Origin of the sequence: Mesotoga prima MesG1.Ag.4.2 (genome assembly GCF_000147715.2) — a bacterium.
GTDB classification, from domain to species: Bacteria; Thermotogota; Thermotogae; order Petrotogales; family Kosmotogaceae; genus Mesotoga; species Mesotoga prima.
The window spans coordinates 692,060-1,614,805 of the sequence record NC_017934.1 but is presented as its reverse complement, the minus strand read 5'-3'; the positions used below and the strand labels follow the sequence as shown (position 1 = coordinate 1,614,805).

The 922,746-nt window shown below is 45.6% G+C and carries 854 protein-coding genes, 16 tRNA genes, 3 rRNA genes, 1 other RNA gene, 2 pseudogenes, 2 riboswitches and 1 other annotated feature (2 of these 879 only partly in view); of the genes and pseudogenes, 370 read left to right on the top strand and 506 right to left on the bottom strand.

Annotated features, from left to right (window positions below; genetic code table 11):
* The 3 genes from THEBA_RS07685 to rrf form a co-directional block, all read left to right on the top strand.
* Positions 1–314: ribosomal RNA gene (locus THEBA_RS07685) — 16S ribosomal RNA — on the top strand; it begins 1,215 nt to the left of the window's first position.
* Between the two features lie 105 nt (positions 315–419).
* Positions 420–3,348 (top strand): 23S ribosomal RNA (locus tag THEBA_RS07680).
* A 33-nt stretch (positions 3,349–3,381) separates the two neighbouring features.
* Positions 3,382–3,498, top strand: a 5S ribosomal RNA gene (gene rrf, locus THEBA_RS07675).
* Together the 16S, 23S and 5S rRNA genes form the textbook arrangement of a ribosomal RNA operon.
* A gap of 1,156 nt (positions 3,499–4,654) precedes the next feature.
* Here rrf and THEBA_RS07670 read toward each other — a convergent pair.
* Entirely contained in the window at positions 4,655–5,773 is a 1,119-nt protein-coding gene (locus THEBA_RS07670) for a YibE/F family protein (RefSeq protein ID WP_236609251.1), read from the bottom strand.
* A gap of 485 nt (positions 5,774–6,258) precedes the next feature.
* On the opposite strand from THEBA_RS07670, the gene THEBA_RS14975 reads away from it, so the two are divergent.
* The 3 genes and pseudogenes from THEBA_RS14975 to THEBA_RS07650 form a co-directional block, all read left to right on the top strand.
* Complete coding sequence (locus THEBA_RS14975) at positions 6,259–6,456, top strand: apurinic/apyrimidinic endonuclease family protein (protein ID WP_041928137.1); 198 nt, start codon at positions 6,259–6,261, stop codon at positions 6,454–6,456.
* Between the two features lie 12 nt (positions 6,457–6,468).
* Positions 6,469–6,807, top strand: coding sequence for an apurinic/apyrimidinic endonuclease family protein (locus THEBA_RS07660; RefSeq protein WP_041928135.1), 339 nt, complete (start codon positions 6,469–6,471; stop codon positions 6,805–6,807).
* A gap of 770 nt (positions 6,808–7,577) precedes the next feature.
* Positions 7,578–8,045 (top strand): annotated as a pseudogene (locus tag THEBA_RS07650) (transposase); the annotation flags it as partial.
* Positions 8,046–8,577: 532 nt separating this feature from the next.
* Here the strand turns inward: THEBA_RS07650 and infB are convergent.
* The 7 genes from infB to THEBA_RS07615 all read right to left on the bottom strand — a co-directional run bounded on the left by infB (position 8,578) and on the right by THEBA_RS07615 (position 15,550).
* The gene (gene infB, locus THEBA_RS07645; RefSeq protein WP_014731116.1) at positions 8,578–10,662 is read right to left on the bottom strand and encodes a translation initiation factor IF-2; all 2,085 of its coding nucleotides are present in this window, start codon (positions 10,660–10,662) and stop codon (positions 8,578–8,580) included.
* Positions 10,663–10,665: 3 nt separating this feature from the next.
* The gene (locus THEBA_RS07640; RefSeq protein ID WP_006487088.1) at positions 10,666–10,992 is read right to left on the bottom strand and encodes a L7Ae/L30e/S12e/Gadd45 family ribosomal protein; all 327 of its coding nucleotides are present in this window, start codon (positions 10,990–10,992) and stop codon (positions 10,666–10,668) included.
* A gap of 13 nt (positions 10,993–11,005) precedes the next feature.
* Positions 11,006–11,632, bottom strand: a complete 627-nt coding sequence (locus THEBA_RS07635) for an MBL fold metallo-hydrolase (protein WP_041928131.1) — start codon at positions 11,630–11,632, stop codon at positions 11,006–11,008.
* Positions 11,633–11,696: 64 nt separating this feature from the next.
* Positions 11,697–12,215: a phosphodiesterase gene (yfcE, locus tag THEBA_RS07630; RefSeq protein WP_014731114.1), complete on the bottom strand. Its 519-nt coding sequence runs from the start codon at positions 12,213–12,215 to the stop codon at positions 11,697–11,699.
* Complete coding sequence (locus THEBA_RS07625) at positions 12,215–12,862, bottom strand: thiamine diphosphokinase (RefSeq protein ID WP_006487083.1); 648 nt, start codon at positions 12,860–12,862, stop codon at positions 12,215–12,217. The genes yfcE and THEBA_RS07625 overlap by 1 nt, the downstream gene beginning before the upstream one ends.
* Positions 12,859–14,049 carry an RNA polymerase factor sigma-54 gene (locus THEBA_RS07620; RefSeq protein WP_006487080.1) on the bottom strand — a complete coding sequence of 397 codons (1,191 nt, stop codon included), beginning with the start codon at positions 14,047–14,049 and terminating at the stop codon, positions 12,859–12,861. Before THEBA_RS07620 ends, THEBA_RS07625 begins: the two co-directional genes overlap by 4 nt.
* A 13-nt stretch (positions 14,050–14,062) precedes the next feature.
* Positions 14,063–15,550 (bottom strand): bifunctional ADP-dependent NAD(P)H-hydrate dehydratase/NAD(P)H-hydrate epimerase, encoded by a 1,488-nt coding sequence (locus tag THEBA_RS07615; protein WP_014731113.1) that lies wholly within the window; start codon positions 15,548–15,550, stop codon positions 14,063–14,065.
* Between the two features lie 77 nt (positions 15,551–15,627).
* On the opposite strand from THEBA_RS07615, the gene THEBA_RS07610 reads away from it, so the two are divergent.
* On the top strand, positions 15,628–16,344 hold the full coding sequence (locus THEBA_RS07610) for a hypothetical protein (RefSeq protein WP_006487076.1): 717 nt from the start codon (positions 15,628–15,630) through the stop codon (positions 16,342–16,344).
* Here THEBA_RS07610 and THEBA_RS07605 read toward each other — a convergent pair.
* Positions 16,335–16,586, bottom strand: coding sequence for a hypothetical protein (locus tag THEBA_RS07605; protein ID WP_006487075.1), 252 nt, complete (start codon positions 16,584–16,586; stop codon positions 16,335–16,337). The two genes, THEBA_RS07610 and THEBA_RS07605, sit on opposite strands and share 10 nt — an antisense overlap.
* 168 nt (positions 16,587–16,754) lie before the next feature.
* Between THEBA_RS07605 and THEBA_RS14040 the strand changes: the two genes are divergently transcribed.
* Positions 16,755–17,162 carry a methylglyoxal synthase gene (locus THEBA_RS14040; RefSeq protein WP_006487072.1) on the top strand — a complete coding sequence of 136 codons (408 nt, stop codon included), beginning with the start codon at positions 16,755–16,757 and terminating at the stop codon, positions 17,160–17,162.
* Here THEBA_RS14040 and THEBA_RS07600 read toward each other — a convergent pair.
* The 10 genes from THEBA_RS07600 to THEBA_RS07555 all read right to left on the bottom strand — a co-directional run bounded on the left by THEBA_RS07600 (position 17,079) and on the right by THEBA_RS07555 (position 24,859).
* Positions 17,079–18,317 carry a DNA polymerase Y family protein gene (locus tag THEBA_RS07600; protein ID WP_014731112.1) on the bottom strand — a complete coding sequence of 413 codons (1,239 nt, stop codon included), beginning with the start codon at positions 18,315–18,317 and terminating at the stop codon, positions 17,079–17,081. The genes THEBA_RS14040 and THEBA_RS07600 overlap by 84 nt on opposite strands.
* A gap of 5 nt (positions 18,318–18,322) precedes the next feature.
* Positions 18,323–18,562 carry a hypothetical protein gene (locus tag THEBA_RS07595; RefSeq protein WP_148270010.1) on the bottom strand — a complete coding sequence of 80 codons (240 nt, stop codon included), beginning with the start codon at positions 18,560–18,562 and terminating at the stop codon, positions 18,323–18,325.
* Positions 18,563–18,636: 74 nt separating this feature from the next.
* A complete protein-coding gene (locus THEBA_RS07590) occupies positions 18,637–19,095 on the bottom strand; it encodes a SprT-like domain-containing protein (RefSeq protein ID WP_014731110.1) in 459 nt (152 codons plus the stop codon).
* Positions 19,096–19,188: 93 nt separating this feature from the next.
* Entirely contained in the window at positions 19,189–19,614 is a 426-nt protein-coding gene (locus tag THEBA_RS07585) for a biotin/lipoyl-containing protein (protein WP_006487061.1), read from the bottom strand.
* Entirely contained in the window at positions 19,611–19,961 is a 351-nt protein-coding gene (locus THEBA_RS07580) for an OadG family protein (protein ID WP_014731109.1), read from the bottom strand. The genes THEBA_RS07585 and THEBA_RS07580 overlap by 4 nt, the downstream gene beginning before the upstream one ends.
* A gap of 10 nt (positions 19,962–19,971) precedes the next feature.
* Complete coding sequence (locus tag THEBA_RS07575) at positions 19,972–21,510, bottom strand: acyl-CoA carboxylase subunit beta (protein ID WP_014731108.1); 1,539 nt, start codon at positions 21,508–21,510, stop codon at positions 19,972–19,974.
* A gap of 12 nt (positions 21,511–21,522) precedes the next feature.
* Complete coding sequence (gene mce, locus THEBA_RS07570; protein ID WP_014731107.1) at positions 21,523–21,930, bottom strand: methylmalonyl-CoA epimerase; 408 nt, start codon at positions 21,928–21,930, stop codon at positions 21,523–21,525.
* Positions 21,931–21,935: 5 nt separating this feature from the next.
* A complete protein-coding gene (gene meaB, locus THEBA_RS07565) occupies positions 21,936–22,793 on the bottom strand; it encodes a methylmalonyl Co-A mutase-associated GTPase MeaB (protein WP_014731106.1) in 858 nt (285 codons plus the stop codon).
* Positions 22,790–23,179 (bottom strand): cobalamin B12-binding domain-containing protein, encoded by a 390-nt coding sequence (locus tag THEBA_RS07560; protein ID WP_014731105.1) that lies wholly within the window; start codon positions 23,177–23,179, stop codon positions 22,790–22,792. Before THEBA_RS07560 ends, meaB begins: the two co-directional genes overlap by 4 nt.
* A gap of 15 nt (positions 23,180–23,194) precedes the next feature.
* Positions 23,195–24,859: an acyl-CoA mutase large subunit family protein gene (locus tag THEBA_RS07555; protein WP_006487050.1), complete on the bottom strand. Its 1,665-nt coding sequence runs from the start codon at positions 24,857–24,859 to the stop codon at positions 23,195–23,197.
* Between the two features lie 164 nt (positions 24,860–25,023).
* Here THEBA_RS07555 and THEBA_RS07550 point away from each other — a divergent pair, with 164 nt between their 5' ends.
* Both THEBA_RS07550 and THEBA_RS07545 read left to right on the top strand, forming a co-directional pair.
* Positions 25,024–26,022 (top strand): M42 family metallopeptidase, encoded by a 999-nt coding sequence (locus THEBA_RS07550; protein ID WP_006487044.1) that lies wholly within the window; start codon positions 25,024–25,026, stop codon positions 26,020–26,022.
* Positions 26,022–27,800 carry a radical SAM protein gene (locus tag THEBA_RS07545; protein ID WP_014731104.1) on the top strand — a complete coding sequence of 593 codons (1,779 nt, stop codon included), beginning with the start codon at positions 26,022–26,024 and terminating at the stop codon, positions 27,798–27,800. Before THEBA_RS07550 ends, THEBA_RS07545 begins: the two co-directional genes overlap by 1 nt.
* Here the strand turns inward: THEBA_RS07545 and murC are convergent.
* From murC to THEBA_RS07510, 7 genes are read right to left on the bottom strand one after another with little or no spacing between them, the layout of a single operon-like run.
* Positions 27,778–29,121, bottom strand: coding sequence for a UDP-N-acetylmuramate--L-alanine ligase (gene murC, locus THEBA_RS07540; RefSeq protein ID WP_014731103.1), 1,344 nt, complete (start codon positions 29,119–29,121; stop codon positions 27,778–27,780). The two genes, THEBA_RS07545 and murC, sit on opposite strands and share 23 nt — an antisense overlap.
* The gene (locus THEBA_RS07535) at positions 29,118–30,188 is read right to left on the bottom strand and encodes a UDP-N-acetylglucosamine--N-acetylmuramyl-(pentapeptide) pyrophosphoryl-undecaprenol N-acetylglucosamine transferase (protein WP_006487038.1); all 1,071 of its coding nucleotides are present in this window, start codon (positions 30,186–30,188) and stop codon (positions 29,118–29,120) included. Before THEBA_RS07535 ends, murC begins: the two co-directional genes overlap by 4 nt.
* Positions 30,175–31,290, bottom strand: a complete 1,116-nt coding sequence (locus THEBA_RS07530; RefSeq protein WP_014731102.1) for an FtsW/RodA/SpoVE family cell cycle protein — start codon at positions 31,288–31,290, stop codon at positions 30,175–30,177. Before THEBA_RS07530 ends, THEBA_RS07535 begins: the two co-directional genes overlap by 14 nt.
* A 2-nt stretch (positions 31,291–31,292) precedes the next feature.
* Entirely contained in the window at positions 31,293–32,627 is a 1,335-nt protein-coding gene (gene murD, locus THEBA_RS07525) for a UDP-N-acetylmuramoyl-L-alanine--D-glutamate ligase (RefSeq protein WP_041928127.1), read from the bottom strand.
* The gene (mraY, locus tag THEBA_RS07520) at positions 32,628–33,554 is read right to left on the bottom strand and encodes a phospho-N-acetylmuramoyl-pentapeptide-transferase (RefSeq protein WP_014731100.1); all 927 of its coding nucleotides are present in this window, start codon (positions 33,552–33,554) and stop codon (positions 32,628–32,630) included.
* A complete protein-coding gene (locus tag THEBA_RS07515) occupies positions 33,547–34,872 on the bottom strand; it encodes a UDP-N-acetylmuramoyl-tripeptide--D-alanyl-D-alanine ligase (protein ID WP_014731099.1) in 1,326 nt (441 codons plus the stop codon). Before THEBA_RS07515 ends, mraY begins: the two co-directional genes overlap by 8 nt.
* Positions 34,869–36,365 (bottom strand): UDP-N-acetylmuramoyl-L-alanyl-D-glutamate--2,6-diaminopimelate ligase, encoded by a 1,497-nt coding sequence (locus tag THEBA_RS07510; RefSeq protein WP_014731098.1) that lies wholly within the window; start codon positions 36,363–36,365, stop codon positions 34,869–34,871. The genes THEBA_RS07515 and THEBA_RS07510 overlap by 4 nt, the downstream gene beginning before the upstream one ends.
* A 107-nt stretch (positions 36,366–36,472) precedes the next feature.
* Between THEBA_RS07510 and THEBA_RS14680 the strand changes: the two genes are divergently transcribed.
* From THEBA_RS14680 to tsaB, 6 genes are read left to right on the top strand one after another with little or no spacing between them, the layout of a single operon-like run.
* On the top strand, positions 36,473–36,886 hold the full coding sequence (locus THEBA_RS14680) for a hypothetical protein (RefSeq protein ID WP_236609121.1): 414 nt from the start codon (positions 36,473–36,475) through the stop codon (positions 36,884–36,886).
* Complete coding sequence (locus THEBA_RS14675) at positions 36,861–37,520, top strand: hypothetical protein (protein WP_236609119.1); 660 nt, start codon at positions 36,861–36,863, stop codon at positions 37,518–37,520. The genes THEBA_RS14680 and THEBA_RS14675 overlap by 26 nt, the downstream gene beginning before the upstream one ends.
* A 12-nt stretch (positions 37,521–37,532) precedes the next feature.
* A complete protein-coding gene (locus THEBA_RS07500) occupies positions 37,533–38,207 on the top strand; it encodes a nucleotide exchange factor GrpE (RefSeq protein ID WP_014731097.1) in 675 nt (224 codons plus the stop codon).
* Between the two features lie 24 nt (positions 38,208–38,231).
* Positions 38,232–39,359 carry a molecular chaperone DnaJ gene (dnaJ, locus tag THEBA_RS07495; protein ID WP_014731096.1) on the top strand — a complete coding sequence of 376 codons (1,128 nt, stop codon included), beginning with the start codon at positions 38,232–38,234 and terminating at the stop codon, positions 39,357–39,359.
* 1 nt (position 39,360) lies between these two features.
* Complete coding sequence (locus THEBA_RS07490) at positions 39,361–40,218, top strand: YitT family protein (RefSeq protein WP_006487028.1); 858 nt, start codon at positions 39,361–39,363, stop codon at positions 40,216–40,218.
* Between the two features lie 8 nt (positions 40,219–40,226).
* On the top strand, positions 40,227–40,886 hold the full coding sequence (gene tsaB, locus THEBA_RS07485; RefSeq protein WP_006487026.1) for a tRNA (adenosine(37)-N6)-threonylcarbamoyltransferase complex dimerization subunit type 1 TsaB: 660 nt from the start codon (positions 40,227–40,229) through the stop codon (positions 40,884–40,886).
* Here tsaB and THEBA_RS07480 read toward each other — a convergent pair.
* The 5 genes from THEBA_RS07480 to THEBA_RS07460 all read right to left on the bottom strand — a co-directional run bounded on the left by THEBA_RS07480 (position 40,883) and on the right by THEBA_RS07460 (position 49,737).
* Positions 40,883–42,067, bottom strand: a complete 1,185-nt coding sequence (locus THEBA_RS07480; RefSeq protein ID WP_014731095.1) for an alkaline phosphatase family protein — start codon at positions 42,065–42,067, stop codon at positions 40,883–40,885. The two genes, tsaB and THEBA_RS07480, sit on opposite strands and share 4 nt — an antisense overlap.
* A 280-nt stretch (positions 42,068–42,347) precedes the next feature.
* Positions 42,348–45,119 (bottom strand): ABC transporter permease subunit, encoded by a 2,772-nt coding sequence (locus tag THEBA_RS07475; protein ID WP_014731094.1) that lies wholly within the window; start codon positions 45,117–45,119, stop codon positions 42,348–42,350.
* On the bottom strand, positions 45,119–46,861 hold the full coding sequence (locus THEBA_RS07470) for an ABC transporter permease subunit (protein WP_014731093.1): 1,743 nt from the start codon (positions 46,859–46,861) through the stop codon (positions 45,119–45,121). The genes THEBA_RS07475 and THEBA_RS07470 overlap by 1 nt, the downstream gene beginning before the upstream one ends.
* A gap of 89 nt (positions 46,862–46,950) precedes the next feature.
* The gene (locus tag THEBA_RS07465) at positions 46,951–48,141 is read right to left on the bottom strand and encodes a sugar ABC transporter substrate-binding protein (RefSeq protein WP_014731092.1); all 1,191 of its coding nucleotides are present in this window, start codon (positions 48,139–48,141) and stop codon (positions 46,951–46,953) included.
* A gap of 201 nt (positions 48,142–48,342) precedes the next feature.
* Positions 48,343–49,737 (bottom strand): pyruvate carboxylase subunit B, encoded by a 1,395-nt coding sequence (locus THEBA_RS07460; RefSeq protein WP_014731091.1) that lies wholly within the window; start codon positions 49,735–49,737, stop codon positions 48,343–48,345.
* 49 nt (positions 49,738–49,786) lie between these two features.
* Between THEBA_RS07460 and mnmG the strand changes: the two genes are divergently transcribed.
* Positions 49,787–51,673 (top strand): tRNA uridine-5-carboxymethylaminomethyl(34) synthesis enzyme MnmG, encoded by a 1,887-nt coding sequence (gene mnmG, locus THEBA_RS07455; RefSeq protein WP_014731090.1) that lies wholly within the window; start codon positions 49,787–49,789, stop codon positions 51,671–51,673.
* Between the two features lie 21 nt (positions 51,674–51,694).
* Here mnmG and THEBA_RS14495 read toward each other — a convergent pair whose 3' ends face one another.
* Entirely contained in the window at positions 51,695–51,868 is a 174-nt protein-coding gene (locus tag THEBA_RS14495) for a hypothetical protein (RefSeq protein WP_006487012.1), read from the bottom strand.
* A 62-nt stretch (positions 51,869–51,930) separates the two neighbouring features.
* Here THEBA_RS14495 and THEBA_RS07450 point away from each other — a divergent pair.
* Positions 51,931–52,008: transfer RNA gene (locus THEBA_RS07450), tRNA-Ile, on the top strand.
* 149 nt (positions 52,009–52,157) lie between these two features.
* Here THEBA_RS07450 and THEBA_RS07445 read toward each other — a convergent pair.
* On the bottom strand, positions 52,158–53,597 hold the full coding sequence (locus tag THEBA_RS07445; RefSeq protein WP_014731089.1) for an amidohydrolase: 1,440 nt from the start codon (positions 53,595–53,597) through the stop codon (positions 52,158–52,160).
* Positions 53,597–54,454 (bottom strand): pseudouridine-5'-phosphate glycosidase, encoded by an 858-nt coding sequence (locus tag THEBA_RS07440; RefSeq protein WP_014731088.1) that lies wholly within the window; start codon positions 54,452–54,454, stop codon positions 53,597–53,599. Before THEBA_RS07440 ends, THEBA_RS07445 begins: the two co-directional genes overlap by 1 nt.
* A 190-nt stretch (positions 54,455–54,644) precedes the next feature.
* Between THEBA_RS07440 and THEBA_RS07435 the strand changes: the two genes are divergently transcribed.
* A tRNA-Arg gene (locus THEBA_RS07435) sits at positions 54,645–54,719 on the top strand.
* A 182-nt stretch (positions 54,720–54,901) separates the two neighbouring features.
* Positions 54,902–56,155, top strand: coding sequence for a Glu/Leu/Phe/Val family dehydrogenase (locus tag THEBA_RS07430; protein WP_014731087.1), 1,254 nt, complete (start codon positions 54,902–54,904; stop codon positions 56,153–56,155).
* Between the two features lie 72 nt (positions 56,156–56,227).
* Here the strand turns inward: THEBA_RS07430 and THEBA_RS07425 are convergent, their stop codons facing one another.
* The 8 genes from THEBA_RS07425 to THEBA_RS07390 all read right to left on the bottom strand — a co-directional run bounded on the left by THEBA_RS07425 (position 56,228) and on the right by THEBA_RS07390 (position 64,607).
* Positions 56,228–56,848 carry a metallophosphoesterase family protein gene (locus THEBA_RS07425; RefSeq protein WP_014731086.1) on the bottom strand — a complete coding sequence of 207 codons (621 nt, stop codon included), beginning with the start codon at positions 56,846–56,848 and terminating at the stop codon, positions 56,228–56,230.
* Positions 56,845–57,462 (bottom strand): hypothetical protein, encoded by a 618-nt coding sequence (locus THEBA_RS07420; RefSeq protein ID WP_014731085.1) that lies wholly within the window; start codon positions 57,460–57,462, stop codon positions 56,845–56,847. The genes THEBA_RS07425 and THEBA_RS07420 overlap by 4 nt, the downstream gene beginning before the upstream one ends.
* 3 nt (positions 57,463–57,465) lie before the next feature.
* Complete coding sequence (locus THEBA_RS07415) at positions 57,466–59,874, bottom strand: efflux RND transporter permease subunit (protein ID WP_236609114.1); 2,409 nt, start codon at positions 59,872–59,874, stop codon at positions 57,466–57,468.
* Between the two features lie 98 nt (positions 59,875–59,972).
* Entirely contained in the window at positions 59,973–60,647 is a 675-nt protein-coding gene (locus THEBA_RS07410; RefSeq protein WP_014731083.1) for a hypothetical protein, read from the bottom strand.
* On the bottom strand, positions 60,644–61,882 hold the full coding sequence (locus THEBA_RS07405) for a S41 family peptidase (protein ID WP_014731082.1): 1,239 nt from the start codon (positions 61,880–61,882) through the stop codon (positions 60,644–60,646). The genes THEBA_RS07410 and THEBA_RS07405 overlap by 4 nt, the downstream gene beginning before the upstream one ends.
* Positions 61,869–62,654 (bottom strand): tRNA (adenine-N1)-methyltransferase, encoded by a 786-nt coding sequence (locus THEBA_RS07400; protein ID WP_014731081.1) that lies wholly within the window; start codon positions 62,652–62,654, stop codon positions 61,869–61,871. The genes THEBA_RS07405 and THEBA_RS07400 overlap by 14 nt, the downstream gene beginning before the upstream one ends.
* Positions 62,655–62,930 carry a metal-sensitive transcriptional regulator gene (locus THEBA_RS07395; RefSeq protein ID WP_006486994.1) on the bottom strand — a complete coding sequence of 92 codons (276 nt, stop codon included), beginning with the start codon at positions 62,928–62,930 and terminating at the stop codon, positions 62,655–62,657.
* Between the two features lie 9 nt (positions 62,931–62,939).
* Positions 62,940–64,607: a nucleoside kinase gene (locus THEBA_RS07390; protein WP_006486992.1), complete on the bottom strand. Its 1,668-nt coding sequence runs from the start codon at positions 64,605–64,607 to the stop codon at positions 62,940–62,942.
* Between the two features lie 56 nt (positions 64,608–64,663).
* Between THEBA_RS07390 and THEBA_RS07385 the strand changes: the two genes are divergently transcribed.
* A tRNA-Gln gene (locus tag THEBA_RS07385) sits at positions 64,664–64,739 on the top strand.
* 32 nt (positions 64,740–64,771) lie between these two features.
* Here THEBA_RS07385 and THEBA_RS07380 read toward each other — a convergent pair.
* The 11 genes from THEBA_RS07380 to THEBA_RS07330 form a co-directional block, all read right to left on the bottom strand.
* Positions 64,772–66,973 (bottom strand): peptidylprolyl isomerase, encoded by a 2,202-nt coding sequence (locus THEBA_RS07380; protein ID WP_014731080.1) that lies wholly within the window; start codon positions 66,971–66,973, stop codon positions 64,772–64,774.
* A gap of 138 nt (positions 66,974–67,111) precedes the next feature.
* Entirely contained in the window at positions 67,112–68,716 is a 1,605-nt protein-coding gene (locus THEBA_RS07375) for a glycoside hydrolase family 57 protein (RefSeq protein ID WP_006486989.1), read from the bottom strand.
* 4 nt (positions 68,717–68,720) lie between these two features.
* The gene (locus tag THEBA_RS07370; protein WP_014731079.1) at positions 68,721–69,458 is read right to left on the bottom strand and encodes a DUF4912 domain-containing protein; all 738 of its coding nucleotides are present in this window, start codon (positions 69,456–69,458) and stop codon (positions 68,721–68,723) included.
* Positions 69,459–69,592: 134 nt separating this feature from the next.
* Positions 69,593–70,867 (bottom strand): histidine--tRNA ligase, encoded by a 1,275-nt coding sequence (gene hisS, locus THEBA_RS07365; protein WP_014731078.1) that lies wholly within the window; start codon positions 70,865–70,867, stop codon positions 69,593–69,595.
* Positions 70,860–72,344 (bottom strand): TrkH family potassium uptake protein, encoded by a 1,485-nt coding sequence (locus THEBA_RS07360; RefSeq protein ID WP_014731077.1) that lies wholly within the window; start codon positions 72,342–72,344, stop codon positions 70,860–70,862. Before THEBA_RS07360 ends, hisS begins: the two co-directional genes overlap by 8 nt.
* Positions 72,345–73,004 (bottom strand): potassium channel family protein, encoded by a 660-nt coding sequence (locus tag THEBA_RS07355; protein WP_006486985.1) that lies wholly within the window; start codon positions 73,002–73,004, stop codon positions 72,345–72,347. It abuts the gene before it with no gap.
* A complete protein-coding gene (locus THEBA_RS07350; RefSeq protein ID WP_006486984.1) occupies positions 73,001–73,453 on the bottom strand; it encodes a potassium channel family protein in 453 nt (150 codons plus the stop codon). Before THEBA_RS07350 ends, THEBA_RS07355 begins: the two co-directional genes overlap by 4 nt.
* Before the next feature lie 3 nt (positions 73,454–73,456).
* Positions 73,457–74,062, bottom strand: a complete 606-nt coding sequence (locus THEBA_RS07345; protein ID WP_006486983.1) for a response regulator — start codon at positions 74,060–74,062, stop codon at positions 73,457–73,459.
* A 77-nt stretch (positions 74,063–74,139) separates the two neighbouring features.
* Positions 74,140–74,535, bottom strand: coding sequence for a hypothetical protein (locus THEBA_RS07340; RefSeq protein WP_014731076.1), 396 nt, complete (start codon positions 74,533–74,535; stop codon positions 74,140–74,142).
* Entirely contained in the window at positions 74,532–76,481 is a 1,950-nt protein-coding gene (gene feoB, locus THEBA_RS07335; protein ID WP_014731075.1) for a ferrous iron transport protein B, read from the bottom strand. The genes THEBA_RS07340 and feoB overlap by 4 nt, the downstream gene beginning before the upstream one ends.
* A gap of 8 nt (positions 76,482–76,489) precedes the next feature.
* Positions 76,490–76,936 carry a FeoA family protein gene (locus THEBA_RS07330; protein WP_006486976.1) on the bottom strand — a complete coding sequence of 149 codons (447 nt, stop codon included), beginning with the start codon at positions 76,934–76,936 and terminating at the stop codon, positions 76,490–76,492.
* A gap of 517 nt (positions 76,937–77,453) precedes the next feature.
* Here THEBA_RS07330 and THEBA_RS07325 point away from each other — a divergent pair.
* Positions 77,454–78,257 carry a PhzF family phenazine biosynthesis protein gene (locus THEBA_RS07325; RefSeq protein WP_014731074.1) on the top strand — a complete coding sequence of 268 codons (804 nt, stop codon included), beginning with the start codon at positions 77,454–77,456 and terminating at the stop codon, positions 78,255–78,257.
* On the opposite strand, the gene THEBA_RS07320 is transcribed toward THEBA_RS07325, so the two are convergent.
* Positions 78,235–78,987 carry a hypothetical protein gene (locus tag THEBA_RS07320; protein WP_014731073.1) on the bottom strand — a complete coding sequence of 251 codons (753 nt, stop codon included), beginning with the start codon at positions 78,985–78,987 and terminating at the stop codon, positions 78,235–78,237. The genes THEBA_RS07325 and THEBA_RS07320 overlap by 23 nt on opposite strands.
* Positions 78,988–79,049: 62 nt before the next feature.
* Positions 79,050–80,780: a phospho-sugar mutase gene (locus THEBA_RS07315; protein WP_014731072.1), complete on the bottom strand. Its 1,731-nt coding sequence runs from the start codon at positions 80,778–80,780 to the stop codon at positions 79,050–79,052.
* Positions 80,781–80,970: 190 nt separating this feature from the next.
* Between THEBA_RS07315 and THEBA_RS07310 the strand changes: the two genes are divergently transcribed.
* The 6 genes from THEBA_RS07310 to THEBA_RS07285 all read left to right on the top strand — a co-directional run bounded on the left by THEBA_RS07310 (position 80,971) and on the right by THEBA_RS07285 (position 87,092).
* Positions 80,971–82,287, top strand: coding sequence for a sigma 54-interacting transcriptional regulator (locus tag THEBA_RS07310; RefSeq protein WP_014731071.1), 1,317 nt, complete (start codon positions 80,971–80,973; stop codon positions 82,285–82,287).
* Between the two features lie 70 nt (positions 82,288–82,357).
* Complete coding sequence (locus tag THEBA_RS07305) at positions 82,358–83,338, top strand: PhoH family protein (protein ID WP_006486967.1); 981 nt, start codon at positions 82,358–82,360, stop codon at positions 83,336–83,338.
* The gene (locus THEBA_RS07300; RefSeq protein ID WP_006486965.1) at positions 83,301–84,794 is read left to right on the top strand and encodes an HDIG domain-containing metalloprotein; all 1,494 of its coding nucleotides are present in this window, start codon (positions 83,301–83,303) and stop codon (positions 84,792–84,794) included. Before THEBA_RS07305 ends, THEBA_RS07300 begins: the two co-directional genes overlap by 38 nt.
* Positions 84,736–85,164 carry an rRNA maturation RNase YbeY gene (gene ybeY / locus THEBA_RS07295; protein WP_006486963.1) on the top strand — a complete coding sequence of 143 codons (429 nt, stop codon included), beginning with the start codon at positions 84,736–84,738 and terminating at the stop codon, positions 85,162–85,164. The genes THEBA_RS07300 and ybeY overlap by 59 nt, the downstream gene beginning before the upstream one ends.
* 3 nt (positions 85,165–85,167) lie before the next feature.
* Positions 85,168–86,409 carry a DUF1015 domain-containing protein gene (locus tag THEBA_RS07290; protein WP_014731070.1) on the top strand — a complete coding sequence of 414 codons (1,242 nt, stop codon included), beginning with the start codon at positions 85,168–85,170 and terminating at the stop codon, positions 86,407–86,409.
* Positions 86,406–87,092, top strand: a complete 687-nt coding sequence (locus THEBA_RS07285) for an IspD/TarI family cytidylyltransferase (protein ID WP_014731069.1) — start codon at positions 86,406–86,408, stop codon at positions 87,090–87,092. Before THEBA_RS07290 ends, THEBA_RS07285 begins: the two co-directional genes overlap by 4 nt.
* A gap of 22 nt (positions 87,093–87,114) precedes the next feature.
* Here the strand turns inward: THEBA_RS07285 and THEBA_RS07280 are convergent, their stop codons facing one another.
* The 11 genes from THEBA_RS07280 to THEBA_RS07230 form a co-directional block, all read right to left on the bottom strand.
* Positions 87,115–88,284, bottom strand: a complete 1,170-nt coding sequence (locus THEBA_RS07280; protein WP_014731068.1) for an alpha/beta hydrolase — start codon at positions 88,282–88,284, stop codon at positions 87,115–87,117.
* Between the two features lie 688 nt (positions 88,285–88,972).
* Positions 88,973–90,796 (bottom strand): PfkB family carbohydrate kinase, encoded by a 1,824-nt coding sequence (locus tag THEBA_RS07275; protein WP_014731067.1) that lies wholly within the window; start codon positions 90,794–90,796, stop codon positions 88,973–88,975.
* On the bottom strand, positions 90,793–91,794 hold the full coding sequence (locus tag THEBA_RS07270) for a hypothetical protein (RefSeq protein WP_236609112.1): 1,002 nt from the start codon (positions 91,792–91,794) through the stop codon (positions 90,793–90,795). The genes THEBA_RS07275 and THEBA_RS07270 overlap by 4 nt, the downstream gene beginning before the upstream one ends.
* Before the next feature lie 31 nt (positions 91,795–91,825).
* Positions 91,826–92,407, bottom strand: a complete 582-nt coding sequence (locus tag THEBA_RS07265; protein WP_014731065.1) for a D-sedoheptulose-7-phosphate isomerase — start codon at positions 92,405–92,407, stop codon at positions 91,826–91,828.
* A 3-nt stretch (positions 92,408–92,410) separates the two neighbouring features.
* A complete protein-coding gene (locus THEBA_RS07260; RefSeq protein WP_014731064.1) occupies positions 92,411–93,340 on the bottom strand; it encodes an ROK family protein in 930 nt (309 codons plus the stop codon).
* A 22-nt stretch (positions 93,341–93,362) separates the two neighbouring features.
* Positions 93,363–96,479: an alpha-mannosidase gene (locus THEBA_RS07255; protein WP_014731063.1), complete on the bottom strand. Its 3,117-nt coding sequence runs from the start codon at positions 96,477–96,479 to the stop codon at positions 93,363–93,365.
* Positions 96,480–96,540: 61 nt separating this feature from the next.
* Positions 96,541–97,695 (bottom strand): bifunctional L-alanine/L-glutamate racemase, encoded by a 1,155-nt coding sequence (gene aar, locus THEBA_RS07250; protein WP_014731062.1) that lies wholly within the window; start codon positions 97,693–97,695, stop codon positions 96,541–96,543.
* Positions 97,696–97,714: 19 nt separating this feature from the next.
* A complete protein-coding gene (locus THEBA_RS07245) occupies positions 97,715–98,554 on the bottom strand; it encodes a carbohydrate ABC transporter permease (RefSeq protein ID WP_006486940.1) in 840 nt (279 codons plus the stop codon).
* Positions 98,551–99,435 carry a carbohydrate ABC transporter permease gene (locus THEBA_RS07240; protein WP_014731061.1) on the bottom strand — a complete coding sequence of 295 codons (885 nt, stop codon included), beginning with the start codon at positions 99,433–99,435 and terminating at the stop codon, positions 98,551–98,553. The genes THEBA_RS07245 and THEBA_RS07240 overlap by 4 nt, the downstream gene beginning before the upstream one ends.
* Positions 99,436–99,554: 119 nt before the next feature.
* A complete protein-coding gene (locus THEBA_RS07235) occupies positions 99,555–100,805 on the bottom strand; it encodes an ABC transporter substrate-binding protein (RefSeq protein WP_014731060.1) in 1,251 nt (416 codons plus the stop codon).
* A 30-nt stretch (positions 100,806–100,835) separates the two neighbouring features.
* The gene (locus THEBA_RS07230) at positions 100,836–101,987 is read right to left on the bottom strand and encodes an ROK family transcriptional regulator (RefSeq protein ID WP_014731059.1); all 1,152 of its coding nucleotides are present in this window, start codon (positions 101,985–101,987) and stop codon (positions 100,836–100,838) included.
* A 319-nt stretch (positions 101,988–102,306) separates the two neighbouring features.
* Here THEBA_RS07230 and THEBA_RS07225 point away from each other — a divergent pair, with 319 nt between their 5' ends.
* Entirely contained in the window at positions 102,307–103,182 is an 876-nt protein-coding gene (locus THEBA_RS07225) for a type II secretion system protein (protein WP_236609110.1), read from the top strand.
* Positions 103,183–103,958: 776 nt separating this feature from the next.
* On the opposite strand, the gene THEBA_RS07220 is transcribed toward THEBA_RS07225, so the two are convergent.
* From THEBA_RS07220 to THEBA_RS07205, 3 genes are all read right to left on the bottom strand, one after another.
* Positions 103,959–105,458 (bottom strand): thioredoxin-like domain-containing protein, encoded by a 1,500-nt coding sequence (locus THEBA_RS07220; RefSeq protein WP_236609109.1) that lies wholly within the window; start codon positions 105,456–105,458, stop codon positions 103,959–103,961.
* Between the two features lie 281 nt (positions 105,459–105,739).
* Positions 105,740–106,807, bottom strand: a complete 1,068-nt coding sequence (locus THEBA_RS07210; protein ID WP_014731056.1) for a LacI family DNA-binding transcriptional regulator — start codon at positions 106,805–106,807, stop codon at positions 105,740–105,742.
* Positions 106,804–108,084, bottom strand: a complete 1,281-nt coding sequence (locus THEBA_RS07205) for an MFS transporter (protein WP_014731055.1) — start codon at positions 108,082–108,084, stop codon at positions 106,804–106,806. Before THEBA_RS07205 ends, THEBA_RS07210 begins: the two co-directional genes overlap by 4 nt.
* A 284-nt stretch (positions 108,085–108,368) precedes the next feature.
* Between THEBA_RS07205 and THEBA_RS07200 the strand changes: the two genes are divergently transcribed.
* From THEBA_RS07200 to aroA, 4 genes are read left to right on the top strand one after another with little or no spacing between them, the layout of a single operon-like run.
* Complete coding sequence (locus tag THEBA_RS07200; RefSeq protein ID WP_014731054.1) at positions 108,369–109,358, top strand: Bug family tripartite tricarboxylate transporter substrate binding protein; 990 nt, start codon at positions 108,369–108,371, stop codon at positions 109,356–109,358.
* Between the two features lie 44 nt (positions 109,359–109,402).
* Complete coding sequence (locus THEBA_RS07195; protein ID WP_014731053.1) at positions 109,403–109,855, top strand: tripartite tricarboxylate transporter TctB family protein; 453 nt, start codon at positions 109,403–109,405, stop codon at positions 109,853–109,855.
* Between the two features lie 15 nt (positions 109,856–109,870).
* Positions 109,871–111,382, top strand: coding sequence for a tripartite tricarboxylate transporter permease (locus THEBA_RS07190; protein ID WP_014731052.1), 1,512 nt, complete (start codon positions 109,871–109,873; stop codon positions 111,380–111,382).
* Between the two features lie 2 nt (positions 111,383–111,384).
* Complete coding sequence (gene aroA / locus THEBA_RS07185) at positions 111,385–112,674, top strand: 3-phosphoshikimate 1-carboxyvinyltransferase (RefSeq protein ID WP_014731051.1); 1,290 nt, start codon at positions 111,385–111,387, stop codon at positions 112,672–112,674.
* Between the two features lie 154 nt (positions 112,675–112,828).
* Here the strand turns inward: aroA and THEBA_RS07180 are convergent, their stop codons facing one another.
* From THEBA_RS07180 to THEBA_RS07170, 3 genes are read right to left on the bottom strand one after another with little or no spacing between them, the layout of a single operon-like run.
* A complete protein-coding gene (locus THEBA_RS07180; RefSeq protein ID WP_014731050.1) occupies positions 112,829–115,546 on the bottom strand; it encodes a hypothetical protein in 2,718 nt (905 codons plus the stop codon).
* A 15-nt stretch (positions 115,547–115,561) separates the two neighbouring features.
* Positions 115,562–115,909, bottom strand: coding sequence for a prepilin-type N-terminal cleavage/methylation domain-containing protein (locus tag THEBA_RS07175; protein WP_014731049.1), 348 nt, complete (start codon positions 115,907–115,909; stop codon positions 115,562–115,564).
* A gap of 8 nt (positions 115,910–115,917) precedes the next feature.
* Positions 115,918–116,481 carry a PulJ/GspJ family protein gene (locus THEBA_RS07170; protein ID WP_014731048.1) on the bottom strand — a complete coding sequence of 188 codons (564 nt, stop codon included), beginning with the start codon at positions 116,479–116,481 and terminating at the stop codon, positions 115,918–115,920.
* 809 nt (positions 116,482–117,290) lie between these two features.
* On the opposite strand from THEBA_RS07170, the gene THEBA_RS07165 reads away from it, so the two are divergent.
* From THEBA_RS07165 to THEBA_RS07135, 9 genes are all read left to right on the top strand, one after another.
* Complete coding sequence (locus THEBA_RS07165) at positions 117,291–117,563, top strand: hypothetical protein (protein WP_236609108.1); 273 nt, start codon at positions 117,291–117,293, stop codon at positions 117,561–117,563.
* Positions 117,564–118,062: 499 nt separating this feature from the next.
* A complete protein-coding gene (locus tag THEBA_RS07160) occupies positions 118,063–118,428 on the top strand; it encodes a hypothetical protein (protein ID WP_006486873.1) in 366 nt (121 codons plus the stop codon).
* Between the two features lie 78 nt (positions 118,429–118,506).
* Positions 118,507–118,668 (top strand): hypothetical protein, encoded by a 162-nt coding sequence (locus THEBA_RS14390; protein WP_006486869.1) that lies wholly within the window; start codon positions 118,507–118,509, stop codon positions 118,666–118,668.
* Positions 118,669–118,765: 97 nt separating this feature from the next.
* A complete protein-coding gene (locus tag THEBA_RS14800) occupies positions 118,766–118,894 on the top strand; it encodes a hypothetical protein (RefSeq protein WP_269078245.1) in 129 nt (42 codons plus the stop codon).
* A complete protein-coding gene (locus tag THEBA_RS07155; RefSeq protein WP_041928116.1) occupies positions 118,884–119,312 on the top strand; it encodes a PHP domain-containing protein in 429 nt (142 codons plus the stop codon). The genes THEBA_RS14800 and THEBA_RS07155 overlap by 11 nt, the downstream gene beginning before the upstream one ends.
* Complete coding sequence (locus THEBA_RS07150; RefSeq protein WP_041928114.1) at positions 119,290–119,652, top strand: hypothetical protein; 363 nt, start codon at positions 119,290–119,292, stop codon at positions 119,650–119,652. The genes THEBA_RS07155 and THEBA_RS07150 overlap by 23 nt, the downstream gene beginning before the upstream one ends.
* Positions 119,640–120,650 carry a Gfo/Idh/MocA family protein gene (locus THEBA_RS07145; RefSeq protein ID WP_014731046.1) on the top strand — a complete coding sequence of 337 codons (1,011 nt, stop codon included), beginning with the start codon at positions 119,640–119,642 and terminating at the stop codon, positions 120,648–120,650. The genes THEBA_RS07150 and THEBA_RS07145 overlap by 13 nt, the downstream gene beginning before the upstream one ends.
* Before the next feature lies 1 nt (position 120,651).
* Positions 120,652–121,626 (top strand): Gfo/Idh/MocA family protein, encoded by a 975-nt coding sequence (locus tag THEBA_RS07140; RefSeq protein WP_014731045.1) that lies wholly within the window; start codon positions 120,652–120,654, stop codon positions 121,624–121,626.
* A gap of 70 nt (positions 121,627–121,696) precedes the next feature.
* On the top strand, positions 121,697–122,368 hold the full coding sequence (locus THEBA_RS07135) for a class I SAM-dependent methyltransferase (RefSeq protein ID WP_236609107.1): 672 nt from the start codon (positions 121,697–121,699) through the stop codon (positions 122,366–122,368).
* Positions 122,369–122,569: 201 nt separating this feature from the next.
* Here the strand turns inward: THEBA_RS07135 and THEBA_RS07130 are convergent, their stop codons facing one another.
* On the bottom strand, positions 122,570–123,583 hold the full coding sequence (locus tag THEBA_RS07130; protein ID WP_041928443.1) for an SIS domain-containing protein: 1,014 nt from the start codon (positions 123,581–123,583) through the stop codon (positions 122,570–122,572).
* A 125-nt stretch (positions 123,584–123,708) separates the two neighbouring features.
* On the opposite strand from THEBA_RS07130, the gene THEBA_RS07125 reads away from it, so the two are divergent.
* The 12 genes from THEBA_RS07125 to THEBA_RS07070 all read left to right on the top strand — a co-directional run bounded on the left by THEBA_RS07125 (position 123,709) and on the right by THEBA_RS07070 (position 135,835).
* Positions 123,709–124,518, top strand: a complete 810-nt coding sequence (locus THEBA_RS07125) for an alpha/beta fold hydrolase (RefSeq protein ID WP_014731042.1) — start codon at positions 123,709–123,711, stop codon at positions 124,516–124,518.
* Between the two features lie 142 nt (positions 124,519–124,660).
* Entirely contained in the window at positions 124,661–125,713 is a 1,053-nt protein-coding gene (locus THEBA_RS07120) for a 3-oxoacyl-ACP synthase (protein WP_014731041.1), read from the top strand.
* A gap of 11 nt (positions 125,714–125,724) precedes the next feature.
* Positions 125,725–126,471 carry a beta-ketoacyl-ACP reductase gene (locus tag THEBA_RS07115; RefSeq protein ID WP_014731040.1) on the top strand — a complete coding sequence of 249 codons (747 nt, stop codon included), beginning with the start codon at positions 125,725–125,727 and terminating at the stop codon, positions 126,469–126,471.
* A complete protein-coding gene (locus THEBA_RS07110) occupies positions 126,468–127,646 on the top strand; it encodes a TetR/AcrR family transcriptional regulator (protein ID WP_014731039.1) in 1,179 nt (392 codons plus the stop codon). The genes THEBA_RS07115 and THEBA_RS07110 overlap by 4 nt, the downstream gene beginning before the upstream one ends.
* Positions 127,643–128,941, top strand: a complete 1,299-nt coding sequence (locus THEBA_RS07105; RefSeq protein WP_014731038.1) for an acetyl-CoA hydrolase/transferase family protein — start codon at positions 127,643–127,645, stop codon at positions 128,939–128,941. The genes THEBA_RS07110 and THEBA_RS07105 overlap by 4 nt, the downstream gene beginning before the upstream one ends.
* Positions 128,942–128,951: 10 nt before the next feature.
* Entirely contained in the window at positions 128,952–130,151 is a 1,200-nt protein-coding gene (locus THEBA_RS07100; RefSeq protein ID WP_014731037.1) for an acetyl-CoA C-acetyltransferase, read from the top strand.
* Between the two features lie 97 nt (positions 130,152–130,248).
* The gene (locus tag THEBA_RS07095; RefSeq protein WP_014731036.1) at positions 130,249–131,484 is read left to right on the top strand and encodes an ABC transporter substrate-binding protein; all 1,236 of its coding nucleotides are present in this window, start codon (positions 130,249–130,251) and stop codon (positions 131,482–131,484) included.
* A 69-nt stretch (positions 131,485–131,553) separates the two neighbouring features.
* Positions 131,554–132,483, top strand: a complete 930-nt coding sequence (locus tag THEBA_RS07090; RefSeq protein WP_014731035.1) for a branched-chain amino acid ABC transporter permease — start codon at positions 131,554–131,556, stop codon at positions 132,481–132,483.
* Positions 132,480–133,418, top strand: a complete 939-nt coding sequence (locus THEBA_RS07085) for a branched-chain amino acid ABC transporter permease (protein WP_014731034.1) — start codon at positions 132,480–132,482, stop codon at positions 133,416–133,418. Before THEBA_RS07090 ends, THEBA_RS07085 begins: the two co-directional genes overlap by 4 nt.
* Position 133,419: 1 nt before the next feature.
* Positions 133,420–134,136 (top strand): ABC transporter ATP-binding protein, encoded by a 717-nt coding sequence (locus THEBA_RS07080; RefSeq protein WP_014731033.1) that lies wholly within the window; start codon positions 133,420–133,422, stop codon positions 134,134–134,136.
* The gene (locus tag THEBA_RS07075; RefSeq protein WP_014731032.1) at positions 134,136–134,840 is read left to right on the top strand and encodes an ABC transporter ATP-binding protein; all 705 of its coding nucleotides are present in this window, start codon (positions 134,136–134,138) and stop codon (positions 134,838–134,840) included. Before THEBA_RS07080 ends, THEBA_RS07075 begins: the two co-directional genes overlap by 1 nt.
* Positions 134,841–135,046: 206 nt before the next feature.
* The gene (locus tag THEBA_RS07070; RefSeq protein ID WP_148270063.1) at positions 135,047–135,835 is read left to right on the top strand and encodes an alpha/beta fold hydrolase; all 789 of its coding nucleotides are present in this window, start codon (positions 135,047–135,049) and stop codon (positions 135,833–135,835) included.
* A gap of 72 nt (positions 135,836–135,907) precedes the next feature.
* Here THEBA_RS07070 and THEBA_RS07065 read toward each other — a convergent pair whose 3' ends face one another.
* On the bottom strand, positions 135,908–137,008 hold the full coding sequence (locus THEBA_RS07065; RefSeq protein ID WP_014731030.1) for an ArsR/SmtB family transcription factor: 1,101 nt from the start codon (positions 137,006–137,008) through the stop codon (positions 135,908–135,910).
* Between the two features lie 497 nt (positions 137,009–137,505).
* Between THEBA_RS07065 and THEBA_RS07060 the strand changes: the two genes are divergently transcribed.
* The 5 genes from THEBA_RS07060 to THEBA_RS07040 all read left to right on the top strand — a co-directional run bounded on the left by THEBA_RS07060 (position 137,506) and on the right by THEBA_RS07040 (position 144,137).
* Positions 137,506–138,681: an ROK family transcriptional regulator gene (locus THEBA_RS07060; RefSeq protein ID WP_014731029.1), complete on the top strand. Its 1,176-nt coding sequence runs from the start codon at positions 137,506–137,508 to the stop codon at positions 138,679–138,681.
* A 12-nt stretch (positions 138,682–138,693) separates the two neighbouring features.
* The gene (gene xylB / locus THEBA_RS07055; RefSeq protein ID WP_014731028.1) at positions 138,694–140,169 is read left to right on the top strand and encodes a xylulokinase; all 1,476 of its coding nucleotides are present in this window, start codon (positions 138,694–138,696) and stop codon (positions 140,167–140,169) included.
* A 14-nt stretch (positions 140,170–140,183) separates the two neighbouring features.
* The gene (gene xylA / locus THEBA_RS07050; RefSeq protein WP_014731027.1) at positions 140,184–141,506 is read left to right on the top strand and encodes a xylose isomerase; all 1,323 of its coding nucleotides are present in this window, start codon (positions 140,184–140,186) and stop codon (positions 141,504–141,506) included.
* 646 nt (positions 141,507–142,152) lie between these two features.
* The gene (locus tag THEBA_RS07045; RefSeq protein ID WP_014731026.1) at positions 142,153–142,779 is read left to right on the top strand and encodes a YkgJ family cysteine cluster protein; all 627 of its coding nucleotides are present in this window, start codon (positions 142,153–142,155) and stop codon (positions 142,777–142,779) included.
* A 107-nt stretch (positions 142,780–142,886) separates the two neighbouring features.
* Positions 142,887–144,137 carry a hypothetical protein gene (locus THEBA_RS07040; protein ID WP_014731025.1) on the top strand — a complete coding sequence of 417 codons (1,251 nt, stop codon included), beginning with the start codon at positions 142,887–142,889 and terminating at the stop codon, positions 144,135–144,137.
* Between the two features lie 81 nt (positions 144,138–144,218).
* Here the strand turns inward: THEBA_RS07040 and THEBA_RS07035 are convergent, their stop codons facing one another.
* The gene (locus tag THEBA_RS07035; RefSeq protein WP_236609228.1) at positions 144,219–144,728 is read right to left on the bottom strand and encodes a winged helix-turn-helix domain-containing protein; all 510 of its coding nucleotides are present in this window, start codon (positions 144,726–144,728) and stop codon (positions 144,219–144,221) included.
* A gap of 162 nt (positions 144,729–144,890) precedes the next feature.
* On the opposite strand from THEBA_RS07035, the gene THEBA_RS07030 reads away from it, so the two are divergent.
* The gene (locus tag THEBA_RS07030) at positions 144,891–145,670 is read left to right on the top strand and encodes a hypothetical protein (RefSeq protein ID WP_006486818.1); all 780 of its coding nucleotides are present in this window, start codon (positions 144,891–144,893) and stop codon (positions 145,668–145,670) included.
* 82 nt (positions 145,671–145,752) lie between these two features.
* The gene (gene hcp, locus THEBA_RS07025; protein ID WP_014731023.1) at positions 145,753–147,411 is read left to right on the top strand and encodes a hydroxylamine reductase; all 1,659 of its coding nucleotides are present in this window, start codon (positions 145,753–145,755) and stop codon (positions 147,409–147,411) included.
* Here hcp and THEBA_RS07020 read toward each other — a convergent pair.
* Both THEBA_RS07020 and THEBA_RS07015 read right to left on the bottom strand, forming a co-directional pair.
* Positions 147,371–148,396, bottom strand: coding sequence for an alpha/beta hydrolase (locus THEBA_RS07020; RefSeq protein ID WP_014731022.1), 1,026 nt, complete (start codon positions 148,394–148,396; stop codon positions 147,371–147,373). The two genes, hcp and THEBA_RS07020, sit on opposite strands and share 41 nt — an antisense overlap.
* A gap of 19 nt (positions 148,397–148,415) precedes the next feature.
* Positions 148,416–150,530, bottom strand: a complete 2,115-nt coding sequence (locus THEBA_RS07015; protein ID WP_014731021.1) for a hypothetical protein — start codon at positions 150,528–150,530, stop codon at positions 148,416–148,418.
* 345 nt (positions 150,531–150,875) lie between these two features.
* On the opposite strand from THEBA_RS07015, the gene THEBA_RS07010 reads away from it, so the two are divergent.
* The 3 genes from THEBA_RS07010 to THEBA_RS07000 all read left to right on the top strand — a co-directional run bounded on the left by THEBA_RS07010 (position 150,876) and on the right by THEBA_RS07000 (position 153,502).
* Entirely contained in the window at positions 150,876–151,925 is a 1,050-nt protein-coding gene (locus THEBA_RS07010) for an acyltransferase family protein (protein WP_041928111.1), read from the top strand.
* 141 nt (positions 151,926–152,066) lie between these two features.
* Positions 152,067–153,026, top strand: coding sequence for a hypothetical protein (locus tag THEBA_RS07005; protein ID WP_014731019.1), 960 nt, complete (start codon positions 152,067–152,069; stop codon positions 153,024–153,026).
* The gene (locus THEBA_RS07000; RefSeq protein WP_014731018.1) at positions 153,023–153,502 is read left to right on the top strand and encodes a hypothetical protein; all 480 of its coding nucleotides are present in this window, start codon (positions 153,023–153,025) and stop codon (positions 153,500–153,502) included. The genes THEBA_RS07005 and THEBA_RS07000 overlap by 4 nt, the downstream gene beginning before the upstream one ends.
* Before the next feature lie 2 nt (positions 153,503–153,504).
* Here THEBA_RS07000 and THEBA_RS06995 read toward each other — a convergent pair whose 3' ends face one another.
* From THEBA_RS06995 to THEBA_RS06930, 14 genes are all read right to left on the bottom strand, one after another.
* Complete coding sequence (locus THEBA_RS06995; protein ID WP_236609248.1) at positions 153,505–154,605, bottom strand: ArsR/SmtB family transcription factor; 1,101 nt, start codon at positions 154,603–154,605, stop codon at positions 153,505–153,507.
* A gap of 127 nt (positions 154,606–154,732) precedes the next feature.
* Entirely contained in the window at positions 154,733–155,527 is a 795-nt protein-coding gene (gene zupT / locus THEBA_RS06990) for a zinc transporter ZupT (protein ID WP_014731016.1), read from the bottom strand.
* 134 nt (positions 155,528–155,661) lie between these two features.
* On the bottom strand, positions 155,662–156,201 hold the full coding sequence (locus THEBA_RS06985) for a 2-oxoacid:acceptor oxidoreductase family protein (protein ID WP_014731015.1): 540 nt from the start codon (positions 156,199–156,201) through the stop codon (positions 155,662–155,664).
* Positions 156,198–156,950, bottom strand: a complete 753-nt coding sequence (locus tag THEBA_RS06980) for a thiamine pyrophosphate-dependent enzyme (RefSeq protein ID WP_014731014.1) — start codon at positions 156,948–156,950, stop codon at positions 156,198–156,200. The genes THEBA_RS06985 and THEBA_RS06980 overlap by 4 nt, the downstream gene beginning before the upstream one ends.
* Before the next feature lie 9 nt (positions 156,951–156,959).
* Entirely contained in the window at positions 156,960–158,018 is a 1,059-nt protein-coding gene (locus tag THEBA_RS06975) for a 3-methyl-2-oxobutanoate dehydrogenase subunit VorB (RefSeq protein WP_014731013.1), read from the bottom strand.
* A gap of 10 nt (positions 158,019–158,028) precedes the next feature.
* Positions 158,029–158,253, bottom strand: a complete 225-nt coding sequence (locus tag THEBA_RS06970) for a 4Fe-4S dicluster domain-containing protein (RefSeq protein WP_014731012.1) — start codon at positions 158,251–158,253, stop codon at positions 158,029–158,031.
* Complete coding sequence (locus THEBA_RS06965; protein WP_014731011.1) at positions 158,250–158,921, bottom strand: nucleotide-binding protein; 672 nt, start codon at positions 158,919–158,921, stop codon at positions 158,250–158,252. The genes THEBA_RS06970 and THEBA_RS06965 overlap by 4 nt, the downstream gene beginning before the upstream one ends.
* Complete coding sequence (gene buk, locus THEBA_RS06960) at positions 158,918–160,003, bottom strand: butyrate kinase (RefSeq protein ID WP_014731010.1); 1,086 nt, start codon at positions 160,001–160,003, stop codon at positions 158,918–158,920. Before buk (THEBA_RS06960) ends, THEBA_RS06965 begins: the two co-directional genes overlap by 4 nt.
* On the bottom strand, positions 160,003–160,902 hold the full coding sequence (locus THEBA_RS06955) for a bifunctional enoyl-CoA hydratase/phosphate acetyltransferase (protein WP_014731009.1): 900 nt from the start codon (positions 160,900–160,902) through the stop codon (positions 160,003–160,005). The genes buk (THEBA_RS06960) and THEBA_RS06955 overlap by 1 nt, the downstream gene beginning before the upstream one ends.
* Positions 160,899–161,954: a butyrate kinase gene (gene buk, locus THEBA_RS06950; RefSeq protein ID WP_014731008.1), complete on the bottom strand. Its 1,056-nt coding sequence runs from the start codon at positions 161,952–161,954 to the stop codon at positions 160,899–160,901. The genes THEBA_RS06955 and buk (THEBA_RS06950) overlap by 4 nt, the downstream gene beginning before the upstream one ends.
* Positions 161,955–161,966: 12 nt before the next feature.
* The gene (locus THEBA_RS06945) at positions 161,967–163,196 is read right to left on the bottom strand and encodes an aminotransferase-like domain-containing protein (RefSeq protein WP_014731007.1); all 1,230 of its coding nucleotides are present in this window, start codon (positions 163,194–163,196) and stop codon (positions 161,967–161,969) included.
* Positions 163,197–163,417: 221 nt separating this feature from the next.
* Positions 163,418–164,641 carry an NAD(P)-dependent malic enzyme gene (locus THEBA_RS06940; RefSeq protein ID WP_014731006.1) on the bottom strand — a complete coding sequence of 408 codons (1,224 nt, stop codon included), beginning with the start codon at positions 164,639–164,641 and terminating at the stop codon, positions 163,418–163,420.
* A gap of 11 nt (positions 164,642–164,652) precedes the next feature.
* Positions 164,653–165,147, bottom strand: coding sequence for a FumA C-terminus/TtdB family hydratase beta subunit (locus THEBA_RS06935; RefSeq protein WP_014731005.1), 495 nt, complete (start codon positions 165,145–165,147; stop codon positions 164,653–164,655).
* Complete coding sequence (locus tag THEBA_RS06930; protein ID WP_014731004.1) at positions 165,137–165,955, bottom strand: fumarate hydratase; 819 nt, start codon at positions 165,953–165,955, stop codon at positions 165,137–165,139. Before THEBA_RS06930 ends, THEBA_RS06935 begins: the two co-directional genes overlap by 11 nt.
* Before the next feature lie 278 nt (positions 165,956–166,233).
* Here THEBA_RS06930 and THEBA_RS06925 point away from each other — a divergent pair, with 278 nt between their 5' ends.
* Genes THEBA_RS06925 through THEBA_RS06910 form a run of 4 tightly spaced genes read left to right on the top strand, consistent with a single transcriptional unit; the run spans position 166,234 to position 168,665 of the window.
* Complete coding sequence (locus tag THEBA_RS06925; protein WP_014731003.1) at positions 166,234–166,713, top strand: glutathione peroxidase; 480 nt, start codon at positions 166,234–166,236, stop codon at positions 166,711–166,713.
* A complete protein-coding gene (locus tag THEBA_RS06920) occupies positions 166,714–167,193 on the top strand; it encodes a MarR family winged helix-turn-helix transcriptional regulator (protein WP_014731002.1) in 480 nt (159 codons plus the stop codon).
* Positions 167,194–167,206: 13 nt separating this feature from the next.
* Positions 167,207–167,938 carry a sulfite exporter TauE/SafE family protein gene (locus THEBA_RS06915; RefSeq protein ID WP_014731001.1) on the top strand — a complete coding sequence of 244 codons (732 nt, stop codon included), beginning with the start codon at positions 167,207–167,209 and terminating at the stop codon, positions 167,936–167,938.
* Between the two features lie 10 nt (positions 167,939–167,948).
* Positions 167,949–168,665, top strand: coding sequence for a protein-L-isoaspartate O-methyltransferase family protein (locus THEBA_RS06910; RefSeq protein ID WP_014731000.1), 717 nt, complete (start codon positions 167,949–167,951; stop codon positions 168,663–168,665).
* A gap of 1 nt (position 168,666) precedes the next feature.
* On the opposite strand, the gene THEBA_RS06905 is transcribed toward THEBA_RS06910, so the two are convergent.
* Together THEBA_RS06905 and THEBA_RS06900 are read right to left on the bottom strand one after the other, a co-directional pair.
* On the bottom strand, positions 168,667–169,728 hold the full coding sequence (locus THEBA_RS06905; RefSeq protein WP_014730999.1) for an amidohydrolase: 1,062 nt from the start codon (positions 169,726–169,728) through the stop codon (positions 168,667–168,669).
* Positions 169,729–169,918: 190 nt separating this feature from the next.
* On the bottom strand, positions 169,919–170,482 hold the full coding sequence (locus tag THEBA_RS06900) for a hypothetical protein (RefSeq protein ID WP_148270005.1): 564 nt from the start codon (positions 170,480–170,482) through the stop codon (positions 169,919–169,921).
* A 106-nt stretch (positions 170,483–170,588) separates the two neighbouring features.
* Here THEBA_RS06900 and THEBA_RS06895 point away from each other — a divergent pair, with 106 nt between their 5' ends.
* From THEBA_RS06895 to THEBA_RS06885, 3 genes are all read left to right on the top strand, one after another.
* Complete coding sequence (locus THEBA_RS06895; protein ID WP_014730997.1) at positions 170,589–171,347, top strand: SDR family NAD(P)-dependent oxidoreductase; 759 nt, start codon at positions 170,589–170,591, stop codon at positions 171,345–171,347.
* Positions 171,348–171,607: 260 nt separating this feature from the next.
* Positions 171,608–172,171 carry a DUF2202 domain-containing protein gene (locus tag THEBA_RS06890; protein ID WP_014730996.1) on the top strand — a complete coding sequence of 188 codons (564 nt, stop codon included), beginning with the start codon at positions 171,608–171,610 and terminating at the stop codon, positions 172,169–172,171.
* 186 nt (positions 172,172–172,357) lie between these two features.
* Positions 172,358–173,182, top strand: coding sequence for a DegV family protein (locus THEBA_RS06885; protein ID WP_014730995.1), 825 nt, complete (start codon positions 172,358–172,360; stop codon positions 173,180–173,182).
* 242 nt (positions 173,183–173,424) lie between these two features.
* On the opposite strand, the gene THEBA_RS06880 is transcribed toward THEBA_RS06885, so the two are convergent.
* Entirely contained in the window at positions 173,425–175,218 is a 1,794-nt protein-coding gene (locus THEBA_RS06880; protein WP_014730994.1) for a S9 family peptidase, read from the bottom strand.
* A 499-nt stretch (positions 175,219–175,717) separates the two neighbouring features.
* On the opposite strand from THEBA_RS06880, the gene THEBA_RS06870 reads away from it, so the two are divergent.
* Positions 175,718–176,797, top strand: coding sequence for a DUF4097 family beta strand repeat-containing protein (locus THEBA_RS06870; RefSeq protein WP_014730993.1), 1,080 nt, complete (start codon positions 175,718–175,720; stop codon positions 176,795–176,797).
* 392 nt (positions 176,798–177,189) lie between these two features.
* Here THEBA_RS06870 and THEBA_RS06865 read toward each other — a convergent pair whose 3' ends face one another.
* From THEBA_RS06865 to ndk, 23 genes are all read right to left on the bottom strand, one after another.
* Entirely contained in the window at positions 177,190–178,989 is a 1,800-nt protein-coding gene (locus THEBA_RS06865; protein ID WP_236609247.1) for a bifunctional 2',3'-cyclic-nucleotide 2'-phosphodiesterase/3'-nucleotidase, read from the bottom strand.
* 1,610 nt (positions 178,990–180,599) lie between these two features.
* The gene (locus tag THEBA_RS06860; protein ID WP_014730991.1) at positions 180,600–182,114 is read right to left on the bottom strand and encodes a 1-acyl-sn-glycerol-3-phosphate acyltransferase; all 1,515 of its coding nucleotides are present in this window, start codon (positions 182,112–182,114) and stop codon (positions 180,600–180,602) included.
* Positions 182,111–183,388 (bottom strand): HAMP domain-containing sensor histidine kinase, encoded by a 1,278-nt coding sequence (locus THEBA_RS06855; RefSeq protein ID WP_014730990.1) that lies wholly within the window; start codon positions 183,386–183,388, stop codon positions 182,111–182,113. Before THEBA_RS06855 ends, THEBA_RS06860 begins: the two co-directional genes overlap by 4 nt.
* Entirely contained in the window at positions 183,378–184,040 is a 663-nt protein-coding gene (locus THEBA_RS06850) for a response regulator transcription factor (protein WP_006486775.1), read from the bottom strand. Before THEBA_RS06850 ends, THEBA_RS06855 begins: the two co-directional genes overlap by 11 nt.
* Positions 184,037–184,918: a DMT family transporter gene (locus tag THEBA_RS06845; protein WP_014730989.1), complete on the bottom strand. Its 882-nt coding sequence runs from the start codon at positions 184,916–184,918 to the stop codon at positions 184,037–184,039. Before THEBA_RS06845 ends, THEBA_RS06850 begins: the two co-directional genes overlap by 4 nt.
* Positions 184,919–184,949: 31 nt before the next feature.
* Positions 184,950–186,023 carry a DUF4384 domain-containing protein gene (locus THEBA_RS06840; protein WP_006486773.1) on the bottom strand — a complete coding sequence of 358 codons (1,074 nt, stop codon included), beginning with the start codon at positions 186,021–186,023 and terminating at the stop codon, positions 184,950–184,952.
* On the bottom strand, positions 186,020–186,967 hold the full coding sequence (locus THEBA_RS06835) for an L-lactate dehydrogenase (protein WP_014730988.1): 948 nt from the start codon (positions 186,965–186,967) through the stop codon (positions 186,020–186,022). Before THEBA_RS06835 ends, THEBA_RS06840 begins: the two co-directional genes overlap by 4 nt.
* The gene (gene ispG / locus THEBA_RS06830) at positions 186,967–188,007 is read right to left on the bottom strand and encodes a flavodoxin-dependent (E)-4-hydroxy-3-methylbut-2-enyl-diphosphate synthase (RefSeq protein ID WP_014730987.1); all 1,041 of its coding nucleotides are present in this window, start codon (positions 188,005–188,007) and stop codon (positions 186,967–186,969) included. The genes THEBA_RS06835 and ispG overlap by 1 nt, the downstream gene beginning before the upstream one ends.
* The gene (locus tag THEBA_RS06825; RefSeq protein ID WP_006486769.1) at positions 188,004–189,515 is read right to left on the bottom strand and encodes a site-2 protease family protein; all 1,512 of its coding nucleotides are present in this window, start codon (positions 189,513–189,515) and stop codon (positions 188,004–188,006) included. Before THEBA_RS06825 ends, ispG begins: the two co-directional genes overlap by 4 nt.
* On the bottom strand, positions 189,506–190,636 hold the full coding sequence (gene dxr / locus THEBA_RS06820; protein WP_006486768.1) for a 1-deoxy-D-xylulose-5-phosphate reductoisomerase: 1,131 nt from the start codon (positions 190,634–190,636) through the stop codon (positions 189,506–189,508). Before dxr ends, THEBA_RS06825 begins: the two co-directional genes overlap by 10 nt.
* Positions 190,633–191,325: an RnfABCDGE type electron transport complex subunit B gene (locus THEBA_RS14385; RefSeq protein ID WP_014730986.1), complete on the bottom strand. Its 693-nt coding sequence runs from the start codon at positions 191,323–191,325 to the stop codon at positions 190,633–190,635. Before THEBA_RS14385 ends, dxr begins: the two co-directional genes overlap by 4 nt.
* A gap of 10 nt (positions 191,326–191,335) precedes the next feature.
* Positions 191,336–191,917 carry an electron transport complex subunit RsxA gene (rsxA, locus tag THEBA_RS06810; RefSeq protein WP_006486766.1) on the bottom strand — a complete coding sequence of 194 codons (582 nt, stop codon included), beginning with the start codon at positions 191,915–191,917 and terminating at the stop codon, positions 191,336–191,338.
* Between the two features lie 13 nt (positions 191,918–191,930).
* Entirely contained in the window at positions 191,931–192,545 is a 615-nt protein-coding gene (gene rsxE / locus THEBA_RS06805; RefSeq protein WP_006486765.1) for an electron transport complex subunit RsxE, read from the bottom strand.
* Positions 192,542–193,264 carry an RnfABCDGE type electron transport complex subunit G gene (locus THEBA_RS06800; RefSeq protein ID WP_006486764.1) on the bottom strand — a complete coding sequence of 241 codons (723 nt, stop codon included), beginning with the start codon at positions 193,262–193,264 and terminating at the stop codon, positions 192,542–192,544. The genes rsxE and THEBA_RS06800 overlap by 4 nt, the downstream gene beginning before the upstream one ends.
* Positions 193,257–194,207 (bottom strand): RnfABCDGE type electron transport complex subunit D, encoded by a 951-nt coding sequence (locus THEBA_RS06795; protein ID WP_006486763.1) that lies wholly within the window; start codon positions 194,205–194,207, stop codon positions 193,257–193,259. Before THEBA_RS06795 ends, THEBA_RS06800 begins: the two co-directional genes overlap by 8 nt.
* Complete coding sequence (gene rsxC / locus THEBA_RS06790; protein ID WP_006486760.1) at positions 194,204–195,523, bottom strand: electron transport complex subunit RsxC; 1,320 nt, start codon at positions 195,521–195,523, stop codon at positions 194,204–194,206. Before rsxC ends, THEBA_RS06795 begins: the two co-directional genes overlap by 4 nt.
* A 165-nt stretch (positions 195,524–195,688) precedes the next feature.
* Complete coding sequence (locus THEBA_RS06785) at positions 195,689–197,146, bottom strand: 5'-nucleotidase C-terminal domain-containing protein (protein ID WP_006486758.1); 1,458 nt, start codon at positions 197,144–197,146, stop codon at positions 195,689–195,691.
* A 13-nt stretch (positions 197,147–197,159) separates the two neighbouring features.
* Complete coding sequence (locus THEBA_RS06780; protein WP_006486756.1) at positions 197,160–197,510, bottom strand: hypothetical protein; 351 nt, start codon at positions 197,508–197,510, stop codon at positions 197,160–197,162.
* A complete protein-coding gene (locus THEBA_RS06775; protein WP_006486754.1) occupies positions 197,473–198,741 on the bottom strand; it encodes a glucose-1-phosphate adenylyltransferase in 1,269 nt (422 codons plus the stop codon). The genes THEBA_RS06780 and THEBA_RS06775 overlap by 38 nt, the downstream gene beginning before the upstream one ends.
* Before the next feature lie 13 nt (positions 198,742–198,754).
* Positions 198,755–199,882, bottom strand: coding sequence for a glucose-1-phosphate adenylyltransferase subunit GlgD (glgD, locus tag THEBA_RS06770; protein ID WP_006486752.1), 1,128 nt, complete (start codon positions 199,880–199,882; stop codon positions 198,755–198,757).
* A 59-nt stretch (positions 199,883–199,941) separates the two neighbouring features.
* Complete coding sequence (locus tag THEBA_RS06765) at positions 199,942–200,757, bottom strand: zinc dependent phospholipase C family protein (protein ID WP_006486750.1); 816 nt, start codon at positions 200,755–200,757, stop codon at positions 199,942–199,944.
* Between the two features lie 6 nt (positions 200,758–200,763).
* Positions 200,764–201,942 carry a class I SAM-dependent rRNA methyltransferase gene (locus tag THEBA_RS06760; RefSeq protein ID WP_014730985.1) on the bottom strand — a complete coding sequence of 393 codons (1,179 nt, stop codon included), beginning with the start codon at positions 201,940–201,942 and terminating at the stop codon, positions 200,764–200,766.
* The gene (gene ndk, locus THEBA_RS06755; protein WP_006486746.1) at positions 201,942–202,385 is read right to left on the bottom strand and encodes a nucleoside-diphosphate kinase; all 444 of its coding nucleotides are present in this window, start codon (positions 202,383–202,385) and stop codon (positions 201,942–201,944) included. The genes THEBA_RS06760 and ndk overlap by 1 nt, the downstream gene beginning before the upstream one ends.
* Positions 202,386–202,510: 125 nt before the next feature.
* Between ndk and THEBA_RS06750 the strand changes: the two genes are divergently transcribed.
* From THEBA_RS06750 to uvrC, 7 genes are read left to right on the top strand one after another with little or no spacing between them, the layout of a single operon-like run.
* Positions 202,511–203,461: a hypothetical protein gene (locus THEBA_RS06750; RefSeq protein ID WP_236609225.1), complete on the top strand. Its 951-nt coding sequence runs from the start codon at positions 202,511–202,513 to the stop codon at positions 203,459–203,461.
* Between the two features lies 1 nt (position 203,462).
* Entirely contained in the window at positions 203,463–204,347 is an 885-nt protein-coding gene (locus tag THEBA_RS06745) for a PSP1 domain-containing protein (protein ID WP_006486742.1), read from the top strand.
* Between the two features lie 20 nt (positions 204,348–204,367).
* Positions 204,368–206,266, top strand: a complete 1,899-nt coding sequence (locus THEBA_RS06740) for a transketolase (protein WP_014730983.1) — start codon at positions 204,368–204,370, stop codon at positions 206,264–206,266.
* Positions 206,266–206,991 (top strand): ribonuclease III, encoded by a 726-nt coding sequence (gene rnc, locus THEBA_RS06735; RefSeq protein WP_006486738.1) that lies wholly within the window; start codon positions 206,266–206,268, stop codon positions 206,989–206,991. Before THEBA_RS06740 ends, rnc begins: the two co-directional genes overlap by 1 nt.
* Complete coding sequence (locus THEBA_RS06730) at positions 206,988–207,800, top strand: 50S ribosomal protein L11 methyltransferase (RefSeq protein WP_006486736.1); 813 nt, start codon at positions 206,988–206,990, stop codon at positions 207,798–207,800. The genes rnc and THEBA_RS06730 overlap by 4 nt, the downstream gene beginning before the upstream one ends.
* Positions 207,770–208,303, top strand: a complete 534-nt coding sequence (locus THEBA_RS06725) for a DUF501 domain-containing protein (protein ID WP_006486735.1) — start codon at positions 207,770–207,772, stop codon at positions 208,301–208,303. Before THEBA_RS06730 ends, THEBA_RS06725 begins: the two co-directional genes overlap by 31 nt.
* Entirely contained in the window at positions 208,296–210,023 is a 1,728-nt protein-coding gene (gene uvrC, locus THEBA_RS06720; protein ID WP_006486733.1) for an excinuclease ABC subunit UvrC, read from the top strand. Before THEBA_RS06725 ends, uvrC begins: the two co-directional genes overlap by 8 nt.
* A gap of 32 nt (positions 210,024–210,055) precedes the next feature.
* Here the strand turns inward: uvrC and THEBA_RS06715 are convergent, their stop codons facing one another.
* Positions 210,056–210,328, bottom strand: a complete 273-nt coding sequence (locus THEBA_RS06715) for an HU family DNA-binding protein (protein ID WP_006486731.1) — start codon at positions 210,326–210,328, stop codon at positions 210,056–210,058.
* Between the two features lie 111 nt (positions 210,329–210,439).
* On the bottom strand, positions 210,440–211,783 hold the full coding sequence (locus THEBA_RS06710; protein ID WP_014730982.1) for a TrpB-like pyridoxal phosphate-dependent enzyme: 1,344 nt from the start codon (positions 211,781–211,783) through the stop codon (positions 210,440–210,442).
* A 542-nt stretch (positions 211,784–212,325) separates the two neighbouring features.
* On the opposite strand from THEBA_RS06710, the gene THEBA_RS06705 reads away from it, so the two are divergent.
* From THEBA_RS06705 to ileS, 11 genes are all read left to right on the top strand, one after another.
* Positions 212,326–213,216 (top strand): carbon-nitrogen hydrolase family protein, encoded by an 891-nt coding sequence (locus THEBA_RS06705; protein WP_014730981.1) that lies wholly within the window; start codon positions 212,326–212,328, stop codon positions 213,214–213,216.
* Positions 213,213–214,403 (top strand): CaiB/BaiF CoA transferase family protein, encoded by a 1,191-nt coding sequence (locus tag THEBA_RS06700; protein WP_006486724.1) that lies wholly within the window; start codon positions 213,213–213,215, stop codon positions 214,401–214,403. Before THEBA_RS06705 ends, THEBA_RS06700 begins: the two co-directional genes overlap by 4 nt.
* Positions 214,400–215,107, top strand: a complete 708-nt coding sequence (locus tag THEBA_RS06695; protein WP_006486723.1) for a DUF2877 domain-containing protein — start codon at positions 214,400–214,402, stop codon at positions 215,105–215,107. The genes THEBA_RS06700 and THEBA_RS06695 overlap by 4 nt, the downstream gene beginning before the upstream one ends.
* Positions 215,108–215,228: 121 nt before the next feature.
* Entirely contained in the window at positions 215,229–216,761 is a 1,533-nt protein-coding gene (locus THEBA_RS06690; protein ID WP_014730979.1) for a fatty-acid metabolism regulator protein, read from the top strand.
* Positions 216,762–216,763: 2 nt separating this feature from the next.
* On the top strand, positions 216,764–216,943 hold the full coding sequence (locus tag THEBA_RS06685; protein WP_006486719.1) for a hypothetical protein: 180 nt from the start codon (positions 216,764–216,766) through the stop codon (positions 216,941–216,943).
* Positions 216,927–218,192, top strand: a complete 1,266-nt coding sequence (locus tag THEBA_RS06680; protein WP_006486715.1) for a YlbE family protein — start codon at positions 216,927–216,929, stop codon at positions 218,190–218,192. Before THEBA_RS06685 ends, THEBA_RS06680 begins: the two co-directional genes overlap by 17 nt.
* A gap of 12 nt (positions 218,193–218,204) precedes the next feature.
* Positions 218,205–218,996 carry a cyclase family protein gene (locus THEBA_RS06675; protein WP_014730978.1) on the top strand — a complete coding sequence of 264 codons (792 nt, stop codon included), beginning with the start codon at positions 218,205–218,207 and terminating at the stop codon, positions 218,994–218,996.
* 27 nt (positions 218,997–219,023) lie between these two features.
* Positions 219,024–219,899, top strand: coding sequence for an FAD binding domain-containing protein (locus THEBA_RS06670; RefSeq protein WP_014730977.1), 876 nt, complete (start codon positions 219,024–219,026; stop codon positions 219,897–219,899).
* On the top strand, positions 219,896–220,399 hold the full coding sequence (locus THEBA_RS06665; RefSeq protein ID WP_006486709.1) for a (2Fe-2S)-binding protein: 504 nt from the start codon (positions 219,896–219,898) through the stop codon (positions 220,397–220,399). Before THEBA_RS06670 ends, THEBA_RS06665 begins: the two co-directional genes overlap by 4 nt.
* Complete coding sequence (locus THEBA_RS06660; RefSeq protein ID WP_014730976.1) at positions 220,386–222,800, top strand: xanthine dehydrogenase family protein molybdopterin-binding subunit; 2,415 nt, start codon at positions 220,386–220,388, stop codon at positions 222,798–222,800. The genes THEBA_RS06665 and THEBA_RS06660 overlap by 14 nt, the downstream gene beginning before the upstream one ends.
* Before the next feature lie 344 nt (positions 222,801–223,144).
* Positions 223,145–226,288, top strand: coding sequence for an isoleucine--tRNA ligase (gene ileS / locus THEBA_RS06650; protein WP_014730975.1), 3,144 nt, complete (start codon positions 223,145–223,147; stop codon positions 226,286–226,288).
* Positions 226,289–226,345: 57 nt separating this feature from the next.
* Here ileS and THEBA_RS06645 read toward each other — a convergent pair whose 3' ends face one another.
* Positions 226,346–227,137, bottom strand: coding sequence for a family 1 encapsulin nanocompartment shell protein (locus THEBA_RS06645; RefSeq protein ID WP_014730974.1), 792 nt, complete (start codon positions 227,135–227,137; stop codon positions 226,346–226,348).
* A gap of 15 nt (positions 227,138–227,152) precedes the next feature.
* A complete protein-coding gene (locus THEBA_RS06640; protein WP_006486704.1) occupies positions 227,153–227,485 on the bottom strand; it encodes an encapsulin-associated ferritin-like protein in 333 nt (110 codons plus the stop codon).
* A 1,578-nt stretch (positions 227,486–229,063) separates the two neighbouring features.
* On the opposite strand from THEBA_RS06640, the gene THEBA_RS06635 reads away from it, so the two are divergent.
* The 6 genes from THEBA_RS06635 to THEBA_RS06610 all read left to right on the top strand — a co-directional run bounded on the left by THEBA_RS06635 (position 229,064) and on the right by THEBA_RS06610 (position 234,590).
* A complete protein-coding gene (locus THEBA_RS06635) occupies positions 229,064–229,546 on the top strand; it encodes a hypothetical protein (protein WP_148270003.1) in 483 nt (160 codons plus the stop codon).
* A 55-nt stretch (positions 229,547–229,601) separates the two neighbouring features.
* Entirely contained in the window at positions 229,602–229,904 is a 303-nt protein-coding gene (locus THEBA_RS06630; protein WP_014730972.1) for a hypothetical protein, read from the top strand.
* Entirely contained in the window at positions 229,882–231,576 is a 1,695-nt protein-coding gene (locus THEBA_RS06625) for a hypothetical protein (protein WP_014730971.1), read from the top strand. Before THEBA_RS06630 ends, THEBA_RS06625 begins: the two co-directional genes overlap by 23 nt.
* Positions 231,577–231,927: 351 nt before the next feature.
* The gene (locus THEBA_RS06620; protein ID WP_014730970.1) at positions 231,928–232,470 is read left to right on the top strand and encodes a hypothetical protein; all 543 of its coding nucleotides are present in this window, start codon (positions 231,928–231,930) and stop codon (positions 232,468–232,470) included.
* 739 nt (positions 232,471–233,209) lie between these two features.
* Positions 233,210–233,746 (top strand): flavodoxin family protein, encoded by a 537-nt coding sequence (locus THEBA_RS06615; RefSeq protein ID WP_014730969.1) that lies wholly within the window; start codon positions 233,210–233,212, stop codon positions 233,744–233,746.
* Positions 233,747–233,885: 139 nt separating this feature from the next.
* Positions 233,886–234,590 (top strand): nitroreductase family protein, encoded by a 705-nt coding sequence (locus tag THEBA_RS06610; RefSeq protein WP_014730968.1) that lies wholly within the window; start codon positions 233,886–233,888, stop codon positions 234,588–234,590.
* Between the two features lie 200 nt (positions 234,591–234,790).
* Here THEBA_RS06610 and THEBA_RS06605 read toward each other — a convergent pair whose 3' ends face one another.
* The 3 genes from THEBA_RS06605 to THEBA_RS06595 form a co-directional block, all read right to left on the bottom strand.
* Positions 234,791–235,732 (bottom strand): inorganic phosphate transporter, encoded by a 942-nt coding sequence (locus THEBA_RS06605; RefSeq protein ID WP_014730967.1) that lies wholly within the window; start codon positions 235,730–235,732, stop codon positions 234,791–234,793.
* Between the two features lie 97 nt (positions 235,733–235,829).
* Positions 235,830–238,175, bottom strand: a complete 2,346-nt coding sequence (locus THEBA_RS06600) for an Orn/Lys/Arg family decarboxylase (protein WP_014730966.1) — start codon at positions 238,173–238,175, stop codon at positions 235,830–235,832.
* Between the two features lies 1 nt (position 238,176).
* Positions 238,177–239,034: a damage-control phosphatase ARMT1 family protein gene (locus tag THEBA_RS06595; protein WP_014730965.1), complete on the bottom strand. Its 858-nt coding sequence runs from the start codon at positions 239,032–239,034 to the stop codon at positions 238,177–238,179.
* 439 nt (positions 239,035–239,473) lie between these two features.
* Between THEBA_RS06595 and THEBA_RS14035 the strand changes: the two genes are divergently transcribed.
* The 5 genes from THEBA_RS14035 to THEBA_RS06575 all read left to right on the top strand — a co-directional run bounded on the left by THEBA_RS14035 (position 239,474) and on the right by THEBA_RS06575 (position 245,036).
* The gene (locus THEBA_RS14035; protein WP_081484617.1) at positions 239,474–239,680 is read left to right on the top strand and encodes a hypothetical protein; all 207 of its coding nucleotides are present in this window, start codon (positions 239,474–239,476) and stop codon (positions 239,678–239,680) included.
* A gap of 903 nt (positions 239,681–240,583) precedes the next feature.
* Positions 240,584–240,820: a hypothetical protein gene (locus THEBA_RS06590; protein ID WP_006486683.1), complete on the top strand. Its 237-nt coding sequence runs from the start codon at positions 240,584–240,586 to the stop codon at positions 240,818–240,820.
* 391 nt (positions 240,821–241,211) lie between these two features.
* Positions 241,212–242,900: an alpha/beta hydrolase-fold protein gene (locus tag THEBA_RS06585; protein WP_014730964.1), complete on the top strand. Its 1,689-nt coding sequence runs from the start codon at positions 241,212–241,214 to the stop codon at positions 242,898–242,900.
* 83 nt (positions 242,901–242,983) lie between these two features.
* On the top strand, positions 242,984–243,649 hold the full coding sequence (locus THEBA_RS06580; protein ID WP_039882337.1) for a response regulator: 666 nt from the start codon (positions 242,984–242,986) through the stop codon (positions 243,647–243,649).
* 4 nt (positions 243,650–243,653) lie between these two features.
* Positions 243,654–245,036 (top strand): sensor histidine kinase, encoded by a 1,383-nt coding sequence (locus tag THEBA_RS06575; protein WP_014730963.1) that lies wholly within the window; start codon positions 243,654–243,656, stop codon positions 245,034–245,036.
* 680 nt (positions 245,037–245,716) lie between these two features.
* Here THEBA_RS06575 and THEBA_RS06565 read toward each other — a convergent pair.
* Positions 245,717–246,475: a SagB/ThcOx family dehydrogenase gene (locus THEBA_RS06565; RefSeq protein WP_014730961.1), complete on the bottom strand. Its 759-nt coding sequence runs from the start codon at positions 246,473–246,475 to the stop codon at positions 245,717–245,719.
* 947 nt (positions 246,476–247,422) lie between these two features.
* Here THEBA_RS06565 and THEBA_RS06560 point away from each other — a divergent pair.
* The 5 genes from THEBA_RS06560 to THEBA_RS06540 all read left to right on the top strand — a co-directional run bounded on the left by THEBA_RS06560 (position 247,423) and on the right by THEBA_RS06540 (position 251,122).
* Positions 247,423–248,460, top strand: coding sequence for a hypothetical protein (locus THEBA_RS06560; RefSeq protein WP_006486672.1), 1,038 nt, complete (start codon positions 247,423–247,425; stop codon positions 248,458–248,460).
* A gap of 13 nt (positions 248,461–248,473) precedes the next feature.
* Positions 248,474–248,830, top strand: a complete 357-nt coding sequence (locus tag THEBA_RS06555) for a GntR family transcriptional regulator (RefSeq protein WP_006486670.1) — start codon at positions 248,474–248,476, stop codon at positions 248,828–248,830.
* The gene (locus THEBA_RS06550) at positions 248,823–249,404 is read left to right on the top strand and encodes a hypothetical protein (protein ID WP_014730960.1); all 582 of its coding nucleotides are present in this window, start codon (positions 248,823–248,825) and stop codon (positions 249,402–249,404) included. Before THEBA_RS06555 ends, THEBA_RS06550 begins: the two co-directional genes overlap by 8 nt.
* Positions 249,401–250,243 (top strand): ABC transporter ATP-binding protein, encoded by an 843-nt coding sequence (locus THEBA_RS06545; RefSeq protein WP_014730959.1) that lies wholly within the window; start codon positions 249,401–249,403, stop codon positions 250,241–250,243. The genes THEBA_RS06550 and THEBA_RS06545 overlap by 4 nt, the downstream gene beginning before the upstream one ends.
* 381 nt (positions 250,244–250,624) lie before the next feature.
* Entirely contained in the window at positions 250,625–251,122 is a 498-nt protein-coding gene (locus tag THEBA_RS06540; protein WP_014730958.1) for a hypothetical protein, read from the top strand.
* Here THEBA_RS06540 and THEBA_RS06535 read toward each other — a convergent pair whose 3' ends face one another.
* The 9 genes from THEBA_RS06535 to THEBA_RS06495 form a co-directional block, all read right to left on the bottom strand.
* A complete protein-coding gene (locus THEBA_RS06535; protein ID WP_014730957.1) occupies positions 251,123–251,680 on the bottom strand; it encodes a GNAT family N-acetyltransferase in 558 nt (185 codons plus the stop codon).
* Positions 251,661–251,990 carry a hypothetical protein gene (locus THEBA_RS06530; protein WP_014730956.1) on the bottom strand — a complete coding sequence of 110 codons (330 nt, stop codon included), beginning with the start codon at positions 251,988–251,990 and terminating at the stop codon, positions 251,661–251,663. The genes THEBA_RS06535 and THEBA_RS06530 overlap by 20 nt, the downstream gene beginning before the upstream one ends.
* A gap of 1 nt (position 251,991) precedes the next feature.
* Positions 251,992–253,533 (bottom strand): exodeoxyribonuclease VII large subunit, encoded by a 1,542-nt coding sequence (xseA, locus tag THEBA_RS06525; protein WP_014730955.1) that lies wholly within the window; start codon positions 253,531–253,533, stop codon positions 251,992–251,994.
* An 82-nt stretch (positions 253,534–253,615) separates the two neighbouring features.
* Positions 253,616–254,377: an SDR family NAD(P)-dependent oxidoreductase gene (locus THEBA_RS06520; RefSeq protein WP_014730954.1), complete on the bottom strand. Its 762-nt coding sequence runs from the start codon at positions 254,375–254,377 to the stop codon at positions 253,616–253,618.
* A gap of 288 nt (positions 254,378–254,665) precedes the next feature.
* The gene (locus THEBA_RS06515; protein ID WP_014730953.1) at positions 254,666–255,049 is read right to left on the bottom strand and encodes a DUF6672 family protein; all 384 of its coding nucleotides are present in this window, start codon (positions 255,047–255,049) and stop codon (positions 254,666–254,668) included.
* A 4-nt stretch (positions 255,050–255,053) separates the two neighbouring features.
* Positions 255,054–256,193 carry an ABC transporter permease gene (locus THEBA_RS06510; RefSeq protein WP_014730952.1) on the bottom strand — a complete coding sequence of 380 codons (1,140 nt, stop codon included), beginning with the start codon at positions 256,191–256,193 and terminating at the stop codon, positions 255,054–255,056.
* Complete coding sequence (locus tag THEBA_RS06505; protein ID WP_014730951.1) at positions 256,190–257,233, bottom strand: ABC transporter permease subunit; 1,044 nt, start codon at positions 257,231–257,233, stop codon at positions 256,190–256,192. Before THEBA_RS06505 ends, THEBA_RS06510 begins: the two co-directional genes overlap by 4 nt.
* The gene (locus THEBA_RS06500) at positions 257,226–258,830 is read right to left on the bottom strand and encodes a sugar ABC transporter ATP-binding protein (RefSeq protein WP_014730950.1); all 1,605 of its coding nucleotides are present in this window, start codon (positions 258,828–258,830) and stop codon (positions 257,226–257,228) included. Before THEBA_RS06500 ends, THEBA_RS06505 begins: the two co-directional genes overlap by 8 nt.
* Positions 258,831–258,905: 75 nt before the next feature.
* Positions 258,906–260,081: a DUF3798 domain-containing protein gene (locus THEBA_RS06495; RefSeq protein ID WP_014730949.1), complete on the bottom strand. Its 1,176-nt coding sequence runs from the start codon at positions 260,079–260,081 to the stop codon at positions 258,906–258,908.
* Positions 260,082–260,340: 259 nt separating this feature from the next.
* Here THEBA_RS06495 and THEBA_RS06490 point away from each other — a divergent pair, with 259 nt between their 5' ends.
* The 3 genes from THEBA_RS06490 to THEBA_RS06480 all read left to right on the top strand — a co-directional run bounded on the left by THEBA_RS06490 (position 260,341) and on the right by THEBA_RS06480 (position 263,218).
* Entirely contained in the window at positions 260,341–261,249 is a 909-nt protein-coding gene (locus tag THEBA_RS06490) for an AEC family transporter (protein ID WP_236609224.1), read from the top strand.
* Positions 261,250–261,335: 86 nt separating this feature from the next.
* On the top strand, positions 261,336–262,625 hold the full coding sequence (locus THEBA_RS06485; protein WP_014730947.1) for a patatin-like phospholipase family protein: 1,290 nt from the start codon (positions 261,336–261,338) through the stop codon (positions 262,623–262,625).
* Positions 262,626–262,630: 5 nt separating this feature from the next.
* Positions 262,631–263,218 (top strand): hypothetical protein, encoded by a 588-nt coding sequence (locus THEBA_RS06480; protein WP_014730946.1) that lies wholly within the window; start codon positions 262,631–262,633, stop codon positions 263,216–263,218.
* Here the strand turns inward: THEBA_RS06480 and THEBA_RS06475 are convergent.
* The 8 genes from THEBA_RS06475 to THEBA_RS06430 form a co-directional block, all read right to left on the bottom strand.
* Positions 263,192–264,463 (bottom strand): LemA family protein, encoded by a 1,272-nt coding sequence (locus tag THEBA_RS06475; RefSeq protein ID WP_014730945.1) that lies wholly within the window; start codon positions 264,461–264,463, stop codon positions 263,192–263,194. The genes THEBA_RS06480 and THEBA_RS06475 overlap by 27 nt on opposite strands.
* Positions 264,464–265,557: 1,094 nt before the next feature.
* Complete coding sequence (locus THEBA_RS06460) at positions 265,558–266,238, bottom strand: YjjG family noncanonical pyrimidine nucleotidase (RefSeq protein WP_236609223.1); 681 nt, start codon at positions 266,236–266,238, stop codon at positions 265,558–265,560.
* Positions 266,239–266,240: 2 nt separating this feature from the next.
* A complete protein-coding gene (locus THEBA_RS06455) occupies positions 266,241–267,194 on the bottom strand; it encodes an MDR/zinc-dependent alcohol dehydrogenase-like family protein (RefSeq protein ID WP_006486629.1) in 954 nt (317 codons plus the stop codon).
* Positions 267,191–268,387 carry a trans-sulfuration enzyme family protein gene (locus THEBA_RS06450; RefSeq protein WP_006486627.1) on the bottom strand — a complete coding sequence of 399 codons (1,197 nt, stop codon included), beginning with the start codon at positions 268,385–268,387 and terminating at the stop codon, positions 267,191–267,193. The genes THEBA_RS06455 and THEBA_RS06450 overlap by 4 nt, the downstream gene beginning before the upstream one ends.
* 173 nt (positions 268,388–268,560) lie before the next feature.
* Positions 268,561–269,271 carry a hypothetical protein gene (locus tag THEBA_RS06445; RefSeq protein ID WP_014730941.1) on the bottom strand — a complete coding sequence of 237 codons (711 nt, stop codon included), beginning with the start codon at positions 269,269–269,271 and terminating at the stop codon, positions 268,561–268,563.
* A 5-nt stretch (positions 269,272–269,276) separates the two neighbouring features.
* Positions 269,277–270,596 carry a tRNA uridine-5-carboxymethylaminomethyl(34) synthesis GTPase MnmE gene (gene mnmE, locus THEBA_RS06440; RefSeq protein WP_014730940.1) on the bottom strand — a complete coding sequence of 440 codons (1,320 nt, stop codon included), beginning with the start codon at positions 270,594–270,596 and terminating at the stop codon, positions 269,277–269,279.
* Positions 270,586–273,624 carry a transcription-repair coupling factor gene (gene mfd / locus THEBA_RS06435; RefSeq protein ID WP_014730939.1) on the bottom strand — a complete coding sequence of 1,013 codons (3,039 nt, stop codon included), beginning with the start codon at positions 273,622–273,624 and terminating at the stop codon, positions 270,586–270,588. Before mfd ends, mnmE begins: the two co-directional genes overlap by 11 nt.
* A complete protein-coding gene (locus THEBA_RS06430; RefSeq protein WP_006486619.1) occupies positions 273,600–274,826 on the bottom strand; it encodes a nicotinamide-nucleotide amidohydrolase family protein in 1,227 nt (408 codons plus the stop codon). Before THEBA_RS06430 ends, mfd begins: the two co-directional genes overlap by 25 nt.
* 46 nt (positions 274,827–274,872) lie before the next feature.
* Positions 274,873–274,973: riboswitch (TPP riboswitch) on the top strand.
* 30 nt (positions 274,974–275,003) lie between these two features.
* On the opposite strand from THEBA_RS06430, the gene THEBA_RS06425 reads away from it, so the two are divergent.
* Complete coding sequence (locus THEBA_RS06425) at positions 275,004–275,981, top strand: thiamine ABC transporter substrate-binding protein (RefSeq protein ID WP_006486617.1); 978 nt, start codon at positions 275,004–275,006, stop codon at positions 275,979–275,981.
* 43 nt (positions 275,982–276,024) lie between these two features.
* On the top strand, positions 276,025–277,551 hold the full coding sequence (locus THEBA_RS06420) for an ABC transporter permease (protein ID WP_006486615.1): 1,527 nt from the start codon (positions 276,025–276,027) through the stop codon (positions 277,549–277,551).
* Here THEBA_RS06420 and nth read toward each other — a convergent pair.
* Together nth and THEBA_RS06410 are read right to left on the bottom strand one after the other, a co-directional pair.
* On the bottom strand, positions 277,481–278,143 hold the full coding sequence (gene nth / locus THEBA_RS06415; RefSeq protein ID WP_014730938.1) for an endonuclease III: 663 nt from the start codon (positions 278,141–278,143) through the stop codon (positions 277,481–277,483). The two genes, THEBA_RS06420 and nth, sit on opposite strands and share 71 nt — an antisense overlap.
* Positions 278,136–279,554, bottom strand: a complete 1,419-nt coding sequence (locus tag THEBA_RS06410) for an aminopeptidase (RefSeq protein ID WP_014730937.1) — start codon at positions 279,552–279,554, stop codon at positions 278,136–278,138. Before THEBA_RS06410 ends, nth begins: the two co-directional genes overlap by 8 nt.
* A 263-nt stretch (positions 279,555–279,817) precedes the next feature.
* On the opposite strand from THEBA_RS06410, the gene THEBA_RS06405 reads away from it, so the two are divergent.
* The 8 genes from THEBA_RS06405 (at position 279,818) to THEBA_RS06370 (ending at position 288,361) form a co-directional block, all read left to right on the top strand.
* Entirely contained in the window at positions 279,818–280,378 is a 561-nt protein-coding gene (locus tag THEBA_RS06405; protein WP_014730936.1) for an RNA polymerase sigma factor, read from the top strand.
* A complete protein-coding gene (locus tag THEBA_RS06400) occupies positions 280,371–280,865 on the top strand; it encodes a hypothetical protein (RefSeq protein ID WP_014730935.1) in 495 nt (164 codons plus the stop codon). Before THEBA_RS06405 ends, THEBA_RS06400 begins: the two co-directional genes overlap by 8 nt.
* 39 nt (positions 280,866–280,904) lie before the next feature.
* The gene (locus tag THEBA_RS06395) at positions 280,905–281,786 is read left to right on the top strand and encodes a hypothetical protein (protein WP_014730934.1); all 882 of its coding nucleotides are present in this window, start codon (positions 280,905–280,907) and stop codon (positions 281,784–281,786) included.
* A gap of 112 nt (positions 281,787–281,898) precedes the next feature.
* The gene (locus THEBA_RS06390) at positions 281,899–282,327 is read left to right on the top strand and encodes a Fur family transcriptional regulator (protein WP_014730933.1); all 429 of its coding nucleotides are present in this window, start codon (positions 281,899–281,901) and stop codon (positions 282,325–282,327) included.
* Between the two features lie 29 nt (positions 282,328–282,356).
* A complete protein-coding gene (pheS, locus tag THEBA_RS06385; RefSeq protein WP_014730932.1) occupies positions 282,357–283,388 on the top strand; it encodes a phenylalanine--tRNA ligase subunit alpha in 1,032 nt (343 codons plus the stop codon).
* Positions 283,385–285,754 carry a phenylalanine--tRNA ligase subunit beta gene (pheT, locus tag THEBA_RS06380; RefSeq protein WP_014730931.1) on the top strand — a complete coding sequence of 790 codons (2,370 nt, stop codon included), beginning with the start codon at positions 283,385–283,387 and terminating at the stop codon, positions 285,752–285,754. The genes pheS and pheT overlap by 4 nt, the downstream gene beginning before the upstream one ends.
* A complete protein-coding gene (locus THEBA_RS06375) occupies positions 285,747–286,532 on the top strand; it encodes an inositol monophosphatase family protein (RefSeq protein WP_014730930.1) in 786 nt (261 codons plus the stop codon). Before pheT ends, THEBA_RS06375 begins: the two co-directional genes overlap by 8 nt.
* A gap of 236 nt (positions 286,533–286,768) precedes the next feature.
* Positions 286,769–288,361 (top strand): IS1634 family transposase, encoded by a 1,593-nt coding sequence (locus THEBA_RS06370; RefSeq protein WP_014730929.1) that lies wholly within the window; start codon positions 286,769–286,771, stop codon positions 288,359–288,361.
* 1,579 nt (positions 288,362–289,940) lie between these two features.
* Here the strand turns inward: THEBA_RS06370 and THEBA_RS06360 are convergent.
* From THEBA_RS06360 to rplU, 26 genes are all read right to left on the bottom strand, one after another.
* Positions 289,941–290,354 (bottom strand): CoA-binding protein, encoded by a 414-nt coding sequence (locus THEBA_RS06360; RefSeq protein WP_014730928.1) that lies wholly within the window; start codon positions 290,352–290,354, stop codon positions 289,941–289,943.
* On the bottom strand, positions 290,351–291,850 hold the full coding sequence (gene lnt, locus THEBA_RS06355) for an apolipoprotein N-acyltransferase (RefSeq protein WP_014730927.1): 1,500 nt from the start codon (positions 291,848–291,850) through the stop codon (positions 290,351–290,353). Before lnt ends, THEBA_RS06360 begins: the two co-directional genes overlap by 4 nt.
* Positions 291,850–292,692 carry a Cof-type HAD-IIB family hydrolase gene (locus THEBA_RS06350; RefSeq protein WP_014730926.1) on the bottom strand — a complete coding sequence of 281 codons (843 nt, stop codon included), beginning with the start codon at positions 292,690–292,692 and terminating at the stop codon, positions 291,850–291,852. Before THEBA_RS06350 ends, lnt begins: the two co-directional genes overlap by 1 nt.
* Positions 292,670–293,686: an adenine nucleotide alpha-hydrolase family protein gene (locus THEBA_RS06345; RefSeq protein WP_014730925.1), complete on the bottom strand. Its 1,017-nt coding sequence runs from the start codon at positions 293,684–293,686 to the stop codon at positions 292,670–292,672. Before THEBA_RS06345 ends, THEBA_RS06350 begins: the two co-directional genes overlap by 23 nt.
* A 24-nt stretch (positions 293,687–293,710) precedes the next feature.
* On the bottom strand, positions 293,711–295,900 hold the full coding sequence (gene oraE / locus THEBA_RS06340; RefSeq protein ID WP_014730924.1) for a D-ornithine 4,5-aminomutase subunit OraE: 2,190 nt from the start codon (positions 295,898–295,900) through the stop codon (positions 293,711–293,713).
* Positions 295,884–296,273, bottom strand: coding sequence for an ornithine aminomutase subunit alpha (locus tag THEBA_RS06335; protein WP_014730923.1), 390 nt, complete (start codon positions 296,271–296,273; stop codon positions 295,884–295,886). Before THEBA_RS06335 ends, oraE begins: the two co-directional genes overlap by 17 nt.
* Positions 296,251–297,675: a 2-amino-4-oxopentanoate thiolase subunit OrtB gene (gene ortB / locus THEBA_RS06330; protein ID WP_014730922.1), complete on the bottom strand. Its 1,425-nt coding sequence runs from the start codon at positions 297,673–297,675 to the stop codon at positions 296,251–296,253. The genes THEBA_RS06335 and ortB overlap by 23 nt, the downstream gene beginning before the upstream one ends.
* A complete protein-coding gene (gene ortA, locus THEBA_RS06325; RefSeq protein WP_014730921.1) occupies positions 297,665–297,979 on the bottom strand; it encodes a 2-amino-4-oxopentanoate thiolase subunit OrtA in 315 nt (104 codons plus the stop codon). The genes ortB and ortA overlap by 11 nt, the downstream gene beginning before the upstream one ends.
* A gap of 2 nt (positions 297,980–297,981) precedes the next feature.
* Positions 297,982–299,007 carry a 2,4-diaminopentanoate dehydrogenase gene (ord, locus tag THEBA_RS06320; RefSeq protein ID WP_014730920.1) on the bottom strand — a complete coding sequence of 342 codons (1,026 nt, stop codon included), beginning with the start codon at positions 299,005–299,007 and terminating at the stop codon, positions 297,982–297,984.
* Positions 299,008–299,182: 175 nt separating this feature from the next.
* Positions 299,183–300,880 carry a GspE/PulE family protein gene (locus THEBA_RS06315; RefSeq protein WP_014730919.1) on the bottom strand — a complete coding sequence of 566 codons (1,698 nt, stop codon included), beginning with the start codon at positions 300,878–300,880 and terminating at the stop codon, positions 299,183–299,185.
* The gene (gene ftsZ / locus THEBA_RS06310) at positions 300,881–301,927 is read right to left on the bottom strand and encodes a cell division protein FtsZ (protein WP_041928104.1); all 1,047 of its coding nucleotides are present in this window, start codon (positions 301,925–301,927) and stop codon (positions 300,881–300,883) included.
* The gene (ftsA, locus tag THEBA_RS06305; protein WP_014730917.1) at positions 301,917–303,209 is read right to left on the bottom strand and encodes a cell division protein FtsA; all 1,293 of its coding nucleotides are present in this window, start codon (positions 303,207–303,209) and stop codon (positions 301,917–301,919) included. The genes ftsZ and ftsA overlap by 11 nt, the downstream gene beginning before the upstream one ends.
* Before the next feature lie 5 nt (positions 303,210–303,214).
* Positions 303,215–303,823 carry a DUF4894 domain-containing protein gene (locus tag THEBA_RS06300; RefSeq protein WP_236609220.1) on the bottom strand — a complete coding sequence of 203 codons (609 nt, stop codon included), beginning with the start codon at positions 303,821–303,823 and terminating at the stop codon, positions 303,215–303,217.
* A gap of 26 nt (positions 303,824–303,849) precedes the next feature.
* Positions 303,850–305,745 carry a DNA topoisomerase (ATP-hydrolyzing) subunit B gene (gene gyrB, locus THEBA_RS06295; RefSeq protein ID WP_014730915.1) on the bottom strand — a complete coding sequence of 632 codons (1,896 nt, stop codon included), beginning with the start codon at positions 305,743–305,745 and terminating at the stop codon, positions 303,850–303,852.
* A 15-nt stretch (positions 305,746–305,760) separates the two neighbouring features.
* Positions 305,761–306,057 (bottom strand): DUF721 domain-containing protein, encoded by a 297-nt coding sequence (locus tag THEBA_RS06290; RefSeq protein ID WP_014730914.1) that lies wholly within the window; start codon positions 306,055–306,057, stop codon positions 305,761–305,763.
* Positions 306,020–306,904: an aminotransferase class IV gene (locus tag THEBA_RS06285; RefSeq protein WP_014730913.1), complete on the bottom strand. Its 885-nt coding sequence runs from the start codon at positions 306,902–306,904 to the stop codon at positions 306,020–306,022. Before THEBA_RS06285 ends, THEBA_RS06290 begins: the two co-directional genes overlap by 38 nt.
* Positions 306,870–308,147: a tRNA (N(6)-L-threonylcarbamoyladenosine(37)-C(2))-methylthiotransferase MtaB gene (gene mtaB, locus THEBA_RS06280; RefSeq protein ID WP_014730912.1), complete on the bottom strand. Its 1,278-nt coding sequence runs from the start codon at positions 308,145–308,147 to the stop codon at positions 306,870–306,872. The genes THEBA_RS06285 and mtaB overlap by 35 nt, the downstream gene beginning before the upstream one ends.
* A complete protein-coding gene (locus THEBA_RS06275) occupies positions 308,144–308,596 on the bottom strand; it encodes a CBS domain-containing protein (RefSeq protein WP_014730911.1) in 453 nt (150 codons plus the stop codon). Before THEBA_RS06275 ends, mtaB begins: the two co-directional genes overlap by 4 nt.
* A gap of 5 nt (positions 308,597–308,601) precedes the next feature.
* Positions 308,602–309,561, bottom strand: a complete 960-nt coding sequence (locus THEBA_RS06270) for a 1-phosphofructokinase family hexose kinase (protein ID WP_014730910.1) — start codon at positions 309,559–309,561, stop codon at positions 308,602–308,604.
* A 23-nt stretch (positions 309,562–309,584) separates the two neighbouring features.
* The gene (locus tag THEBA_RS06265) at positions 309,585–310,301 is read right to left on the bottom strand and encodes an ATP-binding cassette domain-containing protein (protein ID WP_006486574.1); all 717 of its coding nucleotides are present in this window, start codon (positions 310,299–310,301) and stop codon (positions 309,585–309,587) included.
* Positions 310,302–310,551: 250 nt separating this feature from the next.
* The gene (rpoD, locus tag THEBA_RS06260; protein WP_201764222.1) at positions 310,552–311,679 is read right to left on the bottom strand and encodes an RNA polymerase sigma factor RpoD; all 1,128 of its coding nucleotides are present in this window, start codon (positions 311,677–311,679) and stop codon (positions 310,552–310,554) included.
* Positions 311,680–311,803: 124 nt separating this feature from the next.
* Complete coding sequence (gene dnaG / locus THEBA_RS06255) at positions 311,804–313,513, bottom strand: DNA primase (protein ID WP_014730909.1); 1,710 nt, start codon at positions 313,511–313,513, stop codon at positions 311,804–311,806.
* A gap of 64 nt (positions 313,514–313,577) precedes the next feature.
* Complete coding sequence (gene rpsI, locus THEBA_RS06250) at positions 313,578–313,982, bottom strand: 30S ribosomal protein S9 (protein ID WP_014730908.1); 405 nt, start codon at positions 313,980–313,982, stop codon at positions 313,578–313,580.
* Positions 313,983–313,994: 12 nt separating this feature from the next.
* On the bottom strand, positions 313,995–314,519 hold the full coding sequence (gene rplM / locus THEBA_RS06245; RefSeq protein WP_014730907.1) for a 50S ribosomal protein L13: 525 nt from the start codon (positions 314,517–314,519) through the stop codon (positions 313,995–313,997).
* 27 nt (positions 314,520–314,546) lie between these two features.
* Positions 314,547–314,792 carry a 50S ribosomal protein L27 gene (gene rpmA / locus THEBA_RS06240; protein WP_006486567.1) on the bottom strand — a complete coding sequence of 82 codons (246 nt, stop codon included), beginning with the start codon at positions 314,790–314,792 and terminating at the stop codon, positions 314,547–314,549.
* A gap of 1 nt (position 314,793) precedes the next feature.
* Positions 314,794–315,117, bottom strand: coding sequence for a 50S ribosomal protein L21 (rplU, locus tag THEBA_RS06235; RefSeq protein ID WP_006486566.1), 324 nt, complete (start codon positions 315,115–315,117; stop codon positions 314,794–314,796).
* 244 nt (positions 315,118–315,361) lie between these two features.
* Here rplU and THEBA_RS06230 point away from each other — a divergent pair.
* Positions 315,362–315,450 (top strand) — tRNA-Ser (locus THEBA_RS06230).
* 37 nt (positions 315,451–315,487) lie between these two features.
* Positions 315,488–317,488 carry an alpha-amylase family glycosyl hydrolase gene (locus THEBA_RS06225; RefSeq protein ID WP_014730906.1) on the top strand — a complete coding sequence of 667 codons (2,001 nt, stop codon included), beginning with the start codon at positions 315,488–315,490 and terminating at the stop codon, positions 317,486–317,488.
* Between the two features lie 39 nt (positions 317,489–317,527).
* Here THEBA_RS06225 and THEBA_RS06220 read toward each other — a convergent pair whose 3' ends face one another.
* From THEBA_RS06220 to THEBA_RS06195, 6 genes are all read right to left on the bottom strand, one after another.
* A complete protein-coding gene (locus THEBA_RS06220; protein ID WP_006486564.1) occupies positions 317,528–317,791 on the bottom strand; it encodes a stage V sporulation protein S in 264 nt (87 codons plus the stop codon).
* A gap of 52 nt (positions 317,792–317,843) precedes the next feature.
* Positions 317,844–317,919: transfer RNA gene (locus tag THEBA_RS06215), tRNA-Arg, on the bottom strand.
* A gap of 17 nt (positions 317,920–317,936) precedes the next feature.
* Positions 317,937–318,012 (bottom strand) — tRNA-His (locus tag THEBA_RS06210).
* A gap of 13 nt (positions 318,013–318,025) precedes the next feature.
* Positions 318,026–318,101, bottom strand: a tRNA-Arg gene (locus THEBA_RS06205).
* Positions 318,102–318,177: transfer RNA gene (locus tag THEBA_RS06200), tRNA-Gly, on the bottom strand.
* Positions 318,178–318,189: 12 nt separating this feature from the next.
* Positions 318,190–318,265, bottom strand: a tRNA-Pro gene (locus tag THEBA_RS06195).
* A 219-nt stretch (positions 318,266–318,484) separates the two neighbouring features.
* On the opposite strand from THEBA_RS06195, the gene THEBA_RS06190 reads away from it, so the two are divergent.
* A complete protein-coding gene (locus THEBA_RS06190; RefSeq protein WP_014730905.1) occupies positions 318,485–319,405 on the top strand; it encodes an ABC transporter ATP-binding protein in 921 nt (306 codons plus the stop codon).
* On the opposite strand, the gene THEBA_RS06185 is transcribed toward THEBA_RS06190, so the two are convergent.
* A complete protein-coding gene (locus tag THEBA_RS06185; protein WP_041928103.1) occupies positions 319,394–320,632 on the bottom strand; it encodes a Gfo/Idh/MocA family protein in 1,239 nt (412 codons plus the stop codon). The genes THEBA_RS06190 and THEBA_RS06185 overlap by 12 nt on opposite strands.
* Before the next feature lie 118 nt (positions 320,633–320,750).
* On the opposite strand from THEBA_RS06185, the gene THEBA_RS06180 reads away from it, so the two are divergent.
* The 4 genes from THEBA_RS06180 to THEBA_RS06165 all read left to right on the top strand — a co-directional run bounded on the left by THEBA_RS06180 (position 320,751) and on the right by THEBA_RS06165 (position 325,428).
* The gene (locus THEBA_RS06180) at positions 320,751–320,963 is read left to right on the top strand and encodes a transcriptional coactivator p15/PC4 family protein (protein WP_006486560.1); all 213 of its coding nucleotides are present in this window, start codon (positions 320,751–320,753) and stop codon (positions 320,961–320,963) included.
* Between the two features lie 1,328 nt (positions 320,964–322,291).
* Positions 322,292–324,217: a histidine kinase N-terminal 7TM domain-containing diguanylate cyclase gene (locus THEBA_RS06175; RefSeq protein ID WP_148269996.1), complete on the top strand. Its 1,926-nt coding sequence runs from the start codon at positions 322,292–322,294 to the stop codon at positions 324,215–324,217.
* Between the two features lie 123 nt (positions 324,218–324,340).
* On the top strand, positions 324,341–324,664 hold the full coding sequence (locus THEBA_RS06170; RefSeq protein WP_158309302.1) for a hypothetical protein: 324 nt from the start codon (positions 324,341–324,343) through the stop codon (positions 324,662–324,664).
* A 14-nt stretch (positions 324,665–324,678) separates the two neighbouring features.
* Positions 324,679–325,428, top strand: a complete 750-nt coding sequence (locus tag THEBA_RS06165; RefSeq protein WP_014730901.1) for an alpha/beta hydrolase family protein — start codon at positions 324,679–324,681, stop codon at positions 325,426–325,428.
* A gap of 7 nt (positions 325,429–325,435) precedes the next feature.
* On the opposite strand, the gene THEBA_RS06160 is transcribed toward THEBA_RS06165, so the two are convergent.
* The 3 genes from THEBA_RS06160 to THEBA_RS06150 all read right to left on the bottom strand — a co-directional run bounded on the left by THEBA_RS06160 (position 325,436) and on the right by THEBA_RS06150 (position 331,779).
* Entirely contained in the window at positions 325,436–326,482 is a 1,047-nt protein-coding gene (locus tag THEBA_RS06160) for a hypothetical protein (RefSeq protein WP_014730900.1), read from the bottom strand.
* A gap of 1,150 nt (positions 326,483–327,632) precedes the next feature.
* Positions 327,633–330,470, bottom strand: coding sequence for an excinuclease ABC subunit UvrA (gene uvrA, locus THEBA_RS06155; protein WP_014730899.1), 2,838 nt, complete (start codon positions 330,468–330,470; stop codon positions 327,633–327,635).
* The gene (locus THEBA_RS06150) at positions 330,463–331,779 is read right to left on the bottom strand and encodes a phosphohexomutase domain-containing protein (RefSeq protein WP_014730898.1); all 1,317 of its coding nucleotides are present in this window, start codon (positions 331,777–331,779) and stop codon (positions 330,463–330,465) included. The genes uvrA and THEBA_RS06150 overlap by 8 nt, the downstream gene beginning before the upstream one ends.
* Before the next feature lie 99 nt (positions 331,780–331,878).
* On the opposite strand from THEBA_RS06150, the gene THEBA_RS06145 reads away from it, so the two are divergent.
* From THEBA_RS06145 to ssrA, 4 genes are all read left to right on the top strand, one after another.
* Positions 331,879–331,969: transfer RNA gene (locus THEBA_RS06145), tRNA-Ser, on the top strand.
* Between the two features lie 78 nt (positions 331,970–332,047).
* The gene (rsmA, locus tag THEBA_RS06140; protein ID WP_014730897.1) at positions 332,048–332,845 is read left to right on the top strand and encodes a 16S rRNA (adenine(1518)-N(6)/adenine(1519)-N(6))-dimethyltransferase RsmA; all 798 of its coding nucleotides are present in this window, start codon (positions 332,048–332,050) and stop codon (positions 332,843–332,845) included.
* A gap of 17 nt (positions 332,846–332,862) precedes the next feature.
* Complete coding sequence (locus tag THEBA_RS06135; protein ID WP_014730896.1) at positions 332,863–334,572, top strand: sigma-54 interaction domain-containing protein; 1,710 nt, start codon at positions 332,863–332,865, stop codon at positions 334,570–334,572.
* Positions 334,573–334,585: 13 nt separating this feature from the next.
* Positions 334,586–334,936, top strand: a transfer-messenger RNA (tmRNA) gene (ssrA, locus tag THEBA_RS14025).
* Between the two features lie 1,138 nt (positions 334,937–336,074).
* Here ssrA and rsgA (THEBA_RS06125) read toward each other — a convergent pair.
* Complete coding sequence (gene rsgA, locus THEBA_RS06125; RefSeq protein WP_014730894.1) at positions 336,075–336,968, bottom strand: ribosome small subunit-dependent GTPase A; 894 nt, start codon at positions 336,966–336,968, stop codon at positions 336,075–336,077.
* Positions 336,969–337,508: 540 nt separating this feature from the next.
* On the opposite strand from rsgA (THEBA_RS06125), the gene THEBA_RS06120 reads away from it, so the two are divergent.
* Positions 337,509–338,954: a radical SAM protein gene (locus THEBA_RS06120; protein WP_014730893.1), complete on the top strand. Its 1,446-nt coding sequence runs from the start codon at positions 337,509–337,511 to the stop codon at positions 338,952–338,954.
* A gap of 16 nt (positions 338,955–338,970) precedes the next feature.
* Positions 338,971–339,540: a TetR/AcrR family transcriptional regulator gene (locus THEBA_RS06115; protein WP_014730892.1), complete on the top strand. Its 570-nt coding sequence runs from the start codon at positions 338,971–338,973 to the stop codon at positions 339,538–339,540.
* Positions 339,541–339,562: 22 nt separating this feature from the next.
* Here the strand turns inward: THEBA_RS06115 and THEBA_RS06110 are convergent, their stop codons facing one another.
* The 5 genes from THEBA_RS06110 to THEBA_RS06090 form a co-directional block, all read right to left on the bottom strand.
* Positions 339,563–340,408 (bottom strand): MurR/RpiR family transcriptional regulator, encoded by an 846-nt coding sequence (locus tag THEBA_RS06110; protein ID WP_014730891.1) that lies wholly within the window; start codon positions 340,406–340,408, stop codon positions 339,563–339,565.
* Positions 340,401–341,393, bottom strand: a complete 993-nt coding sequence (locus THEBA_RS06105; RefSeq protein ID WP_014730890.1) for a BMP family ABC transporter substrate-binding protein — start codon at positions 341,391–341,393, stop codon at positions 340,401–340,403. Before THEBA_RS06105 ends, THEBA_RS06110 begins: the two co-directional genes overlap by 8 nt.
* An 88-nt stretch (positions 341,394–341,481) precedes the next feature.
* The gene (locus THEBA_RS06100) at positions 341,482–342,558 is read right to left on the bottom strand and encodes a hypothetical protein (protein ID WP_014730889.1); all 1,077 of its coding nucleotides are present in this window, start codon (positions 342,556–342,558) and stop codon (positions 341,482–341,484) included.
* Between the two features lie 337 nt (positions 342,559–342,895).
* Positions 342,896–344,179 (bottom strand): IS110 family transposase, encoded by a 1,284-nt coding sequence (locus THEBA_RS06095; protein WP_014730872.1) that lies wholly within the window; start codon positions 344,177–344,179, stop codon positions 342,896–342,898.
* Positions 344,180–345,401: 1,222 nt separating this feature from the next.
* The gene (locus THEBA_RS06090) at positions 345,402–345,830 is read right to left on the bottom strand and encodes a C-GCAxxG-C-C family protein (protein ID WP_014730887.1); all 429 of its coding nucleotides are present in this window, start codon (positions 345,828–345,830) and stop codon (positions 345,402–345,404) included.
* 108 nt (positions 345,831–345,938) lie between these two features.
* Between THEBA_RS06090 and THEBA_RS06085 the strand changes: the two genes are divergently transcribed.
* Positions 345,939–347,102 (top strand): amidohydrolase, encoded by a 1,164-nt coding sequence (locus THEBA_RS06085; protein WP_014730886.1) that lies wholly within the window; start codon positions 345,939–345,941, stop codon positions 347,100–347,102.
* 1,145 nt (positions 347,103–348,247) lie between these two features.
* Here the strand turns inward: THEBA_RS06085 and THEBA_RS06080 are convergent.
* The 4 genes from THEBA_RS06080 to THEBA_RS06065 form a co-directional block, all read right to left on the bottom strand.
* Positions 348,248–348,652, bottom strand: a complete 405-nt coding sequence (locus THEBA_RS06080; protein ID WP_014730885.1) for a putative toxin-antitoxin system toxin component, PIN family — start codon at positions 348,650–348,652, stop codon at positions 348,248–348,250.
* Positions 348,636–348,884 (bottom strand): type II toxin-antitoxin system Phd/YefM family antitoxin, encoded by a 249-nt coding sequence (locus THEBA_RS06075; protein ID WP_014730884.1) that lies wholly within the window; start codon positions 348,882–348,884, stop codon positions 348,636–348,638. Before THEBA_RS06075 ends, THEBA_RS06080 begins: the two co-directional genes overlap by 17 nt.
* A gap of 304 nt (positions 348,885–349,188) precedes the next feature.
* Positions 349,189–349,323, bottom strand: a complete 135-nt coding sequence (locus THEBA_RS14795; RefSeq protein WP_014730883.1) for a hypothetical protein — start codon at positions 349,321–349,323, stop codon at positions 349,189–349,191.
* Between the two features lie 788 nt (positions 349,324–350,111).
* Complete coding sequence (locus THEBA_RS06065) at positions 350,112–352,382, bottom strand: TOTE conflict system archaeo-eukaryotic primase domain-containing protein (protein ID WP_014730881.1); 2,271 nt, start codon at positions 352,380–352,382, stop codon at positions 350,112–350,114.
* Positions 352,383–353,264: 882 nt separating this feature from the next.
* Between THEBA_RS06065 and THEBA_RS14020 the strand changes: the two genes are divergently transcribed.
* From THEBA_RS14020 to THEBA_RS05950, 23 genes are all read left to right on the top strand, one after another.
* A complete protein-coding gene (locus THEBA_RS14020; protein WP_158309301.1) occupies positions 353,265–353,492 on the top strand; it encodes a hypothetical protein in 228 nt (75 codons plus the stop codon).
* Entirely contained in the window at positions 353,489–353,800 is a 312-nt protein-coding gene (locus THEBA_RS06060) for a type II toxin-antitoxin system RelE family toxin (RefSeq protein WP_014730879.1), read from the top strand. The genes THEBA_RS14020 and THEBA_RS06060 overlap by 4 nt, the downstream gene beginning before the upstream one ends.
* Before the next feature lie 1,555 nt (positions 353,801–355,355).
* Complete coding sequence (locus tag THEBA_RS06055) at positions 355,356–355,658, top strand: nucleotidyltransferase family protein (protein WP_014730878.1); 303 nt, start codon at positions 355,356–355,358, stop codon at positions 355,656–355,658.
* Positions 355,651–355,998, top strand: a complete 348-nt coding sequence (locus THEBA_RS06050) for a HepT-like ribonuclease domain-containing protein (protein WP_014730877.1) — start codon at positions 355,651–355,653, stop codon at positions 355,996–355,998. The genes THEBA_RS06055 and THEBA_RS06050 overlap by 8 nt, the downstream gene beginning before the upstream one ends.
* 855 nt (positions 355,999–356,853) lie before the next feature.
* Entirely contained in the window at positions 356,854–357,627 is a 774-nt protein-coding gene (locus THEBA_RS06045) for a type IV toxin-antitoxin system AbiEi family antitoxin domain-containing protein (RefSeq protein ID WP_014730876.1), read from the top strand.
* Positions 357,614–358,558: a nucleotidyl transferase AbiEii/AbiGii toxin family protein gene (locus THEBA_RS06040; protein ID WP_014730875.1), complete on the top strand. Its 945-nt coding sequence runs from the start codon at positions 357,614–357,616 to the stop codon at positions 358,556–358,558. The genes THEBA_RS06045 and THEBA_RS06040 overlap by 14 nt, the downstream gene beginning before the upstream one ends.
* A gap of 435 nt (positions 358,559–358,993) precedes the next feature.
* Positions 358,994–359,203 (top strand): type II toxin-antitoxin system HicB family antitoxin, encoded by a 210-nt coding sequence (locus tag THEBA_RS06035; protein WP_014730874.1) that lies wholly within the window; start codon positions 358,994–358,996, stop codon positions 359,201–359,203.
* Positions 359,200–359,442, top strand: a complete 243-nt coding sequence (locus THEBA_RS06030) for a type II toxin-antitoxin system HicA family toxin (protein WP_014730873.1) — start codon at positions 359,200–359,202, stop codon at positions 359,440–359,442. The genes THEBA_RS06035 and THEBA_RS06030 overlap by 4 nt, the downstream gene beginning before the upstream one ends.
* 1,043 nt (positions 359,443–360,485) lie before the next feature.
* A complete protein-coding gene (locus THEBA_RS06025) occupies positions 360,486–361,769 on the top strand; it encodes an IS110 family transposase (RefSeq protein ID WP_014730872.1) in 1,284 nt (427 codons plus the stop codon).
* A gap of 184 nt (positions 361,770–361,953) precedes the next feature.
* Positions 361,954–363,345 (top strand): ATP-binding protein, encoded by a 1,392-nt coding sequence (locus tag THEBA_RS06020; protein WP_014730871.1) that lies wholly within the window; start codon positions 361,954–361,956, stop codon positions 363,343–363,345.
* Positions 363,346–364,212: 867 nt separating this feature from the next.
* Positions 364,213–364,860, top strand: coding sequence for a winged helix-turn-helix transcriptional regulator (locus THEBA_RS06010; RefSeq protein ID WP_006486506.1), 648 nt, complete (start codon positions 364,213–364,215; stop codon positions 364,858–364,860).
* Between the two features lie 163 nt (positions 364,861–365,023).
* Positions 365,024–366,304: a DegT/DnrJ/EryC1/StrS family aminotransferase gene (locus THEBA_RS06005; protein WP_014730870.1), complete on the top strand. Its 1,281-nt coding sequence runs from the start codon at positions 365,024–365,026 to the stop codon at positions 366,302–366,304.
* 360 nt (positions 366,305–366,664) lie between these two features.
* The gene (locus THEBA_RS14905) at positions 366,665–367,396 is read left to right on the top strand and encodes an acyltransferase (RefSeq protein WP_014730869.1); all 732 of its coding nucleotides are present in this window, start codon (positions 366,665–366,667) and stop codon (positions 367,394–367,396) included.
* Positions 367,397–367,544: 148 nt separating this feature from the next.
* Entirely contained in the window at positions 367,545–368,849 is a 1,305-nt protein-coding gene (locus tag THEBA_RS05995; protein ID WP_014730868.1) for a nucleotide sugar dehydrogenase, read from the top strand.
* 104 nt (positions 368,850–368,953) lie between these two features.
* Positions 368,954–369,325, top strand: coding sequence for a four helix bundle protein (locus THEBA_RS05990; RefSeq protein ID WP_148269995.1), 372 nt, complete (start codon positions 368,954–368,956; stop codon positions 369,323–369,325).
* A 117-nt stretch (positions 369,326–369,442) separates the two neighbouring features.
* Entirely contained in the window at positions 369,443–370,582 is a 1,140-nt protein-coding gene (locus THEBA_RS05985; RefSeq protein WP_014730866.1) for a Gfo/Idh/MocA family protein, read from the top strand.
* An 87-nt stretch (positions 370,583–370,669) separates the two neighbouring features.
* Complete coding sequence (locus THEBA_RS05980) at positions 370,670–371,668, top strand: glycosyltransferase family 2 protein (RefSeq protein WP_236609219.1); 999 nt, start codon at positions 370,670–370,672, stop codon at positions 371,666–371,668.
* The gene (locus THEBA_RS05975) at positions 371,665–372,762 is read left to right on the top strand and encodes a glycosyltransferase family 4 protein (RefSeq protein ID WP_014730864.1); all 1,098 of its coding nucleotides are present in this window, start codon (positions 371,665–371,667) and stop codon (positions 372,760–372,762) included. Before THEBA_RS05980 ends, THEBA_RS05975 begins: the two co-directional genes overlap by 4 nt.
* Positions 372,763–372,800: 38 nt before the next feature.
* Positions 372,801–373,877 (top strand): glycosyltransferase, encoded by a 1,077-nt coding sequence (locus THEBA_RS05970; RefSeq protein ID WP_014730863.1) that lies wholly within the window; start codon positions 372,801–372,803, stop codon positions 373,875–373,877.
* Positions 373,878–373,928: 51 nt separating this feature from the next.
* Positions 373,929–375,080, top strand: coding sequence for an ATP-grasp domain-containing protein (locus THEBA_RS05965; RefSeq protein ID WP_014730862.1), 1,152 nt, complete (start codon positions 373,929–373,931; stop codon positions 375,078–375,080).
* A 65-nt stretch (positions 375,081–375,145) separates the two neighbouring features.
* Positions 375,146–376,369 carry a glycosyltransferase gene (locus THEBA_RS05960; RefSeq protein WP_014730861.1) on the top strand — a complete coding sequence of 408 codons (1,224 nt, stop codon included), beginning with the start codon at positions 375,146–375,148 and terminating at the stop codon, positions 376,367–376,369.
* Between the two features lie 86 nt (positions 376,370–376,455).
* Complete coding sequence (locus tag THEBA_RS13750; protein ID WP_014730860.1) at positions 376,456–377,487, top strand: glycosyltransferase family 2 protein; 1,032 nt, start codon at positions 376,456–376,458, stop codon at positions 377,485–377,487.
* A 484-nt stretch (positions 377,488–377,971) separates the two neighbouring features.
* Entirely contained in the window at positions 377,972–378,838 is an 867-nt protein-coding gene (locus tag THEBA_RS05950; protein WP_014730859.1) for an alpha-1,2-fucosyltransferase, read from the top strand.
* Positions 378,839–379,091: 253 nt separating this feature from the next.
* On the opposite strand, the gene fcl is transcribed toward THEBA_RS05950, so the two are convergent.
* The 5 genes from fcl to THEBA_RS05925 all read right to left on the bottom strand — a co-directional run bounded on the left by fcl (position 379,092) and on the right by THEBA_RS05925 (position 385,197).
* Positions 379,092–380,069: a GDP-L-fucose synthase gene (gene fcl, locus THEBA_RS05945; RefSeq protein ID WP_014730858.1), complete on the bottom strand. Its 978-nt coding sequence runs from the start codon at positions 380,067–380,069 to the stop codon at positions 379,092–379,094.
* The gene (locus tag THEBA_RS05940) at positions 380,062–380,430 is read right to left on the bottom strand and encodes a four helix bundle protein (protein ID WP_014730857.1); all 369 of its coding nucleotides are present in this window, start codon (positions 380,428–380,430) and stop codon (positions 380,062–380,064) included. The genes fcl and THEBA_RS05940 overlap by 8 nt, the downstream gene beginning before the upstream one ends.
* Positions 380,431–380,568: 138 nt before the next feature.
* Positions 380,569–381,636 carry a GDP-mannose 4,6-dehydratase gene (gmd, locus tag THEBA_RS05935; protein WP_014730856.1) on the bottom strand — a complete coding sequence of 356 codons (1,068 nt, stop codon included), beginning with the start codon at positions 381,634–381,636 and terminating at the stop codon, positions 380,569–380,571.
* A 109-nt stretch (positions 381,637–381,745) separates the two neighbouring features.
* The gene (locus THEBA_RS05930) at positions 381,746–382,771 is read right to left on the bottom strand and encodes a hypothetical protein (protein WP_014730855.1); all 1,026 of its coding nucleotides are present in this window, start codon (positions 382,769–382,771) and stop codon (positions 381,746–381,748) included.
* 914 nt (positions 382,772–383,685) lie between these two features.
* Positions 383,686–385,197 (bottom strand): S8 family peptidase, encoded by a 1,512-nt coding sequence (locus THEBA_RS05925; RefSeq protein WP_014730854.1) that lies wholly within the window; start codon positions 385,195–385,197, stop codon positions 383,686–383,688.
* Positions 385,198–385,825: 628 nt separating this feature from the next.
* Between THEBA_RS05925 and THEBA_RS05915 the strand changes: the two genes are divergently transcribed.
* Entirely contained in the window at positions 385,826–386,125 is a 300-nt protein-coding gene (locus THEBA_RS05915) for a GIY-YIG nuclease family protein (RefSeq protein ID WP_014730852.1), read from the top strand.
* Between the two features lie 365 nt (positions 386,126–386,490).
* On the opposite strand, the gene THEBA_RS05910 is transcribed toward THEBA_RS05915, so the two are convergent.
* The 5 genes from THEBA_RS05910 to THEBA_RS05890 all read right to left on the bottom strand — a co-directional run bounded on the left by THEBA_RS05910 (position 386,491) and on the right by THEBA_RS05890 (position 390,840).
* Positions 386,491–386,847, bottom strand: coding sequence for a four helix bundle protein (locus THEBA_RS05910; protein ID WP_014730851.1), 357 nt, complete (start codon positions 386,845–386,847; stop codon positions 386,491–386,493).
* A gap of 297 nt (positions 386,848–387,144) precedes the next feature.
* Positions 387,145–388,005, bottom strand: coding sequence for a hypothetical protein (locus tag THEBA_RS05905; RefSeq protein WP_041928100.1), 861 nt, complete (start codon positions 388,003–388,005; stop codon positions 387,145–387,147).
* On the bottom strand, positions 387,980–388,567 hold the full coding sequence (locus THEBA_RS05900) for a DUF6036 family nucleotidyltransferase (RefSeq protein ID WP_014730849.1): 588 nt from the start codon (positions 388,565–388,567) through the stop codon (positions 387,980–387,982). The genes THEBA_RS05905 and THEBA_RS05900 overlap by 26 nt, the downstream gene beginning before the upstream one ends.
* A gap of 661 nt (positions 388,568–389,228) precedes the next feature.
* Positions 389,229–390,221, bottom strand: a complete 993-nt coding sequence (locus THEBA_RS05895; protein WP_014730848.1) for a nucleotidyl transferase AbiEii/AbiGii toxin family protein — start codon at positions 390,219–390,221, stop codon at positions 389,229–389,231.
* The gene (locus tag THEBA_RS05890; RefSeq protein WP_014730847.1) at positions 390,205–390,840 is read right to left on the bottom strand and encodes a DUF6088 family protein; all 636 of its coding nucleotides are present in this window, start codon (positions 390,838–390,840) and stop codon (positions 390,205–390,207) included. The genes THEBA_RS05895 and THEBA_RS05890 overlap by 17 nt, the downstream gene beginning before the upstream one ends.
* 873 nt (positions 390,841–391,713) lie before the next feature.
* Between THEBA_RS05890 and THEBA_RS05880 the strand changes: the two genes are divergently transcribed.
* On the top strand, positions 391,714–391,911 hold the full coding sequence (locus THEBA_RS05880) for a hypothetical protein (RefSeq protein ID WP_014730846.1): 198 nt from the start codon (positions 391,714–391,716) through the stop codon (positions 391,909–391,911).
* Between the two features lie 16 nt (positions 391,912–391,927).
* Positions 391,928–392,107: a type II toxin-antitoxin system RelE family toxin gene (locus THEBA_RS14970; protein ID WP_081484614.1), complete on the top strand. Its 180-nt coding sequence runs from the start codon at positions 391,928–391,930 to the stop codon at positions 392,105–392,107.
* Between the two features lie 213 nt (positions 392,108–392,320).
* Here the strand turns inward: THEBA_RS14970 and THEBA_RS05875 are convergent, their stop codons facing one another.
* Both THEBA_RS05875 and THEBA_RS05865 read right to left on the bottom strand, forming a co-directional pair.
* Positions 392,321–392,569: a DUF2442 domain-containing protein gene (locus THEBA_RS05875; RefSeq protein WP_006486464.1), complete on the bottom strand. Its 249-nt coding sequence runs from the start codon at positions 392,567–392,569 to the stop codon at positions 392,321–392,323.
* Positions 392,570–393,358: 789 nt separating this feature from the next.
* Positions 393,359–395,515, bottom strand: coding sequence for a hypothetical protein (locus THEBA_RS05865; RefSeq protein WP_014730845.1), 2,157 nt, complete (start codon positions 395,513–395,515; stop codon positions 393,359–393,361).
* Between the two features lie 783 nt (positions 395,516–396,298).
* Here THEBA_RS05865 and THEBA_RS05860 point away from each other — a divergent pair.
* The 10 genes from THEBA_RS05860 to THEBA_RS05830 all read left to right on the top strand — a co-directional run bounded on the left by THEBA_RS05860 (position 396,299) and on the right by THEBA_RS05830 (position 403,325).
* Positions 396,299–397,507: an ATP-binding protein gene (locus THEBA_RS05860; protein ID WP_006486457.1), complete on the top strand. Its 1,209-nt coding sequence runs from the start codon at positions 396,299–396,301 to the stop codon at positions 397,505–397,507.
* A gap of 415 nt (positions 397,508–397,922) precedes the next feature.
* Positions 397,923–398,519 (top strand): type IV toxin-antitoxin system AbiEi family antitoxin domain-containing protein, encoded by a 597-nt coding sequence (locus tag THEBA_RS05855; protein ID WP_014730843.1) that lies wholly within the window; start codon positions 397,923–397,925, stop codon positions 398,517–398,519.
* Positions 398,516–399,070 (top strand): nucleotidyl transferase AbiEii/AbiGii toxin family protein, encoded by a 555-nt coding sequence (locus THEBA_RS13745; protein WP_049794046.1) that lies wholly within the window; start codon positions 398,516–398,518, stop codon positions 399,068–399,070. The genes THEBA_RS05855 and THEBA_RS13745 overlap by 4 nt, the downstream gene beginning before the upstream one ends.
* On the top strand, positions 399,067–399,375 hold the full coding sequence (locus THEBA_RS13740; RefSeq protein ID WP_049794045.1) for a nucleotidyl transferase AbiEii/AbiGii toxin family protein: 309 nt from the start codon (positions 399,067–399,069) through the stop codon (positions 399,373–399,375). Before THEBA_RS13745 ends, THEBA_RS13740 begins: the two co-directional genes overlap by 4 nt.
* A gap of 844 nt (positions 399,376–400,219) precedes the next feature.
* Complete coding sequence (locus THEBA_RS05845; RefSeq protein WP_014730842.1) at positions 400,220–400,429, top strand: 2-oxoisovalerate dehydrogenase E1 subunit beta; 210 nt, start codon at positions 400,220–400,222, stop codon at positions 400,427–400,429.
* Positions 400,426–400,578 (top strand): type II toxin-antitoxin system HicA family toxin, encoded by a 153-nt coding sequence (locus tag THEBA_RS14965; protein WP_201764214.1) that lies wholly within the window; start codon positions 400,426–400,428, stop codon positions 400,576–400,578. Before THEBA_RS05845 ends, THEBA_RS14965 begins: the two co-directional genes overlap by 4 nt.
* A gap of 416 nt (positions 400,579–400,994) precedes the next feature.
* Positions 400,995–401,246, top strand: a complete 252-nt coding sequence (locus THEBA_RS05840) for a hypothetical protein (protein ID WP_014730841.1) — start codon at positions 400,995–400,997, stop codon at positions 401,244–401,246.
* On the top strand, positions 401,239–401,586 hold the full coding sequence (locus THEBA_RS05835) for a type II toxin-antitoxin system PemK/MazF family toxin (protein ID WP_014730840.1): 348 nt from the start codon (positions 401,239–401,241) through the stop codon (positions 401,584–401,586). Before THEBA_RS05840 ends, THEBA_RS05835 begins: the two co-directional genes overlap by 8 nt.
* A gap of 1,261 nt (positions 401,587–402,847) precedes the next feature.
* The gene (locus THEBA_RS14960) at positions 402,848–403,006 is read left to right on the top strand and encodes a zinc ribbon-containing protein (RefSeq protein ID WP_081484613.1); all 159 of its coding nucleotides are present in this window, start codon (positions 402,848–402,850) and stop codon (positions 403,004–403,006) included.
* Between the two features lie 127 nt (positions 403,007–403,133).
* Positions 403,134–403,325 carry a YegP family protein gene (locus tag THEBA_RS05830; protein ID WP_014730839.1) on the top strand — a complete coding sequence of 64 codons (192 nt, stop codon included), beginning with the start codon at positions 403,134–403,136 and terminating at the stop codon, positions 403,323–403,325.
* 755 nt (positions 403,326–404,080) lie between these two features.
* On the opposite strand, the gene THEBA_RS05825 is transcribed toward THEBA_RS05830, so the two are convergent.
* Together THEBA_RS05825 and THEBA_RS05820 are read right to left on the bottom strand one after the other, a co-directional pair.
* Positions 404,081–404,341, bottom strand: coding sequence for a PIN domain-containing protein (locus THEBA_RS05825; RefSeq protein ID WP_236609218.1), 261 nt, complete (start codon positions 404,339–404,341; stop codon positions 404,081–404,083).
* Positions 404,342–404,479: 138 nt separating this feature from the next.
* The gene (locus THEBA_RS05820) at positions 404,480–404,725 is read right to left on the bottom strand and encodes a hypothetical protein (protein ID WP_041928097.1); all 246 of its coding nucleotides are present in this window, start codon (positions 404,723–404,725) and stop codon (positions 404,480–404,482) included.
* A gap of 479 nt (positions 404,726–405,204) precedes the next feature.
* Here THEBA_RS05820 and THEBA_RS05815 point away from each other — a divergent pair, with 479 nt between their 5' ends.
* Both THEBA_RS05815 and THEBA_RS05810 read left to right on the top strand, forming a co-directional pair.
* Positions 405,205–405,486 (top strand): type II toxin-antitoxin system Phd/YefM family antitoxin, encoded by a 282-nt coding sequence (locus tag THEBA_RS05815; RefSeq protein WP_014730837.1) that lies wholly within the window; start codon positions 405,205–405,207, stop codon positions 405,484–405,486.
* The gene (locus tag THEBA_RS05810; protein ID WP_014730836.1) at positions 405,483–405,881 is read left to right on the top strand and encodes a putative toxin-antitoxin system toxin component, PIN family; all 399 of its coding nucleotides are present in this window, start codon (positions 405,483–405,485) and stop codon (positions 405,879–405,881) included. Before THEBA_RS05815 ends, THEBA_RS05810 begins: the two co-directional genes overlap by 4 nt.
* 1,506 nt (positions 405,882–407,387) lie before the next feature.
* On the opposite strand, the gene THEBA_RS14955 is transcribed toward THEBA_RS05810, so the two are convergent.
* Both THEBA_RS14955 and THEBA_RS14235 read right to left on the bottom strand, forming a co-directional pair.
* A complete protein-coding gene (locus THEBA_RS14955) occupies positions 407,388–407,522 on the bottom strand; it encodes a DUF4160 domain-containing protein (protein ID WP_201764213.1) in 135 nt (44 codons plus the stop codon).
* A 139-nt stretch (positions 407,523–407,661) separates the two neighbouring features.
* The gene (locus tag THEBA_RS14235) at positions 407,662–407,838 is read right to left on the bottom strand and encodes a DUF2442 domain-containing protein (RefSeq protein ID WP_148269992.1); all 177 of its coding nucleotides are present in this window, start codon (positions 407,836–407,838) and stop codon (positions 407,662–407,664) included.
* Between the two features lie 577 nt (positions 407,839–408,415).
* On the opposite strand from THEBA_RS14235, the gene THEBA_RS05800 reads away from it, so the two are divergent.
* The 3 genes from THEBA_RS05800 to THEBA_RS14380 all read left to right on the top strand — a co-directional run bounded on the left by THEBA_RS05800 (position 408,416) and on the right by THEBA_RS14380 (position 410,650).
* Complete coding sequence (locus THEBA_RS05800; protein ID WP_014730833.1) at positions 408,416–409,705, top strand: AAA family ATPase; 1,290 nt, start codon at positions 408,416–408,418, stop codon at positions 409,703–409,705.
* A gap of 4 nt (positions 409,706–409,709) precedes the next feature.
* The gene (locus THEBA_RS05795) at positions 409,710–410,306 is read left to right on the top strand and encodes an RloB family protein (RefSeq protein ID WP_014730832.1); all 597 of its coding nucleotides are present in this window, start codon (positions 409,710–409,712) and stop codon (positions 410,304–410,306) included.
* A gap of 170 nt (positions 410,307–410,476) precedes the next feature.
* Complete coding sequence (locus THEBA_RS14380; RefSeq protein WP_158309298.1) at positions 410,477–410,650, top strand: hypothetical protein; 174 nt, start codon at positions 410,477–410,479, stop codon at positions 410,648–410,650.
* Positions 410,651–411,584: 934 nt separating this feature from the next.
* Here the strand turns inward: THEBA_RS14380 and THEBA_RS05785 are convergent.
* Positions 411,585–412,748: an ATP-binding protein gene (locus THEBA_RS05785; protein ID WP_014730830.1), complete on the bottom strand. Its 1,164-nt coding sequence runs from the start codon at positions 412,746–412,748 to the stop codon at positions 411,585–411,587.
* A gap of 502 nt (positions 412,749–413,250) precedes the next feature.
* On the opposite strand from THEBA_RS05785, the gene THEBA_RS05775 reads away from it, so the two are divergent.
* Complete coding sequence (locus THEBA_RS05775) at positions 413,251–414,465, top strand: IS256 family transposase (protein WP_014730611.1); 1,215 nt, start codon at positions 413,251–413,253, stop codon at positions 414,463–414,465.
* Positions 414,466–415,316: 851 nt separating this feature from the next.
* Here THEBA_RS05775 and THEBA_RS05770 read toward each other — a convergent pair.
* The 6 genes from THEBA_RS05770 to THEBA_RS05745 all read right to left on the bottom strand — a co-directional run bounded on the left by THEBA_RS05770 (position 415,317) and on the right by THEBA_RS05745 (position 420,338).
* Complete coding sequence (locus THEBA_RS05770; RefSeq protein WP_014730829.1) at positions 415,317–416,234, bottom strand: nucleotidyl transferase AbiEii/AbiGii toxin family protein; 918 nt, start codon at positions 416,232–416,234, stop codon at positions 415,317–415,319.
* On the bottom strand, positions 416,231–416,827 hold the full coding sequence (locus THEBA_RS05765; protein WP_407656339.1) for a type IV toxin-antitoxin system AbiEi family antitoxin domain-containing protein: 597 nt from the start codon (positions 416,825–416,827) through the stop codon (positions 416,231–416,233). The genes THEBA_RS05770 and THEBA_RS05765 overlap by 4 nt, the downstream gene beginning before the upstream one ends.
* A 752-nt stretch (positions 416,828–417,579) precedes the next feature.
* Positions 417,580–417,855, bottom strand: coding sequence for a hypothetical protein (locus THEBA_RS05760; RefSeq protein ID WP_006486339.1), 276 nt, complete (start codon positions 417,853–417,855; stop codon positions 417,580–417,582).
* Positions 417,856–418,237: 382 nt separating this feature from the next.
* Complete coding sequence (locus tag THEBA_RS05755) at positions 418,238–418,591, bottom strand: VOC family protein (RefSeq protein ID WP_006486337.1); 354 nt, start codon at positions 418,589–418,591, stop codon at positions 418,238–418,240.
* A 41-nt stretch (positions 418,592–418,632) separates the two neighbouring features.
* On the bottom strand, positions 418,633–419,214 hold the full coding sequence (locus THEBA_RS05750; protein WP_236609217.1) for a hypothetical protein: 582 nt from the start codon (positions 419,212–419,214) through the stop codon (positions 418,633–418,635).
* A 569-nt stretch (positions 419,215–419,783) separates the two neighbouring features.
* Entirely contained in the window at positions 419,784–420,338 is a 555-nt protein-coding gene (locus tag THEBA_RS05745; RefSeq protein WP_014730826.1) for a hypothetical protein, read from the bottom strand.
* 251 nt (positions 420,339–420,589) lie between these two features.
* On the opposite strand from THEBA_RS05745, the gene THEBA_RS05740 reads away from it, so the two are divergent.
* Positions 420,590–421,420 (top strand): serine O-acetyltransferase, encoded by an 831-nt coding sequence (locus THEBA_RS05740; RefSeq protein WP_014730825.1) that lies wholly within the window; start codon positions 420,590–420,592, stop codon positions 421,418–421,420.
* 203 nt (positions 421,421–421,623) lie between these two features.
* Here THEBA_RS05740 and THEBA_RS05735 read toward each other — a convergent pair whose 3' ends face one another.
* Positions 421,624–423,819, bottom strand: coding sequence for a hypothetical protein (locus THEBA_RS05735; protein WP_014730824.1), 2,196 nt, complete (start codon positions 423,817–423,819; stop codon positions 421,624–421,626).
* 1,052 nt (positions 423,820–424,871) lie between these two features.
* On the opposite strand from THEBA_RS05735, the gene THEBA_RS05730 reads away from it, so the two are divergent.
* Together THEBA_RS05730 and THEBA_RS14660 are read left to right on the top strand one after the other, a co-directional pair.
* Positions 424,872–425,135 carry a hypothetical protein gene (locus THEBA_RS05730; protein ID WP_014730822.1) on the top strand — a complete coding sequence of 88 codons (264 nt, stop codon included), beginning with the start codon at positions 424,872–424,874 and terminating at the stop codon, positions 425,133–425,135.
* The gene (locus tag THEBA_RS14660) at positions 425,110–425,502 is read left to right on the top strand and encodes a toxin-antitoxin system TumE family protein (RefSeq protein WP_014730821.1); all 393 of its coding nucleotides are present in this window, start codon (positions 425,110–425,112) and stop codon (positions 425,500–425,502) included. Before THEBA_RS05730 ends, THEBA_RS14660 begins: the two co-directional genes overlap by 26 nt.
* Before the next feature lie 896 nt (positions 425,503–426,398).
* On the opposite strand, the gene THEBA_RS05720 is transcribed toward THEBA_RS14660, so the two are convergent.
* From THEBA_RS05720 to THEBA_RS05715, 3 genes are all read right to left on the bottom strand, one after another.
* Entirely contained in the window at positions 426,399–427,475 is a 1,077-nt protein-coding gene (locus tag THEBA_RS05720) for a transposase (protein ID WP_236609216.1), read from the bottom strand.
* Positions 427,476–427,504: 29 nt separating this feature from the next.
* Positions 427,505–427,681 carry an IS110 family transposase gene (locus THEBA_RS14655; protein WP_236609215.1) on the bottom strand — a complete coding sequence of 59 codons (177 nt, stop codon included), beginning with the start codon at positions 427,679–427,681 and terminating at the stop codon, positions 427,505–427,507.
* Positions 427,682–428,291: 610 nt separating this feature from the next.
* Positions 428,292–430,382 (bottom strand): efflux RND transporter permease subunit, encoded by a 2,091-nt coding sequence (locus THEBA_RS05715; RefSeq protein WP_014730819.1) that lies wholly within the window; start codon positions 430,380–430,382, stop codon positions 428,292–428,294.
* 121 nt (positions 430,383–430,503) lie between these two features.
* Between THEBA_RS05715 and THEBA_RS05710 the strand changes: the two genes are divergently transcribed.
* On the top strand, positions 430,504–430,989 hold the full coding sequence (locus THEBA_RS05710; protein ID WP_006486323.1) for a MarR family winged helix-turn-helix transcriptional regulator: 486 nt from the start codon (positions 430,504–430,506) through the stop codon (positions 430,987–430,989).
* Positions 430,986–431,978, top strand: a complete 993-nt coding sequence (locus THEBA_RS05705; protein ID WP_014730818.1) for an SDR family oxidoreductase — start codon at positions 430,986–430,988, stop codon at positions 431,976–431,978. The genes THEBA_RS05710 and THEBA_RS05705 overlap by 4 nt, the downstream gene beginning before the upstream one ends.
* Before the next feature lie 923 nt (positions 431,979–432,901).
* Here THEBA_RS05705 and THEBA_RS05700 read toward each other — a convergent pair.
* Both THEBA_RS05700 and THEBA_RS05695 read right to left on the bottom strand, forming a co-directional pair.
* A complete protein-coding gene (locus THEBA_RS05700) occupies positions 432,902–433,546 on the bottom strand; it encodes a nucleotidyl transferase AbiEii/AbiGii toxin family protein (RefSeq protein ID WP_014730817.1) in 645 nt (214 codons plus the stop codon).
* Entirely contained in the window at positions 433,510–433,917 is a 408-nt protein-coding gene (locus THEBA_RS05695; protein ID WP_014730816.1) for a DUF6922 domain-containing protein, read from the bottom strand. Before THEBA_RS05695 ends, THEBA_RS05700 begins: the two co-directional genes overlap by 37 nt.
* Positions 433,918–434,068: 151 nt before the next feature.
* Here THEBA_RS05695 and THEBA_RS05690 point away from each other — a divergent pair, with 151 nt between their 5' ends.
* From THEBA_RS05690 to THEBA_RS05665, 5 genes are all read left to right on the top strand, one after another.
* Entirely contained in the window at positions 434,069–434,341 is a 273-nt protein-coding gene (locus THEBA_RS05690) for an AbrB/MazE/SpoVT family DNA-binding domain-containing protein (protein WP_006486317.1), read from the top strand.
* A 9-nt stretch (positions 434,342–434,350) separates the two neighbouring features.
* Complete coding sequence (locus THEBA_RS05685; RefSeq protein WP_014730815.1) at positions 434,351–434,788, top strand: putative toxin-antitoxin system toxin component, PIN family; 438 nt, start codon at positions 434,351–434,353, stop codon at positions 434,786–434,788.
* A 1,119-nt stretch (positions 434,789–435,907) separates the two neighbouring features.
* The gene (locus tag THEBA_RS05675) at positions 435,908–436,381 is read left to right on the top strand and encodes a MarR family winged helix-turn-helix transcriptional regulator (protein ID WP_014730814.1); all 474 of its coding nucleotides are present in this window, start codon (positions 435,908–435,910) and stop codon (positions 436,379–436,381) included.
* Positions 436,369–438,594, top strand: a complete 2,226-nt coding sequence (locus THEBA_RS05670; protein WP_014730813.1) for an ABC transporter ATP-binding protein — start codon at positions 436,369–436,371, stop codon at positions 438,592–438,594. Before THEBA_RS05675 ends, THEBA_RS05670 begins: the two co-directional genes overlap by 13 nt.
* On the top strand, positions 438,591–440,465 hold the full coding sequence (locus tag THEBA_RS05665) for an ABC transporter ATP-binding protein (RefSeq protein WP_014730812.1): 1,875 nt from the start codon (positions 438,591–438,593) through the stop codon (positions 440,463–440,465). The genes THEBA_RS05670 and THEBA_RS05665 overlap by 4 nt, the downstream gene beginning before the upstream one ends.
* Positions 440,466–441,333: 868 nt before the next feature.
* On the opposite strand, the gene THEBA_RS05660 is transcribed toward THEBA_RS05665, so the two are convergent.
* Positions 441,334–442,548, bottom strand: a complete 1,215-nt coding sequence (locus tag THEBA_RS05660) for an IS256 family transposase (RefSeq protein WP_014730611.1) — start codon at positions 442,546–442,548, stop codon at positions 441,334–441,336.
* Between the two features lie 396 nt (positions 442,549–442,944).
* Between THEBA_RS05660 and THEBA_RS05650 the strand changes: the two genes are divergently transcribed.
* A complete protein-coding gene (locus tag THEBA_RS05650; protein ID WP_014730811.1) occupies positions 442,945–443,946 on the top strand; it encodes an alpha/beta fold hydrolase in 1,002 nt (333 codons plus the stop codon).
* Positions 443,947–444,101: 155 nt separating this feature from the next.
* On the opposite strand, the gene lysA is transcribed toward THEBA_RS05650, so the two are convergent.
* The 10 genes from lysA to THEBA_RS05600 form a co-directional block, all read right to left on the bottom strand.
* Positions 444,102–445,229 (bottom strand): diaminopimelate decarboxylase, encoded by a 1,128-nt coding sequence (lysA, locus tag THEBA_RS05645; protein WP_014730810.1) that lies wholly within the window; start codon positions 445,227–445,229, stop codon positions 444,102–444,104.
* Entirely contained in the window at positions 445,222–446,328 is a 1,107-nt protein-coding gene (locus tag THEBA_RS05640; RefSeq protein WP_014730809.1) for an aspartate aminotransferase family protein, read from the bottom strand. Before THEBA_RS05640 ends, lysA begins: the two co-directional genes overlap by 8 nt.
* Positions 446,329–446,337: 9 nt before the next feature.
* A complete protein-coding gene (locus THEBA_RS05635; protein ID WP_014730808.1) occupies positions 446,338–447,537 on the bottom strand; it encodes an aspartate kinase in 1,200 nt (399 codons plus the stop codon).
* A complete protein-coding gene (dapD, locus tag THEBA_RS05630; protein WP_014730807.1) occupies positions 447,538–448,245 on the bottom strand; it encodes a 2,3,4,5-tetrahydropyridine-2,6-dicarboxylate N-acetyltransferase in 708 nt (235 codons plus the stop codon).
* Entirely contained in the window at positions 448,230–448,877 is a 648-nt protein-coding gene (locus THEBA_RS05625; protein ID WP_014730806.1) for a 4-hydroxy-tetrahydrodipicolinate reductase, read from the bottom strand. Before THEBA_RS05625 ends, dapD begins: the two co-directional genes overlap by 16 nt.
* A complete protein-coding gene (dapA, locus tag THEBA_RS05620; RefSeq protein ID WP_014730805.1) occupies positions 448,874–449,755 on the bottom strand; it encodes a 4-hydroxy-tetrahydrodipicolinate synthase in 882 nt (293 codons plus the stop codon). Before dapA ends, THEBA_RS05625 begins: the two co-directional genes overlap by 4 nt.
* Positions 449,725–450,441: a diaminopimelate epimerase gene (locus tag THEBA_RS05615; RefSeq protein WP_014730804.1), complete on the bottom strand. Its 717-nt coding sequence runs from the start codon at positions 450,439–450,441 to the stop codon at positions 449,725–449,727. The genes dapA and THEBA_RS05615 overlap by 31 nt, the downstream gene beginning before the upstream one ends.
* Positions 450,441–451,406 (bottom strand): aspartate-semialdehyde dehydrogenase, encoded by a 966-nt coding sequence (locus tag THEBA_RS05610; protein WP_014730803.1) that lies wholly within the window; start codon positions 451,404–451,406, stop codon positions 450,441–450,443. The genes THEBA_RS05615 and THEBA_RS05610 overlap by 1 nt, the downstream gene beginning before the upstream one ends.
* 78 nt (positions 451,407–451,484) lie before the next feature.
* A riboswitch (Lysine riboswitch) is annotated at positions 451,485–451,651 on the bottom strand.
* Positions 451,652–451,790: 139 nt separating this feature from the next.
* Positions 451,791–453,599, bottom strand: coding sequence for a DUF2207 domain-containing protein (locus THEBA_RS05605; protein WP_014730802.1), 1,809 nt, complete (start codon positions 453,597–453,599; stop codon positions 451,791–451,793).
* Positions 453,600–454,514: 915 nt separating this feature from the next.
* On the bottom strand, positions 454,515–456,368 hold the full coding sequence (locus tag THEBA_RS05600) for an InlB B-repeat-containing protein (protein WP_014730801.1): 1,854 nt from the start codon (positions 456,366–456,368) through the stop codon (positions 454,515–454,517).
* A gap of 498 nt (positions 456,369–456,866) precedes the next feature.
* On the opposite strand from THEBA_RS05600, the gene THEBA_RS14785 reads away from it, so the two are divergent.
* From THEBA_RS14785 to THEBA_RS05580, 5 genes are all read left to right on the top strand, one after another.
* Positions 456,867–456,992: a hypothetical protein gene (locus THEBA_RS14785; RefSeq protein ID WP_269078284.1), complete on the top strand. Its 126-nt coding sequence runs from the start codon at positions 456,867–456,869 to the stop codon at positions 456,990–456,992.
* Positions 456,993–457,247: 255 nt separating this feature from the next.
* A complete protein-coding gene (locus THEBA_RS05595; RefSeq protein ID WP_014730800.1) occupies positions 457,248–457,721 on the top strand; it encodes a pyridoxamine 5'-phosphate oxidase family protein in 474 nt (157 codons plus the stop codon).
* 175 nt (positions 457,722–457,896) lie between these two features.
* On the top strand, positions 457,897–458,379 hold the full coding sequence (locus THEBA_RS05590) for a hypothetical protein (RefSeq protein ID WP_014730799.1): 483 nt from the start codon (positions 457,897–457,899) through the stop codon (positions 458,377–458,379).
* Between the two features lie 11 nt (positions 458,380–458,390).
* Positions 458,391–459,512 (top strand): sugar phosphate nucleotidyltransferase, encoded by a 1,122-nt coding sequence (locus THEBA_RS05585; RefSeq protein WP_006492836.1) that lies wholly within the window; start codon positions 458,391–458,393, stop codon positions 459,510–459,512.
* Positions 459,513–459,563: 51 nt separating this feature from the next.
* Positions 459,564–460,775, top strand: coding sequence for a GNAT family N-acetyltransferase (locus THEBA_RS05580; RefSeq protein ID WP_014730798.1), 1,212 nt, complete (start codon positions 459,564–459,566; stop codon positions 460,773–460,775).
* Here the strand turns inward: THEBA_RS05580 and THEBA_RS05575 are convergent.
* Positions 460,693–462,039, bottom strand: coding sequence for a patatin-like phospholipase family protein (locus THEBA_RS05575; RefSeq protein ID WP_014730797.1), 1,347 nt, complete (start codon positions 462,037–462,039; stop codon positions 460,693–460,695). The genes THEBA_RS05580 and THEBA_RS05575 overlap by 83 nt on opposite strands.
* Before the next feature lie 164 nt (positions 462,040–462,203).
* On the opposite strand from THEBA_RS05575, the gene THEBA_RS05570 reads away from it, so the two are divergent.
* Positions 462,204–463,934, top strand: coding sequence for an ABC transporter ATP-binding protein (locus tag THEBA_RS05570; protein WP_014730796.1), 1,731 nt, complete (start codon positions 462,204–462,206; stop codon positions 463,932–463,934).
* A gap of 2 nt (positions 463,935–463,936) precedes the next feature.
* Positions 463,937–465,880 carry an ABC transporter ATP-binding protein gene (locus THEBA_RS05565; protein WP_014730795.1) on the top strand — a complete coding sequence of 648 codons (1,944 nt, stop codon included), beginning with the start codon at positions 463,937–463,939 and terminating at the stop codon, positions 465,878–465,880.
* Here THEBA_RS05565 and THEBA_RS05560 read toward each other — a convergent pair.
* Positions 465,877–467,352: an MFS transporter gene (locus THEBA_RS05560; RefSeq protein ID WP_014730794.1), complete on the bottom strand. Its 1,476-nt coding sequence runs from the start codon at positions 467,350–467,352 to the stop codon at positions 465,877–465,879. The two genes, THEBA_RS05565 and THEBA_RS05560, sit on opposite strands and share 4 nt — an antisense overlap.
* 1,008 nt (positions 467,353–468,360) lie before the next feature.
* Between THEBA_RS05560 and THEBA_RS05550 the strand changes: the two genes are divergently transcribed.
* From THEBA_RS05550 to THEBA_RS05500, 11 genes are all read left to right on the top strand, one after another.
* Positions 468,361–468,963 (top strand): AroM family protein, encoded by a 603-nt coding sequence (locus tag THEBA_RS05550; protein WP_014730793.1) that lies wholly within the window; start codon positions 468,361–468,363, stop codon positions 468,961–468,963.
* Between the two features lie 14 nt (positions 468,964–468,977).
* Complete coding sequence (locus tag THEBA_RS05545; protein WP_014730792.1) at positions 468,978–470,513, top strand: ABC transporter substrate-binding protein; 1,536 nt, start codon at positions 468,978–468,980, stop codon at positions 470,511–470,513.
* Between the two features lie 59 nt (positions 470,514–470,572).
* Entirely contained in the window at positions 470,573–471,532 is a 960-nt protein-coding gene (locus tag THEBA_RS05540; protein WP_014730791.1) for an ABC transporter permease, read from the top strand.
* A complete protein-coding gene (locus tag THEBA_RS05535; RefSeq protein WP_014730790.1) occupies positions 471,532–472,371 on the top strand; it encodes an ABC transporter permease in 840 nt (279 codons plus the stop codon). Before THEBA_RS05540 ends, THEBA_RS05535 begins: the two co-directional genes overlap by 1 nt.
* A gap of 10 nt (positions 472,372–472,381) precedes the next feature.
* Complete coding sequence (locus THEBA_RS05530; RefSeq protein ID WP_014730789.1) at positions 472,382–473,563, top strand: M20 family metallopeptidase; 1,182 nt, start codon at positions 472,382–472,384, stop codon at positions 473,561–473,563.
* Positions 473,560–474,549, top strand: a complete 990-nt coding sequence (locus tag THEBA_RS05525; RefSeq protein ID WP_014730788.1) for an ABC transporter ATP-binding protein — start codon at positions 473,560–473,562, stop codon at positions 474,547–474,549. Before THEBA_RS05530 ends, THEBA_RS05525 begins: the two co-directional genes overlap by 4 nt.
* Positions 474,530–475,492, top strand: a complete 963-nt coding sequence (locus THEBA_RS05520; protein ID WP_014730787.1) for an ABC transporter ATP-binding protein — start codon at positions 474,530–474,532, stop codon at positions 475,490–475,492. Before THEBA_RS05525 ends, THEBA_RS05520 begins: the two co-directional genes overlap by 20 nt.
* Complete coding sequence (locus THEBA_RS05515; protein ID WP_014730786.1) at positions 475,485–476,414, top strand: DUF1177 domain-containing protein; 930 nt, start codon at positions 475,485–475,487, stop codon at positions 476,412–476,414. Before THEBA_RS05520 ends, THEBA_RS05515 begins: the two co-directional genes overlap by 8 nt.
* A complete protein-coding gene (locus THEBA_RS05510) occupies positions 476,407–476,958 on the top strand; it encodes a helix-turn-helix domain-containing protein (protein ID WP_014730785.1) in 552 nt (183 codons plus the stop codon). Before THEBA_RS05515 ends, THEBA_RS05510 begins: the two co-directional genes overlap by 8 nt.
* 665 nt (positions 476,959–477,623) lie before the next feature.
* Positions 477,624–477,842: a hypothetical protein gene (locus THEBA_RS05505; protein WP_014730784.1), complete on the top strand. Its 219-nt coding sequence runs from the start codon at positions 477,624–477,626 to the stop codon at positions 477,840–477,842.
* A 272-nt stretch (positions 477,843–478,114) separates the two neighbouring features.
* Positions 478,115–478,444, top strand: a complete 330-nt coding sequence (locus tag THEBA_RS05500) for a hypothetical protein (protein WP_041928091.1) — start codon at positions 478,115–478,117, stop codon at positions 478,442–478,444.
* A gap of 361 nt (positions 478,445–478,805) precedes the next feature.
* On the opposite strand, the gene THEBA_RS05495 is transcribed toward THEBA_RS05500, so the two are convergent.
* A complete protein-coding gene (locus tag THEBA_RS05495) occupies positions 478,806–479,900 on the bottom strand; it encodes a M24 family metallopeptidase (RefSeq protein ID WP_014730782.1) in 1,095 nt (364 codons plus the stop codon).
* 249 nt (positions 479,901–480,149) lie between these two features.
* On the opposite strand from THEBA_RS05495, the gene THEBA_RS05490 reads away from it, so the two are divergent.
* From THEBA_RS05490 to THEBA_RS05475, 4 genes are read left to right on the top strand one after another with little or no spacing between them, the layout of a single operon-like run.
* On the top strand, positions 480,150–480,503 hold the full coding sequence (locus THEBA_RS05490) for a class II SORL domain-containing protein (RefSeq protein WP_014730781.1): 354 nt from the start codon (positions 480,150–480,152) through the stop codon (positions 480,501–480,503).
* Positions 480,504–480,521: 18 nt separating this feature from the next.
* The gene (rd, locus tag THEBA_RS05485) at positions 480,522–480,680 is read left to right on the top strand and encodes a rubredoxin (RefSeq protein WP_014730780.1); all 159 of its coding nucleotides are present in this window, start codon (positions 480,522–480,524) and stop codon (positions 480,678–480,680) included.
* Positions 480,681–480,733: 53 nt separating this feature from the next.
* Entirely contained in the window at positions 480,734–482,404 is a 1,671-nt protein-coding gene (locus tag THEBA_RS05480) for a 2-oxoacid:acceptor oxidoreductase subunit alpha (protein WP_014730779.1), read from the top strand.
* Positions 482,401–483,252: a thiamine pyrophosphate-dependent enzyme gene (locus THEBA_RS05475; RefSeq protein WP_014730778.1), complete on the top strand. Its 852-nt coding sequence runs from the start codon at positions 482,401–482,403 to the stop codon at positions 483,250–483,252. The genes THEBA_RS05480 and THEBA_RS05475 overlap by 4 nt, the downstream gene beginning before the upstream one ends.
* Here THEBA_RS05475 and THEBA_RS05470 read toward each other — a convergent pair.
* The 7 genes from THEBA_RS05470 to THEBA_RS05440 are packed head-to-tail and all read right to left on the bottom strand — an operon-like array spanning position 483,245 to position 487,459.
* Positions 483,245–483,922 carry a DUF554 domain-containing protein gene (locus THEBA_RS05470; protein ID WP_014730777.1) on the bottom strand — a complete coding sequence of 226 codons (678 nt, stop codon included), beginning with the start codon at positions 483,920–483,922 and terminating at the stop codon, positions 483,245–483,247. The two genes, THEBA_RS05475 and THEBA_RS05470, sit on opposite strands and share 8 nt — an antisense overlap.
* On the bottom strand, positions 483,916–484,704 hold the full coding sequence (locus THEBA_RS05465) for an energy-coupling factor ABC transporter ATP-binding protein (protein WP_014730776.1): 789 nt from the start codon (positions 484,702–484,704) through the stop codon (positions 483,916–483,918). The genes THEBA_RS05470 and THEBA_RS05465 overlap by 7 nt, the downstream gene beginning before the upstream one ends.
* Complete coding sequence (locus THEBA_RS05460; protein ID WP_014730775.1) at positions 484,698–485,411, bottom strand: ABC transporter ATP-binding protein; 714 nt, start codon at positions 485,409–485,411, stop codon at positions 484,698–484,700. The genes THEBA_RS05465 and THEBA_RS05460 overlap by 7 nt, the downstream gene beginning before the upstream one ends.
* Complete coding sequence (locus THEBA_RS05455) at positions 485,392–486,000, bottom strand: class I SAM-dependent methyltransferase (protein ID WP_014730774.1); 609 nt, start codon at positions 485,998–486,000, stop codon at positions 485,392–485,394. The genes THEBA_RS05460 and THEBA_RS05455 overlap by 20 nt, the downstream gene beginning before the upstream one ends.
* On the bottom strand, positions 485,997–486,335 hold the full coding sequence (locus THEBA_RS05450; RefSeq protein ID WP_014730773.1) for a histidine triad nucleotide-binding protein: 339 nt from the start codon (positions 486,333–486,335) through the stop codon (positions 485,997–485,999). Before THEBA_RS05450 ends, THEBA_RS05455 begins: the two co-directional genes overlap by 4 nt.
* 5 nt (positions 486,336–486,340) lie before the next feature.
* Positions 486,341–487,006, bottom strand: a complete 666-nt coding sequence (locus THEBA_RS05445; protein ID WP_014730772.1) for a 5'-methylthioadenosine/S-adenosylhomocysteine nucleosidase — start codon at positions 487,004–487,006, stop codon at positions 486,341–486,343.
* A 48-nt stretch (positions 487,007–487,054) separates the two neighbouring features.
* On the bottom strand, positions 487,055–487,459 hold the full coding sequence (locus THEBA_RS05440) for a DUF1292 domain-containing protein (RefSeq protein ID WP_014730771.1): 405 nt from the start codon (positions 487,457–487,459) through the stop codon (positions 487,055–487,057).
* Positions 487,460–487,568: 109 nt separating this feature from the next.
* Between THEBA_RS05440 and THEBA_RS05435 the strand changes: the two genes are divergently transcribed.
* On the top strand, positions 487,569–488,165 hold the full coding sequence (locus THEBA_RS05435; RefSeq protein ID WP_014730770.1) for a CYTH domain-containing protein: 597 nt from the start codon (positions 487,569–487,571) through the stop codon (positions 488,163–488,165).
* On the opposite strand, the gene THEBA_RS05430 is transcribed toward THEBA_RS05435, so the two are convergent.
* The 5 genes from THEBA_RS05430 to THEBA_RS05410 form a co-directional block, all read right to left on the bottom strand.
* The gene (locus THEBA_RS05430; RefSeq protein WP_014730769.1) at positions 488,145–489,464 is read right to left on the bottom strand and encodes an SH3 domain-containing protein; all 1,320 of its coding nucleotides are present in this window, start codon (positions 489,462–489,464) and stop codon (positions 488,145–488,147) included. The two genes, THEBA_RS05435 and THEBA_RS05430, sit on opposite strands and share 21 nt — an antisense overlap.
* A gap of 11 nt (positions 489,465–489,475) precedes the next feature.
* Positions 489,476–490,306 carry a carbohydrate ABC transporter permease gene (locus tag THEBA_RS05425; RefSeq protein ID WP_014730768.1) on the bottom strand — a complete coding sequence of 277 codons (831 nt, stop codon included), beginning with the start codon at positions 490,304–490,306 and terminating at the stop codon, positions 489,476–489,478.
* A gap of 11 nt (positions 490,307–490,317) precedes the next feature.
* Positions 490,318–491,238 carry a carbohydrate ABC transporter permease gene (locus THEBA_RS05420; protein ID WP_236609214.1) on the bottom strand — a complete coding sequence of 307 codons (921 nt, stop codon included), beginning with the start codon at positions 491,236–491,238 and terminating at the stop codon, positions 490,318–490,320.
* Positions 491,239–491,307: 69 nt separating this feature from the next.
* Complete coding sequence (locus THEBA_RS05415; protein ID WP_006492808.1) at positions 491,308–492,648, bottom strand: ABC transporter substrate-binding protein; 1,341 nt, start codon at positions 492,646–492,648, stop codon at positions 491,308–491,310.
* A gap of 28 nt (positions 492,649–492,676) precedes the next feature.
* Positions 492,677–493,249 carry an HAD family hydrolase gene (locus THEBA_RS05410; RefSeq protein WP_014730767.1) on the bottom strand — a complete coding sequence of 191 codons (573 nt, stop codon included), beginning with the start codon at positions 493,247–493,249 and terminating at the stop codon, positions 492,677–492,679.
* Between the two features lie 245 nt (positions 493,250–493,494).
* On the opposite strand from THEBA_RS05410, the gene THEBA_RS05405 reads away from it, so the two are divergent.
* From THEBA_RS05405 to THEBA_RS05340, 15 genes are all read left to right on the top strand, one after another.
* Positions 493,495–494,178 carry a Crp/Fnr family transcriptional regulator gene (locus THEBA_RS05405; protein ID WP_014730766.1) on the top strand — a complete coding sequence of 228 codons (684 nt, stop codon included), beginning with the start codon at positions 493,495–493,497 and terminating at the stop codon, positions 494,176–494,178.
* 184 nt (positions 494,179–494,362) lie between these two features.
* The gene (gene ychF / locus THEBA_RS05400; RefSeq protein WP_014730765.1) at positions 494,363–495,442 is read left to right on the top strand and encodes a redox-regulated ATPase YchF; all 1,080 of its coding nucleotides are present in this window, start codon (positions 494,363–494,365) and stop codon (positions 495,440–495,442) included.
* Positions 495,408–496,220: a TatD family hydrolase gene (locus tag THEBA_RS05395; RefSeq protein ID WP_014730764.1), complete on the top strand. Its 813-nt coding sequence runs from the start codon at positions 495,408–495,410 to the stop codon at positions 496,218–496,220. Before ychF ends, THEBA_RS05395 begins: the two co-directional genes overlap by 35 nt.
* A gap of 8 nt (positions 496,221–496,228) precedes the next feature.
* Positions 496,229–496,570 (top strand): carboxymuconolactone decarboxylase family protein, encoded by a 342-nt coding sequence (locus tag THEBA_RS05390; protein ID WP_014730763.1) that lies wholly within the window; start codon positions 496,229–496,231, stop codon positions 496,568–496,570.
* Positions 496,570–499,260 carry a DNA polymerase I gene (gene polA / locus THEBA_RS05385; RefSeq protein ID WP_014730762.1) on the top strand — a complete coding sequence of 897 codons (2,691 nt, stop codon included), beginning with the start codon at positions 496,570–496,572 and terminating at the stop codon, positions 499,258–499,260. Before THEBA_RS05390 ends, polA begins: the two co-directional genes overlap by 1 nt.
* 18 nt (positions 499,261–499,278) lie before the next feature.
* Positions 499,279–499,560 (top strand): AtpZ/AtpI family protein, encoded by a 282-nt coding sequence (locus THEBA_RS13995; RefSeq protein ID WP_006492801.1) that lies wholly within the window; start codon positions 499,279–499,281, stop codon positions 499,558–499,560.
* Positions 499,514–499,846, top strand: coding sequence for a hypothetical protein (locus THEBA_RS05380; RefSeq protein ID WP_236609213.1), 333 nt, complete (start codon positions 499,514–499,516; stop codon positions 499,844–499,846). The genes THEBA_RS13995 and THEBA_RS05380 overlap by 47 nt, the downstream gene beginning before the upstream one ends.
* Positions 499,836–500,675, top strand: coding sequence for a F0F1 ATP synthase subunit A (atpB, locus tag THEBA_RS05375; RefSeq protein WP_014730761.1), 840 nt, complete (start codon positions 499,836–499,838; stop codon positions 500,673–500,675). Before THEBA_RS05380 ends, atpB begins: the two co-directional genes overlap by 11 nt.
* A gap of 12 nt (positions 500,676–500,687) precedes the next feature.
* Positions 500,688–500,933, top strand: coding sequence for a F0F1 ATP synthase subunit C (locus THEBA_RS05370; RefSeq protein ID WP_006492796.1), 246 nt, complete (start codon positions 500,688–500,690; stop codon positions 500,931–500,933).
* 32 nt (positions 500,934–500,965) lie between these two features.
* A complete protein-coding gene (atpF, locus tag THEBA_RS05365) occupies positions 500,966–501,451 on the top strand; it encodes a F0F1 ATP synthase subunit B (protein WP_006492794.1) in 486 nt (161 codons plus the stop codon).
* Complete coding sequence (atpH, locus tag THEBA_RS05360; protein WP_006492793.1) at positions 501,448–501,999, top strand: ATP synthase F1 subunit delta; 552 nt, start codon at positions 501,448–501,450, stop codon at positions 501,997–501,999. The genes atpF and atpH overlap by 4 nt, the downstream gene beginning before the upstream one ends.
* A complete protein-coding gene (gene atpA / locus THEBA_RS05355; RefSeq protein WP_014730760.1) occupies positions 501,996–503,510 on the top strand; it encodes a F0F1 ATP synthase subunit alpha in 1,515 nt (504 codons plus the stop codon). The genes atpH and atpA overlap by 4 nt, the downstream gene beginning before the upstream one ends.
* Before the next feature lie 6 nt (positions 503,511–503,516).
* Complete coding sequence (gene atpG / locus THEBA_RS05350; RefSeq protein WP_006492791.1) at positions 503,517–504,350, top strand: ATP synthase F1 subunit gamma; 834 nt, start codon at positions 503,517–503,519, stop codon at positions 504,348–504,350.
* Positions 504,351–504,394: 44 nt separating this feature from the next.
* Complete coding sequence (atpD, locus tag THEBA_RS05345; RefSeq protein WP_407656338.1) at positions 504,395–505,792, top strand: F0F1 ATP synthase subunit beta; 1,398 nt, start codon at positions 504,395–504,397, stop codon at positions 505,790–505,792.
* Positions 505,785–506,192, top strand: a complete 408-nt coding sequence (locus THEBA_RS05340) for a F0F1 ATP synthase subunit epsilon (protein ID WP_006492789.1) — start codon at positions 505,785–505,787, stop codon at positions 506,190–506,192. Before atpD ends, THEBA_RS05340 begins: the two co-directional genes overlap by 8 nt.
* Before the next feature lie 387 nt (positions 506,193–506,579).
* On the opposite strand, the gene THEBA_RS05330 is transcribed toward THEBA_RS05340, so the two are convergent.
* From THEBA_RS05330 to aspS, 7 genes are all read right to left on the bottom strand, one after another.
* On the bottom strand, positions 506,580–506,930 hold the full coding sequence (locus THEBA_RS05330; protein ID WP_014730757.1) for a hypothetical protein: 351 nt from the start codon (positions 506,928–506,930) through the stop codon (positions 506,580–506,582).
* Between the two features lie 170 nt (positions 506,931–507,100).
* A complete protein-coding gene (locus THEBA_RS05325; protein WP_041928089.1) occupies positions 507,101–507,313 on the bottom strand; it encodes a hypothetical protein in 213 nt (70 codons plus the stop codon).
* 532 nt (positions 507,314–507,845) lie between these two features.
* On the bottom strand, positions 507,846–508,469 hold the full coding sequence (gene plsY, locus THEBA_RS05320) for a glycerol-3-phosphate 1-O-acyltransferase PlsY (RefSeq protein WP_014730755.1): 624 nt from the start codon (positions 508,467–508,469) through the stop codon (positions 507,846–507,848).
* Complete coding sequence (gene der / locus THEBA_RS05315) at positions 508,466–509,791, bottom strand: ribosome biogenesis GTPase Der (protein ID WP_014730754.1); 1,326 nt, start codon at positions 509,789–509,791, stop codon at positions 508,466–508,468. Before der ends, plsY begins: the two co-directional genes overlap by 4 nt.
* Positions 509,791–511,506 (bottom strand): S1 RNA-binding domain-containing protein, encoded by a 1,716-nt coding sequence (locus THEBA_RS05310; protein WP_014730753.1) that lies wholly within the window; start codon positions 511,504–511,506, stop codon positions 509,791–509,793. Before THEBA_RS05310 ends, der begins: the two co-directional genes overlap by 1 nt.
* Positions 511,478–513,001, bottom strand: coding sequence for a (d)CMP kinase (gene cmk, locus THEBA_RS05305; RefSeq protein WP_014730752.1), 1,524 nt, complete (start codon positions 512,999–513,001; stop codon positions 511,478–511,480). Before cmk ends, THEBA_RS05310 begins: the two co-directional genes overlap by 29 nt.
* 2 nt (positions 513,002–513,003) lie before the next feature.
* On the bottom strand, positions 513,004–514,770 hold the full coding sequence (gene aspS, locus THEBA_RS05300; RefSeq protein WP_014730751.1) for an aspartate--tRNA ligase: 1,767 nt from the start codon (positions 514,768–514,770) through the stop codon (positions 513,004–513,006).
* A gap of 111 nt (positions 514,771–514,881) precedes the next feature.
* On the opposite strand from aspS, the gene THEBA_RS05295 reads away from it, so the two are divergent.
* The 10 genes from THEBA_RS05295 to THEBA_RS05250 all read left to right on the top strand — a co-directional run bounded on the left by THEBA_RS05295 (position 514,882) and on the right by THEBA_RS05250 (position 528,491).
* Positions 514,882–516,615, top strand: a complete 1,734-nt coding sequence (locus THEBA_RS05295; protein WP_236609243.1) for an S-layer homology domain-containing protein — start codon at positions 514,882–514,884, stop codon at positions 516,613–516,615.
* 87 nt (positions 516,616–516,702) lie between these two features.
* Positions 516,703–518,001 (top strand): asparagine--tRNA ligase, encoded by a 1,299-nt coding sequence (gene asnS / locus THEBA_RS05290; protein ID WP_006492779.1) that lies wholly within the window; start codon positions 516,703–516,705, stop codon positions 517,999–518,001.
* 8 nt (positions 518,002–518,009) lie between these two features.
* Positions 518,010–519,059, top strand: a complete 1,050-nt coding sequence (ruvB, locus tag THEBA_RS05285; protein ID WP_006492778.1) for a Holliday junction branch migration DNA helicase RuvB — start codon at positions 518,010–518,012, stop codon at positions 519,057–519,059.
* Between the two features lie 147 nt (positions 519,060–519,206).
* Positions 519,207–520,025: an NAD(+)/NADH kinase gene (locus tag THEBA_RS05280; RefSeq protein ID WP_049794041.1), complete on the top strand. Its 819-nt coding sequence runs from the start codon at positions 519,207–519,209 to the stop codon at positions 520,023–520,025.
* On the top strand, positions 520,015–520,716 hold the full coding sequence (locus tag THEBA_RS05275; protein ID WP_014730748.1) for a phosphate signaling complex PhoU family protein: 702 nt from the start codon (positions 520,015–520,017) through the stop codon (positions 520,714–520,716). Before THEBA_RS05280 ends, THEBA_RS05275 begins: the two co-directional genes overlap by 11 nt.
* A 6-nt stretch (positions 520,717–520,722) precedes the next feature.
* On the top strand, positions 520,723–525,075 hold the full coding sequence (locus THEBA_RS05270) for an LptF/LptG family permease (protein ID WP_041928088.1): 4,353 nt from the start codon (positions 520,723–520,725) through the stop codon (positions 525,073–525,075).
* Between the two features lie 11 nt (positions 525,076–525,086).
* Positions 525,087–525,704, top strand: a complete 618-nt coding sequence (locus THEBA_RS05265; protein ID WP_014730746.1) for a uracil-DNA glycosylase — start codon at positions 525,087–525,089, stop codon at positions 525,702–525,704.
* 9 nt (positions 525,705–525,713) lie between these two features.
* Positions 525,714–526,658, top strand: a complete 945-nt coding sequence (locus THEBA_RS05260; protein WP_006492773.1) for an NAD-dependent epimerase/dehydratase family protein — start codon at positions 525,714–525,716, stop codon at positions 526,656–526,658.
* On the top strand, positions 526,621–527,934 hold the full coding sequence (locus THEBA_RS05255; RefSeq protein ID WP_014730745.1) for a replication-associated recombination protein A: 1,314 nt from the start codon (positions 526,621–526,623) through the stop codon (positions 527,932–527,934). The genes THEBA_RS05260 and THEBA_RS05255 overlap by 38 nt, the downstream gene beginning before the upstream one ends.
* Entirely contained in the window at positions 527,931–528,491 is a 561-nt protein-coding gene (locus THEBA_RS05250; protein ID WP_014730744.1) for a macro domain-containing protein, read from the top strand. Before THEBA_RS05255 ends, THEBA_RS05250 begins: the two co-directional genes overlap by 4 nt.
* Here the strand turns inward: THEBA_RS05250 and THEBA_RS05245 are convergent.
* The 8 genes from THEBA_RS05245 to THEBA_RS05200 all read right to left on the bottom strand — a co-directional run bounded on the left by THEBA_RS05245 (position 528,475) and on the right by THEBA_RS05200 (position 539,260).
* Positions 528,475–529,149, bottom strand: a complete 675-nt coding sequence (locus THEBA_RS05245) for a thioredoxin family protein (protein ID WP_014730743.1) — start codon at positions 529,147–529,149, stop codon at positions 528,475–528,477. The genes THEBA_RS05250 and THEBA_RS05245 overlap by 17 nt on opposite strands.
* Before the next feature lie 3 nt (positions 529,150–529,152).
* Complete coding sequence (locus tag THEBA_RS05240) at positions 529,153–529,887, bottom strand: cytochrome c biogenesis CcdA family protein (RefSeq protein ID WP_081484611.1); 735 nt, start codon at positions 529,885–529,887, stop codon at positions 529,153–529,155.
* Positions 529,888–531,181: 1,294 nt separating this feature from the next.
* A complete protein-coding gene (locus tag THEBA_RS05230; protein WP_014729972.1) occupies positions 531,182–532,342 on the bottom strand; it encodes an IS110 family RNA-guided transposase in 1,161 nt (386 codons plus the stop codon).
* A 1,476-nt stretch (positions 532,343–533,818) separates the two neighbouring features.
* Complete coding sequence (locus THEBA_RS05220; protein WP_014730741.1) at positions 533,819–534,688, bottom strand: sugar phosphate isomerase/epimerase family protein; 870 nt, start codon at positions 534,686–534,688, stop codon at positions 533,819–533,821.
* 15 nt (positions 534,689–534,703) lie between these two features.
* A complete protein-coding gene (locus THEBA_RS05215) occupies positions 534,704–535,636 on the bottom strand; it encodes a sugar phosphate isomerase/epimerase family protein (protein ID WP_014730740.1) in 933 nt (310 codons plus the stop codon).
* Entirely contained in the window at positions 535,633–536,658 is a 1,026-nt protein-coding gene (locus THEBA_RS05210) for an ABC transporter permease (protein WP_014730739.1), read from the bottom strand. The genes THEBA_RS05215 and THEBA_RS05210 overlap by 4 nt, the downstream gene beginning before the upstream one ends.
* A gap of 23 nt (positions 536,659–536,681) precedes the next feature.
* The gene (locus tag THEBA_RS05205) at positions 536,682–538,172 is read right to left on the bottom strand and encodes a sugar ABC transporter ATP-binding protein (RefSeq protein WP_014730738.1); all 1,491 of its coding nucleotides are present in this window, start codon (positions 538,170–538,172) and stop codon (positions 536,682–536,684) included.
* An 80-nt stretch (positions 538,173–538,252) separates the two neighbouring features.
* Positions 538,253–539,260 (bottom strand): sugar ABC transporter substrate-binding protein, encoded by a 1,008-nt coding sequence (locus tag THEBA_RS05200; RefSeq protein WP_014730737.1) that lies wholly within the window; start codon positions 539,258–539,260, stop codon positions 538,253–538,255.
* A 435-nt stretch (positions 539,261–539,695) separates the two neighbouring features.
* On the opposite strand from THEBA_RS05200, the gene THEBA_RS05195 reads away from it, so the two are divergent.
* Positions 539,696–540,556 carry a proline iminopeptidase-family hydrolase gene (locus THEBA_RS05195; protein ID WP_014730736.1) on the top strand — a complete coding sequence of 287 codons (861 nt, stop codon included), beginning with the start codon at positions 539,696–539,698 and terminating at the stop codon, positions 540,554–540,556.
* Between the two features lie 62 nt (positions 540,557–540,618).
* Here the strand turns inward: THEBA_RS05195 and THEBA_RS05190 are convergent, their stop codons facing one another.
* Positions 540,619–542,349, bottom strand: coding sequence for a 5'-nucleotidase C-terminal domain-containing protein (locus tag THEBA_RS05190; protein ID WP_014730735.1), 1,731 nt, complete (start codon positions 542,347–542,349; stop codon positions 540,619–540,621).
* A gap of 77 nt (positions 542,350–542,426) precedes the next feature.
* Positions 542,427–542,912, bottom strand: coding sequence for a ferritin (locus tag THEBA_RS05185; RefSeq protein ID WP_014730734.1), 486 nt, complete (start codon positions 542,910–542,912; stop codon positions 542,427–542,429).
* Positions 542,913–543,156: 244 nt separating this feature from the next.
* Between THEBA_RS05185 and THEBA_RS05180 the strand changes: the two genes are divergently transcribed.
* From THEBA_RS05180 to THEBA_RS05150, 7 genes are all read left to right on the top strand, one after another.
* Positions 543,157–544,209 (top strand): BMP family ABC transporter substrate-binding protein, encoded by a 1,053-nt coding sequence (locus tag THEBA_RS05180; RefSeq protein WP_014730733.1) that lies wholly within the window; start codon positions 543,157–543,159, stop codon positions 544,207–544,209.
* A 53-nt stretch (positions 544,210–544,262) separates the two neighbouring features.
* Complete coding sequence (locus THEBA_RS05175) at positions 544,263–545,789, top strand: ABC transporter ATP-binding protein (protein ID WP_014730732.1); 1,527 nt, start codon at positions 544,263–544,265, stop codon at positions 545,787–545,789.
* A complete protein-coding gene (locus tag THEBA_RS05170) occupies positions 545,786–546,901 on the top strand; it encodes an ABC transporter permease (RefSeq protein WP_014730731.1) in 1,116 nt (371 codons plus the stop codon). Before THEBA_RS05175 ends, THEBA_RS05170 begins: the two co-directional genes overlap by 4 nt.
* Entirely contained in the window at positions 546,894–547,832 is a 939-nt protein-coding gene (locus tag THEBA_RS05165) for an ABC transporter permease (protein WP_006492756.1), read from the top strand. Before THEBA_RS05170 ends, THEBA_RS05165 begins: the two co-directional genes overlap by 8 nt.
* A 257-nt stretch (positions 547,833–548,089) precedes the next feature.
* Positions 548,090–549,061, top strand: coding sequence for an ABC transporter substrate-binding protein (locus THEBA_RS05160; protein WP_014730730.1), 972 nt, complete (start codon positions 548,090–548,092; stop codon positions 549,059–549,061).
* A gap of 4 nt (positions 549,062–549,065) precedes the next feature.
* Positions 549,066–550,079: an ABC transporter permease gene (locus tag THEBA_RS05155; protein WP_014730729.1), complete on the top strand. Its 1,014-nt coding sequence runs from the start codon at positions 549,066–549,068 to the stop codon at positions 550,077–550,079.
* A complete protein-coding gene (locus tag THEBA_RS05150) occupies positions 550,058–550,777 on the top strand; it encodes an ABC transporter ATP-binding protein (protein WP_014730728.1) in 720 nt (239 codons plus the stop codon). Before THEBA_RS05155 ends, THEBA_RS05150 begins: the two co-directional genes overlap by 22 nt.
* Here the strand turns inward: THEBA_RS05150 and THEBA_RS05145 are convergent.
* The 4 genes from THEBA_RS05145 to THEBA_RS05130 form a co-directional block, all read right to left on the bottom strand.
* On the bottom strand, positions 550,766–551,884 hold the full coding sequence (locus tag THEBA_RS05145; protein ID WP_014730727.1) for an FAD-dependent monooxygenase: 1,119 nt from the start codon (positions 551,882–551,884) through the stop codon (positions 550,766–550,768). The genes THEBA_RS05150 and THEBA_RS05145 overlap by 12 nt on opposite strands.
* Positions 551,874–553,040 (bottom strand): MFS transporter, encoded by a 1,167-nt coding sequence (locus THEBA_RS05140; RefSeq protein ID WP_014730726.1) that lies wholly within the window; start codon positions 553,038–553,040, stop codon positions 551,874–551,876. The genes THEBA_RS05145 and THEBA_RS05140 overlap by 11 nt, the downstream gene beginning before the upstream one ends.
* Before the next feature lie 95 nt (positions 553,041–553,135).
* A complete protein-coding gene (locus THEBA_RS05135) occupies positions 553,136–555,283 on the bottom strand; it encodes a sodium-translocating pyrophosphatase (protein ID WP_014730725.1) in 2,148 nt (715 codons plus the stop codon).
* 46 nt (positions 555,284–555,329) lie between these two features.
* Complete coding sequence (locus THEBA_RS05130; protein WP_014730724.1) at positions 555,330–557,288, bottom strand: ATP-dependent helicase; 1,959 nt, start codon at positions 557,286–557,288, stop codon at positions 555,330–555,332.
* An 83-nt stretch (positions 557,289–557,371) separates the two neighbouring features.
* On the opposite strand from THEBA_RS05130, the gene THEBA_RS05125 reads away from it, so the two are divergent.
* Complete coding sequence (locus THEBA_RS05125; RefSeq protein WP_014730723.1) at positions 557,372–558,487, top strand: potassium channel family protein; 1,116 nt, start codon at positions 557,372–557,374, stop codon at positions 558,485–558,487.
* Positions 558,488–558,539: 52 nt separating this feature from the next.
* The gene (locus THEBA_RS05120; RefSeq protein WP_014730722.1) at positions 558,540–558,899 is read left to right on the top strand and encodes a cupin domain-containing protein; all 360 of its coding nucleotides are present in this window, start codon (positions 558,540–558,542) and stop codon (positions 558,897–558,899) included.
* 495 nt (positions 558,900–559,394) lie between these two features.
* On the opposite strand, the gene THEBA_RS14950 is transcribed toward THEBA_RS05120, so the two are convergent.
* The 12 genes from THEBA_RS14950 to THEBA_RS05065 form a co-directional block, all read right to left on the bottom strand.
* On the bottom strand, positions 559,395–559,544 hold the full coding sequence (locus THEBA_RS14950; protein ID WP_367358633.1) for a DUF2188 domain-containing protein: 150 nt from the start codon (positions 559,542–559,544) through the stop codon (positions 559,395–559,397).
* A gap of 121 nt (positions 559,545–559,665) precedes the next feature.
* Positions 559,666–561,384 carry an acyl-CoA dehydratase activase gene (locus THEBA_RS05115; protein ID WP_014730721.1) on the bottom strand — a complete coding sequence of 573 codons (1,719 nt, stop codon included), beginning with the start codon at positions 561,382–561,384 and terminating at the stop codon, positions 559,666–559,668.
* Positions 561,381–562,640 (bottom strand): 2-hydroxyacyl-CoA dehydratase subunit D, encoded by a 1,260-nt coding sequence (locus THEBA_RS05110; protein WP_014730720.1) that lies wholly within the window; start codon positions 562,638–562,640, stop codon positions 561,381–561,383. The genes THEBA_RS05115 and THEBA_RS05110 overlap by 4 nt, the downstream gene beginning before the upstream one ends.
* A gap of 166 nt (positions 562,641–562,806) precedes the next feature.
* Complete coding sequence (locus THEBA_RS05105) at positions 562,807–564,321, bottom strand: B12-binding domain-containing radical SAM protein (RefSeq protein WP_014730719.1); 1,515 nt, start codon at positions 564,319–564,321, stop codon at positions 562,807–562,809.
* 417 nt (positions 564,322–564,738) lie between these two features.
* Complete coding sequence (locus THEBA_RS05100; RefSeq protein ID WP_014730718.1) at positions 564,739–566,775, bottom strand: glycosyltransferase family 4 protein; 2,037 nt, start codon at positions 566,773–566,775, stop codon at positions 564,739–564,741.
* Positions 566,776–567,197: 422 nt separating this feature from the next.
* Positions 567,198–567,273: transfer RNA gene (locus tag THEBA_RS05095), tRNA-Ala, on the bottom strand.
* 53 nt (positions 567,274–567,326) lie between these two features.
* Complete coding sequence (locus THEBA_RS05090; protein WP_006492738.1) at positions 567,327–567,887, bottom strand: pyruvate kinase alpha/beta domain-containing protein; 561 nt, start codon at positions 567,885–567,887, stop codon at positions 567,327–567,329.
* A 4-nt stretch (positions 567,888–567,891) separates the two neighbouring features.
* Complete coding sequence (locus THEBA_RS05085) at positions 567,892–569,898, bottom strand: urocanate hydratase (protein WP_201764219.1); 2,007 nt, start codon at positions 569,896–569,898, stop codon at positions 567,892–567,894.
* A gap of 98 nt (positions 569,899–569,996) precedes the next feature.
* Positions 569,997–570,533, bottom strand: coding sequence for a DUF6512 family protein (locus THEBA_RS05080; protein WP_407656330.1), 537 nt, complete (start codon positions 570,531–570,533; stop codon positions 569,997–569,999).
* A gap of 9 nt (positions 570,534–570,542) precedes the next feature.
* A complete protein-coding gene (locus tag THEBA_RS05075; RefSeq protein WP_006492735.1) occupies positions 570,543–571,646 on the bottom strand; it encodes an aldo/keto reductase in 1,104 nt (367 codons plus the stop codon).
* Positions 571,647–571,913: 267 nt separating this feature from the next.
* Positions 571,914–572,141 carry a hypothetical protein gene (locus THEBA_RS05070; protein ID WP_236609212.1) on the bottom strand — a complete coding sequence of 76 codons (228 nt, stop codon included), beginning with the start codon at positions 572,139–572,141 and terminating at the stop codon, positions 571,914–571,916.
* A gap of 66 nt (positions 572,142–572,207) precedes the next feature.
* The gene (locus THEBA_RS05065) at positions 572,208–573,044 is read right to left on the bottom strand and encodes a DegV family protein (RefSeq protein ID WP_014730716.1); all 837 of its coding nucleotides are present in this window, start codon (positions 573,042–573,044) and stop codon (positions 572,208–572,210) included.
* Between the two features lie 185 nt (positions 573,045–573,229).
* Between THEBA_RS05065 and THEBA_RS05060 the strand changes: the two genes are divergently transcribed.
* Together THEBA_RS05060 and THEBA_RS05050 are read left to right on the top strand one after the other, a co-directional pair.
* Positions 573,230–574,606 carry a protein O-GlcNAcase gene (locus THEBA_RS05060; RefSeq protein ID WP_014730715.1) on the top strand — a complete coding sequence of 459 codons (1,377 nt, stop codon included), beginning with the start codon at positions 573,230–573,232 and terminating at the stop codon, positions 574,604–574,606.
* 555 nt (positions 574,607–575,161) lie between these two features.
* A complete protein-coding gene (locus THEBA_RS05050; protein ID WP_014730713.1) occupies positions 575,162–575,434 on the top strand; it encodes a hypothetical protein in 273 nt (90 codons plus the stop codon).
* A 2-nt stretch (positions 575,435–575,436) separates the two neighbouring features.
* Here the strand turns inward: THEBA_RS05050 and THEBA_RS05045 are convergent, their stop codons facing one another.
* The 4 genes from THEBA_RS05045 to murJ (THEBA_RS05030) form a co-directional block, all read right to left on the bottom strand.
* Positions 575,437–575,967 (bottom strand): cob(I)yrinic acid a,c-diamide adenosyltransferase, encoded by a 531-nt coding sequence (locus THEBA_RS05045; RefSeq protein ID WP_014730712.1) that lies wholly within the window; start codon positions 575,965–575,967, stop codon positions 575,437–575,439.
* Between the two features lie 66 nt (positions 575,968–576,033).
* Positions 576,034–576,222 carry a hypothetical protein gene (locus tag THEBA_RS05040; protein ID WP_014730711.1) on the bottom strand — a complete coding sequence of 63 codons (189 nt, stop codon included), beginning with the start codon at positions 576,220–576,222 and terminating at the stop codon, positions 576,034–576,036.
* 186 nt (positions 576,223–576,408) lie between these two features.
* The gene (locus THEBA_RS05035) at positions 576,409–577,644 is read right to left on the bottom strand and encodes a BaiN/RdsA family NAD(P)/FAD-dependent oxidoreductase (RefSeq protein WP_014730710.1); all 1,236 of its coding nucleotides are present in this window, start codon (positions 577,642–577,644) and stop codon (positions 576,409–576,411) included.
* Between the two features lie 73 nt (positions 577,645–577,717).
* Positions 577,718–579,214: a murein biosynthesis integral membrane protein MurJ gene (murJ, locus tag THEBA_RS05030; protein WP_014730709.1), complete on the bottom strand. Its 1,497-nt coding sequence runs from the start codon at positions 579,212–579,214 to the stop codon at positions 577,718–577,720.
* A gap of 301 nt (positions 579,215–579,515) precedes the next feature.
* Here murJ (THEBA_RS05030) and THEBA_RS05025 point away from each other — a divergent pair, with 301 nt between their 5' ends.
* On the top strand, positions 579,516–580,655 hold the full coding sequence (locus THEBA_RS05025) for a hypothetical protein (RefSeq protein ID WP_236609211.1): 1,140 nt from the start codon (positions 579,516–579,518) through the stop codon (positions 580,653–580,655).
* Positions 580,656–580,746: 91 nt separating this feature from the next.
* Here THEBA_RS05025 and THEBA_RS05020 read toward each other — a convergent pair whose 3' ends face one another.
* A complete protein-coding gene (locus THEBA_RS05020; RefSeq protein ID WP_014730707.1) occupies positions 580,747–581,085 on the bottom strand; it encodes an MGMT family protein in 339 nt (112 codons plus the stop codon).
* A gap of 128 nt (positions 581,086–581,213) precedes the next feature.
* On the opposite strand from THEBA_RS05020, the gene THEBA_RS05015 reads away from it, so the two are divergent.
* From THEBA_RS05015 to uvrB, 4 genes are all read left to right on the top strand, one after another.
* Complete coding sequence (locus tag THEBA_RS05015; RefSeq protein ID WP_014730706.1) at positions 581,214–583,817, top strand: valine--tRNA ligase; 2,604 nt, start codon at positions 581,214–581,216, stop codon at positions 583,815–583,817.
* A complete protein-coding gene (locus THEBA_RS05010) occupies positions 583,814–585,133 on the top strand; it encodes a bifunctional folylpolyglutamate synthase/dihydrofolate synthase (protein WP_014730705.1) in 1,320 nt (439 codons plus the stop codon). The genes THEBA_RS05015 and THEBA_RS05010 overlap by 4 nt, the downstream gene beginning before the upstream one ends.
* On the top strand, positions 585,117–585,710 hold the full coding sequence (ruvA, locus tag THEBA_RS05005) for a Holliday junction branch migration protein RuvA (protein ID WP_014730704.1): 594 nt from the start codon (positions 585,117–585,119) through the stop codon (positions 585,708–585,710). The genes THEBA_RS05010 and ruvA overlap by 17 nt, the downstream gene beginning before the upstream one ends.
* 298 nt (positions 585,711–586,008) lie before the next feature.
* Positions 586,009–588,003: an excinuclease ABC subunit UvrB gene (gene uvrB / locus THEBA_RS05000; RefSeq protein WP_041928422.1), complete on the top strand. Its 1,995-nt coding sequence runs from the start codon at positions 586,009–586,011 to the stop codon at positions 588,001–588,003.
* Positions 588,004–588,581: 578 nt separating this feature from the next.
* On the opposite strand, the gene pth is transcribed toward uvrB, so the two are convergent.
* The 8 genes from pth to THEBA_RS04960 all read right to left on the bottom strand — a co-directional run bounded on the left by pth (position 588,582) and on the right by THEBA_RS04960 (position 597,606).
* Positions 588,582–589,151: an aminoacyl-tRNA hydrolase gene (gene pth / locus THEBA_RS04995; protein ID WP_014730702.1), complete on the bottom strand. Its 570-nt coding sequence runs from the start codon at positions 589,149–589,151 to the stop codon at positions 588,582–588,584.
* 2 nt (positions 589,152–589,153) lie between these two features.
* Positions 589,154–589,798 carry a 50S ribosomal protein L25 gene (locus THEBA_RS04990; RefSeq protein ID WP_014730701.1) on the bottom strand — a complete coding sequence of 215 codons (645 nt, stop codon included), beginning with the start codon at positions 589,796–589,798 and terminating at the stop codon, positions 589,154–589,156.
* A 13-nt stretch (positions 589,799–589,811) separates the two neighbouring features.
* On the bottom strand, positions 589,812–590,759 hold the full coding sequence (locus THEBA_RS04985; protein ID WP_014730700.1) for a ribose-phosphate diphosphokinase: 948 nt from the start codon (positions 590,757–590,759) through the stop codon (positions 589,812–589,814).
* The gene (gene glmU, locus THEBA_RS04980) at positions 590,759–592,108 is read right to left on the bottom strand and encodes a bifunctional UDP-N-acetylglucosamine diphosphorylase/glucosamine-1-phosphate N-acetyltransferase GlmU (RefSeq protein WP_006492711.1); all 1,350 of its coding nucleotides are present in this window, start codon (positions 592,106–592,108) and stop codon (positions 590,759–590,761) included. Before glmU ends, THEBA_RS04985 begins: the two co-directional genes overlap by 1 nt.
* A gap of 112 nt (positions 592,109–592,220) precedes the next feature.
* On the bottom strand, positions 592,221–593,348 hold the full coding sequence (locus THEBA_RS04975) for an aldo/keto reductase (protein WP_014730699.1): 1,128 nt from the start codon (positions 593,346–593,348) through the stop codon (positions 592,221–592,223).
* 91 nt (positions 593,349–593,439) lie between these two features.
* On the bottom strand, positions 593,440–594,630 hold the full coding sequence (locus tag THEBA_RS04970) for a DUF438 domain-containing protein (protein ID WP_014730698.1): 1,191 nt from the start codon (positions 594,628–594,630) through the stop codon (positions 593,440–593,442).
* A gap of 714 nt (positions 594,631–595,344) precedes the next feature.
* On the bottom strand, positions 595,345–596,019 hold the full coding sequence (locus THEBA_RS04965; protein WP_006492705.1) for a DUF6062 family protein: 675 nt from the start codon (positions 596,017–596,019) through the stop codon (positions 595,345–595,347).
* 15 nt (positions 596,020–596,034) lie between these two features.
* Entirely contained in the window at positions 596,035–597,606 is a 1,572-nt protein-coding gene (locus THEBA_RS04960) for a hypothetical protein (protein WP_006492704.1), read from the bottom strand.
* Positions 597,607–597,753: 147 nt separating this feature from the next.
* On the opposite strand from THEBA_RS04960, the gene THEBA_RS04955 reads away from it, so the two are divergent.
* From THEBA_RS04955 to THEBA_RS04940, 4 genes are all read left to right on the top strand, one after another.
* Positions 597,754–597,957 (top strand): hypothetical protein, encoded by a 204-nt coding sequence (locus THEBA_RS04955; protein WP_006492703.1) that lies wholly within the window; start codon positions 597,754–597,756, stop codon positions 597,955–597,957.
* 465 nt (positions 597,958–598,422) lie between these two features.
* Positions 598,423–599,586, top strand: coding sequence for an ABC transporter substrate-binding protein (locus THEBA_RS04950; protein ID WP_014730697.1), 1,164 nt, complete (start codon positions 598,423–598,425; stop codon positions 599,584–599,586).
* A gap of 58 nt (positions 599,587–599,644) precedes the next feature.
* A complete protein-coding gene (locus THEBA_RS04945) occupies positions 599,645–600,529 on the top strand; it encodes a carbohydrate ABC transporter permease (protein ID WP_006492701.1) in 885 nt (294 codons plus the stop codon).
* Positions 600,526–601,359, top strand: a complete 834-nt coding sequence (locus THEBA_RS04940) for a carbohydrate ABC transporter permease (RefSeq protein WP_014730696.1) — start codon at positions 600,526–600,528, stop codon at positions 601,357–601,359. The genes THEBA_RS04945 and THEBA_RS04940 overlap by 4 nt, the downstream gene beginning before the upstream one ends.
* Before the next feature lie 74 nt (positions 601,360–601,433).
* On the opposite strand, the gene THEBA_RS04935 is transcribed toward THEBA_RS04940, so the two are convergent.
* The 5 genes from THEBA_RS04935 to THEBA_RS04915 all read right to left on the bottom strand — a co-directional run bounded on the left by THEBA_RS04935 (position 601,434) and on the right by THEBA_RS04915 (position 606,041).
* A complete protein-coding gene (locus THEBA_RS04935) occupies positions 601,434–602,675 on the bottom strand; it encodes a glycerate kinase type-2 family protein (RefSeq protein ID WP_014730695.1) in 1,242 nt (413 codons plus the stop codon).
* A gap of 275 nt (positions 602,676–602,950) precedes the next feature.
* Positions 602,951–603,319, bottom strand: a complete 369-nt coding sequence (locus THEBA_RS04930) for a hypothetical protein (protein WP_006492698.1) — start codon at positions 603,317–603,319, stop codon at positions 602,951–602,953.
* Positions 603,320–603,448: 129 nt separating this feature from the next.
* A complete protein-coding gene (locus THEBA_RS04925) occupies positions 603,449–603,877 on the bottom strand; it encodes a hypothetical protein (RefSeq protein ID WP_148269985.1) in 429 nt (142 codons plus the stop codon).
* 41 nt (positions 603,878–603,918) lie between these two features.
* Positions 603,919–604,377 carry a hypothetical protein gene (locus THEBA_RS04920; RefSeq protein ID WP_014730693.1) on the bottom strand — a complete coding sequence of 153 codons (459 nt, stop codon included), beginning with the start codon at positions 604,375–604,377 and terminating at the stop codon, positions 603,919–603,921.
* Between the two features lie 92 nt (positions 604,378–604,469).
* The gene (locus THEBA_RS04915) at positions 604,470–606,041 is read right to left on the bottom strand and encodes a 4Fe-4S binding protein (RefSeq protein ID WP_014730692.1); all 1,572 of its coding nucleotides are present in this window, start codon (positions 606,039–606,041) and stop codon (positions 604,470–604,472) included.
* A 106-nt stretch (positions 606,042–606,147) separates the two neighbouring features.
* Here THEBA_RS04915 and THEBA_RS04910 point away from each other — a divergent pair, with 106 nt between their 5' ends.
* From THEBA_RS04910 to THEBA_RS04880, 5 genes are all read left to right on the top strand, one after another.
* Complete coding sequence (locus THEBA_RS04910) at positions 606,148–606,759, top strand: deoxynucleoside kinase (RefSeq protein WP_041928084.1); 612 nt, start codon at positions 606,148–606,150, stop codon at positions 606,757–606,759.
* Between the two features lie 260 nt (positions 606,760–607,019).
* Positions 607,020–607,787, top strand: a complete 768-nt coding sequence (locus THEBA_RS04905; protein WP_014730690.1) for a transporter substrate-binding domain-containing protein — start codon at positions 607,020–607,022, stop codon at positions 607,785–607,787.
* An 11-nt stretch (positions 607,788–607,798) separates the two neighbouring features.
* Positions 607,799–608,533: an amino acid ABC transporter permease gene (locus tag THEBA_RS04900; RefSeq protein ID WP_014730689.1), complete on the top strand. Its 735-nt coding sequence runs from the start codon at positions 607,799–607,801 to the stop codon at positions 608,531–608,533.
* Positions 608,530–609,276, top strand: a complete 747-nt coding sequence (locus tag THEBA_RS04895) for an amino acid ABC transporter ATP-binding protein (protein WP_014730688.1) — start codon at positions 608,530–608,532, stop codon at positions 609,274–609,276. The genes THEBA_RS04900 and THEBA_RS04895 overlap by 4 nt, the downstream gene beginning before the upstream one ends.
* Positions 609,277–610,690: 1,414 nt before the next feature.
* Entirely contained in the window at positions 610,691–611,635 is a 945-nt protein-coding gene (locus THEBA_RS04880; protein ID WP_014730687.1) for a S66 peptidase family protein, read from the top strand.
* A 52-nt stretch (positions 611,636–611,687) separates the two neighbouring features.
* Here THEBA_RS04880 and trxB read toward each other — a convergent pair whose 3' ends face one another.
* From trxB to rpsF, 10 genes are all read right to left on the bottom strand, one after another.
* Entirely contained in the window at positions 611,688–612,647 is a 960-nt protein-coding gene (gene trxB / locus THEBA_RS04875; RefSeq protein ID WP_014730686.1) for a thioredoxin-disulfide reductase, read from the bottom strand.
* An 11-nt stretch (positions 612,648–612,658) separates the two neighbouring features.
* Positions 612,659–613,303: a protein disulfide oxidoreductase gene (gene pdo, locus THEBA_RS04870; protein WP_014730685.1), complete on the bottom strand. Its 645-nt coding sequence runs from the start codon at positions 613,301–613,303 to the stop codon at positions 612,659–612,661.
* Positions 613,304–613,365: 62 nt separating this feature from the next.
* Positions 613,366–613,917 (bottom strand): hypothetical protein, encoded by a 552-nt coding sequence (locus tag THEBA_RS04865; RefSeq protein ID WP_014730684.1) that lies wholly within the window; start codon positions 613,915–613,917, stop codon positions 613,366–613,368.
* A 5-nt stretch (positions 613,918–613,922) separates the two neighbouring features.
* On the bottom strand, positions 613,923–614,855 hold the full coding sequence (locus tag THEBA_RS04860) for an SPFH domain-containing protein (RefSeq protein WP_014730683.1): 933 nt from the start codon (positions 614,853–614,855) through the stop codon (positions 613,923–613,925).
* A gap of 21 nt (positions 614,856–614,876) precedes the next feature.
* Complete coding sequence (locus THEBA_RS04855) at positions 614,877–615,320, bottom strand: NfeD family protein (protein WP_014730682.1); 444 nt, start codon at positions 615,318–615,320, stop codon at positions 614,877–614,879.
* 33 nt (positions 615,321–615,353) lie between these two features.
* Complete coding sequence (locus THEBA_RS04850) at positions 615,354–616,205, bottom strand: MBL fold metallo-hydrolase (protein WP_014730681.1); 852 nt, start codon at positions 616,203–616,205, stop codon at positions 615,354–615,356.
* 1 nt (position 616,206) lies between these two features.
* Positions 616,207–616,662 (bottom strand): 50S ribosomal protein L9, encoded by a 456-nt coding sequence (rplI, locus tag THEBA_RS04845; RefSeq protein WP_014730680.1) that lies wholly within the window; start codon positions 616,660–616,662, stop codon positions 616,207–616,209.
* A gap of 49 nt (positions 616,663–616,711) precedes the next feature.
* Positions 616,712–616,945 carry a 30S ribosomal protein S18 gene (gene rpsR / locus THEBA_RS04840; RefSeq protein WP_014730679.1) on the bottom strand — a complete coding sequence of 78 codons (234 nt, stop codon included), beginning with the start codon at positions 616,943–616,945 and terminating at the stop codon, positions 616,712–616,714.
* Positions 616,946–616,960: 15 nt separating this feature from the next.
* Positions 616,961–617,422, bottom strand: coding sequence for a single-stranded DNA-binding protein (locus tag THEBA_RS04835; RefSeq protein ID WP_014730678.1), 462 nt, complete (start codon positions 617,420–617,422; stop codon positions 616,961–616,963).
* Positions 617,423–617,425: 3 nt separating this feature from the next.
* On the bottom strand, positions 617,426–617,899 hold the full coding sequence (gene rpsF / locus THEBA_RS04830) for a 30S ribosomal protein S6 (RefSeq protein WP_014730677.1): 474 nt from the start codon (positions 617,897–617,899) through the stop codon (positions 617,426–617,428).
* A 232-nt stretch (positions 617,900–618,131) separates the two neighbouring features.
* On the opposite strand from rpsF, the gene THEBA_RS04825 reads away from it, so the two are divergent.
* Positions 618,132–618,605 carry a flavodoxin domain-containing protein gene (locus tag THEBA_RS04825; RefSeq protein ID WP_014730676.1) on the top strand — a complete coding sequence of 158 codons (474 nt, stop codon included), beginning with the start codon at positions 618,132–618,134 and terminating at the stop codon, positions 618,603–618,605.
* 57 nt (positions 618,606–618,662) lie between these two features.
* On the top strand, positions 618,663–619,064 hold the full coding sequence (locus THEBA_RS04820; protein WP_014730675.1) for an FMN-binding protein: 402 nt from the start codon (positions 618,663–618,665) through the stop codon (positions 619,062–619,064).
* A gap of 18 nt (positions 619,065–619,082) precedes the next feature.
* Here the strand turns inward: THEBA_RS04820 and THEBA_RS04815 are convergent, their stop codons facing one another.
* The 4 genes from THEBA_RS04815 to THEBA_RS04800 form a co-directional block, all read right to left on the bottom strand.
* Positions 619,083–619,913 carry a carbohydrate ABC transporter permease gene (locus THEBA_RS04815; RefSeq protein ID WP_014730674.1) on the bottom strand — a complete coding sequence of 277 codons (831 nt, stop codon included), beginning with the start codon at positions 619,911–619,913 and terminating at the stop codon, positions 619,083–619,085.
* Between the two features lie 16 nt (positions 619,914–619,929).
* Entirely contained in the window at positions 619,930–620,811 is an 882-nt protein-coding gene (locus THEBA_RS04810; RefSeq protein ID WP_014730673.1) for a carbohydrate ABC transporter permease, read from the bottom strand.
* Between the two features lie 66 nt (positions 620,812–620,877).
* Positions 620,878–622,173, bottom strand: a complete 1,296-nt coding sequence (locus THEBA_RS04805; RefSeq protein WP_014730672.1) for an ABC transporter substrate-binding protein — start codon at positions 622,171–622,173, stop codon at positions 620,878–620,880.
* Between the two features lie 282 nt (positions 622,174–622,455).
* On the bottom strand, positions 622,456–623,586 hold the full coding sequence (locus tag THEBA_RS04800) for an MFS transporter (protein ID WP_014730671.1): 1,131 nt from the start codon (positions 623,584–623,586) through the stop codon (positions 622,456–622,458).
* A gap of 72 nt (positions 623,587–623,658) precedes the next feature.
* On the opposite strand from THEBA_RS04800, the gene THEBA_RS04795 reads away from it, so the two are divergent.
* On the top strand, positions 623,659–624,585 hold the full coding sequence (locus tag THEBA_RS04795) for a glycerophosphodiester phosphodiesterase family protein (RefSeq protein ID WP_014730670.1): 927 nt from the start codon (positions 623,659–623,661) through the stop codon (positions 624,583–624,585).
* Positions 624,586–624,712: 127 nt separating this feature from the next.
* On the opposite strand, the gene THEBA_RS04790 is transcribed toward THEBA_RS04795, so the two are convergent.
* Complete coding sequence (locus THEBA_RS04790) at positions 624,713–625,636, bottom strand: ABC transporter ATP-binding protein (protein ID WP_014730669.1); 924 nt, start codon at positions 625,634–625,636, stop codon at positions 624,713–624,715.
* Between the two features lie 229 nt (positions 625,637–625,865).
* Between THEBA_RS04790 and THEBA_RS04785 the strand changes: the two genes are divergently transcribed.
* The 15 genes from THEBA_RS04785 (at position 625,866) to surE (ending at position 642,616) form a co-directional block, all read left to right on the top strand.
* A complete protein-coding gene (locus THEBA_RS04785; RefSeq protein ID WP_014730668.1) occupies positions 625,866–627,056 on the top strand; it encodes a YgeY family selenium metabolism-linked hydrolase in 1,191 nt (396 codons plus the stop codon).
* Positions 627,057–627,072: 16 nt separating this feature from the next.
* The gene (locus tag THEBA_RS04780; RefSeq protein WP_006492658.1) at positions 627,073–628,062 is read left to right on the top strand and encodes an ornithine carbamoyltransferase; all 990 of its coding nucleotides are present in this window, start codon (positions 627,073–627,075) and stop codon (positions 628,060–628,062) included.
* Positions 628,059–629,441 carry a dihydroorotase gene (locus tag THEBA_RS04775; RefSeq protein ID WP_014730667.1) on the top strand — a complete coding sequence of 461 codons (1,383 nt, stop codon included), beginning with the start codon at positions 628,059–628,061 and terminating at the stop codon, positions 629,439–629,441. Before THEBA_RS04780 ends, THEBA_RS04775 begins: the two co-directional genes overlap by 4 nt.
* Positions 629,432–630,730, top strand: coding sequence for an amidohydrolase family protein (locus tag THEBA_RS04770; protein ID WP_014730666.1), 1,299 nt, complete (start codon positions 629,432–629,434; stop codon positions 630,728–630,730). The genes THEBA_RS04775 and THEBA_RS04770 overlap by 10 nt, the downstream gene beginning before the upstream one ends.
* Positions 630,731–630,741: 11 nt before the next feature.
* Positions 630,742–631,821 (top strand): 4Fe-4S binding protein, encoded by a 1,080-nt coding sequence (locus THEBA_RS04765; RefSeq protein WP_014730665.1) that lies wholly within the window; start codon positions 630,742–630,744, stop codon positions 631,819–631,821.
* Complete coding sequence (gene thrC / locus THEBA_RS04760; RefSeq protein ID WP_014730664.1) at positions 631,818–633,074, top strand: threonine synthase; 1,257 nt, start codon at positions 631,818–631,820, stop codon at positions 633,072–633,074. The genes THEBA_RS04765 and thrC overlap by 4 nt, the downstream gene beginning before the upstream one ends.
* Entirely contained in the window at positions 633,046–633,522 is a 477-nt protein-coding gene (locus THEBA_RS04755; protein WP_014730663.1) for a (2Fe-2S)-binding protein, read from the top strand. The genes thrC and THEBA_RS04755 overlap by 29 nt, the downstream gene beginning before the upstream one ends.
* A complete protein-coding gene (locus tag THEBA_RS04750; RefSeq protein ID WP_014730662.1) occupies positions 633,512–634,084 on the top strand; it encodes a nucleotidyltransferase family protein in 573 nt (190 codons plus the stop codon). The genes THEBA_RS04755 and THEBA_RS04750 overlap by 11 nt, the downstream gene beginning before the upstream one ends.
* A gap of 63 nt (positions 634,085–634,147) precedes the next feature.
* Entirely contained in the window at positions 634,148–634,987 is an 840-nt protein-coding gene (locus THEBA_RS04745) for an FAD binding domain-containing protein (protein WP_014730661.1), read from the top strand.
* The gene (locus THEBA_RS04740; RefSeq protein WP_014730660.1) at positions 634,977–635,813 is read left to right on the top strand and encodes an FAD binding domain-containing protein; all 837 of its coding nucleotides are present in this window, start codon (positions 634,977–634,979) and stop codon (positions 635,811–635,813) included. The genes THEBA_RS04745 and THEBA_RS04740 overlap by 11 nt, the downstream gene beginning before the upstream one ends.
* Entirely contained in the window at positions 635,810–636,283 is a 474-nt protein-coding gene (locus THEBA_RS04735; RefSeq protein ID WP_006492646.1) for a (2Fe-2S)-binding protein, read from the top strand. Before THEBA_RS04740 ends, THEBA_RS04735 begins: the two co-directional genes overlap by 4 nt.
* Positions 636,276–638,588 carry a xanthine dehydrogenase family protein molybdopterin-binding subunit gene (locus THEBA_RS04730; protein ID WP_014730659.1) on the top strand — a complete coding sequence of 771 codons (2,313 nt, stop codon included), beginning with the start codon at positions 636,276–636,278 and terminating at the stop codon, positions 638,586–638,588. Before THEBA_RS04735 ends, THEBA_RS04730 begins: the two co-directional genes overlap by 8 nt.
* Position 638,589: 1 nt before the next feature.
* Positions 638,590–639,693, top strand: coding sequence for a sugar ABC transporter substrate-binding protein (locus THEBA_RS04725; RefSeq protein ID WP_014730658.1), 1,104 nt, complete (start codon positions 638,590–638,592; stop codon positions 639,691–639,693).
* A gap of 70 nt (positions 639,694–639,763) precedes the next feature.
* Positions 639,764–641,728 carry an ABC transporter permease gene (locus THEBA_RS04720; RefSeq protein ID WP_236609241.1) on the top strand — a complete coding sequence of 655 codons (1,965 nt, stop codon included), beginning with the start codon at positions 639,764–639,766 and terminating at the stop codon, positions 641,726–641,728.
* A gap of 69 nt (positions 641,729–641,797) precedes the next feature.
* Positions 641,798–642,616, top strand: coding sequence for a 5'/3'-nucleotidase SurE (gene surE, locus THEBA_RS04715; protein WP_014730656.1), 819 nt, complete (start codon positions 641,798–641,800; stop codon positions 642,614–642,616).
* An 18-nt stretch (positions 642,617–642,634) separates the two neighbouring features.
* Here surE and THEBA_RS04710 read toward each other — a convergent pair whose 3' ends face one another.
* From THEBA_RS04710 to THEBA_RS14645, 11 genes are all read right to left on the bottom strand, one after another.
* Positions 642,635–644,023 carry a hypothetical protein gene (locus THEBA_RS04710; RefSeq protein ID WP_014730655.1) on the bottom strand — a complete coding sequence of 463 codons (1,389 nt, stop codon included), beginning with the start codon at positions 644,021–644,023 and terminating at the stop codon, positions 642,635–642,637.
* Positions 644,024–644,178: 155 nt separating this feature from the next.
* Positions 644,179–645,468 carry a hypothetical protein gene (locus THEBA_RS04705; protein ID WP_014730654.1) on the bottom strand — a complete coding sequence of 430 codons (1,290 nt, stop codon included), beginning with the start codon at positions 645,466–645,468 and terminating at the stop codon, positions 644,179–644,181.
* Positions 645,469–645,622: 154 nt separating this feature from the next.
* Positions 645,623–646,936: a hypothetical protein gene (locus THEBA_RS04700; protein ID WP_014730653.1), complete on the bottom strand. Its 1,314-nt coding sequence runs from the start codon at positions 646,934–646,936 to the stop codon at positions 645,623–645,625.
* Positions 646,937–646,979: 43 nt separating this feature from the next.
* Positions 646,980–648,062 (bottom strand): DUF362 domain-containing protein, encoded by a 1,083-nt coding sequence (locus THEBA_RS04695; RefSeq protein ID WP_014730652.1) that lies wholly within the window; start codon positions 648,060–648,062, stop codon positions 646,980–646,982.
* Between the two features lie 13 nt (positions 648,063–648,075).
* Positions 648,076–648,447, bottom strand: coding sequence for a DMT family transporter (locus THEBA_RS04690; RefSeq protein ID WP_014730651.1), 372 nt, complete (start codon positions 648,445–648,447; stop codon positions 648,076–648,078).
* A 13-nt stretch (positions 648,448–648,460) separates the two neighbouring features.
* Positions 648,461–649,105: a UbiA prenyltransferase family protein gene (locus THEBA_RS04685; protein WP_041928080.1), complete on the bottom strand. Its 645-nt coding sequence runs from the start codon at positions 649,103–649,105 to the stop codon at positions 648,461–648,463.
* A gap of 286 nt (positions 649,106–649,391) precedes the next feature.
* Positions 649,392–651,770, bottom strand: coding sequence for an HD domain-containing phosphohydrolase (locus THEBA_RS04680; protein WP_014730650.1), 2,379 nt, complete (start codon positions 651,768–651,770; stop codon positions 649,392–649,394).
* Between the two features lie 110 nt (positions 651,771–651,880).
* Positions 651,881–652,858, bottom strand: a complete 978-nt coding sequence (locus THEBA_RS04675) for a 2-hydroxyacid dehydrogenase (protein ID WP_014730649.1) — start codon at positions 652,856–652,858, stop codon at positions 651,881–651,883.
* Positions 652,855–653,292 (bottom strand): GNAT family N-acetyltransferase, encoded by a 438-nt coding sequence (locus tag THEBA_RS04670; protein ID WP_014730648.1) that lies wholly within the window; start codon positions 653,290–653,292, stop codon positions 652,855–652,857. Before THEBA_RS04670 ends, THEBA_RS04675 begins: the two co-directional genes overlap by 4 nt.
* 393 nt (positions 653,293–653,685) lie before the next feature.
* Complete coding sequence (locus tag THEBA_RS14650; protein ID WP_236609210.1) at positions 653,686–654,270, bottom strand: MFS transporter; 585 nt, start codon at positions 654,268–654,270, stop codon at positions 653,686–653,688.
* Positions 654,271–654,330: 60 nt separating this feature from the next.
* Positions 654,331–654,903, bottom strand: coding sequence for a hypothetical protein (locus THEBA_RS14645; RefSeq protein ID WP_236609209.1), 573 nt, complete (start codon positions 654,901–654,903; stop codon positions 654,331–654,333).
* Positions 654,904–655,414: 511 nt separating this feature from the next.
* On the opposite strand from THEBA_RS14645, the gene THEBA_RS04660 reads away from it, so the two are divergent.
* Complete coding sequence (locus THEBA_RS04660) at positions 655,415–655,876, top strand: GNAT family N-acetyltransferase (protein ID WP_006492621.1); 462 nt, start codon at positions 655,415–655,417, stop codon at positions 655,874–655,876.
* Here the strand turns inward: THEBA_RS04660 and THEBA_RS04655 are convergent.
* The 4 genes from THEBA_RS04655 to mnmA all read right to left on the bottom strand — a co-directional run bounded on the left by THEBA_RS04655 (position 655,873) and on the right by mnmA (position 659,922).
* The gene (locus tag THEBA_RS04655; protein WP_014730647.1) at positions 655,873–656,658 is read right to left on the bottom strand and encodes a hypothetical protein; all 786 of its coding nucleotides are present in this window, start codon (positions 656,656–656,658) and stop codon (positions 655,873–655,875) included. The genes THEBA_RS04660 and THEBA_RS04655 overlap by 4 nt on opposite strands.
* A gap of 31 nt (positions 656,659–656,689) precedes the next feature.
* Positions 656,690–658,606, bottom strand: a complete 1,917-nt coding sequence (locus THEBA_RS04650; protein ID WP_014730646.1) for a vWA domain-containing protein — start codon at positions 658,604–658,606, stop codon at positions 656,690–656,692.
* A 152-nt stretch (positions 658,607–658,758) separates the two neighbouring features.
* A tRNA-Pro gene (locus tag THEBA_RS04645) sits at positions 658,759–658,834 on the bottom strand.
* Positions 658,835–658,848: 14 nt separating this feature from the next.
* Positions 658,849–659,922: a tRNA 2-thiouridine(34) synthase MnmA gene (gene mnmA / locus THEBA_RS04640; RefSeq protein WP_006492618.1), complete on the bottom strand. Its 1,074-nt coding sequence runs from the start codon at positions 659,920–659,922 to the stop codon at positions 658,849–658,851.
* Between the two features lie 273 nt (positions 659,923–660,195).
* Here mnmA and THEBA_RS04635 point away from each other — a divergent pair, with 273 nt between their 5' ends.
* The 5 genes from THEBA_RS04635 (at position 660,196) to hutH (ending at position 664,590) form a co-directional block, all read left to right on the top strand.
* Positions 660,196–660,918 (top strand): basic amino acid ABC transporter substrate-binding protein, encoded by a 723-nt coding sequence (locus THEBA_RS04635; RefSeq protein WP_014730645.1) that lies wholly within the window; start codon positions 660,196–660,198, stop codon positions 660,916–660,918.
* A 49-nt stretch (positions 660,919–660,967) separates the two neighbouring features.
* Positions 660,968–661,615 (top strand): amino acid ABC transporter permease, encoded by a 648-nt coding sequence (locus THEBA_RS04630; RefSeq protein WP_041928078.1) that lies wholly within the window; start codon positions 660,968–660,970, stop codon positions 661,613–661,615.
* Positions 661,612–662,367, top strand: a complete 756-nt coding sequence (locus THEBA_RS04625) for an amino acid ABC transporter ATP-binding protein (protein WP_006492615.1) — start codon at positions 661,612–661,614, stop codon at positions 662,365–662,367. Before THEBA_RS04630 ends, THEBA_RS04625 begins: the two co-directional genes overlap by 4 nt.
* Position 662,368: 1 nt before the next feature.
* Entirely contained in the window at positions 662,369–663,040 is a 672-nt protein-coding gene (locus THEBA_RS04620; protein WP_014730643.1) for an amino acid ABC transporter permease, read from the top strand.
* Between the two features lie 65 nt (positions 663,041–663,105).
* The gene (hutH, locus tag THEBA_RS04615; protein ID WP_006492613.1) at positions 663,106–664,590 is read left to right on the top strand and encodes a histidine ammonia-lyase; all 1,485 of its coding nucleotides are present in this window, start codon (positions 663,106–663,108) and stop codon (positions 664,588–664,590) included.
* Positions 664,591–664,715: 125 nt separating this feature from the next.
* Here hutH and THEBA_RS04610 read toward each other — a convergent pair.
* A tRNA-Leu gene (locus THEBA_RS04610) sits at positions 664,716–664,803 on the bottom strand.
* 49 nt (positions 664,804–664,852) lie between these two features.
* On the opposite strand from THEBA_RS04610, the gene THEBA_RS04605 reads away from it, so the two are divergent.
* Positions 664,853–665,596, top strand: a complete 744-nt coding sequence (locus THEBA_RS04605) for a type 1 glutamine amidotransferase (RefSeq protein WP_006492612.1) — start codon at positions 664,853–664,855, stop codon at positions 665,594–665,596.
* A gap of 196 nt (positions 665,597–665,792) precedes the next feature.
* Positions 665,793–666,125: a GNAT family N-acetyltransferase gene (locus THEBA_RS14945; RefSeq protein WP_006492610.1), complete on the top strand. Its 333-nt coding sequence runs from the start codon at positions 665,793–665,795 to the stop codon at positions 666,123–666,125.
* 199 nt (positions 666,126–666,324) lie between these two features.
* Here the strand turns inward: THEBA_RS14945 and THEBA_RS04595 are convergent, their stop codons facing one another.
* From THEBA_RS04595 to tdh, 3 genes are all read right to left on the bottom strand, one after another.
* Positions 666,325–667,290, bottom strand: a complete 966-nt coding sequence (locus THEBA_RS04595) for a calcium/sodium antiporter (protein ID WP_236609207.1) — start codon at positions 667,288–667,290, stop codon at positions 666,325–666,327.
* Between the two features lie 71 nt (positions 667,291–667,361).
* A complete protein-coding gene (locus tag THEBA_RS04590) occupies positions 667,362–668,546 on the bottom strand; it encodes a glycine C-acetyltransferase (protein WP_014730642.1) in 1,185 nt (394 codons plus the stop codon).
* 23 nt (positions 668,547–668,569) lie between these two features.
* Entirely contained in the window at positions 668,570–669,616 is a 1,047-nt protein-coding gene (tdh, locus tag THEBA_RS04585) for an L-threonine 3-dehydrogenase (RefSeq protein ID WP_014730641.1), read from the bottom strand.
* Between the two features lie 717 nt (positions 669,617–670,333).
* Between tdh and THEBA_RS04580 the strand changes: the two genes are divergently transcribed.
* The 5 genes from THEBA_RS04580 to THEBA_RS04560 all read left to right on the top strand — a co-directional run bounded on the left by THEBA_RS04580 (position 670,334) and on the right by THEBA_RS04560 (position 674,959).
* Complete coding sequence (locus tag THEBA_RS04580; protein WP_006492606.1) at positions 670,334–671,461, top strand: ABC transporter substrate-binding protein; 1,128 nt, start codon at positions 670,334–670,336, stop codon at positions 671,459–671,461.
* A gap of 101 nt (positions 671,462–671,562) precedes the next feature.
* Positions 671,563–672,450 (top strand): branched-chain amino acid ABC transporter permease, encoded by an 888-nt coding sequence (locus THEBA_RS04575; RefSeq protein WP_006492605.1) that lies wholly within the window; start codon positions 671,563–671,565, stop codon positions 672,448–672,450.
* A 5-nt stretch (positions 672,451–672,455) separates the two neighbouring features.
* On the top strand, positions 672,456–673,502 hold the full coding sequence (locus tag THEBA_RS04570; RefSeq protein ID WP_014730640.1) for a branched-chain amino acid ABC transporter permease: 1,047 nt from the start codon (positions 672,456–672,458) through the stop codon (positions 673,500–673,502).
* A complete protein-coding gene (locus THEBA_RS04565) occupies positions 673,489–674,262 on the top strand; it encodes an ABC transporter ATP-binding protein (protein ID WP_014730639.1) in 774 nt (257 codons plus the stop codon). Before THEBA_RS04570 ends, THEBA_RS04565 begins: the two co-directional genes overlap by 14 nt.
* Positions 674,255–674,959 (top strand): ABC transporter ATP-binding protein, encoded by a 705-nt coding sequence (locus THEBA_RS04560; protein WP_014730638.1) that lies wholly within the window; start codon positions 674,255–674,257, stop codon positions 674,957–674,959. Before THEBA_RS04565 ends, THEBA_RS04560 begins: the two co-directional genes overlap by 8 nt.
* A 456-nt stretch (positions 674,960–675,415) precedes the next feature.
* Here THEBA_RS04560 and THEBA_RS04555 read toward each other — a convergent pair whose 3' ends face one another.
* The 3 genes from THEBA_RS04555 to obgE are packed head-to-tail and all read right to left on the bottom strand — an operon-like array spanning position 675,416 to position 678,222.
* Positions 675,416–676,354 (bottom strand): tRNA dihydrouridine synthase, encoded by a 939-nt coding sequence (locus tag THEBA_RS04555; RefSeq protein ID WP_006492601.1) that lies wholly within the window; start codon positions 676,352–676,354, stop codon positions 675,416–675,418.
* Positions 676,347–676,919, bottom strand: a complete 573-nt coding sequence (gene nadD / locus THEBA_RS04550; protein ID WP_173362783.1) for a nicotinate (nicotinamide) nucleotide adenylyltransferase — start codon at positions 676,917–676,919, stop codon at positions 676,347–676,349. Before nadD ends, THEBA_RS04555 begins: the two co-directional genes overlap by 8 nt.
* Positions 676,903–678,222 carry a GTPase ObgE gene (obgE, locus tag THEBA_RS04545; protein WP_006492599.1) on the bottom strand — a complete coding sequence of 440 codons (1,320 nt, stop codon included), beginning with the start codon at positions 678,220–678,222 and terminating at the stop codon, positions 676,903–676,905. The genes nadD and obgE overlap by 17 nt, the downstream gene beginning before the upstream one ends.
* Before the next feature lie 66 nt (positions 678,223–678,288).
* Between obgE and THEBA_RS04540 the strand changes: the two genes are divergently transcribed.
* The 16 genes from THEBA_RS04540 to THEBA_RS04465 all read left to right on the top strand — a co-directional run bounded on the left by THEBA_RS04540 (position 678,289) and on the right by THEBA_RS04465 (position 695,831).
* Positions 678,289–678,528, top strand: a complete 240-nt coding sequence (locus THEBA_RS04540; protein WP_006492598.1) for a DUF370 domain-containing protein — start codon at positions 678,289–678,291, stop codon at positions 678,526–678,528.
* 8 nt (positions 678,529–678,536) lie between these two features.
* The gene (gene clpP, locus THEBA_RS04535) at positions 678,537–679,154 is read left to right on the top strand and encodes an ATP-dependent Clp endopeptidase proteolytic subunit ClpP (RefSeq protein ID WP_006492597.1); all 618 of its coding nucleotides are present in this window, start codon (positions 678,537–678,539) and stop codon (positions 679,152–679,154) included.
* A gap of 68 nt (positions 679,155–679,222) precedes the next feature.
* On the top strand, positions 679,223–681,676 hold the full coding sequence (mutS, locus tag THEBA_RS04530; protein WP_041928420.1) for a DNA mismatch repair protein MutS: 2,454 nt from the start codon (positions 679,223–679,225) through the stop codon (positions 681,674–681,676).
* Positions 681,677–681,711: 35 nt separating this feature from the next.
* Complete coding sequence (locus THEBA_RS04525) at positions 681,712–682,788, top strand: M24 family metallopeptidase (RefSeq protein ID WP_006492592.1); 1,077 nt, start codon at positions 681,712–681,714, stop codon at positions 682,786–682,788.
* Between the two features lie 21 nt (positions 682,789–682,809).
* Positions 682,810–683,367 (top strand): elongation factor P, encoded by a 558-nt coding sequence (gene efp / locus THEBA_RS04520; RefSeq protein WP_014730636.1) that lies wholly within the window; start codon positions 682,810–682,812, stop codon positions 683,365–683,367.
* Between the two features lie 19 nt (positions 683,368–683,386).
* The gene (locus tag THEBA_RS04515; RefSeq protein ID WP_014730635.1) at positions 683,387–683,851 is read left to right on the top strand and encodes an Asp23/Gls24 family envelope stress response protein; all 465 of its coding nucleotides are present in this window, start codon (positions 683,387–683,389) and stop codon (positions 683,849–683,851) included.
* A gap of 4 nt (positions 683,852–683,855) precedes the next feature.
* A complete protein-coding gene (gene nusB / locus THEBA_RS04510; protein WP_014730634.1) occupies positions 683,856–684,302 on the top strand; it encodes a transcription antitermination factor NusB in 447 nt (148 codons plus the stop codon).
* 10 nt (positions 684,303–684,312) lie between these two features.
* On the top strand, positions 684,313–685,980 hold the full coding sequence (locus THEBA_RS04505; RefSeq protein WP_014730633.1) for a formate--tetrahydrofolate ligase: 1,668 nt from the start codon (positions 684,313–684,315) through the stop codon (positions 685,978–685,980).
* Between the two features lie 10 nt (positions 685,981–685,990).
* Positions 685,991–686,812 carry a bifunctional 5,10-methylenetetrahydrofolate dehydrogenase/5,10-methenyltetrahydrofolate cyclohydrolase gene (locus tag THEBA_RS04500; RefSeq protein WP_014730632.1) on the top strand — a complete coding sequence of 274 codons (822 nt, stop codon included), beginning with the start codon at positions 685,991–685,993 and terminating at the stop codon, positions 686,810–686,812.
* Between the two features lie 3 nt (positions 686,813–686,815).
* On the top strand, positions 686,816–688,696 hold the full coding sequence (gene dxs / locus THEBA_RS04495) for a 1-deoxy-D-xylulose-5-phosphate synthase (protein ID WP_014730631.1): 1,881 nt from the start codon (positions 686,816–686,818) through the stop codon (positions 688,694–688,696).
* Complete coding sequence (locus THEBA_RS04490; RefSeq protein ID WP_014730630.1) at positions 688,671–689,018, top strand: Asp23/Gls24 family envelope stress response protein; 348 nt, start codon at positions 688,671–688,673, stop codon at positions 689,016–689,018. Before dxs ends, THEBA_RS04490 begins: the two co-directional genes overlap by 26 nt.
* A 15-nt stretch (positions 689,019–689,033) precedes the next feature.
* Positions 689,034–690,698 (top strand): DAK2 domain-containing protein, encoded by a 1,665-nt coding sequence (locus THEBA_RS04485; protein ID WP_014730629.1) that lies wholly within the window; start codon positions 689,034–689,036, stop codon positions 690,696–690,698.
* Between the two features lie 22 nt (positions 690,699–690,720).
* Positions 690,721–691,575: a glycine--tRNA ligase subunit alpha gene (locus THEBA_RS04480; protein WP_014730628.1), complete on the top strand. Its 855-nt coding sequence runs from the start codon at positions 690,721–690,723 to the stop codon at positions 691,573–691,575.
* The gene (gene glyS / locus THEBA_RS04475) at positions 691,568–693,604 is read left to right on the top strand and encodes a glycine--tRNA ligase subunit beta (protein WP_014730627.1); all 2,037 of its coding nucleotides are present in this window, start codon (positions 691,568–691,570) and stop codon (positions 693,602–693,604) included. Before THEBA_RS04480 ends, glyS begins: the two co-directional genes overlap by 8 nt.
* Positions 693,605–693,611: 7 nt before the next feature.
* Complete coding sequence (era, locus tag THEBA_RS04470) at positions 693,612–694,508, top strand: GTPase Era (protein ID WP_148270056.1); 897 nt, start codon at positions 693,612–693,614, stop codon at positions 694,506–694,508.
* A 15-nt stretch (positions 694,509–694,523) separates the two neighbouring features.
* The gene (locus THEBA_RS04465) at positions 694,524–695,831 is read left to right on the top strand and encodes an MFS transporter (protein WP_014730625.1); all 1,308 of its coding nucleotides are present in this window, start codon (positions 694,524–694,526) and stop codon (positions 695,829–695,831) included.
* A gap of 203 nt (positions 695,832–696,034) precedes the next feature.
* On the opposite strand, the gene THEBA_RS04460 is transcribed toward THEBA_RS04465, so the two are convergent.
* Positions 696,035–696,727 (bottom strand): N-acetylmuramoyl-L-alanine amidase family protein, encoded by a 693-nt coding sequence (locus THEBA_RS04460; RefSeq protein ID WP_014730624.1) that lies wholly within the window; start codon positions 696,725–696,727, stop codon positions 696,035–696,037.
* A gap of 710 nt (positions 696,728–697,437) precedes the next feature.
* Here THEBA_RS04460 and THEBA_RS04455 point away from each other — a divergent pair.
* The 5 genes from THEBA_RS04455 to THEBA_RS04435 all read left to right on the top strand — a co-directional run bounded on the left by THEBA_RS04455 (position 697,438) and on the right by THEBA_RS04435 (position 705,063).
* On the top strand, positions 697,438–699,156 hold the full coding sequence (locus tag THEBA_RS04455; protein ID WP_014730623.1) for an ABC transporter substrate-binding protein: 1,719 nt from the start codon (positions 697,438–697,440) through the stop codon (positions 699,154–699,156).
* A 14-nt stretch (positions 699,157–699,170) separates the two neighbouring features.
* Positions 699,171–700,886: an ABC transporter substrate-binding protein gene (locus THEBA_RS04450; RefSeq protein ID WP_049794039.1), complete on the top strand. Its 1,716-nt coding sequence runs from the start codon at positions 699,171–699,173 to the stop codon at positions 700,884–700,886.
* A gap of 184 nt (positions 700,887–701,070) precedes the next feature.
* Positions 701,071–702,582 carry an aminotransferase-like domain-containing protein gene (locus THEBA_RS04445; RefSeq protein WP_014730621.1) on the top strand — a complete coding sequence of 504 codons (1,512 nt, stop codon included), beginning with the start codon at positions 701,071–701,073 and terminating at the stop codon, positions 702,580–702,582.
* A 163-nt stretch (positions 702,583–702,745) separates the two neighbouring features.
* The gene (locus THEBA_RS04440; protein ID WP_014730619.1) at positions 702,746–703,819 is read left to right on the top strand and encodes an LVIVD repeat-containing protein; all 1,074 of its coding nucleotides are present in this window, start codon (positions 702,746–702,748) and stop codon (positions 703,817–703,819) included.
* A 242-nt stretch (positions 703,820–704,061) separates the two neighbouring features.
* Positions 704,062–705,063 carry an LVIVD repeat-containing protein gene (locus tag THEBA_RS04435; RefSeq protein WP_014730618.1) on the top strand — a complete coding sequence of 334 codons (1,002 nt, stop codon included), beginning with the start codon at positions 704,062–704,064 and terminating at the stop codon, positions 705,061–705,063.
* A 5-nt stretch (positions 705,064–705,068) separates the two neighbouring features.
* On the opposite strand, the gene THEBA_RS04430 is transcribed toward THEBA_RS04435, so the two are convergent.
* The 7 genes from THEBA_RS04430 to THEBA_RS04400 form a co-directional block, all read right to left on the bottom strand.
* The gene (locus THEBA_RS04430) at positions 705,069–706,067 is read right to left on the bottom strand and encodes an LVIVD repeat-containing protein (RefSeq protein ID WP_014730617.1); all 999 of its coding nucleotides are present in this window, start codon (positions 706,065–706,067) and stop codon (positions 705,069–705,071) included.
* 24 nt (positions 706,068–706,091) lie between these two features.
* The gene (locus THEBA_RS04425; RefSeq protein ID WP_014730616.1) at positions 706,092–707,102 is read right to left on the bottom strand and encodes an LVIVD repeat-containing protein; all 1,011 of its coding nucleotides are present in this window, start codon (positions 707,100–707,102) and stop codon (positions 706,092–706,094) included.
* 181 nt (positions 707,103–707,283) lie between these two features.
* A complete protein-coding gene (locus THEBA_RS04420; RefSeq protein ID WP_014730615.1) occupies positions 707,284–707,649 on the bottom strand; it encodes a hypothetical protein in 366 nt (121 codons plus the stop codon).
* 100 nt (positions 707,650–707,749) lie between these two features.
* Complete coding sequence (locus THEBA_RS04415; protein WP_014730614.1) at positions 707,750–708,163, bottom strand: hypothetical protein; 414 nt, start codon at positions 708,161–708,163, stop codon at positions 707,750–707,752.
* 42 nt (positions 708,164–708,205) lie between these two features.
* Positions 708,206–709,237: an LVIVD repeat-containing protein gene (locus THEBA_RS04410; RefSeq protein ID WP_014730613.1), complete on the bottom strand. Its 1,032-nt coding sequence runs from the start codon at positions 709,235–709,237 to the stop codon at positions 708,206–708,208.
* Between the two features lie 673 nt (positions 709,238–709,910).
* Entirely contained in the window at positions 709,911–711,137 is a 1,227-nt protein-coding gene (locus THEBA_RS04405; protein ID WP_014730612.1) for a transposase, read from the bottom strand.
* 1,123 nt (positions 711,138–712,260) lie between these two features.
* On the bottom strand, positions 712,261–713,475 hold the full coding sequence (locus tag THEBA_RS04400; RefSeq protein WP_014730611.1) for an IS256 family transposase: 1,215 nt from the start codon (positions 713,473–713,475) through the stop codon (positions 712,261–712,263).
* Positions 713,476–713,983: 508 nt separating this feature from the next.
* On the opposite strand from THEBA_RS04400, the gene rbfA reads away from it, so the two are divergent.
* The 3 genes from rbfA to ribF are packed head-to-tail and all read left to right on the top strand — an operon-like array spanning position 713,984 to position 716,169.
* Positions 713,984–714,355, top strand: a complete 372-nt coding sequence (gene rbfA / locus THEBA_RS04390) for a 30S ribosome-binding factor RbfA (RefSeq protein ID WP_006492572.1) — start codon at positions 713,984–713,986, stop codon at positions 714,353–714,355.
* Positions 714,348–715,268 carry a tRNA pseudouridine(55) synthase TruB gene (gene truB / locus THEBA_RS04385; protein WP_014730609.1) on the top strand — a complete coding sequence of 307 codons (921 nt, stop codon included), beginning with the start codon at positions 714,348–714,350 and terminating at the stop codon, positions 715,266–715,268. The genes rbfA and truB overlap by 8 nt, the downstream gene beginning before the upstream one ends.
* A 1-nt stretch (position 715,269) precedes the next feature.
* Entirely contained in the window at positions 715,270–716,169 is a 900-nt protein-coding gene (gene ribF, locus THEBA_RS04380; protein WP_041928416.1) for a riboflavin biosynthesis protein RibF, read from the top strand.
* On the opposite strand, the gene THEBA_RS04375 is transcribed toward ribF, so the two are convergent.
* Positions 716,143–716,934 (bottom strand): alpha/beta hydrolase, encoded by a 792-nt coding sequence (locus THEBA_RS04375; RefSeq protein ID WP_014730607.1) that lies wholly within the window; start codon positions 716,932–716,934, stop codon positions 716,143–716,145. The two genes, ribF and THEBA_RS04375, sit on opposite strands and share 27 nt — an antisense overlap.
* An 83-nt stretch (positions 716,935–717,017) precedes the next feature.
* Between THEBA_RS04375 and THEBA_RS04370 the strand changes: the two genes are divergently transcribed.
* A tRNA-Glu gene (locus THEBA_RS04370) sits at positions 717,018–717,092 on the top strand.
* 543 nt (positions 717,093–717,635) lie between these two features.
* On the opposite strand, the gene THEBA_RS04365 is transcribed toward THEBA_RS04370, so the two are convergent.
* Positions 717,636–719,051, bottom strand: coding sequence for an HD domain-containing phosphohydrolase (locus THEBA_RS04365; RefSeq protein WP_014730606.1), 1,416 nt, complete (start codon positions 719,049–719,051; stop codon positions 717,636–717,638).
* A gap of 187 nt (positions 719,052–719,238) precedes the next feature.
* Here THEBA_RS04365 and THEBA_RS04360 point away from each other — a divergent pair, with 187 nt between their 5' ends.
* Positions 719,239–721,314 (top strand): PAS domain S-box protein, encoded by a 2,076-nt coding sequence (locus tag THEBA_RS04360; RefSeq protein WP_014730605.1) that lies wholly within the window; start codon positions 719,239–719,241, stop codon positions 721,312–721,314.
* Between the two features lie 2 nt (positions 721,315–721,316).
* Complete coding sequence (locus THEBA_RS04355) at positions 721,317–721,757, top strand: response regulator (RefSeq protein ID WP_014730604.1); 441 nt, start codon at positions 721,317–721,319, stop codon at positions 721,755–721,757.
* Between the two features lie 334 nt (positions 721,758–722,091).
* On the opposite strand, the pseudogene ltrA reads toward THEBA_RS04355, so the two are convergent.
* Positions 722,092–723,328 (bottom strand): annotated as a pseudogene (gene ltrA, locus THEBA_RS14900) (group II intron reverse transcriptase/maturase).
* Between the two features lie 2,410 nt (positions 723,329–725,738).
* On the opposite strand from ltrA, the gene THEBA_RS14940 reads away from it, so the two are divergent.
* From THEBA_RS14940 to THEBA_RS04290, 13 genes are all read left to right on the top strand, one after another.
* On the top strand, positions 725,739–726,134 hold the full coding sequence (locus tag THEBA_RS14940) for a helix-turn-helix domain-containing protein (RefSeq protein WP_081484602.1): 396 nt from the start codon (positions 725,739–725,741) through the stop codon (positions 726,132–726,134).
* A 30-nt stretch (positions 726,135–726,164) separates the two neighbouring features.
* The gene (locus THEBA_RS04345; protein ID WP_049794038.1) at positions 726,165–726,548 is read left to right on the top strand and encodes an AraC family transcriptional regulator; all 384 of its coding nucleotides are present in this window, start codon (positions 726,165–726,167) and stop codon (positions 726,546–726,548) included.
* An 817-nt stretch (positions 726,549–727,365) separates the two neighbouring features.
* The gene (gene gatA / locus THEBA_RS04340; RefSeq protein ID WP_014730601.1) at positions 727,366–728,766 is read left to right on the top strand and encodes an Asp-tRNA(Asn)/Glu-tRNA(Gln) amidotransferase subunit GatA; all 1,401 of its coding nucleotides are present in this window, start codon (positions 727,366–727,368) and stop codon (positions 728,764–728,766) included.
* Complete coding sequence (gene gatB, locus THEBA_RS04335; protein ID WP_014730600.1) at positions 728,766–730,208, top strand: Asp-tRNA(Asn)/Glu-tRNA(Gln) amidotransferase subunit GatB; 1,443 nt, start codon at positions 728,766–728,768, stop codon at positions 730,206–730,208. The genes gatA and gatB overlap by 1 nt, the downstream gene beginning before the upstream one ends.
* On the top strand, positions 730,205–731,026 hold the full coding sequence (locus THEBA_RS04330; RefSeq protein WP_014730599.1) for a hypothetical protein: 822 nt from the start codon (positions 730,205–730,207) through the stop codon (positions 731,024–731,026). Before gatB ends, THEBA_RS04330 begins: the two co-directional genes overlap by 4 nt.
* On the top strand, positions 731,026–732,165 hold the full coding sequence (gene hemW / locus THEBA_RS04325; RefSeq protein WP_014730598.1) for a radical SAM family heme chaperone HemW: 1,140 nt from the start codon (positions 731,026–731,028) through the stop codon (positions 732,163–732,165). The genes THEBA_RS04330 and hemW overlap by 1 nt, the downstream gene beginning before the upstream one ends.
* Positions 732,149–732,598: a ferritin-like domain-containing protein gene (locus THEBA_RS04320; protein WP_014730597.1), complete on the top strand. Its 450-nt coding sequence runs from the start codon at positions 732,149–732,151 to the stop codon at positions 732,596–732,598. Before hemW ends, THEBA_RS04320 begins: the two co-directional genes overlap by 17 nt.
* Positions 732,598–733,101 carry a deoxycytidylate deaminase gene (locus THEBA_RS04315; protein WP_041928414.1) on the top strand — a complete coding sequence of 168 codons (504 nt, stop codon included), beginning with the start codon at positions 732,598–732,600 and terminating at the stop codon, positions 733,099–733,101. The genes THEBA_RS04320 and THEBA_RS04315 overlap by 1 nt, the downstream gene beginning before the upstream one ends.
* A 13-nt stretch (positions 733,102–733,114) precedes the next feature.
* Positions 733,115–733,951, top strand: coding sequence for a 2-oxoacid:ferredoxin oxidoreductase subunit beta (locus tag THEBA_RS04310; protein WP_014730595.1), 837 nt, complete (start codon positions 733,115–733,117; stop codon positions 733,949–733,951).
* Positions 733,948–734,559 carry a 2-oxoacid:acceptor oxidoreductase family protein gene (locus THEBA_RS04305; protein ID WP_014730594.1) on the top strand — a complete coding sequence of 204 codons (612 nt, stop codon included), beginning with the start codon at positions 733,948–733,950 and terminating at the stop codon, positions 734,557–734,559. Before THEBA_RS04310 ends, THEBA_RS04305 begins: the two co-directional genes overlap by 4 nt.
* Positions 734,556–734,987, top strand: a complete 432-nt coding sequence (locus THEBA_RS04300; RefSeq protein ID WP_014730593.1) for a diacylglycerol kinase family protein — start codon at positions 734,556–734,558, stop codon at positions 734,985–734,987. Before THEBA_RS04305 ends, THEBA_RS04300 begins: the two co-directional genes overlap by 4 nt.
* Entirely contained in the window at positions 734,984–735,832 is an 849-nt protein-coding gene (locus THEBA_RS04295; RefSeq protein WP_014730592.1) for a M23 family metallopeptidase, read from the top strand. The genes THEBA_RS04300 and THEBA_RS04295 overlap by 4 nt, the downstream gene beginning before the upstream one ends.
* Complete coding sequence (locus THEBA_RS04290) at positions 735,829–736,281, top strand: DUF523 domain-containing protein (protein WP_014730591.1); 453 nt, start codon at positions 735,829–735,831, stop codon at positions 736,279–736,281. The genes THEBA_RS04295 and THEBA_RS04290 overlap by 4 nt, the downstream gene beginning before the upstream one ends.
* Here THEBA_RS04290 and THEBA_RS04285 read toward each other — a convergent pair.
* Genes THEBA_RS04285 through THEBA_RS04255 form a run of 7 tightly spaced genes read right to left on the bottom strand, consistent with a single transcriptional unit; the run spans position 736,265 to position 741,227 of the window.
* Positions 736,265–736,885, bottom strand: a complete 621-nt coding sequence (locus THEBA_RS04285; RefSeq protein ID WP_014730590.1) for a hypothetical protein — start codon at positions 736,883–736,885, stop codon at positions 736,265–736,267. The two genes, THEBA_RS04290 and THEBA_RS04285, sit on opposite strands and share 17 nt — an antisense overlap.
* Before the next feature lie 6 nt (positions 736,886–736,891).
* A complete protein-coding gene (locus tag THEBA_RS04280; protein ID WP_014730589.1) occupies positions 736,892–737,350 on the bottom strand; it encodes a hypothetical protein in 459 nt (152 codons plus the stop codon).
* Between the two features lie 15 nt (positions 737,351–737,365).
* Entirely contained in the window at positions 737,366–738,466 is a 1,101-nt protein-coding gene (locus tag THEBA_RS04275; RefSeq protein WP_014730588.1) for an NADH:ubiquinone reductase (Na(+)-transporting) subunit F, read from the bottom strand.
* Between the two features lie 13 nt (positions 738,467–738,479).
* Positions 738,480–739,073, bottom strand: coding sequence for an electron transport complex protein RnfA (locus THEBA_RS04270; protein ID WP_014730587.1), 594 nt, complete (start codon positions 739,071–739,073; stop codon positions 738,480–738,482).
* A 12-nt stretch (positions 739,074–739,085) separates the two neighbouring features.
* Positions 739,086–739,685, bottom strand: coding sequence for an NADH:ubiquinone reductase (Na(+)-transporting) subunit D (locus THEBA_RS04265; protein WP_006492535.1), 600 nt, complete (start codon positions 739,683–739,685; stop codon positions 739,086–739,088).
* A 1-nt stretch (position 739,686) separates the two neighbouring features.
* Positions 739,687–740,307 carry an FMN-binding protein gene (locus THEBA_RS04260; protein ID WP_014730586.1) on the bottom strand — a complete coding sequence of 207 codons (621 nt, stop codon included), beginning with the start codon at positions 740,305–740,307 and terminating at the stop codon, positions 739,687–739,689.
* The gene (locus THEBA_RS04255) at positions 740,304–741,227 is read right to left on the bottom strand and encodes an RnfABCDGE type electron transport complex subunit D (RefSeq protein WP_014730585.1); all 924 of its coding nucleotides are present in this window, start codon (positions 741,225–741,227) and stop codon (positions 740,304–740,306) included. The genes THEBA_RS04260 and THEBA_RS04255 overlap by 4 nt, the downstream gene beginning before the upstream one ends.
* A 66-nt stretch (positions 741,228–741,293) precedes the next feature.
* On the opposite strand from THEBA_RS04255, the gene THEBA_RS04250 reads away from it, so the two are divergent.
* The gene (locus THEBA_RS04250; protein ID WP_006492531.1) at positions 741,294–741,554 is read left to right on the top strand and encodes a type II toxin-antitoxin system Phd/YefM family antitoxin; all 261 of its coding nucleotides are present in this window, start codon (positions 741,294–741,296) and stop codon (positions 741,552–741,554) included.
* A gap of 12 nt (positions 741,555–741,566) precedes the next feature.
* The gene (locus THEBA_RS04245; RefSeq protein ID WP_014730584.1) at positions 741,567–742,706 is read left to right on the top strand and encodes an ABC transporter ATP-binding protein; all 1,140 of its coding nucleotides are present in this window, start codon (positions 741,567–741,569) and stop codon (positions 742,704–742,706) included.
* A gap of 60 nt (positions 742,707–742,766) precedes the next feature.
* Here THEBA_RS04245 and rpsT read toward each other — a convergent pair whose 3' ends face one another.
* The 16 genes from rpsT to speE all read right to left on the bottom strand — a co-directional run bounded on the left by rpsT (position 742,767) and on the right by speE (position 758,961).
* Positions 742,767–743,045 (bottom strand): 30S ribosomal protein S20, encoded by a 279-nt coding sequence (gene rpsT, locus THEBA_RS04240; RefSeq protein ID WP_006492528.1) that lies wholly within the window; start codon positions 743,043–743,045, stop codon positions 742,767–742,769.
* A gap of 44 nt (positions 743,046–743,089) precedes the next feature.
* The gene (metK, locus tag THEBA_RS04235) at positions 743,090–744,271 is read right to left on the bottom strand and encodes a methionine adenosyltransferase (RefSeq protein ID WP_014730583.1); all 1,182 of its coding nucleotides are present in this window, start codon (positions 744,269–744,271) and stop codon (positions 743,090–743,092) included.
* Positions 744,272–744,293: 22 nt separating this feature from the next.
* Positions 744,294–744,599: a hypothetical protein gene (locus THEBA_RS04230; protein ID WP_006492526.1), complete on the bottom strand. Its 306-nt coding sequence runs from the start codon at positions 744,597–744,599 to the stop codon at positions 744,294–744,296.
* A 5-nt stretch (positions 744,600–744,604) separates the two neighbouring features.
* Positions 744,605–745,618: a M23 family metallopeptidase gene (locus THEBA_RS04225; RefSeq protein ID WP_014730582.1), complete on the bottom strand. Its 1,014-nt coding sequence runs from the start codon at positions 745,616–745,618 to the stop codon at positions 744,605–744,607.
* Entirely contained in the window at positions 745,615–746,862 is a 1,248-nt protein-coding gene (hflX, locus tag THEBA_RS04220) for a GTPase HflX (RefSeq protein ID WP_269078294.1), read from the bottom strand. Before hflX ends, THEBA_RS04225 begins: the two co-directional genes overlap by 4 nt.
* A 7-nt stretch (positions 746,863–746,869) precedes the next feature.
* Complete coding sequence (hfq, locus tag THEBA_RS04215; protein WP_006492522.1) at positions 746,870–747,112, bottom strand: RNA chaperone Hfq; 243 nt, start codon at positions 747,110–747,112, stop codon at positions 746,870–746,872.
* On the bottom strand, positions 747,105–748,025 hold the full coding sequence (miaA, locus tag THEBA_RS04210) for a tRNA (adenosine(37)-N6)-dimethylallyltransferase MiaA (protein ID WP_014730580.1): 921 nt from the start codon (positions 748,023–748,025) through the stop codon (positions 747,105–747,107). Before miaA ends, hfq begins: the two co-directional genes overlap by 8 nt.
* Positions 748,022–748,804 carry a class I SAM-dependent methyltransferase gene (locus THEBA_RS04205; protein WP_014730579.1) on the bottom strand — a complete coding sequence of 261 codons (783 nt, stop codon included), beginning with the start codon at positions 748,802–748,804 and terminating at the stop codon, positions 748,022–748,024. The genes miaA and THEBA_RS04205 overlap by 4 nt, the downstream gene beginning before the upstream one ends.
* Positions 748,801–749,013: a hypothetical protein gene (locus tag THEBA_RS04200; RefSeq protein ID WP_041928075.1), complete on the bottom strand. Its 213-nt coding sequence runs from the start codon at positions 749,011–749,013 to the stop codon at positions 748,801–748,803. Before THEBA_RS04200 ends, THEBA_RS04205 begins: the two co-directional genes overlap by 4 nt.
* A gap of 35 nt (positions 749,014–749,048) precedes the next feature.
* On the bottom strand, positions 749,049–751,460 hold the full coding sequence (locus tag THEBA_RS04195; RefSeq protein ID WP_014730578.1) for a carbohydrate ABC transporter permease: 2,412 nt from the start codon (positions 751,458–751,460) through the stop codon (positions 749,049–749,051).
* Positions 751,461–751,469: 9 nt separating this feature from the next.
* Positions 751,470–752,798: a carbohydrate ABC transporter permease gene (locus THEBA_RS04190; RefSeq protein ID WP_006492517.1), complete on the bottom strand. Its 1,329-nt coding sequence runs from the start codon at positions 752,796–752,798 to the stop codon at positions 751,470–751,472.
* Position 752,799: 1 nt separating this feature from the next.
* On the bottom strand, positions 752,800–753,645 hold the full coding sequence (folP, locus tag THEBA_RS04185; RefSeq protein ID WP_014730577.1) for a dihydropteroate synthase: 846 nt from the start codon (positions 753,643–753,645) through the stop codon (positions 752,800–752,802).
* A complete protein-coding gene (locus THEBA_RS04180) occupies positions 753,642–755,225 on the bottom strand; it encodes a CTP synthase (RefSeq protein WP_006492515.1) in 1,584 nt (527 codons plus the stop codon). The genes folP and THEBA_RS04180 overlap by 4 nt, the downstream gene beginning before the upstream one ends.
* 16 nt (positions 755,226–755,241) lie before the next feature.
* Entirely contained in the window at positions 755,242–756,093 is an 852-nt protein-coding gene (locus THEBA_RS04175) for a deoxyribonuclease IV (RefSeq protein ID WP_041928413.1), read from the bottom strand.
* Between the two features lie 13 nt (positions 756,094–756,106).
* Positions 756,107–757,918, bottom strand: coding sequence for a translation elongation factor 4 (gene lepA, locus THEBA_RS04170; RefSeq protein ID WP_006492511.1), 1,812 nt, complete (start codon positions 757,916–757,918; stop codon positions 756,107–756,109).
* A gap of 167 nt (positions 757,919–758,085) precedes the next feature.
* Positions 758,086–758,961 (bottom strand): polyamine aminopropyltransferase, encoded by an 876-nt coding sequence (gene speE / locus THEBA_RS04165; RefSeq protein WP_006492510.1) that lies wholly within the window; start codon positions 758,959–758,961, stop codon positions 758,086–758,088.
* A gap of 274 nt (positions 758,962–759,235) precedes the next feature.
* Between speE and mreB the strand changes: the two genes are divergently transcribed.
* Genes mreB through THEBA_RS04145 form a run of 4 tightly spaced genes read left to right on the top strand, consistent with a single transcriptional unit; the run spans position 759,236 to position 763,044 of the window.
* Entirely contained in the window at positions 759,236–760,255 is a 1,020-nt protein-coding gene (gene mreB, locus THEBA_RS04160) for a rod shape-determining protein (RefSeq protein WP_006492509.1), read from the top strand.
* 14 nt (positions 760,256–760,269) lie between these two features.
* On the top strand, positions 760,270–760,968 hold the full coding sequence (locus tag THEBA_RS04155) for a hypothetical protein (protein WP_014730575.1): 699 nt from the start codon (positions 760,270–760,272) through the stop codon (positions 760,966–760,968).
* On the top strand, positions 760,965–761,345 hold the full coding sequence (locus THEBA_RS04150) for a hypothetical protein (protein ID WP_006492507.1): 381 nt from the start codon (positions 760,965–760,967) through the stop codon (positions 761,343–761,345). Before THEBA_RS04155 ends, THEBA_RS04150 begins: the two co-directional genes overlap by 4 nt.
* A complete protein-coding gene (locus THEBA_RS04145; protein WP_014730574.1) occupies positions 761,335–763,044 on the top strand; it encodes a penicillin-binding transpeptidase domain-containing protein in 1,710 nt (569 codons plus the stop codon). The genes THEBA_RS04150 and THEBA_RS04145 overlap by 11 nt, the downstream gene beginning before the upstream one ends.
* On the opposite strand, the gene THEBA_RS04140 is transcribed toward THEBA_RS04145, so the two are convergent.
* Genes THEBA_RS04140 through THEBA_RS04115 form a run of 6 tightly spaced genes read right to left on the bottom strand, consistent with a single transcriptional unit; the run spans position 762,999 to position 768,579 of the window.
* Positions 762,999–763,628, bottom strand: coding sequence for an IMPACT family protein (locus THEBA_RS04140; protein WP_014730573.1), 630 nt, complete (start codon positions 763,626–763,628; stop codon positions 762,999–763,001). The two genes, THEBA_RS04145 and THEBA_RS04140, sit on opposite strands and share 46 nt — an antisense overlap.
* Entirely contained in the window at positions 763,628–764,485 is an 858-nt protein-coding gene (hflC, locus tag THEBA_RS04135; RefSeq protein ID WP_014730572.1) for a protease modulator HflC, read from the bottom strand. Before hflC ends, THEBA_RS04140 begins: the two co-directional genes overlap by 1 nt.
* Complete coding sequence (hflK, locus tag THEBA_RS04130; protein ID WP_014730571.1) at positions 764,485–765,462, bottom strand: FtsH protease activity modulator HflK; 978 nt, start codon at positions 765,460–765,462, stop codon at positions 764,485–764,487. Before hflK ends, hflC begins: the two co-directional genes overlap by 1 nt.
* Positions 765,462–766,379, bottom strand: coding sequence for a UDP-N-acetylmuramate dehydrogenase (gene murB, locus THEBA_RS04125; protein ID WP_014730570.1), 918 nt, complete (start codon positions 766,377–766,379; stop codon positions 765,462–765,464). The genes hflK and murB overlap by 1 nt, the downstream gene beginning before the upstream one ends.
* Positions 766,361–766,978, bottom strand: coding sequence for a HEAT repeat domain-containing protein (locus THEBA_RS04120; RefSeq protein WP_014730569.1), 618 nt, complete (start codon positions 766,976–766,978; stop codon positions 766,361–766,363). Before THEBA_RS04120 ends, murB begins: the two co-directional genes overlap by 19 nt.
* Positions 766,979–766,989: 11 nt before the next feature.
* A complete protein-coding gene (locus THEBA_RS04115) occupies positions 766,990–768,579 on the bottom strand; it encodes a DNA repair protein RecN (RefSeq protein WP_014730568.1) in 1,590 nt (529 codons plus the stop codon).
* Between the two features lie 197 nt (positions 768,580–768,776).
* Here THEBA_RS04115 and rpmH point away from each other — a divergent pair, with 197 nt between their 5' ends.
* From rpmH to THEBA_RS04085, 7 genes are read left to right on the top strand one after another with little or no spacing between them, the layout of a single operon-like run.
* Positions 768,777–768,911 (top strand): 50S ribosomal protein L34, encoded by a 135-nt coding sequence (gene rpmH, locus THEBA_RS04110; RefSeq protein ID WP_014730567.1) that lies wholly within the window; start codon positions 768,777–768,779, stop codon positions 768,909–768,911.
* The gene (rnpA, locus tag THEBA_RS04105; RefSeq protein ID WP_014730566.1) at positions 768,908–769,336 is read left to right on the top strand and encodes a ribonuclease P protein component; all 429 of its coding nucleotides are present in this window, start codon (positions 768,908–768,910) and stop codon (positions 769,334–769,336) included. Before rpmH ends, rnpA begins: the two co-directional genes overlap by 4 nt.
* Positions 769,281–769,523, top strand: a complete 243-nt coding sequence (gene yidD, locus THEBA_RS13970; protein ID WP_014730565.1) for a membrane protein insertion efficiency factor YidD — start codon at positions 769,281–769,283, stop codon at positions 769,521–769,523. The genes rnpA and yidD overlap by 56 nt, the downstream gene beginning before the upstream one ends.
* Positions 769,520–770,866, top strand: coding sequence for a YidC/Oxa1 family membrane protein insertase (gene yidC / locus THEBA_RS04100; RefSeq protein ID WP_014730564.1), 1,347 nt, complete (start codon positions 769,520–769,522; stop codon positions 770,864–770,866). Before yidD ends, yidC begins: the two co-directional genes overlap by 4 nt.
* Positions 770,867–770,897: 31 nt before the next feature.
* Positions 770,898–771,605, top strand: coding sequence for an RNA-binding cell elongation regulator Jag/EloR (gene jag / locus THEBA_RS04095; RefSeq protein WP_014730563.1), 708 nt, complete (start codon positions 770,898–770,900; stop codon positions 771,603–771,605).
* Positions 771,571–771,933, top strand: coding sequence for a cupin domain-containing protein (locus THEBA_RS04090; RefSeq protein WP_014730562.1), 363 nt, complete (start codon positions 771,571–771,573; stop codon positions 771,931–771,933). Before jag ends, THEBA_RS04090 begins: the two co-directional genes overlap by 35 nt.
* Positions 771,934–771,979: 46 nt before the next feature.
* On the top strand, positions 771,980–772,213 hold the full coding sequence (locus THEBA_RS04085) for an FmdB family zinc ribbon protein (protein ID WP_014730561.1): 234 nt from the start codon (positions 771,980–771,982) through the stop codon (positions 772,211–772,213).
* Here the strand turns inward: THEBA_RS04085 and tsaD are convergent, their stop codons facing one another.
* Both tsaD and clpX read right to left on the bottom strand, forming a co-directional pair.
* Entirely contained in the window at positions 772,214–773,206 is a 993-nt protein-coding gene (tsaD, locus tag THEBA_RS04080; RefSeq protein ID WP_014730560.1) for a tRNA (adenosine(37)-N6)-threonylcarbamoyltransferase complex transferase subunit TsaD, read from the bottom strand.
* The gene (gene clpX, locus THEBA_RS04075) at positions 773,206–774,432 is read right to left on the bottom strand and encodes an ATP-dependent Clp protease ATP-binding subunit ClpX (protein WP_039882879.1); all 1,227 of its coding nucleotides are present in this window, start codon (positions 774,430–774,432) and stop codon (positions 773,206–773,208) included. The genes tsaD and clpX overlap by 1 nt, the downstream gene beginning before the upstream one ends.
* A gap of 56 nt (positions 774,433–774,488) precedes the next feature.
* Here clpX and THEBA_RS04070 point away from each other — a divergent pair, with 56 nt between their 5' ends.
* The 3 genes from THEBA_RS04070 to THEBA_RS04060 are packed head-to-tail and all read left to right on the top strand — an operon-like array spanning position 774,489 to position 778,562.
* Entirely contained in the window at positions 774,489–776,129 is a 1,641-nt protein-coding gene (locus tag THEBA_RS04070; RefSeq protein WP_014730559.1) for a radical SAM protein, read from the top strand.
* Positions 776,126–777,121, top strand: a complete 996-nt coding sequence (locus THEBA_RS04065; RefSeq protein WP_014730558.1) for an asparaginase — start codon at positions 776,126–776,128, stop codon at positions 777,119–777,121. The genes THEBA_RS04070 and THEBA_RS04065 overlap by 4 nt, the downstream gene beginning before the upstream one ends.
* Before the next feature lies 1 nt (position 777,122).
* Positions 777,123–778,562, top strand: coding sequence for an AI-2E family transporter (locus THEBA_RS04060; protein WP_014730557.1), 1,440 nt, complete (start codon positions 777,123–777,125; stop codon positions 778,560–778,562).
* Positions 778,563–778,648: 86 nt separating this feature from the next.
* Here the strand turns inward: THEBA_RS04060 and queA are convergent, their stop codons facing one another.
* Together queA and THEBA_RS04050 are read right to left on the bottom strand one after the other, a co-directional pair.
* Positions 778,649–779,659, bottom strand: a complete 1,011-nt coding sequence (gene queA / locus THEBA_RS04055; protein WP_014730556.1) for a tRNA preQ1(34) S-adenosylmethionine ribosyltransferase-isomerase QueA — start codon at positions 779,657–779,659, stop codon at positions 778,649–778,651.
* On the bottom strand, positions 779,640–780,641 hold the full coding sequence (locus tag THEBA_RS04050; RefSeq protein ID WP_236609206.1) for a ribonuclease: 1,002 nt from the start codon (positions 780,639–780,641) through the stop codon (positions 779,640–779,642). Before THEBA_RS04050 ends, queA begins: the two co-directional genes overlap by 20 nt.
* Before the next feature lie 113 nt (positions 780,642–780,754).
* Here THEBA_RS04050 and rpmE point away from each other — a divergent pair, with 113 nt between their 5' ends.
* The 3 genes from rpmE to glgP all read left to right on the top strand — a co-directional run bounded on the left by rpmE (position 780,755) and on the right by glgP (position 784,112).
* Complete coding sequence (gene rpmE, locus THEBA_RS04045) at positions 780,755–780,964, top strand: 50S ribosomal protein L31 (RefSeq protein WP_006492482.1); 210 nt, start codon at positions 780,755–780,757, stop codon at positions 780,962–780,964.
* Positions 780,965–781,014: 50 nt separating this feature from the next.
* Positions 781,015–781,383, top strand: coding sequence for a S1 RNA-binding domain-containing protein (locus THEBA_RS04040; RefSeq protein ID WP_014730554.1), 369 nt, complete (start codon positions 781,015–781,017; stop codon positions 781,381–781,383).
* Positions 781,384–781,544: 161 nt separating this feature from the next.
* On the top strand, positions 781,545–784,112 hold the full coding sequence (gene glgP / locus THEBA_RS04035) for an alpha-glucan family phosphorylase (RefSeq protein WP_014730553.1): 2,568 nt from the start codon (positions 781,545–781,547) through the stop codon (positions 784,110–784,112).
* Between the two features lie 26 nt (positions 784,113–784,138).
* Here the strand turns inward: glgP and THEBA_RS04030 are convergent, their stop codons facing one another.
* From THEBA_RS04030 to THEBA_RS03995, 8 genes are read right to left on the bottom strand one after another with little or no spacing between them, the layout of a single operon-like run.
* Positions 784,139–784,468, bottom strand: a complete 330-nt coding sequence (locus tag THEBA_RS04030) for a hypothetical protein (RefSeq protein ID WP_014730552.1) — start codon at positions 784,466–784,468, stop codon at positions 784,139–784,141.
* A 7-nt stretch (positions 784,469–784,475) separates the two neighbouring features.
* Positions 784,476–785,270 carry a DUF72 domain-containing protein gene (locus THEBA_RS04025; RefSeq protein WP_014730551.1) on the bottom strand — a complete coding sequence of 265 codons (795 nt, stop codon included), beginning with the start codon at positions 785,268–785,270 and terminating at the stop codon, positions 784,476–784,478.
* Positions 785,271–785,864: a phosphate propanoyltransferase gene (pduL, locus tag THEBA_RS04020; RefSeq protein WP_014730550.1), complete on the bottom strand. Its 594-nt coding sequence runs from the start codon at positions 785,862–785,864 to the stop codon at positions 785,271–785,273. It abuts the gene before it with no gap.
* A 14-nt stretch (positions 785,865–785,878) separates the two neighbouring features.
* Positions 785,879–786,985, bottom strand: a complete 1,107-nt coding sequence (locus tag THEBA_RS04015) for a GTPase (RefSeq protein ID WP_014730549.1) — start codon at positions 786,983–786,985, stop codon at positions 785,879–785,881.
* Positions 786,982–788,034, bottom strand: a complete 1,053-nt coding sequence (locus THEBA_RS04010) for a YqeG family HAD IIIA-type phosphatase (protein ID WP_014730548.1) — start codon at positions 788,032–788,034, stop codon at positions 786,982–786,984. Before THEBA_RS04010 ends, THEBA_RS04015 begins: the two co-directional genes overlap by 4 nt.
* Complete coding sequence (locus THEBA_RS04005) at positions 788,012–788,254, bottom strand: DUF4911 domain-containing protein (protein ID WP_014730547.1); 243 nt, start codon at positions 788,252–788,254, stop codon at positions 788,012–788,014. The genes THEBA_RS04010 and THEBA_RS04005 overlap by 23 nt, the downstream gene beginning before the upstream one ends.
* Positions 788,255–788,263: 9 nt before the next feature.
* On the bottom strand, positions 788,264–789,550 hold the full coding sequence (locus tag THEBA_RS04000; RefSeq protein ID WP_014730546.1) for a PhoH family protein: 1,287 nt from the start codon (positions 789,548–789,550) through the stop codon (positions 788,264–788,266).
* Positions 789,551–789,552: 2 nt separating this feature from the next.
* The gene (locus THEBA_RS03995) at positions 789,553–790,110 is read right to left on the bottom strand and encodes a 3'-5' exonuclease (RefSeq protein ID WP_014730545.1); all 558 of its coding nucleotides are present in this window, start codon (positions 790,108–790,110) and stop codon (positions 789,553–789,555) included.
* Positions 790,111–790,195: 85 nt separating this feature from the next.
* Here THEBA_RS03995 and THEBA_RS03990 point away from each other — a divergent pair, with 85 nt between their 5' ends.
* Complete coding sequence (locus THEBA_RS03990) at positions 790,196–790,504, top strand: polyhydroxyalkanoic acid system family protein (RefSeq protein WP_014730544.1); 309 nt, start codon at positions 790,196–790,198, stop codon at positions 790,502–790,504.
* Positions 790,505–790,507: 3 nt separating this feature from the next.
* Entirely contained in the window at positions 790,508–791,260 is a 753-nt protein-coding gene (locus THEBA_RS03985) for a histidinol-phosphatase HisJ family protein (protein ID WP_014730543.1), read from the top strand.
* On the opposite strand, the gene murJ (THEBA_RS03980) is transcribed toward THEBA_RS03985, so the two are convergent.
* On the bottom strand, positions 791,254–792,771 hold the full coding sequence (murJ, locus tag THEBA_RS03980; protein ID WP_014730542.1) for a murein biosynthesis integral membrane protein MurJ: 1,518 nt from the start codon (positions 792,769–792,771) through the stop codon (positions 791,254–791,256). The genes THEBA_RS03985 and murJ (THEBA_RS03980) overlap by 7 nt on opposite strands.
* Before the next feature lie 105 nt (positions 792,772–792,876).
* Here murJ (THEBA_RS03980) and wecB point away from each other — a divergent pair, with 105 nt between their 5' ends.
* A complete protein-coding gene (gene wecB, locus THEBA_RS03975) occupies positions 792,877–794,034 on the top strand; it encodes a non-hydrolyzing UDP-N-acetylglucosamine 2-epimerase (protein WP_014730541.1) in 1,158 nt (385 codons plus the stop codon).
* A 22-nt stretch (positions 794,035–794,056) separates the two neighbouring features.
* On the opposite strand, the gene THEBA_RS03970 is transcribed toward wecB, so the two are convergent.
* The 5 genes from THEBA_RS03970 to THEBA_RS03950 all read right to left on the bottom strand — a co-directional run bounded on the left by THEBA_RS03970 (position 794,057) and on the right by THEBA_RS03950 (position 798,611).
* Positions 794,057–794,749, bottom strand: coding sequence for a DUF2461 domain-containing protein (locus THEBA_RS03970; RefSeq protein WP_014730540.1), 693 nt, complete (start codon positions 794,747–794,749; stop codon positions 794,057–794,059).
* A complete protein-coding gene (locus THEBA_RS03965; protein ID WP_014730539.1) occupies positions 794,746–795,498 on the bottom strand; it encodes a histidinol-phosphatase HisJ family protein in 753 nt (250 codons plus the stop codon). The genes THEBA_RS03970 and THEBA_RS03965 overlap by 4 nt, the downstream gene beginning before the upstream one ends.
* A gap of 29 nt (positions 795,499–795,527) precedes the next feature.
* Positions 795,528–796,427: a tyrosine-type recombinase/integrase gene (locus THEBA_RS03960; RefSeq protein WP_014730538.1), complete on the bottom strand. Its 900-nt coding sequence runs from the start codon at positions 796,425–796,427 to the stop codon at positions 795,528–795,530.
* A gap of 213 nt (positions 796,428–796,640) precedes the next feature.
* Positions 796,641–797,582, bottom strand: coding sequence for a hypothetical protein (locus tag THEBA_RS03955; protein ID WP_014730537.1), 942 nt, complete (start codon positions 797,580–797,582; stop codon positions 796,641–796,643).
* Between the two features lie 180 nt (positions 797,583–797,762).
* Positions 797,763–798,611, bottom strand: a complete 849-nt coding sequence (locus THEBA_RS03950; protein WP_014730536.1) for a carbohydrate kinase family protein — start codon at positions 798,609–798,611, stop codon at positions 797,763–797,765.
* 98 nt (positions 798,612–798,709) lie between these two features.
* Here THEBA_RS03950 and THEBA_RS03945 point away from each other — a divergent pair, with 98 nt between their 5' ends.
* Together THEBA_RS03945 and THEBA_RS03940 are read left to right on the top strand one after the other, a co-directional pair.
* A complete protein-coding gene (locus THEBA_RS03945) occupies positions 798,710–799,951 on the top strand; it encodes a glycoside hydrolase family 1 protein (protein ID WP_014730535.1) in 1,242 nt (413 codons plus the stop codon).
* A 539-nt stretch (positions 799,952–800,490) separates the two neighbouring features.
* Entirely contained in the window at positions 800,491–802,485 is a 1,995-nt protein-coding gene (locus tag THEBA_RS03940; RefSeq protein WP_014730534.1) for a sodium-translocating pyrophosphatase, read from the top strand.
* A gap of 56 nt (positions 802,486–802,541) precedes the next feature.
* Here the strand turns inward: THEBA_RS03940 and yihA are convergent, their stop codons facing one another.
* Genes yihA through THEBA_RS13735 form a run of 6 tightly spaced genes read right to left on the bottom strand, consistent with a single transcriptional unit; the run spans position 802,542 to position 808,771 of the window.
* Entirely contained in the window at positions 802,542–803,114 is a 573-nt protein-coding gene (gene yihA / locus THEBA_RS03935; protein WP_014730533.1) for a ribosome biogenesis GTP-binding protein YihA/YsxC, read from the bottom strand.
* Entirely contained in the window at positions 803,095–805,470 is a 2,376-nt protein-coding gene (gene lon, locus THEBA_RS03930; protein WP_014730532.1) for an endopeptidase La, read from the bottom strand. The genes yihA and lon overlap by 20 nt, the downstream gene beginning before the upstream one ends.
* Complete coding sequence (gene tsaE / locus THEBA_RS03925; protein ID WP_014730531.1) at positions 805,471–806,028, bottom strand: tRNA (adenosine(37)-N6)-threonylcarbamoyltransferase complex ATPase subunit type 1 TsaE; 558 nt, start codon at positions 806,026–806,028, stop codon at positions 805,471–805,473.
* Positions 805,986–807,446: a glycerol kinase GlpK gene (glpK, locus tag THEBA_RS03920; RefSeq protein WP_014730530.1), complete on the bottom strand. Its 1,461-nt coding sequence runs from the start codon at positions 807,444–807,446 to the stop codon at positions 805,986–805,988. Before glpK ends, tsaE begins: the two co-directional genes overlap by 43 nt.
* A 10-nt stretch (positions 807,447–807,456) precedes the next feature.
* Positions 807,457–808,530, bottom strand: coding sequence for a DUF362 domain-containing protein (locus THEBA_RS03915; protein ID WP_014730529.1), 1,074 nt, complete (start codon positions 808,528–808,530; stop codon positions 807,457–807,459).
* A complete protein-coding gene (locus tag THEBA_RS13735; protein ID WP_049794037.1) occupies positions 808,451–808,771 on the bottom strand; it encodes a hypothetical protein in 321 nt (106 codons plus the stop codon). Before THEBA_RS13735 ends, THEBA_RS03915 begins: the two co-directional genes overlap by 80 nt.
* 150 nt (positions 808,772–808,921) lie before the next feature.
* On the opposite strand from THEBA_RS13735, the gene THEBA_RS03905 reads away from it, so the two are divergent.
* From THEBA_RS03905 to THEBA_RS03895, 3 genes are all read left to right on the top strand, one after another.
* The gene (locus THEBA_RS03905) at positions 808,922–809,470 is read left to right on the top strand and encodes a 3'-5' exonuclease (RefSeq protein WP_014730528.1); all 549 of its coding nucleotides are present in this window, start codon (positions 808,922–808,924) and stop codon (positions 809,468–809,470) included.
* A 221-nt stretch (positions 809,471–809,691) separates the two neighbouring features.
* Positions 809,692–811,845: a ribonucleoside triphosphate reductase gene (locus THEBA_RS03900; protein WP_014730527.1), complete on the top strand. Its 2,154-nt coding sequence runs from the start codon at positions 809,692–809,694 to the stop codon at positions 811,843–811,845.
* On the top strand, positions 811,763–812,425 hold the full coding sequence (locus tag THEBA_RS03895) for an anaerobic ribonucleoside-triphosphate reductase activating protein (protein WP_041928073.1): 663 nt from the start codon (positions 811,763–811,765) through the stop codon (positions 812,423–812,425). Before THEBA_RS03900 ends, THEBA_RS03895 begins: the two co-directional genes overlap by 83 nt.
* Before the next feature lie 97 nt (positions 812,426–812,522).
* Here the strand turns inward: THEBA_RS03895 and THEBA_RS03890 are convergent, their stop codons facing one another.
* The 5 genes from THEBA_RS03890 to THEBA_RS03870 all read right to left on the bottom strand — a co-directional run bounded on the left by THEBA_RS03890 (position 812,523) and on the right by THEBA_RS03870 (position 817,430).
* On the bottom strand, positions 812,523–813,713 hold the full coding sequence (locus THEBA_RS03890) for a POTRA domain-containing protein (RefSeq protein WP_014730525.1): 1,191 nt from the start codon (positions 813,711–813,713) through the stop codon (positions 812,523–812,525).
* A gap of 9 nt (positions 813,714–813,722) precedes the next feature.
* Entirely contained in the window at positions 813,723–814,967 is a 1,245-nt protein-coding gene (locus THEBA_RS03885) for an ABC transporter substrate-binding protein (RefSeq protein WP_014730524.1), read from the bottom strand.
* Between the two features lie 16 nt (positions 814,968–814,983).
* Positions 814,984–815,805 (bottom strand): carbohydrate ABC transporter permease, encoded by an 822-nt coding sequence (locus tag THEBA_RS03880; RefSeq protein WP_014730523.1) that lies wholly within the window; start codon positions 815,803–815,805, stop codon positions 814,984–814,986.
* Positions 815,798–816,730 (bottom strand): carbohydrate ABC transporter permease, encoded by a 933-nt coding sequence (locus THEBA_RS03875; RefSeq protein ID WP_014730522.1) that lies wholly within the window; start codon positions 816,728–816,730, stop codon positions 815,798–815,800. The genes THEBA_RS03880 and THEBA_RS03875 overlap by 8 nt, the downstream gene beginning before the upstream one ends.
* 103 nt (positions 816,731–816,833) lie before the next feature.
* Positions 816,834–817,430: a class I SAM-dependent methyltransferase gene (locus tag THEBA_RS03870; RefSeq protein WP_014730521.1), complete on the bottom strand. Its 597-nt coding sequence runs from the start codon at positions 817,428–817,430 to the stop codon at positions 816,834–816,836.
* Between the two features lie 124 nt (positions 817,431–817,554).
* Between THEBA_RS03870 and THEBA_RS03865 the strand changes: the two genes are divergently transcribed.
* From THEBA_RS03865 to THEBA_RS03840, 6 genes are all read left to right on the top strand, one after another.
* Complete coding sequence (locus THEBA_RS03865; RefSeq protein ID WP_014730520.1) at positions 817,555–817,863, top strand: DUF5320 family protein; 309 nt, start codon at positions 817,555–817,557, stop codon at positions 817,861–817,863.
* Between the two features lie 4 nt (positions 817,864–817,867).
* Positions 817,868–818,095, top strand: a complete 228-nt coding sequence (locus THEBA_RS03860) for a DUF5320 domain-containing protein (RefSeq protein ID WP_014730519.1) — start codon at positions 817,868–817,870, stop codon at positions 818,093–818,095.
* A gap of 3 nt (positions 818,096–818,098) precedes the next feature.
* Positions 818,099–818,950 (top strand): ATP-binding protein, encoded by an 852-nt coding sequence (locus THEBA_RS03855; RefSeq protein WP_014730518.1) that lies wholly within the window; start codon positions 818,099–818,101, stop codon positions 818,948–818,950.
* Positions 818,950–819,825 carry a nucleotide-binding protein gene (locus THEBA_RS03850; protein ID WP_014730517.1) on the top strand — a complete coding sequence of 292 codons (876 nt, stop codon included), beginning with the start codon at positions 818,950–818,952 and terminating at the stop codon, positions 819,823–819,825. Before THEBA_RS03855 ends, THEBA_RS03850 begins: the two co-directional genes overlap by 1 nt.
* Before the next feature lie 2 nt (positions 819,826–819,827).
* Complete coding sequence (locus THEBA_RS03845; RefSeq protein ID WP_014730516.1) at positions 819,828–820,145, top strand: NifB/NifX family molybdenum-iron cluster-binding protein; 318 nt, start codon at positions 819,828–819,830, stop codon at positions 820,143–820,145.
* A 75-nt stretch (positions 820,146–820,220) separates the two neighbouring features.
* Positions 820,221–820,685: a hypothetical protein gene (locus THEBA_RS03840; RefSeq protein WP_014730515.1), complete on the top strand. Its 465-nt coding sequence runs from the start codon at positions 820,221–820,223 to the stop codon at positions 820,683–820,685.
* On the opposite strand, the gene THEBA_RS03835 is transcribed toward THEBA_RS03840, so the two are convergent.
* The 35 genes from THEBA_RS03835 to dnaN all read right to left on the bottom strand — a co-directional run bounded on the left by THEBA_RS03835 (position 820,678) and on the right by dnaN (position 865,396).
* A complete protein-coding gene (locus THEBA_RS03835; RefSeq protein ID WP_014730514.1) occupies positions 820,678–822,180 on the bottom strand; it encodes a carboxypeptidase M32 in 1,503 nt (500 codons plus the stop codon). The two genes, THEBA_RS03840 and THEBA_RS03835, sit on opposite strands and share 8 nt — an antisense overlap.
* A 42-nt stretch (positions 822,181–822,222) precedes the next feature.
* On the bottom strand, positions 822,223–823,113 hold the full coding sequence (locus tag THEBA_RS03830; protein WP_014730513.1) for an ABC transporter permease: 891 nt from the start codon (positions 823,111–823,113) through the stop codon (positions 822,223–822,225).
* A complete protein-coding gene (locus THEBA_RS03825; RefSeq protein ID WP_014730512.1) occupies positions 823,106–824,140 on the bottom strand; it encodes an ABC transporter permease in 1,035 nt (344 codons plus the stop codon). Before THEBA_RS03825 ends, THEBA_RS03830 begins: the two co-directional genes overlap by 8 nt.
* Positions 824,137–825,645 carry an ABC transporter ATP-binding protein gene (locus THEBA_RS03820; protein WP_014730511.1) on the bottom strand — a complete coding sequence of 503 codons (1,509 nt, stop codon included), beginning with the start codon at positions 825,643–825,645 and terminating at the stop codon, positions 824,137–824,139. Before THEBA_RS03820 ends, THEBA_RS03825 begins: the two co-directional genes overlap by 4 nt.
* A gap of 107 nt (positions 825,646–825,752) precedes the next feature.
* Positions 825,753–830,447 (bottom strand): DNA-directed RNA polymerase subunit beta', encoded by a 4,695-nt coding sequence (locus THEBA_RS03815; protein ID WP_014730510.1) that lies wholly within the window; start codon positions 830,445–830,447, stop codon positions 825,753–825,755.
* A 40-nt stretch (positions 830,448–830,487) separates the two neighbouring features.
* Positions 830,488–834,012 (bottom strand): DNA-directed RNA polymerase subunit beta, encoded by a 3,525-nt coding sequence (gene rpoB / locus THEBA_RS03810; RefSeq protein WP_014730509.1) that lies wholly within the window; start codon positions 834,010–834,012, stop codon positions 830,488–830,490.
* Positions 834,013–834,117: 105 nt separating this feature from the next.
* Positions 834,118–834,504, bottom strand: a complete 387-nt coding sequence (rplL, locus tag THEBA_RS03805) for a 50S ribosomal protein L7/L12 (RefSeq protein WP_006492415.1) — start codon at positions 834,502–834,504, stop codon at positions 834,118–834,120.
* 21 nt (positions 834,505–834,525) lie between these two features.
* Complete coding sequence (gene rplJ, locus THEBA_RS03800; RefSeq protein ID WP_006492414.1) at positions 834,526–835,068, bottom strand: 50S ribosomal protein L10; 543 nt, start codon at positions 835,066–835,068, stop codon at positions 834,526–834,528.
* 7 nt (positions 835,069–835,075) lie between these two features.
* Positions 835,076–835,194: a sequence feature (ribosomal protein L10 leader region), on the bottom strand.
* A gap of 11 nt (positions 835,195–835,205) precedes the next feature.
* Entirely contained in the window at positions 835,206–835,904 is a 699-nt protein-coding gene (gene rplA, locus THEBA_RS03795) for a 50S ribosomal protein L1 (protein ID WP_014730508.1), read from the bottom strand.
* Positions 835,905–835,916: 12 nt separating this feature from the next.
* On the bottom strand, positions 835,917–836,342 hold the full coding sequence (gene rplK, locus THEBA_RS03790) for a 50S ribosomal protein L11 (protein WP_014730507.1): 426 nt from the start codon (positions 836,340–836,342) through the stop codon (positions 835,917–835,919).
* A gap of 54 nt (positions 836,343–836,396) precedes the next feature.
* A complete protein-coding gene (gene nusG, locus THEBA_RS03785; RefSeq protein WP_014730506.1) occupies positions 836,397–837,464 on the bottom strand; it encodes a transcription termination/antitermination protein NusG in 1,068 nt (355 codons plus the stop codon).
* 25 nt (positions 837,465–837,489) lie between these two features.
* A complete protein-coding gene (gene secE, locus THEBA_RS03780) occupies positions 837,490–837,696 on the bottom strand; it encodes a preprotein translocase subunit SecE (protein WP_006492410.1) in 207 nt (68 codons plus the stop codon).
* Positions 837,697–837,731: 35 nt separating this feature from the next.
* Positions 837,732–837,899, bottom strand: coding sequence for a 50S ribosomal protein L33 (gene rpmG / locus THEBA_RS13965; protein ID WP_014730505.1), 168 nt, complete (start codon positions 837,897–837,899; stop codon positions 837,732–837,734).
* Positions 837,900–837,928: 29 nt separating this feature from the next.
* Positions 837,929–838,015, bottom strand: a tRNA-Tyr gene (locus tag THEBA_RS03775).
* 16 nt (positions 838,016–838,031) lie between these two features.
* A tRNA-Thr gene (locus THEBA_RS03770) sits at positions 838,032–838,107 on the bottom strand.
* A 99-nt stretch (positions 838,108–838,206) separates the two neighbouring features.
* Positions 838,207–838,440 carry a DNA-directed RNA polymerase subunit omega gene (locus tag THEBA_RS03765; protein ID WP_006492408.1) on the bottom strand — a complete coding sequence of 78 codons (234 nt, stop codon included), beginning with the start codon at positions 838,438–838,440 and terminating at the stop codon, positions 838,207–838,209.
* Complete coding sequence (gmk, locus tag THEBA_RS03760) at positions 838,430–839,053, bottom strand: guanylate kinase (protein WP_014730504.1); 624 nt, start codon at positions 839,051–839,053, stop codon at positions 838,430–838,432. Before gmk ends, THEBA_RS03765 begins: the two co-directional genes overlap by 11 nt.
* Positions 839,050–839,349 carry a DUF370 domain-containing protein gene (locus THEBA_RS03755; protein WP_014730503.1) on the bottom strand — a complete coding sequence of 100 codons (300 nt, stop codon included), beginning with the start codon at positions 839,347–839,349 and terminating at the stop codon, positions 839,050–839,052. Before THEBA_RS03755 ends, gmk begins: the two co-directional genes overlap by 4 nt.
* Positions 839,350–839,361: 12 nt before the next feature.
* Positions 839,362–840,234: a YicC/YloC family endoribonuclease gene (locus tag THEBA_RS03750; protein ID WP_014730502.1), complete on the bottom strand. Its 873-nt coding sequence runs from the start codon at positions 840,232–840,234 to the stop codon at positions 839,362–839,364.
* Positions 840,235–840,291: 57 nt separating this feature from the next.
* The gene (locus THEBA_RS03745; RefSeq protein WP_014730501.1) at positions 840,292–841,416 is read right to left on the bottom strand and encodes a cysteine desulfurase family protein; all 1,125 of its coding nucleotides are present in this window, start codon (positions 841,414–841,416) and stop codon (positions 840,292–840,294) included.
* Complete coding sequence (gene ligA, locus THEBA_RS03740; protein WP_014730500.1) at positions 841,416–843,413, bottom strand: NAD-dependent DNA ligase LigA; 1,998 nt, start codon at positions 843,411–843,413, stop codon at positions 841,416–841,418. The genes THEBA_RS03745 and ligA overlap by 1 nt, the downstream gene beginning before the upstream one ends.
* Positions 843,400–843,768: a holo-ACP synthase gene (gene acpS / locus THEBA_RS03735; protein WP_014730499.1), complete on the bottom strand. Its 369-nt coding sequence runs from the start codon at positions 843,766–843,768 to the stop codon at positions 843,400–843,402. The genes ligA and acpS overlap by 14 nt, the downstream gene beginning before the upstream one ends.
* Positions 843,765–846,071, bottom strand: coding sequence for an endonuclease MutS2 (locus tag THEBA_RS03730; RefSeq protein WP_014730498.1), 2,307 nt, complete (start codon positions 846,069–846,071; stop codon positions 843,765–843,767). Before THEBA_RS03730 ends, acpS begins: the two co-directional genes overlap by 4 nt.
* Entirely contained in the window at positions 846,052–846,486 is a 435-nt protein-coding gene (locus THEBA_RS03725; protein WP_014730497.1) for a SoxR reducing system RseC family protein, read from the bottom strand. Before THEBA_RS03725 ends, THEBA_RS03730 begins: the two co-directional genes overlap by 20 nt.
* An 11-nt stretch (positions 846,487–846,497) precedes the next feature.
* Positions 846,498–846,998, bottom strand: coding sequence for a hypothetical protein (locus THEBA_RS03720; protein WP_014730496.1), 501 nt, complete (start codon positions 846,996–846,998; stop codon positions 846,498–846,500).
* An 86-nt stretch (positions 846,999–847,084) separates the two neighbouring features.
* Complete coding sequence (gene amrB / locus THEBA_RS03715) at positions 847,085–847,912, bottom strand: AmmeMemoRadiSam system protein B (protein WP_014730495.1); 828 nt, start codon at positions 847,910–847,912, stop codon at positions 847,085–847,087.
* A complete protein-coding gene (locus THEBA_RS03710; RefSeq protein ID WP_236609205.1) occupies positions 847,909–859,596 on the bottom strand; it encodes a type II secretion system protein GspD in 11,688 nt (3,895 codons plus the stop codon). Before THEBA_RS03710 ends, amrB begins: the two co-directional genes overlap by 4 nt.
* 28 nt (positions 859,597–859,624) lie before the next feature.
* A complete protein-coding gene (locus THEBA_RS03705; RefSeq protein WP_014730493.1) occupies positions 859,625–860,065 on the bottom strand; it encodes a hypothetical protein in 441 nt (146 codons plus the stop codon).
* 14 nt (positions 860,066–860,079) lie between these two features.
* Positions 860,080–860,676, bottom strand: coding sequence for a hypothetical protein (locus THEBA_RS03700; RefSeq protein WP_014730492.1), 597 nt, complete (start codon positions 860,674–860,676; stop codon positions 860,080–860,082).
* Positions 860,669–861,091 carry a hypothetical protein gene (locus THEBA_RS03695; protein WP_236609204.1) on the bottom strand — a complete coding sequence of 141 codons (423 nt, stop codon included), beginning with the start codon at positions 861,089–861,091 and terminating at the stop codon, positions 860,669–860,671. The genes THEBA_RS03700 and THEBA_RS03695 overlap by 8 nt, the downstream gene beginning before the upstream one ends.
* A 100-nt stretch (positions 861,092–861,191) precedes the next feature.
* Positions 861,192–862,229, bottom strand: a complete 1,038-nt coding sequence (locus THEBA_RS03690) for a hypothetical protein (RefSeq protein ID WP_014730490.1) — start codon at positions 862,227–862,229, stop codon at positions 861,192–861,194.
* Between the two features lie 16 nt (positions 862,230–862,245).
* Entirely contained in the window at positions 862,246–862,626 is a 381-nt protein-coding gene (locus tag THEBA_RS03685; protein ID WP_014730489.1) for a hypothetical protein, read from the bottom strand.
* Positions 862,623–863,825 carry a type II secretion system F family protein gene (locus tag THEBA_RS03680; RefSeq protein WP_014730488.1) on the bottom strand — a complete coding sequence of 401 codons (1,203 nt, stop codon included), beginning with the start codon at positions 863,823–863,825 and terminating at the stop codon, positions 862,623–862,625. The genes THEBA_RS03685 and THEBA_RS03680 overlap by 4 nt, the downstream gene beginning before the upstream one ends.
* A 3-nt stretch (positions 863,826–863,828) precedes the next feature.
* Positions 863,829–864,284, bottom strand: a complete 456-nt coding sequence (locus THEBA_RS03675; RefSeq protein ID WP_236609203.1) for a 2-C-methyl-D-erythritol 2,4-cyclodiphosphate synthase — start codon at positions 864,282–864,284, stop codon at positions 863,829–863,831.
* Between the two features lie 8 nt (positions 864,285–864,292).
* Entirely contained in the window at positions 864,293–865,396 is a 1,104-nt protein-coding gene (gene dnaN, locus THEBA_RS03670) for a DNA polymerase III subunit beta (protein ID WP_014730486.1), read from the bottom strand.
* Between the two features lie 104 nt (positions 865,397–865,500).
* Here dnaN and THEBA_RS03665 point away from each other — a divergent pair, with 104 nt between their 5' ends.
* Complete coding sequence (locus THEBA_RS03665; RefSeq protein ID WP_014730485.1) at positions 865,501–866,178, top strand: endonuclease V; 678 nt, start codon at positions 865,501–865,503, stop codon at positions 866,176–866,178.
* Here THEBA_RS03665 and THEBA_RS03660 read toward each other — a convergent pair.
* The 55 genes from THEBA_RS03660 to THEBA_RS03390 form a co-directional block, all read right to left on the bottom strand.
* Positions 866,163–867,116, bottom strand: coding sequence for an ROK family protein (locus THEBA_RS03660; RefSeq protein WP_041928071.1), 954 nt, complete (start codon positions 867,114–867,116; stop codon positions 866,163–866,165). The genes THEBA_RS03665 and THEBA_RS03660 overlap by 16 nt on opposite strands.
* A 10-nt stretch (positions 867,117–867,126) precedes the next feature.
* Positions 867,127–868,515, bottom strand: a complete 1,389-nt coding sequence (gene rho, locus THEBA_RS03655) for a transcription termination factor Rho (RefSeq protein ID WP_407656336.1) — start codon at positions 868,513–868,515, stop codon at positions 867,127–867,129.
* Between the two features lie 393 nt (positions 868,516–868,908).
* On the bottom strand, positions 868,909–869,565 hold the full coding sequence (gene fsa, locus THEBA_RS03650; RefSeq protein WP_014730482.1) for a fructose-6-phosphate aldolase: 657 nt from the start codon (positions 869,563–869,565) through the stop codon (positions 868,909–868,911).
* A 38-nt stretch (positions 869,566–869,603) separates the two neighbouring features.
* On the bottom strand, positions 869,604–870,086 hold the full coding sequence (rplQ, locus tag THEBA_RS03645; protein WP_014730481.1) for a 50S ribosomal protein L17: 483 nt from the start codon (positions 870,084–870,086) through the stop codon (positions 869,604–869,606).
* Positions 870,087–870,107: 21 nt separating this feature from the next.
* On the bottom strand, positions 870,108–871,127 hold the full coding sequence (locus THEBA_RS03640; RefSeq protein ID WP_041928070.1) for a DNA-directed RNA polymerase subunit alpha: 1,020 nt from the start codon (positions 871,125–871,127) through the stop codon (positions 870,108–870,110).
* A gap of 54 nt (positions 871,128–871,181) precedes the next feature.
* Entirely contained in the window at positions 871,182–871,808 is a 627-nt protein-coding gene (gene rpsD / locus THEBA_RS03635; protein ID WP_014730479.1) for a 30S ribosomal protein S4, read from the bottom strand.
* A gap of 16 nt (positions 871,809–871,824) precedes the next feature.
* Positions 871,825–872,211 carry a 30S ribosomal protein S11 gene (rpsK, locus tag THEBA_RS03630; RefSeq protein WP_006492374.1) on the bottom strand — a complete coding sequence of 129 codons (387 nt, stop codon included), beginning with the start codon at positions 872,209–872,211 and terminating at the stop codon, positions 871,825–871,827.
* A 17-nt stretch (positions 872,212–872,228) separates the two neighbouring features.
* A complete protein-coding gene (rpsM, locus tag THEBA_RS03625) occupies positions 872,229–872,597 on the bottom strand; it encodes a 30S ribosomal protein S13 (protein WP_006492373.1) in 369 nt (122 codons plus the stop codon).
* A gap of 12 nt (positions 872,598–872,609) precedes the next feature.
* Positions 872,610–872,726 carry a 50S ribosomal protein L36 gene (gene rpmJ / locus THEBA_RS03620; protein ID WP_014730478.1) on the bottom strand — a complete coding sequence of 39 codons (117 nt, stop codon included), beginning with the start codon at positions 872,724–872,726 and terminating at the stop codon, positions 872,610–872,612.
* On the bottom strand, positions 872,723–872,968 hold the full coding sequence (gene infA / locus THEBA_RS03615) for a translation initiation factor IF-1 (RefSeq protein ID WP_006492372.1): 246 nt from the start codon (positions 872,966–872,968) through the stop codon (positions 872,723–872,725). The genes rpmJ and infA overlap by 4 nt, the downstream gene beginning before the upstream one ends.
* 12 nt (positions 872,969–872,980) lie before the next feature.
* Complete coding sequence (map, locus tag THEBA_RS03610; RefSeq protein ID WP_014730477.1) at positions 872,981–873,733, bottom strand: type I methionyl aminopeptidase; 753 nt, start codon at positions 873,731–873,733, stop codon at positions 872,981–872,983.
* The gene (locus tag THEBA_RS03605) at positions 873,726–874,385 is read right to left on the bottom strand and encodes an adenylate kinase (RefSeq protein WP_014730476.1); all 660 of its coding nucleotides are present in this window, start codon (positions 874,383–874,385) and stop codon (positions 873,726–873,728) included. Before THEBA_RS03605 ends, map begins: the two co-directional genes overlap by 8 nt.
* A gap of 1 nt (position 874,386) precedes the next feature.
* On the bottom strand, positions 874,387–875,688 hold the full coding sequence (secY, locus tag THEBA_RS03600) for a preprotein translocase subunit SecY (protein ID WP_014730475.1): 1,302 nt from the start codon (positions 875,686–875,688) through the stop codon (positions 874,387–874,389).
* 2 nt (positions 875,689–875,690) lie between these two features.
* Complete coding sequence (gene rplO / locus THEBA_RS03595) at positions 875,691–876,137, bottom strand: 50S ribosomal protein L15 (protein ID WP_014730474.1); 447 nt, start codon at positions 876,135–876,137, stop codon at positions 875,691–875,693.
* Between the two features lie 13 nt (positions 876,138–876,150).
* The gene (gene rpmD, locus THEBA_RS03590) at positions 876,151–876,339 is read right to left on the bottom strand and encodes a 50S ribosomal protein L30 (RefSeq protein WP_006492362.1); all 189 of its coding nucleotides are present in this window, start codon (positions 876,337–876,339) and stop codon (positions 876,151–876,153) included.
* Positions 876,339–876,944 carry a 30S ribosomal protein S5 gene (gene rpsE, locus THEBA_RS03585; protein ID WP_014730473.1) on the bottom strand — a complete coding sequence of 202 codons (606 nt, stop codon included), beginning with the start codon at positions 876,942–876,944 and terminating at the stop codon, positions 876,339–876,341. The genes rpmD and rpsE overlap by 1 nt, the downstream gene beginning before the upstream one ends.
* Before the next feature lie 13 nt (positions 876,945–876,957).
* Positions 876,958–877,326: a 50S ribosomal protein L18 gene (gene rplR, locus THEBA_RS03580; protein WP_014730472.1), complete on the bottom strand. Its 369-nt coding sequence runs from the start codon at positions 877,324–877,326 to the stop codon at positions 876,958–876,960.
* 17 nt (positions 877,327–877,343) lie between these two features.
* Entirely contained in the window at positions 877,344–877,898 is a 555-nt protein-coding gene (rplF, locus tag THEBA_RS03575) for a 50S ribosomal protein L6 (RefSeq protein ID WP_014730471.1), read from the bottom strand.
* A 12-nt stretch (positions 877,899–877,910) separates the two neighbouring features.
* The gene (gene rpsH, locus THEBA_RS03570) at positions 877,911–878,315 is read right to left on the bottom strand and encodes a 30S ribosomal protein S8 (RefSeq protein WP_006492358.1); all 405 of its coding nucleotides are present in this window, start codon (positions 878,313–878,315) and stop codon (positions 877,911–877,913) included.
* Positions 878,316–878,328: 13 nt separating this feature from the next.
* Positions 878,329–878,514 (bottom strand): type Z 30S ribosomal protein S14, encoded by a 186-nt coding sequence (locus tag THEBA_RS03565; RefSeq protein ID WP_014730470.1) that lies wholly within the window; start codon positions 878,512–878,514, stop codon positions 878,329–878,331.
* 12 nt (positions 878,515–878,526) lie between these two features.
* The gene (gene rplE / locus THEBA_RS03560) at positions 878,527–879,087 is read right to left on the bottom strand and encodes a 50S ribosomal protein L5 (protein WP_014730469.1); all 561 of its coding nucleotides are present in this window, start codon (positions 879,085–879,087) and stop codon (positions 878,527–878,529) included.
* A 16-nt stretch (positions 879,088–879,103) separates the two neighbouring features.
* Entirely contained in the window at positions 879,104–879,424 is a 321-nt protein-coding gene (gene rplX, locus THEBA_RS03555; RefSeq protein WP_006492356.1) for a 50S ribosomal protein L24, read from the bottom strand.
* A 13-nt stretch (positions 879,425–879,437) separates the two neighbouring features.
* Positions 879,438–879,806: a 50S ribosomal protein L14 gene (gene rplN / locus THEBA_RS03550; protein ID WP_014730468.1), complete on the bottom strand. Its 369-nt coding sequence runs from the start codon at positions 879,804–879,806 to the stop codon at positions 879,438–879,440.
* Positions 879,803–880,108 (bottom strand): 30S ribosomal protein S17, encoded by a 306-nt coding sequence (gene rpsQ / locus THEBA_RS03545; RefSeq protein WP_006492354.1) that lies wholly within the window; start codon positions 880,106–880,108, stop codon positions 879,803–879,805. The genes rplN and rpsQ overlap by 4 nt, the downstream gene beginning before the upstream one ends.
* 6 nt (positions 880,109–880,114) lie before the next feature.
* Positions 880,115–880,315, bottom strand: coding sequence for a 50S ribosomal protein L29 (gene rpmC / locus THEBA_RS03540; RefSeq protein WP_006492353.1), 201 nt, complete (start codon positions 880,313–880,315; stop codon positions 880,115–880,117).
* Positions 880,315–880,740 carry a 50S ribosomal protein L16 gene (rplP, locus tag THEBA_RS03535; protein WP_014730467.1) on the bottom strand — a complete coding sequence of 142 codons (426 nt, stop codon included), beginning with the start codon at positions 880,738–880,740 and terminating at the stop codon, positions 880,315–880,317. The genes rpmC and rplP overlap by 1 nt, the downstream gene beginning before the upstream one ends.
* Before the next feature lie 24 nt (positions 880,741–880,764).
* Positions 880,765–881,394, bottom strand: a complete 630-nt coding sequence (rpsC, locus tag THEBA_RS03530; RefSeq protein ID WP_014730466.1) for a 30S ribosomal protein S3 — start codon at positions 881,392–881,394, stop codon at positions 880,765–880,767.
* Between the two features lie 10 nt (positions 881,395–881,404).
* Entirely contained in the window at positions 881,405–881,839 is a 435-nt protein-coding gene (rplV, locus tag THEBA_RS03525; RefSeq protein WP_014730465.1) for a 50S ribosomal protein L22, read from the bottom strand.
* Between the two features lie 14 nt (positions 881,840–881,853).
* Positions 881,854–882,138, bottom strand: a complete 285-nt coding sequence (gene rpsS, locus THEBA_RS03520) for a 30S ribosomal protein S19 (protein ID WP_039882973.1) — start codon at positions 882,136–882,138, stop codon at positions 881,854–881,856.
* A 19-nt stretch (positions 882,139–882,157) separates the two neighbouring features.
* On the bottom strand, positions 882,158–882,985 hold the full coding sequence (gene rplB, locus THEBA_RS03515; RefSeq protein WP_014730464.1) for a 50S ribosomal protein L2: 828 nt from the start codon (positions 882,983–882,985) through the stop codon (positions 882,158–882,160).
* A 16-nt stretch (positions 882,986–883,001) separates the two neighbouring features.
* Complete coding sequence (gene rplW, locus THEBA_RS03510; RefSeq protein WP_006492347.1) at positions 883,002–883,301, bottom strand: 50S ribosomal protein L23; 300 nt, start codon at positions 883,299–883,301, stop codon at positions 883,002–883,004.
* Positions 883,298–883,981 (bottom strand): 50S ribosomal protein L4, encoded by a 684-nt coding sequence (gene rplD, locus THEBA_RS03505; RefSeq protein ID WP_006492346.1) that lies wholly within the window; start codon positions 883,979–883,981, stop codon positions 883,298–883,300. Before rplD ends, rplW begins: the two co-directional genes overlap by 4 nt.
* Positions 883,982–884,012: 31 nt before the next feature.
* On the bottom strand, positions 884,013–884,645 hold the full coding sequence (rplC, locus tag THEBA_RS03500) for a 50S ribosomal protein L3 (protein ID WP_014730463.1): 633 nt from the start codon (positions 884,643–884,645) through the stop codon (positions 884,013–884,015).
* Positions 884,646–884,667: 22 nt separating this feature from the next.
* On the bottom strand, positions 884,668–884,976 hold the full coding sequence (gene rpsJ, locus THEBA_RS03495) for a 30S ribosomal protein S10 (RefSeq protein WP_006492343.1): 309 nt from the start codon (positions 884,974–884,976) through the stop codon (positions 884,668–884,670).
* A gap of 69 nt (positions 884,977–885,045) precedes the next feature.
* Positions 885,046–886,242 carry an elongation factor Tu gene (gene tuf / locus THEBA_RS03490; RefSeq protein ID WP_006492341.1) on the bottom strand — a complete coding sequence of 399 codons (1,197 nt, stop codon included), beginning with the start codon at positions 886,240–886,242 and terminating at the stop codon, positions 885,046–885,048.
* Between the two features lie 36 nt (positions 886,243–886,278).
* Positions 886,279–888,351 (bottom strand): elongation factor G, encoded by a 2,073-nt coding sequence (gene fusA / locus THEBA_RS03485; protein ID WP_014730462.1) that lies wholly within the window; start codon positions 888,349–888,351, stop codon positions 886,279–886,281.
* Between the two features lie 25 nt (positions 888,352–888,376).
* Positions 888,377–888,844 carry a 30S ribosomal protein S7 gene (gene rpsG / locus THEBA_RS03480; protein ID WP_006492339.1) on the bottom strand — a complete coding sequence of 156 codons (468 nt, stop codon included), beginning with the start codon at positions 888,842–888,844 and terminating at the stop codon, positions 888,377–888,379.
* A gap of 14 nt (positions 888,845–888,858) precedes the next feature.
* Positions 888,859–889,233 (bottom strand): 30S ribosomal protein S12, encoded by a 375-nt coding sequence (rpsL, locus tag THEBA_RS03475; RefSeq protein ID WP_006492338.1) that lies wholly within the window; start codon positions 889,231–889,233, stop codon positions 888,859–888,861.
* A gap of 109 nt (positions 889,234–889,342) precedes the next feature.
* Positions 889,343–890,284: a DNA polymerase III subunit delta gene (locus THEBA_RS03470; RefSeq protein WP_014730461.1), complete on the bottom strand. Its 942-nt coding sequence runs from the start codon at positions 890,282–890,284 to the stop codon at positions 889,343–889,345.
* Complete coding sequence (locus THEBA_RS03465; protein ID WP_014730460.1) at positions 890,256–892,034, bottom strand: penicillin-binding transpeptidase domain-containing protein; 1,779 nt, start codon at positions 892,032–892,034, stop codon at positions 890,256–890,258. Before THEBA_RS03465 ends, THEBA_RS03470 begins: the two co-directional genes overlap by 29 nt.
* A 92-nt stretch (positions 892,035–892,126) precedes the next feature.
* Positions 892,127–892,414, bottom strand: a complete 288-nt coding sequence (locus THEBA_RS03460) for a hypothetical protein (RefSeq protein WP_006492335.1) — start codon at positions 892,412–892,414, stop codon at positions 892,127–892,129.
* A gap of 15 nt (positions 892,415–892,429) precedes the next feature.
* On the bottom strand, positions 892,430–893,329 hold the full coding sequence (rsmH, locus tag THEBA_RS03455; RefSeq protein ID WP_014730459.1) for a 16S rRNA (cytosine(1402)-N(4))-methyltransferase RsmH: 900 nt from the start codon (positions 893,327–893,329) through the stop codon (positions 892,430–892,432).
* Positions 893,330–893,395: 66 nt separating this feature from the next.
* Complete coding sequence (gene prfB / locus THEBA_RS03450; RefSeq protein WP_014730458.1) at positions 893,396–894,508, bottom strand: peptide chain release factor 2; 1,113 nt, start codon at positions 894,506–894,508, stop codon at positions 893,396–893,398.
* A gap of 14 nt (positions 894,509–894,522) precedes the next feature.
* Positions 894,523–896,976, bottom strand: a complete 2,454-nt coding sequence (gene secA, locus THEBA_RS03445) for a preprotein translocase subunit SecA (RefSeq protein WP_014730457.1) — start codon at positions 896,974–896,976, stop codon at positions 894,523–894,525.
* 9 nt (positions 896,977–896,985) lie between these two features.
* Positions 896,986–898,437: a hypothetical protein gene (locus THEBA_RS03440; RefSeq protein WP_014730456.1), complete on the bottom strand. Its 1,452-nt coding sequence runs from the start codon at positions 898,435–898,437 to the stop codon at positions 896,986–896,988.
* Positions 898,438–899,217: 780 nt separating this feature from the next.
* Entirely contained in the window at positions 899,218–899,970 is a 753-nt protein-coding gene (gene truA, locus THEBA_RS03435) for a tRNA pseudouridine(38-40) synthase TruA (RefSeq protein ID WP_039882972.1), read from the bottom strand.
* A 2-nt stretch (positions 899,971–899,972) separates the two neighbouring features.
* Positions 899,973–900,401 (bottom strand): hypothetical protein, encoded by a 429-nt coding sequence (locus THEBA_RS03430; RefSeq protein WP_236609202.1) that lies wholly within the window; start codon positions 900,399–900,401, stop codon positions 899,973–899,975.
* Between the two features lie 176 nt (positions 900,402–900,577).
* Positions 900,578–902,227 carry a phospho-sugar mutase gene (locus tag THEBA_RS03425; protein WP_014730454.1) on the bottom strand — a complete coding sequence of 550 codons (1,650 nt, stop codon included), beginning with the start codon at positions 902,225–902,227 and terminating at the stop codon, positions 900,578–900,580.
* 1 nt (position 902,228) lies between these two features.
* Positions 902,229–902,567 carry a YraN family protein gene (locus tag THEBA_RS03420; protein ID WP_014730453.1) on the bottom strand — a complete coding sequence of 113 codons (339 nt, stop codon included), beginning with the start codon at positions 902,565–902,567 and terminating at the stop codon, positions 902,229–902,231.
* 3 nt (positions 902,568–902,570) lie between these two features.
* Positions 902,571–902,870: an Asp-tRNA(Asn)/Glu-tRNA(Gln) amidotransferase subunit GatC gene (gene gatC / locus THEBA_RS03415; RefSeq protein ID WP_014730452.1), complete on the bottom strand. Its 300-nt coding sequence runs from the start codon at positions 902,868–902,870 to the stop codon at positions 902,571–902,573.
* A 2-nt stretch (positions 902,871–902,872) separates the two neighbouring features.
* Complete coding sequence (galT, locus tag THEBA_RS03410) at positions 902,873–903,880, bottom strand: galactose-1-phosphate uridylyltransferase (protein WP_014730451.1); 1,008 nt, start codon at positions 903,878–903,880, stop codon at positions 902,873–902,875.
* The gene (locus tag THEBA_RS03405) at positions 903,873–905,279 is read right to left on the bottom strand and encodes a glycogen synthase (RefSeq protein ID WP_014730450.1); all 1,407 of its coding nucleotides are present in this window, start codon (positions 905,277–905,279) and stop codon (positions 903,873–903,875) included. Before THEBA_RS03405 ends, galT begins: the two co-directional genes overlap by 8 nt.
* A gap of 4 nt (positions 905,280–905,283) precedes the next feature.
* Positions 905,284–905,904, bottom strand: coding sequence for an MBL fold metallo-hydrolase (locus THEBA_RS03400; protein ID WP_014730449.1), 621 nt, complete (start codon positions 905,902–905,904; stop codon positions 905,284–905,286).
* Between the two features lies 1 nt (position 905,905).
* On the bottom strand, positions 905,906–906,694 hold the full coding sequence (locus THEBA_RS03395) for an undecaprenyl-diphosphate phosphatase (RefSeq protein WP_014730448.1): 789 nt from the start codon (positions 906,692–906,694) through the stop codon (positions 905,906–905,908).
* Positions 906,687–907,301, bottom strand: coding sequence for an ACT domain-containing protein (locus tag THEBA_RS03390; RefSeq protein WP_014730447.1), 615 nt, complete (start codon positions 907,299–907,301; stop codon positions 906,687–906,689). The genes THEBA_RS03395 and THEBA_RS03390 overlap by 8 nt, the downstream gene beginning before the upstream one ends.
* A gap of 98 nt (positions 907,302–907,399) precedes the next feature.
* Here THEBA_RS03390 and THEBA_RS03385 point away from each other — a divergent pair, with 98 nt between their 5' ends.
* Positions 907,400–908,530 carry an HD domain-containing protein gene (locus THEBA_RS03385; protein WP_014730446.1) on the top strand — a complete coding sequence of 377 codons (1,131 nt, stop codon included), beginning with the start codon at positions 907,400–907,402 and terminating at the stop codon, positions 908,528–908,530.
* On the opposite strand, the gene aspC is transcribed toward THEBA_RS03385, so the two are convergent.
* Genes aspC through THEBA_RS03335 form a run of 10 tightly spaced genes read right to left on the bottom strand, consistent with a single transcriptional unit; the run spans position 908,531 to position 917,464 of the window.
* Positions 908,531–909,688 carry an aspartate aminotransferase gene (aspC, locus tag THEBA_RS03380; RefSeq protein WP_014730445.1) on the bottom strand — a complete coding sequence of 386 codons (1,158 nt, stop codon included), beginning with the start codon at positions 909,686–909,688 and terminating at the stop codon, positions 908,531–908,533.
* Between the two features lie 41 nt (positions 909,689–909,729).
* On the bottom strand, positions 909,730–910,368 hold the full coding sequence (locus THEBA_RS03375; protein WP_014730444.1) for a hypothetical protein: 639 nt from the start codon (positions 910,366–910,368) through the stop codon (positions 909,730–909,732).
* A 19-nt stretch (positions 910,369–910,387) separates the two neighbouring features.
* Positions 910,388–910,600 (bottom strand): hypothetical protein, encoded by a 213-nt coding sequence (locus THEBA_RS03370; protein ID WP_006492310.1) that lies wholly within the window; start codon positions 910,598–910,600, stop codon positions 910,388–910,390.
* Between the two features lie 4 nt (positions 910,601–910,604).
* Complete coding sequence (locus tag THEBA_RS03365; RefSeq protein WP_014730443.1) at positions 910,605–911,300, bottom strand: 2-phosphosulfolactate phosphatase; 696 nt, start codon at positions 911,298–911,300, stop codon at positions 910,605–910,607.
* A 3-nt stretch (positions 911,301–911,303) separates the two neighbouring features.
* The gene (locus THEBA_RS03360) at positions 911,304–911,915 is read right to left on the bottom strand and encodes a histidine phosphatase family protein (RefSeq protein ID WP_014730442.1); all 612 of its coding nucleotides are present in this window, start codon (positions 911,913–911,915) and stop codon (positions 911,304–911,306) included.
* 14 nt (positions 911,916–911,929) lie between these two features.
* Positions 911,930–914,626, bottom strand: coding sequence for a DNA polymerase III subunit alpha (locus THEBA_RS03355; protein WP_014730441.1), 2,697 nt, complete (start codon positions 914,624–914,626; stop codon positions 911,930–911,932).
* Positions 914,623–915,555: an RluA family pseudouridine synthase gene (locus THEBA_RS03350; RefSeq protein ID WP_014730440.1), complete on the bottom strand. Its 933-nt coding sequence runs from the start codon at positions 915,553–915,555 to the stop codon at positions 914,623–914,625. Before THEBA_RS03350 ends, THEBA_RS03355 begins: the two co-directional genes overlap by 4 nt.
* Positions 915,524–916,000: a signal peptidase II gene (gene lspA, locus THEBA_RS03345; RefSeq protein ID WP_014730439.1), complete on the bottom strand. Its 477-nt coding sequence runs from the start codon at positions 915,998–916,000 to the stop codon at positions 915,524–915,526. The genes THEBA_RS03350 and lspA overlap by 32 nt, the downstream gene beginning before the upstream one ends.
* Before the next feature lie 41 nt (positions 916,001–916,041).
* Entirely contained in the window at positions 916,042–916,800 is a 759-nt protein-coding gene (locus tag THEBA_RS03340; protein ID WP_006492300.1) for a YebC/PmpR family DNA-binding transcriptional regulator, read from the bottom strand.
* A gap of 1 nt (position 916,801) precedes the next feature.
* Positions 916,802–917,464, bottom strand: coding sequence for a TIGR03936 family radical SAM-associated protein (locus THEBA_RS03335; RefSeq protein WP_014730438.1), 663 nt, complete (start codon positions 917,462–917,464; stop codon positions 916,802–916,804).
* 126 nt (positions 917,465–917,590) lie between these two features.
* Here THEBA_RS03335 and THEBA_RS14625 point away from each other — a divergent pair, with 126 nt between their 5' ends.
* The 4 genes from THEBA_RS14625 (at position 917,591) to lgt (ending at position 920,417) form a co-directional block, all read left to right on the top strand.
* On the top strand, positions 917,591–917,848 hold the full coding sequence (locus THEBA_RS14625; RefSeq protein ID WP_269078293.1) for a metallophosphoesterase family protein: 258 nt from the start codon (positions 917,591–917,593) through the stop codon (positions 917,846–917,848).
* 5 nt (positions 917,849–917,853) lie between these two features.
* A complete protein-coding gene (locus THEBA_RS14770) occupies positions 917,854–918,054 on the top strand; it encodes a metallophosphoesterase family protein (RefSeq protein WP_407656325.1) in 201 nt (66 codons plus the stop codon).
* 101 nt (positions 918,055–918,155) lie between these two features.
* The gene (locus tag THEBA_RS03325) at positions 918,156–919,460 is read left to right on the top strand and encodes a trigger factor (protein WP_014730437.1); all 1,305 of its coding nucleotides are present in this window, start codon (positions 918,156–918,158) and stop codon (positions 919,458–919,460) included.
* A gap of 69 nt (positions 919,461–919,529) precedes the next feature.
* On the top strand, positions 919,530–920,417 hold the full coding sequence (gene lgt, locus THEBA_RS03320; protein WP_014730436.1) for a prolipoprotein diacylglyceryl transferase: 888 nt from the start codon (positions 919,530–919,532) through the stop codon (positions 920,415–920,417).
* On the opposite strand, the gene THEBA_RS03315 is transcribed toward lgt, so the two are convergent.
* The 4 genes in view from THEBA_RS03315 to rlmN are tightly spaced (at most 2 nt apart) and all read right to left on the bottom strand, a layout consistent with a single transcriptional unit that may run on beyond the window.
* Positions 920,371–920,958: a non-canonical purine NTP pyrophosphatase gene (locus THEBA_RS03315; RefSeq protein ID WP_014730435.1), complete on the bottom strand. Its 588-nt coding sequence runs from the start codon at positions 920,956–920,958 to the stop codon at positions 920,371–920,373. The two genes, lgt and THEBA_RS03315, sit on opposite strands and share 47 nt — an antisense overlap.
* Positions 920,955–921,602: a ribulose-phosphate 3-epimerase gene (rpe, locus tag THEBA_RS03310; RefSeq protein WP_014730434.1), complete on the bottom strand. Its 648-nt coding sequence runs from the start codon at positions 921,600–921,602 to the stop codon at positions 920,955–920,957. Before rpe ends, THEBA_RS03315 begins: the two co-directional genes overlap by 4 nt.
* Positions 921,595–922,497, bottom strand: a complete 903-nt coding sequence (gene rsgA, locus THEBA_RS03305) for a ribosome small subunit-dependent GTPase A (RefSeq protein WP_041928068.1) — start codon at positions 922,495–922,497, stop codon at positions 921,595–921,597. Before rsgA (THEBA_RS03305) ends, rpe begins: the two co-directional genes overlap by 8 nt.
* A 2-nt stretch (positions 922,498–922,499) precedes the next feature.
* Positions 922,500–922,746, bottom strand: the 3' end of a protein-coding gene (rlmN, locus tag THEBA_RS03300; protein ID WP_014730432.1) for a 23S rRNA (adenine(2503)-C(2))-methyltransferase RlmN. The gene runs 773 nt beyond the window's last position; only the last 247 of its 1,020 coding nucleotides appear in the window; the start codon falls outside the window, past its right edge; its stop codon occupies positions 922,500–922,502.

Here is a 922,746-nt window from a genome sequence, read left to right as displayed (position 1 = left end):
GCGCTACAATGGGTTGGACAGAAGGGACCGAGACAGCGATGTGGAGGAAATCCTCAAACCAACCCCCAGTTCAGATTGCAGGCTGCAACCCGCCTGCATGAAGCCGGAATCGCTAGTAATCGCAGATCAGCCAAGCTGCGGTGAATACGTTCCCGGGCCTTGTACACACCGCCCGTCAAGCCACCCGAGTTGGTAACACCTGAAGATGAGTATCCTAACCGAAAGGAGGGAGCTTGTTTAGGGTGGGATTGGCAAGGGGGGCTAAGTCGTAACAAGGTAGCCCTACCGGAAGGTGGGGCTGGATCACCTCCTTTCTAAGGAGTTTAACAGGATTGCTATCCATCTTTGAGTGATTTTTTCTGGTCATTGAAAAGTACATAGGGAGTAAAGAAGTAGAAGCGAGTCAAAGGAAGAAGGAAGGTAAAGGTATAAAGGGCTCACGGAGGATGCCTAGGTAGCGGGAGGCGAAGAAGGGCGTGGCCAGCTGCGAAAAGCCGCGTGTAGGTGCAAGCGACCATAGAAGCGCGGATGCCCGAATGGGGAAACCCACCAGGTAGAGATACTTGGTATCCTGAAAAGGAAGCGAACCTTGCGAACTGAAACATCTTAGTAGCGAGAGGAAAAGAAATCGAAGAGATTCCCTGAGTAGCGGCGAGCGAAACGGGAAGAGCCTAAACCTATATAGTGTAAGCGTACGGGCGTTGCTATATAGGGGTAGAGGGATATATACGGGTCTGACCGTACAGGGCCGGGAGAAGCCAAAGGCTAGTCGAACTATCTGGGAAGATAGACCGGAGAAGGTGAAAGTCCTGTAGGCGAAAGTTAGAGGCTATCCTTGTATATATCCCGAGTAGCGCGGGGCACGAGGAATCCCGCGTGAATCTAGGGGAGACCACTCTCTAAGGCTAAATACTACCTGCTGACCGATAGCGAAGAAGTACCGTGAGGGAAAGGTGAAAAGCACCCCGGGAGGGGAGTGAAAGAGTACCTGAAACCGTGAGTCTACGATAAGTGGGAGCACGAAAGTGCGACCGCGTGCCTTTTGATTAATGAGCCTGCGAGTTACCGTAACTGGCGAGGTTAATCCGAGATAGGAGAAGCCGAAGGGAAACCGAGTCTTAACAGGGCGGAAGTCAGTTGCGATAGACCCGAAACCGGGTGAGCTATCCATGGGCAGGTTGAAGGTGGGGTAACACCCACTGGAGGACCGAACCAGTTAGCAGTAAAAAGCTATTGGATGACCTGTGGATAGGAGTGAAAAGCTAACCGAACTCGGTGATATCTGGTACTCCTCGAAACGTGTTTAAGCACGGCCTTGCATGGTTAGTGGAGGGGGTAGAGCACTGATTGGGCTAGGGGGGCGACCTCCAACCCCAGTCAAACTCCGAATACCTCTACTCAAAGTGCAGGAGACAGACTGCGAGCGATAAGGTCCGTAGTCGAGAGGGAAACAGCCCAGACCACCAGCTAAGGGCCCAGAGAGATAGCTAAGTGTTAAAGGAAGTGGAGAGTCAAAGACAGCTAGGATGTTGGCTTAGAAGCAGCCATCATTAAAAGAGTGCGTAACAGCTCACTAGTCGAGACTCACCGCGCCGAAGATGTAAGGGGGCTAAAGCTATCCTCCGAAGCTGTGGAACAGGAAACTGTTGGTAGAGGAGCATTGTGTTGTAGGGAGAAGGCAGACCCGTGAGGGCTGTTGGACGAGACACAAGAGAGAATGCAGGCATGAGTAAACGAAAGGAGAGTGAGAATCTCTCCCCCCGAAAGCCTAAGGGTACCTGGGGAAGGTTCGTCCGCCCAGGGTTAGTCGAGACCCTAAGGGGAACCCGAAAGGGGTAACCGATGGGAAACCGGTTAATATTCCGGTACTGGCGTAGCATGAGTTTTGGGGTGTGACACAGGAGGATAGGCGTTGCGTACTAGTTGCATAGTGCGTCCAAGTTTCGAGTCCGGAGATCGCGGCAGGGAAATCCACCGCGGGAGGGTGAGGGACGAATGGGAGTTCCTTCGGGAGCAACAACGTTGAGTTCACACTGTCTAGAAAAGCATCGCAAAGCGTTTGAGTGCTAAGCCAATCGTTCTGAAAACCGACACAGGTAGGCAAGCTGAGAAGGCTAAGGGGAGCGGGATAACTCCTGTTAAGGAACTAGGCAAATTAGCCCCGTAACTTAGGGAGAAGGGGTACTCTGGTTGGTTAAGAGCTGACTGGAGTCGCAGTGACAAGGCAGCGGCGACTGTTTACCAAAAACACAGGGCTCTGCGAATTCGAGAAGAAGACGTATAGGGTCTGACGCCTGCCCAGTGCTGGAAGGTTAAGGGGAAAGGTTAGCGTAAGCGAAGCTTTGAACCGAAGCCCCAGTAAACGGCGGCCGTAACTATAACGGTCCTAAGGTAGCGAAATTCCTTGTCGGGTAAGTTCCGACCTGCACGAATGGCGTAACGATCGCTGCACTGTCTCAACAGGAGACCCGGTGAAATTTCAGTCTGGGTGAAGATGCCCAGGACTCGCAACTAGACGGAAAGACCCCATGGAGCTTTACTGTAGCTTGGTATTGTGCTTTGTTGTATGGTGTACAGGATAGGTAGGAGGCGTAGAACCCGGTTCGCCAGGATCGGGGGAGCCAACGGTGGGATACTACCCTCTATACAACGGAGTACTAACTTGAGAGTGTGGAGAGCACAACAAGGACATTGCTAAGTGGGCAGTTTGACTGGGGCGGTCGCCTCCAAAAGAGTAACGGAGGCGCGCTAAGGTTGGCTCAGGTTGGTTGGAAATCAACCATAGAGTGTAAGGGCAAAAGCCAGCTTGACTGTGAGACTGACAGGTCGAACAGGAGGGAAACCTGGCCCTAGTGACCCTGCGGCCCTGAGTGGAAAGGCCGTTGATCAACGGATAAAAGCTACCCTGGGGATAACAGGCTTATACTGCCCGAGAGTTCATATCGACGGCAGTGTTTGGCACCTCGATGTCGGCTCATCGCATCCTGGGGCTGGAGCAGGTCCCAAGGGTTAGGCTGTTCGCCTATTAAAGCGGTACGTGAGCTGGGTTCAGAACGTCGTGAGACAGTTCGGTCCCTATCTGTTGCGAGCGTAGGAGACTTGAGAAGGGTAGCCCCTAGTACGAGAGGACCGGGGTTAGTGAACCTCTAGTGAATCAGTTGTCGTGCAAGCGGCAGTAGCTGAGTAGCTACGTTCATGAGTGATAACCGCTGACAGCATCTAAGCGGGAAGCACGCTTCAAGACTAGGTCTCTCAGGATCGTTCGAGAAGAGGACGTAGATAGGCTGGAGATGTAAGCACTGTGAAGTGTTCAGTCGACCAGTACTAATAATCCGATTCCTTTACCTTAATTCCCTATGTACTCTTGAGTGAGCAGATATTCTGGGTGAAGATACCGGGGCGGGAAACACCCGGCTCCATACCGAACCCGGCAGTTAAGCCGTCTCGGGCCGATGGTAGTATGTGGGCAACTGCATGCGAGAGTAGGTATCGCCCAGATGTTATACAAGAGGAGAGTCTTTTTGACTCTCCTTTTTGTTTGAAACCGTGGTCAGAGGACAGAGGTGTGAAGATCAAGATCGTTCCGAGAACCTCACATACCGTCATCCTCAAGAAACACGTACTTGGTCCATCGTCCAGGAGCATGGTCCCATCCTTTGAAAGAGCCGCTGTGCGCTTAAGAACAAATACCCGCTGGCCGGTGAACGCCCCGCGTCCACGTTCATTGTCAAGAGTTCCATCATGCTCAGAAAGCCGGTCCTTCGATTGGATCGAAAAGCAGATCCCTAAACAAGTTCGAGATTACATTGTTGTGACTGCGAATACATCACATCGTGTCTGAACTTGTTTCAGTATCCCGGCGGGCTTTCTGAAAACGTGAAATCACGTGATGCTCGTTTCAGCATCACGGTTTTGAGAGCCGCTGGGCACTTGCTGAGAGTTGCTAAGCACCGTGAAGAGCCGTCCTTGGTTTTTCATGAAGAGCAGTTGCAAACTGCGGTGTGCCAAAAGTAAAAACACTACATTCAGTTCTTTGCTGTGTCATCCTTCCACTTATATATTCATTCGTTGTAATTGTCTCCAAAGATCCCGAAACAAGTTCGGGATGACATGAGAGGCGACTGAGAAGTCATGACGGGAATGATAACGCTGGTTATTTCGAAAACGTCACATCGCATATCTGAACTTGATTCAGAATCTCGATGCTCTTTTTTTGAGTATTAGTAACGAACTTACTTCATCGCCCTTTAGAAAAAGGTCTTCTTTCTTCTTCTTACAATTTGCAACCATTCTTATCTGAAAACGGGCAACCATTCAACGGCGGACCAGCTCTTGGTCGCAAAGAGCCTCATCTATTTGAACACTGGACAATGGGGATATTCTATTCGGCTGGATAATGGGAGCCGGATGAATCGAGAGATTCAAGTCCGGTTCTGAGAGAGTCTGAGGGTGATATCTCGCTGGGCCACTCACCAGATAAAGACCGTTCTGAGAGCGTCACATTCCTCCATTCTTGGAAAACCCATCCTTAATTGTCTAATCAGGAGCCTCTCTAGAGATAATGAAAATGGTTGACAGTACAAGTTGAAGGGTTACCATTACAAGCCTGAGAAGACAGTAGTGTTTGTGTGCAAGAAATCGATGCGTACGAAAATCATTGCTTTCCGGCCGTTGAACCGCTTCTAACTCCATACTTATTAAGAAGAAAGGCCGAAAGAAGAACAGTGGCAGGTATTGAGAGTATTATTCCTATGCTCCCGGAAACGGCTCTAATAATCTCCGTTGCAATTACATCCATGTTGATTATCCTTATAACTGTCGTCTCATACGCAAGAAAGACGAGCATGAGGAAAATTGAACTTCCCGTATAGGCGAGAATAAGGGTGTTAGTCATGGTTCCCATTATGTCCCTGCCAATATTGAAGCCAGATTTCACGAGTTTGCCCGTTGTCATTTCTGGGTTAATGGATTTCATCTCGTACATTGCCGAAGAGATAGACATGGCAACATCCATAACAGCACCGAGCGTTCCAATGATTATCCCTGCGAAGAGCAGGCCCATAAAATCGAATTCAATATTCTGGGGTATGTAGACAAGCATTGTTGCTTCATCGCTGCTTAAGCCGGTAAGATTCGCCAGCGAACCGGTTACATATGCTATTAAGCTTGCAGAAAGCACACCACATAACGTACCAAAGATTGCTGATAGGGACTTTGTGTTCACTCCGGCAACGATTGCAAAGGTAAGAATAGTGATTACTGCCGCCGACAGCGAAGAAGCACCAATGGGGTTGAACCCCTTAAGAATCAAAGGCAGCATCACTTTGATTACTATCAAGCCCGTGAGAGTAAGAGTAATGAAGGACTTGAGTCCAGAGATCCTCCCGATAAGAAGAAGCAGACAAATGAAAACCAGAACGATCACGAAGACGTATCTTTGCCTAACAAAGTCGATAATGTGAAAGGTCACCTCATCCCTCTCATCCATATACAGCACCACAGTATCGCCCTTTTCAACTCGGATATCCATCGCCGGATTATCTGTGAAGTGATTCTCGATCACAACTTCTTCTCCTGCATAGGTCCCAGTCAGCACCTTAACTCTGAGAGTTTGTAGTCCCTTTGCCGAGTAGCCACCAGTTTCATCGAAACTGATCATTTCGATCACTCTTCCTTTTATGGTACTTTGATCGTTTGCCGAAGCATCGATGAACGTGAAAACCACATACCCAAACACAACCGCTCCAATGACGTAAAGAAAAACGTTTTTCATGCTCAACTTGAATCCTCCTGAATTCCCATGGTGACGTTAGAAATTATATCATCATCTCGAAGCCAAGGAAGTAGTATTGCTCTTTTAATTAGCTTCAGATGCGTCTCATATGCATCGAATTGTTTGAGGCCATAGATCATCTAACGTGAGAAACGAAATCCATCAGCACCGTTCTAAAAAAGACGCTTACTGGATCTTCCAAAAGAGTGATCTTAATCAGAGATCTTGATGCATAACGAAATCGCTCTCTTGGGAGCTTCTCTTCTCGCTAACTCAAACGGTATTTCTAGGACGAAGCAATAACTTCATTAGTTTCTGACAGTCAGTTCTCAATGCAGCATTTGCAGTGTCTGGCGAGTTGAGTTTCTCTTCATTTCTAACATTCTCTTTGATTTCCCGGTTAAGAAGGTTCCGAAGATTTTCGCAAATGTGAAGGTAACAGGTGTCGAGATCTGCGCTGACATCTCTGGAAAGGAAAGAGAGATTTGCAAGCTACAAGAGAAACGCTGGACGACCTTGTTCTTAAGCGGACCGTTAATTCTCCAAGCAGGGATGTAAATATTACCTCTTCAAATCCTGGAATACGAAGGGAATCCATCCAACAGAGCATAGAAGCTCTTGAGATTGCAGCGCAACTTGAAGCTACTGTTGTAACTGTTCATCCCGGATGGATGTTCACTTAGAAGGATAGGTTCGTGCGTTGTTTCGAAACGAATCTGGAGAGTTTTCACAGGATCGCCAGAAAGGGTAGAGATCTAGATCTGAAAATTGCAGCTGAAGTAATGAAAAAGAAACCAATGGATATCATTGCTGAGCATGAACACCTCGACTCGCTTCTCGAGTACATTGACCTCGACTGTATCGAAACTACTTTCGACATAGCACATGCGACAAGCTGTTTCAAGAATCTCGTGGATGGAGAAGCCTTAAATGGGATGATCATCAACTGCATGCGAAGACTTAGAAAGATGCACAATGTCCACCTAAGCAGTGCTACATCGGCAAAGGTAGATACTCCATTGCTAAGGGGTTAATACGATTTCTTCTCGGTTCTTAAAATCTTGCGAAAATCACGAAGGCATTATCAGAATCGAAGAGTTTGCTCCTGGACAAGGAATGCAGATTCTTCGTAAAGATGAGGTAGTCACTTCTAAGTGGAAGGAGATGCTAAGTGATGTCGAACAAAAAACTACCGACTCCTAAAGAAGCGAATCATCGGCAGTAGGAAGCTTATGAGATTAGCGATTACGGATTCAGCCCCCTGATCGCCTGCTGAAGTGGAAGCAAAATAGTCAGAATCTCCGAACACAGCATCATTCTCTTCTGCTGCAAAGGCGAGGGGAAAATCCAGCTAATGGAAAGCTTTGTAGACGAAGAATTCAGTATTTTTCAGTTACGCATTTCGGAAGTCTTAGATTCGTGCCTCCAGTCAAGTATCACGAGAGACTTTCTAGAATCAATCCCATTGAGTCAGTGAGACACTCCATTGCACTGGACAAGATTCTTATCCCTGAAGGCTTCAAGCACCTCCTGACAACTGATGCAAGAAAGGAGTTTCGTGTTCCTTCTTCTTCAACGGAAGAAGGTCCAGACTTTTCTAAGGCCAGGTTGCAGAGATAATACCCGCTGGCAAGATTTTGCCGGTCGTCCCGAGATGAAAAACACTCAAGTAGACAGTTCTGTTGCAAGAGCAATGGACAGGCGCAATTTAGTTCTTGTGAATTGTCCCGCGGGAGATGTCATTCGTCTCTTCCCGATATGTAACTGAAGGTTATGGCTGCACAGGAATCGACAAAGCTCCTTCTCTGAGGTTCAGAAGTGCATAGTTCACCAGATAAGGAACACCATGAGATATGTTACCTGGAGGGATCGTAAACCTCTTGCACGCGATCTAAAGACGGTTTATCAGGCGCCTACAAGAGAGGCAGGATGGAATGCATTACTTGCACTAGAAGAGAAATGGGGGAACAAATACCTCTTGTCAATAAAAAGCTGGAAGGATAACTGGGAAACTTTATCAACCTTCTTTCAATATCCAGAGGAACTGAGAAGATTGGTTTATACAACTAATCCCATTGAATCAGTCAATAGACAACTCAGAAAGGTGACGAAGAACAAAGGAGTCTTTCCAACAGATACTTCTCTCTTAAAGATGGCTTATCTAGCAATAATAAATATAACAAAGAAATGGACAGTAAGAACTCTTGATTGGTCCAGGATCCTTACTCAACTTGTGATAAAGTATGAAAGATTAGCTAAGTATATAAGCTGATTCTTAAACCCATAACAAAAAAGGGGTTTACACAAAAAAAGAGACAGAATCGCGATATGACAAAATACCATCATCCCCTGTCGAAATTTCCGATACTTGATCCATGAGCCGTGTGCGCGACCCGTACGCATGGTTCTGTGAGAGGACGAGGGGCTCCGCCACTCTCCAGCTCGATGGTACTTCTTTCCCATCTGTGGTCATACGCTGTTCTCGGCGAACGGGGAACCTCTCAACGGTCAACCAGTCTCTCTTGCTCTTACGAACCCCCAACCACGGTCTTACAACTCCAGATCCTGGAATAAATCAGATGACATAGTGAATGAGTTATGGGAAGTTGCAGATGTTCGACGTCCCCGGTAGAACTGGGAATCATGAATGGTGCAGCGCTTCTGTTCGCCAAACTCAGACTCGGGTCCCCAGACCCGCTCTGGAGATAAGAGTTTTCTCTTCCGAATCCAACGTCACTTTGTCCAGGCCTCTCATCTGCAAAAAAAAAGGCCCCATAAAGGGACCTCTTTCATTTAACGGGGACTTATTCGGTGAAATCTATTGTTCTCTTTACGCTCTTTTTGCTGTGAAACTCTAACTGATCTTCTTCCTGGAAATCATCGAAGCCTACCGCCTTGATTCCGCACTCTTTTGGGGCGTCGACTCGGCTTACATCATCTTTGTAGTGTTTTAAGACTTCTATTGCAAGGTCTGCCACTTCCTCGTTTCTTCTGTAAACTCTCATCTTGCCCTTTTTCAATACATATCCGTCGTTGATCTGTACACCGGCAATGGTCCCAACCTTACTAATTTTGAAAAGCTGCTTTATGTGGCCATGACCGATTACTTCATCGACCTCTTCCGGCTCTAAAAGCCCCTCAAGAGCTTTCTTCAAATCGTCTATCAGATTGAAGATTATCTCGTAGACCTTTATCTGAACTCCTTCAACTTCGGCCTGCTTTCTCGCCATTGCATCGGGTTTTACCTTAAACCCCATTATAACTGCGTCGGATGCAGATGCAAGCATCACGTCACTCGAATTCACTGAACCTATACCGGAATGAACTACTTCAATCTTCACGTCACTGTTCTCAAGCTTAGCCATTGCCTGTTTCAGGGCTTCGACAGTACCAAAAGAATCTGCCTTCAATATAAGCTTAAGTTCCTTTTTCTCATCGGTGGTTCCGGTCATTGACAGGAACTCTTCGAGTCTGACGTGGCGTTTGGTGGTGACAGATTTCTCTTTCTGGGCTTGACTTTTCGCAAAGTCCGCCAGAGACCTGGAGGTATCGAGATCATCAACTGCGTATACTATGCTATGTACATCTGGCACCTCATCAAAACCAATGATCTGTACCGGGTCGGATGGATTAGCCTCCTTAACACGCTTTCCATATTCGTTTATCAGCGCTTTTACTCTGCCCGAAGCCGAGCCCGCAACAACATAGCTTCCCGGTTTCAGCACCCCATCTTTGATCACCAGAGTAGCTAGCGGGCCCACTGCCTTGTCCAGCCTGGAATCTATTATAATACCTCTTGCATTTCCTTCCGGGATGCATTTGATATCGGCTACTTCGGCAACCAGGAGTATCATTTCGAGGACATCTTCCACGCCCTTTCCAGTCTTGGCAGATACGGGAACCATTACTGTGTCTCCTCCCCAGTCTTCTGGAACAAGTCCAAGCTTTGAAGCAAGCTGCTGTTTTGTGAGGTCAACATTGGCGTTCGGTTTATCGATCTTGTTTATTGCGACTATTATGGGAACGTTCGCTGTCTTGGCGTGGTTATATGCCTCTATGGTCTGTGGCATAACTCCATCGTCCGCCGCGACAACAAGAACCACGATATCCGTCGCCTGAGCGCCTCTGGCTCTCATTTCGGTAAAGGCTTCGTGCCCTGGCGTGTCAATGAATGTTATCTTCTTATTTCTTACTTCGACCTGGTAGGCACCGATCGTCTGTGTAATTCCACCGATCTCGTCTTCAGCAACTTTTGCCTTCCTTATTCTGTCGAGAAGGGTGGTCTTACCATGGTCGACGTGCCCCATTACGGTCACAACCGGTGGCCTCTGAACAAGTCTGGAACTCTCCTTATAAGCATCAGAGTACGCACTTACAATAGCATCAAAAGGATTGATCTCCTGTTCATGGATCAGTTCCACTTCCCATTCGTAGTTCTTAGCAATGTTCATCGCGTCTTCAACAGAAAGTATCTGACCGGGACGAAGTATTATGCCGTTCATAAACTGATCCTTGATCACCTTAGAAACCGGAACGTTCATCTTCTTCGCGAGTACATCAAGCTTGAACTCATTACTCTTTAGCTTGATTGTCCTTGCTTTATGTTCAACCGGTATTTTCTTCTCGGTTGGCGGCTCCTCAATGGAGACCAGTTTCTTCTCAAGCTTTTTTGCCTCTTTTTCCTGAATCTTGCTCTTCGCCTTTTCGGCCTTTCTCAGAGTCTCTTTCTTTTCTTCCTCATAGAGACCGACGATAATATTCACGGTCTCTTCGTCAAGAACTGACATGTGGTTCTTGACGGTAACACCGAGCTCCTCAAGTTCATCCAGCAGCTCTCTTGCCGTTATATTAAGTCTCTTAGCAAGCTCGTACACTCTGGCTTTTGGCATAGCTCAGTCACCTCCCGCCTGTGTGATTATCTTTGAGATTTCGTCTGCAAGGCCGTCATCGGCAATTGCTACTGCAGATATGTTGTCCTTGCCGATGGCCCTTCCCAGAGCGACGCGGTCGTGTTCTTTGAGGAGGATACAGCTTGCCCCATGGCTCTTGCACCTCTTTACCCAGTCTTCCTTTATCGAATCGCTGGTATCGCTAGCCAGAATCAAAGATTTCCTCTTGAATGGCTGCCTCAAGTAACTTCTTAGTTGTTCTTTACCAAACACAACCTTGTTTGCCCTTCTACCTATTCCTAGGAGAGATAAAACTCTCTTTTCATCCATTTTATGCCCTCGATCAACGATATTTGAGGACTACTACTCTGGTTCCCACATTCGCCTTTTCTTTCAGTTCCAGCTTTTCACACTGTTCAAAGGGCTCTCCGGCAAGAAAGTCTTCAACTCCCGCAAGCTGGAAAGTGAGATCCTTTGTCTTGAAGTGCATCGGCACGACGTAAGAGGGAGCTAGATCTCTAGTAAGCTCTCGAGCTAACCCTGCATCAATCGTATACACTCCACCGACAGGAACAAGGAGAATATCAGGACTCTTCAATGTCTCTGTTAAGTCTGGGCCCAGTCGGTGGCCAAGATCGCCACAGTGAACAACTCTGAAGCCGTCGGGAGTTGTCACCTCGAAGATGATATTCTTACCGCGTTTCTTTCCTTCAACATCATCATGAAATGTGGGATGGCCTTTGATAATGAAACCGTGAACTTTCTCGCTCACCGGCTGATTCACAAGTATGTACCCTGACTCAAATCGGTTGTGTGCATTGTGGTCGTGGTGCTGATGAGATTCCAGAATAATGTCCGGCTTAACCTCGGGCAACTTATAACCGACACCTTCATCGAAGGGATCGATCAAAAGAGTCTTTCCATCGCACTCAAGCGAAAAACACGAATGTCCATGCCATCTCAAAACCATATTCATCACCCAGATATTTATTATATCATGGGTTCAGTCACATGTTTATCGAAAGCAAGCGCCGCTAGAGAGCCAAAGTCTTGAGCTCGAAGCCATTGCCGTTCCTGAGAGATATGATCCCCTTTTTGAAGTCGATTGTCCCGTAAGAGCCACCGGTCTGGTCTTTAGGCAGAGAAAGGCTGCCCGGATTCATGAAGATGATCCCATTATCTTTTCTGAGGAGGGAAATGTGGGTATGACCGGAAATTACTATTCCACGTTCGAAAGGCACCTCGTGTTTCATGTGGCCATGCGAAATGAAGATTCCTAAATCGTTTATCAGCAACGTTAGTGCGCTCGCCGCATTTTCCAATCCGACAAGTTCGAGGTCTATCTCGCTGTCGCAGTTACCTCTGACGCCTACAATTCTGCCGCTGAACTTTGCTAGAAGAGTTGCAAGCCCTTTTGGATCGTATCCTTCAGGCAAAGGATTCCTTGGACCGTGATATAGGAAATCACCACTATGCATGATTAAAGTATTTTGATCTACTTCTTGAAGTATTCTCGTCAAAGGCGATAAAGCACCGTGAGTATCGGACAGCACTAGTACCTTTTCAACCATCTGAAATATAAGGCAGTGCCTCCTTTGCAGGAAATCTGTATTTCTTCATCAACGGTTTCATTTGAAACGCCAAGCGGCTTTCCATAATCTAGAGATGCGTCGGTTAGTGGAAATTTGAAACCTTCAAGAGAGACTATTGTCTGCTGGCCGCCATATGGAAAGAGAGACCAGATCTCACCTCGATTTACAAAGAGGGTCATTTCTCTAGAGACCATACCGATTTCGACGTTCTCTTCGATAATGGTGGCTTTGAGAGTGTGTCTGAGGCCATATATAGACGCTAAGGTCCCCATGAAATGATCTAGCCGGAGACCCGTTGCACCAAAGATTTCTACATTAGAGAAACCACGCTCCTCAAGGGCTTGAAGCGCGATTTGGGTGTCTGTGTCATCCTTCTCGGGGGGATATATTAACACAAGCGATCCTCTTCCTCTGCACCATTGGAGGGTCTCCTGGCTTACGGAATCCATATCGCCTACAAGGAGATCGGGATGTCTCCCCAGGCTTTTAAGCATTTCTGCCCCTGAATCGGCGGCCGAAACAAATGATGTCTCATTGAGTTTCCTGAAGTAGAACTCCATCGTAGATATGTATTGTCCACCGACAAACAACAGGGCCTTCGTCTTCATTTCGACTTCCTTAGTCCTAACTGATTTCTATATTTATTGACAGTTCTTCTGGCTATGTTGATATCTCTGTTGTTAAGTTCGGTAACAAGCTCTGCATCTGAAATTTCTGGGTTGCCTCTGACAATTTCGGCAATCACCTCGAGAGCCTGTTCCTTCTCCTGCAAATTTCCAAAGAAGTACCTGATCGGAAAAGTCCCTACAGGAGTCTGAACGAACTTATCCTTCACAGCTCTGCTTACCGTTGAAACTACAACTCCTATCTTGTCGGCAACTGAATTCATCTTCAACGGCCTTATCTTTTCGCTGGTCTTAAGTAGAAATGGCGCGTTCCTTATCACTATTTCGTTGCCAATTGTTATCAGCGTTGCCTTTCTCCTTTCGAGAGCGCTTATGTAGAACTTTGCTTCCTCGAGTTTCTCTTCAAGATATTTCTTTGCTTTTTTTTCGCCGTGTTCCATGATCTCCTCATACGACTCGTCAACACTGAGTACAAGTGAATAGTCCCTTACCGTAACAATGAACTTCTCATCGATAAACTCTATATAGAGATCAGGTTCAACGTATCTTACAAAAGCGCCGTCACTGTATCCCGAAGAAGGGAAGAGTCCCGGTCCCAATAGGGCCTCTATCTCTTCCCTTGAAGATGCAAAGATGCCGTCGAATCCCCCGTCCCTCATAGTCGAGATGACACTGGAAAGCCCATCGACGGAACAGTGATTCTCGCGAGCAATCTTTTCCAGATCCTCAGTAAGCATTCCTAGATCGTCCATGTAATCAAGGAGTATTTCAAAAAGGGAGAAAAGATCGTCGTCAAGAATATAGAAAGCGAAATCTCTGAGTATTTCTCTGAACGTTGGTTGCTGTGCTTCAATCCTGTCGAAGTCCCATCCATCCCTGTCAGTACTTTCAGGTTTCATGTAGATCGAGTTGTTTTCGGGAAGTGAGTAGAGATCTCCATCTTCTGTGTTTTCCTCGTCTTCTGGAGAGCTTTCCAGATCACTTTTTCCTTCTATTAGCTCATAATCCTCTCTCTTCATTTCAAGAAGCGGGTTGGCTTGAACTATCTCTTCTAACTCGGCCGTAATTTCCATTGAATTCAGTTGAAGGAGCTTCAGAGCCTGCTGAGCTTTGAGAGAAAGTCCGAGTTTTTGTTCGAGACGTTGAGAGACATTATGATTGAGTTCCATTAATTCTTCCCCTTCACTTCTGTTCCAGTTCCTTAAAAACTAGTGAGTAAGACTCGGCTATTTGAGAAGCCGAGTTGCAGGGCTCTGAAACAATCGATAGTTCTGCGGCTCTGCCCATGAAATACATAGCAAGTATCGCCGATTTGGTCAGTTCGCCCGTCTGTGAAGCGAAACCGGCAATAGTTCCTGAAAGAAGGTCCCCGCTCCCTGCCTTTGCGAGACCGGTATTCCCCGTCGTGTTTATGGTTATCTTTCCTTTGTCATCACACAGTACAGACGAAGCCCCCTTTAGAATGGCAGTTGTTCTGTTACCAACGCAAAACTGAATGAAGGATTTGAGATCAGTCTTACCTTCGTTCATCCGCGCAAACTCACCAATGTGCGGCGTTATTATGATTCTTTCAGATCGGGCGAGGACCGAGAGATCATTTGAGAGAGCGTAAAGTCCATCTGCGTCTACGACGAAATTCTTATCCGGGAAACTCTGGAGCAATTTAAGAATGAACTCAATACTTTCTTTTTCTCTTCCAGCACCCGGACCAACAACAATCGAGTCGATTTTTTCCATGATTTTTGGAAGTACCTCGATATCTCCTGGGATGAGGAAGTCCCCCCGACTTTCATAAGCGATGGCCTCGGGAAGGTTGTTTCTTATAACGGTTGCAGATCCCTTAGGGGTGTATGTGTAGACCATTCCACAACCAGATCGGAACGCCCCTAGAGCGGAGAGATACGGAGCACCTGTATAAATGTTGCTTCCCCCTACAACAAGCACGGAACCGAACGTGCCTTTGTAACTGTTAGGAGCTCTTTCCGGAATGAGTTTCGAAACCATCTCATCATCGATGACTTCTGGCTCAGCAAGAGAATCCATCACATTCTTTGGAAAGCCTGCACTTCCTACCACTATATCGCCGCAGAACTCGCGCCCCGGATAGAGAAAATGGCCTGTCTTGGCCAATCCAAAGGTAACCGTTTTGTGAGCCCTAAAGCAGGATTTTGAAATGCTGCCATCGAATCCAGACACTCCGGAGGGAATGTCCACGGCCAGCCTGATTACGTCCAGTCGATTAACAAAATCAAATATCTGTGCGACTCCTGATTCGAGCTCTCCGTGAAACCCAGTCCCAAAGACTGCGTCGATTACTATGTCAGCTTTTGAAAGGAGTTCCTCCACGTCGGTCTTCTCTCCGATTATTGTGATCTGGCCGCCAAGCGAACTGTATAAAGTTGAGTTCGCTTTGCAGTCGACCGTCGAGGGAACATAGCACTGAACAACTTTTACATGAACTCCAGCACATAGAAGGAGCCTTGCAACTGTGTATCCGTCTCCTCCGTTATTACCTCCACCACACAGGACGACTGCATTACTCAAGTTGAAGCTTCTAATCTCTTCGAAGACGCTGCGGGCCGCTTCTTCCATTAGAAGTAAGGAGGGTACTCCATGCTCTATTATAGTTTTGTCTATTTTCCTCATCTGGTCTGGAAACGCTACTCTCAAATCATCACCCCTCAATCAGATCTTATCACTTTTCTCTTTCTCCTGACATGTTATAATCTCGCGAAGAGGTGGACAAGATGAAACATTGCTTGGTACTCGTCATCGTTTTTTCTTTGCTTGTTGGAGCATCGTTGCTCGCTTCTGAAAGCGTATATGATGATCTGACCCTGTTTATCCAGCAAGTCGTTGAAGCGGGCGATATAGACACATTGGTTGGGATTCATTTTCATTTAGCCGATACAGAGAGTGCCGATTCAGGATACAGAGACCTAAATTTGAAGGCAAGAATTATCATGGTCGGTGGTGAGGATTTTTACATAGAGTTTCTCGAGCCGGACGAACTGAGTAAGATAGCTCTGGTTTATCTTATCAGGGAGGAAGTGGTCTTCAGCGTTGTGGATGGCGACCCCTGGAAGCAGTACAAATCTACTTACCAGACCGATTTTATTGCGAAGTTAATTGAGGATTTCTTCAGCGGTCTCCTTGATTCGAGAAACTTCACCTGGACAGTAAGTACCGAAGAGGAGAGAAGGATTTATATGATCGATCCTTCCGAGCAAAGGCTGAAAGTTCTCGGCCTTCTCGGTGGTGGGGGTTATCTTCCAAATCTTATGCATATCCACGTCTCTTTGCTGAGAAAAGAAGGCTGCTTTCCGAAAATAGAGTACGTGAAAATAACCGACAGGGTAGGCGACGAGTATCTTCTCATCGAAATAGAAGAGTTCAAGACTGTAGTCGATAGATCGATCTTCACTGAACTCAGAAGTAAATACTACGAAACCTTTCAGAAGTAATCGCTCCTTAGATGTATCAGTATTCTTGGAATGTCTATGTCTAGGTCTCTGTCGTGAGGTCTGGTTGTTACAGTGAAATCTCTGAGCCTTATATATACGCTCTTTCTTACCCTTACCTCACCTCTGATCAACAGATAGCAACCTTTATATATCTCGGCAAAGACTCTTTTTGAATTCCTTTCGTCAAAACGGATATCGAAGATCTCCTCTGTCTCCCTTGCACTTCTGTAACCGAAAATCATTACTCTAAAAAATCCTCCCCGGACAGTTGATTCCGGGTCTGTTATTGCCTCTCCGTATAGTGTTATCTCGTTAAATGAAAGGGACAGATCGACTCACCTCAGCTAACCGCTTGAAATTTCGATGGCCCGAATGTGTTATCATCTTCTTGTCAGATGACGGAGGTAGCCATGAGCGAAAAACCACGAATTGCTTTAATAGCTCACGATAAGAAAAAGATAGATCTGATAATGTTCGTAAGGGAGCACGTAGATGTCTTCAAAAAGTGCGCCCTTTTTGCAACCAGCACGACCGGTAACATCCTAAGGGAAAAAGTGAAACTAGAGCTCACTTCCTTCAAATCAGGCCCCTTGGGGGGAGATCTTCAAATAGGCTCCCTGGTCGCCAGCGATGAAATCGATTTCGTCATCTTTTTGAGAGACCCGCTAACGGCTCAACCTCATGAACCGGATGTAAGCGCGCTTCTAAGAGTGTGCGATGTTCACAATAAGCCGTTAGCAACTAACCTCGCGACGGCAGAAGCCCTGGTAATGGAGATCAGAAGGTTTCTCAAGCTTTCTGATGTCGGGAAGGAATAGTATATTTCCCGGGAATATAGCGTATTCCCCAAACTTCTTCTCTATTTCCAGCACAGTTTCCAGAAGTTCTTTTTCTTTTTCAAAGAGAGAGAGCTGTCTTTGATTCTTCTTTTCGCTTAGGGCCCAGCACGATATCCCTATTGCCCTCACAGATGTACCGTTCCAGATTGATCTGATAAGCCAGGGGGTGATCTCCGTAATATCCTTTATCGATGAAATTGTGAAACTCAACTTCTTTGAAAGAGCCTTGGAGCTTCTATCTGCATATCTCAAGAAGAGACTGATACCGGAACCTTCCATCTTGTATCTTCCCATTCTGTAGATTACCCTTGCCGCCAGGAAATTAGTTACTCTAACTATGAGATCGAAATCGCTTATGTCTCCCGAAAGTGTCATTGAATGACCCACAGATTTTGGTCTTTCTTCTTTGAAAAACTCCTTTCTGGAAAACCTGTTGTTTTTAAGGCTCTGGAGAAAACCCATGAAGGCGTTCCCAAACATTGTGTAAAGATCCATCGGAGAGTCATCCAACCCTTTTAAAAGCTCCCCTGTCGTTCTGTACCCCATAGATTCCAACTTTATTAGTGTGTGTCTTCCGATTCCCGGAACGTCTTTCACGGGTATCTCGTTCAAAAACTCTCTTTCCATACCATCTTTGACAACTACAAACCCATTTGGCTTTGAATAATCACTTGCGATTTTAGATATTATCGGGTTTACCGATATTCCAACGGAGGCCGTTATTCCAAATCTCTCTTTCAAATCTCTTTTAAAGGAAATAAATCTATTTATGGATTCCTCCAGCCTGGTGTGAAAGCTCAGGTCTAGATAAGCCTCGTCCACACTTGCAACCATTACCCTGGGCGATACCGACGTCAACATCTTCATGATCTCTTTCGAGACATAGCCGTATTTCTTTGACTGTACTCCAACAGCTATCAGATCGGGACAGAGCTTAACAGCCTCGAAGAAGGCCATTCCAGATTTGACCCCGAATCTTTTAGCCTCGTAACTCGCCGAAGTCACTACCGAATGCCTCTTTCCGATTCCCGTTACGGCTATCGGTTTGCCCTTTAAAGTTGGATTTGCCGCCTGCTCTATACTTGCGAAAAACGCATCCATATCTATATGGGATACATAGGGAATTCCTTTCAAGACAATCAACCCCCAAGAGTATAGCTGTACCACTTCTTTGAATCTTCTTCGAATTCGAGATTGTAAGCTCCAAGTGTCGTCATTACGGAAAAATGGTAGACTTTCTGGGTTCCCACAGCCTCCACCCAAAAAGAAGTGACAGCATTTACGATTATTTTTATACCATCATAACTGAATTTTATCGGAACAAAATAATCTTCATGAAAATATACAAGCACCTTTGTAAGCCTCTTATAGGTCCCCATAAATATCACCATTTAGATATTAGGTATAAATAATTATAACAGATGAATTTTCAAAAAGGCAAGTATTGTTAGAATTATTTTTCTTGAAGTTCTATAGGAGCTTTACAACAAGAAGACAAACCGTTCTTCCTTCTACGGTTGAAGGAAATTGCGACTGTCCTCTTGCATACGGAGCATACCCATATGTGTACCGGAAGTCCTTCATATTCGGCCACAATATCGAATCCCAACTCCTGAGAGAGCTTGCGGAACTCTGGAGAATTATGAGAGAAGTCCCTGTCGTTCATCATCAAATAGAAGTGGGAGAGCTCGTGAAGCAAGGTTTTCTTAAGAAGCTCCTCATTGTCGGATATAGAAGAAGAGATTTCGATCCTCAGCGGCGTCAGCATCTCACGGCTCTTAGAGTAAACAAGCCTGCCAAGTACCCTCTTAAGTCTTGAGTTGAAGGAGAAGGGTATGTCGGGAAAGACCCCGAAGGCACTAAGGGAAAGCTCTCTAGCCTTTGTAGCAAGGTTTCTGTCTGCTGAATCCATCTTATCTCCCTTCTGAAGAAGAACGACTTGCACGAGATCAACTGCGAAAAGTAGTTGCTCATGCAAAAACATTAGGAGCGGTTCTGACCGCTCCTATGACAGTACTATCATTACTTCGCCTGCATCTATGTTATCTCCTTTTTTTACCCTGATCTCTTTCACAGTACCTGCATCTTCTGAAAGAACACTGTTCTCCATCTTCATGGCTTCCAGCATCACAACTTTCTGACCGGGCGAGACCGAATCTCCAACAGATACGAGCACGTCGAGTATAGTGCCTGACATCGGAGAAAGTATGTTGATCCCTCTTCCCGATCCACTGGTTTGCTGTTCGGGTTCAACCGGTTTTTCAGAGTCCCTAACCGTCTCCGTAGGTCTGGGCCTTTCAACTGCTTCTACCTTTTGAGCAGTCTCCTGTTTCTGAGCTGCGCTCACCGGATTAGAACCGGCCGCCGAAGAAAGCTCCTCAATCTCGACGTCGTATTCCTTACCGTTAACTCGCACTATGAATCTTCTCAATTTCTGTTCCTCCTCACTTTCCAGTAGACGGTCGGTTCTCTACGTTTCCATTGCGAAGCTCTGGCCGAAGGAACCGGAGAGACACTTCTAATTCTGAAATCGCTGTGACCAATTACGGCGTTGACTGCCGCGGCTATCGCCGCAATAACTTCTTCCTCATCGCCCGCTATACTCCTAAGTGGTGCCAATACAGAGTTGGAGGTGGTCTTTTCACTGACGGCTTTCACTCCGTGCCCCTCTCCCCCGGACAACAGTTTCCCGAGAACATTGAAAATTACGTACAGCATTGCGAGGACAAGAAAAACAATGGCCACTCCTATGAGGGTTATTTGAACATAATCTGGCATCAGATGCACCTCAAAGCGGAATATTCCCGTGCTTCTTCGATGGTCTGCCTTCGACCTTCGTGTCCAGTGTCTCCAGGGCCCTGATAATCTCCCTTCGACTTTCAGCCGGGTCTATTATCGATTCTATATAGCCTCTCCCGGCGGCGACAAAGGGATTGGCAAAAACATCTTTGTATTCTGCTATCTTTTCCTGTCTAGTTTTCTCGGGGTTGCCGGAAGCATCTATCTCTCTCTTGAATATGATATTAGCTGCTCCTTCAGGGCCCATCACGGCGATTTCTGCCCCGGGCCAAGCAAAAACGATATCCGCACCGAGATGTTGACTGCCCATTGCAATATATGCCCCTCCGTAGGCCTTTCGAAGAATTAGCGTAATCTTCTGGACGGAGGCCTCGCTGTAAGAATAAAGGAGCTTGGCTCCGTGACGGATTATTCCTCCGTGTTCCTGAGATATCCCGGGGAGGAAGCCGGGCGTGTCGACGAATGTGATAATAGGCAAATTGAAAGCATCGAGAAATCTTATGAATCTTGCGGCTTTATCGGAAGCATTTATATCTAGAGAACCCGCAAATACTGAGGGCTGATTTGCCACAATTCCTACGGATCTACCGCCAATTCTTGCAAAGCCTATGACCATATTCTTGGCGTAGTGTTCGTGTACTTCAAGAAATTTACCATCATCTACGACAAGAGAGATAACTTTCTTTATGTCGTATGACTGCTTCGGATTGTCCGGGACTATTTCTCGAAGTTCCAGAACGGGATCACTGACGGTCGATTCTGTCTTCAAAGGCTCTTCCGAGTTATTCTGCGGAAGGTATTCCAGCAACTCTCTTACCAAGAGCATTGCGTTCTTATCGTCTGGTACTAGGAAATGAGCATTCCCGCTCTTAGTATTATGTACGAGTGCTCCCCCGAGTTCTTCCATAGAGGTCTCTTCACCGGTAACGGCCTTTATAACCTGCGGCCCTGTGATGAACATCTGAGAGTGTTTGTCCGTCATTACAATGAAATCGGTGATTGCCGGCGAATAAACGGCTCCTCCAGCGCATGGACCGCAGATTACCGTTATTTGAGGAATGACTCCTGAGGAAAGAGTGTTTCTGTGGAAGATTCCACCGTAGCCAAACAGTGAATCAACGCCCTCCTGAATTCTCGCACCACCGGAATCGTTTATGCCGACGATTGGTATGCCAAGCTTCATGGCCATGTCCTGTACCTTCATTATCTTTTTCGCGTGCATCTCTCCAAGGGAGCCGCCCTGTACCGTGAAGTCTTGAGAGAAGACGGCAATTTTTCGCCCGTTGACGGTTCCTATGCCGGTTATCACGCCGTCGGCGGGAAATTCCTTGTTTTCAAGACCAAAACTGGTGGCCCTATGCTTCACAAATCTGTCGAATTCTTCAAAGCTTCCTTCATCGCAGAGAGCATCGATTCTCTCCCTGGCAGTAAGCTTTCCAGATTTGTGATGTTTTTCAATCTTGTCCTGACCACCGCCTAGGGTGATCTTTTCGCTTTTTTCAAAGAATTCTTCAAGTCTGCCGGTCACATCGTTCGCCCCCTAGTGGTGTCCTTCGACAAGTTCCATCAGAACTCCGCCTGTGCTCTTTGGGTGGAGAAATACCACTCTCGTTCCTCCTGCACCAATCTCGGCCTCCTTCGAAAGCGGTTTCAAATTCAGTGAAACAGCTTCTTCGATCGCACCTTCAACATTGTCTACATGAAAGGCTATGTGGTGAATTCCCTCTCCCCTGCTTTCGAGGAATTTTGATATCTGGCTGTCTTCAGATATCGGTTCGAGTAGCTCGATTCTCGTATCACCGGCCTTCACGAAGGCAACTCTCAAACCACGGTCGGGAAGTTCTTCGATCCCGGTTAGTTCGAGCTTCAACAGATCTCTGTAAACAGAAAGTCTTTCCTCGATTGATCTAACGGCTATGCCTATATGGTCTATCTTGTCGGATCTCACTTCGACTACCTCCCGATATTCTCAAGAAGATATTTTATCAACTCTTCAAGTTTAGCATTTTCGGCGTAGTGTTCCTTTATAATCTGGTACGCGCTGTTCAAGTTATTGTAAAGGTTGCGCTTTCTTCGCTTTTCGGATAGCCTTCCCGAATTTATATAATCTTCCAAAATTTCTTCGATCTTCTTGTGAAGCTCTTCAATTCCGTTGCCTTTGATGGAATTCGTTCGCACGACAGGTAATTGCTTTCCAGAGAGTTCAAGGATTGCTCTTGTTCTCGAAAACAGCTGATCGGAGCCGGGAAGATCACTCTTATTTACAACAAATATGTCACCGATCTCCATAATACCGGCCTTCATTGTCTGTACATCGTCTCCAAGACCCGGTGCCAATACGAGAACCACTATATCGGCGAGATTTGCGATATCCGTCTCAGACTGGCCGGCTCCTACTGTCTCAACATAAATCCAGTCGTAACCGCTTCTACCGAGAAACTCAACCGTATTGTATATCGAAGGACTCAGTCCACCAACATTTCCGCGACTCGCCATCGACCTAACAAAAATCCCGGGATCATCGGTAGCCCTTCTCATCCTTATCCTGTCCCCAAGAAAGGCTCCTCCTGTGAACGGGCTTGAAGGATCTATCGCAACAACGGCCGTCGACTTCTCAACTGCACTCATACATGCAAGGCGGTCGGTTAAGGATGATTTCCCTGCTCCCGGGCTCCCTGTAACGCCAATTACGAAGTAGTCTCTTTGAGGTAGTTTGTCGATTATCTTCCTGGCTTCGTCCGTGTTGTTTTCTATTATACTCAAAACTCTGGAAACCTTTAACTGATCTATCTTTAGTTCCATGGATCTCATTTCTTTACCGTTTTCTCGATCTTTTCTGCGATAGATTTCAGGGAAGTTCCCGGTCCAAAAACCTCGAAGATCCCTGCCTTCTTAAGCTCTTCGGCGTCTTCTGGAGGGATAATTCCACCAACAAAGACGGGCTTGTCTCCAATTCCCGAATCTTTCATCAACTTTAGAACTTTGCTGCATATCTTCATGTGAGCGCCTGAAAGTATGGAGAGTCCTACGACATCGACATCCTCCTGAAGAGCGGCTTTCACAATAGATTCGGGAGACTGCCTGAGACCCGTGTATATCACTTCCATTCCCGCATCCCTGAGCGCCATAGCAACAACCTTTGCTCCCCTATCGTGTCCATCTAACCCTGGCTTTGCCACTAGTACCTTGATCTTCATCGTCTCCACCCCTCTCTAGAGAATAACGGCTTCGGTGTATTCTCCGAAAACGTCCCTAAGAGCATTCGCGATCTCTCCCAGAGTAGCATAGGCTTTGACAGCCTTAAGTATGAACGGCATGAGGTTATCACTACCCCTTGCCGCCTCTCTGAGATCGTCAAGCAGACTCTCGACTTTGCCATTGTCTCTTCTCGTTCTGAGCATTTCGATCTTCTTTTTCTGCCTGTTTTCGATTGCAGGATCCAGCCTGAGAATATCTTTGACTTCCTTGTCTTCACTTACAAACTCATTTACACCTACGATTATCTGTTCTTTGTTTTCGATAGAAACCTGATACTTGTAGGCGCTGTCAAGGATCTCCTTTTGCACAAATCCATTGCGGACGGCCTCAACCATGCCCCCAAGGTCATCGATCTTCTGAATGTAGTCCATCGCCAGTTCTTCCATTCTATCTGTGAGCTCCTCTATGAAGTAAGCTCCGCCAAGTGGATCGACAGTATCTGCAACGCCGGTTTCGGAAGCAATTATCTGTTGCGTTCTGAGGGCTATCGTGACGGAGTCTTCTGTTGGCAAACCGAGAGCCTCGTCGAACGAATTTGTGTGAAGTGATTGAGTGCCTCCAAGAACGGCCGCTAATGCCTGAAATGCCACTCTTACAATATTGTTCATGGGTTGCTGGGCGGTCAGAGTGGATCCTCCAGTCTGAGTGTGGAATCTCAGCATCATTGCCTTTTCATCAGTTACACCGAATCTTTCTTTCATAATTCTGGCCCAAAGTCTTCTCGCTGCTCTGAATTTCGCTATCTCCTCAAGGAACCCATTATGTGAGTTGAAGAAGAAGGACAATCTTTTTCCAAAAACATTTGGATCGAGTCCAGCATCTATGGCCGCTTGTACGTAGGCAATACCGTCAGCCAAAGTGAAGGCGATCTCCTGGACTGAATTGGCTCCGGCCTCTCTTATGTGATATCCGCTAATGCTTATAGTATTGAAATCGGGGAGGTTCTTTGAGCAGTATTCGAAGATGTCTGTGATCAACCTCATAGATGAATCTGGTGGAAAAATGTAGGTTCCCCTGGCTATGTACTCTTTGAGAATATCGTTTTGAATCGTTCCTGTCAGCTTTGAAGGATCCACACCTTGTTTTTCGCCAACGGCGATGTACATCGCAAGAAGAATCGCAGCTGTGGAGTTGATAGTCATAGAAGTACTGACTCTTTCGAGGGGAATGCCTTCAAAAAGTGTCTCCATGTCCTCAAGCGAGTCAATCGCGACTCCAACCCTTCCTACTTCGCCTTCCGACATGGGGTCATCTGAGTCGTATCCAATCTGAGTCGGAAGATCAAATGCCACCGAAAGGCCAGTTTGTCCCTGAGAGAGAAGATACCTGTATCTCTGGTTAGACTCTTCGGCTGTTCCAAAGCCTGCATACTGTCTCATTGTCCATAGTCTTCCGCGATACATAGTTGGTTGAACTCCCCGTGTGAAGGGATACTGGCCGGGGAATCCGATTTTCTCTTCGTAATCTTCGGTCTCTTTAGGTGTATAGAGAATCTCAACCGGTCCATCAAATGATGTCTTGAACTCCTTCTTTCTTTCGGGGAACCTTTTCAGGAGAGGTATGACTCTTTCTCTCTTCCAGTCGTCTTTGAGTTTTTCCAGTCTCTCTCGATTGCTCACAAAATCTCCTCCATTCATTGGTTCTGAATAATGGTTCTAAGATAGACCAATTATTTTCCTCAGTCAAATGCTATCATCTTTGATTATAACCGTCCTGAACGTCTTTGTGAGTTTAACTTCCTAACTTCTTGGCCTTAGGCTATAATTGTTAGGGAGGTGTTTTCATGAATTTGGATAGGCTTACGGAAGTTGTATTTGTTCCGGGCATGACCGGAAGAGAAGAGATGATTAGAGCAAAGATTATCGAGATGCTTCCCGAGGGCGTAGAACCCTTTGTGGACGATCTGGGAAATGTTGTTTTAGAAGTAGGCAACGGAGATTCAACAATCGCTTTTGCAGCTCACATGGATGAAATCGGATTGTTAGTAACTGGTGTGAATTCCGACGGTTCATTGAGCTTCAAGAAGGTTGGAGGAATCGCCGATGAGCTTCTAGTAGGAAGACACCTGGATGTAATAACCTCCTCCGGCGAGTCCATAGATGGAGTGATAGGTATGACACCTCCTCACCTCCGAGAAAAAACCGATCTTTCCTGGCAGAACCAGGTAATAGATGTTGGCACCTCATCAAAGGAAGAAACTGCATCACTGGGAATAGAGGTTCTTGATTACGCGGTATTCAGAAAACAGATTTCGATACTTAACGATAAATATGTGGCAGTCAGATCCCTCGATGACAGATCTGGCTGTCTTGCCCTTCTGGATCTTCTCGATATGCTTATGGAGACCGATCTCGACAGGCGTATCGTTTTTGCCTGGACTGTACAGGAAGAGATCGGATTGATTGGAGCAAGGGCACTATCCGAAAGGCTGAAACCGAACCTCTTTTTCCCAGTTGATTCTTTTGCATGCTGTTCAAGGCTTACAGGTGACGTTAAACCCGGTAATGGACCCGTGCTAAGAATGTCGGACACTTCATCCCTGGGTGATTACGGTCTCGGAAAACGATTGATGGAGTTTTCAAGAGAAAGGGATATTCCTCTTCAGATGGGAGTAACCGGCGGAGGAACTGATGGAATTCCCTTCCAGCAGAAGGGGAAAAAGATGGTTCCACTCGCCATGGCTGTTAAGTATCTTCATTCCGAAACGGAATATATTTCGATGGAAGACTACGACAATCTCGTTAGATTGATGTTTCTTATTTCCACTGAATTCACGGTTTGATGATTAACTCTGACGACATTAGGAAATGGCTAGTCTCTTCGGGCGTGCTGAACAAAGTCGGAAAACCTAGCCGGTACATCGGCAAGGAACTGAATCGCGTCATTAAAGATCCAGACGACAAGCTGCGTATCCTTCTCTCCTTCCCAGACACATACGAAGTCGGTATGTCACATTTAGGTCTGAAAATCCTCTATAAAGAGCTCAATAAAACCGATGAGTTCTATGCAGAGAGAGCTTACCTTCCGTGGAAGGACATGATCGAGGAAATGATCGGCGCTCGGATCCCCCTTTATTCAATGGAAACATACACTGCCGCTGCCCAATTCGACATCGTTGGAATAACTCTTCAGTACGAGCTCTGCTACAGTAATGTGCTCGCGCTACTTGAACTTGCAGGCATTCCCATTCTACAGAGAGAGAGAACTACGGAGCCGATAGTGTTGGGTGGCGGTCCATGTTCGACCAACCCAGAGCCAATGGCCGACTATTTCGACGCCTTTGTCATTGGAGACGGAGAAGCCGTAACACCTCAGATTTGCATTGAAGTAAGAGAAAACATAGAACTACTTAGATCTGGCAGAAGAAGGGAGCTTCTGGAACTGTTATCAAAGATTCAGGGAGTTTATGTTCCTTCACTAGGAAGAAGAAAGGTTGTCAAAGCAGTCATTGCCGACCTCTCGGACTACGAGATAGACCCCTCTCCACTGGTTCCTTACATGAAAACCGTTCACGACAGAGCTGTCATGGAAGTGCTGCGGGGTTGTAATCGCGGCTGCAGATTCTGCCAGGCGGGGATGATTTACAGGCCTGTTAGAGAACGTGGAGTCGATGAGCTAAGGGAATCCGTGCAGAAGGTACTCAAGGCAACTGGATACGATGAGCTCTCCTTTCTCTCACTCTCGACAATGGATCACTCCTCAATAGATGTCTTGAGCGAAGAGATCCTGCCTTTGCTTGAGCCGCAGAGAGTTGCGCTTTCTCTTCCCAGTACTAGAATAGATTCTTTTGGTGTCAAGATAGCCTCACAAATCGCGTCAATAAGAAAGACCGGCCTAACATTTGCTCCGGAAGCAGGTTCTCAGCGCCTCAGAAATGTAATAAACAAAAATGTTTCCGAGGACGATCTGATGGCTACCGTTAAGGCTGCCAAAAATAGTGGCTGGCAAAGAGTGAAGCTATATTTTATGGTTGGTCTGCCTACTGAGAGGGATGAAGATCTTGAAGAGATAGTCAGATTGGCAAGAAGAGTTAAGGCTGTCGGTTTTAAAGAAGTATCTGTTTCTGCTGCAATCTTCATACCAAAACCCCATACACCGTTCCAGTTCTCACCCCAGATTAGCGAGGTAGAGGCTTCAAGAAGGCTTGGAATCTTGAGAAAGCTGTCGGGAAGGGGAATACAGCTCAGCTGCCACGATCCATCCAGCAGTACAGTTGAAGGTGTGCTAAGTAGGGGCGACAGAAAAGTAGGCAGGGCAATACTAAGGGCTTACAAGTCTGGAGCGATCTTTGACGAGTGGAACGAGGAATTCGATGCTTCAATATGGCAAGAAGCCTTCAAGACAGAGGGAGTAGACGTACAAAACTATATGAAAGGCTACTCTACTCAGGATGAACTTACCTGGGACCACATTTCACTTGGTATTTCAAAACGTTTTTTTATCGAGGAATATGAAAAAGCCCTAAGAGAAGAGACGACCGGCGATTGCAGATGGGTGGGTTGCACAGGCTGCGCCGTCTGTCAGACTCTAAATGTCACTAATGTGCTTCGCAAAGCTTGAGAACGCTCATCTTTGAGGCTTCAGTAATATCTCCCGCACCAAGAAAAAGGATTACCGCGTCTCTCTTCTTTTCCAACCACTCAAGTATTTCCGAGTAGTTAACTGCGTGGACAGCAGGAACTCCATAGCTGCTAAGACCCTTCAAGACCTCGGTCTCGTCAATCGCATACTGTCCTTTTTCATAGGCTTCGTAGAGCTTAAAGACACAAACTTCCGTAGCGTCCTTTAGGGAGTTAGCGAAACGGCCGTTCTCTCTTACCAGTCTTGAGTACCTATGGGGTTGGAAAACCACGATGACATTTTTACCGGGAAAGAACTCTCGAGCTCCTCGAATGGTATTGCTTATCTCATCGGGGGTATGAGCATAATCATCGAAGAAGAAAAGGTTTCTGAAATCGTCGAGCCCTCTGAACGTGAACCTTCTGTCCACAGATCTATACGATTCAAGAGAGTTTTTGATGGATTCAATTGGGACCCCCATTTCATGGGTTAAAGCAATGGCTGCTGTGGCATTGTATACGTTGAACTCTCCAGGGATCATTAACTTGAAAAGACCAAGGTCTTCATTACCTCTAAAACATCTGAAAGTCTGATTCATTATTCCGGTTGATCTATCCGTGAAGCGGTAGTAGCCCCTGTCTTTACCAAACGTTAGAGTATCCGTGAAAATCCTCTCTGAAGCAGGGTCATCGGCGTTTGTCACCAGTAGTTTTCCCACACTTCTGGAGAAGTATCTGAAGTGGTTCTTGAGATTGTCAAATGAGTTGTCGTAGTGCTCGAGGTGATCGCCTCTTACATTCGTTATCACGGCATAGTCGGGCTTGAAAGAAGCAAAGAAGCCGTCGCTCTCGTCCAGTTCGCTGACGATTAAGTCTTTGCCCTTTCTGTAGTTTCCGTCCTTCAAAATGGGATTAATGCCGCCGAGAAAGACTGTGGGATCTCTTCCAGAATCTATCAGTATCTTTGAAACCATTGCAGTGGTGGTCGTCTTTCCATCAGTTCCGGTTATACAAACAGAAGTATCTCTCAAAAGAAGACTCTTCAGAAGCTCCATCCTGTAAATTGTGGGAACGCTCTCAAAGATAGCTCTTTCCAATTCGGGATTGCCCTGTTTTATGGCTGTCGTTCTTACAACGACATCCGGTTTCTCGAAGTTCTCATAGGAATGACCTATAAAAACACCAATACCCTTCCCCCGAAGGTAAGCTACTCTTTCATTTTCTTCATAGTTCGATCCATAAACCTGGTCACCCTCAGATGCTAAGTGCATTGCCAGACCGCTCATACCAATTCCGCCAATGCCAATAAAGTGATATTTCAAATCGATTCCTCCCGGAGTATATTATCCAATACAATCTCAACTGGTCTTCTTGGAGGTTTGTAGCTGATCTGTCTATGCAACATTTCCTTTATTGCAATTCTCAAAGCTGTGGAAGTCAAATTCTCTTCCAGTATAACATAACCAAGTCCAACTCTTTCCAGTGAGCGAGCATTGTAAAACTGGTGGTTTTCTGCCGCGCCGCTCCACGGTATTATTATACCCTTTCTTCCAAAATACTGTAGCTCGGCGATTGTAGTAGCTCCTCCTCTTGACACAACTAGATCCGCGCACGCTATGGCGTCTGTAAGGTCTTCTATATAAGAAAAGGCTCGCACAAAAGGAAACCGTCTGAGCGAAATTGCCGAGCTTTCATCGCCGGTTGAGTGAAGAAAACTGAGTTCGCAATCATTGCTCTGAATCTCTTCGTAAAGCCCTTCACACGCTCTATTTATCAATTCGGATCCAAGACTTCCACCGAGCACTACAATGAGGGGCTTATTATCCGGAAGATCGAATCTCTTCATTACTTCATTTCTTGTGATCTTCGATTCTCTCACAGGGTTTCCAGAAAAAACAATCCTTTCTTTTGGAAGTTCAAGATCTCTTCCACTCTCCTCAAATGAAATGAAGAACCGCTTTGCGTATTTGGCCAATCTTTTGTTTGCTATCCCAACTATCGAGTTTTGTTCATGAATGTAAACGGGTATTTCAAGACTCTTTGCCGCTCTGACAACTGGATAGGAAACGTATCCGCCCGTTGAAAAAAGGAAATCGGGGCTGAATTCGGCAAGCTGTCTCTTTACAGACCTTTCAGTTCTGAGATGTGAAAAGAAAATACTGGCATTGGCAGGACTGTACAGGGGCCTTTTCAGTCCAGTGAGCTTCAGTGACATCTTCCTTACCCCGGGGAAATCTCTATCAACACTTCTATCATCTATCTTTCCCCAAACCGTGAAATACAACAGCTCTATTTCTCTTACACGACTCAGGGCATGCAGAATTGCAACTGCAGGATAATAGTGTCCTCCGGTTCCCCCGCCACAAAAGGCAATTTTAAGTTTTTTCATCCTGGAGTCCCTTTTCTTTTTCTTCTTCAGATTCTAAGAGTATTGAGAAGACCAGTCCGTAACCAATCATCAATGACATTATCGAAGAGCCCCCCGAACTTACGAAGGGCAGTGTGACACCAGTAGGTGGAAAGAGACCCAAATTTACGCCAATATTAATCGTAGCCTGGATCATTATGTAAAGAGCGAATCCAATTATGTAGAGCTTGCCTTCGAGTGTTCTCGAGCCTCTGAGCCCGACAACGATAAGCTCTCTTATAAAGCCAACATAGGCAAACATTAGCACAAGCAATCCAACGAGACCGAGTTCCTCTCCAATAACTGCAAAAATGAAGTCGGAGTAGCTTACGGGCAGGTAATATTTGACAAGTCCCATACCAAGACCTTTACCGGTGAGACCGCCCGAAGAAATCGCCATAAGGGAGTATGAGACTTGCTCATGTTCCTCGCCAGTTAAAGAAGTCAAGAAGGAGGTTATCCTCTGAATCTGATAGTCCTCTATGAATCCGCCACTGTACAGAACTAGCACCAAAATAACAACGAAGATAAGTGCTAGCGACAAATAACGCATTTTGATACCGCCGATTATCATCATGACAAAGGCAATTGCAACGATAATCCCAGTGGTAGAGAGATCCGGCTCAATAAATACGAGTATGGCAAGTGGCGCAGTTATTCCTAGAGGGATCAGAAAAGTAGTCAGGAAATTTCTCTTCTTTAAACCTCCGAAATGTTTAGCTAGAACTAGAAGCAAAGAGATCTTTGCAAACTCCGAGACTTGGAGCGAGAAGCTGCCAATATCTATCCATCTGTTTGACCCACCCCTGTCTGGAAAAAAGAGCACGGCAACCAGCATAATAAGCGTAAGCGGATAATAGATGGTAAAGGCGTTTTTGAAATGCCAGGAACCTTTCATATATATCATTATGAGAGCTCCCGCAAGACCTATTGCATAAGCTATCAGCTGCTTCTCTAAAAACTCGGAAGCAGTCACATCCGGGTGTCTCGCCTCCATGCTTATCCCGGCACTATAAATGAACACCAGCCCAAAAATCACGAAGACACTGGTGTACAGCGCCAGCACCAAATAGGTCCTCTTCATACTCACTCCAGTGCCGTTACTATTTCTCTAAAGTGGTTTCCTCTCTCGCTATAATTGATATAAAGGTCATAGCTGGATCCCGCCGGACTGAGAACAACATTGTCGCCCTTTGCGGCAAGTCCCCTGCATATTTTTACCGCGTCGGCCATGTTTGCCGCGCCAGAGACCGGTATTCCCCTCATCTGAAGTTTAGCAGATAATATCTTCATTGAACTCCCAAGCATGACCACGTGTTTAAGTTGACCGAGTTGTTCGATCAGTTCCGAGTAAGTCTCGTCCTTTTCCCTTCCACCAAGAATAAGAATTGTCTTTGAAGGCTCGAAGCTCCTTAAGGCTGCACTGACAGCATGTGCATTAGTTGCTTTTGAATCGTCGTAGTATTTTACTCCTTCTAGCTCTCGCACAAGCTGCAATCTGTGAGAGAGAAAGGTATAGCTTTTCAGTTCCTGAAATACATCCTCGGCGGACAGACCTATAAGCTGCGAAATCAATAACACTACCAGAACATTTTCGTAATTGTGCAGACCGGTAAACGGAAGATCTGACGTCCTGAACTCAATGCCTCTCACTCTCAAATGTTCTCTGTCAAAACTGTCAAATCCTTCCCCAAGTGCTACAAACGGACGGAGCTTAGAGCCTTTCAAAAGCTCTTTTTGACAGTCGGCTACCGCCTTTGGAACAACAGTAATACCTTCGGTCATCTTTGCCAACCGCAGTTTAGATTTGAAATAGTCGTCAATGCTTCTGTGATAATCTAGATGGTCTTCTCCAAGGTTTATTACGGCCGACAAGTGGAAGCGGACTCGTTCCTCCGCAAACCACTTCAGCTGGAAGGAACTGACTTCGAGCACGTAGTAATCATAAACCTCTTCTGCCACACCTGCGAGAGGGTAACCGAGGTTTCCGCCCTGAAAGACCTTTCGATTCTTTCCGGAAATAATGTGTCTGAGCATTGTAACGGTTGTTGACTTACCATTTGTTCCCGTGACGCCGATCACCGTCCCTCTGGGCTTGGACCAAAGCTCATCTAGGGATACTTCAAGCTCGGTCGTGTAGTATTTCCCCGAATGGATAATTCTCTCTCCAACTTCGGAAAACGGCGAGACTCCAGGGGATACGATGAAGGCATCGCAGTCAAAGAGACGATCTGTATGGCCCCCTTCCTCGTATTCTATATCGAACTTCTTGAGGAGCGTCCTACCTTCCTCTTTAATTTTACCGGTGTCAGAAACAAAAAGCGATTTGGAATCTCTATCTTTTACCAATCTTTCAAGGAGTTTCTCGTTCGAAACTCCGAATCCAACAAGACCGATTTTTCCTTCAAGCAACTTTTTCACCTACCAGGACAGCAGACCGAAGACTGCTCCGATGAAAGCGATCAATGAAAACCTGAATGCAATTTTACTTTCTTTCCAGTTAGATAGTTCAAAGTGATGGTGTATTGGGGACATCTTGAACACTCTCCGACCAAAAACCTTGAATGAGAATACCTGAATGATTACACTGAACATTTCCACGAGGAACATCAAACCAAAAAATATGAGAAAACCCTCTCTCCCGTCTAAAGCAAAAATCACGGCCATGATTCCTCCAAGCGAGAGCGATCCCGTATCACCCATAAATATAGAAGCGGGAAACCAGTTATACCATAGAAAACCAGCCAAAGCCCCGCTGATCGGAGCGATCAAACCATTTTGCCAAACGGGAAGAGCGAGCATAGGAGCCAAGGAAAATATGTACACTGAGGCCGCCAATCCGTCAACGCCATCGGTAAGATTTACAGCGTTGCTCATTCCGGCAATGATCAAAGCAGAAATCGGATAGTAAGCGAAGCCGAGACCGATTTTCCCGAGAAAGGGTATCTCTATATGTGTATGAGGATTGACAAGCTGAATTAAAAATACGATGAAGGCAGCCGAGACAAGCTGAAGGGCGAGTTTTCTCTTTCCGCTCAGTCCAGATGCATTTCTCTTCACGATTTTCGAGATGTCATCGACAAGTCCTATGAGGCCGAAAAGAATCCCAGCGATGACAACTATCAAGATCTCTGCTCTAAAGGCAAAGATTGATGCAACTGCCAGGGCGATAGGAATAAAAACAATTCCTGCTGCAGTTGGGGTACCTGTTTTATAGTTATGGAGGTCAGGTCCTTCTTCGCGAATGTATTGCCCTATCCTTCTCCTTTTCTGGTATCTTTTTAAGGGCTCGATAGCTAGAACAGACAAAAGGAATGCCAGGAGGAAAGTGAATACTTCTCTATGCACTTTCGATCAGCTCCATAAACGACTTGTATACCCCTTCAAGGGCTATCGCACGCGAGGCTTTGAAGAAGACGAGATCACCACTCCTTACGTTACGGTGGAGCCATGCAGCGATTTCCTCTTCGCTGTCACTCACAAGCGCGGGCTTTACGTTCTTTGAAGCTGCGTTTATCGCCATATCTCTCGTAAAGAGAACTGTCTCATCAAACTTTGACAACAACTCACCAAGCCTTTCGTGAGTTCTCTTTTCTTCTCTCCCCTGTTCGAGAATAGAGCCGGCTACAGCGATCTTTCGAGAGCTTCTAAGCTTTTCTATGGATAGGATCGCCGATTCCCATGATTCAAGGCTGCTGTTGTAGAAGTCACTTATCACAGTGATTCCCTTCAGAATACTGACGGTAAACCGGTCACTGAAGGGCAACTTGTAATCGTTCAAAAATACTGAAGGTTCTTCAACACCGACGAGACGAGCCACAAGATAGGCAGCGCCAAGATCCAGCAGTTGACCGTAGCTCCATATGCCTCTGAGTCTGACAAACCGGTCCCCATCGCAAAAGAAATGAAGCATAGTATCGCCTTTATCGTAAGCGAAATCTACTATTGAGAAATCAACATCTTCTTTTCCAAATAGGAGGACCTCCACCGGTAGCCCTTTCGAGAACTCTCTCAGTCTCTCATCACACCCTCCAAGTACCGCCCTGGACAGCCTTTTCGACTTGAATATGGATAGCTTCTCTTGCAATAACTCGTCGATGTCTTTGAAATTTCCAACGTGAGCGCTTCCAACATTGAGAAGAACAGCGATGTCGGGCTGGACAATTCCGACAAGTTTTTCAATATCCCCCTTCGTACTCGTCCCAAATTCAAAGACACCGTACTGAGCTGAAAAAAGCTCTCTCCTATTTTCCAGCAAAGATAACGGCAATCCAATTTCTGTATTGAGGTTACCTGCAGTCTTAAAAACTCTGCCAAGTTTCGAGAGGAAAAAGGAGCTTATCTCTTTTGTCGTAGTCTTTCCATTAGAACCTGTAATACCTATCCTGTTACTAAGTTTCGATTTCGAGAGTATACTCTTTGCTGCTTCTATAAGGATTTCATTTGTGTCGTCTACTCTCAAGACTCTTTGGTCGTCGAAAGCCTTGTCCGAAAATACCAAAGAGGCCCCTTTGGAAAGCGCCTCTCCGACAAAGTCGTTTCCATCGACCTTTTCCCCTTTCAGCCCAATAAAGACATCACCGGCAGAAACTTTTCTGGAATCGATGACAATATTTCTGTCTTCCGTTTGAAGCAAGAATTCTTCAACTGATGATTTGGATATCACTTTTTTATATGCCTCCGGAACTTGCTCTCCAGAATATCCTTTACTACCTGTTTATCATTAAAGGGAATTCTCTTTTCGCCAAGGATTTGGAAATCCTCATGGCCTCGCCCAGCTATCAAGACCATGTCCTGACGATTGGCAAGCGTAAGGGCAACTGATATTGCCTCTCTTCTGTCAGGAATAACGAGATAAGGTTTGAATTTATCGACGCCGCTCTCGAGATCCTGAAGGATCTCTGCGGGATCGTCCAGCTTTGGATCATCGGAAGTGAGAATAACTACATCGCTGTATTTTGAAGAGACTTCAGACATCAAAGGACGTTTTCCCTTATCGGCAGATCCTCCTGCGCCAAAAACCAGAATCAACCTGCCTGGAGTGAGTCTTCTTGCCGTCTTCAAAAGTTTTTCCAACGCATCTGGAGTATGGGCGAAGTCTACAACTACGTCAAAGCCGTACTTCGTAGCCTCTTCAACAAACTCGAATCTACCCGGAACACCTCCGAAGGATGAGATAGCTTTGGCTATGTGGTCCAGGTCGTAATTCAGTGAATTGAGTGCGGCAACAGCTGCTGCTATATTGTAAGCGTTGTGTTCTCCGATCAATCTAGAGTAGATCCTATGTGAAGACCCGTACGGCGTTTGTATAGTGAAATCCATGCCCGTTCTTGAGATATCGAGATTCTCGATTCTGTAATCCGATTCATCGCCAAAACCATAGGTCGTGATTCTGTTTCTAGAAATGTGGATATCCGCGATATTTATCTTGTCACCATTTACAACAGCTATTCCGTTGGTCTTCAATAAAGAGAAGAGTTTCATCTTCGATCTGTAATAGTCATCGAAGGTAGGGTGAAAGTCCAGATGGTCTCTGGTGACGTTGCTGATTATTCCTACATCGAACCTCATTCCCTCAACCCTGTTCATCGAGAGAGAATGTGACGAGACTTCCATAATGAAGTACTCGCTTTTCAGTTTCGTAGAAAGTTGAAGAAGCTTTGCAAGCTCGACCGGTCCGGGCGTGGTGTTCTTAGGATTGGTATATATGTTTTCTCCCACAACATTTCTCACGGTACCGATAAGAGATGCCTTCCTCTCAAATGATGATAAAACATGATAGATAAGAGTTGTGATCGTAGTCTTCCCGTTTGTGCCTGTTACACCGATAGTGGTAAGCTTCCTGTAGGGATGACAGTATTCCTCCATGGTAAGCAATGCCTCTACTAGACGAGAACTTTTGACGTAAACGATAGGAACTACCACTTCCTCGTCTTCAATGGGCATTTCCGCGACCAAAGCGACTGCTCCCTTTCTTTGAAGTTCCCTCGCAATTAGGTGTGAATCGAAATTTGTACCCTTAATGCATATAAAGAGGTTTCTCTCCTTTAGACCCCTGGAATCACTCTCAATATGATCGAATTCAGGATCGACATTTCCGGGATTCACCACCTGAAGAACACTGTTGCCGAGGAGTTCTATGACCTGAGATAACCTCATTGATCACACCCCTTTCGCTCTTAAAGATTGTATCATCGGTCTCTGAAGTTGACAACAGAGGCGGCATATGGTAACATTTATTAGCAGTCTATAGGAGGGAGTGCTAAGTGTCTAGAAGACGTACGGGTGGTCCAGAACTTAACCCGAGGCAGATAAGAGTGCTTTACTGCATCTCAAGAGAATACATCTCTTCTGGAAAACCTGTTAGTTCTAAGCAGGTTTTGGAGCACTCTAATCTCAAGTTTAGTTCTGCTACGGTAAGAAATGACATGCGAAAACTGGAGTTTCTTGGATATATCTACCAGCCACATACTTCGTCAGGTAGAGTTTTGACAGATAAGGGGTTCAGATTTTATCTTGATTCAGTCAAGACTATTACTGAAGACCTTCAGGAGAGTAATGTGGCTATTGCAATAAGGCGCACCAGCTTTGTCGGAGATATCGAGCATCTGTTGCAGGGAATGACGAGGATTCTTGCACGAGCTGTATCGGGCTTTGTCGTCATCGAAAAGCCTAAGTAAGTTAGATAAACTTGTAGTTAACAGCGTTTCGATTTCAAGGATTACCAAGGGCTATCTTAACGTTTCGATAGTCACGGACCTTGGTGTAAGCGTCAATACAACAGTTTTTGTTGGCCCGGCCGAATTCGATATCGATAATTTCCAAAGGTATGTGAATCTGGCCGTTGTGGGAAAGACCATTGGTGAAATCAGAAATGGAATCAAGAACGTCGAACTTAGATATGACGAATGGCACGATAAGAGACTTCAGGATATTATTAGCTTTTTGCAGAGCATTTTCGATAAGGAAAATGAAGAGAAGTACTACAGATACGGCCTTGAGTTCATCATTGCAAATGAACACCTTGATTCGTCCGATGTATCGGGTTTGGTAAGATCCGTGGAGAATCCGAAAAATCTTGAGATGCTACTGAGCTCCTTCGGTGACGTTGACGAAAACATGGTCTTCATAGGTGAAGAAGTGGGCAGAGAGGAACTCAAGAATTTCGCTCTATTTGTCTCTCCCTATACGAGAAAAGACGAAAAGATTGGAAATATCTTCGTCATTTCACCAAAGTTGACCTACTATGAAAAAATAAACGCGTACTTGAGCTTCTCGATCAATAGATTATCAGAAGTTTTTTCGAATAGATAGGAGGAATGCAAAATGATAGATGAAAAGAACAAGAAGAATCCGGAAAGTATCGATAATGAGGAAGGGGTCAAAGAAGAACGAAATGCTGCTAGACTTGATGAATCTGATAAACTTGAAAATACCGCTGGAGCAGCGACTGGCGAAAAAGTCCGTGAGGGAAGTGAAGTGAGAGAAAAAGCTATGAATGATAGTGAAGTCCATGACAAATCCGAGACATCTGAAATAGACGAATTAAAAGCTCTGAGAGATGAGATCAAAAACCTGAAGGACGAAAACGCACGGCTCAGAGCGGAATTTATAAATTACAGAAATGCTCTGGTTCGTGAATCGGAGGAAAGCATAAGGAGATACAGAGAGAAGATTATTATTCGACTGATAGAGATCTATGACGATTTGAGCCGCGCGCTGGAAAACCCCGACAATTCGAAGAAGAGTCTTATTTCTGGCATAAAGCTAATCCACAAGTCGGTTGAACGGCTTATGTTTGATGAGGGGCTTTCAATGATTATGCCTGAGGTAGGCAAGCCCTTTGATCCCTTTTCTCACGAAGTAGAGGGAACGATTTCTTCAAATGATGTTCCGGACATGGCCGTATATGATGTCATAGAACGAGGATACAATTTGAATGGCAAGGTTCTCAAGCCTGCTAGAGTGGTTGTTGCAGTAAACGACTCTTCCGAGTCTTAATGAGAGCCTTCGGTGGTGATGTAGATGGCTCAATCTAGAAAAGACTATTATGAGATTCTTGGAGTCTCCAGAAATGCCTCTGACGATGACATAAGGAAGGCATACAGGAGACTTGTCAAGGAGTGGCATCCCGATGCTTACAAAGGTAGCAACAAGAAGGATGCCGAAGCAAAATTCAAGGAAATACAGGAGGCTTACGAAGTCCTCTCCGACAAGGAAAAGAGGGCCATGTTCGATCGCTTTGGTTATGTCGGTGACGCCGCTGCAAATCCTCGAGGTTCGGGAAGAACGCCGGGAAGTACCGGAGGAAGCTTCGACGATGTCTTTGGTGATTTCCAGGATGTGTTCGATGTGTTTTTCGGAGGAAGCAGGTCTGGAGGCAGCTCCAAAACACAAGGGCCAAGAGCTGTAAGGGGAGAGGACATTCATGCTTCTGTTGTGATCGATTTGAAAGATGTGATTCTTGGAAAGAAGGTAATACTGGAATACGACAGAAACAAGGTCTGCCAGAGCTGCAAAGGAACCGGTGCTGAAGGCGGCACAAGTTTCAAAACCTGTCCAACCTGTAACGGAACCGGTTACGTCAAAGAGGAACATAGATCTTTCTTTGGGATGTTCAGCAATACCCATGTCTGCAACACATGCAGTGGTTCTGGAAGAATAATCGACAAGCGCTGTAGTGTGTGCGGCGGAAGAGGTTATGAAAAAGAAAGGCACCAGGTAAGCGTGACGATTCCCGCAGGCGTAGAGAACGGCGCTACTCTGAGAATCGGCGGTCACGGGAACGCTGGACAGAACGGCGGCCCATATGGCGATCTATATGTAAGTGTAAGGGTTGAAATGCCTTCGGAGTTCAGGCGAAGCGGAAACGACCTCTATGTGAGCAAGGAGATAGATTACGTTGAGGCTGCACTTGGAACTACTTTGGAGATTTCACTTCCCGAAGGGGGAACGGAGATACTTAGAATCCCGGCGGGGACGAATCCTAATACCGTCTTCAGAATGAAAAATCTCGGTGTTCCCAGCGTGTCTGGCGGAAAACGAGGTGACCTTCTTGTGACGGTCAGAGTAAATATAAGCAAGCCTTCAAGCAAGGAGAAGAGACTTCTTGAGCAGATTGCAAAGTTAAAGAATTCGAGGGTCGTAGAGTGAAGTGAATAGGAAGACCTTTATAGATTATTTCCTGATAACGGTCGGTTCAATACTGACGGCCATGTCTATAGTTTCCTTTATGGTCCCGAATAACATTATTGCTGGCGGGGTGAGCGGCCTGGCAATAATCGTTTACAGAGTTTTCGGCCTATGGGTGGGAGCCCAGATGTTTGTTTACAACATCGTTCTCTTTCTGCTGGCCTTCGTCACTCTGGGTGTGGGTTTTGGGATGAAGTCGATCTACTCGGCCGTTCTGATGTCATTGAGCGTCGATCTGCTGCAGAAACTGAGTTTTCCCGTGTTTGATGCTTCTTCGACTCAAGATGGATTCCTGCTCGTAGCAATCTACGGCGGGGTAATCGCCGGGGCTGGAATGGGGCTAGTCTTGTGGCGCGGTGCTTCTACAGGTGGTACCGACATTGTTGCAATGATTCTCTCTAAGTACGTGGGGTTCAGCACCGGTACCGGTTTGCTGATAAGCGATTCACTTATCACACTTCTAGCGGTTGTGGTTTTCGGACCGATAGCTGCCATGTACGGGATCATCACCATCTTTACAACCAGTAAGACTATAGACGGGATAATTGAAGGCATTGGAAACACTAGAACGGCATTCGTCATTAGCAAAGAGAGTGAAGCGATTAAAGAGAAAGTGATCAACGAAATGGAACGCGGAACGACAATAATCAAAGCTACAGGAGGTTTCTCCGGAGAGGATAGACCGGTTCTCATGGTTTCGATAAGGCGGAGAGAAATCGGACAGTTGCGGCACATTGTCAAGACTACCGACAGGCGGGCCTTTGTGGTAGTGGTGAATAACTCTGAAGTCTTCGGCGAAGGCTTCAAGGATCTCAGTTGAGGCAAGTTATGAAATACATCTGTTTCGATACATCGTCAAGAACGCTTCTCCTTTCTGCCGTCAGCAACGCGGCAGAGATGGATATCAGATGCCGTGACATTGATAGATACGGTTCTATGCTAGCCGTAATAATGAGACAAGCCATTGAGAATCTCAAGATCGATGTGTCCGAACTGGAATTTGTCGGAGTCGGAATAGGGCCCGGTTCTCTCACAGGTTTGAGGGTGGGAATCTCGACGGCAAAGGGTCTCGCATTTCCTCACGGTATTCCAGCCGTACCATTCAATTCCTTGGATGTGCTAGCCAAAACAGTTGATAGTGACAGATATCTGATTTTGAGAAAAGCAAGGGAAGACCATTACTACTGGAGGGAGTACAAAGGGGGATTGCCTGTTGGTAACACTGGTTTCAGCAATACAGGCATGATCAAATCGAAAATCGAGCTGTCGACTATGGAGCTTTTCTTCGACGGCGAGATCGATCCGGAATTTGAAGACTTCAGATGTAGCCTGGTGAAGAATTACGATCCCTCTTCAATGAGGGAGATAGTTCTGGACACGTATGCTTCGGGTAATCAAGTTAGCTGTTCGGATCTTGCGCCGATATATCTGCAGAAATCAATAGCCGAAATCAACTGGGAGAAGCGAAGTAACGAGAAAGAGTCTTAGGGTTTTCTCAGGAGGATCAGCGGGACGTACATCTCCTCCTTTGTTAATCCCCCATGTCTTCCCTTGAGAGAGTGTTCCTGCCCAGTATATTTGAAGCATAGAGAAGAGTTCCCCTTGGAAACCGTTATCAATTCACCCCTCCTCTTTCTGAAGACACTGTTGAGAGGTTTTCCAAAGAGCTTTATCTCATCCAGTCCCGACGGTTCAATAATCTCAAGTGCATCACCAAACTGTCTCTCCATTTTCCTTTTCGTTTTCTCGCCGTCATATGAGTAGATATATGACATCCTTTGCTCACCACCGGGCATTGAGTACATCTCTTCGAAGAGATCATCGAATTTCGACCACCATATTTCTTGTTCCCAGGGAGTCTCTATTTGGCCGTGATCAGCGGTAATGAAGAAAGCCGTATTGCGTTCGGCTATATCTTCGAAAAACTCTTCAATTGCTGAAATAACCGTTGCAGTTTCAGATGTGTAAGATAGGGAGTTCGGTCCGTACCTGTGGCCGTAAGTATCTATTAATCCCCAGTAAACCAGCGTGACACTGGCAGCCTCTTCCGAGAAAAGGGCCGTTCTCAGCTCCTCAAACATATCGCCGAGGCCGTGAACACCCCGGGCTATGCCGCCCCGCGAATGCATCCTCGTGAGACCTGTGTTGACAAAGCTTTTCGAAGTGAGATGGTAACCTCTTACTCCGACTTCTTTGAGCAATTCGAAGATCGTGGGGTTGGGATTGTACTTTAGGGGATCGAATCCAAGTCTGGTCAGGTTATCTCGGTCTTGGGTGTACGGGGCTAGCTCAATCATGTTGACCAGTCCACCGTATTCCGGGACATTCAGAAGATAGCCCAGTACTCCGTGTTCTCCGGGTGGTGTTGCAGTGAATATCGATGTAAGTGCTGTGGCAGTTGTGGAAGGAAAGACGGAGGTTAAAATTCGTATATCTTTCTGGTCGAAATATTTGAAGCTTTTCTTCTCCAGTACCTTAATTAGATTGTAGTATCCCACCGCGTCAATAATAAAGACTACTACTTTGTCTATTCCCTCAAGGCTGAGCCCATTATCCTTCAAAGAGTATGCTTTGACGCCCTGAGGAATGTCGGCGTCAAAATGTTCCAGAATTGCGGCTGAGAAATTGACTATCGAACTCCCGTCGTATCGAGGAAAGTTCAGCTCCATTGAAACTCCTTTCTATCGAGGGTAGACAACTCCGGTACGGAACGATCTACACTCCCCACTCCTTACCAACCATCACAATTTGTCAATGCTGTTCATCAATGTCGGCTCAATGAAATTATATACGACCACTTGTTCTACGAACAAAAAAAGAAAACCTCTCTGAACAAACTTTCGAAAAAACTGATTCTCAAAAGAGCCCGCCCCGCTCGATATAGCGGGTGGGCTCCGAAAGAGCGATAACCTTGAGAAATCTATGAAATAACAATCGAAAAAGCAGTTTTTACTCCTTAACTCCGCCCTGAGTAAGACCACCTACGATGTAATCCTGAAGAACGAGGAAGAAAATTACCATGGGAACCGCGCCAATCAGTGCAGCAGCCGTAAATGGACCCCAGCTTGTTTCGAATCTTCCAGAAAACTGCCAGAGACCAACTGCGTATGTCCACTTGTTCATATCCTGCAGCAGTATTCTGGCGATCAGGTACTCGTTGAAGATACTCATGAATGTAAGTATTGCAACTACAGCAAGAATTGGTCTTGCAAGGGGCAGGATCACCTTTGTGAAGGCCTGGAACTTCGTTGCTCCATCTATCATGGCAGCCTCTTCCAGAGAATTCGAGATGGTATCGTAGTAACCTTTGATGAGCCAGATATTGAAAGCTATCCCACCGGAATACGCGAAGATCAGGCCGCCAAGCGTGTTGAGCCCCAGAAATGGAATCAAGCCCCCAATGAACTGAAGAAGAGCGTACAATGCGACCATGAACATTATCGTCGGGAACATCTGAATTAAGAGCAACCCTAGAAGGCCCTGTTTCCTCCCACGGAACCTCATCCTGCTGAAAGGATAGGCCGCAAGAGCGGCGACGGCGACACTTATCAAAGAAACGGAAAGGGCAACAATCACCGAATTCAGAAGCCACCTCACGAAATAGAAGTAGGTGCTCTCCTTCTGTACCCATATCTGATTAGCCCTGAAAAGCGCTTTGTCGATCTCCCTCAATTCTCCATCGTAAGATGCCGAGTAAGAGGCTGGTTTCTCTATCAAGTCTGATATTAGCCTGGAAGCACGTTGGTACCTCGCATTGACCTGCTGAAAGAGCGAATTATAGGTCTCCTGCATCGTTCCGAAGTCGTCTAACGTCACAGTCGTACCTAAAAATCTAAGGTCGATATAATGGTTCACCTTTGAACTCAGTTCTTCTTTCATATCTCTCATGGTTGAAATTAACTGGTTCAACAAAGCCGTTCCATCCCGCGCTTCTCTGTTCGCTCTGTCGAAGTCATCGTACCAACCAAGTGTTCTATAACGATTCGAAGCCCTTATCCCAAAGTACGTATCGAGAATATCCGTCGTCTTTGAGACATAAGCCCTTCCATCTTCAAGAGAGGCAATTTCCTCTTCAACCAGAGCCAGGGTAGATTTTATTCTTATGGATTCAAGCGCCATCAAGTATTCAGCCTCTGCTCTATCGGCCTCTTCTTTGAGCTCAGCAATTCTGCTGCCGAGTATTTCACTCCTCTCCTCAAGAGATTTCAGTTCTTTCCTCAAAGAGGTCGTGTTTTCCGAAACTTCGACGTACTCAGAAATGCTTGTCTCGAGAACGGGAAGAATCCTGGAAAGATTTGAAATAGCGATGTTTATTACATCAATCCCCTTTGACACCTCAGAGTTTCCCGAGGCATTGGCAAGGGCCTCTTTGTTATCGGAAAACCAGGCCATTTCTCCCAAAAGCTCTGAAAGACTAGAAGACAGCTCCTGAACATTCTGCATCTCCGCGAGCTGCTGTTGGAGAAGACCGATGGTCTTTCTTGCTGAGTCGACCTCATCGAGTGAACTCTTAAGCCTGGCTTCTGAAACAGCCGTGTACTCTTCGACTCCTTTTGAAATCACAATCTGCAAAGGGGGAATCAAGGCCGAAAGCTTGCTCTTTTCGGAAAGTATTGTGGGAAGCGCGACCTCAAACGAATCTTCCAGCTCCGCCAATGCAGATTCAGAAGTCGCCAGTGCCTTTTCTACCGCCTCTTTATCTGCTTCTACAACGCCAAGTTCCTCGATCGCGGAGACATACTCATAATACTCTGGACCAAAAGCCTCTTCAGCAAGTAAAGACAGGTCTTGGGAGACTTTTTCGGCTGCAGCTTCGACTTCTTCCCAGGCATCTCCTGCCGCCCTAAAGGAGTCGTAGAGCTTCGTTCTTACTGAGTTCAGCGCATCCTGTTCTGCCTGGGGCATCGTCGATTCCACATCTCGCAAATATCTGTTAATTACCCTGAGCCACTCTACTCTTCGCCATTCCGAGTAATCGATTGAAGAGAGTGATATGTAATTCTCTATCGACTCAAGAGATCTGACAACTTCGTCTTTGTTCTCGAACTCCAGTTCTTTTATTGCGCCGAGCGTCTCGTCCCTATAGAGAAAGACATCTTCGTATAGCTTCCTGTACGTCTCCAAAGATATCACTATGGGATCCGCTCTTTCACCTAACAAATCGATGTAGAAGGGATAGACTCCTTCGAGCGAAGGGGCAGTTGTCTCAAGGAGTTCGCCGACGGCGTAGGCCATCTTCACTTCGCTTAGTTCACCTATCTCCTGCAATCTCTCTTCAAACAGTGCTTTATCGCGCAGTCTCACCTCGTTCATCTCACGAATGATCAAACTCTCTTTTTCTTTCAGCTCTTTTTCTATGGCTGAGGTTCCGTTCTCGATGGAAGCGACCATCTCTTCGCTTTCATCCATGAGATCCTCAAACTTAACAAGATATCTCTCTACAGTCTTCTTGAGGTCCTCCTGACTTCTTCCTCTGTATTCACCAGTGGCATATGTGGCGCTTTGCAGATCAAGAATCAGTCTTCCCACACTCCTCTCTGGAAAAAGAAGATTTCTGTAGTGCTGAAAGGTAATCCTGCTTGAAAAAAGATTAGATGAAAAGGCTGCCTGATCTCTCCTAACAGAAGTGCTCACAAGCCAGACCATCGGGAAAAGAACTACAACAACAACGACAATAAGAATTAAATGTCTGATCCAGTATTTTCTTCTCTCAACGGCCATTATCTACTCACCTCTTCAAAGGAGCCGGAAAGTTTGAAGTTTATCCAGCTGAAACCTGCGACGATGATGAATATTAGTATCGATATGGCGCTCGCGAAACCAAAGTCTTGGCCTCTCCCCTCAAACGCGAGTTTGAACGTATACGAAATCAGAATATCCGTAGCCCCCGCCGGCGTTGAAGCTCCCACGATTGCAGGCCCACCCTGGGTTACTAGATAGATGCCGGTGAAGTTGTTGAAGTTGAAGGCGAAGCTTCCGACGAGTAAAGGAGCAACGGTAACCATCAGAAGGGGAAAAGTGATCTTTCTGAATCTCTGAAATTTCGTGGCTCCATCTATTGAAGAGGCCTCATAGAACTCTTCCGGTATGCTTTGAAGAGCCCCCAGACTGACGGTCATCATGTAAGGAAATCCAAGCCATGTATTGACAAGCAAGACCGAAACCTTTGCCCAGAAGGCATCATTCAACCACTTTATTGGTTCAAGGCCGAAGAGTCCCTGGATAATGAATCGGTTCAATACACCATAGGTCTCGTTGAAGAAACCATTTCGCCAGACTAGAGCAGATATGAATGCGGGAACCGCCCATGGAATAATGAGCAGAGTTCGATATATCTTCTTTCCCTTAAGTCTCTTGTCATTGAGCGTGATGGCAAGAGCCAATCCAATAGTGAAGGAAAAAAGAACGCTAAGACCAGCCCAGGCAAATGTCCAGCCGAATACCTGGAAGAAAGGTCCGCTGATCTTTGGATCCCTGAACATTCTCACGAAATTCCAGAAACCCACATCCGATATGTAACCCTCTACGGCGAACTCATTTCCGTTCTCGTCGATATCGTAGAAGAAGCCGCCCTCTTCAACGAGAGTCCTGTTTGTCTGACGGTTGTAAACTACCGTCTCCTGTACGGCCCTTCCCGCATCGAAGGTAGTTTCCGTTCTCAACGCATACTTCCTCTCAGTTGTGGCAAAGGTTGTGTAAAGTGAGTTAGGGAACAGCCTCACTTGATTTCCTTCGCTGTCAGTAAACTCGGCGTTCCGAAGCCAAATGCCTCTTATCTCACTGAAATAGAAGGGTGCATTCGGCCTCGTCGAGTCATCCTGAGGAGAGTAAAAATAGATGAAACGTTCACCGGAGGTTGCCCTGATTGCAAGAATCTTATCGTCTGGTGATATAGAGAGTGTGTAGCTGACTCCGCCCGTGGAAAAACTGTCGCCCGATACCTGAACCATCTTGGCAGTTGCAAGAGTGATATTTCCTTCGGCATCTTTCGTTACTGGCTGAGGACGGGGCGCTGCAAATAGAGCACCGGTTTCTTTGGACTTCAGAAGAGTTATGAACCTATCAGTCGGCTTGTAGTCATCAAGCTCAATGAAGATTGAAAACTCGAACTCCTCGGGGCTTTCAGGAATGTAGAAGTAGTCACTGAGAAGCTTCTGTATAGATTGCTGCCTAGTGAATAAATGGCCGGTACCGTAGTTTGTGAAGGCAGTTCTGAACGTGTAATACATTGGGTAAAGCGTAAGAATGAACAGCAGGATCATCGCGGGAATCATGTACCTGTAAGGATACCCCTTTGGATTCAGTGCAATAATATCGATCAACAAGGTTAGCACAATCATCGTAACCATAAGGCCAAAATTCCCGTCTGCAAAAAGCAGATACACGCTCCATAAGGAAAAGGCGTTGAATATTGCAAGAATGGCTAAAGAAAAGAGAAAGATTACAAATCGTTTTCTACTCAAGGTAATCCCTCCGGGCAATTAGAACTAGAGCGCGGGAAGTACCCGCGCTCAGCCTAACTAAGTTTAGAGATGTGAATAAAATATGGCAACTAATTTCCGATGCTGGTCTTTATCTTTTCAACCGCCGAATTGAAAGCGTTTTCAACGGTGTCTTGACCGTTAATGATTAAACCAAGTGCATCGGCCATCGCTCCCCAAACGCTCGCCATTTCGGGAACATTAGGCATTGGGGTACCAACGGAAGCACTCTTCGAAAACTGGAGAACATCATAGAGCTCTGGCCCAGCATTTGCTTCAATGAAGGAAAAGACGTCCGCTCTAGCCGTTCCTCTTCTCTCTCCCAAGAACATACCATACTGGCCTTCGAAGCTACCTATGTAGTTTACCACAAACTCGGTCGCTTCAAGCTTGTTCTTGGACTTGGCGTTAATCATGAATCCCTGAACTCCAACGAACGGCCTCGGAGTGGTTCCATCGTCAAATGTGATTTCGCTAAACGGAAGAATCGCGTAATCAATTCCTGCGTCACGGTAGCCTGGAGTGGCCCAAATACCGTTCACTATAAAAGCGGCGAGCCCATCTTTGAAAAGCGAGTCCATCAGATTGTAGTTCGGTCCTGCGGGAATGAGACCCTTGTCAAACCATGATTTTATCAACTTTCCACCGGCAATTGCGCCTTCGTTATTCAGTCCTATATCGGTTACGTCGAGGCCATCTGCCGTTTCCTTGAAAATGTAGCCTCCTCTGCCCAGTATGAAAGGAGCAGAGTGATAGAAGTCGCCAGCGGTATAAATCAGACCTACGACTTCATCGTCTGATGCCTCGAGCGCCAACTCCTCTAGCTCAGATATTGTCTTCGGTTCTTCAAATACCAGGTCCTTGTTGTAAATTATCGCGATCGCTTCAATGGTGTAGGGAACACCGTATAGCTTACCCCCGTAGCTGAAGGCATCGAGAGCAACTTCGTAATATTGATCCGAGTCAGGAAGGAATGGGATCGGTTCAATAAGGCCGTTGAGAGCGAGCTCTCCAACCCAGTCGTGGGCTCCAACGATTATGTCTGGTCCCTCGCCTGCGGGAGCAGCGGTTAGGAACTTAGGCTTTATATCCCCGAAGTTCACTTGTTGAATTTCCACCTGAATACCGTAGTCGCTTTCGAAATCAGCCGCCAGTTTCTCAAGTGCCGGGATCTGGTTTTCTGAGGACCAAATAACAAGCTGTGCCCCTGCAAAAGACAAGAGCACGAATAGCATAAGAAGAACAGCTGCAAGTTTTTTCATCTTCAAAACCCTCCTTTGATAGAATGGTGTACTGCCTGAATAAATTGTATCAGAAAGTTCCGTTTATTTTAAGATGTGTTACTGTGTCTACTACAGATAGAAGACGCCTTCATTCTCCGTGAAGGCGTCCATTCGTTCCTGGTCTTCCCTAATCGATGATGATGATGCTTCTTTCCAGGTAAAAATTGTTAATACTACGAATTAAACTGGATATACTGTTATTCCCTCTTTGAAATTCTTAGCGACATCGAAATCGACTCTCAAAGAGTCATTGTATCTTTGAGTCAAAAACCTCTTCCCGACTTCCCCAAGCAGCAAATAGATAAGCAGATCTTCATCGCTATTGGCCAAGAGACCCAGTTCATTCCTGCCCTTCTCGACTTCCGGCTCTAGAGTGTCGCCCGGTCTATGCGAAATCGATTTCTCGTCACCCATCACCCGAGTCTTCAACGTGCTTTCGATCTCCGCGGGCGGCGAACCGTAGAAGCCTTTGATGTAACTTTCAACTTCCTTTGTTATAGTCTTGTATCTTTCATTGTTCATGACATTAAGAACGGCCTGAACACCTACTATTTGAGAGGTTGGTGTAACCAGGGGCGGATAACCCAAATCGGCGCGCACTCTGGGCACTTCTTCGAGTACCTCCTCGAATCTGTCACTCATATTTTGTGCCTTAAGCTGGTTGATCAGATTGGAGTACATGCCCCCAGGTATTTGATTTTCAAGAACCGATGTGTTTATAGTGAAACCGGCATCGGTTTCACTATGGTTCTTACGAACGCGAACAAAATAATCGTTTATCTCTTTTAGCAGTACGTAATCCGGCTTATCTGCAAGTCCCAAGTCGTGCAACGCCGTCCAGACACTTTCCACCCCGGGCTGTGAAGTTCCAAAGCCCATTGAAGAGGTTGCCGTATCGAGAATGTCTGCGCCGGCTTCGGCGCTCTTCAAATAGGTCATACCGGCAATGCCAGTAGTGAAGTGAGAATGAACTTCCAGCGGAATGGAGTGCCTTTTCTTGATCTCGCTTACAAGAGTCCATGCGGTTCCGGGTTTCAAGAGGCCAGCCATGTCTTTTATACAGAGGGAGTCTGCGCCAAGTTCTACCGCTTTGTCGGAAATCTCTACGAAGTATTCGACGTTATGAACTGGGCTTGTTGTATAAGACATGGCTATCTGAAGGTGCATCCCGCTTTCCTTGACGGCCTTTGCCGACTTCTCCAGGTTTCGGAAGTCATTAAGGGCATCGAAGATTCTCACTATATCGATTCCGTGTTTTGCCATAGTTCTCACAAACAATTCCACAACATCATCGGCATAGTTTCTGTAACCCAGGAGGTTTTGGCCCCTCAATAGCATCTGGAGCTTCGTTTCCTTGAAACTTTCCTTCAATATATCAAGTCTTTCCCATGGATCCTCGTTTAAGTATCGGACACATGAGTCGAAGGTAGCCCCGCCCCACACCTCAACTGCGTGGTAGCCAACCCGATCAACAAGAGGAGCTATCTCCGCCAATTCGCCGGTAGTAACCCTCGTAGCAAGAAGTGACTGGTGTGCGTCTCTCATCGTAGTATCAACGAAACAGACTTTTCGCAATTTCATGCCTCCTCTCTGTGTACTATACTTATGATAGAGGAGTGATGTTATGCGATCAAATAAAAGAGATTACGAATTCGACATAATTGTTATAGGCGCCGGCCATGCAGGTATTGAAGCGGCTATTGCCGGAGCCAGAATGGGCATGAAAACTCTTATTCTAAATATCAACCTTGATACGGTTGGATGGACGCCCTGCAATCCCGCAATGGGTGGTCCTGCAAAGGGGATAGTTGTAAGAGAGATAGATGTTCTGGGAGGCGAGATAGCAAAGTCAACCGATCAGGCATCACTCAATATAAGAATTCTGAACACCAGTAAAGGTGCAGCGGTTAGGGCGTTGAGAGCTCAGGTTGACAAGATTAGGTACAGCCAGACAATGAAGAGAAGCATGGAAATGCAGGAGAATCTCTTCATACAGAGCGGAATAGTAAAGGCTATAGAAACTGAAAAAGGAAGCGTAAAGGGTGTCATCACCAATTTTGGCCTCAGATACTCGGCTCGCTCAGTAATTGTGGCTTCCGGCACTTTTCTTGGTGGAAAGATATTTATCGGACCTCATGAATTTCCAGCCGGCAGACTTGGAGAGTTTCCGTCTACAGAGTTGACCGGTTCACTGCGGTCGATCGGTTTTGAAGTAAGGCGTTTCAAAACCGGCACACCGGCAAGAATTGCCGGAAGGTCCATCGACTTTGCCGAGATGGAGCGTCAGGGAACCTCCGAAACTCCGCTTTGTTTCTCACATTTCTCCGAACCTTACGTGCTGGAAGACGATCACCCTTGCTGGCTTACGAGAACGAACAAAGAGACCCATGACATTATAAAGAGAGATCTGCATTTTTCTCCGTTGTATGGAGACTTAAAACTCATCGATTCGAGAGGTCCACGTTACTGTCCATCAATCGAGGACAAGGTAATCAAGTTTTCCTCCAAAGACAGCCATCAACTTTTCGTCGAACCGGAGAGCGCTTACAGCAACGAGTACTATTTGAATGGTCTTTCAACTAGCTTACCTTACGAGACCCAGCTCGAAATGATAAGAACAATTCCAGGACTAGGCAGAGCAGAAATAGTACGACCGGCTTATGCAATTGAATACGACTACATTAACCCCACTCAACTTTACTCAACCCTGGAGAGCAAAGTAGTCGAGAATCTTTACTTTGCCGGCCAGGTTAACGGAACGAGTGGTTACGAAGAGGCGGCCGGTCAGGGACTCATCGCTGGAATAAATGCCTCGGCGAAACTGTTGGGAGAAAAGCAGCTAGTGCTCAGCCGATCCGAGGCCTATATTGGAGTGATGATTGATGACCTTGTGACAAAAGGTGTCGATGAACCTTATAGATTGCTGACTTCTAGGGCAGAGTATAGATTACTTCTCAGGCACGATAACGCTCATATTAGGCTTACCGAGTACGGTTATAGATATGGGCTGGTGCCTGCCTGGTTTAAGGAAAGAGTAGACAGTCTGACCAGAGAAATAAAGACTCAGTTGATAAGGCTCCAGAAGATCAATGTCAGACCTTCGGAGGGCTTGAACGAGCTGCTCATCAGTAAGGGCAGTTCAAAAATCGATTTGCCCGTGAAGTTTTCTTCGCTGTTGAAGAGGGCCGGCGTTGGTTACAGGGATATCTCCATGTTTGATCCAGAACCGATATTGGATGACGATGTTATCGGACAAGTTGAAATAGAAGTCAAGTACAGCGGCTACATCGACCGACTTAAGGCAGAAGTTAAGCGTCTCGAAGAGATCGAGGAGGATTTAATTCCCTCGACTATGGACTATGATGCCGTATCAAATTTGTCAACGGAAGCAAAAGAAAAACTGAAGAAGACCAAACCTGCATCTGTTGGCCAAGCTATGAGAATACCCGGCCTCACACCTTCCGACATAATGAATCTTTCATTTCATCTCAAACATGAGGGGGAAAAATGAGCACCGAGCGATCGCCGGTGCTTATCCCGATAGCAAGGTCTGTAACGTTTTTTCCAGATCTCTATGTTCAATAGACTTTCCGTCTTTCAGAAGGCAAAATGCGGCCTTTATTACAAGGACTCGGGGATACTTCACAGTCATTTCCTGAACCGGATCTGTAGATATCCGAAGACCCACAGAACTGCTGTTTAGCATTAAACCATCTCCTGTACCTCTTGACACAAGCCATGAGGAATATTATAATCAAATCTGTGTCTGGGCTCGTAGCTCAGTTTGGTTAGAGCTTCCGGCTCATAACCGGGCGGTCGGTGGTTCGACTCCACCCGAGCCCACCAGATATGGCGGCTTTACGCCGCCTCTTTCTTTATTAATTCTAGCAGTTTTGCTGGTATTCTTCAAGAGAGTTTGCCTATGTTTAACATTTAGGACATGAAACGTAAAGAAAGTTTAGTCAGCATTTATGTAAAATATAGGTTTTTGATTGTCAGCCGATTTCACTCAGTGAAAAGACCAATCTTCCTCCTACGAATGTCATATCCGAAAACCTGTCTTCATTGGTCTTCAATAAGTCAGCATCGATAACAAAGAGATCTGCCGGGTAACCCGGTTCAAGTGAGCAGCCTCTGCAACTATTGGCCAGAAGATGCCCGTTCGAAGTGTACATTTCTATGCTTTCCCTTCTCGAAAAGTATCTGTCTGCAGAGTTCAGATTTCTAATCACTGACGTACTCTCCACGGGAGAATCCGTTGACAATGCAAGAAGGACACCCATATCTCTCATCTTTCCAAATGGATATGCGTTCTCCAAGCGAGAAGGGCCGAATCTTTCCGGAGCTATCAATTTGTCGGAATCAACGAAGACTGGCTGAATAGATGCAGTGAGCTTCTCTTCTACCATCCTTCGGATTTGCTCTTCAGAGGCGATCTGAACGTGAATCAATCTGTGCCTAAGCGTTTCACTCTTCGATCCTTCGAAGGCCTTCAGTGCTTCTTCGAGGGCACGATCGCCGATTACGTGAACGCAAACCTGAATCCCTTCCCCATCCGCCCTTTTCACAATCGGTCTAATCTCTTTCGCGCTCTTATAGAGCACGCCTCTTTCCCCGGGAGAATCATAGTACGGTTCAATCATAGCCGCCGTTCTCGCTCCAAGCGAACCGTCGAGATAGAGTTTTGCCGCATTTAACTGAAAGAATTCGTTTTCGAACTGTCGGCCGAGTAGTATCATTTCGATGTCTTCTTCTCGCGATACACAAAATTTCTCGTAAACTCTTAGATCGACAATGCCTGCGAGTCTTTGCATCAGGAGTTCGTATTCTATCCCGTGGTAGTCATCGCTGTGCACTGAGGTCACGCCGTATTTCAAGAAGGCCTTTGTTCCTGCTTCGATTGCAGCCTCTACTTCTCCAGAAGTTAGCAATACGTTTCTTTCGACTTCATCAAGTGCCCTCTCTTTAAGGATCCCGAGATCAATGTCCGTTCCGTCCAGTCCATGAAGTCGTTCGAGACTAAAGAGCTTTATGAAAGCCGAATTAGCAGAGGCGATATGACCGCACCTTCTTGTAATTATTACTGGTCTAGATATGATTGAATCAAGTATCTTTCTTACTGGCATGAAGCCAAGAACCTCCTGATCCCAACCCCGGGCTCGAACGATATCGCGTTCAACATTCAGAGCCGTTTCAAGCTTTTCTACCGAGTCACAGTTTTCGAGATCGACTTCAAGCTCCTTTCTTCCAGTTCCGATTAGATGAGCGTGAGAGTCCACAAAACCAGGGTAGACGAATTTACCGCTTACATCTATTTCTATCGCATCTTTTGCCGGTACTTCAGAAATTATGCCTTCGCTAATGTAGAGATCTCGGGTGACATATCTTCCGTCGGGTACCGAGTAGACTCTGCCTCCCTTAAGTGAATATGCCATTATAGTTCGGCTCCCAAGCTCCCCGCTATTTGTCCAGCAAGGGCCGCATTGTTTATCAAAAGAGAGATGTTCGCGTCGAGAGTCTTGCCGTTTGATAACTCAGCGATAGTGCTTAGGAGAAACGGTGTCAGAGCCTTACCGGATACCCCCCTAGCTTCGGCAGTTGACAGAGCAGTCTCTATTAACCTGGAAAGGTCGTCGTAATCCATCGAATCGGTTTCTGGGATAGGGTTCGCTACAAGCACCGCACCATCGATCCCCAGTCTCTCTTTCTCTTTTAGAATCAGCAGAGCCTCTTCCGGTGAATTTATCGTGAGGTTGACTCTATAGGGACTTCTGGAGCAATGGAATAGTGGGAATGAGTCCGTTTTGTAACCGACCAGAGTGACACCAAAAGTCTCGAGAAACTCAAGAGTCTTAGGGACATCGAGGATGCTCTTTACACCAGCCGATACAACGATCATACTGGTTCGGGAAAGCTCGATAATGTCTTGAGAGACATCCCAGTCTTTACCACGATGAACTCCACCAATGCCTCCAGTAGCGAAGACCGAAATACCATCTCTCTTTGCGATTGCCATCGTGGCACTTACCGTGGTCGCTGCATCTCTCTTCATCGCTGTGGCGTAGGGAATTTCAGCCGTTCCGACCTTCAAAACATTGGGAGCCGTTCCCAGCCTCATTATCTGCTCTTCCCGAAGACCAACGATTATTTCTCCGTTGAGAATTCCAATAGTCTTCGGTTCACCGCCATTTTTTCTGACTGCCCTCTCCATGTTTAGAGCAGTCTCGAAATTGACACCCCTTGGAAGACCGTGGGCTATCACGGTTGATTCGAGAGCAACAACGTTGTTCAACTTCATTCACCTCTCAGACATTTAGGCATCGGAAGGCCCTTTGTTTTCAATCTCATTACTTCAAGATCCCTGGACTGGGCTTGTCAATTGAAGCTGACTTCCAAAAAAGCTTTCACGCGCCCCGTTTGAATCAATTTTATCAGAACGCGATTGAAAAGGATGGAGCGTAATGCTATAATTCTGACGTTGTGCCCCTATAGTTCAACGGATAGAACGGTGGATTCCTAATCCGCAGATGAAGGTTCGATTCCTTCTGGGGGTACCAGAAGCGAGGATATCCTCGCCTTTTTTATTGGCGATTAGCATACAGGAAAGTGGCACCGAAAAGGTTACCTAGGGTACGTTAATTAGTCGTAGATGCTGTCTTTTGCCGATATTTAGGTTTGAGAAGAATTCGAGATGGTCATAGAATTCATTTGAGGATCATTAAATTGAGGAGGTATTCTTGTGGCCGAAACTAGTTTGTTTCAAAATGCGTTAAAGCAATTCAATAAGGCAGCCGATGTGATGGATCTTAGCCAAAGTATGAGGCAGGTCCTGTCCTTTCCGAAGAGAGAGCTTACGGTAAACTTTCCTGTCAGAATGGATAACGGTGAAATCAGGGTTTTCACAGGGCATAGAGTTCAGCATAACGTCGCCCGGGGTCCGGCAAAGGGAGGAATCAGGTATCATCAGAACGTTACCCTTGATGAAGTTAAGGCTCTTGCTTTTTGGATGACATGGAAGTGCGCGGTTGTAGGCATTCCTTATGGGGGAGGAAAGGGTGGGGTCTGTGTAAACCCACAGGAACTTTCTATAAACGAGATTGAGAGACTCTCCAGGAGATACTTCTCAGAGATTCAGATAATCATCGGTGAAGGAGAAGACATCCCAGCACCCGATGTAAATACAAATGCGCAGATAATGGCATGGTACATGGATACGTACTCCATGAACATCGGCCACTCCGTACTGGGAATCGTTACGGGAAAACCACTGGAAATCGGAGGGTCAAAGGGAAGAACAGAGGCCACAGGCCGCGGAGTAAGGGTTGTTGCTGAAGAGGCGCTTAGATACAAAGACATGGATCCAAAGAAGGCAAAAGTGGCCGTTCAGGGCTTCGGGAACGTCGGTTCCTACGCGGCAAAACTGATTGCTGAAGAGATGGGTTCTAGAGTGGTTGGCTTGAGCGACGTTTCAGGCGGCCTATACAATCCCGACGGATTCGACATCGATGATCTGATGGCCTACAGAGATCAGAACAACGGAGTAATCGAAGGTTATCCCAAGGGGCAGAAGATCAGCAATGAAGATCTTCTCAGTCTCGACGTGGATATCCTTGTCCCTGCTGCTCTCGAGAACGCGATTACTGAAAAAAACGCGAGGAACGTCAGGGCGAAGATAGTTGTTGAGGGTGCAAATGGTCCTATGACCCCTGAAGCCGAAGATATGATTCTTGCAAACAACATCTTTGTTGTTCCGGACTTCCTTGCAAACGCAGGTGGAGTAACGGTATCATACTTCGAATGGGTACAGGGACTTCAGCATTACTTCTGGGATGTAGAAGATGTTAGGAGAGCGTTGCATAAGATAATGAAAGAGGCTTTTGGCTCTGTAATATCGACAATGAACAAATACAGTATCGATATGAGAACTGCCGCATACGTTGATGCAATAGAGAAAGTCGCTCTTGCGACGAAGCTTAGAGGTATCTATCCCTGATAGTCTGAACGGAGAGCAAATTAATTAGTCGAGCGGAAGAACTTTCTTCCGCTCTTTTGTTGTGACGGACATTCATAGCCTTTCGGAAAGATAGAAATTGTCATCAACTCTGTAAGCCGTTAAGAAGCCACCGTAAACACAACCTGTGTCGATACCGATCTTGCCCTCTTGAATGAGTGGACCACTTATTAATGGCGTGTGGCCATAGACAACCGTTCGACCCTTAATCGGGTAGCTGCTCTCTAGAAAGGGTTCTCTAATCCAAAGGAGATCTTTTGGATCTTGCTTCTTCAGAGGAATTCCCGGTCTGACTCCTGCATGAACAAAGATGAAGCTTTTCTCTTCATAGTACAGAACTGTGTTGTTGAGAAACTCGATGTGATATTCGGGAATGGATCTTATGGTTCCGTAACTTCTTATCGTTGTCTCCATTCCGTTATATGCCCATATTGTGGAACCCTGAACGCCATTCAAGTAATCTAGGAACATCTGCTCGTGGTTGCCGCGAATGAAGTGGCACTCGTAATTCGCTGAAAGCGCAATGAGAAAGTCGATAACTCCTCTGGGATTAGGACCGCGGTCCACATAATCTCCTATGAAAACAAGCGAGTCGTCATCCTTGAGATCAAGGGCACTAATGAGTCTTTTCAAAGGCGAAAGGCAACCATGAATATCCCCTATTGCATAGGTCAACCCAGAATGCCCCTCATCAGCAACTGCCACAAGTATGATATAAGCACTCCCGCAACGGGACTGATAATCCATTCAGTCTTCTTTTCTTTCGAAAACACAGCCCGGAAAGCAAGCCCCGCGGCTACGGATATTATCACCCAGGTCCATTGATTTGCGAGAATAAAGATGAATATAGACATTCTCTCGGCAATTCCAATTGAATCAGTCGCTTCTTCCTTTATAATCCTTCCCCGAAGAAAATAGGTTACTCCTACCGTTGTCAGAAGCATTCCCATCAGATACCAGGAAAACTCCACGGTAACGAAGGATTCAATCAAAAAACTTCTTCCAAGCAATGTCAAGAAAAGCAAAAGGAAGAATGCAATTATCTCTATCAGTTCGTTGGAAAGTCTCTTTCGTCCCATATCAAGAGTGACCGTCAAACCTATGGACAGTATTAGAATAAGAATTCCAAGCGGATTCGATAAAAAGACATCGAAAGTGAAAGCAAGAAAGACAAGAACAACCCATACAAAATGCATCCAGAACTTCTTGTCATCCATTTTTGCCAGTTTCTTGTTATTCACAAAAGCATGATCAACTACATAATAGGCCACTAAAAGATGTAATGGCATGTCTCAACCTCCGATCTTCTCTCTGCTGTTCCATGGTAGCACGGGAACAAGAAAAGTTGCAACAATCAGTGCGGCCAAAACACCAACCCCGAGACTGATACCGAACGCGCTCAAAAGCTTCCCCTTTGCAAAAACAAATGAAAAGAAGGTGAGCATCGTTGTGGCCGAAGACATGGTTACCGATTTAATGGTTTTTGATAGCTCGGAATTTCCTTTCCTCTTAGAACTATGCATAACGTACACAAGACCGTCGACCCCAATACCTATTATCAAAGGAGCGGAAATTACCGTGACAAAGGTTGTGTCAACGCCCAGCAGTTCCATCAAACCAAACATGGACATCAAAATACCTATCATAAGAAGGAGTACTTTGAACCCGTCGATTAAGGACTTTCTCTCCGCCGCCACAACTACAAAGATCGCTAGAAAAGCGACAAGACATATTGAAAGTGAAACTCGCCTTACAAGATCCATCAGATAATAGAAGACCTTTGGATATCCCCCAAAGGTCTCCTTAAGTTCCGGACTTAGACTGTCGTATATTATTTTTATAACATTGTTCCTATATATATACGATGACGGCTCGGAGTTCAACAGAAAGTAAGTCTTTTCATCGCCACCTAAGTAAAGCAACTGATCTCTTAGACTCTCCGGGATTACTTCAGTAACAAGACTTATTAGATCATCGGAGCTCTCCACAGTCCCAGCCCTATCGAGCAACTCGACGATAAAGTCATAGTAGTTTGCTTTCTTGAATACCGCTTCAACAAGCGGTGAGTCTCGCAGTGCGTCGATCTCTCTCACTACCTGCTCCATCTGACTCATGTAATCTCCCTTTCCTCCTTCAACAATTGAAAGAATGGAGAATGAGCTTTTGAAGTTAGGATTCTGATCGATCTCCTCGTGCGCCTTTCTCAACGAATCAAGATCGGGAAGTATGAAAGGAACCGTGTTTATTATGCTGCCGCCGAATGTCCTTTCGATGAGGTTCGGAATCGCCACTTGCTCAGAGTCGGGTGACATCAAACCAGGAGGCGTGTAGGAAAAGCTCCTGATGTTATTCAGTCCCAGATAACTCAGTATGAGGATCAACGCAAAAACAACTCCTCCCGAGATGACTCCGAACCTTATGATTACTCTGGAAATCTTCTGAAAGAATCGATCAAGGAGATGTATGTTTGCAACCTTTGTTGAATTAATGAGGGTCTTGATTGATAAGGCAGGAAGAAAGACAATCATCACAACAAAGAAGACTACGATCCCAATCGATGAAAGAATCCCGAGTTCTCTTATGGCGGGCGAGTCGATTGCGGCAAGAATTATGAATACCAGCGCAGTCGTTATCATGCTCGCCAGAAGCGGTCTGGTAAGTGCACCATATGCATCTCTCAGCAGAGCGACCGCGTTCTTCTGCTTTGACGCTCCATCGGAAAGCCTTGTGATCATATGAATTCCGTAGTCTATTCCCAGGCCAAGGGTAATCGCAGTGACAAAAGTAGTTATTATGTTGAGGGATCCGAAAACAACATAGGAAATCCCTAGAGTGATAAACATGGAAATTGCCAGAGAAAAGAAGACATAGAGAGTAATCTTGAGACTTGAGTAGGCAAAAAAGAAGAGAAGAGATATTCCCACAAGAGAGATAATCGTGGTGAGCATGAAGTCATCGTTAACTTGCTTGTTTGAATCGTACGTCCCGAAGTGATCGCCTGCCATGCCAAAAGACAAACCATATGAACTGCATATCTCTCCTACCCACCGTCTCAGAAGGGGTATGACTCTGTTTACATAAGACACGTCCGAAGAAGGACCATCAAGTCTTATACCCATTACCAGGACCATTGGATCGTTCGTTGGGATCGTTTCCGGCAACCTTACAAAATTCCAGAATTCGTCGGATTGCGGGGAATTCCCCAGGAGCCCTCTGAGCTCCTCAAATTCAACAAGCATCTGACCTATACTGCGGACAGCTGAAAAATCGTAATTGACTAGGCTTTGAACCGTTCTAGAGAGGTCCTGGTCTCGGCTTCTCATTGAAGAGAGTTCAGCGGGATCTACCATAAGAAGCCCGAGTGGCCCCAAATCTGACATAACATCGAATCTCACGAAAGATTCGATATTCTTCATTTCATTGGCTGTTTCATAAATCTGCCTGCCTGCAGAAATCAGATTCTCTATGCCCTTTTCAGTTTTATCGTCAGTTTGGAGTACGATATATGTAACGTCTCCAGAAGTATCCCCGCTAATGAAACGATTGTATTGTTTCACAACAGGATTGTCTTTGGGTAGTATCTTGAGTAGATCTGAATCGATATTCAGCTTCGTGGAAAGATATGCACCGAAGGCGCCAAGTATAACAAAAAAAACTATGACGGCAACACGGTGTCTAATGACAAATTCACTCAATCTCAACAACTAACCATCACTCACCATCGAATATTCTTGTCCTTAGAAAAGCATCTCAAGTATACCAACTTTGAAATGAAGAAACATCTTTTTTGCTAATCGCTTCAGTCTTTTATCAGAAAATACCTTACCGGAAGATATGGTATTGAGTAGCGCTCCACAGTTTCAATGAAGGACTGGTTGATCACGCCGCCCTCTCTTAAAACGACAACAGGACCACTTCCGGCAAAGACGTCTGAGACAAAACTCCCGGGACTTATAGAGTGCATAAAATGTACTCTGTAAAACCTGAATCCTTCTTTCAGGAATGAATTGTAGTCTGACTCCATGACAAGCGTGTAACCAGGCAGATAAGTAAGTCGGAAAGCTCCGTAATCGATGGACTCCATTCTAGTTACCGTGCTACCGAAAAACTCTACTGTCTCGTGTTCTCTTATACCGTTCTTGCCCGTTTCAATGTAGAAGAGAGTCTGCAACCTAGAGAAGACTTCCTTGTAGGGGCAGGTAAACGTTCTAATACCTTTTTCAGCCGACATGATCCAGGGTCCGACACCTTCTCTCTCTAGCTGCTGAAGAACAGAGCTGAATTCCTTTGTCTCTTCGAGATGATTTTTGAATCTCTCAAGCAAAGGTATAAAGTTGTTTCTGAGAAAGAAGTCGGGAGTCGCTCTCCGGCTCCCGACATTCTGAATTGTTTCAAAATTCATGTATACAATTACGAGAAGCCCACAAATCAGTGCGATGAGCGAAATCAGTATTGAAACACTTGCTATCTTCAATTTACAACCTTAACTCCCAGTTTCTCGAGAATAGTCTCGATAGCTTTCGAAAGTTGAAGATCGTGTTCCACATCTACAGTAGCCGTTGAAAGCGTCAGCTCTCTCCCGTCCTCACTGGGAGCCTGCTCACCGGCTTCAACAATTATGTCTGGTTCTATTCCCTGAAGGTGAATATCACTTCCATTCGGAGTAAAATAATGCGCGGTTGGAAGCCATATTTCTCCTCCGTTCGAGAGATTAAATACTGTCTGAACTGCTGCCTTCCCGAAAGTTGTCGTTCCTATAACCGTTGCCAGTCCGTGATCCTTAAGTGCCCCCGTGAGTATCTCTGAAGCAGAAGCACTGCCATCGTTTACAAGCACAACAATCGGCTTGTCTGTGAAGTAGGAATTATATCTTGATCCCCAGGAATTGTAAACCTCTTCCTGACCGTCTCTATATCTTATCGTTATTACTCTCTTACCCTTTGGAAGCATCAGTGATGATATGTTCAAAACGCTCTGTAATAGCCCGCCAGGATTGTTACGAAGGTCGATAATGAACGCCCCACTCTCTCTGCTCAAATTCAGAGCATCCTGGAATTCATCATAAGTTGGCGCGTTGAAACCGGTTATTTGAATGTAAGAAATTTCGGTATCTTCAACAGTAAGCAATTCCGTCTTGACACTCTTAATCTCTATGAAGGCTCTTGTGATCTCTACAAAAAAAGGATTCTCTACGGATTCTCTATAGACCTCAAGAACTACCTGGGAATCGGGGTCTCCTCTCAGCATATTCACTGCGCCGTAATAACCAACTTCCGATACTGGCACTCCATCAATCGTGAGAATCAAATCGCCTGCTCTAAGGCCTACTCTTTCGGAAGGGCTTCCGGCCATCGGGGCCACCACTTCTAGACAATCGAACTCAATGTTGTACTGCACAGTAGAGCCAATCCCACCGTACTTGGAGGTGGTATCCAGTTCGTTTTCCTTAGTTTGAACCGGGTCAAAGTACCATGCAAAGGGATCGTCTAGTCCACGCATCGTTCCTGTCAAAGTCTCATTTAAAATTGCGTCATAATCTACCTTTTCAATGTCGTAATAGTTGCGATCGATGTACGTAAGAATCTCGAAAACGGGGCTGAACTTCTCGAACATTTCATCGTCTGTCATCGATGAAAGTGCGCCCAGAAAGAAAACTGCAACCAGGATTGAGACAGTCAACAATATCTTTAGGACTCTATTCTTTTCCATTTAACTTCCTCCCCTCTACTTTTATGCCAAACACCAGGTATGTAGTATGACCGACCATCCTATCTTCAGGTCTGAATCTTTCGGGGTTTGCCTTATAGCTTCTGGCAAGTATTTCCCACACCTGGATATCAATGATTCCCAGTGTTCCTAGAATCGTTACAGTCTCCTGAACCTGATTAGCTGTCGGGCAGAGAATGCAGATCCTGCCACTTTTCTTAAGAATGGATACTGCGCTCTCAAGGGAAGCGGAGGGTTCGGGAACATCCAGAAAGAAGGCGTCGGCTTTCTGACTTTCTTTGCATTCCGCAACATCCCCAGATACGAACGTCACCCGTTCTATGTGGCCAAGATGGCGAACGTTCTTCTGCGCCTTTTCCAAGAAATCCTGTCTCTTTTCGTATGATACCACCTTGCCCGACTCACATACCGCTCGAGAAAAGGCCGAAGTCATTACACCCGTCCCCGTTCCGGCTTCATAAACAACATCGCCCGGCTTTATGTCGAGATATAACAAGATAAACGCGACATCCTTTGGATACACTATCTGTGTTGATCTCTTCAAAGAGAAGATGCCGTCAATCATTGATGGTTTTATCAGGAAGGCATCCCGAAGCCCCAATCTAATCTTCTCTCCGAATTCTCTTCCCACAAGAGAATCCATTATCAGGTTTCCATAATGTGTCTTTAGGACACTGCCTCTCTTCACCTCAGAGAAGTATTTCGCCTCTTCGTGTTCAAGCATTATCAGAATGCTGTCACCGTATTGAATCATCTAAACTCCTCTAAGTTTAATTATGTTCTCGATCAGAGTGTCAAGCTCTTCGATCTGACCAGATTTACTGGCCTCAATTACGCACTTCCTCGTATAACCTTTGACTATCATTTCTGATACTTTCGAGAGTGCAGAGTTGACTGCCGACACCTGCGTCAGAATATCACCGCAGACTCTGTCATTTTCAACCATTTTCTGTAGCCCTCTAATCTGGCCCTCGATTCTTTTCAGTCTGTTCAGGACAGCTTTCCTTGTCTCATTGTCTACACCTTGCATGGCTTCACCTCATAAGGAACCGAATACACTGTCGCCAATGAATTCCTTGATAATGGAGGTTCTCGGAATATCCTCGAGGTTCATCATTGGAAGCAGGTAATCAATGAACCTGAGAAGCCTCTTAGCTTCGATATATTCAGGTACGGAATCATCAATCTGTACAAGTAGAGGCTCTGCAAATCCCTTTAACGCTGCCAGTTCATATACTATGGCAGAATTGAACATGACATCTGCCTCTTCCTGAAAGGGAAAGATATACTTATCCTCTCCTCTTCGCACGCTTGGCCACATGCGCATCGTGTCAAGCGCCGAGTGACCTCTCGATCTGTTGTCACGCACTATTCTGCGCAGCAATCTGACGTCCGTAGTTGGTATTCTGTTCAGACTGTCGAGATTCATTTGCGTCAGGGCGCTGACATATATCTTGAATTTCCTGTGTCTTGGAACGGAGCTGCTTAGCAATTCATTAAGGCCATGAATTCCCTCTATGATCACCGGTTGACCCTCGGAGATTCTGATGGGTTTGTCATGGAAGCCGCTCTTGCCAAGCATGAAATCAAATTTGGGAAGCAAGACCTCTTTGCCATCCAAGAGTTGCGAGATCTGTTCGTTGAACAGATCGATGTTAAGAGCATGTATCGATTCGAAATCGTAATTACCGTTCTCGTCAAGCGGAGTTTTTTCTCTGTCGACGAAGTAATCGTCAATCGATATCTGCACGGGATTCATACCGAGTACCTTGAGATGAAGCATCAGCCTCTTTGAGAAGGTTGTCTTTCCGGAACTCGAAGGACCTGCTATGAGAATCAGACTGGGTTCCTTATGTTTGGCAATCTGGTCTGCGATAGCACCGATCTTCTTTTCATGGAGGGATTCCGTAATATTCACTATCTCTCGAATCTCTCTTGGGCCCTTGCTGATTATTTCGTTTATCTCTCCAATAGTTTTCACTCCGAGGATCTCGCCCCACCTTTCATGTTCGAGGAAGATGGTAGAGATCTTTGGCTGATCGACGAACTTCGGTAACCTGTCAGGCTGTTTTGTGTCGGGGAGATTCAGTATAAAATAATCTCCATAGGGTATTAGGGAAAAATTCAGTATAGCTCCGGTCGAGTAAGGCATATAACCGTAGAAGTAGTTTATGAATCCCTTACATCTGTAGATATTGACGGTCGATTTCTTTCTGTATTTGAAGAGCAGAGCCTTGTCTCTCTGTCCATCTTCACTGAAAAGCCGTATTGCCTCGAATTTCCTCAGCGTGGCCTTTTCGAAAACGATATCCTCTTTGACTAACTCTCTCATTCTCTCTTCGATTTGGAGGAGATTCTCGGGAGTGCTTTCTATTCCCTCAATATTGCAGACTAGTCCCGTTCCTCTGGAGTGGTGTACATTCAACTGTGCCGAACCGAATAGCTCCCTGATTGCAATGAAGAGTATGAACAGAGCTCCCCTGGTATAGATCCTTATTCCATCGAGAGAAAAGAGATCAATGAATTCCACTTCGCTTTCGCCGTTTACATTTCTACAAAGCTCTATTAAAGAGTTTCCAGATTTAGCAGCCATTATGGGAGCCTTGTGGAGTTCGCCGCACATTTTCGAAAGTTCAAAGAAGGAAGTCTCTTTCGTCACATGGATCTTCTTGCCCAATTCCTTTACAAAAATCTCGTGGTCAGCCATAGAATCACTCCAAATCATTGACACCACAAATCGTCGATGTTAGAATCTATTTGCTGTGGGGCGTAGCCAAGTTGGTAAGGCATCAGATTTTGGCTCTGACATCCGTAGGTTCGAATCCTGCCGCCCCAGCCAGAAAAGGGTGGCGTAAGCCACCCTTCGTTCTGCTAGTTAACAGTCTCAGTAGCTCCTTCACTATCGAAATTCACGTCTAAATCAACGTCTCCGATAGAAGAATGCTCATCATTACCCAAAGGAACTTCCAGTTCGCCTGTACCTATCTCAGTGTCGATAAGCGTTTCAGTCGAGGTTTCAGTAGAAGTAGCGTCAGCTGTTGGAATTGCATCGACGTTATTCTGAGCATTGAGTTCGGAAATCTGGAATTTTATTGTTTCGATGAGCGATCTTATAGTTTCGTCTTCGGGATAGAGTTCGGCAAGTTTCTCAAGATAGTGCTTTTCACTGAGAAGGTATATCTGCGTTAGCTGCTCGTTCTGCTCCATGTTCGCCATCTTTTCATATATATCCACAAGGAGGTACAGAGCGCTCATCTTGAGATCCGTAGCTGCTTCGGTGGAGTTGATAACCTTCTGATTAAGATCGCTTTCAATTCCCTGAATTGGAGAATCCAGGAGAAGTGATCTTGCCTGAGCGCCGAAGTACTGTCCATAATATTCAAGATAGCTGTCGAGTAGCTCGGGGCTTTCGAGAAGAGGCCTTATGTTCGTGTTATAAGAAGTCTCGTTGTACATGTATACCACTTCGGGATTATCACCGTCGATCTGGTACATGTAGTTAATCACTCTCGCTGAATTTGGCATCACAGAATAAAGGTATCGCACCGAATTCTCGAATCGCAAGTTCTTGCTGTCAAGCAAACTACGTTTCTCCGTGAGAGCCTCTTCAATTTCTTCAGGAGTCTCTACGTTGAATTCACTCATGTACTCTTTGGCCCTTTTCGCGTCGGTAAGAACACTTCTGGCCTCCGTATCTGTAGATGGGATCGTCTCGAGCCGGCTGTCAATTTCATCGATCGTCAGCGAAGTGGCCGTAGAAGGCAGAGTCAACAGTAAATCCTGAAGATCTTCAAGATCAAATATCTGGTTTCTAAGCTTCGTTATCTCGTTTTCGGCGAGTTCGGTGTAGAAAACAACGGGAAGATACGAGTCTCCAATCAGGAGATTGCCGGATTCGTCGAAGTAGTCTTTCTCGAGCTCCTCAAGAAGCGCACTTGACTTTTCTGGGTCGGAAATTGCCTCGTCGTATCTGGCGTACATCTGCAAATCCGGATCGTTGATTGTATATGAGAGGTTGTTCTGTTGACGATAGTCGGCTATCCATTTATTGAACTCCTCATTTTCAAAGCGGCCTAGCTCAGTCTGATAGGCAGAAGTGCTGGCAAACTCCTCGAAAGTGTCGAAAGTTGTTTTGCTGTTAACCCGTATCAAGTGGTAGCCGAACTGCGATTCCACAGGGCCTATTACAAGACCGGGCGTAGCATCGAACGAGGCATCTTCAAACTCCTGCACCATCTGACCCCTTCCGAATTCACCAAGGGCTCCACCGTTTATCGCAGTGTCGGTATCGATAGAAAACTGAGTCGCGGCATCGGTGAACGAAATCTCACCGCTGTCTATCATCGACTTAATCTCAACCGCACTGGCTTCATCCGAGACGAGAATGTGGTTTGCATCAACTTTCTCATAGTTGATCTTCAGATCTTCCATGTTTTCGTTGACGTAGTTCTCAAATCTCTCTTCCATGTCGGGAATAGCTTTCTGCGTGACATTAGTTGCAAGCATTTGTGTTACCACGTAGTCTCTTACCAGTTCAGAGAAAGCATCCACCGAACCGTACTGATAAATAATTGCGGATTTTGTTTCCTCGTCTGCCACGTATTCATCGACGATTCTATTGGTTTCCGCATCGACCTGTTCCGCAGTTGGAAGGACACCGTTCTCTGTCGCGTAGAAAAGAAGTGTCTTCTGATCTATCAATGACTTGAACAAATCATATCTGATTCCCATTTCGCTGGGATAGTTTTCAGTTTCAAAGTATGGATCGAGGTTGTAACCCTGACTCCGAAGATTCGTAAGTGTGTCGCGCACAGACGTTTCGTATTCTGAATAAGTGATCCAGTAATCTGAATTTGAGAGAGGGGTACCGTCTTTTGTAAGCCCTCCGACAGTTTCGGTAAAACTGATCTCCGTACCGGTGCCCTGCTCATTGCCCTGGGAGCTCCCTCCAAGATACTGGGCAACCGACCACCAGACTATTCCAACTCCAAAGAGTATGGCCACGGCCCACACAATCGGCCGCTGAACGGATTTCATGAAATTAGAATTTCCTCTCGATTTTCTGTTTGGCATTTAGTTTTCAACTCCCTCCAAGTACCTAATACTCTACAACCAATAGGGGGAGGTTTTGCCTCCCCCGGCTTCACGAATTATACCATAGTAAATATGCTCTTGTAATCGGCACGATATCAAGAAAGATGGCCGATGTAACTAACCAACTTGCTTTGCGTAAACCCTGAAATCCAGGTATGGAAATATCGAGTCAATCCATTCAAGGGTCTTCAACCTGTGATCATCGATCGAGTCACTCTCGATCTCTCTGTAAAGCGTCAGCAACCTGTCGATGTGAGTCTTTGTTCTGAAGACTGCGTATTCTACAGTTGTGTTGGTAGTTATTATGAAAGCCCAATCGCTTGACTGAGCAAGGAGAAGCTCTCTCGCCATCTGATTTAGGGCCCTAATTTTGAGAGGATCTTCAGTTCTCTCATACTTCCTTGCAAGCTCTATCATTCTCCTAGAACCCTCGTCGAGATGCCTGTATATCCAGTCATTCCTACCGTTCAGCCAAACTTCATTGTAACCGTTCGCTCCCCATGTCGATGTATTTGGGGTTACAACCTGCGCCTGTTCCATGGACTCAATCACTTCGGGTGGTGTCGATGGAACAACGGTTTCGTCTCCATTTAGTTCTCTGAATAGCTCTTCAATAAAGAGGGGCCCTTCGTACCACCAGTGTCCGAAAAGCTCGGCATCGAACGGCGCAACGATGACGGGTTCTTCTCCATCGAACTGCTTGGAAAGCCTTCTCACCTGTTCTCTCTTTCTATTTGCAAAATCTCTTGCATGCTCGATCGTTGCCTTTCTTGCATCATCGATGTCGTAGTAGCTCTTATCGTTCAGAGCTACATCCTTCCCCGTTATCTTGTAATACTTGATGCCAGTATTGCACCGCTCACCACTCGGATCTATGTAGGGTCTTATATAGTCCTCTTCACGATCGAATCCAACGTCCCTGTAAAATTCTCTGTATCTGGCATCTCCGGGATAACCTACCTCAGCGCTCCAAACTTGCTGGCTAGATTCGGGGTCTCTTGCAAATACAAAGACACTCTCCGGAGTAACCACTGGTCTGTACACTCCGTATCTTGGAGCGGGATCCCCGTACCAGAAACTGTGCGAATCGACGAAGAAGAACGAGAGACCATGTTCGCGCAGGTAGGAGTCGAAGCCAGGCACGTATCCACACTCCGCAAGCCAGATTCCTCTCGGATCCTTTCCCACATGTCTCTTGTAAGACTGCACCCCGATTTCAACTTGCGCATTGATTGTCTCCGGGAAGTTTGTCATAAGGGGAAGAAAACCATGAGTAGCGTTGCACGTTACGATTTCCAGCTCTCCGCTTTCCTGGAGCTGGGCAAACTCTCCAACAAGGTCTCTGTTGCACTCTTCATAAACGCTTTTTATCTCCTGGAGCTCTTTCAAATAGTGTAAGGCTAGTCTATTCGCAGCTGGATGCTCCGAGACCGTTCTCGAAATCTCGCTCCCGGCCAATTCGATGGATGAATCTAGATAATTGATGTACTTCTTCTGCAGATCTCTATTGGCAAGCATCTCCATTAAAGGTGGAGTTATGCTCATTGTCACTCTGAAGTTCACACTGTCATCTTTTAACCTTCTGAATACTTGAAGCAAAGGAATGTATGTTTCCGTAATTGCTTCAAAAAGCCACCTTTCTTCCATGAAGCTTGGAAAATCAGGATGGTTTATGAAGGGCAAGTGTGCGTGGAGCATGAGAATCAATCTGCCTCTTTCCATTCAATCATCTCCCGCTCTTGCTCTTCGAGATAGTTTTAATGAACTCCTCAGAAGATGGATTGCCTGTTGGCCCAGAAGACTTAGTCGCGCGTTCGAAGACGAGCTCTTCATGAGATGCTTTGTACTCTTTCCTCGATCCCTTTTTGAGGTCTACCCAGATTTCGTAATCGGAAAATTTTGGCGAATTTCTAGGTGTTCTGGTGATTTTCGATTTTAAAACACTGTTGAAGTTGCCACCGACGTAGTACCCAATCTCGGCAATGTAGTCTGCATCGGGAAAATCTACCTGGAAGTACCAGTTTCCGGCATCGGGGGAGATGTTGGCCTCCTTGAATCTGTGAGCGTTCTTACCGTCATAGATAATGTTTGTAATGTCACTCACTCTCACTAGAAGCTTTGAAGAATGATCTGAAACGCTTCTTGCAGTCCAGCTGGACATATCCCACATCACGTAAACCCAGTAGGGATTGACCGGGTGAATTACGACAAAGTCACGTGAATACGATGAAGGAATTTGGGCATCTACAGGCTTAGATGGGCGAAGTATTTCTGAGGGACTGCTCTTTGCAGTAGTAGTGCTCGACGTCTGCCTGCTCTTCTGGGCAAATTTCTTTAAGACGCGAGTGATATCCTTCTTTTTCATCGTTCTCTTCAAGTTGATCCCCATCATCTTTGCATAACGACGAAGGTCCTGAATCGTTGGATCTTTACTAAGGAAAGTTTGAATCTCTTCGTTGCTCATATGAAAAACCTCCTGGGCATGATTTTCTACTAAAGTAGATAATAACACACTCAAGGGAGAAAATTCAAGGTATTATAGGTGAATAACGGCGATTATTATCATTTTTCTTTATTAGACAACATAAAATGGCCGGTTTACGAAATATCTCTTAATTTATCGACCACATAATCTGACATATAGTCGCTGTCTACCTGAAACTGTGACCCATCGCTCATAATTTTGACAGTCACAATGTCTCTCTCAATCTCTTCTTTTCCAACTATCAAAGAGATCTTTGCGCCGATTCTTGCCGCATGCTTCATTTTGTTGCGCATGTTTCTCTCCATAACATCAACGTAAGTTGAAATGCCCATCTTACGTAGTCTTCTGGAGTAGTCGAATCCCCTGATGTTTTCCTCTCTGCCAAATGCCAGTATTGCAACCTGAGGGATCTTGGGGACGTTCACATTTACCTTTTCGGATTTCAAGAGCATCACTATTCTTTCTAGCCCTATCGCAAATCCAACTGCCGGGCAGCTGTTTCCTCCTATGTATTCGACTAGACCGTCGTAACGACCTCCACCAACGATTTGGTCCTGACTTCCCAGTGATGAAGAGCGGATTTCGAAGGCCGTTCTGCTGTAATAATCAAGTCCGCGGACAAGGAGAGGGTCGACTTCATATTCAATGTCAGCCTTCTCTAGATACCACTGGAGTTCCTCAAAATGGTTCCTGCAGTCTTCATCGAGGTAATCAAGAATGCTAGGAGCTTTTTTAGCGAGCTCTTTATCTATCTTACAATCGAGAAGTCTCAATACGTTTGTATCAAATCTTCGTCTACAATCAGTGCACATTCCTGGCAGTTTGTCCCGATAATAATCTCTGAGCGCAGTTTTGTAATCCTCCCTGCATTTGGGGCAACCGATCGAATTGATGAAAAGCTTTGTCTTACTTACCTTCAGCTCCTTAAGAAAACTATTGGCCATCTCGATTATTTCAAAGTCTGCCAACGGACTCTCGGATCCCAGTATCTCCGCACCAAACTGATGGAACTGGCGCAGTCTGCCTGCCTGAGGTTTTTCATAACGGAACATGGGACCGTTGTAAAAGAGTTTTATTGGAGCACCAAGATTCACTAAAGAATTCTCGATAAAGGCCCTTGCGACACTTGCGGTGCCTTCCGGCCGCAAGGTTATCGATCTGCCGCCCTTGTCTTCAAATGTATACATCTCTTTCTGGACAACGTCCGTTGATTCACCGACGCTTCTCTTGAAAAGCTCCGTAGCTTCAAAGATTGGAGTCCGTATTTCAGTGAAGGAGTATCTGTGCGAGATACTTCTAATTGCCTCCTCCACATAGTGCCAGTATCCGATATTGTCAAAGGTTATATCCTGGGTACCCTTAATTCTGGTAATCATTATATTATGCATTCCTCCGTCTTCTTAATAAGATTCTCCCGTCTCTCATCAGTTTAGTTATAGCATATATTACGACTAGAAATTCGAGCCTTCCCAGAAACATGCCAATTGTTTCGGCCCAGATCAGCCCGGCAGGGGCGTTAGGAGCTGTTATTCCAACCGAGAGACCAACAGTGCTAAGGGCAGATGCATATTCAAATGCTGAAAAAGCCATCGAGTGGCCGTAAGCCATCAACACGCCAGTTCCAATGGCATACGTAAGGAAATACAGGGAGAAAACGAGCAGGATCTCCTTGACCAGAGAGTTGTCTATATACCTCTTCGTTTCACCCTTCCAGATTTCCTCTTTAAGGATCGCATCTTTCGGAAGGAAGTACCTTCTAATTTCCAACCATAAAATCTTTAAGAGAGCAAACAGCCTGTACTGTTTCAGGCCTCCAGATGTTGAATCGAGATCTCCCCCGAATATCATGAGCAAAATTACCAAATATATCCCGAAATGATTCCATGGCACTAAGTCCACTGTAGAGAAACCAGTTCCAGTTAATGCCGAAACAGCCTGAAAAACACTGTGGCGAAACTGCTCTGCGCCCGAGGAGTAGAAAATGGACAGCGTGCCTGTCATCAATAACGGCGTGAAGATCGCCAGTATGACGAACATCAGCTTTGGCTCACCGTTCTTCCAGAACGCTCTGAAGTTTCTCTTCCAGATAGTATAGTGAATCCCGAATCCCGTAGCTCCTAGCAGCATCAGAACAATGGTTACAATCTCGACTGAAACGCTGTTGAACTCTGCGATCGATCCGGCCTTTGTGGAAAACCCACCGGTCGCCAGGGCGGTTAGAGAATGATTTATGGCATCGAAAAGATTCATCCCTGCGATTCTATACATTATTATCCCAGCTACAGCATAGGAACCATATATTGTCGTTATTGTCCGCGTCGAACTCTTGATATTCGGCACAAGATTGTCCATGCGGCCTTCGGCCTTATAGAGTCCAAGTCCCGCCGGTCCTAAGATCGCGGACATCATAATTATTGCGATGCCTGCTCCTCCAAGATACTGCATCATGCTTCTCCATAGAAGAAAGGTGCCAGGAATCGTTTCGACATCTGCGAGAGTCAGACCCGTAGTAGTCCAGCCGCTTGTAGACTCGAAAATGGCCTGGGTAAAATTGAAGTATCCGGCAAAAATAAAGGGAAGTGCCGAAAGGATTATCGCCATCACCCAGGAGAACAAGACCACTATGGCCCCTTCCTGAACACTTATCGGAGATCCTGGCCGGACCTTCATAGTCAGCTTCAACGTCATCCCAATCACAAAACTGATCGAAGCAGCCTCCACAAAAGCGAGACTCTGTAGGAAGTCTTCGGGATTCCATATGCAATACAGTAGTGGAATTAGCAGCACAATGGGAAAGAAGACAAATAGATTCCCGAGGTACCCAAAGACAAGCCTGTATCGCTGTTTCAAAAGATTTAGAAACATTTACACCTCTCCCAGGAGAGTTTCGAAAACTGAAGACTGTACCGTTGGACTGCTAAGAACTAGAAGAACATCTCCCGTTTCAATCACAGTGTTCCCTCTTGGGATAACAACTTCATCCTCTCTTACTATTGCTCCAATAACACTTTCATCAGGGAGAGGAATGTCCTTAATCGCCTCTCCCAGTATAGGCGACTTATCAGTCATCTCTATTCTTAGAATAGAGACTTTTTCTGAAGAAGGGAGGAGATTCGTTATGTGTTCTCTGAAAAGGCTGTCTTCAAGCGCGACACCAAGGATTTCAGTCGGACTAACCACACTCTTTATCCCCATTTTTTCGAAAACAGCTTTGTTGTCTGGATCATTCACCATAGCAACCGGTCTCTCGATCCCATAGACGCGCGAAGCCGTTAAACAGGCGACGAGATTATCCTGATCGTAAGGAGTCAGAGCGACAAAGAGGTCGGTAGGGTCAAGCTCAAGCTGCTCGAGAACGTACCTCTTGCTTCCATCACCCCTTACGATAATTGCACGGAGCTTCTTTGCCATTTCGTCACAGAACCTCTCGTTCTTGTTGACTAGCATAACGTTGTGGCCTTTGGTCAAGAATCTTCTTGCGAGATGGTAGGCAATCTTCTCACCGCCAATTAGAACAATCTTCATTTGTCGTCACCGCCGATGAAATACAATGCGCTCTTAATACTCTCAACAGCCAGGAGAGTTGGACAAATCACTTCTATTCCAAAGTCCGAGAACATCTTGATGTTGTTAGGATCATAAGCTCTTGCGACAACTCGGGGTACTTCGAAATACTCTTTTGCCGACATCGAGACCATGAGATTTGTGTTGTCGTCCGTAGTAAGCACAAGGGCAACATCTGCCTTGTCAAGCTTGGCCTCCTTAAGCACGTCGAGCTCCGTTGCATCGCCCAGAATATTGAAGCCGGTGAATTCGTTTGACAGGGCATCGAAAGAAGATTCATTTCTGTCGACAATGACGACACTGCACCCCAAGGAAGATAGCCAGTTTGCCATTCTAGAACCAAGCCGCCCACAACCGAAAATCACTACATAGTATTCATCTTTTTTTATCGCACCTTTCATGAAAGGCATTTTTTACTCCTCTAGTTTCTTAAGCTCGTCGGAAGCGTCCTTAAAATCCTCATCGAGTGAGAGCGAGGCCTTCAGATGTTTTATGGCTACTCTGGGATTGTCTTTGGCCACAAGAAGAGCGTAAAGAAAATGTGGAAAGGGTGAACCCGGAAAGTCGGAGAAAAGGTTTCCCATTAGGGACTCCGCCTTCGCCGTCTCCCCTTCCTCAATCAGTCTCTTGATCTCCCTTGCTCGTTTGTAGATGCTGTCTTCTTCTCTAAGCGCAAGTTCTGCCGCATCCCTGATCTCCTGCGGCGTAAATGGTTTAGTCAAGAAATCAACAATTCCCGCTTTGAAAGCGCTCCTCATCGATTCCGGGGAAGTATCCGAAGATATTACTATTACAGGTATTGAATAACCTCTATTTTTAAGTTCTTTTAGAAACTGAATTCCATTCATCGAAGGCAAACTAATATCGGTAAATAGGAGGTCTGGCTTACGTTTCTCGATTTCTTCCAGGGCTTCCTCTGCTGTCACGAAAGTATGGACTTCGTTGTTTTCGTTCTCCATGGTCTTTTTGACGATTCGCCTTACATTTAGCTCGTCATCGACCACGTAAACGAGTGCCATGCAATCACCTCCATAACACAAATCATATTACCATATTAAGATGAATAGTGTTTGATGGTTTTCACAGCCAAAATTCTCTAGAGATTATTCGTCTCAAACTGCTTCTTTGCGAAGTCAAAAAGAAAGGATAATGCAAACCCGGAGATTATTAAAGGAAGATTCATCTCATCGAATGCCAAAAGGCAGGTTGAAGTGAGTAGTCCTCCAAGCCAAATGCTGAATAAAACAAGGACCTGGTAGATAGAAAGTACATATGAGAAGAAACTACCAACGAGAAGATGCGAATACCTCTTTCTAAGGTCGCTTCTTTTCTCTGCCAACCCTAAGAAGTAGATTGCTGAGTTAATTCCAGCAATCATTGCCAGGAAAGGCTCACGTTTGGTCAGAAGAAGGCCGAAAAAGGAGTTTACAGAAAGAGTCGCCAAAAGAGTTCCTCCGAACAAAAGCCAGAAAGTTATCACCCTCTCCTTCATAACAACCCTCCAACAACTCTTACGATCAGTGCAACCGCATACGCGACCGCAAGACTGTAAAAAGCCGAAAAGAAGACGAACTTGTAACTTCCCGTTTCATTCTTAATCACCGCAAGTGTCGGCATACATGGTACATAAAGAAGAACGAACACCAGGAAACTTAAGGCGATCTCTGGACTAATGATGGTTCTCATAATATCTAAAGAAGTGCCGCTCACGCCGGGATTGCCAAAAAAAGTCGTAAGAGAAGAAACTATAACTTCCTTTGCAGCTATTCCAAAGACTAGACTGGTTATCATCTCCCACGTGTATCCCAGCGGAACGAAGAGAGGTTCAAGGGCTTTTCCTATCGTGGCGGCAAAACTTCCCGTTCCTTCCGTCGGAAAGTATGTCAAAATCCAGATCACTATTGAAGCGGCAAGTATTATCGTGCCCGCCTTCTCGAGAAAGTGTCGCCCTTTGTTCCATGTATAAAGCATTATTGAGGTCAACCTGGGCTTTCTGTATCTTGGAAGTTCCATAATCAACGTCGACGGTTCACCTTTGAAAAACAGTTTGTTGATTAGAAGGGCCGAAAGCACTGTTATCACTATGCTTAGCAGATAAAGGAAGAAGACGACTATGCCGGCATTGACTCCGAAGAACGTGCCTGCAATCAGTACGTACACCGGCAGCCTTGCGCTGCAAGATATAAACGGAGAGACCAGAATAGTTACGAGACGTTCCTTGGGTTCTGAAATGGACCTTGTCGACATAATCGATGAAACATTACAACCGAAGCCAAGCAGGAGCGATATAAAAGAGCGACCACTGAGTTTCATTGCATACATAAGCTTATCTATTACGAATGCCGCTCTTGGTAGATAGCCGGTTTCTTCGAGAACTCCAAGGGCAAGAAACAGTATGAATATGTTCGGCACGAACACTAAGATTGCCCCGACTCCTCCAATTACGCCGTCAACGACAAGTGACCTGAGCCAGTCTATAGCGATCCAGCCGCCCACGACACTTCCAACACCATCAAGTAGATTTTCGATCATTATAGAAAGGGGGCCCGAAATAGTGAAGGTCAGCTGGAAAACAATATACATGATTGCGAGGAAGATCAAAATCCCAAGAAACTTATGGGTCATGACGTGGTCGATTGCTTCCGAAAGGTTCCAGCCGATTTTCTCCTTTCCCTTGACGGAAGAAGAGAGAATTCTCTTGATGTATTTATAACGCGTTTCGGCGATCTCTATCGAATAATCATAGTCCAGGCTTATGCCTGTTAATTTCTCGACTTCTTTATCTCTCTCTAAAAGCTTTATGGAAAGCCAACGCTGGTCAAAAGCGGAAAGAGAGGCATTTCCCTTTATTCTATCGGACAGGTTTCTAAGACTGGCCTCTATTTCATCTGTGAAGAGATAATGGACATGACTGCTGCTCCTTGCGCTCTTAATCAGCGTATTTTTCAATTCCTCGATGCCTTCACCTGTAACGGCAGAAGTTAGTACAACAGGAATACCGAGTTGCTTCGAAAGCTCATGCTTGTCTATTTCAAATCCCGCTTTTCTCGCTTCATCGATAGCGTTGACAGCCAGTACTACATCACCGCGAAGCTCCAACACCTGAAGCAAAAGGTAGAGACTTCTCTCAAGGTTAACGGCATCTCCAATTACAAGGGCTACATCAGGCCTTTCATTTATCAGGAAGTCTCGCGCTATTCTTTCATCAAGGCTGGTAGCCCCAAGAGTATATGTTCCGGGCAAATCGACCACGTCAACTGTATGGTTGGCGAGCTTCATTACTCCGGTTCTCTTCTCGACTGTAACACCCGGCCAGTTTGCAACTATCTGCCTTGAACCTGTTAACGCATTGAATATACTGGTTTTACCAACGTTAGGATTTCCGAGAAGCGCTATTTTAATTTTCTTTGACTCAATAGCATCGGCCTGGTTTTCCACGACTAAGTCTATCTCTCCCTAACAATAATTCTCATTGCCTGTCCACGGGAAAGAACTGAACGAATACCCTTTGCACTAACTTCAATTCTCTTCCCCAGATTACCGATCACCGAAATCTTTATACCTTCTTCTATACCGATCATCCTGAGCCTCTGCCTGAAACCCATGCCGCCGTTAATAAGACTTACCCAATAATCGCCCTCTGAAACGTAAGAGAGAGGGAAAGAAGAAGTTTCGACAAGAATCCACATAGAAATATCGTCTCTAAGGGTAATATCACTTCCTTTGATTCTAAAAACCTTAGGATCTCCGAAAGGTGCTACCTTCACGAGCTGGATCTCTTCTCCAGTGACGAAACCCAAACCGCACAGCCTCTCTCTTGTAACAGGCGGTAGCTCCAGTTTTCTTATCTTACCCTTCTCTCCTTCGCACATGCTTGACAGAGGAACGACCATCTACATCACCCTTATTGAGAATTTGTCTCAACAACATTTTATCATCAAACACTGGCAGCTGCACGGTCCGATTATGACGAATTTCTGAAGATCGCCTTTCAGGGCTCCACTTGGTTACCCCTTGTCGTTCAGTTGAATTGTTGACCCTTGGAAAGCTTTTTATGCTCAAAGCCAACCGGATCTTGTCAGTTGCTCATTGCGGCGGAAGTGCCTCCCTTGTTCCTTTTCGAAGGTTATCAATCAATATTCCTTTGAGACTACTCTGGGAAGAGCATGGAGACATATGCTTAGCCTACGAGAGAGAAGAAGAAAGGTCGTTATCGATTCATCCCTGTCGGAGAAGATCGGTTGTGAGTTTCGGTGGGCCAAGTTGCAAAATACAGAAAACTTGATCTCTTAGCATTTTTAGTTCCTACTTACTCCTGAATATAAAAGCATTTGAGGAGTAAAGGCGAAAAGTGTAAAATTTGCTCTGAAGAACATTCGGTTTACGACATAGGTAAAGAGGAGTGGTCTAATGCACTACATCTATCAGGTTGATTCATTCACTGCTGTTCCTTTTTCAGGTAATCCCGCCGGAGTATGTGTTTTGGAAGGGCAAATAGATGAAAATCTCTGCCTGAAAATCTCATCGGAAATGAATCTTTCAGAGACTGCATTTGTTTGGCCTGAAGGAACGAGTAATACTTTCAATTTGAAATGGTTTACGCCAAAGACGGAAGTCAAAATGTGCGGTCACGCAACTCTTGCAACTGCGTGGATTCAATTTACGGAGCTGGGTATTAAAGGCGAGATCTTTTACGAAACACTCAGCGGGAGATTGAAAGTGAAGCTTGTCGATGAAATGATTGAGATGGATTTCCCTTCCGAGGATCCCGTAAGAATCGATCTAGACAGAAGGATCGGGGAGATAATTGGGATTGAAGGCAATGCCTATTATTCGCCAGGTACGGAAAAACTGCTCTACGAAATCCCGGTAAAAGATGAGCTTGAGACGCTTTCGTTTGACACCAAAAGACTTCTGAAAACAGATTTTGGTAAACAATCAAAAGGTCTTATCGTTACGTGCTCGGGTGACGAGAGATATGACTTTTACTCCAGATACTTTGCTCCGTGGGTTGGTATAGACGAAGACCCGGTTACTGGATCGGCACACACAGTTCTTGGTCTCTTTTGGGCTAAGAAGCTAAACAAGAAGAAGCTGAAGGCCTGCCAGCTTTCGGCTAGAAAGGGAGAACTCGAGACTGAGCTGCTAGATGACAGAAGAATCCTGATTCGGGGAAAGGCAGTCACTGTAATCAGGGGCGTGATTTCGATCTAGTCTCTTCTTGATCTAATTCGATCCTGAGCTCAGCCTCATCTATCGGTTCTGTGGGATTAACGGTTGCGAAGACTTTTCTAGATGGGTCCTCCTTTACGATAAAGATCGAAAAACTCACAAGGAGGAGGAAGATCGCTCCCAGGGAAAAACCGGCGACCGTTATGTAACTTGAGAGCTCGAGATTGACGAATCCCACAGCAAATGAGAACCAGGCGAAAACACCTCCCGAAAGGAGGTCTGCCTTGAAATGGGTAAGTATAATTGCCGGAACTAGAAGCAAAAAGAGAAGCAGCACGGAAGCGGCTTCCGAGGAAAAGAATAACGAGAGGCTACAAATCAGTATAACGAGACTAAAGGAAAAGGAAATACTTCCAAGATAGCTCGATTTGATGTGCTTCAGTATTCGACCATAACTGGGTTTGGATAGCCTCAGAAACTGAGCCGAAAGAAAGGAGATCGGAATCGCCATGATCATGGCGATACTCTTAATTCCAACTGCAGAAAAGATGATCCAGAAAGTGAAAGAAGCGTAAAGCGAAAGTAGCCAAACGTTGTCGAAATCTGCCTTCTCATACTTTCTAACAAACTGAAAATGGATTACGATGATGATCGGCCAGAGAAGACTACGGGAAACGGCACGATAGAGATATCCTTCATGTTCTGCTATAGAGCCCTCGGTTAAAATCACACCGAGTATGTAAGAAAGAGCCCATAGGGCAAGGAAGATCATAATCAGGGTTTTAGAAATTTTCAGTTTGCTGCCTCCAATCCGGCGTTTTCAGGCAAGCCGGTCTACTCTACTGACTCTATTCTGCCAAGAACAATCCTTTCGATCCTGTCTACCTTTGACAAAGCTTCCTCTTTATTCTTTGATCTTGAGTAGATATATATTTTGAGCTTCGGCTCAGTTCCCGACGGTCTAACGGCATACCAGGAACCGTCGTCGAAAGAGAATTTGATCACATTAGAAAAGGGAATTCCAGTCTCCGATTCTTTCCCGTTCATAATATCGGTATCAACACCGCTTAAAAAGTCGAGATAGTGAGTAAGCTTCGAACCATCGATTTCGGAAGGGTAGCTCTTCCGGTACTCCTTCATTATTCTTTCGACTCTTTTCTGTCCCGAAACTCCTTCAAGAACGATCGAAATCTGCTTTTCGGAGAAGACTCCATATTTTGCAAAGAGTTCCTCCAGGACATCCAGAAGTGACTTTCCAGCCTTAAGGTAATACGCTGCCATTTCACATAGAAGCATCGAAGTAGATACGGCATCCTTGTCTCTTACGAAGTTCCCTGCTACGTATCCGATACTCTCTTCATAACCGAAGATGAATCTTCCCTCTCCTCGTTCTTCAATATCGAGAGCCTTACCGCAAATATTTTTGAAGCCGGTGAGTGCCTCATAGGTCCTGACACCAAATCCTTCGGCAATTACCTTCGCCATATCTCCCGTTACTATTGATTTCACAATGAATCCATTTTCCGGAAGCAAGCCCTTCTCACTCATCGAAAGAAGAAGATAGTTGACCAGCAGCGCTCCGGTTTGATTACCATTCAAAGCGACATAATCGTCGTCATCTCTGACCATTACTGCCAATCTATCTGCATCGGGATCCGTTGCAAGTAGGATATGAGCGTCCTTTTCAAGACCGAGTCTCTTGGCGAGCGCGAAGGCCTTTATATCTTCAGGGTTTGGGTATCCTACCGTTGTAAAATCGGGATCGGGCCATTCCTGTTCGCGAACTACGAAGACGTTCTCGAAACCTCTCTCATCCAGCACACGACGCACAGGAATGTTCCCAGTGCCGTTCAAGGGCGTGTAGACTATCCTTATTGACTTGTCCAGCTCGTCTTCGGAATCTCTCAAAGTTAAGGACAGGACTTTTGAAATGTATAGATCATCGAGCTCTTTGCCCACTTCTACAAGCAAACCCTTCTTTCTCGCCATTTCAAGTGGAATCGTCTTTGACCCCACGAATAACTCCGTTTTACGCATTTGAGTATAGACTTCATCAGCAATCTCGGGAAGGACCTGGGCGCCATCATCCCAATAGAGCTTGTAGCCATTGTATTCCTTGGGGTTGTGGCTTGCGGTAATCATTATCCCCGCTACAGTGGAAAGCTGGAGTACAGAAAAAGAGAGGAGCGGAGTAGGCCTAATGTCATCAAAGATATACACCTTTATTCCATTTCCCGCAAGAACGGCTGCCGAGATCTCTGCAAACTCTTTCGACATATGTCTCGAGTCGCGGGCAATAACCACACCCTTTTCTCTGTAAGCGGGGTCTCCTGAAAGAATGAAATTCGCCAGACCCTGTGTCGCCCTCGAAACAGTGTATTTGTTCATCCGGTTGTCACCAGCGCCCAACTTGCCTCTCAAGCCTGCGGTTCCAAACTCGAGCTCCTTGTAGAATCGATCCTTTATCTCCGTTTCATCATCTTTAATCGATATCAGTTCGCCGCGAGTACTCTCATCGATAGCCGGGCTCTCGAGCCACTTTCTGTAACGGTCTCTGTAGTCCATCTTAACCTCCTCTTCTATGCTCTAATTATATAGTATCAGTCTAATTTAAAACAAAGAAGGCTGAAACGCGGATACCTTCTTGTAAGGTCCTCTTTACCTTCACTTTTTTCACAGTAGTCGGGTCTTACTGTTCGTACTGACTAGCATTGTATAATCTCAGAGACGACTCTTCACATTTGGGGGTGTAATTTTGCTCTACAGAAAAATCATGGTTGGTGAAAACCTTGAATCCATGCAATGCGAAATGTATTTTGAAAGCCTTTTTGACGTTGATTTTGACTACCTTGTCGGCCTGGGCAAGGAGATGCCGACGATACTTTTCATAGATGCGAGCAAGTATAGCGAAGATGTCCTTAATGACTGGATTTTTGCATTTACCAATATTATTCTCATCAACAACAATCCAATTAGAGCTTTCATTATTAGAGGTTATTCGGAAGAGCGACAGGAGTTCAAGGGTTATTATCGTGTTTTGAGCAGTTATAAGAGTCCAAGACAAATAGTGCAGGAAATTACGTCTAGTATCGACGAGAATCTAGATAAGATCATTGGGAACAGCAACAGGGTACTGCAGATGAAGAAAATGATCGTTCTTTCGATGTTCTACGATGGTTCAATAATGATTCTTGGAGAGACCGGATCTGGTAAGAATCTTCTTGCCGAGATTATCGCAAAACTCTCCCCCAGGGGCTCTAGACCCTTCTATTCAATAAACTGCGCGGCCATCCCGGAGAACCTACTCGAGAGTGAGCTGTTCGGTTACAAAAAAGGGGCTTTCACAGGTGCGGCTGCCGAGAAGGTCGGTCTTATAGAGCAGGCTAATGACGGAACACTATTTCTGGACGAGATCGGAGATATGCCCCTAAACCTCCAAGCAAAGATTTTGGCGATAACCGAGAACCGAGAGTTCTTCAAGATCGGCGCCACCAAGCCCATAAAAGTTGACGTACGCTTCATCACCGCGACCAACAGGTATGACGATGCTGCTATAAGAAATGACCTTAGATACAGACTATCGGCCGTAAAGGTCGACCTAGCGCCCCTGAGGGAGAGGAAGACCGATATTCCCCAGATCTTTGATGCAATTCTTGAAAAAAAGGGATATCTCGTGAAGTTTGAGAACATTCCTCAAGATCTCAAGGAGAGATTCCTTTCCTACAGCTATCCGGGAAATGTGAGAGAGCTGATCAATATGATCGAAGAATACCTGGCAGTAAACGATGTTGTTCAGGCTTCAGTAAACTCTTCGATGTCGAAAAACGTCAAGCTTCTAGCCGAAGAAGCAATGGTGGCAAGAATGTTGAATGGCACAACATATAAAGACTTCCTTCAAGAGGTGTACAAGAGTGTTTCGCATGAACTTTTGGTGCAACGCTCAGAGGTCCTTGGAAACAACATGAACGAGCTTTCAAAGGAATTCGGACTGACAACCAGAAGAATACGAGATCTTCTTGCAGAGGCCAACAGCTACATAAAAGATCATTCTACTGAAGTCGACGACGAGTGAAAGGGCGATCCTTCAAAACCTCCTTATCCTAGAATATTAATGTATAATCTCTGGAGTAGGAGGTGTTCTTTTGGCAGTACGAAAGCTCAGTCTTCCCATGGGAGTTGAAGTAGCCGAGCTTTTCGGAGAGTACGATCGAAAAGCGAAGTATATTCAGAAAAAACTCGACGTAAGAATCTCTATAATTGGTAACGAAATCTGGATAAAGGGTGAGGACGGTAATGGGATTGACATAGCTGAAAAGATTGTTGATGAACTAGTTCAAATGAGCAGAGACGGTCATCTAGTCGAGTGGAGGGAATTCGAGTACATTGTAGATCAACACCTGCAGCACGATGAAGATGATGATAGTTTCAAGGGAGTCTACAACGAAGTAAAGGAAACGACATTACTTTCCAATAGAATAAGGCCTAAAACAATCGGGCAAAAGAACTACATGGAGACAATGAAAGAAAGAGAGCTGGTCTTTTCCATCGGTCCTGCAGGGACGGGTAAGACGTATCTTGCCGTTGCCATGGCCGTTGACTTTTTGAAGTCTGGCAAAGTCCAGAGAATAATCCTAACTCGACCCGCGGTCGAAGCCGGAGAGAAACTGGGATATCTTCCGGGCACACTTCTAGACAAAGTCGATCCCTACTTGAGACCCCTTTACGATGCACTCATGGAGATGATTCCGGCTGAGAAGCTTTCCTATTACAGGGATAGCTCGATAATCGAGGTCGTTCCGCTTGCATATATGAGGGGAAGAACTCTGAACAATTCGTTCATAATTCTAGATGAGGCTCAGAATACGACCTATCAACAGATGAAAATGTTCCTGACAAGAATCGGTTTTGGATCGAGGGTAGTTGTCACCGGAGACATTACTCAGATTGATCTTCCAAGGGATTCCGGATCGGGACTTGTCGTAGTGCAGAGAGTCTTGAAATCGGTCGCCACAATCGGCTTCTCCTATTTAACAGACCAGGATGTAGTAAGAAATCCTCTGGTGAAGGACATTATAAAGGCCTACGATGAATATGAGAGAGAAGAAAAAACTGAAGAAAAGTGATCTCTCAAAGGTCCAGTTTCCCCTCGAGAGACTTCTGAACATAAAGGATCTCACTAATTTCATAGTCTTCCCTGTGTTCCTTGCTTTACTAAACAGACTGCCGTTCCTTTCGCTTCCCTCAAAACCTTTTCTGTATTTCGTTGGATCGGCAATTCTTTGGTACATCTTTGCGGAAAGGTCCGTGAGAAGTAACAGGTACTTCAACCTTCACAGCGCATATAGAATAACGTTCTTTTCTGTAGTGTCCTTCGGTGTTTTCGTTAATTCCTTCGTTCCTTCTTTGGGAGATGAAACGCTTCTGCCAGAAATGACACCTATCTTCTTGAGTGTTTCGATGGTTACCATACTGATAGGCTATCAGGAAGGCATTGGCAGCGGGCTGTTCATGTCGTTTCTTGCATCTGCAAATCTCGACAACTCTCTGGAAACCTTCATATTGTTGTCAGTGGTCGTATTGGCGACTGCCCTCACGACAAGAGCTATAGAGAGAAGGATTGAAATAGCAAGAGCGGGATTCGAAGTCAGTTTGATATTCGTGGCGATAAATGCGATCAGGATGTCTCTTCAGGGTGAGTCCATAAACGCGGTGGATCTTTTGATAGCTTTTGCTAACCCAATATTATCGTCAGTTATTGCTATCGGAATCATTCCCTATCTTGAGTATGCAAGCAGAATCTACTCGAATACGGGTCTCCTTGAACTGGGCAATCTCTCTCACCCACTTCTGAAAAACCTGTCGATTTATGCGCCAGGAACGTATTACCACAGCATCTCTCTTGCAAACCTTTCAGAAGCGGCGGCCGAGCGAATCGGAGCAAATGCAATTCTGGCCAGAGTCGCATCATATTTTCATGACATCGGAAAGTCCAAACGGCCCCAGTACTTCGCCGAGAATCAGCAGGAGGGAATGAATCCTCACGATAACCTCACCCCCTCAATGTCAAACCTAGTGATAAATGAACACGTGAAACAGGGGGTCGAGCAGGCAAGAAAGTACAGGCTTCCGCTTCTTGTTGAAGACGTTATCAAAGAGCACCACGGAACGAGAGTCAAGAAATTCTTCTTTCACAAAGCTAAAAACATTGGACAAGAAGAGAGAAGCGACGATTTCAGATATCCGGGGCCTAAGCCACAGTTTAAAGAGTCGGGGATAATTATGCTGGCCGATTCGGTGGAAGCTGCATTCAAGAGCATCAAAAAGCCCACACCTGCAAAGACCCAGGAACTCGTCGAGGAGATTGTCAATGGAATCTACAACGAGAGGCAGCTTGACCAGAGCGGCCTTGATCTGGACGATCTAGAGAAGATCATTGAAGCCTTTACTAGGGTCCTCATGAACATGAACCAACCAAGGATCGAGTATCCAAAAGAAACTACGGAAAAGGTGGTATCCATCAATGGAGATTCAAATTCAAAACAAGACATCGAAGAAGATAGAAGAGAGCAGAATATCTAATATTGTAGAAAAGGTCGTCAAGGCAGAGCTTGGAGAAAGGAAGATAGGAATGTTGAATCTCCTTTTCACAGATGACTCTGAAATTCGAAGCATAAATAAAGAATTCAGACACAGAGATGAACCAACGGACGTCCTCTCTTTCCAGTACGGGTTGGAAGAGGAGATAGTAGGTGATATAGTAATCTCGCTTGAGAGAATTTCTGAACAGGCCGGCGAGTTTGGCAACTCCTTTGAAGAAGAGCTCTACTACATATTGATACACGGTGTTCTCCACGTCCTCGGCCACACGCACGAGGGATACGACGATGAAGGAGAAGAGATATTCAGTCTCCAGAGAAATTACTATAAACGTTTTGTTGAGGAGGGATAGACGTTGTCTGATTTTAGGCCATTCAGGGCAGTGAGACCCGCTGAAGGAATCGAGCAGAAGGTCAATTGCCCCCCTTATGATGTTGTCTCATTTGAAGAGGCCAGAGAGATCGGGAGAAATCCCGAGAGCTTCATGCATGTTATCAGGGCTGAGATCGATCTGCCAGTGGACTCAGACCATTACAGCGATCTAGTGTACGAGAAGGCAAGAGAGAACTTTGAAACGATGCTTCAAAGTGGAGTCCTGGTACAGGAAGAAGAGCCACTGTATTATATATACTGGCAGAAGATGAAGGACCATATCCAGATCGGAGTAGTTGGAGGAGCAAGTGTTGATGAGTATCAGAAAGACTTGATCAAGAAACACGAGCTCACCAGACAGGATAAGGAAGAAGACAGGATAAAACACATAAAAACGGTAAACGCGAATACTGGAATGGTCTTCCTGACATTCAGATCAAACGAGAAGCTCGAAACTCTCCTACAGAGTTATTCCAGGAAACTACCTCTTTCCATGCGTGTTATCGATGAAAACGATGTTGAACACAGACTTTATGCGGTGAAAGAGCGGGATGGAGTTGAAGAAATTCGAGAGGCATTTAAGGAGATCGACTGCATGTACATCGCCGACGGCCATCACCGGGCGGCCTCTTCCTCCAGAGTTAGAGAACTTCTGAAGGAAAGCAATCCCGGACATACCGGAAATGAAGAATACAACTTCTTCATGGCAGTTGCCTTTCCACATACTCATCTGAAGATTATGGCCTACAACAGGGTAGTTCAGGATTTGAACGGAATGAGCGAAAACGAGTTCCTTGAAAAGGTTGGGCGGGTCTTTGAAGTCGAGGATGCTCCGAAAGACCCGTATGAACCTGCCATGAGACATGAGTTCGGCATGTGCCTTATGGGAAGGTGGTACAAGCTCACCGCCAAAAAGGGTACGTTTGACGAAAATGATCCGGTCTCGAGTCTGGACGTCGACATACTTCAGAAGAACCTTTTGAGCCCTGTTCTCGGAATCGATAATCCGAGAAAGGACTCGAGGATTGATTTCGTTGGAGGCATTCGAGGTCTAAAGGCTCTCGAAAACAGAATAACCAATGGCTGGGCAGTTGCCTTTTCAATGTTTCCCACCTCGATGGAAGAGCTTCTTGCCGTCGCCGATGAGGGAAAGATCATGCCTCCAAAATCAACCTGGTTCGAGCCAAAACTGCGAAGTGGGCTGGTCGTTCATTTACTGAAATGAAGACCGGAGCAATCATAGTTGCAGGTGGAACCGGACGAAGGATGAAATCGTCCCTTCCAAAGCAGTTTATGACTCTCGGTGGAAAAGAGATGTTTGTCAGATCCGTGGAAATATTCCATGGATCTGATTTTGTTTATTCCACGGTATTGGTTGTTCACAGAGACTGGATAAACAAAGCGAAGGAAATACTTCTGAAGAGGGGACTGAACTCGGTAATGGTTGTCCCCGGTGGAGAGAGCAGACAGGAATCAGTATACAAAGGGTTGCTCTCATGCAGAGAAGTCGGTTTAGAAGCAATAATGATTCACGACGCAGTGAGGCCCTTCTTTTCTCGTAGTCAGATTCCAGAGCTCCTTCGGCTTGTCGCTCCAGGTAGAGGGGTGGTAGTGACGGAAGGAGTAAACGATACAGTTTATCTTGTGGGGAACGACGAAGTTTTGGATGTACCGGACAGGAACTGCTTAAGACTGGCAGAGACTCCACAGACTTTTCCATATGATGAAATGCTGGAGGTCCATAAAAGGGCGGTTGAAGAAAACATACTTTCGTCTACGGATGACGCACAGCTTTTCGTCAGATCTGGTGGACAGGTGATCACTGTAAACTCGATCGCTCCTAATCCGAAGATTACGACTGCTTTCGACTTCGATATGGCAGAACTACTGATCAACAAGGGGTCATAGAGTGAAGAAGAGAGCGATCTTCTCACATAGAAAACTCCGGAACGGACTCGGAAAGAGCAAATAACTCTTCTATTCCCCCGCCAAAGAAAACACTGTCAAAGAAGAGCTTTACCGCGCTGTCAAGATATCCAATTGCATCTTCATCGTTCATGAACCTTCCCGTTTCGCCGAAGAAGAATGTCAGCGGCGAAAGATTTCTGACCATCGCGAAATCTACATGTCTCATACCGCAGATGCGAAGATTGTAAAGGGACTCGTTTCTCTCTTTCGCAATCGTTGAAGAGTACTCCTCGCTGATACCGTGCTCCCATTCTTCAGTTGACATAAGCAGGATTTTATTTGAAAACGCAGTGTCCAGTTCTTGAACCGAAAATCCCTCGAGAGTCGGATCGGCAAGAACCATGGGAACGTCTTTATTAGCCAGTGCATACTGAATGGCAACCGCACCTCCTCCCGAGTGTCCATACAGTCCGATCTCATTCATATTAAGCCTTTCGAAGAAATCCGAAGAGGGGTCTTCGTTCATTCCATTAAGGTATTCGATGGCATAGTTTACATCGCGAGCCAGGTATTCAGACAGCATTCTAACCTTTGACTCTCTTGTGCCTTCAGGCAATCTCTCAAGAAGATCATTGCCGAGGAAGTAGTGTACATCCCCGTTCGAAAATGAAACCACCGCGCAGGCTCCCGGATGTTCTATACCCACCACCAGATAGCCGGCGCTTGCCAGTGATTCTGCAAGAGAGGTATGCAACTCGCTTATAGAAGACCATCCAAGAAGCAAGATTATGATCGGCCAGGTCGACGAGTCGTCCACGGGAGGCGCATCGATAAAGGAATTCGTTTTTACCCGATATATATGTTCGAAGAGTTCCTCGGGATACCCGGTCACTATTTCGAAGCCCTGAAAGACCAGAGGATCGTTATCTATCCATCCCTTTCTCGGAGCCGTGGAAACATCTCCAGCGGGATACCAGACCTCGAGACGGATCTTACCAGGATCGGAGTAGTTGATTCCGGCAACACTCATCGGTTGAGGATTAGATACTTCATAGGAACGAAATCCAACATTATGGGGGCCGTCGGGCAAAGGCATATGATTCAACGGAAACAAATAGTTCAGAATCGCGATTACTCCCATAAGAATACCGAATATCGCTACAATAGTTGAATAGCCACCCTTCGTCTTCATCACGGAACCTCCTTGAAGTTATACGCTTCCGACTGATTCCCCCTCTTCTAAATTATATCAACTCTCTTGCAGAGAACAGAAGAATGCTTACAACTAAGAAAGACCCATCAGAGTACCACTTTCTACCGGGGCATGCAGACTTGCTGAGTGACCTCTGACACTTCTTCGCAAAGATCATTCCTGTCTCATGAGTAAAGATCCCGTTATTTACTCTCTAAAAGCCAGTTAGATTCATCCCAAAATTCTTTCACCTTTCCGGAGAAGAGAAAATTGGGAAGCAAACTGAAACAAGATCCAGTGTAGTGATTCTTAAGCAGATTTGAACTGGTCAATTCGTGATCAAATTGCCATTTAGTTCTGAGAATACGTCCCCCGTTTATAGATTAAGACAACTGTCATCGACTTCTCGGTAAGCTGATTTCTCCCTGTATAGTTATCAAAATGACTGTATTGAAGCAAATTTACGACACCTAGACTCCTTCCGAGCTTTTCTGCGGAAGCCTGAATTGATCATCTGAGATACGCTAACAAAGAACAGTTATCTCATCTACTGCTCTTCAGCCATAGCAAAGCCATCCACGACGATCCTTTAGTTGTTCTGAAGAAAGGACTGTCGGAGCTATCGGAACCTTCTAAAATGCGTGCAGAGGATCATCCCCTTTTCATGCTGTTTCTGTGTCATGGACCGTTACGGAAAGATAAGCTCTATGAGTGCAGAAAGCGGGGAAAAGTCGGGAATAAGAACGTCGGCGCCGGCTCTCTTAAGTCTATTGAACTTCTCTTTGTTCCAGCCGAAACCTTTCCTTTCGTCTGAAGCCACCCCTATGGTGAAGGCTCCGGCTTCTTTTCCCACGCTAATTTCAACCGGACCATCTCCTATGACAATCAGCTCGTCGGGTTGCAATTTCCTATCCGTCAGTAGTCTCTGTATTACCTTCTTCTTCGAGTACTCCTCGAAGCTGCTCAAAGCTCCATAGACACCTCCGCCCATGAAGTCATAAACTCCCAGATATTTCGACTCTTCTATAACGTCTTCCAGATCGGTTCCTGAAGCAACAAGAAGAGTAATTCCCCTTTCATGAAGTGATTTTACAAATTCCAGTGAACCGCAAACCAGGTACCTGTCTCTTGAATCCTCATTGATCCGCTTTCTGACTATCTCTTTCAGATGCCCAGTATAGACCTGCTTGTACTGATGAGGATTAAGAATCTCTTTCTCAGAAACAAAGCCGTAGTCGATCACCAGTCTTTGAAGGCCTTCCATCTGGAGAATCGTCTGGAGTCCGGTAGTTTCGGCTATGAAGTCATTCACTTCTTCTTTTATCTTTTTACGAGTCTCTTCTTCAATCTCTCTATCTCCGGTAATAAAATGAATCATGAGGTCTCTCATAATCGGCTGCCATCCCTCCCTTAGAAGGGAAATGGTACCGTCGAAATCAAAGAGAACATACCTTGTCTTCCCAGGCAACCTTCGGGTATTCCTGAAGATAGACGGATCTTCGACTCTATAAGCATTAGGTTCTTCAAGCTTTGAGATTGATTCTCTCAACAACACCCCCGTTCCTTTCTGAGAAACACAGAGCGAAGCGGCCTTTGTGGCCGTCTTGGCTGAGTCCAATAACGAGACTTTCTTAACGCACAACTCCAAAGTCAAGGCCGCAATGAATGCATCTCCAGCTCCGCAGACATCCCTCACTTCTCCTTCGAGATTGAATATTCGATTCAGAATACCGTTCTTAAAGCAGAACGAGCCATCCTCGCTGGCGGTTACTACAACGGGTGAACTCACCAGTTTTGAAACCTCAGCGAGATGTTTCTGAACCAGTATTTGATCAGGACATCTGTTATTGTCATCTACAAGGCCTGCTCTTTCAAGGATCTGAGAAAATTCACCAAGGTTGGGCTTCAACAGAAAACCTGAAAAGGTCTCGAGCCAGTTTCTCGAATCCGCGACGAATAATTTCTCCGGGAATAGCTTTCGCAACACAATCAGTTGTTTTCTTACCTCTTCGTCTATACAGCCTGTTCCAGGAATTTCAGACTGATCTTGGACAATTATGGCATCAACCTGAGGAACGAGAAATTCTAACATTTCGACAATCTTCCGCCTGTTTTCTTCGACTAGGCCGGCCGGGGGAATATCAAGCCTTGGCAGATCCTCTTTCCCCGTCAAAGCATTGATGAATTTCATGTACAGAGGGGTAACCTGTCTTTCCGACTTCACAAGGAACTGCGTGCAAATCCCATAACGATTGAGCTCCCTCTCCAGTTCGACAGCCCTAGCGTCGAGTCCCACTGGGGCGAGGAGAATCACTTTCCCATCAAGCGTGGCAAGATTCTTAGCCACATTACCGGCCGCTCCGGGAGAGTACTCTTCTCTCACTCCCGTGATCGTCATAAGACCGGTTTCAAGGCTCGGCCTCGACAGATTGGGATCGTAATAGACATACTTATCCAGGAAGACGTCCCCGACTACGAGCACCCTAGCTTTCCTTTCCCAAGCTTGATTCATGGCATTCCCTTCATAATTAATCTGTAGAACGATGGCAGAGTCTCTTTATGATTTCCCTTTATGTAATAACCTTTTCCACCAAAAGCATTCGGGATTCTCGTTACTATCGATTTCACATCTCTGAAGTAATAAGAAGCAACTTCCTTGTTATTTTTCGAAGCCTCATCTAGATCTGCATCTCTTATATCAAAGCTGGCCGTTGTGATTAACTTTGGAGGTCTTCCAACATTTGCCGCCATCGATATTGCCTTCAGAACGACTTCAGCACCAATAACTGCAGAGCCTATCACTATACACACCCCGCCCTTTTCAAGCTTTGAAATTTCATTCGCGAATATGAGAAAGTCTCTTGCCGAGCATCCTCCAAGAGACTCACCGTCGAAGTATGGTGTCATATGGTATATATCGGTTCCCATTGCTGAGTGAACACAAAGCGGTATACTATCCCGATACGCATTGTACTGGACTGAGACCTCCGGGTACATGCAGTCAATCTTTTCTGGAAACGCTTCTCCGGATAGAAGTCTGCCCATCGACTCTCCATATCCAAGAAAGAGCTTATTTCCATGAATCAGTGCGTTGTTAATATACTTATTTGTCTCTTCTGCGAAGCCGAAAAGCCCTCTAGAAAGAGCATTCGGAATACTTTCCGAGGTCCTTCCACAGTAAGCCAGTTCAAAATCATGTATCGTAAAAGCCCCGTTCACCCCAAGGGCAGTAATGATCTTTTCATGCATAAGCGACGAAAGCAGCGGTCCCATTCCGTTCTTAATTACGTGCGCACCGCAGAAAACAATAACGGGTAAACCCTTCTCTTTTGCCTCAAGCACCTTCCCGGAAAGCTCTTCCAGTTCTGGTGACCTAAAGCCATCAGACTCATTTACTATTTCCTTTATGTCTATCAGATCCGATATCGACACCTCACTAGGTCTGTCCAACAAAGAATACACCTTCACATTAGAAGTATCGAAAACTGTGTACTCACCCTCGTATCTCATCGCCGCACCTTCCATTCTCACTAAGCTATATCTACTCTCTTCCGACGGTAATCGCCTCGATAAGCTGACACAATACGTGACCGAGAGTTATGTGCGTTTCCTGAATCCTGGGAATGTCAGTAGAGTCTACTTTGAACAGATAGTCGCATAAGCCAGGCATCTCGCCGCCAGTCTTCCCCGTTAATCCAACTCGCAGCGAACGTCTCTCTATCGCCACTTTCAGTCCCCTTAAAATGTTTGTCGATTTTCCGCTAGTGCTAATTGCAATCACAATATCCTCTTCTGCCAGAAAGGCTTCGAGCTGTCTGGAAAAGACCTGGTCATATCCAAAGTCGTTTGGGATTTCCGTGAGAATCGAGTCGTTACTGGGTAGCGATACTGCCCTGATCGGACTTCTTTCCAGATATAACCTTCCTACGAGTTCAGCCGCTAGATGCGCTGCATCTGCCGCACTACCACCGTTCCCCATCAGGTAGACGGTTCCGCCATTCCCCGTTCTTCTGGCTATTTTGCGCGCAACCTCGTATATCAGCTCTTCATACTTGTCGATAAACTCACTCTTTACTCGCATGCTCTCCTCGAAAGCCATACGCGCTACACGGTTAAACTCCATCTCCTATCTCCTTCTTCCCATTCCGCTTGCCACAATCAAAGCGGCATAGTCACCAATCCTGTCTTTGAGCTCCGTAATAACGACCCGATTTCTCGCCTCATCGCCGATAAGCGCTTCCTCCGCTGCCATCTTTAGAGCAGCCTCAAGCCAGATTTTCGGAAGGCGCCAGGCAAGGTTACCGAGAATTATCCTGTCAGGGTCGAGAATATCCAGCAGCACGGCGAGACCTTTCCCGAAGTATGCTCCGCTTTCCTCAAGGACGGTGATGGCGTTAGGATCCTTCTTCAGTGCAAGGTGTGAAATATCCTGAGTAGTCGTTCCCCGCTTAAACCGTTCAGGAAATCTGTAATGCGCATATAGTGAAATTCCCGTACCACCACAAAAAGACTCCCATGAACCGTTCTTTCCGTAGAGCGACGGACCATCCACGGCTACTCTCATATGACCAACCTCTCCAGCCAATCCCGTAGATCCACTATAAATATTCCCATTGATAATTATGCCTGCGCCCAGGCCGGTTCCCAGAGTCAGAAAGACAATGTTTAGAAAGCCCCTGCCGGCCCCCAGAATGCCTTCGGCAAGTGCACCGGCTCTTCCGTCGTGTTCGATCGTTATCGAGAAACCAAAACGCTCCACCAACGGCTGAACTATGTTAACGGTTCCCCATCGAAGGTGAGGAGGGTTGAACAAAGTACCCGTTTTACAATCCATAGGACCTCCGACGGATATTCCCACCCTGGATGGAATCAAATCTCCTGTAAGACCGATGATTTCTGAAGAGAGCCTCTTGATGAAGCTCTGAAAACCGAGCTCTGGTTCGGTCGGGAACTCTGCTCTTGCGAGGATGTTGAGAGCTTCATCTCCCAGAACGACGGCCGTTTTCGTACCTCCCACATCTATGCCAAGGAGGGTTCTTTCTTCAATCAACTCCATCGCTTTCCTTCATGATCTCGCCTCATTCGAACCTGAGCGTGTGGAGACCGAATTGCCTGTAGGGAAGCTCGACCTTACCGTCAATTACCGGGAGCTCGCACACTTTATCCTCGAGAACGTTCGAAATCCAGCATCGTTCAAAGGCCAGTGCAGTACTGATCTTTGCTACTCCCCGCCTCCCTTCGACTTCAGCGAGCCGGAGTACGTAACCGCTCTTCTCGGAATGCTTCAAGGCAAGTACCTTGAGGTTTCTCGCTGAGATTTGAATCACGGCTGTTCCAAGATCTATCTTTCCGTTAATCTTGATCATCTCCTTGTTAAGGCCCTCGGCTTCCTCGACCACCCTGACAGCATCCTCTCCATCATGAGAGAACAACGAGTAGGTGAAACGATGCCTTCCCTCATCTGCAAAGAAATCGGGATAAATGGGCGATCTAAGAAGTGTAAGAGATATATCCGAACCGTTGCAGGAATGACCATACTTGCCGTCGTTGAGAATAGCTACGGCAAGACCTGGCTCTTCCAGCTCGACCCAGCGATGAGCCGGAAATTCGAATCGGGCATCTTCAAAGGTGTTTCGAACCCTCGTACTTCTCCTTGAGTATCCCGCGGAGAGATCACATCTTACTTCTCTAGAAAGAATGCTGACGGGAAAGTGAGCCTTGAGAAGAGTCCTTCTAGTGTGCCAGTCGATATCGTTTTCAATATCCAGTCTCCTTGAAGAGGCACTTAAAATGTATCTCTGCACTATTGAGCTTCCTTCATACTCGTATCTCGCCTGAACAACCTTCCTCACCGGACCGCTCTCAATCGTCCTCACGTCGAGGGCGGTCAGTCTCTTGCCAGATATCTTGTAATCGTGATCGATATCCCATGCATCCCAAGCAACTGGAATGTCCTTGTATACGTAGAGACAGTTCCCTGGGCCGGAGGTTACTTCTTTTTGAAGTTGCTTATCAAAAACGGAAACACTTCCATCGGAGTTTACTTCAACACGCAAAAAGCTGTTTTCAAGGACGGGATCGCTTTCCATAGCGTGTTCCTCGACCTTCCCACCGAAACACTCGAAAACCTCGCTCGAAAAGGGTTGAATATCATGATCATAGCTGTAAACAAATCTTCCGTCATATGTTCTCTGGCTTGCCAGAACCTTGCCCGTCCCGTCATAGAGATTCATTTCATTATCGTCAATAAATATTGCTTTTTGAGGATAAGACCCAACATTGATTACGGTTTTGAATGAAGGGTTTCCATCGCCGGCAGGGTCAAGTAGAGTACCGGTTATTTGATTTGCCTCTCTGATTAACTGGCCAAGTTCATTTTCGGCCTGGATGTGAGCTTCATTTATTGATGAACCGGGAAGAATATCGTGAAACTCGTTGTGAAGAAGTGTCGCCCAAAGTTTCCTGGCTCTTTCGAGTGGATACTTTTCTCTACTGCAGACTATTGCACCGACGACTTCCAATCTGTATAGAGCGTCTTCCGCATCCTTATGCAACTTCTTTGTTCTTGCCTGGCTAGTATATGTTCCTCTGTGCAGCTCGAAGTACAGCTCGTCGTCCCAAACGGGCAGTTCCAGAGTGGAAGGCAACTCCTTGAAATACTTCGTCAAGGGGGCCATTTCGAGTTTCGGCATGCCAGGGTACTCTTTGAGCCTTTCATAGTATTCGACCATGTCGTCTGTCGGACCGCCGCCGCCGTCGCCGTAGCCAAAGGTGGTTATTGTCTTATCGTAAACTCTTTTATCCTGGAAGTTCTCCCATGTGCCAAGAATCGCTTCTGGATTAAGCATTCCGTTGTAACCCCCGAGAGGGTTATCGAAGAAATGGCAGACTATTTCACTGCCATCCAACCCCCTCCACAAGAAGAGGTCGAGAGGGAAACGATTCTTCTCATTCCACTTCAGCTTGGTCGTCGAAAAGTATTCTATTCCCGCTTCCTTCATGATTTGAGGAAGTGTCCAGGAGAAGCCAAAGACATCAGGAAGCCATGCCACAGAAGATCTCATACCGAACTCCTTTTCGAAGAACATCTGGCCGTATAGAAACTGCCTGGCAAGTGATTCGGCGCTGGAAATAGTGCAGTCGCTCTCAACCCACGTTCCGCCGATCGTTTCCCATTTGCCCTGCGAAATCTTCTCCTTTACCCTCTCGAAGAGATCGCGATCGTTCTCCTTCAAATCCATGTACATCTGAGCCGAAGACTGAAGATAAACGAATTCCGGAAACTTCTCCATCATTCTCACAGCATTGGCAAAGGTCCTTCTTATCTTCCTCTTGGTCTCATCTATCGGCCAAAGCCAGGCATAGTCAATGTGTGACTGACCGGTAACATGAACGGTGCCCACCGCACTATGCTCGTCTCTCAAGCTGGCTATATTACTCGCGAGTTTCTCACGGGCCTTCATGACCGTGTGGCGATAATTGTCGGTCAGTCTGTTTCCTTCGGACTTCTCAAACCTTGGGGATTGCCAGATCTCGTTTACGCTTCCATATGTATGGTGCCCGAAAAGAGTCGGATTGTCAGGGGCCGTCTTAAAGTACTGATCAGTAGATCTAGGAAGCTCGATCTCGGAGAGGCAGTCGCTTATGATTTTCAATAGCTTCTCTGAGAGGAATTCATCTCTGGTTGCCTCAAGAACCTCGATCGCGACCGTAAAATCGAGATATGTGCTTGATACGAATCTATCTTGAAGGAGCAGTTCGGCGCCTTCAAAGACCGGATCGGGCAAGTGAGTACCGAGCAGCCCCTTTGGGACTGTCTGTATATCAATTACGTGGCTCTTCCCATCAGCAAACTCCGTTAGGTCCAGAAACTGATGATATACATTTATCTCACCAAAAGAACGGCCGTCAATCAAGACCAGACTTTCTCCTCCGGGAACCGCTTTGAGGAAGAGCCTCTCTCCGTCTTCAGGTTTTTCTGACTCTATGGAGGTTCTGAACCACACCGGGAATTTTGTCTCATCCCACCGGTAGCCAACGGAGATCTCCTTCCAGCCTTTCTCGGGCGGTCTTTCCGCGCCGAAATCACTGAATCTCCATCCGCCAATCGCTTTTCTCTCGATCAAAGTATACGGGAAAAGCTCTGCTAGTTCCTTTCTAAGCCTTGTACAGTACTCATTTCTAGAATGATACACGGTGCCCCCTCCAGTCTTTCACAAGTTATCTTTCCGCGTATTCGATTAACGAAATTCCAGCTCAGCCGAGCTCTTTCATGGCTCTATCGAGATCCTCCGAAAGGACTTCAATTTCTTCTAGACCGGCATGAATCCTTATCAGAGATACATTGTCACCGGGGTCCCTGTGAGAAACGGCGTACGGAGAGATCAGACTTTCATATCCGCCCCAGCTGACGGCTCTCCTGAAAAATCTCAGGGAGTTCACGAATTTCTTTATCCTGTCGATATCCCGGGTCTTAAGCTTAAACGAGAAGAGGCCCGATCCTCCCCTCATCTGCTTCTTGGCAAGCGCATATTGCTCCGAGCTCTCGAGCATCGGATACAAAACGGATTCGACGGCTTCACTCTTCTGTAGCCTTCTGCTGAGCTCCATAGCGTTCTGGAAATGCACGGGCATCCGGATATGCAGAGTCCGGATCCCCCTCAGAATAAGCCAGGCAGCAAAGGGATCGGGAACGGCTCCAGTGTTGAGAAACTCTTTTTCGAATATTCTTCTGACATCCTCATCGGACCCTGCTACAACTCCTCCTACGACATCGCTGTTTCCGCCCAGATACTTGGATGCGGAATGGACTACCAGGTCTATTCCAAAATCGATCGGATTCTGGTAGATGGGAGTCGCCCAGGTGTTGTCTATTATCGTCTTCACACCCCTCATCTTGGCCAGTGAAGATACTTCCGTCAAGTCTTGCAGCTTAAAAGTGAAAGTAGTGGGACTTTCGAGATAGATAATCTTCGTGTTGGGTTTAAGAGCTGCCTCGATCTCATTCACATCGTTACCTTCCACATAGGTATGTTCCACTCCAAATCTGGCCAGATACTGGGTTACATAGGTGGATGTCCAGCTGTAGCAGTCCTTGACAGTTACTATGTGATCACCGCTCTTCAAGAAAGCGGAAATACTCGAAACGATTGCCGCAACTCCAGATCCGAAAAGCTTTGCCCTCTCCGCGTGCTCCAGCGCAGCCAGTTTCTCTTCGAGAATATTTACTGTAGGGTTGTTTCCTCTGGTGTACAGAAAATGGTTCGTCTCGTCTGAAAGGGCCGTTGAGAACTCGTCAAAGCCCTTGAAAGAGAAGATCGAAGTTTGAAATATGGGAGGATTTACCGCCCCACAAGGTAGATCGTCTTCACCCAGATGATGCAAAATCTCAGTTATGTACTTCTTTTCCATCCTCAAGATCCTCCAATCATTATCCTTTGACAGCGCCTTCGGTAAGTCCGGCTATTATATATCTCTGTGCAAAGGCGAAAACTATCATAGTTGGTAAGAGAGAAACAACAAGTCCCGCGCTCAAAACGTCCCAGCTTATCCCGGCCTTAGAAATGAACGAGTTCAACGCTACCGGGACAGTCATCTTTTCATCGGAGAAGATGAACATCGATGCCAGAAAAAGCTCATTCCAGATATTCACGAAGGCGAAACTGAAAATCGCTGCAAGTCCGGGCCTCGTTAGCGGAAATACCACTTTGAAGAGCGCCTGCAAAGTATTGCAACCATCGATCACGGCAGCTTCTTCAAGTGAAACCGGTATCCTGTCGAAGAAACTCTTTGACATGATCGTGCTGAAGGCAATTACCATGGTTACGTATAGGATAAACAACGTGGAAAGCCTATCGGTCATACCGTAGTTTGCCAGCATGACAAACAGAGGAGCCATCAGAATGAACGGAGGAACCATCTGAGTGAAATACATGGCTAACAAGGTACCGTTTCTGAATCTCTTCGCTCGAATTCGCGACAGTGCATATCCACTGAACATAGATATTAGCATGGCGGCTAAAGCAGCCGCAAGCGCCACTATTGCGCTGTTTCGAAAGTAAACTCCGAAGTTAGCAAAGCCAAACAACTTCGAATAGCTTTCGAAGGAAAGCTTTGAAGGGAGGTATTTCAAAGGAAATGTGTAGATCTCCCTGGGGCCCTTGAGGGATGTAACAACAACCCAGTAAAGAGGTAGTAGAGCCGCAATCAGATACAGCCCTAGAGCGATGACTTTGAAGACCTTACCGAGCACCTTCATGACTGTCTTCATACAGTTACCTCCTTACGGGAGGAGATATTCAGGAAAACAATCGCATACAGTAACAACATGGACATGATTATGAATCCTATCGCGGCTCCCTGACCGTAGTCATAGAACTGATAGATTCTGTTTATCATGTGTGTCGCCAGTATCTGAGTTGAATTGGCCGGCCCACCGCCGGTCATTCCATAGATTATCTCCGGGAAATTCATTATCCACATCGTCCTGAGCAGGACCGTGCTAACGATTGTCGGCCTAATGTACGGTATCGTGATCTTGAACAACTGCTTAAACCTATTTGCCCCATCTATTCTCGAAGCCTCATACAGCTCATTCGGAACGGACTGGAGTGCGGCAAGCAACATGATTGCGAAGTAAGGAATTCCGTACCAAACATTTGCGATGATCACCGACATCATGGCAAACTTAGGATCTGACAGAAAACCTATTGGGTTACTAATAATCCCAACTCTTACCAGAATGTCATTGATTATCCCAAACTGACCGTTGAACATCCACGCCCAAATGAGACCTATGGCAAATCCCGACACCGCCCATGGATAGAAAACGAGAGACGAGTAGATTCCTCTCCCCTTAAAGGGTTTTCTCATTAGTAGTGCCAGTCCGAAGCCAAGGCCGAACTGGAAAATCAAAGAGAAAAAGACCCAGACAAGTGTGTTGATCAGTATTCTTACGAAATCGAAATTTCTGTCGGTTATGATCGCTTTGAAGTTACCAAACCCAATGAATCCAGTATCAGAGAGGTCAAACATGTTATAGCGCTGAAACGCCATAACCCCGCCACGGATAATAGGTGTGTAAGTAAAGACTATAAGAAGGATGAAAGCCGGAATCATCATTATGAAAAACTTCCAGAAATTCTTTCTCAAAATCAACACCTCTCAGAACATCTCTCTGCCTGCTCTAGAAAAACGGCACGGCGGGCAAATCTCGAACTGTCTCTGCGCCGTGCCGAATCGTCAATCAGTCAGTATCTTTCAGTTTTTTATCAGTCTTCCCAGTACTCGGCCCACTTTGCGGCAACGGCTTCGACTGTGGTATCACCGAGGAGCAGAGATTGCATGTCCTGCTGGTGAATCTCCGGCCAACCCGGCCACTTTTCGGAGTCAAGAGGATAGGACGCGAAGATGTACTTCTCCGGGTGACTCATCATGTAACTCCATGCCGTATAGACGCCGGAACTGAAGTATGGATCATTCTCATATGTGGAAGAATGGATTGGAAGCGGACCGTAACTCTTGCTGAAGTATGCGTTTACCTCGGGGCTCGAAATATACTTTATGAACTCCCATGCCTGTTCTTTGTGCTTGGAATATGAGGGTATTCCGAGTCCGCTGAATCCGTAGTCCATATAGGCCTTGCCGGAGGGACCTACCGGGATGGGTACCACAGTGTAATACTCTCTACCGAGCATCTCATCCACAAGGGCGACCGTATCCGGATCCTGAATGAGGAACGGAGTGATACCCGATACAAAGGCATTCACCTGTTCGTTGAATCCCCAGTTGATTCCGTCTGCAGGGACTCCACCCTCGAAAAGCCTCACATACATTTTAATACCCTCGATGGCTCTGGGGTCATCGAAATAGGCTTCTCCGGATTTCGTCTTATAAATATTGGTTGCATCGATGTCGCTTAGGAAAGAAGTGGCTATAAGATCTGAGAATTTAAACTCCCATGATTTTCCTCTGAACCCGAATCCATACTGGTTCTTTTCGGGATCAGTGATGTCGATACATAGCTCAACAAGCTCGCTCATAGTCTTTGGAATGTAACTTACGCCTAGTTTCTCCAGAATATCGGTTCTTACGAATAAACCCTTGATGAAGAAAAACTGAGGAACAATGAATGCCGTGTTATCGACGGTTCTTGCGGCCTGATTGGCGACAAAGGTAAGAGTATCATTGTGCTCCCAACCGGCAAGGTAGCTCTCGAGATTCTCTAGCTTTCCGTTGTTGACGAACTGTTTCACCGTATAATCCCTGACTTCGATAATGTCGAGTGGCTGGTTCGTGTTGAGCATAAGAGTTGCCCTTTGGTCCGCCTGCTCGTATGGAGGAGATATCAGGTTGATCTTGATATCAGGGTTCTTAGCCTCGAAATCTGCAATTATCTCCTTGATTACCTGTGTTCTTGCAGGACTGGTGAGAACCTCGATGAAGTTCAGAGTAACTACGCCAAACGAGGAGACTCCGATAAGCACTACCAGTAACAGCGAAAGAACTACTTTCCTTTTCACTTAAATTCCCCCTTTTCTCAGTTTTCAGTGCTAGTTTGAAAGCACTTTATCCATCAAGTAACTGAAAATCGCATAACTCGCAGCCCCCGTAGAGAATGCTCGAAACTGATTCGTAAAACCTTTTATGAGTTGAACACTGCCCCTCGAAAAAAGGTTAGATTCAAACGAATCCTTTAGCGCCGAGAAGAAAACTTTTCCAAAATCTAGAAGCCGCCCATTGACTACAACTGCTTCGGGACCTACAATGTTTGAAACAAGAGCTGCGATACGACCGAGTTCGTCACCCACTCTACTCAGTACAGAATTCATTTTTTGCCCACCGTTGAATCTCCTGTCCAAGAAATCATCGATTTTCCCGCAGCTGACTCCGATTTCCTTGTTCAAGTCACTGACAACCGTATCCAGACTAAACCGGCTATTCTCAACTTGGCCGTTGCAGAAGCTCTTGATAAGAGCGTAACTGATCTGACCGGAATATCCGGAGCTTCCGCCGTAGATCTCGTCGTTCAATATGATCCCTGCGCCAACACCTTCATCAAAATACATACTGATGAACGATCTGATATCTCTGCATTTTCCAAAGCATTTCATTCCGAAGGCTGCGCCATCGGCATCATTGACGAGAAACACGGGCAGACCAAACTTTTCGCGGGTAATCTCTCCCACCGGGAAATCCTTCCAGTCGCTCAAACCGTAGGGGGCGTAAATCACACCTTTCTCTTTGTCCAGAGGAGAGGGAACTCCAATACCAATGGCATCGACATCGATGCCATTTCTGAAACATTTGTTCAGCAACCTCTGAACGACTTCAAAGAGATGGGCAGTAGCATCTGCTCTAGTCAGGTTAGAGACTTCTTTGCTCACCGATTCGAGAAGCTCACCACTTGCTGTCATGACCACTCCAGACGTGCTTCCCCTTGCAAGATTCACTCCGATAGCTACTGCAGCATCGCCCCTAACTCTCATAGGGATAGGTGTTTTGCCAACTAGACCCGTCTTCAACCCGGGGGTTTCTTCGACAATATTCAGATCCAGAAGCGCGGCAAGTATGGCAGAAATTGTTGTCTTGGTGAGTTCGGTTTTCCTCGCGATTTCAACTCTTGAAATATCCGGATTTGCGAGCAGAAGCTGTATCACTCTTCCCATGTTCTTTTCCCTAAGATCACCGGGCTTCGTTATCACTTTTGGGCACCTCTGAAACTCAATTTGATTATTTAGTAATAGTTTCTTACTAAATATTATATAGGACACAGTGCTGAGTTCAAAGAAGAATCGAGTCCAATTATTCCCGTTGAGTGGCGATTATCTCAGGCCAAAGGTGATTAAAGTCAATGGTTGCCATAGCGCGATAAGCAATGATGAGAAAGATGCAAAGCACTTCTAAGAAATATCTTTTAAGTGCTTTAATTGACAATCGTAGATCCCCTGTTGGCACGAGATTGCAGCGCAGGTAATGACAGAATTGGTGAGGGAGTGAGTGAACTTAACTATGAGTTGTTTCATGTGCAGTAGAAGACGAGGGTTTTCTGTTATCGAGATGCTTATTGTTCTCGCGGTACTTGCCGGCCTTATCGCTGTCATTGCACCTATAGGGGTTAATACGCTTCGTAAATCACAGGCCGTTTCAGTTGCAAAAGATCTTAAGACGCTTTCTAGTGTTTTTTCAAGTAAGATCTACCTGGATGGGGGAGTGCCCGTAGTTATCGGCGAACTCGGGAGAAATGTTGATGGCCGTTCCTTCGGCGCCGCATGGAAGAAGAACGATGATGGCGAGTACAACTACTTCGTATTCACAAATCGCAGTGTAGACTTCGAGACTGTCTCGGATGTCCTAGTCGATTCAAGACAGGGAATTCCCTTTGGAATAGACGACTTCACTTTTCTTGACGGTGGGTTAGGAAGAGAATCACTTGACTCCGAAACTATTTACTACAGTCTGCTAGGCGAAAATTTCATCGCCCCGCTCACGGAATTCGGATCTACCTTCAATGAAATAAGCGAAGGACTGAAAACTCTAATTCAAGAGTTTTTCGTGAATAACGGACGATACCCCAGAGATTGGATCGATAAAGAGTCCGGCAAAGACTATAGGTTTGAAGATCTCTCGCTTGACGCTTCTTTCTGGGCTAATAGTGCATTTGGTGGCGTTGTTTATAAACCGGCAGGTAAACTTCTCAGAGTCAGTCCAGACAAAGGTTATAAGTTTGTCTTTAACTTTCTGGGATCATCTGAAAAGGGCGAACTTACCGAGAGGCTAAAATGGGACCTGATTTACAACATCGGAAACGACTCCGCAGACACTGGCTGCTGGTATTTTCACAGTCTCGAGGGAAGAAAGATAGATATCTCAACCCTGGAAATAGTGAAGCTCAGCTAAATGGGTTAAATGGAGACACTAACTCGACTAAAACTAGACCGTTTCGGTTTTGACAAAGGACTGAGATGGTGAAGCAAGTTCAGATTACGGTATGCGACGTTTTACAGCTAGACAAACAAAGTCATTCGAACTTGTTTCGGGATCCGGGCTTTGAAATACAGTCGTCGGGGATTGAAGGTTCATTATAGGAAGAACAAGAGAGACTGGTTGGCCGTTGAGTGGTTCTCCGTTCTCCAAAGAGAAACCCCGTTCTTCCACAGCGAGGATCTGTTCCTCGTTTCTGGTCAAAGTCAATAAACACAAGATTCTGAATCAAGTTCCGATGACGGAATGTTGTGTTCTTAAGAATCACAGGACGCTGTCATGTTCAGATGACGCATTGTTCGATTTTCTTAACGATCTTGATCTTTATACCTCTACTCCACACATCTGACCTCTCTCATTGTTCCACCCTTCGACCCTATTACAGAAACCACGATAGCCTTGAGTCCATTGATGTTCTTCAGTAAATTGCGCCCAATAATCTATTCTTCCTCGCGCCAGCGAGCGTCGGTTCCTGCCGTAAATAACATCACTTTTGCCTTTGTTCATCGATTTCTGAGGACGGTGGACCGTTGATGAACAACGTGATTTTATCAGCGTTCACGGCTCTTTGCCCGGCGAAGTCGGCAATGACCTCTGCAAAGCAAAGACTGCCGCATGAACTGCGACTTGCCAGGTGGAGCCGACTGGCTTTCTAATCGCATCTAGCTATGGCATACCCCAGCTCCGAGACTCTATGTCCATTTTTCTTGGCTCTCTATAACAAGTTCTTTCAGCTCCGTGCCGTCGAAGACTCTTATCAAGTGGTTATTGGTATCTGCTATGTACAGTAATCCTTTGTGAAACTTGACGTCATTGGGTTCAAATAGACCGAGGCTTGAACATTTATCGCCGTTCAGTGTACATGTACCCTCCCTTAGGTTCTTTATTACCGTCTCGACGCGCCTTATTCCGAGATCGATCTTCCTTATTGCGTGATTGTAAGTGTCGGCCACGTAGAGAAATCTGCCTTCACCGTGAATTCCAATAGGGTGCTGGAACAAAGACCTCTTGAGAATCCCGTCCACATAACCGAAGGAGAATAGACCACTTCCGGCAACTGTTTGTACCGTCCCGGCTTCCAGATCTACAAATCTGATTGCAGAGACTTCGGAGTCGGCCACATATAAGCTGTTTCTATCGAGAAACAAACCGCTGGGCTGCGCAAAATTAGCGTCTTTCAGGTGCCCGTCGCCGATGTTTTCTACTCCACTTCCCGCAAATGCACTTATAGTGTTGTTTTCAAGATCCAATCTCCATATCTGGTGCATTCCCGCCATTGCAATGTACAAGAATCTGCCATCAGTTTGGAGATCCCAGGGCGAGTTAAGTCTCGCTTTCGAAGCGTCTCCATTGTAATTCCAATCGTTGTCCTGAAATCCGTCGCCGGACAGTGTACTTAGACATCTTTGGTTCATATCTGCGATACGTAATGCGTGGTTCTCGGTGTCGGCAACGTATAGTCTGCCATTAGAGTAGACTATTCCTTGAGGTTTGTTGAGGCGCGCATTTTCAAAAGGCCCGTCCTCTAAGCCACTTAGGCCGCTCCCGATCTGATCTATTGTCTTCGCCACAAAAGGAGTAGAAAGCTCCGTTAAGAGTATCCGATCGTTATTCGTATCGCTTATGAATAGATTCTCTCCGTCGCCAAAGGCAATCTTCCCGGGGAAAGAGAGATTGGATTCACTCTTGGTAAGCTCTAGCTTAACCGGAATTCTCTTCTCGCTAAGAACTCCCTTCCTCTTTCCTTCTTCGAGAGCCTTTGAGATCTCATGTGAAAGGTATTCTCGCTTTCCCTCTCCCGATATCTTAGACAGTATCTTTCCATCAGGCCCAATAAGAACATATGAGGGCCACGCACGGATCACATATCTTTCCCAGAGGAAGTAATCATTATCGATTACTACCGGATGTTGGATCTCATATCGTTGGACTGCCGCTCTTATGTTACGCTCATCATGCTCGTTTTCGAATTTCGCCGAATGGACGCCAATTACTACGAATGGGCTATCCTCATACTTTTTTTCGAGCCATTTGAGGTCCGGAATGACATGAATACAGTTTATACAGCAGTATGTCCAGAAATCGAGCAGAACCACATAACCCTTCAGATCAGCAAGGGTCAGAGGTCTCTCGACATTTATCCACTTGCTAGACTCTGGAAATTCTATCGCTCTTCCATACAAATCGATCACCCCTTTCGAACTTTGACTTTAGAAGAAGGATAATGGATCATGCTCCTCCGTTCCAATGGAAAGGATCGCCTCTGTCATTAGAAGAAGCTTTCAAAACATTCTATTTGCTTGCACAGAGTCAGCCAAAGAGCCCTTCTCAACAGCGCCTTCTTACAGATAGTCTTACAGATGAATTCCAAATGATCAGGCTCCTTCAGAAAGGAGAATCAAGGCGGTCGAAGGAGACAATGAGCATAAAAAAGCAGCGATGCTAGGCCCTTGAAAACCTTCAATTGGAGCAATCACTTATGCATTACGCTTGTGGAATTCCTTATCGTAAGCTTGACATCGATAATCGTATCGGAGACTTCCTTTCCAGACAGTATCTTTGATAGAGCAACCACCGATTCCGCCCCGAGGGTTCTGGGATCCTGATCGACGGATGTAAGCGTGGGAATCGTTATCGGAGCGATGAGGTTGTTGTCATAGCCCACCACAGATACCTGATCAGGGACGTTGATACCTTGATCAGTCAAGAAACCTATTACACCAGCGGCCACAAGGTCGTTAGCCGCTATCACTGAATCTACTTCAACCATTCTCTCAAGAAGCTCTCTCGCTCCGATGTAACCGGCCTCGTAATCGTATCCACATATTACAATGAGCGAGGGATCGTACTCTATTTTTTCCTCTTCGAGAGCCCTTCTATACCCCATGTACCTGTCGAGCGTCGTGTATTTGCCGGCATCCTCGCTCGAAGCCACTTCCCCAATCGTGTCTATGGTACATGGGCTGGACCAGAAGCCGGCGAGAAAGCCAACCCTCTTTCTTCCCAGTCTGAGCAAGTACTTTGTCGCAAGATAACCGCCCTTAACGTTGTCAGTATAAACATGAGGCTTAGACTTGAAGACGTTTCGCCTTCCGACAACTACAATTGGGAGCTCCTTGAAACTCTCTATTTGCGGAAGAGGATCCCCGGTGGAAACCGGACAGTAGATGAGACCATCTACAACCGTTCGAGAGAGACTGTCGATCGCAGCTTTTTCGAGTTCCCTCTTTCCGTCGGAAGTGGAGATAATTATTACATGATCGATCTCTCCGGCCTTAAGAATGGCTCCCGCAATCATCGCGCTGAAAAAGGGTTGGGAAACATCCGGAACTAGCATACCTATGACATTTGTGGTCTGGCCCTTCATGAATCTGGCTCCAACATTTGGTTTGTAGTTGAGCTTTTTGACTGCATCCCAGACTTTTATCTTCAAGTCTTCTTGCACAGGCCTTGAACCATTTAAAACCCGAGAAACCGTTGCGGCCGAGAGGCCAGCGTAATCAGCAACCTGTTTTATGGTAACCCTGTCGCTCTTTCTCACAGTACTTCACCTCCTTGACCGGAAAAGGACTTGAGAAAAGGCAACGCCACTAAGCTTATTATAACCAGAAGAGTAACTATGCCAAAAGTCGAATTGAAAGCTGCAAGGTCAATCTCCGCTCCCCCACTCGAAGAGAAACGCTGCATCAGGAATCCCGTGCCAGACTGAAAAATGATTACAGAGATGAAAGTGAAGAGGTTCATACCTCCAAAGAGAGAACCTCCACGGCCTCTGGCTGCCAGATCGTTGACACCTGCAGTAAGATGATCGTAGGTTATACCCGCAAAGAATCCCAGAAAGAATCCGACCAGTCCCGGTATAAGAATCGGCAGCCGGCTCCTCATAGAAAACCAGAAGAAAACCCACGAAGCACCATAGGAAACACATGAAACGGTTATCGCAGGGAGCCTCAATCTTGCCGGCCTTGCGATGTATGCCCCTACAAAGTTTCCGACCATCACTCCGATGCTTATCAGCGTCGACCATAAACTCGCCGTACCATACGAAACACCGTAAGAAGTCTGGTACCAGGAAACAGCCCAGAGACCTTGCAGTGACATCAGGGCACCAAACGACGTTCCCCAAAGGACAAGCATCAGCTTTAGCTGCCTCGACCTGAGGATCTTTCGGAATGAATTTTTTAGATTATCTAAAAAACCTTTTCTTTCAATTTTGCCATCAATTGAGATCACAGGATCTCTCCTCCTGAAAGCGATTAGAGACGCTGCAAGAGCAAAATTCAAAAAGGCGAGAAAGACGAAGACATTTCTTCTGCCAAATTTGTCGAGAGCAAAGGCAAGAGGAGCGACTGAAATCACCGCGCCAAAGTTCCCAAGAGTGTAAGTGATTCCCGAAAAGAATGAGTATTTGTCCCTGTGAAAGGAGTGCGACTGGTAAACAAGCACTCCGGAAAGCATTGGCGCAAGTCCAAAGCCCGTTAAAAGACGACCTACACCTAGCATCGTTGGATTCGAAGCGAAACCGAAAAGTAGCGCCCCGATTCCGGTTGTAAGCATCCCTAGCGAAACTATCCTAAGCGGTCCAAATCTGTCGTTGAGTGCGCCGCTTATCGGTTGCATGAATGCGTACGCGTAGAAATACAGACTGGAAATGAATCCGACAAGGGAAGCACTCATTCCCCATTCCGTCGAAATCGCAGGAAGGCTTACAGAAGCGGATACCCTGAAAAAATACGAAAAGAAATATGCCGATACAAGCAGGCAGTATACTGGAATCTTACCCTTATTGTTTGAAATCATCGCTTCTCTTTCACTCACATATTGCCTCCAATATCTGGAAAAGCTTTTCCCAACATCGTGGAAATGGACCATTTTCCCCGATACAATTCGAATTATGTCTCTGAAAACTCACAGAAGCCTAAGTGAAAAACTCTCGTAAAAAGAACAGTAGCTTTCTTCTTTACTTTTCGTAAATAGTATACATTAAGAGTTTGGTGAAAACAAATATCTGTCTCAGCTTTTTGGAATTTCCCCATCTTATGAAGTATAATCTATCTAATTGAAATGGCAAACGTTTTCCGATTTCGAGGAGGTGGATTGTTGTGAAGAAAGTTCTTCTGTTTTCGCTAGTTCTTGTTATTGCTGCATCAGTTCTTGCATCGTACCCTAACAGGTCAGTAACTCTCGTTATTCCTTGGGCGGCCGGCGGGATCACCGACAGAGTGGGAAGGGCATTTGCACCTTATCTAGAGAAGTACCTGGGAGTTCCCGTTGTCGTTCTGAACCAACCGGGCGCTTCCGGAGCAATTGGAACGGATTTTGCTTACTCCAAGCCGGCAGATGGGTACACGCTACTTCTCTCGGCAGAGACTCCAGGAGTCTTCAGAGTTATGGGAACGGGCAAGCTTGGCTTCGATAACTTCGAAGGAATTATGATGCTTGTGGAAGATACGAAAGTGGTAGTCGTTCCGGGCAACTCGCCGTACCAGACTATGGATGAACTCGTTACCGCAATTAAGGAGAACCCCGGAAAGATAAAGATGTCATACTCTGGCCCTGGGGCCAGCGGACACATCCAGGGACTTCTGCTGGAAGAGGTTGGTCTTGATGTTTCCATGACTCCATTCGGCGGTGGCAGCCCTGCCATGCTCGCAACAATAAGCGGTCAGGTTGATTTCACATTTGGCAACATCGGCACGGTTCTCGATTACTTGAAAACCGGTGATCTGAGAGCCCTTGCCGTCTACACAAAGGGAGAGAGATCTCCTGCGATTCCAGATGTTCCTCCAATTGCGGACGCGATTCCCGAAATGGCGCGTTACCTGCCTTTGACATTCCCAAACTGTATTCTTGTAAAGGAAGGAACTCCCCCCGAGATCAAACAGGTTATTCTCGAAGCCGCTCAGAAGGCAGTTCAGGATCCGGGATGGATCGAATTCACGGAGTCAAGCTTCTACAACAGAATGCACGACGTTCAGGGCGACGCTGTTATCGAATACTGGAAGCGCTGGACCTCGATCGTTGCATGGCTTCTCTATGACGCTGGAGTGGCTCCCAATAGTCCTGCAGACTTCGGAATAGAGAGATTCTGATCTATCGACGGTAGACTTCGTGTCTACCGTCTTTGGAGGTTATTATGAAAGAAAAAACGAGTGGCGGTCTCAATTTCCAGATAATCGAAGGAGCTTTCTTCGCTGTAATCGCCGTCTTCATAATTGTAGTCTCGGCTGGGATGAACCCTTACGGTTCCTGGTCACTTGCGCCCGGTCTCTTTCCATTGATAATGGGTGTAATACTTTTAGTGCTTGCAATATCTCCAATATTCCAGGCGGTGAGAAGCAAGAGTTTCAAATCGGGTGGTTTTGACAAGGTTGATTGGCTCAGAATTACAATTTCAATGGCACTTACGTTCATATATGTCTGGCTTCTTCCGATGATTGGCTTCATTGCTATTTCAATTCCTTACCTGGCCTCGATGCTGCTCCTACTTGGAGAGAAGCGTTGGTGGTTGTTGGGAATAATCTCTGTGGGGACTACTCTTGGCCTGTATTACGCCTTTGGTGTTCTACTGAGTGTCTACCTGCCTTGAGAAGGTGATGTGCACATGGTTGAACAGATACTCGCCGCGATAGATCTAAGGTTCATTTTCCTGGTATTTGTCGGTGCCTTTGCCGGACTTGTTGTAGGCGCAATGCCGGGGCTTTCCGTCACAATGGCTACCGCGATTCTTGTTTCGGTAACGTTCACGTGGACGGTCAACGATGCTATGGCCCTTATGATGGGAGTTTATGTCGTTGGAGTCTTCTCCGGTGCTATATCCGCGATACTCATAAACATCCCAGGAGCTCCCGCATCGGTCGCAACGACACTTGACGGCTTTCCTATGACCATGAAGGGACAGGCCAGAAAGGCTTTACGAGTTGCTACCGTCTATTCTTTTGTTGGTACTCTTTTTGGTCTGATAATGCTGGCCTTACTCGCAAAACCAGTTACAAAGATTGCCCTACAGTTCTCGCCAATGGATTACTTTCTACTTGCCCTCTTCGGCCTTACCACTGTCGGATCCTTGACGTCAAAGAACTTCCTAAAAGGATTGATTAGTGCAACACTGGGAGTAATAATAAGCTTGATTGGAATCGATCCGATTATGGGCACACCGAGATTCACATTCGGCTCGATGAAGCTTCAAGCAGGTATTTCGCTGATAGCTGCTCTGATCGGTCTGTTCGGTTTTTCGGAGATTCTCGTTCAGATAGGGCAGCGCTCACTCCAACCGATAGCCGGTAAACTGGGGAAAGAGAAGGTCGGTTTTCGGCAGCTCATGAGGCACATTCCCCTTTCACTCCAGTCGGCTGTGATAGGTACCTTCATAGGCGCGCTGCCAGGCACGGGAGGCCCAGTAGCTTCTCTAATTGCTTACGATCAGGCGAAAAAGACGGTCAGAAAACCCGAAGTTCCGTTTGGCGAAGGGGCCGTAGAAGGGATAGTTGCAAGCGAATCTGCAAACAATGCCTGCATAGGAGGCGCACTTATACCCATGCTGACACTTGCTGTGCCCGGAGACGCCGTTACTGCCGTTCTTCTGTCCGCAATGTACGTCCACGGCTTGAGACCCGGTCCTCTGCTTTTCACGCAGACTCCCGACCTCTTCTATGTAATACTGGCTGCTGGAATAATTGGATCTCTTTCGATAATTGCTCTCGGAATCGGTGTGGCTCCACTAATGGCAAGGATGGTACTGATTCCGAAGAAGATCCTCCTTCCTGTGGTCGCAATCTTGTGTATAATCGGCGCTTATGCGATAAACTCAAGTGTTTTCGACATCCTTATTATGGCCATCTTTGGTCTGATTGGCTTCGTCATGAGAAGGAAGGGATACTCGGTGGCGCCAATGGTTCTCGGTATTGTGCTGGGATCATTGATGGACGCTAACTTTAGAAGGGCGGTATCGCTTGCTTCGGCAGGAGACAATCTGATAATCTCAATGTTCTCAAGACCCATCAGCATTATTCTTATTGTCTTCATTCTCATATCACTGTTTTCCAATTTCAAGTTTGTCAAGACCGGGGTGAGAAAACTCTTCTCCGGAAGGTCTGACAAAGGAAAGGAGAATTGAAAATGATAGCCTTTGCTTCAAAGCATAATCTTTCGGGTAAGCTCTCTGTGCCCGGTTCAAAAAGCCATACAATAAGAGCGGTGTTGATTGCCGCGATGGCAAAAGGAGTCTCTACAATAAGAAACCCTTTGCCGAGCGAAGATTGTCTAGCGGCTACCAGAGCTGCCAGGGCCTTCGGATCCGATGTGAAAATTGAAAAGGGAGTATGGACGATAAAGAGCAGCCCCGAGGGCCTAAAGATTCCCGACGATGTCATTGACTGCGGGAATTCCGGTACGACCTTCTATTTTGCCACGGCGATCTCGGGGACTCTGAGTGACTACGTTGTTCTTACGGGAGATTATCAGATTCGTAGAAGACCCGTTGTGAAACTGCTGGAAGCAATGAGAAAACTGGGGGCCTTCGCCGTCACGACGAGAAGTGACAGCGATGCGGCTCCCGTCATTGTAAAAGGACCAATGAGGGCAGGGACTATTGTTTTCGATGGAAAGATGTCACAGTACATTTCTGGAATGCTCCTGGCATCGGCGAGGCTCGAGGGAAAAACCAGGATCGAAGTTCAGAAGGCCATAGAAAGGCCTTACCTCCAGATGACCGTGGATTGGATGAGCGAACACGGGATAGAAGTCAAGTATGATGAGAAGAATTACAGTTTCTTCGAAGTAGAAGGACCTCAGAATTACAAACCGGTCGATACTGCAATTCCCAGCGACTGGGAATCCGTCGCTTTTCCACTAGTCGCTGCACTCGTAACTGACTCGGAGTTAGTAATAGAGGACCTGGATCTCTCGGGCAGCCAGGGCGACGCCGTAATTGTCGACATACTCAAAGAAATGGGCGGAAATGTAACTCTAAACAGATCCAGCAACTCTCTGAAGGCAGTTGGAGGAACTAAACTCAGGGGAATCACCATAGACTGTTCAGACATTCCCGACGCGCTTCCAATACTTACTGTCGCAGCCTGCTACGCTGAGGGAGACACAGTATTGACCGGAATTGAGAGCATAAGGGTAAAAGAGACAGACAGAGTCGAGGTCATGAAGAGAGAACTCTCGAAAATGGGTGCATCGATCGAGGACACAGATCACCAAATGATCATTCACGGCGGAAAGAAACTTACCGGAGCAAAGGTCCAGAGCCACGACGACCATAGGGTTGCAATGTCTCTCTCAGTCGCTGGCCTATTCTCCGAAGGAGTAACCGAAGTCAGCAACGCCGAATGCGTCTCGGTATCATTTCCTGGCTTTTTCGAACTCATGAACAGCATCGGAGCTGGCTTCCAAACGAAATAGAGAGCCGACGTCGCTAATGGGTCTAGAATCATACAATTGAGCAGGAATCAAGGGGGAAAAAGAAACCCGGCGAAAAGGCCGGGTTTTGTTTTTAGACTCATGCAAAGGATCTCAACAGGTCTATGTCAAAAACAATGAACTACGTACAGTTAAACTATCTCATCGATGTGCCCATCACCTCAAGGATATTTGATTCCGGAGAAGCAAATGGAAGGTCCTCGTTTCCGTACAGCCTCTCGTCGTAGTAGTTGCGGCTTTTGAAACCGCCTGAAGTAGTTCCTGCAGGACCTGCTTCAATGGAAACCATAGTGCCAAACAGATGCCTAAAGCCCATATCGACATTGTAGCGATCGTAGTCATCTATGAGAATCTGTCCCGTATTGCTATGCCCACTATTTTTCCCGAACGCGAAAAGGTTAGTAAATAGCTTAATGTTCTTAATCGCATCTCTTCCACTCGAACTGCTCTGGTAAGGCATTACAATATTCCCGTTAGTAGCCACAAGATTGAGCATGTCGTTCAATGATGCGTTGGCCGCTGAAAGGTTTGGGTTGTAATTCGAGTCAAAAGCAAGTCCTGACTCATCTACATAGCTTCTGAAAGTTGAATCATTCAGCATGTCGTTATAAAGGACATCTCCATAAATCCTGATATCTCCTTCTTTCGACCTAATTGTGTATCTCCCGTCAATCACAGTTGCTTCTCTTCCCAGTGTTGTTCCGACCCCTCCAGGTATTCCCGCACCTCCCGTTTCAATATCTTCCTCTACCACGTAGTATCCTTTGTTCGAGAAAGAGGTCGCCTCGGTGGTGAAAGAAGGGTAGTCGTCCTCATCGTGCGAATTTACCTTCATAATAACGGTAGTGTCGAAGTTCATTTCAGAGAAACCATCGGACGGAGTTATCAAATACATGTCGACATCTGCATCTGCAATCTTTTGGCCGCTACCACCCCCGCCTATTACGTCCCAATCAGACCATTGAGAATAACTCCAGTCTGACCATACTGCTATTGCTACAGGCCCCTCGATGCTTGAATTGTGACTCCATGATCTGGGTCCCTTTTGAGATGGGCCACTCTTACCAGTGAACCTCCATTCCCATCCGGTGAAGTTAAGAGAAAAAACAACTGTTGACATTTCATATTCCATGGGGTATCTGTTCGCAACTCGAGTTCGCTCTCTTATCTGTTGGCTGCCACTTGATGATCTTACTTCCCTATCCCACTGATAACTGATCACAGAAAATGAAGATGAGCTCTCAAAAGCTCCTGATCCGACAAGATTGTTTAGTGAAGAACCGAGAAGAACATCTGACGATATAGTTACATTGCTGGCCATGTCCAATATACTGAGGTTTCCGGTCGTTTCTACTTGAACAATGCTTCTTCTTTCCTCAATGATCGGGGATTCAAATTCTGAAAGCGTTACGTGGTCGCTACTGATTATCTCTCGCAATTCCTCATACGTGAAGCTATCATCAGTTATGTTGTCGTTCTTCCCGAGAATAGAATTCGCAGAGAGTTTCCGGTGATCATCATCAATTATCCAGGCTTCAAGTTCATCTAGAAATTCATTGCTATTGATTAGAAGAGCTTCAAGCCATTGCGTGTCCTCGTATCTTATCTGCTGTAACGTTTCGGTCTCAGTGACTTGAGAACCAGAGCTTCTCTCGGTGTCTTTCAAGTAGAGGCCGAGAGAATTCTGAGGTAAAACGCTGCCCATCTCAATAGCATTCAGCATGTCTTCCAGCGAGGTCGTATTTGAGTAGTGGCTTTGATAGTATTCTTCCATCTCATCGAATCTCGTTTCAAGGTCTACTATAGTTTCCTGACTAACCTTGATACTCCCTGCTCGCAGAAACCAGGGTAAAAAACGGCTGTTGAAATCCCCCGAAGAAGCGTTGTCTACAAAGTCAATAACTGAACCTTTCACTCTCATTTCTCCTTGCACTTCTTCATAAGAATCTGCAACAATTACCTCATTGAACCCCTCGAGAAATACCCATGTTTCGCCATTCTCCACGTGTACTGCATAGTACTTGTTGTTGAATCTTTCATCATCAAAATCACCGTCGCCATCCGTATCAACGCGTATTGTCTTTCTTCCTTCCCAATCCCCTTGAAGGGCAAGGTCGATGTTTGCATTCTCGCACCAAACCTCACCATTGAAGATCGGGCCATCTCCAGAAACATCGTCAGGATCAGGCGGAATCGTTGCCTTCATTCTGAAACCACCGTTTCCAGCTCCGCCCTGACCTACGGACCCAAAGAAAGTCGGTCCATATATCACCGATCCAGGATACCAGAAGGCAGTTGAGTTACTTTCTAATTCAAATCTCGACCAATTGCTGAAGAAACGCGGGCTCGCAAGTCCCCAGAAGTAAGCACTCATATTCCCCTTAGAGGTCCTCACGATCGCGAGAAGTGTATTTGGAGATGATTTGTAAGGGATTAGAACCATATCGTCGAAGGTTCCCCCCGTCACTTCATCAAAAACCTTAGTCAAATCAAATCCTGGCTTGTAGAACCTCTCGTCAGAGAACTTCGAAAACAAATCCTTCCATGCCAGATATTCAAGAGTATCACTAGCGAAAAGACCGAGAAAATCCTCGTACATTGTCGGGGTAGAAGTAAGTGACATGTAGAAATTGTCGGTTGACAGATTGAGATAGCTTTCTTCAGCGAATTTCCTCTTCAGGTATCCGAAATTCGCGAAGAATGCATTTCCCCCGTTCACCTGCAGCTGCGCCTTGCTAATCCGTTGAAACAACTCTGAGGTAGTTGAAGAAGTTCTGTTTAGAAGCGCAACAGAGATTACTGTAACTGACATCATTATTATCAAGGTCAATGGCAAAACAAGCCCTTTCCTCATGTGGCTCACTCCCAATCACTTCTGCATTACTGCAGTGAATGTTGCTTCGCGGCTCTTGTCCTGTACATTCATTATTGAGATTGCTGCTTCAAGCTTTTCCAGGAGACCAGAAGAGACACCTTCTGCAGCTAACCTGTCAAAGAAAGATCCATCTTCAGATACTTCCAATCCGTAATCGTTAGCTCCGCCCGATCTCCAAAGATTGGTGATTTCGTATCTTATTTCTGTGTAATCTTTCATTCTCGCATTTGACTTGCTAAGAGTCGAGTGTATTGTCAGAAATATCTGAAATACGGTCACGATTATTATCGCAACAACAGCCATTGTGATAATCATTTCGACCATAGAAAGTCCCTTCTTCATAGTCATCCTCACTTCACATTTATCAATCTCACAGAAGACCTGTGAGTTCTGGTTCCATCGGGCGAAGAAAGCATTATGCTATATGAAACCGATCCTCCGTCGACAGACTCAAATTCCAAATCTACATGGTCAAATGAGCTCGAAGAGAAAATTATGTCCTCGCTTTTGTCAAAAGACTCAATTACATCTGCAGTACTATCAGCGGGAAAGTCCCCTTGACCACTCTGTTTTTCCCATATGAAAAGCCGACCTTCATCTATATAGAATTGCTTTGTCACCTTTCCTCTGACAAAAGGCAAAGAAACCATATATCTCAATCCTTTTGCCGGACCCTCTTCACTTTCCCTTACAAGTGTTATCTTTTCAACATTCGGACCCGCCTTTGAAAGCTCAGCTTGAATCAGACTATCAACCCTAAAGAGCTCTGAATACCTTTCCACCTCTCCAAGAGCTATTCTTGATCTTCTTGTGAGGTCAGTAAACATAAGCAACACAGAAGCAAGTACTATCGTAAAAACAGCCAAAACCACTGCAAGTTCGACAAGTGTAAGACCGGCTCTTGTTCTTTCCATTGGCTAATAACCCCTCCTTCAAGAGAAGTCTTCAATCCAAATTACAAGTCCACCAAGCACGGATAGATGGATAGATAGATCTAATATTACGTAGCAACTTTATGCCAAGACCACGGACCAGAGAAATCTCAAAAGAGATTTACGGATACTGCGGATTTGAGAACTGTAAACTCGAATCAAGCGATCGCAGTCTTGTTTGCCTGCTGAGGTGTAGAATACTAAAGTTCTCACAGGAATCTCAAAATATTCGCGTCAATCGGCCGCTTCTCTTAGAAGTGGATTTCAACAAATCAGTCGCATTAAGGAAACTAATTTCCGCAGCCTCGAATCTTAATGCTCACATTGCCGTCTTCCCTGTCATTAGCAAGTCACGCGTTCTAGTTCGCTACCAAATTTGATTCGAAGGGAGTTATTGAGTCCTCATTTCAGAAAAGTTCGGCAAGAGTAATCATTCTTTCGCTTAAATCTTGCGGAATAATCCTTTCACTTTGAACGTCCTCCTTAGCTCATAAGGAAAGCACCCTCGGGTCTCGATTATCGTGTAGAGAAGCGAGAATCATTTGCCACCCAAACTGGAAGAAATGAAGCAATAAATCATCAGAAAGCTAGGGACTTCTTCATCTTTTATTGTCTCGAAATCCCCTGATTTGCTACAAAAACTTTGAGCTCAATCTTGTTTTCTGCAAAGAACTGCGTGTAAACAGCCGAGCTTACCTATGAACTTGGATAAACGCCACATAGGCATTGTTTTGCATGGTTCTTTTTGTCAACAACGCTTGGCCGTTGACTTAGTTCTTGAGGATGCAAAGGTGATCGCTTTGAGAGAGAAAGAGAAAGAGATAGTGAAAAGGCAGATCAAGGAACTTGTGTCAGAGTACGCTGAGAAAGTTCTATGCAGCAAGGCAGAAGCTATACTAGACAGCAACCTGCTCAAGGACGAGGAAATTGAGGATCTGATTCAAGATGGCAGGGCATATACATTGGCTATTGCGCTGATTAGCGACTGGTTGCTTTCCCTGCCATATCCTCTCGAAGGCAAGTCATACAAGAAGCTAAGAAAGCTATTAGAAAAACTCAGATAGAACCCGGACTTCAATTTTCCGTTCTCTGAGCGAGAAAAATCACATTGCAACAAAATCCGATGAAATAGGCAACTCTGTAACTGTTCAACATGATTCGTCCAACAAAATGCAACTTGCTCCGTCAACACGACCAAGGTCAAAAGAAAAGCAGTGTAGCGTAGTTACATCAAAGAGCAGCCTTTCCCCCGGCTGCTCTTTGAATTATTGGATGCATAATTGTAAGAGCTGAACAACCCCAGAAGAAAGAGACTTCTTGATAATCAGGAATAGGCTAAAATTACGAACAGATCTGCTCATATTAAAACAATCTAATCTTCTTCGATAGAGAAACCCACCAGTCTACTCTAATCACGGACTATTAGCTGAAACCCGTTTTCTCCCAAACCACCGTTTTGTTATACTTTAATTAAGATGAAAACACAAGTGAGAGTCCATTTCTGTTTCTCACCGTAGTTCATTTTTTCTCAGCATAAGTGTTCTTAAGTCAGGCGGATTGACCATGAAGAATTCAGTGAGATTCGTGCGTGCCTTTGCAACGACAGAAGGGGAGTTTAGCAGATTCAACGAAGATAATCAGATCGATGAATTCTCCAGATCTTTGAGAGGTTTGTCGAAGAGTGACAAGGTTCTCAGGAGCTTTCTCGAGGTTCTTCTGGAATATTCAGAGTTACGCAACGCGATAGTCCAGACAGTAACAGCCGATACCGGACCTATCGCAGAGCCACACGGCGAAGTAGTTCAAGACATAGAGCGGATCGCTCGTATGCTCAATGATCCGCCAAGGATTACTTCTGTATTTGGATACGAGAAAGTAGCGAAGATAGACACAAATGACAGCCTGGAAAAGGCTAAAGATTATTGCTGAAAAATCATATTCTCAGATCCCTGTATACCATGGTGATCAATTCAAAGGAATCCTGACGACAAGCGCAATAGCCGATGGATGGCAGGTGCAAGTGAAGAAGTAAGGGTAAACATAAGGAAAACGTGGGCCCGTAATGTGATGGAGTATGCCGAAGAAGACGAGACCGTGGAATTTGCAAACAGAAAGGCAACCCTATCGAATATCGTCGCCTCATTTGGTGAATTCAGAGCTCTTGGATAAAGACTCAAGGCCATATTTGCGACCGAAAACGGGAGGATTCGGCTATCATGGAACCGAGGGCGAGGAGGGAACCGTGATCGCTTTCTGGGGTAGCATGATGAAACGCTGCAGAATACCTGCGGCAAAGCTGGTTGATATCGTGCCGATGACATTGAAGATTCTCTCTATAGAAAGCAAAAGGAAATTCGATGGTGAAAACATCTGGAGCTGTGATGATGAGCGTTGATTTCGATTTTCATACGGTCTTTTCCGACGGTTCGATGTCCTTCGAGGAGGTTCTGACAGCGCTGCGTAATGCCGGTCTGTCGAAATGCGGGATAACCGATCACTTCGAAACGGGCTTGCCCCATTCGGTGGCCGTGTCGGAGGCTCATTATATGGATCTGTTCAACCGGTTCAAAGAGAAAGCGAGAAAGTCTGGCATAGAGGTTCTTCTGGGCGGCGAAACGGGGTTGGGACCGGACGGCTTGATGCTTCCGGCGAAGGTACCGCCCTTCGATTTCTTGATCGCCAGCGTGCACAGGGTAAACTGGAGGCATAAGAGCGAATCCGACTACTGGAGAGAGTACAGGACTTACATAGAGCGCGGAATAGAAAAGGGAGGCTTTCAGGTTCTCGGCCATGTCGAGGGATACCCTTCCTGACGCCTCTTGGAGCGAGCAGCCCTTCGATGAAAGGCGCGAGATCGAGCGTTACTACGCCGCGAAGTATCTCGCCCTCGACTGGTACGCCTCGATAGGTCCGGCCCTCGTAAAGAGCGGCGTGGCCGTGGAGATTCACGAAATGTCCGCATCGCCCAGGCTTGAGGTGATCGATCTCCTCCGGCGCAGGGGCGTGCGGTTCTCTTACGGGACCGATTCGCACGGTCCGGAACAGCTTTTGAAGAGAGAGTTCATAACCAGAGTGTTGAATTGCATCGGATTGAACGAAGCCGACATATTCAAACCGGAAGAGAGAAAAGGAGGAGCGAGATGCATTCGATAGCGATACTTGGAGCGGGGATGATGGGAAACGTCCACGCGAGGGCCTACAGGGCCATCGATCAAAGAAATTCCCTCTGGATAGTCGATCCAATCGAAAGCAGGGCAAAGGCGATCTCAGAAAAATACGGAGCGACCGTCGCCAGCTTTGAGGAGGTTCTGGAAAACAGCAGTGTAGACATTGTAGGTATCTGCACGCCGACATTCACGCACAGGGAACTTGCCGTCAGGGCGCTCAAGGCCGGCAAGCACGTCTTCTGCGAAAAGCCCGTGGCGCTAACTCTTGAAGACGCAAGGGCAATGGACAGGGCGGCCAAGAAGAGCGGAAGGAAATTCATGGTGGGCCACGTTGTACGCTTCTTTCCGCAGTATATAAGAGTTAAGGAACTTGCTGCCGCCGGAGACGTGGGTGAAATTGTAATGGCAAGGCTTTACAGGGGAGGTTCATTTCCCTCTCACGGTATAGACAACTGGTTCGCCGATATTACAAAGAGCGGGGGCGTCTTCGTAGATCTCTCAATACACGATTTCGACTTTCTCAGAAAACTGCTGGGCCCCGTGAAAACCGTCGAAGCGAGGTCAGTAACGCTGAGCTCGGAGAGGAAGAAAAACTCTTTCGACCATGGCATGGCGATTCTGAGGTTCGAATCCGGCGCCCTGGCACACATCGAAGGCAGCTGGGCCGAACCGGCCGGGATGCCTGTTAATTTTGGAACGTTCTACGAATTTGTCGGCACTAAGGGAATGATAACCAACAGCTACGAGAGAGAGACGATGCTTCGTCTGCAAACTTCGATCGATGGAAAGCCGAGATACTTGCAGGAGAATCCGGCCTATTTTGATCCGTACACCGAAGAATTGAAGTCCTTCATACTCTCAGTAGAGAAAGACAGAGAAGTCCCCGTTAACGGGCAAGAGGCCATAGAATCGTTGAGAGTCGCGCTGGCGGCCAACATGTCTGCAAAACTGCACAGATCGGTCGAGCTTTCGGAGGTGTTTTGAGATGACGAAAATCGCGATCCTAGGTATTGCACATATGCACGGTTACAGCTATGTGAGAGCCTTGAAGAGAATGAATGATATCGAGATAGCGGGGCTTTACGATGAGGACAGATCCAGGATGAACAAAGCTTGCAAACACCTGGGCATAAAGCCCTGTGAAAAGCCAGAAGAACTCGTCGCTCGGAGCGACGGTGTGATAGTAACGAGCGAGAACTCTACCCACAGGGAGTTCGTCGAGATCGCTGCCGGAGCCGGAAAACACATTCTCTGCGAAAAGCCGATCGCGACAACGGTAGAAGACGCGGAGGCGATGATTGAGATTTGCCGCGAGAACAATGTGAAGCTTCAAATAGCCTTCCCGGTCAGGTACAGTGCCTCCGTGAGAAAGGCCAGAGAGATCATCGCGGGCGGTCTGCTGGGCGAAGTGGTGAGTCTGGTGGGAACAAACCACGGGAGAATGCCGGGCGGCTGGTTCATAGACCCGGTGCTGGGCGGTGGCGGTGCCGTTATGGATCACACCGTGCACGTGGTGGATATAGTGAGATGGCTTCTTGACTGCGAATTCACACAGGTTTACGCAACTTACGGTACCCTTATACATGACATACCGGTCGAAGACTGTGGACTGGAGATGTTCAGACTTTCGACTGGCCAGTACATGACACTCGACTGCAGCTGGTCGAGACCAAAGACCCATCCTTACTGGGGAGACGTAACTCTTCACATAGTCGGAACTGAGGGAACGCTCTTCCTGGATGTCTTCAACTCAAAGATCGAGGTCTATTCCAACGAAAAGGGTAGTCGATGGGAAGCTTATGGTGACAACTTTGATTGCCTTTTGATTGAGGATTTTGTTGAGGTTCTTAGGTCAGGGAAGGATCCTTTCACAAGAGGAGAAGATGGACTTGAGGCTCTCAAAGTCGTTGATGCTGCTTACAAGAGCTTCAGAGAAGGCCAAGAGATTCAGATCTGCTGACTGATTCGGATTTCAGTCATATTGCACTGTTGCCTGGAGTATAATCTAGATGATAAGGTAGAGTTACGAGGTGAGTCATTTGAAGCAGCATTACGATCGTGGAAAACTTGAGCAAGAATTTGACAATCTTCCCGAGGCCTCTCCGATTGCAGATATTGATCCGTTCAAAGGTGATATCATCGCAATGGTTGGTGCGCTCGCACTTGATTATCTTGATCTTGATTCCGGAGATACATTACTTGATATCGGAACCGGCAGAGGAAGGTGGGCCGTGGCCGCCAGTCCTTACTGCAGAAAAGTGATAGGCATTGACATTAGCAGAAGGATGTTAGAAGATGCAAGATCAAATATTGCCAGCGCGGGTGTTGAGAACGTCGAATTCTTTAGGGGCTCCTTCGAGAACCCGTGCGAAGAAGTGAACCTATCAAGAATGAACATAAACAAGGTTGTAGCCATCTATTCTCTTCACCATCTTACAGATCCGATGAAGATGGAAGCGATTTCGAAGCTTACGCAGATTTTGAAGAGGCCCGGTAGGATCGTTGTTGGTGATATTATGTGGTTCGACGATCCTGGAAAGCACAGGGATGCGTGGGACGAAGTTTATTTCGACGACAACGAATTAGATCACCCGGCGAGCATTTCATTTATGAAAGAAGTTTTCCAGCATTCAGGTGCGAACGAAATTGAAGTTGTTCAGATTCATCCGTTGGTGGGCTTGATAAGCACAACCTTTTTGTGAGGATTTTGGTTGAAGCCATGCAGGTTATTACAGGCATCAGATATAAGGGCAGCTGCAGTTCGTAGATAGAACCCTACAGGTACCAACTAAACGGAAGAACCGGTATAAGTTTTTTCCCTTGAGCAGTCCCAAGCTCCAGTAAGGTCGTAAATCTTCAAGGCCACTTCCAAAGAAGTTGTTTTTGCTTTCAAAGCATTTTGATTATTCTTTGGTGGTCACCTTTGTTCCAAATACACCTGAGCCGGGATCGAATCCCCTATTTCTGGCGATTTCTTCAGCGGTTTTCTGAAGAAGATTCATCATGGGAATGAAAGCAAGGACTTCTTCCAGGCCATCGGAAACGTATATTGATTTCACATTCCCCTCTCTCGAATTCGTTAGGGTAATCAAATCGCATTTGTCGTAAATGTCATTGTGGAGTTCCTGCATTAGGTCGTAAGTCTCTCCCTTGGGATTCATGGTGATTACAACGGGCTTGTCTGCAAGCAAGTCGACGGGACCGTGTCTGAAAGAGGCTCCCGAATAGAATATGAGACTTAGCTTGGCAACTTCAGCAAACATTAGCCTCGCCATCTTTCCAACACCTATACCAAAACCCCTGGCAACGAGAATCCTCTCCCTTTTCTCAGATAACATAGCTGCAAGCCATGATAAATCATGCGACAAAGCTTCGTCCATTCTTGTGGGCAGGTCAGAAAAGTTCAATCTTCTTGCGGTTCTGAAGGCTGAAATCATCAGAGTTAAGACAATGCTATTCACGAAGGTTTTTGTTGCACCCATAGATCTCTCATTGCCCGCGAAAAGCGGAAATACTCTTTCATCAGGGAAAGCCTTTGCCGCGCTGCTCTTTTCGTTGTTGGTTACAAGTGTCATAGAAGGCAGAAGCGCTTTGTTTTCTTCGATGAATCGGATTAGTTCTGCGCTTTCTCCTGACTGACTGATGAGAAAGATTGTTGAGTATCTTTTTAGCAGTTCTTGGGATGAGTAAGTTATGATCTCCGACATCTCGAAGCTTTCTGCGTCGATGCCAGAGTATCTTAGAAATGAAGCCGCAACCTCTGAAGCATGAAGAGAAGCTCCCATGCCTGTGAACAGGACTCTTTCAAAGTTTAGAGACTTCGCTTTCTCAAAGACGACGTCAGATGTGGAAATAATGGTTCTTACTGCTTCTGATTGCTCAAGCATATCTTCCAGAAATTTTGACAAATCATTCATCCTTTCGTGAGACAAATTCGATGATCTATCGGTCCAGGGGTGTCATTCACTTTAAAGTCTATCATCAAAGATTGGTTTTGACTAATCAGTGAAATCGATGCAATAATAAGGATGGAGGTGAATTTATGGCACTGCTCAGAACTAGCGACGGAACTCAAATCTATTACGAAGTACACGGAGATCAATCTAACCCACCTGTTGTTATTCTCAACGGAATTATGATGTCGGTCCCCTCGTGGGCAGGATTTGTTCCCCACTTTTCAAGGCACTTCAGATTGATTCTGATGGATTTCAGAGATCAGGGCCGATCTGAAAGAAAGGATTCACAGTATCACATCTCCATCCACGTTGACGATCTAACCGACCTGATCGATGCGCTTGAGATTTCTAGCGCAAACGTAGTTGGTCTCTCCTATGGAGGCCAGGTGGCAGAAATGTTAGCAATAAAGAGACCGGAGAGAGTAAATTCTCTAGTACTCGCCAATACTCCCGCCCGAATTTCTCCATACCTTGCAGAACTTGGCGAAGCGTGGAAAGAAGCTGCAGAACTTAAAGATGGAGAGCGGTTCTTCAAGCTGGCAATACCCTTCATCTATTCAGATTTCTTCTACAATCGTAATCTGCAGTGGCTAAAAGAAAGACAGAAGATGTTCAAATCGACACTCAACGGAGAATGGTTTGAAGGGTTCATAAGGCTTATTTCTTCAAATCCCGATTTCAATGTTTTGGAAGAACTTGACAAGATTCAGTGCCCGACTCTGCTACTTGGTGCCGATCGAGACATCATTACACCGATAGAAGAGATGAAAGCAATTCATGAAAGAGTCAGAAATTCGGAATTTCTTGTCATAAAAGATGCCGGTCACGGAGCTTTCCTCGAAAAACCAGGAGAATTCATGACAGCAATCATCGGGTTCGTACTTAAGAATTGTTAGAAAAAGGGACGATTTGGTAGTTATTCATCTTCTTTCGTCGATAATCATCAATAAACTACTTTAATTGAATTTACCAACCGGATCAGTTTAGTGTATTGTGAAAGTGAGAGATGATTCATCTTTCATATATGAGAGATGAATCATGACACGCAAGCCACAAGGGGTGATCTTGGTGAGTTCAGTTCCAATAATTGGAATAGCGGGGATCGGGACATACATACCTGAGACCTTCATGACTCCAGAGGAAATTGCTGATTCCACAGGCATTCCGCAAGAGGTAATCGAACTGAAATTTGGAGTGAAGAGAAGACTGGTTCCAGGTCCCGGTGAAACCACAAGTAATTTGGGAATAAAAGCGGCACGGAAAGCTCTTGAGAATGCCAGGATAGATCCCAAAGACATTGATCTGTTAATCTGGAACGGCGCTCAGCATAAAGATTACCCTTGCTGGCTGGCCGGATTGAAGGTTGCAGACGAAATCGGTGCTGTAAACGCCTGGTCTTTCGATATGGAAGCCATGTGTGGATCTATGATGGCCGGCATTGACGTGGCAAAGAGTCTCATGATCGCTAGAGACGATGTCAATACTGTTCTGCTAGTGAGCGGCTATAGAAATGTGGATCTTATGGATCTTTCTGAACCATCAACATCATTCATGCTTGATGTAGGAGCCAGCGGGGCCGCTGTAGTTCTTAAGAAAGGCCATAATGAAAACGTCGTCCTATCTTCGGCCTTTAAGGGTGACGGATCATTTTCAGAGTTGTGTGTTGTCCCTGTCGGCGGGACAAAGAAGTGGCCTATGACCCCCGAAGATACGCGGAACTATCATTTCTCCGTCCAGGGAGATACTGCAGAGTTCAAGAAACGCCTCGGAGAGACTACAATGCCTAATTTCTACTGGGTGATTAGAGAGTCACTCAGAAAGAGTGGCTTCTCCGAAAGCGATATCGATTATTTAGCTATTTTGCATTTCAAAAGATCGGCTCATTTTGCAGTTCTTGAAGAGCTCGGGCTAAAGGAAAATCAGAGTACTTACCTTGATTACTACGGCCATCTTGGGCAGAATGATCAGATTCTCTCGATAGAATTAGGTTTGATGGAGGGAAAGATTAAAGATGGTGACGTGGTTGTAATGGTTGGTGCCGGATTGGGCTTCGTCTGGGCAGCGACGACAGTAAAATGGGGCAAGAATTAGGAGGCGAAAAGGTGAGAATGGAAGGTAAAGTCGTCATCATAACTGGTGGCGCAAGTGGACTGGGTAAAGCGGCAGTCGAAAAGTTTGCCCGCGAAGGAGCGATTGTCTACGCCTGCGATATGGACGTCGAAGGATTGGATAATCTGAAGAAGGAATTTTCCGAGCTTCCGGGCAAGGTAATTCCGAAGAGACTCAACGTGACGGATAGGCCTGCAATAACTGAACTTATAGGTGAAATCAAAAGCGAATTCGGCCGCATCGATGGGCTTATCAATAATGCTGGAGTGACTAGAGACGCTCTGATTCAGAGAATGTCCGAAGAAGATTGGGACCTGGTTATCAACGTCAATTTGAAAGGTGTTTTCAACATGACGCAGGCGGTTGCTCCAGTGATGATAGATCAGGGTTATGGTTCGATTGTCAATACTTCATCGATTGTCGGCGTATACGGAAATATCGGACAGTCTAACTACTCCGCTTCAAAGGGAGGAGTTATTGCAATGACTAAGACATGGGCTAAAGAGTTGACAAGAAAGGGCGCGAAGATAAGGGTAAACGCTGTGGCACCGGGTTTCATAAAGACGCCTATGACTGAGAAAATGCCTGAGAAGATACTGGTGGCACTTGAAGAGAAGATCCCTCTTAAAAGAATTGGACTCCCTGAGGAAATTGCGAATGTCTACTTCTTCTTGATTTCCGATGAGTCGAGTTATTTGACCGGTCAGGTAATTGGCGTTGACGGGGGTCTCGTAATTTGAAGGTCTCTCGAAGCGAGAGAACAAGACTACAGATTAAAGAGGCGGCTGAAGAGCTGTTCAGTCGCCTTGGTTTCGAGATGACCTCTGTTGCGAACATATGCAGAACCTGCGGACTGTCAAATGGAGCATTCTATAGACATTACACTGGTAAGGAACAGGTATTCAAAGAAATCGTCCAGGATATCAAGACCAGGTTCGAGTCCGCCTCTGCTTCGGTCATGGGAAACACTGTAGAAGAGAAGCTGTATAACCTTTACAGAAAGGTCTTTGATATTCTTTGGCAATCGCGGAGAAAGTTCATTGCCTTTCATGAGGCCGAGTACAGGTTTCCTGAAGTGGAAAACTCCGTTGACAAAACCTACAAGGACGCTCTTCTCTCAACTGTGATAAACGATAGGTCTCCACTTTCAATGCCTGAACTGTGGTTTCTTATTGGAAGCTCCAGGTTTGCCGCCATTTACTGGATCATATACAACGATACAAGGGTGCCAGATTCGACAGTGCGATCTCTCGTCGACTTCACCCTCAATGGTTTTGTTAAGTCTGAAGAGCTGGATCGAAGGTCTCTGGAATTCACTCTAGATAGAGTAAGAGCGAACGGTGAGGGAAAGGCTAAAGAGGTCATCCTTTTGGCGGCAGAGAAACTAATGGGGGAGAAGGGATATTTCGGTACATCGATATATGATATCACAAGTAAGGCGGGCTACGGACAGGGTACGTTCTATCTTCATTTTGAAAGCAAGGGGAAGTTACTTCAAGAGCTTGTTTATCAGGCAAACAGAAATCTGAGAAGAACGATGAGAGATGCGGTCTCCGGTGTTGAAGGCAGGTTAAACAAAGAGATTAGGTCCTTTAAGGCGTTTTTGCTCTTCATGGATGTTCACAAGGAGCTATATAACATAGTTCGTGAGTCGGAGTTTGTACAACCTGAGACTGGACGTTTCTACTATGAAAGGCTCTTAACTTCTTACATAAGAGCTCTTGAAGAGGCTAGATTGAAGGATGAGATTAGATCGATAGACTCGCGTGATCTCGGCGTCTTTCTGATGGGCATTGGACACTTCATGGGGCTTGATCTTCTTTTCAAATTGAAGAAAGACTACGAAAAATGGAACGAGTATTTGCTGGAACTGGCTTCTCTTATGGCAAAAGGTTATGGAGGTGCTTTTAGTTGAACTGGAATGATGAATACAGAAAGAAGAAGATATCGATTGATGAAGGTCTGAGAAACATTAAGTCTGGAACAAAGATTGTGACAAGCATGGCGGCAATGGAAGCTCAGGGTCTTCTAAAGAACCTCCACAGAGTTGAGGACGTAGAGAATGTGGCCGTTGCGACTTGTTTGACTATTGGAGAGTATCCGTTCTTCGTTAATAAAGAATATGAAGGCAGATTTCTGAACGAGTCTTGGTTCCATTCGGTGGGTGCCAGGAAGGCAGTCAGCAGCGGCCTTAGGACAGTGACATACATCCCAAACAATCTTCATGTTGCAGGTATTGAGCGTATTGTGGCAAACAAACCCGATATTTTCTGGGGTGTTGCCTCGCCGATGGACAGAAATGGATACATGACCGTTTCGTTGTCCACGGTATATGAAAGAGATATGGTAGAGAACGCGAAGATGGTAATTCTGGAAGTAAATGAGAAAGCGCCGAAGACTCATGGAGACACTCACGTTCACATAAGTGAGGTCGATTATGTGATAGAAAACACTTTTGACATTCCTGAACTGCCGGACACTGAACCATCGGAGACTGAAATGAACATCGCGGGACATATTTCTTCGCTTGTTGTAGATGGAGCAACTTTGCAGATTGGAATCGGAGGGATTCCAAACGCCGTTGCAAGACTTATGGAAGATAAGCACGACCTAGGAATTCACACCGAAATGTTTACTGAGTCGATGATTCACTTGTTCGAAAAGGGAGCGATAACAAATAGGAAGAAGAGTCTTTGGCCCGGAAAGTTTATTGCGACTTTTGCACTCGGCACAAAGGAAATGTATTCTTTCATTGAGGACAACCCTGGTGTGCTTCTGCTCAGAGGCAGCTATGTCAACGATCCGTACGTTGTCTCGCAGAACGAAAACATGGTCTCTATAAATACGGCAATCTCTGTCGATCTCACGGGGCAGGTGTGTTCCGAAGCAATTGGAACTCGGCACTATAGCGGTACCGGAGGACAACTAGACACTCATAGAGGTGCCTCCATGGCTAAGAATGGAAAGGGAATCATCGCACTTAGATCGACAGCAAAGAAAGGCGCCGTTTCTACAATCGTCCCTCTTCTTCCGCTTGGCTCACCCGTTACCGTTCCAAGACAGGATACTGATTATGTTGTAACCGAGTTTGGGATTGCTAGGCTTAAAGGTCTCAACGTATTCCAGAGAGTAGAGGCCTTGCTGAATATTTCTCATCCGGACTTCAGATCAGAGCTAAGAAAACAAGCTCGCGACATTGGATTAATATAGGAGGTTCTTGATGAAAAAGGTCTTCATTGTTGGTGCAAAAAGGACTGCAATCGGTACTTTTGGAGGAACTTTAAAGGATGTACCGGCCGTGGATCTTGGAGTTACTGCTTCAAAAGCCGCAATAGAGCAGTCGAAGGTCGATCCTAAGAAGATTCAAGAGACGATAATGGGCTGTATTCTAACTGCAAACCAGGGTATGGGACCGGGAAGGCAGGTATCGATTGGTGCAGGTGTTCCTATTGAGAGCCCCGGATACTCAGTAAATATGCTTTGTGGTTCAGGAATGAAGTCCACAATGATAGGGGCGCAAGATATTCTCACAGGCGAAGCCGAGCTAGTACTTACCGGCGGTATGGAGAATATGTCTATTGCCCCATACATGCTAGACAAAGCAAGGTTCGGATATAGAATGGGCAGCGGTACCATAGTTGATCATATGATACGGGATGGCCTTACGGACGTTTTCAATGACTACCACATGGGAGTAACTGCTGAAAATCTGGCCGAGAAATACGGTATAAGCAGGTTCGAGCAGGACGAATTTGCACTTCAAAGCCAGAAGAGAGCCAAGGAAGCGATTGCGACAGGAAGGTTCAAAGATGAAATCGTTCCGGTTGTGATAAGGGGAAGAAAGGGAGACGTCGTTTTCGATACCGATGAACACCCAAGAGATACCAGCATGGAAATCCTTGGCAAACTCAGGCCGGCCTTCAAGAAAGATGGTTCAGTAACCGCCGGGAATTCTTCTGGAATAAATGACGGTGCCAGTGCAACAGTCCTTGCGAGCGAAGACGCAGTAAAAAAATACGGATTGAAGCCGATAGCAGAAATAGTCGCTTACGCTCAGGCCGGTGTTGACCCCGCCTATATGGGATTCGGTCCCGTTCCAGCGGTCGAAAAGGCACTCAAAAAGGTCTCAATGAACATAAAGGATATGGAGTTGATAGAGCTTAATGAGGCATTCGCTTCTCAGTCTCTGTCAGTACTGAAGGGTCTCATGGAGATCTACGGGGTTTCAAGGGAATGGCTTCTTGAGAGAACTAATGTCAATGGAGGTGCGATTGCTCTTGGCCACCCGATAGGCGCATCGGGAAACAGGATAATAGTTACTCTCCTGTATGAAATGGAGAAGAGAAATCTCGAGTTTGGTCTAGCTTCTTTGTGTATTGGCGGCGGAATGGGAACCGCAGTAGTAGTAAAGAGAGTCTAATCTCTTGCAAATCGTAAATACTGCGTTTCTGTAATGAAGTCTAGATGTACTAGTGCACCAAAAATCGTTATGAACAACCTACGTAGGAGGTGGGAAAGTGAAAAGAGTACTGTTAGTATTATTGGTGGTAGCTGTAACTGCTTTTGTTGCATTTGCTGCCACTCCAATCAAGATTGGTGCCGTCGTACCCCTGGGAGATATCACGGGTGACCAGTCTGCAAAAGCAATGAAGCTTGCCATCGACGAAATCAACGCTGCAGGGGGATTACTTGGTAGACCTCTGGAGCTAATTGTAGTGGATAGCGAGCTGAAGCCCGAAAAGGGAGCTGCAGCAATTGAGAAACTTGCTACAGTAGATAAGGTTGATTTCTTTGTTGGAGGTATGGCATCTTCAGTCCATCTTGCGCAGATCCCAGTAATGAAAAGGTATCAGAAGATCACTATCTGGAGCGGCGCGGCTTCATATCTATGCGAGAATGCAGTTGGACCGGACGCCGACTGGTATTTTCATCTTCATCCATGGGACTACCAGCAGGGTGCCAGCTACGGTCTGGGTTGGACAGAATTAGCTGAGGCTTATCCCGACATCGAAATTGAGAAAATCTTCCTTGCCTATGAAGAAGGCGGTTTTGGATCTGCCTCTCATGAATCCTATCTTGTGCTTCAATCTCAGGCCAATCAGGGAGAAGGTGCGTGGGCAGCTGTCATGGGAGACTATATGGGAGTCTCCTTCAAGAGTGCGGCGCTTGGTGGAGGAGACTACAGAGCAATGCTTCAGCAGGCTAAGGCCTATGACCCGGACCTTTTTGTTTGGGCAGGTTACGATGCCGATGCTCTTCCGATGCTTCAGCAGGCTAAGGAAATTGGTTTTGCTCCAAAGTTCTTTGTTGGAGCACCTCCAGGCTGGCCGGCACATTTCGGAGATTCTCCTCTAGCAGAAGCGGTAACACTCTACGGAATGTGGGCACCAACAATAAACAAGGTAAGTCCAACTGCAGAGCACTTCTGGAATGCTTACATCGAAAAGTACAATGAAGAACCGGCAACTTATTTCGCACCACTGGGATATACAAACATCTACTTCCTTGCGGAAGGAATCAAAGCCGCGGGAACTCTTGACAAGGCAGAACTGATAAAGGCACTAGAAGAAGTAGAATACGCTTCACCGATAGGAGAAGTCCTAAAGATGTCTCCAAGCAATGTAATAAAGCATCAGGGATTCACTGGTCAGAAAATACTTCAGTGGCAGGGCGGAGAACAGCAGGTTATTTGGCCGCTAAATCTCAAGACCGCTGAACCGATTTATCCATTTCCTTCTTGGGAAGGAAGATAAGTAGTGTGAGGTCGGGCACTCGTGCCCGACCTTACTATCTAATAAGCTGTAGCTTGGGTGGTGACTGACTTGGAGAGCATCTCGTTCTTGAGAAAGCACAGGAATCTCTTTCTCCTGATTGCTGTAATTATCGTGGTGGCTATTTGGAAGCCTCACGCCGCCATTTATGGACTCCAAAGAGGAAGCCTATATTCTTTGGTCGGTTTGCCTCTTTCGTTAACTCTTGGAGTTGTAGGAATTATGAACCTTGCCCACGGCGATTTCCTCTCGCTAGGCATCTATTTTGTCTATCTTTTTGCCACAAACCTAGGAATGGATCCTCTCGTGTCCATTATCCCAGTCTTTTTTCTATTGTTTGGCCTCGGAGTGGTGATCTATAAGTTGACTATTACGAGAGTAATGAAGTCAGGTCATTTGAACCAGTTGCTTCTCACATTTGGAATATCGATGATTGTACTGGAAGCAATGAATCTCATCTGGACATCAAGACCTAGAAGTGTCTACGTTGAGTACTCTTCTTCGTCTACAACAATTGCAGGTGTAAGATTCGGCACTTATGAGCTATTGTATGTTGTTTTTGCTTTTGCAGTGCTAATTGCACTTCAGCTCTTTCTGAAGAAGACAAGACTAGGGCAGGCAACTTTTGCCGTCGGTCAGAATCCACAGGGCGCGAAAATTGTTGGGATCAACACGGGTTTCGTGTATCTCTTTGTGTTTGGGATATCGATTGCTATTCTGGGAATTGCCGCAGGAGTCATGGTACCAAGATTTGCAATCTTTCCTTCTGTCGGTTCGGCATTTACAATGAAATCTTTTTGTCTAGTTGCAATGGCTGGACTTGGAAATCTTCCCGGAATTCTTGTTAGTGGTATTGTTCTCGGAGTTGGGGAAGCTATTGTGCAATCTATACCTGGTTATGCCGGCTGGTCAGACATAGTATTCTTTGGAGTTCTGATAGCTGTCATAATGATCAGATCCCTAAGGAGGCAATCACTATGAAGATCACAAAGTCACTTGTTATTATCATATTGCTCATCGCAGCCGCTCTTCTTCCCGTTGTGACTGAGGCTTACTTCATAAGTGTTGCCATAACTATCTTGACGTTCATGACGTTGTCGATCAGCTGGGATATGATGCTCAGAACGGGTCAGTTGTCTTTTGGTACGGCTGGTTTTTTCGGGCTCGGCGGTTATACAGGAATCATTGCAGTCGCTGACTTCGGTGTGGACCCACTTGTAGGGATTATCCTGGGAGGTCTTTTGGCTGGAGGAGTCTCTCTCTTACTGGGTATGGCAATTCTGCGATTGCGTGGTTTGTATTTCGCAATAACAACAATGGCTCTCGCAAGCGTATTCATGGTAGTCATAAGGAATCTGAATAAGCTTACCGGAGGCCCAAGTGGAAAGATAGTTTACACAACTCTTTTTAACTACGATTCAGTCAAAGTTTACTGGCTCATGTTGGGTATTACAGTGGGTACAATTGTGGTTTCAGAAGTGTTTCAGAGAACTAGAGTTCATTTTGCGATCGATTCTATTAGAGCCGATGAAACAGTAGCTAAGTCCCATGGAGTAAATATCTACAAATATCTGATATTTGTTTTCGTTGTGACTTCGATAATACAAGGAGTAATAGGTTCAACATACGCACTTCAGTATGGATTTGTTTATCCAGAGAGCAGTTTTTCAGCTCATTATCTTCTTCTACCGATAGCCATGGCGTTGGTGGGAGGAATATACTCAACTATTGGCCCAGTCCTTGGCGCCATTATTCTGGGTCTTTCATCTGAGTATCTCAAGTTAATAATGCCCTATGGACATTTGATTTTCTACGGTGTAATCATAGTTGTGGTAGTTCTCTTTTTGCCGAACGGTGTGTATGGCGCAATCAAAGATGTTACGGGATTCAGAAAACGCCGTCTGGAGGAACGATAAAATGAGTATACTTAAGCTTGATAAAGTCACAAAACGTTTCGGTGGACTAGTCGCCGTAGATAACGTCTCTATGGAGATCCAACAGGGTGAAATTCTCGGTTTGATTGGACCAAACGGTGCAGGGAAGACGACTCTAACAAATCTTATATCGGGAGTCCATATGGTGAGCGAGGGAAAAATTATATTCGACGGCATCGATATCACTTTTCTTCCAGCACACAAAAGATGCAACCTTGGGATCGCAAGGACTTTTCAGATTGCTCGACCGTTAAAGAACCTCACAGTTGTTGAAAACATAATGGTCGGAGGACTTTTTGGAAACGGCGAAAAGCTTAAGGAGAGCAAAAAGAGCGCTCTTAGGCTTTGTGAAACAATAGGACTTGAAGAGCCCGATCAAACTCTTGATAAGATAACTGTTCTTGATATCAAGAAGATAGAGATCGCAAGAGCGATGGCCACAAAACCGAAGATCCTCTTTCTTGACGAGGTTATGTCGGGATTAAACATGGACGAAACCAGAGAAATGATAGATACCGTAAGAAAGATTAGAGGAACAGGCGTGACGATATGCATAATAGAGCACGTCATGAGCGTAATTAGAGAAATAACGGAGCGAGTCATAGTACTTGATAGGGGTACTATCCTTGCAGAGGGACCTTACAGTGAAGTATCGCAACAGCACAACGTTATAACTGCTTATTTGGGGGAGGATGCCTGATGCTCGAAGTCAAGAATCTATTTGTCTCATACGGGAGGATTCAGGTAATTACGGACTTCTCCTTCAATGTCGGAGCGGAAGCTGTCGGGCTTTTCGGTCCTAACGGTGCGGGAAAGACAACTCTGATCAACTCGATCATTGGTCTCGTAAAGCCAAGGTCGGGCGAGATTCTCTTCGAAGGCGAATCACTGCTTCCTTATGAAACACACTCCATCGTAAGAAAAGGGATTTCAGTAGTGCCTCAGGATGGTGAGCTGTTCCCAATTATGACTGTTTTAGAGAATCTCAAGATCGGTGCATCCTACATAAAGGAAGCTAGAGACAAAGTAAATGAGAGGCTGGAATTCGTGTTCGGAATTTTCCCAGTACTCAAAGAGCGGGCTTATCAATTGGCTGGAACAATGAGCGGTGGGCAACAGAGAATGCTTGCAGTTGGACGATCTCTTATGGCAGTCCCACGGCTTCTAATTCTAGATGAGCCATCAGTTGGACTTCAGCCCACTTTGGTTACAGAGCTCTTTGAGAAACTCTCAATGATCAAATCCGAGGGAGTTTCCATGATCCTTTCCGAGCAAAACGTTCGACAGGGCCTAAAAGTCATTGATAGGGGGTACGTAATAGAAAATGGGACCCTTGCAATTGAAAGCACTGCTGATGACCTGATGCACAACGAACACGTAAAGCGCTCATACCTGGGTTTGTAAAAAGGAGATTATTTGAGAGGTGAGTGTGTATACTTGAAAAGTTGCTCATAGTCTTCTTTGGAATATGCGCACTTGGAGCAAATTTCTTTCGGACTGAGAGACTTTTCGCCTATGAAACCAAAGAGGTTTCCTCGAACTGTGCTTTGAATGTTAATATGAGAAGTGAGGAACACAGAACACACAAGTCTGACAGGAGGGATCTGGTAATGGAAAGGTCAATAGCCGAACAGTACGTAAGGATAGTTGACAAAAAGATCTTCTATCTTGAAACAGTGGGCGACGATGGGATTCCCGTGGTATTCGTCCATGGTAATTTCGCGTCGAGCAAATGGTTTGAACCTGCTCTCAAGATTCTCCCCAGTGGATTAAAAGGTTATGCAATCGACCTGCCGAATTTCGGGAGATCTGACAGACTTGAAGAGGTGAGTATCGATAATTACGCCAACTACGTGATTAATTTCATACTTGAGATGGAATTAGATGGTGTGGTTCTTGTTGGCCATTCTCTTGGGGGAGCTGTTGCTCAGAGTGCAGTCATTAAGAGGCCTGATCTGATCGATCGAGTCATTTTGGTGGATCCTGCCCCTCCCGATGGTCTAAAGACTCCAGAAGAGGTTTACCCATATCTAGAGATGTACAGAGGGAATAGAGAGCTTCTTAAAAAGGCTCTGATTGGTGTAATGCCGACCCGTGAAGTAGACGAGTTTCTTGAGCAGCTTGTCGACGAAGCTCTGTTGATGGATGGAAGATGTTTTGTAGAGAACGCTAGAGCGCTTGAAAAGTACGATTTCACTGAAGCGCTCAGTGAGATTGAGGTTCCGCACCTCGTCGTAGTTGGAAAGCTTGACAATATTGTTACTGAAGAGATGGCAAGGAGATTCGAGAGAATACTTCGGGATGTTGAAATCCGTGTGCTTCCTGACTACGGACACAGTGTTATTCTTGAGGACACGGAGTTGTTTGTGAAGATTCTGGAAGATTTCGTCGAGCGATAGGCGATACAGTTCAAATATAAACGGGGCTGAAGAGCCCCGTTTCTGTTTAAATAGGGTTAATCGTTGATCGATTTAGTTCTGCTCTTCAAGCAGCTTGTCAAGCGATTCGCTAACAAGCCTCTTGAGTTCTTTTGCATTGACTGTGTATTCAACATACTCACCATCATAAACACTTTCAAGGAGCCTCCCCTTTTTAAGCTTCTCGAGATGATTGCTCAGGTCGCCGGCGGAGATTCGCAATTTTTTTGCAAGGGAAACTGGTCGATGAGGCTCTCTGCTAAGTTCTCTAAGTATTGCAAGCCTTTCTTTGTGGGCCAGAGCGCTAAAGACGTCGATACATTGAAGTTTCTCATCTTTCTCCCTGAAGGGGACTTCTATTCTGTCATATCCGAGAATAAAGAGGTATCTGTCTTTCATAACCATAAGGCCGGCTTGATCTAGGCCCAGGAATGGCGATACACTCAATTCTATAGTTTGAACCGTCTCGAGGATGTCAAAGAAACTCAAGAGGTTCAATTTTTCAATATACGATGTGCCCCCCTTTCGAATGTATTCCTCAAGGTTCTTCAGATGCTTCTCGTTCGACCTCCTAACTTCGTCCCGCATTCTGTTGAAAACATTTTCAAGGAACCATTCAAAGAGATATATCAGATCCTGTTTTGTTTCAGCCGGGTTTTCAAGAAATCCAAGAAGATTTGCCTTTTGAAAAGACGAGAAAATAGTACTCTCAGTTATGAAAAGGAGCATCTCCTTTTCATCTACCGTCAGCCTTTCAACTAATTCCTCGAATTGAGAAGAGTCTCTAGACTTGACATCGGTTCCAAATCCAGTTCTTAGGAAACGCCCTAGTATGCTTTTCTCGGATGTGCTCTTGAGAGCTTTGATGAACTCCTCGGGTTCTCGTAGATTTCTCTCCTGGACAAGAGAAAAGGTTCCTGCGCCGAAGTACGTTTCACAGTCAAAAAATCGCTCGAGAAGCTCTTTTATATCGTCAGGAAGAATCTTCTTTGTTTCCTTTGCCCATTCAAGGAGCTCTGGGTCAGGCACAAACTGATCTTTGAAATCTTGTTCTTTGTAGGCTTCGATTATCATCTCATTACAGTTGACCCTCATAAGACAAAGAAGAAAATCATAAGCAGGCCAATCTATATACTTGATTCGTTCGAGAAGCACAGGCAGGACCTCCTTGTAATAATCCTTGAGACAATTATACTAAAGAACTGCTTGTTGATCATTCAATTCAAAGATAACAAGTAAGACCATTTATGCCAGAAATGAATGACCATAAAACAAACCGCTTTTGAAGAGTCTCGGGTTCGATAATCTAAATAATCGGCAAAAAACCGACAGATTCTGGAAATTCTCGGAACTGGCAGTAACTTTCATCGTTAGCATCATTCATTTAGCTGATAGAATCATACTAGCGATTCAAATCCGTCCAGGCCTCAAGTAAGAATCACTTGTCCGTTATTCTTGAGTTTCGCTGCTTGGTCGGAAAGTTTTTTAGAGTCTGGGCGAAGAAGATTCTTTCAATTGTTTGCGGCAATAAATAAATTAGGAAGAATCATCTTATGGGCGATATTCCCCACCAGCTGTCTCTAAACGGTTCTGTTTAGATTTAATCAAATCTCTTATTAATAGTAAGCTAGAGTAGAAAGGGGGATTTCAGCTTGGTTGGTAAAAAGCTGGATTCAGAGAATATTGGAAGATCAAATAGAAAGCTGATTCTTCAGTTGCTTAGAAAGAATCCCGCTACTACTCGAAGAGATCTTGCAGTAGCATCGGGGTTGAATCCAAGCACGGTGACGAAAATAATCAAGGATTTTCTATCAATGGGTCTTTGCGAGGAAGTGAGAGCAGAAGAGACCGGTCGAATTGGGAGAAAGGCAATCGTCCTTAGACTAAACAGAAAGGCGTTCATGTCTGTAGTCATCGATATTGGTGTCGAAGAGACAATTATAGGTAAGGGATTCTTTGATGGCTCAGTTTCAGTTGTGAGTAGATTTAGAACTCCACGTGACTTTGATCAGTTCATGGATCTCTTAACTAAAAAGACTTCCTTGATTTCGAGAAATATTCCAAAATCCAGATTCCTCGGATACTCGTTGTCAGTTCCGGGAATCGTTGATGTGGAGAATTCCAGAATCGTATACGTGCCTCATCTCGGATGGAAGGATCTCGTACTCAGAGAACGGCTCTCTCGACGGTATCCGGTTTTTCTTGATAATGAAGCAAATCTCTCGTTGATTGCTGAGAAGTGGAACAATCCAGATGTAGTGTCAGTAAGAGATATTGTCTTCGTCTATGTATCTGAGGGAATCGGGTGCGGTGTTATGTTTGACGGCCAGATTTATAGAGGGCGCGATTATTCTGCCGGCGAATTTGGCCACATGACGGTTCAGATTGACGGCAAGAAATGCTACTGCGGAAACTTTGGTTGCTGGGAAACTATCGCCTCTACTGAAGCCATCGTCAATCTAGCAACTGAGTTGGGGCTTGAACTCAAAGGAACCAGTAACAATGAGAAGTATCTCAACTGTCTGCGCTCAACAGATGCAAGTTATGAACCACTTCTTCGTGAGATCGAGAGAAGCCTTGGCGTAGGAATTGTTAACATCGTAAATTCCTTGGATCCGGAAGTTGTTGTTCTTGGCGGAGTTGCTTCGATACTTCCGGAAGTATCATTGCGCAATCTGCTCGATTTTGTCAACTCAAGGGTTCTATACGCTACTGGGCAGAACGTGAAAGTAATAAGGAGCATGCTCCACGAAAAAGGCATGGCAAGCTCGAAAATGATAGGAGCAGCTCTACACATAATTGATCGTAAGACGGTCGATTTAGTATAAAGGAGATTTGTCATGGGTACGTTTTTCGGTATAGACGTAGGAACAAATTCTGTTAAAGGAATCTCGGTTGATAAGAGCGGAAAAATCTTGACTTCTTCTTCAAAACCTATTCCTATGGAAACCCCGAAGCCCGGTTGGGCACAGCAGCATCCAGAGATTTGGTGGGACGCAGTTTGCGTTGTTTTGAGAGATCTAGTTGCAAAGGGAGGTCGACTGCCATCGGCAATTTCCGTCAGCGGTCAAATGCATTCCCTTGTTGCCGTTGATGCAGAAGGGAAGGTTGTCTATCCGGCGATCCTTTGGTGCGATCAGAGAACTGAAAGCCAGTGTGCAAAAGTTACGGACTTGTTGGGAGGAGAAGAAAAAGTAATAGGAAGTTTCGGAAATCCAGTACTGACAGGATTCACGCTTCCCAAAATCCTCTGGTTGGCAGAGAGTGAGCCTGAGAGGTTCAAGAAGATCAAGAAATGGATGCTTCCGAAAGACTACGTCGTAATGAAATTGACGGGACGTGTTGTAACTGACTTCTCCGATGCTTCAGGAACTTCTATGCTGGATATTGAAGGGGAATTCGATGAGAGAATTCCAGAAATAATCGGTATTGATCCTCGTTCATATCCCGAATTGATCGGGTCAGGTACGATCGTGGGGACAGTAAGTTCGCCCTCCCTTTCGGAGCTAGAAGGCATTCCGGTAGTTAACGGAGGAGCAGATAATGCTTCGTCGGCTTATGGTTGCGGTGTCGAGAAGACGGGAGACGCAATGATAAGCATCGGGACCTCCGGTACAGTGGTAGCCTTGACTAAACAGGGGATACCAGATAGATCTGGCGGAATTCATCTTTTTAGACATGTCACGGGTAGGGATTTCTACCATATGGCGGTAATTCTCTCAGCGACGAATTCGCTAAACTGGTTTAAAGATAGATTTGGAAACGACCTTTCTTTTGAATCACTTGAAGAGATGGTTAAACAGACGCCCTCAGGATCAAATGGAGTGGTTTTCTTGCCGTACTTGAATGGTGAGCGAACGCCTCATCGTGATCCCAGCGCAAGAGGAACGCTTTTCGGCTTTTCCTCTTTTCACAGCAGGGGCGATGTATTCCGGAGCATATATGAAGGAGTGGGCTTTGCTCTCAGAGAAGGGGCAGAGCTGATCGAGAGTCTCGGATCAGAGATGAATAACGTCAGAATTGTTGGAGGCGGTTCAAGGAGCGAAACGTGGTGTCAGATCGTTGCCGACAATCTCGGCAAGACGATTTGGCTCCCGGAAGTAGATGAAGGGGCAGCTTACGGTTCGGCTCGCTTGGCTGCAGAAGCTCTTGGCATAGGCACTTCATCATGGATAAGGATGAAGAAAGAATTCAGACCGAACGGGGATTTCAGGGCGGTTTATGACAATGTTTTCTCAATTTACAAAGAGTTGTATCCAAAAATAAGAGACAGCTACAAGAAGATAAGCAAGGTGCAGGAAAGTATCACGAAATGAAAGGAGGAAGGGGAATGAGTGTCTTCGACAAGATAGAAAAGATCCAGTATAAGGGCCCGGATAACAAAGATCCAATGGCCTTCAGCTTCTACAATCCAGAAGAAGAGTTCATGGGGAAGACCATGAAAGAGTATCTTCGATTCGCGGTTGCCTTCTGGCACACCTTTCAGGGTGATGGGCTTGATATGTTTGGGAAGCCCACAATGAGAAGAAGCTGGGATTCCATCAAGGATCCCATTGCTCTAGCAAAGTTGAAAGTTGATGCCGTCTTCGAACTCTGTGAGAAGCTGAGTATCGACTTCTTCTGTTTCCACGATCGAGACATAGCTCCTGAAGGAGAGACTCTCAGAGAGACAAACAAGAATCTAGACGAAATTGTGAGACATATTTCCGATCATTTGAGGACGAGTAATGTCGGTATACTATGGGGAACGGCAAATCTCTTCTCGAGTCCAAGGTTTATGCATGGAGCGGCGACATCATGTGATGCGGACGTCTTTGCGTACGCTGCTGCCCAGGTGAAAAAGGCAATCGAGGTTACCAAGGAACTTGGTGGGAAGAATTACGTCTTCTGGGGTGGAAGGGAAGGATACGAGACTCTACTCAACACTGATATGCGTCTAGAACTGGAAAATCTTGCAAGATTCTTCCACATGGCAGCAGATTACGCTAAAGAGATAGGTTTTTCTGGGCAGTTCCTAATAGAGCCCAAGCCCATGGAACCGACCAAGCATCAATATGATTTTGATGTTGCGAATGCACTGGCCTTCTTAAGAAAATTCGGTCTAGAAGAGAATTTTAAGTTCAATGTTGAAGCAAACCATGCGACCCTCGCAGGTCATACCTTCCAGCATGAACTAAGGTTTGCAAGAATCAACGATTTGCTTGGAAGTGTTGATGCCAATCAAGGTGACCCTCTTCTGGGGTGGGATACAGATCAATTTCCAACCGATCTCTATTCGACGACCCTTGGGATGTACGAGATAATCAAGAACGGAGGATTAAATCCTGGAGGCTTGAATTTCGATGCAAAGGTGAGAAGAGGTTCTTATGATGAGCGGGATCTATTTATCGGACACATTGCCGGCATGGACACATTTGCTCTGGGATTGAAGGCGGCAGCCAAACTAATCGACGAAGGTACCCTGGAAAGTCTCTTGAAAGACAGATACAGTAGTTATCAATCGGGTGTAGGCAAGGAGATCACCGAAGGCATAGCAGACTTCAGGTCGCTTGAAGAATACATAATCGACAAGAAGAACCCTCTTCCAGAACCTTCAAATCAGGAGTATCTTGAAAGGCTGGTGAACTGGGCGATAATTTCGGCGGAAAAGTAATCTTCACCCTCTGAGAGTAAGGCGAGCAATCATAATTGGTTGCTCGCTTCTTTTTGAAGCACTGAGAAATCTATTTGCATTGCTTGAACGTTATTTTCATTCTTTCAGATCGATTATTCCCGTAATGCATCATAATTAAATCTACTCAAGAGAGAGTTAATGCATCAAAATAAAATCTACTCGAAGTCGAGATGAAGGAGATTAAGAACACCTCCCTTTGAGTTAGATTTGGACTTCATTATCTGTATGTCAACCAGTGATTCTTGAGATCGATTCCTTTGTTATCGAGACAAAACAATTGTATACTGAGCGGCTTTCTACTCTCCTCTTTAGAGATCATGATTATACGTACTTCTTCTTGGAGTTCTGTCAAAAGTCTTTGAAATGCCTTCGAAACTAACTGCCGAAAAAGACGAAGTCTCCGGTTGTCAGTTAAGGTCCATAGTTCACTGAATTGTGGATTTCAAAATCTGTGAACAACAAAGGAAATTACAATCAAAATGTCAACAAGTTTGCTTCTTTCTGACGGAATAAATTCACCTCTCGATCGCGGTATATCCATGGAGAATTTACTTTCGACGAATTGATTCGTTCGCTGCAAGGTGGGATGATCTTCTCAGTATGTTTGCAGGAGGTAATACCTTTGATGAGCGGTTTATCGTTTGATGATCTGTATCAAAAGGCTTCTGAGGTTCTAGAAATTTACGACGATGCCTGTAGAACAATTAGAGATATTCAGATAGAGACTGGTTTAAGATGCCTGCCTTCATGTAGAGAGTGTTGTAAGACATCCGGTGACTCCATTCAGGTGACAATTACAGAGTTTCTTCCTCTTTCGCTGAGACTCTGGAACGAGGGTAGAGCAGACGACTTACTTCGAAGGCTAGAAGATGTTCCTGACAGTGATCGCTGCATTCTCTTCGAAGGTTCTGGAGAGATTAGAAATGAAGGTGGTTGCACCGAATATGCTTTTAGGCCACTAATTTGCAGGCTCTTTGGCTTCTCAGGAGTAATCGATAGGTTGGGTCGGGTGGCCCCGGTGATCTGCAAATACGTAAAAACGGGCTATCCGCTTTCTGTTGAAAGGTTCACCGAGAAATTTTCTTCAGGGCTTGAGATTCCAGTCTTCTCAGATTATTTGAAACGGGTACAGGGAATTGATCCTCACATGGGCTCGAGAACTTATTCAATAAACTCGGCCTTGAGAAAGGCGCTTGAGTATGTAGGAATGAGATTCTACTATTCTTCAAAAGGGTTTGACAGGACGGCCTGAATTTCTGGAGAGTCACTCGACAAAAGTATCATAAAGCTTCTCCTGGTAGTACAATTCTTCTGAACCAGTTTCGATATCCGAGTCTAGAAGAATCAGGAGGTGTAATAATGAAGAAACTCTTGCTCATCGCACTGACTGTAATATTTGCTGTCGGACTTTTTGGGCAGCTCGGACTGAGAACCCTGACTCCAGAACCAACTGAGACTGCCGATGCGTCGGAAACGGGAGAAATTGTACCCGATAGTGAGGAGTTGAATACACTTTCTCTGAGAACCATTGATCCTCTGCTTGTTTCCTTCAGAGAAGGATGGACGTCTCCCGACGATCCCTCCTGGAAAGTGGAGATGATAGGGTCTACAGAGATAATGATTCCCCAGGATTTCTCAATCTTTCAGGAGAAGACCGGTCTAAACTACGATGTGCAGATTTTTGACAAGGAAGAGCTTCTTTTTGGAAGGCTATTTTTGTATCAGCTCGAGTCTTACGCCAGGTCAGAGCTGATTAGTGCCGTTGTAGGTTCTCTCTATGGAGAAGGCGCAACAACTGAGAGTAGCTACGAGGAGACTGTTGAACTGGATGACGGACGGATTGCTTACCTTGTTTCTCTCAAAATCAGACCGGAAGTCGATTATCCATTCGTAGTTGTTTACTCTCCATCGGAAGAGGCAGAGATAACTGAGCCCGGTGCAGTTACAATGTGTGTTTTTGAGCCCCTTAATTATTCAGGAAGCGAGCTTGACAAAGCTAAGGAGATAATTGCCGGAATCGTGGGGAGCCTTATCTCGGCTGAAGAAGAACCTGAAGAGAAAGAAGAAGTCATTGCATTGCCTTCTGAGAAAGAGGAGCACACAGATATTTTCGTCAGGATGGTTGAATCGTTGCTGAGCGAAGAAGACCTCGATATATATATCGACGACTGGATAGAAGTTGAAGGTGATTACTTCGGGTTCATGATGCCACCGGAGTTTTCCGTGGCCTTCTATCTGGCAGACTACTTCGAAGTGGCCGATCTGGGATTTCAGGGCACAGTCGTAGGCAAGATCTTCGTTGGTGAGTCGGAAGAGTCAGCTTCCACAGGCGACGTGCTAAATCAATACGTCTATCAGTACCTAGGTAGTTTCGGTGACTATGAGTTGGTGGATAGCTATACTGGTTATGTGGATCGAGAGTCCGTAGTGAACGTCTATGCTCTCGACTTTTCGGGAAAGCTCTGCTGGATGGCCCTCTATTCTGAATCACATGATGCTGAGTTCTTTGGCCCCCGAGAATACTTTGTCCTTCTGGGATTGGCAGACTACGAAGAAGCGGTTATGTGGGCAGAGTGGTACACCGGGATTCTAGCGACGCTTGATTTCTAGTTTATAGAGAGTATTACCCACAATATTCAGGAGACATTCTAAGCGTCTCCTGAATTTGTTTCACAACGATAACATAATGCGCTACTTTTCTGATTTCTCTTCAACTTTTTCGGCTTCTGCGCCAAATAGCCACTGAAGGAACTGAACAAACCCGCTTCCAGCGGATTTTATCGCGGTTTTGAGTGCTTCTGCAGCAGTCTTTGCCTCTTCCCTGTAAACTGCTATTCCAGATGAACTAGTCTGACCGCCTTCAAGAGATTGAATTTTCTCCTCAAGCTGTTTTGTCGGAGCTCTTTCTTTGTCAAGTTCAGCCTTCAGCAATTTGTTTTCTTCTTCAAGACATGCGATTCTCTCTTTAAGCTTCAGAGTCTCGGTAGATGTGCGGCTATCTTTTTGCTCGCCACTAACCGCTCTGTGTGCTGCTTCGACTACTGTGAGCCCTTGAGAAGTGTAGTCAGGCATCTTCTTGACGATCTCGACAACTTCTTCGCTTACTTCGTCGATAAGACCTTCTTCTATTAAGACTTTCACATAGTTTCGTACCGTTTCGTACCTAATACCACTTCGCTCAGACAGTTCTTTGAAAGTCACAGTGATCACCCCGTGAGAAGCTTGTTCATCATCACTCTCAGTATATCAGAAGAATTGACATTTAATAGAAACTTTGCAGGCACTGCCGGTTTTTCATTCCGGCTAGATCAGTATTTGTTATGATTGTCTTAGATTCTATTTTCGAGTGAGTGAGGCGAGAGTATGAGAAAAGTATTCGTGATTGCACTGTCTTTCTTTGTGCTTCTAAGCTCGCTTTTTGCCGTTTTTATGGAGGAAGATCTGTCTGCTTTACAGTTTGGTTTTTCTGGAAAGGTACATACTGTACAGATAGAGATAGCAAAGTTAGGAGCAGAACTATTGATTTCCGATCCGGAGACGCTGACCTTTAATGAAAAGGGTTTTCTAATCTCGAGGGAGACTGAAGAAGTGAAGATAGAATACTTCTATGACGACTCCGGCAGACTGAGAAGAAAGGACTTCATCAACCGAGACGGTACAGTTTTCCAGAGGGTTGAAGTGCTCTATGAAGATGATCACTACGATGCCGTGGCCTTTGACGATTCAGGTATTGAACTCGAAAGAACTCGCTACTGGATTAACAGCGAAGAAAGAACTCTGATCTTTTCTGTTGAAACCGAAACTGGCGTTTCAACGAATACTCTCTTCTTCGATGAGAACGGAAGAAAATCAGAGAGGTATTCCCTCATTCGAGAAAACGTTTCTGAACTAGATATGGAGGTTAACATAGTAGTGGAAAGCACATTCACTTATGATTCCAATGGACATTTGGTGGGCGAGAAGACAGTAGTTAGGGTTAGAAGGGAAGGCAGGGAACAGGCTTCGGAGTTCAGAAGTCGAATCGATATACTCCTCACGGACGAACAAGGCAACCCTGTTCGGGAACTTAGGAGAATTGAGTTCCTGGATAGCTCAAGCGCTCCCGAAGAATTTATTTACTCAAGGGTGTACACATATTATTGATCGATCTCCTGTGTAACATATGTTACCGATTCTCCCTCTGGGCGTCTGTAAGATAATTACTGTCAGTAAAGGAGGGATTAGATTGTTTTGTTTTCAGTGTTCTGAATCGATGAAGGGTACTGGCTGCACTGTCCAAGGTATCTGCGGAAAGGAACCGGAAGTAGCCGATCTCCAGGATCTTCTGATATGGATTTTGAAAGGGATTTCCTTGTGGGGCGTCAAAGCGCAAGAAATGGGAGTGAAAGATTCTGAAACCGGTCTTTATGTTGCTGAAGGCCTCTTCACAACGATTACAAATGTGGATTTTGATCCCGAGAGTCTGGGTAAGAAGATTGACAGGGCCCTCAATGTAAGAAGACGAATCGAAAGAATCTTCAAAGAGGCTTACAGAAAAGAGAAAGGAAAGGAATTCAGCGAACCGATGCCTGAAGCATGCACTTGGGAGTCATCACGTGGAGTGGAGTCTTATAAGGCCAAAGGTGCTCAAGTGGGTGTTCTTGATACGCAGGATGAAGATATTCGTTCGTTGAGGGAGCTTCTCACCTACGGCCTAAAAGGAATTGCAGCATACACAGATCACGCCTATATCCTAAAGCACTCTGACAATTCTATACTAGACTTTCTTCAGGAGGCGCTCGCTTCCTGTCTTAACGACTCATTGACAGCTGAAGACTACGTTGCGCTAGTTTTGAAAGCGGGCGAGTATGCAGTTAAGGCAATGGCTTTACTGGACGAAGCAAACACCGGCAGCTATGGAAACCCGGAAATCACGTCAGTCTATACCGGCACGTATGAAGGACCGGGGATATTGGTTAGTGGGCACGATCTTCTTGATCTAGAAGAGCTCCTGAAACAGACCGAGGGAAAGGGAATAAATATATATACTCATGGTGAAATGCTTCCTGCGAATGGTTATCCCGGACTGAAAAAGTTCTCTCACCTCAGAGGCAATTTCGGAACGTCCTGGTACAATCAGCAGAAGGAATTCGAAGAATTCAAGGGTCCCATTCTAATGACCACGAATTGTATTCAGAGGCCGAGGGAATCTTATAAGGACAAGATATTTACTACTGGTCTTGTCGGATGGCCCGAGGTATCGCACATCCCAAACAGAGTTGACGGGAAAGAGAAGGATTTCACGCCGATCATCGAAAAGGCTCTTGAAATAGGCGATATCGGAGCTAGACCAGGCAAGAAAATCGTTGTTGGGCTGGCCCACGATCAGCTGTCAAAGGTCTCCGATAAGATAATTGATGCAGTGAAAACAGGTGCAATTAAGAAGTTTGTGGTAATGGGCGGTTGCGATGGACATGCTAAAAAGAGACAGTACTACACGGACCTGGCCGAGAGGCTGCCTAAAGACATGGTAATATTAACCGCGGGTTGTGCAAAATACAGGTATAACATGCTAGATCTGGGCGACATAGGAGGCATTCCCAGAGTAGTAGACGCAGGGCAGTGCAACGATTCATACTCGTTGGTTGTGACTGCCTTGAAGCTTAAAGAGGCTTTCGGTCTGGAGGATATAAATGATCTCCCAATCGAGTATGATATTGCCTGGTACGAGCAAAAGGCGGTAGCTGTACTCCTTGCGCTTCTATATATGGGAGTAAAGGGGATTCGTTTAGGTCCGGTACTGCCAGCTTTCATTTCACCGAATGTTCTGAAAGTTCTTGTGGAAAACTTCGATATAAAGCCTATTAGAACCGTAGAAGAAGATTTATCCGAGATTGTTGGATAATCATTTGCCTTTGAAAGAAGCCGACAACTATTTTTGCGACATCTATAAGTGAAGGTTTGATTTCTCCTCCGTCGGGCACCAACCCGTGCCCGGCGTTTTCTACCACCACCAGTTTGCTATAGCATCCGGCAGCAGTGAGCTCTTCGAAGAAGCGTTTCGATTGATCGACCGGTACGACAAGATCGCTATCACCCTGAACTATCAGAAATGGTGGGGAATCTTTATTTACATAGTTGATTGGACTCGCCTTTCTAAGTATTCCCTCTTCATTCCCAAAGATCAACTCCGCTACCTCTCTCTCAATACCTTCGAATAGGGCTTCAAGATCGGTGGGTCCGTAGAGATCAGCGACACAGAAAAGATTTTCATCCTGACCTGAGTATTTGTCTTCAGAAAACATGCCGGTATTTGCCGTCAATGCAGCAAGCGTTACAAGATGTGCACCGGCGCTTGTTCCGAAGCCTCCGATTGCTTCAGGATCAATCAGTAATTCGGTGGAATTTTCTCTTACAAATCGAATTGCCGTTTTTACGTCAATGACCTGCGATGGGAACTTCCATTTGGGGGCGAGCCGGTAGTCGATGGAGAATACGATGAATCCGGCTCTTATAAGCTCACCGGTAACTACTACGCCGGGTCCACTCCTTTTGTCTCCAGTAATCCAGGCGCCTCCGTGAACATACAGTATTGCAGGTCTTGGAGCAGTAGTTCTGGCAGGATAGTAAACATCCATTGTGAGTATCTCTCCATCAACTTCCGAATAAACGACATCCTCTTTAACCACAAAGTCAACTGCAGGGAATTCTTCGGTATCGACTTTGAGACTCTCAAGAGAGAAATCTCTGGCCGTTCTTGAGGCCAGAAATAATTGCTTAAGAAGCTCTGCAAGTTCTCCAATCTCCGACAATGAATAAGCAGAGAAATTTGTCGGGCATAGCAAGACACAAGAAGTGGCAATAATAAGGATTTCTCTTTTCAGTTTCATTCTCGCGAAACCCTTCCCGTTAAGGAAGGATATTTACCACTCCCAGCACGATAGCTGCCAGAGAGGAAATTACTGCCACAGTCAACCAGATGTTATTTGTTCTTCTCAGTGAAGAGATCTCTTGCGCCGTGGCTTCTCTAGATTGTTTTACTGCTTCTTCAGTTATTGTGATAATTTCCTCCCGGGTGACCAGTGTTTTTTCTAGTTCTTTCGTCAGAGTTGACAGCTGATCTCTGGTCTTTGCAAGATCCTCTTGGGTAAGCAGCAAGTCATCCTCGATCTTTTGAATCGCCTTCAGGTTGCTATCTATTGCTGCAACGGAGCCGTCGAAATTTCCCTTCATGCTGTCAAGACCCACAGATACTCCGACAAGAGAGTCTTCAAGAACCCCTAGTGAAAGTTCCAGCTCAGCTACTGAACTCCTTATTTCGGAGAGGTCTGCGTTGATATTTATGATGGCGTCGGATAACTCATTTATGGAATTTTCGAAGGTTTCGATCGATACTCCTTCGGGAGGAATAGATTCTCTCAAGGTTATCAGCTCGGAGTTGAATTTTACAAAGCCCCGTGACAAACTGTCGGCAATTTCCCTGAGCTGGAGTATCTCAGTTTCAAGTTCATCCATATTTATCTTGCCTGTTCCAAAGACACTGGTTTCGAGATTTCCGACCTTTTCCTCGAGTATTGGGATAATATCTTCTGCTGAAGAATAAAAGACTTCTAGTGAACTTATTCTGTCAGAGAGAATGCGAGTTGCAGATTCCGAAGCGGAAAGCCTGGCCTTGATCTCTTCAAAATCAGACAGAGAAGTTTCTGCGGCGATTACCCTCTTCTCAATGTCTGAGAAAGCCTCGGATAGTGATCTAAACTTCTCCATCTGAGAGAGGGCCTGTTCTGACACGTAGTCGGACAGTGCATCGACTTCAGCAGTTATTTCGGCGAGCAGCTCATTGTTTGTGCCGATGCTTTCGCTGCTAGTCTTCGCAGAGAGCTCTACAAAGTTCAAACGAGCTGTCAGACTGTCAAGTGCATCTCCAAGCTCATTCCTGACTGTGCTGATTTCTTCCGACTGCAACCCGATAAAACTTTTCATTTCTTGCAGTTCGTTTTCAGCAGCTGATAACGACGTAGTAATCTCGCCGATCTTATCGTTGATCGAAACAATATCTTCGGAATCGGATTGTTGAGGTATGATCTCGCGCAGACTCTTAACCGTGTTCTCCAGATTCTCTATAGATAACTGAAGGCCGGTCTGAGAAGCTTCCAGTGTCTCGATTTTCGAAATCTCGTCGCTCCATTCTGCTAATGATGAGTACAAGCGATCAAGCGATTCGCTTAGTTCTTCAAACTCGATCCTGGTAATGGGATTATCAACAACGGTTTCTTCAAGAGCGGTCAATCTGTTTTCTATAGTCATCGCGAACTCTTCGGTGTCAAAAGCGCCTTCATCAACCGCAGCTTTGTATTCGGCAAGTGCAACCTGTGTGTCAAGAAAGAGAGTGTTCAGTCTCCTGAATTGAAGATTAAGTCCCTCCACATTGTCCTGCAAGAAGTCGAGTCTATCGTTCAAATCGGAAATGCTAACGGTTAGAGAATCGTAGTTGTCGTTTCCTTCCACGTCAACTTCCGAAGCTGTCTCCTCCAAAGTTACTGGAGCCATCTCCACTACTTTGTCGGGCTCAGATGTCTTAACTCTCCAGGGAAGCAGAATCTGCTGGATTCTTATGTCCATGAAGTAGTCTTGCAGAGGTGTCTCTGATGTGAGTACAAGAACTCCTCCAGAAGGCAAAGAAAACGGTAGTTCCACGGGAGAGGTGAGATCTTCCACTTTATAGATTTTGAAAGCCACTCTAGAGTCGTCTTCACTGTTGATTATTACAACGTTGTTGATTTCGATATCCATCACTCTGGTAGACCTGACAACGAGTATGCCCAACAGATTTTGACCATCCGAAAATCTAATTTCGGAATCGGTAGCAGCATAAGTTGGAACGAAACGAGCATCGAAACCCGCTCCTGAAAAAGATACGAAGTCTTCGCTCTTCAACAAAAGGTTGTTGAACAACTCGTCGAATTGTTGAGCGAATGTTATACATGAAATAACCACTACCGTCATCAGAATGATCTTTTTCATATATCACACCTCCTGCCAGATGGCCGCTAAACTCGTGGATTTTTATTTCGAGAACTATTCGTATTGCTTTACTAAGTTTCAACTCCGCGAATTCCTTATATAGATAAGTATATCAATGGCGGCGTTATAATTCAGCATTGTGTGACTTTGGAATTGTTGTAACCGGGTCAGTTAACCTTTCTTTTGTTTCTCTCCAATATTAAGGAAGACAGGGGATATTTCGGAAAATGATAGCCACTGATTGGCTTCCGATAACCGTGTCACGCATCTAAAGAGAAGTACCTTGAATGAATCCATATCGCCTGTGTTATACTGACTATGAGATTTTGTGCGGGGTGTTTATTCTTGTCGAGACGTCGGATTGAGGGCCTCACTTCTAGTGATGAAAGAGTTGTCTGGATAGATGTTGCCAGAGGCTTTTTGATGGCGCTGGTCGTTATGTACCATACGCTCCCTCCGCAGATCGCTGCTAATCTCATTAACCCTGCAGCATGCACCTTCTTTTTTCTTTCCGGGCTTATATCTAGGGATATACCGCTGAAAGATAGTATATCTAAGAGATTCAAACAGATCATGATTCCGTACTACACCATGGCTTTAGCAAATACCGCTATTTGGCTTATAGCAAAAGCAATAGTGCCGAGGCAAGAGATGAATTTCACTTTGGGGTCTGTGATAGCAAACGTCTTAACTGTTAGGACGGCGGTTGGCATTATTCCTTTGAACATAATTCCTCTATGGTTTCTCCCCGCCGTCTTTGTCATGGAAATATACTACTCGCTTCTGAGAAGGCTTAGAATACTGATTGTTGGGATCACCATAGGTTTTGTTTCCATGTACTTTTTTTATGGATCGCTTCCATTCAAACTCGATGTAGCGCTTGCCGTCCTTCCTTATTTTGCGTTGGGTAAGTTTGTGAGATCCCGCGATCTTTTTTCAAAAAGGCTTTCATTTCTTTTCACCGCATTAGCCTGTAGCCTTTATATAATTACTTCTGCCTTTTGTAATGAAGTTTACCTGATGGAGGACTATTTCGGCACTTTGCCATTCCTTTACGTTATTGCTGCCCTTATTGGAATAATCGCCGTTTCCGGACTCTCTCAGATTCTGCAGAAAAGCAAGGCTGTGAGGAATGTTCTGTCGCTATTTGGCAGGAGAACGCTTTTTGTTCTTGGCTACCACATCGCAGCGGGGTTTCTCGTTTATCCTCTCTTCGATTTGATTGGCGACCCAATAGAGATCATGGAAAGATTCTGGTTTGCTTACTGGATTATCAACATGGGTGTTCTTTATCTCATGATAAGATATATTCCAGAGCCAGTGATAACGGCCCTTTCAGGCAGTTTCCTCGCAAAATGGCAAAGAAATCCCGAAAAGCTTACACACGGTAAATGATCGGACGGTTTTTCGCGAGTGTCCCTACTGTTGCAGCTCGTATTCATAAAAAGCGTCGGTGGTTGTCAGTACTTGTTTGAACCGCTTACAATCGAAAAATGGTATTATCCTATTTGAAGGTATGTTACAGGAGGGATTCCTATGCTTTTTCTGCTGATAGTCGTGGCGATTTTGCTTGGCTATGTTGCATACAGGTTGATATTGAGAGAGGGAGGTATCTTTCTAGGTCCCTACGCAATCAAGTTTCGAAAGGAGCCGGGTCCTGAGGATTATCTGCGTCGCTTGAAGGAACTACAGCAACGCAATCAGGACTTCGAAAGCAGGCTTGTCCTCGGTGCTGCGACAAGCAAGTTTCCGGAGAATCTGGAGTTCTTCAAGCTTGCGATGGACAAAGTGTTTTCCGATCTAAGAGATGCTAAGAGCGAGAAGGAAGTGGAGGAAGTCTTTCTTCGAGGGGAAAGACTATTGAAGGAGTTTGGGGCTGCTTCTAGCACAAATTCCATAGGAGTTGTCACTGAGTATTCAAAGAGGCTTGTTCAAGCTCAGCAGGAGTTCTACTCTCTGAGAAAGGAAAGGGATATGGAGCTCGAGCGTAAGCGGTACGAGCGTAATGAGGAGATTCTGAAAGAGCTTGAAAGTGTTTTGGAAGGAATTAGGGCTTCAAATGATGAAATGGCTATAAGGGATGAAATGAACAATGCGGCAAGACTGGAGACCGGGCTCGACTTATCTATTCTAGATGAAGGTCAGAACGAGAGGTATCGAGAAGTGAAGAACGGGTTCTACAGGATGGCTGAAGAAAAAGTCGAATCTCTTAGAAGCGCAAGATACGCCAGGTATAATAGGAAGGCTGTAGAGAGATTGAAAAAGCTTATTGATGAATTCTCCGAAAACGAAAAGGAGCTGTCCAAAAGTGGGAGTTCTCTTCCCGTGATTCTTAAAGAGAGAATTGGATCTCTCAACACTTCGTATTTTGATGGCCCTACCATGCAGTATTTTAATTATGTTTATGGTTATATCTTTTCTCTCATAGACGAAGATCTGAAGTTCGAAGTTACAAGAATCATGACGGAAACGGAAAAGGATGCGTTAGAAGTATGAGCGATGAGAAACGTATTCAACTTAAGAATCGGGGCATTCAACTTCATTCCAGCTTTCAAAATGAAAGAAGAGAAGCAGCTGAAGAAAAAGCAGATCTTAGAGATGCTCTAGAATTATATGATTTTTCTCTAAAATCGAGGGTTGTGTCTGGCTATTCGGTTGAGAGTCTGGTTTCACTGAGCAGCATAAAGAAGATGTGCGATAACCTCGAGAAAAAGCTCGATAGGCAGCAGAAGAGCTTTAGGCCACATAGTGTTGTAATGAAGGGGGAATCGGTGACACCGGTTGAAATAATTCTCAAAGAGACTCCGTTGAAACAATGGTATACAACGGGGAAGACTCTGGGGAGTCTTGCATCGATCGGTGCCAAGGTTGCTCTACAGCTTCTCAAGAACCAAAAAGATGAAAAGTCATTCAGGAAGCTCCGCTTGCTCGAGATAGAGATAATGCATCGTAAGCTGAACGAAGATCATTAGTCTTAGCTCGATTCAAGAAGATCTTCAAGTGCCCTAGAGATTTCTTGCCTCACGATTGCTTTGTCGAGTGTGAAATACGTTACCTGGTTCGCTTTTTCGGCTAACACCATACCGGCTTCGCGAAGGATACCTATATGTTCCCCCACCTCATAGTTGGAAAGGTTAAGCGCTCTCGCCAACTCGTTCCCAGAAGATCGTCCCGCCGAGAGGTATCTTATTATCGCCAATCTCTTTTCGTGTGCAAGGGCATCGAAGGTTTCCGCTGTTATTTCCAGGGCCTCTTTAGGAATTGCCATTACTTCTTTGAAGCGAAAGCCGATGGTGTACATATCTTCTTTTACAAAAGGGATACTGGCGTTTGAAATAAGGAATTCCGAGAAATAACTGGGACAGATAACGGTCCTCTCAAGTACTTCATTACGAGTGTAGTCGATGTTTTTTATAATTGCCCTAAGAAATTTCTCACCTGAATCACTAATTTCCCTTTCGATTTCATTGACCGCTTTTGAATGAATCTTTGCTATTCTAGGTTCTATTGTCGAGAACACGTTTTCGTAGAACCACTCCAGTAAGTAAAGTAGATCCTCCTTTGTTCTTTCAGGGTGAGACAACATTTCAAATAGGATAGCCTTCCTTTCGATCGAAAATGACATATCGTTAGATACGAAGAGAAGCATATCTCTATCATTCTTCATAATTTTGTCGAAAGCATCCATATCGATAGTGCCCATTCGAGGTCCATAACCCGAATAGATGAAGTGAATTAAAAGAACTCTTTCAGGCATCTCTTGAACAAATTCGATCAACTGACTGGCACTCTCGAGATTTGAATGGGTAATATCTGGAAGAAGGCACATTCCAAGAAATGTTTCCCAGTCGAAAAACTCCTTCAGTTTTTCTACAATATCGGAGGTCAATAATTCCCTTGTTTCTGTTACCCAGGTCTGTATGTTCCTGTAAGGTTCAAACTTTCCCTTGAACTGCGGAGAAGCGAAGAGCTCGAGGAATCTGTCGTTGTTGTTCAATCTGAACATACCGTGAAGAAGGTCGCAGGCCGTACTTGACCGAACTTCCACTTTGTTTAACCAGTTCAAACGAAGCACCTCCAAAGCTTGGGAATTTCGCATATTATTGTAACACTTATTGAACCGAGCGAATCACAGAGCGACCACAAAACCGCGTCAAGCAGTTTCACATAGAATAGCCAGATGTAGTTATATGATTGGCAATTTACAGTAGTAGCAAGCTTATTGCCATAAGACCCATCCCCGCTATCAATCCCGAGATCGACAGATGGTGTTTACCATACTTCTCTGCCGAAGGCAAAAGCTCATCAAGAGAAATGTAAACCATGATTCCCGCGACACCGGCAAATATAACGCCAAACGCGATCTCGTTGAACAGAATGTTAATCAAAGAGAAGCCGATCAAAGCGCCTGCAGGTTCTGCAAGACCGGAGAGAAACGAATACAAGAAGGCTTTTTTTCTGCTACCCGTTGCATGGTATATCGGAACAGCTACAGCTATTCCCTCTGGAATGTTATGAATAGCTATGGCAAACGCTATCGGAATTCCAAGAGAAGGCTCCTCTAAGGCAGCTAGAAATGTTGCTAGCCCCTCTGGAAAATTATGAATGGCAATTGCGAGGGCAACGAAGACGCCCATTCTCAAGAGAGTCTTACTGCTTGCTTCCATTTCGTCGACGTCTCTCATTTCGTGAGGATTCTCTGCCTTAGGCACGAGAAAGTCAATCAGTGCAATAACACCTATGCCTCCAAAAAAAGCAATCACATTGACCCAGTTGCTTATGCCATCTCCCATAGCCTTCTGGAGAGATTCACCACTCTTGACAAAGATCTCCACGAACGATACGTATATCATTATCCCGGCCGAGAAGCCTAGTGAAACTGAAAGAAATTTCGTATTGGTTTTCTTTGTGAAAATTGCAAGAATACTACCGATTCCAGTGGAAAGGCCCGCAAAAGAAGTTAGAAAAAGCGCTGTCCAGAAATTTTCAAGTTCCATTTCAGTCCTCCATAGAATACCTTGCCAAGATTATACATCCAGTTTGGGAACCAGCGCTCTAAGTATTTGAATCACGTGAGCGAGCATATCAGCGTAACAAGGACGTACCCGAAGGTACGCCCCATTATACGAGTTCAGCTTACTGATTTCATCCCTTCTTCAATTGCCTTAATGTTCAGGTTTACAAGAGCAGCTTTACTTCCGGTAAGTTTCTCTTCTAGCGCTTTTTTTACACCTTCAAGAGTAACTGCGCCCGTCTTTTGGAGATATGCTCCAAGAACAACCATATTGGCTACTTTCAGATTGCCCAACTTCTCAGCGATAGCGTTAGCATCTACTTTTATTATGGAGATGTCATCTCTAATCGTATCTCTGTCAACAACCGACGTGTTTATCACCATCAGTCCATCAGACTGGATCTCTTTCTCAAACTTTATGAGAGAGGGAATATTCATAATAATCAATTCATTTGGCGTGTTTGTTATCGGAGAGGCGATAGGTTCATCACTTACAACTACGGTACAGTTGGCCGTCCCTCCACGCATCTCGGGGCCGTATGAGGGTAGCCAGGTTGTGTGCTTGTTGTCGAACATCCCAGCCGTTGCCAGAATCTGTCCGATCAACATAACTCCCTGTCCGCCAAATCCCGCTGCTATCAGAAGATGTTCACTCATCTAATATCACCGACCTTGTCGACAAATACACCTTCTGGGTATTCTTTTTTCATGTTTTCGTTTAGCCATTTGATGGACTCTATCGGGTCAAGCCCCCAATTTGTGGGACAGGTTGATAGAACTTCGACCAACGAGAATCCCAGGCCCTTCTTCTGCGCAATGAACGCCTTCTTTATTGCAGCCTTCGCCTTAATTACTTCTTGAGGCGAGCTTACGGAAACTCTTTCGAGATAGACTATTCCTGCGGTCTCTTTTAGTAACTCCGAGACATGAATTGGGAAACCCTCAGTCTCAGCTTTTCTTCCGTACGGTGAAGTTGTCGTCTTCATTCCAAGGAGGGAAGTAGGGGCCATCTGACCTCCCGTCATTCCATATATCGCATTGTTAACGAAGATCGTTGTGATCTTTTCACCTCTGTTTGCGGCGTGAATGATCTCAGCCGTTCCAATTGCGGCGAGATCTCCGTCGCCCTGGTAAGTGAAGACCATTTTCTCCGGCATTGCCCGTTTCATTCCAGTTGCAACTGCCGGAGCTCTTCCGTGGGGGGCAACCGTACCGTCAATATCGAAGAACTCGTACGCGAAAACTGAACATCCAACTGGAGCAACCATAAGAGTCTTTCCCTGAATATCCAGTTCATCGATGACTTCCGCTACGAGTCTATGAATAATGCCGTGGTGACATCCTGGGCAATAGGAAAATTCCTTCTCAGCAAGCGATTTGGGTTTCTTGTATGTCGCTTTTTCCATATAATCACCTCATCCTATAAGTCTGACGAGTTCCCTGAAGACTTCGTCAGGTGTCGGGACCATTCCGCCAGTTCTTCCGTAGAAATGCACTGGTAAGCTTCCCTCAACTGAAAGACGAACATCCTCTACCATTTGACCCGTTGACATCTCTACAACTGTGCAGAACTTCTTTCCCCTTGCGGCCTTTTTCAGCTCATCATATGGAAAGGGCCAAAGAGAGACCGGTCTGAAAAGTCCAACTTTTATGCCCTGTTTTCTTGCCGTCTTAACAACGCTTCCAAGAATCCTTCCCATAGTTCCATATCCAACAAGAATATAATCGGCATCTTCAAGGTCATGAGTCTCGAAACGGATTTCTTTTGATCTAATCTTTTCGTAGACCTTGTGTGTTTCAGTATTCATCTCTTCGAGTCTAACGGGATCGATATCGAAAGAAGTAACTTTATGAGGTTCTCTTCCATCAGCGCCTCTTAACGCCCAGCTTGAATGATCGTTGATTTCCTCGAGTTTGACAAACTCTGGGAAGACAACTGGCTCCATCATCTGACCAAGCATTCCGTCGGCAAGCATCATAACCGGGACTCTGTAATTGTCCGCTAGTCTGAAAGCAGTTTCCATGAGATCAACAGCTTCCTGAATACTCCCCGGCGCTAGAACAATCAAGTGGTAATCGCCGTGACCTCCGCCTTTGGTGGACTGGAAGTAATCGCTCTGGGCAGGCTGGATATCACCAAGTCCAGGGCCACCTCTGACAACATTTACAAACACAGCCGGCAACTTCGCCCCGGCAATGTAAGAAACACCTTCCTGCATTAAACTAAAACCCGGACTGGATGTGGATGTCATAACCCTGTGACCCGTACATGCGGCGCCGTAGACCATATTTACTGCAGCAACTTCACTCTCGGATTGAAGGAAGACGCCATCGACTTCTGGCATCCTTCTCGCCATGTATTCTGTAAATTCCGACTGTGGGGTAATGGGATAGCCAAAATACAATCTACAACCGGCTCTTACTGCAGCTTCAGCCATTGCCTCATTCCCTTTTACCATAATCTTTTCAGCCATAATCTCCCCCCTATACCTCGGCCGTTTCTTTGAAGACGGTTATTGCTGCATCTGGACACATCATATAACAGAATCCGCATCCGATACAGTTTTCGAGATCATGCAGCTGAGCAGGACGATATCCTTTGCTGTTGAATTTGTCCGAAAAGCTCAGTACTTTCTTCGGGCAGAAGTTGATGCATAGGCCGCAGCCTTTGCAACGCTCTTCGTCAATCTTCACGAAGTTTTTGCTCATTGTTCTACCTCCCATGGATTCAACATATATTTCTTAATTTCAAGCTGCTCAAACAAGCGCGGTTCTCTATTCAAGCCATTCATGACAACCGTGAAAGCTACAGGAACAGAAACTTTTTCGGACAGTTGTTTCACGAACTCCTCACCCTTGTCGATCGTCTCTGAGATCGTTTCGGGACCAATGTTGGTGTTGTTCACAAGGTAGTTGATTTTCATCCTCGACTTTTCTTGAAGTCTGAAAAAGTGAGAAGCGGCGTTCTCTACGGTGTCATTGAATGGCCTAAAACGATTTAACACGTAAAATGTTTCACAGTTGTCATACGGAAGCCTTGAGCTCAGTGAGGATAGGACGACGGCACCGTCATCACTTCCTCCAACGTCAAGGACAACCCTGAACTCTGGGTTCTCTACATAGCCGAAAATCTCCGGAGGAATTATTGGCAAATCCGCGTTTGCCAATTTTCCTTTTGGAGCGATGATCTTTATTCCGAGCTGTTCAAACGAGTCTCTCATATCGCGAGATCTATAGTATGGGCTTACAGTATCAATGTCTGCAAGCGCGACCCGTTCTCCCTTTTTTGTGAGTAGCCTGGATACGTTAAGCGCAATTTCCGTCTTTCCGCTTCCAAACATCCCCATGAAGATAAGGATCTTTTTAGTGAAGTTCACGATTTCCCCCTGTATTGTTTTGCTTTCTCGCTTCCTTCAAGTACTCTCAAACACGCGACGGCAAGAGATAGCTCTTCGTTTCCACCTGGAACAACGTTTATGGGTGCGATAAAGCTCAGTTTCTCTGTCAACCACGGAACCATAAATCTACTATCATAAGCTATTCCGCCGGTTATTATTATCGCATCCACTTCGCCGGATAGTGCTGCTGCCATTCTTCCTACCCACTTAACAATCTGGTATGCCATTGCCTTATAAGCTAGTTCAGATTCCCGATCTCCGTCTAGTATTGCTTGCTGAACTTTCTGACAGTCACTGGTCCCCGTATAAGCCATGAGGCCGCCTTTTCCCTTTATTAATTTTCTGATTTCATCCTTGGTATATTCATTAGAGAAACATAGCTTTATCAAACCAGTGAGAGGGAGAGTCCCCGCTCTTTCCGGGCTGAACGGCCCGTCTCCATTTAGAGCGTTGTTTACATCGACCACCCTTCCCCTTCTGTGAGCACCGATGGAAATCCCCCCGCCCATATGAACTACAACGAAATTCATCTCTTCATATTTCTTTCCATACCTTGATGCTACTTCCCTTGCAACTGCTTTCTGATTCAAAGCGTGAAATATCGATCTCCTCGTATAGTCCGGATGTCCCGAAAATTTTGCGACTGGTTCCATTTCATCTACTACAACCGGATCGGCTATGTAAGCCGGGATTCCCTTTCCGCTTTCGAGTGAAAGCTCGTTTGCCAGTATTGCTCCAAGATTAGACGCATGTTCACCGTATTTTGCCAATCTAAGGTCTTCTATCATTTCTTCGTTTACCGCGTATGTACCACCTTCGAGAGGGCGGAGCATCCCACCTCTCCCGATGATTGCATCGATTTCCGAGAGCGGGTGCTTCACTGATTCCAAGAACCTTACAATTAAGGCCTTTCTGAATTCACGCTGCTCATATAATGAAGGAAATTTACTCAGTTCGTCAGGCGAGTGTCTGATCGTATGCTCACCGATCATCTCTGAATCTCTGAATAGAGCCAATTTTGTTGAAGTCGAGCCGGGGTTGATAACCAAGACAACCGACATCATATCACTCCCGCAAGAAGGACGTTTAGAGCTATCGAGTACAACTTAGTTTCCGCTGAATCTGCACGCGAAGTGAGTATTATCGGAGCTTTCCCCCCAACTATAGTGCTTGCTAATTGACATTCAGAAAGAAATGCCATGGCTTTATAGAAGATATTACCTGCTTCGATGTCGGGCATTATCAAGATATCTGCATCGCCCGCCACTGAACTGGAAATCCCCTTGTGCTCTGCAGCTTCACGTGAGATAGCGTTGTCTAGAGCAAAAGGGCCATCAACATCGACAGATCCAAGCTGCCCCCTCCTTGCCATCTGTGAAAGAATCGCGGCCTCAATAGTTGCGGGCATTTTTGGGTTGACAGTCTCTATTGCCGCGAGAACTGCAACCTTCGGTCTTTTGTTTTCCAGCGCTCGCGCAACAGAAACCGAGTTGATTATTGAATCGGCTTTTTGATTGAGATCAGGAGCGATAACCATACCTGCATCTGTTACAAGTAGCAGCTTGTGGTATCTCTTTATCTCGAAAACAGTTACTAGATTCATTGTTCTTCCGGTTTTGAGACCAAACTCATCTTTCAAATAGATGCCTAGAAGTTCCCCGGTCTTGACATTGCCCTTCATAAGAATCTCTGCATCTTTTAAGGAAACGGCCTTTACTGCCTTTTCAATTGATTCGATTTTTGTGGAACAGTGGACTATTGTAAAGCCTTCAGAAAAGCTAAGCTCATTGTTTATTTCCTCGATTTTCTTTTTTTGACCAAATAGAATGAACGATGCAATGCCATGCTCTGCAGCCTCTTTAGCCGCGGCCAGAACTATTGAGTCCTCAGCTGCTGCAATGGCAACTGTCTTTGGGTTATTCTTAGCTTGATCTATGAGTTGTGAGAGATGTGGAATCACATCGCCACCTCCGGATCAAAAGTTCTTGCCTTTTCAGTTCCTTCCAGTACTCTCTTTGCTCCTAGAGCAAGAGAAAGAAGCTCGTTTTCGCCAGGTTCTATGACTACCAGCGCGAACTTCCCAATGTATTCTTTAATCTTTTGGACGAATTCAGTATTGTATGCCATCCCACCGGTCAAAACAATTGCGTCGATCGAACCACCAGCTACAGCAACCATTCCTCCGATCTCTTTCCCAATCTGATAAGCCATTGCGTCTACAACTAGAGCTGCGTCGTCATCTTCTTTTGCAAATTCCAGCGCCTTTCTTAGATCGTCGGTTCCAAGATAGGCGAGAAGTCCGCCGAATTTTAAGTATCTGTTGAGAAGCTCCCTTTCCGAGTATTCTCCCGAGAAGCATTTTTCCACTACATCACCTACTGGAAGCTCCCCAGTTCTGTTTGGGCTGAAAGGTCCCTCATCGGTTGCGTTGTTGACATCCACCATCTTCCCTCTCAACTGCAGGCCAACAGAGATACCTCCGCCCAGATGGGCGATTACCAGATTGAGATTTTGGACATCTCTCCCAAGATCAAAGGCTATTTGTCTCGCGGCAGCTTTCATGTTAAGCGCATGAAGTCTAGAGACTCTTGGAAGTTGAGGAAGGCCTGACAAACGAGCCTCTTCGCACAACTCGTCGACGGAGATTGGATCTGTTATAAACACGGGAATCTTCCCTTCAGAGAGCCTTAAACCTATGGGAGCCGCAAGATTCGATGGGTGATCAATTGCCGAGCGATGAAGGAGAAAATCTACCATCTTATCGTTTACCAGATATGTACCGCTTTCCATAGGTGGCAATATGCCTCCTCTACAGGCAATGGCGTCAAAATCGAAAGAAATACTGCTTTCTTTTAGGAAGGATAGGATTTCCTCTGCTCTATCTTGAATGTCTTGACTTCGATCATTCCGAGACGAGAAGTGCTGAATCGAACCTCTAACAATCTCCTCTTCGTCATTGAAAACAGCTATCTTTGTTGAAGTTGAGCCGGGGTTTATAGCAAGGATCTTCATCTTTCCACTCCTTTAGAGAAGATTCTTCTCTTTGCCGTACTCCACAACGATCTTCTTCAGCCTTCTTACCCCTTCTATAATATCTTCTCTGGGAGGAAGACAGAAGGACAATCGCATCGAATTATTGCATGTGTTGTCCAACGAGAAGGCCTCTCCCGGGACAAAGAGTATGTTTGCTGCCTTTCCTCTTTCAAGCATTTCTGCCGTATCGAATCCCTCGGGCAGAGTGAACCATATGAATAGACCACCTTCCGGTTTGGTCCAGTGGAACCCTTCCATACTCCCAAAGCTTCTTTCCAGCTCAGCAAGCATTAGGTCCTTTTTCTCTCTATAAAGGGCTATCGTAGGTTCTATTTGGGAGAGCAAGTCATATCTCTGAAGATATCTCGCAGCTATTCGCTGTGTGAGACTAGGAGTACAGAGATCAGTAGCCTGCTTTGCAGTTACCATTTTCTTCACAATAGTCTTATTACCAACCACAATGCCAAGTCTTAGTCCGGGTGACAGTATCTTGCTGAATGTCTTCAGCAGCAATACCCTTTCCTGACCCCCGATCTTGAAGATCGGATCGATTGGTTTGCCCTCATACCGCAAGTCACCGTAAGGATCATCCTCAACTATGAGAACATCGTACTTATTTGCAATTTCAACAAGTCTCTTTCTCTTTTCAAGACTCATCGTTACTCCAGCTGGATTGTGGAAATTCGAAATGGTGTAGATAAACTTAACCTTGTTGAGTTCACCTCTGTTCTCTATCTCCTGGAGGTTTTGTTCAACTTCATCAATATCTGCACCGTCTTCGCGCAATGACATGTACACATGGCGATCTGATCTGAGAGAAAAGGCGCTAGCCGCCCCCAGGTAAACAGGCTTAGAGACGAAATATATGCTATCTTCATCCAGTAAGATCTTGCTAATCAGATCGAGCGCACTTTGAGAGCCCACTGTAACGAGCAGGTTGTCAACGTCGATTCCTTCTATTCCACTCTCTCTCTTTAGTAAAGATATATACTCTTCCCTGAGTATAGGGTCCCCCTCTGTTGATCCGTACTGAAGAGTGAGCTTGTATTCGTTTTCTAGAATCTCTTTAGATATTTCAGCCATTTCAAAACGTGGAAATGTGTCAGGATCAGGTACGCCTCCTCCAAAAGAAATCATACCTGGTTTTGAAGTAACCTTTAGAAGCTCCCTAATGACGTTGGATTTCATCCTGAGTGCGATTTTCGAGAATTTTTCGGTCACCGAGTACACCCCCTATCTATATTCGTTACTAAATTGCAAGCAACAACATGCCAACTGACGGCTTCTCGTGGAAACTCTCATTGAAAGTATATTACAGAGTATTTTAAGAAATCTGTGGAAAAGCCGCGAAAACAATTGCATGCAAAAACGTGCAGATATGCAATCAAATTCATATTTGAAAATCCCCAGCCGATCCAGGAGGTTCTCATAATGGAGCAACGTTAGTACCTCTTCAATCCTCTATCTATTAACTCGTCAAGATCTATGTTCCCAGACAGCCTCGAGCAACCTGATTCGATCGATGCTTTCGCTACGGCTAGGGCGACCCTTCTCGCAATGCCAGGCTCAAAGGGTTTCGGTAGAATATAGTCTGAAGAAAGATTTTCTTCAGGTACTGCTGAAGAGAGAGCTTTGGTCGCAGCTAGCTTCATGGCTTCGTTTATTTCTCTCGATCTGGTATCTAGAGCGCCTCTGAAGATTCCGGGGAAGGCAAGTACATTGTTTATCTGGTTTGGGAAGTCAGATCTGCCAGTGGCGACAATCGCTGCACCTGCGCCTTTTGCGAGGTCTGGCATGATTTCCGGTACAGGATTTGCCAATGCAAATACGATTGGATCGGGGGCCATTTGTCTTACCATTTCCGGTGTAAGAAGGCCTGCTACCGAGGTTCCAATGAATAGATCCGCACCCTTGACTGCATCTTCAAGATTTCCGCTGAGGTTTTCGGGGTTTATTTCTCGAACGATCTCTGAGTGAAACTCATTCAGAAGAGTACGAGAGTCTTTTCTGTTGAGAATCCCGTTCTTATCGACAGCAACAATGTTCCTCGCACCAGCGGCCAAAAGCATTTTGATGGTTGCTCCGCCGGCAGCACCGACTCCAACCGTCGCGATCTTAAGTTCTTCGATCTTTTTTCCAACTACTTTAAGCGCGTTTCGTAATGCGGCAACTGCTACTATTGCAGCTCCGTGTTGATCATCGTGAAAGACAGGAATATCGAGACTTCTCTGGAGCTCTCTTTCGATGAAGAAACACTTCGGGGAAGCTATATCTTCCAGGTTAATTCCTCCGAAGGTTGGAGCGAGAGCCTTTACAAAGAAAATGATCTCTTCCGCAGTATGGACATCTATACACAGAGGAAAGGCATCGACATTGGCGAATTCCTTAAAAAGAACTGCCTTTCCCTCCATTACAGGTAAACCAGCCTCAGGGCCGATGTCTCCGAGGCCCAGAACCGCCGTTCCATCTGAGACAACTGCGACGTAGTTCCACTTGTTGGTGTAGTCATATGCCAGTTCCTTTTTTCTCTCGATTGTGCGGCAAACGTCTGCGACCCCCGGAGTGTATGCCAAAGACAATGCCTCCATACTATCAACTTTCACCCTGCTTCTTACCTCAAGCTTTCCCCTGAGATCCTTGTGAAGTTTCAGCGCTCTTTCATTCACTAAATCACCTTCTATTCTAAAGAAAAGATATCCAGACCATTCTTGTCTGTTGCAACAATTAGCGGAAAGTCTTCGACTTCGATTTCATATATTGCTTCGGTTCCCAGATCTTCGTATGCGATGACTCGTAACGATTTGATCCTTTTTGATAGCGAAGCTGCAGCTCCACTCGGTGCAAGCAGGTAGGCTCTTCCGTATCTTCTGCACAGCGAGGTTGAGAGATCCGATCTCTTTCCCTTACCTATTGTAGCCTGAACACCCTGTTGAAAAAGCATTTCCAGAAAACAGTCCATCCTTATGGAAGTAGTAGGTCCAATAGCTCCAAAGCTTTCCTTGGTTGGCTTTGCCGGACCGGCGTAGAAAACCACTGCCCCCTCCAACTTAACTGGCAAAGGCCGGTCTTGTTCGTGAAGTTCTTTCAAACGCATCTGGGCCGCATCTCTCATAACCAGTAGCTTGCCTGTATAGTATAGTTCCTGACAGCAAACAAGATCGTCAATCTTCAAAGACCACCACTCCCCTTCTGCAGAGATAGCAGTCCACCGCAAGTGAAACTGGGAGAGTGGCGATGTGGGTAGGTGCAGTCTCAATACTCACTGAGTAGGCAGTAATACCTTTGCCAAGGCCTTGAAAACCGATCCCGAGATTATTTATCTCGCGGAGAAGCCGTTCCTCCAGCATAGCGTAGTAAGGATCGGGATTCGCCACGTTTATCTCTCTTGTCAGTGCGAGCTTCGAGAGAATCATCGACTTTTCCGAGCTTCCACCGATTCCGATTCCAATCTTCAACGGAGGGCAGCCCCTTGCTCCATTTTCCAAGACCGAGTGTACAATTGTATCTACAAGTTCTTGCTGAGTTGTCGTTGGGTTGAGCATGAAGAGTCTGGAAAGGTTCTCGCTTCCTCCCCCCTTCACCAGAAAACGAATTTCCAGTCTCTTCCCCGTCCGGATGAACGTGTGAACTACCGACGGGGTATTGTCGCCGGTATTTTCTCTATGATGAAGAGGGTCCTTTACAACTGAGTACCTGTAAGGATTACTTGAATATGCATTCCTTACAGCACGGTCGAGGATTTCTGAGATCGGTCTTTCAAGGACTACTTCATGACCCATGAATACAAAGAATTCGATAAACCCCGTGTCCTGGCATAAAGGCAGTCCCGACTCCTCCGAAATCACTGCGTTCTCCCGAAGGATAGCCGAAAATGGGCCAGTGTAGTCATTCAGAAAGGCCCTCGCCCGATTATCGAGAATGGTGTTTGCCTTAACAAGGGCTTCTTCGATTCTGTTTACAATCGTATTCTCATCTATCAAGAACTAACACCTACTTAAGAAAAATCTAGGAAACAGATATGATGATTCATTTATAACACTTTACCTACTCATTTGCCTCGAATACCCGGATGTGAGCTATATTTGTTGCAGTAGAAATCGATCAACTACAGATTTCGATGTAGAAGCTTTCAACACTCTTTTTTCGGCAGCTACCAATTCTTTCATGTCTCAAAAGGTGAAATGACTGAGAAGGCTTATTGTGCAAATTACTTGCATGATACAACTAAATAGTGTACAATAAGATAGGAGGTGAAGTAATGAGCATATATGACTTTGAACTGACTACTATTGACGGTTGGAACAAGTCTATGGAAGACTTCAAAGGTAAGGTTGTTCTGCTGGTAAATACTGCGAGTAAATGTGGATATACACCTCAGTATGAAGGCCTGCAACAGCTTTATGAAGAATTCAAGGAAAAGGACTTTGTCGTTTTGGGTTTCCCCTCTAACGATTTTCTTCGTCAGGAGCCCGGGAGTGATGAAGAGATAAAGACGTTTTGCAGCACTAACTTCAATATCACCTTTCCCATGTTTTCCAAGATTCATGTAAAGGGAAAGAACATTCATCCACTTTATGAGTACCTGACAAGTGGCGGAGGAAAAAAGGAGTTTTCGGGAAAAGTGAAGTGGAACTTCACGAAGTTTTTAATAGATAGAAATGGTGAGATTATTGGAAGGTTCGAACCAAAAGAGGAACCGGAGACATTTCGCTCTGCAATCGAGGAGGCGGTAAGGTGAATGAAGACTAACCCATCTGTTCCCAATGGAGAGGAACTTCTTAAACTTGACAATCAGCTATGTTTTGCCCTATATTCCAGTTCCCGAGGAATAACTAGATTGTACAGGCCTGTGCTTTCGGAGTTTGGTATTACGTATCCTCAATATCTGGTTATGCTTGTCCTTTGGGAAAAGGAACCGCTTACAGTTAAGGAGCTGGGAGAAAGGCTTTTCCTCGATTCGGGGACCCTTACTCCTTTGCTAAAGAGAATGGAAAAACTTGGCCTACTAACAAGAGAAAGATCTCAAGGTGATGAAAGGCACGTCATTATTGGATTGACCAATAAAGGCAAAGAGATGAGAGAAAAGGCTCTTTCGATACCTTTGAGAATTGCGAATCAGGTGAATATTTCCGAGGCCGAGTTCGCATCGCTTATGGCATCTCTCAGGAAGTTGATGAAGAAGATCGACATGGACGACTCGAAAGCTTCTTCACACTAGGAAATAAACCCAAATGACATTTTTGCAGATCGTCTTGATTTACCTTGCCGGGGTGGCAGCAGGTTTCATGAACGTTATTGCGGGAGGTGGCTCTATGGTCACACTCCCGTTGCTTATGTGGATTGGAATACCCCCTCCCGTTGCAAATGCGACAAACAGACTGGGAGTATTATTCGAAAGTGCCATTGGAATGAAGACCTTTCATTCATCGGGTATCAGACTTCAGAAATCGATCGTTCCGGCGATTGTGTTTTCTACAATTGGATCAGTAATTGGTTCTATGTTCGTCTCTAGTATTCCAAAGGATCTCCTGGAGAGAGTCATTGCGTTGATGCTTCTTGCAGTAGCAGTTCTAGTGCTTCTGAAACCTGGGAAACCGAATATTTCGAAACCTTCCCAACTACTTACAGCGCTGATCTTTTTGGGAGTGGGCTTCTATGGTGGTTTTTTGCAAGCAGGTGTTGGCTTCTTCTTGATTGGAGCAATAACTCTCACGTACGGGTATGATCTTGTGAAAACAAACTTCGCAAAGGTCGTAATTGTTTTTGTTTATACGGTGTTTGCTCTCGTTGTCTTCCTTTCAAAGGGGATGATATACTGGGTTCCCGGTTTGGTTCTTGCTGCCGGGAACGTTATCGGCGCATATTTTGCAGTGAAGCTTTCGATTAGAAAAGGAAGTGGCTTTGTGAGATGGATATTGCTGACAATTGTAATTCTAAATGCTGTGAAGTATCTCTTCTTTTAGGGGAAAAAGAATGAGAAACGAGATGATTGATCTTATAAGATACTTGAAGAAGTTGGGATACTTGAAAGACCCGCGAATAGAGGCCGCCATGATGGAGCTTGATCGGGCCGATTTCGTCTCTTCCGAAGTGCGCGACAGGGCATATGAGGACATAGCCCTTTTGAGCTTTGGCAGTTCTGGCAAAGTATGCTCCACTTCGACCCAACCGTCGCTTCTCGTGACGATGATCGAGGAGTTGGGAATGAGAGATGAAGATAGGGTGTTGGATCTGGGAACGGGAACTGGTTTCTGTGCCTGCATACTTGGGAAGATGGCAAAGAAGGGAAGTGTAATCACCGTAGAAAAGGACAGAGAAGTTGCTTCAGTCGCTTCGAGAAATTTCGAGCGCTATCGTATGAAAAACGTTCGCCTTGTGATTGGTGACGGACGGTACGGTTATGAAAGCGACGCTCCTTACGACAAAATAATCTCAACGGTTGCACTCTCGGGAATGAGTGAAGTGCTCTTCAGTCAGATGAAAATTGGAGGGAGGTGCGTATCTCCAATTTACAGGAGTTACATGGATACTCCTGTTTTCCTATTCGAAAGAACCGACGATACGACTTTGAAGGTTTCGGAGATAACCGGAGCCGTTTTCATGGTGGCAGAGGAGTCAGAACCGGATCCTATCTATCACAACAGAGAGTTCAGCCTCAGATTGACAGACGGAAGGTTTCAAATCATCTGAGTTAGTTGCTGGCTACCTTCCAGAAGATCTCAATTCCCTTTTCTATAACGGAGTCCTGAGGCAGGAACTTTGAGTTATGAAGACCATGGCGTTCCTCTCGTCCAGTGCCTAGCCAGAAAAGAACGGAGGGATACTTCAGAGCAATTACACCAAAGTCTTCACCTACGTATTTCATTTCCACAGGATTTACGTCGACCAGGCCGCAAAGCTTTTCGTAAAGGTCTTTGTCCACCTGAACTTGAGGATATTTCGATCCGATCTTCTGCTTGAACTCGAGTCCTCTACTTGAAGCAACATCTCTACCGAGCTCTTCGAGCTCGCAGATCGCCTTCTCCGAAAGCTCATAAGCTCTCGTTCTCACAGTTCCGTAAAGGGTGCAAGAATCGGCTACTACGTTTCTCACCCTTCCCCCTTCGATTAAGCCGAACCTGAGAACGGAGTCTCCTCTTTCAGCGGAGTAAACTCTCTGCAGGAAATCCATAGCTCCCTCGATAGCGTCTCTTCCCTTCTTATAAAAAGCGACATGTGCCGATCTTCCCGTGAAAGTGCAGTCCATTTCGAAGGCCGAAGCAAAGAGAACTCCGGGTCTTGAGTATACAGTCCCTTCAGGGAACTCATCGTTCACATGAAGTGCCCATGCCTCCTTTATATCGTACTGCTCAAGTGCAGGCATACATCTTTCTGCTCCGCCGCCCCCTTCTTCTGCTGGTTGGAATAGGAACAGGAGATTTCGCTTCAGGTTTGCGACAACCACTCTCTCGATCAGGCCAATGAGGATAGTCATATGAACATCGTGGCCGCAAGCGTGCATGAATCCCTCATGTTTGGACTTGAATTCTACTCCCGTTTCTTCGAATACCGGTAGAGCGTCCATATCGGCTCTGAAGAGAGTGAAAGGGCCGTCGGATTTCTTCCATCGCGCCAAAATCCCGGTATCCGATACCTTCTCGTAGGGAACATCGAGACGATCAAGAAGGCTCATTATATATGATTGAGTCTTAAACTCTTTGAATCCAATTTCCGGTATCTCGTGCAAGCTATGTCTAACTCTGATCAAATCCATATCGATGCCCCCCTCTGGAAATCTTAGTCATTGAGGTTCAGAAACAACTCCCTACCCATTGCATTAGGAGAATATTCGAGAAGAACGGGTTCTTTAACCAGGATTTGCACACGACGAATCGAGTTTGCCGCTTCACAATTATAAACAAAAAAGGCGCCTCATAAGAAGGCGCCTTTCTTTGAAGCCGAGATCAATTCAGTGCGTAATCCCAGAGTTTAATCAAAGTTGAATCTTCCGCGTAATCCTCTCCCATAAAAGTCTCCAGAGCAAAAGGTATATTCGGATCGATTATCCAGTACATTGACAGCTCTCCGTCTTCATTATAGAGAGAGACTTTCGTTCCAGTGTAAGTTCCATTCTTTCCCTGAACGGAATGCTGTCCTTCATATTTCAAAGTACCGAATCCATAGAGCTTTGTGTTCATTTGCTCATCGAGATCGATAGCATCATATATGAAAGTAAGCATCGGATTCAAGAATGTGAATAGCATCATAGAGAATTGCTGCCCGAACATCATATCTGCGGTGAGCTCTGTATCGAGCGGCAGAAAGTAGGTAGTATCGTAATTCAGGACGTACTGATCTTCATCCTTATCTATTGTCACTCCGTATAGCATTTCCTTCTGCTCTCCGTTCTCAAAGTACGTGATCTTGTTGTAGACGTACTTCACCGTAGAGTAGTCCTGCAACGGTATCCATGATGCGAAAACGCTCCCTACAAGAACAAGAATCAATAACATTGCCGCCTTCTTCACAATATCACCCCCAAAAATTCAGTAATGAAATTATACAACTTTCTTCGGCGAAAGCGAGCAAGAGTTTAGAGAGCTATAATAGCTGGAAAGAGTCTAAATAGCCGGGGTGATCAATTTGAAGAAAGCGTTAATTACTGGAGCATCGTCGGGTATCGGTGAAATATTCTCTTATGAACTTGCCAAACGAGGCTTTGGAACGGTACTCGTAGCGAGAAGATATGACCGTCTAGAAGCAATTTCAAACCGAATAGAAAGGGATTATGGCATCGTTTCAACTCCTCTAAAGGCAGACTTAACCAGTGAAAGTGATCTCTTGAGAGTCTCAGAAAGCCTAAACGAAGTTGACCTTCTGATAAACAATGCTGGGTTTGGAATGATAGGTCAATTTGAGGATTTGGAAACAGATAGAGAGATGCAAATGATCAACTTGAACATTGGAGCTCTCTACTACTTGACTAAGAAATATACCTTGTGCAGAGTAGGCATCGGCGGAGGAGTCATTAACGTGGCCTCAACTGCAGCTTATCTTCCTGTGCCTGGTATGGCGGTCTATGCAGCGACAAAAGCCTTTGTGCTGAGTTTCAGCGAGGCGATTAGCGAGGAGCTTAAGTCAAAAGGTTTCAAAGTGATGGTTTTGTCCCCCGGACCAACTAAGACTGAGTTCTTTGACGTTGCTTCGGGAGGCAGAAAGAAACTTCCCGGCTCGATGAGTCCCGAGGAAGTTGTTAGGAGAGCTCTTGATTCCTTTGAGAAAGGTAAGAGAAGTGTGGTAAGCGGAGTGATTAACAAGGTCATTGCAACGGGATCAAGACTCGTACCCAGGGCTGTCGCACTAAAAGCGGCCAGAAGGGCATTCGAGGACTAGCTGAAAAGACTTTCTCTTGTAAAGGTTCTATCCTTAACCTCCATGGTCGACCGCCTAGAAAGATTGAGACCATCTTAATCCTTCAGTCACTCTCTTTTGGAGAAGATGACACTTCGTCTTGACTGCCAGGCCAAGATAATTCCTATGGCAGTTCTGCATAAGGCCGGGACTCTAAGCGAACTATAAGCAAGGATTCTCAGGAAACTCTAAGAATGGACGGTTAGAATCTCCTCGAGATCCAAATAATGGAGGTATTGAATATGAAGAGATTGTTTTCAGCAATATTGATGGTTCTAATTATCGGTACGATGACACTGGCGAGCGGGCTAACCGCAGAGGAAGATGGAATTGTATTCATGAGAGAAGAAGAAAAGCTTGCCCGTGATGTTTACACAGTGCTTTACGAAATTTGGAACGTGAACGTCTTCAAGAACATCGCCGAAAGTGAGCAACAGCATACGGATGCTGTCCTTTCACTGATTGGTGAGATTGGTCTCGAAGACCCAGTCGGTGAAAACGACATTGGTGTATTCACCGATCCGGAGCTTCAAAAGCTTTACGACGAGCTAATTGAAAAGGGTAGCAAGTCTCTACTGGATGCGGTTGAGGTCGGTTTATTGATAGAAGAGATAGACATTGCCGACATCGAAGAACTTCTTGCAGGAGAGATTGGCTCGAGAACAAGAACGGTTTACGAGAACCTTCTTCGAGGGTCGGAGAGTCACCTCAGAGCGTTTCTCAGGCAATATGAGAAGCTTGCGGGAAGTTATTCTCCTGAAGTCTTGAGTGTTGATAGATTCAACGAGATTGTTTCTGCGAAATAGAGTTGCGATTTACCAAGATAGAAGAGAGCGGTTTCCCCGCTCTCTTCCTATTTATTATCAAGGAATAGAGGGATCGGCCGATGTTAAATGAACGGGATCAAAAAGTATTCCAAAACTCCGACTAAACATTGGATATTTCTCTCTATGACCTATAATTTAATTATCGGATCTGAGAGGAGGGGTACTGTGATCAAAATAGTTACGGACAGCTCATGTGATCTACCTATCGATACTCTAAAGGAGTTCGAGATTCCATTTGCTCCCCTGAACATTTTCGTTGAAGATCAAACGTTCAAGGAAGACATAGACATAACTCCGGAGGAATTCTGGCAGTCAATGAGCAAATCCCACGAGCTTCCGAAAACCTCTCAACCCTCCCCGGCAGACTTTGCAGGAATCTTCGAAGAGATTCAGAAGAAGGGCGATACTCCGTTGTGTATTACTATTTCATCCAAGCTAAGTGGTACTTACCAGTCGGCGGTTTTGGGCGCTGAAATGACAGGCAGCAAGGCGATTGTTTTCGACTCTCTTGCGGGGTCTATTTCTCATGGAATTCAAGTTTTGATTGCGGCGAGAATGGCTAAAAGCGGTGCAACCGTTGAAGACATTTTATCGGCGCTAAGAATCTACAGAGATAATGTGAAAATAATCATTCCGCTGGCAACTGTAGAAAACATCGTCAAAGGAGGACGCCTGAGTAAGTTCCAGGGAAGTGTGGTCAATATTCTCAACATGAAGATCATCCTGCATGGAGTAAATGGGGAGGTCAAACTTCTGAAGAAAGTGAGGGGAAACAAAAGATTCAGAGCGGCAATTATAGAGCTGATCGAGGAATCTGCAAAGACCGGTAAGAAGATCTTTGGCATAACACATGTTAACAATCTCGAAGATGCGAAATTCTTTTCTTCAGAGATAAGGAAACGTGTCCCCGACTCTGAAGTCATAATTGGAAAGATGGGGCCTGCCATTGCGACTTACGCCGGAGAAGGTGGACTAATACTTGCGTTGTGAGGGTCCGGATCGCTTTGTGTTCGACGCCCGGAACATCAGTTGAAAGAGCGGACTAATTTTCTTCGTTCTGCACTGTTGATAGCGAAGAGAGACGTGTCTTTCAGCGAAATAGCTGAAACATCAGAAACGCCCTTTTTGTTCAGTCATTTCAGCGGGTGAATTGAAACCCTCTGTATCCCTCTTTCAGATACAATTCTGAGTTAAACGAACCGCTCGCTCCGTGTTCCTAATGTTCATCTTCTTTAGCGCAGGTATTTATCTAGAAACGCAAGCATTGCTTTAGCCCCTTTGATTCTATTAACCTTCTTCTTGAAGCCATGTCCCTCATCCTCAAATACAACATATTCAACTGGAACACCGTTTTTCTTAAGGCTCTCAACGATTTCGTCCGACTCCACTTTCAATACTCTTGGATCATTTACACCCTGAAGAACAAGGAGTGGCCTTTCAATTCTCTCGGCGTGGAAGAGAGGGGAGATGCTCTTGAGGTATTCCTCTTCTTCAAAGGGGTTTCCAATCTTCGTGTATAGTAGATCTTTAATGGCCTTCCACCAGGCAGGCACCTCTTTGAGTGTTCTCACCCAGTTTGAGACACCGAAAAGATCTATACCTGCCTTGAACTCCTTCGGCCTAAAAGCCAGTGCTGCGAGCACCATAAAACCTCCGTAGCTCCCTCCATTTATGGCGATTCTTTCTTCATCGATAAAATCAAGTGTGGCTAGAAACCTGGCGGCTTCCACGCAGTCATCCAGATCAGCTTCTCCGTGCTTGTGATCTGCCGCTCTGAAGAAGCTCTTTCCATAACCGGAGCTTCCTCTGTTATTCACCGCGTAGATTGCATAGCCATGATTCGCGATGAATTGGATTTCCGGGCTGTATTTCGGTAGAGACTGGCCGCCAGGTCCTCCATGGACCCACACAACGGCGGGGGCTTTCTCGCCGGCAGGTACGTTCTTGGGCGGATAGAAAATACCTGGTACTTCGAGACCGTCATATGAAACAAAGCGGAGAACCGATGCTTCGGAAAGATCATTGCTGTTCACGTTTCGACTCATTGAATCAGTGAGCTTCTTTGTCTTCTTTGTCTCGAGGTTTATCGAAAAGATGTTGGGAGATGATGTCGCCGAATCGCAAAGATAATACAGAAGCTGACCATCTTTACTGAAGCACTGATCATAGACAACACCACTGGTTTTTATAGGTGGCATCTTGAGAGAATTGCTTTTCGTTTCGATCACATGGAGTTCGGAAAAACCATCTCTATTCAGTACAAGCACAGCGTTTTCTCCGTCTTCCGACATCCTTCCTGCAATTATGTCCCATTCTAAGTCAAGGATCTCTTCACTGACTCTGCTTTCAATGTTCATTTCCCAGAGCGTCATGAACTCTCCGGCCGAATCCGATACATAGTACAGCTTCAGTGAATCTATTGAGAAGAAGAGAGGTTTAAAATTTGCTTCACTTTGATGGGGGGAGAGAAGTTTTATATCCCCGTTTACAAAGTTATAAAGATAAATATCCGAATCGTTTGCAGTCCGGAGCTTACGAAGAGCAATAAACCTCTCATCACTGGAAATCGGACCCAGCTCGAACAGGTCCTTGTTTTCGAAGACCAGCTCGCTTGTTAAATCACCTTCATTGAATCGGTAAAGATCGAATCTACTTTTGTCAATCCTGTTCGAATAGTAGTAAACCTTGTCACCCACACTCATGTGAAATCCTGACTTAGTTTTTTCGAAAGGGGTGAGATCTCTGATCTCTTCATCAGAAAATAGATAGAGATGGTGCAGCTCATCTCCACCCTTATCCATCGCGAAAATGAAGCTTCCGTCCTCGAAAATGAAAGAAACTAATGCGTTCTCATCGAGGGACGTAGTCTGTCTGTGCCTTCCCTTCTCTTGATCTAGTTCAAATACGTTGTAGTTGCCAGTCTTGTCGGAAGAATAGAGAATTTTCCTTGAATCTGCGGAAACCGCGAAAGATGCAATCGTCTCATTTTGCATCAGTTCCTCGATTGTGTACTTCTTTTCGGCCATTATTGATCCTCCTAATCCTTATTGATCAAGAAAGCGCTGATTTTGGTTTTTAAATGAATAGTCGCCTGAAGGTGCGTGATTACCAAAAATCCTTATAGTGCAATCATATAACATATACAATATAAATAGGTTTGGATCGATAACTAATCGGATCTCCTGTAAGAAAAGCCACTCCGGGAAGTCTCGATCGTTTTCCTTGTCGCTTTTTTCGATCACATTCAACGATTCATAATTTTCTCCGCGCTTACGAATCATCTTGCAGGTTCATTCACTGGTAGTTGGATCGCTCAAATGGAAATGATAAGTTTCTACCGATAAACCTTGACAGAAAAACCCTTGTAGGATTTTCGAAGAGCGACTATGCGATTTGGAGTTGCTCTTGGATGAATGAAAAGTTGGGAACTTAGATTGAGAAATTATGTGATAAGTTGAAATCTGCGTTGATGGATGATATATTCTGCAGAGTAGTTTCGAGTGAACATTGGCTAGGAGTGGTTCTATGATGAGAACTTGTGGAAGCAAGGGTTTGGCAGTCGCAGGTTTACTGCTTGGAATAGGGCTTCTGCTTATTGGTATAGCTGTAATCCTTCGTCCCGAAATAGCGAGATTCGGTATGTCTTCCGACTGGTCGATCACCGGAATAAAATTCACCAGAAGTTTCACGGAGACAATTACCGAGAACACTAAGTTTATCGAAGTTGAAACGATAAACGGCAAGGTCGCGGTGACAGGTTGGGACAAAGACTACATAGAGATACTTGTCGAGCAATCGATTTGGGTTTCGAATGAAGACCTTGAAGATAAGTACCTTAAGAAAACGACTCCAGTTATTAGTATTGAAGAAGGGAAACTGATGATAGTTACTCCCGTACTTCAGAAAACAAATGAACTGAGAGGTCAGGGAGCCTCGATATATTTGAGTGTCCCGAAAAAGCATCTCGAAGACATAAAAGTAAGAACCAGTAACGGTGCAATGACTTTCAAGTCGATCGCAGCTTCTATAAGTGGCAGAAGCAGCAACGGAGGTCTGGAATTGATCTCCGCCTCGGGAGCTGTCACGCTTGAGACATCCAATGCGCCCATTTTTGTTGAAGATTCAGCTGGGACAATGGAACTTAGATCTACTAACGGATCGTTCAACGGAAGAAGAATTAGCGGAAGTTTTGTGATCGAAACAAGCAATGCGCCAGTTACAATCGAAGATGGAGATCTGAACCTTTCGGTAAGTACTACAAATGGCGCCATCACAATCACCGAGAGCACTCTCTTTGGCAGCGAAAATTACTTGAAAACTTCCAACGCAAGAATACTATGCGACGCCCTTCTGCCCGAAACAGGTGTTTTCGAAATAATGACCACTAACGGACAAGTGAACCTCTTAGTAGATGACTCTCTGAAGGCTGAGTTTGACGCATCGACAACAAATGGCAGTGTGAACTTGAAGGATCTTATGGTAGCCGTAACCAGCTCAACTTCTACAAGTATGAAGGGTAATCTCAATGGCGGCAACGGCCTCCTCATCACTCTGAAGACAAGTAATTCCAACATCATGATAGAAAACAGACGGTCCGACGACTAGATCTTGAGTTAGATCATTTGATTAATGGTTTGCATTTGATTCCGAAATACTCCTCTATGTAGATGATGACAGCGGGAAGTTCTGACCATATGAACCTTCAAACTGCTTTGCTCATTCACTTCTTCTGATCTTTTCACAAGCCTGACGAAAAGTGAAGGCTGCAATTTGTGCGTTTCATTTTGAGGTATTGGAGCAGAGAAAACGTGTAAAAATCTCTATATTCCACTTAAGCGATGGTTTTGTTTGTTCAGTTAAGTAGTTTCAGGAAAACCAACAGAATTACTGGCTTGATGGAACGTGATTCGAAATCTCCACCGCAAGAAGGCAAAGATTGTAGTTGAAGAACAAAAAAACCGGAGGTCTGGGACCTCCGGTTTAAAGTAATTCAGGGCCTAATTGGCAACCGCCTGAGGGACGTTCTCTGCAAGCTCTATGAGGTCTACTTCAAAGAGTCGGTCTCCGATGTACTTTATACCCTTTATTCCAAGTTCTTCCGGTAGAGTTGCCGCTTCATCACTTGAGGAGAAAGTGATCTTTCCGGCAGACTCGAATGGAACTATTGACCAGTTGAAGGATGGTGTTGGATTGATAGTGCCCTTCTCGATAATATAGTCGATGATTACGCTTCGATTCTCGACTGTTGAGGAGAGGACGATGTCGGCATCGACCAGATGATAGCCGCCGCCACCTGCGCGGTAGTTGTTTGTCACGACGAGAAACTCCATGTCGTCTTCGACTTCTTCACCCTCATAAGTGAGATTTACAATTCTCTGACCTACGGGGTTTCGAACATCTATCTGATAGTCTATTCCTTCGATTACGTCGAAGTTGTATGAAGAGAACCTTGCGAGCAAATTCTGTTCTTCCGTGCTGTTAGGATCGATCTGATTGAAATTCTCCGCGCTCTTTTCAAGCCAGCCTTTCAATTCGAGACCATTCACCTTCACAACATGGAGTGTGTTCGAGTATATATAGATATCTGCAGCGTTCATAATTCTTACGTCCCCTGCGTCTACACTGGTATTTGTTCTAAACGGAGCTGCAGCTGAAAGGAGAGGCATAGACTCATATTCAGTGCCCTTGAAATACTCTTTAACGTACCAAAGCTGGGCTTCGTTGACGAGCTGAGTGACTTCATTATCAATTACCCTGCTGAAATAGCCCTTGATCGGTACAGCTGTCGTTCCCACGGGAGCCATTACGTAATCAATAGTGGCTTCGTGCTGTTCTTTAACTGCTTCAACTATCTCCGGAGCAGCCTCGACTTTTTCGTCGACGTGCCACAACTGCGGGCATGAAGAAAATACCTCCCACTCTCCATCAATGTTCAGAAGATGGAAATGTATCAAACCTAAGGAGTTTCCCCAGCTTCCTGCCATTGTCACCGGGACTCCATCTATTTTGTCGGCAATTTTCCCGTGGCTGTGACCCATGATGATGGCGTCTATTCCTTCAACGTTTTCGAGTATTGCTTCAGCGTCTGAGCTTCCCTGGTGAAGGGAGACTATCACCAGATCGACGCCCTCTTCGCGTAGTTTGGGCACATACTTGGCAGCCGCGTCTACTATAGGTTCAGCATAGACTTTTCCTTCGAGGAGGACTCTGTCCCACATCATTATTTCCGGAGGTAAAAAGGCTATAACGCCAATCTTGATTGGAATTCCGTCGACTTCTCTTTCCAATATCACATAGGGGTCATATCTGAGCTCTTTCGTGTCTTCGTTGTAAAGATTTGCCGAGATCATCGGGAAGTCAGCGGAAGCAATGGCCAGGTCCAGATATTCGAGACCGAAATTGAATTCGTGATTTCCAATTCCAACTACGTCATAATCCATGATATTCATGGCTTTGATTATCGAGGGAGTATCTCCCATCTTGATTGGATCTATTCTCGCTTCACGCTCTGCGAGAACGCTACCCTGAATGGCATCTCCCGTGTCGATCAAGATGGTGTTGTTGTACATTTCCCTTGCCCACTTTATCAGTGTGAAGGTCTTTGCAGCCCCGTAATCACTGACTTCTTTGACAGTAAGATAATCATAGGGCATTACATAGCCGTGAAGATCAGTCGTGCCCAGAACGACTAGTTCGTGAACGGTTACCGTTCCGAATGCCACTACAGGGACTAACGCAGCAACAAATAGAACGATAACAACTGCAGGAATTCCTTTCTTCCAGTTCAAAAGCTCCACCTCCATTTGAGTTGACCAGCCCAATTTTCGCCGGATAGAATTATTGACCCATGACCGTAAGAATCCAATGCTGAAGATAATTGAGGATTCCAAAGAATGTTTCGAAACAGTACTATCTTACTACAATCATGTGGACTCATTAAGAAAGAAAAAGCACATCTAAGTAAATGAAAGTAGGCAGTCTAATTAACGAAGGGAGAAGGGAGAACCGGGACCAGGGTTGTGGAGTCTAGGGTCTGGCAAGAGCAGAAGTGATGCCCTTTTAGAACATTTGACGCAATGCCGGCGAAGATCGGGCCGGGACGCAATGCACTGAGGAGCATCAGTGGACTCAAGGCTGCCTTCGGCAGGAGGCCTTATCAGGTCCACCGTCAACGGTTCTCCGTCCTCCGAGACAAAGAACAGAAGTGATTCTACTATAAAACATAAGACGAAATGCGCCATGAAACGTCGGCGGTCTTAGGGCTGCAAAAAAACATGCCAGTCTGCTGCGCAGGCCAGTCAGGCTCCGCCTGGCCAGTCTCTGCCTCCGGCAGAGGCCAGTCACCTTCGGTGGCCAGTTCCGCTTCGCGGGCTAGGAGCCGCTGAACGCTTAAGAACGAAACCCCGCTGGTCGCTGTAAAAACCGAGAAAGAGCACGTCGGAGACGTTCGCTTCGCTCACGAGAAGATGAGAGCGAAAATAGGGACTGACAATTCTCCTCATGTCCCATTTTTCGCGTAAAAGGCAGAAATTCCAACCAGGACCTTTTTCGGGCGAACGGCCGTTCGCCCCTACAAGAGAACTGCACAGTCATCTTAAATTGTCATCACGTAGCGCCTGCCCTGAAAAGATTCTGTTCAGGGAAACTGCACGGGATCTCGCTCTTTAAGAACCCGGTTCTGACAACCCGCTTTTATAAACCCGATCTTTCTAACCCGCACTTCGTAACCCGCTTCTAAACAAGGCTCTTCTGCCCGACTAAGTCGGAACTGGCCGCACGAAGTGCGACTGGCGTGCGTTAGCAGACTGGCTCCCAAACGCTCCTATTGTCTGTCCCGTTTTCCGCGAAAGACAGGGATCCTGAACAGGAGCATTGTCAGGATGACAAGAAGGGAGAGTCTCCTGCCCTTAAATCATGTTGTATCATCCGGTTATTTCCAAGCACTCTTATCCCGTAGAGTCTGCGCCAATATGGATTATGTTCGTTATCCACTTCCGTCATCCCGTGATGCTTTTGCACGCGATCTCGCATCTAAGAACCGCTGAACGACAGAAAGCAAGGATCCGCTGATCGGTGTTAAGCAGAGACATCATCTCTATTCTCCTCTTTGGTCATCCCGATATGAAACTGATCGGGATCTCGTATCTAGAAGCTGCTTTAAGCTGTGGAGATCAGTTGCAAGCTAGAGAACCAGAAGAGAGTTTCCGGTGAGTGCTGTTTTTTCATGACTGGTTGGAGTCCAAACGCTCTTGAATCATCACCTTGCCCAAGAACGAAGAACCTGGACGCGGAGCGTCGGAACGAAGAACGGGTTTTCTTCGGAGAACGGAGAACCGCTCAACGGTCAACCAGTTCCTTTTGCTCTTACGAACCCGCATCCCCGGCATTCAGCGTTACATCCCGGGAGCTATCCCCAGAGATCGGTGTGATAGTTTTCTTTCTTAAGTCTGAATTTGATCTGGAAGTCTACCAGTTCCTGCCACATTAGTGCGCTGGTCGTAGAGACGAAACTAACCATTTCATTTGCAATCCCAAAGACCGGTTCTATACTTTTTTCTATACTGGAGTTATTTATGACGCTATAATCCAGCTTGTAGTCTCCGATCATCGCGTGGTCCTCGTATATGTTTGCCGTTACCCTCTCTCCATTGAATATTACCTCATCCTTTATGGGGAAGGAAAGGCCCATGCTTCCAGGCATTATCCTGTCGTGGATTTGAATTACTTCGTTTACAGTTGGCTTGGTCCAGCTTTTTCCGCACGAAGAACATGAGAAGCCAGTTTTGAAGCCTTTGATAGAGGCAACGGCGCCACAGCTTGGACAGCGCCAGATCAGCTTTTCTATACGTTTGTAGTTTCGGTAAGGAAGCTTGAAGGTTGGATCCTCCTTGGCGAGGAAGCCCATCACTTTTTCTTCTAGCTGGGGATCATCTGCTTCGACCGGATCACCGAATTCTACGGTCGAAGTCCCCAATGCAAAAATCTTTGCCCATCTAGGCCAAAGTCTCTGTACTCCATAAAACTTCACTGGGATTACAGGGATTTTCAACATCCTGAAAAGCTTCCATATCTCTCTTTTTGTATGTAGTGGTCTTCCGTCCCATGATCTCGCTGCTTCAGGTGCAATTCCCAGTGGAACTCCCTGTTTTATTGTCGAAAGCATCTGTCTTATGGCGGATGTATCGACAGCATATCTTCTGACAGGAATTACGGCGAGCCAGTTAAGCAACCCGAGTCTATCAACGTAGATTGCGGTGCCTACGAACCTCAGGTAACGCGACGTCGAGTAAAAGATAAGAGGACCGTCGAAATGAGTTTGGTGAGCAAGAGCGAGAACGAAGGGCCTCTTTTCTCTGAGCACTCTTGCATTCTTTACCTTAGAGGGTAGAACAATCAGAATTACCAGCTTCACAACGAATGATGCCACGATGAATTGCCAGGGAATGGATGTCGATTTATCAAAGGGTATCTTTCTTCCGGGATTTGGGATCATGAAAGGTATCTTCTCTTTATAGTCCTCGTAGCCTTCAATTCTTTTCAGAGCGAGTTTTTCTTGGAGCAAAGAATACACAACTATCACTGCGCCTATGACTGCAACGTAAAGAAGCGTCCAATAGTTTCCACTCAACAATCCAAGACCGAAAAGGAAAAGTATGTAACCCAGGTTGAATGGATGGCGAACAAATCTGTATGGGCCGCTTTGAACGGTTTTTTCGGGCCCATATATAACGGTCGGCAGTCTTCCGGACCAGTAATATACCACAAGAGCAGAATAGATCGCTAGAAGAAGAGACAAAATGATGATAATCGAAGCGACTATCGTCACTCCTAATCCCGCTGAAAACGGTGCTCCGGAAAAGAGGAGAAAGGGAATGATTATCCAGGTTACTGCCAGCTCCGCAACCGATATCGCAATTCTCATCTTAATCCCTCCACTTTGAATACTGCTCCTCCATCCTCACAATTATCTGCATCGATTGAGAGTTTCAACACCTTACAGATCTTGCTGGCAATGGAAAGACCCAATCCATGACCTTCACCACCTCTTGAAGAGTCGCCCCTGTAGAATCTGTTGAATATTCGTTCTTTTTCATCCTCGTTGATTCCCATGCCATGATCCCTAACACTTAATGTACCATCTGACCAATTGATCTCTATCGGGCCATTCTTTCCAAACTTCAAGGCATTTTCAACAAGAATTTTTACAATTATCTTAAGCAGAACTCTATCGGTTCGGACTTCGATATCTGGAATCTCGATCTTCATCTCTGCCGACTGATCGGCTGGAACGCTATTGGTGATCTCGAGTACCAGTTCTCTGAGGTTGAAACTTGTTTCGTTTAGTTCGATCTCGGGTCTCGAGAGAAAAAGCAGAGATTCAGTAATTGTCATCATCTTGGTGGCTGTGTCGGAGATACTTTCAGCGGCTTCCTTGACAACCTCTGGGTCGTCAGAACCCCAGCGAAGAATCAGTCTCGAGAAGCCAAGGATTGAAGTCAGTGGAGAGCGAATCTCATGCGCAATGTCTGATGAAAACTGTTCCTGCCTGGTGTATCCATCTTGAATTCTGTCTAGAGCTCTATTCAGTGCTTTTTTGAGTTCGGCAAGTTCGGAAGTCTTCGGATCGCTTTCCAGTCTTCTTGAAAGATCATTCAGCGTTATCTCCTTTAACAGACGTGAAGTTTCTTTGATAGGTTTAGAGACCCTGCTTCCAAGGAAGAGGCCACCGATGATTGAAAGGACAACACCAACCAAGACTGAAAGAAGGAGAGTGGTGGCGAGACTCTCTAGGAAGAAATCGAGATCGTCCATTCTTGCACCGAGAATCACTTTTTCCTCTCCATTCAAGAATCCGTAGAGAAGATAGGAGCTGCCATCTATCCTCGTCTTTACATATCCCTCAACATCCGGAACGCTGCTCAGTCCTGTTGGATTCTGAACCACGTTTCCATCAACGCTCACGTAAAACTCTGTAGTTCCTCTGCCTATGGCCATTCTTCCCACGCCATACCTAAACCCTTTGCCCATGGGAGAATCCATGAAGATCTTTCTCATCTCTGCGGAGTAATTGCGAATGAAGACACTTTCGGAGACTCCATAAACGAATATGGCCGAGGCAAAGAGAATGGATACGATCAGAACCACCGAGTAGATGGCTACCTGAGTCGCTGTAGAGAGCTTCCTCCTATCTGACAACGTAGCCAGAGCCCCTCACCGTTTTTATTCTTTCGCCCGTCTTTCCCAGTTTCTTACGCAAGTAGTTAATATATACTTCCACAACATTGGGGTTGCCCCAGTCCTCGCTTCCCCAAACCTTTTCGAGTAATCTTTCCTTTGACATCACAATTCCAGCGTTCGATAGCAGAACTGCCAGCAGATCAAACTCGGTCTTGCTCAATTGCAGAGGTTCTCCATTGAGAAAGGCTTCACGAGATTGCATATCGAGGGTGATTTCGAAGTAGCTGATCCTTTCCACTTTCCCTTTGCGTCTAAGTACTGCTTCGATTCTGGCCAGAAGTTCCTCAATTACAAATGGTTTCGGCAAGTAATCATCTGCACCGCTCTTCAAACCTCGTATTCTGTCCTTAACTTCACCTTTAGCGGTAAGCATTATAACGGGAAGATCGGTGGAAATATACTCTCTGATTTCTTCCAGCACCGAGAAACCATCCAAACCGGGAAGCATCACGTCAAGGATAAGAAGATCTGGAAGCTCTTTTTCTAGATGCTTTAGCGCTTCCTTTCCATCGGTCAAAACTTCTACTTCGTATCCTTCATGGCCTAGCTCCAAGCGAAGCAATTTTCCAATATGCATATCGTCTTCTACGACCATTATCCTTCCTTTCAACCCTTCTTCACACTCCTATCTCGCATTACGAAGGACGAGATCCCTCCAAGTACCATTCCAGCAGTCATGAGAAGCAAACCCACCACTTCCATTTTACCCGGAATCTCTCTGAGTATGATCATTGCAAAGAACAGTGCGAAGGCCGGTTCACCTACGTAGATCAGAGAGGCTCCTACGGAACCGAGAAACCTCTGATATTTCAACTGCACTGCAACCGCGAAGATAGTTGCGAAAACTGCAGAAAACAGCGCAACAAAGAGTATTGAACCGTTTATAAACACACTTCCTTTGACGAAAGGAATCAGCGCCATATTGACAAGAAGCACTACGACAAATTGAGGAACGAGAAGCTCCATTTCGTCGACATCTTCCTTCTGGGTGAAATAAGAGATCAAAACGACATGCAGGGCGAAAGAAACTGCGCAAAGAGCGGTTAGCAGGTCACCAAAGTTGAATCCTGTCTCGGGTGTTGTAAGAAAATACAAGCCGATTAATGATACCCCCAGAGCAAGAATCTGATAGCGGCTGGGGATTCGCCTGTCTACAACGGGACCAATGATTGCGACCAAACCAACGTAAAGAGACGTAATAAAAGCGCTCTTGGATGCAGTTGTATAGACAAGTCCCCACGTCTGAAAAACATATCCTCCCGAAAGGAAAAGTCCTAAAATCAAACCTTGAGTAAGGCTCTTATTTGTGATCTTGAGGCCGAGCTTCTTTCTCAGGGGAATCAGAATCAAGAGAGCGATCGAAAAACGAAGCGCATTATAGAATACCGGGGATAGACCCTCCAGTATGTTCTTCTGCACCGGAAAGGTCAATCCCCAGAATATTACTACGAGTAATAGGTTTACATATGCCTTCGACTTTAGCTTCATCTAACCTGGAAGTGTCTTCTTCGGGGGGCTCTTAATCAGATGCGCCGAGTATCACTGCAATGACAACTCCCGCTATCAGCACTCCAATTATGGAGAAGAGAATAATGTTGTCGGTTTTCTTCTCTTCTTCGGTTTTCTCGGTTAGAGTGAAACTGACTGAGGTCACCATATCTTTGTTTATGTACACGTTCTGCTTCGAGTCATGATAACCCCATTTGGAAACGGTTACTGTATGACTCCCAACTTTCTCGAAGTCCTTGTATGGAGTGTCGCCGGCGTATTGTCCATCTACGTAAACCTGTCCGTCGGGAATCGATGTGACTTCCAGATAACCGTAAACGTAATTTGGCAGTAGTGAGAAATAAAAATCGCTTGACCCGGGCTGGACATTTATCGTCGCAGGACCATAAACAAGGTTCCTCTCCGTGTACACATACACAGTATGAGGACCGGCTTCAAGTGTTGTCGTAACCGGGGATTTTCCCATGAATATTCCATCGACGTAGACGTTGGCATCCTTTCTGTCTGCGTTTATCGTTGTTCTTACTGTGAAAGGAACATAGCTGTTGTAGAAGTAGGTGTAGCCCAATCCCCAGCTTGTGTTGAAAACCGGATCGATAACTACCGAAAGGTTGTTGATGCTCTGACTCAAGTAGGGAAACGGATATCTGTCGAAGAGAGAGAAGACGTTGCCCAGGAAGTTCAACGGAGATGTGGAAGCAACGACTACGATAGTCTCTCTTCCTCTCTGTGACTGGACCTGTAGATTGTACCTCGTTGTAGCTTTGTCGGTCGGCAAGGTGTAGGTTCTTCCACCCTGCAGATAGTTGTCTTGGTCATATACGTTTGGGAAGAGAACCTGAATCTGACCAGACGGATCGATGTCAAGAACTGCCACGTAAGCACTTCTATCTACTGAAAAAGATAGTCCGAGCGATTCACCGCCATAATAAGTTGATCCCATACCTTTGTTCAGACTTACGTTAACATTGATACTCGCCCCCGGTCTGCTCAAGAACATCAGCCCCTGTGGATCGTACGAAACCGAGGTTGCAAAAAGAGAAACACTTAAGAATACAATTGCTAAGAGCAAAGCCTTTTTCACGCTAATCCCTCCTCATCCCTTAGGTTTTTTATGGCATTGGCGATAATTCCTGCTGAGTTTGATAGTCCCTTTAATTCCGCTGACGACAGGCCTACCTTCAGAATCCTTTCAACTCCCTCTCTGCCAAGTATTGTGGGAACGCTGAAAGGAACATCCTTCAGACCTTCAAACTCCGGGTGAACGCTGGAAACAGTTAGAACTGAATGCTGGTTGTTGAAAATTGTTGAAAGCACTTTTGATACAGCCAGGCCTATTCCGTAAAATGTTGAACCCTTCTTTTCTATAATTTTGTAAGCAGCATTTTTAGTTTCTTCGAAAAGCTTCTGGAAGAGGTCAGCCTCGCAGTCTCTCCTGCAATTTCTGCAGAAGTCGGTTAGAGGAATTCCCGCAATGTCTGCGTGAGACCAGTTGACGATCTCGCTGTCACCATGTTCACCAAGAACATAAGCATGTACGTTTCTTGGGTCAAGCTGGCAGTGGTCTGCAATGCTCTGTCTGAGCCTTGCCGTATCTAGAGTCGTTCCAGAGCCTACTATCCTGTTTCTTGGTAAACCGGACGCTTTCCATGCCACCCATGTAAGAACGTCGACGGGATTCGTCACGATTATGAAAACTGGCTCTTTGCTGTAGGAAAGAGATTTAGCCACCGCTTCCTTCACTATCCTTGCGTTGTCCTTTAGAAGCTGTAGGCGACTCTCTCCTCCTTTTTGAGGTCTACCGGCCGTTATTACGACTACATCCGAGTCTGAAGAGACATCGTAATCTCCGCCATGAATTCTCATTGGTCTAACATAGGCATTGCCATGACTCAAGTCCATTGCCTGACCTTTGGCGAGTTCCCTGTTTATGTCAACAAGAGCTATCTCTCTTGCAACACCTTTTATCATCGATGCATAAGCTATTGACGAGCCCACCATACCGGCTCCGACTATCGTTACTTTCATCATACTCCTCCTGACAAGACCGTCTTGAACCAGTGACGGAATCTTGCTTCAAGGTCTGCCCTTTCTACTTTTTCAACGATTTCGCCTTTCACGAAAATCACTCCGCCTGAAGCCGTTCCAGCGATCCCAATGTCTGCTTCAGTGCCCTCTCCGATTCCATTGACCACACAGCCCATCACTGCAACCGAGAGGTCTGCATCTGTGTTGCCGACCCAGCTATTGACTTTTCTGGCGAGAGCTTCGACATCTATTTCCGTTCTCGCGCAGGTTGGGCAGGAAATCACATCGACCCCCCTTCTCAGTTTCAGCGACCTGAGAATGCTCAACCCGACCTCGATTTCCTGAACAGGGTCGCCCGACATTGAAACCCTAATTGTATCTCCAATTTTGTTGAGCAAAAGCGTGCCAATACCGATTGACGACTTGACCGTCGAGTCCAAACCAAAGCCCGCTTCGGTAACACCTAGATGAAGTGGGTGGTCAGTCTTGTTGTAGAGGTATTTGTTTGCTTCAACCGTCTCAATAACTGAAGAGGATTTCAGCGATATCACAATGTCTTCGAACCCCGCGCTCTCAAGTATTTTAACTTGAGCCAGGGCGCTTTCTGCAAGGGCTATAGGTTTTTCGTACGAGCTGAATCTCTTGTCAAGAGAACCGGAGTTAGCTCCGACTCGTATTGGAACGCCATATTCCTTTGCGATTTTCACAGTTTCTTTGACTTTCCAATCTTGACCGATGTTTCCTGGGTTAATTCTCACCTTTGCAGCGCCGTTTTTGATCGATTCTACGGCAAGTTTATAGTCGAAGTGAATATCTGCTATGACAGGTATCCTGCTTAAAGAAGTGATCTCCTTCAGTACGGAAGCCGACTCAAAGTCTGGAACTGATACCCTTACCAGATCACAACCTGCATCTTCGAGCCTTTTGATCTGCTCAACAGTTTTGTTTACGTCAGAAGTCTTGGTGTTTGTCATTGATTGGACCGTGATTGGATTTCCTCCACCTATCAGAACATCTCCAACGCGAACGACCCCGCTCATAGCCACCTACCTATATCAATGAAAGTAATGTAAATCATGAACCCCATCAAGACCATGAATCCGATCACATTGATCAGACCCTCTATCTTTGGATCGAGCCTTCTTCTTGTAATCATTTCAATGAGGGCAAGCAACATTCTTCCACCGTCTAGTGCCGGAAAGGGAATTAGATTTATTACTCCCAGGTTGAGAGATATAAACCCAGCTAGGTAAAGGACTATTCTTAATCCAAGACTGACCGCCTGATCAACTATGGTTACCAGTCCAATGGGGCCGGTGAATTCGTTGATGTTGGCTCCCCCGGTGAAGAGGCTCCCTACTACCTTAACCAGAGCTATCAATAGATTGTTTGCCCACTGAACGCCGAGACCTACCGCCTCCAATGCAGTATCGGGGTACCAATAACTGCTTCCTTGAGCAAAGGCTCCCGCCTCTTCGACCAGGGCTATCATCTCGTTTTTACTCACTGTCAAATTTATTAATTGACCTTCCCGTTCAACAGAAACAACGAATTCGTCGGGAAAGCCGAATTCGGCAAAGGAGATTTCTTTCCCGGTGAACTGAATCAAGAGCTCATCGGGCTTCAGAGCCAACAACTGACTCATCGTGGTTAGATCATAACTTGTTTCAGTCTTCATACCGTTGACTGAAAGCAGGATGTCTCCTTCTCTAAACTGTCCGTGGTCAATGGCAAGTTGAGGTTTGAAGTTTGCATAATAGATGCCCATTGCGTAGCGTTCCTCGGCAGGTGAATAAGTCAGGAGCGTTCCCGATAATGTAGAGCCATCTTCGAAGCCGAGTTTTATAGAACTTTCAGGCGAAAGAACACTTCCATATCCAACATAATCGCCGTTGAAGGTTCCGCCGTTTATTGAAGAGAGAATATCGCCTGGTTCTCCTGAAACACCTCCGATAACAAAGAAGGCTTCCTGGGGAAGAAGTTCAGGTATTATAGCGATCTCGATTTCCTTACCTTCCCTGTTCACAACAAGATCTATTCTCTCTCCTTTTGCTACTGCTTCACTCAAACGTGTATTGTCGATGAGAGTCTTTCCATTAACTGAAACGATTCGGTCTCCCGGCATCATTCCGGAAACTGCGGCAGGAGAACCAGGTTCGACTTTATCGATCTTGACCTCTTGAAAGCCCCATATTACTGCGACAAGAGAGAGAATTAAAAAGCCCAGAAGTAAAGAGAAAGCTGGACCGGCGAAGTAAATAATGAATCTCTGCCAGGCGGGTTTGTTCTGAATCTGCTCACTTTCCGGAATCGAGGAGTCGATAGTATCCAAGTCTTCACCTGCAGGTCTTACGTAACCGCCGATTGGAAATGCATTGATCCTGAAGGTCGTATTCTTTCCTTTTTTCGACCAGAGCTTAGGGCCCATTCCTATTGCGAATTCAAGAACTCTTACACCAAAAAGCCTCGAGAAAATGTAGTGACCAAGCTCATGGACAACTACTATTCCCGTCAGAATTAGAAGAAAGTATATTATTGCTAATAACATCTATCCACCTCTTCCTGAGCTAACTTTCTTGCAACGCTGTCAGTCTCGATTATTTGACTGTAGTCGACCGGATTTTGATCAGCGGTTCTTTCTACTGTCTTTTCAATTATATTGTAAATACCTCCAAAAGGCATCCGGCCATTCATAAAAGCTTCGACGGCAACTTCGTCTGCAGCATTATAGGCAATCTGTTTACTTACTACTCCACAGATCTCTCTCGCAAGCGTTAGAGCAGGGAACCTCTCTTTTGGTAACTCTTCAAGAATCATGGGGACATCGACAATACTTTGCTCGGGAATGGTTTGAATTCTTTCAGGATATGTAAGCGAGTAGGCGATCGGGATCCTCATGTCTGGTATGCCAGTGTGTAACTTCAAGACACCATCGCTATAAAGGATACCAGCATGAATAAAACTGTTTCTGCATATGTATGTGTCAATTTCATTAGTTTCAAATTCAAAGAGGTATTTGGCTTCAATCACTTCAAGTCCCTTGTTGACCATGGAGGCACTGTCGATCGTTATCCTGTTTCCCATTGACCAGACGGGATGCCTCAAAACATCTCTTATCGTTGCATCTTGTATCCTTTCTAAGGGCCAATCTCTTAATGCCCCGCCAGAAGCAGTTATTATAATTCTTTTCGGTCGGCGTGAACCATCGAGGAGCTGAAAAAGGCCGCTGTGCTCCGAGTCGACAGGAATCAGTTCGACGCCCTTTCTGGCACACTCTTTCAGGAGAAGATCTCCTCCACAAACAATAGATTCTTTATTGGCGAGGCAAAGCCTGTGACAGACTTCGATGGCCTTTAGGCTGAATCTTAGACCTGCGGCGCCGCTCACAGCCAGCAAAACATAATCGGGTTTCGATTCCTCAAGCATTCTTTCGATTCCCTCTTCCCCGTGGAAGAATAATGTTGCGGGAAAGGAATCTGTAAGGCTATCGCTTTTCTTTAGTGAGGCGGCAAAGGGCGGATGAAATTCAGAAAGCTGCTTCGAAAAAAGAGAAAGATTGTGGCCACAAGAAATGGCCACAATCTCAATATTCTCAATCCGATTTGCTATCTGGAGTGTTTGTGATCCTATCGATCCGGTTGAGCCAAGAATGGCCAGCCTTTTTTTCATGATGCAAACTTCTTCTTTATCTCGGCCGGTTCACCTGATGTCTCTTCGATGATCTTCTGAAGTTCGGCTTCAGATAAAGCCATGATCTTGGCAACCTTTTGCGAGACATTCTGTGGCTTTCCAGGAACACATTTCGCTATGTCTTCGTCTTTATTGGCAACCTTAATGGCAAAGGCAGCACATCCTGGCGAGCCGCACAAGGCGCAGTTGATGTTGGGAAGGACTGCGAAGATAACAGCTGCCCTTGGATTTTCTTTGAGTTTTTCCTTGTAACTATCGATTTCTTCTTGCGTTGGCCTTTGTATCTTTGGTGGAGCGGCTTTGACGGCTTTTCCTGAAGAAGCTAGTAGCTTCTCGAGAGTTTTTTCTGCATCCTCTTCATTTTCGTCGAACAAGGCGATGAGTTTGTCGATATCTGTGTCCAGAATGAGTTTTAACTTCTCAGGGACACCGGAGCGTTTACCTGGAATGCATCCTTCGATGGGGGCTTTACCTTCAGCAACAGCTTTGGCAAAGGCTGCGCATCCCGGGAAGCCGCAGGCACCGCAATTAGCACCAGGCAATGAAGCTTCGATAAGCGCTATTCGTGGATCTTTCTTGACGGCGAATTTTGCCGAAGCGAACGCTAGAAAAATACCTGCACCTACCCCTAGTACTGACATAAAGAGAACTGAATAGACTATTGTCACAGTAAACACCTCACAGTTTTACCAGGCCCTGGAATCCCATGAAAGCCATCGACAGCAGTCCGGCGGTGATCAAGGCGATAGCTGTCCCTTTAAAGGGTTCAGGAATTTCGGAGAGCTCCATCCTTTCTCTAATGGTTGAAAAGAGAATTAGAGCTAGGGCGAACCCCAGTCCGGCTCCGGCTGAATTCACTATCGTTTCCACTAGTGTGTAGTTTTGCTGGACATTCAGAAGAGCAAGGCCAAGAATCGCACAGTTTGTTGTAATAAGCGGTAGGAAGATGCCCAGAGCTTCGTAGAGTCCAGGGCTAGCCTTTTTAAGGAATATCTCAACAAATTGCACGAGTGTCGCGATTACGAGTATGAAGACAATTGTACGCAAGAAGGGTAACCCTAGGGCATCTAGCGCAATATTGAGTATCCAGGTGATTATCGAGGCCAGTATCATAACGAATGTAACGGCGATGCTCATTCCGACTGCTGTATCCGTCTTCCTTGAGACACCCAGGAAAGGACAGATTCCCAGGAATCTGGAAAGCACGAAGTTGTTTATCAAAATTGCCGATAGAAATATAAACACCAATCTGGTCGCCATCAGTCATTCCTCCTCATTTTTCTGCCTTTTTTACCTTGCTTCTCCTAATCCCCAAATAGTTGAAGAAGGCTGCGAGCATACCAAGGGCTATGAAGGCACCCGGGGGGAGGATCATGGCAAACATTTTCACATCAGAAAGATGGTAGCCGAAAATCGATCCGTTGCCAAGAAACTCTCTCACCGATCCCAGAAGAACCAGAGAGGCCGTGAAACCAAGGCCCATTCCTAGACCATCGAGGAAGGAACTGAAGACATCATTCTTCGAAGCAAAGGCTTCGGCCCTTCCAAGAATTATGCAGTTAACGACTATGAGGGGAATAAACAGTCCCAATGTCTTCCATAGATCATAGACAAACCCATGCATCAACATGTCGATCACGGTAACAAAGGAAGCGATTATTACTATGTAAGAGGGAATCCTTATCTTATCGGGAATGAATTTCCTCACAAGAGATATTGTGATGTTCGACAACGCAAGGACAGCAGTAGTTGCGAGTCCCATCCCCAAACCATTTTCGGCGCTTGTTGTAGTTGCGAGAGTGGGACACATACCAAGAACCTGAATGAAGGTCGGGTTTTGTTTCAAGATACCGTTTGCCAGAATCTTGAACTTCGATTCTGCCATCATCTAACACCTGCCTTATCAAGGAATTCGGAGATGGCGTTGAGAGAGGATGCGACGGCTCTTGGAGTGATCGTTGCACCGGTCATCACATCGCTGACTGTCACTATCCCGTCTTCCCTCTTTCTTGCATCTATCTGGTCACCCACAGGGGTTACTCCAGCATCTTTGTCAACCCTTATGCCTTTGTCAAGTCCCTCTTTACTTACAGGATAGAACCTCTTCTGGACATCGGCATTTGCAATATTTGCTCCAAGTCCTGGAGTCTCCTGAGAGTATTCTAGAACCTTGATTCCATTTAACTTGACCCCATCAGGCTCCTTTACAAAGGCTGCCATTGATTTCACGTCGCCTCCGTAACCAACCGCGATACCAATCGCAATGAAGATCTCCGTGCCATCTTCTTTAACGAATTTGTAAGCAGGGCTTTCAACCTTTCCCTGATTGTCCTCGGTCCTGTAGATTATCCCTTCAGAGGGGGAAAATCCTTGGGGAAGCCACTCGAATTTAGCGAGCTCGGTAGCTGTTTGCGGGATGCTTTCTTCGTCAATTAACAACTCACCTGTATCTGAATCCGTAAGAACTTCTCGAATCGCCTTCAGCTTTGCGCCAAGCTCTGCGTTGGCTATAGGTTCTTCAACTATCGTATAGACTACCGATAGAACCAGGGCGGCGATAATCGTAATAACCATCAGAGTAATCCCGGTCTTCAAGTAATCACGCATTGCTCTTCACCTTCTTTGGCTTTCCAAATATCCTGGGTTTTGTACCCATATCGATTAGAGGTACAAAAGCATTCATGACCAGGATCGCAAAAGAAACTCCTTCGGGATAACCGCCAAACAACCTGATTATCATTGTCACTGCGCCACAACCAACTCCAAAGATCACGTGGCCTTTGATCGACATGGGACTTGTCACCATGTCGGTTGCCATAAAAAGAGCCCCCAGCATTAATCCGCCGCCAAAGACGTGATAAAGAGGTGAACCGAAGCCGGGATTAACTCCATTGAAAATTGCGGCCATAATAACGACAGTTCCAATGTATGCAACTGGTATGAAAGGAGAGACTCTCTTTCTGAACAGCAGCCATCCAAAACCAAGGAGTAGGAGCAGAGCGCTGACCTCACCAAGTGATCCTGGAATTGTTCCTAGAAACATCTCCTGCAGAGAAAAGACTCTTGGTCCGCCTTGCTTCAATATCGCCATTGGAGTTGCTGTAGTCTGCATATCGAAAGGACTCAACCACGTAGTCATCTGAACGGGAAAGGATATCAGGAGAAAGACCCTGCCAACTAGGGCGGGATTAAAGAAATTCTTGCCTAGCCCACCAAAGACGGCCTTCGCAATTACGATGGCCACAAAGACACCGATAAGAGCTTGCCACCACTCCACGGCGACAGAGAGATTCAGAGCGAGAAGCAGTCCGGTGACGGAACCGCTGAGATCCGGTTTGAAGTTCTTCTTCCTTCTAATGAACCGCATGACAAAGAAGTCAAGTACCTCGGCGCCGGCTGTACAGACAACTATCAGGACAAGTGCCTTCAAACCGAATGAAACTACGGCCCATACAGCCGCTGGAGCGAGGGCGATGAGGACATCGAGCATAATCTTTCTTACGCTGTCTTCTGATCTCAGGTGAGGTGCTGCCATCATTGAGAGCTTCACTTCTTCGCACCTCCCTTGAGACTCCTGTAGACTTTCTTATTGAGCTTGAAGTTCTTTACGAGTTCTATGTTTGCTGGGCAAACATATGAGCAGCTTCCGCATTCTATACAGTCCAGGAGTCCGTTCTCTACCTGTTTGTCATACAATCTATTCGTACCATAGAGATTCAGCAAAAATGGCTGGAGGTTCATCGGGCATACGGTTGCACACTTCCCGCATCTTATGCAGGGGAACTCTTCAAGTGGATCGCTCTTCATAAGCAAAGTGATCCCCGAAGTGCCTTTTACAGTCGGGACGTCTATCTTGGGGACAGTGATTCCCATCATAGGACCACCAAAGACAATTCTCTCAACGATTTCCTGTGCGCCGCCGGCGTATTCGATCAATTCGCTGGCCATAACACCAATACGCGAAATAACGTTTAATGGCTTCTTTATTCCTTCGCCGGTCAGTGTGACTCCTCTTTCTACAAGCGGATGGCCAAGTTCAACAGCTTCGTAAACTGCAAATGCTGTTCCTATGTTGTCAACAACGACACCCACGTCGAGCGGAAGTCCTCCTGAAGGCACCTTCCTCTTCGTAAGAGCATAAATAAGCTGCTTCTCGGCACCTTGCGGATATTTCGTTTTCAATCTCTTCACCTGAATTGGAGTAGACCTCACCGCCACCTCCATTTGTTCTATGGCCTTTTGCTTATTGTCTTCGATGCCAATTACAGCGTTATCAACCTTAAGCGCTCTCATAATCGCTAGAATGCCTCGAACTATTCCCTCGGAGCGTTCTAGCATGTACCTGTAATCTATGGTCAGATAGGGTTCGCACTCTGCTCCGTTCAGAATGAGAAGGTCGATCTTCTTTTCTTTTGGGGGAGAAAGCTTGACGTTCGTAGGGAACATGGCGCCACCCAGACCAACAATTCCTGCGTCCTTTATCCTCTGGATAATTTCCTCGGGCTCGAACTGCTCGTAAGGCTTTGCAGGTTCTAGAAGTTCCCACTCTTCTTCGCCCGATTTTTCTATAACAATTGCATCGTCAGGTTTTGAAAGAGTCGGATGGTAGTACTTTGCGATCTCCTTGACTTCACCTGTCAGAGGAGAATGAAGATTTGCGGAAATGAAACCACTGGCCTCCGCAATCAATTGACCTGTCTTTACGCTGTCTCCAACGTTCACAAGTGGTTTAGCAGGAACACCGGCGTGGTTTGCAAGAAATACATAGACCCTTTCGGGAAGCGGCAGAACGCTCAGACGGGAATCTTTAGACAGTTCCTTTTTCTCTGGCGGGTGCACCCCTCCTCTGAAGGTAGGCAACCTCATTTAGTTATCACCTCTCAACCTTAATCAATAGATGTTTGCCTTTCTGGGATCCCGAATATCATGAAAGAAACTTCGACTCAAAAAATGACTGGGATTAACAAACAAAAGGAGCGGTCGCTCCGCTCCTATTATAGTACAATGTTTGAGTCTTAACTTAATCTAAAACTACTTTCTGGTTATTCTTCCGCTATCTGGGTAAGAGGTTATCGGGCTGATCTCTCCAACAAACTCGACTACAACGTCGGCGAGAACGAATCCAGTGTCGTAACCTGAGAGGCCAGCAAGAATTTCATAACCGTCACCGCCAGAGGCAAGGTAGTTATTTGTAGCCAGTTTGTACAACTTGTTATCATCAATAGGTTCTCCGTTTACGAGAATATCCTTTGCTTCTTTGTTCTCAATTACATAAGTTACTCCACTTACCTGAGCCATCGCTCCCTGCCCCGCTTCTCTCGTTGCCGTGTACTGGAGAATCTCTCTGAGAGCGGTGCCGGGTACTTCCAAAACGTACAGCGTGTTTCCAAACGGAAGAACTGTAAGAATGTCGCGATACGTTATTGGACCAGCCTCTATGGAAGCTCTGATTCCACCAGAATTTGTCAAGGCTAGATCAGCACCGGTTTTCCATACCATTGCGTCACATATCAAGTAACCAAGGTTCGTGTCCTGTGACCTTACTACTCCTCTATCCCCCTCGAGTCTTATCGCGGTCTCTCCGACAACGATATTAAGAGCTTCTCCGCCGGCCTTCTTGAAGTAATCAAGCACAGTTGCCACGGCGAAGTCCGGTTCGATCTCTTCGGCGATAACCGGGAGATTTCTGAAGGAAACGAAAATGACCGTATCATCAACGATTTCAAGTTCGAGCTTGCCAAGATTCTTCGCCCATTCTCCTGCCGATACGATTATTGTCTCGTTGATTATCTCAGGCCTTTCGTAGAAAGTGTGGCTATGACCGTCGACAATGACATCGATACCGTCAACCGCTTTCGCAAGCTCCCAGGAATTGGGGCCGGCAAGCACGGGATTGCTTCCCATGTGAGTGAGCGCAATTACGATATCCGCCTGAGCCTCGAGTTCAGGAATGATCTCTTTGGCAACTTCAATTACGTCTTTCCACTCGTAGTCTTTCGCATAGAGGTACTCAAGGATTTCCGTTTCTTGAGTCGTAAACCCAACGATGGCTACCTTTATTCCTCCGACTTCCGTGATCATATATTCCTGGAAGGCCGGTTCACCATCCTTGTAGATATTTGCGCTTAAGAACGGGAAATTTGCGATTTCCATCTGTTTCGCAAGTACGGAAGCATCGTTATCGAATTCGTGATTACCGATGGCCATTGCGTCTAGCTTCATCAGGTTGAGGGCTACTATATCGGGTGCAGCGTCCTGCAAATCCGATTCGGGGACACCGGTGTTGATATCTCCGGCATGCAGGAATAGAGTGTTGGGATTCTCAGCCCTGACCTGATTTACCAGGGTGGTTATAGCCGCCAGTCCACCGTAATCACCTTCCGGCCAGATATGTCCGTGAGTGTCGTTGATGTGCAGAATAGTAAGCTTCTGGCCCATCACAAATACTGCCATGATCAGCAACAGGGTAATAAGCAGAACTTTCTTCATAACTCATACCTCCTTATGAAATATCGGTGATATTGCCAACGATTTCAAAATCGAAGGATTTCTCTCCTTCAATTATATGGTAATTTATTATCTCTATTTTTGCGCAGTTTGAATAAACTGTCCTTGAACTTTTTTCCATTTGAAGGCCATTGATTTCCGTTTCTTCGGGCTCTGCAAGGTATATGGATTTGATAGTCAGTGCGAGTCTGAAGTACCATGAACTTAGCCTTCTTGAGACCATTATAGTATCCACTGGTGCCAGTACCGTAACCATCGCAGTACAGACTATCAGAATTGCGATGAGCAGTGTAAAAGAAGCTACTCCCTTACGCTTTGGGGGAAATGGTTTTACCGCCTTCAACATCTCCCTCAAAATCCTCCTCTCTAACGTGATTGAGAATGGCACTGTTCTTTCCTATCTTTGTGTTTTGTGGAATAACCACGTCAGATCCGACGACTACGATTCCCGCGTTATAGATGTGAGGCTGCGTCTCGTGTGGAACTTCATCTCCATAGCCGAGAACTACTCCGTCCTTCACAAACGTTCCTTCACCGACTATTCCTCGTTCTATAACAACGTTTCTGCCGATCTTTGAATTTGTCATAACCACAGAGTTTTTCACGAGCGAGCCCTCGCCAATCTGAACTCCTTGAAAGATTACAGAGTTTTCGACCCGTCCGTAGATCTCCGCGCCTTCGTTAATCAAAGAGTTTCTTACGTATGAGCTCGTGCCAACGTAGGCAGGCAGATACTCCTCGGTTTGAGTATAGAACCTCCAGGAGGGATCGTGAAGATTGAATGGAGGGATGGGCCTGGTCAGTTCGATATTTGCCTCCCACAATGATTCAATTGTTCCGACGTCCCTCCAGTAACCCTCGAAAACGAAGGCAAATAGTTTCCCGGCGTTGTCTTGGACGATTTTTGGCAAGATATTCTTTCCAAAGTCGTTGTCGCTTTCGGGGTCCTTCTCGTCTTGTATAAGTCTTTCACGCAGGAACTTCCAGTCAAAGACATAGATGCCAAGAGAGGCGAGATCCGACTTTGGTTCCTTAGGCTTCTCCTGGAAATCCGTTATCTTGTTCTCGAAATCCGTAATCATCATGCCGAATCTGTGTGCCTCAGAAAGCGGCACGCGCATACATGCTACGGTTCCAGTTGCGCCCTTGGAGAGATGATAATCTATCATCTCGTTGTAATCCATTGAATAGATATGATCGCCAGAGAGTATTACAAGAAGTTCCGGGTCAAAATCATCAACGAAATCAATGTTTTGGAAGACTGCGTTAGCAGTTCCCTTGTACCAGTTTGAGTCTCCTTGAGCTATAAATGGAGGGAGGATTACAACTCCACCGTCCTTTCTGTCGAGATCCCAGGGACGACCAATCCCAATGTGCCGGGAAAGAATGTGGGGCCTGTACTGAGTAAGAACACCGACTGCCGTGATACCGGAGTTGACGCAGTTGCTCAAAGAAAAGTCAATGATTCTGTACTTCCCGCCGAAAGGCACTGCCGGTTTTGCAACCTCATCGGTGAGCAAACCGAGTCTCGTCCCCTGTCCGCCGGCTAATATCAATGCAACAACCTTCTTGGCCATACAATCACCCCGCCTAAATTACGCCGTGTTTTTCGATTACAGTGGGATCTTCGGCTTCACCGACAAAACTTCTTCCCAGCCTCACGGTGCAGTACTTGTCCATAATGACGTTCTCTATATAAGCTCCCTCTTCAACCAAGCAACCCTCAAGAAGAACTGAATTCTTCACAGTTGCGCCCGCCATCACTCTCGTATCTCTGAATAAGACTGAATCCTCTATTCTTCCACCTATTACGCATCCATCGGCAATCACAGAGTTATTCATATATGCAGTTCCGGTGATCTTTGGAGGTGGAAGATCCTTCAATTTGGTGAAGACTCTGCCGTTTTCGTAGAAGAGCTCCCTCCTTATTTCAGGATTAAGTATGTCGAGGTTCGTTCTGAAATAGCACTTTTTACTCAGCTTAATATCCCGCCAATACCCATTGTACCTGTATTCTCTAACATTCAATGAAGAAAGATTCGGAGAAATTATCCCTTTCACAAGCTCATTTTCACCATTGGGGACCGCAGAATAGAGCAGTTCTCTCAATAAAAACTTGTTTATGAAATATATGTCAAGCGCAACACAGTCGCCTTCTTGCGGGTTTTCCGCAATCTTTTCCTTTTCGATCCACTTGACAACTCTTCCGTTTCTACAGACCACTCGGTCCATTCCTTCCATACCGCATTCGCCTTCTTTGTTGCCTGTCAAAACGGTTATATCGGCAGCCGTGTCAAGATGGTATCTGAAGATCTTTGCTAGATCAGTCTTGAAGATGTGATCTCCTGAGCCGATCAGCACCGAGTCCTCATTGCCTCTTCTAAGAATGTTTATGTTCTGGAAGAGAGCGTCTGCAGTTCCCTTGTATCCCATGGAAGGATTGTCCGGAGAGTAATAAGGCTGCAGTATGAAAAGTCCTCCCTGTTTTCTATCTAGGTCCCATTCCTTTCCCGAACCTATATGGTCCATCAGGCTTCTCGGACTGTACTGCGTGATTATCCCAACCTTTGATATCCCAGCGTTGACCATATTGCTGAGCGTGAAATCAATGGATCTGTACTTTCCGTAAACTGGCAGTGCAGCGCTGGCCCTAACCTGAGTAAGAGGAGTCAAGTACTCACCCCGCCCGCCTGCTAGAATTATGCCGAGAACTTTCATATGATCACCGTATTCCAGATCTGGATACGGCCTCCCTCCCTTCTGTACGAATTTGTCATTCAGTATTCCATTAGTGGCAGGTTTGTCATAAGAGAGACCCGTGGCAAAGAGAAGTCGCCCACTCCATCAAGATAATTTTGCAAAAAATGAACGGCGTTGTCAAAGGCCTCTTTGTACAATTCATGGAACGTCTTCTTGCTTTCCCAACCGGCAAAACTGTGGAACCAGGGCTTCATTGCCAGATTCAAAGGATCGGGATGTGTATCTTCAAAGAAGGCCTCTTCAGGAGAACCCTCTCTTATGCTAAATCGTTTCAGAATCAAGGCCAATCTTGACCTTCCGTAAAGACCTTCAAAATAGTTATTCATCGACTCTACTGCCCTTTGAAAAGAATAGCCCTTTAGTCCATAGAACTCGAGCGATATATCACGGTACAGGTCTTCAAGCGCTGCAGGAAGGGATCCAGAGAATTCCGCCTTTGGATCGAGATCGAGAATGTCAGCCTCAATTCTATCTTTAAGAATGACCTTATCAATCATTGTCTCAAGCTGTCGATATTTGTAGCCGTTTCCCGCTCGTGCTACGATATAGTGGTTCACGGTGGCATCTAGAAAGTAATGGCAAATTACTCCAAGCGTGTAAAAGCGCGAGATACCCCCAGCTCGCTCGCAAAGTGCGATTGCAAATTCGTCGCACCTGATAGTATGAGAAAACCTCCAGAGCGAAAACTCCGGATCGTCTTTGGAGCAATATAGTCCGGGATCCGTAAAGAGGCATCCAAGATTGAACTCCTCTCTTTTGTCGGCTTCAAGATCGAGTCCTATCTCTTCCAGAACATCTTTTCCGTACATGATGTGAGTCCAGAAGCCGGGCAAGAAAATTCACTCCTTCTCCACCAAACCCCACAGACACTTCAAATAAAGACTCTCAGGAACCTCTACAAGCCAAGGATGATCAGGCGATTGCAGCGTGATCGTCAGATGAGAAAACGTAATACCAGTGCGTTCCGTCGATCTTCTTACAGACTCTACCAAATGATCGATGCCAATATTGTAGGCGCATGTGCACAGCCCCAACACCCCCCCATCCTTCACCAGTGGCAGAGTGCCCTCTACAAGTCTTTTGAAAAGTGAAATTCCATGCGGAAGCTCTTTTCTGTGCTTAACAAAGGATGGCGGGTCCACTACTACTATATCAAAATAATCCTTCTTTTCAAATCCAGCAAGGAAGTCAAGAACATCGCTCTGAACGAATTGCAGCTTATTATCCAGCTTGTTCACTACCGAGTTCATTCTTCCCTGCTCTAGGTCGTCTCCCGATTTGTCCACACAGATTGCATCGGCTCCAGAACACGCCATATTTAGACCAAAACCTCCTGTGAAGGAAAACAGGTCGAGGCCTTTCTTTAGAGACAGTTCTTCCGTTATTTTCCTGCAGAACGTTCTCGAGTCTCTCTGATCATAGAAAAAACCAGTCTTCTGGCTATTCTTGACATCTACAAGATACTTCAGGCCGTTTTCCTCGATTTCGATTGAATCCGGTACCTCACCAAAGATCAGGCCCGTGTGTCTCTCAATCTTCTCGTCGACTCCCATTTCGAAGTCACTGCGCTCGTAGATTCCATTAGGTTTAACAATGTCCCTGAGGAGTCTCAAAATCATTTCCCTTTTTTGCTGAATGATAAGATTTCTGAACTGCATTGCAATAATCTCTCCATATCGATCGATTACCAGTCCAGGAAGCCTGTCGCCCTCACCGTGAACAAGTCTGTAAAAAGGTCTGCTGAAAAGCCTTTCTCTCTTTCGTAAGGCATTGCTCAACAGACGTCCAAAGAAGCCTTCTCCAAGCTCCTCATCCTTATTAGTGAGAACCATGATTGCCCGACTTGAAAAGGGACTGAAGAATCCCTTTCCCAGGAATTCATAACCGGCCGAGAACACATTGACTTCGCATACTTTGTCTGTTGGGCCTTCGAGTGACATGATTTCGTCCTTGAAGATCCAAGGATAAGAATTAAGGACCTTTCCCTCCTTTCCTTTTTTTATTCGAGCAATTAGCATTAAAGCTGGCCTTCAATCACGAGTGAGTAATCGTTGATCTCACTTTCATCAAAGAATATCCTTGCCTCTCGCTCGGCACTCTCGACAGAATCCGAAGCATGAATCAGGTTCTTTCGAACTGAAACACCAAACGAACCTCTAATGCTTCCGGGGTATGCCTCTGTCGGATCGGTCTTTCCGACCAAAACTCTAAGTCTTTTTACGGCATCTTCACCTTCTAGAATCATCGCCACCACAGGGCCGGACTGCACGAACGCCAGCAGGGGTTCATAAAACTCCTTTCCGGCGTGTTCTCGATACAATTCTCTTGCTCTCGATTCTGAGATCCTGAGCATTTTCAGGGCGACAATTTTGAAGCCCTTTTCTTCGATTCTCCTTATTATTTCGCCGACAAGACCTCGCTGTATCGAGTTTGGCTTTAGATATGCGAATGTTCTCTCCACAATACTTCCCTCCGCTCAAAAACTATATTCGTTGCTATAATTAAAACATGCAGTGGTTCGATGGAGTAGTTAACGATAGACTTTCCCGACTCTTGGCGCGCAGTTCGGGCATAAGTATTACTTTGGTGGGCAGGGACAGTGAATACCTGAAAGTCCTGGCAACGTCGATAGTTGAAGGCGATCCGAAATGGAGTAAAAGGCGATACGTAGAAGATTTTCTTCTGATCGAGCCTGAAAGCGGAAACATAGGCATCGATAGAATTCGCGACATAGAAGAAATCATGCTTCATAGACCGTCGGGAGACGGGAAGAAGTACGTGCTCATTCATCAATGTGAAAGGATGACAGATGAGAGTGCTAACGCTTTCCTGAAAATCCTTGAAGAGCCTCCCAGTTTTGCAACCCTCATCATGACGACAACCTCCTGGCAGTCCCTTTTGCCGACAATTAGGAGCAGAACCGTTTCGATGAGGGGCGAGGTTCCGAGAGAATTGATGGATGAACTCAGAGCAAAGTACGGAAAACGTGTTCCGGAAATCTTTGCAGCTTCGAGGGAGAACTTCACCATCTTAAGACACTTTCTAGAGCAGAATCCCGATTCAGTCGAGTCCGCTTCTTTTGAGGTTCCTTCAGATCTTGACGGTCTGGTTGAACTGATTAAGGAGGATGTCTCGGAGAGTTTCGAATCGATTGTGAGAAAAAGAAGAGCATTTGTAGCTCTCAGTAGAAATTTCATATCGACTGACAGTTTTTTCTCGACTTTCAGACGGGTTTCCTCTGTCTTCACCGGCTCCGGATCATTCGAGAGGGCTCGGGAATTAGTGAAGGTTGTCAGAAGCATTTTGAGCGACGCGGTTATTGCTTCGGTAAATCCCAGCAGTAAGTCGCTTACTAACCTTGATCTGATAGAATGGCTAGTGGACTACGATTTGGGAAAGGAAATTATGACGGATTTCATTTGGTGCGACAGGTTTCTGAGACAGAGAACATCTTCACTGAGTTCTACGTTAGTTGCTTTAAGAGCTCTAAATTCGCTTTCCAGAAACCTTTTGAGAAGAGAAAACGGAGGTAATTGAGATGCCTGAGATATATGGAACGGTGTACGGAGTGGAATTCCACCCTGTTGGGAAACTCTATCAGTACACATCGAGTGAGGGACTGTTGAAGCAGGGCGACTATGTATTGGCAATTAGCGAATTTGGACTCGATGTAGGCAAGGTGATGTACGGCCCTGTTGAAATCAGGATTGATGATTCGAAGGAAGAGCTGAAGCCGATTGTCAGAGTTATGACTGACGAGGACTGGGAAACTGACTCTAAGAATAAAGAAGAGGCAAAAGAGGCAATGAAGACTTGCCAGGAACTGATAGAGAAACACTCGCTTCCAATGAGACTGTTAGAGGCGAGATACATGTTTGACCGTTCGAGAATCGTCTTTTATTTTGGCGCCGACAGCAGGGTTGACTTCAGAGAACTCGTGAAGGACCTTGCGCGGGCGTTCAGAACGAGAATAGAACTGAGACAGGTAGGTATACGGGACGAGGTTAAGATGAAGGGTAGCCTTGGGCTTTGCGGTATGACGGCTTGCTGCGTTCGTTTCCTCAGGCAGTTTGAAAGCATAACTCTCAAGCATGCGAAAAAGCAGCAGTTGTTGATAAATCCTGCAAAGATCTCTGGTAGATGTGGAAGGCTGCTTTGCTGCCTTTCGTACGAACAGGAACTTTACGAGAATGAGCTCAAAGATATACCGGATGAGGGTTCTCTTGTTGATTATGAAGGAAAGACCTGCAAGGTCTTGACAGTCAATATTTTCATGAAGATCATTACTCTCGTGTCCGATGACGGACAGATGTTGAAGGTTCAGTTTGAGGATTTCAGAAAGAGTCAGAGAGCAATCATTCAGGACACAAACCCTGATGAGCTTATAAAGAACAGGGATGAAGATATTTCTATTGACGACTGAAGGATGAATGGAGGTTGGATATGGCGGGATTACGAACGAGAGAAGAATTGAAAAGACTTGAAGATCTTGGAAGGATATGCAGAGGTGACATCATAAAAATGACCACGGTAGCAAACTCAGGTCATCCCGGTGGTTCGATGTCATCGATAGACATCTTCCTCTCGATCTATGATTTTGCAAAGAATGATCCGAATAAACCATTTGATCCCGAACGCGACAGGGTTATTGTAAGTCACGGTCACACATCGCCGGGTGTTTACTCGACCCTCGGAAGGTTGGGCTTTGTTGATATCGATGAAGTAATTGCTGGCTTCAGACATCCAGGCTCGATATTTGAGGGTCACATAACAAGGGGAATTCCTGGAGTAGAATGGACGACTGGAAATCTCGGGCAGGGACTGTCGGTCGGTGTTGGTATGGCCTTAGCATCAAAGCTGAGTGGTAAGAACAATAGAGTCTTTGTTGCAATGAGCGATGCCGAGCAGGCGAAGGGTCAGGTTGGAGAGGCCAGAAGAACTGCCGTGAAGTACGGGCTTGACAATCTGGTTGTTGTCATAGATTACAACGATGCTCAGATTTCGGGGAGAGCCCACAACATTATGTATGTCGACATTAAGGCCAATTATCTTGCCGATGGATGGAAGGTAATTGAGGTGGACGGCCACGACTATCTGGAACTGAACGAAGCTCTTGTCGAGGCTGAAGATTCAAAGGGGCCCGTGGTAGTTATTGGAAAGACAATCATGGGAAAGGGAGTTTCCTTCATGGAAGGCGATGTTTCTTACCATGGGAAACCTCTGGACTTTGAAAAAGCCGCTTTAGCTCTTGCCGAACTGGGTCTTGAGAACGATATCGATAGATTCGTTCAAATGAGAAAAGTTCTTCCTTCTTATCACGAGCAGGTTCAGGCAATAGACGAAGATGTCAAACCTTTCACGGGGGATCCTATAGTCTATCCAGTTGAAAAGAAAACCGACAATAGATCTGCTTTCGGAAAGGCGGTTGGAGATATTGGAAGACTGAACAAAGGCAGACTTCCAGTGATGGTTGTAGACTGTGACCTGAAACCTTCAACGAAAGTGAGCGAGTTTGAAAAAGTCTGGCCTGAAAACTTCGTTCAGATTGGTGTTCAGGAACATAACGCAGCGACATTGGCCGGTGCCGCTTCGGTGTGTGGTGTCCTAACCTTCTTCGCAGACTTTGGAGTGTTCGGTGTCGATGAGACTTATAATCAGCAGCGCCTAAACGATATAAACAAGGCAAACGTAAAAGTTGGAGTGACTCACGTGGGAATCGACGTGGGTGAAGACGGAAAGACTCACCACTGTCTTGATTACATAGGAGCTCTAAGAAATTTCTACGGCTTCAAACTCATAGTGCCTGCCGATCCAAATCAAACTGACAAAGCGGTAAGATTCATGAGCGAGACGAAAGGGAACTTTGTTATCGCCATGGGAAGATCTACAATGAACCCAGTGGCCGATGAAAATGGAAATCCTTTCTTCGGAGAGGAATATAAATTCGAATATGGAAAGGTCGATGTAATAAGAAAGGGAAAGGATATTACCCTCGTCACGACGGGTCAGGTGACTCACCACGCAGTTAAAGCTGCCGACGAGCTTAGATCTCACGGAATAGAAGTCGCTGTTCTAAACGTGAGCTGTCCTCTTGGAGCAAATTTTGACAGCGTAAAGGAGTTCTTCTCCTCTATTGTTATTTCTTTAGAAGACCACAATGTGGCAAGCGGTCTCGGTTCAATCCTCGCTGACTACCTAGTAGGCTCTGGAATTATACCGAAAAGTTTCGAGAAGATCGGTGTCGAGAGATACATGTTCTCCGGAGACAACGAACTGCTTTATGATCTCGCAGGTTTGTCCAGCAAAGCAATAGTCGAAAGGATCAGGGGTATCATTAAATAATGCTAAGCGCTGAAGAAGAAAAGCTGATAGAAAAGTTTTGCAGAATCAATGGAATTGAAGCAGACAGAGAGCTCGTTTTTAGGGCTCTCTGTCATTCCTCATTCACAAATGAGTTAGCCCAGAATGGGGAGAGAACCCTTGAATCGAATGAAAGAATGGAGTTTCTCGGAGACGCCGTTCTCGAACTCTCCCTTGCCAAGACTCTCTACAATGAGTATTATCTGACTGAAGGAGAGATGTCGAAAATAAGGGCAATGGTAGGAAGTGAGAAGGTTCTCTCCAGCGTTGCGAAGACCATGAGAATCGGCGACTTCATATTTCTGGGAAAGGGGGAAAGGCAAACCGGAGGGGCAGAACGAGACTCTATTCTGGCAGACGCCTTTGAAGCGGTCCTTGCTGCAATCTTCCTGACTGGAGGTCTCGGGGTTTCGGTGGAGTTCGTTCAATCGAAACTTTCGGATTACATCGAGAGAGCCGTAGAAGGAGAGCTGATTCTTGATTACAAAACCTCTCTTCAAGAGTTGACCCAGGCTCGCTTTGGTTCAAGGCCTTTGTATGAGACTCTCCTCGACGAAGGTCCGCCGCAGGAGAAATGGTTCAAAGTCGGTGTCTTTCTTGATGGGAGTTTAATGGGCGAAGGAGAGGGGCGCACGAAAAAGGCTGCCGAACAACTGGCAGCAAAGCACGCCCTTGAGATTCTGAAAAAGTCGGGGGCGAAGAAATGAGATACAGACACTTGATTGCTTTTGTAACGCCCGAGGAAAGTGATTCGATCGAGGGGATGAGCTGGAACGAAGGCTTCACAAATCTATACTTCGAGGAAATCGAAGGTTCTGGAATCTCATTGCACGTTCTTCTTGAAGAAGGAGAGGAAGTCCCGGCTTTTCTTCGCGAGATAGAGTTTTCAGATCTCGGCTTCAGCGAGGAGAGAGATTGGTTTCAAAAGTGGAAGGAGACCTTAGTCCCGTTCAACTTGTGCGACGGGTTCGAGGTCATTCCCCTGGAAGAAGAAAAGATGGTCGGTTCAGGAAAAATCGGAATCATTCCGGGAATGGCCTTTGGTACCGGGTTACATGAATCTACGAGACTTGCCGCCGCTATTCTCAATGAAACCGTGAGAGAGGGTTTAAAAGTGCTCGATGTTGGCTGTGGAACCGGTATTCTCTCAGTGATTGCTGCCAGGAAAGGTGCTGCAGCTGTAGTTGCCCTCGATATAGACGAGCACTCTATCGAAAAGACAATCGAAACCGCGCGAATCAACGAGGTCTCGATAGAAGCAAGACTGTCGGATTTTCTTTCTGCAGTGAAGCCGGGAGAGCGTTTTGATCTCATAGTCTCAAATATGATCGCTGAATTGTTGATGAAATTTGTTTTGGATCTTCCAAAGTTTCTTACTGAGGATGGGATGGTAATCCTTTCGGGGATCTATAAAGACAAGTATCGGGAAATAGAGAGCCTCGCAGAAGAGGAGTTTTCGATTGAGAACGTCAGGGAAGATGGAGATTGGAAAGCAATAACATTGAAAAGAAAATAGTTTCGCTTCAACTCGGAAGAGCTGTGAAGAATGATTTTACAGTTGCCAGGCTTTGCAATTGGGGCTTTCCTCAAGTAATCGAGTCCTCGCTTATCTCTGATGGCAGGCCTTTTCCAACCCTGTTCTGGCTTACCTGCCCTTTCTTGAAAGGAGAGGTTTCCAGGCTTGAGAGTAAAGGAATGATCTCTCATCTCGAGAAGAGGATTGAGCAGGACAAATCCTTCGCGACCGCTTTTCTCGGTGCACATCGTGAGACAACACTGCTTAAAGAGAAGATACTCTGTGAAGCCTCTGTGTCGGGGGAAAGCCGAAGACTCCTTCTTGATAGAGGTATCGGGGGAATCAGAAATCTGAAGAAAGTGAAGTGTCTTCACCTTCACCTTGCGAACTACCTTGGTGGGATCGATAACCCCGTGGGAAGAGAAGTCTGGAATCTTCTAGAGAAGAAACAGTGTTCTTCAACTAAAATAATCTGCAGAGAGTTGCTGAGAGAGAATGAATGAAGCGATACTCAACAAAGCCAGTCAGCTTCCGGAGGAACCGGGAGTCTACATATTCAAGAACGAGAAAGATGACGTCGTCTACGTTGGCAAGGCCAAAAAACTGAAAAGGAGAGTCCTCTCATACTTCAGAGAATCAACCTGGTCAAAGAATGAAAAGGCAAGGTGTATTGCAGAAGAGGCGGAAGATCTCGACTTCATAATGGTTACGTCGGAGCGAGAAGCTCTCCTTCTCGAAGCAAATCTGATCTTCAACAAGAAGCCGAAATTCAACGTCTTGCTCAGAGATTCGCGTACCTATCCCTATATTTACATTTCGGCTGATCAATACCCATATCTAGCGATTACGAGGACAAAAGAGCTTGAAGGTTCTTATTTCGGTCCGTATACCAGCGCAGGCCTTGTAAGAAAGCTGCTTGAATTTCTCCAGAAAGTCTTCAAAATCCGTACGTGTACTTATGAACTTAGCAGAGTCAAGAAACCATGCTTTCTCTATCACTTGAAGATGTGTTCGGCGCCCTGTGTAGAGAAAGTCTCTCCCGAGGAGTATCGAGAACAGCTTTCTGCGTTGATCGAGTTTCTAGAAGGAGACACATTGAAGGTAAGGGAAGCACTCTTGAAGAGAATGGCGGTGCTCTCTGAGGCGCTGCAGTTTGAGAGAGCTGCGGAAATAAGGGATATTCTCTCGACAATGGACGATCTTTATGCCTTCCAGGGTGTTGAAGCCCCACTGGATCTTAAGGCAGATGTTCTGGCCGTTTCGGCCGGACTGGCAGCGTTGCTTCAAGTGAGGGGCGGCATGCTACTAGGAAAACTGATTTTCGATTTTCCAGAGGGAACTCCGATAGATTTCATCACGCAGTTCTACTACGCCAAGGGAAACAGGATGCCAAAGGCCTTGATCGTAACTGGATTGAAGAAGAAGGACATAAAGCAATTCAAAAGGGATTTCCCGTATATTGGGGAGCCCCGTGATGAACAGGAAGAAAGGCTGCTGAGCATCGCATTCAAGAATATCGACGAAGAAATGAAGATAAGACTAAATGCGACACATTCGCTTAAGCAGGCCCAGCAAATACTGGGCTTGAAGCGGTTTCCTTCAAGAATAGAGGGAATAGACATCTCTCACACACAGGGACTCTACACAGTCGCTTCTGTAGTCGTTTTTGATAACGGTAAACCCAACAAGTCGGAATACAGAAGATACAGGATAAGCGAACTGGAAGAACCAAACGATTTCGAAGCGATGGCGACGGTTGTGAAGAGAAGATATACAAAGCACCCGCTTCCCGACCTTCTCCTGATCGACGGAGGCGAGCCACAGCTTAGAGCAGTGGAAAAAGCGTTTGCAGAGATAGGCATTCAAGAATATGAAATTGTTGGTCTCGCAAAGGAGTTCAATGAGCTTGTTTTTTTAGATAACAGGGACAGAGTGAAGCTGAAAGAAGAGCATCCTGTTTTGAGAATGATAATTTCCATAGACGATGAAGCCCATCGTTTTGCTATCAACTACCATAGGGTACTCAGAGAAAGAAGATTTCAGAGCTCAAAGATTGATGACATTCCGGGAATCGGTCCAAAAAGGAAGAAGGCGCTAATGAGGGCGTTCGGAAGCGTCAAGGGCATTGCAGAAGCTTCTGAGGCCGATCTTTACTCGGTTCTCAGAAACAGCAAAGCCGTTGAAGCCGTTACTAAATGGGCAAATGAAAAAAGTGGAGACTGAGCTCCACTTTTCTCTATTGGTTAGGATAATTGCTATTGTACTTTCTCTTTAAGTTCTTTTCCGGGTCTAAATTTCGGAACCTTGCCGCCAGGAATTTCGATTGCTTCCTTTGTTCTCGGGTTAACTCCCTTTCTTGCCTTTCTCTTGGTAACCTCGAATGTCCCGAAACCGACAAGTTTCACTTCTTCATTTTTCGATAGCTCTTCTCCAACGACATCGATGAAACCGTCTATTACGTCTCCAACGAGTTTCTTGGTTGCTCCAGTCTTTTCCGCGAGCACAGCAATAAGTTCCTTCTTATTCACAGGTACACCCCCTAGCTAGAATTCACATCACAAAACAATTCTAACATTTTCTACTTGATTATTGCAACAGCCGATCCACCGAAACCGTTTAACAAAAGGACTTTCAAATAGTTACTGTTCTACGATGCTCGATTCGCGCAGCTTATCGAAGTTGAGAACGTCTCTGTGCGCCTCGAGTGTGCTTGTAAATGAGGACAAATCAAGCGCGCCATTTCCGCTAAGTGTAAATACAATTACTTTCTCCTCTCCAGTTTCTCGGGCTTCGATTGCTTTTCGCACGGCACCGGCAATTGCGTGACATGATTCCGGAGCGGGAATGATTCCTTCGGTCGTTGCGAAGAGAAGTCCTGCCCTGAAGGTCTCTTCCTGCGGGAAGGCAATGGGAGTAACGATTCCTTCTTTCACCAGTCTTGAGATGAGAGGCGCTGCGCCGTGGTATCTCAGTCCACCTGCATGAATTGCGGGTGGAACGAATTCTCTTCCTAGCGTGTACATTTTAAGTAGGGGTGTGAAACCGGCAGAGTCTCCACTGTCGTACCTGTACTCACCTTTTGAGAGTGAGGGACAGGATTCCGGTTCGCATGCAATGAACTCGATATCATCACCGTTAAATGTTCTCTTTACGAATGGGAGGATCGTTCCGCCAAAGTTAGATCCACCGCCGTGGCAACCAATAATCGAAGAGGGCTTCTCCCCAAGCATTTCAAGCTGCTTCTCGACTTCCAGTCCGATTACTGTCTGATGAAGGAGAACGTGATCGAGAACGCTTCCCAAGGAGTACTTCTTCGTCTTTGAATTGAGTACGATTTCAATTGCCTCACTTATTGCCATTCCCAATGAGCCGGAGAAGTTCTTTCTGTCTTTCAGGAAGTTTCTTCCGCTTTCAGTGTTCTCTCCCGGACTTGGTTCCACGGTGCCGTCGAACATTCTCATCATGTGTTGTCTCATTGGTTTAGACTGAAAGCTGTTTCTGACCATGAAGACTCTTACGGTGAGACCGAACTTCCTTCCGGCGTAAGAGAGGGCGCTACCCCACTGACCGGCTCCGGTCTCGGTAGTGAGCTCGGTGATGCCATCGGTCTTGTTGTAATAGGCCTGCGCGATAGCCGTATTGGTTTTGTGGCTGCCAGTCGGGGAGTTTCCTTCATACTTGTAATATATTCTCGCCGGGGTGTTTAAGTACTCCTCAAGAAAGGTAGCTCTGATGAGTGGGCTCGGGCGGAAGACCGCATATTCGTCGAGAACCGGTTCGGGAATTGGAATGAACCGCTCTTCACTCATCTCTTGTTCTACGATTGACTTTGGGAAGATCGCCATCATATCTTCGGGGTTTATAACTTCATTTGTTGCCGGATTCAAAGGCGGATCCATCTTGAATGGCAAATCAGCCTTTATGTTATACCAGCTTCTCGGCAACTCCTCTGACTTCAAATTCACTACAGTTCTCTTCTTCATGCCACTACCTCCTTAAAATAAAAGGGGCTCTCCATCATGAGAGCCCCTTCAGTATGGGTTTACCCTGGTAGCAAAAGGCTAACCCCCATTGAAGGGGCTGCTCCACCACCAGAACATATTCAGTTTATTTAGATATACGCTATCGATCATACATAATCCCTCACAGAATTTCATTAATCAACTATACAACCTAAGTATGTTACAAGTCAAGTGATACTTCGAATTTCGAACAATGGGATTTTAATGACGATAAGTTATAAATCATAGGGAAGCGATTGGAAGTATTATTGAGCATATGAAAAGAGCGCCGAATACTTGTTTTTGTTTCTACAACCACCAAATTTCTCTCGGTTCAGAGAAAAACGTTTTGGTCCAGAGATATTGCCCTTTCCTGCTTTTTTCTTGTTTCAGATTTCCAATATGGTGAAAGCAATTTCGCGGCAGACAGTAGGGTGTGTAGATAACGCATCTTTAATTGGCATCTAATGTGCTAGATTGTGACATATAGATGCTCTTTTTGTTAAATGAAAGGATATCCCATCATGAAAAACTTTGTCTCGGCAGCCATTCAATTTGAAGCAGAACCTATGAACGTCAAGGTAAATCTTCAAAAAGCTTATCACTTGATAGGCAATTGCAAAAGGGAGACCGGTGCTTCCCTCGTGGTTTTGCCCGAAAGCTTTACTACGGGGTTCACTCCGATTGGAAACGCAGAGTCTCTCTGGGAGGTAGTAGATTCCATCCCCGGTAGTCTTACAGATGAAGCTGTCAGATGGGCTCATGAGTTCGATACTTACATATGCTTTCCCACTTATGAACGGGGGAAAGAGCGCGCTGTCATATACAATAGCGCAGCCATCGTCGGTCCTGAGGGGATGATTGGTGTATATAGGAAGACCCATCCCTTCCCTACTGAAAGACTGTCGGCGGGAGGTTGGACAACTCCGGGGTCGGATCCTCTTGTGGTTTCGGCGTCGATAGGAAAAATAGGTGTAGTGATTTGCTACGATGGGGATTTTCCTGAACTTGCAAGGGTTACGGCACTCAAGGGGGCAGAAGTCATCTGTCGTCCTTCTGCTTTTTTGAGAACCTTCGACCAATGGGAACTCACTAATAGGGCCAGAGCATATGATAATCATGTCTACTGGATTGCATCTAATCTAGTCGGTAAGGATTCAAGCGGGTCAAACTTCTTTGGCTCATCGATGATTGTTCACCCGTCGGGGATGAAGCTGGCACAGGCATCTGGCTGTGAGGAGTTTGTTTCGGCGATGCTTGAGGCCGATCCTATAAGAAAGATAACTCCGGGCGCTTCAAGAGATCAGATATTTGACCACATAGAAGATAGAAACCTTGATTCCTACAAGGGAATACTCAGCGAAGGTAAAAGCGCTTTTCAGCCTTCAAAAAGAATTCCATACAGGAGGAGATGAACTTGTCAAAGCCGCTTGAAGGAATTTCCGTTCTTGATCTTACGCGGGTTCTTGCAGGTCCATTCTGCACAATGCTTCTATGCGACATGGGCGCGAACGTTGTGAAGGTAGAACGGCCGGAAGGAGGCGACGACTCGAGATCGTTCAGCCCTTTTGTGGGTGATGACAGCGCATACTTCATGAGCATAAACAGAGGAAAGAAAAGCATTACATTGAATCTCAAGACCGTTGAAGGAAAGAAGCTCCTTGAAAGGCTTATTGAGAGGTTCGACGTACTTGTGGAGAACTTCAGACCGGGTGTATTCGAGAGACTTGGTTTTTCGGCGCAAAGACTGCGTGAAATCAACCCCAGGCTAATCTACACATGTTCATCTGGGTTTGGGCACTCCGGTCCCATGAGTCATAGAACTGCCTACGATCTTATCATTCAGGGCCTGAGTGGAATGATGAGCATAACAGGTCCCGACGAAAACAGTCCGACAAAGGTCGGAAGTTCCATTGCAGACATCTTCTGCGGAACCTTCGCCTGTATCGGAATTCTCGCCGCTCTCCACAGCCGTAATCTCACCGGCAAAGGACAGAAGGTAGACGTGGCAATGCTTGACAGCATGGTCTCCGTTTTGGAAAATGCCATCGCAAGGTACGCCGCGACCGGCGAGCCGCCCGTTCCGATAGGAAATAGGCACCCTTCAATCGCGCCTTTTGCATCTTTCAAGACGCTTGATGGGATTATCAATATCGCAGTTGGGAACGACGTCTTATGGGAGAAATTTTGTAAGGCAATTGGAAGACCGGAAATGTGTGACGACCCGAAATTCGTCAATAATCCTGCAAGAGTAAGAAACCTCGAAGAACTTATGGAAATCCTTGGAGGAGAACTAGAAAAGAGAACCTCAGACGAATGGCTGGGTGTCTTCGGGAAGCTTGATATTCCAAGTGGAAAGATTAACAATATCGCCGACATATTTGAAGACGAGCAAATCAGAGCGAGGGAAATGATCGTTGAAGTTCCCCACAGATGTGGAAATGTCAAGATGCCGGGTGTACCGATAAAGTTCTCGGATACGCCGGCCTCGATTGCCGGGCCAGCCCCTCTCTTAGGGGAACACAACCGGGAGGTTTATGCTGGGATGCTGGGGCTTAGCGATCTGGAAATGGAAGAGCTGAAGAGAAAAGGCATTATATGATTTACCTCTATCCTTACGAAAGAAGTTCAGACTGGCAAGAGAGTACATATAGACTCACAGTGAAGACGGCATTCAGCAAATCTGTGAACTTCAGAGACGAACAAGGGAGAAGATACTCACTTCTAGTCGATGATGACGATTTCCTGCCACGATCGGCATTGATCGAGGGACTTCCTCCAATGGCAAGCGGTCACGAAGTTGGAATCGATATAAAAGGCGCCGTAGTGAAATTCGATCCTTCAGCCATGAGCGGACTGCCGGATAGAAAGATGAGGGGATTGTGGCTTGAATGGCTAAGCTTAATGGACAATGCTGAACTCAAATGCATTCAGGAAAACCTTGATGAACCATTCAGACTGGTGGGTCTTGGGCCGGGCCTCACGCCGGCGGGAGATGATTTTCTTGTCGGATGGATTACGGCCTGTAAGTTGGAAGGGAGAAACACAAAGAAGTTGTCAAGTGAGATAGAGGAAGCACTCAGTCGAAAAACCACCTGGTTTTCGTCCGAAATGATCAGGGATGCACTTGACGGAAAATTCTGGAAGCGAGGAATAGAACTTGCACTAGCGCTCAATGAAGGCGACTCCTTTCAAGTCATGAAAAGGGCAGGAAAAATCATTAACTGGGGACACTCCTCTGGAAAAGCATGGCTTGCGGGTTTCGCTTACGGAATTGAGAGAGGAAGTGATCCACAGCTTATCTGAGTAGATCTCAATGTCTTAAATGAGAGTTATTATGTAGGGTCTATCGAATTGTCAGAGTGAATATTAAACATTTGATAAGTAATTATTACTAGAACTGCCGATATCGTTTCTGGAGGTTCATATGAAGAAAATCGAGGTCGTTAGAGGCGAATACTACGATAGCGTAACGTTGATGCTCGTGGCCAAGGAAATTAAGAGAATTAATGGCGTCGTAGATGCGGTACTTAACATGGCGACGGAGGCGAACATTGACATCATGAAAGCTGCCGGCTTTGAAATCAAAGCGGGGTTTCTTTCTCCGGATGACCTGTTAATCGGAATCGACTACAGAAAAGACGAAATAGATAGGATCTTCGAAACAGCTCGTTCGTATCTCGCATCTCCTCCTTGGAAGAAGAAAGAAGATGACACCGAGTATACTCCGGGAACGCTTGAAGGTGCTCTCGCTGTGTTGAGAGACGCCAATCTTGCCTTGATATCGCTTCCCGGAAGATTCGCAGCAGCCGAGGCGATGAAGGCTCTCAAGAACGGCTTGAACGTAATGCTTTACTCAGACAATGTCGCAACTGAAGATGAGATAAAGCTGAAGCATTACGCTGACAGAAACGACCTGATCGTCATGGGACCGGACTGTGGCACAGCGGTCATCAATGGAAAGGGCCTTGGCTTTTCAAATGTATGTCCTGAGGGTCCTGTTGGAATCGTTGCGGCTTCTGGTACCGGCCTTCAGGAAGTAATGGTGCAGCTTAGTAGGCGCGGCATCGGTGTTAAGCATGGGATCGGAACGGGAGGCAGAGACGTTAAAGAATGCGTCGGAGGGATATCTTTCCTCAAAGGAATACGAGAACTCTCTGATGATCCAGAGATCTCTCTGATTATTGCGGTTGGAAAACCGCCTGATCCTGAGGTTAAAGAGAGGATTTTAAACTCTTTGAAGAAGACTGGAAAGGATTGTGTTATTTGCTTTATGGGGGATGATTGCGGGAAAGACGAAGATAGAGTGCATTATTCGGCAGAGCTCGAGGAATGTGCCGTCGTTGCAGAGGCGATTCTTAATGGCAAAGAGGTGTCAGCTGCGAGGGACAAGTTGAGAGCCGAGTACGCTAGCCTTTCAGGCTGGAGGCCCATTGAAGAGGTTCAGGGGAAATATGTCAGGGGTCTTTTCACCGGTGGCACTCTCTGCTACGAAGCCCAGTACATCGCACAGTCTTACATCAACCCTATTTACAGCAATGCGCCTCTAAGGAAGGAATTCAAGCTAGAGAACAGTCTGAAACCCATAGGTCATTCGTTCATAGATTACGGAGAAGACGAGTTCACTCAGGGGAGACTGCATCCCATGATAGATCCTTCATTCAGGGCCGAGCAGCTTAAGGAGCAGTCGGAAGATAATTCGGTGGCTGTTGTTCTCTTTGATGTAGTCCTGGGATATGGGAGTGCGGAAAACCCATCTCAAGAAGTTGCAGAGGCTATCGGAGCGGTAAAAAGAGAAATTAAGCCGGTTTATGTTGCTTATGTTTGCGGTACAGCGGGAGACCCTCAAGACCTGGCGAAACAGATTTCTCTTTTGGAAGATGCAGGTGTCATAGTCTGTGAGAGTAATGCCAGGGCCGCGCTTCTGGCCTCGAGTCTCATTTCAAGAAGGGAGCGATAATCTTGTCGTTCAAAGATTTGCTAAACAGTGGTCCAAAAGTAATAAACCTTGGGATGGAGAGATTCTATCTCGATCTTCTGGAGCAAGAGGTTCCGGCGGTCAAGGTCAATTGGAGACCTCCTCTTGCCAAAAGTTCGTTGATGGATAGATTGAGGAAATTGAGAGGTGAAGAGGTTGAATGACATCGATAAAGCAAATTCTATAGCGTTTGAAAGGCTTTTGAAGGCCGAACCCCAGATTGTTGGTCTCGGAATGGCCAAAGAGTTTATTCCAAATTTCGGAGAAAAAATGATTCTTCATGCCGGTCCGCCCATAACTTGGGAGAGGATGTCGGGCCCTATGATAGGCGCCATAACAGGCGCAATTCTCTACGAAGGTTGGGCGGAAACTCCGGAAAAGGCGAGAGCGTTGGCTTCGAAAGGAGAAATCACTTTTGAACCCTGCCATCACCACAACTCGGTCGGCCCTATGGCAGGAATAATATCTCCTAATCTGCCGGTATGGGTAGTTGAAGAAAAGAATTCTGGAAGGAGAGGCTATGCGACTCTTAACGAGGGCCTCGGAAAGGTCTTGCGAATGGGTGCATTCAGCGAAGAGGTCATAGAAAGACTGAACTGGATGCGTGAAGTTCTTTATCCAGTGTTGAGAAATGGGGTGCGAAAATACGTCGAAGATAATGGTGGCCTCAATCTTAAGAGCTTGATCTCTCAGTCTCTCCACATGGGAGATGAACTCCATAATCGCAACAGGGCAGCCACTTCACTTCTGATTAGAACACTTGTTCCTTCTTTGATAGACGCGGAACGGGGTAATCACAACCTCTCCAGGGTTGTGAAGTTTATGGCAGGCAATGATCACTTCTTCTTGAATCCTGGAATGGCCGCGGCAAAGGCCTCACTTGACAGCGTCGGTTATGTAGAGGGTTCCAGCATGATTACAATCATGGCTCGAAACGGCACCGACTTCGGAATACAGATTGCCGGAATAGAGAACGAGTGGTTTACCTGTCAGGCGGCTCTGCCCGATGTCCTGCTATTTCCTGGTTTCACGAAAGACGATGTAAATCGAGACATAGGAGACAGCGCAATTATGGAGACTTACGGAGTTGGCGGATTTGCATTGGCCGCAGCGCCTGCGATCGTTCAGTTCGTCGGAGGCACCCCTCAGGACGCGGTTAACTACACGAAGGAAATGTATGAGATCTGTGTGGGAGAAAACAAGCATTTCACGATTCCCGTACTGAACTTTCGCGGAACTCCTACGGGAATTGATTTGATCAAAGTCGTGGAAACGGGCATCACTCCAATCCTCGACACCGGTGCGGCTCACAAAGAGGCCGGCAAAGGACAGGTCGGAGCGGGAATAGTAAGGATGCCGTCTGAAGCCTTTGTCAAGGCAGCTGAAGCATTCGTTGAGAAATATTCCAAATAGAGGAGGTAGTTTATGGTACCGAAGAACTGGGACAAGATAAGGATTTACGAGTTATCGCAACCGATCAGCCACCTAACACCACCATGGCCAACCTATGAGCCCCTACAGATAAAGTTTTTCAAGAGGCTTGCCCCAAACGGTGCAAACGGACAGCTTCTAACGCATTCCAACCATGTTGGGACTCATCTGGACGGGTCGTTGCATTTCTGCACTCACGGGAGAGACATCGCGAGCATACCTCTCAATGAACTTGTTGCGCCCGGAGTAATAGTTGATCTTTCGGATATCGCAGAAGACTATGGAATCTACACTTCCAAGGACATCGAAGAGAGAGTAGAGGTGAAAGAAGGCGATATTCTTATTATCAACACTGGATACCACAAATATGCTTACGATCAGCCCGAGGCCGACGAAGTAAGATACATGATAAAACACCCCGGACCAACCAGGGAATTCGCAGAGTGGTGCAAAATGAAGAAGATCAAGTGGATAGGTGTCGACTGTGGTTCGGCCGACCATCCAATGAACACGAAGATTCGTGAGTGGATGCCGGTTCAGGCAAAAGAGTGCGATCACTATATGCATGAGAAATACGGGAAGTCACTCGAAGAGATCTTTCCTGACGAAGACTACCAGTTGATGCATGTTCTTCTCTTCCCATATGACATTATTCACGCAGAAAACGTCGGCGGAGAGATAGACAAGATACTTGACAAAAGAATGGTAATAGGTTGCTTCCCCTGGCGGTTCGTCGGCGGAGAGTCGTGTATAAGCAGAATTGTAGCTTTCGACGAAGAGGAATAAATCTTATTGAAAGTGTGGCGATAGCGAATGCGTGACTTCGTTCTAGAAAGACCCCGCTCGATTTCGGAGGTACTGGACACGCTTCAGCGCCATGGGAATAAGGCCATGGTTAAGAGCGGTGGCACTGACGTTATTGTATGGCTGCATAAGTCTATTAAGGAACCCGACTATATCGTTGACTTGACGGCTGTGGAGCAACTCAAAGGAATAGTTGTGAACGAGGACAACGTTGAAGTGAAAGCGCTGGTAACTCTCAACGAAGTTATCGGAGACGATTCATTGAATCGTTACTTCCCAGCTTTGGTTCAGGCATGCAAGGCACACTCGGATCCACTTATAAGGAATCGTGCCACAGTTGTCGGAAATGTCTGTGCCGCAGTCCCTTCAGGAGATATGATCGCACCTCTGGTTTGCTATGACGCGAAAGTCGAGATCACGGGACCGAACGGCAGTCGAAAGGTTCCGGTCTCGGAGTTTATTACTGGACCAAAGAGAACCTCTCTTGGAACCGATGAGATCGTCACAGGAATAAGGATCGCTCTTCCAGCAGTGGAGACCAGCGGCTGTTACCTCAAAGCAATAAGAAGAGAGGCTCTAGATATCGCTCAGGCTGCCGTCTGTTGCACGCTCTTCAAGGGTGATAACAGAGAGTTCAGAATTGCTTTCTGCGCCGTTTCTGCTAGACCCCTTAGAGCGACTGAGGCTGAAAAGCTGCTTAACTCCTGCAGCAACATAGATGACGAGGTAATAGACCAAGCTGCAGAATTAGCGGCCGATGCAGTCGATCCCATCACGGATGTGAGAGCCTCCAGAGAATACAGGGTCGAGATGATTGCCGAACTGACGAGAAGAGCAATCTCTCGTTGTCTTGAAAGACCTGCGGGAGAAGGTGTTCACAAATGAAGGACAAGCGCGTAACCATTACGCTCAACGGCCGTAAGACAACTCTGGTTGTTGAAGATAGAACGACACTTCTAAATGCCCTAAGAGAGCAAGGCGTTACCAGTCTCAAGAGGGGTTGTGAAGAGGGAGAATGTGGAGCCTGTACTTTGATAATGAATGGCCTTCCCCAAAAGTCATGCCTTATTCTTGCCAGAGAAGCCGAGGGTGCAGACATTCTCACCGTCGAAGGACTTGTGAAGAAAGGAAGACTACATCCAATTCAGCAGGCCTTCATCGATGAAGGCGCCATCCAGTGTGGATACTGCACTCCTGGAATGGTAATGACTACTTACGCACTGCTGAAGAAAAATCCTTCTCCTTCAGATGAAGAGATTAGGGAAGCCCTCTCGGGAAACATTTGCAGGTGCACGGGTTACCTTGCAATCATCAGAGCGGTCAAAAAGAGTGCCGCCATTCTTTCTGGAAATAACGGAGGAGGTGGGACGCGTGAAGACTATTAAGACGAAGACTGGGATAGGGAAATGGCTGCCGAGGAAGTATGACTTGGAAAAGGCCGAAGGTACACTTCAGTTTGCCGACGACCTGAGGTTCGGCTCCGAACTGCTTCACGCAGCGGTTGTCCGTTCCTCTGTGGCTCATGGAGAGATCCTGAACGTCGATGACTCGGAAGCTCTGAAAATTCCTGGAGTGTTGAAGGTCCTTTTAGGAGAGGATTTCCCCCATCACTTTGGACTATATTTGAAGGACAGAACCCCCATGGCCATTGGAAGAGCGAGATATGTTGGAGAACCCGTCGCTCTTGTAGTTGCCGAGACCGAAGAGGCAGCATCGGAAGCAGCAAAAAAAGTCAAGGTAACGTACAGCGAACTCGAAGCGATCTTTGACCCCGTGAAGGCAGCGACGAATAATTCAGTATTGGTTCATCCGGATCTTCATAAGTACGAGCATGTTGATTTCATAACACCTCAGCCGAACACCAATATCGCAAACTGGTTCAGAATTAGAAAGGGGGACACGGAGGCAGCATTCAAGAATTCTGCTCATGTCTTCGAGGAAACAATAACCTGCCCTCAGATCGCTCACGGTTTCATTGAAACTTTCTGTACGATATGCAAACAGGATCCTGGGTCTGGAGAGATCACGATCTGGACAAGCGCGCAGTCTCCTTTCACAGTGAGAGACATTATTGCCAAAGGTATTAATTATCCTCTTCATAAGATCCGAGTGATTGCTCCTCCGATAGGCGGAGGCTTTGGCGGAAAGGCAGGAATGACAGTCGAGGCTCTCTGTCTTGCCGCCGCGATGGACGAAGACATCAAAGGAAGACCTGTGAAACTCTTCATTCCAAGAGAAGAGGTTATGTTGAGCTCATGGGTTCGACAGGGTTTCGTTGCAAGAATAGAAATGGCGGTAAGCGACGATGGATTAATGCAGGGAATCCGCAACACGTTCTGGTTCGATACTGGAATCTCGGCCGAATATGGTGCAAATCCAGTCAGGAGCGCCGGGTACACTTCAATGGGAGCATACAACATTCCCAACGTCTGGGCAGACTGTTATGCGGTTTACACAAACAAACCCTTTGGGGGAGCGTATAGGGGCTTTGGTTTGCCGGAGCTTATGAGTGCTCTGGAAGTGGTTGTGGATATCGTTGCCCACAAGCTCAAAATCGATCCGGTCGAGTTCAGAAAGAAGAACCTTATCAAGAAGGGCCAGACAACTTGCACGGGGATGCCAATGCACGATCACGCTCTTGAGAAGATCGTCGACAAAGTGGTAGAGAAGATGGATTTGCACAAAGAAGAACCGGCGACACGGAAGGGATGGAAGAGAGGAAAGGGGATCGCGCTGGCAATAAAAGCGCCTGCGATTCCTGCAGACGCCTCTTCGTCCGCTATTGTCAAGCTAAACGGAGACGGGACCGTAGAAGTGCTGGCTGCGACGATGGACATGGGGCAGGGTACTTACAGCGCCTTCGCACAGATCGTCTCTGAAGAACTCGGGATTCCTTACGACTGGATCAAAGTATATTATCCAGATACTCAGAGCCACCCTTATGACTGGCAGACGGTTGCTAGCAGATCCTGTTGGTCAATGGGGATGGCTGTGAAAAGAGCTGCCAGCGAATTGAGAGAGAAGCTCCTAGCTTTGTTTGCAGAGTATTGGCAGACACCGGTCGAAACAATAAGCATAGAGTACGGAGTCGTCAAGTGTCACAAACTTGGCAAGAGTGAAAGGATAGACGAACGAGTTCAGAATGGTTTCAAAATGCCTGACGGAATTTTGAAAGGTGGCCCGATTATTGGTACCGGTTCGTTTACACCGCCGGATCTGATCTATCCCGACCCCGATACGGGGCAGTCCTCAAAGGTAGTTGCCCATTTCACCCTTGGCGCAGTCGGGATAGATATTGAGGTCGATCCCGGCACAGGAAGGATACTTGTAAACAAAGTCTGCGCGGGTTACGATGTCGGCAAGGCAATAACCCCGATAAACATTAAGGGTCAAATAGAAGGCGGTACCGTTCAGGGTCTTTCTGCATGCCTTATGGAAGGCTTGTCGTATGACGAGCGTGGCAGACTGCTCAATCCCGATTTCACGGACTACAAAATCGCCACGATAATGGACGCTCCTACAGAGATCGAGTCTTTCTGGGAAGAGGTACCTGAAGAGATTTCTCCTTACGGGAACCGGGGTGTTGGAGAGCATTCGATGATCGCTCCGGCTCCGGCACTTAATAACGCGCTGTTCAAAGCGACGGGCATGAGGATCCACAGTTATCCCCTCAGCAGAGAGAGAGTCCACAAAGCTTTGAAAGCAAAGGAAAAAGGTGAGACCGATTTCTGGGAATGGCCCTATGAACTGGATCTTGCTTATATGCGTGCGAAGAAGGAGTGGTGAAGAAGCCAGCGATCATAATTTTGCTGTCAGAAAGAGAAAGAAATTCTCTCAATTTCACTAGGTGTAACTCCGGTCAGCGGGTTTCTTTGCTTGACAAGTCTCTATTGTGATGTATCATATTATCTATAAGTGATGGATACATTTGGGAAGGAGAAGAGCTAATGTTGAAGACAACTTCGGAACCGGGGATTACAGATTAGAACGCTCTTCAGGGACAGACAGACTGTCCTTTTTCTTCAGTCGTACGCTTCATGTTATTTTTTCCTTAAAGCAAATATTGTCGAAAACATTCATAATTGGACTGTATGATCTGACGAATACTTCAAGACAGGAGGAAACAAAGTATGCCAAGGTTTGAAGATGTAGACCTCAAACGTCCTGCAGCAGAGAGAGAAGAAGAGATACTCTCCTATTGGCGGAAAGATGATCTTGCAACTAGAAGTGTAACGGAAAGGGAAGGAAGCCCCGAGTTTGTTTTCTTCGAGGGTCCCCCGACTGCCAATGGTATGCCTGGAATTCATCATGTTATATCAAGAACGTTGAAGGATGCGGTCTGCCGTTTCAAGACTATGCAGGGGTACCAGGTGAAGCGAAAGGCGGGCTGGGATACTCATGGTCTTCCCGTAGAAATCGAAGTTGAAAAGCAGCTGGGCTTCTCTTCTAAGCAGGAGATAGAGGACTTTGGCATAGAGAAATTCAATCAGAAGTGTAAGGAATCTGTATGGAAGTACGAAAGCCAGTGGAAGAAATTGACTGAACGCATAGCTTACTGGATCGATATGGAACATCCATACATCACCATGGAGAACGATTACATCGAATCGGTCTGGTGGATTCTCAAGCAATATTTTGATAAGGGCTATATCTACGAAGGCCACAAAATTATGCCTTACTGCCCGAGGTGTGGAACTCCGCTCGCCTCTCACGAGGTAGCTCAGGGCTACAAGGATGAGACCATAGATTCAATATATGTCAAATTCCGCCTTAAAGGAAAAGACAACGAATACTTCATCGTTTGGACTACGACTCCATGGACACTTCCATCAAACGTCGCTCTTGCGGTAAATCCTGAGTTTAACTATGTCAAGGTCGAAGTAAAAGTAGACGGAGACGAGGTCGAATACTACTACCTTGTTAAGGAAAGGCTGAGCGCGCTTCTTGGCGAAGAGAGCAATTACAGAATAGTCCAAGAACTCAAGGGTATGGACCTTGTAAATCTTGAATACGAGCAATTAATACCCTTTGCAAAAGTAGATAAGAAGGCCTTCTACGTAGTATATGGCGACTTCGTTTCGCTCGAGGATGGTTCCGGCATCGTCCATATGGCCCCCGCTTTTGGAGAGGATGACAACATCCTGGGAAGGAAATTCGGTCTTCCCTTACTTCAGCTTGTCGACAAAGAGGGGAAGATTACCGAAGAGGTTACTCCATGGGCTGGAATGTTTGTAAGAGATGCCGATCCTTTGATCACCCGATACTTGAAAGACAGGAATCTCTTGTTCAAAAAGGAGCGTCTCACTCACTCTTATCCATTCTGTTGGAGATGCGACACTCCGCTTCTCTATTACGCAAGAAAATCGTGGTACATAAAGACCACCGAATATAGAGACAAAATGATAGAAGTGAACAACTCCGTCAACTGGTATCCAAAATTTGTTGGGGAGGGGCGCTTTGGAAACTGGCTCGAGAACATGGTCGACTGGGCCCTCTCGAGAGACAGATATTGGGGAACACCTCTAAATGTATGGAAGTGCGACGAATGTGGGAAACTGACAGCGGTAGGCTCTAGAAAGGAACTAGTCGAGAGAGCAATAGAGGACATTTCTGAAGATATAGAGCTTCATCGGCCGTACGTAGATGACGTTCATCTGAGATGTGAATGCGGTGGCAGGATGACGAGAACCCCGGAAGTCATAGACTGCTGGTTTGATTCAGGTGCGATGCCAGTCGCACAGCATCACTACCCGTTTGAAAACAAAGACAATTTTATGGGCGATCTTTTCCCGGCCGACTTCATCTGTGAAGGAATTGATCAGACCAGAGGTTGGTTCTATTCTCTCATGTCGATTTCGACCTTCCTTTTTGGGCAGTCACCGTACAAGAACGTTCTGGTCAACAATCTCGTTCTCGATAAGAACGGGCAGAAGATGTCAAAGTCCAAAGGCAATACGGTCGATCCCTGGAAGATTATAGAAAAATATGGAGCCGATACGTTGAGATGGTATCTGCTTGCCGTCTCGCCACCGTGGGTGCCAACCAAGTTCGACGAAGAGGGCGTAAAGGATACGTTCAGCAAGTTCTTTGGAACGCTTCACAGCGTCTTCTCATTCTTTACAATGTATGCAAATGTGGACAACGTCGACCCGGGGGAATTCGATCTTCCCGTTTCCGAAAGGGAAGAAGTGGACAGATGGATAATATCCAGACTCAACACTCTCGTGAGAGAGGTAACAGATCTTCTTAACCATTATGATATGACGAAATCTGTGAGGGCTATTCAAGATTTCGTGGTTGAAGAGGTTTCAAACTGGTATGTCAGAAGAACACGGGACAGATATTGGACGAGCGAACTGGACAACAGTAAGAAGGCAGCTTATCTAACCCTGTACGAAGTTCTTCTTACAGTAGCCAAACTTATGGCTCCAATCGCTCCTTTCACGGCCGAGGAGATTTTCAGGAACCTTACGCATAAAGAGAAGGAATCGGTCCATCTTGAGTTCTATCCTGTTGCCGACGAGAGCTTGATAGAGCCGGATCTCGAGAAGAGAATGGCTGCCGTCATGGATATCGTAACCCTGGGCAGGGCATGCAGAAACAAGGTGCAGATCAAGGTCAGACAGCCTCTTCCGAAGATTCTCGTTGACGGGCGGATAAAGAAGATCGTTGAATCGATGCGCGAGTTGATTCTAGAAGAGATCAACGTCAAGAACATCGAGTATATTGAAGAGCTCGGAGACTACGTCAATTACGAGGTAAAGCCGAACTTCAGGGTTATGGGCCCCAAGTTCGGTAAAGATCTGAAAGCGATCGGAAATGCCCTAAGGTCTATGAAGCCGGCCGATGTAGTTGCCAGGGTCAAGCATGAAGGAAAGATCTCAATCGAGGCAGAGGGGAAGACTTTCGAACTCACAGAAGAAGATCTCGACATAAGAATCCAGGAACTTGAAGGTTTCACCTTCGAAATGAGCAATGAAAACTTTGTCATACTTGACACCGAGCTCACTCCAGAGCTTCTTCAAGAAGGACTCGCAAGAGAGATGGTATCAAAGATACAGACAATGCGGAAGGAAGCGGATTTTGAGATAACAGACAGAATCAATGTCTCCTTCTCTGGCCCGAGGGAAGTAGTCGATGCGATCGATACTTACAGAGAATACATAAAAGAAGAAACACTCTCCAATGCCGTTGTCTTTGAAGAAAGTCTCGACTCTGGGACAGAGTGGAACTTGAATGGTTATGACACTTTGATTAGAGTTCAAAGAGTTTGATGCGATATGAGAAACCGGGAGCATCTGCTCCCGGTTTTCCTTTTATGCAGAACTTATTTAGACTGTCAACTTAACAATGATCGCCGGATCGAGAACCCTGAAGGTGAATGATTCCGATATGAAGAGTTCGACTTCTTTGTCAGTGTGACTCTGATAACCTATTTCGAAGTCTCCGCCGATAACCAGTTCAAGGTCTTCATGATCCTTCGGAAGAAGCAGTGCGTCCTTCACAACTCTGCTTACAACAATATCCGTGCCGAGGAAGGACTCGATTCGCTTCACAAGCGGGTATCCGGAAACATGAGAATTGAGAATCGCCATTGTTTCGGGATTGACGATGAGAGCGAACGGTCCATCCACGAAATTGTCCTTCAAAACCTGAGCAGCCTTTGAAAGTGATTCGATGATTTCGTTCGGCTTTGAACCCAGAGGAATCGGTTTGTTTTCGACCGACTCTACGATTCCTTTGACGGTCGCCTTTTCATAGCCATTGTAGATTACATTTTCCTCGAAGAGCGCTATCTGTTTTGCCGCTTCTTCAAGCGGTCCCAGATCGGAATCCTTTGCGCCTCTCTCTATATCGTCCATCTCCCAGCGGACCAGCTTGAAGGGAACTCTCACCTCTAAAAGAGGCTTCGCCTTTCTAAGACCTACACCGACCTCTCCTTCTTTTTCGAGAATTTTGACCCTTCCTTCCGGAACGAAAGAATACTCCCATCCCTTTGGACCAACCACACTAACCACTTTTCTTGCGGAGAGATAGCTCTTAAGAACCTGCTTAGCTCTTTCATTTATTTCTTCCCACGCCTCGCTCGTCAATGGGGCTAGTTGTCTTTTGAAAAGATCCATTCTAATCCCTCCCTATTACATCTTTCCGATGTTCAGACCGCTGTTTTCGGAACCCGATCCGGCTTCCTCAACTTCGGTGATTGGTGCCTTCGTGAACAGATATGTTTTAAGCTCGTCATCCCAACCGTCCATATTTCTACGGAGCCATTCGAGAGTCATGCAGGCATGCTCTATCTCCTCGTCCCTGTTATGCGCCATTACAGCCTTCAGTTCGGCATCCTCAGTTACATCCACTCTCTGGTTGTACCAGTCTACGGCCTCGATCTCTTCCTTAAGGCTGTTGAGAGCTCTGGAAATGTCCTTTGCCTTTTCGCTTAGCTGATCAACCGATTCATGATAACTGCTCATATACATTCCTCCTCGTAATTTGATGTGTTTTCCATACTTCGTAACTATTTTATCACATTTAAAATTGTAACATGTAGAAAGCTCGAAAGGCGCCAAAACGAGAGATATGGCGTCACATTGAGAGGTGCAGATTCGCAAGAGGATGTGTCGTTTTTCAGTTCTAAAAGCTGTCCTTGGTCCTTCCAAGAGCAAGGACCCGCCCTCCGAGAAGAACGGTTCTTCGTTCCGATGCTACGCGTCCAGATTGTTCGTTCTTAGAACCCGATCCCGAAACAAGTTCGGGATGACTAAGTAAGAGGCATGTGAGAAGGCGAGACGGACATGACAGCGTTTGCTGATTCTGAATGCGTAATAATTCGTCTGAACTTGTTTCAGCATCTCTGGTTTTTAACCTTGACCAAGAACGAAGAACTGATCCTCGGCTCTGAACGATGAATAGATCTTTCTCTCTCTTTAACGGCGAACAGAGAACCGCTCAGCGGTCAACTGGTTTGTCTTGCTCTTTTGAGCCCGCACCCGCCACCAGGGACGTGAATATAAAAGGCGACAAAAAATCTGAGTGCATGCAAATTGGAGAAGAAGATGGGCAAATAAGGAAACACGAGGGAACTGATTAGAAATAAGGAGGTCTTTCGGGCGTTCTCAACTCTGTTCTAGGAGGTTTTCCAGTGATATCTTATCCTCAGAAACCGTCTAATCGATTCGATTGTCAGCTCCCTCGCAATGAAATTGGGAATAAATAATGATACCCCAGATAGAACGGAAAATGCAAGGAAAAATCGAACCTTTTACATGAAGAAACTAAACTGACACAAAATTTGCATATCCGATAATTGCAGTATTTAACTATGATCGCGATCAGCGAGGCAAAACACAAGTGTGTTCGCAATTTACAGCAAGGTCGATCAGATCCTGTGAAGTTCTTTGAAAAACACGAAGACCCTGGTTTTCTCCATCAGCCCATGAAATGTTTCTACGTCTGATTTTTGAGTCCTATCGAGCTGAATCGATACTATATCTTGAATTTGTGGAGTGTACAATTAAGAAAAACTCGATGGCCAAAAAACAGACGAAAGTGAAATCAATTGCATTTGCTCAAAAGAGCTTGAAGTAGGAAAAGAATCCGGGATGCTTATTGAAAAGCGGACACGTGTTTTGCGAAGCTAGAAAAGACAAAGTGTTCGCAATGAGAACAGGTGACATGCAGTTGCTTCATCACTACTGGAACATTGTTGCTAGAAAAGGTTAGGGCTCTTTGTTGCATTGATCCGAGAACGCGAGCGGCTTGACCTAGGTACTCTTTTCTAGAGCTGTTGTTCATAGTAGTGTGATAAAATCGTTTCAGCTAAATAGTGATTTGGCAGAGAGAATTATAGTGTTTTATGGATTTGATTAATTGATTCCGAAACTTGTTTGGACTTACCAATTACGGCTCTTGCCATCGCCCTAATTCTCGTGTTAAGCAGCAATGAAGCAAGTCGTAAGTTGGTGAATTACGACCCAAAAAGGATTTTAATGAAGTATATTTGGAGGACTGATTTGATCCGGAACTCAGAAGCAAGAAGTAGAGGTCTTACGATGACGGAGATGCTAGTAGTTATGGCATTATCGTTCATAGTTGTTTCTGTAGTTCTCATTGTTGGCAATGTTGCAGCTAGAGAAATAAGGAAGATTAACGCTAATATGGAAGTTAATGAGGAGATCTCAAGATTTCAACTTTCTCTAAAGCAAATTGTGACCCGTAGTTGGACAGGTCTTGGGGACATAGAAGTTGAGAATACAACAATTGGTATGCTGACCAGTGTACCCTATGCAAGAAAGAATGAGATTTATGAACAAACTCCCGCAACAGTTACGTTTGATCAAGTTAGGAACGAAGTTGTGTATTCTTTCCATGATCAGAACAACGTAGTCTCCACAGACGTCCTTGCAAAAGGCGTCCTTGACTGTAGGTTCAAGTATGAAAGTGTTTTTCTTACATATGATGCTACTTTTTCTACATACTCGGAGGATATGCCGGTAGTGATAAAGAATGTTAAAGGGGCGGTGAGGTTTTATTAGAGAGGGTTATTCTCTTCTGGAACTCGTTGTTGCGTTAGCGGTGGTTGCGGTATTCTTGATAGTCTCGATGTCATTATTGGTTGCATACAATAGACTTTCAAATGCCACTCAAACGGCTGTAGCTAAGGAAAATATCAGGCGTCTGCTAGCAGAGTTTGTTGAACATAAAAACGATCCAGTTACTCAGAATGACTTGGACAAAGCGCTTGAAGATGCTGAGTACAGTGAGTATGAAATCAAGCTGTTTTCGAGAACTGAATCACAAGAACTCAGCGATTTAGTAGTTTATCGAATTGAATTTGGTATAGTTAACTCCTCGGGTGGTGATGAGTTATATGTTAGCAAATACGAACCGTAAGGGTTTTGTTCTGCCTTTTACGCTGATGATGCTTGGGTTCACGTCCATTATGCTAATTGCTTTTGGCTCTCAGATTGGAAGATTGGGAAGTAGACTGAACTCATATGAGAGAGTTTCGGAGATACAGCTAAGCACAAGGAACATAATTGAGATCGCCGCTGCATATCTTGTGGACAGTTTGGAAGAATCTGTCACTTTCACTTCTGGTAACGACTGGGAGGACTTCGATGAATTCCTCGAATTTGCTTCAACAAGAGGCGGAATGGAAGGTACATATTGGGCTACAGTGCTCAGAACTCTGGATAGTGACGATATCGAGTACTGGAATCTATCAAACGAGGCGGATTTTGTCTCACATTTGAACACGGATCCGAGTGTTTTTGATACGCAGGATAAAGGAGCTGTTATTTACAGGCACGACAAAGACACTTATTCGCTTATCTCTTGGACCGGCACTGAGAATACTGCCAGGCGCTATTCTTATGGACTATTTATCAGGCAGTACAAACTGGAGAATCCAGCGCTTGAATTAGGCTCGTTCGAAAGAGTGCTAAACCAATATAGGTCGGGGGACGATACAACGCTTTGGGGAGATGTGGTATTTGGTGATGTAATAATTTTTGACACGATTACTATTGCAGATCTCAGCGATCCAAGGAAGATCTTTTTGGGAACAGTTTCGGCTTCGGAGGTCATACCAGCTTTCGAAGGCTTTGATTTTACGAAGCCTTCTACACCGGTCGCGGATTACTTCGAAGGTCTTAAGAACGAACATATTGATAGCCTCCCTAGCACTACCGTGGAAATCAATTTGTCAAGTGACGATAGAGTTCTTCCTTTGGTCCTCGACTCGAATGCTCTGCCTTTGGATGATGAAACCCTTCTTGTTGTTAGAATTGATCCCTCAATAGAAAGTGTTCACAAGATTAGAGTGGAGTTCGAAGAAGATGGAGACCTTGTGTTATCAACGTTGGAGGTGAAGAACAAAAAGATCGAAGTTAAGACAAGCAGGAGAATAACTGGCAGAGATCATAAGTTGTTTGTTCGTTTTGACTCAGACATTCTGGTTGGAGATGGTGATGCAAAGAAAATGGATCTTATAAACGGAGAGTATTCGATCACTGTGGTTGGCGACATTGATGTGACGAAAAGCCTTGTGTATGAACCGCTTAAGAGTCTTTTCAACAACGGTAATTCTATAAATGCTCAAACTGATGTCTCTAATAAGCCTTTGGGTCAGACTGAAGTAAATGTGAGTGAAGTAAACAGTACTCTTATTGCCGAGTCTAGTTTAATAGAAGGGATATCTTTGGAATTGGTCTCAATTGGGGGAGATATTAACTTCTTCAAAGAGACGACGTCTTCCCATGGCGTGGGTGTAATGCATGGGGATTTTAAGGCCTTTGGCAATGTTAATGATGACAATCCTTTTGATGATTATGATGATCCTCTGTTTCCTCTGACTGGTGGTAGCATAGGTTTAGTAGTTGAAAGCGAGATTGATTCAAAAGGTTCTGAGTTTTGGGTTTATGGGAGTCTAGTCGGAGAATCCTTCTCGAGTGAAGATCTAAGCGACTTTCTGAAGAGATTCATTGCGATTTCACGTTCTGAAGGTGCAGGGAGCTCGTCTGTCTCAAAAGGCTTTTCTGTAGTTGGTATTCGTAGTTGGTAGGAGAGCTGGTAAATATTGAAATAACAGTCAATCTTTAGTTTTCGGTCTGGGGAAGAAGAGATTCTCTTCTTAGCTTCTGTACTTTAGGCCACAGTTAACCCCCAGGGAGCCCTCGCGACGTGCGGGGGCTTTTTCTTTCTATTAGACAACTATGGAAAGTTCCCAATCAAAAAAAGCGTGTTGAGTTGCGGGAAGTCATTTCTTGCTAAACTACTGTTCTGATAAAGTAAATATGATCATGCTGTGAGTAAGAAAGCCCCGGAATACTGCCCTTTGCCACAATAGGCAGTCGATCGGCTTTTGAATCGAGCCCCTGTAGCAGTATAATTGTTAATCAAAGAGGGGGATAGTATGTTCACAAGAGAATACAGGATAGTGGAACTCGCTTCACATGAACTCGATTTGCACCCTGCGGCACAGCTTGTAGATCTGTACAAGCTCTTCTATCAGGGGACTTTTGGTCCTAGTCACATAATGGAGGATCAAGCGGTCGCCCTTAGATTTCTTGCCGAAGAGATCGACTGCGATGAGTTCGATCAGGTTCTATGGCAGGATGTAAGCTATATGGAGAACTTCTTCAGGATCAATCTTGTTATTGTTAAGAACCGGCAGGTACTTATCGATGATCTCTTCCGGGCACTGGTTGCCAGCAGTAGATTAGGGGCCACCCTATCACATGATGAATGGAAGGAAGCGTGGTACAGGATAGAAAGCGTACTCAGAGACTCAATTCCTGAGGAGATTTTCACTCCTGAGTCTTCAATGGTTGTTAAGGAAGCGGTTGAAGGCGGAAAACTGGTGCATCACAGTGCTTCGTATAAGAGAAGCTATCATCCACATTACAGAGTAATAAGCCGTGAATGGTTTGAGAGGCTTATTGGAACTACGTACTGAGTCGCTTTCTAGCATCATATGCTCTCCGCATCTTCGATTTTTTAAGCGTAACAAAAAACGGAATGAGGTTTCTACCATCGGCTGTTTTCATTCAGGTTGTTCGTGCCTAAGTGGGTTGTTCTCCGTTTTTATGACTGAAGTCAGTGGGTACTTGAATTACTTTGTTCATGTCTTCAGAGGGCTCAAATTTCGGCAAAAAAGCAAATCGGAACTAGTCAAATAAGAAATTGACAAGACGCTCTGTCGAAGCCGCGTTAATCCGCAAACCGATTTTCCGTAAGCGGGAAAGCCGCGAGCGGATTATCCAAAAGCGGAAAACCCGCCTCTACTAAATAATGATATTACTAAAGGATACTTCGTATCGCGCAAGCTCGATCTATTTTTATGGACACAGGTGAAAGAACTAACAAGGCAAGCGATTATGCAATCAAAGTGAAGCGCATAAGGAAAGTTATCTCTACTTTTTGAAAGGTGCCTTTGAGAGCTGAAGAACATAAAGTTGCTGTTGATTACTTGTGATTTAGCGCTTCTACTAAAAGTACTCGGAACGGTCGTCAAAACCCAACTTCCCCGAGTCACTGATTCAAGGAGACCAACACCTGAATGATCAATCGGCGCAGGCTCTTCAGAAATCCTTCTTTGTTTCATTTGTTCTGGCAAAGAATAGCGGTTCCTTTGTAGAGATACGTTCATTTCGCTTCTAAGACAAGCTATAATAGCAATGAAGGGAGGTAATAGTATGAAGTCTATTGTTGTTTATTTCTCATACGATGAAAGCACTAAAGCACTTGCAGAGGCAATGGCCTCTTCAATAGGTGCTGACCTTCTGAGGCTGGTTCCCACGGGGGAGTTCACTCGGACCTATTATCACCATGTGGAGAATCCCGAACAGATAGAGACCACGCCCGGCTATGACCCAGATAAGGAGCATATCTGGGGAAGCGAGTCGGTGACTATGAATAACAGTCCCGAACTTGAGCCGTATAGCTTCGATCCGAACATGTATGATTTCATAGTCTTGGGGAGTCCGGTGTGGGCTCTTACATATGCACCTCCGATCAATACATTTCTTCAAGAGAACAAAATCCAGGGAAAGAAGATCGCTCTCTTCTGTACGCATGAAGGAATGATAGGTGGCGCCCTCGAGAATCTGAAAAAGGCTTTGAAGGGGAATGAAGTCGTTCAGGAGAGTGACTTCGAATCTCCTTCTTCAAGATTAGAGGAGTATATCGAGACTGCGAAGGAATGGGTGAGAGAGGTTAAGGAGAGTCTCTAGTTTCCACCATAGATTTGATTTACCGAAACGCCGAGGGCATGCTCTCGGCGTTTTCTTTTTGAGACGTTTAGTCTACTGAGCCAATTAATCTTGAGTTTTATTGTCAAATTATATAGAATAGGAGTGAAGAGGTGGTTGAATGTTAAGCAAACAGGAGATCAAGAAGGCAATCGGGTTGAGGGTAACACAGAGAAAGTTTCAGGAAAGGCAGTTGTCTCCTGAACAGAAGAAAGAAGTCAATGACGCTCTGAGAGATATTGTTCCGATTAACTCCGAAAGTGTTTTGCATTGGTACTTCTCTCCAGAATTTCCTTCCGGATCGGGAATTGTGCTTGCGAAAATGAGTGACTTTTCTACACCAAGTCTTGTGAAGTATGGATTCGAAGGCGAGCAGATCGTTCTAAACCTTACTTTGAAGGGATTCTCGACTAGCTGGGCACGACTGCCAAATTATCTATCTATGATTGTTGTTGGCTTTGCTGCGGATGGTAGTGGAGACATCGTCGAGAGAGCTTCCCGTTTTCTTTACAGGGAGGCTAACAGGAAGCCCCTCAAAGAAGTTGTATATGGCAAGGAAGATTACATAGACGAAAAAATGAAAGACATTATCGATGCGGGAAGAATGGCACCCTCATCGTTCAACAGACAACCCTGGAAGTTTGAGGTTTTGGGAGAAAACGAGATAGCAATTCACGGCTGGAAGAAGATTCCTCTGATCTATGAAGAGGTTATAGCGATCGATCTCGGTGTTGTTTTATCGCACATGTATCTCATGGCAAATGCTATGAGCGACAGAGCTAGAGTAGAAGCGATAAGCCAGAGGAGTTATTTGCTGACATTCTAATTGCGTTGAGCCTAGAGATCTCATTCATAGGCATCGAGATCAAATGAGTTCCAAGAGTTTTCAAACGCGGAGGGCGTTCAGTTCGCTCGTATTGGCAGAACCAGAAAGCTGTTCAAGGACATGACTGTGCTTCCCATTTGCATTCTTCTGTTTTTCTCTCGCACTTATGCCTAATAATTGAGATTAGGGTAAGGCACTGGTCATTTTGGCAGTGTAACTAATATGGAACTGAGGGATAAGTAGAGGACAATCGAGATAACCCCTGAGATAACGGGAGTGAATACCCACCCATATACGATCCTCCTTGTCATTCCAGAATCAAAGTTTTTCGTACCTCTGGCCAGGCCGACTCCAATAACCGCTCCCACTATTGCCTGTGAAACCGAAACCGGGACTCCAATAAAGGCATAAATTAGCACTGTAACTGATTGTGCCAGTGAGGCAATGATCGACGCAAAAGCTTCGAGAGCAACTATCTTGGTCCCTATTGTGTACATAACTCTTCTGCTGAACATTATTGCCCCGGCTGATATGCTCAGTCCTCCGATCAACACGGCTTTATCAACGCCAATAATTTCTGCAAAGCTCCCAGTAACGTTTGCTACGTTGTTTGCGCCAAGTGCAAATGAACCTAAGCCTCCAATGATTATGGCGGACGATTTCAGAATTATGTCCTGAGCAAGTATCGATGGAATCTTCCTGAACCAGAAACCAAAGAACCTGTATGAGATGTAACCGGCGATTGCCGCTCCCAATGGAGTTGTAATCCAGCAAGCTACGATTTTCAAGACAGCTAGCCAGTCTACACCTCCGCTGATAAGTCCAATGCCTACCACCGAGCCAACAACTGCTTGAGATGAGGAAACGGGTAGACCTATTCTGTTGAGCAAAAGAACAGAGATTCCTGCCGCTGCAGCGTTTACTGAAGCTGAGAGCAAAGTATGGGAGCTTAGTTTAGAGAGGGTCTGCATACCTCCTGCACCACCGATTATAGCTCCAATGAGTACGGCAAGCGCAGAAATCAGTGCCGCCGATCTGTATCTCAGAATTCCGCTTGTTACTGTTGTACCGTAAATGTTCGCTGCATCGTTCCTTCCAAGAGTCCACCCGAAGAAAACAGCAGGCAGAAGAGCGAGGATCACGATTATCCCTTCATTTATCAGTGTCAGAAAGAATTATAGCATCAGATTCGCGCCTTTACATGCAATAAGGGAGAATTCCATGAATGAAAGCGATCGTCTATCGGTTGTCTTCCTGTTCGATCTCCTTCAAGCAATAAGTGTAGTACCTCTTCTTGTTGGCGCTGTCTATCTTCATCTTGAGGCCGTGCATCTCATTCTCAAATCCAGGGAACTTGTTGTCGAACTCCTCGGAGAGATTGAGATACTCGATTATTCTCTTTGTTTCACCGGTGTATCTCTCGCCGGGCATTATCACTGGTATTCCGGGAGGGTACGGAACGACCATGACGGCAGAAATCCTGTTCTGCAGCTCGCGGATTCTCACCAGTTCAGTATTACCGTTTACTAACTCCGCGTAGGCCTTAGCTGGCAGCATTACCTGCTCTGGATTTTGTGAGTAGACATCTTTTAGAACCTTCGTAATTTTCACTTTTCTTAGGTACTCGTGCATTTGTCTGCACAGTTCCTGTAGAGTCATTTTCCCGTACTTCTTTGGAAACTCCCTAACGATATCCGGAAATACATCGTCCAAAGGGGCGTCTTCATCGAAAAGCTTTTTGAAAGTGAAGAGTTCTGCCAGAAGAGTCCCGGATTTTCCTTTAGTCAGTCCCAAGGAGAAAAGAATGAGGAAGGAATAATGGCCTGATTTCTCAACTACGATTCCCCTGTGTCTAAGGAATGCAGTCACTATTGTTGCAGGTATTCCCCAGTTTCTCATTCCACCCTGTCTCGTGATACCCGGAGTCATCACAGTTACCTTCACGGGATCGAGAAGGGCATAGTCATTGTCGAGCTTTCCAAATCCGTGCCAGTCTTCGTTAGCCTTGAGATACCAGCAGTCGGGCCTGTCCTTCAAGATGGACTCATCTATGTCCTCGAGATCAAAGGTCTTTCGCTCGCCGCTTTCGGTTTCAATAGAGACTTTGTCCGGCTGCCATATTTCCAACCACCAGCGTCTCTTTCGATCGGTCTCTTTGGATTCTATCTCTTTCTTGAGGTGCTTCATCTTCTTTCTGAAAATAATTGCCTCTTGAATCGTTTCATCTATAAGGAATCTTCCAGCATTCCCGGCCATCATTTTTGCAGCGACGTCGAGCGATGCAATAATCGCGTACTGGGGGGAAGTCGACATATGCATCATATAGGCTTCGTTAAATCTCCCGTGATCAACCCTCTTTCTCCCGTCCTTCACGTGAATCATGGAGCCTTGAGAGAAGGCTGCCAGGAGCTTGTGGGTGGAGTGTGTTGAAAAGACTACCGGGGATCTCTCCCTGTCGATATCGGAAGACATTCCGAATCGGCCAAGATACATGGGGTGGAATTTTGCGTAGGCGTACCAGGCCTCGTCAAAAAGAACGAAATCGACCACTTTCTCAAGCCTGTCGAGGATCGTTCTTGCGTTGTAGCAGAGACCATCGTACGTGGAATTTGTAATGACTGCCAGTTTTATTCTGTAATTCTCTTTGTCTTCTACAAGGGGGCTTTCCTTGATTGCCTTTTCTATTTCGCTCCACTCGAAATTCTCCTCATGTATCGGTCCGATTATTCCCAGTGAGTTTCTGCTCGGCGTGAGATAGATGGGAATCGCACCGGTCATGATAATTGAATGCATAATCGACTTGTGACAGTTTCTGTCAATGAGAACGATATCTCCGGGTGTAACGCAGTAATGGAAAACTATCTTGTTTGATGTCGATGTGCCGTTCGTTACGAAGTAGGTCTCGTCGGAACCAAAGATTTTTGCGGCGGATTTCTCGGACTCCCCTATCGCCTCGGTATGTTCAAGGAGCGATCCAAGCTCGGGAACTGATACGGATAAGTCACTTCTGAATATGTTTTCTCCGAAGAACTTATGAAAGATCTTCCCGGTAGAAGACTTCAGAAAAGCCTCTCCACCACTGTGGCCGGGAGTGTGCCAAGAATACTTGAATTCATCTACGTATCTAATTAATTCCTTCAAGAATGGCGGAAGAAGCTCGTCCATGTAGCGTTCAGTTGCTTCTTCAATTCTGCCTGCAATGAAAGAGGGGCTGTCTTCGAGTTTCCAGACATAGCCGTCGATTTGGCTTACAATTTCGAGCGGAATTTCCTTGACTCGAAGTTTTTCGGTCATAAGAAAGATGGGAATAAGCATATTTCTACCCCGGATTATCTCTATTATCTCTCCGGGGCCTAGAAATTCCGCATCGGGTTTTATGACTAGGTCCCAATCAAGCAAGACACAGCTTACATTTGAGTGTGACATGAACTCTATTCTGCAATCGTAGCCTGAATAGGATTCAATTACGGAAAAACCTCGTTTCTGAAGCTCTTTGATTATCTCTCTTGTAGCTCTTCCACCAGTATTTTCTGAACGAAGATCGTCATCGACAACTAGGACCGGAAAATCTTTGAAAAGCTCCATTCTATCCCCTCGATTCTGCCTTTTTGTAAGCAACGAACGAACCCTTTGGAACTCCGAGGAAGCCTCCAATTACCTCGCATTTTGCCATAAGCAAGAAGAAGATCTCACGTTTCACGGAACTCAAACCCTCAAGATTGCCCTGTCCTTTAGAGATTACTACATCGGCGCTAAAATAGACCTCGGAAAATTCTCTCTTCATTGTCTTTTCCTGAGCGCCAGGCGCGTCCGCTCCGGAATCCATTAGTGTCGCAACTTCATCCATTCCTATTTCAAGCGCCTCTTTCATAGTAATATCGTTCAGCGCAGGTTTTGTTCTGACAGAAAAGTAGCTATTGGGCACTTTCGCAATATCCAGAAGAAGCTTGTCTAAAACGGCTTCGCCACAGTTATCTCCGATGATCAGCAAAGAGTTCGCCTTGCGGATTCTATCGGCAAGTTCCTGAAGATCGTCTATCGCAAAAGGTCTGGAAAGAGCATCCTTCATCGTGGAGTGGATATCGATCTTGTGACCGGGAGCAACGTCTATGATATTACCTGCCACGGAAAGCTTTAGCGCACCGATCAACGGATCGTCAAGTTTGAGGAGCTCAGTTTTCAAATCATCGTAGATCTCCAGAAGATTGTCATTAGACATCTTTTTTATATCTCTAAAGGCATCGCTGTCACCAAAGAGGGGTTCAAGCGCTTCACCGACCTTTCGGCCGATGTCTATTGGAGTATCTGACCAGTCCATCTCCGCGACTTCTTTCATGAAGGTTCTTACTACTTGCTTTTTCTCTTCCTCTCCGGCATGGTTCTGGTCAAGAATCCTGAGAAGGCTGTTTAGATTGCAAGGAATACATCTGAGATCTATCTTCATTCAATCACCTCACAATGAATTATACAGTGTTTTAGTAATCGCAACCTGGGTTCATTTGACATGCAAACTACATCTGCAAAAGGCCTATCAGGTCAACCGTCAACGGTTCTCCGTCATCCGAAATCAGGAGATTGGTAAGAGCTTAGGTGATGCGGCGAAGAACATCGCCGGAAGTGATGCTACCATAAAACATTAGACGCAAGGCGCCGAAGATCATCGGCGGACGCAATGCCCGCTTCGCGGGGAAGATCTGCGTAGCCAGTCTGCTTCGCAGGCCAGTCACCTTCGGTGGCCAGTCTCGCCTTCGGCGAGGCCAGTTCGGACTACGTCGGGTAAATAACAGGTCTCCGCTGATCACTACTGATTACAACGTTTCCCGTCGATGCTAACACTTTTGTGACAGGATGCTCAAAAGAAATGAAAGTCAGAGAATTCGATCGTGTGCAGTGCGAGAAAGAATGACTATGTTAAATGGCTCTTCGCTTATTCTGAAAGCAACACATGCCGTCATTCTGACAATGCTCCTGGTCAGAATCCCGGTCTTTTGCGCGAAAGGGCGATTCTTTCCAGCGATCAGCGGATCTTCGTTCTTAAGGGGATAGCTGTTCTTAGTCGCGAGATCCCGTACAGGAGCTCTACGGGATGACAACTAATGGTTATTGCGAAAAGGCCATATCCCGTCATTCTGACAATGGTCCTAGTCAGAAGTTCTGTCTAAAAGCCGCTGTCCGCTTAGGAGCAAGAACCCGCTGAACGCTTATGAAAAACGTTAGCCAGTCAACAGTACACCGTCCTCCGTTGAGAGGGTCAAAACCAGATCCCGAAACAAGTTCGGGATGACAGCATGCGTGACTTCTGAAAAATCATGGCGGTTTGAAAGCGTTTGCTAACTACGGGAACATCTCAATTCGTCATCTGAACTTTTTCAGCATCCAGCTCATATTTATTCTTCGGAGAACGGAGAACTTTTCAACGGCGAACCGGTTTCAATCTGCTCTTACGAACCTCCAACCTCCAACGCCCAACCGCGGTTTCTCGAAACCTAGATCCCGAAACAAGTTCGGGATGACAAGGTAAGGGACCTCGTGAAGGCGCTACCTGGATGACTGTCTCAGCATTATTTCGTGAAGATAGCCTGGACTGTGGCATGCTTTTCTTCTCGGCACCCGAGACCCTGCGCTCGATACGCTGCTCTTCATTCCATCATTCTGAACTTGATTCAGAATCTTTCTCCCAAAGTTTTATCGAACCCGCTACCTGCAATGCATAAGCATAGTATTTCTAAGCCCGGATCCCGAACTAAATTCGGGATGACTAAGTGAAAGACGGTTGAGAAGGAGACCATGATACGACAGTATTTGCTAATTCCGAAAACGTCTAAATCTGAACTCGTTTCGGCATTCAGCTCCTAGTTATTCTTCGGGAAACGGAGAACCGTTCTACGGCGAACCGGTTTCACTTGGCTCTTTCCAACCCCCTGCCTGCAGCCCCCAATTACGCTTGTTACAGAGGATGATATAATTGTTATGAAATGCAGGAGGTGTAAGCTGTGTATTACAGATCAAAGGAAAATGGGATTTTCAATTTCAACCTCTATTCAAATTACAAGGCAGTAGGGAGTCGGTACATCGCTACACGTCCAACGGAGCAAGAGGATGTTGTTGAAGAACTAAACAGCGAAGATGATGCAAAACTCTTTGAGGAGTTTATATGGGCTTCTCTGCAAAGAGTTCGAGATTATATCGACTTCAAGGATTTCGACAGTTTCTGTCACGGTAGAAGATAGCGAGGTTTGAAGAAAGAACGAGCAAAGCAACGGAAAACATAAGATGATGTAAATAAATTCGCATAGTGTACTTTCATAACCTTCAGGAGTGTATAATAGCAAAGACCAACCTAATAGGGTTTGGAAGAGGAGGTAAACAATGGAGTTCATCTTTCTTTCTGTTGTTGAATGCGAATTTATGAAACTTAACCAACCTCAAAGTGTGAAACTTCATTCGTGTGAAGACTCACTTCACTCTCTCCGCGCTCGTCGTCGTTGCTTCTAAGGAAAGTCTTTCAAAGCTAGCATCCCTCAATTCCAATCTCGGCAATCATTTGAGTACGACCGTTATTGACCTGCGATTTTTGACAATAATTTCACAAATACTCACGATTCTATGGAGGTGGGAAATATGTTTAGAAAGGGTTTTGTTGCCCTATTTGTTATTCTTTTTGTTGGATTCACGGCGTTTTCACTGACTTTCGAAGTGTCAATGAGCCAGGAAGCCATTGATACAGTGGCTTCTCTAGGCCTTGAGACACCGATAAATGGAAGGGTCTTCGTTATTGTCAGCAAAGACTCATCCAGTGAGCCAAGTATGCAGACAGATGTTAGAGGAGTTCCCTTCTGGGGGAAAGATGTATTCAAAATGACCTCTGAATCGGTTGTGAAGATCTCCGATGGAGATATGGCAGTAGCCGGCTATCCCATCGATCTATCTGACTTGCCTGCTGGAGAATATTTCGTTCAGGCACTGATTAATGTCTACACGACATTTAACAGGGCAGACGGTCACACAATTCTTATGCATGACGATACCGGCGACGGTCAATGGTTCTGGGAATCCATTGGTAATGCTACGAGCAAGACAAAGAAAGTCTATCTTGATCCTGCAAACCCAGGGTCAGTAGAACTTGCTATCACTGAAGTAATAATGCCTGATTACGATCTGGAGCCGGGAATGGTACTTCAGCAGGGAAATTACACAGACACAGAATGGGTGAAATACGTAAAGATCAAGAGTGACGTGGTGTCGGAATTCTGGGGAAAAGACATGTATATCGGCGCCAATGTTCTTCTTCCTGAAGGCTATTACGATAACCCAGATGTATATTACCCTGTCATTTACTATCAGGGCCACTTCCCTGGCGGAGGCGCGCCGGTAGGATTCAGAGTAGACAACGATGTCTACAAGTTCTGGACAGAGGACGGTAATGCGAGATTCATCGCTGTTTCTTTCAGAGATGCGACACCTTATTACGACACCTCTTATTCAGTTGATTCGGAAAACTCAGGCCCATACGGAACGGCAATTACAGAAGAATTCATTCCCTACCTAGAAAGCCAGTTCAGAATGATTCCCGAGAAGTGGGCAAGAGTTCTTGCTGGCGGTTCTACCGGTGGATGGGAAGCTCTTGCAATGAAGGTCTTCTATCCAGATTTCTTCGGGAGAACATATGTTTGGTATCCGGATGCGGTTGATTTCAACTATTACCAGCTAATCAATATCTACAATGACGACAATGCTTATTACTCTGACTTCGGCTGGGTAAAGACGGAAAGACCGAGTGCAAGAGACACTCACGGAAATATCAGATTCACCGTTAAGCAGGAGAACTACTATGAGATGGCTGCAGGACCGAGCAACAGATCCGGCGGGCAATGGTCCGTATGGGAATCAACATATAGCCCTGTGGGAGTAGATGGATTCCCTCAACCCATTTGGGACCAAATTACCGGCGAAATAAACAAGGATGTTGCCGAATACTGGAAAGAGAACTTTGATCTTAACTATATTCTTCAGGAAAATTGGGAAGAGATTGGTCCGAAAATTGCTGGAGACGTTCACGTTGCAGTGGGCGATATGGACAACTATTATCTCAATGAGGCCGTCTATCTTTTGAAGGCAGCTATGGAGAAGATGGAAAATCCAGTCTCCGACATGACCTTCGATTTCGGTCCAAACCAGGGCCATGGTTGGAAGGGTTGGAGCCCGACCGATCCTAATAAAGCCCTTGCTCTTCAGGAGTGGCTATTACAGCTTTCAGATTACATGAAGGAAAATGTCCCTGAAGGAGTGGAGACTGACTGGATTTACTGATATAGATCCAAGATACTGATTTGGGATGCTAGAATTGACCGGAGGGTCTCCCCTCCGGTTTTTTGATTTCTGGAGGTGTAGTTCTGAGAATCTTGATTGTCGAAGATGAAGAGACGATATCTGCTTTTCTCCAAAAGGGTTTGAGAGAAGAGGGATTCGTAGTTGACTCCGCAAAGGATGGAAATGAAGCGATACGACTATCGTCATCCAATCCGTATGACGTAATTATACTGGATGTTCTCTTGCCTATTAAAAACGGGTTTGAAGTTTGCAGCGAACTTAGAGCCAGCGGCAACCACACTCCGGTCCTTATGCTCACGGCTCTTGACTCCGTAGATGAAAGAGTAAAGGGACTAAACACTGGGGCGGACGACTATCTTGTGAAACCCTTTGCCTTCAAGGAGCTTCTTGCGAGAGTGAACGCGTTGCTCAGGAGACCCCGAGAAAGTTTCGACAGGGTCCTGAGAGTTAGCGATCTGTCTATAGATACCGTTTCTCATACCGTCAAGCGTGGCGACAAGGAGATAGAACTTTCGCCAAAAGAGTATCGCCTTTTGGAGCATTTGGCGAGGAATGCACATCAGGTGTTGAGCAGAACTCAGATTGCCGAAAGCGTCTGGGATCAGGACTTCTTCAGTGATTCTAATGTAGTAGATGTCTACATCAGGTATTTGAGAAAGAAGATAGACGACCCGTTCCCTACGAAACTCATCAATACTGTGAGAGGATTCGGTTACAAGCTAGGTTGATAGAATGAAGAAACTACTTCCGATACGGATAAAGTTAACCCTCTGGTATGTTCTCTTTCTTGGTGTGATTTTATTTGCTTTCAGCATTCTCATCTACATGATTTTGAGTGCTCAACTGCACAGCGAAACAGATTCTTCGCTGAGAATTGTCTCTTCACAGCTATTGGCGAACATAGAGATTGTTCAGAACTATCCAGTATTCAAAAAGACGGTCGAAATGGATTCGCTAACCAACAGGCTTCTGGCAGAGGGTTTTGCCGTAAGACTCATGGACAATTCTGGAAGCATAGTAGAGGGTTTTGGACCGTTTGGAATACTGAAAGCCTCGATAGATTTGACTGACAAAGAGTTTTCAAGCGTTTCGACCTCCGTTGGAGTTTGGAGAATCTTCACCCTGCAGATAGGTCAATGGGGATGGATACAAGTGGGCGAATCTCTTTCAAGCGTCAGGGTTGCACTGTTTCGTTTGTCAAGGCTCATGATGTTGATTGGCCCTACAATAATCATTCTTGCAGTAGTTGGGGGCTTCTATTTGGCGAAGAAATCACTGGAACCCGTTGAAAGAATCACGCTTCTCGCAGAGGAAATCAGTGTTGAAAAGCTCAATAAGAGGTTGAATCTCACCCTCCCGGATGATGAACTGGGTCATCTCGCCAGTACATTCGACGGAATGCTCGAAAGGCTCGAGGAATCTGTGAAGAAACAGAGACAATTTACATCTGACGCCGCTCACGAGCTCAGGACACCGCTAACGGCAATCAGAAGCATAGTGGATGTTACGCTTCATAGAGATCGCAGTTCCGAGGAATATGTAAGTGCTCTTTTGCAGATTCAGAACGAAATAGAGAGGTTGAGCAGCGTAATAGACGATCTGCTAATTATTACAAGGCTGGAGAATACTCTTCCGAAAAGGGAATTTGCGGTCTTTTCTGTGAGCGCTCTAATCTGGGAGGTTCTGGAAACGATGATGGTTCTCGCGAAGGAAAAGAATATCGAGATCGAAACCGACTTACAGGAGAACGTAGAGATAGCAGGTGATCGAAAACATCTGTCGAGAGCTGTGTTCAATCTTGTGGACAACGCAATAAAGTACACGCCTGAAAACGGCAAGATAAGAATTGCGGCAAAACTTAGTGAATCTAAAGAGAGGATCGAGATAATCGTTGAAGATAACGGCATTGGCATACAGTTAGAAGATATGGAGAGGATTTTCGATAGATTCTACAGAGTGGACAGAGCAAGATCGCAAACGAGAGGCACAGGTCTCGGCCTCTCGATTGCTAAGGAAATTGTAAAAGCGCATGGTGGCGTTATCTCGGTAAAAAGCTCTCCAGGAAAAGGATCTACCTTCAAAGTAAGCCTACCTTCGAAGATTAGAAAACTCTAATGATAGTTTAATTGTTCTCTAATGTAAGAGCCTTATAGTTAATTTGATGCAGCGATAGAAGATTCACATAGATTCCATCCCTGTACGCAGAGTAGGTAAAGCAAATTACGAAGAGGGAGCCTGAGGATGATTAAGCTACTCCGGTAAAGCGATAGTAAATCAGGCTCCGCTTCTGAGAAAGTGAAAAATGCCCTTTTCATCATCCCCAAATGGAAGCCAGGAGACTGGCTTCTTTCTCTATTCTGCTGGTAATGACTCGGAGATTCTAGAGCGAATCTTCACTAGACCCTCGCCCGTGAAGGAAATTCAGAGCATCGAACGTTTCATATCTCATCATGTTCATCTTTCCTGCCAGAGCATCAATGTTGATGAAAATAGAACGGTCTGCCGAAGTTGATTCCATTATCTTTGACAACAATGCCCGCATAATTCCTTCCTTTTCGGGTTTGTTTTCTTCTTCTAGTTCTAGAATACCTTTGCGTGTAATTCCATGCATTTTGAAGGGCTTTATATCATAGAGTTCTTCTCGCCGAGGACTTGCACGATCTCATTTAGTTCACCTGGGTAACGGTCTGACTCCCTAACTACTTATTCTACTGGAAAATACCTCTCCTCTCTTCCAAACACTTTTCTGGATATACTTTCTAGAACCAGCTTTTCTGGTTGAGAGATACTCAAAATCAATACTTCTTTGGTTTTCCTACTGGAGCCATGTATATTGCGAATTCGTCATAACCATCCAAACCGATTAACTCGTCTGTCTTTGTCTGATCGTAAGCGGCAATAGCACATGTCCCTAAATTGAGTGCCTCGCACGCCAGGTAGAGGTTTTGACAGACGTGACCTGCATCCAGGAGAATCGGCTTATATGAAGTCAAGTCGTATCTCCACTCTGTTCTGTAAGGAATGACGGACCAAACAAAGGTGACTGCACACTGGCCGACAAACTTCTGACCGAGAGCGGCCTCTGCCACTTCTTTGGCGAAATCTCCTTCTTTCAGGAAGATTAGCGAATGAGACAGAGCAACGTAGCGATATAAACCTTTCTTGAGACCCTTCACAAGTCTGACGAAAAGGTATGTTTCGAAGGGGTGACGAGCACCTGCTGAGGGGACCGTCCTCAGTGTCGCATAGTTGTTTTTCAGAACACCCTTGACTCCCTGTGTGGACCAGAGAAGAAATGAAAGCGACTCAAGAGAGATCTTATCATCTGAGAATATTCTCCTGCTTTCTCTGGAAAAGATGATTTCCTTCAAGTCTTTCATATGGAGGTTAACAGCGTTCGGGTCGGGCAGTTTGATTAGTTCATATCCCTCCGAGCTTTTTTCCAGTGGAGGCTGAGGTTTCCCTTCCATTTGATCTGTTTTCTTAAGCTGTCTATCCACTTCTTCCCAGATCTTATTGCTTAAGAAGGCTCTTCCTTCCTTTCTATCAATCATGCAACCCTCCCCTTCCTCAGCTATATAAATAAGTTTAGCATAACAAAGAATAGCAGATTCAGAAGAAATTAGAGGAATCTCGAGAAGGTGATTCTGATAAGAAATCGTGGACGCAAGGCTGGGCAAGAACATTTCGAGAAGAGCCTCGGGTAAACCGTCAACGGTTCACCGAATGCTTGAGATTAAAGACGCGCTATTCTCTGAGTGCAGGAATCCGTTATTGTGGACTCCATTCAAAATCTCGTGTTGTGGTTTTTGACTTTAACCAACAACGAAGAACGGATTCTCGCTCTGGAACGAATAGCAGATTCTACTCGGAGAACGGAGAACTTTTCAACGGCGGCGAACCGGTTTCACTTGGCTCTTTCCAACCCCCTACCTGCTATCCCCAACCACGTTATATTCGAAAACCGAGATCCCGAAACAAGTTCGGGATGACAAAGGGAGGGAGGACTGAGAAGTCATTAATGCAATAATAGCGATGGTTATTTCGAAAACGTCTAAATTCGTCATGCAGCGGAAATGGTGCACCAACTTTTGAAAAATAACGTTCCTTTCGACCTTTCACTGTCATAATTTTCCCAATTCTATACTTAACAACTTAGATTATCTGAACTTGTTTCAGCATCCAGCTCATATTTATTCTTCGGAGAACGGGGAACCGTTCAACGGCGAACGAGTTCCGTTACTCTTTCCTACCACGTACCCGCTACCCCCAACCCCGGTCTAACAACTCACAACTTGGGACTGATCCTTTGCTCTTTCAAACCCCCAACCTCCGACCCCGAAGCACGGTTTTCCGGAACGAATCTATATAACTCCATGCTGATTCAAAGTTAGTGAATTAGAGCAAAAGTCGAAGGGAAATTTCCAAAAGTAGCACTTGACAATGTAGATGACCAGTGTTCTAATGGAATAGAACACTATATGATTAAGGAGGTGTGCAGGTGAATAAAAAGTATCCTTCGATTACTAAGCTAATATTGGCAGGAGTGCTAGGCCTTTTGGCTTTGCTGATTCCTTTCACAGCGGGCAAGATACTCCTTGCTATTGCTGGAATTGTTGTAGTTGCGTTAAGCCTGAAGAAGTTCAAATGGCTGCTCATAACTCTCGGTATTCTGTTCCTTGTTATTCCGATAGTAGCCTTGGGTGTAATAAATGGGATCGGATCGAATTGCCTCAACTGGCCTCTCGGGTTCATAGATGACCCGTCGATTCTTCAGTGGTTTAACTGGATCGAAAACGATGGTTACGAATACTATGGCAATAACGAAGGCGGCTACAACAGGAAAGGCTCAGATCATAAGACTTATATGCCTGATCAGTATGTGGATGGAGCAAAGGAAATCGTTTTTTCTGGACTTGGTTTCGAGATTAGCTTCGATGAAAACTCAGATAAGATCCACATCCCATCGAAGCTCGAAATCAACAGATATGGAGAAAGATTGCAGATCTCGATGCCCAATGATATGAAAAACTCAACTGCCCAAATTACTATTGGAACGCTTTCAGAACTCGATAGATTGGAGTTTAGAACGGTTTTCTTGAGGCTGAACGACAAGGTGAATGTTGCGAAGATGGAAATTCAGACTATCTCAGGAGAGATCAGGGGAGAAATCATGGCGAGCAAGATGATTTCGATTGAGGGAACATCTCTCTCAATAACTGGAAGCCTAAAAGCTCCAGAAATCATTATTGAGAATGTACCTTCGCTGTCCTTCATGGGAAGTGTAGAGGCAGAAAAGTTTACCGTGCAGAACGGGGTAGCACTGGCCTTTTCTATGGATGCGTCGAAAATCGAGAATCTTTCGATACATGGAACGGTGGTGAACGGGAGGATAAAATTCAGCGATTCGTGGACCGGAAGCAGACGGGTGAACGTTTCGGGAATAGGCGGGTCGCTCAATCTATTGATGCCCACCGGGAGTGGTGGCTTTGAACTTATTACCTCTGGTAGGGTGAGCGTCGTTACTGAGAAGTATTGAAAGAAGTGATGTCATGTTTGGAAAAATCGATAAACACGATGGTGTTCCGGCCTATATACAGATTATGAACATAGTTAAGAGGGAGATAATGCTCGGACGTCTAGAAAACGGAGACCAATTGCCCCCGGTTAGGGAGATGGCCGCGATGTTCGGAGTGAATATGAACACCGTAATCAGATCACTCGAAAGGCTGCAGTTCGAAGGGTTAGTGGAGGCAGAACATGGGGTAGGCTATTTTGTGAAGACGGCACATTCGATAAACAGAGAAGTAATGAAGACGATATCTGAAACCGTAGGGGAATTGAAGAAAAACGGAATAGATCTGCAAATGGCTAAGGTTTTGCTTGAGGAGGTATGGAAGAATGACTGAAAAGATTGAAGCTTATTTTATGAAAGAGTTCAGTGAGAAGGCAGGAAGGATAGCCGTCTTTTCCCTTGGATTGCTGATCCCCTTCTATCAGGTGAGAATGATATTCCTCTTTCTATTGGCAATGAGTCTTCTCCCATCAGATATTCAGCATAAGAGGCTTGGGTCGCTGCTGGCGCTTCCGTACTCGCGCCAGGAGTTGTTCTGGATATCGTATCTCTTTCTCATTGCGATGAGCGTTGTTACACAGGTGATTGGAATGGCGTTGTTCGGTGCTCAGCTAATCTCATCGATGAATGTTTACTGGCTTTCAATGGTGATCGGTTCCATAAGTTTTTCTACTGCCTATTATGCCGTTTCAATGATAAGCGTAACGGCCGGTCTAGACAACTTTGGTATTCCATTCCTCGTGCTGATTGCCGATTTGATAGCTGGAGGTGTCGGAAACAGGTTCAGCAATCCGTACTTCTATGCAAGCCCGGCCCACGAAGGTAACGTTTGGATCAGTGGGGCCGTTTCGCTAGTTGTGTTGCTGGTTGCAAACTATCTATTCGTCAAGAAAGGAGTGCAGAAATGATAGTCTCTGTAGACAAACTAAGAAAGTCCTTCTCGTCGAAGCCCGTTCTGAACGATATTTCTTTCAATGTAGAGCAGGGAGATATCTTTGCGATAGTCGGACCAAATGGCGCGGGAAAGACCACGACGCTCCGCTGTATATTCGGAGAAATCGCTCCGGAAGGTGGAGAGCTAACGGTATTTGGAGAGAAGGTTACATCGCGTATTAAGGAGAAGATAGCGGTCATGACGGAAGATCGCCTGACCTTCAGGAGGTTCCTCGGCGAGGACTACCTAAGGATGTGGAGAATGCTTTATCCAGGCTGGCGAGAGAAGGTTTTCACCAGTTTTGCCGTGCATTACAAGTTCAATCTAAACGAGAGAGTTGAAACATATTCAATGGGCATGAAAACCTTATTCCATATAGCTCTTACGGTTGCTAGCGGAGCCGATCTGCTCATCCTTGACGAACCCACTCAAAGTCTCGATCCGGTGATAAGACAGGAAGTGATGGGTGTACTGAGAGATTATGTTCTTCAGGAGGGCAAAACAATGATTATCTCCTCTCACGAGATCTACGATCTGGAGGAGATTGCCGGTTCCTTTGCCGTAGTCCTTGAGGGAAAGGTGCTATATTCAGACACAATAGATGGTGCCAAGGAAACACACCGGATTATCCCGAAGGGGCAGACTATACCTTCAGGAGAGATTATAGGTGTTACGGGTGAGGAAACCCTGGTCCGAACTGATGAAGAGGCAGGCAGATTTCCAAACTTCAAAGAGATCGTGCTGTGTTACCTTCAGAGTAAGAAAGCCTTTGCGCCTTTTGAAGAGGAGTTCAAACCTAGATTCAAGATTTGATAGTGTCTCTTTGCTAAACATTGCACGGGGCGATCGGCAGTATCGCCCCGCTCTTGAAGCTAGAAGTGGATCGAGTCACAGATGTAATTGCAAGGTACGCGTTTCCATTATCCAGGTTTTGCGGTCATTTGTCACTGAGATGTTTGGAATCTGATTTGTTGGACTGAATGACTGGATGCGTTCCGTTGGAACTTTTACCCTCATAGTCCAGTTTGTATCTTAGTAGTTCGCCTTCGGGACTGCACTTTGCTCTTTGTCTGCTGCGAGGCGTAAATTCGAGGAAGAATCTAACTCTTCTGTGACTCTTGAGCTGCAGAAGTGTAACATCCAGAATTATCAGGTATTATATTCGTGAGGGGATTTCGTAAGGGAGGTCTTTGTATGGAAGAAGAGAATGTGAAGAAAGAGACTGCAAAGAAGGGGAGCGGACTGTCTCAGATCTTTCTGGGTCTGATTGTTATTGCGCTTGGATTGGTGATCATTTTTGTGCCCGCCGTATTGTCGAACTTCTGGCTCTTGTTTATCTGGCTTCCAGGAGTGATTATGGAATACAATGCTTTTAGAAACAGGAATAACGGTTTGCTTGTTCCCGGCGGAATTCTTCTGGTCGTTGCGCTTGCGCTCACTCTTGGAGTCATCTTCCCCGGTTTCTATTCTCAAGGAGGTTGGGGTCTCTTCGTTCTTGCTCCTGCCTTTGGGCTGCTACAGCTTTATCTTGCCGATGGACGAAGGCATTTCGGTTTACTCGTTCCGATTGCGATATTAACTGCTGTGGGTGTGATCGCTCTTATACCTTCATCGCTTTCTCAGTGGACAATGATAGTGGTTGGTGCGGTTCTTATTGTCTTTGGTTTGCTCGTTCTTTTTAGAAGGAAATAGTCAAACGTCTCGTCCCATCTGATAGAAATCGAAGTAATCATCGTTGACTCGCATGAATTTCTTCAGTTTCCCTTCGATTTCGAAGCCCATCTTTCTGTAGAGGGCTATCGCCCGATCGTTATCGGTACGGACTTTAAGACCGATCCTTGTAATCCCGTTTCTGCCAGCATGTTCAACTGCGAGTTCAATAAGGACTCTTCCTATTCCCATTCCCCAGTACTTCATTGACACTGAAAGAGCTATTTCGGCCCAGTGGTATATTCGCTTTCTTGAGCCCCCTTGCATCGTGATAAGACCTACTATGCTCTGATCACATTTGGCTACTGCCATGAGACAGTTGCTTCTCTCTTTGAAAGAACTTATGAGACGCCTTTCATCCTCACTGCTCATGGTGAACTCGCCTCTTCCAAAGCTGAGATAGTCGGACTCGACGGCTACTGAATTGATGTACTCGATTATTCTCTCTGAGTCGCCAATGTCCGCTCTGTAAAAGAAACAACTGTCACCGTTTCTGAGAGTGATTTCGCGCAGAGGGCTCTCAGAATGGTAGTTTTCCATCTTCGCCTTCCGCAGATGTCTCTGGAGGCTCCTCGGAAACATCTTGCGCCTCAATTGAATTCAGAAAACTAGAGTACTGTTGATCAAGTTCTTCTTTTTCCTTTTTGAGAGTGATCAAACGCAATCGGGCGGCTGTAAGCAGCTGAATAGCCTTCTGGTAAGCTTTGAGTGCAATTTCGACATCGATCTGAGAGTTGCCACGGAAATACTCGTCTATCGATCTTATGTAGCCAAGAAGCTTCTTGAAGTCCATAGCGTTTATCTGATCTTCTTTCAGTTTCAGAATTGATTCGAGAGTCTTTTCATCCATTTCATACCTCCGATTTCACTTCATCAATTGTAGCTTTTGCTTCGCCGTCTTTGAAAATACAGTCAACTTCATCTCCGGGAGAGATAATTCTGACACTGTTAACAATTCTGTCGGCTTTCTTCAGAACCACACCACCGAAAAGGAGCGACGCTGCGTATCCCCCATGCAAAGTGAGGTCGTTGAAGAGGTCATCGAGGTCGTTACCTGCCTCGTTGATTTTGTCGTCGAACAGTCTGAGTATTCCTTTGTCAAGTAGCTCGACCTGTCCATTTGCGTTCATCAAATGTCTGTCGAGCTGATTTCTCAATCCTGCATAATCTAGCTGACTTTCACTGTAGTGAAAACTTCTTTGGATGGTCGTCTCCGCCCTGTTTATCAGGCCCTCGGTAACTGCTAAAATTTCGTTCATCGTTCGCTCAATAGAGAGAACATACCTGGTTGGGTTGAAGGATCCAAGTTCGTTCACAGCCTGGCCGATCCTGTGAAGAATGGTTCCCGACAAAACCCTTATCTCATCCTCAAAGAAATGCTCCGTTCGATTCATATTGTCCTCTATTCTGTCCAACATGATCCCAAGTCTTTTAGGATCGGTCTCATCGCAAGCTCTTTGGAATAGCCAGTTCATTTCGTCGTCTAAGTGATTGGCGAATTCTTCAAGAGAGGCGACATACTCGTTTACCTGTTCGGTTATTCCTCTCGCTACTGCCGTCGGGGTGTCGAATCTCTTCCATGCGACGAAGTCCGGAATCGTGAAGTCTCTTTCATGGCCGATAGCGCTAAGCACAGGGCAGTAAGTCTTGTTGAAATCCGAAATTGCACTTCCCAAATCCAGGTTGTCGAAGTACATCAAGTCGCTCGCAGAGCCACCACCTCTGGTCAGGACCACAACGTCGTATTTAACTGGACAGGAGGCGATTTTCCTCAAAGCGGAAAGAATCCCGGGGACGGTTCGATTCCCCTGCATATATGATTCAAAAAGATGAACAATGGGTTTGTAAGGATATTGAAGAGAGAGATTAGAGAAGAAGTCCCCGAGTCCCGCTGCAGTTGAAGACGAGATTACGGCAATCCTTTTAATCGGAGGCAGCTCGGCGAGATCGTGTTCCTCGGTTCTCAATGCATTCCGAGCTTTAAGAGCGAGATAGATCTCCCTTCTTCGTGCGGCAATATCCGACTCACCGATCGGGGCGATCGTATCTATCCAGATAGAAAAGCTTGCACGGGGTTTGTAGAAACTGAGAGTCCCTTCGAAGAGCCACTTCTTACCTTTCAAATCGGACGAGCTCTTTAGAGCTAGCTGTCTTCCCATCCTTGCAAAGGCAGAGGTGCCTGAAATCATGCTCAGATCTATTCGCCGCTTCGTACCTCGCTCAACGTAATCCTGAGATACATTGATATATACATAGCTGCCTCTGACATTTATATTGGTAACATCGGCAGGAAACTTGACTCTCAGATTGTTCAAACCCGCATCTGTAAGAATCGTTCTAATATGTTCTAGCATATTGTCAAGATCCTTGAATTCAAGAGTTTCTTCTTCCATGAAGTTCTCCTCTGAATGAATACTCTACTCCATTATAAAAGAAGAGGACGCCTAATGGCGCCCTCAGTAGGAACAATCACAATTATTTCGCCGTATAACCACCGTCTACCATCAAAGACTCTCCATGAACAAAAGAGGCGTCCTCACTGGAAAGAAACAAGACGGCATTAGCGACTTCTCTGGGATTTCCGAGCCTGCCTATAGGATGCAAGCCAACTAGCATGTCGTACATCTCCGTACCCTCTTTCATTCCGGCATTCTCAATCAGCGGGGTCTTTATGAAAGCAGGATTAACGGCATTGATTCTGATGTTTTTGCTTGCATGCTCCAGCGCTGCGGCTTTCGTCAGTCCAACGACAGCGTGTTTGGCGGCTACATAAGCGGAGGCATTGTTGAAACCGACTTTTCCGAGTATAGAAGAGTTGTTTACAATTGCTCCTCCGCCCTGCTTAAGCATCTGCTGAATCTGGTATTTCATTCCATAATAGACGCCCAGCAAATTGATCGAAATCACTCGTTCCCAGTCCTCTTCAGGGTACTCAGATATCGGAAGAGAAGGGCCAGCAATCCCAGCGTTATTGAATGCGACATCAAGCTTTCCAAACTTCTCTACGATTTTGTTGATTATTTCCTTTGTCTGCTTGGCGTCTGCGACATTGTGCTTCATGAACACTGCAGTGCCGCCGGATTCGTTTATCTCTTCGGCTAACTTCCTTCCTTTTTCTTCATTGACATCTGTAATTACTACCTTTGCTCCCTCTTCTGCGAATGCGATGGCGGTTTCGGCTCCGATCCCAGAGCTTCCTCCCGATATCATTACTATCTTGCCTTCGAATCTCTTCATAGTGAACCTCCTTAGATGAGGATGAAATCCGATAGTTTGTCTCTGCTATATTTAGTATATCACAATCCTTGCTACGCTCAAACAACGATCTAGACTGCGATTGTTTTCAGAGGAGCTTTCAAGAATCGATTGACGATGATTCGCCTATCAACTTGTGAAAGGCTTGTCCTAGAAGAACGACCCTTTATTCGAATATTTTTCGATCCAAAAAGAAAAGGGACCGAACGCTTACAACATTCAGTCCCTTTATCATCAATTGCGCTTAGCTCAACCATTCATTTCGAGATTTCATCGCTCGGCTTGCTCTATCGTAAGCCATCCCTCTTCGACTTCAAAAAGCGCGACAAGATTTATTACTGCAGTATCGTTTGGCGACAAAGTAAACTTTCGTTCAATTTCCCTTGTAGTCCCATCAGGAAGCACTTCAACTGCCTTTATTTTGTGCCATGGACCGGCTGAATAAGCAACCTTTCTCTTTCCCTTTTTGACATCCTCAAGATCGACATCGTCGACAATTACATTTATTGTATTTGCCGATTTATATTCGACGCCGTCTACGACGATGTCTTTGTTTTCTACGAAAATGGTATGTTGTTTTCCTAGGACATAAAGACCGAATCCAAGAGCAACAAGGACCACAACAAGGGCGACTCTAATAACGTTCCTCCTCATGCGATCAGCCTCCTGTCCCATCTTCAACCGCTGCTTTGATTGCTGCCTTTGCCTGTCTTCTTTCAGTCTCCTTTTCAACCTGTCTTCTCCAGGCGTAGAGAGCAAGTGAGATGGCGATTATTCCATAAGATACAAAGACCCTGAAAAACTCGCCGATCTGTGCTTGGCCTAAGAGTTCTTTTCCCGCTCTTGGAGCGACTATGAAGGTTAGATGGAAGAGAGTGATTCCAATGAAGACATTTGGAATGGTTGCTTTTGCGACTGAGGCGCCTCCAATAAGAAGCGCGGCAATGGCGAACGTTCCGACCTGATCGTGGGAATTATATGTGTTGATTGTCCCGATATTCTGCAGGAAGATAATCTGACCGTAACAGGCGAGAACGGTCGAGATAATTATCGAGAGCGTTCTCGTTCTATCCACATTTATTCCGGCGGTTGCCGCCACCTGCATATCCTGGCCCACAGCCCTCATGTCTTGACCAAGCTTTGTTCTCGTGAACCAGAAAACAAATATGCAGAGTGCAGCTATTATTGCGAAGACACCGAGAGGAATAGAGACCCCGCTTATTTCAATTGACCACATATTGTCGAGAGCTTTTCTTACGCTTATTAAATCGATTGCATTTCTGACACCGTATCCTCTGGGAAGCAGCAACTTGTCACTGGCAATCGGTATTAAACTTCCCATACCGTAGAGGATCGTAAGCTGATAGATTCCGTTTATGAAGAATCCCAAAATCATTGATGTAACCATCTCTCTGCCTTTGGCACGATTGAGGATCATTCCCGCAAGCATGCCCAAAAGAATCGCGATTGGTGTTCCAACAAGCATAGCAAGAACAATTCCCGGAATACCTACTACTCCCCAGTCGAGCATGAAAATCAAGCCTATCTGCCCTGCCATGGCTCCAAGCACAATGCCGAAATTCAATCCCATGCCGGCCATAACAGGTATCAGCAGAGATATGACAAGGAAGGAGTTTCTCCCGAGTCTCGTGATGATTTCGTTCAGAAGATAATCAGTTGAGAATCCCGACAACGGTACGGCGAAAATAAGGAGAATGACAAACAAGATTGGAACCGCATTGGAAATTACGAATCTCACCAATGGATTCTTTGCGCGTGTTAAGCTCTGATCCTTCATTTTCTCACCTTCGTTCTTCTCGTCAAAGCATAAACAATCATACCGTTAGAGACGATTATCCTGATTACCTCCGACATGTCGCTCTTAATAAGATTATTCATGACGGAAGGTGTCATAGTTAGAATTCCCTGGAACAAGAACGCTCCAATTATGACGTTTCCCATAGACGCCTTCGAAACAGATGCGCCCCCGAGCAGTAAAGCAGCAACGGCCGGAAAGGCCATCAATAGAGGGGCCATGTATAACTGAATGAATCCGAAACTCTGTTCATAGACAATGATTCCCACAGCCGCGATAACCGTAGAGATCACGACTGATAGAATTCTCATTCTGTCTACATTAACTCCGGCTGCTTTTGCATATACAGGATTTGATCCTGCCGCCGTCATCGCAGTTCCTAGCTTCGTCTTGAAGAATGACCAGACCAGCAAGGCAATGAGGGCGAAGAAAAGGATCGTTCCCGTTGGAAAGAAGAAGTTTCCGATTCTTATGCTGAGAAAATTGTTCAGGACACCCAACCAGTATCCCTCGACACTTATGGTTGTCCTTAGACCGGAGCCTCCATATCCCCATATCATGTTCGGGCTCTTATATGGCAGGAGAAGCCACATCATACTCATGAAGGCCACCGAAGAGAAACCCACGTATGTTGCTACGACCATCTCGTCTCCCTTAACTCTGTTTAGCAAAAGGCCGTAGAAGAACCCTAGAATTGCTGCGAATGGTATTGCAATGCCAATTGCTGTCAAGAAACCGGCAAGCCCCGTTACACCGAGTTCAATGCTTGTAACCGCACCGATCAATCCTGCAATTACACCGAGCTGCATTCCGAAATTCAATCCACAACCGGATTGAACCATCGGTACGAGCGAAAGAACCAGGACGGAGTTCATGGCAAACCTTACTAATGTGTCGCTAATCGACGTCCCGATACTTATGTTAACAAATGGTGCTATTACGAAAAGAGATAAAAGGAAGAGAGCAATTATGATTCTCGGCCAACCGGCCTTCTCTATAAGGTTTGCAATGCTTTCAAACACTTTCCTTCACCTCTTCCTGTTCGCCCAGCATAAGCAAACCGAAGTCAGCCGGATCGGCCGTCGGCGGCAGAATTCCAATTATCCTTCCTTCACTTACTATTGCTATTCTGTCGCAGATCGAGCGAAGCTCCTCTAGCTCGGAGGAGGTCATAATGATTGTTGTGCCGTGTTCTCGATTTTGTGTTCTTAGGGTTTCGAGAACCACGCTCTTCGCGCCTACGTCAATTCCCCTCGTTGGTTCAGAGACAAACAAGAGATCGGGTTCGAGAACGAAGGCCTTGGCAAGACATACCTTCTGTTGATTTCCTCCTGAAAGCTCCTTCGCCTGCTGTTTTTCGCTAACGCATTTGATCTGGAGAGATTCAACGTACTCTCTGGCTACCCTTGAGATTTCTTTGTCATCTCGCCACTTGATCAAGCCACCTAGAAGATTCTTGATGAACCTTCCTTGAATCTGGATCGCGGTGAAAACAATATTCAAATCTATCGGTTCATCGAGGAGGAGACCAACGCCCCTTCTGTCTTCCGAAACGAATGCGATGCCTCTACTCAGGACGCCGACGGGATTGTTTAGCGGTAATCTTTCGCCTTTGTAATAGACCTCACCTTCCGCGGGAAAGAGACCCATTACTCCGTTGGCAATTCCAAGCTTTCCTTGGCCTGCAAGACCTCCAATACCGAGAATCTCTCCTTTGTGAACCTGGAGATTGACTCCATTTACCTGTTCTCCGGGCATGTCTACCCAGAGATCCTTTATGTCCAGAACAATTTCAGGCTCTTCACCTATATTTGCTCTAACCGAGGAGCTGTCCTTTATTTCTCTACCTACCATCAAAGATGCGACCTCTCTTGGAGTCGTCTTTGAGGATTCCAGCTCTCGAACAACCTGACCGTCCCTAAGTACCACTAGACGATCTGCTATTTTCAACACTTCGCTCAACCTGTGACTAATGAAGATTATAGAAAGTCCCTTATTTGCAAGTCTTCTTGCCGCTGTCAGCATCGTTTCCGCTTCCGATTCCGTTAGGACGGCCGTCGGTTCGTCGAGAACGAGGAGCTTCGTGGACTTTCTATCCATCTCTCTCGCGATCTCCGTGAACTGCCTGTGTCCGACAGGCATTTCGCTAACGAGCATATCAGGGTCCAGCTGGACCTCAAGCTTTTCTATTGCAGCAACGGCTCTTTTGTGCATTTCTTCTCTGTTTAGGGTACGTAGTCTCTCGCCGAAGACCTCTACGAAAATGTTGTAGTTGGTCGATTCTCTATTCAGAAGGATGTTCTCCGTTGCCGTGAAGCCGGGTATAAGTATGAACTCCTGATGAACCATGCCAATCCCTGCTTCTATCGCTTCAAAGGGACTGGCAAAATTGACTTCGACGCCATCTAGAAGTATCCTTCCTTGAAAACCACCAGTTTCATGAATCACAGGCAGGCCGAAGAGAATGTTCATGAGCGTTGACTTTCCGGCGCCGTTTTCTCCAACTAATCCAACGATCTCGCCTTTTCCAATTCTAAGAGTAACATCTTTCAAAACCTGATTACCGAAGAACTCTTTGCTGATGTTTTCCATCTTCAGCAAGTATTGCTTTTCATCCATGGCTTCACCCCAAATACCGAACGTTGGAAAGAATCAAGAAAAGGGGGGCTTACCCCCCTTCTCGACGCTATTAGCCTAGAAGTTTAGATATTTCTCAGGAACTTCTACTTCCGTGATTCCCATGTAACCTTTGCCAAATATGTAGGTATCCTGATAGATCAGGAGGTAGTTCTCTTGCTCGATTCCATTGGCATCGACGTAATAGCTTCCATTCCAAGCCGCGCCTGGTGTGTATTCGGCAAATGCAGCCATAACTGCATCGAAGTCGTCAACCTCACATTTGCCTTCAATGACATTCTTGGCATGTTCAGCAAGAGCTGCTGTAGTCGTGTAACCAAGAGAGTAAGCCCATGTACCCATTCTTCCTGCCGCACCTTTCGCGACAACGGCTTCTTCTACCTTTGCGAGTATTGCCGGCCAGTTGCCAGTCTCTTCCTCAGTGAAGGAGATACCAAGTGCGCCAGGATAGCCCATGAGAGGAGAAGGAAGATCGGCTTCGATGAAATAACCGCCAAGTTCGGCAACTCTCTTGAGAAGAGGTTCTGTGTGGGCATCGTTTGTACAGAAGAAGGCGGTCTTTGGTCCATACTCGTCAAGCCAGGCGGGGACTTTTTCAAGAATGAACTGTTGTGCTCCTGCGATTCCAACGTCACTGACAGGGTCAGGAGAACCCATGTCAATAAACTCGAGGCCGAGTTCTTCACATGCAGCTCTCATAATGTCTCTTCGTTTGGAAAGAAGTTCGTAAGACATGTGCCTTGGGAATGAGATATGCATGAACTTCTCTGCGCCCAGCTGCTTGGCCGTGTAGATTATGAGGTAGCCACGTGCCAGTGAGTCGGCGTTGACGGAAAGATCAGCTGCATCGGCTAGCATTGGAGGATCTTCGTGAGGCAGACCGGCAAGAAGAAGAATGTCTGGTCTTGTTTCCCTGATTCTTCTGAAGCTCTCGACTGTTCCAGGAATTGCCTGGTTGACAATGATAGCCTTCATCAGAGGATCGTCTGCGAGACCAGTTATCTGTGCTATAACTGTCTCTTGTTCAGACATGAAGTTATCAGGGTAAGTAAGATGTACGATCATCCCACCGGAAGCAGCATCTCCGTATTTCTTGATCAGCGCTTCGGCGCCTCGAAGATCATCTTCAGACTGTGACACCGTTCCGGTTACAACGCCGATGTGAAATTCTGCGGCAAACATGAAAGCCGCGCTTACAAGAACTACCAGCAGAACTAATAGTGCTTTGCGCATTCAAAAACCCCCTTTTATTAAGGAATTGAGGCTGCCCGACAGGCATCCTTTAATAACATATCTTGTTTGACCGATATAAAAGCCGGATGGCCCGGATATCAAAAAGGAAAGTATAATCTTTAACAAGACTAGTTTATCACAATTTTGAGTCATTAATGTAATGCCCTGGTTCTTCAGTATTGGTCATTCAAGGTCCTTAAGTACGTCTAGTCTCCTCTCTTTGTTCTGTCCTTTGTTATGCTGGTTTATAATCCTTTTGATGAGCGCAATCGTCTCGAAAATTCTTACTTTCTTTGTCTTGATAGGAACTGGATTCATTATGAAGAAAAGTAATTTGGCCGACGATCTATTCACAAAGGGGATCTCAAGATTTGTCCTGTACATAACCCTACCCGCTTTGATAGTAGAGTCTATGAATTTCGACTTTTCTTACGAAATGCTTTCGAACTCCGTAATATTGTTAATGGCCGGTGGTGTGCTCTATTTGTTTCTCTGGATCCTGGGAATTGCTTCTTCCAGAGTTCTCAGACTTACCGGTGATGTTAGAAGTGTATTTCGTTATGCTGTGCTCTTCGGAAACGTCGCCTATATGGGCTACCCGGTTGTGGAGTTGGTGATCGGAAAGGAAGGTGTTTTTTACAGTGCAGTGTTTAATATCTGGTTCAACATATTAACCTGGACCGTTGGGATCAGGATAATGACGGGCAAGACGGAACTGTCAGGGAAAAAAGCCTTTCTGAATCCCGGAATGATCTCGGTCTTCATTGGCCTTGTTCTCTTCTTCACACCTCTTAAACTTCCGGTCTTTCTTGACGAAGCTCTTGCACTTCTTGGGGAGAGCACTATCCCCCTGGCCATGATCGTTGCAGGAATTATTTTGGCAAGTTCGAAGATTTCCACGATACTGAAAGGGCGAACGATAATAATCTACAGCCTTCTGAAACTTTGCATTGCGCCGATGATAGTCTTTCTTTTCCTTTCCTTCTTGAGGCTCCCGCAAACGGTTGAGAAAGTGCTGATAATAATGAGTGCAATGCCGGCTGCAGCTAATACGTCGATATTTGCTCGGCTTTTTGATTCGGACTTCGAGCTTTCTTCAAGATTGATAGCTTCCTCAACTCTTTTCTCCCTAATTTCGATCCCTTTAATCATCTCTTTTCTTGAATGAAAAGGTCAGATTTAGATTTTCTCTTCCGTTTTGCTTTGAGATAATGCTATTATCCCTCTATAAACTGCCGAAGAGAGGTGTAAAAATTGAGAAGTCTCGCGGTTGCTCTTTTTATCTTGGCTCCTTTGATTATGTTGTCGGGAAGTGTTGCCCTGGTTCTTTCAGGCGGTGGAGCGAAGGGCGGCTATGAGATCGGTGCCTGGAAGGCTTTGATAGATCTCGGAGTCGATTTGGGTGGAGTCTACGGTACTTCGGTAGGTTCTCTTAATGCCGCTGCAGTTGCACAAGGCGATTTCGACAAAGCATTGGATGTCTGGAGAAACATTTCTGAAGAGAGCGTGATGAAGCCAACGGAAGCGCAGCGGAAGTTGATCGAGGCATATGGAGGAGGTTCTGACTGGAGTCTCGGTGAGCTTTATCAGGGAGCTGTAGACGTCATCAATGAAGGCATAGATGTGACGCCCCTCAAGGAGCTGCTCAGCTCTTTGATATCCGAAGAAGCCGTGAGAAACTCCTCGATGGACTTCGGACTTGTGACTTTTGATCTGACCGATGTCAGACCCGAAATGCTCTTCATTGAAGATATACCTCAAGGATCTCTAGTGGATTATTTGATGGCAAGCGCGAATTTCCCCGGATTCAGAACGGTAGTCATCGACGGAAAGGCCTTTGTCGATGGAGGAATCTACTCAAATCAGCCAGTTGAGATGGCTTTGGAAAGAGGTTTTAGAGAGATCATTCTAGTCGATATCGGTAGAACTGCTCTTAGAGATAGAATTGGGAAGTTCCAGGCGTATCTTTCCGGGGCTAAGCTCACCCATATAAGACCGAGAGTTATGTACGGCAGTACTCTGGATTTCGATTCCCAGAAAGCCATACTTCAGATCGAAGCAGGCTATCTAGATACCCTGGCTGCTTTTGGCTTGACGAAGGGAAAGTATACATATATCTTCGAGAACAGAGACGTCTTCAAGATGATGTTCGATTCGCTCTCCCCGGAAGAGAAGAATGAGGCGATGAAGATAGTCAATGATTCTCGGGAATGGGAGGATCCCGAGAGCTTCTATTCTGAGCTCTTGTCATCTCTTGAAAGGATTTATGAGAGTGAGGATCCCATGATAGACGTAGTAGATGAGCTGGCTTCGATGCTTGAGGTACCGGCTCTTGAACTGTACAGCGTCGAAGAAATACTCCAAGCCCTGCGTGGTGCCTACCTAAACAAAGGATTCCTAGATGAGGAAGTCTCACCTGGTCACCTCAGGAAGATGCTAAGCTTTTTTATCTTCCTCTGTGAAAAGGCAGAGATTCCTGAACCACCCGCTCAGTTCCAGCTTTTCAAATCTTCCTTCATGACGCTTAGGGGAGTAGAGGAGTGAATACTATGAAATGGATGATTTTTTCTTTGGTAATTGTGTTTCTGCTCTCTGGTTGCGTTCCGATGGCTTTAATGATGGGACCGGAGATTTTACCTAGCGGCACGTTGAAACAGGCCGTTGGAATGGATCTCCTTGTGGGTTTCGAAGAATCTATTCTTGCCCCTTGGAGTTTCCAGTATCTTGCCAGGATGGGTCTTACGGAGTATCTCGAAGGTTCACTTAGGGTGGCAATTCCAAGCATCTTCATTTCCGCGCCGGCAGCTACCGTCGAAGCTGGGGCAAAGCTGGGAGTCCCGGGCTTCAGAAACGCAGCCCTTCTGGTGAGTGGAGGGGTCTTTTTAGGCAAAAAACCAAGCGGAATAAGCAGAGATGACTACTTCATACCTTTCCTCAGAGTAGCCCCGATGGCTGGCTTTTACATACGAGACTGGATGGTTGGGGCCAAACTTCAGCTTTTCGTGGCTAGTGAAGTGGGGATCATTCCAGGTCTCTTCTTGACGAATGGGAAGTTCTATTTCGAGCTGGACATACCTTTTGCTGAAAGCACATCCAGCCCCGATGGAGGCCTATTTGGAATCTCCGTCGCCTTCTGATTGAAGCAATAACTCACAGTTCTTTAGACGCGCCAGTGTAGCGACTACATTGTCGGGGATTCTCTCGAGCCTTGTGTTGTAAAATGTCGCGATGTTATTGTAATAAGCTCTGGCGAGTTCTAGCCTATTTTCGGTATCCGATAGTTCTCTTTGAAGTCTGGATACTGCTTCGCTTGATTTTAATTCGGGATAGTCTTCGACAAGAACCAGGAGGCGTTTGGCTGCCTTCGCGTTTACGGCTGCCTCGCTTCTGAGAGCTGCAATCTTTGTCTGGATACTCTGTTCATGCTTCATCAAACTCGAGACGGCGGAAGAAAGGCGCGGTATCAAATCATGCCTTCTTTTCAGCTGAACCTCAAGCTGTGAAAAGCCCTGTCTCACTCTTTCTCTAAGTGATTTGAGGCTATTGAAAGTAGTCCAAAACCATCCTATCAGCCAGAGGCCCAGATATATTCCGGTCGGCATGAAGTAATCTGAGACTCCGGAAGGTATCCATCTATAAAAGCCAATCCTGCTTGCTATGAAGAATGAGATCAACGATACTCCCAATCCACCTAGAGAAAGCAGCCAGTAGTTTAGCGAGTACGATTTGCTGATTCTCTCTTCTTCACGAGTTGAAATCAAGAAGAGGGGTGAACTCTCATCATGAGCGATCTCAGGGGCAACAATATCCTCTCTTTCTCTCGACTGGCCGATAACATAAACTCTTGCGTCAAGGGGAATAATCGATTCAGTGAACATTCTTAAGTGATCAGAGTGAATTATCGATTCTGCAGGACCCTTGCCATAGTACAGCGGATCGGACGATCTGCATCTCAAATCCATCGCTCTCACTCCTTCGATTTTCGCTTTCTCGGGTCTAATTTGAATCGTGCCTGTCTCGTCGCGGAGATCAAATGGACACATCGACTCACCAGATGCGACTGTCTTCCAACCACTCTCACGTTTTGTTCTCGTTCTGGTCTTCCCCTTTGAATCGGTATAGGTTTCCGTAGTCGTCTTGCTCCAGTGTTCAGAGATCTCCCACGAGTACTGCACGCATGTAGATTCTGTAAGGTAACTCGTAATGGGGTTTTGGCATTCTACCTTTCCCGACACTTCCACCAGACCTATGAAGACCCCGTGTGCCTTCGAAGTTGGCATGTCGTCGATCAACCGCTTTCGCCTGTACGATCTGAAAGAAAACAAGAGCATGAGTAATGACAATCCGACGCCGATTAACCTGACAATAGAACTATAATCCATAAAGGTCACCACCAAAAAGCAGCTTGCTACACGGCCAATCGGATTTTATCATAACTTGGTGATAAGCTTCCGGGAAGGTCTTCAAAAATTTGAGAGTAGATGGCTTTGTCAGTCAACGGTCCACCGGCCTCCGAAATTAGCAGACTGGCGAGAGCTGAAGTGATGCGGCGAAGAACATCACCGGAAGTGAGGCTGTTACGCAGGAAGAGTTTCGGGTCAACCGTCAACGGCCCACCGTACTCCGAGAGGATCCTTCGAAGATGCAAACAGAGATCCCGAAACAAGTTCGGGATGACTAAGTTAAGAACATTCGAGAAAGCGAGCCGGGTACGACAGTGTTTGCTGATTCCGAAAACGTCGGCCTGAACTTGTTTCACCATCTTGGTCTTGAGAGCCGTTGTTCGCTTAGGAGCAAGAACCCGCTGCGCGCTGATGAAAACCGTTTGCCAGTCAAAGTTCCACCGTCCTCCGAGAGGATCCTTCGAAGATGGAAACACAGATCCCGAAACAAGTTCGGGATGACAATGTGAGAGACACCCGAGAAGGCGAGAGGGGTGTGACAGTGTTTGCTGATTCCGAAAACGTCGGCCTGAACTTGTTTTACCATCTTGGTCTTGAGAGCCGTGTTCGCTTAGGAGCAAGAACCCGCTGTACGCTGATGAAAACCGTTTGCCAGTCAAAGTTCCACCGTCCTCCGCCTTCGAAGATGGAAACACAGATCCCGAAACAAGTTCGGGATGACTAAGTAAGAACATTCGAGAAAGCGAGCCGGGTACGACAGTGTTTGCTGATTCCGAAAACGTCGGCCTGAACTTGTTTTACCATCTTGGTCTTGAGAGCCGCTGTTCGCTTAGGAGCATGAATCCGCTGTACGCTGATGAAAACCATTTGCCAGTCAACGGTACAGCGTCCCCGCCAATAAACACCGGTTCTTCGTTCCGACGCTGCGCGTCCAGGTTCTTGGTAAAAGCCGAGGTCAGAGGGAAGAGGTTGAAAGAGCGATAAGAGCTTGATCTTCTTACCTCTAACCTCATACCTCTAACCTCCCGCGTTGCCCTAGTCGGGAACTGGAAACTAACGTAAGGGAACAGCAGCTAGACAAGAAGCATTAATAGCTCATCGTAGTTTCTTGCTATGTTAACGGGGCCTTTGTTTCTCCTGACATGTTTTCCAAACCAGATGAAATCGATTCCCGCATTTTCGGCTCCTCTATAATCTGACTCAAGGCTGTCTCCTATATACACAACCTCATTCCTTTGAACGCCAGCCCTGCGGATTGCTTCATGAAATATTCCTGGATCGGGTTTTGCCACTCCCGCCTCTTCGGAAGAAAGTGAGAATTCGAAAAATTCGGGGAGGCCCGCAGATAGAAATCTGTTATGCTGTACGCGATATACACCGTTGGTTATTATTGCCATCCGTTTACCCTGTCGCCTCAGGGTCGTGAGAAACTCTCTTGCGCCGGGCAGGAAATATGCCTTTCTCGAAAGCCTTGTAAGGTATTCATCGTTAAGTTCCTCAGGATCAAAGCTTACGTCAATAGAATCACAGTATTCCCTGAACCTTCCGACTACTACTTCTTCTTTATTCCTTGTTCCCTTTTCAAGATAGCCCCACCACTTTGAATTTATAGACTGATAGGATCTCACCTGTTCTTCAGAGAGATCAATATCTCGCGCTTTGAAGAGCTCTAGAAGAGATTCTACTTCGCTCCTTTCAAAGTCAAGGATCGTGTGATCCAGATCAAAGAAGTACATCTTATATTTACTGCTCAAAATCAATCCATCCTTATTATCACCTTGAGCGACTTCTTTGCCGCTTCAAAAGCTTTTAGTGATTCGTCGATGTGAAAGATATTCTCGATAAGTGTTGTTGGGTCTACCGTTCCTTCTTCAAGCATGGAAATAGCTTTATCAAAGGGTCCGCACCTTGAACCGATCAATTCTATTTCCCTAACGACCACGCTCGTCACGTCAAATGACGGTATTCCTTGATAGGTGCTTTTCAGCACTATCTTCCCCTGTGGCCTTACTAGCCTAAGCGCTTGAGCAAGTCCTGAAGAGTTTCCCGTTGCTTCGATTACGATATCGAAGTGCCTGTCGTAAGATTCGGCTTCATCGATACTCAAAAATAGCGCACCGGAGCTGCTTCCGAGAAGCCCTATCCTTTGGGAGTGTTTACCTACCAGTCGGTGTTCAATCTTCTTTGCCGAAAGAGCCATTGAAATAAGCAAACCCAGTTTTCCGTCACCAATCAGGCAGACTCTCTGATCCGGTGAGAGTTCTACGGACTCGAAGACCTGAGCCGCCGCTGCCAGAGGTTCGGTAAATACTGCCTTCAGACTTGAAACAGATTCTGGAATCACATGAAGATTCTCGTCTGGAAGTACCGCGTACTCTGCAAATACCCCCGGGTAGTCGGAGATTCCAACGGTCTTGATGTTTCTGCAGTGTTTGAGAAGCCCCTGTTTGCAGAGATCGCAGGTCTTACAGGGAATGTTGATCTCCGTAGTTACACGTTTGCCTGACAAGATGGCCGAGTCGCTTTCAATAACCGTCCCCAGAAGCTCGTGGCCGAGAATTCCATGGTAGTCCATGTAGCCGCGGGTGATCTCCAAGTCTGTATTACATATCCCGGCAAGATTGACCTTTACCAAAGATGTTCCGGGCCATCTTACCGGTAACGGAACGTCCAGCAGTTTAAGGGTGCCATCAAAGACAAGCGCTTTCATTGTCTGTAAACCTTGTCGAGAGAATTTTCGATATCATTGAGTAAATCCGAGTAATGCTCAAGTCCAGCAGAAATTCGTACAGTCTTGCTTGAAAAGCCGAATTCGTGCAGCTCTTCTTCCGGATAATCTCTGTGAGTCATCATCGCTGGCACTTCCACCAGTGTCTCGGCATCACCGAGAGATACCGCGAGTTTGATTAGGTTCAGATTTCTCACGAAGCTTTCAGCGTTCTCTCTTGGACCCTTCAATTCGAAGCTTATGATACCTCCAAATCCTTCCATCTGCCGCGATGCAATATCATGTCCGGGATGATCTTCAAAGCCAGGATAAGATACCTTCACTACTTCGGGGCGGTTCCTCAGAAAGTTTGCGATTTCCCTTGCGTTTTTTTCGTGTCTCTCCATTCTAAGGCCCAATGTCTTCATACCTCTAAGCAACAACCAGGCGTTGAAGGGACTCATCACTCCCCCCAGTTCGCACATGTATCCAAACTTGAGCTTTTGAACGTAGTCGAAGTCCTTTGAAGTTGCAAAGCCGCCGATTACGTCTCCATGACCGGATATGTACTTCGTTGCGCTGTGAAGCACGACATCCGCGCCGAAATCAAGCGGTCGTTGAAAGACGGGTGTTGCAAATGTATTGTCGACAACTACCTTGACACCGTTTGAATGTGCGATCTTAGCGAGTGCTTCTATGTCGATTATCTCGAGTGCAGGATTGGTAGGAGTTTCAAGGTAGATTAGCTTTGTCTCCGAAGTAATAGCTTTCTCTACGGCGTTAAGATCGGTCATGTTTATGAATTTCGTCTTGACCCCGTAGTTCGTTATTAGGTGATTTAGAAAACCGAATGTAGAGCCGTAGAGATTCCTGTGGGCAACCAACGAATCCCCAGCGGCGGCAAAGGACATGACAACTGAGCTTATGGCTGCCATGCCTGAAGAGAAGGCTACCCCGTCAACACCGTTTTCCAGGGTTGCCAGCCTCTGTTCGAAAAGATTTATCGTAGGGTTCCCACCTCGTGTGTATACGTAGGCACGTCGTTTGAATGAAAAAGTATCCTCCGCCTGCTGCAGGTCAGTAAATGTAAACGTAGAGGTCATGTATATTGGCGGATTCAGAGACTGATTTTGGTCTTCTTGCTCTGCGGCGTGAATCGAGAGGGTATCAAAGTGGTGCTTCTTCGTCTTATCCATAATAAACACCTCGCTTCCTTTATGACATTATATCGTAGGAAAGAAGGAGCGCCGGTAACATTAAGTATGAAGCTAGTAAAACAAGTATGTTATTGATAGAATCGTTAGCCGACAAATATCTCTACTTGTATCGACCGCTGTATTAATAACGGACGTCGAGGGAAGGCCTTTCTTCAGGTCACTGAGATTTTCTTCTTTGCTTCTTCAATTTCCTCTTGAATCCTCAGTACCGTCGACGGCTCCTCATAGAAAGAGTAAGTATCCTCAGAAGTCTTTACGAGCAGGAAGTAGTCTTTAATCTTTGGCTTTCCTATCATCTTGATCTTCTTTGCGGGAAGAAACATATCCCTCAGAGAAGGAAGATACAGCTCACCGGGGGACATGCTCATGTGAACCGAGACCTCTTCTATTTCTTCAAGCGGAACTGTCATCTTCACTCTCCCCGTTCCGGGCACATCGACCGTGAAATGGAAGGCATTTTCATGGACTATCGAATAGCTCTGGCTCATATTTACTTTTTCGATCTGGGCGACTCTTCCGAACGTGTAGAACACCGAACTGACCCTTCTTCTGTTTATGGGTCCTGACAGGCCGAGCTCCCTTGTCATCTTTTCCTTGGGACGCTCATCTCCCATTCCCAGTAGAACCGTAATTATGCAGATTACATCACCAAAAAGAAATCCGGCTCTGAAATTGCCTGAAAAAATTGCAATTATCTCTGCAACTATGGGAACAAACGGAGCCAGGACCAGAACTCGATAGTCGAACCTCTTTCTTAGAACCGTAAAGGCTATATAGAACGGTGTACAGGCAAGGAAAAACCATAGAGGCGAAAGCAGAAATCTTGTCGCAGATCCGACTAAAAGCAAAAGAATTCCAGTCATCGAAATCACTTCCCCACGCAAAAATCGCTGAAGATTCTCTCCAGCACGTCTTCCGTTATGTGTGTTCCAAGAAGTTCGTCCAGACTCCTTGCTGCCTGCTCGATCATCGTGCTTAAAACATCAACGGTAATGTTACCTTCGATGGCCTCAATAGATCTGGCAATATAATCGACCGCATCTAAGAGCTTTTGTTTCTGCCTCGCACTGATGATTACCTCGTCTCCTATGGAAGTAATCTCCTCCGTTCTCTTTAACATAAGCTTCTCTAGATCTTTCAAACCTTCTCCAGTTCTTGCGCTAATAACAACGTCGAAATGATGCTGCTCGACTTTTCTGATGTCGGATTTGTTCGCGGCTACTATAAGCCTCTTTCCTTTGTTTCTCAATTCTTCTTCGAGGTCTTTGCTTTCAGGGTTGTGTGGGTCGCGCAGCAGTATTACCAGTTCGGCCTCTTCGATGGCCTTGAGACTTCTCTCAATTCCAAGCACTTCGATTTCATTCTCGGCTTGTCTTATTCCTGCCGTGTCAATTACTCGGAAGAGTACGCCGCCGATGTTGAGATCCTCCTCGATCGTATCTCTTGTAGTTCCTGGGATTTCGGACACGATCGCTCTATCTCTTTTCAAAAGGGCATTCAGAAGAGTCGACTTACCTACATTCGTCTCTCCTACGATTGCGGTCTTTATACCCTGAGAGATCACAACACCGTTCCTGGATTTTTCTATGAATTCGCACATTTCCTTCTTCAAGCTCACAAGCTCGTCATAGAGCGAAGAGTAGTCGGTCTCAATCTCGTCGGGATAATTCAACTCGACTTCAACTGAGGCGAGGAGACGAACCATCTTCTCTCTGAATGAAGCCACTTCTTCGGAAAGAGATCCTCTGAAGCTTTTGATTGCAGCTTCAAGAGACTTTTCGGTCTTAGAGGCTATCAGGGCGTTGATCGCTTCGGCCTTCACAAGATCGAATTTCCCGTTCAGGACTGCTCTCTTTGTGAACTCTCCGGGGAGGGCCATTCTAAAACCCACTCTGAATAATGATTCAAGCGCGTTCTCAATTATGAGGGGATTGCCGTGAAAAGAAAGCTCAACTAGATCTTCTCCGGTGTACGAAGCCGGTCCTTGGAAGAAGACGACGACAACTTCATCGATATAGCGATCACCTTCCATAAATGAGGTCAAGTGAGCATGCCTTGGTTTCAAGGTTTTCAAGTCCGGCAGCAGGTGACTTATCTTTGAAACTATCCCCTTTCCGGAACATCTAATTACAGCGGTAGCAGAAAGTCCGCGCGGTGTTGAAAGTGCACATATAGGATCATTGAACATTTCTCTCAGCTCCAAGAAAAAGCGATTTCAGTGTTCTCATGAGATGTCTTTCCGGCACGCCGTAGAGTATCGATTTGCCCTCGCGTTCATTTACAACTAACCTTCTTCCTTTGATCCCCAATGAATCCCGAATATGGTTTTCACCGTGTAACATAACTATACTCTCTGAATGTGGATCGTATTCTACGATTTTTATCCCGATGTTGAATGCGCCTAATCTTACCCTCGAAGCTTCGAGAAGCGAGTTGACCTGAGAGGGGAGCCGACCGAATCTATCCAGAAGCTCCGATTCGATCTCATCTATCTCGTCCTGAGCTTTGCATGCGGCTATTCTCCGATAGATCTTCAATCTTTCAATGGAATCGGAAACATATTCCTCGGGGATAACCATATCGAATGGAATGTTCTTAAGTTCAGTATCGACGGTTCGCTCCTCTACTCCGATCTCTTCTTCACCATGAAGTTCCCTCATTGCCTTTTCTACCATCTCGCGGTAGAGATAAAGTCCAACGGAGTTTATGTTTCCATGCTGCTCCGCTCCCAATAAGGTCCCGAATCCTCTTATCTCCAGGTCCCGCATGGCGATCTTCATACCACTTCCCGCTCCGGAAAACTCCTTCAAAGCCTTCAGTCTCTCTCTCGACGGATCGGACAATCTCTTTGGATCGTACAGAAAGTACGAGAATGCCCTTCTGTTGCTTCTGCCAACTCTTCCCCTCAACTGATAAAGCTGGGCAAGTCCGTATCTATGAGAGTCATCGACTATAAGAGTATTGGCATTAGGAACGTCGACTCCGCTCTCGATTATCGTTGTGCACAAAAGCATGTCTAGTTCGCCAAGATAGAAGTCTCTGATTGTTCGCTCGAATGCGGACTTGTTCATTTGCCCGTGGGCGACGTCTATCTTAACTTCGGGCAGAAGGTCTCTCAATCGAGAGAGTAACTCCTGCAGCTCAGTCACTCTGTTGTGAACGAAGATCGTCTGGCCACCCCTATTGGTCTCTCTGAGGACCGCGGTTCTGATCAGTCTATCGTTGATCTGTCCAACGTAGATTTCTGGAGAGGTGCGTCCCGCAGGCGGTGTGGAGATTATCGAAAGATCTCGCAGACCGGAGAGAGACATGTAAAGAGTTCTCGGAATCGGAGTCGCGCTCATTGAGAGAACGTTTACCTGAAGGCGGAGCTTCTTGAAATGCTCTTTCTGAAGGACTCCGAAAAGTTGTTCTTCGTCGACCACGACGAGACCGAGGTCGGCAAACCCCACTTCTTTCGAAAGTAGAGAGTGTGTTCCTACTACAACATCGACTTCGCCCTTCTTGAGTTTCTTCAAAAGCTTGTTTCGCTGTACATCGGTCCGATAACGGTCGAGAATCTCGACTCTTATTCCAAAGGGATTCAACCGGCGTTCGAAGTTTTCGTAATGTTGTCGGGCCAGTACCGTAGTGGGAACCAAAACGGCCACCTGTTTTCCGGATACCACCGTTCGGAACGCAGCGCGTAAAGCAACTTCGGTCTTTCCATAGCCCGCGTCACCGCTTATGAGTCTGTCCATAGGTTTGGTGCTTTGAAGGTCTTCCATTACTTCTTCTACTGCCTTTTGTTGATCTTCTGTCTCGACATACGGGAAGCTGTCGCGAAAGCCCTTCTCCATTTCGCTGTCTCCAGTGAGCGGAACGCCGGAAGTGACTTCTCTAGATCCGTAGAGGTTCGACAGGTCCGAGATGAGGGCCTTTACCTCTTTGTTGACCTTAGATTTCTGTCTCGTCCAGGCAGTTCCGCGCAAGGAGTTCAGCTGAATTCCTTCGGTGCTTCCTATATATTTATGGACCCGATCTACCCTGTCTACCGGTACATAGATCTTGTTCCCATCTCTGTATTCAAGTAGAAGATATTCTCTCGTTCCTAAAATATTCTCTACCGTTCTCACTCCAAGATACCGCCCGATGCCATACTCCTTATGGACTACGTAGTCTCCCTCTTCAAGTTCCGTCCAGTCGACAACGGGAATTCTCGGTAAGTACTCCTCTTCTCTTCTCGGTCTCTTGATGATCTGAAGTTCTTCAGTCAGTTCTTCGTCGTAGTCTAGAGAAGAGACGTCGCCGTCGGAAACGATCGAATATTCCTTGAGCTTCATCAGCACTTCCGACGATACTCCCCCGTACCTAATGTAAAGGAACTTTCTTACCGCCTTTTCGGAAAGGAGTTCCAGTGTTTCTCGTTCTCTTCTTCCATACTCGACGATCGCATCGTCGGGCTTCACAAAGATAACGTTGTAACCTTCTAGAAAGTCGAGAAGTATCGACTGGCGTTCGTAGAAGATGCCGGCCGTTGTGTCCATGGTATCCAGTCGGTCTAAGAGAATCTCATCTGAGACCCCAGTCGCCTGCTCGGCCGCCCTGATTCGCTTCAATGCAGTTTCTCTGAAAGGTGAAGCCGTAATTCCTTCTGCGGCAGGAGTAATCAACACTTCGTTCAACCTTTGTAGACTCTTCTGGGAGACGGGATCGAAACTCCTGATGGACTCAATTTCCCTGTCGAAGGTGTCTATCCTCACCGGCATTTCCGATCCGGGTATGAAGACGTCTACAATGCCACCTCTTATTGCGAACTCTCCCGGGATAGTAACTGAGAATGATCTCGAATATCCGAGACTCTGAAGCTGGCTCTCGGTGATTGTCATCGGGCCGCCGACTTCAACCTTGAAGGACAGCTCTTCGAAAACTTCGATCGGTACGGTTTTTCTCAGGATTCCGTGAAAAGAAGTATAAACCGTTCTCAGCTCTCCGAGGAGAAGCTTTCTGAGCAGGGCTAACCTTTCCGATCTTATCCTCGAAGAAGTACCTATTTCCTCAAATGGAAAGACATCATGAGAGAAAAAGAAGCCGTCTCCTTCACGTTTCTCATGGATCTCAATGAAGGATTCAAGCATTCTCTCACTTGGGAAGATGATCAAGTTTCGCGAAGCATTATAATTTCCTTTTTCAACCCAGGAGATTGGTTCATTCACTCTATATAAAACTCGTTCCAAAATAACCTCCACAATCTCTTCAAAACAGTACTTGCCCCTCTTAGCTGAATAGTCTCTCTATCCCCTCTAAACATGTCGGTATAAGTTTTTGTTAAATCGCCGATCCTGACTGCAGAGCAGACCATACCCACGGGCTTAGTTTCTGTGCCTCCAGTCGGTCCGGCTATTCCCGTGACGGAAAGACCGATGTCTGTGCCGAAAAGGATCTTTGTTCCGGCCGCCATCTCAGCGGCAACCTCTTCTGAAACTGCCCCATGGCGATTCAGAGTATCTTCATTCACTTTCAGAAGTGATATCTTGATGTCGTTGGAATAGGAGACAATTGCACCGGGAAAAACATCGGATACTCCGGGAACCGATGTTAGAAGAGCTGAGAGACGCCCCCCCGAACAGGATTCTGCAACCGAGACAGATAGTTTTCTAGCCTTGAGCTCTTTCACTACTACCTGGACCAACTCTTCGCCGGTCGTGGTATACACGTATTTCTTCCATCGTCTTGTGAATAACGAACAGATCTCTTCAAGGATAGATTCATTATCCGAAGTGAGAATGACAGTTGGCCCCGAGAAGTATCTTACTCTCGTGACAAACTTGACGCTTGGAAATTCCGTGAGCATCTGCTCCGTGAACTCCTCTACTTCGGGTTCCGTAAGGTCGACAAAACCAATTGTTCTAGAATAAGAAGGCGGTGGGAGCGTGATGAACTTAAGCGCCTCTCTGAACACCGCTTCCATCTCCACTGGAGGTCCCGGAAGTATAACGATTTCCTTATTGTCTTCTCTTATGTAAGCTCCTCTCGCGCTTCCCGATGGATTTGCTAGTTGAATGGAGTCCTGAATCACAAAAGACTGTCTTTTCAACCCTGCGGGAGCTTTTCGAGCATACCTTTCTTCAAAACTTTCGGAGAGCGACGAATGATACTCGCTGTCATAAATCAGCTCTTTCCCGAGAAAATCGGCAACCGTTTGGAGCGTTATGTCGTCGAAAGTGCTTCCGAGTCCGCCAGTTATTAGCAAGAGATCGGCTCTATCCAGAGCGTTACTGATTTCTCTTTCTATGAATTCTTTCCTGTCGGGTACAATGACTATTGACTGAACTTCGAATCCCAGGGCAGTGAGTTTTTCAGAAAGATAGCCGCCGTTACTGTCTTTGACAACTCCTTTAGTAATCTCATCGCCTGTAAGAAGGATTGCAGCCTTCAAATGACCACCTCCTCGTCAATTGTATCACCAAACGGACGGTGGTATAATTGATTGCCGGGGGAGCCCAAAGGGCTGAGAGTGCTGAAAGCAGACCCCATGAACCTGATCCGGTTAGGACCGGCGTAGGGACGGCCAGTGAGTGCGCCTCCGGTAATCATTTACAGGAGGTGTATTTTTATGAGAAGAGCATTACTGCTCTCACTGATGATCTTCTTCCTCTCTCTTTCAGCAGTATCAGCGTTGACTGTCTACTCATATGATTCCCTCGAACCGCTTGCCGAAGAGAGTTTTGGGAAATTCACAGAACAGACTGGAATTGACGTCGAGTTTCGTGCGGTGGGAGACTCGGGCTCACTGTTGAGCTTGATTATTTCGGAGAGAGAGAAGTTTGATGGAGATGTCGTTATTGGGATCGACAATCTTCTTTCGCGGCGGGCCTTCGAAGAGGACATATTTCTCTCTTATCGCCCCATGGGCTTTGAGAGAATCATAAGCAACGATCTCCTGCTGGATGAGGAGTGGCGACTCACGCCTTATGACTTTGGAAGTATAGCGCTCATCTGTAACGGAAGTCAGATCGAAGAGTCAATTTCAACCTTGTGGGACCTTACTAAGCCGGAGTTCGAAAGAAGCGTAATAATCCAAGATCCGAGAACCTCCAGTACCGGTCTCTCATTTCTTGCATGGACTTACCTTTTGTTTGGAGAGCGCTTCGAAGAGTTCTGGCGGGCGATAACTCCGTCGATTCTGACGGTTTCGTTGAGCTGGGACGACGCCTTCCAGAAGTTCGAGTCGGGAGAGGCTCCAATCATGGTTTCCTACGCCACCGATGGAGCGTATTCGAAGCACTACTACGGAGAATCGATCTACTCAACCGTTATACCCGAGGGTAAGGGATATGTTCAGGTCGAGGGAGCGGGGATAATTAAGTGGACTGATAATCTTGAAGAAGCGAAGCTCTTCATGGATTTCATTCTTAGCGAAGATTTCCAGAGCCACATCCCTTTGAACCAGTGGATGTTCCCGGTTATCGAAGTAGAGATGCCGCCGGCCTTCGATTATGCGGTAAAACCTGAAAAGATTCTAAAACTCTCAGCCGATGTTGATCTCTCCAAGCTGATTGAAACGTGGGAAGAGGTAATTTACGAAAGGTAAGTCACTAACAATATACTCAGTCGCTATCGCGGCCGTTGTTCTTTTGCCGCTGTTTCTCGCATTTGGAAACCTAAACTTTGAAACGATCTTCTCTGTGGTTTCATCGCCTTCATTCAAATCAATTGCGGGATTCACTGTAAAACAGTCTTTGCTAAGCACTTTGCTTGCAATGATCGTAGGTTTCCCCGCGGCGGTACACTATGCGAGGAGCAGCGGACGGCTTTCAAGTTTGCTGGGTATAACTACGTACATACCATTCTTCTTTCCAAGTATTTCTATGGCAATTGGCTTCTTGTCTGTATATGGCAGAAATGGAATCTTCAACAACTTCCTGTCTAGTTTAGGGTTCGAAAGGGTACAGATTCTTTATTCTTTGGGGGCCGTTCTCCTTGGGCACGTGTTTTACAATGCGCCAATTGTTATTCTCGTGCTAGGGAACGCTCTTAGGAAACTGCCCTCGGATGTTCTCGAGAGCTCAAAGATAGACGGATCTGGAAGAATAATGAGGCTTCTCCGCGTTGAACTGCCTCTCGTTACGCCGGCAATAATCAATTCGGCACTGCTCATCTTCACTTATTGTTTTACCTCTTTCGCAGTAGTACTTATCCTTGGCGGTGCTCAATTCGCCACTCTTGAAGTCTCGATCTACATGAATTTCAGGCTTCTGGCTGCTCCTCAAAACGCAGTCGTGCTTGCCGTCGTTCAGTTCATTTTCATCATGTTGTTTGGATTGCTTATCTCAGCGAGTGAAAAAAGTGCGACTTTTGAGCAGGGTGAGCAGTATAAAGAGAAAAACAGATTTACGGCGATTTACTCATGGACTTTCCTTCTTTTCGAATGGCTTCCAATTCTTGGTGCGCTCCTGAGTTCCTTCTACGACTGGACGAGAGGGGAATTCATATTCAGTAGAATTTCAAAGCTCTTTGGTGAGAAACTCGTACTCATTGGAGCCGGTCTGACAAATACTCTGATCAATTCACTGACACTCTCTGCCCTTGCGGCGCTAGTGACCGTAACGATAGCCTTTTTGCTTTCCTGGCAGGCACGAAAAACCATAAAAGGCTCGAAACAGCTTCGGATAATTTCTTTGATCGCACTCTCCGTAACACCCTCTATACTGGCAGTATCGTATCTTACTGTGTTCGGTGGTTTTCCGGTTCCAATCTTGATTCTATTGCTCTATATTGTGATTTCCCTGCCGGTTGTTCTAAATTATATAAGCGGTCAGGTTATCGGAGCAGAACTGAACTTCCTTGAGGCGGCACAGATAGACGGCGCCTCAAAGATAGAGCGTTTAAGATACATGATCATTCCCTTCTTCAGAAGCACAATTATATATGCGGCAACCGTTGTCTTCGCGATCTCTATGGGTGAGTTCGGTGGGTCGCTCATACTTGGGAGCAAAGACTTTCCAACCTTTGCCGTTGCGATCTACAGACTCAATGGCAGCCGCTATCTTCTGGAGGCGAGATTTCTCAGTTCGGCGTTGGGAATAATTATCATTTCTGTTGTTTCTGTCTCTCGGTGGTTTGCTCAGAAACCAGAGAGAAGTATTCGCAACACTGGCTGATTCCGCAGAGATTGCACTTAGGACCGATCGGTCTGCAGATTTCTCTGCCGAACTCGACCATCGATCCATTCACCGGTCCCCATATACTAGGTGGCAAGATCTTCATTAGTGCAAATTCAGTATCATCGGGAGTCTTCGTTTTCACCCATCCCAACCTGTTGGCGATTCTGTGTACATGGGTGTCAACGGCCAGCGCCTCCTTTTTGAAGGAAACGTTTAGAACGATGTTGGCTGTCTTTCTCCCGACTCCAGGGATTGTCACCAGCTCCTCGAGAGTATCCGGCACTACGCCGGCAAAGCTCTCCACAATCATTCTGGCGCAATTGATAATTCTTGCGGCTTTCTGTCTGTACATCCCCGAGGCCTTTATTAGGTCGTAGAGATCCTCGGGTTTCGCGTCAATTAAGGATTGGGGGTCTGGGTAAACCGAGAAGAGCCTGCGAGAGGCCTCCTCGGTATTTTCGTCTCTTGTTCTTTGGCTGAGAATTGTGCTTACCAGAACCTTGAACGGGTCTCCGTATTCCTGTTCGCGCGGGAAATTTCCAACTATCCAGCTAGAAACAGCTTCGGGAGAGCAGTCGTTTCTAGACATCGCCCCCCTCCAGGAAAACCTTGTATGCTCTATAAGTTTCGTAAAGATCTGCTTTGGAGAGAAGCTCAAACGGCGAATGCATACCAAAGACTGGCGTTCCTGCATCGACAACGGTGACTCCTCTTTCGGCAAAGAACTTTGCTACTGTACCGCCACCGCCTCTGTCAACCTCTCCAAGTATGGTGCTCTGCCAATGCACTCCCTTCTGGTTAAGCAGTCTTCGCACGTAGCCCATGAATTCTGCGCTGGCTTCGCTCGTCCCCGATTTTCCTCTGGAACCCGTGTACTTGAGGATAGCGATTCCATAGCCGAATCTCGCCACGTTTGCCTGGTCATGAGCATCCTTAAAAGTAGGATCGAACCCGGCTGCGACATCCCCGGAAAGCATTCTCGATTTCTCCAAAAGGAAATCTATTTCGTAAAGTCCTTTTGCCCCCGAGAGATTGAGGAGCTTTTCGATAAACGTAACCCAGAACTGTCCCTTCGCTCCGGTGACCCCCTCGCTTCCTATTTCTTCTCTGTCAAAGAGGAGAACCATTGCCGTACGCTTAGGATTATCAATCGAGGACATATCTGCAAGCGCAGTAAGGGCAGAATAGGAACAGACTCTATCATCATGACCATAAGCTCCGATCATGGATCTATCCAGTCCGACTTCCCTGGGCTCAAGAGCGGGCACCAGCTGGATGTCGGCAGAAAAGAAATCCTCTTCGACAAGTCCGTACTTTTCGTAGAGGAGGTTAAGGAACATCAGTTTGACGGGATTCTCGAAATCCTTTCCCTCAACAATAGGTATCGTGCCGGACATTGCGTTCAAGTCTTTACCCTGAAATACCTTTCTGAAATCCCCTTCCCTGTTGTCTAGGTGTGGAAGGAGGTCGGAAATAACGAAGACGGGATCTTCACTCTTCAATCCTATCGAGACGTCAACCGACTCTCCGTTACTCTTGATTACAGTTCCCACAAAGGCAAGAGGAATGTTGAGCCACTGGTATTTCTTAACTCCTCCATAGTAATGAGTCTTGAGCATTGCGATTTCCGAATCTTCGACCAACGGACTGGGCTTAAGATCAAGCCTTGGCGCATCTAGGTGAGCGGCAACCATGTCGATACCTTCCTTGAGGTCTTCGCCAATCACTGTGGCGATAAGCGCCTTGTTGTCTTTCGTCAGATAAATTCGGTCTCCCCTTTTCACGCCCGTCTTCTCAAATGATGATACGGGCTTGAAACCTCTCGATTCAAGAAGATCAACGAGATTCTTCACCGCCAGGCGCTCTGTAACAGATTTGCCAATGAATTTCATGTACTCTTTCGAGTAAGCGAAGACCTCTTCCTTATCAAGCGAGAACCAGGTGCTCCTTTTCCTCATCGTTAGTTTATCACTGAGCTTCTTTGCATCTTCCCGTTTCAATACTTCACCTCCAGTAATGCGAATAAGTTCTTTCACCTTTAATTTTATCCGATATGATTGGCTTTTTGGAGCTCAGTGATTTGCTTTTCAAAATTTCAGTTTTTGCTTGCAGATGGTCTTGTTTTTCATGATTCGCTAATCAAAAGATTCGCAGTCTCTTCTCCGGTGTTATGATTGATTTAAGGATAATTATATAATTTACGTGCGGAGTTGAACTGTATTCGCTCCTTCATCGTCATATAGAACAGATTAGGGTGGTATGGTTGGACGAAAAGAAGCTAATAGATGGACTAAAGAAGAAGAAGGTCTGGGCATACGAAGTCTTGTACGATGAATATGCTCCGAGGTTGGGAAGTGTCGTAAAATCATACCTTGGATACGATGATGTTGAGGATGTTATCCAGGAGGTTTTTATAAAGGTCTTCAAGAACGTTAGAAAGTTTCGTGGGGATGCAAAACTTTCGACCTGGCTTTATAGAATAGCCGTGAATGTCTGTAAGGATACTCTGGTGAAGAGGAAGAGAAACAACGAATTTCTTACAGATTTCAGAGAGAGTGAAGATAAGGCCACGTTTGAACCTCCGGCAACGACGAACGTGTTCAGAGAAGTTATGGACGAGATCTCTTTTGAGGAACTGATGTCTGTTGTTGAGAGACTTGCTGAAGATGACCGATTACTTATTAAATTGAGAGACATAGATGATCTGTCATACGAGGAGATAGCCGACATACTTGATAAACCGGTCGGCACGGTCAAGAGCAGATTGCATTACGCTCGAAAGCGGCTTAAGGAGCTTCTCGAGGAGGTAGGTTACATTGGATGAAGAAAGGTTTGTCCGCATTTTGGATCGTGAGATCCCGTTTGATAAGCTGAGGGTAGATGAAAGGAAAGAACTAAAGGGCTATGTGAAGGCTATAGACGCTCTGAAAGAGAGTTGTTGCTACAGGCCTTCTGATGAACTGAAGAAAAGAACTCTGAGCAGTGTAAGGAAGCTAAAGAGCAGACCTTACAAAATTCTCGGTACAGTAGCTGCCTGTTTGGTACTGGGTATCTTTTCGGTTTCGTTCTTCACGGGTAACACTATTCTTATTAAGAAAAAGGGAGAGCTTTACCAGCTCGCAGATGTCCTAGGCAGTAGCTCGAGTCTGAATGAAAGGCTCAAGGTCAATCTGAATGCCTTTGCGCAGGACGAAGCAGAGGGGAATAATCTAGTAATGATGGAGAAGGAAATGGAGCGTTCGCTCGGCTTTCTTAGTGAATCAGCTGTGGAGAATGATTTTGAGATCTCTGGAATTAGCACGACCTACTAATCTATAGACGCTCTAAGACACAGAAGGAGTGAAATCGCCGTGAAAAAACTGTCCGTACTCGTTGTCCTGTTGCTTGTTGTCGGGCTGGCGGTTGGAAAGGATGCTGTCGAAGAGTTAACTACCCTGATAGATGTTTTGAAGAACTCTTCGTATGAAGTAGATAGATACGTACAAGAGAGCGGAATAGTTACTACTGCAAAGAACGAGCGAGTAATCAAATCCGGTCCCTATAAACTGGTTACATCGTATTCTTCTGCAAAGGGTGAATTTGGCTGGGTGAGAAACAGCTCAGGCCATTTTGCTATCTTTCGCACAAGAAGTATTGCTTTCGAGCCGCTCACAAAAATCAAAGATGTGGAAGACAACTTCATTGACCTGGTGAACAGGAAGAGCTATGTGGTCGATCTCTTTCTGGATCTTCCCAACAGCAGAAAAATCACCATATCATCGGGGAACCTATCTTTCGAGGTTACTTATGATGACAGCTACAAGTTGTTGAAGCTGGTTAAGTCGTATCCATTTCATACTATTAGCGCGAGTTACAGGAATTACTCCGAAATGTCTCACGAAGCTTTGTCGAAATTGTCGAACGCTACTGAAGGCATGATAATAATTCGTCCTCCAATATACTTTTCAGAGGCAATGCTGGAAAAGCACTTTGCCTGGTCTTCGATGGATTTCGCAACTGACGGAAAGACATATCTTTACACTGTTCTGATGTATTCGATCGAGTATGGGCGAATGGTTCTATACTTCTCATTCAACACCGAACCGGACTATCTTCAGAAGTTTTCTGCTCAGATGGCCCAGGCAAACGGTTACAGTTACGCGATTGAGAGACTCTCGGAGAACTCTGCGATTAGTCTTCTCGGGATGATAGATACAGAAACACTCTCTTCCCTTCTTGAAGATCTCTACTGAATGCGAGCGTTCACTAAAAGTAAGACTTATTGAGGTTTTCATAAAGATTTCTCAAAATTGACTGAATTCTGTTGTATAATCTACTCAAACCCTTTATGGAGGCTTTAATTGTATGGAAATAAAGGACACGGTTGCTCTTCTAAAAAGCAAAGGTTACAGAATTACCCCTCAGAGAGTAGCGATAATAAGGATTCTAAGGGATCATGAAGGCCATCCTGGAGTTGAAGAGGTTTTTAGATCGGTAATACAGGTTCATCCGAATATTTCGATGGCTACCGTTTACAACGTAATGGAAGTTCTCGAAAAGGAAGGAATCATAAAGGCTATAGCGAATTCGAAGAAATCGAGACGTTATGATTCAGAAGTGAAACCTCATGGCCACTTCATATGTAATAGCTGTGGGAGAGTCTTTGATATTCCGATGAAATATTACGAGGCCTGCTTGAAGGTGTTTCCTTCTGAAATGACTGACTTCGAGGTGAATTCTTTCGAACTTACCATCAAGGGAATTTGTCCAGACTGCAAGAAAAAACTTCTATAGACAAGTTTTATCTTTTTGGGGGTGCTGGAGTGAAGGGACTCGATATTAATCTACAAGAAGTCCTCGATAGAGTGATGGAAATATCCGACCTTAATGAGCTTCAGGAAGAAAAGTCACGGCTCACTGGAAAACAAGGCTTGATAACTTCTCTTATGAAAAAGTTGAAAGAGATTCCTCCTGAAGAGAGAAGAGAGTACGGAAAGACCGTAAACGAGTATAAAAATTTCATTGAAGAGGCTCTTAACAGGCGTAAGAGCGAACTGGAGAACAAAGCTAAGAAAGAAAGGGAAGCCTCCGAAAGACTGGATTACACAATTCCCGGAAAGAAAAGAGACATCGGTTCTCTACACTTGATTACGCAGATAATGGAAGAAGTGCAAAGTATCTGGGTGAGTATGGGTTTCGAAGTGACAGTGGGCCCGGAAATTGAGACCTCTTACTACAACTTCGAAGCACTGAATACCCCAGAGTGGCATCCCGCAAGAGACATGCAGGATACATTCTATCTTCAGGACGGAAGACTTCTAAGAACGCATACCTCGCCTGTGCAGATAAGAACGATGGAATCAAGAAAGCCCCCCCTAGCAATTTTTGCGCCCGGGACATGCTACAGAAAAGACACTCCCGATGCGACACACCTACCGATGTTTCACCAGTTCGAAATCCTCTTTGTGGATAAGGGTGTTTCGGTGAGCCATCTAAAGGGGTCTCTGGACCATTTCGCCAAGAGGCTCTTTGGAGAAGACAGAAAGATAAGGCTCCGGCCAAGCTTCTTTCCTTTTACCGAGCCGAGTTTCGAAGTCGATGTCAGCTGTGGAATTTGTGGAGGAGTTGGTTGCAGAAGCTGTGGTGGAAGTGGATGGCTAGAAATTCTGGGGGCCGGGATGGTGCATCCGAACGTATTCAGGAATGTTGGGTATGATCCGGAGGTCTGGAGTGGTTTTGCTGCCGGAACGGGCCTTGAGAGAATTGCTATGCTGAAGTACGATCTTGAAGATATCAGGGACCTTCTTCGCAATGACAGACGCTTCCTCAGGGGTTACAGGAGGGCAGTAATATGAAACTGTATCTCGAATGGATAAATGAATTCGTTGACATAAGCGATAAGTCTCCCCAGGAATTAAGCAACAGCCTTTCACTCAGCGGTACGGAAGTGGCGGGAATAGAGTACCCATGGAGCTATGTCCAGGGTGCGGTGGTGGGGAAGATTAAGTCAGCAAGACCTCATCCTATGAGTGATCGGCTTCTGGTAACAAGGGTGGACGCAGGTGTTCGTGAACTAACAATTGTTACTGCCGATTTGACCGTTAAGGAAGGCGAAACCGTTGGTGTGCTGCCCGAAGGCTCTGCCCTCTCCGGTACGAAGATCGAGAACAAAGAGTTTCTAGGAGTTTTATCTGAAGGAATGTTCCTTTCTCTTGAAGAGTTGGAACTTGAAGAGAAGTCACAAACGATAATGCGACTTGAGCAGGGCAAACCTGGAGAGTCCGTCATTGAGCTGCTGGGACTCGACTCGGCGGCTATTGAAGTGGAGTTGACCGCAAATCGTGGCGACTGTCTCTCTGTAGTCGGAATGGCCAGGGAGCTTGGTGCCATTTATGAGAGAAAGGTAGAGAGACCCTGTGCAGACGACTCAATCCCCGTTGGAGACGACGGGCTGCTGAAGGTTACATTGAAAGATGAAGGCTGCACAAGATATACGGCACTTTTAATGAGCGATGTAACAATCTGTGGATCTCCATTATGGATGAAGAGAAGATTGGTAGCGGCCGGTTTGAGACCGATAAACAATGTTGTTGATATAACTAACTACATGATGCTTGAAACTGGCCATCCTATCCACGCTTTCGATGTTGATCGGATAGGATCTACGGAAATAGTTGTTCGTTCAGCAAGAAACGGTGAGAAACTCGAGCTTCTGGACGGCAAAGTAGTTCAGCTCGACAGTAACGACATGCTTATTACCAACGGTGAAACACCACTCGCCCTGGCGGGAGTCATGGGCGGTGAAGACTCCGGAATCTATTCTTCGACGAGAAAAGTTTTGTTGGAAGTCGCCGTCTTCGACCCAGTGAGAATCCGAAAGACATCGAGAAAGCTAGGAATCTCAACAGATAGTTCGTATCGATTTGAAAGAGGAATAGACTACGAGGATTCTATATACGTGATTCGGCGCCTTGCCGATCTCATGGAGAGGCTTAGTGGTGCGTCGGTTGCCTCGAAGATTGTTGATGCCGGCGGAACAGCTCCAGTTAAGGCCATAGATTTGAGAGAGGAATTCGTCGCCGATAGACTGGGTGGCGTAGTTCCTTCCGAAAAGATAGGCGCAATACTTGAGAGTCTGGGTTTCAAGACCGAGAGAACCGACTTCGGATGGAAGGTCACTCCACCAGCTTTCCGGTCGTACGATACGAGACAGGAGATCGATCTTGTCGAAGAGATAGGGCGAATCTATGGCTACGACAAGATCGAAAATGTATTACCCAGAGTTCTGCCGATTTCGGGAGGTGTTCCGGAGTTCTTGAAAAGGCAGAAGAGGGTGAAAGATCTGATGGTTGCCAATGGCTTCGATGAGATTGTGACATACAGTTTCATAAACCCGGACGAGTTTGACAAGCTTGGAACTGATCCGAAACACGTCGCGCTCTTGAATCCTCTTTCAATGGACATGGCCGTCATGAGACCATCGCTCGTCTACAACCTCTTGTCGGCGGCTTCATACAATTACAGAAGACAAAACAGAGATATAAAACTCTTCGAAATAGCTTCGGTTTTCAATCCGGAAAGAGAGCAGAGTGAAACAACGGCACTAGGTTTTGTTGCTACCGGGAGGGAGAACCCGCTTGATTATTCAGACAAAAGAATACTTGATTTCTTCACCTTCAAGGGAGTCATTGATGAGTTATGCTCTCTATATGGTCTGGATCCCGTGTACAATCCCCTGACGATCTCCTGGCTTGAAAAGGGCAAGGCAGTATCGGTGGACGTTGACGGAAGGAAAATCGGATTTTTTGGCGCTGTGGATATCTCAGCTGCCGATGCGCTTTATGAGATAAAGAGTGGTGAAGTCTACGTAGCAGAACTCAACATCAGCACAATCGAGAGCCTGATGAAGGGATTCTCCGGAGCGAAGAAAATCTCGCCATTTCCGAGGGTTTTTAGAGATCTGTCCTTCCTTGTTCCTGGCTCAATAGCCTATGGAGAGCTGGAAGAATTAATAAGAAGAACTCTTGACGGTACCTCTTTCGAGGAGATCAGGGTCTCTGATCTTTACAGAGGCAAAGGAATTGAACCTGGATACAAGAGCATCACAGTTACCCTGGGTTTTGAATCCTTTGACAAGACTCTCACTGACGATGAGATCAATACACTTATTGAACTCGTCTTAAGAAAAACCGAGAAGATTGGTGTGAAGCTACGTGGATAACCTCCTTCTCAATAATTTCAGCAAAAAGATTCGTGTGTATCTTCCGGAACTCTGGAGAAAGGTTTCCAAGGAGGAGTTCTCTATTGAACGCAAGAGTGGATACAAGGACATAGTTACCTCTGTTGATCTGGAGATCGAGGACAACCTGCGTGTCTTCCTGCACGATCTTTATCCCGAAGCAGCCTATCTCGGTGAGGAGTCCGGTCCCGATGTAAGATCTTCTACAATGTGGATCGTTGATCCAGTTGATGGGACCACAAACTTCTCAAAATCTAATCCCCATTATTCTACTCAAATAGCTCTATACAGTGAAGGCCGAGTTGTTCTCGGAGTTACCTACGATCACAACAGGAGGGAGACCTTTCATGCGATCGAGGGGCAGGGCGCTTATCTTAATAACAAAAGGATCTGGGTGAGTAAGACGAGAGAACTCCGAGAAGCCACCAGCCATGTGGGGATGCAATACTCATCTGAAACTGCTTTCGAGCGGATTACAAGGAGAATAAATAGAGCAATAAAGATCTGCAGGGGACTGCGAATAACCGGAAGTGCCTGTCTCGATTTTGCTTACGTTGCGTCTGGAAGAGCCGACATCTTCTGGGAAGAGACACTTAAACCCTGGGACGTCGCAAGTGGCATTTTACTCGTCAAGGAAGCCGGAGGTTTTGTCGGCAGCTGTGTTGAAGAGGATTTCGACCTGTTCAATCCAAACGTCCTCGTTGCGAACAACTCACCGGAACTTGTGAAGGAATTCCGCGATAGAGTCCTGTACGACTGAACGCAATTTATTTTTCAACCAGGAGAATTCATTTCAGACTGAACATTCCGTCACAATCATGCAGTGATTTTCAACGCTTATCTGAATGCTCGGCTATACTGTGATCCTTTGAATCCTAAGTTCCCGAAAAGTCTAACGATGAAAACCTTGTAAAGGGTTGAAAAGACTGAGTTAGGGTTGTTTTCTCTAGGTTTATGCCTCGTTATATATTATAATGTATGTAACGAGGTGAGGAGATGGGGATTGTCTATCAAAAGAACAAGAAAACTGGAATCACATATGTCTACAAAAACGAAGCCTATTGGGACAAGGAAAAACAACAGTCCAGAGCCAAGAGAACTTTAATCGGCAAGCTAGATCCAAGTACTGGAGAAATCGTACCGACCAGGTCATACAGGAAGGATAGCATTTCGAAAAAGCCCGGTCCAGTTCCCATAACCAAAATCCGCAGGGATTTCTATGGTGCTTGCTATCTTCTCGATCAGGTTGGAAAGATCACAGAAGTTGAGGCAGATTTGAAAGCGTGTTTCCCCGATCGTTATAGAATGATTCTGTCTATTGCCTATTATCTTATTCTGGAAGAGAACAACTCACTCAGTAGGTTTTCACATTGGCAGAGATTGCATGTTCATCCTTATGGAGAAGACATACCATCACAGCGCAGCAGTGAGCTGTTCCAATCTATTTCCGAAGAAGAGAGGATGATGTTTTTCAAGAAGCAGGGCAGACGTAGAATTGAGAAAGAATACTGGGCCTTTGACATCACTTCCATCTCCAGTTATTCAGAGACACTGAGACAGGTAAAGAAAGGAAGAAACAAAGAGTACGAGAGACTACCTCAAATCAACCTCGCCCTTCTCTTCGGTGAACAGTCTGGACTTCCCTTTTACTACCGGAAGCTCCCTGGCAATATCACCGACGTGAAAACGGTCAAGCAACTTATGGCTGAATTCAATGTCATGGGATACAAAAAGGTAAGTGTCCTTCTTGACAGAGGCTTTTATAGCAGAGAGAACATAAACCTGCTCTTCAAGAACCACCAGAAATTCATCATCGGTGTCAAACTGAATTTGAATTATGTGAAAGAGACCCTGGAAGAAGAGCGCGATAACCTCCAGCTATGGTCAAACCTGCAACCCCAGTTCGGAGTATATGGCTTGTGCCGGACGACCCAGTGGGAATATGAACAGGAAAGACCCAATAAGGGAGATGTTCTCAGCTCGAAAAGGAGGGCATATTTACATCTTTTCTACAATCCCGAGAAGGCAGCCAAAGATCAGGCAGAGATGAACGATTATCTGAGCAGACTATACAATGATTTGGCAAACAACACGCGTGAAGAATACCGCATGAAGGACTATGATAGATTCTTCACTGTTACCAGTACACCAAAAAGGGGCAGGAAAGTCACACCGAAGGAAGAGGCGATGCGTGAAGCGGCAAGAAACTATGGCTATTTCGCACTGCTTTCCAATGAAGTCAACGATCCCTTCGAGGCCTTATCTCTCTATCGCAGTAAAGACATAGTGGAAAAGGGGTTTGGGAACCTCAAGGATCGTTTGAATTTCCGTAGAATGCAGGTTTCCTCAGAACTATCACTGAATGGAAAGCTGTTTGTCGAGTTTGTCGCATTGATTTATCTTTCCTACATAAAGAAGAAGATGCAGGACACCGGTCTCTTCGATAACTGGACATTGCAGGGTCTCCTCGACGAACTGGACACCATTGAAAGGTTTGAGTATCCCGAACATGGCCGCTTGATAGGAGAAGTCACTAAGAAGCAGAAGGATATCTATGCCAAACTGGGTATGAAATCACCCTCGTTATAATTTCCGGGAATGCAGGTTGAATAGGAGTTTGAACAATAATGCTGCACTCTCAAGAAATTACACGCTTATTGCTGTAAAAAAGAAAAAAGCAGCCTACTTCTTAAGGCAATTGCTTTCCCCCCTTCCCGCTATGCTCTCATACCGGAGCTCCCCTTCGATAATGGTCATTCTCGCCTGATCTTGTGGAGGGAACGAAATGCTGAAACAAGCTCAGATGACGCGAGGGGCGGGGTATCGATTACGGGGTATGGGGTCTCGTGAAGAGAAACGGCAATCAATTCAGGGTTTCAATGCAAATGAGGAAGTTATCCCGACAGCGGTTTATGGGAATCCCTCTCTCTGTCATCCCGGACTTGATCCGGGATCTAGGTGTCGATCTTATTGAAGAACGAAGAACTTGGACGCGCAGCGTCGGAACGAAGAACCGGTGCTTCTTGGCGGGGACGGTGGACCGTTGACTGGGACGCGGTTTTCATCGGCGTCCAGCGGCTCTTAGATCGAGATGCTGAAACAAGTTCAGATGACGCGAGGGGCGGGGTATCGATTACAGGGTATGGGGTCTCGTGAAGAGAAACGGCAATCAATTCAGGGTTTCAATGCAAATGAGGAAGTTATCCCGACATCGGTTTGTGGGAATCCCTCTCTCTGTCATCCCGGACTTGATCCGGGATCTAGGCTTTTTTTGAAAAACCGGGGTTGGGGGTAGCGGGTACGTGGTAGGAAAGAGCTAAGGAACTGGTTGGCCGTTGGACGGTTATCCGTTCGCCGAGGAGAGCCGGTCACCGCTCGCTAAAAGATGCTCAACGCTGGAAAGAGCAAAAGATCAGCTGCAAAAAGCGGAACTGAAGTCATAATGCAAGAACTGGATGCCAAAACAAATTCAGATAGAATGTGATGTTCTCTTGATTGCCCAATATTGTCATCCCGAACTTGTTTCGGGATCTAGGTTTTGATCCTCTCGGTGGAGGACGGGTCCATGATCTGGGACGATGTACGAAGGACGGCTCTTTGCAGCGAACAGCGGGTTGTGGCTAAGCGCACAGTGGTTCTGAGAGCAGGATTCTGAACCAAGTTCAGAATGGCGAGATTTTCCGCATTCGAAGTTACCTTACGCTGTCACTGAATTCATTTCAGGATCATGGGTCTTGAAAAGCACGGATCCATAGTCTTGGACGGGCAATAAAGGACGGCTCTTCGCAGCGCTCAGCGGATATTGTGGCCCTCGAAGCGGAACTGGCTCGCCAAAGCGAGACTGACCACCAAAGGTGACTGGCCTGCGAAGCAGACTGGCTACGCAGGTCTTCCCCGCGAAGCGGGCATTGCGACCGCCGATGATTTTCGGCGCCTTGCGTCTAATGTTTTATGGTAGCATCACTTCTGGCGATGTTCTTCGCCGCATCACTTAAACTCTTGCCAATCTGCTGATTTCGGATGACGGAGAACCGTTGACGGTTGACCTGAGAAGGCTTTCTGCGAAGCAGCCTAACTTGCTAAGGAGTCGAGGATAATCTGCTTCAGAAAAAAGTGTAATTTGTGCTCTTTTCGATCGCCTACCCATAGCTGCGAACACGATACGTTTTCAAAGAGATATTCTTCTATGTTCTTCAAACATGCAGAGGTCCTCTACATAAAGGACGCCGTTTTCGTCTGCAGCTAACTGAGCTTTTTCACTATAAATGCCTTTTTGGAGCCAGACTGCTTTGGCGCCTAGTTCTATTGCCTTCAAGGCGATGGACTCGGCCTCTTCAGAGGGTCTGAAGATTTCAACTACTTCAAGTTCTATCCCATCTGCCACAACGGCTTCGAGATCAGGGTAGACTTTTAAGCCGCTGTACTCTTCCATACTTGGGTTGACAGGTACTATCCGAAATCCCATTTCAATTAGATAGGTCGGGACATAATTGGCGGCCTTTTCGGGACTCTTCGAGAAACCAACGACAACTACTGTTTTGAAAGTCTCTAGGATCTTCTTTGCGTTCTCTTTGTAGATCAAAGAACAACACCTCCAAGTATTATCAATGCTATTCCCAGAAATAGTGAGAACCAGAAGAACCAGTTTCCAAACCTGGTGTACAGTGTAGTTTTGACCGTGGGAATATACTGGAATTCGCCAATAACGTAATCTGCATTCAACTCCTTAGAGGTCGGCAAACGCTTGACGATTCGACCATAGGGGTCGATTATTGCAGATATTCCTGTGTTGGATACCTGAATGACGTATCTTCTATTTTCTATCGCTCTTGCGATGCTTTTTGAGAAATGCTGATTCAGAGCAGTTGAAATATCGAACCAGCCATCATTTGTCGCCGTCACGATCACATTTGCGCCGTTCAGAGTAAGCCCTCTGGCGACGTTACTGTATAGCGAATCAAAGCAGATCTGAGCTCCTATGCGATGTTCATCGACCGAGAAGATCGTAAACTCTTCTCCGGCATCAAAAAAGTCAAGGAATTTTAGGAAACTGAATACACCAAATACTTTGGGCCAAGGAAGAGACTCTACGAACGGGGTAAGCTGGATCTTTGCATAGTATTCATCGGAAAAGCCCTCTGCAGTAACAAATCTCACCTGATTGTAGTTGTGATCGTTGTAGGTGGGGAAACCGATCAAAATCTTCAGATTTCTTTCCTGCGCAATCTGCTGCAGCTGGGTTCCGGTTGAGTTTCTTCTTATGTCGCTCATGAAGGTTGCCTCCGGCAAAATCACGACGGAGCCCTCCGGAATCTCTCTGAGTGCTCGTGATACGACTGCCAGAGTTTCATCCGGTGGCTGGTAGTACTTCATCTGCATCGATATGTTTGTCTGTAGAGCATAGAGAGTGCTTTCATATTTGCTTGAGGAATGGGGAATCGGAACGAGGGCAGCAATAGCCGCATTAACTAGGGCTACGATTGCCACTGAAACGACAATAAGAATTGCTCTGTCTCTTGTTCTGTTTACGAAGAGATAGCAAAGATAGTGATTTACGAAAACTATAATGAACACAAGAAGGAGAGGCCCACCAATAGTAAGTAACTGAGAGATTCCCTGCTGCCCATTTAAAAGCGCATCAGAGAGTCTCCCGTTAGTGAAGCCGAGCGGGCCGATCTCTCTCAGATATTCTGTAACCGTAAAGAATGAAGCGGCAAAAAGAGCTAGAAGAACCGGGTATCTGTCGAAGAATCTCTGATACAAACCATAAACTAGACCAAATACTAGAAAGGGAACGGCCATTACAATTCCCATCAAGAAGAAGACGACGACCCCTATGAAATTTGGGAATGAATTCAGTACTTCGGGAACGTTCACTGTCAACACTGGGAGCAGCCAGTAATGGGTTAGAAGAAGGTATACAAAGCCCCAGACGAAGGCTCTCAAAGCCCCCTTTAGGGGTGATACATCTTTCATTGCCATGAATAAAGGGATCAGGGCGACCCATATCAAGTACCCCCAAAGCATTCCCGGCATGGCCAGTGCAGTGAGAACGGCTGAAACAAGAACTAGGACCACTACAGTTCACCCCTGGTTCGGAGGATTCTTTCTATTGCTTCTGCCACACCTCCGCTGTTGTTGTCTCTATCTGTGACAAAACTCGCGTGTTTCTTGACACCAAGTGGACCATTAGCCATTACGATCGGCAAAGCCGCTTTCTTCAATACCTCCAAATCGTTGTAGTTATCACCTATGTGAGCTACACTATCCCAGTCTAGATTGAGATAATCGAGTATGTGCCTAAGACCTTTCTCTTTTCCAACGCCCGGTCCAAAGAACTCGTAGAATGCGTGATCTTCAAGGGAGTCGTTCTTAACTACAGTGACGTTTTCAAGATGGGAATTCGACTCAAGAATAAGGTCTCTGATCAAGGATTCTTTGCCTTCTACAGCAATTTCTGGAATTCCGTCGTTTGAGATTCTCTTTAGCGGATTCTCTTCAAATACCATGCGGTACTTGTTATGCCTGTAGTACTCCCTGTAAGGGGAATCGTATGGCCCAACGGTAGAGATATCGGGAAGTGTGAAGAAGTCAAAGAAGACCAGAGTATTCAGACTCTTTTGTGTTGCTCTTTTGTATATCATCCTTGCCTTGCTGGGATCGAGGACAGACCTTGAAATCACCTTGATCTCTTCTCCATGGCCGAAAGTTACCAGAGCGCCGTTCTGATAAGAGACAGGGACATCGATTCCAAGCTGCTCAACATACTCATGGCCTGAAACGTAGCTTCTTCCTGTGGATATTGAAACCGCAATTCCCATTTCGAGAGCGCAGCGTATAGCATTTTCATTTTCCTGAGAGATTTTCTTCTCATCATTTAGTAGAGTACCGTCGAGATCAATAACTATGAGCCGAATCATCTTCCAACCTCCAGCAGTCTATTACCTGAAAAGTCTCGAGCCTGTTGTTTTTTGACTTCACCCACCTGGCATGGATCGGAAATGCAAACTCCGGTGCCAGCCTTCCGTTCAGAACCCATTCTCTCGCTTCGGGGCTGTTGAACAATCCCGGATTGGCAATGATCTTGAGCACCATGGGACCCTCTACCCATCTAACTTCATCGATCGAATCAAGCGACTCCAGGGAAGTCGCGATCCTACCTCTCTTTCTTTCCGATGGAAGGGGACTGACATTTATCAGTGCAACGTTCTTAGAGAGCGGACCGATTATCTTTACGTTTGCCAGAGTATGTGAGAAATCATCTAATTCATCCAGCAAAATCTCATTTGAAATCGCAACCGAATATCCGTGATAGGAAGGTTTGGCCATAATTTTCAACAGGTGTTTCAACTTGCAGCCTTCCCTCACGGGTGCCTCGCCAATCTTTGGGACCTCGATATTAAGATAAGAAAGCGCTTCTTCTATCTCAGCCTTGGTCCAATTTCTCAAAGGCGCGTAAAAACCATCCTTGATCACAATTCCCGTCTTTCCCCAGGTGTCCGACTGGTTGGCCCCAGTCGCAACAAGGCCGAGAACTCCCGATCTAACGGCCGGCAGTTTGGCCAATCTGGTACATCGATTGCATGAGGGACCACGCTTCCAAACGTTCTCCTGAGCTTCATAGCCCGGCGTAAACTCAAGTCTTAGGTCCAGCCTCTCTGCCAGGGATGCAACAATTTCTAGTCCTCTACTGTATGAGTAAGGGCCGAAGCAAACGTTTATCAATTTGACTCGATCACGTCCAAGAGCGTGCAAAGCCAAGTAGGCAACTAGGGTTGAATCAAGGCCTCCTGAGAAGGCCACTGTGAGTCTGTCCTTGCCGGCTAATTCTTTAATCTCATTTATCGTGTTGTTTATGGAATTCTCTATCTGTTCAGTCATCTTTTCAAGTATAACGCAAAGAAGGCGGCGCATGCCGCCTTCGATATTGACTCGATTCTATCCAAGTAGCTCGCGTTTCTTCTTCACAAGGAAAGAGGCTACGTGAATGCCCTTCGTTCCGCGGCCAAAGCCAGCGTCCATTCCGCAGGAAACTGCAAGGTCATTCGTTATTTGAGTTCCTCCAGAAATAATTATGACCTTGTCCCTTACGCCTTTTTCAACAGCTAGTTGCGCAATCTTCGTCATATTGTCTACATGCACTTCGTTGTGAGTTATTATCGTCGAAACCAAAATTGCATCTGCTCCAGTTTCGATAGCTGCATCGATGAACTTTTCAGGAGGAATGCTCGTTCCCAAGTATGTGTATTTGAAGCCGAACTTTTCGATTCCCCCGTGTTTGATGTCTAGAATCTCCCTTATCCCTACTGAGTGTTCATCATTTCCAACGGTGCCGGCTACGACTCTCATGGGATGCTCATCTATGAAGGCGGTAATCTCCTCTTCACTCAAGAGATCGGGTTTTTGTGGCAGCTGCAAGGAATCTCTCACGATCTTGAATGGGACTTTCGCCTTGAGTTCCAGATATGTGCCTTCTACGGGATGGAGGACCGTCCTGCTTATGACGGAGGGATCGGTGAAGCCCATCCTTTTTGCGATTTCAATCGCGGCCGCCTCTGAGTGTTCGGGATCATCTGGAATGGTCATGTCGAGTTGAACCCATCCGTCACCCCACCATTCCACTTCAGGCGATATCAAGCGCTTTTCTCTGTCCTCGAGCTGTTGTGTGATCCTGAGATTCACATTGTCTGATTCATCTAGTTCGTCTATATACTTGATTTTAGACCGGTCGTGGAGAGTGCAGGCTCCAATAGGCTCGTCGGGAGAGGATAAGTCTTCCGGAATCCGGTTGTATCCAAAGTGTTCGCAGACAGGAGCGAAGTAATCGGCATCCCTTGGGATTACGGTGCCTGCTCCTATACCTCCGTCTTTTGGTCTTGCTATTCCATCTCCATTTCGTTCCGGGTAAAGACCGTTATCGACGAAGAAGCCCTTCTCCGCCGCCTCGAAGTATCCACCGACTTCCAGTATCTCTTCCATCATAAGAATCGCACGCATTTTCAGCTCTCGAATGTTTGGTCTTACAACTTCTTCATTTACCTTGAGCAAATCCTTGATTCCATCCAGGGCAACAAGTGTATGTTTTGCTGTTTCTACCCCTCTGATCGAATTAACGTGCCAGGGGACGTTTCTGCCTTCGTCGGGAGTTATCGTCGACTGGATGTCGGCTTTGGTCAATCTCGATATTAGGGTATCTAGAACATGTATTCTGGTTGCGTCGACGAGATCGGATTCGATGTATCTCGTGTTCATCTGCGCTCTGAACCTGTACTCTTTGAATAGTTCGCGAACAGTTAGTGCATATATGAAGTTCAACTTGAACTCAGGAGCCGGAGAAACGACGGGTGGAACCGTGGAAAGGGAGATCAAATCCTTTTTCATTCCGGCCTTGACAGAGAATACACAGTTGATCGCGTGCTGAACGAGGAGTTCCGGCATAACCTTCCATGCTTTTTTAGCAGAGGCGTTAGCGTTATGGGCGCCGTCGATCTGGAGCATGTCGACGCTTGCCATAATCTTCTTGGCCACGGCCGCATCGACAAAGGAGCGAAGCGGATTTATCCCCCTGTATAGAATGTTGTACTGAGGGTCCTGGTGGGCTCCGTTTACTCCCTCTTCTGCGAAGAGAACGGCAATTTCCGGACCGGCCACGCCGCTGACATATGAGTGGAAGTTTATAGGTCTTCCAACTTCCTCCTCAATAATGTCAAGAGCCTTACGTGTGGCTCTAAGCTGCTTTCTCGTTATTGGGATACCACCGATCCCCTCGGGGGTTCCCTCTATTAGGCCGTCTATGTGGCTCTGGCCAAGTGTCCTTATTACCATTATGTGATCGGCCCCATGCCATGCGGCCATTCTCATTCTCCTGACATCGTCTTCGAATCTTCCAGAAGCTATTTCTGAAGTTATAACGGGATCGGGCTGAGGATCTATGTTATCAAAGTAGTGAGAAGCGGGAAGACCCACGCTCTTCTTCAGAGGTTCGGAGATCTCGTCGTAGTAGAAGCCATCGACCTTCGTGCCTTCGGGAAGTTTCTTTCTCCAGGTCCAGCCCTTTCTCTTGGGTGCATAATGTTCGAGATCCTTTAGAATCTCTTCCACTCTCAGCTTTTCATTGACGGGCAACATTACGATCGCCTCCCCTGAAGTTAGAAACGAGAGCTTCCCATCCCTTTCCGACAGCTAGTTCTTCAACCGCCTTTTCCAGGGTCAGTGAATTCATCTTCGCGTAGGTTAGAACGATATTTCCGGCGCCCTTCCCGAGCAAACCGTGTTCGACGGCCTTCGTGACTATTGATCCAGCCTGCAAACTATCCAGCCCCATTCTAAGAAGCACAGAACGTTCGATTGAAGGGCTTGTATTAGCCTTCGCAAGATCTATCAAGGGTTCTACAATCTTATCAGCCAGCTCCCAGAATCTTCTGTCGAGCTCCTCGTCGGTTAGATTCTTAAGATGCACACTCCGCTTCTCGAAATCATCACTTCTCTGAATAGACATCATCACTTACCTCCTTAACCAGTTCCCGAACCTTTGTCGCAGATATCTTCAGCTCTGCAGAGAGAAACTCGAAATCGCTATCGATCAGCGTTACTCCCTGTTTCATAAGCTGTTTGATATAAGATCTTCTTAGATCATCCATATTCACTTCTTTGTAAGCAATCTGCGAGTAGCTTTCGGGAATTGCGATTCTCTTGCCAGGTGAATCCATCTTGATCGGGTCTCCCCTGACTATCTCTACTCCATTGTCGCGCGCGAATGTAAGCTGTGCGCTTGGGAGCTTCCCGGCGCCAGTGTACTCGGTCTCCTGGACCACTATGGCCTTGTCTTCGGGCAATTCTCTTGCGAGAGCTATTGCCGCAGTGAGACTGGTGTTGCCTGCCGGTCCCCGTTGTAATCCCTCGAGTCTGGCCAGCATTTCGGTAACGTAGAAGACCTCTCCTTGAGTGACCAGAAGATATCTATCCATATATCTCAATGCTCGTGCAGCGTTTCTGGGAACATCTGATCTATCCGGAAGAACGGCAAAGGGTATGCCGAAACCGGTATGGCCCGTTGTGAAAGACTTCCTGTTGAAATCCCTGTCACTCGCCATGTGAAGGCCCGATAAATCTACGCTAACACCGATAACCTTTGTTTGATCTGCACCGGCTTTAATAAGGCCTCTAGCCGTCCCGGTCAAATTCCCACCGCCCGCGTGCGTCGCGAGAACGTAGTCGGGATTTCTTCCGATAAGTGTATTTGACTGTTCTACTATCTCGTATCCGAGAGATTCTATGCCCGCAATTGCGTATGGTGTGTACAGTGAAGCATTGAAATAGCCGGTCTCTTCAAGAAGCAAAAGAAAGTAATAGAAGAGCTCCGGACCTACGGTCAGTTGAGCCACTTCCGCTCCGTAAGCTTCACAGGCGCGAGCCTTCTCAAGTATCTCAGGCTGACCCTTTCCTCTGCTGTCGTAACACTCCTGAACAACGATGCACTTCAGGGCTCTCTTCATCGACTGAGATGCGACGGCCGCGCCATAGTTGCCGCTCGTTGCAGCGATGACTCCTTTGTATCCAAGCTCCTTAGCCCGTGAAACACTTATAGAGGCCCGTCGGTCTTTAAAACTGCCTGAAGGATTCGTCGCTTCATCCTTGAGAAAGATCCTTGCGCCATAGCCGGACTTGCTCATCGACCTGACCAATCTTGTGATGTTCTTCAGCTCTATCAGGGGAGTGTTTCCCACTCCGGTTTCCGATTGAATCCTTCTGATGGAAGCGATCGGATACGATGTATCCTTCATTAGCCTCTCGTAATCAAAGGCGATTCCGTCCAGTTCGTATCTGTCGTAATCGACTCCCACAGTTGCCTTCATTATCTCTTTTCTTCTTGCCATAACGGCTTCGTAAGATCTATCTTTCATCGTTATCGCCACCGGTAAGCCATCTTGTCAACTCGTTTCCCGCTTCGGACAGTTCTGGAATGTAATCACCGAAGTTATGTTCGTGAGCCGGCTCAACAGCCTCAAGCTTTCCCGACACTTTTCTCCCTGAAGCCGTTTCTATCGTTACCAACTCACCTACTTCGGACTTTTCCTCCAAGAGAAAGCCTTTAACCCTTAGTTCGAGAGGGACTTCTTTCGTGTCCTCGGGAACCGAGGGCGCTCTTTCACCCGCAGCAAGGATTATTCGACGAACCTGCACCCACTGTCCCTTAATTACACTCATACTTAGATCTCCTTGATCTCGTTAAGCAAGCACCTGGGAATCGGGAGTTCGCTCATCTCCAGAAGTCCCGGACCGGACTCAATTACGGCAGGAATCATGTTCGTAGCAAGGGCGATCGTTCCCTTTCCGCCCGGGATTTCAGGCTTTATTGAAAGGTGAATGTCTGGTTCGCCAAATATGTCAATATAGTCTCCCGTGTCGACCCCTTCCTTTTCGGGAAGGATCTGCTGAGGATGAATCAGCTCTATCATCAACTTGTCTCCGCAGTAACCCCGGCCTATATGCCTGCATCCGGCCACCATTCCAGGCAAAACATGCGCAACGCTCGTCCTTCGTTCGGTTTTCGAGATGATCGGTTCTCGACTCTCCTCTATTCTGTCGATATCCCATCCCAGTGCGTTGCCGATCATTGCTATTGACTGTTGAAAGCCTATGTGCCCTACAATCTCTCCGGTTTCTATTCCCTTCTTGAACTCCTCTGGCGAGGTTCCGACTCCCTGGGTTTTCATCACGGTCCTACCGAAGGGCGAGAGGTCGTTAATCCTTCTCGCTTCGATTCTGTCAACCTTCAAGCATGTGCCCGTCATGGCGATTATTAGAAGGTCAAGTACGAATCCTGGGTTGATTCCTGTTCCCAGAATCGATACACCATAGCGCCATGCGATGTTCTCAAGCACCTCCGACTCTTCGGGATGCGAGAAAAACGGGAAAGCCATCTCTTCTGCTATCGTAAGAATGTCCACATGGTGTCTGGCCACGGTTTCAATCTTCGTTAGAACTTCTTCGACGAAGGAATTTGTAGCAATAACCACAATGTCCGGTCTCGTTTCGGATACAGCCTTCTCCACATCTGAATAGATCTGCCGCCCAGTCTTTTCTCCGCCAAGATACTCTCCCAGGTCTCGGCCGATCTTCTGTGGATCCTTTTCAACGGCGCCAACAAGCCTGAGGCCCTCCTTCTGAGAAACATTTCTTGCCACGCCACTACCCATGGCGCCCAGGCCCCATACCAAAACCCTGTAAGCCATAAATAAACCTCCATTCTGAACTCTAGATTATTCAATTCAATACTATCATCGGAAAAAAAGCGAAGCTATTTGAGCAAAATGCGGCTATTCGTGAAAAAACCCGTTTAAACACACCTTGCGTGAGTATGTTTGAGTATGCGTAAGTATGGATAAGTTAACTAGAAGTGAGAATGACTCAGTACTCTATGGCGACTCTCTTGATCTCTTCGAGTGAAGTTATTCCGTCTATTACCTTCTGAACGCCGTCATTGTAAAGCGTTCTCATGCCACCGGATATTGCGGCGGCTGCGATCTCCCTTTCGGAAGCGTTTTCGCCTATAAGCTGTCTCAGCTTATTATCGACTACAAGTATCTCGCTGATACTGGTTCTTCCCCTGTATCCCATTCCGCGACACTCGGGGCAGCCATTGCCGGGGATGTACTCACTGAAATCATCGCGATTGGGGTAAAGCATCGAAGCTATCTTCCTTACTTCCTCTCTCACGGGAATCTTAACCTTGCAGTTGTTGCAGAGCTTACGGACCAGTCGCTGGCCCATGACTCCAATCAGGGATGTGCCAAGAAGAAATGGGTCGACACCCATATTGACAAGACGGGCCACGGCACCTGCTGCGCTGTTCGTATGAATCGTTGAAAAGACCAGATGGCCGGTAAGTGAAGCCTCAATTGCCAGTTGGGCCGTCTCCCTGTCACGAATCTCTCCGACCATTATTATGTCGGGGTCCTGACGGAGAAATGATCTTAGGTATCTGGCAAAGGTCAATCCTATGTCTGTGTTTACCTGACACTGAGAGATTCCCTCAATGGTATATTCAACGGGGTCTTCGGCTGTAAGTACGTTTACTTTGTCGGAAGTAACCTGGTTTAGAACGGCAACGAGAGTGGTCGATTTTCCGCTACCTGTGGGACCGGATACCAGAATGATGCCGTACGGAGAGGTAATGATGCTTTCAAAACGCTGTCGGTTGTACTCCGAAAGGCCAAGGTCCTCGAGCTGTTTCTTCGCATTCGAGACACGGAGAATTCTCATGACGACCTTCTCACCGAAAATCGTCGGCATCGTCGAGACCCTCATGTCGAACTGCTCATTGCCACGGCGGATGTAGAACTTTCCGTCCTGCGGCATTCTCTTCTCAGAGATGTCTAGGTTACTCATAACCTTGATTCTAGAGACAACAGAATTATGTGCCTTTCTGGGATAGCTCAGTATCTTTCTCAGAACCCCGTCGACCCTCATCCTCGCTACGGCCATCTTTTCATAAGGTTCGAGATGGATGTCACTGGCGTCGCTTCTTATACCGTTATCGAGAAGTGAGTTTATGAATTTCGCGACCGGTGTGTCATCCGTTTCGTCGACCTTTTGCTCGTCGAGATCGACTTCTGAGTGCTGGTCTATGCTAAAGGTATTGTCGATTATCTCACTCGAAGCAGATTCTTCGTATGACGACCTGTAGAGAGCGTCGAACATCGGGGGAGGTACGAGAAGAGTGCTAATCTTGTTCCCGGTAAGGAATGAAAGCTCTCTGTCTATCTGGGGAACCTTCAGAACATCGGTCGTTACAACTCTCAGAAGACCATTTTCTGGAAGATACTCTATAGGTATCACATTCAGCCTGTCGGCGACAGGCTTGGGAATCATCCTGAGAACTTCTGGAGAAAGCATGTTAGGTAGATCTTCCAGTACCTTCAGGCCGTACTGCTTCGAAAGCGAATCGTAGATGTCCTCCCAGGAGATTACTCCCATCCCAACGAGGACTTCTCCGATCGGCTTATTTACTTTTTTCTGCAGAGAAACAGCCTGCTGGAGAGTATCTTCGCTTATCAAACCCTGGTCTATTAAAAGCTCTCCGAGTCTCTTGTAGACTCTCAACAATTACTCCTCCTCGCTAAGATCCAATCCAAACCTATAAATTGCAGGGATATCGGAAGCATCGCCCATCAGTTCACCTTCGTCGAGTTCCAGACCAGCCGCAATTAAAGTTATATCCAGTTCATCATCATTCATGTCGGGGTCGACAATAAGGCCGAGTTTCACATCGGCATCTTCGCTGCAGTTCTGTCTAACAATCGCCGCGGCGATATTCATTTCTCTAAGAGTTATATTCTTTGCAGAGACGTTCAGGATTATACCGGTTGCGTTATCTATGGGCTTTTCGAGAAGTCTGCTCTCAAGAGCTCTTCTTGCTGCTTCTTCGGCCCGTCTCTCACCCGAGCCGACTCCGATCCCTAGCATGGCCGTACCTGCATTTCTCAGAACTGATTCGACATCGGCGAAGTCAAGGTTGATGTAGCCACGTTTAGTTATTAACTCAGAGATACCCTTGATTCCGTGATGAAGCGTCTCGTCGGCCTTCGCAAATGCATCGACAATGGAAGTGTTTGGTGGTAGTTCCTGTAGTAACTTATTATTCGAGATTCGAATCAAAGTATCTACGGAATTCTTCAGCCTTCTGAGGCCCTCGTGTGCAGTCTTCAAACGGGTATTTCCTTCGAAGAAGAAGGGAGTTGTGACCACTGCAACCGTCAGAATTCCCATTTCTCTTGCGATAGAGGCTACTATCGGAGCTGCACCTGTACCGGTGCCTCCGCCCATTCCTGCGGTAATAAATAAAAGGTCTGTGTCTTCAAGGAACGTACCAATCTCATCTACCGATTCTTCTGCAGCTCTCTCACCGACATTGGGGTTACCGCCGGCTCCCAGACCCCTTGTCAACTCCGTACCGAGCTGGATCTTCAGGTCGGCTTTATTGCTTTCAAGGACCTGGACATCAGTATTGGCAGCAATAAATGTGACACCGTGAATGCCTTCGGATATCATCCTGTTGACTGCATTACCACCGGCTCCGCCCACACCGATTACTTTTATGGAAGGCAATCTAATTTGTGTGTTTTTTTTGCCTGTGTCAATCTCAAAGCTCATCATCTACACCTCCAAAGAAGAGGGATCTAATAAAAGATGCAAAACCTTTCTTGGGTCTCTCTACCACACTTTCCACCGCTTCTCCCTGAATCTCTTCTGGGGAGACCAGATTGCCCAAACACGAACTGAATATGGGATCATTAGCAACGTCGTGGCTATTCTCAATTCGCCTGTTAAAGCTCGTTTCGTACGTACCGATTCTCACGGGCATCTTAAGAGACTCGACTCCCACATCCGTTAACCCCCTGAGCTTAGATCCACCGCCTGTGAAGACCACTCCTCCCGGTATTCTCTCTTCTGAATACTCGGGATTGTTTATTACGAAGAGTTGAATCTCTTTGCGAATCTTATTCAGGAGTTCTTTAACCCTTGCATAGATGACTGTTGAGAGTCTTCTGACGGAGACATTCTTCCTTGTCCTCTCGTCCAGTCCAAAATACTCTACCACGTCTTCAGCATCGGGCGGGAACATGCTGCAGTGGCCGTAATTCACGAGCAGTCTTTCGGCCTCGTCGACAGAAGTACCCAGGACTCTAGCGATGTCGAGAACGATATGTCGAATTCCAAGAGGAATTCTCGAAATGTATACGGGAAGGTTTTCTCTGTAGATTACCATTTCCGAGAAACTATGGCCAAGAACTACGCTGACCACACCGTGCTGCTTCTCGGTATCCGTGAGTACGGCCTCGGAGGCGGAGATAAGCGCAGGAGAGATGAAGAAGTCACCTCTGCCAAAAAGCTCTTCGAAGAGCCTCCGGAATATCTCTACTGATTTGCCTTCGCTGGAAACGAAGACCATCTCGACATTGAGTTTCTTCGCGTACATCTCAACCGGGTTGAAAACGACTTTGTCATCGTCGAGAATGTATTTGCGAATGTAACTCCTGTGTATGTTGGTGTTCCCGGTCTTCATTTTCTCGGCCTTGAGTCTGCTCATCAAACCGACAATTGTCTGTTCCTTTACCATCACCTGTTTATCTTCAGACAGGACTTCTTCGATATTTTGAGAGAATACCGAGTAATCACCATCCGTAAAACTTATCTTGAAGTCCGCTTCAACGTCCTTCTTTCCCATTTGACCCGTAAGATCTTCGATCAACTTCTGAATAGACTGTTTAAGAGCGACAGCATCTTTCACTTCGCCCTTGTCGAGTCCAACAGTCTTAACGCTTCCATAGGCTTCAAGAGTCATCTCACCTGTCTGTTCTCTACTTACCACCACACCTTTTAGGGTGTTCGTGCCAACATCGAGAGAAACTGTATAATCCTTTCCCCTGGCCATCAATGTCACCTCGCTCTCAACAGTTTACCATCACTCAAGAAAATATATTCGCTCCTGTCGGAGGCGTTTTCCAACTGAAGAAGCAGCTCCTTGTTTGTCTCCAAACTCTCCCAATCAAGTACCTTAACTCTGATTCCTCTCCTGAGAAGCAACACGTTGTTCTCGAAATCAAAGTACGATACCAGTGCAAGAACTCTTCTGTCAGCAAGAATGCCCTCTACCGCTCCGGCAAAAATATCTATGTCTCTTTCGCTGGCTACATAAACTCCATCGGTCAGAATGAACTGTATTCCACCCATAATCGGATAGCTTAGAATTTCAGAAAGATGGGCATAGTCTACTATAACAAAATCCTCCGAAACCCAGTAGTATTTGCCCTCGTAACTGACGATATACTTACCAGGTTTCAAATAAACTCTACCGCCTGAAACATCAACACTTCCCGGTGGGTAAATTATATCAGTTTTCCAGGCTCTTCTAAAGGCCAGCGGAAATTCAATGAGAATCTCGTCCTTATTTACAATCCTGGTTAACTGCTCTACGGGTTCAGTGAAAAACGACTCTAGCACGAAGTTCACTATAGACAATATCCACATGGCAAAGAGAATCACCATGCAAATTCCGGCTCTCAGTGAAAGACTCATACGTCAAGATTGGAAATACTCAATGCATGCCGTTGGATAAACGACCTTCTTTCCTCCACCTCGCTACCCATTAGTATTGTGAATACCCGATCTGCTTCCTCCGCATCTTCTATGGTTATCTTCACAAGTTTTCTGTCATTTGGATTCATCGTTGTTTCCCACAGTTGCTCGGGATTCATCTCGCCGAGTCCCTTGAATCTCGAGTAATTCAGTTTTCTGTCTGAATGCTCCTTAAGAAAAGTCGTCAACTCCTCGTCGCTGTAGAAGTAGTGCTTTTGCCTGTTCAACTCGATCTTGTACAGGGGGGCTTGAGCAACGTAGACCTTTCCGTTTGTTATGAGTGGGGTCATGTAACGATAGAAGAGAGTCAAGAGAAGCGTCGTGATATGTGCGCCGTCTACGTCGGCGTCAGTCATGATGATTATCTTCCCGTATCTCAGATTCTTGATCTCGAAATCCTCCCCCATCCCGGTTCCAAGGGCAACAATGATATTACTTATCGTTTCGCTTTTCAACATTCTGTCCAGACCGGCCTTTTCGACGTTCAATATCTTTCCCCGGAGAGGGAGTATGGCTTGCGTCTCCCTCGAACGTGCCATCTTTGCCGAACCACCGGCAGAATCACCTTCAACTATGAAGATCTCTGTCTCGTCAAGGTTCTCGGAGATACAATCGGCTAGTTTGCCTGGCAGGGTCGTGTTTTCGAGCGCGTTCTTTCTGCGGACCATTTCTCTAGCCTTTTTGGCAGCAAGCCTTGCCCTGGAAGCCTCCAGAGCTTTACTGAGGATCGCTTTGAGATCCTTTTGATTGTAATCGAAGTACTCTTCAAGCTTCTCCTTGACTACCTTCATTACTGCTTCGAAAGCCTCGTCATTTCCAAGTTTTGCCTTTGTCTGACCCTCAAACTGAGGTTCCTTGACAAAGACGCTTAGGATTGCTGACAGCCCTTCTCGAAGATCTTCGCCCTGAAGGTTCGGATCCTTGTCTTTGAGTACGTTGTGCTTTCTGCCGACATCATTCATTGTCTTCGTTAGAACCGTCTTGAAGCCAGTCAAGTGGGTTCCGCCCTCTATGGTCTTTATGTTGTTTACGAAAGTAAGAATGTCTTCGTCGTAGGAAGATGTGTACTGCATTGCAAGCTGTATCTTGACATCGTTGTACGTGCCTTCTAAATAGATCGGATCCTTATGGATGGATTTCTTGTTCTTCGTTAGAGCCTTCACGAACTCTACGATTCCGCCTTCGAAATGATAGCTCCTCTTTTCTCCGATTCTTCTGTCTTCGAAGGTGATCTTGATTCCACCGTTGAGGTAAGCAAGTTCCTTGAACCTCGCCTCAAGAATATCGAAGTCGAAGTCAGTAACGGTAAAAACAAGTGGATCGGGCTTGAAACTTGTTACCGTTCCCGTCTCGTTGGTCTCCCCGACGACTTCCACCGGAGCAAGGGCCTTGCCTCGTTCGTATTTCTGCCTGTAAATCTTTCCATCGACCATTACCTCAACGATCATCCACTCGGACAGGGCATTGACAACGGAAGCGCCCACACCGTGAAGACCTCCGCTGATCTTGTAAGAGTCCTTGGAGAACTTGCCTCCCGCGTGAAGCGTTGTCATTACAACTTCGAGAGCACTTGTCCCGGTATCGGGATGGATGTCTATCGGAATTCCACGCCCGTTGTCACTAACAATTACAGAGCCGTCCTCCGTAATTACGATATTGATTCTGTCGCAGAATCCCCCCATAGCTTCGTCGATACTGTTGTCGACGATCTCGTAGACAAGATGGTGAAGCCCCGACTTTCCTGTCGACCCAATGTACATTCCGGGCCGTTTTCTGACGGGATCGAGTCCCTTCAGAATCTTTATGTTTTGTGCGTTGTATAAATCAGACATTTAACACCTCCAGGTCTACCGTCCAATTCTAAATCTGATTCTCTTGATTGCTTCTACTCCCAGTGAAGAGTTCATCCTTTCAAGCAGGATTTTCTCTCGTAGTTTCATCTCATTAAGCCACATACCGTCGTCGACTCGAATTATCAGGGTACCTTCCGAGAAATCGACGATCGACGAGTGATTTGCGATAGGCTCTCCAACAATCTCTCCCCAATCTTTGTTAAGCTCAAAAACCCGTATCTTTCTGAACAGGCTTGAGCTCTTCGCGAGATCGTTAAATATCTGCCCTATAGTTCGATGGTTCCACTTCATCCAATCCGCTCCAGTTACTATCCTCGGTCATTATATATCCTTCGAAATTATCCAGCAGCAGTCTAGTCATACCGTCGGTGAAGTCTTCAATAAGCACTTTATCTTCAAGTCTTCGCACCGGCACGATTCCGACGCTCGTGTGAGTTATGAAGATCTCCTCGGCGCAGAAAAGCTCCCACGCGGGAACCGGCCTCTTCTCCACCGAAATCTCCAGCGATTCGCACAGCCCGATTACGTTGTCTCTGGTAATTCCCGGAAGTACCCCGGATCTTATGTCGGGCGTAACAACAGAACCGTCCTTCACGAGAAAGACGTTTGAAAAGGAGCCTTCACAGACGTTACCCTTTTCATTCAAAATGAGCATATCGTAGTTGTCCCCGAGCGCCTTTCTCGTCCTTACGATCCAGCTCGAACCGGGCATTTTCAGTTGAGGATTGACTATGTCGGCGGAGGGCTTCAAAAAAGGTGAGATTGAGATCTTTACACCCAGTTCGTAGATGTCTTTAGATGGTGAAGGAAGATCACTGAAAATAATCGCTGGTCTACTTCGTGCTCCATCACTCATAAGGGAGATTCGAATTCTGAAATCCTGGGTCTGAAATCCCTTGTTTTTTTCCAGCCCCTCCATGATTATTGAGTTGAGTTCCTTACAGGTAAATGGAACTTCCAGCCCCATCAGTGCCGCCGACTGCTTAAGTCTTTCAAAATGCTTTCTGAATGCAAAAGGCAATCCGTTGTACGTTCGAACTACTTCATAGACCGACTCGCTGTTCATTACGCCCGGACAGAGAACACTTACGAGCGAAGACTGTTCATCGCACCACTGATCGGCAATATAGTTCAGCATCGGAACCCTCCCTTTGACTCTCAATAGAAATTATCGTTGCATTCACAAAGCCTTCGTGCGCCCCTTCAATTGCATGAGGCGCATAGAACTCATCGAATCCGCTGCTTTCTGTATGGCCTGTCTTTTGGATCAAAACACATGCCTTTCTCCCGATTTGTCTCTCGAGATACTTTTTCCTTGATCTCTTTCCAGCCTCGATTAGCTCGTGCGATCTAGCTTTCTTCGTGCCTGAATCTATCTGATCCTTCATCTCCGCTGCTTCCGTTCCCGGTCTCCTCGAAAAACGGAAGACGTGCACCTTCAAGAATTCAACCTGTTCAACGACTTTTAGACTCTCTTTATGGTCTGAGTCATTCTCACCTGGGAATCCAGCTATAAGATCTGTGGTGAATGCGAATCTTGTATCGACCGATCTGGCCCTATCTACTGCTCTTAGGTACTCATCTACAGTGTACTTCCGTCTCATCGCTCTTAGTATTCTATTTGAACCGCTTTGAAGAGAGAGATGCAGGTGTCTCGCCATCCTCCGAGAAGTAGTGATTAAATGAAGGAGCTCACCGTCCACTCTATCCGGGTCCAGGGAACCTAGCCGGATTCTCCATTCTCCTTCGAGCTTATCGAGCTCGATGAGCAGTTTCACCAGCGAGGAATCGAGATCGAAGCCATAGTACCCAATATTGATTCCGGTCAAAACGATCTCTCTGTAACCTCTGGAAACCAATCCTTCAAACTCCCTCTTCACCAGATCTATTGGTTTACTAATAATCTTGCTTCCCCTTGCGAGCCTCACTCTACAATAAGAGCAGCAATTCAGGCAGCCGTCCTCAATCCCTAGGAAGGCCCTCGTTCTTCCTTCAATGCTTGAAGTGACGGTTAGAAATTCACTTGGTGCAACTCCGTCGGGGCGATTAAGCTGACGAGATACATACTTGTGTATTGCCTTTTTTTCTCTGACTCCGATTACTTCATCAGCTCCAAGTTCTCTTAACTCATTAGGAGAAAGCTGTGAGTAGCAACCGGTTATGATGATTTTTGAGTTGGGATTAAGTCCCTTCAACCTCCTGAAAAGCTGCCTGAGTTTTCGTTCTGCTTCGGAGGTTACTGTACACGAATTTACAATGAAGAGATCTGCCTTGTCCTGTGAAAAGCCCACTTCGTAATCGTGCAGCATCTCGGCCATTGCCTGGGATTCGTATTGATTCATTTTGCAGCCAAACGTATAGATTGAAACCTTTTGCTTCATCTATTGATCTTGCCTTGAGTCGCTACGTGTATAAGATAAATCCTGTTTACTATCCCCACTAGCTTTCCTTCATCGTCTACGACGGGCATGATTTTAAGCCCGTTCTTGATCAGAAGGTCGGCTGCGTATATAACCGTATCGTCGGGCTTTATAAGAACAGGAGGTTTGACCATGTGTTGAGAAACGTGATCATCCTTTATCTTGCCAAGCCGGATAACGAACTGGTGAGTATCGGGAATGAACGATGCCGATTGAAGAAGGCTGAAGTAACTTGGGAGAGCGCTTTTGATAACGTCGCTCTCGCTCAAGAATCCCACAACCTTGAACTCCTCATCTACCACCGGTAATCCTGATTTATTCTGTCTCAAGCAGAATACAATGAAATCCTCGATCGTCTCATCTTCGAAGATTGCCGATACGTCTCTTATCATAGCTTCTTTTACTTTCATAGAGATCACTCCAGCTTTCGGATATCGAAGGAATCAAGATGTCGCTCGATATCCTCAAGTGAGATAAGTTCCTTACCTATATATTCGGCTTCCGCAACGGCGGCAGCCATTCCCCTCTTCGCCGCCAGAAAGCAATCGTTCTCGTTTTCTATCATGGAATGTACCACTCCTGCCATGAAGGCATCTCCGGTTCCCAAAAGGTGAGACCTGTCTATGTGGCCCTTGGTTTTGAACAACCATATTCCGTCTCTCGTGGCTATGACGTCGCCTTCAATAGCATAAGAAAGTATCGCCAATCGGGAACCGCTTTCAATAATCTTCTTCGCGGTCCTGACGTAATCTTCGAGTTCTACCATGGTCTCGCCGAATAACAGTTTCCTGCTTCTCAAATCAGGTCTGGCAACGGTGATAACTCCAGCCTCCACAGCTATTTCGAATGCCGGTCCGATTCCTTCTGCAAAGGAAATCTTACCCGAGTCAGCGACTTTCTTGCACAGAGTCTTACAGATGTCGTTGTCTACGCCTCTCGGAATGCTGCCCGAGACGACTACATGCTTCGCCCTTGAAAGAGCGACCTCGAATCTTCGAATGAACATCCTCAAATCATCAGACTTGATCAAAGGTCCGGATGAGTTAATCTCTGTTATAGTCTCGCCAAGCGGATCGACGATTGCTATGTTTTCCCTGGTCTCTTCTTCTACATGGACAAAGGCGGTTGTGATCAGATCACTGATCAAACGCAGTCTCTCTTCAACGACTTTTCCTATGTATCCACCCAGAAATCCCATGGCAACGTTCCGGACTCCTAGACCGGAGAGAATAACCGATACGTTTATGCCCTTACCGCCTGGGTCCATTACCGAGTAGCTGGGATTCTTCACCCTGTGGAACTCGTTAATCTTGAAATTTTCAACAATGATCTCCCTGTCCAGTGCAGGGTTAAGCGTAACGGTAAGAACGTCCACGGTTCACCTCCGATGGGGAGAAATTATCGGTTGTTCAAAACGAAAACTTCGGGACTTCCGACATATGAAATTTTACCATTTTTAAGAACAATCAACAAATCGGAAATGTCTAGAAGCCTCAAAACAAACCTTGAAGAGATTATCATTGTCACACCGTTCCTTGTATCCAAAAGAACGTTTTTCACTTCAGTACAGGCGTCGTCATCTAGGTGGTCTAAAATGTTGTCGAGAATGATTATCTCCGGGTGTCGTATGAGGGTGGAGAATACTAGTAGCGAGAGTCTCTTGAAAAGAGGTATTGTCTTTAGAGAGGTTTCCGCCTTCAGTGAAAGCAAGTCCAGGAGATCGAGTTCATGAAAGAGGTCCAATTCGCTTTCCGCGAAGTCTTCGAACTCAAATCGCTTGCCTTTCAAAAACCTGAAGAATTCTATTAGAGTAAAATTAGACATTGCCTCGAGAAAGGTCGTGTCGACGTAAGCAACTCTCTTCCTCACGCTCTTTCTTTCGAGGGAGTCTATATCCTCGCCGAACAGCTTGATCGATCCTGTATAGCTAACTCTGTCAAACAGTTCTTCATTCAAGTGAATGAAACTTCTGAGAAGCGCCGATTTACCAGCCCCTCTTGCTCCTTGCAAGAGTGCGATGCTCCCCTTTGGCACATCAAAGGTGATGCCGTCGAGCATCTTCCTTCCCTCGACGAGTAGAGTAAAACCTTTCAATGAAAGAGCAGTCTCAATCACGAGACTGCTCCTCTTTGCCGTTCTTATCGTTCAAGCGACTAAACATTTCCGTGCTGGCGAGTAAATCGCCATTCTTAGCCTTTTTCAATAATTCAATTTGGGAAAGAATCCTGGGACTTGTTTCAACCGGTCTTGCTTTCTTTTTCTCAACCAAGTTTTCACGTCCCTTCGCTGGTGTACTTTATTATAAACATAGACTCTTTGCTCTGAAATGATGCAATAATTAACAGCCTGTAATTAAATGGCTAAATCAGTCGCGCTTGGACGTGTTCAGCATACCCAGGAGAGCCTTGAGCTGCTTGCTTCTGGAAGGATGTCTGAGCTTTCTTAGTGCCTTTACTTCGATCTGACGGATTCTCTCTCTAGTTACGTTAAAAAATTGACCGACTTCTTCTAGAGTCTTTGTCTTTCCGTCTAGAAGTCCATACCTCATCTTGAGCACCATCGCCTCTCTCGGCGAAAGAGTATCGAGAATCTGATCGATCTGCTCTCTAAGAAGCATCTTCATCGCGGCTTCCTCTGGCTGTTCCATGGAGTCATCGTGGATAAAGTCGCCCATAGTCGATTCTTCGTCGCCACTTATCGGCGATTCGAGAGAGACGGTTTCTTTCGAGGCGGCGAGGATCTCCTCTATCTTTTCCGGTGTCTTGCCGGTTAGGTTTCCAAGTTCCTCTATCGTTGGATACTCACCATGGTCCTGCAAGTGTTCACGTATTACTTTGTTTAGCTTGTTTATCGTTTCAACCATATGGACAGGAACTCTTATAGTTCTTGCCTGGTCTGCAATAGCTCTGGTTATAGCCTGTCTTATCCACCATGTGGCGTAAGTGCTGAACTTGTATCCCTTTTTCCAGTCGAATTTCTCTACAGCCTTAATAAGCCCGATGTTTCCCTCTTGAATGAGATCAAGGAAGGTCAAACCGCGTCCGATATACCTCTTTGCGATGGAAACTACCAGTCTCAAGTTTGCAGTGATCAGCTCTTCCTTAGCCTTCGGCTCTCCCTTTTGTGCCCGACGGGCGAGCTCCCTTTCCCTGCTTGGCGTGAGAAGAGAGATCTTGCCAATTTCCTTCAGATACATCTTTATTGGGTCCTTTAATGATATGTTGTCATACATCTCAGGCGTAGTTTCAAGTATCGAAACAAGCTCCTCGCTGCTTTCGCTTTCTATGTCATCGTCATCTTCAACTGGCTCCTTTTCGACGATATTGATCTTGTTCTTTTCAAATTCCTCGTATATCGATTCAACAAGACTAGAGTCAAAGCCTTCGTAATCCGGCGGAAAAGCGCTGTCTATATCTTCGTATGTAACAAATCCCTTCTTCTTTCCCTGTCTAAGCAGTTTCTTGATTCGTTTGTCTATCTCTTCCTTAGTCATTAGAGCACTATTATCGCCTGTTTCATCTGAATCGGCTTCGTCATCCGCTATTTTCTCGGCAAGAGATTTGATGTTATCCGCAATAACCTTGGCCCCTGACTTTGTTTTCTTCTGTTTTTCCAAACTAATCGCCACCCTTCATCTTTCTCTCGAGCATTCTTCTTAGCTCGATCCTCCTGATCAGCAAAGCCTTTCTTGCCCCCTCATCCTTGACCTTTGGAAGTCTTCGGTCAATCTCTGCCATCTCCTCTTCCACAAGTCTCTTGTTGGCATACAATCCGGTTGACTGGAGAACACGTTGTGCGGTATCAAAATCAATGCAAGTAGATGCCAGTTCGATCAGTTCTCTGCCTATACTTTCTTCCACCAGATCGAGTAACTCCTCAAGTTCCAGACCCTTTTTCATTCCTTTAAGGAGTTCCTTCAGGTCTCTGCTTTCATTCATCAACTCTATCTGTTTGACAACCGTCGCCCGCAGCTTCGGATGCTGCAAATATATCCTTATGTGATCCTTGAGTTTCAGAGCTAAACCGCTTTTCATTTCCCCGCCGGAGCTCTTCGACATTCCACCGCGAAGTGCGGATTCAAGCTCTCGCTCCGAATAACCTGTCTTCTGTGCAAGCGCTGCAATCGTCGACTGAACGGCAGCAAGGTTTCCAGTGCTTCTGAATGAGATCACATATGGTTTGAGATGCTCTATCAGGTGCTTTCGGCCCAAAGGAATCGACAGATCGAGTTTTCTCGAAAAGAACTCGACTCTGAAGGCAGGGCCCGGAATCGCAAGCGCGAGGGTCTCCTTTATCGCCTTTGGACCTTCTGCAACGAACAGATCTGCCGGATCTTTCTGATCTCTCGAAAAAACAACGGCCGTTCCAAAGTCCAGCTTCTCTGCAATGTCTATGGACCTAAGTGATGCTGTCTGACCAGCCTCGTCGGAATCTAGAAAGAACAAGAGGTTACGCGTATAATTTCCGAGAATTCTAAGATGCCTTTCCGTCAGTGCAGTACCGAGTAGGCCCACCGAGTTCGTTATTCCTGCCTCGAACAGAGAAATGACATCAAAGTACCCTTCTGCGATCACCGCGTAGTTCAACTGCTTAATGGCCGCCCTGGCACGTGAAAGATTGAATAAGAGTCTATTTTTCTGGAAGTATTTCGACTCGGATGAGTTGATGTATTTCGGTCCCTTTTCGGCATCCATGATTCTACCGCCGAATCCAACAACTTTACCCGATTCATTGTCAATCGGAATCATAAGCCTGCCAGCAAATCTATCGCTATAGGTCGCCCCTCTCCTCACCAGAATCCCCAGTTGAAGAAGAGTCTTTTCATCGGTTCTAAGTTTCGACGGCAGTGACTGTGGAAAAGTTCTTTCATCCGGTGAATAACCGAGCTGAAATTCGTCTATCGTGTTCTGGGAGATCTTTCGCTTTTCCAGAAGATAGGCCAGTGTCTCGGGCCTCTTCTCTTTTAGTTCTCTATTGTAAATACCCGCAAGCCGAGACATGATCGTTGTGAATTTATCGTACTCGGACTCGGCCGTATCGACCTGAATGGGAATGCCTGCATAATCGGCAAGTCTCTTAACTGCCTCTGCGAACGACAGATTCTCGATCTTCTGATAGAAAGAAATCACATCACCTTTTTCACCGCAGCCAAAGCAATGAAAGAAGCCCCTTTGAGGGTGGACATAAAATGAAGGGTCGTTGTCGTTGTGAAACGGGCATAGTCCCCTGTAAGAGCTTCCGGCCTTCTGCAGGTTCACATAGCGCCCTATGAAATCGACGATGTTTATGGACTTTTTTATCTCGTCGAGTTCCTCTTTGGTGAACACTGAATCACCACCGGCAAAAAAAGGCCCATACGCTCTATGTACGGGCCGTATTTTTCGAAACGTGTTAACGCTTGGAGAATTGAGGTGCTCTTCTTGCTTTCTTGAGGCCGTATTTCTTTCTCTCGACTTCTCTTGGGTCTCTCGTCAAGAGACTGTTCTGTCGTAGAAGCTTCTTGAGATCAGGATTGAACTTAACAAGCGCTCTGGCGATTCCTAGACTTATCGCACCAGCCTGGCCCCCAAGTCCACCGCCGTTTACTCTTATGAGCATGTCGAATCTACCTATCGTGTTTGTGACAACGGCGGGTTTCAGTGCGCTCCTGACCCATGCGTCATTTGAAAGGTATTCCTTAAGATCCTTGTATTCTTTTCCATTTATTAAGAGCTTACCGGTTCCAGGTCTCAGGTGAACTCTCGCAACAGAGGTCTTCCTTCTGCCTGTTCCGTAATAATCAACAAAGTCAGCCATGCCTCAACCTCCTCATTTAACCAGTTCGATAAGTTCGGGCTTCTGAGCGGCGTGTTCATGCTCGGGACCTGCATATACCTTGAGTTTCTTAAGCATCTTTTCACCAAGAGCCTTCTTGGGGAGCATTCTCTTCACTGCAAGTCTTACAACCCTATCCGGGAACTTCTCCATCATCTGTCTTGCCGTTCTTTCCTTTATGCCTCCCGGATAACCCGAGTATCTGTAGTACTTCTTTTGGTCGAGTTTCTTGCCGGTAAGCTTAACCTTGTCGGCATTAACTACTATGACGAAGTCACCGGTATCAAGATGGGGAGTATAATATGGCTTGTTCTTTCCCATCAGAACCATTGCGATCTGTCCAGCAAGTCTTCCCAGCGGGACATCAGTCGCATCGACGACGTACCATTTCTTCTCTATCTTGTTGCCATTATGATCAACCAGATAACCGAGTGTCTTCTCGATTTCTCCCTTTCTTTTCGTCTGCACCTTGGAGTGGGTTACTGCCCATCTGCACAAAGGTGTCTTCTGAATCTTCATAGATGCAATCCTCCTTAACCGAACAGCCTACTCGCTGTAGACACTAACGTACTTGCGGTTGTTCTTCTCTTCAAAGTGAACCTTGCCATCAATAAGAGCAAAGAGGGTATGGTCTCTGCCGAGTCCTACGTTCTTACCGGCGTGAATCTTTGTTCCTCTCTGTCTAACAATAATGGAACCCGCCTTCACGGCTGAAGATTCGCCTCTTTTAATCCCAAGATACTTGGGATTACTCTCTCTCCCGTTTGACCTTCCCGCGCTTTTTCGGGCCATCTCATTTCACCCCCGTCTCGATCTTCTCAATAGAGACTTCTGTGAACCACTGTCTGTGACCGTTTACTCTGTCGAAGTTCTTTCGGGGGCCAAACTTGACCACAAGCACTTTTTTGTCTCTACCGTGAGAAACAACCTTGCCTACAACTTTTGCGCCGTTCACATAAGGTTTGCCTACCGTTGCTTCTTCTCCGTTGTGGACGAGAATCACTCTGTCGAAGACTATCTCGTCTCCGCTTTCCTTTCCATTCTGCCTTTCGGTGAAGAGAGTCATGCCTTCCTCGACTCTATACTGTCTTCCCGAGGCCTCAATGATGGCATACACTAATAGCCACCTCCTCATGCAATAGAAATGTGCTGAAACGAGGTACCTTTCGGATTTTAGACCTGCTTCATGCACGAAAAACCACTCGCGATCAAAATTCTATCATAATTGGCAGTGACAGAACAGTGTAAGAGTAACGTTTATATTACGAACGAGAAAGAGTTTTGAATAGATGAGATCTCTCTGACTCCCAAGATACCATATTGACAGCCCTATTGCCCGTGATATAATCAGTTACGAAAACGGAGGCGTATCCTAATTGGCTAAGGAGCCGGTCTCGAAAATCGGTGGGGTTGACGCCCCTTGTGGGTTCGAGTCCCACCGCCTCCGCCAGCGGGCCGTTGCGCCCTTATTTTTTGGAGGTGGTATCGTGATCCTCAAGGAGATCCTAGAGCTTCTGAAGAGTAAGAAGGGTAAAATGGATTACTCCATTCCAAAGGAGTGGTTACCTGACGGGTACTCAGGTACCTTGAAGCTTAGAGATCGATACATATTTGTGGACCCATACGAATTCGGCTCAAGCATAATTGAAAGCATAGTCGCTAAAGCCGAACCGGGAATCGATTATTCGAAGTCGCTGGGCAGGATTAGAAACGAGAGCGACAATCTTTGGATCAAATCCGCAATCGTCTACGGATCATTCGTCAGGTCGACCGCAGCCTACTCGCATCAAGACCCGGAATTCTTCTCAGATCTTCATTCGCAAGAATACTCGGAATCAGGGACCTTCCTTAAGATGATCTATATGCTTCCATATCTATCGAAGATGGGCTTCGACACTCTTTACTTCCTCCCTGTTACCAGTTACAGCGACAAGTTCAAGAAGGGAGAACTAGGCTCACCTTACTCCGTGAAGGATTTCTTCTCAATCGATGAACGCTACCACGATTTCTTGCTTGAGGATATGGACGTCGAACGCGAATTCAAGGCATTTGTCGAAGCGGCCCATATTATGGGAATGAGGATCGTTCTAGACTTCATCCCGAGAACTTCCGCTAGAGACTCTGCCTTGATACTCAAACATCCCGAGTGGTTCTACTGGATAGACGCATCTCATCTTAAGGACTACAGGCCGCCCAAGATTGAGGGTCTCGGCTTCGACCAGGCCAGGGTTGAGACGTTGCCTGTCATCTACTCGAATGAGAACGTGAAGAAGCATCTGGCGATGTTCAGGTACTCGCCGGAGAAACTGAATCCGGAAAAGTGGAGAAACTTCGTCGCCCACCACGAAGGCAGCGACAACTTCCTTGATGAGCTCGTTTCGGAGTTCGGCGTAATAACACCTCCGGGTTTTTCCGACTGGATAAACGACAACCAGCCCACCTGGGACGATGTTACCTTCCTGAGGCTGTACAAAGATCATCCCGAGGAATCACGGAAATTTCTTTCAGAGGACCAGCCTCCCTATGTTCTCTTTGATGTAGTAAAATCATCCTTCTTTCCTGGGAAAGAGCCCATGACGGATCTCTGGGAAACCATTGAGAATATTATGCCCTTTTACAACAGTAAATTTGGCGTCGATGGCGCAAGGCTCGACATGGGTCACGCCCTCCCCAGAGAGTTAGAGCTTAGAATAATTCGTAAGGCTAAGGAGAACGATGCTTCGTTTTCAATTATTGCCGAAGAACTTGTGATGGGGAATGACGAGAAGGCGAGACAGTCTGGCTACGACTGTATTTTGGGGAATACATGGTGGATGGAACCGAGAATAACTGAGGGAAAATTCAAAGAACTTGTATACGAGATTCTTCCCAGACTACGCGTGCCGACGCTGGCCTGTGTTGAAACTCCAGACACTCCCAGGGCAGTCGCGAGACCGAACGGGAAGAAGTTTTCGCGCTTTGCGACCGTTCTGAACTACTTCTTGCCAAACGGAATAACTTACGTCAATTCCGGCCAGGAGATATTCGAGATACAACCGATGAATCTAGGCCTGGATAACGACGAGGACGGCAGATATGTCCTTCCGCCTAACGATCCATTCTACGGCAAGCTGGCTTTCTTCGATCCGTATGTTCTCCACTGGAACGCGGATGACGACATGGTCGATCTGATTTCCCTTCTATCTTCATTGAGAAGAGATAATCTTGAGCTCATCAACCCCCATGATTTGAAACTTCTCTGGGAGGAAGACATCGAATCTGCAGGACTCTTCTACTGGAATGGGTCGAAGGGATTGCTGGTTGTTGCTAATGGTGACTTCCAAAGCATGAAGGATTTTCACATAAACCTGGGTTATTTTACCTGGAAGAGCGAACACAAAGTTGCGTGGAAGCTCAAGGGTTTCGATGGTCACTCGGAATGGAAGGTGGGAGGCGACTTTCATCTCTCGTTAGGTCCCGGAGAGGTGGCAGTGGCAGAAATCAAATAAAAAAACGGGCCCCGATGGGGCCCTTCTTATATCTAGGAATTACTTCTTTGGCTGTACATAGAACCTAACTGCCGTTCTTACTTCTCCGTCGATGTCAACATCCGAAAAGGTTGGAACACATACGAGATCCATACCGCTTGGAGCAACGTAACCTCTGGCAATTGCTATGGCCTTTACTGCCTGATTGACCGCTCCGGCTCCAATAGCCTGAATCTCTGCTACGCCCTTCTCTCTGAGTACTCCGGCAAGTGCACCAGCAACTGCGTTTGGTTTTGAGTGGGTTGCTACCTTTAGTACTTCCATGACTGCTACCTCCTCTTGAGATCTGTCATGCTACTGGGAGAGAGATTTAGGATGGTGCGCCCGGCAGGATTTGAACCCGCAACCATCGGAGCCGAAATCCGATGCTCTATCCGTTGAGCCACGGGCGCATGGAAAAAGAGAAAAATGGGGTGGCTGGCGGGGTTCGAACCCGCGGCCGCCTGATCCACAGTCAGGCGCTCTTCCAACTGAGCTACAACCACCATAGAAATTGCGTGGCGCGCCCGGCAGGACTCGAACCTGCAACCACCGGATTAGAAGTCCAGTGCTCTATCCATTGAGCCACGGGCGCTGGAGCGGCCGACGGGAGTCGAACCCGCAACATTCGCCTTGGAAGGGCGATACTCTACCAATTGAGCTACAGCCGCACTAATGACCCTTGGTCGGGAAGACAGGATTTGAACCTGCGACCTCCTGTGCCCAAGACAGGCGCGCTTCCAACTGCGCTACTCCCCGCTCACGAATCTAAATATATCAGATTTTGAGGGTGTCGTCAATAGTACAGAGCCCAAGTTAAAGACGAACGGGGATGAGCACCTTCATAATTCTCTCCCAGTAACTTGTCAAAGATCTAGGCTAAAAATTAGACTGTGTCTTGATCGTGAGGTTCAACATATCACAACATCATGAGCCATATACAGGAAATGTAGTAGAATATTCTTGAGGTGGTTCTAATTGAATGGAATCGTTACATCGAATCTCGTGAAAAGATACGGTACATTTGAGGCTTTGAAGAGCGTTTCACTTTCGATAGAAGAAGGCGATCTATACTGCCTTCTGGGGCCGAACGGTGCCGGCAAGTCAACCCTTATAAGAATTCTTACTGGCTTGATGAAACCGACGTCAGGTGAAGTGAATGTTGCCGGACTTGATATGAAGCGAGATCTGAAGAAGATTAGAGAGAAAGTCGGTCTTGTGTCGGAGCGAGTAATTCTCTATGATCGTCTTACTCCGGTCGAGAATCTTCTCTTCTTTGCTTCGATGTTGAGGATTGAGAGAAGGGTTGCACTGAAAAAAATAGAATCTCTTCTCGACAAGGTAGACATGATCGAGTGGAAAGACAAACCGATAAGGGTTTTTTCGACAGGAATGAAGCAAAGAGTCAACTTTGTAAGGGCCTTGTTGCACGAGCCATCGATTCTCTTCATGGATGAACCGACACTCGGACTGGATCCCCATTCGACCAGGACTATAAGAAACATGGTCAGAGAACTCAATGAATCGGGAAGAACGGTCGTGCTGACCACCCATATCATGAGTGAAGCTGAAAATATCGCGAAATCAGTAGGAATAATGAATAAAGGCAAACTCATAACGACCGGAAAACTGGAGGACATCCGTGCTTCTTTGAATAGAGACCGCCTAATCATCACTGTGAAGGGCAGGCCAGAGGTTCCAATCGAATCGATAGACGGCTATATGAGTGCGAGCCGGCTAGATGGAGTTGTGAAAATAGACTTTCGGCCAGGAATATCTATGGAAAGCGTACTTCCCAGGATACTCCAGATGAAGCTAAAAGTGATTGATGTTGATCACATCAAGCCTTCTCTTGAAGATGTATTCGTCGAGCTTACCGGAGAGAAATCACAGAGCTAGAAAACTCCATGGATCGATCTTCAAACCACCTTCAAGTCTTGACTTTTCTGCAGCCCAGCACATGAGGTGACTCTGAATCGAGTCTTTGAACGAAGTTGACAGTCCCCCCGTTTCGCCTTTAAGGTATCTTACGAAATCTCTAGTAATCTCCATGTCTCCGCCGCCGTGCCTTGATCCGTCATGTGATATCTCATAAGTCCTGGTCTTTCCTGAGAAGAGTCTCACCTCGACTCTGTCGCTATCGAAGTCTCCGCTGATCTCTCCGTTGCTTCCGCTGATGAAGATCTTTCTTGTCTTTGAACTTGTGAAGGCATTCATGGAGAAAGATGCTTCCACACCGTTTTCAAACGAGACTAGAACGTTCTGGTAGTCGGCAACGTTGTTATCGCTTCTGAACACGCATTTGCCGTAATTACCCGTACGGAGAACATCCCTTCTCTTCTCGAATGACATATCATTTCCAATCGTATTCACTGGCCAGTAGGTATTATCTGAAAGATACTGTGTGACGGCCGAATACGGGCAGGTTTCTTTTAGAGGACAGTCCAGGCACCTCTCAGTAGAACTCTCGGGTGCGTTCTCTCTACGGAAGTACTTGAGGCCACCGTGGGAAACGACTGAAAGTGCTCTAGAGGAAAGCAACCAGGTGAGGATGTCCATATCGTGACAGCTCTTTGAAAGGATAGAAGGACCTGCAAGCTCCGATCTTCTCCAGTTTCCCCTCACGTAAGAATGGGCGAAGTGATAGTATCCGACCTGTTCGGTGTACTCAACTGCAATTAGCTTTCCGATAGCTTCAGATTCAAGAAGCGACTTGATCATTTTGAAGAAGCCGGAGTATCTCAAAACGTGGGCAAGAAAAAGCCTCGATGTGTTTGCGCCGGAGCTTATCAAATGCCTGATGCCGTTCAAATCGGCAGAGACCGGTTTCTCGAGTAGAACTGCGTAGCCACTTCTGAGAGCTTCGATTGCGGGCTCGACATGCACCGTCTCAGGTGAGGCGACGATAACACCATCTGCAAACTTGGGTCGTGAAAGGAGCGACTTCCAGTCAGCCACAGCATTTTGAGAAATTATAGAGTGATCCTTTGCAAATCTCTCTCTTCTAAACTCGTCGGGCTCAGCCACAGCAACCACGCGAGCACCGTCCAATGAAAGGACAGCCTCACCATATGCGAAATACCCTCTATTTCCGGCGCCTATCATAATTAGATCTATCAAGAGCATCGACCACCTTCATCTTCACTGAACCGATTCTATCACTCAATTCTTATGGAGAAAGATAGTCAAAGTTCCCTCGATGTGATATAAAAGGAAAGATCAAAAATGAAAGGACGTGACGAGTTTGACAGACATAAAAAGAAACGACACAGAGATCGTAAGAGTCTCGAAGAGAGAATACAAAGGCCATGAATTCATTGATTTGAGGATTTACTATCAGGACGATGAAGGAGACTACAAACCTACTAAGAAAGGAATCACAATCAACCCAAAACTCGTCGATGAACTTATCGACGCACTCAAAAAAGAAAAAGACTCTGCCCCAGAAAAAGAATAACTCTCATGCCGTCGCCGGTCACGTAACCCGTGACTGGCTTTCATGAAACAACTTTGATCCTTCACAAGAACTGGAAGTCGCCTATAAGAGCTTGATTAATAGTATTTATTAATCTCTGCTGTTGGCTCTTAGGAAGAAACAAAAAGGAGAATCATAGACCAAACGGAATCTCGAATCTAAGAAACGCTGATCGCTGGGAAGAGCCGTCCTTTGTTGCCCGTCCAAGATCATGGACCCGTCCTTCGATAGGAACGAAACCCAGATCCCGAAACAAGTTCGGGATGACAGCATGGGAGACTTCTGAGAAGACGAGACGGGGATGACATCGTTTGCTGATTCTGAAAGCGTAATAATTTGTCATCTCAGCATCTCGACAATCTTAAGAATCGCCTTACACTTAAAATCAAAGACCCGCTTGTCGCTGGGAAGAGCCGTCCTTCGTTGCCCGTCCAAGATCATGGACCCGTCCTTCGATAGGAACGAAACCCAGATCCCGAACTAAATTCGGGATGACAAAGTGAGGGACTTTCGAGAAGACTAGACGGCATGAAAGCGTTGTTGATTCTGAAAGCGTAATAATTCGTCATGCTGAACTCGTTTCAGCATCTCGACAATCTTAAGAATCGCCTTACACTTAAAATCAAGGGCCCGCTCGTCGCTGAGAAAAGCCGTCCTTCGTTGCCCGTCCAAGATCATGGACCCGTCCTTCGATAGGAACGAAACCCAGATCCCGAAACAAGTTCGGGATGACAGGGTATGGTTATTTTGATAACGCCGCATCCCGTCTGAACTTGTTTCAGCATCATGCTTTTGGTTCCTGATCTTGGCCAAGAACGAAGAACAGGTTTTTTATTCGGAGAACGGAGAACCGTTCATCGGCGAACCGGTTTCACTTCGCTCTTTCCTACCCCCTACCTGCTAACCCCAACCACGCTCTTCTGGTCCTCCTTGTGTCCGCTGATATTCCTCGGCGCATTGCGTCTCGCTCTTGTCGCGGATGACGGAGTACCGTTAACGGTGAGTCCCGAGTCGTGCCCAGATTCTGACCGGGAGCATTGTCAGATGACGGAAAGCAAGAAAAGAATATCATCGCTTAGTGGTCTTTTACGGGATCTCATCCCATTTGCTCTTATCTGAGGACGGAGAACCGTTGACGGTTGACCTGAGAATGCCTTATTCGAAGCGCCTGACTTGTGTTGTTCTCTTCTCATAGAACGTTGCTCCGTTTACAGCCAAGTCCTATCACCCATTGATGATTTTCTTTTCTTTGTGAAGTCCTGGCAAAACGTTTATAATCTGACTATCAGGAGATTTTCGGGGTGTGAGATTTGAATATTTACGCGATTTTGATGTTCTTTCCAGTGGCTGTTAGTTTTTTTATGGTGTTCCTTTGTTTCAGGCAGAGAAGTCGTTTGGAAGCCAGGACTCTTGGCCTAGTAATGCTTTCTATAGCGTGGTGGTCGCTTTTCTATGCTCTGGAGTTGTTTTCTGATGATCTTGAAAGTATGAGGCTTTTGAACAAGATTTCTTATCCAGGAATTGTGTCCGTTTCGGTCTTTTACTTTCTTTTCTCCATGGCACTTGTAGACAAAAGAGATTGGTTTGACTGGAAGAAGATTGTGATGCTATTTATCGTACCGATTGCTGTTTTGTTTGCGGTGTGGACAAATGAACAGCACTGGCTATTTTACTCCGTTAGTGAGCTCGATCAAACTTCGGCTTTCCCCCTGCAAAAACTGGTTCACGGTCCGCTCTTCTGGGTTGCAATGTCGTACAATTATTTGCTGCTTTTATCGGGGATCGCTGCTGTCTTCAGGAAGTATCTCCGTTCGACGGGTCTATATAAGGGTCAGTTGAGGACTGTTCTACTGGGAACGGTATTCCCCATATTGGTCAACATAAACTACTTGTTTGACTTCGTCGATATAGGATATTTGGATTTGACCCCATTCGCTTTCACATTTGCCGGAGTATTTGCCGCTGCAGGAGTTTTCAGATATAGGTTGTTCGACATACGTCCCGTAGCCAGGGAGACTGTAATAGAAAGGCTTCCAGACGGGATAGTCATTCTTGATGATGGTGGAAGAATAGTTGATTTGAATCCGATGGCTTGCAAAATGCTGGGCATTGATGCCTCAGATGCCATTGGAAACTCAGTCCAGGAGGTCTTCAGCGATATCGAGTCTCTTGCAAGCTTCTTCACTTCTGGCTCCGAAAGGAGAGAGTTGAACGCGCGAGAGAGAGTCATAGAGATAAAGCAGAGTCCAATCTACAGCAACAAGGGCAAGATCAGAGGGCATATTGCGTTGTTGACAGATATAACCGAAAGAAAAGAGGTCGAAGATGCGCTGCGCCAAAGTGAAGAGAGGCTCGCACTTGCAGTGAAAGGCGGAAAGATAGGTCTCTGGGACTTGAAAATGAAGAAAGGCGAGTTTTCGATAAACGATCGATACTATCAGATCATGGGCTACCCGGCAGGCGGGTCTGTCATTACCTTTCAACAATGGAAGGAATTAGTACACCCTGAGGACCTTCTTCCCTGCCTTGAGGAAATGGATAATTGCTACGAAGGTCAGACTGACTACTTCGACATTGAATACAGGATGCTTTCGAAGGGCGGAGAATGGATCTGGGTTCATGATCGTGGCGAAGCGGCCGAAAGAGATGAGGATGGAAGGGCGACCAGGATTCTCGGAACTCACATCGACATTTCTCCTACGAAGCAAATTGAAGAAGCCCTTCGCGAGAGTCAGATGATGTACAAGAAGCTGGCCACTACGGATATGCTAACCGGGGTAATGAACAGGTATTCGCTAACCGAGCTTCTCAAATTGGAAACGGAAAGGTCTAGAAGATATTCCGCTCCACTCTCGCTGATAATGTTCGATCTTGACAACCTGAAGACCGTAAACGATAATTTTGGCCATCTTGCCGGTGACGATGCGCTGAAGGTGACATGTTCGTTCGTTCAGTCAAATATCAGGAGCTGTGACGATATCGGCAGGTGGGGAGGCGATGAGTTCTTGATTGTCGCAACGAACACCGATCTCGAAGGCGCAGTTAAGATGGCCGAAAAGCTCAGATCGGGGCTCAGTTCTATTGATAAAAAAGAATATGGACCTTTGACCATTAGCATTGGTGTTACGACGCTTCTGGAAAATGAAAGCGATTTTGACGGTTTGCTTCGAAGAGCGGATGAGGCACTATATGAATCAAAGAGGAGTGGAAAGAACAGAGTTACGTCTGTGATTTGACGATTAGAATGGAGATGTCTGAAGTGGTTTCGAACCTGAAAGCAGTAATAATCGAAAAGTTGATTTTGCTTTTCCAGCTAAGGGCAGGTCTTGATACTTCCGCTTCCGGATGCAGATACCTTTATGAAAGACTTCATGGCGATTTCAGAAGAGCAGATTGGCTTCATCGTGAATTATGTCGAGAAAGGTGGTCTACTCGTTGTTGTTCTTGCAAGAAAAGAGATCAATCACCCATCTATAGAGAGTTACAAGCTGCTCTTTGAGAAACTTCGCTGGGCGGTCAAACTTGAGAACGGCGGAAGGTCGGTATCTGGGACGAGCACAGGAAACCTTGAAATCGAGAACGGCGGCGGAGTCGTAATACTCAGTTGGGACGAAGCGACTGGAAAGTCTGCAATAGATGAAGAAACAATGGGCTTTATTGAGTTCAAATTGGGCCTGAGATAAAGCGAGGGATTGATATGTCAAAACTGGAGAGCTTCACATTTGGGGAGGATGGAAAGAGGATATTTGGGATCTGCGAGTATCCAAGATCCGGAGATAGCTTCCCCACAGTAATGATGTTCCACGGATTCACGGGAGAACACATCGTTTCCACATTCAAATTTCCCCGTCTCTCGAGAAGACTCGTCGAGAAGGGAATAGCGACTGTGAGGTTTGATTTCAGGGGTTCCGGAGACAGCGAGGGGGAATTCTGCGAGATGTCGCCTTTGACTGAGCTTCGCGACGCAGAGGAAGTCTATTCCTTTGTCAGATCGAGAAGCTGGTGTTCGGGAAAGGTCGCCATTGTCGGGTACAGCCTGGGTGGTATGGTTGCTTCGCTTTTTGCCGGGAGACATCCCGAGATTAGTTCACTGGTTCTGTGGTCGCCTGTAATAATGAATCAGGAGTTCTTCAACCGCGAGGATTACTCTTTCAAAGATGGCGAGGAGTATAAGGACGTTCTGGGGCTGAAGCTCGGATCGATCTTCTTCGAAGACGGTCGCAGTGTCGATGCTTCGGAGGAACTCAGAAACTATGAAGGAGATCTTCTGATTGTCCATGGTTCCGACGATGAATCGGTGCCATATCTTCCCGTAAAGAGGTATGCAAATGCGAGACGGTTGATGATACATACTGTAGAGGGAGCCAATCACAAGTATCAGAGGATAGACTGGATTGAGGAACTCTTTTCAGTTTCAACGGATTTCTTTGAAAGAACATTGCTGTAGCGGGCGATCAATCGCCCGCTCCTTCCATAATTCCTTTTCTGACTTCTTCTAGAGCACTGTCGATAAGCCTTTCTTCGGAAGTGAAAGTCAGCTCTTTTTCATGGATTTCTGGAATCACTAGACCTTGCCTGCACAACGCCGCAAGGACCTCAATGACCTCATGGCGATGTACTCCGCTCGAAAAGGCAATTTCATCGATACATTGCCTTGACCGCATGACAATTTTAAGAATACGAAGCGAATTCTGGTCAGAGAGCTCACTAATAACACCTGCAGCGCTCCTTTTCTCATAAGAAAGACTCCGCTTCCTAACTCTATCCACTCCAATGAGTGATATGACTGAGTTTTTCTCAGGAACTTCAACGGTGATCACTGAGCCTCCAAGAAACGCCGAAACGTGGAGCCTGATCATCTTGTCTGAGAGAGAAGAAGGTTCAATATCCAGTAGAAAGGGTAAGAACCAGCCTTCAAATCTCTCGGTGTTCTTAAGGAGAATCTCTTCTCCATAGTTGACAAGATTCTCCAGTTCAACCATTGAAGCTATCTCCTTCTCGGCAAAACGGAGCAGTTCAAGAAAGGATTCATGTGTCTTGGCCTGATCCATTAGCATTTGAAACGCTTCATATCTGTCAGAAGATAAGAGCCAGGGAATTGACGAAACATATTCAAGAGCGCCCTTTTCATTTTCCTCTAAAGATTTTAAAAAAACATCATTCTTCTTTTCAAGCGGCATGAAATCGTTGCTAAGAAACATCGAAAGAAGCCTTTCGGGAGATATCCTTTCTATCATCTTCAGTAGACCTGACGGAGTAGGGGAACCTTCGAGGAAGAAGTAAGGGATAATCTTCAAACCAAAGAAGGCCTCCCAGCTGAAAAGTCTTGCGAGTGATGTTAGAGTCTCCTCCGTGAGAGAAAGCCTTGCCTTGAAAACCCAGTCAGAGAGGGCTTCTAGGGACTCTCCGTCGTTTGGAGTCAGCTTTTCATGGTTATTCAATCTGAACAAAGATAGAAGGAGCTCAGCTCCCCTTCCCTTGTCGAGGACAAAATTCACCATTAAACCCCCCATAAAAATCTTTGATTATCCAGTGCGATGCCAACATTTGCTGTTAAACAACAACTGACCTACGAGAGATCTCCCAAATCGATCTTACACTACAAAAGGAGCGGTCACACAAAAGCGGGCAAATGGCTAGGAGCTCTTGCCCGCAGGGAGCCTCATCTATTTGTACACTGGACAATGAAGATATTCTATTCGGCTGGATAATGGGAGCCGGATGAATCGAGAGCTTCAAGTCCGGTTCTGAGAGAGCTGGGGCTGAAATCCCCCTGGGCTACTCACCGTGTGCCATAGCAGCAGATGCCGGTTTGCTGTTGAATGGTTCACCGTTCTCAGAAGAAAAAACCTGTTCTTCCAGAGCATGGATCTATTCTTCGTTCTTGGTCAAGGACCCGTCCTTGGATAACATCAACACCAAGATCCCGAAACAAGTTCGGGATGACAGTGTGTGGGACCTTTGAGAAGACTAGACGGCATGAAAGCATTGTTGATTCTGAAAGCGTAATAATTTGTCATGCTGAACTTGTTTCAGCATCCTTGTTCTAGAATGAGATAACCGAGAAAGAGCGTATTCGAGAGTTCGCCTCGCTCACGAGAAGACGAGAGCGAAAAATAGGGACTGACTGGTTCCTATTGTCTGTCCCATTTTTCGCGCATACCTAAGAACCGCTGTACGCTCAAGAACGAAGACCCGCTGGTCGCTGTGAAAAACCGTACTTCTCGTCGCAAGTCATGAACCCGTCCTTGGATAAGATCAACACCAAGATCCCGAAACAAGTTCGGGATGACAATGAGAGGGACTTCCAAAAGCCGCTGACGGGATAACTTCCTCAGTTGCACTGAAACCTGAATTGATTGCCGGTTATGTTCACCAGACGCCATACCCTGTAATCGATACCCTGCCCTTCGCGTCATGAACTTGTTTCAGCATCCCGATCTAAGAGCCGCTGGAAGCTCAAGAACGAAGACCCGCTGAGCGCTGAAGGCTTTGAAGAGCTGAGAAAGAGCATTGTCGAGAATTCACTTTGCTTACGAGAAGCCAGACTGGCCAGGCGGGGCCTGACTGGCCTGCGTCAGCAGACTGGCTTCGAAATCGCTTGTTCCCTAAAGTAGCATCACACCTAGGCCGATAGTTCCCGATGTGGAACTAGAACGCTTCAAGCTGTGAGAGTTGTTTCTTGAGATAATATCCGGTATGACTGTGGCTATATTCGGCCACTTCTTCGGGGGTTCCGGAAATCACGACTTCTCCGCCGTTTGCACCGCCTTCGGGTCCCAAATCTATTATGTAATCGGCGTTTTTGACGACGTCCATGTTGTGTTCGACGACCACGACCGTATTGCCCTTTTCTACGAGGCGTTTCAAGACCTGTACGAGTTTAGCCACATCGTCGAAATGCAGGCCGGTTGTCGGCTCATCGAGAATGTAGAAGGTTCTGCCCGTAGAGGTCTTCTTCAGCTCCGAGGCCAGTTTTATTCTCTGAGCCTCTCCCCCCGAAAGCGTTGTAGCGGGCTGACCCAGTCGTATGTATCCAAGTCCGACGTCATTCAGAAGTCCGAGGATTCTCTTTAGTGTAGGTATTCTTTCAAAGAAAGTCAAGGCTTCTTCGACTGTCATGTTTAGAATGTCGGAAATAGTCTTTCCACGGTAGCGTATCTCGAGAGTCTCTTTATTGTATCGCCTGCCTTTGCAGACATCGCACTCGACGTAGACATCGGGAAGGAACTGCATCTCTATCTTTATAAGCCCATGCCCTTGACAGGCCTCGCATCTTCCGCCTTTGACGTTGAAGGAAAAACGCCCTTTGTCGTAGCCCCTTGCTCTTGCTTCCTGAGTCTTGGCGAAGAGATCCCTTACGTGATCGAAGAGCCCCGTGTATGTTGCAGGATTGGATCTCGGCGTTCTGCCTATTGGGTTCTGGTCGATAACTATTACGTTGTCGATCTCCTCCCAGCCTATGAGCTCTGCCAGCTTTTCGGAGGAGGAATTGGATGCACCCAGTGCAACTTTGAGTGAAGGGTACACCGTGTCCATGACTAGAGAGCTCTTGCCACTTCCAGATACACCGGTTACCGTTATGAATTTGCCGAGCGGAAATGAAACGTCAATATGCTTAAGATTGTTCTTCTCCGCGCCCTTTACAGTGAGAAACTTTCCATTTGAGTTGTTCGCCGATTCGAATCTAGGAACGGATAGGTCGCCATTTAGATACTTTCCCGTAAGAGATCCTTCTGGCGGGTTATCGAGAAGCGCCTGAGTTGTCCCCTGATAAACGATCTCTCCTCCGTGAACTCCTGCTCCCGGTCCCACATCCACGATGTAGTCGGAGCTTCTTATGACCTCTTCGTCGTGTTCGACAACTATTACGGTGTTTCCCAGATCCCTGAGGTTCTTCAGTGTCTTTATCAACCTGTCATTGTCTCTTGAATGTAGCCCTATGGTTGGCTCATCGAGCACATAGGTAACCCCCGTAAGGCCGGAACCGATCTGTGTCGCAAGTCTTATTCTTTGGGATTCCCCTCCTGAAAGCGTCATGGCGTATCTGGACAGGGTGATGTAGTCGAGTCCCACATCCACCAGAAACTTGAGCCGCTTCTCTATCTCACTCAGGAGTTCTCCGACTATTTCCCGCTGAAAATCCGTGAAATAAATACCTGTCATGAAGTCGTAGATTTCCTGGATTGTGAGATCGGATATCTGAGCGATATTCAAACCGCCAAGAGTAACTGCAAGCGCCTCGGGTCTCAAACGTTGACCGTTACACTGCGTACAGATCTGTTGAACCATGAAATTGCTTTCCATCCAGAAGCGCATGTCTTCCGACTGTGTTTCGTTATATCTCCTCCTTAGATTGTTGATTATGCCTTCGTAGGGCCTCTTAAGCTCGTAAGTGAGCCGATCGGACTTGTATTTCATAGAAATGTCGCTGTCCGTTCCAAAAAGGATGGCATTCTTCACATCGTCTCGAAGATCTTTGAAGGGTTTGGCGGGGTCGTCGCCTAGCGATTCTATTACTTTTACGATCATCTTTAGGGTAAATGTGTCCCTGTTGCTTGACATCGTCTTTATGGCGCCCTTCAAAACGCTCAGGCTTTCGTCTACAAGTAGATCTTTTGAGAATTCCATGGTATAACCAAGGCCATGACACTTTGGACAGGCCCCGAAAGGGTTGTTGAATGAAAAGATCTTCGGCGAAATTTCGGGAAGGCTTATCCCACAGTCGGGACAGGCAAAATTCTCACTGAAGATCTTTCTCTCTTCGGAATCGACCAGACCGACTTCGACGAAGCCATCCCCTTCATGCAAAGCCATCTCGATGCTGTCTGCAAGACGTGAAGCGTTATCGGCGTCTGCCCTCAGTCTATCTACCACTAGGTTTATCGTGTGTCTTTTGTTCTTGTCAAGTTTGAGGTCTTCGTCGAGATCGTATGTTTCTCCATCAATCTCGATCCTTACAAAGCCCTTCTTTCTGAGAGCTTCAAGTTCCTTCTTGAACTCGCCCTTCTTACCATTGGCAACAGGGGCGTAGATGGCGATTCGATCTTCCGCACCGTATTCCTTCAGAACTCCTTCTACGATTTCATCGAGACTCTGTTTCTGAACTACGCGGCCACACGACGGACAATGTGGAATACCCACTCTGGCGAACAAAACTCTCAGGTAGTCGTGTATCTCCGTAACGGTTCCTACCGTCGATCTCGGGTTATGGCTAACGGTCTTCTGCTCTATGGCAATTGCCGGAGAAAGCCCCTCGATATTTTCTACATCGGGTTTCTTCATCTCCCCCAGAAACTGTCTAGCGTAAGTGGAAAGAGATTCGAGATATCGCCTCTGACCTTCTGCGTAAATTGTGTCGAGTGCCAGCGAGGACTTTCCCGATCCGGACAGGCCGGTAATAATAGTCAAGGAATTCTTGGGGATTGCGACATTGACATTTTTCAGATTGTGTACCCTGGCGCCTTTCACATATATATACCTATCCATTACTACACTCCTGCACTAACTCGACCAGCTCCTGACAGATCTCCTCGACCAACAGCTGCTCGGCTCCTTCAACCATGACTCTAATGTACGGCTCCGTGCCTGACGGCCTGAGAACGATTCGAAGATCATCTTTCTGCTTCAGTTCTTCGAGTCTATTTTTAAGATTCATGTCTTCCATGACCAGCTTCTTGTTTGATACGGGAACGTTCTTCAACAACTGTGGGTAGACGGGGAAAGAAGCGGCAAACTCTTCGAGGCTTTCGCCAAGCTCTTCGAGTGAGTTCAATGTTTCAAGTGAAGTGATGAGACCATCGCCGGTAGTACTCCTGTCGAGGAAGATGATATGACCAGATTGCTCTCCTCCAAGGACTCCGCCTGTCTGCAGCATTCTTTCGAGAACGTATTTGTCGCCAACCTTTGTTCTGTCCAGCGAGATGTTCTTTGAGGTGAGATACTTCTCGAAGCCGAGGTTTGACATTACAGTTGCAACGACCCTATTGCCCTTCAACCTTCCCTGGTTCACAAGCTTTCTCGAATTGAGCGCCATCAACATATCGCCGTCTATCAACTTGGAGCCCGGAAGAACGAATAGACATCTGTCTGCATCTCCATCGAAAAGAACCCCGATCTGTCCTTTCTTTAATGAATCGCCTAGGAAGTTCGGAAATAGCGATCCGCAGTTATCGTTGATGTTAATCCCGTTCGGTTCGATTCCTCGAAGCTCCGCACCTATACCTAGGCTTTCGTATACCATAGATATGACGGTCGAAATCGCTCCGTTGGCACCGTCGACAACGATCCCGTCAGAAGGGAGTCTCTCATTCCTGTAAAGACCCAGAACATACTCGATATACTCATCTCTATAGTGATCTTTATAACTAATCTTGCCGACTCCAGAATAAAATGTATAGTGAAATGGGGTGTCGATTATGAGGTTTTCTATCTCCACTTCGTCTTCGTCGGATATCTTCATTCCCTTGGCGAGAACCTTGATTCCGTTGTAAACAGCGGGATTATGGGAAGCAGAAATAACAGCTCCCAACGTCGCCTCCTTGTTCGTGATATACGCTAATGCTGGAGTAGGAATTACGCCTGCGAACTCGACGTTCATCCCGGCGGAGGCGGCTCCTGCGGCCATTGCGCTTTCTAGAAGATCACAGGAGCTCCTCGTGTCTTTTGCTATGATAAACCTGCTATACTTTCCCGTGTAGTATCTGCCAATGGCATTGCCAAGCTTCATTGCAAGTTCGGGTGTGAGCTCTTCGTTGATAACGCCCCTTATCCCGTCGGTTCCGAATAGCTTCTTCATTAAGACACCCCCAAATATAAACATTTCTATACCTAGCATTTAGTTTACCACAGAATCTCGTTGACAACTCAAACTGCGAACTATATAATTGTGACTGTTGGAGAGATGGCCGAGCGGTCGAAGGCGTACGCCTGGAGAGCGTATGACGAGCACAACTCGTCCGTGGGTTCAAATCCCACTCTCTCCGCCAGAAAACCACCCGTCTTTCCGACGGGTTTTTTTGCTTAGATAGGAGAGTTACGGAGATCCTATCTGAAACGGAGGAGCAATGGGAGAGAAATCGATAAACATAAGGCTAAACAAGGCGCTGGGGCAGAACTTCCTGAAGTCAGACAGAGTCTCTCGCAGGATTGTCGAATCAGTGGAACTGAATCCGTCGACGACTATAGTCGAAATAGGCGTAGGATCCGGTTCGCTCACTTCTATCCTGTTAGAGAAAGGCTACAGAGTTATCGGGTTTGAAATAGACACAAGGTTCTCCGAAGGCAACCGAAGGCTGGAGGGCGAACGGTGCGAGCTTCGTTACGAGGACTTTCTCAAGGCCGATCTATCTACTTTGCCCGACTCCGTCACGTATGTTGCCAACATTCCTTATTACATTACCTCTCCCATTATCGAGAGAATAATGTTCGATGGGCCATCATTTGACAGGGCTGTGCTAATGGTTCAGAAGGAGTATGCGGATAGATTGACCGCAACACCCCGTACGAAGGAATACGGTATACTGACGGTGAATGTTAATACTTTTTCCGAAGTGAGAGAGCTTTTTCAGGTTTCGAGAAAGGAGTTCATTCCGCAGCCAGAAGTGGACTCGATGGTGATTGAGCTGTCACTGCTTGAGAACCCTCCGATAGGAGAAGCCAGAAGGGATCAGTACAGGAAATTTGTCAGGCATTGTTTCTCTCAGAGACGGAAGAAGCTGAAGAACAATCTGAAAAGCATCGTGGACTTACCAGAGGAATTGCTCGGGTCAATGGCTATAGGAGTCGATGTCAGGGCAGAAGAACTAAGCGTAGATGATTTCGTAAGCTTGTTCAAGAACATATATCCTGAAGGTGGTGTGTGACCGAAAGAGGTCAAGCAATGGAGAGAGAGCTTTTCGAAAGGATTCTGAATTCGCTGATAGAGGGAATAATAGTTGTCGATTCAGACGAGACGATAGCCTTCATAAACGACGAGGCCCTCGAAATTCTAGGAGTGAATGGAGAGGAAGCGACCGGTGCTCCCGTAAGAGAAACCATACCCAACACTAGGTTGCACATCGTTCTGAAGAGTGGTGAGCCGGAGCTCAACAGAATTCAGTATCTCAAGGAAAAGACGATAGTAACTTCAAGATTCCCCATCGTCAACTCACAAGGTGAAGTCCATGCTGCAATGGCTGTATTCCGCGACATAACAAATGTCGAAAAGATGGCCGAGGAAGTCATTAACCATAAGGAGATGGAGGGTCTATTGACGTCCATCATAGATGCAACATACGATGCAATTTCGGTGGCCGATGAAAAGGGAAAGATCGTTCTCGTAAACAGGGCCTACACCAGAATAACAGGAATGAGTCCCGATTTCGTCATTGGAAAAATGGCCACAGTTGACATTGCGGAAGGTTCCTCTCTTCATCTGGAAGTTGTGAGAACGAGGAAGCCGATATACAACGCAAGGCTGAAAGTCGGTCCGAACAGAAAGGAAGTGCTGGTCAACGTCACTCCCCTTTTCGTGAAGGGTGAGTTTAAGGGAAGCGTGGGTGTCGTTCATGACATCTCCGAGATAGAGAGACTCGCGAGGGAACTGGAGGACACGAAGCGCCTCCTTCGATACATGAAGGCAAAGTATACTTTTGACGATATCGCCGGTTCGTCTAAGCTGATGCAGGTAGCGATTGATCAGGCGAGAAAGGTTTCAAAGACAAGGGCAACAGTACTGCTGAACGGTCAGAGCGGAACTGGAAAAGAACTCTTCGCGCACGCAATTCACAATTCCAGTGATAGACGAGAAGAAAGCTTCATAAGTGTTAACTGCGCTGCCCTGCCGGAAAACCTCCTCGAATCGGAGCTCTTCGGATATGTCGAAGGTGCTTTCACAGGAGCCCGGAGAGGGGGAAAGAAGGGTCTTCTTCAAGAGGCAAACGGAGGAACCGTATTTCTCGATGAAGTTGCTAAGATGAGTCTCTCTGTTCAGTCAAAATTTCTGAAGTTCCTTCAAGATAGGGAGATAAAGCCGGTTGGTGGAAATCAGACCTACAAACTCGATGTCAGAGTAATTGCGGCGACCAACGTGAGTCTTGAGAAACTCGTCGCGTCCGGTGAATTCCTTCCCGACCTATACTATCGTCTGAATGTTGTGCCAATCGTAATTCCTCCGCTCAAAGAGAGGCCAGAGGATATTCCCGAGATAGCGAGGGTAGTGATGATGAGGTTAAATCAGGAGTACGGAAGGATGGTTACAGAAATCGATCCTGCAGTTCTGCGCATGTTTGAGAAACACGACTGGCCCGGAAACGTAAGAGAACTTGAAAACGTCATCGGAAGGGCAATGATAAGTATGGAACTAGAAGAAAAAACTATACGGCTTTCTCATATAAAGGGAATTCTTGAGAAACCGGATAAGAGAGAGAAGCTACCCGAGGGAAGTCTATCGACCCTTCTGGATGACTACGAAAAAGAGATAATAAAAGACTCTCTTCAAAGAAACGATTGGAACAAGACGAAGACTTCGAACGAACTTGGGATAAGCATAAGGAGTCTATACTACAAGTTGGAAAAACACGGTATCACTGACACTCAGGAAAACCGATGATATAATTATTAATGGGGGCGAAACGGTTTCGACGGGGTCAATGAACTTGTAGGAGCGAGCCGAGGTCCCGGAGCCGCGTTAAAAAACCGGAAAAGCAGAAATGCCAATAACGAATTTGCACTTGCTGCTTAATAATTAATAAGTAGCCGTCCGAATAGCTTTTTGGTCTGGTGGGCTATGAAGGGCGTCAGAAAATCAGACCTTGCCCGTGAATATGCTCCGTATTCCCGGGGACACTTAGGAGCTTGGACAGTCGGACTCTGCCTGTGAAGTCTTGACTGTTGACGACGATCACAGGATGCGCTCGGAGAGCCTGCAGGGAATTTGGTTTCGGACGCGAGTTCGACTCTCGCCGCCTCCACCATTCACTCAGAGCTACCTGCACTGAAGCTGTGAAGCGAGGAAGCAATACTTAGTATTTTTAATGTAAAGACCCGGCATTAGCCGGGTCTTGTTTTTCTAAACGCCACGCGGTATGAAAACACCATGTCATTCCGAAAACGCCATATTTCGTATCTGAACTTGTGTCAACATCCTGCTCCTAAGAACCGCCGCACGCTTAAAATCCAAGACCCGCTGAACGCTGAAGCCTTTAAAAAGCCGAGAAAGAGCGCATCCGAGAATTCGCATTGCTCACGAGAAAACGAGAGCAGAAAAAGGGGCTGACCGGGTCCTATGGTCTCATTTTTCGCGCCCTCTGGCCGCTGAAAGATCAAACGATCCCGAAACAAGTTCGGGATGACCCTAAAAAGAGGCCCCAAAGAGGTTAGTAATGGCTCTTTCCAGCTTTGAGCGGGTCTTGGATGCTAGATCCCGTGCAGATCCCATGAACAGAATCTTTTCAGGGCAGGCTCTACGGGATGACAATCTAAGATGATTGTGCAGTTCTCTTGTAGGGGCGAACGGCCGTTCGCCCGAAAAAGGTCCTGGTTGGAATCTCTGCCTTTTACGCGAAAAACAGGACAGACAAGAGGAGAATTGTCAGTCCCTATTTTCGCTCAGTCATACATATGACGAAAACCTAGATCCCGTATAGAAGCACTACGGGATGACAAGGAGGATGGATTTTGGGCACAAATCAGCCAGGCTGCTGACGCAGGCCAGTCACCTTCGGTGGCCAGTCTTTCCGTCGCAAAGGCCAGTTCCGCTACGCCAGCCTAAAAAATATGCGGAGGACGGTGGACCGTTGACTGACAACGTTGTCTTCACAGCGTTGAGCGGTTTTTCGTTCTTAAGCGTGAAGCGCTTCTTTGGCGCGAGGTCCCGTGCAAGACCCCAAACAGGAGCCCTGAACAAGAGCATTTCAGGGCAGGCTCATTGGGGCAGGGTTCAGGGCAGGCTCATCAAGGCAGGCTCTACGAATGACATTGTGAGGGCTCAAGGATGCTTCTTTTGGGAGAGCAAAGCGAGTAACTTCCTAAAGCCTCTGCCGAGATGACAAGCTGACCGCTGTTTACGATATTACAAAGAACCAAAGAAAAGCCCGCGGAGAACCGCGAGGCTCAAACTTCTGTCTTCATTCTCAAGTAGTTTTGCAGTCTTCTCTCGTCGAGAATTCCGTTGGCCACGGCCTGCCGAACCGCGCATCCCGGCTCGACGGTGTGGGTGCAGTTTCTGAACCTGCACTTTGCGGAAAGTTCCACTATATCCTCAAATGCTTCGTCAAGTCCTTCCGTTCCACTTATTGCAAACTCTCTCATTCCGGGAACATCTATGATTCTCCCTTCATCAGGGAGGAGATGCACCTGAGAGGAAGTGGTTGTATGCTTTCCCTTGTGTGTGGAATCGCTTACTTCGCCCGTTCTAACGTTTGAATTGCAAATTGCGTTTACTAGAGAGGATTTTCCGACGCCGGAACTTCCGGCCAAAACCGAAGACCTCCCCTGAAGAGCCGACTTGACCTCTTCTATCCCTAAATTTGAGACGGTACTGGTGAGAAAGACTCTGTACCCTAGGTCACGATATTTCTGGATATCCGCCTTCGTTTCTTCAGATAGGCCCAGGTCGGCTTTGTTAAAGACAATCGTCACGTCAAGATCCGACCCTCTCGCTGCAGTAATGTACCTTTCTATCAAGTTCTTGTGGTAAGGAGGATCCTTTATCGCCACGACAATAAGAACCTGATCAACGTTTGCGGCGATAACCTGATGGAGATGTCTACCTTTTTTGCCTGCCCCTTTCCTGACAAGACATTTGTCACGGGGAAGAACCTCGGTAATTATTCCCTGGTCCTTATGAAGCCTTTCGAAAAGCACCCTGTCGCCAACGGCAACAACGTTCTTCTCTGTTCTTTCCTTTTGAAGAAGCTTTCCTCTGAGAAGACAGCGGAAGAATTCGCCTGACTCTGATCTTACTTCTATCATGCCTTTTTGAACATTAGTTACCTCACCAATCATGATTAACCTCCAATTATTCGAGACTGTTTAAAGAAAGAAAAAACCACGGGTTCTTACCGCCGTGGTTGAATAATCGGAAGAAATCGCGTTTCAGCAATTAGATTCCAAAAGAAGCGCGGTGTAAGAACCCATGGGGTTAAGGAAACAATCAAAGCTATCTGCCATATACACCACCTCCTTTATGGAAGCATCAATTATATAACATGATGTGCCTATTGTGACGCCCTTTTGAATGGGTTTAATTATGATGATTTACGGCGGTATTTCCAGGGCTGATTCAAATTGTCTTGATGTTTTTTGATATTGAAAGCCTCACCTCAGTAAAAGTCTTTTGGGGGTAAGAAGTCGCGATTATATCTCAATCTAAATGAATTCTTTTATAGAACGCAGAATTGCTATCCATCATCCTTTCGGCGAGGAGAATAGCTGCATGCTCGAGCCCAATGTTGCATAATCTTGTTGTAAATGACATATAGATGTAGTATTGAAGGACTAGTATTTTACCGACCGGTAAGTAAAAAACTATTGGGGGTGTTATTCATGGGTATTGTAGAAAGTATGAAAACTTCCATGCTAAGACAGGCAGGGAAGTATGTTGGTTCAGTCGTCAGGAATTCTTCTACTGAGAATATTGCAAGGTTATTTGGCACTGTTGCTGCTTTGACGAAAGAACCGACAAAGAGCGGTCTAAAGAAACTGACGCAGATGGCCAAGGAAGAGCATCCAATGATCGTGTCCTGGCAAAATGTTTTCAAGAGATCTAGCCCTAAGGCAGTAGAAAAGGCTATGACGAACTTGGTTGTTAACGAATTTGCTCTCGGAGAGAAGATTCGTCAGGAAAAGATGCTTGAGCATGAGGTCGTCATTCCCAAGCTGGTTGTTATAAGCCCGACCTACGCCTGCAATTTGAACTGCGTGGGTTGCTATGCCGGTCTCTACGGAAGAAAGTATCAGCTTTCGAAGGAAGAGGTCAGTTCAATTATCAGACAGTCAAACGAGCTGGGCATTTACTTCTTCATAATTACCGGCGGAGAGCCTTTTGTATGGCCGCATCTTCTCGAAATTTTTGAAGAGTTCAACGATTCTTACTTCCAGGTCTACACCAATGGTACTCTTATCACGAAGGAAGTCGCCCAGAAACTCGCCGAACTAGGTAATGCGACGTTTGCCGTCTCGGTAGAAGGCTTTGAAGGCGAAACCGACTGGAGACGTGGCCGCGGTGTCTTCCAGAAGGTCAGGCAGGCCTGGACAAATCTGCGTGAAGCAGGAGTAATTTACGGTACCTCTGTTACTGCGACCAGGCTGAACCACGAGGTAATGATGAAGGACGAGTTCTGGCAGTTCCTGAAGGACGAGGGTGTTTCTTACGCCTGGGTCTTCCAGTTCATGCCTGTTGGTATGAATCCCTCCATGGATCTTGTTCCTACTCCGGAGCAGAGATACGAGAGATTCTACAAGACCGAGCAAGAGAGGCTCGGTGGTGATTTCGCATTCGTTGCTGACTTCTGGAATCATGGATTCCTTACGAATGGTTGTCTGGCCGCCGGCGCGAAGTACCTTCACGTCAATGCAAAGGGTTACGTAGAACCATGTGTATTCCAGCAGTTTGCCGTTGATAGCATCAGGGAGAAGAGTCTTCTCGAAGTTATCAAGTCACCGTTCTTTACCGCGTACAAGAGAATGGTGCCCTACAGCAACAATCTTTTCAGACCCTGTCCAATCATTGACAACCCGAAGGTCCTAAGGGCAATGGTCAACAAGTTCCACGCCATTCCTCAGCATGATGGAAGCGAGAACGTTGTTACGGAGCTTGCCGGTCAGCTTGACGAACTCGCCGAAGGCTGGAAGAAGTACGCAGACAAGCTATACTACGAGGAAGGTTTTGCCGAAACCCATCCCGCGCACAGGGGCGTGTACGATTTTGATGTTAGAATGAGAAAGTACGCCAACAACGAAGAAAAGCTTGCTATAGACAAAAAACCTTGAGGGGATGGTGGATCCGGTGCGAGCAAAGTTATCTTCTAGAGAGAGGATTATAAGAGCCGCCCGGAAGGCCTTTGCGGAGAGAGGTCACGACGGCGTCAGCATGTCTGAGATTGCGCAGATGGCTGGAGTGAAAAAGGCACTTATTTACTACTACTTTCCGAGCAAAGAAGATCTTTTTTACGAAGTTTGGCAATACTCTATTGACGAGCTCGAAGATCATGTCTTTTCCGAAACAAGCGACGAGAACGTTTATGTCTCAAAGCTCAAGAGGATTCTGAGATCGTACATAGATTTCATAACGAGCAAAAATGAGATCAAGAAAATCATGGATCAGGAACGTGCGAACCTTAGCAGGGAAGACAACGAGTCCTGGAAGAGAGTGAGAGACAGATACGAAGCCTTGAAAGAGAAGTTGTCGTCGGCCATAAATGATGCAAAGGCTGCTCAGGAAATTTCGAAGGACGTCGATCCAGATAGCGCAGCAGACCTGATACTGAATGGTTTCAGTATAACGGAAGACCCTGACGGGCTAGAAAGCATAAGAGAAATAATCTGGAGGGGCCTGTTTAGCAACTCCGGAGAGTAATTAAGAAAGAAGAGAGAGGGAGTCAGTCCCTCTCTTTTTTTGTGCCTCTTCGCTTGAAGTCGAGAACTTCTCTGAACTTCGAATACTTTTCCTCGAAGTTCTTGCCTGAAATCTGAAGAAACTTCAGGTAAAGCACGTCCAGGATCATCAGCTGCACTACACGAGTTATAAGACCACCCTCCGGGAAGATCAGCTTAGAGTAATAGCTTTCGAGATTCACGTTCGAATAAGTGCTCAGCCTTGATCCCACCGGTGTTATCGTGATTACCGAAGCTCCCGTCTTCTCGGAAAACTTCAGCGCGTCTAACAAGTCTATCGAAGTTCCAGTGCTGGATATAGCAACAACGACAGAATCATCTTTCAAATTGTATGCAGATATCATCTGTTCGTATCCGTTCTCGATGAGCTTGACCCTTTTGCCGCTTTGCAGCATCTTCAGGTAGAGATCGTGTCCCGCTACTGCATCGAAACCGAACGCGTAGATGTCTATATTTTCGCTCTCGACCAGAAGCTCTGCCGCCTTCTTTAAGTCGTCTTCGCTAAGACGGGAATAGGCTTCACGAATTGTTGAGGATACTAGGTCCTCGTAGGCGTCCAGGTCCTCGATCAGAATAGTTGACTTTTCCCGCTGCACAAGCACGTTAAGCTCGCTGGCGACAGCTAATTTCAGCTGCGAATAGCCTGTGAAACCCATTTTTTGTGAAGCCTTCACGACCATTGATGGAGACACATTCAACCTTGAGGCAAGATCGTTCACTGAAAGCTCCAGCGCCGCTTCTGGATTTGTCATGATGAAGCCTGCTATCTTCTCTTCCGTCTGAGTGAATAGTCCTAAGGCTTCATTGTAGGACTGTATAAGGCTACTCATTATTGATCTTTGGCAGTCCTTCCGCCTTTATTTTTTCGAACCATTCGGCAAGTTGGGCACGAATGTCATCCGGAACATTTCTCACGAAATTTGGATCATCGTGAGTATAATCGATCATTCCTTCTGCTATTCCAACCCTCTTGGAAGTACCGAAGGGGAGTGTGCCGGCTTTGGCATCTGCGATAGTATTCTTCACCAAAACGTCTATGTGCTTCAGGAAACTCCCAAGAATAACGGAGGGGTTCATAGAGATCATGTTAGAGTCGACCGTGATCACATATTTGCCTCTGACCGAGGCCTCTTCAATGACTCCTATACCACTGCCACCGGCAATGGAGAGGATAACGTCTGCTCCGGCATCGAACTGCTTCGCAGCGAGTTCGCTCCCTCTAGCTGGATCCGACCAGCTACCAACAACACCGAAAAACACTCGAATCGAAGGATCAACCGTCTTTACGCCATTCTCGAAAGAGGGTCTCATGACATTGGTCATCGCGGGGTAAGTGTCCCCTGCGATCAACCCCACCACTTTCTCTTCATTTGCTCCTGGCAAACTGCTTGAAGTTATCAGTGCTGCGAAGATTCCGGCAAGAAAGGTCATTTCGTCGTCTTTGAAAGCCACAGAATAAGTGTTTGGAAGAGGGTTCTCGATAATCCCGTCCAGTAACGCGAACTTCTGGTTTGGGAACATTTCGGCGACTTTATTTACGCTTGCCGGCATACCTTCGGTGAAGGTCATGAGAAGATCGTACCTACCCAATGCCGCAAGGCTGATAAGCATTTGCTCCCACTTTGACTGGTTGTATCCACCTTCGACGATCTTTATCTCTATCTCCTCGGAGGCCATTTCAAGCGCGCCCTTTTGTACAAGTTCGTAAATGGCGTTTCCACCAATCTCTCCCGTGATAAGAATCCCTACACTGAACTTCGATGCGGCAAATGTAACCGCCAATAGCAGGGAAAAAAGAAGTATTGCTCTTCGCATCTCTTCACGCTCCTCTAGCTTCATTCGTTTCGATTATAGTTCTTTCGAAGGAAATTCTCAAGGGCGCGAACTGTATTCTTGATTTGGATTACATTGTAGGTGAAGAATCAGGTGTAGGCCTCTTCATGACATAACCATCGTACTGATTGATGTTTTGATCGAGAAGTTTTACCATTTCCGTGGAGTTGATAAGCCAGTTCAGGGAGAAGTCCTCGACGAGTTTTGCTACACGGAATTGAATCTCTTCAAGGTCCTCGCCCGCCATGTATGAGTGATAGGCATACGACCACACGTGAGGCGTCTTCGGACTGGAAGCTTCAATCTTTTCTAAATCAGCCTCAGCCATCGAAGAGTAAACATTTACGTAATCACCAGGAGAATCGACCTGCCAGCCATCTTCTGTCCAGGTGAAGAATCTCTTGAATACCGAAAGCTCGGTCTCTTCCTGAGCCTTTATCATATGATCGTCAACGACTATCAGTTCTACAATCCCATCGCAGTCGAGATCGACAATATTCTCTGCGCGAGTGGGGTCGAGCGCTACGGTCAAGGAGTAGACCTCTGAGTCGACTACAGTAATGTAGTATCCACCCAAAGGAGTCGAGTAATCGTCTGTGAGGAACCTGAAGATCGTGGTCTTCTGTCCTGGGAAGGGAACATCACTAACAATAACCGGCGACATGATCGTTTTTCCTGCCAGGGTATCTACAACGACACCCTCTTTGTAGAACTTTACCACATCCGGGATTCCCATTACCGGATCGCCAGCCTCAAACTCAAATGCGATTCCTCCAGGCAGAAGGCTGTCCGCGTAAGGCTCATATTTCCAGGTCAAGGTGCTTTCAGGTGATTCCGTTTCAGATTGCGTGGCCTGAGGTGTAATTGAAGGCATGGCTGGATCCTCGTGCGATACTGTGCTCACCGGAGTTGGGGGAATCGGTTGCGAAGGAGTCAGTTCGGCTGCGGGATCGTCTTCAAAGAAACCGTCAAGGGAAAAGAGGTCGTCGAAAGAATCCATGGCGAGAATCTCGCGCGCGACATCCTCGAAGTAAGTAGTTACGGTAGCATCAGCAGAGTCTGTAGAATCGTTGTTCCCCGCCAGACTTGAAATCGATATAAAGATAAATAACATCAAGAAAAAGAAATAAAAGTGATTCCTTCTCATACTGACCATTCTCCCACACCGTAATTATACGCTATTTCATTACGCATGAGCCCAGCTGACTCCGCTAACCGTGAACTGCCCGAGGAAGGTACTCACTTTTTTGCTAAGAGGGTTAGAAAGTCCCTCTCTTTGTCATTCCGTGTAGCCTGACCTGTAGTGCATCTGCTCAGGGTCATTCCGTTCAGACTGACCATAAATTCTTCACCTTGTCATCCCGTAGTGCTCCTGTACGGGATCTCGCGTAAAAGATCCGCTGTTCGCTAAAAAACGAAAACCCGCTAATCGCTGTAAGCGAAAAATAGGGACCTTATCATATTCATAAGGAAAAAACTACTACTCAGGTGACATTCAAGTTCTCGACCACATCCTTAGTGGCAGCTAAGGATGGATGAGCATCCTGGGAGTATTCAGGATTTGTGAAAGCCTCAGGAATTATTGTATTATTTTGTTGAGTGGTATTAATTCCTTTGGCATTGAGGAACAAGGTTTCATTGTATTCTTTCATCTTTGACAACATGGAGAATGCGATTTTGAGGATGATGTTCCCCAGTGCTCTGAGGGCATGACCGTAAGTCTTGCCCTCTTTTCTCTTTCTTTTGTAGTAGTTTCTTGCCCATCCACAAGTCTTCAGAGAAGCGAAAGCTGCGATGTGAATCATGTTTCTTAGGTCTTTGTCGCATTTCTTTCTCATCAGCATTATTGACTTTCTGCCACTTTGAAAGAGGAAGGGAATAGTTCCAGCGTATTTCTGCATCTCCTGGTAGCTTCTGAAATCATGTGTGAGATAGGCCTTTACTATGTATGAGCCTATTACAGCCTTCACACCTGGAATAGAAAGAATGATCCTGTATGGACTATTCTCTAGGGTCTCTCCCATCTCTCCCCTTAATCTTTCTTGTTCCTCTCTCAAGGTGAGAATTTGATTTGCCAGGAACATTATGAGATTACCCTCACATGATGTATCGCCCCAAGAGATCCCTTCGCTTCTTATCCTGTCAAGCTTCTTTCTCAAGATACTAGTCATTCTGTAGTTCTCTTTGTTCAGGATCTTCCTAAGCTCTTCGTTCGAAACTTTCTTAAATTCAGTTATCGTAGGGCAGATGCTAAGAATCCTCAAGGAGGTATTTGATCTGTACTGCTTATCCATAATGTGCAAGTATTCCGGGAAATACCTCAGTAGGACTGAATACAATCTGTTGCACTGTTGACTATGAATTTTGGATACAATGCTGTACATAGTCACCAGTTTAGTGATCTTTGCTCCGACTCCTGAATATCTTGCCTTGAGACAGTAAGAGGGATGTTCCTTGAAGGTAAGAGCAATCGCCTTGGCATCTAGACTATCGCTCTTTGCCCCGGAGCTAAAATGATACTTCCTGGCTTCTTTGGATCTACAAGGAGGTAAGACATACACCTCTCTCTTGTTAGTGAGAAGGTAGTCTCCTATCCTGTTGTTTGCTTCTTCGATCACGAAAACTGCCTCTGGATAATCGTTCAGCAGTCTTTCATAACCTTTAACAGAGTCTGGGATCTTGAAACTCTTATCAGCCTTGAGGTCATAGCAAGTATGGGAGTCAGCTGACCAGTCAATACCTACGATCATACCGCTTTGCTCTTTCATCTCACCAACACCTCGCAATAAATGGATTAGCAGTCTACGAGTACCGATTTCCCTGTTGTAGCGTTCCTGAGGATCTTTCCCCGGATGAACTTATCATTGAACCTGAAGTACTCCCAGGAAGAAAGCAAGTGCTGTCCCTACGTAGCTCTTCCTTCATAAGGAAGGCTGATAGACATGAAGTCTCTACCTTCTCCCTGACTGCCACCATCATTGTAGTTAAATCATTCCTTAGAATTCAAGTCATAGCTTATATATCTACAACTGACAATTCTCCTCTTGCCTGTCCCTTTTTTCGCTTCCAAGCCCAGATCCTGACCATGAGCATTGTCAGGATGACCGGCAGGGCCGTCATCCCGTAGTGCTCCTGTACGGGATCTCGCGTAAAAGATCCGCTGCACGCTTAAGAACGAAGACCCGCTGTATGCTGTAAAGACAACGTTGTCCGTCAACGGTCCCCAGTCTTCCAAATAAGCTCAGAAATTCGTCATATGCATGACTGAGCGAAAATAGTGACCTGTTCCTAAGGTCCCTTTTTTCGCGTCCTGTTTCGTAAGGCCCAAGCCCAGATCCTGACCATGAGCATTGTCAGGATGACAGGCAGGCCCGTCATCCCGTAGTGCTCCTGTACGGGATCTCGTGTAAAAGATCCGCTGTTCGCTTAAGAACGAAGACCCGCTGAACGCTGTGAAGACAAGGTTGTCCGTCAACGGTCCCCAGTCTTCCAAATAAGCTCAGGAATTCGTCATATGCATGACTGAGCGAAAATAGGGACTGACAATTCTCCACATATCCCATTTTTCGCGTCCTGCTTCGTAAGGCCCAAGCCCAGATCCTGACCAGAAGCATGTCAGAATGACGTGAAGAAGGAATACGACGCAAAGCATCAATGAAATGTTATCGTTTTTGGGACTCCCAAGCACTGTCATCCCGTAGTGCTTCTATACGAGATCTCGGTCCTCTAGACTCAAGAATCTGCTCTTAGTTCTTGTCGGTGGACGGTGGACCCATAACGGTTGACCTGAGAGGCCTCCTGCGAGGGGCAGGGATCCTGACCAGGAACATTGTCAGGATGACAGGCAGGGCCGTCATCCCGTAGTCTTTCTATACGGGATCTGGTTTTTAGCCCTCCTGCCGTAGGCAGCCTTGCGTCCACTGATGTTCTTCAGTGCCTTGCGTCCGCCGATGATCTTCGGCGCCTTGCGTCGAATGTTTTATGGAAGACTCACTTCGCTCTGTACGTAATCTCTCTCCTGTATTTTTGAATAATCTCTTCGAGAACCCGAGCCGCCATTCGTACAGTTGTTTCACATCCGATCACAGGATCACGATACTTGTCTCTTAGTACTGAGCATTCGAGATGACCGTATCTCTTCTCGAATTCGGCAATGAACTCCTCTGCTATTCGTTTCATTCTTTCTTGTTTTTCATAGATCTCGCTGTTGAAGAGGATTCCAAGTACTGCAAGTGAACCTGTGACGGCTCCGCAGATACTCTTGATTCTCATGCCTCCTCCGAAGGCGCCCATCGTGAAGAAGGCCTCCTGGGGCAGGTCAAGACCGTACTCATCGTTCGCTCCATATACCATTGCCTCTGCGCAGTTCCTCTCCGCATCGTTTCTCGAATACTGTTTTCCAACCGCATCCTCAAGCATATTTATTCCCTTCCTAAAGCCTTGTTAAAATCAAAGGCAGTCATAAGTTTCCGATACGTACCACTTCTGATACAATTATTGTATAACTTTCAATAAAGGAGGCCCTGTATGTCAATACTACTAAAGAACGGGACTATTTACCCCATCACTTCTGAGCCCTTCGTAGGGGATATTCTGATCAACAAGGGAAAGATCGAACGGATAGGACAAGGACTCGAAGAGTCTGAGGCTGAAATTATCGATGTTTCGGGCAAGTACGTATTTCCGGGATTCATTGATGCCCACTCACACATTGGTATTTACGAAGAGGGGGTTGGGGGCTACTATGGTGATGGCAACGAAGCCACAGATCCCCTTACTCCGGATGTCTCCGTTGTCGATGCGTTCAATCCCCAGGATACAGCAATAAAACGGGCATTGTCCGGAGGTGTTACTACAGTCATGGTAGTTCCAGGCAGTGCCAATCCAGTTGGAGGACAGGGTGCTATCTTCAAGTTCAAGAAAACCCTGATAGTTGATGACATGGTCGTTCGTTCCCCGGCGGGGCTGAAAATGGCAACCGGCGAGAACCCAAAGAGAGTCTACGGTGAGGGTTTCAAGAAAACTCCCTCCACGAGACTGGGAACGGCAGCTGTTATCCGTGGCTACTTCCAGAAAGTTAGAGCCTATATGGACAAGAAAAAGGCGGCCGAAAAAGAGGGAAAGCCTTTCACAGATTTTGACCCGAAACTAGAAGTCGGGGAAAAGGTACTGAGAAAAGAGATCCCTGCTAGAATTCACGCTCACAGACAGGACGATATTCTCACAGCAATCAGGCTCTCAAAGGAATTTGATTTCGATGTAGTGATCGAACACGCGACGGAAGGTTATAAGATTGTCGATTTTCTCAAAGAAAACAATGTGCCGGTAGTTCTCGGGCCAATCTTTGGATTCAGGACAAAGCTTGAGCTTAAGGATATGAGTTATGACGCTCCAAGGATCCTCAACGAAAAGGGCGTTCTCGCAGCCTTCATGTGCGATCACCCCGTTATTCCCCTTGAGAACACGAACGTGCAGCTTGGGGTAGCCTTACGGTACGGGTCAAAAGAGGAAGATCTTTTGAAGATGGTCACCATAAATGCCGCTAAGATCCTGAAGATCGACGAAAGAGTTGGATCGCTCGAAGTTGGAAAAGATGCCGATATTGCAATCTGGACAAAGCATCCATTCAATCTGGCAGCCAAGGCAGAGAGAGTTTTCATAGAAGGCGAGGAAGTTTACAGCGATCTTTGAGGCACACACTTCCAGAAGAAGATCAAGGAAAAATTGTATGTAATCAGGATCAGATAGATTCGAAAGTTCGCCGTACCGCGCTTTTTTGCTAGAGGTGATGGGGTTTCTCACCAACGGAAATTAGATGTTCCGATTCACACTTTTATTTGGATCCGAGAGAGAAAAGTATTATAATATTAATGCGGTCACCCGGAAGGGTTTCACGCACTAGGCCATAGAGCCTGCTCACGGCGAAAAGCCGTTGATGAAGACGTGGGAGTATTCCCACGCCTTCTTTATTTCTTCTCTTTAGTAATACTCAAATTATGGAGTCAATCAAAACGAACGAGATGATAGAGAAGTTCAGAAGAGCAGATTTTCAGGGTTTGGGAAAAACGGAACGTTCTCATCATGGATAATTTGCATAAAGAGCTTGTTCAGTGAAGTTGTAGAAGATTCATGGGTCCTAAGCCTCCCAATGAGAGCTGCCTCTCTTCATTAGATAAACTTTCCAGTATCAGATCATAGTCAGCAGTATTGCGCCCTGGCATAATTTTCGCGGGCGCCGCTGCCCGGGATGGACTCCCCGGCCTCGCGCCGCGTCCAGATCCTGACCAGAAGCATTGTCAGGATGACGTTAAGGGAGGAGTATACTACCCTGAAAAGATATTGTTTCACCCTGTAATGTCACCTCACTGTCATTCCATAGAGCCTGCCCCTAAAGCCACTCGCTTTGTCATCCCGCAGTGATCCTGTGCGGGATCTCTCATTCAAGAACCGCTGAAGGCTGTAAAAACCGAGAAAGAGCACATTGGAGACGTTCGCTTCGCTCACGAGAAGATGAGAGCGAAAATGAGATGAGAGAGAAAATAGGGGCTGACAATTCTCCTCTTGTCCCATTTTTCGCGTAAAAGGCAGAGAATCCAACCAGGACCTTTTTCGGGCGAACGGCCGTTCGCCCCTACAAGTGAACTGCACAATCATCTTAAATTGTCATCCCGTAGAGCCTGCCCTGTTGAGCGCCCCTTCTGTCATCCCGTAATGTTCCCGTACGGGATCTCGTACTTAAGAACTGCTGTGCGCTTAAGAACGAAACCCCGCTAAACGCTGTAAGCGAAAAGAGGAACTGACGGACTCGTGGGGTCCCTTTTTCGCCTAAGGGAGCATTAAAAAGAATCACTTAGATATTGAGCTGGCGTCCTGCAATTTACATTGCCACCTAGTGCACTTTTGAGACAAAGTTTATGACCAGTTATAAGCAAGGCGTTTCGCGCTGCAGCCAATGAAATGAAATGATTGTCGGGAAAATCAGTGCTGTAAGTAACCAACTTGTAGTCATCTACAATCTCTACTGTCATTAAGAAATAATCTATGAAATTCGAAAGTCCTTCTAATTGAATGTGCCCGTACTTTTCCTTTCCTTTCAGTTTCATTATGAACCTTTGTAACTCCAGCACAAATATCTGCGGTTCGATTACCCCCTGTTCTAGTGCCTTAAGAACGGTCTTGCTACAAGTCTTGGAGCCGAGAGCCGCCGAAATCATAACGTTCGTATCAATAACGACCTTCATCTTTCATCTCTTTTCTCAACTCCTCTAGAACTTGCAGGCCCTCTTTTTCACTGAGCCCGATCTTTTCTGCTTCCTCTTGTGCCTTTGAAAGATAGTATTTCATTAAGTCTTCCTTAGAGACGGGTGATATCTTCATCACCGGAACACCACGCCTTAGAATCAAAAGCTCTTCTTTTCTGTCAACAATTTCGCTGAATCTGTTTCGAACATCTCTAACATTAACCGTTTTCATTACAATCACCTCAATATTATTGTATCACTGAGGTGATTTATAATGATACATATGTATCACATAAGTATTTGATCGAGCAACGCTCTGGTTAAATTGCTGAGCGGCAGGAAGGTCGGACCATAGAAAGCGCTGTACGCTTAAGAACGAAGACCCGCTGAACGCTTAAAAACCCCGTTCACCGTCACCGGTCCTCCTTCCTCCGAGAAGAACAATGCCGAAACCAGATTTCAGCTGGAGAATTGTTGGATGACCATAATACATAGGGCAGTCATCCAATGACGCTTTTGCACGGGATCTCGCTCTCTCATAAACCGTAGATCTGGCTCTTCGTTCTGGTCGGAGAACCGTTGACGTCTTGCTTGACAAGCTTCCTGCGAAGCAGCATCACTTCCCCGGATGTTTCTCCGGGCATCACTTCCTGGTATGCTCTTCCCGGCATCACTTCCTCGCGCCAGCGAGCCTCACTTCTGCAAAGAGTGACTGGCCTGCGTCAGCAGACTGGCTCCCAAACGCTCCTATTGTCCCATTTTTCGCGTAATAGGCATGAGATTCCAACCAGGACCTTTTTCGGGCGAACAGCCGTTCGCCCCTACAATAGAATCATATAATCGTCTGACATTGTCATCCCGTAATGATCCTGTACGGGATCTCGCACCTAAGAACCGCTGTGCGCTTAAGAACGAAAACCCGCTGAACGCTGCTCAAAACAACATTGTCCGTCACCGGTCCTCCGTCCTCCGAATTAGCCGACAAATTAGTCTGAACTTGATTCAGCATCTTGTTCTTCAAAACCCGGTTCTGATTACCCGCTTTTATCAACCCGATCCTTCTAACCCGCACTCTGTAACCCGATCCTCTGTTTCACACCCGATCCTATTAACGCGATTCTCATAACCCGGATTTCTTAACCCGGGTCTAGTAACCCGATCCTAGAATCCGCTCTTCTGCCCGACGAAGTCGGAGCTGGCCGCACGAAGTGCGACTGGCCACCGAAGGTGACTGGCTTGCGAAGCACACTGGCAGTGAAGGTCTTTCCCCGCGAAGCGGGCATTGCGTCCTGGCATGTTCTTCGCCAGCCCTGCGTCCACTGATGCTCCTCAGTGCCTTGCGTCCCGGCGCGATCTTTGCCGGCGTTGCGTCTAGAGTTTTATGAGGGCATCACTTCCTGGGACGCTCTTCCCAGCAGCACTTCTTATAAGATTCTTCGCCAGCCTTGCGCCTAATGTTTTATAGATGCACCACTTCCCTATATCCTAGCGCCTTGTATCCCCTCTTGCGATTTTCAAACATTTTCTTCAACATTGGCACATTCTCGTCGACGTAATCGTAGATTCTGACTTCATGCTTGCCGAAGTTCTCCCTGTGTAGTCTTCCAGCATATTGCTGAAGAACTCCCTTCCAGGAAATCGGAAATGTGAGAAAAAGAGTGTCAAGCCTGGGATCATCGAATCCTTCACCGAGGTATCTTCCTGTGGATAGCAACGCTGCACCGTTGATCTCATGTTGGAATCGATCCAGTGATTCGTCTTGTGTCTTACTGGGCTGTTTGCCGTGCAGTAAGAAGACTTTGTTCTGAAGATGGCATAGCAACTCGTAGAGAATTTCAATGTGTTGAACCCTTTCTGAGAAGACAAGGCAGTATCTTCCTGCTTCAACAGCCCTCGTAATGTCGTCACAGATCAAAGCATTTCTACTTTCATCTGTCTCTATTGCCCTGTAGATTTCCTTGGGTTTGCAGTCTGCTTTTGTCTCAAGATTAGTCTGCCTGGGTACATACGTTCTTTCTGAGAAGATCTTCCCTTTTCTACCCATCAGATGTCTGATAGGACCGCACTGCATGAACAAAATCCTTTCGTGGCCGTCCCTTCTCTTTGGTGAAGCCGTCAGACCTGTTATGAACTTAGCGGGAATACTCTTGATAACTCTTTCTAATGTAAAAGCCGGTATATGCTGACATTCATCAACTATTACTTGACCGTAGTCGGGAAGACCCTTCAAAGTTTTTTCATTACGCGCAAGAGTCTGTATGAGAGCTATATCCAGGACACCTTTTGCGGTATTCTTTCCAAGACCTATTTGTCCTATCTCCTCGGGTGGGATCTGAAGAAACTCGCAAGCGCTTTCCTGCCACTGTCGCAAAAGCTCTCGTCGATGAACAAGAATAAGTGTGCCCCGGTTTCTTTGAGCGATTAGCTCTAGACCAACTACAGTCTTTCCGGAACCAGTTGGAGCGCAAAGAATTCCAAAGTCGTGGTGCAGCATCTCGCTGGCGGCCCTATCCTGATCCCGTGTCAATTTACCTAAAAAAGCGAACTCAATGTCACTTCCCTTAGACCGATTGTCGATTAGATTAACCCGCACTCCATTCTTTTCAAGAAGATCAAGTGAATCATACAAACAACCTCTGGGCAACTGGAAGTAGTCTCCTTCTTCATCTGCGCAGCTAATTCGCCTTGGCTTGTTGTATGTTGGCAGTCTCATTGCCTGCGCTCTGAAAAATTCGGGATTATCGAAAGATGCTAACTTAAGAATCTCATTGATTAAGGAGGATGGAAGAGAACCCTTCTCAATACTTATCATACTGTCCATTTTCAGCGTTACTTGTTCAGGGAAGATTTCTTTGCTTTGTCTCACTTGGTTAATCGCTTTTTCTGTATTGCTGTTTTCCAGTTCGCGCAAAACATCTGCAATCTTCGAGAAATCAATCCTCTCAATCGATGAGAGATGAGCCCATTGGTCTGCGAGGGGCGCAAAATCATCGTCCAGGAATACCGTGTTTCCATTTTTCCTTGAAGCTCCCTGCAAGGGAAGAGCTATCAGATTACCAAGTCCGCCCTTTGGAAGCATGTCTTGATTAGGAAAAAACCTGTCATAAGATCCTAAGGCCAGTCTTGGCCGGCTTTCAAGAACCCGGTTAAGCAATTCGAAACAGAGCTTCCGAGCTATAGAGGCCTTAATTGCGTCTTTGAAGAATAACCATAGATGAGAACCATTTCCAGATCTTGATCTCTCTATGTAAAGCGGAATCGAAAGTGAGGTGCAGACATTTGCGAATACTTTCGCATCCTCTTCCCATCCGTCACCATCTAAATCGGTGACAAGGAACCTGCAGGTTTCGTCCTCGAGAAGGGGATAGATTCCCACAGAAATCCTTCCTGAAAGATGGTTATAGATCACCTGATCTGTCAGCGGCGCGAACTCTCTCGACTCGCACTGAGAACACTTGATCTGAGGTTTCCTGCAAATTCCCTTCTTCCAGATGTTTTTGCACACAGGCTGGTAGCCGGAAGAACCATCGGCGCTTTCCCATCGAAGCGCATACACATCCTGCCTGCCGAAGAAAAGCGATCTGAAGAGGGCTATCTTCTCAGCCGGCGATGAATAGTGTGAGACCATGTAATTACCAGTTCTAGGGGTTTCCGAGTTGTTTCTCAAACGTTCATTGGCCTCTTCAATTTCTGCTATTCGGCTTTTCAGTCTTTGGAGATCATTGTCCATAAAGCAACTCCTTCATCTATAGTATACAAAAGATGACCGAAAAGTGCATTAGTCCACCTGTGTTGAGATCGCCGTCAACCACACTGAATCTGAGGTGATAAAGCAAAGCCCTTCAGTGCTTTTCCGGCTGCTTTCCAGTTATTTGATAACAACTCTTCAAAGCTTGTCTGATTTTGGGAAAAGGTTTGGCGTTCCCCAAAAAATGGTGGAAAATCTTTATCCCGACAAAGCACTTGATTACCCCAAGATTCTCGACAAAGCAACAGCAAAAGTTGGCTTCTTCTTACAGTAAAATATTCGAATCATCAAGAATGACAGTGATTTCTTGGATGAGTTAAAAAAATGCTTCCTGCTTCGCCACAACACATGGCTCGAAGATGCAATGAAAATCAAAACTTGCCGGCAAACGGAATCTTGTGGTGCCAAAGTATTTATAGGATGAAGCTCCGGAGGAACGATGAAATTATCTAGAGAGAGCTCTTTAGACTGTCAGGTCAAACCGGTTACCAACAGGAAATCCTCCAGAAGGTTTCAGTACTACTGACCTTTCAGATAGGGCATCAAGAAATGAATATCTATCAAGTAGATCTGCTCTCAAATGTGGAACCGCGTTAAATCCTTTCTTGCTGAGGATTCCCGGATTATCAGTTGACATAGATATCGATTGTGTTGGAGAAGCTGATCGATCAGAACTTGAAAAAAGAGAGTGAAATTTGAAATGACAGTTGAATTGGTTTGCTTTGAGAAAGAATTATCGGTAAGAAACAAGAGTTGTCGTTTCGCATCTTAGTTAGTATAATAATATGTATAACAATACGTAGAAGAAGGAGGTGCTAAATCACGCATTACACATCAAAAACCAACACAGTCAGCATGACAGATTTGTCTAGAAGCCCAGGTAAGTATTTCAGGCAGCTAGAAAGCAGTGGCGATACGCTCTTGGTAATCAAGAATAGCGAGATAAAGTATGCAGTAATGAATATTGAGACTTATAAGAAACTAATCGAAGCGGAAGAGCTCTTTGAAAACTCGCAGATAGCGGAGATCTTGAAAGAAAGAGCAGTAGTTCCGAAAGAAGAGTATCTGGAAGTAGATATTGACGAAATATGAGCAGTTGGAAGACACGATTTCATCCTGAAGCTCTGAAAGAAGTAGAGAGAATGGATGGGCAGATCAAATCGCTTGCAAAGAGCAAACTGAAGCAAATCACTGCAAATCCTTTTGTGGGAATAGCGGTTGGGAATAAACATGGAATAGATCTAACCGGATACTATAAAGCCTATTTCTTCAAGAAGAAGTTCAGAATTGTGTATTCCATTGATTCAGATTCAAGAACGATCTTCGTAGTTAGCATCAACAAAAGAGAAGATCTTCTAGCCTACAATAATGCCTTCAAACGAAGACAAAAAGGGGACTAAAATTGTTCAGCAGGGCTTCGACACTGTCAACCCTGACACTGATGCACGACGCGATTCCCGACTTTCTAGAGCCTAGTTTGACCCTTGCTAGATCATGGTTGGCTTTGCCAAAGGGGAACTGACCGGCTCCTTATGAAACGCTGAACGCTTAATAACAAAGACCCGCTTCACGCTGTAAAAGCCGAGAAAGAGCACGTCGGAGACGTTCGCTTCGCTCACGAGAAGATGAGAGCGAAAATTGGGACTGACAATTCTCCTCATGTCCCATTTTTCGAGTAAAAGGCAGAAATTCCAACCAGGACCTTTTTCGGGCGAACGGCCGTTCGCCCCTACAAGAGAACTGCACAATCATATAAAATTGTCATCCCGTAGTGCTCCTGTACGGGATCTCGCTCTTCAAAACCCGTTTCTGATGACCCGCTTTTGTCAACCCGATCTTTCTAACCCGCACTCTGTAACCCGCTCCTCTGTTTCACACCCGATCCTATTAACGCGATTCTCATAACCCGGTTTTCGTAACCCGTTCTTATTAACCCGATCCTAGAATCCGCTCTTCTGCCCGACGAAGTCGGAGCTGGCCGCACGAAGTGCGACTGGCCACCGAAGGTGACTGGCTTGCGAAGCACACTGGCAGTGAAGGTCTTTCCCCGCGAAGCGGGCATTGCGTCCTGGCATGTTCTTCGCCAGCCCTGCGTCCACTGATGCTCCTCAGTGCCTTGCGTCCCGGCGCGATCTTTGCCGGCGTTGCGTCTAGAGTTTTATGAGGGCATCACTTCCTGGGATGCTCTTCCCGGCATCACTTCCTCGCGCCAGCGAGCCTCACTTCTGCAAAGAGTGACTGGGCTGCGTCAGCAGACTGGCTCCCAAACGCTCCTATTGGCTGTCCCATTTTTCGCGTAAAAGGCAGAGATTCCAACCAGGACCTTTTTCGGGCGAACGGCCGTTCGCCCCTACAAGAGAACTGCACAATCATCTTAAATTGTCATCCCGTAGAGCCTGCCCTGTTGAGCGCCCCTTGTGAAATTTCGTAATGTTCCCGTACGGGATCTCCCTCTTCAAAACCCGGTTCTGATTACCCGCTTTTATCAACCCGATCCTTCTAACCCGCACTCTGTAACCCGATCCTCTGTTTCACACCCGATCCTATTAACGCGATTCTCATAACCCGGATTTCTTAACCCGGGTCTAGTAACCCGATCCTAGAATCCGCTCTTCTGCCCGACGAAGTCGGAGCTGGCCGCACGAAGTGCGACTGGCCACCGAAGGTGACTGGCTTGCGAAGCACACTGGCAGTGAAGGTCTTTCCCCGCGAAGCGGGCATTGCGTCCTGGCATGATCTTTGCCAGCCCTGCGTCCCGGGATGAATTTGCCGGCCTTGCGTCCGCCGATGATCTTCGGCGCCTTGCATCTTGCAACTCTGCTCTTGTCGGAGGACTGTGGACCTTTGACGGTTGACTTGAGATATCTCCTGCGCAGTAGCACCGCTTATTGAAGTCTCTTTGACAGTTCATTTAACCGTTCCGGGGGTGTGATAGAATTTGCGTGAGGTGATACTATGCAAGACCTAGAAAACGTTATAGAAGCATTGCGTAAAAGCCTTCCCGAGCTAAAAGATCGTTTTTCTGTTTCGAAGATAGGGGTTTTTGGCTCGTATGTGAAAGGAAATCAGAATGACGACAGCGACGTAGATATCTACATAGAGTTTGATAGGGTGCCTGGTTTAGAATTTGTGGAGCTCGCGGAGCAGCTTGAACGCATCGTACGAAAGAAGGTTGATTTACTAACTCCTCTTGGATTAAAAAGCATACGAAACGCCAGAATTAGGCAGGATATTGAGCAGTCGATAAAATATGTCTAAGAGAGAAACTACTGAGATCCTTGAGGATATAGTCGACAGCATAGATCGAATCACAGCCTATGCAGACAACATGTCATATGATGAATTTATGTCAGATTTGAAGACACAGGATGCAGTAATCAGAAACATTGAGATAATAGGAGAAGCAGCAAAACAACTCCCATATAGCTTCACACTAGCCCACAGCGATATTCCGTGGAGAGCAATAGCTGGAACAAGAGACCGACTGATTCACGACTACTCAGGTGTCAACTATGACATAGTGTGGGCGGTCATTGTAAGTGACTTACCTTCTCTACGAGCGAGGATACGTGAAATACTTCAGACTGAGGAAAACTGAAATGACTTGCCGAATTTGATCTTCACCTGTCGGGCGTCGATGCACAAGTTAAGCCATAGTGTGAAAACAATCCAAAGATGCAAAGAACCTCTGAATGCTGTAAGCAAAAACAGGGACTGACCGGCTCCTATGGTCTGTCCCCTTTTTCGCGTAAAATGCAGAGATTCCAACCAGGACCTTTTTCGGGCGAACAGCCGTTCGCCCCTACAAGAGAACTTCACAATCATCTTAAATTGTCATCCCGTAGAGCCTGCCCCAGAATGGTTCTGTTTGGGGTCCTGTTCAGGGCCTCTGCACGGGATCTTGCTCTTCAAAACCCGGTTCTGATTACCCGCTTTTATCAACCCGATCCTTCTAACCCGCACTCTGTAACCCGATCCTCTGTTTCACACCCGCTCTAATTAACCCGATCATCGTTTTTCCAGCGTACAGCCTTCAGCGTTTCTTATCCAAGCGGCTCTTTCCCCGCGAAGCGGGCCTTGCGTCCGCCGATGATCTTCGGCGCTATGCGTCTTACAACTCTTGTCGGAGGACGGTGGACCCATGACGTCTTGCTTGACAGGCTTCCTGCGAAGCAGCATCACTTCCCCGGATGTTCTTCCGGGCATCACTTCCTCGCGCCAGCGAGGCTCACTTCTGCAAAGAGTGACTAGCCTGTTTTAGGTGGCTTGTTCTTTCTCAGTTTGATTCATCAGGGAGTCGGCAAACCCTTATAGGTGAAGTATAAGCTCTCTGTCTTTTCAACATGGGCAAAGGAATTCGAAATCAGAATCCCACATGTGTTTTATTCTGGGCTTGTAAATATTAAGAAAAAACCAGTAATGTGCTAGAATTAAAACAGTGAAGGTGATTGATATGAAATACTACGAGCAACTGGCGAGACTGGGAGTTTTCACAAAGAGCGATGTCGAAAAACTTGTGGGAAAGAGCGAAACAGCCGGTTCACTGCTACAGAACTACAAGAGGCGTGGCTTGATTGACCAGGTTAAGCGAAACCTATATGTGACGAAAAGCTTGGAGACTGGGCAGGCAATAGCTGGGCGCTATAGAATCGCATCGAAGATCAAGCCACGGTCTTATATTACGCATCATTCTGCTTTTGAATATTACGGGTATGCCAACCAAGTTTATTATGAGGTATATGTGAGCGCAGAAACGAAGTTCGCTGAGTTTTCCTATCATGATGTGAGATATCGTTTCATTTCTCCGCGAATACACGATGGAGTTGTTATGAATCCAGATGGGGTGAGGACAACAGACGTGGAGAGAACTACGCTAGACAGCATCAATGACTTTGAGAGAATTGGTGGTCTAGAGGAACTTCTTAATTGCTTAGACGCTGTTCCCTCACTTAGTGAAAGGAGACTGGTATCGTATCTGGGTCAATATAACAAGAGATTTCTTTATCAGAAGACCGGATACATACTGAGTCATTTTCAGGAAAAGTTTCGCCTATCAAAAGGTTTCTTCGAGCTATGTGAACACGAGAAAGGGAAGAGTGTTAGATACTTCTATAACGCAATACGCTTTGAATCACCAACTTACGATTCAAGATGGAAACTCCTTGTCCCGCAAGAGCTTTTGGAAATAGTCTCGAAAGGAGTAAAAGATACAGGTGAGATACGATAAACAAACTATCGGGCAGCTCGCTTCAGAACTTGGATTTGTCCGTGATACATATGAGAAAACATTGAGATTAGTCGAGGTACTTCAATTCATAGAATCGGATACGCTTCTTTTGGAAGCTTTGGCTTTGAAGGGCGGAACGGCAATTAACTTGATGATCATTCAGCTTCCAAGGCTATCAGTTGATATTGACCTTGACTACTGCAGAAGCATATCCAGGGAAATCATGATTGAAGATAGGACCGTCATTACAGATAAGATTACTCTTTTCATGGACGCGAACGGTTATAGACATAGCGACAAATCGAAGCGTCACTATTCTCTCGAATCACACGTTTTCGAATACACGAATTCAGGAGGAGCAAAAGATAATATAAAGATCGAGATCAACTTTTCAATGAGAGCTCATGTATTACCTTTGGAAGTCAGAAGAACTGCGATTCCTGGAATCATTCAAGAAATACGAAGTCGGTGTGTAAGTTCTATCGAAATACTTTCAAGCAAAATAGTTGCACTTCTCACAAGAGGAGCAACTCGTGATCTCTATGATGTCAACAAAATGATCTCCCTTCTCTCTTTGAATGAAAGAGAGATAGAACTACTTAGAAAGTGCACCCTCTTCTATTTTTCGATAGGAAGTACTGGTATTCCTGAAAGCTTCGATTTTGACAGGCTCAAAAGCATTACTAAGTACCGAATACGCACCGAACTTCTCCCGGTACTTCGGAAAGAAGAGAAAATTGATCTTGATGAAATGCTTAGTATGGTTGAGAAATTCCTTTCAAAACTACTCGTTTTCACTACAAAAGAGAGAAATTTCATAGATAGGTTCAGGAAGCATGACTATCATCCTGAGCTGCTATTCGATGATCAGCAAATTGCTGAGAGAATACGATTCCACCCGATGGCGCTATGGAAAACAAACGAAGTTTGAAGACCTATACAGTAGGATCAAGATGCTGAATCAAGTTCAGATGACGGATTTTCAAGCCTTTCCGGAATACCAAACGCTATCATTCTGGCGGCCTTGCGTCCGCCGATGATCTTCGGCGCTTTGCGTCTTACTTGCAACTCTTGTCGGAGAACCGATGACGGTTGACCTGAGAGGCTTCTTTCAAGTCTCGAATATGGTTTTTCTCCAAGCGAAGTTTCGTCTCAGACTCAAGGCGTCCTCTCTTCAAAATCCGTGCTTATTGTACGGCGGGATATGAGGTTTTCGAGTACTCACTTAACGATGCTATAATTCTTTTGAGCAACTGTTTGCGACATAAACCACGCTGATCAGGGCAGAACAGCTCAAGAATTAATCATATCTATTGGTATAGCCCGTAAAGCGAGCGATACCTTGGGGAAAGAACGGAGGTGGAACTTGGATACCGAAATAATCTTTCTCGTCGAAGAAGATTCCGTTTCTGGATTTTTTGCACGCGCCTTAGGTCACCCCATATTTACTCAGGCTGAAACACTTGAAGAGCTGAAGAAGAACATCAGGGACGCAATTAGATGTCATTTTGACGAAAGCGAGCTACCGAGGATAATTAGGCTTCATTTCGTTAAGGAAGAGGTAATTGCTCTTTGAAACTCCCTCGAGATATCACCTTTGAAGAACTTCTGAAAGTTCTCACAAAGCTGGAGTATGAGGTCACACGTCAAACCGGCAGCCACGTGAGACTAACTACAAAGCGGAAGGGGGAGCATCATATAACTATTCCTCATCACAGTACGCTGAAGCCCGGTACACTTAACGCCATACTTATTGAAATTGCCGGACACTTCGAAATGACAAAGAAAGACTTGCTTGAGTTTCTCTTCGATTAGTTGTTTAGTATATTTGAACTGGTCTCTTTGGCTAATTGTGCAGTGCTCTTCGTTAGGTTGAGCACCCTAATCGCAGGAGGCTCGGCCGATGAGGCAAACAACTGTAATTCTTGAGATCTCTCGAAATATGTAATGCTCTACCTTCTTAGCAGTGCAAAGAATAAATAGATTGTAAGGATCAGGAATACTCGCGCTTGAATTTCTCTAAGCCTTCTTCAAATGGAGAGCTTTAGTTTGAGTTCTTCGTTTGGTCTCAACCTTAAATCTCCTCGAATTCTCCTAACTCATAAAGAGTCTCTCTTGTTCCGGAGTGCAAAGTATCATGATTGGTTGGAAGAGGCGAGAAAGGTCATTTATGAGAGTCGCTTTGCTCATGAGAGGTTGTTAGGAATGTATACATTTCGTCATGCTGAACTTGATTCAGCATCTTGCTCTTCAAAACCAGTTATAATAACCCGCTTCTATCAACCCGGTCTTCCTAACGTGGTCTTTTGTTAAAAACCCGCTCTATTAACCCGATCATCCTTTTTCCAGCGTACAGCCTTCAGCGTTTTTTATCCAAGCGGCTCTTTCCCCGCGAAGCGGGCATTGCGTCCTGGCATGTTCTTTGCCAGCCTTGCGTCCACTGATGCTCCTCAGTGCATTGCGACCGCCAATGCTTTTCGGCGCCTTGCGTCGAATGTTTTGTAGATGCATCACTTCCTCGCGCCAGCGAGCCTCACTTCTGCAAAGAGTGACTGGGCTGCGTTAGCAGACTGGCTCCCAAACGCTCCTATTGTCTGTTGTAGATATATAAGCTATGACTTGAATTCTAAGGAATGATTTTTCTACAATGATGGTGGCAGTCAGGGAGAAGGTAGAGACTTCATGTCTATCAGCCTTCCTTATGAAGGAAGAGCTACGATGGGACAACACTCGTCTTCTTCCTGGGAGTACTTCAGGTTCAATGATAAGTTCATCCGGGGAAAGATCCTCAGGAACGCTACAACAGGGAAATCGGTACTCGTAGACTGCTAATCCATTTATTGCGAGGTGTTGGTGAGATGAAAGAGCAAAGCGGTATGATCGTAGGTATTGACTGGTCAGCTGACTCCCATACTTGCTATGACCTCAAGGCTGATAAGAGTTTCAAGATCCCAGACTCTGTTAAAGGTTATGAAAGACTGCTGAACGATTATCCAGAGGCAGTTTTCGTGATCGAAGAAGCAAACAACAGGATAGGAGACTACCTTCTCACTAACAAGAGAGAGGTGTATGTCTTACCTCCTTGTAGATCCAAAGAAGCCAGGAAGTATCATTTTAGCTCCGGGGCAAAGAGCGATAGTCTAGATGCCAAGGCGATTGCTCTTACCTTCAAGGAACATCCCTCTTACTGTCTCAAGGCAAGATATTCAGGAGTCGGAGCAAAGATCACTAAACTGGTGACTATGTACAGCATTGTATCCAAAATTCATAGTCAACAGTGCAACAGATTGTATTCAGTCCTACTGAGGTATTTCCCGGAATACTTGCACATTATGGATAAGCAGTACAGATCAAATACCTCCTTGAGGATTCTTAGCATCTGCCCTACGATAACTGAATTTAAGAAAGTTTCGAACGAAGAGCTTAGGAAGATCCTGAACAAAGAGAACTACAGAATGACTAGTATCTTGAGAAAGAAGCTTGACAGGATAAGAAGCGAAGGGATCTCTTGGGGCGATACATCATGTGAGGGTAATCTCATAATGTTCCTGGCAAATCAAATTCTCACCTTGAGAGAGGAACAAGAAAGATTAAGGGGAGAGATGGGAGAGACCCTAGAGAATAGTCCATACAGGATCATTCTTTCTATTCCAGGTGTGAAGGCTGTAATAGGCTCATACATAGTAAAGGCCTATCTCACACATGATTTCAGAAGCTACCAGGAGATGCAGAAATACGCTGGAACTATTCCCTTCCTCTTTCAAAGTGGCAGAAAGTCAATAATGCTGATGAGAAAGAAATGCGACAAAGACCTAAGAAACATGATTCACATCGCAGCTTTCGCTTCTCTGAAGACTTGTGGATGGGCAAGAAACTACTACAAAAGAAAGAGAAAAGAGGGCAAGACTTACGGTCATGCCCTCAGAGCACTGGGGAACATCATCCTCAAAATCGCATTCTCCATGTTGTCAAAGATGAAAGAATACAATGAAACCTTGTTCCTCAATGCCAAAGGAATTAATACCACTCAACAAAATAATACAATAATTCCTGAGGCTTTCACAAATCCTGAATACTCCCAGGATGCTCATCCATCCTTAGCTGCCACTAAGGATGTGGTCGAGAACTTGAATGTCACCTGAGTAGTAGTTTTTTCCTTATGAATATGATAAGGTCCCATTTTTCGCGTAATAGGCATGAGATTCCAACCAGGACCTTTTTCGGGCGAACAGCCGTTCGCCCCTACAAGAGAACTGCACAGATAATGATATAATTAACTCTAGAGTTAGTAACTTACGAGTTAGTAATTGTGTTGGAGGTTGTTAAATGTTCATCAACAGAGAGAAAGAGCTTGCTTCTCTTAGGAAGCTAAAGAATAGTGGAAAGTTCGAGATGGCCGTTGTTTATGGACGTCGAAGAGTCGGTAAGACCACTCTTCTTAAAGAGTTCTCTAAAGAGATGGAAAGCATCTTCTTTGTCTGTGATGAGGTCAACGAGAAAATGATGCTGCGAAACTTTTCGGAAGTCGTTCTAGAGCACTTTGGCCAGAAAGACACACTATCTTCTTTTGAGTCATGGGAGAAGGCGATTAGGTTCGTTGCGTCCCAAGCAAAAGAAAAGCGTCTTCTCCTAATAATAGATGAGTACTCATATTTGGCGAATGCTAGTAGCTATTTCCCGTCAGTCTTACAGCGCCTAATAGATCATGAGCTACTTGAAACAAGGCTCTATTTAGTTCTTTGCGGTTCATCTGTGAGTTTCATGGAGAGTGAAGTGTTGGGCAGTAGGAGCCCCTTGTTTGGAAGAAGAACTGCTCAGATGAGAGTCGAGCCATTCACCTATCGCGAAGCCTCGCTGTTCTTTCCGGAACTGAGCAACGAAGAAAAAATTATCGCGTATGGAGTGTTGGGGGGAATCCCGCAGTATTTGCAGAAGTGGAACCAGCATCTTCCATATAAAGAGAATATTGCAAACAACTTTCTCGATACATCGGCGTATCTTTATGCCGAGCCGAGATTCTTGTTGAGACAGGAACTGCGCGAACCTTCCCTCTACAACACAATAATTGAATCAATTGCCCAAGGCGCTTCTCGCCTGAACGAGATAAGCACAAGGATAGGAGAGCCTAATGATAAGACTGCAAAGTACATAGCTACACTCCTGAACTTGAATATATTGGGACGAGAAGTGCCCGTTACAGAGAAGATCACTTCACGGAAGGCGATCTACTATATCAGAGACAACCTTTTTAAGTTCTGGTACACCTTTGTGTTTCCTAATCTCTCGCTTATCGAAACCGGTATGACAGAAGAACTTCTGAACAAGAAGATCGCCGAAGGACTTAGCAAGTATCTAGGTCTAGCTTTTGAAAACATATGCAGGGAATATTTATCGTACAAGAGTGTCAGGGGAGAACTACCCTTCAGGATTACGAAGTTGGGCAAGTGGTGGGGAAATAACCCGGCAAAGAAGAAGGAAGAGGAGATTGACCTTCTTGGTCTGGGAGAAAATCAGATTATTATCGGTGAATGCAAGTGGACAAACGCTGGAGTTGGCGTAGGTGAACTTGAGAGATTAAGAGAAAAGGGATCGATTATCGATTGCCAAAACAGGATATTCGTTATCTTTTCCAAGAGAGGATTCACCGCAGATCTGGAAGAACTTGCTGCAAGAGATGCAAGTGTTTACCTGGCGACCTTAGACGACCTCTTTTCCTGAAACGAAATTGGATCTCAAGTGGTTTCATTAGGGCAAGGTCTCGAAGGCCTCTTGCCGTAGGGAGCCTTGCGTCCACTGATGTTCTTCAGTGGTTTGCGTCCGGCTTTTTCTCCGCTGGCATTGCGTCTTGCAGCTCTTGTCGGAGGACAGTAGACCCTTGACGGTTGACCTGAGAAGGGGTTGTCATCCCGTAGAGCCTGCCCTGATGAACTCACCTTCTGTCATCCCGTGATGCTTCTGCACGGGATCTATCACCTGAGATTCGCTTTTCGCTGCACGCTATAACCAAAAACAGGGACTGACCGGCTCCTATGGTCCCATTTTTCGCGTAAAAGGCAGAAATTCCAACCAGGATCTTTTTCGGGCGAACGGCCGTTCGCCCCTACAAGAGAACTGCACAATCATCTTGAATTGTCATCCCGTAGAGCCTGCCCTGATTAGCCTGCCCCAATATGATCCTGTTTGGGGCTCCTGTTCAGGGATTCTGCACGGGATCTCACTCTTCAAAACTTGTTTCAGATAACCCGCTTTTATCAACCCGATCTTACTAACCCGCACTCTGTAACCCGATCCTCGAAACCCGTTCTTTTGTTTTCAACCCGTTCTTTTGCTCCACGCCCGCTCTCATGAACCCGGGTCTAGTAACCCGATCTTTATTACCCGATCCTCGAAACCCGCTCTTCTGTTTCACACCCGTTCCTAGTAACCCGTTCTTCGTAATTCCTCTTCTCACCATCTCTCAATTGCTCGTGTCTCCCCCTCTCACGAGCGAAGCGAGTTCTCTCTAATTTTCGCTTCTTTAGACTTGACTTATCACCCATCGCATTGCTATAATTCTGTCAGTGAATGAATAATAAAGGAGCGACTATGGATCTTTCTGAGTTTTCCTTTTTCAATCCTTCTCCAAATTTCAGAGAAATGAGCATTCTGAAGGCTCTCACGGAAAGCTCGTCAGTTTCCCAAGAACGACTTGCCAGAATCGCCGGGATTGTTCCCAGCATGGTGAATAAATACATAAGAGACTTTGAAGATTCCGAGCTGATTCAGAAAGAGGGGGAGAACAGACGAAACATGAAATATGTCTTGACTGAAGCGGGCAAGTTCAGGCTTCAGTATTTGACTATTCTTTACCTCAAAGAAGCAGCAAAGCTTTACACGGAATCGAGAGATATCTTTGGAGAGGTCCTGGACACGATAAAGGGAAGCGATCATGAAAGTTTCTATCTATACGGTGCGGGAATAATCGGAGGAATTCTTGCGGACGTTCTAAGAACTGAGGGCATAAAGATTGTTGGCTTCATAGACGATTCGGCAGCGAAACAGAACGGAACATTTCACGATCTACACGTCTTTTCACCAGAAAAGGTCGACGGCAGAGATGATACAGCAGTCATTGTTGCTTCCTTCAGACATGCTAACCACATTGTCAAGAATGCAAAAGACAGAGGTTTAGATAATGTAATGGTCTTTACCATATCCAAGCTGGGCAAAGTTGAACTTGAGCAAATTGAGTAGAGAGAAAAACCATTTTCGAGAGGACGAGAGAATTGTCTTGAGCGCAGAGATAGCCAGAAATACGCAGTGATGGTTTTTTGGTTTGCATCTCCTCGACCGTTTGCAATCTCTGCTCCATCTTCTCCAAATACAAGTGTCCTCTCGACAGGAACGTGGAGGTTTTATGCATATCCCATTATTTGATTTGACTAGGCAGTACAGTGATTTGAGAGAAGAGATACTCGGAAAGATCGATGAAGCGCTTCTCGGGGGGAGGGTAATTCTCGGTGAAGCAGTAAGAGAACTGGAACAAAGCGTAGCAGATCTTATTGGCGTCAAGCACGCGATTGGTGTGGCAAACGGTTCCGATGCTCTTCTTATTGCCGTCGCCGCTCTGGGAATCGGTCCTGGAGATTACGTGATAACTACTCCTTATACTTTTTTCGCTACTGTGAGCTCTATTACCAGAAATGGAGCAACGCCGCTCTTCGCAGATATTGACCCGATAACTTACAACATCGATCTTGACAAAGTTGAGGAGCTACTTCAGATACATCCCGAAAGGGAAAGAATAAAGGCTATCATCCCCGTTCATTTATTTGGTCAGTCTATGGAACTCGGTCGACTCGAGAATATTAGAGAAATATACGGTGTCAAGATAATAGAAGATTGTGCGCAGTCGATAGGTGCAAGCTGGAGCTATCCTGATGGATCAACGGTGATGACGGGTTCAATCGGAGACCTTTCAACCTTCTCTTTCTTTCCCACGAAGAATCTTGGCGCTTATGGCGACGGCGGGATGATTACAACAGATGACGACGAGCTCGCTGCATTCTGCAGGAGCTTCAGGGTTCATGGCTCGCCCGTGAAGTACATTCACGACATGATAGGAATCAACTCGAGGCTCGATGAGCTTCAGGCGATAGTCCTCAACACAAAGCTCAAGCACCTTCAAGAATATGAAAGAAGAAGAATTGAAATAGCAATGAAGTATCAAGCCGAGATGACAAAAAACGGCTTGAACGTTGTGGGTTGCGGGTTGTGGGTTGTGGGTAAAGATCAATCTCTTTCGCACAACGCACAACCTACAACGTACAACGATGTGGTGATACACTACCCTTCCGTTCCTTATTCGGTGAACGGCGAACCGAGAACGGCTAACGATTACTGCTTCTCTCATGTCTTTCATCAATACGTTGTGAGATTCGAGGGTTTCAGTAGAGAACAGAGAGACTCGTTGAGGGATTATTTGGCGGAACAGGGCATAGGCACTTCGATCTACTATCCAATGGGTCTCCACCAGCAGAAGTGCTTTGCATATCTAGGAGTCCCAACAGGAGCGCTCCCGGAAACGGAAAGGGCCTGTGAAGAAACGTTAGCCTTGCCGATATTCCCGGAGATGACAGACGAAGAAATCAAATATGTGGTCGACAAGATCGCTGAATTTGTTACGAACGAGAGATAAGAGAGAAAGGGTGTTTTCGAGAGTGCGCGTTGCGCGAGAAAGAAACTTCAAGACACTATGAATAGAGAAAGGAAATGAATTGATCGAGGTGGTTTGGTTTGTTAAAAAACGAGTATGCACTGGGTTTTTGGGATAAGAACCTTGGAACGACTACACTTGCGACATTCAGTAGGTTATCTGCTTTGCATTTGTTTCAAGAAGGTTCAGGCAAAGTCCTCCATTGTTTCTTTGGTTCTATCAAATCTCTCGTATCGCAGATACGTCTCGCTTGCTTCGCGAGCTTCTCGACAATTTCCTTGTCGTCTCTTTTCACCTACAACCGACAACCCACAACGAGCAACCTCACATGGAGGTATTCCCGTGCCTAACATCGAAAAAGGAATTAACGTAATAATCGAAGACGGTGCGAAGATCGGTGATAATTGCGTGATAGGTCACAACGTAGTGATTCACAGAGGTGTGATCATAGGAGACGATGTAACGATAGGAGACAATACAGTCCTTGGAAAAGAGCCCTTTGCGGCTAGCACAAGCGCCACCACAAGTATTGAAGAGCTCAAACCACTATCGCTCGGCAGTGGAACAACAATAGGCGCCTCGTGTGTTATCTACAAGGGAGCCTCTCTGGGAGAAAAGTGCTTTGTAGGCGATCTCGCAACTATTCGAGAGAAGACGACAATCGGGGAAAAGACAATAGTCGGAAAGGGAGCCACTGTTGAGAATGGAACCTCAGTCGGAAAGAGAGTGAAAATAGAAACTGGAGCCTATATAACAGCCTTCTCAACTATTGAAGACTACTGCTTCATTGCCCCTGAGGTAACCTTCACAAATGACAACTACCTAGGAAGAACAGAAGAAAGAAAAAAGCACTTCAAAGGGCCAACATTAAGAAAAGGAGCTCGAATTGGGGCAAATGCAACACTGCTTCCGGGAGTAACTGTAGGTGAGGATGCGTTGGTTGCAGCTGGAAGCGTCGTTACAAAGGATCTGGCTCCAAGAAAGATCTACGCAGGCATCCCTGCAAAATTTATCCGAGACGTACCACAAGAACAGTTGATAGAGGAACAGGCATTCTATGAAGAGCGAGAATAACGAGAGAAAAATCTCGAGAGGACGAGAGATTGCATATAGGATGTTCTGATCAACGGTCATAATGATCTTAATATCTCAACGTCATCACGTAATCTCGTCTATCTCCAACATCCAGTCGTTGTCTCGCTTCAAAATACAGGAGGTTCCCATGCTCAAAGAGAGAATTCTAGACAAATCGGCGATAGTCGGCGTAATCGGCCTTGGCTATGTAGGATTGCCGTTAGCGGTAGAAAAGGCCAAAGCCGGTTTCAAAGTAATCGGTTTCGATATCCAGGAAAGCAAAGTGAAGATGGTCAATGAAGGACACAACTACATCGGTGATGTTGTCAACGCCGATCTCGAGAAGATCGTTTCGGAGGCACGACTACGGGCAACTGCCGATTTTGATGAACTGGCAGGCTGCGATGTAATTGCGATCTGTGTTCCCACTCCCCTTGACGTCTTTAAACAGCCGGATCTCACGTATGTGATCAACTCAACAGAAAATGTCGCAAAGAGGCTCCACAAAGACATGCTAGTCGTTCTTGAATCAACAACATATCCTGGAACCACAGAAGATGTTATGAAGCCCATTCTTGAAGAAACTGGTCTTGTATGCGGAAAGGACTTCTATCTAGCCTTCAGTCCCGAAAGAGTTGATCCGGGAAACCTTAGATACAAAACGAAGAACACACCAAAAGTAGTCGGAGGAGTAGGTCCGGAATCCACGGAAGTAGCGAAGCTTCTCTACGAATCGGTTCTCGACGCCGAAGTCTTCGTCGTTTCATCTCCGAAAGAAGCAGAGATGACAAAGATACTAGAGAACACATTCAGGATAGTTAACATAGCCCTGATTAACGAAATGGCAGTAGTCGCGGATAAAATGGGAATCAACATTTGGGACGTAATAAACGCAGCTTCAACGAAGCCCTTTGGCTTCATGCCCTTCTTCCCCGGTCCGGGAGTCGGCGGTCATTGCATTCCCATAGATCCCTTCTATCTTACGTACATAGCGCGTAAGTACGACTACCACACGCGCCTTATAGAGCTCTCGGGTGAGATAAACGATTCTATGCCAGAATACGTAGTGACCAGAGTGATGAAGGCTCTTAACGAACGCGGGAAGTGCATGAATGGTGCAAAGATAGTCATGCTAGGAATTGCCTACAAAGAAGAGATCGAAGACATGAGAGAGTCCCCGGCACTGAAAGTTCTAGAACACCTTGAAGAGAACCTTGCCCATGTCTCTGTAGTTGATCCTTATGTTCCAGAATTCACCTGGGAAGGAAAGACTGTTAAGACTGTCAACCTCACTGAAGAGCTAATAAAAGAGTCGGACGCGGTAATAATAACGACGGCGCATAAGAAGCTCATAAACTATTCAATGATTGTAAAGAATGCAAAATACATCTTCGATGCCAAGAACGTCCTCAGCAAAATGGACATCGCAGGTGAAAACATAGAAGTTCTTTAGTTACCGTTGTTGGTTGTGCGTTGTTGGTGAAAAGCATAGAGACTTTTTGGAGACGGCGAGGGACACCGCCGAGAATAAGAGAGAAAGGAGAGTAAAAAGTAAGAGTGGCTTTTTTCGAAATGGAGATCTACGAAGTATCTATGAGCTTTGTAGAGAGAATCTACAAGTTAACAAGGAGCTTTCCAGAAGAAGAGAGATACTGCCTTGTTTCTCAAATGAGAAGAGCTGCAGTATCAGTTCCGTCTAACATTGCTGAAGGAAATGGAAGGGGTCATTCAAAAGAATATTTGCATTTCCTATATAACGCAAGAGGATCGCTGATGGAATTGAGAACTCAAATTGATATTTCCAAGAGGCTTGGTTATCTCAAAGAAGCAGATTATTCAAGTCTGATAGAGAGTTATGAAACACTGAGAAAGATGCTGATGAATCTTATTTCGTCAATTAGAAGGAAGAGTATTTCGAAATCATCCTGAAGGGGAATTGATGTAAGAAGAGATAATGCTTCGTCGTAAATTTTTCTCGACACGAAGTGTCGTCTCTCCTTCTCGACAATGCTCTTTCTCCATACCTTAAAGGATCGGAGTGACAAAATGAAAAAACTACGTGCAGCGCTTATTGGATGCGGAAGAATTGGAACAAAAAAACACATAGAAGCCTTTGCAGCCAACAGTGATTTGATAGATCTCGTTGCTGTTTGCGATCTCGTACCAGAGAAAGCCGAAAGAGCCGCTGAAGAATACATGAAGAGGCGAGAGATATCGCTTAATCGCGGAGATGAGGAGAGAATAGGAGAGAAAAACGAGACCAAGAATGACCAAAACGAATTCTCTTCCTCTCCAGCATCCGAGCCTGATCTCCAACGTCCACGCGTAATCTCCGACTACAAGGAGCTCTTCTCGTCTCAGATCGATTTCGTCACGATCGCTACCGAAAGTGGGAACCATTACAAGAACACAATTGACTTTCTGTCGGCTGGAAAACATGTCCTTGTTGAAAAACCAATGGCACTGGCTTCAGAACATATGGACCAGATGATAGCTCTATCGAGAGAAAAGAACTTGAAACTAGCTGTCTGCGTTCAAAACAGGTTTAATCCTCCAGTTCAAGAGCTTAGGAAGGCAATCGATTCAGGCAAGTTCGGTCGTGTATTTACTGCCACAGCACGGATCCTCTGGAACAGAAACGAGGAATATTACAAACAGGCCAGCTGGAGAGGAACTTGGGCGATGGATGGCGGCACTATCATGAACCAGTGCGCCCACAACATCGACCTTCTTCAATGGATGCTGGGAGGGGAAGTCCAAGAGATATTTGCAATGACCGAGAACTACAAGCACCCTTATATAGAGACAGAGGATTTTGGGGCTGCGATCGTTAGATTCAAGAACGGCTCTATTGGTATAATCGAAGGAACGGCAAACGTATATCCGAGGAATCTGGAAGAGACCCTGTCGGTTTTCGGTGAAAAGGGAACGGTCGTATTGGGTGGGTTGGCCGTGAACAAAATCCAGACCTGGAAGTTCGAAGGCGAGGAATCACACCCGTTCATGTATTTGCCCGACCCGGATACGGTCTATGGTTCAGGCCACATGACGGCCTTCAAGGATTTCGCGAGAGCGATTATCGATGATCGAGAACCCTTCGTCAACGGAGAAGAAGGCAAGAAGTCTGTGGAGATCATTCTCGGGATATACAAATCGGCAAGAGAAGGCATTCCTGTTAAGTTCTAAAAACAGCTTCCGATTCTCTGTGATCTTTCGAGTTCAAAAACTGCAGCCTTTTCTCCAGGATGCTGAAATGTGGTGAGTGGTTTGGAATTGCCGAAAGTCTCGGTTATTATACCTGCGAGAAATGAAGAGAAGTTTATAGAGAAATGTATCGAGTCATTTCTTACCTGCGACTACCCTGGAGAACTCATAGAGGTAATTGTAGTCGATGGAATGAGCGACGATAGAACAAGAGAGATCGTTGGTGAGATTTCGAGACGAGATGATAGAGTATTGTTAATTGATAATGAAAGGAAAATCACCCCTGTTGCAATGAATCTGGGTGTCAAGACTTCGAAAGGCGATTATATCTTCTTTAGCGGTGCTCACAGCGAGATACCCTCGAACTACATCACGAAGTGTATCAAACATGCCATTGAGACGGGAGCGGACAATGTGGGCGGAGTAATGAAGACCGAACCGCGTGTCAGATCGGCTGTCGGAATTGCGATCTCAAAGGTTCTCTCTAGTCCTCTTGGGGTTGGAGGAGCCAAATTCAGGACAGGTGTGAGCAAACCTACAGAAGTGGATACTGTGCCTTTCGGCTGTTACAAGCGAGAGGTTTTCGATACAATCGGTTATTTCAACGAGAAACTAGTAAGGAATCAGGATATTGAATTCAATTTGAGATTGAAGCGCGCGGGAGGCAAAATAATTCTCTTCCCCGACATTGAGCTTACTTACTACTCACGATCGACTTTAGAAGAGCTTTGGAAGAACAACTTCGGAAATGGTTTCTGGGTTATAGCTGCAAAGAAGTATGCAGAAGTACCGTATTCTACAAGGCATCTGGTTCCACTAATGTTCGTTCTTTTCTTGCTTTTGGGGTCTCTAATTTCCCTTATTGTTTCGGCCTTTCAATTTGTATATGTTTTTTTGTTAGCTTTTTATGTTGTTGCTGTGGTCTTTTTCTCCATTAGTCATGCAATGGAAGCCAAAATGGCAGATGTCTTCTTTGCTGCGATAGTCAGCTATCCCGTACTTCACATTTCATACGGAATAGGTTCTCTGCTTGGTTTTTTGTCTTTTCTGTTTGGGGAGAAAAAATGACTAGAGTATGTGTAATCACAACCGTACATCCACCTAACGACATAAGAATATCTAAAGAGCTAAATACTCTATCTAAGGCCGGTTACGAAGTAATTTACATTGCGAAGAAAGGGAAATTCGAGAACGACAAGATCACTTATTGGCCTATAACTGAATATCAAGGACGCCTCAATAGATTAATCAAGGGCTCTAGAGAAGCTCTTCAAAAAGCACTTGATGCTAATGCTGACATATATCACTTTCACGACCCTGAGCTGATAGGCCTTGGCACAAAGCTTAAGCACCGCGGAAAGAAAGTGGTTTATGACATTCACGAAGAGTACCCTTCGGTGATTCTTTCGAAGAACTGGATACCGAAAATATTCAGATCACCGATAGCCAGATTTACAGACGTATATGAGCGACGGGCGGTCGAACAGATGAATGGCATAGTCGTGGTTGTTCCCGAACAACTGGAAAGATTCCCCAATAAGAAAGAAGTTGCTATACTGCCTAATTATCCAGAAACTGAGTTTCTAAATTCGATGCGCAAGAACACAGATGAGGAAAGAGTTCGATTCGTCTATTCCGGTTCTATAGATGTGGACAGATCAATCAAAGAAATGATAGATGCGTTCTTCATGTTAAATGACAAGTACAACATCAGTCTCGATCTGCTTGGACCAATTCACAATGAAGAACTTAAAGAATATATAAATCACAAGCAGAAGGAAAGCGATGCACTGACGTACAGGGGAGTTCTGCCTTACAACGACGCGATTGAAGTTGTTTCACAATGCGATATTGGACTGATGGTAATGCATAGAGGAAGAAGCAAAGAGATGTCTTCGCCACTGAAGATGTTTGAGTACCTCGGCCTTGGATTACCCATAATCGCGTCCGATTTCAAGAAGTGGCATGAAGTGCTAGATGAAAGACCGTGCGCCCTTTTTGTTGATTCGGATTCGGCTGAAGACATAGCCGAAAAGATGGAAATTCTCATCAAGGATGAAAAGCTAAGAAGTCAAATGAGAGATAACGCAATCGAGATTTCCAGAAAGTACACATGGAAATCTGTCGAAGACCGTTTATTAAAGCTGTATAGGTCACTTTGACGAGTTGCCGACGATTATGTTGGGAAAGGTGAAGGATTTTGAAGACACTTGTAGTCGGCTATAATCACTCTTGGAAAGACAAGAGAGTGATGAGAACCGTTGAGACCTTCTCCAAACTAGGTCATGTCTACTATCAGTTCTCTGGCGGTATTGATTTATCAGCTGCTCAACGTAATTCAGACGTTCAGAATTTCTCACTCTGCAGAGATGAAATGCCTGGAACAAGCAAAGTGATCAAGCGAATCCGTTTCGACCATGAAATTCTGAAAATGGTTGAAGAACTAGATTACGACCTGGCATATTTTCACTCGTTCCCAGCTTCCCAGCCAGTAAAAATCTTCCGTGAAGTAAAAAAGAGAGGAAAGAAACTCCTCTACGATCTTCATGAGATTATGCCGGAGCAATTTCTCCCGGAGAGACTCTCATTTCTCAATCCACTCCTATGGAAAGTGCTCAAAACCCAACTCTCTTTGGTCGATGGCGTAATCGGCGTGTCAGAAGAGGCTTTGAGAATGATGTTTGAGAAAACAGGGACTGAGAAACCGATGTTATGCCTTCCTAACTATGCAACTAGCGGAGTATCGCCAGAAAACTGTGTCAAGAACGCAGAAATCGCTGTTGTTGGAGGCACACATAGAAAGATCTCGATAGACAGCAGATTGCTGAACGAGATCAAGAGGAATTTCAAATTGATTTCAATAGGAACAACCTGCAACATTGCCGATGAGGAGCTGCCATTCATGGATTATGAACTAATGATGGAAAGAATATCTAAGGTAAAATTCACTCTGTTGGCCTTTCAAAGTAGAAGAGATCCGCAGTACGCAAATGACATCTACTCATTGCCAAATAAGTTCTATGACTCTCTGGCAGCCGGAACTCCCGTCATTATTGACAAAAGATTCGTATCGATGAAAGAGATCGTTGAAGAAACCCAAACCGGCATTATTCTTGATCTTCTTGAAGAACCGAAAGATCCATCTTTGATTCTGAATGCACTAGACTCTTATGGTTGTTTTTTGGACAATCTCAGAGCAAATTATGATAGGTTTGTGTGGGATAATTCAAAAGAGAGTGCTTTTGTAGATTTCATCACTGCTATTCTGGATAGTTAAGAATATGAAATGAGTTTACAACCAGTATTGTGAGTCTCGAAGAGGTGTGAGTTGCTTACTAGGCTAAAGAGATACTTTTCAATAAGAATACTGGGCAATCCCGACATCAGGAATCCAAGAGAAGATGATGTGGAGCTTTACAAACCTTGCGATGTTATCGTTGATTGGCCTCGAGAGAAGAAGAAACCATTTGTAGGATTGACTCGTGACACAAACGAAAATCCGCACTGGACAAAATACAGGAGGTTTCTGAAGAACAACGGCTTCGATTTCGAGATATTCGAATACCATCGTTCAGACTGGCTAGAAGCGGCAAAGAATTTTGACTTGATAATCTGGTCCCCGAATAGCGGTCCCGCTGAACTGGACGAGATAAAGAGAAAGATTTACATTCTCGAGAAGAAGCTGGGCAAGAAATGCTTTCCCGACTATGAAACGCTTCTCCTTTGCGATGACAAGGTAATGTCTACATACTTTCTGAAAATGAATGGGCTACCCGTTGCGGATACCTTCATTTCTAACGATTACCACGAAATCGAGCAAATGAAGACGAAATTCTTATTTCCTCTAGTTTCAAAACGTTTTCACGGCGCTAGCTCAAGGGAAGTAGATCTAATTAAGAACCCTGCACAGCTTTCCCGGTTTTCTCGCAGGGCATTCTCTTTCTATGGAAAGAAGTGCAGCAATGCATACTTTCGTCAGAAGAACTACGTTTACCTTCAGAGATTAGTAAATGGAGATGGCCTTGACGTAAGGGTGAATGTTGCAGGAAACGTAGTAACTGGTTACTTTCGGAAACCCAAAAGAAACGACTTTAGAGCCTCGGGTAGTGGAATAGTTATAAAGGAAGATCTTCCTCTGGAAGCAGTCGAGATTGCTCTGAAGACGTATGGCCTTATCGGAAAGGCAATGCTTGGAGTCGACATGATGAGGGACAGAGAAGGCAAATTCTGGATAATCGAAATCTCTCCATTTATCGGAGTCATTACTCCAATACAGATGAAAGTAGACAACGTTCCAGGCTGTTATTTTCTTCTTGAAGATGGAACTCTTGAATTCAAAAAGGATAACTATTGGCCGCAGGAATTGGCAATGAAGAACTTCTTAGAGCGGAACTACCTCCTTCCTGAAGCCGAATGGAAGAGCAATTTCGTCCTTTCAGTAGTGTCTGAAAAGAAGCTCAAGAGGAATTTCAAGGGCTGAAAGCTTGATACTCATCGTGAATCTTCCGTATCAGCTATCCAGTCAAAATGACTAAAGGTGAGCCCATGAGTAGAGAGACGCCAAGCGTACTGATCTTCTCAGAGATGTTCCCAAAACCAAAAAGCTCGTCTAGTGGTGTCTTCATAGTCGAGAGGCTTAAGGCGCTGACAGAGTTAGGTGTGCCTTTCGATTTCGCTCCGGTTTCTACATTTGATAACTTCCCAATTAGGCTTGTGAAAAAGCTGAAAGGATATTCCCCATCTGAATCAGTAAAGTCGGTGAACTTGAATGAGAAGCACTACCCCGTATTAAATGTCTCTCTTGGCTTAAGAGATCGCATTGGGCTGATTAGACAGGAAGCCAATTCGTGGGTGAAATACGCTCGGGGAATGGCAACTGCCATTGAGAAGAACAAGAAGATCCAGGAATTCCGTTTGCTTCACGCTCACAGAGTCTTCCCGGAGGGATATGCCGCTCTGCTGCTTTCTGAGAAGTACAATGTTCCATATATAGTTACCGCCCATGGTGGTGAGATTCACTCCATTTCAAACAACAACAAGGCTTTCGTAAAAGAGGTGCTTGAAAAGGCAGCAAAGGTAATCTTTGTGAGCAAGGCTTTGATGAGAGATGCATCTGAGAAACTGGATTATGACAAGTCCAATGGGATTGTCATCCCAAATGGAGTAGATACCAACGTATTCAAACCTATGGACAAGGAAGAGGCAAGAAGGAAGATGAGCCTGCCGCTCGATAAGAAGATCGTGGGTTTTGTCGGTAATCTAATGGAAGTGAAAGGAGCAGATCGACTTCCGGCAATCGCGGAAGAGCTAATGAAGCTCAGATCAGACGTCTTCTTCCTCATTGTAGGTGATGGCCCTTTAATAAACACGCTAAGGGAATGTATGCCTACGGATTTGACGCACTTCGCCGGCAGAGTAGAATACGAACTCATGCCAGTAGTCATGAATGGAATCGATGTCCTTGTCATACCCAGCAGACAAGAAGGTTTTGGAACGGTTATTCTTGAGGCTAGAGCTTGTGGAGCTAGAGTAGTAGGAACCAATGTGGGAGGGATACCGGAAGCCATTGGAGATGAGCGACTTCTCTCAAGTAACAGCGAAGACCTCTCAGAGGAGCTAGCTCAAAGAATTTCATGGATTATTTCGGATGAGCTCGAGTTTGACACTGTGAGTCACTGTGTGCCCTCATATGATTGGCACGAAATAGCTAGGAAAGAGCGGGATATCTACGAAGAAATTATAGGAGAGACAGCTAAGTCTCACCGTTAGCTTCAGTACGAATCTTTGGGAAATTGTTCCGTTGTACGTTCGAACATCTAATTCGTCATTAGCAACCACGGGAGGAGAGTTCGGTGATGGACAAAAGGTTGTCCACTTCAGCAGGTGTTCAAGAAAATGTGGCCGTCACAGTGGTGGTACCTGCATACAATGCTGAGAGATTTATTGAAAGAACGCTCAGGACCATCATAGCCCAGCAAGGCGTAGATTTCGAAGTGATAGTTGTCAACGATGGATCAACAGATGGCACAGAAGAAGTGGTTAGGTCAGTGCTAGATTCATCTCAAAACTCAGCGACTTTCTCAAGGATAATTAGAACAGAAAACTCCGGCGTTAGTTCGGCAAGGAACATGGGTCTGATTTCCGCTAGAGGAGAATACGTTATATTCTTCGACTCAGATGATCTAATGTCAAAAGACTGCCTAAGTAACATATACAGAAAGGCTCGTGAGACGCGGGCTGAAATTTTGGCTTTTGGATATGACGTTGTTGACTTTAATGGCCAGACGATCCGGAGATTCGAAGACAAATACCAATATTTATGTGAACCTACAGATGGAAGAACAGTCCTTCTTCTTATGATGAAAAACAAGACGTGGTTGTGGACGGGAAGTGTCTTGTACAACAAATCATTTTTGCGAAAACACATGCATAAGTACCAAGCCGGAGCCACAAACGGCGAAGACGTGGAGTTCACTATGAAAGCGCTCTATGTTGCAGAAAAAGTGGTATTTGAAGAACAATCTCTTGCAAAGTCAGTGATTAGGATTCGCTCAGCATCAAGGATAAACGATTACAGACACTTCCACACAGTAGGGGCTCTCAGAAGGTTGAGGAGGTTTCTGGAAGCACATGGTGCACAAAGGGAGATCATGGAGATGATGGATAGTAACCTGATTCCGAGAGCATATGTTGGTGCAATCGCGAGTCTTGCTCTTGGTGGATTCCCAAGTAGGAAACTTATTAATCTCATGAATGTCCAGATTATTAGTGAGCAGATACGCAGATACGAAGGACAATCAATGAAAGATAAGCTCGTAAAAGTCCTCTTGATGCACTTTCCGAACCTCTACTTCAGCTATTTGAGGTATAAAGGGAAGAGACTGTGAGAGTTTATAATACTGCGGACACTTTGAGAATTGAAGTTTGTGCAATTCTTTGGTATCTCCGAAAACTTGGCTCTTGGCAAATGAGGTATCTGAATGAAATCCTTTAGTCTCTTTTGCTGAATCAACGTATTTCTAGGTGGCCGTTACTTGACAGACTTTGTGCTGTGGTCAATCATGATAATGTTTTCATGAAAGTATGTGGTGAAACGAGCTGAAACTTACAAAGAGAGTTTAGAACCCAACAGATCGCTTTTTTACAATTTAACAAATATCCTTTGAATCCAGCTTTATGAAGTCAGTGCGCTGAAATCAAGTGAAGATTGAAGACTTCTAAGTGACATTCTTAGGCATAGAAGGGCAAATGACTTTGGTTGTTTGGACTCTTAAGTTATTCAAGATCTCAAAAGAAGCAAGACAATGTTTTAAATGTAAGAGTTTCTTGTCTGAGTGATTTTTCTTTCATCAGGAACCGGGTGGTGTGATTATGCGTGTAGTTTGGTTTGGCGGAGGACTGGGTAATCAGATGTTTCAATATGGTCTCTACTGTTTTCTTAAAAAGAACAATCAGGAAGTGAAAGCTGACTGCACTCAGTACTCGACAACACCAATGAATAATGGATTTGAGCTTGAAAGACTGTTTAATTTGGATATTGCTCATGCTAATCTTGACGTCATTTCAAAGTTGACAGGTGGGAATCGACTTAGCCCCAGGAAAGTCATTTGGAAGCTATTCAGAAAACCAAAAGTGTACTTTGAAGAAAAGATCCCATTTTCTTTTGACCCCGATGTTTTGAAAGGAAACAATCGTTACTTAAAGGGCTACTGGCAGAATATGAATTATCTTGAGCCCTGTGCAAAAGAATTAAGAGATGTCTTCACTTTCCCTGCTTTCAGTTCTGACAATAATAAACGATTAGCCGACGAAATCGCTAAGGTAGAAGCCGTAGGCGTGCACTTTAGGAGAGGAGACTTTCTTAAAAGCAGCAATTTGGGATTGTTCGGTGGCATATGTAGTGATCAATACTATCTTCGAGCAATTCAAACTATGGAGAATACGGTTGTAGAACCAGTCTTTTATGTTTTTTGTGATGACCCTCAGTGGGCCAAAAATAGCTTCTCTGATGCTCGTTTCACAGTAATTGACTGGAACATAGGCTCGAATAGTTACAGAGATATGCAGCTTATGAGCCTCTGCAAACATAATATCATAGCAAATAGTACTTTCAGCTGGTGGGCAGCATGGCTCAACAGAAACCCTAACAGAACTGTAATTGCACCTGAAAGAATGGTGAACAGAGATCTGGATTTTTCTGGGATCTTTCCTAATGATTGGATCAGATTACAAGGGTGAGATGAGAACTTACTCATTACTCTTAATTTGATTGAAGTCAGCAACGATGCAATTAATAAAGTATGTGCAGGATATGATCAAGCGAAGTTCTGGGCGCTTTCAGAACTCTTTTTTGTGAGTAAAACAATCAGGGTACTTTTCCTAGTGGTTTCTAGGAATGGAATCAATGAAGGTTTGAAAAAATAGTAGCACAAGGTGTTAATATCATTGGGAGGAACTGACGCTTGAAAAGCAATTCGACCTTCCTAGTCTATTAAAGATAAGTTTTGCTAAACCACTCATAAGTCTTCTCTAAGCCCTTCTTCAATCCTATCCTGTGTCTCCAACCAGCTTCATGAATCCTAGTTACATCGAGCAGTTTCCTGGGTGTCCCGTCTGGTTTGGAAGTATCGAACTTCAACTCACCCTTGCATCCTACAACTTCTCCAATGAGCTCTGCAAGTTCTCTTATTGTTACGTCTTCTCCAGTTCCTACGTTGAAGAAGTCATTTCCCGAGTAGTTCTTCATGAGAAAGAGACAGGCGTCTGCCAGATCATCCACAAACAGAAATTCTCTCCTGGGGGTACCCGTTCCCCATATTTCAACATAAGGAGCTTTGTTTACCTTTGCTTCGTGGAACTTTCGAATCAGCGCTGGTAATACATGGCTTGTGTTCAGATCGAAGTTATCATTTGGTCCATATAGATTCGTAGGCATAACGCTTATGAAATTAGTCCCGTATTGCTTATTGAAGTACTGGCACATCTTCATGCCGGAGATCTTTGCAAGTGCATAAGGTTCATTTGTCTCTTCAAGATATCCGGAAAGAAGATACTCTTCCTTTATCGGCTGAGGCGCCAACTTAGGATATATACAAGAGCTTCCGAGAAACAGAAGCTTTTTTACTCCGAATTCATGAGAGGCCTTTATGACATTACATTCGATCATGAGGTTTATGTATATGAAGTCGGCAGGATATACGCTGTTTGCCTGTATTCCTCCAACCTTTGCCGCGGCGAGAAATACATATTCCGGCCTCTCCTTCTCGAAGAACTCCCGTGTTGCCTTTTGATTAGTCAGATCAAGCTCTTCGAAGGTTCTGGTGACTATGTTCCTAAAACCCTCAGACTCTAGCTTCCTCATAATGGCCGAACCAACAAGCCCATTGTGACCGGCGACGTAGATCTTGGAATCGGTTGTGAGTTGAGAGTAGTGCGTGGAGGAATAAGCTCCCTTTTCTTCTTCAGTCATTATTTTCTCCCTTCTTTCTCAGAGAAGAAATTAATGCATTCATCATTCTCTGAATTGTTGCACGTCTTTCTTCGAGTTTAGCATAGTTCTCTTGACTCACAAATCTCAGCCTGTGACTAATCTCAAGCTGAGTCCCGATTTCAAATAATGACCCTCTAGCTAAATGGAGGAAGTTTATTAGTTCTTTCCTCCCATTCCTTCCACTGCCTTCAGCTAGATTTGACGGTAAAGAGACTGCGGCTCTCCTTAGTTGTGAAATCAAACCGAATTTCTCGCTTTCAGGAAAGGATTCGGTAGTCTTGTATATGTCAACAACGAAATCTATGCTTTTCTTATATACATCTAGGTCTTTGTAGAACATATTCCTAACCTCCGTACTACAGTTCTCGAACGGTCATTAACATAACATTCATTACTCAGAACTCTCCATTCTCCACACTCCGCTTCCCACTCTCGGCTCACTACTTTCTACTCACCACTCTCCACCCTCAACTCTCCACTATCCGTTGTACTGCTTCTTATACTTCTCATACTTCGCGGCTTCGAGATCGGCTTTCATCATTATCTCAACGAGTTCTTTGAATTTGACTTCAGGTTGCCAACCTAGCTTATCTCTTGCCTTGGTTGGATCTCCAAGGAGTAACTCTACTTCTGTTGGCCTAAAGTAATCAGGGTCTACTTCAACGACTATCTTTCCCGTCTTTGAGTTGATTCCCTTCTCTTCAACGCCAGTTCCACTCCAATGAATATCTATTCCTGCTTCTTTGAAAGACAGTTCGACGAATTCTCTTACAGTATGGGTTTCTCCAGTGGCTATGACAAAGTCTCCCGGTTCTTCCTGCTGGAGCATCAGCCACATTGCCTTCACGTAATCAGGAGCATACCCCCAGTCTCTCTTCGCGTCCATGTTTCCAAGATATAGCCTGTCTTGAAGGCCATGTGATATTCTTGAAGCTGCCCTTGTGATCTTTCTGGTAACGAATGTCTCTCCTCTTCTTGGTGACTCATGATTAAAGAGGATGCCATTGCTCCCAAAGATCCCATAGGCTTCTCTGTAGTTAACTGTTATCCAGTAAGCGTATAGTTTGGCCGCTGCATATGGACTTCTAGGGTAGAATGGCGTTGTCTCTTTCTGAGGAGTTTCTTGCACTTTCCCGTAAAGCTCACTTGTAGATGCCTGATAGAACTTGGTCTTCTTCTCGAGTCCGAGAAAGTGTATCGCTTCCAGCAGTCTGAGAGTCCCTAATCCGTCTGAATTAGCGGTGTATTCTGCCGTCTCAAAAGAGACCTTGACATGACTCTGGGCAGCGAGGTTATATATTTCATCAGGTTGTATCTCTTGAATGAGTCTGATCAGATTAGTTGAATCCGTCAAGTCTCCATAATGAAGAAAGAGATTGACATCTCTTTCATGAGGATCCTTGTATAGATGATCAATTCTCTTCGTATTGAAACTGCTTGATCTCCTTATTATTCCATGAATTTCATAACCCTTATCCAACAACAATTCTGCAAGATAAGATCCATCTTGGCCGGTAATACCCGTGATTAAGGCGTGTTTCTTCATACAACAACCTCCTGAATGTTTTCAGCTTGTAGTTCATCACAACTTCAAGAATACGTTTTCAGTGTAGTGTCTAGAGTAAAAGCCAAGCATGCCCCTATTCAGGGCATAACTAGTTGGTGACTAAGCCAGGCTTCTCGAGATAATTCTCCAGATCTCTTTTAATTATTGAGGCAATACATCGAGTTGAATTGCTGTCAATGATTGAGTCATATTTTTCCTTAAGGTTGAACGGTTTATCCAGACACTTAATTAGTTGCTTTCTAAAGGATCTTTCGTCATCAACACGAATAACAATCTCAGACATGCGTGTGTACTCAAAGTCTTTCGATTCCGGCGGATACCTTCCGATCATGTAACAATAGTTTACTGCGCTCTCAAAGAACCTAACAGTCACAGGATTTATGTCGAAACCTTTTCGACTACCATCGATTCCTCCAGAAGATACAAGACTAACCCTAGCTTTTCCCAAAAGATGAGCAAACTTTCGCCTATCTCTGAAATCGCCAATCAAGCCATCCTTTGTTGACCAATAATTCAGAACGCCATCTTCTATCCTTTGATAAACATATTCGATGCCATTTTCTGAAGCCATCCTCAACATCCACTTATGAAGAAGGGGATTCTTTCTACCTATTTGAAGCACATCGAGTTGCTTCTCCGGTATTCGGTTCAGCTTCCAGGTTTCCGGCACAGAAAACGGCAAGAATCTCACGTTATCGTGATAAAGACTTAAGTGTTCAAAAGTCTCGTATGATGAAACATAGTAGAAGGGAAATACCTTACAAAGCCTTCGTAGCGAGTTATACGATGAGGTTGGTGTATCAATGAAGATCGGTACGAGTTTCAACTTGGACTTCAGAACAAACCTGATATTCTCTGGTGCCATTAGATAAACTATCCCAATTTTTCCCCTACACCCGTTAATAATTCTCTTCACTATGGGCAGAGCATACTTAAATGTCTTTGGATCGCACAATAATCTAGAGAACTTCCTTGGCTTTGTGAGTTCTTCCAGAGGCAAAAACAGCAAGTTAGAGATCTCATCTTCCCAATCAAAAATGCACTTCCATGACGGAGATTGTGCAAAGTTTCTTGCAGTTAAGATCGAAACTCCATGTAATGTCTTGCTCTGCAATTTCCATCTCACCTCTTGTAGTTGACCGTAAACTCCATCTTCGTCATTGCATGCACACCTGCACTTTCAATTTAGTTTATCACTTCATTGCTCTTGTCAAATCAATACAGTAATCTGTCGTGCGTTGACGATGTTCTGATATTTCTTAGAAGTCGAATACACTGGATATAACTCCGCTGAGACTCTTTTGGGAAGATTATGCAACACTAAGAACGAAACACACCAAAATCCAGAGACTAAATGAAAGGGTTTAGTGTACTTATGATCCCAAGTGCTCGCATGCTCATCTGCGCGAAGACCAATAATACTTGTCAAACACTTCTACACTAATCTGCAATACTCCACATTTCCGCTTCAGGAATTTCACTTGTTTACGGAATATTGGTGTTCCGTCATATTTTTCACGGTCGCTTGATGAGCGATACTTCATCTGACAAAGAATTAGATCGTGGATAAAGAGCAAAATGAGACAGTGTCGACCGGATTGCCACCATTTAGAGAAGTTTGTTCGTTGACAGAAATTTTTCTCAGTCTTCTCTGACTTCAATTTTCCTGTTGTTTCGATAAACTCAATACATATACCTGGAACAACTTCCCTAAACGGGTTATTCAAAACTTTCAAATATGAACCAACGTCATCGAAACTCATCATCTGCATATACAATTAAGAGATAGGAACTCACTGATAACCAGCACGAAGTTAGGATTTTCCTATATCTTTGACAAGTGTGAATCACAAGTGTAGCAAACCCACCTGCATAAATTCAGAATACCTTACTAGAAGGAAGGACAAGGACGATTCTATCAGAAATATTCCCAAACTTCAGCCCAGGCGATTCGGACTGTTTTGCTGTTCTATTTCAAGTCTTTCCCATCAAGCCTCAATAATCAAGCGCCGTTCATCACCTAGAATGTTACTTGCTGTAACTGTTTTCTGGAAATACACCGTCCCAGGTGTACCCAGCTGCTGAAACGTCAGTCACTACTGTTGAATATGACCCCGATGGTGCATTGACAACTGTGAACTTGGTGACTCCGGAAGTATCTGTTGTGATCGTACCGACAAAGTACGGGGAGCTACCGTTATTGAGATAGACCTCTATCGAAACACTTGCTCCGACGACAACCGGGTCCAGCTGAACTGAAACATACATATGTTTGGCATTTCTGCTCAATGAATAGCTGATATTGGAAACTGTTACTGTACCGGGTTCGGGATCAGTGTCCGAAGCGGGAGGAGTAGTTACAGAGGCCGCTTGAACTGCGAGATCCGCTCTGACCAGCCCATATCCCTGATGCTCCTGTTTCAGTCCAAGATTTTCTGCCGTTTGTTGAAGAATCAATCTAACCTCGGCGTTTGTAAGCGTAGGCTTTGCAGCAAGAACAAGTGCAGCCACTCCAGCAACATGGGGCGAAGCCATAGAAGTCCCACTATAATAAGCATGGTCGCCTCCGGGAATAGTGCTTAATATGCTTACGCCGGGGGCAATTAATTCAACGTCAGGACCTGTGCTGGAGAAAGTCGCTCTCGCGTCGTTCGAATCTGAAGCCGCGACAGCTATGACAGAGGCGTATCCTCCAGGATACTCAACGGTGTCCCTATTTCCAGGTTTGTTACCGCTGTTCCCTGCCGCAGCGACGATGAGAATTCCGTCGGCAAAGGCCGCATTGCAAGCATCCTCGAGGGACTGCATATCGCTTGAAGTACCCAGGCTCATGTTTATTACATCAATGTCATTATCGATTGCCCATTGGATACCCCAGATAATCGATTCGAGAGTTCCGCTTCCCGAAGCGCTGAGAACCTTTACGGGAACAAGGGTAGCGTCTGGTGCCACACCGTATACTCCGTCATTATTGGAGTAGATCGCAGCAACAGTCCCCGAAACATGCGTCCCGTGGCCATTGTCGTCAAAGCTCGAACCAATTCCTGTGAAATCCACTCCTTCAGAGACTCTACCGGCGAGATCAGGATGGCTTGGATCGATTCCTGTATCGAGAATGGCAACCTTAACCCCTGCTCCTGTTGATGTCTCCCATGTAGGAAACTCGAAGGACTCCTCTCCAAAGATCCTGTTCATACCCCACAGATACTGCTCTTCAAGGGCATGAAGCTCTATGTTTGGTTCAACATAGACTACATGAGGATTTCTCAGCAGCCCGTCAATTGCCTCAACGGGAATCTTCGCAGACAAAGCTTTGATAAAACCGAATTCCGCAAAGACCTCGCCACCGAACGCCTTGACCAGACCCTTGTCGGGCAGACCGGAGAAACCTATGATCACCCTCGCCTGCCCATCCACAGCTTGCACTGACCAATCAATCGCTGGCGAACGCGGAACATCTATGCTCTTTACACACCCTGAAACCATAAAAGCAATAACTAAAACAATCAAGCCGATAGATACGGCAATATTCCTCTTCATATCTTCACCCCCATGATTCTATTCGGCATAGTATACAACTAAAGCAAACCAATCCGTGATGACTAACACGAGTCGATCGTATGAACTATCCAGCTCAAGTAATTCTGCTGACCGCTGTGAAGACAACGTTTTCCGTCAGCGGTCCTCCGTCCTCAGAATAAGCCCATAGATTTCTCATCTGAATAACTAAGCGAAAATAGGGACTGACGATTCTCCTCACGTCTGTCCCATTTTTCGCGATATAGACAAAGATTTTGACCAGAAGCTTCGTCAGAATGCCCTGATGAGCGCCTCTTCTGTCATCCCGTAGTGCTCCTGTACGGGATCTCGTACCTAGAAACCGCTGAGCGCTGTAAGCGAAAATAGGGACTGACGGGCCCTTAGCGTCTGTCCCATTTTTTCGCGTGCATGCTTCGTAAAACCCAAAAGACCAGATCCTGACCAAGAGCATTGTCAGGATGACGTGAAAGGGAGTCATCCCGTAAAGCCTGCCCTGATGGACGTTTCTTCTGTCATCCCGTGATGTTCCTGCACGGGATCTAGTCCTTCTCTTCACAGGCACTCATCAAGAGCAAATCACAATGCTATCATAATAATACTCATTTTCTGATTCATATGAGGTGATGTAATGAATTCGGGGTTTGTTTACATAATGACAAATCCTTCCAGAAATGTGTTCTATATTGGTGTAACAAACAATCTCTTTCGAAGGGTCTTTGAGCACAAGAACAAGATGATAGAAGGCTTCACTCATAAGTACAATTGTGTAGTCGTTGTCTACTATGAGTACTTTGAAACAATCAAAGAGGCTATCAGAAGAGAAAAGCAGCTGAAAAGCTGGAAGAGAGAATGGAAACTGAGGCTGATTAAGACAAGAAATCCAGACCTTCGAGACCTTTGGGAAGACATAAGAGAAAGTTATCGTTAGATACAAAAAGATACAGCATCTTGATCTGCATAAGTCAATGACAACTTCAGGTTTAGAAATTAGATGAAGCTATTGTGACCCAGATCCTGACCAGGAGCATTGTCAGGATGACGTGAAGGGATGTCATCACTTAAGCTTATTCTGATGAGCGCCTCTTCTGTCATCCCTTTAGCCTGCACTGAAATCCACTCACGCGCGAACAGCCGTTCGCCCCTACAAAAAGAATCGCATAATTGTCTGACATTGTCATCCCGTAATGATCCTGCACGGGATCTCATCTCCCGCATAGCGGAAATGGCCTGCGTCAGCAGACTGTCTCTTTTCTGCCTCCTGCGCAGCAGCCTCACTTCCCGACAAAGTCGAGCTCACTTGTTATTCCTAAGGTACTTCGTCATAGCAACTATCTTATGCGAAAGATCCTCGATTCTCTTTTGAAGAGTTGAGAAATCTTCTTGAGTCAGGTATCCAATCTCCCTCGCAATATAGAGCTGGGTTATTAATTCATAGAGTGACCCTCTGGCAACACTCAGGAAGTTAATGAAGTCCTTTGCAGATGAACGACCTTTCCCTTCTGCGATATTAGAGGGTACAGAAACCGCAGCTCTTCTTATTTGGTCGGTTAGACTATAGAGCTCTTTCTTAGGGAATTTCTCTGTGAGAACATAAACATCCTTTGCAAGCTCAACACCCAGCTTCCAGATATTAAGCCTTTCGATCTCCATGATCTATCCTCCTCAAAATGAACTGAGGATAATATATCATCTGAAAACTCACCATTCAAGTACTTTCATGCAGTCATTTTGTTTTGTTGTTTGCCTCCTGGCGCGAAAGCGCCAGCATCACTTCCCGACGAAGTCGGCATCACTTCCCCGGATGGTCTTCCGGGCCTCACTTCCTGCGGAGCAGCATCACTTCTTAATTGATCGCCGATGATCTTCGGCGCCTTGCGTCTGGTATTTTTCGGCAGAATAACATCCGGTGATATTCACAAAAATTGACACCTGCTCCATCTGAGTATATTAGCGGGCGTGAATACTTTCACAGACCGGACAAAGACATGTGTAGTACTCAGTGACATTCTCATAAAACTCGTCTGCTGTTGATCCTTCGAGAGTCAAGTTGCATTCGCCAGCCTTCTGAAGATAGTCAGAAAGTTTTCTTTTATTATCCATGAATGTTGAAAAGACTAGATATTCATCATCAATGAGCTCATCTGTGAGACATCCTTCTAACATCAGTAGCGAAGCAAGAAGAAACCATGGAGAACTAATGGGCTGAATTTCGAATTCAAAAAACTTGGCGAACTGTCTTTGAGCGGAAAACAGTCTCTCCCGTGATGATCTTCTCTCTACCAAAACACCCGCCTTAGCCAGCTTCTCTAGTTCCAGAAGTACCGCCTTCTGATTGAGAAAGCGATAGGTTGCTATTTGATTCGAATTTGCGCTTCCCTTGGTAAGTAAATGGAATATCACGTCTGCTCTGGTAGTAGATCCAAAGAGCAGTCTCAGTCTAACAAGCAAGTTCGCCATGTCTTTTGCATTAGGCTCAGTGATATACTTGCTGGAAGTAGTGGCAGCTTGGACTTCGTAAAAATCATCAGGTAGTTCAATATGATCGGTCACAGTCTTCCGAAGTCTTTTCAAGCGAGAATGATTAATATATTGGAGGTTCACTTTGCTCCAGTCCAGAGAGATCTTATCTAGACGCTTTTCGTATTTACAGAAATAACTGGAAAAGGCAATAGCGCTCTCCGGATCACTAAAAGAGTTCACCCTTTGCTCAGCTCTCGACCATGCACCAAGATTTACCCACTGGCTCCACAGCATCCCAACGGCATTATCTACAATCAATTTCCTAAAGCTCTTTGGATGCATCATCAAAACCAAGCCTCCGCAAAAGATCAATCATGATTCCTCTAAAAGCCGGCGAGACATCATGAGTCATTGTCCATTTTGCTGCCTCTACAATCTCTTTCTCCGTTGGTTCTAACTTCATCAGATCATCTACGTGATACCCGCCGCGGTCAGCTGAAGCGTACAACTTAAAGTAAATCTGATCAATTCGAGAAATATAATAGACAGAAAGAGAGCTCCCAATTTGAACCTTGATTAGTCGTTCTGAAAATCCTTCAGGTAAACCGAGTTCAACTAATGATGTCGGCCCGTTGTTTATCCAGTCTTTGGGAAGGCCCATATCCCTGGCCACTTTTCCGGCAGAATCTAGAAGCCAATCCGGGAATTCGGCTTTGCTGACAACGATCTGATCCTCGACTTCCTCTGCGAAACCAACTACATCTATATCAGCAGTTGTCCTCTGGACTAAACCAAGAGCGTTCAATGCGGTACCCCCACAAACAACCAGGCCGACTTTCTTTCCAATTCTCTTTAACTGAGAATTCAAAGCCTTCAAAGCAACTTCAATATCTGAAAAACTCATATTCATCTTCATAACCTTAGTGTATCACATACAATATTATAGTAACTCATATACTATTATATTTGAACATCATGTCTGCTATTCCTTTAGGAGCCGGATTATAGTTTCGCAACGTAAGTCTCTTCCAGCACAAATTAACGCTCTAAGTATTGTCAATGTTCGTTTTTGAGTTTTCGGAAAGAGCGTGACCCTTGAAGAAATTTCGTCATACAATGCTTAACGGGTCAAATTACTCTTTCATTCATCACCATTGCTGAAGTATCATAAGCACTCTGTGATCCTTACTTGATTCTAAGTAACTTTCGAAAGTAGAAACTTACCGGGTCCATTAGAACCTCTGTACGCTGTAAGCGAAAATAGGGACTGACGATTCTCCTCACGTCTGTCCCGTTTTTCGCGAAGGACCGTGATCCTGACCTGGAGCGTTGTCAGGATGACGGAAAGAAAGTAAAGACTGTCATCCCGTAGAGCCTGCACTGAAATCCACTCACGGACGAACAGCCGTTCGCCCCTACAAAAAGAATCGCATAATCGTCTGATATTGTCATCCCGTAGCATTTCGAATACGGGACTGACGAGCTCCTGACGTCTGTCCCCGTCTATTCAATAATAGAGCCCCTATTTGTCGAGGACGGATCCACGCTATTGGTCGAAACAAGGACAGCTCTTAACGAGTTCTCATTTCTTGCTCAAATTCGCGAAGAGTGGCAAGTATTTGTTCAAAAGAAGGGACCGAACCAAATATCATTGGCTTCATTTTTTCAAAGTCTTCTTCCAGTTTCTTTAGTACATTGTTGGGCGGTACTAGGCGCAACGTTGCGGGGAGTGCTTCTTCGTATTTTGCCCATGCACAATGAAAGAACTTGTCCTTGAATGCCACAACCTTATAAAGCAATTCGATGTCCTCAAGTGCTTCGCGTTTTATTGAGGTGTTGCACAACATATGAAGATCATAGTAGTGCCTGGAATACCTAAGCGGTAACCTTCCATTCTTCCTGTTGGCTTCACGGTGGAGGATAGTTGCCTTTTCCCAAAATGTACGTTTTGCTTCTACTGTTCTTACAAGAGTACTCGGCATGCGAAAAGCTTTAGGGAACTCCTCGGCGGCATATGGAGTAATGGGTTTATCGCCAGATGGAGACCACGCCGCCAAGGGTCCGATCTCCAATCTAATTTCTTGCAGTAGGCTCTGGTCAGCGAATATCTGTGGATATCTAAAGAGAACGGTCTGAGAATCATCCGGATCGACATGCAAATCGAAATCTTTAATGAACGAACTCAATGATTCTTCTAGACTCGGAACAAACTCGGTAGCGACGAACCGTTCAGTTCTCAAAGCTGCCTCCTGATTAAAACTCTCTTGCTTAGTTCTAGATCTTGATTCCCATGGTTGTGTTAACGAATATCCTAGAAGCCTCCAATCAACTATCAGATTAATATCTTCAGAAAAACGTTCTATTGCTTTATATACCTTTGAAAGAGACGTTCCACCTTTAAAGGCATAATGCTTTGAATACTTGCTGTGATGAAAGAGAACCTCAAGCAGGAAACATACCCAAAAGTCCTTCTCTATAATTGCCGGACTGATACCTCTTCTAGTTGCAGTATTTCCGAAAATGGCTCTCAGGTTTGAGCTAGTTTCGTTAGCGATGCGATACACTGTTCTCGCTCCTTTCAATCAATCTGCAGATTTCCTCATAAATCCATTTCCTGCTCTTCTGAACTCGCTTTCTTAAAGCTTCTAGTTCCTTCTTACTGAATCTTCGAAGGATCCTACTCCTGACATCAGGAGAAATCCGCTCCTTGCCCAGAGTCTTAAGTGCTTCAAGGAGAGCCGCTTCCTTATAACTAAGTTTGCTTATTTCGCGAATAGTTCTATGTCTGAACTCTATTTTCCGTCCGTCATTGAGAGATACAGTTCTATATGGGCCGTCACTTACGTACTGAAAGACATTTTGTACCTGAGTTGACAAACCCAACATATTCAAAGCTGTTTCCTTGTGCGGAGCGATTTTCCAGCCGTAGGACTCTGCATAGGCTCTAGCAAACTGATCAGGATCTGAAGCGACTTCCTCATTTACAAGTATGTTGAATTCCTGGGATTTATAGAAGCCCCTCGAAACACGAATTAACCTCCCCTCGATTTCCAGCCGTGATAGAGCTTTTCGAACACTATCATAAGTACCAAATCTTGAAAAGTCAGAGATAGAGTAAATCCTTGATTTTGGATTCCTCTTTATATAATTCGATATTTTCTCCCTGGTGCTTATTTCTTTCATAAGGTTCACTCCTCTTGTCACAAAGAGTATATAGTATTTGTGACAACAAAGCAAGCCTTAGTCCCATTGAATAGGAACTACAATGCAATTACAGCTCAACATGTACACTTCGAGTCAAAAAACGAAGATGAAAGAAAGTCCGGAGTCCTGACCAGGAGAAATTGAGTCCCCTTTTTGCATATTGTTCTTCAAAACCCGGTTACCATAACCCGCTTCTATCAACCCGGTCTTCCTAACGCGGTCTTCTGTTTAAAACCCGCTCTAATTAGCCATATTCTCCTTTTTCCAGCGTACAGCCTTCAGTGTTTTTTATCCAAGCGGCTCTTCCCCGCGAAGCGGGCCTTGCGTCCTGGGATGATCTTTGCCAGCCTTGCGTCCCGGGATGAACTTGCCGGCCTTGCGTCCGCCGATGATCTTCGGCGCATTGCGACTTTTGCTATGGTCTGTCCCGTTTTACGCAATCGTGCGTTACTGTCATCCCCTAGGATCTTCTCTGATGAGCGCCTCTTCTGTCATCCCTTTAGCCTGCCCTGAAATCCACTCACGGGCGAACAGCCGTTCGCCCCTACAAAAGAATCTCATAATCGTCTGACATTGTCATCCCGTAAAGCCTGCCCTGAAGCGTTCCTGTTCAGGGGTCCTGTACGGGATCTCACATTTGGAAACCGCTATACGCATAGAAGCAAAACCCGCTGATCGCTGTAAAGACAACGTTGTCCGTCAACGGTCCGCCATCCTCCGAGAAAAGAGTTTGCTTCCCTCCAGTCTCTTCCTCTCTCCTATTCTCATAGTTCTTAGCAAAAAAGCTGTACGTACAGCGTCGAAACGGAGAACCGCTCTTCGAAATGCTACAATTCCAGATGAGGTGATTCAATGAAAGAACCCCGCATGATTGTTAATGAAGATGGAAAACCTGTTAGCGTGATTCTTAGTATCTCTACATATAAGAAGATTCTTGATGAGTTGGAAGAATTGGAAGAGATTCGAGCATACGACAAAGCTAAGAAGTCAGCCGACGAGATTCTTCCGTTTGAAGAAGCTTTAGAAAAATCCAAGCGCAAAGATGTCTGACTAATACAAACTTCTTATTCTCAGCAAAGCCGCAAAAGAGCTTCAGTCTCTTCGAGAGCCAAACTATAGCAGAATCAAGCAAAGGATATTGTTGCTAGCATCGAATCCACGTCCAAGAGGTTCAAGTAAGTTGACCGGAAGAGAGGGATGGCGTATAAGAGCTGGTGACTATCGGATTATCTATGAGATTTGTTAGCAAGATAAGTCAGTTACTATTCTGCATGTCGGACATCGCAGAAATGTATACAAGAATCTTTGAGACAGATTGTTGATGCTTCAATCCGATAAAAGGAACACCATCTTCTTAATAGTCGACTTCTGATTACGCTCCTGAAAGTAAGAAAAAGAATCGCTTTCCCGCTCTTTCGAAGAGCGTTTATCATGTTTCTTCAATTCATATCCTGTTTTCTCAGCGAAGTGCTGCTATAGGCCTTGAATGATCAAAGAGGTACTCTGGGCAGATGTCCAGTCCATTGGACCATTGAATAGTATCAAAGCTGATACAAGCCGAGCAGAAAACTTTCGGGTCTCGTAGCTCCGAGAACTTTCCCTTGTTCAATATTCCCTCAAGATCTATCGCTCTCTCTTCCCCGTTACTGAACTCAAGTATTAACTGATATGGTTTACAGCTCTTTATCGACTTTACTCCAATACTCATGTCAATACCTCCATTATCTTAGGGGCTCTATCTTGAAAGGAAGTTCGCCGTTTGTCACAAGTTTCCAAATTTGAAGATTCTCAATGTCCATCATCTATCCTCCTCAAAATGAACTGAGGATAATATATCATCTGAAAATCCACCATTCAAGTGCTGTCGCGCAGTCATCTTATTTTGAAGTTCAGCTTCCTGCGGAGCAGCATCACTTCTTAATTGATCGCCGATGATCTTCGGCGCCTTGCGTCGAATTTCTTATTTCAGTTGGTTCTTCATCCCCGCGAAGCGGGCATTGCGACCTGGCGTGTAAGCGCCAGCATCACTTCCCGACGAAGTCGGCCTCACTTCCCCGGATGTTCTTCCGGGCATCACTTCCTGGGATGCTTTTCCCAGCCTCACTTCTTAATTGATCGCCGATGCTTTTCGGCGCATTGCGTCGAATCTTTTGTCGCAGATGGTTTTTCATCCCCGCGAAGCGGGCCTTGCGTCCTGGCGCGTGAGCGACAGCATCACTTCCTCGCACAGCGAGCCTCACTTCCCCGGACGTTCTTCCGGGCCTCACTTCCTGCGGAGCAGCATCACTTCTTAATTGATCGCCGATGATCTCCGGCGCCTTGCGTCTAGCAATTCTTGTCTGAGGACGGAGAACCAATGACGGTTGACCTGAGAGGCTTCCTGCGAAGCAGGATCACTTCCCGACGAAGTCGGCATCACTTCCCCGGATGGTCTTCCGGGCATCACTTCCTGGGATGCTTTTCCCAGCCTCACTTCTGCGTGAGTGTCTATCAGGAGCTAGCTCACTTCATCAAAGACCTTCTGGACCTTCTTGAGCCAATCTTTGCCGCCCTTGAGCTTGAACCAGTCTTCTCTGAACTCTTCTGCTAAGAGCTTAGCGTCGATCTTCTTCTGGGACCTGACGTCGCCATCGTCAGCCCTGTCAAAGTCCTCTTCATCCGGTTCGTCATTTTCGAGAAGATACTGAATGAAGTCAGGCAGCTCTTGAAGAATATCGATAATGATTCCTTCCGCCGCGTCGACCTCTTTGTTAAAGTAATTCATGAGGGCCTTTACGATGAGCGCTCTCGGATCACTTTCCTCGTCTATAGCTTCGAGCATCGTTTTCAAGTTCTCGAAGTCCTTAGTCCTCCAGCGAACGATTATCATACTGGTGAAAAGATTATCGACATCTTCGGGATCTACAAATGGATCGACAGCCGCTATAGCTCTTGAGGCCTCACGGTACTTCTTGTCGTCGATCAGCTTTTCGATATACTTCTCAATAAGGTCCAAATACTCCCTGTTGGAAGGACTCTCCTCTTTACTCAGTAAGTAAGCTTCGTCGTCTTGGTCAGCAATGTCATCTATGAAACCAACGGCCATTTCTCCCGAGAAAAGAAGGAGCTGCATGACCTTATCAATGCTTTTTGAGGGCATATATAGAAGAGTATTCACGAATTCGAAATTGAAAATGTACCTGTCACAGTAGGCCTCGATCGCCTCGATTGCATCATCAAGATCGTTGTTTCTAATCACCGCGTTTATCAGCGTATACATAGGCACTCTCGAATACTCTACTTCTTCGTCCGAGCCATCGGCTGAAACGAAACAAGGCTCCGTAATCTCTTCCAGCTCTTCGAAAACGTCTTCGAGATCGCCCAAATGATTGTACTCGCCCACCATTTCCTGATAGGCCACTTCTAGATCGTCAAGAAAGCCTCGCGCCAATTCTAGAAGTAAGTAATAATCAGTTTCATCGGGCTTGCGATCACGCCTTATTTCAGTTGAGAAGGAATCGTCTTCCAGTTCGTACTTTCTCGATAGCAGAAACCCGGCTGTCAAAAGCCCGAAGGAATCCTTGAAAGCCTTCATATACTCTATAAAACGCTCGACGTTTTCCTTCGTCTCCTCCTTTTCTATAAGTGCGCTTGCAATAGCCAACAGCGCTGCGTCTGCAAACTCTACCGTTAGCATTTCCAGAAGAGACGTCAATCTATCGAAAAGCTTTGCAAAATCATATTGTAGGACTATCTGGTAAAGAAAGCCGTTTATTGTCAACTCGTCCCCACCGTTCAAAAGAAAAGCCAGAATCGAATTTTCAAGCGAATCAAAGACTCGAAAGACTATTTCTCTGGCCCTCTCACTCTCTTCGGTAATATCGCTCCTGGTCATGGCAACAGGAGCATACATCAAATTTACAACTGAATACTGAGTAATACTCTTAATCAGCTCCACGATTTCTTCCGTACTCACATTCTTGTTCATGATCAGGGAAAACATAGGCAGCTGTGAAGAAGTATCGCTTTCGGCTTTGGGAACCTGAAAACCCACGATCGATCGAACGGCATCGCTCATCGCATAAGAGGCTTCAGCGGTAACCATAATCTTCTTCAGTTTCTCTGCAGCCTGGCCATTTAGCTCCTGCTTGTGAGCATTCTTGGAGAGAAAAGAGGCCAGCTCATTTCCCCAGAGGATCAGAGGGATATAATAGCTGTCTTTGCTGTAATACCAGAAAAGACTGAGGTTCTCCCTAAGACTTGACTTCGACCTCGCCTTGTCCTTATCCTCGAAGAAAGGAAAGAATCTCTTATCGTAGTCTCCAGGCTCTCCATAAAACTTGTCAACACTAGGAAGCGACTCGTCCGCACTCTTCAAAAGCGAAAGAAGATTATCCTCAAGAATCCTCGCTATCGCCTCTTTACTTTCAAGAGAAATAGAATCGTTATGGAGCATCATCCCCGCGAGATAACCTCTGAAGAAGCCGTCATCCATAATTTTTTCAACAGACTCTTCAAGCATAAACCCGCTCTTCAAAGCCTCGGCCAACTTCACGGCAGCATCTTTGTCCAAAAAGGCGTCTAGCTCGGCGAGCGGTCCGTACACTACGTAAGAATTCCAGCTCATCTCAAGCGCCTCGGCCAAAAGCGTAAGCTTCACAGTCTCTCTATCCATACATCACCTCAAAACCCTAGATATGAACAATCTTATCATCATTAAATGGAAAGGTTCACAGTTCACCGTTCAAAAACAATTCGAACCGTTCAGATAAAAGATCATTCGAGAAAGAGCATTGTCGATAGTTCGCTTCGCTCAAGAGAAAGCGAGGGACAGAGATCCTGCCCAGAAGCATTGTCAGGATGACGTGAAGGGAGTAAAACTGTCATCCCGTAGTGCCCCATGCTGTCATCCCGTAGAGCCTGCACTGAAATCCACTCACGGGCGAACAGCCGTTCGCCCCTACAAAAAGAATCGCATAATCGTCTGACATTGTCATCCCGTAAAGCCTGCCCTGAAGCGCTCCTGTTCAGGGATCCTGTACGGGATCTCAAACTTTGAAGCGAGGGACAGAGATCCTGCCCAGAAGCATTGTCAGGATGACGTGCTAGGAACCGATTAACGCTGTAAGCGAAAATAGGGACTGACGGGATCTTAGCGTCTGTCCCATTTTTCGCGGGAGAGAGGGATCCTGCCCAGAAGCATTGTCAGGATGACGTGAAGGGAGTAAAACTGTCATCCCGTAGTGCTCCTGTACGGGATCTCATCTCTTCAGTCTCGTCCTCTCATTCTCTCACCCTCTCTCTTTTTTCTCTCTCTGTCTCTCTATCTCTCTTGTATCCCTTTCTCTCCTATTCTCTCTCTTTCGCAGAAAATGGAGTCCTATTCATTAGTCGGTAAAGTATATTAAACTCGAATCGCTAGAATGGTATAATGTAATGAACTAAATGGAGGTGCGCCATGGTAGACCTTCAACCTTTTTTTGAGATCCAGGAGAGACTTTTCAGTTCTGTTCCTACAGAGTTCAAGCGTTATGCATATGAGCTTATTGATTGGAATGATCCACTTCTGGGAATCGTGGGAGCCAGAGGCTGTGGAAAGACAACTATGCTTCTGCAGAAGATCCTTGAGAAAGGACAGAAGGGCTTTCTATACATCTCCGGGGATAATCCCTTAGTTCTCAGAGAGGGAATATATGCCATAGGAGACACGTTCTTCAAGCTTGGCGGAAAGACGTTAGTGGTAGATGAAGCTCATAGACAGCCAGGATGGGCAAATGATATCAAGGCCTTACATGATTCGTATCCGGGAAAGCAGATTCACTTCTCGGGCAGCTCTAGATACTCCGTAATGAAAGGGACCGCAGACCTTTCAAGGCGGGCGGTATTGAGTGAACTAAGGCATCTCTCATTCAGAGAATTCCTCAATCTGGAGAAAGGCGAAAACTTTCCCGCAGTAAGCATTACTGAGCTCCTCGAGAATCACATAAATATCAGCAGAAAGCTTCAGAAGCTACATCCGCTGGAGCTGTTCAGGGAGTACTTGAGAGCCGGTTCGTACCCTTTTCGGCTTTCGTACGGTTCTTACTACGAGAGAATACTAAACACTCTGGACAAAGCGATTTATCAAGATGTTGTAGAGCAAGACTCGCTGAGAGGCGAGGCAGCAACAATCATTAAAAAGATCATCGCCTTTGTGGCAACCAGTGTTGTTCCTTCAATCTCTCCCGAGTCGCTTTGTAAGGAGTTAGGAATAAGCAAAGTCACCTTATACACCTATCTAGATTCTCTCGAGAGGGCAGGAGTTCTGAAAAGAGTCCTTCCATGCGGAAGAGGAATAAAAGGAATGCGCAGCGGTTCAAAAGTCTTTCTCGGTGAAACCAATCTCTATTATGCTCTCGGCCTACCGCAATGGAATCTTGAGGCAAACATGGGAACGATACGCGAAGCCTTCTTCGTTTCGCAAGTCGGTCATCTGGGGATTTGCGTGCCTGCCAGCGGTGACTTCACCCTGAAAGAAAAAAACAAGGAGATAACTTTTGAAGTGGGTGGTCCAGACAAAGGAAGACGCCAGCTTAAGGATTCCTCAAACGGATTCGTACTGCGCGATGGTATCGAAATCGGATTCGAGAACATCATCCCGCTGTTCCTCTTCGGGTTTCTCTATTAGCGGCGAGAAAAAAAGGAGTGACGATTCTCCTAATGTCTGTCCCGTTTTTCGCGGGAGAAAGGGATCCTGACCAGGAACGTTGTCAGGATGACAGACAAGGCTGTCATCCCGTGATGCACCTGCACGGGATCTCATTCTTCTTGTTGCCTTGCTCTTCAAGCGATTAGTGTCTTCTAGCAAGCGGCCAGCGGTTCTTAGCCGGTGGACCCATGACGGTTGGCCTGGCAGGCTTGCCACACAGCAGCATCACTTCTTGAAGGGAAAAGTTCTTTTCCGGCATTGTATCCGAAGGTGATTTACGGCGCATCATGTCAAATGGCATATAGTAGCCTCACCTGGCGTCAAATAAAACCCAGTTGTACTAACGTGCGTTAATATGTTATTATTAAAGCACGTTAGTACAGAAGGTGAAACGATGAATGAGTTTGAAAAGATCAAACAAATCGCTGCCGAAAACAATGGTTTTGTTGAAACCTGTGATGTCGTAGCAGAGGGAATTAGAAAGGAAGAGCTAAGACGGCTTCTTGAGTTGGGACAGCTTGAGAAGGTCTCGCGGGGGGTGTACGTCTTATCAGAAAGATTAATAGATGAGTACAAGATACTCCAGATGAGGTGCAAATCCTGTGTCTTCTCTCATACAACATCCCTCTATCTACTCGGTCTCTCAGACCGGGCACCATCCAAATACCACATTACTGTACCTCAGGGATCAAACGTAACGCATCTTTCGAAAGAGCGCAGTGATCTGGTCTTCCATTACGTGAAACGGTCGCTTTTTAACCTGGGTTTGGCCAGTGTTAAATCGCCTTTTGGAAACACTTTAAGATCTTACGATTCCGAAAGGACCATCTGCGATCTGCTAAAAGAGAAGGACCGATTTGATATTCAGATCGTCACTGATGCCTTGAAATCGTATTTCGGTAGTACAAGAGATATTGCAAAGTTAGCTAGATACTCACGAGTGTTGGGAGTTGAAGATCTCTTGCATACTTATACGGAGGTTCTGCTGTGATAAACCCGGAAAAGCTGAAAAACGAGATTCGTAAAATCGCCGCGGAGAAAGACTTGAATGCGGGAGAGATTCTTCACATGTTCATGTTCGAAAGATTTATTGAGCGAGTGGCTAGGTCCTCATACAAAGAGATCTTCATATTGAAAGGTGGGCTTCTAATCGCATCTATTCTAGGTATTGGGCAGAGAACCACAATCGATATGGATGCCACAGTCAAGAACCTTGCAATGAATGAAGATTCGCTCAAAAGAGTTGTGACCGAAATAATCGAAACAGCGATTGATGACGGGGTTAGTTTCAAATTGGAGCGAATAGTGCCAATCCGCGAAGAAGACAAATACAACAGTTTCCGTGTTTCATTAGAGGCTAGATTCGACAGAATCAGAGTTCCAATGAGAATCGACATAACAACTGGAGATGTTATAACTCCCGGAGAAATCGACTACCAGTATCTCTCAATCTTTGGAAAAGAGAAAATCATCATAAAAGCATACACACTTGAAACGATACTCGCAGAGAAATACGAGACCATATTGAGAAGGATGTCTTGAGTTCTCGTCCTAGAGACTTGTACGACGTCCACACTCTTTTCAGACTGAAGAAAGACCAAATCTCCACCCCCACACTAAAGAAAGCAATTGAAAACACCGCGCGTAGACGAGGATCATCGAGTATACTAGCTCATTACGAAAGCGTTGTCTACGAACTCATTGACTCTGAGTACCAGAAAAGACTTTGGGAAAAGTATCAAAATGAAAACAGCTATGCCAAAGGGATTCAGTTCAACGATGCGGTTGAGACAGTGAAGATAATCGGCGACCTTCTCAAAACCTCTGATAGACTGGGTTTTCATTGAGTTGCAGCGGAACGTTCTTTCGATCCTGAGTTCAGGATTCTGATCACGAGCATCGTCAGAATGACAGTATGTGACGACTTCTGAATAACCTAGACCGCCATGACATAGTGTCTACTGCACGGGATCTCGCGTAAAAGATCCGTTTTTCGCTGCAAGCTGAATGCCGTAAGCGAAAATAGGGACTGACGGGATCCTAGCATCTGTCCCTATTTTCGCGGGAGACAGGAATCCTGACCAGGAGCGTTGTCAGGATGACGCAAAGAAAGTAAAGACTGTCATCCCGTGATGCTCTTGCACGGGATCTCATCTCCTGCGTAGCCAGAACTGGCTTTTGCGAAGCAAAGACTGGTCACCGAAGGTGACTGGTTTGCGTGAGCAGACTGACTGATTCTTGCCTCCTGGTGCGAAAGCGCCAGCATCACTTCCCGACGCAGTCGGCCTCACTTCCCCGGATAATCCTCCGGGCATCACTTCCTCGCGCCAGCGAGCCTCACTTCTAAACTGACCGCCGATGCTCTTCGGCGCCTTGCGTCTTGCAACTCTTGTCGGAGGGCGGTGGACCCATGACGCTTGAGCTGAGAGGCTTCTTTGAAGTCTCGAATATAGTTTTTCTCCAAGCGAAGCTTCGTCTCAGTCTCAAGGCGTCTTCTCTCTAAAATTGTTTCTTATTCTGTGGCGGGATTTGAGGTTTTTGACTACTCACTTAACGATGCTATAATTCTTTTGAGTATATGTTTGCAACATAAACTACACTGTTCAGGGCAGAACAATTGAAGAATCAATCATGTCTGTTGTAATAGCCCGTAAAACGAGGAGTACCTTGGAGAAAGAACGGAGGTGGAACTTGGATACCGAAATAATCTTTCTCATCGAAGAAGATTCCGTTTCTGGATTTTTTGCCCGCGCCTTAGGTCACCCCATCTTTACTGAAGCTGAGACTCTTGAGGATCTAAAGAAGAACATCAGGGACGCAATTGGATGTCATTTTGATGAAAGCGAGCTACCGAGGATAATTAGGCTTCATTTCGTTAAGGAAGAGGTAATTGCTCTTTGAAACTCCCTCGAGATATCACCTTTGAAGAACTGCTGAAAGTTCTCACAAAGTTAGGGTATGAGGTCACACGTCAAACCGACAGCCACGTGAGACTAACTACAAAGCGGAAAGGGGAGCATCATATAACTATTCCTCATCACAGACGCTGAAGCCCGGTACACTTAACGCCATACTTATAGAAATTGCCGGACACTTTGAAATGACAAAGAAAGACTTGCTTGAGTTTCTCTTCGATTAGTTGTTCTTTTCGGAAAACGGCTGATGACTAACGTTGTTTCATCGCTTGGTTAGAGGCAAGAAGACTTTGAACTTCAAACCTCTATCCTCTACCCTCTCACATCCGTCCCTTAGTCAATCGGTTGACCTGACAGGCTTCCTGCGCAGCAGCATCACTTCCGTTCTTGCGATACCGTAAACCCAAAATCCGAGACCCGCCGCTCATGTCTCGCCCTCTCTCTCTCTTCTTGTTCTTTCGAATGACACCCGAGGGCTCTTTTGGTTGCCTTTCATACAAAGTATGCTATATTATCAGTATACAAATATGTTTACTCGGTGGTGATATATCTTGAAGACGCAGATCGTGCGAATTTCGTCTGAAACTCATTCCAGGCTTAAGGCCATGGCTTCGGCCAGTGGCGAAACGATAGGTGAGATTCTTGCTAAAGCGGTGGATGCCTACAGGCGGAAAATGCTTCTGAACGATGCCAACAGGGCCTTCGCAAGACTAAAAGAAGCGGAAGAACTCTGGAAAGACGAACAAAACGAGAGAGAAGAATGGGAAACGGCAATCGCTGATGGATTGGACAAAGATGAATAATCTACCTTCGAGAGGCGAAATCTGGCTGGCGAACCTGAGCCCGGTCAGAGGTAGAGAACAGGCCGGTTTTCGACCATGCCTGGTAATCTCTGTTGACCAGTTCAACCATGGGCCGGCGGAACTTGTTATAGTAGTTCCGATTACATCAAAAAACAAATCCATCCCTCTTCACGTTGAGATATCCGGCAGGGAAACCGGCCTTGATCTCACAAGCTACATCAAGAGCGAAGACGTAAGATCCATATCGAGAGAAAGGCTTGAAAAGAGAATCGGCAGAGTCTCGGATGAAGTAATGTCACAAGTCCTTGAAGTCATAAAAATACTTCTCGATATAACATAACAGGGGATCTAGCGTACGTCCTGTTAGCCTTCCCGCTCCGCGATCCTAACCAACGATGAACCGCTCTTTCATGAAGATGGAGTCTCAATTTTCTGGGGGCTCTCGCGATACCCTAGACCCAGAACCCAAGACCGCTGGTAATTTTGCAAGTATCCCTCCGCAGACATTATGAGCCGTGGCGGTTGTGCGCTGTAGGTTAGAGCCTCGAAAGAGCATAGAGAGTTTGCTTCACGCATGAGAAGACCCGAGCGAAAATAGGGACTGAGCGAGCGAAAATAGGGACTGACCGGATCCTATGGTCTGTCCTGTTTTTCTCGAAGGGCCGTGATCCTGACCAGGAGCATTGTCAGGATGACCTGAAGGGGGGAGTATACTATCCTGAAAAGATATTGTTTCGCCCCGTAATGTCTCCACACTGTCATCCCTTAGAGCCTGCCGCGAAATCCACCCATTTGTCATCCCGTGATGCACCTGCACGGGATCTCGCACTTAGAAACCGTTGATCGCTGTAAGCGAAAAATAGGGACTCCGTTTCACTTTTTGGCAGGGACCTTTGGGGACAGACTCCATTATTTACATTGCCGTAACCACGTTCTTCTTTCAGGATAGCAATGCAAAGAGAAAAGAAAATCAAAATGGGGCGAGAAGAGACATCCATCTTTTAGGACCTTTTGGGGACTCCATTATTTACATTCCAATAAGGTAGTTCGCTTTAAATTGGATCAGTTTTCCGTCCTCGTTTCTGCGAGAAAGGGTGAACCTTCAGGGACAGACAGACTCCGTTTTTTACATTGCCGAGGGTGAACCTTTGACCTTTCGGGACAGACTCTATTATTTACAGTAGCGTAATGCAAGCTCATTCACACGAGAAAGACCGAGTAAAGAGCTAGCGGCTTCAGACAGTAGCACTGACATAATACGTCATCGGGTGTAGAGCAATTATTAAGAGCACTTTTTCTCATCTACCAAGCTGATAAGTCTTCGAATCAGATTAGACTTTCTAATCCACTCTTGTTTCTTGCTTCTTCTATTAGCAGATTTGTGTGAACTAAATTCTCAAGATAGGCTCATCTATGATTACCATAAGCTGCGTTTTGTTTTATGTTGATAAAGTAGTAAAATAAAGGCATTATTAATTGCTGACTTACCTATCTACTCTGGGGAATTTGCTTCGTAGAAGGAGTGTCATTGCTGCTCAAGTTGAAGCACTCAATTCTTGGAATCACGCTTGATGAGTTATGCATAAGTTCACTGGAAGGAGGTGAAAAGATTGGCAACAACGGGCCAGAAAGTCGAAGTCTCTGGCATCTACAAATGCACAAACTGTGGTAATGAAGTCACTTGTGTGAAGGGCGAAAGATTTCCTCCATGCAGCAAGTGTTACGAGACTAATTTCACTCTAGTCCGAAGAACAAAGTAGCTGGCCAGTGATTTCGAAACCAAAGCTGGACAGTAATTCTAAAGAAAGACTTATTGTTATTTGAACGTTGTGTCGTGCAAAAAAAGCTATCAGGTGTCTTGACCTGACCAAGGAGGTAGAAAATGCAATGAAAGAACCCCGGTTTGAAATCTTCAAGGACAAGAATAATGAATATCGATTCAGACTCCTAGCACCCAACGGAGAAATTATTGCCACAGGCGAAGGTTATTCAACCAAGAGCAATTGTAAAGACGGCATTAATAATGTGAAAGAATACGCACCAATTGCTCAGATTAAAGACTTGACTGAAGCAACTTGACCAGGGATATCACGACCTTTCGTGACAGACTCCATTATTTGCATTCCAGTAATCTGGTTCTTCGTTGCGAAGCTAGGAGCTTTGTTCTTCGTTCATAAGAGCAATATGCGAAAGACCAGTTCTTCGACGCTGTGCCAAGGTTGTTGGTTGAGGACCTCGAAGAAAGTGACGAGAAGAGAGAGATCCCGTGCAGAACCCCCAAACAGGATCATATTGGGGCAGGCACTACGGGATGACAACTACTTCTAAGGTCAACCGTCAAGGGTCCACCGTCCTCCGATAAGAACGAATCCGGATCTTGTGTTTAGAAAGAGCCAGATCCCGTGCAGAAGCATCACGGGATGACAGAAGAGGCGCAAAAAATGTGACAGACGTCAGGAGCGCGTCAGTCCCCTATTCGAAATACTACGCGATGACAATTTCAGATGATTGTGCAGTTCTCTTGTAGGGGCGAACGGCCGTTCGCCCGAAAAAGGTCCTGGTTGGAATCTCTGCCTTTTACGCGAAAAATGGGACCATAGGAACCGGTCAGTCCCCATTTTCGCTCTCGCTTTCTGGTGAGCGAGGCGAACGTCTCGTCAATGCTCTTTCTCGATTGATCCTACCGGACGTAGGACTACCTTTCTCTTGGATGGCTGACGAAGGACATTTCTTTGAGGCGTGTAGCGCTTCTCTGACGATATTCTGTGCTAACTATTCACAATGACATGGGGGACATCAAGTGGGAGGGTCGCTGAACAATATCGGAGATTCAGTTAATCTATCCAGTCTTGCAGCTTCAATCCCGGAATTCTGCTGAAGTGTTTCATATTGTGCGTGACTAAAGTTATGTCGTTTTCTATGGCTGTACCAGCTATGAGAAGATCCATATCATCCAAAGGCGTTCCGAGTCTTCTAAGATACGCGTAGTGAGTCGCAGCAACAGAAGCTGATTCAAGAGTAATAGGAAGTACTTCATTGAAAAGACAAAACTCCAGGAATTGCTCTATTTGTCTTGTCGCTTCAATGTGTCTCAAACCGCTGAGTATTTCGTAGTACGTTATTAGGCTCAGATAGACTTTCTCGTGATCTGTGAATATTCTTCCATTCTGGATACTACCGGAGAATGGCCAAGGAAGAACATGGAAAGTATGTCTGTATCCAGAAGTGCTAAGTCAGACATTGCGCTCCCTTCTTGCCTTTTCTCTTCGGTCTCTTAGTTTATTGATCATAGTGTTGTATTGTTCCGAATCCATCTCTTTCCATGAACCTGCATAGTCGGTAATCGATCTTCTCTTTGGCTGAAGATCCGAAAGATCGGACTTACTGCTTCTGATTAGTTCCAGTAGCAGCTGAAGCTTATCTTCCGGAATATTCTCAAGCTCGTCAATCATTTGCTTCCTGATGCTAGCCGGTTTCATAAGATCACTTCCCAAGAATTCTCGGTGTTATTTTAACACGTGTTTGGAGCAAAGCATTCATATCGAAAGGGCGAGACGGATGACAAGAGCGAGATCCCGTATAGGAGCTCTACGGGATGACTATGTGAGAGGATTCAGGGCGAACTTTACGGGATGACAATGTCAGACGATTAAGCGATTCTTTTGTAGGGGCGAACGGCTGTTCGCCCGAAAAAGGTCTTGGTTGAAATATCTGCATTTACGCGAAAAATGAGACCATAGGAGCCGGTCAGTCCCTATTTTCGCTCTCGCTTTCTCGTGAGCGAGGCGAACGTCTCGTCAATGCTCTTTCTCGGTTGTTCAGAACGCACAGCAGGCCTTTGTTGCTCCAGGAGGACTATCTGATGATAATAAGTAAGAGAAGGAAAAGGAACCAGTGGCATCCGAATGTTATAATGTATGATTAATTGTATGATATATTTGTATACGAGGTGGTCATGATGAAATATATTGCTACTCGAGATTTGAGAAGCAATCCCTCAGCAGTGTGGGAAACGCTTGATGAGGGATCCGAGGTTATCGTAACAGTTAATGGCAAGCCCAAAGCAATAATGATAAGAGCTGACGAGGATCTAGACTTCTTAATGAAGGCGATTTCGCGGGCAAAGGCAGAGCTCGCAGTTGAGCGGATGCGACTTCAGTCTTTGAAGCTAGGCCTTAATAGCCTATCTGCAGAGGAAATCGATAGGGAGATAACGGAGAGCAGACAAGAAGACCGATGAGAATAGTGCTTGACACGAATGTGCTTGTCTCTGCGCTTATCAATCCATACGGTAAGCCTGCTGCTGTATTGAATGCAATCCTTTCTAGGTTCGTCGTTCCCTGTTATGATGCAAGAATAATCGATGAGTATGAGAGAGTTTTGCGTAGACCCAGGTTTCAATTCTCGAACGATGATATCCGCTCGCTCTTGGACTTCTTTCTCAGGGAAGGTTCTTTTGGGAGCCCTGAGCCTGTCTCTATAAAACTTCCTGATTTATCTGATTTACCTTTTGTCGAAGTTGCGCGGGCCTCCGGTGCTCCTATCGTTACCGGGAATGCAAAACATTTTCCCGAGAATTTGGCGAGAGTGATGAGTCCCGCAATGTTAGTGGACGTTATTCACAAAAGATATTAGAAGCATCAAGAGGGTATGCGTCTATCATCTCAACAGGCAATGAGAGTGTTATCGTAATTTCAAGTTCTGAACGCTCACTTCAGATCCATTTGCATCGATAGATGGCGACTCCATTATTTGCATTAACGTAACTCAGACTCATTCGTATATGCTGGAAGTAGGGATTCCATCTTGTAAAACCCGTCCTGCGTCCGTCGTCCCAGATCATGGACCCGTCCTTGGAGAACAAGAGCAAAAGAGCTGTTCTTCGTTCCGACACTTTGTGTCCAGGTTCTTGGTCAAGAACTACGAGAGAGGAGAGAGGGCGAGACTAAAGAGATGAGATCCCATTCAAACGCATTTCGGGATGATAGAGGAGGCGCTCATCATTGGAGGCTCTACGGGATAACAGCCCCTTCTCAGGTCAACCGTCAACGGTCCACAGTCCTCCGATAAGAGCATATTATATTTCGAAGATCTTCAGTGCCAGTCTGCTAACGCAGGCCAGTCAGGTTCCGCCTGGCCAGTCTCGCATTCGGCGAGGCCAGTTCCGCTTCACGGGGAAGGAGCCAGTGGATGAGAAACACTGAGCGGTTTACGCAGGGAAGAACGATTCTTCGACACGTCGCGTCCAGGTTCTTTTTTCCTTCGTAATGAGCCCGAGAGAAAAGCGAGAGATGAGAAGGAAGAGAAGGACTGAGATCCCGTACAGGAGCTCTACGGGATGACAGTGGGGATATACTGGATGAAGCAACATGTTTTCGCGGCAGGATACTCTCGCCTCATGTCATCTGACGTGCTTCTGGTCAGAATCCCTTCCTTTCGCGAAAAAGGGACAGACCATAGGAACCGGTCAGTCCCTATTTTCGCTTACAGCGATCAGTGGCTCTTAAACGTATGTCGATCTCTATGTCGAGATCCCGTACAGGATCACTACGGGATGACACCGCTAAACGTCATCCTGACAATGGTTCTGGAAAAATTCATCTTCATCACGAAGTAAACAGTACCACCTTGAATACTGTTTATGGATCATAAATCCATAAATTATACGAATTATGTGGATTAATCATCCGCGATATAGAGACCATCAACAATCCTAGAAAAAGAAGTAAGAGGCCAGAGGAATGCATACCTTTAAGGACTTCTTCTTCCAGGAAAGAGAGAGAACGGGATACAAGGGAGATAGAGAGGGAAGAGAGAGAAAAAAAGAGAGAGGGTGAGAGAAAGAGAGGACGAGACTGAAGAGACGAGATCCCGTACAAGATCACTACGGGATGACCGAAGAGGCACGAAAAATGGGACCATAGAAACCGGTCAGTCCCTATTTTTGCCGGAGCCATCCGTAGTTCTGAAGAGCGTCAGTAGTCACACATAGTGAAACCCAGAAAGGTATGAGTGATTCATGAAATAGGTAGTCTGGAAAGAGCGACGGAGTCTCTATTTCAGCGGTGCTATCTTTCTCAAAGGTTGCAGCGCCTTTGCATCTTCCCATGCTGCAGAAAGATCTTTCTGGTGCATTGAAGCTCATTCAATTACCAGTCCCAGGGCTCTGTGAGGCAAGGAACCTGCGATTACTGCCAATGACTCTATTTCTATGATAGCTTCATGTTCACCATAGTGAGCATGAAAGTGTGAAGGAAGATGATCTTCGTAGTACATGTAGATTATTTATCCATAGAAGCGACTGATTTCAGTCATTCAGACAGTGGTCTTTGTTTTGGGAAGATTTCTTCTGGCTTCTTTCCCGTTATTCTCAGAAAAAGAGAATCGGCGCAGATCTCAAGATCTTCTCCCCACGCTAAAGCTCTGCCGTCCCTGATAATGCTAACGCTTTCAAAAAACTCATCATCGTGAGAGGAGCAAAAAGAGTAGATTTTGCCAGTTCAGAAAAATCTACAGTTCCAGATACTCCATTTTCAAAGGTGAGTCTTAACTTCAGCCCTTCAGTAGCTATTGCCTGAGCTATTCTTATCATAATTCACCTCCCCCTATGCCTGAATTATAGCACCGCAAGCATTTGAAGTCAGACTCGCAAAGAAAATTTGGAAAACAAACAGAGACAAACTCTATTATTCCATTCTCAAGATTGCCTGTTTCTTGGGGACTCCATTCTAGAAATTGCTTAAGGAAGCCTTGCTTGTCATCCATCCAAATATTTCAAGCCAGAATTGAATTGTCTTTCGGGACGACCAACAAAAACGACTCTTAAGAGCGTATGGTAAAGAGATGGCGCGGTTTAAGTTCATACCTTGCGCGGTCGCGACATGTGCTTGACCTTCAGGAGAGTGTCTCTTACCATTAAGCGCTGATTTAGGATGCAATGATAATGATGGGTCCACAGTTTTTTGTTGAGGATTACTTTAAAGGTGAGTCATTTAGCCATACTCCTTTCAGTGCAAGACAATTCACGAAAAAGAACGCGAACTCTACTATGAAGTCTTAACATGTGTATTTGTATATATATCACGAATATGATATATTAGAGTTGACTTTTTTATCCAGTCATAAATGGTCGATAGTCTTTATGTGCTTTGTACCGGGGAGGTGAGGGGATGTTAGTTTCTTTCGCGATTGAGAATTTCCGTTCCTTTCTAGATGAAACCGTCTTCTCCATGGAGTGTGAGTCTGTCTCGGAATTGCAAGAACTCAATACTTTCGTTTCAGGTAAATGGTGTCTACTGAAGTCTTCATTCATTTACGGAAAGAATGCCGGAGGCAAGAGCAATCTTCTCAAGGGAATAGCAAAGATGCGTGATATCCTTCTTCACTCCTTTGATGATAGCTATCGCCTTCAGACAGATCGTTTTGCTTTCAAAGAGGGCGCGGAGAAAAGACCAACGAAGTTTGAGATTGAGTTTCTTACAGAGTACAGCGGGGGTCCTCGCAAATTCAGATACGGATTCGAAATTCAAGGGGATAAGATTTACAGCGAGTGGCTTTTCATTACTCATGAAAGAGAAACAAGGATCTTCTCGAGGGAATCCGCTTCGAAGAAAGATATCGTGATCACTAAGAAATATGGAGAATTGAAGAAGTTCGTAGAATTCACAAATCCTAACGTCTTATTCTTATCAGTGATAAACAAGATTGGCTCTGTTGATCTTGTGAAAACTGTTTTCGACTATTTCCTGTCTATGATAATTATCGATGCGTCAAGATTTCCTACGTCTCTCACTGCAGCCAGGCTCTACGAAGACAAGACACTCTATGAAAAGACTGTGAATTTCATGCGTGAAGCCGACCAAGGTATAAGTGGACTTGAGATTAGGCGTGAAGAATTTGAAGATGTGGAGGCCTATTTCAAAGATATAACTGGAAGGCGTAACGACTTAGAAATCGATATTACGCAGGTGCATGATGGAAGAGATGGTTCAAAGAAGTTTCTTAGCTATGATGTATTCACCAGTCATGAAATGTATAACGCCGATAGGTCTATGAAGGCGAAAATCCTTTGTGATCTACGAGATTTTGAATCTGAGGGCACGAAGAAGTTCTTCAAGATCCTCGGTCCGGTTGTTGATGCATTGACTCACGGCAAGGTAATCCTTATCGACGAAATTGACTCAAAGCTGCATCCGCTTTTGGTAGAGGCGCTTATCGACAAGTTCAACTCTATTAGCGAGAATTCTAAGAACGCTCAAATGATCTGCAACACTCACAACCCTTTGATCCTCGAAAGCAAGAAAGTTCGTAGAGACCAGTTCTGGTTTGTTGACAAAAATGAACTTGGAGAGAGCTCGCTCTATAGACTCACTGATTTCACAAATGTAAGAAAGGATCTGAATCTTAAGAAGGCGTATTTGCTGGGTCAATTTGATGGTATCCCTAAGATGAGGTTCTAGAAAGATGAAAAGAAAGCAACGGCGCTCTAGAAAGACGAAAGATACGATTGTTATTGTATGCGGAAGAACCAAAACAGAGGTCAATTATTTCAAGAGTTTCGGATTGAAAATCGGTAGACTGGGCAAGGTTCGAGTTGAAGTGATCGGAACAGGTAGCAATACAGCCGAGCCAATAGCGCTAGTGAAGAACGCTATTTCGCTAAAGGATTCCGATTCATCAATTGCAGCGGTATGGGCAGTATTTGACAAGGACAACTTTGATCTGGGACCAGCGATAGATGAAGCACGTGATAGTGGAGTAAGCGTTGCATGGTCAAATCAAGCCTTTGAAATATGGTTCATTCTACATTTCGAATTCTTCACACGTGAGATAAATAGAGCCAAGTATAGTGAAATTCTTGAAAAACATCTTGGAAGCAAATATGAAAAGAATGATCGCAATCTCTTTGACAAAACCTTTGCAATGATAGAAAATGCAATCGAGAATGCGAAGAAAGGCCATCAACAGCATATTACATTCGGGCATGATCCCGATAGCGCGTGTTCGTGCACGACGGTATACAAGTTAGTCGAAGAGCTTCTCAAGTGGATAGAAGATTAGAGAGCTTAGTTCCATTTCGGGACTGACCTTTAGGGACTCCATTATTTACATTCCGATAAGATAGTTCTTCATTCAGCTAAAACAAGTCTGGCTTGAACGGTTCCCCCTCCTCCGACTAGAAGTTGAAAGACGCAAGGCGCCGAAGAGCATCGGCGATCAATTAAGAAGTGATGCCCGGAGAAACATCCGGGGAAGTGAGGCCGACTGCGTCGGGAAGTGATGCTGGCGCTTACGCGCCAGGAGGCAAAATGAGCCAGTCTGGTAACGCAGGCCAGTCACCTTCGGTGGCCAGTCTCGCCTTCGGCCAGGCCAGTTCCGCTTCGAGGGCAAACAAAGACCATTGAGAAAGAGCATTGCGGAGAGGTTCGCTGCGCTCACGAGAGAAAGGAGAGAGAGAAGAAACCAATAGGATTGGCGATGAAATTTACACCGTCACATGCATCTCTTTCATCTCACTTTGACTAACCTAGAACAGATTCTTCCTCTGGAAGAAAGAGCAAGTTTTTCCTCATTGACGTCTGCTCTTTTCGGAGAACGGTGGACCGCCGACGGACAACGTCGTCTTCACAGCGATCAGAGGGTTTTCTCAAGAGTTGGAATAGACGGGGACAGACGTCAGGAGCCCGTCAGTACCCTATTCGAAATGCTACGCGATGACAATGTTAGACGATTATGCGGTTCTTTTGTAGGGGCGAACGGCTGTTCGCCCGAAAAGGCCTTGGTTGAAATGTCTGCATTTTACGCGAAAAATGTGGCAGACCGTAGAAGCATTTGGGAGCCAGTCAGGCTCCGCCTGGCCAGGATCGCTATGCGTACCGCGTTTTCAAGACCAGATCCCGTGCAGACCCATCACGGGATGACAGCAGAGGGTGGATTTAGGCACATTTAATACGAATTGAAAGCACATCAAGTCATCCTGGCATGCTTCTGGCCAGGATCTCGGTTTTTCGCGAAAAATGTGACAGACGCTTAGAGCTCGTCAATCCCCATTTTGCTTACAGCGGTCAACAGGTTTTTGTTTCTAAGAGCATAGCGGTTCATGGGTGTGAGATCCCGTACAGGATCACTACGGGATGACAGCATGTGGGAACTAGGGGATGACAGCCTTTCAAGTCATCCTGACAATGTTCCTGGTCAGGATCACGGTCCTTCGCGAAAAATGGGCTAGACGCTAGGAGAATCGTCAGTCCCTATTTTCGTTGCAGCGCGTAGCGGGTCCTTGTTTTTAAGCGTATAGCGGATCTTAGAGAGAGCCGGCAGGGTAACTACTAGTTAATGTCAGTATTGAAAGCCAAGTGTCCACATCGGAATCGAGTTTGAATAGGGCAAATCAGTGTCGTCTCTTATTACGAACTCCGCTTTCTTTGGTTTTTTGCTCCTTCCTCCCACTTCAATAATCTTTCCATCTACAGAGAAATCTCCGTTTCGCTCATCCGCACATGCAAAGACTTTTCTACCAGCATCTTCGAAGGATTGTGCCACAAAGGCTTCTCTTCTTGTTCCAATATTTCCTGTACCAATTGAGTAGAAAGCAGGGTCGCCAAAGAATATTTTTTCACCCTTGGAGAAGGTTCGATTATCGTTTTCTCTATATACTATTCTGATTACTCCTGTTGCGTTCATTACAGTAAGAAGTTCGTAGAGCTTTCTCTTCCCTATACCCCAGTCTCTACACATTCTCTCAATGTTCAATGTTAATACTTTTGAAGTCGCCAAGAACCCAACAACGGCATTCATTAGCCTGAAGTGAATATCCGAGATTTGGGGAACGAAGAACGGAACATCTCCATGTAGTGTTTTTTCGATAATGTGTTCTATTTGCTCTCGAAAGTCCCATTCCATGTAAGACGGCCTGAATCCTCTCTCAAGATACTCTTCAAAAGCAGAAAGTACGTTTGTACCGTTCATTATCTCTTTAACTGCCGAAGGTTCGGGAGAAAATGGTTCTAGTTGTGGCAAAAGTGTTCCGTCTCTAAGAAATATGTATTCTCTCAAAGACATTAGAGGGATTTGAACCCTGGAGAATCTTCTTGATAGATCTGCGATCCCCTGTCTTAATACTAGGCTGCTGCTATCGCTAGCTATTACAAGCTTTCCTGGATAGGAATCGTAGAGGGCCTTAAGATGGATGCTCCAATCTTTTGCGTAGTGAGCTTCATCCACAACTATCCCCTCATAACCCCTTACGAAGGCCGTCTTTGCTATACTCCATATGTCACTAGTAGAAACGAGAGGATTGTCAGCCGAAACGTAGAGTACTTTTCTCTCCCTAAATCTGTTCAGAAGGAAAGTGGTTTTCCCAACCCCTCTTGGCCCAAAGACAAGGACTGCCCTGTTCTTCATGTCTATTTTGTCGAAGTAAGGCCTCAGTCTCGACGGAAGCTCCATTTCCTTCCTTTTCTGCACCTCTTCAAGTGACTGAACTAACTCGTCCGAATCCACAAGATCATCTCCTAGCGTTTCACTTTGAAACTATATTAGCATAGATTCGTTCCCATACGAAACGAACCCATGAGTTCGGAATAGCAACAGGAACCGTCATTGGAGAGAGCGAGAAGAGGAGCAAGATCAGCAGCGGGTCTCGGGTATCGCAAGAGCAGAAGTGAGGCTCGCTGGCGCGAGGAAGTGATGCCCGGAGAAACATCCGGGGAAGTGAGGCCGACTTCGTCGGGAAGTGATGCTGGCGCTTACGCGCCAGGAGGCAAAATAGAGCCAGTCTGCTAACGCAGGCCAATCAGGCTCCGCCTGGCCAGTCTTGCCTTCGGCGAGGCCAGTTCCGCTTCGAGGGCAAACAAAGACCATTGAGAAAGAGCATTGCGGAGAGGTTCGCTGCGCTCACGAGAGAAAGGAGAGAGTTGAAACCAATAGGATTGGCGATGAAGAGTATGTAAAGAAGATTGTGTAAACCCTCTAGAATGGAAGAGAAGATTGGAGGGAAAAGAAGATGAAATTTGACAGAGAAAAGATCAAGTCGTTAATCGAGAAGAATGGATTTGAAAACGTTGGAGATGTTCAAGAGGCAATGAAGGAATTGTTTGGTGACGTAATCAAAGAAATGCTTGAAGGAGAACTGGAAGATGAGCTTGGATATTCGAAGCATGACTACAAGAACAAAGAGACTGACAATTCCAGGAATGGACATAGCAAGAAGACAGTTAGGAGCGATTACGGAGAAATAGAACTTGAGATACCAAGAGACAGGAAAGGTGAATTTGAACCGGTTGTTGTGAAGAAACACCAGAGGGACATTTCTGGTATAGAGGATCAGATAATCTCCATGTATGCAAGGGGAATGACAGTAAGAGATATTCAGAGTCATATAGAGGATATCTACGGTTCCAGATTGTCTGCAGAGAGCGTAAGCAGGATAACGGACAAGATACTGCCACTGGTCTCCGAATGGAGAAACAGACCATTAGAATCTGCGTATGCGATAGTCTACATGGATGCCGTATTCTTCAGGGTCGTTGAAAGCAACCAGGTAAGGAAGAAAGCACTCTATATAGCCTTAGGAGTATCCCTAAATGGCCACAAAGACATTCTAGGCATGTGGATAAGTGAAACAGAAGGAGCAAGCTACTGGCTAAGCATTCTCAACGAATTGAAGAATCGCGGGGTTGAAGACGTGGCAATCTTCTCAATAGATGCATTAAGCGGAATGGAAGAAGCCATAGAGGCTGTATATCCATTCTCAGAGGTTCAGAAGTGCATAGTTCACCAGATAAGAAACACCATGAGATATGTTACCTGGAGGGATCGTAGACCTCTAGCACGCGATCTCAAGACAATTTATCAGGCACCTACAAGAGAGGCAGGATGGAATGCATTGCTTGCACTAGAAGAGAAGTGGGGCGACAAATACCACTTGTCAATAAAAAGCTGGAAAGATAACTGGGAAACTCTCTCAACCTTCTTTCAATATCCAGAGGAACTGAGAAGATTGGTTTATACAACTAATCCCATTGAATCAGTTAATAGACAACTCAGGAAGGTGACGAAGAACAAAGGAGTCTTTCCAACAGACAATTCTCTCTTAAAGATGGCTTATCTAGCAATAATGAACATAACAAAGAAATGGACAGTAAGAACTCTTGATTGGTCCAGGATCCTTACTCAACTTGTGATAAAGTATGAAAGATTAGCTAAGTACATAAGCTGATTCTTAAACCCATTACAAAAAAGGGGTTTACACAAAAAAAGAGACAGAACCGGGAAATAGAACGTGTTTTCGAGGCAGGGGACTTTGACTTCAGGTCATCCTGCTCGCTTCTGGCCAGGATGTCGGTTTCCCCCGAAAAATCGGGACAGACGTCAGGAGCTCGTCAGTCCCCTATTCGGTTCCCTTATCAGTACGCTTTTGGGCGAACAGCCGTTCGCCCCTACAAGAAGTGCATGATTCTTAATTGGATCACTGATCAAGAGGATCGACTACCGGCTCTTCACGTTCTTCCTGTGCAGCATATCTTTTGCTCCTCTCGCTCGGGCGGAGTGGGGAGAATCGTTTACGGTGAACCTGCAAATGTCTCCCGCCGGAGGCGGAACGGACGGGGACAGATGTCAGGAGTTCGTTAGTCTTCCATTCGAAATGCTACGGGATGACAATTTCAGATGATTGTGCAGTTCTCTTGTAGGGGCGAACGGCCGTTCGCCCGAAAAAGGTCCTGGTTGGAATTTCTGCCTTTTACGCGAAAAATGTGACAGACCGTAGGAGCATTTGGGAGCCAGTCTGCTGACGCAGGCCAGTCAGGCTCCGCCTGGCCAGGCTCGCTATCCGTGCCATGTTTTCAAGACCAGATCCCGTGCAGACCCATCACGGGATGACAAACTGAGGCATTTCAGGGCAGGCTCTACGGATTGACAGAAGAGGGTGGATTTAGGCACATTTAATACGGAATGAAAGCATATCAAGTCATCCTGGCATGCTTGTGGCCAGGATCTCGATTCATGGCGCGAAAAACAGACGTGAAGAGCGAAAAGATCTTGGTTTTCTTACCTCTAAACTCTAACCTCTTACCTCTGTCCCACTCGTCGGAACTTCCAGCTTAGGTCATCAGGCTCCCAGTACGAGGCGAAGATCTCATCTCTCTGTAAGGCTTCAAGTACAGGGATTAGGAAGCTCTTGATTTGGCTTATAACTTCCTCAAGAGATGTATCAAACGTAGTGTTTTTCTTTTTAGCGAAGGCTGCCCATCTTCTCTTATGGAGTGAATCGGAAATGAATTGCTTCTCGAATGCGACGATCTCTTCCATCGGTGTGCCACGATTTCTAAATGTTTCCCCAATTGCGGCTTGCAGTGTTGTGCCATTGAAAGGAAAGAATCTGGACAGCAAAAAGATGTCGTAGAAGTCTTTGTAGCGACTGGTCAGGAAACCCAGCGAGGCTATCGCTTCCAGTTTTTCTGCAATAACCGATTCTTTTGAGTATGCGAATACAACCGGCTCCGGATCATTCAGCAGAACCGGGAATTCCATCTGAACCCTCTCGGGTGTTATGCAGTCGCCAAATCCGACATCGACGGTTACGGATAATCTTGTTCGCTCTATGTAGGCCGTAATGGTTATCCGAGTACCGGGGTATTGTTTTGCATCTGCAATGGTGCGTAGGTTCATACTTTCCAGATCGAAACGCATCCCATCGTCGGTATCTACCGAGAAGATATCATAGAAAACCTTCTCGAGAGATTCCTTTTCGTTGCTGATCCTCTGCGCCAGCAGATCTATATCGGTTGTTGATCTCGGGAACCGCCCTTCAAATAGCGCATAAAGAAAGATCCCGCCTTTCAATGTGAATTTGTCTTTGTGGGGAGAGAGGGATAATCTGTAGATGGTTCGTTCAAGCGCATAAATTTGCAGTAGATCCTGATAACTCCGGCCTTGCTTTCGGGCCAGATTTCTCAGTCTGGCTTTTACAGATGCTGCCTTGTTCATAGCAACACCTCCAGATAGGTTCTTAGTATCTTTGAATTGCCGAGTTCCTTGGCATATCTGTATAGTCTGTTCAGGTTTCTATCTTTTTTTGCGAGATACTGAACAAGCACTTCCTTTGCGACTTCAATGCCAAGTCTTTCGCGATATTGCAGAATGTCGATCACTGTCTTTTCCGGATCATAAATGGAGAACTGATTCGAGTCTTCGTGAATAGTCACGATTCCGGTTTTGTATCGCATGTTGCTGTAAAAGTAAAGTTGAATCTGAGGCCACTCTGGCATCGTATAAATCCTGTCGCTCCTGGGAATCGCCACGTCTATTGCTGTGGAACGCTCTGTGGTAAGCTGCCAGTAGATTGCCGAGCTAATCAGGCAGATCACACCCCTTGGCACATAAGCATTGACATAGTAAAAGTCCGATTCATCTCCCTCGTAGATTAGATTTTCATAGCTTTTGCGCGTCAGTTTCTTAAGGATATTCTCCTCGATAAGCTTCTTGATACGATAGAAGCTATATCCCATATCTTTGAGTTCATCTATTCTAATAATCTTCTTCTGAGGCAGTTGGTGCCTTGTTGAGTCCAATAATCTCACCTCTTTATCAACACTTTCAACGAACACCTGCATAATTACGTATATGCAGATGTTCATTAAAATTGTATCATGAATTGCAGTGATTTAGTTGGAGAGCGAAGAGCCGTCCTTCGTACTTCGTCCCGGAGCATGGACCCGTCCTTGGAGAACAAGAGCAAAAGAGCTGTTCTTCGTTCCGACACTTCGTGTACAGGTTGTTGGTCCAAAACTACGAGAAGAGGAGAGAGGGCGAGACTGAAGAGACGAGATCCCGTGCAGAGTCATCACCGGATGACAGAAGAGTCGCTCATTTGGGCAGGCTAATCATGGCAGGCTTTACGGGATGACAACTACTTCTCAGGTCAACCGTCACCGGTCCGCCGTCCTCCGATAAGAACGAATCCGGATCTTGTGTTTAGAAAGAGCCAGATCCCGTGCAAAAGCATCACGGGATGACCGAAAAGGAGTTCGTCGGGTTAGGCTCAAAGTAGATGCTGAAACGAGTTTATGACGCGAAGGGCAGGGTATCGATTACAGGGTATGAGGTCTCGTGAAGAGAAGCGACAATCAATTCAGGGTTTCAATCCAGCTGAGGAAGTTGTCCCGACATCGGTTTGCGGAAGTCCCTCTCCATGTCATCCCGAACTCGTTTCGGGGTGACAGAGCAGAAGAAACGAGGAGTCTGTGGGTTTGGAAGGCTGTTATTCTGATTTCATCATTATGAGAACAAGGGCCCTTTCGGGCCCTTGACTTGAATTAGTAGGGGTTTTATTTTACAGCTGTGCTGCTTTTCCGAATCCTCTGCCGAGTCCCGGTCCCTTTTCGCCAGAGGCTCCGTGCCTGTAGCCTGTTCCATCCTGGGCATTCTTTAGTTCTCTTACACCGTCATTCGGGCAGTTGTCATTTATTCCGTCGCCGTCTGCATCCACAAAGTTCTCACAGGTTGTAGGATCCTGAACTCTCTGCATTGCCTTCGTTCCGTAACCTACTGCCAATGTCATTCCACCGATCAGAAGAACCGTTATCGTAATCAACACTATCTTTTTCATCTCTTACACCCCCATATGATTTTTGGTACATTCTCAGTCTACGGCCCGTTTCTTGGAGCCCGCTTAAAAGCCGCTTAGAGATTGCTTAGAGATTTGAAGAGGTACGATTATGGTCAGAGGTGCCAGGAAGGAGGATAGAAGAGAAGATTTCCACGCTCTTCAGAGTTTTTACGTCTGATCTCATACAGCTTTTTTTACCAAAAAACTGGACACTAAGTGTCGGAACGAGAATCTTAGGTGCGAAGCACCGGAACTATTATCTTCGCTCTTTAGGAAGAATTTGCGATGGTAGCGCGGAAGAACCGTAATTCTCTCTCTGGCTCTTTTCTCATGTTGTCAAGACATTGAGCGTAACCAAGAGGGAGCTTCGCTCCAGAGAGCATCACTCTCTTTGAATCAATCCGATCATGTGTCCTTCGGGATCGGTGAAAAAGGCAAGAATAGTGTTACCCGATTTGAAAGGGCCTTGAAGTATCTCCTGGCCGTGGTCTTGAACCCGCTTTATGATCTCGTTCATGTCTTCAACTTCAATATACAGTGCCCTATGAGTCGGAAGTACACCTTTCCCGGTGAATATACCGCCGTTTATGCCTTTGGGATCTCCGCTCTTGAAAGAATGAAATCCCGTGTCGCTAACTTCTGTTTCCCATTCAAAGACTTCCTCATAGAACTCGGAAAGCGACTCCCCATCTACTGCATTGATTTCCCAGTACACAACCGGCATTTTCTTCGCCATCTTAATTCCCCTCCAATTATTCAGAAATGCTTTGCAGCGTATTAGTGATAGTCATTTTCTCTTTGACAATCAGTAATCACGTAGTCTGCAAAGTAGATGCGTTGAAGACGGTGTTTTTTGTTTTTCAGCCTTCTCCTGTCGAAGAAGAAAGTCTCGACGGATGCCCATATGAAGACCCAGCTCGCAATGACGAGTATTTCGTGAAGCGCATAGGCGTTGAAAGAAAGCTCGGAGAGCAGTGAAGCCGTCCCCATAGCTAGAACACCGAATATCATCAGGACAACGCTAACTCTGGAAAGCCTCCTCAGATCAAGATCGACGTAGTAAAGCAAAGGAATCAGCTGCTTTCTTATGGAGTCTTTTATCTTTATCGAGGAATCGAGCAGATCACCGCAATCACAGTCGACCATCACAGTTAAATTACCTTTCAAAGGCAGATATTTGGTTTTCTCTTCAAGCACATCTATTGCTCTTTCCGCATCATCGCCCGTAAGATCCGGTCCCCTTAGGTTGAGATGAACATGATTATCATCCGCGCTCTCGGAATAACTTCCGACTAGATTGCGTAGTTCATCGAGTTCGTTTCTTTTTTCCGCAGAGGTAGCCTTTTGCAAGTTCTTCATCTCCATCGGGTGAACTAAACTTTCTAATTATTCAATAACCCTTTAGTTTTTCTTCCGAATGAATGATTATAAATCTAGTCGGGCATCAAAACGAAGTTAAGTGGGGAGTGTGAAATGTACAGTGAACCGGAAAAGAACCTCTTCCAAACCATTTGATTCTCGGGGGCCAATCAGTGTTCGGACATCACAGGTTTCTTAATCCCTTTCCTTTATGGCAATGACAGCGACTTAGAGAGGTATTGTGACTTAAAAGCCGCTGAATGATTACTCTAAGCGCTAGGAAAGCAAAATCTGGCTTGCAATTCTTCTGACACTTTGACTTCAGCGATTTCTATTCTACAAACAGAAATTCAGATCAAGAAACTGTCATTCAAGCTGACTTAACGGATTATAATCGTGCGGTCCTTTGGACGCTGCTTACACATCCTTGTTCGCAAAGCTGTGTCGACACAAGAAAAAATCTAGAATGCACTTCGATCGTTCAGCTGTTCTTGAAACATTTCAAGAAGAATGAAAGCAACGGTAATTCACTCAGCTTAGAGCAAAACCCTTCAACCTGAACAAGACGACTAATGGTGCCAGGAGTACTTATGTTCCGCGTCCGACCTGGTCCCTTCGGTGACGGGATAGTCTGACAGCAACGTCTCGTTAGCTCTGTCAAAAGACGGGATTACTCCGAACATGTGATTCCAAGTATTGATGAAGATCAAGGGCCTTCCATCCACAAATGTTATTACATCAGGCATCAGGACCGCAGACCCATGTAGATTCTTCGTGTCATCAAAGGCGTGATCAGCTGCAAAAACACCCGGGAAATCTAGAGCAATTATCTTCCCATCCGAATCGAACCTGATGTAGAAACTCTCAATATCCTCAATACGGCCATATTTGAAATAGCGGTAGATATCATAAAGGAAATTGATAACCGGACACGGATAATCCTCATCGGTAAAGACTACAGTTATCTCGAGATTCATATTCTCTTCAGATAAATCCGTCAAGACTTCAACAATGCCGTTCTTAGAATCGCTTTGGGGCATTGAAAAAACCGGTAGCCCAATCTCAAATCTTGCGAACAACCCAATTGACAGTGCCAGGAAACATACCGTGAGCAATCTTCTCATATAACCTCATCCTCCATGAACAATTCTTCGCTTCTCGACTCATATTTTATACCCCATGTGCGCTCGGGTAACCACAAATATCGTGACCTTATGTTAGGCCAACTTTGGTAGCCTTTGAAGTCGACGCTCCTCGGCGCGATCGACTACCGAGGTTTCAGAATGACATTGATTGATCAAAACTCGTTGAGCAATCTCATGATTTCTCGTCTATACTGAAAGAAATCAACTGAGTTTTTTAGGAGATAATGCTTATGAATGATAATTACAAAGACGAGATTTCACAAAAAGTAGCAAGAGCATACGAACAAATCGCCAAGACTCATTGTTCATCAAAGTCTTACTCACTTGGACATATAAAGCTAAAGACGATAGAGCTCATTCATCTTATTCGCAAAACATTTTGCCCACAACTTTCACATACCCGACCCGTTAACGGGGAAGAACTACTGTTGGAGGGTTTGAATACACTAAGGGAAATGATTATTGAAATACGACCTGAACTGGGAGAAGAAGGAGCGGGGCAAGTTGTAAAGGAGTTTTTGGCTGAACTACCCTCCGTTGCCTTGACTCTGGTCACAGACGTGCGGGCCGCATACGAAGGGGACCCCGCCGCCAAATCGGTGGAAGAAATCATGATTGCTTATCCCGCCTACGAAGCGATAAGCACTTACAGGCTAGCCCACATCCTTTACAAACTGGACGTTCCGCTGATCCCCAGGATAATGACGGAGTATGCTCATCAGAAGACCGGAATAGACATTCATCCGGGCGCAGCGATCGGGAATTACTTCTTTATTGACCACGGCACTGGAGTGGTCATTGGCGAAACCTGTACAATAGGTAACCATGTCAAGATATATCAGGGTGTAACGCTTGGTGCGAAAAGCTTCGAACTCGATGAAAATGGAAATCCGATAAAGGGAATCAAACGTCATCCAGACATCGGTAACCATGTCGTGATATACGCGGGAGCGACTGTACTTGGCGGGAACACCGTTGTTGGAGACAACTGCGTGATAGGCGGCAACGTCTGGCTCGTCCATTCGCTCAAGCCGGGAGAAAAAATCTACAACAATCCATGATGCCTCTTCTGCGGACTCCATTATTTGCATTGCGTTAACGTAACAATAATGACAAGCCAGTCACCTTCGGTGGCAAGTCGCACTGCGTACGGCCAGGCTCAGCTTTCAGCTGAGTCCAGTTCCGGCTGCGGCGGGCAATGAGATTTTCTCATCGCTTCCTTCTTTTTGAATGGCACTTTCGGGAACTCCAGTATTTTAATTCATTACCAGCTTGAAGAGTCAAAGTTCTCCGGCAGATTACTGCCGTCCCTCAGTTCATCAAAAACCTTCTGCACTCTCTTCAGCCATTCCTTTCCGCCCCTCAGGTTGAGCCAATCCCCTCTGAACTCTTCTGCAAGAGTCAGCGAATCGACTCTTTTCTGACTCCTGAGGTTGCCTCTTTCTGCTTTCTCGAAATCCTTCTTATCGTTTTCTTCTTCCTCCAGCAGATACTTGATGAAGTCAGGACATTGGTGAAGAATTTTGAGAAGAATCTGTTCCGCCCTGTCTAGTTCTCTGTAGGCATAGTTCTTCAGCGCCAATACTGCAAGAGCCTTCGGATGGCCACTGTGGTTCTTAGACTCCATTGTTTTGGCCAATTCATCGAACATATTTAGTCTCCAGCACACAAGTAGTTTGCTCGCCAAGAGGTAGCCGTAATCATCCGGGCCGACAAGGGGAAAGACTTCTTCGATAACCCTCAATGCTTCCCTGTAATCCTTCCGGTCGATCAAGCTATCCACATAATGTTCGATGACTTGCAGGAGTTCTGTGTTGGATGGACTCTGTTCGACCTCTATAAGTGATGCCCATCTATCCTTTTCAACGATATCGTGGAGGACCTTTAAAGCGAGCTCGCCCTCAACGCGAAGGAGCTTCTTCAGTTCGTCAGTTTCTCTTGTGGAAAGGAAGAGAAGTGTATTCATGAACTCGAAGTTGAACCGGTACTTCTTGCAGTAAGCTACCAAGGTATCGAATGCATGATCGATATCGTTCTGACTTATCGCTGAGTTTATCAGCGTATACATCGGCACTCGTGAATACTCAAGACTGCCGGTCTTCTCGAACGAAATGAAATTAGGTTCCTTAATCGATTTCAAGTTCGAAATTACACCGTCAATCGCCGTTCTATAAGAATACTCGTCTGCCATATGTTCATAGATCACATCAAGATCACCGAATGAATCCCGAAGAAGAGATCGGATCAAAGGCGGATCTGGTTTCTCATCTGTTATCTCAAAAAACTTCTTTCTGAAGAACTCCTCGTCTTCTAAGTCGTATTTCATGCATAACAAGAGTCCCGATCGTACAACTGCGATTGTTGGCTCCAGCGCCTTCAGATATGCGACATACTCTACCACATAATCGATTGCCTCATCCTTGTCCAGGAGAGCGCTCGCAATAGCCATATTGGAAAACAGGGAAGCCTTCTTTTCTATCCCTTTCAAAATATTCTTCAATCTATCGAAAAGTTTGCTGAAATCGTTGCACACGACAACTTCGTAAAGAAAACCGTCTCTCGACTCGTAGCCGGAGGAATTCAACATAATACCGAGTTCAGAATCACTCATCGAAGCGAACATCTTATTGATAATCAGTTTTGCCCTTGCTTTCTCTTCCGTCTTTCCACCTGCAGCCATGCTAACCGGCGCCAACAAGATATCCCCAAATATAATGTGAGACAGGCTCTTGATGAACTCAGTCACCTGATCAGGATTCAGTTTTCGATTCCTTATCATAGCCAGAATCGGGAACTGCGAGCTCAAATAACTCTCAATCGACGGTAATCGAAGTCCTACTGACGAACCCATAGTATCGGGCATCGAGTATGATGCCAGCACAAAAGGAACAATCTTTCTCAAGTCTTCCCTTAAGGAGCCCTCGAACTGCTCCGAATCTAAGCTTTCGCAAATGAAAGTCGTCAATTCATTACCCCAAAGGTAAATAGGAATAAAATGCTTACTATTCATGAAATGTCTGAAAAGTGAGAGATTCTCTCTTACAAGTCCTCCAGATTCTTCGCGGTCTTTTTCTTCGAATAGGGAAAAGAATCTCTTCTTCAAGTCTCCTTCTGACTGAAAACTCTCTTCTTGACGGGGTGAAGTTTCCTCTGCCTCATTCATCGTGCGAAGAAGATCTTCCAGAAGGATCTTGGCTATCTGCTCCTTGACAACATGTGAAGTAGTCTTGTCTGAAAGCATAAGACCAGCAAGATAACCCCTGAAGAATCCGTTGCTCATTATCACTTCCAGGGGTATTTCAAGAGAGAATCCATCCTTAAGTCCCTTCGCAAGCTCGATTGCTGTGCTTCTGTCAAAGAATGACTCAAGCCCTTCGAGAGTACGATGTTCAACATAGGAATTCCTGCTCATCTCCAGTGCCTCGGCCAGGAGGGTCACTTTTGCTGTCTCTCTATCCATATACCACCTCTAGCATGTGTAGTAGAACAATATAAATTAATACATCGGACGTTTTCCAGCGTTATGCAAAGAGATGAAGAAATGTGAAAAAAAACAAATCGCTGGATGAATTGATCTATCCCAGCCCTGATAAAGCAAACTTCACTGTTAAGTAGAGTTTTTCCATGTATAGGAAAGCCCTTTTCTAACGACTGAAAATCACTGAATTGAGCTGTAGTTAATATGCTCATATTGGGAGGAAGCCTCCTTCAGAGATCTTACGAATCTCTTTTTCGAGGGAACACTTCTTTTAAATCCATTGGATTTTGATCTTCAGCACTCGGATGATTGCTCCGCATCTTAGACCTTCCTTTAGGGACAGACTCCATTATTTACATTACGGTAATATAGTTTTCCATTCAGTCAAAAAAGGTCCGCAGTCACCGGTTCTCCGTTCTCCGACAAAAACGACGAAGCCGGGGCTAAACTGACAGAGAAAGGATGAATAGGTGAGGAATACGAAGAATGGGCCAAATGTCATTTGCTATAATCTGAGATGAAGCTTAGAGACCTTTAGGTAGAGACCTTTAGGGACAGACTCCATTATTTACATTTCGGTAATATAGTTCTTCATTCAGTCAAAAAAGGTCCGCAGTCACCGGTTCTCCGTCCTCCGACAAAAAACGACGAAGCCGGGGCTAAACTGTCAGAGAACGGAGACCTTTGGGGACGTGAGGAGAATCGTCAGTCCCTATTTTCGCTCTCATCTTCTCGTGAGCGCAGCGAACGTCTTGTCCCTCGCGTAAATCTCCCGCCTCAACCTTCTGATCTTGGTTTTTCCTGTAACCTGAATACGCAGCGTTGGAACCGCTTTTCTCGTGCTGTTATGCTCTTCTCGGAGAACGGAGAACCGATGACGGTAAACCTGCCCCCAACTGAACGAAGGACCACATCACTGCAATGTAAATAACCGAGTCTAGAAAGAAAGCGTTCGCGCTTCTGTAGAAATCTTTGAAAGCGACGATGCTATAATCTGGTAGACACTTTCATCAATGATGAAAGGAGGGAGACGCATGATTATTGTTTCAAAGGAGGAATTGCTTGCCTTCAAGAAGTTAGATCTGTTGTATCAGATGAATCTTCTGCAGGAACAGTCAGTAAGACTAGAACGAAAGTACGATTGTTCTCTCGAAGAGTTTAGAAGCCTTGTCACCGATTCAGATGAGAACTATGAAATGTGGGATGACTTGATTGAATGGGAAGCATGCAATTCTGCTCTTCTGGAAGTACGCTCAATGCTGGAGAGGATCAATGCAGAAGATATTGAAGTTCGTTGAAAAGTCTTTGCTTGTCAAGGATTTCAAGGTTCACGATTTCAAAACCGGTAAGGAATTTGCATACATCAAGCTGGAAATTCTGTTCAAGGACTCTTCAAAGGTTCACCTCAGGGAATTTGTGAGTTCTACGCAGCGGAAGTATTCTTTCCATTGGATTGTAGACACTCGCATTGAGATACGTTGGGATAACTCTCCCCATCACAAAAGTATCACAACATACCCGCATCACGTTCACGTTAACCAAGATGTTTATCCTTCCGAATGCTCTGATCCTGTGAAGATATTACGGTGGATCGAGAGCTTGCTGATAAGCAAAGAAGAACTAACACCTGAAATCATCCTTCACGAAATTCGAAAACTTCGCTAAAAAACCTTGAGAACAACGTTCAAGCAGACGGTTCTTCCCAGCAACCAGCGTCTCCTTGCAAGCGTTCAACCGGCTCTTAAACGTTTGTCAATCTTTAAGTCCAAGATCCCGTACAGGCGCATTACGGGATGACAATATGAGGGAATTAGGGGATGCCCCTGAACACGAGACCCCAAACACGAGCACTTTGGGGTAGGCTAATCAGGGCAGGCTCTACGGGATGACAATTTCAGATGATTGTGCAGTTCTCTTGTAGGGGCGAACGGCCGTTCGCCCGAAAAAGGTCCTGGTTGGAATCTCTGCCTTTTACGCGAAAAAAAGACATACTATAGGAGTCGGTCAGTCTCTATTTTTGCTGTTGTCCTCTCGTGAGCGCAGCGAACATCTCAAATTCGATCTTTCTCGGCTGTTCAAGGTCTTCAGCGTACAGTAGTTGTTTGGGCGAGATCCCGTACAGGAGCACTACGGGATGACAATATGGGGGAATTAGGGGATGACCCTGAACACGAGACCCCAAACACGAGCACTTTGGGGTAGGCTAATCAGGGCAGGCTCTACGGGATGACGATTTCAGATGATTGTGCAGTTCTCTTGTAGGGGCGAACGGCCGTTCGCCCGAAAAAGGTCCTGGTTGGAATCTCTGCCTTTTACGCGAAAAAAAGACATACTATAGGAGTCGGTCAGTCCCTATTTTCGCTCTCGTCTTCTCGTGAACGCAGCGAACATCTCGAATGCGTTCTTTCTCGGCTGTTCTAGGTTTTCAGCGACCAGCGGGTCTTAGAACGCGATGCTGAAACAAGTTCAGCATGACTGAATGCAGCGTTTCCGAAATGAGCTCACATTGTCATCCCCGCGAAAAAGGGACCTTATCATATTCATAAGGAAAAAACTACTACTCAGGTGACATTCAAGTTCTCGACCACATCCTTAGTGGCAGCTAAGGATGGATGAGCATCCTGGGAGTATTCAGGATTTGTGAAAGCCTCAGGAATTATTGTATTATTTTGTTGAGTGGTATTAATTCCTTTGGCATTGAGGAACAAGGTTTCATCGTATTCTTTCATCTTTGACAACATGGAGAATGCGATTTTGAGGATGATGTTCCCCAGTGCTCTGAGGGCATGACCGTAAGTCTTGCCCTCTTTTCTCTTTCTTTTGTAGTAGTTTCTTGCCCATCCACAAGTCTTCAGAGAAGCGAAAGCTGCGATGTGAATCATGTTTCTTAGGTCTTTGTCGCATTTCTTTCTCATCAGCATTATTGACTTTCTGCCACTTTGAAAGAGGAAGGGAATAGTTCCAGCGTATTTCTGCATCTCCTGGTAGCTTCTGAAATCATGTGTGAGATAGGCCTTTACTATGTATGAGCCTATTACAGCCTTCACACCTGGAATAGAAAGAATGATCCTGTATGGACTATTCTCTAGGGTCTCTCCCATCTCTCCCCTTAATCTTTCTTGTTCCTCTCTCAAGGTGAGAATTTGATTTGCCAGGAACATTATGAGATTCCCCTCACATGATGTATCGCCCCAAGAGATCCCTTCGCTTCTTATCCTGTCAAGCTTCTTTCTCAAGATACTAGTCATTCTGTAGTTCTCTTTGTTCAGGATCTTCCTAAGCTCTTCGTTCGAAACTTTCTTAAATTCAGTTATCGTAGGGCAGATGCTAAGAATCCTCAAGGAGGTATTTGATCTGTACTGCTTATCCATAATGTGCAAGTATTCCGGGAAATACCTCAGTAGGACTGAATACAATCTGTTGCACTGTTGACTATGAATTTTGGATACAATGCTGTACATAGTCACCAGTTTAGTGATCTTTGCTCCGACTCCTGAATATCTTGCCTTGAGACAGTAAGAGGGATGTTCCTTGAAGGTAAGAGCAATCGCCTTGGCATCTAGACTATCGCTCTTTGCCCCGGAGCTAAAATGATACTTCCTGGCTTCTTTGGATCTACAAGGAGGTAAGACATACACCTCTCTCTTGTTAGTGAGAAGGTAGTCTCCTATCCTGTTGTTGCTTCTTCGATCACGAAAACTGCCTCTGGATAATCGTTCAGCAGTCTTTCATAACCTTTAACAGAGTCTGGGATCTTGAAACTCTTATCAGCCTTGAGGTCATAGCAAGTATGGGAGTCAGCTGACCAGTCAATACCTACGATCATACCGCTTTGCTCTTTCATCTCACCAACACCTCGCAATAAATGGATTAGCAGTCTACGAGTACCGATTTCCCTGTTGTAGCGTTCCTGAGGATCTTTCCCCGGATGAACTTATCATTGAACCTGAAGTACTCCCAGGAAGAAAGCAAGTGCTGTCCCTACGTAGCTCTTCCTTCATAAGGAAGGCTGATAGACATGAAGTCTCTACCTTCTCCCTGACTGCCACCATCATTGTAGTTAAATCATTCCTTAGAATTCAAGTCATAGCTTATATATCTACAACAGACCATAGGAGCCGGTCAGTCCCTATTTTTCGCTCGCAGCGATTAGCGATCAGCGTAAAGCGGGTCTTTGATGGGAGATCCCGTATAGGAGCACTACGGGATGACAGCAAGGGGGAATCACGGGATGGCACCCTTAAACGTCATCCTGACAATGCTCCTGGTCAGGATCCCTATCCCTCGCGAAAAAGGGACAGACCACACGATCCGGTCAGTCCCTATTTTCGCTTACAGCGATTAGCGTTCAGCGAAAAGCGAGTCTTTGATGGGAGATCCCGTACAGGAGCATTACGGGATGACAGGCCTCTGTCAAAGGCTCGGACAGACTTTTCTATCTCTTTATAAGCGAGTTATGAATGAGTGGACATCTTCCATTTGCTGACGATTTTTGGTATTATCGTGAGAGTTACTATGGCTCCGGTAAGCATTCCGATCGCAAGCAGAAGTCCGAGTCCAGAGAAGAGTCTCAACGGTGCAAACAGGAGCGAGGCGAATCCCGCAGCGAGAGCTATCGTGTTTGAGAGTATCGCTGGTCTGACTTCCTCTCTCGCCCTGTAGATGTCTTTGGTGTCCATGAATCTGTTGATCAAATGGATTGCGTAATCTATTGTCATTCCCAGAAGTACTCCAGCAACGATTGCTGTAGAGATTTCTAGCTTTATGCCCAGTATCGACATATAAGAGAAGTTGAAGAATACCGACAGGGCTATCGGAAGAACCGACACAAGTGCCAGCTTGAAAGACCTGAAAACGATAATAAGCAGCAGAGTGATGACTACTAAGGCCCAGATAATTGTGGTGACCTGACTGCTAAGTATCTCGTTATTAACACCGGATATGATTAACAGTGGCGACGCTACGTATGGAGAATACTGTGGATAGTCCTCCAGTATTTCTTTTAGCTCGTTTTCTAAACGCTGTGAGTTAACCGCATCGGTATTGGGAGTCTTTACCAGCAACCGTATTGAATTCCCAACCATATATTGCTCGACGGGCAGATCGCCGTTGCGAGCCGCTATCTGAAGTATCGGAAGCGGAATACCGAAAGCGCTTGAAACATCCATTATAGATGAAACTCCCCTGACCTCTTCGAGCTCGTTTATTTCGACAATGAGCTTAGACAAGACCGAAGCATCGGCGCCCGTAAAGAGGCCGTTCTTATTCAGGATAACGTAAAAGGGCATGTTCCAACCGAACTCCTCTTTTATCGTCTCGGCAGATTTGACGATCGACGAGCTCTTCTTGAAGTAATCGTACTGGTCGAAGTTCCGATCGATTTTCGAAATCAGAAAAGGCGAGACGACTGCAAAGACGAGTATTACTACGAGCACCACTGTGTCGATGTTCTTTGCGACTTCTCGTGTTGGAGCCCTAAGCCTTAACTTTCTTTTTACCGCAGGCAGATCGACGAAAACGAGCACGGCGGGAAGCGCTATGAGTACGAGCACCGAACTCACCATTATCCCGAGAGAGACCATTATCCCCAGTTGCCGGAAAGCTTCTAGACTGCTAACTAAAAATGTAAGAAAACCTACGGCCGTTGTAAGCGCCGAGAGAAAAACTGGTATCAGCTCCTCGCGCACGGTCCGCTTAAGCGCACTGCTCCTTTCGAGAAATCTCCTGTTTGTGATGTACCTATCTATGAAGTGCAGCCCATAAGACGATGAGATTATAATTATGAAAAGGCCCGCAGTTGAAGTCAGAATGTTTATATTCAAACCTATCATCACGCCGAAGCCGTAGGTCCAAACAGCCGCGACAATGGAAAGAATCGAGGGAATGATTGCCGCCCGCACACTTCCGAGCCTCAGGAAGTAGATGAAGCAGATTAATCCGAAGAGGATGGGGGGATATACTACCAGAAGCGATAATATGGAACCATAAAGTTCTTCATCGATAATAGGCTCCCCACTGGCGTAGAACTCCATTCCCTCAAAAGATTCACCCGCAGTTTCCAGGATCGCATTCACATCGGCATTCTCAGTTACGTTTATTGGAATCAGCGCGACTTCACCGTTCTCGTCAAGAAGGTTATCGAGGTAGAGCGGGTTTTGCAGTATCTCGCGCGCGTTCTCCTTCGCAACTCCGTTCTCAAAATAAGGCTCGACATTCGTCCCGCCGATCAAACTGACCTTCGCAGCATCCTGATAAGAGTTGTAACTGACTACTCCCTCGATCATAGAGAGCTTCTGGAGGAAATCGTAAATCCTGAGTGAGTTCTCTTCCTCGAAAAGACCGTCCGTCTTGACCACAATAATAATCTGCTTTTCCCTCCCGAATAGATCCTCCATCATTCTCATGTTTTCTCTAGAGGGAGATTTCTCTGGGAGAAGGAATTCGCTGGAAACGTTTATTTCAACTCTAAGAATGAAGAGCCCCATCACTACCGTAACGACGGCAAACAAGGCTATTATAAAGATAGAGATCCTTCGATTTATCATAGTGGATTGCCCCCTTTACAAAATTTTACTACTATTTCTTGGAAAGTAATGTATATGTACAGTAAAAGATGTTGATAGTTCAGCAGTTAAACTGTTATAATTATCTCGTTGGAGGTGTGGAATGACTGTAAGAACCAAAGAGTTAGGCCCGGACAAGATACTGGAAGCGGTGTTCGACCTTGTAAGGAACTTCACGAAGTTCTTTTCCTTAAACGTTGAGGCCGAAGAGATGAAGACAATAGAGCTCTACATTCTTTTGTTCGTTGCACTGAAGGGGCCCCAGAGCATGTCCTCACTTGCAAAGGAATACTCGATGACAAAGAGCAATGTCACCGTCCTCGTTGACGATATGGAGAGCAAAGGCTATCTCGCCCGTATCCGTTCTGAAGAAGACAGAAGGGTCATCATGATTACACTTACTGAACGCGGTAAGGCTTTCTTTGAAAGCTTTTTAAAGAACTTCTCCAGACTTATCTCAACGTTTATAAGAAAAGTCGGTGCGGAAGACCTGGCGATAATCACTGACGGATTTGAAAGAATAACCCGGATTGTTATAGACGAAGAACTAGTCAGTTCCGATGAAGGGGGCAAACCTGATAAGTCATGATACTGGTAACCGGTTCCACCGGACACGTTGGTAACGTTCTCGTCAGAGAGCTTGTCAGCAGAGGTGAAAGCGTGAGGGCAGTTGCTCTCCCTGGAGAAGATACCTCTATGATAGAGCTGGAGGGTGTAACTGTCCTCCGAGGCGATGTCCGCGACAGAGACTTTGTGATAGAAGCCTGCGAAGGAATCGACACGGTCTATCATTTGGCGGCGCTCATATCCATTATGCCTACAGATAAAAAGCGGGTTCAAAGTGTAAATGTCGGCGGCACAGAAAACGTAATCCGCGCATGCAAGAAGCAGAAAGTCGAAAGGATGATCTACACAAGCTCGATACATGCCTTTACTGAGCTTGAACCGGGTAGCGTGATAGATGAAAACGTCCCATTCAACCCAGCGCGTACTAGCGGCGTCTACGGTAAATCCAAGGCAGAAGCCGTGCTGAATGTATTGACGGCCGCCAGAGAAGGCCTGAACGCCGTTGTACTCTGCCCGACAGGGATCATAGGGCCATTCGATTACAAGCTTTCAGAGATGGGCAACATGATAAGGCTCTTCGCCTCCGGTAGGCTTAGAGTTGGCGTCGACGGATCCTTCGATTTCGTAGATGTCCGTGATGTCGTCCATTCTGAAATAGAGGCCTCCGTGAAGGCAAAGCCAGGCGAAGTCTACATTATCGGCGGAGAGAGCGTCTCGATACAGGAGCTTACGGACATCCTTCACCAGATAACAGGCAAAAAGAGAATCGGCACCTTCTTGAAAAGCACTAGCGCCTATGTGCTTTCGGCCTTTAGTACACTCTATTACATGATCTCAAAAACGAAGGCCTGTTTCACTCCGTATACGGTCCACACACTCACCAGGAATTACAAGTATTCTCACGAAAAAGCCTCGAAAGTATTGGGCCACAATCCAAGGAGAGTCTCGGAATCCCTGAGGGACGCCGTCGAATGGCTATCCGGATACGGCACGATCAAACTGCAATCATAGCTAGACTCTCACCGTCCGATGTAAACCCTTTTCATCTGGCAAGTGGCAATCTAACTAAAATAGAATCACGCAGCTCATTCGGAAAAAAATGTCTGTGAATATCATTTGCAGCATCCATTAACATCTCATACTTAACGTCTTTCAGCCTCTCGATCAAAAAGCCGTTAGACGCTGAAGGCCTTGAACAGCCGAGAAAGATCGTATTTGAGACGTTCGTTGCGCTCACGAGAAGGAGAGAGTGAAAAGGGACTGACCGGGTCCTGTGGTCTGTCCCTTTTTCGCGGGGATGACAGTGTGAGGTCACTTCGGAAACGCCGCATTCAGTCATGCTGAACTTGTTTCAGCATCCCGTTCTAAGAACCGCTATGCGCTTAAGTACGAAGACCCGCTAATCGCTGTAAGCGAAAATAGAGACTGACCGACTCCTATAGTATGTCTTTTTTTCGCGTAAAAGGCAGAGCTTCCAACCAGGACCTTTTTCGGGCGAACGGCCGTTCGCCCCTACAAGAGAACTGCACAATCATCTGAAATTGTCATCCCGTAAAGCCTGCCCTGATTAGCCTACCCAAAGTGCTCGTGTTTGGGGTCTCTGTACAGGGGTCTTGCACGGGATCTCGCTCTTTCTAAACCCAAGATCCGGGTTTTCGTTCTTGTCGGTGGACGGTTTACCGTTTACCTCATAGGCTTGCTGCGAAGCTGCATCACTTCCTCGCGGCAGCGAGGCTCAGTTCCCCGGATATTTGACTCCACGGAGCGAATCGGAGCCTACGTAAAAAATAGCTAAACTTTTTTTATACCTTGCGTGCTGCAATTGGCAAAATGGTACTTGAATCTGCATTTATTAAGCTAGGAGCAAAATCCTGGCTCTGAAACAAAGAACTGATTGCTGAACGCAAGAAACAAAGCTCATGCTAGGTAAATGCCTAATCTTGATCGAGCCTAACTAAAGTCTTCGCTACATCGAATAGCTCTTTGTTTTTCGCTTCCAGAAATTCTTTCACTTCTTTCCACGTCAAGACTGCTCCAAATGGATCGGGGGAGGCCTCCACATCATCGAAAAAAGTTACAGCCCTTATTATATGGTAAAGATCAACTTCTCTACCATACTTCTTGATAAAAGCTTGAAGTACTTTCTTCGAGGGCTCTCTCTTCAGGATTTCCGCGAGATCGAAATAATCCTTCTTCTCTGCTCTTGCTGCGATAGCGCTAAGCTTCATGGCGGCGATATCGATTACCGATGCCACATCCAGTGACTTATACTTCTCCAAAGGTTCAACTAGCGCATAATGGTATTCAAAGGAGCTTGCTCGGACACCCTCAATCTCAGCTTCAAGGTTACCTGTCTGAATCCTCACATTCTCCACTGAAACACCAAACTGCTTCAAATACTCGAGAAGCACTTCAGGCCTGTAAGACTCAGCTGAGAAGAAATCCAGATCGAAACTCACACGGTGTTCATAGTGCATAGCCAGAGCTGTATCGCCTGCAAGGTAAAAATTCGGCAGTTTATTTTGAAGAGTATCTAGAAGATTTACCGTCTGAGATGAAAGTCTTCCGGTTCTAAGCATCTAGTTATCTCCGATCTAGGAATACTTAGAATAAGACCCCAGAAATTGGCGGTCGCCCTCCCGATTATCCTGCTTCTCTTGACAACCTCAGCAATCTCTTCAGAATCATATTCAGAAAGAAGACTTACAACATCCTCCATCGTCCCATATTCCAGAATCCTCGAGATAATGAAGAACTTGTCCTTCTCCTTGTCCATTTTTTTGATATCCACATCCCAGAAACACGTGCTCCTTAGCTTCAGAGCCATATACTTCACCTTATCAATTTTATCATTTGAAGCCTGGCATACCTTGCTTCTTATGAATAGCCTCTGACCGTTATACACGAAGAACCCATTCACCTTAACGTCAAAAGCAGGTCGCTTTGCCATCTGAACCTCTTTCAGCATTTCTATTCTCTTTCATTGCTAGTCATTGAAAGACAAACACAGGGGCTAACTAGTTCCTTGGGTCACATTTTCGGTGTACAATTGTCAGATGATATAATAATACTAATATAGTAATATTATGAAAGGTGATTATATGGAATTAGTTAAAGCGGGAAGAAGTAGACAGGTCACGATACCAAAACAGATATTCGACTCTCTTGGATTGAAGGAAGGCGACTATGTACAGGTCGAAGTGGAAGAAGGAAGAATTGTTCTTACGCCTGTTGCAGTGATCAACAAGGAGAGGGCAAAGTCAGATTTTTTTCAGTTAGTTCAGAGAGTGAGAACCAATGCTGAGTCTTTGACTGAAGAGGAAATTGAAGAAGAAATCCGCGAAGCATTAGAGGAGTCAAGAAGAGATAAGTGAGTCAAAGAAATGGAAAGAGTCGTACTTGACACCAATGTTCTAATATCTGCGATCATATCTAGCAAGGGTTCTCCTGCAAAAATCCTTGATCTCTGGAGAGAGGGCGCTTTTGATCTAGTTTTTTCTGAAGAGACTCTTCAGGAGCTTATTAATGTCCTGTCGCGTCGTAGAATGTTCCGCATCACCGGAATCAATGAAGATGAGTTAAACAGATTAGTATCTTACTTGAGGAATAGCTCGATAGTAGTTGACTCATCTGAAGATATCTCAATCGCCATCGAAGACCCTGATGATACCAAGTTCATTTCATGCGCGGTTCAGGCAGGCGCAAAATACATTGTATCTGGAGATCATCACCTGCTTGATGTCGAGAAATTCGAAGGAACTGCAATAGTTACGCCCGCGGAATTTCTTAGAACATTCGCGTCCTTTCAAAATGATTCATAAGCAAATGGCAGGCACAACAATTTTGGTCATTCAAACAGAAAGAATGAGACAATCAGTCTCATGACTCTGCGCTTCAACATAGTCTCCCATTGGTTATTACAAGATGCGCTTGTTAAGTAAGGCTGATTGCTCTGAAGACAACGTTGTCCGTCAACGGTCCACCGTCCTTCGAGAGGATCAAAACGGGATCCCAAAACAAGTTCGGGATGACAATGTTAGGTCACTTCGGAAATGTCGCGAGGCGCAGGGATCCTGACCAGGAGCGTTGTCAGGATGACGTGAAGGGAAAGTCTGCCCCTAAATCCAGTCACTTTGTCATCCCGCAGCGCTCCTGTGCGGGATCTCTCCCAAAGAACTGCTGTACGCTTAAGAACCGAAACCCGCTGAACGCTGTCAAGACAATGTTGTCCGTCAACGGTCCTCCGTCCACCGAGAGGATCAAAACGGGATCCCGATCAAAGAAGCGCTGAACGCTGCGAGCGAAAAATAGGGACTGACCGACTCCTATAGTATGTTTTTTTCGCGTAAAAGGCAGAGGTTCCAACCAGGACCTTTTTCGGGCGAACGGCCGTTCGCCCCTACAAGAGAACTGCACAATCATCTGAAATTGTCATGCTGAACCTGTTTCAGCATCCCGTTCTAAGAACCGCTACGCGCTTAAGTACGAAGACCCGCTAATCGCTGTAAGCGAAAATAGAGACTGACCGACTCCTATAGTATGTCTTTTTTCCGCGTAAAAGGCAGAGATTCCAACCAGGACCTTTTTCGGGCGAACGGCCGTTCGCCCCTACAAGAGAACTCCACAATCATCTGAAATTGTCATCTCGTAGAGCCTGCCCTGAAAACGACCTGTTCAAGACTCTCCAACTGTCATCCCGCAGTGCTCCTGTACGGGATCTTCCTTTTCCAGACTCTGCACGGATCTCGCTTCTGCCAGGCCCTATAAATCACTTCTTAGAAGCCGAAAATCTAGTTTGTTCCACAAAGTTTACGACTTCTATTTTTTTCGTCATAAACACATCTATACTTTTACTGTAGAATATATTTCGTGTACGAAATATTCGAAGTCTAAGTATTCGTATGCGAAAGTTCGAATGATGTGCATAGAAGGTGGTTTTGTTGGAGGAAAGCTCTAGAATACAAGAGATGCTTACGCTTGTCAAGAGGATAATGTCGGTTGTAAAGCAGAATTTCGAAAGTGATTTCAAAAAGATGGGCGTGACCCAATCACAGATTCTTGTTATGAGAGTGCTGAACCATTATGGCGATATGAAGGTAAGCGACATAAGTAAAGAACTCGATCTTTCAAATAGCACGGTGTCTGGGATAATCGACAGGCTCGTCGAAAAGAAGATCGTCCAAAGAAAGAGAAGTGAAGAAGATAGGCGAATCGTGATGATAAGTCTTGCGGACGAGTACCGCCAACCAGTTAAGAAAGGCCTCAATGCCTTTGCGCAAAAGATGAGAAAAGCATTGTCAACCATGACAGAAGAAGACGTTGAGTCCATCATTCGAGGGCTCGAAAAGCTGGAGAAGATACTTGAAGAGTCGCAAGAACCCAGAGAGAGGGGACGAAGCCGATGCTCAAGCTGATTCGGTACCTTAAACCCTACACTGTCTTCATCATTGTCGCGGTGGCGCTGCTCTTCGTTCAGGCGATGGCGGAATTGGCTCTTCCAGATTACATGTCGAATATCGTAAATGTCGGAATCCAGCAGGGCGGTATCGAAGACGCAGTCCCGGAGGCCATTAGCAAAGAGGCTTTTGATAACGTCTCGCTGTTCATGAGCGGAGAAGATAGGCAAAAAGTTCTGAGCCACTACGATCTCATAACCAAAGACTCCGCCACTTACGAAGAAAACCTCAAGAAGTACCCTGCGTTGGAGAGCAAAGATGTCTATGTCCTAAAACCCGGTGAGATTGAAGACCGGCAGGCCCTCAGTCTGATCTTCGGTAAGGCCCTCATGGCTTACTCCGGAGTCAAGAACGGCATGACTGGGTCAAACGGTAGCTTCGCGCCTCCTGAGGGTTTCAAGATCCCCGAGGGGGCAAACGTATTCCTCCTTATGAGGCTGATGCCCGAGGCTCAGAGGCTTGAAATGCTAAATCAGATCGACAGCATGGTCGAAGTCATGGGTGAAAACGTCGTGAGCCAGTCGGCTGCTCTTGTCGTGAAGGAAATCTACGAAGAGCTTGGCGTGGACACTACTAAGCTGCAGAGCGACTACGTGCTTAGCACGGGCTTGGTCATGGTTCTCGTGACTCTGCTGAGCACGCTGTCGACAATCATGGTTGCCTTCATCGCTTCGAAGATAGCAGCCGCCTCGGCCAGAAGGATGAGAAGAGACGTTTTCGAGAAGGTCGAGAACTTCTCAAACTCTGAATTTGCCAGGTTTTCTACGGCTTCGCTCATCACTAGAACAACAAACGATATAACTCAGATCCAGCTCGTGATTGTTCTCATAATCAGAATGGCTTTCTACGCCCCGATCATCGGTGTCGGAGGAATCATAAGGGCTCTTGAGAAGAGTACTTCCATGTCCTGGATCATTGCACTTGCCGTCATCATAATGCTTGGCCTGATTGGAATCGTGTTCGCCATAGCTTTGCCGAAATTCAAGAAGATACAAAAGCTTATAGACAGGCTGAACCTGGTTACAAGGGAACATCTTTCCGGTCTCATGGTCGTCAGGGCTTTCAATGCCCAGGAGTTTGAAGAAGAGAGATTCGACGCCGTGAACAAGGACTTGACAAGAACCGATCTCTTTGTTCACCGGGTGATGGTAGTGATGATGCCGGCCATGATGTTTGTGATGAACGGTACTATGCTGCTCATCGTCTGGGTGGGCGCACACCAGATAGAGGCCTCAACTATGCAGGTCGGAGATATGATGGCCTATATCCAGTACGCCATGTTGATCATATTCGCCTTTCTCATGTTTACAATGATGTTCATAATGATCCCAAGGGCCTCTGTCTCAGCTGCCAGAGTCTCCGAGATCCTCGAAGTCGACCCCCAGATAAAAGACCCTAAAAACCCGAAGAAATTTGGTAGTGATTTCAAGGGAACTGTCGAATTCAAGAACGTCTGCTACCGCTTCCCTGGTGCCGAGAAAAACATCTTGAACGACATAAGCTTCACGGCCCTGCCGGGACAGACCACTGCGATCATAGGCTCGACCGGCTCGGGGAAATCTACGCTTCTGAACATGATACCGAGGTTCTACGATGTCTGTGGCGGTCAAGTGCTGGTAGACGGAATTGACATCCGGGAAGTAAATCAACATGAGCTTAGAGAAAAGATAGGCTACGTCCCCCAGAAGGGCATCCTCTTCAGCGGAACTATTGAATCGAACCTCAGATACGCCAATGAGAATGCCTCTGATGAAGAAATCAAAAGGGCTGCCGAGATCGCACAGGCCCTCGAATTCATAAGGGCGAAGGAAGAAGGGTTTGACTCGCCCATATCCCAGGGCGGGACAAACGTGTCTGGAGGCCAGAAGCAGAGACTCTCCATAGCCAGGGCGCTTCTGAAGAGGCCGAAGATACTCCTCTTCGATGATAGCTTCTCGGCCCTCGACTTTAAGACGGACGCGGCGCTCAGGAGAAAGCTCAAAAGGGAAACGGGGGACAGCACGATGATAATTGTTGGCCAGAGAATTGCGACGATAAAGAACGCCGATCAGATACTCGTTCTTGACGAGGGCAATCTTGTTGGAATCGGCAAACACCACGAACTGATGAAAAGCTGTCAGATTTACAGAGAAATTGCACAATCACAGCTTTCAGAGGCGGAATTAGCATGAGCAAGGATAGTAGAGTACACGGAAGAGGCCATCAAGGTCGTCACGGCGGTCCAATGGGCCCCGGTATGATGCGCGGAGGAGAGAAGGCCAAAGATTTTCGAGGGACATTGAGGAAACTCTTTCAATATCTTAGGAAGTACCAGATCCTGATAATCGTAGTGCTCTGTTTTGCGGCGGCCGGCGCCCTCTTCTCCATAATGGGGCCGAAGATACTCGGGACGGTGACAACTGAAGTATTCGAGGGAATCATGGCCAAAATCACCGGGACCGGCGAAGGAATAAACTTCGAATCGATCGCTAGAACAATGCTTATTCTTCTCGGACTGTACGTGCTCAGCGCCCTGTTTATGTACATCCAGGGATGGATAATGTCGGGTATATCCGCGAAGGTCACATACAAATTCAGGCAGGAAATCTCCCAGAAGATAAACAGGCTTCCCCTGAAATACTTTGACAAGAGTTCCCAGGGAGACGTCCTGTCAAGGGTAACAAACGACGTCGACACCATAAGTAGAACGCTAAACCAGAGTCTGAGCCAGATCATAACATCCGTCACGACAGTTGTCGGCGTCACCATAATGATGTTCTCGATAAGCTGGCAGCTAACACTTATAGCCTTGCTAATGCTACCTGTTTCTATGGGGCTCATCACCTTTGTGGTCAGGCTTTCCCAGAGATACTTCAAGAAGCAGCAACAGTACCTCGGAAAGGTAAACGGCCACATTGAGGAGATGTACGGAGGCCACGTCGTTGTAAAGGCTTTCAACGGAGAGGAAAAAAGCATACAAACCTTCGACAAGCTCAACGCCGAATTATACGACTCCGCCTGGAAATCACAGTTTCTCTCCGGCATGATGATGCCCATAATGACATTCGTGGGAAACCTTGGATACGTCCTCATAACCATAGTAGGCGGCTGGTTTGCCGTCAGAAAGATGATCACAGTCGGCGACATCCAGGCCTTTATACAGTACGTAAGGTCGTTCACTCAGCCCATCGCGCAAATCGCAAATATCATGAACGTCTTCCAGCAGACGGCAGCTGCAGCGGAGAGAGTCTTCGAATTCCTGGAAGAAGAAGAGGAAGTTGCCGAGACTTCCGATCCTGTCAGAGGAGTCGATCATCACGGCCATGTCGAGTTCAAGAACGTCAGATTTGGCTACGACCCGGAAAAGATAATCATAAAAGATTTCTCCTGCGAAGTTGACAAGGGCCACAACATTGCCATCGTCGGCCCCACGGGAGCGGGGAAGACGACCATAGTCAAACTCCTGATGCGCTTCTATGATGTCAACTCCGGAGAGATACTTCTGGACGGACATAACATAAAAGAATACACCCGACACGACCTGAGGGAAAACTTCGGAATGGTCCTCCAAGACACCTGGCTTTACAACGCCAGTGTCTGGGACAACATCAAATACGGAAGGCTCGACGCAACCGATGAAGAAGTTCTTGCAGCGGCTAAGGCGGCTCATGTCGACTCCTTTATCCATACCCTCCCGGACGGATACAACCTCGTACTGAACGAAGAGCAGACAAACATCTCGCAGGGTCAAAAGCAGCTAATAACCATTGCCCGGGCAATACTGGCAGATCCGAAAGTTCTTATACTAGACGAAGCGACCAGTTCAGTCGACACAAGAACGGAAGCCCTTATACAGAAAGCCATGGCAAACTTGATGAAAGACAGGACCAGCTTCATCATAGCCCACAGACTTTCAACGATAAGAGATGCCGATCTCATACTCGTAATGAACGAAGGCGACATCGTTGAACAGGGAACTCACGAAGAACTACTTGAGCGAGGCGGCTTCTATGCAGAACTTTACGCGAGTCAGTTTGAAAGCGACTTCGTGGAGGCCGTATAAGCAAGAGAAAGACAAAATCGCAACATTAACGAATATGGCGGGCCTTAAGCCCGCCTTTTTCTATCTTCACGAGAAAATAGGGACTGACAAATCTCTTAATGTCTGTACGCGATTTTTGCTAGAGAACTCCACATCCTGTCATGAACTTCGTTCAGCATCCCGTTCTAAGAACCGCTCTGTGCTTAAGTACGAAGACCGCTAATCGCTGTAAGCGAAAAAAGGGACTGACCGGATCCTGTGGTCTGTCCCTTTTTCGCGAGGGACAGGGATCCTGACCAGGAGCATTGTCAGGATGACGTTTAGGGGTGTCATCCCGTGATTCCCCCATGCTGTCATTCCGTGAAGTTCGCCCTGAATCCACTCACTTTGTCATCCCGCAGCGCTCCTGTGCGGGATCTCCCATCAAAAAGCCGACGGACGCTTAGGAACAAGAACCCGCTATGCGCTGACAAGATCAAAACCGGATCCCGAAACAAGTTCGGGATGACAGTGTGAGGTCACCTCGGAAACGCCGCATTCAGTCATGCTGAACTTGTTTCAGCATCCCGTTCTAAGACCCGCTCTGCGCTTAAGTACGAAGACCCGCTGGTCGCTGTGAAAGGCAGTTCACTGCTGACTGTGTAACTAAGGACCGGCTCTTATGACCGACGCAGTCGGAACTGGCCTCGCCGAAGGCGAGACTGGCCAGGCGTAGCCTGACTTGCCTGCGTTAGCAGACTGGTTCCCAAATGTTCCTAAGGTCCCGTTTTTGCGAAAGACCGGGATCGTGACCAGGAGCATTGTCAGGATGACTTGAAGGACTTTCATCCCATAGAGTGGTTCTGTCTCTTTTTTTGTGTAAACCCCTTTTTTGTAATGGGTTTAAGAATCAGCTTATGTACTTAGCTAATCTTTCATACTTTATCACAAGTTGAGTAAGGATCCTGGACCAATCAAGAGTTCTTACTGTCCATTTCTTTGTTATGTTCATTATTGCTAGATAAGCCATCTTTAAGAGAGAATTGTCTGTTGGAAAGACTCCTTTGTTCTTCGTCACCTTCCTGAGTTGTCTATTAACTGATTCAATGGGATTAGTTGTATAAACCAATCTTCTCAGTTCCTCTGGATATTGAAAGAAGGTTGAGAGAGTTTCCCAGTTATCTTTCCAGCTTTTTATTGACAAGTGGTATTTGTCGCCCCACTTCTCTTCTAGTGCAAGCAATGCATTCCATCCTGCCTCTCTTGTAGGTGCCTGATAAATTGTCTTGAGATCGCGTGCTAGAGGTCTACGATCCCTCCAGGTAACATATCTCATGGTGTTTCTTATCTGGTGAACTATGCACTTCTGAACCTCTGAGAATGGATATACAGCCTCTATGGCTTCTTCCATTCCGCTTAATGCATCTATTGAGAAGATTGCCACGTCTTCAACCCCGCGATTCTTCAATTCGTTGAGAATGCTTAGCCAGTAGCTTGCTCCTTCTGTTTCACTTATCCACATGCCTAGAATGTCTTTGTGGCCATTTAGGGATACTCCTAAGGCTATATAGAGTGCTTTCTTCCTTACCTGGTTGCTTTCAACGACCCTGAAGAATACGGCATCCATGTAGACTATCGCATACGCAGATTCTAATGGTCTGTTTCTCCATTCGGAGACCAGTGGCAGTATCTTGTCCGTTATCCTGCTTACGCTCTCTGCAGACAATCTGGAACCGTAGATATCCTCTATATGACTCTGAATATCTCTTACTGTCATTCCCCTTGCATACATGGAGATTATCTGATCCTCTATACCAGAAATGTCCCTCTGGTGTTTCTTCACAACAACCGGTTCAAATTCACCTTTCCTGTCTCTTGGTATCTCAAGTTCTATTTCTCCGTAATCGCTCCTAACTGTCTTCTTGCTATGTCCATTCCTGGAATTGTCAGTCTCTTTGTTCTTGTAGTCATGCTTCGAATATCCAAGCTCATCTTCCAGTTCTCCTTCAAGCATTTCTTTGATTACGTCACCAAACAATTCCTTCATTGCCTCTTGAACATCTCCAACGTTTTCAAATCCATTCTTCTCGATTAACGACTTGATCTTTTCTCTGTCAAATTTCATCTTCTTTTCCCTCCAATCTTCTCTTCCATTCTAGAGGGTTTACACAATCTTCTTTACATACTCCATAGAGTCTGCCCGGACGAGCTCCTCTTCTGTCATCCCGTAGTGATCCTGTACGGGATCTCGCTCAAACAACTGCTGTACGCTTGGAAAAGCTGAGAAAGAACACATTTGAGACGTTCGCTTCGCTCACGAGAAGACGAGACTTCTCGCATGTCTTCATTCTCTCTCTTTCTCTCTTCTCCCTCTCTTCTCTCTCTCTCTTCTCTCCCTCTCTTTCTCTCTCTTCTTCTCTCTTCTTGCAGGAGCGTTTTCAAGAGGAGCTTATTATCAGTCCGGCAACAAAGCGGGTGTATACTAAAAATGAAACCATATCTTTTTTGAGGGGTGAGAGCGTTGAAAGTTACGAGGAGAGCTTCTCTAGTTGTTCTTTTGATTGTGCTTCTTGGCGGTATGCTTTTCGCAGCCGGAAGCGAGTACACTGTTGTAAAGGGAGATACTCTATGGGAGATCGCAAAGGCGTATGGTGTCGACTGGAAGGAAATTGCCGAACTTAACGGAATCACTGATGAGTTTGCACTTCAGGTGGGAACGGTCTTGAAGATTCCTGAAGCCTATACGGAAATATCCGTCATGATTCCCAATATCGATCATGAGATTCCCGCTGTTATCTGCATACCCAACGGTGACGGTCCATTTCCGTTAGTTGTTATGCTTCATGGAACAGGCTCTGATAAGAACGAGGCCGGTGGTGGTTACCTGCTGGCAGCTCCAGCGCTTGCAAAGGCCGGTATTGCGAGTGTTCGCTTTGACTTCATTGGGAACGGCGAGAGTACTGCCGACTACATTAACTACAATTTCACTTCAGCCGTAGACGACACGAACATCGCGTTCGCTTACGCGGCAAGTCTTCCAAGAGTGGACGGTCATCGGGCTGGGATAATGGGCTGGAGCCAGGGTGGAACGATCGCTTTGCTTGCGGCAGGACAGAATCCCGCTTACAAGTCTGTTCTCTGCTGGGCTGGCGCTCCTGACCTGTCAGGCGTTGGAAGCTTAGAAGCTTACGAAATTGCGAAGCAGAATGGTTACTATGAGCTGACCTTTGAGTGGAGAAGCCCTCTTAAACTGGGACTTCAGTGGTTCGACGAGGCCTACGGAACGGACGTCTTGCAGGTCTTCTCTAACTCAAGTGCACCGGTGCTTGCTATCAATGGTTCAGAAGACACAGTAGTCGATCCCGTGAATGCGCAGAGAATCGTCGATGCATCAAGAAATGAGAAATCGAAGGTTCTTATAATCGAGGGCGCAGACCACACCTTCAATATATTCACCGGAGATATGACCGCATTCAATCAGCTAATAGAAGCCACTGTAGATTGGTTTAGCAAGACACTGTAAAAATCGTTCTTCGAAAGCACGATAAGTCACCAAAAAAGAGGGACAAAAGAAATGAATCAGTCCCTCTTTTTGCTTTTCTTTATCTGAGTCTCTACCCAATGAATCACGAGCTTTCGTTTGATTCAGCGATTTATCGAAAGGGCGGATCTCGATCTTCACATCTTTACGTTAGTGAATAGTTCCTCAATGCTCTGTCTGCGGCGAATGAGCTTGACCTCTTCTCCGTCCACGAGCACTTCCGCAGGGAAGGGCATTCCGTTGTAGTTGTTTGCCATTGAGAATCCATATGCGCCGGCATTCTCCAAGACTATTGCGGTTCCGGGAATCGGTACTTCGAGCTTTCGACCCCTGGCAAGGATGTCACCGCTTTCACACAGCGGGCCGACCACATCGGCAGTGACGGTCTTTTTTGTGCTTGCGAGGACCTGAATTCTGTGATGGGCATCATACAGCACTGGTCTTATCAAGGCGTTCATTCCAGCGTCGGTGACAATAAATATCTTTTCCGAAGGCTTGACGCTTACTACTTTGGTGACCAGATAGCCGGCCGGACCTATGATGAATCTTCCCAGTTCGGCTATCAGTTTACCGTCAAAGCCTGCAAAGATTCCGGATATTCCCTTTTGAAGTCTTTCTATGTCAAGTTCTTTTCCTTCGTAGTCTATTCCCCAGCCTCCACCAAGATCGATGTACTTGAATCCGTATTGCTTTGCACAATCGAGGGCCTTAGAATAGGCATCGAAGAAGGGTTCCACGTCCGTAATCTGAGAGCCTATGTGAAGATGTATTCCATCTATCCTGTCGGCAACTTCCGAGACCTTTTCTATGGGCACGCCGAATTTATGGGCCCTCAAGCCTGTCGATATATGCGGGTGAGTACGGGCATCTACATCGGGGTTTACTCTCAAGAGCTTGATCACATTTACCCCGTCCCAGAGCGGCAACTCCTGAAGCGAGTCGATGCAGACAATGTTGAGCCCCTGGTTCACGAAATGTGTAATGTCTTCGTGAGTTTTGCCGTTCCCGTTCCAGAGAATTCTCTTCATTCCGGCCATCTTCGACGCAAGAAGCTCGCCCCTCGAGACGACGTCGGCTCCGATTTCCTCCTCGGCCATGATCTTGAGAAGTGCGGGGTTGTTGTTGGCTTTAAGGGCAAAGACTATCTCTGCATCGAGACCCTCGAAAACGGTCTTCGCTTTCTTTATCCTCTTCCTTATCTTTTCCGCATCATATACGTATAGAGGTGTCCCAAACTCATTTGCAAGTTTCTGAAAATCAATCATTTAGTCCTCCAAAATCCAGTCGCTCCGTTATTTCGTCTATCTCTTCTTCCGTAATATTCAGCGCCGGAAGGAACCTTATGCTTCCCGCCGTAACATTTAGAAGAACCTTCCTTTCAAACGCGAGGCTCTTTATTCTTTCAGGGTTATCGGTCGAAACGCCAATCATGAGTCCCATGCCTCTCACTTCTCTTGCCCAGGGAAGTCTCTCCAGATTCTCCTTCAGATGGGCCCCACATATTCTAACACTTTCTAGAAGAGCCGAGTCCATTCTACTCAAAACGGAGAGCCCTGCTGCGAGGCTGACTGGATTCGGTGCAAATGTGGAGCCGTGATCTCCGGGATAAAAAGGCGATACGCCTCTGAACACGGTGGCCCCCAGGGGTAGTCCACCTCCCACAGCCTTTCCCAGTATTATCATGTCCGGCTCGATCGCGTAGTTCTGATAACCGAAATACTCTCCCGTCCTGCAGAGGCCACTCTGGATTTCGTCTGCTACGAGCAAGAAACCTCGCTCTTTTCTCAACTTCTCTATGGCTTGAAGAAGCTCGGCAGGGTATAGGTGAACACCGCTGTTCCCCTGAATGACCTCCACGAAGACCGCGGCAATTTCATCAGACAATACTGCCTTTTCAAAATCCTGAACACTCTTAGGAATGAACCGAACGTCTGGAAGTAGCGGTTCAAAGGGTTTGCGAAGCCGCTCGCTGTATGTTAGGGACAGAGCACCCATCGTTCTTCCGTGGAAGTTCCCCTCGAACGAAATCAGCTTGCCCTTTTTTAGCCTTCTTACAGCTTTTATAGCGGCCTCTGTGGCTTCCGTTCCGGAATTAGCGAAGTAAACTTCGCCTTCGGAATTTGAGAAGTCGAGGATGAATTTGCTGAGAGAAATCGCGTCTTCGTCGAGGAAGTAATTCGAAGTGTGGGAGAACCGCTGAACCTTTGAAGTAACGGCTTCGACGGTCTTTCTATCCGTGTGCCCGAAAGCAAGAACCCCTATTCCGGCAAAGGTATCGAGATACTCGCCACTATCCGTCTCGATTCTGATGCCGTGGGCACTGCGGATCTTCAATGGAAATGGCAAATAAACGTTTGACAGCATCTCATCATCTCACAGTTCGAATTCGTCGAGCAGGGCCTTCAAGGCCTTGCCTGCCTGAGATTTTGGAACCAACACAGAGATCTTTATCTCGGAGGTTGTCGTTGCTATTATTTTCGCGCCGGCCTTCTGAAGGGCCAAGAAGAAACGAGAAGCGACTCCTGCACTCGACCTCATGCCTACTCCCACGGTGGAAATCTTCGCAACGTCCTCATCTATAGCAAGCTCCCAGTTGTCTACATCGACCAGGACGCTTTCTATCGTGCTCTTTATTGCAGCGGGACTTGCTGAAAGCACAGTGAAGGCCAGATGAATGTACCCATTATCGTTTACTATCGAGATCATGTCTACGTTGAAACTCGATCCAGCAACCGCCTGGAAGATCTTGCTTACGATGTCCGTATTTCCGGGAAGTTTGTTTATTGCGATCTTCAACTGGTTTGTGTCAATAGTCGCTCCAGTTACTACAGGCTGTTCAAGCCATTCCGGTAGCCTGTTCACCACTCTAGTACCTCCTTCTTCACTGAATGAAGACAAACACAGGATTTCGACGTTATACTTCTTTGCTATTTCCACAGACCTTGAATGGAGGACTTTTGCCCCAAGGGCTGCCAGTTCAAGCATTTCGTCATATGTTATGTAGTCCAGTTTTTTCGCATCCTTGTGAAATTTCGGATCACAGGTGAAAATACCTGGGACATCGCTGAGTATTTCACATTGAACACCGGCTTTGGCAGCGATTGCGACTGCCGAAGTGTCGGAACCTCCTCGGCCTAGCGTTGTTAGATTCCCTTCCGGGTCGACACCCTGAAATCCGGTGACAACTATCACATCGTGCTTCTCAAGCTCGGCGTATATCTTGTCGAGATTAAGATCGGCGATTCGCGCGTTATCGAAATCGCCAAACGTTGAGATCTCCAGCTGCATGGCGTTTTGCGAGATAGATCTAACTCCCATCTCTATTAGAGTCATCGAGAGTAGAGCGGCCGAAACCTGTTCCCCGGTGGAAAGAAGCATCGCCAGTTCCCTGGGATCGGGATTTTCAGTTACGGATTCTGCTAGAGATATTAGCTCATTCGTAGTCTTTCCCATCGCAGAGACGACAACGATCACTTTTTCCCCTGCGTCGACCTTCTTCCTTATTCTTCTTGCAACGTTTCTTATTCTTTCGGTATCGGAAACAGATGAACCTCCGTATTTTTGAACGATCATCTAGCTCTCCTGTATCTCACGCAGCTCTTGAACGAGACTCGTTTTACTTGCCGTCTTCTCGTCGAACCGCTTAACTACTTTTGCTGGCATTCCCACCGCAACGGAATAGGGCGGAATATCCTTTGTGACCACAGCACCGGCAGCTATTACGGAATGATCGCCGACTCTTACACCTTCAAGAATAACCGCGTTGGCTCCGACAAGCACGTTGTCTTCAATAACGACGGGAGTGGCACTGGGCGGTTCGACCACGCCTGCAACAACGGCCCCAGCCCCTATATGGCAGTTTGCTCCGATAATCGCCCTTCCCCCGATTACGGCGTTCATATCTATCATGGTGGCCTCACCGATTACAGCTCCGACATTCAGAACGGCGCCCATCATAATCACCGCATTGTCGCCAATCTCTACGAGATCACGAATTATCGCTCCCGGTTCTATCCTTGCGTGGTATTTGGTCAGATCGGCCAGGGGAAGAGCGGAGTTCCGAGCTTTTACTTCGATGTAATGAGCCGAAATTCTCTCTGAATGTAACTCGAGAATAGCTTCTATCTCTTTCAGATCACCGAAGAGAATCCCGAAATCCTTTCCGCCGACAAATCGCACATTTTCATGTTTCAGACCTCTCAAATCACCGGATAAGTAGCAGACCGCAGGGGTCTTCTTTTTTGCGTCTCTAATCATCCTTATGATCATCTCTGCGTCCATCTTATTACCTCCTCAAAGGAGTAGAAACCCTTCTCATGCTCCAGGCAGAATCGAGCCGCGGTCAGTGCGCCAATGGCGAAAACTTTTCTCGAGATCGCTCTGTGAGTTATCTCAATTACCTCGCCTTCGTTCGCAAATACTATGGAATGATCCCCCGGAACTCCCCCCACCCTCAGCGAATGAATGGGAAGATCCCTCTCCGTAGCGTCTTTCAGCATCAAGGCTGTTCCCGAAGGCGCGTCCTTCTTCCCGCTGTGGTGGGTTTCAATCAACTCTGCCTCAAAGTCTTTCAGTAGTGAAGAGAACTCTCTGAGAATCATCTTCATGATATTTATGCCTGTGGAGAAGTTATAGCTCTGGACCACAGGCACCTTCTCAGAAAGAGTCCTGAGATCTGTGAGGTCTGACTGACTAAGAGCGGTGGTACCGATCACCACACCTGCCCCGAACTGCACGGCCAGTTCGATCGTAGTCTTAAGTACTTCGCGATTCGAAAAATCCACGATCACTTCCGGTTCGCCGTGCCGGAAGATCCCTGTATCATTAACTTCGAGCACAAGATCATGTCCTTTAAAGACCTCGATAATCTCTTTTCCCATACGGCCCGTGGAACCGGTCAAACCATATCTCACAGGACACCACTCTCCTGCAAAGCCTTCCGGACGACGTTTCGGTTTCCTTCTGAAAGCTCGTAAAGCGGTAGACGAAGTTCGTTTTGGCAGTAGTTCATAAGGCTGAGCGCGTATTTTACAGGAATAGGATTAGACTCCACGAACAGTGCCTTCATTAAAGGCAGAAGCTCCAGATGGAGCCCTCTAGCTATATGAAGATCGCCCTTTAGGATCGAATGAATCATGGTGGATGTCTTCATCGGCGCAACGTTGGAGATTACCGAGATCACTCCGTCACCCCCGCTGCAACAGAGATGGAAGGCCTGGTCGTCGTTTCCGGACCAAACTTTGAAGTCAGATTCCTTTGACCGCAAGGCGGAGATGAGGTAGTCGACCTGATACTGGTCCCCGCTCGCCTCCTTTACACCAACGATGTTATTGAACTCTAGACATCTGATTACCGTGTCCGGCAGGATGTTTGCCCCTGTCCTCCCCGGTACGTTGTAGATGATAACCGGTCCCTGTACGCGCGTAGCTATCTCTCCAAAGTGTCTGTAAAGGCCCTCTTGTGTCGGTTTATTGTAATAGGGTACAACCACAAGCACGCCGTCGGCACCCTCGTCAAAAGCCTTCAGCGAGCTCTTTATTGTCTTCTCCGTCGAATTCGTCCCGGTACCCACTATTACGGGTACCTTGCCGCCTGCCTCGTCCACTGCAATTCTTATCAGTTTGGTTCGTTCAGATTCATTTATAGTCGGTGATTCGCCGGTCGTGCCGAGAACTATCAATGCCTCTATTCCGTTCTCAAGCTGGAAACGAAGGAATCGCCTGAATGAGCCGAAATCAACGGCTCCGTCTTTAAAGGGCGTTATAACTGCAGTTCCAGTTCCTCTGAACATTTCTCCACACCTCCTCCAAGATAGGCGGATCCATCTCTGAATGACACGGTAAGGTCCCCGCCATTTGCCTGCAGAATGACTTTTTCACAGCCAGTTCTCCGCGAGTAGAGCCATACTACTGAGGTGGCACCACTTCCGCAGGCACCGGTTTCGCCTTCAACACCCCGTTCGAATGTCCGTATCCTGAGACTTCCTTCTTTCTTAACGGTGAATACGTTTATATTTGCATCGTAAAGATGTCTCAGAGGCAGAAGAGCGTTCCAATCTACTTTATCTGTGTCTCCTTCGATAACTAGATGCGGGACGCCTACGACGACTATCTCTCCAGAATAATCTTCCTCTTCAAAGGTACCGAGAAACCTGGGAGACGGCATTCGTACGCTGACTAGATCGTCCACTTTACCCAAAACGTTGCCCGCGTGAGAGGAGAATTCTACCAAATTGCGCTTCTCCTTCTCGTGAATGAAATAAACGTAGGTCCTCGCCCCGTTCCCGCAAAAAGCGGCTCTGTTTCCATCACAGTTGTAGTAGTCCATGAAATCTCTTTCGACGAAGATAGCTCCGTCTCTTCCGTCTACATACTTCAACACAAGAAGGCGTTTCTCCATATCGCTCAGTTTTCTCTCTCTAGAGTCGACTACAAGAAAGGTGTTTCCCGTTGCGGTGTAGTATGCTCCTCTCATCATTAAGCGCCTCCCATATGGGCTTTCATTATTCTGACCGCGTTTGTTGCGGCACCAACGCGGATGTTGTCCGCTATGTTCCAGAAAAGGAATCTGCTGGAATCGAAGGTTCTGAGTCGTGATACATAGACGAGATCGGAACCGGCAACTTCGAGGGGGGTTAAATGATCTTCGCTGTAAACAACGTTCTCAGAGTTTTCAATCACACTTTTCAGGCCGTCAAGCGTAAAGGGCTCGATCGTTTCGACGAATATGGATTCCGAGTGGCCGTGTGCAACGGGAACTCGAACAGTCGTAGGCCAGACGGAAATTGAATCGTCGCCGAAAATCTTTCTCGTTTCGTTGACCATCTTCATCTCTTCGGTTGAAAAACCGGTCTCAAGTAGATCGCCTATTACAGGTACGACATTTCTATGTATCTGTCTGATGAAGACGGTTGAAACAATCTCGCCGGCCTCCTGCTTTTCGAGTTCGGCGACTCCTTTGTTCCCTGCACCTGATACCGCCTGATAAGTAGAGACGACTATCGTCTTGACTCCGTATCTCCTGTATATGCCACTTAAAGAAAGGACCATTTGTATAGTAGAGCAGTTCGGGTTTGCAATGATTCCTTTGTAGCCCTTAACGAGAAAACCGTTGATTTCTGGCACAACGAGAGGAACCTCAGCATCGCTTCTGAAGGCCGACGAATTGTCGATCACCAGAGCCCCTTTTTCTGCAGCTATTGGCGAGTAATGCCTCGATATCGACGCCCCTGCCGAGAAGAGCACGTAATCGTAACCCCTGTCAAAAGAATCTTCGCGAAGCTCGACGACCTCTAAAGTTTTGTCTTTGAGAGTGAACTTCTTTCCCACACTTCTGCTGGAAGCGTAGAGATCGATCACTTCTGCTGGAATGTTCTCTTCTTCGAGTTTTTTTAACATCATTCGGCCAACTTCCCCGGTTGCGCCGACTATTGCAATTCTCACTAAACCACCTCCTGAATAACAAAAAGTGTTCCCGAAGAAAACGGGAACACTTCAATGGTTTGAAATAATCTCTTATTCCAACCCACCGGCTCTCCACGCATTCTTCGTGACAGTCATACAGGTATTTCCCGTATGCCCAGAAGTCGGTCGCTGGGGCTTCCGCCTTCTTCGGCACCCTCGCCTTTCGATCCGTCCCGATTCCCTGATGGACGTCTACTCATCTCGGGTGCTCCTCCGTTGGGTAACTTTCGATTGATTATATCACGCTGGTCTGGTGCTCAACTCCCTTAATGAAAACATATCGTTAAGTGATCATCTCATTTAAGTCCGATGCGACATCACAAATCGCTATATGCTTAGCCTAGTCGCAAGAGGCGGAGACTCCTAGAAGCCGCCAGTACCGCCTCCTCCTCCGCCACCGCCGGAGCCTCCACCACTGAATCCTCCGCCGCCTCCGGAGCCTTTGCTCGAGGCGGAATAGGCTGCTCTGGTAACACCCGTAAAAGAGCTTACAGCATAGGCAGTAACGGGATAGTACATGTATGGATGTCTGCTCTGCTCGTTCCAGACATCTTCCGGAACAATCTTGTTCAGGTTCTTTCTAACGGTGTCCGCTATTCCAAGAGCGGTTGCATAGACGAGATACTCCTCCCAGAGGATGATCGATTCGGGCGGCTTTTCATTGAGCAGAGAGTAGTCCTCGAGATAGTTCTTAAGCCCGAGCCACTTCAGATAGAAGAGCCTTCCCTCCCTTGTCCATCGACCAAATACATCCTTCGGCAGGACCATCACTATCCAGCAGAGAACCCAGATTGCACCGAAGAAGATAAGAGAGAAGATTCTCAAAGGCGCAAGATCGGCGCCTGAATAGAAAGCGAGGAGGATCACACAGACTACGAACATAAGTATGGAGTAACCTTTGGCGATTGCGTTTCCCTTCAGATCAATAAGATGCATCCCCTTGACCGAGTCGTGTACTTTGCTCTTGTACTTTGAGAAATCGCTCGTGAAGATCCTTGCTTCCGATTGCTTCTTAGTAACCGTCTTCTTGACTGCAGAGAAATCGAATACGTTTCCTGTGTCGTACTTGTCTAGAAACTCTAGGAATGCAGCTTCTGTAGGCCTAAGCTTTGAAACGTCGCGGTTCTTTATAACAATTCCCTCAACCTTGTCGCCTTTGCCCTTCTCGAAATCGATGTACTCCCTCCGATAAAGCTCCATTATTGTAGATCCAATCCCGTCGTTGTCTACCATACCGGCCAGGTTCTTGACCGCTGCGTTTATGACATCGGGCGCGTGTTGTGTCGGCAGATCTCGTTCATATTCCGCGTAATATCCAACGTCTATTTCCCTGCCAAGCTTCCTGTGAGCAAGAATGAAAACAAAGGGCGTCAGCAAACCGATCGCGATCGGGATTATCCATTTTCCAAAGAGGATCTTTCGCCTGACTCCGCTCTCGACCCCGTCTATGTAATTCTTGTCAAAGGCTCCGCCCAAAGCAACATTTCTCATATTCATGGCCATCGCTTGATCTTTAGGAATCACTGCTCTAAATTCAACATATGTTAGTGGAGGCACATTTGTAACCTCCAATTCATAGGTATTTCCTTCTCTATATACTTCAGCATCGGGATGTGTATAGAATTCAAGGATCTCAAGATTCTCAGGAAAGACTATTGTAGCTGTGATTTTTTTGACCCAACTTGCAGTATCTTCGCCCCATATCTTCCTGAAAATCTGAGCTATATCTGTACCGACTTCTACAGCTCTTCTTACCGTGTACTTGTAAGTAACGCTTACTCTTTCTTCTCCCTTCACAGGAGATACCGCACCCGTGTTATACGGGACAAACCAAATCCTTACAGATCGAGCGTCCTGAGAACCAAACGACTCGATGTATTTGATCTCTTTTCCAACTGCAGTTACTTCAATCGCGCTGTACTGACTTCCGGCCCTGTCGGCAGGCAGCTCTCTATAAATGCCTCTATATGGTTTCTTGAAAACGTAGTCGATCGTCTCCGTGACCGTCAGAAGACCATTTTCATCTATTTCCATGAGCACATCTGCTTTCTCGATTGAAGTGATTGATGAGAAAGTATCTGAAATACCGCTGCTGAAAATGATGACAACGATCCCCCACGTAATCAACCCAATAATTAAACCAATAATCACTCTCGTAACAATCTTCTTCACAAAAGCCCACCTCCCCTGGTTGGATTGTACACTATCGTACCTAGAATTATTCAAGTGAGTCAGTCTGCTAACGCAGGCCTGCCAGACTTCGTCTCGCGAGAAGAGGTGGGAGAGAGAAGAGAGAGAGAGAGAGAGAGATGGAGAAAGAGAGAGATAGAGAGAGAGAAGAGAGAGAGAAAGAGACGATGAGACTGAAGAGGCGAGATCCCGTACAGGAGCACTACGGGGTTCTGTCTCTTTTTTTGTGTAAACCCCTTTTTTGTTACGGGATGATACCCCCAAACGTCATCCCGAACTTGTTTCGGGATCTTTGTTTTTTCTTCGCATAGGGTGGTGGACCGTTGACGGACAACGTTGTCTTCACAGTGTTCAGCGGGTTTTGGTTCTTAAGCGTACAGCAGTTGTTTGGGTGAGATCCCGTACAGGAGCACTACGGGATGACAGAAGAGGAGCTCGTCCGGGCAGACTTTCCCTTCACGTCATCCTGACAATGCTCCTGGTCAGGATCCCTGCCCCTCGAGAGATCCCGTGCAGAGTCATCACGGGATGACAATTTCAGACGATTATGCAGTTCTCTTGTAGGGGCGAACGGCCGTTCGCCCGAAGGAGGTCTTGGTTGGAATCTCTGCCTTTTACGCGAATAAGGGACGATAGGAGCCGGTCAGTCCCTATTTTCGCTCGCAGCGCTCAGCGGGTTCTTGTTCCTAAGCGTCCGTCGGCTTTTTGATGGGAGATCCCGCACAGACGCACTGCGAGATGACAGTCCTTCACGTCATATGAAAAGCTCCTGTTAAGGATCTGGGCTTGGGTCTCAGCGAAGGACGGGTCCATGATCTGGGACGAACCAAGGACGGCTCTTCACAGCGCTCAGCGTCTGCTGGCAAGCCTCCTGTGGTTCTTTGATAATGATTCAATTTACTCAAGAGGCAAGGTCGAAAAGTTAATTACTGTCGGTGTTCCTTCAGTATCCGGGAGAGAAATAGGCACAATCTCCAAAGTAAAATCGCTGCCAGGTTCTAGAAGCAGAGGGGTTTCGATCTCTGTGTGATGCGTCTTCGTGGAAAAGAGTGTCTCTGTTCCCATCATTACTGAGACGTTAAATGCTAGGTTCTCTGCTTCAAGGGCGAGTGCAGGTTCAACACCAAAGATAATTGCCATTGGAATTGAATAAGGATAATCCTCCTGGCCGTCAAAGGGCGTGATCCCAAATGGGAATAGGTCCCATAGAGCTATCCACTTCTTTACTGCATCTCCTAATGCTCCACATTCCCCCGTTACGTTGATGTTGTCTATTCCAGTGTGGTCTGGCCTAACGCACTGATAGGTGTACTGTGATTTACCAGCGTCATCTGTCTTTAGCTTAACATCTGATTTCGGATGGAGACCGGTAATGTTCAGGGTGAGATCACAGTTCTTGGCTGGCTTTCCGTCTTCTTTCGCAACTGTAACTGTGACTGTATGAGAACCGGGAGAGATATTGACATCATATGGCGGATCGATAGTAAGCGTGTAGTCACAATCGCATTCAATATCTGCGGCCTCCATTATCGCATCAAAGTGTTCAGTTAGAGGCTGGGCTCCACCCCAGGTCTGAGCCATTATACTCGGAGGGCTCCCTTCAGGCTGAGGATTATCATTGACGTAGTTCCCATCCTCGTCATTATGATACTCGTCATCCAGACCCATCATGTGTCCCATTTCATGAGCGATAACGGGACCTGTGTCGAGGCTGTCCCACTCACCCGTCGTGGTTTCTGTCGATCCAGGAGTCGGCAGAGGAGTAGCTACCCAAGAGGTATGGCTACTTTTCACTTTTTTAACTTCTACAACATGGGCGTCATCCGGTGGCTGAGCCCCTTCTGCGAGGACGGAGAAATCAAACTCGAATTTCACACTACAGCATCCGTCTCCCCATTCACGTGAATCGTCAGCCCCATTCCAAATTGCTTCGGCATCAGTCTCCCATGCTTCAACCTGTGTTTCCGAGGCTCCTGCACCATGAAAGACCACTTTCACAGTGACAGTGTATTCGCAGGGTCCACCAGAGACAGTGGTTGTTTGTGGTGAAAAGCTCGTCAACGGATATTCGGCAGGGTAGTAAGCGTTGAGGATAACTTCGGCAAAGTCTGAAAGCAAAACAGGCGGGATACTGTACATCATAACGGTATCTTCAGTCAAAAGATTCACTAAAACAGACTTTCCCGATTCATCTCCGCTCAGCAGAAATGCTACAGCTATGAGAGCCCTGATAGTTAGATTTTCGTCATCGAGATAATCCTCCAGATCATCAAGAGTTGACTGGTCGAGCTGATTTCTTTGAAGAGCATAGGCTGCAGCCCATCGATTCAAAGGATCGTCGTCTTCAAGAAGATTCAGGAACCTCTGGATATTGTTCGGAACCAGCAGAATAAGCTCTTCACCATGTCTAAAGGATAATGGGGTAAGCGGGTCTAGCTTATCAATGATGATGCCAATCTGATCCAAAACGAAGACGGCTTTGATAGTCTTGCTCTTGTCCATAGTCACGGTCGTTGTAGTTGAATCAGGCGTAGAGACTTCACCTTCCCACGAGTCGAATTGCCAACCGCTTTCGGGAAATGCTTTTACTGTAACTACTTGGTTCTTATTAAATTCATGGACTCCTTCGGATGGATCCGTAGTTCCACTGCCTCCTATCTGAATTGTGAGAGCGTATTTTAGGGCGGGACAACTAACAAGAAAGATGATTGCTAAAGAAAGCACAATCAAGAAAAGAAATGTTCGACGCATTGTAGCACCCCCTTCAAATTAGTGAGCGCTTGATAGGAATCAATCGAGGTTGGAAAATGTAGGACACAGCAAATGACTGCTTGACAAAGTGATTATACATTAGTAAAGGTGTACGTCAAAGAATTCGAACCTCACCTCTTTACACCAGTCGAAGAACTGGGTATCGAGCATGGAGTCTCGGGTCTGGTGAAAAGAAACGGTTTGCTCTACAAGAAGTGTTATGGAGCAGTATGCAAAGGCTATCATCCTGTATAGGCTTTTGGAACCCTCTCACACTGTCATCCCGAGCTTGTTTCGGGATCTTTGTTTTGCTCCTCTCGGAAAACGGTGGACCGTCGACGGACAACGAAGCCTTCGGCAGCGTTCAGCGGGTTTTCGTTTTTTAGCGTATAGCGGTTCTTAGTGCGAGATCCCGTACAGGAGCACTACGGGATGACAATTTCAGACGATTATGCAGTTCTCTTGTAGGGGCGAACGGCCGTTCGCCCGAAGGAGGTCTTGGTTGGAATCTCTGCCTTTTACGCGAAAAAGGGACAGACCATAGGAGCCGGTCAGTCCCTATTTTCGCTTACAGCGATCAGCGCTTATTTGATCGGGATGCTGAAACAAGTTCAGCATGACTGAATGCGGCGTTTCCGAAATGACCACACACTGTCATCCCGAACTCGTTTCGGGATCTTTTTTTCTTCTCTGAAGACGGTGGACCGTTGACGGGCAACGTGATTTTCATCAGCGATCAGCGTATTTTAGCAAGCGTCCAGCGGTTCTTCCTTAGGTTAGACAATGACTGACAAGGACCTTCCAGAGTCTTCAAAGCAAAATGAGCGGATCATTTCGAACATAAGGTAAAATACAGAGTATAGGCTAGGGGTGAGGCATTTGGAATTTAGAAAGATGAGGAGATCGGATAAGGAGGTTCCCGAAAACGAGGCTCGAGAAATGCTCAAAAAGGGTTCGTTTGGAGTTCTTTCGACTGCCGATATGAATGGAATGCCTTACGGGGTGCCGGTAAATTATGTGTACGAAGACGGTAGGATTTTCATTCACTGTGCTTCTTCCGGGCACAAACTCGATAACATTTTTCAAAACAGCCATGTTTCCTTTTGTGTGGTCGAATACGCGAAGGTGATTCCTGAGCGTTTCTCTACGAACTTCCGCAGCGCAATTGCTTTCGGAAAGGCTTCAATTGTTGATAATGATGAAGAGAAGATCGAAGCCCTGCTGAAGCTGGTTTCAAAGTACTCGTCCGACTATGTACATGAAGCAATCAACGAAATTAATAACTCTCTGGAAGCCACTTCCATTATCAGAATAGATGTTCTTCATTTGACGGGAAAGTCCGCAAATGGATAGTTTTTCTATTAAGGATTAGCAAGATAGCTTCTGGATGAAATTATGTTCGGTAAATTCGAGAACTGCTAGTTGGGGATTTGATCGGATTGCGCAGTTTCGAGTATTTCGATTCTTCTGACTAAAGAAGCCATCTTCTTGTTATAATTCCGATGAATGATCTCTCTGGAGGCGATGGATGATGAACAGGGACACAATTATTAGAATAATAATTGGGGCAATAATGGTTCTTCTCGGTATTTTCACAATATTCGTAAAATCCTTCACTTTGAATCTCTGGCTTTTACTCATATGGATTCCCGCAGTATTCATGGAGTACAGAGCCTTCTCTGGAAGGGACAGGAATCTCTTCGTCCCGGCGGGAGTACTGATTACGATAGCGGTAATTCTAAGTCTAAATGTTATCTTCCCGGGTTTCATTACCGAAGGCGGTTGGGCACTGTTTATCGCCGCACCTGCTGTGGGTCTTTTTCAATCTTACTTCGGAAGAGAAGAGAAAGACAAAGGTGTTCTGACGGCAGCTTCTTTCTTGTCTGCTTTGTCAATACTGTTCCTGCTTATATCGGTTGCACCCACAGTGCTGGGAATTTTCATTGGGATAGTGTTGCTCGGAGTCGGAGGTTTGGTAGTTTATAAGAATCTGAGAACAATTAGAAGATAGGAGGAACATACATGAAGGCCATGATTTTAGCAGCCGGGGCCGGAACGAGATTGAGACCGTTGACAAACAGGCTACCGAAACCGATGCTCCCGATCATTGAGAAACCGGTTATCGAATTCATATTAGAACTCCTTTCGAAGTATGACGTAAAGGAGATCATGATAAATGTCTCGCACCTTGCAGGCGTTCTTCAGAATTATGTGAGGAGTGGATATAGATTCGGGGTAAGGGTTGGTTATTCATTCGAAGGTCACTTTGAAAAGGGGCAGCTCGTCCCTGAGCCGGTAGGATCTGCCGGCGGGCTGAAAAAGATCCAGGAAGAGTCGGGTTTTTTCGATGAGACGTTCGTGGTACTCTGCGGTGATGCGATAGTCGACTTTGATCTGGCCGAAGCCTTCGAGTTTCATAAGGCCAGCAGATCAGTTGCCACAATTGTCTCCAAAGAGGTTCAGATGGACAAGGTTTCTAACTACGGGATAATCGTATCTGACTCTTCTGGCCGAGTCGAGTCCTTTCAGGAGAAACCGCCCGCAGAGAAAGCAAAATCCAACCTTGCAAATACGGGGATATATATCTTTGAGCCTGAGGTTTTAGAGTACATTCCAAAGAATCAGTTCTTCGACATAGGGGGAGAGTTGCTTCCACTTCTCGTCCAGAAAAAGGAAAGGGTTTTCTCCCTTGATACAAAGATAGACTGGTACGATATCGGGCGCAATTCAGATTATCTCGAAATACTCGCGAAGGCGCTTGAGGGAGAAATCAAGGGATTCAAACCTTCTGGAAAAGAAGTGACCAAGGGCCTTTGGAGAGGTACAGGATCGCTCCTCGAAAAAACGACAAAGATAATAACTCCGGTTTATATTGGACCGGGATCGGTAATAGAGAAGAACGTGAAACTGGAAGGTCCGGTAATGATAGGCGCAAATTGCAGGATCCATGAGGATGTTGAACTAAGCAATGTCTTCCTTGGGGATTACATCAGGATAAAGCCGGGTTTCAAGGCGAAAAATCTTCTTATTACTCCGGAGTATTATGTTGGGTCCGATGGAAAGGGCGGAATGATAGCCGACTCCAATCTGAAGCGCTATGTCTCTGACGTTAGAACTATGGAGGCCAATCCCGCTGACAAGTAGAGAGGTTTCTCATGCTACAATTGTCCATACGTTTTTTTGAGGAGTAGCCACATGTTGAAGATTGTCAGAGTCACTAGCCGGCTGGATAGGAAAGAATTCACTGATCTGCCAGAGAGTTTGTACAGAGATTATCCGCTCTGGGTCCCGCCTTTTAGCCATGAAATGAAGGCCCTACTGAAAAGCAGAGGATCACAGCTTCTCGCAAATGGCCCTCATGTTTTTTTCATCGCGAAGGATGATAACGAAGTTAAGGGAAGAATCGCCGTTGGAATAGAACAGGTAATGAACAACGAAAAGTCAGTAAAACACGCTTACTTCACATTATTCGAATCGGTAGACGACAGGGAGGTTGCCGAGGCGCTTCTGAGGACTGCCGAAAGTTGGGCGAGGAACAAAGGAATGAACTATCTGAAGGGGCCCGTTTCTCCAACGAACGGAGATGACTACAGAGGACTCCTGGTTGACAACTTCGATGACCCTCCTGCCGTATTGATGCCATACAATCCTCCTTATTACGCAAGCTTTTTCGACAGTTTCGAGATCTATCTGAAGTATCTTGGTTTCCAATATGACCTCGCAAACGTTATCTCAGAGCGAGAGATAAAGTTCACAGAGATCGCCATGGATCGCTACAAGTTTAGAGTGGAAGAGGCAAATTTCAGAAGAATAAGGGAAGTTTCGGCCGATCTTCAGAAGATTATGGAGGAATCGATTCCAAACTGGGAGGAAGATATACTGCCCCCTACATACGACGAGCTATATGACATGGCAAAGACGCTTAAGTTGGTGGCCGATCGAAGAATGGTGATTATTGCAAGATCAGGAGAGAGACCGATCGGCTTCTTCGTTGCGCTTCCGGACTTCAGCCCGATTATTAGAGAGATCGAAGGAAGACTCCTCCCATTTGGCTGGTACAAATTCCTCAGGCTGCGGAAGTCACTGGAACGAGCGAGGGCAGCCATCCTCTTCGTAGTTCCCGATTACAGAAACAAGGGAGTACCTTCGGCGATGTTTTTGAGGGCTTACAGAAACATACAGAACATGGGTTTCAAGGAGATAGAAGGTTCCTCAATCAGTTCCATGAATTTAACCATGATTGCCAATGCGAGGCGCGCCGGCGGAAAGGAATACAAGCATTACATCGTTTACGGAAAGAGTCTGTTGAAGAGGCCCCTTTCTCTCAGTGAGATATATGGCCCCGCGGCGAGTAGGTATGTTCCAAAAGGCCAACGGAACTCTGAAAGAGTTCTTGAAAGGATCTGAACTCAGCGGAACTCTGCGCTTCAAAAGGCTTCTGCCAATGAAGATACTCAAGGAAAACGAGAAGCCTCTTGTAAATAGTGAGGTAGTTCAGATCTCGCTCATCTCGAAAGTCACCGGCTCTGTATGCTGCCAGGACCGCCCCCAGAAGACCCGAAGGCGAGTAGGCGATCACCCTTTCGACTTCGAGAAAGTCAGCCATCTCTTCGAGAACCGATGAGACTAGCTTGCTTGTCCCCATGTATGGCCTTTTCAACGTACTCTCCAGCCAGGGAATGAATTGTCGGTAGTAATGGTACTCGGCGCACTCGCCTTTTACTCCGTCAAGTCCCAGTAGTTTCAGGGCTTCGATTCGAGACTCACTGTCAAGGGACAGGAAATGGTCCCGCAACGGATCGTCATCCCCGAATATGAAGTATTTTTCGCCCCGTAAGACTTCATAAGCCTTCATCGTATCGAGATAACCACAAATAAGATAATTCTTCGAGACTTCGGAATCGAACGTCATGACTGTTCCAAACTGTTCGGAAGGTTGAATGAGCGTCACATCCATTCCGTCGGTAAACATATTTACGTAAGCAAGAGAGTCTCCGAAGTACATGCCAATAAGGTCAACGGCTACGACATCCCTGTGACCCCTTTCTTTCGCCATGAAGAGTGGAAAATTCGAGTAAACACCGCCGTCTATGAAGACCTCTCCATCTATCTCTTCTCTTGTGAAGGCAGGGAAGTTTGCGCTTGCCAGAACAAAGTCAACAAGCTTTCCTTCTGGTATGGAGGCTTTGTAAAGAGCATAGGACTTCATTTCACTCAGTGAGTAGAGTACGATTCCAAGTTCAATCTCGCTCTCTCTTACCTCTTCCTCAGCAATGAGCTCCTTCATCTTGTTTCTCAACGGTTCTATATCAATGCCATTGTTCGAAGTAAGAGCCCTCATTGCAGATGCCAGTTCAAGAGTGTCAAGCTGCGCAATATTCCCCTGAATCAGTTCATATAGTTGCGGAGAGGCATTCATGAGCTCTAAATAATCCATACTGCACCACAAGTCTCTGGCCGCCTCAAATCCTTCGCTTATCAATCCGGCGGCATTCAAGGCCCCGACAGAGGCCCCATAGATCCCCTCGATATCCTGTCCAAGATCCAGCAGAGCTCCATAAACCCCGATCTCGTACGCCCCTCTACCTCCGCCACCTGAAAAGACGACTGCAACGGGCATGGAAGTACTTGCAACGGCAAACAAGAGCATAATGGCAACAATCTTTCTCATAATCCTTCTCCGGTGTTGGTTTGGATTCGGAAAAGCTGAATTGATGATATTATTATACATTGGAGAGGAAAGACTCTTGAAATGCTTTTCGGAAATTCATCGCACTTTCCCCTGAAATGTTGTATGATATTAAGTTAGTTTAGCGGACTAGAGAGGCGATTGTTTTGATAAGAGACTTCTTGAAACACAACTGGCCAAGGTATCTCTATGGTTCAATCTTTCTTATTCTTGTCGATCTGCTCATGTTGGTTACTCCAAGAGTGATAGGAATGATTGTAGATGAGATCAGGGGTGGCGCCCAAGATCTTAACCTCGTCGGGCTATTGATACTGGCCGTGATAGGCGTAGCTTTTGGGCTGTTCATAACTAGATTGCTCTGGCGCATATTCATAATGGGAGCGGCTCGGAGATTCGAATACTATACTCGGAAGACCCTTTTCGAGAAACTTCTTACGCTTTCACCGACGTTCTACGACAAGACTAGAGTAGGCGACCTGATGGCCAGATTCACAAACGATGTCAACGCCGTTCGAATGGCTATGGGCCCGGCCATTGTAATGATCATAGATGCTGTCTTTCTGGTTACAGTCACAATCATCGCCATGGGACTATTTACGAACTGGAGTTTGACATGGATCTCGATTGCCCCTCTCCCAGCTCTCGCGGTTGTTTCTACGTTTTTCGGAAAGATGATCCATAAAAGATTCAAATTGGTTCAAGCTTCCTTTTCCGATCTAACCGATACGATAGAGGAATCGATTTCGGGTGTTCGCCTGATAAAGAGCTACGGTATAGAAGACCTGAGAAACGAGACTCTCACGGAAAAGTCGAATCTCTACGTGGACAAGAATATGAATCTAGTCAAAGTCTGGGGAATGTTCTTCCCGTTGACTCAGACCCTCTCGATGCTGGGCTCTGTACTGGCCACGCTGTTCGGTGGACGAATGGTAATACTCGGGCAGATAACTCTGGGAGAGTACATAACATTCACATCATATCTTGGAATGCTTGTCTGGCCTATGACCGCGTTTGGATGGGTTATAAACATTATCCAGAGAGGAAGGGCCTCCTACAGAAGGCTTATGGAAGTCCTTGAAGAAGAGAACAATATTACTACGAACGATCCAATCGAAGTCGTGAGCTTTGAGGGCCACGTCGTGATGAAGAACCTGACCTTCACCTATCCCACTGGTACAAGACCGGCGCTGGAAAACATTGATTTCGAAGTTAAACCGGACTCCAAGATAGCCATAGTAGGAACGACGGGATCCGGCAAATCGACAATGGCAAAGCTTATAGCCAGGCTGTATCCCGTTGAAGAGGGGATGCTTTTTATCGACGGTGTAGATATCAACAATCTTAGACCCGAAGCGATTAGAGACAACGTTGCGTATGTTCCACAGGAGACATTCCTATTTTCAGAGACAGTAGGAAACAACATTCGATTCGGAAATATGGAGATCTCGGATGAAGAGGTCGAAAGGTACGCTAAGGTTGCCTCGATTCATGAAGATATTGAAGGTTTTAGCAAGGGATACAAAACCATTGTTGGAGAGAGAGGCGTAACGCTTTCCGGAGGTCAAAAACAGAGAATCTCGATTGCAAGAGCCCTGATTAAGGAGGCGCCTCTAGTAATTCTTGACGACTGTCTTTCCGCCGTAGATACCGAGACAGAGGCTGAGATTCTGAAGTCCCTTAAAGAATCCGAAATCAACAGGTCGATAATCGTTATTTCCCACAGGCTGAAGGCTGTTGTGGATTCCGACGAGATATATGTTCTCCATGACGGAAGAATCGTGGAAAAGGGAGCCCACGCGGATCTCGTAGAGGCCGGAGGGTTGTATCAGAGGATGTACGAGAGACAGATGCTCGAAGAAAAGCTCGAGGAGGAATAGTCGTGGCAGAAAACGTTTATAGCGAAATAGAAGAAAAACTCAAAGTTGAAGACTGGCGGGTAGTCTTTAGACTTTGGAAGTACACAAAGCCATACGTTCCTATTCTTATTCTCGCATTGGTTTTGATCGCTGCCTCGACGGCTCTCGACCTGCTGCCTCCACTGCTTATGAGAAAGGCAATAGACGATTACATGGACAATCAGTATTCTCTCGTCGTTGTCGAGGAGGGCGATTCATACAGTTTTGTCCAGTCGGAAGAGGGTACCTTTTATCTTCAACAGGACGAGTCCGGAATGTATAGCGTTACCGATGGGACGACCACTTATCCAATTACCGAAAAGCAGCTGACCGAACTAAGAGTTGAGGATCTCAATGGGATAGGACAGATCGCAATTTTCATGAGTCTGATTCTCTTTTCGCTTTTCTTCGTCAATTATGGACAGGTCTACGCGACATCTTACATGGGGCAGAAGATCACACACGGAATTAGAGTCGATCTCTTTCGACACCTGATCAGAGTCCCTATGAGATTCTTCGATACCAACCCCAGCGGAAGGCTTGCCACAAGGGTGGCAAACGATACGGAGAACCTTGCCGAGTTCTTTACCAGTGTTATAACATCTATGGTGAAGGATGTTCTTTTACTCGGCGGAATAATCATAATAATGCTCAACCTCTCGACGTATCTCGGCTTGATAACGGTGGCAATTCTCCCGGTGATTGCCGGCGCGATCTTTGTCTTCAGATATTTCGATAGAGTCGCATATAGAAAGGTAAGAACCCGGCTCGCAATAATCAATGCATTCCTCGCCGAACACATCTCCGGGATGTCCATAACACAGCTTTTCAATCAGGAAGAGAGAAAAAAGAAGGAGTTCGACACCGTCAATAAGAGCCATTTCAAGAGCCTGATGGAGCAGCTATGGGTCTTCGCCATTTTCAGACCGCTGCTTGACCTCCTCTACTACGTAACGATAGCGATTGTTATTTGGTTCGGGGTAAAGAGCATTATTGGAAATACTCTCGCCTTCGGAGTACTGGTCGCCTTCATCTCATATATTGACATGTTCTTCCGGCCACTTCAAGACATCGCAGAGAAGTACGACATCGTGCAGAATGCAATGGCCTCTGCAGAGAAGATCTTCAAGTTGATGGACGAAGAGGAAGAGAAATATAATTCGAACGAGTCAGGAGTCAAATCACTCGAAGGCACGGTAGAGTTTGAAAATGTAACTTTCGCATACGACGGCGAGCACAAAGTTTTGAAGGATATAAGCTTTTCGGTTCGTCCAAAAGAAAAGATCGCCTTCGTCGGAGAAACCGGCGCAGGAAAGACTTCAATAATAAGTATCCTCACAGGGCTTTACAAGATTCAGTCGGGGAAGATAAAGATAGATGGCAGGAACATCTACGATTACAACCTTCAGAGTTTTCGAAAGAAAGTCGGCGTTGTTCTCCAGGATGTGTTCCTCTTTTCCGGGAGTATTCTCGACAACATACGCCTCTTCGATAAGACCATCAGTAGGGAAAAAGTGATCGAAGCGGCGAAGTACGTTTATGCGCACCATTTCATAGAGCGTTTGCAAGACAAGTACGACACAGTTATTCTGGAGAGAGGCGGAACGCTCTCGGCCGGTGAAAGACAGCTAATAGCTCTTGCAAGGGCTGTAGTTTTCAATGCTGATATTCTTGTTCTCGATGAAGCCACTGCAAACGTCGACACGGAAACAGAGGCGCTCATTCAGAGGGCTATGGAGAGGATATCAAAGGAAAAGACAATGATCACGATTGCCCACAGACTTTCGACGATCAGAAATGCCGACAGAATCATGGTGATTCACAAGGGCATGCTTGTAGAGTCAGGAACACACGAGGAGCTGCTTTCAAAGGGCGGAATATACTCGGATCTTTACAGGCTTCAGTATGAGCTGGGTGATATCGCCTAGGAGTCAGAGCGTTCTTCGTGATCGCTGTCATCTGTTGTCTCTTCAGGTTCTATCCCTTCAATATCGCTGAGGTCAATCATTGAGCTGGGCAGGTCGAGTTTCAAAGGCTCGGCTTCTTCTCTCTTCTTTCTCGATCTCAGTTGAAGAACCGGGAATTCGTAGGGCCTGGTGGCCATTCTTCTGCCTACTGTAGACATTGTGTTGAAGAAGACCTGAGTAACGGTCTTGATCTTAGGTGTCTGTACACGCCTAAGAAGAAGAAAAGACAAGAACCTAAACGATGCACCGACCAAAAAGATAACCTGGATACCAAAGAACTCCATTCCAAAAATCGTAATGCTCTTGCCCTTAAGATAAGAGGCTATGAATCCTCCCAGCAGGGAACCACCGAGAGCACCTATGCCGTTGAGAAAAGCCTGTACTGCAACGTACGACTCAACGGAGTAACCTCTAATCATTCCCATCATCATCGTGAAGAGACAGAGGTTTATTGCGCTCCAGACAACTCCAGTTACGATGGCATCTACCGGTAAGAGAAAGACCGCTGTTTGTGGAGTCACAAACACCCACATCAGTGCTAGACAAGTCGCCCCGAGAATCCCAAATTCCGCTACCGACTGATGACCTATTTGATCGGATATCTTTCCCCACAATACATACATCAGCATGGAAGTGAGAGAGGCGACTATGCTCAAAATGCTCAGATACGAGTAACTGACTTTAAGATTGACCAACTGATGGTATGCGTAAAATGGGCCCGAAATAGTTATCGCAAAATTCCAGACAAAGGCAAATTTGAGGTACTGCCTGAACTTGAGATTCGAAAATACCTCCTTGAACATTCGTCCACGGCCAAAGGTCTTTACGGGCGGTGCGTAGTGCATTTTCAAAAGGAATATTGTTGTTATCGCAAAGGCAGTAGCCATAGACGTCACAATAATGAATCCGAGAGAGCCTTCGTAACGGTCGAGGATCAATGAATACACAGGTGTGATCAGCATTGTGCTGAGTGAGAGAATCAGGTTCCTCCTACCGTAATACTTTCCCGTCGTTTCCGGATCAATCACGTCGCCCATTATAGATGCCCAGAACGTCCCCACGAGTGAGTTGCCAAAGGCAATTAAGCCAAGAAGAACAAGGAGCAGTGACTGAGCTCTTATCCCTAAAGCAAGGGTAACTGGAATAAATGCAATAGGAATTCTACCGAGGAGCGCACTGAAAAGCATAGCCTTCTTTCTGTCTTTGAACAGCTTCAAGACAAGAGGCGCGGCCAGCTGAACAAGCTGCGCCAGCGTTGGTAGAACGCCGATTATCGCTATTAGCATCTCCGACGCGCCGTACTCGAGAGCAAGTCCGGTAACGATGAAGCCCTGAGTTACAAGAAATGCGAGATTGAAGAAGGAGCCTTCAATAATCGCGAGTTTTCTTGTTCTTCTGTATTCGTGTTTGTTGTAGCCCAGGTAGTCGTCCATTATTGCTCCCGTCGAAATCAAAATGAAGTAGATTCATTTGAGAGTTTAACACCGAAAGAATCGTCCGTGTCGCTTTATCGAAACTGTTGCGTTTCATTTTTTAGAAGTGTCTGAAAAATACCTCAAAGCAACTCCTCATTTATCCCGCGAACGATGTGTGCCTTCTCGTTATCTCGACAAGCGTGGCGGACTCTCGACATGCTGACTCTTTGTCATCTCTTTCAAGGGAGTAGATTCTGAAACAAGTTCAGAATGGCGCGAAGGGTAGGATATCGATTACAGGGTATGGGGTCTCTGGTCTCGAGTCTTGGGTCTCTAGGTGGTGAAAAGAAACGGTTTGCTCTTGATGTGTTATAAAGCATTAGTGTTTTACTCTGAACAGCTCGTTGACTCTTCCTGAAGTGCTCTTGTTCAAGAGTTGTGTACAGGATCTCGCTCCCAAACCTCTTTTTCTTTTTTCGCTTCCTAGCGTGCAAGCGCAGCATCACTTCAACGTGTCCTCCTACGGGCATCACATCCCGACGAGGCCGGTCTTGCCTCCTGCCGGAGTCAGCAGCAGTTCTGCTCTTCATCTTAGAGAACAGCTTCACGATCTAAGACAGTAAACCAAGGGCAGCTCGTAATTCAAATGACGAGATTAGACGTTCTTATTTTTTGCCTCCAACTTGCAAATGACAACTTCTAAATGTTCTTCCCGGAGGAGTCTAAAAAGAGTTATCAGCGGTAAAGCGGAGAATTACTCTCATCTGGATCGTTCGAGGCGAAGTCGTCAAACGTAGGACGAGAGGTGGGGTAACACACATAGCATCAAAAGATCAATGGAAGGACGAGTGGGGTGGTTGTGTGTCTATACAGCGCCTCAAAACTGAACAATGAGTAGCATAATTAAACAGAGAAGCAAGATTGTCTTCTTATGAATTATCTGAATCAAAAAATCCAATTTTGGATTTTGAGATGTTATGTAGTATACTTTAATTAAATTAATTACGACTTAATTGGAGACCATGCATGACATTTTTGACTATTGGTCAGTCGCCGCGAGATGATCTTGTTCCTGAATTAATTCGAATAATTGGAAAGCCTTTGGAAGTCAAAGAGGTCGGCTTGTTGGATGGTATGGAAGTGAAGGATTTTGTCACGCCATTCTCCGAGAAAGATCTTTTGGTAAGCCGCTTACGAGACGGTCGAGAGGTTGAACTTTCCGAGGAATGGGTTAGAGAACAACTTCTAGCGTTTGAAGTCAAAGAAGCGACAGTGCTTTTGTGCACCAGTGAGTTTAATATAGTTAAGTATATTGAGCCGTATACGGTCATTAGATCTTTCTTACGCTCTCAGGGCCCTTTCGAAAGTCTAGCAGTAGTTGTGCCTGAGAAGAAGCAAGAACCGCTTGCACGGAGATGGAAAGGACTTTCTACGCGACTTGAGGTCTTCAGCTTTTCGCCTTATGAGGGAAGCCCCTCAATACCTAGCGGTCTTACCGATTCAAAGTATATCTATCTTGATTGCATGGGTTATGGATTGGACCATGAGTCAAGGATTCAAGAAGTCGCTTTAGGAACAGTTATTTCAGCAAGAAGAATCGTGGGGGAATTTCTTCGCACCATAGTGTGAAAAGGAGGTATTGTATGAGAAAGTATTTGGTAATTCTGCTCCTCGTAGTCGTACTATCATTCTCGGCTTTTGCAACGGACAAGTATGATTCGGAACTTGTTGTTGGAACTGACCAGAATCCGACGACAATGGATCCGGCGATGTATCAGGATTTGGCTTCGTCGCAGGTAATGAGAAATGTCTTCGAGACGCTGGTCGCTTACACTGCCGATGTCAAAGAGATTAAACCAGTAATTGCCGAATCTTGGACGGTGAGCGATGATCTCAAGGTTTGGACATTCAAACTCAGAGAGAATGTCTTCTTCCAGAAGGGGAAGTTCCAAGACGGGCGTAACGTGACTGCCGAAGATGTGAAGTATAGCTTCGACAGAGAGATGGAGATCTCTCCGATGGTGAGAATATACATGATAGACACCATTGAAGTTGTCGACACTTATACTGTCAAGATTACTCTTCAGTATCCTTATGCTCCATTCCTTACCGTGCTTACCGACATTGGAGCAGCTATAGTTCCTAAAGAAGAAGTCGAAGGCTGGGGCGACGAATTCGTGCTTCATCCGATCGGCTCTGGTCCGTACGTTTTGAAGGAATGGGTCAAGGATGACCACATGTCCTTTGAGAGATACGAAGATTACTGGGGTGAAAAACCCTATGTGAAGAATCTTACCTATAAGTTCATCCCAGACAAAGCAGTTTTGACTCTTGCTCTTCTAAGCGGACAGGTAGACATTTCAAGCGATATTCTCGATCAGGACATTCCTAAGGTAAAGGCCGATCCCAATGTCGAGGCAATAATGGTGGGGGGAAACAACATCTATGCCGCTTACATGAACGCTACGAAGGGCCCGACCACCGATCCCAAGGTAAGAGAAGCGATTTTCAAGGCAATAGATGTAACACAAATAGCTAAAGTCATCTTCCCGAATGAGAGCGGTGTTCCTGCATACGGGCCTATCCCTCCCGGATCGTGGGCATACAATCCGGATGTTCAGGATTTCTACACTCCTTACGATCCCGAAGGCGCGAAGCAGATCCTTAAGGACGCCGGATATGCAGATGGACTTAAGCTTAAGATGTATACTTCCGACGACCCGAATAGAAGAAAGATGGCCATCGTTATGCAGTCGATGCTGAAGCAGGTCGGAATCGATCTCGAAGTCATTTCTCTCGAGTGGGGAAGTTTTGTTGAAGTATCCAGTAAGGGAGAAGCAGACATTTATGCAATCGGTTGGACATGGTATCCCGACCCCGAATTCTTCATGTACTACATGTTCCACTCTTCGACTGCGGGAACTTATGGAAATGGCGGTAGATACAACAACCCCGAAGTCGACAAGTACATAGAGCTGGGTGAATCCTCTGCTGATCAAGACGAAAGGATTATGTACTATAGGAAAGCGGAGGAACTCGTGATGAAAGACAGGATCTTTTTCCCAGGCTATCACAAACTCGTTGTCATGGGCGTTAGTGACAAGGTAAAAGGCTTCACGGTTTCTTCGGATATGACGATCAGAGTATTTGCACCGGGAACTAACGTTTACGTAGAATAGACTCTCGTTTTGTTGCGGGATGGAGCTTTCGCTCCATCCCCTTTTGAGGGAGTGGTATTGTGAGAAAGTTCATTGTCAGAAGGTTGCTCCAGATTGTTCCCACACTGTTCTTTGTGCTTTTGACGGTTTTCTTTTTGATGAAGCTTATTCCTGGAGATCCTGCGGCGGTTCTTTTAGGACCAGGCGCCAGGGCTCAAGATATAGAGCGCTTCAGAGCCGAGCTAGGGCTCGACCAGCCTGTTTTCACTCAGTTTGCGCTTTATTTGAAGAGGGTGTTCACAGGTAATTTTGGTAAGTCTCTCATATATAAGCAGGATGTAATCTCCCTGATTGTAGAGAGGCTTCCGACAACGCTTCTTCTGAGCGTTAGCGCTCTATTCATTGCTTCTATAATCGGGATACCGGCAGGCATTCTTGCCGCAACTAAGCACGATAGTTTTGTGGACTTCAGTATAACGATTCTCTCCTTGGTTGGAATCTCTGTTCCAATATTCTGGTTTGGGATGATACTGATAATAGTCTTTGCATTGCAATTGGGGTGGCTTCCCGCGGTTGGAATTGGGAACATCTCGAACGGACTTTGGGATGTTGTAAAGCATATTATTCTGCCTTCTACCGCTCTTGGAATTCAGTCCATGGGAATCATAACCAGATTCACTCGATCGAGCATGTTAGAGGTTCTCAGGCAGGATTACGTGAGGACCGCGATGGCAAAAGGATTGAAGAACAGGTTAGTCCTGTATAACCACGCACTTAGAAACGCCCTTGTTCCTATTGTAACGGTCATAGGTTTGCAGCTTGGCACATTGCTTGCCGGTGCAGTTTTAACGGAGACCGTCTTTGCGCTGCCGGGATTGGGCAAGCTGATGATAGACGCAATATTGAGAAGAGACTTCTTGCTAGTACAGGGTGAAGTCTTGGTCATTGCCTTCATATATATACTTGTCAATTTCATTGTGGATATGCTCTATGCCTTTCTCAATCCGAAAATTAGGGTCGCTTATGGAGGATCACAATAATGAGAGCTGCACAATTCTTGAGGAGACTCCTACGTAGCAAGCAGGCTGCTGTGGGGCTTTTTGTGATTTTGGCAATCCTGGTGCTTGCCTTGTTCTCACCACTGATTGCAACACATGAAGTTGAGGATATGGACTTCATGCACATCTTTGCTCTGCCCGGAGAAGGGGGCCACTTGTTTGGAACGGATGACTATGGTCGTGACCTTTTCAGCAGACTGGTCTATGGTAGTAGAGTGTCTCTAATGGTTGGTATAGTAGCTGTGGGCATAGGTTCTCTTCTCGGCACAGTAATCGGTGTTATAGCCGGCTTTTTCGGAGGTCTGGTCGATTCGATAATTATGCGAATAATGGACGCTCTGTTGTCTTTTCCATACGTTCTATTGGCCATTGCAATGATGGCGGTTCTCGGCCCAGGACTCTTCAATGCGATGCTCGCTATCGGCATTGTTATGATACCTAGCTTCTCGCGAGTTGTTAGGAGCGCAGTCCTGACTTACAGAAACGAGGAGTTCGTTACTGCGGCGAGATTGATGGGAGGATCAAATCTCTGGGTAATCATGTTTCACATCCTGCCGAACATCATTCCAACAATAATCATATATGCTTCTTTGAACTTCGCCGGTGCGATAATCAGCGAGGCAACGTTGAGTTTTCTGGGCCTTGGGATTCAGCCGCCAACACCTTCTTGGGGAAGCATGTTGAGCGAGGCCAAGAATTATCTTCAAACCGCTCCAAATATGGCGATCTTTCCGGGAATTGCGATCCTTGTTTCCTGTTTGGGATTCAATCTTCTTGGAGATGGTTTGAGAGACGTGCTAGATCCCAGATTGAGGTCGTGAAGGAGGTTATATGGACAAGAAAAGGGAAATAATCCACACTGTTGACAAAATTGCTAGCGATGTAATTGAGCTGGGCAAAAAGATCTTTGGCTTCTCTGAGCTCTCTTACGAGGAATACAAGTCTTCTGAGGCTCTAAAGAGTTTCCTTAAGGCCTCTGGATTTGAGGTTGTCAGCCCGGCTATTGAGGAGCTGCCCACTTCCTTTATTGCGAGTTACGGTAACTCTGGTCCGAAAATAGCCCTGATGGCCGAATATGATGCGCTGCCAGAAATTGGCCATGCTTGTGGTCACAATCTGATCTGTACCACTAGTATTGCAGCGGCTATCGCTCTTAAGGAAAGCGGTGCGATCGAGGAAACTGGAGGTTCTATTGTTGTCGTAGGTTGCCCCGCTGAAGAAAGGGGAGGAGCAAAGAGGGTTCTTGTTGAAAAGGGCGTCTTTGATGATATGAGCGCTGCTCTGATTATTCACCCCGCTTCAATGAGTACGGGTTTTGACATTTCGTATGCTTTGAAGACGTTCTCAATAAAATACTTTGGGAAACCGGCTCACGCTGCTGCGGATCCTGCGAAGGGCGTTAATGCGCTCGATGCTGTGATTCAGATGTTTAATGGTATTTCTGCACTGCGTCAACAGCTTCCAGAGAAAGTTCGGATACACGGAATAATAACGAATGGCGGGCAATCCTTCAATACAATTCCCGATTATACAGCTGCCGAGATTGGAATAAGGGCATTGTCTATTGAAGAGGTCGACGTTGTCTCTGAGAAGTTTAGGAAGATAGTTCAAGCAGGGGCGTTGGCTACAGGCTGTGATTTCGAGCTGAAGCAAACCGAGCAGATGGAAGAGGTCTATGTAAACGTTCCAATTGCTCGACTCCTTGACAGTAATTTCGAGCTCGTCGGTGAAAAGACAACTATGAGGACGTACGAACAGGGAGTTGGCTCTACGGATGTAGGTTCTGTCACGCACGTTTTGCCTGCGATACAGGGGTACATAGATATTACCGAGCACCGGGACATTCCGACGCATACAAGGGAATTTGCCTCTTGTGCGAATTCAGAGTACGGCTACAATGCAATGATAAGAGCAGCGAAAGCAATGGCACTTACAGTCTATGATCTTTTGTCTGACAGATCCTTGTTGGAAGAAGTAACAGATTATTTTAGAGAGAGAAGGAAAGAGTTTTGAGCCATGTTCTTGAGGTAGAAGACCTAACGGTTGAGTTCAGGTTGCCTGAAGGAATACTGAGAGCCCCGGACGGTATTAGCTTTTCGGTGGGCGAAAGGGAGGTGCTCGGGATAGTCGGCGAAAGCGGTTCCGGCAAGAGCGTGACTGCGCTTTCACTGATGGGTCTGATACCTTCTCCTCCCGGCAAAGTAAAAGCTGCCAAGATGGAATTCATGGGGAAAAATCTTCTAAAAGAAGTAGAGGAGATAAGGGGAAAAAAGATATCTATGGTCTTTCAGAATCCCTTGAATTCACTCAACCCCTCGATGAAGATAGGAGCTCAGCTGATCGAGGTGCTAGTTAACCACATGAATATGACAAAGCCAGAGGCGAAAGAGAAGTCGATTGAGATTATGAAGAATCTTGGAATTCCATCGCCGGAGAATCTCATGAACCGATACCCTTTTGAGTATAGCGGAGGTATGCGCCAGAGAATCATGATTGCCATGGCAATGCTTTGCAATCCAAAGCTCCTGATTGCCGATGAACCGACTACGGCTCTTGACGTGACAATTCAGTCTCAGATTCTTTATATGTTCCGCGAACTGAAAGAGGAGTTCGAGACTTCTTTGATTTTCATTACACACGATCTCGGAGTCATCGCGCAGATTGCAGACAGAGTGATGGTTATGTACGCTGGGAAACAGGTCGAGAATGCGTCCGTCGAAGACATTTTCAAGAATCCGAAGCATCCTTATACTCTCGGTCTACTTGATTCTTTACCTAAATTGATTCCCGAGAAGAGAAAGCAAAGGCTTCTTTCCATACAAGGGAATGTTCCAGGGTTGCTGAAACCCCCTAAAGGCTGTCGATTTCACCCAAGGTGCAGTAAGGCAATGAAGATTTGCACTGAAAAGGAACCGCCTGCATTCTCCGTGGGTTCATCTACTGTCTGGTGCTGGCTTTACGGTAGAGAGGTTGCAAATAATGAAGCTGCTGGAAATTAGAAACCTTACAAAGAGATTTCCTATAGAGGATAGTATTTTCGGGAAACCGGTTAAGTTTCTCAAGGCAGTTGATGACGTATCCTTCGAAGTCGATAAGGGCGGCGTTTTCAGTTTGGTAGGAGAAAGCGGCTCCGGAAAATCCACCATTGCAAGGTTGATATGTGGTGCTTATCAGCCATCATCTGGTGAGATTCTGTATAAAGGAAATCCAATCGGAAGAACAAAGACCGATTACAGAAACATCCAGATGATTTTTCAAGATCCGGATGCTTCGCTTAACCCGAGAAAGAATGTCTTTTCGATTATCGAAGAGGGGTTACGAATTCACAGATTGGGGAATCTACGGGAGAGAAGAGAAAAGGTTTTGACTATTCTCGACTCTGTCGGCCTGGATCGTTCAACGATAAAAAAATTCCCTCACGAATTAAGCGGCGGGCAGAAGCAGAGGGTCTCTGTCGCAAGATCGCTCATTTTGCAGCCGGAATTGCTGGTTTTGGATGAACCCACCTCGGCTCTTGACGTTTCGGTTCAAGCACAGATGTTGAACCTTCTTGGCGACTTGCAGAAGGAATTTTTGCTGACTTATGTCTTCATTACACATGACCTAAAGATCGTAAGTCAGATTTCGGATCACGTGGCAGTTTTGTATCTAGGAAACATCATGGAAATAGGACCGGTAGATCGGATAATTGATAATCCCCTTCATCCGTATACTCAGGGACTGCTTGAGTCTGTCCCTCAGCCTGATCCGAGTAAGAAAGCAGCGAATGAGATTCTTATGGGTGAAATACCCAGTCCCGTAAATCCGCCCAAAGGCTGCCCGTTTATCACTAGGTGCCCAAAGGCTTTTGAGGCTTGCGCGATAAAACCAGAACTCAAGGTTGTCGGGGACAGAAAGGTAAGATGCCATCTTTATGACACAGGAGGTAATTCCAATGCTTAGGCAGGTAATGGATGTTCTTGAGATTCTCGATAGCCCTTATGCAAACGGGAAAGAAGTTGCCGAACTCTTCATACCATACGAAGGCGTTATTGTAGAGATCGAGAAAGTTGGCAGCGAAAAGGGGAGCACCGACATCGTTCGAATTCTAATCGAAGGAGAGGATCCGTCACTCCCAGTTCTTGGAGTTATCGGACAACTTGGTGGAATCGGAGCAAGACCTGAAATGATTGGTTTTGTCAGCGATGGAGATGGTGCTGCGGCTGCTCTTGCATTGGCTTTGAAGGCTGCTCAGGCGAGCGATAAGGGAGACCGACTTCCCGGAAATCTCTATGTTGCCACACACATCTGCCCAGATGCGCCGACACAGCGACACGAGCCTGTTCCATTCATGGGATCGCCTATAGGAACAAGGCAGGCGCTGCAGGCAATGCTCAAGAGGCGCCTTGATGCAGTGATTTCAATCGATACGACCAAGGGAAACCGATTGATAAACTGGAAAGGTATAGCTATAACGCCAACTGTGAAGGAAGGATATATACTCAAGGTCTCAGATGATTTGCTGGATATTTGCGAATCCGTTACTGGTCAACCTGCAAGAGTCTTGCCGATCACAATGCAGGATATTACGCCATATGGGAACAGAGTTCATCACATAAACAGTATTATGCAGCCCTGTACTTTATTAAGCGTTCCTGTGGTCGGCCTTGCAATAACAACAGAGCTGGCCGTTCCTGGATGTGCAACCGGTTCTTCACACGAACTCGACATAGAGTTGGCTGCACGTTTCTCTTTAGAGGTCGCAAAACGGTTTGGGCAAAACAAGTGCAAGCTCTTTGATCATACTGAGTTCGAAAGAATCAGCGGACTTTATGGCGACATGTCGAGATTGGTGTTTTCAACAGAGGACCTTGAAAATGACTGAGCTTGACAACATTGGAAACAAGCTGAGATCACTGCGGCAGGCCAGAAAAATCAGTATAAAAAAGCTGGCCGATACTTCAGGTGTGAGCTCCAGTCTGATAAGTCAAATCGAACACGGAAAGGTCTCTCCTTCATTGAATACGCTGAAGAAGATTCTCAACGCTATGGGGGAAACAGTTATTTCGCTCGTGCAGCAAAACTCATCTGAGAACACAATGAAAGGCCTAATAAAGCGCGAAGACAGGATGACCGTCACGGTCGCTCCAGGTCTTTACTACGAGGTTCTTTCAGCACCCAACAAGTCATATTCCATGTTTATTTCTTATTTGAGTCCTGACGCTGGTACAGAGGATTTCTTCATCCATGAGGGCATTGAGTCGGGAATTATGCTGAAGGGTAAGATTGAGCTTCAGCTTGGAGATAGTACCTTGATTCTCGAAGAGGGAGACAGCATAACCCACAGCAGCACTATACCCCATAAGTGGAGAAATCTAGGAGACGAAGTAGCGATTGGGATCTGGGTGGTGTGTCCTCCAAGCTTCTGAGAAGTTCTCTTCTCTCTTCCTGGTATCAGTCTCCTTGAGACATTGCGGAAGACTTCATTCTTGACTTTGCAGAGGAAAGACTTGTCACAAACTTTACAAGAACATGAGATCTTTCTTTAGAAAAGTCGCTATTCGTTGCAACACTTCACATCAAGGTTCTTAGAAAACGAGCTGCAAGAGGTCAGACGGAAGAAGATCAAGTAGATCTCGAGTATTTAAGTTCAAACATATAATCTCTAACCTTTAGCTCGAGATGGGGGAGGGAAGGAGTTCAGAAGAGCGGGGTATCGATTACGGGGTATGGGGTCTCGTGAAGAGAACTGGCAATCAATTCAGGGTTTCAATGCAACTGAGGAAGTCATCCCGACATCGGCTTTTGGAACCCTCTCACATTGTCATCCCGAACTTGTTTCGGGATCTTTATTTTGATCCTCTCGGAGGGCGGTGGACCGTTGACGGACAACCTAGTCTTCAGCAGCGTTCAACGTATTTTAGCAAGCGTCCAGCGGCTCTTAAACGAGCTTGTTTCGGGATCTTTGTTTTGCTCCTCTCGGAGGACGGTGGACCGTTGACGCTCAACGTAGCCTTCAGCAGCGATCAGCGGGTTTCGGTTCTTAAGCGTACAGCAGTTGTTTGGGCGAGATCCCGTACAGGAGCACTACGGGATGACAGAAGAGGAGTTCGTCGGGGCAGACTCTACGGGATGTCAGTATTACTCCCTTCACGTCATCCTGACAATGCTCCTGGTCAGGATCTCGGTCTTTGCCGTGTTTTCGAGACCAGATCCCGTGCAAAAGCATCACGGGATGACCGAAGAGGCGCGAAAAAGGGACCATAGGAGCCGTCAGTCCCTTTTTTCGCTCGCAGCGTTCAGCACTTCTTAGATTGGGATGCTGAAACAAGTTCAGATGACTGAATGCGGCGTTTCCGAAATGACCACACTCTGTCATCCCGACATCGGCTTTTGGAACCCTCTCACATTGTCATCCCGAACTTGTTTCGGGATCTTTATTTTGATCCTCTCGGAGGGCGGTGGACCGTTGACGGACAACCTAGTCTTCAGCAGCGTTCAACGTATTTTAGCAAGCGTCCAGCGGCTCTTAAACGAGCTTGTTTCGGGATCTTTGTTTTGATCCTCTCGGAGGACGGTGGACCGTTGACGGTCAACGTTATCTTCACAGCGTTCAGCGGGTTTCGGTTCTTAAACGTTCAGCGGTTCTTTGGGCGAGATCCCGTACAGGAGCACTACGGGATGACAGAAGAGGAGTTCGTCGGGGCAGACTCTACGGGATGTCAGTATTACTCCCTTCACGTCATCCTGACAATGCTCCTGGTCAGGATCTCGGTCTTTGCCGTGTTTTCGAGACCAGATCCCGTGCAAAAGCATCACGGGATGACCGAAAGGCGCGCTGTTAAGGATCTGGGCTTAGGTCTCAGCGAAGGACGGGTCCATGATCTGGGACGAGGGACCAAGGACGGCTCTTAACAGCGGTCAGCGTCTGCTCGCAAGCCTCCTGCGGTTCTTAGATCGTGATGCTGAAACAAGTTCAGCTGTCGGATTTAGACGCTTTCGGAACAAGCATTCGTTGTCATTTCACGGAGCTTGCCCTGAAGCTTGCCCCAATATGTACTTGTTTGGGGTCTCTGTTCAGGATCATCCCGTTGAGCCCGACCTGAAAAGGTTCTGTTCAGGCAAACTGCGCGGGATCTCATCTCTTCAAGCCTCTTACCTCTGCCGTCTTGCATCTTTTTTTGACAAGAACCTGAACGCGAATCATCGGAACGAAGAACCGTTCTTTTCTCACGGTCCTGTCCTGAAGTACTGGAGACGTTTCTCGTGGAGTGAGCTAAATGATCATGATCCAGGGTCTGTGAACTCTGAAGCTTTCAAGTCTGACTTTTACTTTCGGGAAGTCTTCACCGAGCGTGAGGAATTCCGCGTTCCCATCGGAATTAAGAAGTACAGTGTCTTCACTCAAAAGACCCCCAATAAGGGGATTAAGCACATATGTGGCGGGATGTTTCATCGTAATTTGGGAATCGGGAGCGAAAAGAAAGGTGTTCTGCGTATAACCAGTTGTACCTCCCGGACTGTAATACGCTATCTCATTTGCAGCATTGAGAGAAGCATAAGCATTCTTTATCTCTTCATAGACTTCGCCCATAGTTCTTGCTCTCATTATCGCGACAGCTCCCTTTGCAGCAATTCCTGAAGCCCTCTCGTGCCTCTGCTCAATCTCCTGTGGAATAGCTCCGAAGTGAAAGTATCTGCTCAACGAAACTGAAAGACCCTGTTTTCTGATTGTTGCCCTTAGCATGAGATATCTGCTGATCTTCTTTACAGTGGAGACTGGATAGGGTGACTTCGAGATCCTTTCATCCGATGCGATGCAAAGAGTCGGTACTTCAAGTCCCGACTCGATAAATATCGCCCTTAGGACCTTCTCGACTTCCAGTTCGGTCATTCCCGGTTGCAGTTCAGGCGCAAATTCACAAATGATGTTTTCTGTAAGTTTTCCAGTGACTCTCAAGCGCAAGATCTCTCTTTCACTTAGAAGTTGTGTCTTTTCATAGAAGTCCCTGCCAATAGAAACATAGCTCGAAGAGGGAAAGAAGAGATCGCTATCGACGGCAACTTTCGAAAACTTATCGCAGAGCCTTCCTGCAGATTCGACGGAATTCGAAAATCCATCAAAGCCCAAAACCTCCACGTCTTTGGGAAGGATCTCGTCTCTAATTCTGTGGACGTCGTAATTTGGGCAGAGAGCAATGACCATCGAGCTGGTTATCAAAAGCCAAAATGCACCCATGTCAGTAGAGGTGTCTATTCTTGGTTCGACCTCACCTTCGAAGAACCACTGTATATTGGAATTCCTCGTAAACAATACGGCTTCCACAGAGGCTTCGTCGATATATGCTTTGACTGTGTCATGTCTTGTCAAACAAACCCCTCCAGCATTCCCTTACCCTATTCTATCAGAGGCAATGAAAAATCCATAAAAGAAAGCATATCGTGAATATTCTTTTGAGATAGGCATCAACAATACTTCTAAGGGATTTGGAAAGATTACAAATAGACTTCAATTCTTAGTGATATGGTATAATTACTGTGATTTCTGTAGGTGTTGTTCAGAGCAGCTCTGCAATGATTGTTCTTTTTGTGTTCAGCTTTAAATAGAGGAGGGGATTTAATGGCAATTGGCGAGTATGTGAAGAGTGCTGACTGGAAAAGCGAGAAACATGTGCCGGTAATTGAGATTCCCGATTCGGTCAAGCCGGGAGAGGCGTTTAATGTCCAGATAACGGTCGGTAAGGAGATTTCACATCCAAATACTATCGAGCATCACATCAAGTGGTTTGATCTGTACGTAATGTACGACGATGGCCAGTTCTTGATTCATCTTGGCCACATCGAGTTCACTCCAGTTAATACGCAGCCCACGGCAGTATTCAATGTGAAACTGGAGAAGTCAGGTTCGTTGATCGCTACCTCTTACTGCAACATTCACGGTCTCTGGGAGAGCAGTAAGAGAGTTGAGTTCTGATGAAGGAGGGGTGGCAAGATGAAGTACAGATGCACTATCTGTGGTTACATTTATGATCCTGAAATTGGAGACCCTGACAACGGTGTAGATCCCGGGACCACTTTTGAGGATGTTCCAGAGGATTGGGTTTGTCCGCTATGTGGAGCCAGTAAAGACGATTTTGAACCAATTGACTGAAATGAGGCGGGAGAATCACTCCCGCCTTTCTTTACCTCAACGGAGGTGTTAATGTGAAAGACTATGTAATAGCCCTTTCCGGTGAAGCAGGTCAAGGGCTTAATACGATTGGGGATATGCTTGCGCTAAGTCTCTTCAGAAATGGGTATTGTATCTTCACCGACAAGAGTTATCATTCAAGGATCAGAGGCGGCGAGTACGTGTACCGAATTCGGGTTTCAGACTCTCCGCTTTACTCGATGAGACAGGAGTTCGATCTTATAGTCTCTCTAAGCAAAAGTACGACTATCTCACAGCTCCAGTACTTCCACGATGGAACGACCTTGATATACGATTCTGATTCCAATCACGTAAACTCGAAGGATTTTGATTTTGAAGTCAAAGCTTTGAATTTTCCTTTCAGATCAATAGCCAAAGACGCGGGAGAGCCAAGAGCCCAAAACGTAGTAGCATTGGGTGGAATTCTCGGTCTTTTCAAAGTCAAGAGGGAGATACCCTCGAAACTGATAGAAGAGACCTTCTCCGGAAAAGAGGAGATAATTAAGGCCAATCTCGAAGCGCTGAAGAGAGGTTACGATCTTTCGTTGTCAATCGAGATTCCCCCGCTCGATGTACAGGAGCATAATTACTACCTCATGAATGGAACAGAAGGCACCGGTCTCGGTGCAATCGCTGCGGGATGTAAATTCCTGGCGGCCTATCCAATGACCCCTGGTACCGGTGTGATGACCTTCCTTGCGTCCAACGCCGAAAGACATAGAATTGTAGTTGAACAGGCAGAAGATGAGATTGCCGCAGTGAATATGGTTATAGGAGGCGCCTTTGCAGGTGCACGTTCTCTTGTAACAACATCAGGAGGCGGTTTTGCACTGATGCAGGAGGGTGTGTCTCTGGCCGCAATGACCGAGACCCCACTTGTCATGGTAGACGCTCAGCGGCCCGCACCGGCGACCGGCCTTCCCACAAGAACGGCGCAGGAAGATCTTCTTTTTGTAGTAAATGCAGGTCATGGAGAGTTTCCAAAATATGTGGTCTCGCCGCGCACACCAAAAGAGACATTCGAGCTTACGGAAAAGGCTTTCTATATTGCCGATAAATATCAGATTCCTTCGATTATTCTTCTCACTGAATCGCTAGTAGATTCCTCGGCCACAATAGAGGCTCCCATTCACAAAGAGGAGTTCCTTCAGAGATTTATCACAGAAGGAAATGAGGAATATCGCAGATACGAAATTACGGAGAACGGCATTTCCCCAAGAGCGATACCCGGAGGAAAAGCTACTGTAAGAGTCGATTCCGACGAGCATGATGAGGCAGGATACATTACTGAAGATCTAGAGATCAGAAGTAAAATGGTCGATAAGAGGATGAAAAAGATGGAGGGGTTGCTGGGCGAGTTGTCCGCACCCGCGAAGTTCAACCTGGATGCGCCTCTTGTTCTCGTTGGTTGGGGAGACAGCTGGGGCGCAATAGACGAGTTCGCAATGTCCAGAAAGGATGTCGGCTACGTACACTATTCCGAGGTCTTTCCGATCGACCAATCTATAAGGGAAGAACTGGAAGGGAAGAAGCTCTGCTCCATCGAGGGAAATTACACAGGCCAGTTCGCTACCCTACTGAGATCGGTGACCGGTCTGCAGATCGACCATGTAGGTCGATATGACGGTCGCCCTATAAGCGCAAACTGGATAGAGAAATCTTTGAAGAAGGAGGGGATGATATGAGTTATCTAAGAGAAGTTGAACCTGCATGGTGTCCGGGATGCGGGAACTTTCCCCTCAGAATGAATCTCGCCAGTACCCTGGAGGAGATCGGTGTCGATAAATCTCACTTCATTATGGTGACTGGTATTGGGCAGGCCGCTAAGATGCCTCATTATCTGGATATTAACTTCTTCAACGGTCTCCACGGTAGAAGCCTTCCAGTCGCTTTCGCGATAAAGGCTGTTAATCCCGAACTCACCGTGATTGCGGAATCCGGTGATGGCGACATGTATGGAGAGGGCGGCAACCATTTTATCCACGGCATTAGAAGGAATTTTGATGTCACCGTTTTGATCCACGATAATCAGATTTACGGGCTTACCAAGGGACAGGGCTCTCCAACAACGAGAAAGGGACAGAAGACAAGTTCTCAGCTACAGGGCGTGATTAATGAACCGCTGAATCCCCTTGCGCTGGCTATTACTATGGACGCTGCCTTTGTAGGAAGGACCTTCATCGGAGACAAGGATCACTTTCGAAAAGTGGTTTCGGCTGCGATAAAACACAAAGGCTTCTCCGTGGTCGATATAATGCAGCCATGCGTTACGTTCAACAAGGTAAACACTTTCAAGTACTACAAAGACAGGCTTTACGATGTCCATGAGAAAGATGCGAGTTACGATCCTAAGGACAAAGTTAAGGCCTTTGAAAAGGCGCTAGAATGGGACGAAAAGATACCTATGGGAATCCTGTACCTTAACGAGAAGCCGACATATCATGAGCTTCATCCAGTTCTGAAGAAGGGTGTAATCCTTTTAAAAGAGAGATCGTCGATCGATGTTTCCAGTGAGTTAGAGGCCTTCAGGTAAAGAGAAGAGAGACCCAGGTTAGAACAGGAGATAGTATCAGGGCCGGAAGGAAGTTGCCGACCCTGATTTCTTTTATTTCAAGTAGCCTGATTCCCAATGCAAGAAGCATCATACCGCCCACTCCAGAAAAGTCCCCTAGATACAGCGGATCCTGGAGGAAGGAAAGCACTCCTGCAAGAGAGACGAGTCCTCCCTGCACGAGATACACAGCTGCTGCTGAAAGAAGTACACCCTCACCTAGCGCTGCGGATAGCATCATAGAGGAAATTCCATCCATCAACGACTTGATGAATATAAGTTCGTTTTCACCGGAAAGGCCGGCCTTCAGAGACCCTATTACGGTCATTGGTCCCGCAACGAAAAGGACTGATGCCGTAATGAATCCTTTCACGAAGTTCTCGTCATCGCGTTTGTTTCCGGCAAGCCTGCCGATCTTTTCCTCAATATCAAGAGCTTCTCCCAGTGCCCCACCGATGATAAGACTTCCAAGAACAACGAGAACGCTGTTAGTATCTAGAAACATCTCTATTCCTAGACCCATAGTAAGAATTCCAATGACACTGAAGAAAACCTTTCTATAACGGTCCTTGAGAAGTCTTCCGCCGAGCAATCCAAGTATAGAACCTATAATTACGGCAACTGTGTTTACAATGACAGATATATTCAGCATTTCTTTTCTCTCCTGGCGAATTCGATCAGCTCTTCATCATTGTCGGGAAAAGTCTTGAAGCGTTTGTAGTAGTCTAACAGATACTTCTCCTTCTCTTCAAGCTGCTTATTATGAAGATTGCTTTCGACATATTCTTCTACTGTAACGAAATATTCAAGGCTGCCGTCTTCTAGATTCATGACATGGGTCGCCATATCCATGAACTCTGCAGGCCAGTGTGTGGAGACAACTATTGTCTTACCTAACCTGGACTCAGATAGGAGGAGTTTTCTTACCCGTTGCACGGCTGTATCGTCCAGTCCTGAGGTCGGTTCATCAAGGAGAAGAATCGCTTTGTCAAGCACGGCCATAGAAGCAATGGCAAGAAGCCTCTGCTCACCCCCCGAAAGTGAAAAGGGAGTTCTCGAACCGAACTTCTGAAGGTCGAAGCCAATTACTTCGGTGATCCCATTCAGTCTCTCCGAGCCTTTCTTTCCGGCAGTCTTAAGCCCGAACTCCAACTCTTCAATTACCGTAGGATTGAAGAAACAGTCCTCGGGGTACTGGAAGATCATTGCACTTTTCGAAGAGAGATCTCCGTCTCCGCAGTGAATTTCTCCACCGTCAGGTTCAATCAATCCGCAAAGAAGCTGAAGAAGAGTAGATTTACCGGACCCGGTCCTTCCCGTCAATATGACAAAGGAACCATCCGCAATATCAAAAGTGACCCTCTTCAAGGCGGAAACTTGACTCCCGTTTCCATGACCTTTGTAGGCAAAGGAAACTTCTTTAACAGTCAGCATGAGACAGCAATCTCGAAGGGGATCGACATCCCCGACTCCTCGAACACGGTAAAGGAATTCCTGAGCTCTCTATAACCCCCATCGAAGAGTTTTCCCTTTCTTCCCAGAATTATGAATCTTTCACAGTTCAGGACTTCGGAAAACCTGTTAGTTGCAAAGAGCATCGACGTCCTCTGCGGAATAACCTCTTCAAGAGTCCGTAAAATCATGTCTCTATCATGCCGGTCCAGCATCGATAACGGTTCATCCAGCAGAAGAAGAGAGGGCTCAGATATGAGAGCGGCCGCAAGCGAAACCAGTTGACGCTGTCCTCCGGAGAGCGTCAGTATGTCCCTATCTACGATATTTGAGAAGCCGAATTCAGTGACGAAGAGCTCTATCCTTCTACGCGACTCTTCCATAGAAATTGAAAGCAAGCGAAGAGGAAAGAAGAGATTCTCCCGAACAGTAGTACCGAAGAGCACCGTGTCGGGATTCTGAAAGACCATTCCAATTCTTCCGTTTAACATTCTTCTTCCCGATTCAAGTTTTTTCAAACCGGCTACAACCCTTAGCAAAGTAGTCTTTCCGGAGCCGTTCTTGCCGAGCAGAGCTATGCGTTCGCCCGGCCCAACATCGAGGCTGAACCTCGAGAGTATCTCTTCGTCGCCCACTTTGACAGTTAAGTTTTCCAGAAGGAGAATGGCATCAGAACTTTCTGGAGACATAGACCCTAACACCGCCGGATTTTGTCGCAGTTATGACGTTTCCAAATGTTTCTCTCATTATCGCTTCAAGTCTTGAACCACCCTTGTTATGGTACGCCACTATCTGAAGTGAGCCTCCCTCATTTAGAAACTCAGGAGCCTCAGTTATCATCCTTTGCCACACTGCCTTACCGGCAGCTATCGGGGGATTTGAAAGAATGGAATCAAAGCTTGTCTTTTCCCAGGGAGAGAAGAGGTCGCCTTTGCGAATGTCCGCTAGAATATTGTGATCTCTCGCATTGATTTTCGAAAAGGTCAAGGCTCTGGTATTGACATCGCTCATGTGGAGCTTCAGATCTGGATGTTCCAGCTTGAGTGTGATGCCTACCGCGCCGTAACCGCAACCCAGATCGAGAATGCTCTCCTGACCTTCAAGAATGCAGTTCTCTATTAGCAGGAGTGAGGCTCTATCCGCCTTCCCAAAGGCAAACACTCCCTCGGGACTTTTGAATGTGTAAGAATGGCCGTTTCTAAGGCGAAGATAAACGGACCGGATGCTTTTCGGCGGTTCGGTCTGATCTGTGTAGTAATGTTGAAAGTCTTCCTTCATCCAAGTCTTCCCAGCTTTCTTCCTCCGAGTATGTGAAAGTGAAGATGCTCTACTTCCTGTCCGGAATCACTGCCCTGGTTGACGATTAGCCTGTAACCGCTCGTCTTTATGCCCTTCAGTTCGACTATCTGTTCTACGAGCTCAAAAAAGCTTCTCATGCATTCTGTGTCATACTTTGCCAGCTCTTCAAGACTCTTCACATGTTTGCGAGGCACCACCAGAACATGAGTGGGAGCAACGGGATTTATGTCGTCAAAGGCAACAAACCAGTCATTTTCCCCCACGAAACTACTCTTGATTTCTCCACTGGCAATCTTGCAAAATATGCAGTCCACCTTTCTCACTCCCTGTCTATATAGTGATTCTTCATTATTTCGACTAGTAGTTCAGATGACCTTCCCGCAAGTTCAGAGAAATGCCTATCGAAATCCCTCTTTGAATTCTCATCTGCCATATCTAGAATTGTTTTTATTACAAGATAACTACATTTATTCTCGTAAGCGGTCTTTGCGAACGGCGCAGAATCCATATCAAGGGCTATACCTCCATGGAAAGAGTGTATTTCGTCTCTAACCGAGGCACTTGCGACTACTCCGTCACCCGAAAGGATTTTCCCGAATTTTCCTGCCTTGAAGTAGATCTTGAGGAACCTCATAAGAAGCGTGTCGGGCGCTTTCATTACCATCTTACCTTCGCTAAGAGGGAAGATTGTGTCATATTCCTCGAACTCGGTACCTACAACAACATCGCCTATCTGCACTGATTCATCGATTCCGGCCGCGCATGAAGAGAGAACGGCCAACCTAGGATTGAAGCGATCAATCAATCTCTGAGTGAGCATCGAAGACTCGACCTTTCCAACGAAACCACCACAGGCAACGACTTCATTGTTACCAATAACTCCTCTGCAAAAGTGTCTGCCAAGTATCTCTCCTGACTCCAGCACGAGCATACTGTCCATTACAGGTTTTACTTCTGGAAGAAAGACGCCGAGAGCAAGAATCATGTCAACACCTCCATAGAGGATTATAACAAAAAGGGGACCTCAGGTCCCCTATTCTTCTTCTTCGTCATCCTCTGCTATCATCTCTTCGACGAGTTTGTTCCAGGCTTTGGAAACCTCTTCAAACTCCTCGTCTTCGACGGAGTAAAGGTAAGGGTTTTCGTTCTCGTCGTACTCGACCCTGAAAACTATATAACCTTCCTCTTCTTCATCTTCGGAAGCGTCATCTTCCTCTTCATCGGCTTCCTCGTCGTCCTCCTCGAAAAACTCCTCAACTACCCAGTAAGTATTGTCGTTGTTCTCGAATTCAGCTATTACAGTGAAGTGGTGTTCACTTCCGTCTTCGTCCGTGACTGTAAATCTGTCTACATCACTAACTAGATCGTGGTCGTGATCGCAGTTTGGATCGTTGCATTCTTCAGAAACGTGAAATTCAAGTTCCTTTTTCTCTTCCATCATAAACCTCCGTTTGTCACTATTCGGTACATACTAACACAGGACCGAAGAAGACGCAACTTGCCGATGCGAATGTATTGATATACACTGTTTCTGGAGTGTGAGGGCATTGCTCGAAATCGAAAGGAAGTTTCTTTTCAAAACGAAGATTCCGGAAGAGGTAATAGAAGAGGCCACAAGGCATCTGCTGATAGTTCAGTGGTACCTCAACCCTCCTGATAGGCGTCGGATAAGGATCAGTGTCGATGAATCAGATATTTATGTGGTTCAGACCTTGAAATCGGGATCAGGCCTCATCAGGGAAGAGATCGAGAAAAGAGTCGATCTTTCACTGATAATTCAAATGAGAAAGGAACTGAGGGTCTCAAGGGCCGTTATGAAGTCGAGGCATGTTTACAAGAGAAATGAAATTGAAGGTGTCGTCGACTGGTATTTTCTACCGCGTATCGGTTACGTTCTCGAAGTTGAAACCTCTGATCCGGAAACAGTACTGCCCGATCCCTGGAACTACTGGCCGCTTCCCCGTGACTCTTTTGAAGAAGTTACCGAAAATCGGTCATATACTGCGAGATCGATCTCTGTATCAATCAACAGCATAGCGGGAATAATCCCGGAGAGAATCGAATCGATCTCCGATCACCAGATCAGCGAGTTCCGTAGACTTCTTCAGCCAATTTATGGAGATTCAGGCGGAATCGATTCTTAGCGCCGTCGTAAGCTGCTCCAGATAGCTCTTATCGCTGTTCATAGTTCGGACCGATAGATCGACCACAAAGACACCGTGCACGGAAACCTTTTTGCCCTTTGAATCCCGGTAGCCCGCCCCGTCATGAATCGCAAAGAAACTTCCATTCTCCTCCCCGAGGTAGATCAGAGTATGTCCAGGCATATACAAAGGATTACCCGGCCTCAAAGAGGACAACTGAGACTTTCTATGTTCAGCATCGCCCTCGAAGACTACTTTGTTGCTTGATCCAAACCGTTCCTGCGCCCAGGCATCTCGCGGTAAAAAGATTCCGAAGCTTGCATAGATGTCTCGAACGAATCTCGAACAATCCCTCCTGTTATAGAGGTCACCCCAGCCATATCTCTCTCCGAGCATTTTGAAGGCCTGATCCAGGATTGCTCTTCCTGTTAAATCTAGATCGCCAATTCGGACGTCTTCGCTCATTCTAACGAGTGCTTTCCTAAAGCCGAGCAAACCGAGCCTGTCTCTGTACGGAACTGAAACAGTGAAACAGGAGAATGGACCCTGAGCATGAAGGTTTTCGTTCTCCGTAGGCTTCTCAAGAGGCAGCCTGTCACCCATCTGCAGAATGAGCCCGAGAGAGTTTATAGCAAAGGGATCTGGTTCGATCTCCACCCTGTTGCCCGTTGCGAGGAGGAATGGAGAAGCTTTCATGAAGGACATAACAGCTCCTCTTTTCTTGGCTGTTGCTGTATCGTTTGCCTTGATCCATCCCCTGTAAAAGGGAGTCTGAACAAAGAGCCATGACATATCCCTGCTTCGGGCAAGGAGTGCAAATGGAGTCCCGATACTCACGGCCGTTAACTGGAGCATATCGTTATCTATGTACTCATCACACGAAATAAGATCGGTTGGGAGAACCCTGAGATTCGTTCTCTGAGTCACCAAACCGAATCTCACGGCCATATCCTGATTTAAGATAGCGGTTGCATTATCAATGATGTCGTTTCGAATCTCGGCCGGAACTTTGTCTCCTTCCGAGGTGAGAAGAGATCTTTGGAAGAAGGTTTCGGGAATCGTATCGTTAATCGATCTCCTAACTTCCTCGAAAGGAACCGAAGATGGACAGTCTTCCAAACTGCAAGCAAATTCTAATTTCCCGGCCTCTCTAGCTCGTAGAATTATTGCGCTGTTGAAGGATTCTATCTCGTCCTTCAACATCCAAACTGCGTCCGGGTTTTCCATTCTTCTACACCAGTAATCAGACTCTTGCTTTTCTGGTAACACTCCTTCAGGTGTCGCAATATACTTTTCCATGGCCCACTCCTTCACTTTATCGCTCCTACCGTTATCCCTTTCAAGAAATACTTTTGGAAGGCAAGGAAAACTATGATCATCGGTATGGCCGAGTATGTAGCGCTTGCCATAAGGTATGAATACTGCATCGGTACCTGCTCCTGGAGAAGAGAAAGACCGGCCTGAAGGGTTCGCATCTCGGAGGTGTTCGTAACTATAAGTGGCCACAAGAAGCTGTTCCACTGTCCCATGAATGTGAATATTCCTAGAACAGCCATAGCCGGTTTAGAAATCGGGACAATGATCTTCGCAAAGGTTTTGAACTCGCTTGCGCCGTCAATTCTTGCCGCTTCGATAATCTCTGTGGGTACAGATACCATGAACTGTCTCATAAGGAAGACTCCAAAAGGCGCGGCAATAGCGGGCAGAATCAGCGCCTGATAAGTGTCCACCATCCCCATTTTCGATATCAAGATGTACAGGGGCACAAGGGTTACCTGGGTTGGTATCATCATCGATGCGATATATATCGAGAATATCACCTTGCTTCCAGGGAATTTCTTCTTCGCGAGAGCGTAGCCTGCCATTGCACAGACGAAAATCTGAGCAAGAGTAACCGTTCCGGCAACAATAAAACTATTTAGAGTCCATCTAAAAATTATTTTTCTCTCGAAGAGATCCTTGAAATTCTGAAGAGTTGGATTCTTAGGGATGATATCTGGTGGAAACTTCATAGTCAGTGAAGGTTGCGTAAAAGCCGTTGCAACCATCCAGTAAAGTGGAATGAAGGCAAGTGATGCAAGCACCGCCAAAATAACCAGCGAAATTATCTTTTTTATGTTAGTCTTAGTCTTCGCTTTCACAGCCGATCACCTCAATACTCCACATTTGAGCCGAGCCACTTGAACTGGATTATTCCAAGAACTACCAGTATCGCAAACATAACCATCGACATTGCAGAAGCAAGGCCGAGATTATAGTTCTTAAAGGCGGTCTCGTAAATCAAATAGGCAACGGTCGTGGTGGAGAATTCCGGTCCGCCACTCGTCATAATGTATATGTTCGAGAAGGTCTGGAAATTCGCTATTGTACCCATTACGAGAGAGTAGAGAATAGTCGGTTTCAAGAGAGGTAAGGTAATCTTTCTGAAGATCGCCCAGGAACTGGCCCCTTCAAGCGTTGCAGCTTCAAAATAATACTCTGGTATCGATGCCATGGCCGCAGAGAGGAGCACTATTGTCGAACCCCCACCCATGATGACCTGCATCATTATTAGGGACGGCATTGCCGTCAAGGACCTTCCAAGCCATACTACTGGTTCCAGACCGAGCAAAGACATAAAATAGTTGAGTAGTCCGAAGTTAGGATTGAAAACCCAAAGCCAAATCATGGAAACAATGACCGTAGAAGTGACGTGGGGTAGATAAAAGGCTGCTTTGAAAAATGTTTGGATGCTCTTTCTAAACGGGTAAATGAGAACCGTGACAAGCAAGGCCTTTCCTAACCACAGTGGAACCACTCCAAAAGTGTATATAAAGGTGTTTTTCAGGGATTTTAGAAACAGCCAGTCGCTGAGAATACGTTTGTAGTTGTCGAACCAGACAAATGTCTGAGAAAAGACATTGTACTTAAACATACTCAGGTACATCCCCCAACCAACCGGTACAAGGAAGAATATCGCAAAGAGGGCAAAGTGCGGAAGTATGAAGAGATATCCCGATCTGCCCTTCCACACGTCTTTCAACGTAGTCTTTCGTTTTATTGGTTTAACTGGAATTTGCTCCAAATCGACCACCCCGATTAAATGGGAACAGCCCCGGGCCCTTGGGGCAGAGGCTGTTCCCTTCAACTCATTTGATTAGAATCAATAGTAAGAGAGTGCCCGGTTGGCTTCGGTTACAAAGCCATCGAGGGCCTCCTGCGCTGTCTTAGTCTTTCCGAAAGCCCCCTGCATTGCGCTGGTGAAGAACTTGGATATCTCAGACCAAGGGAAGCTCTGTGATCCAAAGAACTCCATTCCAGTCTCGTCCATTATCCTTGCGAATGTCTGAGCCTGCTCGTTCAAGTAAGCATCATTCTGGAAGAGCATGGCATTTACAGACTTTCTTGCAGTGAGATATATAAGGCTTTCCAAAAGAGCGGTGTTTTCCTTGTTCGTCAGGAATCTAGCGAACTCCATAACGGCTTCCTTCTTTGCCTCATCCTTCTGTTTGAAGACGACAAATCCACTGGCAGATGCATAAGATACGCCCTTATGTCCTTCGAGATGAGGGAACGGAGCAATCACCGGGTAGAAGGCTTCGGCAAGCTGGCCGGATTTTACATAACGTGTGATTCTTCCAATTTCGTAAGGACCGCCAAAACCTATACTGGTTCTGTGAGAGTGAAAGTTCCCAATTACGTCGTAAACACCCATAGCCTCGACTCCGCTAGGTGCAACTCCGTGAACTTCGACCAGATCGAGAAGGAACTGAAGTCCGGCAACTGCCTCTGGTGAGTTGAAGATGACCTTACTTTCATCTTCGTTGATAAGCTTTGCACCATGTGCGTAGATGAAATTCATGAGGTTGTGGGTATCCTGTGCTCCAAAGCTGATCGCATAGTGATCGATCTTTCCATCTCCATCGGAGTCCCATGTCAGCTTCTTCGCAATCTCCACAAACTCCTCCATAGTCCAGCCTTCTTCAACGATCTTGCGCCAATCGACCCCGGCCTTTTCGAAGTCTGGAGTGTAGAGAAGCATGCTCGTTCCCATACCGTTTGTTCCGAGATTCCACGGCCAGATGTAATGCTTGCCATCGACATAACCTGCATCAAGAGCGAGTTCATAGAAGTCTGCAAGGTCTTCTTCGGTAAGGTAGTCGTCGATAGGTTCCAGAAGTCCCGCTTCGACCCATCTGGTATCCCAAACGGGGCCCTTAAAGATGTCAGGCTGGGTCCCAGTCGCAATGGCCGCAGCCATTTTCTGAGAGTATTCGGTGTTTCCAACAACGACATACTTGACTTCAACGTCTGGATGAAGTCTCATGAACTCCTCAGCGGCCCACTTCGGGAAGTCCTCCTCCGTTGGGGCCTTATCGGACGGGAAGCCAGGAGGTGCGATTCTCCAAGGGTTGATCCACCAGGTGATGGTGGTCTTTCCAAGCGCAGAAATCGGTACCGCGAGCATTAGCAATACTAGAAGAATTACGCCAAGCCTTTTCATAGTAACACCCCTTTCGATGTGAAGTTACTCAAAGGTATTCTCTGAGTCTTTTTTCTAAAGCTGTTGAATCAGTAAAATGATAAGAAACAATTCCTAGTTCGGCAGCGGCCTTAACGTTTTTTCTCGTGTCATCCGTGAAGAAAGCTTCTTCTGCGCAGCAATTCTCTTCACGAAGGATATGACTGTAAAATGCCTTGTCTGGTTTTGCATATCCGATCAAATGTGATGCATATACCCTGTCGAAGACTTCGTAGTCGCCCCGCGACTTGTGTATTTCGTAGTGTGACTCGATTGTATTTGTGCCGGCAACCACCCTGTATTTTCTTCGAAGTCTCTCGATTATTCTGACGGTCTCCTCCATTGGAGTCGGTTTGAAAAACATGTCCCAGATTTTCCCCGGGACCGGTCTACCGAGCTTTCGAGAGAAAACGTAAACGAATTCCTCTACCGTGATTCTTCCCGTCTGCAAAGCAAGGAGATTATCCATTTCCGCAATCTCCACAAACTCCTCTTTCGAGATACCGAGAAAGCCGCTTATCGACGGAACCACACTTGTATTTTCTGCAACAACCCCACCCACATCGAATATGAAAAGTCTCAAGATTGCCTCCATTATGTCTTTACAAGAGTACAAGCTGCGGACTCAAAAACTTGAGATTAGCTAAAATGCTGACCCGCAACAACTCCTAAAGAAGATATCAAAGTATACTAAAAATATCATACTATTTAAAGGATGCCAAAATCAAGCGCTTAAGACTTACACTCCTCGAAAACAACAAACCGAACACCAAAAAACAACTAATCTGGTTATAATCAAAATGAATCGACGTTTCACGGGGGTGTCTATTGAATCCTTTAATTTTCAATCTTGGAAGATGCACTTTATTTGGAGGAATTAGGGTTGGCGAACTAGAAAGGATCTTCGAAAATGTGAAGCACAGGATCAGTTTCTTCCTTCCCGGAGAACTTATCGAAGAACAGAACTCAGTCTGTGATGAAATGCTTGTCCTTCTTCAAGGACAGACAAAGGCACAAATGCAGGATTTTTCCGGCAAGGTCATTACGATTGAAACAATGGAGGCTCCGTCTATACTTGCTTCCGGCTTTCTCTTCGCTACAGAGAATCATCTTCCCGTGGATATCGTCTCTACGGCGAAAAGTGCGATTCTCTACATCGAAAGAGACGGGATTCTCTGGCTTTGTAAGGAGTATGAGGTCTTTTTGAGAAACCTGCTAAGGGATATGGGAGACAGACTGACTACTCTGGCAGAAAAGGTGTGGATGCTCTCTTTGAACACTCTGAATCAAAGGTTGGCAAACTTTCTTCTCAGACAAAGTGACGATCTGGGAGATGAGTTCGAATTGAAGACTACGAAGGAAGAGCTTGCTGGCGCTCTTGGAGTGGCCAGACCCTCCCTGTCAAGGGTCTTCTCTGAGTTTGTTGCGCAGGGGCTAATCAAGCAGGACGGAAGACAGATAAGGATTCTGGACAGAGCCGCCCTGAAGAGGATAAGCGGTCACACAGTGTAGCCCCTTTTTTCAATTCCAAGCTACATTTGAGCAGTGTTTAATTTCACTACGGCGTTCTGCAGTGAATCTATTTCATGGGTGAAGAGACTTTACAGGACCCTTATCTTCCCTCACTTGTTTTAATCTGGCTTCCCATTGCAGCCCCTATTCTGATAATATAGATTTGTCAAAAGGAGGCGTTGTTATGGAGATAGGCATCTTTGGTCTACCGTTGAGCGGGAAAAGCACGCTGTTCACCCTCCTAACTGGTGTCGAACCCCATTCCAGTCACAAGAACGAGGCTCATACGGCCGTTGCGAAAGTACACGACAGAAGAGTAGATGAACTTTCGAAAATCTTCAATCCAAAAAAGACAGTATATGCAACAGTGTCATTCACCGATATCCCCGGTTACGATCTTGCGGCAAATCAGAAGGAGAAGAATCGTATTCTCCAGTTTATTCAGAATTCAGAGGCCGTTATGGCCGTTGTCCGAGCCTTCAAAGACACATCAGTTCCTTGGCCTACCGGAGCCTACACTCCCGTCAAGCAATTGGAGACGATTGAGACCGAGCTTCTCGTAAGAGACATGGAAGTAGTAGAGGGCAGACTCTTAAGACTTGAAGAAGCGAAGAAGAAACGAAAGCTATCTGCCGACGAAGAAAGGGAGACTGAGCTTCTCCACCTCATCGAGAAGGGCTTCGACGAGAACAGTTTCGCATCGCAACTTGAACTTGCTGAGGATGATTTGAAACTCCTCGGTTCGCTTGCCCTCTTCACAGCGAAGCCGATAATCGTCGCCATCAACCTTGATGAGGATCAGTTCTCCGCTAATGATTACCCCGAACGTGAGACCCTTCTTCAAAGGATAAGTGAAAGAAACTTCGCGCACATTGAACTCTCGGGAAAGATAGAGTCAGAACTTATGGAACTATCCGAGGAGGACAGGGAGATTTTCATGGAAGAGCTTGGAATCTTTGAAAGCGGAATTGAGAGGTTATCGAGAGTTGTCTATGAGCATATGGGTTTGATTTCCTTCTTGACAGTCGGCGAAGATGAAGTAAGGGCATGGACAATAAAGAAAAATACTCCGGCAAAGGCTGCTGCGGGGAAGATACACACGGATCTGGAGAGGAGTTTCATCAGGGCAGAAGTGATACCATATGATGAGTTCATGACGGTAGGGAGCATGCAGGAGGCAAAGGCAAAAGGCATGGTTAAGATCGTCGGCAAGGAGGAGATCGTGAAGGATGGTGACATCTTTCATGTCAGAGCCAACGCCTGATTTCTCCTCTCTAAAGCTTGTCGACACTCACGCACACATCTCCTTTCCTCAGTTTGATTCAGATAGAGATAGAGTAATCAGGCAGATTGAAGATGAAGAGGTATCTCTTCTAGTTGAGATCGGAACAAATGTAGATGACTCCGAAAGGGCCTTCAGAACCGTTGAAGGACTGAGGAATGCTTTCTTCTCTGCCGGAGTTCATCCTCATGACAGCAGCGGGCTTGATAAAGAGGGTCTTATCAAATTAGAGACTTTGCTTCTGAATGATAAAGGCGTTGCTGTTGGCGAGATAGGACTTGATTTCTTCAGGAATCTTTCTCCTGTTGAAGATCAGGTAAGAGCCTTCAAAGAACAGCTTGAGTTGGCGGCCAGACTGGATCTTCCTGTAGTGGTACACGTTCGGGAGGCCTACTCGGAAGCTTACGAAATACTCAAGGAATTTGGACACTTCAAGGGAGTAATACACGCCTTTTCCGCTGACCTGGAGCATGCGAGAAAGTTCGTGCAGATGGGATTCTTTCTCGGAATCGGCGGGCCGTTAACGTATAAAAAGAATGAAGGGCTCAGAGAGGTAGTTAGGCAAATCTCTCTTGACAGACTCGTTTGTGAAACCGACTGTCCTTATCTTCCGCCGGTCCCATTCAGAGGCAAACGAAACGAGCCCTATTACGTTGGCTATGTCATAAAGGAGATTGCGAATCAGAAAGGAATTTCGCCGATCAGCTGTTCGGAAAACCTCTTAAACAACGCATTGAGACTATTCTCTATCTCACTTTAGGAGGAAATATGGGAAGACTTGAAGATTTCAGAAGTTTTCGAGAAAGGATGAACAAGAGAATCATTGAAACTGGTAACATAGATACGAAGCGTTTCTTCTCGCTGGACGGTGCTGTATACGAGGATGGTGCACTGGATTCGAAAACTAAAGAGTTGATGGGCCTTGTGGCTTCGGCCGTTCTCAGGTGTGACGATTGTATTGCTTATCACATAATTCAATGCAAGGCAACAGGATCCAGTAGAGAAGAGATAATGGAAGCGCTCAACGTAGCTTTGATAGTCGGGGGTTCGATAGTTATTCCTCACTTCAGGAGGGCCGTTGAGCTTCTCGACGAATTGGAGGCAGAGTAATGCCCGGGAAACTTTATCTCTTTGATGGAACTGCAATCTTCTACCGTGGTTACTACGGGATAGATGTAACTCTTACAAACTCCAAAGGTGAACCAACTAACGCTCTCTTTGGAACGGCGAGGATGTTGTCGAAATTCACTCGAGAGAGAATGAAGAATGGAGACTATGCTATCTTCGCTTTTGACCGCAAAGAATTGACGAAGCGTCATGTGGCTTACGAATCATACAAGGCAACTCGGGAAGCTATGCCAGATGCCCTTGTCGCACAACTTAAGGACGTACCGGAACTTGTCGAGGCCTTCGGCATAAAGTTTCTTTCGATAGCCGGAATCGAAGCCGACGATATCGTCGCAACGGCTGCGAAGAAGTACCGTGATAAAGTAGACGAAGTACTTGTAATAACTGGCGATAAGGACCTTCTTCAGCTGGTGGACGACAAGGTTCACATATTGCGATTCGTTACGGGTCTTACGGATCTCGATCTCTACGACAGAGAGAAGGTCTTGTCCAGGTATGAACTGGAACCGGAAAGGCTCCATGCTCTTCTATCTCTCGCAGGGGATTCGTCGGATAACATACCCGGTGTTCCAGGAATCGGAATAAAGACCGCCCAGAAGCTTCTCAAAGAATACGGTGACATCGAAGGAATCTATGCAAACATCAGGAAACTCAGCCCTGGACTGAGAAAGAAGTTGATAGACGGCAGAAGCTCGCTTGAACTTTCGATGGAGCTTGTAAAGCTACTTGACAATGAGGATCTGAACATAGAGCTCGACGACATAAAGTATGAGGGTTTCAGAAAGAACGATTTGCGAAAGATCTTCCTAAAACTCGAATTCTCATCTATGATGAATGAATTCAACCTAACCGATAAGGCCGATGATTCTTTTGCAGAGATAGATGGATACAGACTAGTCAAGAGCGAAAATGAACTCGAGAGGCTTTTCGAGAAACTGGTTTCCAACCCAATATTTGCAATAGATCTTGAGACTTCCTCTCTCGATCCTCATTGCGCGAAGATCGTAGGAGTCTCGATTTCCATCGATGAGGGGTCCGGTTACTACATTCCGATTGCACACGAGTCTGACGGGTGGCAGGCAGACCGAGACTATGTCCTGAAAAATCTTAAGAAGCTTCTTGAAGATAGATCGACTAAGATAATCGGGCAGAATTTGAAATTCGATTATTCTGTCTTAGCAGTCAACGGTATCCATCCAGTTGTTCCCGACTTTGACACGATGCTGGCTGCTTATCTCCTTTCTCCAGATGCAAAGAGGTTCAATCTCGATGAGCTAGCGATGAAATTCCTCGGGTACAAAACGATAAAATTCGAGGATCTAATGAAGAAAAATCAACTGGGCGATGATTTCACCAAGGTACCTCTGGAAGAGGCTGCACGCTATTCGGTGGAGGACGCGGATATTTCGCTCAGGCTTTCTTCGGTTCTTAGAAAAAAGATATATGAACAGGAACTTGAAGAGATATTTAGAAAGGTCGAACTGGCACTAATTCCGGTGCTTGCCGACCTCGAACTAAATGGTGTTTACTTCGACGTTCCTTCGCTCAAAAACCTTTCAGAGAAGTACGGAAAGATTCTCGATAAAATCCTCGAGGAGTTGTTTGACCTTACGGGAGAGCAGTTCAATCCCAACTCCCCTTCACAGGTTGGGAAGGTTCTCTTTGAAAGACTTGGCCTCACACCTTCAAAAAAAACGAAGGGTGGCTCCTACTCGACGAGCGCCGACGCTTTGGAAGAAATCGCAGATGAACATCCTGCGGTGCAGAAGCTCCTCGATTATAGGAAGTACCAGAAGCTGAAATCGACTTACCTGGACTCGCTTCCCGAACTCGTCAACAAAGTGACAGGAAGAATTCACACCAGCTATCACCAGACGGGAACGGGGACGGGAAGACTGTCAAGCAGCAACCCAAATATGCAGAATCTACCCATTAGGGACGAAGAGGGAAAAGAAATCAGGAAATGCGTCATTCCTCAGAAGAAGGGCTGGAAGATTGTGAGCGCAGATTACTCCCAGATCGAACTTAGGATTCTCGCACACCTAAGCCAGGACAAGCAGCTTCTTGACGCTTTTAAAAACGACAAAGATGTACACAGTTTAACGGCATCAAATCTTTACGGAATTAAAGAAAGCGAAGTAAGTGAAGAGCAGAGAAGAATAGGGAAGATGATAAACTTCTCTATAATATACGGAATCTCTTCCTACGGACTGGCAAGCAGACTAAGGATTCCCACAAATGTTGCCGAAGAGATGATTTCGAATTATTTCAAAGCCTTTCCTGAGGTAAGGGCCTTCATTAGGGACACAATTTCTGAGGCCAAAGAAAAGTGCTTTGTGAGGACGATGTTTGGCAGAAAGCGGGAGATCCCTCAGTTTAAGACTAAGAATAGAAACGTAATCCAGGAAGGCGAGAGAATAGCTATCAATACGCCCATTCAGGGAACGGCTGCTGACATAATGAAGATGGCCATGATAAAGATCTATAACCTGCTGAAAGAAAAAGAAATGGAAAGCTTTGCTATTCTCCAGGTACACGATGAAATGGTCTATGAAGCTCCAGAGAAGGAGATTGAAAAGCTGAAAGAGATTCTTAAGGAGGGAATGTCTGAGGTTGTAGAACTGAGCGTTCCCCTGGATATTGAAATCTCTGTAGGTGATTACTGGTGCTGAAAGGGAGACGTCACCCCTTTGAATGAGAAAAACAAAATAAACTGGACGGCGCTGTCAACGCTTTATCAGTTTGCAGTTATTGTGATCGCGAACATAGTGGTTTCGGGGGGTATAGGATACCTACTGTATAGGTTCCTCGGAATGGGTAAGGTATGGATTTCTTTTTTCCTACTTTTCGGAGCCTTCTCGGGCATATATAATGGAATAAGATATCTATTGAAAGAGGCAGAACGATATGATAGAGACAAGGACAATGATGATAAAAACAGCGACAATACTGGCAGCCCTGGCAATAGTTGAAAGCGGTATCCTTGCCTTTATACCGCTTCCCGGTTCTGAACTGGGTGTCTTTTACGGAACTGCATTTTCCTTGCTAGCTCTGCTGCTGATAAATTACGATGCACATATCATGATAACCGAGAAAAAGAGAGCCCCGACCGGTTTCCTCGTAAGATACGCCTTCTATGGCATTTGTTTTGCAACTGCATCTACAGTTTCACCCGGGTTCTTCTTAGGAAGTTTTCTCGGAATCATGAATCTTAAAATCGCAGCAATAGCCTTTGGGAGGTGGCTCTGTGAATCTTAATCTCACTAAATCCGACAAGATATTCCTCGGAGTTATTTCTGGAGGATATATCGCCGTTCTCATATATATGGTTGTCACAGACTACAAGTTCCAGCTTGAGGGCGTTGGTCAGCGATGGATCTATCAGCTTCCCTTTGGAGAAGGTCCTCTCAGCAGGGTAAACCCCTTAACGATAATCATGACCTGGGTAGTAATGGGTCTGATAATATTTATGGTAACAAGAGTGAAGGTCTTCAAGATTATCCCGGGTAAGAAACAGAGTCTTCTCGAGTCTCTCCTCGAATACGTTTACGATCTTGTGAAGGATTCAGTGACTAGAAAGGAATACGTCAGGCCGATCTTCGATATTGCGGCCTCACTTTTCCTTTTCATTCTGGTCTCGAATATTATCGGCAGTTTCCCTGGAATAAATGCCTTCCCTACGGAAAACGGAGGGGTCACATTCACGATCCTCGCCGATACGTGGTATGCTCCTACATCGGACCTCAACATGAATCTCATGCTCGCTTTATTCGTGTTCGTCATGAGTCATGTGTACGCAATAAGAGTCAAGGGTCTGAAGAGCTGGGTCAAAAGTTTCTTCGAACCCATTTGGTGGATGTTTCCGATAAACATAATCGGTGAAATCGCAAAACCGATTTCTCATGCGCTCAGGCTCTTCGGGAACATAATGGGAGGGGCAATTCTAGTACTGATTCTTGGTTACCTTGTCAAATACTTTGTTTTGCCGGCAGCTCTGTGGGGAATATTCGGGCTTTTCTTCGGGGCGATACAGGCGTTGATATTTACAATACTCGCAATTGCATATATTAGCTCATTAATAGAGTAAGGAGGTTTTACTGTGGATATTGGTGAAGGCTTGATGATGATGGGAAAGTTTATTGGCGCTGGACTTGCGATGGGTATTGGGGCTATCGGACCGGGAATCGGTGAAGGTAGAGTCGGTGCGAGTGCGATGGAAGCAATGGCGCGACAACCTGAAATGATAGGAACCCTGACAACAAGAATGATTCTCGCAGACGCGATTGCAGAGACTACCGGCATTTATTCGCTCGTTATTGCGTTTATGATTCTCCTGGTAGTGTGAAATCTTCCCCTGACTAGAGGAGGGGTGATAACTTGATTGAACTGAATTTGACAGCCATATTGTCGATACTGAACTTTTTGCTGCTCTTTTTCGTTCTGAAGAAGCTTCTTTTCGACAAGTTCTTCGATATCATGAAGCAGCGAAAAGAGAAAATCAGCGGTGAAATTGCCGAGGCCGAAAAGCTGAGAACTGAAGCAAACGACCTCAAGAGAGAATACGAGGCGAAGATTCAAGAGGCGCGATCATCCTCCAATGAGATAATCTCACAGGCCGAGAGACAGGCAGAGGAAATCGTGAGACAGGCCAGAGAAGGAGCGCAGCAGGAAATACAGAGGATGTACAAGGCTGCAGAACTGCAGATTCAACGGGAGCGAGAAGAGGCCGCCGGTGAAATTAAGGGTGCGATAGTAACTGCTGCAGTTGCCATGGTGGGGAAATTTCTCCAGAAGGATATGGACGAGGCTGCGAGAAAACAGTACGCCAGGAGAATTCTTGAGAGCATGGGGGATAAGGAGTGAAGAGAATTCTTTCGCTGGCTTCGAAGTATGCTAACGCTCTTTTCGATAGTCTGCCTTCAGAAAACCGAGAGACAGCTCTTTCTCAACTTCAGCAACTCTCTCAGAGCATCTCGAACGAGGAGCTCTCGAAGTTTCTTTTCGATCCCACAGTTCAGGGTGAAAAAAAGACGGGAATACTCCTGAGTTTTGTCCAAAGACCTCTGAAGCAGATCGAAAGATTGGCAGCGCTTCTGGTTTCGATGAAGAGGCTTGAGCTCCTTCCCGACATCGAGAACGCTTTTTCCGCAAGGCTCCTAGTTGAAGGCAGAATGATAAATGTTGAGGTCGATTCTGCAGTTGAACTTACTTCAGAAGAGGAAGAGGCCATACTGGAGAAGGTAAGAGAAAAAACAGGGATGCAGGGTTTGTTGAAAGTAACTGTGGATCCTTCGTTGATTGCGGGATACGTAATTAGATTCAGTGATGAGGTAATCGACACTAGTCTCAGTGGTCGTTTAAAAAGAGTGAGCCAGGAGCTGCGCTCGGGCCCTCGGGAGGTGATTGAGTGAAGATCAGTCCATCTGAGATCACGAAAGTAATACAGAATCAGCTAGAGAAGACTGACATAGAGTTTGATTATTTTGAAGCCGGAAAGGTAATTCAGATCGGCGATGGCATAGCGAGAGCCTATGGTCTGAAAGGGGTTATGGCAAACGAACTTGTCAAGTTCGATAACGGTGTCTACGGTCTTGCACTGAACCTTGAAGAGGACAACGTTGGTATCGTTATTCTTGGGGGATACAAAGAGATAAAAGAAGGAGACCTGGTTCGAAGAACGGCCAGAATTATGGAAGTCCCTACGGGACCCGAGCTTCTCGGTAGAGTGGTTAATCCCCTGGGAATTCCACTGGATGGAAAGGGACCGATCGATACGAAGAGCTTCAGACCTGTCGACGTAAAGGCAACAGGTGTCGTCATGAGAAAGCCAGTAGACACCCCTCTTCAGACGGGAATAAAGGCGATAGATGCTACGATCCCAATTGGCCGTGGCCAGAGAGAGCTAATTATTGGAGACAGACAGACAGGTAAGACAGCAATAGCTATCGATACGATTATCAATCAGAAAGGTCAGAACGTTAAGTGCATATATGTTGCTATCGGCCAGAAAACGGCAGCCCTTGCAAGGATTATCGACAAGCTTAATCAGTTTGGGGCAATGGAATATACAACGATAGTCTTCGCTTCAGCTTCAGACACTGCCGCGCTTTCTTATCTGGCACCCTATGCAGGAGCTGCGATGGGCGAACACTTCATGTTCGAAGGACAGGATTCGCTCGTGATCTATGACGATCTTTCAAAACACGCATCTGCTTACAGAGAACTATCTCTACTTCTCAGAAGGCCGCCTGGAAGAGAAGCCTATCCCGGAGATGTCTTTTACCTGCATTCAAGATTGCTTGAGAGAGCCGCCAGACTCAACGAGAATTTCGGCGGTGGCTCTTTGACTGCCCTGCCGATAATTGAGACACAGGCAAATGACGTTTCCGCATACATACCGACAAACGTCATATCAATTACGGATGGGCAGATCTACCTGGATCCCAACCTCTTCTATGCCGGTAACAGGCCCGCAATAAACGTTGGATTGTCGGTTTCAAGGGTAGGGGGCGCTGCGCAGATCAAAGCCATGAAGAAGATTGCCGGCAGTTTGAGAATTGAGCTGGCCCAGTATAGAGACTTGCTTTCCTTTGCACAGTTCGCTACGGAACTCGACAAGGCAACCAGAGACCAGTTGACGAGGGGAGAAAAGCTAACCGAGCTTCTCAAGCAAGACCAGTACGTGCCGATGCCGGTAGAAGAGCAAGTAGTCGTTCTCTATGCCGGCACGAAAGGTTACCTTGACGACCTTGATACTTCCAGGGTATCGACATTCGAGACTACTCTTTTGAAAACCTTGCGAGCTTCCTATTCGAATGTTTTGGCTTCCATAAGAGAGAAGAAGGTCATCGAAGAAGAGACGGAGAAGCTTTTGAAGAAGGCTATCGAGGAAACCTTGAAACTCTTTGCAGAGCGAGGATGATTGAGCGTGAGCAAGGGTAAACTGCGTGCGATAAAGAAACGCATCGAGTCAACAAACTCGACGATGCAGATTACCCGCGCCATGGAGATGGTCGCGCGGGCAAAGATCAACAAGATTCAAAAGGGACTGAAATTTGTGAGGCTCTACGAAAGGGCTATGGAGAGAGCCTTAATCAGAGCTTACTTTGGTGATACAAGCCACCCGAAGATTGAGGGCGAAGGAGAGATTCTTCTGGTAATCAGTTCGGATATGGGCCTTGCGGGCGCTTTCAACGCCGAAATAATGAAAGCCGCCGAACGGGAGATAACTAACTCAGATATCAGGCACATTGTGACGGTAGGCATCAAGGCCGAAAGCTTTTTCAAGAAGGGTGACATACCTATCAGTTCTTTCAGCCATTTCTACGACACTCCCGATCTGGACGAAGCGGCCATAATAGTCGATGATGCTCTTGACATTATGGAGAGCGAGCACGCTGGGGGTCTAAGGATGGTCTACAGCAGTTTCAAGAACCCTCTGGCGCAAATACCGAAAGCTGTGAAGCTTCTTCCCCTTGATGAATTCAGCAGGCCCGACAACGATTTCTTTGACTTTGAGCCAGAGATCGATGTATTGTTCAAGGACGTCCTGAATTCCTGGCTGGTTGCAAAAGTTCTTCTTGGCATGTATGAAACAAAGGTCGGAGAACTATTTTCAAGACAAAATGCAATGAAGAACGCGACGGAAAACGCTAAGAACATGATTCAGCAGTTGACACTGGTCAGAAATAAACTGCGTCAGTCGAATATTACTCAAGAGATAATTGAGGTCGTTAACGGCGCTGAAGCACTAAACGGTTAATTGATTTTGGAGGTGTGAGTGTGCCCGACAAAAATAAACAGAACATTGGCAAGGTCATTGCAATAACCGGACCTGTCGTGGACATATCGTTCGAGGGAGCAATGCTACCCGACATTCTTAATGCTCTGAAAGTGAAGAACGAATTCTTAAATAAAGAGATAGTCCTTGAAGTTGCCCAGTTGATAGGTGACAACAGCGTAAGGGCGATAGCAATGGACAGCACCGATGGATTGGTAAGGGGGCAGGAAGTCATTGATACGGGAAGCCAGGTGACGGTTCCTGTGGGAGAAGAGATTCTTGGTAGAATGTTCAATCTACTCGGTGAACCGATAGATGAGAAGGGTGAGGTGAAGTTTTCCGATCACTGGGAAATACACAGAGCGGCTCCGTCGGTCACCGATCAGCAGACTGAAGTCGAGATACTTGAAACGGGAATAAAGGTCATCGATCTTCTCGCACCCTTCAGCAAAGGTGGGAAGATTGGCTTCTCGGGAGGAGCGGGAGTCGGAAAAACCGTCCTCGTCATGGAACTCATAAGAAACTTCGCGATCGAGCAGAAGGGTCTATCGGTCTTTGCGGGAGTCGGTGAGAGAACGAGAGAGGGAAACGACTTGTGGCTGGATATGCAGGAGGCCGGCGTTATCGAGAACACCGCTCTTGTCTTCGGGCAGATGAATGAACCACCCGGAGCGAGATTCAGGGTAGGTCTCTCCGCCATAACGATGGCAGAGTATTTCAGAGATGTACAGAAGAAGGACGTACTTGTATTCATAGACAATATTTTCCGATTCGTTCAGGCCGGTTCTGAAGTCTCGGCACTTCTCGGAAGAATGCCGTCCGCCGTCGGTTACCAGCCGACACTCGCGACAGAAATGGGAAACCTTCAGGAGAGAATTACCTCGACAAGATCGGGTTCTATCACTTCGGTTCAGGCAATTTACGTTCCGGCCGATGATTTCACGGATCCGGCGCCAGCCACTACATTCAGTCATCTCGACGCCACGGTAAACCTTTCTCGTTCGATAGCCGAACAGGGGCTTTATCCAGCCGTCGATCCGCTCGACTCCACCTCAAAAAATCTCGATCCAGTCGTTGTAGGTCAAGAACATTATCAGGTCGCAAGAAGGGTCCAGGAGGTTCTTCAGAGATATAAGGACCTTCAAGACATTATAGCGATTCTAGGAATGGAAGAACTCTCCGAGGAAGACCAGCTTACTGTCCAAAGAGCGAGAAAGATCCAGAGATTCCTGACCCAGCCATTCTTTGTTGCTGAAAAATTTAGTAACATGGAGGGTAAATACGTTCCCATCTCCGAAACAATCAGGGGCTTCAAAGAGATTCTAGAAGGCAAACACGATTCCCTGCCTGAACAGGCATTCATGATGGTTGGGACTATCGACGAGGCAAAAGAAAAGGCAAAGAATCTTACGAAGGATGAGTGAAGTGGCCTTAAAAATCAGAATTATAACTCCCTACGGAATAGAATGGGAGGGCGATGCAGATTTTATCTCGTTCCGGTCGACAGAAGGTGAGATAGGTTATCTGCCCGAAAGGGCCCCTGCATTGATGGAACTGACCGTTGATGTAATGAAAGTACGGTCCGGCTCTAACACTCTTCAGTTTGCCGTTCACGGTGGCTATGTCCTTCAGGAAAGAGAAGGACTTACAATTGTGACAGATGCTGCGGAAACTCCGGAAGAAATCAGTGTTGAGCGTGCGAAGCAGCGACTGAAAAGGGCAGAGGAGTTGCTCCAGGTAAGCAAGTCAAGGCGCGAACGCGCCCGAAACGAGGCCAAACTTCAGAGGCACATGTTGAGAATCAAGATTGGTTCGAGGGGATAAGTTGCCCGTCTAAGATTGTGAACCCCTCCTTCGAAAGAGCAGTTACATGTTGTTTGTTCCAAGTTGCAAACCAAAGAATAAAAAGAAGTCAAATGCCGTCATACCTAAATTGCTTCGGCCCCTTGGTAGCCTTCGTGAAACCGGCACGTCCCGTCGTATTTCAGCATCTAGTTTCTCCAAAGAGAAAACGGAGAAAATCCATTGTCGAGAGTTCGCTTCGCTCACGAGAAGGCGAGACTTCTCGCGTGTTTTCAATCTCTTTTTCTCTCTCTTCCTCTCTTCTTCTCTCTCCTGTTCTCGCTCTTTCGTGAAAAATGGAGTCCCTTTTTCGCGAGGGGCAGAGATCCTGACCAGGACCATTGTCGGGATGACGTGAAGCGAGTAATACTAACATCCCGTAGAGTCTGCCCCGACGAACTCCTCTTCTGTCATCTCGTAGTGCTCCTGTACGGGATCTTTCATCAAAGACCCGCTTTTCAAAGACCCGCTTTTCGCTGATCGCTGAACGCTTACAAGAGCCGACAAAGCGTATGTTCGAGAGTTCGCTTCGCTCACGAGAAGGCGAGACTTCTCGCGTGTTTTCAATCTCTTTTTCTCTCTCTCTTCTCTCCCTTTCTCTCTTTTCCTCTCTTCTTCTCTCTCCTGTTCTCGCTCTTTCGTGAAAAATGGAGTCCCTTTTTCGCGAGGGACAGGGATCCTGACCAGGAGCATTGTCAGGATGACGTTTGGGGGTGTCATCGCCTAATGCCCTCCTGCTGTCATCCCGTTGTGCTCCTGTACGGGATCTCCCATCAAAGACCCGCTTTTCGCTGATCGCTGAACGCTTACAAGAGCCGAGAAAGCGTATGTTCGAGAGTTCGCTTCGCTCACGAGAAGACGAGAGCGAAAATAGGGACTGACGATCCTCCTCACGTCCCTTTTTCGCGAGGGACAGGGATCCTGACCAGGAGCATTGTCAGGATGACGTGAAGGGAGTAATACTGACATCCCGTAGAGTCTCCCCCGACGAACTCCTCTTCTGTCATCCCGTAGTGCTCCTGTACGGGATCTCGCCCAAAGAACTGCTGTACGCTTAAGAACCAAAACCCGCTGAACGCTGTGAAGGCTATGTTGTCCGTCAACGGTCCTCCGACAAGAGGACCGGTTCTTCGTTCCGACGCTACGCGTCCAGGTTCATGGAAAAAAGATGTGAGAGGGCAGAGGTAAGAAGCTTGAAGACATGAGATTTCGTGCAGTTTGCCTGAACAGAGACCCCAAACAGGTGCATATTGGGGCAAGCTTCAGGGCAGGCTCCGTGGAACGACAACGAATGCTTGTTCCGAAAGCGTCTAAATCCGTCAGCTGAACTTGTTTCAGCATCTAGGTCATGGTTTTTTGACCTTATTCAAGAACGAAAAACAAATCCTCGATCTGGAACCAAGGACAAACTCTCTTCGACAAACGAAGAACCGCTCTTATTGCTCTTCCAAAGGGCTGGTCGTTCTCTGGGATGGACGAAAACGGTTTTTCAGCAGCGATCTGCAATCCACAGCAATCGCCTTGCGGATTTTTTACCTACGAAGTCGGAATTGGCCTTTGCGAAGCAAGGACTGGCTGCACTTAGCGCGACTGGCGACCACGAGCAGCTTTTCACAGATGCATCCAGGAAACTGCCTAACGATTTTTCATTTCGTTGCGTTTCCGCTTGAAGGCAGCGATGAGATCGGTTTTTCTTTCCTCACCTCTAAAGAGGGCCAGAACGTTTTTTCTGTGTCTGAAGAGTGAGAGTCCGAAGAAGGCCAGCATCCATAGGCCAACCGCATACCCCTCTGTGAGAAAGAGTATTCCGGAGAGGATAGCCAGAGCCAAGAGTGATCCGAGAGAAACGTATTGGGTAACGAGAACAATGGGAATCCAGATGCCAAAAAAGACTGCCACGTACCACGGAAGGGTTCCGGAAAGCGTTCCCACGGTACAGGCCACAGCCTTACCGCCTCTAAACTTCAGAAATATCGAGTAGCTGTGACCAACTGCTGCGAAGAAACCTATCATCATTCCTTCTGGCAGAGAGACTCCAAAGACCGCCCGAGCTATCAGTACGGGAAGAAAAGCCTTCACTCCATCGAGAATCATTGCGACGGCCCCGGCATACCCGCCCATGCTCCTTAGTACATTCGTTCCACCTACGTTTCCGCTTCCAACCTTTGTGATGTTCACACCTTTGACAAGTGGAACAATGAAACTGAATGGAATAGAGCCCATGACATATCCGACCAAGGCAAATAGAAGATACCTCATCTCTTCCTCCTGAGTTTCAAGAAGATCGGAGTCCCTTCGAATGGATCGAAATTCAAACGAATCGTATTCCTTATGCCTCGCAGATAAGGTTCGCTGAAAAGTGAAGGATCGTTCACATTTAGCATGATTATTGGGGGTCTACTGGCGATCTGCGATCCATAATAAATCTTGCCCCGTTTTTTCCCCTTACCTGGGGCAGGGGTCCCTTCAGAGTATCTTTGAAGAATGGTGTTAAGAAGTCCAGTCGGCAATCTCAGGTCGATCTTCTTGCTTACCAGCTTTATGCTGTCGATTAGCTCGTCCATTCCTTCGCCGGTCAGTGTAGAGGTAAAGATCACCGGGCTGTAATCTATGAAATAAAGATCCTGCTTGAAGGTTCTTAGTAGTGCCTTTCTTCTTCTTTCATCTACAAGATCACACTTGTTGAAAACCGCAATTGTCGCCTTCCCATTCTTTTCTGCCAGGCCAGCGATTCGCTGATCCTGATTTCCAACCCCGTCCGCCGAATCGATCACCATCACCATGATATCCGATCTCTCGAGTGCATCAATAGCCCTCATGACACTGTAGTACTCTACGTTCATAACTTTTACTTTGGACTTCTTCCTAATTCCTGCGGTGTCTATAAATGTGATTGGAATGCCATCAACCTCCACCGTCTCGTCAACAGTATCACGAGTTGTGCCGGATACTTCAGTAACTAGACTTCTTGGGCTTCCGACAATCCAGTTGAAGATCGAGGATTTTCCAGCGTTGGGCTTCCCAACAATCGCAATCTTGAGCTCAGATTCGTCATTGCTTTCTAAATGGACAGAGTGGCCCAATGTTTCCAACCTCTCAAAAATCTCGTCGAGAAGTAAATCGATATTGAGGCCGTGAGCGGCAGAAATCTTGATCGGATCTCCGAAACCAAGTGAAAAGATCTCGTTTCCCATATTTGAATAGAAAGACTCTGGATTCTCCACCTTATTTGCAACGAAGATTACTTCAATTCTCTGCTTTCTCAAGTAGTCCGCTAGCACTTGATCAGCACTAGTGAGGCCAAATCTTCCATCAACGACGAACAGAATAAGGTCACCCTCGCTCAGTAGTTCGAGGGTGACCTCTTTCATCTTTTCTTCAACTATATTCTCGGGATTTTCGAAAAGGCCACAGGTATCGACAAGCTGAAATGTTCGCTGCTGCCAGTTGACTCTACCCACTGTGAAATCACGCGTCACACCGGGAAGATCATCAACTATGGCCCTTCTACCACCAACAAGCCTATTGAAGAGAGTTGACTTTCCAACATTTGGTCGTCCAATTATCAGGACGGTAGCCACTAGAGGCTTTCTCCTTCTTCCTCGAGCTGGTTCTTTATCATTTCTCCCAAACTGTTGGAGTTAACCGATCCATTTCCGTTCAGATCCTTGAGGGCCTTATCAGTCTCGGCAGCCTCTTTGTCCTTTATAAGCTGTCTTATGGAAACTACCATGTTTCTTGTGTCGTTGTCGGGATCGTAGACAAGCCTGATTATTTTGAACTGGTCATGTCTACCAACCTGTACGGAATCTTCGATATTCTCTGTCCTTTCTAGAGAAACCTGAGAGACAGGAAGGAAGGCTTCAACTCCGTAAGAGTCAATCAAGACTATCGCGCCGGACTTCGTGAGCCTTGTGACAGTTCCAGTCACGTGGTCACCGACCGATAGTTCGGCCGAAACCTTTTCCCAGGGGTCGGAATAGGCCTGTTTTATACTCAGTCTCATTCTTCTGTTTACGGAGTCTATTGAAAGGATCTTGACTTCTATCTCGTCTCCTTCTTTCACAACATCTTCGATTCTGTCGACAAAGTTCCAGGAGACTTCGGAAACCGGTACAAATCCTGAAACATACTCTTCAAGCTCGAGAATGACGCCAGTAGGAAGTACCTTTGCAGTCTTCGCCTTGAGGATGTCACCTTCCTTGTACTTGTCGCCTATGTTCTGCCAAGGATCTCCCATAGCTTCTCTGTAAGAAAGAGAGAGAGTTCTCTTTTCCTCATTGATTTCCTTGATGGTTACTTTGACTTCGTCTCCCACTTCCACAACGCTCTTGAGATCCTTCTTGATGTTTCCCCAGAAGACTTCTGAGATGTGAACCAAACCCTCTACTCCGGGTTCGAGCGAAACAAAGAATCCGAATGGGGTGATATTCTTAACGGTTCCCACTACTGTAGAGTCAACCTCATACCTGTCTTTCAGTGTGGACCAGGGGTCTTCAGTCATCTGCTTGAGAGAAAGGGAGATTTTCTTTTCAGCTTCATCGACCCCGATTACTTTGGTCCTGACCGTCTGCCCAGGCTTGAGAAGATCGCTGATTCTTACACTGGGATCCCAACTCATCTCTGAGGCTGGAATAAGAGCGGTCACGTTGTCGTTGAGCTTGACAAAGGCGCCGAAGTTCTTGATGGATTCAACCGTTCCTTCAAGCTCCTGACCGACTTCGATCGTCTCGAAGTAAGCCTTGATAGCTTCTTCCTGGAATGCCCTTAGAGAAACAACAACGTTTATGCCGTTCCTCTGTCTCTTGAACCTTATTACCTTGAATTTCAACGTTCCCTCTGGAGCGGGATCTCCCTTTCTGATACCCGACTCGGATCCGGGTAGGAAGGCCGGGACCGTCTTAACTAATCTGACGTTGTATCCTGCCTTTGTTTCTGAAACGATCTTTCCGTCAATCGCTTTTCCTTCTCTGTAGGCCTTCTCAACCTTGCTTACTGCCTGTCTAGCATGGACCCTCTTCTCGGAGACAGTACTTCTTCCCTCTTCTTCGTTAGTCTTAATGACCATGACTTCTATCTTATCTCCAACGTTGTACTCTTCCAGTTCATTTACCAGCTGATCCGCGGGTACGAACCCGTCTAGCTTTCCGTCCATGATCACCATCAAGCCGTCTGGCTGAATGGAGAAAACCTCTGCATCCTTTCTACTTCCCTTCCTTGCTGAGGAAACATCCATCTGTTCAAATATCTCCTCCATGCTCAGGTTTTCATCTTGCCGATTCATTTTCTCTTCCATTGTTGGTTACCTCCCTCTTATTGTCTATGTAATCCAGTATCTTCTGGATTTGCTCGTACGGAGTTGATGTGCCGCTAATTATGGCAACCTTCCCCATATCGCCTTGAGGAAGATCAGTCAGCTCTGTTACATGTAGTGCCCTCTTACCGAGTCTTTGGACTATTTCTACCAGTTTCTTTGTGTTTGAGCTGTTTTTTCCACCTATCACAATTACCGTATCGGAAATCTTTGCCAGACGTTCGGCTTCAGATTCACGCTGTATTGTAACCTTGCAAATCGTATTATAAACAGCGACACGTTCTCCAAGACGCGATTTCGCGAACCCTGAGAAGTTCTCAAATTCCAGACTGCTCATTGTCGTTTGAGAGACAATTGCAATTTGGTCAAGTCCTTCTAATTTTTTTAGAACTTCCTCGTAGTTCTCTCCGGGTTCGACTATGAGATACCTATTCAGTCTACCTGAAAGAGCAGTTACTTCGGCATGGTTCTTCTTTCCATATACCACAATAAAACTGCCTTGCCGCTGAAGATCTACAGCCAGGCTAAATACATTGTACACTATAGGGCAGGTCAGATCTATTACTTCATCGAAAACACGCCGTAATTTCTCTTCCGAAGCAGGGTCGATTCCATGAGCCCTGATTATTGCGACACCTTCATGTCTTCCAGATAAAATGCAGTCATCTATTACTTCTAGACCCAGCTGCTTTAGATCGTCCATCACTTTCTCGTTATGAACGATTTCTCCTGTTGCATATACCTTCTTTCCCGACTTAAGCAGTTTCACAGCCTCACTGACAGCCCTGTCGACTCCGTAGCAGAAGCCTACTGACCTTGCAAGGTGGACTCTCTGTCGCTTCTCCGCCAGTGATACGATTCTTGAAACAACTTCTTCAATACTCATACCTGTAGTGTCCAGAATTATGGCATCCGAGGCCGCCTTTAGTGGGGCAACGGATCTCGTCGAGTCGTTAAGATCCCTTCTTTCTATCTCTGCGAGAATTTCGTCATAGGTAGCTTCTACCCCACTGGATTTCAGCTGCTTAACTCTCCTTCTGGCTCTTTCGCCGGCAGATGCAGTAAGAAATATTTTAAGCTCAGCTTCGGGAATAACAACAGTACCGATGTCTCGCCCTTCCATAACAACGTTTCCCTGCTTTGAAAGCGTCCTCTGCTGCTCAGTCAAAAAATCTCGTACATAAGAATACTTTGCGATATCTGAGGAAAGGAGCGAAACCTCTCTGGTTCTTATCTCGTCACCAAGCGGGCTTCCGTCTAGGATGATACCGGAATCCGAAAGCGAGAAATACGTATGGCTCATCAGTTCAGCCATTTCATCGGCGTTGGAAAAGGAAATTCCGGCTTTCTTGGCCTTCAGAGCGAGTGCTCTGTACATTGCACCCGTGTCAATATAAACAAAATCCAGTTTCTCAGCAACCAGCCTTGCAACAGTAGATTTTCCCGATGCCGCCGGCCCGTCGATGGCGATCCTCAACTTCAGTTCTCCGTATCTTTCAACTGTAGTTTAAGCAAATCAAGCTGCTTCTGCGAAACCTCGGAAGGTGCGGAGGTCATCAGATCTGCGCCGCTGGCGACCTTCGGAAATGCTATTACTTCCCTTATAGACTGAGCGCCAACGATGATTGCGATGATTCTATCTAGACCGGGAGCAATTCCTGCGTGAGGAGGTGGACCGTATTTGAAGGCTTCTAGCAGATAGCCGAATTTCTCCGTCGCCTCTTCCCGTGAAAGCCCAATTAGATCAAATACCCTGCTTTGAATATCTCTCCTGTGAATCCTGACTGAACCGCTCGCTATTTCGTAACCGTTGAGAACTAGATCATAGGCTTTCGATCTAACTTTCAAAGGATCACTTTCTCCATATTTCTCAAGATCTTCCAGATCCGGCATAGTAAAGGGATGATGCTCGGCCTCTATCCTTTGCTCTTCTTCGTTGTAGGAAAACATGGGAAAATCCGTTACCCAAAGAAACTCAAATCCCTCTACCGAGAACTCTTCCTCTTTAATAATCTTGTTCCTCATCTGTCCTAGAGCCTTTGAAAGCGGAAGCCCCTCTCCTAGGCTGAATAGAATCAGGTCGTTTTCATTCGCAGCGAAAAGAGAGACCAATGACGAGAGCTCTTCTGGACAGTGCTTAAGTATAGATGACTTCAGACCGTCACCCTCAACTTTCAGCCACATCAAACCTCCAAGACCGCTCTCTTTTGCAAATGCGGTGTATTCGTCGAGCTTTTTTCTTGAAAATCTATCGGCCTTGTTTTCTACGATAAAACCCTTGACTTTCTCGCCCTTGTCTATAGAATCAGAGATAACTTTGAAAGCCGTTTTTTCGAAGATCGAAGTAATATCGTGAATCTTCATTCCATATCTAGTATCGGGTTTGTCGCTGCCGTAGAACTCAACGACCTCCTGATACGTGAATCTCCTGAACGGTGTACTGATATCGGCGGAAGCTGCCTTCTCAAACGCATATTTCATCAAGCCTTCGGTCATCGAGAAGACATCTTCCTCATCTGCAAAGGACATCTCCAAGTCGATCTGCGTGAACTCCGGCTGCCTGTCGGCCCTGAAGTCCTCGTCTCTGAAGCATTTGGCAATCTGATAGTATCTATCGAAACCGGCAACCATGAGCAGCTGTTTGAATATCTGAGGAGATTGTGGAAGAGCATAGAACTTGCCTGCCTTTAGACGAGAGGGCACGAGGAAATCTCTTGCCCCTTCTGGGGTGGATTTTCCCAGGATCGGTGTTTCCACATCTACAAAGCCGTTATTGTTAAGGTACTCTCTAACGGCCTGAACGAATCTATGTCGGGTAAGAATGTTTCTTTGCATCTTTGGCCGTCTTAGATCAAGGTATCTATAACGAAGATGCATCTCTTCGGCCGACTCTTCATCGATATTTATGTAAATCGGCGGCACTTCGGCATCTGAAAGTATTCCCATCTCCGAGGCCACAATCTCTATCTCCCCAGTGGGAAGCCTAAGATTGATTGCATCATCGGGTCTTTTCCTAACGGAGCCAGTTACGGAAATGCAAAACTCGTTCCCCAACTTCAACGCCATGTTGTAAAGCTCATTATCTTGAGGATCAAAGACCACCTGTGTGAAACCATATCTATCTCTCACCTGAACAAACTTGATTCCGCCGAGGTCTCTTATACGATCGACCCAGCCGTTCAATGTAACTACTGTCCCCGTGTCGGAAGCCCTCAATTCCCCACAGGTGTGCGTTCTTTTCTTCAACTCCAACACCTCCCACAGAGATAATATTACCATGCCAGTTTCTAGGATGGAATCTAGATTTGTGGTAGAATCATTTAGAATATTTCCTTCGGGGAGGTGTAGAAATTGAAAATGAAAGTTTTACTTGCCTCACTGCTTATTCTCGGTCTGGCATTTACTTCAGCATTCGCTGCGGTCAATTACGTTGATGTTAGTTCAAATCACTGGGCTTACGATGCCGTGATGAAGCTTTCTGACCTCGGTATTCTAACCGGGATTGTGCAGGCCGACGGCAAAACTTATTTCAATGGAAACGATGCTCTGACAAGGTATCAGACGGCTGTCATGTTAAAGAAGACGCTCGATTACGTTGAACTGAACTTCGCCAGGCAGGGTACCGTCCCCCAGAACGGAGCGGTAGATGGTACGGTTATGTCAAGACTTGAAGCTTTGGAACTGGCTTTGACGGATTCCACCGGAAGACTTATCGACACCATGGATCTACAGCTGAGAATAACCGCTCTCGAAAACAGAATTAGCTCTCTGGGAATCTCTACAAACGGGAGTGTATCTCAGAGCACTGTCGAATCACTCAGACAGCAGATCATGAAATTCGTTGAAGATCTTTCCTTGACCACCAAAAAGCTGGACATGCTTGCTCTTGATGTACAGAATGTACAGAACAGCATGTCTGATCTCACGGTTATGGAATCAAAGGTCAACGATGCCGTTAGAAGAGTTGACACACTCAGTGGCAACGTAAGTATGATACAGAGCAGTATTTCTTCAAACGAAAGGGCTATTTCGACTCTTGATTCAACTGTAAGGTCATTGTCTTCTTCGTTAAGTGACTATGATGCCAAACTCAGCACAATAATCAACAGGGCATCTGCAAATGCAATCGAAATTGCATCGATCAAGGAATCAATGACGACACTTTCTGGCGATGTGCTGAGCGTGAGAGATCTCCAGAACAAGATCTCTTCTCTTGAAGATCAGATTGCTAATGTGAAGCTTCCTACCGAGGCGATTGATAAGCTTGATTATCTTTCGGCAAGAGTGAACGCGATTTCTTCGGATTACGCAAAAATCGGAGATCTCCAGAACTACGTGACCAAGACCGACCTTAAGGCAAACTTGAATCTTTATGCTGGGATCGACGAGCTTGCGCAGGTTAAAAACTCCAGCGAAGTGTTGTATAAGGATCTCCAAACCCTGAGAGACGACTTCGCTTCTGAAACCGGAATTATCAAGAGCGATATTGGAAATCTCCAAAGAAGCATCAATGCGATAAACGAAATCGTTACTATCCATGAAAATGAACTCGCTTCTCTAAAGTCTTCGGTTAGCACTGTATCCACTCTCAGGAGCGACCTTAACGCTCTGAATTCCAAGTTCAACGCTCTTACCGATCAGCAGTCGAAGAACTTTGCTGCAACACAGGCTAGCATCGGTGATCTCGAGGCAAGGATTAATGAGAATATGGATATGCTTAACGTGACCGTCGACGCGAGTCTTTCCAGAATCTCTCTTGGAATGGATACGGTTAACACACAGCTAGGAAAGAACGAAAGTGAGATCAAGGCACTGAAGACCAGAGCGGATTCACTAGAATCGAGGCTAAACACAACGGTAGTCAATCTTGAAAGATACCTCAAAATTAGCGACCTTGAGACTCAGCCTGTTATTGTGAATCTCTCGGAAAGAGTAGCCGAGATCAACAAGGCCACTGTTGACGCCGCCACAAAACAGGATGTTGAAGCACTTCAGAAAAAGACTTCACCCTGGCTGATTCTCTCTACAGTAAGTTCGCTTGCTGCTCTAGGAATATCCATATGGGTTCTTATTGATTCAGGAATAAGATAGTAGAATAGCTTTCGTAATGATTGACCCGGGGTTTAACCCCGGGTTTTTGCTATAATTGAAGCTGACGAGTTGTTGCTGGAGGTGCTTATGAAAGTCGCAGAGATTTCTTCACTAGGTAAACACATAAATGAACACGTACAGATCAGGGGTTGGCTGAGAAGAAAAAGATCGAGTGGGAAGATCCAGTTCCTCTTCTTGAGGGATGGTTCCGGATTCGTTCAGGCAATCGTAGAGAAGTCAAGCGTGCCCGAGAGCGTCTTTCAGGTTGCGGCCTCCTTGAAAATGGAGTCAAGCCTTATAGTCACCGGTCTTGTAAAGGCCGAGGAAAGAGCTCCCGGCGGAGTCGAAGTATTGGTGGAGGACGTCGAAATTCTTCAGATCCCTGAAAAGGACTTTCCAATTAACAAGCCTGACCACTCGATTGATTTTCTTATGGACAACAGGCATCTTTGGCTGAGGACTCAGCGGCAGACCCATGTTCTTAAGATTCGTCATGAGATAATACGTGCCGTCAGAGAGTTTTACAATGATCGGGGCTTTGTCCTGGTAGACACCCCGATATTCACCGGGTCAATTGGAGAAAGCGCCGGAAATACATTCGAAATAGACTACTTCGATTATGGAAAGGCATATCTAGCGCAGACGGGACAGCTTTACCTTGAAGCGGCCGCTATGGCTCTTGGAAAGGTCTATAATCTTGGACCAACTTTCAGAGCAGAAAAATCAAAGACAAGAAGACATCTCATAGAGTTCTGGATGAACGAAGCAGAAGTCGCGTATTACGGGCACGACGATAATATCAAGCTTCAGGAGGATCTCGTCACCTATGTCGTTAAGAAAACTCTCGAAAGAGCCGGAGAGTATCTTCGCTCTGTTGGACGAGATACGTCGAGACTAGAGAAGATCGAGACTCCATTCCCTAGAATAACCTATGACGAGGCAATAAAGCTTCTGGTAAAGAAGGGGTTCGATATCAAATGGGGAGACGACATCGGAGGCGATGAAGAAACGGCAATTGCAAATGAGTTCGAAAAACCGGTTGTTGTCGAACGGTACCCAAGAATGATGAAAGCCTTCTACATGCAGCCCGATCCCGAGAGACCGGAAGTAGTCCTATGTGATGACATGCTGGCCCCAGAAGGCTATGGAGAGATAATCGGGGCTTCTGAGAGAATTCACGACCGCGACTTGCTTGTCGAAAGAATACAGGAGTATGGTCTCGATGTCGAATCATACGACTGGTATCTCGACCTGCGAGACTATGGTACGGTTCCACACAGCGGCTTCGGTATGGGAATCGAAAGAATTGTTGCATGGATTGCAGGTCTTGAACACATCAGAGAAGCGATACCCTTTGCAAGAACGCTCTACAGGATTCATCCTTAGGAGGTTATATGCGAGAAGAACGCTTCCTTACGCCCGGCGAGGTACAAGAGGATAATTCAATCAAGAGTCTTAGGCCTAAGACTCTACAGGAGTATATTGGTCAGAACCAGATAAGGCAAAGGCTTCGAGTGGCGATTGAGGCTGCAAAGGTACGGCGTGAAGCCCTTGACCACACACTGCTGGCCGGCCCCCCGGGACTGGGAAAGACTACTCTTGCCCATATAATCGCTAACGAGCTGGGATCTGAGATATACGTTACTTCAGGACCTGTCATAGAGAAGCAAGGAGATCTGGCCGCAATTCTAACCGGCCTGGAGCGAGACGATGTGCTTTTCATAGATGAAATTCACAGACTGAACAGAAGCGTTGAAGAGATACTGTATTCGGCTATGGAGGATTTTCAGCTTGACATAATGATTGGTAAGGGACCAAGCGCGAGATCTATACGTCTCGATCTGAATCCCTTCACTCTAGTTGGTGCAACTACGAGAAGCGGTTTCATAGGGGCTCCTCTTCGAAATAGGTTCGGTATGATACTCGAAATGGAGTTCTATCCGGACAGGGATCTAAAGCAGATTATTCTACGCTCTGCCACCCTTTTGGGGACTTCGATTCGGGACGATGCAGCCCTTCTGCTCGCAAGAAGGTCGCGAGGTACCCCAAGAATCGCAAATAGGCTGTTAAGGAGAGTAAGAGACATCGTCACCGTTGAAGGTGAAAGCGAAATCACCATGGAGACCGTTGAATCGGCAATGACTCTGCTTTCAATAGATTCGGAAGGACTCGATTCAATGGACAAAAAACTCTTATCGATTCTCATTGAAAGCTATAACGGCGGACCTGCAGGTGTAAAGGCCATTGCCGCTTCGCTAGGAATTGAGCCGGAAACAATAAGCGAAGTATATGAACCATTCTTACTTCAGAGTGGATTCCTCGTAAGGACAAGTCGGGGAAGGATGGTTACGGAAAAGGCATACAGGCACCTCGGCCTCCCCCTTGAGGGAAGAAATACTCCGCTCTGGAACTACGCTGATCATAGAGAAGAGGTAGAGGAATAGGATGGCTGTTTCTTCGGACAGGCCCATCTATACCGGAACCTGTAAGTCGACAAGGCCATTTTTGCTGGATAATCTTTTGTTTTATAAGAGCATTTTCAGAGTTTGCTTAGGAGAAAGTTTTCCTTCATTTATCGCGGGGTGAGAGTTATGAAGGCTGCAGTGTTCTACAACAGAACCAGAATCTCCGCCGAGATGCTTGACTGGCTTTCAAGAGAGATAGAATTACATAAGATCGATACTTCCTTCTGCGAAGATCGTGCTTCCTGTTCCGTTCCGGAGCAGGATGTCATCCTTACGTTTGGGGGAGACGGAACGGTCCTCGAGGCAGTACAGATGGCTGTTCTCAACAATCTTCCCATCATGAGCTTCAGAGTTGGTAGTGTCGGATTCCTAGCTGCCTTTGAACTCAGCATGCTGCATACGGCCCTCGACCTTTTGCAGGAGGGAAAACTCGATGGTGTCGATAGGAATGTAATGGAGATAAGCCTTGATGGAACCGTAAGATATGCTCTCAACGATTGCGTCGTCGAGCGTTCAACACCAAGCAGGACTGTCTCCTTGTCAGTAGAAATATCAGGGCAAAGCAGCTACCAAGTCGTAGGCGATGGCATAATCTTTGCCACAAATACGGGCTCCACTGCTTATACGATGGCGGCGGGCGGCGCACTTGTTGATCCCGAGGCCAATTGCTTCCAGATAACGCCAATATGCCCCCATAATCCCTTCGTTGGATCGATAGTCATAGGAGCCTCTAGAAAAGTGAGAATGGAAGTGAAACAAGACAAGGGCTTTCCTCTAGAAGCCTATGTGGATGGGGAGCTCGTCTCTGAACTGAGGACCGGGGAAACCATTGAAGTTTCACTCTCAGATAGAAAGGTGACTCTTCTCAGGGAAGGAAGCTTCGATTTCGTCGCTTTGCTCAAGAGAAGGCTCGCTTTTGGAGGTCGGCTTAAGGATGATATCTAAAGTAGGCCTTGAAAGAATAGGTAATTTGAGAATCGAGATCTTGAGAATGGCCAGGTATGTCCAGAGCATCTTCAACAAGACAATGGTCGCAGTACTAGAGCGAAATGAACACCAGGCGAGAGATGTGATATATTCCGATTCTGTGATAGATTACCATCAGGTGGAGCTGCAGGCAATGATAATTGGTCTAACGGGTATATTGACTCCAACTGGCAAAGAGCTGAGGCTTTTGACGCTCTCAATGAATATCGTCAGTGCCCTGGAGAGAATAGGTGATAAGTGTGTCTTCATTTGCGAGACAAGTCTTTCACTTTCGAAGAGACCGCCTATCGGATACTACGACAAGATGAAGTCTATGTTTGAATCTGTCTCGATTATGACTAAGGGAGCAATAGACAATCTCGTTGAACCATCTCTGTCTGAAGCAGAGAGGCTCTGTAAGAGCGATGACGCTATTGATCGAATGCAAGAAGAGGTGAAGTCTGATCTGATTCGTTATTGCGAGCAATCGCCTTCGGTTGTTGGTAGGGCGTTTGACCTTATGATGATCTTCTGTGCACTGGAAGAGATTGCCGATCTTTCAACGGAATTGATGGAAGCGGCAGTTTACATAGAAACTGGAAGACACTATAGATGCGTTAACGACGATTTCAAGCCTGTGGATTTTGAAACCCAGAATGAAGAGGGGTGATTCTTCTTGAAGACTCTTATAAAGTATATAGGAGCTCAAGCGTTGGGTTCGATATTTGTTGGTCTCGCGGGGTTCATAATCTTCGTAAGTTTGGAGCTGCTTTACTATCTCTCAGATATGATTATAAGATACAAGGTTGGAATCGATAAACTCTTTCTACTCATTTATTACAATCTTCCCGAGTTTATTGTCCTGGGAATTCCAGTGGGAATACTCCTTGCGATATTCTGGGTACTTTCAAGAATGCGCTCAGACAACGAACTGATTGCCCTTCAAACCCACGGCATATCCTTGAAGAGGTTGGTTATACCCTTTCTTCTCATAGGTATTATTTTCAGTGGCTTTGCTTATCTCTTGAACGACTATCTCGTACCGGCAGCTTCGACAAAGGCAAATGAGGCGATGGCGAGATTCGTCTACAAGCAACCGGAAGTTACTCTCAAGGAAAACGTATTTATGCAGGATAGCCAGGGAAGAATGATCTACGTGAGGAGAATCGATCAGGATACGAAAGAGCTCAAGAACGTCTCCATATATGAAGTTTCGAGGGGTCAAGTTACGCTTACAACGGCGGAAAGCGCGGTAATCTCTTCGAACAAATGGATTTTGAGCAAAGCTAATATCTATCAGACAGACGAATCGGGCTTTCTTGGCGTTGAGATGCAGTTTGGCACTGCCGAGTTCGAAATAGATGAAGATATCGAACGTTATCTGGCCAGCTTCAAATCTCCAAAGGAAAAGACAAGTAAAGAACTGAGGGATGATATCGAAGCCTTCAAGAATACGGGGATCAATACCTCCTCGCTCGAGGTCGCTCTGCAAGAGAAGTACTCAATGTCCATCGCTCCTCTCGTCATTGTTCTTCTTGGCGTTCCTGTTTCGTTGATGTTCAATCTTCAGTCTAAGTCATGGTCTGTCATACTCACCTTTCTTCTGGTCGTCATCTATCAGGGATCGGGAGCCTGGTTGAGTGGAATGGGAAAGGAGAACCTTATAAACCCATCCCTGGCACCATGGATACCGAATATTACCTTTTCTATACTTGGTGTGATAATATACTCCCTCATCGATACTAAAGCCAGTTATAGATTGTCGGAGCTGTTTACAAGAATAATGAAAGTATCGGCAATTGTTCTTCTTCTTCTCGTTCCCGGTCTCCTTGAAGGATCTAATGTGAAGATCGTCGGAGGTACAATTGCCGGAACCAAGAGTGGCAGGGAGATACTACTTGGTGGTGGAGTCAAGGTAGAGTATTTCAGCGAGACCATGAACGCTACGATTGAAGCCTCCAATGCTTCGATACTAAATGTGGATTCCACTCCGGAATCGATCTCCTTCTGGGGAAACGTGAAGATGCTCAGTGATGAGACCACTATTCTCTCGGACAGGCTGATTCTAGACTTGACAAATGAGCGCGTCGAAAGTATGCAGGTTTACTCTAGAACGGAACTTGAGGTTCCGGCCGCCAGAGGCGATACTTCAAAAACCGGTTCGAAGGTACCGTTTTATGTCTTCGGTGACTATGTGCAGTCGACTATGGAAGCATCTCCTACCTTCAATATTGGAGAAGGATATGTAACTACATGTGACAAGACCCACCCCCATTACCGCTTCAGAGTCTCCTCCGCGGTAGTTACACCTGGAAAGGGAATGTCGGTGCAGAACATGCTTATGTATATCGGCAATGTTCCTGTATTCTATCTTCCAGCTTATTACTTTCCTCTCGACGACCCAGAACGAAGGCCTTTCGACGTTGACCTTAGCGGCATTACCGAAGCCAAGACAAGAATAACTTTACGGTATTTAGAACTGGACTGGTTACTCCTACAGGGAACCTGGTACAGGGACTGGATTTCCACCGAAGACGCCTTCACTGCGAAGTCCGTCTTATACACACCCTTGGGAGATTTGGAACTGTTCGGGCAGTTCGGACAGCAGAAGGAAACGAGTTACGGGGCGTACGTTTTGCTAAAACCCGCTTTCGACTGGCTGAGGATTCAGGGAGGAGCCCTTTATCTTAGCGGTCCTTCGTTAAAGGAACTTCAAACTCCATTCAGTGGAATAAATCTTGGTGAAACCATCTCAAAGAACAAAGTAACTCAGCTCGATCCGTTTGCAGTCAAGGAATCAATGAATGCGACGGAGATGCAGTTGGCATATGTTCAGCTTCTCTCGCCTCAGGACTGGGAGCCTGAACTAGACGTAATTGGAGCCTTCGCAAGATACGATGATGAGAACCTTTGGATGGTGAATCTTCAAAACCTTACCGTACCATCCGATGGCAGTATTGATGCAGGTTTCTTCAAGTTAAGCACATCGGAGTTCAATGTAAACGGCCTTTTCGGTCAGAGATATGTGAATAATAAGGTGCTGTACTCTTTGAGGACCAAGGCCTCGGTTTTGAAGACGGAAAGCTCCCTTTTTGGTGCCGACGCTTCGGTAGATTCACTGAACTTCACCTTGGCCTCAAATGCGGCAACGGTAACGGAACTATTCGACCCCTCGAACATGGAGGATTTCGTGCTGGAGGTGAACAAATACCTTTTCACCGCTGGCAACCTGAAGATTGGCGGTGATATCAAGAGCACATTCGATGCTTCAACTACTGAACTCAATATCATAATGCCCTCTGACAACAAAGGAATTGGAAGAAACTACTTGACATATGCCTCGGATGACGGGAAACTGAAGGTAAACGGCAGATATGCACTGGATTTCGATTCGCTCCATGAGAAGAACAAAGATAAACTTTTCTGGATAGATCCCTTCGACATTCTTTATGACGGCTTTGTCTCGGTGGAACTTAAGTTCTATTTTGAATCTAGATACGACAAGTCATTTAAGATTGAAGGAAAGAAGCTTCGTGTGTACAAGGATATTGAGCTTTATAAAGGCGAATGGGGATTGCTTTCGGTGGATGTAATCCTAGAACCAGCTTATGAAGCTGGTTTCATATATGACTCGGAAGAGGGTTGGGAACTAACCAAAAACGAAATTCCCGTCACTCTCAAGAACGAGGTTACCTTTAGACCTTTCGATTGGTACTATGTCGGCCTTCAGTACAACCCCGTTCTTACCTATGATTTCATAAACAGGGAATGGAGGCTCGATCATCCGGGAAAACTGTTGACCGGTATCGATACGGAGATATTCAAGGCTGACTATGCCCTGGAATTGGATTACGAAGAACTAGTGGCAAGTCCAACAGAGATGAACTGGCTTGGCAAGGGAATTCTTACTACTGAGGCTGAATTCGCGTTATGGGAAGTGACTCTAGGTCAAAAGACCGAGACTGTTTTTATGCCTGTCACTTCACAGGCATCCGAGACATCATACTCGGTCACATTTGATTCCGAGGTCTTTTCTCACAGTACGAAAAGCAAGGTTTACTGGCAGACCGGCGACAAGCTTGACGACTTTGTCAACAAGGAGAGGTTGACAATCAAAGTCGCAACTGAGACCAGCTTTGAATTCACTCTCGACTGGACTTTCGACGCCTCACCAAGCGTGGCGGACGATGAAAGGATGCTCAAAGATCTTGTTTTTGGCTCCTCGATTAGAGTAAAGGACTTTGCCGAACTCGGCGTCAAGTTCAGATATCCCTATCTGTTCGGTTCGAGAAAGATCTATGATCGACTAAAAATAGAGGTCAACGATCTCTCGATAGGCGATGTTTCATGGAAAAACGCTTCGATTGACTTCACTACGGGTTTTTCTGAGTTCGACTCGAAATACAAGTATCCGGAGAAGTACTTCACAAAGTCTGAAACGCAGGCACAATTCCTGTTGTGGCAGTCAACCAGGCTGTCAGTTTTCTCACTATCTGTAGGAGAGTATTTCATTGCAACTTCAACGGCATCGGAGACCGGCGATACCGCCTATTCCTTTGGAATATCAAACGTGAAGCTCGGGAACAAGCCACTGTTGGGTGGGACCAACGCCAAGTTTGATGAATTCGGACTGTCGATGGAGCTTAGAAAGAGCGAGGATCTGTACTTCACAATGCACATTAATGAGCTTTACTTTCCTATGGGTTCCATTTCAGATACCCCAGGCGTCCTGAACAGACTCTCACTGGGAATTGACGGGAGCGGAAAGAGAAGCTTTGTCGAAATCGGGACATATGCGGGAGACATCTCAATGTGGGACGAGTCGATAGCCAAGGTCTCTCCGATGTATTTTGATCTCCACTGTATGGCACTGGAGCTTATCTTGAGATTAAGCTTTGGCAGTGATGTCACAACTATTCAGGACACAGTCGAAAGTATCGCACTAAAATACTACATAAAGGAACTGAAGGATAGATACTTTGTGATTGGCCTTTACAAGGGCGCTCCGTTCTTCAGGTTCAGATTCTGAGGTGAAAACTGTTGACTGACTATGTAAAGAGGAAAGAGCTTCTTCTTGAACTCAATTCAAAGATAAGTGACTGTAGTCTTTGTCCTTTGAGCTCATCGAGAACCAACACAGTTCCCGGTGAAGGTTCAATTGAAACTCCCGTTGTTTTTGTGGGTGAAGGTCCCGGGGCCGATGAAGATGCTTCAGGCAGGCCCTTTGTCGGCAGGGCCGGTGAGTTGCTTACAAAGATTCTGGAGTCAGTGAAACTTTCGAGAGAAGATATTTTCATAACAAATATCGTAAAGTGCAGACCTCCTAAGAACAGAGTTCCGACTGCGGAGGAACAGAAAGCCTGTTCGCCATACATGCTCTCTCAACTAGCGATAATAAGGCCAAAGCTTATCGTTGCGCTCGGAGCCACGGCACTTTCATATTTTGTGAATGAAGAGGGAATTCAGATAACAAAGGTCAGGGGACGGATTTTCGACTGGATCGGCGGAATCAAGGTCTTTGCTATGTTTCACCCTAGTTATCTTCTCAGAAATGCATCGAGGGCTCCCGGATCACCAAAAAGCCTTACCTGGGAGGACATTCAAAATGTTAGAAAGATGTATGATCAATTGCTCTCTGGCAGAAATATTGACATTTAGGAGGATAGAATGGCTGAAAATTACCTGGTTACTGGAGGAGCGGGATTCATTGGCTCGCATGTCGTTGATCACCTGATTTCATCAGGAAAAATACCAGTCGTAGTGGACAATCTTTCGAGCGGTAAGATAGAGAATCTTGATCCCAGGGCGCTGTTTTACGAGCAGGACATCACCGATCAGGAGATGATGGAAAGGGTATTCATGCTTCACAGGCCTACAGTTCTCTTTCATCTTGCAGCTCAAATAAGCGTCTCTAGATCTGTGAGAGAGCCTGAAGAAGATGCGATGGTGAATATTATCGGTTCTTTGAGGCTTCTGAAAATCGCTGCAAAATACGGCTTGAAAAAAGTGATCTTCTCTTCAACTGGTGGAGCGATTTACGGTGACGATGTGAAAAGGATCCCTACAGATGAAGAGGAACTGCCGAAACCCTTGTCACCGTATGGAATTGCAAAGTACGCAACGGAGAACTATCTCAGATTCTTTTCGAGTGAGCTTGGCATCAAATACACTGTTTTGAGATACGCAAATGTATATGGCCCCCGTCAGGATCCGTACGGAGAGGCCGGAGTTGTAGCGATCTTTTCCGAGAGAATGCTCCATAATCAAGAGGTCGTAATCTTCGGGGACGGGGAATGCGTAAGGGATTATGTATACGTTGGCGACGTCGCTAGGGCGAATCTTCTGGCGATAGAGAAATGTGAAAACACTGTGATAAACATCGGAACCGGAATTGGGACATCGGTAAACGAGTTGTTTGACATAATGAAGCCGATCGCCGGTTATTCAAGAGAAGCCGTGCACAAGGAACCACGGCCGGGTGACGTTAAGAAATCAATTCTCAACATAGAAAGGGCGAGATCCTTGCTTGGATGGGAACCTTCTACTCAGCTTGAAAGGGGGATTAAGGAGACAATTGAGTATTTCAGAAGCGGACTGGACTCCTCTCAGTGAGAGACTGAGGCCGAAAGAGTTCGACGACATTGTAGGTCAGGAGCACTTGACGGGAAAAAAGGGAATAATCCGCGGAGCAGTCGACAGCGGCAAGCTCTTTTCAATGATCCTGTATGGGCCTCCCGGCACGGGAAAAACAACGATAGGCGAAATCATTAGATCGAAGCTGGGAAATGACTACCATTTCGAGTTTTTCAGCGCAAGCTTACAGGGAACGGCAGATCTTAAGAAGCATTTTGCCCATGGGGAGAGACTGAAGAGAGTTGGGCAACAACTGGTGCTTTTTGTTGACGAGATTCATCGACTTAACAAGAGCCAGCAGGATGTCTTTCTTCCCGTAACTGAAAAGGGAATTATTATCCTCATTGGAGCGACTACAGAAAATCCTAGCTTCGAAGTCAATCCCGCCCTTCTATCTCGCTGTAGGCTGGTGATTCTTAAAGGTTTGAAGGACTCAGACATTTCGGCGCTTCTAAATAAGGCATTGGAAAAGGATCTTATCCTCAAGGAGTCCGGAGTTACTGTTGACGGTGAGGTAATTGAAGTAATCGCGCAAAGTAGTGGAGGAGATGCAAGAATTGCCCTCAATCTTCTCGATACCCTTGTCGAGAGTGCCGCTGCTCTAGACAAACCCGTTCTCGACCTTGAAGTCATGAATGAACTGTCTGTCCTGCCTGCGGGTCGTTACACAAAGAAGGGCGAAGAGCATTATGACATCGTCTCTGCATTCATCAAGAGCCTTAGGGGAAGCGATCCCGATGCGGCTCTGTACTACATGTTAAGGATGCTAGAGGGCGGTGAGGATCCTAAGTTCATCGCTCGAAGAATGGTGATCTTCTCCTCAGAAGATATTGGCCTCTCCGATCCCATGGCCCTGGTGATAGCAAACGCGGCCTTTCAGGCAGTGAATAATGTCGGCTTGCCTGAATGCATTCTGAACCTATCTGAAGCGGCAATCTATCTTTCAGTCGCAACCAAAAGCAACAGAACCTATTTGGCCATGGTGAAGGCACAAGAAAAGGTAAAGACTACCCCGAATCTAGAAATCCCTCTAAAACTAAGAAATCCGGTTACTAAGATGATGAAGGAGTTGGGCTATGGTAAAGGCTACAATTATCCGCACAACTCCGGAGGGTTTTCCCGTGAGTATTATCTGCCGGAACCGATAAAGGAGGAAGTATTCTATGTTCCAGGAAACAGTGGCAAAGAGAAATTCCTTTTTGAAAGGCTCAGGTCGTTATGGAAGGGCATGAAGAACTATCCGGAGGAAGAATGAAGAGTTTCATTCTTAGAGAAGGTAGAGTCATTCAGCTCGAAATATCCGATATAACGGAACAGGAGGTAGACGTAATCGTCAATGCCGCAAATAGTTATTTGAGACATGGAGGGGGTGTTGCTGGAGCATTAGTCAGGGCTGGAGGAAAAGAGATTCAGCTTGAGAGCGATGCCTACGTTAGGAAGAATGGCCCTCTGAAGACCTCTGAAGTCGCGGTAACGGGCGCTGGAAACCTGCTCGCAAAGAAGATAATTCACGTTTTTGGTCCTCAGTACGGAGAACTAGATCTTGAATCCAAGCTTTACTGTTCATTTGCAAACGTCCTAAAAAAAGCCGCCGAAATGACTGCTGTTACGCTTGCCACTCCGGCGATCTCAACTGGTATTTTTGGTGTTCCGGTGTCTATTTGCGCAGAGCAATTCCTAAAGTCAGTAATGGATCACTTTTCGCAAAACAAGTCTTCATCTCTGAGGCTTATAAAAATGTGCCTTCTCGACAGAAAGGCTTACGACGAGTTTCTGTCAATTGCCCTCGATTTTTTCAGTTCAATAGAATGACTCTGAAGACTCCCTCTTCCAGCAGGGATTCGGCAGTCGACTCATCTTTCGTCAACCAGACCGTGAATTTGTCGACCTCTTGATCCTTGTATTCCCTGGCAATCGGGTCGTTCTGGAGAACATAGTTATAATCCTCTTCACTTACACGCACGATCTTCGGTTCTCCCATGAAAGTAGATTCTTTGCTTCGATAATCTTCAAAGGTTGCTGTCTCGTACGCTCTCTCGCCAAGGAACCGAAGTATAGTCGTGAAGTCCTTCGCGGGAACGTAACCTGGCAGGTTAGTCAATAATGCGTTTTCGCTTGTGAAGAACCAAAATGTAGGTGTGCCTCTGATCTGAAAATAAGCATAGAGCTCACCGTATGACATCTCTTTCCATTCCTCTCCGACAACATAAGAGGCATTCCCCGGATTGCTTTTGTATATCTGGGAGAAAACGAAACCTGCTTTCAAAAGATCCTGTACGGTTTCATCTGCGAGAGTTTCCTTCACAAACTTCACACAGTAGACGCAGCTGGTATCCGAGAACATTACGATAGCTTCCTTATCTTCTATCTTGGCTAGCTTAAGCGCTGTGTCGAAATCATCTAGCATTCCGACATACGAGAATATTATTCCTGGTAAAAGTAAAACTAGTAGAAAAACAACTTTCTTCATAAATCAACCTCCCGTTGCAAACTGTAGTAAGTTAAGGTTTCCTGTCATTGTCAACAATCCGGCTGCTAGGAGAACAACGAAGACAGATACTCTGATCACTTTTCTCCATTTGCTTTCTCCTCCAAAAGAGAGCTTTGAAGTTAGCTTTGCCACCAATCCGCTTAGCGTCAGGAAGGGTATACTCAGACCCAACGAATAGACAAGAAGCATAAGCCCGCCCTCGGCAACTGCCGATTGATTGGCTGCAAGGACCAGAATGGAACCAAGAATCGGACCGGCGCAAGGCACCCAAACGAGACCAAGAACTGCTCCAAGTATGAAGCCGCTTACAGCAGAACCGCCAAATTTCCATACGTTCAAGTTTACTCCCTTCATGCCTATCTCAAAGAGATACAGGAAAGCAAACAGGACGAAGAGACCTCCAGAAATTACGTTCATCAGCACTTCATTCTGCCTGATGAAGGTTCCGAGTCCGGTCGCTCCTATACCAAGTATGAAGAAAAAGATAGACATCCCAAGAGTGAAGAATACTCCCCTGATAAAGCGAGCTTTTGCATCGGCCGCCCCACCCATAAGTACACCGAAGAAAACTGGAATCAGAGGAAGTATGCAGGGCGAGAAGAAAGAAAGTAAACCTCCCAGAAAGGCACTCCCGTAAGTGACGCTTGTTGTAACGATTGGACTTATCATTGGTGACACACCTAGAGTTCCGGTTGCTACTGCGGTCAATTCATTCATATTACCCCTCCCGGGTATAGTATAAACTATTTCCCTTGCGCCTGCAAATAACGTCTTTGTGAACTCCTGCTTGCTTGAAGAGAATTTTCCAATTTTACGTGAGAGAGCGCAAAAACGTGGCCTTGATTTGTTGGCAACTCCGATTGCAACCGAAAAGATGCCACTTACATAAAAACGGTTATCCGTCGACCGTCCACCGTTCTCCGCAGTGGATACGGATAGGGCCTTGAAGAGCGAGATCCCGTAAGGATCCCTGAACAGGTAATTTTCGGGGCAGGCTCTACGGGATGACAACCTCGGCTATTTCCTGAGTCTCCGCTCCGATCTCGGCCCATGCAGGAGCACTACGGGATGGCGGGAGGGGACACTAAGAACGAAGTCGCTAGATTTTGCCGTGCGTCTCCCAAAGCAAGCCTAAGAAATGACACCCCTTCACGTCATCCTGACAATGCTCTTGGTCAGGATCCTGTCTCTCGCGAAAAAGACCAACAGTTACAAGTTTCACGATGGAAGTTAAAAAAAAAAGAGTTATCCGTTATCGGTTCTCCGTTCTCCGATAAGTAAGAAATACGATAGGGTCTTGAAGGGTGAGATCTCGTACAGGATCCCTGAACGGGTAATTTTCAGGGCAGGCTCTACGGGATGACAAAGTGAGTGGATTTAGATGGAGACACTACGGGATCACTCTCCAGGTTATTGAAAAAGCGCCACATGTTATTATTCTGACGAAGCTCGTGTCAGAATCCCGGTCTTTGGTCATGAAGAAGGACGCGTCCATGATCTTTGACGCGCATCGAACGACGGCTCTTCCCAGCGATTAGCGAGTCTTCGTTCTTGAGCGTCCGGCGGCTCCTAAATAGTGATGCTAAAACGAATTCATGACGGAATCTTATGTATTCGAAATTACCTAACGTGTCATCCTGAATTTATTTCAGGATCTAGGCTTTAGTAAGCCATAAGTATGGATGGGAGGAAGCGGGTTCGATAGAACTTCAGGAGAAAGATTCTGAAACAAGTTCAGATTACGGAGCCCCAAAAACAGGGTATCGAGTATGGAGTCTCGGGTCTCGTGAAGAGAACCGGCAATCAATTCAGGGTTTCAATGCAACTGAGGAAGTTATCCCAACATCGGCTTTTGGAAGTTCCTCACTCTGTCATCCCGAACTTGTTTCGGGATCCGGGCTTAGAAATACCATGCCTATGGGTTGCAGTTAGCGGGTTCGATAGAACTTTAGGAGAAAGATTCTGAAACAAATTCAGATACTCTAAGTTGTCAAGTATAGAATTAGGAAAATTATGAGAGTGAAAGGTCAAATGGAACGTTATTTTTCAAAAGTTGGTAGACCATTTCAGCTGCAGCTCTTGCAGTTGCTATTAGGGCCACCTTATTTTTCACCCCCCTCTTTTTCATCTTCTCGTATTTGTTCCTGTACTTTTCAGTGTTTTTGATCAAGCTTTTAGCTAACTGGTAGAAGGTTCTTCGTAGATGTTTGTTACCCTTCTTAGAAATTGAGAGGCCGCGAGTCATGTTACCACTCTGCTTAATAACAGGATCAAGGCCTATGTACGATACAAAGGCTTTCCCAGAAGAGAATCTGTCTATGTCGCCTACTTCAGATACGATTTCGGCTTCCGTGACTTCAGCAATACCTGGTATGGTTCTTAGGGGATTGTCAGGGAACTTCTCAAGAAACTTCTTTATTTCCTCATTCAGGGCTTCCACGTGGTCTTTGAGAAGCTTAATTTCAGCTATGAATGTGCTGGTAATCGTTGAGTAGGTTCCAAAGGTATCTGGCTTGCCTATTGAGTCTTTGAGTGAATCGATAACCTCTCTCGCTTTCTTTTCACTCCAGTTTCTGTGAGAGCTGAGCAATTTGACTGCATCTTCCTCGTTGTCAAGTATCTCTTCTCTGGATGGATATACACTCAACAGATGCAACAGCACAGGTGAACTAACGGATCTGAAGGTCTTAAGAAGCTCAGGCATATGAATCTTCAATTTGCTCTTCAGTTTCCTTTGAAGATCAGAACAGTTTGCTACTACAGTGCTTCTCACCCTAACCAAGTCCCTGAATGCTGACATCTCTTCCTCTGGTACTTGAGAAACGCTCAGCAGATCGAATATCCTGTACATTGCAACCGCTATGCTTTTTGCATCTTTCTTGTCTGTCTTTGACCTGCTCATAGCCTTCATGAATTTGCTAAGGGTATACGGATCGAGAAGCTGTACGTCTATCCCTTTGCTCCTAAGAAATCCGTACAAGTTGCTGTGATACGAACCCGTCGCTTCCATTCCGACTTGTTTCTCGTCCTTGTAAGTATTTAGCTTCTTTAGAAATTCCCTAAAACCTTCCTTGTCTTGTTTGTACTTCATGCTTTTCATTTTCTTCTTCTCTGGTAAATAGAAACAAGCGTCAAAACTTTCACTGGATATGTCCACTCCTACATACAACATGAGGGTTCCTCCTTTCACAACCTCGTACAAGGTGCGGTCTTTTCGACCATTACTCTCAATCGTGTTAAGAAGGATGCCCAATCTGAACTACAGGCTCTAAGCCTACGCATGACGACTGGCTACTCCCTCTACCCTCATTCTATACTCTCTCTCTTTTGACAATACACGAGAATGACGGGATTTTCCGGATTCGAAATTGCCTTATGCTGTCATCTGAATTCATTTCAGGATCCTGGGTCTTGACGAAACACGGGTCCATGATCTTTGACGGGCAACAAAGGACGGCTCTTTGCAGCGAACAGCGGCTCTCAAGACCTAGATGCTGAACCAAGTTCAGACGAAAAATGATGTATTCGCAGTACCCTTAGGCGGTCAACCTGACTTGATACTTGTCACGCAAAAAAAGGACTCCTTTTTTCACGAAAGAGCGAGAAGAGGAGAGAAAAAAAGAGAGAAAGAGAGAGATTGAAGATATGCGAGAATTCTCGTCTTCTCGTGAGCGAAGCGAACGTCTCAAATGCGTTCTTTCTCGAGAAGAAAAGAACTCACCGTCTAGGTATCTTCACGTATGATGCTGAGACAGTTATTCAGGTAGCACCTTCAGGAGGTCCCACACACTGTCATCCCGAACTTGTTTCGGGATCTCGGTTTTGATCTTATCCAAAGAACTAAACAATGAGGCTCCCATTCAGATCGTAAAACCGTGATTCTCTGACCTCTTGTCCAACCATTGGGGGCCGAAGGGCGTTCTGACGAAGTTGGTCTCGCCTCCTGCCGGAGTCATCGCTTCTGCCCTTAATCTCTTAGGACGGGTCTCCGATCTTGGACAAGACAAAGGATGGCTCTTCCCAACGATCAGCGGGTTTTTCCTCTCAGGCGTATAACGGTTTCTAAGTGCAAGGTTTTGCGCAGGATCCTGAAAAGGAGTTCCGAAAAGTAGCCCTTAGCAGGAGCTTCAACCAAATGCATTTTGGGGGAGGCTCAAAAAAATGAGAATATCTCATGTTGCAGGAGCTTTGACGGGTTGGTTTGATGACCAGGAAACGCTCTAATAAGACTTTTAGCTGAGGCGTTTGCATGTGACTGGAATCCGATTTTACAGTTTATGAGACTGTGGTTGAAGGGAAGAAATTGGATCTACATCGTTCCGGGATGGCCATTATCGAAATGTTTTTGACAATGTTTGCTGCTGGTTGAATTGAAACTAGTCTGAAGTCCCAAAAAGAGAACTCTTGAAGCTCCAAATCACAACAGATGGGACTTCATGTAACGAAGCCCCATCTGCTAAGAAACTGAGGCAATTAAGATTTGAGACAGTTATAATTGTAGAATTATAGATAAACAGGTAACTGAATGCTCTCTAAAAGAGAGTTGCATCTTTGCAATAAAATGAAAAACTATCTAGGATTTTCGTATATAAAAGACGAATTCATGGAGACAAACTCGCCCTCCATCAAGATTTAACGGGGGGATGCTTCACTTCTCTTCTTCAATGCCAAGCTCCTCAAGTGTTTTTCTCAACCATTGAAGCGATCTTTCAATCAGTGGTCCACCCATACCCTCGCACTCCATACTTAGAGTTCCATTGTAACCGTAATCTCTTAACATGGCGATGATAGTTTTAATGTTATCGGCGTTGACTCCATCGCCGATTGCAGAGTGACTAATTCCGATTCCAGTATCCTTTCCTCTCATGGCATCTGCGAGGTCTTTCGAGACATCCTTAATATGTACATGTTTGATCTTGTCTATGAATCTACCGCAAAAGGCTACCGGATCTTGACCAGCAATGAAACTGTTCCCTGTATCGAGGTTCAAACCGAGCCTATCGCTTTGAACAAAGTTAAGCATTTTATCGAGGAGATCCGGATTCGTAGTGAAGTAGCCGTGTACTTCGATGTTGATGTTTATTTCATACAATTCCGCTGTCTCAACTATTATGCGGTAGGCCCTCTTCATTAGCTCTAGGGCCTCATCTTCACTGAATCCCAGCGGCTTCTTCAGCCCGTCAGTAGTTGCAATGTTTTCGCAGCCAGCCAGTTTAGCCCAAGGGATCGATTTTAGAACATACGGAACACCGTTGTAGAAGCCCTCATTTCCAGAGAGAGGAAATGCGGAATCTATCTGCGAGAAGCGGACACCGTACTCTTGGAGTTTCAGCTTTGTCTTAAGAGGATCTTCTGAAAGAGAAATATGTGGAAAGTATCCGAGACCGTGAATCCACGATACACCGTCTATTATCCCCGGCTCAATATAGTGAACGTCGTTCTTCTGAGCCCACTGAAGTGCCTTCTCGAAACTAAACACGGCAGAATTGAATGCGTCTGTATGAAATCCGATCTTCATTTTTATTCCTCCTGATCAAAGAGAACGTACTACTTCTTCACGTTCCCTGAAATAGTCTACAGATTCCCTAACCAACCTGTCCATAAGATCGACATCGCATGGCCCAGTTGAGAGAACGTAGGGGTCGGGATAAGGACCAAGAGGCTCAAATGTTATGAATCTACCCTCTCGGTTCATTCCCACAAGATAGGCAGCCATTATGGCCGTGTCAATATCGATTTGCCCCTTTCCCGGGGCATCCCTGTTACTGTCCGCGATGTGGAGGTTCAGAAGTTTTTCTCCGCACTTCAAAATGGCTTCGCCAACGTGCCGCTCGCCATTTAACATGTGGTAGATATCCCCATTGACAAAGCCAATGGAAGGCTCGTTTACAAATCGAAGATATTCAAGTGCCTCATCAATGGTGTGCACTATACTGACTTCGGCCGACCTTATTGGCTCGATCGCAGGTTTTACGCCAGTCTCCTCGAAGATGATCGCACACTTCTTCAAAGCCGCCGCGCTTCTCTCCATTTCAAAATTGTCAACTGCTTTGGGCCTACCAACAGCTCCAGGAACAACTATCATGTAGGTCCCTCCAATACCTGAAACGTAGCGAGAGACTTCTCGGATATAATCGATGGCGTTCTTCTGGTAATCGGGATTTAGACTTGAAAGATCCCTTTCAGGGGAAAACATCCCGCATGCACCAGAGACTCTTAGTCCGAAGCTCACAAGGGCATGTTTCATTCTCTCTCGAGAAATTGATGTATCACCCTTTATCTCTACATACTCCAAACCATTATTCTGTAGTCTCCTGAGAGAGTCTTCAATCGGCTCGGTGCCGAACATCCAGATGCTCCAAGAGAGTGAGAGCTTGCGTTCGAACCTATCGGGGTTCTTCTTCTTTTCTTCAACAAAGCGTCTTTCGATTTCTCGATTAATCACAACGAAGTTTTGCGGCTTCATCGGTTCTCCTCCTTAGAGGAATGAGGTTTTATCTTTTCCTTCTTCCTGTAAGAACTCAGAACGCTTACCGCAAGCGATGCGATGATCAGTAGGCCAAAAGTCACAGTCTGGAAGTAAGGGTTAACGCGTAGCATATTCAAAGAGTTCGAAATGATACCCATGAGAAGCACACCGAAGAACGTTCCAATTATTCTACCTTTACCTCCTGCGAGCGGTGTGCCCCCAATTACAACGGCGCCGATCGCCTTTAGTTCAATACCGGTGCCGGTTGAAGGTTGGGCCGCCCCAATTCTTGAAAGCAAAACCATCGCAGCAACTCCAATGAACAAGCCATTCAACGCAAAGGCGCTGAGTTTGGCTTTGTTGACGGAAATACCTGAAAGATATGCCGCTGAAGGATTGCTTCCAACCGCGTAAGTGCGCCTTCCAAGTTTTGTGTATGAAAGCAAGAAATGCATGACGATGTAGGCGGCTATACTGATTAGAAAACTCAACGGGACTATTTCCCAGAGCCTGTACGTCCCAATGAACTCGAATTTTCCATAGATTGTCTGGAAGGTACCTTTGGTTATTGCAAGAGCTACTCCTTGGAAGACGCTTATAAATGCAAGAGAAGTAATAAAAGATGGCGCTTTGAAAGCTCTCGCAGTTATTCCCACCAAAAGGCTATTGAAAACTGCTAGCGCAATGCCCGCAATTATGGCAATCAGATATGGCTGACCGGCTTTTATAATCATTGCCATAACTACAGATGATAACCCTATGTTGGCTCCAACAGAGATATCAATTTCCCCAGAGATTATCAGAAGCGTCATTCCCGATGAAACAACGCCAAGAACTGCTATCTGTTCGAGAACATTCATTATGTTACTCGTCGAGAAAAACCTTGGATTAACCAATCCAGTAATGACAGCAATAACAATTTCTGCAACCAAAAGATAAAACCACTGGCTTTTCAGAATTGAGGTTCTCTTTCTCGTAAGAGTCTTTCTTCCCTCAAATGAAACGTCGCTATTACTCATTCTTTTTATTCCTCCTGCGAGATCTAAACTCCTATGAAGCGCCTTATCATATCTTCTTCTTCAATATTATCGTTCTTTACGATCTCTACCATTCTTCCGTTTTTCATTACGCCTATTCTGTCACTCATAGACAGAAGTTCGGGCATATCGGAGGAGATCATGATAATGCATTTGCCCCGTTCTGCAAGCTCAACAATCAATTCATAAATCTGCTCTCTTGCTCCAATATCAACGCCCTTAGTTGGTTCATCAAATATGTAGACATCCGAATCGTCTATCAACCAGCGACCAATAATCACCTTCTGCTGATTTCCACCCGAAAGCTCTTCAATCTTCTGCGATCTGTCTTGGACTGCAACCGAAAGCTTGTTGACAATCTCATCCGTTACATCTTCCTCCTCCTTCAAATTGAGAAGGAAGCCTCTGAAATTCTCACTGTGCACCAAGGCTGTGTTCTCCACAACATCCCTTCCTCCAAGCATTGCCAACTTCTTCCTGTCTTCAGTTATGAGAGCAATTCCCTGTCTTATAGCATCTTGTGGAGACCTGATTCTGAGCTTCTTCCCGTTAAGTAGAATCTCCCCTGAGTCTGCTTTGTCCGCTCCAAAAAGAATGTTAACGAGTTCACTTCTTCCCGATCCCACAAGGCCACCTATACCGAATACCTCTCCTTTTCGCACATCGAAGCTCACATCATTGACGATTCCCCATCTGCTGATGTTCTTAACTTCTAGTGAAACTTCTCCAATATCGACTTTTCTTCTAGTATAGAAAAGCGACGCGTCCCTTCCAACCATTTTTCTGATAATCTCTTCCACAGTTACGCTTTCTAGCGAGGAGGTTCCCATGCTCTTTCCATCCTTGAGAACTGTTACTCTATCGCCGATTTCGAAGATCTCTTCAAGGTAATGAGATATATAGATTATCCCGATTCCCCGTTCTCTCAGATTCCTTACAATATTCATTAGGGCCTTGGTTTCATCCATTCCCAGGGAACTGGTTGGTTCGTCCATTATTAAAACCCTTGCATCTCTATACAGGGCCTTAACTATTTGAAGCATCTGCTTCTGAGAGGCGGAGAGTTCTTCAACAAGAGCGCCAGTTGGCAGATGCATTTTCAACGCCGCTATGATCTCGTTTACTTTTTTCATCTGACTTTTACTGTCGATTACAAAAGGTATTCTTCCGGTGATTTCATTACCGAGATAGACGTTATCAGCAACGGTCAGGGAGTCTACAAGTTCGGCATCCTGATATATTGTAGCAATTCCCATTTCTATAGATTGACGCGGGTTTAGCTCTTCAACTACCTTGCCGTCGATTTTGATGATACCTGCCTCTGGCGAGATTGCTCCTGAGAGGATTTTAATCAATGTTGATTTCCCGGCACCGTTTTCTCCGACAAGGCAATGGACTTCTCCCGGGAAGAGATCGAATGACACTTCATCAAGCGCTCTGTGCATCCCGTATACTTTCGTGACATCTTCCATTTCCACTAACGCTTCACTCTGCATATTTTCTCACCTTTACCATGGAATTAACAGAAAGGGGATGAAGAGCTCCCACTCTCATCCCCTCTTATTGATCTTCGTAATTAATAGAGTGAATTGTACTGCGGGAAATACTCTCTTGTCAGATCGATCCAGACTGGGTCGATATCCCATGGAACTACCTTGGTCTTGTCATCGATAGTCTCGGGGGTTATCGGCGTATTTGGAAGGAGAATCTGCTGGTTCAGATCCGTTATCACTCCCTGCGTATATGCATGAAGAGCGAGGAATGAAACAAATCCTTCCCATCCCGGTGAAGTCGAGATCGAGTAATCGATGCTTCCTTCTTTGATCAGCTCTATTCCGTACGGAGCACCGTTTGTGGTTATTACTCTGATCGGGTTGTTGAGAAGGCCTCTTGTCTTTAGCATTCTAACTACTGCCGCCGCCATCTCTTCGTTGAAGATAAAGAGGTTAGAGAATTCGTAGCCGGACTCTATCAAATCCTGGGCCTGATCGACTGCAACCGTTGGAGTGTACTGCCCGTCCCTGATTGCAACAATTTCATTCTTGCCAAGTTCTTTGACCTTTGGTTCAAAAGTGTTTCTGAACATTTGCACCGGAACGTGTTCGAAGAGACCCATTATGCACGCAATATTCTCGCCCGGGTAATTCTCAGCAATGTAGTTTGCAATGTTCACTCCCATTCCTTCCCAGTCGAAGTCAATACACGCAACAATATCATCATCTGACTGGAGGACCTGACCCACATTATCAGTCACAACTAAAGGTATTCCTGCTCTCGCGGCTTCCCTGGCAGCAATGAAAGCTCCGTTAGGATTGAAAGAGAAAACACACATTCCATCGACACCCATATTGATGAGTGTGTTTATATTGGTAATCTCCTTCTCTGTATCGTAGTCGGAGTTTAGTACAACAACTTGCGCGCCTACTAGACTTGCTGCATACTCGAAGCCTTCAACATCTTTCCGGTACCAAGTGTCCGGTCCCGGTGTTACATAACCATACGTCAATCCTGCAAGAAGAGCTTCTCCTCCCAGGACAATAGCGAGAATGACCAGAAGCATCACCGAACGCCTTACATGTCTCATAGTTCTTCCTCCCTTTTTTGAATCTGAGTTGCGAAATCTGAATCGAAAACCAAAACAATTATACAGTTCCATGGGCTGCAGATAAATTCCATTATAGACTCATCACATTTGACTTGAGACGATTATGGAAGACTTCGGTCGAATTTTGGTTTCATTGTCTCTCTTTCTGGTTATTTTGTACTCTTTCTGAAGATATTATTTGTTTTCGGCAAGAAATTATTCAGCGTTTTCTTTTTCGCTTCAGTTCGAAGATTGATTTCTCTCAGATGATATACTTCTTTTGAAAATCGAATGCATGAAATATAGGCTTGTATGTCGGTGTTTAGCACTGCTTGTTGTGCTTTTGTAGTTCGAGAGAACTGGATTACCAAATAATCGCGACTGGCGTTTGATCCTGAGCAATGTTCTGAACTTTTGTTTCAAGGAGGCGAAGGTGTGGAAGGATATGTAACCGTTCCTGGCGGACGAATCTGGTATGAAGTGCAAGGTAGATACAGTAAGATGAAACCTTTCATTACGATTCATGGGGGTCCTGGTGTTCCGCACAACTACCTTGAGACGATAAGTGCGCTTTCAGATGAGAGGCCCGTTGTCTTCTACGACCAACTGGGTTGCGGTAGATCAGAGCGTCCATCGGATAGGTCGCTCTGGAGAGTTGATCGCTTCGTGGAAGAAATCGAGTGTCTGAGAAAAGAGTTAGGGTTTTCGACAATTCATCTTCTCGGCCAGTCCTGGGGAACTATTCTAGCCTGCGAATATTCCGTCAAGTACCCCAGTTTCGTCGAAAGTCTTGTTCTGTCGGGACCGGCAATGAGCATCACGAGATTTGAAAGCGATGCTAGAAAACTGGTTGAGACCTTGTCTGATCATTCACAATCCGCTATCAAAAGGGCCGAATCAATCGGTAACTTCAATGGAGAGAGTTATCACTCGGCAATTTCGGAGTTCTATGGGAAATATGTATGTCGAGTAAAGCCATGGCCTCAATGTATGAAGGAAGCAGTCGCCGGCATGGGGGAAGAGGTCTACAACTACATGTACGGGCCAAGCGAATTCACAGTAACAGGCGTTTTGAAAGACTTCGACTGTACACCTCATCTCGAAAACATTACCGTACCCGTCCTATTGACTTGCGGTGAATTCGATGAAGCTACACCGGAAACAACCAGGTACTACAGCAGTAAATTTCCAAATGCAACTATGAGGATCTTCGAAGGGGCATCTCACGAACACCATCTTGAGAAAGCCAAGGAATACATCGAGGCCGTTCGTAGGTTTCTCAAAGATGTCGAATAGAGATCGTGGATAAACAGTTGTGTTAGTAAATATCAGAATTAGGGGTCGAAGTTACCGGTATTTTACTTGTCTTGAAAAAAGGGTCTGTAAACTATCAGTTCCGAACCTGCGGGAATGCTTTTAACTCCTACTAGATCGGGATTATATTTCATGATTTCAGAATCCTCGATGTCATACATCTCTGAAATTGATCTCAATGTTTCGTTCCATCCAACCGTGTGAATGAACCCTGTTCCTACCGACCAGTTGTTGTCAACCTGGGGACTAATGGCAAATCTCTCCTGAACGAAATCCGTAATTATCTCAAAGATCTGAAGCTTCACATCCCTTACAACCGGCTTATTCTCGAACATGCTGTAACCGCCGCCTCCCGCACGAAAACTGCTCATAGAGACTTCATAAGTCTCTGCCATATCAAGCGGTTTACCATTATGCCAGACACTGAGGACTCTTTCGCCGACCGGCCTGTCTATGGCGATTATGTATTCAATTCCCTCCCACATATCGTAATTCGAATAATCATCAACAGACCAATGGTCCAAAGTAAGCAATCCATCATCGGTAACGAAGCGTTCTGCATTGAATTCAAGGGCTTCTTTGATGTCTTCGCCGGTTAGCTCAAGAACTTTGAGCGTGCTTGGAACAGGATAAACCTCGTAGATCTCGCCAATGGTTATCGGTCCGGTTTTCCAACCGGTTGTCGCATGATCGAAAATCGAGGTACATGAAATCTTGGCTCCCGTTACTTCCATCTGCACTCTGTTAATGAACTCGGCAAGAGGGTTGTCTCGAAGTCTCGCTTCAAGAGCATCTTCAACATAGAAATCACCGACTGCAAAACCAACTCTTGTATCCAGAAGCTTCTGGATTTGATCATTATAACCTCTAAAGATCTCAACAACGGATTCGTCAGGAAGGAACCCAGACATCGAAATCTCATCAACCGATCTATCATAAATCTTCCAGTCTTCACCCGTCTTTTCTAGATAGATATCGATCTTACTCACGGATTCGTCTATATATCCGGGCCCAGAGATCACAACCCCATCAACGATTGCCGATTTAGTTGTAAGTTGTGGGCCTTTCAAAAATACATCTATTTCCCTAAGAGCCTTCATAATCTCATGGGCTTCTTCATTACTCCCACGATATGCCAGAACCAAAACGTCTACCTCTTCTCTAAGCTTGCCGAGATAATCACCAGCCGCATCGACAGGGTCAACGAAGGATAGACCGGCAAAAAACTCGGCCTCTTGCCAGGGCGGAATAACTTCCGTCACAAGACCAACGATGCCAACTCTTAGCTTCTCGCCATCGTCTTCTATCTCGACGACTTCAAAGGGCGAGAAAACCGGTTCTCCTGAAGATTTAAAGACGATATTTGCCGAGAGAAGAGGAAACTCAGAAGCCGAAATAGCTTCTTCAAGGAAACCTGGTCCATAAATGAACTCTTCACTCCCGATGAGTGATGCGTTGAGACCGATAGCGTTCATCGCCTCAACAAATGGATTCAAATTGCAGTAATCTATTTTAGCCGAATAGTAAGAGAGAGGCGTTCCCCGAATCAAATTTCCAGTATCTATAAACAACGTGTTTGGATTGAAAAGTCTCATCTGATTGACAAAAACAGCCAGTCTTGCCGGAAAGACGTCTTCGCTCTTCCCAGAGGAATAATCAAAGGGAGCAGTATTAGCGGGAACAAAGGAGGTGTGGAGAATCGTAAGGTGAAAATAAGAAGCCATAGCCATTGTCAGAACGGAAACGGTAAGTATCAAAGCAAGAAGCTTTCTCATCTAAATCACCCTCTCAGGTCCGAGAACAAGAATCTCGACAGAAAGGAAAGCGGGATGACAGGTCATCCCGCACAAGATTATCTTTCGCCAAGTTGAGAATCAATCATGAAGATCCCGTTGGCTTGATTTCCAACCATCTTCAGTCTTTTCACAACATCTCTGAAATTCCTTTCCTCTTCGACTTGCTCGGTAACATACCACTGGATGAAGTCGTTCGTTGCGTAATCCCCCTCTTCTTCGGAGATTTTCACAAGGTTGTGGATCCTGGAAGTAATGTACTTCTCATGCTCCAACCCCTTTTCAAAAACGTCCAGCAAAGACTCGTATTCTCCGTTTGGTTTTTCAATGCCCGGGATCTCCGCAGTTGCATCGACGTCTTTAAGATACTGTATAAACTTCATCGCGTGCTCTTCTTCCTCTTTTGCCTGCTTCCACATGAAGTTCTCGGCCCCAAAGTATCCATTCTTGTGAGACCAGGCAGCCATGCTCATGTAGATAAATGCAGATTCGAATTCCGCCTTTATCTGGTTATTGATTTCCTTTTCCATTCTAGCTGTAATCATAGTTACCCTCCTTCAGCTGTATCAATATCAACACTTCTTTCATCATATTTTACCACTATGCAGCGAACTCTAAAATTAACTTAATAAGAAGGATGGCTCAAATGTTGCCAAAAGCTGTTCTAATGAGTTTATACACCCAGTCGTTTTCTAGTTTGGTCGTCTCTTTAAATTTGGATTGGCAAGCTCATAAATGTATAATTTCTACGTCAGGATAACCTATTCCACTACAAAGGGGGTAATGACAGTGAGGAAGATCTTCCTGTTTTTCTCAATGATTCTGATTGCTGCAGCTCTTCTGGCAGCACCACTAAAAGTAGCCTTCATTTATGTTGCACCGGTGGGCGATGGTGGCTGGAGCACAATGCATAACGAGGGTAGACTACACCTGGAAAGAGTCTTCGGCGATCAAATCGTTACTGATTTCATTGAGAGCGTACCTGAAGGAGCTGAGGCGGAAGTTGTATTTAGAGGTTATGCCCAAAGAGGATACGACCTCATCTTCGGGACCAGCTTCGGCTACATGGACAGTATGGTAAAGGTATCACAGGCCTTCCCGAATTCAACGTTTATGCATTGTTCAGGTTACATGACCACCGATAATCTCGGCACCTATTTTGGAAGAATGTATGAGCCGAGATTCCTTAGCGGTCTGATCGCAGGAGCAATGACGAAAACCAACATTATTGGTTACGTCGCCGCCTATCCAATACCTGAGGTAATACGTGGAATTAACGCCTTTGCGATGGGTGTCCAGTACGTTAACCCCGAGGTAAAGGTCCATGTAGTCTGGTCCAACACCTGGTTTGATCCGGCAAGAGAGAAAGAGGCAGCGGAATCACTTCTGGATATTGGTGCAGACTTGATAACACAGCATCAGGATTCACCGGCTCCCCAGCAGGCAGCAGAAGATAGAGGTGTCTTTTCAATAGGATACAACAGTGACATGAGTGCCTTCGCGCCAAATGCTTTCCTCGCAGCCCCCGTTTGGGACTGGGGTCCATTTTATGAATATGTAGTCAGAAATGTCATGGACGGAACCTGGACCAATGAACAGTACTGGGGAGGGATCAAAGAAGGTGTTGTCGACATCTTTGTATCCGATCTTGTTCCAGATGGTGTGGCAAAACTCGTGATGACCATGAGAGAAGCAATAGTTCAGGGTCTGTTCCACCCGTTTGACGGTCCAGTCTACGATCAGTCAGGAGCTCTAAGGTATGCTGAAGGCGAAAGACCAACTGACGCAGAGCTTCTTAGCATGGACTGGTTCGTAAACAATGTAGTTGGAAAGATTCAGTGATAGTTTTGGGGGGCCGCCAGGCCCCTCGATTTCTTTCTTTGGAGTGATATTACTTGGCCGATCTTCCGATCCTAGAAATGAGAAACATCACCAAAGCCTTTCCCGGTGTAATAGCAAATGAAAATATCTCTCTTGACCTAAAAAAAGGCGAAGTTCATGCTCTTCTTGGAGAAAATGGAGCCGGAAAGACCACACTCATGAATATTCTGTTCGGTATATACAAGGCCGATGAGGGAGAGATATTCATGGAGGGCAAGCAGATTTCCATCTCTTCTCCCCACAATGCTCTGAAATACGGGATAGGTATGGTTCAGCAGCACTTCACGGTAGTACCGTCGTTCACGGTCGCCGAAAACATTGTTCTTGGTCTTAAGGGAATGGGCTTCTTTATAAAAACCAAAACGGTCGAATCAAGCATCGAAAAGTTGGGCAAAAGCTATGATCTTCCAGTCAATCCCAGGGCACGGGTCTGGACTCTTTCGGTGGGAGAGAAACAGAGAATAGAAATTCTTAAACTTCTTTACACTGGAGCTAAAGTGATAATCCTTGATGAGCCGACTGCCGTCTTAACTCCCCAGGAAACGGAGATACTGTTCAAGGCTATGAGGAAGCTAGTGAATGAGGGCTCATCGGTGATTTTTATAAGTCACAAGCTGGACGAGGTTCTTGAGATTAGCGACAGAGTCACCGTTCTGAGGGGCGGAAAAGTTGTTGGAACAGAGGTAAGGGATTCAGTAGACAGACGCTCCCTGGTCAGAATGATGGTGGGAAGAGATGTGTTGCTAGATTTCGACAAACCCAAGACCGAACCTGGAAAAACGGTACTTCAGGTAGAAAATCTCACCGTTAAGAATGACAAGAATCTTGAAGCAGTAAAAAATCTCAGTCTGAGCATAAAATCTGGCGAAATATTGGGTATTGCAGGGGTCGCCGGAAACGGTCAGAGAGAACTTGCAGAGGCAATTTACGGTCTTAGAAAACCTGTCCAGGGCAAAGTGGTGTTAAACGACAAGATACTTCGTCACACTGACGTCGCCCAAAGAATAAAGGGTGGTGTAGCTTTCATTCCTCAGGACAGGAGAGCCGTTGCAACTTGTCCTTCGTTATCTATTACAGAAAACGTGTTCATGAAGAACTCTTACTCCATGTATCTCCCTCAATCGCCCTTTAATCTGAACACGAGGGCAATGCAGAGGGCAGCCAAAGAGTTGATCTCAGATTATTCAATATCGACTCCTTCAACGAAAACCCAGGCTAGGTTTCTTTCGGGGGGAAATCTGCAGAAGCTCGTTCTCGCCAGGGAACTTTCAACAAAGCCCTGTCTCATAATCGCGGAGCATCCTACAAGAGGGCTTGACATTGGAGCCATGGAATTCGTCTACAAAACTCTCTTGGCTCACAAAGAAAGGGGAGCTGCTATTCTTCTTCTTGCAGGAGAGCTATATGAAATCTTCAGACTTTCAGACAGAGTAGCGGTGATTTACGAGGGCGAAATTATGGGATATACACCTCCCGACCCGTCTTTCACAGAGGAAATAGGGTTTATGATGGCCGGCTCAAAGCGGGGCGAGATATCATGAGAGTGAAGATAGAGAAGAGGCTGGTTATTCCGAAGTATTCGTCGATTCTCGTGCCAATTCTTTCTGTGGTAGCCGCACTGGTCTTAATGGGGATAATCTTGATGGTGTTTTTCTACGGAAGACTAGGGTCTTTTTCACTTGCCTTTCGTGAGACGTTTGATGCATACAAGGAAATGCTTACATGGCCTTTTGCAAATAAGTATGGGATCTTCAGCACGCTGATGAGAATGGTACCGCTAGCCTTCGTGGGGTTGGGACTGTCATTTGCATACAGGATGAAGATCTGGAACATTGGCGGAGAGGGTCAGCTCTATATGGGTGCCCTGGCCGCGACGTGGGGAGCTCTCTTTCTTTTCAAAGATGTCTCCTCTCCTCTGGCAATGATACTGCTTCTATCAATCACGGGTGCAGTCGCCGGTGGCCTGTGGGCCTTGATTCCCGCTTTGATGAAAGCGTTCGCAAAGACAGATGAGATTGTGGTCACTCTGATGCTCAACTACGTCGCGATCTTCTGGGTGGATTATCTTGTCTATGGTCCCTGGAAAGACCCGAAAGGTTATGGATTCCCCGGAACGGCTCCGTTCCCGGATCAAGCTAGGCTTCCAACTCTCTTCAAAGGTGAGTTTCACGTTGGCTTCTTCATCGCTGTTGCTATTGCAGTTGTTCTGTTTTACGTCTATAGGAAGACAAGTTGGGGAATGAATTCCAAAATCGTCGGGGATAACGCACAGGCCGCAAGATATTCTGGAATAAGCATTGTCAGGTACACGATTATTGCTCTCGTAGTAAGTGGAGCGATCGCCGGACTTGGAGGGGCTGTACAGATGATGGGCGTTCAGCATAGACTTCAGCATGGCTTTTCTCCCGGATACGGCTACACGGCGATCATAGTGGCATGGCTGGCCAAACTCAATCCGATTGCGATTCTACTCGTTTCCTTTCTCTTCGGCGGGTTGCTGGTGGGCAACGATCAGCTTCAGATGTTTTATAAGCTTCCCATGGCTCTGATCTCGGTCTTTCAAGGGCTGGTTCTCTTCTCTCTTCTCGGAGGAGAAACAATCTCCAGATACAGGCTGAGAATCGTCAAAGAGGAGGCGGCTCACATTGAATAATATCGAATCGTTTATTCTCTCGACTCTCAACGCCACCATTAGGGCTGGAACACCACTGCTCTTTGCCGTTCTAGGCACAATATTCACCGAGCGGTCTGGAGTTATGAATCTTGGACTGGAAGGTCTTATGCTTGTTGGTGCCATTGGTGGCTTTGTCGCTTCATATCAAACATCGAACCTTCTCGCGGCTTTACTTTTGGCAATGCTTGCAGGTGCAATCCTTGGTCTTGTTCATGCCTTCTTCACAGTTACACTGAGAGTCAACCAGATTGTCAGCGGTCTGGCCATTACTATGCTCGGTACCGGAATAAGCGGCCTCTGGGGGAAAGACTATATCGGTGTAATTGCAAGGCGTTTCGAGCCAATTAAGATTCCCTTCCTCTCGGACATTCCTTACATCGGTCAGGTTCTTTTCAATCATGACGTACTCGTTTATATTAGTTTTGTGCTTGTCCCGATTATGTGGTTCTTCATTTATAAAACAAAGCCAGGTCTTACTCTCAGAGCGGTGGGAGAATCCCCCGAGGCTGCCGATGCTAAAGGAATAAATGTCTTCGCGGTGAGGTATTTTTACACGGTTCTCGGCGGATCGATAACGGCCATTGGAGGCGCCTATCTCTCGCTTGCCTACAACTCCATGTGGATAGAAAACATGACTGCGGGCAGAGGGTGGATAGCGATAGCCTTGGTTCTGTTCGCCACCTGGGATCCCGTTAAAGCTTTGATCGGTGCGTATCTCTTTGGGGGGATAACCGCCCTAGGACTACGATTGCAGGCCGTCGGCGCTCATATTTCACCCGACTTTCTGAAGATGCTTCCTTATTTGCTGACGATTGTCGTGCTCTTCTTCACTTCAACAGACACTTTGAAGCGCAAGGTCGGGGCTCCCGCTTCATCGGGTGTGCCTTATTCGAGGGAAGAGAGAACATAAAGGAAACAAAACGTTCGTCTTTACCGTTGATCCGTAACATTTATTTGTGGTATAAATTTCTTATCAAAGAAATTCGGAGGTAAATGTGATGACTCGAGCAACATTCATAAGCTTTGCATACGCTTATTGGTTTAGGAGGAACGTCCTTTCTTCGGACTCCTCCAGTGTGTGCTTGAGTTAAAATACACTAGAGAGTGAAAAGAGAGAGGACGTTGAGAAGCGTCCTCTCTCTTTTTTTATATCAGGAGGGATGTAGAATGAAGCAGGTTCTTGTGTGTCTATTACTACTGGTAGGGATTCTTGGTTTGTCTGTTCAAACAGTTGGGATTACAGCGATAGTAGAGCACCCGGCTCTTGATGCAGTGAGGGAAGGAATTATCGATGTTCTTGAAGAGAGTGGCTTCAAGGATGGGGACAACATTGTTATTGACTTCCAGAATGCTCAGGGATCGGTTTCCACTGCGGTAGCCATTGCAAAGCAGTTCGTATCATTAAAAGCAGCTGTAATGGTCGGAATAGCAACTCCGTCGGCTCAGGCACTTGTAAATGCTTCAAAGACAATTCCCGTGGTTTTCAGCGCCGTAACCGATCCGGTCAGCGCAAACCTTGTACCGGCATTTGGAAAGAACCCTGGAAACGTGGTTGGGATAAGCGACATGACACCTGTAAAAACCCAGCTTCAGCTGCTGAAACTTACTCTTCCGGATGTCGAAAGGGTGGGAGTGATTTACAATTCCGGAGAGGCCAACTCCGTGACAATAAGGGAGTTTGCCAAAGAAGCCTGTGACGCTCTTGGACTAGAACTAATAGATATCACAGGTTCTACGACCGCCGAAATGGTCGCCTCTCTAAATGCCCAGATAAAAGATGTAGACGCAATCTACATCGGTACAGATAACACTGCTGCCTCAAGCATAGAATCGATTTCTACGGTTGCCTTGAGAGAAAAGGTCGCAATTGTCGCGGGAGATATAGATATTGCAAGATCTGGCGGTCTGATCGGCTTTGGATTTAATTACTACCAGGTCGGTAGAGCCACCGGAGAACTGGTTGTTGAAATTCTTAAGGGTACTCCTCCTTCGGAACTCGAAACTAAGATACTGGGACAGGATTCCTTGATTCTTTTCGTCAACACAGACATCGCAGAAGAAATCGGCGTAGAGATTCCACAATCGGTCCTAGATCTGGCTAATCTGATAGTAACCGATGGTGTAGAGACGGAAAGGTAAGTTCATGGCGATTCTGGAACAGGGATTGATAATCGGCCTGATGGCCCTGGGAGTCTACATATCATTCAGAATTGTTGATCTTCCCGATCTTACGACGGACGGTTCCTTTGCCCTCGGAGCAGCCGTTGCCGTAAAAGCACTTGTCTCCGGTCTTCCCGCCTGGATTGCGATAATGCTAGCCGCCTTAACGGGAGCCATTGCCGGAAGCATTACGGGGACTATTCATAGAAAGCTCAAGATCAACGTTCTTCTTGCCGGAATTTTGGTCATGACAATGCTTTACTCAGTCAATCTCAGGGTAATGGGCGGACCCAATCTCCCAGTTCCAAGAGTCGTTCCAGAGGGGACAACTCAAAGCTTCGAGGAGATGAGCGGCGGTACTGGCCTAGATAACCTTTTCGAAGAGCTTGAGATCAACACTGAGAAGCGCCAATCAAGAACAACGGTAGTTGCCAAGAATATCTTTAATAACCAGCTCGATGGTTCTGACTTGTTACTAATAGTTGTCTTAATTTCTGCTGTGGTTGTAGTTCTGTCGGTTGCATTGAAATCTGACCCGGGAATGACACTGAGAGCATTTGGCAGTAATCCCTCGGGGGTGGTGTCTTTCGGAATATCCCAGGATGTTCTTGCCATTGCGGGGCTTACCATTGCCAACTGCGTTATAGGGTTGAGTGGCGGACTTTTCGCCCTCTACAGTGGGTTCTCTGACGCAACGATTGGGCAGGGAATGGTTGTAACGGGACTGGCTTCGGTAATAATGGGCGAGATACTTCTCGGGAGAGTAAAGCTTTTCTACGGCCTGCTTTCTCCAATAGTGGGTGGAGTGATATATCAGGCACTTCTCTCCCTAGCGATGAGATACGGATATAGGATCGGCTTTCTTGCAAGCGACATGAAACTACTCACAGCAGTTTTTATTATCACGGTTATTGGATTGCGTCAGCTTTCTTCAAGTGGAGGTAAACGAAAGGTGAAGCAGGAGGTGAAGAGGTTATGGTCGAATTCAAAGATCTGACTGTTACATACAATCCAGGGATGGAAAACGAAAGGGTGGCACTGAAAAATGTGAGTCTCACAGTTCTAGAGGGGCAGTTCGTGACAATCGTGGGGCCAAACGGTGCGGGAAAATCCACCCTTCTTAAGGTGATACTCGGTGAGGTTCAGCCGACATCCGGTCTCTACATGATCGACGGTAAGACAATGAATTACATGAAGCCACACAAACTTGCGGAGTTCATCGGTAGGGTTTACCAGGATCCGAACACAGGCATATTTCCGGCCCTCACCATTGCCGAAAATCTGATAATAGCCTCAAAGAAGGGAAATAGGCCTTTCAAGTTCAGTTCCGTCAAAGAAGAGGCAATATCGTTGCTAAGGGATCTGGGACTGGGGCTCGAAGACAGACTGAAAACCAAGGCAGGCGAGCTTTCAGGTGGGCAGAAACAGTCTCTGGCCATGGTGATGGCGATCTTGTCGAAACCGCGGCTTCTCCTTCTCGACGAACACACTGCTTCTCTAGACCCTGACAGCGCTTCCAGAGTCATGGAGTTGACTGAAAGGATAAACAGAGAATATGACATTACGATAATCATGATCACACACAACATGGATATCGCTAATTCATATGGAGAAAGGCTGATGAGACTGATGGAAGGCGAAGTGGTTAATGACGGGATGAGAAATATCGTTCCTCGGGTGACTTCAGCAGTGTAGTTGGCGACTTGAGATTCCACGAGTGAATAGGCTTTTGAATGCGAGTCTGTAAGGACCCTTAACGTAGTAGCCAAGATAGTTAGAAAGAAGTTTCCCAGTCATTCTTCCCTTGAGAAGATCTAAATGTTCTTCGAAATTCCTGTTGAACCTTTTTCTGAAGGCGTCTGCGATTTGCAGATGCCTGGCTGCCGGGAAGAGCCTTTCAAGATATCTTTCGTTAACAGTTTTGCCTTTGTAACCATCCTCAATGATCGAGAGTGCAGCCTGTCTGCCAGAATCGAGAGCAAAATCGATACCGGCGCCCGTCCAGTTATCAACAAGTCCCGCGCTGTCTCCTGCAACCAGCAAATTCGTGTATAGGTTGTTCAAACTAAGAACTACATCGGTATTGAAAGTAGGGATTGGTGTCCCCCGCAAATCAATCTCTTCACCGAAAGATCTCTTTATCAAGGTACTCATCTCTTCATAAGAGGGAGTCTTCTCCGAATCGGGGTAAATCCCACCTCCAACAGAGTCGAAAGACTCACCAGGGAAACTCCAAAGGTAACCATTGGGGATAAAGGTGACGGAAGCACTTCCCGTGGGAGAGCTGTAACCATAATATGCAACTCCAAAAGAGGGTGGTTCATGTCCAAGGAGTTTTGCCCCAAAAACGCCGGCCGAAACGATTACATAGTCAGAGGTCAACTCTCTTTCATCTGTCTTAACGACAAAACCTTGTTCCTCTTTCACGATCTCTCTCACTCTTGAAGAAAGGAATCTACCGCCTCTCTCAACTATGGATTTGAGAAGAGCATTATCAAATTCCTTCCTGTCAACAGTTTTGAATATTGTCTTCTTTGACATCAGAGTAGTAAGATGCTTCATCTGTCCGTCGATTAACCTGTTTATGCTTAACTCGTGACAGTCGAAGCCCTCGATATCCACTTCGGGAAATATCTCGTGGACCCTCTTCAAAGATCTTGGCGTCAAACCCCCTCCGCAGCCCTTTTCTCGTGGGAAGCTTTTAGAATCAAGAAGAAGGAAATCTATTCCGTCACGGGCAAAGATTCTTGAGGCGGCGAGTCCAGCGGGGCCTGCTCCAACTATTATTACCTTACTGTGCATCGACTCTCACCTTCCTGACTCTCATTATTAAAAGCACAACGACCATCTCAAGAAAGATGAGAAACAAGATGAAGATAACACCGGCCATCATACCGAAGTGATGGCCAAGAAGCCCTACGAGGAAATTAGACATTGCGCCGCCAATTGATGCAGCAACTGTGAACATTCCAATTGCGAACCCGATTCCATTTTTCATGGAGGATATGAGGATGGCTTGAAGCGTGGGAAAAGTTCCAGAAAAGCCAAAACCAGCAAATACTACCGCTAACGCAATCGCAATGGCGGATTGGAGAAGCAACGCTGCTCCAAACGAAACAAAAGCTATTATCACCATCATCAAAAGCGACAGCTCGTATCCAAGTTTATCGACGAAGATCCCGGCCAGTAATCTCCCGACGAATATCCCTGCCCAGAGAAGCGCCGGAAAGATGCTCGCGTATCTCATCTCAATACCCTTCGATTCAAACATGAAGCTCGAAAGCCATGAAGTGAAACCAATCTCGTAGCCCACATAAAGAAGAACACCCACCATAATAAGCCAGAAGATCTTCTTGGAAAAAATCTCCTTTCTGAAGTGAGTAGCCTTCTCATCACTTCCTACAAAGGGTATTCCGTAAAGAAACGGAATGAATGATAACAGCAGAAGCGATACAAAGAGAGCTATGAGAAACGGCTTCCACCATGACGTGTAGTCAACAAGAAAGGCCGCCACGATAAGAGGCGAGATAATTGAACCTATCGCAAAGAAAGAATGCATGAGGTTCAAAGCTCCCCCAGGCTTTTTGTAGTTCAGTCCTGAGACTGCTATTCCAATTGAAGTTTCCATACTTCCCGTCCCGAAGCTCACTGTCATACTTCCTACTAACAAAAGCCAGAATGACCGACCAACAGAGAGGACGGTCAATCCTGCAGCAATGCACACAATGCCTGCGGCAAGCAATTTAAAGGGTCCAAATCGATTAGAGAGAGAACTAACGACAATAGCCGAAGCCATAAAGGCAAGCGTAGGAAGTGAAAGCAAAACGCCTGCGATCTGATGGTCTAAGCCAAAGCTCTTCTCGATAGCCGGCAATGCGCTTCCAAGTATTATTGATGTAAACCCAAAGAGAAAGAAACCATAAGATGAAATCAGGCTAAAAGCTTTCTTTGTGTCCATGAGAGAATTCTAACACGAGGTATTGCAACTTTGACAGAGGTACTTCAAGAAGAAAAAAGCGCGGTCTTGAAGACCGCGCCAACCATATAACTATTTTACATAAAGAATGGTGTTACCGGGAAGAGAGAGCCAAAGACCAGAGAAACTACAGACATCAACTTGATAAGAATATCCATAGAAGGACCAACGGTGTCCTTCAGCGGATCTCCCACTGTATCTCCTACGACTGCAGCTTCGTGAGTCGGCGTACCCTTTCCTCCATACTCACCGGTTTCAATGAATTTCTTCGCATTGTCCCAGGCTCCTCCGGAGTTTGCACTGAATATAGCTATCATGATTGCGCTGGAGAGTCCGCCAACCAGCAAACCGGCAACTGCCGACCTACCAAAAAGGAATCCAACAATGAACGGTGAGGCGATCGCCACAACTCCGGGAGTAAGCATTCTGCTAACCGCACCCTTTGTCGTAATTTCAATGCATCTCCTGTAGTCAGGCACAGCTTCTCCAGTCCTGATCCCAGGAGTTTCCTTGAACTGCCTTCTAATCTCAACTATCATTAGATTTGCTGTATCGGCCACTCCCTTGATCAAAAGTGACGTGAAGAAGAAGGGAAGCATTCCTCCTAAAAGAATTCCGATAAGTGTATAGGGCTCTACCAGATTAATTACTGGATTGTTTATGATTTCTTCCGCTGTCCCAGCCGAACCCCATATGTAAGATACTATTAGTGAAAGAGCAGCAAAAGCTGCAGACCCTATTGCAAAGCCCTTCCCTATGGCCGCAGTAGTGTTGCCTACAGAATCTAGTCGGTCTGTGAGCTTCCTTACCTTCGGATCCAGATTTGCCATCTGAGCAATACCGCCCGCGTTGTCCGCAACTGGGCCGTAAGAGTCAACAGAAACGATATATCCGACAAAGGAAAGCATTCCAAGGGCCGCTATGGCTATTCCGTAGACCCCTGCAGACAAATATGCCGCAAGTATGGCAATAGCTAAGGTTATCACTGGCCATAGAGTGCTGCCCATTCCAAGAGCGAGACCGCCGGTGATGTTTATCGCGACTCCACTTTGAGTGTCTTTCGCGAGTTTTCTTGTAGGTTTGTAGTCATCGGACGTGTAATACTCGCTGAGCTTTGAGATGATTATTCCTGCAATCAAGCCGGAAGCAATTGCAAAAAAAAGTCTCCACCGTGAAACGAATTCGGGATTGATTAAGAATGCATCTTTGAATGGATAATCGGGCGCTGCGATCCCTATAACTATCGCTACCGATGCCAGGACAAGACCGCCGGTAAATAGATTCCCAAAACTGAGACTCTTGCGGGCATCCTTAGACTTCAAGCTTGCAACTACAAGAACACCAATCAGTGAAGAAAGAACACCGGCGCCGGCTATCAGGACCGGAAGCAATATCAGCCCATAATACTGGGACTCGGTCATAGTTCCATGATCAGCAAACTTCATGAAAATAGCAAGAACTATTGCAGAGACGATCGAAGCCACATAAGACTCGAGAATGTCCGCCCCCAAACCTGCAACGTCGCCAACGTTGTCACCTACGTTATCGGCTATTGTTGCGGGATTTCTCGGGTCGTCCTCTTCGATATGCTCTTCGATCTTTCCCACAAGGTCGGCACTCATGTCAGCCGCCTTAGTGTACATACCTCCGCCTACCCTGTCGAACAGCGCAATGAGACTGGCTCCGAGTGAATAAGAGCTGAGTATCATTACACCGTCTATGTAAGAGATCCTTCCAAAGGCTTTCGAAAGATCGGTAATGCCTTCAAAAACAAAGGAGCTCTTAAAAACCAGCATTACAACTGCCAAACCCGTTAAGGAGAAACCGGCGACGGCGAGCCCCATAACGGATCCGCTTGAAAAAGCAACTTTGAAAGCACTTGACAATCCGCTCTCTGCCCCGGCTGCTACCCTTGCATTCGCTCTCGTGGCCGCATACATTCCGATTACTCCTGCGGCCTCAGAAACAAGGGCTCCAAAGAGAAGGACAATCGGGTACTTGAAAGACTGAAAGATTATTCCCAGGACGGCTGCAAGAATTACCGCAACAAGGAATATCTTTTTTGCTTCTTCCTCCAAAAAAGCAGAGGCACCTTCTTGAACGTACTTAGATAGCTCTTTCATCCTGTCGTTACCCTGCGAAAACCCAAGAGTTCTCCGCAACATGACGAAAGCAAAGATGGTAGATATGATCCCTGCTACAAGTGGTAAGTACAGTGAGTTCATTTCTTCTCCCTCCTACTTTGCTACTATATTGGAACAATTGTCTCCATTAGGAATCCCAGCTGACATCCCATCTTTCGAAGCAGTTTTTAGGGAGCTTCTCTACGAAATCATGCCCGCTTCTAAAGACGTATCTGTTCCCTATCATAGGTCTCGATCTCCCGCCCTTCTGCCTGAGTATGTAAAGATAATCTTTCGCCCTAGTAACGGCAACATAGAATATTCGTTCTTCTTCGCTGAGAGAACCTTCTAATATTGCCATTGAATTTGGGAAATCGCCGGGATTGGCCGCTAGAATAAACACGACCTCCCATTCAAGACCCTTCGCCTGATGCACAGTGGAAAGTACAACCGACGGCTGTTTTTCAGCCGACTCGCGCTCAATGTCTATCTTTTCGCTGACAGCCAGATCCTCAAGCAGATCGGATATGGAAATGTAGCGGCCCGCGATCTCTATAAGTCTTTCAACATCCATTCTTCTCTCTCTAGCATCCGGAAACTTCTCGTCGAGATAATCACCGTAAAAATCGGCATAAAACCTTCTAACGATTTCCGTTGGAGGCTCCTCTTCATTCGTTGCACCCAAAATACTCACGAGTTTATCGAGTTTTATCCGTTTGCTCACATGGGAGTTTACTACCTCCTCAGCTCTGTGACCGTCGTTGGCAGCTGCTGAGATACCCTGAATTATCCTGAGGGAGGTCGCATTTCCCACGCCGGGAAATAGCCTCAAAATCCTACCCCAGGAAACTTGATCAAGAGGATTCTCTATTACTTTGAGCAATGCGAGAATATCCTTCACGTGGGCCGTCTCTGTAAATCTGGGACCCGAGTAGAGAGTGAAATTCATTTTTCGCTTGTCCATCTCCATCTGTAGCTCAAGGGAGTGATAGTGCGAACGATACAGGACGGCGATGTTTTCGGGATCTACCCCGTCATCTATATGTTCTTGAATTCTCTGGGCAACGAAAGATGCCTCCTCAAGATTGTCCCAGGTCTCGGCAACAACCGGGATCGGCCCGTTCATACGAACGGCTCTCAGCTGTTTTTCAATTGAATCCTGAGGAACTATCGAATTTATCAGTTCGACTATTTGAGGAGTTGAACGGTAGTTCGTCTGTATCTTGTAGATCCTGGCATCTTTAGCCGAAAGAAAATCATAGACATTCTCAAACCTTGCTCCACGGAAAGAGTAGATGGACTGAGCGTCATCACCTACGACAATAAGGTTCCCATGGACCGAGGAAAGCATTTCAACGAGTCTGAACTGAAGAACGTTCGTATCTTGAAACTCATCGACTAGAACCCATCTGAACCTCTCGGCCTCTTTGTTCAAGATCGATGGATTGTCGTTGAAGAGCTTTAGCGCTTTAAGGAGAAGATCGTCATAGTCGACACAGTTCTGAACAGTCTTCTCTTGAACGTACCGTTTCCAGATCTCTTCAATCTCATCATAAGAGCCGAGAAACTTCCTGTTCTTTCTCGCTGTAGACTCTCTAAGAGATGAAAGAACATTAACCGAATACGAGTAGATACTCTGTAGCACGCCCGCTGAAGGAAGAGTCGAACTATTGATACCCTTTCTCTCTTCTAGTAATTCTGTTCTACAGTGTTTTATGAGGTCTTTGGCATCTTCTCTGTCAAGAATCGTGAAATTTTCCGCTAAGCCAGCGGCCTTAGCATACTTTCTCAAGAAATAATTGCAGACATGGTGAAAAGTACCCGAAAGCATTCCCTTAAGGTTCGATCCGCTAACACGTCTTGCGCGATCGATCATTTCTCTGGAAGCCGCCCTGGTAAAAGTCACTAGAAGAATGTTTTGGGGGTTTATTGAATTTGAAACAAGATGAGCGATTTTGTAAGTTATGACTCTTGTCTTTCCAGAACCCGGTCCTGCAACTATTAAAGAACGGCCGCTTGATTCAATGACAGCCTTCAACTGCTCTTCGTCTAGTCCTTCGGTTAAAAATCCGGGAATTTCTGAACTTTTGAGAGTATATTTCTTCATCGACGACAGCGGCCCCCTTCTGATAAGATTTTACCATAAGGGCGAAGTGGCTTCACTTTGACACTTTCTACCTGGAGGAAATCATGACGAACGAAACTGGCGGTGCAAAACAGATCGTAGTCTCTCTCATTCTACTGGCAGCAGTGTTTCTGGTTGGAATTATCGGATACTCGATAATCGAAGGGTACAGTCCGATCGATTCGATATTTATGATAATGATAACGATCTCTACTGTCGGATATGGGACGATTACCGAACTTTCTCAGGCAGGAAAAATCTTTACAAGCATAGTGATTCTTGCCAGTATCACCATAGTTGTTTACGCCGTATCCAACATAACTGCCTTTCTCGTCGAAGGTAGGGTAAACAAAATGATCAGGAGGAGAAGAATTTTGAAAACCATAGAGAAGCTTGAGAATCATTTTATAGTAATCGGCGGTGGTGATCTGGGGTCGACTATCGCTCACGAGATGTCGAAGAGAAATAACGATGTGGTAATTGTTGAGAAGAGCGAAGAGAGGCTCAAAGATTTGACTTCACGAGAGGGAGGAAAGCTGATCTATGTTTCTGGAGACGCCACTGAAGAAGAAACGCTAAAAAGCGCGGGAGTAGAGAAGGCTCAAGGTTTGATGTCATGGTTACCGGACGACGTGGACAACATTTTTGTTGTTCTCACCGCCAGGGGAATGAACAAGAGCATGAAGATAATCTCAAAAGTTGCCCATCGCGAGAACATCAACAAGCTGAACTATGCCGGGGCCGACAAAGTGATTCCCATTCAAGAAATCGGTGCGCATCGAATGGTTACGATGATGCTTAATCCAACTGTAATCGGCTTTCTTGACACGATATCTCAATCGGGTTCGCTTCAGCTTCGCTTCGAAGAAGTGAAAGTGCCAGGCAATTTCAGACCAGAGGGCATGACGCTTGAAGCTTTGAAAATTCCTCAAAGGATTGGGTTGATTGTGATTGCAACGGTCTGCGACGGTGTGAACAAATTCAACCCGAGCGCATCAACTATTGTAAAGCCGGGAGACAGTCTCATGGTGCTTGGTGAGCATGAGCAGGTTGAAAAACTTCAGAGCTTGCTCGGCGGTAATTTGAACGTCGAGCCTCAAGAGAACAACTCGTTCATCCCACTTATCTTAGAGGGAAACTATCTTTCGACGCCTGTAGCAGGAGAGTTTGGAGATTTATAACCAGTAGTTTTCAAGGACCATAACTATGTTTGATATTAAAAGGAGGACTAGGATGGCAGACAGGGCAATCAAATGCTCGGCAAACAGTCTTGATTTCGCGCAAAAAGTGGCTGGCTTCTCGGCTAAAGCAGTAGAGCTCAAAGCCCCGTTTTCTGGAAGGCCTGAAGCACACAGGAATCAGCACGATCTATATGTAGTAATCTCGGGAAAGGCAAAGGTCAAGACCGGTGAACTCACAGGGAAGGTGGATGAGATTTCTGAAGGAGAGTACAGAAGCGACGAAATGATAGTTAATGAAGAACATACGCTTCAAATTGGCGAATCTCTTCTCATTCCAGCCGGTCTAGCACATACTGTAATCGTTGAATCAGGAGTCTTTGCGCAGTGGGTATTCAAAATAGATAAAAGGTGACTCAGTCGCAAATGTTCCATTGAAAACTATTAGGGTAGCAGTGAAAACCGCTTTGTTTAAGAGATCTCACGGAGTATAAAACGACTACTCTTATCTCGTTTTTACTCATCGCTTCCGCCCAAGGGTGTATTTTCCGCTCTGAGACGCATTTGTAATTCCAACCAGGGAAGATATGATCTTGTTTCATTGTTGTTCAGGTAATGTTTTGGTGTTCTAAGATTAACGTCTGCTATCTCGAGGCTGCTTCATTCTGTTTACTCCTGGACTTCCATACTTGTTTTTCAAATGGATTGAACTTTGCTTTGAACAAGATAGAGTGGCCTCGTTGCGCAGTTTATTTCTTTCTTCCAAAACAACAGAGTTTTTGCGAAATCTTACAGTGTCTGGACAATCTATTATGAAGTGCCACAGGAATAAACACTCTCGTAGCTCCAAAGCATTCTTGAAGAGACTTACCAATTCACACCGTTTTGTTTTTCCACGTTTCCATTTGAATCATGAATCACAGTCTTTTATCGGGCTGTTCCTGGCCATCTCTGAGGCCGCCTTAACTGCATCAACCTTCTCTTCGAACACATGAATCATCTTCTCTTCACTTTCATGGTCGACTACCCATTTGTCCTCGTGGGGTTTGACATGAGAAATATCCTCAATAAACCTTCTCTGATCTCTGGAACTTTCTTCAGTTAATCATCAAAATCCATTGGCTCACTTCCCAAGTTTTGTGAAGAAGCAATATTGAGTGAAGCTCACAAGTTCATCAAAGCTAATCTTCAACCACCGAGTCTCTTGCGATCAGCGCAGCTCCAAAGGCCCCCACTATCTCCGGAGCTTCAGGGACTATGATCTCTGTTCCGAAAAGTTCCTTCAAAGCGTCAACAACTCCAGAGTTTCTCGCAACGCCCCCGGTGAAAACAAGGGGAACGGGAGATCCAAGTCTCGAATACATTGCTCCAACTCTCTTGGCAATGGCTCTAAACAGACCAGACGAGATGTTCTCGATCCTCTCTCCCATTCCGATCAAGGAAACGACTTCGGACTCTGCGAAAACTGTGCAGACAGAACTTATAGAGATGTCTTTATTCCGTTTCCTAGCCATAAGGGCCATCTCATCTATTTCAAGTTCAAGTGCGGCCGCCGTAACTTCCAGAAACCTTCCCGTTCCAGCTGCGCATTTGTCGTTCATGGCGAAGTCATCGACATTACCGTCCGGGGATAGCCGAATTACCTTGCTGTCCTGACCACCGACGTCGATTATCCCCCTTGCCTCTGGAAAGAGTTCGAAGACTCCCCTGGCGTGGCATGAGATTTCCGTAATCCTATCACTTGCAGAGGAAACCAGCAACCTTCCATAACCAGTGGAAACACATTTTCCTATGCGTTTGCCTTCCTTCGAGGCCACTTCAGTCATCTCCGCAATTAGAGCTTCGGCCGTATTTGAAGCTCTTACACCGGTCTTCAATGTCTTCGAGAAAATGATTCTTCCTTCTTTGTCTATCAGAACTGCGTTAGTCGTGGTAGAACCGGAATCGACCCCGGCGAAAAGCATCTTTATTCCCTCCTTGGAAGGTGACACTGATCTTACGCTATTCTTCTCCATCAATGCTCCTATTCTCGTCGACAACTGCCCTTGGGAATTGATAGGATAATCAAGTTCTATTCTGTAGACACTTTTGCCATCCTTAGGACGCACAAAATCATAGAAATCACAGAACTTCGGTGCCACAAAGACCGTCGCATCAACTTCCCCATTTGAACGAAATTCTCCCTCCGAGAACCGAGCGCACGGCGATCTCCACTTAAGGAGTCTCTCTGCAACTGCTTGAAACGGATCGGGTTTCTCTTGGGTTCTCTCTGAAAATGGTCTAGCTCCCAAACAGGTGTCGTTCATAACGATCACGCCTCCGGTCTTCTTAACGGCTGCATCTAAAGCTCCAATGTCAGTTATCCCGCCGGTTATTGCAAGCCGGCTCTTGCCTAGAGTTGCTCCGTATTTCGAAGTGTAAGTTGCCTGCATGCCATTAAGTGGCTGTAAATATAGGTTTGAAAGGTCTCCTGCAGCCAATCTCTTTTCATTCGCTTGCACAAAATCGACAAGTTTGTTGAATCTAAGAATGCCTTCTCGAAGATCGACGGAAATACCTGAGCTCTCGAGGAAGTAAACTAACCTTTGAATCTCGACTGCCAAGAATCTTACTGATTCTCCATCCCTTTTCCAGGGTAATCTGAGGATGAATACGTTTGCCAAGGAGAGTTCATCGAGAAGGTCTCCAACTCTACGCATTGCATCGCAGGAATCGACTATCAAGAGACAATCATTCGAGTCAAGCTCCATGCCCTTCTGATAGACTGTCTTTGCATATCCGCAAAGGTTGCATCCCAGTTCATGACTCGAGGTCGGAGAAGATGTCATCAGCCTCTGAAAAGCAATATCACTACCCATAAGTACTTCCAAAGGTAAATAGCTACATGTGTAGTAGATCATCTTCTATTCTCCAGTATTTCGAGGAAGGCTTCCACTCTTGTTCGAAGCTGCCCCGCACCTTGTGATGAATGATCGACACAGTCTCCCGTTAACTCTAGAAATGGAATCTTCTCACTTTCAAACAACCTCTTGAGGAAAGGTACGCCTCCGGAAGACTGCCTGCAACCCCAATGAGAGAAGTGGATAACCCCATCGACATTGAAATCTCTGGCGAGACCCAAACAGAACTCGCCCCGATCAACGACGCTACCGCAAAGCGGATTGAAAACAAGCTTTTTTGCAAGGCTTTCTAGCGGTCGGTCGGGATCTACTGGATATATCCAGTCCCACATAAGTTCGTTACCTACAACTAGATTTTCACTATTAGGTGAAAATAACTCGAATAACTCATTGTCGTAATAAGGTGGTATGTGTAGCCATAGTATCCTCTTTGCGTTTTCGGGGATTACTTTAAGGCTCTCCGCGACGTTTCTGGAGCCCAATGCAATTCGAGGATCACCGGCAAGAGTATGAAGGACATACAGCGAGTTCATATGTTCGTAGAGATGCTGAGGAAGATACGAGTCGTGCGCTCTGAGCCTAGCCTTTTCGAGGTTATTTATCAGTTCTCTTTCATAAGATAATCTCAATGACAACTCATCCATCTTGAAAGGCTTCCCGGTGATCTCTTGAATTGTGACAATTACATCTTTCAGTTGAGACAGGACGTACCCAACCGCTTCCTGCTTCCGACCTCTGGGCACATCGATCAGAATAAAAGGCACATCGTACTCTCCAGCTATTCTCTTGAAAGTCGGGAGGTTTCCATCGCATAGAATGCTTGTGGTCATCACCAGTTTCGGCGGAGGAAGTAACTTTCTCAAAGAAACACCGAGAGAAGCCCTATGAAAAGTGCACAAAGAGTCGCTTATTCCAGCCTGCGAAGAAACAGAGATTGCCGTGTCCTCAAGATGCATAGACGAAAGAGCGCCTGAAATGCCTTCGGCCGAAACGGGTCTAAGCCCCGCCGAAAGAAGAAGTTCTGAAGGGTTCATCAGATTTACCCACGCGGTCTTCTCACCCTTCACTGCATGGTAGACCTCTTCCAAAGCCAAATGATTGACCGTATTGACAAATCGCGGTCGATCTCTGTCTGGAAAATACTTTCTTCTGAAGTTCTCAAATGCCATGCCGAGCTGAAGCCATTTCTTGAAACTATCTCTGTCATCTATGTGATTTCTGAGAAAGCTCCCGAATCTAACACTCTTTCTTGACATTAACTATGCCCTCACTCCCGCCATCGAAAATCACTGACACCACCATTATCCTTATTTAGTCAGGAATGTTAAAAGAGATTCAATTATACCCTCTTGAGAACAGAGAGTTTATCGTTCATCATAATTGCTCTTTCCGCTGCCACTATCAGCCTGACAAGAATCCCTTCTAACTGCTCGGCGGTTGAGCTTCGTTTTCCGCTTGCAACCCAAATGAAAGGGACTTTCTGAAGTGATAGCCGTATATTGCAAATTCGACTGACAAAGGGAAAAGCGACGGCTTGAAGAAAATCGTCCACAAGAGCAACGACCAGTAGTTCATTCTGCCTTTATCCTTAATTCCAAGTACCCATAGGGACTTCAAAAAAGCCTTGATACTATCGGTGAAAGGCCTAACGTGTTTAACTGAATTAGGTTTGTAGTTCTTAAGAAAGGTAATTACTCTCTGGGTGTAAGGCTTCGGCGCGTAGATGCTCTTGAGAATTCTGTAGTATCCGTCTACCAGATTCTTCATTCCCATCTTGGGAACTATGTTAGTCATAATGCTGGTGTTGTTGCCGGAGAACTCCGATACGATCCTGTTCTCTTTTTTCAGTCTCTGGAAAAGTCTCGTTCCCGTTGGTGCAGTGAGAACACCGACCATCGCCGTCACTATACCGCTCTTCTGAATGAAATCGATCATGTTGCTAAATACCGAGGGTTTGTCATGATCGAAACCCACAATGAACCCTCCCTGAACCTGAAGTCCGAACTCCTGCATCTTTCTCACAGATGAAAGCAAGTCCCTGTTTCGATTCTGGAACTTACCGCACTCAACTAGACTTTCCTCTTCGGTAGTCTCTATCCCAACGAATACGGTTCCAAAACTTGCATCTACCATGAGTCTCATGAGTTCGTCGTCATCTGAAAGATCGATTGAGGCTTCTGTATTCAGCACGAATGGATAGTTCCTTTTTTTCATCCATTCTGCAATGGCTGGAAGAATCTCTCTCTTCAGTTTTACCTTATTGCCGATGAAGTTATCGTCAACTAAGAATACTCCTCCACGCCAGCCGACTTTATATAAAGCTTCCATTTCAGCGACAAGCTTTTCAGCGCTCTTTGTCCTGGGAATGTGCCCGTTGAGCAGAACGATGTCACAGAACTCACAGTTGTAAGGGCAGCCTCTAGAGTACTGGATGTTCATTGAAGAGTACTTTCTCATGTCCAAAAGACTCCAGTCTGGAATGGGACTACTTTCAATATCCGGAAAATCATCGGATTTGTAGATGTGCTTGGCCTGTCCTTTCTCCAAATCAAGTAGAAATGGCTCCAATGTCTTCTCTGCTTCGCCGAGGACAAGGTGATCGACCTCACTGAACTCCTCGGGTCTTGTTGTAAAGAGCGGCCCGCCCGCTACAGTTTTGACACCCAAATCTTTACACTTCTGAATAACATTCTTTGTCGAGTCGAACTGAATATCCATTGAGCTAATCATTACGTAATCCGATTTCTCTATATCTTCATCGCGCAGAGTATCTGTGTTCATATCGATGAGTTTCTTCTCCCATTCTTTAGGCAACATAGCGGCAACGGTCATGAGTCCCAGCGGTGGATATGCAGCCTTTTTCGAGACGAATTTCAAGGCATGTTTGAAACTCCAGAACGTTTCTGGATATTCTGGATAAACCATCAAAACTCTCATATCTCCACTTCCTTTCTCTAATGATGCTCAACACTCTGAAAATTATTTCTTTGTAAATCGATTCCTGCAGGAAAAATTATCGCCAAGCTAGTCGTTGATTTTTTTCTGCTGAGTTAACCGGCTTCGTTCACTAGAAGTTTTTATAAGACAAAGATTTGCTAACGTCGGAAAGAGTAGTAATCTGTTGGTGACCGAAACCCAACTTATCCCGCAGTGGTCCATAAATAATCTTATCACACAGTCCTCATCTTCAAAGTCTATCTGTCCATCTTGTCTTGCCAACACAAGGGCTTCTCAACTAGACTCAAGATCTTCTGATAAAGTTACCTACCACTGAAGACAGTGTCTGTTTACTTCAAAATGAAGTTACTCTTATACATCAATTACCTTCTTACACAAACCAGTTGGGAAACTCCTTCAAGAAGAATAATAAGATGAAAACTGCTTTGCCACTACGGAAATGGAGTACCTCCTATAAATAGTTTTGCTCCCGTTCTCGGCAATCATCTTCATTCTTCTTGCGGAGGGTCTTACATCTATCAGCAGTCTCCTTAACTCCTTTTCGATCGAAACCTCGTCGGTTGTATCAATGAGAAAACCATTGTATCCGTCACGTATATAACTCTTCACTCCCCCACGCTTTGGCGCGATAGCCACAAAGCCTGCAGCCATGGCTTCAAGTATGGCTATTCCAAACTCCTCTTTGAAGGAAGGAGCAACATACGTCGGAGGCCACGGAGTGGCTTTTACTCGCGAAATACTATTTTCAAGACATCTAATCTCATCGTTGTTCATCGCAGGTAAGTGGCAGAATCTCCCGTGGAGTTCTTTGTTTTGTCTCACGTATTTCCTGATCTCCTCAAGTTCGTTTGCTTCGATTCTATTTGGATGATCCAGATCTCCCCCGACTATAACTAAATTAAACGAATTCCAGAGACCGGAGTTTCCCCAGGCCGTTAGTAGTTTCACCTGGCCCTTTGCAGGATCAAGTCTTCCAACCGTAAGAAGCAGAGGATTGTTTCTGAAAGATCTTTCGAGGTAGAATTCCTTATCTTTCTCGAACAGCATCGAATAGAGAGGCCCATTCACAAAAATCGGGCACTCATTCCGTAATGATATACCTTCCGGCATCATCGTGAGTTTCTTTGAGATACTTTCGTCGAGAAGTGGCGGATAGTATGCAAGTAGCTGATTCCTGCTCTCCTCACTTCCTATTCCGAAAAGCCCGTCGCAATCCCTAAGCATCTTCCACGATACTTCGACTTTTGAAGTCTCTCTTACTGCATCAACAGCATCCAGTTTGATAAGAGACCCTTTCTGATCTACGAAGCGCCACTGGGGATCGGGTGTTACCGTAAAAAAGGACCGGATCCCAGTCTTTTTCGATAGATCGAGCATCGCTTGAGAAGCGAAATCCGAAAACCTCATATGAAATTGTTCCGGGCTTATTCCCGCAATCGAAAGTATGTCTGTAACGTTCGAAATTAGAGTAGTTCTCTCTTCAAGGAAGTTATTCATAATCATCTTTTCGTAGCCTAGAAAAGGAACATATATTAAGAAGTGATGTTCTCTTTCCGTTCTCCACAATCGGTCCATTCTCGATATTTCCCTCATTTCGAGTGGAACGATTGTAACAACACCCGGTAAGTTCTGAGTCAGTTCATTTCCGAGTGTTCTGAGAAACGTTCCCATTCCACCACTGGAGCCCTTTCCTGTCTTCAGAGGATCACCATAGAAACTGAACTGAACAAGAACTGAGTTCACACGAATCTGATCTCTCAGATCTATAAGCAAAGAGTAAATCTTTTTTAAGCAAGGACCAGCAGTTAAGGCCGGGTGATTATCAGGAAGATTGATTCCATACCTCACCGCTTTCAAGATAATACCGAGGTGAAGTGAAAGATCATCTCCGAGAGACTTACCTATCATTTCCCTAATTAATGGTCTTTTCTCACCTGATAGCAGGAGCAGAAGAGAGCGGACCCTTTCATTCTCTTTCCATAGATCTAGCAGGGCTTCCGGATCGAAGCCATCTCTTCCGTCAAGTACCGCAGACTCGAGAAGGACTGAAGCATGCTTTTTTGCAGCAACTAGATCGGAAGAATCATAGCGAATTACTCTTGAGAGAAGTGAATCGATCTCTTCTGACTTTCCAATAACAGTCAGCAAATCTCTAAATGCAAGTTTTCTTCCACTACGTTGTACTCCTCTGAACAACGATGTGGACAAAAGAATGTCATTCTCCCACTCCCTAAGCTTTGTTTCTAATGCCTCATAGCTAAGAACCTCACCCATCCTGATTGCAGAAAGAATTCTTACTAGATTGCTTTGATGAAGAGATAATTTTTCAAGCTTCTTGGGTTCGTTAAGCTGAGAGATCAAGTGCTGAGAAGCCGAGAAATCATCGTTAATAACAACACCGTCACGAACTCTCTCAGGCGTCTTCGAAGGCAAGTACAGATTTCTCCACCCTATCTGCGATGTTCCGGACACTTTCGAACAGTCTCGATTCTTTATCTTGCACCTTCTCACCTCAACAACGATGATATCAGTTAGAGTCTCTTCCACTGAAGTGAAGATACACTCTAATCCAGTCTCTAAAAACAGTCTAGTCCGCAGTGCATTGTGATTATAGAGTTCGTTTGGTATAGAAATCGGCCAGTAGCAATCTTTTCAGAATAACTTTCATGCTGTGCAACAACTGGTAAAGGATCTTTAGAAGATCGAGGGGAGACAAAGAATATTTGATCAATCACTCTTTTCCGAAAAATAAAGTCTTTCATGCGATAGTTCATCTTTTGAAAGCGATGAGGTTTTTTAAGCAAGAACAAGAGTAACTGTCCAAACAGAAACAAAAAAGGGGAGATAACTCCCCCTGGTGGAGCCGAGGGGATTCGAACCCCCGGCCTCCGCCTTGCGAAGGCGGCGCGCTCCCAGCTGTGCTACGGCCCCACATAAAATTGATTATAGCCTGAATCAACAAGGAATTCAATCAGATATGCAGATTAGAGACTAGACGGAATACCTATTAGCTCCCCGAATTTGAAGATACTCAAATCAGTTGAATGACATGGCTTTAGTACAAAAGCAGTATCTATCCCGTGGTTTGTTCCGCCTGCCGAAATCACCCACTGATCGGTTCTTACAATTCCTGCATCGGCTGCCATTATGGCTATCTCAACGGCTACTTTCGTTCCCTGGCCAAAGAGGCGCAGGGCTGTCGCAAAAATCTGTAGAGGATACACACCGCCATTCGCTTTGGCAAAAGCTACTTCTATTCCTCTGAAGAGATGGGTCACTGTAAGTAGTGAATGTCGACTTCCAGAATAGAGCTTCCTAACTTGAGGGTCGAATTCATCTTCATCTGGTTCTCGAAAGCCAACACTATGGGTGACGATTATCAACCGGACTGAATCAGGGACAAGATCAAAAGCCATTCTTGCAACTACACCACTCGTAGAAGGCAAGATCACTTTATCGATATTCTTCTCCTCGGCCCTTTCAAATATTCTCGCAAGGAGTGTTTTTGTTGTTTCTTCGTCACTCTTTGAAAAGTACATCGTCATTGCTTCATTTCTCCTTTTCAGTTTCAGCTTCTTTAATCGCTTTGCTGATGATTCCTTCATCCACCAGATAAGGAAGCGTTATCTGCTCGCTCCCCCTCTTTTGCCTGTTGAATTCAGATGCAACTGACAGGGCGTTTTCGTTTCTCGCCCAGGCTCTTCTGGCCACACCACTCATGACGTCCCAAGATATCGATGTTCTGATAATTTTATCCACTCTCTCGCTTCCATCCAATACAAGACCAAAGCCACCGTTTATTGCCTTGCCTATTCCAACGCCTCCACCGTTGTGGAGCGAGACCATGCTCATGCCTCTTGCAGCATTGCCAGCAAAGCACTGGGTTGCCATGTCTGCCATAATATTGCTTCCATCCTTTATGTTCGATGTCTCCCTGAAAGGCGAATCGGTACCGCCGGTGTCGTGGTGATCTCTCCCAATCATTATCGGACCTATCTCTCCGCATCTCACCATCTCGTTGAATTTCAGAGCGATATCGCGTCTTCCGGCAGCATCCTGATAAAGTATTCTCGCCTGCGTGCCAACTACAAGCCGGTTCTTATCGGCGTCCCTAATCCAGATGTAATTGTCCCTGTCCTGGCCTCGTCGATCTGGATCAATAAGACTCATTGCTGCGGCATCGGTTTTCAACAAGTCCTCCTTTTTGCCGCTGAGGCATACCCATCTGAACGGTCCGTACCCGAAATCGAAAAGCATTGGACCCATTATATCTTCTACATAAGAGGGAAAAATGAATCCTTCCGAAGTATCCGTTCCATTCTTCGCAATTTCTTTTGCACCGGCATCGAAGACCGCTTTCATGAAGGAATTGCCGTAGTCGAAGAAATAGGTTCCCTTGTGAACAAGCATTCTTATCAGACTGAAATGCCTCACGAGTGATTTATCTACCAGTTCTATAAATCTTTTCCTGTCACTTCTCAGTAGCTCGGTTCTCTCATCGAAAGTCAAACCCTGAGGACAGTAACCTCCATCATAGGGAGCATGACAGGACGTCTGATCCGAAAGCAATTCAATGTGAACATCATTATTTACAGCGTATTCGAGAAGATCCACTATGTTCCCGTGAAAGGCAATAGCTTGGCTTTCTCTGCTCTTCATCTTTTCTATTGCGAGAGCGAATGCTTCAGAAGGATCTTCGATCACCTCGTCAACCCATCCCTGTTCGAGTCGCGTCTCGATCCTTGATCGGTCAACTTCGGCAATTATGCCGACACCGCCCGCTATCTTTACGGCCTTTCCCTGAGCTCCGCTCATTCCTCCCAGTCCCGATGAGACAAAGAGATGACCACCAAGATCGCCTTCGTCACCAATGCCGAGTTTCAGTCTTCCTGCATTGAGAATCGTGTTGAAGGTTCCATGGACAATTCCTTGAGGCCCTATGTACATCCAGCCACCCGCGGTCATCTGGCCATAATTAGCAACTCCAAGCGCCTGTGCCCTTATCCACTGTTCCTGATTATCAAACATTCCTACCATAAGGGCGTTTGTTATGATTACTCTTGGACTAGATTTGTTTGAACTGAATAATCCAAGCGGGTGTCCAGACATTACAACCAGAGTCTGATCTTCAGTCAATTCCTCAAGGTACCTTTTGATAAGCCTGTACTGCATCCAGTTCTGACAGACCTGTCCCGTCTCACCGTAAGTGACGAGTTCATAAGGGTAGAGAGCAACATCGAAGTCAAGATTGTTATCTATCATTACCTGAAATGCTTTACCTTCAATGCACTTCCCCTTATACATTTCGATAGGCCTGCCCTTTATTTCACCCCGAGGCCTATATCTATATCCGTAGATCCTGCCCATCGTTAAAAGTTCATTTAGGAATTCTGGGGCAAGTTTCTCATGAAGCCTTACAGGTATGTAACGCAGCGCATTCACTAGAGCAAGCTCTATCTCCTTTTTAGAGAGAGTTAGTTCTCTCTTCGGTGCTCTCCGGATTCCCGGCTTGAATTCTGGATCCGGTGGCAAAGTATCTTCCAGTTTGATTTCCATAGATTTGAAAATCTCTTCTGAAGAAAGCAAGACATTACCTCCTTTTATTCTGATGAGTCATTGTTTCTGTATTCAAAAACCGGTAACTATTATCTTCGCTAGATCCCGAAAGCTCCCGTTATTGAATCTCTAAAGAACTCCCAATGCGGCGGCAAAAAGGTGAATACTACGAAGGAAGCACCTAGCAAGACCAACATTACAAGTGAAATGATTCCTGCAGTTGAATCTGCAGCGATCCTGGGTGAGATCTTGAACGACACTAGCTGCCCCAGTGCAATCGCGATTACCATGAGAAGTACATCAAGAATGAGACCGTAATGAATGACAAGAGAATAGGAATACAAACCTCCAAGAATCGTTACGCACATCACGTAGATTCCAACTGCCTTTCCAGAGAGAAAAGAAGCGGTCGGTATCTCACTGCAAAACAGCAATTCTAGAAAAAGAAGTATTAGTCCAGGCGTGAAAACCATTTTAAGGAGCTCCCGGATACTTTCATTTACCGGCGCAAAAATACCTACGATAGCATCGTCCCCGCTCCAGTCATAGGCCATGTGAAGCAAGGTACCAACAATAAATACGAAAGAGAAGCCTACTACTTCACAACTAGGAAAACTGGTCTTTCTCACCGACATCTCCACACACTACCAAATATATCCTTCCGTGAACTTCGATTTGACGATTCTCAATTTCCTAGGAATATCGATTTCGTATGGGCACCGTTCATTACATACACCGCAATCATCGCAACTATCTAAGCCGGGAGATATGGTACTGTACTCTGAAAGACCCTGCTCTTCACTTCCAAACCAGTGAGCCAGTCTGTCCCTCAAGGCATAATCTGCAGCATCCCTCACTTTTCCGTCGAGCATCTGCCTGTCATAGCGACCTTCTGCGAGAAAGAAACCGGGAATATTTATCCCTTGCGGACATGGGAGACACTTCATGCACTGCCTGCAAACATAGTTACCGAGCTCAGGAGCGGTTAGAAGCAATTCGTCAAGTTCTTCAGAAGAAAATGGTTCCTTCTCAATGAGGCGAAGATCTTCTTCAAGCTGCTCAATAGAATTTATCCCGCTTACGATACACGAGACGGGAATAGTCAAAGTATACCTGAAAGCGTTTTCGGTGCTCCTCCATAAATAGCCGTCGGCAAGTGGTTTCATCGCAACTATCCCTATGTTGTTAGAGACTGCAAAGGGTATCACCTTTGTTTCTATCTCAGGGAAATTGAATCTGTCATAGTAGTTCATCTGTGTCATGAAGAGATCGAAAGGATATTCCTTGAGCGCTCTCAATAGTGTTCCGCCATAACCATGACTGGTTATTCCCACGTAACTTATGAGTCCTTCCCTCTTGGCCCATTCTATAGTCCTCAGTGCACCATCTGAGGAGGATATCTCTTCCCAGTCGCTATTCTTTGTAACGGCGTGGAGAAAGAGTATGTCTATGTGCTCTCTCCCAAGAGCCTTGAGGGTGGCCAAAAGATCCCTTTCGGAAGACTTCCTGTCTCTTCCTTCGGTCTTCGAAGCAACTATTATCCCGTCTTTGGGTAGAACTAGAGAGAGTTTTCTCTCGGACACTCCATCACCGTAAGACCTTGCGGTCTCAAAATAATTCCCGCCCGCTTCGAGGTATCTTTCGACGATCTCCTTCACAGTCTCAAGCTCTATCTCGAGAAGATGAAAACCTCCCAACCCCAGAAGAGATACCTCAAGATCTGTCTTCCCAAGTCTGCGATATTCCATTTTTTCACCCCCTGATGAGAATCTTGCTAGGTTGTATGTGGGATGTAAACTCTCTCTTTTAACTTCGAAAGAAACTCATTTACAGTCAATAACTCCAAAATTCCTGTAAAGCGTTTTCCACATTTGAATTTAAAAGACGAACAAAGTTCAGTAGCCTTAAGTCATATAAATCGTGAAAAGCTTCTTCTGCTACCACCCTGCCCGGAGGTCTTCCGGGCTTTTTAATTTCTCGACATTCCTGAATAAAGTGCAAGTTCCAAATGACACTCAGAAATCTATTGAAAGTATTATCCCTGTTCTTTGATTTGCGCGGCTACTCTTTACCCATTCATCGATTTTCCCTACAGGAGCGTAACCCGGGGAAAGCTCAGAGAAGCGTTTTGTAAGCCTCTCTTCATTTGTAAGCCTGTACATGCTTTGTAGAAAGTCAAAGACTTTTCCATACCTTATCTCTATTCTTTCAAGCGCATCCAAAACTCTTTTTCCTCCAGTCACTCCGATCTCTTTAGAAATCCCTCTGCAGAATCCTTATTTTGTCATCGTGAACTTCAGCTGCCGTTATCACTTCATTTCACTGATTACTCCTATGCCTTGAGGACCGAGATGAGTACCGATAATTGCTTCGATAACTCTCGATTCTACTTCGGCTTCGGGAGCTTTCTCGCGCAACATCCTTTCTAAAGTTTTGCCGTCTTCCTTCCTCCATATAGTCAGAACCCTAGCTCTACGCAATCTCTCAGGTGGAATCTCACTGAACACATGGCTCACAAGAACATCCAGAAGCTTCTTGTTTCCTCTAACATTTTCCACGGGTTTGAGCTCACCTTCGTCAACAATAATCACAGGCTTCATCTTGAGAAGATTTCCCATTAGTGCCTTCGCCTTTCCAATTCTTCCGCCCTTCTGAAGGTAGCTCAAGTCATCTGTCGAACAGAACGTTCTAGTCTTTTCGTGAAAATTCGTTCCGTATTCCACTAGTTCATCAAGGTTGGCACCAGAGTTTATCATGTCGCCAAGGTTCTTCACCAGCATTCCCGTCCCATCGGCGATAAGCTGTGAGTCTATGACATGGATGGGCTTCTCAAAGGCTTTGGCGGCAATGTTGGCAGAAACATTGGTTCCGCTCAGCTTTCCAGACAGCACCGGCACAATCAGCGCATCGTATGTCTCCAAGGCTTCCTTGAAGACAGGAATGAAATCTTGAGGTGAAGGCTGAGACGTCCTGGGCAATTCCGCAGCCGCGGCGAGTTCTTCGTAGTATTCATCGAGATTAAGCTCTGTAGCTTTAGTATAGTTACCGTTTCGGCTTATATACAGAGAAACGATTCGTACATCGTATTCCTTTATCTCTTCGGCAGTCAGATTACATGTATTGTCAGTTACCAAACCTATTTTCATTCTACCCACCCCCTTCATCAAACTATTCTACAATTATTGCCATTAGATACAAAATCCAGTGGAAATCGAGATGTTGCAAAGAATATTCTTGCGTTACAATGATGATGCTATCCCCAATGATCGGGAATAATGATAATGTAGAAAGGGTTGCCAAAGCAGTTTGAACGAGAGGAGCAAAAACAATTATGGCTTTTGAGATCAGGGGAGTAGTTGAAGGCTTTTATGGCAAACCGTGGACAATGGATATCAGAAGAGAAGTTATTCAGTATCTTGGAGATCACGGTTTCAACACGTATATCTATGCTCCAAAGGACGATGAGCTACACAGAAAGCGCTGGCGTGAGCAATATGACGAAAACTTCTTCAAAGAGTTCTCTATACTGGTTCAGGAAGCGGAATCCCGTGGAATATCGATAGTATTTGCGGTGAGTCCCGGGTTGAATATAACGTATTCCAGCAATTCAGATGTAAGTGCCATGGTAGAAAAGCTAATGAGGTTGGCAGATGCGGGTGTCCGTTCCTTTGGACTTTTTTATGATGATATTCCGGAAACCTTGATTTATGAAAAAGATCGGAACACTTTCTCTTCCCTCTCATCGGCACAGGCATATTTCACAAATTCAGTTTTCAAAAGCATTAACGAGAAGCTCAAGACTCTTTCCCGGTTTATGATCTGTCCCACTCAGTACTGCGGTCGCGAAGCAACCGAGTATATGAAGACACTTGGAACAGAACTAGACAGGAATATCTCAATCCTTTGGACCGGGCCCGACGTTTGCTCTAATGTTCTAAGTGCAGATAATGCAGAGTTGGCCGAGAATGCCTTCCAAAGGAAGATCCTGTTGTGGGATAATTATCCTGTTAACGATGCTTCTATGGTACCAGAGCTTCATGTAGGTCCTTATGAAGGCAGAGACCCGAACATTGTCAATCACGCGGAGGGTATAGTTTTAAACCCCATGATTCAACCTTTAGCTTCGAAAATCGCAATTTTCTCGGCATCGGAATTCCTTCTAGACCCTTATCGCTATGATTCTGACTTATCCTGGAGGAGAGCAATCTCCGAGATTGCACCGGGTTGTGAAGAAGAGATGATCCATTTCTGTGAATACAATCTTCGAAGTCCCGTACACACTACCCACTCCGAGAGACTTACAGGACTCACAAGTAACTTGAGCAAACTCTTATCGAAAAACAGATGGACTGAGGTCTATGAAATCCTTTTGGACGAAGCAACAAAGATCTCAGGATCGGAAAAAGCGCTAAATGAAAGGCTATCCGCTGATCTGATCCGTGAGATCGAACCCTGGATATTTGAGTTCTCTCTTTGGGGAGATGCTCTGACGAAAACAACTGGGATTTTGGCGATGAGAGATCTAATGTTTTCAAGCTCCGTGAGCTATGAGGAACTTTCGGAAACTACTAAACTATGCAGAGAAATCGAAATATCCCTTTGCAAACTGGTAAAGACCGAAACGCTTACGAGTGGTATTCTCTTCAGAGAAATCGTTCAAGAGATTCTCGTCAGAACAAAGGGCTATCTCAAACTCATAATCGATTAGTGTTACAGACCTGATAACTGTTTTGGGAATTGCAGTTGCCATGCTAAGTTAGATCGAATTGAAAGGAGCTGAAAGAAATGAATCTGCTAAGAAGAGACGACCTGACGCCGAAGTGCCCATATTGCGAGGGAGAGCTCACAGAGCTTTACTACAAAACAAAGGGACCAGGCTTTTAGTTCAGCAAAAATGTGGTATATTTCTGCCCCGTTTGTAAGAAAGTTCTCGGCGTCGGAAGAAGCAATATCGGCTAGGGAGCTCCCGAAGCTCTTGTTAATGTCAAAGAAAGCTTGAACCTTCAGCGCCAATATAGCATCAATCTTTTTTTGTTACAAAGGCTGCTGTTTTGGTGGAGTTCTAAGAGCATTACTTACGATTACGCAATGAAGCTCGTTCGGAATGCTACTCCTCTCTTCCATCATTCAGTAAAGCGATGCCGAATAGTTTAGTATGCGAATTGTATAGAAGTAATTACCGACCAGATTATTTGTACCAGTTGGAATTGTTTTGTAACATGTTGTATAATATTTCCATCGTATTCGGAGGGAGACTTTAAAGTTGAAGTCTAATCTGGAAGACGCTTATTCAGTCGTAACCGTGAGGGATTTTGGAAAGGCCTGGAGAAGGCGCACCGCAAGAATTCAACTGAAGAAATCAGTTGTAAGCGAAGTCGAGCTCCAGAGAATTACCCGCAAACTGTGGGAGACCTCCGGTCAGGACGTTGACGAAATGATAACGGTTTTTTATCTTCCTGGAATGGACACCAGCTCAGTGGCCTACGGTTTTGGTTCATGCATGAAGGATGGTATTGCCAGGGTAAGCTATCGATAAACTCACATTATGTCTTTCTTATAAACAATCTTCCCCGCCTTGTATTCTTCATACCTCGCAAAGATGAAGAGGAGATCAGAGAGCCTGTTAATGTACTTAAGCAGCGTGGTATCGATTGTTTCTACTCTAGAAAGAGCAACGATGCGTCTTTCAGCCCTTCTGGCGACTGTTCTGCAAATGTCTATCTTTGAAGAACCTATAGTGCTTCCAGGAATAACAAATCCGTCAAGTTTGACCACCGACTCGAACTCGTGCACAAGTTCAGTGATCGCAACGATATCGTTTTCGACTATCGGTTCGACGTATTGCATGTCTCTCGACGCAAGTTGACCGGCTAGTTTAAAGAGAAATCGCTGGATAGACACGATGTGGCGACCGATTTCCTCCGACACGAAATGCTTGGCTTCACCAAGAAAAGAGCTCAATTCATCCACTGTCCCGTATGCTTCAACACGTAAGCTGTCTTTGTTCACTCTCTCCCCGCTCCAAAGACTCGTTTCACCTTTATCTCCTGTGCCAGTAGTAATGCTCAAATCACACCCTCCCATCTGTCTAATGAGCCATAAATCCGGTTGATAAAGCTTACGGATTCTAAAGATTCAGCGCTCATGTTTCCATGAATAAGGATAATCATTATTTCCAGTAATTTGCTTCAAAAGTCTCTGGTATTCTCTCTTCACTTTTTTTGGAGCATTGGCTTTCAGTCTCCAGCTTGTTCCCGCGACTTTCAAATAACTCTCATCGATCTCTATCCAGCTGTCAAACCATTTTGGCTTTTTTACTTCCAAAATGCACCTCCGAAAGCGAGACATTGAGAACGTAAACAAATCTCTAATTCGAATTACGAGAACTACGTTTCGAGAATTCAAGTCTTCTAGACAACTCCAGACAAAAGCCCTAACAGCATAACCAACAACCTGACATCATACTAACATATCGTTTTCTTCTTCGAGTAGAAAATTGCATGCTCTATTTCATCTGTTTTCTACCCGAGATGTTCTTGCATTTATTGTCCTCCCGGCAACATATCCGGTTGAAAAGGCTGCTTGAAGGTTGTACCCTCCCGTCTCTCCATCAAAATCGAGAACTTCACCTGCAAAAAAGAGGTTGTTCACAATTCTAGATTCCATTGTCTTTGGATTGACCTCAGACAACGAAACTCCTCCTCTTGTTACCATAGCATTAGTGAAGTCTCCGACCCGTTCTATTTCGAAGTCAAGCTCGCATAATCCAGTAACCAACGCTTTCCTTTCATCCTTTCTGACTTCGGAGCATATTCTTTCACCAACTCCGGCAAGATCAATGATCTTCGACAGCAATCTTTCAGGTAGACCATACTCGTCCAAGACATTCTTCACGAGTTTCTTTCCTTCTTTTGAAAGGAGGGAGATGAGATTGGCCTCAAGTTTCTCGCGTAACTGACCGCTCAAGTTCAATCTGATTATGTCACCAGGCGAGGCTTCTCTTGAGAGATGTAAGATAACAGGTCCAGAAAACCCGTCATGAGTAAACAGCAGATCTTCAACCCGGGTCGTAACCTTCTTCAAATTTCTCCATAAAGATACTTCAACATTTCTGAGGGAGATTCCCGACAGATCACCGAAACCAAAATTCCTAATTGTGACTGAAGTCAACGCCGGCCGCTGCTCTGATAGACTGTGTCCAAGTTTCTTAGCAAGAGCAAATCCGTCACCAGTTGACCCAGTTTCCGGATAACTCTTTCCTCCCGTAGCAATAAGAAGATAATCTGCATTAATCGAATCTGATTCCGTCTTTACCAAGAACCCGCCAGAGGGGAATTGAATAACGTCCTTGGCTCTGCAGTTATAGACTATTTTTATTCCCTGCCTGTCACACTCCTTGAGCAGCACTTCAAGTACATCTCCCGCAGAATAGGTAACTGGGAAGACTTTCCCGTCTTCTCTTGTGTGAAGCCTGAGTCCACGACGCTCAAAGAAATCCATCAGCTTTTGAGAATCAAAAGCCATCAATGAAGGCTTAAGAAATCGTCCAGCACCAAAGTATCTTTTGAGCATAAGAGATGGCGATTCTGCATTTGTCAAGTTACACTGTCCGCCTCCAGAAATCAACAGTTTTTTTCCGGCGGAACTCGTCTTTTCAATGATCGTCACATTCCTTCCCGCTGTTGTGCAATTTATCGCTGCAAAGATGCCGGCTGGTCCGGCTCCAAGTATCACCACTTCTCTCATGATAATTCCTCCGCACACTTAGAAAACCTTGGAAAACATACAAACAAACACAACAGAGCATAGTTCTTTTTGGCTATGTTCTCTTGAAGAGAAAAGAGATTCTTGACATCATCGCTTTCATCTCACTCTTCGCACTAACCAAGAACAGGCATAAGAAAAGTCCGTTGCCTACAAGAAGCCAAATCCAAGTACTTACGTTGTTCCTCAGCAACAGAACAATCAAGTACATTGCAACTGACGACCCGAGAAGTCTCATTATCCGTTTCAAAGGCATGAATCTCAGGCCTTCCCTTGCAATCAGCAGAACATATATCAGCGTAGCATTCAAAACCACTAATGAAGTACTAGCCGCGATTCCAGCATGACCAAACGGTTCTAGCATAAGCCAGTCGAAGAGTGCGTTCAAGAAAATCGAGAAGACCGCCACTAATGTGATGGACTTCAGTTTCTTTCTTGCCGTGAAATAACTGGAGCATGTATGCGCTATAGGTGATAGAACTATTAGTGCGCCGTAACCGATAAGTGCCATGCTAACGAGATTAGTTGAACCGGCATCGAATTCCCCACGTTGATAAATCACTCTCACAAGAGGTTCGGCCATCATAATAATCCATGCTGCAAGCGGCAAGGAAATATTCAGAGAAGTTGTAACGGTCTTTCTCAGGCGCTCTTCAACTCTTTCTCTATCACCTGATACTATAAGTTCCGATAGCTCTGTATATGCCGTCATCTGAAAGGCAGAAATCGTAAAGGTAATCAGTCCGAGAAGTGTATGCGCGTACTGTAAAGAGGCAACCCTACCGGGTGGAAGAAGAGATACGAAGGCTTTGTCAACCATGTTGTTTATCACTCCAAGGCTTCCCGAAAAGATCAGGGGAAGACTGAGATAAAGCGTCTCGACAATTGACGTCCCCTTGCCGACCCTTAGGGTAAAAAGATCTCTCGATTGTATGAGATATAGCAGAACGGTGATCGCATTACCCAGCATCCAGGCCAGTATATACGATGCTTCAGAAAGAAAGGGAGAAGTCAACAGAATTACGGGAATTGCAATGACGTTAAAGAAGAGCTGTGACATACCGTATTGCACAAACCTTCTATTTGACTTAAGAACTGCCCCCAATATGCTTTCAAGTCCGCCTATAAGAGGATATATCGATAAGTATCTTAGCTTCCTTGAAGCATATGCTACTATCTCGCTCGAAAAACCAGGAGCAAAGAGCCGAATCACAAGATCGGGAATCAATAGAAAGACTATCCCCATTGATAAAAAAACCAGCGAACCGGAGATAAGGACCGCGCCTGCATATCTCTTTGATCTCTCAGTGTCTTCATTCCTTATAGAATGGTAGACGGGGACAAAGATTGCGGCAAGTGCACCCGCGATTATACCTGAAAGCGTGGTCGCCGGAGTCATGGCAACGAAAACGGCATCCAGATTTGCTGAAGTACCGAATAGTCCGGCAACCAGCATCTCCCTGAAGAAACCCATCCCCTTCGATATGATCGAAAAGGTAAGAATCGCTATAGTGCCCGCTGCAACAGATGTTGATCTAGGTAGTCTCTTCATCGCGCCTCCTGTTCTTCACAGTATAATTTACCACACCTTTGATCTCCCATTCGCTCTCTTAATGGTAAACTAAAGAATAAAGATGCTTAGCCGCATTTCGTTTACCGTATTGATTATTTCCATCATCCTGAGTATTTCGGGATGTACCGGTCTGATCCGGTTTGAAACAGAACACTCACACCTCGAGCTTATCCCAGGTGAGAATTGTTTTGAGCTAACAAGAGGTGTCAAGATTTCTTTCAGCAACGTCCAGAAAGAGGTCTCAATTCCCTATGAAATAGAGCGCATATCGGAGAGAACCTTGCTAGTTCTCTTTCGTGAAGGAACCGCAAGCGCTCCAGGACCGATCTTTCATCTCTCTCACGAAGCTCTCGGAATTGAAGCAGATCAGGTCTTGATAGTACAGCCAATCCTGAATCAAACCTCTTATGTACCGACCGAAGAGAGATACGAAGCGCAATTCATTAAGGATTCTCTTTCGACTGTAGTAAGGTTCACCAAACTACCTTATTGCCTTCTTATATCTAGGGCAGATGCACTCTACACGGCCCAACATCTTCCCGGCAAGTTCCTACTTGAAGGAGATCTCCTATACCATATAGGGCCTAACTGGATCCCATCTCACTCTGCCGTATATCTTGGAGTTGATTATGAAACGGCTATGACCGACGAGAAACTTGGCTTCAACAATGAGGTGACGTTCGGAGAATCTTATCCCTTTCTTAGTCATGGGTACAATTTGGTGGAGGAGGGGGTTTTTATCTTTCCAAATGATATTGAAAATCACTCTTATGTCAACCTTTTCAACTACGATACTTATGAGTCTCGTTGGCTAAGATACTGGGCAACAAGTTTTTCTGGAGCCAGAAGGTTCCCGGGAGAAATTTCACCGCAAGACCGAAGGAAGATTTCGAGGTTCATGTACGAGACTGCAGAGAAAGGAGCTCTGTGGTCGGTTGGTTTTGCCTGGTCGGGATTTTGGGATCTTCCCTTCACCGACAGAGATCTTTATTCGTGCGTCGGTGTAGTTGAAAAGGCATATGAAAGCGCCGGAAGAAACATCGTTCCCTTCTGGGAAGATATGTTTTATCTAAACTCCTTTGAGCAATTCTCGAGAACCATTCCCGTACCAGAAATCACCTCCATGGTTGGTGACAAGGTAGAATTCAGGATCAACTCTTTACTTGCAGAGTGGACATATGTAGGCTTTGACAAGTGGTCTTTCGGTGACCATGCGTGGATCTGGAAGTCAGAAAGTAATGTTGAGCTCCTATCTCCACAGGGATCGCTCGAAGTAAAAAACGACCACTGCATCTTTACGTGGACACCGCTCGAGACTGGAGATTATCCGATCATCTTCAGGTTTTTCGGTGAGTTTGAAGGAAAGGAGGTAGAGAAGTATCACACCCTGACAGTTCACGTTACTGGGAAGGATTCCTAGATAACGCAGTGCAAGCACCAGGGGCCACCATAGACTTCTTACATTGTGCTATTAGGTGCAGACAGTTGGCGTAGATGAGACTCGCAAAGAATCACCAGTCTTTCGCAGATTCGGCTTCGGGGCCTTCCCAACCAAATACAGAAAGGTCGATCGTATCGCTTTCGTCGAAATGAACACCCTCTCTCTCAAGGATAGCCTTCTGCAGTGTGTACCCGTTAGGATCCCTAATGCTTATTCTCCCTCTTGAGTTGATAACTCTCTGCCACGGGATTGTCTCGTCTGAAATACCCGCCATGGCGTAGCCGACCATTCTAGCAGAGCACTTGCCCACGAGGGAAGCAATTTGGCCATAAGTCGCCACTCTTCCAACAGGAATCATCCTGACCATTTTGTATATTTTCTTATAGGTCGACAGATCCTCTTCAACCATCTAACTCACCAGTATCATTCTACTCCATTAACTCCTAATCCACATCTTAACGCCATCTCCCATTAAGCGGTTTTACTTCGTGATATAATTCGATTTAAATGCCTGAGACCCGTAAGGAGGTAGTTTAGATGAAGGAATTGAGCACCAGGTACAATCCTTCTGATCTTGAAGAAAAGTGGTATTCCTGCTGGAAAGAAGGCGGTTTTTTCGAACCGAAGGGATCGGGTGAGCCGTTCACAATAATGATTCCTCCGCCAAACATCACTGCCCCTCTTCATATGGGGCATGCACTCAATCTGGTTATTCAAGACATAATAATTCGATTCAAGAGAATGAAAGGATACAGGGCGCTGTGGGTTCCCGGCGAAGATCATGCAGGCATTGCAACTCAAAATGCCGTCGAAAAGGATCTGGCGAAAAAAGGAACAAACCGCAAAGAACTCGGACGCGAGAGATTTCTTGAGACTACCTGGAATTGGGCAAAGGAATACAGACAGAGAATCCGCGAACAGATAGAAGCCATGGGCTGCTCAGTTGACTGGTCTAGAGAGAGGTTCACTATGGACGAAGGCCTGAGTGAAGCCGTAAGGAAGGCTTTTGTGATGCTATACAAGGAAGGGCTGATTTATCGGGGGAAGTATATTGTAAATTGGTGTCCGAGGTGTTCAACGGTCCTCTCCGATGAGGAAGTTGAACATGAAGACGAAAAAGGCGCCTTCTACCACATAAAATACCCAATAAAAGACAGCGATGAGTACGTAATTATAGCAACTACAAGACCTGAGACTATGCTCGCAGATACCGCTGTGGCCGTTTACCCTTCAGATGATAGGTACGAAGGCTTAGTCGGAAAAACAGTAATACTACCTCTAATGAACAGGGAGATTCCCATTATTCAGGATAGATATGTCGATCCGTCGTTTGGGACCGGTGCACTAAAAGTTACCCCAGCACACGATCCAAATGATTTTCAGATTGGATTGAGGCATGGACTTGAAGTAATCGAAGTCCTCGACAAAGATGCAAGAATCAATGAAAATGGCGGTAAGTACAAGGGTCTTGACAGATATGAAGCAAGAAAACAGATAGTTAAAGACCTTGAAGAGCAGGGATTCTTGATCAAGGTGGAACCCATGGTCCACGCCGTCGGCAGATGTTATAGATGCGAGACCGTAGTAGAACCCTGTCTTTCCGACCAGTGGTACGTAAAAGTTGGACCGCTTGCAGAGAAAGCCATAGAAGCCGTGGAAGAGGGTAGTGTAACCTTCTTTCCGGAAACCTGGAAAAAAGTGTACTTGAACTGGATGAACGAGATTCGTGACTGGTGCATTTCTCGTCAATTGTGGTGGGGCCACAGAGTTCCCGTCTGGTATTGTGATGATTGTAATGAAGTAATCGTTGAAGAGCAAGATCCGTCGGTCTGCCCAAAATGTGGTTCAAAGAATATCAGACAGGACGAAGACGTTCTCGATACCTGGTTCTCTTCTCAGCTCTGGCCATTCACTACCCTGGGTTGGCCGGAAAAAACTGAAGATTTGGAGAGCTTTTATCCCACAAGTGTTCTTGTAACCGCGTTTGACATAATATTTTTCTGGGTTGCCCGGATGATAATGGCCGGATATCACTTCATGGGAGAAAAACCCTTCAATCATGTCTACATAACACGCTTAATAAGAGACAAGAATGGCAGAAAAATGTCGAAGTCGCTGGGTAACGGTATAGATCCACTTGACGTTATCAGAGAGAACGGGACAGACGCAATGCGATTCACACTTGCGATTCTGGCCGCTCAAAATCACGATATTAAACTGGACGTTAGGTTTTTCGACATTTACAAGAAATTCGCAAACAAGATTTGGAACGCTGCAAGGTTTGCATTGCTTAATATGGAAGGTTTTGAAAAGGTTAATCTCGATGAGGAAGAGCTCGCCATTGAGGACCGCTGGATTCTGTCAAGACTGGCGAAGTCTGTAAAAGCGGTTGAAGAATCGATTGATGGCTATGATTTTCCCAGTGCTTCAAAAATGATCTACTCGTTTTTCTGGAATGAATTCTGTGACTGGTATATAGAGAGTACTAAGCCAAGATTGAACAGAGAAGGCAGGAGTAGAATCGTTGCTCAGAATGTTCTGGTCAGAACTCTTGACGCTTCTCTAAGAATGCTCCACCCCTTCATGCCTTACATTACCGAAGAGCTCTGGCAGAACCTTCCCGGTTCCGATGGATTGTTGATAACTGCTCGGTGGCCAGAGTTTGATGAATCGAGCTTTGACAATCCTTCCGAAGTGGAGTACTCGAGAATCATGGACATGGTTAGGGGAGTAAGAAACATCAAGGCAGAGATGAACATACCCCCCTCTTCGAAAACCGATGTCTACTACATCGGTGAAGTCCTGAACCAGGAAGTCGTTGAACTTGTTTCACATCTTTCCAATTCAAACGAAATAGATAGAAGGGCAGAAAAGACCTCCGGAAGCGTCTCGGCCTGGGGAGATGCAGAGAACACGTTGTATGTAGTCCTGGGAGAGATCGATACCGATGCTGAGATCGAGAGGTTAACGGGAAAGCTAGAGAAGGAAAGGGTCGATCTTGCCCGAACTTTGTCGAAGCTCGAAAACGGTGACTTCATTCGCAATGCACCCGAAGAGGTGATTACTGAAAATAGAGAAAGGCTCGCGACAAGCAAGGATAACATTCGCAGAATTGAGAAAATCATAGAAGATCTCAAATGAAAACATACTCGGAAGCAATTCAGTATCTTTACAACTCAAGACCCTATGGAAAGATCAAGTTTGGCCTGTTCAGGATCAGAGAACTGCTTGAACGGCTTGGCAATCCCCAGAAGTCGTATCCGATCATTCATATTACAGGTACAAATGGCAAGGGAAGTGTTGCGGCAATCACGAGATCAATAATGTCTTCTCATGGACTGAAGACGGGGCTGAACATTTCTCCGCACATTACAACTTTCAGGGAGAGGATTCAAGTCGATGGCGAGTACATATCGGAAGGTGATGTCTGTAGAATCCTGAAGAACATAGAACCGGCTCTAGAAAAGATGGACAGAAAAGGTGAAGAATACGCGCCGAGTTTTTTCGAAGTGGTAACGGCAATTGCATTTCAGTACTTCAAGGAAGAGAGTTGCGATGTAGTCGTTCTCGAAGTCGGCCTTGGTGGAAGATTTGATGCTAGCAACGTAATTGATTCTTCTCTCGTATCTGTTGTTACAAGCGTAGGTTTGGATCATACGGGAATTCTTGGGGATACTGAAGAAAAAATTGCTATCGAGAAATCAGGCATTATCAAGCTCGAATGTCCAGTCGTTTCAGGTATAACAAGACCCGCAATAAGAAGAGTTGTTTCTGAAAAGGCAAGAAGCATGAATTCACCATACTTCTTCTACAAAAGGGATTTCGACGCGACTGGAAGAGAGTATGCGCTAAATCGCAATATATTTGACTACACTGGAAGTAATAACTTTGAAAACCTACAAATCAATCTAAATGGTGAACATCAGACTGTAAACGCAGCTTTGGCAATCAAGACGTCAGAGATTGCAATGGGAGAGATTCGAAGCGGTTTGGGTGAAGAGAAACTGCGGATGGCGCTGAAATCTGTCTCATGGCCGGGAAGATTTGAAGTCTTTTCTCAAGATTCCAAGTCAGTTATACTTGACGGCGCGCATAACCCCGATGCAGCCAGAGTTCTCAGGAGGACTGTCGAGAAGTACTTTCCAGGTGAAAGGCTTACGCTTCTCTTCGGAAGTCTAGACGACAAAGACTACGAAACCAATATCAAAGTGCTTTCAGAAATTGCCGACAGTGTTGTTGTGTGCAGGGTTCCAAACCACCGAAGTATACATCCCGAGAAGGTCGCCGATGTCTGGCGCAAGTATTGTTCATCTGTTCAATTCGTGGAAGAACATGAGATTGCCATGAACAAGGCGCTTGAAATCTCCGATTCGCTTCTTGTTTGCGGGTCTCTATATCTAGTAAGCGAGATAAGAAATCTCTTAACTGGAGTGAGTGAGCATGCTGGAAGGTATTGAGGGTCGCGTAAGAGAAATAAGAGAGACCGAAATTGTCATACAGGTCGGAGGTCTGTTTTTTAAAGTTAACTGCACTCCGAACACAATCAGCAAGCTTCCGGTCGAAAAGGACGTTTATCTTCTTACGTTCATGGCCTACTCACAGGATAGGCCGCCTGAACTTTACGGCTTCTACGATCAAGAAGAGAAAGAGTTGTTCAATATACTGTTGAGGGCAAGCAAGATAGGACCTAAGTCCGCCATGAAGATTCTCTCTTCGGCCTCTCCTTCAAGGATTAAGCATATTATTTCCACCAAGAATGCGGCAGAGCTGTCTTCCCTTCCCGGCATTGGAAAGAAAACTGCGGAAAGAATGATCGTTGAGCTCGCCTCGTTGGTAGACACTTCTGGAATTACAGACGAAGAAACCATTCCGGGTGTTGAGAGGTCGCACGGTGAAGAAGCTGTTGCGGCACTTACATCCCTTGGTTTCGACGAAAACCAGTCGAGGAAAGTAGTTATAGAGATTCTGAAGGCTGAAAGGGAAATCGATACTCACGATCTTATAAAGAAAGCACTGAAGGAGATCCGTAAGTAGTCGAGCATTTACATTCTTCTTGAAAACACAAATTTGCCCCTTGCCAATCAAACTGAAAGACTGCAACAGCAAAAGAGAAAAGAATGATCGAAGATATCCCTCCGGAGATTTGCTTATATTTTTCTTGTTGTCCACACAATCCAAAACCATTTCTACCGGATGATTCGCCAGCAGTTTTTTGAACGGGGGACCTTTTGTTGACAGGCAAGAAGTCATCACGTCATTGAAGCAATGGGTTTTGATGGTGTAAAATTGTTTGCCGGTAAGATTGAAAGGAGTTGATCTTTTGCTCTTCGAAATGGATTCCTCGTACAGTCCGCAAGGCGATCAGCCGCAAGCAATCGAAAAGCTTATTGACGGACTCAAGAGTGGGGATAGGTTTCAGACTCTTCTAGGTGTTACTGGTTCTGGGAAGACTTTTACAATGGCGAACGTTATAAGCACTCTCCAGAGACCTGCAATAGTCATTTCACCCAATAAGACCCTCGTGGCTCAGTTGTACAGAGAATTCAAGACCTTCTTTCCCAAGAACAAAGTCGAGCTTTTCATAAGTTATTACGATTATTATATGCCTGAGTCTTATATACCTTCAAAGGACCTATTCATAGAAAAAGAGGCAGAGATCAATGAAACACTGGAGAGAATGAGAATTTCGGCTTTGAAGTCCGTTTTGACCAGAAACGATACGGTTGTACTTGCGAGCGTCTCCGCGATATATGCCAGCGGCGATCCCAAGGATTTTGCAACAATGAATATTTTTCTCGAACGCGGGAAGAGTATCAATCGCAAGGAGCTTGCGCTCAAGCTGGCTAACATTCAGTATAATCGTTCCGAAGATGTATCGGCAGGTGGAGTTTTTCATGTGAAGGGAGAGATTTTTGAAATCTTCCCCCCATACGAAGACTTTGGGATTAGGCTGTACTTCTTTGATGACGAAATAGAACGGATTGTGTCCTTCGATCCTATCAACAGAAAGACGATTGAAGAGCTAGACATGGTAACGGTTTACCCTGCTAAAGAATTCGTCACAACTCAGGATAAGATTCTTGGTGCTATGCGGAACATTGAGAATGAGCTTGAAGAAAGGGTGAAGCAGCTAGAACGGGAAGGAAAGTACCTGGAGGCGCAAAGACTTAGACAGCGAACTACTTACGACATGGAAATGCTTTCCAGTGTCGGTTACTGCTCAGGAATAGAGAATTACTCTAGATTCTTCGATGGAAGAATGCCTGGAGAGAAACCATATACATTGCTTGATTACTTTGACAGAGAGAAGTTTATTACGTTTATCGATGAGTCTCACATTGGGGTTCCACAACTGGGAGCGATGTACAGAGGAGATTATTCCAGGAAGAAAAACCTTGTGGATTACGGATTCAGACTGCCTGCGGCATTTGACAATCGCCCGCTGAAATTCGAAGAATTTCTAAGCACGGTCGGCCAGATTGTCTTCGTCTCTGCAACCCCGGGAAATTTCGAAGCTGAGCATTCGACTAGAATTATAGATCAGGTTATAAGGCCTACCGGTCTTGTAGATCCCGAGGTTATTGTTCATCCAACCGAAAGCCAGGTAGATGACTTCATTGAAAGGATGCGAGAAGTAAAGAAGAGAAATGAAAGAGCATTGGTAACTGTTCTTACAAAGAAGGCTGCAGAAATGCTTTCCGACTACTTGAATGAAGTGGGGATCAGATCGGAGTATCTACACTCTGAACTCGACGCAATCGAGAGAGTGGAAGTACTGAGAAAACTCAGGGATGGAACCGTGGAAGTTGTCGTTGGCGTAAACCTCCTCAGAGAAGGTCTTGACCTACCAGAAGTTTCACTTGTAGCAATAATGGATGCCGACAAGGAGGGTTTCCTTCGTTCTGAGACAACACTGATCCAGACAATCGGTAGAGCCGCGAGGAATGTCAACGGTCAGGTTATCCTTTATGCCGACACCATGACCGGTTCAATGAAAAGAGCAATTGATGAGACAAACAGGAGAAGGCTGAAACAACTGATATATAACAAAGAACACAATATAACACCCGAGAGCATCGTTAAACCTCTGTATAGAAACATCTTCGAGGAGTTTGCTGGCGAGAATCTTGACAAAGAGAGGGAAGATAAGGCAAGAGCCACTTATCTTGAAGGAGTGATGGCGTTGAAGGAGTCTCTAGACTATGAAGACTACATCGCCTTACTCAACGAAGAGATGATAAGAGCTGCCGGAGAGTTGAGGTTTGAAGACGCTGCAATCCTGCGAGATGAAATGTACAGCCTCAAGAAGAGCAAACAGAATATCTAATCTTTCTGCCTTTAGCTGTGCGCATCTCTCTTTCTTCGTTCTGCTCTTAACTCAGGTACAAGCATCCCGATTGCCACAGTTCAATGGTGACAACCCACAAGTCGCAGCTGAACAGGTAATCATTTAATAATTGTCGCATCTCCTGCAAATGTAGCGGTGCGTTCTTGATAATCTCATATCGCACAAAGGAAGTGGTGCAGATTCATCTTGACGATTCGGGGAATTTCGGGCGTCTCATTTGACTCATGTTTCTGAATCAGGAATCTCTTTCACACAGGCAACGCCTGGAAAATCAGCCAACATTTAGTTGTCACTCTACTGAGTCGCTTCCAATTTACTCCCTTCAAAACCGTATGAATTCAACTGTAAGCTTGCGGGCTGCTGTTATAAAGCGGTTATTCATCTGCAAAGCTCTTTCATCTAGCAAATCTTGAAGGACAAACTTCAACGTACTTCTCCCAGATCGAGAAATGAATTCAGTGTCATAATTCCTTTGAAGCTAAAGACTTTGGAAGGGTATCGCTTAAACCTAGACTAAAAAAACGACTTAAGGAGTTTTGGAAGGCTTCAGATGAAAATCAATCTACTTCAGTTCCATTGTAAGCTGTCATGACCTTTCGAATATCACCGGAGATAAGCTCCTTTGCAGCGGAGACAGCTAAGCCGATTACCTTGCTGACTTTCTGGTATTCATCATCGCTAAATTTACCGAGAACATAATCTACCATATCTCCGTTCTCTGGAAGGGGTCCCACACCAATTCTGATTCGGGGGAAGCTCTGAGTTCCTATCTCCGAAATCACTGATTTCAGACCATTGTGCCCGCCATCTGAACCGCTTTCTCTTATCCTCATCCTACCAAGAGGTATCCATACATCATCATACACTAGAACCAGCGTATCTTTCTTTTCGAAATTGAGGTCTTTCATGAGAAGTCTTACAGCCACTCCGCTCAAATTCATGAAAGTAAGTGGCTTTGCAATATAGACTTTCTCTTCTCCCTCAAGAAGATGTGCTTCATACAGTCTCTTTTGCACTGTCTTCCTTAGGCCAAGCTTAGCCATCTGATCTATGAAGAGAAAGCCCACGTTATGTCTTGTTAGCGCATAACGTGGGCCAGGATTTCCCAGTCCAACGAAGAGAAACACTCTTACTCCTCTTCTTCCTCTTCCTTCTTACCCTTGTTTATTACCTCGGGCTCAACACCCTCTTCAATCTCTTCGACTTCTTCCTCTTCGACTTCCTTTGCCGCTCTCGGAAGGGCTATGAGCATGATCGCGTCTTCATCGTCAAGCAAAGGTTTTATTCCCTCGGGAATCTCAAGATCTCCAACTCGCAGAACATGGCCAACATCAAAGGAACTTACATCAACAATGATCTCTTCCACAATATCCTTTGGGAGAACCGAAACGGGTAGTTCATTGATGATATGATCAACTATTCCACCTTTTTCAACGCCTATCGGGGTACCCTTCAATCTTATCGGAATTCGGAGTTCCATCTTGTGACCGCTGGAAGGAACGTAGAAGTCTAGATGAATGACCGAGTCAGTTACTTTATCTCTCTGAACACCCTTGAGAAAGGTATGATATTCCTTTCCATCGATAGAAATAACCACCGAGGTAGTCTCGGCAATCCTGTTCATGATTCTCAAGATCTCTACCTTATCCAGACTAACAGGAACTGTCTCCAGTTCAGGACCATAAACTACCGCGGGAATCTTCCCTTGGTTCAGCAGGCTCCTTGCTTTCATTTCACCGTTGCGAAGTTCAGCAACGAGATTTATTTCGTGCATTTGTTTCCCTCCTCTATCTGAACAAAATACTCACCGAAAGATTTTTTCTTACACGAGTCAATGCCTCCGCCAGAAGCGGCGCGATGGATAACATCATTATGTTGTCGGGAAGGTCATCATGGTAAATCGTGTCTGTTATGAAGACCTTCTCAATCGTTGACTCGGCAATGATCTTCTTAGCATCACCGGAAAAAACTCCATGAGTCGCACACGCAAATATCTTATCGGCGCCGTTGGATTTTAGCATCTTCGCCGCTTCGACTAGTGAACGACCGGTGTCAATTATATCATCAAAGATTATTGCTGTCTTTCCCTCAACATCGCCGATTATGTGAACCATTTCCGCAACGTTGTCTTTGGGTCTCCTCTTGTCCAAAATTGCCAGCGGTACACCTAGCTTTGCAGCAAATTTGCTTGCGCGTTTTACTCCACCAATGTCCGGTGAAATCACCGCCATCTCATTTCGATCAAAGTCACTCTGACTGAAGAACTTCAGGAATGCAGGGAAAGACCAGAGGTTGTCTACGGGTATATCGAAGAACCCCTGTATCTGTTCTGCATGCAAATCGATAGTTATTAAACGGCTTGCTCCTGAAGTCGTGAGAAGATTTGCCACAAGTTTAGCAGTTATAGGATCCCGACCTCTAGCCTTTCTATCTTGTCTCGCATATCCATAGTAGGGGATTACGGCCGAAATAGAATGAGCGGAAGCTCTCCTGAAGGCATCTATCATTATTAGGAGCTCCATCAGATTCTCGTTCGCAGGACTGCATGTGGATTGAATTATGTATACATCATGGCCCCTTACAGTCTCATCAATTTTCAGATTGATCTCTCCGTCCGCAAATCTCTTTGTCCTGCAGTCTCCGAGTCTGATTCCCAAGTAATTTGAGATTTTCTCTGCAAGCGGTAGACTCGCAGAGCCAGCGAATACTTTCATCTCGTTAGTCTGATACGGCATCAGCTGTTCTCCTCCTGCCCTCTATTTTTTGAATACTTCCCCTCTTTGACGACTTGCCTCGCTCTACCGAATGCGAGTGAGTCGGGCGGAACATCCTCGGTTATCGCTGAACCGGCAGCAGTCACAGAGTTTTTTCCAATTCTTACCGGGGCGACAAGCGAAGTATTGCTGCCAATGAATGCCCCATCTCCGATCTCTGTCCTGTGTTTCCTCTTCCCATCATAATTACACGTTATCGTTCCGGCACCGATATTTACACCCTCACCCACATCAGTATCACCAAGATATGTCAGATGCTGTGCTTTTGATCCCCTGCCAAGAATCGTCTTCTTCAGCTCCACAAAGTTGCCGACATGTGCTTCATTCATTACTACAGCCCCGGGTCTTAACCTGGAAAAAGGCCCGACTCTTGCGCCAGAATGAACCTCTGCATTCGATACTTCAGAACGCAATATCTCAACATCGTCTCCGATAACTGAGCTATCAATTCTTGTTAACGGCCCAATAGAACAGCAGTTTCCGATTCGCGTCTTTCCTGAAAGAAAAACCATGGGTTCAATAACAGTGTCAGCACCGATCTCAACTTCTGGACCGATGTAACAGGTGTCAGGATCGACTATCGTGACCCCGTTTCTCATATGTTCTACATTGATTCTTTTCTGAGCAATCTTATTTATCTCGGCCAGCTGAATTCTGTCATTAACACCAAGAACTTCCTGAGCATTTTCAACAACTATAGTATCCGCTTTATCGGCAAGCGAAATCGTATCCGTGAGATAGTACTCATTCTGATCGTTATTGTTGGACAAACTCTTGATTGCTGAACTCAGAAAACTCCCCTTAAAAGCATATATAGCGGAATTTACTTCATCAATCATTCTTGTTTCCGAATCGGCATCCCTGTGTTCCACTATTTTTATCTTTTTGCCGTCTTTAACGACTCTTCCATATCCCGTCGGATCGGCAGGCTTCATAGTAAGGAAGACAACATCAAAATCCCCTTCAATCCTCCTTGAAACAAGCTTTTTCAATGTCGATGGTAAGACAAGCGGCTCATCTCCAGCAATGACAACGATGTCTTCATCGTCGAGATAATCGAGCGCCGTCATTACGGCGTGCCCCGTGCCGAGTTGAGGGGTCTGCCTAACAGAAATGATATCCTTGTCAAGAACGGCTTCAACCATAGCAGCCTCGAAACCGGTGACCACAACGATTCTGTCTGAACCGGCCTGTCTGAGCGCTGAAATGACCCAGTTTACCATTGGCCGATCAAGAATCTTGTGAACCACTTTCGGGAATCTTGATTTCATTCTCTTTCCCTGGCCAGCGGCCAGCACAATTCCAGTCATTTAGTACAACCTCCCCGACAGGTTTTTTCATTTCGTTCACGGGATTATTATATAGCACTCGAGCTGAAAAAGGCAGAGTACAGACACAAACACAGCACTGATCCTTTTGCAGTTATTCAAATAGTGAAGAGACTTCCTTAAGTTGTTCAATTATAGGAATGTTCTGAGGGCAAAGCTCTTCACACCGTCCACACTCGACACAAAGTGAAGCTCTGTTCTCTTTCTTGACAGATCTCAAGTAAGCTTTTTTATGATCCTCTATGCTGTCAAACATGTACGCGTCATTGAAGAAATCAAAACAAGTTGGGATCGCTACTCCACTGGGACAAGGCATGCAGTAGCTGCAACCCGTACAGCTCACTTTTATCCTCTTTTTGTACTCCTCCCTGACTCTATCAACAATAGCCAGTTCAGAAGAGCTCATTGAATTAGGACTTGCTTCTCTTGCTGTCTCAATGTTTTCCCTTACCTGGTCCATAGTCGACATCCCGCTCAGAACAACACCTACATCCGGGTCGTTCCAGACCCATCTCAACGCCCAGGCGGCCGGCGTCCGATCGATTCCCGAGGACGTCCAAATCGAAAGAATGTCATCTCTTACATTCGTGGCAAGCTTTCCACCCCGAAGAGGTTCCATAACAGCTACTCCGATTCCCTTATCGGCAGCATATTTCAAACCTTCTAGACCGGCCTGGTGCTCCGTATCTACGAAATTGTACTGAATCTGGCAGAACTCCCAGCCGTAAGAATCGATGATTTCCTTAAAGACATCAAGAGTATCATGAAAGGAAAACCCTATGTGTCTGATCCTTCCACTGGCAAGAGCAGAATCCATGAACTCGAATATGTCGTGTTCCTTGAGATTCTTCCAGTATCTTCTGTTCAACGCGTGGATTAGATAGAAATCAATTACATCTGTTCTCAATCTCCTGAGTTGCTCATTCAAATAGTAGTCCATATCTTCTCTACACTTGATAAGCCAGCTGGGCAACTTTGTAGCAAGATTTACCTTATCTCTGTAACCATCTTGAAGAGCACTGCCTACAAAGGGTTCACTTTGTCCGTTGTGATATCCCCACGCAGTATCGACATAGTCAACACCGTTATCTATAGCAAATCTCAACATTCTTGTGGCTTCATCCACGTCTATTGATTGATCGTCACGCGTTGGAAGTCTCATACAACCAAAACCCAAGGCAGATACCTTTTCTCCAGTCTTTCCCATTTCTCTCCGAATCATAACAATACCTCCGAAAGCAAGATGAAGATAATGGTAAGTACATTCTATTCTACAATATCTGCATGGGGTTTTCGATTTAGTCGATTTTTAGCTAATCAAGAGGATCATAAATTCTCTTCTCTCCTTCAAGCGCCTTTATAGAAGAGATCTCCTGAGTCACTTCCAGTGTTCCCGCATATTTTCCTGATCTGTCCCTCAGAGCGAAATATCTTATGTGAACAATCTTTGGTCCAAGATTAAGCCAGAATTCTGCAATATCACGCACCCCATTCTTGAAATCTTCAAGGATCCTGGTCACAACGTGAGCGCTTTTCTGCGGATGACAGTTCTGAACCTTTCTACCGATTATTGCTCTAGTTCTAGCGAAGATTCTCTCCTTCCTTTCACTGAAATACCGGACAGTGTCGTTTTCATCAACGAAAGTAATATCAAAAGGAAGGGTGTTCAACATCAAGAGTAACTGATCTACCTTCAGAAAACCACTTCCAAGATTTACTAACCCTTCAACACCATTGTTTTTTGATACTTCTTCAGAGGAAACGAAGGGCATCGGCTCAAATGAAAAGTACCCTATTTCATCGAACTCCACTCGAATAGATTCCCACTCATTATTTGAAAGCAGCTTAAGCGCCGAAGGAAAGAGAATCTTGTGTTCCTTGTAGATGTGATTTGTGAAGAGTTCGCTAATTGTTATTGCGAGCTCGTTTACCTTATTTGGGTCTCCATTCTTTAGGTTCTCATATTCGATTTTCATCTTCTTTCGTAGGTTTCTAACTTCGTCATGTTCCTTCCACATGATCGCAGGAGGTTGAACCAGACCGTGCCTTTCAAGATAGGGAAAAAGCACATTCTCCTCTTTGGAAAAATATGCCTCTAAACTATCGAGATATTGTATTGAAGATTGAAGCCTTCTTATGTCTTCGCCATCGTAATTTCCAGAAATAATCTTCCCGGTCAAATCTCTCAATTCCTTCGTCCTGTTAAGAATATCGCGGTGTTCTTCAATCAATATGTGAAGAGGATGCCAGGAGCCAACATCAAGACTGTCTTCGTCCAGAGCCTCCTTGAATACATCAAGATGGATGTTGCACATGAGCTGGATGCTCTCGGGAGGCATACCTTCCTCCACAAGTTTCTGCTCGACCTGTGCTATTTCTACAGGTGTCAGCTCTCTCACTACTCTCACGAAATCTTCTCTAATGTTCTCAAGCTTATCGGGCGCTTCATGAAGCCTTCTGATCAATCCTTTAAGAAACTCTTCTTTGTTGAAAAGCTCACTCATCATTTCACCTCCTCATTGTCTTCATAAAGAGCCTATCCCGAATCTTTATTTACAGCAGTAACAAATGTTACTAGGGAAAAGTTGCGATTCGCCGACCTTCACGGATAAGATATATATCCAATTCTTGAGAATATGCATCAAGAAATATTTAAATAATTACATATTACTATTGAATTTGTGACTTGACAAAATCAATTTTTCTGGTTATAGTATGAATATATAGATCATATTTAAAAAGATAGATATAATTATCCCTGAAAACAAAGAATATTTTTACTATGGTAGTAAATATAGAAACTTCAGCAAAGAGATCTACTCATGACTTTTTAAAGCGTCGCTCGGCTTGTGATTAAGAGTTCGCCTTGGGGGCTCTCAGTAATTCCTGTCGCCACAAGATTAAACAGGAAGAGAGACTTCCAGAGTGAAGAACTGTACTAGAAGGATTCGACAAGAACCTTTGAAAGGCAAAAGCAAAAAAACTATGCACCGAGTTGCATAAAGTCACCCCGGAGGCTTCCAACGGAAGCGCTTTCCTGCAACTGGCCCCGTGAGGGGCCTTTTCAGTTTACTGAGGAATAATCACTGATACAGAACATGAAAATAAAGGTGCACACCGGAAGCTCTCAATTCTAAACGATCAAGACAGGCCAGAATAAATTCACTGCATCATTTAATCGGTAGAGAACCAGTGAGGTTTGACTTTTGTTCTTTTCACTAACTGTTTTTTGCATCCCTCTCCCCAATCAACTTAGATGCGTTTAACCAAGCATGTCTTTCCTGCCCAACGGGAGTTGTGTTTCTGTAATCATGTTTAGAAATGTAGTTTTCCATCTCTGCTGTGAGGTCCTCATATTTATTTCTTTGGGTTCCAGCTAGCCACTGGCCGCATGAATTTCTCATATTCTTGATGATGTATCTTGAATGATTCACACAAAAAACGGATCTGGAGTTCTCATATGACCTCTGTACTTCATCTCTTTGAAGAAACTTCACGAAGGCAGAAAGATAGATTCTCTCACTATTACTGGCCACGGAACACAGAACGCAGCTCCCAGATTTCGGCTTTTTTCTAGACAAGAATCCGACATCTTTTTCATCAAGCCACGAAACTTGAGCAGCAAGAATCTCTTTGAACATTATCGAGACTGCAAGGGATCCTACTTCGGATCTCTCTTTTGCTACTTCCACAATTCTCTTTAAGTGAACTGTGCAAAGCCCATTTCTTCTCAATTCCATTCGAGCACCTTCGTTGTGAAGAAGGTTGGAAAAGGCTCCGACTATCCACCCATCAACTGATTTCTCCATAGATCTGCAGACGGGACATAGTTCCCCTTCTTCAAGAAGGGAAATTATCTCGCTTTCAAGAACATTATCTGCTTTCAACAGCACACCGGCAAACGGAACTCATCTTCCAAGCCTCAGTAACCACGCATCGGAAGGACCTTGTATCGGGCGTTTTATATCGCGATCTGATGAGGAAGTTGTGCCAATTACTATCAATTCTCTTTTTTCGGTTTCATTTATTCTTCTTGCAAAATCATTTTCGGACCCGCCAAAAGTAGCTTCCCATTCTAAGTAACCGTCATACCCGAGCTTTATAACCCAAACGTCGCTCATACCTCTATTTTCGTGAAGGATATCGCCATCTGAAGAGTCAGTGTAACCACATATTGCAAATCCGCCGTCTGCAGTTTGAACGACGTCAAACCCTTCATCGTCCTCACTTCCGCCATATGTCTTGCTCCACTCTAGATCACCGTCAGAAGAGAACTTCAGTACCCAGAGATCTTTCCCACCTTTGTTCTCATTGATGTCGCCTCCGGCAGATTCAGTGAAACCAACTGCTATATATCCATCGTTGACCTCTTTTATCACATTGGCACGTTCATCGTTCTGCCCGCCGAAGAGATCTTGCCATTCAATTTCCAGCTGAGAATCGAGTTTGAGAACCCACAAGTCCTCGCCCGTCGATCTGCTGAGTGAATTTAGATCTCCATCGGAAGAAGTCGAGTATCCGCAGACGATGTATCCACCTTCCTTTGTCTGCATTGCGTAGAGAAGACCGTCTTCCGCGCTGCCACCAAAGACCTTAATGAGGTCTGTGATGAGAGTACCGCTGGAGCTCATCAACGCTACCCAACCATCCTTTGACCCGTGGTAGCCGCTGTTTGCGAAATTCGAGTCTGAAGAACCTGTAATCCCTGTGATTATAAGCTTCTCGCCTATAGTGGTATTCACCGAACGAATCTCATCGTCTCCGCTTCCACCTATATAAGTCTGCCATCTGAGTGAGCCATCGTTGTGCATCATAATAACGTATCCGTCAGTACCCCCATGATATGGATAACCGCTTCCGGAATATGCTATATCACTTGAGTCCGACCAGCCGGCCGATACGTAACCGCCAGCAATTCTGACTGTATCCATAAGTGACTCCTCATCGCTTCCTCCATAACACAACTGTGGTTCCACAACATAATTATTTGATTCGTATTGAAGAAAAGGAATCCAAAAGTCACTCTTGCCTTTGTTTTCGAGAATAAGAGAGCTGTCGGTGGAACTTGAAGTGATTCCTATTAAAATCTCATTTGAGTTTTCGACAACCAGGCCGGTCCCATTTTCATAGCCTGAACCTCCATACGTAATCTCGTGAACAAGTCTTGGGCTGTATATCGCTTTAATTGTTGTGTTTTCTTCTATTTCAACTGCGATCTCCGCCGTTTGTCTCAGTTCATTGTTTATCAACCAACCTTCAAAGTCATATCCGGGAACGAGCGGTGCCTTTACAACTATGTTCTGTCCCTTTCTGGCAGAAAAGCTGTACGGCAGCTCCCTCTCTCTGTTTCCTACTTCGATCTTTTCAATCAACGGTGTACAGCTCACTACAACTGAATACCGTCGAAAAACACATCCCGAAAGTGCAATGACCAAAACCAAACATAAGATTAGTAATAAAGACGACAGCCTTCTGTGCATTAGATCACCCCCGTTTTTTCATCCTCATAATAAACATTGTATAACGGATACAAAGAATATTACAAACTACCAAACTCAGATGGTGGGTATTGCAATTTTCTCGCGTTGTGATAACATAATTGACGACTACAGAATGGTGGTGATCTGGTGGAGGATGGGTATTGCATCAATTATCATGAGTGTCCAGTTGTAAGGGCTTACGAAAATGGAAAGATCAACAGGGAATGGATCGAGATGTACTGTGAAAAGGATTGGACAGAATGTGCTAGATTTCGCCTAGATGATTTACTATCGGTCTCGACGGATTTTGTCCTTCCAGACGGCAGTATTGAAGAGAGACTAAGCAAGTAAAAATGAATGATAGCCTACATAAGGTGTCCTTGAGATAAAACCAAGAACTAATGACAACTGTCACTGTCTCTCTTCGCTGAGCGACACTCGACAAGAAGCGCCAGCAAGACTTGTTCTCATTAAGATGGAGATAGTTTTCATAAGATAATAATAATAAAAGCCCATCACAGCCACCATATATCATTTCCATTTTCCAAAGGAATTGTATTTTGAATAAGATGGCAATCAGCTTCTACGTATGAGTCAAAAAGCAGAATTGTTTTATTGAAAAACTGAGATGTTTCTTCTTTTAAGTCTAATTCCTTACTAAGTCATTGATTTCTGTTGAACTAACTTCAGATTACAAGAGTCAAACCAACTAATGGGTGTATTTTCGGATGAATGCGCGGATTTTCAGACCACTTAAGCGGTCTCAGGGAGATGTTTACTGAAAAGCAAATCTACATTGAAAAGGGGGTATTTTTGATGAAGAAGCTTTTGGTAACAGTCCTAGTTGTTCTCTCCACCGCATTGATCTCTAGCACTGTTTCGGTTATTGGTCCCTGGTCTGGCGTTGAGATGGACGCTTTCCTTCCAGTCCTCGAAGAATTCAAGGCAAAGACAGGCATCGATTACACCTACCAGACATACAGGGCAGAAGACCTGGCAAATGTTCTGCCGGCACAGTTTTCTGCAAAGAAGGCACCAGCAGACGTGATCTTCATGTGGTCGAACTTCATTACAAGCAACACACAACACGTGGTTGATTTATCTGATGTGATTGATACCGATGCGTATATTCCGGGTGCACTCGACAATGTCAAGACTTCAGACGGGAGAGTCTTCGGGATTTCTTACACCGCAAAAGTCAAACCGGGGTTCTGGTACAGAAAATCCTTCTTTGAAAGCCATGGTTTGAAGGCACCTACTACATGGGATGAATTTGTTGCTCTCCTTGAAAAAATCGAGACTATACCAGGAGTGAAGGACGCTATTGCAAGCGGCAATGGAGTAGGGTGGCCTCTTTCAGATGTCACCGAACACTTCCTAATTACCTTTGGCGGCCCCGAACTCCAGAAGGACCTAATCGAAGGAAACACGACCTGGAGGAGTTACGCGGTCAGGAACGCCATGGAAAAGCTAGTCTATCTTCTCGAAAAGGGATACTTCAGTGAACCCACAGAGTGGACAACTATACTCGAGCAGTGGTGGAACGGAGATTACGGTCTTTACTTCATGGGACAGTGGATAACGGGAATGGTAGACGACCCGAATGATCTGGCTGTCTTCAGTCTTCCGGGAAATCGCGGGATGGTTTTCAGTATTGACTATGCATTTGTGCCCGAATACGCAACCAACAAGGCAGAAGCTCTGGAACTTGTGAAATTCCTTTCGAGTGTGGAAGGTCAGAGCATTCAGGTTGCGCAGGGTGGCCATATTGCAACCGTCGGAGTCGACATGTCTAATTATCCTGCGGTCGACAAGGAGATTGCGAAGTTGACAGAGGGTGTTGAGACATTAAATGATCTCGATGATTCCATCGGCGGTCTCTGGCAGACAGCATTCTGGGACCAGCTTAAACTAATCTGGGTAAGACCGGAAAGGCTTGACGACGCGCTGATGGACCTTGATGAAAAAATGCCGAAGTAATCGATTTCTCTAAGTGGGGCCCATCTGGGTCCCACTTCTTTCTTCGGGGGTGATCTAGTTGGCTTTGAGAAAGGCAAAATTCAGGCACTTCAGCTACTTCATTCTGCCGGCGTTGTTGCTTCTAGTGATTTTCGTTTTATATCCTACGTTCAACACGATTTTCCTGAGCTTTGTTGACAGCGAAGGGAACCTTTCACTCTCAAACTACAGAGAAGTGTTTTCCAGCAGGGATATCCTAGATCCCCGGGGACTAGAGAGAGGTTTTCCTTTTGGTTCACTTATTCATAACTTAATGTGGATCGCGATCCATCTGCCATTAACTACCCTTGTGGGTTTATTTCTGGCTATCCTTCTGCGAGACGTAAAGGGAGGGGGAATAGTAAAGTCGATAATATTCCTTGGCATGGTTATGCCAATGATAGTGGGCGGAATAATGATTCGATTCATGTTCGAGGAAAACGTTGGCGTTGTGAATCTAGTTCTGCAGACACTTGGACTGGAAGGTAAGACTTGGACAGCATATCCAGAGACGGCTCTCTTTGCACTGATCTTCGGCTCTGTCTGGTTGTGGACAGGCTTCTCAATGATTCTCTATTCTGCCGGGCTTGAGACTATTCCCAACACATACTATGAAGCAGCCCAGATAGACGGCGCATCAAAGTTCAAAATGCTACTTAAGATAACGATTCCATTGTTGAAACCAATCACCGTTGTCGTACTTACAATGACTCTGCTGTGGGAACTGAAGGTCTTCGATATTGTTTATATTGCAACTATGGGAGGGCCAGGTGGTTCATCAAACGTTCTTGCGCTTCAAATGTATCTTTATGGCTTTCGAGAGTGGGACTTTGGAAAATCTGCAGTAGTTGCGGTTTTAATTACCGCTTCAACTCTACTGGCTGCGATTCCCATGATGAAATCGGCGGGAGATGAGGCAGAATGAGAAAGTCAAGGAGAGAGATTGTTCTAAAAACAGTCATTGCCTGGATTATCGCCCTCATATGGATCCTTCCGTTGATGGGCGTAGTTATGACAGCAATTAGGCCCTTTAGTGAAGTATTGGACGGTTGGTGGAGTCTCAAGCCGTTCACTGCAACTCTATCAAACTTCACCGGGGCACTTAATCATCGTACAGCACCACTTTATAGGGGGATGATCAACTCTCTGTTAATTGCTCTTCCCTCTACGGTAATCCCCTTAATGCTAGCAACATTGGCAGGCTTTGGAATTTCCAGATATGGATTCCCGTTCAGGAAGACGTTTATTCTAACCGTTGTGCTCACTCTTGCGCTCCCTCAGCAGATGATTGCTATTCCTATCTTTAAAATAATGAGCACTCTAGGGTTGGTAGACACTTACTTCGGTCTTATTCTTCTCCACACTGCGTGGGGAATACCATGGATAACTTTCTTCATGCGTAATTACTTCAAGACTCTTCCGACCGATATGGAGGAGGCAGCCAGAATCGATGGAGCCGGAGACTTGGGTATCTTCTTCAGGATTGTACTTCCCAATGCTTTCCCGGCAATTGCTTCGTCCTCTGCTTTGCAGTTCACATGGGTATGGAGCGACTTTTTCCTTGCTCTTATTCTCATCTATTCTCCGGACAAACTCCTGGCAACTCAAAGGATTCCATTAATGCGAGGGGTTTACCATGTCGACTGGGGACTACTCTCCGCTGCATCTTTGATGGTGATGATCGTTCCAATTCTTATCTACGTATTGCTTCAAAGATATTACGTCAAAGGAATGGTCGGATGGACAATAAAATAGCGGCCTTCTTCCGTCGTAAAGCTGGTTTTGAAGGAATCAAATTTCCTTAATGACTGTCGATCGTACTTCTATATTCACTCGCAAAGCAGCACTATCAGATCGTTTACATTTGTACCAGTCGGCCCCGTAATGAATAAGTCGCCTGACTTTTCCAGAGCGTGGTAGGAATCGTTGTCGAGCAGAAATAACTGTGGATCTATGCCAGCATCCAACATTTTTCGAACCGTTCTTCCATCGACAATGGCGCCAGCTGCATCGGTAGGCCCATCGGTACCATCGGTGCCGACACAGGCCAGCGTAACACCACCCATTTCCCCAATCCCTAAAGAGAATGCAAGAGCAAGCTCCTGACATCTTCCTCCCAGACCTCTGCCTCTAACATGCACAACTGTTTCACCGCCAATGATCAGAGCGGCCGGCTTTTCCACTGGTCTGTTGTGTGCTTCTTCTCTTGCGATAGATGCCAGAAAAACACCGGCATCTCTTGCTTCGCAATCTAACGAAGTTGTGAGGATAGTGGCGTTATATCCAATCTCTCTGGCAAATGTTGCTGCAGATTCACAGACTCTCGCAACACTTCCGATAATCTCAGTTTGAACGTTAAACAGGCGGTCAGGAGTCTCTACCATCAGAGCCTCAATGATTCTGGAATCAACATCAATAGCGTACTTCTCAAGGACTGCAAGCGCCTGGTCACTTGTACTGCTATCGGGGTAAGCCGGTCCTGAAGCGATCGAATCAAGACGGTCTCCTAAAACATCGGAAAGAACAAGCGTATAGACCTGAGAGGGAGAGACCAGCTTTGCAAAACGCCCTCCTTTTACTGAAGAAAGGTGTTTTCTCACCGTGTTGATTTCGACGATGCTTGCACCTGAACGGAATAGACGATTGTTGACATCAACAAGATCCTCAAGCATCACCCCCTCCAATGGTTTTTCGAAGAGAGCCGATCCGCCTCCCGAAATAAGAAAGAGAATCTTTTCCGGCTTCAATTCCTCAATTCTTTTGAGAGCATAATCTGTAGCTTCAACGGTCTTTCTGTCAAGTATCGGATGCCCGGCTTCGAAAATCTCTACGCGTTCGATATCTCCCTGACTGTAGCCATATTTCGTTATTACGATTCCCGCGCTTACTTCTTCACCAAGCTTGTCCATTGCAGCTTTGGTCATTCTCCAGGCTGCCTTGCCGACCGCCAAAAGGAATATAGGACCTTTCAGCCTAAGCTTTTCTAGAGCATTCTTAACGGAGCTTTCAGGCTGAACCGTTTCAATTGATCTCTCAACAATATACTTTGCTTCCTTTTTAAGTTCTCTCAAAATCGAACCTCCTTGACCAACCATTACGAGTAGAATTCTCTTCTCTGAGGGTAACCTACAAGAAGTTTCTGAATAACAATGCAAACTGTACAATTCTAGATGAATTAATTGTCAAGTTGAAGAAGGCCAGAAATCCGAGAAGAAGAAGTCCTTAGTAGCAATTTGTCTGTCACTATTACCCCACCTTACCGGTTCAAAAAAACTGCTTCTTTTTTGCGCCTTATCAAAAGAAGAAGACGGTGCAGAAACACCGTCTTCTCCCATAAACAGATTGCTCAGAGTAATATTGTCAGACCAAGATACGGCCCGGGGAGGAAGTTATAGAGAAGGCTTAGCCCAGCGGTCAAAATAATATTGTCCACTGGTCTCAGCACGAATTCCCATCCTCTACCAAAAACCGGAATAAAGAACAGGAATTTGCCATCAAATGTATAGGCATTTAGTTCACCTGGTGTCAGAGCCTTTTCGTAGTAGGTGCTAGCCTGGAAGATATAGAAGTCCATTCCTTCATAACCCGTTATGTTTCCAGCTAGATCATACACTACATCTCCGTAGAGACCCTGGCCGAGAATGAAGTTCTTCGGTGCTGCAACGAAAACCGATGCAACAAGAAGGACTGCCACAAGAATCAGGACTTTTTTCATTCGATTACCCCCTTTTGAGTGATATTGAGCTTGTTCTTACTTAACGATTTTACACTTAATACCCGCATCAAGTCAACGTATTTGCAATCTCAGAATGCAATTTCTGGCCTACAGTGTGCGTGATAACCATCAAGGTTCTAACCAGTTTTCACCATCAGAAGAGTATCCTAAGAGATCCAGGGTATCATCTCGAACTCTGTATTTCCAGAGAGTGTACAGATTCTCGACGCTTTCAGATAAGGCAAATCTAGTCTGAATCTCGTACGTGTACTCGCCCCATTCAACTTCTTCGTAATCGGACGAGACTATTTCCAGAAACCCTACATCCTCATTTACCTTAACAAGCCTCTGATTTATGAAGAGAAGCAAAGTCTCTTCAATCGTAGAAATGACACTCTCTGGATTGAACACCTCCACTCTGTCTCTCGTAGAAAAAACCATGAGAAACACAGAGAGTACAATCACGGCGATAATTGAGTACTTTCTGATGACAGCTTTTACTTCGCTGTCTCTTTCTGTCTCTAATGGATTATTATTGATCTGCTCTTCTTCGTTCAAAAAAACGACCCCTTTCGGGGTCAATTATACATAGCCTCTAATCAAAAAACTACAGCGACGCTCAGTATCACGGAACTCAAAACAGATGATAGAATAGCTGCCGGCCCCTCAAAGAAGAAACCTAGAACAGTGAAAGGAGATGCCGAAGCTCCTGCTCCAACTAGCAGTGTCTGATTGTTCTGAAGAACGAGAGCATAATCAAATCCGACCCCAATATAGGGGAAAATCACAACATTAGTACCAAACTCGTAATAGAAATTGACCTTCTGAAGCTCGAGAGGGCTGAAATATGTCTTCCAGGTCCATCCCAGACCGAGATTTGGACCCGTCCAGCCGGTGATGTTTCCAAAAACGTCCAGTTTGGCTTCTCCATAAACAGGGGAATATAATCCCGCCACAAGTGGCTTCCCATGTGTCTTATCTGGCCAAACTAAAAGGGGCTCTGAAAATACGGCAACTGCAATACCAAAAACGACAAGAATCAACAGCAACTTCTTCATGTCTATCCCTCCTCTAAGTGTATGAACTCAACCGGAGTCCTCTCCGATTATACAACAGGAGCAGGTAGAACCGATTGCTATTCATATTAGATCTACTGATTGTTGGAAACATAATCCTTTATATCCGAAATCTCGATCTGGTATTTTGTCTTCAGATCCTTCAACAACGAGCTCTTGGGTTCATCGATCGGCAGGCCAAAATATTCAAGGAATGCTTCAAAATCCGGGACCATCCTTTCGATCTCCAACAAGCTTGTAGAACCCTTGATATCAACTGAAGCGGATTGCCCATGATTTTCACTGCCAGTCTCTTTCTCTTCAATGACTGCTCCATCTCCAGATGTTTCAAAAGGCCATCTTCCGCTGAAGAGATATGTGAACAGCCCTGGAGGGCCACTAGCCATAACTTCTGAAACGACCGTCGACTCGTCCAAACCACTTGACTGGACAAATTCGATAATATTTTCAAAATCCACTTTGCTATGCTCGGCCAAAGATGAAATTGGTTCACCTAATTTTCCGATCAGTGCTGAAAGATGCTCCCTCGATATCACTTCTTCTTCACCGATAAAACCAAGAATTCCTGTAAGGTCCTTCACTTTGAGCTCAACAGAAACCATCTCAGGTATTCCAAGGCCATTAAAAAGCTGTTCCTTCGAGATCGGATAGTTCTCGACAATCTCCTCAAAAGATGTTGAACCCTTAATATCATCGGGGACTATGTATACTCTCGTCTTTTCCGTCTCAAATTTACCTGTCAAGACAGATAGGCCTACCGGCACCAAAAATGCTGAGAGAGCCAGTATTATGTAAGTCTTCACAGATACTGTCTTGCTGGCTTTTGATGACTTCTTAGAAAGACCGACCTCTATCGTAAGTGTTGAATTTGAGTTAGCTGGACAAATATCGACACACTTCATGCATCTGTTGCAGGCCGGGCTGTTCACACTGGAAACCTTCGAGACATTAATCCCTGCCGGACACACCTTATCGCATAGCCCACAATCGATACATGTTGAAGATTGCCTTCTAATACGAAAAATACTGAAGCGGTTGAATAGACCGTTGATCGCACCCAGTGGACAGGCATATCGACAGAAAGGTCTTTCGATGAACAGGGAAGCCCCAAGTGTAAGAAATACTGCAATATAACCGGACAATGCAATTTCATCCGTCCAAATATTGAAAAGATTATAATAGGGGTCGAAACTACTGAATGAAAGCGTGCCGATTCTAGCTGTTTGAACAATTACGAAGATCAACATGGCATACTTTCCAAGACTTAGGATTTTGTTGAGACCTGCTGGGACCTTATTGTAATGTGATCTGAGGAGTTTTCTACCAGCTTTCCCAATCCACTCCTGAACACTTCCTAGCGGACAAATCCATCCACAGAAGAAAGCTCCGGCAATGACTAGTGAAATGAGCAAGCCACCCAGTACAAAAAGGTTGGAAGGATGTATCTTCTGGACGTAGGTGCCATCAGAGACAAGATTGTATAGCGTAACGACACCGCCGAAGGGACAGACAGCATGGAGACTTGTCGTGCCAGCCAGCTCCGCTATGCCCTTCTCAGAAAGATAGTGACCAACACTTATGTAGAGAACAAGAAGGAGAAACAGTAACTGCGTAGCAATTCGTGGCACTCTATGGCGACTTTTCACAGTCTTCACATCCTCAACCAGGCGATAAACTATTTGACTTGATTAACCTTAGAGTTAGCTTAGAAGCTGAAATGCTAGAATTGTATTATTAGATCTGGTAGGGGGGATGAAAGTGGGAAGAATAATCGTGCTTGCCGGAAATGTTGGTGCAGGCAAGTCTACTATAGCAAGCGCCATTGCTGAAGGCCTTGGTTTCAATATTCACTACGAATCGGTCTCCGACAATCCCTTCCTTGAGGATTTCTATTACGATCAGAAGAGATGGTCGTATCATCTCCAGACTTACTTTCTATACCACAGATACTGCTCCCTAAAGAGTGCCGAGGTGAATGAAAATACGGTATTTGATCGTTCAATATACGAAGACAAAGAGATTTTCGCTCGAAACCTTTTCGAGACCGGAAAGATGTCCGACAGGGAATTCAAGGCGTATGTGACAATGTTCGACTCGATGATCAAGTATCTCAAGAAGCCTGATCTCCTGGTCTATATAGATGCCGATGTTGACACCATTCTGGCGAGAATAAGACGCAGGGGAAGACAAATGGAAACTGCGGTCCCTATTGCCTACTGGGAACAACTCGATAGACTTTACTCCAGCTGGATAAGAGATTACGATCTTTCGCCGATTTACAAGATAGATGCGAGATCCGTCGATATTGTGATCAATCCGGAGAAGGCCCAGCAGATCACGAAGGAGATTATGAGAATTCTATAGGACCCCAAACCTTCTCTTAACACCTTTGCGCGAAACGTTACTTGACATTTGATATCCAGTGCTGATACTATCGTTTATCAAAACACGACGAAGGTGATCTCTGTGAGAATTAGTTTCAGTTCATCGATCAGAACAAACAAGCTTCATCATCACAGACTGCGGCGCCCGGTTCCGGGAGGCGGCACTCTTTAGTCGTGCTCTCTCAGAATTCAACAGACCGGGCTTATAGCCCGGTCTTTTTATTTTAATGGAGGTGTACTATGAAGAAGTTACTGCTGGTTTTGGTTTTACTCTGTATGACCCTGGCATTTGGAAGTCTCATCGATGACGTCAAGCAGAGAGGTGTACTGCGAGTCGGACAGGACGCAGGCTATATGCCCCTTTACGGAACGAATCCCGACGGCGACCGCATAGGGCTGGAAGTCGATATTCTGAAGAAGATGGCCGAGATACTAGATGTGAAGCTGGAATTTGTTGTTGTAAACTGGGACGGAATAATTCCCGCTCTCGTTTCGAACAAGTTCGACATCATCTGGTCTGCGATGACTATTACTCCGGAAAGGGCACTGAGAGTCAACTTTACTGATCCGTATCTAACTGTGGGTCAGATAATTCTCTACAACACGAACAAGTATGAACTCCCACCTACTGAAGAAGATTTGAACGATCCAGATGTCAAGATCGCCGTACAACTTGGATCGACAGGTGCGGAGGCTGCGAACAGACTTCTCTCCGAAGCTCAGATCTTCATGTTTGAGACAATCGACGAGGCGGCCTTCCAGGTGGCTTCGGGGCGGGCCGACGCAATGATCTTCGACTCGATCTACGCGAGATTCATGGCCAAGAAATACGACCAGCTTGAAGTGACTGAAGACCTCCTCACCAGAGAGGACTTCGGCGTGGCTATCCCAAAGGGCGATTTCGAGACGCTCCAATGGATGAACACTTTCATTCAGTGGATAAAGACAACGGGTACACTCCAAGAACTCCAAGACTACTGGTTCGTAGAATACGAGCCTGAGTTCTAAGGACGGTTTTTATGTCAAGAGCGATGTCGAAGATTACTCTGGGGATTATTGTCGCCGGTCTACTCTGGTTCTCCTACTCATCTGTATCGGCCGTTTACCCCTTTAACTGGAGCACCCTGACGAAGTATTACAAACTTTTTCTAGACGGCATAATGACTACTCTTCAGCTAAGTGTCATCGCTCTTGCTCTTGCAGTGATTGTCGGAATAGCCGTAGCTCTCGCAAGAGATTCAAAGGTCAACCTTTTTCGTGATGCCGGTACACTGTATGTCTGGTTTTTCAGGAACATGCCATTACTGGTCGTCATCCTTCTTGTTTACTACGGCTTTGGATCGGCCGTCAATGTTGATAGATTCTGGGCCGGCGTGATCTCCCTCTCGTTGTTTGAGGGAGCCTACGTTGGTGAGATCTTTCGAGCCGGCATTGACGCCGTTCCTTCTGGGGAGAAGGAGGCCGGAGAAGCGATGGGCCTGTATAGGAGCCAAATAATGTTTTCGATCGTATTTCCTCAGGCATTCAGGATCTCAATCCCGCCTCTTATAGGTCAGCTGGTCACTCTGATAAAGGACAGCTCTCTCGTATCAGTCATCGCACTGGGCGATCTCACAATGAAAGCGAGACAGGTCGGAACTCAAACTCTGGCGGTCTTTGAAGCTTATATAGTACTGGCCGCCTGCTATCTCGTAATGACCTCCCTTGTATCTCTAGTGGGAAGGATACTTGAAAGGAGGCTCGCTATTCCATGAAGGATGAAAAAGTAATACTCAAACTCTCGAACCTGACCAAGTCATTTGACGGCCAGGTGGTTCTTAAGGATGTCTCCTTTGAAGTCAAGGAGGGTGACGTGATTGCCGTTCTCGGCGCTTCCGGGGCAGGAAAGACAACTCTCCTCCGCTGTATCAACAATTTGATCACTCCCGACAGGGGCGAGGTGTTTTTCAAAGGTAGTCAGGTGCAGCGAACGAAGCATTCAATAAGGGCCTTCAGGTCAAGAGTTGGATTCGTATTTCAGAGATTCAACTTGATAAGTCACCTCAAAATCATCGACAATGTTGCGCTTCCTCTCGTCAAAGTTAAAAACATGACTTGGGCCGATGCCAGAAAGGCGGCCGAAGTTCAGCTAAGTCAAGTCGGCCTCGCCGACAAGTTGAACAATCACCCGTCTCAGCTTTCAGGAGGCCAGCAGCAGAGAGTGGGCATAGCCAGAGCACTAGTCATGAATCCCGATATCGTGCTCCTGGACGAACCTACTTCCGCTCTCGATCCGTCGCTCGTCGGTGAGGTCATGAGGGTAATCAGGCGGCTTTCTTCGGAAGGTAGAACCATGATTATCGTCACGCACGAAGTTGAATTTGCAAAGCACATTGCCAATCGTGTGATCTTCTTCAAGAACGGTGAAATCTCAGCGGATTGCAGTCCAGCCCAGTTCTTCGACTCAATGTCGGAGGAAATAGCCGAGTTTTTGACGGACCTCTCGGCAATTGTGTAGCACTTCCTTGCGATGACGGTTTCTCTAGTGATCTCTCAGTTAGAACCGGGCCTGGAAAGAGCAGAAGTGATGCTGGGAAGAACATCCCAGGAAGTGATGCCCGGAGTAACATCCTGGGAAGTGAGGCTCGCTGCGCGAGGAAGTGATGCTGTTTCGCAGGAAGCCTGTCAGGTCAGCGGGTTTTCGTTCTTGAGCGTTCAGCGGTTCTTAGAATGAGATCCCGTGCAAAAGCATCACGGGATGACAGTCTCTTCTTGTTTTCGTTATCTGACAGTCCTCTAATCTGTGTGAGATTCTTAGGCCCGACGAAGTCGGAACTGGCCTCGCCGAAGGCGAGACTGGCCAGGCAAAGCCTGACTGGTTCCTATTGTGAATAGACGTAGACAGACGTCAGGAGCTCGTCAGCCCACTATTCGAAAAGCTACGGGATTACAATATCAGACGATTATGCGATCTTTTGTAGGGGCGAACGGCCGTTCGCCCGAAAGAGGTCTTGGTTGGAATCTCTGCCTTTTACTCGAAAAAAGGGACCATAGGAGAAGCCGCAATGCGTCGAGAAGCATCGGCGGTCGCAATGCACTGAGGAGCATCAGTGGACGCAAGACTGGCGAAGAACCTGCCAGGACGCAATGCCCGCTTCGCGGGGAAAGAGCAGAGTCTAGGAGCGGGTTACGAGGATCGGGTTACTAGACCCGGGTTATGAAATTCGGGTTAGCAAGATCGGGTTGATAAAAGCGGGTTATGAGAATCGGGTTTTGAAGAACAGGATGCTGAATCAAGTTCAGAAGAATTTGTCGGCTGTTTGTAGGGGCGAACGGCTGTTCGCCCGAAAGAGCACTGATAAGGGAACCGAATTGGGGACGGACGAGCGCCTGAGGTCCCCGTCTATTCACACAAAAAGATCCGCTCAACCCTAGAGAAAACCCGCTGATCGCTGTGAAGACAACGTTGTCCGTCGGCGGTCCACCGTTCTCCGAGAAGAGCAGACGTCAATGAGGAGAAAATTCCAGAGGAAGGGTCATTTCTTGGTTAGTCAAAGTGAGATCAAAGATATGCATGTGACGGGGTAAGTTTCATCGCCAATCTTACTGGTTTCTTCTCTCTCTCTCTTCTCTCGTGAGCGCAGCGAACCTCTCCGCAATGCTTTTTCTCAATGGTCTTTGTTTGCCCGACGAAGTCGGAACTGGCCTCGCCGTAGGCGAGACTGGCCAGGCGAAGCCTGACTGGCCTGCGTCAGCAGACTGGCTTTTCTCGCTTTCTCGTGTTCTCGGCGAACTTCTCGACAATGGTTTTTCTCATCTTATTTCGATCTCAATTGTCAAAGGCATGTTTTTTTCGGGAATTGCCTGTTGCGTATTGATTTTAGCCCTCATGAATGGCAAACTATACTTAGTAAACCAAGTTGGAGGAACTCATGAGAAGGGTATGGTTGATACTTATGTTGTGTGTTGGCATGTTTTTGACTTCGTCCGTATTGATTTCTAAAGAGATAAGAACGATTTTCGTTACAGCACCGGCAAGCTTTCCCGAAAGATCGAAGCTCGAGGCCGGCGTAAGCGCCTTGAGAAATGTGGGATACAGAGTCATAGTAGGCAGAAGCTGCGAAGTCTCTCTTTCTTCTAGAGAAAAGGCAAATGAGCTGAACGACGCTTTTGCGAATCCGGAGTACGATGCAATTATTGCGGCGAGAGGAGGATATGGTTCGTACAACCTCCTCGATTGGCTCGATTGGGAGGTAATTGCTTCTAATCCAAAGCCTCTGGTAGGTTACAGCGATATCACGGCCTTGCTCCTCTCCATCTATTTCAAGACCGGTCAAACGACATTTCACGGTCCAATGGTTGCCGTTGAGCTTGGATCGGATACCAGGTCCGTCCAGAACATCGCCGCTATCTTCAATGGTGAAAGAACGATTCGCTTCAACTATCAGTCGATCCCGGTAATCGAAGGAAAGATGATCGGCAGATTAATTCCAGCCAATCTTTCATTGTTCCAGGCGCTTCAGGGAACAGAGTATCTCGGTTCTCTTAAGGACGCGATCCTCGTGCTTGAAGATGTGAGCGAGACAAAAGAGTCTCTTGAAAGGATGATCTGGAATATTGCACATCTCGATGACTTCTCATCTCTTAGGGGGGTCGTTTTTGCGGGATTCACGGAGATAAAGAACGGCGACCTGGATGATATCAAGAGAATGATTCACGACTATTTTCTCGATAAGGAAATACCCGTCTGGATTGGCTTACCAAGTTATCATGGTGACTTTCCTAAAGTCGTTCTTCCGGTGGGCCGCTGGGTAGAGATTGACATGGAAAAGGGAACAATAGAGATAGTATCGGTTCCCGAAGCGAAGATAAAATAGAGAAAAGAGCGCCAGGCGCTCTTTGCTTTTATACAATGGAATCTAAATCTATTCAGTCATTGAAATAGTTTCTTGCCGCGTGATAAATCGCTATTGCTCCATCGGCGGCCGCGGTAACGATCTGCCGAACTTCCTTCTCTCTGACATCTCCTATTGCATAGACGCCTTTCGTTCTTGTCTCCATAAAATCATCGGCCTTTATGTATCCAAACTCATTCATTTCGAGCTTTCCCTTGAGGAACTGGGTGTTGGGAATCAAACCTATGAACACGAAGATTCCATCGACCCCCAATGAAGTTATCTCACCGCTGTTGACATCCTTGATGTTTACCTTTCTGACTTGTGAATCACCTTCAACCGAATCCACAACAGAACTGTATATGTACTCGACCTTCCCAGTATCGTTCAGTTTCGTCTGCAGAAGTCTGTCGGCCGTTAGCTTCGGGAGATTTTGAATCACGGTTATTTTGCTCACCATTTTGCTCAAGTAGAGTGATTCGTCAAGAGCGCTGTTTCCGCCGCCAATGACCGCAATGTGCTTGTCGGAGAAAAAGTGACCGTCACAAGTCGCACAGTAGCTGATCCCTCTGCCCTTGAACTCCTCTTCGCCTTTCACGCCGAGCTTTCTGGGATTTGATCCTGTAGCCACTATTATTACCCTGGACTTTATTCTCTTTCCGTTGTCAAGGACCACTGCCTTCTCGAGTCCATTGGTTTCGATATCTACAACCTCCGCATATACGAAGGGAACATCGAAGGCTCTCGCATGGTCGGCCATCTTTTCGCTCAGTTCCATTCCGCTGATGGTTGTGAACCCGGTCCAGTTCTCTACAGTCTGTGTGTTGTTCATTTGACCGCCGTCGAGCGCTTTCTCTACAATTATTGGTTTCAGACCGGCCTGGACGGCGTATATTCCTGCAGTAATTCCCCCCGGACCGCCTCCAATAATCGTGACATCGTAATACTCTTTCAAATCGGCTTTCTTCGCGCTTCCGAGTTCGAAGAACGACATTTCACGCCTCCTTAAACGGCCTTCATTACTTGATCAACAAACTGCCCTTCGGGATAAGCTCCGACAAACGTCACCTTATCGTTGATAACGATCTGCGGAACGGATGAGACACCGTACTTCTTTGATAGTTCCTGGAACTCGTTTGCCTCGACCATGTAGGCCGTCACATTCTCATTGACCATCGCGATATTATGCGCCGTAAGAACTGCTTTCGGGCAGTAAGGGCATGTGGTGGTTACAAAGACCTTTATATCTACTGGAGAGCTAATCGTTTCAATCTTTTTTATGGACTCTTCAGACAACTCGGGAATGGCTCCCTTGGAAAACGAGACGATATTCTGCAAAAGCGAGCCAAATTCGTGACCCGCAGGTATGCCCAAGAACCTTACGCCCTTGTCGTCTCCGTCGGGAGTGAGAAGAATTATGCTGGGAGCCAATTCAACACTGTATTTGTCTGCCATTTCAGAATCCAACTCATGAACCTCATAGCTGATCTTTGCTTCGAGTTCCGAGAGCTCCTGTAGCATCTGCTCGGCAGTCGAGCAGTAATCGCAGTTTTTCTCACTCTTGAAGAGCAGGGCTTTCACAGAACCTTCCATGTTGCTGAAAATCTCCTTCACTTGCTTGGTTATATTATCTGGCAATAGCTTCGCCATGACTATCCCTCCTTAGGACTCAATAATTGTATACCCTATAGGGGTATCATAACACCTGTATATTACTCTTCCTTTGACAACTTGTTTACAGAATTGTCTCCGAACCATCTGCTGATTCCCACAACCATGCAGATGACCATAAAAAGCAGCATAATCTGCAACCATTCACCTGGATAGAAGTACTTGAAATGAACAGACATGAGTTTTATAGCGGTAGCGATAGCTGAAAATGTAAAGACGCAGTCGACCAACTTCCATTTCCCCTGCAATAGGAGATAGTTCTTGAAGAATTCCTGCCGAGTATATCCCATGGAGAGAAAAAGCATCCTGAAAGTGTCATCATATCTGGAAGTATGTTTTCCCAGTGATCCATACACGTAAAGATACGCAATGAAGAAGATGGCAACGTTCAGGAGTCTGTCGTTGCGCGCAAAGACAATATTGGCCAAGAATATTACACCACTGGCGAAGGCAACATTCATGAACAGCAGAAAGAAGGTCGGTTTCCTTATTTGACGCTGAAATGCAAAAACCGAGGCCACCGACAAGACGGTGGCCAACAGAGTAATAATTATGACGCTGAAAAGGACGTGAAGAGTCTCACTAATCAGCAATCAGATCACTTCTTGCTTTCCTTCTCATTAACACTTGAACTATCTTTCCCATCCTTGAAGATTTCCGCCATGGAACCTAATGAGCTAAGCATTGCACTGCTCTCGAATGGTAAGAAGACCTTGTTTGCTTTGCCGTCGGCAATCTGCTTCAAGGCGTCAAGATACCTGATGGCAATTACGTCCTTTGTGGGATCTCCCTCATGAATTGCCTTGAAGACATTGATCGTTGCATTTGCTTGACCCTCGGCCTCAGCTATCAGTTTGAACTTGTTGGCTTCCGCCACTCTCTTTATCGATTCACTCTGGCCTTCGGCCTGAAGAATCGCCGACATCTTGTCACCTTCGGCCTTGGTTATCTCTGACTGTTTGTAACCCTCTGCTTCAAGAATGACTGCTCTCTTGGTTCTTTCGGCTTTCATCTGCTTGGACATGGCATCCATAATATCTTGAGGCGGATCGATCTTCTTGATCTCGACCCTGGTAACCTTGACGCCCCATTTGTCCGTAGCTTCGTCCAGGACCTCTCTCAGAGTAACGTTGATCCTTTCTCTGGAAGTAAGCGTCTGGTCAAGTTCCATTTCTCCGATTACGTTCCTGAGGTTTGTCTGAGCCAGTTTGATTGCGGCAATCTCGAAGTTCGAGACGTTATACACAACTCTAAATGCGTCGGTTATCTGATAGTAGATAATCGCGTCGACAGTTACCACGACATTGTCCTTGGTTATAACCTCCTGAGGAGGAACATCTATTACGGTCTCTCTCAGATCTACCTTTACCATTCTTTCGATAAAGGGAATAATGAACTGAAGACCCGGATTAGCATCTCTTCTGTACTTTCCAAGTCTCTCGACAAGTCCCTTTTCGAAAGGACGAATGATCTTTATTCCTGAAGCTGCAATGATGAAGATTACTGCTGCAAGTATCAACCAAAAAACCATTGTTAATCCCCCTTTCTATCGTTATTTACTTTCGTCGGCTATTCTCTCGACGTAGATCAGAGTGCCTTCAAGTCTCGTCACCCTGACCAAAGAGTCAACCGGTATTGTTTCGCCATTTAACGAGGCCGCTCTCCAGTCCTCTCCTTCTATCCTGACCAATCCCTTTTCCAGCTGAGGATTTATCTCCACAGTTACGCGTCCTCTTGAACCTACGAGACCGTCTATGTACATCTTTTTTGGCGAATCGCCTTTGGAAAGTTTCCTGGCAATTGGTCTTGTGAGAAGAACAAGCAAAGTGCTGCTTAATGCAAATACAAGTACCTGCCAGCCAAGGCTAAAAGAAAACATTGCCGTAAGACCTGCGAGAAAGGAACCGATCGAAAACCACAGAAAGAAGAACGTAGGAGTAAGTATCTCTGCCACGAGTAAGACAACACCAAAAATCATCCAGCCTATGTAACCCATTCTTTACCTCCTCCCGGAGTACACAGAACAGCCTTACAATTCGAAAACATGTTCCGGGTGAACAAGAAAAACCTCAGTTCCGGTACCTTCCAACTCCTTCTTGATAATATTATGCCATTTTTTTATCTTCGAGGTGTATCGCCCCGATATATGATACAATATCAGTCTCTTTATCCCGCTGCTCTGCCTCACTGTACAGATGACTTCGTCTATACTGGAATGGTTCTGATTTCTTCTGTCTTTTCCGACGAGAAATGTGCACTCATGAAGGAGAGTCTCTGAGTTACTAATGACTTCCGGCGGGAGAGCGAATGTGTCGCCACTAATAGTCACGATTTTTTGAAGATAGGTATCAGTAATAGCTTCTCTGCCTTTCTCTTTTACGACACTGGCGATTTCTTTTGACGGAAGACCGCCGTAGATATCTTTTAACTTCCTTCTTTCTTCATAGACGTGATAACCATAACTGATTTCGCCAATCGTGTGCTTCACTTTGAAGGGGGTGACGTGCCTTCTGAAACTGCCCGCCGTTCTTAGATATACTTCATCCCCAACGTTCAGCGGGTTCAGTATCATGTTGTATCTAAGCCTGGGATTCATTCCAATAATGAAATCCAAATAAGCTTCTATGGCTCGATTGCCCGAAGGGAAATTAATCCTCAACTGCTTATTGCGGTCACCCATAGCTGTGTTTCTTGTATTGATAAGACCCCAAAGGCCCGAAATATGATCGACGTGCCCGTGAGTAAGAAAGATGTCTTTTATAGCATATACGCTGTTTCCAAGAACAGTCGATATACCCTCTCCCACATCGAAGAGGACCCTTTCGGGTCTATATAGAATCCATGTAGAATAGAGCGCCTTCGAGAATATCTGAAACTCCAAATTATTCTTCCTCCAGGCCTTCGACTTTCAAAGCGATCTTTCCCTTTACATTGCCTGGAAGCTTGACATCCACTTTGTATTCACCAGTCTGTTTGATGTGATCCTCTAGATCAATTTCTCTCTTATCGATATCAACGCCTATTACGGACCTTATATGGTTGGAAATATCTCCCGAGGTTACGGCTCCAAATAGCTTGCCGCTCACGCCTGATTTTGCTTTTATTGTGAAGTGATGCTTTTGAAGCTCATGAAGCAGCTCCTCGCTCGCCTTCCTTATCCTTTCTTCCTTTTCTTCCTTCTGTTTCTGCGTCTGCTTAAGTTTCGCCATCTCTTTGGCATTGGCTTCAACCGCAAAACCCTTAGGAATCAGGAAGTTTCTACCGTAACCGTCCGACACATTCTTCACTTCACCGGCTTTTCCAACGTTGCTTAAGTCTTTGAGAAGAATCACCTTCATAGAAAACCTCCTTTAAAAAAGGGAGGCTCTTCGCCTCCCGAATTGATTATTACTCTTTAGTGTAAGGAAGCAGCGCCATGAATCTCGCCCTCTGAATCGCTTCCTTCACCATCCTCTGGTGTTTGGCGCAGTTTCCGGTAATACGTTTTGGAATTATCTTACCTTTCTCTGTCACATAATCACGGAGCAAAGAGATATTCTTATAATCAATGTATGTCGTCTTTGTACCGCAGAGTCTGCACTTTCTTCTGCTTCTTCCTCTTCTTCTGTTATCTCTTACCATAATCTTCCTCCTACATTAAAATGGGATATCGTCGCTCCCGGAGTCTTCTGTCTCACTTCCAAAGAAAGTAATGTCATCGTTTCCAGTGGCTTCAATCACACCGGTATCCTGCGACGGTCTGTCAAAACCTCCGGAAGACTGTTGGGCCTGGGCTTTGGTTTCCATGAACCGAATATTGGAAGCCGCGACTTCCGCGTTCGATCTTGGTTCCCCATCCTGGGTCTTCCACTTGTTGATTCTCAAAGAACCCTCAACAAGTATCAGTCTGCCTTTGGTTATGTAGTTTCCAACAAACTCAGCCGTCTTGCCAAAAGTTACAATCCTAATGAAATCAGTGTTGTCATTGTTAGACGATGGAATATTCCTATCTACCGCAAGAGTGAATGTGGTTATCTGGGTACCGCTTGCGGCAAACTTGATCTCAGGATCGCGAGTAAGCCTACCTATCAGGACAACATGATTGTAGCTAATAGACATTTTTTACTCCTCCGTCTGCTTTACTTCTTCAACCGTCTCGGTTTCCACACCGGCCGCTTCATCAGAGCTATCTTCTACAACGGTCTCGGCCGCTGCTTCAACACTCTCCACTACCTCAACAGTCTCCGGTTCTTCAACTGCTTCAGCCGGTTTCAGCGAGGCCTTCTTTTCCGCCTTCTCAAGATCCTCTCTCCTGAAGGTCTGCCACCTGAAAACATCGGGTGTAATACCGAAGAATCTCTCAAGAATGTCTAGAGTTTCGGGTTCGGCCCTGAACTGAACTACCGTGTAGTCACCTTCACTGAAGCCCTTTGCAACTCTGTAAGCGAGCTTTCTAATACCCCATCTGTCGAACTTTTCGATGGTTCCTCCGACTCGTTCAACAATGTAGTCTCTTACCTTTTCAGCCATCGCATTACGCTCTTCTTCATCTAGCTTTGGCGAGACTATGAACATCGTTTCGTAAATCCTCTTCATTAACTTCCTCCTCCCTTGGACTGTGGCTTTGCCTTATGTGGCAAAGCGGGATTTCAACGCATAGAATTATAACACAATGCCAGAATTCTTCAAGAGCGGCCGCCTGAAAAATGCTTTTTCAAAGAGAATACGGAACACAGTTTTCATTTACATAACCACAATCACCAATATCTCATATAATGTAAACTGAAAAAGCTATATCATCGTGATGGGTGATAAAAGGAGGTGCAGCATGAAAACCGCAATCATCTACGCAACGAGAAGTGGAACAGCCGAAAAGTGCTCGGCAAAAATCTCTGAAATGCTCTCCGGCGAAAGTACCGTCGTCAACATCAAGAAGGTCTCTTCGCCAGATCTATCTGGATATGATTCAGTTATCGTTGGAGCTTCCATCAGAATCGGAAAAGTACAGAAAGAGATTTCCGAGTTCGTACAGAAAAACCTCGAAACGCTTAAGGCAAAGCGCCTCGGTGTGTTCCTTTGTATGGGTGCTGGAGAAGAGAACTTCAACGAGTACTTGTCCCAAAACTTCCCGAAGGAATTTCTCGACAAATGCAAATCTAAAGGTTTCTTTGGAGGTGAGTTTAATCTAGAGAGACTGGGATTCCTTTCAAAAATGATGTTGAAAGCCGCCTCAAAGGGTAAGCCACAGCCCCATATCATCCCGGGTAATATTGACAGATTTGTCAAAGACTTTGAGGATTAGTCGGCTCATCTGTTTTTGGAGACATCCAGTAACGACTACATTTCAGGAGGAAAGAAAATGAAGGGAAGGACCCTTATAAAAGTACTTGTCACGGTTGGAATTCTCATAGCAGCCCTGTTAATAATTATGTTTGCATTTGTCGTTCCAAAACTCGAAGCCGGACTGAAAGAACTGGACACACTCGAATTTGCACCGCTCAATCTCTCTGAGCTGGATGACGGGTATTACGAGGGCAGCTTCGGGGCCGGAATAGTGAGTGCAACTGTAAGAGTAGCAGTATCTGGGCATGAAATCAAATCAATTGAGATCGTCAAGCACAATAACGGCAGAGGAAAGCCCGCGGAAGCGATCACAGCATCGGTTATCGAAAACCAGTCTGTCGAGGTGGATGTAATCTCCGGGGCGACCTACAGCAGTAAGGTAATTCTAAAGGCGATCGAAAATGCCCTGAACAGATAGGAGAAGGTCGGTGTAGATCTACTTCTCTTCTTTCAGGCTGAATCCTTCCATAAAGGTTTTCTGGAACAATAACAGCATAATCAACGGAGGGACCATAGCGATTATTGCTCCCGCCATAATAATGTTCCACTCCGCTGCCTGAGCCTCACTGGCCAGAAGCATTTTTATTCCTATCTGAACAACCCTCATGTTGTTGCTGTTCGTAACAATCATCGGCCACAGGTACTCGTTCCACATATATGTGAATTCAATCAGAAATAGTGCTCCGACATTAGTCTTCGAAAGAGGTATGAGAACATTGAACAAGAACCTCATCGGTCCCGCCCCGTCGATCCTCGCCGCATCTGAAAGAGAAGAGGGAACGGTCATGAACAGTTGCCGGAAGAGAAGCGTGCCTGTTGCGCTGGCAAAAAAGGGAATTGTAAGCGCTCGATAAGTGTTGACCCAGCCGAATGTTCTCATCAGTTCATAAGTCGGCACGATTCTGATCGGAAGCGGCAGCATGTGGGTTATCAGTATAACTGCAAAAAAGAAGTACTTTCCTTTGAAATTGCCGAAATAGGTGAAAGCAAAGGCAGCGAGCATCGAAAGAAATATCTTTGCAAGTGCCACGGTAATTGAAATGAATGCACTGTTGAAGATCAATCTTCCCATATTCACGGTCTTCCAGGCCGTTGCAAAGTTATCGACAGCGTGGATGCTTGGAATGAACTTGGGAGGGAACGAGTAGGCTTCCTTTTCGTCGAATGTGCTCATGGTGAAGGCGTAGTAAATCGGAAACATTATTACTACGAGCGCTATTGTCAGAAAGAGATAGCTCAGAAAGATCGATGATTTCCTCTGCTTCATCTAGCTCACCCCACCGTCATCCATAGAAGACCTTTTGCTCGGCAAACCTGAACTGCACAACCGTCAAGATGGCAACAAAAATGAAGAGTACTATTGACTGCGCTGATGCGAAACCGGTATCGAGGTTTATAAATCCGTCTCTGTACAACTTGTAAACCAGCACTTGCGTTGCGTCGCCAGGGCCGCCCTTCGTCATTATGTCGATCAGTCCGAAGACCTGAAAAAAGGCGTACAGCGTGTTCATAATCAGCAGAAAGAAAGTGGTCGGCGACAACAACGGAATAGTGATCTTGAAGAATCTGCGAAGGCTCGATGCGCCATCTATTGCAGAAGCCTCCATCAATTCTTGAGGAATTGTTTGGAGTCCTGACAGGAAAAAGATAATATTGTAACCGAGCATTTTCCACGAAGCTGCAATGATTACCGCAACGAGGGCAACTTTCCCATCCATCATCCAGTTAACGTTTGCTCCGAAGATCGCCTTCAGCAAAAACGTGATCGGCCCGCTCGAAGGGCTGAACATCAGTGCCCAGATCGTACCCGCAACGGCCGGTGAAATCGCATAAGTCCAGATGAAAAGAGTTCGATATACTTGCAGCCCCTTCAGCTTTTGATTGAGAAGTACTGAAAGCAACATTCCCAGAGTCAGACCGATCAGTACGACGAAAACCGCAAAAACAAGCGTGATTACGAGGCTGTCAATGTAATCTGAAGATTTGAAGAGCTTGGAGAAATTATACCAGCCCACGAATATCAGCCTGTCACCAAAAGGAGATACCCTGAAGAAACTCAAATACAGCGACTGAATAGTTGGAACAATCAAAAAGATGATGACCACGACCACCGAAGGTAGAAGTAGCAAGTAGGGTAAGAACCTGTTTGGAAAACGACTATGCATGCTTTATCACCGTCCGAAAAATACTAAAGATCCCCTGACATCTCTGTCAGGGGATCCAGAAGAAAATTACTTGCCGTAGATCAATGTGTATTCTTCAAGAGTAGTGTTCGTTTTTTCTGCCGCGTCATCGAGGATTCTCTTTGCCTCTCCCTCGTAATCACTTCCCGTGTACTGAATTGCGTTTTCGATAGCACCGTCGACAATATCCCTTATTGCAACGAAATTCCCTAGCCTTACTCCCTGTGCTTCGGGAACTCTCGTTCCCGAAAGAATCTGCAGGAAGGCCGTAAGGTGATTTGGATTTTCGGCAAACCAACCTTCATCCATGAGTTTCTTGACTGCGCTATTGGTTGCTGGGAAGTAGCCCGTCGACTTATGCCACTCGGCAGTAACTTCAGTCTTCATAAGGTACTGGAAGAATTTCCAGATCGCCTCATACTCTTCGTCTGTATGGCCCTTCATTACCCACAGGGTCGCTCCGCCAATGACAGAGTTTCCCTTTGGATAGCCTGGCATAACCGGCAGGAAGGTTGTTCCCATTTCGAAATCGGCCTTCGACTCGATAGAACTTACCGACGATGTCGACTGAATCAACATGGCAACCTGCTTGGTCAGGAAGGCCTGGTTGGCATCGTACTCCCTGCCACCGTACATGAAGACTTTCGCCTGAGCCCACTTTATCCATTCCGCAAGGACCTTGACACCAAAAGCATCGTTGAAATAAACCTCCGTTGCCTTGCCGACTCTGCCGTTTTCATTGTTCGCGTAGAACTGGCCATGAACCGAATGTGTCTGCTCAAAGACCCAAGCCGGCCAACCAAAGGAAATTCCGCCCTGTGCGGCTCCCGATTCTACGATTGTTCTTCCCATTTCGTAGAGTTCATCAAAAGTCGAAGGGGGCTTGTTGGGATCGAGTCCGGCTGCTCTGAAAATATCCTTGTTGTAATAGAGAATTGCGCTTGAAGAGTTGAAAGGCATTGAATAGAGCTGGTCGCCTACTGTGTAATAATCGAGGATAGGGCCAATCACGTCTCCCCAATCAAAATCGGGACCGGAAAGCTCAAAGACCGGTTTGATAGCGTTACTGTCCAACATGGTCTGAAGACCGACCTCGTAAACCTGAACGATGTGAGGCTGATCTCCCGCTCGATATGAAGCTATAGCCTTGGTAAGAGTCTCGGCATACGAGCCAGTGAACTGAGCAATTACCTCAATGCCGGGATTTTCGGCATTGAAACCTTCGATAATCGCATCGACTGCACCCAACCTGCTACCGCTCATAGCGTGCCAGAAATTGATAGTGGTCTTTCCAAAAGCAAAGACAGACAAACACAGAAGAACCAGTACAAGAAGCTTTTTCATACAGAACCCTCCCTTTTCAGAAATTGAAAACGGCAGAATACCGCAGTAATTATAACACCGAGTGCTCCCGCTCAAGAAGCTCCCTGAGAAGCCAACAGAATCGGATATCGCTCGCCAGACCCAGGATATCGCTTCTCTCTCGTTCTTTGAAAAGATAGGATCACTCACGAATTCCTTCGAAAGACTGACCCGTTATTCAATCTGGAGATTGTTTCCATCTGTCATTAGAAGCAATGAATCGCTGTTCTGAGAGAAAGTCCAAAATACCCGGACCCAGAAGCTTCATCCAGAATTAGATCGTGATCTTCGAAACGATAAGTAAACGATCGTCATAATGATTGCTGATAAGAGCCCGACATATCCAAAGAACCTGAAGGCAAAGAAGACTGAGAATGCGTCGATAATTATTCCCCCTCCTATTGATCCTACGATGAAGGTCAGTCCCGACCTTACAATCCAGAAGACACTTTGAGCGAAAATTTGCTGCCTGCCAGAAAGCCCGTAATGGATGAAGTGAAAAAGCGAGTAATACATTAGAATATACGTCAAACCGTGCAACGACTCCACCAAATAGAGCGCGTAAACGTTCGTCGCGAAGGAGACGAGGATCATCCTGACTCCAATTACCGCCATACCGAATAGCAGGATCTTCATACTGCCAATTCTTTCGATTATCCTGTCGGCGACCAGCAGGAAGGGAATCTCAGAAAGAGCGGTAATTGCGAAGACAATTCCAACGACCGAAGGGTCCATCCCGTTCTGCCTTGTGAAGACCGCAATGAAGGAATTATGGAAGGAGTTCAACGTAATACCAAAGAACATTCCGATAGTCATCATAGAAAACTGAAGAAGGGAACCTGCACCGGCAGAGCTTTCAGTGGCTTCTGTTCTCGATGCGTCCGACTTTTTCTTGAGAAATATCGGTGAGAAGGCCAGAACCACGGATGTGGCCGCAAATAACCAGAAGAAACTGATTCCGACGACAGTGCTCAGCAACAGAGATGTAGCTGCAAACCCTATCGTGCCGAAAAGCCTCACGCGATCAAAACGGCCTCCGGTCTTCTTGATACTCGTCATTATTATCGAATCACCGAGTGGAACGACTGCCGAAAAGAAAAGAGAGAAGAGGATCATGAAGAGCAGGGACGTCAGGAAATCACTGGCTGCAAAGATCGGCCAGATGCATACGGCTGAAGAGAGAGATACGATATAATAGATTCTGTTCTGACCCAGTCCAGAGCTGATTTTGAACCACAGAGGACTGGAAACTAGCGAGACGACCGGTAGGACCGCCATCAGTATCCCGATTTCTGTCGAGGAAAAACCCGAGATATCGAAATACTGACTAAGCAGATTCTTAGTCGCCAGGCTCGCATAAATTAGAGCTTCAAAGAAGAGAATACTCAGATTCAACGCTATCTACCTCCGCGCAACTAGTGGAAATTATACAACCTGCAATTCAAAAAGACTGAATGGAGTGTGATTATGAGAGTTATCTTGAAATTCACGGCAATTATCGTTCTTCTTTCTATTTCAACGGCACTTTCCGCGACGGCAGAGTTTGATGTGCAGGGGCACCGCGGCTGCAGGGGTCTCATGCCCGAGAATACTATCGCCGCCTTCACGCACGCTCTAAAACTGGGTGTTGACACCATAGAGCTTGACACGGTAGTCACCAAGGACGGTGTCGTCGTGATCAATCATGAAGCCTATCTCAATCCACAGCGGACAAGGAAAGACGGGCAATTCATACGAGAAAAAATACTCATAAAGGACCTCACTTACGAGGTGCTTAGAGAGTTCGACATTGGAAGGCTTAGCGAACCGGAAGACTGGCCCGAGCAGACCCAGCTGGACGGCCAGCGCGTTCCATCACTGGAAGAAGTGCTTTCCCTGGTTGATGAATATAACGATTCACACGGAGAATCCGTTAGGGTAAACATTGAGATCAAACATTTTCCCGATAGGCCTTCAGACACAATCGACCTGAAAGAACATGTTCACAAAGTCCTGGAAATACTTTTGGAAAAAGGCTTTGAGGAGCTAGCGACAATACAGTCCTTCAACTGGGAGGCACTCAAGATTTCGAAGGAACTTGAACCCTCAGTTCAAACTGCCGCTCTTGTGTCGAAAACCAATCTGGACAAGTCAATCTGGACTGCAGGGCTTAGATTGAGGAACTTTGGATTCGACATCGGAAGAATGCTGGCCAGTATAGGATGCAGCGTAATTTCACCCAGTTACTCGTTGATGACCGACGGCTGGGTGGAGAGCGCTCATCAATCCGGTTTGAAGATTATTCCGTGGACCGTCAATGATCTCCAGGAGATGGAAAGATTGATAGATCTCGGCGTTGACGGAATCATTACCGACTATCCTGATAGGCTTATTGAGCTGGTTTCGAACCGATAGAAAAGCCTTTCTCGTTGAGAAAGGCCTCTCATAAAAACGTTTTACACATCACCATTACTAATTATACATCATTTTGCCGATAATTAGCTCAAACCTCACTTAACAAAGGCAAAGACGCGACGGTAGATTACAGATCGAAAAACCTGGTGATTCTAATAAAGATCGAGTCCATGTCCCTGCACTCAATTGGCAGCATTAACGTGACGTCTTCTCCTCCTAACTTCCCGTTGCAGATGATTCGCTTCGAATCGTAGGGTCCGCAATGCTCTGGATTGAACTCCTCGCCCTGATCGTCAAGTTCGACGTCCTGAGGTCTGAATGCTCTCCCACCAACTCTGTTTATTCCCATAGCAGAGAAGAGCTCCATGACAAAGAGAGAATTCGGTTCATCATAGATCTCAGTCGGAGAACCTTGTCTCAATACGACTCCGCTATCCATAATAAAGACTCTATCCGCTATGGCCATTGCATCTTCCGGGTCGTTCAGCACTATGAGAACGGACTCTCCCAACGCCATCAGCATTCTCTTGATTATCGATCTCATCTCTATTCTGATCTTCTTGTCGAGTCTCTCGAATGGTTCATCCAGCATTATTAAATTGAATTTCTTCACCGTTTCTCTCGCAAATGCTGTGAGCTTCTTCATTCCTGCCGGAAGTTCCTTAGGCCAGCGGTCAAGGTAGTCAGACAGGCCATCAAGCTCTCCTGCCCTTTTACTGACCTTGGCATCGGCCTCCCTGTCCTTCATCACCGAGAGAGGAAATGCAATGTTATCGTGAGTATCCATATGAGGAAACAAGGCGTTATCCTGAAACACAAATGCGAGTCCCCTTAGATGCGGTTCCAGAAAGGTCACATCGTCCTCATTAATTGTTACACTTCCAGAGAGCGGCTCTTGTAGTCCGGCAATAGTCCTTAACAATAGCGTTTTGCCGCAGCCGGAAGGTCCTATTAGACCAACAATCTCTCCTTTTTCCACAGAGAGGTCGATAGGGCCGAGATCGAAATTTCCGATTCTGCTACTGAGATCTCTCACTTCGAGAGTTTTCATCTAATCACCTCCCTCTAATGATAATTATATCTATTGTATGTGGCAAAGTTCGCCACCCATGAACTCCCCTCTCAAGAGTCTGCCCAATTCCATCGAAATGATCTGTTTGAGAACCAACGTTAGTAGAGCTATACTATTACTAGAGCGTTAGCCGGTTCTTATGTTGCTTTTCTTTACAATATGCAAGAAGTTATAATGAAGAAAATACTAATGCATGGGAGTGACAAAAGTGTCGAGAGATCTTCTTACCAAGGCTGAATCATACCGCGAGGAACTTACCGAATTTCTTAGAGATCTTGTTAGTATCAAGAGCTTCTCCGCCGGCGAAAGAGAAGTGGTCCAGAGAATTCAAAAAGAGATGGAGAAAGTTGGATTCGATGAAGTCAGGATAGATGGACTGGGGAATATTCTTGGCAGAATAGGATCCGGCAAGAATGTGATTGCAATGGACGCCCACATAGATACCGTCGAAGTTGGAAACGAGAAACTCTGGAAAGTAGATCCCTTCGGCGGAGTGGTCTCTGACGGAGTAATCTACGGAAGGGGAGCTTCAGATCAGAAAGCCGGAATGGCAGCAATGGTCTATGGAGCCAGGATAATGAAAGAAGAGGGTCTTCTGGGAGACTTCACCCTTTACGTTACAGGGACGGTAATGGAAGAGGATTGCGACGGTCTGTGCTGGAGATACATAATCAAGGAAGACGGTATAATACCGGATTATGTCGTCATTACAGAACCGACAAATCTGAACATTTATAGAGGTCACAGAGGAAGAATGGAACTTCAAATTAGAACTTCAGGTCTCTCGTGTCACGCCAGCGCTCCTGAACGAGGAATCAATGCTATTTATAGAATGAGCCGAATCATTCAGCAAATCGAGGTTTTGAATGAAAGGTTAAAAGACGACCCCTTCCTCGGAAAGGGAACGATAGCAGTGACTCAGATCTTCTTCAAGTCTCCATCTCAAAACGCCGTTGCCGACGAATGCACCATACAGATTGACAGGAGACTAACAGCAGGCGAAACCAAAGAGACGGTTATAGAGGAACTCAAAGACGCTATAAGAATTTCAGGCGAAGAGGCGGAGATTTTGGAGCTTTTCTACGAAAGACCTTCGTACACTGGACTTGTCTATCCAGTCGAGAAGTACTTTCCGACATGGGTAATGGATGAAAGTAGTGAAATTGTTCAGAAGACAGTAAATACTTACAAGGAGGTCTTTGGAGAAGAGCCCTTTGTCGATAAATGGACTTTCTCCACAAATGGAATCGCAACGGCCGGTGTCTTTGCAATTCCGACAGTCGGATTCGGTCCTGCAAATGAGATTTTCGCTCACAGCCCGGACGATCAGTGCCCTGTGGATCATCTAGTTAAAGCGGCGGCCATGTATGCTCTTCTTCCATTAAGACTCTCTCAGTAGATTAGGAGGTAACATAATGAGTAGCATTTTGAGAGGCAAAGACTTCATTACCACACAAGATTTCGACAGAACTGAAATCGACCTTATGCTAGATTTATCTTCTGATCTCAAAAGAAGGTTTGCAACAAATGACCCCACACCTTTGCTTCCTTACAAAACCGTGTTTTTGATGTTCTTCGATCAATCTACGCGAACTCGAAATTCGATGGAAGCGGGAATTACACAGCTTGGCGGTCACGCGCATTATCTAGATCCATCGACAATGCAGACGGCACATGGAGAGGTTCCGAGGGATACCGCGATGATCCTTTCAAGATACGGTCACGCGATAGCAGTAAGACATTGCAAGTTCAAAGTCGGGAATTCCTACCTTCGATCTCTTGCAGAAAATGCAGATGTACCCATCCTGAATCTCCAGGATGACATCTATCACCCGATGCAGGTCATGGCTGACATAATGACAATGCGCGAGAGATTCGGAGCAAATCTTAGCGGACTGAAAGTTGCCATCACATGGGCTTATGCTGAAAGCCATTTGAAGCCTCTTTCCGTTCCCCAGTCACAGATTCTTCTTTTTACAAGATACGGAATGGACGTCAAACTGGCATATCCCGAAGGGTTTGACTTAATGCCGGATATCGTTGACCTGGCGAAGAAGAATGCAGAAGGAAGCGGTGCCAGGCTGGAGATACTTCACGATATGGATGAAGCCTTCAGAGATGCTGATATTGTGATTCCGAAATCATGGGGAGGGTTCTATGTTTCAGACGATCCCCAGGAAATAATGACGGAAGTGAGAAGAAACAAAGATTGGATATGCACTCCAGAGAGAATGAAGCTGGCAAACAAGAGGGCCATTTACATGCATGCACTCCCCGCCGACAGAGGCAGAGAAGTAGTGGATGAAGTAATAGACGGCCCACAGTCAGTTGTCATAGACGAAGCAGAAAACAGATTGCATACGGCCAAAGCTATCATGGCTCTTACAATGGGTGGAAGATCGTGACTTATGACCTTGCCCTCGAAAATGGAACGGTATGCACGGAGAATGGACTCTTTCCTGCAAACGTTTACGTTGAGGGTGAGGAAATAAGAGTGATTTCCTCGATTAAAGAGAAGTTGCCGGCAAAGGAGAGTATCGACTGCTCTGGTCTCTTCCTGCTTCCCGGGTTCATAGATCCCCATGTGCATCTAGGCCTGGCTCTAGGAAGATACACTTCTGCCGATAACTTTGAATCTGGATCGTCTCTTGCTCTGAGTGGTGGAGTAACGACGCTTATCGACTTTCTCGATCCAATCTCCGATCTTGCGCAATTAGAAGCTGCTAAGAGAGATAGAATGACAGCAGCTAAGGACAGCAGAGTAGATTACTCATTTCACGTAACCTTGGCTGGCAATCCGAGCTTCTCCGCGGAAGAAATCGCTAGATCGTCAATAGCCGCCAAGATGCCCTCGATAAAGGTCTTCACTACGTATAGCTCTTCCGGTAGGCGTTCGAACGATGGGATGATTTACAGTCTGCTTTCACTCTCAAGAAAGCTTGGATTCGTTTTGATGGCCCATTCGGAGAACGATGAGATAATAAGAGAAAGGGAAAAAGAATTCTCCAGGCCAACCTACAGAGATATCTCATCTCTTAGGCCGACTATTAGTGAGCTTTCCGAAGTCGCAATGCTTTCGCTTATCTCTCTGGAAGAAGAAGGACAGCTTTATATCGTTCATGTTTCAAGCGGAAAAACAGTTGAAGCTCTTTCTTCCCTTGGCCTCGACTGGAGAAGGTTCACAAAACTTGAAACCTGTCCGCAGTACCTACTACTAAATAATGATCCACTAAAAACCGACCAAGGATACCTGAACACATACTGCCCGCCACCGAGGACAGATCAAGAGCGCGCTCTTCTTCAATCTGCGCTTCGTAAAGGAGAGATATCTTCTATTGGAACAGACCATTGCCCGTTCCTCAACAGGGAAAAATGGGAAAATCGAGACGATTACCCCACGATACCTAACGGTACTGGCTCGCTGGGTATTTCCTTCGCAACCATCAACACGATCCTCGATGGTGATCTCAAAAGGGTTTCCTCACTTCTTTCGACAAATCCAGCGAGAATTTTCGGCCTCTTTCCAAAGAGGGGAGTTCTTGCTCCAGGAAGCATTGCTAATATCGCCATTGTCGATAGAGATGTGCAAAGCACTGTATCGAGGTCACGGTACACACGGTCAGACCACTCATTGTTTGAGGGTATAAAACTTAGAGGTTCCGTAGAAACCGTAATTCACAGAGGGAAACTGGCCTTTAAGAACGGTGACATCCTTTTACCGAAAGCCTCGGGACGCTTCATTGAAAGAGAGAACATTTACTGGGAGAAAGGCACATGCAAATAAACAACGTTTCGATTTATACAAATGATGGAGATTATATTCCAAAGGGATTCGTAAGGGTAGAAAATGGAAAGATAGTCAAGGTAGCAGCCGGAGAAAGCGCGTATGACGGCGAAAACTTCTATTTCGAAGGTAAGTTGCTCATGCCATCTCTAGTTAATGCCCATACTCACATATATTCAACGTTCGCAAGAGGGTTAAAAGTAGCTCCATTCAACCCTTCGTCTTTCACGAAATTACTTGAGCAACTGTGGTGGAGACTGGATAGAGCAATGACAGTAGAAGATCTCAAGATCTCCGCCTATGTGGCTGCCACAGAATCTCTTAAGAGCGGAGTTACATCTCTCTTTGACCATAATTCCTCTCCAAATGCAATAGAGGGTTCTCTTCGAGGTATCGCTTCTTCCGTGAATTCCGTTGGCCTAAGATACTGTGGAGCTTACGAGGTTTCGGACAGAGACGGAACGGAGCGGCGCGATAAAGGGATAAGGGAGAATTTGGATTTTAGCAGCGAAAGCTCGGCATACAGAAAGGGCATATTCGGACTCCATGCCTCCTTCACTTTATCTAATGAAACGCTTTCCCTTGCTTCAAGAGAGATAGCAGGAAAGATTCCCATACATGTCCATGTCGCGGAGGGACCTGAAGATCAGGAATACACAGTTAGTGTTCATGACTCGAGAGTTCTGGAAAGATTTCGCAGGGCAGGACTTATGACCGAAAATTCGATCTACGCTCACTGCATCCACACTACACCTTCCGAAAGGACTCTTGTCAAAGATTCAAGAGGATACATCGTCGTAAACTGTCAATCCAACGTGAACAATGGCGTTGGCTTTCCAGAATGGAGAAACTTTGCTAATGAAGGCATAAGAATACTTCTGGGAAATGACGGGTACGGGTTCAACCTGTGTCACGATGTTCGGTTCCTGATCCTTTGCCCTCATTACATTTACCGTGATCCGAAAGTTAGTTCTTCAGGTGATATCGGCCGTTCGCTTTTTGGCTCAAACTACGATCTGGCAACAAGGACCTTTGGTGTAAATCTCGGTACAATCAGGGAAGGGAGCAGCGCAGACTTCATTCTTCTAGATTATAAGAGCCCGACTGAAATCACGGCTGAGAACTTCGTCGACCATTTCTTTTTTGGTATATGCGAAAACATTGCGGTCAGCGACGCTTTCGTAGGTGGTGAACGAGTGCTGGCGGAAGGAAGACCCACAAGAGTTAATGAAGATGATATATACAAAGAGGCTAGAAAGCTTTACAAAGCTTTTGAAAAAAGGTTCTGAGGAGGTGCCTGGTGAAACTCGCTACTGAGATAGCCGGGATTCATCTAGAGAATCCCCTTATGCCCGCTTCCGGGCCACTAACCGGCGACCAGAGAAAAATGCGCGCAATAGAGGCAATGGGAGTAGGTGCAATGGTAACAAAAACAATATCAACGGTTGCAGCCAAGGTTCCCAGACCATGCATTATCGCAGAAAGGGACTTCGTAATAAACACAGAGCTTTGGAGTGAATTCTCACCTGAAAAATGGCTTAATGAATTTCTTCCAGATTACAGGAAGGAATCAGCGCTTCCTTTAATCGTTAGCCTAGGCTATTCACCAGAGGACTTAAGAAAGTTGGTCCCACGATTCGCCAAATTCGCAGATGCTTTTGAGTTGTCAACTCATTATGTTGCCGATGATCCGTCGCTTATCAGAGAGCTTATCTCTGCAGTAAAAGCGGGAACTGAAAAGCCTGTCTTTCTGAAATTCGATCCTTCCGTTCCCGATCCAGCGGAGATGGCGAGAGTTGTTCAGGAATCAGGTGGTGACGGAATCGTCGCTATCAATTCACTGGGTCCGGTTTACCCCATGGACCGGAGAGTAAATCGTTCTTATTTAGGAAGCAGGGACGGTTTCGGTTGGATTAGCGGACCGGTAATAAGGCGGCTATCCCTCTCATCGGTGAGAAGAATTCGTGAAGGTTGTACTCTCCCTATAATTGGAGTAGGCGGGATTGTCAGCGCAGACGATGTCGTAGACTTCTTATGCGCCGGGGCTTCTGCAGTTCAAATGTTGTCGGGAGCCCTGATAAGGGGAAAGGGGATATTCAAGAGAATTCTCGAATCGCTTCCCTCGGCTCTGGAAAAGAGAGGTTTTAAAAGCGTTGAAGAAGCAGTTGGCTCTGCAAAGGACCAGAAAGAGTCCTTTACCGTAAGAAATCCTGTAATTGATCATGATAAGTGCACTAGATGCGGTCTTTGCGTGGAGGTCTGCCCGTATTTTGCACTCAGTCTTCAGGAAAAAGTGGAGGTAGATTCAGCGGAATGCTTTGGTTGCGGACTTTGTGAATCCATTTGCCCAGTTGCTGCAATCGGAGGTGTCCTGGTTTGAGCAAGTTTCTTCTCAAATGTATAACATGCGGAAAGGAGTTTTCAGAAGAGGAAGAGGAATACTATTGTCCAGTTTGCGGCGAGCGTAGAGGAACCCTGGAAGTCGTTTACGACTTTGATCAAGTGAGAGAAAAATACGAATCTTCTTCGGTCGATCTCAACAACAGGGGTATTTGGGCATTTGATTTTCTTTTGCCATTTGAGAATTGTACCGATACTCCAAGGCTCTTCGTAGGCAATACTCCTCTATATAGAAACCATTTTTTGGAAGAAAAATACAAAGTATCGGAGTTACTCCTTAAAGACGACGGCAGGAATCCGACTGCTTCATTTAAAGATAGAGCAAGCGGTGTTGCAGTCTTAAAGGCGAAAGAAAAGTCTTTCGATACCGTTTTCTGCGCTTCAACGGGAAATGCAGCCAGCTCGCTTTCGGGATTTGCAGCTGTTAGTGGACTGAAGAGCGTGATCTTCGTCCCCGCTACAGCTCCTGCCGCCAAGATTACTCAGCTACAGGTGTATGGATCAAAAATCCTGGCAATAAATGCGAGCTACGACCGGGTATTCGATTTGTCGATGGAAATCGGTATGTCAAAGGGTTGGTACTGTAGAAATAGCGCAATAAATCCATACCTTCTTGAGGGGAAGAAGACTTGTGCAATGGAAATCGCATTCAAGACGAAAGACAGACTACCGGATTTTGTTTTTGTTTCGGCAGGTGATGGTACTGTCTTGTCAAGTTTCTACAAAGGGTTTGAAGATTTGATGAAGCTCGGTGTGATCTCTAAAATTCCAACCATAGTAGGAGTTCAGGCAGAAGGTTCAAACGCAATAATGAGAGCTTATGAAAGAGGATACCCATTTGAGCCAGTAGATATCGAGGCAAGAACGGTTGCGGACAGCATCAGTGTGGGAAAGCCAAGAGACGTTTTTAAGGCTTGCAGGTACACACAGAAGCATAATGGTTTGTTTCTTTCCGTTTCGGACGGTGAGATTCTCGGGAGTATAATTGAACTTGCCAGAGAAACCGGTGTGTTCGCCGAACCGGCAGGCGCTACGGCATTTGCAGGCTTCAAGAAGGCCAGAAGATTGAGTATTGTGAACGAAAGAAATAGTGTTGTCATCGTGGTAACTGGAAATGGTTTGAAGGACCTTAAGAGCGTTTCATATGTGCTTCCAAAGGTCGAGACTTTGTCACCGGTAAAAGATGCAATTGAGGAGGCTCTAAATGAAGATCAGCTTCACACTAAACAATGAACGGTTATCAATGGATGTAGTCGAAGATATGAGACTACTGGACTTCTTGCGTGATGAACTGGGCCTAACTGGAACAAAAGAAGGCTGTGGCGAAGGGGAGTGCGGCGCCTGTACCGTAATCATCGACGGGAAGGCAGTCAATTCCTGTCTCGTTCTTCTTCCCGAAATCGATGGTTCAGAGGTAACCACAATTGAAGGTCTCTCAAAGGATGGGGAACTAGACACCATTCAGAAGGCTTTTGTAGACGAAGGAGCTGTCCAATGCGGGTTCTGTACTCCAGGCATGATAATGTCGGCAAAGGCCCTTCTTGATAGAAACGATTCGCCAAGCGATGAAGAGATAATGGAGGCAATCGAAGGCAACCTTTGTAGATGCACAGGTTACTACAAGATTGTCCAGGCAATTAAGACCGCCGCAGAAAACCTCAGGAAAACTAATGGAAAGTAATTCTGTTTCGCTAATTCTTCTGGCGGCAGGGGAATCCAGTCGCTTTGGAGATGAGAAGCTCTGTTCTAATTTTAGGGGAAAGCCTCTTCTGCAATGGTCTCTCGATAATCTGAAGAATGTTGGTGTTCTTAACAAGTTTCTAATTATTAAGCCTGGCTTCGAACTCAATAGATTCGATACGGGAAGCTTCAAAATATTGATAAATGATGATTACAGAAAGGGAATTTCGACCAGCATAGTTAGAGGACTTTGCGAATGTGCTGAAGAGCGCACTGGAATTGTACTCATGCTTGCCGATATGCCTTTGGTTAGCGGAGAAGATGTCGAGTTTCTTCTGGAGTCACTTCTCCCTGAAGATGAGATGGTCTCCTTTGTGTATGACGGAAGAAAGGGTTTCCCGACATTCATAGCAAAGAAACTATTTCCCGAGCTCTTGAAAATCACTGGAGATAGGGGTGCTTTTCAACTTGTTAAGAATGGACAGGCGAAAATCCGTGAAATAGAAGGCAGTGAGCGTAATGTATTCGATATAGATTCGCCAGAAGATAGACTGCAAATCTGATGAGGTGTTCTTGAGATTTTGCTAAAAGCATCATTTTGCTCGAGAAATCCGGAGGTGAGGTTAGTGTCATTCAACGTTCTAATGCCAACCAGTGAAGAGGAGCTAGTTTCTCTTCTTTCGAAGGAAAGAAGTCACATTCTCTCAGGCGGCACCGACCTTATCGTAAAGATAAGGTTGAAGAGAGTGATTCCTAAGATTGTAGTTAGCCTTAAACATCTAAAGGGCCTTGACACAATTGAGGATCTCGGCGACAAGATAAGAGTTGGCTGCAGGGTAACGATTTCCGAACTCTTGAAGAGCGAAATAATCGACCGACACGGAAGAATCGTACAGATGGCCTTAAGACAAATAGGGAGTCCACAGATTAGAAACCGCGCCACTCTTGCTGGAAACATTGTTAATGCCTCCCCCGCCGGGGATTCGATAGTTGCGATGGTTCTCACGAACGCCAGTCTGTCAATAGGAAGCGCAAATGGTGAGAGGTATGAAAGAGTGGTGGACTTCATAAAGGGTCCTGGGGAGACAACTCTTTCAAGAGGAGAATTCGTAAAGTCAATAACATTTGAGAAGACTGACGCTCTCTTCCCGCAGTTCTACAAGGTTGGTCAGAGGAATTCTATGGCCATTTCGGTCGCTTCCGTTGGATCGTTGACTTCTGAGTCGGAAATTAGGCTTGCCTTTGGATCTGTTGCGCCGACCGTTGTCGTACCGATCGAGGCTTGTGAATACTACTCTGCAAAGAACGGGTCATTTGACGAAGAGCGGTTTGTCGAACTAGCTATGAAATGTGTGACACCCATTGATGATGTTAGAGCGACCGCCTGGTATCGGACCACTGTAGTAAGGAATCTGATTCATAGAACTCTAAAAGTCTGGAGAAAGAAGGGGTACAATGCTGTCTAATGTAAACGAGTACTTCAGACCTAAGACAGTCGAAGAGGCTTACGAACTTATGCAGAATGACAGAGATCATTCGATTTTCTTGTCTGGAGGGACAATTGTAGCACTTATGGAGTCCTCAAGAATTGAAAAGATAATCGACTTGAAGTTTCTTAGACTTGACACAATTTCAGTTACGGAGGGTGAAATAGTTGTCGGAGCAACTACGACTATTGAATCCTTTAGAAAGGACCCAGTTATCAGGAAGGAATTCGATGACTTCTTCTACGACGCCTTCTCATTAGTGGGTTCCTGGCAGATCAGGAACATGGCAACAATAGGTGGCTCGGTCGCTCCAAAACTTGGATGGTCGGATGTGAGCACCTGCCTTCTAACAACGGGTTCTAGTCTTATGATCTATGGGGTAGACGGATATCAGAGGATGTTAGTATCCGACTATTTTTCTTTACCTACAGGAGAAAAGCCTCTAATTACCCATGTAATGTTGAAGAGAGACGGCTGGGTTTCGGCCTTCGAAAAGTTCTCTAAGACTACTTTCGACATTGCAACCGTAAATGTTGGTCTCTCGATTATTCCCGAACGTAACCGAATAAAGGGTGCCAGGGTCGTATGTGGATCGAGACCTCAGTATCCAGCGAGATTCGAGAGCGTCGAAGCGGCAATGACAGACCTGGAGATAAACGATGTAATGCCTGCGATAGTTAGAAGCCTCGTTTACGAAAGCTTCTCTGGAGGATCTAACATGACCGCTTCTTTCGAGTATAGAAAACATCTCGCGTCCGTCCTTGCCCAGAGAGCTGCTGAAAAGGTTAAGGAGATGATCACATGAAAATAGCTCTTACAGTTAACGGGAAACTTCATGATATCGATATCGATCCAGGAGAATACCTGCTCGATGTACTGAGAAGAATCGGCTACAAAAGTGTCAGAAGAAGCTGTAATTCGGCAAGTTGCGGCACTTGCACAGTTCTCTTGAACGGCAAACCAATACTCTCTTGTTCTACTTTTGCAGCCTCGGTTGACGGTCAAAACATCGAGACTGTCGAAGGAATGGCAGATGGAGAAAAGCTTCACCCAATTCAAGAAGCTATTCTCGAAGAAGGGGGTGCCCAATGTGGATACTGTATCCCTGGACTAATAATGGCAGGAGAAGCTCTGCTAAGAGAGAATAGCGATCCCTCTGACGAAGAGATAAAACTCGCGCTAAATGGCAATATTTGTAGATGTACTGGCTACGAACCGCAGAACAGAGCAATCAAGAAGGCAGCAAAAGTGATGAGAGGTGAACTGGATGACTGATTCCTTCGTGACCGTAGGAAAACCAAAAAGGAAGGTGGATGGTCTTGCAATAGTCAGAGGTAAACCGGTATACACTCCAGACTACGACATGCCAGACGCTCTAGTCGTCAAGTTACTTCGCTCGCCTCATGCCCACGCTTTAGTAAAAAATATTGAAACGGAGCAAGCAAAGTTAATTAACGATGTTGTGGATATCTTCACTTTCAGTGATGTCGAGAGGATACCATATACAAGGGCCGGTCAGGGCTATCCCGAACCGTCACCGTACGACACCTTTCTCCTGGATAGAAAGGTTAGATACGTAGGTGATCCAGTGGCAATCGTAGCTGCGAAGACTGAGAAAGCAGCAAAAGACGCACTGAGAAATATCAAAGTTGAGTATGAAATCCTCGATGCCGTCTTAGAAATGAAAGAAGCTACAAAAGAGGGGGCGCCGATCATTCACGATGAAAGCGAATGCGCTGGAGTCTACGACAAATCCAGAAACATTGCGGCGCATTATGAAATGGATCTCGGAGATGTCGAAGAAACGCTCAAGACTTGTGATGTTGTGATCGAGAGGACTTATCATATCGACACACAGCTTCACGCAGCGCTTGAACCACACAACGCGCTTACATATTTGGACTCCGTCGGGAGGCTCATAGTAATCACTTCAACTCAAGTACCCTTTCATTGCAGGAGAATCCTCTCTCATATATTGAATAAACCAATTGCCGACATTCGCGTGATCAAACCGAGAATAGGTGGTGGCTTTGGTGGAAAACAGTCTGTGATAGTCGAGCCATACGCAGCATTCGTAACTCTCAGGACAGGTAAACCTGCAAGAATCACTTACACACGAGAAGAAGTTTCTATGGCGACAAATATCCGTCATGAAATGAGCTTCGATGTCACCGTGGGAGCGATGAAGGATGGAAAGATAAAGGCAATATCCCTGAATGGGATGTCAAATACAGGGGCTTACGGGGAACATTCTCTCACAACTTTTATGGTTTCCGGTTCGAAGACCCTGCCACTTTACAACAAAGTGGAAGCCGTTCATTTTGGCGGAGACATAGTTTATACGAACCTTCCTCCGGCCGGAGCGTACAGAGGATATGGAGCACCGCAGGGCCTTTTCCCGCTCGATTGTGCCATTGATGAGCTTGCTTACGAGATCAAGATGGATCCTCTTAAACTCAAAGAAGTAAACTCAATAAGAGAAGGGGAAACATCTCCGATTTTCGAGATAATGGGAGAAGGAAGAGAAGGCGTCCCTCAAACTATAAAAAGCTGCAAACTTCAAGAATGCATCGATCTTGGAAAGAACGAAATAGGCTGGGAGAGTAAGAGAGGGAAGAAGATCAGAAATGGAAGTAAAGTTCGAGGAGTTGGTTGTGCCCTCGCAATGCAGGGTTCGGGAATACCAAAAGTAGATATGGGTGCGGCCACAATAAAGATGAACGAAGACGGCTCATTCAACCTTCTCGTCGGGGCAACCGATCTTGGGACAGGAAGTGATACGATTCTTGCACAGATTGCAGCTGAGGTTCTCACGGTTCCGCTGGAAAGAGTCATCGTGTATTCATCCGATACAGATATCACCCCGTTCGATGTGGGGGCGTACGCTTCCAGTACTACTTATGTATCGGGAAACGCAGTTAGGCTAGCCGCCGAAAAAGTCAAGGACAGACTCTTTGAACTTGCAGGTAAATATCTGGAAAGAAGTGTGTCGGAACTGTCGCTCCAGTCGGGGATAATTACTTGTAAGGACGGTCCCTCTGTATCGCTGTCTGAACTCTGCACTGTGCACATGTATACTTTCAATCAACAACAGATCTCCGAGTCGGCTTCCTTCGTGGGCGAAGAATCCCCTCCGCCATTTGCAGCGAGTTTTGCGGAGGTTGAAGTTGACACCGATACCGGGAAAATTACACTATTGAATTTTGTGTCATATGCAGATTGCGGAGTAGCTCTAAATCCCATACAAGCGATTGGACAGCTTGAAGGCGCCTCTATGCAAGGAATTGGTTGGGCCCTCTTCGAAGATATCATTTACGGAAAGAACGGAAGGATGCTTACCAACGATTTCTTCACTTATAAAGTCCCTTCCCGGATGGACTACGGAAAGCTTACTTGCAGACTTGTCGACAGCTATGAACCTACAGGTCCCTTCGGGGCAAAAAGCATAGGGGAGATAGGAATCGACACACCGATTCCTGCTATAGCGAACGCGATATTCGATGCTACAGGAATTCGCCTAAGACATGCTCCATTCAAGAGCGAACGAGTTCTATTCGAAATTTTAAACATGGAGGTATGAAATGAAGAGATTGTTTCTATCTGTCCTTGTCATTTTAGTATGCTCTGCAGTGTTTGGCATAACCTTCTGGGTTAGCTGGGAAGGGGAGAAATTCTACAGGGATGCCGCCGCCGCATTCAAAGAAGAGACAGGGATTGATGTTGAGATTGTTTACTTCCCAAAGATTGAAGAAAAACTGAACATAAACCTGAAGACAGGGTACCTTCCCGATGCTGCTATGATAAAAGATACTTATGTGGGAGATGTCGCTGCATCTGGACGCAGTCTAAGTCTCAATCTTGCCAGTCTTACTGGCTACTCTCAGAAATTTCTGAACGCCTACGTATGGAACGGCGAAATTACCGCCGTTCCCTTTTACGCGGATTGTCAGGTCGCCTTTGTCAATCTCAATGCTTTTGAAGAAGCTGGTATCGTTTTGGGAGAGAAACTTGATTTTGATCAATTCGAAGCTATAAAGGAGAGCCTTACTGGAGTTGTTGATTACCCAATAGCATTTGATTTCACATCTCCTTACGTAATGTTCCCTTATGTCTCTGCTCTCATGTCTCAAGAGGAACTGTACGAACTAAATATCGGAGCCTCCGGAAGTAGAGAAATAGTATCTAAAATTAAGGAGTACTTCGACAATGGAGTGATTTCGAGACTGGAGAGAGCCGCAATGAACAAGCTCTTTGCTCAGGGTAAGATAGGTATAATGCTTCAGGGAAGCTACATGGCCTCCAAATTCAGGGAAAAAGGTCCCGACTTCGTGATGTTACCCTTTCCCAATATTGAAGGCGTAGAAGTAAGAGGTATCATTGACTCTAAGGGTTTTGCACTATTCAATAGTGATACCTGTGAGCAGTGCATGAGTTTTATTGGCTTTCTGAACGAGCATAGTCATGACTTCTTTGTAGAGTACGACAAGTATCCACTATTCGGTTCCGACTCTCCTCAAGAGCTGGAATCGGTAGTTAACCAAGGTAAGTTCATGCCGAATCTCCCGGGATATCAGTCTCTTTTGTTTGAGGCTCTAGAACCCGCATTGCAAGCAATATATAGCGGAGCAATGACTGTTGACCAGGCTCTTTCTGGTGCGCAGTCTTACATTGACTCTATAAGATAGTATGTCGGTAGTTTTGCCGATCTTCTTTGCACTGTGTCTGCTCTCTCTTTTACTAAGAAATAAGTGGTCCATGGTTTTGCCAGTGACTTTAATACTGGGAGTAGCTACCATTGTGCCTATACTCTGGGCAATTTACATTTCTTTCACAGAATACGGGGTCTTTCAACAGGCTCCTGTTTTTTCTGGTCTGAAGAACTTCGAAGAGGTACTTGGAGACTCTGGTTTCAAGCTCTCTCTAAGACTTACCGCATTGTGGTCTACTCTCAAGACATCGATTGAGATCTTGCTGTCATTCTTAATTGCATTGAGACTTAGAAAGGCAACTAAGTTAAGTAAGGCCAGTCTTATTCTTCTTGGAGTCGGCTGGTTCATACCTTCATTCATTACAGTCTCGGGTTGGAGGGCTCTTGTCCAAGGATATGGAGGGTATTCGTTATTTAACATTGTCCTTGGGACGGAAATCGACATAACTCTCAACGCCTTTCAAGCATTTACATCCTCTCTTTTCGTAAGCATTTGGCTTTCATTACCTCTGTCTACAATGATAATTCTCGGAATGTTGGGAAGAGTCTCTAAAGAACTTGATGACGTAATGAAGATCGACGGAACGGGCGATATTTATACCTCTAGCATTCTTTTCGGAGAGATACGATTTCTGCTTATTCCTTATTTCTTTTTTCAGCTTGCGAGATCAATGAAGGAATTCACATCTGTCTTTCTCATGACTGGTAACGGTCCTCTTTTGCCGGAGGGGTTCACTCCGAATACCTTAACCGGCTCGACAACTTTTCTTGGTATTGCTTTGTTCAGGAAGTTTAGCTCCGTTAAAGATTATGGGCTTCTTTCAGCCTACGCGGTGTTTGTTGGGGGTTTTTCGCTAATCTGGATACTGGGTGCCCTCTTTTCAAGAGGGGATGTTCCGAAAAGGCACAGGCATGTACTATTTCTGAGCAGTGCAGCCCATGTATTTCTTGGGCTTTTCACAGGCTTGAATTTGCTTCTGCTCCCCGTAATTTTAGGATACTCAATTCTTCCCCTAATTATCCCACGATTCAGGAAGACTTTCAGACTCCTCGTAGGGACACTTTTGATATATGAAGTTCTAATAACCATATTGGGAGTAGTACAGAGGGGAGTAAGTGGAATAGTTCCCGCTACCCTATTAAGCGTACCGCTAATTTTGTTCTCACTAAGATACAGGTTCCCGATTATCGATTTCACTATCCCGGGCTGGCTGAAGAGAACACTGATGGTATTGTGCCTAATACCGACGGCCTTGGTAGTCATTTATATTCTTGTGCTTTCTTTTGCCGCTGATTCAGACATAATGCCTTCACTTAGTGAAATGACTCTTGCAAATTTTGGCAGAGTCATTTCCGACGGACTTATGTCGAATATTCTTAATACAATTATTATCGCCTTCTGGGCCTCCTTAATCCTGCTAATGGCAGGTATACCCTTCTCATACCTTTTCTCACAGAGAAAGTCTATGCTTGTGAAAGGTTTGGCTTCAATAATTCTATTTGGCAGTCTCTACACTGGAATGCATACTCTGCTTCCGATGTATTTCGTATTCGATAAGCTCCGTCTAACTGACAGTCTCTTTGGGATTGGGATAGTTGTTTGCATTCAGTCCCTTCCCCTTACGATAATCCTTCTTGCTGAATTCTTTTCCTCGGTTCCGAGAGAGCTCCGAGAAGTGTCCCTGTTGGAAGGATTATCTGGAACTGGCTACCTGGTGAAAATCTTAATCCCGCTTTCATTGCCTGTAATCGGAGGTCTTCTGGTGTACGTAATGGTTTCGTCGTTCAGTTCATTTAGCACGCCCTTGATTCTTCTTAACAGCCAGGAGCTGATGCCTTTCTCTCTTAGAATATTCAGCTATGTGGGAGAAGTGAGAAGCTACTACACTTCGTGGAATCTCTTTGGTGCTGCATCGGTAATTGGGGTAGTACCTCTGCTGATTTTCTTTCGAAGTTCTCTGAGGCTAATCTACAGCTCGAATCTCCGTGATCAAGGAATAGAGTATGACTGAACACTTGCCACAATTAGGCTTAGAAAGAAGTCGAAATTTACGATAAAATATCAGTGGTGGTGAATTCTTTTGAGAATACTATTGACTAATGATGATGGAATAGAATCAACAGGAATAAGATCGCTTGCAAAAAAGCTTTCAGCTGCTCATGAGGTCACAATAATCGCTCCAGAAAGTAACCGAAGCGGGGTAAGTCATTCAATAACTTGGTTAACTCCGGTGAAAATAAGGGAAAGAAGCACGGTGGAAAATGTCTCCTCCTTCTGCACAAGTGGGACTCCTGCAGACTGTGTAGTCGCAGCTTCGGTAATCAAGGGCCTAGGGAATTTCGACCTGGTAGTGAGTGGGATAAATTACGGTCAGAATCTAGGAGTGGATGTTAGGTACTCGGGTACTCTCTCGGCGGCGCTTGAAGCAAGAATTCATGGGATTCCGGCGATGGCGGTATCGATTGCCAGTGAAGAGAATCCAGATTTTCTCGCAGCGGTTGATTTTTCGGAAAACTTCGTGAGGGAGTACGACTGGAAAAAGCTTCCAAAGCATACAGTTCTAAATGTTAACGTTCCGGCAGTTCCTCGAAACAGGATTAAAGGCATAAACTGTACGAGACCCGGCGGTTTGCTTAAGAGGCGCTGGTTTGAGAAGAAAGTCAATGAATGGGGCGAAGAAGAATTCTGGATGAAGAAGGAAATCCTCTACGATTCTCACGAGGAAGATCTTGACTATGTGAGTATAGATAGAGGATTTATTTCTGTGAGTCCTATCGACTTCTTCGGATCCTGCGAAGAGAGTTTCAGGTTATCCCTGGAAGAAGATCTGAAGATATTTGAAGCGCGCTGGTTAAACAAAGGCAACGAGAAATTCTCGATGGCTTCGTTCGAAAAATAGACTTTACAAGCAAGAGGCTCAGAACTCCAGGAAGTTGAAGAGTCTCCCGTAACCTATTTTTAGACTGAATTCCGATTTTCCGCCCAATGCCATAGAAGCAGAGAGGGTGACCTCCTGCTTTTCATCAGGGCTGTAATGGAAGTTCAGAGAGAGCCTCGCTTTTCCGGTGATCGGTTGTGCGAGTCTGTACCAGTCAAATTCAAACGGTTCACCGTAGAAATCTTCTATCCTGTAGGAACCCTGCCTTATGTATTCAATACGCAATTCCGTGAAAATCCTACGTGTTTCATAAGAAAGGGCTAGAAGGTCAAGTGAGATATCGGGACCGTACGGAAACCCGTAGAAGCCGTTTATTACAAGGTACGCGCCCCCCTCTATGTCGTCTGCGTTGAAGCGGATCGGGTTTATGTACTTTCCTTCCTCAAACTCTCTATTATAGAGATACGGGGTGCTGTGATAGTGCTCGTACTTCAGCTTCAAACCCCCCGATTCTTTGAAAAGAGTCTTCTCCCTGAGACCGAACTGTTCGTCCCACAATACTGGTCCCACGTAACTATTTCCATCAATTAAAGCCGCTTCCCCTCCAAGATACCATCCCAACGAAGTTGGGTTTTCCGTTCTATCACCGGGGATCAAAATATCATCGGCATAAAGCATGCCGTACAGCTCCAGAATTCCTATCCTCGATTCGACGAACAGGCCGGCGTTGACGTTGGAGTTCTTTGCGTAGTTGTTGTGAAAGACCATGAAGGGACTCATGTCTCTCAGGTCGGGAAACGTATTGCTGATGAGATTCGTCTCGACGAAACCGACTCTTGTGGAACTGCCCTCATAACCGATGCTGTGGCCGATGAGAGTTCTCGGGCTATCGAAGATTGATCGGTCAGAAGATATGACGAAAAAGCTGTAGAAGTACTTACCGGATAAAACCTCCGCGCCAAGATCGAGCCACAGATGTTCAAAATAGGGCACGGTCTCCGATAGCACGAAATTGTATGTAGCGGGACCGAAGTGAAGTCTTCGCTTACCGGCAGAAATCCTCAAGAAATCATTTTCAAACTCGGCAAAACCGACCCTGGGAAGATCTGTATCTATGTAGAGAGTATAAGCGTTGTGCCTTATCGGAAAGTTCGACCAGCTCCTGCCTCGAAGAAAAGAGGTAATGTCCTGCCTGAAGTCGAGCCTGAACAATGCCCGATAACTGCTTCCGGAAAATTCCACGCCGGCCGATGCAAATGCCGGATAAGAAAAGTAAGTGCGCAAGTCATCGAAGCCAGGTTGATAATCTCTATCGTGAACTGTGTAGTTGTTCAGGGAGAGAACCGGATAAATGCTCAAAAAAAGCCCGGTCTTTGCGCACAAAGCAACTGAAATAACAATCACGAACAGCAGTAGAAGTCGTTTCATATAGAGCATCCTCCTCCATCGATTATACGAGATTATCCCATAAGTGGGCCCGAATTCCTCTATCGAAAGGCGATTGAAACAAAACTTGCAGTTCCGCCTAAAATGAGTCGTATAGAATACGCCGCGATAATCGGACTCGACAGGGAGTCCCTAGATTATTCAATCGCCGTGTTCTCCATGGATCTGCCGGGAAAAAACCTTTGCAGCCCGATCCCTATGAGCGGCGCCAAGAAAGCGATGACCGGGGTGAACAATCTGACTTCAGCAGTCCTTGCGATGAGAAAATTCATGGCAATGAACGGAATGACCCAGAACCATGTCTTCCTGAAAAAGCCACAGCGCTTCACTTCTCTAAGAAACAGCAGCGGAATCGAAGCAAAGATCATCGGGTAAATCCATGACCAGATATAGGTCATATTGTATCTGAACTGAATCAAGTCCACCGAGTACTCCGCATCCGGGAATATAAAACGACTGACGACGAAAGTCAGCACCGCTGGTATTGCGCCGGCAATTAGACTCTTTGACAGAATGAACGCTCTTTTCTGCCAGGACAGGCCTCTCTCCAAATTGAACAGTAGATAGATGAGAGAGAGAAATATCATATGATCCGGTCTGAAAAGCGATCCAAGTGCCATCAACAGGCAAAGGAGATAGAATCTGCCCCTTTTGGCTATCAACAGCAGCCCACCGATAAAGAGAGCCGCAGCATGAAAAGTCTCCCAGCCGAAATACATGGTCGTAAGGGGCATTATGGCCTGAAAGGCCACGGTCGACAGCAGTGATTCGGAAGGCGACGAGAAGACTCTGCAAAAGCCGTACAGGAGTATGAGCGTCAAAATATTGAAGAAGAATCTTGCCGTGATATGGCCGTTCAGAATCCGGTTCTCATCACTCGATAGTTCCACGGCCCTTTTGATGTCTTCGGGCAACCTTTCGCCTATAAGGAGAGCGGTCGTTGCAGGGTCCGTCAAGTACACCTGCCAGTTTAGACTGCTCGCAAACGCCTTGAGCGCGTTGTTCAGAAGAATGTTCTTGCCGGTTACGGAATCGACAAGCTCTTCGATAACCTTTTCACTGTCCGAAACAAGTTTCTCTCTTTCGGCCACCGGGAAGTATGAGTCTATCATGCCCTTCTTATCTTCTGTCCAGTAGTCGCTTGACAACAACATCCTCGAAAGCTCTTCGCTGTTTTCATCGAGCCACTCGATGGGAAGGAATTTGAAGAGATTTTCCACAAGGTAGTAACTGCCAAATCTGTATTGATCGGGCGCGAAGTTCTCTCCGGATATTACACGATTATGCTGATTGATTCTTAGATATCTGGATACGAAGAGATACTTTCCATCCGTCGTCCACACAGTCATCGATGTAAATATGTAGGAAAGCAAGGCAAAAATGATAAGGAGAAGAACCCCTCGCCCAATGCTGTACTTTTCTTCCACGGTTCACCTCCGGATTTCTTCAGATGACTGCCATTCGTACCCGATTGTAGAGATAATACCATTGGATCTCTCAAATCACAGAGTCTTGATCTTTCATCTTCGTTGCCTACTGCAAAGCTTGTGAAACATATTAGGCCGAAAACCGACTTTTACCTCAAACCTCCCTGCTGTCCGTCAAATCCTCCTCTCCTTCAAGAGACCTTTTCATGCCTCCTATGACAAGAGGAATGGAGTAAATGACTAGGGGAAGGAACAATCTCACTTCGGCCGTCTTTCCAACGATAAAGTTTGCCGCTACGAAGAAAGGAATCCACGGCCAAGTCTTTCTGTAGAATTCGACATGCTTGATTTGGGAGAAAAAGACAATCGGCAACAGTAGAAGAATCGAAGGGAAGATCCAGCTCCATAAATGAGTAATATTGAACTCTAACTGAATGAGATCGACATAGTACTCGGCTTCAGGAAAGAGAAAAACACTGATTAAAGCCGTCGCGGCCACAGGAATTATCAAGAGCAGCGCAGAGAAGAGCGCCCCAAACCATTGCCTTCTCCTAAGTGATTCGATTCCGTGCATCAGACCGTAAATCAACGCGCCAAACAGAGCGTGATCCGTTCTTGCCGTGCAGCAGAGAATCGTCACGAGCAATAAAACAAGTCTGCTTCCGTCCCTCTTCGTTAGCAAGAGCATTGAAGAAAACAGCACTAATGAAAGGACTGTCTCGGCCTGAAGGAAATCTTGAAGGGCGATTGGAACTAGAGCGGCGAAGAGAACGACTCCAAACAGCGACTGCACAGTGTTCAGGAACTCTCTGCACAGAAAGTAGATAATCGTCAGAAGAATCATGAAGAGGAAGAATCTCGATGTGAAGTATCCGTTCACGAGTCTTGTCTCTTCGCTGTCCTCGAGCAGATGGTTCCTGATATTTTCCGGTATCATCTCTCCAAGAGTAAGCAGGGTCTCTTCGATATTCGTCAAGTAGCCCTGCCAATGCAGACCGTCAATCATACCCCGCAGTAGATTCTGAACAAGGGCGTTGCCCGGGAAGAATGATTCTAAAGTCTTATCAATAACCCTCTGAACTTCACCAATCATCTCTTCCCTGTCGTCCTGGGGGAAGAATTTGTCAACGGTTTTCTGCATCTCTTCTGTCCAGGTCTCTTCGCTAATGAGCAGATCGGAGAGAGTGGTATTATATACGTCATACCATTTCAAAGGAATGTACTTGAAGAAGTTTTCAACAAGGTAGAATCCACCGAAGCGATATTGCTCCGGGGCATATCCCGTGCCTCTGATCAAATTCTCGTGACCGTAAACTCTAATGAATCTAGACACCGTTATGAATCTGCTGTCTGTCGTCCAGACACTGACAGAGGTGAAGACGTATGACAGAACAAAGACAAACAGAAAGACCACTGCGGCGCGTCTTGTCCTAGCACTCAGCGCAAATTTCAAGTGATGATCGGCCATGATTCCCCCCACCCAAGTTTTCATTCCCAAAGAGAATTGTCTATCAATAGCTCTCCCACAAACGGCCCCAGGGGCTCTCTTTCTTCCACTCCTCGAAAATCTGAACGCCGTGCTTCTTCCACCAGTATTTATCATGATAGGTGTCTGAAGCGGCCACGAAGATTTTTACAAGCGGAGTGTGGAAGAAGAGTTTCTGAAAGACCTTCAAGGGACTGAACCAGAGAAGATCTCCGACTCTGCTCGCAAAGTTGTCTCCAACATGGAATTTCAAGTCGACACCGGAAATGTCATCTCCGACAAGTTCTATGTTCTCGGGCCTTCCATTTCCGAGCTCCTCTTCATCGGCCAGCCTTATGTATTTCAGATCCATCGGATTGAAGCCCATCATTTTCGCTGCGACGGCATCTATTGCGACCTGATCTTCGCTGGCAAGTATGTAGTCTGTTTTCACGGGAATCACTGTCCTCGGTCCCGGCCCATTCCCTGCTGTCGTGCCGTCCATGAAAGCGAACAGACCGGAGTGTATCTCCTTCTGTATCTTCAGCAAGTCAACCAGTGTCTCGTGTATCCATGAGTGGGTGTAATGCCTCTTAACGTTGAGCAGGCCACCAAACGCATTTTTCATCGCACCCGTGGTCGTCGTATAGATGTGGCACTTCATCGTCGGAAGCTGAACGATATTTTTCCCGAAGAAGTAGTCGGGCAGTCTCAGTCCTTCAGGGTATATCTTCGGAAGTATTCTCAGTTTGCTCTTGGGCGTATATTCTACCCATGACATATTTTCCGGTTCGAAGTTGTAAAGGATTGGGATACCGTACTTTTCGTAGATGATATCATACTTGTTCTGCTTCTCTCCGTACTTCGGTCTCGTGACCACGGTTTTGTTCTCCACAGCCACTATTTCGCCGAAGCCTTCTTCTTTCAGAGCCAGTACGGCACCTTCCAGCTGCCAGGGCGTGCTGTTTGCGCCGGGCATCGGAAGGTGCCATGATATGTTGTCTTTCAAGATTGTCGTGGCGCTTCCGTCCATGGCCTCTTTCATTCCGGCAAGTTTTGCAAGCCTTCTATAGTCATCGAGAACTCTTTCCGGACTCGTCTTTATAACTGCGACTTTCGTTTTTTTCATTTTAGTGCCTCCATTATTTGGCCATCGCTACCAGCCATATGCCGAGGGCGATTACGGCTATGCCCACTATCTTCATCACGCTGAGCCTTTCATCAAAGAGGAATACTGCGACCACGGTCACTATTGCAAATCCGGCACTCGTCATTATGGGATATGCCACTCCCAGTTTCATCCTCGTAAGAACTACGCTGTAGAAGATAAAGGCTACCCCGAATGAGAGAAGCCCCAGCCAAACGCTGATGTTTGTGATTGAATTGACTAGCATCCCTTTGAGTCCGACACTGTTGATGTCAGGCGCGTTCTGCATTCCGTGTTTCAGCAGGATGTTTGCCCCGGCATTGAATACTATTGCTACTAGAAGTACTATACCTTCGGTTATATTCACAACTGTTCCCTCTTCACATCCAGATTGGAAAGTAAATCAAAAGCATTACAGACACAATCCACAATAAGACGGTTAGCGCTATTCCTCTGTCTCTGGTCACAACTTCTGTTGGATCGCCTTCGCCGTTTCTGAAAAGGAGAAGAAGATACCTGAAGACTCCATAAGTTACAAAGGGCACAGTGTAAACCAGCTTATCAGTGCTGAATTTCTCTATCACCTGCGGATCGAGACAGTAAAGCGTGTATGAGATTATCGAGATAGATGCGGTTGCGATCATGAGATAGTCAAGATATTTGTGGTCATACAATGTGAGTACTTTCCGATGGTTGTTGCTCTCTTCCTTCAGGGTAAGCAGTTCGTTTCTCCTCTTTCCGAAACCCAGGAAGAGAGAGAGGAAAAACGTCGTAACGACTATCCAGCCCGTCGGGCTTGTCTCAATCGCATACGCCCCGGCCATTACTCTTATCACAAAACCGGCAGAAATGCAGAAGGCGTCTATCAAGACCATGTCTTTGCCTTTCAATGTGTAGAAGACATTCTCGACAACATACAGCAACAGAAAAACCAGTGCCAGATAGGGAAGAAAGAGAGTAACCAGGACGGCAAGTGTCGCCAGGATGACTATCGCTCTCGCGGTCTCTAATGTCGTTAAAAACATAGACACTGCTCGAAATGAGACAGAAGGCTATGAAGATCAGAAAAGCTCTCAGAAGAGAGGTTAAGTCAGTAAGGTTAGACGAAAAAATCAGCGGAGCGAAGACAAAGAGATTCTTCAGCCAGTGACGTATTCTTATGAGCCTCAAAACCATAGCAAAATTGATCATTAACATCTCCCACAAGAAATCCGCGATTCCTTTTCCAGTTGAATCCTCTGCAGACTACATCAAGCCCTCATATATTAACATAACGGGATACAATACCGAAAACGCCGCTCTTGTTAAGAATCAATCTGAGAAGGAGAAGCCCTCATCGAACACCTCCAGACATGCATCCACAACTTCGGGATCAAAGAGCTTCCCTTTACCGCTTCGAATTTCATCGAGGGCCGACTGAAGACCAAGCGAAGGTCTGTAAGGTCTGTGGGAGGAGATCGCTTCAACCACATCGGCAACTGCGATTATTCTGGCCTCCAGTATTATTTGATCTCCGGAGATGCCTTCCGGGTATCCGCTTCCGTCAAGTCTCTCGTGATGCTGATAGATTGCGTCGGCCACTGGCCAGGGAAATTCGATATCTTTGAAAAGCTCTCGCCCCGCAGTCGGGTGAAGCTTGATCAAATCGAACTCAAGATTGGTCAGCTTTCTTGGTGTGTTGAGTATCTCCGCGGGCACCTGTATCTTTCCCACATCATGAATCATAGCCGAAAGTCTAAGTCCCGTAAGACTGTTCTCTTCGAATCCCAGCTTTCTTCCTATTGCAACTGAAAGCTCTGCCACTCTCCTTTGATGACCGGAGGTATAAGGATCCCTGAGATCTACGGCCGAAGCGAGTACATTCACCGATGCCTCCATCGTCTTTGAAACAATCTCCAGACTCTCTCTTAGCTCTTCGGTCCGTTTTCCGACTTCTCTTTCGAGATGGAAACTCCGGTTACCCAGTGACCCGATCAGAATCGCAAGCGACAGAGTTACGGTCAGTCCGATCGCAAGAATGAAGATCCAGTTGTTTGTGGGATAGACTATGCCAAAGTCCGGCCCCGGATGGGCGAGAATCACAAAGAGCCGCCCGAACAACATTACCGGGACGGCAATGATATTCCGATTTTCCGGATAGTGCCATATGGATGTCTCTGCATTCTCATGTACATGAGAATCCGATTCCTGCGCCGAAGAAAACAGCAGTACCGGGTTCCCGCCCGAGCCGATCTGGTAAAGCCCAAGTATAACGGTTGGATCTCCGTCACTGGGGAGAATCGGAACGGCACTGTGAAATGCGTGCGAATGAAAGATAGCCCCTACGAACCCTGCATGACCTTGCGCGCTCTCCGCCAGAATCGGTTTGAAGACAATGAAGTGGAGGTCCTTCTCTTCGTCCGTCGGAATCACGACAGGGTCGCTTGCCCACATCAGCTTTGAACCAGCTGCCTCTTCAATAACTTCGTGGGCCGACCCGAGAGATCCCAGGTCCAGTCCAAGCAGATTTCTGTTGCTCTCTAGAGGCTCAATGTACTGTATCGGATAATATGACTCGCGATAAGGAACTCTTTCCTTTGCGCCAGAATTACCCGCTTCCCAGACGAAGAAGTCCGGAAAGCCTTCCCTTCTGATGCCTTCTTCGAACGACTCTATCCCGCCCGATGAAACACTCTCAATCCAGAACCATGAAATCAGTTCGTTGCTTTTCGAGAGCGAACCTACGTAGTTCCGGAACTCCTGCCTGCTGACAAAGCTGCTTGACTCAAAGAACCTGGCAAGAGCCTCGACCTGAAAGTCTCTAGTATTCTTCATCGCCCTTGAAAGCGACGTTACATGAGTTGCGGCCAGATCGGCGAAGGCATCGTTCCGCGCCGCCTCTTGCCTGTCACGAACTAGAGATGAGACCATGACGGTGGCAGCGAGTCCAAATGCGGCAAAGACGATCGCCTCAAGGTACCTTTGAACTCTCTTTCCCTTCTTCTCTTGTGACAGCTTGCCTCTACGGATGATGAAGAATCCCGAAAGTATCGCCATCAGCACCAGAACCAGAGAGAAGACGGCCGGTTTGATCGCATACGATAGAACGGTTTTCCAGAAGTCATTGGCTTCAACGTCTATTCCGAGCACGGCAAGCAGTCTTCCCGAATTCTCATCAATAACGGGAACCATCACCGATACCAATGTTCCCCAGCTGTCAGTAATTACTGGCAGCACTTTCGCCTTCTTCTCCCGAAAGACCTCGAGATCGTACTCGGTTGCATCGACGTAAATGTCCCCTGGAAGAGATTCATCATCTGAACCGTATGGCTCGGAATCAATGAAGAAGAACAACTCTCCGTTTTCCTTCTGTCCCATCAGGTAGATGAAGCGGTATTCCGGAAATAGCGCATATTCCTGCTCCAGTTGGCTCTTCAGTCTCCAGTATTCGGGCTTGTCTAGATCATCTATACTCCCTGAAAGCCTCGAGAGTTCGTCCAAATTGAGACCGCTCTGGACAAATCTACCCTGTCTCAAAAGCCTGTCCGAAAATTCCCTTCTCCCCCTGGCTATCTCGGCAAATGAAAGCAGAACCCCCAGAAGAAGGATTAGAACGACGGAAATAACGACGACAGCAAAGCCCGACAGACCGGCAGCAAAGCCAGTCAGTCTTTTGGAAAGTCTAGAGCTGGGACCTCTCATCAAAGGCATTTATGGACACCCCTCATCGAAAAGCTTTCTCATCCAGATTTTAACACAGGACATCTCTTCAACCGAAACATGCACTGGCGAAGAGATAGCGACTTTCCCTCTACAGCCGGCTAGTACAGTTCGTCAAGATCGATCTCTTCCTCCGGCCTTCCCTTAAGAAGAAAACTCTCAATGTTTTTCAAGGCGCCATTCACCATTGAGTGCATACTTTCTACCGACCAGCTTCCGACGTGCGGTGACATGACTACATTGGAAAACCTATGAATTGGATATCTCGATGGAAGTGTTGCAGGCCGATCACTCGAGGGATACTCGTACCAGACATCTATTGCCGCGCCGGCGAGAGTTCCGCTTTTCAGAGCATCGTACAGCGCCTGCTCCTCGATTACTCTTCCCCTGCTCACATTTACCAGATATTTGCCCTTCATCTGACTTAGCAGATCGGAACCGATGATCCCCGCTGTCTTTTTCGTCAGCGGAAGAGCAACGAAGACGAGATCACCGGCCCGAACGGCATCGTGAATATCGTCTGTCACTCTCTTCACGTAAGGAAACTCGCCGCCGGAGGTTCTTTTGAATCCCGTTATTTCACATTCAAAGCCGCTGATCAGTTTTGCTATCGCCTGCCCGATCTTGCCCAGGCCGAGAACAGAGCACCGCTTCCCGATGATGGAATACCAGGTCGCCTCCTTATTGGATGGCCGACCCAACCATACCCCCTGCGCAAGATCGTTATGAAGTTCGACAACTCTTCCCGTAACAGCTAAGGCTAGAGCTACGGCCCTTTCGGCAACGACCTCGGCATTCTCATGGGTGTTTGAAACGATGACGCCACGTTCTCTTAACCGTTCAAGTGGAAGACCATCAACACCGGTCCAGGGAACGACTACCATTCTGAGATTTCTGGCCTTATCGAGGTCGGCTTGCGAAAGATTTCCCTTTACTATTACCTCGGCATCGGAAATATGGGCTTTCGGATCGCTGTCGCTGGAGTACGAGATGAAAGAGTGTTCGGGAAATGCTCTTGCAAGCTCTTCAACCTTTCCTTCCCAGTATCTGTCAAGTCTATTCAGGAATAAGATCTTCACGTTTCTAACCTCCCACGGGATTTTGCGCGAGAAAATCGGAGTTTGTAGCGAACCAAACCGTTCTGAGTCTGGACTTCGTTCACAACGATGAACCCTATCTTCTCATAAAAACCGACGGCATCTTCATCTGTCCACACTGCAAGAGTATCTATCATGAAGGAATTTATCATTGTCTTTATCAGTGTGCTGCCGAAGCCGCTCCTTCGCTTGTCTTTCCTGACGGCAAGATGCAGAAGCTCGGGCTCTTCAAGCTCATGGAGCTTCAAACCGGCTACAGCAACTATGCTTCCTCCCTGTCTCATCACAAAGAGCCTTCTCTCCGGAGCCTGATACATCTTCAATACTTCGTCGGACTGCTCCGGTCTTCCCAGACAACCAGAAAAAATCTCTATGAACCTTCCGGGAAGATTATCGAACTCGACTTCCTTAATCATTTTTCAACTCCTTGCTTTCTGAATCTGCCGCCCGAGATCGGAAGCATTCTCAAGCGATATCTCGGTTGGCCTCAGCTCAATCTCTCAGACCTTCGCGAAGACAAAGCAGAACCAGCTTCACTTTCAAATTCAATTGTATCTCATCTACAATTCTAACATTTGGCCAAAAAGGTGAAGCGAGTCGATGCTCTTCAAAATGGTTTAACCGAGCTTCCCTAGCGCAAAATAGGGCAGCCAACACAACCCTGCCTCGATAGTTTTTCTTCTGATTCTTCTCATTTTGTAATCTCTAAGCTCCTGGACAGCAAGAAAATTGAAGTTCTGCTAAGGTGAAAGGCCAGTCATTGAGAAGCGCTCTAACGAGGATTTGAGCCGCGCAAAGCAGCGGTTACCTCATCCCAGGTCATCGGTGATGTCGATCTTCCTTATGAAATACACTCCCGAGGCGATCGCGATGCTGGAGATAACCAGAACGACCGGAAAGCCCAGAAGTCGCAGCACACTACCCAGAATCAGAGGAAGAAGAGCGGTCACAAGACTGAGCGCGCCCGATACACCTGTATACAAAGGTCTGTTCGTATCGTTGGAGATTTCTATAAGAAGCCACTCAAATCCGATCTTTCGTGCGCTCAGGGTTATACCTGAAAGGAAAAAGACTATAAGATAGAAGTCAGGAGAAGAGGCAGATAGAAGATATGCAATTAGTGGAATAAAGCTGCCAATCGTTGCGCAGGTTATAAGCAGTCTTTTCAAACCTCTCCTCTTAAGAAAGCGATTCCATAGAACCCCGGCTCCAAGCATACCTATCATCTGAAACAGGAGAAAACTGCCCACATCCCTTCCGTTCAACCCGAAGCTGTCCTTCGCCAGGAGAACATAAAACGGGATCAAGACCAATCCGAAGCCTGTCACGTTGTTGAAGACGATGTAGTTAAGCAGGTTCGCATCGTTCTTCAGTGTTTTTGGAATGCTCTTCATGATCTTCCTGAAGCCGGGAATTTCACTTCCTTGAACCTCCCTCTCCCGTACTCCCGCGAATCAAAGCGAAGCAACGAACAGCGAACTCCCTCCAATGAAGAACATCAGCGAATAGTTGACCGGATAACTCACGTTTCCAACTATGTACTTTGCGACAAAGCCTCCGAGAAGTGACAAAGCGCTCCCGGCAATCTGTCTGTACGACATGAAACCGCGTCTATCCTGCTTCAATATTGACTGACCGAGCAGATGAGTGTAACTGATTCCCGCAAAGACTCCTCCAAAGGAAAAGACGGAGATTACGGAAAAAAGGAGTACGAGAAGAGCGGTGCCTCCGACAGGCGAAAGCAAGAGAAAGCCTATGGAGAAGAGGGCGCCGACTCTCAAATAGATGCCGAGAAGCAAATACGGTTTCTTCATCCGTTTCGACATAAGGTATCCAGCGAATGTCAATTGAGCCAGAAGAGGAATCCCCGTCGAAATTGCGGTAACGAGGCCTATTGCAAAGCTCCCTCCTCCTGCCGCCAGGATCATCGATGGAAGGACCGTGTTCACCTCAACAAAGGCCATTGTCAGTGCAAGAAACGAAGCGTGCCAGATAAACCCAAAATAATGTCCTCTATCGCTCTCCAACTCTCACCTCAGCATTTGGTTAGCAACTTCCCGCTCAATCCGATAATAAGAAGTATACCATCCGATAATTCTACTATAAGCGAACCGTTACCCGCAGAGATCTGAATCACCCCGGTTCGAAGCAATGAAAAACGGATCGAGATCTGCCAGGATTATTGAGCCGACTAAATACTTTTCATGTGAGGATGAAACGATTAGAAAGACCGGAAGCCTGCATAAACCACTGGAGGATGTCTGCAGCGCTAACCCAGTTACGAAGCGCTCTGTGAATGTGGCCGGATGTTCCTTCTAAATGTTCAGGGATACAAGAAGTGGAACCCAAAAGCAGCTGCTGAGAGAAAACAATTTGTGCAGGGGCATGATGTGGCTTGATTGCAGCTCAATGATATAATGCAGCAAGGAAGAGTGTTTTCGGAAAGGCCAACCTGCCAAGAATGTTTTCGGCGCGGCTCCAATATTTGGTCTTTGTTTCGACTAGAGCGAAATATATCGCTAGAAATCAGGAGGAGTCATGGAACATATAGTTAGATTCGAAGAGATAACAGAGGAGACGGTACTCGACGCTATCCGTTTGAGTGGTACCTTACTCAAAGGACAGGAAAGAGCCGTGGCCTCAAATGCAGTTTCGATCGCTCAAGCCCACTTTGCAAAGAATGCCTGGTTCCGTGCAATCTATGCAGGAGATGACATGGTGGGCTTCATTATGCTGGACTTCACACCCGATCCGAGAATGAAAGATGTTAAGCACGCCTCCATGTGGCGCTTCATGATCGGCGGCAAGTATCAGAAGATGGGATATGGAAGAGACGCTATCCTCTTGTTGATTGAGTATCTCAAGGCCCAGGGTTACGAGAAGCTCTTCACCTCTTGCATAGTCAATGATCCTTCCCCGCTCCACTTCTACCTGAAGCTGGGCTTCGTCGATACTGGGGAGTGGGACGATGATGAAAAGATACTGATGAGAGACCTCTAGTAACCGGCCTCGAGAAAGAGATAGTCGTTGACTCTATCAAGCTTTCCTGCCATCGTTGTGAGCTGATCGGCTTTCAATGACACTTCATATGCCAGAGTAAGGAGACCTACGGCATCCAGCACATAAGAGAGCTTCGACACCTCCTCTGCAATATCGCCGAGAACGGGGTTTTTGTACTCCATGAGCCTCAGAAGCTCCACAATCAGAGGAACCGTCTCTTCGAAGATCTCGAGGATCGTTTCCCAGTTGTCGATTCTCTCATGCTCTCCGAGAACCTCGAACGACCAGTCTTGCAGAGGCCCCATCACTTCACTTCTCATGCTTGCGAAATCCCTGTTCATACTCCAGCTCGCAGCGTAGAGATCGAGATCTGAAATTGACAGCGAAGCCAGGCGAGCCGCCCCCGACAGAGACTCCTCAAGCTCTCTTATTACCGGTTTTGTGAAATTGCGGTAAGTGAGGTCGGTATAGACTACCTGCCGGATTTCATCCCTGACGCTTCCTTCATCCGAGTCTTCGCCGTCTTTTACCCATCCGAGCATGTCACCCTTTACTAGACTCAGAAGCTCCTCGGCCTTTGAAGGATCGGAAAGGTATGCCCTGAGCTTATCTTTCACGGCCTCAAGCACATCGTCGAGCAGGTCGTTTTTCACATAATCTACGAACTCATCCAGCAGTGCTTCGATTGATATCTGCTGTGCCACGCCGCTCCAGTTACCCGAGATAATGTCGGCGATAATCGAAGCGGTGGAGAGTATTATGTTCTTTGCAGAAGATATCATTGCGGCCACTTCCTCTGCATCTGAACTTGTTTCAGCATCCCCTTCTAAGAGCAGCTGCACGCTTAAGAACGAAGACCCGCTGATCGCTGCTGAAGGCTACGTTGTCCGTCAGCGGTCCACCGTCCTCAGAGAGGATCAAACCCGGATCCCGAAACGAGTTCGGGATGACAAAGTGAGGGAGTTTCAAAAAGTCATGCCGGGATAACTTCCTCAGTTGCATTGAAACCTGAATTGATTGCCGGTTCTCTTCACGAGACCCCATACCCTGTAATCGATGCCCTGCCTTTCGCGTCATGCTCCTCGTATCACGCACCATCTGCAGCAGATCACTCTCTACCCGTTCGGATTCTATTGCTGCGTAAGCCATTCCATTTAAAAACGCCCCAACTGAAACGTAAACTCTCTTAAGGGCTTCCATTTCCCTTAGGTTCAGTCCGTCAGAAGCGACCGCATCTATCCATTTCAACGACTTTTCTGCAAACTCTTTAGATTCATTCACGGCGATCTTGTTGCTTACAAATTCATCCATGAGGCCTCTGATCTTAACCGACTCGAGAAATGCATCGCCCGTACGGGCAACAACAAAATCCGGTATCACTTCTCCCTGAACGAATGAAATTTTCCCTGTACCTTTTAGCCGAAGTGTGGAATAGCTGTAAGAACTTCTTCCATATGCATAGAGTCTGTATAGGTAATCCCCCGGATCAACCGACCGCAACTGCAGAACTCCATCTTTCGTAGCATAGTTCCCGCTGAATGCTTTCAGGTCACCCAACTCTCTCAGCAAACCCATTTCTACGGCTTTGTCGGGCAACTGATTACCCTCTTCATCGAGAACGGGAAGGTGGTAGTCCTCTGAACTCTGAAGATAGCCTTCTTCATCGAAAAATGGCGAATACGATAAAGAGACATGCTCATCACCACATTTTACGTCCACTTCAACTTTGAAACCTTCTTTCCGATAGTAATCTGTAATCTCATCAAGACCAGAATTCCAGGAGAGGTAATAAATCGATTCAGAAACGGGCAGCGCATCGACTTTGATGAGATCCTGTTTGAATGGCCAGCCGAGAGAAACGGCTCCTGCCAGATGGTCAAAATTCGACTCGCTCAATGCGGGGTTTATGAGCCTGTTATAATTCTCCATGTGCGCCAGTTCAGACTCCTCGGGCTGGAAGTATTCCAGCTCAATGCCCCTTTCTTCCAGCGCGATTTCCACGGCTCTTTTCGTTGCAACACTGCCTCCGGAAAAGTACCAGAATGGTCCGTGAACGGTCTCCGGAAGAGTGTCTGTAATGACTACTAAAACTGCTCTGGAGTCTTCACGGAATTCAAGCTGACTGCTGAAGAGGATTGCATCATAACTCCAGGTGTTTATATGCCATTCGCCTGCCGTTTCGATTTCCTCGATAGCGAGGAGAAGTTCGTCCATTTCCATAGCTCCATAAAATGGATGGTCCGGCGGTTTTCTTCCGGGCTCTTCCAGCAACGCTGCTTCAAATAGCAGAACCGCCACCCTGAAGTCACATGCATCAGCTTCGAGTCGATTCACGAATTCCTTCAGTTCTGACTTGATCGACTCGATTTGATCCGCCATTGAGCCAGTCTTATCTATGAGAAAGACCAGATCGATTTTCGAGGAAGATACTGATCTTTCCCAGAATCCAATGCCACCAAACTGGTCTTCTCTCTGCTCCGGAGCAATTTCGGCCTTTGACAAGACATTCCCGTACTCGTCTACGAGAGTCTCGGTTATGGTGAAGTCTTCAAATGAGAGTCCCGTGACGGGGATCTCTCCGTTCTTGACGCTGACGGCGCAGCAAACCCCATGAATGCCGTTGTAGCTGAAATCCCATATTTGCCAGCTTTTCAGTTCAAGCGTTTTCGAATAAACAGTTGTGATCAGAAAAAGTGAGAATAATAAAAATAGGAAGCCTATCCTTTTCATAAGATCCACCTCCAGATCGATCGATCAGAGGAGAAGACAAAGAGAACAAATCTCTGTGAGCAAATTCTAGCAGATCAACTCAAACAAACGATCATCTGGAGAGTCAGGTGATTTTCCTGGGCCAAAAAAAACAGACCCCACTGGGCCTGCTCTGGTCAGGAAGCGGGGACTCGAACCCCGGACCTCTGGTTCCCGAAACCAGCGTTCTTCCAACTGAACTACTTCCTGTCTGCAAAATTCTATCACGTGTTCCCTTCACTTTCAAGAATACAGTTTTCCTCAATGAACGCGCTTCCTACTACCAGATCGTCGATATAGAAGACGGCAAGTTGTCCAGGAGTAACCGCCCACACTTTCTCTTGAAAATCTACTCTAATTTTCTCACCACTTACGATGGTCACTTTGGCAGAAACAGGTTTCATGGAGCTCCTTATTTTGCAGAGGCAATCGAATTCTTCTCCAGGGTCTATATACCAGTTAGGATCTTTAGCAACCAAGGCTTCTGACATTAAACTCTGCCTTTGGGCGAGAATGAGTTTGTTGTTCTTCAAATCAAGCCTCTTTACATAGTAGCGATCTCTCCCAGAAAAACCTATTCCCTTACGTTGCCCGATGGTGTATCCCGAAAGTCCGGTATGTCTTCCCAATAGAATTCCGCTTTCATCCGTTATAGGTCCCGGATTACCCTCTATCCCCCGCGACTTCAGAAAGCTTCTGTAGTCTCCGTCGGGAATGAAACAGATCTCCTGAGAGTCTTTCTTCGAGTGGACGGGAAGATCAATCCCCGAAGCCTCTTGCCTGACTTCTTCCTTCGTCATTTCACCCAGAGGAAAGAGAATGTCGTGCAATTTGTGCTTCCCGATTCTCGAAAGGAAATACGACTGATCCTTCGCTCTGTCAAGTGCTCTTGCCAAAAAAACATTTTCATCCAGGGAGACAAGTCTTGCGTAATGGCCTGTGGCTATCTTCTCCTCTCCGAAAGAGAACATACGCTCGAGTAGCAATCCGAATTTTATCGAATCGTTGCATACGACGCAAGGATTTGGCGTCTCCCCACTCATGTAAGAAGTGGTGAAGTAATTGAGTATCCTTCTAAACTCCTCGCGCAAATCTACAATCTTCAGCTCTATACCGAGATGGTCGGCAACGGCTTTTGCATCATCGGCAGCCGCATTTGCTAGCGGGTTGCCCTCAAGAACTATCATGTGATAACCAATTACGTCGTTTCCCTGTCTAATCAATCGAGCGGCCGCTACGGCACTGTCGACACCGCCACTCAATGCAATACCGATTTTCATCTCCATCACCATCACCATGTTAACAGTTGTTTTTGGCTCAAGTGTTTCTAAAGGGTATAATGTCTATGAGTAGTCATAACTCAAGAAGGTGTATATCTTGAACACCGGACTGGCAACTTGGACAGCTTTTTCATTTCATTTTTCGAATCAAAGAAGAGAGGTCATGGCTACACTGTAACTCATTGTTGCCAAACCTTTCTTGATTCTTTTCGAAAGCTGCACGCACAGTTCGTTCTAATGAAAGCATGTTGATATACAATCACTTCATCTTTGAGCATAAGGAGGGGTATCATGAAAAAGGCTTTACTAGTGTTACTAGCTCTACTGGTTTCGACTGGGTTCGGATTTGGAGCAAAGTACGTGGTTGGAACAAGCGCTGACTTTCCACCATTTGAGTACGTAGAGAATGGTGAATTTGTGGGATTCGACATCGATCTGATCAAAGCTATCGCTGAAGAAATGGATTTCGAAATTGAAATCAGAGATATGAGTTTTGATTCGCTAATCGCTGCTCTAGCTTCCGGAAATATCGACATAGTTATTTCAGGAATGACGATTACACCAGAAAGAGAAGAAGTAGTGTCATTCTCGAAACCATACTGGACAGCTGATCAGAGTGTTGTTGTAAGGGATGACAGCGAATTGACTGTGACAGTTCTGTTTGGGAAACATAACATCGGTGTCCAGACGGGCACGACCGGTGATCTCTGGGTTGAAGACAATCTAGTCAAAACCAAGATTCTTACCGGTGATTTTAAGAGATACGACACTTATGTTCTTGCCATGACAGATCTTGTAAACAAGAACATCGATGCCATTGTTCTCGACGCGCCAGTAGCAGAGAGTTTTGCAAAGGTCAGACCGGTGAAGATCGTTGGGGTCATCAAGACATACGAAGACTATGGGATTGCGGTAAACAAGTCTAACAAAGACCTTTTGAATTTGATAAATGAGGGTATTGCTCGACTCGAAGAGTCCGGTAGATTGAACGAACTGAATCTCAAGCACTTCTAAGTGAAGGGCGGGGGTAATCATAGATAAACTCGCACTCATTGCAGATTCTATGCCCGCACTCCTCTCAGGAATGTGGGTGACACTTCAAATCACTTTCTTAACTTTGGGGTTGGGCCTGGTTCTGGCCCTCCCCATTTCTTTTGGCCAGGTCTACGGAAACAAGTGGATCAAAGCCCTCATTGCAGGCTATGAAAAAATCCTCAGAAGTATTCCGGAACTGGTAATTCTCTTTCTAATATTCTATGGATTTCCAAAGATCGGAATAAGATTCTCCCCCTTCGCTGCGGTGATAATTGGGTTAGGTTTCAGATCCTCGGCATATCAGTCTCAGATTTTCAGGGGAGCAATAAACTCGGTCAGTTCGGCTCAAATGAGAGCTGCAAGATCTCTGGGAATGACTAATCTAAAAGGTTTCATCAATATTGTTCTTCCTCAGGCAATAAGAATAGCCCTTCCACCATGGACAAACGAATTCACTATCGTACTGAAGGATTCTTCACTTGCGTACGCACTTGGAGTAACTGAGCTTCTCCGCCAGGGAGGATACATAATCGCCACCAAATATGAGCCTATGCTGATCTACCTCACGGTTGCAGTAATGTATTTCATAGTAACAATCGCTATCAACAAGACTCTGGGAAGCGTTGAAAAACGACTTGCAATTCCTGGATTCGATGTAAAGGAGACGGTAAGATGAGTAAGGAAAGAGTCGTACTAAGAGTCGAGAATCTCAAGAAGGCCTTCGGTGACAAAGAAGTCTTGAAAGGCGTATCCTTTGACATGAAGGAGGGAGAGACTAAAGTAATTATCGGTCCTAGTGGAACCGGCAAGAGTACGCTTCTTTCCTGTATAAATATGCTTGTTACTCCCGACAGTGGCCAGATCTGGCTCGAAGAGGAAGAGGTTACATCTGCTAAAAATATAAACAAGATTCGTCAGGAGATAGGCTTTGTCTTCCAGGATTTCGGGCTTTTCAACCATCTTACGGCTCTAAAAAACGTCATGGTAGGCCTCACCAAGGTGAAGAAAATCGAGAAGGATTTCGCAAAAGAGATTGCAATGAAAGAGCTTACAAGAGTTGGGCTGGAGAGAGAAGCGAATATGTATCCCGCTCAGCTATCAGGTGGTCAGAAGCAAAGGGTCGGAATCGCTCGTGCGTTAGCAATGAGCCCAAAAATCATTCTTTTTGATGAACCCACATCGGCTTTAGATCCAGAACTGATTGGAGAAGTACTGTCAGTGATGAAGAACCTGGCTGAAAGTGGCATGACAATGCTTGTTGTGACTCATGAAATGGGGTTTGCAAGAACTGTATCTGATGAGATCATCTTTATGGAACACGGTCATATTGTTGAACAGAGTTCCCCTGAAGAAATGTTCAAGAATCCAAAGAATCCTCGAACGAAGGAATTCCTCTTCAAGCTCAGTGAGCTTTACGGGAGTGAATGAAGTGGATAGGATCTGGAAAATTGTCGTTAACTACTGGCCCAAATTTCTGGAAGGCCTTGGGGTTACTCTCGAAATGACTTTGATTGCAGTGGTAATCGGATTTATTATTGGAGTCATCCTCGCAATAGCAAGAGTTTATGGAAACAAACTCTTCCATGGTGTTGCGACCGCAATTATTGAAATAATAAGAGGTACACCACTTCTCGTACAGTTGTTCATTCTGTATTATGGGCTTCCACCTCTCGGAATGAATCTCTCCCCGTTCGCGGCCGCAATCATTGGTTTTGCCATCAACAGCGGTTGTTATCAGGCGGAGTATTTGAGAGGATCTATTCAGTCCATTTCAGGTAACCAGATGAAGGCGGCCAGATCTCTCGGAATGACAAAATGGCAGGCGATTCTGCAGATCATTATGCCCCAGGCGTTCAGAAGAGTAATTCCAGCATGGACAAATGAGTTCATATACCTCTTGAAGTATACTTCTCTTGCTTATATTGTTGGCGCACCGGAACTAATGGCTCAGGCAAAGTTTATTGCCTCACGAAACTTTCAGTTTTTCGAAGTGTATCTCGTCGTTGCTGTGATCTATCTAGTTGTGGTTCTCTTCTTCACTAAAATATTCAGCATACTCGAAAAGAAGGTTGAGATACCCGGACTAGAATGGGTAAGATAATTAAGAAATGCTGATAATGACTGAAATCTGTTTGAAAACAATCAAACGATTCTGGAGGTGGGTCAGTGCTGATTGACGGACAACATCTTACACTGTCGGATATCTTTGAAGTGGCCTTCAAGAAGGAATTCTGCAGTATTGAAGAAAGCGCTGCGCGGCTTCTAGACGAAAGACGAAGATCCCTAGAGCTCATCAGCAAGGAAAAAACGATCTATGGGGTTAATACGGGATTCGGGGTTCTTGCAGATCACCGAATTTCTTCTAAAGATCTAGATGCTCTCCAGAAGAATATCGTTCTTTCTCATGCGGCCGGTGTGGGAGAACCCCTTCGTCAAGAACTAGTAAGAGCAATAATGTTGGTTAGAGCAAATTCTCTTTTGAAAGGCTTTTCAGGAGTTAGAAAATGCTTGGTACAAAGAATTCTCGACCTTCTCAATGAAGACATTGTTCCTGTCGTACCTTCAAAAGGATCGGTCGGAGCCAGCGGAGATCTTGCACCATTGGCACATGTTGCCATGTCACTTATTGGAGAAGGATATTGTACTCTCGAAGGAAGTGTTGTTCCTTCTCTTCAAGCTCTTAAGAGTAGAAATCTTGAACCTATTATTTTGAAATCTAAAGAGGGGCTAAGTCTCCTTAACGGCACCGCTTTTATGGCAGGAATAGGCGGCTGCTCAACATATATTGCTTCAAGGCTTTTTGAACAGGCAATTCTCGTTTCGGCAATGTCGGTTGATGCCCTTATGGGCAGTACGTCTCCCTTCGACGAAAGGGTTCATAGTGCTCGACCACATAGAGGGCAGGGCTACGTCGCCGGAAGAATGAAAAGTTTGCTAGAAGGAAGCGAGATTAGAACCTCCCATTTGGACTGCGACCGTGTTCAAGACGCTTACACGCTCAGAACCATTCCGCAGGTCTACGGCGCGGTCAAGGATACGTTAGACTATGTCAAATCGGTCCTGGAAATAGAGATCAATTCAGCGACTGATAATCCGCTCATCTTTGAGAATGGCGATGTTATATCCGGAGGTAACTTCCATGGTGAGCCAATAGCTCTTGCAATGGACTTTCTGTCGATTGCACTCACCGATATGGGTAACATGATAGAGAGACGAGTAGACAGACTTGTAAATCCAAAGCTTAACGATCTGCCCGCCTTCCTGACAAATGGTGACGAGGGACTGAATTCCGGTTACATGCTGTGGCAGTATACCGCAGCGGCACTTGCCTCGGAAAACAAGACACTTGCACATCCCGCTTCCGCCGACTCTATTCCGACTTCTGGTTTTCAGGAAGATCATGTAAGTATGGGTGCATGGGGAGCACGCAAGCTCTGGATGATAGTTGACAATCTCGCGACAATGATTTCTATTGAGGCACTTCTTGCTTTTAGAGCGCTGTCGTTCAGGCATCCAAAAAAATCAAGTATTGCTGTTGAGGAGCTGTTTGAAGATATCAGAAGAATCGTTCCCGATCACATAAATGACAGGTATTTTGGGAACGAGTTTATGGAAGTTCGAAAGCTTCTCTTCAGGAGAGCAGGATTGTGAGAATCCAAAAAAACTAAAATAAGATAGAAGAGTAGTCACAGACTTTAAGAAATACAGAAGGCAAAAAGTTTGAGTTCAATATAAGAATGAAAAAGAGGAAATATTGCATCCTCTCTGAGAAAATATGGTGCCGGGGGCGGGACTTGAACCCGCACAGGCGGTATGCCCACATGAACCTGAATCATGCGTGTCTGCCAATTTCACCACCCCGGCATCGCACAAATAGTAGTTTATCATTCGCTGTATGAGGTGTCAAGAGTCAATGAAAGAAAAAACGGTAATTCAGAAGGTTGGCGCGGCAATCATGTTTCTACTAGCAATTTGCTTCCCGGCAAGTTTTGTTTCTGCTTCTGAAAACTGTGGACCTGTTGCTCTCTTCCTGAATGACCCGGCGTACGAAACAAAGCTCTCACCCATTGAACGTTCACTGGCTGAACAGGGCATAGAATACAGGATTTACAATATTTTCAATGATGAACTCCCGCAAGATGAAAATCTGTACTCCGCAGTAATAATTGCAGGCGGCGATTCGATGCGAAACTACATAGACTGGAACAACAGAATTTACCAGGGTGGAGAGATAATCCTTAGAGGAGAAGTCCCCATTCTGGGAATATGTCTTGGACATCAGATAATTTCGAGAGTATTTGGTTCCGTTTTGTATTACAGTGAGGAGCGACGTTGGCATGAAATAACCTTTGTAAAACAGGACGAGATATTTGACGGATTCGAGGATGGACTTCTTGTTTGGGAGAACCATTCCTATGCGGTGGCGTCTTTACCAGAGGAATTCGAAATCCTTGCAAAAGGAAATGTTACCCCGTTACAAATGATGAAGCATAAAGACAAACCAATTTATGGGGTTCAGTTTCACCCGGAAACACAGGGGCGATTTCTGAGCAACCCTCCTGGCTGGAAACTAATAATGAACTTCGCGAAGATTGCTGGCGTCACGATGAGTGATCCGCCTTTGCCCAAAGACGGGCGCAAGGTCTTCCCTTACTGATCAGTAAACTTCTTGATGATAGATCCATTAAACCTGAGCTTCAAGTTCTGCTATTTCAGTGAGAACACCCGGTGTTGCGCATGGTGAAGAAGATGGAAATAATCGAGCTCAGTAAAGAATCGCTTTTGGACAGAAAAGTCAGATACTCCTATACATGCGATAAATTCTGCGATCTTAGAATGATACGGAAAGATGATTGCTATACATCGAAGTACCTCTAAAAGAATCTCCTGTTCAGTTAAGTAAAGATACAGAATATATCTTGTTAGAACCGGTCGAGCAGAAACCTGTAGCATGGGGAGCATTCGAGAATAAAATGGGTCTGGTCCTTGCTGAAAGGGAATGGAATGACTCTTTTCGGGTTTGGGATATTCTAGTCTGGGAGAAGTACCAAAGAAGGGGATTAGGAAGTAAGCTAATGGGTACAGCAAGAAATTATACAACTAATGCTATAGTGAGACGTCTCGTTGTTGAAACACAGAGCTCCAACTATCCCGCAATCTCTTTGTCCCTTAATTACGGATTTTAACTAGCTTGACTCGATACGGCCTGTTATTCGAACACAGTTATCGAAAGACACAAGGTCCGTCTCGAGTTTCACTATCTTCTCTAGGTTGAACGCAGGCATTCAGAAAGTCTCTGTTCTCAACATCCGCCAGTCTGCAAAAAGACATCTTTAGATCAGTTCACAAACAGAAAATTGCTTTGATTCTATTGAGCCAGAATTTTTAACCTCTAAATATGCTTGAAACTAAGAAGGAGGCGTAGATTATCAGAAGTAGAGCCCCCCTTGGCCTATCCAACTTCTTCTTTCTAAGGAGAAGTAAGGGCAGAACTATCGCGAGAAGCGATGCAAAGATTATTTCCGCGGCAAGCGATCTCTGTGCCGTGATAGGCGAGATGGTGGCCGAAATCCCTAGAACCAGGAGTAGATTGAAGATGTTCGACCCTACCACGTTGCCTATGGCAAGATCGCTGCGATTTTTTCTTCCTGCCGAAATTGTGGTCACTAACTCCGGAAGAGAAGTTCCGATCGCGACAATAGTTGTCCCTATAAGCATGTCGCTCACGCCGAATATCTGTGCAATCGAAGAACCTCCGTCGACCACGAAATTTCCTCCGAGAATGACGGCTGCGGTCCCTCCGATTGTGGCTACCCAGGCAAGCACAGGACTCTTTTCGAGAATCTCGACATCTCTCTTTCCCTCCACCTCCACAATGTCTGTAATGCTCCTGTCTCTCTTCGCCATGGTAAAAACATACATCATGTATATCAAGAAGAAAGTAATCAACACAATGCCATCGCTTCGATGAAGCCCATTGTTTCCTAGAATCAAAGCGCTGCTGGCGATAGTGATTATTATGACGAAGGGGATTTCATAACTCATAGTAGTTTTGTTCACTCCCAGGGGCGTTAGAATGGCTGTAATTCCCAGGATAAGACCAATGTTCGCGATATTTGATCCCAACACGTTTCCCAGAGCAATGTCAGAACCTTTGAAAGCTGCTTGCACACTCACTGCGAGCTCAGGCGCCGAAGTCCCAATAGCTACTATCGTAAGTCCTATGAGCAATTCCGAGATTCCCAGGTTTTTAGCTATAGCGACGGAACCCTCAATCAAATAATCGGCACCCTTTATTAGCAAAGCAAATCCAGCGGCCAGCATCAGCAACGAAACTAACAAGCGCTTCACCTCCACAAAAAGCAGCGGCCATTGCCGCTGCAACAACAAGATTATATTCAATTGAAGTTAAAGCCGTGTTTTTACTTTATAACGCCAAGTTCCTTACCGATCAGTTCGAACTTGGAGACCGCAAAGTCCAGATCCTTCCTCGAGTGAGAAGCGCTTATCATAACTCTTATTCTGGCCTTTCCCTTGGGAACGGTCGGAAATCCAATTGAGCTTGCGAAAATCCCCTCTTCAAAGAGTCTCTTTGAAAAAGCCGCAGAAAGCTTTGCATCATAGAGCATCACAGGAGTAATCGGGGTCTCCGAGTGGCCAGTATCAAAGCCAAGTGCCTTCAGTTGCTCTTTAAAGTAATCGGAGTTGCTCCAGAGGGTCTTAACCAGTTCATCGGAAGAGGAGAGCTTCCTTACCGCGGCTATCGCCGCTGCCGTTTCGGCCGGTGAAAGTGATGAACTGAAGAGAAATGGACGGGCCTTTTGCTTGAGATAGTCAATGAGAACTCTCTTCCCAGCGACAAATCCTCCAACTATTCCGAAGGCTTTGGAAAGTGTTCCAACTTCAATGTCTACACTTCCGTGCAAACCATAATGATCGACAATTCCTCTTCCATGACTTCCAAGAACTCCTTCGCCGTGGGCATCGTCAACCATTAGAATTGCTCCGTACTTGTTAGTCTTTTCAACAATCTGTGGAAGCGGCGCAAGATCACCGTCCATAGAGAAAACACCATCGGTTATCACCAGTTTTCTCCTTGCTCCATCGGTTTCAGCCTTCTGAAGCTGAGCCTCAAGATCATCCACATCCTTGTGCTTCCAGACATATCTCATCGCTTTTGTCAGCCTGACTCCGTCAATAATGCTTGCATGGTTGAGTTCATCGGAGAGAATCGCATCCTCTTCAGAAACGATCGGAGGAATGACGGACTGGTTTGCATTGAAGCCCGACTGAACGACTAGAGTTGATTCAACTTTTTTGAATCTGGCAAGTTCAGTCTCAAGCTCATTGTGTAATTCAAGTGTCCCGGCAATAGACCTAACTGCACCCGGTCCAACTCCCCACTTTCTTATTCCGTCTATAGCAGCTTCTTTAAGCTCTTCATCAAAGCAAAGACCTAGATAGTTATTAGAGCACATGTTTAGCACCTTCTTGCCTTCAATGTTCAACCATGCCCCCTGAGGCGATTCAAGCGTTCTTATTTTTACGAGCAAACCCTTTTCTTCAAGTTCCTCCATTTCCTTTTTAAGAACATCAAAATCAAACATCAAAACACCTCCGAAATGTCAGATCAAAATTCGAGAATGACTTTTCCGGAAACTCCTCTAATCATGACATCAAAACCCTCTTCGAATTTCTCCGCAGGAAGGACGTGCGTAACAACTGGAGAAAGATCAATCCTCTTGTTCTTTAGAAGCTGAGTGGCCACTTGCCAGGTCTCGAACATCTTTCTTCCTGTAATCCCGTACATTGTCAGTCCCTTGAAGGTAAACAAACCGTTTATGTCGAATGAAAGTTCACCGGGAAAGACCCCTAGAAGAGAGACGACAGCTCCATTGGTAAGACTATCCAAACCTTGCTTAAAGGCAGTAGTGTTTCCCGACATTTCCAACAGAACATCGGCCCCATTATCTTCTGTCATTGCCTTGACCTTCTTTGTTAGATCTTCTTTAGTTGGATCGATTATTACATCGGCGCCCATCTTCCTTGCGAGTTCCTTTCTGAATTCCTTTATCTCAGACACAATCACCTGAGCGGCGCCAGATACCTTTGCTACCGCAACTGCCATCACACCAATCGGCCCAGCACCGGTGATCAACACATTCTTTCCTGTAAGATCCGTTACAAGTGCCGTATGAATTGCATTTCCAAAAGGCTCCATAATCGAAGCATATTCCAGAGGTATAGAAGGGTCAACCTTCCACAAGACAACTTCGGGAACTCTCACATACTCTGCAAACACTCCGTCTCTGTGAACTCCGAGAATTTGCATATTCTTACAAATGTGCATCTTACCGGTTCTACACTGAAGGCACTTCTGGCACGGTATGTGTGTTTCGGATACAACTGAATCTCCCACTTTAACGGAGGAAACATCTCCACCGATGCTTACAACCTCGCCAGTGAATTCGTGGCCATCAATCTGAGGTGGACGAATCCTCTCCTGTGACCACGCATCCCAGTTATAGATGTGAACATCTGTGCCACATATCGACGCTCTCTTCACTTTCACCAGTACATCATGAGGACCGAGCTCCCTTGGAACAGGAACTCTTTTTAGAGTCAATCCCGGCGCGGGTCTTTCCTTAACTATTGCAATCATAGTTTCTGATTCCAATCAAATTCCCTCCTTTCATTTATGACTCCACATTGTAATTGTAAGTTGATCGTATTGTTTCATAAAACAGACAGCCACCTGTTTATGGACAAATGTTGTTGATGGCGGCTCTTGAATTGATTGATACTTCTTATAGCGTACTGAACGGCTAGGTCCTACAAGAAACACTTCCCATTGAAATGATCTGACGAGTCACGGACGATTTTGAAAACAGATGAGTTTTCAAACAAACTCCTGTCGAAACCCCTTGACATCATATGTCAACAATCTGCAAAAGAAGTTACTAAACACACTCTCTCAACTCTCCATCTTACTCGATCAATAGCAAAAACGTTAGTGATCTTTGACCGCCCGTCTTTGGTCTCCAGATAGATAGAAAGCGATTATCAGCTTTCTTTGCTCTAATCTCCTCATGAAGGCGTTTTTTGAGAAGAGGTTGTTGTTGTTTCACATGGTATTATCATTTTGAGTAATGCGTTGTTTTGTTGTCTTTCAATCTTAATGAGTACCACAAGACTTTTCGCGTTCCTGAGCGGTTATTGGGTCTCAGTTGTTGATGAAGTCCAGTGCTGCAGTTATGATTTTCACCCGTTTGATGTTCTCATTCTGCACAGTTGTCTCGGTGCTTTCGGTAAAGTCAAAGCTGTGCTCCGAGTATTTTTGCTCATTCTGAGGTCACTTCGGTTGTGAATAATCACAATTGTGGAGGTGAGGGAAGTGAAAAGGATTCTGGTTCTAGCTTCTGTTCTGCTAATGGGATTTATACTGTTTGCAGTTGAACCGATCGTTATTGGAGTCTTTGAACCAATGACCGGGCCCTACGCGGCCGGTGGTCAGCTTACCATGGAAGGTATTAATCTCGCAGCTGAACAAGTGACAGAGGTTCTTGGCCGACCGATTGAGTTGGTTCTCGTCGACAACAAGAGTGAAAAGGTGGAAGCTTCAAACGCCGTCTCCAGATTGATCCAATTCAACAAAGCATCGGTAATAATCGGCAGCTATGGAAGTGCTGTAGCCATACCTGGCAGTGAAGTTGCAAATGCTGCAGGAGTACCGATGATCGGATGCTCGCCTACCAACCCGCTGGTTACATTGGGAAAACCCTATGCTTTTAGAGTTTGCTTCATCGACCCATTCCAGGGAAGCGTGATGGCTAAATTCGCTGTTAATGAGCTCGGAGCAAAGACAGCCGTGATTATTCAAGATATCGCTTCAGACTATTCGGTAGGTCTTTCACATTACTTCCAGAATTCATTCAAGGCACTTACCGGGGATAACAAGTCGATAAGCGGTGTCATTTCTTATCAGACGGGGGACCAAGACTTCACCGCTCAGCTTGCATATGCTCAGGGAAAGAATCCCGATGTAATATTCATCCCTGCTGCTTCGTATGGAGAGGCAGCATTAATCATTAAGCAAGCACGCGAACTTGGAATTGAATCTCAGTTCCTTGGCGGAGATACATGGGAAGTTCCTGAGTTTTTGCAGGTCGGTGGTGCCGCCGTTGAAGGCAGCTACTTCAGCACTCACTTCGATGTGTCGGTAGCCCCAACTCCGAAAGCAGCGGAATTCATAGAGGCATTCAAGGCAAAGTATGGCGTCGAACCGAGCGCATTTTCGGCATTGGGGTACGATGCGTTTATGCTGGCTGTAGACGCGATTAAAAGGGCTGGCTCAGCCGTTCCTGAGGACATTAAGAACGCTTTGAGTGAAACCGTAGCTTTCGAAGGGGTTACAGGATACATAACAATTGACGAAAACGGAGATGCCATTAAGGATGCGATTGTCAGAAAAGTGGAGAACGGAGTTTTCAAGTTTGTAAGTGTTGTGAAACCTGCCGAATAAATAAGACAAAGGGCATCTATCCGCAGAATCTTAGGTGCCGGACGCAGGCCAACGCCTGCGTCCTTATTAAGAACGATAGCTAAGATGAAGGTGGTGGCAGGATGAGCTCTAGCGTTTTTTTGCAGCACCTTGTTAACGGAATTTCGTTGGGTTTCATATTCGGGCTGATTGCAATAGGCTATACTCTCGTCTACGGAGTAGTCAAACTTGTGAACTTTGCTCATGGCGATGTCTTTATGATGGCTACTTTCTTTGTCTACTACGGATTCACTCTCTTTATGATGCCATGGTGGCTAGCAGTTTTGTTCGGAATCGTAGTAACTATATTACTTGGAGTTGGTATCGAGCGTGTTGCATATAGACCTCTGAGAGACGCGCCAAGAATTTCTTCGCTCTGTGCAGCAATTGGCATGTCCTTCCTTCTCCAGAACATAGCGACGGTTGTTTTCGGTGGAAGGCAGAAATCATTTTATGTACCCCCATCGCTGACCAGGACATTTGTCGTAGGAGGGGTCAGAATTCAGGCGATAACAATAACCACTATTGTGGTTTCAATAGTCGTACTCCTTTTGCTCACCTTTCTGGTTAAGCGCACGAAAATGGGATTGGCGATGCGCGCCCTTTCTGTCGACTTCGATACGGCAAAACTGATGGGAATAAACGTTAACAGGACTATTGCATTCACATTTGCTATAGGCTCAGCACTCGCAGCGCTAAGTGCAATTCTCTGGGCGCTCAGATATCCACAAATATGGCCTTTCATGGGAGTTTTCCCTGGCTGGAGAGCCTTTACTGCGGCTATAATCGGAGGGATTGGAAGTATTGTGGGAGCTCTGGTCGGTGGATTCATGCTTGGTATGGTTACGATCATGCTGGTCGCTTTTTTCCCTGAGGCCGCGGGTTATAGAGACGCATTAATCTTCGTTCTTCTAGTCGTGATTCTTCTAGTAAAGCCAACAGGTCTATTCGGCGAGAAGACAAGTAGGTGAGTGTAATGGATCGCAAACTGAAGTTGGTCATAACCATTATTGAACTTCTTGTTTTCATCTTGTTGCTCTGGCTAGCCGAGAATTATATTGACGCATTTATCAAGAGAATTCTGAATGTTGCTGCCATCTACGTTATACTTGGAGTCAGTCTCAATCTGATAAACGGTTTCACTGGTCAGTTTTCTTTAGGTCACGCTGGTTTTATGGCGCTTGGTGCATACGCATCGGCTTTGCTGTACATGTCTCCTTCTCTCAAAGCGATGAATTTTTTTATTCAACCCATAATATGGCCACTAAGCGAAATAGAGATTCCCTTCTTCTTCGCGTTACTCATAGGGGGTACTGTTGCTGCAATTGCGGGGTTTGCTGTCGGAGCCCCTTGTCTTCGGGTAGGGGGAGACTATCTCGCTATAGTAACTTACGGATTCGCGGAGATAATTCGCGTGATACTCAACAACCTTCAAAGTATCACCAATGGGCCTCTTGGATTGAAAGGACTTCCCACATATACAAACCTCTACTGGAGCTGGGGCTGGGCATTGTTCACCGTCTTCTTCATAAAGAAACTAGTAGACAGCAGCTATGGACGTGCGTTGAAGTCAATAAGAGAGGACGAAGTTGCGGCTGAAGCTATGGGAGTCAATCTTTTCAAACACAAAACCCTGGCATTTGTAATAGGAGCCTTCTTCGCCGGCATTGGTGGTGGCCTGCTTGGTAGTCTACTCATGACAATCGATCCGAATTCATTCAACATCGCTTTAACCTTTCAAATTGTCATGATTGTCCTTCTTGGAGGACTCGGAAGCATAACTGGAAGTGTCGTTATGGGCATTTCGGTTGCCTTCTTGATGGAACTGCTCAGGTTCGTGGAATCGCCTATGACGATCTTTGGTTTCACTATACCCGGTATCCCCGGCATGAGGATGCTAATCTTTGCGCTTATCCTCGTTATTACAGTGATCTTCTTCAGGAGAGGCCTTTTTGGTCACAAAGAGTTCTCATGGACATGGATTTTCAGATCTAAGGGGAGGAATGCAAATGAGTCTGCTTAAACTTGAGCAAGTAACTAAGAGATTCGGCGGACTTACTGCAGTTTCGGATTTCAATCTTGATCTTCAAGAAGGAGAGCTGGTAGGACTCATAGGGCCTAATGGAGCAGGAAAAACAACTGTGTTCAATCTTATTACGAATACGTATTATCTAAGCGAAGGAAAAATCCTTTTTGAAGGCAAAGACATAACGGGTTTGAAGACAGACAGAATCGCCGCAGCGGGTATTGTAAGAACATTTCAAAACATACGGCTTTTCGGAGAGCTAACAGTCTTGGAAAATGTTCTTACGGCTTGCCACTTGCGACTGAGATCCTCGGTTTTCTCCGCGGTCTTCGGATTCCCGGGATATATGAGAGAAGAACTGGCAATGCGCGAAAAGGCTAGATCCTTGCTTAAGACACTTGGTCTGGAGAAGTATGAGAGAGATCAGGCTGGATCGCTTCCTTACGGGCTGCAGAGAAAACTCGAGATTGCAAGAGCTCTGGCAACTCAACCAAAAGTGTTGTTGCTGGACGAGCCTGCTGCAGGGATGAACCCAGAAGAGACACTTGCTCTGGGGGCACTGATCCTTAAAATTAGGAAGGAGTTTCAGCTGACGATACTGCTGATTGAACACGACATGAGTTTGGTTATGACGATATGCGAGCGCATCATTGTTCTAGATCACGGTGTTACAATTGCAGAGGGTCTTCCAGAGGAGATTCAGAACAATCCCGATGTAATAACTGCCTACCTTGGAACGGGTGATTTGTATGCTTAAGGTGGAAAAATTGAATGTCTTTTATGGTGGTATACATGCTCTGAAGGGAATCTCCTTCAACGTTGAAGAAGGAAAGATAGTTGCACTTATTGGAGCAAATGGAGCCGGAAAATCGACAACTCTTAGAAGCGTATGTGGTCTTAAAAAAGTGAAGGATGGAGAGATACTTTTCAAATCGAAGAACATCACAAACAAGTCAACAAATGATATCGTGAAAGCCGGGATGACTCTGGTTCCTGAGGGAAGAAGGATCTTTCCTAACCTTACAGTAACTGAAAATCTTATGCTAGGGGCATTCCTGAGAAGAGACTCAGAAGAAATCGAGAAGGATCTTGACTGGGTTAATACCCTGTTTCCAAGATTGAGAGAGAGAAAAGACCAAAAGGGCGGAACTCTCTCAGGTGGAGAGCAGCAGATGCTTGCAATAGGCAGAGCACTAATGTCTAGACCTGATCTTCTTATGCTCGACGAACCATCATTAGGACTTGCTCCAGTAATTGTGGGTGAAGTGTTCAGGGTTATACGAAAGGTTCATGAGGAGGGTAAGACGATTCTATTGATAGAGCAGAATGCTCTCGCTGCGTTGAAACTGGCCGACTATGCTTATGTACTTGAAACAGGGCGAATAGTTCTTCAGGGAAAAGGAGAAGACTTGCTTAGCGACGACCTGGTGAAAAAATCGTACCTTGGAGGATAGTTTTTAGATATGAACCATATGCTGCTTTCGCAGCCTGATCTATAGGATGATCCAAGAAACCACCGGGTGATAACAATGGTGAAATTTCAAATCCATAAGTATTCTTGGAACACCGGTCATTCGAATAACTTTTCTCTAGGAAACCATCATAAAGTATAAAACGACATGGTAACCCCCAAGCAGCCCTTTATATCGATGTGCTTCCTCGATGACTTTTCACAACCAAGGTTCCCGCTGACTGCGATACATAGCGGTCGCCTGAATTTGGCCTTTTCAAGCAAGTGGCTATGCATGAGATGGTAAGTAAGTGCCCTTGGTTACTTCTTCTGAAGATAAGCCTGAAATATCTAGGACATGTAGCTCTATCCATCTCTTTGACTAAGTTGCGGGGAGAGCAAAAGAGTATAGAGGGCTCAGAAATGTAGTTCGTATTCGCGCTTCTTCAGCAAGGGTTCGTTATACCGAAGTCTTGTAATCTGGAATGAGATCTTCGAATAGCTTCTTTACTTCGCAAAAAGAGTTACACTTCATGTATTCGGTTCTAAGACTCGCGGCATGCCTGATGTTTCTCGTGTAACCCGCAAAAGATTTCCGGAGATCTCTAACTGCCTGGTCTTCACCCACCGCCTCGGAAAGTCTTCTGAAGTGTCTAAGAAAGAGAGCAAGTCTTTCGTGAGGAGCAAGCTCCTCATATGAACCAAACTTGATGAGGTCTTTCGCCTGTTTGAAGATCCAGGGGCTACCAATCGCCCCTCTGGCAACTAGTACACCATCGATGAAATAGTTTTCCAAAGCGTAAGCAATTGCCTCAGGATTAAACATATCACCCGATCCAAAAGATAGTATGCCTTCTGAATGAAGCAGTTTCGTTATTCTTTCAATTTCATCCCAGTTAGCTTTTCCAGAGTACCCCTGTAAAACTGTTCTGCCATGAACAAAAACCGCATCAGGTTTAGCTTCAATAATCTGATAGATTATCTTTTCAGTATCAGTAGCGTCATTTCCTAATCTTATCTTCACAGAAACCGGCACATCTATGCTGTTCTTTAGAGCGGTGATCATTTCCGCAATTTTCTCGGGCGTTCTTAATAGGGCGCTTCCGGCGCCTTTTCGTGTAACCTTCTTTACCGGGCACCCTGCGTTTATATCTATCCAGGTTGCGACTTCCGAAAGCCTCATCGCTGCCTTAGCCATTCTAGAAGCGCTCGAGCCGAATAGTTGAATTCGCGTTGGAGTTACCGGAACGATCTCCTCTGTTCTTCCCGACGCCCTAAGCACACCTTCTACACTAATCATCTCGCTGAAGACAAAATCCGCTCCCCATTCAGCTGAAAGCTCTCTCATAACGGCATCAGTGTAACCGGCCATGGGAGAAAGCCCAATCTGTTTATCCATAGAAGTCCTCTACCTCGTCAAGTATTGAATCGGGAACCATTCCCCTAACAGACTTACCTTCTGAAAGTCTTCTCCTGATTTCAGTGGATGATATTTCAAAACGCGGAGCATCTAACCAAACTATTTCTGCTTTCAAAGCAGTTTCTACCTCTATCGAATTTCTGGGGTAAACAGCGATCGTTGCTTCGCGAAGTAGTGATTCGTATTCATACCAGCTGTCAAGCGAAGCAAGGCTATCCTCGCCAATAACTAGAAAGGGTTTGCAGTTGTGAACTCTAGAGAAATGCCTAACTGTGAAAAGAGAATACGAGACCCCGCCTCGATCTCTTTCGTAGTCCGAAACGTGGGCGCATTCAACACCTTCAAACGCTATTTCAAGCCACTTCATTCTCTTTTCGTAAGGGGCAATCGTTGAAGATACCTTATGAGGAGGTATGTAAGCAGGAGTTACATACAGCCTTTCAAGCTCCAGCTGTTCTATGGCTAGTATTGCAACAATGATGTGTCCATTGTGCACTGGATCGAAAGAACCCCCAAAGATCCCAATCCTATTCCCTGAACACATACTCTCTATCATCTATTACGACAGTATCTCCTTCCATGATTCCTGCGTCTCTAAGTTTTGAAGACAATCCTCCTTTTTCCAATTTATCCATGATAAAACGATCCCTATACTTGAACGCCCTGATCTTTCTCACGTAGAAATCGACTGCCGGCCCCAGAACCACATACCTTCCAGAAGAGTCCTTCTCCACTCTGAAATCCTCGGGGTAGGGTGCCGTGAGGACGACTGGCTCGACCTGCGGTAGAGGGGTATCTTCATCCCCTTTCATTGACGATAGGTATGAACTGTCTCCTTCAATCGTTCTCCATATCACTTCTTTCAAAGCCTGAGTACCCTCATGAGTAGCGGCAGAAACAGGAATTATTTCTTTGCCGGTGCTTTCTTTGAATAGTTGAAGCCTCTTCTGCCTCTCTGCTTGTGTAATGAGATCGCATTTGTTTGCAACTACAATCTCAGGCTTATCAGCAAGCTCCCTCTTATAGAATTCGAGCTCGTAACGGATATCTATGTAATCCTGAATGAAGTCTCTTTCTTCACTCTCTGAGATATCCAGAAGATGAACGATTGTTTTGCACCTTTCGATGTGCCTAAGGAATGTATGCCCAAGTCCAATGCCCTCGTGAGCTCCTTTAATTAACCCGGGAACATCCGCCACAATATATCCCTGCGAGTCGCTCACCATTACAACACCAAGATTAGGGGAAAGCGTAGTGAAATGATAATTGGCAATTTTAGGTCTTGCATTGGAAATCGTGGAGATGAGAGTCGACTTGCCCACGTTTGGAAATCCAACAAGCGCGACATCGGCAAGAATTTTAAGTTCCAAATTGACGAAGAGCTCCTCTCCGGGCTCGCCATTTTCAGCAGCTTTAGGGGCCTGATTTGTCGAAGAGACAAATCTTGCATTTCCCCTACCGCCTTTTCCTCCTCTAGCTATCACGATCGTCTGCCCAGGGTTGCAAAGATCTGCTATGATCTCTCCAGAATCAGCATTATACGCAATAGTCCCTACCGGTACTCTAATAACCAGATCTTTCCCCTTCTTCCCGGCCATATTTGAACCCTGACCACTCTCACCACTCTGTGCGAGGAATCTCTTCTTGTGCTTGAAGCCGTAAAGTGTGTTTATTGAATTGCTTGCTCTCAAGAAGACATGGCCACCTCTTCCTCCGTCTCCACCGTCGGGACCACCATAGGGAATGTATTTCTCTCTCCTAAAGGAGACAGATCCGTTACCGCCATCTCCCGCTTTAACATAAATCCGCCCCGTATCAACGAGGCTTTCCTGATCGTTAGCTAGCATTGGGACACCTCCGCCGTATCTCCATTATGTTATAATAACATTGATATTGGAAGGGGGAAAGTAGAAGTGGATCGTGTTGTGAACGTCGGTTTCGAGTCTTTTGTGGTAAAGGATAGGATTCTTGCTGTGCTCCCTGTAGAAAGCTCGGCCGTTCGAAGGCTCAAACAGCTAGGTATGGAAACTGGAAAGATAGTTAACCTAACCTTTGGTAAGAGAACAAAGGCCATACTGATAACAAACAGTGGTCATGTCATCTTCTCCTTTCTTCCACCAAAGAGAATTATAGAAAAACTCTTCAGAAATTAGGAGGCATTATGGGCATAAACATGGCGCCTTTCGTCCCTTACGTAGTTGAAGACAGGGGCAGGGGAGAGAGGATTTTTGATATCTACACAAAACTGCTTTCTGAAAGAATAGTCTTTCTTGGCTGGCCGATTGATGATGAAGTATCCAATATTGTAGTTGCTCAGCTGCTCTTCCTGGAATCCCAGGACCCTGAGAAGGATATCAATCTCTACATAAACAGCCCCGGTGGTTCTATTACTTCTGGGCTGGCAATTTATGATACGATGCAGTATATTAAACCTGATATTTCGACAATCTGTATCGGGATGGCTGCCTCTATGGGTGCGATCCTTCTGGCCGGTGGAACGAAAGGGAAGAGGTTTGCACTGCCAAATTCAAGGGTGATGATTCATCAGCCCTTTGGCGGTGCCGAAGGTGTAGCAAAAGACATCGAGATAAGAGCAAGGGAGATTCTTTATCTCCGAGACGAACTCAATAAGATTCTTGCCAAGCATACGGGGCAGTCAATCAAGAAAATCGAAAAAGATGCCGACAGAGATTTCTTCATGAGTTCGACAGAAGCAGTAGAATACGGAATGATAGATAAGGTAATTGAGCAGAAGGCAAAAGTAAAGACGAAAGAATAAGAGAGAAAACAACCGGCCGGCGCTGAGCGCCGGCTTTTGATGTGTCCGGAGTGAACGAAGTGGCGGAAATGACACCGATGATGAAGCAATATCTGGAAGTCAAGAACAACTACAAAGACTGTCTCGTTCTTTTCAGACTTGGAGACTTCTACGAGACGTTCCTAGACGATGCAAAACTTGTTTCAAACGAACTGCAGATTGTTCTTACTTCGAGAAATGGCGTGCCCATGGCGGGAGTGCCTTACCATTCAATCAATGGCTATTTGAAAAAGCTCGTAGATGCTGGCCATAAAGTTGCCATCTGTGAACAAACAGAGGATCCAGCCCTTGCAAAAGGACTCGTTAAGAGAGAAGTGACGAGAGTAGTTACGCCGGGAACGATAGTCGAAGATGAACTGCTGCCCGAAGCCGAAAACAACTACATAATCGCTATTGGCAAGTCTGGAGAGTTTTTCATAATCGTATTGGCCGACGTATCGACAGGTGAAGTCATAATTTCCGAAGCAGAGGACCTAATTTCGCTCAAGGACTTTATTGTGGCGAGCCAACCTTCTCAGGTTCTCTTAAGAGAAAGCTTGAAAGATCTGAAGAAGGAAATCGCCGGCGTTACATCATCAATGGTTGAACTTATTGAGGATTGGCATTTTGCGTTATCTTCAGGCATTAACTATGTCAAGGAGTTTTATTCGATTGCCTCTATCGACCATCTCGAACTTGATGATAAGCAAGTTGAGGTTCTAGGTGCTTTGTTTAAGTACCTTGAAACGATAAATTTCTCTCCCTTGAAGCATCTTTCACTCCCAAGAATTCTCAAAAAAACGGATTCGATGCAGCTAGACGCTTCTACTGTTGAAAATCTCAACCTCTTTCGTCTCGAGAGAAAGGGTTCTCTTTTCGAAATACTTGATGAAACGACCACAGGGATGGGAAAAAGACGGCTGAGGCAGTGGCTGCTTTCGCCCTTGACTGACAGGCATAAAATCGATGAAAGGCTAGACGTAGTTCATGCCCTTTATTCCGATCGTCACCTTCTCGATGAGCTGAGAGAATACTTCCATAGTGTTTATGACATCGAAAGGATAACAAGTCGCCTCTCGACGGATAGAATAACACCGAGAGACCTTCAATCTCTCAGAACCTCTCTTACTGTTCTGCCATACATAAAAGAGTTGATTTCTAACGAAACAGCATTTGATAGATTACGCGAAAGATTGGAGCTTTTTCCCAGTGAGCTGGAATTGCTGCGGCGCAGTATTGTTGATGAACCCTCTTCCTCCATAGGAGATGGAAATGTTATCCGAAAGGGGTTCGACGCCCAGCTGGACTCTCTCCGTGATCTTCTCGATAACTCCGTTGAAAAGATTAGGGCAATTGAAACTAGCGAAAAGAAATCTACAGGAATCCCTTCGTTGAAGGTGAAATTCAACAAGGTTTTCGGATACTTTCTCGAAGTTCCAAAAAGCCAGTCCGGAAAGGTCCCTGAAAGCTACACCAGAAAGCAAACGTTGGTCAATTCAGAGAGATACATAACTCCGGAGCTCAAGGAATTCGAAGACAAAATACTAAGTGCAAACGAGAAAATACAATCTCTTGAGAAAGCACTTTTTCTTTGTGTCTGCTCGCAGCTTATGAATTCGTTGCAAAGGCTCAAAGATGCAGCTATAGTTCTGTCTGAGATCGATGCACTGCAATCACTATCCCTTGTTGCCAGAAAATACAATTACTGCCGGCCGCGCTTTTCCGTTGACGGAAGTGCAAGGATTTCGAATTCTAGACATCCCATAGTTGAGAGGTTTGTGCCTGATTTCACTCCGAATGATATATCAATGGATAGCTCCGAGAACTTCTTCATCGTAACTGGGCCAAATATGAGCGGTAAGTCCACTTTCATTAGACAAGTAGCCTTGCTTTCAATAATGGCTCAAATGGGTTCATTCATACCGGCAAAAGATGCGATGCTACCGATTTACGACAGGGTCTTCACCAGAATTGGCGCCAGAGACGAACTTGCCAGCGGCAAATCAACTTTTCTTGTTGAAATGATGGAGACAGCAACAATTCTATCTAAGGCCACTGAAGATAGCCTAGTAATCCTGGATGAAGTTGGTAGAGGCACAAGCACGTTTGATGGGATTTCAATCGCATGGGCAGTTTCAGAATTCATATATGAAGCGATTGGTTGCCACACGATATTTGCAACTCATTTCACAGAACTGACTGAACTCTCTAGCATGTATCCTGGTATAAAGAACAAGACAGCTCGCATAGTTGAGACGGAAAAGGGAATTATCTTTCTCCATAAGGTGATCAACGGTGTAGCGAATAGTTCTCATGGAATAGAAGTGGCGAAGCTGGCCGGTGTTCCCGAGACCGTCCTTTCGAGAGCTAAAGAGATTCTAAGGGTAATTTCCAAACAATCGGCATTGGACAAAGCAGTGCGAGTGCTAACCGCCGAAGACCTCAGGGAAATCAGACAATCGAAGAAAGGGAAAATGAACAGGAACCAAATCAGTTTGTTTTAGGGTACACAAAGAATTTGGCAATCCGGAGGTTGATCATGTCGAGAATTGAGCAATTTCGTGAAAAGCTTAAGGAGAGAAATCTTGATGGTTTTGTGCTGTACAACATGGAGTCTAGCAACCGTTCCAGTTCATGGTATCTATCTGGCTTTTCGGGCTCCTTTTCAGTTCTGATCATAACACCTAAGAGTGAGTACATAGTGACCGACTCCAGGTATTTCACTCAAGTTGAAATGGAATCAAAGTTCAAGCTTATTCCTTACAAAAACGGAGACGAGCTTAAGGATATAATTAAGGCCGCTTTACTCGACGATGGAGCCAATCACGTCGGATTCGAGGAAGAGACTATTAGTTTTGGCCTATACAAAAGGGTTTTCTCTCACCTTGGAGTGGAGTTGGAACCCGCAGACTCTATTCTCAAAGATATGAGAATGGTTAAAACTGCCGATGAAGTAGAGAAGATAAAAGCCGCTGTCAAAGTCGCAGAAGATGCACTAACTGAAACTCTCAACTTCATTCGTCCGGGAAGGACGGAAGAAGAGATTTGTGCCACCCTCGAATATGAAATCAGAAAACGCGGAGGTTATCTGGCCTTTGAAACTATTGTAGGTAGCGGTCCGAGAAGCGCCATAGTGCATGGGCGACCTTCCAAGAGAAAACTTCAAACGGGAGAGTTTCTCTTGATTGACTACGGTGCAAGGGTAGACGGTTACAACTCAGACATAACAAGAACCTACAGTATAGGCAATGCGACGGATGAAATGATAAAGGTTTACGAGACAGTCCTTAAGGCTCAAACAGAAGCCAAAAGAGCCGCTAAGGCAGGCGTAATTGGCAGTTACCTGCATGAGTTAGCGGCAAGTATAATTGAAGAGGCTGGTTACGGAGATTACTTTGGACACGGTCTTGGGCACAGCCTGGGAATGGACACTCACGATGGTCAAGGTCTGTCTCCAAAGAACTCTGCTCCTATTCCTGCCGGAGCAGTCATAACAGTTGAGCCGGGTATCTATCTTCCCGGAAAATTTGGGGTTAGAATAGAAGACGATTGTTATTTTCGTGAAAATGGAATTGATGTTTTGACTAATCTAGATAGAGAGTTGAAGATTCTTTAGCGATCCGGAGGTGGCTTCTAGATGATAGAAGTTGGAAAGATTAGAAAGGGAATGCCCCTAATAATTGAAGAAGAGATCTACATTGTAACAGAAGCTAACAAACATTCAATGGGAAGAGGGGACGGTATAATAAGGACCAGGATGAAAAATCTGAAAACTGGTCTTGTTAGGCAGTTCACGTTTCAAGCAAGCGAAAAAGTTGAAGAAGCTGCGCTTTCATTCAGACATGTTCAGTATCTTTACTCGGAGGATGAGCTCTTTCATTTCATGGACCTTGAGACCTACGAGCAGTATACAATTGGTGTAGATGAGATGGGAGATGCTCTGGACTACATCAAGGAAAACGAGGAAGTGGACCTTCAGTTCCATGAAGATAGACCTATAGGCGTTATACTTCCAAACACTGTCGTCCTCAAAGTAACGGATACCGCACCTGCCTATAAAGGTGATACAGTTTCGGGAAGCGGCAAGCCTGCCGTTCTTGAAACAGGTTTGAAGGTAACGGTTCCATTCTTCGTAGAGAATGGAGAGCGGATTCGTGTGGACACAAGAACAGGCGAATATATCGAGAGAGCATAGGGAGAAAGGAGGGAGAATTATGGATTTTGAAGAGACTGATCTCGGCAGAATCGAGATCTCGGAGGCTGTAATCCGGGATATCGCTATTCACTCCTACATAGAATTCTTGAAATTCGATCCTAAGGAAGCAAAAGCGCGTAAAGAGGCCAAGTCGACCGTAGATATCGATCTCGATGAGAAGGTCGATGGAACCAAGACAGTGAAGATAACCGTGAATACGAAGATTAAGTACGGCGTCTCGATACCCTCTCATGCCAGGAAGATGCAGGAGAAATTGAAGAACGACGTGGAGAGCTTCAGCGGGATAAAGGTTGAAGACGTTTCCATAACGATTGAAGACGTGTATGAAGAGGCTCAGAAACCTGCAATGTTTGAAGAGGAAGAGGAGTTTGAGAACTCCGAAGTGAAGCCCGAGCTTCAAGAAAGTAAGTCCGAGGAAACGGTCGAAGAGACCGAAGACGAAGACAGAGAGAAAGAGGTTTGAAGAGGTGAAGGCAGGTCCAAACAATAGCAGACGAAAGATGAGAGAAATTGTTTTCAGCGCGATCTATCAATTCGACTTCAATGAAGATATGGAGTCTTCATCGGATTATCTCGAACAGGAGCTCAGCTTCTTTTCGATGGAGATGGAGATGAAATTGAGAACACGAAAGTATTTCGACACTATTTTGAAGAATCGCAATGAGATAGACGAAATAATAAGAAAACACCTCACCAACTGGACTTTCGAGAGACTTGCCTCAACCGACAAGAACGTCCTGAGGCTTGGAGCATACGAGATAATCTATGAGCCGGACATACCGATCGAAGTTACACTGAACGAATCAATAGACATCGCAAAGAAGTATGGTTCGGAACAGGGCGGCAAATTCGTAAATGGCGTTCTCGACAAAATCGCTCGAGAGTGCGCATCAACAGAGAAAAAGCATCTATAGGAGGTTTTTCATGCTGACTGATCTGGAGATAGCACAGAAGGCAGAATTGAAAGAAATAGACGAAATCGCCTCATCCGTCTCTATCCCTGACAAACATATTAGAAGATATGGAAAGCACATTGCAAAGATCTCACACCAGTATCTTAATGAGCTGCAGGACAAACCAGACGGAAAACTGGTTCTTGTGACAGCTATAAGCCCCACAAGCGCCGGCGAAGGGAAGACGACCACTTCTGTCGGTCTGGCGATGGCCCTGAACAAGATAGGGAAGAAATCCTTTGTTACTCTTAGGGAGCCGTCTGTCGGCCCGATCATGGGAATCAAGGGGGGGGCCGCCGGCGGCGGTTATTCTCAAGTGCTTCCGATGGAAGAGATTAACCTTCACTTTACTGGCGATTTTCACGCGATCTCGCTGGCACACAATCTTCTTTCTGCAGTTATCGATGCGCACATTAATTTCGACAACGAACTGAGAATCGATCCGGCGCAGTTATACTGGCCGAGAACCATGGATATGAATGACAGGGCTCTCAGACAGATAATCGTAGGCCTTGGAGGGTCGGCGAACGGTTATCCGAGGGAGGACTCCTTCGTAATAACTGCCGCCTCCGAAATTATGGCGATCATCTGTCTTTCGAAGAACCTTGTCGATCTAAAGGAACGGCTGGCCAGAATAATCGTTGGTAGAAGCTACGATGGCGACTTCATTACCGTCAAGGATTTGAACGTTCAGGGGGCGATGGCCACGCTTCTGAAAGATGTTCTCGACCCGAATCTAGTCCAGACTATTGAAGGAACTCCTGCCTTTGTTCATGGAGGACCTTTTGCGAACATAGCACATGGAACAAACACCCTGACTGCGACAAAAATGGCTCTGAAGCTTTCCGATTATGTGATAACCGAGGCGGGCTTCGGGGCAGACCTGGGAGCAGAGAAATTCCTCGACTTCGTCTGCCCTGTCGGAGGCTTGAACCCAAGCGCAGTTGTTCTGGTCGCCTCGATCAGAGCCCTGAAGCTGAACGGGGGAGCTTCAAAGAAGGATATTCTGGAAGAAGATTTGTCGGCACTTGAAAAGGGCTTTGAAAACTTGAAGGTTCACTTCGAAAACATTCACAAGTACGGTATTCCAGTAATAGTTGCCCTTAATGAATTCCCGACAGACACTGAGAAGGAAAGAGAGAAATTCGACGGCCTCTGCAAGTCCAACTCGATACCTTACGAGCGGTCGAGTGTTTGGGCCGAAGGCGGCGCCGGGGGAGTAGACCTCGCCAGGAAGCTTGTCGAGCTTGTCGACGGTCCGAGCGATTACAAACCATTGATTCCGATGGATCTCTCCTTCGAGGAAAAGCTGGACAAGCTGGCGAAAGAGATATATAGAGCCGGTAGAGTCGATCTTGAGCCGGCGGCAAAGAGCAAGTTAAGGCTCTTCAAGAAGCAGGGAGTCGATCGTCTACCGATAATCGTTGCCAAGACTCAGTATTCCATCTCCGACGACGACAAGAAACTGGGGGCTCCGCAGGGTTACACTTTCAAGGTGAGAGATCTAAATCTCTCTGCCGGCGCCGGGTTTATAGTTGTTGTCGCCGGAAAGATAATGCTGATGCCGGGACTGGGCAGGGATCCCAACGCCAAGCAGATAGATGTGGACGCGGACGGAAAGATTAGCGGGCTCTTTTGAGGTGGTGTATATGATACTTGATGGAAAGATCGTTTCAAAGAGCATATATGATGAAATAAAGGAGAAGATCGGCAATAGAACTGGAGAGCTTCCTTCACTAGTTCTCTTCTGCGACGAACCGGACCCGTCCAACAAGACCTATATGAAATCGATAAGGAAGCAGGGGGAGAAACTCGGCATTGAAGTGATAGTGAGAGATAGCGGCAGCAATCCCGTCGAGGAGATCTCTGAACTGAACAAAGACAAGAGCGTTGCGGGAATAATGGTGATGCATCCGCTGAAGAACGCCAACGAAAAGGCCGTGCTGGCTGCGCTCGATCCCGGAAAGGATCTTGAGGGCCGAACCGTATCGAATCTCGGCGGAATAATCAACGATGAGGAGTTCTTCGCTCCCCCTACTGCCGAAGCCGTCATGGAGATTCTTGACTATTACGGGATCGAAGTGAAGGGGAGAGACATAACCATTGTCGGCAGATCAAATACTGTCGGGAAGCCTCTCGCACTGCTCTTACTGAAGAAAGGTGTGGACGGAACCGTGACAGTCTGCCACTCGAGGAGCAGAGACATCTCCGAGAAGACATTCAACGCCGATATAGTAGTCAGTGCCGTTGGGATTGCCAAGTTTATCGAGCGCGAGATGATCAGGCCCGGCGCAGTTGTGATAGATGTTGGAATTAACTTTGTGGATGGGAAGCTCGTGGGCGATGTAGACTTTGACGAGGTAAGCCAGATAGCGGCTGCGATTACTCCCGTACCCGGGGGAGTCGGCAGTGTGACTACGGCGCTCCTTTTCAGACACTATTATAGATCTATCGAAAGAATGGAGTCGTAATTGATGAACGAACAGCCACTCTTCAGACGATTAAAAGACTACTCTTATACCCAGCTGGAGGTTCTGGCCGGTGAGATAAGAGATACCATAACGAGAGTCGTGTCCTCGAACACGGGCCATCTCGCTTCGAACCTGGGGACCGTCGAGCTGACGATAGCTCTCTACCGGGTATTCGACCCCGACGAAGACATAATCATCTGGGATACCGGGCATCAGGCTTACACTCACAAACTGCTCACAGGTCGGTTTGGTTCCTTCGGATCTCTCAGGAAGAAGGGCGGGATCAGCGGCTTCCTGAACAGAAAGGAGAGCCCTTACGACTTCTTTGGGGCCGGACACGTTGGAACGGCACTTCCTGCCGCAATGGGCATAGAGCAGGCAGAAAACATATTCCGCAACGCAAAGAATATAGTGGTCGTAGCAGGTGACGGAGCCCTGACTTCGGGTCTGGCTCTTGAAGCTCTTAATCAGATGAAGGACATCGGCTCCAAGATAAAAGTGGTAGTAAACGACAACGGTATGAGCATCGGAAAAAACGTGGGAAGCCTCTCTTCTTCTCTTGCCGAACTAAGGCTGAACCCCGTCTACAGAGAAATGAAAGGCGACTTGAAAAACGCCCTTGAGACGATGAGGCTCGGAAGCCTCGAGCAGTTCCTTTCGAAGATAAAGAGCGGATTGAAAGCCTCGATTCTCGGCGGCAATATTTTCGAAGACATGGGGTTGAACTACGTGGGTCCTGTGAAGGGCCACGATTTTCAGGAGCTGGAGGCCGTTTTTTCGGCCGTAAAGCAGTTGCCGGAACCTTTCTTTGTCCATATAGTCACTAAGAAGGGGAAGGGCCTCGAATACGCCGAAAGCAATCCCACTAGATTTCACAGCGTAAGCAGAATCGACCCTGAAAACGGCGAGAAGATCTCCCGAAACGGGGAACTTACTTACAGTGAAGTCTTCGGAAATGTTCTGACGGAACTGGCAAAGAAAGACCCATCAATTTCCGCTATTACGGCAGCGATGCCCGACGGAACGGGCCTGGCAGGGTTTGCCGCGAAACATACCGCAAGGTTCTTCGATCTTGGAATAACCGAGCAGCTCTGCACTACCTTTGCGTCCGGAATGGCTGCGGCCGGAACGAAACCCGTCTTCGCTGTGTACTCGACCTTCCTGCAGAGAGCGCTGGATCAGCTGATCCACGACGTTGCCCTCCAGGATCTTCCGGTTCTCTTCGCGATAGACAGGGCAGGCATAGTAGGTCAGGACGGCGCGACCCACAATGGAATCTTCGACATATCGTTCCTTTCGATGATTCCAAATATGCAGATTCTCGCTCCTTCGAGCCTGAAGGAACTGGCGAATATGATCTTCACTCTCTTCACCGAGAAGTGGATGGACCATCCCACTGCGATAAGATATCCGAGAGAGACGGAGCTCCAGAACATCGACGATATTGTCTCGAACTTGAGGAAGATGGACCCGTTCAAGTGGGAAAAGGTGATCGACGGAAAGGAAACTGCCATCCTTGCAACGGGATCGATGGTTTCCAGAAGCAGGGAGGCCGCTCTCTTGAACGGATGCGCTCTTTTTAACTGCCGATCAATAAAGCCGCTCGACAAAGCGGCTCTGGGAAAGATCTTCGCCGATTACGACCTGATAGTGACGGTTGAAGAGGGAATAATGAGCGGAGGCTTCGGCTCCAATGTGGCGCTTGAGGCTTCAAGGCAGAACTACAATGGTAGAATCGATATTATTGCAATTGAGGACCGTTTTTCTTCTCACGGCACGAGGGAAGAGGTATTGAATGAGCTGGGGTTGGATGCCAGGGGAATAGAGAATAGAATCTCTAAACTGAGAGGTGAAAAGAATGCAAGTAACTACAGAATTCGGTAAGATCGATATTTCTCTTCAGGCGATATCTTCGATAGTCAAAAAGGTTGTGTCTGAGTCTTACGGGCCGGTGAACGTCGGATCGCCCCAAACGGGCTTTCTGACAAAGCTTTTCGGCACGGGAGAGGATTCTAGAAAGGGAATAAAAGTAACCGAGGAGATCGACGGCACGCTTGAGATTGATATCGATCTGATTCTCGAGTACGGCGTTAGAATCCCCACCGTCGTTGAGAACATCCAGGAAAACGTATTTCACAAGTTGAAGGAGCTTACTGAAGCGACCAATATCAAGGTGAATATTCACGTTGTCGGCTTGCAGGATTGATGGGAGGCTAAGCAGATGAAACGTATCAACGGCAAGTTTTTTGTCGCAGCCTTCCGGAAAGCCGCTGAACGACTTCTTGCAAATAAAGATGAGATCAACGCGCTTAATGTCTTTCCCGTTCCAGACGGAGATACTGGATCGAATATGGCGGCCGCCATGATAGAGGCGTGCGAATATCTCGACAGATTGAAGAAAGATGACTTGGTGAGCGTTCTGGAATCGGTAAAGACTGGAATGTTAATGGGCGCCAGGGGAAACTCCGGTGTAATCCTCTCTCAGATATTTAGAGGATTCGCCGAGGGGATAGGAAACAGAAAATTCGTCAACACCAAGGCCTTTACAGAGGGTCTGACAAAAGCTAGAGAAATCGCTTATAGATCCGTAATGAAACCGGTCGAGGGAACAATGTTGACCGTCATGAAGGTCTCCGCAGATACTGCCAACGAAGAATTCGGAGGCATAGAGGACTTTGACGAGTACTTCGAGAAGCTCGTAGAAGTCGCTTTCGATACGGTTGAGAAGACCCCAACCCTCTTACCGAAACTGAAAGAGGCCGGAGTGGTTGATTCCGGCGCAAAGGGTCTGGCGTACATATTTGAAGGCTTCCTGCTGGCTACTAAAGGCGATATAGAGCTTGAAGGACCGCTTCAGCAGATGCCGCAGGCGATGGGATCTTCAACGGAGCGTATAGTTGAGATCGTACGTGAAGAGCTCAAGTTCACATACTGCACCGAATTGATAGTGAAACTCGATGAGTCTGACAGCCAGGAAGAGACCTCTGAACTGCTGAAAGCATACCTGGAAGAGATGGGAGATTCTATTGTCATGGTCCATCAGGATGAGATCATAAAGATTCACGTCCACACAGACCACCCTGGAGATGTTATTGAGAAGTTCCTCGGTGTAGGATTCCTTCAGAAGGTGAAGATAGACAACATGAAGGTCCAGCATGAGCACATAGTAGATATTCAGTCGAGAGGACCTGAGATGTTCGGAAAGGAAAAGCACCACGGAGTGATCGTGGTTTCACCGGGAGACGGTCTTGCCGATGTTCTGAAGAGTCTTGGCGTAGACTACGCCGTTAAGGGCGGTCAGACGATGAATCCAAGTCTTAAAGACCTTTACGAAGCAATCAGCAGAATTGCCGCTGACAAAGTGATTGTCCTTCCCAACAACCCGAACATAATTTTGACTGCCAAAGAGGCGGCGAACGCAATTCACGACGACAATCCGGGAAAAGAAGTTTACATAATCCCTACACGCACGGTTCAGGAAGGGATAGCTGCGATGACCGTGTATAACGACGAGATGGATAGCGAGTCTCTAATAAGAGAAATGGAAGAAGCGGCTGAAGCAGTTTCTCCGATCTCGATTACATACGCCGTTCGCGATTCCAGCATGAAGGGAAAGAAGATAAGGAAAGGCGAGTATATAGCAATCGGTAGAGACGGTTTGATAACCTCGGGCAGAAAGCTCGAGAAGCTCGTTCACGACTCGATTAAGACCGTTCTTGGAAAAGATGGCGACAAAGAGGTCGTCACGATATTCTACGGATCGGAAGTGTCGGAGGAAGCCGCAGGAAAACTGCTTGAATCTCTTTCGGGAAGTTTCTCCGATTTCGAATTCGAAATTCACAGCGGCGGACAGCCCTATTATTACTACCTGATTTCCATTGAATAGACAAGAAGCTCAGGAGGGAACGATGTACTTACAAGACGTAGTAGAGAAACTCAACTCATACTGGTCTATGCAGGGGTGTATCATAGACCAGCCTTACGACCTCGAAATGGGGGCCGGAACATTCCACCCTTCAACTTTTCTCAGGTCGCTAGGAAAGAAACCCTGGAAAGTTGCCTTCATTCAGCCCAGCAGGAGACCGACCGACGGTCGATACGGCGAAAACCCAATGAGAGTTCAGAGATACTTCCAGTATCAGGTGATAATCAAACCCAACCCGGAGAACTCTCAGGAGCTGTACCTAGGTTCTCTGGAAGCTCTGGGAATAAACCCAAAGGAACATGATATTCGATTCGTGGAAGACAACTGGGAGTCTCCGACTCTGGGAGCCTGGGGTGTGGGCTGGGAAGTCTGGCTCGATGGAATGGAGGTCAGCCAGTTCACATATTTCCAGCAGGTCGGCGGAATCGATGTCGACCTGGTTTCGCTCGAGATCACCTACGGGCTCGAAAGAATTACGATGTACCTTCAGAAGAAAGCCAATATATTCGATATAGACTGGAATGAAGAGTTCAAATACGGCGATGTCTTCCTCGAGAACGAGAAGGAATTCTCCGCCTACAATTTCGACGTTGCAGACACCTCAAGGCTCTTCGAACTTTACAGATTCTACAGGGAGGAATTCGACCTGTGCATGGAGCATGGTCTAGTAAGACCTTCATACGACTACATGATCAAATGTTCTCACGCCTTCAATTTGCTCGACGCCAGAAATGCCATAAGCGTATCCCAGCGTCAAAGCTACATCAAATCGATTAGAGAGATGGCGAAGGCAGTGGCCGAAGCGTACGTAGCTAAGGAGCGCGATACAGATGAGTGATCACAAAGCTCTACTGGAAGTTGGAATAGAGGAGCTTCCCTCAAGTGAAGTTCAGGGTATAAAAACTCAGCTTAAGGAGAGAATAGAGAGATCGCTTGACAATAACCGTCTTGGCTACGGAGAGCTCGAGGTCTTCGTGGCGAGCAGGAGATTCGGAGTGCTAATTCACGGCATTGAGCTGAAGCAATCAGACTTTGTGGAGAAGAAGAAGGGTCCGTCCGAGAAAATCGCCTACAAAGAAGGTGAACCTACCAGGGCTCTGCTGGGTTTCCTCAGGGGAAGCAACGCTCAGCTTGAAGACGTCAGCGTAGAGGGCGGATACGTCTATGTGCAGAGAGAAATAATCGGGAAGATGGCGGAAGAACTGCTGCCTCAAATCTTCTCGGAATCTCTGAGGTCTCTCGAGTTCAAGAAGCCGATGCGCTGGGGGGACGGCACTTACAGATTCGCGAGGCCGGTCAAATGGATAACAGCAATGCTTGACACAGAAATCCTCGATATGGAGCTCTTCGGAAAGAGATCGTCGAATAAGTCCAGGGGACACCGTTTCTTCTTCGATGAAGTTGAAGTATCGCCTGAGAATTACTTTCAGAATATGAGAGATGCTCTGGTGATCGCTCGAGAGAGCGATAGAGAAGAAAGAACACTTTCCGAAATCAGAAGAATTGAATCGGATATTCATAGCCAGATTCCTGTTGATCAAGAACTGCTTGCCGAAGTCGTCTCTTTGACAGAATACCCAACGGCAGTTCTGGGAAACTTCATGGAGAAGTACCTCTCACTCCCGCCTGAAGTAATAATCGTAACTATAAAGCACCATCAGAGAACTTTTCCAGTGTACAAAGAAGGTAAGCTGACCAACAACTTCGTTGCCTTTCAGGACGGGCCGGCCGACCCTCTGGGAAATATCAGACTGGGGTATGAAGAGGTCATAAACGCTAGGCTCGAAGATGCCTTCTTCTACTTCGAGAAGGACAAAGAGAGACCTTTCGAGCAGTACGTGGACGGGCTCCAGGGTATCTTGTTCCAGCGAGGTCTCGGCACATTGAGGGACAAAACGGAAAGGACTACAGCGCTTTCCTCAGAGATCTCGAGGAGGCTGAAGGCCAAGAGCGATGAACTCTTCGAGGTCGAAAGAACGGCTCTTCTGGCGAAGGCCGACCAGATCACCCGAGTGGTGCAGGAATTCCCCGAGCTTCAGGGCATCATGGGAAGAATCTATGCGGAAGCATCGGGAGAGAAGTCCGGTGTCGCACTTGGCATAGAAGAGCACTACCGTGACATCCTCGTGCCCACGACGCTAACTGGAGCGGTAGTGGGGGTCTCAGACAGGATAGACACGCTTGCAGGAAACTTCGCCATAGGAAACATCCCGTCTGCATCGAAAGATCCTTACGCTCTGAGAAGAAAAGCCTCTTTCATATTCAGGACCATGCATCATCTTGGATGGAAGCTCGATCTTCTCGAGCTCCTGGAAAGGGCTTTGAACAATCTAAACAAGACTTCCGAAGAGACTCTAGATTCGTTGAAAGACTTCTTCTCCAGCAGGTATGAAGCCTTTCTTCTCGAAAGAGGTTTCTCCATGAATATTGCTCGATCGGTGAAGATGTGGTGGAGATTTCCTTATCTTGGAGTGAGAGCCGCAGAGGCTATCTCCGAATACGTGAAGAACGAGGATTTCAATGACCTTCTGATTGCTTATCAGAGGGTCCACAATATAAGCAGAGGTCATTCGGGAAACAGTTTTGACGGGTCTAAGTTCATCGAGCAGGCCGAACGCGATTTACTGAACAACTATTTGAAATGCTTCGACGATGTCATGGAAGCGCTCGAGCGTGACGATTTCGAGAAATCACTCCAGCTGCTTACATCGCTAAAGCCTCATATAGACAGATACTTCGACGATGTCTTTGTTATGGCCGAACAGGAAGATATCCGCCTCAACAGACTCGGCTTCCTCAAATCGGTAGATCAGCTCTTCTTGAAAATAGGCGACCTCTCGCTGCTTCTCGAAGAAGAGAGAGTGTGAAGTGTCAGTGAAGTCCGGGACTGTAGCGTTAGTGGGAAAGCCCAATGTGGGAAAGTCCACATTGATAAACACCATCATCGGCGAGAAGATCGCTATCGTCTCGGACAAACCGCAGACCACCAGAAACCGCATAGGCGGAATACTGACAACGAAGAAGGGGCAGATCGTCTTCTACGATACCCCCGGGATTCACAAGCCTCTTCACAGGCTAGGGCAATACATTCTCAAGGTCGCGACTTCGTCGCTCGCCGGTTCAGACCTGCTGCTGGTAATAGTCGACCCGACTGACGGGCTCCGCGAATCGGACAGGCTCGTTGCCAATCACGTCAACCAAAGCCGAATTCCCGTCTTTCTTGCCATCAACAAGGTTGATGAATACAAAAATGAAAGGCTTCTTCAGGATTTCCAGGCAAAGGCCGAAGAGCTTTTCAACGACATTCGCCGCACCTTCCTGATATCTGCCAAGAAGGGGGACGGTGTTGAAGAACTGCTGGAGACCATCTTCGATTTTCTTCCCGAGGGAAAAATGCTTTTCCCCGAAGACCTCATAACCGATCGTTCATCTAGATTTATGGCATCGGAGGTTATTCGTGAGAAGGTTCTGCAGAACACCAGACAGGAAATTCCTCACTCGGTGGGAGTCGTTGTTCAGGAGTTCAGCGACGAGGGTAATATACTGAAGATAAGGGCCGATGTAATCGTTGAGAGAAGCAGCCAGAAGCCGATAATTCTCGGCAAGGGCGGTTCAATGATCAAGATTATCGGCACTGAAGCAAGGAAGGATCTCGAGTATATATTCGATCAGAAGATCTTCCTCGATCTGTTCGTCAAAGTGCGGGAAAAGTGGAGAGATAAGGATACCTTAATACAGGAGTTCACTAATCTAAGAGACGAACTTCAATAGACCGGGGGGTTTTAGATGAAAAAGGGAAAGGCGACTTTCGTTCTCTTTCTTTTGCTCTTCATGATGGTCTTTCTAAACGCGGACCAGATGGTCATGTCTCCGAACATGGGGGAAATCGAGGCCGAATTCGGGATAACAAAGGCAGACATCGGGCTGATTCAGGGTTCATTCACTATCGTAGGGGCCTTGATTTCACTTCTCTGGGGCTTCTTTGCCGACAAGTACAACCGAAAGCTCCTGCTTCTCTTAAGCGTTCTGGTGGGCGAGATTCCTTGTTTCCTTTCCGCCTTCGTGCAGACCTTTCCCCAGCTTTTCGTTGCCAGGGCCTTAACGGGAATAGGTGTCGGTGCCCTCTTTCCGGTAGTCTTCTCTTATGCCGGCGATGCCTTTAAAGAGTCTCAGAGAGCCAAAGTAAACTCCTTTCTTTCGACCGCGATCTCTCTGGGAGCCATAGTAGGCATGGTTATAGCCGGCTTCACCGGTGCATCGCTCGGCTGGAGAATCCCGTTCATAATTGTCTCTCTGCCCAATATACTCCTCGCTCTCCTCTTCTTTCTCTTTGCGGAAGAGCCAAAGAGGGGAGCAGCCGAAGTGGCAGTGGGCGATCTCGTCGACAAGGGCGTAAACTACATAGGAAAAGTAAGACTCTCGGACTACAAGAATCTCTTCAAAGTGAAAACCAATCTAATCCTTTTCATACAGGGGATCCTCGGCACGATTCCCTGGGGTGCGATTCCATACTATCTGGTGAACTTCTTCGAAACCTCGAAGAACCTGTCGAAGGAATCGGCAACGATGATATTCATCTTCTTTGGAGTCGGGAACGTGCTCGGAATATTCTTTGGAGGACTTATCGGCGGCCTGCTCTACAAGAAGAAGCCGTCCTACATGCCTCTTTTCAGCGGAATAATGACGATAATAGGGACGTTCGTCGCTCTTCTGGCACTGAACTTCCCGCCCGTTGAAGGAGCAGGCGGCTTCGTAATGCTTGGTGCGCTGGGGATGGTTGCTGCCGCTTCCGCTTCTATGACCGGACCCAACATGAAGACCATGCTTATGAATGTCAATGCCCCGGAAAACAGGGGAAGAATCTTTTCCATCTTCAACCTAACCGATTCTCTCGGGACTGGATTCGGGCAGTTCTTTGCCGGGACGCTTGCGACCGCGGTTGGATCTCTAGGTGTGGCAATGAACGTCTCTGCATTGTTCTGGCTCCCATGCGGACTGGTTTTGCTGACCGCGGCGCTGGTATTTCCAAAGGACATTGCCTCCCTAAACAAGAAGATGAAAGAAGCCGCTCTCACAATGGAGAAGGAAAAATAGAGGCTTGTCAAGAGGTCGAAATCGCTTCCAGGAGTAACTTTGACTTGGAATATAGAAGATAAAGTTGTATAATCTAATTGCTGAAGTAACCCTCAGACCGCTTCGCTGCCCTCGAAAAGGGCAGCAATTTTTATTATATTGAGAGCATCGGCAAAGGGCTTGAAATTCAAATTGTTCTGAGTTCTGCTTTTGATAAGCAATACCTACTTCGTAAGAAAATAATCCGCGATTCCGGTAACGAGAGCCTCGACAAGCTTTTCCCTGTAATCCTGGGTGGAGAGAAGGACATCCTCTTCAGGATTGGACATATATCCCGCTTCGAAGATTATCACAGGGACTTTCGACCAGTTGAACCCCGTCATGTCATCACGAACTCTGATTCCGAGAGACTCTATTCCGCTTATCTGCAGCAAGCTCGCATGGATCTTCTCGGCAGCCTTCCTACTCTCTTCGTAGATCGGCGCAGTGTGTACGGACGACGAAGAAGGAACAAGCAACATGAATCCCTTCAGGCTGCTGTCGGAGCTGTAGTTTGCGTGTATCCGGACACAAAGATCTGCCTTTGCCTCGTTTGCGATCTCTGCCCTCTCTATGTTGCTCACGTTGACTTCGTGACTCTCTCTAGTCATCACGACGTCGTACCCCTCTTCGAGAAGCCTATCCCTCAGCATGAAAGAGAATTCCAAATTGAAGACGTATTCAGGAATCCCGGTAGAGGAGCCGCGCGTTCCGGTAGAAACCCTCGCCTTGGTCGTTTCAGAACCCGGAGCGATCTGCTCGTGAGTGAAGTCGGCTTCCTTCTGATGACCGGGATCGATGCATATAGTAAGTGAAAGGCCCAGGGTGGCAAACAGCATTACAATTGTTGAAAGGACTATTCTTCTCTTTGAATGCATTGAATCACTCCTAACTCTTAATCAATATAAATTATAACTTCTTTACGAATGCGCGAGGTTAAGCAGCGCGAAATGAGATTGCGTTTCTCCTTCAAAGAAGAGTCTCAAGAGACGTTCTCGGATTTGCATTCAGGACTGATACTTTTCATTTGACAGAACCTTAATAGAAAGTCATTGGCTTTGCAGAGAATACATCTCTCGAAATGCCTGAATGTTCATGTGAGAGATCGTTAAAACGCTATTAGGACTATCAGGTGAACATAATCAACCATGAAGGCCCAAGACTGACTTCTGTCATAGACTGGAGTGATTTTAGATGTAGGTTCAATTGCGTTTGTTCTTATTTTAATTCTAGTGCCTTCATTGTTTTACAAAAAATCATGCTCTACTGTTCGATCGGTTGTTTGATTGATAGACTTCATGCAATATAATCTACGTGTAACCGAAAAGATGTTTTGCTACATATGCCGTGTCGCTTCATTGAATTTTCATTTGTGTCCCTCTATCTGGATGGAGGGAAAGGGAATACGAAGCTTGATACTGGCTCATTTATTACTCCTCTTTCACACTCTGTTCTTCCATCTAACAGCATACAACCTTGTCCAAAAACCTGCTGCCCAACTAAGGCTTTTTCTGCGTGCAGGTGCAAGAAAAATGTGTCCTCCGGGTCCGCATTGTGAGAGGACAATTGTTGGAAGGGAGATGGGATTATGAAAAGAGCGTTAATCCTCGTTTCTATGCTTACTATGTTATTTGTCGCAGGATTGGCCTCAGAACCAGATTACTTCATTGCCGACTGTAACGGCAAGCCGGGAGGGTCGCTGAGCATCGATGGCACCGATCCACTGTCTCTAAATCCGGCGTTTGGCATGGATGGGGGATCAGCAATTACACTCGACCTGATTACGGAGTCGCTTCTGAATGAAAATGAATTTGGATTCCCGGAGCATCCGGCTCTATGCAAGGATTGGTGGATTTCGGAAGACGGATTTACATTGAGTTTTGTCATTCGTGAGGGCCTTCAGTGGTCAGATGGACAACCATTCACTATTGAGGACGTGAGATGGACTTTCGAAGAGATATATTTAGTCGCGGAGATGACTCTGTTCGGAAACAGTAATTTCATGAGCTCTGCAGGTGATCTGCCATTGGTAGAAGTGGAGGGCAACACGATCTCATTCACATGGAGCGAGCCAAATGCCCTTGCACCGAGGACTATCGGTCTGACTCCGATTCTCCCGAAACACTGCCTGGAAAAGAACGTAACTGAAGGGACTTTCTCTACCGCATGGAATATCGGTGAATTCGAGAAAGTAGTCGTCATGGGTCCATTCGTTGTTGGGAAGTATTATCAAGGCGATATGATAGTTCTTGAAAGGAACCCTTATTACTGGAAATTCGATAGCTCGGGCTTCAGATTACCCTATCTCGACAAAATCTTCATAACGGTTTCCACAAACATGGAACAGGTTCTCATAAGGTTTGAAGCAGGCGAACTCGACATAATCAATCCAACTGCCGACCAGTTTCCGAGAATTCTCTCAATGGCAGAGGAAAAGGGCTGGAAAGCTGTCACCGGTCAACCGAGACCGCTGAGTGAGTTCCTCATGTTCAACTTCAATGTTCCCGATCCGGTGAAAAGCGAGTGGTTCAGAAATGAACACTTCAGAAAGGCGATAGCCTACGCCATGGATCGAAAATCGGTCCTGGATACAGTTTACTGTGGTCTGGGAGTCATACTGCACGGTCCGGTATCCTCATCCAGTATTTACTACGATCCCCAGGTGGAGGAGTTCAGTTACGACTTCTCGCCGACCCGGGCAAGGCTTGAGCTAAAACGAGGCGGCTTCGACTGGAGGAGCGACGGAACCTGTATCGACGAGTATGGGAATCCGGTGAGTTTCCAGATACTAACGTGTTCTTGGAACAGCCAGTGGATCGGAATCGTCACGATACTCTCAGATCAGCTTTCGAATATTGGAATCAACGCAACTACTGCATTCATGGACTGGGACTCATTTGTTACCAGAGCCTATTTAGGGACATTTGATTCAATGACAATGGGGGAAGGAAGTGCTGAGCCGGGGCTCCTTGAAACGGTCTACCATTCAAAGGGGACGAGTCATTACTGGAACTTCCATCCCGATTACAATCCAAGCGATCACATAACTGAGGATACCTATTTTTATCCCGATTGGCAGAAGAGAATAGATGAGATCTTGGAAGCGCAAAAATCCGTTATTGAACTGGAAGAGAGATGCCGATTGTTCTCCGAATTCCAGTTGATAATGGCTGAGCACATGCCTTTGATTTTCATGACAACTCAGCTACTGCTCTATGCATATGATAGCGATATACATCATGGCCCGTGGATCTATGGGGCGATGCTTGGAATGCCCTGGCGACCATGGGATGTCTGGAGAGAGTGAAGGGAGATGCTAAAGTGAAGCGCATATCAACGGCCTTCATCGTCGTGCTTTCCTTCTGCTGTGTGTTTTCGAGAGCGCAAGATTATTATGTCGCAGAAGTCTCCGGCAAGCCGGGAGGGACACTGAGCGTTGATGGAATGGATCCCAGATCTCTGAATCCCGCTTTCGGAAATGACGGTGCTTCTCTAAACATACTTAAATTCATTGTAGAGTCGCTTTTGGATGAAAATGAATTTGGATTCCCGGAGCATCCGGCTCTATGCAAGGATTGGTGGATTTCGGAAGACGGGTGTACATTGAGTTTTGTCATTCGTGAGGGCCTTCAGTGGTCAGATGGACAACCATTCACTATTGAGGACGTGAGATGGACTTTCGAAGAGATATATTTAGTCGCGGAGATGACTCTGTTCGGAAACAGTACTTTTATGAGCTCTGCAGGTGATCTGCCATTGGTGGAAGTGGAGGGCAACACGATCTCATTCACATGGAGCGAGCCAAACGCCCTCGCACCAAGGACTATCGGTCTGACTCCCATACTACCGAAGCATTCTCTCGAAGAGTATGTCGCAAATGGGACTTTTCCGTCTGCCTGGAATATTGGAGAAACCGAGAAAGTTGTGGTTATGGGACCCTTCGTCATTGAGCAGTTTCACCTGGGAGATACGATAGTACTTGAGAAGAACCCGTATTATTGGAGATTTGACAGTTCGGGCTTCAGATTGCCCTATATAGATAAGATCTTTGTCAAGGTCTCCACGAGCATGGAGCAAGCTCTTCTTCGTTTCGAGGCTGGCGAACTTGATGTCTATAATCCATCGGCTGAACAGTTCCCCCGTGTGCTCTCGATGGCCGAGGAAAAGGGCTGGAGTGTTTTGGCCGGTCAGCCGAGACCGCTGACTGAGTTCCTCATGTTCAACTTCAATGCTCCCGATCCGGTGAAGCGCGAGTGGTTCAGAAACGAACACTTCAGGAAGGCGATAGCTTATTTGATGGATCGAGAATCGATTCTCAACACGATCTTTTCTGGACTGGGCGCCTCTATTCACGGGCCATTATCTTCATCGAGCATCTATTACGATCCCAAGGTGGAGGAGTTCAATTACGACTTTTCGCCGACCCGGGCAAGGCTTGAGCTAAAGCGTGGCGGCTTCGACTGGAGGAGCGACGGAACCTGTATCGACGAGTTTGGGAATCCGGTGAGTTTCCAGATACTAACGTGTTCTTGGAACAGCCAGTGGGTGGGAATCGTCACAGTTCTCTCAGATCAACTTTCAAATATTGGAATCAACGCAACTACTGCATTCATGGACTGGGACACATATGTTACCAAAGCCCATTCTGGAACATTCGACTCAATGACTCTCGCAGAGGGAGGCGCTGAACCGGGGCTCCTTACAATGGTCTACCATTCAAGAGGGGTGAGACATTACTGGAATTATCATCCAGATTACAATCTAAGCGATCACATAACCGAGGAGACCTATTTTTATCCCGATTGGCAGAAGAGAATAGATGAGATCTTGGAAGCGCAAAAATCCGTTATTGAACTGGAAGAGAGATGCCAATTGTTCTCCGAATTCCAGTTGGTGATGGCCCAACATTTGCCGATCGTCTTTACGGCTACACAACTTCTTCTCTATGCGTACGACAATAGCATCCATCATGGGCCATGGAAATATGGATCGATGTTCGAACTGCCCTGGAGACCATGGGATGTCTGGAGAGAGTGATGGGAGATGCAGAAGTGAAGCGCGTATCAACGGCCTTCATCGTTGTGCTTTCCTTCTGCTGTGTGTTTTCGAGAGCGCAAGATTATTATGTCGCAGAAGTCTCCGGTAAACCAAGATGACTCTGGTTAATAGTTTCACTTCAGTCCGTTGAAGAGACACTAGACTCAAAAAGTGGGTGAGACAGGTGTTCAGAATCGACTTTCAGCTGGATAAGGACAGCACGGTTCCGTTATATTTGCAGTTAATCGAAAGGCTAAGAAAGAAAATCCTTTCAGGTGAATATCCCGACGGCTCTAAGTTACCTTCTGTTAGAGAAATCGAACAGCTTCTCGGCGTAAGCAAGAATGTTGTCTTGAAAGCTATGAACGAACTCTACGTGGATGATCTTGTCTACCGAGAAGTGGGCAGCGGTACATATATTCGCGCCAAAAAAGAGAAGGGAGCCGACACCGGACCCATCGACTGGTGCAAACACCTGGATACCTGGTACAGACATACTCATCAGTTCAAGAAGAGATCACCGACGAGTGAAATTGCGACGCTCGGTCTCCTGGTGATTTTTCATAACGAATCGCCGGACGATGAACTGATCCCACATCAGCTCCTTAAGGCCCTCACACAAAGAGCGATGAAAAGCGACATCTTCATGGAGACGGTTAACTATGTGGAGCATCCAAAAGGATTGCGTGATCTTCGAAAGGCAATATGTATGAGACTCGGATGTAATGGGGAGAGCCTGAAGCCGGAAAATGTTATCGTAAGCGGCAGAAACGTCGAATCGGAGCATTTGATCTTCAAAGCCTTCACCAGACAGGGAGAAGCAGTTGTGATTGAAAACCCCACAAATATGAACGTGCTCGGAATTCTGAAGACCCTTCATCTGAAGGTAATTCCCGTTAGAAGAAGTATCGAAGGAATCGATCTAAACCAACTTGAAGATGTTCTCAGAAAGAATTCGGTGAAACTTATCTATTTGCAGTCAACTGCGGGTGAACCGATGGGTACGACCATGCCTGACAGGAAGAAACAGGAACTTGTAAGGCTTGCCGCAAGTTACAGAGTTCCGATTGTCGACGACTTGACCGGCGGCTCCGAGTTTCAGTACACGGGAAAGACTCCCTTTCCAATGCGCCACTTTGAGGAAGATAACGTTGTTTTCGAAATACATGACATAGTGAAAACCTTTGGAGCTGGAGTCACAACAGGCTGGATAGTAGGCCCGGATAAAGCTTTGGACATATTATGGAGTTCAATGAGAGTCATGGAGAGAGATGTCGCAGGATTACTTCAGCTGGTGACGAATGAGATACTCAACTCCGAGTTTTACGATCACCATCTTTCCTTCGTCCATGAGAAACTTACAAAAAGACGAGAATTGTTAATCCATGCCTGTAACAGATATCTGCCGTCATATGCCAAAGCCAATATCTGTGATTCGGGAACAAGCTGGTGGGTAGAGCTTCCGAAGGGCTTTGATGTGCGCGACATAAGAAGGAATCTCAACAGAAAGAACATAGAGATTGCGCCGGGAAACTGGTTCTTCAATGACGAAAAAGGGTACAACTTCTTCAGACTGGGACTGTATGTTAAGGAAGAGTACATAGAACCGGCGCTGATAGAAATAGGAAAGACAGTTGAGAGGTACAGAAAGCACGAGTTCGGCTCAGTCACGAAGTTCGAATACACAAGCTGGTGATGTGCATTGTAGTGGATTTCGAGGTTGAAAGTGGCTCATTCAACGAGAAGAGTTCACTTCTGTTCGGTGCACAGGAGCTGAATCGAAAACTCATTCAGAGACTGCCGCTAACACATGAAGTTTCGAAGTCACTCCTGGCTCTTTGGAAGGAGCGTGATTGTCTGTGAAAAGGTTCATGATCACTTCGGAAAGCGAGCTCCCCATAGAACCGTCCGATCCGGCCTTCGTCGTTCTCGATGTTACCGATCCACGCAAGATATCCTTCGTAGATCGAATAAGGACTCTGGGTACGACCGTTTCATTCGCTTCTCATAACGGGCTTCTCTTCTGCAGTGAAATTGGCCACCTGGAAATCTTCGACGTTTCGAGCCTTCCAAAAATCTCCAGAGTATCCATGTTTGAGGGAAACCATCCAGGCAACACAACACAGTATGAAGTGTCGGAAAAGCGCCTGTACCTTTCAAGCTATCAGCATGGAATAAGCGTAATTGATGTCAAGAACCCGACTTCGCCGGTTCTGCTAGGGTCATGTGATTGTGATATCTCGGTTGAACCAGGTGCTGGTATCGGCCCATACGGGATTTCTCAGATAGTGAAGAGGGGACACTATGTCTTTGGGGTCGCCATGGATTATGTGGCTACAAAAGAGAGGGAAGCGCTGTATGTCTACGACGTAAGCGATTTCGAAAATATCAGGAAGGCTGCCAGATTGAGCACGACCCCCGTTAAGGGTCATGGAATGGCAATAGCAGGAAGCCACTTGTTCGCAGTGGGTGCATGCGGAATTCTCTCAATAGACATATCATCTCCTGAGGAGCCTCTCACGATTGGAGAACTGCCGCTTGAAGGGAGATTCGGCGTTTTCGCCCGAGATTACAGGAATCGACTCCTAATCTCGGGAAGAATACTTGAATTCGCCGAAGAAGAGAGTTCTGCAAAGGCTGACAGCAAATTGTCTTCAAAGCCGCTCCTCTCGAGCGACAGGTCTCAGAATGGATTCTTTCAGGTAATCGACGTTTCAAACCCGATCCATCCTCGTCTTTTGAGCGAGACCCGTATAGACACGGGAGAGGGCTTTGGACTTCTCGTGGATAAAGATATCGCCTATCTGGCCTGCTCTAACGGTGTCGCGACTGTGGACGTTAAAGATGTAAACAACCCTGCGGTTTTAGCTCTTTTTGATGAACTGGATCAGACAAAGGAGTACATAGGCGCGGCAATAGTAGAAGTAGACTGAAGAAATTATAAATATCTCCTGTATTTCTTGAAGCGGGTTCGCGATTTTGGGCCTGTTCTACGCCTTATGAAATGATTTTCTTGAACTAAATCCCTTTCCAAGAGTTGATTATGAGACAGAGGCACTGTTAGGTGAAGACTGGTATATAAGACGCACTTTGCGGGTGAAGATAGCTTTCCTCTGATCTTGAAGAGAACTGGGTTTTCGTGTTGTGATCCCGCGATCAAGGAGGAGGAATTTCTTTGAAATGCCTTGTTTTCGGTGAGAATCTATCTGGCTGGAATACCGGTTCGTCATTCATCTTGGCAGATGTATCTGACCCGGCGAAGATATCCGTAATCGCGAGGGCTAAAGCTTCGGGAAACTGTATGGCCTTCCTAGTAGATTCGGGAAGACTCTATTGCCTTGAAAGAGAGTTCTTCGAGGTCTTCGACATCACAGATATCGAGAACATAAGAATGCTGAAAAGAATAGAAGGATATTGTGGAGGATACATTCTTTTTGATAAAATGAAGGAGCTGCTCTACCTATCTAACTGGAGGCGGGGAATTGCAATCCTGGATGTCTCAAAAAGGGACGACCCGATTCCACTGGGAAGCGCCGATTGTGACTGCGTCGATCTTCATCCCGTTGGAAATGATGGACCATATGGTATGTCAAGCGGCCTTTGTCTCAGAGGCAATTTCCTGTTTGGAGCTACCATGGATTATGTCACGTCGAGAAACCTGGGAGCTTTGTACATGTACGATGTTTCAGATCCTTCAAATCCAAAGAAAGTCACGAAAATTCCGACTCCGGACTTCAGAGCGCACGGGATGGATTCGAAAGGCAACTATGTCTTCGCCGTCGGTGCGCACGGGGTTCTATCATTCGACATCTCTATTCCTGAAGACCCCATGACTGTTGGAGAGCTGAAGACTGGAAATCACTTTTTAGTGAGCGCGAGGCTAGCAGATGACTTTCTCTTTGCAGTTGGTGTTATTCACAGCTCCGTCGAACACAACGGAATTCTTGACGTAGTAGATATCTCTAACCCTCTGCACCCTCGACTCATTGGAGAAATTGTCTTGCCGTTGAGTTTCTTCGGGGACAGCATAACGATCGACAATGAGATAGCCTATGTCGTCTGTGACTCGGGCGTGGCGATTGTAGATATCGGCAGACCGGAATCGCCGAGACTGCTTTCCGCTCGAAACGCTCCTGAAGGCAAATGGAACTCGGGAATACACATCTATGATATCTAATAATCTCAATCAACCGTGAGTATCTCCAGTCCGGAAGCAATTCTGGAACTGTCGGAGGGGCGGAACAGATGGGTAATATCCGGATTAGCGGGATCGCTAACGTCGATGACCCGCAGCCCGAAACTCGAGACGAGGATGAGTCTCTCCCCGATCTTTCTCATCGAGACGTCCGTATAATCGGAAAGAAAGTTGATCGTCAGAAGAGTCTTTCCCATGAACTTTGGTTCATCTGATACCCTCAGATCGACAACATTGAGAAAGGCCGTTGTCGACCTAAGAGCCCATTCATGCTCGACAAGATAAGCTAAGTCTCCGTAGACAATCAATCCAACTCCCCTGGTCCCATCCCTTTCCACAAGTGCCGAACGTCCGCTTTCATTAATGTCATTGACGTTCCTGATCATAAGATTGTTGAATCCAGAGATATACAGTCTCTCACCCTTTATCGCAAGAACGTTGCCCTTGCAGGGGGCAATACTTACTTTTTCTTTCATTTGCGGATTCTCGGGCGAAATGACGTCGTAAATCAGCAGGCATTCACGGTGAGATGAAGTGCTCAAATCATTAACAAGCAACAGAAGATGGTTGTCGAGCAAGGCGATATCCGTCATTAATAGATCTTCCGAAAGATTTCCCGGGTAGATGTGACCGAGCAACTTCGGCTCTTCTCGTTCCGCTATGCTTATGACCCCAACACCCTGAACTTCGTTTAGAACGAATATGAGATCTCTGTGTACATCCGGAGCGATCTTCTTCCCTCCGAACCCCTTGAAATGAGAGATAAGACTTACTTCCGGCAGCATTGCTGCATTATAGATATCGACTTCGGAATTTCCTGAACAGACGAGATAATTGCCGATTCCGAACAGGTCTCTGTAAAAACCTTGACATGGTGTCCTGCCAACAAGCGCCGGTGTCTGATTACGAGTAATATCGACCACCATGAAGACGCAGTCACCTCTCTCATCAGGATCAGAATCCATGGAAATCGCGAAGTCTCTCATGATCTCTCCCGCCTCTCATCGATCTCAAGCAGAAAAGTCTATGATCTCAATGGCATCATAGACCATGTCTGCTCCCGAGGGCCCACAAAGACTTCTAACGGCAGGTTTCTCGGGGTTAGCGATTTCTACTACCGAAATAGTACCGTCGCTTACGACATATACAAGATCCTTCACTAATGCCAAGTTCCAGCTGACACGCCCTATTGTCGGCGTTTCTCCAATCTCCCTTATATGAAGGGGATTGGTGATGTCAAAAATCGACAGTACCCCGGCAGAGCCTTCCGGAGCGTAGTCCGACCCCGCATTGTAAAGCAGGTTTCCCCGGATAACCGAGTTGCAGCACATTCTCGCCTTTTGTTCATGTCTGTTGATGAGAACGGGATCGAGCGGCTCTGAAATGTCGAAAACAAGTATGCTTTCAAAACCCGAGGCATAAGCAATGTCTCCTTGAGCAACCATTCCATGGCTTCTCCAGGGAGCGGTGCTGATCATTACCTTCTGCTGAGGGTTTGATGGATCTGCTATATCGTAAACAATGAAGACCTCTCTGTGTTTGTCGTCCGTATAGTCGCAGGTCACGCAGAAAGCGTATCTTCCTCGTACCACAATTCCTGCAACCCCATATGGTCCGTACGGACTGTCGTCGTCAGGCAAGACCTGGTAGTTGCACGACGCCCTACCGATCAAAGATGGATTATACGGATCATGAATGTCGACGATAGTGATTCCTCTCTTCCAGGAAGTCAGATAAGCGTAATCGCCGCCAGATGAAAGCTCCATATCGATTCCACCAAACAGGTCAATATGTGAGATCTCTTTCACAGAATTCAGGTCGGAGACATCGTATATTGAGAAACCCTTGGACATCGAGCAGTAGATCAATCCGTCTTTGTATGCCAAGGATACAACTAAGCTATGAGTCTCCATTTCAAATATCGAAGACAACCGGAACGGGTCAGTCGCATCGATGAAACTGAGTCTGAACTTGGTTCCCTTCGGGAAATTGCTTTCGCTAACAACAAGGACTCTTTTCATCACCGGAGCACCTCTTCTCTGATCGGTCCTGATCCAGCATTATTATACTTAACAAGGATCTATTTCATCTATCCCAAAACAGTCTCTCGCCCAACATTGATCAAAAAAATGGCCCGCTATGCGGGCCGATCCTCTAGTTAGAAGGGAAAAGGGTTTTGTACTCTTTTTATCGAGACTTGTATCACAGTGTAAGATAAGTGGGAACGCCGTTCAAAAACTCTTGAGCAAATCTGTCTTTATCCGCGGCGACAACTGCCGCGCTTTCCAGACCGGTTTCGTCTTTGAAGAAGACTATTACCTTATCGAAGGGGCAGAGAACGCAGCCGTACTTTTCTGCTCCCAGACAAACCTCCTTCCACAGAACTTCGATCCCTATTCTGCTGAAGAGATTCAGGCAGATTTCCGAGATGTCCAGTTTGTAGTCACCCCCGGCTGTGTGGACGTACACTTGCGTTACTGTCACAGTTCCATCGAGATCGTATCTAGCAATTGCCAGTGATGCAAATATCGTTATCAGCAAAAAGATCATTATGAAAGTCTTTCTCATTCTTTTGCACCTCCTTCAGAAATGAATTGATTGATTAATCGAATCATTAACAACACACTTTTCCAAAACCATTGAGAGTCATCTGAATAGTACGAGATAATCAGGCTTCAATAGTAGTTCCATAATCATGCGTGAAATCCCACTCATTTGCGGCCAGTACCGCAACCTTCTCCACACCTTTTTCGATGTAGAAGACAATTACCCTATCACTTGTTGAAAGCGAAAGGCCTCTCTCTATTGCCGTCCTACATACTTCTTGCCAGAGCAAACATCTAGATGCACAACTGCAGAAGTCGCTGCAATTTCCGTTAACTGCGACTTGAACATCTCCTCCTGACGTGTGGATGTATACGGCAAAGATCTGAGAAGCGCGGTAATTGTTGACTGCAGATCTTTCTGCGAGCATTTCGGGACCGGCGCCGCCTTCGAAAATAGTCCTTGTTTCCGTGCTAGCCAAAACACTGACTGAGCACAACAGTACAAGGCTTACAAGAAGAATCGCTACCTTTTTCATACCAAACACCTCCTATAATCGGTTCGAAACGTGATTTATGGGCTAAGAAACCCTTTCTTCTTTAAACACTTCATCCCGATAGTCAATTACCTCGATGCCTTCCGCGATTTTGTCGACTTCACAAGGAGTACATAGATTAAGCAGCTTAGGTTTCTCGGGATCGGCTACATCGACTATCGCCAGGCCGCATTGGCAGGAGAGATACGCGAGATTATCCACAACTTTGACGTTAGTGGCCGCTCTTGCGGGAATCAGAAGCTCACTAATACTCTCTACGTGAAGAGGATTTGAAATGTCGAGTATCCTCAATCCTGCAAGCTTCTTGTTGGGCTCATATACTATTTCGGGAACGTACAGATAATCACCTGAAAGCCAGGGGTTCATACCAAAACGGTCGGGAGTTTCTATCAAAGAGATAGTTGCAGGTTCTTCAGGCCTCGAGATATCGATAACCATCGTACTTCTCAGGCCTACTATGACAACGTAATTCCTTTTCAGTACTATGCCGTGGCCACGACATGGGTAAGTATTCACTCTAGCGATCCACTTTGGGCTGCGCGGTCTCGAAATATCAAAAACGTAAAGAGCCTCTCTGTTCTGGAGCATGTCGTAATCCATAGTAGAGGCGAAGAGAAGCCCATTATGCACTGCAAGACCGGAGACGCCATAGGGGTGAATTTCTCCATTGTTTCTTTCATCTCCGTTACACCCCATTCTTCCAATCATTCTTGGCTCATAGGGATCATTTATGTCGATTATTAAGACACCGTTCTTCCAATCGGCAAGAAAGGCTTTCTTCCTTCTTTCCGAGATCACTATCTGACAGCCGCCGTTTGCCGCGAGCCTTGAAAGCAATCTGGGCGCAAATGGGTCAGAAATGTCAAAGATCATGAAACTGCCTGGAAGAGTGCAATAGAGGAAGCCGTTACTGCTCGCGAAACTCCCGCAATGATCGGGAAGCTTGCTTCTGCTTAGAACCACCGGTTCAAGGGGATTGCTGACGTCTATCAGTGCAAAGCCGCAATCGCTCTTCGATGGAAAGTGAGAATCTGCTGTAACGACAACTCTCTTCATTCAGTCCACCTCGCTCTAGAAACTTCAATCAGTAAAAATTCACTCTCAGATACAAGGGGGGCCATTGGCCCCCCTCTACCTTTTTCCTCGGGTCTGGGCCCCTTTATGATAAATATGGACCTCTTCTGAATGACCGTTACTTATCTTCCTGAAACAAGTATAGGGTTGTTTTTCGCCTTCAAAGGGTACATTTACTCCTAAGTTCAGGGGAACACTTGAATTTTCTTTGAAGAAATACTCTGTTCTATAAACATTTATTAGAGGGCACTTTAGCAGTTGAAAGAAGACTATCGGAAATTCCCGACACAAATTGGCAGGGTTAAAAATGGGAAAGACCGGGGTTGGGGGTCGCAGATTCGTGGTAGGAATAGCAAAAGAACTGGTCCATAGTTGAACGGTTATTCTTTCTCCAAGGAGAACCTGTTATTCGTTCCAGAATGAGGAACTGTTCTTCGTTCTTGGTCAGACCGGACCGGAATCAAAGCCAGGAGCGAGATGCTGGTCAGAAGCAATACTATAGCTAAACAGAATCCCTGGGTCTTGACCCTCCTGCCGAAGGCAGCATCACTTCCCCGGATGACTTTCCGGCCATCACTTCTGCTCTAGTTCTTCTTCTTCTTTTTCGGAGGGCTTCTACTATGTCAACAGTTATAAAAAAGGCAGACTGAAAGGATCAAGCAGTAGACCGGCAGGTAGCTACTGAAGATACTTTCAGCGAGTATTCAGGCTTCTGTTTTCCCTCCTTTTTAGAAGGAGTATAATCAGAAAGAGGATTCCTCTTGAAGAATTTCTCTTCTGAGTAGGGAGTCAAATCCCTAAGCATGGCGAAGGCGATTTTGAGGATGGTGTTCGCCAATGCACGGAGGGCATGAGCAGAGCTCTTGCCCTCGCTCTTTTTGTTGTCGTAGAATCTTTTCATCCATTTAGAGCTATTTGTTGCAGCAAGACTGGCTATATGAAGAGTCCCTCTGAGATAGTGATTGCAGTTACTTCTCATCTTGGTGGTATTCTTGTTACCGCTTCCATAGTAAGTCGGAGTAGTTCCCGCGTACCTTTGAAGGTCTCTGTAGGAACTGAACTTGTGTGTTAGGTAGGCAACTATGAGCTGGCTGGCGATTATTACTCCCACTCCAGGTAAGGTGAGAAGCACACTGAATTCGCTTTTCTCAATGATTTCTTTCATCTGCTTGCCTATCTCTTCCTTCATCACTTTCTTCTCCATAGCGTACCTTGAGAAAGCGACTATCAATGTCCTTATGGAAGCTGGCACATATCTTTCAAGCGCGATTTTTCTGAGCTCCTTCAGCTTGCTTTTGAGATTGCTATTTATCAGGAAACCCATCTCTTTAAGCTTCAGGAGTATCTCTTTATCAGACATTGAGAGAAAGTCTTTTGCAGTAGGACAGATGGATATAAACGCCAGTTTTCTGGCGGAAGTGCCACTGAAAACTTCTTTCACCTCCGGCCAGTACCTTTCAAGGTATGCATCCAGCCTTCCTATATCCTGCATCATAGATACATTTATCACAGCGTTCTCTTCAACCAGTACATCCAGCTCAAAAGCTATCCCTTCCCTCTTCACTTGCAAACACCATTCGGGGTTATGCTCATAGGTCATCGCTATTACCTTCGAATCAATGAAATCGCTCTTGCCTTCTATCACGAAGAATGACCTGGCTTCGCTCGATCTCCTGCTTGGAAGTATGTACACCTGCCTGTTGTTCCTTAGAAGATAATCGACGATCCTGTTATTGCCATCCTCAATAACATAGACCGCCTCCTTTATCTTCAGAAGCTTCGCGAAATCTTCTTCCTTGTTCCTTAAAACTAACTTCTTACCCTGGTGCAAAAGATAACAGTAATGCTTCTTTCTTCCCCAATCAATTCCAACTATCTCCATAACTGCACCTCCGTTGCTTGTTTGGCAGTTTGTTGAGTGTTTCGTTTACCGCTGTTTTGGTCCTGAAGCATTCCTGCTCCGGATATTCTACTATCGTTCCTGAACACTCCTGGATGCAAGATGTTCTTGCCCCACTGGGCCTCGCAGGCTATAACGAAGGACTGGACTTATCTTGCATCCCCTGCCTCTCTTATTCTAACAAACAACGGAGGACCGTTGACGGATAACGTGGTTTTTTAGCGGCGTTCATCTGCCCTTCCCCCGCGAAGCGGGCATTGCGTCCTGGCATGATCTTGGCCAGCCTTGCGTCCACTGATGCCTTCCGGCCCATTGCGACTTCCCTATGGTCCCATTTTTCGCGTAAATGGCAGAGATTCCAACCAAGACCTCTTTCAGGCGAACAGCCGTTCGCCCCTACAAAAGAATCGTATAATCGTCTGACATTGTCATCCCGTAGCGCTCTTATACGGGATCTGGTTTTTCAATTCCAACAACTTGCAACTGTTTCAGAGATTTAGATCCTGGCCAGAAGCGTGCCAGGGTGACCCGAAGTAAAAAAGACCGTCATCCCGATATGCAACTGATCGGGATCTAGTCTTGAAAGCGATCCAAGGATCTAAATCCTGGCAGATGTGCCGGGATGACATAGATGACTGCCATCACGTCTTACTCTTGTAAGGAATTTTAGTTTTTACCCGCCTGGCGTGTTCTTCGCCAGCCTTGCGTCCACTGATGCCTTCCGGCCCATTGCGACTTCCTTATGGTCCCATTTTTCGCGTAAATGGCAGAGATTCCAACCAAGACCTCTTTCGGGCGAACAGCCGTTCGCCCCTACAAAAGAATCGTATAATCGTCTGACATTGTCATCCCGTAGCGCTCTTATACGGGATCTGGTTTTTTCAATTCCAACAACTTGCAACTGTTTCAGAGATTTAGATCCTGGCCAGAAGCGTGCCAGGATGACCTCAAGGGAGTAAGGTTATCATCCCGTGAGGCGGAACTGGCAGCACGAAGTGCGACTGGCTTTCTAATAGCTTCCTGCCGCATGCGGCACTGCGTCTAATGTTCTATAGGTTCTGTCTCTTTTTTTGTGTAAACCCCTTTTTTGTAATGGGTTTAAGAATCAGCTTATGTACTTAGCTAATCTTTCATACTTTATCACAAGTTGAGTAAGGATCCTGGACCAATCAAGAGTTCTTACTGTCCATTTCTTTGTTATGTTCATTATTGCTAGATAAGCCATCTTTAAGAGAGAATTGTCTGTTGGAAAGACTCCTTTGTTCTTCGTCACCTTCCTGAGTTGTCTATTAACTGATTCAATGGGATTAGTTGTATAAACCAATCTTCTCAGTTCCTCTGGATATTGAAAGAAGGTTGAGAGAGTTTCCCAGTTATCTTTCCAGCTTTTTATTGACAAGTGGTATTTGTCGCCCCACTTCTCTTCTAGTGCAAGCAATGCATTCCATCCTGCCTCTCTTGTAGGTGCCTGATAAATTGTCTTGAGATCGCGTGCTAGAGGTCTACGATCCCTCCAGGTAACATATCTCATGGTGTTTCTTATCTGGTGAACTATGCACTTCTGAACCTCTGAGAATGGATATACAGCCTCTATGGCTTCTTCCATTCCGCTTAATGCATCTATTGAGAAGATTGCCACGTCTTCAACCCCGCGATTCTTCAATTCGTTGAGAATGCTTAGCCAGTAGCTTGCTCCTTCTGTTTCACTTATCCACATGCCTAGAATGTCTTTGTGGCCATTTAGGGATACTCCTAAGGCTATATAGAGTGCTTTCTTCCTTACCTGGTTGCTTTCAACGACCCTGAAGAATACGGCATCCATGTAGACTATCGCATACGCAGATTCTAATGGTCTGTTTCTCCATTCGGAGACCAGTGGCAGTATCTTGTCCGTTATCCTGCTTACGCTCTCTGCAGACAATCTGGAACCGTAGATATCCTCTATATGACTCTGAATATCTCTTACTGTCATTCCCCTTGCATACATGGAGATTATCTGATCCTCTATACCAGAAATGTCCCTCTGGTGTTTCTTCACAACAACCGGTTCAAATTCACCTTTCCTGTCTCTTGGTATCTCAAGTTCTATTTCTCCGTAATCGCTCCTAACTGTCTTCTTGCTATGTCCATTCCTGGAATTGTCAGTCTCTTTGTTCTTGTAGTCATGCTTCGAATATCCAAGCTCATCTTCCAGTTCTCCTTCAAGCATTTCTTTGATTACGTCACCAAACAATTCCTTCATTGCCTCTTGAACATCTCCAACGTTTTCAAATCCATTCTTCTCGATTAACGACTTGATCTTTTCTCTGTCAAATTTCATCTTCTTTTCCCTCCAATCTTCTCTTCCATTCTAGAGGGTTTACACAATCTTCTTTACATACTCGTTCTATAAGGGCATCACTTCCCGACGAAGTCGGCCTTGCGTCCACTGATGCTCCTCAGTGCATTGCGTCCCGACATGTTCTTCGTCGGCGTGCGACCGCCAATGCTTTTCGGCGTATTGAGTCTGATATTTCTTTCTTCCTCGCGCAAGCGAGCATCACTTCCCCGGATGACTTTCCGGGCATCACTTCCGCCGATGTTTTTCGGCGCATCACTTCCCGACGAAGCCAGCCTTGCGTCCACTGATGCTCCTCAGTGCCTCTTGCGTCCCGGCGCGATCTTCGCCGGCATTGCGTCGAATTTCTTATATGCTCTTCTCTGAGAACGGCGAACCGTTGACGGTGGACCCGAGAAGGCCTCCAGCCGAAGCGCCGTTGCATTCATTTTCATTCTGGCATATTCCCATCTTCGCTTTGTAGGTTATAATTATCCCGGAGGTGAGAGCCATGGCAAGTAGTTACAGGAAAGAGATGTTGGAGTCTGAGATAAAGAAGGTTCTCACGGTAACTCTATCATCTTACACAAGTTACAACGACTCGCTAGGAATGGTTTCAATAGTCAGGGTAGAACTTACCAAAGATAAGCGTTTTGCAACGGTCTTTGTAAGTCTTATGGGACCAGATGAAAGCAAGAAAAAGCTGGTTAAAAGGCTGAATGAAGATAAGGGAATCTTCAGGACTGCAATTGCAAAGAACATTCGTCTGTTCAAAGCCCCTGAAATCCGTTTTAAAGAAGACATTGGAATAGAAGCAAGCTTGAGAGTAGCTCAGTTGCTGGAGAAGATCGAAAGGGAGAGGACAAACACGAAAGATGAGTGATGGGATTATACTTGTAGACAAACCGGTCGGAATTACCTCACATGATCTTGTCAACCTCCTTCGACGTCGACTGGGGACAAAGAAGATAGGCCATGCGGGAACACTGGACCCTTTTGCCAGTGGGCTCGTTATCTCTGGGGTAAACAAGGGAACTCGGATTCTCGAGTACTTTCTTGAAATGGACAAAACATATAGGACCGAGCTCGTGCTAGGAAGAATTACAGATACATTTGACATTACGGGCAGGACTGTTGAAGAGCGGAAGGTGCCGGGTTTCTGTTTCAATGAGGTTTTTAATGCACTCAAATCATTTGAAGGAGAGTATCTTCAAGTTCCTCCCGCATACTCTGCAAAGAAGTACAACGGAGAGAGGCTTTACAAACTCGCTAGAGAGGGCAAAATAATCAACCTTCCGCCAAAACCGGTTAAGATCTATTCTATCGATGACATTGGCATTTCTTATGAGAAAGTCACCTTTACAGCTAAGGTCTCAAAGGGAACTTACATCAGATCGTTGGTTATGGATATTGGGTACAAACTTGGCTGCGGCGCAACGGTTACTGAACTACGAAGGATTTCTCAGGGTAATTTCTCCGTTGATTCTGCACACCAGATCGACGATGTGTCTGATTTCTCAATAATTTCACTCGAAGATTCGATTGACTTCCTTCCAGGTCTTCTGCTAAACGATTCTGAGAGCAGCAATGTCCTCCTTGGCAAACAGATCTATGCCAGCGGAGTGGCAGGTGTTATGGGAAAGTTTGCGAAGAACGACTTAATCAGAATAATCGGTAGCGACGAACGACTATTGGCAGTCGCAAGATCAGAGCGCACTTCTTCATTCATCAAGACACTCCTAGCTAAGAATTCGCTCGAGAGAGTGGCAAAACTGGAAAAGGTTCTTGGTGCTTGATATGTATGTTGCCTGCATAGGAAATTTCGACGGCGTCCATTTGGGTCACAGAGCGATCATGCAAAAGACGGTAAACATAGCAGCCAATCTAGATTTGCAGAGTACAGCAATCTCAATTGTCTATCCCTGGGGATACTACTTTCCAAACTTCCCGGGGATAATCTATCCTGTTGCACAGAGACTTGAACTGATTCTGGCTACCGGAATTGAAAGGGTACTAACTGTCAACATGTCAGAAATCAGGTATCTTGAACCGGAAGATTACATCTCCAGGCTGATGAGTGAAGGCATGAGAGCAATTGTAGTCGGAAGTGATTTCACCTTTGGAAACGGTGCAAAGGGAAATATCGAGCTATTGGAGAGGATCTCAAAAGAAGGAGACTTGAGAGTTGAGATCGTACCCGACGCGCTATATGACGGGCGCAGAATTAGCAGCAGCTGGATAAGGGAATCTATAGCTAAAGGGGACATCGGCCTCACGAATTCCCTTCTAGGAAAGAGATACTCGATACGAGGCAAGGTTTACAAAGACAAACAGCTCGGCGCCAAGATTGGCTTTCCGACTGCAAACATACATCGGGGAGATGAAAGGCTAGTAATACCGAGATCGGGTGTTTACATAATTATGTCGACGATTGACTCTAGAGATTACTTTGGTTTGCTAAATGTTGGTTTCAGACCCACGGTAAACACATCGGAAGAAGTCAAGTATGAAGTATACTTTTTTGACTATTCCGGCAATCTCTACAATAGAAACCTTGAACTGGAGTTTCTTGAATTTATTAGGCCCGAGTTGAAATTCGACTCACTGGGCGAGCTAATAGAACAGATAAAACATGATGAAAGAGTTGCCCGTCGCTGGCTGGAGATACACCTAAATATGCTCAAGAAAGAACGATGAAATCGCCCCGAAGAATTGAGACCTTCTTTCTTCGTCGGCAAACAGTTCGTGCTTTCCCCCCGGGATTTCCAGCATTTTCTTCTCCACGTTAATCTTTTCGTAGAGCTCCTTTCCTCCTACTGGATCAACAACCCTGTCGGCGGAACCATAGACTATTAGAGTAGGTGTCATTATTCTATCCGCCTCTTTCAGCGCCTGCTCGATACTATCTTCAAGACCGAAAAAGAGATTCGGTGATACTCGATCATGCACATAAGGATCTGCAATGTATCGTTGTACAGCTCTCTCATTATTTGACAAGTCAGCGGGAGTGAAACGAGAAGAACTACTGAATGTAGTTTTTGGTGCAACTCGTCTGATAATCGAAATCAACGGAAGCAGATTCTTGACGGACTCCTTTGCTGAAAAAAGATGGGGAGCGCTAAGGGCGGCGGCATTGAAAAGATCTGGATGCACCTCTATGACTCTTGTAGCTATAAGTCCTCCCATACTGTGCCCGAAAAGGAAGAGGGGAAGCTCGGGCTGAATCTTCTTCACTCGATCGGCAACTTCCTTTACAAGCGACGTGAAGTCGTCAAATGACTTAATGAAACCCCGAGTTCCCGAATGCATGCCGTGACCTGGAAAATCTGCCGCAAACACATCGAATCCCTTTCCGTTAAGATAAGTAGCAAAACCGTCGTATCTTCCACTGTGTTCGCCAATTCCGTGACAAATCACGACGCTTGCCCTTTTGCGCGAAGAAAACCATCGTCTAACAAACACCGCAACACCTCCTCAAACTGATTATATCTCTTCAATAGGGGTGTTTACAAAAGCCAGAGAGCATGATAATATTATTTCTGTTCGGCCCCATAGGATAACGGCTAGTCCACCGGATTCTCAGTCCGAAGGTCGGGGTTCGATTCCCCGTGGGGCTGCCAACATTTTAGTTCTCCATCGGCGTAAGTTCCATTGAAAATCTCCCAGTTGGGAGATTTTCGCTTTTTCAGCTCTTTTTTGTTCTGAGTTCCTTTGATGTCTTTCAACCCTCTGCTTTAACAGCTGATCGCAAAGAACTCTATTCTCGCTCGCGTTGTTTTGATTGTGAGCCTTCTTTAGACACTTTTATAACCTAGCACAACTGATCTCCATGTGAACCGGCTCGTAAAATACAGTCAGCACATCATCCTAAACCTTGCAAGAAAAAACAAACGCGACGCAGAGCATAACCAATTCTTATCGATTTATTAATATGTCGGTCTCTATAGGATATGAGTTTTCGCAGATGCTATGCTATCATAATTCAATGCCTATTATTTTCACTTTAGCACTTCCTATTCTTTGCCGCCCATTAGAGGCGGCTTCTATTTTTTCGTCTTTGCTTCTTAATTAAACAACGGTCGAGGAATTATTTCCCCTTCCTAAGCATCTAGAAAATGATCGGTTTTGAAATTGCGTGGATTTTTGAAGAGTACAGAGGTCTTCTACTGATCAGATTCTAAAAAGGTAAATCCTCCTTCTATTATCGAAGCACAAATCTCAACGATCTTCGGGTCGTAAAGCCTTCCAGCATTCGATCTGATTTCTTCTAGTGCGGCATCAAAACCAAGTGCTGCTCTATATGGTCTATGGGAGCTCATCGCTTCGACAACATCGGCAACCATAATTATCTTGGCTTCGAGAAGAATCTCCTTCTCCTTCAAGTGTCTAGGATAACCGGAACCGTCGAGACGCTCATGATGCTGATAAACGATTTCTGCAACGGGCCAGGGCAGTTTGACTTTTTTAAGAATCTCGTATCCTGTCACGGGGTGCCTCTTTATTATTTCAAACTCTATATCGCTCAGTTTTCCGGGCTTCGACAATATCTCGGTGGGAATCATAATCTTTCCTATGTCGTGAACCATTGCCGAAACTCTCAAAGCTTCGATCGTTGATTCGTCAAGATCCATTTTTCTTCCAATTTCGACGGCAAGTTTAGCGACGTTCTTCTCATGGAATTCAGTGTATGGATCCTTCAGATTCAGCACATCAGACAACACAGTAACAACTGAATTGAAGGCTGCCTTCAGTGCTTCGCTGGTTTTTTGGCGTTCAGTAACGTCTCTGGCGATTCCTTCTATTGCAATAAGATTTCCTTCATCGTCATAAACGGGCACATTCATCTGCTCGGTCCAGATGATCTCTCCATTCTTCTTGATCCATCTCAAAAGAATCGGCGATTGATTCACTTGCTCTGAAAGCCCGTCAAGTTTCCATCTGTCATCAGGATGGACCAGTTCGAAACCAAGATTTGGATTTGAGTAGTGCTCCTCCGGTGTATAGCCTGTAATCTTTGTGGCAGAAGGGCTGACATACGAGAATTTTTTCTCGGGGAATAATTCATATCTATATACCAGATCATTCGCCTTTTCTGCAATAAGCCGAAACTTCCTCTCGCTTTCTTCAAGAGCCTCTTCAGCTGCGGCCCTGAGTCTTTCTTCCTTCTTTCTTTTTATTGCCTCCTTGACTGCGAACGGGAGCCTAGCCATATGTTCCTTTATGACATAATCTGAGGCGCCCGCCTTCATACATTCAACGGCAGTCTCCTCGTTCATGGAACCAGTAAGAATGACTATAGGCGTACTGGGAGAGAACTTCAAAGCAAGATCTATTACTTCCATCCCGCTGAAGTGAGGCATCATGTAATCGGAAATGATTATGTCGGGCTTGTAATTAGAGATCGACTGGAGAAAATCTTCACGATTATCTACCCTCAAGAAACCAACAGAATCGCACCATCCCGAAAGCCCTTTTGTGATTTCTAATTCCGCTAGCTCCGCATCACTTTTCAAATCTTCTACGAGAAGTATCTTTATCGACGAACAATCAGAGAAATTTCCATCAACGGTCTTGTCCATAAACACCTCCCGATAACTCAACAATAATATCATGCAGGACTGTCATGATCGAACGAGCAGATACTGTTCTTTTCAGCGTAATTTGAAAACCTGTGAGTGATACACTCTCGCAGATAGATTCTTTTGGAAAGAGCGCAGATTATACTTTCTCTAGAGCTTCATCATTCAACCCTCAAAAGGAGCCAATATGGGAAAAGAAGCACTGCTTGCGCTTGTCAATAACGCAGCTTTACTTATTACTTTTGTGGTTTTGTACACCGTCTTCTATGTTAAATCAACAACAAGTAGACAAATACCAAGGCAAATCATCTCTGGCTTCCTTCTTGGAATGGTTACAGTTGGCGTCATGCTCAACTCTTGGCAGCTCTCTCCCGGAGTAGTTTTCGATACTAGATCGGTTGCACTCGGTCTAATAGGTCTCTTTTTCGGATTTATTCCCTCCATGATTTCGGCCTCGATGGCCGTTGGCTTGAGGATATTGATGGGCGGCGAGGGAACGATTCCAGGAATAAGCACAATACTCAGTTCGGTTTCTGTGGGTCTCATCTGGCAACATCATAAACGAAGAGATTCCTGTGATCGCTCACTACTAGAGCTGTATCTATTTGGAATCGTAGTGCATGTATTTATGCTTCTGTGCATGCTTCTTCTTCCTTCTCAAAGTAGAGAAACTTTTTTTGAGATAGCAGCGTTGCCCGTGATGATAGTTTATCCGGCGGCAACAATGATAGTAGGCTGGGCAATGACGGGCCAAATAGCGCGCAAGCGGGGGGAAGCAGCAGAAAGCGAACTTGCTTCCACGAGCGAAAGGCTCGCGGTGATTGTGAAGAATTCTCCGGTAGCTATTATAAGTCTTGATCTCGACTATAAGGTTACATCATGGAATGAGGCGGCCGAAGAGATATTTGGATGGAAATGCTCAGAGGTCCTCGGCAAACCTCTGCCTTACATTCTAGAAACCCAAAAGGAAGATTACGAGAGAATGAACGTCGAAACTCTGAAAGGCCTTCCCGTTAGAGGCGAGCGCTTTGCGCAGAGGACGAAGGATGGAAGAGAAATCATTATAAAGGTTTACAACGCCCCAATTCGTGATGAAAACGGAAATCTTGAAGGAATCTTCGGAATACTTGAGGATGTGACAGAACAACATAAGGCAGAACTTGCCCTCAAGGAAAGCGAACTTCGCTTCAGAAAGTTATATATGAACATGAACATTGGAGTGGCCATATACAGAGTAATCAATGAAGGTGACGATGTCGTATTCTTGGATATGAATCCATCTGGCTGCAGAATTACTGGAGTAAATCGAGAGGAGATACTTGGTAGAAGTGTCAAGGCAATCTTCCCATCAGTTGTAGAGCTAGGTCTTTACCAGAGGCTTATCGAGGTATGGAAGACCAGCCGACCAATGCACCATCCAGTGAGGCGCTACAAAGATGAAAGAATAGACTTCTGGGCCGATAATTATATCTATCCCGATAGATCACATGAAGTCGTAGCGATATTTGAAGATGTAACTCAAAGAGAACTAATGCTCGAGGAACTAGAAAGGAGAGTCAAAAATAGAACAGAAGAGCTCGAAGCGGCTAATAAAGAGCTGGAATCTTTCGCCTACTCTGTTTCACATGACTTGAGAGCTCCTCTAAGGGCTATTAATGGCTTTTCAAAGATCATTTCAGATCGTTATATGTCCTCCCTTCCCGAAGAGGGACAAAGGTATCTCGGATTTATATCGAAAGCAGGAGGAGATATGTCCGATCTCATAGACGGCCTTCTAGAATACTCCCGAATCGGTAGATCATCGATTCACCTGAACGAACTACCTTTGAAAAGTATCGTTGACGACTGCATTGCTACGTTGAACCGGAGAATTGAAGAGGAAGGGGCAGAGGTAAGCATAATTACGGATTTGCCAACGGTCTATGCAAACCAATCTCTTCTAAAAAGAGCAGTAACTAATCTCCTTCAGAATGCGTTGACTTATCACAATGTCGGGTCGCGCCCCATAGTAAAAATATCCTCCAAACATCACAAAGGTTGGGTCTTTCTAACGATAGAAGACAATGGGATCGGAATAGAAGACAGGTATCACGAAAGAATTTTCAATGTGTTTCAGAGACTACACACTGATGAGGAGTTTCCAGGCACTGGTATTGGACTCTCGATTGTAAAGAAATCGGTTTTGCTAATGGGAGGAGACGTGTCTCTGGAATCTATACCCGGGAAAGGCTCGAAATTCACTTTGAAGATTAAGGGGGTTTAGCCTTGAAAAATGCGATCATACTTCTGGTTGAAGATAAGATGATGGACATTGAGTTGACTCTTGATTCCTTCAGGCAGGTGGGGCTCACGAATCACGTCGAAATCGCAAAGACTGGGGAAAGAGCGCTCGATTATGTATTCGGTAACGGACCCTTCAGTGATAGAGAGGCTTTTCCACTTCCTGATCTTGTTCTGCTAGATCTCAAACTACCCGGCATTTCCGGGCATGAGGTTCTTCAAGAGATGAAGAAAAGCGAACTAACGAAAAGAATACCGGTTGTCGTTCTTACTTCTTCCCGAGAAGAAGGAGACAGAGCTATCTGTTACGACAGTGGAGTAAACTCCTTCCTAGTCAAGCCAGTTAATTTCAAGGAATTCCTCGTTGTAGCCAGGGCCATTGGTGATTACTGGCTCACGATCAACGTTGGTCCTCCATTTGAATGAGTTGTAAGGCCGTGGCTCCGGTCGGAAGTTGGGGGTTCGTAAGAGCAAAAGATCAGTTCCAAGTTGCAAGTTGTCAGTTGCAAGAATGGGAACCAAAATCACAATGCAGGAACTGGATTCTGAAACAATTTCAAGCATGACGTAATCCTGGACCAACGAAGAACCGTTCTTCACTCTCTCACTCTCTTCCCAGAAAACAGCAACCCGCAAAAGCCAACGGATTCTTAATCTTCCCAGCGCACAGCGGTTCTTATGCTGGTGAGTAGCCCAGGGGGATTTCACCCCCAGGCTCTCTCAGAACCGGACTTGAATCTCTCGATTCATCCGGCTCCCATTATCCAGCCGTATAGAATATCCCCATTGTCCAGTGTACAAATAGACGAGGCTCCCTGCGAGCAAGAGTTTCTAGCCATTTACCCGCTTTTGTACGACCTCTCCTTTTCTTGTACTTGTTTCTTACCCACTGAACTAAGGCTTTGTTTAGCCGACTCAGTACTGTATACATCTCAAATCTGCGAAAGTGTCCATAGTAGTTTATCCAACCTCTTATTACCGGGTTGATTCTTTCTGAGAGTTCTTCAATACTCAGGTATGACTTGGTTTGAAGTCTCATTCTCCGGATCTTCTGTCTCATCGCCTTCTTTGCCTGTTCACTCACTGCAGGGGTGAAGCTGTAGAAGATCCTCCCGTTTCTGGCTTTGCAGCTACGGACTCTGAAGGTGTATCCTAGAAAGTCAAAGCTTGTATTTGGATACTCGCCCTTCCTTTTATCGTCTTTGCAGTAGACAATACGGGTCTTCTCTGGATGAAGCTTTAGTTTGCATTCTTCCATTCTTTCTTTGAGACTTTCAAGAAGAAGCCGGGCTTCCTCCAGAGTTCTACAGTGTATCACTCCATCATCTGCGTATCTGGCAAAGGGCTTATCCGGATGAGTTCTCTCCATCCACTTGTCGAAGGCGTAATGCATGAAGAGGTTAGCCAGTACAGGGCTTATTACCCCTCCCTGTGGCGTTCCCTTGCTCCTCTCTTCGACTCTTCCATTAGGTTTCTGAAAAGGGTGCTTTCAGCCATCTCCCTATGTAGAGTATTAGCCATGGAATCTTCACATGTTTCTTGACTGCCCTCATTAGTAGTTCATGGTCTATGTTGTCGAACAGTCCTTTAATGTCGAATTCCAGTACCCAGTCATACCGCCAGCATCTCTGCCTCGTTACTTCAAGGGCATCTATCGCTGACTTTCCCTCCCTGTATCCGTAGGAGTCCTTATGGAAGTATGGATCTACCAGGGGATTGAGATAGATTTTGGCTACCATCTGGGCTACTCTGTCCCCCACTGTGGGGATTCCCAGTACTCTCTTGCCTCCACTCTTCTTTTCTATCTCTATCGCTTTTACTGGAGGTGGAAAGTAACTGCCCGAGGTCATTCGATTCCAAATCTTGTAGAGATTGTTGTCAAGATCGGCTTCGAACTCTTCCAGGCTTACCTCGTCTATTCCTTCTGCCCCTCTGTTCTCTTTCACTTTCTTGAATGCTTCCAGTACTACTTTCTTGGGGATTTCATACGACCTCATCTTGTCTGTTGGCTCCTTCCTTGTCTCTGTTCACAGTTCCTCCCTTTCGGTTGTCTGCACAGAGTTGGTTGACTAACCTACAAAACTGGATAACACAGTCCCTTCGCTCCACTCCCATTACAGGAGCTTCATCACTACTACGGACTGTTCCGCCCCTGAATCTGGCATCGGTACTTTCACCCTCGTGGGTCTTCCACTTGCGGCTTTTCCCTTAACATCCAGATCCAGGTTCCCAAGTTCCTAATCAAAGCCTGTACCAGGGTCACGCCACCTATATGCCGGTCACCATCTGGACAGTAAGCAGGTTTCCTCCAGACTTATCCCGGGATAGTTGCACCCCCCGGTTTTGATGACACTAGTAGTTCTTACGACACGTTCACGGTGGTTCACTTGTATTCGTCTCCTCTGGTACTCACCTGACGGGATCACTGTCCCGCCTTTTCCCGTAACGTTCACTACCATGGCTCTTTACCACAGCAGCTTACGGTGGTTTGAAGCCTCCACCTGCATGGCGGCTTCGAGGGGCCCTCCCTCATCTTCAATTAAGCATGGCTAGAAGTTTCCTTCTTCGCCTTCTTGGCACACTGCAACTTAGAACTGACAACTTACAACTGATCATTCAGCGTACAGCGGTTCTTTGGATCAAGATCCTGGCCAGAAGCGAGGATGACCCGAAGGAAAAAAGACCGTCATCCCGATATGCAACTGATCGGGGGATCTGGTCTTGAAAGCGATCCAAGGATCAAGATCCTGGCAGATGTGCGAGGATGACATAAATGACTGTCATCACGTCTTACTCTTGTAAGGGATTTTGGTTTTTACCCGCCTGGCGTGTTCTTCGCCAGCCTTGCGTCCCGGCATGTTCTTCGCCGGCATGCGACCGCCAATGCTTTTCGGCGTATTGAGTCTAATATTTCTTTCTTCCTCGCGCCAGCGAGCATCACTTCCTGCCGGAGGCAGCCTTGCGTCCTGGCACGATCTTTGCCGATATTGCGTCTTGCATTCTATAACTGATCTGCCATAGCAGAGAAACGGCCATCACTTTCCACAGACTCTACAATAAAAAACTGAAGACCCTTTGGAAAGTTATGGAATGGGTCTTCAGTTATTTGGTATCCAGTATTTCTTTGGATTCTATCAATTTGAACGCCTCTCCTTCTTTTCAGTTGTGGATAGAGCTCATGTATCTCTTCAGTGCATCTGTCTTTATCTTGTCAATGTATCTATCCACATCCGCTAAATTCTCTCTTCTCTTTCTCATGATCTCACCCCCTTCTCTTTGGAGTTAGAACCTGGGATTCATCATCAAGGAACTGAAAGCACTCTCTCTTACCTGTGAAACCATCCTGTCTACTTCCTTCATGTTTCTCTTCTTCATCTTCATTCCTCCTCTTCTCCAATCAAAATCTCGGATTGATAAGTAAGTTGCTGTAAACAGTCTCTCTCTCACTCTAGATCAATCTGTCTATTGCCTTTAAGTTTCTCTTCTCTCTGAATTTCATACATGCTCCTCCTCTTTTATCTGATGTTCATTACTCTTGATCTGATTGAATCTTCAACGATGTTTGAGTAGATCTCCCTTTCTCTGTAGTGAACCTTTCTTTCTCTTCCTCTCATCTTCCTCACCTCCTTCATGGGTAATGTGGGAAGGACTCTCTTGCCAGTTTCTCTTTGAACTTTCTGACTGCTCTTTCAACGGACGCTGGATCTATCACTTTTCTCATTCTCACACCTCCTTTTTATTAATCTATGCTTCTACATTCATAATATATCACACAAAATAATCAAAAGTCAAGAAGTAAAATAAAAAAATCTTAGATAAATATAATTATTATTGGAATTACTATAATTATTTGCTCTGATATAAAGAAAAATACTGAATATATTATGGAATCAAGCAACTGCAATTGGAAGAAGTGAATTATTATCCAGTTTTCAGGTATATTATTTGTTCATTGTATTGAGAAGGATCAATTTTAGTTTTTAATTTGGCCAGTTTTAATGTTTGATTCTTTCTGCAGAACTAGATATATTTGACTAATTAACATTGAGGTTATACTATGGGCGATTTAAGATGTTTGTGCATTGGACAAGGGTAATTTCGTTGCTCGAAGGTCCAGTAAAAGAACCAGTTGGTATTAGTGGCCTTGAATCGGGAGGAGGTATTTGGTTTGTCGAAGGTTCACGCTAAGAGATCCTATTCACCAGAAAAAAGAGATACTTCACTTGAAGCTGCACCTTTACCTAATGATAGCATCCACTTCATGCTTGAAGCAGAGCGCAAGGCATCTCGACTTACATTCCATTCCAAAAGGAAAGATAAGATATGAATCAGTTCATCCCTGAGCACCTTTTACATGGCGTCTGCATATCAAGAATAAACGAGATAATGGACTACATAGGATATTAACTGTCAGAGTCACTCACGCTTGATGAGCTGTCAGATGTAGCGGGATTCTCGAAATATCACTTCCACAGAATTTTCCATGCCTCCGCTGGAAACACCCTCTTCCAGTTCATATGGAGAACAAGGCTTGGAAAAGCTGTTACACTCTTTACAAACGATCCCAATAGTACAGTTGCTCAGGTCGCAGATCAGTGCGGTTTCGCCAGCGGATCATCGCTCAGCAGAAGTATCAAGAAGCGTTTTGGAATGAATCCACTCCAGTGGAAAAATGAGAAACCCAATAAGATCAATAGCGGAGTGACTGAAAGCAATTTAGGTATTTTCGAAGGCAATGTAGATCGCCCAACATTCTTTCCCGCCTCCACAATCGTAGCATCGACAGTTTTTTTAGGAGGATGAATATGGGAAAAAGCCGAGAGAGTAGATACCGTGAATTTTGAGGAGAGTACGGTTGCTTATGTCCGCTACATAGGTCCTTGTGCCGGTGATGAGAAACTATTCGAAACCTTGTTCAACAAACTCTGTTCCTGGGCAGGTCCTCGAGGATTTCTGGAAAAGAAGAGCGCAAGTTCTCTCATCATTTACCACGATAATCCGGAAGTGACTGAAGAGGAAAAGCTGAGACTGAGCATGTGCATTACAGTTCCTCAAGACACAAGAGTAGACGGTGATATTGGAAAGATGATTGTTCCTGCAGGGGGATATGCGGTCGCACACTTCGAAATGGATTCAACCGAGTGTGCTCAGTCGTGGAACTGGCTTTACGATGTTTGCCTGCCTGAGAGTGGATACATAGCTAACGACCTTCATTAGAGAGTGCCAGGATGTGGAAAGCTCAGAAGAGGGATTAAAATTGAGAGATCACTGTACCGACAAGTAGCACTTAGAACAGGACAATCAGTTAACTAATAACGGTTCTCCGTTCTCTTGAAAGAACAACTGCAAGTTGCTAGAGCATTTGTAAGTAGTCTCCACAGACTCTGTACCATGGATCCTTTTCTGCTAACGGAGAATCAGCTTCTTTTTATTTCCGCTTCCAAAACGATTTTTGATGACCCAGATCCCGAACTGAATTGCTGATGACCCTGAACAAGAAAATTTCAGGGTAGGCTCCACAGTATGACAAAGTAAGGAATTAGTATGAGTAATACTTGATAACAGCCTCGATAGCCCTGAAGGTCCTCGTGGGTCAACCGCCTCTGTTCACAAACCCCTAGACTCCGGATGCGAGAACCCTCTTGATTCGGTCATCTGAACTTGTTTCAGCATCTCTTTTCGATAATATCAACCGAGTAAGATCCTTTCCGAGGAGTTTGGTTCGCTAATGGAATGGCAAAAAATGGAAGCCAGATGCTTATGCTTACCACAGCCATTACCAGAGATAGTCGTCTACGGAAAATGCGCCGAAAAATGGCATCGCTCTTGTCAGGACAACCGAGAACCATTATTCCCTTTTCGAGCGCAACTAACAGAGTTTCGTTAAAGCGTGCACATAGCAGCTGATAACTTCTCACTATTGGTAGATGTAATAAGATTCAGCTTCCGGCCTTCAGTATATTCGAGTTGCTCTCTTCTGTTAGAAGTGTCCTGAAAATGTTAGAATTGTCATGAATATCTGGAGGTGGCTTTCGTGACAAAGAACCCGCTAAATCTGAGGCTCTCGGAAATCATTTCTCTCGGAGACACTTACAAGTTCTACAGAGAGAGAATTGACAAATACAACAATGAACTCAATGCATTCCTTCAGGTAAGAACCTTTTCAGAAGAAAGACAGGGCTTTCCCTACGCCATAAAGGATAATATTCTTGCGGTAGGGACAAGGACGACTTGTGCGAGCAGAATACTCGAAAACTACGATTCACCATACGACGCAACAGTAACTCAGAAATTGAATTCCAAAGGTGGACAGCTTTTAGGCAAGACGAACATGGATGAGTTCGCAATGGGTTCATCAACCGAGAACTCAGCGTTTGGACCGTCGAGAAATCCCTGGGATCTGAATCGTATACCGGGTGGTAGTAGTGGAGGAAGTGCCGCAGCAGTTGCGGCAGGTCTCGCACCTTTTGCGCTTGGAAGCGATACGGGCGGTTCAGTCCGGCAACCGGCCTCCATGTGTGGAATCGTCGGCTTTAAACCTACTTACGGACTTGTATCGAGATATGGCCTGGTTGCATTTGCCTCTTCCCTTGATCAGATAGGCCCAATGACAAGATGTTCGCAAGACGCCGCAGACGTGATGTCGATGATCTCTGGACATGATTCTCGTGACTCAAATACAATAAGACACGCTCTGTCCTTCGATACTTCGCTTGGAGGAAATTTGAAGGGCCTGAAGTTCGCTGTCCCTTCGGAAATGCTTAGCTATCCCGGTCTAGATGAAGAGGTGAAGGAAAAATTTCTTTCCATAACAAGAGATATAGAGAGATCGGGTGCCGATGTTGAAGTAATATCCGTACCTTCTGTCGAATACGCCGTTGCCACATATTATCTGATTGCTCCTGCAGAGGCCAGTTCAAACCTCTCACGCTATGATGGAATAAGGTTTGGGCCGAGGCAGCAGTCGGAGGATTATGAAGGTCTGACAAGCAAGAGCAGAGACAGGGGTTTTGGGAAGGAAGTTAAAAGAAGAATCCTGCTTGGTACATTCACCTTGAGTGCGACTTATTATGATGCTTACTATAGAAAGGCTTTGAAGACTAGAAGAGTAATGGCCGGTGAACTTAGCAAAGTGCTAGATGAGTATGATTTCATCTTGAATCCTTCTTCTCCTGTAGTCGCTCCTAGGATAGGCGAAATAAACGACCCACTGGCGTATTACTTGATGGACATCTATACGATTCCAGCAAATGTCGCTGGATTGCCTTCGATCTCAGTTCCTGCAGGTTTTGTTAATGGAATGCCAGTAGGTGTTTTGATAACGGGCAAGAGATTCAGTGATGTCTCCATACTTGATGCCGCCAAAGGAATTGAGGATTTGTCTCCCTCTTTTAGTAATGGATTGGCGATCATAGCAGAAAGGTGGACAGAGTAATGCTCAGAACTGTGATCGGACTGGAGATTCATGCTCAACTGAAAACAGAAACGAAGGCCTTTTGCAGCTGTAGAGCCGATGTTTTCGATCTCGAACCTAACACTGCAATTTGCCCAGTGTGCACAGGGCAGCCAGGTACTCTACCGGTGCTTAACAAGAAAGTAGTAGAATTCGCAGTTTTGGCGGGAATCGCTATGAACTGCACTATAAACAAACGTTCTGTCTTTGATAGAAAGAATTACTTCTATCCTGACCTACCAAAAGGTTACCAGATAACACAGTATTTCTTTCCGATTGCAGAACACGGTTATCTCTATCTGGAGAACGAGGAAGAGAAAAGAAAAGTGAGGATTCGCAGGATACACATTGAAGAAGATGCTGGCAAAATGGTGCATCAGGGAACGGATTCTATAACCGGATCATCGGGAAGCTTCGTGGATCTCAATAGATGCGGTGTTCCTTTGATAGAAATCGTAACCGAGCCCGACCTCCGTAGTCCCGCCGAAGCCCGAATCTTTATGGAGCTTCTTAGAGACACTCTGAGGGCGCTGGAGGTATGCTCTGGAGATATGGAGAAGGGAGCATTACGCTGTGATGCTAATATCTCGATGGTAGATGAAACGGGACGAAGCTCTAACAGAGTAGAGGTAAAGAATATCAATTCATTCAAGTTTGTTGAGAAGGCGCTTGAATTCGAGCAGGAGAGAATCTCAAAGGCGCTCGCTTCTGGGGAAGATGTTGCAAAAGAAACAAGATCCTGGAGCTTTTCGTCCAAAGAGACTTTTTCAATGAGATCGAAGGAGGAAGAAAACGATTATCGCTACTTCCCTGAACCGGATCTTCCAGTTCTGGTAGTCAGTGATGAAGTCATCGAAAGGATCAAGGGGAATCTTCCCGAGCTACCATGGGAGAAGATCGACAGATTTGTTGAGCAATACTCGCTCCCGAGGTACGACGCAAGTGTACTCTCTTCAGACGGGGACATCGCTTCATACTTTGAAGAAGTCGCTCAGGTCACTGGAAAGCCGAAAGAGAGTTCGAACTGGATAATGGGAGAGGTATTGCGACTCATGAATGACAAGGGACTTACCATCGAAGAGGTTAAGGTAAGTCCGGAGCATTTCAAAGAGCTTTTCGATTTAATGGATAAAGGAAAGATCTCCAACAAGATCGCCAAAGATATCTTCCCGACAGTTGTTGAAGAAAAGAAGTCGCCCAAAGAGATAGTAAAAGAGAAGGGGCTTGAACAAATAGACGATGCTGAGGTAATCGAAGATGCCCTTCAAAAGGCCATGGCTAACAACCCCGCTGCCGTGAAGCAGTTTAGAGAGGGGAAAGAAGGTGTTCTTGGTTACTTCGTAGGAGCTGTAATGAAGGCAACGAGAGGTAAGGCAAATCCATCAAAAGTCAATGAAATCGCAAGGAGGGTGCTCAAAGGTTGAAGAGAGTTTTATGTCTGTCACTTGTATTGCTTTCTGGGATTCTTCTTCTTTCCGAAACCCAGTTAAAGCTCAACAACGCAGGATGGAGTGTTTCAGCAGATATCAGGGCTTACGAGGACATCTATTTGACTCTAGCATTGGCTACGGGAATTCCCTACGTTGGTGTCACGTATGTTGACAGTTGGGAGGAGTACTCTACCGGATTTTTGAAGTTGAAAATCCAGGACGGCGTTTTCAGAGGATCGTTGTTGGCCAGTCACGAAGGTCTATTTATGGGAGTCAGGTATGTGTCTAACACTAATCAGATTCCTATCTTCTCTCACACAGCTCTTGAACTGGAACTTTCGACGGTTAGTAAGATGAAGTATCTTGTAAGAAACTGGGTTCGACTCCCTTTAGGTCAGCTTAACGGAGGATTAAGTGTCTTTCTTCACGGAGAGGATTCTTTTTCATTCAACGATGTTGGTCTATACCTTTATGCAAAAGAATATGAGCGAAGTCTTAGAATTAGAAACATGGAAAGCAATGTTGTCGCAACTGTTGACCTTAAAACAAACGACTCGCTAGGCGAGGTTGGATATGGTATAGGTATAGGAATGAACTACTTGTCCTTCGATCCCGGACTGGCCTTCGCAGGCAGCTTTATTGTTCCCGCAGGCGATTTGAGGCTTATGCTTTCTCCTACCGTAATGGTGAGCATGCGTGGAATTGACGCTCAAATACTTATCTCGAAACTCGGGAGTGATGATTCAATCTTTGCTGGAATCTCGGTAACAAACTTCAATCTCAACGGGATCTTCATGAGGCTTATTTTCTGATGGGTATGGGACTCTATATCCATATTCCTTTTTGCGCGAGGAGATGCTCATACTGCGACTTTTGCACGGTTGAGTATGATGGTAATCTCGTACGACAATACCACGACTTGCTGAAGAAGGAAGTAGAAATGTATCCAGCTTCAGAGAGGGTTGAGACTCTTTACTTTGGAGGAGGTTCGCCTTCCTTATATCCTGTTGAGCTTCTTAGGGATTTGATGTCGTTCATTTCCTGCTCATTTGATGCCGCGCCAGTGGAGGTTACAATAGAGGCCAACCCTTGGGAACTCAATCTAAAAAACCTTAAGCAGTGGAGGGATATTGGATTCAACAGGCTCTCGATCGGTATACAATCATCGGAAAGGGAGATCCTCGAACGATGCGATAGACCGGTCCCTAAGAATCTCAGAGACAGACTGATGGCCAGCAGAGATATCTTTGAAAACCTTAATCTCGATTTCATTCTAGGGTTGCCTGGAGAAAACGAAAGCAACGTTGCCGGAAACCTTGAAATGATTAGCGCCATAAATCCGGATCATGTATCGTACTATGTTTTTGATTCTGACCACGAAACTAAATTGATGCGGCTTGTCCATGATGATATCATTGATTTACCGAGACAAGAAATAGTAGAAGGCCTTCACGATATTATTCTTGATTCTTTAAGCAAAATGGGGTTCAGTAGATATGAGATCTCATCATGGGAGAGAGGACGTCGTGAGTGTCTTCATAACCTCAAGTATTGGCGAAACGAGCAATATATGGGCTTTGGCGTTTCAGCCGGTAGTCACTTCGATAGAAAGAGGTACGTGAATACTTCCGATCTCCTTGAGTATCGATATCTCGTTAATCTTCGAAGGAGACCGGTTTTTGAATTGAGGGAGAACTCAGTCATTCAAGAGGTTTTTGAAACGCTTTTTATGGGACTAAGACTGATGGAAGGCGTTGATTTATCAAAGCTGGAACTTCCTGATGAGTTGAATAATACTTTGGTCTCCGAGCTTAGAGCTCATCTTGGTGACTACCTTTCGCCAGATAACAGTCGAATAAGATTGAACGATAATGGAATGGACTTTTCTAGAAGCGTTCTGGAGAAGCTTATCGATATCAAGGAGGAGATGGTGATTGCTTTCTCCACATGAAATACTTGAGTTGGCAATGAAAATCGAAGAAGTCGGGGTAAGCTTTTACAGGGAACTTGCAGAAAACGTTGAGGATGAAAATAAGCGTTCACTCTTTAGATATCTTTCGAAGCAAGAAGAAGGACATGTAGAGACATTCAAGTTTCTGCTAAGGAAATTTGAAGAGGAGTCCCTCGAACTCATAAACTGGGATGATTCAGAGGCATACGTTGAAGACCTGGCAAATGGTAGTGTTTTCTCCAGAAGTCTTCATGATTCTATGAGCAGTTCCGATTATCAGAAGATAATTTCTCTTGCAATTGAAGCTGAGAAGAAAAGCATAGCATTCTACGAAAGCATTCAAAAAAACGCAAGATTTACCACAGCAGATGCCCTTAAGAGGATTATCGAAGAAGAGAATAACCATATTGAACTTCTGAAGGGAATGATATGATGTCTGCAGAAGATCTGTCGGATTTTCTTAAGGGTTTCTCCACACACAAACCGGAAAGTAAAACGGAGAGCTGGGATTCATATTTCATGAGACTTGCCTACCAAGTTCGGGAAAGGTCCAGCTGCCACCACAGGAAGGTCGGAGCTTTGATTGTTAGAGAGAACAGGATACTATCTACGGGTTATAACCAACCACCTTCGGGATTTCCACACTGCGATGAAACCGAGTGCATTCGAGACGCTCTTGGAATACCTTCCGGTCAAAACCAGGAAATTTGCTATGCGGCCCATGCCGAGCAAAACGCGATTGCACAAGCAGCGAAATTTGGAATAGCGACCAATGGATCAACTATTTATGTAACTCATCGTCCGTGTTCGGTTTGCGCTAGACTTATCATAAATGCTGGAATAAAGAGGGTCGTTTTTTCTGAGGGATATCCTGACCCATTGACCGAGTTCATGTTTGAAAAAACAAATGTCACGATGACACAATTTACGAAATGAATGGGAGGAAATCATGGCTATCGCAAGGCTAACTAAGTATTTGAGGCAGGATAGAATGCCTCACGTTTGGTGTCCCGGTTGTGGGAACGGTGTCATTATGAAAGCATTCATAGATGCTGTCGACAAAAATGCCCTCGATCCAGACAGAGTCTCTGTTGTCTCGGGAATTGGTTGTTCTTCAAGGGTAACGGGCTATCTTAACTTCAATACTATGCATACTCTTCACGGTAGAGCAATTGCGTTCGCAACGGGAGTAAAGCTTGCTAGACCTGAGTTTAAAGTTGTTGTGATGGGTGGGGACGGAGATATTCTCGCAATTGGCGGAAATCACTTCATTCATGCTTGCAGACGGAATATGGATATAACGGTGATAATATTCAACAACAATATATATGGAATGACCGGAGGGCAGTACTCTCCAACCACACCTCATGAGAAAATCGCATCGACTTCTCCGTACGGCAATGTAGAGAACTCATTTGACATTGTCAATCTGGCACTTGCCTCGGGAGCGACATACGTCGCAAGATCAACCGTCTTTCACTATGCACAGATGGTTCAACTCATCCAGAAAGCCCTCGATCACAAAGGTATGGCAGTAATAGAAATAATGACCAACTGTCACACATACTACGGTAGATATAACGCCATGTCACAACCTGAAGACATGCTTGCCTATTTCAAGAAGAACACAGTACAAATTAACAAGGCTAGGACAATGTCTCCTGAGGAATTGGCCGATAAAATCGTGGCCGGTGAATTCGTAAACAAGAATGCTGATACATACAGCGATAGCTACAGAAAAAAGATCGAGGAATTGATGAAGGCAGAAAGAGGTGACAATGGATGAAACAAGCGTTCACACAACCTCATTCAGTAAGGATTTCGGGTATTGGAGGCCAAGGCAACGTATTGATGGGAATAATTCTTGCCGAAGCCCTTATTATTCAAGGAAATTGGGTAGTTCAAACCCAATCCTACGGGGCTCAGGTGAGGGGCGGACTCTCGTATTGTGATGTGCTTTTTAACAGTGAACCAATCGACTATCCCAAAGCTCATTCCTTCGAACTAATTTACTCGATGCATCAGACGGCTGTAAACGCTCATGTCCCTCTCTTACATGTGAACGGAGTACTGATAGTCGACTCCACCCTGGTCAGTTCTATTCCAAAAGAAGGAGTAAGAATGACCAGAAAGATTATTCAGAAACCAGTCACCGAGCTTACTGAAAAAAAATTTGGCAGCACTCTTCCAGCAAACATGGTCGGATTGGGCCTAATAGCCAGAGCGGGAAGTTTCGTGACTACTCAGTCCCTTAAAGAGGCCATGACGAAACATATTAAAGCGAAATATGTTGAAATGAATGCCCAGGCGATTGATTTCGGTTACTCACTAATAGAGAAGTCTTACAGTATTAGAAGAGAAAGAATCGATTCTGTCGGCCGGGGATTCGAATGAGAAAGTTTGTTAGAAGCCTTGGGAACGCTACTAACGGTATAAAACATCTTCTAAGAGAGAGGAACTTCAGGATCCAGCTTGTGATTGGGGCCGTTATTCTCTCTCTTGGTGCGCTGATCCAAGTAGATAAGAATGATTATTATTGGCTGCTTTTCTGTACGTTTATGGTATTACTACTGGAAGGAATTAACACTCTAATAGAGAAGCTTGCAGACATTTTGCGACCATACTATGACGAAAGAGTACGAGTATTGAAGGACACAGCGGCTTCCGTGGTACTCTTAGGAAGTGCGGTCTCAGTACTGATAGGTTTATCCATTATTTTACAAACGATTTTTGGTTCGCATTTTGCCGTTGGACTGCTTTTTGGTATAATCATTTTGGTTGTCTTCTTTTCTTTAGGGCTTTTTGGAGGTGGCAGGGAATGAACCGTCGGGTCATTCTGTTATTCTTATTTATGTCTTCGCTGTTGATGACTCGCAGTTTCGCGTATTTTCTTGTTACATACGTGGTTAGAGCGGGAGATTCGATTCATACTATTTCGAGAGACTTGGACGTTAGCATCTCAACTATTATTGATTTCAACAGTCTTAAAAATCCCAACAGTATAAAGGCCGGGGATACGCTTCGAATACCCCAGCCGGATGGTTTGATCTATGAAGTTCAGTCGGGCGACACCTTTGACTATATCGCCAAACTTTTCTTTTCTCCCGTTGATGAACTAATTGCAGCCAACAATCTTAAGCCTGATTCCGTTATCAATCCGGGACAAAGAATCTTCATTCCTATGTCGTTGGTCAATCTATACCAATATATTCCCCAAAGCTCGCCTTTCAGGTGGCCAATATACGGAGTCATTTCATCAGACTACGGCTGGAGAACCCACCCTGTTACCGGGCAACCTTCTTTCCATTCAGGACTTGATATCGCCGCACCGGAAGGGACGCCGATATTTGCGGGTTCTGGAGGTACGGTTGTTTTTGCTGGTGTAAATGGCGGCTACGGAAACATGGTTGAGATTCAACATGATAACGGTTACTTGACACGTTACGGTCATATGAGCAAAATCAGCGTTTATGTTGGTCAGAGGGTTGATGCGGGATCACTGATCGGTCGGGTAGGAAGCACTGGGGTCTCTACGGGGCCTCACGTTCACTTCGAAGTAAGAGATCCAAGAGCAAACACAATGAATCCATTATCAATGCTTCCCACACGTGATCTGATGTACGTAATTAGAAGAGAGGACGATGGAACTGCCGCCGGTGGTAAATGACAAAGATACTTGTTAGTGCTTGCCTGATTGGTGTGAACTGCACATACCGTGGAGATAATAACCTGTCCTTAAAGCTTTTAGAGCTTGTTGACAGGTTTGTTTTTTTGCCAGTATGCCCGGAACAGCTTGGAGGACTTCCGACACCTCGTCCAAGAGCGGAAGTCACAACCTCTGCTGATTGGAGGGCAGCGAAGTTGGTGTTAGATCAGTTTGGAAATGATGTCACTCAAAACTATTTACGGGGGGCGGAAGAGGTGCTAAAAATAGCCAAACTATCTGGAGTTAACATAGCTATACTGAAATCAAGAAGCCCCTCTTGTGGATGCAGGGGCATTTATGACGGAACCTTTAGTGGAGTAATGGTTGACGGTATGGGAATCACTGCGGAACTTCTTCTAAAGAACGGTATCGAAGTCTACTCTGAAGATGAGACTAACTTCTTATACTAGAATCGAAAAGCTCCGTTAGAATTAGCCGCTCTTCATCTTCTTCAAGCGTAAATCCTGGACTCTTTACCAGCACGACCCATTTCCCTTTCTGCCAGATGAGAGTTTGATCCCGTCCCCCAAATCTGACGATTTTTGCGTAATAGTAGTCTGGTTTTTTTATCCTTCCGAGATCCCTGGTTAGCACAGACGCTTCCACGAGGAACAACGTGTCCCAAACGCTTCTTGCAGAATCAACTGAAAATGTCTTCCAAATATACACATTGATATTTCTGGAATTCAGCTCAAACTGAAGGCAGACAACCGAATTATCCTCAGGTGGGTAAAATACGCGTATGCTCTCCCCGTCTTCTCGGTCCACAGAGACTCCGTTTGCGAGACCCTGGTCAGGCGGAAACGGCGCTTCTCCAAGAAGAGAGAAAACATCGTCATTGAAAGTCAAATCGGAAAGGTTCACTTCTTCAGAGGGAACTACAACTTCTATCTTGTATCCAAAGGCATAATACGATACAAAGGCAATAAGCAATACCACAAAGAAGACCGTAAACAGGGCTCTGTTTCTCGAGGAATATTTCTTACCGTTCTTGCCTGAATTCAAAATTCCCATCTGCAGTCAAACCAGCTCTAGAATCTTCGCAATTCTTGTGGGATCAAGTCTATAAGGTGAACCTTTGCCCTGAAAAAATCCATGTTCTCGTATTAAGTGAATGGAGATCGGTGAATAATCGATCTCTTCCTTCAGAGCGATATTTCTCACATTGACGTTTACCTTCTTTGAAAGATGACCATGGCGAAATGGACATGGAATGTAACCTCTGCTTTCCTCCACAATCACTACAAAACGATCGTCGACCTTCACGGGGGAGCCGAATCCTCTTTCACCCTCCTTCATCAGCATTTCCAGCTTGTCTGCGATAATCTCGTTTGTAAGGCCAAGTTCTTTGACGGTTATCTGGTCTTCACTGATTATATCAACAAGATTCCTGTCATCATCACCCAAAAAACCAGGACCGGTGATATTTCCCGCTCTCATATTTTCTTGAATTCTGTCGAAATCCGGAGTTTGTTTCATTTTCTCACCTCCACCCTATCCGAATTTGTCGTAGAATATTTTTTCTTCGAGTACTTTGTGTCTAGTCAAGACACGTATGCAGGCATTTATCATTCCCGGACTGCCACAGAGATACGCTTCTCTGTCAATCTCGTCTCCTTGCTCGGAGAGATACCTGTCCACAACATCTGTTATCAATCCAGTTTCCCCTTCCCAATTATCTTCTGGCAGTGGATCAGACAGTGCTGGAATGAAATGAAAATTGGGCATCTTTCTTTCAACCTCTTTCATCTCCTCAAGGTAGAACAGATCTCTCTTGCTTCTTGCTCCAAAGAAATAATAGGCATTTCTTTTCACTTCTCTTTCCATCATGTCAAAAATTATTGATTTGATGGGAGCCATTCCAGAGCCACCCGCAATGAATATTATATCTGAATCGGTGTCTCTCAAGTAAAAGTCGCCAAAAGGCCCAAGAATCCTAATTCTTTCTCCAACTTTTAGCATTTTGTGAACGTAAGTTGTGACAATCCCGTTCGGGACAAGTCTTATCAGCAATTCGACACCGCTCTTAACCGAGGGTTGCGAGGACATCGAATATGCCCTCATTGTCTCACCCTTGATATCTCCATAAGCTGGAACTATCAGCTGCACATACTGACCTGCCTTGAATTCGATCTCATCTTCCAAATCAAAGAAGACTTCCTTGATGTCGTGTGTCACATCCGTTATCGATGAAACACTAGCGATGTATTCCATTATATTGAACAATTCTTCAGGGATCTCGATTGATATATCACTCTTAACCTTAATCTGACACGAAAGCCTAATGTTGTTTTTCTTCTCTTTCTCGGAAAGATATGGTAGTTCTGTCGGGAGAATGGGCCCGACGTCTGTCAAAACCTTTACCCTGCAAAGTCCGCAGCTGCCTTTTCCTCCGCATGCAGAGGGAATGAAGATCTTCTCACTTGCAAGCGTAGACAGAAGCGTCGCTCCGCCTTTCACTTTCAAGTCTTTCGAATCATTTACTCTTATACTAACTTCTCCATAGTTGTTCACAAGGGCATCCGCAATAGTGAGAATTGCAGCAAGCAGCGCCGAAATTCCTCCGATCACAAGAGCTGATATGACTATTTGCAATCAAAACACCACCTTATTGAACGGGCAACATGCCCGAAAAACCCATAAAGGCAAGTGCCATGATTCCGATAATTATCATTGTAATGCCTGGGCCAACCAATTGAGGAGGTAGATCATTCTCTCTCATTCTCATGCGCATTGCAGACAGTGCGACTATCGCAAGCCACCAGCCAGCACCAGAACCGAACCCAAAGAACAGAGACTGGATGAGGCTGTACTCTCTGATTATCATGAAGAGAACTCCACCGAGAATTGCGCAATTGACTGTGATGAGGGGTAAGAAGATTCCCAAGTTGATGTAGAGAGTCGGAGAGAATCTTTCAATGATCATTTCCAGGAACTGCACAAAAGCAGCGATTACAACAATGAACACTATGTACCTAAGATAATCGAGATTCAGAGGAACTAATATGTAATAGTAGACTATGTAGTTGAGAACAGAAGTAAGCGTAAGAACGAATGTCACTGCCATACCAAGCCCATTGGCAGTTTTTATGTCTTTAGAAACCGATATGAAAGAGCACATCCCCAGGAAATTGCTCAGCACCATATTACTTGTCAATGCCGCCGCTATCATTATTACAAATGGATTAAGTGGAACTCCCATCTAAACCCCCCCTTACTTCTTCTTGACGATCGGCGTTCTCGCGATCCAGATTATCGCACCTAAAATAAAGAAGGCGCTGGGAGCCATTATCATTATCACCCAAGGAGTGAAACTTTCCGGCATAACTCTCACTCCAAAAATCGTGCCAAAACCCAGAAGCTCTCTTATAAAGGCTACGGCAAGAAGAATCAGCGAATAGCCAATTCCCGCGGAGACGCCGTCGAGAAAGGAAAGAATCGGACCGTGAGACTGGGCAAAGGCTTCTGCTCGTCCCATAATGATACAGTTCGTTATTATCAACCCAACATAAGGACCAAGAGCCTTGCTGATAGAGGGTAGATATGCTTTGAGGACAATATCGAGAATTATCACGTAAGTTGCAATAATAAGAACCTGAATCATCATCCGCACGTTTCTTGGAATCAGTTTTCTGAGAGCGGAGATGGTCAGTGAAGAGAAAGCGGTAACGAAGATTAGACCTACTCCCATAATCAGAGTGTTTGTCAGGTTGTTTGTGACTGCTAGAGCAGAACAGATCCCCAGAATCTGCACTATTACCGGATTATTCTTCCAGATGTTTGCAAGAAAGACCGTCTTCTTGGAATCAGCCATTTTATTTCACCACCTCGCGAACGACGGGTAATACAGAATTAATCGCCTTGTTCAAGAGGATCTGTATTGATTCAGATGTTCTGGTGGCTCCCGTAATTGCGTCAACTCGAGCATCTTCTTTAGAGACAGTATCCTGTCCCGTAACCACAGCCACTCTTGCAGAGGGATCTGAAGAGATCTGCTCTCCTCTGAACTGCTCCTTGAACCGACTTTCGTCAATTCTACCTCCAAGACCGGGCGTCTCCGAGTGGCTGACGAAATCTATTCCGGTAATCCTCGTTCCCTCCTCATTGAATGCAATAAGTGCCGTAATTGTCCCCCACAAACCCGGACTCTGTACTGTAAAGGCTAACTCCTTTGAGCCATCTTTGTTGACAATGTAAACTGTCTGATCCCCGGTGATCTCTTCAATCCTGTTGCCATAAAGCCCTAGAATTTCCTCATCTGAGACTGAGTCGATGTCTTCTGCGAGATTAAACACGTAAACGAGAGATCTTTGGAACTCGAGTTGTTCATTCTTCTCGATCGTGCCGGAAGCCAAAGCGTTAATGCCAGCAAGACATAAAACGAAGATCGTCGTGAGAACAAAGGTAAATACTACTGAGTACAATCTGCCACTCATGCCCTCACCTTCTTCGGGGTGTTAAGGTAATCTAGAAGAGACGCAAACGTGTTTGCAATGAGAACAGCAAACATGAGACCCGCACCGAAAAGAGAGAAAGACCCTATTATCACCGCTAGTGAACCGATCATAGCTCCATATATCCATTTCGACTTTTCTTTCTTCGGAGCGCTTACAGGGTCGGTGGCCATGAATACTGCCCCAAACAATATACTACCTCCAATAATCCAGTGAAACGGGCTCATTTTAGAAGGGTCGAATATATAGACAATCCCTGACATGACAAATGCTGACAAAAGCGTCGAGACAATTATCTTCCACGAAGCAACTTTGGTGATAATAAGGTACACAGCTGCAGCTGCTATCAACCACTTTGCTGTTTCACCTGATGAGCCGGAGATATTGCCAAATATCATCCTCCACGCACTTACACTTCCTCCACTTCTGATGACATTCGCTGGAGTAGCCATGGTAATGATATCGGAGCTGATCCAGCGAACGAATCCCTGTCCCCAGCTTTGAACCGCCGGCGTCCAGCTCTGTTGAACGGCTGCGGGAAAGCTAATATAGACAAAGGCCCTTCCTACCAAGGCCGGATTGTAGAGATTCTTCGCGAAACCCCCGAAGGCCATTTTCGCAAAGATCATCGCAAATGAAGAGGCAACAATTACAATCCAGAAGGGCACTGCCGGTGGAAGAATCAGGCCAATCAGAAAGCCGGTGACTATTGAGGCCTCGCTGACGGGTTTTCCCTTTTTCTTTTCGAATAACCATTCGACAAAAACCGAGATGAGAATGGATAGAAAAACCTTGGAAAACACTACCCAGCCGAAATTACCGACAGCGAAGATCAGAATTGGAAGGAGAGCGTAGATTACCTTTCTCATCATTGGTTGTTTCAAGAAAAACTTCTTCGCCATCTCTGGCACCTCCAAAGCTTGACTATAATTATGGTCATGCTGTATAATGGTCCCGAGGTGGTTCCTTTGTCAAGATTACATGAGCTCTCTTTTTTTTCTCTGGCCGAAGCAAAAACACACTTTTCAAAGGTCGTTGACGATTGTGAGAAGGCCGATATAATTATAACAAAAAACGGTCTTCCCAAGGCTGTAGTGATGGACTATCGCAAGTACGTGCTCTTCAACAGGTTTCTTGAGAGGGTTTATGATCTCTATTTAATGGACGCTGGCGATGAAGCGATGGATGTTGAAATAAAGGATCTTATTGTTCAAGTCGACGATGATTGACGGAGGTGTAAGATGGCAGAAGTTATCCTCGAGAAGGTAGGTAAGACTTACCCAAATGGAGTCAAAGCTGTTTTGGATGCAAATCTGGAAGTAAAAGACAAAGAGTTCCTTGTTTTACTGGGCCCTTCCGGCTGTGGAAAGACAACGACATTGAGAATGATAGCCGGATTGGAAGAAATCACCGAGGGAACAATAAAAATCGGTGGTAAAGTCGTTAACGATGTCGAACCTAAGGATAGAGACATCGCTATGGTTTTCCAGAATTATGCTCTTTACCCGCACATGTCTGTTTATGAGAATATGGCATTCGGATTGAAACTTAGGAAGACACCCAAGCCCGAGATTGAGGAAAGAGTCAGGGAAGCTGCCAGAATCCTTGGAATAGAGCAGCTACTTGATCGAAAGCCAAAGCAGCTTTCCGGTGGTCAGAGACAGAGGGTTGCCGTTGGAAGAGCGATAGTTAGAAAGCCAAAAGTCTTCCTCTTTGACGAACCTCTATCCAACCTGGATGCGAAGCTGAGGGTGCAGATGAGGGCGGAACTGAAGAGGCTCCACCAGAATCTACAGGCAACGATCATCTACGTCACTCACGACCAGGTTGAAGCAATGACAATGGCAGACAAGATTGTCATAATGAAAGATGGCATTATTCAGCAGATAGGTGATCCTTATTCGGTCTACTTTGAACCGAGAAATAAGTTTGTCGCGGGGTTTATAGGAACTCCAGCAATGAACTTCATAAGCGCAAAGCTTGTATCCGAAAACGGTAGTGTTTGGGTCGTCAAAGAAGACATGAAACTTCTGGTCCCTGAAGACAAGGTTGACAAAGTTAAAGGTTTGGTCGGTAAGGACATCACATTCGGCATAAGACCGGAGGATATATACGACAAGATGTACGCCGTCGCGCCAAAGGATGAGTATACAGTCAAGGGCAGTGTAGACGTTGTTGAACCTCTAGGTAGCGAAACGCTTATCCATGCTAACATTCACGGAGATGACATTGTGGCGAAAGTAGACCCAAAGAGCAGAGCGGTTGCCGGTGACAAGATGGATCTTGTTTTCGATATGTCGATGATGCATTTGTTCGATCCTGAGACTGAAGAGAACGTCCTCGCTGGGACACATCAGGACGCAACTCCAGAGAATCTTTGATTGCTGCTGTTGACAGCAAAAAAAGGTGGCTAAAGCCACCTTTTTTCATTTTTGATTGTATTATCCTCTCGTTTCGACGTATGTTTTCACTTTTGAGGTCAATCTAGCCTTTTTACGGGAAGCCGTATTCTTGTGTATCGTCCCGGACTTAGCCGCCTTATCGAGAGTAGAATATACTTCACTGAGCATGGACGAAACGAGCTTTGGATCTTCACCCTCTTCTATAGCTTTATACAGCTTCTTTGAAGCATTCCTAAATTTCGTTCTGACAGCCTTGTTCATCATTGTTTTCTTGGCGGTCTGTCTTACTCTCTTTTTTGCTGATGCATTGTTAGGCACTTATCACTTCTCCTCCTTTCGAGATTTACCTGTTTATTGTATCATCAATCCAGTGCTTTCTTCAATTGGTCTACCGCATCGGTTTCTTCCCAGGGAAGATCAACATCAATCCTGCCGAAATGACCAAATGCGGCTATCTGTCTGTAGATTGGTCTCCTGAGATTCAAACGGTCTATGATGGCAGCGGGCCTGAAGTCAAAAACCTTTAGAACGGCCTTCCTTAATTTCTCGAGATCCACCTTCTCCGTATCGTGAGCATCTATCATGAACGACACGGGTTTTGCAACTCCAATTGCATAAGCCAACTGAAGTGTTACTCGTTCCGCCAATCCGGCGGCTACGATGTTCTTCGCGGTGTATCTGGCCATGTAATGGGCCGACCTATCAACTTTCGTCGGATCCTTACCGCTAAAGGCGCCTCCGCCATGAGGTATCCAGCCTCCATAGGTATCGACAATAATCTTTCTCCCGGTCAAACCAGTATCGGCCGAAGGTCCACCCTTGACAAAACGCCCGGTTGGATTCACGAAGATTTCGACGCCCTCAAGCAATAGATCATGCTCGATTACCGGAGCTACCACATTGTCAACGACAAGTCTTTCGATTTCGTGACTGGTCAGATCGGGATCATGCTGTGTTGAAACTACAATAGCAGTCACACCAACCGGTTTTCCGTCTTGATACTTAACGGTAACTTGGGTCTTTCCATCAGGCCTGAAGCCTTGGACGGTTCCATCCCTTCTAACCTGACTGAGTCTTCTGGCAAGTCTATGGGCGAGAACGATAGGCAAAGGCATCATTTCCGGCGTCTCGTTCGTTGCGTAACCAAACATCATACCCTGATCACCGGCTCCAATAAGTGCGTATCTATCTACATCATTCTTCTTTGCCTCATAGGACCTGTCAACTCCAAGAGCTATATCCGGTGACTGCTCGTCTATACTTGTGAGAACTGCACAGGTTTCCCCATCGAAACCAAACTTAGCCCTGTTGTATCCAATATCGAGAATTGTGTCTCTGACAACTCTCGGAATATCGACATAGGCTTTTGTACTTACCTCTCCAGCAACTACTGCAACCCCTGTAGCAAGAAGAGTCTCAACTGCGACCCTCGAGTTCTCATCCTGTGTTAACATTGCATCCAAAATTGCATCGGAAATCTGATCGGCCATCTTATCGGGATGGCCTTCCGTAACACTTTCACTGGTGAACAACCAAGTCTTCATAACTGCCTCCTACAAAATGAATCTATTCTTCATATTCTTCTTTGGAAATGAATCTACCGCCAACAATTTCGAAAGACAAAGGTTTGAAAGCTCTATTGAATTCAGCAGTGATCTGAATCCTGTTCTGACAGTTGCTGCCAATGAACTCTTTGTCGAGCCTGTAAGCACCCTTACCCTTTCCATAGTTTACACTGACATCGTAATACTTTCTAAGATGGCTTCTGAATTTCTCTCCGCACTTGTTGCACTGAAAGTGCACAACCACAGTGTTCCCGTTGTCGTAAAAGGGATTCCTGCCAATATCGCGCGGCTTCTTCTTGAAAAACATCTGAATTACCTCCTCATTTCAATTCTGAAGTCTTTCGAAGCCTCGTTCCCCCAGTGATCTCGAACTACCACTCTCGCATCTCTAGGATTTGTCCAGTCGATGTCATCCCAGATGTTTATTGGCAGGACACTGAGCGAAATCCTCGAGTTTAAGTTGAACCAATAATCCGATTCCGTTGATGGTGATGAATATATTTCGCGAACCTTATCGACTTCGTCCAATTCAAATGATACGAAATCTATCTGGTAGATCAAACTGTTCTCTACGTACAGCTCAATAGTCTTGGGACTTATCGGATGCCTCAGCTGCACCTTTGCGTGAAGATCCAGTGGAGTGTTCGGAGTCATTTCTATCGTTGGTTTACCTTCCGAAAATGAGTACGTTTTTCCGCCCGCTCTTATGTCAAGTATTTCAATTGCTGGAGTTGGAGAACCTGTATCGAAAAAGAATCCCGGATTGATTATCGTCTGCATTGTTGAATCCCTAACCTCCAGATGAAGATGAGGAGGAACATTACCGCTGTTTCCTGACTTTGCGACAACATCGCTCTTTCTGAAAAGAAGCTCTCTAGGGTCAAAGGTTACTTCGACATACTGATCTCCAAACTCAGAAATTAGCTGGTGATAAAGATCATTTAGTTTTCTTCCCGTTAACGTAGAAGTGTCCCCGACTTCATTAACGTGCGCAAAGATCACATTGATACCTTCCTCATTAGTAAGAATATTCGTGACTTCAGGAAGCGTAAGGGCTATCCCAATGCCATATATAGGATGGTTTATATAGATCTGGTGCACATACGAATCGTCTGGAGAACGAAGATCAAGTCCCACAATACTTCCAGTTGAGTAATCCATTCCCATGTGGAAATGCTCGGGATAGTTGATATTTTTGGAATTCCCCCTAAACTCGCCAAAATAGCCCGTTATCTCCGGTGCCCTCTTCAAAGGAAAAAGAAGTGTCGCCGAAAACAACATTCCAGTAGTCAGAATTACCAGTATGACCGATAATAACCTCTTCATTTTCTTCCCTCCTCACATATAGAAGAAATGAGCCGTTCATTTATCTCATCGGAGGACAAATATACGATCTCGATGAGCTCTCTGTCAAAGCTCTCAGAAAGCACTTCCACGGAGTTTCTAAATCTCATGAAATTCGAAAACTCGGCAGGAGTCAATCTCAACGTTCTTCTGGACTTCTCACCAAAGAGTTTCCTTGTGATTTCATTAAGTATGCCCTCAATGTTGTAGCTTCTCAGTGCACTTACCATTACTGAATCTGGAAAGGATCCTTCCAGTTCGGCCAGTCTTTCATTCGTACAGAGATCGATCTTGTTCAGAACGTGAATTCTTCTGATCTCTCCCGCACCTATTTCACGTAGAGTACGGTCTACTACGGAGTACTTGTCTTTGATTGCCATGTCAGATGCATCGGAAACTACCACAAGGATATCGGAGTACTTCACTTCGTCCAACGTGGATTTGAAGCTCTCCATCAACTCGTGTGGCAATTCTCTTATGAATCCAACTGTGTCGGAAACCAGTAACTGCATTCCAGCCGGCAACTTCGCTTTCCTGACTCGGGTATCGAGCGTTGCGAAAAGCTTATCCTCTATGATTAGATCCTCGCTGCTAATCTCGGAGACTAACGATGATTTCCCAACATTTGTATAGCCAACAAAAGAAACAAGAGGTACCGAAGATGACTGTCTCTTCTTGCGTGATATTTCTCTCCGTTTCGCGAGTTCTTCGATCTCTTTTCTGAGGCGAGAGATTCTGTCCTGAGCCTGCCGTCTATCTATCTCAAGTTTCTTCTCCCCAGGCCCTCTTGTACCTATACCTGCTCCGGTTTGTGAAAGCATCCTGCCAAATCCCTTCAGTCTCGGAAGTTGATACTTAAGGCTGGCGAGCTCTACTTCGAGTTTTCCCTCTTTGGTTGTCGCATGTTCAGCGAAGATTTCAAGAATCAACTGCGTTCTGTCTATGACATGTATCCCCAGCAGTCTTTCAAGATTCATCGCCTGAGACGGCGATAACTCATGTCGCGTTATCGCAAGAGATACACCAAAGGCTTCAATCATTCTCTTCGCAAAGTCAACCTTTCCTTTTCCAAGGTAGTGTCTTGGATCGGGATAATCAAGATTCTGAACGACGCTTTCCGTTACATAATAACCGGCAGTTCGGGCGAGCTCTTGAAGCTCGCCCAGTATTTCTGTTTTCATATCCTGTTCTTCAGACGAAAAAACAGCGACAAGTAAAGTGTCTATACTCTCTTCAGTCCTCCTTCTTGCCCGAAGTATTCGTTAACTTCACATACTTCTGAGGAACCATCATCTTGATAGCATGCTTGTAAACAAGAGTCTGTTCCTGACCATCTTCAAGCAGCACAGTGAAATTGTCGAAAGACTTGACCATCCCCTTCGTCTGGAACCCACCTTCGAGATAGATCTTGACTTCGATCCGGTTAACCCTTAAAAGATTCAAGAAACGATCCTGCAAATTGAACTTTTCAGCCATTCTTACCCCCCCAAACTGAGAGAATCGTATTTTCAAGAACCTGAGCCGCCTCATTTCCGAGAGTGGACAGGTCAATTCTCAAAGCTTCTCTGTATCTTCTGAACCAAATAATCTGACGACGAGCGTATCTTCTAGAGTTTACGATAATCCGCTCACTGGTATCCGTAAGGGATACTCCACACTTTATATATTGTACCATCTCAGCGTAACCTATTGTCTTCAGTGCGTTGAGTTCCGGAGCATAACCCATCTCGAGAAGCCTCTCCGTCTCTTCTGCAAGACCAGAGTCAATCATCCTGTGGACACGTGCCTCGATTCTTCTGTGCAGCTCGTCCCTTTCTCTCTGTAAAATCACTATACCAAACTCTCCCGACATCTCGCTCTCTTTATGGAATTCAGTTAACGGTTTCCCTGTTCTGAGAAAAACCTCAAGATATCTGACAGTACGTTTCAAATCATTTTCGTGTATCGTTTCAAAGGCTTTGGGATCGACTTTCCGAAGCAGCTCTCTTAAGAACCCCTTTTTTTGTGATTCGATTTGTAGCAGGGCTTCACGAATATTTTCATCTCTCGCCGGAACATCCGCCAATCCTCTGATCAGGGCGTCAGCATACAGGCCCGTCCCACCGGCCAAAACAGGGATTTTACCCCTTGATTTAATCTCCGCGATGAATTCGAGAGAGAGCTTCCTGAATTCCATCACGTCGAAACTCTCATCGGGATTTCGAATGTCTATTAGCCAATGCTTAAGCAGAGATAGTTCTGTACGTGTTGGTTTTGCAGTACCAATATCCATGAAGCGATAAATCTGACGAGAATCCACGGAAATCACTTCTATTGGAAGTCTTCCAGCGATTTCCAGCAGAAGTGAAGTCTTCCCTACGGCAGTTGGACCTAATACTAAAGGGATCATTTCTTTTCAATCACCCCATATAATACTCCACTTTTCTTACTTCCCCAGAGTCTATCGAAGTGAAGACCAAGCTCCTCGAAAAGAGTGTCTCTCGTTCTGCTCTTAATTATGAATCTCTTCGAAGCAACCCGTATCATTTCATCCACATCAGACCTTATTATTCTCTCATATACGGCAAAGGGTCTTAGCGGATTGATTGAATGGGAACTCAACTGGGGTCTGTCAAACATAGGGTCACAGTAAACAATATCGTAAGAGTTGTCTGCACAAGACTTTACGAACTCCCGCAGATTAATATTATGAAGTTCGATTCTTGTTGATGCCTCTCTTATCCATTCATCAGTGTAAGGGTAGTTTCGAAGGCCATGGGCGACTACTCTGAATATGTGTTCGGACGCTTCAAGGCCAACGACTTTGCCCCGAGGCAAGAAGTGTGCAATGAGAAGCGCCTCGTTTCCCAGTCCAAAAGTAGTGTCTAGGACTACTTCTTCCCCTGAAAGCTCCATGCTGTTTATCAGGTAGTCAGAATTTTGAAGCTTGATGTTCTTGTATCTGACCTTCGACATTCCCGGGTGAAAGAAGAAAACAGATTGTCCAGCCTTTATGGAAAGCTGACCATTCTTATCAAACACGTAATAGAAATCAACGGGACTCTCTTTCTCAAATTCCCTAAGTCGGCCTCTCGAAACATACTTCACTCCCAGTTCCTCTGCCAGAGTTCTGGCATTCACGACTTCTTCTCTAGTAGGCTTGTGAGAGGTTGTTACTACGAATCTCATCTATTTCCTCCAGTGTCATTTTGCGGCATTCCCGGAGCCAGTTGCCTTAAGAGCTCCAGTTCAGATTCCTTGATTTCGATTTCTTTCTCGAGAGCATCATACTCCCTCTGGAGGTTCTCGAGTTTTCTCTGAGCCTGCTTGTAACGTGCTATTGCGTTATAGTTGTTGATTAACAGGAGCGAAAAAAGCAGCGCCAGAAAGATGAACAATCCAAGCGGAAATCTCGCCCTATTCTTCTTGCTTTTTATTTGAGACCACTCCTGGCAATTCCGGCAATGAAGTACTTCTGGGTAATCAGGAAGAGAATTACGACCGGAATTATGGAAAATGTGGCGGCCGCCATCAGTAGATGGTAATCACTTCCCGTTGCAGAACTGAAATTCTGAAGTCCAACCGGTAAAGTCCTGATCTCAGGACTCTTCGTAACTATAAGGACCCAAAGGAAGGAATTCCAACTACCGACGAATTTCAGAAGCGCAGCGGTTATGACAGCGGGTTTAGAAAGCGGAACTAGAATTGTCCATAGAAAGCGCCACTTAGAAAGGCCGTCAATCATAGCCGCATCGTATAGTTCGTTCGGGATAGTCATGAAATGCTGTCTCAACAAGAATATGGCAAAAACGGAAACTACCCACGGAACAATTAGGGCGTAATACGAGTCAATCCAACCAAGGGCAGTAAGCGTGATGTAGTTGGGCACAAGGAGTACTTCTCCGGGGACCATCATTGTCGCCAGGAAGAGAGTGAACAAGAGATTTTTCCCGAAGAACTCCATCTTTGCAAATGCAAAGGCCGCCATAGCTGCAAAGATTATCTCAACAAATGTTGTCACGGTAGCTACGAACACAGTGTTGAAGTAATACCTGCCGAAAGGGGCAGCGTTCCATGCTGTGACATAATTTTGAAAGAAGTTGCTAATAGTCTCTCCCAGAGTAAAATTCGCCTTGCCGGCGCATTGGTCGTCTTTGAGCCAGACCGCAGGAATTCCTTTCAGCTTTATGTCGAAAGATTTCGCACCGGACGGGGAAATGATACCCCTGTAGTAAACTCTTTCAACTTCATCGGGTTTACTTGAGAGATCAAGTTCGCTGAATATATCGGAATGGACTCTGGAGAAAGTACCTATTAAGTCGGTCTCTCTCCATCTTCGTCTTATCAATTCTGCAAACGGTTCGTGGCCACTGATGTTTGCCTGCCTATCCAGGCTCGCTACAACGCCCCCGACTCCAATCGTCTGACCTGCCGCTGAGGCCACTTCCTTAATCAGTGTGATGAGACTCGAATAAGGTGTCTCTTCATCCATCGCGCTATTGACTTTCTCATCGAGGACTGGATCAGAAGCAACCAGAAGCGAAGTTCTCAGGAAATTCATGGCATCATTGATTGCTTCGAGTGGTGTCTGCACATCCGAGAAGTATTTTGAAAGACTCTCCTTAAAATTGCTATCAAGATAGTTCAGGAGGATTGCAACTGCGTTCCGTACATTAGACGGATTAACCTTGGTAAGCAAGTGGGTTCTCATTTCCTCATCAATATCCCACCGATTCACAAAGTCGGACAGCAAGGAGTGCACTTCAGAATCGGTCCGTATCTTTCCCACTATTGAAGCGCTTGAAAGACTCTCATTCTGTGATTCGTCGTAGAAAATTCTCAAGTCGGAATACAGATTCAACAAGTCCATCCACTGAATCAGTCCAGAAGGTACGGCTTCAAGAGATCTTTCGATCTGCCTCACCGAAATAGAGACTCTGGAATCTCCAGCAGAGATTTCTTGAGAAAGCGTGACCACTTCAGAAGCAACATTCCTGATAGTATTTATGCTGTCTCTCAAATCTTCAACCACTTTCTCCAGTTCGGTCAAATCGGTGACCCCAGTACTCCCAGTTCTATAAGGCTCGAGATTCTCTATTGAACGCGTAAGCTCAGCTACCGGGTTTTCGAAAAGTCTGGCCGACTCTTCCCGGATTCTCTTTTTGATCGCTTTGCTTTCATCAGTATCTATTGGCAACTCTTTCATTGCAGTTTCAACGCTTTGCGCCAGTCTTTCGATTGCTTTCGAATACTCCGTTTTGAGCGACGTTACGAGAATAACTCGCCTAACAAAACCATTGTCTCCATACACAGCCACGTTAAAGAAGCTGTCCAGAAAGCGGCCAACATCATCTACAGGAAGATCTTTCAAATCTCTCGAAACTGAGTCCGGGAAATTGGTAGCAAGTGTATGATACCGTTCAATTAGAGATTCAAATCTCTGCCGATCAACCTCCGTCGAATAGTCGGCAGGAGAACCGTTTGTCTCCAAGAGCTGGATCTCGATTTCGCCTCTCCTAATGGGGTCATCATCAAGATTAACGGTCACTGTATCAAAACTTGCAGACTCCTCCATAAGGGCGGCGAAGTTTCTGAATTCGCTGAGACTTAAAGCCGAGAGATCTACTGAAGCACTTGCGCTCTTCTGCTTGATTTGTGTCTTGAAAGTGAAGGAACTTGCTGCATTCTTTGTCGTCCATACTGGGGGCCAAGTCGAAACTTCACTGGGCGCCTTGAAGGAGGTCGCAACCATCCAGGCAAATGGAATCAGCATCAGAAAGGCTCCACCGACAATTACTACGTAGAGTAGAATTTTCGAGATAATCTTAGTCGACGATGTAGTCATCTGAACACCTCAACCTTCGTAGTGAACGCGCTTCTTACCCACATTTAGCTGCACCATTGTCAAGACCAGAATAATCATAAAGAGCACATATGCTGCCGCGCTCGCTACTCCCATTCTCTGCTGATTGTAGAATGCATCAAATACGTAGTATACAAGGGTCAATCCGCTTTTATTGACCGGCCCAGGTAGCCCCTGGTAAAGAATAAAGATCTGAGAGAATACCTTGAACGAACCTATCATCGTGATTATCATTATGAAGAAAGTGGTGCCCGAGAGGAGCGGCCAGGTAATGAACTTGAATTTCTGCCACCCGCTTGCGCCATCAACATCGGCGGCCTCGTAATAGGACTTATCGATGTTTTGAAGACCGGCAAGAAAGATCACGGTAGTGTATCCAACATGCTGCCATACAGAGACTATAGCTATCGTTGGAATTGTCCAAACTTCATCTTTTAGCCAGGCAATTCTCGGCAGGTTGAAGATTGAAAGAATGTAGTTGAGCAATCCAAACTGGTCGTTGAACATCCACTGCCACACAAGTGAAACGGCAACAACAGATGTAACAAAAGGGATGAAATAAGCAGTCCTGAAAAGGGATCTCAGCTTAATGTTCTTGTTTAAAAGCATAGCAATAATCAGAGCCAGGGCTATCTGAGTTGGAACTGACAGCAGAACATAATAGACCGTATTGTAGATAGACTTAAGAAAGTCCGAGCTTTCTTTTGCCAGAGTGAAATACTGAACAAAGTCAGCGCTCTGAGTGAGGATCTGGTAAGCAAAAACGTAATAGACGACAATAAACAGGATAAGGGTTGACCACTGGCTTGATTTCATCCTTCTGCTCTGAATGCTACTCTTCCTGCGAAGAAGTACATAGAGTCCAAAACCCATCAAGCCCAACCCTGCAAACAGCCCGATAGTTGTGAGACCGATACTGGTATTACGCAAAAGAACATATCCGGAAAGCAAAGCAATGAAAATAACATATAAAAACGAATGACTCTTGTCTGTCTTATCATACTTACTCATAAGTCCAAGAAGATAGTAGATTAGTTGAACTACTACAAGGACGATAACAACATAAACGACAGTGTTCATTAGCGAGTTCACAAAACTTAGGGAAACGGGATAGGTTAGCCTGAAGAGCTCTTTGTAATTGTCAAAACCTATGAAATAACGAGTGGTCGATGTGTAGTCCCATTTAAAGAAACTAAGAACAAGCGAGAAACCGATTGGCCAGAAGACAAACACTCCCAGAATTATGATCGAAGGCAGCAGAAAAAGATACGCCTTCCAGGTTTCCTTCCAGTATTTCTTTGAGCGTCTACTATAAGGCAAATCACTCCCCCCAATACTCTCCGCTTGGGTTCAATGTCTTAAGTATACCAAAGATTCGACCGTGCTCCTGTACATCATGAACGCGAATTATGTTTACCTTTTTACGGTATAAGTATGTTGAAATGCTAATAGTTTCTTCCAATCTCTCTTCAACCGGTGTTCCAGTAATCTTCGATATGAAGCTTTTTCTGGAATGCCCTACAAGAACAGGGAAACCCATCTTCTTAAACTTCTCTATGTTTTTCAAAATCTCAATACTTTGTTCAGCGGACTTGGCGAAACCTATCCCGGGATCAAGTATTATCCTGTCAGGATCTACTCCGAAATCGATTGCCCGCCTGGCCCTTTCAAATAGCCAGGATGAAACTTCTCCAACTACGTCTCGGTAATCTGTCATTCGACTCATGGTAGAAGGATCGCCTCTCATGTGCATAATAACAACAGCTGCATGGTTTTCAGAGACTGCCTCTATCATCTTCATCGACCTGAGCCCGGTGATATCGTTGATCATGTCAGCCCCTTCAGAAAGTGCAGCACTCGCAGTCTCACTGTTATAAGTGTCTACTGAGATCACTGCATCAGGTCTTTTGCTTCGCAGTTGCTTTATTAAAGGTAGAACCCTTGCGATTTCCTCTTTTGACTCTACCTTTTCAGCTCCCGGTCTTGAGGATTCTCCACCTATGTCTATTATTGCTGCACCATTTTCGAGCATTTCGAGAGCTTTATCCAGAGCAACCGGTATGTCAAGGAATCTGCTTCCCGGAAAAAAGGAGTCGGGGGTAATGTTGAGTATTCCCATTATTCGCGGTTCCGAAAGATCTAGCACTCTCCCGTTTTCGAATGTCACTGTTGAATCCTTCTCTTCTCTCTTACTCTCGTCAGGAAGAGTTCAAATATCGGATTGGGCCTACCCACCTTCGACCTGAATTCAGGATGATATTGAATACCGACGAAGAATCTCTTTTCAGGAAGTTCTATCGCCTCGACGAATGTCGCTCTAGAGGATATTCTCAGTTTACTTTCATCCGTTTCTTCTGGCGTCCTAAAAAGATCGGGAAAACGCTCGAGGTTGACCTCATATCTGTGCCTGTGTCTTTCATAGACAAGACGCTCGTTATACGCCTCGTAAAGAGTTGTACCTTCTTCTATTGGAGTCTCCTGAGCGCCAAGTCTCATCGTACCGCCAAGTTTCAATATTGCTTTCTGCTCTTCCATTAGATCGATGACTGGATATGGAGTAGAAGGATCGAACTCCGTCGAGTTTGCATTCTCTAACTTGCAAACGTTCCTTGCGAACTCGATAACCATAAGCTGCATTCCCAAACAAATACCGAGAATCGGGATGTCCTCTTCTCTGGCCGCCTTTATCACGGCAATCTTTCCTTCAATACCTCGTTTGCCAAAACCGCCGGGTATGATTATTCCGTCGTATTTGCGAAGCTCGGCCTTTATCTGTGCATCCGTCATATCCTCAAAGCACTGTGAATCAATGACTTCCGGCTTGCTTGCTCCGCAGAGAGTAATGCTTTCAGAAATGCTCTTGTAAGCATCGTCTGTCCCAAGGTACTTGCCCACTATTGCTACCCTGGTTGGAGCAAACGATTTGGGATAGTTCCATTCGAACCGTTCTTCGATTTCAATGTTTAACCAGGATGCGATCTTTCTGTGAATCCCATGGGAGTAAACAATTCTGGGAACATCATACACGTTTTCTGAATCGGGTAGGTTGTAAACCATCTGCCTTTCTACTCCGCCAAAAAGGGCAATCTTTCCGAGTTCGTTTTCTTCAATTGGAAGCTCTGATCTAACAACAATCATTTGAGGCTGAATTCCAATTCTTCTTAGGAGTTGAACTGACTGCTGTGTTGGTTTAGTCTTAAACTCGTTCGTGACACGCAGATAGGGAACATAGGTTACATGTATGAAGAGGAAGTTCTCCGGCCCCTCCTCGACCCACAGTTCTCGTACCGCTTCAAGGAATATCTCTCCTTCAATGTCGCCAACAGTACCTCCAATTTCTATCATTATGAGATCACCCGGCACTTTTCTGATTCTAGACTTGATCTCATCAGTTACATGTGGAACCATCTGAACGGTGGCTCCTAAAAAGTCACCTTTCCTCTCTTTGTCGATTATTGATTTGAAGACCTGCCCCGCCGTCATGTTGTTCTCTCTTCTCATGTTCTTGCCAAGAAATCTCTCATAGTGGCCGAGATCAAGATCCGCTTCATAACCGTCTTCGGTAACGAAAACCTCACCATGCTGGTTTGGATTCATCGTACCTGCATCGAGGTTCAAATACGGGTCTATCTTCAGAGTATTCACCTCTACTCCGCACTCCTTCATAACTCTAGCAATTGAGGCGGAAAGGATCCCCTTACCGATGCCACTGATTACGCCTCCTGTTACCACAACATACTTTTTCATCGATTGCTTTCCTCCGCTATCCAATAAGCTCCCTCACATACTTAATTTCTAAAGCATGATCTGCATCGTCTCCAGGCGTCTCAAGAAGCCACGGGATTTCCTGTATCTTTTCGTTTGAAAGAAACTCCTTGAATCCGCCATTCATACCTATGTAACCCTTCCCAATCATTTCATGACGGTCCTTGCCAGCTCCGAGCGGATATTTGCTGTCGTTGAGATGTATCATCTTCAGCTTTTCGTAGCCCACCGTCGAATCGATTTTGTCAATAAGCTTCAAGGTTCCCTCTAAGTCCCTTATGTCGAACCCCGAGTCAAACCCGTGACAGGTATCATATGTTATCCCAATCCTTTCAGGCTGAATAGAACCATCAATTATCGCTGCAAGCTCCTCAAAACTGCTGCCAATGTGATTGCCTTTTGCAGAAACGTTTTCCAGAAGAAGCATCACATCGTTGTCCCGATTCTCACCTAGAACGATTTCCACTCCTTTAAGAATCCTTTCTAGTCCTTCACTAAGACCTTCGCCCAGGTGACTTCCGGGATGGAAATTCAAATACTTCAAACCCAAAGTAGCTGTGATTTTCATCTCGAGAGAGAGAAGGTTCACAGACTTCTCCCATACCTCGTCATTAGGAGAAGCAATGTTCACGAGATAACCTGAATGAACCATACAATCGAAAGGATCTAGAGCTTTGTCTTTCATTTCAGATATGAAACTTGCTGACATTTCACTCTTAGGAAGAGAGGCTTTCCACATCCTTGGACTGTGAGGAAAGATCTGAAAAGTGTTTCCGCCGATTCCTACAGTGTCCCCGGGAACTTTATCGAACCCTTTAGAAATGGACATATGTGCCCCAAGTCTTATCAACATTCTCACCTCGTCATTCTTCTTCACCGATTCTCAGAATCGCCAGGAAGGCATTCTGTGGAATGGTTACCTGACCGATTTCTCTCATTCTCTTCTTTCCTTCTTTCTGCTTCTCAAGGAGCTTCATCTTCCTTGTGACATCTCCTCCATAGCATTTGGCCAAAACATCTTTTCGTAATGCCTTTATATCGCTTCTAGCAATTATTCTACCTCTTGATTTCGCCTGTATCGGAATCTGAAATTGATGCTGCGGTATTAGCTCGCTCAACTTGTCGACTACCTTTTTTGCTACAGAATATTCCTTGTCTACATGAACTATGAATGAAAGCGAATCTACAGTCTCCTTATTGACGAGGATTGTCACTTTCACCAAATCCGACTCACGATAGCCAAGAATTTCATAATCCATTGATGCGTAACCTCTCGAAATTGCCTTCATCCTATCGAAGAAGTCAAACATTATCTCCGACAACGGAGCCTCAAAACGCAGAACAACCCGATTCTTTCCAGCGTTTTCCACCGCTTTGAAGTCGCCTCTCTTTTCGGAAGTTATGAACCCTATTAGGTTGCCCATATATTCCGAAGGCGTGATTATAGATAGGTCGACAAACGGTTCTTCAACTCTCAGGAACTCACCAGGCTCTGGAAAGCTAGCGGGATTAGTTATTTCTGCAACTTCACCATTCTGTAAAGTGACCCGATAAACAACATTAGGGGCGGTAAGAATACAGGCTATTTCGAATTCTCTTTCGAGCCTCTCTCTAACAACATCCATATGAAGTAGGCCAAGGAACCCCACCCTGAAGCCAAAACCCAAAGCGGGAGAGTTCTCCGGTTCAAAAACGAGCGAGGCATCGTTAAGTTTGAACTTATCCAGCGCCTTTCTCAGTTCGTCGTAGTACTCGGGCATTCCAGGAAACATCCCGGCGTAGACCATAGGTTTCGCCTCTTTGTAACCAGGAAGGGCAGTATCAGTAGGATTATTGGCAGAAGTAACGGTATCTCCTATCTTGGCACTCGATACGTCTTTTATTACGGCAATGATATAACCAACCTCACCTGCATCCAGAGAATCGGTGATTTCCATCTGAGGAAGGAAGTATCCTACTTCGACTACTTCAAAGATTTCACCGGAAGCCATCATCTGAATTCTGTCCCCCGCTTTGACACTACCTTCAAAGATTCTTACGTGAATAACTACGCCTCTATACTTATCGTAAATCGCATCGAAAATCAATGCCTTTAATGGTGCTTCTAGCATTCCCGACGGGGGTGAGACTCTCTTGACAACTGCTTCCAGAATCTCCTTAACCCCCTGACCAGTCTTTGCACTCGCCTGAAGGCAGTCTTCAGGAGAATAGCCTATAAGATCGACAATTTCCGCAAGTGTTTCCTCGATATTTGCATTTGGAATATCTATCTTGTTCAGTACAGGTATCAACTCAAGATCATTCTCGATTGCTAGATATGTGTTGCCAACCGTTTGAGCTTCAACACCCTGAGAAGCGTCAACAAGCAAAATCGCTCCCTCACAGGCAGCCAAGCTCCTGGAAACCTCATAGTTGAAGTCAACATGACCAGGCGTATCAATAATGTTGATCTCGTATGTAATCCCATCATCAGCAAGGTAATTCAGCTTCACGGGCTTAGACTTTATGGTAATTCCCCTTTCTCTCTCAATATCCATGGAATCCATGAACTGATCCTTTTTGTTTCGTCTGTCCACAGTATCGGTGATATCTAAGAATCTGTCGACGAGAGTCGTCTTCCCGTGATCAATGTGAGCAATTATAGATATGTTCCTAATACGATCTCTCTTATACATTAAAACTCCCTCCTGCCGATCAAGGATGATTCTATCACGGCACGGGTAAACCAGGTTAAATTCAACAAAAGAAGGGAGAACAACTCCAGCAAAATACTGGAGGTCATTCTCTCAACTATAAAAATCCTATTCACAATACATCAAATGTAAAGCTTCGCTGCCGTATATCAAAACTGACCGGTCAGCTCTTTAAGGAACGTAGGAAGAGCAAACGAGGCCCTGTGTATTTCAGTATTATAGTATCTAAGGGGCGCTCCAAAATCAAGAACCCTTTCTTCATCGTAATCCTCGAGTGGATCCAGTTCTTTAGATCCAATTGTATAAGTCCACATACCAGAGGGATAAGTCGTCATGAAACCGGTGTACATCTTTGAAATGGGAAATACAGAGGAAATCCTATTATAAGCAATCGCAACCCACCCCTTATCATAGAAAGGGTCTTCAGTTTCCGCACAGAATATTCCGTCCTTTCTTAGAGCTTTGTAGCAATTTGAATAGAACTCCTTGGTAAAGAGATGCCCTCCTTCGCCTGCCGTTGGGTCAGTAGAGTCCACAATTATTACATCAAAATAGTCCTTGTTCTTTCTCACAAAGTCCGCTCCATTTTCATTAAAGATAGATGCCTTAGGATTGTCTAGTTCCACCGACATTTCCTTCAGATGGAGCTTAGCCGCATCGATTACATATGGATCTACTTCACATAGAATCGCTTCCTCGACAGAGGGGTGTTTGAGGACCTCTCTCAAGCTACCACCGTCGCCACCACCAATTATCAAGACCCGTTTTGGGTTCGGATGTGTAAAAAGCGGAACATGGACTAACATTTCATGATACATAAATTCATCGGCTTCAGTAAACATTGTTATCCCATCTAGCACAAGAACCATTCCAAACTCAGGGTGTTCGAAAATATCTATTCTCTGAAAAGGACTCTGGAATGAATACACGAGCTGCTTCATCTTCATGAAGAGTCCTGCATTTCCTCCTGTGTAGTATTCCATGTACATGAGATGGTTCAACGTTCTTAACTCTCTATCTTCCATGTCTTCACCTCCGTGTTTTCATCACAATCATCTCATCGAACTTCATCAAAAAAAATAGTTCATCTAGCTCTAGAATAGTGAAAAATTGGCCCTTACTTTGTCATTGGCGAGGCCACATGGATTCTATCACTTTGATTAAGGCATAGTCAAACTTGTATAATACCTTCTCCAGAAGGTTATTGAACAATGACGTGGAATTTCACACGCTTCGTCATTCGGCCTCATCCTGATGGTAGAATTGAGAATAAAGACTTTCCCGACAGGAGGCCTTCGAATGTTCTTAAGGCAAGACATGGGTATAGATTTGGGAACTGCCAACACTCTGGTCTATGTAAAAGGCCAAGGAGTAGTAACTAATGAACCCTCGGTTGTTGCAATCGATGTAAATTCAGGAAAGATCCTTCAAGTTGGCCTGGAAGCAAAAAGAATGGTGGGTAAAACGCCTGCCAGTATAGTTGCTACTCGCCCCTTGAAAGATGGCGTAATTGCAGATTACGACATTGCCCTCGCGATGCTGAAGTATTTTATGGGAAGAGCTATTGGCAGACGAACTTTTGTTAAACCAAGAATTGTGATTGGCGTTCCTTCCGGGGCGACCGAAGTGGAGAGAAAGGCGATTGTGGATGCCGCAATAGAAGCTGGAGCAAAGAAGGTCTTCCTAATTGAAGAACCAATGGCTAGTTCAATCGGCGCCGGCCTGAATGTGGAAGAACCTACGGGGAATATGATAGTTGATATCGGCGGAGGAACAACTGAAATTGCGGTGATTTCCCTCGGCAGCATTGTCTTGAGCCAATCTATAAGAGTTGGCGGAGACGAAATGGACGATTATATCGTTCAGTACATCAAAGAAAAGTACAGACTGATGATTGGCGAGAAAACAGCTGAACGTGTCAAAATGGAAATTGGAAATGTGGTCGAAACAGAAGAAGCCGACGGTTCCTATGCGGAAATTGTTGGTCTAGACTTGAATTCAGGTCTCCCGCGTAAGATTTCCATCTCCGGTTCAGAGATTCGAGAGGCGATTGCAGAACCGGTTTCTAGAATTGTTGAGGCAGTCAAACTCACTGTGGAAAACACACCTCCTGAGCTCATTTCCGATATCGTGCAGAGCGGTATTGTTATTGCGGGCGGAGGTTCCCTCTTAAACGGAATGCAGGAACTGATTCAAAGAGAAACTGGAATCATGGTTGTCATAGCCGATGATCCCTTGACTTGTGTGGCGAGAGGAGCTGGTCAGGTTCTGGAGAGAGTCTCCATACTTGAAAGAATTGAAAAAGGCAACTTGAGATAGAGGAGACTTCTCTAATGAAGTTTGCTGAAGTGGCGGTTGTAATCTTAATGATCTTTCTTGTCCTGTCATCGATTCTAGAAGTGACGGGTACCAACAGAAGAGCGAGTGAGTTTTTTGATGGAATGGCATTACCCCTTATAAATCTGAGAGTGGATATCGAGAACTTTTTCAGGGCGCTCTTTCAAACAAGAAGCATAGATCGTGTAATAAGAGATCTGAATAGATACGCCGATTCATTCAGTGACAAGTTTGAGTTTCCAATTCCGATGAGAGTTGCGTTTTTCAGTTTTGAAAGAAACAATACAGCCGTTATGACCACAAACAGACCGGCTTTGCCAGGAACTCCCGTTGCTTCGTTCTTTTCATCGACCATCTATGGTGTGGTTAAGAGCTCAAATGAACGCTACTTACTTGTTGCTCCGCTCACATCTCCGGGAACTAGAATTTCGGCCGCTGTTCACAGAGAGGAGACAGTTATCGAAGGCGTGGTCTATTCAGACGCGGGAAAACTGTATTTCTCAACATTTGATCCTTATTATCTAGAGGCGGGTGATCCAGTCAGAATTGCTTCGACGGTTCCAGGGTACGGATACTACAAAGCAATGAAGCTCGATCTAATAGGCGAAATCGCAGGTCGCCATGGAAGCGATTACCTGGTAAAGAATCCGAACGTATTTGGTGACTACTTTCTCTTTCTGGAGTTGCAGGAATGATTTGGCTGCTCCTGATAGTACCGGCTCTATTCTTTGATCTCGGATTCGGAGACTTGATCCCTTTATATCCCATATATCTAACGCTCCTGGTATTTCTACCGACGAGAAACGTCGCATTTGCGCTTTCACTTGCATTACTGCTTTCATGGATAGTTGGAATTGCACTTTCCGGAATCGGTATGGTAATCGCCCTTGCAATAATACTTGTTATTTCTGCAGTTGCTTTTCAGGACCGTTATCGAACACCAAGTTTTGGTGCTCTCGTTGCGGCGGCAATAGGAATCACAGGAGTCTGTTTTGCCGGTACCGGCTTCGGTGTACTCTTTCCGTTCTTCGCAACATTTCTCATATTGAGGAGGTTGAGCGTTGAAGATTAAGAGATTCGACCTCTTCTTCGTACTTTTCATTCTAACAGTGGGACTCTTCATTTATAAATTGTACGATTACCAAATTGTGAGCTCTGATAAATACGCGGCACAAGTAGAAAGCATTAGCCATCGATCGATCTCTTTGCTTCCTCAAAGAGGTATGATTTTGGATCGAAATGGAATTCCGCTTGCGTGGGATGCACCCTACTACAATATTGAAAAAAGGGTGGTGTTTCTCCCTGATGACCTGAAGAGAATGACAATTGATGCCTTCGACGACAAACAGAAAGCAGAAACACTTATAAAAAACCTTGAAATGTTTGGAAGTGTTGAGGCGAGTCTTCCAGCGGCTCTCGCAGAAAGGCTCAACGACTTCCCGGAGCTGGAAGTTTCTGAAAGAGTTATCAGATACTATCAAAACAATCCCGGTGTTGCGCACGTTGTGGGATACATAAAAGCTGACGGAGAACCGGTAATGGGAATAGAAAAGCAGTACAATGACTTGTTGAGAGGAACTCCAGGGGAGCAGTTAATAAGAGTCGATGCGCTAGGACGCCAGATAAGTCTTGAAGGTGAAAGGCCGCCTGTAGGGGGAAAAGACCTTACTATAACCATAGACTCTCAAATGTCAAAATACATTTATGAATTAATCAACGAAACCGGCAAGAGCGGTGCAGCAGTAGTGATGACAACAAGCGGAGAGATTCTTGCCCTGGTATCGGTCCCCGGCTTTGAAAACATGTCTTTCACAAAGGGAATCTCCAATAGAGATTGGGAAAGATTGAATCTCGATCCCTCCAGGCCGCTTGTCAATAGAGCGTTAACTCCTTTTACGCCAGGATCTGTGATTAAGCCGTTCATTGCAATGATAGCTTTGGCAGAAGGAAAGGATGCAACTGAACAAATAGATTGTCGAGGAAGTTTCCAGTACAAAGACAGTCAGGGCATAGTTCAAGGGGTTTACAGAGACTGGAATCTTTACGGCCATGGCATGACAGATCTGTCTAAGGCCATAACCGTTTCATGTAACGTATACTTCTATCAGCTGGGGCTTGAGTTGGGAATTGACACGATCAGCAATTATGCCGAAATATGGGACGTTTTCGAGCCAACAAACATAGATCTACCTGAGGAATCAACAGGTCTAATGCCTTGTCCCTCATGGAAACAAGAAAAACTCGAAGAAAACTGGTTTCCCGGGGATACTATTCAGATTTCAATAGGCCAGGGTTATCTAAGCATCACTCCCTTGCAGCTGGCAAAGATGACCGGTGAAATTGCTACTAAAGGCCGCGAAATACTTCCCTATATTGGTACAGAGAGAGTGAGTGACAGGGCAGTAATTGAGCTTGGTGAAAGTGACTGGAACTTGCTTACAGAGGCTTTGAGAAATGTCATAAGCAAGGGGGGTGGAGCTGCCGAGGCGGGAACCGCCTATTCGGCCTTCAGGAATTTCGAAGGAACGGCAGCCGGCAAAACTGGTACAGCGGAACAGGGAGGCTCAAAACCTACCCATTCCTGGTTTACCGGCTTCATGCCACTTGAGGAGCCCGAAATAGTGGTAACCGTCTTCGTTCATGAAGGAGGCTATGGGTCCGGACTGGCATCACAGATATCCAGGAAGATAATGGACTATTACTTGCAGGAATACATGCAGCAGAATCACTCGACCGGGCTGACAAAGCTCAGTTCTTCCCCCGATTTGTGAAAGATTCTTCTGTCTTCAAGAAACCCCATAATTCTTTCTATGTTCTTTTCCTGAACAGCAAGTGATGCAAAAACCCTTTCTGAATAGTCGACTTTTCGGACCGAATAGTCTTTATCTTCACCAAAGAGCCTGATAAAATCGTTCCACTGACTATAAGTCATTTCTACAACCAACTCTAGCCCAGGGCAGTACAGGGCCGGTTTCCCGGCCCTGAGCGCTCCTGCAGCAGTCTCTCCGTAGGCATCAATCAAACCTCTCACTCCTAGTTTTGTTCCGCCAAAATACCTGGTAACTACCACGACAACGTCCGTAAGTTCAAGACTTTCGATAGCTCCGAGAATAGGCTTACCGGCAGATCCATGAGGTTCTCCCGCATCTGAGTAATTAGCGATTTCCCTTCCCTGAAGGGAAATCCGGTATGCCCAGCAACAATGGTCGGCGTTCGCATACCTTTGAGAGAGCGACTTGATAAAGGACTTTGCTTCTTCTTCACATTCGCATCTTGCGCCGTCACCTACGAACCTGGATCTTCTGACATTGATTTCAAAGTGTCCTGGTTCAAGAAGAGACTTCTTACAGCTCATTATTCTCCTTTGGATAGTTTGTCAATGAAATCCATGGCAGGACCCAAAATGTAGTTCGCATCCTCTAGAGTGCTCTCGTAGACTTCGAGTCTCTTCATGAATTCATAGAAATCGGGGTCTCTGTTGAAGGCTTCGGCATAGATTGAAAGCGCTCGAGCATCTCCTGTTCCGATTATTATGTCTGCTTCCTTCTGGGCTTTGGCGATCGTAATCTGCGCCTCTTTATCCGCCTCGGCTCTCAACTTCTGTGCCTCTCTATTCCCTTCGGCTCTAATGAGCGAAGCCTCCTGAATTCTTTCGGACTTCATTCTCTCGAAGACGGCGTTCCTATTTTCGTCAGGCAAATCGGCTCTCTTAACGCGAACAGATATTATTTGAATTCCAAAGTCCTTCATATCATTTGCAGCGAGAGCGGTAATTTCATCAAGGACATCCGTTCTCTTTCCGGAAATGATCTCGTCGTAATCGAGTTTTCCAAATGTGTTTCGCACGTGAGAGTACACTACATCATCAATTCGTGTAAGAGCAGTCAGTTCTGATTTCATTGTCTCTATGAATTTCCTCGGATCTACTATTCTCCACAAAGCAAAAGTATCGGCCAGAATCGTCTTCTTGTCCTTCGAATATATCCTTTCGGCATCTACGTCGTATATCTGTATACGTTTGTCAAATTTTCTCACGTTGTCGATGAAAGGTGTCTTAGTATAAAGGCCGGCCTCGGTGATGGATTTCTGAATCTCGCCAAATCTCAAAACAACGGCCTGTTCAGTTTCATCGATGATGAAGAAGAAACTCGGCAGAAGTATGATCGCAATTACCACGATGATCGCAACGGAAATTATGACTTTGTATTTCATCACCTCACGCTCCCTTCAAGATCAAGGAGTTTCAGAACACTGCTCTGATCGAGCACAACTGTCTTGCTTGCTTCAGAAAGAATCTTGTTAAGGGTCTCAAGATACATTCTCGTTCTTGTTACGTCTGGAGCCTTTTCATATTCCTCGAGAATTTCGAGGAATCTTTCGGCCTCTCCTTCGGCATTTAGGATTCTCTCCTGGGCATAGCCTTCGGCGTCCTTAATTATCTGGGCAGCTTCTCCTTCGGCCTTTGGAATAATGTCGTTAGTGTATTTCTCAGCCTCGTAGATTAGCTTTTCCTTGTCCTGCTTGGCACTATTCACATCGTCGAAGGCTGTGATAACCTGCTGCGGCGGAGCGACCTCCTGAAGGAAAACATTTTTCACAATAATTCCTGTATCAAGTCTATCAAGTTCTTCCTGAACCCTCTCCGCAGTCCTTATAGAAATAGTGTCCCTCTCTGTTGTCAATATCGAGTCAATGGTGCTCGAAGCAACTTCCTCCCTGAGAACCGATTCGGTCGTGAATCTTACGATATCTCCGTCGTCAACAATAGTGAAAGCCAACTTCGCAGGATCACCCACGTAGTACTGTACAACCAGCTCGACCGAGACGATATTTCCATCTCCGGTAAGCATTAGGGACTCGTTTGCATAGGTCTGATAGGTCCCAGTTCTGATCGTCCTGAACCCAATCTCCTGTTTTCTCAAATTCGAAGTGTCGATAACGACTACACTTTCAATGGGAAAGGGCAGGTGATACCCAAGTCCTGGCCCTACGCTGTTCGTAAATTTGCCGAACCGCTTTATCAGCCCCACTTGATCGGGACCAACCAGAAAGAAGCCGCTCAAGAAATACACGGCAACGATTGCGACAATAACCAGCAATACAAAGAGGCCGGACCAGAAAAAGCTTTTCTTTGGTCCTCCGTTCCCGGTAAAATTATCTTCAGGTTCCTCGATTCTTACATCAACCATTATTCAACCTCCTTCCAAATTTCTATCTCGGTATTGAGAATAACGCCTGTGGCCCCTTCAACTTTCTTTCTAATTATCTCTACCAGAGTCAGAATGTCCTTCTGACAGGCGCCTCCTCTATTCACAATGAATCCTGCATGTTTTTCCGAAACTTCAGCTCCTCCCACTCTTAAGGACTTCAATCCCAAGCGTTCTATAGTTGAACCAACGTAGAAATCCGATTTAGGTCTCACGAAGACACTGCCGGCACTAGGGTATTCCAGTGGTTGCTTCTGAATTCTCTTTGCAAGGATTTCTTTCATCTTACTTTCGATCTCGGATCTTTCACCCCTCTTCAGCAAGAATTCAGCACCGACAACGATTCCATCTGCTGATTTGAATATGCTGTTTCTATACGAAAACCCGGCGTTCCTGGAGTCAACATCTATTACTTTACCCCTCCCGTCAAGATAAGAGACTCTAGTCACCCGATCGCCGATTTCCCCCCCAAAGGCTCCTGCGTTCATCAATACGGCACCACCAACTGAACCTGGGAGTCCCGTCAAGAACTCAATGCCCGTTAACCCTTCTGCCAAACAATGCCAGATGAGAGAGTTGATACTCGTTCCCGCCTGAACAAAAACCTTGTCCCCATCGCTTCTGAGTAAATTCAGATTCCTAGTCGAAACAACAACACCCTCATATTTATCAGGGCAGATCACATTTGAACCGCCTCCGATGACTTTGTACGGAAGTTTTTCCCGCTTCAACAAGGATAGGATCTCGCTCAGAGACTCTACAGAATACGGTGAAACGAATACTCTGGCTGGACCACCAATCCTTATTGTCGTGTGCCATTCAAGCGGCTCTTCGAGCCTTACATCCGCTCCAGCCAAATAGAGTGAATTAAAGTAATCAGTTAGATTTCTTTCTGCCATTGATAAAGCCTTTCAGCAATTTCCTTACCATTATGAAGGCTCAGGAGATAGTTTTTCAGTTCATGTCTTCTGGCAAGTATCGAATGGATCCCCTCCAGCGCAAAGGCTTTTGCAGATTTATCGGCCAACTTGTTTCCATAAAATCCTGCGAGAGCCTTAACGGCAACCGAAGAATCGGTGTTGCTCAGTGCCATGATTAGTTGATCTTGCAGTTCAGCGTCATAGTTTTCCTCAAGCATCAGGGCCAAAACATCTACCACTTTCTCGCCTTCCCCCAATCGAGCAAGAGCTTCGTAGATTACTATCTGTGATCTTTCATCACTGTACTTACTCAGAAGCTCGTAAAGATGTGTCACGGCTCTTATATCACCGATCTCCCCTGCCAAATCTGCTAGATAAAGTCTTGATACGGGGTCGATATCCTCTGATCTCATCTTTTCGATAAGAAAAGGAACCACGTCCTTACCCATTTGAATTAAAGCATCAAAACATATTTGGGCTGTCTCGCTGTCTTCGCTAACCAGCAGACTGAGAAGCACTGGAGCGGCCTCCACTCCTTTTTCTTCGACAATCCTGTTTATCAATTCTTCTCTTTCCATTACTCATACTCCTAATCTGGAATTTGACCACTCATTTCTTCGATTTCCCGTTCCTTGGAGCTGCCATGAAGCTCCTCGATAATGGAAATCGTTTCGTTATGGACTTGCTGCTTTCTAACAACAAAATGCCGATCTGAACTCAATGCGATTTGCGGAAGATGAGTTATTACAATAGTCTGAATCTCCCTTGAGATTTCCTCTAATTTCCCTGACACCACTGTTCCAAGTCGTTGACCAACTCCAGAGTCTACTTCATCAAAGACTATTGTTTTGAGATCGAGCTGATTCTTTAAGGCGGATTCAAGAGCCAATAAGAACCTGGAAAGCTCACCTCCCGACGCAACACTACCAATCTCCATTAAATCCATACCGGGATTTGTCTTAACAACCATCGTGACTTTGGATGTCCCGTAGCTTCTGGGCATTAATTCAGGCTCTAGATGAAACCTCAACTCCGCTCCCTTCATTCTGAGGTCCTCAAGGTGTACCCTGATCTGCTCCTCGATCTCTTTTGCTCTAACCAACCTTTTCTGATCAAGGATTCTTCCCGTTTCCTTCAAAGACGAGAGAAGCTCTTCTTCGTTCTTCTTCAAGCGTTCCTTTCTACCTTCCAGCTCCTTAAGAGTTCCTAGCTCTTTCTTGAACTCCTCTAGTCTCACAAGTATCTTTTCAACAGAGTCTCCGTATTTCCTCTTCAGACCCTGGATAATGGTAATACGACTTTCAATTGCATTGAATTCCTCATCATCGATCTCAAGAGTGCTTCTCTCTTCCTCAATCTTAGTGTAAAGCGAATCGAGTTCTTCTAGAGCAATCTGAAGGTTATCCAGCCAGTCCTTGTAACCAAAGTTCCTTATTTTTTCGACAGTTGCTCGCGCGTCATTGAGAGAATTATAAATTGATAGTTCGCCATCCTTAAGAAGATCAGTGAGTTCTTGAAATGTCTCAAGTAGCATCTGGGCGTTTCTGTATCTCGTATATTTCATTTCAATGGCTTCGTCTTCATGAGGTTGAAGATCTGCCTGTTCAATCTCCCTGATCTGGAACTCCAGAAAGTCCTTTTCCCTTTCAATCTGAGAAGGATCTACAATAAAGGAATCCAGTTCGCGTCTTACTTTGATGTACTCTGCATACAGCTCTGAATAACGGGTAAGGATTGTGTCTCCTCCAAGCGCGTGATCCAGAATTATATGGTGTTTGGATTCGTCCAACAGGCTTATACTACTATGCTGAGAATGAATCTCGACTCTGTCACGAAAAGCTGACTGAACAATTTGTTTCGGTACCATTTTTCCATTCATCCTGTATATGGTTCGCTGTCCTGTGAAGCTTACACTTACAAGAAGCTGATCACCATTGATCTCTACTCCCATGTCTGCCAGTTTAGAAAGCAATGAACCATCAACCGCAAAGTTACCTTCAACACTTCCCGAGCCGTCATTATCCCATAGCGGGGGAAAGCCCAACACCGCCCATAGGGCCTTAAGGAAGACAGTCTTTCCAGCCCCCGATTCACCGGTTATGGCATTCATACCGCCTGAGAACTCAACATAGAAATCCTTAAAAGTCAGAAAGTCTTTCCCTGCCAGCGAAAGCAGCATATCTCCCTCCATCAACAGCAAAAAAGGTAGCTTTCATCTATCCAGTCTCTCAATCCATTATACTATTGATCAGCAGCTGCATAAGAAATTCTTTCGGGAACGCTTGTAGTTAATTTCACATCCTTTTATCGCCTTGACAGTGAAGGTTGCACTCCGTATAATGTTCACTGTGATGCATTTACTGGAGGTTATTAATCATGAAAAGAACATACCAACCATCAAGAGTCAAAAGAAACAGAACACACGGCTTTCTTGTGCGGTCCCGCACAGTCGGAGGCCGAAGAGTGCTGGCAAGTAGAAGAAGAAAGGGAAGAAAGAGACTTTCTGTGTGAACCTCAGAGATCAGTCCCTTAGTAAAAACGAAAGGCTAAGACGAAAGGCAGACTTCGACAGAGTCTTCAAAAAGGGAAAATCAATTGTTGACCCTTTTTTTGTTGTATTGTATGTTAAGAATGGTCTGCCTTTTTCTCGTATAGGGATATCTATAAGACGGAAATTTGGAAAGGCTCACCTGAGAAACCGCCTCAGAAGATTGGTTAAAGAGGTTTACCGAACTAATAAACAAGTCTTTCCCGAAGGGTATGATATACTTTTCATTGCAAGAAAGGATCTATCCGACCTGTTTAAGAAGAGAAAAGTTGGATATTTTGATATTGTACAGATCATTAAACGAATCGCTGAGAAAATTGGAGAAACGTCCGATGAAAAAGATACTACTGTTTCTGATAGATTTCTACAGAAAAAAGATCTCCCCTAGAACCCGCCCAAGATGCAGGTTTTCTCCCACTTGTTCAACATACACATATGAGGCAATAGAGAGATTTGGAGCTCTGAAAGGGCTAATTCTAGGCATCTGGAGAATAATCAGATGCAATTCCTTCAATCCAGGGGGGTTCGACGAAGTACCAGATCATTTCACGCTATTGAGGAGGCACGAAAAATGAAAAGAGCGATAATTCTGACTTTGATCTTCGTGACATTATTCACGCTCTCGGTATCGGGCAAGGAACTTACCACTCAGGAAGGTACCAGTACGCTCATAGTTTCAGGTAAAACTCTAAAGGTAACTCTGGACACCAAAAATGGCTTGGTATTAGGAGTAACAAGTTACGCCGATAATAAGACGGTTGAGTTTTATGTGTACAATGAAAGCCTTGGAAAAGATGGATTCAACGTTTTTGACGTAGAGGGTACCGAGCTTCTGCCTACCTCCTTTTCATACGACAAAGATGAAGAAGGCAATGTAATAGTTAGCTTCAACTATGAACAAGGTAGCAAGTCGTTTATTATCCTGAACAGTCCTTACTATGATTTCAGAGTTGAACTGAATTTCAATCAGAAGATTGAGGTCGCTCTGCCTTTTATTTCTTACCAGAATCAGACGATAGGACCCGACTCCTCATACTATTTGACATATGATAAGTTCAGCGGTCAGAAGACGCTCTTCGCAATTACTGCAATGCAAGGAACATTCAAATTCCAGAGATACGAATCTGAAACCGGTAGGGGAATTCTTGAATCTTTTGCTGGCCCTATGAGGTTGATCCACATGAGACAAGCTCTTCCGGAGCATTATGATGCTATTGTGAAGGACTTGCAAGACTTTGGAGGAGTTACCTTCTTTTCCTGGATCTATCATGGAATAGTTTACTTCCTGTTCTGGCTATATCAGTGGTCTGGAAACTTCGGTTGGGCACTGATTCTCTTCACAATTGTTACCCGATTCATCCTCTACCCCTTATATCACATTCAAACTAAGTCAATGCTAATGATGAGGATGCTTCAACCCGAAGTAGAGAAGATCAAGAAAAAGTATAAGGACCCCAGAAAGCAACAGGAGGCAATGATGGCTCTGTATAAGGAGAAGGGATACAATCCCGCTTCCGGATGTCTTCCAATACTCCTTCAGCTGCCAGTACTGATACTTCTATACAATGCCATTCGATACTTCAGCGAAGTAATGGCATATACGCCTGGTTTTCTTATTTGGAAGGATCTTTCAGTAGGTAACTTCGTACTGAACATACCGTTCATAATAATCACGGTAGTTGTAGGAATCTTCAGTTCATTGCTCACAGCTCAGGACGCAAGATCTGCGAGATCGGGAGTAATCATGCAAGTAATCTTTCCGATCCTTTTCGCCACATTCCCATCTGGATTGCTGCTTTACTGGACAACCCAGAGTGTCCTTCAGTTCTTCATAAGCTGGGTAGTATACAAGCGCAACGGCATAAAGGGGCTGACTTTAAGACAGATGCTAGGTTTACAGGAAAAACCTGTGAAGTAGATTTAGACCAGCTCAGGAGGTGTTAAACAAAATGAATCCAGTTGAATACAAAGCCGAGACCGTTGAAGAAGCCATCAGGCTAGCTCAAGCAGATCTTGGTGCTTATGACGATGAAATGCAAGTCACAGTGAAAGAGAAAGGCTCCAAGGGCTTCCTAGGGATATTTGGATCCAGGGAATCGATAATTGAAGTTTCCTTGTTGGACAAACACTGGGAAAGAAAGCTTCACGACTTCCTCAAGGGTATACTTAAGAATTTCGATGAAGAGACCTTTTCCGAAGTAAAGCTTGTTGGAAGAACGTATAGAGTCAGGATCGAAGGTGAAGAGGTTGCCAGACTTATCGGGAAGCATGGTAAAACTGTTGCCGCTTTACAGCACATATTAAACATTTACGCAAACAGGATGGCGCCTACCAAAGTCAACGTAACCGTTGATATCGGTGATTACAGACTTGAAAGAAAGAAACTGGTGGAAGAGATAGCACATAGGACGGCAAAGTCCGCAATATCCAGGAGAAGCAAGATCGTAATGGAACCGATGTTCGCCTTTGAGCGAAGGCTCGTTCACGAAGTAATTTCCCAGTATGAAGATCTGAAGAGCTATTCAGTAGGACTCGAACCTTACAGAAAAGTTGTGGTCGAATACAGAGACAGAAAATACTCATACGATAAAGCGTTTGATTCGAAAAGGAGGCGCTATGAAAATGTCAGAACGAATTCTGGTAGGCAAAGCGCTTGATGTCGAGCCTCAGTTTTTCGACAACAAAAATGTAAAGAGCGTTACTAAGCGAGTCCTTATTGGTAAAAAGAAGGGCGCTACGAATTTTGTGATGAGACTGTTTACTGTCGGAGAAGGAGGATATAGTCCTCACCATAGCCATCCATGGGAACATGAAGTCTTTATCATCTCCGGGGAAGCGGCCGTTGTTACTGACCAGGGCGTGATTAATGCTGGTAAGGGGAGCTATGTTTTTGTTCCCTCCGGCGTAAAGCACCAGTTCAGGAACACGGGAAACGGAGATCTGGAATTTCTCTGTGTGATTCCATCTTCGGCCGATGAGGAATAGAATAGATACAGCTAATAGAAAAATTCGATGCGAAGGAGGGACTCACGTGCCGTTTTACAGGTATAAGTGCGAGGATTGTGGAGAAGAAATCGAAGCCTTCCAGAAGATGTCCGATGAACCCCTTACGATCTGCCCAGCATGCGGGGGACATCTTAAGAAACTGGTTAATAATGTGGGAGTTGTTTTTAAAGGCGGGGGCTACTACAGTACCGATTCGAAGAAGTCATCAGCTTCTAAAAGTAGTAGCAAACCTTCAACTTCTACCAGCAAGTCTGAATAGTTAGAAGAAATCCAAAGTTAGGTAAGGTACGGCATTTGTCGAAAGAGGGGAGAATAGCCCCCTCTTAGCTTTTTCATGTGCCACTAATGCAATCATTGCAGCATTGTCTGTGCACAGGTCTACCGGTGGGAAGTAAGCCTTGATCCCGCTAACTTCAGATTGCACTCTTGCCCATTCTCGAAGAAGTGAGTTCGAAGCGACCCCTCCCGCAAAGGCTATTTCATCTAGATGTAAACTTTCAGCTGCGTCGAATGCCTTGGTAACGAGAGAGTCGACAATTGCTTCCTGAGCTGACGCGGCAACATCACTAACTGAAGCCAGGGGATTTTTTTTCATGAAGTACAGCACCGAAGTCTTTAGACCACTGAAGGAGAAATCGAAATTCCCCTTTTCACGAAGTGGCCTAGGAAAATGATACTTAGCTTGTCCTTTCTCAGCGGCCTCTTGAATTGCCGGCCCTCCAGGATACCCAAGTCCAAGCAGCCTTGCAATTTTGTCAAATGCTTCTCCTGCAGCGTCGTCGCGAGTCTTCCCCACAAGTTCGATCCTATCCCAATCTTTAAGAACTAGGATCTCGGTATGCCCACCAGAAACGAGAAGAACCATAAAGGGAGGTTTGAGAAGCGGATATCTAAGGAAATTTGCATAGACATGACCGAATAAGTGGTTAACACCGACAAATGGTTTATTCATCGCGATCGCCATTCCTTTAGCAAAAGAAAGACCAATCAGCAAAGATCCCACAAGTCCGGGACCCATAGTTGAAGCAAATACATCTATCTCTTTGATATCCAGATCGGCTTCTTCGAGCGAACGGGAAACCATTCTATCTATGATTTCAAGATGCTTTCTGGCAGCTATTTCGGGAACCACCCCACCAAATCTCTTGTGGATATCTATTTGCGAAGAAATCTGTGAAGATAAAAGACGGCCATCTTCGATGATGGCCACCGCCGTTTCATCACATGAGCTCTCTAGAGCCAGAACTTTCATCAGGCAGATTCTCTAGAGATTATTTCGGGAGAAGAGTTTTTGCTTATCACATCCTCGTTGATAACAACCTTCTCAACATTATTCATGGTAGGAATATCGAACATTATGTCAAGCATGACCTGCTCAATTACGCTTTTCAACGCTCTTGCGCCTGTCCCTCTTTTCATAGCCCTTTCTGCGATCGCGGTCATGGCATCATCCGAAAACTCAAGTTCTACACCGTCCAGTCCCAGAAGCCTCTGGTATTGCTTGAGAATCGCATTTCTCGGCTCACTCATAATCCTCTTCAGATCCTCCACATCAAGATCATTCAGAGCCGCCAAAACCGGGAATCTGCCAACGAACTCCGGAATCAAGCCGTACTGAATCAGATCATCCGGTACTACTTGCTGAAGGACTTCTCCAAGCCTAAGCTGATTCTTGCCCTTTACCTTTGCTCCAAAACCCATTGAGGAATCAAGAACTCTCTGTTTTATTACGCTGTCAAGGCCATCAAAAGCGCCCCCCACTATGAACAAAATGTTGCTTGTATCTACCTTTATGAATTCCTGGTAGGGATGCTTCCTGCCTCCTTGAGGTGGCACATTTGCAGTAGTTCCCTCGACAATCTTTAGAAGGGCTTGCTGAACCCCTTCTCCCGATACGTCTCTCGTGATCGATGGATTCGGAGATTTCCTTGCTATCTTATCTATCTCATCGATATAAATGATTCCTAGCTGAGCTTTCTCAACATCGTAATTCGCAGACTGAAGAAGTCTTAGAACAATATTCTCTACATCCTCACCAACGTATCCGGCTTCCGTAAGAGGGGTAGCGTCGGCGATTGCAAACGGAACATCCAGAATACGGGCCAGCACTCTAGCAATGAGAGTCTTTCCCGAACCGGTAGGCCCAACTAGCATTATATTGGATTTCTCAATTTCAACGTCATCTACATCATTGAAAACTCTCTTGTAGTGATTGTACACGGAGACAGAGATCGTTTTCTTTGCGTTCTCCTGACCAATCACATACTTATCAAGTTCTTTCTTGATATCTGCTGGGGTGGGCAGCTTTTTGCCAGGCTCCTTCTTAGCTTTCTGGTCCTGCTGAATAATGTCGTGAAACAGATCGACACATTCATTGCAAATGTACCCTTCTGTTCCTGAAATAAGCTTTTTCACCTGTGCAGCAGATCTTCCACAAAATGAGCAATGTCTTTCAAAAGGCAAAACTTTCCCTCCCATTAATCGCTATTTTTATTATACACTGGAATGGGATAGCTCGCACGTGGAGGTAATCGATGAATGCTCTTATTATAGACGGATACACCGATGAACCGGCAGCTTTCGGTGTGCCACCCTACATTTCACCAAGGATCCGCGCTATTGCAGGAGCCTTTCTGTTGAAAGGTATCGAAACGGATTATCTCACTATCGACTCTGTAAGGCAAGAAGGACTCTGGGAGAAAGGCAATGATTATAACTTCCTAATCGTATTTGGGGGGGTCACTACTTCAGGAAGGTATATTGGAGGAACTCCGATTTCAAGTTCCGAGATATCTCTTCTGCTCAAATCAAATTCCGATCCCACGAAAATCGTCAGCGGTCCAGTGGTGTCTGTTGGGTACACTTTGAGAGGTGGAACCACGGCCTTCACCCCTGATTTTGGAGAAGCAGATTACCTCTTGAGAGATGAGTTTGAAATTGCAGACTTTTTGGACCTAGACTCGGGAGGGTCTCGTTACTCTCTTCTTAACAGACTTTATCCGGCCGGCGCCGATGTAATCAGGCTTCATCCTTGTTTCCCGGATCTGATGGTTGAAATCGATATTTCCTCTGGTTGCGAGAGGTTGGATGGATACTGCTCGTTTTGTACTGAATCCATTCTCTATGGCCCCTATGAATGGAGAAGTATAAAAGGAATTGTCGCTGAATTCGAGAAGCTTAAGCAAGTTGGAGTTAAGGCAATAAGATTCGGAAGGAGTGCAAATGTAATTGCATATGGGTATGACCGTAGACGAAACACTCTTGATCCATCCTTGAGTGAAGAGCTCTTCAAATCAGCAAGGAGTATCATCCAACCTGAAGTCTTTCATATTGACAATGGAAATCCAATCTTTATTGCTCATCATCCGTCAGAATCAAGATCGGTCATAGAATCCGTAGTTAGGTATAATACAGTCGGCGACACCATATCATTCGGGGTTGAGAGCTTCGACGACGAAGTCCGTTCCTTGAACAATCTTGGTGGCAGCGTACAAGACATAATGTTTTCAATCGAGTTGATGAACGAAATCGGCAAAGAAAGAGTTGAAGGAGTGCCGAAGCTCTTGCCGGGAATCAATTTACTTTACGGCCTTCCAGGACAGAGCAGAAATAGTTTCGACATTGACTACGATGAGCTTGTCAGAATTCAAGAAAGGGGTCTTCTTTTGAGAAGAATCAACATCAGACAGACAATGATCTTTCCTGGCGCCCGGATATTCAATATGACTAGACCAAGAATCGACCACAGACTATTCGAAAAACACAAACATCGTATAAGAAGGGAAATAGACGCCGAAATGCTGAAGAAAACCTTCCCACTGGGAGCGATCATCCGTGGTGTAATCCCTGAATTTAGCGAGGGGATGATCTACTTTGGCAGACCGCTCGGTACATATCCTATTCTTGTCGGCAGCCCCGTCCGGTTTGAGGATAGAACCGATTTTGTAGTCATAGGCCACGGGATGAGATCCGTTACAGGTCTTCCAGTTGGAACAGAACTCAACAACCTAGGTGAAAGAGAAATGAGGTTCATCCCTGGAATTGGAAGGGATAGGGCAAAGTCCCTTGTGATAAAGAGACCAAGAACAAGAGAAGAGCTAATCAAGATTGTTGGCCCAGAAACTCACAAGACACTGTCATTAATAAAGACAAAACTAGGAGGAAAGTGGCTATGAAACAGAGGGTCGTTATAGTCACAACAGGTGGCACGATCGCAATGATTACGGATCCTGCGACTGGTGCTTCTGTACCGGCTCAGGGATTGAACAAACACGTGGCGGACGTCGACGGACTTAAAGATGTGGCCTGTACCGAGCACTACGAGTTTTCAAACATTCCAAGCCCATACATAAATCCCGAGACGATGTGGGCGCTTTCCAAGGTAGTTCAGAAGCTTCTCGATAGAGAGGAAGTTTGTGGAGTAGTTATTACACACGGCACTGACACGCTAGAGGAAACTGCGTATTTTCTAGATCTGACAGTCAGAAGCGAGAAACCAATTATCTGTACTGCTGCAATGAGAAACATCGACGAAATGGGAACCGATGGTCCGAGAAATGTATTGTCCTCAGTTAGAGTTGCAGTTAGTCCCCTTGCGATTGGAATGGGGACAATGGTGTGCCTTAACGATGAAATCCACGCCGCCAGAGAAGTCACAAAGACATACACTAGCAATGTTGCTACTTTTGACTCTCCCGGTCATGGACCACTGGGAATCGTGGATGAAGACACGGTGATTTTCTTTAGAAAGCCTTTGTTGAGGGCAGTATTCAATGTAGAAAAGATCGAATCGAGAATAGCCCTTGTAAAGACCTTTACAGGAGACGACGGTTCGATCCTGCGGATACTTCCCGATCTTGGATTCAAAGGGGTAGTTCTTGAAACATTTGGAAGGGGAAATGTACCTGTAGAAGTCTATCACGTAGTAAAATACCTAATAGAGGAGAAAGGGGTTCCGGTAATCATTACTTCAAGGTGCTTCAAAGGCCGTGTTCTTGGAGTTTACGGATATGTTGGTGGAGGAAAGAGTCTGGCCGATATTGGTGCAATCTTCGCTCAGGAACTATCCCCGATTAAAGCAAGAATAAAACTCATAGTGCTTATGGGGATCACAAAGGAGATTTCGGAGATTGAAAGACTCTTTAAACTCCCTTTGAAGGGGGCATAAAGTGAGTCGTGAGATTTTGAAAAAACCTCGTTTCAATGCTGCAATTTTCACCCTGTTCTACCTGGCTCTCTTTTTTATGGTATTCTCAGTTTCGTTGCAAACTGCAATGATTTTCTTCGCAACTTTCACGGTTGTCATAATATTGGAGCCATGGGCGAGATTTGCAGAAAGAAGTTTTCGCATTAAAAGGTCGATCTCTCTTGGCATAGGGCTGGCGGTGATTTTTTCGGGTCTCACGCTTCTGATCGTGTTCCTTACTACCCCCGTTGCAAAAGAAGCTTCCAAGTTCTATAACATAGTGAGAGACTTCTTTCCCTCCGCTGAAGAGACCGAAATAACTTCTTTCGAAGTAAATGCAAACATAGATACATTTCTTTCCGAAGAGGAGTTTCTTTCAAAACTCTCTCCAGAAGAGGTTGAATCCTTGGATCTGCTGTCAAAAGATCTCAAACGTTACTACTCAGATATCATGGACCCGATCACCGCAGACTCGGAAGACCTGAATGAGGATCTTGCCTTACTTGAGGAGACCCTGAAAAACAGAAGCGATTATGTCGTAATTATCAGCAGCAGTAAGCAAAAAAACGCTTCATATGAAGAGATACACAAAATCATTTCGAATTATCTTAACCCAGAAGCGGCGGAACTGCTTTCAGCTTCGGTTCTGGATAATGCAATGGTAGTTCATTCACAAGAACTGTGGCGCAACGTAGTTGATTACTTCATGCCGAAAAATATTGACCCATCAACACAAAGAGCCACCTACGAAAGTGTGAGAAACTTTCTCATTCAAGTGCAGAGCAGCCTAATGAAATTTCTGCCTGGTATACTTGAAAAGATTCCAAGCTTCTTAACCAGTACGGGACTTGTTCTATTCTTTACCATTGTAGGCGCGATTTACCTGAGTTACTACTTCCTCACTGTGAAGGATTTTATTCCCAGATTCTACCCCAAGAAAGTGCGTGGAATAGCTATAAGCTTCCTCGAAGATACTTACAAGAATCTAGAGCGATATGTAATTTCAGTGGTAGTAATCGCCTTGATCGTTGGGGTGGTGGTTGGCATTGTTGTGCATTCTATGGGACTTAAATACAGTCTTTTGATGGGTACGTGGGCCGCCTTCACAAATCTAATACCCATTGTCGGTGTCCCTCTTGAGTTCATTCCTCTTTTCTTGCTGGCAGTGTCTACTCAAGACCTGGTTCTTGTGATTACCTTAATGATAATACTAGTGATTGTACACGCATCTGCGTTTATACTCTTCCTGGTATTCATGAAGGGATACAACAGGATAAACCCGGTGATAATTATCTTGATGATAGTTATCGCCGGACAGCTCTGGGGGCTTTTTGGTGCGATTATTGCCGTGCCTTTTGCGATAGTCCTTAAGATGACGTGGATGCATTTTTTCTCTCCAATGCTCGAAGAAGAAGAGCAGTAGGGCACCTTTTTTCCCGCAAAGAAGACGCCTTATTCTTTCGTATAAGACTTCAGCTTGGGAATTTCTAGCATCTCAGAGCCGCTTCTCTATAGTATCAGACAGGCATCACCGAACGAGAAGAACCTGTATCTCTTTAAAATGGCTTCTCTGTAGGCAGAGAGAATCAGTTCCCTCCCGGCGAATGCAGAAACGAGCATAAGAAGGGTAGATCTCGGTAAGTGAAAGTTAGTTATGAGAGAGTCGGTCGCTTTGAATGTATAAGGAGGATAGATAAAAATATCCGTATGACCGCTATCACCTACGATGCAGCCGTGGCGAGCAACTATACTCTCCAAGGTTCGCACGGTAGTAGTTCCAACCGCTACTATTCTTCTCTTTTCGGTTCTGGCTCGCTCCAATCTCTCTGCAACCTCCGAAGAAACGGAGAAGAATTCATTGTGCATCTTGTGGCCGTCTACTGTTTCTGATTTGACGGGTCTGAATGTGCCAATTCCGACATGAAGAGTAATGAATTGAACATCGACGTCTTTCTTCCTAAGTCTTTCCAAAAGAGTATCCGTAAAGTGCAATCCCGCAGTGGGGGCAGCTACGGAGCCTTCCGGCCGAGAATAGACCGTCTGGTACGACTCTGGATTGTCTGGGTAGTATTTGACGTAAGGTGGAATTGCTAAGAGGCCTGCTTTTTTTACGTCTTCATCTGTTACGCTACCAAAATCTAGTATCCTGCTTGAATCATCGCAGTGTTCTATTACTTTGCAGGAAATTTTATTGAACAAGAGCACGTTTCCAGGTTTGATTTTTGACCCGGGCCTAACTATGGCTTTCCAGAGGCCCCCGCCAAGCTTTTCCGTAAGGACGGCCTCCACTTTGGCCCCTGTTTCCTTTTTGCCGAGGAGTCTTGCCGGAATAACACGACTGTTGTTTAAGACAAGAACATCTCCCGGATGAAGAAAATCCTCGATTTCTGCGAATACTCTATGCTCGAATGAGTATGTCTCCCTATCGATAACCAATAGCCGGGAACTGTCTCTTGGAATGGCTGGTTTCTGAGCTATCAGTTCTTCCGGAAGCTCAAAATCATAGTCTGAGACTTTCATCGATTTCCTCCGGTCTGATAATCGTAATATCTTCAGCAGCATGGTCCAGGAACCTGTCGTAGGTTATCACTGCCGAACCGCCCTCTCTCGCCAAAAAGATTAGCCGATCATCGGCAGGAGAGTATGTCTCGACTTGAGGAAGTGACAGAAGCCTATTGAGACTCTCCTGCTGAAAGCCGCCGATAGTATATCTGATGTTTGCATCAAACACTATCCTATAAGGGAACAAAGCAATCCTGCAAAGAGCCATTCTTAGGAAGAGATCATCGATTCTTTTTAGATCGGCATGATCGGTCATCGAAAAAACAACATTGCTGCCGTCAATAACGACAGGTCTAGAATGATTCGACATAATGGCCGTCTTAACGTAGGGATGTGTGAACCTGAGATTGCTGAGCAGCCTTTTTTCGGATTTCGAAAGAGAAGCTACAGCATTTCTAAGGGTCTTTATTTCTGAGATATCTGTGTAAACAGCTCTTATTAGTCTTTCAGAGAGATTGGAGCTTCTATTATTCTCCTCCCTTTCGAAAAGCAAAGCAGCTTCGAGCATAACGAAATCCTGAATCCCATGCTCACCAACTGAGCGAGTTAGGGATTGCCATTCTTTGTAATCATCGATCGATTGAATTCTCTCTTTTACCGGGCCAGTAACTGGAGGATTGTTTCTCGGATCCACAAAAAAAAGCAGGTGCCCCATATCTGAGACTGATGCTTTGGACAGTGTAGAAGCATATTCAACCCTATCTTCGGGTGCCCTGTCTCTTTCGCGGAGTATGTCGATCGAAAATTCGATCTCTTCATAAGAGAGATGGGCCAATCCGCTTATTCTCCTTTGGATTTTTGCAATCGTTGTACTACTTACAGGGCTTCTCTTTAGAGCCCTATTTAAACTCTCGACACGCTCCTTTCTGTTACTATAAAAGGCGTAAAATCCTTGGGAAGAAGCGGCCTCTTTCACAAAGTTCAATATATCGTCAGTCATCATTACTCACCGTTCCAGTACAGCATTCAGCCATAATTAAGTCTTTGACACGCTTTCCTCTCTATGATATAATGAATTCTGTGCAAATTACAACATGAAGAGGTGAAGCCCCGATGAAAAAAGAAATGCACCCTGAGATGAAGCTAGTGACTGTAAAGTGTACGTGTGGCGCGGAGCACAAGTTTTATTCAACAAAGGAAAATATCAAGATCGACCTTTGCTCGAGCTGCCATCCCTTCTTCCGCGGAGATGCGTCTTCTATGATTCTCGACACTGAGGGAAGAGTACAGAAGTTCAGAAACAAATACGGAGACAATTACTGAGCAAGCGTTTTGCGCAAACTCAAGTATATAGTCAATTGGAGGTTAGTCATGTGAGTGTGAAAGTGGGTACCGTTGTTGAGGGAAGTGTGACTTCTGTTAAGAAATTTGGAGCGTACGTAAATCTTGAAGGCGGAGAAGAGGGTTTCATCCACATTTCAAAAGTCGCAAGGGAGTACGTGAAGAACATTGAAGACTATCTCAAAGTTGGTCAGAAAGTGGAAGCAAAGGTTCTCGGAACTACGAAAGACGGAAAGTGGGAGCTGTCTATAAAGGATTTGAAAGGCAAAGGTTCAGAAGAGGCGCCTACAAGCCAGGATTTCGAGAAGAAACTAGCCAAGTTCATGAGAGATAGCGGCGAGAAGATTTCTGCCTATAAGAGAAGACTCGACAAGAAAAGAGGTATCCGTAAAAGACCATAATGGAAGAGCGAAAGTTAGATAGAATTAAGGGAGCTAGGCTCCCTTTTTTGTAGCTCTGCTAGCAATTCGTAGAAATGGCGAGCGAAATGATAGTAGGAAAGCACAGACTTGCATAAAAAGGTATAATTGGACAGAATTGCCAGAATTAGGAGGTTATTGCTATGTACTTCCTCGAAAGAGTGATGGCAGTACCACGATTACCGGAGAAGCTAAGAAGACTTGAAGAACTTTCAAAGAACCTTTGGTGGAGTTGGAACTACCGCGCTCAACAGATGTTCAAATACATGGATCCAGAAATGTGGTATCAGGAAAGAAGGAGTCCCATAAGGCTTCTTCGAAGGATAAGTCAAACCAGACTTTATGAGCTTTCCGAAGACAAACCATTTATTGAGATGTATGAAAGTGTTGTAGGAGAGTTTGATGAATATATGGGTGGGAAAGATACCTGGATGGATAGAGAACATCCGGACAGAAAGGAACAATGTATCGCGTATTTCTGTGCCGAATATGGCTTCCATGAATCTTTCCCGATCTACTCCGGGGGTCTTGGGATTCTTGCTGGAGATCACTTGAAGACTGCCAGTGATATGGGACTGAACTTCGTTGCCGTCGGTCTTTTATACAGGAACGGTTATTTCGAACAGAGAATCGACGAGTCGGGCTGGCAACAGAACATATACCACTCTTATGAATTTGAAGACTTCCCCGTAGTTCCCGCACAGGATGACTCGGGAGATGAGATATTTGTTAACATCGACTTTCCAGGCAGGAAAGTCTGGGCGAAAATCTGGAAGACAGCCGTGGGAAGAACATCTCTCTATCTACTTGATACAGACATTCCCCAAAACGAGCCGGAAGACAGAAACATAACTGCTACACTCTATGGCGGTGACCGGGAAACTAGGATAAAACAAGAGATTCTCCTTGGCATCGGCGGAGTGAGGGCTCTCAGAATGCTCAATTATTCGCCGAATGTTTGGCACATGAATGAAGGGCATGCGGCCTTCCTTTCTCTCGAGAGAATCAGAGAGCTGGTTCAGAAGAATTCGATAGATTTATCCACAGCTTCAATGATTGTCAAATCAGGCAACGTCTTTACCACTCACACTCCTGTGCCCGCCGGAAATGACACGTTCAGCCTCGAGATAATCGACAAATACTTCCGCGATTTCTGGAGCACAATAAGAGCCGAGAGAGATGAATTCATAAATCTCGGGATTGAAAGACTTCCGGGCGGAGGCCAGCAATACAGTATGACCGTTCTAGCCCTTAGATTGTCCGCTCTAGCTAATGGAGTCAGCAAACTTCACGGAAGGGTAAGCAGAAACCTTTGGAATCATATCTACCCCGACCTGCCGGCTGTCGAGGTCCCAATATCTCATGTTACAAACGGAGTACATATCTGGACCTGGCTGAACCCAGATCTGGTCAAACTTCTTGACAGATATTTGCCTGTCGGTTGGCACGAAAAAGTGTACGACCCCGAAATCTGGGAGGCAGTGGACAAAATACCCGAAGAGGAGATCTGGAAATTGCATATGTCGCTAAAATCCAGGGCCAGAAACTTTCTCCAAGGTAGGCTCAAGAGGCAAAGAATGAGACTTGGCGAAACCATTGAAGATCTTATGGAAGTCGAAGAAGCTCTTCCCGAGGATGTTCTTACGATTGGATTCGCAAGGAGATTTGCCACATATAAGAGGGCGACGTTAATTTTCAAGGATATCAACAGGCTGAAGTCGATAATAACGAACTCTGAAAGACCGGTTCAGTTTGTCTTTGCCGGGAAGGCTCATCCTGCAGACGACCCTGGAAAGGAACTGATAAGAAAGCTTTATGAAATTTCCAGGACTCCTGAATTCAAAAGTCGAATCATTATAGTCGAAAATTACGACATGAACATAGCTCGACACTTGGTGAGCGGTGTCGATGTATGGCTCAATACACCGAGAAGACCTCATGAAGCTAGTGGAACCAGTGGTGAGAAGGCTGGTATGAATGGAGTTCTGAATTTCAGTGTTCTAGACGGCTGGTGGGTAGAAGGCTTCAACGGAGTAAACGGCTGGGCCATCGGCGACAATAGAGATTACAAGGACCACGAGCTTCAGGATAGAATTGATTCCGTTTCCATTTACAGCTCACTTGAAAAGGAGATAATTCCCCTTTACTACTCTAGAGACGAAAAGGGAGTTGCCAAAGAGTGGGCAAAGAGAATGAAAAACTCTATCAAAGAAATCGGAAGCAAATTCAATACTCACAGGATGATCGCAGACTATGCTGAGGATCTATATTTCCCAGTCGCCGATCTTTCCAAAGAAGTCGAAAAAGATGATTTCAAACTCGCGAAGAGTGTTGCCATCTGGAAAGACAAATTCAGTTCAAGCTGGAATGCCATAAGAATCAAGCCCAATATGATAGGTGAGACTTCTGCAAAGTCCGTTAAGGTAGGACAGGAGATTTCTGTTTCAGCGAACATATATCTCGGTACTATGGATCCTTCTGAGGTTCAGGTCGAGATCTTCGTGGCAAAGATGAATGACGAAGGAGAAATGGACGGGTTTAGTCTTTACCCCATGAAGTTAGTTAAGGAAGATGTTCACGGCGAATATGTCTATGGAGGCAAATTCACCGTAGCTGAAGAAGGGCAGCTTGCATACACTGTTAGAGTAATTCCCAACCCCGAAAGACTACCTCACAGATACTTCATACCTGTTGCAAAATGGATTACGTAGAGGGAACCCGCCTAATGGCGGGTTTTTCAACTGTAGGAAGAAAAATCGCTTAATGTTCTCTCAAAATCACCGGGGGAAATATCTCCCCACAAAAGAGATTTATACAGACCTGGAACGCTAATTATCGCTTTCAGCTCTTCATCAAGGAAGACTCTTTTCCTTGGGTCGTAATAACCGTCCAAGATGACTTCCGTTGATTCAGAACCGGAAGTAATCATGCTAATAACGGCATTATAGACCTCGGTGATCTCAACTTCCCTCAAGCCAAGTTTCTGAAGCTGTTCATAGATCTCATGAGTTTCGTTTCCCTCAGCTATCATTCTGAGAACCACATTTATGTAATCAGAAAAGGTCATTCTTTATTCAGGCACCTCCTAAGATGTCTCTCATCAGGAGAGCGTTGTGAACTGCTCTTCCCATGTAGCAATTATTAAAGAATACATAGACCGGTAGATCATGCTTATGAAATTCTAGCACATCGAGTGCAAAACGTCTCAAATCAGTTTTCGGGTAATCGTAGTTGTACCTCTCACTGCCCTTGCTGTTGAACCAATCGGGATTTCTCCCGTGAAACCTGAAATAAGCACCCCTGGAACCTGATCTCGGAAGATATGGAAACAATCCACCAAATGAAGGTTCGTCAACGGTTACAGGTACCACACCCAATCTGTCAATGGTTTCGAAGACCTCTTCAGCTGCCCAGCTCTCGTGCCTGAATTCGAAAGCGAGCAAATTCTTATCTGAACTGAAAGTCTTTGCGACTGCTTTAATGTAAGACATATTCTCTTTGTTGTTCTTGAAGGACCAGGGAAACTGAAAAAGCAACGGGCCCAATCTTCCCTCTTCTTTCATTGGAAAAAGAGCATTATAGAACTCATCCGAGATCTCTTCTAGCTCGTTGAGACCGTTCTTCCATATCTCATGAGTCACTCTTCCCGGCGCTTTTACTGCAAAGATCATCTCACCAGGTATCTTTCTAATCATTCCAGTAACTGTCTTATATGTTGGCATTCTATAATAAGTAAAATTTAGTTCAACTGAGTTGAATCTCCAAACAGAGTGATAGTATCTCAGCATCTGAGAAGAGCTTATCTCCGCTGGATAAGCAGTACCCACCCAGTCGGGGAATGAGTATCCGCTCGTCCCCAGATAAATCACTTAAAGCTCCTCAACAATGTATACCGGATCGTCGTTGTTGAGAATGGCCGCATTTGCTTCGTCTACATCTACATGAAACTCCAGAGCGTAACTGGAATGAACTCTAACTAGAACATCGTCGAATACTACTTTCCTCGTTCCGGAACCTTTAGCGTACACCATAACGATATCCTTGTCCTTAACACCAAAGATTTCGGCGTCCTCAGGCGTCATGTGTATGTGCCTCTTAGCCAGCATTACTCCAGAATTCAGCACTACCGTTCCTTTAGGACCGACAATCGTGAGACCGGGCGTATCCGTATGGTCGCCGGAATCCTTAATTGGTGGCTTTATGCCAAGAGTAAAGGAATCCGTTCTAGATACCTCTATCTGAGTTGCCTTTCTGGCAGGTCCAAGAACTCTTACTCCTGTGATCGCACCTTTGGGACCCACGAGAATCACTTTTTCATCACATGCAAACTGGCCAGGTTGTCCAAGATCCTTGACTGGAGTAAGCTCATGACCCTTGCCGAAAAGACTCTCGATATCTGCTGCACTAAGATGAAGATGACGGTTTGAAACGCCTGTCTTGATTGCCGGTTGCTTGAGTTTCACAAAAACACCTCCAGTTATTTCTGCTTCTTGAATTTTTTCGCGCCAATAAGTCCCTTTCTTACTTTTGTGGCAACACCCTCTGGGGTAGTTACAGCGATCGTCAGAGGACCTTTTGCCACATTTATCCATCCCATTCCGAATATATGAAGCTCTTGACCGGTTATAAGTCTGAATCTTTCGCTTTTCCATTTGTAATTGCTTCGAATCGACTCCGAAAAAGGAGGTTTCAAGATTCCTCCATACCATCTGTCCCACTCTTCGTTTCCCGTATCGGAATTAGTCTCGTGCACTGTTACACTTTCAGGAACAAAGACATGGAATATCCCGACCGGATCGCTCTCATTTTTTACATCTAACCTAACAAATCCACCAAGAAAAACTGTACGAACATCGTGAAACTGAATCGTCGATTTGTTAAGCTTCTTGCGTGGAAGGAATCTGCTTTGATCTTCTACACTCAGAAGGTCTGTTATCCTGTCCTTTGTGAAGATTCCGGGCGTGTCATAAACGGTGAATGCGGAGCCGCCGACTTTCTTAGAAGCTACCTTCACAGTCGTTCCAGGGAATCGGCTCACTGTAAGTTCTTCAGACTGTATAAGACCATTAAGAATAGAGGATTTCCCAACATTTGTCACTCCTACGGAGACAAACTCCTCGGAAGCCGATTTCAAATAAGAGAAGAGTGATTTAAGACCATGATTTTTCAGCACAGAAACGGGTCTAACGGTTTCCTTAGGTACTTTAAGCATACTGGCCGCCCAGTCTCTTATCTCGTCGATTTTAACCTCCCTAGGCAGAAGATCTATCTTGTTCAGTATGTAGTGAACGGTGTGCTCCTTCAGGAGTCTCAAGATATCTCTTCTACAGGTCCCGTCGAAATCTGAAATATCAATGACGTAGATAACATCTTGCGCAAGATCGAGGTATTCTTTTAGGTTGTCGATTGAATGAACGACTCTATCGTCTTCAGAAAGAGAACCATAGTGTTTGATCAAAAAACATCTACGACACAGTACTTGTTTCCCCGACTGAAGCCTGGATTCCATGACCGATCTGGATATGTAACCTAAACCGGCTGGGTCATCATGCTGGAGCTCAGCACCGCAACCACCACACTTCATCTATCCAACGCCTCCACTTCGGGATGCTTCCTCATCTTGCTCAATATGAGACTCTCTACTCTTCTCACAAGCTTCGTCCAGAAGAACTCCCTGTCGGAAATCGGTTCTACCTTAACCGTATAAGCACCCAATAAGTTCCCCATGATGATATCTGTGAATAGCTGATCACCAACAATTACCGTCTTGTATGGAGGTATACCGAAATCTTTCAATACACGTTTTGCTTTGAATGTAAAAGGTTTTCTTGCCCGACTAATAACCTTTGTCTTACCAAGTTCTCTTTCGATTTTTCCAAGTCTATTTGATTTCCCGTTTGAAATCAAAACCACTTCAAGGCCAAGCCGCTCTACTCTGCTTATCAGCAATCGTTTCTCCTTCGAAACGCTGGTAGCTCCCCACTTTTCGAGGGTGTTGTCAAAATCGAATATTATCAGTCTATAACCAGAATCTTTAAGTGAATCAAAATCAATATCCATAACGGTCGTTGCGAAAAGGTGGGGCGTTGCTAGTCTTCCGGTTCTGAATATCCAACCAACAGTGAAGAAAAAAACGAGATAGGCCGCAATTGTGACCTTCCCCAGAAGTCTCTTATACCATTTATGGCTGATATCCACCAAAGGGGATACCAGAATTGAGTACATACCCATTCTATTTCCCGCAATTATATCCGTGAAGAAAAGATCGCCAATTATTACTGTCTTTTCGGGTCTCGATTTCATCTCGCTGAGAACTTTCCTCAGCTCCTTTGTCCCGGGTTTCCTCATCGAGTGATACACTTTCAGGTCTTCTCCGAAGAGATCCTTCAGGTTCTTGACTCTCGACTGTGGTCCGTTAGTAACGACTCCAACCTTCATTCCAGATGAAATCAAGCTATCTATAACGGGCTTGTTCCTCATGTCGAAAGGTTCTCTCCATACAGCAATTGTGTTGTCATAATCGAAGAGAATCGTACTGTAACCGAGTTTTCGGAGCCTCTCGTAGTCTATCTCTCTTACGTTTTCTGCCTTTTCGTTCGGTACTGCGTTATCAAGTATGTCCAGGATTCGCACGAATCTCCACCACTTCCAGTTCAATACGGTTCTTAATGCTTTGAAGAAAACTCTTGACTTCCTCCAGCAGATCGGCGGGGACGATTATCTTAAGTAGTCCTTCGTCAGTAACATGCCTGATGTTCATCAGATTGTCTTCTGCCTCGGCAATATAACAAAGCACATGAATGTCCTCTGGCCTGATTTTTACGAAGAGATCATATTCCAATATCTCACCCATACATAAACCTCATAGCAAATCTGCGGCCAGACTTGCAAGTTCTGATCGCTCACCTTTCATCAGAGTGATGTGGCCTGCGAGTTCTTTGTCCCTAAATCTTGACGCCGCATATGTCAAGCCATTGCTGTAAGCATCGAGATAGGAATTATCTATCTGGTAGGGATCACCGATAACGACGATCTTGGTATTCTCCCCCACCCTCGTTATAATCGTCTTGATTTCATGCGGAGAAAGGTTCTGAGCCTCATCAATTATGAAGTACTGGTTAGGTATTGACCTCCCCCTAATATAACTTAGGACCTCAACTTCCAATTGTTCTCTCTTCTTCAAGAATGAGTCCATGTCCATATGGCGATTGCTGAACAACAAATAGAGATTGTCGTAAATTGGAGTCATCCATGGATCTATCTTCTCCTCCATCGAGCCAGGAAGATAACCTATATCCTGTCCCATCGGGATAATAGGCCTTGCAACAAGCAATCTCTCATACTTCTTTTCATCTACAACCTTCCTCAGACCACAAGCAAGCGAAATCAGCGTCTTACCAGTTCCGGCAATTCCTGGTATAAAGACGACCCTCACCCTATCGTCCAAAAGCAGTTCCATGGCCATCATCTGTTCGTAATTTCTGGGCTTTATCCCCCAGTTGCTTGTATCCATTGTGACTTCAAGAGGAACTATCATTTCGCCGTCGGGAGTTACCCTTCCGAATATTCCCTTTCCGAAGTCAACAAATTCATTTGCCCCAACGGAATCGGAGAGTTCATCCACCGAAAGCTCGTCCCTATCTATGAACTTGTCTCTAAGGGCTGAGTCGTCAAACGTGTGAACTCCTGAGAGCTTGTCGTCGATTTCAACTTTATCGTGAAGGTAGTCTTCAGCCTTCATCCCCATTATGTCGGCTTTGACTCGCATGTTGATATCCTTACTGACAAGTATCACAGGAAGTTTATCTACGAGTTCAAGTTCTTTCATATATAGAAGGATAGCGTTATCCTTGTACCCGCTTGCTGCAAAAGGCGGAAGCTGGCTCTTGAATTCATTGAAGACTGCTATTCTCAGCGTGCCGCCCGACTCCAGCCTAACACCCTCGGTCAGTCTGCCCTTAGATCTCAACGAATCGAGAAACCTGTTGACTTTTCTAGCATTCTGGCCAACAGATCCCGAGTTTTTTTTCAGCTTGTCTATCTCTTCAAGAACGGGAAATGGAATGATTAGATTGTTGTCCTCAAAATTGTCAAAACAGTATGGATCATGAACAAGAACATTGGTATCGAGTATAAAGTCTTTTATCAAACTTAACCCCTCCACTTCTTTTCGTATTTGACCATTTGAGATATGCCCCCGAGTCTTCTTGCCAATGCCAGAAAGACTTTTGCTGTTACCCTGGCATCGTCCATCGCCCTGTGAGTCGGAACATCTCTTATTCTCAACCTCTTCGCAATGCTCTTAAGACCATAAGGCCCTTCGGAAAAGACTTCATGAGCTATGTCAATAGTGTCAATGTAGTTATTTGCTAAGGGCAGTATTCCGGTTTCTTTCGATGCAATATCAAAAAAAGTCATGTCATTAACGATGTTATGACCTACAATCGTGGCTCCTCCAACGTAATTTCGGAATCTTGGGAAGACCTCTGCCATTGTCGGTTCATCTAACACATCCTCATTTTTCAGCCCGTGAATGCCTGTAATCTGCGCCGGAATCATTACAAGCGGATTCACGAGCGACTGAAATGATAGATTGTGCAAGATCTTGTTTCCATAGACCGGAATAGCTGCAATCTCAAGAATCCTATCCCCTTCAAGGGGACTGGATCCAGTTGTTTCTGTATCAATGACTAAGTAGATCTTTTTCATTTCTAAACCTCCGTCAAAATTTTACCATGAGACCGCTTATACTACCGGCTTCCTCTTTACTATACAATTGAGAGAGGTGATTCATTTGAAAGAACTTTCCGTTATCATCGAGCACACACTCGGAATTGAAGAGGCAATAAAGAGATTGAATAAGAAAATCGAAGAGCTGAAGAGTGAATATGAAGGGAAGTTCGCCCTTGACTCGACCTGGGAAGACGACTCCCTGAGATTCAGGTTGAAGGCGGCCGGAATGAAGACAGAAGGTTCTGTGAAGTTTGCCGATTCTACTGTTACGCTATCAGGAAAACTACCCTTAACGTTGGCTGCTTTTAGAGGAAGGATCGAAAGCACTTTGCGAGCTGAGCTTCTAAAAGTTCTATGTGACTGTGACTGAGAAGTGTCTGTAGATCTGCATAACCACAGCTCCTTTTCCCCTGACAGTCAGACACCTGTGGAGGAAATCGTTGAGGAAGCAATTCTTAAAGGACTGAAAGTTATAGGAATCTCCGACCATGATGATCTTGACGATTCCTTCCCTGATAGCTACAGGATGAAAGATCCTGAAATCTATTTGAGGAGCCTTTCTCGCATGAAAGAGAATTCAGTTATCAAGGTTCTGGCGGGTCTAGAAGTCGGGCTTCAGTCATGCGCAAAGACCTTACCTGAAGGTGACTTTGATTACTTCATTTACTCGGTTCACGGAATTCCCGGAATTAAAGACCTGACTTCCGGGGACGTTTGGACGCTTTATCTGGAAGAGGCAATCGAGGCGATTTCCGGTATCGACAGACCGGGTTTTTTCGGTCACATCGATTTTCTCAGAAGATATCTTCCCGGTCATAAAGCTCTTGACAACGAGGAACTTCTTTGCGAATTACTGAGGAAGCTCATAAGAGCCGGTATCGGAATTGAGATAAACACATCGGGTTGGCGTTATCCTTACAAAGAACCTTCACCGCAACGCTGGATTGTGGAGAAGTACTTTCTCTGTGGAGGGAAGTTTGTGACAATAGGTTCAGATTCTCATAGAAGGGAGGACGTAGGTAGTCACGTTTCCGACGCATTACTTCTGCTGAAAAGCATTGGATTCAAGGAGGTCTTTTACTGTGAAAAGATGGAATACAAACCCGTTGCGTTGACTATTTATTGAGAACTGCTTTTTTTGTTCCGCAAGAGATCTCTCAATTTGAAGAGATTCCCAACACGAAGTATCCTTGCCGAAAGAAAATACACTATTATTCCTGCAACAAGAGTCAACGAAGTCGAAATGAATCCGGTTCCAAATAAAGTCCTCCCAACAATCATGACGCATGACATGACAAGCGAAGCAAGTATTATCTTCAAAATGGCAATAATCTTTTCTCTGTCGTATCCGCTCCACCTAAACAGTGCAACCGAAACGGTAACTGTGCCAACGATTCCGGCCACACTTGTTGCCAATGCAACGCCAAGCGGCCCAATTGTAAAACCAAGCAGAATATCTAGTGCTACATTGACGCTTACCATGATTGCGGAGATGATAGTCGGAGTTCTGGGACTCTTTCTCGCATAGTAAGCCCTTGATAAAACCCCATACGATCCATAGAAAGGCAATCCCAGAGTATATCCGTAAAGAAGAGACGTGGTAAACGCAGTATCGGATGGTGTAAAAGAACCCCTCTCAAAGAGAATCCGAACTATTCCTTCACCCAGGACCAGAAGACCCAGAGTCGAAGGTATGATAAGAAAGGCGAGCACAGTCAATGAGTCCCACAGAGCCTTCCTGAAACGGTCTCGCGCATCGGAACCGGAGAGTTTCGATAATCTTGGAAGTGCTACAGTGGCGACAGCAACGGCGAAGACGCCCAGTGGAAGTTGATAAAGCCTCTGAGCATACCCCAGGCTAGAGACTGCGCCTCGACCCAGTTCAGTGGATACTCTTACATCTACAAAGGAATTGATTTCGTTTATAGCCGGAGATACGGCCGAAAAAAGGAAAAGAATAAGGAACTCCCTTACATCACTTTTGCTGTATCCCGGTTTGAAGACAAAGCCCTTCGATTTGGCCGCCAGAGCTACAACAACCAATTGGATTACCCCGCCAGCCAGGAAACCTATAGTCGGTCCGACAATTGGTGGCGAAAACCTTTCTGAAAGCAGAATCCCTGCGATAGTTGAGAGATTTATGAACATTGGAGAAACCGCCGCAATGAAGAAAGCATCGAGACTGTTGAGAACTCCGCAGTAAACTGCCCATAGAGAAACAAGCGCTATGAATGGAAAGGAGATTCGAATTAATCTCGATGTCAGGTCCAATGCATCCTTATCGAAACCCCCGGCAAATACTGAGGCTACCCCCTCTGAAAAAACCATCCCTCCGGCGGAAATCGATCCAGCAACAATCACTACAAAGACAATGACAGTAGAAGCAAAGACAAAGGCCCTTTCTCTTGAAATCTTGAGCTTTTCGTTGAAAACCGGAACAAATGCCATGGTCAAGGCGCCGTCTGCGAATATCTTTCTAAGGAAGAAGGGGATCATTATTGCCACAAGATATGCATCATATTGAGCAGAAGTACCAAAGTAGTTTGCAAAGAGGGAGTCTCTCGCGAGACCCGTTAATCTGGATAACATAGTTGCTATGGCAAAGATAGCGGTGCTTCTCACAGTGCTTGCCGTCATAGAGACCTCCAGACAAGATTATAATACATGAAATGTGTCGGTGAGCAGCTTGTGCTCGTCGATACTCTCTAAGATGTTGAGTCGGGAAACTGTGATATACTGAACATGGCTTTTGTGAATGGAAAGAAGGAGGGAACGGCCAGACGGCTGAAGAAGATGAAAAAGGTAGCGCTAATTTTCGGGACGAGACCTGAAGCTGTGAAGATGGCCCCTGTGTATCTTGCTCTGAAGAATTCACCAATTAGACCGGTAGTTATAGCAACGGCACAGCACAGAGAGATGCTCGATCAAGTTTTATCCTTATTTGGCATAGAAGCGGATTTTGACTTAAACATAATGCAGGAGAGACAGTCACTGGCAGGCCTTACTTCAAGGTTGATAAGCAAACTCGAAGAGATTTACTCAGAGAACGTCTTCGATGCGACTCTGGTTCAGGGCGACACAACTTCTACGTTTGCAGGAGCACTTGTCTCCTTCTATCACAAGATTCCCGTAGGTCACGTTGAAGCAGGACTCAGAACCGAAAACATATATGACCCCTTTCCTGAAGAGATTAACAGAAGGCTAAACGGAGTCATCTCATCATTCCACTATCCCCCCACTGAAAATGCGAAGAACAACCTTCTGAAAGAAGGAGTTCCTGAAAACAAACTACTGGTAACTGGCAACACCGTGATTGATGCCTTGCTCTGGGTAACGGAGAATCGATCCGTACTCACTTCGAGTTTTAGAGAAGCACTCGGTGTAGAGGAAGATGAGTACATACTGGTAACCATGCATAGAAGAGAAAACTGGGGCGAGCCGATGCGACAGGTCATGAAAGCAATAAAGGACATACTTAAAGAATTTCCGAAGATGAAAGTTGTATTTCCCGTTCACTTGAATCCCGCCGTAAGAGAGGTTGTTTATCCTGAGCTGGAGAAACATGACAGAATCGTCTTAACGGATCCACTCGATTATCTCCCTTTCGTATCGTTGATGGAAAAGGCGAGGATAATACTGACCGACTCCGGCGGGATTCAGGAAGAGGCTCCAGCTCTGGGGAAACCAACTTTGGTACTAAGAAAAACGACGGAACGACCGGAAGCCATAAAGGCAGGAACCGCGAAGCTCGTTGGAACAGACAGAGATTTCGTCTTCAATGAGACAGTCAAACTTCTAAGAGATTCTGATGAATACAGGCGAATGGCAAACGCAAAAAATCCGTTTGGAGACGGTACTGCATCAAAGAGAATCTTGAAGCATCTTTGCGAGAACCTTTAGATAATGCTCCCTACTCTAAGCTTTAGGCATCTCTCATTTTCAACTCCCAGAAATATTCGTAAAGCTCCGATAGCGCGGAAAAGGGCGCCTCAAGGTGACCGACAAGTCTGGAGGATAGAAGAATCTCATCGATTTCGTGATTAGAGGCGATGTAGAAATCTCGATACTGAAGCCATTCGGAAAGGCTGTCAGACACTCCCTTCCTATTCCTCCTTCTCTTGTATTTCTCACCGAAGACAGAAAATTCGCTATCTCTCAGAACCTCTGTCTTTTCAACAAACCTTACAGGGTTTTTCTCGATCTCTTCAGAAAGCTTAACCATTGTCGCCCGGGAAGGCAGATAAAAACCCATTCCGTACCGGTACCAGTCTGGAAAAAGCTCGAAAAAGAACCCAGGAGAGTCTTTCCAGTCGGGTCCTGGAACTCTGAAAGTGAACCACATATTAGTTCGGTATGGTGGTTTTCCCTTGTTACGTCTCGCATCTCTGCTGATCCTGCTAATAGTCTTTCCCACCTGTGGTCTAACGTCTATAAATGGATCGATTCTCTCCATGGAAGGGCCTAGCTGCTTTACAAGAGCTCTGAATGGCTCCAACAGTTCTATACGGTATCGATCCCTGTTTCTTTCCATCCATGATCGGTTGTTGTTAATCCCGAGATCTATCAAAAATGAAAGTGTCTCGCCGGAAAAACCTTCGAACCTCTTTTCACTCATTTTGCCTCCATTATCGGAACGGGAATATAACTACCATTCTCACAATAAAACACTTCTTTAATCCCCATTTGCCTAAGCAAAGAAAGCGCTTTCACAGTGAAATTTCCGATCTGTGAGGCCCTGTGCGAGTCTGAACCTACCGTAACAAAGCGGCCCCCCAGGTCTATATATCTCTCTATTACCCATGGCTGGGGAGAAGGGTCCCCAATTCCGTACATCCAGCCAGAGGTGTTCAACTCGAGTCCAACGTGATTCGATACAAGCTTCATCAGAAGCGTATCCATAAGCTGCCCAGGTTTGGGAGGCTTTGCTTTCGGGATATGCCTTCGCAGAAAATCAAGGTGACCAAAAAAGCCAGGTCTGTCAATGAGATCTACCGCACTGATAGCCTCTTGAAGGTATATATCCCAAGGGTTTTCAAGGGTCTTGAGATCGGGTCTCCCTGGAACGGTGTGAACAGAGTAGATGAAATAGTCCATTTCTTCACCGGGCCAGAGAATTCCTTCCGATTGCAGGCCAAGCTCAAGCCCGGCAAGAACCTTTATTGGATACTTTTCGCTTAAAGTTCTTATCTCTTTTAGATACACGCTTACTTCTTCGGGCTGAAGGCAGACCTCTTGGGCTACATATGGATCAAAGTGATCGGAGATTCCGACTATCTGAAGACCTTCCTTCAATGCCGATTGTATTACCTCTTCCACGGTATTCCTGCCATCGGAATACGTAGTGTGATTGTGAATATCTATCATACAACAACTCCACAATATTCACTCGCAAATCAGTCCGATAGCAATTGTACAGCTGCTCTCTTCTCTTTATCTGTAATATGCAAATATATACTAGTAGTGCTAAGATTTGCATGTCCCAGCAATTCTTGTACAATCTTTATACTTGCACCTTTTTGTAGAAGTTGTGTAGCAAAACTATGTCGAAATAAATGTGGATGTACTCGTTTTTCAGGATATACATATTTTACTTGTGTATTTAGTACTTTTGGAATTACGTTTCTTGCCATTGGCTCTCCCCGTGTCCCTATAAAGACGTGGTCTTCATACTCACTCATGGGAAACTCTCTTCTTATTTGGAGATACTCCTTCACAATGGAGAGAACCTGGTCGTTCATCGGTACTTCTCTATCTCTGTTCCCCTTTCCGCTCATGATCCTCACCGCCGGCGAATTGCCCATTCTGAGATCCCCGAGCCTCAATTTGCACACTTCGCTTACCCTCAATCCACAGAAGTACATTATTGCAACTATAGCCTTGTTTCTTTTGCCCAGGTTGGTACTTCTGAAGGAAGAAAGGATCTCCATGACCTCATCATGCGTTATGTAATCAGGGATTCTACGCCGTGTCTTCGGATTCTTGATCAGCTCGGTCGGAACCTTACTTACCGTTCCACTTATGTAGAGAAACGTGTAGAATGACCGGATCGTCGAAAGATTTCTGGCCACGGTAGTTGCAGAAGGTCTCTTCCTCGAATACTTCCCCTGAGAATACTCTTTAACGAACAGCTCGATGTCTTTTCTCTTCACCGACTTGTAGTCAATTCCACGCTCATTAAGAAAGAGCTCGAAATGATGGAGATCGGAAAGATAAGCGGCAACTGTGTTGGAAGACATATTTCTCACAAATTCCATGTTCTCTTTGAATCTCTCAACTGCTTCGGAAAAGTCCATTTTCAACCCCCAGATTATCATAAATATGAGTCATAATAGTCATTATGACTCATATTTCGTATTATAGCACATGGCTTTCTTCAATGCTACGCGTGTAAGCTCCATTCAATAGGGGTTACAGCGCGATACCTCTTAAAATGCCCTGTGTTGAATTTTTCTTCACTTTCGTATCTATTTATATTCTTGCCAGAAGAAACAAGCAATATGAGCCGTTTAACGCGTGCGTGCCTGAACACCGCTTTCAAAGCGTGCTTTAATTTCGGATATTAAAGGTCTGTATTTGTCGGCCAGTCGATATCTCTTTCCCTCGCGCAATACAAGCTCTTCTTTGATCCCGGAGTAGTGTTTCGAAAGAGCACCCATTATTGCACCTAGTGCCATAGGCCCTTTCACCAGTTCGCTCTCGTTTTCCTCCAGGAAACTGTTTATTCTATCTACCAAGTCTTCACTCAACATGGGCGAATCGAGTAAGGAAAACAGCATCCCTATGGTGGGCAGCTTAAGTCTTTCCATAATGAATTCTTCAAGTTCTTCTTTAGACCACTCTTTTTGAAGCGATATCTGGGGTTTTCTTGCCAGCTCCTTTTTGAAAGCTAATAGCATTAACTCCATAAATGATGATATTCTTTTGTCGTAGTTATCATCTGTAACAAGTATCGACGCTACTGAACTAACCGGAAGCTCGATTTGCTCGATCATTGAAAACAACATACCTAGACGTCCAACTGTAACAAACGGTCTCCCGAGATCAATCGCTTCGGGAAGAATTAGGAGAGCGTTCCTCGCAACTCCCTTGGCCTCTTCGAAATCAGTACAAACAATCGCCGCGACTTTGATCTGAATAGCCTCACCCACCTTCCAGATTCCCGTTATCTTCTCTCTTCCGGAGTACTTCACATAGTCAACGGAGAAACCCGATAGCTCGGCAAGTCTATTAACAAGATCGGCGTAAGCTCTTCCGAGACTCTCAGAATCGCCATCAAATGTAGGATAGGCCTCAAGTAGGCCCTCGATGTCACTGATGATGGATTCGGGAGAAGCGTACTTTGAAAGATACTCGCGTATGAATCTATTTCTACTTGATTGCTCCCCTCCATCGTCACTCAGCTTACCAAGTATTCTTACAACATCAACCGATGCAATTTGTGCTGGCATTAAATCACCTCTACAAATATACTATCACGAAAGCGTTCATGTTTGACCTAAGCTTTATATACACAAAATATTTTGTATAAACTATTATAGAACAACACAAATCCATACATAATCTATGCAAATATATACACAGTTACTTTCATCATATTCAGTATAGTATATTTATTAAAGTATATACAACTAATGCAAGTATACGTGATACATATTTGCGAGATCACTTACTTCATTGTAGGTGAAAGCGGGACTTGCTCCTGGCCTTGATACTACCATAGATGCAAGTAGATTTCCCAGTTTCAAGCATTGTACCGGATCTTTTCCAGAAAGATATGCGTGCAAGAATCCTGCAATGAAAGAGTCTCCGGCGCCCGTTGTATCAATTACCTTCGCCGGAAAAGCAGCTTCTTCTGGGCCGTTCTTGATTTTCGATCCTCTCGCTCCTTGAGTTACGACAATTTCCTTTGGCTCTCCGGTGAGCGAATGTTCAAGATGATTCCACTCGCTCTCATTAACGAACAGCACTTCACACCTTGCTGCAATAGCCGCAACTCCAGTTGTCTTCTCAAAAGTGACTATGCCTCCAGGGTTGTATGAAAACCTTACTTCGCCAGTTTTATCTATAAACCTTTCAATCTGATCGGGAGTTACACCTCCAAAGTGGTAGAAGTCAAACCCATCTTCAATCGGGTACGCTTTTTCGTTAACTCCCCTATACGTGAAGAGATGCCTTTGTCCATCTTCAGAGATCGCTGAAAAACAGAAGCCCGTCTTTCCATTCAGCTTTAAAAGATAATCGGTGTTGAGGCCTTCTCTTTTCAGCAATTCAAGCGCCATCTCTCCAAACAAGTCGCTCCCAACCGCACCTTGCAGATAGATGCTCTTCCTTAGCCTGCTTAACATTATTGATGTGTTCGAGGCGCTTCCTCCGATGGCAAAGCTCATCTCGCTGATCCTGTTTTCTTCATTATTCCCGCTTTCGCTTATAAATGCGCTTAGGTCTATGTTCACATTGCCTACAATAGAAATCTTCATGCGACCAACCTCATCTTTCCAGTAGTTTTTACTTTGCCCACCTTCATGATTATAATTGTATATGAGTGTACACATAACATACTTAGGAGGTTTCCGATATGCTTTCGTTTCCAGACGGCTTCATGTGGGGTGTTGCAACGGCCGGTCATCAAATAGAAGGGGCCAATGTATTTTCTGATTGGTACGCATGGGAACATCAAGGTAAGGTGAAAAATGGAGACACATCCGATGTCGCTTGTGGGAGTTGGGAGCATCTCGAAAGAGATTTGGAAGCTATAAAGGCTTTGGGTGTGAATGCGTACAGGTTTTCAGTTGAGTGGGCGAGAATCGAACCCAAAGTCAACAGATTTGAAGACAGTGTAATAGAAAGATATAAAGATTTCGTAACGATGCTAATTGAAAACGGAGTACAGCCCATTCTCACTCTCAATCATTTCGTGCTTCCCCAGTGGTTCTCTGAAATTGGGGGTTGGGAGGACAGAGAAAATCTACCTTACTTTCGCCGTTTCGTCTCGAGAATCGTCTCATCTATGGGTGAGAATATTCATTACTGGGTGACAATAAACGAGCCGAATGTTTATGCGGTAATGTCATACCTCATGGGAGAATGGCCCCCGGAAATCAAAGACATGGGGAGAGCGATGAGGGTTCTTGCAAATCTACTTTACGCTCATAGTGAGGCGTACGATGTCATAAAAGAGTCCAATCCCCTCTCTATGGTGGGCGTGGCAGTAAACATGATGCCTTTCTTTCCTCTGAGAACGTTCCACCCTGGAGACAGAATTGTGTCAAAGTATCTTGACAGGGTTTACAACTACAGCTTTCTGGACAGCCTGAAGAATGGGAAGATGATTAGACCTCTCGGAACCGGAGAAGCAGTATCGGGGATATCCTCAAAGCTAGATTACCTCGGAATAAATTACTACACCCGAATGTTTGCTAAATATGCAAAACCGCTTCCCGAGATCGTTGTCGGAGATGAATTTGAAAAGACAGAGATGGGTTACGAATTCTTTCCGCAGGGAATTGAAGACTTAGTACTGAAGGCCTACAACAGGTATGAATTACCGATCATGATCACAGAAAATGGTATAGCCGACGGTACAGACAAGAGAAGATGGGAATACATAGAAACAGCCCTAAAGAGCCTTAGAGACGCAATGGATAAGGGTGCCCGAGTGTTTGGGTACATCTACTGGTCTTTAATGGATAATTTCGAATGGAAGGAAGGTTATTCGATGAAGTTCGGGCTTTACGAAACGGTGCGAGAAAATCTAGAACTTAGACCCCGTGGTAGTGCCGACAAGTTCAGGGATTTCATTCGAGAGAGCCTCTCCTGACAAAAATTAAATTTCTGATACTTAAAGAAAGAACCTACAGTAGTTTGGTGATCAGTCGAAGGAATTCACGTTTTCAACTCGGTGACTTCCGCAGTTTTGGCGCGGAGTACTTGGAAAGAGAACATGCAAACAATGTGAGATATGTTGCTTTCCGTGGATTTGGCTTCTCACACATATTAGTCTTTATGCAGTATGCAAATACCTTATGGCCCATATTCAATGGTATTTTTGCTGACCGTGAAATCTTTTGCCCTTCCAGATTCAATAGACTCAAGGTATGCAATAACGGCTTCAAATAGAGCATTCAGCAAACCAATTATTAACAACGGAACTCGACCCTAGAGATCCGTTACCAAAAAAATAATTGGAGGCAAATTCTAACTGTATTCATTGCTATTAGGAGCGATTTAACTATTACCCAAAGAGACTGTGAAATCAAGTCTTTCTTGAAGCTTAATGATCTTTACTCGCTCTGCAGTGCTAGAATCACTTTGATATATTACCTACTGTAGTTCGTCCATGAGGAGGCGTTTGCAAGTATGGAAATGATCTCTGCAATTTCTGCTGCTGTTATTTCACTCCTTTCAGTATTACTTGGTATCTATCTCTTCAAATGGGTCAGTAAGCACCCTGTTGGAAGTGATCGTATCAGAGAAATCGGCGAAGCAATACGTGAAGGAGCCAATGCTTTTCTAAGGAAGGAGTACACAATTCTTATGTTCTTTTCGATAGCCATATGTGCCCTTCTCGCGATTTTCTTGGGGCTTTCATCAGCGATAGCTTTCATAGTTGGGGCGATTTCTTCTGCTATCGCCGGCTTGCTGGGAATGAAAGTAGCTCTCAAAGCTAATGTTCGAACTGCTACGGCAGCAGATAAAGAAGGTCTTAGTAAGGCCTTTTTAATAGCTTTTCGTGGTGGTTCCGTAATGGGCCTTCTCGTCGTCGGGTTAGCACTTGCCGGTGTGAGCTTGATTTACGCTATCACTTTGAAGCCAGAGATACTACTTAGTTTCAGTTTCGGAGCTAGCATTCTTTCACTGTTTGCAAAGGCCGGTGGTGGTATTTTCACCAAGACTGCTGATATTAGCGCCGACCTAGTTGGTAAAGTGGAAATAGGAATCCCTGAAGATGATCCAAGAAACCCAGCTGTTATTGCGGACAACGTTGGTGACAATGTGGGCGATGTCGCTGGTATGGGGGCTGATCTATTTGATTCTTATGTTGCAAGTATAGTGGCTGCAATGGTTCTGGGACAAACCCTGGGTGTGAAGATGGTCGTACTACCTCTGATTCTCGCTTCGGTGGGGATCGTCTCTTCGGTGGTTGGAATCTTCAGTGTTCGAGTTAGAAGGGAGAAGAATCCCGGACGTGCACTGGACTTTGGTACCTACATAACATCGGCTGTTTTTGCTTTGACCACCCTAGTAATCTCCTTAATTATGTCATACGATCTAAAGTACTGGGGTGCTGCAATGGCGGGACTCGTAGCCGGTACTGTCATAGGGTTTACTACCGACTACTTCACTTCTATTGATAGGCGTTTCGTTAAAAAGACTGCACAAGCTTCTCAGTCGGGAGCAGCAATAACCATTCTCACCGGCTATTCTTACGGATTAATGAGTCTTCTACCATCGCTTGCGGGAATCGGAGTCGCTTCGGGAGTTGCCTTTGCGCTTTGCGGAGTATTTGGAATTGCGATAAGCGCTGTTTCCATGTTGGCAATTGTAGGAATGGTAATTTCTAGTGATGCATACGGGCCTATTGTCGACAATGCCAAGGGGATCTCCGAGCAGTCGGGACTGAGCGAGGAGGTCATATCAATGACGGACAAACTAGATGCTGCGGGTAACACATCGAAGGCAATTACAAAAGGCTTTGCGATTGGCGCGGCGGGACTCACAGTTATTGCTCTGCTGGCAACTTATCAAGAACGAGTTGCAGCAATTACTGGCTTTACCATAACATTTGATCTAATGAACCCTCTAGTGATGCTCGGGTTGTTGATTGGTATTTGCGTTCCTGCACTCTTTTCCGCAATGATCATGCTTGGGGTTAGCAAAAACGCTTTTCGAATGATAGCCGAGATCAGGCGACAGTTCAAAGAGATCAAAGGGTTGAGCGAAGGAACGGCCAAACCGAACTATGCTCGATGCGTAGAGATAGCAACAACCGGAGCTCTGAAGGAGCTAATGCTTCCAAGTCTAATAGCGATTGGGATTACCCTCCTTGTGGCATTCATAGGTGGAATACATGCCCTTGGCGGTTTCCTGGGTGGTGCGATCCTCTCCGGATTGTTCAACGCGCTCTTGATGTCTAACAGTGGAGGAATGTGGGACAACTCAAAGAAATTTATCGAGGATGGGGCCTTCGGTGGGAAGGGTTCCGATGCACACAAAGCGGCTGTCATTGGTGACACCGTGGGAGATCCCTTCAAAGACACCGCCGGGCCCTCGCTTAACACGCTAATAACGGTTATCTCACTCGTTGCCTCTTTGATAAGCCCGCTTGTTATTCTTTATGCTGTCTTCAAATAACAGGCAATTAAAACAAAAGGCGGGGAATCCCCGCCTTTTTTCCTTTTCCTGAATATCTATAAAAGCGCAATCAATAACTCCTCAATTCCCTGCTTTTTGACCGCCGACACGACAAATACAGGCGGGTAGACTCCAAGTGAAGCCAATTCATCTTTAATTGACTTCTCGGCTATTATCTGCTGGTTCCTTGAGAGCTTGTCGGCCTTAGTAAGGACTAGAATAAAAGGTATAGTATAGTATGTAACCCATTCGAGCATCTGTATATCGGCCGGCTGCAGCGGATGCCTTATATCGACAAGAACAACGACGAGGGAGAGCTCTTCTCTTGATTCAAAATAATCGATAATCAACTTCTTCCATTTCTCTCTCTCTGACATCGAGGCTTTTGCATACCCGTAACCGGGCAGGTCCACAAAGTAGATCTCTCGATTTACGCCATAGAAGTTGATCGACCTGGTCTTTCCGGGAGTCGAGCTCGTCTTCGCCAGCTTCCTTCCAAACAACGAATTAAGGAGAGAAGACTTACCGACGTTAGATCTACCGGCAAAGGCGATTTCTCTTCTAAGAGGAGGGGGGTATTCACCCTTAGAAAAAACCGTCCTCACTAGCTCAGTGCTCTTTACCGTCACCGGGGATCAGCGCCTCCTTCAGCACCTCTCCGATGTCCTCGACAAAGACGAACTCCAATTTTGACTTTATTTCATCGGGGACTTTTTCGAGATCTCGTTTGTTGGCCAGCGGGATTAGAACCTTTTTCATCCTTGCCCGATAAGCTGCCATCAGTTTTTCTTTCAGACCTCCAATCGGCAGTACTTTACCACGAAGAGTAATCTCCCCCGTCATTGCGATATCATTTCTCACCCTTCTTCCAGTAACGGCAGAGACAATCGCCGTGGTGAGAGTTATTCCTGCACTGGGACCATCTTTTGGAACGGCTCCTTCCGGAACATGAATGTGGAAGTCTTTCTTTTCGAAAACCTCTGAGAACCTCTCATCATCGCAGAGCTTTCTGGCCAGCGATGCCGCTATCTGTGCCGACTCCTTCATAACATCGCCCAACTGACCCGTAATGATCGTCTTTCCCTTTCCTGCAACGGGCAAGACCTCTATGTACATGATTTCTCCTCCCACTGAAGTCCAGGCCAGACCAGTCACGACACCAACCTCGGGATGCTTTCTGAAATCGCTCTCTTTGAAAAGCGGCGCCCCGAGAAACTCACCGAGTTCATTCACGCCAACAGAGATCGAATCGCTGCCTTCTGCAATCTTAAGCGTCGCTTTTCTGATTATCTTCGCAAGATTTCTATCGAGCTCTCTGACTCCTGCCTCTCTTGTATAATCTCTTATCACATCCCTCACTGCCGCAGGCGTTATCCTGAATTTGCTTGAATCCATGTTGTACTCTTCCAATAGCTTTGGAAGAATGTGATCCCTTGCTATGTGATACTTCTCCGATTCCGTATAACCTGGAATCTCAATTATTTCCATCCTGTCCTTGAGCGCAGCAGGAATTGAATAAAGAACGTTAGCAGTGGTTATGAACAACACTCTCGAAAGATCAAAGGGCACTTCCAAAAAGTGATCGGTAAAATTGTTGTTCTGTTCTGGATCAAGCACTTCAAGAAGAGCGGAGGCCGGATCACCCTGAAAGCTGATCCCCATTTTATCGACTTCGTCAAGGACAATTACCGGATTTCTTGTCTTCAGCTTTCTTATCATCTGCATTATTCGTCCCGGAAGCGCCCCAACGTAGGTACGCCTATGGCCCCTTATTTCCGCCTCGTCTCTCATCCCTCCAAGAGAGATTCTGCCAAACTTCCTGCCCATTGCTTCAGCGACCGACCTTCCAAGTGAGGTCTTTCCAACCCCCGGAGGACCTACAAGACATAGAATTGGAGCCCTGAGATTTTTTGAAAATCTCCTGGCAGCAAGAAACTCGAGTATTCTTTCCTTAACATCGTCGAGTCCATAGTGGTTGCTGTCAAGAGTCTTTCTAACATCTCTGATCACTATTTCGTCGTCGGTCTCTTCTTGCCAGGGAAGATTCAACAACCAGTCAAGATAAGTTCTTACAACTGTCGCTTCCGGAGAGTATGGCGACATCTTCTCAAGTCGTGATATCTCCTGTTCCGCTTTTTCTTTAACTTCCTGCGGAAGCTCCCCTGACTCTGCCTTGTTCTTAAGCTCTTTTATTTCCTCATCTTCTTCGCCCTCTAATTCCTCTTGAATAGCTCTCATTTTTTCCCTGAGATAGTATTCCTTCTGTCCTTGCTCGATCTTTTCCTTAACCCTTTTATCCAGCTCTTCTTCCAGAGAGAGAATTTCTATCTCCCTTGTGAGTAGTTCCATCAGGGTGTTGAGACGATCCTTCGCTTCAATCTCCTCGAGAAGCCGCTGTTTCTCTTCAAGCGAAAAAGGCATCATCGAGGAAACGAAATCTCCAAACTTGTCCGCATCAGATGTGTCTTCTAGAGCCATTATTGCTTCGTCGGGAAAACGTCTGCTCATTGAGACATACCTAAGCGCAAGTTCTTTCACCTTTCTTACTAGCGCCTGAAGCATCTTGCTCTTTCTACCCTTTCCCTTTAGTTTTTCGACCACGACAATCAGTGAATTTTCCTTTTCTTCAACTGAAACCAACTTTGCTCTTGTCAAGCCTTCAACAAGTATCTTGTAATTTCCGTCGGGCATCTTCATGAGCTGAACAATTCTGGCAATAGTGCCTATCTCGAAAAGCTCTTCAATTTCCGGGTCCTCTTTCGTAATATCCCTTTGAGATACGAGAAAGACCATCTGATTGAACTTACCAATTGATTCTTCCAGAGCGGCCAGCGACTTTTCACGCCCCACGTACAACGGCATAACTGCCGAAGGATAGACAAGCATGTTTGTTCTCGTGGGAATCACTGGCAACTTTTCCGGAATTTCTATCTTCCGTTCGCTACCAACGGCCGCCTTTTCCAGTAATTCAAATTTCTGAGCCATCTATTCACCTTCCCTTCTTTCATCTTCATTAATTATCGTAACCAGACGATTCAAAAGTGACTTCATTTTACGACCATGAGGCTCTATTCTCACGCTTCGTGTCGACTCGTCGCAGTGTTCCAACCTTACAATCAAGTAAGGTTGAGAGACATACTTGACATAAAGCTCAGGCCACTCCACCGCTACAACAGTATCCAGGTCCACCAAGTCGTGAAGTGCAAGATCTAACATCTCTTCTTCGCTTTCAACCCTGTAAAGGTCTACATGAATAAGACCAGGCCTCTCCACTTCCACCGGGTTTTCATTGTCCTCTTTTCTTGATGATAGTCGCGGGTAGGAGTTGACAATGTTAAAGGTCGGACTTCTAACGTAGTCGCGATCGATACCCAATCCATCGGCCATCGACTTCACAAAAGTTGTCTTCCCGCTTCCAAGGTCGCCAAAGAGGAGAACCGTCTCTCCTCCTTCGAGCATCTCTCCTATTTTCTTAGCAATTCTCTCGAATTCCCTCAGATCTAATTCGCCCAATTCATAGATCTCTTCAGCGCCTCTTTCCACCTTCTGAACTCTTCCTCCATTCTGTCACCTGATGGTTCAAACACCACCTCGCTGATTCTCTTATTCTTAAGACTCTCGAGATCCCATAAGCCTGTACATATTCCTGCAAGCATTGCCGCTCCAAGCGCTGTTGTCTCTTTTATGAGAGATCTGTCGACGGGAATGTTCAATACATTTGCCTGCATCTCCATGAGGAAATTGTTTCGGGTTACCCCTCCATCCACGAGTAGCTTATTCAATCTAATACCCGTTTCCTCTTCCATCAAATCTAGTATTTCCCTTGTCCTGAAGGCAATGTATTCAAGGACCGCTCTCACTATATGAGCCTTCCTCGTTCCTCTAGTTAAACCGATCATCATACCCCTGGCGGAAGAATTCCAGTAGGGCGCTCCAAGACCTGTAAGCGCTCCGGAAAAGAACACACCACCATTATCGGCGACTTCTCTGGCAAGAGACTCGGTTTCGGAAGGACTGTCGATTATTCCAAGTCCGTCTTTTAACCAGCTTATCAAAGCTCCAGTAGCAAATATCGACCCTTCAACAGCGTAGACAATTTCCTCCTTGGACTTCCATCCTATAGTGGTCAGCAAACCGTGTTCAGATATCTTTGGCTTTTTCCCTGTGTTCATCAAAATGAACGAGCCCGTTCCGTAAGTGCACTTTGCGTCTCCAGTCTGAAATGCAGTTTGCCCAAAGAGCGAAGCCTGCTGATCTCCAGCCATTCCACCTATCCTCGGACCATATATCGAAGGGCCGAGGAGCTTACAGGACTCAACGACTGTTGGCAGATATTCCTCTTTCACACCAAAGAGATTGAGCAAATCATTATCCCATTTCAGCTCTTCTATATTAAATAGCATTGTTCTAGACGCATTAGAGAAATCACACACATGAAGATTCTCCCTCGTTAGATTCCATACCAGCCACGAGTCTATCGTTCCGAATCTCAATCTTCCCCTATTTGCTGCATCTCTAACGGCAGGTACATTCTCTAGCAGCCACTCCATCTTTGTGGCGGAAAAATATGGATCCGGTTTGAGTCCCGTCTTCCGTCTAATTAACTCTCCATAAGAGCTTTCTATCTCTTTACATCTACCGGCAGTTCTTCTATCTTGCCAGACTATGGCATTGTAAAGCGGTTGATCCGTGAGAGCATCCCAGGCAACAACCGTCTCCCTCTGATTTGTGATACCTATAGCCGCTATCTCCCTGAATGAAATTCTTGCATCTGAGACCACTCTCTCAATTGTGCTCATAGTACTGAGAATAATGTCTCTAGGATCATGTTCCACCCATCCCGGTTTAGGATAGATCTGCTTGAATTCCTCCTGCGCAACCGCAACTTGATATAGCTCATGATCAAAAAGGACCGCTTTGCTGCTACTTGTTCCCTGATCGATAGCAAGAATGTAGTTCATCAAACCCCTCCTATTTAAAAAGACGTCTCGTAAAAACAATAGCATCTTCGGGACAAAGCTCGTGACAGACGTAACATGTTATGCACTTGTTGTAGTCTATGGCAAATCTGTTTATGTCAATAGCTTTTGCTGGACACGCGTTTTCGCAAACACGACAGCTCCTGCATCTTTCTCTATCTATCTTCGGAAATTTCGTAACTATTCTTCTCGGTATAGCTGCGCCATAGACACCAATGAAGTTAGTTTCGGGAAGAAGGAGTTTCTCAGGGTGTACTTCGTCACCAACTATATCATAGTCACCGACCAGGCCTCTGTCTCTAGCTATTTGCAGTATCGGAACTTTTGAATGGTTGACGCCGAATAATTCCGCTATAGCATCGTCCAGTGCAAAAACATCTCTTGACATCCCAATTATTCCTGGTTTGATAATCCTACCGTTCGAGGGACCGTTACCGTCCATCCCATTTATACCATCAATTACGGTCAGATCTGCCTTCAGATGAACGGCGAGATCTAACAGCATCTTCGAAAACTCCTTCATGTTTCTGACTCTGAAATGCCAGCCCTGTTTCTTTGCACCAGGAACACATCCAAAAAGGTTCTTCACCCCTAGTGTAACCCGAGTTAGTGCATGAGTCTTGAGCTTAGGCAGATTTATCAGGAGATCAGTTTCAAGAACTGGTTTTGAAATAAGGAAACTCCTGTATGTCCCCTCGTCAAAGACGATTTGAACGGGGTCATCAAAATCCAGCAGAGGTATTCCCAACTCTTTGCACACTTGGGAGATTCCAGAAGCATATCCCGCAACAGAAGTGCTTACGCTAGCGGGAGAATCCCCAACACTCACCTCTGCTCCTCTTCCAAGAAATAATTCTGCAACTGCTCTAACAAACAAAGGGTTCGTGGTTACACAACTTTCCGGTGATCTTGCCGATAGAAGATTGACTTTCAGAAGAACCTTCTTTCCCCGGAGAGTTTCGTCGAAACCGATCAGATCTAGCCCCTCACTGATCTTCTCCCTGCACTTTTTGTATTCTGGACTGCTTAGGATTGCTACCCTTTTCGTTTGGCTCCCGTTTCCCATATATTATCCTCTTCTTCTTCCTTCTATCGTCAACAATGCATGATACTCCTTCGGGTAACTTCACTTCGGAAGAACCCAGAGTCTCTACGATGACTTCTTCGGGAATAGAGGTAATGGCCCAGAGATCTGTAAGATAAAGCCTCTCGCCCGATCTGATCGGTGCTTTCTGAACCGCTGATTCAAGGGCCCTCCTATAGCGTTCCGTTATTTCCTCTTCGGAATGGTTTACTTTGTCATCCACTGTGGATCACCTCATAGAAATTATACTCTATTGACCGCCCACAAACTGGGAAGAAAGCGTAAAGGATCTTCTGATTTCTTCGCACTTCCAACTTGACATCCTTTCCGAAAGAGATCCTTTCGTTATAGAATGAGAAGAGGGGGAAGTCCTTTGGAATTTGTAGTGATAGACACAGAGACAACCGGGATGAATCCATACCGAGGAGCCAAACTCATCGAGGTGGCTGGCGTTCGTGTGAAGAACTGGGAACTATGCAGAGATGACTTCTTTGATTCTCTCATTGATCCCGAATGCATAATTCCAATAGCAATAACTGCCCTTACTGGAATAAGCAACTTGACCGTGAAAGACAAGTCAACAGTTTGCGATGTTCTCAGAGGCTTCTATTCTTTTGCTGGAGACGCAACACTGGTAATTCACAACGCCCCTTTTGATCTTTCCTTCATTAACTTCTATGGTGATAAATGTGGACTGGGTAAGCTTCGCAATCAATTTATCGACACAATAGAAGTCTCAAAGGCCGTCTTCAGATATGGGAGAAACAACCTTGATATTCTTTTGGCAAGATTGGGTATTATACCTGAATCGAGACATAGAGCATTAGGTGACGCACTGGCAACTGCCGAGGCCTTCGTTGCGATGTTAAATAGAATTGGTACAAATAACGTTACCCGTTTCATAAAGAAACCCAACATTTAACACATTTCACTTTCTTCAAACCTTAAGTTCCTATGAATTCTAAAAGTCTCTCAGGAACTCGTGCTTAGACAGCCGTTATCACTTCCCTAGAAAATAATAAAACTTCCCTACTGAGATAATCATAGGGGCTCTATTTTTGAAATAACACTATATTGTGGTACAATCAACTTTGGACACAATTTGTGGGGATATTTCATTATCATATTTATGGAGGTATCGTGATGCTTAATGTGAGAAAGAGAAACGGGGCCATAGTAGGCTTCGATCTAGATAAGATAATCAACGCTATGAAAAAAGCATTCGATGCAACTGAAACCCATTATAACGAAGACATACTTGAGCGGGTTGCGTTGAGGGTTGTGGCCGATTTTCAGCCTAAAGCCACGGATAATCTAATCGACATCGAAGATATTCAAGACTCTGTGGAAAGAACGCTTGAAAGTCTTGGATTCACAGATGTTGCCAAATCTTACATTCTTTATAGGCGACACCGTGAAAAACTGAGAGAACTCGATTCCTCGATGCTTGACTTCTCGAAAACAGTTAATAGCTATCTGGACATGCTTGACTGGCGAGTTCACGAAAATTCCACGGTGACCTACTCAATAGGCGGGCTGATTCTTCACAACAGTGGAACGGTAACTGCCAATTACTGGCTGAGAGAAATATACGATCCTCAGATTGGCAATGCTCATCGTGAGGGAGACATTCACATTCACGATCTTTCAATGTTGTCGGGCTACTGCGCTGGCTGGAGTCTTAAGCAATTAATAGAAGAAGGCTTGGGCGGGGTGACAGGAAAAGTCTCTTCATCACCGGCAAAACACCTATCAACCCTGGTGAACCAGATGGTAAACTTCCTCGGAATACTCCAGAATGAATGGGCAGGCGCTCAGGCTTTCTCTTCTTTCGACACTTATTTGGCACCATTTGTGAAAATTGACAACCTTTCTCTCAAAGAGGTGAAGCAAAACATCCAGTCCTTTGTCTTCGGAGTAAATACTCCTTCGAGATGGGGAACGCAGGCACCCTTTACAAACATCACGCTGGACTGGGTAGTGCCGACGAAGTTGAGGACACAGCCTGCAATTGTCGGTGGGAAGGCCCTGGACTTCACATACGGAGATTGTCAGGAAGAGATGCGAATGATAAATCGCGCCTTCCTTGAAGTTTTGGACGAAGGAGATGCTAACGGCCGGGGCTTCCAGTATCCGATACCAACCTATAATATTACGAAAGACTTCGATTGGGAAGACGAAGATGCAAAGCTTCTTTTCGAAATTACCAGCAAATATGGTACCCCGTATTTCCAGAACTTCATCAACTCTGATTTGGATCCCGACGATGTAAGAAGCATGTGCTGCAGGCTTCAGCTTGACAAGAGAGAATTGAAGAGAAGGGGCGGAGGTCTATTCGGCTCAGACGAATTTACTGGATCGATTGGAGTTGTAACGATCAACCTTCCGAGAATCGCATATTTGAGCAAGAACGAAGAAGAGTTCTTCGCAAGACTTTCAAAAATGATGGACCTCTCGAGTAGGAGTCTAGAAATAAAGAGAGCAGTAGTCGAGAAATTGAATAACGAAGGTCTCTATCCATACACAAAGAGATACTTGAAGAACTTTGACAACCATTTCTCAACTATAGGCTTGGTGGGCATGAATGAAGCGAGCTTGAATGCAAGGTGGATAAAAAAGGCGATTTCAGAAGAAGAGGGCTACCAGTTTGCACTTAGGGTTCTGGACTTTATGAGAAGCAAAATGATGGACTATCAGGAGGCAACTGGCCATCTCTATAATCTTGAGGCAACTCCGGCAGAATCAACTGCCTACAGGCTGGCTAAGACAGACAAGGAAAAGTTCCCTCAGATCATTACTGCGGGAAAGGAGAATCCGTATTACACGAATTCCTCGCACCTTCCCGTTGACTACACTAGAGACATTTTCAGTGCACTCGACCTCCAGGAAGAGCTTCAACAGAAATACACGGGTGGGACAGTCTTTCATTCCTTCCTTGGAGAGAGAATTTCAGACTGGGAAACTACAAAGCAGCTTGTAAGGAAGATAGCTGAGAATTACAAAATACCGTACTTCACAATTTCACCAACCTATTCAATATGTCCGGATCACGGGTACATAAGGGGAGAACACTTTACCTGTCCCGAATGCGGAAAGCCAACTGAGGTTTATTCAAGAATAACGGGGTATTACCGACCTGTACAAAATTGGAATACTGGAAAGCAAGAAGAGTTTAAGACACGAGAAACTTACAGAGTGGGGAGAGAAGGAGTAGATGAATTTCGCAGGAATAGAGAGCGTAAGCCTAGTGGACTATCCGGGGAAAGTAGCTCTGACACTGTTTACCTCAAGTTGTAATTTTGATTGTGCTTACTGCCACAATTCAGAACTGAAAAAAAGGGTTAAGGAAGAATTGGGGGAATCGGAAGTTTTCGATTACCTCGACAAAAGAGGAAAGCTTTTGGACGCAGTGGTCATAACCGGAGGTGAGCCAACCCTAAGAGCCAGTGAACTGTTGCCGTTTATGCGGAGGCTCAAATCACGGTTTCCAGAAACCCTTCTGAAGATCGACACGAACGGCTGGAATGCTGATATCCTGCAGGAGTTTCTTAAGATCGTTGATTATGTTGCGATCGATTTGAAGTCACTCCACTACGAAATCTTTTCACCTGTGAATCTGAGAGAGATCGAAGACAGCATAGAAATAGCGAAGGGATTCGCAAATCATGAGATAAGAATTACAATGTTCCCCCCATATCTTCCCGAAGATGATTTTGAAGAGCTATCTAAAATCTGTGGAGGAGCATCGTTAGTTTCAGTTCAGCAGTACAAACCAGTTGCCGGCTTGTGTGAAACGCCACCGTATCCCTCAAGCGTTCTTAAAAGATTTGCCGACCTGATTTCTGATCATGCGCAAAAAGTAATAATCAGAGAGTAAAGAGATTCTAGTGCAGAGCAACCGGCCGCGTACAGCGGCCGGTGCTTTTCTATTACATTTTCAAGCTATTTGCTGGAATAACGAATGTTCGACTCCTCTAGTTCAACTCTAGATAGAATTTGAGTCCACTTCCTCCAAAGAATAATTGAGGTTCTACCGCAACACCAAGCGGTGTCTTCCATTCGAAACCGATTCCAATGGACATCCCAAGAGTTTCATTGTCACCGAGAGCTCCCATGAGGTAGAGCTTCGGTATAAAGACGCTCATTTCATCGGAAGGGGAGATACCAAAACTCTCGGTAAGAGGGATTCCGGCCTCCAGTATTTCTAACAGGAAAAATCTCGGATTGAAGGAATAAGGTTCCCACCCCTTGAGATCAAGATTACCGCCGAGATAAAACTGTTTCGTCACAGGCGCCTGGCCGAAATAAGTTAATCCTGCCATTGTATCGCTTTGGACGTAAATTCTACCGATTATTCTATACCAGTACGTGAATGAAGCTTTTTGATTTAGGTAATTGATTCCTTTTCCGAACCCGTAGGAGAGGGCCGTCTGACCATAGAAATTCCCTCTTTTCTCTTCATAATTCTCCTCGTCTCCAAACGCGAAGGCCCCAGAAAGGATTGATAGCGAGTAGTTATTCAACGGTGTAGTATCGAACGTCGCCTTTTCATATGTGTAAGATATCCCGACAACTAAGTCTTCGAAGGAATAGGTTGTTCCAGCACTAAACGAATCCAGCGTAAGAATCAAATCGTCCCTCCAGGGAACTTCTCTGAACAGAGTCAGTTCCAAGAAAGGATCTAACCCGCTTCCAAAGGCACTAAAGGTGCTTGCACCCAAAGTAAGACCGCCCCAGAAGAATTGAGGTTTGGGAAGAACCCCCAGTAGTTTTTCATCGGTAAATCTCAGGAACCTGATACCTCCATAGAGGTTGACACCTGAACCCAAAAAACTCTTGTCTCCAACCCCCAATGCCAGATACTCGCCAAAGTACGGGTAGATAGTGTTGCGCTCTTGAACTGAAATTATTAGTTTGTAGTCGCCATCGGCATCATTCAGCTGGAGGTAGACATCTGTGAAAAGCCCGCAATCCTCAAGATTTCTCTTCGCCCTGTAAACTTTCTCGATATCCAGCTCTTCACCAATCTGTAGCCCCGAGATGTTTATTACTACTCGCGGGTTTGTTTTATGAACTCCTGTAACCTCTATCCCCACAATTCTGTCCGCACCAAAAGCTGTCAATGAAAATAATAAGAGCACTGTTGCCAGAATTACTCGCTTCATATCATCACCTCACTTCAGCAGCTCATTGACTTTGATTACAGCTTCATCAAAAGCTGGTTTGGGTTCCGAAACGCCTTTCCTTACCTGTTCCACTGCGTTGTATAGAATATTCCTGATCTCGATAATGTTCGTATGTACTGGTCTTGGCCTGGCAAAAACGACTGATTCTATAGGCGCCTTCAGCTGCGGGAACCTCTGCCAGATAAGCTGAATCTCCAGAGAATCCATAGCCGACTTGAGAACAGGCATGTATCCAGTCCCCTCATACCAGAACAAAGTGTTCTTTTCCGAGACCATCCACTTGATGAAGGTCCATGCAGCCTTAACCTTCTCCTCCGAAAGTCCCGACATGATGGAAAGCGAACCACCACCGAGTGTTGTTGCCTTTTGCTTTCCTTCAGGAAGTGGAGCTACCCCTAAATCCCAAGGGATGTTCTCCAGTGCATAGCGGATTCCTCCACTGGTCATTGGCCCCATAGAGATTCTACCCATTGTGAATGACTGGATACCTTCATCGATTGTTAAATCTGCTGGGGAAAGGCCCTCTGCAAACCAACGTCTCCATGTTTCCAAAGCTTCGATTCCTTCGGCAGAGTTGATGATGCACTCAGTCATGTCTTCATTGAAAATCTCTCCACCATTTTGCCAGACTAAAGGTTCAAACTGGTAAAACATGGTGTCTACTCCCCACAAAAGACCGTATTGAGAGGGCCTGGAATCTGATGACTTTCTGATTGTAAGCTTTCTGGCATACTCCTCCAGTTCTTCCCAGTTTTTGGGAGGTTTGTTGGGGTCTAATCCTGCTGCTTCGAAGTGGTCCTTGTTGTAGAAAAGCATTAAAGCACTTATGTTGAAGGGCAATGCATAAGGTTTACCATCGCGAATTATAGTCTGCCAGAAGCTTTCGACGAAATCTTCTGCACTGAGTGTGGGATCATTTGAAATCAGATCTGTAAGATCTTGTAACGATCCATCTTTGGAGAAAATTTGGATATGTTCAATGTTTACCTGTGCAATATCCGGACCCTTTCCTGCTAGCAGAGCAGCTTTCAACTTTGTTACAGTCTCATCGTATGAACCCTGAAAGATTGCCTTCACTTCGATGCCGTCATGAGACCTGTTAAAATCCGCAACGAGCTTATCGATTATTGGTTTCTGATAATCGGACATCGAGTGCCAGAAAGTAAGTGTCACGGCTCCCAACCCAGTAAGCGAGAAAACTAACAAGGCAAATACAGTAATTATTCTTTTCATCTTTTCCTCCTTTTCACTATCCTTTTAGTCCCGTAAGAGTTATTCCCTTAACGAACTGCCTTTGAGCTATGAAATACGCAATCATAATCGGAAGTGTAGCCACAACGGTGGCGGCCATGAACTCTCCCCACTGAATTCCCCCTTCTGACTTAAACATCGCGAGACCAAGCTGCACGGTCCTCATTTCCGGTTCACTTATTACCAGAAGCGGCCAAAAGTAGTTGTTCCATGACCACATGAACGAAAAGACAGCAATTGTTGCTATCGCCGGTTTGGTAAGTGGCAAGAAGACATTGACCAAAGTTCGTAGAGGACCACAGCCGTCAATCGTTGCTGCGTCTTCCAGATCTCTTGGAATAGTTAGAAAGAACTGCCTCAGAAAAAAGATCGAGATAGCGGTCGCGGCATGAGGCAAAATCAATCCAAGATAAGAGTTGTCCATGTTTAGTTTCATGACGACCAGGTATTGAGGAATCATGACAACCTGCTGTGGAATCATCATCGTTGCCAAAAAAACATAGAATATCACATCTCTGCCACGAAACCTCATTCTAGCAAATGCAAATGCAGCCAGACAAGCCGTCACAAGCTGCAAGAAAGTCGTTGCCAATGCTACAACAGTACTGTTTAGAAGATACCTCGCAAATGGAACTTTGGTAAAAACACTTACGTAGTTCTTCATTGTAAACTCTTTGGGTATCAGTGAAAACGGATCCCTAAGTATCTCCTTGAGATCTTTGAATGATGTCATAAAAGACCAGAAGAAGGGAAAGACCATTACAATGGCTCCCACCACAAGTATTACATACTTGACAGTTCTACCGACCCTTTTACTCATAATGAACAGTCCTCTCAATTGTCCTAACCTGCAATGCAGTGAGCGAAATAACAAACAGGAATAGAACAAAGGCCATTGCAGCGGCATAACCGAATCGATAGTAAGAGAAGGCTTCACGATAGAGCCGAAAAACAACTACCGAGGTTGTGTTAAGTGGTCCTCCGTCGGGAGTCATAACCATTATCGGTCCAAAGACCTGAAAGGAACTTATGCTAAACATTATCAGAAGAAAAAATGTTGTTGGCGATAAGAGAGGAACGGTGATCTTCCTAAGCATCTGGAATTTGCTCGCTCCACTAAGCGAGGCTGCCTCATAGTATGTCGTTGGGATGTTCTGAAGGCCTGCAAGATAAACGACCATTGCGTATCCAATATTCTGCCATATTCCCATAAGGATTATCACAAAAAGAGACACACTCGGCCCCTGAAGTACTTTGGGAAGTGTAATTCCAGTCCAGTTGAGGAGGATCTGAAAAATCCCTTCTGGATTTGTCAACCAGTTCACGTATTCTCCTCCAAACGATGCAATTATGTGATTCACATATCCCAGTTCCGTGCTGAACAGAAAACTGAAGCCCATGCCTGCTGCAATTGGCGAAGTCACAACCGGAAGAAAGTAAATCATCCTAAAGAAGCCAATCCCCTTCATTGTGGAGTCGTTCAACAAGGTTGCTATGAGAAATCCTATAAGGAGCGAGAAGGGCAGCACGCCGAGAATATAGTAAGCAGTATAAAGCATGGAATCCCAGAATTCACTCGATGAGAGAATCTCTGAATAATTCCTGAGACCTACAAAGGTCATGTTCGGAGAGAGATCCCATTCGAAAAGGCTTATTGCAAATGAATAAAACAGTGGATAAAGCATAAAGAAAGCGATTATAAGGCCCGCAGGCGCTATAAATATGTACGGGACAAATTTCTTCACCTGTGTCTACCCCCAGAATCCTCTTCTCAAGAAACTACATCGGCAATACGACACCATAGGGCTTAAAATCCTTGAACCTTCATGAACAAACTCAATGATCATCTTACTCACAACGACAAATATACCACCCAGTAGAGGAAGATAACCTTCTTCTATCTACAACAGGAAAGTACTCTTTCAGCTCTTCGAAAGCCTTTGGCACAAACTTTCTGTAATCACTTCTCTCGAAAAACTCAACAGTAGAGATCAATGGATTTCTGTTCGGAAAAAACTCATGGATCAAGACCTCTTTATTGCAAATTCTTCGACTCTCCTTGTAGAACTTTTCTCTACCTTCACGTTTATGACCGTGAGTGACATAAGAGGCAACAAGAAGATCAAAACTGCTGTCCTCAAAAGGAAGTTTCTCAAAGAAATCACCTTGAACAACCGATACACCACTACCCCTCAAATTGTGCCTGGCAATCATAACCATGGCGGCAGAGGCATCCACGGCAGTCACTTCGTACCCTAGCTCGCTAAATGCCAGCGCAAGGGCGCCAGTTCCGCAACCAATGTCTAAGACACTTCTTATCCCTTTTCCAAGCAGAGATCGGTGTTCTTTCAGCAACCTTCGATAACTCTTCAGCTGCGACTTGAACGCAACTTCATAAAAGGGAGCAATTAATGTAAAAAGCAATACGTGAGCCCTGTTTCCCATTGATCCTCCTTATCTAGATACTATCAGAAATCAAGCAGAATTTTGCACCGCGACATTTGTCTTGACATTTATTATCTGAATTTGTATAATATATATGATAAGTGCATATATAGGAGGTGACTATATGCCATATGGATCAGGTCCAATGAGGTTTAGAGACGGGTCATGCAGATTCTATGGATATGGCCCAGGATATGGAGCAGCATACGGAAGAGGTATGGGATATGGGAGAGGATTCGGTCCTGGAAGAGGATATGGTTACTACGGGCCATACGATTACGACGTAGAGATTTCTCCGGAAATGGAACGTCAAGATTTAAGAGAGTATCAAGCTTTCCTAAAGAAGGAGCTCGAGATGATCAATGAGGAACTTAGAGAAATAGAGAAAAGGCTTGAGACACTTCAGAACACAACCAGTGCGGAGGAGGAGTGACATTATGCCGTGGAGAGATGGAACAGGTCCTGAAGGCTACGGACCAATGACCGGTTGGGGCATGGGCAACTGCGCACCCAGAGACCGAGTGGCAGGGCCCGCTAACCCGGTTAGAAATTATTCGTACAGGTTTTTCCCGAGGAGAAGGCTCTTTCTTGGGAGAAGAATGGGTTTTGGAGCGGGATATGGGCCCGGAAGAGGCATGGGTTACGGCTTCAGGAGATGGTGGTAAGCCTTGGTTATCGCAGTATTGAGTGGCAAGGGTGGCACTGGTAAGACGACCCTTGCCACTAATCTTGCTGGAGCAATTTCCGATGAGTTTGAAGTGCAGCTTCTCGATGCAGATGCTGAAGAGCCTGATGTGCATCTTTTTTTCGAGCCAAATATCCACCATGAAGAAGGGGTAGAGCTTCTTCTTCCCGTAATAGACAACAAAAAATGTACCCGATGTGGAAAATGCGCTGAAGTTTGCCAGTTTGGCGCACTTTCTGTTTTTCAGACTGGAGTAATGGTTTTCGAATCACTTTGTCACGGTTGCGGTTTATGCACATTTATATGTCCCGAGAAGGCGATTACCGAGAGACCAAAGGTGATAGGGAAGGTTCAGACCGGAAAGATAAACAAAAAGATTGACTTTGGAATGGGAATACTAGAAATTGGCGAGCCTTCTCCTGTAAAGGTTATAAGAACACTGAAGAAGCACATAAACAGGGATAGAATAGTAATAATCGATTCACCTCCGGGGACTTCCTGCTCAGTCGTTGAAACTCTCAGAAATGTCGACTACGCTATACTCGTAACCGAACCAACGCCATTCGGTCTTCACGACTTAAAACTTGCTGTGGAAATTGTTAGGGAAATGGATATTCCCTTTGGCATTGTAATAAACAGGGATACCGGTTCTTATACTCTTGTAGATGAATACGCCAGTGAAGAGAATTTCTCCGTTCTTGAAAGAATCCCTTTTGATCGCGGTATAGCTGAGTCTTATTCTGAAGGCAAGCTCTTTGTTGAAACTTCGCCAATCTGGAAAGCAAGATTCAAATCGCTTGCGGAGAGAATCCTTTCTTCAGCGGGGGTGTCATGATGTTTCAGATAGCAATTGTAAGCGGAAAGGGAGGGACGGGGAAAACAACACTCTCGGGATCACTTTCTGTCCTGTTTGATTCTATTGTTATGGCCGATTGTGATGTGGATGCCCCAAACCTTCATCTAATATTGGAAAACAAGCTGATTGAGAAATATGAATACTTCGGTGGAAAGAAGGCTGAGATCTCTGATTCGTGCATTTCTTGCGGAATTTGTGAAAAGTATTGCAGATTCGATGCAGTGATCAGAGGGGGGCCCTATTCGGTTGATCCTTATGCCTGTGAAGGTTGCGGAATGTGTGTCGCAGTATGTCCTGCTGATGCTATTACACTCAAAGACAACAAATCTGGCGATTACTTCTTGTCCCAATCAAACGGCATTCCTCTTGTGCATGCCCTTCTCACTCCCGGAGAGGAGACCTCTGGGGGACTTGTTGCAGAGGTAAGAAAGCTTGCCATCAAAGTTGCCGAAGAGGAAAAGAAGGAAGTTATTATCATCGACGGAGCTCCTGGAATCGGCTGTCCCGCGACATCTTCAATAACCGGCACTACTTACGTTCTGGTGGTTGCTGAACCCACAGTTTCCGGGAACCACGACCTGGCCAGAATAGTCGAGACAATAAAGCACTTCAAAAGGGATTTCGGAATAGTTATCAACAAGTGGGATCTTAACAAATCGAAAAGCTCCTTCATTGAGTCTTGGTGCGGAGCAAACGGTATAGAGATAATTGGCAAAATCCCTTTTGACGAGCAGGTCGAGAGGGCTACTATTATGGGCAAGCCAGTCGTTTCAATAAAAGGTTCAAAAGCAGCAGAAGCAATTGTGCGTATTGCTCAAAGGCTAAAGCGAAAAATCAGTGGAGTTGGAGGATGAGTATGAAAATTGCTGTTCCAGTGAAAGAGAAGAGTATGAATAGTATTCCGGACGATAGATTTGCCAGGGCAAAGTATTTCCTTATATACGATCCCGAAACTGGCAATGAAGAATACATTGAACCTGACAATAGCGTGGCTCACGGCGCTGGACCGATGGCGGTGAACATGCTCACAAAGAAAGGTGTAGATGCACTGATTGCTTTTCATCTTGGTGGAAATGCAATTCAGGCGATTGAAGCGGCCGGAATTGCTTTCTACGAAGCGTTTGTCGGAACGGCTAAAGAGAATATCGACGCTGTGCTTCGTAAGAGGAAGTGAACTCGAAACTTGGTTGATTCGTTCTAATCAAGAAAACCCGGTTTCTGCAGTAAAATACATTTAGAGGTGAAATTAGTGGAGAAGGAAGATCTTGCAAGGCAATTCGATCTTCTGTCGAGGCTGCTCAGGGTAACCAGGGACAATCCATTTAAGATAAGGACCTACGAATTCGCCGCTAAAACTATCAGATCAAACCTTGCTTCAGGGGAGCTTTCCAGTGAAGATATCGTAGCTCTCTCGTCGATAAAGGGAATCGGAAAGGCTGTTGTAGAGAAGTCTCTTGAGTTCCTTCATCGGTCTGAAATTCAGAAGATTACGGATTTGAAAAGCAAAATTCCTAATTCCATCTATATGCTTACCGCACAAGATCTTGTTGATCCTGAAGTCTTGTCTTACATCTGGAAAGACATGGGCTTGACTAAGCCTCTTGAGATTCTAGAATTCCTTCTCGACAAAAGGGAGAGCCTTAAATTGTCTCAAGAAAGGCTCTCCAATATCGAAGCTCTCTTGATTGAAGCTGGTTCCTCTAGAGCTAAATGAGGTAGATCTTCGAATACTTCTCCATTACATAATTCAGGAAATAACTGGGATCCAACTCCTTCCCAGTGGCTATTTTAAGAAGTTTTTCAGGTTCATAACGCCTGCCCACGGAATGGATATTATCTCTCAACCAGTCTACCAGGGACAGCACATCTCCCTTTTCAATTCTCTTTTCCAGACCTGGGATATCCTCCTTTGCCTTTGCAAACATCTGAGCTGCGTAAAGATTCCCCAGCATATAAGACGGAAAATATCCTATCGTTCCAGACGGCCAGTGTACATCCTGGAGCACGCCATCTGTGTTTGTCTGAGGTACGATTCCAAGGTATTCTTTCATTTTCGAATTCCATGCTTCCGGAAGATCTGAGACTTTGAGATCACCTTTGATAAGGGCTTCTTCCAGTTCAAATCTGACCATTATATGTAGGTTGTACGTGACTTCATCTGCCTCTATTCTAATCAGAGACGGTTTTACATTGTTGATTGCTCTATAAAAATCACCCAGAGGTACATCTCTGAAGTTCGATGGATATGCCTTCTGAATCTGTGGATAGAAGAAGGATAGAAATTCCATACTTCTTCCCACCATGTTCTCCATCATTCTCGACTGTGATTCGTGGATACCTAAAGAACACGCACCGTAAAGTGGCGTATCTCTGAGTGAGACCGGCAATCCTTGTTCATAAATCGCATGGCCCCCCTCATGAATAGATCCGAAGAGCGACGGTGTGAATTCATCAGGTGAGTATTTCGTGGTTACCCTTACATCGTTAACACCGATACCAATCGTGAATGGGTGAACAGTCTCATCAAGCCTACCTGCTTTAAAGTCATATCCAATTAATTTTAGAGCCTTTCTACTCAGTTTTTCCTGAGCTTTTCTGCTGAATCTACCTCTAAGAATTTCGGTATTCGGGGATCTGCCTTCCTTTAGAATTCTATTAGTAAAAGGAATCAGTTCCGATTTCAGTGGTTCTATTATCTTTCGCAGCTTCTTGGCTGTCATCCCCTCTTCATAGCCTTCCAGAAGCGCGTCATAAGGGTTCTCTTCGTAACCGTAAAGCCTGGCCATTTCTCTCAATAAATCGATAATCTCCTCTAGATAAGGCGCTATACTCTTGAAATCGTTTTCATTTCTCGACCTTTCCCATACCTTTTCACTTTTTGACGATAAAACAGAGAATCTGTGATATAGGTCCGGTGGAATGGCCTTGACTCTCTTATAAGCCTTAGTTGCCACTCTCACCATTGCTTTCTCATCTTCTGTTAATTCCTCTTCGATTTTTCCTTCGGCCAGTTGACTCAGCAAAGTTCCCATCTCTTCGGAAACTGCCTTTCTGAATGCGAGAGTCGAGACGTACCCTAGAACCTCTGATCTCATCTCAGCGCCTTTGGGTGGAATATACGTTCTCATGTCCCACGCCATCAGAGCGGCAGCACTATGAAGATAAGTGATTTCGGAGTACTTCGACCTAAGTTCATCTATAAGCTTCAAAACTACACCTCCAATTTGAAGAATTATATCATGCACATATCTTTACCAGTCCATGAACCTCTTGTCCTTGTTTTCACCATAAGAGATCGCCAGGATAATGAAAGAGGCAAAGTACGGTAAAGATAGAAGAAGTTTAGGAGAGATCTCAGTGGCAACCTGCAGGAAAACTGAAAGCTCAGTGACGAACCCTAGCATTAAAGCGGACAAAAGGACTATTAAGGGATTCTTTCTTCCCATGATAACTGCAACAAGTGCTAACCAACCTCTTCCTCCAGACATATTGGAAACAAAGGCCCCCATTGGAATGGACAAGGCAGCCCCAGCTAGTCCTGAAAGAATACCGCTCCCAGTGTATGCGAGAAACCTTAAGTCGTTTACTTTAACTCCGCTATAAAAAGCGCTTTCCTCGTCGAATCCACAAGAACGCAACTTCACTCCTGTGGACGTTTTCTTGAAAAACAGAAGAAGAAACAAAGGTACTACAAACGCCGACAGATCGAATAAACTCAGTCCGTTGAGCCAACCAAAACCCGAACCGGTGAGGAAATCCAAAGAAAGGACTACGGGTCTTGGAGAATCGCTGAAGACCACAGTCCCTTTGCTTAAAAACCAGTTGTAAGCAAGCGTGACAGTAATTCCCACCGAAAGAAGATTAACTGCTATGCCAACAACAAAGAGATTGGCCTTCAAGTATCTTACAGCGAAGAAGATAATTGAAGAAAGGGCCATCGCCACCAGAATGGCGGCAAGAGTTCCGACTATAACGCTTCCAGTGAACGACGAAACTACAACCGCAAAAAAAGCCGCTGACAATATTGTGCCTTCAAGACCAATATTTAGCCACCCAGATACCTCCGTCAGTAAACCGCCGCTCGCTGCGAGAACAATCGGCGTGGAGTTTTTTATCGTATCCCTGATGATGGCTTCAAGCATATCGTTTCCTCCCGAGGTGTTTGGGAACAAGCGCTTCAGCGGTTATCAAGAAGAAGATTACAGCCTGAACTATTCTGGCAAATTCAGGTGTGATATTTGCTTCTAGCGCTGCAATTTGTGCTCCGCTCTCTAGGTAAGCAAAAAAAAGAGCGGCAGGTATAACCATCAGTGGATTATTCCTTGCAATCAACGCGATAGCGATACCATTCCACCCATATCCGCTCGAAAAACCTCTCATTACACGTCCATGAATTCCAACAACATCTATAATTCCCGCTGTAGAAGCCAATCCACCACTCAGAAACAGAGCCCAAAATAGCAATCTATTCGTTTTCAATCCAGCATAAAAAGCGAAAGCTCGATTTTTTCCAACTATTCTGATCTTGAAACCCTCTCTAGTCTTGAATAGAAAGAACCACAATAAAAAGGCGGCACAAAGAGAGAAGAAGATCCCTGTGTGTAAACCAGAAGGCAGCATAAGACCATTGAATCTGAATTTTGCAGGAAGGCTTATGGATGCCGCAAGACCAGAAGCCCTGTCATTTAGTGGTCCTTCGACAAAATAATCGACCACAAGCACTATTCCATTGCTGAGAAGGAGAGATGAAATCAGCTCACTAACTCCAGTTCGGATCTTAAGGATAGCGGAAATACTTGCCACCGAAGCCCCAAAGAAGAAACTGACTGTAAACATGAAGGCAATTCCAATTGCTCCAGGCATAAGATCGGATATAAGAATGCCTGCCGAAGTACCCGCCAGCGCTCCCAGATAAACCTGACCTTCCATTCCCAAATTAAAACAGGAAGCTGTGAAGGCAACTGATGCGGCCAATCCCGTAAGCATTAACGGTATCGAATGTGCAAGTAGATTGCCAAAGTAGAAACGATTAGAAAAGACTGAGAGAAAGAAGGCCCTTGCGGCATGGCCAGGATCGTCACTCATCAGCATTACTAGAAGAAGACCCGCACTCAAAGAGATTGCGATAACCAGCAGTGATCGTCCAAGGTTGTGAAGTCTTGAAATCACTCTATCTCCTCCATCGCTCCGAAGAGATACTTTCTCAGATCAGGAGTACTTAATCCCGGCCTGATGTCAGAAGAAAAGACGACTCTTCCCTCAGACATGATGAGTATTCTATCAGCAATTGTGAGCGCTTCGTCAACATCTGCCGAAAAAGCTACGATGGCAATTCTCTTCTTCGCCTCCATTAGAAGGAATTTCACGCTCTCGAGACTCTTGACATCAAGTCCTCTGAATGGTTCTCCAAGGAGAAGAACCTTTGGATCGCTGCTTATCTCTCTTGCAAGCAGTAACTTCTGAAGATTTCCCCCTGAAAGTGAGGAAATCGGATCTTGAATTTTCCCGAAGGTCACGCCATAATCCCTAAGAAGCTTTCTTGCTGAGAACACATGTTTCTTTTCTTCAACAACCCACTTCCCGTTACTTATTGAATATACAAGGAGATTGTCCCTTATAGATGAGCCTTTACAGCTGGCAATATTGTCTCTGTCGTAATGAAGAGCTGCCAGTCCAAGTTTACGAAGTTTGAAAGGTCTCAAACCCGTTATATCTTTTCCGTCGAGAATCACTCTTCCGGACAGAACTCTTCTCATCCCGAAAATTCCATCTAGAAGCTCTTCTTGACCATTTCCCGCAACTCCTGAAACAAAAAGGATTTCTCCCCTTCTTGCTTCAAAGGAGACCCCTTTTACGGCCTCAGTATTAGAAGAACCTTCAACACTCACTTCCTGAACACGTAAGAGAGATTCATCGGACGTAGGGGACTGAACACGAAGTGCACAGAATTCCCCGCCGTATAGGAGTTCTTGAAGCTCTTTTATGGAAGTCTTATACCTACTTTCTGAAAAGACAACCTTTCCAGAGCGAAGCACAACAATCTTGTCCGAAATGGAGTAAGCTTCACGAAGCTTGTGAGTAATGAAGACTACCGCCTTTCCCTGAGATCTCAGTCTTGTGATGATCTCGAAAAGTTCTTCTTTTTCTCTATTGGAAATCAGAGTAGTGGGTTCGTCAAATATTATCACATCAGGCGAATTCTGGAGCACTCTAAGAATCTCTAGCTTCTGTCTTTGCCCTGTGGAAAGCGACGCCACTTCATTGTCTAGCGGTAGCTGAAGAGAGTATTGTTTCATTAATTCTCTAAGACTCTCTCTGTAGTCCTTCATTCTAACTTTCTTTCGATTTCTTCTGAAACCGAGAATAAGATTCTCAATCACCGAAAGCTTATCAACGACTTTTATGCTCTGAGGGACCATTCCCAGACCTTTCTCGTTTGCGAAGTGGGGACCCGATGGAAGGTATTTCTCGCCTTTGAAGACCATCGATCCACTGTCGGGCTTTTCGATCCCCATGATGACCTTAACAAGCGTAGTCTTTCCTGCCGCGTTTTCTCCAAGCAGAGTGGTTATCTCTCCGGAGAACAGAGTTAAAGCGACTCCATCTAAAGCTTTTGTTTCGCTAATTTCATAGGTCTTATTTAAGTCGTTTATTTCCAAAACAGGCTTAGACAAATCTGCCCCCAAACTTTCAAAATTCAATTCCTTAACAATGTTACCATTACAAAAGAAAAGCGGAAAGCATTAGATGCTTTCCGCTTCTATTCAGCCAAACAATCAAATCAGGCCAACTCTTCTTCCTGGTACTGTGACGGAACAACCGCCTCTTCAACCTGAAGATTGGCGTACATATCAAGACCAGTTCCGGCAGGTATGAGTTGCCCTACAATGACGTTCTCTTTCAACCCTTGTAAGAAGTCAGACTTGCCTGCAACGGAGGCCTCGGTCAGAATCTGAGGTGTCTGCTGGAACGACGCGGCAGATAACCAGCCTTCACTCTCAAGAGACGCCTTCGTAATCCTTAGAAGCTTTCGCTTGAACTTAATCGGGTCCTTCGGCATTATCTGGATGTTCTTCTCGGGAATTACCGTATCGGGATTGAAGTCGTCTACCAGCTTCTGATAATGGTCCTCATCGACGTCATATATCAGTATTTGCTTTATACCGCCTTTGAGAATCTTCTCCAGAAGCTCTTCACTTATCGGTTCTGCCTCGGCCGCTATCTTCTGTATCTTTCCATCTTCGTCTTCGCCAAGGACCCTTCTTGCCAGCCTTTTGCCGATCACGTATTCTCTGTTCTCTCCAACTCTGCTGTTGGCTTCTTCTATCGATTTGTTTATCTTTCTAATCTCTACAATGTCCAGCAGATCACCAGGCAAAAAGTCCGTGTCACCTGGGTCTGTCACTTCGACCTTAGAAAGCATCTGCCGAATGATTAGCTCAAAGTGCTTGTCGTGAATCTCAACTCCCTGTTCGGCATAGACCCTCTTTATCTCGGTAAGCAAATACAGAGCAGTCTGAACAAGGCCAAGCTTTTCCATTAGTTTCCTAGGTCTAACAGTTCCCGTGGTAATTGCCTCTCCCTCAGTGACCTTGTCGCCTATCTCTATCTTCGGTTTGATGTTTGAGGAAAGATCGTATTCGCTGATACCTCCGGTCTTTGTTTCTATGTAGACCTTTCGTCTACCCTTATCATCTGAGACGAGATCCTTAACGAAACCGCCATCTCCCTTTTCTATGAAAAGCGCTTCGGGGTCCTTGAGTTTCTTTCGGGCCTCAAACAGCTCTTCAGCCCTCGGAAGACCTCTGGTTATGTCTTGCCCGGTCGCGATTCCACCCGTATGGAATGTCCTCATCGTCAGCTGTGTGCCGGGTTCACCGATTGACTGGGCAGCAACTACACCAACGGACTCTCCGACATTGACTATTTCATGGTTTGAAAGATCCATTCCGTAACACATGGCGCACACTCCGTTGTCGGATTCACACGTCAGAACAGATCTTACCTTTATTGTGGGTCTAACAAATACCTTCTCGATTTCGTTTTTCTGAAGATTCTTGGCCGTAAGCTCGTCGATTTTCTCTTGATACTTGACAAGCATCTCTTTAGAATCGTTCTTTATGGGATCGCCTACAAAGATCTGGTTGACACAGGGAAATGCGACTACCTTTATCTCCTCAATCTCTGAGTTCTTAAGCTGATGCAGAAGGTCACTGCCGATATGAGTTCCTTTCTTGTATTCCTTGTCATTAATCTTAATATCTTCATCAAGCTCTGTGTAGTTAATCAGCCTCGTTACCTTCGCGATGCTGAGAACCTCTTCACGGGCCACTTCAACCTTTGCCTTATAACCAGAGAGGAATGCTGCATCTTCATCTCTGATCATCGTATCTCGGAAGTATTCCTTTCCCGTTTTCTCGTTCTTAAGGACTTTTCCTGTCAACGGGTTGATGACATCGGCTGCAAGAACTCTTCCGAAGAGGAATTCTTCCAGTTTCTCGATCGTTACCCCGTCGGCCATGAGTTCTACTGCCTCAATTCCCTCATGAGTCCCGCAGTTGGGCGTTGTAACAGTAATCGTTTGCGAAACATCTACCAGCCTTCTAGTAAGGTAACCTGCAAAAGAGGTCCTGAGAGCCGTATCGGCAGAACCCTTTCTAGCGCCGTGAGTAGAAGTGAAGAACTCGAGCTCGGTAAGACCGTCTCTAAAATTCGACTTAATCGGCACTTCAATAGTCTTCCCGGATGGATCGGCCATAAGACCTCGCATGCCGGCCAGCTGTTTGAGCTGGTCAATGTTGCCTCTGGCTCCTGAGTCGACCATCATGTAAATCGGATTGAATGGATACTTCTCGAACTCCGTGTATGTCTTTTCCATTATCTCCTGAGTGGTATCCGACCAGATTCTGATTATCTCTTCGGTTCTTCCTTCTTCAGTTAGGAATCCCGACTTATACAGGTTCTCGATCTGATCTACCCTCTCCTGCGCAGCCTCTATAACCTTGTCTTTCTGAGGATATACAACTATATCGTTAATGGATATTGTGAGACCGGAAGTGGTTGCATAATGGAACCCGAGCGACATCATATCGTCCAGAAGGTCTGCCGTTCTATCGATTCCATATTCGTGGAAACAGTCGTAGATCAACTTCTTTATGGCTTTCTTGTTGAACTTCTTCATGTAGTCCCTAAGTTTTTCGGGTACTATTGTGTTGAAGATTATCCTTCCAACCGTTGTAAGCGTCAGTTCTCCTGACGAGGGGTCGAGTTGTACTAGAATGGGATCGTGGAGAGAAATATATCCAGAGTCGTATGCCAGTAGAGCCTCTCCAGCAGATGAGAACTTCCAATCGACCCATTCAAGAGCCTTTTCTCTCACTTTTCTTCTTGCTTCTACTTCCGAAATTTTCTCATCTTCACGGAGTCTTGCATCGTAATCCATGATCTCTTTTTCTTTCTTTTCATATTCGTGGTCAACGGTCGTGAGATAGTAAACGCCAACGATTATGTCCTTTCCAGGCATCGAAATAGGCTTCCCGCTGGCAGGGGAAATCACGTTGTATCTGCTGAGCATGAGGAACTTTGCCTCTGCCTGCGCTGCTGCCGATAGTGGAACGTGGACAGCCATCTGGTCTCCGTCAAAGTCTGCGTTGAACGGTGCACAGACAAGCGGATGAAGCTGAATAGCGTTTCCTTCAACGAGTCTGGGTATGAACGCCTGAATAGATATCCGGTGAAGAGTCGGTGCTCTGTTAAGAAGGACAGGATGTCCCTTTATAACATCTTCAAGGACTTCCCAGGCTTCCGGCATTTCCTTTTCTATGATTGTTTTCTTGAGCTTTCTCGCTGTCTTACTTGATTCGCTTCCATGGAGAAGCTTTGATAGAACAAAAGGTTTAAATAGCTCCATAGCCACTCTCTTGGGAATTCCGCACTCGTGGATCTTCAGATCGGGTCCGACGACGATAACCGCTCTACCCGAGTAATCTACTCGCTTTCCAAGCAGGTTTCTTCTGAATCGTCCCTTCTTGCCCTTCACCAGATCGGTGAGCGATTTCAGTGGACGTCCAGATTTGTCGGATACGGCCTTCCCTACCCTGCCATTGTATATGAGTGAGTCGACTGCTTCCTGAAGCATCCTCTTTTCATTTCTGATTATTATGTCGGGAGCACCTATCTGCAGTAGCTTCGCAAGCCGATTGTTCCTGTTAATGACCCTTCTGTAGAGGTCGTTGAGGTCGGTGGTGGCAAACCTTCCACCCTCTATCTGAATCATAGGACGTAGGTCCGGCGGGATTACCGGGACGACGTCCATAACCATCCACTCGGGTTTGTTGCTTGAAGCTATGAAGTCTTTAACATATTTAAGCCTTCTGAGAAGCTTCAGAGCTCTCGCACTGCTTTTGGGGATGGTCTTCAATTCATGTTCTATAGCTACCTGAAGCTCTTCCAGATCTATACTCTGCAGCAACTTCTTAATCGCAGCAGCTCCGTAATCACAGGTTACCTTTCCGGGATAGAGCTCTTTGTAGGCCTCATATTCATTTTCTATGAGGACTTCACCGATACTTCTCCCAGTCTCCTCAGAAACAGTGGGATCAATCTCAGTGATTATGACTATTGGCCTATCGCTCTCTGTATCCGTTTCCACTTCGAATTTCCCGGGATAGTACTCATCGAAGATCTTGTACTCCGTTGCCGAAAGGACTTCATCTTCAAAAAGGAATCTGTCGGCAAGAGTATCACCCTTATGGACTTCATCGTCATTCTGGACGTATATAAGCGAGCCTTCGAAGACAGGGTACTTTTTTTCTATTCCCGTTTCGTTTGTAACGACTACCCAGTTGAGCTCTCGCTCGGTACTGCTGTCAAGTCTTTCTATCCTGACTTTCCCGTCGATATCCGTTGTAACCGGTCCGTGGGGAGCCTTCACCTTGTAACCCTGCTCGACTTCGAAACTGAGCTTCTTCGTGTATATCTCGTACTCCGTCTGGTACATCGTCATACCTGGAAAGAAGTCGGTATCCTTCGGGTCGGTAACTACATACAGCCTTTCGATTACCCTCTTCGATCCATAATAGATGATGTTCTCGAGATCCTTCGCAGGAATGTTCAGAAGCGAAGAAAGAACACTGGGTGCACTCTTCAAGTACCAAACATGTGTCACAGGAGCGGCCAACTCAATGTGGCCCATTCTTCTTCTGCGTGCTTCTTTAGATTCGACTCTGACGCTGCAGCGTTCACATACGGTACCCTCGTACTTCTTACCCTTGTACTTGCCACATGTGCACTCGTAGTCTTTCGTCGGTCCAAAGATCTTCTCGCAGAAAAGCCCGTCCCTCTCCGGTTTGAAGGTACGATAGTTTATCGTCTCGGGTTTCTTCACTTCCCCGCTTGACCAGCTCCTAATTCGTTCCGGTGAGGCGATATCGATTTCCAGTTTGTTGACCTTTCTTTTGTATGTGCTTACTGGCATCTGCTTCCCTCCTTGAGGGGTAGCTCCCTTCTATTGATTCTCATAATTTGTCCACATCCAGCTCGACATTGTTTTGATCGAAAACCTTAACGTCGAGTGAAAGTCCCTGTAGCTCTTTAATAAGGACCTTGAAACTCTCCGGAATCCCGGGTTCCGGGATGTTTATCCCTTTAAGTATCGCTTTGTAGACATCGTTTCTTCCCTTGATGTCGTCCGACTTAATTGTCAGCATTTCGTTCAGAGTGTGAGCTGCTCCATAAGCTTCGAGCGCCCAGACTTCCATCTCTCCAAACCTCTGCCCTCCGAAGTGAGCTTTCCCGCCAAGGGGTTGCTGATGAATGAGCGAGTAAGGCCCGGTAGATCTGGCATGTATCTTATCCTTTGCTATGTGAACAAGTTTAAGCATGTACATGACTCCCACAACAATAGGATAGTCGAAAGGATTGCCGCTTCGTCCATCTCTCAGAGTGACTTTACCGGTCTTCAGATCCTCACTGTCTCCGTCCTCAAGGCCAAACCTCTTTCTCGCTTCGTAGAGTTCGGTCATGATTTCTTCTTCAGTAGCTCCATCAAATATTGGAGTTGCAAAATAACGATTAGTGAGCTTTCCAAGCCATCCTAAGTGGGTTTCTAGAACCTGACCAACGTTCATTCTTGATGGAACTCCCAGAGGTGACAGAACAAGCTGAATTGGCGTCCCGTCTGGAAGGAATGGCATATCCTCCTTCGGGATAATATTCGAAACGACACCCTTATTGCCGTGTCTACCGGCAAGTTTATCACCCACATCGAGTGGCTTTCTGATGCCGACGAAAACCTTCACAAGCTTGTTAATGCCGGAACCCAGTTCGGATACCTCTTCCTTTTCGAATACCTTTACATCTATTACTCTGCCTTCGACGCCATGAGGAAGTTTGAGGGATGAATCCTTGACGTCCCTTCCTCTGTCTCCGAAGACTGATCTGATTATCTTTTCTTCGGGAGTGGTTTCAGACTCGCCTTTGGGAGTGACTTTGCCAACTAGAATGTCTTGAGAAGTCACATAAGCTCCGATCCTAACTATACCGCTCTCATCAAGGTTTTTCAGTGATTCCTTCGAGACGTTCGGGATATCTGCAGTAATTTCTTCTGGACCAAGCTGAGTGTCTCTGGCAATTGTTTCGTACATTTCGACATGTATGGTTGTAAAGGTGTCGTCTTCCAGTAGCTCCTGATTGACAAGAATAGCATCTTCGAAATTGTATCCTTCCCAGGGCATGAAAGCCACAAGCACATTCTTTCCAAGAGCAAGTTCTCCCATTTCAGTTGATGGGCCATCGGCAATCGGAGTTCCTGTCTGGACGATCTCGCCAACGGAAACTATTGGTCTCTGGTTTACTGCCGTGTCTTGATTTGTTCTTACGAACTTGTGCAACGTATATACGTCTTCTATAGGCTTCCCTCTCTCGTCGAGTTCTGGCTTGCCCTTTTCATCTATTCTCTGAACGATTATTCTTCTTCCGTCTACACTAACCACCTTTCCTCTGTGCTTAGAAAGAACCACGTATCCCGAGTCTCTCGCTGCAACTCCTTCCACACCGGTTCCCACAATTGGTGCCTCGGCCTTGACAACAGGCACGGCCTGCCTCTGCATGTTAGACCCCATGAGGGCTCTGTTCGCGTCGTCATTTTCAAGGAAGGGTATCAAAGATGTCGAGATAGAGACTATCTGTTTGGGCGAAACCGACATGTAATCGACTTCCTCCCTGTTAACATATCTCACTTCACCTGCATATCTAATCTCGACATTTTCATCGACGATATTACCCTTTTCGTCCATATCTACAGTGGAATGAGCGATATTGTAACGCTCTTCTTCATCTGCGGCTAAATATACAATATCGTTAGTAACGGCTCCTTTCTGAACCTTTCTGTACGGAGTCAAAAGGAAACCGTACTTATCTATCTTTGCAAAGGTCGCCAATGAAGTCATCAACCCGATATTGGCACCTTCGGGGGTTTCTATTGGACACATTCTCCCGTAGTGCGAGTGATGGACATCACGAACCTCGAATCTTGCGTGTTCTCTCTTAAGTCCACCAGGTCCAATAGCAGACAGTCTCCTCTTGTTAGTCAGTTCGGCAAGAGGATTAACCTGGTCCATGAACTGAGAAAGCTGACTTGTCGCAAAGAACTGATGAAGCGTAGTCATTAAAGTTCTTACGTTAACAAGGCTCTGAACAGAAATCTTGTCAAACGATGTGTATATTGTAAGCTTTTCTTCCAGAAGCTTATGTATTTTTATGAAAGCCTTCTCGAACTCAGTTTCCATGAGCTCACCGACTGTCCTCACACGCTTGTTTCCAAGATGGTCCTTGGTGTCAAGCAACTCCGGCCTGCTTTCAATCTCGGTCAGATGTCTTGCAGCAAGAACGACATCAAGGACAGTGAGAATAGAGGATTCTTCTGAGTAATCTGTATCTTTTGAGACTTTCTTTCCTTCAACTTCCTTTAGATAGTCCTGGTAGACCTTCTTCAGCCTGCTGTTTACCTTGTACCTTCCTACATCGGAAAAGTCGAAGCGATCAGGGCTGAAATACAAATTGGCAATGTAGCTCTTTGCGGCATTTATTCTTGGAATTTCGCCAGGCCTCAGTTTTCTGAAGAGCTCTATATAAGCGTCGTCCTCAGTCATACCTTCGCCGTATGTCTTCTGCAAAGCATTGAACGTTTTCATTGCAATTGGAAGCGGCATCTTTATGGTCTTCACATCTGCTTCAATTGCTCTAGCAATAATCTCTTCGGTTAGCAGTGTCCCTTTTTCTGCAATCAAATCACCACCAGGCGTCTTTACGTCCTCTAGGATCATACTCCCCACGTTTGCGAGCAATTCATCTTCGTCAGACCCGTCGTATTCGTTTTCGAAAAGCCTCAGAAGGTCAAGGTCGTTTTCATAACCCAGCGCTTTCAAAAATACGAAGAAGTTTAGTTTCCTTCTTCTGTCTATCCTTGCCTGCATGATCTGCTTGTTGGGATTCAAGAGAATTTCGTACCAAGCTCCCTTAACGGGAAGGAAGTGAGCTACATAGATTGGCAAAGAACCAGAAACTGCCTTTGTAGGCTCATCCACGAAATAAACGCCTGGAGACCTTACAAGCTGATTAACAATTACCCTTTCAGCGCCGTTGATTATGAAAGAGGCGTTATCAGTCATATATGGCAAGTATCCAAAGAAGGCCTCTTCCTCTTTGATCTCTCCAGTGTAGAGGTCAGTGATTCTTACCGTTACATAAAGTGGAACCGAATAAGTGAGACCCTTGTCTTTGCACTCCTGAATGGAATGCTTTGCCTCACCGATTCTGGTTGCTACAAAATCCAGAGAGAAGCCTTTCTCGCCCTTCTTAAGGTCCGAACGCTGGATCTGCGACTTGATGGGTGAATACTTCTTCAGAACATTCAGAAGACCTTCATTGATAAACCACTCGAAGGAACGAGTCTGGATCTCAATGAGATTCGGGATTTCAAGAGGTTCATACACTCTTCCAAAGACCCACCGCTCACGTTTGCCAAAATTGGCCTTTCTCATTAGATCACCTCTCGTATGTTTGAGCACACCAAACCCACATCAGAGCGTCTCCCTGATGTGGGTATATTTATTATACAGACAATATGTAACCAGACAATTGCTCAATTACTTCAGTTCGACTTCGGCGCCAGCTTCTTCGAGTTGCTTCTTCAATTCTTCTGCCTCCGCCTTTGGAAGGTTTTCCTTTACAACACCCTCCGGTGTTCCAGCCTTTTCCACAAGATCCTTGGCCTCCTTGAGTCCGAGTCCAGTTATTGATCTTACTACCTTGATAACATCGATCTTCTTTGCACCAAAAGACTTCAAAACTACCTTGAATTCTGTCTGCTCTTCTTCTTCCTCTGCTGCCGCCCCACCATTTGCAGGAGCTGCCGCAACTGCAACTGGAGCCGCCGCGCTCACTCCAAATTCCTCTTCAAGGGCTTTAACAAGATCTGAAAGTTCTGCCACTGTCATTTCTTTTATTGCGCTTATAAGTTCTTCCTTTGTCATCTTACCACACCTCCGCGTGAATCATTCAGCTTTTTTATCCTTTATCGCATTCAAAGCATACAGGAACTTTGTTAGCACTCCATTCAGAGTATAGACAAAACCGGTAATTGGGGCAGCAAATCCGCCTACGACCATGGCGATCAACTGCTCTCGAGACGGCAGCTTTGCGAGGTCTGAAGCCCGGTCACCTGTGAAGAATCTTCCTTCAAGATATCCAGCCTTTATTAGCGGAAGAGTCTTGTTATTCTTATTGAAGTCGGTGATTATCTTTAGGGCCGCGATAGGATCTACATCCTCAACAGTTAGCACTGCCGTTGTACCGCTTATCGAGTCCTTCCATTCGCTTTCTTCGAATCCGGCCTTGTTAAGAGCGAGTCTTACCAGCGTATTCTTTTTTATCGTGAACTGAGCTCTCTCTTTGTAGTTTTCATAGAGCTTGTCTCTAAAAGTAGTTATGTTCTCTACTTTCATGCCTTTATAGTCCGCGAATAGAATCAATGATGAATCCTTGTAAGCTTTTGTAAGACTCTCGACGATTTCTTCTTTTCTCTCTCTTGTTAGCACTTTCGCACCTCCTTTCAGAAAAGCGGCCCCAAAACGAGGCCGCAGAAGGGCAGATCTTCTACACGCCTCGGTAGGTGGCTTACGCTCTTAAATACCTACTGTCTCTGGCATTGAAAATATATCTCAGTTTAGACTAGTTATTTCTCGGTTTCTCTTGCAAAATCGACTTTTATACCTGCACCCATCGTTGTGGTCAGGAATACCCTCTGCACAAATCTCCCCTTGGAACCAGCCGGTTTCATCTTCATAATCTGATTGAGTGCAGAGACGAAGTTCTCGCGCAGTTTTTCCTTGTCAAAAGACTTCTTCCCTATGGGAAGATGAAGATTTCCAGTCTTGTCGTTCTTCACTTCTAATCTTCCCGCCTTGAAACCCTTAACGGCATCTTCAACGTCAGCGGTCACTGTTCCAGCCTTGGGTGACGGCATTAGTCCGCGTGGCCCTAGGACTTTTCCAAGTTTTCCAATATCTCTCATCATGTCCGGAGTTGCTATTGCAACATCAAAATCAGTCCAACCACCTTGAATCTGCTGAACAAGATCATCTGATCCTACAAAATCCGCACCACACCGTTTTGCAGTCTCAGCCTGTTCCCCCCTAGCGAAGACCAAAACCCTGACGTCTTTCCCGGTGCCATTTGGCAATGCAATCGTTCCCCTAACCTGCTGATCAGATTTTGCGGGGTCGATGCTCAACTTCAAATGCATCTCGACTGTCTCGTCGAATTTCGTCGGTGGAAAGTTTTTCAGTAAATCTATGCTCTCGTCCACTGAATAACTAACGTTTCTATCAACGGACTTTCTTGCCTGAATGTACCTCTTTGATCTAACCGGCATTCAGATCCCCCCTCAACCTATTATTTCGATGCCCATATTACGGGCTGTACCTGCAATTATCTTTGCAGCGGCATCGACTGTTCTGGCATTGAGATCGGGCATCTTAATCTTAGCAATTTCCTCAAGCTGAGCACGGGTAATCTTACCTACTTTGTCTCGATTGGGGACTCCCGAGCCTTTCTGAATACCCGCAGCCCTGAGTAGCAAGAAGCTTGCTGGCGGGGTCTTGAGGATGAAACTGAAGGATCTGTCTGCGTAGACAGAGATAATTACTGGAAGCACCATACCGGCCTTGTCGGATGTTTCCGCATTGAACTGCTTACAGAAACCCATAATATTCACTCCATGCTGACCGAGAGCCGGTCCAACAGGAGGTGCCGGTGTAGCCTTTCCCGCTTCAAGCTGGAGCTTGATTTGGGCTATCACTTTCTTAGCCATATTTGCCTACCTCCTTGTGGTCAACGGGCTTAGCCCTCCCACTCTTTCTCAGAATCAAACAATCTTTTCTACCTCAGATAAACTGAGAATAACCGGTGTTTCTCTTCCAAATATGCTGACAACAACCTTAAGTTCCTGTCTGTCCGGATCTAGATCCGTTACCTTTCCAACGAAATCTTCAAATGGGCCAGAGTTTATCCTTACAACTTCGCCAACGTCAAATTCGACTTCAATCTTTACCGGCCCGCCCATGTGTTCTTCATACTCTTCAATGCCAACCAATCTAAGAAGAGCCTTGATTTCCTTTTCCTTAAGTTGAACGGGTTGACCGCCAACTGAAACAAAATTGACTACGTTCGGAGTATTCTTGACGAGATTCCATGTTTCCTCGTTCATTATCATTTCAATAAAAACATATCCGGGATAAAGCCTTGTCCTGGTTATTTTGAAGATCTTGATCTCTTTGCGTCCTGGAAGGTCGGAGATCTCTACTCTACCTTCCGTCTTAGAGAATATTCTCCTCGTCTCGCCAAACATCTGACCACGCTTCACATGGTTGCCTTTCTTTGCGACTTTGGCGTCATAGCTATCCGGATGAACGAGATAGACGTCTTCTTCTCCGTTCTCTTTGTCGACAACAATCCGTTTCATCTTCTGCGTATAGACGATCTTTCCGTCAAGCTCACAGAAATATTCACCCTGCTTTGCCAGAGGCATCCCTTGCCTTATTCTTGCGCCCGCCTTAATCCCGGTCTCTATCTTTGCGCTCTCAGGAATGTAGTAAGTCTTTGTGTAACGCCTGTCGGCAGTTTCAATGAATATCACGCGATAATTCTTGACTTCAGCGACTGTACCATCATTCTTGACCTTTATCTCAACTTCTTCGGCGACGGGATCCCCCTTGGCCACATCTTCATTGTCCTTAACGAGAAGCCTTGCGTTTGCGGGAACTATGTATTTTTCTGCCGCGACATTCGTTCTATCAAGCTTCGTCTCCTCTGGAACTAGGATTTTACCAAACATGTGCGAAAAACCGAAAGACTCTATCTTAATCTGAATTGCCTCTCTGATAGAGTTTTCAAGGCCTGAGTATGTTTGAATTATGAACCATTTCTTTCGCACAATTAATCACCAACATCGAACAGCATTAAGCGGCGCCTGTCAAAAAATTCAAAAGTGATCCGATCGCATTAGTGAAGAGAACATCTAGAAGTGCTAAAAATGCACCTACTGCAATCAGTATGACGAGCACGGCACCGGTAGAAGAGATCATCTGCTCCCTATTAGGCCATGTCACCTTCTTAACTTCGTTCTTCACTTCGGAAAGGAACTTCCAAAACTTTGCCTTGGCCATGGGATTCCTCCTGACTCAGTTGAGCCGACTCAACCTTACTTGGATTCTTTGTGCTCGGTATGTTTCCTGCACTTTGGGCAGTATTTACTCGAGTCCAATTTGTACTTTTTTTGGCGGTTCTTGAACCTGTAATAGTTTCTAGTACCACACTCGGAACACTTCAATGTTACAAGGACCTTATTTCCCTTTGTTTTCTTTGCCATTGCATGCACCTCAACAGTAGCAAAATTAATGGTGGTAAGGGGTGGGTTTGAACCACCGAAGGCGTTCCGCCAGCGGATTTACAGTCCGCCCCCTTTGACCACTCGGGCACCTTACCACCGATAGTTAACCTATGGAGCCAACGAAGGGACTTGAACCCCCAACCTGCTGATTACAAATCAGCCGCTCTTCCGATTGAGCTACGTTGGCCCGACGCACGATACCTATTATATCTAATCACTTTATCCCTGTCAACAACTCAAATAAAGAATCTCTTTATCTGCGAAGCGAGTCCACGCTACTAATAGTTTACTTAACCTTCGGGACGAGAATCATTAGCATTTCTTCATTTCTTATTCTAATGTAGCCTTCTTCAAGTTCCTTCAGGGCTATCGTGATCTTATCCCCGGCAGCCCTTACAGTAGAAGGATCAAGCTTCGGTCTACCGAAGTCCTCCAGATCCTCCGCCCTCTTGGCAGCGGCTACTGGAATAGCGTACTTGTGCCTTATTCTCTTAAGAAGCAAATCGTAATTAATTATCATATGTTTTCTCCTCAAACAAGAATCTTTCTCCCTTTTCTCTGACCATTCTATCAACACGCAACCTTTCGGCGGTGATGATTGCTTCAAATTGACTTACCGAATGCTTTAAATTATCATTAATAACGAGATACTGAAAGTTCTTCACCTGTTCAAGTTCCCATTTTGCATCTTCGAGCCTTGTTCTTAGAGATTGAGTGTCTTCTGTTCCCCTTGACTGAAGGCGACTGATCAGCTCTTCGTAAGATGGCGGTGCGACAAATATATAGACGGCGTCTCGGAGTTTGCTCATTAATGACATGGCCCCCTGAATGTCCACATCAAGCAGAATATCTCTGCCCAAATCTACGCTCTTGCTGACCTGATGTCTAGAGGTCCCATAATAATTCCCATGGACTTTTGCCCATTCTAAAAACTCATCTTCTTTCTGAAGTCGTTTGAATTCCTCCGGAGTGACAAAAAAATAATCCTTTCCCTGAACTTCCTCAGGCCGTCTTTCCCTCGTAGCATAAGAAACTGAAAAGTCGAGATTATTGTTGGATCGGAGTACTTCTCTGAGTATCGAGGTTTTTCCGGCCCCTGAAGGACCGCTCATCACAAAGACTATACCTTTCATTCTTCGAAATTCTGTCCAGAAACTCTGATATCTTCCAGAAGCTTCTCGATATCGCTGAAAGTCTGCATAAATCTGGAAGCAATTGTCTCGGGCTGAATCGCAGAAAGTATTATGTGATTGCTATCAGTTATTACAATCGCTCTGGTCTTTCTTCCATATGTAGCATCAATCAGTTTTCCTTCGTCCTTCGCAACTTCCTTCAACCTCTTCAGTGGCGCCGATTCGGGGTTCACTATCGCAATGACTCTGTCTCCGATGATAACATTCCCGAACCCGACGTTAATGAGTCCGTACAAGTGAAACACCTCCTACTCTATGTTCTGAACTTGCTCCCTAATCTTATTTACTAGCGTCCTTCCTTCAACTGAGAGATTTGTTATGGCCAGCTTCTTTGACTTTGAAGCAATTGTCGAGAGTTCACGATGCATTTCCTGACAGATGAAATCGAGCTGCACACCGCTTTCCTTCTCAGAAGCCATGACTTCTCTAAATGATTCAATGTGTGAGATAAGCCTTACAATTTCCTCAGAAATATCTGCCCTTTCTGCAAGGAGCGCCACCTCTTGCTCCAGTCTGTTATCGTCGAGCTGACTATCAGAAATCTGCTCTACCTTCTTCTTCAGAAAGTCACGATAATAGAGAACCATATCCTTAGAACTATCCTGCAGTTCCCTTCCAATGGACTCGAGCTCGCACAGGTATTCATTCAATGCTGAGGCGAGATTCTCACCTTCTCTTTCTCGATCACTGTTGAGGACACTAATTGCCTCCATTAGGAGTTCTTCAATTACACTCCAGATTTTCTTCGCGAGATCTTCCGATGGCTTGCTTCGCATAATTTCTTTGAACCTCGCCATTGAATCAACAGTCACGTCCCCCGCAAGCTCAAAGCGCTCTTTTATTGATTTCAAGGAGTTATAGACAGAGGAGGCTATTCCGAAATCTGGTTGAAGAAGATCATCACTGTTGACCAGAGAAATATCGATTCTCGCCCTTACAGTTCCCCGCTTGAGATTCTCTTTAATAACCCTGGTAACATTCATTTCAAGCTCAGAGAAAGCATCTCCTATGTTCACATCCACGTTCAAGTACTTTGAATTGACTGTCTTCAACTCAACAAATACATTTACTTCGCGAACGGTCTTCTCGACCCTCGCAAATCCGGTCATGCTTCTGAGCAATTATTATCACCTCAAAGGCGTTTAGGTCAAACTACAGTCAATTATAACCGTTTGTGGCTAAAATTTCAAAAGAGGAACCGTTTTCTTCAGTTTTTCTATCAGAAACGCCACATCTTCCTCGGTCGTGAACCGTGACATGCTGATCCTAATTGAACTGGAGGCAAGTGAGAAATCAAGTCCCATAGAATCGAGAACGTACTGGCCTCCATCTCCTCTAGAAGAACATGCCGAAGAAGTACCAACAAAGACACCTTCTTCAGAAAGCGCATTAACCAGAACCTCGGATCTGATTCCTGCGAAAGAAGCGTTGACTGTATTGGATATAGAATTTTCCGGTGTATTCACAACTCCATCTAGTTCCTCAACGGTTTCTTTTATCCTATGCTGATACTCTCTCAACCTGGAAGATGACTCTTGTGTGCACTCAACGGCTCGCTGCAAGGCTGTAGCGGCTATAACTGCACCGGGGACGTTCTGTGTTCCCGAACGCATTCCCCTCTCCTGACCGCCACCGGTAATTAATGGTCTAATGGGCGTTCCCTGCCTAACATAAGTGACTCCGACACCTTTAGGGCCATGAAACTTGTGCGCAGAAAAAGAGGCATAGTCACAGAAGCAGCTAACGAAATCAATAGGGATCTTCCCAATCGTTTGAACGGCATCCAGATGAAAGAGGACGTTTCGTCTCCTAAGCTCTTCGCCAATCTCCTCATAGGGCTGAATAGCGCCGGTTACGTTATTTACTGCCATCAAGGAGACAAGAAAAGTCTCCTCGTCAACCTCGTCGAGAAGCTTTGCAACTTTGACAATTCCGTTTCTCTCGGGTCCGACCGTTCTATAATCAATGTCTGAGCTTGCTTTTAAGTCTTTCAAAGTATTCAGAACTGCTTTGTGTTCGATCGATGTAGTAACGATTCTCTTCCTTCTTCCTTTGAAAAGAACGCTGGATCTTAGAATCCAGTTAATGCTTTCCGTTGCGCAAGAAGTGAAATAGATTTCCCTAGGATCTGAAGAAAGCGAGCGGGCAATCTTTCGGCGTGCTTCCTCGAGGTACCGAGCCTCTCTTAGCCCAAAAGAGTGCATGGAATTCGGATTAGCATACTCTTCGACGCACAGTTTTGCGAATCTCTCTGCGAGATCACTTTCCATTTTGGTAGTGGCATTGTTGTCGAAATAACGCATTAGGATTTTATCATCTCCTCGAAATCTCTTTCATCAATGATCTTGATTCCGAGGTCGCGCGCCTTCTGTTCTTTTGAACCGGGATTTTCACCCAAGAGCAAGAAATCGGTATTCTTTGAGACCGACGAAGCAACTTCTCCACCAAGTTTGATAATCTTCTCCTGTATTTCCTTTCTAGAGTATCCCGGAAGCGTTCCCGTAACCACAAACTTCATTCCCTTCAACGGTTTTGACCCAGGTGAATCTTCGTCCTTAATGTTAACGTATTTCAATAGCTCCTCGACCTCTTTTTTGACTTCCGGAGAAGAGAAGTACCTTTTGATATCTTTGGCCAGCTGCTCACCGATGCCTGAAACGTTTCGCAGTTCCTTTTCGTCTGCAGAGACAAGTCCACGAAGACTGCCAAAGTAGTTCGCAAGATCTTTTGATGTCTTTGATCCCACTCCTGGAATACCCAGGCCGGTTATCAGCTTGAAGAGGGGATTGCTCCTGCTCTTCTGGATGGCTTCAATCAGATTGCTTGCCGTCTTCTCACCAATGCCCTCTCCTAGACTAAGAAGATCATCCTTGTTAAGCTTATAGAGATCCGATGGGTTTTTCACAAGGCCCGCCTCAACAATTCGCTCGACCAGTTTCTCGCCCAGTCCCTCGATATCCATCGCATCCCTGGAACAGAAGAACTGTATTCTTCTGCTTAATTTCGCTGGGCAGGTGGGATTCAGGCACTTCAAAGCAACATCCTCTTCTTTCTCTCTCCCCACTTCTCCGCCACAAACAGGACATCTAGAAGGCGGGGTTATCCTTTTTTCTTTACCCGTCCTCTTTTCCGGAATACTTCTAACGATTTGCGGGATGATCTCTCCAGCTTTTTGGACTATTACTATGTCAAAGAGTCTTATGTCCTTCTCACTAATAAAATCGAAGTTGTGCATGCTTGCTCTCTTTACAGTAGTACCTGCAAGTTGAACTGGTTCGAGCTCAGCAACCGGTGTTATCGTTCCAGTCCTGCCAACTCCGAAGGTAACCTTGATCAACTTTGTCATAGCCTGCTCGGCAGGGAATTTGAACGCTATAGCCCATCTAGGTGCTTTTGTCGTGTATCCTAATTCCTCCTGAGCATAGAGATCGTCAACTTTTACTACCGTGCCGTCTACTGCGTAATTGAGACTAGATTTCGACTCCGACCATTTCTTCCAAAACGCTATCACACCATCTGTACCTTCAGCTAATTCACTGTTTGGCTCAACTCTCATGCCGATACTCTTCAAGAATTGGAGCTGTTCGTTCTGACTTTTCAGTTGAAGCTTTGATGGCTCAACGACATGATAAAAGAAGGCATTTAATCGTCTCTTCGCGACCTCTCTGGGATCGAGTTGTCTCAGAGTTCCAGCCGCCGCATTCCGAGGATTGGCAAAGACCTGAAGTTCACCTTTCGAACGAGCTCTGTTGATCTCGTAAAATACATCCTTTGGAAGATAGACTTCACCCCTCACTTCAACTGAAAGATCTTGCCTGAGACGCAAGGGAATAGATTTAATAGCCCTGATATTCTCGGTGACATCCTCTCCGACGAAGCCATTTCCTCTTGTAGCACCTCTTACAAGAAGGCCATTATCGTACTTCACTGAGATTGAAAGGCCGTCGATCTTCAACTCGCACATATAGCGTACTATCTCGATTTGGAGCTCTTCCCTTACTCTTCTGTCAAACTGAAGCACTTCCTCTTCCGAGTATGTGTTATCGAGAGAAAACAGTCTATATTCATGAACTACTTCCTTGAAAGAAGCAACGGGTTTCAAACCAACTCTAATGCTTGGCGAATCAGGCGTTTTAAGCTCAGGGTACTGCTCTTCAAGATCAATGAGTGTTCTAAGAAGGTTATCGTATTCGGAATCAGGGATTTCGGGATCGTCCAAAACGTAATACCTGTAAGCATGATAATCTATTTCCTTTCTCAACTCGTCGATTCGCTTTCTAGCTTCTTCAAACGTTATCATTTTGATCCCTCCCGAAAAGAATAACAATCGAGACCGCGTACTCTCGTTCATGGGATATGCTTACTGTAAGGTCAGAGTTCTTTATCAATTGCTTCAGTTCATCGGACGGAATCGGTCTCCCTCCTTCATCAGTGAGAAACTGAATCTTGGAGAATTCGATGTCTTTTCTACCAAGAGCCTTTACAAAGGCTTCTTTAGCCGCAAAACGACCGGCGGCAAACTCCATTCTCCTCCGTTCTCCGCCTAGAGAATCATAGATAACTTTTTCATCTTTACCGAGAATTCTTTGTGCTATAGATTCAGTCATACGAGAGATTTCTACTATGTCGATTCCTGTTCTAATATTCAGGTTCAAACCTCCACAACTGTCACACCGCTTCCGCCTTCTGAGGGTGTTCCGATCCTGAAACTCTTCACCTCTTTTGAACGCCTAAGGTAAGCCCAGACACCTTCGGCAAGTTTGCCCGTCCCTTTCCCATGAATTATGTAGCCTTGTTTCTTCCCGCTGGCTTTTAGCATCTGAAGAAAATCATCAATGAGAATTGGAACATCCTCAGTGATATTGCCTCGAATATCTATCTCCTGGCTCGAGTTTCCACTATCTAATTCAAACGAAGACATTTCTGATTCGACTACCGGTTTTCCGACCAATCGGACACGTGATAACGGAACTTTCAGGGTAATCTTACCCGAATCTATCACTACCCTGTCACCATCTATTTCGCTAACGATCCCTTCAGCTCCGCTTTCCAGAAGCTTAACTTTGTCGCCAACTTCCGGAATCTGAGAATCGGTTTTTTCTGGATAAGATGCCCCAAAATTCCTGACCTCTCTTCTTAGGTTGTTAAGTCTCTTCACAGCTTCAACTTTCTCTCTTTCACCGGGAGCCCTTGAAAGGCTTATAGCCATCTCAACATCCTTAATGATCGATTCCAGCTTTTTTTCCAGTTCATCGATTTCCTTACTTACTTCTCTGTATCTCTTCTCCTTTATCATCGATAATTTTTCTTCGAACTCCTTTGTCCTTCCTTCTAGTTCTCTTTTAGTTTTGCCGAGATCTCTTCTTTCCTCTTCCAGTAAAGATCTCTCTCTATGGAGCTTTCCAATTACAGCTTCGAGATCTCTAGCTTCACTATCGATATAGGAGCGGGCTCTATCAACTATTTCTTGTGGGAGGCCAAGCCTGCTCGAGACTTCAAGAGCATTTGAAGAACCGGGAATACCCATTAATAAACGATAAGTAGGTTTAAGAGTGGATATATCGAATTCAACACTGGCATTAACAACATCGGGACGCTCCATTGCATAAAGCTTGATTGGGGTCAAGTGAGTGGTAAGGATCAGCCTGGATCTCTCCAGAAGTCTTTCAATGATTGCTATTGATAGAGCCGATCCCTCAACGGGATCGGTACCTGCACCCAACTCATCGAGCAAAACCAGCGAATTTTCATCGGCGTTTCTAATTATTCTGATTATTCTGGATATGTGTGATGAAAATGTACTCAAACTCTGCTCAATCGATTGCTCGTCTCCAATATCGGCGAATAGTCTACTAAAGAGTGGAATCTTCGACAACCCATCTGCAAGAACAGGAAGACCGCATAGCATCAAGAGGACCGAAAGACCTATCGTCTTCATTGCAACAGTCTTTCCTCCAGTATTCGGTCCGGTAATAAAAACACCGTTAACCCCTTCTTCCATGGTGAAGGTGATCGGTACCACCACTTCATCATCGATCAACGGATGTCTCGCATCTTTAAGAAGAAAATGTCTTGAAGGGGACGGCTCTATGAAGACACCCCGTCGACTCTTTGAGTATCTACATGCTGCGTAAAGACCGTCAAGAACGCCAAGTGCCTCAAGCGAAGGCTCAAGCCTTTCAAATGTGCTAAAGAAAAGAGTCGTCAATTCTCTCAGTATCCTTCTGATTTCCTCCTCTTCCCTGGATAACAGAATCCTCATAGAATCATTTAGAGTGATAAGCTCCTGAGGCTCGAAATATACCGTCGCACCGCTACCGGAGGCACCATGAATAACACCTTGATGCTCATTCTTCTTGCTCGCCGAAAGCGGCAAGACATAGCGGCCTTCTCTGGTCAAAATAAGACTATCAGTTAAGCTATCTTTGTATCTGTTCATTATTGAATCAAGTCTTCCCCTGAGGTTTCTGTTAAGGTTTTTCAGTTCGTTCCTGATTTCTTTTAGTAAAGGAGAAGCATTATCCTTGATCTGACCATCCTCAGAAATCTTCTTTCTTACCTCACCTATAAAACCACGTTCGCAGGATAGAAGAGCGGCAACCTCATAAACTGCGGGGAAATCTGGAGAGACCCGATCGAAGAACTCTCTTAAACGGCAAACGTTATCCATAGTCACGGCGCTTCGGAAAAGCTCTTCGCCACCAAGGCTGAATCCGCGTTTCACTTTTGTAATATAGTCGCTGAGATCGTGAAAAACCGTGAAAGGCGGTTCCCCTTCCCTAAGAAGTATTTCGTTAAACTCACTAGACCTTGTGTATAGAATTTCTGCGTCCTCAGCCTTAGGTCGCAGAGATTTCACTCTCTCTTTGCCGTATTTGGAAGTTGCCTTCTGAGCGATGTCAGCAAGAACTGAATCGAATTCCAGCAGCCGGATCGAATCATCGAACAATGAATCCATCGGGCAGTTCCACCTTTCTGACAATCTTTGGCATCAGTTTCTCTCTGTTCTTTCTATCGTAGAGTGCGATTAAGGCATAGACAACGGCAATAGAAGCAAAGGCAACTACAAGAGCCAATCCTTCAGACTTCAAGACCATATTCATTACTATCAAAGTAACGAGAAAGACTGCCAACGGAATACCGTAAACTATCATGGATACTCTAGTAGCACTCATGTTGCTCATCTCAATCTCAACGGTGTCACCTGGATTAACCTCCACACCGTTATGCAAAGCCCTTATCGTAATCTTTTTGTCGCTCGAAGAAATACTGCAACTGCTCCTTGATCCGCAAGTAGAACAGGCCTCTGTACGAGCTTTTTCAAGGAGCACGACATCTCCCTTAAGCTCCTTCACAATAGCTAACTCTCTCATGTCCACCTCCGCTAGAAGCGGTAACTAATCTCACCACCTGCGTGAAAAACTGGAAGTGTTTCCATTCCGAAGAACTTCTCCAGTTCCAGGCCGACTGCTGCTCCGAAGGAGAGAAATCCGACCCGAACGTATGCAATGGGAGTAATCGAGAAGAAAATACCAAACTTATCAACGTTAGTTGTTATCAGACCCGCTCTTGAAACAACTCTTAGTCCGACAGCCGACTCCTCTGTCAAATCATATGCTTGACCGGCAAAGAGCTTGAGCAATGTATTGAAGTGACCATTTATGTAGAAATCCTCTGATGAAACTGGAGAAACAAAGGAGAAATTGCCTCCCAGCTCAAGAGAATTCTTCCCTGTCTGGCTTAATACATAAGCCACATTGATTCCATCATATACCAGTTTATCTTCAGAGCCGAACCCCGAATAGTGAATTCCATCTATAATTAACGAAGCTAGACCTAAAGAGCTCATCAGAAATACTATCAGCAAAGAAATTACAGCCTTCACACGACACCTCCAGTTCATCGAAATTATAGCATGCTATTTGGTGGTGTTGCGAAGGCAACGCGTTCTCTCTTACCATTTCCAAAGTATTAGCTGAGCAGGGCCGCAACATATCCCACGGTCCTGTACCTGTCTCCCATCACCTCACCGCTCGTTGTACTACAAAGCACTTCCATCGATTCAAAAGAATTTCTCACTGCTACAATTGGTCCAAGCCCACAAGCCGTTATCCTCTTTTCTTGCGAGAGTTCGTAGGACTCTCTGTACTTCCCATCCAAAATTAGGCTTAAAAGCTCATTGTCCTTTTCCATCGTTACCTCATGGGCCTCGTAGTGGTTCAAATCAGAAGAGGCAATCACCAAAACATCATTCCTCCTACTCAACTCTTTCTTTATGATCTCCGACAGACTCAAAGCAACTTCTACTCTCTGATCCGTCATTATCAAAGGAACAATCTTGAAATCCGAGTAAAGAAACTGCAGAAATGGTAGCTGGACCTCAATAGAGTGCTCATATAAATGAGCAGAAGTATCTGGCATTATCATTCCATTTGACTCAGCCATCAGTGATCTGCCAAACTCGTGATCTATCTCGACGCTGCCCAGAGGCGTTTCCCAAGCCCCTTCGAGCCACAACGACAGCTTCGTACCCAAGCCCGTGTGGTTTGGTCCAACAATCAAGACCGTTGATGGTTTAACGAGCGCGCCCGCCCTCCAGTATGACCATGCGGCTACCGGACCACTAGCCATATAACCGGCGTGCGGCACAATCAGACCGATAGGTCCTTCATTCTTCTCCCAGCCATGTGGAAGACTTCCCGGTCCAACAGGATGGAAAAAGCAGTTCCTTATCTGACTTTTGAGTTCCTCTTCGTTATCAGCGTAGAACTTACCGCTAACAACGGGTCTCCTTATCACGGCTCAACCACCTCCGCTGTGATGAAGATAACCAGTTCTCTCTTATCAGAGGTCTTGTTCTCGGTGGTGAACAGCTTTCCAATAAAAGGTAGATCACTAAGAAAAGGCATCTTGTTGACCGTAACGGTATCCTTATTTGCAACAAGACCTCCAATTGTCAGTGTGTTTCCGTCTGAAATAATCAGCCTGCTGTTTGCCTCTCTAGTCTTCTCACCATAAAGAGTTCTTGTCCCGTCGACATATTTCTCCGGTTCGCTTACCTTAATGAAAAGATCAAGGAGTATCTTCCCATCATCATTTACCGTAGGAGTTATTCTCAGCTCCACCCCTGTATTCAGGTATTCAATAGTCTCTATCTCCACTGGGTTACCTTCGACATACTCAATTGTGCGCACGAGGTAAGGAATCGTATCTCCAATGTGAATCTTGGCTTCTTCACCACTCATCGAAACTATAGAAGGACTTGATATAAGGTCAGAATCGTTGTCTCTATCGCTGAGATCAGCCTCTATCTTCACAGTTCCGGTATTCACAAGATCATCGATCAGCTGTGTGATATCTAGATAATCGATAATGCCAAAATCAAGATCGACGGAACCGTTTTCGATGAGGATCTCGGGAGCGTTGATTCCGATAGAAGTTTTGATCTCTCGCTGTATTTCGTCAATCAGGGACTCATCAACAAGCCTTGTTTCTATTCTCACCTGCTTCTTCGGCTGTGAAAGGGCTGAACCGATTTCATCGAAGATGTTGTCCACTCTAGACTTTGCAAGCCCTCTGACGACTATATAACCGTTTACGGGATCGGAAAGGACTTCTCCCCCATAGAACTCAATGAGTCTCGTTAACTCTTCGACATTATGATAGACGCGGTAGACGAGCTCGACATCCGTCGGTTCCTCTCCGGCTTTCTGCTCCTTCTTGGTTACAGCATAAATATCATCGATTCTGACTATTTCGACTGGCTTCGTGGCATTGATCACCTTGACCAGTTTATCCCAGCTGAGGTCTTCTATCGACATAGTGATATTCTCGACGATTTTGTCAACGAAAAGAAGCGATATTCCCAGTTTTTCAGAAACAGTTCTCAGAAGTGCTTCCAGATCTTGATCAGTCACCCTTATGCTCACCATCGAATCTTTAACAACAACGCCTTTCTCGAGAGGATCGATCGCCTTTCTAGACTCCTGAACGTCTCTTACCATGTCTTCGGCTGCGTCTAGCAGGGCCGAACTCTTTGACTTGATAAGCAGCATCTGGAGATCTGCGAAGGTCTGAACGGTGATTCCTTCGATTGACTCTCTCAAAAGATCTGCAAGTTCTTGCGGATTGACGGTCAGATCGGTAATATATCTCGAGATCTCTCTATCGGCGGCAGCCTCTTCAATCGTCCTAGTAATTATCATCAGCGACTCGGGATCGCCTATAAGTAACCACTGTCTGTCGAGGTCGATGTAATCAACTTCAAGACTGAGCTTTGAGATTATCTCCTGAAGCTGATTATCTGAAACAAGGCTCTTTTCGACTCTCACCGACTCTCTCTTCGAATCAACTGCAAGTATACTCAAAGCCTCTCTCGCATTTTCCAGACCCACCTGCGTTCCTATTCCGATAAGCCTTCCAGAGTATTCGATAATCGATCTCAGTTGAATCTCTGCAGCCTCAAGGAACTGTGTTATCTGTTCTATGCTCCAACCGCTGACGGGTGGAAGATCTTCGATCCTCACCTTTTCAGTTCCTTCAGTGCTACCAGTGGTCTGATTCAACTCCGTTATCAACTGTCTTGCAAGATCGACATGTACGCTTTCTCCAACCACTAGAAGCCTATTGTCGAATTTGCCTATGAAAACCGATACTCCAATGCTCTCCAGTGCGTCTTTCAGATCGTCCATTCCAGACCTTTGACTGCCTTCAGGTCCATACACTCTTGACAAATCGTCATTAAAGGCTTGCCCGACGACTACAATTGAATAAGACAGGAATTTAGTATCCTCTGTCACCGCTTTGGCAAGTATGTCCCTGAAACTTTCTACATCCTCCATATTTCCGACAAATAAATACCTCGTTGGCGTTATCTGGGCAAATGAGATCTCAAGTAGAAGGTCATTAGCGATCGCCTGGAGGATCTCAGGAGTTATGCTTGCAGGTAGATCGATGTAAGCGAAATGGACCTGCTGGTTATCCAGCAAGTAGTCGATTATGCTTTGTGCACCGTCCAATGAGTCTGCGCTTCCTATCAGGAGGTATCCTCCACTCACATCAAAAACCCCCGAAAGCTCAATCTCTCTTGCTAACAAATAAGTCTTCAGTGTCTCTGCATCGACACCGGATAGTTTCTTCACAAATCTGAACTCGTTGACGATTCCCGATTTTTCGCTAACCAAACCACTGAGAACCTGTTCGAATTCACCTATGTCTTGAGCCGTTCCGATCATAAAGACTCTCTCTCCAACAGGCTCGAATTTCAGTTTAAGCTCCATCAAACCGGCAATTGATTCGAACTGGTTGATCTCCGTGCCCTCGGGCAGCGCAAAGGTTATGTAAGAGACGGAACCGTCGGCAGAAGTCCCGCTCGCATCGATTCCTATACGAAGAGAGGAAACCAGCTCTTGCGCTCTAGCAAGTGACGCTTTCGTCCCGACTATTATTGCATAGTCACCTGCCTCGATTACACCTACAGGTATCTGAATCGATGTGAAGGCGGTTTGGAGCTGGCTGGGAGTAAGATTCTTCGGGAGAATCGTTATTGTGTAAGAGAGCGGTCCTTCGTCTACACCGGCGCTCTCTCCAAGAGAATCATACACATCTACGGCCATTTCTACATCGGCTTCGCTTCCGACGAAGACAAAGACCGTTTCGCTTTCCAGAATCTCTACCTCCACCCCGATCAATCTGAAGAGCTGACTCAAAAGCTCGGAAGAAACTCCCTCCTTTGATTCAAGGACTTTGAAGACGTTCCCTTCACCTGAATCTCCCGTCGATACCTGAACGAGTTTTTCTATTATTGTAACTGCGTTTTCTATCGATTCTCTCGTTCCGATTATCAGGAGGACGTTGCTAACGGCGTTTATGTCGACTCTTAGATCGAGCTTTTCGAAAACAGTTGTGAGAGAGTTTATATCAAACCCCTCAGGGAACGAAAGAGCTTCGAACTCAATCTCCTCAGATTCCGGTTCTGTATCCTTCGTCTCAAATCTGGAGAAAAGCTCAGCGGCTTCCAAATTGTCCTCACCTGAACCTATGAAAACGAGATAATCTCCAACCTCCACAATCTTTACCGAGATATTGAGGGAGGCTAGCAATTCTCTGAACTGATCCAGTGAGATCTCTTCAACGAACTCAACGATTGTGTATTCGGGGCTTTGGACTTCCTCTATCCCGAGGGTCGCCGAAATGGAATTGACTAACTCCCTGAAGCTATCTACGTTTCTTTGAGTTCCAATCACGAATAGGTCTTCACCGACTGGAAGGATCTCTACATTAAGCGAAAGCTTTTCGACCAGAGCTGCGATCTCCGTCATTGAAAGCTCTTCACTGATAGGAATCACAGAGTAGACTACTTCATCCTCAATAGGAGTGCCTTCCGGAGTGAGATACTCAACTATTTCATTGGCAGTTCTCAAATCACTGTCGGAACCAATAAGCATAACTTCTCCATCTACCTGAACAGAGGATATGCCTAGCGCCATATCTCCCATGATTTTCTCAAACTTTTCCAGTGTCAAATCTGCAGGAAGCTTGATTAGCCTATAAGAGATCCCCTTGCCAAGATTGCTTCTTATCACTTCGTCCAGCAGGGCAACTGCAAGCTCAACGTCTTCTTCAAGACCGGAAATCGACATACTCTGTCCAAGTTTTGTATAGGAAAGATTGAACCCGGCCGAAATCAGTATCTCTCTCAGCTCTTCGAATGTCATACCTGAAGGAACAGGGTAGAGAGTTGTAAGCTTCTTCGTCTTGAGTTCGAGGCCCTCCATGATATCGGGCAGCTTGGAAAGCTCAGATTCCGGTCCAATCAACAGGTATCCCTGACTGTTTTCGTGAAATACCTGAACCGCCAGATTCATAGCCTCAAAGAATCCGGAGAGTGTCTCTCCAGTCCATCCTTCAATTCTGGGATAGAACTGCGCCGTCAGTTCTTCAGTAGACGGGGCAGATCCAATCTCCTTCAAGAGACCTTCAAACATCTCAATGTCATCTTCGGTACCTACAGCAACTAATTTGTCTCCCTCTCCGTAAATTGTGAGCGAGGAATTCATACTGGAGAGGAGCTTATTAAGGAAGTCGGTGCTAAGGGAGATTCCGGTGAATATCCTCGAATGGCGAACTTCCTCAGAAGGTTTTTCGGAAACAAGCTCGGAAAGAATAGCCCTGACCCGCTCGATGTCTCCTTCTTTCCCGTAGACAACGAAGCTGTCCCTGATCTCTAGAACGGAAATCTCCATTTCCAGAGTATCTACAATCCCTGTAAGCTCCTCGAGAGTGACCTCGCGGGGAACAATCACCGTTACTCTATGTTCGCTGATTATATCTTCTCTTATTTCTGCGAACCTCATGATCTCGTTCTCGCTCCCGATTACTACTAGCTTCCCTGCAACCGAAAGCGGGAAGACGTTTATATTGAATGCCGAAAGAATTGACTGTGCTGCAGCCAGGTCGAATCCGTCCGCGACTTCAACTACCAGGTAGCTCTTCTCACCATCAACCACCTGAACCTCTCTCCTTGAAAGTATAGAAGTTATAGTGTCAACGGCCTTAGCTACTTCTTCACCCTGACCTACAGCGATTACGCCCGTGGGGGCATTCAGTAGATCAACGCGTATTCCTAATCTCGAGAATATTGCTCTAAAGCTTTCGACTTCTTCGGTGGGGATTTCTACGAAGTTAAATACATCGGGTTCCTCTCCCTTGGGCAAAACAACTCCCTCGGAAAGCTCGCTGAAAATCCTCACAGTCTGAATAACGTCATCTTCCGGTCCAATGACCATCGATCTCCCATCTACGATAACTACAGTTACCGCAAGTCCCATCTTTTCGAGCATGCCCTGAAGATTCTGAATCGAGGGAACAGTATCAACTATTTCGTAGTGTGGCTTCTCCAGTCCTGATAACCTGACCGTTTCAGAGTGAATTCTGTCCAATATGGCAGTTGGACCCACTATTAGATAACCGGACTGAACCGGAGTCACACTGATTTTTGCCCAATCCTTCTCTCCGAGGAAACTTCTCAGGTAAGTGACAAGTTTTCCATCTTCCCAGCCGGCAGGGTTATTGAAGAACCTTGATTCAACCATCTCATCCTCTTCGGCCTTAGAAAGCACTGATAGTATGACATCATTAGCTTTAGCCGACTCTTCTTCGGTCCCCACCAATACTACTCCGGATGGCGAGGAAAGTAGCTGCACATCCATCTCAAGACTATCGAGAATGGCTGAAAACTCATTTATTCTATCATTCGGTATTTCCGTAAAAGAATATTTCAGTTCTTTATCCGTTTCGAGAGTTACCGTTCGTTCATTAATAGAATTCACGACCTTCGCGGCACTTTCGAGGTCCTCATCATAGCCGACAAGGATGACGTTGTCTCCAAAGCTAAGCGCAGTTGCTTCAATTTTCAGCTCTGCTAATACTTGCCGTATAGTATCAAATGCTCCCTCGCTTGCAGGCATTATTTGGAAATCATATTTTCTTGAACTTGATGGCGCTTCCAGTCCGTTACTCAGAAGTCTTATTAGCTCAACAGCCTCTTCTACGCTCTCTTTCTTGCCAACTACGAGGAATTTGTCTTCAACAGGCAGAATCGTTACCTTCAACCCAAGCCGTTCAAGAAGTGAATCCATTTGCTCGACTGCGGGAAGCGAATTCTCGATAACAAAGAAGGGATCCTCAATTCCAGCCAGCCTCGAAGCCTCTTTGACCAGTTTTGATACAACTTCCTGGGGACCGACAACAATGTAACCACTGGAAGACGGTGTAATGGTTATTCTAGAGAAGTCGTCCTTGCCGAGAAAGTCAGCAAAGTAGCTTGCATATTTCTCATCGTTCCAACCAGGGACGATGGCTGCAACGTTTGAGACCCTGTCTGGTTGACCTTCTGATTCGTCAAACAACGCTTCTCTCTCAAGAATCGCATTGACTGTCTTGACCGCTTCTTGCACCTTGTCTCCTTCACCGATCATGATAACTCCAGTAGCGGATGGCAGAAGCTCCACTCCCGAGTCAAGTTTGTCCAGAATCGTCTGATAAATGGCAATATCTGCGCTTTGTATCCCAGTGAAGGCGTATGTCGGTTCATAAACCTGCGGAGTCGTTCTCCTGCTGAGAATATCTTCAACAACCGTCTCTGCTCTAGCCACTGCTTGATGTGAGCCGATCGCTATGGCTCCAGAGGGCGATGAAATAAGGGAAACATCTATCGTGAGGCTTTCAAGAATTGCACTGAAGCTTTCGATGTCGTCTTGAGCGATGTCTAGAACGCTGTATTCCATTACTTCCGGTGAAGCAACATCGAATTTCACACTTTCCATAAGCTGTTCTATTATTATTCCGGTTTGTCTTACGTCTTCCCCCGACCCGATAACGATCGTCGAGCTACCCATTTCTACCAGATCAACGAGTACTCCCAGTCTAACCAGCAGCCCTTCCAGATCGTCTACAGGAGGCACTCTTTCAATCACTGTAAATGCAGGGTCTTCGAATTCTCTCAGCCTTGATATTTCAGCCTCCACAACGTCTGCCAGAGCTCTTGGAGTAAGAGCAACGAATCCTGTGGAAGATGAAACAATGGAAATCCTCTCAAACTCATCGGCTCCAAGAAAGAGTCTCAGATATTCATTCAAACGAGTAAGATCCCAGCCAGGTATCATTTTTATTTCCAGAGAAATCCGTTCTTCCCTGTCTACTTCCTGAGATTGAAGCTGCATGTAAAGTGCCTTGAACTTCAGTAGGTCTTCTTCGCTGCCTATTGCAATCAGTTTGTCTGCAACGCTTACCGCAAATACTCTGTAAGCTAGAAGTTCTAGCGCAGGTTGCAGTGATTCAACTGTAATCCCGGCTGAAAGAGGCAGAAGAAGATAACTCTCATATTTCTCTTGAAGAGGAACTTCTTTCGTATCTCTAGAGTTGATTGCTTTGATCAACTCTTCCGCACGATCCAAATCTTGTTCGGCTCCGATCGCAACTACTCCGGCAGGAGTGTCAAGCAGTTCAACTCCAATACTCAAGCGTTCAATTATCGGCAGAAGCTGATCTATGGAGTCCTTCAGAACATCAACAAACCTGTAATCCATTTCCAGTTCAGCCGTTACACTTTCAGAATGGGCCATCACCGATTCGACAACATCAAGAGATCTTGAAAGCTCTTCCGTCGACCCTACCGCAATGACTCCATTTGAGATCTGAACAAATTCGGAGATAATACCGAGTTTCTCCATAACCGTCTCGAGTGGCGCAATATCTTCTGGTTCGATCGGGAGGAAAATGAATGTCTTCGAAGTTGCAGTCTGCTCTGTGGGCTTTCCCTCTGGGTATATAGCATCGATGAGCTGATCAATCAACTCACCCGTTTGAACAACACTGTCATGATTTCCGACGATCAAGTATTTGTCTTCAACGGGGATAATTTCGACTCTTATTCCTAGCGCTTCAATAAGCAGTTCCAGCTGATCGAGAGGAGTCAATCCCTGCTTCACAATGAAGTAGGGGTCCTGAATTTCGTTCAGTCGCGCAACCTCGGCTTCAATAGTTTCAAGAAGATCAATGGGTCCGACGGCGATGTAACCACTTACTGTTGGAGCAATAGAGACTCGAGAATATAAATCTTCGCCCAAGAAGTCGCTGAGATAACTGGTGAATACCTCGTCGCTCCAGCCTGCAACTCTTCGGACGAAGGTAGACACGTTCTTGGAATCTTCAGTACTATCGAATGCCTGTTTCTGATCATGAATTGTCTGAACTGCCGTTCTAGCTTTAGAAACCTCTTCAGACGATCCAACTACGATGACACCCGACGGAGATGGAAGCAACTCCGCATCGATGCCCATTTTCTCCAGTATTAAGGAGTAATCTCCTATTTCCTCGAAAGCTGCCGGCACGAATTCAAACACAGCCTGTGCTAAAGCCGTAGAAGGTCTCTTCTGGAGAATCGATTTGGAAGTTTCTATTGCTTTCGAAACCTCTTCTTCTCTACCTACTACAAGGACCCCGGAAGGGGATTCAAGCAACCTAACATCGATCCCAATGCTTGAGAAGATCTCACCAAAAACCTGGGAATCCTTGCTTTCGATTGTAGAAAGCTCAAATACAGTTTCTTTAGATTCCGGGTCCTCTCCGATCGCCTCAACTAATTTCGATATGAGTTCTTTTGCTCGTGCAACATTGTATTCCGATCCAACAACGACAAAATAATCGTCGACTTCCAGAATATCGACAATGATGCCGAGCCTCGAAAGAAGTGAATTGATTTCATCAATCTGAGGCATCTTGCTTTCTATCGAATAGGATGGACTCTCGATTCCCCTCAGCCTCTCGAATTCGTTCTCTACTCTTTCAATGATCGACTCGGGGCAACTGATTATGTATCCTTTGGCCGTCTGAACGAAGGAGATATTTGCAGTCTTTTCTGGTCCAAGAACTACGCCCAGATAAGATAGAAGACGTTCGGAATCCCATCCAGGAACCCCTGCAATCTCCCTTGATACAAAGGCTCCTTCAACGCTCTCGGTAGTAAGTATCTGATCGTACAATCCGTTGAAAAGCTTTAAATCCTCGCTATCTCCAACAACGACAATCTTGTCATAGATTGGCGTGATAACAAGATCCATACCGAAAACATCTATCATTGAGTTGAGCGAGGCAATTTCCACTTCAGGCTTCGAGAAAATGATCAGATATGATTTCTCGCTTTCAATGTCTCCCTGCTGAGGAAGTATTGATGCCTCCTTATTCATAATCTCTTCGACGATCTTCTTTGCCTTTGCGAGCTGCGCCTCTACACCAATCCCTATGACTCCCGCCGGTGACTCTACAAGATCTATTTCGTACCCTAACAGCGAAAGTATCTCGTCAAGGCTATCGACTAGGGATGGCTCTATATCTATCAAACTGTAACTTCTAGGCCCCGTCTCGATTGTCTCGATTCTAGAAAGAATCGAATCAATCACGACCATCGCTTCTTTCAGCCTATCTTCAGTGGCTACAATCGCGACTCCAGATGGCGTGTTGACGAACTCAACTGACAGGTTTAGTTTGTCCAGAAGATCACTTATTCCCTGCACTTCCGAATAAGGAATGTCTATAAATCTATACTCGTAAACAGTCTCACTTTCCGAAACTTCCCCTTGAACGGGTAGTCCGGTGCTAAGCTGTCTTACAAGCCTGGAAGCCTCTTCGACATTGACTTTTGAACCTACAATCATGAACTGGTTGTCGACAGGAACTATTGTTACGGCTATTCCAAGCCTCTGCAAAAGAAGCTCGAACTGAGCAAGTGACGGAATGGAAGTTTCCAGTCTGTAAGAAGGTTCTTCAAATCCTCTAAGTTTTTCAGCTTCAGCGGAAATTGCTTCCAAAACAGACTCCGCTGCAATGACTATGTAGCCGCTTCCCGATGTGGTGAGAGTAATCTCTGAAAAAAGCTCAGTTCCAAGAAAGTCGTTGAGATACATCCTGAATTTCTCAATATCCCAACCTGGAATAGCTTCGATCTGCAGGGATAACCTGTTCTCCTGACTAGACATTCTATTCTCAAGCATTTCTTTGATTCTAGGTATTCTCTCTTCGATAATGGTTTCTATCTCGGCGAGTCTCTCCGGGTAAGCACTGACTACCAACAATCCTGCCGACTGAATGAAGTCTGCCGTTTCATTCTCCACGAGAATCGTCTGGAGTAACTCGCCCAGGCCTGAAGAATAGATTTCGGGAGCGATTTCAAGAATGGATTCTTTTGTTACCCTGTATATCTGCCTTTCGTGCTGTTCCAGTTCAAGAACAGCCTTTTCCATTATTTCCGAAGGGGCATACATGAAGACCAATCTATCTGCAATCTGCTCAACTGTGTACTCATCTTGGACAAGACCTTGTGCCGAGTAGAAGGTTCTGAGAAAGGCCGAGACTTCCTCAAAGGAATCATTAGCTTTTAGTTCAAGATATGTGCTGGAGTAATCTTCGAAAGTGATCCCAGTGAAAAGTGAGAGGAGATATTCTGCTGTTCCTATTGAACTCCTGGAGCCTTTAAGAATGTAGCCCTTCCTTTCGCCCAAGGGCTCGATCAGTGCTCCAGTTATTCGCTCCACCTGAGATCTCACAGATTCCTCTATTGTTAAGTGATAATTCACTATCGTGTAGGAAACCTCCGCAGATATTCCCGAAAAAGAATCCACAGTCTTTTCTAGAACTGGAACTAGATAGTTTGGCAACTCGAATGTTACCTTTCCGATAGGCTCAAATGCTCTATCTACAGCTATCTCTTCATAAGGGGCGTAACTTTGAAGAATACTCAGTATGGCGCCAACAAGAGTATTGCCTTCTGTCAAGCCGGACCCGCCAACACTGCCTAGTTTCAGCACATCTTCGATGAGAAAGAAGTTGTCCGGTAGCGTTATTGTTTTTCTCGCTTTACTTGAATCTAGATCCTCAGATGTAACATTTTCTCTATACAGCTCTAGATATTCATAAAGAGCATTTACCTGAGAATCATTCCCGGAAAGAATAAGTTTGTTAAATTCAGGAATGCTTATTATTGTCAGACTCTCAGAAAAAAGCGTTGCATTCAATTTCCTTGCAAGGTCTAAATAAGAGTTGAGAGGAGTGTCTTCCACATCTGTTATCTCCCACGGAATGGTAAATTCCTTCGTAACCGTATTAGTTGTAAGAGCAGCAGAAAGACTCATATGGGTTTGGAGATCTCCGAAAACCATGAGAGAAGCTTCATTTGGGAGATACTCAATAAAACTGTTCACGGGAAGAGTCTTTCTCAATCTCTCAATCTGCTCAGAAACGGTTTCACCCTCCAGTTTGAACTCCACACCAATATAAGTTTTCCAGAACGCGTTTACCAGACTCTGTACTTCTTCAGGTGTCCCGAGGTAGAAGGTTCCATCTGTCAAATAGGAGTAAGCGACCCTGTCTCCAAGAGAAGTGAGAATGTTTCTGAGGATGTCCTCTGGCATCGCAAGTGAAAAACCGACAACAACTTCCTCATCTCTCACACTTGGAGATATTATGTAGGAAAGGTCTAGCATTTCCTCGGAAAAGAGATAGGTCATGGCAGTTGACAAAGTCATTCCGTATGTTGTGAACTTCTCGATGTCAACGTCAATGTTAGATCTGAAAAATCTGAGCGTTACGATGTTCTCCCTGATTGTGACTTGCGGCTCGTCGATTGCAGGAATCAGCAAGGCGACATTCACTGAAAGTCGCTTCGGGTCCTGGCGGGTCCAGAGACCCTCAACGGGTCCCATTCTTAGCGGCAGATTCATATCACGGCCGCTTACTCCGTCCAGCGCCAGAGAATATATTGTCTTGGAAGGATTGGATTGAATGTTATAATCGGTGACTTCGTTCATAAAAATCAGAGTCACCGTCACTGATTCAGCATCCATAGAAGGTATGACTGAATTCAGTTGATTAGAGAAACCGATACAGAAGAAACCCAGAACCAGGAATAAGACCGCTATTCTTCTCACATGAATCACCCCATATTCACCCTCGAGTTTACGACCTGAAATACTTGACAACAACAAAGCTGTTTGTGCTAGTGTCGTTCAGCAATACAGCAAATTCCGTAATCCCATACACGATGTAGGAGGGAGCAACCTGTTCTCCCACTCTTACAGTAACTTGAGACTGCCCAGATTCAAGAACAGCATAATCAATCTTGTTTAATCTATAGTATGCGACATACCTTACACCTTCAGCTTCCTCACCGACTTCTAGCATGGAACTGATTACTTCAGAAGGACTGGCATACAGAGGAAGAAAATGATTCTCCAAACTTACGCTACTAACAACTCTATCAGTGTTTATAGGATCAATCTTGATCCTGCTGGCCGCTACGTCTGCAATTTCAACGGGTTCGAGGAGAAATGTCAGAATAACCCCACCTGTTACGATAAGGAAAATCGCGATAACTATTACCATAACGTACTTCTCCATAGATTCAGCTCCCCCTAAAAGATTCCAGTCACGTTTAGATCGATTTTCAGTTCAAGAGAGAGATTCGAGGGAATGTTGGACTCCGGGAGAATCGGAAACCCAAGATTAGATCTTAGCTCTAGCTTTTTGACAAGTATTCTGGGTTCATTTACAATCATTTCTACGAGATCGAGAATATCCCTTGAGTTTCCCGAAGCAATTATCCCATTGTAGTCGCCGGGCTTCGACCCTATCGGAATTTTCTCTTCAAGATCATTCAAATAGCTTCTAGTGCTCATTGAACCAAGTGCCTCGTTTCTCACCCTTGAAAGGAGCTGAACTTCAAGATAGGCGCTTTCTAAACCATTTACTTCATCAATGAGCAGAGAAGTGTTCTCAAAAGTGCTGTAGGAGTACAGAATAACCAAGAAGAGAAAACCCAAAACAGTCAAGGCAATCAGTGACCAGAAGGCAAGTTTTGAGTTTATTCCTTTCTTGTCAAGAAAACTGAGCCTTCTATTCAGCTTATTTGCGTAGTCTCTGTGGATAAAAAACGAATCGCTACCCTCAAAAGGCTCTGCTCCTGCGGGTGCTTTCATTTCTTCGAAGTTGAATCCGTTCTTCTCATTCATTGAGGTCACCTACCTCAAGATCAACTAGCTGAAGAGAGTACAGCTCGGCAAAATCCAAATTACCCCTGACGCTTGGTCTTGCGAGAAGCGTTGGAGTCGTATGCGGTGTCGGGAAAAACATCTCTTTTCCTTCAAAAATGAGATAGTAGAAAGAGTTTCCTACCCCGCTTTCGAACTGTATTCTGGAGGCAATTGTTTTCATTGCGTTCTCGTCCTCAAGATAGGCCTCTATTGTCCTGAACACATCCATTTCAACTGACTTCAAATCAACATGTTTACGGAGATCATTTACCTGTCTGCTTAGTTTATTTCTTATCGCGATGTACTCCTGCTTCTTTTCATACATCATGTCTATATCTTCTTTCAGATTCCCTGTCAAATAAGTCCCGGTATTGTCAAACAAGTACCCTTTCATTCTTGAAACCTGTCTCAATCTGATTTCGAAAGCCTGGGTCACAAAGAAACGCGACCCAAAAATCAGCAAGATAATTATCAGCAGAACTATCAGAGAGTACTTAAGTCTTGAGACCCGCCTCTTCCTTGAATACAAGTTTACGTCGACCAAGTAACTCACCACCTCTCATGAGTAGTCCTGCCGATGTATATGTTATACCGCTTGTCTCCTTCATCTTAAGAGGCATGCTCGCTACCTCAGTCTCAGTGCCCAGGATTTGCTGAAAGGCTCTTGAATAAACAGCTGTCGAAAGGCTTGACTGACCTGCAACAAAAAACCTGTTGAAGAGTGATTCGTCGGCTGCAGATGTATTGGGAGAATTAGACAGAGTGTTTGTGAGGTACATTCTCAACTGATACGATATCATACTCTCGAGTCTTTCCGACGCTTCTTCAATCAAAGAGTCATAATAGGCTTTGGAGCCTATAAGAAACTCTCGTTGCATATTAGTGTTTGGAGACAGAGAGTTATCTTCTTTGAAGTCGCTCGCCACTTCATCAAACCCGTCATTGATGTAATTCAAGCCTACAATTTCCTCTCCTCTTAGTGTCAATAGAAGCGAGTAGCTCTTATCAACGATAAAAACGATATTATTCCCTTCAAAGACGCTGGTCTGAGCAATTTTGAAAATCGAAAAGGGTTTCACATCAACTATGTTAGGTTCAGGGAAGTTCTTTCCCGTCAGTTCTCCAATGAATTCGTACAGAGCTCTCTTCTTAGTGATAATAAAGGCCGGGACAAGACCCGTTCGAAGTGAAGACAATGAGTTCAAGCAGGCAACATTGACTTCGTCGGGCGGTAGAGAAAACTGAGATGCTGCCTTGAAGCTAGCTACACTTACCAGATTCTTTACTGATTTGACCCGTGGAACTTCGAGATGCTGAAAAACAACATCTTTTGGGTGGAAGGCAGTCACAAAAATCTCGTCGGCAGGAAGAGAATTGTTTTCCTCGAATACTCGTGATGCTTCTTCAAGCGAATCCGAACCCAGCTTAAGTACAGAAAAAACGGGCTTTAAATAACGACCTTCAACGACAGCCCTGACGATTTCCGTATAACCCTCGTCTGAATTAACGGCAGTAATCATACTTTGAAACATAATTTACCCCCAAGTCTCAATAACTGACTTTCCCCGTGACCGGCTGGATTGTCAAAACACTGCCATCAGCAAAGTTCAATGTTGTCGACCCGCTAAGTATAGCTATAGAACCATCCCCATTAAAACGAATCCTGAAGTTTTCAGGGTTCTCCCAGAGACAGTCTTCAAATACCATCCCAGTTGTGGATGATACTCTTCTTGATCTGAAATCATAGAATACATCAACGGGCCTCGAACGAACAACTGCTTCGAGACGCTGGCTTTCAATAAACGAATCAAGAGCAGTTTTGCTTAGAACAATTTTCAAACTAGCTATGATGTCAGATGACACAAGTACCACGCCGCTGATACACAGAGAGACCACGACCAGACAGCACAATAGTTCGGTAAAACTCATCCAATGCTTTGCTCCATTGCAAATACAGCACCATAAATCGTTATTGCCAGGAAACCAATAAATCCCCCAATAAATAATATCATTATTGGCTCGACGAGCGAAACAAGTTTCTTAAGTGCATTCTGGACTTGCATGTGATAGAAGTTTGCCACTTTAAACATGACTTCGTCAAGTTTTCCAGTTTCTTCGCCAGTTGCAACCATGCTAACCACGATTGGAGGGAAGACCTTTTGCCTCTCAAGAGCGGCGTTGATGCTTTCCCCTCCCTTTATACTGACTATCGCATTGCCAACGGCTTTCATAACTCTAGGGCTTTGAGAAACCTCTCCTGCAAGTTCCAGAACTGTAGGAAGATCCACACCGCTTGCTACAAGAACAGCCGTCGTCCGTGTGAATCTCTCCATAGCCGTCATGTTTCTTAGGTTTCTGACCGGAGGAATCAATTTGCCTAGAGTCTCCTTGACAATGTTGCCGTACTTACTCTTGAAGAAGAAGAAGCCCCCTATTGACAATGCTAAAAGCAGGACAAGAAGAATTGGCCAATGATTTTTCAAGATGTCGTTCATCTTAAGAAGAATAGCCATTGTTCCTTCAGGCTCGTAATTTCCTCCAAAAGCACTTATCAAATTTGGGAGGATGAAGAAGGAGATCATCCCCACTATTCCCACCGCGAAAACCATCATGAATAGAGGATAAGCCATCGCCGATTTTACCTGATTCTGAAGCTCAACCATCCCCTCATAGAAATCTGCAACCCTTTCGAGAGACTCGTCGAGAACACCACCCGCCTCGCCTGCTTTTACGAGATTGGTAAACAATGGCTCAAACACGCCCGTCTTCTCAAGCGATTCGCTAAAACTCATACCGCCCTCGATATCAAGAACAACACGGGAGATTATCTTCCTGAATCTTCTTGAAAAAAGAACTTGAGTCGAAAGCACTTGCAGCGAGTCTCTTATCCTAACACCGGAAGAAACCATCGTTGCAAGCTGTCTGGAGAAGATACTGACTTCCTTCTGAGAAGCAGGAAATAGAGAGGCCTTCGTATAATTGCGTGTCGTCGATGACTGTTTGATCGAGCTGACAATAAATCCCCTGCTCGAAAGAATCTGGAGGGCCTCAAGTTTAGAATTGGCAGAAAGCTTGCCTTTCTCGGGCTTTCCCTTGATGTTTATAACTTCATAACGGAATTCCGGCATCTCTTACCCCACCTTCTCCAAAAGACAAACAGCATGAACTTGCACGAAACCAGGGCTGCTGCCATTTCCGGATTTGGGCTTAACGTTTACCTGCTCGCTTTCGATCCCAAGCGCTCTGGCAACATTCTCAGTGATTGAACTGACAAACCCTGCTAGTCTAACCTTTTCGATCACGACAACTGCGTCAACATTTAGAATTCGCCATCGACCTCTTATCGACTCAGCTACCTCCATCAGAAACTCTATACTTCTTCGATCTCTGTTTTTTTCATCCTCTGGAAAACTGATGCCGATGTTTCCCGAAGAAGTGCTCCCAAGAATCGCATCGACAATCGCATGACAAAGGGCATCTCCGTCAGAATGGCCCACAAGATAGAATGTATCAGATACCTTAACTCCTCCCAGATACATACCTCTGTCCCCGGGCTTGATCGAATGAATGTCGTAACCGATTCCCACCCTGATTCTCATATGAGTCTAATAGGCATAATAACGTATGTATAACCCTGGACATCTACTGGATTCATTTGAAGAGGGCTATTGGAATCAACGAAATTCAACTCCACAGTATCGGAATCAATCTTCTTAGCAGATTCCGAAAGAAACCTGGGATTAAAGGCTATGACAATGTTGTCTCCTTCCTTGTTTGCATCAAGAATCTCTATGGATTCCCCGTGATCAGGGCTTCTAGCAACTATCTTAAACTGCTCATCGTCTATTTCAAACTTGACCGAATCCGATCCGAGCCTTGCGGCAATCGATGCCCTTCTTACAGCATCTGAAAAGACCTCGGTAGAAAGAACAAGTCTCGCCTTGAATGATTTGGGAAGAACCTTCTTGTAGTCCGGAAACTCAGCATCCACAACCTTTGTTACTATCTCAGTGCCGTCAAAAAGGAACTGAACACGCGAACCATCATAGGTTACCTTCAACAGATCAGACATTGCAGCTTTAAGACTGTTTTGCAAATCCTTCATGCTCTTAAGCGTAAGCAGAAAGTGGTCATCGATGCTAAGGTCAATTCTTTCTTCGGAGAGCGCCATCCTGAATCCATCCGCAGCTACAAGTCGAAGGTAACCATCCTCGAATTCCCAGTAGACACTGTTCAGATTTCTCATGAATTCATCCCTAGCAGCACAGAAAATCACTCTATCTATCATCAGTTCAATCGATGAAACCGACACTGTGAATTCAAGTCCTCCCGAGGTTGGTTCAACAATGGGGAACTCCTCGGGATCCATTGTTGGAAGAGTGAAGCGTGCACTTCCCTCCCTAATGATAACGTTTGTGTCTTCCGTTTCAAAAACAACTTCTCCTTCAGGAAGATTTCTGACTATTTCGAGTACCAGACGCGCATCTATGACAAAATCGCACCTTCCATCTATGTGCTTTGGTCTCAGCTCTGTAGTAATTGCCGTTTCTAGATCGGTGGCCTGAAGCTTAACCGTTGAGTCATCCTTCATTGAAAAATATATGCCCGAAAGAATTGGCTTCACGCTTTTCGGAGCAACTGCCCCAGAAACCGATTCTAATCTTGTGAGGATTTCTGAACGAGCTGCGACGAATTTCATCATACACCTCCACTTGAAGAGCTTTTCATAAATTATAACATCTATGTGGCATAATCATTGTCAGAAGCAACAGCGATAGATTTCTTCCTTTGGGAGAGAACAACATGAATATCGAATATATTCACTCATGGTCGATGGAACCGGTTCAAGCTATAGACTTACAAAAGAAACTCAGGGACAAGCTTACATTTGAGGACTACTCTCGGGAGCCAAGACTAGTGGCAGGAATAGACGTTTCTTTTCCTTTTAGAGAGATTGCGCTCGCCGTAATTGTGATTATGGAGTTTAACTCTCTTTCCATAGTTGACCATTTCTTTTCTCTTAAAAAGGTTGAGACGCCTTACATCCCCGGTCTATTGTCATTTAGGGAGGGGCCCGCTATACTTGATGCGCTGTCTAGATCACCGGAAGTTGACCTGCTCTTCTTTGATGGACACGGGATAGCTCATCCCAGAGGGATTGGTATAGCTTCCCACATTGGACTTTTCGTAGAAATACCAACGATAGGCGTTGCGAAAAGCCTTCTCTATGGAAAGGTCGAAAGCCTCCCGAGAGAGAAAGGACAAAGCAGCAGAATCCTCTCACCAGGCGGTAGATTGCTAGGATATGCGCTATGTACAAGAACGAGTGTAAAACCGGTTTTCATTTCACCGGGAAATAGAATAACTGCGGAAAGTGCTCTCAGGTTATCAATAAGAACAATTGGAAAGTACAGAATTCCGGAACCTACTAGACAAGCACATATCCTGACTCAACGATTGAAGAATCAACTAGTCCTGTAAAAGACTATCGACGCGGCACCTGTTATCCCTGCATTCTCTACCAATTTGCTCAGAGTGATGCTGAAGGTCCCGTTAAAAGAAGTCATTACGAAAGCCGGGAGTTTTTCCCTTATCCCGTTTATTAGCAAATCTCCAGCTCTGCTGATCCCACCGCCAATGACAATATGTTCGGGATTGAACACATGTATGAAATTTCCGATTGCAATAGCCAGGGCTCTGGTTGCTCTTTCTACGATCAGAGTTGCTGCGAGATCACCCTCCCGTGCCGCGTCAAAGACCACTTTAGCGTTTATTTCAGGCGATGCAAATATCGTTGACTGCGGAAATCTCTTCGAATATTCCCTGGCCAGATTTATTATGGCAGTCGCCGAAGCAAGAGCTTCAAGACATCCGTGAGAGCCACAACCGCAAACTGGTCCTTCCGGTTCAACTATAGTGTGTCCAAGTTCCCCTCCATAGCCTTTGCTACCTGTCATCAAAATACCGTGGGTTATCACTCCCCCTCCGACTCCGGTACCTAATGTGAGGCCTACCATGTGTTGGCTGCCTTTGAACTCGCCGAATGCCCACTCTCCTAGAATAAAGGAATTTGCATCGTTCTCTACAAATGTTCTTATTCCAGTGACTCTCTCGAGCATAGCTGCCAGCCCGAACCCCGACCAATCGGGAAGATTTGGAGAAAACAGCACAGTTCCCGTGTCGTGGTCGATCGATCCAGGTGAACCAACTCCGATTCCGATAATTTGCTTTGAGTCGATACCCGACTGAACAAGGAGCTCATTTATCGCTTCACCAATTCTCGTGACGACAGTAGTTCTACCTTCTGACACTCTTGTGGGGATCACCTTTTTTTCGACTATCTTGCCGTCTTCCTCAACTATCCCTATCTTTGTCTCTGTTCCACCCAGATCAATTCCTATTACGCGTCTGACCATCATTATCTCCCATCTAGTACTGCTTCTTTTCCATTTCAATCAAGTCCAAGAATTCGTCATTTGATCCGGTGCCACGAAGTTTCTCCATGATTAGTCTCAATCCCTCTTCTTCCGACATTGAAGACAGCATTCGTCTTAGAATCCAGATCTTTCTCAGAATATCTGAAGGAAGAAGTAGTTCTTCTCTTCTAGTACCGGAAAGAGTAAGATTGATCGATGGGAACATCCTCTTGTTGGCCAGCTGTCTAGATAGAATCAGTTCCATATTTCCAGTACCCTTGAACTCTTCGAAAATAACTTCATCCATTTTGCTCCCCGTTTCAACGAGCGCTGTAGCGATTATCGTAAGGCTTCCACCCTCTTCTATGTTTCTAGCCGCTCCAAAGAAGTATTTGGGCTTGTAAAGAGCAGAAGGATCCACACCACCGGAGAGAAGCTTTCCGCTGGGCGGAACATATAGATTGTAGGCTCTTGCTAGTCTAGTAATACTGTCGAGCAGAATGACAACATCGTAATTGAATTCGACCAATCTTTTTGCCATTTCGATAGTCATCTCCGCGACTCTAATTTGCTTCTCTGGATGCATATCAAATGGGGCGGCTATTACATGAGCATTTGTGCTTCTTCTGAGATCAGTGACCTCTTCAGGTCTCTCGTCGATTAACAGAATTATTCTTATGGTGTCTGGGTGATTCTCGGCAATTCCGTTAGCAAGCTCCTTCAGCAGTATGGTCTTCCCCGCTTTGGGAGGTGAAACTATCAATCCTCGCTGTCCCTTTCCAATTGGGGAGAAGAGATCAACCATTCTTGTGCTCATTATATGAGAATCTGTCTCGGTAATCAACCTGTCTTCAGGGTGGATTGGCGTAAGATTCTGAAAAGTAATTCTTTCTGCAGCGAAGTTTATCGCCTTGTGATTAATAGCCTCTATTCTCAAGAGCGCAAAGTATTTCTCGCCTTCCTTCGGGGGTCTTACCTGCCCGGCCACTGTATCGCCACTTGTAAGGTTGAATCTTCTTATCTGAGACTGGCTCACATATATGTCGTTAGAGCTCGGAAGAAGGTTGTTATCCAGAGTTCTTAGAAAGCCATATCCCCCGTCAGTGATTTCAAGAACTCCCTGATCGAAGAAGTAACCATAAGATTCCGTTTGGGCTTTAAGAACAGCGAATATCAAGTCTTTCTTTGCCATCTGCGTATAGCCTTGGACATCATACTTCCTAGCAAGCTTGTAGACTTCTCTGATAGGCATTGCCTGGAGCTGTGAGATATCGATTTCGACTTCCCTTATGTTGTCTTTGTCCTTGTCTTTGTCCTTGTCTTTGTCCTTTCTTGGAAGCTCCTTCGATTCATCTGTAGCGCTCTCACTAGTTGATTCCTGAAACTCAGATTCCGAATCCATCTTCTTTTCGGCATCTCCTTTTAATGAAACCTCATTTTCTTTCATGCTTCTTTCGATCTCATTAGAAGTAGCGCTAAGTGTTTCCTCCTTTTTTTCGGGCTTCTTGACTTCAGTCTTCTTTCGCGTAGTTCTCTTTCTGGTCGGCTTCTTCTCACTCACGACATTTTCATCAAGTTCGTTCGGTGTTTCTTCCGTTTTCTTCTTTCTTGGGCTCAAATTTGACGGTACATTCAATCACCACTGGAAGAATGTACCTACCCTCCTTCCGTATCTTTAGGAATTATAAAGAATATGAAGCTAGCAATATTTGTAAGAAAGCATGGGAGACCTGTCTCCGGTGAGCTACAAGTTCTTTCAGAAATAATATACCACTTACGCGGAAAAAATCAAAGCTTATTTGCCTTGCTGTTTCTGATAGCGTTTCCAGTCATCCATGAATCTTTCAATTCCTATATCAGTGAGCGGGTGATTGAATAGTTTGAGAAGTACTTCATAAGGAATCGTCACGATGTCAGCTCCCATGAGAGCTGCTTCAAGAACATGCATAGGATGTCTCACGCTTGCCACAATTATCTCAGTGCTGTAACCGTAGTTCGCGAATATCCGGACAATCTCCTCAACTATTTCCATTCCGTTGCTTGCAATATCATCGAGCCTTCCGACAAATGGGCTTACATATGTTGCGCCTGCTTTGGCAGCAAGTGTTGCTTGAAGAGAATTGAAGATTAAAGTAACATTTGTCTTGATTCCCTCGCCATAAAGTGTCTTTACTGCTCGCATTCCATCTCTTGTCATTGGGATTTTCACAACCACATGCTCATTAAGTGACGCGAGTTCTCTCGCCTGTAATACCATGTTTTCGTAATCAGTGGACGTTACTTCCGCTGATACAGGGCCCTTAACCGTTTCACAAATCTCCACAACTCGGTCTTCGAACTTAACTCCTTCTCTGGAAACCAATGTTGGATTGGTAGTCACGCCATCGACGAGGCCAAGCTTCATTCCCTCACGAATGTCTTCAATGTTTGCCGTGTCAAGAAATATCTTCATTGCCACACCTCCGAAGAATGGCTACCTTGCGGTAGCCATCACTTTTTGTCCTGTTTCTTTTCAGCTTTCTTCTCGGGCTTCTTTTCCTGTTTTTCTTCGTTGTCTATCAACTGAAGAACGGCCATTTCACTTGCGTCGCCCCTTCTCATACCCAATTTTACTATTCTGGTGTATCCCCCGTTTCTTTCGTGGTACTTAACTGCAACTTCATCACAGATCTTTTTGACAAGCTTTCTGTCGTTGAAGTTCCTGTTTATCTCTCGATGCAAAGCAAGGTTCCTTGACTTCAGTGCCTGTGTTTCTGTACTGTCAGGACCCTTAGAAGAAATCTCGACTGAGAGTAGAGAAGCCTTCTTTGCCTTAGTAATAATGCTTTCAACAAAGGGTCTAAGCTCCTTTGCTCTAGTGACTGTAGTAACGATTGTTCCATGTTCGAAAAGCTCCCTGGCCAGATTTCGCATTAAAGCGACTCGCTGGCTGTGGGGCATATTTAGTTTGCTTCCACTGACTCTATGGCGCATAGCTAATAGGCCTCCTCAAAATCATTCTTTCTTGAGTACGATGTTGAACTTTTCCCTCAGTTTCTTGACAACTTCCAGCATGGACTTCTCTCCGAAGTTCCTGATCCTCAGAAGATCAGCTTCGCTCTTGTCGAGAAGATCACCAATTGTGTTGATTTTGTCGCGCTTGAGACAGTTAAGAGATCTGACCGAAAGATCGAGTTCCTCAACCTTCTTCGCTCCAAGGGAATTCGAGTCCTGTTCTTCCACCTGGGGGGTTTCGACAGTGACTTCGGCTTCTTCAGAAATGATTTCCTCTTCTTCCTGTTTGAGCGCTGAGCTTGTAAGACCTTGACCCGGCTTGCCTAGACCGTTGGAGAAGACCTCGAAGTGCCTAATAAGTATGTCAGTTGCTCTCAAAAGCGCATCAGAAGGGGTTATCGACTTTTTAGTCCACACATCCAAGATAAGCTTGTCGTAGTCTGTTCTCTTTCCAACCCGGACGTTCTCGGTCTGGAAGTTGACTTTTAACACAGGGCTGAAGATCCCATCGATGTAAATCATCTCAACGTCGTGCTCTATCTCCATTTCTGACACTGGAACAAACCCTCGTCCAATTTCAGCGAAAAGCTCGATATAAATAACTGAATCTGTGTTCAGAGTAGCTATGTATTGAGACGGGTTGACTACCTCTACCCCAGTAGGAGTTTTAATATCGCCAGCTGTAATGACTCCTGGTCCTGCCGTCTCAAGTGTGAGTTTCACCGCATCAGAGAATTCAAGTGCGGGTTTTAACTGGACTTTCTTGAAATTAAGGATTATTTCGAGAATATCTTCCTTTACTCCGTCAATAACATCGTATTCGTGATATTTACCAGGTATCTTTAGTCTTGTGATTGCCATACTCGGTATCGATGAGAGGAGAACCCTCCTAAGCGAGTTCCCGATAGTAGTGGCATATCCTCTTTCCATTGGAGAAAGGATGAATCTTGTAAAATAGCTGTTATCATCCTCTCTTTCTTCTTCAATTCGCAAGTTTTTTGGCATTATTGATGTCAACATTGTTTCGCCCAGAATTCGGGCACACACCTCCTTCCAAGAAGGTAAGAATCGGATTTACTTAGAGTAGAGCTCAATAATCGACTGCAGATCAACTGGAATCTCTACTTCTTCAGTTACAGGATATCTCAGGTAGGTACCTCTAAATGTCTCGTAGTCTACCTCAACCCATGGATAGGCTGTTCTCTCTTTTGCAGCTTCTGCCGCTTCTTTGATCGGTAAAACACTTCTACTCTTCTCTTTGATCTCCACGATGTCACCGACTCTCAAATTGAAGGAAGGCTTGTTCACCCTTCTACCATTAACAAGAACGTGTCCGTGGTTAACCAGCTGTCTCGCCTGCCTCCTGCTCGAGGCGAATCCCATTCTGAAAACGATATTGTCAAGTCTTGATTCAAGAATCTTCATCAGAGCAGTTCCCGTTTCTTCGTTCTTTTTCAAAGCCGCTTCAAAATATCGTCTGAACTGCCTTTCAAGAACACCGTAAATCCTCTTTACAACCTGTTTAGATCTCAACTGCATGCCATATTGGGTGAGCTTTCTAGTGGAGGCTCCGTGTTGTCCAGGGGCGACAGGCCTCTTCACCTGAGAACACCTTGGTGAAAAACATCTTTCACCTTTCAAATACAGCTTAAATCCTTCACGACGACAAAGTTTACACACTGGTCCTGTATATCTGGCCATTCAACTCCCTCCTAAATCAGACTCTTCTTCTTCTGCGTGGTCTGCAACCGTTGTGAGGCAGTGGCGTGATATCTTTGAGCGTCTCCACAGTAAGACCTGCCGCTTGAATTGTCCTGATTGCAGCTTCCCTTCCAGAACCTGGGCCCTTGACTTCTATTCCAACTCTCGTGATCCCTAGCTTGATGGCCTCTTTAGCAATCTTATCTGCGCCCAGTTGAGCCGCATAGGGTGTTGATTTTTTCGATCCGGAGTATCCGGCGGTTCCACCTGACGTCCACATCAGAGTGTTCCCTTCTGGGTCGGTCAACGTAATTATTGTGTTGTTGAAAGAGGACTTTATATGCACTACTCCCCTATCAGTTGTCAGTTTCCTTTTTTTCTTGGCTGCTGGTCTCTTTGCCATTCACTTTTACCTCCCGTTTAGCTCTTCTTACGAATCTTACTGGCTCTAGAACCCTTTCTGGTCCTTCCATTTGAATGCGTCTTCTGACCGCGTACCGGAAGCCCGTTTCTATGCCTGTAACCTCTATAACTTCCTATCTCGATTAGTCTCTTAATCGACCTGTCGACTTCAGTTCTGAGCTCGCCTTCAACCTTGTAATGCTCATTTATGTACTTCGCAATTTTACTAACTTCTTCGTCAGTCAGGTCTTTTGCTCTCTTATTGCCATCGATTTCCGTTCCTGAAAGAATCTCGTTCGATCTTGTATAACCTATACCATAGATATAGGTCAGGGCAACGAAAGTCTTCTTGTTATTAGGAAGTTCAACACCAAGGATACGTGCCATCTATATCCCTCCTTAACCCTGACGCTGGTTGTGCTTTGGATTTTTTTCGCAGATGACTCTTATTCTGCCATTGCGTCTTATCACTTTGCAGTGTTCACATCTCTTCTTGACCGAAGCGCGGACTTTCAATTCGTTTCTCCTCCTTTGTCTATCCTTTTACGATAAACAATTCTTCCTTTGGTCAGGTCGTATATTGACACTTCCACAACGACCTTATCACCCGGGATCAACCTGATGAAGTTCTTGCGCATTTTTCCAGAGATGTGAGCTAGAACAGTGTGATTGTTCTCAAGTTCGACCTTGAAGGTCGCATTAGGCATCGATTCCACAACTGTCCCATCCATCTTAATGATATCGCTCTTATCCGACACCAGTGATCCTCCTCACAAACTAGAAAGAATCTTTGGACCATCTTCAAGAATCGCAATGTCATGCTCAAAATGAGCAGCACGCGATCTATCCGCAGTTACTGCAGTCCATCCGTCTTCCAGAATCTCTAAGCTATAGTGTCCGCTTGCGACCATCGGTTCAATCGCAAGGGTCATGCCAGTTCTTAAAAGCATCCCGCTTCCCTGTCTTCCGTAATTCGGCACCTGTGGATCCTCGTGAAGGCTGAGGCCGACTCCGTGCCCAACGTAATCTCTTATTACAGACAGCCCAGCGCTTTCTACACAATTCTGAACGGCATAGCCGATGTCGCCGACTCTGTTTCCTGCGACAGCCATTTCTATACCCTTTAGAAGCGCCTCTTCCGTTCGCTGTAGAAGCAGTTTGTCCTTTTCACTCCTGTAACTACCTACTACGAAAGACTTTGCCGCATCTCCAATGAATCCGTCTTTGTTCACCCCACAATCCACGGAGACTATGTCGCCATCGACAAAGATTTTTTCCTTCAAGGGAAATCCGTGAATTACCTCCTCGTTTACCGAAACGCATAGAGTATAAGGATAACCACTATATCCCTTGAATGCGGGGATGCCGCCTCGTTTATGAATCAACTCTTCTGCCGCTTTTTCCATATCGAGAGCAGAGGCTCCTTCAACTGCATAAGACTCCATCTCAGCCAAAACCTCTGCGACAATCTTCGCAGCAATTTCGATTTTACATATTTCTTCTGGAGATTTCAACCTAACCATTTCTAGTTGACTCCAGATGTTCCACAATTTTGTCAGTCACAACATCAATCTCTCCGGTCCCGTCCACTTCCAAAAACTGGCTCTTGTTACTCGAGTAATACTGGATCACTGGCTCCGTTTTCTCCAAATAGACTCTGTACCTTGCTCGAACTGTCTCAGGCATATCGTCATCTCTCTGAATCAACTCGGCGCCATCGTTATCGCAGCGGCCTTCAACTTTCGGTCTTATCGTCAGCAGATTGTAGACCTTGCCACACTCTGGGCAAACTCTTCTGCTAGAAATCCGTTTTACGACTTCTTCTTCATCTGCATTAACGAGCAAGGCTACATCGATTTTTCTCCCTAGATCCTCTAGCATTTCATCAAGCGCAGCCGCCTGTTCAACTGTTCTTGGGAAACCGTCAAGAATGAACCCATTCCTGGTATCCTCTCTCGACAACCTTTCTCTCACAAGGTCGATCATCAAATCATCGGGGACGAGAAGCCCTTTATCCATAATCTCTTTGACCTTCAGCCCAAGGTCAGTGCCAGCAGCCACGGCTTCCCTTAACATATCTCCAGTCGATATGTGAGGAATCTTAAATATCTGGGCTATCCGCTTTGCCTGTGTCCCCTTCCCTGCTCCGGGAGGACCCATTAGAATAACGTTCATCTTATCTCCTTCCTCGTAACTTGCCTTTCTTTACGAACCCTTCATAATGCCTTACCATAAGGTGTGTTTCCATCTGCTGCAATATATCAATAGCTACGCCAACAGCAATTAGAGTCGACGTTCCTCCAATTGCGAGGCCACCAATACTGAAAATCCCGCCTATAACTAATGGAAGCAATGCAATCACAACCAGGAATACGGCTCCCATGAAAACAACCCTGTTAAGGACTCTCTGAATATACTGCTGAGTTGAAAAGCCCGGTCTTATTCCGGGTATGTAGCCTCCGTAGTTACGTATGTTATCCGATACTTCTCTGACATCAAAAACAAGCGAACTATAAAAGAACGTGAAGAAGAAAACCATTCCTCCATAAAGCAATATGTATAGGGGTGATGTCTGAGCAAAGAGACTCTGCATAATATTCCTACCGCCACTTCCCTCGGGGAAAGCCGTAGCAATAAACTGTGGCAACATCATAATTGCCGAACTGAATATTATCGGTATGACTCCACCCTGATTAACCTTGATAGGAATGTGCGTGGAAACTCCTCCATACACCCTTCTACCAGTAACTCTCCTTGCGTACTGAACTTCGATCCTTCTTTCTCCCATCTGAACATAGATAACCGCCACAACCGTGAACAGAGCGATCGCAAGTAATATCCCCCACTGTAACGGCGATAAAGCTACCACTACCTGCATAATGGAAGCAGGATATCTTGCAACGATGCCTCCGAAAATCAGAACTGAAATACCATTTCCAATTCCCCTTTCCGTGATTCTTTCTCCCAGCCAAAGAAGAAACATTGTACCACCGATAAGGGTGGTTGTTGCCAGCAACACAAAGAGCAACCTGCTGGGAATCGCCAAGATAGCCGTGTTCGAAGAGAGACCGAATGATATCAGGAATCCTTGAAGACCCGCGAGTCCAATCGTCAGCATTCTTGTGTATCGAGCATACTTCTTCTTTCCCTCTTCGCCTTCCTTAAGCATCTCCTTCAAACTAGGAACAACGGCAGTCAGCAGTTGAAGCATAATCTGAGCGTTTATGTAGGGAGTAACGCTCATTAAGAATATCGAAAACTGCTCAACGGCTCCACCGGTGAAAACATCAAAGAAGCCGATGAAGCCTCCGGCACCGCCTGTAGATAGAGTGCCGAAGTACGCAGACCAGGCTTGGATATTAATTCCGGGAATCGGTATGTACACACCAAGTCTGAAGACTGCCAATGCGAGGAACGTGAAGAGGATTCTATCTCTCAGCTCAGGAATCTTGAACGCGTTCTTCAGGGCATTCCACATTGTCAGATCACCTCTGCCTTTCCACCAGCAGATTCAATCTTCTCCTTGGCAGTAGCGCTAAAAGCATTTGCCTTGACAATAAAAGACTTTGTCAGTTCACCTCTCGCAAGTATCTTCACTCCGTCTTTAAGATCTTTGAGTATCTTTCGCTGAACGAGTATCTCGGGTGAAATCTCACTGCCACTTTCGAATCTCTCCTCGAGAGTCGAAATGTTCACAGTAGCATAAACAACTGCTCCTCGGTTCTTGAACCCTTTTATCGGTGTTCTTCTGAATAGGGGTGTCTGTCCGCCCTCGAAGCGTGCAGCCACCTTACCTGTCGCTCTTCCTTGACCCTTATGGCCTCTGGTGGCGGTTTTACCCATTCCCGAACCTATACCGCGTCCTATTCTTTTTTCGCTTGTTCTAGAACCGGGCGTCGGACTTAGATCTTCAACTTTAAAAGCCATCTTCCTACCCCCTTCAGTCATCAAGTTCTTCGACAGCAAGAAGATGTCTTATGGAATTCACCATGCCCCTGATCTGTGGAGAATCGGGCTGAACAATCTCACTGTCCAGCTTTCCAAGGCCTAATGCTTTAACCGTCTTCAGCTGTCTTCTGTTATAGCCAATCGGACTTTTGATTAATCGTATTCTTAAACTCTTTGCCATTACTGACCTGCCTCCTCGCTGAAACCGTGGAAGACTGTCTTTAGGGGTATGTCCCTGAGTTTTGCGAAGTCCTGAGGGGATCTCAGACTTAGTAGTCCGTTCAAGGCCGCTCTAGCCATATTAAGTGTGTTAGATGATCCAAGCGACTTCGTCAGAATATTCTTCACACCTGCAAGTTCGACAACGGCTCTTACAGGCGAATTCGCAATAATCCCAGTTCCGGGACCAGCCGGCTTTAACATTATTCTTGCTGAATCCTGTCGTCCGACTGTCTCGTGAGGAACAGTCTCATTTCTCACCGCGACCTCCGTGACATTCTTCTTGGCTTCAAGAACGGCCTTTCTTATTGCAGTCGGAACTTCCCTTGCGCTCCCTATACCAAGACCAACCTTCCCATCACGGTTACCAACGACGGCGACTACTCTAAAAGAAAGATTCTTTCCTCCTGCAACTACTTTTGTAACTCTTCTTATTTCAATTATTCTTTCTTCAAATTCGTTGTCTTCAACCTGTTTTTCCACAGGAGCGTTTCTGGAAGCTCTGGGGTTTCTTCTTCCTTCACGTGAAGATTTCGAATTGCGGTCGTTCTTCATCTCTTCAGCCATCTTCTTCACCTCCTCAGAACTGTAGTCCGCCTGCTCGAGCGCCCTCGGCAAGTGACTTTATTCTTCCATGGAACTTAAAACCCCCACGGTCGAAGACTACACTGCTTATTCCCTTATCTTTCGCCTTCTTTGCGAGGAGCTCCCCAACTTTCTTAGCGGCATCAACATTCCATGACTTCTCTATTGAAGCCTTGACGTCTTTATCTACAGTCGATGCAGAAACAAGGGTAATTCCCTTTGAATCATCAATAAGCTGGGCATAAATATGCTTCTCACTTCTGAAGACTGCCAGTCTTGGTCTCTCCGGTGTTCCGGAAACTGTAGACCTGACGCGAAGATGCCTCTTTCGCCTTTGTTCCTTCTTGTCTTTATGTTTGAACACTCCAGCCGCCTCCTTGATTAGACCTTCTTACCGACTTTCGTTCTGACTTGCTCTCCCTTGTAACGAATACCTTTTCCTGAATAAACAATTGGGATTCTCCAGCGCTTTATGTTTGCCGCTACCTGACCAACCTGATACTTGTCAATTCCCTTGACAACTATTGCTTGAGGTGCGGGCACTTCAAACTCAACTCCTGCCGGAGGTTCAATCTCAACTGGATGTGCATACCCAAGGTTCATTACAAGCTTCTTTCCTTGAAGTTGTGCTCTGTATCCCACTCCCACTATTTCCAGCTCCTTGACGAAGCCTTGAGTAACGCCAACAATCATGTTATTTATGAGCGACCAGAAAGTACCGGCATACTTAGCCAATCTCTTGTAATCACTCTTTCTAATAACAACTTCTTCGTTTGACTTGACCCATATCTCTTTTTCATCGGCCTCGATCTTAACCAGAGGAAGGAGTTCTTGTTTGAGCTCACCTTTCGGTCCCTTGACAGAGATAACACTTCCTTCAATTTTGCAGGACACACCAGCAGGGATTTTTATCGAATGCTTAAGTAATCTAGACATTTGAATTCCTCCCTACCATACGTAGCAGATGACTTCGCCGCCGACGCCTTGAGAACGGGCCTGCTTGTCTGTCATCACTCCGCTGGATGTACTTACTATTGCAATTCCCATACCTGATTTGACCTTTGGAAGCTTATCCTTGTTAACATATAAGCGCTTACCAGGCTTAGAAATTCTTACGATTCCAGATATGACGTTAACCTTGTGTCTCCGGTCTCCCTTGTATTTCAGAAAGACCTTGAGAACACCCTGTTTGCCATCCTCAATATACTTATAATCATCTATATAGCCTTCAGCCTTCAGAATATCAAGAAGTTTCTTCTTCAGGTTTGAAGCTGGAATATCCACGCTTTCCTTAAAGGCAGCGTTGGCATTTCGTATTCTAGTGAGCATATCGGCTATGGGATCACTCCACATTACAATTCCCTCCTCACCAGCTTGCTTTCTTTACACCGGGGAGTTTTCCCTCGGAAGCCAGCTGTCGAAAGCACACTCTGCAAAGACCAAACTCTCTATATACAGCTCTCGGTCTGCCGCACAGATTGCATCTATTATATTTCCTAACCTTGAACTTGGGTTCGCGTTTCCACTTTTCAACTATAGATTTCTTCGCCATGCACTTACCTCCTTAGACCATGACTCTCTTGAAGGGAAGTCCGAGAAGGGCTAGTAATCTTCTGGCCTCCTCATCGGTCCTGGCCGTAGTAACAACAATTATGTCCATTCCCTGAACTCGCTTGATTTGATCCGGTACTATTTCGGGAAAGACCAGTTGTTCGGGAAGCCCCATTGCATAATTCCCTCTCCCGTCAAATGAGTCGGGATCAACACCTCTGAAGTCCCTCAGCTTGGGAAGCACGATATTTATCAGCTTGTAGAGGAAGTTATACATCCTCGGACCACGGAGAGTGACTTTCAAACCAACCGGCATTCCATCACGGAGTTTAAAGTTCGCGATACTCCTCTTAGCCTTAGTAACTACCGGTTTCTGTCCTACAATTGTCATGAGCTCTTTGCCGTGCAGATCGAGAAGGTCGGCGTTTCTTGAACCTTCACCTATTCCCATATTGACGACTATCTTAGAGACTCTGGGAACTTCGAGCTTGTTCTTATAACCAAACTCTTTAGTCATAACCGGAATTACTTCATTTTCATATCTATCTTTCAAAGGGACGTATTCGTATGCCATCAACAACTCCTCCCCATCAAACCTTATCGATTATCTCGCCGCACTTCTTGCAGGACCTTACTTTTTCTCCGTTTTCGAGAATTTTGTGTGCGACTCTCGTAGGCTTATTGCAGTTGGGGCAGACAACCATTACTTTCGAAACGTAAATAGGAGACTCTCTTTCGATTATTCCACCTTCACGATACTGGTTAGTAGGTCTCTGGTGTTTCTTTGTGAAGTTCACTCCCTCAACGATTATCTTTTTTTCCGAGGGGAATGTCTTGAGGACTTTGCCTTTTTTGCCCCTATCCTTTCCAGATATTATCATTACGGTATCTTCCTTCTTCACTCTACTCATAATAGCTCACTCCTCACCAGACTTCCTGGGCTAGAGAAGCAATCTTAGAAAAACCCTTGTCCCTAATCTCTCTAGCAACAGGTCCAAAGACACGTGTTCCTCTGGGCTGGTTCTGCTTGTCGATGATAACCGCTGCGTTGTCATCGAACCTTATGTAAGTGCCGTCTGGCCTTCGAATTTCCTTGGCGGTTCTCACTAGAACGGCTCTTACGATGTCTCCTTTCTTGAAATCCGTGTTAGGTGCCACATCTCTTACTGCTGCGACAACTATGTCACCTATGGTTCCCGATCTCTTTCTATATCCGCCAGTTACCTGGATGACTTTGATCATCCTGGCGCCCGAATTATCGGCAACCCTCAAATAAGATTCCAGCTGGATCATTTCTCGTCACCTCCGGAATCTTCAACGGCCTCGGGAGTTTCGGGAATTTCTCCAGTGTAGACATCCTTCTTCAAGACCTTAACAAGCTTGAATTTCTTCATCTTGCTTAAAGGTTTACATTCCTCAATCTCAACCGTATCACCCATTCCCGCAAGTCCTTCAGGGTCATCAGCATGATACTTCTTTGTAGTTTTCATCGTCTTCCCGTAGAAGGGATGTATATGTGTTCTTGTAACGCTCACAACTATGGTCTTATCCATCTTGTCACTTACTACAGTTCCTACCAGTGTTTTTCTTGGCATGGCGGACTACCTCCTTATCCCCAGCTCACGACCGCGAAGGATAGTCTTAATCCTAGCTATGTCGCGTTTTACTGAAGTTATCTGGGAATGGTTCTTCAACCTGTTCATTTCTAGCTGGAACCTGAGGTCCATCAGCTTTCTCTTCGAATCTTCAAGCATCTGAGTGAGTTCCTCGTCTGTGAACTTCTGAAGTTCAACGGCCTTCATCAGAGCTCACCTCCTATCTGATACCTCGGTACTATCTTTGTTCTGATAGGTAGTTTTGAAGCAGCTTTTTCAAGGGCCTCTTTTGCAAGTTGATCAGGCACTCCGCCTATTTCGAACATGACCTTCCCGGGCTTAACAACAGCTACCCAGCCTTCAACGTCTCCCTTTCCCTTTCCCATTCTGACTCCAATTCCTTTTGACGTAATGGGCTTGTCGGGGAAGATTCTAATCCAAAGATTACCATTCCTCTTCAACGTTCTTGTGATTGCTATTCTGCAGGACTCTATCTGCTGTGCAGTTATCCAGTGCGGTTCTAGGGCCTTTATTCCCCATTCACCAAAATGAACAATAGTCCCGCCTTTTGCTTTTCCATTCATCTTACCTCTTTGTTGCTTCCTATATTTCACCCTTTTGGGCATTAACATTATGAACTACCTCCCCTCTTGCAATTACACCTGTACGTCGCCTTTGTATATCCATACCTTCACGCCAATAATTCCCATCTTTGTGAAGGCAGTGGTGTAACCGTAGTCCAGATCAGCTCTGAGGGTCTGGAGAGGAAGTCTTCCTTCCAGGTACCACTCTGTCCTGGCAATATCGGCACCGTTCAGTCTTCCGGAAACCATTATCTTGATCCCTCTAGCTCCCTTTCTCATGGCGGTGAATATTGCTCTTTTCATTGCCCTCTTGTAGGAAGCTCGCTTTTCAATTCTAGACGCTATATCCTCAGCAACAAGGATAGCATCGGTCTCGGGTGTTTTAACTTCTTCAATATTCAACTGAAACTGCCTTGTTATAAGCTTTTCCAGTCTCTGCCTGAGCAGCTTCACTTCACTGCCCTTCTTCCCAATCATCACACCAGGTCTGGCGCACTTGACTGTAATAACTACTTTGCCAGGCTCGGGTCTTTCAATATAGATGTCCGACACTCCGGCAGCCATGTAATTCTTCTTGAGAAAGTCCCTGATTTTAAGATCTTCAAGAAGATATTCTTTGTAATTCTTCTCATTAATCCAGCGGGCTTTCCAATCTTTACTGACACCAAGCCTGAATCCATAAGGATGTACCTTCTGACCCACTTATGTCACCTCACTCCTGAGGATTGCTAATCTCTTCGCGGTTTGCTACTACAACGGTTATGTGGCTAAAGCGCTTCTGCTGTATATCTGCTCTGCCTCTTCCTCTGGGCCACAGTCGCTTCATTCTTGGACCATCATCTACTACGGCCTTCTCAACATACAGACTGTCCACATTCAATCCAAAGTTGTTTTCTGCATTTGCTACCGCAGAACGCAACACTTTGTATACTAGACGCGAGGCTTTCTTTGGCGAAAATTCTAGTATCTGAAACGCCTCCCCAACCTCTTTGTTTCTTATCGCATTTACCACTGATCTAGCTTTTCTAGGGGAAATTCTAACGAACTTCGCAACTGCCTTCGCTTGAGATACAGGCGTTGCTGCTTTCTCTTCTTTGCGCTTCCTGTGGAAAACGGAACGCTTGTCTCTCTGCACTGTCTGCGCCATATCAGCGTCCCTCCTCATCTAACTTCGCCTTTCTTGCTTTTCTTATCGGCATGCCCACCGAACCTCCTGGTGGGAGAGAACTCACCCAATCTGTGACCGATCATATTCTCCGAAATGTAAACCGGTATGTGCTTCATTCCGTTGTATACTGCGATTGTATGTCCGATCATCTCAGGAAGAATCATGGATGCTCTGCTCCAAGTCTTTATGGGCTTCTTTTCTCCCTTTTCGTTCAGTTCTCTTATCTTTTTCAAGAGACTCGGGTGTACGTACGGGCCTTTCTTCTTAGATCTTGACATCTTCAACTACACCCCCTGATCAATTCTGGTTCCGTCGTTTCACTATGAGGCTATCTGAAGGCTTCTTATTCTTCCTCGTTTTATAACCTCTGGCTGGCTGTCCCCAAGGACTCTGCGGAAGATGGCCCTTTGAACGTCCTTCTCCTCCACCCATCGGGTGATCAACTGGGTTCATAGTCATTCCCCTCACTGAAGGTCTTACACCAAGCCATCTCTTTCTACCTGCTTTTCCATGTATCTCATTCGAGTGTTCCTCATTCCCAACCATGCCAATAGTGGCCATGCACTTCACAACGACCCTTCTAAGTTCACCTGAAGGCATCCTCAAGAGCGCGTACCTTCCTTCTTTTGCCATCAGCTGGGCATAGGTTCCCGCCGCCCTGGCTATTTGACCACCTTTGCCGGGCAAGAACTCAATGTTGTGAACAATCGTGCCAACGGGAATTCGCTCGAGTGACATCGAGTTTCCAACCGAGATTTCCGCCATATCTCCATTCTGAACACTGTCTCCAACTTTAAGCCCCTTTGGAGCCAGCATGTATCGTTTCTCACCATCCACATACTGCAGGAGAGCGATTCTTGCCGTTCTGTTCGGGTCATATTCTATGGATATGACTTTAGCAGGGATTCCCATCTTTTCTCTCTTGAAATCAATAATCCTGTACCGTCTCTTAGTTCCGCCACCTTGGTGCCTTACAGTTATTCGCCCGTGATGGTTTCTGCCAGCATTTTTCTTTATTGGCTCCAGAAGAGATTTTTCAGGTTCACTCTTCGTAACTTCTTTGAAGTCCGGAAGAAGCATGAACCGCCTGCTCTTGGTGACGGGATTAAACTTTCTCAATGCCATATCATCTCACCTCACCTTAGTGTTGGCCTTCGAGTTCTTTAATCCTGTATCCAGTTACAAGCGTAACGATTGCTTTCTTCCAGGATCTCGATTTGCCAACAAAGACGCCACGTTTCTTAGGTTTGCCCTTCATGTTCATGATGTTCACCTGTTCTACCTTTACATTGAAAAGCTTTTCAACGGCGTCTTTGACTGTCTGCTTATTGGCATCTCTATGTACTTCAAAAATGTACTTGTTTAGTTCACCAGAAGCAACTGTCTTTTCAGTGATCAACGGTCTCAGGAGTACATCGCCATAATACTTTTTCTCGATCATCGTCCAAGCACCTCCTCGATCTTGCGAACAAGGTCTGCCGTGATCACAAGCTTTTCATGATTCACAATGTCGTACACATTGAGCCCATCAATATTTTCTTTACTATTGACGGCTTTGTTTCCAGGATTATCAGCGATAATTACCTTAACCCCATAAATGTTCTTTCCCGAAAGTCTTACATTTTGGTATTCGTCCTTTTGCCATGGAAGGACAAAGAGAGTTTTCTGCGTCTTATCGAGTCCAAGGTTATTCAAGACCTCCCTGAGCTGTTTCGTCTTTGGTCTGTCAAACTTGAGATCATCAAGGACAATGAGATTTCCTTCTTTAAGCCTTAGACTGAGGGCAGATCTTAGAGCTACCTTCTTCATTTTCTTGGTCAACTTCATAGACCAGTCTTTTGGCTTCGGTCCGTGTATAACTCCACCATGTCTCCAAAGTGGACTTCTCGTTGAACCAACTCTTGCTCTTCCTGTGTGTTTCTGTGCCCAGGGCTTTCTTCCTCCACCCCTAACTTCTGATCTTGTCTTTGCCGAAGCCAATCCTGCACGTCTACCTGAAAGCTGCATATTAACATATCTGAACATCAGATCTTCGTTCGGTTCTACATTGAATACGCTCTCGCTCAGTTCAACAGTGCCAACTTTCTGGCCCGCAATATTCACAACGTCGGCTTGAGCCATTGTTGCGTCCTCCTTCCAAACATTTTCGGGGCTATCTGTTTGCGCTCTTAATTACTAAGAGGCCGCCCCTCGCTCCTGGAACTGCGCCATAAATGGCTAAGAGTCCGTTTTCTGCATCGACTTTTACTACGGTTAGATTCTTCACTGTCTTCTTCTCGTTACCGTATTGACCGGGCATTTTCTTACCCTTCCAAATCTTCGCCGGCTCAGTGTGATTACCTACTGAACCTAGTTCTCTGTGGAATTTCGAACCGTGTGAAGCTTCTCCGCCCCTGAAGTTCCATCTCTTCATAGCGCCCGAAAAACCTCTGCCCTTCGAAAAACCAGTTACGTCTACTTTTTCGCCTTCAGAAAAGACACGAGCTTCTATGATATCACCAACATTGAAATCATTGATGTTACCAACTTTGAACTCTTTGAGAATTCTATGCGGCTTAACCTTTGCAGCCTCGAACTTCTTTACCAAAGGCTTTGTCAGTACTTTTTTCGCTCTTTCAGGCGTAAGCTCTTCGAATCCAACTTGAATGGCGTCATATTCGCCACCATCACTTGTCTTTTTTTGTACAACAGTACATGGACCGGCTTTCACTACGGTAACTCCGAAGGCTTTCCCGTCTTTGTATATAGTTGTCATACCGAGTTTTCTACCCAATATTCCTTTCATCTATCACACCTCCGAAGTCTCTTTACAGTTTAATCTCCACATCTACACCTGCGGGGAGGTCAACTTTCATAAGAGAATCTATTGTCTTAGGGGTTGGGTCTAATATTTCGATAAGTCTCTTATGAACGAGTTTTTCAAACTGCTCTCTTGCATCCTTGAACTTATGGGGAGAAGTCAGAACAGTGTAGAGCGTCCTCTCCGTTGGCAATGGCACCGGACCTGATACTTTGGCATTGGTGAGCTTTACAGCTTCAACGATCTTCTTGGCCGACAAGTCAAGTAGTTTGTGATCGTAAGCTTTCAAGCGAATCCTAATTTTTTGCTTGGCCATGCCTAAATGTTCCCTCCTTCTGTTAACAGGGAAGGGAGATTTTCTCCCTTCTCCTGGAAAGACCTATTATCATTCAATTATGGAACTAACGACTCCGGCGCCCACTGTTCTTCCACCTTCACGGATTGCAAACCTCATACCCTTCTCAATTGCGACGGGATAAATGAGCTGAATTGTCATTTCCACATTGTCACCAGGAATAACCATTTCGACGCCCTCAGGAAGATCTGCAATTTCTCCAGTTACATCGGCGGTCTTAATGAAGAACTGGGGCCTGTATCCCTTTGTGAAGGGTGAGTGGCGTCCTCCTTCTTCCTTTTTAAGAACGTAGACGTTTGCCGTGAATTTCTTGTGAGGTGTTATAGAACCCGGTTTGGCAAGAACTTGGCCTCTCTTGACTTCTTCCTTTGCAACGCCTCTTAGAAGAGCTCCAATGTTGTCGCCGGCCTGTCCTTCATCAAGGAGTTTCCTGAACATTTCTACTCCAGTACACACTGTTTTCTTCGTTTCGTAAGACAGTCCGATAATCTCGACTTCATCGCCAACATGGACCGCTCCACGCTCGATTCTTCCTGTAACAACCGTACCTCTACCCGTTATTGTGAAGATGTCCTCTATGGGCATCAGGAAAGGCTTGTCAGTCTCCCGTACTGGTTCAGGGAAGTAGTCGTCGCATGCTTTCAACAGTTCGTAAATGCTCTCTGTCCATTCATTTGGACTTTCCGCTTCAAGGGCCTTTAAGGCCGAGCCCTTAATTACGGGGAGTTCATCACCCGGGAACTCGTAGGAGGAGAGAAGCTCTCTTACTTCTTCCTCGACAAGTTCTACCAGCTCTTCGTCATCAACAGCATCCACCTTGTTAATGTACACAACCATTGCGGGAACATTGACCTGTCTAGCAAGCAAGACGTGTTCCCTAGTCTGAGGCATGACACCGTCGGTTGCGGCGACAACGAGAATTGCTCCATCCATCTGTGCAGCTCCAGTTATCATGTTCTTGATATAGTCAGCGTGTCCAGGGCAGTCGATGTGCGCATAATGTCTCTTCTCCGTCTGGTACTCGATGTGAGATACGTTGATTGTAATTCCTCTTGCTTTTTCTTCCGGCGCCTTGTCAATTGAGTCAAACGGGGAAAAATCTGCAAGACCTTTGAATGCAAGACTCTTTGTGATTGCCGCAGTAAGGGTTGTCTTACCGTGGTCAATGTGTCCAATCGTACCGATGTTAAGATGGGGTTTAGAACGTTCGAATTTTTCCTTAGCCATGGTTTCCCTCCTCCAAAAACTAATTTGGGATCTTCATTATTTTCCTAGAATCTTTTCTGCAATTCTCTCCGGAACTTCCGAATAATGAGAGAACTGAATGACGTGGATTGCTCTTCCTTGAGACAGAGATCTGCAAACAGTAGCGTAACCAAACAATTCTGAAAGGGGAACGTGAGCTTTGATAATTTTGAGACCTGCTCTAGTTTCAAAGCCCTCAATCTTCGCTCTCCTAGAATTGAGATCGGCAATCAGATCTCCCATGTATTCTTCAGGAGTATTTATCTCTACTGCCATAATTGGTTCCAGCAGAGCCGGGCTCGCCTTTCTCGCAGCCTCTTTGAAGGCCATAGATCCGGCTATGCTAAATGCAATCTCCGAAGAGTCTACTTCGTGGTATGAACCGTCGAGCAAGGAGACCTTCACATTAACCATTGGATAACCGGCGAGATAGCCGGAATCCATAGCTTCTCTTACCCCGCGTTCTATAGGCTTGATAAATTCCCTTGGTATGGTTCCTCCTACAGTTTTATCTTCAAACACGAAATTGGCGCTCTTGTCAGTAATGGGTTCTACACTCAGTATAACGTGTCCATACTGACCCTTTCCACCAGTCTGCCTAACGTATTTCGACTCACCTATTGCTTTAGACCTTATTGTCTCACGATAGGCTACCTGAGGATTCCCTACTCTTAAGCCAACATTGAATTCCCTTTTTATTCGCTCTACAATTACCTCTAAGTGGAGCTCTCCCATGCCGGAGAGAATCGTCTCACCAGTCTCACCATCAACATAGCTTTTAAGCGAAGGGTCTTCTTCAACTAGAGCAAGAAGAGCCTTTGTAAGCTTCGAAGCATCGTCTTTTGTCTGCGGTTCTATCGCAATCGAAATCACGGGCTCAGGAAATTCGATTTTTTCGAGAACAATCTTTTCTTCAGAAAGTGCGATAGTTTCGCCAGTCATAGTATTCTTAAGCCCTACCACTGCAACAATGTCTCCGGCCCTTATATAATCAACTTCTTCCCTCTTGTCGGCATGCATGAAAAGAAGTCTGGAAATTCTTTCTTTTAAGTTCTTGTTCGTGTTTATGACGTAGGCTCCCTTTTCAAGTGAACCAGAATAAACTCTGAGGAATGTGAGTTTGCCTACAAATGGATCGATCATTATCTTAAAGGCCATCGCAACAAACGGCCCATTCTCATCCGGATAGACCTCAATTTTTCTCTCGCTATCGATGATCTCGCCAACCACCGGAGGCAAGTCTTTCGGAGACGGCAGATAGTCTACTATTGCATCAAGAAGTGGCTGGATTCCCTTGTTCCTGAATGCCGAACCACAAAGCACAGGGGTAATTTGTCCCAAAAGTGTTGCCTTTCTGATTGCCGCTTTCAGTCTATCTACTGGAAGTTCTTCACCCTCGATATACAGATCCATGAGTTCTTCATCGAATTCAGCAACATGGGTAACCAGATCCTCTCGAGCCTCTTCCACCTGGGCTTGCAAAAATTCGGGAATATTTGAATATGTGAATTCCGTTCCCTCTTGATTGGTCCATCGCAAGGCTTTCATCTGCACCAAATCGATAATGCCTTCGAAACCAGATTCCGATCCAATTGGAAGCTGTATTGCAACCGGATTTGCCTTAAGCTTTGTAACCATTGTGCCTATGGCAGCTAAAAAATCAGCTCCGATCTTATCCATCTTGTTCATGAAGGCTATTCTAGGGACATGGTACTTATCAGCTTGCCTCCAAACAGTCTCCGACTGTGGTTCAACACCTGCTTGAGCATCGAATACCGCTACGGCCCCATCAAGAACCCGTAAAGATCTTTCAACTTCAACAGTAAAGTCAACGTGCCCGGGCGTATCAATAATATTTATGCGATGATCCTTCCAAAACGCTGTGGTAGCTGCAGAAGTGATAGTGATGCCCCTCTCCTTCTCTTGGTCCATCCAGTCCATTGTAGCCGTTCCTTCATCAACACTTCCGAGTTTGTAATTCTTTCCGGTATAGAAAAGTATGCGTTCGGTCGTAGTTGTTTTCCCCGCATCTATATGGGCCATTATTCCTATGTTTCGGGTCTTTTCGAGAGTTGTAGCTCTTTCTTTCACTATCTTTCCTCCTGCTGAATCAACTTCACCATCTGAAATGGGCGTATGCTTTCCCTGCCTCCGCCATTTTGTGAACATCTTCTCTTTTCTTTACGGCGTTCCCCTGACCATTGTAAGCATCTACTAATTCTAATGCAAGCTTTTCCTTTAAGGGCTTGCCAGATTTTGCTCTTGCAGACGTGACAATCCACCTTATTGCGAGTGCCACTGCCCTTCTTTCAGGAACCTCAAAAGGTATCTGGTACGTTGCACCTCCAACCCTCCTCGGTCTTACTTCAAGAAGAGGTTTTACATTACTCAGAGCCTTCTTGAAAGCTTCCATTGGTGGCTGCTTCGTTCTGTCGGATAAAACCTCCAAAGCTCCATAAACCGTAGCCTCTGCCTTGCTTTTCTTCCCGCCTATCATTATCTTATTGATCAATCTCGTTACTACTGCATCGTTGTAAATTGGGTCGAGCGGTACTTCTCTTTTCTCAGACTGACGTCTTCTCATCTAGAACTGCCTCCTCATTTCTTTGGCCTCTTGGCACCATAACGACTTCTCGACTGCTTCCTGTTTGCCACTCCTTCAGCATCCAATGTGCCTCTGACAATCTTGTATCTTACACCAGGAAGGTCCTTTACTCTGCCACCTCTAACGAGAACCACCGAATGCTCCTGAAGATTGTGACCCTCGCCAGGAATATAGGCAGTAACTTCTGTCCCATTTGAGAGACGTACCCTTGCAATCTTTCTCAAAGCTGAGTTCGGTTTCTTGGGAGTCATTGTGGAGACCCTTACACAAACGCCACGCTTCTGAGGATTGTTTTCTAGAGCCGGCGAAGCAGATTTTTGCTTCAACTGTTTTCTTCCGTGCCTTATTAATTGATTTATTGTGGGCATCTGGTTTCGATTCGCCTCCTTCTAAGCATTTTGCCGAAAGCAATTGTACAATGCAACGATGGCACTGTCAATTGAAGCATTCTAAACGGGATGTTTCAGGTGGAAATTGTTACCCAAGAGTTACCTGAAGTTTTAAAGACTCTTCATGTAGTTTGAAGAAAGCGATTTCGCTATCGATTTTCCCATTTTTGATTGACTCATCAATTTCCTGAAGAAGAACGATCAGGCCTTTGAGACTTTCAGCTGAGTACAGCCTGGTAAGATCATTTCTTTGTTCTTTAGTACTGGAAAAACTGTATCCAACAAGCCTGGCAATTCGAGCAGTACCAATGCTAGTAGTATTTGAGAGTTTTCTTATCTCTGACCAAGAAATATTCATTTTGCCTTTTTTCGTATCAATTATCGTTCCCAAATCAATTATGATATTCAACAGAACCGACGCAAAATATGCGAATGGGATCATGCATTTCCTCGAAGAACTTAGAAAGTCCTCTTTGTGATTAAGAAAATCAAACGCCAGTGATTCGACTTCGACTTCCTTGTCAAAATCAATTAGTCTTTCAACCATGAGCTGGTCGATTTCATTCGAAAATACGGAAAGCTTTTCAAGCTCTCGAAGTATTCTGTATTCTCTTCTTCCAACTTTTCTGAAAAGCGATTCGGCCGCAGCTCTAGAAATCTTCATTCCTGCACGTTCACTTATCGTGATGATGTGGTCATTCCATTTCTCTTCTTCCCAGGGCTTTGGAAGATCAAAAATACTTTTCTCACTCTTTACTTTCGGACTCACTTTTCCATCCAGGAAGACATCGATTTCGTCTTGAAAGAGAGGAAGTAGTTTCTCTATCTGAGTTTTCTCTTCCTTTTTCCAGCTATCAAATCCGGAAAGCCTAACTGGCTTTCTTCCGAACATTCCCGAAGTCGAAACGGCCATTTTGAATCTGTTTACTTTGTCGGGCATGTCTTCACTAATTGTTAAATACCCCTCTCCTCTTTCAAGGATGAAGAAATCTTTCAGTACCTCACTGTCCCCCAACATCTCGTATATCATAGTTCAGCTCCCCTAACCAAACTTCTAACTGATCTCCAAGGGGCCTTCCTGCCTCTGGAATTTGACTCACCACGCCGCCCGAGCCATGTATTATAATATTGTCTAAACCATAGATCGCGGCGATCTCTTTCAAATCTAGCAATGAATAACCGCTCAGGTCAGGTGCTTTCCAACTGTAAACGCCCTCATATACTTCCTTTTCAACTCCAATACCGTAGATGTTCTTTACAACTGAAGCAAACATTGGAGCTGCGACAAAACCTCCATAGTATGCCCCCGCTTTTGGAGTATCTATCATTATATATAATGTATACGTTGGATCTTCCACTGGAAAGAAACCATAGAACAATGAATAGTAGCTTTCTTCATTGTAGCCATCGGGACCCGCTTTTTGAGCAGTTCCTGTTTTTCCCGCTATTCTTACTCCGTCGACTTTGGCCATTGTGCCAGTACCCTCAATAACTACTCCCTCAAGAATGGGAAGCATTGTAGAAACAAGCTTCGGTGGAAACAAATCACCTTCAACCTTCTTCGGTATGTTGATCAGGCCTTCTTCATTTCGTATGGCACTGACAAAGGTGGGAGTAATAAACTGACCACCAGCTGGGAAGACATTCAATGCCTTAACCATCTGGAAGATGTTTACTCCTAAGCCCTGTCCGATTGGAAATTGATAAGGAGATATCAGGGACCAATCTTTCGCCTCGGGAAGAATTCCCGGTGTCTCGCCGGGAAGGTCAACCCCCGACAATTTCCCAAATCCAATTCTCATTAACTGCCTATACATCTCTTCTTTTCCGAGAGTATTCAAAATTCTACCGCCAACTTGTACCGTGGCCACGTTACACGAGTTAATAATCGCTTCTCTAAAGGTCTGAAGGCCGTGGCGTTCGCCTTCGGTGTCGCGGATTATTATGTCAAGTCCAGGTACGGGTTGAATACTTCCATCACAATAGAATGTCATTGTTTCCGTTATCGATCCACTTTGTAATGCAAGCGAGTAGATAAGAGGTTTAATGGTGGAACCGGGCTCAAATATCCCCATTAAACCAACGTCCCAGTCATAGGTACCGGCATAAGCAAGAATCTTTCCAGTCTTGCTCTCTACAAGAAGAGCCAATCCACCGTCGGCCATATTCTTTTCCACAGTCTCTAGCAGTTCGTCATAGACCATTTTCTGTATATCTATGTCAATTGAGAGATAGATGTCACTGCCATTTGTCGGTTCTTCTCTTCTCGAACTTGTCAGAGTTCTCCTAATCAATCCATCTCTTTTCCCAGAAAGCTCTTCGTCATAATACAACTCTATTCCATTTAGGGGGATTCCCCCTCCATCTAGCTTTCCGATAATTCTTTCCAAACCATATTCGCTGAAACTAAGTCTTTCTCTCTGCATTTCAAGCGATATATATCTCTTTGTGATCGGTGTGATCCTTCGTTGCATTTCATCATAAGTAGCCGCGGTACCAAGAAGAAGGAAATTTTTGTTGCTCTGAAGGCTTTCAACCAGTCTTTCGAAGGGTATTCCAAAGGAAAGTTCTACATTTTTTAGAACTCTATCTATTTGATCTGAAGAAGTAAGCAATCTCAGATATCCGAGGTCCAGCCATGCCTCATAAATCAGCGAATCGCTGGCCAGTAACCTACCGTTGGAATCGTATATCGATCCCCTTAGAGCCGGTATCTTGTTGACTCCAAGAACCAGAGGTAGGTCAGGTTCAGTAAAAAGGGAAACATACGCTGCCCTCACTGCGAAGACTCCTACACAAAGAATCAAAAGCACATATAACAGCGTTGCCCTGCTAGCAAGTTTGTTGATTTATGATCCACCTCGATAAAGTTCTACTTTTCTGCTCTCGCCCCAACAACCGTCTGCAAGTATGAAATCTCTCTAGATACATCTTCAAGTCGCGATTTCATTACTGAGATGCTCTGTTCTCTACTTGATGCTACTTCTGAAATTTTGTCGACCTCGTTGCCAAAATAGAACGGGAGAGCAATTGAGACTGCCAATGAAAGAAAAATCACTAACACCTGCAGAAAACCAAATAAACCCCAAACATCGCTGTTTGCCAAGGCTTTGCCGCCTTCGCGAACCAGCGGCTTCCGCTTCGCTGTTATAGCTTGCACGAGATGTTCCTCCCTTCAAATCCGCTCCGCTGCCCTCAATCTTGCACTTCTTGCTCTTAGATTGAGTTCTACTTCTTCTTTCGACGGCTGCACCGGTTTCTTCGTAAGTATTTTCAGCTCCGATTCCGACTTTTCCCTAAACACCCTCTTAGCTATGCCGTCTTCCAAAGAATGAAAAGAAATAATAACGATCCTACCGCCTTGGTTCAGAAAACCGGGAATTTTTCTCAAAGTACTTTCGATGTTCTCAAGCTCCTGATTGACTTCAATCCTTACTGCCTGAAAAGTCTTTGTTGCGAAATGTCTTCTTCGTTTGTATCTTTCGGCCGGTGGTATTGCCGCCTTGATCGCATCGTGCAAATCCTTCGTCGTAAACAGAGGTCTTCTCGATACGATGCTTCTAGCTATTTTCCTTGCAAAACGCTTTTCATCACCAAACTCGAAAATTATTCTGCTAAGTTCGTCTTCCCTGTAGCTGTTCACAACATCTGCTGCCGTTCTTTTCTGAGAGAGGTTCATACGCATATCGAGCGGTTCATCCAGTTCATACGAGAAACCCCTACCCTTTGCTTTCAACTGGAAGGTGGAAACTCCAACATCCAGGAGAAAACCATCTACTTTCTCAACACCAGCCTGTCTCAATGCAATTTCGAAGTCGACATAAGATAAATTGAATAATTCAACGCTTTCCCGGTAATCTTTGAGATTCTGCTCCGCTATATTCAGAACCTCACTATCAACATCAAGTCCGATGATTTTTGCCTGACCTTCAGTGGCTTCAAGCATTGCTCTGATATGGCCACCTTCACCAGCAGTACAATCAATATAAGTTCCAGTTAAACGTCCACCAAGCAAATAATGGAGCGCTTCGTGAATCATTACGCTCCTGTGGCGTTCATCGTACTGCCTGGACACTAAATTCACTCCGCTCAAGAGAATAATAACATTTTTCTTCCATCAAAGTCAAACTAACGGCGTAAATCATTCCAAGGATTTCTCAATTGATGAGAAGAAGAGCAATTCTTTCTCAATGAATTCATCTATCTCGCCATTCATGACAGATTGAATATCACCCGTCTCAAAATCAGTTCTGTGATCCTTCACCAATGTATAAGGCTGAAAGACATAAGATCTAATCTGATTCCCCCATGAAATCTCTTTCTGGTCTCCCATCAATTTTAGTTTTTCGCTTCTTTTTTTCTCAATCTCAATCTCAAAAAGCTTTGCATATAACATCTTCATTGCATTCGCTTTGTTTTGATGCTGCGATCTTTCAGTCTGACATGCAACAACTATTCCGGTTGGTAGATGAGTAATCCTGACCGCAGAATCCGTTTTATTAACATGTTGACCACCCGCACCACCTGATCTGTACGTGTCTATCTTCAGATCTTCGGGCCTGATTTCGATCTCTGGAACTTCATCCATCTCGGGAAAGACACTTACGGACGCAAAGGAAGTGTGCCTTCTGTGATTGGCATCGAATGGCGAAATCCTTACTAACCTGTGTACTCCCGCCTCAAACTTCATCTTTCCATAAGCATGCGGCCCAGCTAGATTAATTGTCACACTCTTGATACCCGCTTCTTCTCCAGGTAGCTCATCGACGATCGTAATCTTAAATCTATTAGCCTCAGCCCATCTCATGTACATTCTCATTAACATGGAGGCCCAGTCCTGAGACTCCGTCCCTCCGGCGCCGGGGTGAATTGAAATGAAGCAATTGTTGATGTCATACTCTCCACTCAGAAGAATCGTAAGTTCGAATTCTCTTACCTTTTTTTCCGCTGACCTGACAAGTTCTTCAACATGCTTTACATAACTCTCATCTTCTCCTGAAAGCTCTACTGCAATCTCAATACTCTCAAATTCCTCTTCCACATCTCTCAGAAGTTCGATTGTAGATCGATAAGACTGCGCTTCTCTTCCCAGATTCGACGCCTCACGCTGATCGTTCCAAATAGAGGGGTCGCTCATCCTCTTCTCGATTTCCTTTAGTTTTTCATCTATCCGCTCGAGATCAAGCGTAGCCCTGATAGAATCAAATTTCTCCTTCAACTCTTGTATTCTCGAGTTAGTTTCATAACTTATCAAATTACACCTCCGGTTCAACGCTTAACTTTGAATCTCTTAGTACCCTTCTTTTTTCCGGCAACTTCTTTCTTCTTATCGCCTCCGCTGAAATCAGAATGAACAGCCTGCAGACTCTTAAATTCCTTATCGGCGTTCTGCTTAGCCTTATCGCTGTCGACTCTTACAATTCTTACGATGGCGCTTGCTATATCATCGTATAGAGAATCGGTCAACTGCTGGAATAGTATGAAAGATTCCTTTTTGAATTCTAACACAGGATCCTTCTGACCATAAGCCCTTAGACCCACGGAGTCTTTTAGGTGCTCTATAGCTTCTAGATGCCTTCGCCATCTTTCATCAATCATCCGTAGCATAATGTACTTGATGACCTGAGGAAACTCATCACCGAAAGCAGACTTCTTTTCCTCATAAATATCGTGAAGCACTGAAAGGGTTTTGCTCCTAAGATCTTCCACACTCTTAAGGTTTTTAAGACTCTCAATGTCGCCTGCCGGCAAGAAGCCAAAAGAAACCTTTATTTCATCAAAAGAAGGTAGACGATCGAGACCCGACAATCTTCTTTCTACAACATCTTCGATAATTTCTAATACATTAGAGTCGATTTCCTCACCTTTGAGTACCCAATTTCTATGAGCATATATTGCGCTTCTCTGCTGGTCAATAACAGAATCCAGCTCGTAAAGTCTCTTTCTTATTTCAAAATGCATTCCTTCGATCTTCTTCTGCGCAGATGAAATTATCCTGCTTAGGAGCGGGTGTTCGATTGGTTGTCCCTTTTCAATCTTTAGTGTATTCATAATCGACTGCATGCGTTCGCCACCGAAAAGGCGCAAGAGATCGTCTTCAGTTGAAAGGAAGAATTTTGATTCCCCCGGATCCCCCTGTCTGCCCGATCTTCCTACAAGTTGGTTGTCAATTCTCCTGCTCTCGTGCCTCTCGGTACCTAGAACATAAAGCCCGCCAAGATCTACTACTCCCTCACCAAGCTTAATGTCCGTTCCTCTTCCCGCCATGTTTGTTGCAATTGTAACTGTCTTTCGCTCACCGGCCTTTGCAACAATCTCTGCTTCTCTTTCATGATACTTGGCATTCAAAACTTCGTGGGGTACGCCCTTTTTTTGCAGCAGCTTGCTCAAGAACTCGCTCTTCTCTATCGAAGTAGTACCAACGAGAACGGGCTGTCCTTTTTCATAACGTTCAGCGATCTCATTGATAATTGCCTCATTCTTTTCTTCTCTTGTTTTATAAATCGAATCCTCTTTGTCCTCTCGAATTACCTTCTTGTTTGTAGGAATGATCGCAACTGGTGTGTTGTACATGGAGATGAACTCAGATTCTTCAGTTGCGGCAGTACCGGTCATTCCAGACACCTTCGAATACAGCTTGAAGTAGTTCTGAAAGGTTATTGTGGCAAACGTCACCGATTCTTGTCTAATTTGCACATTTTCTTTGGCCTCTATTGCCTGATGCAAACCCTCGGAATACCTTCTTCCCGGCAACAACCTTCCAGTGAATTCATCAACAATTACGACTTCTCCCTCCTGAGTTACCAGGTAGTCGACTTCCCTTTTATATAGATTCATTGCTTTCAAAGCATTCAACAGATGGAAAATGTAGTCGTAATTGCTTGGATCATAAAGATTGTCGATCTGCAGCAGTTTCTCAGCCTTTGCTATTCCCTCTTCTGTGAGAGTTACTGTTCTGTCTTTTTCATCAACAACAAAGTCCTTTTCCGCAACAAAACGTTTGGCAAAAAATGCAAACTGCCTATAGAGATTGGATGAGTCTTGAGCGGGGCCGGAAATAATGAGGGGCGTTCTTGCTTCGTCTATCAGGATTGAATCGGCCTCGTCAACTATTACATAGTTGTGTCCCCTCTGAACCTTGTTCTCCAGGGAATACACAAGATTGTCTCTAAGATAGTCGAATCCGAATTCGTTAGCAGTACCATATGTTATGTCGCAACCGTACGCCTCTTTTCTTTGAGAAGGTTCCATCGTTGCCTGAATGAATCCAGCTTTCAATCCAAGATACTCATAAACCGGCCCCATCCAACCAGCATCTCTCTTTGCTAGATAGTCATTCACGGTTGCTAGATGGCAGCCCCTTCCAGACAAGGCATTAAGATAGAGAGGCATAGTTGCCACCAGTGTCTTTCCCTCTCCGGTCTTCATCTCAGCAATTTTACCTTCGTCAAGCGCGAGAGCTCCCATTAGTTGCACATCGAATGGCCGCATGCCGACCGTTCTCTTAGCAGCTTCTCTAGCCAGCGCAAAGGCTTCCGGAAGAAATGAATCTAATGTTTCGCCCTCGGAGACTCTAGCTTTGAACTCCTCTGTCTTTTTTTGAAAGTCAACCTTTTCATACCTACTCACGGTTTTTTCCAAGCTGTTTATGCTTTCAACCACCCTGGAGTACTTTTTGAGAAGCATATTATTCTTGTCAAATATTTTGGATAACAATCCCATTAAATCACCTCAATAGAAGCGGAGAGCGTGAATCATATTGCCGTTTTCATCAAATGTCTGCTGGTAGAACAGAGCACTGTCTACGGAAACTCCCATCAAAGACTTGAAGACTTTTTTCATGTCGATGAAAGCATGTGCTATGTCTTTTTCCAGGCCAAGATTTCGTACAAACTCGTAGCTAATGTTATCACTGAGACTTTCTGCATCGGAAAGCAATCTGTAGTATTCATCGGGCGAAAGGGAAGTCAACACGGTAGTTTCGTTGGAAAAAATAAAGTAAATTGTGTCAAAATCGTTCTCAAGCTCGTAGATCCTACTGTCCTTATGTGCTGACTGCAAAGCACCCCACTCTTTCAAAGAATTCTCGAATTTCTCAGTGTCTGAACTTTTGTTCGTAAATACGGCTGTCACTCTGGGTGTTTCTGAAACGAGATCTCCATATATTCTTGTGTTTCCTATACTCTCCTTAGAAAGAAGTACAACAAAATCAGCGAGCTCTCTATAGGGCTCTAAATCAAGTTCAAACCAGTGCGCAAGCTCCTTTCTCAGAGTTTCAACGGATGAAGACGGAAAGAATACGGTGTAATCCCCAAAAGTCTCTTTGGAGGCCTCCAGTTCTTTTGTGTCAGTAACAGAGAGCATCTTTTGAAGATCTTCACTGCTGAGAAAAACAGTATCCTGAACTATTGTTGCGGTTAATGTGTGTCCTTCTGGCCTAGCAAATAAGATAGTGCTTTCAATCGAGAAAGTCGATTCCAGCCCCAGATCTAGATGAAAACGGTCTCCATCAATGTAACCGGCCAAAGCGTAATCATAGCTCATTTCAGCAACTTCCCTTCCTTTGCCGTTAGATTCTAGAAGCCTTTTTCCTTCACCTTCATAGGTTTTCAGGGCAAGTGTAACTGCATCTTTGTTTCCACCGATTATCAGGTAATCGTCGCCGGCATTATAGAAAAGCGTTCCAGTGTTGCTTCTGAGTTCATTGACGCTTTCGCCGGGCTGAACAAATATCGCCATATCAAGAAGAACCGCCACCGCCTTCAACAATTCGAAGGAACTGTCCGTTCTCCAAGCCATGAAAACTCTGTTCTCAGTAAGCTTTAGTTTCTCAAGAAGGTAAAAAGGATCGAACATCAACAGGTCGTCAAGTGAAAGATCGATTCCTTCCCCGGCAAGTAGTATGTCATTGTTCAACGCAGACTTAAGGAAGCTGGTATCGACTTCAGCATTGTATCCTGCCGCATCGATTATTCCATAAAAAGCTCTTTCGGCTCCGTATCCATTATCTCCGAGATAGGCTCCAAAAAAATTTGTGTTATCCCTAAGAGCCTCCATTGTCGATCTCAATCCTCGAAGTATAAGAAAATAACCAACATCTTCAGGCACGAAATCAAAGATCTCCTGGGCCATTATTCCGGAAAAAGAAAGAATCAGTAACAAACCAACTAATAAGGATTTCAAACCTTTCCCGATCACCTAACCGTAAAATCGGGGTTCTCCCTCCCTTCAAATCTGATGACTTACATTCTTCTCAAAATACTTTCGACTCTTCGGCCACCGGTTAGAATCGCCACTGAGTTCGTTTCTAATTGCTGTATGAGGCAGATACTCAAATTTACTTTCTTCGTACTGATTAGCAAGGATCAAATGCTTTGGCTAATTTCGGAAATACAAAATAGCGACTCCCTCAACCAATTACTTTTCTCTCAGTCCGGAAACAGCTTCAAATGGATCCTTTAGTAGACTAAAGGTTCACTTCAATCGCCCAGAAAACTTCTTGCAGTTTCGCCGATCCAGCTGTTGAAATAAGTAAAAAACTGCAGCTGGTGAACCTTCTTCTCTTGAGCATCGACAAGCGCAAGTTTTCTGATTTTGTAGATCCAGGTAAAATCTCCCTTCCTTCCAATGGCTGATCTTTTCTCCGCCCACAATAAAATAGACCAAGGTAGATGCGGCACTATCAAGCATTAGCTGATTGAAACCATTATGTGAGGAGCTACCCGATTTATCTTGCTCTCCAGTATAGGTACCAATTCTACCGATTGCTGCCACTTTCTTTTTGGACTTAACCGACGAACTCGCCTTTCAAGTCTTCCCACAAAAATCCGGTACACAGAAATTACCTTGCAGCCCGGCTTAAGAACAATCATACCATTAATAATGAATTTTCCGCTTCACAGTAAAATTGATGGTCCTGTTCTCCTTTCAGACAGCACTAGTTCAAACAATTGTTCATCAAATCTAGGTCTCGAATTCATCAAAGATAACTTTGTAAAATACGAGTCCCTGAGGTGGAGCCGTTCCCGGTAATGTTGATCTGTCATGAGAAGAAAGAAACTCAGATACCGATTCTTCTGAAACACTTCCTGTTCCGACTTTTACAAGCGTTCCAACAATGTTTCTCACCATTCTCTTTAGGAACGAAATGCCTTCAACCCTTATAAGTATGATGTAAGGTTTGTATCTTATTATTCTTATCGCCGTAATAGTTCTAACAGGATTTCTATCGTCCTTACCGGTCCTGAATGCAGCAAAATCATGTTCGCCCAAGAGATTGACTGCCGCTCTTCTCATTGATTTAATATCGAGAGAATAGGGAAACCACCAGACAAACCTTCTTCTAAAAATATCCGGTTCACTTGACGTTTGTATGTAATAGTGGTATATCCTTTTCTTTGCGGCGAATCTTGGGCTGAAATTCTCATCGACTTCATGTACTTTCCTGACATACATGTCAGATGGAAGATTTGCGTTCAATGCGTCTCTCATGGTAGTTGCTTCCAGGCGATCCAGATTAGAATCGAAGGCAATTACCTGTCCGAACCCGTGAACACCAGTATCAGTACGTCCTGCGCCTTGACTAGAGATGCAAAATTTATGGATTCTATGAAGCGCTTCTTCAAACTTGCCCTGAACCGTCCGTAATCCCGGCTGGTTCTGGAAACCGAAAAAATCTGTTCCATCATAAGACACTATAGCAGCGAATCTCTTCATAATCATTTTAGAGCTATCAAGTCAAGCATTTCAGTGTAAAGATAAACGATTGAGGAAAGGTCCTTCCCCATTTTTGGTAGATCTCCATTATAAACTGCCCAAAGAATTCTACCTACAATGGTTTCTACATACTTTATTAGTGATTTCTCAAGCTCTTTTTTTTCGTTTACACTCAACTGTAGTTCTCCAGTTTTCATGGCAAGCCATGATGAGAACCTTTGGTCATTGAAGCTAAGCGATCCTTCTTCGTAGTCCTTTAGCATCTTGTAAACTTCTTCGGTAGTTTCCCTAATCGACAAATTCTTTGAAATGACCTCAAACGTTGTCTGATCGAAATAACCTTCAAGAGCTTCTGGAACTTCTAGTTCATACTTAAAGTACAGTAGATTCGAGTCGCTGTGCTTTCTTTCGAAAGTGATCTTCCGCCTCATCGCGCTCTCAAGGCCATAAGCACTAAGGCAATTCCAATATTTATGTTTAAGCAACTCAGCTGATTGATCAGTAGACCAGGTGGTCATGAAACCAGTTTTTGTTCTGTGATCAAAAGTAGCTCTTTTTGGTGTAAGGAAGTCATCTCCCCTATAAAGAATGTGCGCGTACCTGAAGTTCATAAGCATGCAATCCTTTCAACCAGTTCTTTCATTTCTTCTATCTTCTTCTCTGCTTCTTCTCTATTTTCTCCTCTGGCCATAAGGTAGAACTTGATTTTCGGCTCTGTTCCTGAGGGTCGCACTATTATTTTGCAGTCGTTCTCCATTTCCATTGATATTACATCTGAAGGAGGAAGGTTACCATAACCATTCAGATAATCTTTCATTCCTCTGATGGCCATGTCTTTTAGCTTCGATGGCTCAATATGCCTGAGTTCTGTCATTATTAACTCAATCTTTTCCTTCCCTTGAATTCCTTCATACTCTTTGTTCACAAGTGCCTCTTGGAAGTAGCCAAACTCGCTATAGATTTCTTCAAGATAGTCGATCAATGTCATCTCTTTGCGTTTAAGGTGTCCGCCGATCGCGCAGGCTAGTGCGGCCGCGCTGACCGCATCTTTGTCTCTTGCATGTTTTCCAAACAGCGAGCCGTAGCTCTCTTCAAATCCAAAAAGATAGTTCCCTTTTCCATCCATTTCAGCTTTTTCGATTATTTCTCCAATAAACTTGAACCCAGTAAGAGTCTCTTTCACTTCAACACCATATTTGGATGCGATCCTCTTCACAAGATCAGTCGAGACGATCGTTTTTACAATAAACGGATCTGACGGCAGTGAATCTTCCATTCGCTCCAGTATGAAGGAAGTCATTATTGCGCCGGTCTGATTTCCATTTAGTGGAGCATAATCACCATTGTGTGCCACCATTATCCCCAATCTATCGCAGTCGGGGTCCGTTGCTATTACAAGATCTGCGCCTATCTCTCTCGCAACATCCAGAGCCATGGAAAAGGCTCTTGGATCTTCGGGATTTGGGCTCTGCACCGTCGGGAAATCTCCATCCGGTATAGCCTGCTCCTCAACTCGTTTCACTCTGTGTCCGAGCACTGTAAGAGCTTTGTAAACGGGAAAGTTTCCACTCCCATGTAGGGGTGTGTAAACAACATTCAGTTCTTCATAGTCAGAAGTAAGTCCTAGTATGTTTTCTTTCACGGTGTCGATGTATTTCTCAAGAAGGGAATTCGGGATGCTATTTATCAGTTCACTTCTTGGACTGATATCCTCAAAATAGTCCGATGCTTCGACTCTTTTTATTATCTCTTCTGCATAGCTGGGTACGGCCTGGGTCCCATCGGAAGTGTAGACCTTATAACCGTTGTATTGCGGTGGATTGTGACTGGCCGTTATTACGACACCACCGCTAGCTTTCAACTCTCTCACTGCATAACTAAGTATTGGAACCGGCATGGGTTCGATGAATACGTGCACTCTAATTCCCATGGACGAAAGAACCTCGGCTGTCGTTTGGGCAAACTGCGCAGATTTATGTCTGGTATCAAACGCTATTACAACAGATGGATCACTGTAATTCTCTGAAATCCAGCGCCCAAACCCTAAAGAGGCGCGCTTGATGGTGTAAGAATTTATCCTATTTGTACCTGCACCCATTACACCACGCATTCCACCTGTTCCAAATTCGAGATCCAGTGAAAATCTCTCTCTAACTTCTTCAGGAGTGAGATCCTTCAGTTCATCTCTGATCTCATCAGATGCATTATCTAGCCATCTCTTGTACTCCTGGTTAACTGCTCGTTCACCTCTAAGCACTCTACCACCTTCCAACAGATCTAAAATGATTAACTGCTCCGCTTTCTAGAATCTCAATGACATCCAGTCTAGCTTCCTCAAACTTAGGCTCTTCAGTCAGAATATATCTCTGGGCAGCCAATTCCAATCTCCTAATTTTCCTTTCATCTACACGATATCTCGGGAGTACTAACGAGCTTCCCCCCTTTACTTCAACAAACACCAGAATCTTGCCTTCTAGAGCAACGATATCTATTTCCCCGAATCTATACGCAACATTCCTTGCTATTATCCTGTATCCGTTTTCTTTCAAGTATTCGCATGCGAGATCCTCGTATCTCTTACCAGACTCCTTGCTCATTGCTCATTTCTCTTCTTTATAAATCCTTGGTACCTTCAAATAGCTCCCCTCTGTTTCGGGAAAGAGATCTCGAATGAGTCTCGATTCCTTGAACTCGACCAACTCGTCTTCCCTAGGCTCGAGGCTCTTCTCAACAGGAGTGACCATTTCTTCAGCGTCAGGATCTACTCCATCTAGAAGCGTCATATACTGCAGTATCTCCTCAATATCCTTTTTCAGTTCAATACGCTCGTCTTCAAGTAGTTCAAGCTTTGCAAGGCCTTCAAGATGTTTAAGGAGTTCATCGCTTACTTTCGTTTCCATTTTCATTCCTCCTCAGTGCTGACTTCACGAAGATACATGGCTGCATGCTCTGGAGGCATAGGGTTTATGTAGAAACCCGATCCCCATTCAAATCCGGCAACCCTTGTAAGCCTTGGTACTATTTCCAGATGCCAGTGGTAGTGATTCGATTCGTCAATTCCCCTTATTCCTGTGTGCAGCATGAAATTATATGGTGGATTATCTAGAGCTTTGTAGATTCTTAGCAACGTATTCTTGAGAATTATCGAAAAACTTTCGATTTGAGTAGCAGATATCTCTCCAAAATTGTGACTATGAACCTTTGGAACAATCCACGTCTCAAAGGGGAACCTCGCAGCGAATGGTTCAAACGCTACGAAATCGCTGTTTTCTTCAACTACTCGTGTCCCTTCAAGAGTCTCTTGATTCACCATATCACAATATACACATCTCTCTCTGAAGCGGTAGTACTCAGCTGCACCAGCTATCTCTTCTGCGACTCTTTTTGGAACTATTGGTGTAGCAATGAGCTGACTATGCGAATGGACAAGCGAGGCGCCAGCTTCTCTTCCATGATTCTTGAATATCAAGATGTACTTTATCCTGCTGTCCTTTTCGAGTGTCTGGAGACGTTCTTTGTATGCCCAAACTACTTCTCTAACCTGTCCATACGATAGGGTCGCCATTGAAGCGTTGTGATCCGGTGTCTCAATGATGACTTCGTGGGTCCCGAACCCCTTTATGACATCGTACATGCCGTGACCGAATCGCTCGGGCTCAATATTTGAATCCAATGCAGGAAACTTGTTTTGCACAACTCTCACCCACCAGCCCGGACTGTCCTTAGCAGTATCTGCGGGCCTAAACGCCATGATTTCTGGAGGTGTGGTGTGTTCATTGCCATAGTCAAACGGACAAAAGGCTGATTCAACATTTTCTTTAGCATTTATGAAATCATGAGGTCGTCGAGCTCTTTCGGTCGCAATAATCACCCACCTCTTGATTATCGGATCCTTTCTAAGTTCAGGCATCGTTATTAACCTCCAGAATCTTCTTATACAGGGAGAGGTAATTTATTGCCGAGACTCTCCATGAGAAGTCCTGTCTCATCGCATTTCTAACTACTTTCTTCCAAAGTTCTGGTTGAAAGTAAACTTTGAGGGCTTTCTTCAAAGCTCCAAGCAGCTTTTTCGCATCGTAGTCTACGAATCCAAAGCCATTACCATTGTTTTCAGGATCAAATTCATGAACAGTGTCGGCGAGTCCTCCAGTGTATCTGACAATCGGAACAGTCCCGTATCTCATCGCAAACATTTGTCCAAGTCCACATGGTTCATATCTGGAGGGCATCAAGAACATATCTGCTCCACCGTAGATTTTTTGGGCAAGATCGAGATCAAAGGTCAATCTCGCAGCCACTTTCTCCGGATAATTCTTTTGAAGTATCCTGAACATGTCTTCATACTTGCTCTCTCCCGTCCCCAAAACTACAATTTGAATGGGAAGCTTCATCAACTCGTCCTTGATATCTTCAATCAAATCAAGTCCCTTTTGATCTACAAGACGTGAAATCAGTCCAATCAAAGCATCATCTTTTTTCGGAAGACCCACAAGTTGCTGTAAATTAGATTTATTGATTTTCTTGCTCTCAATATTGTCCTGCGAAAAGTTTGCCCAAAGTCGTTCATCTCTTTCGGGATCATATTCGTAGTAATCGATCCCGTTCAAGATTCCAACCAGGTCACTCCGCCTTCTAGAAAGGATGTCTTCAAGGCCGGCACCATATTCTTTCGTCTGGATTTCTTTTGCGTAGGTTGGAGATACAGTGCTAAGCTTATCTGAAAAAACAAGTCCTGCCTTTAGAAAGTTTATTTTTCCTGCCTCAAAGATTTCGTTCCGATTGCTTTTTTCGATTCCTGACAGATCTAGATATTCCTTACCGTATACACCTTGATAGGCGAGATTGTGAATAGAAAGAAGAGTCTTGCACTTTGCTTCACGCTGTTTAAGATATACTGCGATCAAAGCGGTTTGCCAATCGTTGAGGTGGACGATATCGTAGCCTTTGTCAACTGCAAATCCAGCGGCGGCATCGGAAAAGCTCATTGCCTGAAAACCAAGATTCGATGCACCATAGATCTCCTTTGAGTCCATAAGTCTTTCGTTATAAAGCAAAAAAACGTTCACGTCGCTCTTCGGCAACTTCGCTCTGTAAACCTCAAAAGAAACCTCTCTTTTGACGAACCTGGTACTGATGTTCTCATCCGTTTTGATAGCCATATTTTTGTCTATCGACTTATGAAATGGCATTAACAAATCAATTTCGACTCCAAGCTCTTTAAGATACTTCGGAAGGGATCCTGCAACATCGGCAAGACCACCTACCTTCGCTATAGGATAAACCTCGTAAGATACAAAAAGCACCTTCATTCAATCACCTCTTGAACAGCGGGAGGTCATGAGAGAAAATAACAGCATCTGCTCTCTCAAAGTGTTTCAAGACGAAAGCAGCGGCTGGATCTGATCTCATTCCTTTTCGCATTTCGTGATAATGTATCTGTCTTGCGCAGACGTCTCCACAAATGAAAACCCTTCCATGATTTTCCGTTTGGAGAAAGAAGGACACATGATCTCTTGAATGATATGGCGAACTGAGAACATCTATTGCTCCCAAAATCCTTTCGCCACCCGAGAAGGTCTCGATAGATTTCCAGGAGTCAATGATCTTACTATACACAGATCCAATTATTGGACCAAATGAACTGTAATCTCTGGTGGAGAAGCTTTCATGTAAATGTATCGTCGCCTTAGAGAAAAAAACACTGCTGAAAGCATGATCAAGATGAAAATGAGTGAGCAATATATCGGTTATATCGTCTGGGGAGAGACCCAGAGAAGTTAATCCGTCTTCTAATACTTTCATCGAAGCGAACCCACCCGGATCGATGAGAATTTTCTTGTAATCCTCCACAAGCAAAACACAGCTACTTGTGGGTGCATCCATCATTCCCGGCACGTACACTAAAGAGCCGGGAAAGAGGAGATTCAAATCCAAATCACATCACTCCTCGAAAAATCAGACCTACAATCCCTATAATTATACAGTAAAAGCCAAAGAATCTCAGACGTCGCTTCAGAACAAGTTTCTTGAGGAGCCAAAGCCCAACAATACCAGTTGAAAAGGCAAGAAGACATGACAAAAGGACGGTTGATATAGGAAGACTTACTTTGGAGAGTTCCAAAATACCGGCACCAAAGGTAACTGGAAGACTCAAAAGAAAGGAGAATCTAACTGCATCACTTCTGATCATTCCTATAACTAATGCCCCGAATATCGTCAAGCCACTTCTTGATAGTCCAGGAGCTATTGCTGCCGCCTGGAAAATGCCTATTGAAAGCGCACCTGCAACTGAAAGATCAAGGATTTTACGTTCACCCTTCAATCTATCCGAAATGAATAAAGCAGCCGCTGTAGCAAAAAGCATTATCGAAGCAAATGCCACATCAGAGAAGAGAGATTTGATTTCATCCTCTAGCAGGAAACCAACTAGAACTGCAGGAATAGTTGCAACAAGAAGCAGCACAATGAATCTGAATGAGATTTTCCTCTTTTCAGGTTTAGATAGACCTGTGAGTATTCCCCATACATCTTTAAATGTGAACAACAAAACGGCAAAGAAAGTTGCCAGATGAAGCACCGCAAAAAATGCTGCTTTTGATTCAGAATCGAGAGGAACTTTGAGAAAACTGGAGAAGATTGTTAGATGACCAGACGACGAAACGGGAAGAAATTCCGTAGCACCTTGTATTGCGCCTAGAATTAGATAGCTTAGTGTTTCAGACACTGAAACCCTCCTCTTCGCTTATACTTTCAAAAGAGATCCCCTTTTCCCCAAGAATGTCAGCGATCAAGCTTATGTCTGACTCATCTGTTCTTATTACAACTCGCTTGAATTCCTTACTTTCTGCGGTCGAAGTGATAATAGAGAGAATGTTAACCTCCTTTTCTGCAAGAAAATCTACTACCTCTCTCAGAGCACCTGGCTTGTCCTCGAGAATTATCGAGATTCTGGCACCGGGTCTGTCCATAGCAGTAAATTCCATTAAACCTTCCAAAATTTCGAAAACACCAATTGCCCCTACGACGACAAAATCGTCATTGACTACTGGAAGAACATAGTCATGACTCTCAATAAGCATTAGCGCGGCATCTTCTATGAAATCGGAGTCACGGCAGTAAAAAACAGGCTCAACAACAATTTCAGAGAGTTTTTTCGAAAGATCAAAGTCATCGATCTCATCCAATCTTGCAGTCCCAGACAGTCTTCCTTCTTTATCAACGGAGATTATATTTGTGAGTCCTGCTAATGCTTTGATACTGAAGACATCCTCAAGAGTTGAACTTTCCTCGAAAACTGGGTAGGTTCTGTTAATCCACTTCTCAATATTCATAAAACCGCCTCTTTCCATCATTAAGCCTTTTATTTGATAGGCCTAACAATTATAATTGTAACAACATAGATTCATGAACGTACTCAGGAGGTGTTTCCGTGTTTCAAGGATATGTGAAACTTCTGGAACTGGCAACGAATCTCTTCACAATGTACAGGTGGAACAACACACCGACTCTTCTAAGAACCAACGAGGCCGAAAACGCCTTCATTTCTGCCCAGTACTGCCTGCTAATGTCTGAAATGGCAATTTTGAAAGGTTTCGAAATCGACCAAAAGGAGCTCTTCCAGAGACTCGTCTTAAAAGAACTGCCTAAATGCTTGCTTTCAGACATCTCGGTCGATACTAAAGTTCTAATAAAATCCCTTTCACCAGACAAGTGGAACGATGTCTTTGAAAAGACAGTTGAAGAGATTATTGAATACTTGCCTGATGAGAGACACGATGCCTTCTATCTTTCAATGGTGCACTCCAAGGATAATTCGGTCGAAGGAAAGATTATCCAGACTGGAGATCTTCTATCGGCCAAACTGGAAGCCGGTCTTCATGCCAGAAGCTTTCCGGAGTTCTTTGAAAGACCTCTGAAGGACCTTGAGGCCAGGATCAAAGATTTCGAGGAATTCGATCCATATCGTCTGATAACGGGCAACAACTGGCTTAGCCGATACACAAACGCCTTAATGGTTCTTTTGAGAGCCATTCGCTGGAACAGGCTCAACAGGAATGTCCCAACCACTGTCGCCGCTCATTCTTTCTACGTAACAATAATCGCATATATACTCTCATGTATTGAGGAAGAACAAGGAAACAGCGTAAACCCTGTTGAATCTGTCAAACGCGCTCTGCTTCATGACATTCCCGAAAGCATGACTGGTGATATAATCACGCCGACGAAAAAGAAGGTTCCAGGCTTCGAGGAAGTGATTGCTCAGGTTGAAGAACAGATGGTTACCGAGAACCTCCTAGACGGAATGCCAGATGAACTTATCAAAGAGCTAAAATTCAGAATGCTGGATCCCTTTGAATCAGTGGAAGGCAAAATTGTTTGGGCTGCCGATCAATTTGCCGCAACAGTTGAGTGTCTCATGGAAATACGCTCCGGTAATACACAGTATGCCTTCAGAGATGCAATGAATAGAATGCTAGATGATCTCTCAAGATCCGATCTTCAAAGCGTTCAGTTCTTGACTAAATCCTTCAGATGGAGCCTTGACTGGACAGGTCGCTAATTAAAGTTTTCTGAGATAGTTTTCCAGTCTGTTAAGTCCTTCGTCGAGTTCCTCCAAAGAACTGGAGAACGACATTCTTATGAACCCTTCATAGCTGAATGCGCTTCCAGGAACCATTCCCACTTTTTCTTCTTCAAGGAGGGCGATCGCAAAATCGTTTGAATTCTTGAACCTCCCGCCGAGAAATGGTCTTATATCAATGAAATAGTAGAAAGCGCCCGCCGGTTTGTGAAATCTCAGACCGATTTTTTTCAGCCTTGAGAACACGAAGTCCCTCCTGGCTCGAAACTCTTTAACCATTGAAGAAGTATCAACTTCAAATGCCTTCAGTGCTGCGTATTGAGTGATAGTATTGACATTGGATGTCAGATGACTTTGAATCTTGGAGATAGCCTTGGCCAATCTGAGTGAAGTTGCCGAATAACCTATCCTCCAACCCGTCATGGCATAGGTTTTGGAGAAGGCATTTATTACCGCCGTCCTTTCCTTCATCCCATCAATCGAAGCAATGGAAAAATGTTCAGCATCATATACCAGCTTTTCATAAACCTCATCCGAGATAACAAGAATGTCGCGCTCCTTGCTTAAGACCGCAAGATCTCGAAGGAAATGTTCAGGATATATGGCTCCTGTTGGGTTGTTTGGAGAATTGATTATTATGGCTCGTGTCCTCGCGCTTATAACCTCTGCAATCTTCGAAATCTCTGGGACAAAGCCTTTATCAAGCTCAGATGGAACAACCACCGGATGGCCACCGCAGAGCAGAATCTGCGCCTCGTAGCTCACCCAGGCAGGCGAGATAATTATCACTTCGTCATCCACGTTCAGCAAGGCCTTAAGTACATTATAGATTGCTTGCTTTCCACCGTTTGACACAACAATTTCATCAGGAGTGTAGCTTAAGCCGTTCTCCTTCAGCATCTTTGTAGCGATTGCTTTTCTTAATTCATCTATGCCCGAAGCATTGGTGTATTTAGTTTTTCCCTCGTTGAGAGCAGTAATGGCCGCCTCAACTATGGGGCGTGGAGTAGGAAAATCTGGCTCACCGGCAGTGAATTTGACAACGTTCTCTCCCGCCTTAGAAAGCTCAAGGGCCTTCTTATTGAACTCTAGAGTGGCCGATGGTGTTACGGAAGAGACAAAGCACGACAGATCCATTGGAGCACCTCCGAAATAGATAATTCTTTTTTTGTGAGAATCTATATCTTGTTTATTATTTCTAAGACAACCAAAGCAAAGTCATTCAGGCTGTCTTTCTTGCATAGTCTCGCGCCAGCCTCTCTTTTTCTCTTTCCATTTACCAACGAAGATCCGACTGCCATAACAATTTCTGTCATACCGTACTCGAGCTTTTCGATGAACTCGATACGGAAACTTGGTATAACCTCTCTGATGGCAGCCACAGTCGACTCAACGATCGCCATATATTTTTCGTCATCTCCAACATCGACAATCGAAGAGCCTTCAAGTTCTTTGCCATCGTAATCTAGAACCACAGTAATATCAAGACGCCTTGTCGTGGCCCTAGTTTCAAGGCTTGTTAGCTGAAAGTTGTACCCTTGAACTTCTTCCTTCTGGTAAGGTCTTACTACAGCTTCATCCTCGTCGTTAGAATCAAGAGATATCTGTGCTATAGATACTATCTTTCTATCGATCTTGATTCCGGTTGAGGCATAAATAGCTGTCTCAATATCTCTGACCAGTTGCTTTGCAGGCTTGGTAATATCTGCCAGTACATGAATCTCGACCATTTCTCCGCTTTCATCATAGACAATTCTTGCACTATGAACCCCAGGCAATTTAGATACAACGTTGTCAACTGCTAGCTTGCTAGGCATTTTTTCAACCCCCTCGACCTTATAAGATCAAAGCAAATAACAAGGACAAACCAAGAAACCCTCCCGCTGCCAGAAGGGAATACCAGCCTTTCCTATCGTAAGGTTTATAATCTTCAGGCTTCACTTCGCTCTTTGGCTTTCGTACCTTCTTTGTCCCAATCTCAAAAAAGATCAATGACAGAAAAAGTGCGCCCATTGCTAGAATGAAAAAAGCATTAGAAACGAACTCCATTGAATTACCCCCGTACGAAACCGTTGTTCCGCCACAAAGGAACCAGATCGTACAAGTTGATTTTAGCACAAAAGGATACATCTTCACTAAAGCCAAGAGACAGAAGTTTTTTTGCGTGTACTCCGTTTTCAGAAATAAAGTCTTTCAAATCGATCCTAACCGATTCATAAAGAAAAGAGGCTATCCAACAGCTATCGTTTATACCGACATCTCCCAAGCGTTTGACAAGCGCCCCCGCAAGCAGTGTGTCCTCCAGCGAAGGCTCTCCGTCACTACCTGCGCATTGGATTTCAACTCTTCCTTTCTCTCTTTCAATGTGTTTGGCAATGCTTTCCAAATTCAGGAATGAAGCAACTGTGATCCTCTTTGCTTTTCTTGATTTTAGAGCAGCTACAGTTCCATTAGTAGTTGTCATAACAACTTCCTTTCCCTTCACAAAACTTTCAGAAAGCTCAACTGGCGAATTCCCTAGATCAAAACCCGGTATTTTCATTGCTTCCCTCTCCCCCACTAGAACTACCTCGGGATTCCTATTTCTTTCTTCCAGCGCCTGTCTGACATTAGAAACCGGAATGACTTTCTCTGCACCCAGTTGAAGAGCAGTCGTTATAGTACTACTGGCTCTCAGAACATCAATTACTACAGCGAGATCCGTGCTCTCATCAATTGTCCGTGGAAGAAGATTCACCCTAAGTAACATATGTTAGTTCTCCTCCATATGGCGCCACAGATTGACCTCTAGCAGTCTCATTTCTGCTCCTTCAATCTTAATTGTGGAAATCGAGCAGTTGTGTAAGGAAAGTCTGTAGTGATTTTCCAGAGGGAGGCCTGCTGCGTAGCAAATTGCGGTTCTGATTAACAAGGCATGCGAAACCACAATCACATGTTTCCCCTGGAAATTTCCAGAGAGATATCTGATGAAACCCGCCGCTCTTCTCTGCACTTCCCCCAGAGGTTCAGTTCCCGGAATGTTTGCCCATGGATCCTTCCTCCATTTCTCTATCAGATTACCATAACACTTTAATGCTTCACTTATCTCAAGGCCATTCCAGAGTCCTACATCCGCTTCGCGGAGTACCGGGTTAGCAACTGGTGTCTCAGCATATGAAACAGCAATTATCTCGGCGGTTTCCTTTGCCCTTTTCAAGTCGCTGGAATAGATTGCCGCTACACTGGGAACGTGCTTTTTAAGAAATGTGCCAGTTATTTCAGCTTGCTTTCTTCCCTTTTCAGATAAGGGAATATCGGACCTTCCCTGCCAGCGGTTACTATTGTTCCATTCTGTTTCTCCATGCCTTACAAAATAAATATACATTGCTTCCTCCCCAATTATCTCCAGATTATCTTATCGGCATCTACACCCATTGGCCTTGCCCCAGGTATGATTTTTTCGGTACCCCTAACTTTGACAACTACGTTTTCTCTCTTGGAGCCGACTGCTAAGAATGACCGATCGATCTGGCCATGAAAAATCCTGTTCACTTCTAAAATTCTCTCCTTCATTTCAATAGGATTTCCATTATTGAACAAGACGAAACCTTGAAGAGGAACGTGGCTTTCTATCTGAATAAAGGTCCTTCCGTCAGTAACGAAACTCTTTCCAAGATAATCGATTCTCTTGTAGGGTGATATCCCTGTTCTCAGAGAGGCAACGGCGCTTGTTATTTCAAAGTCAGTCACTTCCGATGAAATATCCGGTCGCTGAATCTCCGTGACATTGAATCCAAGAGTCTCAATCTCCATCATGGCTCTCTCAACAGGGGTGTCTTCCTCTCTTGCCTCTTGAAGCTCTTCTTTATAACCGAACACAGATCGTATTGACTTCAGTTCGGGGTTCACACCCGTGAGGGCATCATTCATTTTCTTCAGAAGATCGTTTCTGCTGCCATAGCAATCCAGGTAGCCACTCTTTATGAGTTTCTCAAGGTCTCTTGCCTGATACTTTGATCTGTTGTTCCTTACGAACGTGAAGAAGGAATCCTCAAAGGGTTTTGGCTTCAGTTCACCTTTATTCAGCAGCTGTGGAATAGAAAGCGATACAATTTTACGGTCCTCAACTCCATTTTCTATGCTTAATTTGAGTCCCCTATCCCTTATTTCGGCGACTAGTCTTCCAAAAGAAGTCCTTGGTAATTCTCGCAGCATGAGGGGATAGAAAATCTCCGGATGGTTTGACTTGAAATATGCTAGCCAGAAGGAAATCACAGCGTAGCTCAGACTATGAGACTTGTTGAAGGCATAACCGGCAAAATCAAGAAGGAACGAATACAACTTCGCTCTTCTTTCATCTGGAAGTCTGCTGTACCCCGGCGAGCTCTGAAACAACCTGTCAACGGCATCCCTATCTTTCTTCGAAAGAGCTCTTCTGAGAAGCTCCCCATCGTCTGCTTCAAGAGATAGTAAGCTCGAAGCGATCTTTAGGACTTGTTCCTGATAAACGAGAAACCCTGCCGTCTCAGCAAGAACGGGAACTCTTTTCCTCATCTTCTCGATTTCAGAGGGAACTCTCGAAAGCTTCAAGAAACGCTCTGTAACTCCAGATTTAATCGGCCCTGGCCTGTTTAATGCAATGCATATAGAGAGATCTCTCAGTGACGAGGGCTTGACGGATCTAATAATTTTCGTAGCGTAAGGTGCTTCCAGCTGAAAGATACCGGTAGTATAACCGCTTCCCAGTGTCTCATAGGTATTTGAATCGCATGCGGGATTGTCCCAGGGTTCCTTACCTTGTGTCATTTCCCTCAAAAGAGAGAGATTTTTCAAACCCAAGATATCAATTTTCTGCAGACCAACTATTCGAAGAGAATCCATATCCCAAAGAGAAACAGGTAGATCTTCACTGAAATCGACGGGGATCAGTCCCTTCAAAGAAATGCCGGATAGTATGACACCGGCAGCATGAAGTGAATAACCCGAAAAGAGACCGGCGATGAGTTTTGACATATCAAACAACCGCTTCATGTCTAAATCTTCTTCAAAAGCATATGGAAAGCGCTTCCCATCTTTACTCCATTCAATGAGCTTAGAGATCTTATCTTTGCTGATCCCCAATTTTTTCCCGAGTTCGCGGGCTGCTCCTTTGAATCCGTAAGTTGAATGTGTCCTGATAAGACAGAAACGATCATTTCCAAAGTATTCATACATTTTCTTCAGCAGCACTGGTCTTGATTTGTCATCAACATCAAGGTCGATATCCGGTGGGTCAGCTCTCTTCAAGCTAAGAAATCGCTCAAAGAACAGGTCTTCCGCAACGGGATCGATTCGGGTAATTTCAAGCAGATAACTTACAAGTGAACCAACAGCCGAACCTCTACCCGGGCCTATCCAGCAACCAATGCTCTTCGCGATGTCGACGATCTTGGAAACGGTCATGAAGTAATCCTGAATATTCTTTGCAAGAATTACTGAGAGCTCCCTTTTAAGCCTCGACAAGTATTCGTCGCCCATTTTTTTCTCCTCAAGAGCTTTACCCAATAAGGAAGAGAAAGATTCTGCCGACACTCTCACTGGAAAAACATGCTCAATCCTCTTCAAAGAGAAATTGCGGGGAAGTTCTGAGAGTAAGTCAAGTAGATCGTGCTCAAGCTCGCGATAATTCTTGTCGTTTGGCAGTGAATAGTCAGCTATCTCAATTTCAGGCTGTAACGACGCATATACCCAGAATTTCTCGCTTTCATGATCAAGGTAGCGACATTCCCAAATGGGATTTCCTGAAGAATTGTCTAGATTTCGGGGTTTTCCGGAGATATGGATCAAGTTTTCCGAATCATTCGTTTCTTTTCTTAGAAGTTCTTCAAAACCCCTTTCATTTCTCGCAATCCAATAATCATTTCCAGTTCTAATCCCTGGTACTGCTACTATTCCTGATCTGGAAAGAGAAAGATGCCACTTCGCGTAGGAAGAAAGTGATGAATCAAGAATCACGCATCTTTCGTAACCCCTTTTTTTCAGTTCAGCTGTAGTCGATATCTCTTCAAGGACAGAAGCATGAAGTTCGTACTTGGTAATAACGAAGGCAGTCTTCATCTTTTCGCCTCAAGTTCTGAGAGATTAACTATAGCCTCTTTCATGTCCTCTGGGAGCCTGGCTATGAAGGTCATTCTTATTCCTGACCGAGGGTGAGAAACCGTTAGTTTCATGGCATGAAGCATCTGTCTCTTAATTCCAAAAATCTCGTCTTCTCTTGCCTTTCCATAAACCGCATCTCCGAGAAGAGGGAAGCCCTTCTCTTTCATATGCACCCTGATTTGATGTGTTCTACCTGTCCTAGGCCTTACAATTATCAACGAAGCAATACTTGAAAAATTCGAGAGAGTTTGAAAATATGTGAGGGATTCCTTGCCATTCTCATTTACCGACATCTTAAGTCTGTTGACTGGGTGCCGAGCAATTGAGTAATCAATCTTTCCGAACGGTGGTGTCTTTCCTCTGACGAGCGCAATATACTCTTTAGCAGTTAATCTGCTCTTGAACTGACTTGAAAGTGAAACATGCGCAAGGTCATTCTTGGCGACTATGATTATCCCGCTCGTATCCTTATCGAGCCTGTGAACAATGCCCGGTCTGGTTACACCGCCTATTCCTTGAAGATCTTTACAGTGATAGAGAAGAGCATTTACAAGCGTACCTGTTTGCTTTCTTGGAAGTGGATGAACAATGATACCAGGATCCTTGTTAACTACGATGATATCGCGGTCTTCAAAGACAATCTTTAGCGGGATGGCCTCAGGTTCTACAGACGCGACTTTTGGTTTTTCGGGAAGGTCAAAAGTGATTGACTCTCCGATCTTAACCTTATAGGATGGTTTTCTGGGTCTACTGTTAACAAATACCTTGGAATTTTTTATTTGCCGTTGCACAAAAGTGCGGGAAACCCAAGGCGGAGCTTTCTCAACGACTACCTTATCAAGTCTCCAGCCATCTTCACGGCTGGAGACTATTATCTCTTGAAGCACGCTTCTCCCTTCGATATACAGAGAGTGTTAACAAGGCTGCGCCAAAAACAATGCACAAATCCGCAAAATTGAAGATCGCAGGGAAGCCCTTTAGTTCAAGGAAATCAACCACATGTCCAAGCCTCAGTCTATCTATCAAATTGTTTCCAAGAGCACCGCCAACAATCAAACCAATGAGAAAGGATTCCCATCCGGATAGTTTAGAAGAGTGCGCATTAGAAACAATAACTATCATAACCACAATACCGATGGCTACAAATGAAAGCAACCATGGCTCCTGATTCTTGAAAAGCCCAAATGCAACACCGGTATTTCTAACGTACCTGAGACCAAAAAGCTCTCCAATCAGATCTATCCGTTGAAAGTAAGTCATTCCGTTTTCCACGAAGTACTTACTCACTTGATCCATTATTAAAGCTAACGTAATCCCCAAAAGAGACAGCAATTATTATCACTCCGCGTGACGCAAGAACAGCAAGCGGCCGATCAACCCATCTGTTCGGCTAGGGCTTCCATTTCTGTTTCATCTATATCCGAGTTGTCGTAAACTTCCTGAACATCGTCGTTATCTTCAAGAATATCAAGGAGCTTAAGTAGCTTTGCAGCATCTGAACCTTCAACCTTCAAAGAATTACTGGGAATGTAGCTCATCTCGTAAGACAGAGTGTAACCATTTTCTTCGAGTGCAGTCTTCACATCAGATACAGACTCTGGAGAAGTTACTATTATAATAGGATCTTCTTCATCCTTAATGTCTTCGGCACCTGCCTCGATGGCAAGAAGTTGAAACTCCTCGAGATCAGAAATCTGCTCCTTTGCTACGGTTATAACTCCCTTTCTTTCAAACATCCAGCTGACAGCTCCGCTTTCCGCCATGGATCCACCATACTTGGAAAGGGTGTGTCTTATCTCTTGGGCCGTTCTGTTCTTATTGTCGGTAAGACATCTAATAAGAAGCGCTACTCCTCCCGGAGCGTACCCTTCGTAAAGAGCCTCGGAGAACGATTGACCTTCGAGTTCACCCGCGCCTTTCTTGATTGCCTTTTCCATGGTGTCTTTTGGCATGTTTGCAGACCTGGCTTTTTCTATGGCACTTCGAAGAGAAGTGTTTGTATTGGGATCTGACCCACCCTCTCTTGCCGAGACCATAAGTTCTCTGATAATCTTCGTGAAGACCTTTGATCTCTTTGCGTCTTGCGCGCCCTTCCTGTGCTTGATATTCGCCCATTTGTTGTGCCCGGACATATCATATCCCTCCTATTTCATCCAGAATATCTGAAGTATATCTACCATTGAGCATTCCATCTTCCACAAAAACAATTACCCCTTCGTAAGAAGCGGTGCCTTCTTTAGATAATATCTTAAGAATTTCCTCCGCTGTAACCATCGACTCTATCGGCTGGGAATATTTTACCACATGGACTGTTCTAAGGGAGGTAACTGAAAGATCCATAAAAACATCTCCAGCATTGTATTTCTTATATCCGCTCTTTGTTTTCTTGGTGACTATTGCACTAGCATCAAATCGCTCTGGGTAATAACTCCCTTTAGGAAGAATTATTGCTGTTCTATAAGAATCTAATAAATCATCAATCTTTGCATAGTCGCGGGGCAAATACCAGGCCTTTAAAGCTCTGATAGTGAAGTTGGAAACAGAGTTCAGCAGATTCACCACGTCCTGACTGAGACCATCGGTTTCGAGAAGGACATAATTAGCGAGACTCATTACTCCCGTTGGCAAGGCCGGTGAAAAACTGATCTTAATTCTCGGGTGAAATCCCTGGGTATACGCTACAGGCAATCCCGATCTTTTAATTGTCCGTTCTATTGCTGTAGCACTTTCCTGGTGGGAAAGAAACCGCAGAAAACCTCCACAACAGAAGCGAACTACCAGTTTATTGTTATTCAATTAAACCTCCGACACGCTCAGATAGGAAACCTTTGTTCTTCAGGTCGCGTGCAGTTATAATTGTATTTGATCTGCCTTAACTTTTCAACAAAGTGAAACCATCAAGGGGTGAGAGCGTTGAAGTGGATGATTATGTCCGATTCCCACGATAATATGCCAAGAATTTCGGAGTCCGTAGAGATTGCTGCTGACCGAGGTGTCGAGGTTCTTATTCACTGCGGAGACCTTGTGTCCCCCTTTGCCGCAAAGGCACTGACAAGATTCAAAGGTGAACTACACGTGGTATTAGGAAACAACGACGGAGAGATCGTCGAGCTGAAGAACATTCTTGGTGGCTCTCTGATAAGGGGCCCGCAGAGATCAAAATTCATCGTCGCTCGGTAGTTTTGATGCACGAACCTTTTGGATTGAGCGGAGCAGTAATCACGGATTTCCTTTTCTACGGACATACGCATCATCTTGATATCAGGTTGAATTCAAGGCCTGTTATCATAAATCCAGGGGAGTCTTGCGGCTATCTCACGGGTAAACCGACTGTTGTTGTAATTGATCCGGACAATCTGGAGTATGAGTTGATCCAACTCCGATGATGAATTTTTAATTATAACATCTCATTAACCGTGAAATTCATTTGGGTACGTATAATTAGACGGCAAAAATATCAGTTCAAGGTGAATGGAGGTAGTTTCTGGTGGAGAAAAGCTTCGTTAAAAAAGAAGAGAATGTCGAGACATTTCTCTTTGCTTTTGATTCGGAAGAAATACGGAAGGCAGAAAATGATGTTGCAAGATATGTAAATCAACAATACACTATACCTGGGTTCAGAAAAGGTAAGGTTCCGCTAAGTATTGTAAGAAACTTCTTGGCGGAGAGTTTTGAAGAAATGGTTCTCGAAGTTCTTTCCGATAAAATTGAAGAAGAATTGAAGGACGAAAAGATTTTGGTTCCCGCAGTAATCAGTGAGCAAAAGATGGAAGGTGAAGGTGCCGTAATTGAGGTGAAGCTTCACAGAGACCCAGAGGTAAAAATCCGGGACTATGAAAATCTTGACCTTAAAGTTCCAAAGCAGGATGAAGTAGTTCTGAACTACGTCAATAACCGCCTGGAAGAACTCAGAAACGAACACGCTATAGTTGAACCAAAAGACGGGCCTGTTGAAAACGGTGACTTAGTAAAGATTGAGTACACGATAATTAAGGATGGCAAGAAAATCGCAGAGAATAAGGTTCAGGAACTGAGCGTTGTTCCTGAAGATGATAGACCAATAGTTAAGAATATCATAGGGAAAACAAAGGATGACGTCGTAGAGTTCACAAGAACATTCGAAGACTCCGATAATGAATACTTTTATTCAGTAAAAGTCCTTGACGTTCTACGAAAGAGTCCTTTGGATCTAGACGATGAATTTGCAAAAACCGTGAATGCCGAAGCAAATACTCTTGAAGAATTAAAGGAAATTGTGCGCAGAGAGGGAATGGAATCATTCTTGAACTGGAAGAAAGATTTCTTAAGGCAGCAAGCGATGGACAAAATCAATGATCTTGTCGAGATTGGGATTTCCGATGCGACTCTGGATTATCTTGTTCAGAGAACGATAGAGAATTCCAAGAAGGAGAAAAGTTACGAAAAATACCTTAAACAGGCTGGAAGCGAAGAGAAACTCATCGAAGACCTCAGGTCTGGTGTGTTTGATGAAATAAAGAAAGCTAGGTTCATCGATGAAATAGCATCGAGAGAGGGCTTCAGAGCTGAAGAGGAAGAGATTCAAGCTTATGCCGAAGAAATGGCTCCATATTGGGGGATTTCCGCTGAAAGAGCAAAAGAAATGGTTAATACTCGTCAAGATGTTAAAGAAGACATCGTTTCAACTATCATCAGAAACAAGGTTCTGGACAATGTCATTGAAAAAGCTTCTATTAGTGATATGGAGCCTTCATCCGATGAACAACTGGAGATAAGTGAATCCGGGGGAGAAGAAGCTCCTCCTAAGGAATAGATGAGGTTTTCTCAGACTTCTGGAATACTCAAAGATCTGGTTTTGAATATCGGAAAGAGGGGGGTTTAAGTGAAGAGAATAGTAATTTCAATTGTGATAGCATCAGCCTCAGCAGTTGCACTGTTTTTCTTTTTGAGAGCAGTCTTCAGTGGTGAACTGATACTGAATCCAGTAATTGTTGAGAATCTAGGCCCCTTTTCGGTTAGATGGTATGGAGTTATGATTGCCACCGGAATCATCGCTGCTTATCTCTTGGGACGGCGTCAGGGTCTAAAGGAAGGCATCAAAGAAGATTACTTGATCGAGGGAGTCTTCATTGGAATTGTTTTTGGCGTGCTGGGCGCCAGAATCTATTATGTTGCGTTCAACTATGAGATCTATCGCGGAGATTTCTGGAGCATCTTCAGAACGTGGGATGGTGGCCTGGCCATACATGGAGCTTTTTTCGCCGCTCTCCTTGTTACATTTCTTTATGTTACATTCAGAAAGAAGGCAGACTTGAAATTTCTACAGGTAACTGATATTTTCACAGCTGTATTACCTTTAGCTCAGGCCATTGGTCGATGGGGAAATTTCACAAACTATGAGGCATACGGTTCACCCACTGATCTTCCATGGAAGATGTTCGTACCTTTAAGATACCGAATGCCAGGTTATTCCGAATTTGAATACTTCCATCCAACCTTTCTCTACGAAAGCCTGGCGAATGTAGTCATTTTCGCTGTACTATACTGGTATTTGGGGAAAAGAAAGAATTATGGTGAAGTAACCGCTCTATACATGGTTTTATATTCAATTGTTAGGTTTTTCGTTGAAGGCCTGAGGTTAGATAGCCTTTACATAGGTCAAAGCGAAGTAAGAACTGCTCAAGCAGTTTCTGTAATCCTACTCGTAGTGGGAATAGCTTTGTTTATTTTTTCCCGGTATAAAGGTGAACAAGTGAAAAGAGTTTCCTGAATGCCTTACCTCTATGTGAAAGTTCCTTTTTTACTGAATCCCCGAGAACACCAAAGGTTTGAGAATAACCTTGGGGAACAAATATTGGATCATAGCCGAAACCGTTTTCACCGGTTTGTTTCCTTGCAATAATTCCTTCGACCTGCTCCTCAACTCCAACCAAAACGCTGTTCGAAGGATCATAAAACAGCGCAGCACAGACAAATCGAGCTGCCCTGTTTTCTTCGTTCACCATTCTGTCAAGAATGATCTGCATCTTCTCAGAGTAATGACTGTTCTGCATGAATCTCGCAGAATTCACTCCCGGAAATCCTCCAAGAGATTCAATTACAAGCCCTGAATCATCCGCAAGAAGTGGTACTCCAACATCCCTGTAAGCTTCGATCTTCTTCAATGAATTTCCGAAGAAGGTCCCTGCATCTTCAACGATGTCTTTCATTGGAGCGATTGCTTCAATGGATTCAACATCAAATCCTTCAGGAAGAATGAGGCGTACCTCTTTGAGTTTGTTTTCATTAGAAGTCACTAAGTAGAGCTTCACCTCTTGAGCTCCTTGATCTTCCTTACAACAACTGATGGATTTTCCGATCTGAAGACTGCAGCTCCCATTATAAGAATATCTGCACCTCTATTTACAAGATCCTGAGCATTGTCGAGGCTCACTCCTCCATCCACTGCGATTTCGAACTTCAAGTCCCTTTCAGTTCGAATACGATCTAGCACATCGATCTTTTTGGCAGCTTCTGGTATAAATTCTTGGCCGGTGTACCCAGGATTTACGGTCATAACAAGTACACCATCGGCACATGAAAGAACCTCATCTAGAAGGGAGACGGGCGTAGATGGATTGAGAACGACAAATGCTCTCGAACCGGTTTCTCTAATTTGTCCAAGAAGTCTGTGAAGATGATAGTTACCTTCAACATGTACGTGTAGATTCTTTGCGCCTAAGGCGGCATACTCCTTCACGTATCTGGAAGGATCCTCTATCATCAAGTGAACATCAAGGGGAGGATGATGCAGTCTTCCCAGCGCTTCCATGATCGGCACCCCAAAAGTTATATTGGGAACAAACATTCCATCCATCACATCTATGTGCAAGTAATCAGCGTCACGGACTCTTATGACTTCACGGGCGAGTTCAGTAAGGTCTGCGGCAAGAATCGAGGGAGAGATTCTAGCCATATTTTCGCCCTCCCTTCTCCTGTTCTCTTTCCTTCAATTCATTATACATAATCAAATAGCTTTCGTAACGACTTCTATGAATAGAACCAGCTTCTACAAGCTCCTTGACGTAGCATCCGGGCTCATCGACATGGACGCAGTCACTAAACGCGCACATTCCTTGTTCCTGGGAGATTTCTGGGAAACACTTGTCCAGGTTTTCCGGAGCAATCACTGGCAGTTCAAGATTTGCAAAACCCGGAGTGTCTGCTATTAATCCTCCAAACTCGAATTGCAGGAGTTCGACATAAGAGGTCGTATGTCTACCCCTCTCCAAACCCCTTGAAATCTCTGAAACCCTTAGCTTAAGTCCAGGGTTAAGAGAATTTAGGAGGCTGCTCTTACCCACTCCCGACATGCCGGCCATAACGCTTATCTTACCTTTCAAAACTTCTCGAAGACGATCGAGGTTGATTCTGTTCTTAGAAGAGACCGGACAGATTTCGTAGTGCTCACCATAGACATCTGAAAACCTATCTAGTTCTTCATTATTGATTAGATCGATTTTGTTGACTACTATCGTAACAGGCAGTTTCGCGTACTCGGCAAGAACAAGGAAACGATCCGTAATGAGATTTTGAACTGCCGGTTCCTTCAACGAAAGCACAAGCAATATTTGCTCGATATTCGAGATCCGTGGACGCAGAAGCTCCGTCTTTCTGGGAAGAATGCTTTCTATGCGCCCCTGACCGTCACCGCTTAAAGCATATTCAACTCTATCTCCAACGATAGGTCTGATTCCCTGCAATCTAAAACGTCCTGGCATAGTACATATTAGCCGCCCGCCTGTTTCAGCATCAACAACCTCCATATTTCTGCTGCCAAATCTCACTACCACTCCTTTTCTTCTCTCCAAAACTATTCCCTTCTTTTCTGCCTTAACTGACCACATGCAGCCTCAATATCAGTGCCTTTCTCGTGTCGGACTGCGCATTCGAATCCGGCCTTTTTGAGACTCTCTGAGAAGACAGCAATTTCCCTATCGGATGGTCTATCGAAAACCGGCTTCACTGGGTTCACGGGTATTATGTTCACGAAGGATTTTATCCCCGTCAGGAATTCCCCGAGTTTTGTCAAATCTTCCTTAGAATCATTCACTCCTTTT

What these genes read in the sequence shown, in the direction of transcription:
- THEBA_RS07670 (WP_236609251.1), bottom strand. Translation starts at nt 5,773, where the DNA reads ATGAAAAACGTTTTTCTTTACGTCATTGGAGCGGTTGTGTTTGGGTAT.
- infB (WP_014731116.1), bottom strand. Translation starts at nt 10,662, where the DNA reads ATGCCAAAAGCCAGAGTGTACGAGCTTGCTAAGAGACTTAATATAACG.
- THEBA_RS07640 (WP_006487088.1), bottom strand. Translation starts at nt 10,992, where the DNA reads ATGGATGAAAAGAGAGTTTTATCTCTCCTAGGAATAGGTAGAAGGGCA.
- THEBA_RS07635 (WP_041928131.1), bottom strand. Translation starts at nt 11,632, where the DNA reads ATGGTTTTGAGATGGCATGGACATTCGTGTTTTTCGCTTGAGTGCGAT.
- THEBA_RS07625 (WP_006487083.1), bottom strand. Translation starts at nt 12,862, where the DNA reads ATGAAGACGAAGGCCCTGTTGTTTGTCGGTGGACAATACATATCTACG.
- THEBA_RS07620 (WP_006487080.1), bottom strand. Translation starts at nt 14,049, where the DNA reads ATGGAACTCAATCATAATGTCTCTCAACGTCTCGAACAAAAACTCGGA.
- THEBA_RS07610 (WP_006487076.1), top strand. Translation starts at nt 15,628, where the DNA reads ATGAAACATTGCTTGGTACTCGTCATCGTTTTTTCTTTGCTTGTTGGA.
- THEBA_RS07605 (WP_006487075.1), bottom strand. Translation starts at nt 16,586, where the DNA reads ATGATTTTCGGTTACAGAAGTGCAAGGGAGACAGAGGAGATCTTCGAT.
- THEBA_RS14040 (WP_006487072.1), top strand. Translation starts at nt 16,755, where the DNA reads ATGAGCGAAAAACCACGAATTGCTTTAATAGCTCACGATAAGAAAAAG.
- THEBA_RS07595 (WP_148270010.1), bottom strand. Translation starts at nt 18,562, where the DNA reads ATGGGGACCTATAAGAGGCTTACAAAGGTGCTTGTATATTTTCATGAA.
- THEBA_RS07590 (WP_014731110.1), bottom strand. Translation starts at nt 19,095, where the DNA reads ATGGATTCAGCAGACAGAAACCTTGCTACAAAGGCTAGAGAGCTTTCC.
- THEBA_RS07580 (WP_014731109.1), bottom strand. Translation starts at nt 19,961, where the DNA reads ATGCCAGATTATGTTCAAATAACCCTCATAGGAGTGGCCATTGTTTTT.
- meaB (WP_014731106.1), bottom strand. Translation starts at nt 22,793, where the DNA reads ATGAGATCCATGGAACTAAAGATAGATCAGTTAAAGGTTTCCAGAGTT.
- THEBA_RS07560 (WP_014731105.1), bottom strand. Translation starts at nt 23,179, where the DNA reads ATGAAGATCAAGGTACTAGTGGCAAAGCCAGGGTTAGATGGACACGAT.
- THEBA_RS07550 (WP_006487044.1), top strand. Translation starts at nt 25,024, where the DNA reads ATGAATTTGGATAGGCTTACGGAAGTTGTATTTGTTCCGGGCATGACC.
- THEBA_RS07545 (WP_014731104.1), top strand. Translation starts at nt 26,022, where the DNA reads ATGATTAACTCTGACGACATTAGGAAATGGCTAGTCTCTTCGGGCGTG.
- THEBA_RS07535 (WP_006487038.1), bottom strand. Translation starts at nt 30,188, where the DNA reads ATGAAAAAACTTAAAATTGCCTTTTGTGGCGGGGGAACCGGAGGACAC.
- THEBA_RS07530 (WP_014731102.1), bottom strand. Translation starts at nt 31,290, where the DNA reads ATGAAGAGGACCTATTTGGTGCTGGCGCTGTACACCAGTGTCTTCGTG.
- THEBA_RS07510 (WP_014731098.1), bottom strand. Translation starts at nt 36,365, where the DNA reads ATGAGGTTATCTCAGGTCATAGAACTCCTCGGCAACAGTGTTCTTCAG.
- THEBA_RS07500 (WP_014731097.1), top strand. Translation starts at nt 37,533, where the DNA reads ATGATAGATGAAAAGAACAAGAAGAATCCGGAAAGTATCGATAATGAG.
- dnaJ (WP_014731096.1), top strand. Translation starts at nt 38,232, where the DNA reads ATGGCTCAATCTAGAAAAGACTATTATGAGATTCTTGGAGTCTCCAGA.
- tsaB (WP_006487026.1), top strand. Translation starts at nt 40,227, where the DNA reads ATGAAATACATCTGTTTCGATACATCGTCAAGAACGCTTCTCCTTTCT.
- THEBA_RS07480 (WP_014731095.1), bottom strand. Translation starts at nt 42,067, where the DNA reads ATGGAGCTGAACTTTCCTCGATACGACGGGAGTTCGATAGTCAATTTC.
- THEBA_RS07475 (WP_014731094.1), bottom strand. Translation starts at nt 45,119, where the DNA reads ATGGCCGTTGAGAGAAGAAAATACTGGATCAGACATTTAATTCTTATT.
- THEBA_RS07465 (WP_014731092.1), bottom strand. Translation starts at nt 48,141, where the DNA reads ATGAAAAAACTTGCAGCTGTTCTTCTTATGCTATTCGTGCTCTTGTCT.
- mnmG (WP_014731090.1), top strand. Translation starts at nt 49,787, where the DNA reads ATGCGATCAAATAAAAGAGATTACGAATTCGACATAATTGTTATAGGC.
- THEBA_RS14495 (WP_006487012.1), bottom strand. Translation starts at nt 51,868, where the DNA reads ATGCTAAACAGCAGTTCTGTGGGTCTTCGGATATCTACAGATCCGGTT.
- THEBA_RS07445 (WP_014731089.1), bottom strand. Translation starts at nt 53,597, where the DNA reads ATGGCATATTCACTTAAGGGAGGCAGAGTCTACTCGGTACCCGACGGA.
- THEBA_RS07420 (WP_014731085.1), bottom strand. Translation starts at nt 57,462, where the DNA reads ATGCCATTACATCTTTTAGTGGCCTATTATGTAGTTGATCATGCTTTT.
- THEBA_RS07405 (WP_014731082.1), bottom strand. Translation starts at nt 61,882, where the DNA reads ATGGAAAAGAATAGAGTCCTAAAGATATTGTTGACTGTCTCAATCCTG.
- THEBA_RS07400 (WP_014731081.1), bottom strand. Translation starts at nt 62,654, where the DNA reads ATGATTCAATACGGTGACAGCATTCTGATAATGCTTGAACACGAAGAG.
- THEBA_RS07395 (WP_006486994.1), bottom strand. Translation starts at nt 62,930, where the DNA reads ATGCAAGGTGTAGACAATGAGACAAGGAAAGCTGTCCTGAACAGACTG.
- THEBA_RS07390 (WP_006486992.1), bottom strand. Translation starts at nt 64,607, where the DNA reads ATGGCTGACCACGAGATTTTTGTAAAGGAATTGGGCAAGAAGATCCAT.
- THEBA_RS07380 (WP_014731080.1), bottom strand. Translation starts at nt 66,973, where the DNA reads ATGCCAAACAGAAAATCGAGAGGAAATTCTAATTTCATGAAATCCGTT.
- THEBA_RS07375 (WP_006486989.1), bottom strand. Translation starts at nt 68,716, where the DNA reads ATGGAAAGAGGCAGATTGATTCTCATGCTCCACGCACACTTGCCCTTC.
- THEBA_RS07370 (WP_014731079.1), bottom strand. Translation starts at nt 69,458, where the DNA reads ATGAGCAACGAAGAGATTCAAACTTTCCTTAGTAAAGATCCAACGATT.
- hisS (WP_014731078.1), bottom strand. Translation starts at nt 70,867, where the DNA reads ATGCATAATATAATGATTACCAGAATTAAGGGTACCCAGGATATAACC.
- THEBA_RS07360 (WP_014731077.1), bottom strand. Translation starts at nt 72,344, where the DNA reads ATGTTTCTAAATCTTTTGAAACAGCGATACAGGCTTGTCTTTGGGTAC.
- THEBA_RS07355 (WP_006486985.1), bottom strand. Translation starts at nt 73,004, where the DNA reads ATGAAGATTGTTCTAATTGGCGGTGAGAAGATTGCCTACCATCTCGCA.
- THEBA_RS07350 (WP_006486984.1), bottom strand. Translation starts at nt 73,453, where the DNA reads ATGCCTTTCATGAAAGGTGCGATAAAAAAAGATGAATACTATGTAGTG.
- THEBA_RS07345 (WP_006486983.1), bottom strand. Translation starts at nt 74,062, where the DNA reads ATGGCACTCGTTTACGTGGTCGATGACGAGCTAAATGTAAGGCGAATC.
- THEBA_RS07340 (WP_014731076.1), bottom strand. Translation starts at nt 74,535, where the DNA reads ATGAAGGAGAGGGTGATAACTTTCTGGCTTTTGTTCGGAGGAACTCTT.
- THEBA_RS07330 (WP_006486976.1), bottom strand. Translation starts at nt 76,936, where the DNA reads ATGGTCGTTCCTCTGTCAAGCATGTGCGAAGGAGAGAAGGGTAAGATA.
- THEBA_RS07325 (WP_014731074.1), top strand. Translation starts at nt 77,454, where the DNA reads ATGCACTACATCTATCAGGTTGATTCATTCACTGCTGTTCCTTTTTCA.
- THEBA_RS07320 (WP_014731073.1), bottom strand. Translation starts at nt 78,987, where the DNA reads ATGATCTTCCTTGCCCTATGGGCTCTTTCTTACATACTCGGTGTGATT.
- THEBA_RS07315 (WP_014731072.1), bottom strand. Translation starts at nt 80,780, where the DNA reads ATGGACTACAGAGACCGTTACAGAAAGTGGCTCGAGAGCCCGGCTATC.
- THEBA_RS07300 (WP_006486965.1), top strand. Translation starts at nt 83,301, where the DNA reads ATGAATATGAGAGAGAAGAAAAAACTGAAGAAAAGTGATCTCTCAAAG.
- ybeY (WP_006486963.1), top strand. Translation starts at nt 84,736, where the DNA reads ATGGAGATTCAAATTCAAAACAAGACATCGAAGAAGATAGAAGAGAGC.
- THEBA_RS07285 (WP_014731069.1), top strand. Translation starts at nt 86,406, where the DNA reads ATGAAGACCGGAGCAATCATAGTTGCAGGTGGAACCGGACGAAGGATG.
- THEBA_RS07280 (WP_014731068.1), bottom strand. Translation starts at nt 88,284, where the DNA reads ATGAAGACGAAGGGTGGCTATTCAACTATTGTAGCGATATTCGGTATT.
- THEBA_RS07275 (WP_014731067.1), bottom strand. Translation starts at nt 90,796, where the DNA reads ATGAATCAAGCTTGGGAAAGGAAAGCTAGGGTGCTCGTAGTCGGGGAC.
- THEBA_RS07270 (WP_236609112.1), bottom strand. Translation starts at nt 91,794, where the DNA reads ATGAGATACGAGGGTGAGTACACAGTTTTCGATACTTCTAATGTGAAG.
- THEBA_RS07265 (WP_014731065.1), bottom strand. Translation starts at nt 92,407, where the DNA reads ATGGAGTTTAACCGTGTAGCGCGTATGGCTTTCGAGGAGAGCATGCGA.
- THEBA_RS07260 (WP_014731064.1), bottom strand. Translation starts at nt 93,340, where the DNA reads ATGGAGTTGATTGAAGAAAGAACCCTCCTTGGCATAGATGTGGGAGGT.
- aar (WP_014731062.1), bottom strand. Translation starts at nt 97,695, where the DNA reads ATGGAAAAGAAGTACATAACTGAGATTTTGCATCATCTGGGTGAAGAC.
- THEBA_RS07245 (WP_006486940.1), bottom strand. Translation starts at nt 98,554, where the DNA reads ATGAAGACAGTCATGAAGGTGCTCGGTAAGGTCTTCAAAGTCATCGCT.
- THEBA_RS07225 (WP_236609110.1), top strand. Translation starts at nt 102,307, where the DNA reads ATGTGCAGTAGAAGACGAGGGTTTTCTGTTATCGAGATGCTTATTGTT.
- THEBA_RS07195 (WP_014731053.1), top strand. Translation starts at nt 109,403, where the DNA reads ATGAAAGAAAAAACGAGTGGCGGTCTCAATTTCCAGATAATCGAAGGA.
- THEBA_RS07190 (WP_014731052.1), top strand. Translation starts at nt 109,871, where the DNA reads ATGGTTGAACAGATACTCGCCGCGATAGATCTAAGGTTCATTTTCCTG.
- aroA (WP_014731051.1), top strand. Translation starts at nt 111,385, where the DNA reads ATGATAGCCTTTGCTTCAAAGCATAATCTTTCGGGTAAGCTCTCTGTG.
- THEBA_RS07180 (WP_014731050.1), bottom strand. Translation starts at nt 115,546, where the DNA reads ATGAGGAAAGGGCTTGTTTTGCCATTGACCTTGATAATAATGATGTCA.
- THEBA_RS07175 (WP_014731049.1), bottom strand. Translation starts at nt 115,909, where the DNA reads ATGAAGAAGGGACTTTCTATGGTCGAAATGATTATCACAATGGCTGTT.
- THEBA_RS07170 (WP_014731048.1), bottom strand. Translation starts at nt 116,481, where the DNA reads ATGGAAAGAACAAGAGCCGGTCTTACACTTGTCGAACTTGCAGTGGTT.
- THEBA_RS07160 (WP_006486873.1), top strand. Translation starts at nt 118,063, where the DNA reads ATGAAGAATTCAGTGAGATTCGTGCGTGCCTTTGCAACGACAGAAGGG.
- THEBA_RS14390 (WP_006486869.1), top strand. Translation starts at nt 118,507, where the DNA reads ATGGCAGGTGCAAGTGAAGAAGTAAGGGTAAACATAAGGAAAACGTGG.
- THEBA_RS14800 (WP_269078245.1), top strand. Translation starts at nt 118,766, where the DNA reads ATGAAACGCTGCAGAATACCTGCGGCAAAGCTGGTTGATATCGTGCCG.
- THEBA_RS07155 (WP_041928116.1), top strand. Translation starts at nt 118,884, where the DNA reads ATGAGCGTTGATTTCGATTTTCATACGGTCTTTTCCGACGGTTCGATG.
- THEBA_RS07150 (WP_041928114.1), top strand. Translation starts at nt 119,290, where the DNA reads ATGTCGAGGGATACCCTTCCTGACGCCTCTTGGAGCGAGCAGCCCTTC.
- THEBA_RS07145 (WP_014731046.1), top strand. Translation starts at nt 119,640, where the DNA reads ATGCATTCGATAGCGATACTTGGAGCGGGGATGATGGGAAACGTCCAC.
- THEBA_RS07140 (WP_014731045.1), top strand. Translation starts at nt 120,652, where the DNA reads ATGACGAAAATCGCGATCCTAGGTATTGCACATATGCACGGTTACAGC.
- THEBA_RS07130 (WP_041928443.1), bottom strand. Translation starts at nt 123,583, where the DNA reads ATGAATGATTTGTCAAAATTTCTGGAAGATATGCTTGAGCAATCAGAA.
- THEBA_RS07125 (WP_014731042.1), top strand. Translation starts at nt 123,709, where the DNA reads ATGGCACTGCTCAGAACTAGCGACGGAACTCAAATCTATTACGAAGTA.
- THEBA_RS07120 (WP_014731041.1), top strand. Translation starts at nt 124,661, where the DNA reads ATGACACGCAAGCCACAAGGGGTGATCTTGGTGAGTTCAGTTCCAATA.
- THEBA_RS07100 (WP_014731037.1), top strand. Translation starts at nt 128,952, where the DNA reads ATGAAAAAGGTCTTCATTGTTGGTGCAAAAAGGACTGCAATCGGTACT.
- THEBA_RS07085 (WP_014731034.1), top strand. Translation starts at nt 132,480, where the DNA reads ATGAAGATCACAAAGTCACTTGTTATTATCATATTGCTCATCGCAGCC.
- THEBA_RS07080 (WP_014731033.1), top strand. Translation starts at nt 133,420, where the DNA reads ATGAGTATACTTAAGCTTGATAAAGTCACAAAACGTTTCGGTGGACTA.
- THEBA_RS07075 (WP_014731032.1), top strand. Translation starts at nt 134,136, where the DNA reads ATGCTCGAAGTCAAGAATCTATTTGTCTCATACGGGAGGATTCAGGTA.
- THEBA_RS07070 (WP_148270063.1), top strand. Translation starts at nt 135,047, where the DNA reads ATGGAAAGGTCAATAGCCGAACAGTACGTAAGGATAGTTGACAAAAAG.
- xylB (WP_014731028.1), top strand. Translation starts at nt 138,694, where the DNA reads ATGGGTACGTTTTTCGGTATAGACGTAGGAACAAATTCTGTTAAAGGA.
- xylA (WP_014731027.1), top strand. Translation starts at nt 140,184, where the DNA reads ATGAGTGTCTTCGACAAGATAGAAAAGATCCAGTATAAGGGCCCGGAT.
- THEBA_RS07045 (WP_014731026.1), top strand. Translation starts at nt 142,153, where the DNA reads ATGAGCGGTTTATCGTTTGATGATCTGTATCAAAAGGCTTCTGAGGTT.
- THEBA_RS07040 (WP_014731025.1), top strand. Translation starts at nt 142,887, where the DNA reads ATGAAGAAACTCTTGCTCATCGCACTGACTGTAATATTTGCTGTCGGA.
- THEBA_RS07030 (WP_006486818.1), top strand. Translation starts at nt 144,891, where the DNA reads ATGAGAAAAGTATTCGTGATTGCACTGTCTTTCTTTGTGCTTCTAAGC.
- THEBA_RS07020 (WP_014731022.1), bottom strand. Translation starts at nt 148,396, where the DNA reads ATGAAACTGAAAAGAGAAATCCTTATTATTGCCACTTCTTGTGTCTTG.
- THEBA_RS07015 (WP_014731021.1), bottom strand. Translation starts at nt 150,530, where the DNA reads ATGAAAAAGATCATTCTGATGACGGTAGTGGTTATTTCATGTATAACA.
- THEBA_RS07005 (WP_014731019.1), top strand. Translation starts at nt 152,067, where the DNA reads ATGCTTTTTCTGCTGATAGTCGTGGCGATTTTGCTTGGCTATGTTGCA.
- THEBA_RS07000 (WP_014731018.1), top strand. Translation starts at nt 153,023, where the DNA reads ATGAGCGATGAGAAACGTATTCAACTTAAGAATCGGGGCATTCAACTT.
- zupT (WP_014731016.1), bottom strand. Translation starts at nt 155,527, where the DNA reads ATGGAACTTGAAAATTTCTGGACAGCGCTTTTTCTAACTTCTTTTGCG.
- THEBA_RS06985 (WP_014731015.1), bottom strand. Translation starts at nt 156,201, where the DNA reads ATGAGTGAACATCTTCTGATAGCAGCGGGATTTGGCGGACAGGGAGTT.
- THEBA_RS06980 (WP_014731014.1), bottom strand. Translation starts at nt 156,950, where the DNA reads ATGGAAAAAGCGACATACAAGAAACCCAAATCGCTTGCTGAGAAGGAA.
- THEBA_RS06975 (WP_014731013.1), bottom strand. Translation starts at nt 158,018, where the DNA reads ATGGCTGAAAAGATTATGGTAAAAGGGAATGAGGCAATGGCTGAAGCT.
- THEBA_RS06970 (WP_014731012.1), bottom strand. Translation starts at nt 158,253, where the DNA reads ATGAGCAAAAACTTCGTGAAGATTGACGAAGAGCGTTGCAAAGGCTGC.
- buk (WP_014731010.1), bottom strand. Translation starts at nt 160,003, where the DNA reads ATGTCGGTTGTCTTGGTTATCAACCCCGGCTCGACTTCAACAAAATTG.
- buk (WP_014731008.1), bottom strand. Translation starts at nt 161,954, where the DNA reads ATGAAGATCCTTGCTATAAACCCCGGCTCAACTTCAACAAAGATAGCT.
- THEBA_RS06925 (WP_014731003.1), top strand. Translation starts at nt 166,234, where the DNA reads ATGAGCATATATGACTTTGAACTGACTACTATTGACGGTTGGAACAAG.
- THEBA_RS06920 (WP_014731002.1), top strand. Translation starts at nt 166,714, where the DNA reads ATGAAGACTAACCCATCTGTTCCCAATGGAGAGGAACTTCTTAAACTT.
- THEBA_RS06915 (WP_014731001.1), top strand. Translation starts at nt 167,207, where the DNA reads ATGACATTTTTGCAGATCGTCTTGATTTACCTTGCCGGGGTGGCAGCA.
- THEBA_RS06910 (WP_014731000.1), top strand. Translation starts at nt 167,949, where the DNA reads ATGAGAAACGAGATGATTGATCTTATAAGATACTTGAAGAAGTTGGGA.
- THEBA_RS06905 (WP_014730999.1), bottom strand. Translation starts at nt 169,728, where the DNA reads ATGGATTTGATCAGAGTTAGACATAGCTTGCACGAGATACCGGAAATT.
- THEBA_RS06890 (WP_014730996.1), top strand. Translation starts at nt 171,608, where the DNA reads ATGAAGAGATTGTTTTCAGCAATATTGATGGTTCTAATTATCGGTACG.
- THEBA_RS06880 (WP_014730994.1), bottom strand. Translation starts at nt 175,218, where the DNA reads ATGGCCGAAAAGAAGTACACAATCGAGGAACTGATGCAAAATGAGACG.
- THEBA_RS06870 (WP_014730993.1), top strand. Translation starts at nt 175,718, where the DNA reads ATGATGAGAACTTGTGGAAGCAAGGGTTTGGCAGTCGCAGGTTTACTG.
- THEBA_RS06860 (WP_014730991.1), bottom strand. Translation starts at nt 182,114, where the DNA reads ATGAGAATTGCGATATCGGTTGCGGAGCTGGCAGTAACCTGGATAATC.
- THEBA_RS06845 (WP_014730989.1), bottom strand. Translation starts at nt 184,918, where the DNA reads ATGAAGCTAAAGTCGAAGGCATATGTAAACCTATTACTCGTAGTAATA.
- THEBA_RS06835 (WP_014730988.1), bottom strand. Translation starts at nt 186,967, where the DNA reads ATGAAAGTAACGATAGTCGGAGCCGGTATGGTGGGCTCGTCAATAGCT.
- ispG (WP_014730987.1), bottom strand. Translation starts at nt 188,007, where the DNA reads ATGAGCGGGGTCGTTCGCGTTGGAGATGTTCTGATAGGTGGAGGAAAT.
- THEBA_RS06825 (WP_006486769.1), bottom strand. Translation starts at nt 189,515, where the DNA reads ATGTTATTAGCAATAATATACTTTCTTCTAATTCTGACGGGAATAGTA.
- dxr (WP_006486768.1), bottom strand. Translation starts at nt 190,636, where the DNA reads ATGAAAAAAAGGCTGGCCATTCTTGGCTCAACCGGATCGATAGGATCA.
- rsxA (WP_006486766.1), bottom strand. Translation starts at nt 191,917, where the DNA reads ATGGCGACCAGATTGGTGTTTATATTTCTATCGGCAATTTTGATAAAC.
- rsxE (WP_006486765.1), bottom strand. Translation starts at nt 192,545, where the DNA reads ATGATGGCAGAATCGAAGTTCAAGATTCTGGCAAACGGTATCTTGAAA.
- THEBA_RS06800 (WP_006486764.1), bottom strand. Translation starts at nt 193,264, where the DNA reads ATGCGTGATTACTTGAAGACCGGGATTACTCTGATGGTTATTACGATT.
- rsxC (WP_006486760.1), bottom strand. Translation starts at nt 195,523, where the DNA reads ATGAGGTTGCCTACCTTCAGAGGAGGGGTGCACCCGCCAGAGAAAAAG.
- THEBA_RS06785 (WP_006486758.1), bottom strand. Translation starts at nt 197,146, where the DNA reads ATGAAGAAAGTTCTGCTTATTACCCTGTTGCTGATCATGGCAGTATTT.
- THEBA_RS06780 (WP_006486756.1), bottom strand. Translation starts at nt 197,510, where the DNA reads ATGTTGAAGGCGGTAAAACCATTTCCCCCAAAGCGTAAGGGAGTAGCT.
- THEBA_RS06775 (WP_006486754.1), bottom strand. Translation starts at nt 198,741, where the DNA reads ATGGCCAAGAAGGTTGTTGCATTGATATTAGCCGGCGGACAGGGGACG.
- glgD (WP_006486752.1), bottom strand. Translation starts at nt 199,882, where the DNA reads ATGAAAGTTCTCGGCATAATTCTAGCAGGCGGGCGGGGTGAGTACTTG.
- THEBA_RS06760 (WP_014730985.1), bottom strand. Translation starts at nt 201,942, where the DNA reads ATGCTAATTGCTCGAATAAAAAAAGGAAAGGAGGGAAAGGTCCTTAAT.
- THEBA_RS06745 (WP_006486742.1), top strand. Translation starts at nt 203,463, where the DNA reads ATGCCTGAGATATATGGAACGGTGTACGGAGTGGAATTCCACCCTGTT.
- THEBA_RS06740 (WP_014730983.1), top strand. Translation starts at nt 204,368, where the DNA reads ATGGCGGGATTACGAACGAGAGAAGAATTGAAAAGACTTGAAGATCTT.
- rnc (WP_006486738.1), top strand. Translation starts at nt 206,266, where the DNA reads ATGCTAAGCGCTGAAGAAGAAAAGCTGATAGAAAAGTTTTGCAGAATC.
- THEBA_RS06730 (WP_006486736.1), top strand. Translation starts at nt 206,988, where the DNA reads ATGAGATACAGACACTTGATTGCTTTTGTAACGCCCGAGGAAAGTGAT.
- uvrC (WP_006486733.1), top strand. Translation starts at nt 208,296, where the DNA reads ATGAATGAAGCGATACTCAACAAAGCCAGTCAGCTTCCGGAGGAACCG.
- THEBA_RS06710 (WP_014730982.1), bottom strand. Translation starts at nt 211,783, where the DNA reads ATGAAGAAGAGAACTGTAGTGAATTTGAAGTCAGAGGAGTTGCCGAGA.
- THEBA_RS06705 (WP_014730981.1), top strand. Translation starts at nt 212,326, where the DNA reads ATGAAAAACTTTGTCTCGGCAGCCATTCAATTTGAAGCAGAACCTATG.
- THEBA_RS06700 (WP_006486724.1), top strand. Translation starts at nt 213,213, where the DNA reads ATGAACTTGTCAAAGCCGCTTGAAGGAATTTCCGTTCTTGATCTTACG.
- THEBA_RS06695 (WP_006486723.1), top strand. Translation starts at nt 214,400, where the DNA reads ATGATTTACCTCTATCCTTACGAAAGAAGTTCAGACTGGCAAGAGAGT.
- THEBA_RS06690 (WP_014730979.1), top strand. Translation starts at nt 215,229, where the DNA reads ATGAAGAAAATCGAGGTCGTTAGAGGCGAATACTACGATAGCGTAACG.
- THEBA_RS06675 (WP_014730978.1), top strand. Translation starts at nt 218,205, where the DNA reads ATGGTACCGAAGAACTGGGACAAGATAAGGATTTACGAGTTATCGCAA.
- THEBA_RS06670 (WP_014730977.1), top strand. Translation starts at nt 219,024, where the DNA reads ATGCGTGACTTCGTTCTAGAAAGACCCCGCTCGATTTCGGAGGTACTG.
- THEBA_RS06665 (WP_006486709.1), top strand. Translation starts at nt 219,896, where the DNA reads ATGAAGGACAAGCGCGTAACCATTACGCTCAACGGCCGTAAGACAACT.
- ileS (WP_014730975.1), top strand. Translation starts at nt 223,145, where the DNA reads ATGCCAAGGTTTGAAGATGTAGACCTCAAACGTCCTGCAGCAGAGAGA.
- THEBA_RS06645 (WP_014730974.1), bottom strand. Translation starts at nt 227,137, where the DNA reads ATGGATCTTTTCAAAAGACAACTAGCCCCATTGACGAGCGAGGCGTGG.
- THEBA_RS06640 (WP_006486704.1), bottom strand. Translation starts at nt 227,485, where the DNA reads ATGAGCAGTTATCATGAATCGGTTGATCAGCTAAGCGAAAAGGCAAAG.
- THEBA_RS06635 (WP_148270003.1), top strand. Translation starts at nt 229,064, where the DNA reads ATGACGGAGATGCTAGTAGTTATGGCATTATCGTTCATAGTTGTTTCT.
- THEBA_RS06625 (WP_014730971.1), top strand. Translation starts at nt 229,882, where the DNA reads ATGTTAGCAAATACGAACCGTAAGGGTTTTGTTCTGCCTTTTACGCTG.
- THEBA_RS06620 (WP_014730970.1), top strand. Translation starts at nt 231,928, where the DNA reads ATGTTCACAAGAGAATACAGGATAGTGGAACTCGCTTCACATGAACTC.
- THEBA_RS06615 (WP_014730969.1), top strand. Translation starts at nt 233,210, where the DNA reads ATGAAGTCTATTGTTGTTTATTTCTCATACGATGAAAGCACTAAAGCA.
- THEBA_RS06610 (WP_014730968.1), top strand. Translation starts at nt 233,886, where the DNA reads ATGTTAAGCAAACAGGAGATCAAGAAGGCAATCGGGTTGAGGGTAACA.
- THEBA_RS06600 (WP_014730966.1), bottom strand. Translation starts at nt 238,175, where the DNA reads ATGGAGCTTTTCAAAGATTTTCCGGTCCTAGTTGTCGATGACGATCTT.
- THEBA_RS06595 (WP_014730965.1), bottom strand. Translation starts at nt 239,034, where the DNA reads ATGAAGATAGATCTCAGATGTATTCCTTGCAATCTAAACAGCCTTCTC.
- THEBA_RS06585 (WP_014730964.1), top strand. Translation starts at nt 241,212, where the DNA reads ATGTTTAGAAAGGGTTTTGTTGCCCTATTTGTTATTCTTTTTGTTGGA.
- THEBA_RS06575 (WP_014730963.1), top strand. Translation starts at nt 243,654, where the DNA reads ATGAAGAAACTACTTCCGATACGGATAAAGTTAACCCTCTGGTATGTT.
- THEBA_RS06565 (WP_014730961.1), bottom strand. Translation starts at nt 246,475, where the DNA reads ATGATTGATAGAAAGGAAGGAAGAGCCTTCTTAAGCAATAAGATCTGG.
- THEBA_RS06555 (WP_006486670.1), top strand. Translation starts at nt 248,474, where the DNA reads ATGTTTGGAAAAATCGATAAACACGATGGTGTTCCGGCCTATATACAG.
- THEBA_RS06550 (WP_014730960.1), top strand. Translation starts at nt 248,823, where the DNA reads ATGACTGAAAAGATTGAAGCTTATTTTATGAAAGAGTTCAGTGAGAAG.
- THEBA_RS06545 (WP_014730959.1), top strand. Translation starts at nt 249,401, where the DNA reads ATGATAGTCTCTGTAGACAAACTAAGAAAGTCCTTCTCGTCGAAGCCC.
- THEBA_RS06540 (WP_014730958.1), top strand. Translation starts at nt 250,625, where the DNA reads ATGGAAGAAGAGAATGTGAAGAAAGAGACTGCAAAGAAGGGGAGCGGA.
- THEBA_RS06535 (WP_014730957.1), bottom strand. Translation starts at nt 251,680, where the DNA reads ATGGAAAACTACCATTCTGAGAGCCCTCTGCGCGAAATCACTCTCAGA.
- THEBA_RS06530 (WP_014730956.1), bottom strand. Translation starts at nt 251,990, where the DNA reads ATGGATGAAAAGACTCTCGAATCAATTCTGAAACTGAAAGAAGATCAG.
- xseA (WP_014730955.1), bottom strand. Translation starts at nt 253,533, where the DNA reads ATGGAAGAAGAAACTCTTGAATTCAAGGATCTTGACAATATGCTAGAA.
- THEBA_RS06520 (WP_014730954.1), bottom strand. Translation starts at nt 254,377, where the DNA reads ATGAAGAGATTCGAAGGCAAGATAGTAATGATATCGGGAGGAAGCTCT.
- THEBA_RS06515 (WP_014730953.1), bottom strand. Translation starts at nt 255,049, where the DNA reads ATGAGGAGGAACGTTATTAGAGTCGCCCTTGTTGTGGTCCTTGTTGCT.
- THEBA_RS06510 (WP_014730952.1), bottom strand. Translation starts at nt 256,193, where the DNA reads ATGAAGGATCAGAGCTTAACACGCGCAAAGAATCCATTGGTGAGATTC.
- THEBA_RS06500 (WP_014730950.1), bottom strand. Translation starts at nt 258,830, where the DNA reads ATGGATGAAAAGCAATACTTGCTGAAGATGGAAAACATCAGCAAAGAG.
- THEBA_RS06495 (WP_014730949.1), bottom strand. Translation starts at nt 260,081, where the DNA reads ATGCGCAAAGCACTATTAGTTCTGCTGGTAGTTCTTGTAAGCGCGGCT.
- THEBA_RS06490 (WP_236609224.1), top strand. Translation starts at nt 260,341, where the DNA reads ATGAGCGCAATCGTCTCGAAAATTCTTACTTTCTTTGTCTTGATAGGA.
- THEBA_RS06480 (WP_014730946.1), top strand. Translation starts at nt 262,631, where the DNA reads ATGAAATGGATGATTTTTTCTTTGGTAATTGTGTTTCTGCTCTCTGGT.
- THEBA_RS06475 (WP_014730945.1), bottom strand. Translation starts at nt 264,463, where the DNA reads ATGGATTATAGTTCTATTGTCAGGTTAATCGGCGTCGGATTGTCATTA.
- THEBA_RS06455 (WP_006486629.1), bottom strand. Translation starts at nt 267,194, where the DNA reads ATGAAAGCGCTTGTCTTTGATGGCACCCTTAAACTGCTGGACGTTCCG.
- THEBA_RS06450 (WP_006486627.1), bottom strand. Translation starts at nt 268,387, where the DNA reads ATGGATAAGACGAAGAAGCACCACTTTGATACCCTCTCGATTCACGCC.
- THEBA_RS06445 (WP_014730941.1), bottom strand. Translation starts at nt 269,271, where the DNA reads ATGACTGGAATTCTTTTGCTTTTAGTCGGATCTGCGACAAGATTTCTG.
- mnmE (WP_014730940.1), bottom strand. Translation starts at nt 270,596, where the DNA reads ATGTTCAATGATCCTATATGTGCACTTTCAACACCGCGCGGACTTTCT.
- THEBA_RS06425 (WP_006486617.1), top strand. Translation starts at nt 275,004, where the DNA reads ATGAGAAGAGCATTACTGCTCTCACTGATGATCTTCTTCCTCTCTCTT.
- nth (WP_014730938.1), bottom strand. Translation starts at nt 278,143, where the DNA reads ATGTCTAGAAACGACTGCTCTCCCGAAGCTGTTTCTAGCTGGATAGTT.
- THEBA_RS06390 (WP_014730933.1), top strand. Translation starts at nt 281,899, where the DNA reads ATGGAAATAAAGGACACGGTTGCTCTTCTAAAAAGCAAAGGTTACAGA.
- pheT (WP_014730931.1), top strand. Translation starts at nt 283,385, where the DNA reads ATGAAACTGTATCTCGAATGGATAAATGAATTCGTTGACATAAGCGAT.
- THEBA_RS06370 (WP_014730929.1), top strand. Translation starts at nt 286,769, where the DNA reads ATGGGGATTGTCTATCAAAAGAACAAGAAAACTGGAATCACATATGTC.
- THEBA_RS06350 (WP_014730926.1), bottom strand. Translation starts at nt 292,692, where the DNA reads ATGATTCGGCTCATAGTTATTGATCTCGACGGTACTCTACTAAATGAT.
- THEBA_RS06345 (WP_014730925.1), bottom strand. Translation starts at nt 293,686, where the DNA reads ATGCGCCGCCTTCTTTGCGTTATACTTGAAAAGATGACTGAACAGATA.
- oraE (WP_014730924.1), bottom strand. Translation starts at nt 295,900, where the DNA reads ATGTTGCCCGTCAATGAAAAGCTGAGAGTGGAAGAGATTCTAAAGGAT.
- THEBA_RS06335 (WP_014730923.1), bottom strand. Translation starts at nt 296,273, where the DNA reads ATGATGTCTATTCAGAGAAGTGATGATTTCGAGAAGCGGAGTGTGCAT.
- ortB (WP_014730922.1), bottom strand. Translation starts at nt 297,675, where the DNA reads ATGAAAGATAGATCTTACGAAGCCGTTATGGCAAGAAGAAAAGAGATA.
- ortA (WP_014730921.1), bottom strand. Translation starts at nt 297,979, where the DNA reads ATGAGTGTAATTAAGGGACAGTGGGTGCAGGTTCGTCGAATAATCCTT.
- ord (WP_014730920.1), bottom strand. Translation starts at nt 299,007, where the DNA reads ATGGCTTACAGGGTTTTGGTATGGGGCCTGGGCGCCATGGGTAGTGGC.
- ftsZ (WP_041928104.1), bottom strand. Translation starts at nt 301,927, where the DNA reads ATGAGCTTTGAGATTGACACAGGCAAAAAAAACACACAAATTAGATTG.
- ftsA (WP_014730917.1), bottom strand. Translation starts at nt 303,209, where the DNA reads ATGGCCAGGGGAAAGGATTATACAGTTTCTCTCGATGTTGGCACGAAC.
- THEBA_RS06300 (WP_236609220.1), bottom strand. Translation starts at nt 303,823, where the DNA reads ATGGTGATTCTCTTTGCCATGTGGATATTGTCTATAGTGAACTTCGTG.
- gyrB (WP_014730915.1), bottom strand. Translation starts at nt 305,745, where the DNA reads ATGTCTGATTTATACAACGCACAAAACATAAAGATTCTGAAGGGACTC.
- THEBA_RS06290 (WP_014730914.1), bottom strand. Translation starts at nt 306,057, where the DNA reads ATGAAGTGGAACCATCGAACTATAGGGCAGATATTTAACGATCTCGCG.
- THEBA_RS06285 (WP_014730913.1), bottom strand. Translation starts at nt 306,904, where the DNA reads ATGCTGAACTATATTGCCGATCAGTGGTGCGATGAACAGTCTTCGCTC.
- mtaB (WP_014730912.1), bottom strand. Translation starts at nt 308,147, where the DNA reads ATGAAGCAAAAGGTTTCAATCTATACGTTTGGCTGCAAAATGAATCAA.
- THEBA_RS06275 (WP_014730911.1), bottom strand. Translation starts at nt 308,596, where the DNA reads ATGAAAGTAAAAGAAGCTATGATAAGAGACGTATCGGCAATCTTCGAA.
- rpoD (WP_201764222.1), bottom strand. Translation starts at nt 311,679, where the DNA reads ATGACTAAGGAAGAGATAGACAAACGAATCAAGAAACTGCTTAGACAG.
- rpsI (WP_014730908.1), bottom strand. Translation starts at nt 313,982, where the DNA reads ATGGCTGACTTTGTTGATTATTACGGAACAGGCAGAAGGAAGACCTCT.
- rplM (WP_014730907.1), bottom strand. Translation starts at nt 314,519, where the DNA reads ATGAAGATTCAGAAGACACCTTTGTGCAGATGGGCAGTAACCCACTCC.
- rpmA (WP_006486567.1), bottom strand. Translation starts at nt 314,792, where the DNA reads ATGGCCCGAAAAAGCGCGGGAAGGTCAAACGGGAGAGAGAGTAATCCC.
- THEBA_RS06220 (WP_006486564.1), bottom strand. Translation starts at nt 317,791, where the DNA reads ATGGAAGTACTAAAGGTAGCAACCCACTCAAAACCAAACGCAGTTGCT.
- THEBA_RS06185 (WP_041928103.1), bottom strand. Translation starts at nt 320,632, where the DNA reads ATGCTCTTGATAGATCTAATTATGATAGGCGCCGGAAATAGAGGGTAT.
- THEBA_RS06170 (WP_158309302.1), top strand. Translation starts at nt 324,341, where the DNA reads ATGAAAGACTTCATGGCGATTTCAGAAGAGCAGATTGGCTTCATCGTG.
- THEBA_RS06165 (WP_014730901.1), top strand. Translation starts at nt 324,679, where the DNA reads ATGTCAAAACTGGAGAGCTTCACATTTGGGGAGGATGGAAAGAGGATA.
- THEBA_RS06160 (WP_014730900.1), bottom strand. Translation starts at nt 326,482, where the DNA reads ATGGTGAATTTTGTCCTCGACAAGGGAAGGGGAGCTGAGCTCCTTCTA.
- uvrA (WP_014730899.1), bottom strand. Translation starts at nt 330,470, where the DNA reads ATGGATAGGTATATATATGTGAAAGGCGCCAGGGTACACAATCTGAAA.
- THEBA_RS06150 (WP_014730898.1), bottom strand. Translation starts at nt 331,779, where the DNA reads ATGAAGAAGCTATTCGGAACCGACGGGATAAGGGGCGTTATCAACGAA.
- rsmA (WP_014730897.1), top strand. Translation starts at nt 332,048, where the DNA reads ATGGGAGAGAAATCGATAAACATAAGGCTAAACAAGGCGCTGGGGCAG.
- THEBA_RS06135 (WP_014730896.1), top strand. Translation starts at nt 332,863, where the DNA reads ATGGAGAGAGAGCTTTTCGAAAGGATTCTGAATTCGCTGATAGAGGGA.
- rsgA (WP_014730894.1), bottom strand. Translation starts at nt 336,968, where the DNA reads ATGATTGGTGAGGTAACTAATGTTCAAAAAGGCATGATAGAAGTAAGA.
- THEBA_RS06120 (WP_014730893.1), top strand. Translation starts at nt 337,509, where the DNA reads ATGGGTATTGTAGAAAGTATGAAAACTTCCATGCTAAGACAGGCAGGG.
- THEBA_RS06110 (WP_014730891.1), bottom strand. Translation starts at nt 340,408, where the DNA reads ATGAGTAGCCTTATACAGTCCTACAATGAAGCCTTAGGACTATTCACT.
- THEBA_RS06105 (WP_014730890.1), bottom strand. Translation starts at nt 341,393, where the DNA reads ATGCGAAGAGCAATACTTCTTTTTTCCCTGCTATTGGCGGTTACATTT.
- THEBA_RS06100 (WP_014730889.1), bottom strand. Translation starts at nt 342,558, where the DNA reads ATGAGAAGGAATCACTTTTATTTCTTTTTCTTGATGTTATTTATCTTT.
- THEBA_RS06095 (WP_014730872.1), bottom strand. Translation starts at nt 344,179, where the DNA reads ATGAAAGAGCAAAGCGGTATGATCGTAGGTATTGACTGGTCAGCTGAC.
- THEBA_RS06090 (WP_014730887.1), bottom strand. Translation starts at nt 345,830, where the DNA reads ATGCTTGAGGATGCGGTTGGAAAACAGTATTCGAGAAACGATGCGGAG.
- THEBA_RS06085 (WP_014730886.1), top strand. Translation starts at nt 345,939, where the DNA reads ATGTCAATACTACTAAAGAACGGGACTATTTACCCCATCACTTCTGAG.
- THEBA_RS06080 (WP_014730885.1), bottom strand. Translation starts at nt 348,652, where the DNA reads ATGAAGGTCGTTATTGATACGAACGTTATGATTTCGGCGGCTCTCGGC.
- THEBA_RS06075 (WP_014730884.1), bottom strand. Translation starts at nt 348,884, where the DNA reads ATGAAAACGGTTAATGTTAGAGATGTTCGAAACAGATTCAGCGAAATT.
- THEBA_RS14795 (WP_014730883.1), bottom strand. Translation starts at nt 349,323, where the DNA reads ATGCCGGGAAGAGCATACCAGGAAGTGATGCCCGGAGAAACATCCGGG.
- THEBA_RS06065 (WP_014730881.1), bottom strand. Translation starts at nt 352,382, where the DNA reads ATGGACAATGATCTCCAAAGACTGAAAAGCCGAATAGCAGAAATTGAA.
- THEBA_RS06060 (WP_014730879.1), top strand. Translation starts at nt 353,489, where the DNA reads ATGAGCAGTTGGAAGACACGATTTCATCCTGAAGCTCTGAAAGAAGTA.
- THEBA_RS06055 (WP_014730878.1), top strand. Translation starts at nt 355,356, where the DNA reads ATGCAAGACCTAGAAAACGTTATAGAAGCATTGCGTAAAAGCCTTCCC.
- THEBA_RS06050 (WP_014730877.1), top strand. Translation starts at nt 355,651, where the DNA reads ATGTCTAAGAGAGAAACTACTGAGATCCTTGAGGATATAGTCGACAGC.
- THEBA_RS06045 (WP_014730876.1), top strand. Translation starts at nt 356,854, where the DNA reads ATGAAATACTACGAGCAACTGGCGAGACTGGGAGTTTTCACAAAGAGC.
- THEBA_RS06025 (WP_014730872.1), top strand. Translation starts at nt 360,486, where the DNA reads ATGAAAGAGCAAAGCGGTATGATCGTAGGTATTGACTGGTCAGCTGAC.
- THEBA_RS06020 (WP_014730871.1), top strand. Translation starts at nt 361,954, where the DNA reads ATGTTCATCAACAGAGAGAAAGAGCTTGCTTCTCTTAGGAAGCTAAAG.
- THEBA_RS06010 (WP_006486506.1), top strand. Translation starts at nt 364,213, where the DNA reads ATGGATCTTTCTGAGTTTTCCTTTTTCAATCCTTCTCCAAATTTCAGA.
- THEBA_RS06005 (WP_014730870.1), top strand. Translation starts at nt 365,024, where the DNA reads ATGCATATCCCATTATTTGATTTGACTAGGCAGTACAGTGATTTGAGA.
- THEBA_RS05995 (WP_014730868.1), top strand. Translation starts at nt 367,545, where the DNA reads ATGCTCAAAGAGAGAATTCTAGACAAATCGGCGATAGTCGGCGTAATC.
- THEBA_RS05985 (WP_014730866.1), top strand. Translation starts at nt 369,443, where the DNA reads ATGAAAAAACTACGTGCAGCGCTTATTGGATGCGGAAGAATTGGAACA.
- THEBA_RS05975 (WP_014730864.1), top strand. Translation starts at nt 371,665, where the DNA reads ATGACTAGAGTATGTGTAATCACAACCGTACATCCACCTAACGACATA.
- THEBA_RS05960 (WP_014730861.1), top strand. Translation starts at nt 375,146, where the DNA reads ATGAGTAGAGAGACGCCAAGCGTACTGATCTTCTCAGAGATGTTCCCA.
- THEBA_RS13750 (WP_014730860.1), top strand. Translation starts at nt 376,456, where the DNA reads ATGGACAAAAGGTTGTCCACTTCAGCAGGTGTTCAAGAAAATGTGGCC.
- THEBA_RS05950 (WP_014730859.1), top strand. Translation starts at nt 377,972, where the DNA reads ATGCGTGTAGTTTGGTTTGGCGGAGGACTGGGTAATCAGATGTTTCAA.
- fcl (WP_014730858.1), bottom strand. Translation starts at nt 380,069, where the DNA reads ATGACTGAAGAAGAAAAGGGAGCTTATTCCTCCACGCACTACTCTCAA.
- THEBA_RS05940 (WP_014730857.1), bottom strand. Translation starts at nt 380,430, where the DNA reads ATGTTCTACAAAGACCTAGATGTATATAAGAAAAGCATAGATTTCGTT.
- gmd (WP_014730856.1), bottom strand. Translation starts at nt 381,636, where the DNA reads ATGAAGAAACACGCCTTAATCACGGGTATTACCGGCCAAGATGGATCT.
- THEBA_RS05925 (WP_014730854.1), bottom strand. Translation starts at nt 385,197, where the DNA reads ATGAAGAGGAATATTGCCGTATCTATCGGCTTGATTGTTTTAGTTATT.
- THEBA_RS05915 (WP_014730852.1), top strand. Translation starts at nt 385,826, where the DNA reads ATGAATTCGGGGTTTGTTTACATAATGACAAATCCTTCCAGAAATGTG.
- THEBA_RS05910 (WP_014730851.1), bottom strand. Translation starts at nt 386,847, where the DNA reads ATGGAGATCGAAAGGCTTAATATCTGGAAGCTGGGTGTTGAGCTTGCA.
- THEBA_RS05900 (WP_014730849.1), bottom strand. Translation starts at nt 388,567, where the DNA reads ATGAATATGAGTTTTTCAGATATTGAAGTTGCTTTGAAGGCTTTGAAT.
- THEBA_RS05890 (WP_014730847.1), bottom strand. Translation starts at nt 390,840, where the DNA reads ATGAAAGAAATAAGCACCAGGGAGAAAATATCGAATTATATAAAGAGG.
- THEBA_RS05880 (WP_014730846.1), top strand. Translation starts at nt 391,714, where the DNA reads ATGAAAGAACCCCGCATGATTGTTAATGAAGATGGAAAACCTGTTAGC.
- THEBA_RS05875 (WP_006486464.1), bottom strand. Translation starts at nt 392,569, where the DNA reads ATGAGTATTGGAGTAAAGTCGATAAAGAGCTGTAAACCATATCAGTTA.
- THEBA_RS05865 (WP_014730845.1), bottom strand. Translation starts at nt 395,515, where the DNA reads ATGGATAGAGAGACTGTGAAGCTTACGCTTTTGGCCGAGGCGCTTGAG.
- THEBA_RS05860 (WP_006486457.1), top strand. Translation starts at nt 396,299, where the DNA reads ATGGTAGACCTTCAACCTTTTTTTGAGATCCAGGAGAGACTTTTCAGT.
- THEBA_RS05855 (WP_014730843.1), top strand. Translation starts at nt 397,923, where the DNA reads ATGAATGAGTTTGAAAAGATCAAACAAATCGCTGCCGAAAACAATGGT.
- THEBA_RS05835 (WP_014730840.1), top strand. Translation starts at nt 401,239, where the DNA reads ATGAATAATCTACCTTCGAGAGGCGAAATCTGGCTGGCGAACCTGAGC.
- THEBA_RS05830 (WP_014730839.1), top strand. Translation starts at nt 403,134, where the DNA reads ATGAAAGAACCCCGGTTTGAAATCTTCAAGGACAAGAATAATGAATAT.
- THEBA_RS05820 (WP_041928097.1), bottom strand. Translation starts at nt 404,725, where the DNA reads ATGAAACCGGCTAGCATCAGGAAGCAAATGATTGACGAGCTTGAGAAT.
- THEBA_RS05815 (WP_014730837.1), top strand. Translation starts at nt 405,205, where the DNA reads ATGAAATATATTGCTACTCGAGATTTGAGAAGCAATCCCTCAGCAGTG.
- THEBA_RS05810 (WP_014730836.1), top strand. Translation starts at nt 405,483, where the DNA reads ATGAGAATAGTGCTTGACACGAATGTGCTTGTCTCTGCGCTTATCAAT.
- THEBA_RS14955 (WP_201764213.1), bottom strand. Translation starts at nt 407,522, where the DNA reads ATGTACTACGAAGATCATCTTCCTTCACACTTTCATGCTCACTATGGT.
- THEBA_RS14235 (WP_148269992.1), bottom strand. Translation starts at nt 407,838, where the DNA reads ATGATAAGAATAGCTCAGGCAATAGCTACTGAAGGGCTGAAGTTAAGA.
- THEBA_RS05800 (WP_014730833.1), top strand. Translation starts at nt 408,416, where the DNA reads ATGTTAGTTTCTTTCGCGATTGAGAATTTCCGTTCCTTTCTAGATGAA.
- THEBA_RS05795 (WP_014730832.1), top strand. Translation starts at nt 409,710, where the DNA reads ATGAAAAGAAAGCAACGGCGCTCTAGAAAGACGAAAGATACGATTGTT.
- THEBA_RS14380 (WP_158309298.1), top strand. Translation starts at nt 410,477, where the DNA reads ATGCCCGGAGAAACATCCGGGGAAGTGAGGCCGACTGCGTCGGGAAGT.
- THEBA_RS05775 (WP_014730611.1), top strand. Translation starts at nt 413,251, where the DNA reads ATGAAATTTGACAGAGAAAAGATCAAGTCGTTAATCGAGAAGAATGGA.
- THEBA_RS05770 (WP_014730829.1), bottom strand. Translation starts at nt 416,234, where the DNA reads ATGAACAAGGCAGCATCTGTAAAAGCCAGACTGAGAAATCTGGCCCGA.
- THEBA_RS05760 (WP_006486339.1), bottom strand. Translation starts at nt 417,855, where the DNA reads ATGAAAAAGATAGTGTTGATTACGATAACGGTTCTTCTGATCGGTGGA.
- THEBA_RS05755 (WP_006486337.1), bottom strand. Translation starts at nt 418,591, where the DNA reads ATGGCGAAGAAAATGCCGGTTGTGTACTGGGAAATCAATGCAGTAGAT.
- THEBA_RS05750 (WP_236609217.1), bottom strand. Translation starts at nt 419,214, where the DNA reads ATGAAGAACTTGCAAAAGGCTACCTCTGCGGAAAAAAGAAACGAACTC.
- THEBA_RS05745 (WP_014730826.1), bottom strand. Translation starts at nt 420,338, where the DNA reads ATGAGAAGATTGCTCACGGTATGTTTCCTGGCACTGTCAATTGGGTTG.
- THEBA_RS05740 (WP_014730825.1), top strand. Translation starts at nt 420,590, where the DNA reads ATGAATGATAATTACAAAGACGAGATTTCACAAAAAGTAGCAAGAGCA.
- THEBA_RS05735 (WP_014730824.1), bottom strand. Translation starts at nt 423,819, where the DNA reads ATGGATAGAGAGACAGCAAAAGTGACCCTCCTGGCCGAGGCACTGGAG.
- THEBA_RS05730 (WP_014730822.1), top strand. Translation starts at nt 424,872, where the DNA reads ATGATTATTGTTTCAAAGGAGGAATTGCTTGCCTTCAAGAAGTTAGAT.
- THEBA_RS14660 (WP_014730821.1), top strand. Translation starts at nt 425,110, where the DNA reads ATGCAGAAGATATTGAAGTTCGTTGAAAAGTCTTTGCTTGTCAAGGAT.
- THEBA_RS14655 (WP_236609215.1), bottom strand. Translation starts at nt 427,681, where the DNA reads ATGAAAGAGCAAAGCGGTATGATCGTAGGTATTGACTGGTCAGCTGAC.
- THEBA_RS05715 (WP_014730819.1), bottom strand. Translation starts at nt 430,382, where the DNA reads ATGATAAATCGAAGGATCTCTATCTTTATAATAGCCTTGTTTGCCGTC.
- THEBA_RS05710 (WP_006486323.1), top strand. Translation starts at nt 430,504, where the DNA reads ATGACTGTAAGAACCAAAGAGTTAGGCCCGGACAAGATACTGGAAGCG.
- THEBA_RS05705 (WP_014730818.1), top strand. Translation starts at nt 430,986, where the DNA reads ATGATACTGGTAACCGGTTCCACCGGACACGTTGGTAACGTTCTCGTC.
- THEBA_RS05700 (WP_014730817.1), bottom strand. Translation starts at nt 433,546, where the DNA reads ATGCTTAGAACCGGAAGACTTTCATCTCAGACGGTAAATCTTCTAGAT.
- THEBA_RS05695 (WP_014730816.1), bottom strand. Translation starts at nt 433,917, where the DNA reads ATGGCAAAGCGACCTGCTTTTGACGTTAAGGTGAATGGGTTCTTCGTG.
- THEBA_RS05690 (WP_006486317.1), top strand. Translation starts at nt 434,069, where the DNA reads ATGGAATTAGTTAAAGCGGGAAGAAGTAGACAGGTCACGATACCAAAA.
- THEBA_RS05685 (WP_014730815.1), top strand. Translation starts at nt 434,351, where the DNA reads ATGGAAAGAGTCGTACTTGACACCAATGTTCTAATATCTGCGATCATA.
- THEBA_RS05670 (WP_014730813.1), top strand. Translation starts at nt 436,369, where the DNA reads ATGCTCAAGCTGATTCGGTACCTTAAACCCTACACTGTCTTCATCATT.
- THEBA_RS05665 (WP_014730812.1), top strand. Translation starts at nt 438,591, where the DNA reads ATGAGCAAGGATAGTAGAGTACACGGAAGAGGCCATCAAGGTCGTCAC.
- THEBA_RS05660 (WP_014730611.1), bottom strand. Translation starts at nt 442,548, where the DNA reads ATGAAATTTGACAGAGAAAAGATCAAGTCGTTAATCGAGAAGAATGGA.
- lysA (WP_014730810.1), bottom strand. Translation starts at nt 445,229, where the DNA reads ATGATTGATTTTCAGAAACTTGCAAATGAGTTTGGGACACCTCTATAC.
- THEBA_RS05640 (WP_014730809.1), bottom strand. Translation starts at nt 446,328, where the DNA reads ATGCTGTCAAACGTTTATTTGCCATTTCCATTGAAGATCCGCAGTGCC.
- THEBA_RS05635 (WP_014730808.1), bottom strand. Translation starts at nt 447,537, where the DNA reads ATGATCGTTCAAAAATACGGAGGTTCATCTGTTTCCGATACCGAAAGA.
- dapD (WP_014730807.1), bottom strand. Translation starts at nt 448,245, where the DNA reads ATGGACGCAGAGATGATCATAAGGATGATTAGAGACGCAAAAAAGAAG.
- dapA (WP_014730805.1), bottom strand. Translation starts at nt 449,755, where the DNA reads ATGTTCAGAGGAACTGGAACTGCAGTTATAACGCCCTTTAAAGACGGA.
- THEBA_RS05615 (WP_014730804.1), bottom strand. Translation starts at nt 450,441, where the DNA reads ATGATGAGAGGAGCATACTACACCGCAACGGGAAACACCTTTCTTGTA.
- THEBA_RS05600 (WP_014730801.1), bottom strand. Translation starts at nt 456,368, where the DNA reads ATGCGTCGAACATTTCTTTTCTTGATTGTGCTTTCTTTAGCAATCATC.
- THEBA_RS05590 (WP_014730799.1), top strand. Translation starts at nt 457,897, where the DNA reads ATGATGAACAGGGACACAATTATTAGAATAATAATTGGGGCAATAATG.
- THEBA_RS05585 (WP_006492836.1), top strand. Translation starts at nt 458,391, where the DNA reads ATGAAGGCCATGATTTTAGCAGCCGGGGCCGGAACGAGATTGAGACCG.
- THEBA_RS05580 (WP_014730798.1), top strand. Translation starts at nt 459,564, where the DNA reads ATGTTGAAGATTGTCAGAGTCACTAGCCGGCTGGATAGGAAAGAATTC.
- THEBA_RS05575 (WP_014730797.1), bottom strand. Translation starts at nt 462,039, where the DNA reads ATGAGAAAGATTGTTGCCATTATGCTCTTGTTTGCCGTTGCAAGTACT.
- THEBA_RS05560 (WP_014730794.1), bottom strand. Translation starts at nt 467,352, where the DNA reads ATGGACGACTACCTGGGCTACAACAAACACGAATACAGAAGAACAAGA.
- THEBA_RS05550 (WP_014730793.1), top strand. Translation starts at nt 468,361, where the DNA reads ATGACATTTTTGACTATTGGTCAGTCGCCGCGAGATGATCTTGTTCCT.
- THEBA_RS05545 (WP_014730792.1), top strand. Translation starts at nt 468,978, where the DNA reads ATGAGAAAGTATTTGGTAATTCTGCTCCTCGTAGTCGTACTATCATTC.
- THEBA_RS05535 (WP_014730790.1), top strand. Translation starts at nt 471,532, where the DNA reads ATGAGAGCTGCACAATTCTTGAGGAGACTCCTACGTAGCAAGCAGGCT.
- THEBA_RS05530 (WP_014730789.1), top strand. Translation starts at nt 472,382, where the DNA reads ATGGACAAGAAAAGGGAAATAATCCACACTGTTGACAAAATTGCTAGC.
- THEBA_RS05520 (WP_014730787.1), top strand. Translation starts at nt 474,530, where the DNA reads ATGAAGCTGCTGGAAATTAGAAACCTTACAAAGAGATTTCCTATAGAG.
- THEBA_RS05515 (WP_014730786.1), top strand. Translation starts at nt 475,485, where the DNA reads ATGCTTAGGCAGGTAATGGATGTTCTTGAGATTCTCGATAGCCCTTAT.
- THEBA_RS05510 (WP_014730785.1), top strand. Translation starts at nt 476,407, where the DNA reads ATGACTGAGCTTGACAACATTGGAAACAAGCTGAGATCACTGCGGCAG.
- THEBA_RS05505 (WP_014730784.1), top strand. Translation starts at nt 477,624, where the DNA reads ATGACAGAAGAGGAGTTCGTCGGGGCAGACTCTACGGGATGTCAGTAT.
- THEBA_RS05490 (WP_014730781.1), top strand. Translation starts at nt 480,150, where the DNA reads ATGGCAATTGGCGAGTATGTGAAGAGTGCTGACTGGAAAAGCGAGAAA.
- rd (WP_014730780.1), top strand. Translation starts at nt 480,522, where the DNA reads ATGAAGTACAGATGCACTATCTGTGGTTACATTTATGATCCTGAAATT.
- THEBA_RS05475 (WP_014730778.1), top strand. Translation starts at nt 482,401, where the DNA reads ATGAGTTATCTAAGAGAAGTTGAACCTGCATGGTGTCCGGGATGCGGG.
- THEBA_RS05470 (WP_014730777.1), bottom strand. Translation starts at nt 483,922, where the DNA reads ATGCTGAATATATCTGTCATTGTAAACACAGTTGCCGTAATTATAGGT.
- THEBA_RS05465 (WP_014730776.1), bottom strand. Translation starts at nt 484,704, where the DNA reads ATGCTGACTGTTAAAGAAGTTTCCTTTGCCTACAAAGGTCATGGAAAC.
- THEBA_RS05460 (WP_014730775.1), bottom strand. Translation starts at nt 485,411, where the DNA reads ATGTCTCCAGAAAGTTCTGATGCCATTCTCCTTCTGGAAAACTTAACT.
- THEBA_RS05455 (WP_014730774.1), bottom strand. Translation starts at nt 486,000, where the DNA reads ATGAAGGAAGACTTTCAACATTACTACACAGATCAGACCGAACCGCCG.
- THEBA_RS05445 (WP_014730772.1), bottom strand. Translation starts at nt 487,006, where the DNA reads ATGATTCTTGCTCTCGGCGTCTTTCTTCCAGAAGTAAAACCTGTAATG.
- THEBA_RS05440 (WP_014730771.1), bottom strand. Translation starts at nt 487,459, where the DNA reads ATGGAAGAGAAAAAGGAACTTGAATTTCACGTTTCTGAAGAATGCAAC.
- THEBA_RS05430 (WP_014730769.1), bottom strand. Translation starts at nt 489,464, where the DNA reads ATGGAAAAGTATATTGCGACACCTGAAGGAGTGTTACCAGAAAAGCAA.
- THEBA_RS05415 (WP_006492808.1), bottom strand. Translation starts at nt 492,648, where the DNA reads ATGAAAAGGCTTGGCGTAATTCTTCTAGTATTGCTAATGCTCGCGGTA.
- ychF (WP_014730765.1), top strand. Translation starts at nt 494,363, where the DNA reads ATGGAGATAGGCATCTTTGGTCTACCGTTGAGCGGGAAAAGCACGCTG.
- THEBA_RS05395 (WP_014730764.1), top strand. Translation starts at nt 495,408, where the DNA reads ATGGTGACATCTTTCATGTCAGAGCCAACGCCTGATTTCTCCTCTCTA.
- THEBA_RS05390 (WP_014730763.1), top strand. Translation starts at nt 496,229, where the DNA reads ATGGGAAGACTTGAAGATTTCAGAAGTTTTCGAGAAAGGATGAACAAG.
- polA (WP_014730762.1), top strand. Translation starts at nt 496,570, where the DNA reads ATGCCCGGGAAACTTTATCTCTTTGATGGAACTGCAATCTTCTACCGT.
- THEBA_RS05380 (WP_236609213.1), top strand. Translation starts at nt 499,514, where the DNA reads ATGATGATAAAAACAGCGACAATACTGGCAGCCCTGGCAATAGTTGAA.
- THEBA_RS05340 (WP_006492789.1), top strand. Translation starts at nt 505,785, where the DNA reads ATGAGTGAAGTGGCCTTAAAAATCAGAATTATAACTCCCTACGGAATA.
- THEBA_RS05330 (WP_014730757.1), bottom strand. Translation starts at nt 506,930, where the DNA reads ATGACACCCCCAAACGTCATCCTGACAATGCTCCTGGTCAGGATCCCT.
- plsY (WP_014730755.1), bottom strand. Translation starts at nt 508,469, where the DNA reads ATGAGGTATCTTCTATTTGCCTTGGTCGGATATGTCATGGGCTCTATT.
- THEBA_RS05310 (WP_014730753.1), bottom strand. Translation starts at nt 511,506, where the DNA reads ATGGAAGAGAAAATGAATCGGCAAGATGAAAACCTGAGCATGGAGGAG.
- THEBA_RS05295 (WP_236609243.1), top strand. Translation starts at nt 514,882, where the DNA reads ATGAAAGTTTTACTTGCCTCACTGCTTATTCTCGGTCTGGCATTTACT.
- asnS (WP_006492779.1), top strand. Translation starts at nt 516,703, where the DNA reads ATGAAAGTCGCAGAGATTTCTTCACTAGGTAAACACATAAATGAACAC.
- ruvB (WP_006492778.1), top strand. Translation starts at nt 518,010, where the DNA reads ATGCGAGAAGAACGCTTCCTTACGCCCGGCGAGGTACAAGAGGATAAT.
- THEBA_RS05280 (WP_049794041.1), top strand. Translation starts at nt 519,207, where the DNA reads ATGAAGGCTGCAGTGTTCTACAACAGAACCAGAATCTCCGCCGAGATG.
- THEBA_RS05275 (WP_014730748.1), top strand. Translation starts at nt 520,015, where the DNA reads ATGATATCTAAAGTAGGCCTTGAAAGAATAGGTAATTTGAGAATCGAG.
- THEBA_RS05260 (WP_006492773.1), top strand. Translation starts at nt 525,714, where the DNA reads ATGGCTGAAAATTACCTGGTTACTGGAGGAGCGGGATTCATTGGCTCG.
- THEBA_RS05250 (WP_014730744.1), top strand. Translation starts at nt 527,931, where the DNA reads ATGAAGAGTTTCATTCTTAGAGAAGGTAGAGTCATTCAGCTCGAAATA.
- THEBA_RS05245 (WP_014730743.1), bottom strand. Translation starts at nt 529,149, where the DNA reads ATGAAGAAAGTTGTTTTTCTACTAGTTTTACTTTTACCAGGAATAATA.
- THEBA_RS05240 (WP_081484611.1), bottom strand. Translation starts at nt 529,887, where the DNA reads ATGAATGAATTGACCGCAGTAGCAACCGGAACTCTAGGTGTGTCACCA.
- THEBA_RS05230 (WP_014729972.1), bottom strand. Translation starts at nt 532,342, where the DNA reads ATGTTGTATGTAGGAGTGGACATATCCAGTGAAAGTTTTGACGCTTGT.
- THEBA_RS05220 (WP_014730741.1), bottom strand. Translation starts at nt 534,688, where the DNA reads ATGAAGATCGGATTTCATACAGACGCATTCAATTCTGCCGTGTTTAGT.
- THEBA_RS05215 (WP_014730740.1), bottom strand. Translation starts at nt 535,636, where the DNA reads ATGAAGCCGCAAAACTTCGTTGTGATTAATCGAGAAATCGAAAGACGC.
- THEBA_RS05210 (WP_014730739.1), bottom strand. Translation starts at nt 536,658, where the DNA reads ATGAGTAATAGCGACGTTTCATTTGAGGGAAGAAAGACTCTTACGAGA.
- THEBA_RS05205 (WP_014730738.1), bottom strand. Translation starts at nt 538,172, where the DNA reads ATGCAGAGTGAAGCGTTAGTGGAAATGGAAGATGTCACGAAAGTATAC.
- THEBA_RS05200 (WP_014730737.1), bottom strand. Translation starts at nt 539,260, where the DNA reads ATGAGACATGTAAGGCGTTCGGTGATGCTTCTGGTCATTCTCGCTATT.
- THEBA_RS05190 (WP_014730735.1), bottom strand. Translation starts at nt 542,349, where the DNA reads ATGAGAAAGCTTCTTGCTTTGATACTTACCGTTTCCGTTCTGACAATG.
- THEBA_RS05185 (WP_014730734.1), bottom strand. Translation starts at nt 542,912, where the DNA reads ATGATTACAGCTAGAATGGAAAAGGAAATCAATAACCAGATAAAGGCG.
- THEBA_RS05170 (WP_014730731.1), top strand. Translation starts at nt 545,786, where the DNA reads ATGAGAGTGAAGATAGAGAAGAGGCTGGTTATTCCGAAGTATTCGTCG.
- THEBA_RS05160 (WP_014730730.1), top strand. Translation starts at nt 548,090, where the DNA reads ATGAAGCAGGTTCTTGTGTGTCTATTACTACTGGTAGGGATTCTTGGT.
- THEBA_RS05155 (WP_014730729.1), top strand. Translation starts at nt 549,066, where the DNA reads ATGGCGATTCTGGAACAGGGATTGATAATCGGCCTGATGGCCCTGGGA.
- THEBA_RS05150 (WP_014730728.1), top strand. Translation starts at nt 550,058, where the DNA reads ATGGTCGAATTCAAAGATCTGACTGTTACATACAATCCAGGGATGGAA.
- THEBA_RS05145 (WP_014730727.1), bottom strand. Translation starts at nt 551,884, where the DNA reads ATGCACAGTAAGGTAATAATAGTTGGAGCAGGCCCCGCTGGACTCGCC.
- THEBA_RS05140 (WP_014730726.1), bottom strand. Translation starts at nt 553,040, where the DNA reads ATGGACACAAAGAAAGCTTTTAGCCTGATTTCATCTTATGGTTTCTTT.
- THEBA_RS05135 (WP_014730725.1), bottom strand. Translation starts at nt 555,283, where the DNA reads ATGAACTCACTGTACTTACCACTTGTAGCAGGGATCATATCTACCATC.
- THEBA_RS05130 (WP_014730724.1), bottom strand. Translation starts at nt 557,288, where the DNA reads ATGAAGAAATATACTCTCAAAAGTTCAGAAATTCCCGGATTTTTAACC.
- THEBA_RS05125 (WP_014730723.1), top strand. Translation starts at nt 557,372, where the DNA reads ATGACGAACGAAACTGGCGGTGCAAAACAGATCGTAGTCTCTCTCATT.
- THEBA_RS05120 (WP_014730722.1), top strand. Translation starts at nt 558,540, where the DNA reads ATGGCAGACAGGGCAATCAAATGCTCGGCAAACAGTCTTGATTTCGCG.
- THEBA_RS05115 (WP_014730721.1), bottom strand. Translation starts at nt 561,384, where the DNA reads ATGATCTACTACACATGTAGCTATTTACCTTTGGAAGTACTTATGGGT.
- THEBA_RS05110 (WP_014730720.1), bottom strand. Translation starts at nt 562,640, where the DNA reads ATGTCAAGAAAGAGTGTTAGATTCGGGAGCTTTCTCAGAAATCACATA.
- THEBA_RS05105 (WP_014730719.1), bottom strand. Translation starts at nt 564,321, where the DNA reads ATGAGAGTTTTGATGGTTTATCCAGAATATCCAGAAACGTTCTGGAGT.
- THEBA_RS05090 (WP_006492738.1), bottom strand. Translation starts at nt 567,887, where the DNA reads ATGACGATGTACTTTTCAAAGAGTGACGAAGAAACAACAAAAACACTC.
- THEBA_RS05085 (WP_201764219.1), bottom strand. Translation starts at nt 569,898, where the DNA reads ATGGAAATCAAACTGGAAGATACTTTGCCACCGGATCCAGAATTCAAG.
- THEBA_RS05080 (WP_407656330.1), bottom strand. Translation starts at nt 570,533, where the DNA reads ATGTCGGTGAGAAAGACCAGTTTTCCTAGTTGTGAAGTAGTAGGCTTC.
- THEBA_RS05075 (WP_006492735.1), bottom strand. Translation starts at nt 571,646, where the DNA reads ATGGAATATCGCAGACTTGGGAAGACAGATCTTGAGGTATCTCTTCTG.
- THEBA_RS05065 (WP_014730716.1), bottom strand. Translation starts at nt 573,044, where the DNA reads ATGAAAATAGGTTTGGTAACTGACAATACATGTAATCTGACTGCCGAA.
- THEBA_RS05060 (WP_014730715.1), top strand. Translation starts at nt 573,230, where the DNA reads ATGGCTTTTGAGATCAGGGGAGTAGTTGAAGGCTTTTATGGCAAACCG.
- THEBA_RS05035 (WP_014730710.1), bottom strand. Translation starts at nt 577,644, where the DNA reads ATGAGAGAAGTGGTGATACTTGGAGCCGGACCAGCCGGCATCTTTGCA.
- murJ (WP_014730709.1), bottom strand. Translation starts at nt 579,214, where the DNA reads ATGAAGAGACTACCTAGATCAACATCTGTTGCAGCGGGCACTATAGCG.
- THEBA_RS05020 (WP_014730707.1), bottom strand. Translation starts at nt 581,085, where the DNA reads ATGGTTGAAGAGGATCTGTCGACCTATAAGAAAATATACAAAATGGTC.
- THEBA_RS05015 (WP_014730706.1), top strand. Translation starts at nt 581,214, where the DNA reads ATGAAGGAATTGAGCACCAGGTACAATCCTTCTGATCTTGAAGAAAAG.
- THEBA_RS05010 (WP_014730705.1), top strand. Translation starts at nt 583,814, where the DNA reads ATGAAAACATACTCGGAAGCAATTCAGTATCTTTACAACTCAAGACCC.
- ruvA (WP_014730704.1), top strand. Translation starts at nt 585,117, where the DNA reads ATGCTGGAAGGTATTGAGGGTCGCGTAAGAGAAATAAGAGAGACCGAA.
- uvrB (WP_041928422.1), top strand. Translation starts at nt 586,009, where the DNA reads ATGGATTCCTCGTACAGTCCGCAAGGCGATCAGCCGCAAGCAATCGAA.
- THEBA_RS04990 (WP_014730701.1), bottom strand. Translation starts at nt 589,798, where the DNA reads ATGCACGAAATAAATCTCGTTGCTGAACTTCGCAACGGTGAAATGAAA.
- THEBA_RS04985 (WP_014730700.1), bottom strand. Translation starts at nt 590,759, where the DNA reads ATGCCGTATCAGACTAACGAGATGAAAGTATTCGCTGGCTCTGCGAGT.
- glmU (WP_006492711.1), bottom strand. Translation starts at nt 592,108, where the DNA reads ATGACTGGAATTGTGCTGGCCGCTGGCCAGGGAAAGAGAATGAAATCA.
- THEBA_RS04975 (WP_014730699.1), bottom strand. Translation starts at nt 593,348, where the DNA reads ATGATTCGGAGAGAAATGGGAAAGACTGGAGAAAAGGTATCTGCCTTG.
- THEBA_RS04970 (WP_014730698.1), bottom strand. Translation starts at nt 594,630, where the DNA reads ATGAGTGAGCTTTTCAACAAAGAAGAGTTTCTTAAAGGATTGATCAGA.
- THEBA_RS04960 (WP_006492704.1), bottom strand. Translation starts at nt 597,606, where the DNA reads ATGCACAGAAGGCTGTCGTCTTTATTACTAATCTTATGTTTGGTTTTG.
- THEBA_RS04950 (WP_014730697.1), top strand. Translation starts at nt 598,423, where the DNA reads ATGAAGAAGCTTTTGGTAACAGTCCTAGTTGTTCTCTCCACCGCATTG.
- THEBA_RS04940 (WP_014730696.1), top strand. Translation starts at nt 600,526, where the DNA reads ATGAGAAAGTCAAGGAGAGAGATTGTTCTAAAAACAGTCATTGCCTGG.
- THEBA_RS04930 (WP_006492698.1), bottom strand. Translation starts at nt 603,319, where the DNA reads ATGAAAAAAGTCCTGATTCTTGTGGCAGTCCTTCTTGTTGCATCGGTT.
- THEBA_RS04920 (WP_014730693.1), bottom strand. Translation starts at nt 604,377, where the DNA reads ATGAAGAAGTTGCTGTTGATTCTTGTCGTTTTTGGTATTGCAGTTGCC.
- THEBA_RS04910 (WP_041928084.1), top strand. Translation starts at nt 606,148, where the DNA reads ATGAAAGTGGGAAGAATAATCGTGCTTGCCGGAAATGTTGGTGCAGGC.
- THEBA_RS04905 (WP_014730690.1), top strand. Translation starts at nt 607,020, where the DNA reads ATGAAGAAGTTACTGCTGGTTTTGGTTTTACTCTGTATGACCCTGGCA.
- THEBA_RS04900 (WP_014730689.1), top strand. Translation starts at nt 607,799, where the DNA reads ATGTCAAGAGCGATGTCGAAGATTACTCTGGGGATTATTGTCGCCGGT.
- THEBA_RS04895 (WP_014730688.1), top strand. Translation starts at nt 608,530, where the DNA reads ATGAAGGATGAAAAAGTAATACTCAAACTCTCGAACCTGACCAAGTCA.
- THEBA_RS04880 (WP_014730687.1), top strand. Translation starts at nt 610,691, where the DNA reads ATGAGAAGGGTATGGTTGATACTTATGTTGTGTGTTGGCATGTTTTTG.
- trxB (WP_014730686.1), bottom strand. Translation starts at nt 612,647, where the DNA reads ATGTCGTTCTTCGAACTCGGAAGCGCGAAGAAAGCCGATTTGAAAGAG.
- pdo (WP_014730685.1), bottom strand. Translation starts at nt 613,303, where the DNA reads ATGGCGAAGCTATTGCCAGATAATATAACCAAGCAAGTGAAGGAGATT.
- THEBA_RS04860 (WP_014730683.1), bottom strand. Translation starts at nt 614,855, where the DNA reads ATGGTTTTTTGGTTGATACTTGCAGCAGTAATCTTCATCATTGCAGCT.
- THEBA_RS04855 (WP_014730682.1), bottom strand. Translation starts at nt 615,320, where the DNA reads ATGGGTTACATAGGCTGGATGATTTTTGGTGTTGTCTTACTCGTGGCA.
- rplI (WP_014730680.1), bottom strand. Translation starts at nt 616,662, where the DNA reads ATGAAGGTGATTCTTCTCAAAGACTTAAGCAACGTTGGAAAAGCCGGT.
- rpsR (WP_014730679.1), bottom strand. Translation starts at nt 616,945, where the DNA reads ATGGTAAGAGATAACAGAAGAAGAGGAAGAAGCAGAAGAAAGTGCAGA.
- THEBA_RS04835 (WP_014730678.1), bottom strand. Translation starts at nt 617,422, where the DNA reads ATGTCTATTAGCTACAATCATGTTGTCCTGATAGGTAGGCTTACTCGC.
- rpsF (WP_014730677.1), bottom strand. Translation starts at nt 617,899, where the DNA reads ATGAAGAGGATTTACGAAACGATGTTCATAGTCTCGCCAAAGCTAGAT.
- THEBA_RS04825 (WP_014730676.1), top strand. Translation starts at nt 618,132, where the DNA reads ATGAAAACCGCAATCATCTACGCAACGAGAAGTGGAACAGCCGAAAAG.
- THEBA_RS04820 (WP_014730675.1), top strand. Translation starts at nt 618,663, where the DNA reads ATGAAGGGAAGGACCCTTATAAAAGTACTTGTCACGGTTGGAATTCTC.
- THEBA_RS04815 (WP_014730674.1), bottom strand. Translation starts at nt 619,913, where the DNA reads ATGAAGCAGAGGAAATCATCGATCTTTCTGAGCTATCTCTTTCTGACA.
- THEBA_RS04810 (WP_014730673.1), bottom strand. Translation starts at nt 620,811, where the DNA reads ATGCATAGTCGTTTTCCAAACAGGTTCTTACCCTACTTGCTACTTCTA.
- THEBA_RS04805 (WP_014730672.1), bottom strand. Translation starts at nt 622,173, where the DNA reads ATGAAAAAGCTTCTTGTACTGGTTCTTCTGTGTTTGTCTGTCTTTGCT.
- THEBA_RS04795 (WP_014730670.1), top strand. Translation starts at nt 623,659, where the DNA reads ATGAGAGTTATCTTGAAATTCACGGCAATTATCGTTCTTCTTTCTATT.
- THEBA_RS04790 (WP_014730669.1), bottom strand. Translation starts at nt 625,636, where the DNA reads ATGAAAACTCTCGAAGTGAGAGATCTCAGTAGCAGAATCGGAAATTTC.
- THEBA_RS04780 (WP_006492658.1), top strand. Translation starts at nt 627,073, where the DNA reads ATGAGTAGCATTTTGAGAGGCAAAGACTTCATTACCACACAAGATTTC.
- THEBA_RS04770 (WP_014730666.1), top strand. Translation starts at nt 629,432, where the DNA reads ATGCAAATAAACAACGTTTCGATTTATACAAATGATGGAGATTATATT.
- THEBA_RS04755 (WP_014730663.1), top strand. Translation starts at nt 633,046, where the DNA reads ATGAAGATCAGCTTCACACTAAACAATGAACGGTTATCAATGGATGTA.
- THEBA_RS04750 (WP_014730662.1), top strand. Translation starts at nt 633,512, where the DNA reads ATGGAAAGTAATTCTGTTTCGCTAATTCTTCTGGCGGCAGGGGAATCC.
- THEBA_RS04740 (WP_014730660.1), top strand. Translation starts at nt 634,977, where the DNA reads ATGCTGTCTAATGTAAACGAGTACTTCAGACCTAAGACAGTCGAAGAG.
- THEBA_RS04735 (WP_006492646.1), top strand. Translation starts at nt 635,810, where the DNA reads ATGAAAATAGCTCTTACAGTTAACGGGAAACTTCATGATATCGATATC.
- THEBA_RS04730 (WP_014730659.1), top strand. Translation starts at nt 636,276, where the DNA reads ATGACTGATTCCTTCGTGACCGTAGGAAAACCAAAAAGGAAGGTGGAT.
- THEBA_RS04725 (WP_014730658.1), top strand. Translation starts at nt 638,590, where the DNA reads ATGAAGAGATTGTTTCTATCTGTCCTTGTCATTTTAGTATGCTCTGCA.
- THEBA_RS04720 (WP_236609241.1), top strand. Translation starts at nt 639,764, where the DNA reads ATGGTTTTGCCAGTGACTTTAATACTGGGAGTAGCTACCATTGTGCCT.
- THEBA_RS04710 (WP_014730655.1), bottom strand. Translation starts at nt 644,023, where the DNA reads ATGAAACGACTTCTACTGCTGTTCGTGATTGTTATTTCAGTTGCTTTG.
- THEBA_RS04700 (WP_014730653.1), bottom strand. Translation starts at nt 646,936, where the DNA reads ATGGCCGATCATCACTTGAAATTTGCGCTGAGTGCTAGGACAAGACGC.
- THEBA_RS04695 (WP_014730652.1), bottom strand. Translation starts at nt 648,062, where the DNA reads ATGAAAAAAACGAAAGTCGCAGTTATAAAGACGAGTCCGGAAAGAGTT.
- THEBA_RS04685 (WP_041928080.1), bottom strand. Translation starts at nt 649,105, where the DNA reads ATGTTTTTAACGACATTAGAGACCGCGAGAGCGATAGTCATCCTGGCG.
- THEBA_RS04680 (WP_014730650.1), bottom strand. Translation starts at nt 651,770, where the DNA reads ATGCCTTTGATGAGAGGTCCCAGCTCTAGACTTTCCAAAAGACTGACT.
- THEBA_RS04670 (WP_014730648.1), bottom strand. Translation starts at nt 653,292, where the DNA reads ATGATTAAGGAAGTCGAGTTCGATAATCTTCCCGGAAGGTTCATAGAG.
- THEBA_RS14650 (WP_236609210.1), bottom strand. Translation starts at nt 654,270, where the DNA reads ATGAAGAGCATTCCAAAAACACTGAAGAACGATGCGAACCTGCTTAAC.
- THEBA_RS04660 (WP_006492621.1), top strand. Translation starts at nt 655,415, where the DNA reads ATGGAACATATAGTTAGATTCGAAGAGATAACAGAGGAGACGGTACTC.
- THEBA_RS04655 (WP_014730647.1), bottom strand. Translation starts at nt 656,658, where the DNA reads ATGATATCTTCTGCAAAGAACATAATACTCTCCACCGCTTCGATTATC.
- THEBA_RS04650 (WP_014730646.1), bottom strand. Translation starts at nt 658,606, where the DNA reads ATGAAAAGGATAGGCTTCCTATTTTTATTATTCTCACTTTTTCTGATC.
- mnmA (WP_006492618.1), bottom strand. Translation starts at nt 659,922, where the DNA reads ATGGTGATGGTGATGGAGATGAAAATCGGTATTGCATTGAGTGGCGGT.
- THEBA_RS04635 (WP_014730645.1), top strand. Translation starts at nt 660,196, where the DNA reads ATGAAAAAGGCTTTACTAGTGTTACTAGCTCTACTGGTTTCGACTGGG.
- THEBA_RS04630 (WP_041928078.1), top strand. Translation starts at nt 660,968, where the DNA reads ATGCCCGCACTCCTCTCAGGAATGTGGGTGACACTTCAAATCACTTTC.
- THEBA_RS04625 (WP_006492615.1), top strand. Translation starts at nt 661,612, where the DNA reads ATGAGTAAGGAAAGAGTCGTACTAAGAGTCGAGAATCTCAAGAAGGCC.
- THEBA_RS04605 (WP_006492612.1), top strand. Translation starts at nt 664,853, where the DNA reads ATGAAAGAAAAAACGGTAATTCAGAAGGTTGGCGCGGCAATCATGTTT.
- THEBA_RS04590 (WP_014730642.1), bottom strand. Translation starts at nt 668,546, where the DNA reads ATGTTTGATTTTGATGTTCTTAAAAAGGAAATGGAGGAACTTGAAGAA.
- THEBA_RS04575 (WP_006492605.1), top strand. Translation starts at nt 671,563, where the DNA reads ATGAGCTCTAGCGTTTTTTTGCAGCACCTTGTTAACGGAATTTCGTTG.
- THEBA_RS04570 (WP_014730640.1), top strand. Translation starts at nt 672,456, where the DNA reads ATGGATCGCAAACTGAAGTTGGTCATAACCATTATTGAACTTCTTGTT.
- THEBA_RS04565 (WP_014730639.1), top strand. Translation starts at nt 673,489, where the DNA reads ATGAGTCTGCTTAAACTTGAGCAAGTAACTAAGAGATTCGGCGGACTT.
- THEBA_RS04560 (WP_014730638.1), top strand. Translation starts at nt 674,255, where the DNA reads ATGCTTAAGGTGGAAAAATTGAATGTCTTTTATGGTGGTATACATGCT.
- THEBA_RS04555 (WP_006492601.1), bottom strand. Translation starts at nt 676,354, where the DNA reads ATGGATAAACAGATTGGGCTTTCTCCCATGGCCGGTTACACTGATGCC.
- nadD (WP_173362783.1), bottom strand. Translation starts at nt 676,919, where the DNA reads ATGTGTTCAGGGAATAGGATTGGGATCTTTGGGGGTTCTTTCGATCCA.
- obgE (WP_006492599.1), bottom strand. Translation starts at nt 678,222, where the DNA reads ATGCTAGCTAACGATCAGGAAAGCCTCGTTGATACGGGGCGGATTTAT.
- clpP (WP_006492597.1), top strand. Translation starts at nt 678,537, where the DNA reads ATGGGCATAAACATGGCGCCTTTCGTCCCTTACGTAGTTGAAGACAGG.
- mutS (WP_041928420.1), top strand. Translation starts at nt 679,223, where the DNA reads ATGACACCGATGATGAAGCAATATCTGGAAGTCAAGAACAACTACAAA.
- THEBA_RS04525 (WP_006492592.1), top strand. Translation starts at nt 681,712, where the DNA reads ATGTCGAGAATTGAGCAATTTCGTGAAAAGCTTAAGGAGAGAAATCTT.
- efp (WP_014730636.1), top strand. Translation starts at nt 682,810, where the DNA reads ATGATAGAAGTTGGAAAGATTAGAAAGGGAATGCCCCTAATAATTGAA.
- THEBA_RS04515 (WP_014730635.1), top strand. Translation starts at nt 683,387, where the DNA reads ATGGATTTTGAAGAGACTGATCTCGGCAGAATCGAGATCTCGGAGGCT.
- THEBA_RS04505 (WP_014730633.1), top strand. Translation starts at nt 684,313, where the DNA reads ATGCTGACTGATCTGGAGATAGCACAGAAGGCAGAATTGAAAGAAATA.
- THEBA_RS04500 (WP_014730632.1), top strand. Translation starts at nt 685,991, where the DNA reads ATGATACTTGATGGAAAGATCGTTTCAAAGAGCATATATGATGAAATA.
- dxs (WP_014730631.1), top strand. Translation starts at nt 686,816, where the DNA reads ATGAACGAACAGCCACTCTTCAGACGATTAAAAGACTACTCTTATACC.
- THEBA_RS04490 (WP_014730630.1), top strand. Translation starts at nt 688,671, where the DNA reads ATGCAAGTAACTACAGAATTCGGTAAGATCGATATTTCTCTTCAGGCG.
- THEBA_RS04485 (WP_014730629.1), top strand. Translation starts at nt 689,034, where the DNA reads ATGAAACGTATCAACGGCAAGTTTTTTGTCGCAGCCTTCCGGAAAGCC.
- THEBA_RS04480 (WP_014730628.1), top strand. Translation starts at nt 690,721, where the DNA reads ATGTACTTACAAGACGTAGTAGAGAAACTCAACTCATACTGGTCTATG.
- glyS (WP_014730627.1), top strand. Translation starts at nt 691,568, where the DNA reads ATGAGTGATCACAAAGCTCTACTGGAAGTTGGAATAGAGGAGCTTCCC.
- THEBA_RS04465 (WP_014730625.1), top strand. Translation starts at nt 694,524, where the DNA reads ATGAAAAAGGGAAAGGCGACTTTCGTTCTCTTTCTTTTGCTCTTCATG.
- THEBA_RS04460 (WP_014730624.1), bottom strand. Translation starts at nt 696,727, where the DNA reads ATGCATTCAAAGAGAAGAATAGTCCTTTCAACAATTGTAATGCTGTTT.
- THEBA_RS04455 (WP_014730623.1), top strand. Translation starts at nt 697,438, where the DNA reads ATGAAAAGAGCGTTAATCCTCGTTTCTATGCTTACTATGTTATTTGTC.
- THEBA_RS04430 (WP_014730617.1), bottom strand. Translation starts at nt 706,067, where the DNA reads ATGAGAGACTTCGCGATTTCCATGGATTCTGATCCTGATGAGAGAGGT.
- THEBA_RS04425 (WP_014730616.1), bottom strand. Translation starts at nt 707,102, where the DNA reads ATGAAAAGAGTCCTTGTTGTTAGCGAAAGCAATTTCCCGAAGGGAACC.
- THEBA_RS04420 (WP_014730615.1), bottom strand. Translation starts at nt 707,649, where the DNA reads ATGAGAAAGACTTTCATAATGATCTTTTTGCTGATAACGATATTTGCA.
- THEBA_RS04415 (WP_014730614.1), bottom strand. Translation starts at nt 708,163, where the DNA reads ATGAAAAAGGTAGCGATTCTTCTTGTAAGCCTTGTACTGTTGTGCTCA.
- THEBA_RS04410 (WP_014730613.1), bottom strand. Translation starts at nt 709,237, where the DNA reads ATGAAGAGAGTTGTCGTTACAGCAGATTCTCACTTTCCATCGAAGAGC.
- THEBA_RS04405 (WP_014730612.1), bottom strand. Translation starts at nt 711,137, where the DNA reads ATGGAGATAGTTGGAATTGATTGGGGAAGAAAGAAGCATTACTGTTAT.
- THEBA_RS04400 (WP_014730611.1), bottom strand. Translation starts at nt 713,475, where the DNA reads ATGAAATTTGACAGAGAAAAGATCAAGTCGTTAATCGAGAAGAATGGA.
- rbfA (WP_006492572.1), top strand. Translation starts at nt 713,984, where the DNA reads ATGGCAAGTAGTTACAGGAAAGAGATGTTGGAGTCTGAGATAAAGAAG.
- truB (WP_014730609.1), top strand. Translation starts at nt 714,348, where the DNA reads ATGAGTGATGGGATTATACTTGTAGACAAACCGGTCGGAATTACCTCA.
- ribF (WP_041928416.1), top strand. Translation starts at nt 715,270, where the DNA reads ATGTATGTTGCCTGCATAGGAAATTTCGACGGCGTCCATTTGGGTCAC.
- THEBA_RS04365 (WP_014730606.1), bottom strand. Translation starts at nt 719,051, where the DNA reads ATGGACAAGACCGTTGATGGAAATTTCTCTGATTGTTCGTCGATAAAG.
- THEBA_RS04360 (WP_014730605.1), top strand. Translation starts at nt 719,239, where the DNA reads ATGGGAAAAGAAGCACTGCTTGCGCTTGTCAATAACGCAGCTTTACTT.
- gatB (WP_014730600.1), top strand. Translation starts at nt 728,766, where the DNA reads ATGCTCAGAACTGTGATCGGACTGGAGATTCATGCTCAACTGAAAACA.
- hemW (WP_014730598.1), top strand. Translation starts at nt 731,026, where the DNA reads ATGGGTATGGGACTCTATATCCATATTCCTTTTTGCGCGAGGAGATGC.
- THEBA_RS04315 (WP_041928414.1), top strand. Translation starts at nt 732,598, where the DNA reads ATGTCTGCAGAAGATCTGTCGGATTTTCTTAAGGGTTTCTCCACACAC.
- THEBA_RS04310 (WP_014730595.1), top strand. Translation starts at nt 733,115, where the DNA reads ATGGCTATCGCAAGGCTAACTAAGTATTTGAGGCAGGATAGAATGCCT.
- THEBA_RS04305 (WP_014730594.1), top strand. Translation starts at nt 733,948, where the DNA reads ATGAAACAAGCGTTCACACAACCTCATTCAGTAAGGATTTCGGGTATT.
- THEBA_RS04300 (WP_014730593.1), top strand. Translation starts at nt 734,556, where the DNA reads ATGAGAAAGTTTGTTAGAAGCCTTGGGAACGCTACTAACGGTATAAAA.
- THEBA_RS04295 (WP_014730592.1), top strand. Translation starts at nt 734,984, where the DNA reads ATGAACCGTCGGGTCATTCTGTTATTCTTATTTATGTCTTCGCTGTTG.
- THEBA_RS04290 (WP_014730591.1), top strand. Translation starts at nt 735,829, where the DNA reads ATGACAAAGATACTTGTTAGTGCTTGCCTGATTGGTGTGAACTGCACA.
- THEBA_RS04285 (WP_014730590.1), bottom strand. Translation starts at nt 736,885, where the DNA reads ATGGGAATTTTGAATTCAGGCAAGAACGGTAAGAAATATTCCTCGAGA.
- THEBA_RS04280 (WP_014730589.1), bottom strand. Translation starts at nt 737,350, where the DNA reads ATGAAACAAACTCCGGATTTCGACAGAATTCAAGAAAATATGAGAGCG.
- THEBA_RS04270 (WP_014730587.1), bottom strand. Translation starts at nt 739,073, where the DNA reads ATGGGAGTTCCACTTAATCCATTTGTAATAATGATAGCGGCGGCATTG.
- THEBA_RS04265 (WP_006492535.1), bottom strand. Translation starts at nt 739,685, where the DNA reads ATGGCTGATTCCAAGAAGACGGTCTTTCTTGCAAACATCTGGAAGAAT.
- THEBA_RS04260 (WP_014730586.1), bottom strand. Translation starts at nt 740,307, where the DNA reads ATGAGTGGCAGATTGTACTCAGTAGTATTTACCTTTGTTCTCACGACG.
- THEBA_RS04255 (WP_014730585.1), bottom strand. Translation starts at nt 741,227, where the DNA reads ATGGCGAAGAAGTTTTTCTTGAAACAACCAATGATGAGAAAGGTAATC.
- THEBA_RS04245 (WP_014730584.1), top strand. Translation starts at nt 741,567, where the DNA reads ATGGCAGAAGTTATCCTCGAGAAGGTAGGTAAGACTTACCCAAATGGA.
- metK (WP_014730583.1), bottom strand. Translation starts at nt 744,271, where the DNA reads ATGAAGACTTGGTTGTTCACCAGTGAAAGTGTTACGGAAGGCCATCCC.
- THEBA_RS04230 (WP_006492526.1), bottom strand. Translation starts at nt 744,599, where the DNA reads ATGTTTTTCAAGAAGAAGCCGCGCGATATTGGCAGGAATCCCTTTTAC.
- THEBA_RS04225 (WP_014730582.1), bottom strand. Translation starts at nt 745,618, where the DNA reads ATGAAGAGGTTATTATCGGTCATACTGGTAATTCTGACTACTGGAATG.
- hfq (WP_006492522.1), bottom strand. Translation starts at nt 747,112, where the DNA reads ATGGCTGAAAAGTTCAATTTGCAGGATCGTTTCTTGAATCTTTTAAGG.
- miaA (WP_014730580.1), bottom strand. Translation starts at nt 748,025, where the DNA reads ATGATCCCTTTAGTATTAGGTCCAACTGCCGTAGGGAAGACTTCACTT.
- THEBA_RS04205 (WP_014730579.1), bottom strand. Translation starts at nt 748,804, where the DNA reads ATGAGATTCGTAGTAACAACCTCTCACAAGCCTACTAGAGAAGAAGTC.
- THEBA_RS04195 (WP_014730578.1), bottom strand. Translation starts at nt 751,460, where the DNA reads ATGACTACATCGTCGACTAAGATTATCTCGAAAATTCTACTCTACGTA.
- THEBA_RS04180 (WP_006492515.1), bottom strand. Translation starts at nt 755,225, where the DNA reads ATGAAAAAGTATGTTGTGGTAACAGGAGGCGTAATCAGTGGCATCGGT.
- lepA (WP_006492511.1), bottom strand. Translation starts at nt 757,918, where the DNA reads ATGTATAAGAGAGATCGTATTAGGAACATATCTATAATTGCTCACATT.
- speE (WP_006492510.1), bottom strand. Translation starts at nt 758,961, where the DNA reads ATGGAAGATAGAGAGTTAAGAACGTTGAACCATCTCATGTACATGGAA.
- mreB (WP_006492509.1), top strand. Translation starts at nt 759,236, where the DNA reads ATGTTCTTAAGGCAAGACATGGGTATAGATTTGGGAACTGCCAACACT.
- THEBA_RS04155 (WP_014730575.1), top strand. Translation starts at nt 760,270, where the DNA reads ATGAAGTTTGCTGAAGTGGCGGTTGTAATCTTAATGATCTTTCTTGTC.
- THEBA_RS04150 (WP_006492507.1), top strand. Translation starts at nt 760,965, where the DNA reads ATGATTTGGCTGCTCCTGATAGTACCGGCTCTATTCTTTGATCTCGGA.
- THEBA_RS04140 (WP_014730573.1), bottom strand. Translation starts at nt 763,628, where the DNA reads ATGAGCTGTAAGAAGTCTCTTCTTGAACCAGGACACTTTGAAATCAAT.
- hflC (WP_014730572.1), bottom strand. Translation starts at nt 764,485, where the DNA reads ATGAAATACAAAGTCATAATTTCCGTTGCGATCATCGTGGTAATTGCG.
- hflK (WP_014730571.1), bottom strand. Translation starts at nt 765,462, where the DNA reads ATGGTTGATGTAAGAATCGAGGAACCTGAAGATAATTTTACCGGGAAC.
- murB (WP_014730570.1), bottom strand. Translation starts at nt 766,379, where the DNA reads ATGGCAGAAAGAAATCTAACTGATTACTTTAATTCACTCTATTTGGCT.
- THEBA_RS04120 (WP_014730569.1), bottom strand. Translation starts at nt 766,978, where the DNA reads ATGGAAAGAGAAGAATTGATAAACAGGATTGTCGAAGAAAAAGGAGTG.
- THEBA_RS04115 (WP_014730568.1), bottom strand. Translation starts at nt 768,579, where the DNA reads ATGCTGCTTTCGCTGGCAGGGAAAGACTTTCTGACTTTTAAGGATTTC.
- rpmH (WP_014730567.1), top strand. Translation starts at nt 768,777, where the DNA reads ATGAAAAGAACATACCAACCATCAAGAGTCAAAAGAAACAGAACACAC.
- yidD (WP_014730565.1), top strand. Translation starts at nt 769,281, where the DNA reads ATGAAAAAGATACTACTGTTTCTGATAGATTTCTACAGAAAAAAGATC.
- yidC (WP_014730564.1), top strand. Translation starts at nt 769,520, where the DNA reads ATGAAAAGAGCGATAATTCTGACTTTGATCTTCGTGACATTATTCACG.
- jag (WP_014730563.1), top strand. Translation starts at nt 770,898, where the DNA reads ATGAATCCAGTTGAATACAAAGCCGAGACCGTTGAAGAAGCCATCAGG.
- THEBA_RS04090 (WP_014730562.1), top strand. Translation starts at nt 771,571, where the DNA reads ATGTCAGAACGAATTCTGGTAGGCAAAGCGCTTGATGTCGAGCCTCAG.
- tsaD (WP_014730560.1), bottom strand. Translation starts at nt 773,206, where the DNA reads ATGAAAGTTCTGGCTCTAGAGAGCTCATGTGATGAAACGGCGGTGGCC.
- clpX (WP_039882879.1), bottom strand. Translation starts at nt 774,432, where the DNA reads ATGGGAGGGAAAGTTTTGCCTTTTGAAAGACATTGCTCATTTTGTGGA.
- THEBA_RS04070 (WP_014730559.1), top strand. Translation starts at nt 774,489, where the DNA reads ATGAATGCTCTTATTATAGACGGATACACCGATGAACCGGCAGCTTTC.
- THEBA_RS04065 (WP_014730558.1), top strand. Translation starts at nt 776,126, where the DNA reads ATGAAACAGAGGGTCGTTATAGTCACAACAGGTGGCACGATCGCAATG.
- queA (WP_014730556.1), bottom strand. Translation starts at nt 779,659, where the DNA reads ATGAAAGTCTCAGACTATGATTTTGAGCTTCCGGAAGAACTGATAGCT.
- THEBA_RS04050 (WP_236609206.1), bottom strand. Translation starts at nt 780,641, where the DNA reads ATGACTGACGATATATTGAACTTTGTGAAAGAGGCCGCTTCTTCCCAA.
- rpmE (WP_006492482.1), top strand. Translation starts at nt 780,755, where the DNA reads ATGAAAAAAGAAATGCACCCTGAGATGAAGCTAGTGACTGTAAAGTGT.
- glgP (WP_014730553.1), top strand. Translation starts at nt 781,545, where the DNA reads ATGTACTTCCTCGAAAGAGTGATGGCAGTACCACGATTACCGGAGAAG.
- THEBA_RS04030 (WP_014730552.1), bottom strand. Translation starts at nt 784,468, where the DNA reads ATGACCTTTTCTGATTACATAAATGTGGTTCTCAGAATGATAGCTGAG.
- THEBA_RS04015 (WP_014730549.1), bottom strand. Translation starts at nt 786,985, where the DNA reads ATGAAGTGTGGTGGTTGCGGTGCTGAGCTCCAGCATGATGACCCAGCC.
- THEBA_RS04005 (WP_014730547.1), bottom strand. Translation starts at nt 788,254, where the DNA reads ATGGGTGAGATATTGGAATATGATCTCTTCGTAAAAATCAGGCCAGAG.
- THEBA_RS03995 (WP_014730545.1), bottom strand. Translation starts at nt 790,110, where the DNA reads ATGAAAAAGATCTACTTAGTCATTGATACAGAAACAACTGGATCCAGT.
- murJ (WP_014730542.1), bottom strand. Translation starts at nt 792,771, where the DNA reads ATGACGGCAAGCACTGTGAGAAGCACCGCTATCTTTGCCATAGCAACT.
- wecB (WP_014730541.1), top strand. Translation starts at nt 792,877, where the DNA reads ATGGCTTTTGTGAATGGAAAGAAGGAGGGAACGGCCAGACGGCTGAAG.
- THEBA_RS03970 (WP_014730540.1), bottom strand. Translation starts at nt 794,749, where the DNA reads ATGAGTGAAAAGAGGTTCGAAGGTTTTTCCGGCGAGACACTTTCATTT.
- THEBA_RS03965 (WP_014730539.1), bottom strand. Translation starts at nt 795,498, where the DNA reads ATGATAGATATTCACAATCACACTACGTATTCCGATGGCAGGAATACC.
- THEBA_RS03960 (WP_014730538.1), bottom strand. Translation starts at nt 796,427, where the DNA reads ATGGACTTTTCCGAAGCAGTTGAGAGATTCAAAGAGAACATGGAATTT.
- THEBA_RS03955 (WP_014730537.1), bottom strand. Translation starts at nt 797,582, where the DNA reads ATGCCAGCACAAATTGCATCGGTTGATGTTGTAAGAATACTTGGTAAG.
- THEBA_RS03950 (WP_014730536.1), bottom strand. Translation starts at nt 798,611, where the DNA reads ATGAAGATTTCTATTGTAGGCAATGTGAACATAGACCTAAGCGCATTT.
- THEBA_RS03945 (WP_014730535.1), top strand. Translation starts at nt 798,710, where the DNA reads ATGCTTTCGTTTCCAGACGGCTTCATGTGGGGTGTTGCAACGGCCGGT.
- THEBA_RS03940 (WP_014730534.1), top strand. Translation starts at nt 800,491, where the DNA reads ATGGAAATGATCTCTGCAATTTCTGCTGCTGTTATTTCACTCCTTTCA.
- lon (WP_014730532.1), bottom strand. Translation starts at nt 805,470, where the DNA reads ATGGCTCAGAAATTTGAATTACTGGAAAAGGCGGCCGTTGGTAGCGAA.
- glpK (WP_014730530.1), bottom strand. Translation starts at nt 807,446, where the DNA reads ATGAACTACATTCTTGCTATCGATCAGGGAACAAGTAGCAGCAAAGCG.
- THEBA_RS03915 (WP_014730529.1), bottom strand. Translation starts at nt 808,530, where the DNA reads ATGGGAAACGGGAGCCAAACGAAAAGGGTAGCAATCCTAAGCAGTCCA.
- THEBA_RS03900 (WP_014730527.1), top strand. Translation starts at nt 809,692, where the DNA reads ATGCTTAATGTGAGAAAGAGAAACGGGGCCATAGTAGGCTTCGATCTA.
- THEBA_RS03895 (WP_041928073.1), top strand. Translation starts at nt 811,763, where the DNA reads ATGAATTTCGCAGGAATAGAGAGCGTAAGCCTAGTGGACTATCCGGGG.
- THEBA_RS03890 (WP_014730525.1), bottom strand. Translation starts at nt 813,713, where the DNA reads ATGAAGCGAGTAATTCTGGCAACAGTGCTCTTATTATTTTCATTGACA.
- THEBA_RS03885 (WP_014730524.1), bottom strand. Translation starts at nt 814,967, where the DNA reads ATGAAAAGAATAATTACTGTATTTGCCTTGTTAGTTTTCTCGCTTACT.
- THEBA_RS03880 (WP_014730523.1), bottom strand. Translation starts at nt 815,805, where the DNA reads ATGAGTAAAAGGGTCGGTAGAACTGTCAAGTATGTAATACTTGTGGTG.
- THEBA_RS03870 (WP_014730521.1), bottom strand. Translation starts at nt 817,430, where the DNA reads ATGGGAAACAGGGCTCACGTATTGCTTTTTACATTAATTGCTCCCTTT.
- THEBA_RS03865 (WP_014730520.1), top strand. Translation starts at nt 817,555, where the DNA reads ATGCCATATGGATCAGGTCCAATGAGGTTTAGAGACGGGTCATGCAGA.
- THEBA_RS03860 (WP_014730519.1), top strand. Translation starts at nt 817,868, where the DNA reads ATGCCGTGGAGAGATGGAACAGGTCCTGAAGGCTACGGACCAATGACC.
- THEBA_RS03850 (WP_014730517.1), top strand. Translation starts at nt 818,950, where the DNA reads ATGTTTCAGATAGCAATTGTAAGCGGAAAGGGAGGGACGGGGAAAACA.
- THEBA_RS03845 (WP_014730516.1), top strand. Translation starts at nt 819,828, where the DNA reads ATGAAAATTGCTGTTCCAGTGAAAGAGAAGAGTATGAATAGTATTCCG.
- THEBA_RS03830 (WP_014730513.1), bottom strand. Translation starts at nt 823,113, where the DNA reads ATGCTTGAAGCCATCATCAGGGATACGATAAAAAACTCCACGCCGATT.
- THEBA_RS03815 (WP_014730510.1), bottom strand. Translation starts at nt 830,447, where the DNA reads ATGCCAGTAAGCACATACAAAAGAAAGGTCAACAAACTGGAAATCGAT.
- rpoB (WP_014730509.1), bottom strand. Translation starts at nt 834,012, where the DNA reads ATGAGAAAGGCCAATTTTGGCAAACGTGAGCGGTGGGTCTTTGGAAGA.
- rplL (WP_006492415.1), bottom strand. Translation starts at nt 834,504, where the DNA reads ATGACAAAGGAAGAACTTATAAGCGCAATAAAAGAAATGACAGTGGCA.
- rplA (WP_014730508.1), bottom strand. Translation starts at nt 835,904, where the DNA reads ATGCCGGTTAGATCAAAGAGGTACATTCAGGCAAGAAAGTCCGTTGAT.
- rplK (WP_014730507.1), bottom strand. Translation starts at nt 836,342, where the DNA reads ATGGCTAAGAAAGTGATAGCCCAAATCAAGCTCCAGCTTGAAGCGGGA.
- secE (WP_006492410.1), bottom strand. Translation starts at nt 837,696, where the DNA reads ATGGCCAAGGCAAAGTTTTGGAAGTTCCTTTCCGAAGTGAAGAACGAA.
- rpmG (WP_014730505.1), bottom strand. Translation starts at nt 837,899, where the DNA reads ATGGCAAAGAAAACAAAGGGAAATAAGGTCCTTGTAACATTGAAGTGT.
- THEBA_RS03765 (WP_006492408.1), bottom strand. Translation starts at nt 838,440, where the DNA reads ATGATAATTAATTACGATTTGCTTCTTAAGAGAATAAGGCACAAGTAC.
- gmk (WP_014730504.1), bottom strand. Translation starts at nt 839,053, where the DNA reads ATGAAAGGTATAGTCTTTGTGATGAGCGGTCCTTCAGGGGCCGGAAAA.
- THEBA_RS03745 (WP_014730501.1), bottom strand. Translation starts at nt 841,416, where the DNA reads ATGCGTTATTTCGACAACAATGCCACTACCAAAATGGAAAGTGATCTC.
- ligA (WP_014730500.1), bottom strand. Translation starts at nt 843,413, where the DNA reads ATGATAACGTTTGAAGAAGCTAGAAAGCGAATCGACGAGTTGAGAAAG.
- THEBA_RS03730 (WP_014730498.1), bottom strand. Translation starts at nt 846,071, where the DNA reads ATGGATTCATTGTTCGATGATTCGATCCGGCTGCTGGAATTCGATTCA.
- THEBA_RS03725 (WP_014730497.1), bottom strand. Translation starts at nt 846,486, where the DNA reads ATGAGAGAGTTAGCTATTGTGAAGGAGCTTAAGGGAGATGTCGTGCTC.
- THEBA_RS03705 (WP_014730493.1), bottom strand. Translation starts at nt 860,065, where the DNA reads ATGGAGAAGTACGTTATGGTAATAGTTATCGCGATTTTCCTTATCGTA.
- THEBA_RS03700 (WP_014730492.1), bottom strand. Translation starts at nt 860,676, where the DNA reads ATGAATGAGAAGAACGGATTCAACTTCGAAGAAATGAAAGCACCCGCA.
- THEBA_RS03695 (WP_236609204.1), bottom strand. Translation starts at nt 861,091, where the DNA reads ATGAAAGGGTACTTGTTTGACAATACCGGGACTTATTTGACAGGGAAT.
- THEBA_RS03690 (WP_014730490.1), bottom strand. Translation starts at nt 862,229, where the DNA reads ATGTTTCAAAGTATGATTACTGCCGTTAATTCAGACGAGGGTTATACG.
- THEBA_RS03685 (WP_014730489.1), bottom strand. Translation starts at nt 862,626, where the DNA reads ATGAGTTTTACCGAACTATTGTGCTGTCTGGTCGTGGTCTCTCTGTGT.
- THEBA_RS03680 (WP_014730488.1), bottom strand. Translation starts at nt 863,825, where the DNA reads ATGCCGGAATTCCGTTATGAAGTTATAAACATCAAGGGAAAGCCCGAG.
- dnaN (WP_014730486.1), bottom strand. Translation starts at nt 865,396, where the DNA reads ATGAAATTCGTCGCAGCTCGTTCAGAAATCCTCACAAGATTAGAATCG.
- THEBA_RS03665 (WP_014730485.1), top strand. Translation starts at nt 865,501, where the DNA reads ATGAATATCGAATATATTCACTCATGGTCGATGGAACCGGTTCAAGCT.
- THEBA_RS03660 (WP_041928071.1), bottom strand. Translation starts at nt 867,116, where the DNA reads ATGATGGTCAGACGCGTAATAGGAATTGATCTGGGTGGAACAGAGACA.
- rho (WP_407656336.1), bottom strand. Translation starts at nt 868,515, where the DNA reads ATGGATTCGGAATCTGAGTTTCAGGAATCAACTAGTGAGAGCGCTACA.
- fsa (WP_014730482.1), bottom strand. Translation starts at nt 869,565, where the DNA reads ATGAAGATATTTCTTGACACGGCAAACATTGAAGACATTCGTGAGGGA.
- rplQ (WP_014730481.1), bottom strand. Translation starts at nt 870,086, where the DNA reads ATGCGCCATAGAGTCAGTGGAAGCAAACTAAATATGCCCCACAGCCAG.
- THEBA_RS03640 (WP_041928070.1), bottom strand. Translation starts at nt 871,127, where the DNA reads ATGTTGACATCAATAATGCCAAAAAACTTGCGAATTGAAGAAGAAAGA.
- rpsD (WP_014730479.1), bottom strand. Translation starts at nt 871,808, where the DNA reads ATGGCCAGATATACAGGACCAGTGTGTAAACTTTGTCGTCGTGAAGGA.
- rpsK (WP_006492374.1), bottom strand. Translation starts at nt 872,211, where the DNA reads ATGGCAAAGAGACCAGCAGCCAAGAAAAAAAGGAAACTGACAACTGAT.
- rpsM (WP_006492373.1), bottom strand. Translation starts at nt 872,597, where the DNA reads ATGGCACGTATCCTTGGTGTTGAACTTCCTAATAACAAGAAGACTTTC.
- map (WP_014730477.1), bottom strand. Translation starts at nt 873,733, where the DNA reads ATGGTTAGGTTGAAATCTCCAGAAGAAATATGTAAAATCGAAATTGCT.
- THEBA_RS03605 (WP_014730476.1), bottom strand. Translation starts at nt 874,385, where the DNA reads ATGAACGTTATTCTAATGGGTCCTCCCGGAGCAGGGAAGGGGACACAG.
- secY (WP_014730475.1), bottom strand. Translation starts at nt 875,688, where the DNA reads ATGTGGAATGCCCTGAAGAACGCGTTCAAGATTCCTGAGCTGAGAGAT.
- rplO (WP_014730474.1), bottom strand. Translation starts at nt 876,137, where the DNA reads ATGGCTTTTAAAGTTGAAGATCTAAGTCCGACGCCCGGTTCTAGAACA.
- rpmD (WP_006492362.1), bottom strand. Translation starts at nt 876,339, where the DNA reads ATGGCAAAGAGTTTAAGAATACGATTAATCAAAAGTCCGATTGGCTAT.
- rpsE (WP_014730473.1), bottom strand. Translation starts at nt 876,944, where the DNA reads ATGGCTGAAGAGATGAAGAACGACCGCAATTCGAAATCTTCACGTGAA.
- rplF (WP_014730471.1), bottom strand. Translation starts at nt 877,898, where the DNA reads ATGTCTAGATTACTTAAGCATTCGATAAAAATCCCTGCTGGTGTGTCC.
- rpsH (WP_006492358.1), bottom strand. Translation starts at nt 878,315, where the DNA reads ATGTGGAGTGATCCCATAGCCGATATGCTCACTAGAATACGAAATGCC.
- THEBA_RS03565 (WP_014730470.1), bottom strand. Translation starts at nt 878,514, where the DNA reads ATGGCGAAGAAATCTATAGTTGAAAAGTGGAAACGCGAACCCAAGTTC.
- rplE (WP_014730469.1), bottom strand. Translation starts at nt 879,087, where the DNA reads ATGGCATACGAATACGTCCCTTTGAAAGATAGATATGAAAATGAAGTA.
- rplX (WP_006492356.1), bottom strand. Translation starts at nt 879,424, where the DNA reads ATGAGTAGAGTGAAGAAGGAAGATACCGTAATGATAATATCTGGAAAG.
- rplN (WP_014730468.1), bottom strand. Translation starts at nt 879,806, where the DNA reads ATGATCCAGCTGGAATCTTATTTGAGGGTTGCCGATAATTCGGGCGCC.
- rpsQ (WP_006492354.1), bottom strand. Translation starts at nt 880,108, where the DNA reads ATGCCAAGAAAAACACTGGTAGGAACTGTAGTAAGTGACAAGATGGAT.
- rpmC (WP_006492353.1), bottom strand. Translation starts at nt 880,315, where the DNA reads ATGAAGGCCGTTGAACTTCAGAAGTTCACAGACGAGGAACTCACTCAG.
- rplP (WP_014730467.1), bottom strand. Translation starts at nt 880,740, where the DNA reads ATGTTAATGCCCAAAAGGGTGAAATATAGGAAGCAACAAAGAGGTAAG.
- rplV (WP_014730465.1), bottom strand. Translation starts at nt 881,839, where the DNA reads ATGGCGCAGACAGTGCAGAGAGACAAGCGTTCCGTTTTCCACAGGAAG.
- rpsS (WP_039882973.1), bottom strand. Translation starts at nt 882,138, where the DNA reads ATGTCAAGATCTAAGAAGAAAGGCCCGTACGTACACCCGAGTCTCTTG.
- rplB (WP_014730464.1), bottom strand. Translation starts at nt 882,985, where the DNA reads ATGGCATTGAGAAAGTTTAATCCCGTCACCAAGAGCAGGCGGTTCATG.
- rplW (WP_006492347.1), bottom strand. Translation starts at nt 883,301, where the DNA reads ATGATCGAGAAAAAGTATTATGGCGATGTACTCCTGAGACCGTTGATC.
- rplD (WP_006492346.1), bottom strand. Translation starts at nt 883,981, where the DNA reads ATGGCTCAAGCCGACGTTGTGAATATTGCGGGCCAGAAAGTTGGCACT.
- rplC (WP_014730463.1), bottom strand. Translation starts at nt 884,645, where the DNA reads ATGAAAGGAATATTGGGTAGAAAACTCGGTATGACAACTATATACAAA.
- rpsJ (WP_006492343.1), bottom strand. Translation starts at nt 884,976, where the DNA reads ATGGCCAAGCAAAAAATTAGGATTCGCTTGAAAGCTTACGATCACAAA.
- tuf (WP_006492341.1), bottom strand. Translation starts at nt 886,242, where the DNA reads ATGGCTAAGGAAAAATTCGAACGTTCTAAACCCCATCTTAACATCGGT.
- rpsG (WP_006492339.1), bottom strand. Translation starts at nt 888,844, where the DNA reads ATGAGAAGACGTCAGTCTGAGAAAAGAGAAGTACCGCTCGACCCAATT.
- rpsL (WP_006492338.1), bottom strand. Translation starts at nt 889,233, where the DNA reads ATGCCCACAATAAATCAATTAATAAGGCACGGAAGAAAACAGTTGAAG.
- THEBA_RS03470 (WP_014730461.1), bottom strand. Translation starts at nt 890,284, where the DNA reads ATGATATACGAGATGTTGGGGGACAGTGAGGTACTGAAAGATTTCTTC.
- secA (WP_014730457.1), bottom strand. Translation starts at nt 896,976, where the DNA reads ATGGGATTGTTATCCAAAATATTTGACAAGAATAATATGCTTCTCAAA.
- truA (WP_039882972.1), bottom strand. Translation starts at nt 899,970, where the DNA reads ATGAAGAGATTCGCTGCTATAGTGTCTTATGATGGAACAGATTTTTTC.
- THEBA_RS03430 (WP_236609202.1), bottom strand. Translation starts at nt 900,401, where the DNA reads ATGAGGCGGAAGATCACTTTCGAAAGAAAGCACAGCGACTCGAATCTA.
- THEBA_RS03420 (WP_014730453.1), bottom strand. Translation starts at nt 902,567, where the DNA reads ATGAGCAAGGAGTCTGGTAAGAGATACGAGGATCTCGCATGCGAATAC.
- gatC (WP_014730452.1), bottom strand. Translation starts at nt 902,870, where the DNA reads ATGGAAACGAAAGTAAGCGATGAACTCCTTAAACATCTTGAAGGCCTT.
- galT (WP_014730451.1), bottom strand. Translation starts at nt 903,880, where the DNA reads ATGCCTGAACTTAGAAAGGATCCGATAATCAAGAGGTGGGTGATTATT.
- THEBA_RS03405 (WP_014730450.1), bottom strand. Translation starts at nt 905,279, where the DNA reads ATGAAGGTGCTTTTTGTATCTTACGAGGTTTATCCTATAGCGAAGGTA.
- THEBA_RS03390 (WP_014730447.1), bottom strand. Translation starts at nt 907,301, where the DNA reads ATGAATATTGAGAAGTGGATTAACAGAACCTACCCAGTTTTCGAGGAA.
- aspC (WP_014730445.1), bottom strand. Translation starts at nt 909,688, where the DNA reads ATGGATCTGTCGTGCTTTGTCTCTTCCGTAACACCATCGGCCACTCTA.
- THEBA_RS03375 (WP_014730444.1), bottom strand. Translation starts at nt 910,368, where the DNA reads ATGCCTAGCAAGCTAGCAGTTGACAACGTTGTATCTAAATTGCCTGGG.
- THEBA_RS03370 (WP_006492310.1), bottom strand. Translation starts at nt 910,600, where the DNA reads ATGGAGTTCGTTTCTAATGCTTTTTTCATTCTAGCAATGGGCGCACTT.
- THEBA_RS03365 (WP_014730443.1), bottom strand. Translation starts at nt 911,300, where the DNA reads ATGTTACTTAGGGTGAATCTTCTTCCACGGACAATTGATGAGAGCACG.
- THEBA_RS03360 (WP_014730442.1), bottom strand. Translation starts at nt 911,915, where the DNA reads ATGTATATTTATTTTGTAAGGCATGGAGAAACAGAATGGAACAATAGT.
- THEBA_RS03355 (WP_014730441.1), bottom strand. Translation starts at nt 914,626, where the DNA reads ATGAAGACTGCCTTCGTTATTACCAAGTACGAACTTCATGCTTCTGTC.
- THEBA_RS03340 (WP_006492300.1), bottom strand. Translation starts at nt 916,800, where the DNA reads ATGTCCGGGCACAACAAATGGGCGAATATCAAGCACAGGAAGGGCGCG.
- THEBA_RS14625 (WP_269078293.1), top strand. Translation starts at nt 917,591, where the DNA reads ATGATTATGTCCGATTCCCACGATAATATGCCAAGAATTTCGGAGTCC.
- THEBA_RS14770 (WP_407656325.1), top strand. Translation starts at nt 917,854, where the DNA reads ATGCACGAACCTTTTGGATTGAGCGGAGCAGTAATCACGGATTTCCTT.
- rpe (WP_014730434.1), bottom strand. Translation starts at nt 921,602, where the DNA reads ATGGCTAGAATCTCTCCCTCGATTCTTGCCGCAGACCTTACTGAACTC.